Below are 800,407 nucleotides of genomic sequence, written 5' to 3' on the forward strand. Positions count from 1 at the left end.
ATGGAAACAAAATTATTATGAGAACAAATAGTTAACAAACTAAGTAAAGAAAAATTAATAGATCAAGACATTCTTGAAGAATATATTATAACTTCGGAATTAATTAAACTTTCTGATAAGGAATTTGTGGTTCTTGTAAGATCAAATCTTGGTGTCACAATTTTAAATGAATTTAAAGAAGTATTTATATATGAATTTAAAACACTATTAAATGATTATGTTTCTATTGAGTTTTCAACAAGAAAAGTATTTGACAAAAATAATAAAAAAGAAAGCAAAAGAGAAAAATTAAATGTTTCTCTACCAGAGAACTCTTTAACATTCGATAATTTTATTGTTGGTTCAAGCAATAAACAAGCTAATTTAGCTGCAAAAAGTGTTGTTACAAATCCTGGTTCTTCATTTAACCCTTTATTTATTTATGGAGACTCTGGATTAGGTAAAACTCACCTTTTACAAGCTATTAAAAATCAGGCAATTTTAACTAATAAAAAAGTTTTATATTTTACTTCAGAAGAATTCACAAAAAAAGTTGTTAATGCTTTAAATAAAGGTGATTTAACTGAAATAGAAGAGTTGAAAAGTGAAATAAATTCGAATGATTTTTTCATTTTAGATGATGTTCAATTTCTTAGTAAAAAAGATAAAACTAATGAGTTTTTCTTTAATATAATCAATAATTTTACTGAAAATGGAAAACAATTAGTATTTTCTAGTGATAAAACACCAGAATTGCTTAATGGTTTTGATAAGAGAATGATTACAAGATTTAATTCAGGTCTTTCAACACCTATTAATTCACTTGATATTCCTACCGCTAAATTAATAATTGAATGAGAAATAAAAAAACAAGGACTAAAACAAAAAGTTAATGAAGATGCAGTTGTTTATTTAGCTCAAAATTTTAGTGATGATGTTAGAAAAATTAAGGGTTTAGTTAATAGATTGCTGTTTTTTGGTATTCAAAATGATTTAGGTCACGTCATTGATTTAGATGATGTTGTTGATTTATTCAAAGATACTCCTTCTGCTAATTTAGGTTTACTTAATGTCAAAAAAATTAAAGAAGTTGTTGGGAAAAAATATGATGTAACATTAAAAGCTATTGATGGTAAAGCTAGAACCACAGCAATTAAAAATGCTAGACATCTTTCAATGTATTTTGCAAAAATAATTTTAAATCATACTTCTACTCAAATTGGTGCTGAGTTTGGGGGAAGAGATCACAGCACTGTTTTAAGTGCTATTTCGCGTATTGAGAAACTAATTTATAAGGAAAAAGAGTTTAAAAAAATAGTAGAATCTTTAAAAAATGAAATAATAGGAAAATAGATTAACAAAGCAGTCTATTTTTTTTGTGTGTAAAAAGTTTTAAAGTTGTTGATTACAAATTTTGTTTAACCCTTATTGTATGAGTTATTACATACTTTTCCACATATCAACTCTATTATTAATATTACTTATATAAAGAATAATATAATATAAAAATGCTCAACTATTATTTTGTTTTTAAAGTTAAAATATGAGATAATATATATTGAAATAAGAGGTGTTATATGAGATTAAGTATAAATAAATCAGTTCTTTTAAATGAACTAACAAAGGCTAGTAAATTAATAGAAGTTAAAAATGTAAACCCCGCTTTACAAGGTGTCTACATTGAAGCTAGTTTTGATAAACTTGTAATTATTTCATCAAATACATCAACTTCTTTTAAAGCTGAACTTAATAATGAAAATTCAGATCTAATAATAGAACAACCAGGTCGCATATTAGTTAAACCAAAGTTTATATTAGAATTATTAAGAAAATTAGATAGTGAATTTGTAACTCTTTCTACATTTGCTGAAAATGAATTAGAAATCATAACTGAAAAATCAAGTCTTAAAGTTTCCATATTAAATGTTGACGAATTCCCTTTAATTGGTTTTGTTGAAAATGGATTAGAGCTATCTATTGATGCTCAAGAATTTAAAACAACATTATCACAGACAATAAGTTCAATTAATGAATGAAATCAAAAAGTTGTATTAACAGGTATGAATCTAAAAATAAAAGATAATAAGTTATCATTTGTTACAACAGATTTATTTAGAGTTAGTTTAAAAGAAATTAGTCTTCCTGAAAATACAAACGAAGAAGTTGATATTATTATTCCTTATAAAACATTGATTGAATTAAGAAATTTAATAGATAGTGTTAAAGTATTTAAAATTATAATACATGACACTAATGCAACATTTAAATTAGATAATGATTTATTACAATCTACTTTAATTGATGGAAGATATCCAAATGTTCATTCAGCATTCCCTACAACACATGAAATTAAATTAGAATTAAAAGCTAAAACGCTATTAAAAGTATTGAGTAGATTTGAACTAACAAATGATCAAAATATAACATCTGTTGTAAATTTGGAAATTAACCAAAATGAAATTATATTAAAAACAACAATTATTGAAACAGCTAAATATGAAGAAAAATTTACTGAATATAAATATGAAGGAACAACTAATTTAAATATTAACTTTAATACAAAATATTTAATTGAAGCAATTAGAACATTTGATGATCAATTAATTCATTTAACATTTAATTCACAAAACAAACCTGTGTTAATAACAGGAGCACAAAAACGTGATTTAAAACAAGTTGTATTACCAACTTATGCATAATAAAAAAATCAGGATTTCCTGATTTTATTTTTTTAAACTTAATAGTTTCAATGTACCTTCAATATCTGAATAACCACGTTTTTTAGAAATGGTTACTGGGAAATTAAAGAAATCTTCAAAGAAATCTTTAACACCGCTTATTCCGGCTAATTCACCAGTTACATATAAACCATTTTTAACAACACCACTTCTAACTAATGCTGAAGAATTTTCTAAAACTGAAGTTACTAATGATTTATAGTTTGTAAATGATTTAATAAATATTTTTTTAAATTCTTCACTAACGCAAACAACACTTTTTCTTTCGTTAGTAATAATATCTTTACCGACTATACTTAATTCTAGTTCATCTCTTAATTTTATAATTGTTCCTAATGATCATTTTATTTTTTCAATCATATCGCTATCAACAGAAATAGAATATTCTTCTTTAATGAATTGATTTAAAGATTCATCCAAAAACTTTTCTGCATAAATTGTTTCTTTTTCACTGATTATTTTTCCTTCAACAATTAAGGCAACTTTAGCGTAAGCTTGATTAATGTCTAAAATTAATACTCCATACTCATCTCTAATATCAGCATTAGCTCCTAAAGCAGAAAGTATTATTCTTGGAGCAAAAGTTATCGAAGTGAAGTTTGTATTTTCACTGAATAAATTCTTGAAGAATTCTTGAATGAAGTCATTATCAGAGTTTGGGCAAGAAATAACAATTTTAGCTCCGTCAAACTCTTCTTTAAATCTTTCAACAAGGGTAGTAGCATAATGTTTAAAAATTTCTAAATTTTGAATTACATATTTATCAAGAATATTAACAACTTTTAAAGGATCGTCTAGTCTACCAATGGTATTTTTAACATCACGCCCATATAAAACAATTTCAGTTGTTAAAACATTTCAACAAACTAAACTGAAATCATCATATATTTTACCTTTATCAGATGAAATTATTCTTGTAAATTCTTCACCAAAAACTATTCCAATTTTTTTATTACTCATAATATTCCTCACTTTTCTCACATTAATTATAGTATATAATAAACTTAATGTTAGATATAGGTGAATTAATGGTAAATGAGATAATTATTGTTGAAGGTAAATCAGATTCACAAAAATTAAAGAAAATATATGGTGAAAATCTAATAACAATTGAAACAAATGGCCTTGGTTTTAATAATAAAAAATTAAATTTAATTAAAGAGCTAAGCAAAAATAACAAGATTATTATTTTTACAGACCCTGATGGTCCAGGTAAAAAAATAAGAGAAACTTTAATTGAATTTTTAGATACAGATGTTTTTAATGCATTCATTTTAAAACAAGATATAGATAAAAAATCTAAGAAAATTGGAATTGCTGAAGCTAATGAAGAAGCTATTAAAAATGCATTAAATAATTTAATAACATATAATAAAAACAATAGTTCAATTTCTTGAGATGAATATGTCAACAATGACTTTTATTTAAAAGATAATCGAATAAAAATAACAACTCATTTTAATCTAAACAATGATATGAGTTCAAAAAGTTTATTTAAATGACTAAATTGAATGAATTTAAATGTAGAGGATATAGAAAAAATAATTGGAGAATAATATGAAAGTCGAAGCGAAGAAAAAGTTCGGTCAAAACTTTATAAGTGATCAAAACTTAATTAACAAAATAGTTTCAATATTGGGTGATGATCAAGATCAATTAATTATTGAAATTGGACCAGGTACAGGTGCATTAACTAAATTACTTGCACGAAAGTATAACAAAGTTGTGGCTATTGAAATTGATACTGATATGGAAACAATTTTAAAAAAAGAGGTTCAAAGTGATAATTTTGAATTATTTCTTTCTGATGTACTTCTAGTTGATTTTGAAAAATTAATAAGTGAAAAAAGACAACATGAAAATCAAAAAGTTTCAATAATTTCTAACATGCCTTATTATATAACAAGCGAAATTCTTTTTAGAACATTGAATGTAAGTGATAAATTGACAAAAGCAGTATTTATGATGCAAAAAGAAGTTGCTGTAAGAGTATGTTCAAATAAAGGTGAAAATAATTATAATAACCTGTCAGTTGCTTGTGAATTTTTTGCTGATAAAAAATATGAATTTACTGTACCAAAGCATATGTTTTATCCAGTGCCTAAAGTGGATTCTGCAATAATATCATTAACATTCAACAATAAATACACTGAACAAATTAAAGACAAAGATAAATTTTTAGTATTTTTAAGAAAAATATTTAATAACAGAAGAAAAACAATATTGAATAATTTGTCAAATGTAACTAATGACAAACCTAAAGCTAATGAAATTCTTGATAGTGCAGGAATTGATAAATCTTTAAGACCCGAAGTTATAGGGTTAGAAGACTTTATAAAAATATTTCTTGAAACGTTTCAAAAAGATGTATAATAAAAATCAAAAGGCTAGGTTAGGAAAATTTATGAAAAAATTACTAAGCTTGATGCTTACAATTGGTTTAACTTCTGCATCATCTTTAACTTTAATATCATGTAGTCAAAAAGTATATGGTAGAGACATTTCAAAAATAGGTGATTATTCTTGATCCAAGGAAGAACCTTATTTTGAGTCTTATGATAATGTTTCAAAATTAGATATAAATAATTTAAATGCAGAGCAAATTAAAATTCAAAATAATCCTGTTTTGCCACAGAACTTTTTTGATTTAAATAAATATAATACATCTTTTAAAATTGAAAGTGAAATAAAAAAAACAAGTAGCAACAGCAGTCCCACTTAATACAAAGTTTTTGCCAAATGGTAATCTTGTCTCAGATTTTAGACTAATTGATAGAACTGAATATTATGATCAAATAAATAAATTGAATGATTGGAATTTTGAATCAGATCTAGATGCAAAATATAACAAATCTAAAATTAAATTACAAGAATCTGAAAAAACTATGGAAAAATGAGTTCAGAGCCAAGATCCTAAAACAAAAGAAATGAATATGTCTACAGTTATAGAGAGCACTTCAAATTCAAATACTATAGTAGGTAATAAAAGAGTATATGAAAGATCATTTAACAATTATCAATATAATGATATTCTTGTTTCTTGAGCAGGTTCAATTGATGAAGGTATAATAGTTCCACCAGCAAAAAATCAAGTTGAAAAGGCGCATTTAAACGGTACTAAAATTTTAGGTACAATTTTTCTTGATGGATATCATGGATTAAATAAACAAGCTCTAAAAGGTTTTTTAGAAAAAGATAATAATGGCAAATATTTAGTCGTTGATAAATTAATTGATTTAGCTGTTCAATTAAATTTTGATGGATGATTTTGAAATAACGAACCAAATGGTTCTAATCCAAATGGTTTTATTGTTGATAATGAAATAATGTTTGAAATAATGAATCAAATGCAAGAAGCTATAAATAAATCAAATAACCCAAAAGTCAAAGAATTAATAGTGTTTGGTTATAAAAACCAAGGGCAGCTTTCTACTGATCCAAATGGTAATTTATCAGATTATGAGTCTGAAAAAATATATCAAAATACCAATCTTTTCTTAAACGATTTTTATGTATTTGCTAATGAAGTAAATAGATATGTTGAAAAAAATAAATTATCAGAGCAAGAGCGCTTTGAAATTTATAATATGTTTAACACAGGTGCATGAGTTGGTGGAAGTATATGATTTGATAAGAATAAAATAGGAACAAGAGATTTCAGAGAATTAAATTATATACCTTTTGATAAAAACGGAAATCCTTATGACTTAAATAAACAATCAGAATATAATAGAATGATACAGGATTACAAAGAAGGCACATGAACATTTAAAACTGAACAACAAGACGAAAAAAATGGTGGTTCTAAGAACTCTATAGCCTTGTTTGCATCACACGTACCTTACGACTTAGCATCTCAAGATATGGATAAAATAGGTGAAGGAAAAAATAAAAGTGCTGAGCTTGATACATATGGATTAGTTTCAGCTAATAACTATGATGATCAAATGTATACAGGAAAAAACAAAGCATTAAGTGAAGATGACAAGGGTGTTGTCATTTACCCAGGTGGTGAAAAAGACAATTCAATCTTCAAGGATAAAAGTTATGGTATAGGTAATTTAGTACAGGAAAAAACAATATTAATAGACTCAAATAATTATTTCAAAACCAATTTTTCTACAGGTCAAGGAAGTAAGATGGCAACATTAATAAATGGAGAAAGAAAAATTATTGAAAACTATCCGTGAAGTAATACAAATATAGCAGATATTCAGCCAACTTATAAATGAGATGTAAGAGAAGTGGAAAATAATTCAAAAAAACAAATTAAAAATAATCAAGACAAAAAGATATCAGGTTATTATGATTTTTATGATCCTTATCTAAAAGGTAACTCAATATCATTAGGTTCAGGATTTGATGAAGATGGTAAAATTTTACCTGCAAAATGAGAAGCAAATAAAAAGTATGAATGAAATATAATGGGTGCAAATTATACAAAAGAGGGCGAACCCAAAAAAGTTTCTATGGTAGTAAAGGTGCCAAAATACTTAGAAAATAAGATTGATATAAGTGTTTCAGGCAAAGGTGATAAAACAATAGTTCCAAAAAACCCAACAACAAAAACATATATAAATGATTCAGATTCAACTGATTATACATGAATAAAACTAGAAAACACCTACACTGAACCAATTGGAAAAATAGGTTTAAGTTTTTCAACTGAAGGTCTTGATTCATTAGATTTTAAAATAACATGTGGGGAAATTGTTGTAGACAAAGAGAATAATCAAGTTAAGCAAAATGATAAATCTGATGTAGGTGTTAATATAGAATCTGTGGTACAAAGAAACGGGAAAAACAATATTCGTTTTAGTTTAACAGAAGATACATTGAGTGATGACATTTATTCTTACTATGAAATATATTTAAAAGATGAGAATAACAAATTAATTAGATTAACTGAAAATAATAGTCCAGAATTTTATATAAAACAGATAGATAATAAATATAAAAATTTTTATATAAAACAAGTTGATTATAAGAATCAAGAAAAATGATTCAATTTTAGTTTATAGAAAGGTATATATGATAGAAATAAAAAACATATCGAAAAAGTTTGGAAAAAACTTAGTTCTTTCAGATATAAATCTAACAATTAAAAATGGTGAATCATTAGCCCTACTTGGTTCTAATGGTAGTGGTAAAACAACATTACTTGAAATTTTAATAGGTCAAATTAAACCAACAACAGGATCTGTTTTAATAGATGGCAAAAAAGAAACATTTAAAGAAATAGGTATACAATTTCAAGAAGGTGCATGACCAAAAGGAGTAACTCCAAGATTAATTATTAGTTATTTTTTAAAGAAAAATAAAATTTTAAAAGATCCTGAGGTTAATAAACTTATAGACATATTTGAAATAAGAGAATTTTTAAAAAAAGATTTAAATAATTTGTCTGGAGGACAAAAGCAAAGACTAAATACTTTATTGTCAGTGGTTAATAATCCTAATTACATATGTCTTGATGAAATGATTACAGGACTAGATTTAAAAATGCAATTAAAATTAATTGATTTTTTTAAATCGCTAAAAAAACAAAATAAAACAATTATTGTCATTTCACATAACCCTGAAGAAGTGGAAAAACTTTGTGACAAAATAGTTATTTTAAAAGAAGGTAATATTTTTTACAAGTCAACAACTAAAACAGTGATTAAAAATTTTGGCTCAGTGAGAAATTTAATGATTAATTATTACGATGGGAGATTAGAATCAAATGTTAAATAATTTTAAATTAAAAAATTCTCAGATGGGGATTGTTAATATAATCTATAACCTTAAAATTTTAAGTATGTCTGTACTTAAAAATTTAAGAACTTATTTGTACATTATTATTTTTCCAATAGTTGTTACAACTTTTATAATTTTTTATAGAGTTAGTGCAACATCTACAACAATTAATCCAACGACCGTTACAGCAATATTACTAATTCAACCGTTTACTGTTATATTTTTAGTTAATATAACAATTTCAGAATGAAAAAATTCAGTTTTTTTAAAAAGAATACATTCAGCAGGAATTTCAAAAATTAATTTTCTATCTTCAATATTTATATTTAACTTTATTTTGGGATATATATCATTTATGTTATGTTCACTATATATTTTCTTAATAACAGGATCTTTTTTCACAACAAGTAATGGTGGATTTTGAAAAATACTTTTAGACACCATGACAACAAAAGAAGTTTTTGGGATTTTATTAAGCGCAGCTTTTCTAATTATGACTTCGATACTATTAGGAACAATAATTTCTGGGGTTATAAAAAGTGTCGCTCTTTCTCAAACTATAACAGCTATTTATGTTATTGTAGCTATTGCTTTTTCAGATATAATAATGCCTCCTGAAATTTTTGCTATACAGCCTATATTAATAAAAATAAGTTATTTATTTCCATATAAACATAATGTTTGAGCAGGTCTACTATTAGTAGCTGATAATAGCGGAAAATGAATTTACAACGGAGCTTCAATGGGAAGATTAACAACATCTTTTGCATTGAAGGAGTGAATACCGATACTGACATCAATAATTTGATTAATTTTATTATCGGTATCTTCTATTTTTGTATTTAAGTGAGATGGCAAATAAACGTGTTTTTACACGTTTTTTATTTATTTATTAATATTTTAAAAATAAAAATGTTTAAATTTAGCAATTTTAGCACCTTTTTAGTTAAATTAGCCTTTTTCTCAAGGGAGGTTAAGGGATTAACTTAAATGGCTTAATTTGCGAGTAAATTTAAGCAAATTAATATATAATATATATTAAGGAAACTTAGAAAGAAGCGGGTGAACAAATTATATGGCAGAACAAAATTATGGTGCTGAATCGATTAAAGTTCTTAAAGGTTTAGAAGCTGTTAGAAAACGTCCAGGTATGTACATTGGATCAACATCTAAAGCAGGTCTACACCACTTAGTTTGAGAGATTATGGATAACTCAGTCGATGAAGCAATGGCAGGGTTTGCAAACAAAATTATATTAACTATTACTAAAGAAGGAGAAATCATCGTTCAAGATAATGGACGTGGTATTCCTGTTGGTATTCAAGCTGACTCAGGGAAATCAGCTTTAGAACTAGTTTTTACTCAGTTACATGCTGGGGGAAAATTTGATTCAGATTCATATAAAATTTCAGGAGGACTACACGGGGTTGGTGCTTCAGTAGTTAATGCCTTATCTTTATATGTTGATGTTGAAGTTAAGCGTGAAGGTAAAATTCATCATCAAGTATTTAGTGGTGGGGGAACTCAACAAACTGAAATTGAAATTATTGGTGAAACAAATGAAACTGGAACAACTGTTAGATTTAAACCAGATCCAGAAATCTTTTTAGAAGGAACTGAATTTGATTATGAAACAATTAGAAACAAAGTTAAACAACTTTCATATTTAAATAAAGGTTTAGTAATCGAGCTAAACGATTTAAGAATTGATAAACATGTAGAGTATCATTTCCCAAACGGTATCTTGGATTATGTAAAAGAAAAAAATGAAACAAAAGTTAAGATTAACCCAAGCATTTTCTATGTTGATGATAAACATGATGATATTGAAGTAGAAGTTGCATTACAATACAACGCTGAATATCAAGAAAACTTAATTACATTTGTTAACAATATTAATACTCATGAAGGTGGAACACACGAAGATGGTTTAAGACAATCTTTAGTTAGAGTTATTAACCGTTATGCTGAAAAAGTTGCAACTGGTAACAAACCAGCTGCCAAATACTCATGAGATGATATTAAAGAAGGAATGGTATGTATAGTTTCAATTAGACATACTGATCCACAATATGAAGGGCAAACTAAAACAAAATTAGCTAACCCTGATGCTAAAAAAGCTGTTGATGCGGTTGTTGGTGATGCATTTGAAGAATTCTTATTAAAATCACCTGAAGATGCAAAAGCAATTATTGATAAAAATGCAAATGCTCAAAAAGCTAGAATAGCTGCGCAAAGAGCTAGAGAAGAAACTAGAAGAAAATCAGCTCTTGATACATTCTCACTTCCTGGTAAATTAGCAGACTGTGAAAGTAAAGATCCAGAAATTGCTGAACTTTACTTAGTCGAAGGGGATTCAGCCGGAGGTTCAGCAAAAACTGGACGTAACCGTAGATTCCAAGCTATCTTACCTTTAAGAGGGAAAGTATTAAACGTTGAACGTGTTGCCGAAGTTAGAGCTTTTGCAAATAATGAAATTAAATCAATTGTTACAGCAATTGGTACAGGTATTAAAGAAGATATCGATTTATCAAAATTAAGATACGGAAAAATTGTTATTATGACTGATGCCGATGTCGACGGAGCTCACATCCGTACATTATTATTAACATTCTTTTACAGATACATGAAACAATTGGTTGTTGATGGTCACGTGTATATTGCTCAACCACCACTTTATAAAATTGAAGCAGGTAAAAAAGTTGCTTATGCATATAGTGATGTTGAACTTGAAGAATTAAAAGCTGGTGACTTTAAAGATTCAAGATTTACAATCCAACGTTATAAAGGACTTGGAGAAATGGATCCAATCCAATTATGAGAAACAACAATGGACCCAGAAAAACGTACAATGTTACAAATTAAATTAGAAGATGCTGCAATCGCTAATGAGGTTTTCTCAGATTTAATGGGAGAAGACCCTGAACTAAGAAGAAATTATATTCAAGAAAACGCAGAGTTTGTTGAAAACATTGACTTCTAGACAAAGAATAGAAAAGGTGAATTAAAATGAGTGAAAAAAACTTAGATCATAACCACGGTATTATCAAGGGTATTGATATTGCTGCTGAGGTTAGAAAAGACTTTTTAGAATATTCAATGTCTGTTATTGTTAGTCGTGCGCTTCCAGACTTGAAAGATGGTTTAAAACCTGTTCACCGTCGTATTATTTATGCGATGAATGACTTAGGTATTACTGCAGATAAGCCACACAAAAAATCAGCACGTATTGTTGGGGAAGTTATTGGTAAGTACCACCCCCATGGTGATACAGCTGTTTATGATTCAATGGTAAGAATGGCTCAAGACTTTTCATACCGTTACCCATTAGTTGATGGACATGGTAACTTCGGTTCAATCGATGGTGATGGAGCTGCCGCTATGCGTTATACTGAGGCTAGATTAGCTAAAGTATCAAACTTCATCATTAAAGATATTGATATGAACACCGTTCCTTTTGTTGATAACTATGATGCTAGTGAAAGAGAGCCTGCTTATTTAACAGGATACTTCCCTAACTTATTAGCCAATGGAGCTATGGGTATTGCTGTTGGGATGGCAACAAGTATTCCACCGCATAACTTAAGAGAAGTAATTAGTGCAATTCATGCTTTCATTGATAATAAAGATATTACAATTGATGAAATTTTAGATAACCACATTATGGGACCAGATTTCCCTACAGGTGCGTTAATGACAAATGGAATTAGAATGCGTGAAGGTTATAAAACTGGTAGAGGTGCTGTAACAATTCGTGCTAAAGTAGCTCTTGAAGAAAATGATCGTCATGCAAGATTTATTATTACTGAAATCCCATATCAAACTAATAAGGCTAAATTAATTGAAAGAATTGCTGAATTAGTTAAAACAAAACAATTAGAAGGTATTTCAGATATTCGTGATGAGTCTAACTACGAAGGTATTAGAATTGTTATTGAATTAAGACGTGATTCAAATCCAGATGTTGTTTTATCTAAGTTATATAAATTTACTAACTTACAAACAACATACTCATTAAACTTATTATCATTGCATAATAACATTCCTGTGTTATTAGATTTAAAATCAATCATTAAACATTATGTTGATTTCCAAATCAATGTAATTATTAAACGTTCAATTTTTGAAAAAGATAAAATTGAAAAACGTTTCCACATCTTAGAAGCTTTAGATACAGCATTAGATAACATTGATGCTATTGTTAATATTTTAAGAAACTCACCAGAGTCAAACGAAGCTAAAATGAAATTAACAGAAGCGTTTGGATTTGATGAAGAACAAAACAAAGCTATCTTAGATATGAGATTACAACGTTTAGTTGGATTAGAACGTGGAAAAATTCAACAAGAAATGGCTCAAATCAAAGAAAGAATTGATTATTTAACATTATTAATTTCTGATGAAACAGAACAAAACAATGTTCTTAAAAATCAATTATCTGAAATCGCTGAAAAATTTGGTGATAACAGAAGAACTGAAACTATTGATGAAGGACTAATGGACATCGAAGATGAAGAATTAATTCCTGATGTTAAAACAATGATTCTTTTAAGTGATGAAGGATATATCCGTCGTGTTGACCCAGAAGAATTTAGAGTTCAAAAACGTGGTGGTAGAGGAGTTAGTGTTAACTCATCTAATGAAGACCCAATTGTAATTGCTACAATGGGTAAAATGCGTGATTGAGTATTGTTCTTTACTAATTCAGGTAAAGTATTTAGAACAAAAGCATACAACATTAGACAATACTCACGTACAGCACGTGGATTACCAATCGTTAACTTCTTAAATGGGTTAACAGCAGATGATAAAATTACAGCTATTCTTCCATTAAGAAATGTAAAAGAAAAAATGAATTACTTAACTTTCATTACTGAAAAAGGAATGATTAAAAAAACAGATATTTCATTATTCGACAATATTAACAAGAATGGTAAGATTGCTATTAACTTAAAAGAAGATGATCAATTAGTAACAGTATTTGCTACAACTGGAGAAGATACAATTTTTGTTGCTAATAAATCAGGAAAAGTTATTAGAATCCAAGAAAATATTGTTAGACCACTTTCAAGAACAGCATCAGGAGTTAAAGCTATTAAACTTGATGATAAAGATGTGGTTGTTGGTGCTGTAAGTTCATTTGGAATCGAAAATATTACAACTATTTCATCAAAAGGAAGCTTCAAGAAAACAAATATTGATGAATATAGAATTTCTGGTCGTAATGGAAAAGGAATTAAAGTAATGAACCTAAATGAAAAAACAGGTGACTTTAAATCAATTATTGCAGCTAGAGAAACTGACTTAGTATGTATTATTTCAACTGATGGAAACTTAATTAAAACAAAAGCATCAGATATTCCTGTTTTAGGAAGAGCTGCAGCTGGAGTTAGAGGTATTCGTTTAAGTGAGGGTAATAAAATACAAGCAGTAATGCTTGAGTACCGTAAACACGGAGAAGAAAACCAAGAATTCGAAGAAGATTAAAAATAAAAAGAGGGCAACCTCTTTTTTATTTAAAATTGTTATAGTAACGAAAGAAAAAGTAAACAGATGAATTTAAAATTAAGAAAAATAATATAAAAAACTTATATTTCATTGCTTTAATAGTATTAATTGTTGCATTCATATTAACAACCTTTTTTTCATTAGCAAAATAACTGAATGGTTTGGTAAAGGTATGAGCATTCATATACTAAGGCAGTTTGCAGACTTTGTAAATGTCGTAATTGTTATTCTTTTTTCTGGTTGGAGCAGTTTAGTTTGAAACAATTTATACAAAACATTTAGTTTGAATGAAGTCTCTTTCAACTTGAGACGAGCCAGTGTTAATTGTTTCTGTTTGAATTTTGTTAATTACTATAATTCTTTCAGTGACTACATTTTACTTTAGAAATGATTTTTCAAGAAGAGTAGACATATTAGTTAATAAATATTGAATACGCACAATTCAGATGCTTCCACTTTAATTTTTAACCTATGTTGTTGTTTTTGTTTTCAGAGACCATTTTACTATTCAGTAATCTATAATGATCTTTTTGGTATTACATGCACAAAAAAAGATCATTTGTATTCTGATTAATTTTTAGAAATTATCAAGACCATTTAGTTGCTAAATTACATATTGATGAGTATTTTAAAGTTTGTCCTGAATTAGAAAAAACAAATAATAATTTAAATAATATATTTAAGCCTTAAATGGCGGATGCATTAATCAATCATAGATATGGTGCAGCCCACTCAAGTACGAAGCAGATGAGCATATTGATTTACATCCAATAATTTTCTAACAATTTTATAACTGAATTTCAACAAGTGGGAAAGTTTCAAAAAATACAGTGCTGCAGATCGAGCAGTGATATGAAGTGATCAATAATAAAATAGTGATTTTCCTTCCGGGCATATTGTTGCTTCAATAACAACATTTACATCATTTTTAATTGTTAAAAGAAGAGGTAAAGTTAATTTCAAAAATATTAAGATTCTTATTCGAACAATGATTTAAGCAGTTATGCAACTTTGACTTTTTCTTTATGAATGTTTATAAGTTTCATTAAATAACAGACATATTTTTTTACACCTATTTGCTTTGTGATACTCATTCAATTAGTAATTTAAAAACCGAAAAAATCGTACAAAAAGCCACTTTAAAGTTTTCAATAAAAAACGTTTAAAAAATATATTTCGAAAATACAGTACAATTTGCTGAACTATTTAATAATGAATTTGTGATTTTTAAGTCAAACTTTAAAAATCACAAAATATGAGCATTTCAAAATTTAGTGAAGCATAATCAAAGTAATAAAATAAGTAGTGTTATAATTTATTTATATTAATCGAAAGGATATTTATGAGTCATTCAGCATGAGACAAAATGGAAATACTTGCAAAAGAATATGTTGATTCAGCGTATAAAGTTATATCAATCAATTTTTTAGAATCAGTAAAAAAAGGTGAGTTTAAAAAGCAAAAACAGTTGGCGGAAGAATGTTTTGTTAGTGAGTCTACAGTGACAAAATTCGCTAAGCATCTTGGCTTTTCTGGATATCGAGAGCTTTTATTTTATTTTAAAAATGAAATCGATGACTTCTATAATAATCAGAACACTGAAAACGAGGGTACAATATTTAGTCCAATATTGAATTGAATAAGTATGAATAACTCAAATATTAAAACTATTTGCGAAAATATACTAAGTGCTGGCGATATTAACATTTTAAGTTCTTACCAAACCAAATCATCAGCAAAATTTTTATATGAAGTTTTATCTAATTTAAATTTTAGACCATATTTTTTAAATCACAATTTAAATCCATTTTGAAAAAATGAAAGCAGTAAACAAGAAAAACTAGGCGACTTTAGCTATAATATAGTATTTTTTATGGGACCAGATAATAATTGTTTGATGGATACACTAAACCTACTAGAAAAAAACATGAAGAATCAAAAATTTTTAATTTTTTCTTCCGAGAAGCAGTCACAAAAATTAAGTTTAAAAAATTCCCAAATTCTAAAAGTTAATTTAAAAGGAGTTGGACAAAATTTTGTAATAAGAACAACAGCTTTACATATGTTAATTTTAGAAATTTATAAAGCGATATTAAAAACCACAAATTAGTGGTTTTTTAGTAAACTACTTTCCATTTTGTAAAAATAAAGAAAAATATAATAAAAAATGCAACAGAGCAATAATATATTGGAAAATATTCTAGAAAGGAATTAAGAATATGGAAATAAAAATTTATGCTCCAGTTGATGGTATTGTGAAGAAAATTGAAGACTGCTCAGATAAAACATTCGCACAAAAAATGCTTGGTGATGGTTTTTTAATTATTCCAAGTTCAAATGTTTTTAAATCAATTTTTGATGAAGCAAAAGTTTCAATGATTTTTGATACCAAACATGCATATGGGTTGGAAATACAAGGTCTAAATGTGCTTATACATTGTGGTATGGATACTGTAAATTTAAATGGTGAACCATTTAATTCAAAAGTCAAAGTAGGTGACTGAGTTAAGGTTGGTCAGGATCTGTTCGAAGCAGATATTAAAAAAATAAAAGGCTTAAAGTTATCAGTAGAAACACCAATAGTTTTTGACCAAGCTAACATTCAAAGTTTTTTTATAAAAGATTTAAAAGTAGGAAAAGTAAAACAAGGAGAACTTATTTGTTCTATTGATTACACTTTAAAAGAAGAAAAAACGGAGAATGTTAATAAAAAAATAGACGCACATGAACTTTTTTCTGGCGTTTCTAAATATGAAAAACAATCAAGGGAAATAAATAAGGCTGTTGGTGGAAAAGAAAACTATGCAGAAGCTTATAATTGTATGACAAGATTGCGTTTTTCAATTAAAAATAAAGATTTAGTTGATGAAAAAATATTAAAAAAAATTGAAGTAGTAAAAGGTGTCATTTGAAATGGAACTGAACTTCAAGTTGTTATAGGACAAGATGTTTATAAAGTTAAAGATGAAATATTAAAACAAAATGATTTTGCAAATTCAATTGCACAATCAAATGGAGAACACACTGAGAAAGTTTCATTGTTTAGAAAAGCTTTATCAATGTTTTCTGGAATAATGGTAAAAATAATTCCTGTTATGGTTGGAGCTGGTTTAATCCAAGCAATAATAGCTATTTTAATTCAATTGAATGTTATGCCAGATATATCATTTGCTCAACAAGTTGCAGGTTCAGCTCAAACATGAATATTTGATAAAGATTTAAGTGTTTTTTGAGTAATATTATTTATAGCGGGAAAAACAAGTCAATATTTTATGGGAATAATGATTGCTTGAAGTGCAGCTAATTATTTTAAATTTGATTATATTTTAGGTATAGCTCTTGGAGTTATAATGTGTTCACCTTTCTTATTTGGTGATGGTGGACAAGCAGGATTTGGCTTCCAATGAGTTATTATAAATTTTGGAGATTTAAATACTGGAAATCCAATGCTAGATAATATTTCAAAAGTTATAATTACAGGATTAAGTACAAAAATATTTGTAATTATAGGTGCCATATACTTAGCAAAAAGATTAAATGATTGAATTAAGTCATGAATACCAATTACATTAGAATTAATGTTCAGACCTTTCTTAATATTTATTATTGTAATTCCAATAGCATTCTTTGTATTCTTGCCAATTTGAAACATTTTTGAAACACTTTTTGGATCTTTAATGTTTTATGTTGGAAAAATGCCGCTAGGAATAGGTGTTGGTATATTTGTTGGTCTATGACAAGTAACTGTTATTTTTGGATTACATATGATGCTTGCGATTATTTCTATTATTGATTTTAACAATAATGGTGGTCAATCAATTTTTGGTATAGCTGGTTCTGTATCTGTTTGAGCTCAAGTTGGAGCACTTATTGGTGTTGTTATTGTAACTCAAAATGCGCAGCTTAAAAAACAAGGAGTTGGAATGATTGCAGCAGGCTTCTTGGGCATAACTGAACCAATTCTTTATGGAATTAACTTACCTAAAAAACGCCCATTATATGCGGGGGTTATTGCGGCATTCGTTGCTGGAGCCTTGATGAATGTATTAGGTGTTACCCAAAGAGCAAGTTCAGGTTTAGGTGTGTTTGAAGCTATAGGATTTTTCTCTGATCCTGTTATGGGTGGAGTAGGTAAAATTTCTGCTGTTGAAAATGGATTATTCTACTTATTAGGATGTGCAGTATCATTTGGAGGGGCTATTGGTCTTTCAATGTTTATGTATAAAGAACGCCCATCAGAAAAAAAATTAGTTAAAAAAACTATTTCCAAATTATTTACTATTTCCAAATTAGAAAATAACTTTTCAAAAGAAGATGAAAAAGAAATTAGTATTAAATTAAAACAAGTATTAAAACTTATTTCAAATGATGATGAAAAAATGATTAAATCTGAAGAGAAAAAAATTCAAAATTATTTAAAATTTGAAACAAAAATTCAATCACTGATTGAAAAGGAAGAAAAAATGAAAAATTCAATTTTAGTTAAAGGAAAAAAAGCTCTAAAAAATAATAATGAAGAATTAGCAAATAAACTTTTACTAAAATGAGAATCTATAAATTTTAAAGATAAATTGCAAGAATTAGAAAACTTAAAAATTGAAGCTTATAAATTAATTAATTTTAGTCAATTGGAAAATTTTGTTAACAATAAACAAAATTCAATAGAAGAAAAATTAATAGATATTAATTTTGCTGATAAAAAAATGTTGAATGAATTGATTCCTGAATTAAACAATGATTTGAACTCTCTAAAAATAAATTACAATTTATTAGAACCGAAAACTTTGTTAATTAATTTAGATAAAATTATTAATGATAAAAAAGAAAACATTAAAGCCTCAAAAAAAAGAAATTTAAGCTAGGAAAAACGCCTTTAAGGTGTTTTTTTAAAAAATACTTTCTAATAATAAAAGTATTTTTCAAATTAAAGATAAATAAAAACTATCTTTTATAAATAAGGATAATAAAAATAAAGGAAGGACTAAAATGAAAAATTTTTGCTTTGATATAGGCGGAATGAGTACAAAGTGTATTATGTTTGAAAATAAAAATAAATTAGTTTCAAAACAGTTATTTTACAAATCAAGTGATATTATTGCAATGTCAACTAAGTTGAAAGAAGTTTTAGATTTAATAATTGATTTTATTAAAAATAAATAGTGAAAATGAACAAGAAAATTTAAGAGTAGGTATTGCTTTGCCAGGTGTTATAGATAGTAAAAACAAAAAAATTATTGAACATGGAGCCATCATTGATGATGGATTGGATATAGTTAAATACCTTGGTGATCACCTAAAATGTAAAAATATAATAATAGAAAATGATGCCAAAGCACCAGCTTATGGTGAGATAATTTTTGGTGACCATGAAAATGTTAATAATTTAGTTTATTTATCAATTGGTACTGGACTAGGGTGTGGCATAATAATTGACAGAAAAATAATGAAGTCTAAAACACACAAAATTGGTGAATTGGGAAAACAATTTTCCAATATAAATAAAAGTAAAAATGATTTGGTAGTTGCTTTAGAAACGGCTATGGGCGGAATGTTATAAAAATATAAATGCAAACTGGAAAAAACATTAACGGTATAAAGCTTTTAGATTTATTTTTTGATGAAGATATAGTAGCAAAAAAATATTGATGATTGAGCAGAGTCTTTTGTTAGAACAATATTAAATTTAGATATATCTAATAAAATTGAGATTTCAAATTTACAAAATCAAGCAGCATGTTATGGAATGCTAGCTTTATTAGAAGGAGAAAATTATGAATAAATTTCCAAAAGAATTTTTATGAGGTGCATCTACAAGTGCATATCAATTTGAAGGCGCAATAAACGAAGGCGGAAAAGTTCCTTCAATAATGGATCGTTTTGATGAACAACCCACTTACCCAAAAGGTATAACAGGTTTTAAACATGCATCTGATCACTACAACAATTGAAAAGAAGATGTTGCACTAATGGCTGAAATGGGGTTTAAATCTTATAGATTCTCTATATCATGGCCAAGAATTATAAAAAATAAAGAAGGCGATGTAAATAATGAAGGAATAAAATTTTATAATAATTTAATTGATGAATTATTAAAACACAAAATAGAACCAATTGTTACAATGTTTCATTTCGATACTCCAGACTTTATCCAAGAGGTTGGTGGTGCATGTACAAACGCATTTACTGAATTATTTGAAAAGTATTCAAAAGTTTTATTTGAAAATTTTGGTTCTAAAATTAAGTACTGATTAACAATTAATGAACTTAATATGTTTGCATTAGCAGCACAAGTTATTGGTGTTGTTCCACCTGGTCAAAATGTAAACCCTTGACAATTAATGCATCATTTAAATGTAGCTCAAGCAAAGTCAATCATTCTATGTAGAAAGATGTGTCCAGATGCTAAAATAGGACCTGCTCCAAACATTTCAACAGTTTATTCAAACTCAAATAAACCAGAAGATTACTTAGCCAAATTAAATTTAGACATGGTGAGAAATTGAGTTTACCTTGATGCTGTTTGCAGAGGAGGTTATAGTTCAATATTCATGAATGGATTAAAAAAAATGGGCCTAGAAATTGTTATAACCGAGGACGAAAACAAAATGTTAAAAAATTCAAAACCTGACTTTATAGCATTTAACTATTATTCGACTATGACGGCTCAAATGCCAATAAATGAAAGTTTCAAAAAGGAGAAAAATAATAAAGATCAGCAAACTGGGCTTTCAATACCTGGTTTTGGTGAAGCTGTTAAAAATAATCAACTTCAAAAAACACAATTTGGATGAGAAATAGATCCGATTGGCTTCAGAAATACATTGAGAGAAGTTTATGACAGATATCAATTGCCTATTATGATTACTGAAAATGGTATTGGTGCCAGAGATGTTCTAACAAAAGATGGCAAAGTGCATGATGACTACAGAATTGATTATTACCAAAAACACATAGAGCAAATGGCTCTTGCTATTGAAGATGGTGTAGAAATGATTGGTTATATGCCATGAAGTGCAATCGATTTAGTTTCAACACACGAAGGTGTTTCAAAGAGATATGGATTTGTATATGTAAACAGAGATGAATTCGACTTAAAAGATATGAAAAGAATTAAAAAAGATAGCTTCTACTGATACAAAAAATTAATTGCATCAAATGGTGAAGAAATTTAATAATAAATAAGGAGTAAAGAAATGAATAAAAAACTAGAATTCCCGAATGATTTCTTATGGGGTGGGGCAACAGCCGCAACCCAAATTGAGGGAGCATACAATGTTGATGGAAAATCACTTTCAGTAATGGAAATGATACCATTCATTGAATTAAAGGACAGAAAAGATCTTTCACAAACAAGAAAATTAACAACACAAGATTTGATTGATTCAATTGAAAATAAAAAAGGTTTACATTACCCTAAAAGATATGGTATAGATTTTTACCATAGATATAAAGAAGACATAGCATTGTTTAAAGAAGCGGGTATGAAAATATTTAGAATGTCAGTTGCTTGAACAAGAATATTTCCAAATGGTGATGAAGCAGAACCAAATAAAAGAGGTCTAGAATTTTATAGAAGTGTTTTTGAAGAATGTAAAAAGCAAGGATTAGAAGTTATGGTTACTATTAATCATTTTGATATGCCTTTTTCTATAACACAAAATTATGGTGGATGAAAAAATAGAAAAGTTATCGATATGTATTTCAAATATGCTAAAACTTTAATTGATGAATTTCATGAATATGTAAAATATTGGCTTCCTTTTAATGAAATAAATTTGGGTGTGTTATTTTCTGCAATGGGATTAGAAGGCAGCACAGAAGATAAAAGTCTGGCTGAAAGATTGGCGGGAACATATCAGGACCTTCATAACCAGCTTGTTGCACAAGCCAAATTTATAGAATATGCAAAAAAATTTAATAATACAAAAGTAGGTTGCATGGTAGCTGATGCTACTACATATGCACTTGATTGTAATCCTATAAATGTATTAGAAAACCAGCAAAAAGAACAAATGAAAAAATTCTTTTATTATGATGTAATGACTACTGGTGAATACCCAAGTTACTCAAAAAGATATTTCAAAGAAAACGGAATAAGTATTGTTAAAGAAAATGGTGATGATGAAATTCTAAAGAACAATACTGTAGAATTTATTTCATTTAGTTATTACATGTCTAGCACAATAGCAAAAGAAGAAGTTGAATTAACTGAAGGTAACTTAATGAAAATGGGAAAAAATCCGTTTTTAGTTGCAACTGAGTGAGGATGACAAATAGATCCACTTGGTTTAAGATATTGTTTAAATCAATTGTGGGATAGATATCATTTACCATTATTCATTTCTGAAAATGGTATGGGTGTTCTTGAAACTTTAAACGAGAAAAACACAGTTGAAGATGACTACAGAATTGAATATTTAGGTAAACATTTTGAACAAATGAGTGAAGCTATTAAAGATGGTGTTAATTTATTTGGTTACACAATGTGAACGCCAATTGATGTTGTTAGTGCAGGATCAAATGAAATGTCAAAACGTTATGGTTTAATTTATGTAGATTATGATGATTACCATAAAGGAACAGGAAATAGATTTAAAAAGAAATCTTTCTACTGATTCCAAAACTTTATGAAAACAAAAGAAATATAAAATAAAAAACAGCACATTAATTGAGGTTGTCAACTAAAATTGACAGAAAAAAGAACCTCTATATTTGAATAGACCCTGTTCGAATTTCGAATGGGGTTTTTATTTGATTTCTTATTGGCCTAATATAATTGTAAAAATCAATATAATTATTGATAATCTTATAAATATTTCTATCTGATAGTTGAGCAATTTTATATGTGTAAATACATTCATTTTTAAGTGTTCCAAATCAACTTTCACATGCTCCGTTATCTGGTGAATTTCCTCTTCTAGACATTGATATTTTTATTTCAAGTGCATTACATATTTCAACTCATTCAGAAGAAGTATAGTTTGATCCTTGATCAGAATGAACTATTACTCCTTTTGGTATTCCTGCAATTATTCAAGCATTTTTTAAGTTACTATGAGAAAGATTATTATCAGGTCGATTTGATACTTTTCAATTTATAATTTCTCCGTTATATAAATCTCTAACAATTGATAAATAGCGCATTCCATCTTTTGTTCTAATATATGTTATATCAGTTACTCATTTTTCATTAAGCTGAGTAGCTTTAAAATTTCTTTTTAATAAATTGGGATGGCGTAAATCCCCTGATTTATCATACTTAGGTTTTTTGTGCCTTCTAATTGCTTTAATATTAAGTATTCTCATATGTCTATAAACAACTCATGGCTTTAAACTAAGTTTCTTGTATTTATTTAATAATAAGCAAATCATTTTGTAACCGTAAACGCACTTAAATTTTAGGTATGTATCTAAAATCAAACTTGCTAAATCTTGATTATAATTTTTATATTTAGGTTTGCCATTTTTTAACCATAAATAATATCCTTGCCTTGTTACCTTAAATTTACGACATAAAAAATCAACAGTATAATCTGTTGACATTTCATGTATAGCGAAGAACTTGTCTTTAATTGTCTTCGCCAAATGCTTTTTTAGAGCTATGTGAAATCTCAATCATTCTTCCAAATCAGTTCTTGACATCTTGCTAATTTATTCATCAGTTGGTTCAACTAATTTAAAACTTTTCTTTCTTTTTATTTTTGATTGTAAGCCATGACCTCATTCTAAATTATCTGGGTTATGTTTCAATTCTCTATTTCATCTTTTGTTCATTGTTTAGCCATAATAAAAGAACACCTTTCAATAAAATTTTATAACAGAATCAAGATAGGTTCTTTTTTCTGTCAATTTTATTTTAGATGTTCATTAATAAAGCTCTTTTTTATTTACCTAAACAATATTTTTTAAAAATATTATCAATTATTTCTTCATCATATTGTTCACCAATTAATTGATTTAAATAATCTCATGTTTCATGAAGATCAACATTCACAATATCAATTGGCATTCCATCAATAATTGCTCTTAGTGATCTTTCTAGTCTGTCTTTAACTTGCTCAACAAGGGAAATTTGTTCTAAATTAATAAGTATTAAAGAATCATTTTTTATTAACTCTTCATTTATGTGCATTTCCTCAATTCTTTTAATTAAGTTATCAATGTCGTTATTGATTGCACTGGTGTAAACAAAATTTGTTTGTTCTTTATTAATTTTATTTTTTTCTTCCTCGCTAATAAATTCACTTTTATTAAAAACCAAAATATGGTTTTTACCTTTTAACTTATCAAAAATCATTTTATTTTCTTTGTCATTAATTGCTTTATAATCGACTACAAATAAAATTAATTCTGCATCATCAATCATTTTTAATGACTTTTCAATTCCAAGACCTTCTACAATATCTGTTGTTTCTCTAATACCTGCAGTATCAATTAAATTTAAGCTAATATTTTCTAAATTAATTTCTCCAGTAACAATATCTCTTGTTGTTCCATGAATATCTGTAACAATTGCTTTATCTTCATTTAGTAATGCATTCAATAAAGAAGATTTACCAACATTTGTTTTACCAACAATTGCTGTCTTAATACCATTGGTATTTTTTAAAGCCATTTTTGATCTTTTTAATAAGTTATTAACTTCTTCATTTATGTCAGATAAGGCTTTTGTTAATTCAGGAATACTGCTTCCCTCAACATCATCATAATCAGGATAGTCAATTGAAACTTGGATTCTAGAAATAATATCTAAAAGATTCCCCTTTAAGTTAATAATGCTTTGATTATGAGCACCACTCATATTGTTAACACCAATTTTTAAAGCTAATTCATTCTTAGCAAAGATTAAGTCATTAATTCCTTCTGCTTGAATTAAATCAATTTTATTATTTAAGAAAGCTCTTTGGCTAAATTCACCTTTGTTAGCCATTCTTGCACCATTCTTGATAATTAAATTAATTATTCTCTGAGTGTTTAAAATACCCCCATGACAAGCGATTTCAACTACATTTTCACCAGTAAAACTTGCAGGAGAAACAAATGATGTTATAACAACTTCATCAACCAACTCTTGACCATCAAACATTTTTCTAACTCAAACATTTTTTTCTTCTTTAATTTTTGTTTTTAATAATTTATTAATAATGTTAAAACTGTCATCACCACTAATTCTGATTAAAGAAATAGCTTGTGTTGATATATTAGTTGTTGGTGCTACTATAGTTTGATTTAAATTGTTCATGTAGATCTCCTGTCTTTATTAATTATTATACTATTTTAGCAATAAAAAAAGATTCCGAAGAATCTAATTGATTAAGCTATATTTCCACCAATAGCACCACCAATTGAAATCATAACAATTGAAAGTACAAATAGAATAACTAATATAGGTCACATAACTTTAAAGAATTTTGTGTAATCTATTTTTGCAATACCAATAGCAGCCATTATAATACCAGATGTTGGTGTAAACAGATTTATGAATCCGTTCGCCATAGAAAAGGCAGTTATAGAACCACTAGCCAATACTTCTGAGTCTTTTGCAAGAACCCCTCCTAGTAATGGGAATACTGCTCTAGCAAACCCTGATGTTGAGGGAATAAATAATGAAAGAGGAATAAATAATATAAATAGAATAATTAGAATACCAATTGATGAATTAATTCCACCAATTGAACTAGCTAAACCAGAAACAACTAATTGTTGTATAAGTGATTTTTCAAGTGCTCAGCCAATCCCACCTGCAACAGCAATAACTAAACAAACTCCAAATAAATCTTTAGCTCCAGTCATAAATTGATCTAAGAAACCATCTTCGCCTAATCCGTTAACTAATCCAAGCACAATTGAAGATAATAAGAAAATTGCTGAAACAACAATAAATCCACCATTTCCAAAACCTTCAGCTTGACTTGATAAATAAGGAATGTGTGTATTTATTCATTCTCCAAATTTATAAAAAGGCCCAAAGCTTGTTTTGTTATCATAACCTAAAATACTATCTCAACCCACCATATAGAAAATCATTAATATAAATGTTAATCCAAAAAATACTAAAGTTAATTTTCTTTTTCAATTCATGTCTATTTTTTCAGCTGCTTCATTTAAAAAGAATTTTTTATCTTCTTCCATTGTTTTGAAAACAACTGATTTTTGAGGATTCATTTTAACTCTTCATGAATATCACATTACAAAAATTATAGATGCAGTTGTCATAACAAATCAAGATGTAAGTCTTCAAACTAAACCATCACCAACAGAGGTCTCAATACCAGCACCAGAGTTATTTATTGTGTCAACAGCAACCCCAATTGCAAAAGGATTAACTGTTGAGTTCATTACTCCAACACCAGCACCAAGTAAAACAATCATAAATCCAGTTAATTTATCAAAACCAGCTGCCATCATTAAAGGGATACAAATCATATAGAATCCTAAAGATTCTTCAGCCATACCCTCAGCACTACCAACTATAGAGAAGAAAACCATTAAAGGTATGATTGCTCATATTTCTTTCCCTTTAAGTGCAGATGTTATGTTTTGTGAAAATCCTTCTAAAGCTTTAGAGCAAATAACAATATTTAAGAAACCTCCTAAAGCAACTAAGAAAACAATAATTTCTGCACCACTGACAAAACCGTTTATAGGAGCAATAAACAAATCAAATATTCCTAAAGCAACAATATCGTGTGATTTGTTTTTGTCGTCAACAACACTAACACCGCTTCATTTTAGAATTCAACTTATGAAAATAATAAAAGCAATAATTAGTAAAAGAATAGTGAAAGCAGAAAGCATTTTAAATTGTTTTTTTTCTTGTTCATTAGGAATGCTTTTATTTTTTCTAAAAGGATTTCTTATTTTAAAATCGTTTTTCATTTTTTTCCTTTCTTTTTAGTAAGCAAAAAGATTATATAAAAAAATGAGCATTAAAGCGCTCATTAATCATTCATTGTGTTATTTTTTATTAAAAATTCTTTGTTTTAAAGTTTTAATATCTGCAATAATACTTAAATTGTCTTCAACTTTTACATCTGGATTGATTTCACCATCTCAACCATCTACGTAAGGATCTTTTTTAAATTTATATTCCTGAATTAAGAAAACAAAAATATTGATTGTTAAAGAAATTACTAAAATAATTAAAAATCACATTCCTGAACTTGTTAATTCTCAATTTCCATCAGCAATATTTTTAGGTTCTCATATAAAAGCAAAGATTCCAAAGAAAATAAATATTGTCATAAAGAACGAAGAAATAATTCCACAAATCATAAATAGCTTTGTTTGCTCAACTTTAACTTTTTTGGTAAATCTGTTAACAACTCCAGCAATCATAACAGCTAATACCATTATGAATACAAGTGCACTTGTTCCTGAAGAAAATCAGTTAATGTAATCTGCAGGTTTGTTTAGTAGTGCTTCTATTGAATCAACTTTTCCAACCCCAGCAGTTGAAGATAATCCATCTCAACCGTCTCTTGTTGTACATATACCGATAGTTATTAAGAAAGTATAAGCAACCATGAAAATAAACAATTGAATAACTCCTGCTTCTTTGTATGACATACTTCTTTTTTTTGTATAAATAGTTTTGTTGTTAGCATCAGAAGCTAAATCAACAATAGCAATATCAACAAATATGCTTGAACCTAATAGACAAATAGTCATTAAAATTAAGTTTGAAATAATTCTGGCAGCATTATTATCTTTTCCACCCAACATTTTTTCAAATAGCTTAACAATTGAACCGTCTGGTGAACCCATAAATAATGAAAGTGCCATTAATACATAAAATATTGCAACAAATATCATTCCAGCAAATAATGCTTTTGGAACAACATCTTTGTGTGTAGCTGTTTTCTGCGCATTAGCAATATAAACATATCCATCAAATGCAAATAATATACCACCAAATCCACCTAAGAAAAGTAAAGGAGATCAACCATATTTATTATGATCTGTAGGTCACATTGCGCTTGTTCCACCAGTTTTATCAATTAAAATAAAACCTGCAATAAATGCTATTAGTAGAGGTAAAAATTTTATTAAAATCCCAATTATTTGTATTCTTCTATTAATGAATCTTTTATAAATAGATAAAATCGTACAAGTTATAAATATACTAAATCCAACTAATAAATAAATAATTAATTGTTGATAAGGTGTAATTGGAGCACCAATTGCTAAAAGCAGATAGTTAACAGCACCAGCCACAAATACGCTTTGTGTACTAGGAATATAAACTCATCCATACATAATTGAAAAAAATGATGCTGTTTTTCTATTGATAAATATTTTTGCTCAATTACCTAATGTACCATTTCCAAAATGTTTTGTTGAAGAAGAAATCTCAATAAAAACAATCATTGACATAATACATATAACTCCAACAAATGATCAAAGAATTAAAGCAATAATTGGGTTGTTTGTTTGATCTAATAATTCACTGTTTTTCATATATATACCAGAACCAATTACAGTTCCAATAACCATTACAAAAAGAGTTAAAAATTCAAACGTTTTAGTTTTAGTTTTTTTAATGTTCATTTTTTAACCTTTCTACTTGATTATGTGTTTAAAAATAATTGTAAAGGAAAAAATCAAAAAGTGAAAAACAAAATAAAAAACGCAGTTAAGCGATTTTTATTTTATGAATTCTTGATTCCCAAAGTATGGCTTAAGTACTGTCGGAATAATTAATTTTTCACCGTCTCAATAATTCTCTAAAATTGCTGCAATTAATCTATCAATAGCAACTCCAGAACCGTTTAATGTATGAACTAATTTTACTTCCCCATTCGCGTCGCGATATCTTGTTTGCATATTTCTAGCTTGGAAATCTGTACAGTTTGAACAACTTGAAATTTCACGATATTTATTTTGCTCAGGAAATCAAACTTCTAAATCATAAGTTTTTGTTGAACTAAACCCAACATCTCCTGTACATAATTCAACTACACGGTATGGTAAATTAAATAATTGAAGAACAGCCTCTGCATCTTTAACCATTGCTTGTAACTCAATTTCACTTGATTCTTGATCAGTTAATTTAACTAATTCAACCTTATTAAATTGGTGTAGTCTAATTAAACCTTTTGTATCTCTACCAGCACTACCTGCTTCTTGTCTGAAACATTGAGAATATGTTGTATAGTGAATTGGCAATTGATTTGCATCTAAGATTTGACCAGCATGTAAATTAGTTAACGGAACTTCTCCTGTAGGAATTAAGTATTGATCATTTGTTGTAATATATGCGTCTTCTTTAAATTTTGGTAATTGTCCTGTTCCATACATAGCTTGCGGATTAACAAGAAGTGGAACTGTAATTTCTTTATAACCCTTGCTTGTGTGTAAGTCTAAAAGAATGTTTGCTAAACTTCTAACTAATTTAGCACCTAAACCAGTATAAACAACAAATCTTGAACCGCTTAGTTTAGGTCCTGCTTCAAAATCAACTAATTTTAGTTTATCTGCAATATCTCAGTGAGCTGTATCATGGTTTTTAACAAATTCATTTCCTCAAACTCTAACTTCAATATTATCATTGTCGTCATTACCAACAGGCATATCATCATTAGGGATGTTAGGAATGTTTTGTAATTTAATTGTTAACTCTTCTTGAACTTCTTTTAATTTTTCATCAAGTGTATCAATTTTTGTATTAATAGATGCTACATCATTTTTAATTTTGTTAGCTTCTTCAACGTGCTTGTTTCTCATTAATTCACCAACTTGTTTTGATAAATTATTTTTATTTGCTTTTAAATTTTCTACTTCTTTTAAAATTGATTTTCTTTGAATATTTAATTCAACAGCTTCATCAAGAATTAATGTGTACTCACCGCTTCTTTTATTTAGTTGTTCTTTAACTTTAACTAAATTACTTTCAATAAAATTTATGTCTAACATTTTTCCTCCAAGTTCACTTAAGTGATTACTATATAAAATTATAATACAAATTCATATATAAAAAATCTATTCTTGTCGCAGAGAAAACATAATTGTTTATTTATTAAAGAAATAAGGTAAAATTTAAAAATGTATAGGAGATAACAAAATGGATTTACAAATAAGAGCAATAAGCCATAAACATAATGCAAAAATAGCAATAGTTGATATTAGTGAAAGTATGAGAGAAATTTGTAATTTACAACAAACAAACCCTTTTATAAGTATTGCTTTATCAAAATTTACTGTTGGTAATACATTGATTTCATTAGATAATAAAGAACTTGCAAAAATTAATTCTAATTACATTTCAAATAATGGAGCAGTTAAAAAAATGATTGCAGAATTTCAAAACAACAAAGTTAGAGCATATGCTCAAGTTAAAGATTTTGAAATCGAAGAATATATACCACGATTAAGTAATAACCCTGTTTTTGCAACAGTAGGAACACAAGGACAGCTTTTAAATAGTAGAGACATGGGTTTAAAAGAACCTTATGTTTCAACAATCAACACAGATTCACCTAATATGGATCATATTTGAATGGATTTTTTAAGAGATAGTAACCAAGTTGGTTCACTTTTAACAAGTGACGTAAAATTAGATGATGATTTGAAAGTGCAAAAAGTTGTTGGAATATTAATTCAATTACTACCTGAACACACTCAAGAAGATATAGAATTATTGGAATCAAAGTTAGGAAATACTAAATTTATCTGTGAAATTTTAATGAAATCAACCAATTACTATGAGGTAATAAAAGAAATTTTTGAAGACGCTATAATTTTAGAAAGCAAAGAAATCATTTTTGAATGTACATGCAACGATAAAAAAATACTTGACTCAGTTAAATTATTAGGAAAAAACGATATTGAAGAATTAATTAATAATGAAGAAGACGTTCAAGTTATTTGTGATTTTTGTAACAAAAAATACATTGTTAAAAATGAGCAACTTAAGATATTAATTTAATTTAAACAAAAGGAAAGGACAATATATTTGCCTAAAATCCTTTTGTTTTTTTCTATTAATGTTAAAATCATAAAGATATTGTTTTAACATTTTTATAAATTTTTAAGAAAGAATAGGTACAAATAATGGCTAATGATAAAAGAAATGCTAACGCCAACACTTGATCTAAAGCAGAAAATACAAAAACTGTTAATGCACAAAAAGCAACACAAGTTAAGACTGAAGCTACGTATAATAAGGAAATTGTTGATAAGTACAAGCAGGCTATACATTCAACTAATAAACCTTTAAAACAAAAAGCAACTGCAAAAAAAGCAGTTGAACCTAAAATTGAACAAGTTAAAAATCAAAACATTAAAAAAACTCCAAAAAATGAAAGTTCTTTAAGTGAAAAAGAACAAAAGTTAATTGAAAGAGTAAAAGAAAAAGAATTAATTAAACAAAAACTTGCAGAAGAAAAAAAACATAAAAAAGAAAATAAAAAACAAGCTAAGTTGATTTATAAAGAACAAATTCAACAAGAAAAAGAAAGAATTCTTTCAGAAAAAAAAGAAAAAGAATTAAAAATGAGACAAGAAGCAGAATCTAAAAGAATTGCTGCTGAAAAAGAAAAAGCTCAAAAAATAGCTCAAGCACAAAAGTTAATTAATGAGAAAAAAAATGCAACTGAAAAAGCTGAAAAAGAAAAACAAGCAAGGGAACTAAAAATGAGACAAGAAGCAGAAGCAAAAAAACTTTTAGAAGAAAAAGTTGAGCGAGAAAAAAATAAAGAATCAGTTAAAGAACAAAAAAAACCTACCAAAACCGAAGTTGTTAAAGATAAAGAAATTAAAGTTTTTCAACCAACAACCGAGTCTGAGGCTAAACGTGAATTTATTGAATTAGAACCTAAAACTAATTTTGATAAAGGCGTTAAAGGACTAAAACAAAAAAATAAATATCAAAAACAATTAACAAATAAATACTCAAAAGGTATTTTAAGTGAAGGAACTATTGTTACAACAACAAATTGCCGCCCAAACACTTTAGAGCATATTATTGAATTAAAAGATGTTAAAAAATCATACATTACTGGAGATTTGGAAACACCGATTTTAAAAGGTATTGATGTAAAATTAGACAAAGGTGATTTTATTGTTATATTAGGACCTTCAGGATCTGGAAAAACAACCTTCTTAAACGTTATCTCTGGATTAGATAAAGCAACTGAGGGTGATGTATTCATCTTAGGTTCAAACTTATCTTTATTAAAAGATTCACATTTAACAAAATTCAGAAGAAGAAATGTAGGATTTATTTTCCAACAATATAACTTATTAACAAATTTAACTTCAAAAGAAAATGCTGAAGTTGGTCAAAATCTTGCTAATAAAAATAAACAAGGTATGAGTATTGAAGAAATCTTTGAAACTATTGGAATGAAAGAACAAATGAATAAGTATCCTCATCAAATGTCAGGGGGGCAACAACAAAGGGTTTCTATCGCTAGAGCTTTAGCTAAAAATCCTGAAATATTGTTTGCCGATGAGCCAACAGGTGCGTTAGATGAAGAAATGGGACGTAAAGTTTTAGAAATTTTAGTAAAAGTTAACCGTGAACAAAAAACAACAGTTGTAGTAGTTACTCACAACCCTAACATTGCAAAAATTGCTAATACAGTAATTCATATTAAAAACGGATTAATTGACAGTTTAGAAAAAAACTCAAAACCAGCTGATCCAAAAACTATTGAGTGATCATAGAAAATGAACCTATTATGGTTCTTTTTTTGTTTTTATTAATAATAAGTTTTATAATTAAAATATTATATAAAAGAAAGTTGTTGAAATAAAATGAAAAAACTATTATTAACACTATCATCTGTATTTATTATTGCTGGTGCTGCAGGATCTGTAGTTTCTTGCGGGGTGAAGCCTGAGAAAAATGTAATTTTCGCTCTTATTGGAGGTTCTTCAATGAGTGACACCGATTTAGAAAAACTTAATGCTTATAAAGAAATGGCTGATGAATTTAATGAACAGAATAGAGACAAAGAAGGTTTTGTTCCTGTAAATGTTGTTTGAAGGGAATCAAGTTATCTTAATAATGCTGTTTTAACAGGAGATAATTTACCCGATCTATATATATCTTATGTTGATGCAGCTTCTACTTACTTGGAGTCAACTGTCGCTGATCAAGTAAGAGACATGGAAAAATCAATGGGCGATCAAGGTTTTGAAAAATTTAAAGATGATTTAATAACACCTGCATTTATTGACGAAGGAAAATATAAAGATACTCAAGTAGTGCTGCCATTTGGTAAATCATTTGATATTTCAGTTATTAATGTTAATTTACTATTTCAGTTTATGGATCTTTTTGATGATCAAAACGTTAAAAATAAATTATCCGATCTTCAGAATACTTATGCTAAATATAACAATGAAAGATCTAGTGTTCTTGAAAATAAGACTGAAATGTCAGGAACAAAAGTTTTTAGAGAAGGTTTAAAGTTAGTTCCAGATGGGGAAATTTTTAAAGAGAAAGATAATGTAATTTCTATTGATAAATCTACATACAATAGTCTTGTTGAATTATTTTCAAAAGTTGAAAACTCAGTTGAAGGTATTAAATCAATTTTTGCGTTAACTAAAAACGTTTTAGCTTTAACAAAAGCAATGAACCAGATAATTCAAAAAAATGGTTTAGATGTAACTGTTAAAATTGAGGACAATAAATATGTGAAGCCAAATGAAAAATATAATTTTGCGTTTGGAATAGATTCACTTGATAATAAATATTATATGGATTATGCTTCAACAGATAAAGGGCATGAAATAATCGATGTTAAAAATGATTCAGATTTTTGATATAACACAAACTATGAAAATAAAATTGCAGAGATTAATTTAGAATCAAATAACCAAAGCTTTAAAGAAACTTCAGAATATTTACAAGGAATGAAGGATATAGCTGTAGACAATATAAAAGATAGCAAACCAGGATTAAGTTATTCTGAACAATGAAATGGCGTATTTTCTACTTCTAGATATGAACAAAATTCTCAATCAAAGACATATATAACTCAAGACTTTACTAAAGGCACAATGTTTATGGGAAGTGCATCTTCTGCTAATGATTTTTACTTTACATCTTCATGGGAAAAAGAAGTAGATGTATATAATGATAATCAAACCAGGAATGCAAAACCTTCTAGAGAAGTTGCAAAATATTCACCCGTAACAAGAGCTGATATATTAACAACTTCAAAAACTAATGGTTCAAATCCTGAAAAATCAGTTTTTATGTCTCAAGGAAGAGGGATAGCAGGTTTTAAATCAAATGGAAGTAATGCAGCTCAAAAAGAGGAAAGCGTGAAAGGGTTTTTAAATTATATTATGCAACCTATACCTACTGCAAGATTTGCTTTAAGAACAAGTTATATGCCAGCAACAAAATCTGGAATGTTGATTTATGAAAACTACTTAAATGGTAATTTTAATAATGAAAATAATACTCATACAAATGAAAAAGCTTTGGCAGAAGCAATCGTTGATATAAAAAAAATATACGATAAGGAAGACATAAATCCTGCTGTTGCTAAAGAACTAATTCCAATGTATTTTAGACAAATAAAAAATAATAAAGGAACTCCTGAATGAAAAGCAGGAATAAGTCCTGTTAATACAGGGTTTATCAATGATTATTTAAATCCAAAAATTTCAACAAATGACACTGAAAATAAGAGAAAAAATATAAGTTTGGTGTCTTCAAAAGCTAATCCTGTTACAGATATTGTAAGAAGTGGTTTAAAAAACGCCATTTCAGGCACTAATGGAGTTATGGATTTATTAAATAAGAAAGATATGAAGTTTTTTGACTTATTAAACAAACCTCAAAATTCAAAAGACACAGCTTATCTTTCTTATTGATTAGGTAGAAATCAAGGAGATTTTTACAAAGAAATACACATTACTTATCCATCAAAAAAAGCACAATAGGTGCTTTTTATTTCATTATTTTATTTATTATGTTTCCTTCGTGATGAATCATTTGATTTATCTTTTCATTATTTTTTGTCAAATTATATTCAAAAGTATTATTCAAATGTGCATAATCAATCGAGTTATCATATTCTGACACAGATCTGACTGATTTAGGTGCCACACCAGTTATTTTTATAAAATCCTGTTCCTGCTTTTTTAAATCTCTCATAATATTATGAATTAGTCTTCCTCTTGTAGGATCATTTTTTAAAGCAGAACCGCTTAAATCATTTGGTCTTTCGTCAGGAAAGACCAAAGCATTAGCATAATTTTTTCATTCTTTAGTGGCAGTAGTCCCTGAGATTATTACATATTCAGGAACTCTTGACAATTGACCTATCATTTTAGTAATAGATTGTGCAGAATTTGCAGAACCATGATGCGCAGGTAAGTAAATATCAATAGGTTTTTCTTTTATTTTATTTTGAACATTAGGATCTTTCATTATTGGTGTTAAACTAGTATTGGAATTTGACTTTCAAGAATTATAATCTTGCATGTCACCAGGAAGTAAAAATGTTTTTTCATTAACTGTAAATCTTCATATTGCACTTGTTGAATTTGGATTTTGCTTATAAGCTGAATCCAAGCTACTTTTAGAAGCATATGCTGATAAGTTTTCAATGTTAACCCCCATAAATTGATAGTTTTTTGAAAAACTTGTATCAACCCTAACATTTTCACCTCTTTTTAAATTATGAATAGTTTTTTCCAATCCTACATTGTCCATGGGAGCTACAACTGTTCCAACTTCAAAATTATTAATTGTGTTAGCTAGAGCACTAAAATGGTCTTGATGTTTATGAGAAATAAGAATAGCATCAATATACTTTACACCAGCTACTTTTTTCATATAATCAACAACTCATTGCGTTCTTTCATCACTGTCCATTTTTCAATTGCCTGTTTCAGTTGCTTTTGAATCATGTTCATGAATTTCATCATCACTAAGTCCCTCATTCACTGCTCCAGCCATTCCTACACCAACATCAAAAACTATCGCGCGATCTTCATTTTGTAAAAAAGTGTAATTAGCATTTCCAACTGATAATACTCAAAAAGATGAATAACCATTTAAATTAGAGTTGCTTCCATTTCCTTCTCCACCATTATTGTTATTATTTTCAGGGTCTGTTATCTCATTTTTATTTCCACAAGAAACCAAAAGTGAACTTGTTCCAAAAGTTAAACTAGCTGCAAATAATACACTTATAACTTTTTTCATATAACCTCCAAGTTTTGAATATTCTCTCACAAATAAAATTAAAAAATGTATAAAAAAATACAACTAAAGAATTATTTTAATATATAATTTTTACAACAACTTAATATTGCAAAAACTTATACAGGGTAGCATAATGGGCTACTGACCCGCCTCAAGACCAATCTTGAGACTATAAGTTTTAAGAGAGGGATTGTTTTTGCTTGCACAAAAACACCCTCTTTTTCTTTGTTTAAGTTGTGAAGGAGAATTATGAAAAAATTATTAATTATTTTATCAACATTTTCATTATCAGCTAGCACTTTTTCATTTACAGTTTCGTGTTCTAATGAAAAAGATTTTAGAGGTGGCACTGTAAAATTAAATGAAATAAGTAATTTAAAATTAAATATTGGTTATGTAAAGGCAAATACCCCATCACTAATTGCTATAACTTTTGCAAGCAAAAACAGTGGGATTTTGCCTAAAGGAACAACAGCAAATGATTTCTATGTAACAGATATAACGGATTCATCTGCTTTATTATATGGTAAAGAAAGTTCAAAAATATTTGACTCAAAAAAACAATATGCAGTTAATATTGTTTTTGAAATCAAAAATGAGAGCTTAGATGTACCTATTGATTATGATCAATTAAATGTTGGAATTTGAAATCAAAATTCTCAAGGTTTTTATTATTCAAACAATTCTGAAGCGGAATACTATGATTCAACTAAAAATTTGAGCGGTGAAGCTTTAAAAAATGAACTTTATACAATATCACACAAAAATTTTGTTACATTGTCATATGATACAGCAAAAGAAGCTTTAGTTCAAACTGATTTAATTGTTAAGGATGGTGAAACTTTTATTTATGGTTTCTACGATGGCCAGTTGTATAAACCAAAATGAGAAGGTGGGCAAAGCAATGATACTTGAAATAGAGAACATATATGACCACAATCAAAATTCGATAAGTCAACTTCAAGGGGAGACTTACATAATTTAAGAGCATGTAATGTAAAAACAAATGCAGTCAGAGGGAATAGATATTTTAAAGATTCTTTAACATCAACAGAAAAAAATACTATTGTAAGTTCTGATGCTTATTTTCCAGGGAAAGATTTTAAAGGAGATGTATCAAGAGCTTTAATGTACATGGCAATTCAGTACAAAGATTTAAACTTAACAAATAACGAATCATTAATTAAACCAACAAACGCAAAATACATGGGAGTTTTAGATATACTTTTAAAATGACATAAAGAAGATCCGGTAGATGCTTTTGAAATGCAAAGAAATGAAATTATATACAAACACTATCAAAAAAATAGAAATCCTTTTATTGATCATCCAGAATATGCACATTTAATTTGAGAAAATAAAACAATTTCAGATTTACTAGAATAAAATACCAAATCATAATTTTTCGAACAACTTAATATTGCAAAAACTTATACAGGGTAGCATAATGGGCTACTGACCCGCCTCAGACCAATCTTGAGACTATAAGTTTTAAGAGAGGGAATGTTTTTTGCTTATACAAAAACACCCTCTTTTTCTACTTTCTTATGTTTTTTTGTATTAAAAAGTTGTAAAAAGCAAACAAAAAAGGGGACATAAATGAAAAAATTATTAACAATATTATCAGCTGTTGGAATATCAGCTACATCAGCTTCTGTTGTTGTATCATGTAGTACAAAAGATGGTAAAGGATACCAAAATATTAAATCTATTGAGTCAGAGTTGTCTGCTTTAGTTTTAACTAAAACAGATAAAGCATGAACAATTGAAGATTTACAAAAAGAAGTTGACTTAAAATATGGAGCGAGTGAACTTAAAGTTGAATCAATTACCGTTGATTCAACAAATGATAAAAAAGCAAATATTAAAATAAGTGCAGTAGGAAAAAAATTTAAAGGTTCAGTAACAATTGAACATAATTTTGAAGCAGGGGCATCAAACTCAATTGATATTTCAACTTTAAGTTTTAATGATAATTTATACATGGAAGCAGAAGACTTAGCAGATTTAGATAAAGTTCTAACTGCAATACAAGAAAACTCAACATCAACTGAAAGTTCTAATATAGATTGAACAAAACTTAAAATAGAAGCCAAAGAAGATGGTTTATATTTAGTTCCAAACATTGATCAGACTTATTCAGGTTCAAGAAAATTAAATGTACAAGAAAAATTGAAATTAAGTCAGTTAGAATTGCAAGCTAATGTTGGTTTTGTTACTTCAAATAACTATGCAATTATATTGGATGCATTCTTAGAGGCAAATAAAACTAAAATTTCAGAATTAGGAATTAGTGCAAAGACTAACTATTATGTTGCAGTTGATGCTAATGGTAAAGCAACTATAACTGGAAATAAAAATAGTAAAATGGTTTCATCAGTTGATACTTTAGAACTAACTTATGAAGTTCAAGATAAAAGAGTAAATTTAGATGAAATAGAAGGACTAGTAAATAAAGTTGTTTTAGTTCAAGAACCAACCACATCAACAACAGCTATTAGAGATGCATTTTTTGCTGCAAACGAAACAACATTAAAAGCTATTGATGGTCTTAGTGAAATTAAGTCATCATCAGATTTATTTATAAAGAATTCAAATTGAAACAAGGCTGAAAAAACAGTAATAATTGAAGCTAAAAATACAAGTACAATTCTGAAATCAACAAATGGAATTAAAGTTACTTATTCAGTTGATTCACCAAGTAATATTTTAGACTTAAGTAATTCTGAATCTGGCATAAATTTTGACATAAGACCAGCAAACGGAATGAATACTTTTCCTACTAAAGATTCAAAAAATGGTAAAAAAAGACCAAATAAATGATCTAGTCCGTTGGAAGAATTTTATAAATTGAATGAATCAAAATTTAAGAAATTTGATATAAAAAACGCTTCAGATCTACAAACTGAAATAAATCCAAGTAGTGCCAAATACTCAGATAATTCAACTATAGAAAATGCACCAAAAGAAGACGACTGAATTTGCTTAACTGCTAAATCAGATTCAACAAAAATAAGAGGAACATTCTTTATACAATACAGAATTAACTAATATGCACAAAAGCAGTTTGCCTTATTTTATCTAATATAAAATAACCCCTAGAACTATTAATACCTAAATTTAAAGTAAGCTAAACTTTAAGAAAGAAATAATATGAAAAAATTTTTAATAACATTATCAGCAATTGGTCCGTACAGTTACAGCTATATCAGCAGTTGTTTCATGTGGCAATAATAACACAAATAATAATTGAAATACTGAAGGTGATTTAAATGTTGGAGAACTGAAGTTAATGGAAACACTGGAGGTTCAAATGACAACTTTTGTTCAATTGAACGCTTCATTGCTTCCAGCGTGAACAACTGCTGATGATCTTTGACGAACTAATTTGGATACTGTAAATTTATATTCTTCAAATGAAGAACCTACAGCAAGATCGGGTTCAATGCAAGTAACTTTTAGCGAAGCTTCAACAATGTTTATAGGAACTTTAAAAATTTATTACACTTTGAATTTATTCATTGAATAAGAATTATATATTGAAAAATTTTTATTTCAATATCTTTTTTTATTTTTTATGTTGTCAAAAATTATATATTAATAGAGCAACTAAATATTTAAGAAACTTATACAGGGTAGCATAATGGGCTACTGACCCCGCCTTCAAACCTATTTGAAGACTATAGGACTTTTATAAAACTTTAAATAAAGTTTCTTTCAACGTCTTATTGGAAAGAAACTTTTTTATTTGGTTGAGAAAATAATAAAAATAAAAGAAGGAGATTAATATGAGAAAAATATTAGCTATATTAGCTGCTGTTGGATTAACAGCAACAACAGGAACAACTCTAGTAAGTTGTGGAACAAAACATGAAGATAAAGATTACACAAAAGTTGAGGGAGTTAATGCTTGAAACAATAATATAAAACAAGTTCAAGGTTATGTCATTGATCAAATAGGTACAACTTTTGAAAGCGCAAAAGATATGAATGAAAAAATTAAGACAATAGATTTTTCAAAAGTAGCAAGAAACAATATTATTTTTGCCGATAATTTATCATTAGGAAAATCAAGTGGCGAAAAAGCAGAAGCTGTTGCAGAAAAAGCACCAAAACCTACAGGTCTAAGTGACTATTCAGTTTATATTGTTGCAGTTAGAAGCTCAACAAAAGGAAGTGGTTCTGACAAAAAAAACACTCTGAAAATAGATTATTTAGTTTCAAAAAGCGAACAATGAACTTATGCTAATTTTGGAACAAACACAGGTTTTAATTACGACAATGTTTTCGTAACTTACACAAACTAATTCATTTGTTGTATAATTTTACTAACAACTTAATATGAAAAACTTATACAGGGTAGCATAATGGGCTACTGACCCGCCTCAAGACCAATCTTGAGACTATAAGTGTAGAGGTTTTTTGTCTATAAGCAAAAAACCTTTTTTTATTATCAACTGAAGTTTTTCTTTGGGTTGTATTCAAATTAGGGGGATTTATGAAAAAATTATTAGCCGTATTAGGTGCAATTGGATTAACAGCAACAGGAGCTTCAGCAGTAGTTTCTTGTGGAGGAAACAATGGAGATAAAGATATCACTGATCCTGAAACAGGGTTAGTAGCTTTATCAAAAGTAAAAAACTTAGTTTTAGATTTAGGAGAAATTGGAACAAACACTTCTGCAAATATTTCAAAAACATTTTTTGACAAAAATGAATCAGTATTAAAAAAAGCGGTTGGAGACACTATAACATCAAACATGTTATACGTTTCAAAAATAACTTCAACATCAGCAACAATTACTGGTAAAAATTCAGGACAAGAATTATTAAGTCCATCAGCTGATTTTGCAGTTACAGTTGCATTTACAGCAACAAATGATACAAGACTCGATTTAGCAGCTACTACAAATTTAGTAAAAAAAGGATTAGAAGTTGACAAAAGTAAATTTGAAGGATCAGGTAAATATGATAAATCAAATTCAATTGCTGATGCATTAATTGCAGCAAACAAAGATTTATTAAAAGGTACAGTTGCTAAAGACTATTATTTAAAAGATATTGTTGCTCCAACTGAAGGAAAACCAGGAACAGCAAAAATTGAAGGAAGTACTTCAAGTTCAAAAGTAAAAAGTGGTTCAGCTGTTGAAGTTGAATTTACATTTATTTAATAAATAAAATTAATAATAAATGAAATAGACAAAAGTCTATTTTTTTTGTAATGTATGATTGTTGTATATTTAATAATATCATAAAATATAACACTTATCATTACATTTTATGACAACATAATAAAGTTTATTATATTATAATATTTTTAACTTAATAAAAATTGACTTATACAGGGTAGCATAATGGGCTACTGACCCGCCTTAAGACCGATCTTAAGACTATAAGAAATAGAATTATTTTATAAGAATTAAGTTGCTTCTTTATTAAGTAATAATTTGTACGAAAAAATTAGGGGGATTATTTTTAAATGAAAAAATTATTATTAACATTATCTTCTGTAACACTTGTTGGTACAGCTGGAATGAGTGTAGTTTCTTGTGGGGTTAAACCAGAGAAAAATGTTATTTTTATGCTTCCAGGTGAAGCTGTTGGAGTAGGTTCAACTGATAAAATAGATGCATATACAGATTTAGTTCAAGAATTTAATGAATTACACGCTGGGGAAAAAGGATTTGTTCCTATTCAAGTAAAATGAGCTAAATCAGGAACAATTAATGATGCAATTTTAACAGGTGATAATTTGCCAGATCTATATATTAGCTATGCTGATGCAGTTTCATTATATGCAAACACAAAAGTGTCAGATCAAGTTAGAGATATGGAGACTTCAATTGGAGAAGCAGGATTCAAAAACTTTGAAAAAGACGTTGTTGATGAATCATTCTTACAAGAAGGTCAATACAAAATGCAAGGAAGCGACAAGGCAACACAAATTGTTTTACCATTTGGTAAATCAGTTGAAATGTCAGTAATTAATGTAAACTTCTTTTTAGAATTTGTATCAAAAATTAATGTGACAGATTTTAATGGTAAAGAAATATCATCAAAAGTAAAAACAGAATTTGAAAACTTTAATAAAGAAAAAAGAAAAAACTTAACAGGAGACGGAAGTTTATCAAAAACAACTGTTTTTGCAGCAGATAAAGTTAACTTAGATGATGTTTGATTTGAAAATGCTAACTTAAAAGATGTTCAAAAAAGTTTAGTAGAAGCTTTGGAACCTTTATCAAAAATAGGTTCAACTGCTGACTCTGGAGAATCTGTTGATGATGTAATTAGAGATGTTTTTGCCAAAAATGAAACTATAATTAGCTTAGCAAAAGTTTACAACGAAATATTCTCACAAACTAAAAACATTGATTTAAAATATGAAAATACAAAAAATCTAAAAATGGATTCTGTTAATCCATCATCTGGAAAACATTTCTCTGTGGGAATTGATTCATTAGCAAATAAATACTTTATGGATCATGCTGCTAGAACTGGTAAAGGTTCAATTGATATCACTGATGAAAATAATAATTTTTTCTACAGTGCAAATTATGATAAAGAAACAAGAGTAGCAAATGTAAACTTTAATGAAGAATCTCAAGGATTTAAAGATACTTCAGATTTCTTACAAGCATTCAAGGAAATAGCTAAAGAAAATAATTCAAACAATAATTTAGGTTCATATGCTGAACAATGAAATGGAACTTTAAATTTAAGTAGACAAGAAGGGACAACAAAATACTATACAAGTGATAGTTTCTTAGTTGGTTCATCATTTATGTCAAGTGGTTCATCAGCAGGTGCTTACAACTTTACAAAAGCAAAATATGTTAATAATGTTGGATATTCTCCAGTTACAAATGCTGACGTATTAACAACTTCTACTTCAACAGCTCAAGGAGAAAAATCAGTATTTATGTCACAAGGTCCTGGTCTTGCAGGATTTAAATCTAATGGTTCTAATTCAGAAGAAAAAGAAAAAACTGTAACAGCATTCTTAAACTACATGATGCAGCCAAAGCAAGCAGCTGATTTTGCACTTAAATCAAATTACATGCCACCAACTAAGTCAGGAATGTTAATTTACCAAAACTATGTAAATGGTAACTACAATAATAAAGAAGCCAAAAATCAAAAAAATGCTATTAAAAATCCAACTGCATTAGATGGCGTTGTAAATAAACTTAATGAGAAAGAAAAAACTAATAAATACACAGTTGATAATACTTTTACTGGTATTTATTCAACAAGTAAAGGTTCATTAAGTTCACAAGCTTCTCCCAATGCTGTTAACTCAGGATTTATTGAAAAATACTTAGCTGAAGGTGCTGATAGAATATTAGTAACTTCAACTCCATCACCAATCGGAGCAACTGTTCGTGACTCAATTGCAACAGCAATTACAGGAACAGGAACAATAACAGACATAAGCAAAGCTAAAGATACTAAATTTAGCGATATATTAAATGCTGAAAGTAAAGTATACACATTGCAAAACTATGTAATGAAAAAAAATAACACAGATATGTTTAGCAAAATTAATTTAACTCACAATTCAAAAAATAAGAAAAAATAAAATAAATTTAAAAGATAGAAAGTTTTTAAAAACATGAGTATTAAACTAAAAAATATAACAATTGACTACGGAAATTTCTTGGCGGTAAATGACCTAAGTGTAAATATTAACAAAGGGGAACTAGTTTCCCTTTTAGGACCTTCTGGTTGTGGTAAAACAACAGCTTTAAACGCAATTGCAGGTCTTATAAATACAACATCAGGCCAAATTTTATTTGATGGTGTTGATGTAACACATAAAACACCTCAACAAAGAAACATCGGATTAGTATTCCAAAGTTATGCACTATATTCACATATGAGCGTTTTTAAAAATATTGCATATCCTTTGTACCATTCAAAAGATTTTAAGAAGGAATTAGCAAGAGATAATTTTAAATATAAAAATAGATTAAAAGATTTAAGAAATACACAATCATATGAATTGATCATAGAAGAACAAAATGAATTTTTAAATGATTTAAAAACATTCTTAAAAGAGACAAATAATAAATTTAAATTACTTGAAACAGATTTTTTGAAGAATCATAAAAATTCAATTATTGAATATACTGATCAATTATTTGTTGATTTTGACAATGCTGAAGTATTAAAAAATCACTTAGTAAGTTATTTATATGACAAACTAAAAATTAAATTTAATGAAATAAAAGCGAGATTAGAATCAGTAATTTTAAAAAACTACAAAATGTTATTAGCTCAAAAGTTAGATATTCGTTTTGCAGGAACTATTGGATACTATGCTTGATTAAATGAACAAAATGTAAGAGATAATCAAAAACATTTAGTAGAACTTATTAAAACAAGCAAAACTTCTAAAAAACAAATTAGAAAAGAACAAAAAAAAGTTAGCGCTAATTTAGATATTTTCAAAAGTTCATCAAGTGAAAATGGATATGATAACTATAATGCAATTAAGTCAGCAATAACAAATGACTTTATTGATCTTGAAGTTGCAGCGCTTGAAAAAGAAATTGATGCTTATTTTGCTGAAGTTTTATTAAAAACAAAACAACCAATTATAAAAAATAATAAAATTCAAACTTCAATAATTAACATTAGTAAAAAAATTACAGCATTTAGAACAACTTATTTAAGTAAACATGAAAAATTAGCAGCTAAATTTGTTAAAAATGTTTCAAAATATTTACCAAAAGAACTAGATATTCAAAATGATTTAACTAAATACTTATTAAATATTTCAAAGATTGAATTTAATGTGATTCAACAAAATTTAAATGATTTAGTTTTTACTAATATGCAAAATTATGTTAATTCAGTTGAGCAAAACGAGTTTACACAATTGACAAACTACTACTCAGTAAATATAAATTCATACTTAAATATTTCTGAATCAAGTGATCAACTTTCAAAAATTAATAAAGAAATTGAAAAAATAATATCACTTGAGGAAGATAAAAAAATTAGTGGAATTGATATTTTAAGTTTAGAAAATTCTGATTATGCAAATTACATTGCAGAAAGAGATGCATTAACTGAAAGCCTTTTAATAGCATTTGCAGAAAAGACTGAAAACTTTATTTCTGAAACATTTAATAAGTTGCCTTCATTAGTTGAAAAAGAATTATTAAAATGTGGAAATCAAATTGATGTAACTGAAATTGAACAAGAAATAAGAAAAAACATTTATTCTAAAAAACGTAAAATTAGATCGTTAGTTTTAGAAGCTGCAAAACAAGTTGAAATTGAAACTCAGTTAAATAAAAAACCAAGTGAACTATCAGGTGGACAACAACAAAGGGTTGCTATTGCAAGAGCTGTTGTTAAAAAACCAAGTATTTTATTAATGGATGAGCCGTTATCTAACTTAGATGCAAAATTACGTTTAACAACAAGAGAATGAATTAAGAGATTCCAACAAAAAGTTGGTATTACAACTATTTTTGTTACTCACGATCAAGAAGAAGCTATGAGTATTTCAGATTCAATCTTTGTTATGAATAAAGGGGTTCTACAACAAGGAGGAACGCCATTAGAGATTTATAACAAACCAAAAAATAAATTTGTTGCAAACTTCATTGGAACACCAAATATTAATTTTATTGATATTAAAGTTAGAAAATCAACATTTGAATTACCATCAGGTGAAAAATTAACAATTAAAGGTCAAAAAATTGAAAAAGAACAGTGAACACTAGGAATTAGACCAGAAAGAATTAGTATTTCTGGAACAAAAGGAAAAGTATTTATTGGTGAAGGTGAAGTTTCTCTAGTTGAACAACTAGGAAAACAAAATCACATTAAAGTTCGTTTAAATAGTAAACTTGAAATCACATTAATTTTAGAACCACATGAATGAAATAATTTGAAAGATTCTTCAATTCTAAAACTATATGCAAGAAAAGAAGATCTATACTTATTTGATGCGGAAACAAACTTAGTAGAGGTAAAGTATGCGTAAAAATAAGAAAGATGAAGGTTTTGTCTTAATTGATGATAGGGTTGTAAACCCTAAGGGTAAAAAGTCTAAACCTAAAAACATGGAGAAGGGAAAATTCGATTTAATAAATCAATTAATTTGAGTTATACCGGGGTTATTCTTTGTATGTATATTCTCATATTTCTCAATCTTTATTGTTTTCAAATATGGTTTAAGTGCAAATGGGGCAAATGGATTATTTGTCTTAAGTTTTAAAAACATTGTTAATTTATTCACTGAACCAACACATGAATTCCCTATTGCGTTGAGAAACACTTTAATTTATGTTTTAGTTTCAGTTCCAATTTCGCTATTAATTGCATTATGAACTGCTAAAGCTTTAAGTAATGTTTTAAGTAAGAGAGCGTTTGCTTTCTTCCAATCAGCATTCTTCTTACCATATGTAACATCAGCACTTGCTGTTGCTATGGCATTCTCAATTTTATTTTCAACAAGTGATACTTCTCTTTTAACTCAATTACTTGCTAAATTAGGTTTATCAAGAGTAGATTGAAAAGAACCAAAAAATGCAATGATCATGTTAATAATCTATGGAGTATGAAAAATGCTACCATTTAAAATTATTATGTTTACTGCTGCATTCTTAAGAGTTGATAAGCGTTTATACCAAGCTGCTTCAATTGATGGAGTTCCAAGATGACAACAATTTTGAAAAATCTCTGTACCACAAATTATGCCAGTTATTATTTATATGATCACAACTGGTATTATTGGTTCATTTAAATTCATGCCGTTCGGATTATTTGCAAATTATGAAGAAGCTGTTAAATCAGAAGCACAAACTGCTGTGTTCTTTATATTCTCAAGAATAAATTCTGGATCAGGAAGCTTACCATCATACAGTACTGGTGGAGCTGCTTCTATTGTATTAATGATTATTATTTTAATTATGACATTATGTAATAGACAATTAAGTAAATACTTAAATAAAAAATATAGATAGGAGTCAGTATGGAAAAAAGAAATAATGAATGAAGTAAAAAAGTTAGAACTGAAGAATGATTGCAAAAGAATTCACTCAGAAGAACTTCAATTAAAGAAAAAACTTTAATTCAGGCTGAACCTGTTGTTAAAAGTACTGTTGTAGCTATAGATGAAATTTCAGAGGTTAAAAACCATGAAGTTGATACAATTAAATTAACTAAAAAAGAAAAATATGAAAGTGATTTAAAATTACAAGAAGAAGAAATAACAAAAAGGGAAGCTAAAATTATTATTGAAGCAAATTTCTTTAAAAGAGCTTGATTAAAAATTTGTCTTTCATGATTTATGTTCTGAAATAAAAAACAATTTAAATTTAAACACGCGTTTTATATTAGATCTGTAAACAGAAGAAAAGATAAAACAATTAAAATGGCAGGTGATGTTTGATATAGAAGAATTGGAACAAATGTTTCAAACTATACTGTATTAATAATCATGTTAGTTGTTATGATATTCCCATTCTATTGAATGTTAATAACATCATTTAAACCATATTCAGAAGTTGATACTGGTGTAATGGAATCTCTTTGACCAAAACACTGAACATTACAAGCATATAAAGACATGTTCTCATATGTAAACAGTTCAGGTGGTAGAGAATCAATTCCATTTTCAAGATTCTTCTTTAACTCACTGTTTGTTGCTCTGGTTTCAACACTAGTTCAATTATCAGTTTCAGTTATTGGTGGATTTGCTATTTATAACTGAAGAACAAAATTTAACTCATTATTCATGATTATAATGTTCTCAATTATGATGGTTCCAGGGGAAGCATTATTATTAGGTAGATACTGAATTGCAGTTCAAATGCAATGAAGAGATACTTTATTTGCATTAATTGTTCCGTTCATTGGAAACGTATTTACCATTTATTTAATGAGCAACGCTTTCTATGGATTAAATAGAGATTTAAAAAGAGCGGCTAAAGTCGATGGATTATCAAGTTTCCAATACTTTATGAAAATCGCTTTACCTGCAGTTAGTGCAACAATATTAACATCATTTATCATTTCATTTATTGAATCATGAAACTCAGTTTTATGACCAATCACAGTTATTGATAACCAATCTGGTCAATGAAGAACAATTCCTATGTTACTTTACTCATTAATGAATGTTAGTGGTATGACATCAGAAGAATTCCCAATCGCTGACCCAATCAACGTAAAAATGGCAGCATCAATTTTAGCAATTTTACCAATGATTATTGTGTTTGTTGTTTTCAATAAATGAATTATTAATGGATTGACAAAAAGAAGTGTTGGAGGCACTAAAGGTTAATGAAGAAAAAAATAAATTTAGTATTCTTGAGTTTTATATTAACTTTAGTAGGATTTTTATCAATTATTACAGTTTCTTGTGGAACAAAGATTAAAGAAATTACAGGAAATGTATCATATTATGTTCTATCAATTGGAAGTGGAAATTTTACCTTCTTAGAAAAAGATGGACATGCTGTTGTTATGGATTGTGGAGTTGGAATTGGTGGTAATAATTCAGGTGATTCATTTGAAATAGATTCACCTGAAACTTTCGCCCTTAACAACGGAAGATGAGTATCAGCTAGTGAAAAAGACGGAAAAGCAATTACAAATTTTATGAAAAATACAGCAGGTGTTAAAGTTATTGATGCTATATTTATTTCTCATAAACATTCTGATCACTATAGTGCTTTAAAATATCTTGTTCAAGAATTTGAAGTAGGAACAGTTGTGGCTCCTACAGACAGTGCTGGGTTAGAAAGAGCAATTAGTAGTTACCAACCAAAAGGCCAAATGCCAATAGTTGATACAAGTTTTTCAAAAACATATGAATTTTTAGGCGGGACAATTGAAAATTTAACAGCCTATTCTTCAAAAAAAGTTGTTAAGAGCTTATATACAACAGATGATCCAAATGCCAATAGTATGGTTTTAAGATTTAAAGCAAACGGTAAAACATTTTTATTACCTGGAGACATGGAAAATACATCAAAAGTTATGAGTGATAAAAAATTCTTAAAGGCTGTTTCTTCTCAACCAGTTGATTTTTACTTGTTAGCACATCACGGTTCAACAAATGGTGCTACTGAACTAACACCTTTAATTGGAAATAAAGATCATGCACCAGAACACGTTATTGTGTCTGCTACAGATAATACAGATGGTTTTGAAAATTGATCTGGTGAAAGACAAGCTGTAACTAACTCTAAAACACCAATCGGAAATGTTCTAAAAACATATGGTGTTAGAAAAGACAGAAAACCCTATGTTTATGTAACAGGTTCAGTTTTAGCAGAAACACTACAAAACGAACTTCCTGATATAGTTGATAAAGAAAATATAAAATCAACTTTTGAATATAAATTTTCTGATAACAAATGAGATTTCTTTGCGCATAAAGAAAATATTTCAAATGAATTCAAAATAGCAGAATAATAAATTTAGTTTAGTAACTTATACAGGGTGGCATAAAGGGCTACTCACCTTCTTAAGAGCGATCTTAAGACTATAAGAATACAAAAAATACAAAGTTTCGTTCAAATAAGAATGAAACTTTTTTATTTAATGTATGTTTAACTATAATATGATAAATAATCTTTGTTGTTGTATTTATAATTTGTTAAAATAAATAAAAGAAAAGAGTGATTTTATGCCAATTTTAAAATTTAATGGAGCAAGTGAAGAACAAGTAAAACAGTATGCAAAAAAGATTGATGAACTTGTAGATTTAATTGTTGCTAAACCAGAAGCTATTTTAATGATTAATAATAATAACAATGTTTATGTGGCCGAAAATACAAATAAGAGAGTTTATGTTGAAGTTGATTGATTAGCAAGACCAGAAGAAGCTAGAATAGCATTAGTTAAACATCTGACTGATTTTTTTGGTGGAGATGGAATAACAGTTTCTGTTAAGTTTACAGAAATTAATAAAAATTTATATGTAAACAATAATAGAATGGGTTAATAATGAAAATAGGAAATGTTGAAATAAAAGGAAAATTAGTTCAGGGACCAATGGCAGGTGTTTCAAACCCGCCATTCCGATTAATATCAAAAGAAAAAGGTGCAAATTTAGTATGTGCTGAAATGGTTTCGGTTGAAGGAATGACTCACAACAATAAAAAAACTTTTAGTATGTTAGCTGTTGAAAAACAAGAACACCCAATGAGTATGCAAATTTTTGGAAATGATGTTGAATCTTTCATCGTTGCAACTAAGTGAATTGATGAAAATGTTGATTGTGACATTATTGATTTAAATATTGGTTGTCCAGCACCAAAAGTGGCTGTTAGATCTGCTAGTGGTTCAAGTTTATTAAAAACTCCTGAATTAATTTATGATATTGTTAAAGCGGTTGTTGAAAATACATCAAAACCAGTTACAGCAAAAATTAGATTGGGTTGAGACAAAGAAAGTGTAAATGCTGTTGAAGTGTCAAAGTTAATTGAAAAAGCTGGTGCTAGTGCAATAACAGTTCATGGAAGAACTAGAAGTGAGTTTTATTCAGGTCACGCAGATTGAGAAAAAATTAAAGAGGTTAAAGAAGCTGTTAATATTCCAGTTATTGGTAATGGAGATGTTATTGATGGTCCGAGTGCAAAAGCAATGCTAGACTTAACTGGTTGTGATGCAGTTATGATTTCAAGAGGTTGTCAAGGTAATCCTTGAATATTCAGAGAAATAGCTCATTATTTAGAAACTGGTGAAGAATTAGCTAAGCCAAGTTTTGAAGAATGAAAAGAAACAGTATTGAAGCATGCTAAAATGTTAATAGATTATAAGCAAGACGAAGGTAGTGCAATTAGAGAATTCAGAAAACATTTAACTTGATATTTTGCAGTATTGCCAAAAACAGAAATTTTAAATCAGTTAAAAGAAGAAGCAAATAAGATTAACACATTTAGCGATTTAGAAGATATCATAGAAAAGTATAAAGAGGTATAAAATGTCAGAAAGAAAATTTAGTGAACAAGAATTAGTTCGTAGAGCCAAACTTGAAAAATTAATTGAAAATAATAATAACCCTTATGAAGTAAGTAAATATGTAAGAACACATTCATTAAAACAATTACTTGATTTATACAATGGTTATGAAAAAGATGAGTTAACAACTTTAGAACAACCAGAAATTAGTATTGCAGGAAGAATTAAACTTTATCGTGAGGCTGGTAACAAAGCAGCATTCTTAAATATTAAAGATCAAGATTCAGATATTCAAGTTTATGTAAGGCAAGACGAAATTGGTGAAGAGGCTTTTGCTAATTTTAGAGAACTAGATCTTGGAGATATTGTCGGGTTTAAAGGAATCATGATGAAAACAAACCATGGTGAACTTTCATTAAGAGCAAAAGAATATACTTTATTATCAAAAGCTTTAAGACCTTTACCAGATAAACACGCTGGTATTCAAGACATTGAAGAAAAATACAGAAGAAGATATGTTGATTTAATTACAAACCCAGAATCAAAAAGAGTATTCCAAGCAAGAACCAAAATTATTAGAACTATGCAACAAATTCTTGATGAACGTGGATACATGGAAGTTGAAACTCCTATTTTACATAGCGTAAAAGGTGGGGCAGCTGCTAAACCATTTATTACACATTACAACGCGCTTGATGTTGATGTATATTTAAGAATAGCAACTGAACTTCATTTAAAAAGATTAATTGTAGGTGGATTTGATGGTGTTTATGAAATAGGAAGAATATTCAGAAATGAAGGAATGAGCACAAGACACAATCCAGAATTTACATCTTTAGAATTATATGTTGCCTATGAAGATATGTTCTTCTTAATGGACTTAACTGAAGAAGTGTTCAGAAAATGTAATGCTGTTGTTAACGAATCATCAGTTATAGAATATGGCGGGCATAAATTGGATTTATCAAAACCATTTAAACGCTTACATATGGTTGATGGAATTAAACAAGTGACAGGAGTAGATTTCTGAAAAGAAATGACTGTTGAAGAAGCTTTAGAATTAGCTAAAAAACATAATGTACACGTTGAAAAACACAATTATACAGTTGGGCATATTATTAATTTATTCTATGAAGAATTTGTTGAGGCTACAATTATTGAACCAACTTTTGTTTATGGACATCCAAAAGAAATATCACCTTTATCTAAATCAAACGCTGAAGATTCAAGATTTACTGATCGTTTTGAGTTGTTTATTGTCGGAAGAGAATATGCAAATGCATTTAGTGAATTAAATGATCCAATTGATCAATATGAAAGATTTAATGAACAAATTAAAGAAGCTGCAGCAGGAAATGATGAAGCAACTGAAATGGACATTGACTTTATTGAAGCATTAGAACATGCAATGCCACCAACTGCAGGTATTGGATTTGGAATTGATAGACTTGTAATGTTATTAACAAATTCTGAATCAATTAAAGATGTATTATTATTCCCGCAGTTAAAACCAAGAGATTAATATTTTTGAAAAATAAAACAAACCTTAATTGGTTTGTTTTCTTTATGCTTTTGCAATGCTGTTTGCTTCTTCGTCTAGAATAAGAGTAAAGAATGGATGCAGTGTTAAAATTGTTGAAGGAACTTTTTCAATAACTGGACCATTAACAATTTGATCAATAACCTCAGCTTTTCCTTTTCCGTTTGCAATCATGATTATATTTCTAGCAGCCATAATATCTCTAGGGCCCATTGTTACAAACTGATCATGAAATAAGTTCATATCCAATTTTGGAACACTAATATTGCCTTCTAAATCAGAATTATTTATAAGTCTTGTTTTGTCACCAAATTTTGTAACACCAGACATATTTCCACAGAAATGACCATCTATCCCAATTCCTAAAAGAACTAAGTCTAGACCACCATCTTTATATAATTTATCCATATGTTCTTTATAATTTAGAACATTTAATCTATGAATATTTTCTTGTTTGATTTTTGCTTTACTGAAAAGCAGTTCTTCCAAATCTTTACTTGTAATACCTGTTGAAAGATCATTTCTGAAAGGTACTTCGTCAAAGTTATAGAAATGTATTTTATCTAAATATGTAAGCTCATTTAAAATACTTACTATTTTTGCGTAGAATAGCTTTGGACTATTACCCCCAGTAACTGAAACATTTATTCGCTCTTTATGCTTGTTTTTTTCAAGTATATCGATGAAAACTTCAATTGTTTTTTCAGTCATTCGTTCATAATCTTTTGTTTTTAATATTTTCATATGTTTACCTCTTTGTATATAATTAATATAAGTTTTAATTTAATGAAATGTGTAAAAAACATTTTTTAAGTAAACAACTTTACTAATCTAAAATTTATTTTCAAGGAGTATTATGGAAAATTTTTACGAAAAATTAGAGTATTTATCAAAGGGTTATGTTGATTCAGCTTATAAAAATATGTCAGTAAGTTTATTAGCATCAATCAGAAATGGAAATTTTAAAAAATCAAAGGAATTAGCTAAAGAATGTTTTGTGAGTGAATCGACTGTCACAAAGTTTAGTAAATACTTGGGGTTTTCTGGATATAGAGAAATGATATTCATTTTAAAAGAAGATCATGATTCTTTTTTTGCAAAAAAGATAACTAAAAAAAATAAGAATTTTTCTACCTTAATAGAATGGATATCATTGCATGATAAATTTATTGATCAGTTATGCAAAGCAATTAAAGTAAAGAATGTACAAGTTAATATTTTTTGCTCTTATCAGCTTGAAGAGTCTGTTAGCTTATTGAATAAATTACTACTGTCATTTGACATAGACTCTAAAATACTTTATCAAAATGTTTTGTTTGCTAACACAAAAATTTCAAAGCCATCTGTTAACATTATATTTTTTTCAGGAAGAGATAACGAAACTTTAGAAATATTTTTGGAAGAAATAAATAAAAATAAAAAGCAAACAAAAAACTTTTTGGTTATTAGTGAAAAACAAAAGAATAAAGTTAAGTTTGAGTGTGAAAAGATACAATTTAGTCAAGACCATTCTTTTATTAATAGAAATTTATCTGTTATGATGATGTGCCATGAAATAGCAAATAAATTGGTATTATAATGAATATTAATATAGGCAAGTACTTTACAGAAAGTAAGACTTGTTTTTTTTTTTTTTTTTGCTTTCTCCAAAATAGACCAACAAATTGGAAAATATTATTGAAAGGAAATAAAAATATGGAAATAAAAATATATGCTCCCGTAAATTGTGAAGTTAAATCTATGCAAAAATGCAGTGATCCAACTTTTGCAGGAAAAATGTTAGGTGACGGAATCGTTATTGAACCCAAGAATAATGTTTTCGCATCTCCATTTGAAAATGCAACATGTACAATGATTTTCGAGACAAAACATGCATATGGTTTTGAAGTTCAAGGTTGTGAGTTTTTAATTCACTGTGGAATAGACACTGTTAATTTAAATGGAAAACCGTTCAAAACTAATTTACAACAAAATATGCCTGTAAAATTAGGCGATCAAATTTTTTCAGTTAATTTAAAATTAGTTAGAGAAAATAACCTTTCAACAGAGACACCTATAATTTTTACAAGTGCAGATAAAAAATTAAAAATTAAAAATTTTAAAGAAGGAACTTATAAAAAAGGCGAATTGATTTGTGTTTTTGAGGTAACATCTGACAAAAAGGAAAAAGCTCAAATCGATAATGAAAGTGAAGACGTTATTAAGTTTGAAAGTAAATATACAAAAACAGCCAAAGAGTTCATTGAACTAGTTGGTGGTAGACAAAACTTTTCTGAAGTTTATAACTGTATGACAAGACTTAGATTCAAAATTAAAAATAAGGATCTTGTTGATTCAACTCAAATAGAAAAAAATTCTATTGTAAAAGGAATCAACTGAAATGGCTCAGAATTACAAGTTATTATCGGTGGTGAATGTTACAAAGTTAAAGATGAAATTTTAAAACTTGACAATATTCAAATTGAAACACCATCAGAAGGTACTGAAGAAGTTGCACCTTCAACTTTCTCACAAAAAATATTTGCTGCTATTGCGGGTATTATGGCACCAAATATTCCTATATTGATGAGCGCAGGTATAATCGCCGCAATTTATTCAATACTGAATACTATTGGTGTAACAGTAGATCTAGGTAGTGGAGATAAAACAATTGAAGCAGATATGCTGTCATTAATATTATATGTATTATCTAAAACAGGGATTTTACTAATTGGTATATTCTTTTGTTATAATACAACAAAATATTTTGGTGGAGACCCATTATATGGTATGTTAATAGGTCTGATATTAGCATCTAGATTTTTTATGGGAACAGGTGCTGAATCAAATGCTATAACTGAACCATCAAATTATGAGTTTGGTAAATTTATAATGGATGCGCAATTTGGGTCTAGAGGATGATACTTATTCTCAATTTCAAATTATCCAATTGTTATTAAATCTTATGAAGGTAGTGTACTACCTTATCTAGCAGCGGGTATCATGGCTGTTTATATTGATATTTGAGTAAAAAAATGAATGCCATCAGCAATTGATATTGTGTTTAGAGCAGCCATAGTTGTTGTTCTAACAGTTGTTCCAGTTTTATTTATAATTGGACCTGCCTTATCATTAGTTGAATTTGGTATGACATATGTTGTTAAAGGACTGGGATACATTCCACTTGGAATAGGTGTAGGTTTATTTGCAATGATATGACAGCCACTTGTTTTAACAGGGGTGCACGTAGGAGTTTACATGACATTGTTAATTCCATTAATGACCTCGCAAGAACCAAGTATATTCTTACCGGCTGCAACTATCGCCGTATTTGGTCAAGTAGGAGCTTGTTTAGGAGTCGCTATGCTTACTAAAAATCCGATGGAAAGAAGAGTAGCATTAGGATCTATACCAGGAGGAGTATTTGGTATTACAGAACCAATTATTTATTCAACTAACTTGCCTAAACTAAAACCTTTTTTAGTGGGTTGTGTTGCTGCTTTTGTGGGTGGAACAATTTCAGGTATTATTGGTATTGCTCAACTTAATCCCGGTGCAGCACAAGGATTCTTGTATATTCTTGGTGTTGATGGATTAACAAACCAATTATTGCTTGCACTAATCTTTGTTATAACAGCTGCAATCGCTTTAGGACTTATGTTCTTGACATATTCGCAAAAAGTAAATGAATTAAAATATTCACAAAAACTAAATAAAAAAATTGATTCAATTTTAAAAAATACAAAATTATCAGAAAAAGATAAAAAAGAAATAAATGAAAAACTTTTAGCAATTACAGAAATGTTTAAAGAAAACAAAGAAACATATTCAAAATATGAAAAATATATTCAAAATATTTCAAAATTTGAAGCTTCATTAATATCACTAGAAGAAAAAGAAGAAAAACATAAAACTAAATTATTTAATAAAGTCAATAAATTTAAAAAAGCTAAAAAACAAGATGCAGATCTAATTAAAAAAGCAATTGCTGAATTTAATTCTTATAGTTTAGAACAAGAAAAACAAAAAATAACTAACGAAAGAGAAAATTACGTTAAAGAAAATGCTGAATTAGTCTTAACTTATGAAAAAGCTAAAAAACAAAATGAATTAACTATTCAAAAATATATTGATTATATTCAAAAACAAGAAACAGTTTCTGAATTGGCTAATTATTCAAAACTTTATTCAAATGCCTTAAACAGTGTTGAAATTGGATATGGTTTACAAGATAAAGTTGTTTATAAAATGCCAAAAGAATTTAAAACAAAATTAAAAAATAAAGAGGTGTAATATGAAATTTGAAAAAAAAGATTTTTTATGAGGAGGTGCAACTTCAGCTTCTCAAGTTGAAGGAGCATTTGATGCGGAAGGTAAATCATTAACAATTGCAGAAATGAGACCGTTCAATCCAAATCTAGATAGAAAAAGCGTAGATGAATTAAATAAATATACAAGATCTGATTATGAAAAATCAATTGATAATAAAGATAACTTACATTACCCAAAAAGAATAGGTATTGACTTTTATCACAGATATAAAGAAGACATAGCTTTATTCAAAGAGGCAGGAATGAACATTTATAGAATGTCAATTGCTTGATCAAGAATTTTCCCTAATGGTGATGAAGCAGAACCAAATGCTGCGGGTATTAAATTTTATAAAGATGTTTTTGAAGAATGCAAAAAAAATGGAATGGAAGTAATGTTAACTATTCAACATTACGATGTTCCATACCCAATAACAAAAAAATATGGTGGTTGATCAAACAAAAAAGTTATTGATTTGTATATCAAATTTGCAACAGTTATTATGAAAGAATACAAAGACTTAGTTAAATATTGATTACCATTTAATGAAATCAATGTAGCTACATTAGCTCCAACAACAGGTTTAGGTATTTTTAGAGAAGACTTTAGTAGTGAAGAAGACTATGTAAATGCATCATGACAAGGATTACATAATCAATTTTACGCACAAGCAAAAGTTATTGAAATAGCTAAAACAATTTCAAGCAATATTAAAATGGGGTGCATGGTTGCTAACATGACAACATACTCATCAGACTGTAACCCTGTAAATATTTGAGAAAATTTAGCTACTCAACAAATGCAAAGATACTTCTACTATGATGTAATGGTAAAAGGAGATTATCCATCATATTCAAAAAGATATTTCAAAGAAAATAATATTAAATTTGAAACAACCCCTGAAGAAATGGAAGTAATTAAAAATAATAATATTCAATATATTACATTTAGTTACTACATGACATCAACAATTTCAAAAGAATTAAAAGATGCAGCAGGTGGTAATTTAATGTTGGGTGGAAAAAATCCATTCTTAAAAGCAACTGAATGAGGATGACAAATTGATCCTATTGGTTTAAGAATAACATTAAATGAATTATGAGATAGATACCAATTACCTTTATTTATTTCAGAAAATGGAATAGGTGTGGTAGAAACCTTAAACGAAAATAACACAGTTGAAGATGATTACAGAATTGAATACTTATCAAAACATTTTGAGCAAATGAATGAAGCTATTAAAGATGGAGTAGATGTATTTGGTTACACAATGTGAACTCCAATTGATGTTGTGAGTTTATCAACAAATGAGATGTCAAAAAGATATGGATTAATATTTGTTGATTATGATGATTATCATAAAGGAACTGGAAATAGATTTAAAAAGAAATCATTTGAGTGATTTAAAAACTTTATGAAAACAAAAGAATTATAAAAATAAAAAAACTTTCGAAAGAAAGTTTTATTTTTTCTAAATGCTATATAATTAATTCATGTAATTAACAGTATTTGTATAAGCCAATATAATGGATTGGCGTATCTACGGCTAAACCTATTTAGTCTCTATAAGTTACTGTTTAAACTTACTTGGATCTTTCATCCCAATTCTGTTAATTACACCTAGGTAAATTTATCGAAGGGGTTTATAATGGAATTTAAACATAATTTGAAATTATTAATTTCTAAAGAGGAAATTGCAAATAAAATTGCAGAATACGGCGCTTTTTATAATGAAAAGTACAAAGGGAAAACACTTTCTTTAGTAACAATCATGAATGGCTCTGTATTCTTTTTTGCCGATTTTGCAAGAACGCTAAATATGCCAATAAAAATGGATACAATAACTGTTTCTAGTTATTCAGGAACTAAATCAAATAAAGAATTGGTGTTTCATAAAAAAATAACAAAACCAATTATTGAAGATCAACATGTTTTAATTGTTGAGGATATTATTGATTCAGGATTAACTTTGGAAAAAGTATATGAGTATATATTTTCTTTGAAACCAAAATCTTTAGAAATACTGACTTTAGCTTCAAAGAAAAGTAATCATAAGAACTTTAAATATGAATATAGAACTTTATTTGAAGTTCCAAACATATATGTTTTAGGTTATGGATTTGAAATTGATGATCTTTATAGACAACTTCCAGAAATTTATACTTTAGAGGAAGAATAGGTTTTAAAATGAAAAAATCAAAAATTGATAATTTTAAAGTTAAAGATAAAAAACTTAATTATTTAAAATCAACAAATTCAATTGCTAAATATTTTAACTTTAGTAATTTAAATACAACATTTAAAAAAGAGATTATTGGTGGAATAAGTACATTCCTTTCAATGATGTACATTTTATCAGTAGAACCAGCAATATTAGGAAGTGCACCAAGTATTACTGGAAATGGGACAATGGATAGTAACGGCGTTTTCTTGGCAACAGCTCTAGTTGCAGCTATTGCAACTATTGTTATGGGTATGAGTGCAAACGTTCCTATTGCATTAGCACCAAGCATGGGATTAAATGCACTTTTTGCTTTTAATATAGCTAAAACAGGAAAAATAGGATATGAAGGTGCATTAGTTGCCGCTATGATTTCATCGATTATTTTTTGTATTATATCTATAACAAAATTAAGAGCATTAATGATCAATGCTCTACCGCATTCACTTCATTTAATTATTGGTGTATCAATTGGTTTCTTTATAGCTTATGTTGGTATATCAAACATAGGTTTTGTTTCAAAAACAGACTCAAATTTACCAATTGCAGATTTATCAAATTTTAAATTAAATTATCCTGGTATGATAATTGGTTCAATTGTTTTATTTGGTTCAATTATATTGTTTTATAAAAAATTCTTTGCGCCAGTTGCTATAATGATGGTTGGTGGATTCATTGTTGCATTAATTTTAGCAAATACAGTTGATAATGAAGCAATAAAACACTCACTAGGAAATGCTAAATGATCAGGAAGTGAATGAAACTTTGGGAACTTATTTAATGGATTTGCTTCAAACATTAAAAATTCATTAGCAGAAATAGGAAATTCTGAAATTTGAAATAAGCCAACTATGTATGTTTCAATTTTTGTTTTAGTTATTTTAAATTTCTTTGATGCAACAGGTACTTTGACATCAATCAACATTGAATTAAATAAAACACTTGGAGAAGAAAAACAAATACCTCAAAAAGCATTAATTATTGATGCAGGTGCAACAATTGTTGGATCAGCTTTAGGAGTTTCTCATATGGCTTGCTACAGTGAAAGTTGTGTTGGTATTTCACAAGGTGCAAGAACAGGATTTGCAAACATAATAACAGGTTTATTATTTTTACTAAGTATTCCGCTATTTCCACTTTTTAAAATGATGCCAAACTGTATTTCAGGAGCAGCGACAGCATTTATTGGAACAATAATGATTTCATCAATTACTGAAATAGAATGAAAAAAACCAGAAATTGGAGTATCAGCGTTCTTTAGTATTTTGTTTATGGTTATAACTTACAATATAGCAAATGGTATTGCCGTTGGAATAATAGCATATACAGTCACATCTATTGGAGTTGGAAAAACAAAAGAAGTAAAACCTGTAATTTGAGCGCTAGATGTGTTATTTATACTTTATTTTGTAGCAACAGCTTTTATACAATAAAAAAACAGCACAGCTGTTTTTTTATATTTAGTAAATATTTTTAGCAACAGGATAAATAGTATAACAAACAACAGGTATTGTTGCTAAATAAATGGCCCAATCAAAAACTGAATTGACACTGTTTACACTCATTGAAAATATTCAAACATTTTGATTTTTTTCAACAGCACCAGCAGAGTAAAATAAAACACCTGCAAATGTTTTTGATCAAAAACCTAAGAAAGCATAAATTGAAATAACAATAATTCAAATACCCATTCATTTAAATCAATCTTTTTTTTCTTCAAATCACAATTTATTTTTTTCTCTTTTAGACATTAATAGTTTTTTGTTTTTAGAAACTTTCTCTTTTTTGTTTCTAAAATTTCTTGGTAAAAATATACTACAAATCGCTACCAAAAGTAATGGTATTCAATAATCAAATACATATGCTAAAGGTATACCTGCATCTGCATTTGTTGGAAGAAAGAAACCAATGATCCCTCCAAGTATTGCAACAATTAATGTTCTTAGTCAGTCAGTATATGTTGCTAAAACAAATATAGGAATTAATTTTATGTTTAACGATAAATAAAACTGACTAAATGAATATGCTGTCATTAAATTCAAGATTAAGTATAAAGATAGCATTAATCCCATTACAACAATGTCTTTAGTATTAATCTTTTTAACTTTCAAATAAAAATATCTTTTCATGTAAAAGAACCTCCTACATAAAAAGACAGAAAAAATATTTTAGGACTTCCTACGCTAGTATTAACTAGATCAGGTTCTAAGAGTATTTCTCAAGCTTTCGCTACCTCTGCCTTCTTACACTTTAATAGTAGCATTTAAATATGAAAAAACCAATTTTATTTAACTTTCTTTTTGGTAAAATTATATTTAATTAGATTATAGAAAGAGGTATCATATATGCCTAAAAAATTTTATGTAACAACCCCAATATACTACCCAAGTGGTAACTTACATATTGGGCATGCTTATACAACAACTCTTGCAGATATTTTAAAAAGATATAAGGATATGCAAGGTTTTGAGACATTTTTCTTAACAGGAAGTGATGAACATGGTCAAAAAATAGAACAAAAAGCAAATGAAGCTGGACTTTCTCCAATGGAATATCTTGAAGAAAAAGTTGAAAGTTTTAAAACACTTTGAAAAGCCTTAAAAATAGATTACACAAAATTCATTAGAACAACAGATTCTTATCATGAAGAAACAGTTCAAAAAATTTTCACAATGTTATTAGAAAAAGGTTTCATTTATGAAGGAAATTATGAAGGACTTTACTGTGTAAGTTGTGAAGAGTTTTTAAACGCTGATCAAATTGATGAAAATAATATGTGCAAAATTTCTAATACAAAACTAGAATTAGTTAAAGAAGAAACTTATTTTTTAAAAACATCATTATTTCAAGATTTTATGGAAAATGAAGTTTTAGCTAATGAATTTTTAATTCCAGCATATAGAAGAAATGAAATGTTGAATTCATTTGTTAAACCAGAACTTAAAGACTTATCAGTAACTAGAACTTCATTCTCATGAGGAATCCCAATTAAGGAAAATCCAAAACATGTTGCTTATGTTTGACTAGATGCACTTACAAACTATATAACAGCGTTGGGATATTTACAAAATGATGACTCCAATTTTAAAAAATTTTGAGAAGATGAAAATACTGAAATTTTACAATTAGCAGGAAAAGAAATTATTCGCTTTCATTCAATTTATTGACCAATAATTTTGAAATCTTTAGATCTACGTCAACCAACACATTTGTTAGGACACGGATGAATTTTAAGCAAAGACACAAAAATGAGTAAATCATTGGGAAATGTTATTGACCCAATTGAAATGATAAATAACTATGGGGCTGATGCGCTAAGATTTTATATAGGTTATGAATTGCCCACAGAAAAAGACGGTAACTTTACAGATGAGTTGTTTATTGAGTCATTCAATGCACACTTAGCAAATAACATCGGTAACTTAATATCAAGAACTAACCAGATGATTACAAAATATTTTGATGGTTTTGTAGACACTACAGATGTTCAGTATGATAAAGAACTAACAGAAAAAGGCATTCAAACAGTTAGTCAATATATTAAAAACATGGATGAATATAAAATTAGTGATGCAATTAGAAATATTTTAGACTTAGGTAACGCATGTAATAAATATATTGAAGAGAAAACACCATGAAATTTAGCAAAAGAAGAAAACTTTTCAGAACTAAAAAATGTTATGGCAACATTACAACGTAATATAACAATCATGACTTATTTACTAAAACCAATTTTAGTTGAAAACTACGAAGATATGATTGAACAAATAGGATTAAAAGATTTTGAGTTATCATTTGAAAAAATAATTAATTGAAATGAAATAGTATTTAAAAAACTAGGAGATAAAAAAATAATTTTCAAAAGAGTGAATTAATGACTTTAAAAGTCATTTTTTTATTACTTAAATTAATTCAGCTATTCCCTTTATAGACAATGAGAGTATAATATTAATAGGAATATTTTTTATTTTTTTATGTTATTTTTGAAAAATTTTCCAAAATTGTAAAAATTTACAACACATATTGGATATTTATTCCAATTTTAAAAAACTAGTAAGAGGAGTTATAAATATGAAAGTTATTGTTTTAGGTACTAATCATGCAGGTACAACTGCTGTTAGAACATTAAAAAGACTTAACCCAGAAATCGAAGTTACTACGTATGATAGAAATGATGTTATTTCATTTTTAGGATGTGGAATTGCATTATGGGTTAAAGGTGAAGTTAAAGATCCTAATGGATTATTTTATGCAACACCAGAAATTTTAGAATCAGAAGGAATCAATGTAAAAATGAAACACGAATGAGTTTCAATTGATGCTGACAAAAAAACTGTTTTAATTAAAAATTTAGAAACAGGTGAAACATTTGAAGATAACTACGATAAAGTAATCGTAGCAACAGGTACATGACCTTTATTACCACCAATCCCAGGATTAGACTTAAAAGGTGTACAAATTTGTAAAAACTATGACCATGCTAAAAAAATACAACAAGCAAATTTAGATGATTCAATCAAAAAAGTTACTGTTGTAGGAGCTGGATATATTGGAGTTGAATTAGTTGATGCATTTGTAGCACATGGTAAAGAAGTTACATTAGTAGATTTTGCTGACAGAATTATGCCAGTTTACTATGATGCTGAATTTACAAAACATGTTGAAGACAGAATGGAAAAAGCAGGAGTTAAATTAGCTTTAGGACAAGGTGTTAAAGAATTCAAAGGTGTTGATGGAAAAGTTACTCATGTTGTAACTGACAAAGAAGAAATCGCAACTGATTATGTAATATTCTCAGTTGGAGTAGTTGCTCAAACTAAACAATTAGAAGGTGTTGTTGATTTAAATGACAGAAAAGCAATTTTAACAAATGAATACTGTCAATCATCAAACCCAGATATTTATGCAATTGGTGACTGTTCAACAGTTTTCAATAAAGCATTAAACATGGAAATGCCAATTCAATTAGCAACAACTGCAGTTAGAACTGGTATTCTTGCAGCAGCAAATATTGTTAATGGAAATAAATTAGCATCACCAGGTTTCACAGGAGCAAATGGTATTGAAGTATTTGGATTCAAAATGGCTTCAGCTGGTGTAAGTGAAACAAGTGCTAAAAAAATGGGATTAGATTATGAAGCAATTTTATTATCTGATTCAGATCGTCCAGAATTTATGTCAACTTATAAAGAAGCTTGAATTAAATTAGTATGAGACAAAAAAACAAGAAAAATTATTGGAGCTCAAGTAGCTAGTGAAAACAACCATACAGAAATTATGTACATGCTTTCATTAGGAATTCAAAAAGAATTAACTATTGATGAATTACCATTAGTTGATATTTTCTTCTTACCTCACTTCAATAAACCTTACAACTTTGTTACATTAGCAGGTTTAGAAGTTTTAGGATTAAACTACTTTAAAAAATAAAATGATTAATCTATTTATTTCAAAATCAAATGATCCAGCTTATAACTTAGCTGTTGAAGAGTATTTAACTTACCAATATTCAACTAATGACCCTATTTTGTATATATGACAAAATAGCAATACAATTGTTGTTGGTAGAAATCAAAATACTTATGCTGAAATTAACATTGCTGAAGCAATGAAAGATGAAGTAAAAATTATAAGAAGAAATACAGGTGGAGGAACAGTTTTCCATGACATGGGAAATGTTTGTTATTCACTTATTGTCAATAATGACAAAAACTCTCAATCTAACTTTGAAATTGCATTACAACCAATCATTCAATATTTGAGAAGTGAAGGTTTAAATGCTAATTTCTCAGGAAGAAATGACATTGAAATTGATGGATATAAAATTTCAGGAAATGCACAATTAAAAAATATGACTAAAATTCTTCAACACGGAACATTATTGTTTGATGTTGAATTACCAAGAATTTTAAAATATTTAAATGTAGATCCAGAAAAAATTAAACATCAAAAAGTTAAATCAAAACCAGCTAGAGTTGCTAATATAAAAGCGATTATGGGTGAAAAAAATAAAGAAATTGAATTAAACGATTTTATAGAAAATGTAATTAATAGCTACACTAAAAATGAAGAAGTTAAATGAATAGAATTTACTGAATCAGAAAAAGAAAGCATTAATGAATTGTTCAATGACAAATATTGTTCAAGAGAATGAACATTTGCTAAAAATGAAGATTTTGAAATTTCAAATAAAAAGTATCTAGAAACAAAAGGATTAATTGAAATAAAAACAAATGTTGATAAAGGTAAAATTACTAACATTAAAATTTATGGTGATTTTCTTGGTTATACAGGTACAGAAGCACTAGAATTTGCACTAATAAAAACTGATTATGATTATCATGCAGTAAAAAATATTTTAGATAAGTTTTCATTAAAAGAAATTTTTGGTGATAACTTTGAAGCTGAAGATATTTTAAATTTATTATTCAATTAAGAAAGGAAAAATATATGAAATATATCGGAAAATTTGATCCGCAAAAAGATGAAGTTGTTCGCGTAATGGATAAAGATGGTAAAATCATCAATCCTAAATTAGCACCATCTATTTCAGATGAAGAATTAATTAAAGCGTATTCAATTATGAATCTTTCAAGAAGACAAGATGACTACCAAAATAAAATGCAAAGACAAGGAAGATTATTATCTTTCTTAAGTTCAACAGGACAAGAAGCTTGTGAGGTTGCATATACAATGGTAATAGATCCAAAAAATGATTTTTTTGTTTCAGGATATAGAAACAATGCAGCATGATTAACAATGGGTCAAACTGTTAGAAACATAATGTTATACTGAGCAGGAAATGAAGCTGGAGCAAAAGCACCAGAAGGTGTTAATTCATTACCACCAAACATTATCATTGGTTCACAATACTCTCAAGCAACAGGTATTGCTTTTGCAGAAAAATACCAAGGTAAAAAAGGTGTTGCAGTTACTACAACTGGAGACGGTGGAATGAGTGAAGGAGAAACTTATGAAGCTATGAACTTTGCTAAGCTACATGAATTACCAGTTGTGTTCGTTTGTGAAAACAATAAGTGAGCTATTTCAACCCCAACTGTTGAACAAACAAAATCATTAAATATTGCAGTTAAAGCAATTGCAACAGGAATGCCATCAATTAAAGTTGATGGAAATGACTTTTTAGCAAGTTATGCAGTTGCAAAAGAAGCTGTTGAATTTGCAAGAAGCGGAAATGGTCCAGTATTAATTGAATTTGATACATATAGACTTGGAGCCCACTCTTCATCAGATGCACCAGATGTATATCGTCCAAAAGGTGAATTTGAAGATAGAGTTCCTTATGAACCATTAATAAGATTAAAAGCTTATATGATAGCAAAAGGAATTTGAAGTGAAGAAAAACAAACAGCTTTAAATGAAGAACAAGACAAACATATTGCAGCTGAATTTGCTTGAGTAGAACAAAATAAAAACTACCCAATCGAAGATATTTTCAACTACCAATATGCAGAATTAACAGAAGATTTAAAAGATCAATTAGCAGAAGCAAAAGAATTCTTTGCTAAATATCCAGAAACTAAAGACGGAGGACACCACTAATGGCAGTTATTAATAATATTAAAGCAGTTACTGAAGCACTTGATGTTGCAATGGACCGTGATAAAAACGTTATTGTTTTTGGTGAAGACGTTGGTTTAGAAGGTGGAGTTTTCAGAGCTACTCAAGGACTACAACAAAAATATGGAATTGAAAGAAGTTTTAATGCTCCAATTTCAGAAGCAATGTTTGCAGGTGTTGGATTAGGAATGGCAATGAATGGTATGAAACCTGTTGTTGAATTACAATTCCAAGGATTAGGATTACCAGCATTACAAAACGTTATTGCTAATATTTCACGTATGAGAAATAGAAGTCGTGGTAAATGAACAGCACCTATGGTTATTAGAATGCCAATGGGTGGAGGTATTAGAGCCTTAGAGCACCACTCAGAAGCTTTAGAAGCTATCTTTGCTCATATTCCAGGTATTAAAACAGTTATGCCTTCAACACCATATGACACAAAGGGTTTATTACTAGCAGCAATTGAATCACCAGATCCAGTTATTGTTTTAGAACCAACTAAGTTATACCGTGCATTTAAACAAGAAGTACCAGATGGATACTATACAGTTCCAATTGGTGAAGGTTATAAAATTCAAGAAGGAAATGATTTAACAATCGTTACTTATGGAGCACAAACAGTTGACTGTATGAAAGCTGTTGAAATGATTAAATCAACTCACCCAACAGCCTCAATTGAATTAATTGACTTACGTTCAATTCAACCATGAGATAAAAAAATGGTTATTGAATCAGTTAAAAAAACAGGAAGATTATTAGTTGTTAGTGAAGCAGTTAGATCATTTGGTGTACCTGCAGAAATTATTGCAACAGTTAATGAAAATTGTTTTGACTCATTAAAAGCACCTTTAGCAAGATGTACTGGATATGATGTTGTTATTCCTTATGACAGAGGGGAAGGATTCCACCAAGTGAACCCACAGAAAGTTGTAGAAGCAATTAAAAAAGTGCTTGACTACAAATTTTAGTAGAGAGGAATTAGAATAATATGTTTAAAGTAAAATTTGCTGATATTGGAGAAGGGCTTACTGAAGGAAAAGTAGCAGAAGTTCTTGTTAAAATGGGGCAAGAAATAAAAGAAGGAGATGCTTTATTTTTTGTTGAAACAGATAAAGTTAACTCTGAAATTCCAGCACCTGTTGGTGGAAAGATTGCAAACATTTTAATTTCTGAAGGACAAGAAATTAAAGTTGGTGATGTAGTTATTGAAATTGATGATGGATCTGGAGCAGCTGAAGCAACACCTGTTGCTGAAGTTAAAACAAAAAATGAACCAATTGAAGAAAATGCTTCAGTTGTTGGTTCAACACCAGTTTCAAATGATGTTATTGCTTCAAGAGCAACAACAAATACTACTGCAGAAGTTTCAAATAGTGGAGTTAAAGCAACACCATTAGCAAGAAAAATTGCAGCTGATAAAAAAATTGATTTATCAACAATTAAAGGAACAGGTCCACATGGAAGAATTTTAGTTTCAGACTTAGATTCAGCACCAGTTGCTGCTTCAAATGCAAGTACTGCTTCTAAAACAGCTATGAAATCTGTTGAAATTGATGCACCATTATCATGAGATTCAATTCCAATGAACGGAATAAGAAAAGCTACTGTTAAGGCAATGGTTAAATCTCATTCAGAAAATGCAGCATTTACAGGAATGAAAAATATTAATATTACTCCAACATATGAAATGCGCGCAATGTTAAAAGATGGATGTGAATCAAAAGGAATTAAATTGACTTATTTAGCATTCATTGTTAAAGCCGCTGCTAAAGTATTAGAGGAAATGCCAAATATTAATGTTCGTATAGATGCAGAAAATAATGCAATCTTACAAGTACACAATATCAATATAGGTATTGCAGTTGATACTGAAAAAGGATTAATGGTTCCTGTTATTAAAGGAGCTAACCACTTATCAGTATTTGAAATTGCTAACAAAATTGGTGAATTAGCTAAAAAAGCTAGAGACGGTAAATTAGCTATGACTGAAATGAAAGATGCAACTTTTACAGTTTCAAACTTTGGGTCAGTTGGTTTAGATTACGCAACACCAATTATTAATTCACCTGAATCAGCTATTTTAGGAGTAGGTACAATGACAAAAACACCTATCTTTGTAAAAGATGAAATTAAAGCAGGTTGAATCATGCCATTCTCAATGACATGTGATCATAGAATTATTGACGGTGGAGATGCCGGAAGATTCTTAATGAAAATAGAAAATTATTTAAGTAATCCAGCATTACTATTAATGTAAAAGAGGAGAAGCAAGATGTTTAAAGTAAAATTTGCTGATATTGGAGAAGGACTTACTGAAGGAAAAGTAGCAGAAGTTCTTGTTAAATTAGGGCAAGAAATAAAAGAAGGAGATGCTTTATTTTTTGTTGAAACAGATAAAGTTAACTCTGAAATTCCAGCACCTGTTGGTGGAAAGATTGCAAACATTTTAATTTCTGAAGGACAAGAAATTAAAGTTGGTGATGTAGTTATTGAAATTGATGATGGAAGTGCTACAACTGAAGCAGCGCCTGTTGCTGAAGAAGAAAACGCAAGTGTTGTAGGCTCAACACCTGTATCTAATGATTTAATTCCAAGCAGAGGACCAGCACCAACTCAATCAGTTGCTGCGCAAGCTGCACCTGCACCAGTTGCAACTAAACATACAGACATTGAAGAAAGCTTTGATGTTATTGTTGTTGGAGCTGGTATTGGTGGTTATGTTTCAGCTATTAAAACAGCTCAATTAGGGTTAAAAACTTTAATTATTGAAAAACAATACTATGGTGGTGTTTGTTTAAATGTTGGGTGTATACCAACAAAATCATTACTAAGAACAGCTAAAGTTTTTGAAGATATCGTTCATAAAGCAGCAAACTTAGGAATTGATATGAAAACAAAAGATACTCCAAGCATTAACTGAGATAAAGCACTTGAACGTAAAGATGGTGTTGTTAACAAATTAACTGGTGGAGTTAAAGTATTACTAACTAAAAATGGTGTAAAACAAATTATTGGTGAAGCATCAGCATTAGATAAAAATACAATTTCTGTAAATGGTAAAAAATATCACTGTGATAATCTAATTATTGCTAGTGGATCAGTTCCAAACGAATTACCATTACCAGGATTTGCAGAAGGAAGAGACAGCGGTTTCTTAATTGATTCAACAAAAATTCTTTCATTACCAAAAATACCAAAAACATTAACTGTTATTGGTGGAGGGGTTATTGGAATTGAATTTGGTTGTTTATTCGCAGCTTTAGGAACAAAAGTTACAGTTATTGAAGGAGCACCAAAAATTCTTCCAATGTTAGATCAAGATGTTACAGCATTAATGACAAAAACATTAAAAGAAAAATACAAAATTGAAATCTTTACTAATGCAAAAGTTAAAGAAGTTAAAGGTAAGTCAGTTGTATTTGAAATTGATGGTAAAGAACAAACTGTTAAATCAGATTACTGTTTAGAATCAATTGGAAGAAAAACAGTTACTAAAGGATTTGATGGAATTGGTCTTGAATTATCAGAACGTAAATCAATTATTGCAAATGATTATGGTGAAACAAACTTGGATGGTGTTTATGCAATTGGTGATGTGACAAGTAAAATCATGTTAGCACACGTTGCTTCACATGCAGGTATTGTTACAGCAAATAGAATTGCATTAAAAGCAAATAAACCAGGTGCTGAAGATATTAAAATGGATTATTCAAAAATTCCAAGTTGTATTTATTCACACCCAGAAATTGCAATGATTGGAAAAACAGAACAACAATTAAAAGCAGAAGGTGTTGAATACAAAACTTTCAAATTCCCATTTGCTGCAATTGGTAAAGCATTAGCTGATGATGATACAACAGGATTTGTAAAAATTATTTGTGAACCAAAATATAAAACTTTATTAGGTGCACATATTATTGGAAATAGAGCAACAGACATGATCTCAGAATTCACAACATTAATTGAATGTGAAGGAACTATTACAGAATTAGCAAGAGCGATCCATCCTCACCCAACAATGAGTGAAGCAATTGGTGAAGCAGCTGAAGCATTAGAATCAGGAAAATCATTAAACCTTTAATATGTATTCAGTAGAACAAATAAAAAAAATTCTAGTAAATTCAGATCATAAAAAAACTATTGTATTACCTGAAGGTGAAGAACCTAAAATTCAAGAAGTAGCTAATACACTTGTTAAAGAAAATATTTCAAAAGTTATTATGCTTTTTCAAAAAACTGAATCAATTCCAACAACTTTAGATTCAAAAATTGAAGTTATTGCAATTGATGAATTGGATAAAGAACCTTTAATCCAAAAATTTATGGATTTAAGAAAAGACAAAACTAATTTTGAACAAGCCACAAAATTAATGGGGCAAGCAAACTATATTGGTGCAATGTTAGTTAAAATGGAAAAAGCTGATTGTATGCTATGTGGTATTACATATACAACAGCTGATACTATTAGGCCAGCATTGCAAATCATAAAAACTTCACCAAATGTTGCTTTAGCAGCTAGTGTGTTTATTATGAACAAAGGTGAAGAAAATTACTTCTTTACAGATTGTGCATTAAATTTAAAACCCACAAGTCAACAATTGGCTGACATATCAAAAATGACAGCAAAATTTGCTCAATCATTTGATGTTAAAAATCCTGAAGTTGCTTTATTAAGTTACTCAACAGCAGGATCAGGGGCTGGTGAAGACGTAGTTCGTGTTAAAGAAGCTGTTGAATTATTAGACTCTCAAACAGTTGATTTTAATTATGCTGGAGAAATTCAGTTTGATGCGGCTTGAGATAAAGAAATAAGAGATAAAAAATTTAAAGATTGTAAATTAACTAAACAAACACCTGACGTGTTTGTGTTCCCTGACATTAACGCAGGAAATATAGGTTACAAAATTGCTCAAAGAATGGGTGGCTACGAAGCTATCGGTCCATTCATCCTTGGATTCAATAAGCCAGTTAATGATTTAAGTCGTGGAGCTACATTAACAGATATTATGAATACAGCTATTATTACAATTTATCAAGCATTGGAGGCGTAATTATGATTTTAGTAGTTAATGCAGGAAGCAGTTCAATTAAATTTAGATTATTTAATGATTTAGATAAAAACAATCCAATTGATATTCTTGATGGTTTAGCAGAAAGAATAACTGTTGATGGTGCAGTTTCATTTAAATATGAAGGCAAAAAATATGAATATAATGTTGAATTACCAAATCATGAAGTAGCAATTAAGTTTATTTTAGATAAATTAATTGAATTAAATATTATCAGCAATGTAGATGATATAAATGCTGTAGGTTTTAGAGTTGTTCATGGTGGAACAATAAGTAAATCTTCAATTATAGATCAAAAAGTTTTTGACACAATTAAAGATGCAGTTAAATTAGCACCATTGCATAATCCAGGGGCTATAACAGCCATTGAGGCCATTGAAAAAGTTATGCCTAAGGCTAAATTGGTTGCATGTTTTGATACAGCATATCATCAAACTTTAGCTGAAGAACAATATCTATATGCTGTTCCATATTCTTGATATAAAGAACATGGTGTAAGAAAATATGGTTTTCATGGAATTAGTTATCAATACATTGCAGAAAAAATGTCAGAAGTTTTAAACAAACCTAAAGATAAACTTAACCTTATCGTTTGCCATTTGGGAAACGGTGCAAGTATAACATGTATTAAAAACGGTAAATCATTTGATACAACAATGGGATTAACTCCTCTCGCTGGTGTAATGATGGGTACAAGAAGTGGTGATATTGATCCATCAATTATTGAATACATGTGTAAAGAATTAAAAACAGACGTTTCAAAAATAACAAATATATTAAATAAAGAATCAGGTCTATTAGGTTTAAGTGGTAAATCAAGCGATATGCGTGATGTAACTGGTGGATATTTTAAAGGTGATGAAGATTACAAACGAGCACTTAATAAATATACTCAAGTTGCAGCTGATTACATTATCAGATTTGCTAACTTATTAGGGCGCGACATTGATGGAATTGTATTTACAGCCGGTGTTGGTGAAAATTCAATCCACACAAGACAATTTATCTTAGAAAAATTGCCTTTATTAGATATTAAAATTGATACTGCAAAAAATGATGAAAGCTATGGAGATTATAAATACATCTCATCAGCTGATTCAAAAATTAAAGTATTAGCAGTTAGAACTAATGAAGAGTTAATGATTTGTAAAGACACAATTAACTTAACTAAATAAGATAAAAAAATAGCCTAAAGGTTATTTTTTTATCTTTTAAATTATAATTATTAATAATGAAGAGGTAAATAATGAAAAAAGTATTATTTATAGGTTTAGGACATATGGGCTCAGCACTTGTCAAAGGAATATTAAAAAACCCTAATAATGGAATAGAAGTTTTTGGTTATGACGTTATAAAAGAAGTTCAAGAAAAAGCCTTAAAAAATATTAAGGGCTTAAACTTTTTGAATGATATTAGTGATATTGAAACTAAAGACATTGACTTTATTGTAATCGGGACTAGACCAATTGATGTAGAGCCACTATGTAAAAAAATTGATGAATTGAATATTAATGGTAAAACAATAATTTGTATGGCAAATGCAGTAACAATTGATACAGTTCAAAATTGCTTTAAGCAAAATGAAAATGTATCAGTTATTAGAATGATGCCAAATATGAATGCATGTATACAAAAATCAGTAACAGCTTTAGCTACAAAAAATGCGTCCGATGAAAAAATGAATTTTGTTAGAAAAATGTTTGAACTTTGTGGAATTGTTGAAAACGTTAGTGAAGACAAATTTGGAACATTAACAGCTATTTCAGGTTGCTCACCATCTTATATAATTTCTTTTTATAAAGCAATGACTGATTATGCAATTGCTAATGGTTTTGAAAAAGAACAAGCATTTAGAATAATTGAAGAAGCTATAATTGGTAGTGTAATCAATGCTTCAAAATCCGAAGTAACATTAAGAACTATGGTAGATCAGATTTGTGTACCAAACGGTTCAACAATTGAGGGACAAAAAGTTCTAGATAATAAAGGTTTTGAAAATATAATTAAAGAAGCATTAACAGAAGCATGTAAAAAAGCTGTTTCCTAAAATATTTCAGTCTATTTTAAAATACTTTTTTATTACTTATAAATTTTTAATTTTTTTAGCAGGTACACCTGCATATATTGAATTTTCTTCTGCATTCTTTGTCAAAATTGCTCCAGCTGCAATAATAGTATTTTCACCAATTGTAACTCCTGGAAGAATTGTAACTCCAGAACCAATCCAAGCATTTTTTCCAATAACAACTCTTTGTGGATAAATAATATGTCTTTCATTAGGCTTGATACCGTGGTTTAACGTTGCAATATTTACATTCATTCCGATTAAAGCTCCATCATGAATTTCAATGCCCCCTCGATCTTGAAAGTTACAATTTTTATTAATAAAAACATTCTTCCCGATTTGAATATTTTTTCCATAATCTGTATAAAAGGGTAGAAAACATCTAAAGCTTTCATCAAGTTTTTGATCAGTTAAGATTTCAAATTGTTTTAAAATCTTTGCTTTATCAGAAAGTTGATTTAATTTAACTAACTGTGATTGTGATTCTATGGCCATTTCATCCATTCATCTCGCTATCTCTGGTTTTTTCATATTAATTGGCTCATTATTGGTTCTTGTAAAATTTATATATTCTTTTCTATTCATTAATTCTTTGCACCTCTATATATAAAAATTAAAGCACAAAATATTCTAAAAAGATAAAAATCTACTTTCTATTAAGAAAAGTAGATTTTTATCTTTGACTTAGCAATTTGTTTATAATAATTTGTAATTTATTTTTTGTTTTTAAAATTTAAAACTCTTTAGCTGCCTCAATTAATTTCGGAATAATTAACGAAACAATTTCTTTTGGAGATTGTGTACTTAATGGTTCAACTTTAACTCCTGCCAATAAAATTGGTTCAGCAACTGTTGCACCCATAAATTCTCACGTACCTTTTAAGTAAGCAACATGATCGCCTCATGGGTATCAGCCTTTTGGTGCACCTTGAGTCGCAAGAATTTGAACTTTTAATTTATCTAACAAACCAATGCTTGCACCTTTTGTTGCATACTTATAAGAAAAAGTTTGGTTTGCTAAAGCGATATGATCAATGTAGTTTTTTAACATTCCAGAAACATGGAAATTATACATTGGTGCGATAACTAATAATTTATCAACTTCTTTTAATTGGTTGATGTATTTCATTCCTTCTTCTTCATTTCAATATGATGAAAATGTTTCGGTTGTTAAAACGTTTGTTCCAACAATAGATTTATTTAAATCTAATTCAATAATTTCATCGCTTGGATTATTTTTTTTATATTCTTCTAAAAATATTTTTGCCATTTCATGTGAATTTGATTTTTCACTTGGGATAACAGAACCGTTTATAACTAATAATTTGCTCATAAAAATATTCTCCTTTTTTATTATTTTAATTATATCACTAAAAGTTTATAATCAATATTATGAAAACTACTGAGAGGGAAATAAGAATGTTAAAAGATAATAAAATTTTTGATGCTCATATTCATTTTAATGATGATTATAAATATAACGATGAAATGATACATCCAATGATAAAAGAAGCAATAGAAAATGAAGTTGAAGGATTCTTATGTGCGAGTTTTGATATTAAATCAAGTTTAAAAGCAATTGAACTTTCAAAGAAATATGAAGGTATTGTTTTTGCTGGAATTGCAATACATCCAAATGATGTATCAAAGACAGATTTATTAGTTTTAGAAACATTAGATGAACTTGCTAAAAATAAAGAAGTTATCGCAATAGGGGAAACTGGGCTTGATTATTTTTACACTAAAGAAGATGCAGAGCTTCAAAAACTATTTTTTAAAAAGCATATAGAAATAGCTAAAAAACATAATAAGGTTTTACAAATTCATATAAGAGATCATGTCAATGTTTTTGAAGCTTATGATGATGTAATTGAAATCTTAAAAGTTTCAAATTTACAAAAAGTTGTAATTCATTGTTTTTCAGCAAATGCTGAATATGCTCAAAAATTCTTAGATCTAGGTTGTTATATTAATATTGGTGGCGCTGTAACATTTAAAAACGCCAAAGCACTTCAAGAAGCTGTCTTAAATATTCCTTTAGAAAAAATGTTGATTGAAACAGATGCTCCATACTTAACACCACATCCTCATAGGGGGCAACTAAATGAGGCTAAATTTATTAATCTAACGGTTGATAAAATTGCAGAATTAAAAAATACGAAAAGAGAAGAAGTTATTAAAATTACAACTCGTAATGCTAAACTAATTTTTAATATTTAAAAAAGTTTTATAATTAAAGAGTAAGAGAAAAAAGAGGATTACATAATGGCAGGAGTATACGATACACATTGTCACTTAAATGACAATATTTATATTGAAAATGAAATTACAAGTAGCGAAATGGCATCAGAGGCCAAGAAAAGTGGTGTAGACATCATTAACAATGTTGGATATGACATTAAATCATCAAAAGTAGCATTAGTACAAGCACAAAAAAATAAACATGTTTGAGCTTTAGTTGGAATACACCCAACTCACGCACAATTCTTTACTGACGAAGCTTATAATACTTTAGAAGTATTAGCAAATGCTGATAAAGTTGTTGGAATTGGGGAAACAGGTTTAGATTACTCAAGGGGTAATGAATACAAAAATCAACAAATTGCAGGTTTTACTAAACAAGTAAAATTAGCTAAAAAAATGGATTTACCATTAATGCTTCACGTAAAAGATACAGAAGGCTCAATTGATGCTTATAATGACGTTTTAGCGATATTAAAAAAAGAAAAATACTTCAAAGCAGTTTTACATGCTTTCAACCAAAGCATTGAAGTTGCTCAAATGTTTATTGAAAAAGGTGTTTTAATTTCAATCAATGGTCAAGTAACTAGAGATAAAAATCTTAAAAAAGTTGTTATAGATTTACCAATGAATAGCATTGTTGTTGAATCTGATGCGCCTTATGATACACCAAAACCATACAATAAAAAGACTAATGCGCCAAAATATTTACCATTAGTTGTTGAAGCAATTGCAAATATTAAAAAAATGAACAGATCTGATGTAGCAGAAATTACAAGGGATAATGCACTTAGATTGTTCTTCCCAAAAAGATAAAAAAACTTAGCAAAAGCTAAGTTTTTTATTAGTCACATGAACATTCGCTCATTGTGCAATTACAATCTTTGCATGTGCAACCATCTTTTGTACAATCCGCACAATTGCAAGTTTTACAAGTACATTTATTATCTGACATATAAACCTCCAAGGAAATATTCCTTAATTTAATAATAACACCAAACTCAAAATATGTATATAAAATATGTATATATAAGTTTTTAGGGTATAATAAATTTAAGAGGTAAACATGAAAAATAAGGAATTTGAAATAGTAAATAAATTTGGTGGCAAACCAGTCAATATTTATTTGAATGATGAAACATTAATACTAGAAGAATTATTTGAAAAAAAATATAATCAAAAACCAAATAGATCAAAAATTTATAAGGAATATTTAAAAAAACAGTTAGATGAAGAATTAATAAAGAAAGTAAAAGAATTTGATAAAAGTACGTGTGATTGCTGCAAAAGAGACTATTCCTTTACTAAGAAACAAATGTATTTGTGTAATGAAAAATTAAACAAAGAAACATGTATTGTTTGTCATGACTGCATAACAAAAGAATAGAAGATTTTTTTCACTTCTATTTTTTATAGTTTTCATTTCCTCATTCTGTCATTTGATCTAAAATGGGTTTTAAACTCTGACCTAAAGAAGTTAGTGAATATTCAACCTTAGGAGGAACAACAGGATAAACTTTTCTATGAATAAGGTTGTTTTCTTCTAAAAATCTTAAATTTGTTGTTAATACTTTTTGACTTATTCCGCTTATCTTTTTTTCCAGTTCATTAAATCTTCGTGTACCAAATGAAAGCTCTCTTATTATTAAGATTACTCATTTTGATTTAATAAAATTTAACGTATATTCTAGTGGGCAAAATTGTTCCATAATTCCTAACTTTCTTTTTGGTAAGTATATAACATTTTTGTATGTACTTACATTTATATGTGCTTTATATTATTATATACATGTATACATAAAATACAAAATAGAAGGTAACAAAATGAAAAAAATATTAGTAATTAACGCTAGTGTTTCTCAATTAAATAATTCTGATTCATTAGCAATGTCAAACATGTTTATAGAAGAATACAAAAAAATAAATCCAAGTGATGAAATCATTAGATTAGATTTAAACGAAACTCGGATGTCACAAAAAACATTAACAAGAAATAATATATCTGAATACTTTAATCAGGAAGATTCATTTAATTTCATAGAGCAACTAAAATCAATTGACAAGATTGTTTTGAACTTTTCAATGGTTAACTGAGGAATTCCAGCAATATTAAAAAATTATATTGATCACATCACAATTGCAAACTTAACATTCACTTATAAAGGTTCAACTGATGGTAATGCTATTGGATTACTTTCAAATATTGAAAACATTCAAATATTGGCAACAAAAGGTGGAACTGGAACTCCAAATTCAGCATTCACAGAACATGTGAAAAATATTTGAGAATTTTTAGGAGCTAAAGTTCAAAATCCAATCATTATAAATGACATGATGGATATTCCACCTTACGCAGAGCAAACACCTATTGCTAACTTAGAAAAAGTTAAAAATGATATATTAAAAGCTGCAAAAAAATTCTAATTGAATACGAAAAATGGAACAAGCAAAGCATGTTCCATTTTTTTATCCTAAAATATCTTCGAAGTCTAAAACTTTATCAGCTCATTGAGTTTCAAAGTTGATATCGTGAGTTGTAATTAAAACTGTACCTTCAAATGCCTTAATTGCATCTAATAAAGATTCTTTTGCAAGGACATCAATGTGGTTAGTTGGTTCATCAAGAATAAGTAAACTACTTGGTTCTAAACTAAGAGCAGCTAGTCTAACTTTGGTTTGTTCTCCCCCAGAAAGTTCTTTCATTTTGTTCATCATTAGTTCACTTTTTATTCCGAACATACCGATTTTTGCTCTAACCTCACCAGGCGTCATTTGAGGATATCTTGTTAGTAAATAACTAACAGGTGTTTCATGATCTTCAAAGTCATCAATTTGGTGGAAGAAGTTTGTGAAAACACCTTGTCCAATCTCAACAGATCCGTTAATTTTTTCAATTTCACCAGCAATTGTTTTAAGGAAAGTTGTTTTACCAATACCGTTATAACCTTTAACAATACATTTTTCACCTTCTCTTAATTCAAAAGTTAATGGTTTTGTTAAAGCAAAATCATACCCAATTTCTAATTTTTCAGCTTTGACAATAACAGTAGAACTAGGTCTTCTATATTTGAAATGCATATTTGGTTTAGCAGTTACTTTTCTAGCGTCCATTACATCAATTTTTTCTAATTGCTTTTGTCTTGATTGTGCACTACGAGCAGTTGAAGCTCTAGCACCATTTTTAGCTATGTATTCTTTAAGTTTTGATATTTGACCTTGTTGAGCTTCACGAGCTCTATCATATTGCTCAGCACGTAATGCTGATAGCTCAACATATTTATCATAGTTTCCAACGTATCTAACAATTTCTAAATTTTCAATTGCGTAAATGACATTTACAATTCTATTTATAAAATCTCTATCATGAGAAACAACTAAAAAAGCATTTTCATAATTTTGTAAGAATGTAACTAATCATTCAACTTGTTCAACGTCTAAGAAGTTTGTAGGCTCATCAAGTAAAATAAAGTCGTCATTTTTTAATAATAATTTAGCAAGTAAAATTTTTCCTCTTTGTCCACCTGAAAGTGAACCTAATGGTCTTTTAACATTATCTGGTTCAATACCTAAACCAGCAACTAAATTTCCAATTTGTTTATCAATACTATCAAAGCCTTTAATATTTAATTCATCTTGTAATGCTAATGCTTTAACAAGTTCTTCCTCTTTATATTCAATAGCCATATCTTCATAAATTTTATTGATTTGTGCTTCCATATCAAAAAGATATTTAAATGCATCTTTTAAATACTCTTCACCAGTAATATTCATATCAACTTCCTGGTGTTGATCAAGATACCCAATTTTAGCTTTTGGATGTCATTCAACATTTCCATGATCTGGAACTATTTTTTGAGCAATAATATTTAATAAGGTTGTTTTACCAGCTCCATTTGGCCCTAAAAGAGCAACGTGTTCACCCTTGTTGATTCGCATGTGTGATTCCTCATATAATTTTTTACCACCATTTTGGTGTGATATATTTTCTAATAATATTAAACTCATTATTTTCACCCTATCTATCTAAAAACTAATAATAATTGTATCAAATAATTAAAAATAAAAAAGGCACACGCCTTTTAGAAAGTCAATATACTATTTTATTTATGTCTATCTGCAATCTTATCAATAATTTTACCATTAACAACAAAGCATAGCAGACACATTGCAATTGAAAATGAAGTATCTGAAATCCAATGAGTTCTTGAAACTATTTGTGTATATTGCATCATATTTATATGAATGAATCATACTGCTAATGTGCTCCACATTATTCAGTTTATTTTTCTGCCCTTTTTCTCGTTGAAAAAGAAATATCCGGCATACAACATTGTAAAACAAGAAATCATATGACCAGATGGAAAGTCTTGATTTCATCATCCTGCAGTACCACTACCTCTTGGAATAAATAAATCCCCAATGTTTCCAAAAAAATCATTTATTTGTCATCAATTTAAATATTCTACTCCAGAAACTACACCTGTTTTTGGATCATAAAGTCCTCAAGATTTAATTGTGTATCCATAACTTGTTCAATATTCAGCTCATTCGGGTTTCATGGCATTTGAATTAAATATATTTTCAAAATCAACGCTATAAAAATAAGGTCTACCAAAAATAATTTTCATTGAATAAACAATTAAACTTGTAACGGCAAATGCAACAAAAGCTTTTACAGCGTCTCTCTTGTATCCAGACTCAATCAAATCTTTACGATTTGAAAATTTAAATCTTAAATATCAGAATGCAAAACCAAAACAAGTTGTCTCTATTAAAAATAAAACAATTAAGATTTTTTGTCTGATACTGTATGATTCTAAAAATCATCCACTGATCCCAACACCAAATCCATCATCAATTTTTGTTGTATTTACTATTTGACTTATGTTGAATGTAAATCAAAATATTGCTCAGCTAATATAATAAACAAATAATATTCCAGTTCATAATTTGTTTCTTTTTTCTATTCTCATTATTTCAACTCAAACAGCTACAATAATAAAAACAAATAAATATGATTGTGTCATACCGGCCTCTTCATATATTCAAACAATAATTTTAAAACTAAAATTATCCATTCCTTTTGCAAATCAAGTATTTATTTCCATATCATAAATGCTAGACATAATAAATGAAGCTATTGTAAACAACATAAAAGCACTAAATAATATTTTTAAAATTAAATAATTTTTATCTTCATTTTTTCTTATAAACATTTTCATCACCAAAAATAATTTTACATAAAAAAAAGAAAGTTACTTACTTTATGTAACTTTTCTTTTAAGGCGTCTTTCTCTTGATTCATTAGCCGTTCTTTCAACATCAGCAACGTAAGCTCACATTTTATGTTTTTTCAAAAATTTAATTAAGCCATATCAATCCACTCTTATAGGTTTTAAATTAATTCTACCAATAGGTAAGCGGTCCTGAATTGTTGTTATTTTTTTGTTTGTTAAAATTAAATCTTTGCTTTCAATTATTCTTTTAGCAACGTTTTTATTAATATTTTCAATATTTTCGATGATTTCTTCTACATTTTTATATTTTTTAAGTAATTCAATTGCTTGAGCATAGTGTAAGTATCTAACACCCTTAATGTTGTCACTCGGATCACCCATTAATGCTTTTATATCTGCTACTTGATTTGGATAGCACCCAAATTTTTCAAATACTTTTTCAGAGTCAACAATAATATGTTCATCATCTTTACTACTATTGGTAATAACTTTTGTATTCTCACCAATAAGTTGAAAGATATCTTTATCATTTGATAATATGTGAACATTATAATCAAGCTTTGTAGCTATTCTATTAATTGTTCCAATTATGTCATCAGCTTCATATCTTGGCATCTCATATCAAGTAATATTAGCCGCTGTTAAAAATTCTCTAATGATTTGTTTTTGTGGAACTAAATCTTCAGGAGTTTCTTTTCTTTTTGCTTTATATTCTGGGTATAATTCTCGACGTCAACAACCCTCATCCATGTCTAAAGTAACAATGATGCTGTAGTAGTTATTTTTCTTTACTAATTGATTAATTTTTGCAACAAAAGTGTAAATTGCATTTATTGGAATACCTTCTCTATTTGTTGCTAATTTTTTTCTCTTAAGAGTTCCGTAGTAACCCTTATGTAGCAAATGATATCCGTCGATAATTAATATCGTGCGTTTTTCATTTAATGTATTCATTTTTTCTAAATCCTTACAAGGAAATTATATCATACTATGCAAGTTAAACAAAAATATAGTTAATTAAGTAAATGCATGATATCTTCTATCTGATTTTTTATTGCATTTAAGTCAAAAACACATTTGCTTTCTTCAAATTTTTTATTAATTATTTCAATATTATTTTTTGTTAAGGAAAGTTTCTATTTCCTTTATATTATTTATTTTGAAAGAAATGGATAGATTGTTAATTTCTTTAATAGTTTCAAACTCAGCATTTTTAACAATACTTGCTGCACTAGAAGTGTAAGCTCTTGCCAAAGGGCCAGCACCTAATTTAACACCACCAAAATATCGTGTTACTAAGATACAAATATTTGTTAAATCATTTTTTTCAATAACGTTAAATATTGGTTTTCCTGCAGTTCCTTTTGGCTCACCATCATCGTTATAGCCACCAAAAACAACTTTTGTTCCTATTTTGTAAGCGTAGCAATTATGTCTTGCATCATTAAGAGAAAAGTCACTTAAAAACTGATCTAATTCTTCTTTTGAATTTACTTGTGCAGTAGTACAAATAAATTTGGATTTTTTAATTTCAATTGTTTCTGAGTAAACTTTTTTGCTTTTAATTGTTTTCAAAGTGCTTTTCTCCTTTACTAAATAGATTATAATCATTATAATAATTAAAGTTAAAAATTATATTTAGTAATTTAATAGGAGGCAAAATGGCATCAGATAAAAGTTTACTTCGTATGTATGGAAAATATGCAAATGAAATTCTTTCATTAGAACCAGAAATGAAAAAACTTGCAAATGAAGATTTTGCAATCAAAACTCAAGAATTCAAAGATAGAATAGCAAATGGTGAACATGTTGATGATTTAGTTGTTGAAGCATATGCTTTAGCTAGGGAAGCAGCAAATAGAGTTTTAGGTTTAAATGCTTATAAAGTTCAATTGGTTGGAGCAATCATTTTACACTTTGGAGATATTGCAGAAATGAGAACTGGGGAAGGTAAGACACTAACAGGATTATTCCCAGCTTATCTAAATAGTTTAACTGGTAAAGGTGTTCACATTGTTACAGTTAACGAATATTTATCAAGACGTGACTCTGAAATAAATGGTCAAGTTTTTGACTTTTTGGGAGTAACAGTCGGATTAAATGGAACTAGAATGCCTAAACATTTAAAAAGAGAGGCTTATCATGCAGACATTACATATACAACAAATGCAGAATTAGGATTTGATTACTTAAGAGATAACATGGTTATTGATAAAGACCATAAAGTTCAAAGAGAGTTAAATTTTGCAATTATTGATGAGGCCGACTCTGTTTTAATTGATGAAGCAAGAACACCTTTAATCATTTCTGGTGGAAGTTCATCAAGAATTAACTTATATAAAGCAGCTGATGAGTTTGCTCAAAAAGTTAATGAAAAAGAAGACATTGATATTGATTTAGAAACAAAACAAGTTTACTTAACAGAAACTGGTATGAAAAAAGCTAAAGATTTCTTTTCATTAGATAATCTTTTTGCTTTAGAAAATACTGAAATATTCCACTTGATCTTAAATGCATTAAAAGCACATTTTACTTTTAAAGAGGGTGTTGAGTATACTGTTGCTACTGGAGAAGTTGAATTAATTGATCAATTTACTGGTCGTATTTTAAAAGGTCGTGCTTATTCAGATGGTTTACAACAAGCAATTCAAGCAAAAGAGAAAGTTGAAATTGAAGAAGAAACGACTACATTAGCAACTATTACATACCAAAACTTTTATCGTTTATATGCTAAACTTTCAGGTATGACTGGGACCGCTAAAACTGAAGAAGAAGAATTTATTAAAATTTATAATACTAGAGTTGTTGTTTGTCCAACTAATAGACCTGTTATTAGAAAAGATGAAGCAGATTATACATTTGGTACAAAGCATGCAGCTTTAAAAAAATTAATTGAAGATATTAAAAGTGTAAATAAAATTGGTAATCCTATTCTTGTTGGTACTACTAGTGTTGAATCATCAGAACAAATTGCAAGATACTTAGAAAAGGCTGGATTACACTTTGAAATGATTAATGCTAAAAATCACGATAGAGAAGCTGAGATTGTTTCACAGGCTGGGCAAAAACATGCAATTACATTAGCAACAAACATGGCTGGTCGTGGGACTGATATTAAACTAAGTAAAGAAGTCAAAGAACTTGGTGGTTTAGTTGTATTTGGCGTTGAACGAAATGAAGCAAGACGTATTGATAATCAATTAAGAGGTAGAAGTGGACGTCAGGGAGATCCTGGTATGTCAAGATTTTATATTTCTATGGAAGATGACTTAATGATTCGTTTTGCATCTCCTAGAGCAAGAAAAAGTTTCTTAAGTTTAGGTGATGAACACATTAAATCAAAATTCTTTACAAGAGCAGTAACAAATGCTCAAAAAAAACTTGAAGGATTGAACTTTGATCAACGTAAAAACGTTTTAGATTACGATAATATTTTAGCTCAGCAACGTGAAGCTATGTATGCACAACGTGATTCTATTTTATGGGCAGAAAATTTAAAAATAGTTATTAAAAAATTACAAATAACAGTAGCATATGAATTGATAGAAGAAAATTCAGAAATTATTCATGGTGAAAAAACTCTAAATGCTGAAAAATTATTAAAGGCTATTGATGGAAAACTTGTTGCACACAAAAGATTTGTTGCAAAAGATTTCTATAATAAAGAAAAAATGAATTTAGCTGTTCAAATAGCAGAAGCAATGTTGGAATTCTACAAAGCTAGAGTTATTGATATTCCTGATGATGTTGTTCTTCAAATGGAAAGAAAAAACATTTTAACTTCATTTGATAAATATTGGACAAGACATATAGATATTGCTTCAAAGCTAAAAGCTGGTATTTATTTACAACAATATGCTCAAAACAACCCATTAGCTGTATATGTAGAACAAGCAACTGAATTATTTAACAAAACAAAAATTTCCATTGCTTCTGAAGTAGTAGATACGCTTTCAAAAATTATTTTAAGAGATCCTGAACAAGTTGTTGAACCTGAAAAAATTGAAATTACTGATGAAATAATTGATGATATTTTAGAAACAACTGGATTAACAAAAGCAAATATTAACAATAAAGATATAAATGCTAAATTTGATGAGTTAATTAGCAAAGCAACTAATCAAAATGATATTAAAAAGTTGTCTATTCAAAGAGATATTATGTTAGGTCTTGTTATTGAAATTCAAAAACGAAGAGAAAATTCAGGAAATCAAACAGTAAATCTTGGTAAAGATGAAATTGATCAAATGCTTGGAATGTTAAACATTGAAAATGTTGGAACAATAACTAGAGAAGAAATACTTTCTAAATATGAAGAAAAATTAAAGACATGCACTAATGCAGAAGAAAAAAAACTTGTAAATATAGCAAGAGATGTAATTATTGCATTGCATGAACAAATTGAATTAATTAAAAAAGATGCAGGCTCTTTGAAATCAGTTATCGATGATGACAACGATGGTGGAGAGATTGCCAAAACAAGAATTGGTTAGAACTAAAACACTAGAGCAAACTCTAGTGTTTTAGTCATTAAACAACCACGGAGGTAATACAAATGAAATATATAAGTGATAATAAATTTGATTTAAAAAGTAATTTCAAGCCTGGTGGTGATCAACCAAAAGCTATTGAAAGTCTTTTAAAAGGTTTAAAAGAAAATAAAAAACATCAAGTTCTTTTAGGTGCTACTGGAACTGGTAAAACATTTACAATGGCTAACATTATTAAAGAAATTAATAAGCCAACTTTAGTTTTGGCTCATAATAAAACTTTAGCAATGCAACTTTATTATGAGTTAATGGAGTTTTTCCCAAATAATAGAGTTGAATATTTTGTATCGAACTTTGATTTTTTTCAACCAGAAGCGTATAAACCAGCAACAGATTTATACATAAATAAAGATGCAAGAATAAATATGGAACTTGATATGTTAAGAATGAGTGCAATGAATGCATTATCAATTTCAAACGACACAATTGTTGTTGCTTCTGTTGCTGCAATTTATCCGTCGCAAGATCCAGTTCAATATGCATCAAGTTTTTTTGAACTAAAAACAGGTCAAAAGTTTTCAAAAAGAGAATTATTAACATATTTAGTAAAAACAGGTTATACAAGAAATGATGTAGAAAATTCTCCTGGAACATTTAGTGTAAAAGGTGATGTTATAAAGGTTGTTCCGGGTTGATCAATGTCAGCCATGTATCGTTTCTCTTTATTTGATGATCATATTGAAATGATTGATATGTTAAATATTATTACTGGAGCACTAATTGAAAGAATATCAACAGTTACAATTTATCCGGCACAAGCTTACGTGACACCTGAAGATAAATTAAAACAAGCTTGTTTAAATATTAGAGAAGAGTTAGCAGTTAGACTTAAAGAATTGAATGATGAAGGTAAATTATTAGAAGCTGAAAGACTAGATCAAAGAACAAGATATGATTTAGAAAGTTTAGAGGAATTTGGTTTCTGTAGTGGAATAGAAAATTACTCTGCGCATTTAGATTTTAGATCACCAGGAGAAACTCCTTATTCATTATTAGATTATTTCAAAGGTGATTTTTTAACTATTATAGACGAGTCACACATAATGATCCCTCAAGTTAGGGGAATGTATAATACCGATAGAAGTAGAAAACAAACACTCGTTGAATATGGTTTTAGACTACCATCAGCTTTAGACAATAGACCTTTAAATTTTGAAGAATTTACTGGAAAGCTTAAACAGGTTATTTATACTTCAGCAACTCCTGGTGATTACGAATTAGACTTGGTTAATCATGAAGTTGTTGAGCAAATAATTAGACCGACAGGTTTATTAGATCCTGTAATTGAAGTTAAAAAAACTGAAGGTCAAATTGAAGATATAATTGAGCAAATACATGAAAGAAGAAAAGTAAACGAAAAAGTGTTTATTACTACATTAACAATTAGAATGAGTGAAGACTTAACAAGTTACTTACAAGAAAGAAATATTAAAGTAGCCTATTTACATTCGGAATTAAAAACACTTGAAAGAAGTGAAATTTTAAACGATCTTAGACGTGGGGTTTATGATGCAGTTGTTGGGGTTAATTTATTACGTGAAGGTTTAGATTTACCAGAAGTAAGTTTAGTATGTGTTTTAGATGCAGATAAACAAGGTTTTTTAAGAAATACAAAATCTCTTATTCAAACTGCTGGTAGAGCAGCCAGAAATGCTAATGGAAAAGTAATTTTTTATGCTGACACAATTTCAACATCAATGCAAGAAGCTATGGATGAAACAAACCGTAGACGTGAAATACAACAAGCATACAATAAAGAACATAACGTAATTCCAGTTACAATTACAAAAAAAATTAGTCAATCAACTTTAAGCGAAGCAACTAAAAAAGAACTTGAGAATATTAAAAAACAAAAAACTGCAAAAGGTAAAAAAGAAGCATATCAAAAAACAATTGATGATATTAGAACTGAAATGATTCAGGCAGCTAAAGAATTAGATTTTGAAAAAGCTGCGGTTTTAAGAGACACAATTATTGAATTAGAAGCTAAAAAAAATGAGGTAAAATAATGGAAAATAAAATAGTAATAAAAGGTGCTAGAGAAAACAACTTAAAAAATGTTAATTTAGAAATACCTAAAAATAAATTAGTTGTTTTCACAGGATTAAGTGGTAGTGGTAAGTCATCATTGGCCTTTGCCACAATTTATGCTGAAGGTAGAAGAAGATACATTGAATCACTTTCGGCTTACGCAAGACAATTCTTAGGTGGAAATGAAAAACCTGATGTTGATTCAATTGAAGGTTTAAGTCCTGCTATCTCAATTGATCAAAAAACTACATCTCATAACCCTAGATCAACTGTTGGTACTGTAACAGAAATCTATGATTATTTAAGATTGCTTTATGCAAGAGTTGGAACACCTTACTGTATTAATGGACATGGTCAAATTCATGCTGCATCAATTAAGGAAATAATTAACAATATAAAAAATACAACTGAAGAAGATGAGCAAGTTTATGTTTTATCACCAGTTGCTAGAGATAAAAAAGGTACTCATAAGGATTTATTAGCAAAATTATTAGCAGAAGGTTTCATTAGAGTTTTAATTAATGGTGAAATCAAAATGTTAGAAGAAGAAATTATTTTAGATAAAAATCAAAGACATAATATTGATATTGTTGTAGATCGTTTAATTTATCATAATGATGATGAAGTACATTCAAGACTTTTCTCAGCAATTGAAATAGCTTTACAATACTCAAATAGCTTAGTTAAAATCAAATACCCACAAACTGAAAATAAAGAAGATAATTTATTTTCAAATTCATACTCATGTAATGTTTGTGGATTTAATATTCCAGAATTAGAACCAAGGTTATTTTCATTTAATGCACCTTTAGGAGCATGTGGTGATTGTGATGGTTTAGGTGTTAGATTAGTTTCTGATCCAGAACTAATTATTCCTGATAAAACTTTATCAATTAATCAAGGTGGAGTAGTTTACTTCAAAAACTTTTTAAATACAGATAATCTAGAATGACAAAAATTTAAAATTCTTTGTGATTACTATTACATTGATATGAATTTGCCAATTGAACAACTAACTGATAAACAGATTAAAGCAATACTTAGAGGTAGTGATGAACAAATCGAAATTAAATTACTAAGTAGTAGCGGAAGAAGATATGACTCATATGATTTTATTGAAGGTGTTGCGGACTTAATTCAAAGAAGATATTTTGAAACAAAATCTGAAGAAATTAGAAAATGATATACAAAGTTTATGTCATCAAGTGTTTGTCAATCTTGTGATGGAGCAAGATTGAATCCCACAGCTTTATCAATCAAAATAGCAGACAAAAATATTTTTGATTTCACAAAAATGAGCATTCAAGATGAATTAGAATTTATTTTAAATGTTGAGTTAACACAAACGCAAGCTCAAATTGCTAACTTAGTTTTAACTGAAATTACAAATAGAATTAGCTTCTTAAATGAAGTTGGTTTAGGGTATTTAGATTTAGCAAGAACAGCAACTACTTTATCTGGTGGAGAAGCTCAGAGAATTAGACTAGCAAAACAAATAGGTAGTCAACTTACAGGAATTTTATATGTTCTTGACGAACCTTCAATTGGGTTGCACCAAAGAGACAACGATAAATTAATTAAAACATTAAAACACTTACGTGATTTAGGAAATACTTTGATTGTTGTTGAACATGATGAAGATACAATGAAAACTGCTGATTGAATTGTTGATGTTGGTCCTCAAGCAGGAGAGCATGGTGGTGAAATTACTTTTAGTGGGACATATGATGAAATATTGAAATCAGATACTATAACTGGTAGATACCTTTCAGGTAAAGAAACAATTCCAGTTCCTAAAAAACGTAGAACAGGTAATGGTCAAAAAATTGATATTATTGGTGCTAGAGAAAATAACCTTAAAAATGTTAATGTTTCTATTCCGTTAAATAAATTTATTGCTATTACAGGGGTTAGTGGTAGTGGTAAATCTACATTGTTAGAAGACATTATTTACAAAGGAATAAGAAAAAATCTTGCAAGAGAAACAATAGTAACTGGAAAATTCAGTAAAATGAATGGATTAGAAAACATTGATAAAGTTATTTTCATTTCTCAAGAACCAATTGGTAAAACCCCAAGATCAAACCCAGCAACTTATACTGGTGTTTTTGATGATATTAGAGATTTATTTACAAACTTGCCAGAAGCAAAGATTAGAGGATACAAAAAAGGTAGATTTTCATTTAATGTACCTGGTGGTAGATGTGAGCATTGTTACGGTGATGGTGTAATTACTATTTCAATGCAATTTATGCCAAGTGTAGAAGTTGTGTGTGAAATTTGCGAAGGTAAAAGATATAACGACGAAACTTTACAAGTTAAATTTAAAGAAAAAACAATTGCTGATGTTTTAAATATGACTGTTGAAACAGCAGCTGCATTTTTTGAAAACATTCCAAACATCAAGGATAAGTTAGATACTATATTGGAAGTTGGTTTAGGTTATATTAGACTTGGACAATCTGCAACAACATTATCTGGTGGAGAAGCTCAAAGAATTAAATTATCAACTTACTTATTAAAAAAACAAACTGGAAAAACAATGTTTTTATTAGATGAACCTACAACTGGTTTACATATTGATGATGTAAAAAGATTAGTTCACGTTTTAAATAAACTAGTTGATTTAGGAAATACTGTTGTAGCTATTGAACATAACTTGGACTTCATTAAAGTTGCTGATCATGTTATTGACTTAGGACCAGAAGGTGGAATTGGTGGTGGATTAATTGTAGCTGCTGGAACGCCTGAACAAGTTGCTGACACAAAAGGTTCATATACTGGAGCTTATTTAAAAGGGTATTTATATAATGATTTCAGTAGATAATTTTTTAATACCAATTCAACAGAGATTTCAAAATGAATATAATTTAGATAAAGTTTTAAAACTATTAAATAATATTGAAAAATATATACCAGTAGTAAATGTTGTTGGAACAAATGGAAAAGGAAGTACATCTTTTTTCTTGTCAAAAGGGCTTAAAACAAAATATAAAAAAGTAGGTTTGTTTATTTCTCCAGCTTTTTTATACCATAATGAAAGAATTCAAATCAATAATCAACCAATAAGTGATGAAAATTTGAAAAAATATATTTCAAAAGTTGATAATTTTATAAAAGAATATAAGCTAACTTTTTTTGAAATATGAACACTTATAGCTATTATGTATTTTTATGATAATCAAGTAGATATTGCAGTTATTGAAGCGGGCATTGGAGGTCTTAAAGACTCAACCAATTTATTTACTAATCAAATAGCAACTATATTAACTTCGGTTTCATTTGATCATACAGAAATATTAGGTAACACTATTGAAAAAATAATTTATCAAAAAGTTAATATTGCAAAAGACAATACTTTGTTGTTTATTAGTCTAGATAATGCTGAATATAAAAATATTATTGAAAACTCAATTACAAATGATGTAAAAATAGTTTACGCAAATAAATATGACAAAGAAAAAATTGAATATCAAAGAGGAAATAAAGGGGTTGTAAAAGCAGTGCTTGAGTTTTTAGGTGTACAAGATTTTTCATGCTTAAAGTTAACCTCATTAGCTGGAAGATTTACAAAACTTGAATATAAAAATAAAAAAATAATAATTGATGGTGCACATAATGTCGATGGCATAAAAGGTCTTATTTCAAGTGTTGAAAATAAAAATGAATGAAGAATTTTATATGGAGCAATTGACGGAAAAGAACATAGTAAAATTTTAAATTTATTAGATGAAAATTTTAATGATGTTAGTATAACAACTTTTGATTTTCATAAAGCTTGAGACATAAATAAAATTGATCATGAAAATAAAGTAAAAGATTGAAAAGAATTTATTGAGTCTTCAAATAAAAATTTAATAATTTGTGGAAGTTTATATTTTATACCATTAGTATATAAATATTTAATTGAAAAATAAAAGGAGAGTGATAGCATGCTGTTTTGAGTAACTAACATAATTGCAGTATTGCTAATATTTTCTTTATTTTTTATAGGTATGTTTATTGATAAAATACATGCTAAAAAATTTACTGTTAAAAATATAACGTTATTGGGTTTAATAGTCGCACTAAGTATAATACTAACTAATGTAATTGGCTATTCAATGGTTTTTGGATTTAGGATAATGATAGGTAATTTTATGATTTTCTTTGCTGGAATGGTTTTTGGCCCACTAGGCGGAATAATAGCAGGTTTTTGCTCTGATTTAGTTGGATCAATGATTAATATAACAGGAACATTTCATTTTGGATTTATGTTATCAAAAATATTTATAGGTTTTTGTGGAGCTTTGGTGTTTATATTTAAAAAGAATAATTTTTGATTTATTAAAATGATTTTCTTTTTAATTTTAAGTTTAGCAATTACTAGTTTTCTAATAACTCCGATATGTTTAGTTGCTAGTGGATTAGGAAGTTTAGCAGCAATTAATTATATTAAAAAAGTTATAATTTTGCCTATTGAGTTACTAATTTTTATTCCGAGTATATATGCTTGTTTGAAAATATCTAGTTTATTATTGAAAAGCGAAATACAACAGCCTTCTAGACCATGATTTTTAAGGCATGGTGAATTGAAATTTAAAATATCAAAAAGCGCGAAAAAATAATTCGTGCTTTTTATTTTATTGATCATACTAATATTTTTTTAACTAACAATTATAGTAAAATTATAATAATAAAATAAGGAGTTAAAATAATGAGTAAATTAACAATAAAAGAATTAGTTGCTAAATTTAATTTTGAAATTATTTCAGGTGCAAGCCACATGAATAGTGAGATTACAGTTTATGGACTGAATCGTGCAGGTTTAGAATTGACAGGATATTTTAATGAAAAAGAAGATAAGAAACATAAGCGTGCAATTTTAATGTCTTCTAAAGAAAATAATTATATGTCACAGTTTTCAGACAATGAAGCTTGCGATAAATACAAAAACTTAATTAAAATGGGTTCACCAGTTATAATAATTACACAAAAATTTACAGATGAAAGATTAACAAAAGTAGCTAAGGAATTAGATTTTCCACTGCTAAAAATTAACTATCCGTCAACAAGTGAACTAACTCAAAAAATATTAGACATTTATGATTTATATTTTGCTCCAACAGTTGAAGTTCACTCTACATTAATGAATATATTTGGTAAAGGTGTATTAATCTTTGGGCAATCAGGTATTGGTAAATCTGAAGTTTCATTGGAATTAATGAAAAAGAACCACTTATTTGTTGGGGATGACAGAATTGTTATTTCAAATAGAAATAGTGAATTATTTGGTAAATCACATGCACTTTTACAAAATTTAATTGAAGTTAGAGGTATTGGTATTATCGATATTTCTAAAGTTCAAGGTCAACAATTAATAATGCCTGAGACAAGAATACATATGGGAATTGAATTATTTAAATTCCAAGAAGGTGGAATTGATAATACTGATAGGTTAGGAAATGAATGAACTCAAAAAGATTTCTTAGGAATAAAAATACCATACTTAAGAGTCCCAGTTAGTGCTGGACGTAACCTAGCAAATATTATTGAGGCAGCAGTTGGTCAACTAAAAGTTAACGAAAGTTCTGATGCTCAAGATATTATAGAATTATTAGCAAAGAGAAATAGTGAATTAACAGAATAGAGGAATTATGTGGGGAACATACGAAAATTATTATAGATGACTTGATTTAAATTATAAATCTCCAGGAGACATGCGTCTTCTTTTTGGTCTTGTTCCTGCATATCCTGTATTTATGTTTTTAGGAATTTGCTTAGTAATTTTAGTAACTGTAATTCAAATGAATAAAAGAAAAATCCCTTTAAGAGAATTAGAAATAGGAATTTTAATAGTAGTGCCTATAGGAATTATAGGTGGTACTTTTTTTGGGAAGGTGTTTTTGCCAAATTATCAGAGTTGATCAAATTTTTATAAAGTATTTTTTTTCTGACAACCAGGTATGTCATTTTTTGGAGCTCTTTTATTAGGTTCAGCTGCAGGATTTGGATGATTTTACAAGAGAAGCAAAGTAACTCAAATTTCAATGTGAGTTTATTTAGATTTAATTTTGGTAAATGTCTTATTGGGTCATGCATTAGGTAGATGAGGTAACTTGTATAATCAAGAAATTCTTGGTAATCCAATAAATTACGATAGCATTTCTTGAATGCCAAATTTTATTAAGCAAAGATTATTTTATTTACCAAATATATCAAATATTAGAAATATAAATGATATAGACGAAAAATTACCAGATGGTTGATGACTGATGATATCAAGTAACGTTAATTGAGGACAAAATTGAGTTGTTTATGAAATGGTAGAAGGAAATTTAATTCCAACATCAAGAACTTTAACAGATATTATGCAAGAAGAAATAGTATTCAGACAACCAATTTTCTTAATTGAGGGGATTGGAAATATAATATTATGAATTGTAATAACTTTTGGTGTGAGAAACATTAATAGGATAAGTAATTTTAAAAATAATCCTTGAACATTATCACCAGAAGGATTCCCATGTATATTCAATCCAAAATATAAATCAATCTCAGAAAATAAATTAAAGGATTGATACACATTAGCGCCAATAAAATATAAACGTATTAAAAAAGTTAGTGAAGAAGGCAATGAATACGAAATTACTATGAGTTTAAAAAGCGTCTGAAATAAAGCATATTATTGAACTGAACCAGATTATGAATCTAACAAGAAATTATTTTCTCAAATTGAAGAGTGAAAAAATGACTTGTACAATGCTACTTTAAAATATCAAAATGATAAAAAACAATTTAATATAAAATTAGAAAAAATGAAAATTGAGTTTAATAAAAAATATAAATTCACAAAACGTAATTCACAAGAAGAATTAAAAATGCAGTATAAAAATAACGTCACTTTGGAAAAACAAAAAATCAAGGAAAAACAAATTGAGTTTAAAAATAAATTTTCATTTAGTGAAAGATATTTGGGTGTTAATCCATTTGGAAAAGAACTTGAAAAGGCAAACAACCCTAATGGCTTTATCGTCACAAGATGTGGAGTTTCTGCTGGTTCATATATATTAGGTTATGGTATACTTAGAACAATATTAGAAACTCAAAGACAAGCAACAGAATACATGATTCCAAATCATGTAGTTGCTAACTTCTTAGTCTTAAGTTTAATAATTATTATAGGAATGTTTATAATTGTTATGACACAATTTGTTATTCCATATAAATGAAGGGAAATTGGATGGTTATATGAAAAAACATACTAACGAAAATTTAAAAGACATTTTAATTATTGGTGGTGGCCCAGCTGGTTTAACTGCTGGGGTTTATGCTGCTAGAGCTGGAATGAAAACTATTATTTTAGAAAAAGAAGCACCCGGTGGAAAAATGGTTAAAACAGATACGATTGAAAACTATCCTGGCTTTGATAGTATTAAAGGACCAGATTTAGCACTAAAAATGTATATGCAAGTAATTAATCTTGGAGCTGAATTTGTTTATGATGAAGTTATTAAAATAGAAAAAAATGATGAAACATTTACAGTTACTACTAGAAATGGACAAATAATTGAATCTTTAAGTGTGATAGTTGCAACTGGTACATTAGAGAATAAATTAGGAATACCTGGGGAAGATCAACTTTATGGAAAAGGTGTCAGTTATTGTGCTGTTTGTGATGGAGCCTTTCATAAAGGGAACCCAGTAGCAATTGTTGGTGGAGGATATTCAGCAGTTGAAGAAGGAATTTATTTAAGTAAATTTGTAAGTAAATTATATGTTGTTGTAAGAAAAGATCACTTTAGAGTAGACCCAGTTACTTTATCTAAATTAGAACAACTTGAAAATGTTGAATTTTTAATGAATTCTGTTGTTAAAAAAGTTAACGGAACTGATAAAGTAGAATCAGTTGAGATTGAAAATGTTATTTCAAAAGAAGTTAAAACTGTTCCTGTAACTGGCTTATTCCCTTATATTGGAGCAACTCCAGTCACTCAATTTTTAGAAAATCTTAATTTAGATAAAAGTGATGGTTATTTAACTGGAGATGCTAAATTAAAATCTAATGTTAAAGGTTTATTCATAGCTGGTGATGTTAGGGATGTTCCTTTGAGACAAATAGCTATCGCAGCTGGTGATGGAGCTTTAGCTGGTCAAATGGCTGTTAACTATGTACAAGAATTATAATGAATAAATAAGAAAGGCGAGTTGAATATGAATATTAAAGAGTTTAAATTTAATAAAATTTCTTTTGATTTTAAAAGAGATAAACTAAAATGAATTTCAATTGGTTTATGAGCATCATTATTCATTGTTGTAATAGTTTTATTTTCTGTTTTTTGAGCGACAAAAAATGTAATTTGAACTCAGGAAGATAGTTTTTCAAATTCTACAACCGGTCTTGCGGAAGACCAAATAAGTTATGGTGGCATAGCAAAATCATATGGTGGCATAGCGATCTACCCAATGGCAATGACAATGGGTATGTTAGTTGCAATTTTATTTAGTTTGTATAAGTTTTGGAAGAAAGGACTTGATGTAATTCATCTTTCTATAGGTATAGCTATATGTATTCCTATATCTTTAATGGGTGCAAGTTTCTTTGGTAAATTAAATGCGCAATCTCCCGGAGTCAATGCTGGAGGCGTTGGATTTTGAGGGCTTTTTGCATTTTGAGAGCCAGGCATGGCAATTCACGGAGGAGTATATGGAGGATTGTTAGCAGGAATTATCCTTTTCTACTTCGTTGGCAGAAAAACAAAAACGTCTATGTTAGTTTATGCAGATGCGATTGTGCCTAATATACTTTTAGGTCAAGCTATAGGTAGATGAGGTAATTTCTTTAATCATGAAGTTATGGGGGCACCAGTAGCTGTTACATATCATGGTGGAGGATGAAATTTAGGGTCCAACGGAGTTGATTGAACTAATGTTCATGATTACTATGGTTGACTGCCAAAATGAATAGGCAGAAATTTAATGGTTAGGGCGGATTCTTCTCAAACCATTAACGGCATTACATTTAACAAAGGTGATTTAGTTCAATTATCGCCAATTTTCCTTTATGAGTCATTAAGTTTATTAGCTGCATGATTAATAATAACTTTCATTATTCCTAATATAACAAAATGAATAAGCAAAAAACCTTGAAAAGTTGAAACTGGAAAATATAACTATAAATTATCATTTTCAATAAAACAATGATTTATGCCTTGAATTAAATCTACAGATGAAGTTCAATCAGGAAGAGATATATGAAATTTAGCGTACTTTAGAAATATTGATGAAAAAGCAAAAGAACAATATTTAATAAGTTTGGAATTGGATAGAAAAAAATATTTAAAACCAAAAGAGATTAATAAAGCTAATAAATTGAATGATTATATTTCAACCAAAGCTGGAGTTGAGTGCTTTGCATATTTCTTTGCATGAAATTTTGTAAGATTTTTCTTAGAATTAAGTAGACCAGATGATCACTTATTTGTTATGTATGATAAGCCATTATCATTATCATTAATTCTTATATCATCTATAATAGGTTTAATTGGAATGATTGCTTCGCAGTATTGATTACCAAGTTTAATTAGGAAAAATGGCTATTTATATGAGAAAGAATATTTCTCACTAAATTAAAATAAGAAGGGAGTGAAATTATGTCATTTGCATTAACAGTCAAAGAAGAAGTAATTTCACACACTTTTGATGATGAACTAGGAAAAGCCTTTTTAGCAGGATTTATTAAGTACAATGGTGACTTAATTTGAAGTTCAGGTAATGAAAAATTAAAGTTAACATCAATCAGTAATAAAATTGCTAGAAGTATATTTGGTCTTTGTAAAAAAATGTTTGATGGTCATATTGAAATTTCAGTTTCTCAAACACAAACCTTAAAACAAAATAAAACATTTCAAATAACCTTAATAGGTAAAATTTCCGAGTTCTTAAAATCGTTAAATATTTGAGATGAAAACGGAATAAAGGTTATTGAGTTTAAACCTTTAAAACAACAAAAGGATAAAGAAGAATTAACTAAATTAAAACGTGCTTATATGGCTGGTGTATTTGTTGCAGTAGGTTCTGTTAATTCACCAGAAACAACTAATTATCATTTAGAATTACAATTTAAAGATGAAGAGTCAGCAGTTTACGTTATTGCATTAATGAACAAGTATGGTTTTGATTTTAAAATTTTAAAAAGAAATGAGAAGTTATTTATTTGTTATATTAAGAAAGCTATAATGGTTTCTGACTTCTTAAAATTTATTGATGCGTATCAAGCTGTCATGAATTTTGAAAATGAAAGAATTATGAGAGATGTTTCAAACAATGTAAATAGAGTTAATAATATTGATATTTCTAATGAAAAGAAAACCCTTTCTGCTGGTTTAAAGCAAATTGATCAAATAAGTAAAATTCAAGCTAATTTAGCAACAAAAAGGCTTTCTGAAAAAGCTGCTTATCTTTGTGATCTTAGAATTCAAAATCCAAATGCGTCTTATGCTGAGCTAACAGAATTGATGAACGAGAACGGTTATGAAATAACAAAATCTGGAGTAAGCAATTTATTTAAGATAATTGAAAAATTAAGTTTAGAATTTAAAATTTAATATTGGACAAAACCACTTTTTTAATGTTTAATTGAGATAAGGAAAAGGTGGAAAGAAGATGGAAAAATATGAAAATGAAAATGCACTACTTTTGATAGCTGCTGCAAATTTAAAAAGAATCAGACATACTAAAAAACTAAGTCAAGAAGAACTTGGCTTTAGGTGTGGTATTTCAAAAAACTATATTTCCGATTTTGAAAGAGGAAAAAGAAATATAACTATTAAAGTTTTTCAAAAAATAGTTGAAGGATTAGAAATAGAACCTGAAGAACTGTTAAAAACCCACTCTAAATAGTGGGTTTTATAGTATTGAAATATAAAATGTAGTATTATTAAATATAATAAAAACAAAAAGGAGATAATTTATGAATTCATCAACAGCGCAAATAATTGTTTTAGTTATAGAGATTGTAGCTATGATAGTTTCAATAATTATGATTTTAATTGGTATATTTCAAAATAAAAACTCTCAAAGTGGATTAAGTGCATTAAATGGTGGAAATGACGAATTATTTTCAAATTCAAAAGAACGTGGATTAGATAAAACCTTATCTACATGAATGATGACATTAGGTATTATATTTTTCATAGTAGCACTTGCTGCGTGCATATTAACTAATATTTATCTATAAATAACCTTTTTAGAAGGAGTTAAAATGAAACTTAAATTAATCCTCAAACAGTCATGAAAAGATTATAAGAACAAGAGTATACTTTACTTTGTTTTCATAATCTTTTTGACAATTATATTGGGAATTATTCTTGGTATTTTATCGTTTATAACTTTTGCTGAAATGAATATGAAAGATACTCATCGATCAAGATATGGTGGACAAATATATGTGCAAAACAATTTAGTTAGTAAAAATTATGTTAGCAATGAAGGTATTAAATTAACAGACAGAAGCATAGTTGACGCACAAGGTAAGCTTAATAATTATATTTATAACAATCTTAATTTAGAAACAAAATATAAAATAGGTGCTCAGTATGACGAAATCATTGATGTATATATCGATTTAATAGGTCAATATTTTAAGGGGAACATTAAAACATTTAGATATTCTTCATCACAAAAAAAACAGGAATCTTTAGCAAAAATTAACAAACCAGAAAATTTAACTATTGATATACAAACACTTATTCAAATTAATGAAGATCTTTATAAAAATTTATCATTGATTTCAAGCGAACTTTATATGCTTTACTTATATGATGGTTTAAAAGACAAATATACATTTTGATCTCACCCCGTTGAATGAAATATTAAAGATCAGTTTAAAAATAATCTTACATTATCTTTAAACCCAAATTATAGAGATAATTTTAGAAATGATGAAGAGTTCAATAAATATTCTGAATTTAATCCTAATGAAGCAAGTAACTTTAAAATTTATAATGAAAAACCTACTTCTGAATTTTCAATTGAAGATAGAGAAAAAATTTATAAAGGTCAATTTGTTTATACAACCCCAAGATATTTAGAGTTGAATAATTTAAAAATTGGAGATACAATAAAAATTTTTCGTAATGAGACTTCATATGATTTTTTAGTTAAGGGTACCATAATGACTCCTTATTTAACAACAATGAATTATGATCAAGGTAAAATGACAACTGGCTTACAAGGATATTATTATTTATTAGGTAATAATAGAAAAATTAGTGACAATGAAAATGATTTGAGACTAGATAGCCAAAGATTAAGTTATTCAATTTTAAATAAAAATATAAAAAAAGTTAATGAAGATATATCTAATTTCATGAATGATGGTTTTTATTATTCAAAAGAGCTAGATCAAAATGGCAATTTGAAATCAACTTATTTAAGTACTTTATGAAATGACATTTATAAAACGGATGTATATAGTGTTACATACAATTTGCTTTCAAAAATTTTATTAGTTATTATAATTGGTCTGCTTTTAATTATTTTTATTGTTTTTTATTTTATGTGTGAAAATTTTTCAAAGTTAAATAAAGAGACTTATTATAATTTAAAAGCAATGGGTTGTGGTAATGTTACATTGACTTTAATTTCATCTATATCTGCAATTATTCCTATTTTAATTTCATTTATATTTTCTGTATTCATTTCACTGCCAATTGCCAAGATGTTCGCAGTATCAGTAGCTACAGCATATTCTTTTTCATGGCCAGAAGTAATGTTAACTTGAAAATTACTTATTTATACAATAATTATTGTTTTTGGAATATTTGGAATATTTATGCTTAATAACTTTATTGTTATATCTGGTAAGAAAGCAAAAATAAACAGATTTAAAGAAAACAAAAAGCCTTCAAATTTTATTATGAGTACTAAAAAAATTATTACTCCGTTACCTAGCAGAACAAGAATTGGTTTATCATTTGCTTTATCCAATATAGCAAAAAATATTTATTGCTTTATTATATTATCTTTAGTTTTTACGGTAATATTATTTACTTTCCAATTTAATACCTCAGTTAATAAATCAGCTAATTCAATGGTTAGTTTTGCTAGTCCTGAAATTTCAATAAAATATCAAAGCAGTTCGTGAGATTTTAAAACAAATTATTCGATTGATGAAAAAGGTGAAAAGAAAATCAGTTATGATTTTTCTACTGAGCAAATAACAGATTATAAAGAAATTGATGATCTTATTAACGTGTCAGATTATGAAAGTCTAATAGGTATGATAATTAATACGTCATTTGAAAATGTTTCAAATAGTTTTTATGCAGAAGCTTCAAATTACATGATAACAGGAGAATTTATTTGAAATGTTGCTGAATCAATAAAAACTGAAGAGGAACTAAAAGTTAAAATTATTAACCCGTTAATATTAGCTATAAGTATTAATTCACAAATACCACCACAAGAAAAAGAAAAAGTACTAAATTGATTAAAAAATTCTGAAAATCAAAAAACAATTTGAACATACTATAAGTTACTACAAGATAGAATTTTTAGTTTAAAAACTGATCTTGATGACTTAGGTATTGAACAAGAATCAGTTTTTCCAATTAACTTGTTGTTTGGAAAAACTGTAATAATACCTGGAACCAAAAACTATTGAAGTTCAAGTGTGAAGTTTTCCAATATTTCTGATGGGAAAACTTGAGGTAGTGCAACTTCTGTTGCGGCAAGTAAGCAACAACCCCATAATAATATTCAAACAATTTCTGAATCAAATTCAGCTGCAATTGGTAGCACAATAACAAAAATTAAAATGCCAAACGGCAATCAAGTTTCAGCATTAAAGGTAGAAGTGGCAAAACCTTTAGCAGACAGATACGGAATGCGTTCTGGTCATACAATGTTAATGAGTGTAGAATCTTTGAAAACAAATGAAATTTCAGAAGTTAGAATTCCTATCTACATTTCAGGCATAAGAAATGATGATCTTTTAACTAAAAATATATATTTTGAAAAATCAGATTATTTTAAAGTTTTAAAAGAGACGCTTGAAAGTAGAGCAACACCATTTATTACACAAACTTATGATAGTGAAGTTTTAAAAAAATCTGAATGAGAAAGTTATGAAAATCTAATAGATGAAATAATAAATAAATCAGAGTCAAATGACCCTATTGAAAATCAAATTTTAAATAATTCACAATTTTCAAAAAGTGATATACCAGTAAATCTAAGGTATTTAACATTACCTAAAGTTTCTAATAAACTTGTTTACGACTTAGTTAAAGAAGAATCAACTACTATGCAAAGTGATAGAACAGATTTATTAAGTTATTGAGATAAAGTAGACTCACCAGATAAATTTTGAAGTTCTAAAAATGGTTTATATTTAAATTCACTTTCTAAAGATGTATGAAACTATAGATTAATTAGAGACGCAATTTTATCTAAAGCTGCTCCATTCCAAAATATTATGAGAACACTTGATCAGTCTTTAGTTGGTATGGTTTTAGCTATATCATTAGTTTTGATTTCACTGATTTTATTTGAAAATAAAAATACAATTATTTTATTTAAGTCTCTGGGATATAAAACTAGAGAAATTAACAAGTATCTTGTTACTGGATACCTGATAGCAGCAATTGGAGCCTTAATCACAGCACTTGTAGTAAACAAATATATTATAGGTTACTTATCACCTGTAGTATATGAAACTGCCGGCATTTCACTAACATATGTCTTAAGTTATTCTTACATTTTATATGGTGTAATTCTTACTTCAAGTTTTATATTATTAATATTAGGTTCAATTAAAATATATACGAAAAGACAAAATCCAAAAGAAGTAATTAAATAAGGAGAAAATATGATTAAAATAAATGAAACAAAAAAAGCTATTAAATTAATAGCGGTAAAAGATAACTCTAAAAATAAACTAATAAAAGATAAACCAGGACAAATAACTTTAATATCAGAAGATAAAACAGTTTATTTAGTTCTTAAAAAAGATGAAGAAACATTTACTGAACAAATTTCAGCGGGTATCAAATCTGTTATTTCAAATTTTGATTTTGATATAGATATAGAAATAGATTCTTTTGAAACAATATGTAAAGGTACAAAAAAAGAAACAATTATTAAAACAATTTTTGAAACAATTTCGTTTGAAACACACAAAGGTTTATCAATTGCTAAAACAGAAAAAGAAGTAAATTATAATTTAGTGTTTACCGGAGATTTTAAAAACTTAATTTCTGAATTAAAAATTATTTGTGAACAAATTAATTATGCTAGAGATTTACAAGACACACCACCAAACATTGGAACTAGTGAATATTATGCTGAAAAATTAGTTAATGATGCAAAAGGAATAAAAGGATTAAAAGTTACTGTTCTAGGTAGAAAAGAAGCAACTAAATTAAACATGGGACTATTCTTAGGAGTTAATGCAGGATCAGCTCATGAACCAAGAATTGTTGTTATGGAATATTGTGGAGATTCTTCAAAACCAAAAACAGGATTAGTTGGAAAAGGAATTTGCTTTGACTCTGGAGGATATAACTTGAAACCTTCAAATTATATGGAAGGAATGAAATTTGATATGTCAGGAGCAGCTGTTGTTTTATCAGCAACAATGGCATTAGCAAAAGCAAATTCAAAGGCCAATATTGTAGCAATTGGTATGTTTACAGATAATAAAATTGGTCAAAATGCTACTCTACCAGATTCTGTTATTGAATCAATGAGTGGAAAAAAAGTTTTAATTTATGATACAGATGCAGAAGGAAGATTAGTTTTAGCTGATGGTATCAGTTATCTAGTTAAAGAAAAAAATGTTGATCAAATTATTGATGCTTCAACTTTAACTGGAACAGTTTTATTTGCTTTAGGGCACAATGCAACAGGAGCTTTTTCTCATTCAGATGAATTAATTAAAGAATTAAGCAAAGCATCTGAAAAATCAGGTGAAAGATTTTGAAGATTACCAATTTTTAAGGAACATTTAAAACAAGTTAAAAAAGATGCTGCTCCCTTAGCAGATTTAACAAATGCTTGCAAAGTGAGATACGAGGATTGTTCATATGCTGCAGCGTTCTTAAATGAATTTGCAGAAAATAAGCCGTTCTTACATTTAGATATTGCAGGAACAGCAGATAAAGAAAATAAAGGTCAAGGTGTTTTGGTTAAAACATTATTTGAAATGTTGAAATAAAGTGGGTTTCCACTTTTTTCTTTTGTTAACTACTTATTGTTTAGTGGATTAAGTGCTATAATTTTTTTAAATAGAAAGATGGTATATATTTATGATTACATTAAATAAAAAAAATCACGATATTAAATTAGTTGCTGTTGGTGACAACAAAACTAATGAGTTTATCAAAGACAGTGCGGGAGCAGTTACATTTATTTCAGAAGATAAAACAATCTATTTAGTTATTAAACAAAAAGGATGTAGAATAAAACAAATTAAAGCAGGTTTAAAATCAGCTTTAGCAAATTACAAACAAAATTTAAACATTGATTTAGATTCAATTATTAATCAATTAGGAGAAGAAAATAAAGATTTAGTTTTCAATACTGTTTATGAAACAATTTCATTCTTATCACATGATGTTATTTCATTTAAAAAAGATTCAAAACCAAACAAAGTTGAATTTAATATTCAAACATCAAAAGATTTCTCAGAATTAGAAACAGCAGCAGTTATAAAAACAGAATTTATTAACTATGCTAGAGATTTACAAGATACACCACCAAATATTGGAACAAGTGAATATTACGCTGAAAAAATTTCAAAAGATGCAGAAAGCATTGAAGGATTAAAAGTTACTGTTCTAGGTAGAAAAGAAGCGGAAAAATTTGGAATGGGACTATTCTTAGGAGTTAATGCAGGATCAGCTCATGAACCAAGAATTGTTGTTATGGAATATTGTGGAGATTCTTCAAAACCAAAAACAGGATTAGTTGGAAAAGGAATTTGCTTTGACTCTGGAGGGTATAACTTAAAACCTTCCGCATCAATGTTAGGAATGAAATTTGATATGTCAGGAGCAGCAATTATGTTATCAACAACTATGGCGTTGGCAAAAGCAAAAGCAAAAGCCAATGTTGTTGCTGTAGCAATGTTTACAGATAACAAAATTGGTCAAAATGCAACTTTACCAGAATCAGTTTTAACTTCAATGAACGGTTTAACTGTTGAAATTAACAATACAGATGCAGAAGGACGATTAGTTTTAGCTGATGGAATGACATATGCTATTAGAGAAAAAGGTGTTGATCAAATTATTGAAGCATCAACTTTAACAGGAGCATTAGTAGTTGCTTTAGGAAGTTCAGCTATTGGTGTATTTACTCATCAAGATGAATTATGAAATACTTTTGAAGCTGCTTCATTACAAACAAGAGAAAGAATGTGAAGATTGCCAATCTTCGAAGAACACTTAGAAAGAGTTAAATCTGGTGCTGTATTAGGAGACTTATCAAATGCCGTTAAAGGATATGAAGGAAGTTCAACAGCAGCTGCATTCTTAAATGAATTTGCAGAAGAAAAACCATTCATCCACTTTGATATCGCTGGAACAGCTGATATTGATGGACGTGGTCAAGGTGTTTTGGTTAAAACATTATTTGAAGTTTTAAAATAGCAAAAAATAATCATAAGTATTCGCTTATGATTTTTTTAAATAGAAAGAGAATATATGATAACAATAAATAACAAAAATTTGGAATATAAACTAGTTGCTGTTTCAAATAATGAAAAAAACAAAAATATATGCGATAAGGCTGGGTCTGTAACCTTTATTAGTGAAAGTAAAACATATTTTTTGGTAATTAAGAAAGACTCAATGTCGTATTTAAGACAACTAAAATTAGGATTATCTGATTTTATAAAACAAATTAAAGGTAACACAAATATAGATTTTAAAAGCATTATTGAACTAATTAAAGATATTAAAGAAGAAATAATATTTAATGTGATATGCGATGTTATTTTGTTTGAAACTCATAATTTTGTAACATATAAAAAAGATGTTAAAAATAATCAATACATAGTTAATATTGATTGTTCTAATGAAATGCAAGGCTTATTAGAAGAAAATATTTTAAAAAATAAATATGTAAATTATGCTAGAGATTTACAAGACTTTCCACCAAATATTGGAACAAGTGATTTTTATGGTAAAAAACTTTTATCAGATGCTTCAAAAATTGAAGGATTAAAAGTAAAAGTATTAAAAAATAAAGAATTAAAAGATTTAGAAATGAATCTTGTTTTAGCAGTAAATCAGGGTTCAAATCATGAAGCAAATGTTGTAGTAATGGAATACAATAATAATCCAAACGGTGAGAAAGTAGCACTTGTTGGAAAAGGGATTTGTTTTGATACTGGTGGATATGACTTAAAATCTACAATGTTTATTGAAGGCATGAAATTTGATATGACTGGTGCAGCAATTGTTATGTCTATTGCAATGGCATTAGCAGAAGCAAAAGCAAAAATTAATTTTGTTGCTATTGGTTTATTTACAGATAACAAAATTGGTCAAAAAGCTGTATTGCCTGAATCAATCATAAGATCAAAAAATGGTTTAACTGTTGAAATTAACAATACAGATGCTGAGGGAAGATTGGTTCTAGCAGATGGTATAACATATGCTATTAGAGAAAAAAATGTAGATGTTATTTATGATATTGCAACTTTAACTGGTGCAACTGCAATGGCATTGGGTGAATCTGCGTCAGGAGTATTTACAGAGTTTGATGAAATGTGAAATAAGCTAAGCACAGCTTCAAAGTATACAACAGAAAGATTTTGAAGATTACCAATCTTTGAAGAACACAAAGAACAAGTACAAAATGATTCAGTTTTAGCAGATTTAACTAATTCATGTAATAAGGGTCCAGGTGGGTCAACAGCAGCGGCTTTTTTAACTTTCTTTGCAGAAAATAAAAAATTCTTACATATTGATTGTTCAAGAGTTGTAAGAGTTGGATTAAAAGGCCAAGGATATATTGTTAAAACAATGTTTGAAATGCTTAAGAAATAATTACTGATTTTTTGATATATAATAACTAATAAGAAAATAGAGGAATAAATATGAAAATTAATACATGAACATTTTACGATGCAAAAGATTTAGTTGACGTACAAATGAACCCACTACTAAGTGGTGATATAGTATTCTTAGTTTTAAGACCTGATATTAATCAACCAAATAGATTATTAGGTTTTGGCTTACCAAAAGATAAATCTGCTACCGTAATTGTTGATTTACAAAATAAAGAATTATCTCATGATGATGTTTACGCAATATTTAAAGGGAATTTAGGAATTACTCAGTCTCAAAATTTAAAACCAATTGAGATCAATGGTACTAATCTATCAACACCAATTAGATTGGAAAATATAGAAAAACTGGTTGAAGTATATAATGTGTTCTTTAGAACAGAGTCAATTGAATTTGATACAAATGATTATGCAACTGAAGAAGATTTAGCAAGACCTGACATTTTTACGGAATTAGATTTTAATAAAATTGCTCTTCCAAATATTTTGCAAAGTTTACAAGCAGGGATGACTGAATATAATAAGCAAATGGAATTCTTGCAAAAAACTGAAATGCCAAATGAGGAAAGAAAAGATAGAATTGTTTCTCTATCTGTCTTACAGTCTAATCTAATTTTATTTTTTGATAATGCATTAAGAAAACTAAATAATGTTGTTATTGAACAACAAGAAGAAATTAATAAATTAAAGAACAAATAAAATTAACAGGATTATAAATAACTATTTTATATAATAAATATTTTAATATATAATTAAAAAGTAATTTAAAGATAAAGGAGTTATTAATGAAGGTTCTTATCAATGTAATAAAAATAAATAGAAGAATATCAAAAATAACTCAAGTAATACAAAAATAATCTCATTTTGCGCAAAAGTGCATGAGATTATTTTTTATTTAGAAAAGGATTTTTTATGAGAGAAATAAATTCATTAGTAGTTGTTGGTAGTCAATGAGGTGACGAAGGTAAAGGTAAAATGACAGATTATTTTGCACAAAAAGCAGATGTGGTTGTCAGATTTGCGGGTGGTGATAATGCTGGTCATGTTATAAATTTTAACGGTCAAAAACATAAAGTTACAATCATACCATCAGGAATTTTTAATCCTGAAGTCACAAGTGTAATTGGTAATGGGTGTGTTGTTAATTTAATTAACTTAGTTAAAGAATTAGAAACAATTCAAAAAAGTGGAGTTAAACTAGGTAAACTTTTAATTTCAGATAGAGCGCAATTAATTCTTCCTTATCACATTTTAATTGATGGTGCTCAAGAAGAAGCCAGAGGCGCTAGAAAGATTGGGACAACAAAAAGAGGTATTGGTCCAACTTATCAAGATAAAGCAGCTAGACTTGGTATTAGAATAGCAGACATAGAAGAAAAAGATTTTAAAGAAATTTTTAAAGAAATTTTTGATTATCAAATGATGTTTTTAAATAAAATGTTTAATGTTGATTCAATTAGTTTTGATAAAACATATTCAGAATTAATGAAAGCTTATGAAGTAATAAAAGATTGCATTACTGACACAGGAATATTTGTTGAAAAAGCTATTAAAGATGGTAAAAAAGTTTTATTTGAAGGTGCACAGGGTGCTCTTTTAGATATTGATCATGGAACTTATCCATATGTTACAAGTTCAAATACATCAGCAAATAATGCATCAACAGGTACTGGTATATCTCATAAATTAATTAATAATACTCTTGGAGTAGTTAAAGCATATTCAACAAGAGTTGGCGCAGGAGCATTTCCAACTGAATTATTAAACGAAATTGGTGATGGAATTAGAGAGCGTGGACATGAATATGGTTCAAACACAAAAAGACCAAGACGTGTTGGTTGATTAGATTTAGTAGCTTTAAAACACGCAATCAGAACTTCTGGAATCGATTATTTATTCATAACACTGCTTGATGTATTATCAGGTGTAGATGAATTAATGATTTGTGATAAATATATTTTAGATGGTAAAGAAATTAATTATATTCCTGCAACAAGTTTAAAACATGAAAAATGTGAAGCTAAATATATTTCAATGCCAGGATGAAAAGAGGATATAACTCAAGTTAAATCTTTTGACGATTTGCCATCAAATGCGAAAAAATACTTAAATAAAATTTCAGAAATTTGTGAAATTGAAATAACTGGATTTTCAGTTGGTCCAGATAGACTGCAAACTGTAATAACAAAAGAAATAATGTAGGGAAATTTAGGTTTAATATGATAAAAAGATATTCAGTGAAAAAAATCGAACAGATTTGAAATGAAAGTAACAAATTAAACGTTTGATTGGACGTTGAAAAAAAAGTGACTTTTGCATGAATGAAATTGAATGTGATTTCTAAAAATGAATACAATTTAATAAATGATAATGCAAAAATAAATATTGAAAGAATGTTAGAAATTGAAAAAGAAACACGTCATGACGTTGTTGCATTTACTAGAGCTATATCTGAAACTTTAGGCGCTGAAAAAAAATGAATTCATCTTGGTTTAACATCAACTGATATTGTTGATACTGCTCAAAACAAATTGATTCAACAATCGAATGAAATAGTTTTAGAGTCACTAAATAGTTTGCAAAATACTTTAAGAGAAAAAGCTATACTTTATAAAGAAACATTAACAATGGGAAGATCACATGGTATTTATGGTGAACCAACTTCCTTAGGTTTAAAGTTTTTATTATGATTTGATGAGATACAAAGACAAATAAAAAGATTTTCTTTAGCAAGAGAGCAAATTGAAGTTGTGAAAATATCAGGTTCAATGGGTAACTATGCAAATTTAGAATTTGAGATAGAAGAAATTGTTGCTCAAGAAATGGGATTAGGAATTGATAACATTTCAACACAAGTAACTCAGAGAGATAGACATGCATTTTTAATTAGTGTGTTTGCAAATATTGCTTCTACGCTTGAAAAAATAGCAACTGAAATTAGATTATTTCAGAGAAGTGAAGTTCAAGAATGACATGAGGGATTTAAGCCAAATCAAAAAGGTTCAAGCTCAATGCCACATAAGAAAAATCCTATTAGTTCTGAAAACATAACAGGACTTTCAAGATATTTAAGATCTTTTACAAATACTGCGTTTGAAAACAATGTTTTATGACATGAAAGAGACATATCACATAGTTCAAATGAAAGGATCATATTTAGTGATGTATTCAATGTTTTGGTTTATACACTTGAAAGATTAAATGAAACACTTAATGATTTAGTAATTGATGAAGACAAAATGTTAGAACACATAAATTGTCAGTTCAATGTTTTTTATAGTCAACCAATACTTAATTATCTGTTAATTAACTGCGATGAATCAAGAGAAGAAATATATGACTTTATTCAGAAGTGTACTTTTGAAACAATGAATAATAAAATTGATTTTAAACAATCATTAATAAATAACAACATAGGGAAATATTTACAAAATATAAGTGTTCTTGATGAAATTTTTAACATAAACTACTTTATTAGGAATGTTGAAAAAATATATAATAGAACATTAAATAAATAATTTGATATTATAAAGACAAAAGGGGAAAATAGAAATGCTTTCAAAGAAGGAAAACGTGCATATATTTGGTTTAACTCAAGGGGTTGAGTTAGCTCAAGAAATTTGTGATATATTAGGAGTAAAAAGAAAAGAAGTTAAAACTTTAAAATTTGCCGATGGTGAAATTTTAATTGAATCATTAGATTCAGTGAGAGGTAAAGAAATTTTTGTAATTCAATCTACTTCAACACCGGTTAATGAAAGCATCATGGAATTACTAATTGCTATTGATGCTTTCAAAAGAGGTAGTGCAGAAAAAATTAACGTTGTAATTCCATATTATGGTTATGCTAGACAAGATCGTAAGGCAAAAGGGAGACAACCAATTACGTCAAAATTAGTAGCTGATTTATTGACAAAAGCAGGTGCTGACAGAGTTATGACAATTGATATACATTCACCACAATCAATGGGATTCTTTGATGTACCAATGGATAACTTTTACACTGCTCAAACATTAGCGACTGAGATCATAGATACTATCGAAGTTAAAAACTGAGATCCGGCTAACTGTATTTTAGTATCTCCAGATTATGGAGGAATGACTAGAGTTCACAAAGTTGAATCATATACAGGCGGAGTAACTAATGGAATTGCAGTTATTGGAAAAAGAAGACCAGAACCAAATAAAGCAGAGGTTGAGTTTGTTCTTGGGGATATTAAAGACAAACACTGTTTCATTATTGATGACATGATTGATACAGGTGGAACAATTATTAATGCAGCTAAAGCTTTAAAAGAACAAGGAGCTAAAGATGTACATATATTTGCTTGTCACGGATTATTTAATGGTCCCGCAAAAGAAAGAATGGAAGCAGCTATAAGCCAGAATATAGTACAAGAAGTTGTTGTTACTAATACAATTCAATTAGCTGAAGAAAAAAAATTCAAAGGATTAAAAGTTATATCAGTTGCACCGTTATTAGCCGAAATGATTGATTCATCAATTAGTCATGAATCATTAACTGAGGTTTATAACAATAAAAAACAAATTATTTGAGATAGAGCTCAATGTATTGTTAACAAATTTAAAAAATAATTAAGAGGTAAAAAATGAAATTAATAGTAGGATTAGGAAATCACGGTTCTCAATATGAGATTACACGACATAATGCTGGATGAATAGCATTAGATCAACTTATTGAAAAATATGGTTTTACTCAACAAAAAACTGAACATAACTCAATAATTTTCTTTTCAACTATTAATAATGAGAAAGTTCTTTTTGTTAAACCTCAAACTTATATGAATAATTCTGGAATAGCAATTCAAGCAATAATGCATTACTATAAAATTGGAATTAAAGATTTAATTATATTGCATGATGAAAAGGATTTTCCTGTAGGTAAAAATCAATTCAAAATGAATGGATCAGCTGCTGGACATAATGGAATCAAATCAGTTATTCAATATTTGGGAACTCAAAATTTTAACAGATACAGAATTGGAATTGGTCAACCAGAACAAGGTTGAAAAATAATAGATTGAGTGCTATCAAAATTTAGATCTGATGAATTAGAAAACATAATATCAACTTCAAGAAATATTTCAGAGTTTGTTAATGAGTGGACAAAAGGTGTAACATTTCAAAATATAATGAATAAATATAACTCATAGTTGTATTTATTTTTTATATATAATAGTAAAATTTATTAAAGGATAGCACATGAATTTAAAAATAAATATCTATAATTTTTCAAAGAAGAATAAAAAATGAAATAAAGTATACAAAAAAATTAATCAATTCTATGATTTAAATTTCTTATCTATAAAAGGATTTGGAAATGAAAATTTAGTAGATGCTGATTTTTTTATGATCATTGTTAATAAAAAAACCAATCTGAAATATGTATTTGAAGTTGCTAAAACATTGCCAAAAAGAGCACTAGTTGTTTTTGAACAAAAACTTAAAAACTATTCTGACTTTGGTAAACAAAATAATGAAAATATTGACATGCTATTTTTTGAAAATAAAGTAAATGAAAATTTTTATAGCGCATTTTTACAAAACTTTATAAAGAATTCTTATTTTAATTCAGAAAACTTATACATTTTTCATAATGAAGTTAAGGATTTATGTGTAGATTGCATTGAGATTTTCTTTTCAAAAAATATTAGTAAAAATAATCGTTGTAAAAAGAACTATCTTATTTTTAAAGAAGGGGAAATACAATAATGAAAAAAATAAATATTTTTAAAATTGTTTTTAAATTTGTTAAATTCATTCATGGTGCCCTAGAAAAACCTTGTAAACTTTTTACAGGAACATCAAATAAACTAAAAAGAGAATTAAAATCAATTAATAGAATTTCTAAAATACTTTATAAGAAAAAGGAATTACAATTTAATATACCTTTGGAAAATATAGAAGAAACATCAATAACAACCAAAGATGGAATAAAAATTTCTATATCACTTTGCAGAATAAATGATGGTAATAAATGAGTAATTATGAATCATTGATTCACAGGTCATAAGTACTGAATGTATATTTGAGGAAAACCCTATATGGCAATGGGGTATAATATTTTAACTTATGATCTAAGAGATCATGGTAAAAGTGATAGTGTGAAAGAAATGACATTAGGTATCGCTGAAACAAGAGACCTGGAAGAAATAATAGATTTCTTAAATAATAGAGTTAAAGATGCATATATTGGATTATTTGGAGTTAGTTTAGGCGCTTTTATAATAAATAATATTGGAAATGATACACAACTAATTAAAAACAAAAATATTAAATGAGGGATTTCTGATGTTGGTTATATATCTCTAAATAGTTTGCTTGTGCATTTGCTTTCAAACAGAATGATCAAAATTGCAAAAAGAAAGAAAGATAAGTTAATTGAAAGTTTCTTTAATTATCAAAAATATTTGACAGGTATAGGTTTTGAAGAATATGATAGTTTAGATAAATTTCAATATCCTGTTTTTCCTTTTAGATATACACATGCAATCACTGATAATACAACCTGTCCTCTAGACAGTTTAAAATTCTTTTTAAAAAGACAATGCCCACAAGATGAAATAACTATTTATAAAAAAGGTGTTCATGCATTTTCACAAAGAGGGAATTATTATTCAATAGTAGCAGATAATATGAAATTTGTAGCTAAAATTGAAGGTGAAAATAATCAACTAAAGGAAGCTTATAAAATTATGAATGTTAATAAAAATTCAGGTTTTAAAAACAAAAAAACAATTGATATTAAAGGCAGCGAAATTACATTTAAAAAATAAAAACACTTATTTTTCAAAAATGAATGTAAGTGTTTTTAAATTTAAGTTCTTAGCATTATTGTAATTTTGTATTGTTTTAATATTTTTAAACTCCAATTCTTCAAGAATATTTTTAAATTCTTCAACACCATATCACCATAGTGTGAAAGGCTGAATTTCAAATTCAGAATTTCTTGTGTATTCTAACTCAGTGTAAGTTTTTTGGTTTATTCAGTCCATTGAAATTGACTTATTTTTTATTTTTATTATGTCACCATTTTCACAAGCAAAATCATACTCATGAATATTTCCTGGTTTGAAAGAAATAGGAAATATAAGATCCAAATAAATTCTTCCATTTTCTGTTAAGTGAGCTTTAAAATTATTTAAAACCAAAGTTATAATTTCTCTATCTAGTAAACAAAAACTTCCATTTGGCATTATTATTGTTTCAAATTTTAAATCAGTTTTAAACTCTTTTAAATCAGAAAGTATTAACTCAGATTCCATATTATATTTAATTAAATTTTGCTTATAAATATTTAACATTTGCTCAGAGTTATCTAATCCAATAACTTCAATCCCTTTTCTTAAAAGGGGAATTGCCATTCTTCCATTTCCAACTCCAGCCTCTAAAACAATTCCATCTCTTTGAATTAGTTCATTAGTGTAAAATTGTATGTCTCCATCAATTGATGTTCCTGGTGGTTTTGTTTGATCATATACTAATGAAGATAAACTCCCATAATAATTTTTTTTGTTATTTTTCATACTTATTATTATAATTGAAATTAGTTAAATTAAATTTTAAAAATGATGTAATAATTACATATTTAAAATAAAGTTTTAAAAGAATTATCTAAAAACTTTATTAAAGTTTGTCATTTTATACTTAAGCCTCAGCAAGTTAAGTGAAAACAATTATTTATAAAAATTTACTACTTTGCAATTAAAAATAAAAAAAAATATCAGTTTTAATTGTTGTTTCGCGTAAAAAATTGTGTGTTTATGAAAAAAGATATTATAATTTTAAAAAGAGGAATTCTATCTTTATTTAAACCTTTGAATTGTTATATTTACATTGATAGTTTTAAAATACTTATTATTTTAAAATATGTTTATATAAATAAAAAAGGCACTAAAGAAAATAAAATAAGAAGGAAAGAAAATGAATAATAATTTTGAATTAAAAGAGAAGAAAATTTGAATTAAATTGTATTGATGTACACTGATTATACTTGTTAGTTCTTTATTAATAACAACATTTTTTGATTACCAAATAACAGATTTTTTTACACAAGGTATGAACAATTATTTTTTAAGACAAATTGTTAATTTTGTAAGTTCTGGTGGTAATTTTGTGATAACTATTCCAATAGGGATAATAGTTGCAACAATTTTAGAAACCTTGTATTTTAAATATAAGATAAAAAATAATTTAATTAAATTTGCACCGTATATTTTGTTAATAGTTGGTTTGATATTTTTTGGCTCTCTTTATTGTATTCAGAAAGCTTCGTATACATTTTCTGATGATATTAAAAATAATACTTTAAACTCTATATGAATTAAGACATTAACAACATGAAAAGAACCAATAATAATATGTTCAATATGAATAATTTTAATGACAGTTATTCTTTCTTATGGAACATTCTTTTTTAGAGTTAAATTTGCCAGAAGAAGCGACATACTTCAAAACAAATACTGAATTGGTGCACTTGAAATGCTTACTGTTTTTCTAATATCTTATTTTACAGTATTAGTGTTAAAATTATTTTTTGCGCGACCATTTTATTTCTCAGTTGAATATAGAAATTTATTTGGTATGTCTGATTCAAATGAAATAGAGCATTTATTTGATGGGCTAACAATTGAAAATTATGCTAATCACCCAGGTGCTAAATTATTAATTGATTTATATTTACAAACTGAAGGTCTTGAACTAAACGATAGCAATTTTAAGTTGGCAACAGATTGAATGGCTCAAACATTATGGCAAATTCCATATGGTCCCGCACCAGAACCTGTTTGAAGATGAACATATTGATTCATACCAAATATTTTTTCAAGAGTTAATTCACATACAATTAATGACGGAGTTATTTATTGAAGTTCTCAAGCGTTTAATGGAGATTTTCCTTCAGGACATATAGAATTGCCACTTTCAATTTTTGGAACATTTTTTATTATAAAAAGAAGCGGTAGTGTTAACTTTAAAAATAAAAAAATATTATTATTTACAATTTTAACTTCAATCATGTTTGTATTAACTTTTTTCTTTATGATAGTTTACAGATTTCACTGAATAACAGATATGATTTTTACTCCAATTTTATATTTTGCATTTTTACCTATAGCTTACTTCAAAACAGAAAGATGAATTTACGCAATAATATTTCGATTTAGTAAAATCAAAAAGGTAATAATAACAGATAATGGTAACAAGACTGAATTTAAGATAGTTATAAATAATGAAAATCTTGTTTTTAAAATAAAGAAAAAAGGTAAAAAAGCTTTTAAATACGAGTATAAGATTAAAGCTAAATATCCTAGTCTATTGGTTGAAAGGATTTAGAGTTATTTAAATTAAATATAAAAAGCACAGTTTATTATTCCTGTGCTTTTTATATTTTTTATTTTATTTTATTTTTGCTTTTTTTCATTTGGTGTTCCAAATAACTTATTTTAAGCATAATTTTAACAACTCATATTACAATTGCTGCACTAATAGAGTCACACATTATTGAAAGAACTGTTGATATTTCAGAACCAGTATTTGACTGTTTAAAGAAATCAAATAAGAACAAAAGACTTAGAATACTTAAAGTTAATCCTGCTAAACCAAAGAAAAAACTGTATAAGTCTAGTCTATTAGCAAATTTTTCTAGTGGTAATATCTTTAAACCTTTTTCAAATTTTCTTTTTAATATAGTTCCACCATATTTAAAAGCGATTATTGCTGTTGCTGTACTTAATGTATCAAAGCAAACAGTTAATACTGTAAAAATAAATGAAGCTTCTGGATCTGCTTCTCCTCAAGTTTTTGAACTTAAACTTAAAAGACTCAATATTCCTAGGATAATTCCTATTGTTCCACAAAGTGCACTGATTAGCTCAATTGTTATAAGAATTCTTGTTTCTATTTTTATATTCTTTTTCATAAAAATTATTATACACCTTTAAACTTTTTTTGCATGAATTTGTGTTTTGACAGGCTTAAAGTGGATTTTAATTGTGTAATCTTGTATAATATTTTAAGCGAGTTAATGTACACGGGATTAACTCCTTGGCCCAAAGGCCCAAAGACCAAAAGGAGGACATTAAAAATGTTAAGAAAATATGAAGCAATGTTTATCTTAGACCAAGATACACAAGATGTTAACGCTTTATCATCAAGAATGATTGATATCATTTCTAAAGATGGAAAAGTAATCGAAAAAAACGATTTAGGATTAATCGAATTTGCATACAAAATTAACCATAAGAAAAAAGGACACTATTTTGTGATTATAGTTGAAGCTAGTGCTGAAGCTATTAAAGAATTTGAAAGAATTGCAAACATTGAAAAAAATGTTGTTAGAACTTTAATCATCAATACAGAAAATGAACAAGGTTACGAACAATCAGTTCAATTATCAAAAACTGATATGACTAAATTTGAAGAAGAAAGAAAAGCAAAAAGAGATTTCAAAAAACCTTTTGTTAAAAAAGAATTTACTAAAACAACTGAAAAAAGAAATTTTGAAAAACCTTTAGAAACAACAACTGAAGTTAAGGCTGCTAAAGTTGTTGAAGAAGTTTCACACGAAGAAGCTCATGATTTCGTTTCAAAAATGGAAGAAAAATATAAAGCTCACTTAGCTGAAACTGTTGAAGAACACGTTGAAGAAGTTGAAGTTAAAGAAACAACTACAGCTAAAAAAGAAACTGCACCTAAAATGTCAGCTGCTGAGAGAGCTAAAATTGATGGATCACACAATATTGATGAAGAAAGATATGAATTACAAAAATATTCAAACAAATTAAGAAGTGTTGCAATCGAAAAAAACTTATCAAAAAAATTACAAGAAGTTAACTTAAGAGATTTAACTAAAAAAGAACTAATCGAATACATGAGAAAAGTTCGTGCTGCATTAGCTAAATAGTTATATAATCAAAGTAAGAAAAATATAAGTTCATTGAACTTAAAAAGGAGCAGTAAGCTATGAATCAAGTATGTTTAATAGGAAGAATTACAAAAGACATTGAATTAAGAAATACAACTAATGGACAAGGAAAATTTGTTTCATTCACATTAGCTGTTAGTGAATATTCTGGACAAAAAGAAATTACAAACTTTATTCCTTGTTTTGCTTTTAACAACACTGCTGAAAATATGGCTAGATTTTTATCAAAAGGAAGTCTAATATCAGTTTCAGGTAGAGTTAATGTTAGAACATCACAAAACGATGGAAAATATGAAACTATTGTAACTATTACTGCCGACCGTGTAAACTTTTTAGAATCTGCTAAAAATAGAGGATCAAACAACTCTGTTGAAACAAATTCAAACATCAATTTAGATTCACCTATTCAAAATAGAACTTCATCTAGTGCATCAAATAATGTGCAAACAGAAGAAATCATTTTAAGCGAAGATGAATCAATTTTATGAGATTAATATAAATTAGAAAGGCTACTAAAATTATGGCAATGAAAAAATTCGTTAAAAAAAGAAAAAAAGTTAACTTTTTTGCTAAAAACAAAATTAACTACATCGATTACAAAGATGTTGAATTATTAAAAAAATTCATTTCAGGAAATGGACAAATCTTACCAAGAAGAATTACTGGTACATCTCCAAAACACCAAAGACAATTGGCTGTTGCAATTAAAAGAGCACGTCAAATGGCTTTATTACCATACGTAATTGACTAATTAAATCAAAAAACCGTCATTTATTGATGGTTTTTTATTTTATCATGTTTTTTTAAAATGATACAGCAATAGAATATGTTAATTAAAGTAAAGTGATTTATAATATTATTAAGTTTAAAATGACTTAGGAGGTTTTTTATGAAAGTAATTTTTTTACAAGACGTAAAAGGACAAGGGAAAAAAGACGAGATAAAGGAAATAAGCGATGGTTATGCAAGAAACTTCTTAATTCCAAAAGGTCTAGCTAAAATAGCAACTGAAGGTAGTGTAAAAACAGTTAAAAACAGAAAAATTGTTGAAGAGCAAGAAAAAGATTTAGCTATTGCAGAAACTAAGCAATTAAAATCATTGTTAGAAGAAATAACATTAAAATTTAAATTGCAAATAAACGAAGGAAAAGCTTTCCATTCAATTTCAAATCAAGATATAGTAGATCAATTAAAAAACTTATACAAAATTGACTTAGATAAAAGAAAATTTGTTAATTTTAAAAACCTAAATCAATTAGGTTTACATTATATAATTATAAAATTAGGATTTGGTATTGAAGCCAAATTAAAAGTAGAAGTTCAAGGGGTATAAAATGAGCAGAAAAGATATGAGTGAAAATAACTTATATTCAGTCGAAAAGATGGTTTTAGCTATTGCTATGCATTCTCCAAATGCATTACCTGATATTATGACTGGTTTAGTTGCTGATGACTTTTTAGATTCAACACACAAAATAATTTTTCAAGCAATCACAGAATTACACACACAAAGCAAAGAGGTTACTATTAACTCTGTTGCAAATCAAATTGAGAAAAAAGGAAATTTAGAATCAATTGGTGGAATTCAAAGATTGCAAGATATAGCTTTAGATTTCTTTTCAGATGAAGGAATTGAAAACTTTATTGAGGATATTTTTTATGCAAGTTCATCAAGAAAATTTGATGCAGCGCTAAGAAGAGTGCAAAACTTAAGAAGAGAAGAGCAAATGGATATTGAAACATCTATTAATGAAATGCAAAAAGAGTTATTAAAAATTGACCTTAATGCACAAAAAAATGATGTTCAAAGTATACATGTTTCAACAGAATCATTGATTAAAAAAATTCAAGAATTAGAAAAGAGAAGTGAAACTTTAACAGGTATTCCAACAGATTTGTTTGAATTAGACGAAATAACTTCAGGACTTCAAGAGGGTGACCTTATTATTCTAGCAGCTCGTCCAAGTATGGGGAAAACTGCTTTTGCTCTAAACCTTGCATACAATGCAGCAAGACATAAAAATGGTGTTGCTGTATTCTCACTAGAAATGCCAGCTGAACAATTAACACAAAGAATTATGACAATGGTTTCAAAAATTGATTCAAGAAAATTAAGAACAGGTAAAAATATTTCAAAAGCTGAATGAAGTAACTTATTGGCATCTAAAGAAATTGTTTCTCAATTACCAATTTATATTGATGATACTCCAGGGATTACTGTTCAACAAATTCAATCAAAGTTATATAAATTAAAGAGAGATCATGACGTAAAATTCTGTGTTGTGGATTACCTTCAATTAATTAGCTCAACAAATGGATCTGCTGATAGACAGAACGAAATATCAAATATTTCACGTCAACTAAAAAGAGTTGCTAGGGAGTTAAGAATACCTATTGTTTGTTTATCACAACTTTCAAGAAGTGTTGAAAAACGTGAAGATAAAAGACCTATAATGTCTGACTTACGTGATTCAGGAGCTATTGAACAAGATGCTGATATTATTATGTTTTTATATCGAGATGATTATTACAAACATAAAGACGCAAATGAAGAAGAAAACAAAATTGTTGATCAAGTAAGTTCAACAGATTTAATTCTTTCTAAGCATAGAAATGGTGCAACTGGAACCATCAACATATTATTTGATAAAAGTCATGGAAAATTCATGGATAAAGGATAATTGAAATGGGAGAAATTCCATTTTTTTTGTTATAATTATACAAGATATGCTCATAAGGAGGATTTATGAAGAAATTATTATCTATTATTACAGCATTAACTGTAGCAGCATCAGCAACTAGCAGTTTAGTGTCATGTAAAGTAATTACAAATGAATTTAAAATTGAAGTCCCTGAATATGAACAGTCATTAAAATATGAATTTAAGGATGGTCAATATAAACCAAAAGAGTCATATAAAAATACTGAAGCAGATGTTAAAAAAGCTCTTGATGGTGCAACAGGGACTTTTGCTTCATCACTAGTTACTGATATGATTAACTCCTTATTTTTTAATGCTAACTTAAGCGTTACTGAAAACTCAAAAGATATATGACAATATTTATTTAGAACAGATAAAGAAGGTATATATGCTGATGGTCAATATAGAACTGCTGGTTTCAAGAAAAGTCAAAATGAAGAAATTGATAAATATTATTCAGAAATTACAAATATTACATCTTTATTAGGATTAATGCAATATTCAGAATGAACTAATTCAAACTCAAATGAAGTTCAATCATTAGATGAAAGCGGTAAACCATTTGTTTTAGGAAAAGAAACAATAGACTTAATTAATGAAAGCAATATGTTTGAAAGTTCAAATAATCAAGGTATCACAAATGTCAAAATTAATTCAACTCCAAAATTATATAAAGGAAATATTGGTCTGGCATCTAAAACAAATAATGGAAGTTCTGACGCCAAAGAAACAGTGTATGAGCCAATTGATATAACAAAAGCAGATTATAATTTTAAATATATTTCTACAGATACAAACTATAATGAAAAGACAGCAAAAGAAACTGAAGACAGTAAGGGCACAAAAGGATATGTAGATTACATATCAGGAACTAACCTTTCAGCAGATTTCTTTTCTCAATTATTAATATCATCACCAGAGGCTGATTCAACTCCTGAATTAGATATTCAAGTTCAAAGAGTTGAAAAGCAATCTGAAACAAGTAAAGAAAACTTCAAAAAACAAGGCCTAGTTTTAAATTCTGAAAAATCTGAAAAAGATACTGATCCTATTGTGTTCGAATATACTCAAGATGAAAAGGGAAATAGAACAAGTTATGCATATGGTTATTCTTTAATACCTTTAGCGCCTGTTAATTTAGAGTTGACATACAATAACAATCGAGATTTAAAAACAGGTGAACCTAAACCAGGAAGCCAAAATTATAAAATAAATTTAACTATTGATGGACTAAGCGCAGCATTTAAACCAGTTCTAAGTTTTACTTCAAATTTAGATCTAGAGGGTAAAAAAACTGATAAAGATGGTATTCCATATGTTGGGTGAAGATTTATGAATTATCAATTCAATTCAAAAAATATTATAGGTTATGATGAAAAAGGAATTCAATTTACTGAAAAACCAAGTAAAAAAATGACTGCAACAAATAAAAAATTCAATGATTTTAATATTACTGATTTAACATTTGAAAAAGCTTAATTAAGAATCTTAAAAGTGTCATTTGACGCTTTTTTTGTTTAAAAAAACAAAAATTATTTAATACAAGTATAATAATATTAAGTATTTTAGCTTGAGAGGAGATATGATGGATAATTTTTTAAAATGATTAATGTCTGGAAACCATCTAGCATATGCTTCTAGTTTGCTAACATTTTGTTGTTTAACTCTTTTTGGTTTAGGTTCTTTCATATATAAAAAATATTTAGTTAGAAAGGGAGAATTATTTATTTCTCCTACTTTTAATACTAAAAATATTACTTACATGGGAATAATGATAGCATGTTCTGTTTCAGTTACTGTTGTTATTTCATTGGTTGCTCCTATTACTGTTTTTCCACCAATTAGAGTTGCTTTTGAAGGAATTATGATTAAAATAACCGGTATGATTTTCGGACCAATAATTGGATTAATTGTTGGATTAATTACAGAGTTGCTAACTATGTTATTTATTCCGTCATTTATTCACCCAGCTTATTTTATAGTAGCTATTGGTTTTGGTTTTTGAGCAGGTATGGCTTCATTCACATTTAAATTAAAATCTAAACAACAATGAATAACAATTACAATAATTACTCTATTTATAATTGCTGCAACTGCTTTTTTATACAATACACTTCAACATTTAAGAACTGATGAAAACGGAAATGTTAAATTATTTGGTATACCAGTTAAAAAAGAATTAATTCCAATGCTATTCATTATCATGATGGGAGTACTATTATTAATTTGCTATATTATGTGTGGTATTTTTGTTTTATTAAAAAAACAAAAATGATTAGAAATAATTCTTCCAATATTCCTTATTTGTATAGTTACAGAAATACTAATAACTGTTTTAACTGCTGCTTGAGGTGACGCAGGATTATTAACTTCAAATACAGACGATGGTTATATTAGTATGGTTGCTTTAAGGGTAGTTCAAATTCCGTTAAAAATTATTTTCAATACAGCCTTACTATCAACTGTTTATTCGGTTCTAAGACCGCTAATTAAAAAATAATATGAAAGGATCTATATGAAATTATTTGATACATTAACTCAACAACAAAAAAATATAAATAAAGAAGTTATCAATATATATTCATGTGGTCCAACAATATATGACTATATTCATATAGGTAATGCTAGACCAATAATTCTAATGGATACCTTGATTAGATTTTTAGAATCAAAAGGTATTAAAGTTAATTTTTTACAAAACATTACAGATATTGATGACAAAATAATTGAAAAAGCATTACAAGAAAATAAAACAGAAAAAGAAATAACAGACAAATACTTGTCTGCGTTTTTACAAAACTTAAAAGATTTGAAAATTAGAATGCCTGATAAATTGATTCCCATAAGTGAGAAAATAAATGAAATGAATTTGTTTATTCAAGATTTAGTTAAATTAGAAGCTGCATACAATGTTGACGGTGATGTTTATTTTGATATACAAAAATTTTCAGATGAATATGGGAAATTATCAAATAAAAAAATAAATGATTTGATTTCAGGAAACAGAGTAGAAATAGAAAACAAAAAAAATAACCCTTTAGATTTTAGTATATGAAAAAAAACTGAAAAAGGTATAACATTTGATTCTAATTTTGGTAAAGGTAGACCAGGTTGACATACAGAGTGTGTTTTATTGATAGATGAATATTTTAAAGGTCAAACAATAGACATTCACTCAGGTGGTATTGACTTACAGTTTCCCCATCATGAAAATGAAAGAATTCAGTTTATAGCGAAGCACGGAAAAGAAATATCTGATATTTGAGTTCACAATGGGCATTTAACTATTAATGGTGAAAAAATGAGCAAATCATTAGGTAATACAATGACACTTACTAATTTTTTAGCAAATTATAATTCAGATATATTAAGATGAATATTTTTAACAACTTACTATAAACAGCCATTAAATATAAATGATGATTTGATTGAACAAGCAAATAAATTTATTCAAAAAATAAATAATTTAAGCAAAAAAATAAAACAATTATTAATTGAAAATAAAATTGATCAAACTAGCCAATTTGACGAAGAAATTATAAAACAATTTAAAATTCACATGGAAAATGACTTAAATACTTCAAGAGTTTTAACTTTATTGGAAGACACACTTAAAGATATTAATAAACTTTTATCTTCAAAAGAATTTGATGATTTATTTTTAAAAATAAATTCTTTGAACAACATTTTAGATACATTAGGACTTTCAATAAATGTAAATACTTTTGTTTCAAAAGATGACCATAATTTATTTTTATCTTGAAAAAAAATAGTAAACGAAAAAGATTTTGAAAAAGCAGATGAAATAAGAGAAATTTTAATTAGTAAAGGGATTTTATAAAATGGAAAATTTAAGTTTAATTTACGGGAAACACGCAGTTAAAGAATTTATAAAAAAACATCCTAATTTAATTAAAAAAATATATGTTTCAAGTGATTTTAAAATAGATAAATTAAATCATGAATTTCAGATTTTAAAAGTCGACTTGAAGAAAATAGAAAATCTAGTTGGGAATGAAGTTAATCACCAAGGTGTCGTAGCTGAAGTTAAAGAGTTTAATTACAAACCTTTTGGTGAAGTATTAAAAGAGATGGCAGATGATGAACCAAAATTAGTTTTAATTTTAGACCAAATTCAAGACCCGTACAATTTTGGTGCAATAATTAGAAGTTCTAGTTTGCTGGGTGTTGATCAGATTGTTATTTTAGATCATAAACAAGTTTTTGTTAATTCAACTGTTGTAAAAACATCAGCTGGAACTGTATATGATATGAATATTAGTAAAGTAACAAATTTAAGCAATGCAATTAAGGACTTACAAAAAAAAGGTTTTTGAATATATTCAACACATTTAAACTCAGAATCTTGTGATATGAGAAAAGTTGATTTTGCAAATAAAACAGCCATTGTAATTGGAAACGAACACAAAGGTGTAAGTGAGTTAGTTATGAAAAATAGTGATATGAATGTATTTATACCATCAACTAATACAATAGATTCATATAATGCTAACGTAGCCACATCTCTAATTCTATTTCATGTTGCCAATTATATTGGAAAACTTAAATAATAAATGTATAATAATCATAGTTATTAGGAGGTCAACCTCCTTTTTAATTAGACAATGACTTGATTGAGGAGGGTTAATATGCATAAAACAAAATCTACGAGAAAAATAATTTTAGTATGTGAAGATTGTTTAAGTAGAAATTATTCGCTGAATAAAAGTAACTTAACTCAAAAAGAACGTTTAGAAATCAAGAAATTTTGCGCAATGTGCAATAAACACACATTACATAAGGAAACAAGATAATGGCTAATAAAAAACAAGATCAAGTAATATTAGAAGAAAACAACATTCAAAAAGAAAACTTAGATAAATCTAAGAAAAAGAAAATTAAAATTTCTAAAGAAACTAAAAAATCAATCAAAGTCAAAAAGCAAAAAGAAAAGAAAAACTTTAAATTAGCAATTAAAGAATTGCCAATTAAAATAGTTAAAGAACTAAACAAAATTAAATGATCGGGATGAGATAACCTTAAGAAAAAATACATAATTGTTTTATTATTTATGGTATTTTTTGCAATATTGTTTTTCTGTATTGGATTAGGTATTGAAGCATTATTTAGATTAATTAATGTATATTAAAAAGGGGAGAAAATATGAATAAAGAAGAATTATTAAAATTAGAAGCTGAAATTTTAGCTTCAAAGGGTCAATGATTTGTTGTTAACTCACAAACAGGACATGAAGAAAAGGTTTTAAATGACTTAAAAAATAAAATTAAAGCTGAAAAAATGGAAGATCAAGTTTTTGATATTAAAATTTCAAAGGGTTTAGTTTTAACTAAAACTGGAAAACAAAAAGAAAAAAACTTATTTCCAGGATATTTATTTATTAACATGATTATGTCTGAAGAATCATGATTCGTTGTTCGTAACACTCCAGGTGTAACAGGATTTATTGGATCATCAGGTCGTGGAGCTAAGCCGTTCCCATTAACAGTTGATGAAGTTATTGAAATGTTAGTACCAAAAACAGAAGTAATTGTTGAAGAAGTTAAAACTACTGAGAATGAAACTGTTGCTAAAAAACCATTATTCACAGCTCCATTTGTTGTTGGAGACTTTGTAAGAGTTAAAGAAGGAATCAATGCAGGAGAAGAGGGTGAAGTAAGTTCAATGGACTTTGAAAAAGGTGTTGCTATTGTTCTTATTGAAATGTTTGGTAGATACACAAACCTTGAAATTTCTTTTGAAAACGTTGAACCAGTTAAAGAATACTAATAATAAATTAAATGACGTAAGTCATTTTTTATTTTGCATTGTTTATGTTAAAATATTTAAAAGCAAAACTGATCTAATCTAACGTTAATCGCGATTAGTGAATTTATATAAATTAAAATAATAAGGAGAAACTAAATGTCAAAAATTAAATTTATGGCACTTGGTGGACAAGATGAAAGAGGAAAAAATCTTTTCGTTTTAGATATTGATGATAATCTTTTCGTTTTAGATGCCGGTGTTAAATATCCTGATAAAGGAATTTTAGGTGTAGATATAGTTACACCAAAACTAGATTACTTAAAAAATAATAAACAAAAAATTAAAGGAATTTTTTTAACAAATTCTGCAAGTTACAACATGGGGTCTGTTCCATACATTTTAAAAACAATGGATATTCCAGTTTATTGTAATGAAATTACTCAATTAGTTGGAAAAATTAAAATATCAAGAATGCGTATTAAAAATACAAAAGATCAAAACTTTGTTGTTGTTAAAGATAAGCAAATTTTAGATTTTGGAAAAGTAAAAGTTGAAGTATTTAGAACTACGTCAGCTTCACCTCAATCATATGGTTATGCTTTCCATACTGAAGAAGGAACAATTGTATATGCTGGAGATTATATTATTGATGGTAAAGAGCAATCATACTTTTCAACAGATTTTAACCATATAAATGAAATTGGTAAAAAAGGTGTTCTTGCTTTAATTGCGGATAGTGAATATGCGTCAAGAAGTGGGTTCACTGTTCCTAATCATAAAATTGAAAGCTTTATTTCTACTTCATTTAAAGAAAAGAAAACTAAAATAGCTATTGGTATTTTTGAAGAAGATATTTTTAAATTAGGTGAAATTTGCATGGCAGCAAAAGAAAATAATCGTAAAATTGCTGTTTATGGAAGAACAATGACAGAAATACTAAAATCAAATTTAATAAATGAAAATCTACAAATTGCTGAAGAAGATATTATTACTGTTGAAGAATACATGAAATCTGAAAATGGTCTTTTAATTATTTCAGGAACAGGAGATGTTCTATATTCAAAACTAGCAAAAATCGCTACAGGTAATGATGAAGTTGTTGAGTTTACAGAAAAAGATTTAATCATCTTAGCAACACCACCAGCGCCAGGTGTTGAAAAAAGACATGCACAAATTCTTGATGAATTAGCAAGAACAGATGCTAGGTTAATTGCATTAAGTGATAGAAATATTTGATCAATGCACGCATCTTATGAAGATATTAAAGTTTTCACAAGTATGTTAAACCCAAAATACTTTATCCCAGTCAAATCACTATTTAAAGACTCTTTAAAAGCTGAAAAAGCAGCAATAGAAGCTGGTGTAAATGAAAGAAATGTTGTTATATTAGATAATGGTCAAGTTGCTAATATTTCAAAAAATTCAATTTCTATAGCTGATAAAAAAGTTGATATAGGTAATTCATATGTTGATCAAGCTGGAGTTGGAGACGTTGGAGCTATAGTTTTAAATGAAAGAAAATTATTAGCAACCGATGGCGTAATGATTATTGGTGCAACAATTGACTCAAGAAATAAAGAATTGATTTCAATGATTGATACTCAAATGCGTGGAGTTTTATATATTAAAGAAGAAAATCCAATTTTTAAAATAATTCAAAAAGAAATTGAATCACTTTTAGAACAAGGCCAAAGTCAATTTAAAGAAAACCCAAATAAATATGATATTAATGAAATTAAAAAAGATATAGCTACAAGAGTTAAAACATTAATAAAACAAGAATCTGGTAAACAACCAATTGTTTTAGTAATAGTTAATGAATATGATGGTAAAGACTATGTGTTTAAACCAAGAAATAATTCAAATAGAAATAACTATAGAAACAATAGTAACAACAATAACAAAAAAGGATCAAACTAATTGATCCTTTTTCTATACTGTATACATTATTATAATAATCATAAATATTAAGAATGGTAATAGAGAGAATGTAATTGTGTTTCTTCATCTAATTAAAATGGCTTCTTCTTTAGTATAAGTTTTTTGATATCTTAATCTTTTATCATTAAAATAGTTTATCGCTTTTCTGTTTCTAATGTAGTTAATAATAAAAATAGCTAAAATCTCAATACATAAATATGCTGTAGCAACAAAAGCTGTTGCGTCAATAAATCTTTTTTCGCTTGTTATATTAGGAGCAATACTTGCAACATTTTTGAATGCATAACCAAGTCCAAAACTTAGTCCTATACCAATTAAAGTAATACCTAAAATTGATACTCAGCTTACTCAATTAAATTTTTTGATTTCTCTAAAATTTTTCATTTTAGTATAATTTTCAGCTGCTTTTAGATCACTATTTAATTCTTTATTAATATCCTTATAGTGTTGATCTAAACCTTCTTTTCTTAATTTTTTAAGGTTATTTAATTCTTTTTTTGCCATATTTGCTCCTTTCAATTGACTTATATACTCTTTTAGTTTATCATATTAAAAAATATATATAAATAAGGAGGTTAAGACCATGATTAAAACAAAAAACAAGAGCACTTTAAAAAATTTTAACTTAGATGCATTAGATTTAGATCTAAACGAAGAGTTAATTTATGCACAGCCTACATTTTGAAGAACTGTTTCCTATAGATTTGAGGAATTAAAAGAAGAGGCTTTAAAATATTTTAGAAGACATCCACTTATTGGGTATTCTTTTAAACGTATTGTTTATGGATTATTAACATTAATTGTAAGTATTGCAATAGTTTTCTTTTTAGTTAACTTTGTAACACCAGATTCATCATATTTACCAGATGTTTCTGAATTAGGAAAAATGGGTATTGGAACATCAGGACCAAAATACGATGCATTTTTACAAACAAGATTAGAATTATTTGGAGTTAGTGGTAATGCTATAGAAAGATTATTAAGATACTTTAAAAACATTATTCCATTTATTCCAAAACATATTTTAGTAGGGCAATCAGTTATATTCCCTAATGCTTCTGAATTATCTAATTCTCAAATTATTATCAACACAGTTTTATTTACAGGTGGACAAGTTGATGGTTTATTAAAAACAGGATCAAAAGAATTAATTGATGCGATTACAATTAGTGCTTCATACAAAACTGTTTGAGTATATTTAGGAGTTGTTAAATCAAGTTCAATGGGTATGCCAGGTTCAACTGAAGTAACAAGTTTATTTGCAAGTGCAATTCCATATTCATTTGGAATTGGAAGTGTAGCTGTTTTATTTTCTTATTTAATTGGTATTCCTCTAGGAATTGAAGCTGCTAAGAGAAAAGGAAAAGCAACTGATGGAGCAATTAATGGAACTGCTACATTCTTATTAGCTGTACCTTCATTAGTTATTGTTATCTCAATTTATTTAATTTCAATTTTAGTTTTTGGTCATTCTTCAATTTTTAGTTCAGGATCATTCTGAACAAGATTTTGACCAGTTGTTGCTTTAGTTATATTAATGGCTCCAACAACAATTATATTAACAAGACGTTATGTTGTTGATGAAATGACTGCAGATTATACAAAATTTGCATATGCAAAAGGATTAGGTGAATCAAAAGTTTTCTACGTTCACATTTTTAGAAATGCTGGAGTAAGAATTTTACGTGAATTACCTCTAGATTTAGCATTTACATTATTTGGAGCTTCAATTTTAACTGAAACTCAATGAAACATACCAGGTATGTCACAATTAATTATTAATGGAGTTAATAACCGTGACTCATTTGTTATTTTAGGATTCATTACTTTTGCATCATTAGTAAAAATTGCTGCAACATTAGTTTCGGACTTATTCATGGTCTTAATGGACCCTAGAGTTAAATTAAGCGGTAGATAGAAAGAAGGAGAAAATATGACAAACATCGATAGAGAAAAATTCGAAAGAGAAAACAAAGTTAATTTTGATGAAATTGACGAACAAATGTTTCAAATCATCGAAGAACAAACTAGCGAAAGTGAAAGATTAAACTCAAAGCCTTATAGTTATTGAAAATCTGTAGGTAAATTACTAGTTACCTCTCCTACTTTCATGATTTCTATTTTAGTTTTAATTACAGTTTTACTTTTAGCATTCATTGTTCCTGAAGTAATGAATTACAAAAATACTTCAAGTACTATTGGAGATCCTGCTTTACCATCATGAGAACACTTATTTGGTATTGGTATGAATGGTGAAGATTTATTCGCTAGAGTTTGAGCGGGAACAAGAACAACTTTATTATTTGCTTTCTTAATTGCTGCTATTCAAGTAGTTGTAGGAGTTATTTTAGGTTCAATTTGAGGTTACTTTAGAAAATCAGATTTAATTTTCATTCAAGTAGCAAGTATTATTACAATTGTTCCACAATTTATTTTATTACTATTAATGGTTTTCTTATTTAATAGTAAAGGTTACTGAGTTATTGTTTTTGCTATATCACTTCAAGCATGAGTTGGTATTGCACAAATGGTAAGGGTACAAATTATGTTAGTAAAAAACACTGACTATAATACTGCATCAGTAAGTTTAGGTTCAAGTTCATACAGAATTATAAACAAAAACATTATGCCAAAAATTTTACCAGTTATAGTACAAACAGCTGCCTTTGCAATCCCAACAGCTATTTCAATTGAGGCTTCACTTGCTTACCTAGCATTTGACTTTATTCCAGCGGGACAAACATCTTTAGGGCAAATATTAAACCAAGTTATGAATGAAACAAAATGACAAATTTACCCAAATTTATTAATTGCTCCAATGGGAGTTATTATGATAGTTTCAGTTGTATTCTTCTTAGCTGCTAGAGTATTTGCTGACTCATTAGATCCAAAAAATCATAGATAGGAGACCAACTTATGGCTACAAATAAAGATAAAATTATTTCTCTTCAAGACGTTGTTGTTAAATTCAATGTTCGTGGAAGAATGTTAACAGCTATTAGAAATGTTTCTTTTGATATTTATGATGGAGAAACAGTTGCTATAGTTGGTGAATCTGGATCAGGTAAATCAGTTTTAACTAAAACATTAACTAATATGTTAGAAAGTAATGGTTATATTTCAAATGGAACAATCATGTATTTTCCAACAGAAGAATCAAAAAATAATTCTGAAACAGCTATTAGAGAAGATGTAAACTTAGTTAACTACCACAAAGGATCATTAACTTCAGATACAAGAAGAAAAATTAAAAAAAGTAATTATAAAACAATTAACAATGCAAAAATTCGTTTAGAGGCACTTAATGCTCGTTTAGGAGTTAAAGGTGTAGATTCAGACGACATATTAGCAAAAATAAAAGAGGAAAGTGAAATTATTCATGATGCTTATTATGAACTTTCAACATTCTCAAGATTAAGAAAAAGAACAGTTTTACGTTTAACTCCAATAATGAAAGAAATTTCAAGTAAAAAGAGAAATCTTTCTCTAATGAAAGGAAGACAAATTCTTGCTGGATTAAGAATTCTTGCAGAACAAGAGTTTTTAACTGAATTTGAATTAAACTTGAAACATGTTTTAGAAAAATTAAAAAATGGTGAAACTGTTGAAGAACATGAAGTTAATACTTTATTAGCTGCATGAAAGTTTCAAACAACTCCAACTTGATTAAACAAGAGAGAAGCCATAAAAAAATTAAAACAAGTTAGAGGGGGAACAATTGCTACAATTTTCCAAGACCCAATGACTTCATTAAACCCATTACTAAGTGTAGGTTTTCAAATTTCAGAAGCTATTAGATTACATAATAAAGTTTCAAGACATGCTGCTAAACAACAAGCAATTGAATTAATGAATAAAGTAGGTATTCCAAATGCTGAAAAACGTTATCATGATATTCCAGGGAAATACTCTGGTGGGATGAGACAACGTATTGTTATTGCCATTGCACTAGCATGTAAACCAAAAGTTTTAATTTGTGATGAACCAACAACAGCACTTGATGTTACTATTCAAGCTCAAATTTTAGAGTTAATTAAAGAACTTAAAAAAGAATTTAATTTAACTGTAATCTTTATTACTCATGACTTAGGGGTAGTTGCAAATGTTGCAGATCGTGTTGCAGTATTATATGCTGGACAAATTATTGAATATGGAACTGTTAAAGATATTTTCTTTGATGCAAGACACCCATATACTTGAGCATTATTATCTTCATTACCTCAACTAGGAACAAAAGGTGAAGAATTATTTGCTATTACAGGTACACCTCCAAGTTTATTCAACAAAATTAAAGGTGATGCATTTGCTCCGAGAAACAAATTTGCTTTAGCAATTGACTTTGAATATAATCCACCAATGTTTGAAATTAGTAAAACTCATGGTGCAAGAACTTGATTGTTAGACCCAAGAGCTCCTAAAGTTGAAAAACCTAAAATGTTAGAAAACTTAAAAGAAGCTGTAATTGAAGCAAAGGTAGGTGAATAGTATGGCTAAGGATTCAATCATAAAAGTACGTGATCTTTTAATTGAATATGGACACGGTAAAAACAAAGTTTCCGCTGTTAAAGAAGTTTCTTTTGATATTTATAAAGGAGAAACTTTTGGGCTAGTAGGAGAATCTGGTTCTGGTAAATCAACTATTGGTAAAGCCTTAATGGGAATTGAACCAATTAATGATGGAACTATTTATTATCAAAATACATTAGCATTCGGTAAAACTCCTAATTTAATTAAGATGAATGAAAAAATGGAACACCATATTAAAGTCATGAAACTTAATCAAACTGCTATTACTAAAGCTTTAGAAATTTATTCAGAAGATTACAAACGTGTTTACTTCAAATATATTGAAGGAAGATACTATGACTTAAAGTCAAAAGAAACTGTTGAATATTCTGATAATAAAATTAGAAAAATTGAAGAAGGTTTAGATTTAAAAGATCATAAATTAGTTTCGAAATCAAAAGATCCAAAATTAAAACTAGTTGAGGATGCTGTTAGAGAAATCATTAAAAGAATTTTAAAATTATACAAACTTCAAGACAAGTCTTTAGCATTTTTAAAAATGTTAAAAGAGGATGGAATCATTAACCCAGAGTTATTAAAAAAAGTTAATGAATTGCATTCAAAAACAAATAAACTGACAGTTAAAATTAGAAAATCAGAATCTAAAATGTATTTAACAATTCAAGAAATTGAAAAAGTTAGAAACGATGTTAGAAAAGGTAAATATAAATCAGTAAAAAGATTTTTCTTTGATTTAGGTAAACTATTAGAAGTTTTAATTGCTGAACATAAATTAGTATCACCTATGATTTCTGATTTAAAACAAGCTCAAAAATTAAGTTCTGCAATTGTATCAACAGGTAGTGATAAAAAGCAATGATTAAAATGAATTAATGAAAAAATAGCAACAATCGATGATGAATCAAAAGTTGCTGAATTTGAATTAATTAAAGAATTAATGTCTAATGAAAGCATTCAAAAAACATTAGAAAAATCACCAAAGTATTCATTACCAACTAGTTCAGAAAGACATGAATTAAAAAAACAAATGCAAATGATTTTTCAAGATCCAGCATCATCATTAAATGATAGAATGCCTGTTGAAGAAATTATTGCTGAAGGTTTAGATAATTTCCCTGAATTATACAAAAATGAACAAGCTGCTCAAACTTACATTGACTGATTTAATTCAAATAATCCAGATAAAGTAGGAAAAATAACATTAGAAAACATTAAATACAAAAAAGTAAAACAATTTTTAATTTTACAATTATTAACTACTGTTGGTATGTTACCTGAACACTTGTCACGTTACCCACACGAATTCTCAGGTGGTCAACGTCAACGTATTGGTATTGCTAGAGCATTAGTTATGAAACCATCATTTGTTGTTTGTGATGAACCTATCTCAGCACTTGACGTTTCAATTAGAGCACAAGTAATTAACTTACTAGCTAAATTCCAATTAGAATTTGATTTAACATATATTTTCATTGCACACGACTTAAGTGTTGTTAGATTTATTGCAAATAGAATTGCGGTTATTTATCGTGGAGATATTGTTGAATTAGCTGATGCTGATGAATTATTTAATAATCCATTACACCCATATACTAAATCATTATTATCTGCTGTACCATTACCAGATCCAGATTTAGAGAAAAAGAAAAAAAGTATCAAATACAAACCTGAAGAGCAACATTTTGATTACATTACAGATTCTCCAAAATGAAGAGAAGTTCAAAAAGGACACTTTATTTTAGCGAATGAAAGAGAAGTTGCTGAAATTAAATCCGATAAGAGAAAATCTAAAAAAATCGAGAAAGGAGTATAATTATGAAAAAATTACTTAGTATAATTGCTGCTGCAACTTTAGTTACAACAGCCGGATCAACTTTAGTTTCTTGTGGAATGTCTACAACAAAACTAATGGCAAGAAAAGTAAATACAAAAGAGTATAAAGGTTTCATGACTGCGGCTCTTAATACTTGATCACCTGGATCAACTATGCAAAACTCAGACTCAATCATATTAGAAAACTTATATGACGGATTATTAACTCCTAATGCTCATGGTGAAATCGAAGGTCAAATGGCTGATTGATGAGGGCATAATGCAGAAGGAACTGAATATTACTTCCACTTAAGAGATAAAGAAACAGAATCTAATGATGGAAGAAAAACAGGGATTCCAAAATGAACTGCTGTTAAAAATGGTGAAATTAAAGACACACATGATGTTACAACTATGGACTTCTATAATGCGTTTAGATTTACATTTAACCCTAATGCTTCAGCTGATGGGGCTGCTCCAACTAATGGACTGTTTAAAAATGGTTCAAAATTAGAAAGTATATTATCAAATATTTCAACATATGATGCTGTTAAATTAGACGGTAAAAATTTTGGTAGAACAACTGCTGAAGGTGGACAACAGAATATTGGTGCTGAAGCTATTTCAACAAGAAACTTTGATATCATAGTTATGTTAGTTAACCTTTGAACTGCTGAAGAAGGTGGGCAAGCTAAAATTGATGCATTAGCCAATGCCAAAATTAATCCAATTTTAGATGAAAATAAAAAACCTACTGGAAAATATGAATCAACTCCTGAATTTGATGCCTTAATTACTGAGATAAAAAAATATCAAGGTGAAGATAACTTTCAAAAATTAATTTCAGATAGTGCACAAAATGGTGGAATGATGGCTATTTCTCTTTCAAAAGATGGATTAGGAACAGCGACTTATTCAGAAGGAACATCTGAAACAAAAAATGAACAAGTTTATAACATTAGATATACTTTAGAGAATGCTTCAACTTCATTCTTTACGTCAGCTGCTGGGTATGGTTCATTAAAGCCTTTACCATACTACGCGGTTAGTTACTCAGATAATCAAAATAGATCATGATATAACTTTTCAAAAAGATATCAACCAAGTATTAATGAAATGTGATTCTCGGGTGCTTATTACTTGAAATCATACAAAGCATCTTCAAACACTGTTTTATTAAAAAACCCTAATTACTATCAAGCAGATAGAACATATATTGAAAAAGCAACTTTCACTTTAACTAGAAGTCAATCTGTTGATTCAAACAGGCTTTGATTTGAAGGTGGGGATGCTTCAGAAGTAGCTATTTCACCTAATGATGCAAGTGGATGAAAAAAATATGTTGGTGATGATTACAATTCAGAAGAACAAAAATTTGCATTTGAAGGAACTCATGCAACTTCTACTGTTCCAAGTCAATATACTTTTACAACCTTCTATAACTATGGAAGATTGACAAAAGATGGTAAAGATATATCAAAATCATCCTTAGCTTTAGCACAAAAATCTGTTAGATTGTACTTAAATTACTTTATGCAAAGAACTCAATATCCAGCTTATGTAGCAGGTAAATTAGATAATGATAAAAATACAAAGGAATCATTAGCATGAGATGGTGGGGAAGGCAAAAATGTTAAAACTAGATCTTCAACCTTATTAAGAAATACTTTTACAATTCCAAGATTAGCAACTAATCCAACTAAAGAATCATCTGATACTGTTCAAAACGGAAAAGTTAATGGAATTCCTCTGGAAGATTATACTATTCAAAATATTGGTGCTGACTACAACAAAATGTATGGTGTAACTAATACTCAATTAGAATCTTCATTTTCAGCTATTAATGAAAATGATGCTACAAGATTAAAAATATTAGAAAGTAATATAACAACTCCTAATCCAGATTTAAAATTATTAGAAAAATTCTATAATGATCAATTTGGTTCATTAATTGATGGAAACGATGCGTTCTACCAAAATGATTTAATGGCATTAGGAATGTTCTTAGATGCCGAAGGTAATGTTATAGAGGGTCTTAAAAAAGATTTAGAATCATTTGCAAATTTAGCTTATTCAGCAGTTGTTGATAGAGAAAAAAATAGCAAAGAAATTGATCAAAATAATGAAAAAGCAAAAGCTAAAATATTAGGTGATGTTGTAAGAAAAGATCTTGAGTCAAAAAATATTTTAGATGCTAAAAATAAAAATGAGTCAATTTCTATTGAATGATTATTAAATGGTGGTTTAAGATTAACTTTAAATCCAAGGGTTGAATATTTAGTTGATGAGTTTAACAAAGCAGTTGGTTCTTCAAGTCCAATTACTTTAAAAACTAAAACTTCTAATGATGTTTCAGATTATTTAAACTTATCAAAAATTGGTGATTTTGATATTTACGTTAGCGGTTGAGGACCAGATTATACTGATCCATACAACTTCTTACACACTCTAATTTGAGGTGGAGAATATGGTGTTTATACAAACATTGGTAATGTTTTAAAAGAATCTAGAAAAGCATCTGATGAAAAAGAAAATAGTAATGAACCTAGTTTAGTAATGGCTGATGGGTTTGAAAAATATAATGATGCTTATGCGGATATCAATAAGTCAATTACTAAATATACGGGTATAGTTGAAACAGCAAAAGGTATTGGTGATTTCTCTGAAAGACTAGAAACTTTATCAAAGGCTGAAACTTATGCACTTTATGATGTTGCTTTAACAACACCTCTTTACAATAGAACTCCAATGAAAACTATTCAGTTATCATACTTAGATCCATTTACTAGATCTTCATTCATAGCTGGAAGTTCAAATTTAAGATTATTTGGTGTAAAAATGATTGAACAACTTTGAGATAGAAAAGCTTTCTTAGCTGCTCAAACTCAATTTGAAAAAGGATCAGCAAACGAAGTTGAGGAATACAAAAAACTTTACGTTTATGACCCTAAATCTGATAGTGAAGTTATAGCTTCAAAATCAGCAATAAAATAAGAATGCAAAAGCATTCTTTTTTATTTGTATAAGGGAGTGTAAAATATTAAAAAAGGAGAAAGTATGAAAGAAAAAATAATTAAATCTTTGGATGATAAGAAAATAAATATTTTTATTTGAGATGAAGTTAAAAATCCTAAAGCGATTATTCAACTTGTTCATGGTAGTTGCGAACATTCTTTGCGTTATAAAGAATTTGCAAAGAAAATGAACGATAATCAAATTATAGTTATAAGTAGTGATCATAGAGGTCATGGAAAGACAGCGATTTTAAACAATGAACCTTTAGGATATTTTTCAAAAAATAATGGCTGAAATAAGATTGTTTCAGACTTAAAACAGGTTAACTCATTTATAAAAGACCAATATATGAACTTACCAATAATAATGCTTGGACATTCAATGGGAAGTTTTATGGTTAGAACATACATGATTGATTACCCTAATACAGTTGATGCATATGTAATTAGTGGGACTGCTTGACATAACAAGGCATTGTTAATTTTTTCAAGAAATATAGCTTATATAAGAAGTAAATTTAATGGTGGCAAAAAACCAGATAATTTTATTTGAAAATTAAGCTATAAGCCACTTAATAAAAAATTTAATTCTGAAAAAGCAACAGGATATGAATGGTTATCAAATGACTCAGTCAATAAAAACGAATTTATATCAGATCCTTTAACTGGTCAAGTCTTTACATCATCAGCATTCAAAGATATGTTTTATGGTTTGTTATATATTCAAAACAAATCGAATATTAAAAAAATCAAAAAAAGCACTCCTATTTTATTAGTCTCTGGTAAAGCAGACCCCGTAGGAAACTACGGAAAAATGGTACTAAAAACAAATAAAATATTTAGTAAGAATAATTTAAATGTTAAAGTTAATCTTTATGAAAATCAAAGACATGAAATTTTATTTGATGAGAAAAAACGTGAAGTTGAAAAAGATATTATTCTTTTCATAAATGAAACTTTAAAAAAGAAATAAATCACTTTTTTTGCTAAAGTACTAAAACTCTAAAATAACATTAATTATTCCAAAATTGGTATAATTATATTATTGCAAAGGGTGATAACATGGAAAAAAACACAGAGGAAAAGTTTTTAGCTAATTACGAATGAAATGAGGAAAAAACAGCTGCATTCGTAACAACAAAACAAAAAAGAAGAAATGATTCAATATCATGAATGGTTACCGGACTTGTTATTTTATTTATAACAGTTTTTTCATTAGGTAGAATAACTGTAATTGGTCAATTTTTAGATGATGTTTTCTTTAATTTTTTATTTGGATGATTTAAGTATTTTATCTACATCATTTTATTTATTGTAGATTTATGTATTTTTTCAGGAATAAGATTCAAATTTAAAAAAAGATTTTTATTTATGGTTATAACAACATTTATATTATTATGTTGATTGATTTCATTAATATTATTTACCCAAATAATTGCCTCAAAAAATGAAAGCTTAAATAAACTTTGGCAAGGAGATTTTTTTAGTCAAATGTTTAGTGTTTATGCTGATGAATGATTGAAACATTCAATATTCTCAGGACAATACTACAAAGAAGTAATTGACTACTTTTTAAAAACTGGAGTAGATGGATATTTCAATCTTTACAGCGGAGGAGGAATTACTGGAACTTTAATGGTTGGTATTACATCATATCTATCAATTGTTGGTTCATACATTTTATTAGTTTTTTTAATGTTCATTAATGGAATGTGAATTTTTACAGGTGATCCAATTTTCTTATTTAAACCAAAAACAAAAAGAAAAGGTAAAGCTTTAAGAATATTGACTTTAAAATCAAAAAGAAATCCAAATCGCAAAAAAATTAAGGAAGATAAAATTGATGTTTCAATAGAAAATAAAGTTGAAAAAAATGGATGAGAGTCTATCAATGTTTTTGGTAATTTGGCGTTTGATGAAGAAGAAGAAATTAGAACAAGTGACTTAACAATTCAAATGCCTTCTTATGTTAAAAAAGAGGAAAAAGATTTATTAGATAAAATCTATCAAGAAGAACAAATAGAATGTTCACTTCCTGAAGAAGTTATTAAAACTACTTTTTCTCAAGAAAGAATTTCAATCGATAAAGAAATAGAAAATACTACTGAAGAAACTATTATTGATCCACGTAGACCACGTTTTGTTTCAAGAAGAGTTCAAGAAAATAACAAACTTGAAACTGTTATTAAAAACCCAGGATTAAGACCTATTACTCAAAACACAGATCAAGTAAACAAAAATGAAAATGCAATTTTAACCAAAGAAATTCTTTCAGAAGCAGCAATTAAAGATGTAACTGTTGATGGTGATGATACCTTCTTTGATGCAATTTATGAAGAAAAAGAAAGTAAACAAAAATGTGAAACCTTGGAAGCATTTGATGAATTAAGCAAATATGAGGAAAAATATGATTTTTCTGTTGAGGATAAAATAATTGCAAATCAAGTCGTAACTCAACAAAAAGTTGAAGTGCCGGCTACTACTGTTTTAGAAAAACAAGTTATTTCAACACCTGTTATTGAAGAATCAAAAAAAGAAGAACCAAATATAATAATTAATAAAAATTACAAATTGCCTCCTGTAGATGTTTTAGCAGTAATGGAAAAAGACTATAACAAAGAAAGAGCAAATAAAGAAAATGCAGCCTTAAAAGCTTTAGCAATTAATGAAACATTTTCTCAATTTGGAGTTAAAGCAAAAGTTATTAATTCAATTATTGGTCCTAGTGTTATGAAGTTTGAAATTCAGGCAGAGCCCGGAGTTAAAGTTAGCAGTATTACAAATTTAGAAAATGATTTAAAATTAGCTCTTGCAACTCAAAATATGCGTTTAGAAGCTCCAATACCAGGAAAAAATTTAATTGGTATTGAATTAGCAAATGCAAGTTCAGAAATTGTTTCAATGAGAGAAATCATTGAATCAATACCTAAAGAACAAGAAAATGAAAAACTATTATTTGTTTTAGGGAAAAATGTTTTAGGAGAACCATTAACAGCTCAACTTAATAAAATGCCTCACCTACTTGTTGCAGGATCAACAGGTAGCGGTAAGTCAGTTATGATTAATGCTTTAATTTGTTCAATTCTTCTAAGAGCAAAACCAAATGAAGTTAAATTTTTAATGATAGACCCTAAAAAAGTTGAACTTTCGGTTTATTCTAGAGTTCCACACATGCTAGCGCCAGTTATTTCAGATATGAAGCAAGCAGCCAATGCATTAAAAATGGTTGTTGCTGAAATGGAAAGACGTTATGAATTATTTATGAATTTAGGTGTTAGAAATATTGATGGATACAACAGAAAAGTTACAGATTCTAAAAAAATGCCGTTCCAAGTTATCATTATTGATGAGCTTGCTGACTTAATGATGACTGGTGATAGAAAACAAGTTGAAGAATCAATTATGAGAATTACTCAAATGGCTCGTGCTGCGGGTATACATTTAATTGTTGCTACTCAAAGACCATCAACAGATGTTATTACAGGAACAATTAAAACTAACATACCAACAAGGATTGCTTTTGCTGTAACTACAGGAATTGACTCAAGAACAATCTTAGATTCAACTGGTGCTGAAAATCTATTAGGTAGAGGAGACATGTTGTTTATGCCACCAGGTGGTGGAGATTTAATGAGAGCCCAAGGTGCTTACTTAAGTGATGAAGAAATTGAAGAAATTGTAGATTTCACAATTGCTCAACAACAAGCAATCTATTCTGATGAATTTGATCAAGATAATTTAAAATCAATTGGGTCAACTGATGAATTATATTCACATGTTAAACAATTTGTTATTGAAAAACAAGATGCATCTTCATCTTCAATTAAAGGTAAATTTAGAATTGCTGATGCTAGAGCAACAAATATTTTAAATCAATTAGAAGAAGAAGGAATTGTTGGACCAAAAAATGGTTCAAGACCTAGAGAAGTATTAGTTAAGAAATAAAACCCTTTATTTTAGGGTTTTATTTTTCTAAAATAATAGAAAGGATAAGTGAAATGGAATTAAAAAATAAGGTTAGCAATTTACCAAATAAACCAGGTTGTTATTTATATTTAAATAAAGATAAACATGTTATTTATGTAGGTAAAGCAAAGAATTTAAAGAAAAGAGTTTCTTCATACTTTGATAGAGCCCAAAATTTAAAAACAACAAGATTAGTGCGTGAAATTGCTGATCTTGAATATTTTGTGGTTTCAAATGAAAAAGAGTCCTTGCTTTTAGAAGAAAATTTAATTAAAAAATACAGACCTAAGTATAATGTTCTATTAAATGATGATAAGGCTTATCCATATATTATTATTACTAACGAAAAAGATCCAACGTATAAATATGTTAGAAAATTAGATAAAAAAGCGCTAAGAAGCTTTGGGCCATTACCAATAGGTTCTAATGCAAGAGATACTTTAATAACATTGCAAAGACTATTCCCTTTGAGAAGATGTAAAGGTGGTTTAGGCAAACCATGTTTGCACTACTTTATCGGTCAATGTAGTGGAGCATGCTTTAAATATGTTGATAAAGAGTACTATCAAGAACAAATTAAAAGAGTTGATAATTTCTTCAAGGGAAACATAAATGAAGTTAAAGCATTACTAACTAAACAAATGGAAAAGGCATCAGAAAATTTACAGTTTGAAGAAGCCCAAAGAATTAAAGAACAAATTATAAGTTTAGATTTCACAACAACGAAACAAAATGTTGAATTTAAAAGTCAAACTGATGTAGATGTTCTAAGTTATTTCATTGAAGATGAAAAAATTGCTATTGTTACTTTGTTTTATAGATCAGGTAAATTGCTTTTCAAAGATGAACATGTACAACTTTATTTTGAACAAGATATAACCGATTTGATAGACTCATTTATGACTCAAATTTATGAAAAAAATATTTTACCTAACAAAATAATTGTTGATAAAGAAATTGAGTTATTTGTCCTGAACGAAAAATACAAGTCATTAGTTACTCATCCCATAAAAGAGGAAGAAAAAATAATTTATCAAATAGCTATCGATAATGCACAAGAAGCAATTAGAAAATCTAAAATTTCAATAACAACAAATATCGGGAATGAAAATGAATTATTATTACAACTACAAGAAAAAGCAAAACTTAACAAAGAACCATATAGATTAGAGATGTTTGATATATCAAATATAGGAAATGAATTTATTATTGGAAGTTGTGTTGTTTATATAAACGGTAAACCTGCAAGAAATGAATTTAGAAAGTATAACATTGATAGTAAATTTACATCTGATTATGACAGAATGAAAGAAATGTTATATCGAAGATTTCAAAAAGCTCTGCTTGAAAAAAGAATGCTACCAGATTTAATAATCATGGATGGTGGGATAATTCAAGTACATGCTGCAAAAGAAATAATAAATGTCTTAGGTTTATCTGAAATACAAATTATTGGATTAGTTAAAGATGAACATCATAATACATCTTTCTTGCTTGATACTAATGAAGAAGAAGTCAACATAAAAGAACAACCAAAATTATTTAATTGATTAAGCAGTATCCAAATTAGAGTTGATGAATATGCAAAGTCTGGATTTAGAAAAAAACAAAACAATTCATTTTTAAAGTCAGAGCTTGAAGGAGTTGAAGGGCTTGGTAAAAAAAGAATTCAAGACTTATTCAAAAAGTATAATACTATAAGTGAAATTGATGAGGCAGATCAGGAAGACTTATTCAAAATACTTAAAAATAAGAAAGCATTAGAGAACTTAAACATATACTTAAAGAGCAGAAAATAGATACAATTTTTGATACAAATATTATATAATTAAAAAGTTAATGAATTAGGAGACAAACATGGCAAAAGAAATTATCTTAACTCAAGAAGGTATTGAGGAATTAAAACACGAATTAAAACATTTATTAGAAGTAGTTCGTCCACAAGTAATTGAAGAATTAGTAGAAGCACGTAACCAAGGGGATTTAAGTGAAAATGCTGATTATGATGCAGCACGTAACCGTCAAGCTGAAGTTGAAGCAAGAATTAAAGAGCTTGAAACAATGATTAGCAAAGCTAAATTAATTGAAGATTCTTCTACAACTGATGGAGCAATTAAAATTGGTTCAAAAGTTAAATTCATCATGTTAAATACTAAACAACAAAGAGAAGTTAAAATTGTCGGAGCTGTTGAAGCAGATCCATTTAAAGGTTTAATTTCAAACGAATCACCAATTGCAAAAGCAATCTTAGGTAAAAAAGTTGGGGAATCTGTAGAAGTTAAAGATATCAATATACCTTACTCAATTGAAATCAAAGAAGTTAATTAATAATTACCCATCTGGGTAATTTTATTTTAAGGAGAGTTATGAGAAATCAATCAACATTTAAAAATAACAAACCAACTATTTATTTAATAGGAACACCTATTGGGAATTTAGAAGATATAAGTTTTAGAGCATTAGATACTCTTAAAAAAGTTGATGTTATTTGTTGTGAAGACACAAGAACAAGCCAAACATTTTTAAAGAAATATGAAATCAATAAAAAACTTGTTTCACTTCATAAATATAATGAGGCTGAAAGAATAAATGAAATAATAAGAGTTTTAGAAAATCAAAATGATGTAGCAATAATTAGCGATGCAGGTTGCCCTGCTATTAGTGATCCAGGAGCGAACTTCATTAAAGAAATTTTAAATACTTATGATTGTAACGTGACTAGTGTTAATGTTGGTCCTGCATACATTCATGCAATCGTTGCTAGTGGATATACGGCAAAAGAGAATTACTTCCATGGATTTTTAGAAAATAAAAGTGATAAATCAAAGTTTAATGAATTAAAAGATATGTTAAGTAAAAATTCAAAATCTATAATAAGTTTTTATGAATCAGTTCATAGAATAAAAGACACGATTTTTAAATTGAGTGAAATTTTAAATTCAGACCAAAGTGTATTGATTGGTAGGGAATTAACAAAATTAAATGAACAATATATTCAAGGTGAAATCTCAGATGTTAATGCTTTTGTTCAAAGTGAAGAATTTGTTTTAAAAGGTGAATTTGTTGTTGTTGTTGATTCTCAAAAAAAACAAATTGATATTATCAATGATGATGAAATAATTTTATTAGTTGAAGAAGAAATAAAACAAGGATACAAGTTGAAGCAAGCATGCGATATTGTTGGCGCAAAGATTAATAAATCTAAAAATGAGGTTTATCAAATATTTATTAAAAAATAGATTTTCAATTGACAAATCAATGTAATTTTAAGATAATAAAAACGTTATCTTTTATGGCGCCGGTGGTGAAGTGGTTAACACATCAGGTTGTGGCTCTGACATTCGCGGGTTCAATTCCCGTTCGGCGCCCCATTTAAGCAAAAAACAAGCAGGTAGTAATACCTGCTTTTTATTTTAATCCATATAATCCACCATAAAGAACAAATACATTAGGATAACCTTTTTGTCTATATGTTTTAGCAGTTAGACCGCTTCGCGAACCATAATTGCAAACTATAATTAATTTTTCATTTTTATCAGGAAAAAGTTGTTCAGCTTTTCTTACAACTCCAGGGTATGGAATATTATAAGAACCTTGGTAGCTTAAGCCAGTCATTTTGTCTTCACCAACGCTACGAACATCAATAACTTTGTATCCTTGTTCAATAAATTTATAAAAATCATTTTTACTTATTTCATAATTATTCATAATTCAATCCTTTTATATAAATATTATCTCACTAATAAGTTAAAATTATTAAAAGAATAATGTGGGGGTTTTATGAAAAAGATATATATTGCAAATGATCATACAGCTATTGAAATGAAGAATGCTATTAAAGAACACTTATTAGGGCAAGGATTTGAAGTTGTAGATTTAGGAAATAATGATGGAACATCATGTAACTATGCAAATATTGGAATCACTTTAGCTGAAGCTGTAGTTTCTGACACCAATAGCAAAGGTATCGCATTATGTGGCACAGGTATTGGAATTAGTATTGCTGCAAATAAAGTTAAGGGAGCAAGAGCTGGATTAGTTTATGAAGTTCAAACAGCAGAATTAACAAGACAACATAATGATGCAAATATTTTAGCAACTGGAGCTAGATTGATTGCAATTGAAAAGGCACTTTTATTAGTAGATACTTTTTTAAGTACTGAATTTGAAGGTGGAAGACATAAAGAAAGAGTAGGTACATTAGATGAGTACAATAAATAAAAACATTTTAGAATCACTTAGAGGTGAATTAAAAAGACAACAAGATCATATAGAATTAATTGCTAGTGAAAACTATGTTAGTGAAGCAGTCCTACAATTATCAGGAAGTGTTTTAACAAATAAATATGCAGAAGGATATCCAGACAAAAGATATTATGGTGGATGTGAATTTGTTGATCAAATTGAAAAGCAAGGGATAGAGTTAGCTAAAAAAATATTCAATGCTGAACATGCTAACTTACAACCTCATTCAGGAAGCCAAGCTAATGAAGCTGTTTATCGTGCATTATTACAAAATGGAGACAAAATAGTTTCAATGAGTTTAGATGCAGGTGGTCACTTAACACATGGATACCCAATTAACTTTTCAGGAAATAACTATGACTTCAAATTTTATGGAGTAAGTAAGGAAACTGAAGAAATTGATTTTGAAGAAGTGAGAAGAGTTGTCTTAGAGCATAAACCAAAATTAATTGTTGCAGGTGCTAGCGCATACTCAAGAATTATTGATTTCAAAAAATTTAAAGAAATTGCAGATGAAGTTGGAGCTTTATTAATGGTTGATATGGCTCATATTGCAGGTTTAGTTGCAGGAGGGGTTCACCCAAATCCAATGGAATATGCTGATGTTGTCACAACAACAACTCATAAAACTTTAAGAGGTGCTAGAGGTGGAATGATTTTATCAAAAGCAGAAATTGGTAAAAAGATTGACTCGGCTGTTTTCCCAGGGACTCAAGGTGGTCCTTTAGAAAATCAAATTGCAGGAAAAGTACAAGCTTTATATGAAGCCGACACTCCTGAATTCAAAAAATATGTTCAACAAGTAGTAGAAAACTCAAAAGCATTTGCTAAAGCATTAGCTGATAATGGGATGCGTTTAATTGCTAATGGAACAGATAATCACTTAATTAATTTAGATGTTAAAAACACTTTAAATGTAACAGGTAAAGATGCAGAAAAAATACTTGAAAGTATTGGAATAGTTTCAAATAAAAATATGATTCCATTTGATACAGAAAAACCTTTTGTAACTAGTGGTATTAGAGTTGGAACAGCAGCAATGACAACGAGAGGATTCAAAGAAAACGAATTTAGAGAAGTTGCTAGAATTATTGCTAGTGCACTAAAAGATCAATCACAAAATAACTTAGATAAACTTTCGATTGAAGTTGCAAATTTATGTAAGCAATTCCCAATTTACGAACAATTGTCATATTAATGCTTTATAATATTATTAATTTGGACAAATAAAGGGGAAAATAAATATGGCATTTACAGAGTTAAAACATCCTTTGATAATTGATAAATTATCAAGAATGCGTAGAAAAGAAACATCATCAAAAGATTTTAGGGAAAATCTTAACGAAATAGCTCAATTAATGGTCTATGAAATCTTCAGAGATTTAGAACTTGAACCAATTGAAATTGAAACACCGATGACAAAAACAACAGGTTATACAATTGATAAACCAATTGTGTTAGTTCCAATTTTAAGAGCCGGTATAGGAATGTTAGATGGAATTCAAAAATTAATTCCAACAGCAAGAATAGCTCACATAGGGCTTTACCGTGATGAAGAAACTTTAGAAATTCATCAATATTTTGCAAAAAAAACTGAATCAATTGATGAAAGTTATGTAATAATAGTTGATCCAATGCTAGCAACTGGTGGAAGTGCTAACAAAGCAATCGACATTGTTAAAGGTTGAGGCGTTAAAAATATTAAGTTTGTTTGCTTGGTAGCTGTTGAGCCAGGAATAAGTAATGTCTTAGAAAAACACCCAGATGTAGAAATATATGCAGCATCAAAAGATGAAAAACTTTCAGACAAAGGATATATCATACCAGGTCTAGGAGATGCTGGTGATAGAATATTTGGAACAAAGTAAAATAGAAATTTTCTTTTAAAAAAACTCCTTAATTTGGAGTTTTTTTACTTTTTCCACTTTTGTTTCATTTTTTCTTTATAGGAGTAGAATATTAAAGAACGTAGTAGGCGAGGTGCTACTTGAATGGAATTAAAAAGTATATATAAAAACTGGTTCAAAAATCCTGCATTAACAATTATATTTATGATTAGCTTTTTAACAGGAATGACAATTACTTTGTTATTTGTGTTAAAAATTATTAATTATAGTTGATTAACAGGTTGGGTTTTAGGTTTAACTTCGTTTTTAGTTGGTATTTTTATTAGTAAGAAGTCAGTTGTTCTTCTTCTTGAAAATGAAAATCATTTTTTATTTTACTTTTTCTTTTTATTAAGAATAGGTGCTTACGCCACTCCGTTATTTATTGCTTTTTTTAATAACAATATTATTTTTGATTATAGAGGTGTATTAATTGGTCTTAGCCCAATTCTACTACTACCATTTACAAATCATAAAATCTTAAATCTTAAAAGTTATTAGAAATTTAAGGAGGGTTCAAATTGGACAATATGTTTGAAGGTTTATGATCTTTGACAACACAGTTTAGTGCAATCATCATTACCACAATTCTTATTTGTGCTATTTGTATTACTTATAACATTAAAGTGAGAGGGCAAGAAGAAGATAAAGAATTATCTGGAATGATTGTTATTATCGATATGTTTGTTTCTTCAGTTGAAAACTTAGTTGTTTCAATCATGGGGAAAAAATATCGTAAATTGACTCCATACTTTTTATACATTTGTTTGTATATCATAGTAGGATCATTGGTTTCATTACTTGGTTTTGAATCACCTTCTTCTTCATACACAATTACTTTATCAATGGCTTTTGTTACATTTGTGATGATTTATTATTTTGCATTTAAATATCAAAAATGAGCTTATCTAAAAAGATATATAAATCCAATTGAAATATTTACACAATTTACACCATTATTATCTATGTCTTTCCGTCTATTTGGTAACCTTTTAGGTGGATCAATTATTTTAGGACTAGTGTATGCATTGTTCATTGGTTTCCAAAGTAGTTGAGCACATGGGACAATTAGTTTTGGAGACGAAGGAATGCACTGACCATCATTTGGAATATGAAATGCAGGTGTTTTAGAAGACGACAATGCTTGAAAGATGCAGTATACGTACTGATGATCAGGGGTTAATATTTTCACAAGTGCTATAACTCCATTTTTACATATGTACTTTGATATGTTTGATGCTGTTATCCAAGCTGTTGTATTTACAATGTTATCACTTTCATATTGAGCAGAAGGTATGGGAGAGGAACAAGAGTTAACTCACAAAGGTGAGGATAGAAATAGTTCAAAAAGAACTCAAAAATTGAAAAAAATAGAATTACAAAAATAAAATAAAAGGAGAATTATTATTTATGTTATTTACAGATTACATGGCAAATTTTTTAGTAGGATACTTTAATGTATTATCAAGTATTATGCCTTTATTAGCAGAATCAACTTCAACTGGTGATGGTCTTAAATTATTAGGAGCTGGAGTTGCTATTGTTGGGGTTGCTGGAGCAGGAATCGGACAAGGTGCTGTTGGACAAGGTGCATGTATGGCAATCGGAAGAAACCCAGAAATGGCACCAAAAATTACTTCAACTATGATTATTGCAGCGGGGATTGCAGAATCAGGAGCTATTTACGCATTAGTTGTTGCTATTTTATTAATTTTCGTAGCTTAAGAAATATAAAGAAAGAAGGGTGTGTTAAATGATATTTATCGCAGAAACACAAACAGCTGGAGTTCCAGAAATCATAACATCTTTATTTCCTAACTTGCCAAACTTTATTGCGCATGTTATAGCTACAATTGTTTTAATAGTTATATTATCAAAATTGATGTATAAACCATTTAGAAAAACTATTAAAGACAGAAGAAACAAAATAAATGAATTATTAAGCGAGGCTGTGCAAAAGCAAACAGAAGCAAATATGGGTGTTAAAAAAGCCGAAGCATTATTGCAAGACGCTAAAACAGAATCTTCATTAATTATTCAAACTTCAAAAGTTGATGCTGATATTCAAAAAACTCACATCATTAATGAAGCTCACAAATATGCTGACATTATTAAGAATCAAGCAGAAAAAGACATCGCTCAAGAAAGATCAAAAATTGAAGCAGAAATTAAAACAACAATAGTTAATGTTGCGTTTGATGCTGCTGAACAGATTTTACAAAAAGAAATCAATAAAACTAAAAACAAAGAAATTGTTGATGAGTTTATTGAAAACCTTGATAAATAATTATGGTTTTAAAAGATAACGTTATTGATAATTGAGCAAATGCTTTAACAAAAATTGCTGTAAAAGAAAACAAAGTCAAAAAAATGTTAGAAGAAGCACATGTGCTAATTGAAGTTCTAAAAAATAAAAATGAATTTGTTGATATTCTTACTTTTAAATCAGCACACGATGAAGAAAAAAGAATCAAAATAATTGATGATACTTTTGGTCAATTTAACATTGATCAAGATATCATGAACGCTTTTAAAATATTAGTTCATATGCAGGCATTTGTTAATGCTAGAGATATTTTAAAAAGATTAAGAGGAAAACTTGTTGAATTAGACAATATGACTTATGGTGTAGTTTGGTCTACTGAAGAAATCTCAGCTAAACAAATTAAAGAAATTGAAGAAAAAATGTCTAAAAAAATTAATAAGGAAGTTAAATTGGTTAACAAAATTGACCCTAAATTAATTGCAGGTATTCAAGTAGTTGTTCATAACAAAGTTTATGATGGCTCATTAAGAAGTAAACTTGATGAAATGAAATATCAAGTATTGAAAGAAAAATAGGAGGTTTAATATATGGCATTAAATATTAAAGAAATCTCTGAAGTTATTGAAAAACAAATAAAAAACTATGGTAAAGACATTATCGAAGCTGAGCAAGGTAGTGTTGTTACTATTGGGGATGGTGTTTCTTTAATTTACGGATTAGACAAAGCTTTAATGGGTGAATTATTAATTTTCCCTAATGATGTTTATGGTATGGTTTTAAGTCTTGAAGAAGGTGCAGTTGGTGCTGTTATTCTTGGGGACTATAAACTTATCAAAGAAGGTGACATTGTTAAACGTACAGGTAAAGTTGTTGAAACACCTGTTGGTGATGCAATGATTGGTAGAGTTGTTAATGCATTAGGTCAACCAATTGATAACAATGGACCAATCAAAACTAAAAAATTTAAACCAGTTGAAAAAATTGCAACTGGAGTTATGGCTCGTAAATCAGTTAGTCAACCTCTAGAAACAGGTATTCTAGGAATTGATGCTTCTATTCCAATTGGAAAAGGTCAACGTGAGTTAATCATTGGTGACCGTCAAACTGGTAAAACAGCTGTTGCTATTGATACAATAATTAATCAAAAAGGTAAAAATGTTAAATGTATTTATGTATCAATTGGACAAAAAGATTCAACAATTGCGCAAGTTGTTGAAAAGCTTAAAAAATATGGTGCAATGGAATATACTACTGTTGTTAATGCAGGAGCTAGTGATTCAGCGCCATTACAATACTTAGCACCTTATACAGGTGTAACTATTGGTGAAGAATGAATGGAAAATGGTGAAGATGTTTTAATTGTTTATGATGACTTGTCTAAACATGCGGTAGCTTACCGTGAAATGTCTCTTCTATTAAGAAGACCACCAGGTCGTGAAGCTTACCCTGGTGATGTTTTCTACTTACACTCACGTCTTTTAGAAAGAGCAGCTAGAGTTAATGAAAAATTTGGTGGTGGATCAATTACAGCACTACCAATTATTGAAACTCAAGCAAGCGATATTTCAGCATATATTCCAACAAACGTTATTTCAATTACTGATGGACAAATTTTCTTATCAAGTGATTTATTCATGGCAGGTATTAGACCAGCTATTAATATTGGTCCTTCAGTTTCTAGGGTTGGTTCATCAGCACAAATTAAAGCTGTTAAACAAGTCTCAGGAACATTGAAATTGGAACTAGCACAATACTATGAATTGGAAGCTTTTTCAAAATTTGGTTCAGACTTAGACGAATCAACAAAAGCTACTTTAGATCATGGGGCAAGAATTATCCAAATGTTAGTTCAACGTCAATATTCACCTTTAAATCAAATAGATGAAGCAATTATTTTATTTGCAATTAAATCTCACTTAATTAAATGAATTCCTTTAGAAAACATTAGAGATTTCAAAACTGAAATAATTACATTCTTTAATAATGAAAAAGAGGCGAAAGCTTTAAAAGCTGAATTAGCTAAAAAACTTGAATGAAGCGCTGATCTTGAAAGTGGAATTCAAAAAGAAATTGAAAAATTAGTTGTTAAATTCACTTCTACTTTAAATAACTACAACCCTACTATTTTTGGGGATGAAAAAGAATTTAAAAAATTAGGTAAGTAATGGCAAATTTAAGTAATTTAAAAACACAAATTTCAAATACTCAAGATATCGGTAAAATTACTAATGCGATGCAATTAGTTGCAAGTGCAAAATTACGCCGTATTGGTAAAAAAGTTACTGAAACTCAAGAATATGTATCTGAAGTTTATTCAATTTTTAATGAAATAATTAAACATTCAAGTGAATCAATTTATTTAAAAAATTCTACTAATGATATTAAAAAAACTTTATGAGTTGTTGTTAACTCAAATTTAGGTTTATGTGGTGGATATAACACTAACGTTAATAAATTAGTTATTAGTAATTTCAAAAAAGAAGATCAAATTTATGCTATTGGTTCAAAAGCTGTTTCTGCTTTCAATAGTAAAAAAATGAAAATTAAAAATGAATGTACTGGTGTTGATATTGATTTCTCACCATCACAAGCAAAACAAATTGGTAATGAGTTATTAAGTTATTATTCAAGTGGAGAATTTGATGAAATTCAAATTGTTTATACAAAGTTTATTAACAATGTAACATTTGAACCAACAAAATTAAGAGTTTTCCCAATTATTAAAGAGGATGCTCAAGAAACTTCAAATAGTTACTATAGCTTTGAGCCAAGTGCTGAAGAAGTTTTAAATAATGCTGTTACTTTGTATTTAAGCACTATAATCTTTGGAACAATTGTTGAATCACAAGTAAGTGAACAAGCAAGCCGTAGATTAGCTATGGAAAATGCAACAAATAATGGTAAAGAATTAGAATACAATTTAAGTATTCAGTATAATCGTGAAAGACAAGCATCAATTACACAAGAAATATCAGAGATTGTTTCTGGTGCTAATGCTTTAATGGGATAGGAGAAAAATATGGCAGCAAAAAAAACAACAAGTAAAAATACTGTTAATTCAGCAAATGGTTTTGTATTCCAAATTTTAGGACCAGTTGTTGATGTTAAATTCAGCGAAGATAATATTCCTATGATCTATGATGCTTTGGTTGTAGATAACAATGGAGTTGAATTAGTTTTAGAAGTTGAGCAACACATGGGTGATGAAGTTGTTAGAACAATTGCAATGGGACCAACTGAAGGACTGGCAAAAGGTCTTCCAGTTATTAATACAAATGCTCCAATTCAAGCACCAGTTGGTGACGATGTTTTAGGACGTATGTTTAATGTTACAGGACATGCAATTGATGAAAAACCAGAATTCACAGGTAAAAGAATGCCTATTCACCGTGATGCACCAGCTTATGAAGAACTAATTACTAATGCTGAAATTTTGGAAACAGGAATTAAAGTTATAGACTTAATGATTCCATTTGCTAAAGGTGGAAAAATTGGATTATTTGGTGGAGCCGGAGTTGGTAAAACAGTTTTAATTCAAGAATTAATTAACAATATTGCTAAAGCTCACAGTGGGGTTTCAGTTTTCGCTGGAGTTGGTGAAAGAACTCGTGAAGGAAATGACCTTTATCATGAATTCATCGAAGCTGGAGTTTTGGATAAAACAAGTTTAGTATTTGGACAAATGAATGAACCACCAGGGGCACGTATGCGTGTTGCTTTAACAGGTTTAACAATTGCTGAACACTTTAGAGATGAAAAAAACATGGATGTGCTATTATTCATTGATAACATTTTCAGGTTTACACAAGCAGGTAGTGAAGTTAGTGCCTTATTAGGGCGTATGCCTTCAGCTGTTGGATATCAACCAACTTTATCTACAGAAATGGGAGCATTACAAGAACGTATTACTTCAACAAATAAAGGATCAATTACATCAGTTCAAGCTGTTTATGTACCAGCTGATGATTTAACTGACCCTGCACCTGCAACAACATTTACACACTTAGATGCAAAAATTGTTCTTGACCGTTCAATTGCAAGTTTAGGAATCTATCCTGCAGTTGACCCACTTTCATCTTCATCAAGAATGTTAGATCCAGAAATTATTGGAGAAGAACATTACAATGTAGCTTTAGGTGTTCAAGGAACTCTACAAAAATACCAAGATTTACAATCAATCATTGCAATCTTAGGTATGGATGAATTAAGTGCAGAAGATAAATTAATTGTTCAAAGAGCACGTAAGATAAGAAACTTCTTGTCTCAATCATTCTTTGTAGGAGAAAAATTTACAGGTCGTCCTGGACAATATGTAAAAGTATCTGACACAGTAAGATCATTTAAAATGATTCTTGATGGTGAAATGGATGACATTCCAGAAATCTTGTTCTTATATAAAGGAACAGCTGAAGATGTTATTCAAGCATACAATGAAACAAAAGTTAAAAATAAAAAGTAGGTGAATTTAAATGGCAATTAATTTAATAATTACTACTCCAAATGGTAAATTTATAGACAATAAAAAAGTTGATATTATTAACTTAAAAACTATTGATGGAGATATTGGGGTATTAGGAAATATGTCGCCTTTGGTTACAGCTTTAAAAATTGGCAATATGAATTTTAAAGTTAATAATCAAACTCATTGAATTCACTTACATAGAGGCCTAGCAATAATTAACGCAACAGAATGTAAGATAATTACAGAAAGATTATATTTGGTAAATGAAAATGGTACTAAATTACCAACACCAGATAAATTAGATTAATTAAAAAACTTTATCTCTTTTTAAGAAATAAAGTTTTTTTTGTATTTTTAGGAACATAATTAAATAAAAGGAGAACATATTATGAGTAAAATTTATGAAACAACAGTAACTAATACAGGAGGAAGAACTGGAGAAGTTATTTCATCTGATGGAAAATTTAGTTTAAAGATATCATCACCTACATTAAATTTAGAAGGAACAACAAATCCTGAGCAATTATTTGCAGCAGGATATAGCTCATGTTTTAATGGAGCATTGCAAGCTGTAATGGCTAAAAATAAAGTTTCATTTAAGACAAATGTAACAGCAAAAGTGGCTTTACATAATAACGGAGAATTGAACTTCAATATATCAGTTGATTTGCAAGTTGAAATTATAGGAGCAGATAAAGAAATTGCTGAAAAATTAATGCATGAAGCAGACTTGGTATGTCCTTATTCAAAAGCTTTAAAAAACAATGTAGAAGTTACGTTAAGCCTAAAATAACAAAAAAAAGAACACTTTGTAGGTGTTCTTTTATCTAATAATTTTTATAATATTTTGTTGTTTTTCATTTTGACTTGAAATAGTAAAACTTTTTTTAGCTTTTTCAATTCAATCATTGTTAATATCAAAGTTTGTATAGAAAGTTAAAACAACATCACCAGTTTTTACAACATCACCAGTTTTTTTATTTAAATATATTCCAGCTGAAAAATCTATTAAATCTTCTTTTGTTTTTCTACCTGCTCCAAGTTCCATTGAAAGTAATCCTATAGTTTCAGCATCTTGAGAAATGATGTAACCGTTTTCTTCTGCTAAAACTTCAATTTTGTTCTTAGTTGTAAAATTTTGTTCATAGTTTTTAATTAATTCAAAATTTCCACCTTGAGCTTCAACAAATTCTTGTAAAAAGTGTGCGCACTCACCTGTTTCTAGTTTTTTGTAACAGTCACTTATAGCATCTTCTAATTTATCAAAAATGCCAAGGTCAGTTAAAGTTAAACCAGCAGCTGTACAAACAACTTCTTTTAAATCTTCTGGACCATTATTATTTAAAGTATCTCAAGCTTCCTTAACTTCAATTGCATTTCCTATAGCTTTTCCTAAAGGTTTTTGCATATCAGTAAGAAGAATTGAAACTTTTCTATTATATCCATGCCCAATAGTAATCATTTCGTTTGCTAGTTTTTCAGCGATGTCTATATTTTTCATAAATGCACCAGCTCCAACTTTAACATCTAGAATTAAACTGTCACTATCGATCACTAATTTTTTACTCATAATAGAAGCAGCGATTAAAGGAATAGAATCAACAGTTCCAGTAACATCTCTTAACGCATACATTTTTTTATCAGCAGGAACGATATCATCTGATTGACCTGTGATGCTCATTCCAACTTCATTAATTGTTTTAATGAATTTTTCTTTAGATAATTCACTTGTTCAACCTTTACATGATTCTAATTTATCAATAGTACCACCAGTTACTCCAAGTCCTCTACCAGAAAGTTTACAAACCTTTACTCCATAACTTGCAACTAATGGACTATATACTAAACTTGTTTTATCTCCAACTCCGCCAGTTGAATGCTTATCAGCTTTTAAACCTGTAACTTCACTAACATCATAAACATATCCTGATTCAACATAAGATTGGGTTAATGCTAAAGTTTCTGCTTTGGTCATTCCATTGAAATAAACCGCCATAGCAAAAGCAGCCATTTGATAATCTGTTACATTATTTTTAACGTAACTGTTTATCAATCATTTAATTTCTTCAGCTGATAATTCTATTGAATGTTTCTTTTTTTCTATAATTTCACTAAAACTGTAGTTCATAAGTCTCCTTTTGTAAGAGTGTACAATATTTACACCATTACTCTTTCTACTATATTATAATAGAATAGACATATAAAAAACATAAGGAGTACAAATGGTTTTTGATAAAAATAACAAAGTTTATGGTGAATGAATAAATAACCAAAAATTGGATGATGAGTTGAAAAGCCTTTTAGTAAATGCTACTGATGATGAATTGCATGCAGCATTTGAAGGAATAGAGTTAGAATTTGGAACAGCAGGTATAAGAGGTATTCTTGGAGCAGGACCTGGAAGATTTAACGTTTACACTGTTAAAAAAGTTACTATTGCATTTGCAGAATTATTAAAACAAAATTACCCAAATAGGTTGAATGATGGAATAGTTGTTGGTCATGATAACCGTCATAATTCTAAACAGTTTGCAAAAGTTGTAGCCGAAGTTTTATCAAGCTTTGGGATTAAAGCATATTTATTTAAAGAAAATGAAATGATGCCTACACCTGTTGTTTCATACGCAACTAAATTTTTAAACTGTATTGGAGGTATTGTAATAACAGCATCACATAATCCTTCAGAATATAACGGTTATAAAATATATGATCCATACGGATGTCAATTGCAAGATGAGCAAACAGCAGTTATTGCTAAAAGAATGGATGAAATATCAGATATATTAAGTTGAGATTATGAAGTTAATAATTCCTTAATTGAAGTAGTTAATGAAGAAGTTATTAACAGTTATGTAGATATGATAAAGAACCTAGAATTTTATAAAAATGAACAAAACTCTAAAAAAGATTTAAAAATTATTTTTAGTGCTGTAAATGGAACAGGCACTAAATTTACCCCAAAAATATTACGTGAATCAGGATATGATGTTATTGAAGTTGAAGAACATGCGTTTGAAGATGAAACATTTAAGAATGTTGTAAATCCAAATCCAGAATTTGATCCAGCTTGAAAAATACCTCTTGAATATGGTGTTAAACATGATGCAGATATTATCATCATGAATGATCCTGATGCAGACAGATTTGGTATGGCTATTAAACATAATGGAGAATTTATTAGATTAGATGGAAATCAAACTGGGCCAATATTAATTGATTGAAAATTATCTAATTTAAAACGATTGAATAGCTTTCCAAAAAATCCAGCTTTATACTCAAGCTTTGTAACAAGTGATTTAGGTGATAGAATTGCTAATGAAAAATATGGAGTTAATATTGTAAAAACCTTAACTGGCTTTAAATGAATGGGAAGAGAAATTGCAAAAGAAGTAGATAATGGATTAAATTTTGTATTTGCTTATGAAGAAAGTTATGGCTACGTTATTGATGACTCAGCTAGAGATAAAGATGGAATACAAGCTTCAATTTTAATTGCAGAAGCTGCTTGATTTTATAAGAAACAAAATAAGACATTAGTAGATTACTTAGAAGACTTATTTAAAGAAATGGGTGCATATTACACTTTCACTTTAAATCTAAACTTCAAACCTGAAGAGAAGAAACTAAAAATTGAACCATTAATGAAATCATTAAGATCAACACCATTAACTGATATAGCTGATTTAAAAGTTGTTAATATTGAAGATTACATTGACGGTATGTACAACATGCCTGGTCAGGACTTATTAAAATTTTATTTAGAAGATAAATCTTGATTTGCTGTTCGTCCAAGCGGAACAGAACCAAAATTAAAAATATATTTTATTGGAGTTGGTGAAACTGTGGAAGCAGCCAAAGTTAAAGTTGATAAAATTATTGAAGAACTAAAAATAAAAATGAATATTTAGGAGAAAAGAAATGAAACTAAACAAATATATTGATCACACACTGTTAAAACAGGATGCAACAAAAGCTGAAATCAAACAATTATGTGATGAAGCAATCGAATATGATTTTGCAACAGTATGTGTTAATTCATACTGAACAAGCTATTGTAATGATTTATTAAAAGGAACTAATGTTGGAATTACTAATGTTGTCGGTTTTCCATTAGGAGCATGTACAACTGCTACAAAAGCTTTTGAAGTAACAGAAGCAATTAAAAATGGTGCAACTGAAATTGATATGGTATTAAATATTGGTGCTTTAAAAGATAAAAATTATGAATTAGTTTTAGAAGATATGAAAGCTGTTAAAAAAGCAGCTGGATCACATGTCGTAAAATGTATCATGGAAAATTGTTTACTAACAAGAGAAGAAATCATAAAAGCCTGTGAAATAGCTGTTGAAGCTGGATTAGAATTTGTTAAAACATCAACAGGGTTCTCAAAATCAGGTGCAACATTTGAAGACGTTAAATTAATGAAATCAGTTGTTAAAGATAATGCTTTAGTTAAAGCTGCTGGTGGAGTTAGAACATTTGATGATGCTCAAAAAATGATTGAAGCAGGTGCTGATCGCTTGGGTACAAGTGGTGGTGTTGCTATTATTAAAGGTGAAGAAAACAACGCAAGTTACTAAAACTAGCGTTGTTTTATTTTGCTCATTTTTTATTAAAAATTGGCAAAAAGGCAGCTAAAAGAACATTATATTTTAGCTAAAGTTTATTAAAAAGAACATTTTAGTTGATTTTATAAAGGTCATAGAATATAATATTTTAGCATGTGTATTTTGTGTGCTCATTTACAACACACCGGTAAGGGTTGTTGATGAATGAAAAAATTATTAAAAATGGAGGTTACAATGGCAGAACAAAAAATGAGAATAAAATTAAAAGGCTATGATCACGCAATCATTGATCAAAGCATTTCAAAAATTATTGAAGCTGCTGAAGGAACTGGGGCAAAGGTTAGAGGACCTATCCCATTACCAACAGATAAACAAGTGATTACCATCTTAAGAGCTGTTCACAAGTACAAAGACTCTCGTGAACAATTCGAAATGAGAACACACAAAAGATTATTAGAGATTTTAAATCCAACACCAACTACAATGGACGTATTAAAAAGAGTTCAATTACCAAGTGGTGTAGATATCGAAATCAAATTATAAAAAATACAAATACAAAATTAAGTAACGAAATATACATGATTATCAATTAGGAGGATAAAAAGATGAAAGGAATCTTAGGACGTAAAGTTGAAATGACTCAAGTTTTTACAGCTAACGGGAAATTAGTACCAGTTACTGTAGTTGAAGTTCAACCAAACACTATCTTACAAGTTAAAACTCTTGAAACAAATGGTTACGTTGCTACTCAATTAGGAGTATTCGACAAAAGAGAAAACTTAGTAAACAAACCTGAATTAGGACAATTCAAAAAAGCTAATTCAGTTCCTAAGCGCTTCGTAAAAGAGATCAGAAACATGGAAGGGTTTGAAGTTGGATCAGTAATTTCAGCATCAGACATTTTCGAAACTGGTCAATACGTTGACGTTACAGGAATTTCAAAAGGAAAAGGATTTGCGGGAGCAATCAAAAGACATAACTACTCAAGAGGACCAATGGCTCACGGGTCAGGTTACCACCGTGGTATCGGTTCAATGGGAGCTATTATTAACCGTATTTTCAAATCTAAAAAAATGGCAGGTCACATGGGACATGTTAAACGTACAGTTCAAAACTTAGAAGTAATTGCAATCGATAACAACATTATGTTAGTTAAAGGTTCAATTCCAGGACCAAACAAAGGATTTGTTACAATCAAAGCTAATGTTAAAGGTCTATCAAACACACAAGCAGCAGAATTATTAGTAAGAAACGCACCAGTAGCTACTGAAGCTCCAATCGAAGCACCAGTTGTTGAAGAAGTTGTTTCTACAGAAGAGTAATAGGAGAACAATTATGGAATTAAAAGTATTAAACGTCCAAGGACAAGAAGTTAAAACAATTTCATTAAATGATAGTGTTTGAAATGTGGCACCACATAAACAAGCTATTTATGACACTGTTATTTCACAACAAGCTGCTTTAAGAAAAGGAACTAAAAAAACTAAAACTCGTGCTGAAGTACGTGGTGGTGGTAAAAAACCTTGAAGACAAAAAGGAACTGGACGTGCACGTCAAGGATCAATTAGAGCACCACACTGAAGAGGTGGAGGGGTTACTTTTGGTCCAACACCTGATATTAACTACAAGAAATCAGTAAACAAAAAAGTAAGAGCATTAGCATTTAAATCAGCATTATCAATTAAAGCTAGTGAACAAAATCTTGTAATCGTTGATAAATTCGATTTCGCTAAACCATCAACAAAAGAAATGATTAGCGTAATGAAAAATTTACAAATTGATGATCAAAAAACATTAATCATTACTAAAGAAAATGAAGAATTAGTAATTAAATCTTCAAGTAACATTAAAGGGGTAAAAACTTTACCATCAATCAAATTAAATGTATTTGATATCTTAAATGCAACTAAATTAGTTATGACAGAAGAAGCTGCAATGGCTGTTGAGGGGGTATACGCATAATGCATTTAACAGAAGTAATTAAAAAACCTGTGTTAACTGAAAAATCATTTTTAGGTCACGCAAACGGTGTATATACTTTCTTAGTTGACAGAAGAGCTAATAAAGTTCAAATTAAAAAAACATTCGAAGAAATCTTTGAAGTAAAAGTTGAATCAGTAAGAACAATGAACTATGACGGAAAAGAAAAAAGAATGGGTAGATTTGTCGGAAAAACAAATAACTACAAAAAAGCAATCATCACTTTAAAAGATGGTGAAACATTAGATATTTTAAGTGATTTATAGAAAAAACCTAGCCCATAGGCGACAAATATTATAAATCAAAAAGAAAAAGCTATAGAAAGGGATATTATGGCAATTAAAAAATATAAACCTACGACAAACGGTCGTAGAAATATGACTAGTATTGATTACAAGGCTACTTTAACAACAAGTACTCCTGAAAAATCATTACTAGCTGCTAAAAATTCTAAAGCCGGACGTAACAACCGTGGTTTAATAACTACTCGTCACAAAGGTGGAGGACACAAACAAAAATACAGAATTATTGACTTTAAACGTAATAAAAGAGATGTTGTTGGAACAATCGCTACAATCGAGTATGATCCAAACAGAAATGCATTTATTTGTTTAGTTAATTACTTAGATGGGGAAAAACGTTACATCTTATTTGCAAAAGGAATGACAGTTGGAATGAAAATTGTTGCTTCAGAACATGCAGATATTAAAGTTGGAAATGCAGCTCCATTAAAAAACATTCCTGAAGGGACATTAATTCACAACGTTGAATTAAAACCTGGAAAAGGTGGACAAATGGCTAGAAGTGCTGGAACATCAGTACAAATCTTAGGAAAAGATGATGATGGTAAGTATGTAACTTTACGTTTAACATCTGGAGAAGTAAGAAAAGTTTTAGCTGAATGTTACGCAACAATTGGAGAAGTTGGAAACGAAGAATACAACTTAGTTAATTGAGGAAAAGCTGGACGTAACCGTTGAAGAGGTATTCGTCCAACAGTTCGTGGTTCAGTAATGAACCCTAACGATCACCCACATGGGGGAGGGGAAGGGCGTACTCCAATCGGACGTAAAAGCCCAGTTACTCCATGAGGTAAAAAAGCTCTTGGTGTTAAAACAAGAAACACTAAGAAACCATCAGAGAAACTTATTGTAAGAAAGCGTAATGCTAAGAAATAGGGAAGGAGAATAGAAGACATGGCAAGATCATTAAAAAAAGGACCATTTGTAGACGAAAACTTATTTAAAAAAGCTGAAGTTGCAAAAGATGGAGAAGTTATAAAAACTTGATCACGTAGATCAACTATTTTCCCTGAATTCATCGGTAAAACTTTCGGAGTATACAATGGTAAAGAATTTATTCCCGTGTACGTAACAGAAGATATGGTTGGGCACAAATTAGGAGAATTTGCCCCAACTCGTAAATTCGGTGGTCACGGAGACGACAAAGGTAAGAAATAGAAGAGGTAGGATGACAATATGGAAGCAAAAGCTTATTTAAATATGATTCGTATCTCTCCTAGAAAAGTTAGATTAGTAGCAGATACAATCAGAAACAAACCAGTTGCAGCCGCAATTGCAACATTATACAACTTAGATAAAAGATCTGCTGAGCCAGTATTAAAATTATTAAACTCAGCAATCGCAAACGCAGTTAACAATAATGGAATGGATGCAGATAAATTATTTGTTAAAACTATTTTTGTTAACGAAGGACCAACTTTAAAACGTTTTAGACCAAGAGCTCATGGTAGAGCATACGAAATTTTAAAAAGAACATCACACATAACAATTATTGTTAGTGATGAAAGAATATAGGAAGGACGAGATAATATATGGGACAAAAAGTATCACCTAATGTTTTACGTTTAGGAATCGTTAGAGATTGAGAAGACACTTGATATGCTGAAAAAGATCAATACGTTAAATGATTAGATCAAGATATCAAAATCCGTGAAGGAGTTCTTAAGTTATTAAAAGATGCAGCTGTATCAAAAATTAAAATTGAAAGAACAAACTCAAACATTACTTTAATCATTAGAACTGCTCGTCCAGCTATCGTGCTTGGTCAAGAAGGTAAAAACGTTTCAAATATCGCAACAGCAGTTCAAAAAATTGCTAAAGATAGAAACTTAAAAGTTGAAGTTAAAGTAATTGAAATAAAAAACCCTGATGCAGATGCAACATTAGTTGCAAGATGAATCGGAGAACAAATTACAAACCGTGCTTCATTTAGAACAGTTCAAAAATTAGCTATTAGAAAAGCTTTAAAAGCAGGAGTTAAAGGAATTAAAACTTCTGTAAGTGGACGTTTAGGTGGAGTTGAAATGGCTCGTACAGAAGGGTACATCGAAGGATCAGTACCTCTATCTACATTAAGAGCAGACATTGATTATGCTTTATATGAAGCTCCAACAACATATGGACAAATTGGTGTTAAAGTTTGAATTAACCATGGTGAAGTTATCGGAGGTCAAAGCCAAAGAGTTTCTGAAAAAGCACCAATGAATAATGATAGAAGATTCAACAACAAAAACAACAACAGAGGGGGACGTAAATAATGTTATTACCAAAAAGAACCAAATATCGTAAACCTCATAAAGTTAGTTTTAAAGGAAAAGCAAAAGGAGCTAAAACAATCAACTTTGGTGAATATGGATTAATGTCTCTTGACGGGGCATGAATCGATAACCGTCAAATTGAAGCAGCTCGTATTGCTATGACACGTTATATGAGACGTGATGGAAAAGTTTGAATGAGAATTTTCCCACACATTTCAATGTCAAAAAAACCTGCTGAAGTTAGAATGGGATCTGGAAAAGGGAACCCTGAAAAATGAGTAGCAGTTGTAAAAGAAGGAACAGTTATGTTTGAAATTGCTGGAGTTAGTGAAGAAACTGCAAGAGAAGCTTTACGTCTTGCAATGCACAAATTACCAGTTCGTTGCAAATTCGTTAAAAGAGGTGAAGAATAATGGCAAATAAATTAATGGATGAAATTAGAGCGCTTTCAGTAGAACAATTATTAGAAAGAAACGAAGCTAAAAAAGCTGAGTTATTCGCATTAAAATTTCAAGCTGCTGTTGGAAGTTTAGAACAAACACACCGTATTAAAGAAATTAAAAAAGAAATTGCAAGAATTCAATTAGTAATAGCTGAGAAAGCTAAAGCTGGTGAAGAAGTAAACAAAACTGTTAAAACAAACTATAACCAAGCTGTAACTGAAGCTGAAAAAGCTGGTAAAGAAGTTAGAGCAAAACAACGTAAAATGATCGAAGAATTACAAGCACAATATGAAAACAACGGTGCAAGTAATGATGACGCTATCGCAGAAGCTATGGCTAATGCAGTAGTTGAAGAACAAAATGATGTAAACGAAGGAGAAACTAAATAATGGAAAGAAATAGTAGAAGAATACTAGTTGGTAAAGTTGTATCTGACAAAATGGATAAAACAATTACTGTATTAGTTGAAACTTACAAAAACCACCCAATCTACAAAAAACGTGTTAAGTATTCTAAAAAATATAAAGCACACGACGAACAACAAATTGCTAAAATAGGGGATAAAGTTCAAATTATGGAAACACGTCCTTTATCAAAAACAAAAAACTTCAGATTAGTAAAAGTAGTAGAAAAAGCTGTTTTATAGGAGATAAAGAGATATGATTCAAACATTATCAAAATTAAAAGTAGCAGATAACTCAGGTGCTAAAGAAGTTCGTGTTATTCGTAATTTAGGTGGATCAGTTAGAAAGTTTACAGGAATTGGAGACATCATCGTTTGTTCAGTTCAATCAGCAACTCCAGGAGGAGCTGTTAAAAAAGGTCAAGTTGTTAAAGCTGTTATTGTTAGAACTACTAGAGAATTAAAAAGAGAAGATGGTACATACATCCGTTTCTCAGAAAATGCTGTAGTAATTATTAAAGAAGATAAATCTCCACGTGGAACTCGTATTTTCGGTCCAATTGCACGTGAGATTAAAGAAGCTGGATTTGCAAAAATTGCATCTTTAGCTCCAGAAGTATTATAGGAGGAACCAGAGAATGAGCAAATCAAAAATCTTAGTAGGTGACGTGGTTAAAGTTATCGCTGGTTCACATAAAGGTGAATTAGGACCAATCACTTGAATATCAAAAGATAAAAAATGAGTATCAGTTCAAGGAATTAACTCTTTAAAACATGTTAAACCTTCACAAACTGACTCAGAAGGTGGAATTAAAGAAGTTCCATCAAAAATTAATTTATCAAACGTAGCATTACAAGATCCTAAAAACAAAGATGGTATTTCAAAAGTGGGATATCAAATTGAAGATGGTAAAAAAGTTAGAATTGCAAAAAAATCTAACTCACCATTAAAAAAGGCAAGTAAATAAGAAAGGGACATGAAGAAATGAAATCAAGATTAGAAACTAGATATGCTGAACAAATTGCTCCTGAATTATTTAAAGAATTAGGATATAAATCAGTAATGCAAGTTCCAAAACTTACAAAAATCGTTATTAACATGGGAGTTGGAGATGCTACAACTGATCCAAAAAAACTTGATGCAGCTGTTGTTGAATTAGAACAATTAACTGGTCAAAAACCATTAGTAACAAAAGCAAAAAAATCATTAGCTGTATTTAAATTAAGAGAAGGAATGCCAATTGGTACAAAAGTAACTTTAAGAGGGAAAAAGATGTATGACTTCTTAGACCGTCTAACAAATGTTGCATTACCACGTGTGCGTGACTTCAGAGGGGTTCCAAAAACTTCATTTGATGGATTTGGAAACTACACATTGGGAGTTAAAGAACAAATTATTTTCCCAGAAATTGATTATGATAAAGTTCAAAAATTACGCGGAATGGATATTACAATTGTAACTACTGCAAAAACAAACGAGGAAGCATACAAATTATTAGAAAAATTTGGAATGCCTTTCGCTAAATAATAAAGGGGATTAGGAATAAATGGCTAAAAAATCATTAAAAGTTAAACAAGCTAAACACCAAAAGTTTGGCGTAAGAAACTACACTAGATGTAATAACTGTGGTAGACCACATGCTGTGCTTAAAAAATTTGGAATTTGTCGTCTATGCTTTAGAAAATATGCATACGAAGGTCAAATCCCAGGGATTAGAAAAGCTTCTTGATAATAGGAAATAGAAAGAGTAAAGGAAATAAAAAATGACAACAGACGTAATCGCAGATATGTTAACTAGAATCCGTAATGCAAACCAAAGAATGTTAAAAACTGTTAATATTCCTTCATCAAAAATGAAATTGGAAATTGCAAACATCTTAAAAGAAGAAGGATTCATTTCAAGCTTCACTGTTGAAGGTGAAGTTAAAAAAACTATTACTATTGAATTAAAATATCAAGGAAAACAAAGAGTAATCTCAGGACTTAAAAAGATCTCTAAACCAGGTCTTAGAGTTTATGCACCAGCAAACGAAATCCCACAAGTATTAAACGGTTTAGGAATTGCAATAGTTTCAACATCACAAGGAATCATGACAGGAAAACAAGCTCGTCTATCAAACATTGGTGGAGAAGTATTGGCTTTCGTCTGATAATAGGAGGTAGAGGTAAAATATGTCACGTATAGGAAACAGAATTTTAACTATCCCAGCAGGTGTTGAAGTTAGTGTTGCATCAGACAACACAGTTACAGTAAAAGGGTCAAAGGGAACTTTAACTCAAAAATTCGCAGAAGTAATCACAATCAAAGTTGAAGGAGCAAGTCTTTCAACAACTAGAGCTAATGAAATTAAACATACAAAACAATTACACGGAACAACAAACTCTTTATTACAAGGAATGTTAATTGGTGTAAGCGAAGGGTTCAAAAAAACTCTTGACATCAACGGGGTTGGATATAGAGCAGCTTTAGCTGGAAGTAAATTAAATCTTTCACTAGGATACTCACACCCAGTTGAATACACAATTCCTCAAGGGATTGTAGTAGAATGTCCAAAACCAACTCAAATCATTATTTCAGGTATTGATAAACAAGTTGTAGGACAAGTTGCAGCAGAAATTAGATCATACAGAAGACCAGAACCTTATAAAGGTAAAGGAATTAAGTACTCAGATGAAATCATTATTAGAAAAGAAGGGAAAGCAGCTGGTAAATAATATCAGAGCTTAAGGTTATAGAATTATGAAATATACTAAACAAGAAGCAAGAAAAAGAAGACATTACCGTGTTAGAAGTAAAGTTTCTGGAACTGCTGCTAAACCAAGATTAAATGTTTTCAAATCAAACACTAATTTCTACGCACAAATAATCGACGACACAACTGGAACAACTTTAGTTTCAGCATCATCATTAAACTTGGGATTAAAATCAGGGAACATTGAAGCAGCTAAAAAAGTTGCTGAAGAAATCGCTAAATTGGCAATCGCAAAAAGCATTGTTGATGTAGTATTTGACCGTGGTGGATACTTATACCATGGTAAAGTAAAAGCTTTTGCTGAAGCAGCAAGAGAAAACGGATTGAAATTCTAGAAAGGTAAAGAGTGAGAAATATGGAAAATAAAACAGAAGTAGTAGTAGCTGAAAACGCTAACAATCAAACTCAACCTGAAAGAAAAAAGTTTGATAGAAAACCAAACCGTCGTCCTCAAGGACCAAAACAATTCCAAAAAGATGATTTTGAAGAAAAAGTAGTAACAATTAGACGTGTTACTAAAGTTACAAAAGGTGGACGTCACTTTAGATTCGCAGCAGTTGTTGTTGTTGGAGATAAAAAAGGTCAAGTTGGTTTAGGAACAGGAAAAGCAAACGAAGTTCCTGAAGCAATTAAAAAAGCTGTTAAAGAAGCTAAAAAGAACTTAGTTAGAGTACCTTTAAGAGGGACAACAGTTCCTCATGAAGTGATCGGGCACTTTGGTGCAGGTCAAGTTCTAATTAAACCAGCTAAACCTGGTACTGGAGTTATTGCCGGTGGACCAGCTCGTGCTGTTATTGAATTAGCAGGTATTGCAGACGTTTATGCTAAATCATTAGGTAGAAATAATCCAATAAACATGATTAGAGCTACAATCGATGGTTTATCATCAATGCACACAGCTAAAAAAGTAAACAATTTAAGATTTGGTAAACCAGTTGCTAAAACTGAAAATCCAAAAGTAGAAGAAACTAAATAGGAAAGGAGCATACACAGATTATGAAATTACATGAATTAAAATATACTGAAGGTAGCAAAAAAACTGTTACTAGAGTAGGTAGAGGTATGGCTTCTGGAAAAGGGAAAACTTCTACAAGAGGTCACAAAGGACAAAACTCACGTTCAGGTGGGGGAGTTCGTGTAGGATTTGAAGGGGGACAAACTCCTTTATATAGAAGACTACCAAAAATTGGATTCACTTCTCCAAACCAAAAAGAATATGTTATTTTAAATCTTTCTGACTTAGAAAGACTAAATTTATCATTAGTTGATCATAAGACATTAGTTGAACATAAAGTTATCAAAAACGAAAAACAATTAGTAAAAGTTTTAGGTAATGGTTCAATTACTTCAGCAATTAATGTAAAATTAAACAAAGTTTCAAAATCAGCTCAAGCTGAAATTGAAAAACTTGGAGGAAAAGTAGAGGTGATTTAATATGGCAAAAAAGTTCGCTAAAAAAAGCAAACAATATTCAGCCAAAAAATCACAAAGTAATAATAGCGATTTAAAAACTGGCAACTTCTTTATTAAAAATAAAGATATTCTAGGTAGAATCGCTTTTACTTTATTATTATTAGTGATTATAAGAATCGGAGTATATATTACAGTGCCTGGTATCAGACTAACTTCTGATTATCAAAATGCTATTAACAATTCACAGTTTTTTCAATTACTTTCAACATTAGGTGGAGGTACAATTGGGAGATTCTCAATTTTAGCATTAGGTGTCTCACCATATATTACAGCTTCAATTATTGTTCAGTTGCTTTCAACTGATGTTGTTCCTATTTTAACTAGATGAAATAAGTCTGGTGAAAGAGGAAGAAAAAAATTAGATAAATTAACAAAAGTATTAATGATTCCATTTGCTTTAATGCAAGGGATTGCAACAATATTCACTCTTCAACAACAAGGTGTTATTGAACCAGGTTGATCAAGTGACAATGTATTAGCATCTCCAGCATTTTACTATGTATTAGTACCGCTTGTTATGTTAGCAGGTTCATACTTTATGCTATGAATAGCTGATCAAATTACAATCAAAGGTGTTGGTAATGGTATTTCAATAGTAATCTTTATTGGTATTATTGTTCAATTACCTAACCAAATAAAAGCTACATATGATTTTTGAATACCTTCAAATGAAAGTATTAACGTTTTCTTTGATGGAATAATTAAATTTTCTATTTATATGTTAGTTTTCTTTGTTGTTATATTCTCAGTTGTTCTTATGAATGAAGCCGAACGTAAAGTTCCAATTCAACAAACAGGTAGTGGTTTAATTGATTCAAAAGATCATACACCATATTTACCTTTAAAATTAAATAATGCTGGGGTTATACCAGTTATCTTTGCATCAGCGTTGATTTCTACACCAATTACAATTGCGCAAATTATTGATCCAACTGCTAGCACCTCTACAGTTGATTCTACAAATGCATTTGTAAGGTTTACCCAACATTACCTTTCATTTAATACATGATGAGGAATTGGAATATTTGCCGTAATGATTGTGCTATTTACATTCTTATATGCACAAGTCCAAATTAATCCTGAAAAAATAAGTGAAAACTTTCAAAAATCAGGAACATTCATACCTGGTATTAAGCCAGGTAAAGACACAACCAATTTCTTAAAGGGGACAATTAATCGATTATCTTTATTTGGAGCTATATTCTTAGCAGCAATTGCAGCGTTACCATATGTAATATCTAAATTGACGAATTTACCAAGTCAATTAGCTATTGGGGGAACTGGTTTAATTATTTGTATATCAGTTGCGATTCAAACAACACAACAATTGCAAGGTAGAATTACTCAACATAAATTTATTGAAAGCAAAAAACAAAAATTTACTGAAGAAACCTCAACTAAAACTTCAACTCATATTTGATAAAAGACTCATAGAGGGTCTTTTTTGATTAAACTAAAAATTATTTTTTAGATATAATATAATAGATATGAAAGAGGTATTAATGATGGCTGATAAGCAAAATGTATTTGAAGAATTGTTAAGATTAAAGGAAAACTCATATAGTCCATATTCAAACTTTAAAGTTGCTTGTTTAATTTATTTAAGCAACGGTGAAAAAATAAAGGGTGTAAATATTGAAAATGCTGCATATCCAGCAACTATATGTGCTGAAAGGTCAGCCTTAGCTCAAGTTTATTCTTTAGGTTATAAAAAAAGTGACATAAAGTCTTTAGAATTATACACAGATTCTGAAACATTAGGTTCACCTTGTGGAGTTTGCCGTCAAGTTATTTCTGAATTAGTAGATTGATCTGCAATTATTTCAATTTACAATAAGAATGGGTTTCAGTTAGAAACAAACATTAAAGAGTTGTTGCCACACGCTTTTGAGCCTGCACAACTTATTAAATAAGAGGAGAGAAATATGAATATTATGTTATTAGGTGCCCCAGGTTCAGGGAAAGGCACATTAGCTGAAAAATTAATTAAAAATCAAGGATTCAAACAAATGTCAACTGGAGACTTGATGCGTAAAGAAATAAAAGAAGAAACACCTTTAGGAATTGAATGTGCCAGATACATGAATGAAGGTAAATTAGTTCCTGATGAAGTTACAATGGGGATTGTTAAAAACTTTTTACAAGAGAACCATAATCAATTAATTTTTGATGGCATTCCAAGAACATTAAATCAAGCTAAAATTTTAGAAGAAAACTTAGTTGAATTGAATGCAAAAATTGACAAAGTTATTTACATTGATGTTCCTACTCAAATTCTTTTAGATAGAATTAGTGGAAGATTAATTTGTCCAAAATGTAAAGTAAGTTACCATATTATTAGTAGAAAACCAAGAGCAGAGGGAATCTGTGATAATGACGGTAGTGAACTAGTTCGTAGACCAGATGATGCTCCAGAAAAAGTTAAAGTTAGACTTGAAGCATATGCAAGTGAAACTGCACCATTGGTTGATTACTACAAAAATAAACCAGGGTTTGTACACATTGTTGACAATGCAAATACAACTGCAGAGGAAGTTTATGCAGAAGTTTTAGGAGCTTTATAAATGGCTGTAACAATAAAATCACCACAAGAAATTGATAAAATGCGAGTTGCTGGGCAAGTACTTGCAGAAGCAATTGAAATGTTAAAATCAATGATTAAACCAGGTGTAAATTGTTTAGATTTGGATAAGGAATTTGAAAAATTTATAACTGAAAAAGGATGTAAATCAAACTTCAAAAACTATCATGGATACCCAAAAACAATTTGTGTATCTATCAATGAGCAATTAGTCCACGGAATTCCTCAAGATAGAATTTTAGAAGAGGGAGATATAGTTTCTGTTGATACAGGCTGCATTTATGAAGGATATCATGCTGATAGTGCATTTAGTATGATAGTTGGCATTGCAAAAGATAAAAAACATGATATACTATTAAAAGTCACTGAAGAATGTTTGGATTTAGCTATTAAAGCTTTAGCTCCAGGCGTTCGTATTGGAACTATTGGAAGTATAGTTCAAACTCATGCTGAAAGCTTTGGGTTTGGAGTTCCAAGAGATTATACAGGACACGGAATTGGAACAGAAATGCATGAGGATCCATTCATACCAAATTATGGTAAAAAGGATACCGGAATGCGTTTACAAGCTGGAATGGTTATTTGTATTGAACCAATGATTCAAATGGGAACTTACAAAACAAAACTTGCAGCAGACAATTGAACAGTTCTTTCAGCTGACAAGAGTATGGCTGCTCACTTTGAACACACTATTTTAATTACTGATAGTGGTTATGAAGTATTAACTAAATCAAAAAGATAGGGGTTGTAGTTTATGGCAAAAGAAGCAGAAATGGAATTTGAAGGTACGGTTGTAGAAGTATTACCAAATGCGAAATTCAAAGTACAACTGGAAAACGACATTGTTATTGATGCACACGTGTCAGGTAAAATCCGAATGCATTACATTCGCATCTTACCTGGAGATAAAGTAACAGTCGTTATATCACCTTATGATATGACACGTGGAAGAATTACATATAGAAAAATTGCTAAAAAAGCAGAAGTGTAATTATTAGAAATTGACTTAAGTCAATTTAAATTGTTTAAAAAACAAAAAGAACAAATACGGAGGTTACAGATGAAAGTAAGATCATCAGTCAAAAAAATTTGCGACAAATGTCGTGTTATTAGACGTAAAGGCCGCGTAATGATTATTTGTGCACAACCAAAGCACAAACAAAGACAAGGTTAATTAGTCTAAATATAAAATTATTAGAAATAAATTTTATTTAAGAAAGGAATTAGAGATATGGCTCGTATTAGTGGAGTAGAAATCCCAAACGAAAAAAGAGTTGTAATTTCATTAACATATATTTATGGAATTGGATTATCAACATCTCAAAAAGTTTTATCAAAGTTAAACATCAGTGAAGATGTTCGTACAAAAGATTTAACTGAAGAACAAATTAAAGCAATTTCTACAGAAATTTCAAACTTCAAAGTTGAAGGGGAATTACGTAGAGAAGTATCATTAAACATTAAACGTTTAATGGAAATAGGATGTTACAGAGGATTAAGACACCGTAAAGGATTACCTGTAAGAGGGCAATCTTCAAAAACAAACGCAAGAACTGTTAAAGGTCCAAGAAAAACTGTAGCTAACAAGAAAAAATAGAAGGTAGAAGGAGATTACAAAAATGGCAAAACCAAAAACAAATAATACAAAAAAACGTATTAAGAAAAATATTCCAAAAGGTATCGCTCATATTCACTCTACTTTTAACAATACAATTGTTACTATTAGTGATGAAAAAGGAAACGTACTTTCTTGATCAAGTGCTGGAGCAATCGGGTTTAAAGGTTCTAAAAAATCAACACCTTATGCTGCACAAATGATTTCAGAAGCAGCCGCAAAAGGTGCAATGGATCAAGGTGTTAAATCAGTTCAAGTTGAAGTAAAAGGTCCAGGTCCAGGTCGTGATGCTGCTGTTAGAGCATTAACAATCGTTGGAATGGAAGTGACTTCAATTAAGGATTGTACACCAATCCCTCACAATGGAGTTCGTCCTAAAAAACGCCCAAGAAAATAATTATAGAACAAAGGAGTTTTAGCGAATGAAACAATTTAATAAACCAGAATTCGGAATTGTAAAAGAATCACCAAATAAATTTTACGGTAAGTTTGAAGCAGCTCCTCTTGAAAGAGGATTTGCTGTAACTTTAGGTAATGCTTTAAGAAGAACATTATTATCATCAACACCGGGAGCTAGTGTTTTTGCAATTAAAATTGCTGGAGCACAGCATGAATTTACTTCAATCTCAGGTATTGAAGAAAATGTAACTCGTATCGTTTTAAATGTTAAAAAATTAATATTAAAAATTGATAACGCAATTTACAGTGATGACGAAACTGTTGAACTAAAAGTAGGAACATCTACTATTGGTCCAGTTACTGCAGGAAGTTTAGTTTTACCAGCAGGAGTAGAGGTTTTAAACAAAGACCTTGTTATTGCTAATGTTGCTGAAGGTGGTAATTTAGATTTAGTATTGTATGCTAAAAACTCAAGAGGTTACAAAACTTTCAAAGAAAACAAAGAATTAAAAGATGTAGTGCCAGGAATGATTACAATTGATTCAAACTACTCACCAATTATTAAAGTTGCGTATGGTTCAACACCAATCAACTTAGGTAAAGCTCAAGATTTTGAAAAATTAATCTTGGAAGTAGAAACAGATGGATCAATCTTAGCATCTGATGCAGTCTCATTAGCATCAAAAATTTTGATTTCACACTTTGATGTATTTACTACTTTAGCTGAAGAAGTCGAAGAAGTAGCAATTATGGGTGTTGAAACTGTTGAAGAAAAAGAGTTAGACAAACCTGTTGAAGAATTAGAGTTTACTCAAAGAAGTTTAAACTGCTTAAAACGTGCTGGAATAAGTACATTAAGAGAATTAGTTTCTAAAACTGAAGATGAAATTCAAGATATTAGAAATTTAGGACGTAAGTCATTAAAAGAAATTAAAGATAAAGTTGCGACTTTAGAATTAACATTTAAACAAAATTAAGATTAATAAGGAGGTAAATATATGTCATATATTCAAAAACAAGGTAAGAATACTGCATGAAGAGTAGCTTTAATGCGTAACTTAACTAGTGAATTAATTGTTTCAGAGCGTTTAGAAATTACTGAAACAAGAGCTAAAGAATTAAGAAAACATTTAGATAAAATGGTTACTTTAGCAAAGCGTGGCGATTTACACGCTAGACGTCAAGCTGCTTCATGATTAAGAAATATTGAAGCTAGTTCAAAAGAAGATGTTTTACAAAAATTATTTACAACTATCGCTAAAAAATATAAAGATAGAGATGGTGGATACACACGTATCTTAAAATTAGATAACCGTAAAGGTGATAATGCACCAATGGTTATTATTGAATTAGTTTAGTAATAAAAAATTTAAGGTTAATATGCCTTATTTTTTTTGTCTATTTCGTCTATTTTAATTTATAATTATTATAAACAAAACTTAAAACAGGGGGATAAATTATGGATTCATTGAAAAAATTCAAAGAAACAAAACTTACAGATAAAGATCTTAATGATTTTAAGATCAAACTGCATGCAAAATATGTTGAAATGCTAGAAGCAAATAATAAATTCTTTAAATTCAAAGAAGCTGAAAAACAAGGGAAAATAACAAAAGAGGAATTGACAGAGTATAAAGCTAAATCTTTAGAAGCTAAAAAAGCGTTTAAAGAAATTTGCAAAGAAAGAGCATTTACTGATAATTTAAAAACAATATCAAAAATTTATAACTCAACTACAAGAAAAAATAGTTCAGTTATTTTAGAACAAGCTAAATCAGAATTAAATGAAGCAAAAATTTTAAAAAGAGAAGCTAGAGATTCAATTAAAGATCATGGTAGAGGCGCTCAATTAACAAAACTTGATAAAGTTGCAGTAAAAGTTGAAAACTTAAAGTTTAAATATGCTCCTGATTTTCCTTATGCATTAAATGATGTTAGTTTTGAAATAAATGATGGTGAATATGTTGCTGTCATTGGTCATAATGGAAGTGGTAAATCAACTCTTTCAAAAATGTTAATTGGTGTTCTTTCTGCACAAGAAGGACATGTTAGTATTTATGGTAATGTCGTAACTCAAGACAACTTGGATCAAGCTCGTAAATTCCTTGGAATTGTATTCCAAAACCCTGATAATCAATTTATTGGTTCAAGTGTAGAAGCTGACATTGCATTTGGTTTAGAAAATAAACGTGTTAATCCAAAAGAAATGCAAAAAATAATTTATGACTCAGCTAAAAAAGTTGGAATGGAAAACTTCTTAGATAAAGAACCATTAAACTTATCTGGTGGACAAAAACAAAGAGTTGCTATTGCTAGTGCTCTTGCATTAAACCCTGACATCTTGATTTTTGATGAAGCAACAAGTATGCTTGATCCAAAAGGAAATAGAGAAATAAAAGAAATTATGGTTGAACTAAGGGACAAGATGAAAAAAACAATTATTTCAATTACACACGACATGGATGAAATTCTTAATGCTGATAAAGTTATTGTTATGAATGGTGGGCGTATGGTTAAAATAGGTAAACCAGAAGAAGTTTTAAAAGAAAAAGAATTTTTAAGATCAATTAAATTGGAAATTCCATTCTTGTCTTTAGTTGAAGAAGCTTTAGGTAACGAAGGTATTAAAGTTAAACATAGTCAAAATATGGATGAGTTGGTGAAACAATTATGCAAATAAATAAAAAAGAAATTAAACAAAACTTAAAAAAATGAAATGAAGAAAAAAAGAATGTTAAAAATTTTTCATTTACAGGAGATATTGTTTTAGACAATGTAAGTTATACTTACTCAAGAAAAACTCCATTTGAATTTAGAGCTCTTGATAATGCAAATTTAACAATAGCTGATAAAAAGATAACATGCGTTATTGGTACTACAGGTTCAGGCAAATCAACAATGATTCAATTAACAAATGGATTATTAATTTCTGAAACTGGTCAAACAATTGTTGGGGATTATAAAATACCAGCAGGATTGAAGAAGATAAAAGAAGTTAAAGATTTAAGAAGAGAAGTTGGACTAGTTTTTCAATTCCCAGAATATCAACTTTTTCAAGATACTATTGAAAAAGATATAGCATTTGGTCCTATTCATTTAGGTGCTAATAAAGAAGAAGTTTATAAAAAAATTCCTGATTTATTAGACTTAGTTTCATTACCAAGAGAATACGCAAAAAGATCACCTTTTGAATTATCAGGTGGACAAAAAAGAAGAACTGCCATTGCTGGAATTATTGCAATGGATGGTAAAACTTTAGTACTTGACGAACCAACTGGAGGATTAGATCCAAAAGGTGAAGAAGATTTCATGAATTTATTCTTAAGACTGAACAAAAAACAAGGTAAAAGAATTATTATGGTAACTCATAACATGGACCAAGTTTTAAAAGTAGCTGATGAAGTAATTGTTATGCATGAAGGAAAAGTTATTTCAAAAGGCACACCATTTGAAATATTCTCTAATGAAGATTTATTATCAAAAATTCAAATTGAACCACCAAAATTATACAAGTTAATGTATAAACTAAAAGAACAAGGAACAGATTTATTAAATAAACAAATTAGAACTATTGATGAATTTGCAAAAGCATTTAAAGAAGTAAGAAAGGGGAAATAATATGAGAGTAACATTCGGTAGATATTTACCAAAGAACTCTATTATCCATGCAATGGATCCTAGATTTAAATTGGTAATGATTATCCTATTAATGGTAAGTATATTCTTGCCTATTGGTTTTACAGGTTATATTATTTGTGCTGTTGTTATATTAACAATGTTCGCACTATCTAAATTAAGTTTTAGAATGCTACTTGGATTATTACCACCTGTATTATTTGTATTTATAGTTATCTTTTTAATGAATGCATTCTTAACACACCCTGACCCAAAAATTTTAGAGCAACTTTTAAATGAAGGTAATCAAGTATCTGGAGTTTGAGTAAATAAACTTTCAGGAGGAGCAATAGCTGGTCAATTTTTAACAAATGCTAGCAATATGTCAGACTTACCAGTCGGTTATCAAAACATAGGTTTATTTTATAAGATAGGACCTATTTGATTAAGCGAAAAAGCTTTATATAATGCATTGATAATGACATTTAGAATTTATTTAATGATTTCATTAACTTGTATACTTACAGCTTCAACTTCACCTTTACAATTAACATTAGCAATTGAAGACTTGCTATACCCATTGAAGTGAATTGGAGTACCAGTTTATATACTATCAATGATCATTTCTATTGCCTTACGTATGATTCCTACTTTAATTGATGAAGCTGGAAGAATTATGAAAGCACAGTCTTCAAGAGGAATTGATGTTAAAAACGGTAAACTGAAAGATAAAGTAAAAGGTCTTACTTCATTAATTATTCCTTTATTGGTATCAGCTTTTCAAAAAGCAGAGGATTTATCATATGCTATGGAAGCAAGGGGGTATGACCCTTATTCAAAAAGAACAAGATATATTCAATTTAAATTTAGAGTAATGGACTTAATGTTATTATTATTTGCTTTCGCATTAATGTTATTCTTAATCTTATACTCAGTTGGTGTCTTAGGATTATGACACATTGGGATACCAAGACTTGATACTATAATAGGAATTAAAGCTTACTAATCAAATGTTTAAATTTTTATTAACATTACAATATGATGGTTCAGATTTCCATGGCTGAATTGAACAACCAAATTCTTCAACTATTCAAGGTGAATTAAATAAAGCTATTAGTAAAGTTACAAAAAATGCAAGATTTAAAACAATTGGTGCCAGTAAAACAGATACTGGCGTACATGCGATTGATCAAAAAGTAACTTTAGATTTAGAATTTAATCCAAAATTAGAATTATTTAAAAAAGCAATCAATAAAGCTTTGCCTGAAACTATTAGAATAAGCTCTATTGAAAAAATTGAAAATAATTTTAATATAAGACATGTTTTATATAAAGAATATTCATACACAATCAATGATGGTCAATACAATTTATTAACAAATAGATTTGAACTTAATTGAAGTTTTGGTCAAATAGATGTTAAAAAAATGCAATCAATATTTGATTTATTTGTTGGGGAACATGATTTTAAACTATTTTCGGGCTTAAATAAAAAAGAAATTGAAGTCAATAATATTAAAACAATAAGAAATATTGAATCAATAAAAGTAGTTAGAGTTGATGATAAAGTGATCATCAATTTTAAAGCAAAAGGATTCATTAGATATCAAATTAGAATGATAGTTCAATCAGCATTAAATTGTTATTTAGATAAAAAAATATCTGCAGAGCAAATTCAAGAAAAATTGCAGGGGAAAGGAACTAAACCTCCATTTAATGCCCCTGCTAAAGGACTTAAATTAAACAAAATTGTATTTAACTCATAAAATAGTGTATTATTATGTTAAGGGTGTTGTTAAAACAATATCACTAATGTAATAAACTGATAAAATTATCGTCTGTTTTTGAATAAGCTTAGGCAAAGAAGGAAAACGATATGTTTATGAGTTCACTACAAGCAAGCACCCTAAAAAAGACACATTTGTGTCTTTTTTTTCTTTAATTTGATAAAATTAAATAAATACATTTTAATTCTAAAGGGAAGGTATTAATTATGCATTTTAAAAAAATTTATTTAATGTTAAAAAATTCATTTAAAAATGCCACTAAAAGTAAAACACAATTAATTGGTGTTACTGTTTTAGCTTTTTTACTGTCTTTAACTTTAACTTTAGTTGTTTCAATGAATGTTCGTGTTATCGAAAAATATAAAGAAATGAATGAAAATTCAAGAGTTCATGATGCTGTTATTGATTTAAATCCTTATGATAAAGTAGCAACTGGGGAAAGTGAAGAAACTGAAGAAGCACCAAAAAATCTTGTTGCAGCTCAACAATACTGAATATACAAATTGCAAGAAAAATATTTTGAAGAGTCAAGTGATTTGCAATTTGAGTGATCTAGAACAGAAGCTAGAGAGTTTTCTCAAGTAAAACAAAATGATAATGATTTAACAATTAAAGCAATTACTAAAACAACGCAAAAAAATACTTTCAATAATCAAGAAGTAGATAAATTAGTTATTTTTGAAGGTCAAGATATAGAAACTCACCATCAAGTTGTAATTGACCCGAATTATGCAAAAAATAATGGTATTAAATTAGGTGATGTTATTAGAATACAAGCTGATAACTTAGGTAATTCTTTATTAGTTAGAGATACAGATAATAAACAACTAGCTAATGATGTGAAAGAAATTGAAGGAACAAAAACTGAAATAGACGCAGTTAATGGTAAATACAACACTTACTATTCAAATTATCAGTGATTTCAAGTTGTAGGATTTGGTAGTTCAGCGGATTTTATGTCTCCAATCTTTAATGCATCAACAACATTACCAAGTCGTAGCAAAGAAGTTATGATTTATGTTAACCCATCAGCATTTGGATTAAAATATAACCAAGAATCAAATTTGTATGAATATAATTTAAACCAAAATGGTAATCTAACAGTTTCATCAAATGTAGAAATTGAATCATTTTACTCAATCAAATTCAAAGATGCAAAGAAAGTTAAAAGCACAGGTTTAAAGCAATTTGAGAGTGATTTAAAAGAACTAATTAGAAGAAATTCAAACAATAAAATAGTTTATGGAAAAGAAGATGCAAATTACAGATTTAGCAAAAGAATTCTTTTAATTCAAAAAACTATTCAAACTTATAATATAGCTGCTTTTATAATATTTATTTTAATTTTATTTGTATGCTTGTACACAATATCACTTGTTACAAAAAAACAAATTGAAAAAGCATCAAAACAATTAGGTACATTGAAAGCATTAGGGTACAGAAAACGTGTGCTTGTTTATAATTTTGTTATGCTACCTGTGATTGCATCAATAATTGGTGGATTATTTGGATATATTGTTTCAATAAGCGTTTCAAACACATTAACTAATGAATTTTCAAACTATTTCTCACTTAATTATTCAAAATTTGATTTTGATTGAATTTCATTAGCATTAATGATTGGAGTTATGTGATTTATTTTATCAGCAATATCATTTGTTATAGCTACAATGTTAATGCGCAAATCATCATTAAGTTTAATTACTGCAACTTTTAATCAAAAAACTAGTGCATTTAAAGCTAAGTTAAGAAGTATTCATTTTAGAAAATCATTTGGTTCGAAATTAAGAAAAGCTTTATTAGTAGATGCCTTTGGAAAAATGATGGCGATTGGTTTTGTAGTGCTACTTTCATCAATGTTATTCACAGTTTCATTTGCTGCTCCAGATATCTTAAAAAGAAATGAAAAAGCAACATATACAGGTGTTAAATATAAACAAATAGTTGAATATGCTCAGCCAAGTTATAATAACCCCCTAACTTTTGCTAAAACATTTAATCCTTCAACTAAACAAGATGAAATGGTTTATTCAAAAACTGCTGGTGGATGAACAAGTTTAGCTTTAAGAGACAATGGTGACTTTGATTATGATCAAATCATGACTGATTACTTTAATAATGAAATAAGTGAGAAATACTATTCAATTTTTATTCAAAACTTATTTACTGCATCAAGTGATGGTCAATATGCAATTCCAAACCTTATCGAATTATCATTAGCAAACATGAAACTTTTAAATTTAGAAGGTTCAATATTTGATAGTAACTATTTTAGACAATTATCTAAATATGGTGTACCTGCTGCAAGCAATTCAGATGTATTAGGAAAAATGATTTCCCCTATCATTTTAAAACAATGATTTGATTATCAAAATTTATTTAGTGAAATAAATTCAGCAGAAACATTATATGAAGCAGGAGCTGCAATGCAGACTTTCTACGCTAAATATTCTGAATCAATTGGTTTATCTATTAGTAATGATTTCAGAAGCGATTATGGTACTGAAATGATAAGTGATGAAGATTGAATTAAAATGAGTGAATTTTCTAAAATAAACGTATTTAATGCGTCAAATGGAAATTTAGCAAACCAATATCTAAAAAATAATGAAAATATGTTAAAAACATTATTAAAAACAGAAGATGGTAAAGTTGAATATAAAGATCAAACAAAAGAAGAAAATAAATTTAAATTAACTAATTCAAATTACACAGGAATTGGATCATATAGAATTGCATCAGAACACAATACTGAAGAATCAACTAATGATTATTACTTAGGTTTAAACTTTGATAAAATGGCTGAAGAAAATGATAAAGATAAAGCAACAGAAGCTATTACAGATATGTGAGAATGATTTACATTTTTATTCAATAATCGTGTTGATCAAGCAGTCATTCAATCAGCTTTTTCAAGACCACCTTATTCTGTGAAACAAACTTTAATTAATGCATTTAAATCGGATGATAAAAATTATTCAATGGCATTCAACTTAGTTTCATATGATCCCTCTCAAGAAGCTTTAGGAACAAAAATTCAAGCTGAAAAAAATGGTAAAAACTTTAAAATTTATGGAATTGATAATGATGATAGATTTTTAAATTTAAGAGATTCTAATAATAATGACTTAATTAAACAACTATTTGATTCTAAACAAACAAATGGAATCATTATTAATGAAACACTTGCAAAAACTTTAAATCTTAAAGAAGGACAGGAAGTAGATTTTAATGTTATTCAGAATGAATTACAAGATGCAACAAAAGGTGAAATAGTTCCCTATAAATTAAATGATTGAGATACAAGCAGTTTATGAAATGGAACTGGTGGATTTAAACAAAATTCAAGAACAAACAGTTTAGGTTCTAATATATTAGTAAAAAGACCTGATTTAGATGATAAAAATGCAATTAACTTTATGACAAGTATATCTAAACCAACTGAATATTATAATTCTGTATTAAACGGTAATACAATCATTGGTAATAAAACAACCAATACAAAATTTAAAATTCTTGGTATTCATGAAGGATATGGATCAGCTCAAGCATGAATAAAAAATGATGATGCAAAATCTATTTTAAAATACGATGAAGTTGAAAACTACTTGTGAAAAAATTTCTTTGCAAAACAATGAAACACCCAGTTTGGATATTCAACACTTGATCAATTTAACAATAAAATAATTATTGAAGATAAAGAACAAGAAGAACTAAAAATTTACAATAAAATTAAAGGTTTAGATTTAACAAAGAATGGTCTAGATGATTTAGATTTATTTAAAAACAAATTTATTCAACATCCACAAAATAATGATGAAAAAGAGTTAGGTGAATTAATTCTCAAAATATTTGAAAACCAATACCCGGTTTTCAATTACAAGTATTCTAACAAAACTGATGTTGCTGATTATAATACAGTTATGAGTGTTTCAACAGTATTTGGGGACTATTCTCCAACAGCTTTAAATGGAATGGAAGCTAAATTCAGCGCTACTCACGCAGCATTTGATGGTAGCGGTATTGGAACTGTGGAATGAATATTACCAATTGATTTATCAAAAGATATGTTAGAGGAAATATCACAGTTGATTTTATTATTAATTGCAATAGCGATTGTCTTAATCTTATCTTTAACATTTGTAATTATTTTACTTACAACATCAATTATTATTACTGATAATATAAGGTTTATATCAACAATGAGAGTCTTAGGATATCATGATGCTTATGTTGTTAAAACAGTAATGGGAATGTATTTAATTGTTATATCAACAATGTTTGCTGTGGGATTTGCAGCAGGATGATTCATTTTTGCAAAAGCCGTAAACATTATGTTGCTAAATGGTATTGTTTTACCAATAACATTCCCTATATGATTACCAATTATTGTTTTCTTAGGAATAGTTGGTATTTATGCAATTGCCATTTATGCAGGATATAAACGAATAACAAAAACTAATTCTGTACAAATTTTACAAAACGCAGATCTCTAATTAGAAAGGGTATTTAAATTATGAAAAAAATATTATTAAGTTTGAGTGCTCTGACTATTGGAGCAACTCCAGCTGTATCATTATTAAATGTTGGTCAAAAACAAGTAATTACTCAAGTAACTTCAGAAATTCAAAAGAAAATTGATGAGACTTCTGTTTTATTTAAAGCACCAATTATAACTAATGCTCAAAAACAAAATGCTGATGTTACAACAAATTGATTAAATGATCAAAAAGTAAGTGACATTAGCAATATTGATAGTGCTTTAAGTTATGCAAACTTTAATGCTGAGAAATATGATATGAAATCAGCGCAAAAAACTTTAAATAAAATTTATAAAGACAAAGATTATAAATATAAAAATGAAGATGCAGCATCAGAACTTATATTTGGCGCAGCGGATAAAGGTGTAAGCTTATTAGAAAATTCAATTGATGACGATGGATTAAAAGTTGAAGGCGTTAATGAATTTTTAAATTGAATTTCTTATGTCTCTTTTGTAAGCGGTGGAAGTTTAAAAGCTGATAAATTTGACTCAAGCATATTAAAATTTGCTGATAAAATATCTTTTGTTAAAATGTTCAAACATTATCCAGCTCCAACTTACTCTCAATTGTGAAATGAAGGTGTTCGAACTTATAGAGGTTTAAAATTTTATGCTTTATCAAATTTCAATAGTTTCATGAGTGTCAACTTTGGATTAACAAGTGAAACAGGAGGATGAAATTTTAAAATTCAAGATGAGGGTTCAAGTAATATAGCAAGGAATTTTTTCAATGCATCTTCTGCTATGTACAAAGAAGTATTTTCTAAAGATGATAAAAAAGTATCAAAACATGAGTTTAAATTTACTTCAGATAGTGTAGTTTATTTATTAAACTTTATATATTCATTATCTTATTATATAGATGCATTTAATCAACCAGAATATATGCTTGATCCTTCAATGGTAAGAGATCAAAATCATTTATTTAGTCCTTACAAAACTAATCTTGAAATAATGAATGAAGTTTATAATAAAAATATTTCAAAAGAAAATATTGATAAAAGAAGCTTGAATGGAATATTATCTATTTTTTATGACATTATGTATAAAGGTAGTGACCCCAATGGATATAGATCTTCAAGAGTCTTAAAAATACTATTTCAAGTTGATAATGACATAACTGATGGTAATACAAATCTTAACTTTGATAAAAAAGTCTTTAAGGGAAAACCAAATTCATGAGGTAGTTTAAGTTTTGATGTTGGAGAATGAATGAATAATACAACAGGCTCAAATGGTATTTTTAATATTTTATTTGCATCTCTAGCGACAGGATTTATAAATAATCAAATATCAGGTTTTATTGGTACATTTTTAGGATGATTTAAACTTTCTCCAGAAAATTTAGGTAGTATACTTGCTGGTATAATTAGTTCTATGCTGTCTGGTATAGACATGAGTTACTTTTTCAATAATCTTTCTTCCCAATTAAATTCGACTTTAAAAAATATGTATAGTTGAAGACTACTTGGTATACCAATAGGTGGGCAAATAAAAGAACCACTTGAAAAAGCATTAGCAGGTATGGGATTTGGTAGTGAAAATTCACCAAACAAACCTCATAAATCTGATGATGTAACTGATGACTTTATTGATTATTTAGATAAATCAATTAAAAAATTAAGTAATATAAAAGTTAGTGAAAATTCACCAGACACATGAAGTCTATTTGATAATCTTTTCAATCAACTGCTAAATGAAAAAGGTAGATTGCAATCAATTTTAAAATTATTTAATGTGAATTTACCAATAGATATGTCTAATAAATCAATTAAAGATATTTTTAAAATAAATGTTTTAGGAATATCAATAGGAGATGTTCTAACATTAATTTTAAAAGGATTTGATTCAAGTCTTCCATTGTTTTACAAAATTTTAGGTTTATTGGCTACTGTAACAGGCAGCGATATATCTAATGAATATGATTTCTTTATCAAAGGCCAAGAAAAACCTCTATCATCTATTAATGAGGTTCTTGGTTACACTCCAACAGATGGTAGAACTTCTGATTTAGCAGTTATATGATCAATGATGAAATTTGTAAAAGATGATAATGGAAAAAATAAGGTTTTAGGTATCAGACCTAAAAATTCTAATAATACAGAAGAAGAAAAAATTTGAGGACATAAAGCTTGAAAATATCTTTTAGGATTAAACTATGATGATAAGAGCTACAATCAAGATTCAATCTTGTTTTATGTAAATGAATTATTAACAAATGGATTAACATCTAAAATAATTCAATGACCTGTAAAAATGACTAGAAAGTATATTGATTACAATTTAAGTGATATAACTTTTAATAGAAATAAAAAAATGAATTACTGATCAAGTAAAGATTTATTCTCAACACAATTTGTAAGTTATCAAGAAGATTCTAAACAAGAAGTTTTAAATTACAAGATAATGTATAAAGTTAAGAAAGATGTTTATTACACATATAATGTGTCAGTTTATAAAGAGAACACAAGTTCAAAATATAAAATAAATTCATTTAACAGAATATAAAAAATGCGAATTAATAATTCGCATTTTTATTTTTTATAAAAGGCTTCAATTTGGTATTTAACATTTATTTCTTCTTGATCACTACTTGGAAGTAATAATTTAACAACGTATGTATTATTAACTATTCCATTTTTATAATTAATTTCATATGTTATGTGACTATCTTTTTTACTATCTCTGAAGTTTTCATAGCTAATCATTTTTGTTTTATAATGAATGTAATTTAAATCTTCTAAGTAAGATTGATTTTGTTTGTTATCAAATATATCTGCTATAGTTTTTAAAATGTCATTTATCGCTGACATTATTCCAGTAATCAAATTACCAGTTTCATCGTTTCACAATGTTCCAATAGAATAAAGTATTGTCCCTGGTCTAAATTGATTATAGTCAATTACACCATTATCAAGCTCTACTCCAAGACCCATTATTCATTTAAGACCATCTTTATTTGTAAAAGTTTTTGTAGTTTTTAAACCAAACTTATTACCACCTGGTATTGTAATGCTAATACCAGTATTATCTTTAGTAGAAAGTGCTGTAGCTAATGCTAAGATGTAAGTATATTCCTTACCATCTTCATTTGTAAAAATTAGTTCTGGTGATATTTTGATTTCACCTAAAGTTTGAACAGTGCTTTGACTATTTACAATTTTAAATTCAGAATCTAAGAAAAGAGAAGTATCATTGAAAGCATCTGCAATATTAACTATTTTCGGAGCAACACCTTTACCTAATAATGCAATTAAATAACTTGCCCCTTTTGCACCTAGTCTTAATAAATCACTAAGTTTTAAAGTTTTAGTTAATTGAATATCTATTATTTGTTTTAATGAAATTTTTGGTAATTGAACAGGTAAACTATTTTCTAATCCAAAAATTTCCATTAATTTTCTTATGTCAGTATTAATTAAATATCCTAAAAATTTATTTGTAAAAGGAGCTTCAGAATTTAATAAGTTATCAATTATTGGTTTAACTTTAGTTTTAATAGATGATTGAATAGATTTTATTTGTTCTTCTAAAGATTTACCCTTTATGAAAGTTCAATTTAATAAGTTTTTTAATGAGTCATCTATTTGTTTTATAAATGTTTCAAAGAAATGATCCATATCAATACCAGTTAAAATAGAACTAATTAAACCTGAAACTACTCCACCTATTTGTTCAGAACCCATCCCAATAGAATTTAAGAAATCCATTATTCCACCATCAGGATCAAAAGAAGCAGTATATCCTTTCACTAAACCATCTAGTGAAGAACTTAAAAATGTATTTAATGCTCCATTTTCTGATTTACCATTTGAACCTCATTCACCAATTTTAAAATCTAATGTTTTCTTTTCAAATTTAATTATTTTAGTATCAAAGTCAAGTTTTTGATTTTTAACAGTTATATCATCATCAACTTGGAAAAGTATTTTAAAAGTTCTAAGCAATTTAAAAGATTCTTTATCTTTTTCACCAGAAAATAAATCATAAATAAATTGCATTAAACCATCTACATTAGTTGAATTAATAATTTCTTTATCAATTTTTGAAGAGTTTACTTCATGAATTACTTCTAAGTTAGTTTTATCAATAGAAAATATGTGATTATCATCTAGCATTTCATCAGAATGCAAATTATATTCATCAGTTGTAAAATTTTGAATATATCAGTTTATTCCGAATAAGGCATTCATAAGTAGTGATAAGCTTTCACTTGTAAAATTAATTTCAGGTTTCTCAGCATCTTTGTTATTCATTTTTTCAATTATTAATTTTCAAACACTAGAATTATGTGCATAATATTTTTCGTTTATATTATCTTTATTTTCGCTAATAACAAAAGGTTTTTTTATTTCAACGCTAAACAAGTTAGCAACAAAAGAAGTTAATTCATTTGAGAAATAAATCTTTAAGTCTAAATTAGTTTTAACACCTAGTTTAATCAATTCATTGTAATTAGGAACTTTAACGTCTTTCATTATTTGTAAACTACTTGAAATTTTAGGCATAACTTTTTGAATTGAAGAAATATTATCAGCTTTTAATGAATCTAATAATAAAGGCAATGCAGTATTTCATAAAGTTGGATCAAAATTTACACCAATTAATTTATAAATCTCATTATAAGCTTTTTGGATAGTACTTATTAATTCACTATCACCATTTCCAGTAGTTGGTCTATCAAATTCTTCTTTGCTATAAACTTCATTTTTCATATATTCACTAGATTGTTTTGTATCTAAGAAAGTGTCAAATATTTTAGCCATAGATGTTGTATCTTTTGAATTACTTGTTAAATCCCCAACTTTTAACTTAGAAATATATTTATCAACTGATTGACCATTGTAATTCTCAGAATTGGCTAAAATAGCACCTTTAAAATAATTAGACGTTGAAGAAATTACTTCTGCTAATTTATTATCTATACTTTTTTGAATTGTATCTATATATTTACAAGACACTACCGCCATTGCTGGTGTTGTTGCTAATGAAGCTGCACCAAGCAAAGAAATTAATTTTTTCATTCCTATCATAATAAAATAATTTTACACTTTTTGAAGCTTTTTTACACTAAACATAGATGATTAATATAGAATATTAATATGTGAAAACACTTATAGTTGGGGAAAATGCTATGAAAATAACATGACTTTTATTTAAACAAGGAATAAGAAGTATGTTCAAATTTAAGATTCAATTCATTGTGGTTGTACTGCTTTCTTTTTTTGCGTCTTTTTATCTGGCTTCAACAACAAGCTTAAATTCTAGAATGAACAAGTCATATGATGACATTGTAAGAAATTATGAAAAATTTGATTATTCATATTCTACTAAAGCTAGTGAATCAAATTTATCAACATCAAATAAAACATTATTACCAATCCTAGATTTGATGCCGACTTCAACAAATTATTTTGTTCAAGATAATAAAACAATTCATGATTCTTTTAATGTTGTTTTAAATAACCACGGAATTAAAACAGAAGGTTATGAAGAAAATTTAATAACAAAAACATTTTTTGATCAAAACACTGGAAAACCAACACAAGCTATGAAAAATGTTTGAAACGGTATTCCGTGATATAATTCTTGAAAATTTTTCTCTCTTCTAAAATCTGATCCTAATAAAGGTGAGTTTTTATACTACCCACAAAGTTTTAAAACAAATTTTGGTTCTAATCTAGAAAATTTTGGTGGTGGTGACTATTTTAATGCGTATGCTTCAATGACTTATTTAATAGTTAAAGAAATTTCAGATACTCTTTATAATGAATTATTACTTGATGAACCTAATGAATCTTTTACTCAATCTTTAATTTATAAATATTGAAAAGCAAATGATTTAAAAGTGGAAAAAGATTTTAAAAAAATTGATGCTCCAATTAACCTTAATCAAACAAATAATTTTGATTGAATTTCAGAATATAAAAAACAAGTATCTAGTTTAGGAGAATTCCAACTTTATATTTATAATGCCCTAGAATCAATAGGTTATTTTATAACATATCAAATTAATCAATTTTTAAGTAATTCTTATGCAAGAACTGCTAAATCAATTAATTTTGATTGAAATATTGCTGGAAGTGATGTAGAAAAATCAATACTATATGTAACAAAATTTAATGAAATGGCAGAACAAACACATGAAATGAAAATATTCATGGAATTACATACATCTTCTGGTACTAGTGAAATTACTGGTAAATCTGGTGAAACTGTTGAATCAATTTCAAATTATAATAATGAACTAACTTTTGAATATATTTTTGGAACAAACTTGGCTGATGAGGCTTTAAATACTAATTTTATTGTTAAATATGGGAATGCAGAAAACACTTATCAAATAAAAGGTACGGATAATCAAATAATTGGGAATAATTTAGACGCCAAAAAAGATGGATTAAGAGGTTTAGCAAACCCAACAACAATTAAAAAAGATGAGGAATATAATGAATATTCTATTTCTACAATGAATCTACTAAATCCTTGAGAAAAAAATGATTTAAGTCAAAAATGAGAAAATCAAAATACAGGTAAAAAATATGACTATGAGTATGATGAATCAAAATACGCAACAATGTATGATTGATCAAATATTTATTCAAATAATATTTTTCATCAAAAAATGGCTGCTGAAATAAATGATTTGGACTTATATTTAAGAGAAGAAGCATTTATGTATGACAGAAATACAAAAACTAATTTTAGATTTGTTGTAACAGACGATAATTACGATTATAACTTCAAAGTTACTGCTGGTTTACCGGTTATGCATTCAAGTGAAATTGTAATTTCACAGCAATATGCATTTAAAAATGGATATTCTGTTGGAGACAAAATAAAAATAGGAAATTCAAACTTTATTATTTCTGGTTTTGGTAGTGACGCACTTACATACTATCCACTTGTTGATCCTGAAGTTCCTTTAAGTGACGTTGCAAACTCAGTTATTATTTATGCACCAAAATATGTTATTAATGAAATAATGAAAAATGGTAATGAAAAAGATGTAACATTTACAACTTACTACTTCATTAGAGATAATTTAAAAGATAAAAAAACTATCGGCAAAAGAATGTCTAATTTTGATTCATCTCTTTTATCAAATAAATCAAAATTGTCTGAAAGTTTTATAGACTCAAGGAATGAAAATTTAAATTTTGGAGATAAAAAATCAGCAAATCAAATCAAATTATTTGAAAAAACATACTTTAATTTAAATTGAACACTACAACCCAAAATGTTAGAAATTGTAACAATCATTTCAATTATTACTTCCATTCTTGTATTAATCATGTCTTTTGTTTCAATTGTTTTTGGAATTAAAAAAACAATTGATCATAATTCAAGCCAAATTGGTTTCTTAAAAGCTAAAGGTGTAGATTCATACAGATTATCATTGTCATACATTGGGTATTCAATAATTTTATTATTTATAATAGTTCCGCTAGCATGATTGGCAGCAGGGTTTTTTCAAGAAATAATTACCAAACTTTTTGCTACGTATTTTTCAACAACACTATATGAATTTGTATTTGATTATAAAATCCTATTAATTTTATTAATTGTTTTTGGAATTGGATCATTAATATTGAGTTATTTCATTGCGTTCTTATTAGTTTCAAAAGATGTTATGCAAATTATCAATAAAGAAAGCCAGCAAAGAAAAGTTAGAAATTGACTGCCAAGAAAATTAAATGTTATTAATATAATGGATTTCAAATTTAGATTCCCACTTAAAATATCATTAAGAGGTTCTAAACAAATAGTTATGATAAGTTTTACAGCTTTAATTACAACATTTGTTATAACTTTCTCAGTGCTTACACCTTCAATGCTTAACGTGTATATAAGAGATGCTGGAAAATACTATCAATACAATAATCAATATGTGATGCAAGATCAGTTGACTGGATTACCAACAGCTAAAGCTTCATTAACAGCTTCAAGAGGTTTGCCTACAACAGAAGAACTTTATCAAGAACCAAAAACTCTTTTAGGAAATTCAACAAAAGATCAAATATCTGATATTTATTTTGATAACAATAAGTATTACACTGATTCAAGCTGAGATAGTAGTATATTCCCTCCTATTTTATTAGGTGAAGGATGAACAAATGGGCAATGAACAAAAGATGATTTAAATTGAACTGAAAAATGAATTTTCGATGAAAAATCTTCAACAAGAGATGACACATCAAAATTATTAAAAATGGCAATGCCTGTAATTGGTCAATTAGGTAACTTAAATGGAATAACAATTTCAGCAGGAGAATTTGAAAAAATATCAAGTTATATCTGAAATGCTGAAATAAATCCAAATACAGGAAAATCATATTTTGATGGTCAACAAATAACTCCAAACACATTACAAAATATTTGAGAAATGAAGAAGAACTCTGCAAAAGGAAGTATTGAATTTATTCAAATGGCTTTACAAGTAGCTATGGAAGCTTTAGCAAATTCAAATGATCAAGGTCTGCCTACTATTGAAAGACCAACAGACACAACTTGAAAAGAAGATTTAATTTTATTAGCGTTAGCATTTTTACCAAATGTAGGACAACAATACTTAAAAGATTCTCCTAATAAAGCTTCTCAATTTGGTATTTCTATTAATGCAGAAAATTATACTCCTGGAATTGAAACATTATCTACAGATGTATATACACAAATGAATAATAATTTTGTAAATGTAAATGGATTGAAAGATAATCAAACTGTTTATAATTTAGATTCAATTGATGATAATAAAGTGTTTATTAAAGACCAAGAAACAATTGATAAATTAAATCTATTATTTAATGACAAAGAAAATTATACAGGTGGAGATATTTATTTAAATGATGATTTTAAAATATATGATTCAGATACAAAAGTATTAAATATACCTGTTGTAACAAATCTAAAAAGTTATAAACAACAAAACTTAAACAAATCAGTTCCAATTCAAGGAATGAGTTATAAAACTCTTTCAATTGGAGGAAAAGAAGTTCCTAAAAATGCTTGAATATATGATAATAGAGAAATAACAAATAATCAAAACTTATTTAGTAGTGATTTAAATATGAAAAATGAAGAAGACTGAATTAATCCTTCAAAAATAGATCCAAATAAACTAACATATACTAAGCAATTTAGATACGACGACAATGGAAACATAACATCACTAAATGACCAATCAAAATGATTTATTAATAGTATTGTTAATGATCAATATAATATTGATGGTCTTGATTTTGAAATAAGACCATATTATCACTACAATAACTTAAAATTATTTGTGCCTAGAAACTTAACTGATATAGATTCTCTTTTAAATGGAAAAAACGCTAACACAAGTAAAACATCAAAAAATAGTTCTAGTGATTGAAGATCTAATATTGATATTTGACATGGTTCTGTGTCAAGTGTTGATGTTCCAGAAGAAGTAAAAAAAGCTTGAGGTTCTGAATATGCAAATCAAACTGAATGAGAATGAATTTCACCATTTAGTTTAAATTACAGTAGAAAAATTACTGATCCTAACAGAAAAGGTTGAATTCAAAATATTGATACTGATTTACAACAAATATATACTTGAGCAAGTGACAAAATTGTTGCTAGTGGATCAAGTTCAGATGCAGTTGTTACTGTTTCAAACAAACTTCCATCATTTTTAAGTGATGTTAGAATGCAATCTGTTGATACTATTCAAACATACAACGGAAATATTATTATTGCTGATCAAGATATTCTAAATTTATTAACAAATAAATCTACAGAAAAATACTTACCAGTAGATTATGATTTTTATGGTGATCCAGTTAAACAAATACCAAATGGGAAAATCACAAGTGGTGATCATACAATAACAGTTAATTCAATGAGAAATCCAATAGAACAATTGAACATGATGAGAGAAAATAAAACTTTCTTCATGAAAGATGATTTAATGAATAAATATGAAATCACTGACCAACAAGCTTATAGGAAAGTTCTACAAAACAGAGATTTCAATTCAAAATTCTCTTCATTTGATGAAGCTTATGGAATAACTGGTGGAGTTAAAGGGATTATGGTTGATTCTCCAGGTGTATTTGCTCTTCAAGGAAGCACAGATAGAATTGAAGAAACTTTAGGTATGACTTACAATAAAATTGATTTAGTAAGTACTCAATTGGGTATGATAATAAGCATTAGTGAATCTATCTTACTTGTAGCATTGTTCTTAATTACAGGAATTATAATAATTTCAGTGTTAATCATAACAATTATTTCTGATGTCTACATTATGAAATATCACCGATTCATGGTAACAATGAAAGCGTTAGGATACTCAAATAAAGAAACAATTTTAAATACCATACTTATACCAGCTGTTATATCAACAATATTTGTATTGATTGGTTATCTTGTTGGTAAATGATTATTAGGTTCAATGATGATTCAAGCTCAAAAATTTGGAATATTTATTCCATTGATAACTAATTGATGAGCAACACCATTAATCTTATTAGGTATTATAATTATGTTTGTACTAGCCTTTACTTTCTCTTTAAGAAAACCAATTAAAGATGAGTTAAAAACATTAACTTAGTTAATAAAAAATTTTAAAACAGACTTTGTTCTGTTTTTTTGTTGTTTAACTCTTGAAACCATAAAACAAAAACATGTAAAAAAGTTTATAATATTATAGATATAAAGGAGCATCATGACAAAAGAACAAGCAAGCAAATTAATTAATGATTTACGTATAAAACTTAATGAATGAGCAAAAGAATATTATGTTTTAGATAATCCTAGTATTGATGATGCTGAATATGATAAGGCAATTCATGAACTAATTGATCTTGAGAATCAATTTCCTGATTTAATAACACCAGATTCAATAACACAAAAAGTTGGGGGAATAGTAAGTGATAAATTTGAAAAATACACTCATAAATATCCAATGCTAAGTCTTGGAGATATATTTAGTTGAGATGAGTTTTTAAATTTTAATAAACAAGTAGCTAAAGTAACTGACACTGAAGATAATGAATATACAGCTGAATTAAAAATTGATGGTTTATCAATTTCATTAATTTATAAGGATGGTATTCTGCAAAATGGAGTAACTCGTGGTGATGGAAAAATTGGTGAGAATGTTACAAACAATGTTAAAACAATTAAATCAATTCCACTTTGTATTCCTTCAAAAGATGAAATTGAAATTCGCGGTGAAGTTTTTTTAGCTAAAAAAGAGTTTGCAAAAATCAATGAAGAAAGATTATTAAATGGAGAACAAATTTTTGCTAACCCAAGAAATGCAGCTGCCGGAACATTAAGACAGTTGGATTCTAAAATAGTTGCTGAAAGAAATCTTGATGCTTATTTATACTATTATTTTAATGAAACTAATCCTGAAGAAACACAAATTGAATCTATTAATCAAATTAAAAAGCTTGGATTGAAAACTAATCCTGAAACAAAAATTTGTAAAACATTAGATGAAGTAAAAGCCTACATTGAATACTATACTGAAAAAAGAAATGAATTAGATTATGAAATTGATGGCATTGTTTTTAAGCTAAATGATAAAAATTTACAAGAGGAAGTGGGGTATACAACAAAAACCCCAAAATGAGCAATTGCATATAAATTCCCAGCAGAAGTTAAGCAAACTAAATTATTGGATATTTTCCCAACAGTTGGAAGAACAGGTAAAATCACATACAATGCAAAACTAGAGCCAGTACAAATTGCAGGAACTACTGTTTCAGCTGCATCTTTAAATAACGCAGAATACATAATGGCAAAAGATTTAAGAGTTAATTCAATTGTTAAAGTTAAAAAAGCAGGAGATATTATACCTGAGGTTATTAGTGTGGTAAAAGATGAAAACTTTGAAGTTTTACCAATATGAATAAAAGATGAAAAATGCCCTGCATGTGGAGAACAATTAGAAAAGACGCTAACAGAAGTTGACCAGTTCTGTGTTAACTTTAATTGTCCTGCGCAAATTCTAAGAAGTTTAGAACATTTTGCAAGTAGAGGAGCAGCTAATATAGTTGGTCTTGGTGGGCAAACAATTAAAAAGTTATTTGAAGAAAAAATAATAACTAATATAGCTGATATTTTTAAAGTAGAAGATCATAAAGAAAGCATTATTAATTTTGAAAAATTTGGACAAAAAAGTTTTGACAATTTAGTTGCTTCAATTGAACAAGCAAAAAATAATTCATTTGAAAAAACATTATTTGGATTAGGTATTAGACATGTAGGCTCTAAAACAGCACTTACACTTGCTCAAATATATAAAAACATAGAAGGCTTAAAAACAGCTAGCTATGAGGAATTAAGTTCAATTGACTCAGTTGGAGAAGTTTTAGCAATGTCAATTGTAGATTGATTTAAAATCGAATCTAATTTAAAGTTAATTGAAGATTTAAAATCATTTAATGTTAATTTTGAGTATTTAGGACAAGCTAAAAATACTGACTCAATAATTAGTGATAAATCATTTGTTATAACAGGTACACTTTCCAATTCACGAGATTATTATAAGGATATAATTGAACTTAATAATGGTAAAGTAATAGGGTCTGTATCTAAAAAAACAGATTATGTTTTAGCTGGAGAAAATGCCGGAAGTAAACTAACTAAAGCTCAAGAATTAAATGTTAAGGTCATAAGCGAACAAGAATTTTTTAAAATTTTAAAAGGAGAATAAAATGAAAGATAAAAAGTATTACGAAGAATTAGCTCAAGATTCAATGTTGAAATTCACTGAAAAAGAAATTGATGAAATTGTAGCTAAACAAGAAGACTTAAGAAAAGAATTTGAAAAAGTATTAAAAATTGACACAACAAATGTAAAACCATTATTCTACCCTTATGATGATATACACACATATTTAAGAGATGATAATGAAACAACAACTATTGATCAAAAAAAAATATTAGCAAATGCTCCAACTTGTGAAGGTGATTTTGTGACAATTAAAAAGGTGGTAAAATAATGGACTATAAAAAATTATCAATTTTAGAATTGCATGAAAAATTAATTAATAAAGAAATTAATGTATTGGAATTAACTAAAAACGTTTTAGCAGAAGCAAATAAAATTAAATCATCAAATGCTATTAATAAATTAATTGATGAGAAAGCAATTAACTTTGCAAAAGAAGTAGAAACAAACTCAAATATAAATTCTTTGTTATACGGAATACCATATTTTGCAAAAGATAATTTTGCAACTAAAGATATTGAAACAACATCGTCGTCAAATATTTTAAAAGGCTACATTCCGCCTTTTAATGCAACATCAATTTCTAAATTAGAAAAACAAGGTGCAATTTTAGTGGGAAAAGCTGCTCTTGATGAATTAGGAATGGGTGGAGTTGGTCTTTACTCATGTAATGGAATAATAACTAATCCGGCTGATGATAAAAGAATTGTTGGTGGAAGCAGCAGTGGTAGTGCTTATCTAGTAGCAAAAGGTATTGTTCCATTTGCAACAGGTAGTGATACTGGTGACTCAATCAGAAAACCAGCATCATTTAATAACATTGTTGGTTTCAAACCATCATATGGGGCAATTAGTAGATATGGTTTATTACCATATTCGCCAAGTTTAGATACTGTTGGATTCTTTACAAGAAATGTAACTGACATGGCAATTGTTTGTGATGCAACTTTTGGTTATGATACTAAAGATGCAACTAGTCATGAAAATAATTCAAAAAATATGTTTGAAAAAATTGAAGGTTTAAGCAAAGCGGTTAAATTTGGATATATCAAAAAAGTTATTGATGATTTAAATGAAGACGTTAAAAACGCTTATTACAATTTATTTGAAACTTTAAAATTAAATGGATTTGAAGTTAAAGAAGTTGAATTTAAACAAGAATTATTAGATTCATTATCAGCTATTTATAAAATGATTTCATTTAGTGAATCTGTTTCAACTAATGCAAACTTAGATGGAATTAAATTTGGTCGAAGAGCAACTGGTGCTGATTATGTTGAAATAATAACAAATTCAAGAACTGAAGGATTTGGTGAAGAAGTTAAACAAAGATTCCTTGTAGGAGCATTAAATTTAAATAAAGAAAATCAAACAATTTATTTGAACAAAGCAAAACAAGTTAGAAGACTAATTGTTGAAGAATTGAATAAAGTCTTTAAAGAGATAGACATTCTGATAATTCCCCCAACAGATAAAATAGCGCCATTGATTGAAGAAACAAAAATTAAATCAACACCAGAAAAAGAATATTTAAGCGACATTCTTACTTTAGCTAATTTTAATGGTTCACCATCAATTACTATTCCCTTTTTAAAGGAAGGAAAACTTGGAATTGGTATTAATATAAATGCAAAACCAAAAGAAGATCTTTTATGTTTACAAGCTGCAAAAATGCTTGAAGATATAATTGGTATTAAAAATGAAATAGTGGAGGACTAAGATGAAAAATTTTGAAATAATTATCGGGATTGAAAATCATGTTGAATTAAAAACCAAAACTAAGATGTTTTCATCAGCTCCAGTAAGTTATGGCGAAACTCCGAATACTAATGTAAATGAAACTGACATGGCTTATCCTGGAAGTTTACCAACAATTAACAAAAAAGGAATTGAATTAGCAATTAGAGCATGTAGTGCTTTAAAAATGGAAATAGATACTTTAGTAAAATTTGATCGTAAAAATTACTTTTACCCAGATTTAACTAAAGGTTATCAAATTACCCAACAATATAATCCAATTGGGAAAAATGGTAAATTAATTATAAATATTAATGGTGAAGCAAAGGAAGTTGATATTGAGAGACTTCATATGGAAGAAGATACAGCAAAACAAATTCATAAAGACGATTTAACATATATTGACTATAATAGAGCTGGAACAGGTTTAGTTGAAATTGTAACAAGACCAGTTTTACGAAGTGCTGATGAAGCTTGTGCTTATGTTGAAAAATTAAGAGAAGTATTATTATTCCTAAAAGTTAGTGATGTCAAAATGAATGAAGGAAGTTTAAGAACTGATGTTAATATATCTATTAGACCATATGGGACTAATGAATTTTCAAACAAAGTAGAAATTAAAAACTTAAATTCAATTTCAAATATTAAAAAAGCTATTGAATTTGAAGTTGAACGCCAAACTAAACTGATGTTAAATAATGAAGTAATTATTCAAGAAACACGTAGATTTGATGATACAACAAACTCAACAGTTTCAATGCGTAGTAAATCTGATGCATTAGATTATAAATATTTTAGAGAACCAAACATTATGCCAATTCAACTAGACCAAAATTGAGTAAATGAATGTATTAAAAATTCTCCTGAATTAGCTGATATTAAAAGAGTTAAATATACTAATGAGTATAAGTTGTCTAACAATGATGCAAACATTATATTAACAAGTATTGAAATGTCTGAGTTTTTTGAAGAAGCAATTAAACATACTAAAAACTATACTAAAGTAGCAAATATTTTAATTAGTGATATTCAAGCGCAATTGAATAGTGAAAATATATCAATTGATAAATTGGCATTATCACCAATTCATTTAGCCGAAATGATTAACTTAGTTGATGATTCGGTTATTTCATCAAAACATACAAAAACAATATTACCTATCATTATGAAAGATTCTTCAAAATCTGTAATTGAAATTGTTGAAGAACTAAATATTAAAATGATTAGTGATGAAAATGAAATAACAAATTTAGTAAATCCTATTATTGAAAGTAATATTGAATTGCTTGAACAATATAATGAAAGACCAGAAAGAGTTACAAAAACTATTATGGGTCAATTAATGAAAGTAACTGGTGGGAATGTTAACCCAGAAGCAGGAATGAATATAATTATTAAATTAGTTGAATCAAAATTAAAGTAAAAAAAATGAAGCTCGAGCTTCATTTTTTTATAAGAATTATTTTCTAACAATAGGCCCAGTTAACACTAAGAAACCTAAAATAATAACGACATAGAATCCTATTATTGATCCAACTGCAACTTTAACTCCATCCGCACTTAATAATGTAATGTTACCAGTAATTAATAAGATAACTGAAATTAAAGCAAGTCCAATTGATGCTGAGTTAAATAATCTAGCAAAAGCATCGATTCCTAAGATTCCTAAGATTAATCTAATTACTACAGGAACAATAGCAATACATGCTAATGCTAAAGCAGCTGAAATCATACTGTTTACACTTTTATGTAATTCTTCTAATCCAACATTTCCATATTTAATAACTGATCCACCTTGCTTAGCTCCTAAACCAATTCCAAAAATTGTTACAATAACTAAAAGTGCAAAAGCAGTTGCAGCAATAACTGAAATTAAAGATCATAAATTCTTTTTAGCTCATTCTTTCATAATTTTTCCTCCTTGCATAAAATTATAAATGATAAATTTAAATATGTGTATAAAAAAAGATAGTAAATAACTATCTTATTATTATTTTTTTAATTCTTTTTTATTTTTTTCTGATTTTAAAACATCAATGGTTTCATTAACATTATCATCAAATATAATTGAATCAAACAGATCGTCTGCAGCAGTTGAATCAAATAGGTCATCATCTTTCTTTTTATCATCAATGGACTTATTCATATTTTTATTATTATCGTTTTCAAGTTCTTCAAAAATAACTAATTCATCATTAACATCTTTTTTGTCTTTGGCTCCACCTTGAATTTTTTCTGCCAATTCATTTATAACAGTTGTTCTTGCAAAAACAACAACTTCATCATTTTCCTTTAACTCAGTGTAATCATCAGGTAATAAAATTTTACCTTTACGTCTTATTTGAATTATATTAAAATCTTTTGTTGTTGAAAGACCGGTAGCTAAAATTGTTTTATTGAAGATATTATGATTGTTTACACTTAATGTTGTCGAAACAAAGTCTTCATCAATTGATTGAACATCTACATCCAAATCAATATTAAACATTGATCTAGCTGCAACTATGTTACCAGCTAATGCATCTGGAAGAATAATTTGATTTTCACTCAATCCTAATGCTGTAAGAATCCTTTTATGTTTTTCATCTCTTGCTCTGGCAATAATATTTTCACATTCTAAGTCAATTAAATTTAGAACTGTCATTAATCCTGATTCGATGTTTGTTCCAACTCCAACAATAACAACATCATACGCTTTAATCCCATTTTTAGCTAATGCCATTTTATTAGTTGAATCTAATACAATAACATCAACTCCATATTCGTATTCTGATAAATGCAAGTTTAATTTATCTTCATCATAATCGAAAACTGTAACTTGTTGTTTTTTGTCAACAAGTGTTTTTATTACAGATAAACTGAAATTTGAAACTCCAATAATTGCAATACTTTTTTTCTTTGCCATAATATACACCTTCTCTTGATACTTTAATAATTATACATTTGTAATAATTAAATTGTATAATAATTACTATGAATGGGGGTAATCAAATGACTAGTGAAAGAAATAGGTCAGATAAACCTAATTGATTTAAAATGACAAAAGACAAACAGCAAAAAAACAAATTTGATCCCCAAAAAGCTTTTTTAAAACTTAAAACTTGATGACCATTATCCAAAGTTTCAGGAAGAATATTTTTAATTTATTTATTTATAGTTTTATTTGGTGGATTTTTGTTATGTATTCCTGGAGTAGTTGTTAATAATGACTTAAACGGTTATGACTTTAGATGAGATTATTTAACCGGAATATTTACAGCTTCAAGTGCGTTTAGTGATACTGGGATTAACATTATTGATCCTTCACATGATTACACATTTTGAGGTCAATTAATTTTACTTATCTTAATTGAAATGGGTGGGATTGGAGTTTTAACATTAAAAATTATTTTATTTATTGCCATCAATAAAAAAATTTCACTTAGTGATACTGTGGTTGCTCAATCAGAACGTGGAAATGATGTTAAGTCATCAACTATTGAGTTAATAAAAGATGGATTTATATTTTTAACATTTGTGCAATTAATTGCTGCAGGAGTTTTATTTTTCTTATTTTTCTTTTCAGAACCAGCAAGTGAATCATTAAATCAGGTTATTGGTGCTAATGGTACTCATTCAAACCCAAATTTAAATGTTGTTTCACCTTATCACAATTTTATGAAATCAATTTGATTTGCTATTTTTCACTCAACTAGTGCAATTAATAATGCTGGATATGATTTATTATCAACAAATTCACTTCAACCTTATAATATTGAAGGTCATCAAGCGTATGCTATCCAAATAGTTTTTTTATTGGAATGAGTAATTGGTGGATTAGGTTATCCAACATTCCATGATATTAAAAGAAAATTAAAAGCTAGAAGAGTTGGACAAAAAGTTAGATTTAGTTTATTTACTAAGCTTAACTTCTGGGTTTATTCAATTTTATTTGTTGTAGGGCCTTTATTGGTTTTTGCAAGTGAATATTCAAATCAAGCGAACTCATTGATTTTTAATTACTATACATATGAAACAGATCCATTAACTCAAATGCCAATTAATGTTATTGTAACTCAAGCTAAACCAGGATATGCTGTAGCAATGGATATTATATTTAATACTACTGCTTGTAGAAACGCTGGATTTTCAACTGTTCCTATTAATGATTTTAATGCCTCATCAAAAACAATATTATCTTCATTAATGTTTATAGGTTCAGCGCCATCTTCAACAGCAGGAGGGATTCGAACTACAACATTTGCAATTATTATTCTTTCAACATGAGCAGTTATTAGAAATAAAAGCTACACAAGTGCATTTAAAAAAGTCATTCCTGCTGAAACCGTAAGAAGAAGTTTTTCAGTATTCTTTATTTCTGTACTTATATTAACTATTGTAATTATATTAATTTACTTTGATTCAAACGCTTATTTAACACCCGGTGTTGAAAATGGAGTAGCAGGAGAACTTGTGCAAAATCAAGGTGATGCAAGCATAATTCAAATATTAACTTTGATAACTAGTGCTTATGGAACCGTCGGAATGAATCCTTTCACTCAACATCAAATGTATAACTTTGGTGTATTAACTAAGCTATTGATTATTTTATGTATGTTCTTAGGACAATTAGGAATTTCAAATACATTATTAGCATTTATTAAACCATCAAGAAAAACAAACTTTAAATATTTAGAAGAAGACGTAACAATAGGATAGGAGATATTATGATTATTTTAGATGGAAAAAAAATAGCTTTAAAAAGAAAAAAAGAATTAGCATTAAGAATTTCAAAATATCAAAATCAAGGATTAAGAAAACCTAAATTAGTTGTTATTATGGTTGGCAATGATCCTGCTAGTGAAGTTTATGTTTCTCATAAAATTAAAGTTGCTAATGAAGTAGGAATTGATTCTCAACTTTTAAGGTTTGAAAATAATATTAAAAAAGAAGATTTATATAACAAAATCAATGAACTAAATAAAGATGCAAGTATTGATGGAATATTGCTGCAATTACCGCTACCAATTGATTTTGTTGAAGAAGATTATTTACAAGCAATAACTCCATTAAAAGATGTTGATGGTTTTCATTATATAAATCAAGGAAAAATGTTACAAGGATATGACACTATTTATCCATGTACTCCCTTAGGAATCATTAATTTATTGGAAGAATACAATATTAATATTAATAATAAAGATATTACTTTAATTGGAACAAGCAATATTGTAGGAAAACCTTTAGGAATGATGTTATTAAATAAACAAGCAACTGTAACAATGTGCAACAAAAATACAAAAGATATTAAAAAACACACAATTGGTGCTGATATTATTATTAGCGCCACTGGAAAACAATTTATTATTACTGAAGATATGATCAAAAATGATGCTGTCGTTATAGACGTAGGAATCATAAGAGATCCAATAACTAATAAGCTTGTTGGGGATGTTGATTTTGAAAAAGTTAAATTAAAAGCTAGTTACATAACTCCAGTTCCAGGTGGGGTTGGTCCAATGACGGTCATAACGTTAATGGAAAATACATTTGTTTTATATGAAAAACATATAAGTAAATAGACTAAACACTCAAAAAAAGAGTGTTTTTTTGACATAAAATTAAAAAAAAATAAAAATTACAAAATTTTATTTACAACTTATTTTTTATATGATAATATTTTTATTGTCCCAAGGGATAACAAAATTAAATAATTAACCAATAATTTGTATTTGGCTTTTTAGCTCAGTTGGTAGAGCAACCGGCTGTTAACCGGTTTGTCACAGGTTCAAGTCCTGTAAAAGCCGCCATTACATTTGGCCTGTTGGTGAAGCGGTTAACACACACGGTTTTCATCCGTGGACACACGGGTTCGAACCCCGTACAGGCTACCATTTATTATTGGAGTGCTAGCTCAGTTGGGAGAGCTCCTGCCTTACAAGCAGGCGGTCAGCGGTTCGAGCCCGTTGCACTCCACCATTTTTTTTGTGCTGACTTAGCTCAGTTGGTAGAGCAACTGACTTGTAATCAGTAGGTCGGGGGTTCAAATCCTCTAGTCAGCACCATTGTCAATTTTGAATTAGCACCATTGGTGCTTTTATTTTATTAAAATTTTATTTTTATATTTAACATTGATTATTTAAAAAAATAATGATAATATTTTTATTGTCCAAAGTTAATGACTCGCTAGCTCAGTCGGTAGAGCAACTGGCTTTTAACCAGTGGGTCCGGAGTTCGAGCCTCCGGCGAGTCACCATCCTGCGGGATTGGCGGAATTGGCAGACGCACTAGACTTAGGATCTAGCGTCTTTGACGTAAGGGTTCGAGTCCCTTATCCCGCACCATAAGAAAACAAAACTAGTATACAAATATTGCTAGTTTTTTTATTTGAAAATATAGCTAAATTAACTTTTAAAAAATATTTTAATTAATTTAAAAAAAATATTGCATGCAAAATAAAATTAGTGTATATTTATTATTGTGCCCTTTAAAAGGCACGGAAATGATCTTTGAAAACTAAATAGAACAACAATTGTACAATCCTGTAACAATTTCAAATTGAGTACAGAATAATATACAAAAAATATAATAGTCAGAATCAAAACAATAATTTAAAATGAGAGTTTGATCCTGGCTCAGGATAAACGCTGGCGGCATGCCTAATACATGCAAGTCGAACGGAGGTGCTTGCACCTCAGTGGCGAACGGGTGAGTAACACGTATCTAATCTACCTTCTAGCGGGGGATAACTTTTGGAAACGAAAGGTAATACCGCATGTGGATGTTATTATCGCATGAGAAAACATTCAAAGATCCGTTTGGATCACTAGAAGATGAGGATGCGGCGTATTAGCTAGTAGGCGGGGTAAAGGCCCACCTAGGCGATGATACGTAGCCGAACTGAGAGGTTGATCGGCCACATTGGGACTGAGATACGGCCCAGACTCCTACGGGAGGCAGCAGTAGGGAATTTTTCACAATGGACGAAAGTCTGATGAAGCAATGCCGCGTGAGTGATGACGGCCTTCGGGTTGTAAAGCTCTGTTGTAAGGGAAGAAAAAATAGGAGAGGAAATGCTCTTATCTTGACGGTACCTTACCAGAAAGCCACGGCTAACTATGTGCCAGCAGCCGCGGTAATACATAGGTGGCAAGCGTTATCCGGATTTATTGGGCGTATAGGGTGCGTAGGCGGTTTCGCAAGTTTGAGGTTAAAGCCCGGAGCTCAACTCCGGTTCGCCTTGAAAACTGCGGGACTAGAATATCAGAGAGGTAAGCGGAATTCCATGTGTAGCGGTAAAATGCGTAGATATATGGAAGAACACCAGTGGCGAAAGCGGCTTACTGGCTGATTATTGACGCTGAGGCACGAAAGCGTGGGGAGCAAATAGGATTAGATACCCTAGTAGTCCACGCCGTAAACGTTGAGTACTAAGTATTGGGGATTACCTCAGTGCTGCAGCTAACGCATTAAGTACTCCGCCTGAGTAGTATGCTCGCAAGAGTGAAACTCAAAGGAATTGACGGGGACCCGCACAAGTGGTGGAGCATGTGGTTTAATTCGAAGCAACACGAAGAACCTTACCAGGGCTTGACATACAGTGCAAAGCTACAGAGATGTAGTGGAGGTTAACATTGATACAGGTGGTGCATGGTTGTCGTCAGTTCGTGCCGTGAGGTGTTGGGTTAAGTCCCGCAACGAACGCAACCCTTGTCGTTAGTTACTAACATTAAGTTGAGGACTCTAACGAGACTGCTAGTGTAAGCTAGAGGAAGGTGGGGATGACGTCAAATCATCATGCCCCTTATGTCCTGGGCTACACACGTGCTACAATGGCCGATACAAAGAGTCGCAATCTCGCGAGGGGGAGCTAATCTCAAAAAGTCGGTCTCAGTTCGGATTGAAGTCTGCAACTCGACTTCATGAAGCCGGAATCACTAGTAATCGCGAATCAGCTATGTCGCGGTGAATACGTTCTCGGGTCTTGTACACACCGCCCGTCAAACCACGAGAGTTGGTAATACCAGAAGTACGTTTCCTAACCGTAAGGAAGGCGCGTCCCAAGGTAGGACTAGCGATTGGGGTTAAGTCGTAACAAGGTATCCGTACGGGAACGTGCGGATGGATCACCTCCTTTCTATGGAGATAAAAACAAAACAGATTGACTATTATATGTTCTATTTAGTTTTCAGGGATTATTTAAATATAATCTCTGAAAGAGAATTGTTCTTTGAAAACTGAATATTAGATGAAAAGCATTGTAAAAGATTAAAATAAATCAACAATTTTTAACAAATAAAAATAAATTTTTACTGAATCAATTATCAATTGCTTTAAGATTTTTTCTAAAAAATAGTAAGGGCACATGGTGAATGCCTTGGAAAATGGAGCCGAAGAAGGACGTGATTACCTGCGAAAAGCATCGGGGAGCTGGAAGTGAGCTTTGATCCGGTGATATCCGAATGGGGAAACCCAATACGATTAATCTCGTATTATCCATAAGTGAATACATAGCTTATGAGAAGGGAACCTTGGGAACTGAAACATCTTAGTACCAAGAGGAAAAGAAAATAAATAATGATTCTGTTAGTAGCGGCGAGCGAACGCGGAAGAGGCCAAACCAGTCTACGGGCTGGGGTTGTAGGACATCTTTTTAGAGTTACAAAATCAACATATAGTAGAAGCTACTGGGAAGTAGCGGCATAGAGGGTGATACCCCCGTATACGAAATGTGTTGATCTCTTAGATGGATCCTGAGTACGGCGAAACACGTGAAATTTTGTCGGAATCCGCCGAGACCACTCGGCAAGCCTAAATACTCCCATTTTACCGATAGTGAACCAGTACCGTGAGGGAAAGGTGAAAAGTACCCCGAGAGGGGAGTGAAATAGTTCCTGAAACCATGTGCTTACAAGAAGATAGAGCCCGTTAATGGGTGATATCGTGCTTTTTGTAGAAAGAGCCGGCGAGTTAATGTATCGTGCGAGGTTAAGCAGAATATGCGGAGCCGTAGTGAAAGCGAGCCTTAATAGGGCGTTTAGTACGTTGCATTAGACACGAAACCGGGTGATCTAGCCATGAGCAGGTTGAAGTTTGGGTAAAACCAAATGGAGGACCGAACCGACGTTCGTTGAAATGACCGCGGATGACTTGTGGCTAGCGGTGAAATTCCAATCGAACCCGGAGATAGCTAGTTCTCCCCGAAATATATTTAAGTATAGCGTCGAGGTTTACCACAATGGAGGTAGAGCACTGAATCTATGATGGCCCCACCTAGGGGTACTGAATAGAATTAAACTCCGAATGCCATTGTCGGATACTCGGCAGTCAGAACATGGGTGATAAGGTCCATGCTCGAGAGGGAAACAGCCCAGATCGTCAGCTAAGGTCCCTAAATTTAGGTTAAGTGTGTAAGGATGTGGAATTGCACAGACAGCTAGGATGTTGGCTTAGAAGCAGCCACCATTTAAAGAGTGCGTAACAGCTCACTAGTCGAGTGATTCTGCGCCGAAAATGTACCGGGGCTAAACCTAATACCGAAGCTACGGATTGTATTTTTAATACAGTGATAGGGGAGCGTTCTAATTGTGATGAAGTCAGACTGTGAGGACTGGTGGAACGATTAGAAGTGATTATGCCGGCATGAGTAACGATTGAATGTGAGAATCATTCATACCGTTTGACCAAGGTTTCCTGGGCAAGGTTCGTCCACCCAGGGTTAGTCAGGACCTAAGGCGAGGCCGAAAGGCGTAGTCGATGGACAACAGGTTGATATTCCTGTACCTGCTAGTTAGTGATGGAGTGACGGAGAAAGGTAGTGTATCCCAGGTGATGGATGTCCTGGGTTAAGCACAAAGACGGCAACATAGGCAAATCCGTGTTGTATTAAACGTTGAAGTGTTATGAGGAGTGAACGGTTCGCCTAGTAACGAAGTACATGACCCTACGCTTCCAAGAAAAGCTTCTAACTTAATAACTAGTAGCCTGTACCTATAACGAACACACGTGGTCAAGGAGAAAATCCTAAGGTAAGCGAGATAACTGTAGCTAAGGAACTCTGCAAAATAACTCCGTAACTTCGGAAGAAGGAGTGCTCAACGCAAGTTGAGCCGCAGTGAAGAGGGAGGGGCAACTGTTTAGCAAAAACACAGCTCTCTGCTAAGTCGCAAGACGAAGTATAGGGGGTGACGCCTGCCCAGTGCCGGAAGGTTAAGAGGAGAAGTCAGCGCAAGCGAAGCTTCGAATTGAAGCCCCGGTGAACGGCGGCCGTAACTATAACGGTCCTAAGGTAGCGAAATTCCTTGTCAGGTAAGTTCTGACCCGCACGAAAGGCGTAATGATCCCTTCGCTGTCTCGGCTGCAGACTCGGTGAAATTTTAGTACCGGTGAAGATGCCGGTTACCCGCAACTAGACGGAAAGACCCCGTGGAGCTTTACTATAACTTGATATTGAAATTTGGTATAACGTGTAGAGGATAGGTGGGAGACTTTGAAGCTGGACCGCTAGGGCCAGTGGAGTCAACCTTGGAATACCACCCTCGTTATATTGGATTTCTAACTTCGACCCGTTATCCGGGTTAAGGACAGTGTCTGGTGGGTAGTTTGACTGGGGCGGTCGCCTCCTAAAATGTAACGGAGGCGCTCAAAGTTACACTCAGCATGGTTGGAAATCATGCATAGAGCGCAAAAGTATAAGTGTGATTGACTGTGAGACTTACAAGTCGAACAGGTACGAAAGTAGGATTTAGTGATCCGGCGGTCCCGTGTGGAAGGGCCGTCGCTCAACGGATAAAAGTTACCCCGGGGATAACAGGCTGATCTCCCCCAAGAGTTCACATCGACGGGGAGGTTTGGCACCTCGATGTCGGCTCATCGCATCCTGGAGCTGTAGTCGGTTCCAAGGGTTGGGCTGTTCGCCCATTAAAGCGGTACGCGAGCTGGGTTCAGAACGTCGTGAGACAGTTTGGTCCCTATCTGTTGTGGGCGTAGGAAAATTGAAGAGAGCTGTTCCTAGTACGAGAGGACCGGAATGGACACACCTCTGGTGCTCCTGTTGTCACGCCAGTGGCACAGCAGGGTAGCTATGTGTGGAACGGATAATCGCTGAAGGCATCTAAGCGAGAAGCCTCCTTTAAGATGAATTTTCCCATTTCTTTAGAATGTAAGATCCCTTATAGACTATGAGGTTGATAGGATGGATGTGTAAGTGTCGCGAGGCATTAAGCTAACCATTACTAATAGATCGAGAGAATTTTAGAAAAAAGAAGCAATTGAGTATGTAATCATCTAATATCCAGTTTTCAGAGAACAATTTAAAAAAAGATCTGGTGGTCATAGCGTAGAGGTCACACCTGTTCCCATACCGAACACAGAAGTTAAGCTCTACAGCGTCGACGATATTGCATTGTGAGAAAATAGAACGCTGCCAGTTTGTGAAAGAATCCGTAAGGATTCTTTTTTTATTTAATTATTGATTTATAAGAGTAATATCTTTCATAAATAGAAAGGAAGGCGAAATTCATGACAATTAATGAAATTCTAGATTTACAAATAAATACAGAAAAAGAAACACCTGTTTTTGCGAGTGAGGCGATAATTCAAATAACAATTATTTGTAAAGCATAAAAATTTTTATTTCTTGACTAATGTTTTTAGGCATTAGTCTTTTTATTCATGAATTTAACTTAAAAATGTATAGAAAAAAACGTGATTTAAATTATATTTATTATTTAAACCATAAAACTTTTAATAAAATACCGAAATTAGGATGAAAGATACACTTATCAGCAAATTTAAAAAATTACAAAAAATTATTAAATATTACAAAAAAAATTTGTTTTAAATTTAATTTAAATTTTAAATATCAAACAAGTTATAAAAAAATTATTGAAGATTCGCAAAAACATACAAATAAATTTTCAACAGGAAAATTTATAACTATTTATTGCTTAAATCAAAAGCAATTTATAAATATTATAAATATTTTATATTCAAAAACAAAAGAAATAGAAGGCCCTTTCATTTTTTCTGATAGAAGATTTAAAGATTCAAAATGTATTTACTACAGATATGGGATTTTAAAAGGTGAAAACTGTTATGTTTTCGGTGAAGAAAGATTAATAGAAATGAAAAAAAATCAATATTATTCTGAAAATCTAACAAAACCTTTTTATTTAAACAAAAAAGATCCACTAGAAAGAGAGTACAAAAAATATAATTTTTACAAATTAAAAAAACTTAATAAGGAATATTTTATTAAAAATATCATTAAAGAAAATAATTCAGGTAATGTTTATATGGGTTATTTAGAAAATAAGAAAAAAATAATAATTAGAGAATTTAGACCAAATACACTTTTGGTGAAAAAAAATATAGATTCATTATATTTTGCTAAAAATCTTGAAAAAGTTCAATATAAATGTAATTTACTTAACAAAAGCATATCACCAAAATTAATTGATTCATTTTATGAATGAGAAAATTATTATATTATAGAGGAGTTTATTGAAGGTATAAATTTAAATCAATGAGTGATGACCAATAACCCATTTATATGTAACCAAAATAACCCATCAAATAAGGAAATTAAAAATTATGTTAGTAAATCTCTTGAAATATTTCAAAAAATAGTCAATAAGATTAAAATACTAAAAGATAATAAAATTATTCATGGAGATTTAAAATTAGATAATATAATGATAAAAAATGATGAACCAATATTAATTGATTTTGAATCATCAAATTTTTTGTATGATTTTAAGCCATATTTGAGAAATTCAGAACATAACTATTTTTATAAAAAACAAAGCTGCGATGAAATAAGTTTGCTTTTTATTTTATTGGACTTATTTGCCCCTTTTTCTTTTTTACTTCCTATGCAAAAAGAGATAAAAATTAATGAAAGATTATCTTATGTATGTAATCTTTTTAATATTGATATTCAAATCTTTGAGAAACTTATAAATAAATTAAATAAAAGAACATTAAAAATTACTGACTTTAATTTTTCGACTTTATTTTTATTAAAAAATAACAATAATATTCAAAAAAATAAAATAACACTAAAATATGAAACGAAAACAATGTGAACAAAAAAAACCAAGAAATTATTTTACCCTAAAAATGTATATAATATTCAATTAAATAATTATCAAACAAAATTTTGCAATTTATTTTTATTAAAAAATAATTTTTCAGAAAACACATTTAAAAGTAAATTTAATAATAAAATGCTTAAAGATTATAAAAAAGAAATAATGAAAAAAATAGATTTTCTATTATTTATTAAAGATTTTTCTTTTAAAAATGGATTATCTGGAATAGGTTTTTTTCTTTTAAAAATTTATAATAATGAAGATTTTCAATTAAATAAAATTGTAGAAAAAATTTATTACAGCGCTATTGCTGAAATTGAAAATATTTCAAATTCTTTTAATTTAACTTTCGATTTGGGCATTTCAGGAATTCTCTTTTTTATTTATCATTATGAAAAACAAAATAAATTAAAAAATAATTTTGATTTTTTAGAAATTATAAAAAAAATTGAAAATGAGTTAGTTAATAATTTAAAAAATGGATGTTATGTTACCAAAAATATAGCATCTCCTTATTTTGGTAATGGCACATCAGGAATTCTCTATATTTTGTCACTTTTTAATAAAAACAAAAAAAAGTTTTATTGTAATAAAATATTAGAAATTAATTTGCAGCTTTGCTCAAAAACAGATTTTTTATATGGATTACCAGGCATTTTATTTGTATTGTATAAATTAAGTGAAAGTCAAACATCCTTATTAAAAATAAACGAAATAAAAAAAATTTTAAATACTTTAAAAGACAAAAATGGTTTTTTTAGAGCACAAGTTGAAAATGATCATAGTAACTATTTTTTAAATACACTAATTGGTCCTTACGTTCTTGAAATTATTTTAAAATAAATTTTTAATTGTTATTTTATATTAAAAAGAGTATGATTTCCTTAATATAGAAAAATAAAAGGGATGAATATATGAAAAATGTCTATGCAAAAAATAAAATGGGTATTCTATGGTTTTCTATTCTTGCTTTTATAGCTGCAGCAGCATTAGTATTTTCTGGATACGTTATTAGTTATTTAATAAATACAGCTGTTGATGTAGTCAATGGAGCATCAGAAAAAATGAATTTGCTTTTTATAGAAATTGGTGTTTGTGCTTTATCTTTTGGAATATGCTTATTATTTTCATACTTGCAAACTCAGCAAAAAAATAAAATAATTAAAGAATTTAATTTATATTTAAGAAATAAAGTCTCTAATAAAATTATAAATTTGGATTTAAAAGATTTGGATTCTAAAAATAAAGGAGATCTTATAAGTTGATTAACAAACGATATAAATCAAATAGAAAGTAAAAATTTTGAAAATATGTTTTTATTTATTGAAACATTTTTAACAGCATTTTTAGCAATAATAGCAATATTTTTATTAAATTGAATAACGGGATTAGTAACAATTTTATGTTTTATTATTTTATTAATTGTTCCTTCGCTTTTACAAAAATCCATGGTTAAAATAGTAAACAAAGTTTCGTTAAAACAAGAAGAATTTTCTTCAAAAGTTGAAGATGTAATTTCGGGATATAGAGAATTTTTATATAATGATAAAACAGAAATCTTTAGTGAAATAATCAGTCAAAAGAGTTTTGAACTAGAAACTTATAAACAAAAAAATAAAAATATTGAAAATTTACAGATAACTGGAATTAATTCAATTGGTGCTATTTGTCAAATTGGTCTTGTTATAATGACTGTTATATTAGCTTCATATAAAATAGCACCAATAGGATTAGTTTTTGCTGTTCCTCAATTGGCTGGAAATTTTTTAGGTAATGCGCAAAGATCGCTAGGAGCTTTTTTTGGCTTATTAGGAAGCAAAGAATTGTTTAAAAAATTCATTTTTAAAAATACAGAACTTAAGATCAATGAAATTGAGCCTTTTAACTCAATTAAAATTAAAAACTTAAATTTAAGTATTAATGAAAATAATTTATATAATAGTTTAAATTTTGAAATTAAAAAGGGTAAGAAATATTTAATTTCAGGTAGAAGTGGTGTGGGTAAAAGCACACTTATGAAAATTTTATTTGGCCTAATATCTGAATATGATGGTGAAATTCTTTGAAATAATGATTTAAATTTATTAAAAATTAGTAGCAAACAAATTTGAAATCAAATTTATTATGTTCAACAGGAAACAATTATTTTTGATGCAAGTTTTAAAGAAAATATTACTTTATTCGATTCGTCAATTAGTGATAAAGAAATTTTTAATATTGTTAAACTAGTTAATTTACAAGAGTTAGTATCAAAAAACAACAATATTTTATCATTTAAATGCAAAGATATTTCTAAAGGTGAAGCTCAAAGAATCGCAATAGGTAGAGCACTGTTATCAAATAAAAAAGTTATTTATTTAGATGAACCTACAGCTAGTTTAGATAAAAGTAATACTGAATTAATAGAGAATTTAATTCTAAAAAACTCTGATTTAACAGTTTTATTTATTTCACATACTTCTGATATTCAAAATCAAATGTTTGACAAGGTTATAAAGTTGTAATAGTGAAATGAAAGATCTTAAAAACAATTTTAAAAATACGAATTAAAAATGTAACTGCAACACTTATCAAAAAATAATCTGATAGAAATTTCAGTTTCTTTGATACAAAAAAGCAACTTGCGACTGATTAAAGCCCAAAAAAGTTAGGATCAATAATTATAAAAACAATTTTAAATGAAAAACTATCTATAAAGTGTTAAAAAAGTTTGTTTCTTTTATAGCTAAAAAATTGAATAAAAATTGATCAACAATTTTCTGAGGAAATAAAAGAAATAGACCGCAATTATTTAGAAACCAAAGATGTGCAGTTTTCTTATAGACATTAACAATATTTGTTCATTAAAATGAAAGAAACAAATTAAAATAAAATCTAAAAGACTTACTTTTACCTAGATTTTGATGAAAAAAATTCAATAAATATGAGCATTGTCTATAAGAAATTTCAAAAATGAATTTAATTCCTATTACTTATAAACCTAAAAATATTAATCAAAGAAAAAATATTAGTCATTTTAATTGATTTAGTTATTAGCTGTAATGTAGTTTGAAAATCATAATCATACTATTTTAAAAGAGTTACCATAGAAGGGTTTGCAATTAAAATGGGAAATAAAACCATGAAGCATGCAAATAAAAAAATATGAATTAATTGCAAAAGAAAATTTAAATATTAAATCAATTACAAAAAACAATAGAAAAGAATTTAGTCTTCTGCATGAAGTTGTGCAAGAACTTAACCTATGACGTTATACATGTAGTACATATACCTCTTATGAAAAAGATACTGATGAAAACGTTAATAAATTAATCAGATGATATTTACATAAGAAAACTAATTTTAAAAGATCCTAATATAATTTAAATATTAAATGAAATAAATAAATTTTTTCATTTGCAAAATTCTGAACTACAAATCAGCTTATGAATTTTAGAAACATTCGCTTAGAAGCTCTGCACTTCCAATTTTAATATGTATTTGAAAATTATTTTAATGTTTATTTGATAAAATAATTAAATAGAAAAAGGAAAAGCATGAAATGAAAAAAATTATAGCATTTAGTGATTGTGATGGAACTTTATTATTTGATGATTACAAGTTTTCTGATTATACAATTAACACAGTTAAAAATATTTATGAAAATGGAAGTTACTTAATTCCAGTTACAGCCAGAACTTTAAAAAACTTAAAAAATATAGCAAAACAATTAAAAATTGATGAGCTTGGGGGTATTATTGCTGGTAATAATGGAGCTCAAATTTTTGATTTTAAAACTGGAAAATATATACTAAATAAAACAGTAGACAAAAACATTATTAATGAAGTATTTGATTTATATTACACAGAAGCTGATGAAGAAAAAGAATGCAAAGTTAATTTTGCTTCTGAAGAAATTGTATATTCATTTGGTGAATCAGAAAACACCAAAAAATGAGCAGAAATTATGGAACAACAATTTAAAGTTATTTCAAAATCAAATGAAATTGTAGAAGATATCGTAAGTATTTCTATAATAACTAAAAAAGGAACAGATTTAGATACTTATTTACATCATTTTAATAAAATAAAATCAAAATATGGAAATGACTACAGAATTGATAATTACCATAACAGAGTAATAAGTATTGCTCCAAAAGATATTGATAAAGGATATGCTGTTGAAATAATTAATAAATATTTAAACAATACAGGTCAATATGAAACTTATGGTTTTGGAGATAGTTACAATGATTTTCCTTTAATAGCAGCAGTTGATTATGGAATAGCTATGAAAAATGGATTAGATGAATTAAAAGAAACAGCTTATGATATTACTGAATACCCAAATTATCAAGACGGTGTAGCAAGATACATTAATGACAAAATTTTTAAAAAATAAAAATTTAAACAATATTTTAATCATAGTAAAAAAGAAAAAGAATAGTGAATTTTAATGGCTGAAATTATAATACTTAGCTCTTTATTCTTTATCCCGCTTTTTTTAAATAGCGGATGAATCATATATATTAGAAATACTTATTTTGTAAAAAATAGGTATTTTTATTTATAATAGAACTATAGAGAATTTAAGAGGAAAAAATATGTACGCTTTTGATTATGAAGATATTCAACTTATACCAAACATGTGTGTTGTAAATTCGAGGAGTGAATGTAACACTTCTGTAACACTAGGGAAACATACTTTTAAAATGCCTGTTGTTCCAGCAAATATGGCAACAGTTATTAATGAAGAATTATCTGTTATGTTAGCAGAAAAAAACTATTTTTATGTAATGCATAGATTTGATTTTGATGCTGTTTCATTTATAAAAAAAATGAAAGAAAAGAAATTAATATCATCAATTAGTGTTGGTGTTAAAGAACAAGATTTTAAAATGATTAATGAATTAACTAAATTAAATTTAATACCTGATTATATAACTATTGATATTGCTCATGGACACGCAAATAGCGTAAAAGAAATGATCCAACATATTAGAACTAAAATGGGAGATCAGACTTTTATTATTGCAGGTAATGTTGCAACCCCACAAGCAGTAAGAGATTTAGAACACTGAGGAGCAGATGCAACAAAAGTTGGTGTAGGTCCAGGAAAAGTTTGTATCACTAAATTAAAAACAGGTTTTGGAACAGGTGGATGACAACTTGGAGCAATTAAATGATGTAGTAAAGCTGCAACAAAACCAATCATTGCAGATGGAGGTTTAAGAGTTAATGGTGATATTGCTAAATCAATTAGATTTGGAGCTACAATGTGTATGATAGGAAGTTTATTTGCAGCTCATGAAGAATCACCAGGAAAAAATGTAACAGTTGATGGTGTTTTATTTAAAGAGTACTATGGAAGTGCAAGTGAATATAACAAAGGTGAAAAAAGATACGTAGAAGGGAAAAAGGAACTTATTAAAGTACGTGGGAAATTAATGGACACTTACAAAGAAATGGAAGAAGATTTACAATCATCTATTTCATATGCAGGTGGTAAAACATTAAAAGCTATTAAAAAAGTAGACTACGTAATTTTAAAGACAAGTAACTTTTAATTTTAAAAATGAATAATTTAAAAAATAGTGAAAGATTAAATGAAAATATAAAAGTTATAACAAAACAAAAGTTAGGTATTAAAGAAATAGCAACTATATTTGATGTTTCTGAGCAAACAATAAGATTTTATGATTCAAAAGGTTTGCTGCCATTTTTTGAAAGAGAAGATAATAATTACAGATATACAACAGTTGAAAATTTGCAATGATTTAAAATGGTTTTCTTGCTAAGATCTGCCGGAATGGAAATAAAAAACATAAGAGAATATATAAATTTATGTATGGAAGGTGATTCAACTGTTCCTCAAAGACTAAAAATCATTCAAAACCAAAAAAAAGATTTAATTTCAAAAATCAAAGGCTTACAATCTGAGCTTGAATTGTTAGCAAGCAAAGAAGAACATTATAAAAAAATTCTTGAAGAAAACATATTGGATGAATGAAATCCAGTTAATTTCGAAGAAATAATACAAAAAAAATTAAAATAACATTTTTTGCTTGCACTATAGTTACTATAATGTTTTAGAATCAATTTATAATCATATAAAGGAGATTTTGAAATGAAAAATAAAGTATGATTCGTAACAGGAGCTGGGCAAGGAATTGGTTTAGTAGTTACAAAAGAATTATTAAAAAAAGGACATAAAGTTATTGCGACAAGTCGTAATAAAGATAAAATTGAACAAGCTATTGGAGCTAACGAAAATTTATTAGCTTTATCAGTAGATATCAAAGATTTAAAAGCAGTTGAAAAAGCAGTTGCTTCAGGAGTAGAAAAATTTGGTGGGATTGACATCTTATTAAATAATGCTGGTTACTCACAAATGTGAACTTTTGAAGAAACAGATATGGAAGATGTAAAAGGAAACATTGAAACTAACTTAATTGGTACTTTAAATGTTACTCATGCAGTTTTACCAGTAATGCGTAAACAAAAACATGGACACATTTACATAACTTCATCAGCTTGAGGATATGGTACTGTTCCTTACAACAGTGTTTATGCTGTAGTTAAATTTGGTTTAGATGGATTTGCAGAATCAATTAGCCATGAATTAAAAACTGTAGGAATTAGTATTTCAAGTATTAAACCTGGAGGAGTAAGAACAAACTTCTTAACTTCAGACTCTTTACAAACAGGAAAATCAACAATTGAAGAATATGCAGCAGGTAGAGATGAATGAGTTAACACAGTTAAATCATGAAACGGTTACCAAGACGGAAATCCACAAAAATATGCAGAATTTATTATTGGATTAACAGAAAATGAATCTGTACCACCAATGCATATATTTGCAGGAAGAGATGCTTATGAAATTGCTAAAAATAAAATTTCAGCAGTTCAAAAAGATATGGATGAATTAGAAGCACAAGCAACTAACTTACATTTTGAAAATTAATTAAGGATATATAAAAAATGAAAAACAATGTATGATTTATAACTGGAGCAAGTCAAGGATTTGGTCTAGGGATAACAAAAAAACTTTTAGAGCAAGGACATAAAGTTGCTGCTACAACTAGAAATCCCCAAAAACTAATTGATGAACTAGGAGCAAATAAAAACTTACTAGCTTTAAAAGTAGATCTTTCAAACCAAAAAGAAATAGACGATGCTGTTGCAAAAACTGTATCAGAATTTGGATCAATTGACATCTTATTAAATAATGCTGGTTATGGTCAATTATGAACATTTGAAGAATCAACAGACAAACAAATTAGAGAATGTTTTGAAGTAAATTTCTTTGGAACAATCAATGTAACTCGTTCAGTTTTACCAGTGATGCGTAAACAAAAGTATGGACATATATTTACAACTTCATCAATTTGAGGATATGTAGGTGTTCCATATAATAGTACTTATGCAGCTGTTAAGTTTGCGACTGATGGTTGAACTGAATCAATCAGTCACGAATTAAAACCATTAGGTATAACTGTGTCATGTATAAAACCAGGTGGATTCAGAACAAATTTCTTAAGTTCAGGATCATTAATTACTGGAGAAGAAACAATTTCAGATTATAAAGAGGGAAGAGACACATGATTCAATAATCTAGCTTCTTTTGATAAACAACAGGATGGAGATCCTGAAAGATATTGTGACTTTGTAATTGATATTACTAAAGGTGACAAAGTCCCTCCAGTTCATATTTTTACAGGTAGAGATTCATATGAATACGCTGAAAATAAAATAAAACAAATAAAAGAAGATATGGAAATTCTTAAAACTGAAGCAACTGATTTACACGTAAGATAAAAGAAACCAACTATGTTGGTTTTTTTATTATTTATTTCATTTTTTCTCCTTAAAACATAGAGCATAAAAACAAGATGTTTAGTATAATTAGAAAGTATTCTTATTTTATGAAAGAAGGGGTAATATGAAAAGAATTGGAGTTTTAACTTCAGGAGGAGATGCACCTGGAATGAACAATGCAATTGCTGGAGTTGTTAAAGCAGCTGAAGCTCAAGGCATTGAAGTTTATGGTGTAAGAGATGGATATAAAGGTTTAATTAATGGTTGATTTGAAAAATTAGATTCTAAATTTGCTTTAGAAATTATTTCAAAAGGTGGGACTGTTTTAGGTTCAGCTAGATTACCAGAATTCAAAGAAGAAAGTGTAAGACAAAAAGCTGTTGATCAATTAAAAGCTCATGACATTGAAGCATTAGTTGTAATTGGTGGAGATGGAAGTTACATGGGAGCTCAAAGATTAACAGAAATGGGAATTAATTGTATTGGTTTACCTGGAACAATCGATAATGATATTGTTTCAAGTGATTACACAATTGGATTTGATACAGCATTAAATACAGTTATTGAATCAATTGAAAAAGTTCGAGATACTATGCAATCACACAATCGTGCAGCTGTAATTGAAGTTATGGGAAATGGTTGTGGTGACTTAGTTACTTATGCAGCTATCGCAACTCAAGCAGAAATATTTTCGCCAAGTGAAAGTAAATTAACTATTGAACAAATTTGTGAACAAGCTAAAAAGTTCGCTGAAGTAAACCATAGAAGTTTAATTATTTTAGTTAGCGAAAAACAATTTGATGCTAATGAATTAGCGAAAAAAGTTGAAGAAGCAAGCGGTTATGTAACAAGAGCAACAATTTTAGGTCACGTTCAAAGAGGTGGACGCCCATCAGGAATGGATCGTTATTTAGCTTTCACAGCAGCACTTTACGCGGTTGAAAAATTAATTGAAGGTAAAGGTGGATTATACATTGGTCTAAGTGAAAACAAACTTGTTGCAAGAGATATTGAGTCAACATTGAATATGCCAAAGCCAGATAAGACAGAATTTATCGAAAAAATAAGATTATTGAACGCAAAGATATCAAAATAGGAAAAAATAATTTAAAATATATATTGAAAAAGTACATAGGAGAAAAAAATAAATGAACAAGAAAGAATTACAAGCACGTGTAAAACGTACTAAAATTATTACTACAACTGGTCCTTCAACAAATGAACCAGAACAAATAAAAGAATTATTTGAAAATGGAATGACAACAATCCGTTTGAATTTTTCACATGGTGATTATGAAGAACAAGGATACAGAATTGCTGGAGCAAAAAAAGTTAGAGAAGAATTAGGAAAACCTATTTCAATCTTATTAGATACAAAGGGACCAGAAATTCGTGTTGGTAAATTTGTAGACGGAAAACAAGAAGTAGTTGCAAACCAAGCAATTACAATTTACACAGATGCTGAATCATTCAAAAACAAAGAATGTTTATCAGGAGAAATGACAGTTGCATACGATATGTCAGTTGACCTAAAAATTGGAGATACAATTTTAATTGATGATGGTAAATTGGAAATGACTGTTGAAGAAGTTAAACCAGGTGTAGTTAAAGCTGTTGCTTTCAATAATCACTTAGTTAAAACTAACAAACGTGTTAATTTACCAGGTGTTGATTTCTCAATGCCATTCTTAGCACAAAAAGATATCAACGATATTAAATATGGAGTAGAACAAGGTGTTGACTACATTGCTGCATCATTTGTTAACTCTGCTGAAAATGTAAAAGAAATCCGTGATATTTTAGCAGAAGCTAATGGATCAGATATTCAAATTATTTCAAAAATTGAATCACAAGTTGGAATTGATAACATTGATGCAATTATTGAAGCATCAGATGGAATTATGATAGCTCGTGGAGACTTAGGATTAGAAATTCCTTACTACGATGTACCATACTGAGAAAAAATTATTATCAGAAAATGTCGTGAAGCAGGTAAAGTTGTTATTGTTGCTACTCAAATGTTAGAAACTATGACAGAAAACCCAGCACCTACAAGAGCTGAAGTTACTGACGTTTACTTTGCTACTGAATTAGGAGCAGATGCTACAATGTTATCAGGAGAATCAGCAGCTGGAGATTATCCATTCATTACTGTAAATACAATGGCTACAATTAACAAACGTGCTGAAATTGAATTCTACAAAAAAGCCTACTACCAAACTCAATTAGAAAACGCTAAAAATTCAACTAGTGGACCACGTGCTGATATAGCAATGGACTTAGCTGAAAGAACTCGTGATGGACAATATGAATTTGCTGTTGTTTTATCAAGAACTGGAGCTTTATTAAAAACTATTTCAAAATTCAGACCAAACGTAACTATTTTAGGGGTAAGTGAATCAGAAAGATTATGAACTGCATTTGGTGTATGACACTCAATCTTCATGAATAAAACTGCTAACTTATTAGAATTAGAAGAAAATATTGCTCAAATCTCAGAAATTGCAAAATTATGAGGTGCAAAATCAGGATCAAAAATCTTAGTTGTAAGAAACAAAGATATTCGTGAAATAACAGTAGTTTAATTCAAATTAAATAATAAAAAAACTACCGAAAGGTAGATTTTTTTTACTTGTTAAACTATTTTTTCAAGAGCAGCTTTTGAAACTTTGTTTTTAAATCACTTTTGATTACCAAAAATATAAGCAGGTCCACCAATTGACTGTTTTGCTCATTTTTTAAAGTTAAATGAATCTGTATGTTTAACTATTTTTCCATTTACGACTTCCATTTTTGAATCTACAACATTAGTTACTTTTCTTTTTTTAGGGCCAAATAAATATGTCGCTGTTCATCTAACAAAAATATCTTCATTTTCTTTTATAATTTCATATGAAACTTCAAATTTTGATTCTTTTTTATTTGAAAGCAATGACTTTCACATATTAGTTACTTGTTTATTATTAAGATCTTTAAAAATGGGGTCATTAAAAATAATTGATTGATCATATAAACTATTCATTTTTTTAGAATTGCCTTTAGTAAATGCCTCATAAAATTCTTTTAAAACTAATTCTTTTTCCATTTTAATTCTCCCTTTAGTTTTTTTGCACAAATAAAGTATATAACTTTTATAATCAAAAGAAAATATTGTATAATTATTTTTGTAAAGTGAATATTAATTAACATTTTGGACACGATACTATTGATTCTTTTAAAGAGAGTTGTTGGTGCTGAAAAACAATAAAGATAGATAGTCATTACTACCAAATAAATAATGTTACGTTGGGTGCGATAAACCTTGAATTAAGGTATTAAATTTTTTAATTTAGTACGAATTAGGATGGTACCGCGTTTAAAACGCTCCTAAATAAATAGGGGCGTTTTTGTTTTTTTAAGGAGGAAAAAGTATGAAAATAAAATTATTAGACGGATCAATTAAAGAATTTGATCAAGCAATGAACGTTAAATCAATAGCTGAAGCTATTGCAATAAGTCTGAAAAAAGCAACAACAGCTGCAAAAGTTAATGGAAGATATGTTTCAGTTGATTATATTGTTGGAAAAGATTCAACTTTAGAATTAATAACAACTAAACATGAAGATTTTTATAAAACTTTAAACTACACTGCCGCTTTTGTAACAGGAGTAGCTATTTCAGAATTATTTAAAGATGTTAAATTGGCAAAAGTATTGTATAAAGAAGACGAATTAGAATATGGTATCACTTTTGAAGTTGAACCACGAATTGGTTTAGAAGAAATGCAAAACATTCAAAATAAAGTTAACCAAATTATTAAAAACGATTCTATTATTTCTAGAGAAATGGAATTAAAGGAAGCAGAAGAATTATTTAATGATAATGAATACCAAAAACATTTAGCAAAAGAAATGTTTAAAACTTATGGAGAAGTTAGTGTCTACACTTTAAATGGTGTATCAATAGTTTCAAAACATCCAATAGCTTTAAATTTAAAAAATATTAAAGTTGTTGAAGTTCAACAATTAACTGGTGAATACTGATTAAATCATTCAGATAACATTATGCTGCAAAAAATTCATGGTATGGCTGCTGAAAGCATTGAAACATTAACTGCTAAAAAAGATATTTTAGAAGACAGAAGAAGCAGGGACCACAGAATTATTAATAAGACTTTGAAAATATTTGGTTTTGATCATTTAGTTGGACCAGGATTACCCTTATGAATGCCAAATGGAACAATTATTAAAGAACAAATTAAAAATTTCATTAAGGAAAAAGAATGAGAATATGACTATATAAATGTGACTACACCAGTTATTGGTACAGTTGAATTGTATAAAAAATCTGGGCACTGAGATCACTATGGTGAAGACATGTTTCAACCATTTAATGGTGGTAGTGGAAGCGATGAACAATTTATTCTAAGACCAATGAACTGTCCACACCACGTTGCTGTTTATAAACAAGAGCAAAGAAGTTATAGAGACTTACCTTTAAGAATTGCAGAACATGCTTTACAACATAGATATGAATCAAGTGGTAGTCTAACAGGTTTAGAACGTGTAAGGGCTATGGAATTAACAGATAGTCATATTTTTGTAAGACCAGATCAAGTTGAAGCTGAATTTAAATCAATTTACAAAATGATTAATGAAGTGTTACAAACATTTAATATTCAAATTGATTACTTAAGTTTAAGTTTAAGAGATCCTGAAGATAAAGTTAAATATTATCAAGATGATAAAATGTGAGATGAAGCAGAAGCGGCTTTAGAAAAAGTGCTACAAGACTTAAAAATTGATTATAAAAAATGCATCGGAGAAGCAGCATTCTATGGTCCTAAATTAGATATTCAAATTAAAACTGCTCAAAATCATGAAATTACAGTTTCAACAATTCAATTAGACTTCTTATTACCCAAAAAGTTTGATGTAACATATGTTGATCAAAATCAAGAATTTAAAGCACCGATTATGATTCATAGAGGTGTTATTGGAACTTATGAACGTTTTATAGCAACATTATTAGAACAAACTAAAGGTGTATTACCTTTATGATTAGCACCAAACCAAGTTGAAATTATACCTGTTGGTAGCGAAGAAAATATTGCATATGCGCAAGAAGTAAGAAAATATTTGAAAAAGGACTTTGTTAGAACACATGTTGATTTAAGGGATGAACGCTTAAGCTATAAAATACGTGATGCTCAAACAAGTAAAATACCATATCAGTTAGTTATTGGAGATCAGGAAAGAAAAGATAATTTAGTAACTTATCGCCAATATGGTAGTGAGCAACAAACTACAGTCAAACTAGAAGAATTTAAAAATATGATATTAGATTTAATTTGTAATAAGAAATAGTTTGATATAAACTATAAATACAAAGAAACAAAGGAGAATATAATTATGGCAGAAATGATTAAAGTTTCATCAAAAGAAGAGTTCGATAAAATTATTAGTGAAGGGAAAACATTTGTTGATTTTAATGCAACATGATGTGGGCCTTGTAAAATGCAAATGCCTTTAGTGCATATGCTAGCTCAAAAAACAGAAGGTATTAAATTTATTGATTTGGACGTAGATTTAGTTCCTGAGGTTGCACAACAATACCAAGTTATGTCAATTCCAACTTTAATGTTATTTGAAGAAGGAAAAGAAGCAAAGAAAAATGTAGGATTTATGGATCCAACAAAATTAGAAAACTTTATTAAATAATTTCAAAAAGACCTAGGTCTTTTTTATTTGGAAAAAAATCCATTTTTTACTATATAATTAAATAAAAATAAAGAAAATTAAATCCAAATTTTGGTTTTTTTTGGTTTTTTTTGGTAATATGAAGTTAGAAAGGGATATATGATTAAAAAACAAAGACAAACAATAATTTTAAATTTTTTAAAGGGTAAGAAAATTGTTGCTGTTGAAACCCTTTCAAATGAATTAAAAATTCCACTTACAACTTTAAGAAGAGACTTAACTGAACTTGAAGAATTAAATAAAATAGTTAAGTTGCATGGTGGAGTTGAGTACAAGGAACCAGCATTTATCTATGAAGATTTTTTTGAAAAGAAAATTAAAGATAATGTTAAAGAAAAAGAAACAATTGCCAATAAAGCAATAAAAAAAATTAACAAGAATGATTCAATATTTATTGATTCAGGATCTAATGGTTATTTTATTGCTAAGAACTTAAAAGCTGACCTCAATTTACAAATAGTAACCAATTCTATTTATAATGTTTTGGAACTAGTAAAAAACGGTCACGAGAATGTTTACTTACTTGGTGGTAAGTTTACAAATGTAACAGGAGCTATTTTAGGATTTGAAGCTCTTGAGGCCTTAAAAAACTATATTTTTGACAAAGCATTTTTAGGAGTAAATGCTGTAGATGAAGAAGGATTCATTTACACAACAAGTCCAGAACATGCTCAAATAAAAATTGAGGTAATAAAAAATTCAAGAGAAAGCTATGGATTAGCTGATTCAAGCAAAATGGATCGAAAATCCTTTTATAAATTTGCTGACAAAGAATCAATTAAATTAATATAAAAAGAGGAAAAAAATGATATATACAGTTACATTAAATCCTGCTTTAGATCATATAATTGAAACTGATGGATTTAATATCGGAGAAACAAATTATTACAAAAATGAATATGTAGTAATTGGTGGTAAAGGTATTAATGTTTCTATAGTTTTAAATAATTTAGAAGCAGAAGTTTTATCAACTGGTATCTTGGGTTCAAACAATAAAAGTTCATTTTTAGAAAAGTTTCAAGAAAACAAACTGAACAATGAATTCTTTATAAACAAAGGTGCCACAAGAACAAATTTGAAAATAAAAAATTTAGCTAAATTTGAAGAAACTGAATTAAATGGTTTAGGATCAACAGTTAGCTTAGAAATAATAAATAAATTAAAAGATTTTTTAAGAAAAAACTTAAAAAACGGTGATATTCTAGTAGCAGCTGGAAGTATACCAGCTGGTGTTGAAAATAATATTTATGAAGAAATAGGAAATATTGCAAATGAGAAGAGTGCAATATTCATCTTAGATACTTCAAAAGAAAGTATGCTAAATGGATTAAAAGCAAAACCCTACTTAATAAAACCTAATGTTGAAGAAATTTGTGAAATATTAAGTTTACCATTCAAAGAATACTCATTTGAAGAAGTGACAGAAATGGTTCAAAAATTAAAATCATTAGGTGCTAAAAACGTTTTATTAAGCAGAGGAAGCAAAGGAAGTTATTTTTTTGCAGAAGATAACTCGATTTATGAAACAGGAATTGCTAAAGGTAAATTAGTTAATTCAGTTGGATCAGGTGATAGTATGATTGCGGGATTCACATATGGATTATATAAAAATTTATCAGTTGAAGAGTGTTTACAATTTGGTGCAGCAGCAGGTGGAGCAACAGCTTTTACTGAATGACTTGGATTAAAAGACGACATTTTAAGACTAAAAGAAGAAATTAAAGTTAACAAAATAAAATAGGAGACAATTATGGAATTAAAAGATTTATTTAAATCTAAAGTTTCAGTCTTTCAAGCAGATTTAAAATCAAAAAAAGAAGTTATTGATTTTTTAGTTGATAAATTATCATCACAAAAAATGATAGCTAACAAAAAAACTTTTAAAGATGCGATTTTAAAAAGAGAAGGAGAAGCATCAACAGGTATGGGTGATGGAATTGGTATTCCTCACGCAATTAACAATACAGTTAAAGAACCTTGTATTGCTTTCTTAAGTTTAAAATCACCGATAGACTGACAAAGTTTAGATAACAAACCAGTAGACCTAATCTTTATGATTGCTACAAATGATGAAAAAGGTGAAGCACACTTGGGTGCATTGGCTGATTTATCAAAATTCTTAATGAAACCTGAATTTCAAGAGGCATTAAGAAGTGCAAAAACTTTTAAAGATCTTTCAAAAGCTTTTGACATAGATTCACAAACTAAAAAAATTGAAGCACAAGATGGGAAATATGATGTTATTGGTATAACAGCATGTCCAACAGGGATTGCTCATACATATTTAGCAGAAGAAAAATTAATTGAGTATGCTACAGAATTAGGTTTAAGTGTAAAAATTGAAACTCAAGGACGTAGAGGAACTGAAAATAAATTAACTCAAGAAGATGTTGATAATGCTAAGGTGATTATTTTAGCTCACGACAAAAACTTACAAGGTATGGGTAGATTTAGTGGTAAACAAGTAATTGATACAACTACTAAAGATGCAATTTTTAATGGAAAACAATTAATTGAGGAATTTGGAAAAACAGATAAAACTACTACAGCAAAAGCTGTATCTTCAAAAGATGATGAAGTAAGTGATGATTTTTCATTAAAAAAATTCGCGCAAGTTAAAGGAAACTTACTAGCCGGAGTTTCAAGAATGTTACCATTTGTTGTTGCTGGAGGGATAATATTAGGAATTGGATTCTTAATTGACTTCGCAGCAGGTAATGGAAATGTTCCAGGAATGACTGGTGCAACATTTGATTATTGATATAACAATATATATGATAAATCTAAAGTTGATATGTTAACAGAATGAACTAATTATTGAATGGGTAATTTTGGAACTCATAGTCAAGTTGCTGGCTGATTCTCAGCCATTGGAAAAACAGGTATGATGATGATGGTTCCTGTTTTAGCGGCGTATATTTCATATACAATTGTTGGTCCGCAAGGATTAATGCCAGGTTTCATTGCAGGTATACTTGCAGATGGAACAGGTGGATTTGCATATGCAAATAAACCGGGTGGTTGATCAGGATTATGATCAGTATTATTTCCTTTAAATGAAAAAGGAGAAACTATAATTCCTATGCAATCAGGATTTATTGGGGGTATGGTTGGTGCATATGTGGCAGCCCTTATAGTTTTTGGATTAACATTGGGATTCAAAAAATTCAAAAAATCTTTCCATGGAGTAAGAGATATAGTTCTAATTCCTGTATTATCACTTTTAGGTATTTCTTTAGCGATGTTTGCTTTAAATATTCCTTTAGGTTATACAATGTATGGTCTACAACAATTCTTAAAATTACTAGCTGATCATAATTTATTAATATTATTAGGAGCTATCCTAGGATTAATGATGTGTATTGATATGGGGGGACCAATCAATAAAATAGCTTATGTAACTGGAACTTTATCAGTTTCTGGTGGTTTAGGTAACGATCCTTTAATAACTGTTACAATGGCAGCTGCTATGGCTGGTGGAATGGTTCCACCTCTAGGAATTGCATTGTGTACTTTATTATTTAGAAATGCATGAACAACAAAAGAAAAAGATTCAGCAAAAGCTAACTGACTAATGGGAGCATTCTTTATTTCAGAAGGAGCTATACCATTCATGGTAACTGATCCAAAAAGAATTTCAGTTTCTGCAATGGCTGGTGGAACAATCACTGGTTTAATTGTTGGTGGATGTAAAATTACTTTAGGAGCACCTCATGGTGGAATAGCAGTATTCCCGTTATTAAAATCTGGATTACTTGGAACAAACCCAGAACAAATGAATTCAGGTGGAGCAATTGGTTTAGGTGTAGGTTTATACATCTTAGCAATCGTTGTTGGTACAGTAGTTATGGCAACAATCTTAGGATTTTGAAAAACATATGATATTAAAAAAGGTAAATTAGTTATTACCAATTAATATTTAAATAAAAACCTTATTTATTTAAGGTTTTTTTCTTTCCAAAAAACTCTATATTTTTTTTCAAGGAGTAAAATAATTTATAAATGAGAAAAAATACATAAAATGGAAAGAGAAAGGTACTTATTAATGGATTTAAAAACTCCTATAGTAGAATTATCAAATGTATCAAAAATATATAATAAACAAATTTGAGCATTAAAGAAAATTGACTTAAAATTATATCGCGGTGAATGTATTTCACTTTTAGGTTCTAATGGTAGTGGTAAAACAACTTTACTAAGAATTATTGCAAATAATTTAAAAAACACAACAGGAACTATTAATTATAATTTAGAAGAAGAAAATATTTTAAGGGCCATTGGGTTGCAAAAAAGAGAACAAGCATGGCCAAACGGATTTAAAGTAAAAGATATAAATGACTTATGAATTAGAATATATGACATAAATGATCTAGAATGAATTAATAAATTAAAAGATGTTTTTGGTGTCAACGAAATTGAAGAAAAATATCTTAATAAACTATCAATTGTAAGATTACAAATATACGCAATTTTCTTAGCTTTTATCTCAAAACCTGAGTTAGTTTTAATTGATGAATTATCATCAGATATAGACTTTAGATATGAAGAAAAAATCACTAATTTTTTAAAAGAATACTTAGTTGAAGGCAATACAGTTGTTTTAAATAGTCCAAGTTATTATTTTTTAGAAAACTTAACAGATAGAGTAGTTTATTTAAATGATGGTGAAATCTTTGAAGATCTATCGATTAAAGAAGTGAAAAAAGAATATAAATCTGTAATGGAATATACTAAGTCTATATTTAAAGAAGAACTTATAGCAGAAAAGAAAATCAAAAACAAAAGTAAATTTTTCTCTACAATGAATAGTAAGACAGAAACATATTCAAACAACTTACAATCAATAATTGAACAGCTTGAAGTTCAAGAAAATCATAACGAAAAAGTTTTAAATAGACTAAAAGAAGTTTACTTTAGCATTTTAGATTTAAAGACTAGTATTGATAACTTGTCTGTTTCATATATTAATGCAAATGCTATAAAAATTATTTCTAAAAAAATCAAGATAACTATTAAATTAATAAATAAATTAACTATTAATTATAGATATAAAAAATACCATAAAACTTTAAATGCCATTGAAAAATTCTTAAGCAAAGAGTTAAAAAGAACTTTTGCAAATGATAAAGTTATTGTAAATGGAGATGTTTTAAGCATCACTATGTCTGATTCAGAAAAAAAACAGTTAGATAAACTTAAAGAAAAATACATTAAAGAAGAACAAAAAATAATTAGAAGAAAAATTTTAAAACAACAGTTTAAAAAAGAAAAGAAATTAAAAGATAAACTAGTTCAGAATTCTTTAAAAGAGGACACAACTGATGAAATCAAATAAGAATTTCAGAATTTTTTTAAGACTAATGAAGGCTCAAACTTTCAACTATATTACAGATCCTATAAATATCATTTTAGGGGTTGTTTTGACAACAGTAACAATGTTGTGTTGAGTAGCTTTTAAGCCACATGATGCAGAATCAGGTCTTTTAGCTGATAGTTTTGTTTTAGCATCAGCAATTGGGATTTCTTCTATTAGAAACTCACAATATAATTTAAACTTAACATTAGCTGATTGAAGAGAAACAAGATTCATCAGAAACTTATTAACAACACCAGTTTCTAAAAGAATTTTATATTCTTCAATCTTATGTTTTAACTGAATAGTTAATATTTTAGTTACATTACTTTTAATTTCTTTAGCAATGTTATTTAGTTCACAAAGACAAGTGATTTCTGATGTTGAATGAGGGCCATTTTTATTAGGTTTTGTTTTAAATATTTTACTTTCAAATGTGATAGCTTTATTTTTATCAACAACATTTAAAAACAAAGAATATGTATTTATTATTTCTTTATTATCATACTTCGGACCAATGTATTTATTAGGTTTAGGTATTCCCTGAAACGTAGTTGGTCAAATACCGGTAATTAATATTTTAACTTACATTGCTCCGCATAGATACACATTGCACTTAATGCAAGCAGCGTGAGTTGGAAATGCATCAAATATGGCTTTCCCAGGTGTAGAAGCAAGTTCATGATTAGGGCAACATGGTTTTGGTTATGGAGGAAACGGATGATGACTACCAGCAGTTATTTCAATTAGTTTTATTATTTTATTTGCTCTAGCTTTCTATATGCGTTTAAAAAATAATTACCAATTTGGAATAAGAAAATATTCAAAATTTAAAGGTATCAAAAAACATACAAATAATATTGAGTTAATTAAAAAAACAAGTTCAATTGATGAGTTAAAAGCATTAGTAGAAATAGCTGGTTTAAATTATAAAGAAGAAAAAACTAAAAAACGCAATAAGATTAAAACAATTAAACCTAGCAAAAAGCGAGGTGGTAAATAATGAAATCAGCAAAATTTAAAAAAGAATATAAAGTTTTTAGTATGTTATTTGTTATTCAAACTAAACATTGATTTAAAAATCCACTAAATATATTTTTGGGTGTTTTTATTTCTTTTTACACAATGTTATGCTGATTAGCATTCAAAAATAATGATCCATTTTTATTAGTCTCAGGTATTTGTGTAGCTATGGTTAGAAACTCAATGTACATTTATTTAAGAACAATAAATGATTGAAGAGGAAAAAACTTTGTTGATAAAATGAGTATGAGTGATATTAACAATAAAACAAAACATGCTTCGCTGTTGGCGTTTAACTTTGTATCAACATTTATTATTTGTTTAGTATTATTTTTATTATCAATGATACTATTTCCAGCTCAGTGAACCTATATAGAGAACATGAATGCATTGATGGTGATTTTTGGCTTACTAATTTGTTGAATTACATGTTATGTAATTGCATTATTTTTATACACTTTCATTAAGAACACAAAGTGAACAGTAATGATTGGTTTATTAATTTATTTTTCAACCATGTATTTTTTAGGTTTAGGATTTCCATTTCAAACTATTGTTGAACAACAATGACTAAATTACATATTATATTTACATCCAATGAGATATTCAATTAATATAGTTCAAGCAGGATTTGTTAACCAACCAAATTTCCACTATATAAATGAAGCATTGAGAATCAATGTTGACTTCGGATATGCAGAAAAAAAATGATTGCCTTATTTTTTAGCACTAATAACAATTAGTGGGTATATAATTTGTTTAGTGTCAAAAAGAATAGTTGATTCAAACTATAAATTTAGATCAAAAAATAAAATAAAGAGATTGAGGGCAGAATCAAAACTTTATATTAAAAAGATTAATGAAACAAATGATATAGAGTTTTTAAAAAGATTAAGAGAAGATAGAAGACAAAGGGATTAAAAAAATGAAATGTTACAACACAAATTGTAAAAATGATGCAAGTGCATCATTTGCAGAAAAAATACTAGATGTTAACTCAACACAAAACAAGTGATTAACAACTGAACCAGTTTACAAAAGAATCACGTTATATTACTGTCATGATTGCATGCAAACAGTATTAAACAACTTAAGAGGACAAAAAAAATAATCTCATAGGTATTGCATTGCAGTTTTTTTTGATACAAAAAAAAGTAAATCTGAATGACTAAAACATAAAGAAGTCACTGTGAATAATTATAAACAAATATCTTTAAAAGAAAGAGCATTAATTGAATATCTATTAAATGTTCAAAATAAATCTTTTTTAATGTATAAAGAATTAAATAGGAATAGATCAACTATTTACAATGGAGTTTAAAAAATTAAGTAGCTCAGATTTACGAAACTAACAATGCACAATTTACTTATAGACACTAATATTGCTTATTTGATTAAAATGAAATAATTAAAAATGTTAAAATAAATTCATATAAGATAAAATGAAGAAAAGAGGAAAAAAATGAAGGCATTATTAATAAGTGATGATAGAGAAAAAATTGTGGAATACAAAGATATAGAAGATATTCAAGAATTACCACTAGCACCTGGAGAAGTTCTAACAAAAGTTTTATTTTCTAGTTTATGTCATAGTGATTTACATGTTGCTGAAAATGGTAATCAAAGCAATTTTGGTCTAAGTGTAGGTCATGAATCAATACATAAAATTATACGTGTTGGGGACCATGTTACAAACTTAGAAGTTGGTGACTATGTTGCGTTCCCTGCTGGTTTACATGATGCTTGTGGAACTTGTAAATTTTGTTTAAAGGGTGAAGAGGTATTTTGTGAAAATGCAGTTTTCACAACTAGTCCTAAAAGAGGTGGAACTATGCAAGAATATACAATAGAATCAGCTGATTTCTGCACAAAAGTTTCTGCAAATGTAGATTTAGGAAAAGCATGTATAATTACTTGTGCTGGAATTACTGTTTATAAAGGTCTAAAAATTGCAAATTTAAAACCTGGAGAATTTGTAGCTATTTACGGAATTGGTGGTTTAGGGAATGTTGCAATTGAATATGCTAAAAATGTTTTTAATGCAAAAGTAATAGCAGTTGGTTCTAACCCTGAAAGTTTGAAAATAGCTAAATCAAAAGGTGCAGATTATGTTATTAATTGAAAAGAAACTAATTTAGTAGAAGAAATAAATAAAATTACAGATAACCAAGGTGTCGATGTTGCTTTGGTAACTTCATCAACAGCTACTTTATATAAGCAATTATTTAACACAGTTTCTAGATTAGGAAGAATTATACCTATAGGTATTTCTAATGAAACTATTGAAATGGGGTTACCAGATCTTGTTTTAAATGGAAAACAAATACTGGGTTCACTAATAGGTACTAGAAAAGATTTAGAAGAGTCATTACAAGCCTTGTATGACGGCAAAGTAAATCCAGAGTTTGAGTATAAACCATTATCTCATGCGCCAAAATATTTTAAATTGATGCAAGAATTTAAACTGCACAAGAGAATTGTGTTTGATTGCAGTAAATAGTTATAAAATTTTAGAATTCTAGATATAGTTATTTTTTATTAAAATAAAAGAGATTTTTAACTTTATAAAAAAGACATTTATACTAAAATATAAGTTTCAAAATCAATATAACGCTTATTAAAATTTTACTAATACACCAGATAAATAAAAAACATCAAGAAAATCATTAGAAATAATACCGTGTTTATGATTGGGTGCTTTTTTGTTATTTATATTTAAATTTGAACAGTAATTCCTGTGAGAAAATAATCTCCTAGTAATTACTGTTTTTTTTGATATAAAATAACTATTTAATTGTTACAGAGATCAAATTATGTGTAAACCAAAAATATAAGCAAAAAGATATTGAATATTTTTGAATTGATTTAATTGGTAGTTTTTTAATATTTCAAAATCTATAATTAAACTAATTAAAAAAGTTAGAAGGAAATGTTTTGTAATTAGAAAAAAAATAAACATACAAATAAAAAGTTTAAAGAATTAATTGCAAAAGATAACTTCAGAACTAAATTTATTCTAAAGACAAGGGTAAGAAATTTAACATTTTTGCAAATTTACATCATAAATAAACAGTGACTTTATGGATTTAATAAATATTTTTCTTGTGAAAAAAGGTGCTATTTAAAAGACACTTATTTAAAAAAAGAAAATTTAAATTAAGACCATATAATTTAGAAGTTAATGAAATCAAAAAAAACCTAATAAAATTCTTAACTACGAAATTAGTTCAAGAATTTTATGAGGCATTCTGTTATAAGTGATGTACTTCAATTATATGGTCTTCGTTATTTTTTTATTTTCATTTTTTTGTTTTCAATTCTTTCAATTTCTTCTGCTAGAAATTTCATTCTAGCTTCCTGAACCAATAATGTATCAAATTCTTTGTTAAATAGGCCCATAAATGTTCCAATTATTAACGCACCAACAAAGTTACCTAATAATGCAGGAATAATATTGAAAACAACGAATGCTCAAGCCATGTTTGCATGTTGAGTTGTTGGATCAGATATTGCTCTTAATATTAACATTCAAGCCCCAAATCAGTTAGCTACACAGTGTTGGTAACCACCAATTGCAAAATAGAATAATACTAAAAAGTACATGATCATTGCTGCAACTGTATTTCCTTTTGCTGATTTAGAACCTTGAGTTGCTAAACAGATTAAGAAGTTACATAATACAGCACTTGCAAATACATAACCAATTGTTTTAAATATTTCACCAGCTTTTAAAGCATCTTTAGCTTCTATTGCTGAACCTACTTCATAAAGTTTAGCTTTGCCAAAAGCATTGTATATATGTTGGGCCAATGCTGGGCTGTGGTTTAAAGCTCCACTTAATTGAAAAATACAAGTAAATATCATAATTCCAATTATGTTACCAGCATAAACAAGTCCGCAAGCTTTTAAGAAAATTGATCATCTTTCAACTTTCTTGAACATTGTTCTGTTGTATCACATGTGTGCTGTAACAAAACCTCCTCCAAGAAATGATATAAGTAATATAACACTACCAAATATTAATCCGGTTAATATTTTTACTAGTGATTCAAGTACAGCTTTATCAGCACCTACAAATGAATAAGTAGCCATAGCAACTGCAACATAAACTAATCCAATTCAAATACCAGCTAAAATACCAGCCATAAATTGTTTCATGTTTGCTAGTCTTAACCCATCAGATATAACTCTAAAAGTATGAATGTATCCATAGTTATGATAAGCAACATCTTGACTATAAAGTGGAGAATAATCAACTTGCTCTAAAGTTATTATTTCCTTTTTGTAATTTTCTATTTTTTGTTCGTCAGTTAAATGGACTCTTTTTTTCCACTTTATCATTTTTTTATTTTTCCTTCTCTAAAATTATTTTCTATTTTAATAATACATTATTGGAATTATATTTTTCAAAATTATTTTATTTTTTATACATTTTTACTTATTGGACTTTATCATCTATATAATTAAGTGATATAATTTTATTAGCCTAATTAGTTTAAAAAAAGAGGAGAAATATAAACATGGGATTATTTAGCAAAAAAAGCAAACTTGTTGAAATATTTGCACCAGTTGATGGTGAAGTAGTTGGATTAGACAAAGTTGAAGATGAAGTTTTTAGTGGAAAAATGATGGGTGATGGTTTAGCTATCGTTCCTGCAAATGGTGATTTTGTTTCACCAATGAATGGTGAATTAGCTAGTGTTTTCCCAACAAAACACGCATACGGATTTAAAGAAAAATCAGGAGTTGAAGTTTTAGTTCATATTGGACTAGATACAGTTAACCTTGATGGAGAAGGATTTGAATCATTTGTTAAACAAGGAGACAAAGTTAGCCATGGTGACCCAATGGTTAAAGTTGACTTAAAATTTGTTAAACCAAAAGTTCCTTCAATTACAACACCTATTATCGTAACTAACCAAAATGGTAAAGAAATTACTATTGTAAAAATGGGAAAAGTTAAAAAAGGTGAATTAATTGCAACTGTTGGTTAATATATTTACAAATCATTAATTTATTTGTTATAATTTAAATGTTAAAGAAAAAGAAGCACAGGCTCGCCACAAACTTAATGTGAAGTGGTTGAATTAGTAATATAAAAAATATTATAATGTGTGCTATCTAATTTTTTGACGGCACACATTTTATTTATCCAAAGGAGTATTAGATGGATCAAAGAAGAAACAATTCAAAACCTATTAAAAATCAAGACCCAATAAACACTTTTATTAGAGCTAGAGAAGTTTTAATCATTGGAGACAATGGTGAAAAACTAGGACCTTTAAAAAGAAATGAAGCTATTCAATTAGCTGAAGAAAAAGGTTTAGATTTAATGCAAGTAGGTCAACAACCTGATGGTTTAGCAATTTGTAAAATTTTAGATTATGGTAAATTTAAATACCAACAACAAAAGAAAAATAAAGAAGCTAAGAAAAATCAAGTTAAGGTTGAAAATAAAGAAATTAGATTGACTGTTAATATCGGTCAGCATGACTTAGTTACAAAAGCTAAAAAAGCTAGAGAGTTTTTAGAAGCTGGTGATAGAGTTAAAATTTCTTTGAAATTTAAAGGTAGAGAAATTGCATACATGGATTTAGGAAAAGAAACATTAGACAGATTCTACAAGGAAATTGAAGATGTAGCTAAAATTGAAAAAGAAGCTAAATTAACTTCAAGATTCTTAGATATGTACGTTGTGCCAAAGAAATAATTAGAAAAGTATTGAAAGGAAATTAAGTATTATGCCAAAAATGAAATCAAAAAAATCATTAGCAAAAAGAGTTATTGCTAAGAAAAACGGTACTTTAAAAAGAGGTAAAGCTTACAGATCTCACCGTGCTACAGGAAAAACTACAAAACAAAAACGTCACTTAGAAAAAGCTACAATCGTTCATGTAACAGACATGAAACGTATTAAAGGTTTATTACAAAAATAAGAAAGGTAAAAGGAAAATAAGTTATGGCAAGAGTTAAATTTGGAAAAGTAACTAGAGCAAGAAGAAAACGTTGAATTAAACGTGCAAAAGGTTACTATGGAACTAAACATTCTTCATATAAAAAAGCGCACGAACAAGTAGTTCGTTCTATGGCTTACGCTTTTATCGGGCGTAAACAAAAGAAACGTGATTTTAGAAAATTATGAATTGTACGTATCAACGCAGCTGTTAGACCTTATGGTTTATCATACTCAAGATTTATGAATGGATTAAAATTAGCAAATATTGATGTTAACCGTAAAATGTTATCAGAATTAGCTATTTCAAACCCAGAACAATTTAAATTATTAGTTGATGCATCAAATAAAGCATTAGCTTCAAAATAATAAAATTATGGCTAAAATAGATCAAAAATCAAATAAAGTAATCTTCACTAATGCTGAATATGCTAAAGCTTGAGAAAATTGTCCTATTATTCAAAATAGAGACCGAAAAGACTTTAGACTTTGTTATATATGTAAATATCCAATGGAATTTAAAATTAATGAAAACATGAGTGATGATGAAACTGCTTGAGTAATTGATTTAATAAATATTAAAAAACCAGTTCTTGAAATTGAAAACTATATTGGTGTACATGCTAATTGTGTTGAAAACAGAACTAAAAAGAATGCTACTAAACTAATTAAAAGAATTAAAATGGTTGGTTGAATGGCACCTGAATAATGAACAAAGATGCATAAGCATCTTTTTTTATATAAAAAAATAAACCTTTAAAGGTTTATTTTCTATATCAATTAATTCCCAATTTATTTTGTACTTTATTAACTTTTTTAATAGCAACTTTTTTAGCTTTTAAAGCACCTTCTTCAAGTACTTCTTTTAAGTAATCACCTTTAATAATTTCATTGTATTTTTCATGAATCGGAATGATTAATTCTAATAATGCTTCAGTCACATCGTCTTTAAGATCTTTATAATTTTTCCCCTCTCATCTTTTATTGCACTCTTCAATTGAAACATCTTTGATGATTGAATATATATTCATTAGGTTAGAAACGCCTGGTTTATTAACAGGATCATACTTAACTATGTTTTCACTATCTGTCACAGCGGCTTTAATTTTATTTGCTATTTCAGCTGGTGAATCTAACATTTTAATAACAGCTTTAGGGTTTTCACTAGATTTACTCATTTTTTTAGTAGGATCTTGCAAGTCCATAATTTTAATATTACCTTTAGTTAATATAGGTTCTGGAACAACATGCATTTCACCATATTTATTGTTCATTCTTGTTGCTATATCTCTAGCTAATTCTAAATGTTGTTTTTGATCAACACCAACAGGAACAAATTTTGGATCATAAAGTAAAATATCAGCAGCCATTAAACAAGGGTAAGTAAATAGACCAGTAGGAATAGAAACATTATCGCCGTTGCTTTCTTTAGCTGATTTATCTTTGAATTGAGTCATTCTTGATAATTCACCCATTGTTGATTGAGTTGTAAGAATTCAACCTAATTGAGAATGTTCAACAACATCAGATTGTAGAAAAAGAGTCATTTTTTCAGGATCTAATCCACAAGCAATGTACAATGCTGTCATTTCCTTTGTTTTAAGTTTTAATTGAGTTGGATCTTTTGGTATTGTTATAGCATGTAAATTTGCAACAAAAACAAATAAATCATATTCATTCTGATACTCAATTAAATTTTTAACAACTCCCAAATAGTTTCCCAAACTCATTGAATCACTTGGTGTAATACCAGTTATCATTCTTTCTTTTTGCATTCTTATATTCCTCGCTTTTATATATAATATTATATCAAACATATATAACCTAATAATTGATATAATTATTTTACATTAACTTGAGGTGCAAAATGAAATATAGTATTGTAAAAAATGATTATGACGAATCAAAAAAAATTGCTGAGGAACTTTCAAATTTATTAATTAGTAAAAAATGAATTTTAGATAATAAAAATCCTAATTACATTTTTGTGATTGGCGGAGATGGTACGTTTCTAAAAGCAGCAGAACTATTTAATAACATTTTAGAAGAGGTAATCTTTGTGCCAATCAAGTCAGGGGGCATTGGTTTTTACACAAACCATAACAGAATCTCAGATATTAAAGACATATTAAATAATATAGAAAAACAAGAACCAATTGAAATTTCAGTTTTGGAGGCTAACGATTATAAAGTTATTAATGAAATTAAAATCATCAATAACTTAAGACCATTGGAAGTTGATGTTTTAATTGATGGTGAATTACTAGAAACTTTTAGAGGAACAGGTTTAGTATTCTCAACTTCTGGTGGGAGCACAGGATTTGCAAAATCTCACAATGGAGCTGTAATAATTGATGAAAATAATATTTTTCAGATGCTAGAAATAGCACCAGTCTCAAATAATAATTTTAGAACATTAAACGCTCCAGTTATTTTTTCAAGAAAACATAAGGTGGAAGTAGTAATAACAAAACCAAATGATGTTGAAATTATTGTGGATAGTAGAAAATGTAAACTACCAGCACATAACTCAATCAAAATTCAATTGAGTGATAAAAATATAAAATTGATTTCAAAAAACAGTGAAAAATTAACAAAGACAAGAATATTGAATTATATTTTCACAACAAACAAATCTTATAATTAGCTCTTTAGTGCTTTTATAAGTGTTATGCTATATAATATTAAATTATCAAGGAGTTAAATGAACGTAATATCAGGCAAATATAAAGGGTTAAAATTAAATACACTTGAAGGTATGAATACTAGACCTACTTTGACAAGAATTAAAGAAGACGCATTCAATATTATTGATAACTATTTTATCTTTGACGGTAAAAAAAGTTTAGATATTTTTGGTGGGAGCGGTGCTTTAACTATTGAAGGTTTAAGTAGAGGAATACCATATGCTGTGGTTAATGATTTTTCAAAAGATGCTTTAAGAGTAATAAAATCAAACTTAGAAAAAACTAAATCTAAAAATTGAGAAATTCATAACAAAGACTATTTAGAATTGCTTGACTATTTAGCTTTTAGAAATGAAAGATTTGATTTGGTTTATATGGACCCACCATTTGCAAAAGTTGAATCATATGATCAAGTATTTAAAAAAATGCTTGATTCAAACTTATTAAATAACTGAGCAGTCATAATGATTGAATCAGAAATGCCATTAGATAAAAAAGTTATAGCAGAGTTTAAATTATTAAAAAGCAAAGATTACAATAAAAAACATTTATACATTATAAGATTGGAGAACGAAGATGGAAAATAAGGGAAAAGTAATTATTATATCAGGACCAAGCGGTGTTGGTAAAGGTAGTGTTAATGGTGAACTGTTAAGAAATAAAGAATTGAAATTAGAATATTCAGTTTCAATGACAACAAGATCACCACGTGAAGGTGAAGTTAATGGAGTTAACTATTTCTTCGTATCAAAAGAAGAATTTGCAAATGCTATTGTCAACAATGAACTTATTGAATATGCAAATTTTGTTGGTAATTCATATGGAACACCAAGAAAATATGTTGAAGAAAAATTAAATCAAGGTAAAAACGTTATTTTAGAAATTGAAGTTGATGGAGCTACTCAAGTTTTAAGAAATGAAGAAAATGTTTTATCAATATTTTTAATGCCACCAACTTTAAATGAGTTAGAAGCAAGAATTAAAGGTAGAGCAACAGAATCAGATGAAAAAATTAAAGCTCGCTTAGATAAGGCATTATTAGAAATACCATTAAAACATAATTATGATTATGTTGTTGAAAATGATTCTGTTGAAAACGCTGTGTCAAAAATTACTGATATATTAATTAGAGAAAAATGTGCAGAAGGAAACAAAGAATCGAAGTTCAAAAATCTTGTTAAAATAGTTGAAAACATTGTTGATGAAAAATATACTTACTTTATTAACAACTGAGAAGCTAATGTTAAAATATTAGCGCATAATACTGAAGCGAAAGAAGAAGCACAAAACTTCGATGCTAGAGAAGAATTAATTAAAATACTTTCTTCTGAAGTTTATAGAAAAACTTTGGCTCATGGAGATTTCTCAAAAATTAATGATGTAGAATTTGTAGATTTTAAAATTCAAAAATTAATGTTCAAAATTAACTTTTTTAGTATAAAACAAAGAAGTGATTTCAGTGGAGATTAATAACTCAAGAAGAATTGCATTTGATATTCTAAAAAAAGTTTTTAAGAATAAATCTTTTTCAAATATTCTTTTAAACGATGTATCTAAAATGCAAATTTCAGATAAATTTAAGAACTTAATTTTTGCTATAGTACATGGTACTATTACAAATCAAATATTACTTGATCAAGTTTCAAGAAAATTAATAGATGTTAGGAAAACAAATATTGATATTCAAATATTGTTATGAATGAGTATTTATCAAATTCGTTTTTTAAAAACAATTCCGCAATATGCTATTGTCAATGAATCTGTAATTATTGCTAAATCTATAAATCATAAATTTTCAGGTCTATTAAATGCTTGTTTAAAAAAAGTTATTCTTAATGAAGAAGAGCTATTTGATTTTTCAAATAAAGATGAAACTGAGAGAATTTGCATTGAAAATTCATTTCCTAAAAATTTGTTTAATTTAATTAAAAAAGGTTATGGAAATGAAATTGCAAAAAAAGTAGCTGCAGATTGTAATCAAAAACCAGTCATCAGTTTCAGAGTTAATACATTAAAAATAAGTGAGGATGATTTTTTTAATAAAAATAAAGAAGAGTATGGACTAGAAAAAACTCATGTTGAAAACTGCTTAGTTTCTAAAAAAGCTATTGTTAAAAGTGATAGTTATGCAAACGGAGAAATAACTATTCAAGACCCCGCTTCTATTTTAGTCGGAAATGTTTTAAAACCAACTAAAGAATCAAAAGTTTTAGACATGTGCAGTGCTCCAGGTGGTAAATTAACTCATTTAAGTATGCTAATGGAAAATACAGGCCATATTATAGGGTATGAAATAAGCCAAAATAAAATAAAACTAATAGAAGAAAACATTGAAAGATTAGGTTGTAAAAATATTGAACTTAAATGTGGCGATGCGACTTTAATTGCTGAAAAAGAAAGTTTTGATTTTATATTATTAGATGCGCCTTGTTCAGGTTTTGGTGTACTAAAAAGAAAACCTGAAATAAAAATTAATAATATTGAAATGAAAAGTATTAATAATATTGTAGAGCTTCAAAAAAAATTATTAGATACTGCTTATTATAATCTTAAAAGCAAGGGTGTCATGGTTTATTCTACTTGCACAATAAATCCTTTTGAAAATGAGAATCAAATTAAAGAATTTACGAAAAAATATAAAGATATCGAGATAATTGAAGAAAAGCAATTATTTGGTTATGAAATGAACACAGATGGTTTTTATATTTGTAAAATGATGAAAAAATAGAAGGTTTAACCTTTTGTTTTTTGTTGTGCAAGATTAAAGCTAGTATTTGTTATAAAATATATAAAAGGAGGAATTAACATGGATAAGCAATTATCAAGAAGTGAATTACATAAAGACCAAATAAAAGAAATAAATAAGAAGTCTGTTGAAAATAGAGATATTTTAGCTATGAATTCACTAGTTAGTTCTTCTTTGGAGACCTTGAAAAACATTGATCATGATTTTTTCACAAGAGTTGAAAAAGTTTTAAATCAAGAGATTGATAATGTTAAGTTTCATTTAGAACATGATCCTGAAATAAAGCATTTCAATTATGAAATCATTAGTCAGTTAAATGATTCACTCGATGAGTTGAAGAAAATTCAAAGTTATGAGTCAAGCAGCAATGGTAATAATAAAAGTGAAATTATGTTTCAAGAAAAAGAATTCTATAAAAAAGAATTGGAAGATTTGCTGAATTCATTAAATGAAAAAAATAGAGAATTTTTAGATAGAGTAAATAACAGTGAAGCATATAGAACAAACTATGCAGGGGATAAAAATCAAACTCTAGCTAAAAGTTTTTTAAGTAATCAAGAAAAAATAATAATTGCTCAAAAAATTGAGGGAAATAAATCATTAATTCATGATATTAGAAATAATCAAAGAGAAAAAATGCACAATTTAACTCAGAGCAAAAAAAGATTTAAAATAAACACAAAAGTATTTGCTTTTGTTTTTGCTGGATTTACTCTAGTTGGTTTAATAGGAATAATAATCATTTTTTCTATTTAGAAGGAGGTTAATATGAATAAGAAAATTATTGTAGCTGTTGATGGGACTGCTGGTAGTGGAAAAACGGCTACTTTTAATGCAGTCGCTAAAAAAATAGGTTATGAATTTATTGATACAGGATTAATGTATAGAGCATTTACTTTGCTTTGTATAGAATTAAAAATTGATTTTACAAATAAAGAACAAATTATTGACGCATTAAATATTTTCGACTTTTCAGTTAAAAATAGTAAGCCTCATTTAAATGGAAAAGAAGTAGAAAAAAGAATTCAAGAAAATGACATAGTCGAATTTATTAATTATGTAACTCCAATACCAGAAGTAAGAAAGTTTATGATAAAAGCTCAGAGAGCTATGGTAACTGGTGGTGGATACATTGAAATAGGTAGAGATATAACAACTGTTGTATTACCTGATGCAGATTTAAAAATTTATTTAGATTCAAGTGTTGAAGCTAGAGCTAAAAGAAGATTTAATCAGAATGAAAGATTAGGTATTAAAAATAATAATTTTGAAGAAATAAAAAATTCGATAATTAACAGAGATGAACAAGACTTTAAAAATGGATTAAAAAAAGCAGATGATGCTTGATTAATTGATAATTCAAATATTCCAATCCAAGACGTTGTTAATATGGTTATTGATAAAATAAAAGAATTGGAAGGTAAATAAAATGAAAAAGGGAATTGTAGCAATAGTAGGAAGGCCAAATGTTGGTAAATCATCGCTATTTAACAGAATAATTAGAGAAAAAAAATCAATTGTTGAAGATACACCAGGTGTAACTAGAGATAGAATCTATGGTACAGCAGAATGATTAACAAGAGAATTTATTGTTATTGATACTGGTGGTATAACACTTGAAGATCAACCATTTGCTAAAGAGATTAAAGTTCAAGCTGAAATAGCGATGGAAGAAGCTGATGTAATTGTTTTTTTATTGAACCATCAAGAAGGTTTATCAGATGAAGACAAAATGATTGCAAAAATTTTATACAAGACAAAAAAGCCAATTGTTTTAGCGGTAAACAAATATGATAAAAAAACTAGTGATTTTGATCAATATGAGTACATGAGTCTAGGATTTGGCGAACCAATTCTTATAAGTGCAACTCATGGTATTGGAACTGGAGATTTATTAGATGATATAATTCATCAAATGCCTTCAAATGAAGAAATGAATAAAGATAATAGAACAAGAGTTTCAATTATAGGTAGACCAAATGTTGGAAAATCTTCATTAGTTAACTCATTAATTGGTGAAGAAAGAATGATTGTTAGTGATATACCTGGTACAACCTTGGATGCAGTTGACTCAGTTGTTAAAGTAAACAATATTGAATATACACTTATTGATACTGCAGGTATTAGAAAGAAATCTAAGATCTTTCAAAACGTTGAAAAGTACAGTTACTTGAGATCATTAACAACAATTAATGGGAGTGATGTTGTTTTACTTATGTTAGATGCATCAGTACCAATTAGTGATTTAGATACAAATATTGGTGGATTAGCTTTTGAAGAAAGAAAACCGATTATAATAATTGCTAATAAATGAGATTTAGTAGAAAATAAAGAAAAAGAGATATTAAAAAAGGAAGATGAAATAAGAGCTTACTTTAAATATTTAGCCTATGCCAAAATTTTATTTGTGTCAGCACATGATAAAACTAGAATAACTAAAATATTTACTGCAGTTGAAGACATTAGAACAGCCCTTGATAAAAAAATTAAAACATCAGTATTCAATGAAGTTTTAAATAAAGCACAATTAATTAATCCTGCACCAAACTTTAATGGTGGAAGATTAAAGATTTATTATGGTGCACAAGTTGAAGCATATTTACCTACATTTGTTTTATTTGTTAACAATCCGGATTATGTTCATTTCTCATACAAAAGGTTTTTAGAGAATCAAATAAGACTTCAATTTGGGTTTGAAGGTGTGCCAATGTCAATTATTTTCAGAGAAAGGAAATAAAAACTATGAGTAAAAAAAATATAACAATTATCGGAACAGGAGCTTATGGGACTGCATTAGCAAATGTACTAGCTGATAATGATAATAATGTTATTATGTATGGAATTGTTGAACAACAAGTTGACGATATTAATATTTATCATCAAAACTCAGTTTTCTTTGATAACAAAAAAATAAACAAAAAAATTAGAGCTACTAATTCAATGGCAGCAGCATTAGAGAATACTGATATTTTAATTTTGGGAGTTCCTACAACAGCAATCAAACATGTAGTTAATGATATTATTAAATATGCGAAAAAACCAATGGATATAATTAATACAGCAAAAGGTCTTGATGAAGAGAATTTAGGTTTACTTTCAGATAAAATTAAAAAATACTTTGAAGAATCAAACGTTTTAGGATCATATTCAGCCTTGTATGGTCCTTCAATTGCTATTGAAGTTGTTGATCGTCAACCTACCGCTATAATGATTGCGTCAGAAACAATTGAAAAAGCTAAAGAACTATGTGATGTATTTTCAAATGAGTACTTTTACATGTATCCAACAACTGATATTGCCGGTTGTGAAATATCAGCGGCATTAAAAAATTCAATTGCAATTGGTGGCGGAATTCTTAAAGCATATAATGCAGGGGATAATGCTCATGCTACATTATTGACGTTAGGATTAAATGAAATGTATGAGTTTGGAAAACATTTTGGAGCTAAGCTAGAAACATTTTTAAACTTTGCTGGATTAGGTGATTTAATATTAACTGCATCAAGTAAAAAATCTAGAAATTTTAGATTAGGTGAAACAATTGTTGAATTAAATGATGCTAAAAAAGCTTTAGAATCGTTTAAATTAACTGTTGAAGGGGTAGAAACAGCCAGAATAGCCCATGAAATAGGTATAAAATATGAAATTAACATGAATTTTTTTGAAATAATATATAATATTTTATATAATAATGTTAAGCCTATTTCACTTTTAAATAATGTCTTTAGAGACGTGAAATTAGTTTAAAAAATTAAAGGAGAAAATATGACAAAAAAAGACTTAATTAATGAAATCATCGCTAATGAAAACATTTCAAAAGTTGAATGTGAATCAGTAGTAAACTCATTATTCAATTTAATCATCGAAGAATTATCTTCAGGAAATGAAGTTTCAATCGCGGGTTTTGGTAAATTTGCAATTAGTGAAAGAGCAGCAAGAGAAGGTATTAACCCTTCAACAGGTGAAAAAATTTCAATTGCTTCTTCAAAATCAGCTAAATTTAAAGCAGCTAAACAATTAAAAGAAAAATTAAACTAAAAGTAAGTATATGCTTACTTTTTTTAATTTTTAAATTAAAATAAAATACATATACGAAAAAAGGATGTGTAATTATGCTTATAGAATTACTAGCAAAAGGATTAATTTCAAAACATAAATTATTATTAGAAAACTATAAAAAGATTTCAATGAATGAAAATCAGGTGATGATAGTTTTATTAACAATGCAGTTTAGTGATGAAAATAAAAAAATGATTACACCTTTAAAATTATCTAAATTTATGAATATTTCTATTGATACAATTGAGGTTGAGTTACAAGATTTAGTTGATAAAAGACTTGTTAAGATCAAACCTAAAGAAATAGACTTTAGTCAGTTATTTTTAAAAATAGTTTTATTAATTGAAAATGAATCAATTAAAAAAGGAGAAACATATTTTATTCAAACAATCGAAAAAGAAATTGGCTGAAAATTTACTATTCCTCAAGTTGAAGAATTGAAAGATATTTTACAAACTTCGATATCACGACAACAAGTGTTAGACATTTTATATAAACATAAAATAAGCGATTATGAGACTTTCCTTAAACTAATCGGAAAATATTCAAACAAAATTGAGAAATCGCTGAAATTTAATTGATTAGAAAATTAAGTTTGGGCAAGTAATTTAATTTAAACTCACTATCTAAGTAAATTTGATATGCATTATCCAAAAATCATTCATATGGAATGGTTTTTTTGTTTTTATTAACTCATGCAATCAAAGTTAAATAGTTAACTAAAAAGAACTCTTCATAATTACCAAAGTAAATTATTAAAAAAGCTATGCCTTTATTACTTGTAACTAATTTCATTTTTTCATTTTGATTTTTTCGTATCAGATGAAAATCAAAGTAATCTTTATAAGTTTCTTTAGCTTCAAACTCAAAGTAAATGCCTTTATAAACGCCAATGTAATCACAATTAATACTATTTTTAAATTTTGCATTTGTTATTTGATTATTTTTTGTACTAATTGGAAGTATATTAGTTGGTATTTTTGAAACAACACAATCATTATTATCAATATATTTTTGATGTGTAATATTTAAAAGTGTTTCAAGGAACATTCCTTGATTTTTAATTGGATTCATTTAATCACCTCATATTAGTATTAATAGATTTTTTATTTTAAATTACATGATAAAATAAATAATAAATATTGGAGGTACTTATGAAAAAACAAATTATATTAGCAGATGAGATTTTACACGAAAAAATTCCTAGTGAATTTCCAGGGTATAAAGTTGAAAGTGTTGATAATTTACTAGATAAAATTATTGTTCAAATGAAATTCTATGAAGAAGAATTAGTACGACTAAATAAAGTTATAGAAGAAAAAAATAGCAATATTGCTAATCTAGAAGAAAAGTCATCTGCTTATCATGCAATGTTCATTTCTAAAAGTGCTGAAATTGATAAATTAACAAAAGAACGTTTTTCAAATTCTGACTTTGTTAAACAAGCAAAGCAAATTGATACATTAGAAAAAACAATGAAGCAAATTTTAGAAAAATTGGAAAATAAATAATTAAATATTATAAGTTAATAGATTATAAGATAAAATAATATATGAGATTTTATGGTCAATCGCTGCATTTAAAAAAATGTAGAGGAAACTCCACGCTTGCACAATCTGAGATGGTTGTAGTGATTATGCTAGACGAAAAAATAAGTCTAGGCAATACACAGGTATTGACGGCATAACTAACCTAAGGCTTTGTTGCTATGGTGATGTTATGAAGTGCCACAGAGACGAGTATAGGGAAACCTTGAAATGGAACGCGGTAAACCCCATAAGTAAGAAACTTAAATTTTGGTAAAGGAACTTGGAGAGCAGAAATGAATGTGAACCAGGAGGATTATATCCTAGATAGATGATTGACACCGAAAGGTACAAAACGTGGGTTATAGTAAAATCTCATATTTTTTAATAGTTTGTGGTGAATTATGAAAACAATGGAAAAACTTGTAGATTATTTAAAAACAAATAATAAAACTATTTCAACTTGTGAATCTTTCACAGGAGGAATGTTTGCTAATGAGATAACAAATATTTCAGGAGCTAGTGAAGTTTATGTAGGTTCTTTTGTTAGCTACCAAAATTCATTTAAACAATATATAGTTGGTATTAATGAACGAATTATTAAAAAATATGGTGTTGTGTCAGAAGAATGTGCGATTGAAATGGCACAAAAAACTTTAAAATTAACTAATTCAGATTTTTCAATTAGTTTTACAGGTAATGCTGGACCTATTGCAATGGAAAAAAAAGAAGTTGGATTAGCTTATATTTGTGTTTGTTCTAAAACAAAATATAAAGTTATTAAAATTCAAGAAAATAATATGAGTAGAAAGCAATTTAAAGAAAATGGTTTAACTGTAGGATTAAATCTTTTTTTGAACTTTGTGAAATAAAAAGATAATTTACCTTAATAATTTATTGGAGGTAAATAACATGAATAATACAAGAACATTAGAAGGAGCTTCAAAAGCAATGAGTAATAAAAACGATATTTGAAAAAATGAAGCTCTAGTATCAGCTTTAAAAACAATTGAAAAGAATTATGGGAAAGAAGCATTGGTAGTTTACAATGAGGGCGATGATATGGATCATGATGTTATTTCATCAGGTTCATTTTTAATTGACCAAGCAATTGGAATTGGTGGTTATCCTAAAGGCAGAGTAGTTGAAATATTTGGTCCTGAATCATCTGGTAAAACCACACTTGCTTTACACGCAATTGCAGAAGCTCAAAAACAAGAGGGTGTTGCAGCATTTATAGATGCTGAACATTCACTTGATTTAAATTATGCTAAAAAAATAGGTGTAGATGTTAATAATCTACTTGTTAGTCAACCATCATATGGTGAAGAAGCATTGGATATATTAGAAACCCTAGTGAAATCAAATTCAGTAAGTCTAGTTGTTGTTGATTCAGTTGCTGCTTTAGTACCTAAAACTGAATTAGAAGGTGAAATGTCTGAACAATCAATAGGATTACAAGCTAGAATGATGTCAAAAGCATTGAGAAAACTAAACGGAGCAATTTCAAAATCAAAAACAACAGTTATTTTCATTAACCAATTAAGGGAAAAAATTGGAATAATGTTTGGTAACCCAGAAACAACTACTGGTGGAAGAGCATTAAAATTCTTTTCAACTTTAAGAGTAGAAGTTAGAAAAGGTGAATCATTAATCGAAAATGGTGTAGTAGTTGCTAATAAGGTGAAAGTTAAAATTGTTAAAAATAAAGTAGCAGCACCATTTAAACAAACATTGATTACTATAGGATACGACAAAGGAATAGAACGCACTAATGAAATAATTGAATTAGCAACTCTTTATAATATCTTAGACAAATCAGGCGTTTGATATTCTTATGAAAAAGAAAAAATAGGTCAAGGTAAGAATGCTGTTAAAGAATGATTAAGCAAAAATCCAGAAAAAGCAATTAAAATTGAAACTGAATTAAAAGAGTACATTGAAAAAGCATAAATATATCTTATTTAAAAACTATAATTTTTTAGCGTTTATTTTAAAGTATAATATATATGTGTCTAATCAACACACTTAAATAAGGAGTAAAAATGGGAACTATTATAGGACTGATAATTGTTTCAGTAGCCTTTGTAGTAACACTATGCTCATTGCTTTATATATTGACTTCTAAATCACAAAAAGTCTTAAATGCAAAAAAGATTAAAGAAGCTAAAAATGAAAGAAAAAAAATTCTCTCAGACACATATAGAGAAATAAATGAACAAAAAAAGTTATTTGAAGATAAACTTCAATTTGAAAAAAATAAATTAGAGATAGCTAAACAAAATATTGAAAATGAAAGTAACTTATTAATCAAAGAAAGAACTATTATTAATAAGCAACAAGAAACTCTTGATCTTAAAAATATAGACTTAGATAAAAGAATAAAAGATTATTCTGATAGAAGAGAAGAACTTATTAAAAGATTAGAAGTTATAAGTAATATGACAAGTTTTGAAGCTAAAGCAGAGTTGATGAAAAATGTTGAATCAAAAATTCAATACGAAATCGTGAGTCAAATAAAACAAGCAGAAAATTTAGCTCATTCAAGAGCTAAAGAAATATCAAATAGTATTATATTATCTGCAATGGAAAGATTTAAAACTGATATTGTTAATGAAAAAACAACAAATTTAGTTAAGCTTCCAAACGATGATATTAAAGGTTGAATTATTGGTAAAGACGGTAGAAACCTTAAAACTTTTGAACAGTTAGCTGGAGTTGAAATAATTATCGATGATACACCTGAAGTTGTTACAATTTCGTCATTTAATCCAATTAGAAGAGAAATTGCAACTAAAACTTTAGAAAAATTATTAATTGATAAAAGAATTCAACCAATAAAAATTGAAAAAGAATTAAAAAATCAGGAGATATTAATTGATCAAACAATTTTAGAAATAGGTTATCAAGTAATGGACGAACTGGGTATTCATGATATGGATAAAGAGTTAGTTAAATTAGTAGGTAAACTTAAATATAGAACTAGTTATGGTCAAAATGTTTTACTGCATTCTGTTGAAGTTGCAAAAATTGCATCAAGTATCGCATCTGAACTTGGGTTAAATGCTAAACAAGCTTTACGCGCAGGATTATTACACGATATTGGTAAAGCAATAGATTTTGAAAAAACAGGAAGTCATGTATTCTTAGGCGTTGAAGCAGCAAGAAAATATGGCGAAGAAGATGTAATTATTAATTCAATAGAAGCTCATCATGAAGACGTAGCTAAAGAAAGCGAAATAGCTGTTATTGTAGCTATTGCTGATGCTATCAGTGCTTCAAAGCCTGGAGCTAGAAATAATTCAATTGAAGATTTCATTGTAAGAATGAAAGAAATTGAAAAAATTGGTAATAAGATTCCAGGTATATCAAAAACTTATGCTTTCCAAGCAGGAAGACAAATTAGAGTTATTGTTGATCCAGTAACAACTGATGATAAAGATCTTGCAGGAATATTGGAAACTCTAAAAAATGACTTAAAAAATAGTGTTATTATTCCAGGAGAAATAACAATTACGGCTATTAGAGAAAAAAGAGAAATCTTAATATTTAATTAAAAAGGTTGCTTAACCTTTTTTTGTTTGTCTAAAAGTTTTAAAATTATATAAATAAGAAAAATGAAGGTAATATTATGAAATTTGCAACAATTGGAACAGGATGAATAGTTAAGGAATTTTTAGAAGCAACAAGAGAATTTACAGAGCTTGAATATACTATTTGTTATAGTAGAAAATATGAAACAGCAGCTAAGTTTTTAAGTGAAATAAATTATATTAATACAAAAATCATTACTGACTTAAATAAACTTGCAAAATCTGATTGTGATTTTGTTTATGTAGCTTCTCCAAATGGTTTACATTATGAACAAACTAAACTTTTATTAAATAATTTTAAAAATGTTATTTTAGAAAAGCCTGCAACTTTTAAACCTACAGAAATTATGGAATTAAAAGAATTAGCAAATAAAAATAAAGTAATACTAATGGAGGCAACAAAGTCAGTTCACATTGATGAAATAGAAATATTAGAAGACTTTATTAAAAATAACAATGTTAATTCAGCGGTTTTTAATTTAAATCAGTATTCAAGCAGAATGAATGATGTTAAAAATGAAATATTTAATTCGGTTTTTGATTTTAATTTAGGTAAAGGATCTTCATTTGATTTAAATGTTTATCCTGTTGAACTAGCAATAAAACTATTTGGAAAAGTTAGAGATGTTAAAGCTGTAAATCTTAGATTGAAAAATGGAGTAGGAATCTTAAATCATTCAATTTTACTTCACAATAATGGAATAATCACTTCAATAACATGTTCAAAAAATAATTTTCAATCAATAAATTCACAAATATTTGCTGAAGACAAAAATATTGAAATTAAAAATATTACTTCAATTGATGAATTTACAATTAATAATTCTATTTTAAGGGTTGCACCTCTTAATATTAAAATTTCTAAGAGTAACGCAATGTGATATGAAATAAGAGATTTTGTTAATTTAATAATGAATAAAGATTTTGAAAAAATGAATTATTGACTTGATATAACAATCGAAACAATAAGAGTCCTTGAAATTATTGAAAACATTAACTAGGTTAATTCTAAAAGATGTAAGTAAATAATTCATAATACTTTATAATTATTAGTATGAATAAAGAAATAATATTACAAATAGTAAAAGAAAATAATGAGATGATATCAATAAACAGTTTAGCTTCAAAGCTAAACTATTTTGATTTTCCTATATTAGAAAATGTGTTAAATGAATTGAATGAAGAAAATGCAATAGCGCTTACAATTGAAAAAAATATTTATTTATTGGGAGGAAGTTACAAAAAAGGAAATTTAAGAATGAATCCAAAAGGTTTTGGATTTGTTAATGACGTATTACAGCCAGAAGAAGAAGCTTATTTTGTACCACCAGTTAGTTTGAACGGGTGTTTTGATAGTGATGAAGTTATATTTAAAGTTATTAAAGAACAAGATAAAACAAGAGCTGAAATTCTAGAATTATGTTTAAGAGTTAAAGAGTTTTTAATTGGTGAAATAGTTAGAAGTTATGATGGTAAATTTTTAGACTTTATTCCTAGTGATCAAGCCTTTACTGGATTTAGAATTAGAATTTTGAATAAACAAGAATTTCCTATTCAAGAATATCAAATAGTTAAAGCAAAAATAATTTCAGTTAAAGATAGGTTAATGTTTGTTAGATTAAAAAAAGTTATCGGTGATGCTAGAAAAGCAAGTGACAGAATTTTATCAATAGCAGAAGAATTTGAAATTAGAACTGAGTTTGAAAAAGCAACTTTAAAAGAAGCAGAAAGAGTTAATATTGCTGTTGATAAAGAAGTCGATGAAATTAATAGAAGAATGAAACATTCATTACTTGAAAAAATGGTTGTTACAATTGATGGTATTGATTCAAAAGATTTGGATGATGCTATATGTGTTGAAAAATTAGATAATGGTGAATTTAAATTATATGTAGCTATCGCTGATGTAAGCCATTATGTAAAACCAAAAACACCACTAGATAAAGAGGCATTAATAAGAGGGAATTCTACGTACTTAGCAAATAGAGTTTTACCGATGTTACCAAAAATTTTAAGTGATGATTTATGTTCATTAAATCCTAATACTAAAAAATTTGCATTAGCATGTGAAATGAAGTTTGATAAAAATGGAATTATGATTAGTAAAGAAATTTATGAAACAATTATGATCTCAAAAGTGAGATTAAATTATAATGAAGTTAATGAATATATCGCAAACAAATCTTGGAATCATTGTGATGAATCAAAAACAATGATTGATCAAGCTATTGAATTATTTAAATTAATTGAACAGGTTAAAATAAAGCGTGGAACTATTACATTTGATGTACGTGAACCAAAAGTTATAATGGATGAAAATAGTAATGTTATTGAAATTAAGGCAAGACAAACAGGTGAATCTGAAAAATTAATTGAACAATTTATGGTTAGTGCAAATGAAGCAGTTGCTGAAATAGTTTATGAAATGGAATTGCCATTTATTTATAGAAATCATGATAAACCCGATGAAGAAGATTTAATTACTTGATATCAATCACTTAAATCATTCGGGATTGACCCTAAATTAACTCCAGCAGAAATGCTAGATCCTTTAAATATCAATAAGACATTAAAACGCATTAGCGAACAAACAAAAGATCCTATCGAAGAAGAGTTATTGAACTTATCACTTCTAAGATATATGGCTAAAGCTAAATATGAGTTAGAAAATATTGGTCATTTTGGATTGTCAAGTCAATGCTATACTCACTTTACTTCTCCAATCAGAAGATACAGTGACTTAATTGTTCATCGATACTTAAAACAATATGTAATTAATAAAAATTATGATAAAAAAGCATTGGAAATAAATGAAGCATTTGTTAAGAAAGCATCAGTTATTATTAACGAAACTGAAACAACTAGTGTTGATTGTGAACGTGAAGTTGTCAAAGCATGTACAGTTGAGTACATGAGTGATAAAATCGGTAATATATATGAAGGAACAATATCGGTAGCTTTAAAATTTGGTATTTTTGTGCAACTAGATAATATGGTTGAAGGTTTAGTCCATATTTCAAATCTAGAACCAAACATAGTTTATGATGAAACAAATAAAATTTTAATTAAGCATGATAATACATTCTACAGAATGGGACAAAAAGTTAAAATTAAAGTTATAAGTGCTGATATAAGAAAAAGAAAAATTGACTTTATTTTAGTTAAATAAAAGTAAGGAGGTTCTTTTTATGGGTGAGCATGTTATTGCACTAAATAAGAAAGCTAGATTTAATTATGAAATACTTGAAACTTGAGAAGCAGGAATCGAACTTTACGGTCCTGAAATCAAATCAATTAGAAACCATGAGGCAAATATTGCTGAGGCTTTTATTCTTATAAGAAAAAAAGAAGCCTTCTTAATAAATGCAAATATAAAAAAATACGATTATGCAAATTTTGTGAAGGGTATTGATCCTTTAAGAACAAGAAAATTATTATTACATAAAAGAGAAATAAATAAAATTTTAAAAAGAGTAATGTTAGAGAAATTGACTATAGTGCCTTTAAAACTTTATTTAAAAGGTAACTATGCTAAATTAGAAATTGGTCTTGGTCGTGGTAAAAAAATGCACGATAAGCGAGAAACAATTAAAAAAAGAGATAGTGAAAGAAAAGAAATGCGTAAATATAAATATTAGGAGAAGAATATGGATAGACAACAAACTATTGGATTAATTATTTTATTAATAGGTTTAGCATTTTTTATAGTTTTTGGTTTAGCAGCACTATTTTATAAAAGAACTATTAAAAAGTCTGATGAATTTTTAACTGAAAAAAAACATATTGGTATGTGAGAATTTACAAAAACAAATTTTACACTTTTTCTTTCTTTATTTGGTTTAGTATTAGCAATTACAGGATTAATATTTTTAATCTAAAGGAGTAAAATGGAAAATAACACAAATATAAATTCTTTCCCATCTTGAGGAATAGCAATTTTAATAGTAGTATTTATCGTAGCGTTAATTATTGCTTGTTGAGGTTTTTTGTCAGGCTTTAATTTAAAAAGAAAACATTCTACAACTTCTTCTTCAATTGTTTGAAATGAATTATTTATGAACAAAAAGGCAATTAAATTTGATCAAACTTTTGATATTAACAAAGGTATATTTGCTTTAACATTTGCTAAAGTTGAAAAAAATGATTTTTTCCTGCCCATATACATATTTGAGACTGATGATTATAAACGTGAATCAAAAGAATTAATTTTAAAAATAATTGAAAATAAGTTTGAAATTATAAATAATTACATGAAAGAAAATAAAAAAACAGTTAAAGAAATATTCTTTGTGCAACTTGAAGAAATAAATTCAAAAGTTAAAAAAGAAGAGTGAATTAAAATAACTGGAAGTAAAAATAGAGGATTTAACACTTAAAGCGGTTTTGTTTGGAAGAATTTCCCAAATAAAACCTTTTTTTTTTTTTTTTGTGTAAAAATATATAATGAGGTGCAAAATGGAAACAGACAAATTATTAGGATTAATTATAATGATTATTGGTCTATTTATTATGGTGATTTTTGGTGTGTTAGCTTTTTGGGTTAAGAACAGATCAAAAATTCACGATGAATTTTATAGACGAAACAAAGAGAGCCAAACTATTTGAGAATTTACTAAAAAGAATTTTCCTATTTTTTTAGCTTTATTTGGATTTGTTATGGCGTTTTCAGGACTAATGATGTTAGTCTAAGTTTTGTATTCTTTTAAAACTAAATTAAGAAAGGGAAAAAAAGATGAAAAGTTTTTCTTCTATTGAATGAAAAAGTAGCGCTAAAAACTCTTGAGAAATGTTCAAAAAGGGTTGTGGAAACATTATGCCTACACTTTCAAAATTAAGTAAGGCTTTCCTTTTACCTATTGCATTACTTCCTATTGCGGGAGTATTCTTAGGTGTAGGATCAGCTATTGCTTCAAATTCAGTCGATGGTACTTTTGGTTATTTCTTTGGTTCATTACTTAATAAAATGGGTGATGTATGTTTTGGAAACTTACCAGTACTATTCTGTATTTCAGTTGCCCTTGCATATACTAAAGACTCAGGAATTGCAGCTATTACAGCTGTTGTAGGTTTCTTAGTTATGAATGGTATGCAGGCAGCGTTATTACATACTCAACAAGCAGATTATTCTTCAATTTTTGTAACTATTGATGGTAAAAAAGGTTACCACCAATTGTATTCACTTATTGAAGGGACAGAAAATAAATTTGAAATAAAATGAGATACTCTAGATTTTAACCTTCAAGATATAACAGGATATTTTACAAAAAATAATGATCTTTACACTCCAGTTAATTCAAATCGTGAATTAATTGACGCAGCTGGATCAGTTTACTATTCATTATTATGAATTAATAAAATTCCTAATGGATTAATAACATCAAATATTGGGGTTAATTCATTAAATACAGGAGTATTTGCAGGTATATTTGTTGGTGCTATTGCGGCCAAATGTTACAATAAGTTTCACCAAACTCAATTACCATCAGCAATTAGTTTCTTTAGTGGAACAAAACTGGTTCCAATTGTAACTTTCGTTGCTGTTATTCCTTTATCATTTATTTTTATGTTTATCTGACCATATGTTGGTATGGGATTAGCTGCATTTGGTTCAGCATCTGGTGACTTACCTGGTGGATTAGATTCATTTATCTATGAAATTGCTGAACGTTCACTAGTTCCTTTTGGACTACACCATGTATTTTATGCACCACTATGATGAACAAATGCTGGTGGTTCAATTGCCGAAGCATTTAATAGATATGATTTAGCAGGTTTAGAAGTTGGATCAGCTAAATACAATGAATATGTTAAAATTCAAACTGAATTCGTGAATATCTGAATTGGTAATCATGTAGGTACAGCGGTTTCTTGAGGTCTTGTTACAATCGGTGATGATGGTAAAATAACTAATATTTTCACTGACCATACTCAGGCGTTTTTAACTATTAAAACAAATATTTCTAATCAATTCCCTGAATTATGAAAATCAATGGGTGATCAAACTATGGCATATTCAGTTATCGCAAAAATTAATATATTAAACTTTACAGATCTAGAAGCTTTAGGATTAAACATTGGTAGATTCCAATCAGGTAAATTCGGATTTATGTTATTAGGATTACCAATGGCTGGATTAGCTATGTGATTAAACGTACCTAAAGAAAACAGAAAAGAAGTTATGGGGATTTATTTCTCAGCAGCCTTTACTTGTTTCTTAACAGGTATTACAGAACCAATCGAATATACATTCTTATTCTTAGCACCTTGATTATTCTATGGTGTACATATGCCTTTAGCAGCTATTTCATTCTTATTTGCTGGGTTATTCAAAACTCACGTATCAATGACTGTTTCTGGAGGATTTATTGATTACATCGTATTCGGAGTTATCCCTTACTTTGGATCAAAAGCAATGTCAGCTAAATCAGCATTTGCAATATTAGGAGTTTCAGCCGCAATGGCACCTGCTTACTTCTTCGGATTCTACTTTGCAGTAAAATACGGAAATGTTATGGTACCGGGTCGTGATGGAAGTTCAAATGTTCAATTAGCAACAAAAGCTGATTATAAAGCATCAAAAGGATTAAATGTTGATGGAAGCAAAATTGAAGACGGAAAAACTTCAAAAGCATCTGCTAAAGACGCTGTTGAAGAAGCAAGAATTCAAAAAGCTACAAAAATCATTGAATTCTTAGGTGGAGAAGCAAACATCGTTGACGTTGATGCATGTGCTAGTCGTTTACGTTTAACTGTTAAAGATGGATCTTTAGTTGATAAAGATGGAATTATTTCTTTAGGTGGAGCTACTGGAGCTCTAATTAGAGGAACAAACGTACAAGTTGTTTATGGTGGTGAACAAGAAGCTATCAAACCTCGTATGATTAAAATCTTAGATGAACAAAGAAAAGCAAAAAAATAGTTTAATTTCTAAAAGAGACATTGTTATAAATTGTCTCTTTTTTTGTTTTTAAGAATATAATAATAAATATAAATATAGGTGGTTATATGAATTGAAATAATACGCAGATAAAATTAAGGGAATTTATTAATCATAATTTATTTAATGGATTAGTTATTAAGATAACAAAAGATAATGAAGACATTTATTTTGAAAACTTTGGATATTCAGATAAGGAAAATGAAATTAAAATTCAAAAAGATAATATATTTGCGTTATATTCCATGACAAAACCTGTGACTGTTGTAGCTTGTTTATTATTGATTCAAAGAAATCAATTATCACTTGAAGAACCAATAAAAAAATTTTATTCTGACTTTAATGAAAAAATTAAAATTAAGCATTTATTAAATATGACGTCAGGATTAACTTATTTTTGGAATAATTCTGATAGTGGAAAAGAAATTAAAAATGCTTTTGATTTAGTTGAAAATGAAAATATAACCTTACAAAAATTTTGTGAGAAAGTCAGCAAGTCAAAAGTTATATCAGAACCAGGAACTGAATGACATTATGGAGTATCTCTTGATATTATTGGTGGTATTATCGAAAAAGTAACAAATCAACCTTTTAATGAATTCCTTGAAGAAAATATATTTTCAGTATTAGAAATGAAAGATACGGCATTCTATGTTAAAGATTTAGAACGCAAAACAAAAGTATATGACTTTAAAAAAAGTATTGATGGTAATAAATTAACAGCAAATGATAATTTTCATTTCTTAATGCCTTTTACAAATAAACAACCATTAGCATCACTAGGCGGAAGCGGTTTATTCTCAACAGCTAGTGATTATGCAAAATTTTTAAATTTTTTAATTGATGGAAAAATCAATGGAATTCAATTCTTAGAAAAAGAACTACTTGATTTAATGAGAAGTGATCAACTAAAGGAAATAAAAGATTCATTTAAATGAACATTCAACAAAGACTATTCATATGGATACGGTGTTAGAGTTAGACTAAAAAATGATTTGCACCCTTTAACTGAAATTGGTGAGTTTGGTTGAGACGGTGCTTTAGGTAGTGCTGGACTTGTCGATCCAAAAAATAATATAACAATGACTTTTTTGAGCTCTAGCTACCCTGGTAATAATAAAATTGTTCAAACAGAGTTATTTGATGCAGTGTATAAAGACTTGAGAGAACTTAATATAATAAAATAAAAACCTAGTTATTTCTAACTAGGTTGTTTTTCTTAATAAATGGTGGAGATGGTGGGAATCGAACCCACGTCCAAAATACCAAATCATATAAATTCTACAGTTTAGATAATTTTCTAATTTGCTATATTAAATAAAACTATCAAAAGATTAATATAACATTCGTAATTGAGTTTCAAAATTATTTATTACGATCATAATTTCTATTGGAATAGGTATATACAATAATTAACAGATTCCAACACTGTTAAAAATTGCCAAACGTTATATTTTTATATTGAAAGTCAAATTAAGCGAAAGCGTAATTTGCTTGTCCAGCATTTAACATAAATGTTGGAACTTCGTTTGTTTTTTCTTCGTTTTTGTTTGCATTTTATCAAACCTAGAAGTCTTATGGTCTACCACACCACTGCTATTATATGACCAGAGTATCCTGTCGAAACCAGGACATCCCCATATTTTTATTATACAATATATTAATAAGAAGTTCATGAAAGGTAAACTATGTTGAAACTAGATCATATTGAAGAAATGCTTGAGAAAGCTTTAGAAGAAAAAGATGTTAAAAAAATAAGAAGTATTTCTAAAGAATTCCAATTTGTAGACTTTGCTGAAGCAATGGAACAATTCGAAAGCAAAAAGGTATTAAAAATATTTAGATTATTAGAACTTGAAGAAGCTGCTGAAATTTTTACATACTTAGATTCAGAACATCAAGAATATATAATTGAAGCTTTCACTAATACTGAAATTCAGGAAATCTTGGATGAACTTTATACTGATGACATTATTGACTTAATTGACGAAATGCCAAGTGAAGTTGTTAAAAAGATTTTGAAAGCAACAACAAAAGATGTAAGGAAAGAATTAAACAATATTCTTAAATATAAAGAACATACTGCAGGAGCCATAATGAGTATCAATTTTACTGAGTTAAAGGCAGATAACACAGTAGAAATGGCAATTAAGGCTATTAAACGTCGTCATGATGATTATGATGAGATAGATGACTTATTTATTATTGATGAACATAATAAATTGTTAGGTTGAATTGAATTAAAACAATTACTAATTAATAGTCCAAAAACAAAACTTGGAACAGTAATGAATTCAAAAATTGTTAACGTTAATGTAGAGATGGACCAAGAAGAAGTTGCAAACTATTTTAAACGTTATGACATAAACACTTTACCTGTTGTTAATAAAAATCAACAATTAGTTGGTATTATAACTGTTGATGATGTTATTGATGTATTAGTTGAAGAATCAACTGAAGATATTCAAAATTTTGCAGGAATTGATGCTGATGATGTAGAATCAGATTATTTTGAAACAAGTATTTTCAAAATGTACAAGTCAAGAGTTGTTTGATTATCAATTTTATTACTAATTGGAGTAATTACTCACGTAATTATGTTATTAATGTTTAATTTAGTTGAAGGCTTAAAAGATTTACCATCGGGTAAAGAAGTAATTATGATGATTCCAATATTAATTGTTTTAGCTGGAGTATCAGGAAATATTGCTAACCAATCATCTCTAATGATGATTAGATCATTAGCCTTAAATCAAGTTCATAAAAAAGAAATTAAAACAATATTTGGAAAAGAATTATTAGTTGGATTCTTATTAGGCATTACATTAGCATTTATAAATGTAATTAGATTACTAATAATTTATGCAGTTCAAGAAGGTGGAACAATTAATCATAGTGAATGAATGGTTATTTTATTTTCAACACTTGGAATACTTGTTGTTGTTATGTTAGCTAACTTATTAGGTATTTTACTGCCATTATTATTGAAGAAGATTAAAAAAGATCCAACAATTGCATCATCACCATTAATTACTAGTCTGGTTGATATTTTGTGTGTACTTGTATTTATAGGGTTTGCATTAATTATAGTTTAGGAGAAAATATGAGATTAAGAAATAAACCTTGGGTAAAGGAATATTTAGAAAATAACAGTAAATATTTAATTAAATGAGATAAAGAATCAAAAATTAATTTAGCTGATTTATTTGAAAATACAAAACAACCTGTTCATTTAGAGATTGGCTGTGGTAAAGGTAACTTTATTACAAATCATGCATTAAAAGAAGAAAATATTAACTTTATTGGAATGGAAAAAGAAGAGACCGTTGTTGGAGTTGCACTTAAAAAAACTTTAACAGAGTTTAATCAAAAAAACCGAGAAGTGACTAATTTAAAATATTTTAATGATTTTGCTGAGGATTTGTCTGACATATTTGCACCATCATCAATTGATAAAATTTATTTAAATTTTTCTGATCCTTGACCAAAAGCGAGACATGCTAAAAAAAGACTAACATACAGGACCTTTTTAGATATCTATGCAAATATTATTAAATCAAATGGAATTTTGGAATTTAAAACTGATAATGATGGTCTATTTTCATTTTCCTTAGAAGAAATTTCAGAAAATAAAAATTGAGAATTAATTTATCAAACAACGGATTTATATTCTGATCAAACTGCTTTAGAAAATAATATTCCAACTGAATATGAAACTAAATTTCATAATATTGGAAAAAACATTAATAAATTAATAATTAAAAAAACCTTTTAATTAACTTGGAGAAATCCAAGTTTTTTTGTTAATAACTTATGAGGTGAAAATATGATTAATTTAATACTTATTTTTTTATCAACTATTTTTGGTTTTAATCAACTAGAGAATATTAACTATGTTCCAGAGAAAAAACAATTAAAATACAATGGTAATCAACATGTTAAATATCCTACAAAAGAATATTCAACAAATATAAATTTTGTTCAAAATGTTTTTAACAGCGGGCATTTATGAAAAACAAATTATGACTATACATTTGTTGTTAATTTAAGTGATTTTGATAAATATACGTTTGAATATTTTGATTTTAAAATTCAGTTTGAAATTTTAGAAAGACTTGTTGATATAAACAATCAATCTTATTCTACAAAAAATACAGTGGAACTCATAATTTATAAAAACATTGCTTCTAAAGTAATCATACAAAATCATTCTTATCAACAAAAAGGAACCAATAGAAAAATTAATTATCAAAGTTTAATAATGGCAGAATTAAACAAAAAAGAAAATTACCAATTAACAGCGTTAATTTCAAATAATTTAGCAAACAATGAGGAACTTAAAAATGTAATTATATTTGAACAAAGAACATTAAATATTAATAAAATAATTATTTCGCTTGTACCAAAGATTAATTATTCTATGTTTGAAAATGCAAAAATTACTGTTTATTATGATCCTACAAAAATTGGTTTAAATGCAGCTGAAATAAACAAACAAATAAATTTAGAATTAGTTAATTTATTAGATAAATTAAATATTGATTCAAAAGTATTTTATTATTTATTTTCAGGAATTAATTTAGTTAATAGTGACTTATCAAGACTTTCATCAGTCAATAAAGATTTAGTTCAAATTTTTATAATAGAATGTGCCAAAAGTTATTTAGTAGAAAAAGACTCATTTCTAAATACTTTAACATCTCCAACTATAAAAATAGAATTTATACAAAAGTTTAATATAAATAATTTAGGATTTAAAAAAATAATTTATGTTGATGATTACTCAACAGTTACAAATAATTTAATAATTTTAAATTTTAGTTCACATAGGTTTTTATTTGATGAAATACTTTTCCTTGAAAAATTTAATGATCAAAAATGATTAGTTAAAGTTAATCCAAAATATAACAATAATATATTTGGTGAATTAGAAATCAGTTTAGTTTTAAAATCAAACAATTGAAGTGAATCTAACAAAGAAAATATTGATACTGAAAATCCTTCGTGAATTGATGGAGAAAAAGCGGATGATAATCCTGAATTGAAAACAAATAAGCATAGTAAATATTTAAAATCAATTATTCTGTTTTTAATTAGTATATTTATGTTTAGTTTTATTTTATTGCCTGAATTATTGAAAAAACTAAAAAAGATATATAGAAAAAATGATAAAATATAAAAAGAAAAAGTTGAGGGATATCGTGCATGAGATATAAAATTCAATCACTAACTGATATAGGTAGAGTTAGAAAATCAAATCAAGATTTCTTAGGATACACTGAAAACAACGAAGGTTGTCTTTTTGCTATTGTTTGTGATGGTATGGGTGGTCATGCATATGGTGAATTAGCTTCTAAGATGGCAGTTGAAACATTCATTAGATTATTTGAAAAAACTACTTTTTTAGAAAAGTCCGATAATGAAATAAATGAATGATTGAGAGAATCTGTAAAACAAATAATTCAAGAAATGAAAAATCATGTTGATGTTTTTTTTGAAACTAATGATATGGGGACAACATTAACTGCTGTACTCTTTGTAGGAAAAAAAGCATTTGTTGTTAACATTGGTGATTCAAGAACATACAGAATTAAAGATGGTAAGTTAAATCAAATAACAGTTGATCAAAACTTATGAAATGATAAAGATAATCGTGAAAAAAGAAAAGAAGAAATAAAAAACTATTTAGGGCCTAGATTTAACGAAATGACATATTGAAAAGTTTTAACAAGTGCTTTAGGACCAAATAAGAATACAAAAATAGATACTTATTTGCTAACTGATAATGTAGGTACTTTTGTCTTAACAACTGATGGTGTTCATGACTACATTGATGCAGAGACTTTTACTGAAATATTAACTTCAAAGAGAAGATTAAAAGCTAAAGCTAAAGAAATGATTGAGTATGCATTAAATAATTTTTCAACTGATAACTTATCATTGCTAATTGTAGAAATGATGGGTGAATAGATATGCAAGATAATAATCAAAAATATACGAGAATTGATCAAATACCAGAAGACTATTTTGCTAATAAAAAAATAAATGGCAGCTACTTGTTAATAAAAGAAATAGGAAGAGGAACATTTGGTCTAGTCTATAAAGCCAAAGATTTAAGCAATCCAACGAATTATTCAAAAGACAATTTTTTAGCTATTAAATTAATGTTTGTTCCTAACATTAAGAATGAAAATGACAGATTGAGAGAGCAAGAAGTAAGAGATGAAATTAAGAAATATTCAACTCAAATATTTAATCCAAGAGTTGTTAAAATTCAAGATTACCTTCAATGAGATAATTTTTTATTAATTGTTATGGAATATGTTGATGGCCAGTCATTGCAAGATATGTTAAAAGAAAAAGATGGTACTTTAACTTTTGAAGAAATAATTTACTACTTTAGTGAAATAGCTTTAGGGTTACAAGGTGTTCATGACATGAACATGATTCACCGTGATATTAAACCAGGTAATATTTTGTTAACAAAAGATAAAAAGATAAAGATAACAGACTTCGGAATTTCACATGTTAAAGGATTTGTTTATGAGGGAGGAAGCGCTAAAAGAACATTGAAACCCTCATCGCCAGGAACACCAAGATTTGCATCCCCAGAACAATATATTGAATCTGATGCTTCAAATGATGACAAAATATCATTCCAGTCAGATATTTATTCATTAGGGGTAATGATGTATGAAGCAACAACAGGTGTTGAATTAATTAAAATTAATGATTCAAGATTATTTATGCCAAAAAATGATAGAGATAGAAAAGACAAAAATACTTATCTTTTAGATCAAAGTTTAGTTGCAGAGATTATTTTACCTTCAGCGATCAATCCAACAATCAACAAAAGTTTAGAAAGCATAATTATGAAATGTCTTGAAAAAAATGTTGCAGATAGATACAAAACAGCTAATGAAGTGGCAAAAGATCTTAAAGCAATTGGCAGAGGCGAAAAAATAACAATTAAAAAGTTTAGAAATGAACCTTATAAAAATGAAAATATTAAAAAATTTGAAAATGAAAATAAGAAATTTACAAATTTTATATCAAGCTTTATTAATACAAAAGTTGTCCCAGTAATTGTTTGCATTTTTGTAATATTAGTTTTATTCATACTTGTTTTAATATGATAGGAGGTAAAAATTGTGAATGGAAAAATTATTCAAATAGATAGCAATATAAGTTTTGTTCTTACTAAAGATAACAAAGTATATGAAGTATTTATTAAAGGTAATGTCAAAAAAGAAACTAAACCTTTAGTCGGAGATGATGTAGAATTTGAGTTTATCGAAGAATTAAAAGGCAATATAACAAAAATAATACCTAGAAAAAATGAAATATATAGACCAAGAATTGCCAATGTTGATCAGGTTATTATAGTCACATCTTTATTTGAACCACTATTTGCGTCATACATTTTGAATAAATATATTTTTATGATTGAAGCCAAAAAAATAAAACCAATTCTTTTATTTACAAAAAATGAACTATTGAATAAAACAAAATTTTATGATGAAGTAATGCAAAAAGTAAATTCTTACAAAGATATAGGATATGAAGTATTTATACTTGATAATATAGAAAATGTAAAATATAACAAAGAAATAAAAAATTTGAGATTAAAATTAGTTGATAAAGTTTCATTTTTTACAGGACAAACAGGTGCCGGTAAGTCTACAACACTTAACAATTATTTAGTTGATCATCAAATTAAAACTAATGAAATATCTCTGAAACTTAATAGAGGAAAGCACACTACTACAAATGTAAAAATATATAACTTACCTGATAATATTTTGATAGCTGATACCCCAGGTTTTTCAAGTTTTGAACTTGTTAATCTTGAAGTTGAAAATATTTTGAGAACTTCAAAAATATTAAATAAGTTTAATAGTAACTGTAAATTTATCGATTGTATTCATATTCATGAAAAAAAATGTGGTGTAAAAGATGCGGTTGAAGCAAATGATATACCATTATTTATATATGAAGATTATAAAAAGATTTATGAGGAAATATCAAACAGGAAGGTGAGATACTAATGAAAGAAATAATTATTGCACCAAGTTTTTTATCTGCAAACTTTGCTGATTTAAAAAAAGAAATAGCGCGATGTGAGTTGGCTAAAATTGAATGAATACATTATGATGTAATGGATTATGATTTTGTCCCAAATTTAACATTTGGTTCAAAAATATTAAAAGATATTGTAAATTCAAGTAAGTTTAAAATTGATATACATTTTATGATCAAAGTAAAAACAAAGAAATTTGAAGATTTTTTTGTTGAGTATATTAAATGCAATCCAACTATGATGACTATGCATATCGAATCAATGACAAGAGAAGAAACTCAAAAATTTTATGATTTGTGCAAATCAAACAAGATTATGTTTAGCTTAGCTGTTTCACCAAAAACAGATATCCATGTTTTAGATGAGTGATTAGAAAAATTAGATAATATTTTAATTATGAGTGTAGAACCTGGATTTGGTGGCCAAACATTCATACCTGAAGTTTTAAAAAAAGTTGAATATTTAGCGTCTTTAAAAAAAACAAATCAGCTTAACTACATAATTGAAATTGATGGTGGAATTAACGAACACACAAGTAAAAAAGCCGCTAATGCAGGCGTTGAAATGATGGTCGCAGGGAGTTATTTATTTGAAAGTGAAAATTTTACAGAGAAAGTTGAAGCATTAAAACATGATTAAAAATATTCTTATTGTAACTTCCAAAACTAAAATAGATTTAAGTGTTTTTAATAATGATCAAACTTATATAATAGGTATTGAACGCGGATGTTTAGATTTGATTGAAAAGAATATAAGAATAGATTTAGCAATTTCAGATTTTGATCAGGTATTAGATGAAGAATTGGAGATGATTAAGTCTTATTCTAAAAAAATCGAAATACTTTCAAGGGATAAAGACTTGTTAGATGGTGAAATGGCAATAATAAAAGCTAAGAAAATATCTTCAACAGCTAATATTTTATTTGTAGCTAATCCAACAAAAAGATATGACATGAACTTTTCAATTTTAAATCTAATATTTAAATATGGAATTAAATTAATAAATGATGAAAGTGTAATTTTCAAAATACCATCAGGTAAAACAGAATTAGAATTTAGTAATTTCCAAATTTATACTTTCATAAGTTTCTTTTCAAAAGTTGATACTATAATAACTTTAAAAAATTTAAAATATGAATGTAATAATTTAGAATTAAAAGCTTGAGAAAATACTTGCATATCTAATGCCATGGTATTAAGTAAAAATCCAATAATTAACACTAATAATGAAATAATATGTATAGCAACAAAATAAAAAAAGGAATTTAAATTTCCTTTTTTTCTTGTAGTTTAATTCTTTTCTCTGCTGCTTTAAGATTTAATTTAGCTTTTTTAAATCTAATTTTAGCATTTCTAACTTTAGCCTTAAAAGTTATTTTTTCAAATTCATTCTTGTTACTTTTTAATTCTTTTCTTCTTTGTTCCAATTCAAGTTTTGCAACATTAACTTCTGCCTTAGCTAATTTTAATTCACTCAAAGATCTTTCATGAATTTCTTGAGAATTAAAAAAACTAGTGTAGTCAATTGTCATTTCATCAGTCGAATGAGTATTCTCTCTATTGTCATATATTTTAGCTACTAATTTATGCTCTCTAGCTAATTTTTTTGCTTCAGTTATTGCATCTTCTTTTTCCTTAAAAGAACCTAAATCATCTTTAGTTACAACTACTTCTTTTTCAGTTTTAACAATTTTTCAAGGCATGACCATTCACTCTTTTCTTTTTAATATTATATTAAAAAGTTTAGACAAAAACAAATAATACTTTAGCAAATAAAAAAGGGTATTTAAAACCCTTAGTATTTTTATAAATGGTGCCTCCTATCGGGGTCGAACCGATACGAGTTTCCTCGTCAGATTTTGAGTCTGATGCGTCTGCCAATTCCGCCAAGGAGGCATATAACAATTATAATACATTTTTTGGTAAAATATTTCTAATGAAAGAGGTATTATGAAAAAACAAACTAATAAAATATTAATACTAAATATATTAAATGTAATATTTACAATCTTGTTTAGCTTATTAATAATAGCTACTATACTTGCTGTTTGCATATCATTAAAACAAACATTTGTTGCAATATTAGTAATTTTGCCAATCGTTTCTTTTATTTCAATTATTATTTTTTATCTAATATCATACAGAAAAAGAAAAATAGGAATAACAAATTTATTATTTTTTATGTGTTCACTAAATATATTTTCATTGCTTATAAGTTATAAAATAATTTCTGAGTTAGAATCCTTAGATATTTTACAGAATGAGGATAATGAAAAAGTTTTTGAAGAAAAAAATATTTTAATGGCTAGTTGAGAAATAGAACTTGAAAAAGCAAAAATAGATAAGAAGCTAGCAAAATTAAGTTCAACTAATGAAAATAAAAAAGTTTCTAAAAAAAATATTGAACAAAAATTAGAGGTGAATAAAAGAGAAGTTTATAAAAGTTATACTAAATTTGTTTATAAAAATATATTGAAAAAAAACCCAGAAGAAAAAAACACATTTAAAATAATCACCTTAACATCAAATGCTATAGTTAAATATGAATATCTTGATCAATTTCTTAAACAAGAAAAACTAATTAAAGACTTAGAAAAATTTGGTTGAACAAAAGAAGAAGTAGTTCAAGTAATTACAACTAATGATATAGAACAAATAATTACAACATTTAAAGAAAACAGAAAAGATTATTAGAAAAAAACACATGCAACTAAGCATGTGTTTTATTAATTAAGCAACAACAACGTTTTGTTTTTTTAAAGTTCTTAAAGTTCTTGCTGAAACTTTGATAGTAAATACATTACCGTTTTCGTCCATAACTTTAACTTTTTGTAAGTTTAAATTTCATTTTCTCTTTGTTGCATTTAAAGCGTGTGATCTTGAATTACCAGATAACGCACTTTTACCAGTTAACATATCTTTTCTTGCCATCTCATTTCACCTCTGTCTATAGTTAAGATTAATAACACTAAAAAAATAATACTAAAAATAAAGAGATATTACAACATATATAAATAAAATTTTGCTTTTTTACCCAACTTTTATATAATATTGTTAAAATAATATAAGTGAAAGTAAGGTGATTTTGTGAACACAATAGATAAATCAGTGATTAAAGTAATTAAAGATGCCATAGTAACTGTGCCTGGTGTAGTTTCATTTTCTAATTTTAATGCAGACTCATATGATGAGATTGCAACAAATGATATCAACAATGCTATTGAGTTTACAAATACCGACAATATAACTCGTTTTAGAATACATGTTATAATATTATCTGGTGTTAACATTAAAGATGTTATAAAAGAAATTCAAATTAGAGTAAAATATGAACTAGAGAAAATTTCAAAATTTACTATGAAATACATGGTAGATGTTGTAGTAGATGATTTAGCTTAAAAGCAAAGCAATAGGTGAAGGAATAAAATGGAAAAATTAATTTTGATAAAAGACTCAATGACGAGTGCTGTAAACAATTTATATAACAATTATCCGCATATTGATAAGTTAAATGTATTCCCTGTTCCAGATGGAGATACAGGAACTAACATGAATTTAACTGCTACTAACGGATATAATGATGTAAAAGATATTGAATTTAAAACAATCGGTGAATTTTTAAATGCTTTTTCTAGAGGTTTAATTATGGGGGCTAGAGGTAACTCTGGTGTTATTTTTTCTCAAATTATTAAAGGTCTAGCAAAAGGAATGAACGATGCTACTGAATTGAATGTAGCAGAATGAAAAAAAGGGTTTACAGAATCTAAAATAATAGCTTATAGAGCAGTTATGAAACCTGTTGAAGGTACAATCTTAACAGTTATTAGAGAAGTTGCTGAACAATCAGTATTATTACCTGATGATATGGAAATAAAAGAATTCTGAAACAAAATAATATTAATTGCAAATGAAGCATTAGAAAATACTCCTAATTTATTACAAGCACTTAAAGATGTTGGTGTTGTTGACTCAGGGGCTTATGGATTAGTTAAATTTTTAGAAGGTATGAACTCAGTAATTCAAACAAATAAAATAATAGCTAAGACAGATAAACTTGAAATCAATGAAGGTGGAAACATCGAAATGGAAATTGAAGCCGAATTTGGTTACTGTACTGAAGGTATTGTAATGTTAAACGAGGAATGAATTAACAAATTACAAACTAGCGCAATCAGAGATCAATTACAAATTTATGGAAATACTTCAATCGTAGTTGTTGTTGACGAGGATATCTTAAAAGTTCATACGCATGCTTTAAGTCCGGGACAAGTTTTAATGTTCTTACAACAATATGGTGATTTTAGAACTATCAAAGTTGATAACATGAATTTACAAGCTGACAAGCAAGTTAAAGGTAGTGAAGGTTCTGGATGACAAGAAAATACATCAATTAAACTTGAAAGAAAACTTAATAATGAATATGCAACAATTGCTGTTGTATCATCACCAGAGATGAAAAAATACTTTGAAAAAGAACTTGGTATTGATATAGCTATTGATGGAGGTTCAAAAATGAATCCTTCAACTAATGATTTCTTGAAAGCTATTGAGGAAGTTGACGCTAAAGCTGTTTACTTAATGCCTAATAATGGAAATGTTTTATTAGCAGCAAAACAGGCTGAAAAAGAAGAAACTAAATCAAAAATTATTGTTATTCCAACAAAAACTATTCAGCAGGGAATGACTGCAGCATTATCATTCGATCCATCTGCAACAACTGTAAAAAATACTAAGGCAATTACTTCAGCAATTAAAAATGTGATTTCTTTCCAAGTTTCACAAGCAGCTAAAGATTCAGTTGTTAATGGAATTAAAATTAAGAAGGACCAACAAATGGCTATCGTTGATGGAAAAATTGTTGGTACAGCAAATGATATAGGTATCTTATTTGAGAAACAATTATCAAGATATATAACTAATAAAACAGAAATTATAACTATTTTTATTGGACAAGATGCTTCAGCAAAAAGTGTTAGTCAACTAAGAAAATTTTTAGACGAAAATTTTGATGTAGAATATGAGATTATCGAAGGTGGTCAAAAAGTTTACAGTTTTATAATTGCAGTAGAATAATTTATTAAAGCACCAAATTGGTGTTTTAATTTTATAAAATAAAGAAAAAAGAAGGTAGGTACTACAAATGTATAAAATAGCGTTTGACGTAATGGGATCAGATAATGGTAGTTTAGTTGCGATTGAAGCAGCAAGCAAATTTATTAAGACAAGAAAGGATTTATATCTTATTTTTGTTGGAGATAAAGAACAAATAGAAACAACATTAAAAAAATTCCCTATTGATAAATCAAGATATGAAATTCTTGCAACTACAGAGTTCATTGATATGAATGGTTCAATAATGGATATTAGAAGAAAAAAAGACTCATCAATGGTAAAAGCACTTGAAGCTTTAAAAGATAATAAAGTTGATGCTATGATTACTGGTGGTAATTCTGCAGCTTTCATTGCTGGAGCACATTTTATCCTTGGTGAATTAAATGGTATATCAAGACCTGGTTTCATGCCAACACTTCCAACTGCAGTAAACAATAAACTAACTTTATTATTAGATGTAGGAGCAAATCTTGAAGCAGACGTTGAAGATATCATTGGATATGCTAAAATGGCTAACATATACTCTAAAAACGTCTTAAAAATTGAAAATCCTTCTATTGCTCAATTAAACATTGGTGAAGAAAAGTCAAAAGGTACTTTATTACAAAAAGAAATCTATAAGGAACTAGAAGCAGATGAAAATATAAACTTTTTTGGTAATCTTGAATCAAGAGATATTTTAGCTGGTAAAGTTGATATCATTGTTACTGATGGTTACACAGGAAACATGTGTTTAAAAGCATTTGAAGGAGCTTCTAAAATTTTAATGACTGAAATTAAATCTCAGTTATACAAAACAATTTTTACTAAGTTAAAGGCTTTAACACTTAAAAAATCATTTGATAATGTTTCAAAGAAATTTGATTATAAAAATCACTCTGGAGCTATTTTATTAGGTGTTAATGGTATTGCATTTAAAGCGCATGGATCAAGTGATGTTAAATCATTTGAAGCAACATTAAGAATGACTTGTGATGCTATTGAAAATGATGTATTAAATAAAATTAAAAAGGAATTGATATAATATGACAATGCACGAATTTTTTGAAAATTTTGGTATTAAAATTAATGATTCAAAAATTTTTAGCACTGCATTAACTCATAATTCTTATGCAAATGAGACAAAAACAAAAGAAACATATCAAAGACTAGAGTTTTTAGGCGATGCTGTTTTACAAATGTATGTATCAAAATTTTTGTATTTAAATTTTTCAAATGCACCAGAGGGTAAATTAACAAAAACAAGATCTGATATTGTTAGACAAGAAACATTGAGCGAAATTGCTAAAATGATTGATCTTGGTAAGATTATTAGATTAGGTCAAGGAGAAATAAAATCAAAAGGTTATGAAAAACCTTCGATTTTATCTGATGTCTATGAAGCAGTAACGGCTGCTATTTATTTAGATCAAACTGAAGAAATATTAATATCTTGAATTAAAGCAACAATATTCAAATACATTGAAAAAAATGATTACAAACAACTTAATCGTGATTACAAATCTGAGCTTCAAGAGATCATTCAAGCTGAGATTAGAAGTGATTTAGAATATAAAGTTGAAAATCAAATTCACATTGAAAAAGATAATAAAATAAAATATACTGTTAGTGTTAATTTAGATGGACAAAAGTATGGAGTTGGTACTGGTTTTTCTAAGCAAGAAGCATCACAAAATGCTGCAAAAGATTGTTTAAATAAATTAAAAAAAACAACAAAATAATAAGTAAAAAGTGAGCTGAAAACTCACTTTTTACTTATTATAAATTATTCTTTTATACCAAGTATAAGGATAAGAAAATCAACTATTTTTTAAGTTTTTTGATATAATTTTATTAGTTATTATATTTAAACGAAGGAGTTAAGAATTTATGCTATTTTTAAAACAAATTAGAGCAGTTGGATTTAAATCGTTCGCTGAGCCTACAACATTAAACTTCACAAAAGAAATGATTGGTGTTGTTGGACCAAATGGTTCAGGTAAATCAAACATTACAGACTCTATTAGATGAGCTTTAGGAGAACAATCAACTAAATCATTACGTGGTTCAAACATGGATGATATTGTTTTTTCAGGGAGTGCTGATAAGCCTGCTGCTGATTTTGCAGAAGTAACATTAGTTTTTGATAATCAAAGAGATATTTTTTCTACTATCAAAACAAATGTTGTTGAAATAACTAGAAGATTTAATAAAAAAACTCGTGATAGTGATTTTTTCATTAATGGTGAAAAATGCAAATTAAGAGATATCCAAGATGTAGCATTAGAAACAGGTTTGACTAAATCAAGTATAGCAATTATTTCACAAGGAACAATTTCAACATTTGCTGAAGCTAAACCTGATGCAAGAAGAGAAATTTTTGATGAAGCTGCAGGATTAGCAAAGTACAAAAAAAGAAAATTAGAAGCTCTTAAACAATTAGCAAAAACAACTGAAAACTTAACAAGAATTAGTGATATTAAATCAACTCTTGAAAAAAGACTACCAAGAGAAAAAGAAAAAGCCGAAAAAGCTGCCAAATATAAAGATAAAATTGAAGAATTACAAAAAATTGAATTAACAATTTTAGCAAGTGATGCTTTAAGATTTGAGACTGAATTATATTCATTAAGAGATAAAAGACGTCAATTAGACATAGAAGTTCAAAAATTAGCAAATGAAATTAACTTATCACAAGATGAATTAGATGTAATGTTATCTAAAAATGGTGATGCAGATAAAGAAATAACTCAATTAAATTTAAATTTCCAAAGAATTGTTGAAAGAATAGCAAGTTTAAAAACTCAAAAGCAACAAGTTGAAGCTAGAGAAAATTCTGAAAACATTAACCAAAATTCTGATGATATAAAAGCTAGAGCTATTAAAAAAGAATTTGATGAAAAATCAATTTCATTTAATAGTGAAAAAGATCTTGTAGCAAATCTTGAAAAAACAGAATTAGAATTAAAAAGAAGATATGACGAAGTTAATGACCAGTTTAGAACTTTTCATATGCAATCTCAAGAAATTGAATCTGAAAAGAACAAGTTACAATATCGTTTAGAAGAACTTGAACATAAACAAAACACAAATAACTTAAACCCAATGTCAGGTGCAAAAGCAATTATCGATAACGCAAAAAGATTATCAGGAGTTGTAGGAACTGTCGGTTCATTAATTGATGTTAAAGAAGAACACCAAATTGCTATTTCATTAATAACTGGTAATCATTTACAATCTGTAGTTTTTAAAACAAGCGATGATGCTAAAAAAGGGATTGAGTTTTTAAAAAAACAAAGATTAGGTAGAGTGAATGCATTACCTATTGATACTTTAAATCCTTCTTCAATTGCAGGGCCACAAAGGGACATAATAAAAAGAGCTCCTGGATTCATTGGGTTTGCAAACGAATTAGTTGAAATTGAAAAAGACTGTCAAGTTGTATTGGATTATATTTATGGTACAACAATCGTTACAAGAAACTTTGACGATGCAACTAAACTTGGAAAAAGCATTAACTTCCGTTATGGAATAGTTTCATTAGATGGTCAAAGAGTTTTACCTAGAGGAGCAATGAGTGGTGGTTCTGTTAATAAAGCATCAAATATTTTTGCTGCTAAAAAAATTGATGAATCATTTGACCCAGAATCAATTAAAACAAAAATTGTTTCTTTAGATAAAATTTTTAATGAGAAACAAAAAATATTTAATGATTTAAAAGAAGTAAGAGAAAAATTAGTTGATGATATTAACCAGACAGCATCAAACATTAGAATTGGTAAAAACTCAATTAATATCCTTAATTCTTCATTAATTGAATTATCTGATAATTACAAAATTATTACAGGTAAAGATTTATTAAATAACCAAGTTACTTCATCATTTGATGAATCAGAATCAATTAGATTAGCTAGAGAAATTGCTAAACTTGAAACTGAAAGAAATGAAATTTCAATCAAAGTTAATAGTTTATCAGAGTCTAAAACTAAAACAACTGATCGTCAACATGAATTAAATAAAGAAAACAAAGAAAAACGTGAAATTTTAAATAATTGAAAAGATGAATTAGCTAATGTTAAATCAGACTTAACAATTTTAGAATCAACAAATATTCAAATCCTAAAAAGATTATCAGAAGGATACAACTTATCATTAGATGCTATTAGAGATATGCAATTTGATGAAATAGAAAATCCTGAAGAAACAAGAGCTAGAATTCAGGAATTAACTATTGAATTAAAATCAATTGGAGAAGTTTCAATGGATGCAATTCAAGAGTATGAAGAAACAAAAAAAGAATATGAATACTATGTTTCAAATTTAAATGAAGTTCAAGAATCAGCAGATAAACTAAATGAAATTATTTTAAATATTGATATAGAAATGAAAACTCAATTTAAACGTATTGTTGACGATGTTAATGCAGCATTACCAGAGGCATTCCAAAAATTATTTAATGGTGGAACTGCTCGTTTAATTTACACAAACCCAGATGATATTTTAGAAACTGGAATTGATATTGAGGTTAACCCTCCAGGTAAAAAAATTACTAACTTAAACTTATTAAGTGGGGGAGAAAAATCATTGGTAGCATTGTCAGTGTTATTTTCAATTTTAAAAGTAAGACCATTACCACTAGTTATCTTAGATGAAGCTGAAGCTCCATTAGATCCAGCAAATGTAACAAGATTTGCACGATATGTAAGAGACTTCGTTGAAAACACTCAATTCATTATTGTAACTCATCGTGAAGGTACAATGGAAAACTGTGACATCTTATATGGCGTAACTATGGAGACAAAAGGAATTACAAAAATAGTCCAATTAGCTTTAGATATTGATAAAATTAAAAAACTAATCAATAAAAATAAAGAATAAATTTAAAATTGCATATTGTGCAATTTTTTTGTTATATTATTAACCTTTAATCTATGATTAAAGAAATAAAACCAAAAGTATAATTTTTACTAATTACATGCTTAAATTGGTATAATAATATTAATTATTTCTAAATAGGAGAAAAACATGAACAAGAAATTCTTTTTAGTAATGGTGATAGTTGTAGGAGCTATTGTTGGTCTATGATCATGAACTTTAGTAGCACCAAATAACTCAATAAGTATTGGTGGCAGTGCCAGTGTTCAGCCGTTATTGAAGAAACTTACTGATAAATATAAAACTGAAGATGGTAAAAAATTTGTTTATTCAGCAACTGGTTCAGGGGCTGGAGTTACAAATGTACAAGAAGGTGTTTATGAAATTGGATTTATTTCAAAAGAAATTAAAGAAGATGATTTTGAAAAAGAGCCTATTAATGAAAACAAAGCGTTATTTAGTAATCTTTCAAAAGATGCAATTAATGATAGAAAATGATATTCAAACCAACTAGCAAATACTCCAGGTGTGGATGACACATATCGTTCAATAGAATTTGCAAGAGATTCAATAGTATTTGTTTACAACGATAAAGGAACAGGTTTTGACGAGTTTTTAAAAAAATCAAATTTAGAATTTAAGTTTGAAGTTGATGAAAATGGAAATTTTGTTAAAGATGAAAAAAGTTATAGAATTCTTAATGCAATTTATAAACCAGATTCACAAAATGATTTAATAAGTTGGAATGATTTAGCAAAGTTAATAGCAAATGAATTTTCATTACCCGAAAATAAGAAGGCCAATTTATCACTTGCAGAAGAAGTTTCAAATAAAGTTAAAGTAACGCCTTATTCATCAACAAGTGGTTCAGGGACAAGAACTTCCTTTTCAAATTTAACAGGAATAGAACCTGGTAATGCTGTTAAAGAATATGGAGCTAATGGAACTATTTACAGTCAAATTGAGAAATCTCCAGGATCAATCGGATTTGTTTCAATGTTATATGGTTCAGCAAATTCATCTACTATTAAATCAGTAAAAATTAGCAATGGTGAAAAAACTTGAGACCCTTCAAATGATTCAACTCAAGAATTAGTGGATTACCCATTAACAAGACCTTTTATAGCGATTTATAAGTATGACAGAAATAACAACGATTTAAATAGTATATTAGACTTTTTGTTTTGAATGGCGGCAAGTCCAGAAGTTGAAAAAATATATGCATCTGTTGGTTTAACACAATCTGTTCAAGCCAAATAATCAGAAAACAAATAAATTATAAATGGAAAGGAGATACCCATGTTTGCAAATAAAAAGAATCAAGAAAATGCTTTTAAAGCTAAAGTATTTAAGCCAAAACAAAATTTTAATGCTAAATTTTTTAAATCAATTATTTATTCATTAACTTTTACTGTTATTGCTATTTTATTAGTTTTAGTTATTTTTGTTATTTTAAAATCAACTCATGTTTTTAAAGAACAAGGTTTCTGAAGTTTCATAACAGGTACAAGTTGAAAACCTGGCAAAGATGGATCCGGGCAATATGGTATAGGATTAATTATTTTAATGACCTTAGTACTTTTAACTATATCAATGGTGTTTGCAATTCCACTAACAATATTTGCAACTTTGTTTATTTCTGAATACCTATCAATAAGTATGCAGAAAAAAGTACTTACTGTTATTAAACTATTAGCTAGTGTACCATCAGTTGTTTTTGGACTTTTTGCAAGAGATCAAATTGGAGCATTATTTCAATTAATGGGTGCTCCAAATAATGATAACTTGATGGTTGCCTCAGTAACAATGACTTTTATGGCAGCTCCAACAATGATAAGTTTAAGTTATAACGCTGTTCAATCTGTTCCTGAAGGTTATCGATTAGGTAGTTTAGGTTTAGGTATTTCTAAAGAGAAAACAACATTTAAAATTATTAGAAAATCAGCTTCAGCTAAAATAATTTCAGCAATTATATTGGGTATGGCTAGAGTAATTGGGGAAACAATGGCTATCATGATGATTGCAGGTAACTCAACTGGTGGTTTTATAACAAACAGCGGAATAAGTGGTTTTTTATTTTCATCTATTAGAACATTAGCTGCAACAATTGGTCTTGAAATGACGGAAAACAGTGGTTGAACGCATCAATCAGCTTTATACGCAATTGGTTTAATTCTTTTCTTATTAGTTTTTATTATTAATATCGTTATTTTATTTATGTCTAATGTTGATAATATTAAATACTCAAGAAGAATTAAAAGAGAAGAAAAAATGAATATGAATTCTTCAAAAAAAACTAAATCGCCAAAATATGTTTATGATAAAAGAATGTTAGGAATGATGGTTCATAATAGAACAGAGAATAAATTTTTTAAAAAAACATATTCGGCAATAATGTTAATGTTAATGTGAATTTCAACTGCAATTATTATTTCGTTTACATTTTGAATTTTAGGTGATGTTATTATTAGAGGATTAATTGGACTATCAGACCCTGTTGCATTTATTCATATGGATACTGAAAATAGAACAGGTGGAGGAATTTTTGCAGCATTGCTTACAACAATCTTATTAGTTGTTTGTACTTTAGTATTTGCTATTCCCTTTGCTTTAGCAGCGGCCATTTACTTAAATGAATATGCAAGAAAAAGTTCAGTCTTAACTAAAACATTTAGATTTTCAATTAACTTATTAGCGTCAACACCATCAATTGTTTTTGGTATATTTGGTTTATCGATATTTATTGTTTTATTAGGTTTACCGTTTAGTATATTAGCTGCTGGTTTAACGATGACAATAGTTGTTCTTCCAATGTTAATTTCTAACTTTGAAGATGCGTTGCAACAAGTACCTCATCAATATCGTGAAGCTGGTTCAGCTTTGGGTTTAACAAAGATTCAAACATTATTTAAAATTATTTTACCTAATGCAATGGAAGGTATAATTACTGGGATTATCCTAGCGATGGCTAAAATAATAGGAGAATCTGCTCCAATTTATTTAACTCTTGGAACAGATATTCAAATGCCAACGCAAGGATTCTTATCTCAAGGAACAACATTAACTACTGGAATCTATATGATGGTAGCTGAAGGAATACCTGGTCATGGTCAAGGAACAATTTACTTAATGGCATTAATTACAATTATACTAATTATTGGATTGAATTTTACTTCTGGAAGACTTTCATCATTGCTTGTTCAAAATACAAAAGATTTAAAAGCAAAATCAAAAATTAAACGTAAAGAATTTAAAGCTAAAACTAAAGCAAGAATTAAGAAACTAAAGCCATCGCTTAAATTTAAATGAATGAAATTGCAAAGCAAATTAAGAAAAGGTGAAGTTGAAGTGAAATTCTTTAAAGAAATTTCAACAAAGAATAAAGCTTGAATCAAACGAAAAAAACAATATAGAAAATTAAAAAAAGGAGTTATAGATAATGAGTAATACACTTAAAAAAGATGAAACTTTTAAAGGCTTAAATTTAAATAAAAATCTAAAAGAAGATAAGCCAGCAAAATTACCGCCTCTTTCAAAAAGAGCAGATGTTATTAAAGTAACAAACTTTAACTTCTTCTATAAAGGTAAAAAACAAGCTTTATTTGATATCAATATGGATATTAAAGAAAATTCTATTACAACTTTTATTGGTCCTTCAGGGTGTGGTAAATCTACACTTTTAAGATCAATTAACAGAATGAATGACTTAATAAGTGGTTCAACTGTTGAAGGATCAATAGAAGTATTTAATGAAGAAATTTATAAGCAAGGAACAGATGTTTCAAAATTAAGAACTGAAGTTGGTATGGTTTTTCAAAAAGCTAATCCATTCCCTTTATCAATTTATGAAAATGTAATTTATGGACCAAAAACACAAGGGGTTAAAAGTAAAAAAGTATTGGACCAAATTTGTGAAGATTCACTAAGAAAAGCTGCACTTTGAGAAGAAGTAAAAGAAAAATTAGAAACCCCAGCGCTTGGTCTTTCTGGTGGACAACAACAAAGACTATGTATTGCTAGAGCTATTGCAATGCATCCAAAAATTTTATTAATGGATGAACCAACATCTGCGTTAGACCCAATTGCAACTTTAAAAGTTGAAGAATTAGTTTTAGAACTTAAAAAAGAATATACTATAGTTATGGTGACTCATTCACTGCAACAAGCAACAAGAATCAGCGATATGACAGCTTATTTCTTAAAAGGCGAGTTAATAGAATACAATACAACTAAAAAAATATTTATTAGTCCAAAAGACTCAAGAACAGAAGATTATATTTCAGGAAGGTATGGTGATTAGAATATGTCAATTAACAAAATTTTAGATAATGATATTCGACAACTAAGAAGCATGCTTGAAGACATGATTAAAGAAACTAAAGTTCAATTTGCTGAAACATTTGAAGTTATTACAAAAAATAACGTTGAAGGTGCAGCAATGATTGTAGAACATGACAAAATTATTAATGATAAGTTGAATGAATTTACATCAACAGCTCTTTGAAAAATTGCAAAACAACAATTAGTTGCTCGTGACCTAAGACTTGCTGTTGGAGGTATACTATTAGCTAGAGAAATTGAAATCATTGCGGATTACTCTAAAAAATTATGTATCTTTTTTTCAAAATTTAAACCAACAAAAAAATACACAACATCAATCCTAAATCTTTTTCAGTTAGTTATAGATATGTTAGATAGCTTTTCAGAACTATTTTCAAACTTTGATACTAATCTAGTTGTTAAAGTTATGGAACTTGAATCACAAATTAATAAAGAATTTGAAGACTTATATTCATATTTAGTAAAAGCTCTTAAAAAAGCTGAAACAAATGAAGAAGTGACAGAAATTTCAGAAGCTATGAAACAAGCTAAAAATCTGGAAAGAGCTGGAGATCATTTATTAACTGTTCAAGAAATTGTTTCATTCATTAGAACAGGAAGATTTGAAGAAACTTCGGAAATATATGACAATTTAAAAACATTAATGTAATAAATAAATTCTGTTTAATCAGAATTTTTTTAATTTTATGATAATTTGATAAAATAATAAATAGTAGATAGAGGTATATCATGGGTTTTTGAAACAAGTTAAAAGATAAAATATCTGGTAATCAAACAGAAAAACAAAATAATGAAGAAAAGATAGTTAAAAGTAAACCTATTGTTGAGCAAAAACAGCTAACTGAAAAAGAAATAGCTAAAAAACAAAAACAAAAAGCAAAAAAAGAAAAAGCTGAAAAAGCAATTGCAAAATCAGCTTTAGATTTTTCAAAAGATATTAAAAAACTTTCTAAAAAATATAAAAAAATGGATGATGATTTCTTTGACGAACTTGAGGAAGTTTTAATTAAAACTGATATGGGTATGAAAATGGTTTTAAAAATTTCAAATAATATTAGAAGAAAAGTAAAAAATACATCTGAAGCAAATGAATTTAGAGAAATTCTTGCTGAAGAAATTTATGATATTTATACAGATGGTTCTAAAAAAGTGGAAGAATTAAATTTTGAAGATGGAAGATTAAATGTTTTTATGGTTATTGGTGTAAATGGAACTGGAAAAACTACTTCATTATCAAAAATTGCAAATTTCTACGCTGAACAAAACAAAAAAGTCTTAATAGCAGCTGCTGATACATTTAGAGCAGGAGCTATTGAACAATTAGAAGAATGAGTTGATAAAAGACTTGATAGTAAAGTTGATCTAGTGAAAGGAAAAAAACAAAATCAAGATCCTGCAAGTGTGGTATTTGATGCTTTAGAAAAAGCAAAAGCAGAGGGATATGATTTATTATTGATTGACACTGCTGGTAGATTGCAAAATAAAGTTAACTTAATGAAAGAATTAGAAAAAATGTATCAAATAGTTCATAAATTTGATAAAAAAGCACCACATGAACTTTTATTAGTGATTGACGCAACAACAGGTCAAAATGGAGTTATGCAAGCTCAAGAGTTTAATGAGGTTGCTGATATTTCTGGTATTGTTTTAACAAAAATGGATGGAACAAGCAAAGGTGGAATTGCACTATCAATTAAAGATCAATTAAATATACCGGTTAAATTAGTGGGTGTTGGAGAACAAGTTGATGATATTGAAAAATTCGATGTTGACCAATATGTATATAATTTAGTAGTTGGTTTCATGGAAGAAAGAGAAGAAGATGAGTAAAATAACATTAGAAAAAACTTTAGAGTTATCATCACTATTTTATTTGTATAAAAACATGCTAACTGAAAAACAAGTTGAATATTTTGAATTATATTTTGAAGAAGATTTGAGTTTTCAAGAAATAGCTGATCAATTAGTAATATCTAAAGCAGCAGCACATGATGCAATTAATAAAATTATCAAAACATTAAATGATTTAGAAGGTAAGTTAAAAATAAACGAACGAAAAATAAAAATTCAAGGTATTATTGAAAAACATAATAGTTCTGAAAATAAAGAAGTTTTAGAACTTATAAAAGAAATAGAAGAGGTTATTTAATGAAAGTACTTATGGTAGGAGATATCTTTGCTAAACCAGGTAGAGAAGTTTTTAAAAAAAATATTGAAAGCTTAATTAAAGATAACCAAATTGATTTTGTTGTTGTTAATGGAGAAAATACAACGCATGGTAAATCTATTTCAAAAGAACATTATTATTTTTATAAAGAAAATCACGTTGATGTAATAACAAGTGGTAACCATATATTTAAAAATACGGAAGTTCTAGAATATATAAATCAGACACCTGATTTGTTAAAACCACTAAACATGTATAAAACACCAGGTAATGGATATGTGATTATTGAAAAAAATAATAAAAAAATATGTGTCTTAAACTTAATGGGGAATAACTTTATGGATCCTTCAAACAGTGTTTATGAAACTATGGATGAGTTCTTATCATTGAAATTATCATACGACATATTATTAGTTGATTTTCATGCTGAAACAACAGCTGAAAAAATAGCTTTTGCATTAAACTATGATGGAATTATAACTGCTTTTGTAGGAACTCACACTCATGTGCAAACTGCAGATGAAAGAATATTGCCAAACGGTACAGCATTTATAACTGATTTAGGTATGAGCGGAGTGATTGATTCTGTTATTGGTATTGAAGCAGCAGATGCTATTTATAAGCAAAAAACGGGATTGGTAAGACGTTTTCAACCAGCAAAAGGAAAAGCAAAATTGAATGGAGTAATTATTCAAATTGATGAAAAATCAAATAAAGCTATAAGCATTAAAAGAATAAGTATTTAAAAGCAAATTATTTGCTTTTTTTATTTCAGATTTTTAAACGGATTTAGTATAATTTATATTGATATCGCAGAAGGGAAAAATGGAAAAATGAGAAAATTATTTACTAGCGAAAGTGTTTCAGAAGGACATCCAGACAAAATATGTGATCAGATATCTGATGCGATATTGGATGAAGTACTGAAACAAGACCCAAACGCTAAGGTAGCCTGCGAAACATTTGCTACCACAAACTATTTATTAATTGGCGGACAGATTACAACAATTGCTACTGTTGATTATGAAGAAATTGCACGTGACGTATTAAGAAAAATTGGATACAACAACGATGCTTATGGTATCAATGCCGACACTTGTGAAATTGATATCAAAATTGAACAACAATCAGCTGATATTGCCTTAGGAATCGATTTAGATACTGAAGTAATTGGAGCTGGTGACCAAGGAATTATGTTTGGATATGCTACAAATGAATCTAAAACTTTCTTACCATTAGCTATTACTATTTCGCATGAGTTAGTTTATTTAGCTTCTAAGCTAAGAAAAGAAGGAAAATTCAAATGAGCAAGACCTGACATGAAGTCTCAAGTAACAATTGATTACACTGATGAGTCAAATCCTAAAATTGATACAATCTTGATGTCAATTCAACACGATGATGAAATGATTGAAGAAGAATTTAAAAACTTTATAAAAACAGAAATCATGGATGTTGTTGCTAAAGAGTTTAAATTAAACACTGATTTTAAAGTGCTAATCAATCCAACAGGTAGATTTGTTATTGGTGGACCTCAAGGAGATACTGGGTTAACAGGAAGAAAAATTATTGTTGATACATATGGAGGTTATTCACGTCATGGAGGAGGAGCTTTTTCTGGAAAAGATGCAACAAAAGTTGATAGAAGTGCTGCTTATATGGCGAGATATGCTGCTAAAAACTTAGTTGCTGCTGGTTTGGCTGATAAAATCGAAATTCAAGTTTCATACGCTATTGGTAAACCAGAACCAGTTTCAATTTTTATTGAAACATTTGGGACAGAAAAAGTAGACAAAGAAATTATCACAAAAGCATTAAATGATAATTTTAATTTTTCAGTTAATGAAATTATTAAAAAATTAGATTTAAGAAAACCAACATTCTTGAAAACAGCAACTTATGGACATTTTGGAAAAGATGAATTAACATGAGAACAATTAGATAAAGTTGAGCAATTAAAAAAATAAAACAAATCACTTTTAAAAAGTGATTTTTTTGTTATAAAATAATAACTAATAAAAAAGGAGAAAAAATGAACAAATTAATAAGCAATAATTTTTTTAAAATATTAGTTTTGTATTTTACAGTTTCGTTTTTTTTACCACAATTAGGATTTTTAGTACCTTTAATTGTAGTATTCTCACTTTTTTATTCAATTTTTAAAGTTTTTAAAGAAATTAAAATTAAGCCTAAATTTATGGGAATATTCTTTATTCTTTTCTTTCTTTGAACTTTATTTATTTTCGTTTTCGCAATTGTAATTTCGTTTATTTTATTTAAAAATAATAGTATCTTATTAAACTTTAAATTATCATTAATAATATTTTGTTCACTAATAATAGCATTTAATTTTAAACCGTTTATAAATATAACTACTTTAAATGAAGAAAATAACTTCAGTTTATATGTTTTTTTGCATCAGTTATTAAAAACATTAATATACTGGTGTTTCTGAGAAAAATTAATTGTTCTTAAAAAAATAATTTGATATAGGCAAGATATTTCATCTATTTAAAATATCCTATTTTAATAAAAAATAAAATAGGAGGATTCTCATGAAAGAATTAATTAAAATAAACAACATAAAAAAAACAAATATTTTACAAGAAATAAATATAAGCATTTTTGAAAATGAATGTATTTCAATTATGGGTAATAGCGGAGTAGGTAAATCAACTCTTTTAAACATTTTATCAGGTATTGAAAAACCATCAGAAGGAAGCGTCATAATTGATGGCACTAATATATCAGAATTGAATGAACCTAAATTAACAAAATTTAGATCAAAACAAATATCATACATTTATCAAGATTATAAATTAATTGAATATTTAACAGTTGAACAAAATATAAAATTTGTTGAGAAAAATAATAAAAACATAATTAACGAAGAAAGATATTTAAATTTACTAAAAGAACTTGGATTAATTGAAAAAGAAAAGGTTATTGTGTCTAAACTGTCAGGTGGACAAAAGCAACGTGTAGCAATTGCAAGAGCATTACTTGGAAATTCAAAGATAATATTAGCAGATGAACCAACAGGAGCTCTTGACTTAATCAATACTAAAAAGGTATTAGAGGAATTAGTAGTTAATAGTAAAAAATTGGGAAAAACTTTAATTATCGTTACCCATTCACCACAAGTTGGACTTGAAACAGAAAAGATTATTTTTATGAGTAACGGAAAAATAACAGAAGAAATTAAAACTAAAGAAATAACAATTGCTAAATTAGAAAAAAAATTACTTATTGAAAATGAATAATAGTGAAATATTTAAGCAATTAAAGTTTTATAAAAGCTATAACATTCCAATATTCATAACATTATTTTTATCATCAGTTTTTACTAATTCATCTTTATTCTTATTTATTTCTTCGCTCAAACATTTTGATAAGGATTCCAACATGTCTTTAATTTTTATTATCCTTTTTGGGTTATTACTACTAATTTCAATATCAATGACTACATTAATAATAAGTATAAATTTTAATGTTAGAGAAAAAGATCTAATAAATAGAAGATTGATTGGATTGTCTTTTAAAAATTTATTTAAGAATTTATTGCATGAGCAACTAATCATAATGGTTCCAAGTTTTATTTTAGGATTTTGTTCTTCAATAGTCTTAAATAAATTGCTTGTAGCAAATTTAATTAAAAAAACTATACTTCAACAAGGTTTTTCAATAAACTATACATTTTTAAATATAACTTTAGTACTTTTAATAAGTTTATTAACCTTGTATGCAATTATTTATGCATCAACAAAAAAATACCAAAGAATTGAAGTAAGCAACAAAGATAATAAAAAGAAAATGATTAAAAATCAAATTATTAAAATTATTTTAGGATTTATGTTTATAATTTCGTATTTTCTACTAATTGTATTTAATAATACTGAAGTTCTATATTTATTTGGAGGAATATTCTTTATTATAGGGCTACATTTCTTATTAGAAATTATGATAACAGTGATTTGTAAAATGCTATTTCAAGTTTTTTCAGGTTCTTTTGTTTTTTCTAGTTCAATAAAAAATATGCAATATAATGCATCTCTAATAACTAAAATTATTTTAATGCTTGTTAACTCAATGATTTTTTTAAATTTTTCAATTAACGTAATAGGCAAAATGGGTGTTCAAAGTTATGAAATAAATTCTAATACTCAATATTTAAATGGTTTGATATTTTTAGGAGCATACTTAAACATTGTGTTTGTGAGTTTTACATTTATAATTATCATAAACGGTTTTTTAATGTATTTAAGAAGTCTTGAAAAAGAAAATTTAGTGCTAAGACAACTAGGTTTCACAAGAAAAAAAGTTTTTGTCAGAAATATCTTACAATTCATTATAATTTGATTTCTTTATGTAATATTAGCATTTACTACAACAGTTTTAATATCATTAATTTGAAATGATAAAGCAGCTTTATCTAATGTTATATACTGAATTATTGAAATTTTTGTGGTTCTATTACTTATGATGTTATTATGCTTAAGTAATTGATTTTTTAAAATTATTAAAAATAAATAATTTTTGACGTCTTAATTGACGTTTTTTTATTATAAAATAATAACTAATAAAAGGAGAGTTTATATGATAAAAATTAGACCACAAGATAATTTCTATGATTCAGTAAACAAAGAATGAATAGATAATAACGAATTACCAGATGGATATGCATCATGAGGTAGTTTTGAAATGCTACAAAAAAAATCAACAGATGATATCAAAGCAATAATTAATGAACTTGTTAGTGCAAAGAACTTAGATAGAGAAAGTCAAATGATTGCTAACTTGAGATCAAACTATTTGAATAATCAAGCAAGAAATCAGCAAGGAATTAGTCCGATTAATCCAATTTTAAATAAAATAAAAGAATTAGCTGATAAAACTCAATTAACGGCTTTATTTATTGAATTATTTAAAGGTTGAGGAATTTCTTTATTCCATTCAAAAGGAGTTGACTCAGATTTTAAAGATAGTAATCTAAGAGCGTTAATGATTGATTCTATGGGTTTAGGAATGTCTGATAGAGATTTTTATGAAACAACTCACCCAAGACATGAAGAAATTAAGAATGCTTATAAAAACTACATTGAAAATTTAGTTAAACTTTCAAAAGTAGAATTAAAGACTTCAGATATTTTTACTTTGATTTATAACTTTGAAGAAAAAATTTCAAAATCTATGTTTAAACAGGAAGAATTACGTGAACCAGAAAACATTTATAATGTTGTAACCATTCAAGATTTAAATACTATATGTCCAATTATTGACTGAGCAGCATATCTAAATCAAACAGGATATGATAAGGCAAAAAAAATTATATTAACTGAACCTAAATATTTTGAAAAACTAAACGAAATGATTAATGAAATTAGTTTAGATGATTTAAAAGATATTATGATATATAAAATAACTAGTTCTTATTCTAAAATGTTAACAATTGATTTGTATGAAAATGCATTTAAATATGGATCAGTATTTAGTGGTGTTAAGAAAATGAAACCTATCGAAGATAGAGTTGTTGAATTTGTTGATAGCACACTTGGAGAATTAATTTCAAAAGAATATGTAAAACGTCATTTTTCAGAAGATGCAAAAAAAGATGTTTTAAAAATGGTTAATGATTTATTAAAAGTTTATGAAAATAGAATTAATGCATTAGATTGAATGTCAGAAGAAACAAAAATTAAAGCGATTGAAAAATTAAAGTCTTTTACTATTAAAATTGGTTACCCAGATAAATGAGAAGATTTAAGTGATGTTCAAATTCTTAGTTATGAAGAAGGCGGGAGTTTATTTGATAACATGCAAAGCTTAGCAAAACACTACATTAACAAAGAATTAAAAGAAATCAATTTACCAGTTGATAAAACAAAATGATATATGGATGCTCAAACAGTTAATGCTTATTATAATCCAACGTCAAATGAAATTTGTTTCCCTGCAGGAATTTTGCAAAAACCATTTTATGATGTAAATCAATCACATGCTGCAAACCTTGGTGGAATTGGTGCTGTTATTGGTCACGAAGTAAGTCATGGTTTTGATGATGAAGGAAGTAAATTTGATAAAGATGGAAACTTCAAAAATTGATGAACTCAAACAGACAACGAGCAATATAAGTTAAGAACTCAAAGAGTAGTTGATCAGTATAATGAATATCAAATTAATGGTTCTAATGTTAATGGTAAATTAACACTTGGTGAAAATATTGGTGATTTAAGCGGAGTTGCTGCTGCTTTAGATATATGCAAAGCACAAAGTCCGGAAAACTTAAAAGATTTCTTTACAAACTATGCTTTAGTATGAAGAAGAAAAGCAACAGATGAGCAAAAAAACACAAGATTACTGGTTGATCCTCATTCGCCTGAAGAATTCAGATGTAATGGTGTATTGGTAAATATAAATGAATTCCACGAAGTTTATGAAACTAAACCTGGTGATGGTATGTATAAACCAAAAGAAGAAAGAACTAAAGTTTGATAATAAACTAATTAAACCATCTTAAAGATGGTTTTTTTCTTGTTTTAACTTATAATTTTATATAGAAGTAAGAGGTATATGATGCAAAAAGAAGTAAATATTATAGGAGCAGGATTGGCAGGTTGTGAAGCTGCTTATCTATTAGCTAATAATGGAGTGAAAGTCAATTTATTTGAAGTCAAATCTTTAATAAAAAATGATATTCAAAAAACTAATGACCTTGCAGAACTTGTTTGCTCAAATACTTTAAGAAGTAAATCTAAAAAAAATGCAGCTGGAATTTTAAAAAATGAAATGAGATTGTTAAACTCATTAGTTTTACAGGCAGCATTAGAAAATGAAATTCCCGGTGATGACGCTTTAAGTGTTGATCGATTTGGTTTTAGTAAATATATTACTGAGAAAATTAAAAATCATGAAAATATAACCTTAATTGAACAAGAAGTTTTTGAAATTGACTACACAAAAGTAACCATTATAGCTTCAGGGCCCTTAACAACAGAAAAATTAGGTAAAAATATTGAATTAATGACAGGAAATGAAAAATTATTCTTCTTAGATGCTTCTGCTCCTATCATCACAAAAGATAGTATTGATTTTAATAAGGTATATTGAGCAAGCAGACATAATGAAGGCAAAGATGGCCAATATATTTGCATTCCGCTTAATGAAGAGCAATTTAACGCATTTGTAGATGAGTTAAAAAATGCTGAGACAGTTAAATTAAAATCTTTTGAAAAAGAAATCTATTTTAAAGGATGTCAACCAATTGAGCAAATAGCTAAGACTAGTAAAAAAGTTTTATTAAATGGTCCTTTATCACCAAATAATTTAGCTGATCAAAACGGTGAAACTCCATTTGCGGTTATACAGCTACGACAAGATGATGCAATTGATTCACTTTATAATTTTGTTGGTTTTCAAACAAACATTAAATGACCAGAACAAAAAAGAATATTACAAACATTACCTGGTCTTGAAAATTTGAACATTGTTAGATATGGAGTTATGCATAAAAATTATTACATTAATTCACCAAAACTACTTAATAGAGGACTGCAAGTAAAAAGAAATAAGAATGTATTTTTTGCAGGGCAAATAACTGGTGTTGAAGGATACATTGAATCAGCAAGTAGTGGAATCTTAACTGCTATCAATGTATTAGCATATTTAAATCATAAGAAAATAGAACAACCATCAAGAAGATCAATGTTAGGAGCTCTAAATTTTTATATAACAAATCCTAAGCACCAAAAATTAAAACCAATGAAATGTAACTTAGGGATTTTAGATCAACAAAACAAAACTGTTAAATCAGAATTTTATTCATTTGATGAATCAGAAAAAGAAATAAGAGCATTTATTAAAATAATAAGTAGTTTTGTAAAAATAGGTGATAACAATGAATAGTAAATGAAATAGTTTGCTAACAAACAAAAATCTTTCAAAAAGAATTGAAGAATTATTAAATAAAGCTTATGAAACTAAAAAAACTATTTATCCATTAAGAGAAGATTGTTTAAGGTTATTTGATCTAATATCCCCAAAAGAAGTTAAAGTTGTTATTATTGGTCAAGATCCATATCATAACCCTAAACAAGCAAATGGAATTGCTTTTAGTGCTAATAATGAAATTAAAACACCTAAAAGTTTAATTAATATTTTTAAAGAGTTAGACAGCGATTTAAATATTAAACATTATGACAATAATGATTTAAGTGGTTGAGTTAAACAAGGTGTTTTATTGATAAATACTTGTTGAACAGTAATTGAGAATAATCCTGGAAGTCATGCTAAACTAGGTTGACAAGAAATAGTTAGTGATATTTTAAGTAACTTAAATAAAAATAATCCAAATTTAGTTTATTGTCTATGAGGTAACTATGCGAAAGGTGTTTATGAAAAATTAGAGTTCAAAACGTCAAATGTAATCAGCTCAGCTCATCCATCACCATTTAGTTATCTAAAAGGTTTTAAAGAAACAAAGCCTTTTTCAAAAATAAATGCAATTTTGCTTAATAATGATTTAGAACCAATAGATTGGTCTAAATAAGGTAAAATAATAATAAGGAGTTACATATGAAAAAAATAAATGAATTAAATAACACAGTGTCTTCAACTGACTTAGTTGTTAGATTAGAAAAAGTTATTGTTTCAACAGCAACTAATGGCTCATCGTATTTAATTTTAAATTTATCAGATAAAACTGGTAGAGTAGAAGCTAGAAAATGAACTGTAACTGATGAAGATAAACAATTATTGCAACCAAATGCTTTTGTTTTATTCAAGAATGCTGCTGTGAACGAATTTAGGGGCGTATTGCAGCTTAAAGTAAGTGAATATAGTATTCTTAGCGAAGATGATTTAAATCACTTTGGATTAGAGGGAAAAGACTTTTTTATCGAAGCACCAATTAACATTGAAAAAAACTATGCAGAGTTAATGACCATTCTTGAAGGTTTAACAAATCAAACTTATCGTGATTTAACAATTGGTTTAATTAAGAAATATGAAAAAGAGTTTTTAACTTATCCAGCTGCAATGTCAATTCATCATAATGTTAAAGGTGGATTATTTTGACATAGTTTCACTTTAGTTAAAAATGCTTTAGCTTTAAAACCAAGTTATGCGTATGCTTCAATTGATTGAGAATTATTAATCTGTGGAGCAATTTTACATGATATAGGTAAAGTAATTGAAATTATTGATCCAACGGGAACAGATTATAGTTTACAAGGAAAAGTAATTGGACATATTAGTATTGGTAATACTGAACTAAATAAAATAGCTGAAGAATTAAAAATATATAAAGATGAGCAAGGTAATATTAATGAATCATTAACTTTGCTGCAACATATGATTATTGCTAGTCATGGTAAAAAAGAATATGGTTCACCAACTGAACCAGTTATTATTGAAGCAATCATGTTGTCAATGTTTGATGATCTAGATGCTAAAGTATTTAAAATAAATGATGAATTAAATAAAGTTGAGCATAAGACATGAACGCCAAGAATTATTAGCGTTGATGGTAAAATGTTTTATAAACATAAAAAGTAATGTAATGTAATGCAACTTAGGTTGCATTTTTTTAATGTTAATTTGACTTATTAAAACTAAAAAAAGATGACTTTAAACGTCATCTTTTATTTAGTTATTTCATTAAAAACATCTTCTAAACTTGCATATTTAAGATTCACGTTCTTATCATGTAAGAAACCTTCATCTTCTTTAAATTTAGGTAAAATATGCTCGTGATAGTGGAATACCACTTGTTTAGCAATAGCTTCTTGATTAGAAATATAGTTAAAACCTTTGATACCTTCTATTTTTTCTTGAAGTATTTGAGCAACAATTTTTTTGGCTTTGTTTACTTCAGATAAATATAAATCAGGCGTTGTTGATAAATTTTCAGCATGCACTTTTGGAATAACTAATGTATGCCCATCACTTACAGGATTAATATCTAAAAATGCGTAAATATAATCATTCTCAAAAATTTTATACGAAGGAATTTCTTGCTTTATTATTTTACAAAATAAACAATCATTCATTAGTCTGATTTATTCCCATCTTCATCTTTAATATATTTTGCAATTTCATCGTATAAACCTTGGAATAGAACGTTATCACCGTCCATAATGTATTTAGTATAAAGTTCTTCTTTAGCTTCTGTTGTGTAATCTGTGTCTCCTGCAACTAACCCATTTTCAATTTCTGAAATTAATAATTGTTTGTTAGTTGCATTTAATTTTTTAATATCAGAACTAGATTGAACTGAATTACTTCAAGCTTCACTTAATTGATAAATACTTTTTGGATCACCGTTTCTTGCTCATAAAACTGAATATAAAATTTTATCTGTATCTTGTACCTTAGCTTGTTGTTCTGTATCAAATCCGCTTGTAAAAGCTGAATCTTCTTTATTTATTGTTTCATGAATACCTAACATTGTATCAGCGTTATTTTCAACATTAACTTTTATTGTACTTGCATTACCTAAAGTAAATGAACCAGTGTCACCTGTTGCTTTAACGTAAAGGTTTCCACTTTTATCTTTAATAATATCAACATTTTTTTCATTTGAGAATGATTTCATATCATCTACAAGAGGATTATATTTATCACCAAGAGGCACTCAAGTATTACTTGGGATAGAAAGTGTTATTTGTCCATTAATAGGATTTAAAGTTACATTTGAGTTATCATAAATATCATTCAAATATATAGGTAAAACTAAAACAATTTCACTTTCACCGTTTTCACCTACTGCAAAACCTTGATCTTTTGGCCCAGTTAGTATTGTTGGTCTGTCTATTGATTTGGCTGCTGTTTGAGCATCAGTTGAAATGCTCAATGAACCGCTTATTGCTTCAATACCAGTTTCATTATTTTTTGCAATACCATTATATCCAGCTAGTCCTAAAAAAGGATCGGCCCCTAATTTGTTAACATTTTCTAGTTTAGGATTTTCAACTGATGATTCATGATTTGAACTAAAGTTTTCTTTTAAAGTGTTTATGCTATCAGCGTCCAAAATAATATTTCCACTGCTATTTGGATCACCTAATGTTTCTTTATAAGTTTTAACTCATGAAGTTGCATCAGTTGAAACTTTTGCTTTGAAAGATCAAATTAATTTAACATTTGAACTTTTAGTTTCAGAAGTTAATGAATTTTGAACAGAAGAAACTAATTTGTTTGATGTATTTAATCTAGCAAAAGATCTTGTATAGTTTGTAGTTGTTAAATTAGTTGAATATAAATTACTGTCTAAATATGCCAAGCTAATTAATTGAGTATATAGGTCTGGAATTATTTTTGCATTTATATAACTTTGAAAACGATATTTCATAATTTCATTTCCGCTAAAACCATTTTCACTTTCAGATTTAGCAACTAAAAATGGTTCATTTACCTGATCAATATGAGTATCTTTATTTAAAACTTTTTTTGTTTTTGGTAAATCATTTATTTTTACCTTATTAGTTGATCCAATAATATAGAAATTATTAGTTTTATTTAAAGTATCTATACTAGGTGTATTTCATTCTTGTTCGCCAAATTCCCCTGGAATCTGTCATCTAGTTAAACTATTATCACTAGCGTTCTCGTTCTTATAGTATATAGAATATCTAATCTTTTCATCATCTTTAAATAAATTAAAAGGATTTAATGAGTGATTATTTGAATATTGTGCATCATCTACTAATCCCTCACTATTGCTAATGATTTTAGCAGTGTACTCACTAAAAAATTTGTTAGTTGCTAAATCATTTAATAAATTAGAAGTAATATTCTCAGTTGACTCTTTTTCTTTTAGTTTTAAAGTAGAAGTAATATTTTTGTTAGTTGCTTTATATTCTTCTTCTGCAATTTTTTTATCTAATATTTTTAATACATCAGCAATGATTTCAGTATCAGAAATTTTTAAAAACTTTTCTGCTTGTGAAACACTTATAAAACCACTGTCTTTCATCTTTAAAATGAAAGTTTTGTATATTTCTTTATCACTAAAATTTAATTTACCAAATCTATCAACTGTTGTTGTACATGAAATTACAACTGAAGAAGTTGTAGCAGTCAGTCCAACTGCTGCTAATATAGCTAATAATTTTTTCATTATTTAATTCCTCCTTCATGCTTATTTAAAACATTGATAATAACCTCATCATTAAATCATTTGTCTGAAATAATATATGTTAATCTTTGGTTTTTTATTGGGTTTGATAAATCAGTTTTTCAGTGTTCACTTTGTGTAATTGAAGAATTTTTTACTTTTAAACCATTTTTAGGAATAAATGATCTTGCAGTAGGTGTTTTTAAATCTTTGTATTGTTTTTCATAGTTATCTTCTACGCTTTGATTTCAATTATCATTTTCATTTCTAAAACTTCTTAAAGGAGCTGCACTAAGAGCTTCTTGATTAAATTCAATAACCCTAATTAATTCATAAACTGCTTGTATGTCTACATCTTCTCCTTCAATTTCAAAGAATTTCCCAAATAAGCTAACGTAGTCACCTTTTGTACCTAATATTTCATCTAAGTAGGTTCACATTCATTGACTTAGCAATCCAAAATTTTCTGTTGTTGAAGTAGCTGCTTTTGCATCTGCTAAAATGTCAAAATTATAAAATAAATTTGTTTTATCATCATCGCTTGATAAAAATCCTTTAGCAACAGTATTGTTAACTAAAAATCTTTCATAGTCATTTGAAATTGAATAATTAATTATCTTACTGTAATCATTACCAAATTCGGTACCCATATTATTAATAATATTTTGTCTAGCAATATCATTATTAGTACCAGTTTCTGGTTCAGGTGTAACAGGAGGATTTGTTGTTTCATCACTATTATTATTTGTATTTTTTGTGCTATTACCTAAATTATTTGAACTTACTGCACTTATTTTTGGATTTAATAAGTATGGAATGTATTCTTTATTTGTTTTTGATAGAAGATCATAAGCCATTGATTGTTGTTTATCTTTATCAATAGATTTACTTTGTTCTGTTGAGACTTTAGATGTAGTACTTTTTAATAAGTTGTAACCATCAATTTTCATAAAATGCAATCCATCAGTATCAATAAATGCAATAATTCCATCTTCAGCATTTAATACTTTATAAGGTTTAATTGCTTCTGTTTCAGCATCTTTTGAGTTTTTTCCTTCAGTTTCAGCATGTCTACCTAAATCATTTACAAGGTTAAATAATAAGTTCATACCTTTTTCTGCATCAGTGCCCTTAGCAGCGGCCATTTTACCGTTAAAGCTTTCTCATTCACCTACCAAATTAGTTGTATCAGCATTTCATTCATTTTTTTCAGAAATTTTATCTTCTTTTGGATTTGATAATAAGAAATCATAAACAGAGTATTTAGCTATGTTTGAATATGTTCCTGTTGATGTGTCATAGTCTAAAGTTAATAATTTTTCATTATTTTTAGCTGTTAAGAAATTAATGATTCCTGTATCAGTCTGGCTTTGACCTAATTTTCATAAATTATCTTTATTTGAACCTCTATAAAATGTTTCAAAATCTGTTAGTCCAGTTGAAGCACTTGTTTCAGCATTTGCAGATGATGAAGAAATATAGGCCTCATAAAATTTGTAAAAACCTTCAAAGTAATTAATTAATTGAGTTTGAGTGTTTCCATTGTTAACAAATTGAGCAGGACTTATTTCTTTATTTATATCTGGTGTAGCTTCGCTGTTAATTTTTGAAAAATCTAAGACAATTTCAGAAGTTGCAACAGGTTTTTTGCTTTCAAAATAGTTGTCAACTAAGAATTTTTGTGAGTTTGAAAGTATATTATTTTTTTGGTTGTCTTTAGGAGAATTTAAAATAGGTGCCACAGAAACGATTTGTGTTTTGTTAAGTTCTCTAGAAGGTCTACCATTATAGTTATAAAAACCATTATATATGCTATTTTTTTCAAGTCTTATACTTGAAACATCGCTATATTTAAAAATATTATCATTACTACTACTGATTTGAGAAATAGTTCTATCTGTTGAAACTGTTGTGTTAGCAAAAATAGCACTAATGCCTGATAAAAAAGTTCCTCAAGTTAAGTCAGTAAAAAATTTATCATTTGTATTCTCAATAAATTCAATTTTAAAAGTTGTATCGGTGCTTACTGGATTTGTTGCTTCTAAATTATTAGTTGATTTAAATGCATTCTTTCCACCTAAAGCATTAATTAAATTAATAATAGAAACTTGTTGAGCTTCAGTTGTTGCTTGAGTAGTAATTTTTTCATTTAAAGTATTACTGTTGATTAAAACATTTCCATTTTGAGTTAAAAATACTGATAATAAGTTTGAAATAGTTGTTCTATTTACTTCAATTGTTGAATACCCTTTTGCTCAAGTTGATTCAGTTGCTCCGAAACCTAATGCCTTTGAAAGATTAGCATAAGCAGAGTTAGTTGAATCAGTTAGAATATAATTTGAAATTCAAGCATTTTCTAATGCTGTTTGATCACCAGTAACTCAAGGAAATTCCCCTTTTAAATACTTAATTCAAGCTTTTGTACCTTGTTTTTTGTTATCAAGGTATTCTTGTCTTGCTCTTTCCATTTCAGTATTTGCACGACCATATATTGTATTTGTAGCTTTTGACTCTTTACCATATTGTGTTTTTAAACTTTTAGCAAATTCTGTTCCACTTTCATTCATATAAGGATTATTTGTAGAATTTATATTTTCAAAAATATTATTATCCTTATTTGCTTCTTCATAAATGGCAACTGCAAAAATATTATAGAATTGTACTAAAAATTTTTGAGGATCTTTACCTAAACGTCCATAAGTTTCATTGTATCAATTTAATAAATCTTCAGTAGTGATTTTAAAATCACCATCATCATTAATAAATATATTTCCATATTTATCGTCATCCTTATCATTTGAACATGAAATTAAAACACTTGTTGCACTAGCTGTTAAAGTAAAAGCACCAATTAGTGATAGTAGTTTTTTCATTTTGTTTTCCTCCTGTGAAATTTCGTTTCTCTTAACACTTATTTTTTATATAAATATAAGCATTGATAATATTATAACCCAAAACCTATGAATTTCCTAAAATTTCACTCATAAAATAGTATAATATCAAAGATAGAAATGTAGGTTGTAAATGAAAAACTTTAAAAAATATTTTCCATTTTATGATAAGCAAAGTAATTTAATTTACTTTGATAGCTCAGCAACTAGTCTTAAACTTAAAAAAGTTATTGAGGCTGAAATGAAATTTTTGAATGAAAATGGATCAAATCCTCATGCTGTTGACTATAAAAAAGGCTTTGAAGCATTTGAAATAATCAAAAATGCTAGACAATTAACTCAAGAATTTATTAACGCTAAAAAAGCAAATGAAATAATATTTACAAGTGGAACAACACATTCAATAAATCTATTAGCAAACGGACTTAAAAAAATAATAAAAAAAGATGATGAAATTTTAGTTACAGAATTAGAACATTCAGCTAATTTATTGCCATGAATTGCTTTAGCAAATTCTATAGGTGCAAAAATTAAAAAAATTAAGTTAAATGAAGACTTTACAATTGATCAAGAAGCATTAAAACTACAGTTATCAGATAAAACAAAAATAGTTTCATTTGCTAGTGTTTATAATACTGTTGGGGCTAAAAATGATGTTAAACTAATTACTAAAGTAATTAAAGAGTTTAATAACAATATAATTGTTCATGTTGATGCAGCACAATCAATTGGTCACACAAAAAATGATGTTACAGATTCAAATATTGATTTTATGTCTTGATCTTTTCACAAAATGTATGGACCATTTGGTGTTGGTTGTTTATATGGAAAATATGAATTACTTAATCAATTAGAACCATTGTTTTATGGTGGTGGAATGAGTTTAAAAATTGAAGAAAATTTAATTGATTATTCCTTATCTTCATTGCCAGAAAAATTAGAAGGTGGAACACCAAATATAAGTGCTATAGCAGGGGTTATTGAATCAATTAAATTTATTAACTCAATAGGTTTAGATCAAATTGAGGAACATGAATTAACATTAAAAGATTACTTTAAAATTAAAGTTAAAGAAAATAACTTAAATGATCACATAACTTTTTATAATTTAGATACTAAATCACCCATAATACTATTTAATGTTAAAGGTGTTAATCCACAAGACATAACTAATTTTTTAGATGAAAAATATAATATTTTAGTTCGTGGTGGAGCTAATTGTGCTAGAAGAATTGAAGGTGTTATTGGAACAAAAATAGCCATTAGAGCTAGTTTCGGAATCAATAATAATAAAGCTGAAATTGATCAATTTATAGAAGCTTTAAAAAATACAAATAGCTTCTTAGATGTGCTATTTTAAAGGAGAAAAATGATAGATATAAATGATGATATTTTATTAAGAAAAATTTTAATGAAACATTTTACTGAGCCTGAGAATTCGGGATTAAAAAATATTGCAAATGCAATTATTAAAGATGCTAAATCTCAAACTTGTGCTGATGAAATGAAAATTGAAATATTAGTTGAGAATAATATTTTTAAAGAAATAAATTTTGAAGGAACTGCATGTGCGGTTGCAACATCTAGTGCTGATATTTTCTTTAATTTAATAAAAAATAAATCTTTAGAAGATACAAAAAAAATAATATATCAATATCAAAATTTTTTAAATACTGGTGATCTATCTGAAATTGATCTTTTAGAAGATTTAGTAGTTTTTAAAAACATTAATAAGCAAAAAAATCGCATATTATGTGCTAATTTAGCAATTGAAGCCATAAATGAGATTATTGAATAGTTTGTTTATGTATAATTATATTATGTAATAATAAATTATAATTTTAAAGGAGAAACAATGAGCAACAAGAATCAAATAAGAGAAAAATTTCTTAAAACAAGATCTTTCTTATCAAAATCATACAAAGAAGAAGTTAATAAAATTATCGAAAGAAAAGTTAATCATTATATAGATAGATATAACTTAGAAAAATATGCCATTTATCTTTCAACTGAGAATGAACCTAATACTTTAAACATTATTGAAACAAGTTTAAAAAAAGAAATAGAAGTTTATGTTCCATTAATTATTGAAGATAACAAAATGGAATTTAAGAAAATTACAAATTTAGAAACTGATTTAGAACAAAATAAGGTTTTAAACATTTTACAACCAAAATCAACATGTCCAACATTAGAAAATGGTAACTACATTAATACTATGTTTATTCCTTTGGTAGCTTTTGATAAACAATTAAATAGAGTTGGTATGGGTAAAGGGTTTTATGATCGTTGATTAAATGAAAATGATTACATTGGATATAAAATTGGTTTATCAGCTTCAACTCAATTATCAAATGAAAGCATTGATGCTGATGAGTTTGATGTTAAATTAGATAATGTAATCACAGAAAAAGAAATTTATGTTCCTTTTGTTGAAGAAGAACAAGAATTTGATTATGATGTTACTTATTCAGTTTTCAACGATGAAACTATTGTAGGTTAATTTGAAATAGGTTTTTACCTATTTTTTTATTTTTCTTGCATTAAAGTAGGTTTAATCTTTTAAAATAATAAATATAGAACAAAAGAGGTCATTATGGAAAAGTTATACATAAAAGATATATCAAAAGAATTATCAATTCCAGAGTATGTATTAAGGTTTTACGATAAGAAAGGTTTATTTCCTTTTTTTGAAAGAGATGAAAATAATTACAGATATATAGAAAGAGAAAAATTAGAGTGAGTTAGAATTGTATCTTGTTTAAAAAAATCTGGAATGCCTTTAAATAAAATAAGTGAATATATTGATTTAGCCTTACAAGGTAAAAACACTTATCCAAAAAGGTTAGAAATGATGATTGAACAAGAAAAATTAGTACTTGAAAAGATGAAAGATTTGCAAGAACAATTAGACTATATTAAATATAAAAAGAAATTTTACGAAAATAATTAATTTTTTGCTTGCATTAAAGTAGGTTTAATGAAATATGATTGATTTGAGTTCAAAACTCAAAGGAGATAATTTATGAAAACTAGAACATTAGGTAAAGATTTGATAGTTTCAGAAATCGGATTAGGTTGCATGGGCTTAAGTTATAGTCAACCACCTTTTCCGACAAAAGAAGAAGCTATTAAGTTTTTAAGAAATGCATATGAAGAAGGTGTTACTTTTTTTGACACAGCAGAAGTATATGGACCTTTTAATAATGAAGAATTACTCGGAGAAGCATTTAAAGATATTAGAGAAAAAGTTATAATTGCTACTAAATTTGGTTTTTCTTTTGATGAAAAAAATGTAACTGGGGTTGATAGTAGCAGAGAAAATATTTTAAGAGCTATTGAAGGCTCATTAAAAAGACTACAAACAAACTATATAGATTTATATTATCAACATAGAGTAGATCCAAATACTCCAATTGAAGAAGTAGCCCAAGTAATGAAAGAATTAATTGAGCAAGGTAAAATAAAACATTGAGGTTTAAGCGAAGCATCTGCAAATACTATCAGAAAAGCTCATGCAATTTGCCCAGTTACTGCTTTACAAAGTGAATATTCAATGTTTTGAAGAGAAGCGGAAACTAAAGTAATGCCGACATTAGAAGAACTAGGTATAGGATTCGTTCCATTTTCTCCATTGGGAAAAGGTTTTTTAACAGGAACTATTAAACCTGGTCATGTTTTTCCAGAGGGAGACTTTAGAAACACAATTCCAAGATTTAATACACCTGAATATTTGGAAAATAATTTTAAATTAGTTGAATATATTAAAGAACTTGCAAAAGCAAAAACCACAACTCCTGCAGCAGTCGCAATTGGTTGATTGTTAGCTCAAAAACCGTGAATAGTACCAATTCCTGGAACTAAAAAAATTGAAAGAGTTAAAGAAAATAATTCTGGATCACAAATTACTTTCACAAAAAAAGAATTACAAAATATTAAAGAAATCTTAGATCAAATCGAACTAATTGGAAATAGATACAATGATTTAAATGAAAGTAGAATAGATAAATAATTAAAATATTTATTAAAGAATAGCAATTGCTATTTTTTTATTTCATAAGAGTATAATAATTCTTGTAAAGTAAAAATTTAAGGAGAAAATATATGATCAAAGTTGATTTACAACACTCAGGACTTTCTATAGCTGATTTAAATGAAGCAAAAGTTAAAAAAGTTCATGAGATGATAATTAATAAAACTGGAAAAGGTAATGATTTTTTAGGATGAATTGAATGACCAAAAACATTTGATAAAAAAGAATATGAAGAAATGAAAAAAGTTGCTTCTTCATTAAGAAGTAAAATTGATGTATTAGTAACTGTTGGAATTGGTGGTTCATACTTAGGTATTAGAGCTGCTGATGAAATGATTAGAGGAATTAATCATTCTGATAAAATTCAAGTGATTTATGCAGGACATACAATGAGTTCAACTTATGTTGCCCAGTTATCAGATTACTTAAAAGGTAAAAAATTTGGAATTTGTGTTATTTCTAAATCTGGAACAACTACAGAACCAGGAATTGCTTTTAGAGCATTAGAAAAACAATTAATTGAACAAGTTGGAGTTGAAGCTTCAAAAGAATTAATTGTTGCTGTAACTGATTCATCAAAAGGAGCTTTAAAAACTCTAGCTGATAATAAAGGTTACCCAACATTTGTAATCCCAGATGATATTGGGGGGCGTTTCTCAGTTTTAACACCTGTTGGAATTTTCCCATTATTAGTTGCGGGAGTTAATACTGATAATATTTTTGCAGGAGCTATTAGAGCAATGGATGAATTAGTTCAAGGTGATTTAACAAATGAAGCTTATAAATATGCTGCTGCTCGTAATGCTTTATACAGCAAAGGGTATAAAGCTGAAGCTTTAGTTGCTTATGAATTACAAATGCAATATACTGCAGAATGATGAAAACAATTATTTGGAGAATCAGAAGGAAAAGATAATAAAGGTTTATACCCAACATCAATGATTTTCTCAACAGATTTACACTCACTAGGGCAATGAGTTCAAGAAGGTGCAAGAAACGTATTATTTGAAACAGTTATTAAAGTAAAAGAGCCAGTGGCTAATATGTTAGTTGAAACTGATACTGATAACTATGATGGTTTAAACTACTTAGCAGGTAAATCATTCCATGAAATTAACTCAACTGCTATTGAAGGAGTTATTGATGCTCATGTTAATACTGGAAAAATGCCAAACATTGTGTTAGAATTCGACAAAATGAATGATGTACAATTCGGATACTTAGTTTACTTCTTTGAAATAGCTGTTGCAATGAGTGGATACTTATTAGAAGTTAATCCATTTGATCAACCAGGAGTTGAAGTTTACAAATACAATATGTTTAAATTACTAGGAAAACCAGGAGTTAAATAGTAAAAACCAAAAAAATCCATGATTATTTTAAAAAAGTAGAACTTTTTCCATAAAAGTTCTTTTTTTTTTTTTTTGTGAGTAGAATAAGACCTATATGAAAGAAGGGGAAACTAATGATAAGTATAAATAATGTAAGCAAAAAATATGGAGAAAAAGTAGGAAACTTTAATATAAATATACAAATTAAAAAAGGCGAAATTTATGGAATAATAGGTCCTAATGGTGCTGGTAAAACTACTTTAATTAGGCAGATATTAGGTTTTGTAAAACCCGATGATGGCAATATAACAATTAATTCTATGCATTCATGAGAAAAAAGACAAGAAATAATGGAATGAACAGGTTATATAGCTGGTGAAGTTAGTATTTATGAAGACTATACAGGAATGCAGTTTTTAAAATTAATGTCTAATTTAAAGGCTAATGTTGATTGATCTTTTGTTGAAAAACTAATTGAATATTTTGAACTTGACACATCAAGAAAAATAAAAAAAATGTCAAAAGGAATGAAACAAAAAATAGCTATAATATCAGCAACTATGAATAAACCAGCTTTTTTAGTATTGGATGAGCCAACTTCAGGATTAGATCCAATAATGCAACAGAGATTTAATGAATTGATTTTAAAATTAAAAAGAGAAAACAACTTAACAGTTATAATTTGTTCTCATATTTTTGAAGAAGTTGTAGCACTTGCTGATAATGTAGGAATGATTAAGTCTGGTGAATTAATAGAAGAGTTTGTTATTAAAGAAAAAAATATCGAAATAATTAGAGAAAAATTTAAAAGTGTTTTTATTAAGGAGAGTATTTTATAATGGTTAAAAAAGTTTCAGGGTTTCAAATAATAAAAACTCATTTAAAATCTAATTGAAAACTAATTTTATTTTTATTTTTAATTGCTCTTGCAGGATCAGTTCTTGTTTTATGAATTTTTCTTCTTGGAGATCAAGGCAGAAAATATATTGCTCCATGAAGTCTTACTGTAACAAGCTCAGGTCCTTGAGGATCAGGAACATCTTTAAGTGGTGGAATGGGTCTTCAGTATCCAATTAGTTCTATATTATTAAGTGCGGGTTGTGTATCAATATTCAGTATATTATCTTTAATTTTTATTTTTATAACTTTCAATAAAGAAGTTAAGACAACTCAAATAAGTATTTGACTAACGTCTCCAATATCTAAAAAGAATATTATGCTATTTAAATTTTTATTTGTTATTTTAACTTTATTTTTAATTTATTTACCTATGTTTTTTTCAATAATTATATTTGCTTCTTTATCATATGATGCAGATAAATATTTCATTAATGTATTTGGGCAATTAATTTATTTCTTTGTATTTGTTATTCTTATAAGTGCAGTTTTCAGTTTAATTTTGACTACTTTATCAGACAAAGTTACTTTAGCTATAATTCTTTGTGTAGCCATTTTAGTTTGAATGTTTCTTACTTCAATAATAATTAGTTTTTCTCATATATCTAAAACGCATCAAGAAGATATTGAAGGAACAATAGTGATTGTTTATACAAAACCTTATAAATGGTTAGAAAATTTCAAATATATTGCTCCACAAACTTTATATGCTCAATTTTTAACTTTTAATATTGATAAATATATATCAGACGAATCACTTAACTCAAGTGAAATATATGAAGTAGCTACATTAAATATTGCAAAAACATGATGATTAGTAATCTCTTTATTTATTAATATAACTTTAATTTGTTTAATTGAAACTTTAAATTTAAAAATTGTAAATAAAAAAGATTTCAATATCTAAAATCAGCGTTGCTGATTTTTTTATTTTAATTACTTTATTCCAATAATTAAATATTTTATAAGATAAAATCATTAATATATAATATTTAAATTAATAAGGAGAACATATATGATTAAAAAAGAAACACTTAAATGATTAAGTGAACAACAGGATTTTTTAGATAATAAAATAATAGAAAAACATAATTTAACTTTAGATCATGAAATTTTTAGAAAAAAACTTATTGCTTTTTGAGTAGAATTAGGTGAATATGCCAATGAAGAAAAAAGTTTTAAATATTGAAAGCAAGGAGCACCAGGTGCTAAAGAAGTTCAATTAGAAGAATATATTGATGGATTACATTTCATCATAAGTTTAGGAAATCAAATTAACTATAATTTTGAGAACTTTAATTTTAAAGATTTGGGATATGACAATAATATTGATTGTTACTTTGAATTAATAAAAAATTTAACTGCTCTAGTTAATAGCCCAAGTAATGACTCTTTTGCTAAAATTTTTAACTCGTTTTTACAAATTGCAAAAGTTCAAAATTATTCAGAAGAAGATTTAATTAAAACTTATAAAGCTAAACATGAAAAAAACCAACAAAGACAAGTGGAAAATTATTAAAATGGAAAAAATAACATCAGCATCAAATAATAAAATTAAAGACTTAATTAAATTAAGAGACGATAAGAAATTTCAAATAGTTGAAAATCTTTTTGTAATCGAAGGATTGCACATGGTTAATGAAGCCATTAAAAGAAATATTATTAAAACTATATTTTTGGAAGAAAAAATGTTAAGCAAAATTTATGATATTAATAATTTTGAATGTATTTTAATTTCAGAAAATGTTTCAAATAAAATTTCTTCAACCAAAACAAGTCAAGGAATATTTGCAACTTGCACATTGGAAAAACAAGAAATAAGTTTTGAAAAAAATATTTTATTACTTGATCAATTGCAAGATCCAGGTAATATGGGAACTTTAATTAGAAGTGCTGCTTCTTTTGATTTTCAAACTGTGATTGCTTCAAATAATTCAGTTAATTTTTATAATCCTAAAGTTTTGAGATCAACTCAAGGAAACTTATTTTCAATAAATTTAATAAATGATAATTTAATTAAAGTTATTAGTGAATTAAAACAAAGTAATTACCAAATTATAGGAACTGTTTTAAATGATGAAACAAAATTTTTGAAACAAATAGAATTTAGCAAGAATCAAAAGTATGCGTTAATAATAGGCAATGAAGCAAAAGGTATAAGCGATGAACTTAAACCTTTAATAGATATCAATTTAAACATAGAAATGAGCAATGAAGTTGAATCCTTAAATGCAGCAATTGCAGGATCAATTATTATGTATAACATTAAAAAATAAATAAATTTAATTTTTTGTATTGCCTTATAGTAGGTTGAATGTTTTAAAATTAAATTACAATCAAATAAAGGAGAATTTATTATGGAAAAATTCAAAGCAATAATTAACAATCAAGAAATAGAATCTAACTCTTGATTAGATATTATGGACCCAACAACTGATGAAGTTTATGCACAAGTTAGCGCACTATCTGCTCAAGAAATAGACTCAGCATTTAAGGCTGCTAAGGCTGCTCAAAAAAACTGAGAAGCAATTGGTGTTGAAAAAAGAACAGAGTTTTTAATTAGATGAAGAGATCTAATGTTAAAAAACGAAGAGGATTTAGCAACAACAATGATGCACGAAATTGCAAAAGCATATAAAGATTGTTTAACTGAAGTTCGCAGAACAGCTGAATATATAGATTTAACAATTTCAGAATATAACGATTTACAAGTTTTAACTTTTGATAAAAATTCTAAAGGTATTACTGAAGATATAACCGCTGAATACAAAAGAATAGCAAAAGGTGTTGGTGTTGGTATTTCACCATTTAACTATCCAATTAATTTAGCTGTTTCTAAATTAGCACCTGGATTATTAACTGGAAATACCTTTGTATTTAAACCAGCAACTCAAGGAAGTGTTGTTGGTATCAAAATTGGTCAATTGGCAATTGAAGCTGGACTACCAGCTGGTGTATTGAATGTTGTAACTGGGCGTGGAAGAGACATTGGAGATGTTATTGTGACAAATCCTTTAATTGATTTTATTTCATTTACAGGAAGTGTGCCTGTGGGTAAAAGATTGATGGAAATTTCAAGCTCAAAAGATTTAGTTTTAGAGCTAGGTGGAAAAGATGCAGCCATCTTGTTAGATGATCATAACTTAGAAAACATTGCTAAAGATATAGTTGCAGGGGCATTTAGTTATTCTGGACAAAGATGTACAGCAATTAAAAGGGTTATTACTACAGATGATATAGCAGAAAAACTAACACCGTTAATTAAAGCAGAAGTTGCTAAATTAACTGTTGGATTACCAAGCGAAAATCCTATCATTACACCTATGATAGATAAAAAAAGTGCTGATTTTGTAACTGATTTAATTAATGATGCTATTAAAAAAGGAGCAACTTTGGTTTATGGTGGATCTAGAGATAAAAACTTATTGCAACCTACATTATTGGATAATGTTACAGTTGAGATGAATGTAGCTTGAGAAGAACCATTTGGCCCTGTGCTTCCAATTATAAGAATAAATGAAATTGAAAACATGATTAGTATAGCCAATAAATCAAATTTTGGTTTACAAACTTCAATTTATTCAAAAGATGTAGACTTAGCTTATAAAATCGCTGAACAATTAGAGGTTGGAACTGTAAATATTAATAGAAGAACTCAAAGAGGACCTGATGTTTTACCATTCTTAGGTGTAAAAGATTCAGGGTTTGGTGTTCAAGGAATAAAAGAAACCATTTTATCAACAACAAGATATAGAGGAATAATAATTAAAAAATAATAAACTATAAGGGTCTTAAAACCCTTATTTTTTATTTTTAGTATTTAAATTGACCTCTTTTTTTATCTAAATATCTAAAAATGGTATAATAATATAAATATTTTTAGTTTATATTAATCAAAGGAAAGGGAGTTAATATGAAAAAAATGCTTTTAAGCTTGACTGCTGTTAGTATGTTAGCTTCATCAACTGCAACCGTTAGTTGTACATATACGATGAAAGCTAAAAGTGAATTTGTAAAAAGTATTCAAAAGATAATTAATGTTGCAAATGTTTCTGCTGAAGCACAAATATTAACTTCAAGTAATACACCAAACTCTAATTTAACCATTAATGATTATAATAACAACAGTAAAAAAATAAATGGAATTGAATATTCAACAACTAACGCAAACATTAGTTATTCATACACATTAAATAACTTTAGTGGCATGAAAGCTAGTCAATTTTTACCTAAAGAAGATTTATTACTTTCACCTTCAAATAAACCTAATGATGATAATACAAAGATGGATCGTTATTTATTTAAAAACTATGGGAGTAACTGAGTCAACAACATAAATTCATCAAGTATAACAAATAATGATACACATAAAGGTAAAAAGACAGGTTCTAGTTCTATAACTTCAACTGCGAGTCTAGTTTCATCAATAATTGGTGTTGTTTTAGGAAGTGATTTTAGTGTTTCAGAAGCTGGTTTTTTAAATGATAATATTGCTACTATTTTAAACCAATTGCCCGATGACACAAAACTAAGTTTAGCAAAAGCCTTAGATGAGTTATCATTAAAATTTGAAACACTTCCTGTAAGTTTGAAAGAAAGTTTTTCTAATCCTCTAAATGCATACGTTGGAAAAACAAAATATGAAGCAATAACTGAAATATCATCAAAGTTTTGAGCAGACATTTTTAAAAAAGGTACTGGTGAAAATTCAACAAATGAAAAAGCTGGAACACTTAACAAAATATCATCAGCGCTTCATTACATATTTACATTAATGTGGTACATTCAAGAATTTGCCAATATTATAGATAAAAATATTACACCAGATGATTTAAGCGTTGTTTTAAGTGAAAAAATAGATGCCAATGATGTTAAAAATTATGATCAAATAAACCTTAATAAAACTTTCAAAATTTTAAATAATTTTTTAAATCCAGGAAGAGACATAAGAAAAGCAAAAAACCTTGTTATTGTTCTCTTTGGTATTCCATCAGCAACTGATCATTTTAAACCAAAGTCTAATATAATTGTTGAACCAATATTTCAAGCTTTATCAAATAATCCTTCAAGTACTCCTAAAACTTATGTTTTAAAATCTAATCAATCTAAAATGTTTGGTTTAAACATAACAGAAGTTATAAAATTTTTAACTGATATCCTTAAAGCAAATAATTCTTTACCAAAAGAAATTGTTAAAGAAATAATTAGATTACTTGGTGTTTTACAAGAAATCTTAGCAAGCGAAAATAAGGATATTTACACAATAATTCAATCTTTGTTGAATGAAGCTATTTTTAAACCATTAACAGAAGATGGAAAATCAATACTGTTGATAGGTGACATATTATATTTACTTGCAGAATCAGTAAATGCTAAAAATGATAATAAAGTTGTCATTGATTCAGATCCATTGCTAAAAATATCAAGTTTAACAGGATCGCAAAATCCATTTAAAGCTTTATATGAAGGTGGATTGTTGAAAAGTATTTTCCAAATAATTAATTATTTTACAACTAAAGATGGTTCAAAAGAGCCTATGTTTAGTGATGTTGTAATTAAAAACTTTAAAGACTTAAGTTCAATTTTTAATACTAAGATGGATATAATTTTTACTCAAATGTTAAATATTAATTATGACAGTAATATGCAATTTTTATATGGTTTAAAAAATTCTTCAATAGCCACTATTGTGGATACTATCTCTAAACAATTTATAGACCCAATAGAAGGAAAAGAATATTTCCTTGATTTAGGTGCTATTAGAAATATTATTCTTTCGTTTTTCAATAGTTCTTATGGTTCTATTTCAATTAACAATGTGGATTACACAAAACCAAATAACTTATTTGCAACTTTAAAAGTTGTTTCGGCAGCATTAAAAAATGAGTCAGTTACTTTTGATAAGACAGTAGTTAATGATTCAAAGTCAATAGTAAATGTTTTAGGTTTAAATCCTGCGAATCCAAATAAATTTATGGAGGGTTCAATATTTGACTCGATAGCTCAAGCGTATGGACATGGCGTAATTGTTGATGGAAACCGTGTTGAAATGCCTGAAAAAAGAGAAAATACAATTAAAATGATTTCTGTTATGCTTGAAGGGATATCATGAATGTCAAAAACATCAGAAAGAGAATACTACAATGATAATTTTGGTCATTTCTTTGATCAAGAAAATTGAAAAAATCAGATTATAAGTTATTCAAATTTTGACAAAATCCATAATGATGCGGAAATAAAATATAACTTAATTTATCAAAATAAAAAATACAAAATTAAAGAGACTTATCAAGTAACTTTAAAAAGAGATAAAGTTCCATTGAATGAATCAATAGGAAATAAATATTTCTACATTTCAAATATAACTAGAAAAAAATAAGTACAAAAGGAAAGGAAACATTTATGAAAAAGACAAGTAATTGATTACTTTTTAAACAAGGTTTAAAAGGTATATTCAAATTTAAAATTCAATTTGTTATCATTTTAATTCTTTCTTTTTTATCAATTTTTATTTTAACAACCTCTATTTCTTTGAGAGATAGATTAAACCATACTTACAACGAAGTTGTAAAAAGTGTTGATAAGTTTGATTATGAATATAATGATGAATTTTTTGGTAAATCTGGTGGAATTACATCAAATAGTGTTTCACAAAATCCAATGATAATGTTTATTGACCCAGAATCATATTCAACAATTAATGGAAGTTCTAAAACTTTTAATATTTCTTTTAATGAAATATATGGTGGTAAAACTTTTATAACTGAATCATTTTTGGACCAAAAAATGAAAAACACATATGAGAAAAGCGATTGAAATCTTTTAACTAGTAAAGATTTCATGGTAAAAACAAGAAACATATTATTAAATTATTTTTATCGTGACTTAGTTGGAGCCTTAAATGGAAAAGAAACAGAAAGCTCTATTAATTTAGAAAAAACACCTATTTTTGCTTATGCTTCAACTTTAAACAAAGATGAAATAAAGTCTGATTATGAAGTTATTCAAGGATATCAATCGATACAAACCATTGATATGTACAAAATTAAGCAAAAAGATTTATTTTATTTTTCAACAATAGCATTTAGTAGTATTGGTGCATATATTTCAGAAATTAATAATACATATAACTTAAATTCAGCAAAACCAGGCCACCTTGCTGATGTAACATATGAAATAATTACAGGTAATAGTTTAAGAGAAACTCCTATTAATACTAATTTAATTGTTAATGATCAAAATAAATATTCTCTTAGAGTGAATAATTCAACAAATAGTGATGCTTTAATAAATATTTCTTCAAACTCAGCACATGATATTGAAAATGCTATAAAAGAAAATGGTTTAAAAGGTATAACTACGCCAACATTTGTTCAAAATAATAACAAAAATAATAAAATTATAAATCTTAATTCATTTAAATTGCAATCAGCTGCAAATGGCGATGATTGATCTGCTAGGCTGAATGCATTTGACTCTACTAAAATTGATGAAAATTTATTTAATAATTTAATGAATAAATCTAATTATGATTGAATTTTAGAAGGTAAGAATTATGCAAAAATGGATGATGAAGTTGCTAATATACTATCTTTTACATATAAAATGCAATCTGATATTGCAGCGGTTGCTTCAAATGTAGAAACAGAATTTAGAAAAGAATTTTCAGTATTTGATAATTCTTCACAAATTGAGTATAAGACTATTGTTTTAGACGAAATGAAGCATTCAAACTTAAAAATATTAAATCCCGATAAGGGAGGAAGAATGCCAATTACAAAGGGTGAAATATTAATTTCTGAACAATTTGCTAGAGCCAGAAAAATACCTTTGTTTTCAGATTTAAAAGTAGGAGCTCAAAACTTTACTGTTGTTGGTTATGCTACAGATACATTTTCATATTATCCTGTTGTAAATGATGATTTACCAATACCACAACCCAAAAATACAGGAATTATTTATGCATCAGTAGATACATTAAAATCATTGTGAGAAGATGCTCCATCTTCAAATAGAGAAAAAATTAGTAAAACATCTGTAAAAAGATTTGTTTGAACAAATGAAAAATCAGACATGAATTTATTTAATTATTTATTTTCTCCATCTCAAAAAGCAAAAACATTTAGTGAATCTGTATACAGATTCTCTTGAGACTTACAGCCTCAAGTTGTATTAGCTTATAGTTTATTCACAATCATAATATCATTAATAATAGGTATAATAGCTTTATCTGGTTTATTGATATCACTTAAAAAATCAATCAAAGCAAACACAAAACAAATAGGTATTTTAAAAGCGTTAGGTGTAGAACCACATAATATTGCTTTATCTTACATAGCACAATCAGTAATTATCGCTGTATTTATTATTCCATTAAGTTGAGGTATAGGATTATTAGTTCAATCTGGTTTTGTACATTTATTTATTCCATATTTTAGTATTCAATTGTATCAAATTCAGGTTTCTGTTTTACCACTTATTTTGGGATTCATATTTTTTGGTTTCTTGTCTGTAATGGTTTCATTCTTAGTTGCATGAAGATTAACAAATAAACCTGTTATTGAAATTTTAAGAGTTGAAGAAACTAAAAAAACTCATTCTTGAATTTTAAATAAAATGAAAAATACAATTTTCAGCAAATCTAAATTTACTTTGAAATTTAGTATAACTTTAGCTTCAACAAATAGAAGAAATATATATTTAATGACAATAGTTATTTTCATAACATCATTTTTAGTTTCAATAGGATTTACTATTCCAGCAACTGTAAGAACAGCTCAATCTGCATATTATAAAAATGTTGAATATTCAAATAGTTATAATTATGTTGAAAACGTTTCTAACGCCCCATTATCTAAAGGCACAATAAGTTATTCAAAGGATCCTAATGTAATAGACAAAGATTATACTAAACATGGTGAAATCTATTCATATTCAAATCCTTCAAATTACTTTGAATCAACATATGATTCATCCCCAATTTCTAAGTACTTGTATAATGGAATGAACGCTAATAATAAACCTGTATTTTCAAATACAGTTAAGTATTTAGTTTCTGATTCAGCCAACATGCCATCAAATAGTGAAGGTGAAACTGAGGCTAAAACAGGATTATTCCAAATTATTACAGAACAATTTGGTAATAACTTTGCTAATGGAATAGGTTCTCAATTTTCAATTGGAACTATTGAACAAATTTTTGGTCTTTTATCAAGTTCACTTTATGATGCAACTACGCTAAACCCTGAAACAAATATTGCTCAAGAAACATATTTAAATGACGCTTTAGTTCAAAAAAAATATGATGTTATTACTAAGAACTTAACTCAAGCTATACCAATGATATTAGGAAGCATATTAGGTTCAAGTACTACTGGTGATGAAAAAGATTGAAAAGAACAAATATTATCAGTTATATCATCAGCAGCCCCAGCATTTGTTCAAAGTTATATTCAAGATCCTTCAAGAGTCCAACAATATGGATTTGGATATGGTGTTAAAAAAATCTTTAAAGACAGTGAAACATTTGCAACAAATATTCAAGTTTCAAATAATAAAAATAATATTAAACTAACTGGTTTAGAACAAAATCAAAAAGCATTTACAATAAATGAAAATTTAAAAAATAAACTTTTTGTAAGTGAAGAAACTTTAGAAAAAATTAATAATGTCTTCAATGGTACAAAATATGATTCTGATATTGAAGAAAACGGCTTTAAATATTATGACCATGAAACTAACACAATAAACGTGCCAATTTTACCTAATAAACAAGCTTTAAATTTATATGAATTAAATAAAAATAACACAATTGATGATATTTTTACAAAACAACAACAAATTTTATTCGAACATAAAAATGGAGATAACACAACATATGATGTTCTGCCAAAAGAAGCATGAATATATGATGATTCTGATTTTATTAATTCAAATTACTTCAATAATTCTTTTGGTAAAGATAGTGAAAAAGCTAAAACTATAATAAATGATAGAACAGGTACATATCAAACAGATAAAAATTACCTAAGTTTATATGATTTAGATAATAATAAATTCACATACAAATATTTATACGATGAAACAAATAAACTTCAAAAGGATAGTTATTTATTTAATGATTTTGCTGTTAAAAATAATGAAGGAGTTTCATATGTTAGACCATATTATGAATTCTCAAATATTAAATTATTCCTGCCTAAGGCATTATTAAATGAAGAAGAAAAAAATGGAATAAATAAATGAGCAAATTTTAACAAAAAAAATGGTGTAAATCCTGCAGGATACTTTGAAGACAATATTTCATCAAATAATATTCCATCAGCTACTAAAAAAGCATGAGAATCAATTTATGGAACTGAAGCTAGTTCTAAAGGCTACATAATGATAAAACCTTATTCATTAGAGTACAGTTTATCTAAAGAAGAATCAATTAACAGAGGTTTAGCAAACATAGTAGAAGGACAACCTTTATGATTTCTTGATGCAATGAGAGCAAACTTATTTAAACAAGAAATAACTCAAGTTAAATATACAAATACTGATTTAAAAGTTAATTTAAAATCAGTTGGAAGTCTTGATTCATATAACGGAAGTTTAACAATTGTTGATCAGGGATTAGCTAACTTAATTGGAAATTTCTCAATCAGTAAAAAATACGATGTTAACTATAATTTCTTTGAACCAGAGATTGTTTATAAAGCAGGACAAACCATTAATGCTAATGGTGTAGCATTTACATCTAGTTATGATAAATATAAATTACATAACGAAAGTGAAGATTTATATGTTTCAGATTATACAAAAATGTTAAATAATGGTGCTGATTCACTTAATTACACACAGATGATGTGAAACAACGCTAAATTTTCTAATATTGATGAAGCAGTTGATCTAACAACTGGATTCCTTCAAACAACACAAGAAAATAATGGTATTTTACTTTTATCACAAATTCCAATAGGTAATATATCTAAAGAAGATTTAAGATTACAAGTAGCTGATCAAAAACTATTAAGCATTGAAAAAGACTTGATTGCACAAATTTCTCAATTAGCAATTTCAGTTGCAATGTTAATTATTGTAAGTGTTATTATAACGTCTTCATTATTAATTATATTAATCGGAGATATTTATATAACACATTATGAAAGATTTATGATTTTAATGAAATCATTTGGTTACTCAAATTGAAAAGTTCAGAAATACTCGTTTGGAACTGTAACTATTTTATCTATTATTGGATGAATATTAGCTACATTATTAGCATGTGGATTGATAGCATTAATTATGTTCATGCTTAAAATGACAGGATTTGCTGTTCCATTCATTATTTCTTGGTGACCATTTGTAGCCAGTTTAGCTGTTGTTTCTATTTCTTATTTTGGAAGTTTAATTTTAATTTCTAGAAAAGTAAGAAAAGGAGATCCAGCAGGTCTATTGATGGAAACTCACGAATAGGAGAAGTTATGAAAAAAGTAGCAATTATTTTACATGAAAATTTTGAAGAATCAGAAGCTATTGTAACAATAGATATATTAAGAAGATCTGAAATCATTGTAGATATATACAATATTCAAGAAAAAGATTTTCAAGTAGGTTCTCATAATATAACTGTAAAAACAGAATATAAGATTGAATCATTGAATTCAGATAATTACGATGGAATCGTTATACCTGGAGGACCTGGGATAAATAATTTATTTGATAATGAAATATTATTAAATTTAATAAGAGATTTTAATAGTAGTAATAAATTGATTAGTGCCATATGTGCTGCGCCACAAATCTTAGGTCAAGCTGGAGTTATTGATGGCATTAAAATTGTAAAATTCCCTACTTCTAATAAATACTTAGAAAAAGCTTTTGTTCAAGAAAAAGATAGTATTATAGACAAAAATATTGTTACTGGTTCAAGTATTGGAACAGTAGTCCCATTTGCGTTAAATATAATAGAATATCTACAAGGAAAAGAACAAAAAGAGAAAATTAAACAACAACTTGTAATTATTTAACAAAATCACCTTACTAATACAGTGAGGTGATTTTTTTGAAGATAGTAAGACAAACCTCATATCAAGATTGTGGTGTAGCTTGCATAGCGATGATGATAAATCATTTTTATAAGTACGAAATAGATTTACAACAAGTTAAAAATTACTTATCAATTCATGATGATGAACTAAGTTTTTATGACATTATTGATTTAGCTAGTAATTTTTATTTAAAAGGAGACGCATTTAAAGTAGATCAAGATTTTTTAGAATTAAAAAATAAAGTCCCTTTTTTAGCACAAGTAGTTAATCCTGATGGACTATTGCATTTTGTTATAGTAGAAAGGATTTTGCAAAATGATTTAATTATATTTGATCCTAGTAAAGAAAAAAAGATAAAGCAAGGTTTACCTGAATTTTTAAAAAGTTTTAATGACAATGTAATAATTTTCAAATCTAATATTAAAGAATTTAATAAGGACTTTAAATTTAATTTTAAAAAGTTTTTAAATATTTTTAATTTTGATTTTATTCTTTACTTAATAATAAATTTAATATCAACAATTTTATTTATTTTAGATACACAATTTTTGAAGATGTTTTCAAACTCATTATCTGAAAAAACACAAGACTTTTTGATTTACTTATTTCCACTAATAATTTTACTATTCAATATTCTATTCAAGAATATATCAATTCATATCATTAATATTAATTATAAAAAAAGAAAATATTCTTTATTGAAAAAATTTTCAAATCTAATTGAAACTACAAATTCAGAAGATTTATTTTATTTATATCAAGAAATAAAATGAGTATGTCAATATGAAAACTACAGTTTAAAAAGCAGCGTTTCATCACTTATTTCTGAAATGGTAAGTCTAATTTTTATTTATTTTATTATTAAAGAGCTGTTTTTAATAATACTTATATCTGACATTATTTATATATTTGTAAATATTTGTATAAACAATTTTGTTAAAAAAGATAATTTAAGTTCTGATAAGGAATGATTTAATTTTTTAAGTAATATACAACACATAAAAAATATTTGTGCTGAATATGATGTATTAAATGAACTTATTAAACTAGAAGAAAAAGACAAATTAGCTAATTCAACACTTAATTGAATTGAAGTTTGAGATAAAGTTGGATTAATATTAATTTATATAATTAGTTGGTCTTTATTAAAAAATGGTAATTTAGAATTTTCATTTTTCTTTATAATTTTGTTATTTAAAAACTTTAGCAGAGTTAATATTTTTAATTTGGGTCAAACCATAATCTGAATAAAAAAATATAAAATAGCGATTATTAAATTTGAAAAGATTTTTATTGAAAATAATTACATTAACTTTAATGAAGATATAAACAATATTGAAATTTCAAGCACAGAAGAAAAAATAAAATTAATTAAAGGGCTAAACATAATAAATTCAAAAATTGATTTAGGTAATATAAATAAAACTAAAAATGATACAAATGTTAACGTCTACATAAATAATAAAAATATTAGTAATTTAAAAACATCTGATTTACGTAAACACATTTATTATTCAAAAAATTTTCAAATTAAATTTGGAACAATTTTTCAAAATATAACTTCATCAAATAACCAAGGCATAAATATTTTTACTATTAAAGAAATTAATGACCTTTTAAATAAATATTCAATTAAAATAACTAAACTAGTTAAGCCAGAAACTAATACTCAACTTGAAAAAGAAATAATTAAATTATTAAATGTGTTTTACATTAATAAAAAAGTAATATTGATTAAAAATGATTTTCAAATAATAAGTTTTGATGAAATAAAGTCCATTTTAGCTATCTTTACTAAATTAAGTAATGATAAATTTTTGATTTTGTCTTAAAATTAATATAATAAAGTAAAAAAAGGATAAGAATGATAAATATTGATTTTATAAATGAAACTGATTTAAAAGTAAAAGAATGAGAAGAATTAGCTATGCAGATAATTAAGTCAGGTTTTAAATATCTGAAACTAAAAAATAAAATAAATTTATCTATTACTTTTTTAGATAGCGAACCAGCTCAAAAATTAAATCAAGAATATAGAAACCATTCTTACATACCTGATGTAACTTCTTTTCCAATAGAAATGTCAGAACAAGAAATAAAAGCTTTGGGTTATCAAGAAATAGGAGACATCTTTATTTGTATTGAAGAAGCTGAAAGAAAAAGTATTAAGTATGAACATTCTTTAAAAGAAGAAATGGGATTTTTATTCACTCATGGTTTTTTACACTTAATGGGCTATGATCACGAAACAAATGAAAAAGATGAAGAAGAAATGTTTTTCATTCAAGATGAGATACTTAAAATAAATAAAATAAATTACACAATTAAATTTACAGAAGAAGATTACAAAGAAATAGAGGACAAAGATGAATAAAATTAAATCAGGATTTATATCTATAGTTGGTAGACCTAATGTTGGTAAATCAACTTTATTAAATAAAATAATAGGTCATAAGATTTCAATCGTTACAAATAAAGCTCAAACAACAAGAAATAATATAAGAGGTATTCTGACAGAAAAAGAATATCAATTAATATTTGTAGATACACCTGGAATACACACATCAAAAAATCAAATTGATAGATTTATGAATTCAAGTGCTATGAGAAGTATGAAAGAAGTAGATGTTGTTGTATTTATGGCACCAGCTGATGAAACAATAGGAAAAAATGATTTATTTATTTTAAATGAATTATCAAAAAAAAATGACATTAAAAAAATACTTGTAATTTCAAAAGCAGACGTTGTTAGCAAAGAAAAACTATTTTTAAAAGCGACTGAATGAAACACATACGAAAAAATCTTTGATGAAATAATTATTACTTCTTCAACAGAAAATATTAATATTGATAAATTAATAGAAACAATAGTTGGTTTTCTACCTGAAACAGGTCATTATTTTTATGATGAAGATTCTATAACAGATCAACCTAATCGTTTTGCAATTAGAGAAATAATAAGAGAAAGTGTACTTTTAAAAGCTGGACAAGAAGTTCCTCACTCAGTTGCTATACTTGTTGATGAACTTGAAGAAACAGAAGATGAAATTAATATTGTTGCATCAATTATTGTTGAAAGAAAATCTCAAAAGGGAATTATTATAGGCCATCAAGGTAAAAAAATAAGTGATATTAAATATAAATCAAGAAAGCAAATAAGAGAGCTTTTCGAAAAAGATGTTAACTTAGAATTATTTGTAAAAGTTCAAGAAAATTGAAGAAACTCTGCAAGTTTAATTAAGAAGATGGGATATGACAAGGATAAATACTAATGAGTGAAATAAAAATAAAAGCTGTTGTTTTAGATTCTTTTAATTATGAAGAAAATGACAAAATAATTACAGTTTACTCTAAAGAATTCGGTAAACTAAGCTTTATTGCGCTTGGAGCAAATAAACCTTCAAGTAAAAACAATTACTCACTTAATTTGTTTTCAGTAGCTAATTTTGAAATATTTAAATCAAGAAAAGCTCAATCTATTTCAAAATTAAAAACGGGAACACTAATAAATGATAATTTTAAAATAACTAAATCATACAATAACTATTTGTTTGCAAGTATTATATCTTCAGTCATTTTGCAAGAAGATTTATTTTACAATAAAGATCCTAAGTGGTTTGACATGCTTCAAGAAGCAATTAAGAACATTAATGACGAAATAAATCCTTTTTCAAATATGGTTTGATTTCTATTTTATTCGTTAAAAAACTTTGGCGGAAATTGAGAACTAAAAAAGTGTTATAGATGTAGTAAACCAAGTAAAATATACAGAAAATTTGATTTAAATAATTTTGGCCTTGTTTGTCCAAACTGTATTTATGAAAATGAAGATGAACAAGACTTTGAATTTATTAAGTATTTACAAAGGATGGATAATAACACATTTTTCACAATACAAAAATTTTCAATAAACGTATCTTATGAAATAATTATCTCTAAATTAATCTTAGGATATTATTTAAATGAATTAGGGATATATTCTTTCCCAATAAAAGAGATTTTAAAAAAAGAAGTATATAATGAAAACACGTTTTGAGAGTACTCTCATAGTGTGTTGACAAACAGTAGTATTTAAAGGTAGAATAATTTATAATTGAAATAGTTTCATTGTCAGCCAATAGCTGACTTTTGTTATTTTTAGATATAGACAATAAAGGAGAAAGATATGGAGAAATTAATTGCCCATTTAAAATCTCAAGGTTTTATTTTTCAGGGATCAGAAATTTATGGAGGACTAGCTAACTCATGAGACTATGGTCCATTAGGAGTAGAAGTTAAAAATAAATTGAAACAAGCTTGATGAAATCATTTTGTTAGAAAAAATACTTACAACATTGGTTTGGATAGTTCAATCATTTTAAATTCAAGTGTTTGAAAAGCGAGTGGTCATATCGATGGTTTCAATGACCCATTAATTGACTGTAAAAAGTGCAACAGTAGATGAAGAGCAGATAAATTAATTGAAGAATTTAATTCTGAAATTAATGCTGGAGTTATGACTGAAAAACAAATGGAAGAATTTATAAAAGAACAAAATATTAAGTGCCCTAAATGTCAAGCATGTGATTTTACACAAATAAGAAAATTTGCATTGATGTTTAAAACTAATCAAGGTGTGCTTGAAGATGAATCATCAAGTGTTTATTTAAGACCTGAAACTGCTCAGGGTATTTTTATTAACTTTAAAAATGCACAAAGATCTTTAAGAAAAAAATTACCATTTGGAATTGGTCAAATTGGTAAATCATTTAGAAATGAAATTACACCAGGTAACTTTATTTTTAGGACTCGTGAATTTGAACAAATGGAATTAGAATTTTTCTTTAATCCATCTGATGAAAAAGATTGATTTTCATATTGATTAAATGAAGTTGAAATATTCTTACAAGACAAAGTTAAAATAAGCAAAGAAAATTATAGAGTTAGAAATCATGAAAAAGATGAACTAGCTCACTATTCAACAGCAACAAGCGACATTGAATTTAAGTTCCCGTTTGGTTGAGGTGAACTATGAGGTGTTGCTCATAGAGGAAGTTTTGATTTAAATGCTCACCAGGAAGCATCTAAACAAGACTTAACTTACTTAGATCCAACAACTAACCAAAAAATCTTACCGCATGTGATAGAACCAAGCGTTGGTGTTGAAAGAATGATGTTAGCTATTCTATGACAAGCTTATCATGAAGAAGATTTAGGTGAGGGAAACTCACGTGTAGTTATGAAATTACCTTACAATTTAGCTCCATATCAAATAGCTGTCATGCCATTGCAAAAGCAACAAAATGATCAAGCTCAAGCTTTGTATAATCAACTTTTAAATAATTTTGATGTTACATATGATGAAACAGGGAATGTTGGAAAAAGATATAGAAGACAAGATGCAATTGGTACGCCTTTTGTGATTACTGTAGACTTCGATACTCCAGAAACAAATTCAGTCACTGTAAGAGAAAGAGATTCAATGGAGCAAGTTCGTATTGATTTAAATGAACTTGAAACATATTTAAAACTTAAATTCTAATTTATATATTGAAAGGAAGTGATGTTCATGTTAATACCAAAAGAAGTTATTGATGATATTATTCAAAAATCGGACATAGTTTCTATTGTTAGTGAAAGAGTAGCACTTTCTAAAAAAGGAAGAAATTTTTGAGGTTTATGTCCTTTTCATCAAGATCAAAATGCATCTATGTCAGTTTCACCTGAAAAAAAGTTTTTCAAATGTTTTTCGTGTCAGGTTTCAGGAACTGTTTTAGATTTTATTAAAGATTTTGATAACATAAGTTTTCAAGAAGCTGTTAAAAAATTAGCAGGATTAATAAATTATGATTTATCTAAATTTGAAAGTAATGCAGCTTTAAAACAAAATCAAGATGCCATTATTTATAAATTAAATGAGGAGTCGTTGGCATTTTTTAAATTAAATTTAAGATCTAATGAAGCAAAACCTGCTGTTAAATATTTACATTCAAGAGATATAACAAATGAAGATATACTTTTTTTTGAAATTGGGTATTTACCAAAAACAAAAAGTTTAGTTGAACATTTAATAAGTAAGGGATACAACATTTCAGATATTGTTGATGCTGGTTTAGGAACTTATAATGAAGAACATCAAAAATTGTATGACATTTTTGTAGATAGAATATTATTTCCTATTAGAAATGAAAATAAGGAATTAATTGGTTTCAGCGGAAGAATAATAGAAACAGATTCTGATAGACCAAAATATTTAAATACAAAAGAGACAAGAGTTTTTTCAAAAAGAAAAATTGCTTATAACTTTAGTGAGGCAATTAGATCCGCACGAATTAAAAAGGAAATAATTGTTCTTGAAGGTTATATGGACGTAATCAGCTTACACAAAAATGGAATTGATAATGCAATTGCATTAATGGGAACTGCTTTATCTCAATATCATATAAATTTGTTTAAAACTATTAAAGGAACTGTAAAAATGTTTTTAGATGGTGATGAACCAGGAATAAAAGGAAATATTGAAGCTTCTCAAACATTAATTTTAAATAATCAAAAAGTTTTGATTGTAAATAATCCTACAAATAATGATCCCGATGAATTAATTAAACAAGGTAAAAAATCAGAACTTGAAAAAATGGTTCTTGAAGCTTTGAACCCACTTCAATATATAATTTCAAAACGTTGACCTAAAGTGGATTCAAAGGACTTTAATTCAGTTGAAGAATTTATGAAGGAAATATGTTCATTTGTTTTAAAATGCAATAACAGTATATTATATGAGACTTCAGTTGAAGAACTTGAAAAAGTTACAGGTTTATCAAAAAATGCAATTATTAGTTTTTACAAAAAAATATCATTAAAACAAAATTCAAATACTTTTAATAAAAAAGTCGGTACGATCGAACAAAATTTTGAAACTAAACCTGAAGATAAAACAGGCGGTAATACAAGCTTCAATATTTTAACTTCTTTAAAAGCATACGAATTAGCTGAAAAAACTATTTTGTTTGACTTAATAAAATCAAACAAGAATTTGGATTTAGTTAAAGAGAAAATCAGAGAAGTTAAATTTCCACATAAAGAATTTGGAAGATTAATATCTAAAATCATTAATTCATATGAAGAAAACATAAATTATAATGAATCTGAAATTAAAGAAATTTTAACTGAAAGTTTTTCAGTGGAAACATTGGAAAAAATTAAATCATTTGAGTTAGATCCCTTAATGTTTAGAATTAAGCCGAATATAAATACATCTAAGTTAATTGAAAATTCATTTGAAAAACTTAAAATGTACTCTAATGAGAAAAAAATAATTGAAATTAACGAAATGCTAAAAGCAGAAAACTTAAGTAAAATTGATCGGGAAAATTTAATGGATATTCTATCCGAAAGAATAAAAAAAAGAGAAGAATGATTAGCAAATTTTAACGATAAAAGTAATTAGTGAAAGAGGTACAAAATGAAAAAATACATGGATAAAAAAGAAATAGCTAAAATTAAGACAATTGAAGATTTTTATGAGTCAACAGTTGAATATGCTAAGCAAAATAATAACGAAATAACAGCTGAAGAAGTTCAAATGAGTTTTAGTAAAATATTTGCAAATGCAACGGATAACGAATATGAAAAATTATTAGAAGATTTACAAGCAAAAGGTATTCAGTTTACAGATTTAGAAGATATTGATATAGATGAAGATATTGATCTTGATGAAGAAGTTGAGGAAGATATAGAAATTACTGATGATGACGCTTATGCTGATGAATTAATTGGTGAAAGAAAAGGACCAGGTAGAAGACCAAAAGATTCTGGAACTACTAAATATAGAGTAGGTTCAATTTCAAATGAAACAAAAATTCAAGATTTAATTAAGACTTATTTTTCAACAATTGGGCAAACAAAAATTTTAACAAAGGACCAAGAAATTGTTTATGCTAAATTAGCTAATTCTGAAGACCCTGAAGAAAGAAAAGAAGGAAGAGATATGTTAATCACTTCTAACTTAAAATTAGTTATTTCAGTTGCTAGAAAACACTTAAATAGAGGATTAGATTTTGCTGATTTAATTGAAGAAGGAAATATTGGATTGATTAAAGCAGTTGATAAGTTTGATTATGAAAAAGGATTTAAATTCTCAACTTATGCAACATGATGAATTCGTCAAGCAATTACAAGAGCTATCGCTGATCAAGCAAGAACAATTAGAATACCTGTGCATATGGTAGAAACAATAAACAAACTTTCAAGAATTGAAAGACAATTAACTCAGGAATTAGGTAGAGAACCTTCATCTAAAGAAGTTGCTGAAAGAATGGGTGGAGATATGACAGCTGAAAAAGTTGTTGAAATTAAAAAAATTGCTGTTGAGCCTGTTAGTTTAGAAAAACCATTTGGTGATGAAGATGATACTCACTTTGGAGATTTTGTTGAAGATAAAGACATGATCTCACCAACAGATTTTACAGAAAAAGAAATTTTAAGAGAAGTTATTGATAAAGTTTTTGAAGACATGCCAGCAAGAGAAGAAAAAGTTATTCGTATGAGATATGGAATAGTTCCAACTAAAGTTAGAACATTAATTAGATTAGCTGAAGAATGTAATGATGAAACTGCTCCAGAGTTAGCAAAAGCAATTAAAAAATTAGATATTCATTTAGAAACACCAGTTGAAAAAATTAGAACTGTTGATAGTAAAATAATTCAAGAACACTTATTAAAATATGAGGCTTCAAAAACTTTAGAAGAAGTTGGAAAAGAATTAAATGTTACAAGAGAAAGAATTAGACAAATTGAAGCTAAAACAATTAGAAAATTAAAACAACCTACTAATACTAATAAATCAGGTAAAGTTTTAAAAGAATTTTACAAAGGCTAATATGCTAACAAAAAGACTAAGAACTATTGCGGATTTAATTGATTCTTGCAATGTTATTGCAGATATTGGAACAGATCATGCATATTTGCCAATTACTTTAGTTAAAGAAGAAAAAGCAAAATTTGCTTATGCAGTTGATGTTAATAGTGAACCATTAAGTTGAGCTAAGAAAAATATTAAACAATATGATTGTTCTAAAAAAATACAAACTATTCTAAGCGATGGCTTGGATTTTGTTTTGAGAGATGACATTAAATTAATTGATGTTGTTACAATTTGTGGATTGGGTAGTACAACAATTCTTGAAATTATTAAAAGAGATAATGACAAGATTGGAAAATACATTATTTGTTCTAATACTGAAGTTAGCAATATTAGAAGATGAGTATTAGAAAAAAAGTATTCAATAAGTTTTGAAGACTATATAATTGATAGTCAAAAAGGATATTGAGTTTTAGTTATTGAAAAGAACAATAAAAATTTAGTTTTTGAAAAAGACATTTTATTTGGGAATAAAAAATTTTTTAAAAACAATAATGAGAGCAATAAATATTATGAAAATGAAATTATTAAGTTTGAAAAAATATTAAGTAAAATAGATAAAATTAAACATCACGACTCGTATAAGGATATTGAAAATAAGATTACAGAAATTAGAGGTTATTTAAATGAAATTAGCAAAATTAATTAAATATTTAGATAAAAAATTCCCTAATAGTAAAGCTTATGAATGAGATAATGTTGGAATTCAAAAGTTTAATAAAAAAGTAGTAAATTTGGATAAAGAAATTTCTAATATATTGATAACAATGGATTTAAACAAAATGTCTCTTGATAAAATTAAAAATACTAAAATTGATTTTATTATCACAAGACACCCATTTATTTTTAATGATTTAAATAAAGAAAAGGAAAATCCTTTTAAAAAAGAATTAATAAAATTTTTAACAAAGGAAAATATATACGTATTTTCAATTCATACAAATTATGATATTTGTGGATATAATGCTTTTATTGAAGAACTTTCTAAACAGTTCAATATAAAAAAGGCAAAATTTCCATTATTACATAAAGAATATTTGGAAGTTAATTTAAACAAAGAAATAACTAACAGTGAATTAATTCAAAATTTAAAAGAAGTCTTTAATACAAAAATAATTCAAATAAACACCAATGATCAATTTAAGACATCTAAGTTTTTTATTAATCAGGGAAGTGGAGCTAGTTCAATAATATCAAAGCAAATAAAAGATTCTGTTTTTATAACAGGAGAAGCTAAATGAAGCGATTGAATTTATGCAAATGATAATAATGTTACATTAATTGTTGTAGGACATTATATGGAAAACTATTTCATTAATGACATTGAAACAAGACTGTCAAATAATTTTAAGGATTTAAAAATAGAGAAAATAGATATAAAGGAACAATACTATGTCAAATAATAACGAAAGAAAGTTTAGTGATTTTGGTTTCAAAAAATACATTAATGATACTTTAAAAGATATAAATTTTGAAACACCAACTAGAATACAAACAGAAATAATACCACTAATTAAGAAATATCAAAATGTTATTGCTCTTTCTCATACTGGTACAGGAAAAACACATGCGTTTTTACTACCTATTTTAAATAACTTAAAATTTGATCAAGACAAAAAAAATATTCAAGCTCTAATTATTGCTCCAACAAGAGAACTAGCTAAACAAATTTATGATAATGTTAGACCATTTATAAAAAATGAACCTCAACTTAAAGTTGACTTATTTATTGGTGGAGAAGATATTAATAAGCAAATTGAATCTTTAAGTAAAAGGCAACCAACCATTGCTGTTGGTACTCCAACAAGAATTAAAGAACTATATGAACAAAACCATTTAAAAGCAACAACTTCAGATTACATCATTATCGATGAGTGTGATATGATTTTTGATTTAGGATTCATCGAAGACGTTGATTTTGTTGTATCAAAAGCGAAACAAAACGTTAACTTATCAATGTTCAGTGCAACAATCCCTGAACAATTAAGACCTTTTGTTACTAAATATGCAAGAAATGCTCACTTTATCGATGTAACTGAAAAGAATGTTTCAAGCAAAAACATTAAACACTTTCTAATTGATACAAAAAATAAAGAAATAGAACCAGTTTTAACAAATGTTTTAAGTTCGATTAATCCTTATTTATGCTTAATATTTTCTAACCATAAAGATGATATTCCAAGATATGTTAAATTAATTAGAGAAATAACTGGTCAAAATGTTGGTGAGTTACATGGTGATTTACAACCAAGAACAAGAATGAACATGCTAAAGAAAATTAAAAATAATGAATTTAAATTTGTTGTTGCAACTGATGTTGCTGCAAGAGGTGTTGATATTATTGGAGTTAGTCATGTTATATCAATTGATTTGCCAACTGATCTTTCATATTACATTCATAGAAGTGGTAGAACTGGTAGAAGTAAAATGACTGGTGAAAGTTATGTCTTATTTAATATTAAAAACCAAGAAAAAATTGAAGGATTAGAAAAAATAGGAATAGAGTTTGTTCGTTTAAGAATGGATAATAATCAGCTTATTGAAATTAGAAGTAAGAATAAGAAAAAAGCTAAACATTATGAAGATTTAGATACTGATTCAAAAAAAGTAATAGCTAAATATAGTAATCAAAAAGTTAAACCAGGCTATAAGAAAAAAAGAAAAAGAGAACTTGATGAAATAACAAGAAAAAAACGTCGCGAGCATATCAAACAAAGCATTGATAAAATTAAAAAAGAAAAGTACAGAAAGCGTCGTGAAGAATTATTTGATTAATATTTAAAAAAGTGGATTATTCCGCTTTTTATTTTTATATTTTTTAGTATTATAATTAAAGGAATTAATTAAAACATAAGGAAAAGTAGGTATGACAAGAAAAAAAAGAATAAAAATTTATTCGTCTAATGGTAAAAAAGCACTACTACTTTCCCCAGATGAAATCTTAATAATAAAAAATGATCCCAGCTACGAAAAAAATTATGAAGCTGAATTTAATAAAGGAAAACAGGCATTTGAAGTTCGTAACTATTATGCAATAGGATTTTGAAAAGATTTGCTTTATGTTTTAATTGGAGCATTTCTTTCAACAGTAGCAATAGACTATTTTATTTCTATAACAGGTAATGCAGGACTTTTCCCTGGAGGTCTAGGAGCTATAGCTCGTTTCTTCTCAATTATTGGTGCTAATAACATAACAGTATCTGCGAGTACACTTTATTTTATAATTTATTTCATAATGAATATTCCATTGGTAGTTTTTGGTTTTATGAAGATAGGTTGAAAATTCTCCACTTTAACTTTAATTTATTCTGTTGTTTCAATTTTCTTTGATCTTATATTACAAAATATTCCTTATATTAATCCTAATGAGCTAAGTTTACTAATTGACTACAATTTAATTAGTTCAGTTCCTGGAGCATGGGGAGCAATTATTTGAATTTTTGCTTTTGCTATTTTTGGTGGAATGATTAATGGATTTAGTTATTCAATAACTTATAAAGCAAATGCATCTACTGGTGGAAGCGATTGAATAACTTATTATTACTCAAAAAAATTAAATAAAGATATTGGTTCACTAAATATTAAAATTAATATATTTATTTTATTTATTGTTATTTGCTTAAATACAATTATTTTAAAAACAGAACATATAGATCAAACTATAAAATTAAGTGCTGTTTATAATGAATATGATAATTGAGATTCATTAATAAGTTCTGATTTAGGTAAACATTTAGACAAAGTATTTAGTGAAGTTAAAGATAGTTCAATGAATGAAAGTTGAAAGAATTTAAAAAATAATTGAAACAGTGATGATTGATTTAACATATCAAAATATGTTTCATCAACAACTGAGTTTGATTCAAGCTACACAAATGCAATAATTTGAAAAATGAAATTTAAATGAATTATTGGACCAAGTTTATTTGCGTCGTTAACACTAATTATTATTCAAGGTTTAACTGTTAATAGACTTTATCCAAAAAATAAAGTTTTAAATTTATTTATTTCAACAACTAAAATTAATGACATCCAACAATACTTATTTAGTGTTGGTTATACAAATAATATTTTTATTTGAAGAACTGTAACTTCTAAGAAAAATGCATGAAATGATCAAGAACAAGATTTAATTATGATTTCAATGCCATTGCTATACTTTAAAAAAATTGAAGACTATTTAATGAAGATTGATGAAGATATGATAATTAATATTATCGGAAGTAAATCTGTTAAAGGTAAAAACTTCAGTTATACTTTTGATAATGAATTACGTGAAAAAGCATTGACAGAAGAATTTATGAATAATGGTAAGTTAATGAAAAAAATTGAAAACAACACAATCATTAAGACACACAAAAAAATGAAAAAAATTGGTGATAATATTCAAAATGAGGTATAATCTTTTATAGATTATACTTTTTATTTTAAGTATTAATTTTTTTATACAAGGAGGAGTAAGTAAATGAATAATAAAAAACCTTCGTTTAAGAAAGTAGCGCAAATCTTTTGTCTATTATTAATTATCTTTTCATTAATTATTTCAATTATTTTCTCTTCATTTAATATTGCTAATAAAACTAATTTAAATACAAGATATTCTGGTGGATATGATGCACTTGTTGAAGTTTATGATGAAAAGCAAAATGCAACAACTGGATCTTTAACTCCAAATGGTGATGCTAGATTAGCTGCTGAATCTCTACAAACTAAATTATCTCCTTTTTCTGATAATACAATTGATGTTAAAGTTGTTGGGGAGCATAGAGTTTCTATTAGAGCAACTAAAGAACAATACCAAAATAATCCTAGATTATTTATAAATGCAATCGAACAAGATGGTGGATTGATGGCATTTACTCAATCAAATAATGTTTATACTGATATTCTTTTTGATGATAATACAGTTAAAAAAATAACAGGTTCAGAAAATGGAATATATGACAGTAACAATGAAATTACTAATAAATTGGCAATTTCAGAAATTTTTGGATCTGTTAAATATACACCTGATAAATCAGAAAGCGGTTCAGGGCAACAAAACTCTCCATTTTTAACTTTTGAAGAAGGTTCAAATGGAAGTTATTTAAAAAATCTAACAGCTGCATCAACATCAACAGAAGGTCAAGCCTCAACACCTGCAAATTTAACAGTTATATCATCTTTTGAAACAATCTTAAATAATCTTAGAGAGTATTTTTTACAAACACCTAATGAAAAAGAGATTGATACTTACTTAGAGAACTATTATAAAGGTGTAATTCAACCAATTTTAAGCTTTTATTCAAGCACAGATACTACCGCTCAACAAAGAGCTGTTATAGATGATTTCTTCTCTATTTCATACATGACATCAACTGGCCAAATGCAAACATCTTCTTTAATATCAGGTAGTTTTAATAAATGATGAACAGATAGCGTATCTAATGAAAAAATGTTATTTAATAGTTCAAATAATACTGAACTTATTATAAAAGACTTAAAAGCATTATTTTATGGAACATTTGAAGGCAAAACACCACCAGCAAATTATAATTATGCTTTTGCAAATAATGTAAATAAGTATGTTATTGACCCAAATTCAAAAACTGAAGACTTTAAAAAAGCAGATGGTAGTGGTACTAAAGATGGTAAATATTCAGAAAAAATAATTTTAGGTTCGCAATCATTGAGAATTGATGAAGTTGCTAAAATTATTAATGATGTTATGTTGTCAAAGGTATTATTTGCTCAAAAATCATCTACTTCAATTTTTTCTCAATATCTAGATCAGTCTATTTTTGAAAAAAACTTTATCATGATAAATGATTCAGTGACTCAAACTGGTGTTTCTTCTGTATCTGAAACAATGTCAAGAGCATCATTTATACCAAGTGTTGTTTATAACGGTACTACAAATCAATTAAAAGTAAAAACTAGATCAGCAACTATTGCAAAAACAATTGAAGCTTCAATTTCACAAACAACTTCAGGATTTAGTTTTAAAGTTATAAAGTTGACTGAATTTAATCCAGAGATAACTTTATACATGTTATTAGCGTCTATTATTTTCTTGTTAATATTAGCTATTTTTACAATGGTATTCTTGGTTATTGCTTATAGATTATTAGGTATTTATACATTAATTATTGCAGTAACATCAGTTTTCATAACATTATTTGCTCCTACTTTATTTGGTATAGCAATTGGTATAGAAATTTACACTTTAATTTTTATAATGTTAGGTCTTGTATTAGAATCATGTATTCTAACGATTGAAGCATTTAAAAAACACTTAAATAAGGAAAAAAGATCAATTACAGAATCATTTAAATTATCTTATAAGGAAAACTTAGGTATAATACTTGATTCATTCATATTAATATTAATTCCAAATTTAATTATTTTTTGAATTGGAACAGGATCACTAAAAAACTTTGCAACTGTTGCAACAGTCTCAACAACAATTATATTATTTTTAGTAATTGTTGTATTTAGATTAATGATTTATTTATCAGTTAAAATTCAAATTTTTAAAAACCATCCATTATGATTACCAATTGATACAAAAGATATTAAATCTGGTGTTGCTGTCAGGGATAAAATCAATTTATCAAAATATGAATATCAACTAAATATATTAACTAATAAGGAAAAAATTAGTTCAAAAGAATTATTAAGAATTAAAAAAATTAATGATTTAGTTGAGTCTTTAAAAATTAAAATTGAAAATAAAGAAAAAGATTATAATCAAAAGTTAATTAATAAGAATAAACAAAAAACTATTAAATTAAACCAAAAAATTGAAACTCTTGAAAAAACAGAGAAAAAAATTCGTTGATATAAAAGAGATTGAATCTCGTTCTTAAAAGTTAATAGGGATGTTGCAAAAGCAATTTCAGCTAGTGCTGAAAATACAGTAATTGAAGAAGCTAAAACTAAAAGAAATCAAAATTGAATATTTAATATAAATAGAATTATTATAGTTTTATTATTAGTGTTTTCAGTGATTGGTGGTATTGTAGCTGCTACTGTAGGTCCTAACTATTCAAACTTGTTTGGTAAAGATAACACTTACATTGTTTATGGTGAATATTTATATGAATTACCAGGTAATAATTTTGATAATGTTGTTACTAAAATAGCAGAAAACCAATCTGAAGAAGAAGCAAATGCATTCCAAAGTGAAGCTCTGAGAATGGCTAATGCCAAAGGATACAATGATATTGAAGCTGGAGCAAATGATAAAGAATTTGTTGCTGATTTGAGTAAATATACAATTGAATATGTATTTGATAACAATTTAGTTAAGGCATTCTACTCAGGATACAAAGGAACAACAAGTTTAAATTCTATTGAATCAGGTACCACATATGGTCATCAAACTGAAAATTCATCAGATGAGAATTTAATGCCATACATTCAAATTGAATTAACAAACCAAACAAACATTACTAGAACTAAAAGATTATTAAATAGTATTTTTACAGGTAAAACTCGTTTAGGAAGTAATTATACTAATGATTCAAAAGGTATTTTAGGAATGTATCAAATTCCATTTACTGCATATGGTCAAATTAACCAAATACTAATTTCTTTTGCAATTTTAATTCTAATTCTAATCGTTTATATATTAATTAGATATAAATGAACTTACTATGTTGCATTAGCACTAGCACTTGTGGTTGTTGTTTTAATTACAACATCTTTAGTAATTATGTTCAGAGTACCAATAAGTACAGAAATATTGGTAACAATGATTTCAATTGTAGCATTTACAATTATGTCTGTAATATTCATTCTTGGTAAAACAAAATCTTTAATATCTATTAAAAATAAAGACGAGCTAAGAATTGAATTTGAAAAAGAAGCAGATGCTCAAGCAGTTATTAAGCACAAAGTCTTAGAAGCAATAAACAATAAAAAAACTTTAAATAAAGCCAATAAAAAACGTATTAAAGACATTAGAATAAAAATAGTTAACATTAAAATAGTTAAAAAATCAAAATTCTATAAATTAGATGCATTTAAAGCTTTATTTAAATCAAATAAAATAACTAAAGTAGAAGAATTGAGAAAAGAAATTAAAGTTATTAGAAAAGAAAATAAAACTGATCTAAAACCTTTAAGAAAAGAAATAAGAGCTGCTAAAAAAGCAGGAAGAAAAGAAATAACAAACATTTTAAAAGACAACAAATTTGTTAAAACATTATTTGTTGATTCATTAAAATTTGGAGTTAATAGATTAATTTATATTTCAAGTTTCTATTTAATATTTGCAGTTATTTTAGCTGTCACAATTCCTTCAATCGCTGGAGTTGGGATTACATTATTAATTGGTGTATTTGTAGCAAATATTGTTATCTTGACAATGTCATTACCATTATTAATATGATTAGAAAAACGAAGAATAGTTTCAAACTATGGTAGAAAAGAATTTGTTTCTCAAACTAGTGTATCTCAAGAAGAACAAATAGTTAAAGATATTAATGATTAATTTAAAAAAGGAGTAAATAATAATGGATTTGAAAAAATACATTTTAAATGTTAAAGATTTCCCAATTGATGGTGTAGATTTTAAAGATGTAACACCTTTACTAAATAACGCTGATGCTTTTACTTATGTAATCGATGAAATGGCAAAATTTGTAAATGAGTGTGGAGCAAATGTTGTAGTAGCACCAGAAGCTAGAGGTTTCTTATTTGCAAGTGCCGTAGCTTATAAGTCTCACACAAGATTTGTATTAGTTAGAAAACCAGGTAAATTGCCTCGTGAAGTTATTGATATTGAATATACATTAGAATATGGAACTAATCATCAACAAATGCACAAAGGAGATATTAAGCCAGGAGATAAAATAGTTATTATTGATGACGTTTTAGCTACTGGTGGAACTATTGAAGCAATTGTTAAATTAGTTGAAATGCAAGATGGAAAAGTTGAAGGAGTATCTTTCTTAATTGATCTACCTGCATTACATAGCGAAGACTTATTACAAGAGTACAAAGTACAAAAACTTGTTAAATATTAAGATTAACACCTATAATTTAAATAGGTGTTTTTTATTAAAAACAAAAAGGTGAAATATTAGTAATAAACAAAGAAGTGACTAATCATTAAATGAAATCTTAAATGATTATCATGATAATGAATGAGGGAAAGTTAATCATAATGATGATTATATTTCTTAAATGCAGCGATTGACCATAAAATCATTGCTAAGTATGATCAAAGCAAGTTTGATGAATTAATAACAAATTCAGGAATAATTAGAAATAAATTAAAAATCAAATCAGCTACTTCAAATGCGATTGCCTTTATAAATGTACAAAAAATATGGTTCATTTGATAAATATATTTGAAGTTTTACTAACAATAAACAAATATCAATAACTGAAAGTTAATTTCAGATTTACCAAACCAAACTGAACTGTCAGTTATATTTTATAAAGATTTAAAAAGCAAGGGTTTCAAATTTGTAGGAACTGTGATTGTCTAATCATTTTTACAAGCAATCGGAATTATTGATGATCATTTAGATAAATGTTTCTGTAAAAATTAAAAATTCATTATATAAGAGTTTTATAGACTTATTTTAAGTCTATTTTTTGTTATAATTTAAAAAATAGAATGGGTGATTTCATGGCTGGTATTATATTACCTAGAAGAACTAGCAAAAGAGCTTCAACAAACTTAGATATTGTTGAAATCAAAGAATACATAACTTTAGAGAATGAACTAAAAAAATATATTAAGGATAGAAAAGCTTTAAATAAAATTAAAGAAGCTTACTTATTTGCTGAAAAAATGCACAGTAATCAAAAACGAAAAAACGGAGATCCATATATTTATCACCCATTATCAACAGCATATTATCTTGCCCAATTACAAATGGGTCCAAAAACAATTAAAGCTGGACTATTGCATGATGTTGTAGAAGACACCCCAGTTAAAATTGAAGAAATTGAAGAAAAGTTTGGAAATGAAATAGCTTCACTTGTTGAATCAGTTACAAAAGTAAGTTATTTTGCAGAAGAAAATCGAGAACAAATAAAATCTGAATATTTAAGAAAACTTTATATATCAATGGCTAAAGATATAAGGGTTATTATTATCAAGATTGCTGATAGATTACATAATATGTTAACAATTGAAAATTTACCTGAAGAAAAGCAAAAAGTAATTGCAAAGGAAACATTAACTATTTATGCAGCGATTGCACACCGTATTGGAATGAAGAATGCAAAATCTAAATTAGAAGATATGGCATTCAAAGTATTGAATCTTAAAGATTTTGAGGATATTAAAAATTTAATTGAAAAAGGCCGTGAATCAAGGGAAGTAAATATTGCAAAAACAATTGATGATATTTCATTCTTTTTAAGAAAAGAAAAACATATTAAAATAATTGATATTTTTGGAAGAGAAAAAACAATTTATTCAATTTATCGAAAAATGAATGTTAATGGAAAACAATTTGAAGAACTGCATGATTTAGTCGCTATTAGAATTATTGCTAAGTCAACCGATGACTGCTATAAAATTTTAGGTTACTTACACCAAAAATATTTACCTTTATCTGGAAGATTTAAAGATTATATAGCAACTCCAAAAAATAACGTCTATCAATCTTTACATACAACTTTAAGTAACAGCAAAGGAATGTTTTTTGAAGTTCAAATTAGAACTCAACAAATGGATGATGTTGCTGAAGCTGGAGCTGCTGCTCACTGAAGATATAAAGAAGGTGAAGTTGTTGATATTGATAAGCGTCAAAAACAAATTGATGAACAAATCGATATATTTAGTAGAATTTTAGATTTGACCGATCAAATTAATGAGGAAGAAAACTCAAAAGAAAGAGAACTAGAAAATCAGTTACAAAAAGATGTTTTTGGTTCTATGATTTATGTTTTAACACCAACACAAAATGTTATTACCCTACCTTATGGTGCAACTGTATTAGATTTTGCTTATAGAATTCATACTGAAATTGGAGAAAAAACAACAGGAGCTAAAATCGATGGAATATTTTCACCAATTAATACTGTTTTAGAATCAGGACAAGTTGTTGAAATTAAAACATCATCTAAACAACAACCAACACACGAATGATTAAAAATCGCTACTACATCAAATGCTAAAAATAGAATTAGAAAGTATTTAGGAAATAAACTTAAAGAAGATAATTCATTTGACGAAGATAGAAAAGAATTAGCAAGAAAAACTGAAAACTTAATTAATTCGTATATTAATCAAAAAGAAATTAAATGAAAAAGAAAATCACCTAGTGAAGTTCTTGAAGTTGTTAAAAAAGCAGGATATGCAAGTTTAGAGGAATTTTTAATAAGCGTAGGGAAAGGAGAATTATCAATTGTTGAAGCAACAGATAAATTCTTTATTAACCACAACTTCTCAAAAGATGAAGAAGCTTTAAGAAGTATTAAATCTAAAACAATTAATGATAGAAGTTTAAAAAATGATATTGTTATTGATGGTATAACAAATATTAAAACTTCAATTGCAAGTTGTTGTTTACCAATCCCGTATGAAGATGTTATCGGGTATGTTGCTAAGTCAGGAAATGGTATTAAAGTTCATTTAAAAGAATGTTATAACTTATATGCAACAGAAGAAACTAAACGCTTAGTTCAAGTTCAATGAAACTCAGCAGTAGCTGAAAATAGCTTGTATACAACTAAATTAAAATACTTTGCAACAGATAGACCAAATCTTTTATATGATATATCAAGAGCACTATCGAATTTAAAAGCAACAACTATTAATGTAAAAATAGGAGTAGACGATAAATCATTACTTGTTAATGGTGAGTTAACTATTAAAGTTAAGAGTTCAGCACAATTAAATCAAATCATTTTAACAATTAAATCAATTGCAAATATCATAGATTGTGAAAGATCATTTAAGAGTATTAAATAGGTTTTAAGCCTATTTTTTTTGTTTTGAATATTTTTTTTCAAAATTTTTCAAAAAATTATTATTAATAATATAATGACCTTGAAAGGAAATAAAAATATGAAAAAAACAAAAAAGGATGAGTTAACAATGGAAGAAAAATATAAATTATTTAACTCACATAAAGCTAGAATTTACTTTGCAATTAAAAAAGCCTATAGTAAATTTGATTCAATACCCTTAGAACTAGAAGACTTTGAATTTTATGCATGAGAAGCATATTTAGACATTCTAGATAAGTACTATGATAGAAACATGAGAAAAAGTTTTGAAAGTTGCTTAGTAGATGCTGTTTATTGAAAAGCAATGAATGTTTGCGCTAAATTTGTAACAAATAAATATAAAATGATGAATCAAGGTATGAGAATAAGCAGTTATATTGCTGAAGAGTATAAAGAAATGATTAATAATATAAGTGTTGAAAATGAATCTTACAAAGAAATTGGTTGGACACAATTGTTTGAGCAATTTTTTGCGAAAAGAACAGATCAGATACCTAAAAAAATTTTCACCCTTTACATTTATGGAATGAGTTTTGTTGAAATAGCTGAAGAGTTAAATATGTCATCAGCAAAAGTAAGAAACATTTTTTATAAAGTTTTACCAGAAATTCGACAAGTAGTTTCCAATCAAGTATTTTTAGATTAAAATATATTGTAAAGGGGCGTGATTGAATGAGTTATTACTATAAACCAAGTATGGGTTATTCAGTGCATGCCTTGCAAAGAGCTAAAGAAAGACTTAAATTGCAAGATAAACAAGATTGAGAAGTAAAAGAGGCAATTAAAAAACATATATTTAATTCCACCAAAACATTTAGAATGAACGGAATGTTGTATTTATCAGCTTCAAATACAAACATTTTCTTTGTTATTAATGAAAGCAGTAATACATTAGTAACTGTGACACTTGTATCAGCTGAAAAACAATTAAGATTGATGGGTGGATGATAAAATGATAATTGGAGTCTATGGCACTATTGGTGCTGGAAAAACAACCATTTCAAACAGTATTAAAAAATTAAAATTCAAAGTAATCAATGCAGATAAAATTTCAAAGGAAATTTTAAATTCAAGAGATATTCAAAAACAATTAAAAAATGCATTTCCTAATGCATTTGTAAACGATGTATTAGATAGAAGTAAATTAAGAAAAATCATTTCTGAAAATGAAAATAGCTTAAATAAATTAAATTCTATTGTTTGACCTGAAATTAAAAATCAAATTTCATTAATTATTCAAACAAATGCAGGAAATATTGTTATAGATGCTGCTTTATTACCTGAATTAAATCTTGAAGTAGATAAATACATTAGAGTTAAAGCAAATTTATTAACAACTCTTTGAAGAGTTAAAAAAAGAGACAAAAAGCCTTTTAAAGAAACTTATTTAATTTACAAACAACAAAAACAAAGAATTAAAAAATATAAAATAGATAATGAAGTAATAATAAATAATAATATATGAACAAAAAGTATAACTTATAAACAACTGCATAAAAAAATTTTTAAATAAGATCTGAATCTTATTTTTTTTTTATTTAAAATAATTAATTTTAATTAAGATAAAATAAATAGTATGAATAAATCAGGAATAATAATATTAAATAAACCCCAAGGTTTAACAACAAATCATTTAATTCAAAGACTTAAAAGAAAATTAAATGTAAAAAAAATAGGGCACGCAGGAACTTTAGATCCCTTAGCTACTGGCGTGGTTATTTGTTTAATTAATAGTGGAACAAAACTAAGCGACTATTTTTTAAATGAAAATAAAGCATATGAAGTAACAATGAAATTATTTAAATCTACAGACACTTATGATAGTGACGGAAAAATAATTGAAGAACAAGAGCGCTTTGAAATTAAAAAAGAGGAAGTAGAAAAAGTTGTATCAAAGTTTAATGGTCTTACATATGAACAAGAACCGCCAATGTATTCGGCAATAAAAGTTGAAGGTAAAAAATTATATGAATATGCACGTGAAAATCAAGTTGTAAAGGTTAAGAAAAGAAATATAACAATTAATTCTTTGACTTTGGATAAATATGAAGAAGATGAAATAACAATGACTGTTTATTGTTCAAAAGGAACTTACATCAGAAGCCTAATTGTTGATATTGCAAAAGAATTGAATACAATAGCACACGTAACACGTTTGAATAGAATAGAATCTGGAAATTTCAAAATTGTCGACGCAGTTTCTTTAGATGATTGCGAAGAATCAAATTTAATAGAAATGTTTGAAGCTGTCAAAATGGCAAACTATGAAATTTTTAAATTAGAAGATACTCTAAACATTGAACATGGTAAGAAAATTGAATTAAAAACAGAAAATGATATTGTATTTATTTCAAATAAAGCAGACCAACTAATTGCTTGCTATGAAAGAGAAAAGAACAATCTATTTAAATGTAAACGTGGAGGGTTGAATATTTAATGAAAGTTTTTAAAACTGATATTAATAATATTAAACAAAGTGAAAAAAAATCTTGTGTTACTATAGGAATGTTTGATGCTTTACATAAGTACCACAAAATCATAATTAAGAAAACAGAATTAATAGCAAGAGAACATAATTTAGAATCTGTAATAATAACCTTTGACCATAAACCTAATAAAGAATCACAAACATTACTAGATGAGAAAAAGAAAATTGAATTTCTAAAAGAAAATTTTAAAATCGATCAGTTAATAATTTTAAATGTTGATGAAAGTTTGATTAAAACAACAAGAAATGAATTTGTTAATATATTAAAATCAAAACTTAAAACCGTTAAGTTAGTTGAAGGTAGTGATTTTAAATTTGGGTTTCAAAAATCTGGAGATATTCAATATTTAAAAAAAAGCTTTGGTGAAGAAAACGTATTTGTTTATCAAAGAAATGAAAACATATCAACTTCAAGAATTAAAGAATTAGTAAAAGAAAATAAAATTGATCAAATTGAGGATGAATTGGAAGTTAACATTAATTTATTGAAATAAAATTTGAAAAAGTCTATAATATAAAAAGTGATTGTTCACCAGAGATGCTATTCGCTCCCATGAATGCACCTTTGATGAAACACTAAAAATCAAAATGAAAGGGAGACAGATCATGATTTCAAAAACAAGAAAAGCTGAAATTATTAAAGAATTTGGTGGAAACGACGCTAACACAGGATTAGCTGAAGTTCAAATTGCTTTATTAACTGAAGATATCGCTAACATGACTGAACATTTAAAAGAACACAAAAAAGATGTTCCTACAAGAAGAACTTTATTAAAAAAAGTTGCTCAAAGAAGACACTTATTAGATTTCTTAATTAAAAAAGATGTTAACAGATATAAAGAAATTATTGCTAAATTAGGCTTAAGAAAATAATTTTAAAAAAAACTTTAAAATTATTGACACATAGATTTAATTTTTATATTATATTTATGTGTCTAAAACGCAGGTGTAGTTTAATGGTAGAACTTCAGCCTTCCAAGCTGACTGTGAGGGTTCGATTCCCTTCACCTGCTCCATTTAAAAATTAAAACAACCGAAAGGTTGTTTTTTATTTTTTGATATAATTAAAAATAGAAAAAAGGTGAATCAGATGAGTGAAATAAAAAACTTGGACTGAAACAAAACAAGAGAATTTGATCTTGAAAGAACAAACGTTTGAATAAGTTTTGCATTTGAAATAATTGGTGTTGTTTTACCATATGTAGGAATTTGAATACTAATAGGTAGCTCTTGAAATACTGAAAAATTTCATAATTACTATAATGTTTTACCTGTAAAAGAATTTTTACTTACAATAATATGTATAGGATATCTAATAATTGCTTTAGGTTTTAATTTAATAACATATATTCTAAAGTGACAAAAAGAAGATAGTTTTACTTTTACAACTGCAATAGCATTATGTTTAACAGGTTTTGTAACAAATAGTATTTGAATTGATAAATTATCAATAGGTGGATTTGCAATATTTTTAAAATTAATATTTTTAGTAGTATTTGCTTTAATTGGAATATTTATAGGAACATTAGGGACTATGTTTATAAGAAACTTCAGATTTAAAATTGAAGAAGAAGATCAAATACTATTAGAAGCTTATAAAAAAGGCGAAGAAATTCCTTCAATTAAAAAAATAAGATTAGAAAAGGCTGAAAAATATAGAATTAAAAAAGAGCAAGAAATTGAAGAACTAAATAGATTTAAAGAAGAACTTAACGAAAAAATAGCAATTGAATTAAAGAACAAAAAGAATGAAAAACTAGACGAAAAAGAAAATAAAAAGCGTAATAAGAAAAACAATAAAAAATAACTAGAGTTAGCGCTTAAAAAATAAGTCAAAATTTGTTAAAATTAATGTAATTAAATTTTCAAAGAAAGGAATTTTATGACTAATAAAATTGAAAAAACTCAAAGTAAATTTATAAGTTTAAAAAACAATAATTTCTTTGTCAGATTTGCATCAAGTATTATATTAGTAGCATTGATAGTTTTATTTCTTTCAACAGCTATATTAAGTGAAGAATTATGAGTCAATATGAATGATGCTCACAAAGCAAAAATAGTAAGTCAATCACTTGGGATTTTAATGCTATGTATTTCAATAGCAATACTAATGTTTTGTATTTATGAATTATCAACATCTCTAAAAATAAAAAATAAATGGTTTATTGTAGTGATGGAAATATTGGCATTAGCAGTATTCATAGCACCAATAACATCAAAAGGGAATTTAGAGCAATTATTTATTTATCAAGGTTGAGCACTGAAATCACCATTATCGCATTGATATATGCAAATAATATATCTAATATTATTTTTAGCTATATCATTTGTTGCTGGTTACTTATCAGGTATAGAACTTAAAAAATTGATCATGATAATTGGTACATCGTTAATAATAATATTTGGTCTAAAAGGTTTCACTTATATTTCATTATCAAATGACTATATAAATCAAGAATACTCAAGCATTAAATTTGGTTATGTTACAGCAATATGAATTTGATTAATAGTTATTTTAACTGACACATTTGCTTATATTTTTGGAGTAGCTTTTGGTAAACATAAAATGGCTCCAGTTATAAGTCCTAAAAAAAGCTGAGAAGGAGCAATTGGTGGTTTTACCACAGCATTTGTTGTTGCGGTAATAATGTCTATATTATTTTATTTCTTTGTAAATAGTCATGCTGTTTTTGCAGATTACATGAATAATATTGATATTAAGTTTGGTAAAGGCTTAGTTATATTCATGTATATATTATTAGCTGCATTAATTTCATTTATAGGGCAAGTAGGAGATTTATTCTTTTCACTAATTAAGCGAAAAAATGATATTAAAGATTTTTCAAATTTAATACCTGGTCATGGTGGAGTTTTAGATAGACTTGACTCATTCATGCTTGTATTTTTATTTATGTATTTATTTACATTAATTAACTAGTTAAGGAGTTCATATGGGAAGTGTATTGATAGTAATTTTATCTATATTAATTTCAATCATTGTTGTATTGGTGTTAATTACACTTCATGAACTTGGACATTTCATTGTTGCAAAATTATCTAAGGCTTATGTCTTTGAATTTGCTATTGGTTTTGGTCCTAAACTATTTGTAGTAAAGACAAAAGAAACTTGATATTCTGTTAGATTAATACCTTTGGGTGGATATGTATCAATTGCTAGTGATTTCGTTGAACCCCCAAAAGGAAGAGAAGAAGAATTTGAAAAAATTCCTGATGCTCGAAAAATTGATTATGCAATCAAATGAAAAAAAACATTATTTATATTATTTGGACCATTAATTAATTTATTTATAGCTTACATTTTAATATTCTCAGTAATGTTTGGAGTTGGTTATATGCCAAGTGATCCAAACTTTTATGGTCAAAACTTTTCAACTAATTCTATTGCTTATAAAATGATTGCTAAAAATGAAGGGATTAAACCTGAAGAAGGAAATAAATATGTTTCTAATCATTTAAAAGTTGCAATTACTGGATGAAACGTTCAACTGGTTGATAAAACACAAAAAGATATTAAAGATTGAGAGTTTACTGTTTCAAAAAAAGAAAGTGCACCAACTTATAAAGAAATTTCAGCAATGTTTAATGATGGAAAAAAAGAAGTATATGAATACATCACTAAATATAATCTTGATGATCAAACAATTGTTAAATTTCAATTTGAGTACTTAAAATTAGATAATCTTTATTCAGGTAAATTAACAACAGAAAAAGAGAAAACAACTGATTGAGCTACTTTAGAAGATAATCCAATTACAATTTGAAAAAAAGCTAAGCAAATAACAGGTATTGCAATCGCACCACCAGATAGACATTTTAAAAATGGGGCGCAAAAATTCGGTTATACATTTGTTGAAACTTGAAATCAATCATTTTCACTTTTAGTTGGAATTGGTAAATTCTTTACAGGTGATTTCAGTGCTATTTCAGGACCTGTAGGTATTGCGAAATCATCAATAGGAACCACAACTACAGCAACAACATCAATGACTGCTAGTCGCATATTCTATGTATCTTCAATATCTGCCAACTTGTTTATGCTTAATATGCTTCCATTCCCACCATTAGATGGATACAAATTTTGAGAAACACTAGTTGAATGAGTAACTAAAAAAGAAGTTAGCCAAAAAACAAAAACAATAATTTATGCAACTGGAGCTATTTTACTTATAAGTTTCATTGTTGTAGTAACAATCAAAGATTTTATAATTTAAAAAGGGAGTTTTATATGTCAGACAATAAAGTATTAGAATTATTTCGAAAATTGGAAATTAACTTAAATGAAGGTGAACTTTCATATTTTGAACATTCTGAAATTGAAAAAGCTTCTATGAGTTCAACTAAAAGTAAGCTTAAATTGTCTTTAAAAATAAAAAACTTTTTACCGATTAGAGTTTTAAGCGAAATTCACTCTAAATGTGTGGGTGCCGAAGACTTAAAAATCAAATTAATTTTAAACGTTCAACAACAAAGAATAGACAAAGAAATACTTTGTGAATATATTGAGTTCATTAAAAATGAAAAAGCTCAAAATAAAACAGTTATTTGAAATTTCATTGATTCAGAAGGATTTGATTATGATGCTGATGAGAATATTATTAAATTTATTGTTGATTCTAATGAATTAAAAAATCAATTGAGTATTGAAATGAACTATTGTTTAGCAAAATTAACTCAATTTGGATTTAAAGATTTAAATTATGAAATTGAAGTTGAAGATAAAACCGAAGAATACATAAAACAATCACTTATAATTGAGCAACAAACTAAAGAGCAATACAAACAATTTGCTCCTGAACAAACTGAGAAATCTCAAAGCATTATTGTTTCTAGACAAAACTCGCAAAAATGAAATCAATCATTAGATAAACCAAGTTATGAAACATTTGAAGATATTGAAGAAGATGCTCAAAATATTGTTTTACATGGTAAAGTTATGAGTATTGAAATTAGAGATTCTAAAGCAAATAATCGTAAAATATATTCAATCGGTTTAACAGATAACAACTCATCAATCAAATGTATTTATTTTGGTAAAGAAGATGAAAGAACAATTATGGATCCTTTAACTGAAGAAGAATTAACTTCAGACAGAATAGATGAAATAAGAGCAAAAAGAATTGCTAAAGGTGATTGAATTGCTGTTAAAGGTAAAACATCATACTCACAATTTGATAGAGAACAAAATTTCATTATTGATAAAATAGGTAAAATTTTTCGTTCTGAATCTACAGTTAAAGATGAAGCAGCAGAAAAGCGTGTTGAACTTCATGTGCACACAAAAATGAGTGCTATGGATGGTGTTTCATCAATTCAAGACTATCTACAAATGGTTGATAAATGAAATTGAAAGGCTATTGCAGTAACTGATCATATTAATGTACAAACTTTCCCTGATGCATATAATGAATTAAGAAAAATAAATAAAAATAAAGCTGATGAAGATAAACTTAAATTAATTTATGGGCTTGAAATGAATATGATCCAAAAAGAAGATTACTGAATTGTTAAAAATCCTAAAGGTCAAAAAATCAGAGAATCTAAAATGGTTATATTCGATTTAGAAACAACAGGATTATCACCAGAATTTAATGAAATCATCGAATTTGGTGCTGTTGTACTTGATCCAGTAACTGGGAAAACAACTAAACATGATTACTTATTTAAACCAAAAGAACCATTAAAACAATTCACAATTGATTTGACTAATATAACACCTGAAATGTTAGATGATAAAAAAAATATTGAAGATGATTTTGCCAAAATTTATGAGTTAATTAAAGACAGTATATTAATTGCCCATAATGCAAACTTCGACTTTAACTTCTTAAATGCGCTTTCTAAACGTTTAGGTTATGGTGAATTAGAAAATACAGTAATTGATACACTAACTCTTTCTAGAATGGTTAGACCTGCTTTAAAATCTCACAGACTTGGTGCTGTTTGTAAGAAATTTGGAATTTTATATGATGAACATGTTGCTCACCGTGCCGACTATGATGCTGATGTTTTAAATGACTTATTCTTTAAAATAATGGCTGAATTAAAACTAACAACTCCAATTATTTTTGATAATGATTTAATGAAGTTAGAACCTGAAAATGACAAAGAGAATGTTAACTTATTAAGATCACGTGGAGTTCATGTTAACGTGTTAGCTAAAAATCAACAAGGGTTAAAAGATATATTTAAATTAGTTTCAATTTCACACACTGATAACTTTTTTAACTCTCCTAAAGTATTTAAGGAAAAATTAAAAAAAATTAAAGAAAAAAATAATATTTTAATTGGTGCTGGGTGTGTAAACTCTGAAGTGTTTGAAATAGCTAGAATTGGAACTGATCAAAAACTTGAAGAAATTATGCCTTTCTATGACTATATTGAAATACAACCACTAAGTGTTTATAAAAATTTAATTAATGATAATCAATTAGAAGAAAACGAATTAATAAATGTAATTAATAAAATTATTAAATTAGCTAAAAAACATAATGTTATGTTAGTTGCAACTAGTGATGCTCACTATACAAGACCAGAATTAAAAAAAATTCGTGATGTTTATATTAATGCAAAAGGACTTGGTGGAAGTAGACACCCATTATTTAGTTTTAAAAATAAAAATAAATTAGTAGACTATCCTGATCAATATCTTAGAACAACAAATGAAATGTTAAAAGAATTTGCATGATTAAATGATGCAACATTAATTAATGAAATGGTAATTACAAATACAAATAAAATAGCTGATATGATTGATTCAAATATTGTAGTTATTAAAGATGGACTATTTACACCAAATATTGAAAATGTAGATACTCTATTAAAAAATAAGTGTTATGAAACTGCGCATGCAATGTATGGAGAAGTTTTACCTGAAATTGTTGAAGCACGTTTAGAAAAAGAATTAACATCAATTATTAAACATGGATTTGCTGTTGTTTATTGAATTTCTCACTTATTAGTTGAAAAATCTAATAATGACGGGTATCTTGTTGGTTCAAGAGGAAGTGTTGGTTCTTCATTTGTGGCAACAACTTCAAATATTACTGAGGTTAACCCATTAAAAGCACACTATAGATGCTTAAACTGTAAATATTCAGATTTTAATACTCCAATTGAGATTAAATGTGGATATGATTTACCAGAACAAATTTGTCCAAAATGTAATGAAAAATTAATTGGAGATGGACATGATATTCCATTTGAAACTTTCTTAGGATTTGATGGGGATAAAGTTCCAGATATTGATTTAAACTTCTCTGGAGAATACCAACCAATTGCACATAACTTTACTAAAGAAATGTTTGGTGAAGATAATGTATTTAGAGCTGGAACAATCTCAACAGTTGCTGAAAAAACTGCTTTTGGATATGTAAAAGCATTTTATGAAGAAAATGGTGTATTAGAAGAAGATATGCCAAGAAAAATCGAAATCGAAAGACAAGCCAAATTAGTTGAAGGGGTAAAAAGAACAACAGGACAACACCCTGGAGGAATTATTATTTTACCTAAAGAGTTTGAAATAGAAGATTTTACACCAGTCAATTTCCCAGCTGATGATGCAACAAGTTCATGAAAGACAACTCACTTTGATTTTCACTCAATTCATGATAATTTATTAAAAATGGATATTTTAGGTCACGTTGACCCAACTGCATTAAGAATGCTTAAAGATTTAACGGGAGTTAATCCAATTAGTATTCCAACAAATGATCCAAAAGTATATTCATTATTTAGTGATTTATCTGCTTTAAATATTAAACCAGAGCAAATTAACGGAGAAAAAACTGGAGCTATTGGTTTACCAGAATTTGGTACAGGATTTGTTAGATCAATGTTAAGAGAAACAAAACCTAAAACATTTGCTGACTTAGTGCAAATTTCAGGACTATCACATGGTACTGATGTTTGATTAGGAAATGCTAGAGACTTAATTAAAAATGATATAGCTAACATTTCAACTGTTATTGGTTGTCGTGATGATATTATGGTTTATTTAATGGGACAAGGAATTGATGCAACTACTTCATTCAAAATAATGGAATCAGTGCGTAAAGGACAAGGATTAAGAAAAGAATGAAAAGAAATTATGTTAGCGCATAATGTTCCCGAATGATATATTGAATCATGTTTAAAAATTAAGTATATGTTCCCTAAAGCCCATGCTACTGCTTATGTATTAATGGCTTATCGAATTGCTTGATATAAAATTTATTATCCAGCTGAATACTATGCAACATTTTTAACTAATAGAGCTGATGCTTTTGATTTAAAAACATTCTTAGGTGGTTATAATGGTGTTAAAGAAAAACTAGCAGAATTAGAATCAAGAAAAAACAGAAAAGATAAAATGACAACAAAAGAACTAGCTTTAATGCCAGTTCTAGAAATTGGATTAGAAATGTTTAGTCGTGGAATTAAAATGGCTAACTTAAACTTTGAAAAATCTTTAGCAGATAAGTATATTATTGAAAAAGATGAAGCAACTGGTGAAGCTACACTATATCCTCCATTCTTAGTAATTGATTCACTTGGAGATGCTGTGGCTGATTCAATCATTAAAGCTAGAAGTGAAAGACCATTAACTAGTGTTAAAGATTTAACAATGCGAACAACTATTACTCAAACACAAATGAAAATATTTGAACAATTAAATGTATTAGATACACTGGCACAAGATGAACAATTAGAATTTGACTTTTTTAACTAAAAGATAGATTGAGAGAATGAATATGAAAAATTTAGCAGAATTAATGACACAAAGAAGAAGTGCTCGAGATTTTGATGTTAATTATGAAATACCTGAAGCAGATTTTAATGATATTATTCAAGCAATGAGAATGTCACCATCTTCATATGGTATTTTAGGACAAAGATTATTAGTAATTAATCGTGGAGAAATGCGTGAAAAGTTAGCACCATTTTTCTATAATCAATTAAACTATGTTAATGCATCAAAATTTATTATTGTATTAGGAGTAAATCACAAAGGATTGCAAGAAGTAACAAATCATTCATTAGATTTAAGATTTGAAGGAAACCCTGAAGGAAGAAGTACTTATGGGGCTAATATTAATAAATCATTATTTAGTGGCAAATTAACTGATCAACAATTAGATAACTATTCAAGTCAACAAACTTATATCACAACTGGAATAGCTACTGCGGTGGCTGCTAGTTTAAATGTTGATACTTGTATGATTGGTGGATTTAATGCAAAAGGATTAGCTGAATTTTTGATTCAAGAAGGTTTAATGCATGATTATGAAACTCCATTCATTACAATGGCGTTTGGTAAAAGTACAAAAATAAGTGGTGAAAAACTTAGATCTGAATTAGAATATTTTGTAAAAGAAATTTAAGAATCGAAAGATTCTTTTTTTTTATTATTATTTAGATTTATAATTAAAATAAAAGGAGAATAAAATGGAACAATCAAAAATTTACTGAAAAATAAGAGTTAATAATATAAATGGTGATAGCTCATTAGTCTATGATAATTACTACGAAAATGTTTCCTTAATTGAACAAGAACAAATATGAGTTACCTACAGAGAAGGAAGAAATAATGCAATAAATTTAATAAAATGTGCATCAAATGTTGATGGAAAAGAATGTGGGGCATACATAACAGTAAGGAAAAAACAAATTAATAAAGATTTTTTTGAATTATCTAAAATGATAAATGATCATCATTTAGCTGGATGTCAATCTGAAGCGGAATTGGTTGAAACAGAGCAATTTATCAATAACATAAGTATAAAATCACTTTTAAGTCTAATTGAAAAAAAAGACAAGAAATATGTTCAAGTAAAAATTAAAAATAGTTTTTTTACAGAAGTTCCTGAAAAAAGTGGAAACCCAGAGAATGAAGAAATAGTTAAAGTCAAGCGCAAAAAGCAATTGGTAGATATTAAAAAAACTCTTGATTACATTTTTGAAAGAAAATTAGATGATAAATATGGTAATAAAGTATCAGAATTCGATGAAAAGGTATGAACAAATTCATTTTCAAATAAGTGTACAAAATATTTAAATCTTTCTCCACCAAAAAAATCAGAGAATAAAATTCTAAAATGAAATTGAAAAAAAATACCTGAGATTCAAACTGATTTAAATGGAAATAATTATGTTTCTATTTGCTGTAAAAACTTTTTTTACAAAGGAACAAAATTTCCTGAAAAAGCGAATATAGGAAATACTGAAATTTGAGTTAAAATAAAAATATCAAATGAAATAAAAGAAAAAATAAATAAGATAAAAAATAAATATGGTAAGGAAATAAATTTTTCACTATTAACTGGCTGTGAATTAACGACAAATTTACTATTTGAAAAAGAACTTAATAGCTCAAATATTTTAAAATTGAAAATTTCTCCAATTGAATGTTTATCCGATTGATTGATTTGTTTTTATTTTGAAAATAATTATAAATTGCTAAATGATATAATAATTTAACAAAAATTTGCTATAATATAAATAACAATACGAAACAGCAAGACTTATCGGTCTTGCTTTCTTATTGATTTGAAAGGAGATTTTAAGTGAAAAATTTTGCATCTATTAAAGATGAAATCCAAAAGATTGCTGAATCAATTTTAAAGGAATACAACTTACAAATATATGAAATAAATAATTTCTTTGATTTTGAAAGTGATGTTTTGCAAATCTTAGTTGAAGATATAACTGAACCAAACAAAGCTTTAGACTTTGATTCAATTATTTCAAGTAATGAAAAATTATCTGATGCTTTAGAAAACTTCCCAGGATTAAGTGAACCTTATATGCTAGAAGTAGCTAGTGCTGGAATTGAAAAACCAATCAGAAATAAAGAAGAATTAGTCAAAGCTGTTAACAGTTATATTCATGTTGAATTAAATCAAGAAAAAAATGCAAGTAGTGAAATAGAAGGTATTTTATTAGATTTTGATGTAAACAAAGATACATTTAGAATCACCTACTTTTTAAAAGGTCAAAAGAAAAAAGTTGACTTTAAATATGAACAAGTAAAGTTTGCAAGATATGCAGTTAAATTTTAAGGAGAAAATATGGTAAACGGAGCACAAATATTAGAAGCATTAGATTCATTAGAAAGTGAAAAAAGCATTAGCAAAGAAGTTGCTATTGAAGGAATTAAAGAAGGATTCCAAAAAGCTTATGAAAGATTTTTTGATACAGAAGCTATAGTTAAAACTGAAATTAATGAACAAACAGGATCAATCAACTTGTTTCAAGAATTAATGGTAGTAGCTACAGATGATGAAATCGAAGATGATTGATTAGAAATTGTTTTAGAAGATGCTTTAAAAATTAATAAAGAAGCTAAAGTTGGAGATAAAGTATACAAACCAATTGATTTTGATGAAGAATTCTCAAGAGTAGCTGTTGGACAAGTAAGACAAATCTTCCAACAAAAAATTAGAGCTACTGAAAGAGCAATGATTTATGAAAAATTCATTGAATTAGAAGGTGAAATTGTTAGAGGTAAAATCGTTGGAATGAACGATCAAGGAACTTCATACATTTTAGACATTGATGGAGTACATACTTCATTATGAAACCAAAAAACAATTAACAAAGAAGAATTTGTTGTTAACGAATTAGTTGATGTTTTATTAGAAGAAGTTGCAAGAGAAAATAAATACTCACAATTAGTTGTTTCAAGAGTAGCACCTAAATTCTTAGCTAAATTAGTTGAAAAAGAAGTTAGTGAAGTTGCTCAAGGAATAGTTGAAGTAATGTCAGTTTCAAGAGAGCCAGGTAAACGTGCAAAAATTGCTGTTTTATCACATGATGAAGATGTAGAACCAATTGGAGCTATTGTTGGAGTTAAAGGTTCAAGAATCAATAACATTTCAAAAGAATTAAGAGGAGAAAAAATTGATGTTGTTAAATGAGATGATGAAATCATTCCATTTATTATTAACGCAATGGCACCTGTTAAAGTTATTTCTGTAAATGAAGTTGAAGGTGAATTTGATATTGTAGTACCTAACCAACAATTATCATTAGCTATTGGTAAAGGCGGAATGGCTGCTAAATTAGTTGCTAACTTATTAAAACGTCGTATTAACATTTACAGCTTAGAAAATGCTATTACTGACAACATGGATGTTTTATGAAATGGAAACATTACAGAAGAAGAAGTAAACAACCCAGACTTTATTAACGAAGTAAATAAACGTAAAATCAACTCTCAAACAGTTAAACCAGAATACCACAAAAATTCATTCAGAAATGCACAAGCAAATAATGAAGAAGAATTAATGAGTTTCCAAGCTGAAGTTGAAGAAGAATACAACCAAGTTGAAGAGTTAATTGAAGAAACAAACGCAGTTGTTGAAGAAAATAAAGATTTAGAATCAATTCAATCTGAATTAGAATCATTTAATGATATTTTAAATGATGAAGATGAAGAATATTTTGAAGAAGACGAATACGAAGACTTATATGATCAAGAGTAATCTAAGAAAAGATGTCGTTAGTAAAGAAATGTTAGACAAATCAGCACTAATTAGAGTTGTTTTGAATAAAAACAATGAAATTTTTATTGATTTAACTTATAAAGCAGATGGACGTGGAGTTTATGTTAAAAAAGATTTAAACTCAATTAAAATCGCTAAACAAAAAAACCTTTTAAGCAGAGGATTAAAAACAAAAGTAGATTTAAGTATTTATGATGAATTAGAAAAGTTATTTAATGAACAAAACTAAATTATTAAATGCTATTGGATTAGCTTATAACTCTGCTAAATTAATTAAAGGTGAAAAATTATTAGATTCAATTAAAAGAAACAAAGTAAAATTTGTTATTCTATCAACAGATATGGGTGCTAGTCAAAAAAAGAAATTCAGTGATAAATGTAAATTTTATAATATTGAATTTATTGATGATGTATTAACTGTTGATGAAATTTCACAAGCGTGTGGATCTACCACAATTGTAGCGATTGGTGTTAATGATATTAATATTATTAAATTAATTAAAAACAATTTATAGAAGAAAGGGGATTTTTACATGGCTAAAAATATAAAAACAAATAAAAAACCACAACAAGTAAACAAAAAAGAAATGTCTAAACAACATGCTAAACAAATTAAACAACAATTAAATGAAACAGTTGCAACTGGAATCATTGATGGGGTGTTTGTTTATACTGAAGCTTTAAGCATTGCTGATTTTGCTAACCAAATTGGGAAAAGTGTTGCTGAAATACTTAAATATTTCTTTGCACAAGGACTAATGTTAAATCAAAATGTTGTGTTATCAGAAGAACAAATGGCTGAACTTGCTTTAGAGTTTGGTTTTGACTTTAGAAAAGAAGAATCTTTAACTAAAGAAAACTTCTTTGAAGCATTAGATGCTAGTGAAGAAGATAAACCAGAAGATTTAGAACATAGAGCACCAATTGTAACAATTATGGGTCACGTTGACCATGGTAAAACTACTTTATTAGACTCTATCAAAAACACAAATGTTGTTGGTGGAGAAGCTGGAGGAATTACTCAAGCTATTGGAGCTTACCAAGTTAAAAACAAAGATGGTAAAAAAATAACATTTATTGATACTCCAGGTCACGAAGCATTTTCAGAAATGCGTAGTCGTGGAGCTAATGTAACTGATATTGTTATTTTAATTGTTGCTGCTGATGATGGAGTTATGCCTCAAACAGAAGAAGCAATTGATCATGCTAAATTAGCAAATGTACCAATTATTGTATTTATTAATAAATGTGATAAACCAGGAGCAGATCCTGAACGTGTTAAAGCTGAATTAATGAAATATGAAATAGTAGCTGAAGAATATGGTGGAGATATTCCATTTGTTCAAGGTAGTGCTAAACAAAAGATTGGTTTAGACCAATTAGAAGAAACTATTTTATTAATTGCTGAAATGCAAGATTATAAAGCAAATCCAAACAAATTAGCTAAAGGGGTTGTTATTGAAGCTCACTTAGATAAAGCAAAAGGACCAGTAGCTTCTATTCTTGTTAAAGAAGGTACTTTAGATATTAGAGATATGATTATCGCTGGAACTACATATGGAAACATTAAACATATGGAAGATGAACATAATAAAAAAGTATTAAAAGCAGGACCAAGCAAACCAGTTGTTGTTTATGGATTAAATGAAGTTCCAAGTGCTGGAGATAAATTCATTGTTATGAATGATGAAAAAATGGCTAGAACTATTGCTGAAGCACAAGCTGAAAAGAAATTAGCAGCTGAACGTCAATCAAATCAAATCTTTAGTTTAGATTCAATTAAAAAGCATATTGATGATGGAGAATTAAAAGCAATTAACTTAATTGTTAAAGCTGATACTCAAGGTTCAGTTGAAGCACTTAAAGGAAGTTTAACTAAAATTGATATTCCTGGTGTTAAATTAAACATTATTAGAGCATCTGTTGGAACTATTACATTAAGTGATGTTACTCTTGCTTCAACTGTAACTGATGGAATTGTATTAATCTATGGATTTAATGTAAGACCAGATGCAGTTGTACGTAAAAAAGCTGAAGAAGAAGGTATTGAAATTCGTTTACATAACATTATTTACAAAGTAATTGAAGAATTAGAAGATGCTGCTAAAGGGATGTTAGAACCAGAATACAAAGAAGTAGTTACTGGTTCAGCTGAAATTAGAGCAACATTCAAACACTCTGACATTGGAACAATTGGTGGATTCCATATTGTTGATGGAAGTATTGAACGTAAATCTAAAGTTCGCATTATTAGAAATGGTATTGTTATTTATACTGGAGAATTAGCAACTTTAAAACATTTAAAAGATGATATTAAAGAAGCTAAAATCAACTCAGAAGGTGGATTAACAATCAAAAACTTTAATGATATCAAAGAAGGCGATATTGTTGAAGGATATAAGGAAGAAGAAGTTAAGAAATAGGAGGTTTATATGATTACTGAAATAGCAATTGGGTCCTTAATTTTAGCTATAATTTTAGTAGTAATTTTTCCACTATATCATTGAATAGTTATTTTTATTTATAAATTAATCAAAATAAATAAAGAAAAAAACTTAAAAAAGATAAATTTAAAAAGTTCAGAAATTATTAATGATAATCTTTTAAATTTATATGAATACTTTTTGGTAAATGAAAAAATTAGCATCAATACTAATTTTTATAATAAAGCAAAACGTTTACGAAAACTTTATTTCTTTAGTTCACTATTTTTCTTTTTTCTTTTTTTAATTTTTTCTTTTATTAACTACTTATTAATAAACAAAAATAACACAGAGAATAATTACATTAATATTATTATTTTTGTATTAAAAAATATGAGCATTTCATTATTTTTATTTGTTTGAACATGAACTATTAAAAATGATTTTAAAAATGAAAAAATGCTGATAATAAGTAATGAAAATTTATTAGAGAAAATTAATTTTTTATGTGATCAGCTTAAAATAAAACATTTGAAAAGTAAACAAGAATTGGATGACTATCATATCCTAAAAATTAACCTTTTAGCATTTGTCCTATTTAAAAAAATACATAGAGAATCTAAAATTAGATTAAAAAGACAAAATGCAGAAAAATATAAGAATCAAATTGTCTTGAATAATAAAAAAATAGTTAATAAAATAGAAGAAATTTTTAACGAAAACGATCCAGAGGAAATGAAAACAAAAATTTTTGAAATGATAAACGACTAAGTTTAAATATTTATAAAAATAGTAAAAGATTAAAGTGTAGAGAATTATTATAAATTGTAAATGGAAGTGCAACACTTCTAACCGAATGTCTCGAATAACTGATTAGCGGTTTTATAGCTAAGCAGTTTTCGAGGCATTTTATTTATTTGTGATAGTAATGAGTTAATCTTATCATCATTTAAACTAGAAAAGTTTGTTGATTTAGGATATTCTCTTCTCATTAGTCCATTGAAATTTTCATTTGTTCCACGTTCACAAGAAGCATAAGTATTACACGTATATAATTTGACATTAATTTTATTAGTAATTTCATGTAATAAATTGAATTCCATACCATTATCTTTTGTGATACTTTTTAGCATAATATTTTCTTTATTAATAAGTTCTAAAAATTTTTCATTTGTATGCTTCATTGTTTTATTTTCTAATTTAATTGCAAAAGCTTTTCTAGTTAATCTTTCAACTAAAGTTAAAATATAACCACTGTTTTTTTCACCAACAATTAGATCAATTTCATAGTGGCCAAACTCTGAACGATTGTTGATTCACTTAGGTCTAAACGAAATAGGTATTGAATTTAAATTAGCTATTTTTCTAAAGGGTTCATTGTATTTACTTGACTTTTTTCATCATAATCTAGGTCTCAACAAATGTTTAGGTTTAATCTTTAACTGATTTGTATTAATTCAATTGTAAACAGTTTTTGTTGTAGGCGTGTTTATACCAAGTTGTTTGGCTTTAAAAACACAAATATCAATACTTGAATATTTTTTACTAAAATTGGAATATAAATATTTAATAAAGTTTTGATAATATTTTGTTTCATTTAAATGAGATTTTTGATTATTTATTTCTCTTGTGAATTGTGCATCTTTTGCTGTATAAATTTCACTAGCTTTATTTCTTTTTATTTCTCTATAAAATGTTGATCTATTTTTATTCAATTCTTTTGCAATATAAGCAATACTTTGCCCGTCATTTAATAAATATTCAATCAAATATCTATCTTTTTTATTTAGTTGTTTATAATTATTCATGTGAATACTCCTTTGTGCTTTGAACGGTTATTGAGGTATTCACTTTTTTTATGCAAAAAAGGAAGTGACTCATGAGAATATTTTCTCACAAGTGTTGCACTTCCAATTACAATTGATAGCAATTTTGCATCTTTTATAATACTTTATTTAATACTTACTTTTTTGGTATCCCTATAAAATGCTTTATTTTTTAACAAATTATTTAGTTTTTTTGAAAATTAATTTAATTTTTGAAATTTATCACTTTTTTTAATATTGCAAGTTGGACAAAGTAGTTGTAAATTGCTTCTTTCAGTTTTGCCGCCTTTAATTCAAGGTTTTATATGATCCATTTGACACTCATTTAAATTACTAAAAACCAAGTCACATTCAGCACATTTATGTGGTAAATTATTTCAAGCTCATATTCTATCATCATAATTGTATGATCTTTTTAAATCTTTGATAAAAGGTTTAATTATTTCTTCAATTTTCCTAATTCTTTCAGAAATGTAGTCCATACTATCAAATTTTATTCCACCACCCATTTGTCCACCAATTATTTCTTCAATACTTGTATAAATTTGAAACCTAATTATTTCTTCATTTTCAATTAAACTTTTTTTATGTCCCAAGTTTTTATAAAATGCTATAAATATAGCTTCGAAAATAGTATTAAAAGACTTAATAGGTATTGTTGTATTTTTTAAAATAGAATACATAAGATCTATTGTTTCATTAACTTTTATTTTTAATTTCTCTAATTCTTCTGGAAGAGACTCTTTTAATATTCTATTTGAATAGTTTCTTACATCTTTTGTGTTTGTCTGATTTATAAATAAAATTGATAAACATCTTATAATAAGATCTTCATTTTTAAATCTTGAATCATTTTTTTTACCATTAGTCAATAATTTAATGTTTTCATTTTTAGTTATTTCTTTAATAAAAACTCTATTTTCAGGTAGCGCTTCAGCTAATTTCATTTCAGCTTTATTAAGTTTTATACTACCATTATTTATTCTAATAAAAGTTTCAATAACTTTTTCTTCATTAATTTTTCCTAAGTCAAAAATTTTTAAAGTCGATAAATTAAAAATAGCTTTTTCATTATCATTAAAATCACTAAAGTATTTTTCTTTGCTTGTTTCATCAACTACATTTTTTCATTTAAATTCCCCATTAATAAATTTTTCAATTGCTAATATTCTTTGTTTTCCATCTATAACTTCATTATTTGCAATTAAAATTGGTGGGATAAAATAATCATTCATTAATGAATCAATTAAAAGCGATCAATTTTTTTTAGCTCAAGCTACGTCTCTTTGATATTTAGTATCATAATTATATCTTTTTTTAATTAAATCAATTGGTGATAATTCTAATATATTTATTTTATTCATGGAAACCCCTTATTAAAAAGTCAAGCGCATTGAAATGACTTTACTTCATCTGTTTTAGTTGTAAATTTTATATTTCTTTGTATAAAAAGAAATTGACATCTATTTAATGTATTCCCCATTGACTGAGAAAAAATAGTTGCCCCATATAATAAACAAAATGGCTTATTAAATGACTCACATCTTTCAATTAATAATCTTTTTTGACTGAAAGGTGGATTAGAAATAATTAAATCTCATTTTTCATTTGGTTCATATTCATAAAAATCTTTTCCGTTGTCTATATGTGAAAAAATAACTTTATATCCATTTTCTTTTAAAACTTTTACAAACTCACTTTTTTCTGTATCAAAAGGACATCAAATTACTTTATTTTTTGGAATTTTTAAAATCTTTATAAGTTCAATTATAGGTTCTTTTGGAGTATAAAATTCATTATTATTTTTTCTTTGCAAACCTAGTATATTTCTTATATTATAATTGTCTTTTTTTAATTCATTTTTTTTCATAAATTAATTGTCCCAAAAAAAAAAAAAAAAGCAAGTCATATTTAAAAAAACATATTTTTTCAGTAAGTTATTCTTGATAAAAAATACAATTTAAAAATTATTTTGGTATCCCTATAATTACTATCTTTTTTTATTTTATAACTTGAAAACAAATATAGATGCTGTACAGAAACAAATATTACAAAGCAATGATCTTAAAACTAGAATTACAATCTTTAGCAGAACAACAAAAAATAATTGATATTATTGAACCGATTGAACGTTTTAAGAGAAAAAATCAAAAATTATTAAATTTAATATTAAAACTTATACTAGAAAATTCCTAAAATATAATTGCAAATGACTTAGAATCAAACAAGTTAGAAATATATCAACAAAAAGAAGAAAAATTTACTGAGGGTTTTTACTCTAAAACAGCAGATATTGGAAATTTTAACAATAAAATAAAAAAACAACAATATTATTCAAATTTACCTTCAAGAGCAAAATTGAGAGTGCAAGAAAATACTTTATATATATCAAAATTGCTAGGCGAAAAAAAATTTTATTTTCAAATTCTAATAAGGATTTAATTATTTCAAATGGAATGTGGGAAATTAAGAGCAATTCAAAGTTTAAATTTTCCAATTTATCATTCTTCATATCTAATTTTTTTTATGATAAGAAAGAATTATTTTTAATAGGAACAACAATGATAGGTTTAAATGATGAAGGGCTCAAAAAAAAATGAAGTTAAAAAAGTTCATGATCTTGAAACTGAAAAATTATTTTAGTATGCTATCTATCTCATCAGATATTGATAGTATATTGGATATACTAATTGATAGAACAATAAAACTTTTAGTTAAATAAGTAGTAAAATTATTAATAAGAGGTTTTTAAATGTTAAAAAATAAGACTAATTTTATTAATAACTTAAAAATACAAGAGCAACTTAAAGTAGAGTTGCTTTTTCTTTATGAACGCTTTTCAAATAAAACTATTAATTTAATGAATAAGTTATCATTTGAAATACAAAATATCAAAAACAATATTAATCAATTCACAGATACTGATTTTTCATCAAATTTATACAATGAATTTAAATTAAAAGTTTTAATGAATCAAGATATTATTGAAAACAAAATAGAATCAATTGATGAAAACTTCAAAGAAATTGATTTAAAAAAGCTTGAACAGTTAATGAATGAAATCATTTACAAATTAAGTGAAAATTACATTTTAACTATTAAAAAATTAAAGCAATTTATATTAGCAACATATGAAATTGATTTTGAATCAATTGAAATCAATTTTTCTAAAAACAAAAATAGGTTTGAAGACTTTTCACATAAAAATATATTAGGCTCTAATTCAAACGTTGACTTCTGATCTTATGAAATACTGGGAATTAGTCTAAATGCTTCAGATATGCAAATAAAACAAGCTTATAAAACATTAGCGAAGAAGTATCATCCAGATAATAATAAAGACCCAGAAGCTGAAGAAATGATGAAACTAATAAATAAAGCATATAATATATTAAAAGGAAAAGAATAATGAAGAGTAAAATAAGAAAATTAAAATTGTCAATTGGTCTTTTATTAGCATTGGAAGCTTTAATTATATTATCAATGGTTATATTATCATTTAAATGATCATGATTAATCTTTTTAACAGCTGGAGTTGGATATATATTATTTGTATTACATAATTTAGTATTTGTAATTAGAAGAAAAGTTATTATAAAAAAATTTAATAATACAATTAAAGAAAATTTAATCTTTAAGTCATACATAGAAAAAAGAAATTATATTCATAACTTTTTAATATTTTATACATCATTTTTTATATTAGTATTTGTAACTATTGCAACAATAATATTTTTATTTGTAACTGATACAGATAATAGTATTGCCCTAGATTTATTAAGTCTAATTTCAGCTGCTTTAGTAATAGTTTCACCATTTTTAGGAGCATTCTATAAAAAGATAGCAAATATAACGCAAACTGAAGGTGATATGAAAACTGATGCACTTAGAAAAGATATTAAATATGTAATAACAGGTAATACAAGTTTAAATAAGGCAATTAATGATATAAATTTAAATACTAAAACAATTGAACTATTAAAAAATGAAAAAGATATCAATTCACAAAAAATAGTAAAAAGATTAAATAATCGTATTAATAATATTAATGAACAAATTTCATTATTTGAAGTATATTTATTATTTGAAGCTTTCTTAAAAGAAATTGATGAAAAGGCTAAAATTAAAGATTTTAAAAACAATATTTTAACTAAAAATAACTTATCAGATATAGTAGCTATTTTAAATAAATAAAAGAAGGGAAAAACTATTATGAGCAATAGAATGAATGAAAAAATTGAAATGTCAGAACAAGAAATTAAGTATAGAGATTTAAAAATTCAAAAATATGTAATAAAAGATATTTTGCAAAAAGTTGTGAAAGCTGGTTTTGACAAAACAAATCTTTATTTTGTTTCTCAAGAAGGTGAAGCAAGACAAGCATATAAATTTATGATGTTCACTAAAAAATGAGTAAGCTCTGTTATTAAAGATGTTGAGTTATTACCAATAAAAGAAAAATATAAAATTAAAGCTATAAAAAAACTAATAAAATTAGAAAACTTTGAAATAGTTAAAGAAAAAAGATTAAAAACATATGAGATAAATCAAAAATTTTTAGATTTAGTAATTCAAAAATTAATATCAAAGAATAAATTGATATCAATTAGAAAACTTAAGAAAAGACTTTTTATTTTAACTGATAATCGTAAGAAACAATATACCAATAATTTGAATGTTTTAAATACTATTAATTTTAAATCAGCACAAGACCAAAAGAAAAAGTATCAAAATTTATGAGATAAAGAATTAAACGAGTATTTAAAGGAAAGAGAAATAGCTTTAACTAGATTAAAAGACCCTAAGAGATATAATTTTTTAAATGATTATTATAAAAAAGACCCTAAAAATACATTATTAAAAGATTTTAAACCTGATAAAGAAAAATATGAGATATTTAAATTATTTATAAAAGGTGAAATCAATGTTTAGATATTTTGTTGAAATTAAAAAAGATAATAATTTTATTATTAATAATAACGATGTGCATCATATAAAAAATGTTGTAAAACTTAAAAATAATGAAATTATTGAATGTGTTTATGAAAAAGAAGTTTATCAAACAAAGATTATTGATTTAACTATTGAAAATCATGTAATCGTTGAAATTATTAATAAATTAGAAACAACAATAAGCAATGTTAAAAAAGTTTTAATAGCTGGAGTTTTAAGAGAACAAAAATGAGATTATTTATTGCAAAAATCAACTGAACTTGGAGTTGATGAGATCATTCCTGTTATTTTTAAGCGTAATGTAGTAAAAATTGATGAAAAAAAGATTGATCAAAAACTTCAAAGATGACAAGCAATTTGTGATACAGCTGCTAAACAAGCAAAAAGAACAACAATTCCTGTTGTTAATAATTTAATAACTAATCTAAAAGATTTAAAAAACAATTTATGTGATTTAAATCTTGTGGCTTGAGAAGAAGAAAAAAGTATTGAACTTAAAACATATTTATCACAAGACTTTAATTCAATTAGTTTTATTATTGGGTGTGAAGGTGGAATTGATGTTAGCGAAATTAAAATTTTGCATGAAATAGGTTTTAAAAATGTTAGTTTAGGAACTAATATATTAAGAGCAGAAACTGCTCCAACTTATATTTTAAGTAGCTTAATTTATGAAAATAAATAATCTTAGTATTTAAAATAAGGACCAATAAGTATATAATTAAAACGTGTCTGGCACCGCCTTTCCTTAATTATCAATTATATTTTAGCCAGACACATCACCCTAACCGGTGATTTTTTTATATAATTAATAAAATGTGAGGTAAATATTATGTTTCAATTATTAAAAGAATATATTAATCAAAATAACAAAAAAGATAAAAGCAAATTAAATGAAATAAACGATATAAAACCATATTTTACAAGCGGTTCAGGGATTAGTAGCCCTTCATTTTCAAAAGATTTAAATGAGGCTATTATTTATATTAGTAATCATAAAACTTCAAATATTAATAATAAGTATGAAGATATAGTAGGAATCAAACAAATAAAATATTTTGGTAGAGCAAATGATTGAAAAATTGATCAAGAAATTTATAAGCCCACATCAAAAAATAAAGTAATGGAACTAGCATTTCAAAAAGAAAAAAAATTTAAATTGCATGTTTTTATAAAAAATAAACCTTCGCATTTTGTTTATTTAGGAGAATATTACATTAATAATAAAATGTGAATATCTGATCTGCAAAATATGCAGTATCAATTACTTCCTCATTTTGAAAGCAAAAAAAGAGATAATTATTTAAGAAGCTTAGCAATGAATGATAAAAGCAATATAAAAAGTCATAAAGCAATAATTGTAAAAGAAAATTTAGCACAGGATGATACTTCTGAACTAGTTGAAATATTAAGAGAAATTAAATATGCAGCTAATTATAATAAAAAAACATTTATAAATAATTCTTCGAAAACTTATGATGACGCAATAGACAAAATTCAGAAGTATAATTTAATACATGAAGAACAAATAAGAACATTTAGCAAATCTTTTGAAAACAATAAAAATTTTATTGTTAAAGAAGGTAAATTCTCAGATTTAGTTATAAAAGATTTTTCAAAGAAAAAAATTGATATTTATGAATTTAAGACTGTTCATGACAAAAATATAATTGGACAATTAACAAAATCAGTAGGTCAATTATATTTTTATGAATATTTGTTAAGAAAAGATTCAGATTTTTATGAAGAAGAATATAAAGTTACTAAAAATATAGTTATGATTGAAGTTGAAAAAAATATAACTGATTCAAATTTCAATACAGTCAATAATTTTGTTGTAAATAATTCAGAAATGAATATAGAATGGAAGGAAGCATATTAATGAATAAAAAAGTCACTTTAATTTTAATTGCAGGTGGAACTGCCTCAGGTAAAACAACAGTTGCTGATAGAATAGCTAATGAAATTTTAAAAGGAAAATCAGTTGCTCATATTTCAATGGATAATTACTATAAGGATTTTGGAGAATTAACTTTAGAAGAAAGAAGAAAAATAAATTTTGATCATCCAAATAGTGTTGATAGTGAGTTACTTTTAAACGATTTACAAGCTTTAAAAGATTATCAACCAATTAAAGTTCCAGTTTATGATTTTAAAACTTCTTCAAGAACTAAAGAAACAATTACAGTTAAACCAAGTGATGTTGTAATTCTTGATGGTATTTTTGCATTAGCAATCAAAGAAATTAGAAAACTTGGAGATATCAAAATATTTATTAAAACTGCTAATGATTTGAGATTTATTAGACGTTTACAAAGAGATGTAAATGAAAGAGGCAGAACTTTAGAAAGCGTTATTGATCAATACTTAAATGAAGTTAAGCCAATGCATGACGCATTTATTGGACCAAGTATTGAATATGCTGATTTAATTATTCCTTATAAAGAAGGAAATGAAGTTGCCGTTGATTTAGTAGCAACTAAAATATTAACTTTGTTATCTTAAAAAGCCATTTGGCTTTTTTATTTTATGATGCATAAAAATTCCAGTTTGTCAATGTCAATAGTTTTTTTGATTGAATTTAAATTAATAAGTGGTACATTCATAGTTGTTAGGATGGAAATAAAATGAATTTTGATTTTTTAAAAAAATTACCAGAACACAAAGAAAAGGAACTTCTTATAGAAAATATAACTGCTATTGAAAAGAATTTGGTTGATGATAAAGTAAAACATAGAATTAGAAATACGATGGAAATATTTTTCAAGACTTTTATACTAAATAAAAAGTTTAACAAATTAAAAGAACATATTTTAATTGATTTTGTAAAAAGTATTGAAAAGAAAATAGATCACTCTGATTTTCAAGAATTGGAATTAACAGTTATTTATTTATGAAGATTAGGCAACCAAAATACTCATAGCAATAAAGTTGATATTTATAATTTTGACAGATCTTTAACAGATAATATTGCAGCGTTTAGAAGACTTCATTATTTAATTTCATTTCTAATGCACAAACATTTAGGTATTATATTTAATTTAAAATCTTTTGATGATTCAGTCTATTTAAGAGATTATATGACCGTTGATTCTAAAGTTTTTAATAATGATATTATTTTTGAAAATGAAAATTTAGTTAAAACTTTTAGTGTAAGTAACATAGGTATTGAATTATTTAAAATATTAGAAAATAAAAGTTCAATATTAATTGATTCAACATTCACAAAAACAATTAGAAAAATACAATTAGTTTTAAAAAACATTCTAAACTCAGGTAATAATAAAGCTCCATATTCATTAGGTACTATTGGAATTGCAATAAATGAGCATGCAGATACGTATTTAGTTAATGGAAAGATGAGACTTCTTTTATATTTCTTTTCCTTAAAATCTTTAAGAAGTGAAATAAAAGAAAGAGAAATGCAAGAATTAAAGTACTCAAAAAATATATCAACCATTTTCGAACCATCATTTGAAAATATTGAATATTTTAAATCTGAAAATAATTTAGATGCGGTTAAAAGACAAGTTGATGACATAAATTTAATATTAAGTTCTCAACATACATCCTGAAGAAGTCTATGTGAAGATTTGAAAACACAAGAAATTTTTGAAATTTATGAATGCGTAAAGAATTTTATTTTTGAATTAACAGACGAAGAATTTTCAAATTTTGTTCTTGGCTTATTTGAATATAGTCAAATTTTTATGATTAACTTTAACAAAGATAAAATAAATAAAAATATTATTTCCAATTTCTTACAAGAAAATGATGATGTGATATTTCCAATACAGATTTTAAGAGGTGCTTTTAAAAATGATAGTAAAACTGATAGTGATTTATTAAAAAGTAGCTATATTAAAAAAGAAAAAAATACTAAACAACTTGTTGCAGATGATTACATTATGAGAAATAGAGGTAATTGAATTGATTTATTTAAAATGCAAAATAAATATTTAATTGATCCTGTTATTGAATGTTTAGTTAATGATAAAGATGAAACCTATGCTTGATTATTCAGATATAAATATAATAATAAAGTATATCTTTTCTTTATGTTAACAAGAAATGAAAATAAAGAATGCTATTTTGATTTTGAAGTATTTAATGAAATAGTTAATGAATATAAAGAAAGGTACAACGAAAATTTAGATTTTATTCCTTACTTAGGTTTTTTCTCCAAAATTGCATTAAATAGTTTTGAAACGGATATTGAATATATTAATTTTCGCTTTATAGAGCCAAAAGACTTTTGACAAGCATATTATAAAGAACCTGAATGTATAGATATCAAAAAAGCTTTAATAAAGACTAACTTTATTAAGGAAGGAAAAACTACACATATTGGTGAAATTACACCAATATTAAAAGTTGATGAAAAATCAAATTTGTTAATAACAGAAAATGATTTAGTAAAAGCAACTAGTTCAGTTTATAGGGTCAAATTTAAATACTAAAAAGGAGTACGATTACATGAATAAAATAACAACATGTCTACATATACATAAGACAATAAAAATCTGCAAAGCAGGCACAATTAGAGATAGAATAAAGGATAATATAATTTATCTGGCTTGTGATAGACTAGTGATAACTAATGAGTGCATGGAATGTGAAAAGATTTTTAATTGAGCATGAGTTGATGATGATAATGTAAAAAACTTTTACAAGGAAAAACAATATAATTGAATGAAAGAGGACAAGTAATATGAAATTAAAATTCAATAGTACAATAGATAATAAAATGAGCATGGTAAGACATAATTTTAAAAGTGAATTAGATACTTTTTTCAGAGTTTATCGTGATGAATATATTTATAATGAATATGAAGGAATTGAAAATGAGAAAGAATTTTTAAAATCAGGTAGTCTTAAATTAGTTTTCGAAAACATAGAACAAGATTTTGAGTTATTCTTTTTAAATGAAGTAGATTATTTATCAGATGATGATCTTTTTAAAACTATACAAAGAGATATTTCAAGTGATTTTAAGCATTTTAAAAATAAAAATATGCAAGAGGTTAAGTGGTTTAATCACGTATTAAAGCACATCGATAATTATGCTGAAAATAATCATTCACCGAAATTAATATTTAATTTCAATTATTTAAATAAACTACCTAATAAATTTTTTACAAAGTTTATAAATAAGCAAGTAAGAGAACTTGAAATATTATTTAGTGATATGTTTAATAAAAAAGTTGAAGTTCAGATAAGATTATTGGGTTTTATAGAACTAAATAACAAAATAATGCAGTATATATCAGAAGAAGGTGTTTATGGTAGAACAGCTTTAGAATATTTAAAAACAAGTGAAACAGCAAGTGGCTCAGTTTTAGAGTTTGGAGATTCAAGTGAAGGCGTAATTACTAGATTAGCTGTTGTTAAAGCTTCAAGTTTAAAGAAAATTTATAAGTCATTAGAAGAAAAATATGATTTAAATAGCTTATTTTCTTGAAATGTAAGAGAATACTTTAGGGACAATAAAGTGGATAACAAAATAAAAAATACTTTAGAAAATAAACCTAATGATTTCTTTACTTTTAATAATGGTTTGACAATAATTGGTGAAAACATTGAAAGAGATGGCACAAATATTAAAATTGATAAAATGTGTATTTTGAATGGTGCTCAAACAACAACGCTTATAAGCACAATCGATGATGATAAACTTGAAAATGTAGGAGTTTTTGCAAAAATAATTGATATTAGTTCATTTAAAAACGATGAAGAAAAACAAGAATATATTTCTTCATTGTCTCAGGCTTCAAATAATCAAAAACCGGTTAAAACTCAAGACCTTCTTTCTCAAGAACAAAAAATAAAAGAATACATTAAAGGGTTTAACTCAAAAGTATCTGGTAATGATGAATTAAAAGTTATATTTAAAAGTAAAAAAGGCTCAATAGTTCAAAAGAATAAAGAAGTTAAAATATTAACTATTGAAAGTTTCTTAAAAAATGCACTGTGATCAGTTTGCTTACAACCGGGATTAGCGAGAAGCGGTTTTGGGGATTTCTTAAATAAAGATCAAGCTGCGTCAAAAACCTTTGAAAAAGTATTTAGTATTTTTGATTTGTTAGATAATAAAAAAGAAAGCAATTTATTATTAATTAAAGATATTTTAGAGATGGATTCAATGTTTAATTCAACTAAAGCTAAAATGGTTAGGGAATTTAAATCAAGAATTGAACCAAATTCTACTGAAAGAATTAAGCAAAATAATTTATTTAATATAGAAATTCTTAATAACGCCAAACTTTTTATTCAATCAACTATTTTTTATTTGTGAATTTATTTAAAATCTCCTGAAATAGAAAATCAAGTTTTGGATATAAACAAAATGGAGCAACTGTTTTCTTTTTATAAAAAAAATAAAATTTTAGATGGTATTTTTAACAAAAACAGAATTGTTGAAAATGATCTTGAAATTCGTTTTGATGCTTTTATAAATGCTATTTTTACTAAAATTGTAGATATTATTAAAGAAACTAAAGATGTTAGTGTTTCTGTAACAAACTTCACAAAAACACAGTCATCATTTAAAGCATTCATTAAAGAATTTGTAAATGAAATAAAGGCAGAGCCTGAAATTTTGGAAAAATGTAATTTATTGTTTAATTTATAATTAAAAAAGCATAGTAAACATGCTTTTTTTGCATATTAAAAGACAAAAAATGCTTATTAATTTATAATTAATATATTATGAGACTTTATGTGTAGAGGGAGAATACATGGCAAAAGAAGTAAAATATGATGAATCGGCCATTCAGGTCCTTGAAGGTTTAGAAGCAGTTAGAAAACGTCCAGGGATGTATATTGGTTCAACTGATGTTAGAGGATTACACCACTTAGTATGAGAAATTGTAGATAACTCAATCGATGAAGCTTTAGCTGGATACTGTACAGAGATTAATGTAACTTTAGAAAAAAATGGAAGTGTAACTGTTGCTGATAATGGACGTGGAGTTCCAATTGGAATGCACTCAACAGGAAGACCAACACCTGAAGTTATTTTTAGTGTACTTCATGCTGGAGGAAAATTTGGTGGAAGTGGTTATAAAACATCAGGAGGACTTCATGGGGTTGGGTCATCTGTTGTTAATGCTTTATCTAAAAAATTTAATGTAACAATTTATCGTGATAAAAAAGTTAATGAAATTGAATTTACTAATGGAGGAAAATTAAATATTCCTTTAACAGAAGTTGGAACAACTAACAAAACTGGTACTGTTGTTAACTTTTTACCAGATGATTCAATTTTTAATACTACAAAATTTAACTTCACAACAATTAGTGAAAGATTAAAAGAATCAGCATTACTAAACTCAGGTTTAAAAATAACTATATCTGATAAAGTTAATGATAAGTTTGTTGAATATCAATTTGAAAATGGTTTAGTAGAGTTTGTTAAAGAATTATCAAGTGAATTTACTCATATTACTGATCCTGTTGTTATTACTGGAGAATCAAAAAGAATTGCTTCAGAAATTTGTATTCAATATACAGAAGATTTTAATGAAACTATTTTAGGTTTTGCTAATAATGTTAAAACTGGAGATGGTGGAACACATATTACAGGTTTTAAAACTGGATTAGTTAGAGCAATTAATGATTATGCTAAAAATAATAAAATCTTAAAGGATAAAGATCCAAGATTAGATTCAAATGATTTAAGAGAAGGATTAGTAGCTATTGTTACTGTTAAAATTCCTGAAGACTTAATTGAGTATGAAGGCCAAACTAAAGGTAAGTTAGGAACACCAGATGCTAAAACTGCTGTTGAACAAGTTACTTATGACTTTATGAACTTCTGATTAATTGAAAATAAAGTACCAGCTACAAAAATTATTGAAAAAGCAATGTTGGCAAGAAGAGCAAGAGAAGAAGCTCGTAAAGCAAGACAAGCAATTCGTGATTCAAAAGGTAAAAAAACAACAAGAGCAATGTTAGGTAAATTAACACCAGCTCAAGGAAGAAAAAAAGAAATTAATGAATTATATCTTGTTGAAGGGGATTCAGCTGGAGGAAGTGCAAAATCTGGAAGAGATCGTACTTTCCAAGCTATTCTACCTTTAAGAGGAAAAGTTATTAACTCTGAAAAAGCTAAATTAACAGAATTAATGAAAAATGAAGAAATTCAAACAATCATTACTGCAATTGGTGCTGGAATTGGTCAAGACTTTGATGTCAGTGATATTAATTATGGAAAAGTTATTATTATGACCGATGCTGATACTGATGGAGCACATATTCAAACCTTATTATTAACTTTCTTTTACAGATATATGAAAGACTTAATTATTAATAAACATGTATTTATTGCATTACCACCATTATATAAATTAACTTTTGCAGATCGTAAATTTATTTACTTATGAGATGAACAAGAATTAGCTGATTTTGCTAAAACAGCTACTAAAAAATATGAAATCCAACGTTATAAAGGACTTGGAGAAATGAATGCTGATCAATTATGAGAAACAACAATGAATCCTGCACAACGTAAATTAATTGTTGTAACTATTGAAGATGCATTAATGGCAGAAAAATCATTCAGAACTTTAATGGGTGAAGATGCTGAAAAACGTAAAGTATGAATTCAAGAAAATGTTAAATTTACATTAGAAGATAATGATGATGCAATCATCTTAAATGAAAAACAAGAAAATAACTAGAAAGGAGAAATATACATGGCAAAAAAAATAGATAATTCAAATATTGAATCTGAAAAAGGAATAATTAGTTATGCTTTAGAAGACTTAATGGGTGAACGTTTTGGTAGATATGCTAAATACATTATTCAAGAACGTGCATTACCAGATGCTAGAGATGGTTTAAAACCAGTTCAAAGACGTATTTTATATGCAATGAATGAATTAAACCTAACTTATGATAAACCATATAAAAAATCAGCTAGAGTAGTTGGAGAAGTTATTGGTAAGTACCACCCACATGGTGATACATCAATTTATGATGCAATGGTTCGTATGAGTCAATGATGAAAATTAGGAATGCCTTTAATTGATATGCAAGGTAATAATGGATCTATTGATGGTGATAGTGCAGCTGCTATGCGTTATACTGAAACTCGTTTAGCGAAAATTAGTGATTTAATGTTAGATGATTTAAATAAAAATACAGTTAAGTTTGCACCTAACTTTGATGATAGTGAAAAAGAACCAACTGTTTTACCAAGTTATTTCCCTAACATTCTAGTTAATGGATCAACAGGGATTGCTGCTGGTTATGCTACAAATATGCCTCCACACAACCTTGGAGAAATTATTGATGCAACAATTAAAATAATTAGAACTCCAAATACTAGAATAGATACTATTTTAGAAATTGTTAAAGGACCAGATTTTCCAACTGGAGGAACTGTTCAAGGACGTAATGGAATTAAAGATGCATTTACAACAGGTAAAGGTAAAGTTATTGTTAATTCAAAATGACATGAAGAAGATAATAATATCATTATTGATGAAATCCCTTATGAAGTTGTTAAACAAGATTTAGTTAAAAAAATTGGTGATGTGATTGATGCTAATCCTGGTTTAGGAATCTTAGAAGTAAGAGATGAAACTGATCGAAATGGATTAAGAATTGCAATTGATTTAAGTGATAAAGCTAATTTAGATACAGTTAGAAAATTTTTATTTAAATCAACTCCATTAAGTATTTCATATAACTATAACAATGTGGCTATTGTTGATTTACAACCTAAACAATTAGGAATTATTGAATTAATTCATGCATATATTGCTCACTATAAAGAAGTATTTACATTTAGAACTCAATTTGATTTAAATAAAGCTGAAAAACGTTTAGAAATTATTTTAGGTTTAATTAAAGCAATGAGTATTTTAGATCAAGTTATTTCAGTAATTAGAAGTTCAACAAATAGAAGTGATGCTATTGAAAACTTAGTTTCAAAATTTGTATTCTCTCAACCTCAAGCAGCAGCTATTGTTGATATGAGACTATATCGTTTAACTTCAACTGATGTTGTTAAATTGCAAAACGAAAAAGAAGAATTAGATGTAAACATTGCTAAATTAAAAGCTATTTTAAATAGTGAAGAAGTAATGGATAATGAAATTATTAATCGTTTACGAGAAGTTAAAAAACAATTCCCAACTCCAAGAAGATCAACTGTTGAAGATAGCATTGAAAACTTAGATGTTGAGCAAAAAGAAGTATTAGTTGAACATGAATATAACTTATGAATTTCAAAAGATGGTTATTTAAAAGCTATTGAATCAAAATTAATTAGTAAAAATGATCCAGCTGTATTTGGTAGAAAACCAAACGATATGTGAATTGCTGCTGGAGAAGTAAGTAACTTACAACATTTAATCTTAATCACAAATAAAGGAACATACTATTCAATTCCTTTATATAAACTACCAATGAGTAAATGAAGAGACATGGGAGTTCATGTTAACACTATTGCTACAATGGATCCTAGTGAACATATTGTTAGTGCATTTGTAGTTAAAGATTTTGCTGAAGCTTTACAACAAATCTTAATTACAAGTAAAAATGGAAACATTAAACGTATACCAGTTAAAGATTTAGAAACAAAAATCTTTACACGTGCATTTAGAATTATGAAATTAGATGCAGCTGATGAAATCGTTAGTGCTAGTCTAATTACTTCAAAAACTAGAACTTGTGGAATTATTACAAGAAATGGTTATGGGGTAAGATACCATATTGAAGATATTCCAGTTCAAGGAACTAATTCAAAAGGAGTTAAAGCAGCTAATCTAAAAGAAGATTACATAGTTGCTGGTTTAGGATTAACAAGTGAAGATACTATTATGTATCTAACTGAAAAAGATGGAGTTAAAAAATTCAGAAATGAAGATTTACCAATCTATATTAGACCAAAACGTGGAGTAAGAGTATTACCAGAACGTAAACGTGGAACTGAATACATTACATTTGTATTTAACTTTAATGCAAACGAAGAAAACATTATTAAAGCAATTGATACTCAAGATATGTATCAAGAAGTTAATGTAAACAAATATCGTCATATTGAATTAACTAGTGTAACTGGTGATTTTGATATTAAAGATGTTGCATTTGCTAGTTTAAGTGAAATTAATAAGGTTAAACCAAATGATATGCCCCCAGGTGCTTTAAATGCTGATGATGATGCTGAAGGATATGTGTCTAAAGAAGAAATTAGAGCACGTCAAGAAGCTAACAAAGGTAAAGTGTCAGCTAAAGTAGTAGTAAGCAAAAATGTTAAAGAAGAAAGTGAAAAACGTATTCAATCATTAACTGGTGGTTTAAGTGATTTACTAGGAGATATTTCTTCAGTATTGGGAACTCCAAGCAAACCAAAACCTAAAAAAGAAGTTAAAGATGAATTTCAATTAAATTTAATTGATTTATTGGAGGAATAATATGCAATATAATAATAAAGAAATAAGAATGTTGCCTTCTAATCCAAGGTACACTGTTATGGAAGAAATAGATTTTAAAGATTTATATTTTTCAAAATACTCAATTATTGAAACTGCAAAAGAATTATTAAAATATGAAGGTGATTTTTCAGAATTACTTGATTTAATAAAAGCCATTAAAGAAAATGGTTTTATATCGTTAAATGACAATATACTTTTACATTTAGATAATAAACAGGAAAATTATTATGTATTAGAGGGAAATAGAAGGATTTTAGCTATAAATTTAATAAAGAAAAATTTAATAATAGATGAATTAATAGAAGACACACCAAATTTTGAAAATACAGATAAAAATGAATGATTAAAAAATATAAAAGAAATAAAAAAAACAATTAGTGAATTTGGAAACCTTGATATAGAACATGAATGATTTAAAGACGTGACAAGTTTTTCAAGTGAGTTTATTTGAAAATCAATATACACAAAGCACATAGGTGAACAAATTGGTAAAAGAGAATGGTCAAGAGCTAAATATTTTGATGATTTACTTAAAAAATATCTAAACTTTTTAAAAACAGATTCAAAAGAAATAGCAATTAAAAGGATAAGTAATTTATTCGGTAAAAAAGAAAGCATTATAAAGCAAGATATTAAAAGTTCGATTTGAATAATTAAGTCAATCGAAATGTATAATTCGACAAATGAAAATAAAATAGATTATAGGCAAATGGAAGTTTCTGGGTATGAACTTGTTTTAAGTCAAAAATTAAATTTAATGAGCGAGGAAAAAACCATAAGAAATATATTAGGCGTCGAAATAGATACAGATAAAATAGAATTAAGTTTTAAAATTAAAAATTATGAATCAATTTTATCTTTTTTAATACAAAAATCAATAGAAAAAAAAATAACAACAAGAGGTATAAAGCCTGAGATTTTTGATGAGTTAGGTGATTTACTAGGACAATCTATTTATAATAAAAAAACCCTAGATTATAAGATGAGACAACTATCTAAAATAAATGATGAAAATTTGTCAGTTATTGAAAAGTCAGAAAAAAACTTTTTAATCAATATAAAGTCTGAAGATCTTAAACCCAATAGTTTTGAAATAAATAAATGAGATAGTAAATTTGTACAAAGTATCAAAAGAATGATGAGTACAGAGTTAAAAACAATTAAAAATTTGAAAAATTATAATGAAAATGAGTACCCCATTACAAATATTTCTTTAGTAGTTAGAAATGTTATTGATTTATTAATATTAGAGTTTTTTTATAGAATTGGAAATTATTTGGATGAGATACCAAATTATAAAAATATATTTAATGAAAAAACTATAAAAGATATCAAAGAATTTCATAATAATTACAATTTTTCAGAAAAGCATGAAGTAAATGACCTGACTGCACATATAACTAATTTAGTTCAGTCTAAAGGAACATCGTTTGGATTACAGGACTCTTTGGTAGAAATAGTTATTTTCAAGTATAAAGATAGATTAAAAGAACTTGAAATAGATATAACTAGTGATGAATTCACAACAACTCTTTCAAAAATTCTTAGTTACAAGAGATATGAAGAGAACAATAAGCAAAACGGCTTTAAATTATTGAATGACTTAGTTCATAAACCTTATATGGGCTACGAAATAATAGAGAACAGAGAATATGTCAAAATAGATAATATAAATGAAATGTTTAGTACGATAAAATTTTTATTAAAAATATTAAAGATTTGAGAAGAAAAAAAATAGAATAGGTTTTTTATGAATGAGAAAGACATAAAATATAATTTGTATGATGAAAATTTTGAAATAGTTAAAGAAGAATATTTGAATTATTCAGAAACTTGAAAAAATAAATCAAGAATTTGAGGAGATCAGACACATAGATTGTGTTCATATGTTGCAATGTTTCCTCCTTCTTTAGCAAATTTTTTTATAACTAAATATACAAATGAGAATGATGTAATTTTAGATACTTTTTCAGGTAGGGGTACAACGATATTAGAATCAAGGTTGATGAACAGAAAAGCCTATGCTAATGATTTAAACCCTTTCGCATTTGTTCTTTCAAAATCTAAGACAAAATCTTTTAATACTCAAGAAATTTTTAAAAGAGTTGATCAATTAGAAAGAAGATATCAAAATTACAATAAAAAAACTTTAAAACTAGAAAAAGATTTGCAAATTTATTTTAGTGACAAAAATTTAAAACAAATAACATTTTTGAAATATGAATTAGGAAAAAAATGAAAAGATCTTGACGATATTGATAACTTCATATTAGCAATTTTTTTAGGTATACTACATGGACCTATGAAAAAAAATGGGGATTCTATTTATTTATCATTAAGTATGAGCAACCATACATCGATGTCAAAAAAATATGTTCAAAAATATGCTCAAGATAATAATCTTAAAAAACCAAGTTTTAATATTTTTGATAAAGTGAAAAATAGAGCAGAAAAAATAATTATAAATTCTAAATATGAAAAAAATGAAGCTTGTGTTAAATATGGAAATGCATTGGAGGTTGATAAAATATTTCCTAATTTAAATCCTAAATTAGTTATAACTTCACCGCCGTATTTGAACATAATAAATTACACTAATCAAAATTGATTAAAAATGTGAGTTCTTGGATATGACAATAGACATGATAATAAAGAAATAGGTTTGGACGATAGCCATAATCTGCTCAATTATAAGAATTTTATGTCAAAGTATTTATGAAAAATTTCTAAAATCATCAGTAAAGAAGGCAAAATAGTTTTAGTTATTGGAGATGTTTTTCAAAATGGTAAAAATTATTCATTTGAAGATATATGAAAAGAAATAAGGAAAGATTTTTTAGATTTATATTTAAAAGAAATATATGTTGATAAAATTGAGCAAAATTATAAATCAACAAATTCTATGGGGTCAAAAGCAGGTAAAGCAACAAAAGTTGAAAAAATTTATGTTTTTGAAAAAATCGATAAATTAAAGTTTAAAGATTAATTAAATTTAAATAATTTAACAGATATATAATATTGGAGATTTAAAGTGAGCGAAAAACTATTTACAAATAAAGATGAACAAAAATTATTAGAAGAAATAAATAATGAGATATTAACTTCTAATGAAGTTTATTTAATTTATCCTTTTATATCTAAAAGTATCCTTAATAAAATAGCTCCAACTTTTGAATTCTGTGCAAAAAACAATATTCAAATTAAAATTATCTCAACAACATTTGATGATCTAGCTCAATATAATAATTTAAATGAACTTAAACTATTAGCTGATAAGTATTCCAATATTAAAATTAAAATAGAAGATAACTTAGAAAGAACTAGTGAAAGAATTCACATTAAAGCTTCAATCTTTAAAAGAAATGAAAAATTATCAACAGCAATTATTGGTTCTTCTAATTTAACTGTTAAAGGAATGATTTCTGGAAGAGAATGAAACATTAAATTAACAGAACAAAATAATAAAGAATTAATAAATAAAATGATTAATGAATTTGATAATTTATGAAATGAAGATTTTGTTGATTTTTCAGATGAATTTCAAAGAGAATTATTAATTCAAAAGATTAAAGAAAATCAACAAGCAGTGGTTCAATCAAAAATAGAATTATTATCAGATAACTTAACTAAAAAATACTTATATAAATTTCAAAAAGAGATTATTGATAAACTAAGTTATCGAAGACATATTAATAAAAATAAGAACTTAGTAATTATGGCCACAGGAACAGGTAAAACACTAGTTTCTGCATTTGATTACAAAAGACAAACAGAACAAGCTAAAAAGGACCTTAAAATCCTGTTTTTAGCACATCAAAGAGAAATAGTTGACCAAGCAATCAAAACTTATCGCCATGTGTTAGAAAATAATCAATTTGGTGAAGTTATGTATGATGGAAGTATTAATAGTGATAAACCAACTCACTTATTTGCAACAATTCAAACTTTATCTACAAGATTAGATAAATTTAAACCAGATGATTTTGACATTATTGTATATGATGAAGCTCATCATATTGCAGCAAATACTTTTGATAAAGTATTTAACTATTTTAAACCTCAACAAATTTTAGGTTTAACAGCAACTCCAGAAAGAGAAGACAATAAAGATATCAAAGCATATTTTGATGATGAATATGCTACTGAATTAAGACTATGAGATGCTATTGATCAAAAACTATTATGTCCATTTGATTATTATTGTATAGATGATACTAATACTAATTTACAAGGAGTTGATTTAAACTCTGATAAAGATATTTTTAAAATAGTTAACACTGATTCTAGAAATGAATTATTATTTGAAACAATAAAAAAATATTTAGGTGTTTATGCAAGACCAACAGCATTAATTTTTTGTGTTACTGTTCAACATGCTATTAATATATCAAATTATTTAAAATCAAAAAATTTAAAAGCAGAAGCTTTAACTTCACAAAACACAAAAGATCGAAAAAGAATCTTACATGAATTTAGTACGGGAAGAATTAACTATTTATGTGTTGTTAATATCTTTAATGAGGGAGTAGATATTCCTGAAATTAATACTATTATTTTATTAAGACCAACTAATTCTAAAACCGTATACTTACAACAACTAGGTAGAGGTTTAAGAAAAACTGAACTTAAAAATAAACTGGAAGTATATGATTTAATTTCTAATATAGATAATAAATACGATATTACTTTAGGAATTAGAAATTTATTTAATCCAGCTATTAGAAGTAGTAAGTCAATTAGTGCTAAAGAAGGTTTACCTTATAATTGCACAATTAACTTAGAAAAGCATACTGAAGAAATTATTATTAATAGTATGAAGAGTTGATATTTAAATAAAAACTCAATGAAATCATATATTGTTGAATATTATGAAAGATTTAAAGAAAAAGCACTTAATAATATGTTGAAAGATTATGATTTAACTTTAATTGATTTTTATAATAACTTAGATAACTTATTTATGCCAATTGCTAAACAAATTAATAAGTTTAAAGATAATGAAAATAATACAAATAGAAATAAGAACATTTTAAAACAGTTTTTATTTTTAAATAACCATAAAATCATTAATTATTTTTATAAGCGCTTAACAAAGCAATTACTAAGCAATGAAATTAATTTAGACTTAGATAACTTATTAATTACTTCATGTTTATATGAAATAACTAGTATGGAAAAATTTTTAAATGTTTATCCTAACTATTTAGAAATTAATGATTTAGTTGAAAATTTTATTGTTGAGCATAAAGTGATTGTTGAAGAGTTAGTAATGATTCTTAAATACAAATTAGATAATGAAACTTTAATTTTTGAAAACGAGTATGAAACAGGATTGAATGTAAGTTCAACATATACTGTAAAGCAAGTTTTATCTTTAGTTAATCGTACTAACTTTTTACATTATCGAACTGAAATGAAAGTTTTGACATTTCAAGCAGGCTTTTTAACTTTTGATAATTCAAAACAAATTATTTTAGCTGATGAAGAAAGCAAGAACTATGGTAAAAAGACTAAACATGATGATATTAATAATTTATTTTATTGATCATTACCTGAAAAAATGACGATTAAAAATAAAATAATTAAAGATTTTGAGAATGAAAATATTAAAAAATACTTATTTATTCAAGACAGGCAAAATGTAAAGAAAAAGAATTTATATTTAAAATTATACAAATTTACAGGTATAGGAAAATTTGAAGAAATGTTAATTGATGATTTCCTTACAGCAAAATTTAAGTTAAAATAAACTAAATTAAAGTATTAAAGGCGGAAACAAATAATGGAAAATATAAATTACAAAAAAGCAAAGAAACAAATTAGAAAATATAAGTATACTTTTTTAAAAGTTTTAGGAACAATTATCTTATTTCCTATAGTATTTATTGTTAGTGCCATACTATCAAAATTCTTTACTCCATACTTATTCAAGTATCCAAGAGTAGGAATTGATGAAAACGGACAAGAAGTTAATAATTTAAATCATTATTTGGCAGACATCAAAGAAAAGAAACTAAAAAACTGAGAACTATCAAAAGATCAAATTGAAGAATTTGAAATAGGTCCAGATGAAGCAAAAATCAGTTGCTTAATTTTGAGAAATAATTCAAATAAATGAGTTGTTGCATTACATGGATTTAAAAGAAATAAATACATGGGTGTAAGAAATGCAATTCAATTTTATAAAAAAGGATATAATGTAATATCATTTGATGCTTATGCTCATGGTAAAACATATGGTAAATATTCTGATTTAGGAGTTACTAATTCAAAGGTATTAAATGAAGTGATTAACTGAGTTAAGAATAATAATCATGTTGATGAGATAGGTGTTATTGGTGTAAGCATGGGAGCAGCAACAGCTGTTTATTGAGCACAGCAATATTATCAAGTAAATAAAATCGATTGATTAATTTCAGATTGTGCATTAACTCAACCAGTAGAACAAATTAGATTTTTCCTTAAAAAATATTTTAAGTGACTGCCTTGGTGAATTGCATCTTTTAAAATTAATTGATTTTTTAAGAAGTATTCTAAAACTAATTTAAAAGATATGAATTTACAAAAGAATTTAAATTCATTTAGAGATTTGCCTGTTTTATTTATTCATGGTAAGTTAGACTCATTCATTGACTACAATAACTCAATAATAATGTATTGTGAAAAATCAAAGGATTCTGATAATACTAAAATTAAAATATTTGACGATTCAGAGCACAGCAGTTCAATAGTTGATCATCAAGAAGAATATGTATTAATAACAATTGATTTTGTAAGAGAAACAATGAAAAAAAGTTTAACTAAAGAATTGGAAGCTAAACTTTTTGAATAACATATTAAAGAATAATTTATTGAAAATAATAAAGATAATAAATAACTTGTAAAAGTTATAAAAACTGATGTAGCTAAATTAAAAGTTGAAGTTGAAAAACTAAATTTGGATAAAAAAATATGAAGACAAAAATAAGCAAAAAAACTAGAAGTTTATAGCTTCTAGATTTTTTAATTACTCAGATATTAAAGAATTAACTTTGTCTGAAATATCTTTTCACGCATTTTTTTGATTCATTAACTGTTCTCTACCAAGTGAAGTTATCTTATAACATTTTCTCATTGGTCCACTTGATGATTCTTCAAAGAAGTGTTCACAAAATCCTTTATCAACTAATTTCTTAAATATTGCATAAGTTGTTGATTCATTGGTTTCAACAACTTCATTAAGTTTTTTATTTAATTCATAAGCATAGAAGGTTTTTTGCGATAGAAAGTTAAGCACCAACATTTCCAATATACCTTTTTTAAGTTCTTTATCCATAACACTAAAATCTTACAATAATATTTTCAACAGGTGTATTATTAATTTTAAAGTTGTATGATATTTCGTATTTAATTGGTGTTATTGAAAGAAATTTAGCATTTCAAGGTGCTGATATATGAAATTTTAAGTATAAGGAACCATTATCATTAACATTGTTTTTAACTCAATAACTTGATTCAGGCTTTTCTGATATCTTAAATTCACTACCTAAACTTTCTTTAAAGTTGAAATGTTTTTGAATTGATATTTGATTTTGATTTAATTCAGAATCTTGTTTTGTTTCAAAAATTGTTCAGGGAGATAAACCTCAATCAAAATCAAGATAGACTTTTGAATCCTTAGAAAACTCTGATTCCTTATCTTTAAGAACTTTACCAATTGTTGTGTTTAAATTAAAGATTTCAGATTCAGTTTTATTTAAATAGTTACCAGATAATACTGATCCATATATGCTATTGTTACCCACTGTTGATGTGACAGCTCCAATTCCAGCCATGCTTCCACCAATAATTATCATTACTAACATTAATCTACTTCAAACTCTTCTTTTATCTTTTGTAACAGCAGAAGTTTTAGAAAATCATTTATTAAATATTGCTTTAACAGTTGAATAAGAAGAACTACTTAGAAAAAAGAAGAATATTGCAACAATTATACCAATACCCATGACCCCAATCGCTAGTGGTAATACCACCAAGAATTCATAATTTACAAATGCTAAAACTAATGCTACAGGAATAGCAATAATAATTGCAACAAAAGTTAGAAATAATACAAGTGATAATAAAATTGCTGTTATTGAATATATAAATCCAAAGAATTTTAAACAAAAATTATTAAAATTTTTAATTCATGAAGAAGTAACTTCAGATTTGCTATTAACTATTTTTATTTTGGTAACATCTGATTTTGTATTTTTAATAACTCCAAATTCTTCATAAAGTTCTTTAGCTATTTCATTAATAGGTCTTAAACTTAAAAGAATTTCATTTACTGTTTTACCTTCAGAAAGTTCTTCGCTTCATAAATCTTTATAGTTTTCAATTATATCTTTGCGATCTGAAGTTTTTAATCCAGAAAGTTTTTTAGATAAAAGATTAAGTCATTTATCCATTTGCTTAGTTGTTTTTTTATTCATATTTTTATTTTCCTTTTGCTTTCAAGGATAATCGTATACTAACTACTCTATATTATCAAGTATTCCAAATTAAAAAATAAAACTTATTTACAAATTAGAAAGAACGAGAACTCTTTATTAATTTCATTAATAAGTTTTTTATTTATCAAATTTAATTTTTACCTGATCAACTAAATCTATTTCATTACCTGCCATATTTATTTCATTTTTAAAATTAGATTGATAGTTTTTAGTTAAGTTATTGTATAAGAAATTGATGCTTATTTGATTTTCTAAAATATTGTCTAAAATGATTGGTTTAAAGTGAGAGATCTGATTTCTTAATTCACGTATACCATCAAATTCATTTCTAGGTATTAAAGGTCTGTCGCCATATTTGGTTTGTATTTTATTAATATGTTTGTAATATAAGTTTTGTGCTTCGCTCATATTAACATTTTCTTTTAAAAAGAATTCAACATCTTTAATTTCGCAATTCATTAATACTGCTCTAATGTATTCTTCAAAAAAACATATATAGCGATAAAGAATATATTTAAGTCTTAGATCATATTGAATAACAGCTGCTATTTTAGAATATTCATCAGTGTTTAAGTATTTAGCAATATATTGATGATATTCAATACCTTTAAGTTCTTTATATTTGTTATATGAATCTATTTCATTTTGATTTTTAAATTTTATTTCAATCATAGTTTCTCCGATAACATAATTATCACATATATAATTAAAATTTATTTAAAAAATAAATTTGTTAGTTTTAATAAACTTTTGTTATAAAATATATAAATATAAAAGGTGAGAAGATGAACGAAATATTAACTTTTAGAGGGTATGTTGTTAAATATGGTTTTTCAAACGATGCTGGGTGAGGAACTGGTACATTTGCAAGTGAAGATAATTTAAAACAGCATATGAGCATTAAAGGCTCAATAACTAGTATGGATAAAAAAACTTTATATGAAATAACTGGTTATTTTGAAGAACATCCACGTTATGGTAAAAGTTTCAACGTTCAAACTTATCGAAAAGCACCCATTCATTCAACTAAAGAACAAGTTAAATTTTTAGCAGGTCCAGCATTTCCTGGAGTAGGAGATAAAACAGCTGAAATCATAATAAATCATTTAGGTGATAAAGCTATTACTAAGTTAGTAAAAGATATTAATTTATTAAATGAAATACCTGGTTTAAATCCAATTTATATTCCAATTATTAAAAAAGGTATTGAAGAAAACATTAGACAAGAAGGGCAAGAAAGATTAAGATACATCTTTTTTGAAAACAATCTTAAAACTTCAATTCTTGATTGAATGGATAATCACTTTGATCAAGATAATGATATTATTGAAAATATTTTTTCAAATTCATTTTTATCATTTGCAAAAGACAAAGAAATAGCTTCATTTGATGAACTAGATAAAGTTGCTGTTCATTTTGGCTTAGAATTACATTCACCAGAAAGAATTGCATATTGAGCATGAAAGTTAGCAGATGATTTCTTATTTGCTTCTGGAGATAGTTATACAAATAAGGATTACTTATCAAGAAGTTTAATGCGTAAGTTAAAAATACAAGATACAGAACTTTTATTTGAAGGTATTTTATACGCTAAAGAAAAAGGTATTTTAAAATTAACTAAAAATCGTATCTACACAGAAGAATCATGAAGAGAAGAACAAATTATCGCAGATAACATAATTAAGCTTAATATACCCACTAAAAACGTGAATAAAGAGGGTATATCATGAGAAATAGATCAAATAGAACAAGAAATTGCTTATGAGAATAAAATTAAAGATTTTAAGTTTGATGAAAAACAAAGAGAAGCCTTAGAGTTATTTGCTAATAATAAACTTTCAATTATTACTGGAGGACCAGGGACAGGGAAAACAACTTTAATTAAAGGAATAGTTAAGTTATTTAATCGTATGAGTGGAACTGAAGATTATGCAATAGCCACTCCAACTGGAAGAGCAGCAGCAAGAATCAGAGAAACATACAAAAAATCATATGCTACAACTATTCATAAATTACTAGAAGCTAAAGAATTAAATAAATTTCAAATTACACAAAACAATCCTTTAAATCAAAAATTAGTAATTTTGGATGAATGTTCAATGATTGATAATAAGTTATTTGCAAGTTTCATTCAATCATGTGATCGTGTTAGAAAAGTTGTATTAGTAGGAGATGCTAATCAATTGCCAAGTGTAGGTTATGGAAATACTTTTGCTGATTTATTGGAATTAGATTTTTTAAAAACAATTAAATTAGATACAGTGCATAGACAAAAAAATGGAAATGGGATAGTTGATTTAGCATATAAAGTTTTAAATGAGACATTAGAAATAAGCGATTTAGAATCTATGAGCAATGTTGAAATTAATTTTGACTACAATAATCAAAATACAATGAATAAAGTAACTGAGTTGGTAGGTCAACATTGAGATGAATTAGAGAAAAAAGCTAACCACTTACAAGTGATATGTCCAATGTATGGTGGTAGTTTAGGAATTGATGAAATTAATGCGCAAATTCAAAATGAATTTAACGAGAATGTTAAAGATAAAAAGAAAGTATATGATCGAGGAGATTATCGATTCGTAGTTGATGATAAGATTATGTTCTTGAAAAATGATACTGATTTAGATTTAGCTAATGGTGATGTTGGAAAGATTATTAAAATAAACTATAACGCAATTGGTAAGTTAAAAGATGTTTTAACAGAATTTAATGATAAAGAAATATTATTACAACCTAAAAACTTTAGTGATGTAAAATTATCTTATGCAACTAGTGTGCATAAGACTCAAGGTAGTGAATATAATAATGTTTTATTAGTCATTGATAATCCCAAATATAATTCGGGTTTTATTAATAAAACATTGATATATACTGCTGTAACAAGAGCCAAAGATAAAATTGTAATTTTAGGTGATAGTGATTTATTCTTTAATGCAATTAAAATAACTCCACCAAGAAGAAATACAACTTTAATTGAAGCAATTTTAGAAAAGAGAGAAATAAATGGGTAAAAAACAAACATACTTAAAGTACTTAGCAACAACTTCAGGATTATTTTTCTTAAGTACGTTGCTTGTTAAATATTTTGATTTTAAAAAAGGTGTTTTTAATGGAAACACAACAGGTTTATTAGTAACTGAAATAATACTATTTTTAATTGGTGGCTTATTATTAGGTTTTTATTGATTTGTTAAATTCTATGATCTGAAAAAAGAAAAAGAATACGTAATGAATAAAAAAGAAAAAATTTACTTTATAAGTGCTTTAGGGCTTTATATATTAAGTTTTTTATTAACTATGATATTTATTATAGTTGCTCATAGCATGGCAGAAATAACTGTATTATTTTTTGTAATGTTAGTATTTATTTTATTAGGTTTAATAGTTGGTTCGGTATTTGAAATGATTAGTCGTTTAGGATATCAAAGTCATATGGCTAGAAAAGAATATGACGAATCACAAATCCTTAAAAAAGAACGCATCAAAAAAATGATTTCAGAAGATAATACTATTACTGAGGATGAAGCAAAAATGATAGTTAATACTAATAAGAAAAGAACAAAAGAAGCAGAACAATTATTAAAAGCAGATATTGTTAAAAAGAAAAAAGAAAAAGACACTAATCCTTTTAAAGATTAATGTCTTTTTTATTGTGATTATTTCATACTAATTGCTGTTATTGAATATTTATTTTTTACTACATCAATTTTAATAGTTATAGTTTTATTATTAATTATATATTCAAATGTATTATGATCTATTTGTTTTTCACTACTTACCTCAACTAAATTAAATTTTGCTTGCATATCTTCTTTTAATTTTGCTTGCATATCTTTAAATTCTCCAGTTTTTACATTAAGTGCATTAAACAATCCATTGCTTCCTTTTGTATCATTTAAAATTCTATTTAAATAATCAAAAAATGAACCTGATTTAATGAATACGTCTTCATCATTTTTTGAAGGTCTTATATAACCTAGTTTAGTTAGCAATTCTTTTGGATTTTCTTGAGCAACCTTAATAACACCTTGTAATTGATTAATTAAATCAGATAAATTTTTAAAATCTAACTTCAATGAATCATTATTTTCTGTTGTTGTCAAATATGTTAAACGGTTTAGTAGTGTTCTTATTGTGTAATCTCCGCTTATAGGAAATCCTAATATATTAACTTTTTTGCCTGGATTTAGTTGTTTATCCATAAAAGGATTTAAAAAACTTTCTCAAGCAACATCTCACGGATTTAATAAGACACCTTTGTTCATTAAATCAATAATTAAATTTGCTGTTTTTTCATTAATCGTTCCTACAGCTACTGCAGCTTTTAAAGCTGTTGTAATTAAAGGTTTAATTACTTTTTCACTAAGTTTACCAACAATATTGTTATTTGAACTTACTAATCCTAAACCACCAACTAGCATACTACCAATTGGTTTTTCTGGAATAGATGTTCCGTTTAAAATGGCTTTAAATACTCCACTTAGTCCAACATCATCATAAACTTTATTAGTAAAGTTTGAAATAAATCCATCTATATCTGGAATAGGTAATGAACCAGCTACTTGTTTATAGTTTTTTTGCCCTCTAAATAAAAATTGTAGTAAGTTTTGTAATTCTTTACCATTTTTATCGTTAAAAGCTTTGTCTAAATATTTAATAAAATTTTTAATATCTAATTCATTATTTACTTTTTCATATTTAGTATTTCTAATTTTTTGTAATTCATCTCATGATAATTCTTTAATTGGATCCTGTGTATTTTCAATAACTGTAAGTCTTTGTGCAGCAAAATTATTTAAATAAATAACCATAACTCTTGCAAAGTTTATTACTCCGCATAAAGCATCCCAGTTATCTACTATGTTTAAATTTATATTAGATTGTTTTGGTAGGTCTTGCATAGCAAGAACAACTCCGTTTAAAGCAGATGCTCTTCATTTATTTGCCTCATCAGATGATGAATTCTTGTATCTTTGATCTTTACCTGCAAAAATATTTAAAGCATTTCCAAAATCTACAATAGCTGAATTTAAAACTTCTTCCATTGTATAATTTTTGTATTTATCTTTTGGAGGATTTAATGCCTCGGCTAGTTTTTTAATATTAGCATCTGGTAATAAAGCAGCAGCATAATCTAAAATTCCCTGATCTGAAATTATTTGAGGCATTACATTAATACCTAAATCTACCAAATATAAAACCAATTCAATAATTTGACCATTATTTATAAATGAAATTAAAGTCGGATAAATACCTGATAAGTTCATTAATAAATTTGGATTTTTAGGAGCTTGACCTGCTACTATTTTTATTTCACTTTTATCTTTTAATTTACTATTTATAATTTGATCACCAAAATAAACTGACTGAATATCTGAAATACGTGATGTATTATCAATTCCATTTTTTCCAGAAGCTTCAGCTGACTTATCTAATTCCTTAATTCATTTATTTTTAATCATATTTTCATAAACAAAATTAAAATCATAATTTATTGTTTTGTCAGAATTTAGATAATAAGCTTTTGAAACTTGTTTTAATAAAATATTTATATCTTGTGAATCATAAACAGCAGGTTTTTTTGCTTTAGGTTGTATTTGACTACAAGCAATAAGAGAAGCTGAAGCTGAAGCTGTTAAAGTTATTGCAGCTAATAAAGAAATTAATTTTCTCATTTTTTACTCAACTCCTTTGCATAACCTAAAAGAATATCAGAAACTAATCTATGAACTTCTTTAGTTGGATGAACAAAATCAGTAAAGAAATAATTTTTCATTGCTTCATCACGATCTGAGATTGTAGTTTGATTTCTGGTTGCTGAAATTGTTATATCTAAAGTATTTTTAGCACCAAATACAATGTCACCTTTAAATTCATTAATGACTCCACTAATGTTTTGTAACAAATCAGCATTAGGATTAGTATTAAATTTAACTTTTTCATTATTTAATTTAACCTCTATTGATTGACCATTACTATATGCTTCATTAATAATCGCCTCTGAACCATCTAGTGCAACTAAATCTTTAAATTGTTTTTCAAGTTCATCAGTTTTTTTGAATAAATCATATAGTTGAATTGAATCTGGATAATAAAGTTCAACTTCATTTAAAACATTCATTATTTTTGAATAGTATTCATTACAAATATTAATTATAAAATCAGCCTTTTTTTGTGCTTCAAGATTTTCAGGTTTTTTTGCATCTTCAAAAACATGACGATATCTAGGAGGAAAATCCATTCTTGGAGGAGTCATAAAAATAATGTTTTTAATTCCGTTGTTTAAAAGATTAAACAATGCTGTTCTAACTCTATCAACGCTATCTTTCATGAATTCTGTTTGTTTTGCTTCATTTCCATAAAATCCAATTAATGAAAATAAATCATTTCCTCCAATTTCAAAGAATACTAAATCATTATTATTAATTTTGTGTTGAGATATTAATGCTTCTGTTTGTCTATCAATTGTAGCATCATTTAATAATATTCCTGTAGGTAAATCAAGTTTAGCTGCAGTAGCTCCTCCAACTGAATAATTTTTACCATAATTACTTTCTTCCTTTTTAGATAAAAAGTTACTTGGTTTCATTTCACCAAAACCTAGTTTTTCTGAAAGAATAGTTCCAGCTGTCATACCATTACTAAATGCAGAATAGTGAGTATTATTTTTTTCATACCCATAGGCACCAGATAAACTCACATTAAGATCAACTAATGAATTTGCAAACTTAGTTTTAATTAAATTTGATATTCCATCTGTATCACTTAAACTATCACCAACAATATAAAAATTAGTAAATCCATATTTACCTGGTTGACTATCATCAATAGCTTTTGATTTATCAATGCCTTTTCCAATTAATAATGGATTATTACGCATTGATTCTTCAGTTTCACCACAACTAACTACACTAGTTACAACAGGTGTAATTAGTGCAGTAGCTGCCAAAATCGCTAATAATTTTTTCATACTATTCACCTGCGCCTTCTTGAGCTTCAGTCTTTTCTCATTTTTTATATTTTCATATTCCTATACCTAAACCTGTAGGAGTTATTATAATAGCTGACAACATAATAATAAAAGTTGCCTGTGCCATTGTTAATCCTCTTGTAAAGTTAGGATGATATAAATCATCAATAGTTACATAGTCCGCAACATCATCCGCTTTAAGATTTTTGTTTACAAAAGGATTTTGTAAAGTCTGAATACTAATTGCGTATTTAATTGAATCAATTTGTTCATTTAAAAATCATACTTTATTATTTACCAATTTTGTTCCTGGTGATTGTTTAACTTTCATTCCTGTTAAACCAGGTCCAGTACTCTGTATTAATTCTTCGTAGTCATCTTGATCTCAAACAGATTGTTGCTTAATTGCATTTTGCTTTAAATCACTTGAAAACATTTCTTTAATTCCATTTTTATGGAAAATTCATTGTGTCCCAGTATTAACATAACCATATGATTGGAATTCTTTTGCAATTGCTTGGTCAAATTTAATCATGTCCATAGCTATGTCATAAAAATCAATTTCTTGTTTTTGATCAATAACAGGTTGTCATTTATTAGTAAATCATTGATTTGTAAAATCAGTATATAAGGGTGTAAATTTTTCTTTTTCTGCTATGTTATAAGAATCAATTGTTGATATTGCGTCAGCTAAATATGAGCTTTTAATTACATTATCCATGATTGGTTCGTATAATGGACTTTTAGGATCTAAAACATATTTATCTTTAGGCATTATGACCTGTAATTGTTTTTTAACTGAATTAATAAATCTAATTGATTCAATTCCCACTCCAGGTACTGTTGAAGCAACTGCTGCAACTCCATATAAAGAAGACAACGCAATAAGTGTTATTCCTTGTTTTTTAAGTCCAAACTTCATAAAATTTCTCCTAATCCTGATTAGTTACTTCATTTTTTATATTAATTATTATTATACATTAAATAATTATGTTTTCAAAACTTTGCTGCTTTACCAAAATGTTTATTAAAATAAAAAAAGATGCAAGACAACCATGTCTACATCATATTCTTTCTTATAAAACAGCTTGCCGACTAACTGCGCACTATTTTATTCAATTCAAATCAAATCTAAAAAAGTTTTATTTAATTCAAACTTGATTTGACTGTCTTGAAATTTAAATTATACATATTATTTTTTAGTTTTTAAAACTAAAGTTAAACTTAATCTTTTCTATAAAGGAAATTTCAAACCAAATTCTTCCTCATTTCAATTAAAAACATAATTATTTCTTTTTCTTGAGTTGATAAGATAATTGATTTGTTTCTTTAATATTTGACATGAAAAAATGTATGGATTTTAAATGATAATTTGCTTTTTTGTCATTTTGTATACTTAGAGAGAATTATATTCATAAACTAAAATGCTTAGGTTATTTTAAGTCCTGCAATATCACCAAAATTACTAGGTCTATATTTTCGATATAACTCTTTATTTTGTTCGATAAATCCTCTTTTAATAAATACGTATTTATTATTAATTTTATTATTTTAAAAGTATTAATATACTGATTAGAAATTGAATAAACCTAAAATTAAAAAATGTTGTTTATAAACTAAAGAAAAATTTTATCTATAAACAACTTCAAATTCCTCAAAAAGTATATCCATGTCTTCTGTGAAATTTAAATTATATCTTTTAAAAACACTTGTAAAAAATCTTCTATGTTCTTCTTTTCAAGATTCAAGATTTTCATCTTCACCTTCTAGTTTACAAATATCATAATTCATTTCATTAAATTTTATATATCTTACATTAGTTGTTTTAATGATGCACTTTGGATTACGCAATGAATCAGTTACTATTGCATAATCACCTACCCTTGGTTCTTCTTCATTATCCTTTTCATATTGAAAAAGTGCTGATGAAGTAGCTTTTTTCTTTCCTTCTAGAACTAATTTAAGTAGTTCTTTGTAAGTTCTTTCATCATAACCAAAACAAAAGTCTTCTTTGTAATTTAAATCTTGATCAGCATTTGTATCAAGTTTAAATTTCTCTCAATATTCTCTGATTTTTTGTTCCATTTTCATTAATTGCTCTTAATTCTTTCTATATAAATAATATCAAAAAAGAAGCCTAAGCTCCTTTTTCTTTAGGGCATATCACTTACTTAATTAATTTTTAATCTTCGGTTTTCCCTTAGATTACCTTTATTGTAACATAAAAGCTTTTTTATCTGTTTGTAACTTCCATATTGATTTCTCATTATTTTCAACTCAATTTGTGCAAATTTTATTTAATTCTTTTGTATGTCTTAATTTTGCCCTTTTGTGTTCATTTCTTTAACAGATTATAGATTAATTAAAGCTATAATTAATAAAAAAAACAAACTTATTCTAATAATATTTTGCACTAACTACTCAACTTGTCCTTAGATTTATTTTACTTTATAAAAATTAAATAATTATGTTTTCAAAAGTTTGCTGTTTTACCAATTTGTCTTTTTCTAGTAAATTTGTTACCCCAATACCAATTAATGATATAGATTCACCTTCATAAATATCATCTAAAACTGTTTTTACTGTTGAATAAATTTTTTCTAAACTATCAGTATATTCTATAAAAGTTTCACTATATGATTTTCGCTTCTTATGCTCTTTTTTATCAAAATTTATTTCTTGATTATAAAACTTTATAGATAGTGAAACAGTTTTAGCAAGTAGGTTATTATTTTGCATTCTAATCACTACTTTTTCAGCTAATCTAAATAAAACTTCCTCAATTTCTTCAATAGACATATTTCTTTTTTCAAAAGTCTTTTCTTTTGAAATTGATTTCATCGATGTATCTCAATAAGCTATTTCGTTATTTTTTATTCCGTTAAGTTTTTGAAACATTTTTTGTCCAACTAGTCCAAAAGTATTTTCAATAATTTTTTCATCAAGTTTAATGAAGTCATTTACAGTTTCTACATTTAATTTTTCCATTTTTTCTAATGATGAAACTCCAACTCCAATAACATCTTTTATTGGTTTATTTCAAATTAGAGTTTTGTAATTTTCTTTAGTTATAATAGTAATTCCATTTGGCTTTTTCATATCACTACCCATTTTTGCAAATAATCTAGTAAAACTAACACCAATACTACATGTTAAACCTGTTTCTTGATAAACTGCAGTTTGAATAGCCAAACTAAGATTTTTAACATTACCATATTTTTTTCAAATATTAGTAGCATCAATAAAACATTCATCTATTCCTAGTATTTCGACTTTATAAGTAAATTGTTCTTTAATTAAGTTAAAAATTCTTTCGCTATATTCTTCATACAAATCTCTATTACCTTCTTTAATTATTAATTCACCATAAGCTAGTTTTTTTGCTTCAAATATAGGTGTTCCTGCCTTTATTCCGTATTTTCTAGCATCATATGAAGCAGCAACAATAATGCTTTTATCGTTATTACGTGCAACAACAACTGGTTTATTTTTTAATGTTTTATCATGAGCTTGTTCACAACTTGCAAAAAAAGCATCCATATCAAGATGCAAAATTACTTTTTGATTCATGTGGATGCCTCCCTTTTTAAGTTAAATATTTTCAAGATTGATTAACGACCTTATTCAATTCTTCTTCTTTTCAATTTTTTTGATTTTCTGTTTTAGTTAAATAAGCTAAATACTCAATATTTTGCTTTTTATTACCAACAATTGGTGAATAAGTTAATCTATCAACTGAAAAACCGTTTTGCTTAGCATAAAATATAAAATTTTTAATAACTTGCAGATGAGTTGATTTTAAATTTACTTTTCCATTTTTAGTTAATTCACTTCCTGCCTCAAATTCAGGTTTTAATAATACAACACCATATGTTTGTTCTTTAATTAAACTATTTAAGGCCGGTAAAATTTTGTCTAATGAAATAAAACTTACATCACAACAAAAAAAATCAATTGTTTGATTGAAATCTTCTGGTTTTGCATATCTAAAATTATATTTTTGCATGTCTTTTACTAAAGGATTATTTTTTAAAGAAGAATCTAATTGATCAGTTCCTACATCAACTGCATATACTAAACTTGCCTTATTTTCCAAACAAACTTCTGTAAAACCACCAGTTGAAGCTCCGATGTCTAAACATACTTTATTGTTTAAGTCTATTTTTCAATCTTTAATTGCTTTTTCAAGCTTTAAACCAGCTCTTGAAACAAAAGTGCTTTGTTTCAATTTTATTTCAATTAAGTCTGTTTCGTTTACCATAAAACCAGCTTTTGTTATTAAAGTATTATTTACATATACTTCTTTTCTATTAACGATTTGTTCTTTTGCCTTGCTTCTTGTAGAAACTAATTCTTTTTCTACAAGAACTTCATCTAAACGTTTTTTCATTAATTAAATTCTTCGATTTTATTTTCTTCTAAAACTTTGTTAATAGTGCCTTTGTATTCAGTTAGTTTTTCTTTTGCTAATTGAATTCTTTTAATGTTTTCTTCAAATATTTTCATTGCTTGTTCCATTGAAATTTCACTTGATGATAACTTTAATGTTTCTTCTTTTAATTCAGTTATTAACTGATCATATGTTTTATTTTCCATTTTTCTTTACTCCTTTAATAATAGTTTCGATTTCTCCATCTTTTAAAACCAATTTAATTTCTTGATTTATAGCTACCTTATCAATTGAATTGATTATTTGCTTATCTTTACTCATTATTAGTCCAAATCCTTTGTCCATAGGCTTTTTAGGGTCTAATAAAGCTGTTTTTGATTCAATGTTTTCAATAAACATTTCATTGCGTGCAATTATGTTTTTAATATTATTAATAAAACTTTTTTCAATGTAATTTAAATCGAGTGATTGCATATCATATTTATTATTAATCTTTAAAACATTTTGTTTTTTAAGGTCTTCTAATTTTAACTGATGATTGTTATAAACATTTTTAAATAATCGAATTTGGTTTTCATAATTATATGCTAATTCTTTTAAAAGTTCTTCAGTACTAATTGAAGCTAGTTCAGCTGCCGCTGTTGGTGTTGCTGCTCTTAAATCAGCAACATAATCACTTAATGTAATATCAGGTTCATGACCAACCGCACTTATAACTGGAATAGACGAATCAACTATTGCTTTTAAAACTTCCATTTCATTGAAAGTTCATAAGTCTTCATAGCTTCCACCACCGCGACCAACAATAAGAATATCTAGTTTAGGTTCAAATAGATTTGCTTGTTGTATTTTTTTAGCTATATCAAACTTAGCTGTTTCTCCTTGAACCATTGTAGGAAATAAATAAATATTAACTGAAGGCATTCTTCTTTTTAAAGTTGTTATTAAATCTTTAATAGCAGCTCCTGAATCAGTAGTAATTAAACCTATATTTTTAGCAAAGCGATTAATTGGTTTTTTTCTTGATTGATCTGTTCAACCTAAAGCAGTTATTTCTTTTAAACGTTCTTCAAAAATAGCTTGAAGATCGCCTTTTCCTTCAACACTTACATCAACAACTTCAAAACTTACTCTTCCACTAGGTACATAATATGTTAATCTTCCATAACATGTTATTTCCATTCCCTCTTTTACATTTAGGTTAATAAGTTTATGTGCATTGCTTTTTCATATCATTGCAGCTATTGTACTTTGATTATCTTTTAAAGAAAAATATACATGTCCTGATTTGTTAAAAGATAGATTACCTACTTCTCCTCTGACATATATATTTTTGAAATAATTACTGCCTTCAATAGCTTCTTTAAATATTTGACTTATTTCAGCTACTGAAAATATTTTGTTTTCCATTATAGTTTTATAACCTTATCTAAACATGCATTTACAAATTTGTAATCAAAATCAACTTCGTTTTCTTTTACTAAATTAACTAATTCATTAATTGTTACAGCTTTTGGAGTTGGAGTAAAGATAATTTCATAAGCACCAATAATTAAAACTGATTGAATATATGTTGGAATTCTATCTCATTTTCAATTTGAACTTAAGTGCTTTTTAATTTCATTTTTTAGATCTGAAAGTTTTTCAGCAATATTATTTGCTATTAAAGTTGTTTCAACATCTAATTTTTCTTGTGTTTCATCCAGTATATCTTGCTTGATGTAGTTAACATCATTATCCATTAATAAATATCTGTAAAACATTTGCACTAAATATGTACGTCTTTTAGTCATACTTAATTTTTGTTCGCTCATAATATCACCTTCCCTTTTGTTTAATTAATTATCTCATATTTTATTTAACTTTTTTTGTAAATTTTTTATTAAGTAAGTTTTCAATTTCTTCTTTATATGGAGCTTTATTTTCTACATATGGAGTTTCTAAAATTTTTGGTACATCAATATATTCTTCATCTCAAAGCACTTTTAAAAGATTATCAAATCCAATATAACCATATCCAATATTTTCATGTCTATCTTTATGTGCTAATAAAGGGTTTTTTGAATCATTTAGATGGAAGCAAATAACTTTTTCTTTACCAATGGTATTATTAATATCTTTTTTGATTGAATCTCAATCATTGAAATCATAACCTGCATCATGCATATGGCATGTGTCTAAGCAAACTGCTACTTTATCTGGTTGTTCAACATTATCAATTACATATTTAAAATCGTTTAATGATAATCCAACCTCAGTACCTTTTCCAGCCATTGTTTCTAAAGCAATAACTACATTATTTTGAGTTGCAGCAACAGCATTTAATCCTTTAACTAATGCATTTAATGCATCTGTATAATCACCTTTTAGTCTAGCTCCTGGATGTAAAACTAAAATCTTAACTCCAATTTCTTCACATCTTTTAATCTCTTGTTTTAAAAAATCAACACCAAAATCTCAAGTAGTTTGGTTAACTGGATTTGAAATATTGATAATGTAAGGTGCATGAACTACTAAATGATCTTTATTAATGTTATTTTCTTTCAAGATCTGATCAAATTTTTCAATATGTAATTTCTCTGTTGCTGTACGCACTGAATTTTGAGGTGCTCCAGTATAAAACATTAATGTATTAGCATCATAACTTATTGCTTCATTAACACTTCCGATTAAATATTCACCATGTTTATTAGTTTTGCTCATTCCAACATGACTACCTAAGATTGGTTTTTTCATTTTATTCTCCTTTAAAATGCTTTATTGCGCATTCTTTATCTTTGTTCAATAACTCTTTTAATTCTTCTAAATTATTTACTTTAACACTCTCACGAATAAAATCTATAATTTCAACTTCTATTCCTCAACCATAAATGTCTTGGTCAAAATCTAAAATATGACTTTCAAAAACATTAACACCATTTTTATTTGTTCAATAAGCACTAATACTTGGATATAATTTTTCATCATTTGGTAATTTAGTTGTTGTTAAATAAACTGCTTCTTTTAATTTCAATTCATCATTAATTACGATATTTGCTGTTGGATAATCAATTGTTCTACCAATATGGTTACCATGCTCAACAAATCCCTTAAATCCAAAATTAAATCCATTTAATTGCTTATATTCTTTTATTTTTCCTTCTTTTAAAAGTATTTCACTTTTTATAATTTGCTTATTAAGATTTTGATCATAACTGATTACCTTATTTTCCATAAAAGCAGATTTTATTTTGTCTAAATCAATATTATTGCTCAAAATATAAGCTTTTTTAATATTTAAATCCTGCTTAATTCTTTCATAATTGAACTCTTGATTAAATGAATGTCATAAAACAACTTCACAGTCTAATTCAGTTGCCTTTTGTTCTATTCCATTATTTGGAATAATATTTTTAAAGTTACTTGTTTCTTTTTGAATTAAAATAACTTTCAAATTCTCTTCCTTTGCTTTTTTAATTATATTTGTTTCATTCTCATCCCATCTGTCAAATTCTGCAAAAACAGCTACTGTTTCAGGTAGGTTTCATAGCATCATTAGCATTTCATTATAATGTATAGCCATTTCTTTACTCCTTTTATTTATTTACAAATTAATTTAATTATATTTCTAAAAATCAAATTATTGTTGCACTAAATTACTTTTTTATTTCTATTTTACATTATAATTATAAAATGTGAAAAGGAGAAATTTATGGCTGAAAAAAAACAAGCTAAAAGCAAAATTAAAGTTGTTAAACCGCTAAAAAAAGAAACTAAACAAACTAAAGAATTACTTTCTGATTTAAATAGCAAAATTAACAATAGTGAAGTTTCGGAAAAAGAAAAAAGATTGACTTTAATCAAAACTCATAAAAAAATTACAAATCTTTTATTGAAAACTATTCCATACTTATTATTCTTATTTATATTAGACGTTGCAATGCTGAGTGTGATTACAGTGTTATTCGTTCTTTCAGCATTTGTACTTGAAGGAACAGCAGCTAATGTTGTTAGATACATATTATTAGGTGTTTCAGCATTCATGCTTGCAAAATTTACTTACATGAACTGATTTTCAAAAAACTTATATTTTAAAAAAATTATTGTATTTAAATATAAGTCAAAAGTTGATAGACAAAAATTTAGAGCAGTTAGAGAAATATCATTTACACCAATTTGATTCTTGATTTTCTTTGTTGCATCAAATTTTTACATTACTATTTTAGTAAACTTCGAAATTCAACAAAACTTTGTATCAACTGGTGATAATAAAGTTTTAATCTGAGCTATTTTAAGAACTACTATTGATATGATGCTTCTTCCATCATTCTTAAACTCATTTAACAAAATTGCTGATAAATCTAAAGCAATTGATGCAAACTATGTTAAATTGATTAAAGATCAATATTTCTCAAATAAATCATTATTTGAAGATGTAGAATTCGAAGATAACTATTTAAACTTAAAGTTTAGTAAAAACAGTTTAACTTCAAAAAATGGATTATTTATTTTAGTTAATAAAGATGATTTAACTAGACCTGATCAAGGAAGAATGATTGAAATTAATAATGAGATATTAGATCGTTATAAAGAAATTTGAGAGAGTTATGTTGACTTACTTGAAAATAGAATGAAAGCTAAATTCAATAAGGCTACTGTTCATAAACTTTTCTGATTAGAAAGAATTTATGACACAATTTTCTTAGATTTATTTGAAATTTAGTATTTATATTTAAAAACCTCATGTTGATTCATGAGGTTTTTATTTTTTATCTTCAATTAATTTCTCATTATAGATAACTTGAAATTCATTTTTTGCAATTTGTTCTTTAATAGGTAAAACTTGATTTAAATACTTAGGATTTGCTTTTCTTCCTGCCATTAAAGCATTATAAATAACTCATCCTAAGATTGGAACAAATCATAATAATCTTAATCATCCAGCTGTTTTGCTGTCAATTTTACTTACTTGCTTGTAAAAATCTTTGTTTTCTACTTTCAGTTGAGCATTTTGTTTCACAAGCTCTTCAACTGTTAAGTCTAAATTTCTTTTTAAAATTTGTTCACTCATAGTTTCTCCTATATATAAGTATTTTAACTACAATAAATTTTAACATAAAAATCTAATATACTATTTGATATAATAAATTTATTATGAAAGGAGCTGATTAAATGTTTCCCTATTTAGGAATTATTATTGCTTCAATCTTTGGTTATTTATTAGGTAGTGTTCTTTGATCAGTCCCTGTTACTAAATGAGTTAAAGGTGTAAGTATTTACGAAGTTGGTTCAAACAACCCAGGAGCCACTAATACAGTTAGAATTTTAGGAAAAAGATGAGGTTTAGCAGTTGCTTTACTTGATGGATTTAAAGTTTTAATTACTGCTGCATTTGCTATTGGTCTTTCAATGATACCAAGTGAATTATTTAGCAAAACAAGTTATTTTATTCCTTGTATCTTTGTTTTAATTGGACACTGTTGACCTATTTGATTTAAATTCAAAGGTGGTAAAGCAGTTAGTTGTTTCTTGGGATTATTAGTTGTAGTTAATTATTTATACTTTTTAATTTTCTTTATTGTTTGATGAATATTTGCTTTCAAATATCGTAAAGTTAGTTTATCTTCAATTATTGGAACAGCAACTATCTTGTTAATAATGTGATTGCCTTGAACATATGGAGTAATGGGTTATAGTTTATTTAATGGTTATGATTCATTTATTGATGCTTGAAATAATAATATTGTTTTTAGTTTTTATAATTTTTTCCATAAGTTTTCTTCTGAAATACACGGAATTAACTATGCTGATGGAATGTTAACAGGTCAAATTATTATTTTAGTCGGAATGATTATTTTAGTTGTTAGACATAAAACAAACATTGTTAAATTAAAAAATAAAACTGAAGAACCAATTTACCCTAAAAAAACAAAAGAATACTAAAATGTAGCAATTTTTGCTACATTTTTATTTGTTATAATATCAAAAAGGAGATTCTAATTATGAACAAAGCTTTAATAATAGTTGATTATCAATTTGATTTTGTTGATCCTAATGGAAAATTGTATGTACCAACTGCTGAAACTAAAAAAGAATATATAGAAAAATTAATTCAAGAATTTAAAGCAAATGATAATCTTGTTGTTGCAACTAAGGACGTTCATCCCGTTGATCATTACTCTTTTTCTGAATGAGGTCCACATTGTGTTGTTGGTACAAATGGTACTGATTTATATTTTAATGATTCACAAGTTGATATGGTTATTAAAAAAGGAACTAATAAAAATACAGAAAGTTATAGTGCTTTTTTTGATGAAAAAGGTAATTCAAATAATTTAGATGAATATTTAAAAGCAAATAAAATAACTAGTTTAACAATTGTTGGAGTTGCTTTAGAAGTATGTGTAAAAGCAACTTTTGATCATGCAATTGAATTAGGATATCAAACAGTGATAGATTTAAAAGGTTGTGCTGGATTTCAAGATAAAAAATAAAAACTACAAAATTTTAAAAGTAATTGATATAATAAAGTTAGTATTTGAACAAATCGAATCTTAAAATTTTAACATTATAGTTCATAATTTTATCTATTTGATCAGTATTATAGAAAGTAGACGACAAAATGAACAAAGTTATCTCAGTTAAAATTTCTGATATTGCTCCTTTTGGTGCATTTGCTATTTTTGAATTAGACGGTAAACAATACAAAGGTTTAATTCATATTAGTGAAATTGCTAACACTTTTGTAAACGACATTAACGATTTCGTTAAAGTTGGTCAAGATGTTGAAGTTCTAATTTTAGAATTAAACGACGAAAAAGCTCAAGCAAAATTATCAATTAAAAAAGTTAACGCTTAATTAATAATTAACGAACTAAAAAAGAGAACTTATTGTTCTCTTTTTTTATAATTAAAATATTTATGTATTTATTATTGAATATAAACACAACATTAATATATAATAATTTAAATAATTAAATATAAAAAACTTATACATGACAACATATTGGGTTGTCGACCTGCCTCTGGACCTATCCTTAGACTATAAGCGTGAGGTTTTTTTACACAAAAAAAGACCTCTTTTTTTATTTAGAAGGAGATTAAAATGAAAAATACTCAAATCTTGATTTTAGATTTTGGAAGTCAATATACACAGTTATTAGCTAGAAGAGTTAGAGAAGCTAATATTTATACAGAAGTTTTACCTTTTGATACATCAATTGAAAAAATTAAAGAATATCCACTACTAAAAGGTATCATTCTTTCTGGTGGACCTTCAAGTGTATATTTACAAAATGCTTATAAAATAGATTCTGAAATCTTAAATTTAGATATTGCTATTTTAGGTGTATGTTATGGTATGCAATTATTAACTCAATATTTTCAAGGTGCTGTTGAATTAGCTGATGAACAAGAATTTGGTAAAGCTATTATATCAATTGATGATAAATCTAATCTTCTTTTCAAAAATGTTGATGAAAGTTCACAAGTTTGAATGAGCCATGCTGATCACGTAACTAAATTACCAAAAGATTTTAAACAAATTGCACATTCTAACGCAAGTATTGCAGCCATTTCTCATAATACTAAACCAATTTATGGTATTCAATTCCATGCTGAAGTTACTCATTCTTTACAAGGTAAACAAATGTTAGAAAACTTCTTATATGATATAGCAAAATGTAAAAAAGACTGAAATCTTGATGATTTTATTGAACAACAAATTAAAGAAATTAGAGAAGTTGTTCAGGATAAACAAGTTATTTTAGGATTAAGTGGTGGAGTTGATTCATCTGTTGCTGCAGCAATCATTGGTAAAGCAATTGGTAAACAATTAACTTGTATTTTTGTTGATACAGGTTTATTAAGAAAAAATGAAACAACTGAAGTAATGAAAGCATATGAAACTAACTTTGACATTAATATTAAATTAGTTGATGCAAGTGATCTTTTCTTTTCTGAATTAAAAGGAATTAAAGAACCTGAAGCTAAAAGAAAAGTTATTGGTAAATGTTTTATAGATGTTTTCACTGATGCAGCTAGACAATATAAAGATGCTGATTTCTTAGCACAAGGAACTATTTATCCTGATGTTATTGAATCTTCTTCTCATGGAGCTAGCTCTAAAACAATTAAATCTCATCACAATGTTGGTGGATTACCAGAAGATTTAAAATTTAAATTAATTGAACCTTTAAGAAACTTATTTAAAGATGAAGTTAGACAAGTTGGTTTTAAATTAGGTTTACCAGAAGAAATGGTTAATCGTCATCCTTTCCCAGGACCTGGCTTAGGAATTAGAGTTATTGAAGAAGTAACTAAAGAAAAAGTTGAAATTTTACAAGAAGTAGATGCTATTTTTATTAAAAAATTAAGAGAGTGAAATTTATATAATTCAGTTTCACAAGCCTTTGTTACTTTACTACCAGTTAAAACTGTTGGGGTAATGGGTGATAATCGTACTTATGATTATGTTGTTGCTTTAAGAAGTGTCAATACAATTGATTTTATGACAGCAACTAGCACACATCTTCCTTGAGAATTTTTAGATGAAGTAGTAAATGAAATAATAAATAAAGTAGATAATGTTAATCGAGTAGTTTATGATGTTACATCTAAACCTCCAGGAACAATAGAATGGGAATAAGAATTATGAATAAAGATCTAAATGGAAAAATTATAAATGAGGCTATTACTTTTGATGATGTACTATTAGTACCTAATTACTCAGAAGTTTTACCACATGAAGTTTGTTTAAAAACTAAATTGACTAAAAATATTGAATTAAATATTCCTATCATTTCTGCTGCAATGGATACAGTTACTGAATCTGAGTTAGCAATTGCAATTGCAAGTATTGGTGGTATTGGCATTATTCATAAAAATTTAACAATTGAACAACAAGCAAATGAAATTAGAATAGTTAAATCAATTAAACCTACAGATGAATATCCAAATGCTTGTATTGATGCTAATGGATTTTTAAGAGTTGGTGGTGCTGTTGGAGTTAATGATGAAACTTTAACGCGTGTAGAGAGTCTAATTTCAGCTGGTATTGATGTTTTAGTAGTTGATTCAGCACATGGTCATAGTAAAGGTATTATTGATGTTGTAAAAGCAATTAGAACTAAATATCCTAACTTAGATATTATTGCTGGTAACATTTGTACAGTTGAAGGTGCTGAAGCCCTTTATAAAGCTGGAGCTGATTGTGTTAAAGTTGGAATCGGTCCTGGAAGTATTTGTACAACTAGAGTGGTTGCTGGAGTTGGAGTACCTCAAATTACAGCAATTAATGATGTTTACAATTGATCTATTAATAAAGATGTAACTTTAATTGCAGATGGTGGAATTAAATACTCTGGTGATGTTGTTAAAGCTTTAGCAGCGGGTGCTCATTCTGTAATGTTAGGAAGTATGTTAGCTGGAACTGAAGAAGCTCCTGGTCAAGAAGTTATTATTAATAATAAAAGATATAAAACTTATGTTGGTATGGGTTCATTAGCAGCAATGAAACGTGGAAGTAGTGATCGTTACTTCCAAAAGGGAGCTAAAAAATTAGTTCCTGAAGGAATCGAAGCTGTTGTTCCTTTCAAAGGGACTTTAGAAGAAGTTATTTTTCAATTGGTTGGTGGTTTAAGAAGTGGAATGGGTTACACTGGTTCTAATACAATAGATACTTTAAGACACAATGCTAAATTTGTTAAAATAACTGGAGCTAGTTTAAAAGAATCTCATCCTCATGATGTAGAAATTTCAGCTGAAGCTCCTAATTATAAATAATTGTACAAATAATAAAAAATCTAGAATTTAATCTAGATTTTTTTATAAGTTAATAAATATAAGATTAAACAACAAAAGAACAGTTTAAATAATTTTATAATACAAAGCATATTAAAAAAATAACTTTTATATACTCTTGTATAAATATTTACAATTATTTTTAATTAATGAAAACATTTCATCAATATGCTTATTTTTTTCTACTTCTTGATTTAATTATTTTAAAATTACTAGTTAAATTGTATGTTTATATATAAGATTCTATAGCCATCTTTTATATTTTAAAGTTTTTTCTTCACTGTTAAAAAAATAGTGTAATATGCTTTAGTTATTAAAAAGAGAATAGTAAAGCCAAGTTATATTATGAAAAAGAAGATTTAAAAACTTTTAGATAATATTTGACAAAGAATATATAGATTTTTAATTTATATATTCTTATAAGGAAATATAAAAAAAGTGAAAAGAGAAAATCCTTCCACTTTAAATTAAATTATTAAAAATGATTCTTATCATTTTCTGGTACATGGTTTTATAGCTCTAGTTAAAGGAATAATTGCTGCACCTTCATTAAATCTAATTAATACTCCATTGCCTTTATTCTGCTTTTGAATTTCTCTAGCATTAATTGCTAAATTAAGAGCTATACTTGCAGTTAATAAGCCTATTGGAGGAAGCAATAAAGAAATTACTCCTAGGACTGCTGATATTATTCCTTGATCGTTTATTCAATTTTCAGTAAATTCATTGTCCATTTCTAATCTTCAAACTAATCCTCATCACTCATATCAAGTTTTTGGAGGATTAAAACAGCACTTACCATAAAATGTATTAAGTATAGTTCCTTTATCTTTTTTAGTTTCAAAAATTAAGTAGCTAATAACAATAGAATTAAAATACTCATTTTCTATATTCCTTAAAGCATTTTTTATTTTTTCATTAAATAAAACAAATTACTCAGATTTCTCATTTAACGTGAGTATTTTTTTGTTGGTCTTTCATACAAAATTATATCTACCTTCCGAGTAACAAAAAAACTTATTATTTAATAAAGAGTTATAATATTAAAGAACTAAAAGGAGGTTAAATGAAAGAATTTTGCATTAAATATAAATTTGAATGGTACAAGTTCCAGTTACCAATTATTTCGCTATTATTAATATTTATTTTTCAAATGATTAATCTTGAAAAAATATACTGATATATACCTTTTATTTTAGTTTTATGTATATCTTTATTTTTATATTTCCCAACAATTATAAGGTTAAAAAAATTTGAGCTAAAGAAAAATGATTTCAAGGCTTGAATAATATCATTTTTTATAATTGATTTAATTTGTTGATTTTTTTTATTGGCACAAATTATTGGATTTTGATCAGGGCTAGATACTTTAGGTTTTTCTTTCGCAATAACAATCATTATAAGTATAAATTCTTTTATTTACTACCAAGTAAATAAATTAAATAAAAGAAAAAACTTCTAAAATATAAAATAAACTTCACATAAAGAAAAAACTTTATTATTATACTCGTGCAAAAACAAATTTATTTTCAAAAGTAGATTAATCTAATTCTGTTAATTATAAATTAAAATTGAAACTGCAATGCTTGTGAGAAAATAATCTCGTAGGAATTCAGTTTCAATTTTAATTCTCACATTTTAAATAATTCTTTATTTTTGGCTTGTTGCATTGTGTGCATTGTTTTTTAATGATCTCTTTAGTAATGAAAAATCAAATAATTACTCTTAAGATAATTCAAATTATCATTACTGTTAATTGACTGCCTATTTTTTTTAATTCAAATACTGAATAAATAGATAAATGTTCTTTTTTTAGGGCTTTATTTATTAATTATAATAATTGAAACAATTACTAAAAAAGAAAAATTTGAATATAAAAAATCGATAGTATCTACAAAAAAAATAAAAGATTAGAAATTTATATAATTTAATTTCGAAAGTATTTGTTACTTTATTAGTAGTTAAACTGTCTGCGCAATGAGTAATAATCGTACTTATAATTATCATGAAGTTTTAAAAGTGATAATACAATGTATTTTTTTAAATAAAATAGTATAAAAATTAGATATTAAAATAACGCTTCAAAATTATATAATCATTTTTTAATTATTAATTACTTACTCTTAGATTTTATACTTTATTTTTGATCTTTTAATTTACCAAAACTTTCATCAAATCATTTACTATATGATCACCTATATCACATAATTTTTGGTTCTGTCCCTCCATAAGTATCTGGTATCATACCTTCAAATGCATCAAAAAGAATTGATCATGTCATTAATCCTCTAATCTTAATCCCATCAGAATTTAATAAATTATAAGCTTTATTGAAAGCTTCTTTTGAACCTGCTCCTCTTCCTGCTGGTTCATTTGTTGAAGCACCAATAATGAATTTATCTGCTGGTATTTGATAAAAACCATTTTGATTATTAGGTTTTGACGTAATGTATTTTGACATTAAATAATAAAATTCACCACGTTTCTCAACATTATCATTTGTAATACTTGTATTTTGTTGAACACCTGTTTTTATAGCGTCTTCACTTGTTTCTACTTGAACACCATCTCCTCAACCATTATAAAATTGGGGATTTATTCAGTCATAATAACCATCAAGACCATCTAAAAATTCTTTATAGTTTCTACCTTCAGTGTTTTTTCTAAGGTAAGGAAATTCAGGGGCCATAGTTATAATAAAATCTTTTCCTTCAGATTTATATTCATCTTTTAATTCTTTAAGGGCTTGAGCTGTTACCTTTTTACTTTCTGAACTATTTAAAGAAGCAGATTCTCAATCTATGTCTAATCCATCAAAACCGTATTCGTTAATCACACTTTTAATGGCTGTTTTTAATTCTTCTTTTTGATCACTTCTAAATTTCATATGTTCAGCAGTAGCTCCTCCCATTGATATAAGTACTCTTTTACCTTGAGATTGTAACGCTTTAATTCCTTCTTTTACTGCAGCAGGATTATTAGGGCTATAAGTTGGCATTTGATATTCTACATTAGAATATAAAAATGATAAATTAATAACATTATAAGAAGAAGTTAATAAATCTTTATCATTTAATGCAATTTTATTTTCAAAATTTCCTCCTCAATCATAATGATATCCAACTAGGGTTTTTACTTCATATTGAACTTCTACACTACCTTTATATTTGGCTAAATTATTAGATTGAATCGTTGCTACTTCATTTGTTTTATTAACTACTTTTAAATCTTTTTCTTGAATTGTTGTATTAGGATTAAATTTTAAAATATTTCTAATGATTCCTGAATCTAAATTATCAGAAATACCATTTAAGTTTCTTTCTTTTATTAAACTGTTTAAATCAATTGCATTTGATGTATCTATAATATATTCTATTTCAACTGATCCACTATATTTTGTTGGGTCAGTTGATTTAACTAATGCGTTTGATGTAGTAATTGATTGTGAATCAATTCCTATTGCATTAATATCTATATTTGGATTTTTTGATTTAATAGCTTGTTTGATTGTGTTTTCATCAGTTGAGTTTAATGTTCCTAGATTTCTTTCTTTTAATACAGAAGATAGAGGAACAGCTTTTGAAGTATCAAGTTTAAAAGTTATGTTTACACTTCCTTTATATTTGCTTGGATTATTTGATGTAACTATTGCTGATGTTTCAGTTATATTATTAATATCTACGTAATTAACTTCTAAATTAGGATTCAATTTTGCTAATTGACTTTTAATAGTTATTTCATCTAATTTATCTAAAGTACCTAAATTTGTATTTGTAATTACTGATGCTAAATCAGTAGCTAAAAGATTTTCATCTACTTTAAAAGTTAAATCAAGATAACCTTCTTTTGGATTAATATAAACATTTTCATCAGTTGAAGTAACTCTAGCTCAACCTCAACCACTTGAAGAATTAAAACCTGTATCATATATTCTTACATAATTAGCATTTAATTTAGAATTATCTTTTACTAAAGCATTTAATATTATATCAGGATCTGCATTAGGTAAAACAGTTGTAATATTTTGATTAGTTATAACATTCGTTAAATTAGTTTTTTCTGGTTTTGTTCCATTGATAGTAAATGTAACATTTACAGATCCCGTATATCTTCCAGATGATGTTGAATTAACTCTTGCTGATGTTTGAGTTATAGAAGTGATACTAATATCTTTTGATGTTAACTTAGGATTTAATTTAATGACTGCTTGTTGAATTGTTAGCGCGTTGTTATCAGATATAATCCCTAAATCTTTTTCAGTGATAACACTACTTAAATTTGGTTTTTTTGCCTGTACTGTAAAAACAACTGTGAGTGAGCCATTATATATAAAATCATCACCTATTATTAATGCTGATGTTGAATCTATTTCTGTAATTTCAAAACCATTAGTATTAATATCTGGATTTTTTGATAATATCGCATTTCGAATTGTACTTTCTGTTTTACTACTTATAACGCCCAATTCAGTATTTATGAGATTGTCTTTTAAAGCAGGGACAATGTAAAAAGAAACTGTAACTTCACCATTATATTTATCCTGACCAATTAAATTTGCAGTTCCTGAACCTTCACTTATATTAATATTTGTTATTTCAAAATCTGATGTAACTAACTTTGGATTATTTAACAAAACAGCTTGTCTTATTTCATATTCTGTTGATTTATTTATAATCCCTAAATTCTTTTTTTCAATGATTGTTGCAATATTAATTTTTTTAGTATTAGTACTACATGATACAGTTAAAATTGTTGTTGGTACTATCAATGATATCGTACCTAATAAACCTAGTAATTTTTTCAAAAAATTTCTCCTTATTTATTTTATTTACAAAATATTATATTTTATATGAAATTCATAATAAATAAAAGATAAGTGTGATATGTGAGTTTATTTTTGAGTAAATTTAGAAAGTAATTTTATTAGTGTTTAAAAAGTGCTTTTATTTGAAAATTTAAAACAAAAAATATGTATTTGATCCAAGCACCAAATACATATTTTTTATTTATTAATTTATTTTTTTATATGTTGAAAGAAATATTTCACTTATAATTATTTTTTAGCTTGTTGCATTGCACGCATTGTTTTTTTAATGTCTGCTTCACTTGGTTTTCTTCCCATACTCATGTACATTGCACGAATTTGTTTTTCTGTAACAGGCGGGTTGTCTTTTAATTGTTTTTTAACCATTGCTCTAGTAATGAAAAAGCCAATGATTGCTCCTAAGATGATTGCTCCTAAGATAACTCCGATTAACATTCCTGCTAATCCTCCTGCTGAAAATTCTGTTGTAAATAATATCATAATTTCACTCTATTCTATTTTTTCTATTTTTAAATTCTTACTTTATAACCTTTTTAATTTTATTAAAAATTTGTTCACTTGTAAATCCATATTCACTAATTACTTTATTAGCTGGTGCACTTGCTCCAAAAATATCGATTCCAATGTTTAATCCATCATCACCTGTATATTTACTTCATCCATAAGTTGTCCCCATTTCAATTGAAACTCTTAATGTTGATTTATCAATAACTTTGTCTTTGTATGATTGTTCTTGTTGATCAAATAAGTTTGTTGATGGCATTGAAACTACTTTAGCAATAATGCCATCTTCTTTTAATTTGTTAGCTGTTTCCATTGCTAATCCAACTTCACTACCAGTTGCAATTAGTGTTACTGTTGCATTTGGTTGGTCTAGCATTACATAAGCTCCTTTTTTAACTTCTTCATAAACATCATTATGAGGTAATTGAGTTAAATCTTGTCTAGTTAAAACTAAAGTTGATGGACAGCTTTTTAAATCTTGTAATGCTATTTTGTATGATGCTAATGTTTCAGCATAATCAGCTGGTCTAAATGTAATATGATTTGGAATACTTCTAATCATTGCTAGTTGTTCGATTGGTTGATGAGTTGGACCATCTTCTCCAACTGCAACTGAATCGTGAGTAAAGATAAATAATTGTTGAGTATTCATAATTGATGATAAACGCATTGCTGGTTTCATGTAATCTGAGAATACAAAGAATCCACTTGAGAATGGAATTAGCCCTCCATGTTGGTGAATACCATTGTTGATTGCTCCCATTGCAAATTCTCTAACACCATAAAGAATGTTTCTTCCACTTCTATTATCAACGTCAAATTGACCATCAGCACCTTTAATTCTTGTTGATGAAACTAAATCAGCTGATCCTCCAATTAAGAATTTAACTTGAGCATTTATGCTATCTCAAATATTTCCTGAACTAACTCTAGTAGCTTCTGCTTTTTCTGGAGTTTTACCTTTTAATGCTTCAAAATCAAAATTAATTTCTTTGTTAATAGCATCTGTGAATTGTTTTCATAATTCACGATTTACAACTTTCAATTTATCTAATTCTTGATTTCATTTTTCTTCAATAGATAAGTTTTTTGAAATATTTTCATTTCAGTGTGCATAAACTTCTGTAGGTATTTCAAAATCATTATATTTTCATTCAAATACATTTTTAACAGTTTCAATATCAGCACCAATAGGAGCTCCGTGCACAGCACTTGTTCCTTGTTTTGAAGCTCCAATACCAATAATTGTTTTAACTTCGATATATGTAGGCTTTTCTGATAATTTAGCATCATTAATTGCTTTTTCAATAGCAACTAAGTCTTCACCATCAGTTACTTTTAAAGTATTTCATTGAGCAGCTTTAAATCTCTCATGCATGTTTTCACTCTGAGCTTTTTCTACTTTGTCGTCTAATTGAATGTCATTTGAGTCGTGAATTAAAATTAATTTATTCAATTTTAATCTACCAGCTAAACTAATTGATTCTTGAGCTACACCTTCTTGTAAGTCTCCATCACCACATAAAACAAATGTATGGTGATCGACTAAATTAATTCCTGATTGATTGTAAACTGAAGCAGTATGAGATTCAGCAATTGCTAATCCAACACCCATCGCAACACCTTGTCCTAAAGGTCCAGTTGTTACATCAACACCTTCAGTTAAATGAGATTCAGGGTGACCTGGTGTTTTACTATTTCATTGTCTAAAATTTTTGATTTCATCCATTGATAAATTATACCCTGCTAAATGTAATGCTGAATATAACAATGCACTTCCATGCCCTGCTGATAATACGAATCTATCTCTATCAAATCATTTTGGATTTTTAGGGTTATGTTTCATTATCTTGTTAAATAATGTATAGACAACTGGAGCAGCACCTAAAACTATACCAGGGTGCCCTGAATTTGCTTTATTAATAGCTGAAACTCCTAAAATTCTTAAAGCATTTAAGTTGTTGTTATTTTTGTTTATCATGTTTCTCTCCTTCTTTTTTTAGTTTACTTGGTGTAACGTCATTTCCATTTGCATCAATTACTTTTGTATTTTTTAGTTGTTGCTCAAAACCACTTCTAAAGTATTTTAAGTAAAGCACTTTTAGTTCTTCTCTATAAGCACTTTCTTTTGCATTTAACTCACGCTCTTTTTTGATCTTTGCCAAACGGTTTATTTCTTTTATAACTTCTGGCATAGTTAATTCTTTTAATTCACTCATTTTAATACTCCCTTAAGTTTATTTTATACTAAACCAATGGTTTTCTTAATGTTGTTTCAACTTCAACATTGTCAGTTGGAATATTTATTGTTATTTTCATAGAATTTTTTACTTTAAAATTAAATCATCCTAATCCTGAAATAGATATTTCAAATTCTTTATTAATATCTTTTTCATTAAAAATAAACTCTCTTTTTATAAACTTTGTATTAAAGTTATACGGAACTATATTTTCCTTATTTCTATTGTAGTAATCAAATGCATTTTTTATATTTGTTCTGTGTAATTTAACTTCCTTATTATTAAAGAAATGAAAACTATTAATTTCTTCCTCTATTCATTCAAAATCAACTCAAGCTATTCCTGCATAAAAAATAGTATTGCCAGGTTTTAATTGGAATGTATTTTGGGCAACCTCTTTATTAAAATAAATGTATTTTCAATCTTCTTTATTTAATAAATTTGCTGTTGAATTACTTCTAGCTATTCCTGGAGTATCAAATATTATGTCATCACTTGATAATTTAATTTGAATAAAATCTAGTGTTGTATTAAAGTATTTTGATTCAACAATTTGTGGGATCAAATTATTTGCTTTTAACAAAGAATTAATAATTGATGACTTACCAACGTTTGAACTACCTATAAAATATTTTTTAGTTTTAGTTTTTTTAATTTTGTTTAATAAACTATTTGTAAAGTTGTTTTTAAAACTAGTGTTCAATATAATATTTGCATCAAATAAATCGCTTTTTGCAAATAGATCAGTTATATATCTTCTTATTTTGGCTAGCTTAACTGCTTTTGGAAGTAAATCTATTTTATTAACAACAATTGTCACAGGGTATTTTTTAATAGCTGCTTCAATTTCTTTTACTCTGCTTCCTTCTAAGTCAAAAATATCAATAATATAGAAAAATTCAATGTCTTTTGGTCTTTCATTTTGAATTAAAGTTTTTAATTTTAAAATAAATTGTTCAGCATTTATTTCTTGATTAATTAACTCATTGTAATTTTTAATTTTAAAACATCTCAAACAGTATTCATTTTCAGGTTTAATAACATAACCGGGCTTGTTTTGATCACTATTTTGTTTTAAAATTCCACAACCTATACACTTGCTCATGTTTCCCCCATTTGTTTATTCATAATATAACTTAAGAATTTGATTAAAACTAATATTTTTAGAACATCATCATAACAATGCGATCTAGCTTCTTTTAAACTTTTTGATAATTTATCATGTTCACTTTGTGACACTTTTTCTAAACTAAATAGTTTTAATGCTCTACTACATAAGAATGTAATATTATCTTCTTTAAAATTGTATTTGCTATGTAATTCTTCTGTATAATCAAAGAATTTTTTCAAGCTTCTAATTTTGATTGAATCTTCAATATCACCTTTTTTAAGATTTTGTTCATTATAAAATTTTGTTCCATCTTTTAAATAATTTGCAAAACTTAAGTTTTGTTCTAATGCATCATAAATATCAAAACTATTTAATCTATATTTTTTTGTATCTTTGTTAAAAATAAATAAATCAGTTTTTTTGTTTTTAAATAATGCTTTATAAGTATTAATTCATTGTTCAATTATTTTTTTATCATTATCTTGTCCAGCAAAAATAATAGTTCTAATGTTTTTATTAATACACATATTTATAAAACTTTTGATCATTGATTGATATTGACTTTTAAAGTCATATTTATCATCATTTACTTTTCTTTTTATTGATAAACTATTAATTGACTTATGATTGTTTCTTGATTGAATCTCATTGAAGCTTTTAGCAAATGAATAGTTCATCAAATAAACTATGTCTTTTTCTTTTTCCCCATATAGTTTTGGTTCAATATTGTCAAAATCATGACTACGATTAAAGAACTCTGTATCTAAAATTAAAACTGGAAACTTAATTTCTTTTAATTTATTTTGTAAACCCTCAAAGTTAAAGTGAATCGATTGGTATTTATTTAATTTAACTGAATTATTTTTTATTTCCAAATTTTTATACTTCATAGTTCTCTTCTTTTCCTTTTTATATTTTAACAAATTAATATAGTAATTCATTGTTGTATAATATTATTTATAGGTTATGAGACGTTAAACGGAGGTTTTTTCATGATATTAAGTAAATTAGTCAGCAACATATTAGTTGATGAAATAATTGATGATGTTAATGCATGTATAAAAAATATTAATTTAGTTGACGAATTAAATGACTCAAACGAATATAATTTTGATAGTTTGTATAAAATGTATGATAAAAATTTAATTAAATTAGTTAATTTAGAAAAAGATTTATCAAAGATTGATGAGTTTATTGATGAGTTTATTGAAGAAATAAGTAAACTATTAATCGAAGAAAAACAAAGTTTCAATAAAACTAATAAAAAAGAGCAAGAAAATAAAAAAAGAATATTTGAATTTATCATTTTTGTTCAAAATAAATTAATGAACTGTAAAAAAGTAATTATTTCTTTTAACTGAATATTAAACAAAATGGGTTTAGATATTGAAATAAATAAACAAAATGAACCAGAATTTTACTCTCTAATTGAATTTAATATTAGCAAAAGATTCAAAACCATAAGAGAACAATTTGGCATAAATATAAGCATATTAGATTCATCTGATATATTACTTGAAGAATTTGAAACATTCTCATTAAATGGTAAAAAGAAGCTCTTGGAAAAAATTTTAAGAGATATAAATTTTGATTCTATATTAGAAATGAATGATGTTGAAGAAATTATAAGAATTTCAAAGTTGTCTACTTCAATCAATTTTCTAATAAAGTTTATAGATGTTGTAAATTTTATTAGAAAAACAATTTAATATAAAAAATACTTCACATGTGAAGTATTTTTTCTTATTTAATTTCTACAATTAATTCAATTGAGTTATCAATATCTCCGTTTTCACTAACTAAAATAGTTTCAACTATTTCACCAAAATTATCAGTTTTTTGACTCATACCTACAACTATATAGTCTGAGTTATTATATCTTACAATTTCTCCAACTCTAGCAATATGATCAAGATTTATTGAGTCAATTTGATCAACTTCTTCATCAGATTGTCAGTTTAAGTTATCAATAGTTCCAATTTCATCTTCATCCATTGACTCAAATAGTTCTGAGTATTTATCTTCGACATCATCAAGAAATTTTAATGCATCCATTGTTGAGTCTTCACGTGCATCATTTAGCATTTCTTCATCTAAATTAGTACTTAATAAACTTTCATATTTATCTTCGACATCATCAAGGAATTTTAATGCATCCATTGTGCTAGCTTCTTGATCAATACCAGACGATAATGTTACGTTTTCAAACATTGTATCATCAACGTCTAATTCTTCAGACTCAAATTCAAATAATGTTCTTTCCTCTTCACTAAAAAATAAATCATCAGTTTCGTTATTGACTTTTTCAGTATAACTCTCAAGATTGCTAATTGTTTCTTCAATTTGATTTAATTCTTTTTCAATTTCATGATCAAAGTTTTCATCAATTTCACCATATTGAACTTTATTATCTATTAAATGAGTTGTTGGTCCCTCTTTAACTTCAGTTTTAATACTTATTTCTTCGATATTATTGTACTCGTCATCGCTAAATTGATTTTCACTTATTATTGATATCTCTTTTTCCTCAAATGTATTAAATTCAAAGTCTTTTAAACTATCTTCTTCAGTTTCCAATAAACTTGCAGTTGTCATTTCCTCTAATTCTTCATAGTCTTCAGTTTTGATTGCATCTTCATCAAAAGCAAAGTTTAATTCATTTTTTTCTTGTGTTATATCTGTTGATTTAAATGGTTTATTAAATCCTTCTTTAATATAATCTTTTTCATGTAAAAAATGAACTTTATCTTCTTCTGAATTAAATCTAATTTCTTTGTTAGGTTCTTCAAATGATAATGCTTCACCATCTAATTCATTGTAATCAGCAGTTTGAATTGAATCATCACTTTGTTCATTTAATTCAGCTGTATTTAAGAAAGTATCATCATGTTGTCTTTCTTCTGTTTCTTCAAATATAGTTAGTGTATCTTGTTTTAATTCTTCATAGTCTTCAGTTTTGATTGCATCTTCATCAAAAGCAAAGTTTAATTCATTTTTTTCTTGTGTTATATCTGTTGATTTAAATGGTTTATTAAATCCTTCTTTAATATAATCTTTTTCATGTAAAAAATGAACTTTATCTTCTTCTGAATTAAATCTAATTTCTTTGTTAGGTTCTTCAAATGATAATGCTTCACCATCTAATTCATTGTAATCAGCAGTTTGAATTGAATCATCACTTTGTTCATTTAATTCAGCTGTATTTAAGAAAGTATCATCATGTTGTCTTTCTTCTGTTTCTTCAAATATAGTTAGTGTATCTTGTTTTAATTCTTCATAGTCTTCAGTTTTGATTGCATCTTCATCAAAAGCAAAGTTTAATTCATTTTTTTCTTGTGTTATATCTGTTGATTTAAATGGTTTATTAAATCCTTCTTTAATATAATCTTTTTCATGTAAAAAATGAACTTTATCTTCTTCTGAATTAAATCTAATTTCTTTGTTAGGTTCTTCAAATGATAATGCTTCACCATCTAATTCATTGTAATCAGCAGTTTGAATTGAATCATCACTTTGTTCATTTAATTCAGCTGTATTTAAGAAAGTATCATCATGTTCTGTTTCTAACGAATTTTCTAAAACTATTAATTCTTCATCTTCAGCATACTCAATCTCTCCAAGAATATCAATCGTTGAGTAGTCATTAATTTCATCGTCGAATAATGCTACTGTTTTTTCATCTTCTGGTAATTGATCATAGTTTTCAAAGATTAAATCATCATTATCTATATTTTCAGAAACTGGATCAGTTTGATTATCACTATATTCTTCAAATAATATTTCTTTTTTATCTGCTTGTAATGTTGAAGAAATAATTTCACTAATTGTTTTTTCATTCGTATTAATGGTTGCATTAGTTTTTAGTTCTTCAAAAGTTGATGTTAAATCGATTGAATCTTCATCAAAATCTAATTCTTCTGATTTATCAAAGTTTTCACTAATTGTTTTATTAATTGATTCAATCAATTCAGAGGCGTCTTGAGATTGCTCTTCGTCATAAGTTGGGGTTGTATTGTCTTCTGTGATATCTTCAAGTGTTTCATTTGTTAAATCATTATCAACTGTTTCAGCATAAATGTTGGTAATTAAAATCTCTCCTTCTTTTGAAACAACTTCTTCAAAAGCAATTTGTTTTGGTTTTTCTTCTTCTGCTTGTCTTTTTCATAAGTTATTAGATAAAGAATTTAATCTACTGCGTTTTTGTTTATTTTGATTTATTTTGCTAAAAGGATCTTGTAGGTCTTTAATTAACTTTTCAGTTTGTTTTTCATTAACCATTTTAACATTATTTTTAGCTTCTAAAACCTCAACTCTAGCAACATACTTTTCTCATGCTTGAGATAGGTCTTTTTTGTTGTCATCAAGTCAAATTAAATATAGTGTATATTTTTTAATATGTTCCTGAGTTGCTTTGTCATAATTTAAAAGTTCCTTATTTAAAATTGCCAATGTTGCATCAGCTGAAAACTTTTGTTTTAGAATGTAATTATTTATTTTATTTATTAAATCTATTGAAACGTTTCTCATATTAACCCCTTTTAAATAAATTATACTTTATTTACAGCTGTTTTATTATTTCAGAATAGCAAAAAAAACGGTAAAAATACCGTTTTTTTACATTTTACTCAACTTTTCTTCAATAAGTTCTAATTGTTGTTTATATAATTCGTATTTTTCTTTCTCTTCTTTAATTTTTGAAGGAGCTGCTTTAGAAATGAAATTTTCATTATTCAGCATTCTTTCTGATCTAGATATTTCATTCTGAAGTTCTTTTTGCTTGTTAACTAATTCCTCTAACATTTTTTCTTTATCAATGAAATCATCATTAGGAATTTCAATAAAGAAGTCAAGAACTGGTAAGCTTGTTGTTTCAACTGATATGTCTTCATCAATTGTTAAATTTGCATTAACAAATTCATTTAAGAAGTTATTAATTTCTTTAGTATATTTACTTATGATATCTAAATTACCATTAGTTGCATTTCAATTTAAAACAACGCTGTTTTTAATATTGTTTGTTGCTCTAAATTCTCTTATTGAATTAATTAATTCAATGACTACATTAATATAATCTGTTTCAAAAATAAATTCTTTATCAAATCATGTTTCTTCTAAAATAGAATTTTTCATATCTAATGTTTTGTAAATATGTTCAGTTACAAATGGAAGATATGGATGTAACATAATTAAAATATTCTTTAATAAATAAACTATTGTTTGTTGAGTTGCTTCTTTTGTTTCTGAATTGTTTAAATTTACTTTTGCAAATTCAATGTATCAACTACAGTATGTATTTCAAACAAAATCATATAGCATTTTTCCAGCAATAGCAAATTCATATTTATCTATTAAATAATTAACTTGTTTTGAAACTTTACTAAATTCAGATAGAACCCATTTATCAGTTTCATTTAGTGCCGTTGAATTTAGAATTTCTTCTTCAGTTCAAAATTTGAAGTTTTCTTCTAAATTCATTAAAACGTATCTTGAAGCATTTCATAATTTGTTAATAAAGTTTCAAGCTGATTTAACTTTAGCATCACTATATCTGATATCTTGCCCTGGAGTAGAATTGGTTAATAATGAAAATCTCAATGAATCTGAACCGTTATTAGCAATGACATCCATTGGATCAATTCCATTCCCTAATGATTTACTCATTTTAGTTCCATTTTCGTCTCTCACTAAACCATGAATTAGAACATCATTAAATGGTATTTGCCCTGTATATTCAATTGTTTGGAATATCATTCTTGAAACTCAAGAAAAAATAATATCATGTCCTGTTACTAATACACCATTAGGTAAGTATTCTTTAAAGTATTTTGATTCAAAACCTTTACCACGCATTAATGTAGCAAATGGTCATAAACCTGATGAGAATCATGTATCTAAAACGTCTTCATCTTGAATTCAATTTTCAGCATCTGCTGGTGCTGTTATTCCAACATAAATTTTTGTTTTATCATCTTTGTGATATCAAGCTGGAATTCTATGTCCTCATCATAATTGTCTTGAAATAGTTCAATCATGAATGTTTTCCATTCATTTTTTTAACACTTGATCAAAACGTTCAGGGAAGAATTTAATATGTTTATCACTTTCTTGAAGTTTTAAAATCATATCAGCAAAACTATCCATTTTCACAAATCATTGATCGCTTAAATAAGGTTCAACAACAGCATTACTTCTTTCGCTAAAACCAACTTGGTGAATCATAGGTTCAGCTTTTATGAAAGTATTTGCTTTTGTCAGATTTTCAATGATTTTAGTTCTAGCATCAAAACGATCTAATCCTTCATATTCACTTCCACCCATTTCATTTATTGTTCCATTTTCATTCATACAAATAGGTTTTGCTAGATTATGACGAACAGCTATTTCAAAGTCATTTAAATCATGTGCTGGAGTGCATTTCATAACTCCAGTTCCAAATTCTAATTCTACATAATCATCAGCAATAATTGGAATAGCTTGTTTATTAACTGGGTTAATAGCATTTTTACCAATAAATGATTTGTATCTTTCATCTTTTGGATTAACTACTAAACATTGATCAGCAAACATAGTTTCTGGTCTTGTTGTAGCAACACTTAAAAATTCATTAGTTCCTTCAATCATGTATTTAAAGTGATACATAAATCCTTCAACTTCTTTATAAATAACTTCTACATTTGAAATTGCAGTTTTTTGAATTGGATCTCAGTTAACAATTCTTTTTCCTTTGTAAATTAAACCTTTATTGTAAAAGTCCACAAATATTTCAGTAACAATTTTATTAATGTCTTCATCTAATGTGAATTTTTCCATGCTGTAATCAAATGCTAAACCTAGTTTAGCTCATTGTTGTCTAATAATTGATGCATATTCATGTTTTCATTTTCATGCTTGCTCTAAGAATTTTTCCCTTCCTAATTCAAAACGGCTTATCCCTTGTTCTCTTAGTTTAGCTTCAACTTTAACTTGAGTGCTAATTCCAGCATGATCCATTCCTGGTAAATATAATACATCAAATCCATTTAATTTTTTAAATCTAATAATTGCGTCTTGCAAACTTCCATCTCATGCATGACCAATGTGTAGTTTACCTGTTACATTAGGTGGAGGTAAAACAATAGAAAATTTTGGTTTTTTAGAATCTGGGTTAGCTTTGAAATATTCATTTTGAATTCATCAATCATATCTATTCTTTTCAACTATTTCATAACTATACTTAGTTTCTAATTCTTTTTTCATCATTTATCTCTCCATTTCAATATATTAATTTTATAATATTTAGTCTTTAACAAAAAGTAAAATCATATTATTTATGTATAAATAAAAAAAATAATGAGGTAAACCCATTATTTTTTACGTTTTTTATTTTGTTCTTTTACATCTTGATTAATCATTTCAGCTATTAATATTTGATTTTTTTGTCAATTACCAACTGATAAATGATATGAGTAAAATACAATAGCATCTATCATTAAGATTAATAAGAATGGAACAATTGAAATTGCAAATGCTACAAACATAATTCAAATATTATCACTTGTTCATTTTGATGTTTCTTTTGAATATCCTACCAATCCTAAAATACTATCATTCAATCCAGGAATTGTTATAACTCCAATTGATAAAACTAATGCAATTAACGATGCATAAATTAATGGCTTAGAAACTTGTAATCTAATTTTTTTAGATGCTTTTCAATTCGATATTTTGATTAAATGCGCAAAGAATAAAGGCGACATAACTATTGTTATAAACATTGCTGTTCTTCCAAATACAATATATTCATCTAATAATTTATTTCTATCAATAGCTGATAAACTACTATTCATAATTGCATGAATTTGTTCTAGTCAGTTATTTGAATCTAAATTTATTTTTCCAATATATTCACCTGAATTAAATACATTGTTTCAAGCATTAACATCTGTAGCCATCATTCCAATAAAGAATGAGCCAATTGAACATAATGCAGATAGCATTCCAATTTTAATAATAGGAATTATTAATCCTTTTAATAACCCATTCTTACCAACTTGTGGTTTAAGTTTCATTAGAGTGTTATCTAAAGGACCCATTCCAATAGCAATAGCTAAACATGATTCTACAATTAAGTTAATATATAAAATGTTTGTTGCTTCTAATGGTGATATTTTAAATATTAAAGAAATAATTAAAATTGATAAAACATTTGCTAAGTTGAAACCCATTAATAAAGTTATTGCACGTTTAATTTTTTGATAAACATTTCTTCCTTCATTAACTCCAGTCATAATAGTTGCAAAGTTATCATCAGTTAAAATAACATCACTGGCTTGTTTAGCCACATCAGTACCAGTGATACCCATAGCAACCCCTATATCAGCTTTACTTAAACTTGGTGCATCATTTACTCCATCACCTGTCATTGAGACAATGTATCCTTTTTTTTGTAATGTAGCAACAATCTTAACTTTATGTTCTGGGTTAACACGAGCAAATACTCTAATATTATCAATAACTTCTTCTAATTCTTCATCAGACATTGTATCTAACTTATCTGATGAGATAACTTGTTTAGATTCATATGCTAGTCCTAAATCTCTGGCAATAGCTAAAGCAGTAATGGCATGATCACCTGTAATCATACATACTTCAATTCCAGCAGCATGAGCTTCTTCAATAGCTTGAACAGCTTCTTTTCTAACTGGGTCAATCATAGCGACAGCTCCAATAAAAGTAAGTCCTTTTTCTTCAAGTTTTCCATTTTTCACTTCTTTGTATGCAAAAGCTAAAACTCTTAAGGCATCATCACTTAAATTGGTACTTGCACGCATAATTTCGTTTTTATGTGATTCAGTCAGTTTAATAACTTCGTTTTCAATCATTATATAATCACAAATACTTAATAATTGATCAATAGCACCTTTAGTAAATGCTACTGATTTTTTATTAACAGTATTTAATGTACTCATTAATTTTCTTTCGCTATCAAAAGGTATTTCATCAATTCTTTCGAATTTTTTACGATAAACTAATTCATCAACACCCATTAATTCAGCAAAATCAACTAATGCTAATTCAGTTGGGTCACCAATTCTTTCAGTTCCTTCAGTAATACTATCATTAGGTAAAACCAATGCTTTTAACAATAACTCTTTTTGAATGTTTTTATCTAAATCTAAATATTCATTAGCATCTATTATTCTATTGTTATCAATAACTTTTTTAACAGTCATTTTATTTTGAGTTAAAGTACCAGTTTTATCTGTACAAATAACATTAACTGATCCTAAAGTCTCAACACTAGCTAATTTTTTAACTATAACGTTATTTTTAGCCATTCTTTTTGTTGAAAAACTTAATGTTATAGAAATTACAGCAGCTAAAGATTCAGGGATAATTCCAATTGCTAAAGTAATAGCAACCATTAAATAACTTGCTCAAGCTTCAAAACCACCAACAAATGATAATAATAAAAATACAAGAATACCAACGAAACCAGCAACACAACTAATTACATATCCAAATTTGCTAATTTTTTTCTCAAGTGGAGTTTCACTCTCTTCATTTTTGTCAATTGCTTCTGAAATTTTTCCAATTTCAGTGTTTAATCCTGTTCCAATAACAATTCCAACAGCTCTACCTGCAGTTGTAAATGTTGACATGAAAGCAATATTTGTTTTTTCAGCTAATATTGTAGTTTCTTTAATTGCTTTATGAGTTTTTTCAACAGGCACAGACTCACCAGTTAAAATTGCTTCATCAATCATGAAATCAGCTGATTGAACAATTCTTAATTCAGCAGGCACATATTTTCCAGCCTCAAGGACTACAATATCTCCAATTACTAAATCAGAAGCATCAATTTCTTTTTGATTATTTTCTCTTAAAACAATCGCTTTTGGTTTAGAAAGTGATTTTAAAGCATCTACACTTTTTCTTGCTTTAACTGTTTGCACTGTTTCTAAAACAGCATCAACAATAACAATAAGCATAATAACTACAAAGTCAATAAACTCATGAAAGCCTATTTTTTGGCCAGGTGATGAAATTAATGGGGCTATAACTGATATAACAGCAGCAAACATTAATATTAGTTGTAATGGTTCAATAAACGCATGCAAGAAAGTAACTCATCAAGGAGTAACTTTTCCAGTTGGCAACTCATTTTTACCATTTTCTAAAAGTCTCTTTGCAGCTTCTTCTTCTGTTAAACCTGCTCTTATATCAGTATCTAACTTATTTTCAATTTCTTTTATCTGACTACTCTCTCAACTATCCATTTTCTACCTCTATTAATCTAATTAAAGCATCATAGCTTTCTTTAATATTTATTTTATCTAAATTTGAAACTTTAATAAATACATCATTTTGATCAAACTCTAAAGTTTCTTTTATTAATTTTTCATTTTTTGCAATTTCATTTCTTTTTAATTTGTCTAACTTAGTTCCAATCATTAAAACTGTTATATTGTTTGCCTTTAAAAAATCATACATTTGAATGTCATCATTTGTTGGTTTGTGTCTTAAATCAACTAACATACAAACTAGTTTTAAGTTTTCTCTTGATGTTAAATAATCTTCCATCATAATACCAAACTCAACTTTCATCGAGTTAGATATTTTAGCATATCCATAACCAGGAGCATCAACAAGTCTAAAACTACCATTATTTATATCAAAAAAATTTAATAATCTTGTTTTACCTGGTGTATTAGCAACTTTTGCTAATTTTTTCTTATTTGCTAATGTATTAATAAAACTAGATTTACCTACATTACTTCTTCCCACAAAACAAACTTCTGGCGTAGTATCTTCAATTCATCCAGACTTATTTGCTGCAGATTTTATAAATTCACTTTGTTTAAACATATTTACCTCCTATATAAATTCTGTTTTAATTTTTAATTCAGTTAGAAAATCTTTTAGTTCTCAATGATATGAAACCTTTATGAAATCATAACCTTCAGCTTCTTTAACTTTAAATATTATTTTTTTGCGATTAACATCATTTTTTATTAATTCAATTTCCTCAAAATTAAATACTCTATTTCAAATAACTAATTTACTATTTTTTACTAAAATATAAATTGATTTAATTTTATTTTGAATTAATGATATTCAAGCAATTAACATTAACATATAGATAATAGAAATAATTGATTGAACTAGAATTATTTGATTGCTCATTACTATTAGACAAACAATTGTTAAAACAATAAAAGCAATACTCATAGCTAATAGCAATATAAAATAACTTAAACATAAGTTAAATATTTTCTTGTTTTTGTAATATTTATTTTCTTGATCTATTAATTTTTTAATTTGATTAAAAATTTTATAGTCTTTACTGGTTAAAAAACCTCAATAAGACATAAGAAATAAAGTAGTTACTAAGGGGAATATAATTATTTTCATTTTAATCATTCTCGATTCTAAAACTTGAAATAATAGATTTTAATTTTAAATCAGCATTTATAAAGTAAATTTCTTCATTTGTTGTTTTCAAATAAGTTGTCTTTAAATATTCACCATTAAAGTTTAAAATAAAATATTCATTTAAAAGAACTTTATTCAATTTAATAATTTTAAATTCATTACCATCATCTAAAACAATTCTTTTATTACTTATATAAATAAGCGTTTTCTCAAGGTTATTTTGTTTTGTTTTGAATTTAAATAATGAATAATTTTTCTTTAAATTTTTTACATATTGATCATATTCATCATCAAATTCTTTTTGTTTGCTTTTTTTAACTTCAATTTCATTATAAGAAACATCTAATTCATCAACATAATAAACTTTCTCATCATCTGCTAATTGAAATTTTATTTTAATTGGTTTTAAACCTTTTAAAACTTCTTTTTCAGTTTTACTATATTCTGCTATTTCTTTAAGATATTCATCATTAATTTTTTTATAAGGTTTATGCTTAATTGAATAAAGAAAAGCTAATATTCCTACAATAAAAAGTATTAATGCATATAAACCTATTATGCAAATTGCAATTATAAATTTTGAATTCATTTTATTCTTCTTCAAAGCCCATTTCGTATTGTGATCAAATATCAATTAAGCTAATTAATGATTCAGCTCTATTTAAAATTGATAAAATTTCATATTTTTTTTCTTTATCAATGCGTCTTTCAATTTTTAGTAAATTGATGGCTAATTTGCTTGCTTCTCTTAAATCATTTAAATTTTTTTCTTCTGATCCAATTTTTAGAATTTTGACAAATTCATTTTCATTGTCAAAAATATTATTTAATTCAGAAATAGTATCTTTGTAAATTTTGTTAACTTGTTTAATTATTTCTTCTTTAAAAATTTCTAAAATATTTTCTTGAGTTACAACAATATCTTTTGTTTCAACTAATTCTGTAAATTTAAATAAGAATTCATCAGGTGTTAAAAAATCACTCATTGCTGATGCTACTTGTAAATCAGAAACTATATCAAATTCTTCCATATGATTTAATGCTTTGATTTCTAATAATAATTGCTTTTCAAGGCTTTTTAGTCTTGTCAGCATTTTAACTAAGTCTTCTAATTCTTCAACTTCATTTAATTCATCTAAAAGAAATGTTAGTTCTTTATTATTTTTTAATTCTGCTTCAATGTTCTCTAAGCTTGAAATGATAATAGCCAAACCTGGTTCTAAAAAATCAATTTCGATTTCATTATTCATATTCTTTCTCCCTTTTAAAAGTTATAATTTATTTAATTATACCTTATAATATAAAAAAGAATAAAATAGAGGAGTTATAATGATTCAAAATTTTAAGTTAAAAGAACTAAATGAAGTTGAATTATCGCATTTAGAAGAATTAAATTCATGATGAGATAAACCAGTTAACAAAAGGATAAAAAAATGTAAAATTTTTATTACTAAATTTGGATTGCAACCAAATGATTACATTACTTTTGACAACATAAACGAAGTTAATTTTAATGTTTTTATTAGAGGGATTAATAACTATTTAAATTTCTATACGCCTAAATTAAAAACTATAGTTAGTGAAAGACATGCTTTTAAAAAATTTGATAAATCAATTATTAATTATATGCAGTTAAATGGATATGTTGCTTCTTTAAGCACTATAGCTGCATTCTACACTGAAAAAGTTGATTATGATCTTAATAATTTTAATAAAACAGAAGCAATTAATTTTGCTAATAAACTTTTATTGGATAAATGAAATAAATTTAAAAAAGAAGTGCTTGTAACATTTGGTGGTAATGAAATAATTAAAGATGTTATTAAAGGGATTTTTGAAAATGAAGTTGTTTATGATGGGATTTTTTTTGATTCAAGGGTTATTATTAACACAATCGTTAAATATACGTCAAACCTATTAAAGCGAACTGAAATAACAGAAAAACAATTCTTAAATATCATGTATTTAGCATATCTTCAATCAAATTATATTGAATCATTCATTTATATTTATAAAGGTTTTACAATCAATTTAAAATAAAAAAAGAACTGTTAGAAATTAAAACTAACAGCTCTTTTTTTTACTAATAAACTTTTATTTCTTGTCCATTAACATCGCTTTCAATAACATCAATAAATGCTTTTGCAGCTTTTGCTGCTGGTACTGATTTTACACCTTTAAAATATTCAGCATATTCAACCATTGATTCATCAAGTACACTTGGACTAATACAGTTAATTCTGATATTTTTTTTAATATCAAATGCAGCAGCTCTTGCAAAAGCTGCAACAGCACCATTAGTTAAAGCATACATTGTTCCCATTTTAATTAGTTCATCTTTAATTACACCAGCAATTAAAGAAATACTTCCTTTTTCGTTTAAATATTTGCTTCCAATTAATACCATGTTAACTTGACCTAATAATTTACTATTTATTGAGAATTTTAAATCATCTTGAGTTAAATCCTCTATTGGTTTCATTTCAGCTGAACCAGCAGCATTAACTATGTGATCCACATTACCTATTTTTGCAAACATAGCTTCAATACTTTCTTTTGAAGTCATATCTACATGAACATCACCTGTTTTTCTTCCAGCTGTGATTATTTCATAAGATCTATTTTTTTCTTTTAATTGACTAACAATGGCTGAACCCAAAGTTCCACAACCACCTAAAACTAATATTTTCATATTTATCTCCTCTTTTACTTTTAAATAAATTATATATTGAATTTTAATTAATAAATAATATTAGAAAGAATATAAAAAAAAGATGCATATAAGCATCTTTTAGCATTTTTGCTAATTATTATTTGTATTTACGGTTTTGTTTTTGTTTGTAAATTCTTTTTTCTTTTTTACTTAGGTGATATTCACGTTTTCTAGCTTCAGCTTTATTAGATGATGCTACTTTTTGAAATCGTTTAAGAGCTTTTTCAATTGATTCTCCCTCATGTACGATAATACTTGCCATTTTTTCAACTCCAATTCAATAAACTATTAATATTTTATCTTAAACTGAGTACAAATTACAAGACTTTTAATAAAAATAATATTATTTAATGAAAATATTAAAAATAAATTTTTAGTTTCTATAAGAATCATCAAAGTTTTTTATCAGATTTTTTTCTCATGATAAAGTAAGGAATAAATATTACGAACAGTACAATTGCTAATATTGTAAAGAAAACTAACATGCAAAATTTATTTGCAGCTTTTTTTAAAGCTATTTGTTGATCAAGAGGAATTATTTCATATCCATAAAATGAATCAATATTACCTTTTCTTGAATAATTAAACATTAGTGAAAAAATTTGAATAACAGCAGTTAATGATAAAACTATAATAAAAATCATTATTTCTGAATCTAAACTAACTTTATCTGATTTATTAACTAAAAATAAAATTAGAGTTGTTAAGCCACCGTATAAATAGATTCCAAAACATGTTCAATTTAAGTAAATATGTCTTTTAACTATTTTTTTGTAACTTTTAATTATAAAGAACGGGATTCTTTCTCTTCCCATTAATAAATCTGTTTTATATCCTTTGACATCAATCAAGATATGTCTTAAATCAATTAAAGCTATTACCATTACTATTAAACTCAAAATTAAAATACTTATCATAATTGCTGCACTTGGGATTAATTCAGGCTTAATCTTCAAAAAGTTTTGACCATCTTGAATCTTAATATAATTTAAAGCAATAAAGAACGCAGAAACTAAAGCACAAATAATTGATGTAAACATTAAAAAAGCAATTTTGTATTTTTCCATCTTAATTTCTTTAGCAATTCTTTTGTTCACATTAACTGCTTCTAATTCTTTTTTTGTAAACTCTGGAGCTATAGCAATAAATTTTTTATCACCTAATATTGATTCTTTAGAATTAACATAGTTTGGATTTTTGATTTGATTTTGTTCATTTGGATTTTGTTGATTTATTCCATTCATAATATCATTATTCATTATTTTTTACCTTTCTTTACTTTTGGTTTCTCTAATTATTGAGTTAATTTCTTCATCAATTTTAATTTTTTCAAGCTCTAAGTTATTATTACTTTTGTCAATTTTTGTTTTTGTCACAATAAACTTCGTTAAATAAATAATCAAAGATAATAAAAGAAGTGATGCAAAGAAAATAAAAATAAATAAAAACGGGATTGGTTTACCAAATATAACTAAGGCATTTTCTATATCAAATATTCCTTTCATAGCATTCTCCTTTAAATAATTTTATCATTTTTTAGTTTTATTTGTTTTTTAGTTAAAATACTCTGTATTAAATAAAAAACTAAACAATTAATGTTTAGCTTATTTTATTGTTTTAATACTTAATTCTGTTAATTGCTTATCTTCAACATAACTAGGTGCGTCATTCATCATATCAATTCCTTTTGAATTTTTAGGGAATGCTATAACATCTCTAATTGACTCTGAATTAGTTAATAACATAATTACTCTATCAATACCAAAAGCAAATCCTGCATGGCTTGGTGCTCCATATTTATATGCATTGATAAATCAACCAAAGTTTTTTTCAATAGTTTCATCATCTAATCCTACTGCTTCAAACATTCTCTGTTGAATTTCTGAGTCTGTAATACGAACTCCACCGCTTCCAAGTTCAAATCCATTTAACACTAAATCATAAGAATCAGCAATTGCTTCTTCTTTATTATTTTCAAAATCAGCAATTGATTTAATATTTGGCATTGTAAATGGGTTATGAGCTGCTACATATCTTTCTTCTTCATCACTTCATTCATATAATGGGAAATCAACAATTCATAATAATTTGTAGTCATTAGGATCTGTTAAGTTTAGAATCTCAGCTGCTTTATTTCTAACAGCACCTAACATATCTGAGATTTTGTCATATTTACCAACATTTAATAAAATAGTTGCTTTGTCTTTAATATCAAATTGTTTTATTAAAGCTTCTTTTTCACTATCTGATAAACTTGAAGCAATTGAACCACTTCAATTTCCGTTCTCAAATTTAGCAAAAGCTAAATTGTTAAAGTTTTTTTGTTTTGCAGTTTCAGTTAAAACTTCTAATTGTTTTTTGCTTAATAATTCTTCAGCACAAATTCCCCTGATTGTTAAATTATTTTCTTTGAAACCTTCAAATAACTTGATTTCAGTTTTATCAAAGATACCATTTAATGTATTAATTTTTAAATCAAATCTAATATCTGGTTTATCACTACCATATAAATCGATTGCTTCTCTAAAAGGCATTTTGATTAATTTTTCTTTAAAATCAATTCCCTTAACTTCCAAGAATATTTTTTTAATTACTTTTTCAATTTGGTCTTGAACTTCTTCAGCTGTAGCAAATGACATTTCCATATCTAATTGAGTAAATTCGGGTTGACGATCATTTCTTAAATCTTCATCTCTAAAACATCTAACGATTTGGTAATATTTATCAAATCCACTAACCATTAACAATTGTTTATATAATTGTGGTGATTGAGGTAAAGCATAAAAAGTATTTTTGTTTAATCTTGAAGGCACTAAAAAATCTCTTGCTCCTTCTGGTGTTGATTTACCAAAGTACGGAGTTTCAACTTCAACAAAATTATCAGCTTCAAATTCTCTACGAATGATACTGTTAACTTTTGCTCTTAAAAGCATATTATTTTGAATTTTTTGACGTCTTAAATCTAAATATCTATATGACATTCTTGTTTCTTCAGAAACTTCAACATCATTTTCAATAACAAAAGGAGTTAATTCACTTTTATTAATTAATTCAATAGTATCAGCATCAATTTCAATTTCACCAGTTGCGATATCGTTGTTTTTTGATTTACGTTCAATAACTTTACCAGTTATAGAAATTACATATTCTGGTTTTAAGTTACTAATTAGTTCTTGTTTACTTTCTCCAACAACAATTTGAGTAATTCCATAAAAATCTCTTAAATCAATAAATGTGATTTGACCCATCTTACGAATTTTTTTGATTCAACCTTTTAAAGTTACTTCTTGATTTACATTTGAAATGTTTAATTGATTACAATTATGAGTTCTTTTCATTTCTATTTTTCCCCTTTTAAATATTTAACAATATCATTAAATTTTACTTCTGTTGTTTCCCCAGAAATTTGATCTTTGATTGCATAATTATCGCTATTAATTGAATTTTCGCCAACAATGACTATATTCTTTGCATTCATTCTCTCTGCTGATTTAAATCCTGCTTTTAAGTTTTTAATATTTCAGTTTGTGTCAACTTTCAAGTTAGCACTTCTTGCTTCTAGTAAAAGTTTATTTGTTAAAAATTGAGCTTCATCAGATAAAGGTATTATGAATAAATCTAATTCATCTTCATCTGCAACTTTTATTTCTTGATCATTAAGAATTAACATTATTCTTTCAATCCCAATTGCAAAACCACTAGCAGGTAAACTTGGTCCACCTAATTCTTCAACTAAATTATTGTATGATCCACCAGCAATGATTGCTTGATCAGTTTTAACATTTTTAAATTCAAATACTAAACCTGTGTAATAATCTAATCCTCTGACTAAGTTAAAGTTTATTTGTGTTTCAATTCCAAGTTCTTTTAATTGAATAAATGTTTTGTTTAATCTGTCGTTATTTTCTTGACTCGCAAATTCAAACATTTTTGGAGCATCAGTAAATTTATTTCCGTCTATTTTACAATCTAATACACGTAAAACATTTTTATTAATTCTTGTTTGACAATCTGAACATAAATCAGTAAATGAACTTAAGTATTTTTTAAGTTCTGCTTCATATGTTTTTCTTTCATCCCCACTTATTAAATAATTTATTTCTACAACTATATCATTATTAATTTTTAACTCGTTTAAAAATGATTGACCTAGTGAAATTAATTCAACATCATGGCTTATTGAATCAATACCAAATGTTTCCACACCTAATTGATTAAATTGTCTATATCTTCCAGCTTGAGGTCTTTCATATCTAAAAATAGGTCCTATGTAAAATGTTTTATAAGGTAAATTTTCTTGAATATATAATTTATTTTCAATAATTGCTCTAACAGTTGGTGCTGTTCCTTCTGGTCTTAAAACATATTCGCGACCTTTGCGATCAGTGAATTCGTACATTTCTTTACTTACAATATCGCTTGAGTCTCCTACACCTCTAACAAATAATTCTTTTGATTCAAACATTGGAGTAATAATTTCACCATAATTAAAAACATTTAGAACTTTTCTAAATTTTTCTTCTACTGCATTTCATTCTTTTGAATTATTTAAAAATAAATCTTGTGTTCCCCTAGGTTTTTGAATCATAAAATCTCCTTTTGCTTTAAATATTATAACATTTTCATTTCTGAACAAAGAATATGCATTTGCAAAATAAAAAAAATGATAGAAATCTATCATTTAATTATTATTTTGTTCATCTTCATCAAATAATGAAGGATCAATTTCATAATGTTTGCCTTGCATTGCTGCCATTGTTGCATTTGCTTGTTCAGTTCTTGCTTTCATAATTTTTTGAACGTCTTTTTTTGGATTAATGATAACTAACATTATAGCTCCCATTAAAGTTAAAATTGATGAAACAAAAGCACATATTGAAAGACTTGTAATAACTTTTAATTCTGAAGTATAATTTGATGTTAAATTTGCAATAAAGTTATCATAGTAGTTAAAATCTTTAATTGGTATTGGATTTTCTTCTCCAGCTAGTTTGATTGATAATGAGCCATAAGAATTTCATTTTTTCATAACTAAATCATTTGATATTGAACCAGCAGTTTCAAATAAAAGGAAAAATACAAATACTGCAACAATTAATAATGTGAATCCACTTACTCTAAATTTCAATCTTGATGCATCTTGTTTTTTTCAAAATGTATAGCCTATATAACCAAATCATAACAAGTAGAAAATTGCGAATATAATAGAACCAATATTTGTCGTTGACTTAGCAAAAATATCAACATTTGTTGAAAAATTTGAAACTTTTGCTTTTGCACTTGTTGTTACTATTCAATATTCAAATCCAGCTTCCCATTTTGCTTCAGGGAAAAGAACATGAATTAAAGAATTATCATTTTTATAATCCAAATCTACTCTTACAGTTCCTACATAAATAATTAGAGCTACATAGAATATAATTGTTAATAGCATAAGCAATGTAAAACATTTTTTAAGTATTGGCATATACTTAGGTTTTGTTTTAAATGGATAAAATTTTGGATTCATGAAAATATTTTGAGGCATATTCCCACCCATATTTCCACCAAAGAAATTTTGTTGTTGATTAAAATTTTGTTGATTAAAATTTTCAGCACCTGCTGTTGTTTTTTTATCTTCAGGATTAGTTTTTTCTTTTTCAGCTTTTTCCTTAGCTTCTTTTTCAGCTTTCTCTTTTGCTTCATCAGCCAATTTTTCATCCATTTTTTTAACAAAATCAGCTGATAATTTACCATTTAATTCGATATCTTCAATTGTAAATAACTCTTCCTCATTTGTTAATGTTTTTCTCGTTGTTTTATAGTTTTCACTAATAAATCCAACAACACGTGAATATTCAGCATATATTTCTTCGCTATTCATTTCATCTTCTGGTACTTCAAATCTGTTTGAAACTTTTGTAATTTTTACATAAGCTTTAGCAAATTCAGCAGCGATCTTTTTACGATTATATCTACATTTAAATTTATCACTTTCTAAAAGTAGTAATAAATCAATTAATTTTATAACTTCTTTTCTAAAAGCTTCATCTTTTCTTAAATAGTACTTTAATTTATTGTTCTTGATAACATTAAACATTAAATGTGAAATACTAATATAAATCTTTTTATTATCCATTTTTATCCTCCATGTTTTTTATAAATTGATATTCAACTATATTATCTTTATCCATAGTGTTATTTAAAACGCCTTGTTGAATAGAATATAATAATTTAATTTTATCATTTAATTTTTTAATGTTAAGTTTATTTGATAGTGCAACTTTAACTCTATAGGGGTGAGCCTTAGTTATTTGAACTATTTCATCATTTCTCATGCCTTGCTGTCTCATAACATTCACATCTCTAAAGAAAACTACAGTTGAACTTAATAGGGCTATCAATTTTGATATATCATCATTCAATAATAAATAATCTTTATATAATTTTAAGAATATTTGTGTTTGATTATTTACAAAAGCGTTTGATAATTCAAAAATATCATTTTCAATATACTTAGTTAGGTTATTTTTAATATCTTCTAATGTTATTACATCAGATTCAATATGAGATAGTTTGGTTAATTCGTTAGTTAATGTTTGCATATCCTTTGGGATTGATTGAAATATAAATGCAGCATCATGATCTGTAATTGACTTTTCACTTCTTGTAAAGAATGCTTTAATATAGTTTAAAACTTCATTTTCTTGCATTGGTTTAACATTTGTTACTTCCAAATTTTCTTCTATGTATTTAACTAATTTTAGCCTTTTTGATATTCTTTCATTATTCAAAGTAAAAATAACAATATTATCTGTTTTACTTTCAAGAATTTTGTATAGAGCTTCTTCTGAATAATTTCTGTGCAAACTTATTTTCTCTTCAGTTGCAAATCATGCATCACTTATTATTAATATTTTTGGCTCGCCAAATAATGAAAACGTATTTAAGGTAGTATAAATCTCAGATATATCATTGTAAATTAAAGAATAATTTTCAACTTCATAATCTTTTTCAGCTAGTAATCCTTTAACTAGTTTATTTACTGTTTTTGTTAATAAAAAATGATCCTCTGAATAAATAAAATACATGCTTACCTCCACAAATGTTATTCTTATTTTATATCAATGATTAGATAAAAATGTTTAAAGAATAAAAATGTTTAATTTTATCTAGTTATTTGTTATAATCTAAATTGTACTAAAAATTATATAAAGGAGTTGAAATTATGCCAAATATTAAATCACAAAAAAAACGTGTTTTAACTAACGAAAAATCAAGAGCTTCAAACAAAGCGATTAAATCAGAAATTAGAACAGCGATTAAAAAAGCTTTAGCTGCTAAAAAAGATGAAGCTACTGATGCAACAGATTTAATTAACCACGCAGTTAGTTTAGTTGACAAAGGTGTTAAAAAAGGTATCTTAAAACCTAATAAAGCTGCAAGAGAAAAATCACGTTTAATGCAAGCGTAATTCTCAACTAAAAAGAATAATGTAAGGCAACAAATGTTGCCTTATTTTTTTACGACTTTTAAATTTTTGAACATTACAAAAAAATTATTATTTCCATTTGTTATGTAATAGTTAATTTTCAATCTTTTCAAAGTGTTTATTGTTTCTTGATGTGGAAATTTTTTATTTCCCCCTTCATTTTCTCCGCTGATTAAAGCTATATCTGGGTTTATTAAATTAATAAACTCAACGCTCGAGCTTGTTTTACTTCCATGATGTCCTATTTGCAAAATATTAACTTTTTTTAAATTTAAAATGTATAAGAAATCTATTCTGTTCATTAAATGATTTTCTGTTTCTTTTTCAGCATCTCCCATAAAAACAGATCTTACATCACCTACATCTACTATTAAAACTAAGCTTTTATTATTTTCTGAATTAGCATTGGGATTAATAAAAACATTAATTATTACATTCTTTATTTTGATGCTATTAGTGAAGTCATTGTTTAAAATAATTTGTTTTATCTTAAAGTTTTCTTTTAAACTAAATAAATTATTGTAATGATCTTCATGCGTATGTGAAATGAAAACAATGTCAATTTTATTTATTCCTTCGTACTTTAAGAAATCACTAACTAAATTTGAACTTCTTTGTTTCCCTACCCCAGCATCAAATATAATAGTTATGTTATTTCATTTATTGTGATAAACAAAACTATTACCATTACCTACATTTAACATTGATAAATATTCACTTGGTTTTAATAATCAAAGTAAGCCTCATGTCAGTAAAAACAATATTGCTCAAAATATTTTTATTTTGATTGTAACTAAATTAGTTGCTAAAGTAACTGACATTATAAATCCTAATATTAAAAATAGTATATTAAAACTACCTACATTTCTAATCAAACTGAAACTGTTAAATATTGAAATAATTAATAGTAATACATCATATAAATTGTTTAATAAGTTTTTATCAATAAAATAAAAGATTGGTGTTATTAAGTAATAAACACTTAATATAGGTGAAAGTAGAATAGCATAAAAACTTGATGTTATATTTAACTGATATGTGAAATAGGCGTTTAATACATTTAATAGAATATAAAAATATATAAAACCTCAAATTTTATTAACTCTTTTGTTCATTAAAGAACTAAAAAGAATAATTAAGTTAATATATCAGAAACCTGAACTTGATATAAAGTTTGGAAATAATAAAATTAATCAAATCATTACTATTAAGTTTTTAAGTTCTTTTTTATCTTTTAGCTTTTCAAAACTATTTAATATTTGTTTAAACAAAATTCTAGTCATAATCATTGGTCAACATGTAAGATAGTTTCATGTAAACAAAATGATTATTAAAAATATTGATACTTTTTTACCTGTCATTTTTTCAATATATTTAAAAAACAATAATATGTTGATTAAGTTAAAATTTATTAAAAACTTTAAGCCTAAATTATTAAGATTAGAAATCAGTAAGTCAGATGAATCTTGTTTATTAAGAAAAAGAATATTTATCAATGCATGGGCATTATCAAGTTTAAAAAGTTTATAAAATACAACTCTTATATTAAAATTATTTAATTGTTCTACGTTTGATACTTTTAATTGATACCTAACATAATCCTTCATTAAATAATCTTTAAAGTCAAATTGATAATAATTAGCTGTCGAATTTATTTCAGAAACGTTACCTGTAATTTTTATCTTCATTCCAACAACATAGTTATTTTGTGTTGCTTGAACATAGAATTTGGAGTTTTTAATTTTCACAATAATATAATTAGTTTTACATTTTATTACTCGTCCTTGTTCTTCTATTACTTGATCTTGCTGAAAAGTATTTGAATTTCAGTACAAGTAAATTAAAAGTAAAATTAAAGCACTAATTATTCAAAAAGCTATAAATGCTTTTCTATACTTTTCTTGTGTATAAAAAAAATAAATTAATAATACTATTGTTAATAATAAGTAAATTACTTCTTTTGAATATATAAAATTATAAATAGTCACAAGTGAAATCAAGAAAGCAAAATATGATATTGATTTAAAATGTAATCAACTTAGTAATCCCTTTTTCATATAAAAATTTGTCATTTTTAGATTCACAGAAAGATTTCACCTCACTTTCAATAATAGAAGAAGGTTTTGACTGATTCAAAATTAGAAACAATTCAGTATTTTCAACATGGCTTAAATTGAAAACTAAAAGATCATTTAATTTTAAATTAGTGTAGTTTATTTTTTCCACATAATTTTCTTTTATATCAAGAATTATATAATCTGTGTCGAGTTGAATTTTAATGGGTTCAAATCAATTTAAATTACTATTAATATCTTGAAATTCCTTTCAATAGTTTTTATATTTATTTTTAGGTAATTTTTTAGGGTATTTAAAGTCATCAATTGTTGTTTTAAATTCATATCTCATTTCAAATATAAACATTTCTTTTTTACTTAAGTTATCAAAACTAAAAATACTTGTTATAAAAACAAGAATTAAAATTACGATTGTAGCTAATATGTACTTAGTCTTTTTCATACTAGTTATTAATGAAAAAAATAAAAAAATCTACCTAAGTAGATTAATTATTGAATTATTTATTTACTTTATTTAGAATTTCTTCAATTCTATTAGCATTTTCTAAACTTGTATCATATTCGAAAAATAAATCTGGAACAGTTCTTGTATTTAGTTTATGTGCTAATTTCATACGAATTGTTTTTTTGTTGTCTTCTAATTCACTTGCTATTAATTCTTTTGTTATTTCTTTGTTTAATGGTAAGAATGATCAATAAATTTTAGCTATTTCACTATCATTTGTTAATCTTACTTCAGCGATTGAAAGAGCTCTTAAAATGTCATTTTTCATTTCTCTTTCAATAATGATTGTAAGTTCTCTTAAGATTGTAGCTTCTTTTCTACCTTTAATTTTGTGATTTGCCATAAATCCACCTCGAGTTCTATACTATTATTATAATATTTTTTTAAGTATTTCCAAAATTTCTTTTCCTGCAATTTTAATAAAATCATTAAATTGGACATTATTTGCATCTTTTTTTCCAATAATATCACTTACAATTTTAATTACACTAAATTCCTTTTCAAATAAATAAGCAGTTTGAGCATAGGCAAAACATTCCATATCTAAAATGCTAATTTCATCATCAATTTTTTTCACTAAAGAATTTACTTGATCAATCGAGTGAATAAATATATCAGATGATGCAATATTCTTAATTTTTGCAGAATCAATTTTATTCATTATTTTTTCTTTATTTGTTTCATAGTATTTTGGCATTCTTGGAACTTGTCCATATGCATAACCAAAAACTGTTGCATCAGCAACACTATTATAAACTTTATCAACAAGTATAATATCACCTTGTTTTAAACTGTTATCACAACCACCACTAGTTCCAATATTAATTATTGAATCAATTTCATATTTAGTTAAAATATATGCTAATTGAGCTGCTGAATTAATTAATCCAACGCCTGTTATACAAAACATAATTTCTTCATTTTTATAAATAAGAAATTTTTCTTCTTCTATTTTTTTTAAATTATAAAACGCTATTGAATCTTGTAATTCCTCATGCATAGCTCCAATTATTAATTTCATTAATTATCTCCTTTTACGTAAAAATTATATGTTTTTAAAAGTTTATCTCCAATAGCTTCAATTCCATGAGTTTTAATTGCTACATCATATTGATTTATTAATAATTTAATAAATCCTGTTTTTAAATCTTTAAAACATTCTTCACGATAATATTGAACATCTTCATAATCACGTTCAACACTAATTTTGTCTGCACAAAAAACTATCATATCTAATGTTGTCATTTCTTCACAGCCAACTGTATGGTTATAAACTGCATTAATAATTTCTTCATCATTAATTAATCAATCATATTTTAAATGAAATGCTCCAGTGTATGAATGTCAAACTGGTTTTGGTTCACCAAGTAAAGCTTTTTCATACTTAGTTAAGTATGCAATTTGCTTTTCTTCTGATCATCTCTTTGTTATATCATGTAATGTTCCAGCAACTTTTGCTTTTTGTGGGTCAATATTGTTTAATTCAGCTAATTTAGCAGCCATTTCTCCAACGTTTAAACAATGTTGGTATCTTTGTTCATCCATAAATGGTTTCATTCTTATATCTAGATATAATAAGTGATAATTAATGTAATCGTTAACTTTTGGAATTAATAATTTTAAATCTTCAAGTTCTCTTATTTTAGTTGAACTTAAATAATTGTTTTCAAAATAATAAATTGGCAAGTTGTATTTTTGCGCAACTTCTTTTTTGTAATTATTGCTTCTTTCAAAAACAATAAAATTAACCAAATTAATTAATTCATCAAAATTATTTCATTCTTCTAAACGATTCAAATTATCAGAACCTATTACAAAAGAAAAATCATAATAAGGATACATTTTTTTAAAATGAGAAACAGTTTCATAAGTTGTTGTTACTCTTTGATTATTCATTTCAAATTGATCAATTTTAATGTAATCTTCATTTTCAAAAATTAAATTAAGTAAATTAAGTCTTTCTTCATTTGATGTTTTAGTTGAAGATTTGAAAGGATTTAAGAAGGTAGGGATTATTCAAACTTCTTCAAAACCTAATTTATCATGACATGCTTTAGCCATATTAAAATGGTCAGTATGGACAGGATCAAAACTACCACCAAAAAGTGCTATTTTTTTATTATTTTTCATCTTTTCATCTTTCACTCATAATGTAATCTTTACCTTTTTGAACTTCGGTTTTACTTAAAGTTGGGTAATCTCATTGTCTTAAAATTTCATAAGTTACAATTCCAACAGTATTAGCTACATTAATGCTTCTTGTTTGAGGTGACATTGGCAGTCTAAAAGTGTTTTTATAATTATCTTTTATTATTTGTTTTGGAATTCCTGTTGATTCTTTACCAAACATTACAAAAACAGGTTTCTCATATGAATTAAAATCAAAATCACTATGAGGTTTTTCTCCATATCTTGAAATGCAGAATAAATCAATACTTGGATTTTTTTCACAAAAATCTTCTCAATCATCGTATAACTCATATTCAACTAAATCAAAAGTACCTGCACTTGCACGATTTAACTCCTCTTTTTTGAATATAAAACCTAATGGTTCAATAATATGTAATTTAGCATTAGTAGCAACACATGTTCTAATGATAGCTGCAACATTTTGAGCTATTTCTGGTTCGTATAAAACTATATTAACTTGTCTTTCCATTATTTAATTTCCTTTTCAATTATTTTCTTAATTTCATTTAGTGCATATGCTCTTGCAGAACAATTTATCTTTTCTTCTTCAGTTAATTCAGCGCAATAAACATTGAATGGTTCTGGTTTAAAAATATAGTCATAACCAAAAGTATGATCTGACACTTTTAATTCTTCTCCCATAACACCTTTAGTAACACCTAAAGCTTCAAAACTTTCATTTTGATTGCAATTACAAATTACAATTGCAGTTTGCATGCTCATATTTTTGTTATCTGAATTTTCTGTTTTTTTCATTATCATTTTACATATCTCTTTAAAATCAGTTACTGGATATGCTCATCTTCTTGAATAAACTCCCGGAAAACCATCAAGTGCATCAAAAAAATAACCAGTATCATCTCCAATAGCTCAGCCATTAATATATTTTGAAAGTGCTTCAGCTTTAATTTTTGCGTTCTCTAATAAAGTTTCACCATTTTCTTCTGGTTCAACATATTCTGGTAAGTCTTTAACACTTTTTATTTCATAATCAGGTAGTAGCATTTTAAATTCTTTGATTTTACCCTCATTATTGGTAGCTATTCATAATTCTTTTTTATTCATGACTGCCTTTCTGAGATAATTTGATAATATATATTATATATTTTAGAGGTTTAGGTATAAAAATGAAAGCAGTTCACGGTTTAAGTAATAAAATATTTATTAAAGAAAAAAAAATAATTAAAGAATCTTATCCATATGTTGATAAATACCTTGATAGAGTTAATGAAATTAAGGTTTATGAACAATTAAATTATTTGAAAAATGATTTTATGATTATACCTTTTGAATGAAAACTTAATAAAACACAATTGACATCTAAAACTGAATTTTTTGATAATGCTATAACTCTTCATGAAACAGATATATGTGTTAATAAGATGAAATCAATAATTAAAATAATTAGTAAAATTCATAATCTAGAATTGATTAATATAAAGACATTTGATCCTAAAGAATTCTTAAATTTCTTTATTAAAAATACAAAAGAGTGTTTGTATGATTTAGATTTTATAAAAGAGCAAGTTAACTCAATAATAGATAATTATTGAAGTGATAAGTCTAAACCTGTTTTTTCTCACAATGACTTAGTAAAAGGTAATTTTATTAATTATAAAAAAGGGTGAAAAGTAATTGATTTTGAGTATGCAATGTATAATCACTATTTATTTGATTATGCTAGTTTCGTAAGTGAATCTTTAAATAAAAAAAGATGAAATGTATTTTTAAATTTATTAAATTTATCTCAAACAGAATTAAATAAAATAACTGATTTGATTTTATATCAAAATTACTTATGAATTTATTGGGCAAGTTATATGTTTGAACAAACTAACGATCAAATTTTTAAAGATATAGCCAAAGAAAAATTTGAAAATATAAAATCTTAGCTTTTAACTAAGATTTTTTTATATTTTTGATTTATAAAATGAATTGTTGCCCAAAGAGATATATTTAAATATTTTGAAACAAAGCCATGCGGATACATTATTAAAAGAGCAAATGCTTCTGTAATAAGCCATGTAATTAAAGCTATAAAGAAATTTAATTCATATAGGCCTAAACTATTTGAGTTTTTAAAAACTTTGCTTCAAATAAATTGGTTCATTATGATCTCAAAAATAAAGTGAAATAAATAAACTGGCAATAAAGTTTTAGCAATTAAATTAATAAACTTTTTCTCTTCAATATAAACATTTGTAATTAAAATAAACACAAATATGCTAAATATAACAGGAAAAGGTGTCATTGGTGAATCAAATCCTAATAGTTTAGAAATATTAAAATCTATTCAAAATTGCATTATTTTAAAAATAAAAGAGAATACAACAAACGTAAAACAAACAATTATTGAAGCTTTTATAACACTTTTATTTTTTATTTGTTCTTTTAGAAAAAAAGTCATCCATATACCTACCAAATAGACAGACAAAAAACCTATTATTGTTCCGGCGTTAAATAACTCGTTATTGTTAGATTTTATAAAAGCAAATCTCATAAATAAAAGAAATATAATTCCTGTTAAGCTAACCAATTTATTAACATTTTTTATACCATGAACTAATATTGGAGAAATAGATTTAATAATCAAAAAAGATCATAAATATCATCAATCTCTTCCTCCAAAAGTTAAAGTTCTACTTATACTAATATCAACATTTAAGCCAGAAACAAAAATAATAACCAAAATAACACATATAACTCAATATAAGAAAGTGTCTATGCCAAATTTAAAAAAACCTCTTAAATCTTGTTTAGATGAAATAGTTGCAAGATAAGCAGATATCAAAATAAAAATAGGGACAGGGGAAGCAATTACTACTGAAAAAATACTAAAAATTCAACTATCAAATTGACTGAAATTTTCGTTAAAAACACTTCCCTGATGCAAATATTGATGATATAAAACAACAAATATAGATAAAAATATTTTTAATATATCAAACGCTGAATTTCTTTTTTTCATTATAGCCCCTTTAAAATATTTATTAAGTATATTTAAAGTCAGAAAAAATAAAATAACAAGTCTTGAATTTTAGTCAAAAATCTATTTTAAAACAAATCTTAGTTTTTAACTAAGATTTTTTTATTTACTATTTTATTAACTATAACTATTGATAAATAAGAACATATAATAATTCACATTCAAGTAAATGTTGTATCAGTAAGTCAGTGACTTCCATTAATTAAAAATGATATAACTAAAAATAATTGATGTACAAAGAATAAATAAATTCCAATTATTTTTCCTTTTGACAAATTATTTGGATTTTTAAAATCAATTATAAAAATAAATGCAAATCCACACATTCCCATTTGAGCCATGTGTCCTGATGGAAAAGCATTAGAATTAAATAATTTTTCAAGAGATCAATCTATTTTATTTGGATTACCAATTAAACCATTAAAAATTCATCAAGGTTGAAAACCATCTGGTGATTTAATTCAATTTGGATTAAATTTTATCGCAATTCCATATTTGTCTTCAAACATGTTTACTCTTTCTTTCAAAACAGCTTCAATTGAGTTATAGTAATCTCTTCCCATCAAGATTTTTAATGATCCTACTAATCCATAAGCTAAAAAGAAAAAAACAATTAGTTGAATACATTTAACTCAGTATTTATTTTCATAAAAAAATGGTTTTTTAAATCAAACTAATTTTGCATATAATAGTACGCTTATTAATATAAAGAATTGTAAAATAACTATGATAACTAACAATATTCTAAAATCTTTTGCACTAATAAATTTTTTTATATTAAATTTCAAGATATTTCCTTCAATAGTTTCAACCGTCATATTAAATTTTCATGAACTACTTACTTTTAAAAACATAAAAATAAATCATGTAATCAATATCAAAACAAAAAATATTCAAGATCAAAAGTCTTTGTCTACTCCTTTTTTCTTATTTAGATTTATTAAAATATATTCTATTATAATAAAGGCTATCAATGCAAAAACAATGTATAAATCTGTGTAACCTGATTGTAAATAATAAATTGAAGGATATTTTAGAAAATCAATTTTTAATAACTGTGCAAATATTTCCATTATTTCATAATCGTAAAATGAAGAAAATATGAAAAAAAATAAGTTAAGTAAAAAAATACCTATCAGAGGATAAATAATAAATTTATTTAGTTTATTTTTTTCCCTTAAAAATTCCATTTCTTTGATTATTCCTTAAGCATCGTTTAAGTTTTATTGTAGACAAAAAAAAAAAAAAAAACAATTTTTTGATAAAAAAATGTTTTTGCGTATTATGAGAAAAAACTTGTGGCACCAATAGCAGATGATATTAGTATTCAAAATGGTATTGTAATTATACTTGTTAAAATTGTCAAAGTACCTACATGAGAGGCGATTTTTGGTTCTTTATTGTAAATAATTGCATAACCTACGATTGTGTTTGCTGTTGGTGAAGCTATGATTGCTACACATAATACAAATGCTAGTGAAGTTATACCTTTTCCAGTGGTTATTTTAAGTAATAAACTAAATATGATAAATAATACAACGCAAATTAATGGTGTAATTATATTTTTAACAAAAGTAGCTCATCAAATTAATCATGATTGGAAAGATTCCTTAATTTGACTCTTTGCTAAAACTGCTCCCATTGAAAATCATGCAAGCGGACTAGCTAATGGAGCTAATATGCTTAATATTTGACTTAAACCAGGAATAAATTTATCTACTCTGCTTATTGAATAATACGTATTGTCTATGTGTATTACTTTCACACCTGGAATTAATTGAAATAATCATAAAAATATTCCTATAAATGTAGCTATTATAACTGGGTTTTTAAAAACCTTAAGCATATTCATAAATGAAAACTTTTGATTTTCATCTAACAAACTATTTCGTACTTCGTTTTCATCATATCTTTTCTTTTTCATTATATTATCCGCTGCTGAATACATGAAAATTCAGAAACCAATTAAAAATAATGATGAATATAAATCTATTGACTGCTGTTGATCAGCTGGAGATATTGCTTTTATAATCATTACACCAAAATAAACTGCTGATGAAAAAGCAACACTCATTCCTAATGTATCTTGTAGTGATTTTGTTTTACCTATGAAAAAATATTTGGATCCAAAGGTTAAACTTGTATAAAATATAAAACCTAAAATTGCTACAAAAATAGATTCTCAAATATAATCAGTATTTATATCAATTAAAAAACTTTTAAGTGCTAATGCAGGCAATGCTGCATATAAAATTATCTTAACAACAACTTTTTCTCAATCAGCAAAAATGAGTGTTTTTCTTTCAAATATAAAACCTATAAAAATAATAAACGATGCAGCTATCAGAATACTTCAAAAATTAAAATTTGATAATACGTCTATCATAGCTTTTACTGAACCACTATAAAACATTTTTTTTCTCCAAAACTATATTTATATCAATTATAAAGTATTAATAATTTAATAAGTTATATAAATATAAAAAAAATGAACCTTTGGTCCACTTTGATTAAAATTTAAGTTTTACTAGTTCTCTTGTTGCTGAAGTTAGCATTCTGTAACCATCTTTTAAAACCAAGATATCATCTTCAATTCTAACTCCACCTAATCCTGGAATATAAATACCTGGTTCAATTGTTAAAGTCATGTTTTCTTTTAAAACAGTATTTCCTGCAGCTGAAGCGTATGGTTCTTCATGAATTTCAACTCCATAACCATGACCTAAACCATGAGTAAAGTATCCTGCGTATCCTCTTTTTTCAATAAAATCATACACTTGTTTATGTATCTCTCCAGCATTAACACCCTCAGATACTAAACTTATTCCCAACGATTGTGCTTCATAAACTGCATTATAAATGTCTTCTAATTTAGGGTCAATTTCACCAATAGCAATAGTTCTAGTTTGATCTGAACAATACCCATTATAATAACATCCCATATCAATAGTTACAAGATCTCCGATTTCAATTTTTTTGTCAGTTGGAACAGCATGAGGCATACTTCCGTTTACACCAGATGCAATAATAGTATCAAATGAAATTTTCTCAGCACCTTTTACTAAGAATTCATTATCTATAAATCTTTGTAATTCTTTTTCAGTCATTCCTGGTTTTACGTAGTCAAGAATTGCTTCAAAAACTTCATTTGTAATATCACAAGCCTTTTGCAACTGTTCAATTTCTCATTCATCTTTAACAATTCTAATTTCAGAACAATTTATTGGTACTAAAGTTTGATCTGCAAAAATTGAAGTATATTTTTCAAAATCTGCATAATGTACTCAATCTGATTCAAATCCTAATTTTTTAACATTATGTTGTTTTAATATTTCTTTTATTTGAGTAAATAAATTGTTTGAGAATTCCTTAATTTCTATTTCAGCTGGAATATTTTTTGAATTTCTTGCAGCTGTAATGTATCTTCCATCAACTAATAAATAACTTTTTGTTTTAGTTATTAATAAATATCCTAATGAAGATTTAAATCTTGAAAATCAATATCTGTTTTCAGGTGAGTAAAATAAAATTGCTTCTGCTGAATTAGAGTCTAATAATTGATTTATTATTTCTTGTTTTTTCATAAGTGCTCCTTGTTTTAAATTAATTTTAAATTAAATTTTTATTTAAATAAAAAAATAAAATAGTTAAAACTATTTTTTTTGTTTATGTAATTCGTGTTTGTTACAGTTGCTGCAGAATTTTTTAACTTCTATTTTTTCTTTTTTCTTATCGTTTTTACCAATGTAATTTTCATTTTTACATTCTGTACAACGTAGAATATATTTTTCACGCATAAACGTCACCTCGCTAAACTTTTTTTGTATAGATACAATATCTATTTAATAATATCAATCTTTCTACTTTTTTACAAGTTAGATAGCAAAATATTTCATTATTAAATATTAAATTAGTTATTTTTAATGTTTTATAGTAAAATATTAATAATGATTTTTGTCATTTAACTTAAGGAGGATTTATGAAAAAATTAATAGCTCTTTTAGGAGCGTTTACTTTGACTGCTTCATCAGCATCACTTGTAGTAGCTTGCGGAAATACAGCAATACCAGCTTATGATAATTTTGCAAAACTTGCTAATGCAACTAAACCAACATTAAACGATGAAGGTAGTATCGAACAAAAAGGTTCAACTCTTGTTTACTATATTGGTGCACAAGATAATCTTTCTTCTTTATCATTTGAATATGCATTAAAAGAATCAGTTAATCTTGAACAAAGTGCTTCATTAGATGAAGCTTTTGATAAATTGAATGAATCAAATGCTTCTTCTACAAATACATTTGGAGGAAAATTTAAAGGTATTGGTGAAGCTTTAGGAACTAATAATACAAATGGTACTGATGCTTTAAATTTAGTTGAAACAAATGTTACTTATAATAAGAAAAAAGATTTGTGATATTTTGAAAATCAAACTGAATTAAACACTTTCAGCTATACAGCTACTGGTACTAAAATTGAACTGCACGGAACAACTGTTGATACTGTTGGAGATTTATGAACAGATAAAGCAACTAAGAAAATATTAAACGATTGAATTAAACCTTCAATTGCTAGAATGGTTTATGCTAATATTGATAAACACAACCAATCATGAGATAAAACAAAAGATAAAGCAGAAATAAAAAAAGTTAACGAAGAAATAAATTCAAGAGTTGATGCTATTAAAAATTCAAAAGGACCTTTATTCTTAATTATTAGAAATGGTGAATTTGTAGGTTATTTAGAAGGATTTGAAGCTTATCAACAAGTTAGAAAAGATGGAGATAATCCAGATTTAGGTGAAAGCAATTATCAACAAAATGATCTTATAAATAATTTTATAAATGGTGTGCAAACTATTGTTCATTCTAAAGATATAATGACAGAAACATATAAATCAGGAAATACTAATTATAATTTAAATTCAAGAGCATCTCAATGAAATTGAAAGCATTGAGATAACTGAGTTATAAGAGATTCTAAATCATCATCAGGTTCAGGTTCAGAATCAGGTTCAGAATCAGGATCAGAATCATATTCATACAATTTAAATAAATACTAATAGGGTTGAAATCCTATTTTTTTTATACGCTTATAAACAAAAAAATCAATCCGAAGATTGATTGTGTTTTTTAAATGGTCCCCAAGGCCAGACTTGAACTGGCACGGGAGATAAAGCCCGGTGGATTTTAAGTCCACTGCGTCTACCGATTCCGCCACTTGGGGATGTATATGGTGACTCGCCGGAGGCTCGAACTCCGGACCCACTGGTTAAAAGCCAGTTGCTCTACCGACTGAGCTAGCGAGTCAAAGTTGGTTGGGCTAGCAGGATTCGAACCGGCGCATGAGGGAGTCAAAGTCCCTTGCCTTACCGCTTGGCTATAGCCCAATAAATGGTGGAGGGGGAGGGATTCGAACCCCCGAACCGAAAGGAAGTGGGTTACAGCCACCCGCGTTTGACCGCTTCGCTACCCCTCCATTTAAATGGTGCTGACTAAAGGACTTGAACCTTCGACCTATTGATTACTAGTCAATTGCTCTACCAACTGAGCTAAGTCAGCGATGCCTTTTTTTGCTATCCTCTTTTTACAAGGACATTATTTATTTTATATTATTAAATTTAAATAAACAAGCAAAATTTTAAAAAAAATAACTTTTTTTAAAATTAAAAAAGTTGTTAATCAACAACTTTAAATATATCTTTAATTTTTTTCTTATCTTTTGCTTTTTTAGCCTTAGTTTTACCTGTTTTTTTAAAATCTTCTCTATTTTTTAAGTTAATTTTGTTTATTATTTTGTGATCTAATAACATTTCTTTATCAGCTCATTTTTCCATATTTTCAATAACAACTTTTCTTGTATTTTTTGTTAAGTCTTCTGTTTTTAATGAAATATGTTTTAAAGGCATGATTGGTTTACCAAACACAACTTTGATTTCAATATGTTTTGGTCTGTTTTTACTAAATACTTGGTATGAGTTAATGATTGTTACAGGAACAACAGGGGCATTAGCCATTTGAGCTACTTTTAATGCTGCTGGTTGGAATTCACCCACTTCTTGTGAATGACTTCTTGTTCCTTCAGGGAATATAGCTAGTGAACGTCTAAAATCAACAACTAATTCTTTTCCTTCTTTGAATGCCTCTAATGCACTTCTTGGATTTTTTCTATCTAATGGTATGCAATCCATTAAACGTACAAATCTACCAAACTTTTTATCTTCTCATAATTCTTTTTTAGCAATGAATGCTAATGGTTGTTGTAAGTAAAAGTTATTTAAAGCAACAAGAGCTACTGGATCAAAGTTTGATTGATGATTAGGCGCTAAAATAACACCACGATCTAATCAATTTTCAATTCCTTCACATTTAACTGTAATATCTGAAACATACAATATTCTTTTTGCAGCTTTTTTAACAAAGTTATAACAATATTCTTCTGAAAAGTATCCTGGACTTTTGATGTTTTTTTTGCTAATTTTCTTTGCTTTTCGCATCATGTTTCACATAGGGAATCACATGTATGTCATTTTTCAAAAATTTAATTTTAATTTTTCTTTTTTCTTTTTTGAGTTTTTTTCTTTTTTAACTTTTGGTTCTTGACTTGTTTTTGTTTCAAATACTTGAACAGTTTCAACTGCTTTTGTTTTATTTTCTTTAACTTCAACTTTTTTTACATTTGTTTTTTTAGCTGTTGTTTTTTTAGCTGTTGTTTTTTTAGCTGTTGTAGTTTTATTAGTTGATGTACTTTTTTTAGCCACAGGTTTTTTAGTCTCAGTTTTAATAATTTCTTTTTCTTTAGTCATTTTATTTTCTCCTACTCATGTATTCTACATAAAAGTGCTCTTTTTCCACTATATTTATTTTATCAAAATTATCATAATTAAAGTTTTTGATATGTATATTTCCTTCAAAATGATTTTTGATAACACTTCTTATTATTTCGTCACAGTCATCAAAGAATAGTTCATAAATTTGGCTACCACCTATTATATAAATATCTTTTGATTCCATTCCTTTAAATTTACCAATGATTTCTTCTCTGTTATTTATGAATATTAAATTATCTTTTTCTAAATGCTTATACTTATTTGTATCTCTTGTTAGCACATAATTAATACGATTTGGCAATCCTTTAAAGTTCATCGATTCAAAAGTCTTGCTACCCATTAATACATTTTGATTCAATGTTGTATTTCTAAAATGCTGCATTTCTTCTTTAATTGATCAAGGTAATGAATTATCTTTACCTATCACTCCATCTTTTGTTTGTGCTCAAATCATTTTAATCATTTTGTTTCACCGCCATACCAACTGAGTATTTTTTTTCATGTGAAATTGAAATTAATATATTTTTTAATTCCTTATTTAAAATAATTGGTGTTTTTTCAGTATAACCTATATTAATTTTACTCATCACAAAATTTTGATCATTATTTAAAGTTTTAATGATTGCTTCTTTAACTGCTCATCTGCCTGCAACAAATTCAATCTTAGATTTTTTTGACAATATTGTTTGTAACTTATCAAGTTCAGAACTTGATAAAACTTTATTTAAAAAACTTTGTCTTAAATTAACTCTTTTATTTTCAACAATATCAATTCCAATTTTTTCTATCATACTTTATCCTTTATTTTATTTAATTTTATCAATTTATGGCAAATAAAAAAACCTCACGCTAACATTTGTGAGGTTTTCAATTAGTTTATTGATACTTTTACATTAAAATCATTAATTTGTTTGTATTCAATCTGTGCTGCATCTAGCATTTTCTTAGACGCCTTAACTTCGTTTGAATCTTTGTATTTATCTTCAAGATAAAATACTTTTTTAATACCTGCTTGAATAATGATTTTAGTACATTCATTACATGGGAATAATGTTACATAAACATCACAATCTGTTAAATTAGTTCTGGCACTCACAATAGCATTTAACTCGGCATGAGCTACATATGGGTATTTAGTATCAATTCATTCTCCTTCTCTTGATCAAGGGAATTTATCATCATCTACACCTCTAGGAAAACCATTATAACCAGTAGATATTATTTGATTTAAATTGTTTACAAGAATAGCACCAACCTGAGTTGAAGGATCTTTACTTCTCATTGCACAAACTTTTGCAACTGTCATAAAGAATTGTTCTCAGCTTAAAAAATCCTCTCTTTTCATTATAATTTCATTCCTAAACTAAAACTTGAAATCGAATCAAATATAGATGCAATATTGTTTACAGTTACTGGAGTAGATTGCATAGGGAAATTATCATTTCAAAATCCTTGTTCAAATCTTCCAATTCATCCAATTTTTGCAATAATTTGGTTATAATGATCAAAATTACCACCAATATTATTTTTTGCATAAAATTGTAAAGCAGTAATAACATTATAGTTATATGCTGGGGCATTTTTAAGAGTTACAACAAATACTATTCCTACAACTATGAAAATAATTAAGAATAAAATTAATATATTTTCTCTTCATGTTCATTCCTTAACTGGTTTTTTAACCAATCCAGCAAAAATAGAACCAAAGATAATACCTGACATTAACACTGAGAATGAACTTAATTGATCTTGACTATTAAAAATAGCTAAGATAATTAAAATTATTGGTCAAATAACTTTAACTTTACCAAATCTTGCAATTGGAGATGTTTCTCCTGAAATATTCATTGATAATATACCAACCATGATTCCTATAATTGGTAGAGAACCAGAAGTTATTGTATATGGAAGTGTAGCTGAAACTACAAATCCAAGTGTTATATATGCTAAAACAAATGAAATAGCTAACTTTCAAACATTACCGATAATAATTTCAGTAATTTTACTTATTGAAAATAATGACGTTGTTAATAAGAAAATCATTAATGCACTAAACAATATACCATTAGCAGAATCCATCGCACTAAATCCATAAGTAAATATTCTTCATCATTGCCCACCAGCAATTGTTAGTGTTTGATTGGTCCCACCAAATATAATCATTGGTGCTTGTCACCAAACAGTTAATAAATAAGAAGGTTTTTCTGGGCCACCACTACCATAAGCAACTTCTTGTAGAGTATTTAAATTCATAAATAATCCAATGATTGTAAATGAAACTGGCATTATTATGAAAAAGAATAAGATGATTCAAGTAAAACTTATATTATTGTTTTTAATTTTGTTTAAAGCAATTTTAAAATTGTTCAATTTAATTTCATCATTTAATTCTTCATCTTGAATCTTATTTTCTTTTACTTTTTCTATTGAAATATAACTTTCATTTAATTTTGAAATTAATGGTAAGAATTTAATTAAATTGTTTTTAAGTTTCTCTGGTGTAGTTACAACCAAAATTTCAGTATCGTCTTCAGTTAAATTATTTTCATTTTCACTAATCACAATTTTTAATTTTTTATTTTTTTGATTCATAAAGTTTTTTTGCGCAGTCATTTCAATGTTTGATCAAGTTTCTGTTGAATCTTGAATTTGAACTTCTATCAATGCATACTCATTAGAGTTATTAATAAATAAAACACGTGATTCCTTTATTTTTTTATCCACATTTTTGTATTTGTATTCTTTCTTTAAAAACTTTACTAATGCTTGATAAGTGTTAGATTGTTTTTCAGTCATTTTCAACACCACCCTCCTGAAGAATTTTATCAGTAAATTCTTTTGGTAATTCTGCTTTTAATTTTACCATTTCTTTTGTGATTGGGTGTAAAAATTCTAATTTATAGGCGTGAAGCATTTGTCCGAAATCAGTTTGCTTTTCAGCTAATTTACCATATGCAGGGTCATTAACTATAGGATGTTTAATAAAATTGAAGTGAACTCTAATTTGGTGTGTTCTACCTGTTTCAATTGCACATTTAACTAAAGTAGTTTTATCTAAGCGCTTAATAACATCAAAATTTGTTACTGCATATTTAGAATTTTTTGATGTTACCATCATTTTTTTACGATCATTTTGATGTCTTCCAATTGGTGCGTCAATGATTCCTTTGTCTTCTTTAATTTCTCCTCAAACTAAAGCTACATATTCCTTATATATTTCATGGTTCTTTAACATTTCGGTTAATACTTGATGTGATTTATCATTTTTGGCAACAATTAATAAACCTGTTGTTTGTTTATCTATTCTGTGAACTATTCCTGGTCTTTCAATACCACCAATTGTACTTAAAAACTCAGCATCTCTTCCTAATAGTGCATTAACCATTGTTCCTTCTGTATTTCCTGCTCCAGGGTGCACAACCATGTTATTTGGCTTGTTAACAACCAAAATATCGTTATCTTCATAAACAATATCCAAATCAATTTTTTCAGGATTAATTGTTGATGCTTTAACTTCGGGAATATTAATTTCTATTTCAACATCTCCAATTAAATTAAAGTTTTGTTTTGTTTCAACATTACCATTAACTATTACATTTCCATCTTTGATCAAAGTTTGAATGTAACTTCTTGAATATTCAGCAGATTCAGCTAAAGCATCTACTAAGTATTTATCTAACCTTACTTTTTCAACATTAGCTTTTAACATCATTTTTATCTACCTCTTTGTTTATTTCTTTTTCTTTTTTTGGCTTAAATATGTTGACTATTTCTATAATGAAGCACAATGCTCCGATTCCAACCCCTATATTTACTCACATATCAGCTAAATTAAATATATAGCCTGAAGAACCTAAGAAGTTAAAACCTCATACAAACATGTCTACTACTCCACCATAAATCTCTTGCCCATCTCTAATAGTAGCTGGTGCTCATGCTCTTGCTAATAAATTTGCAAAACCACCAGCTAATAATATTGAACAGGTGATGATTCATTTTTTATCATTTAAAAATATGAATACAATAATCAGTACTGCCACAAATAATGTTGCTAAAGTTATTGTTTTAGCTAAGCCTTCTGCATAATCTCCGCGACCATAAGCAGAACCTAGATTTATTTTGTATTGAAGATTTAAAAATCCATTTATAAGTGTTTTTGAATCGTTTTCTTTCATTGTTGCGACAACAATTCATTTGATTATTCAATCTGAGAGTATCAAAAAACTCATTATAGGGGTAGCCACAATTAGTTTAAATTTTCACTTAAAATTATATGATTTTAAACCTAAAATTAAATTAGATATTTTATTTTTAAACATATTTATTACCCCTTAAAAATATTTATAATGATTTTACTACTGAATTACATCTTTCACAAATTTCATCATTAATTAATGTGTCAAATATTCCTCAACATCTTTCACATTTTGCTCCTTGTTTTGGTTCAACACCAACATAAGCTACTTTTTGTTCTGATAAATTTGAACAATCACTTGTGAAATTTAATGAGTTAACAATAAAGATTTTTTCTAATTCTGATGTTGATTCAATATTTTTAAATTCATCTTTTAAACAAACATTAACAACAGCTTCAAAACCTTTATTAATAATTTTTTCTTCTCTTGCGATTTCTAATGCTTTATTCACGTCATCTCTTAGAATCATAATATTATTTCATTTATTTAAAAATTCATCTGATTCAATGAAATCTTGTTTTTTATTATCTAATAAATGAACAGATTCAACTTTTTGTAAATTAACCATTGATTGGTAAACTTCCTCAATTGTATGAATTAATACTGGTCTTAATAAATCTATTAACATTCAAAGTTGTTCATATAAAACTGTTTGAACTTGTCTTCTTCTTAAAGAATCTTTTTGTTCAATATATAAAATATCTTTAATAAAGTCTAAATAGAATGAAGATAAATCTTTAGTTACATAATTTATTACTAAGTTATAAACTTGGTTATATGCTAAGTTATCATAAGCTTCGCTAGCTTTATTTTTAATAACACTTAAATTATGTAAAGCATATCTATCAACTTCAGTTAAATCTGATTGATAATCTTTACTTGGATCAAAATCAAATAAGTTTGCTAAAATAAATCTCATTGTATTTCTTATTTTTCTGTAAGATTCCCCGATTTGTTTAATAATTTCAGGACCAATTTTTTGATCATCAGTGTAGTCTGTTGAAGCTACTCATAATCTTAAAATATCTGCTCCTTGTGTATTTGCAAATTCAATAGGATCAATTCCATTACCTAATGATTTTGACATTTTATTTCCTTTTTCATCAACTGTCATTCCATGTGAAATAAGTTTTTTATAAGGAGATTTACCTGAATAAATAGTTGAATTAATCATTGACGCATTAAATCACCCACGGTATTGATCATTACCTTCTAAATATAAGTCATATGGTAATGGTAATTTTTCAAATCTTTCACTTAATGCAATAGCACTTGAACCTGAATCAAATCAAACATCTAAAATATCTTTTTCTTTTCTTAAGTTTTTATTTCTGTAAGTTTCAGGTAAGAATGTATCTGCTGGTTTATCAAACCATGAGTTTGTTCCAAGTTCAGCAATTTTATCAATAGCAAATGCTAAGATTTCGTTGTTTAACACTAACTTATCATTTTCATCATAGAATGCAATAATTGGTACACCTCATAATCTCTGACGCGAAATAGTTCAATCAGTTCTATCTTCTAACACTTGATATAAACGTTTTTTGGCTCACTCTGGTTTTGTTGTTATTTTATCAACATTAGCTAAGATTTGTTCTTTAGCTTTATCTAAACCAATAAATCATTGTGAAGTACAACGATATATAACTGGTTTTTTAGTTCTTCAGTCATGTGGATAAGAGTGAGAAACAAATTTTAATTTTAATAATCTTTGTTTAGCATCTAAATCCATTCCAACAATTTTGTTTGCATCTTCATAAAATACACCAACTAGTTCTTTATTAAATTCAGCAATTTCGTTTGTGAATTTTCCTTGATCATCAATTGGGGCAAATGGTTCTAAACCGTGTTGTTTTACGATTAAGTAGTCATCTTCACCAAATCCACCTGCAATATGAACAATACCTGTTCCTGCTTCGTCTGTAACATGGTGTCCAATTACAACTTGATTAATTTTTTGTTCATACAATGGGTGAGCATATTTAATACCCGCAATTTCAGGTCCTTTTAGAGTTTCTAAAATTTCAAATGTTTCTCAACCAATTTGTTCAGCCACTTTATTAACTAATGACGACGCTAAAATAAATTTTCTATTGTTTGCTTTAACAATATTATATTCAATGTTTTCACCAACTGCAGCCATTTGGTTTGAAGGTATAGTTCAAGGTGTTGTTGTTCAGATAACAATTTCAGTATCAGTATCAATTTTTTCATTACCTTCAACAATTTTCATAGCTACAAAGATAGTTGGTGATTTAACATCTTTATATTCAATTTCTGATTCAGCTAAAGCAGATTCACTTGAAGGAGATCAGTAAATAGGTTTTAAGGCTTTGTAAACCATTTCTTTTTCATACATTTTCTGAAATAATCTTAATTCACTAACTTCAAAATCATGCGTCAAAGTTATATATTTAACATCACTATTTGAGAAAATACCTAAACGCTTAAATTGATTTGCTTGATTTGCAACTTGTTTCAAAGCGTAATCTTTACACATATTTCTAAATTCAACTGCAGGTGTTTTTTTACGATCAATACCCATTTTAGTAACAGCTGTTTCAATAGGTAATCCATGTGTATCTCATCCCATGATAAAAGGAGCTAAATATCCATTAGCATTTTTTCATCTGATTATCATATCTTTTAAAGTTTTGTTTAACGCGTGACCAATATGTAAATCACCATTAGCATATGGTGGACCATCATGTAGCATGAATAAAGGCTTACCTTCATTTATTTTTTGCTTTTGATCATAAATATTTTTTGTTTCTCACATTTCTTGAATTACTGGTTCTTTATCCTTTAATCCGGCTCTCATGTCAAAATCCGTTTGACCTATTAATAATGTATCTTTATAAATATTTTTCATTTTCTAATCTCCTTTTAAAAATAAAAATCGCTCCTATATAAAGGAGCGATTAACCGCGGTACCATCCTAATTAATAAATTAAAACTTAATTTATCATCTTCAAGGTTTTAACGGTCCCACCGCAGAATTCTACTCAATATAATTTTTCTTTTCTGTTAAAAAAAGGTGATATCTTTTAAATGTTATTACTAGTTCACACCATACACTAGTTCTCTCTAAATAATTGATTTAAAAAACTTGTCCTTTAGTTTTTATAATAATATTTTATCTTATTTTTGATTAAATTTGATGTTTTTTTACAAATTCAGTTGTTCTTAAAATGTAATCTTCAGTAAATTTGATAATCGATTTAGTGTGATTAATTCCAGTATCATAAATAATCAATTCGTTTGCCTCTGATTCTTCAATATTATTTTTAACATCATGCATTTTGAAACTATCCAAAAAGTTTGTTACTCGATCAAATCTATTATGAATATACATAATCGGTATATATTTATGTTTTGCTTCAATTAAATTAATAAAATCAAGCTCGACTAGGTTTACGCCATATTCATTTTTATAAATTTTTAACATATCTTCTAATACTAGGTTAACGTAGTTTTCAAATATTTTTGGAGCATTATTAGCAACCATTCTTCTTAAAAGTTTTGAAACTGACATATAAGCTGAATCAGAGATTGCTCATTTAATATTATTTTCTTTAACAAATTTTTCTTCTGTTAAAGCTAAATAGTTAATCGTAAATCCACCCATACTTGTTCCAACAAGACCTATTTCTTCTGGTTTATAATTTTGTGTTACTCATGAAATAATTGTCATTAAGTCTCACTTTTCTTTGTAACCTCAAGTTACAACATCACTATCACTTGATCCATGATTTCTGAAATCAAAAGTTATGATATTGTATCCTAATGAACGGTAGTGTCAAGTTAAATATAAAACATTGAATCTTCCAGAATTAAACCCATGTACTCCTACTACTCATTTGTTACTTGGCTTCGGGTTTAGTCATACACTTGCGACTATTTTTACGCCATCTTTTGAAAGAATTGTAAAGTTAGATGTTGGGTTTTTATATTCTTTTATTTTTAATTTCTTATTTGAATTCCTATTAGTTGAATTAAAGTTATTAATCGCTTTAACAAAATTAATTTTTAAGCTAGCAGCTTCTTCACGTTGTTTGATTATTTTTGAGAAACTTGAGTTCCACATTTGAATCATTTTATGTGCTAATGTTGAATATTCTGACATAATAACCTCTTTTCTATTATTTATATTTTACTATAAACATACAAATAAAAATGAAATAAAAAAATAAGCAATGCTTATTTCCTAATTAATATTTTATAAATGTTACCTTCAATTTTTTTATAGATACCATCGTTAATGTATATTACGCCTGATATAAAATCAATAATTCTTCTTTTTTCTGCTTTTTCTAATTCAGAAAGATCTATTAAAACAATTTTATTAACTTTCAATTCATCTGCAATTTTTGCTGCATCTGAAAATGAAACTGGTTTAATTATTTCAGTTCTTTTTGAAGGAATATCTTGGTTAATTGTGTTTAATTCACTCTCTTTTGAATATTCCACTTCTTCATTAGTAGATTCGATTTCTTCATCATAAATGCTGTATGCATTTACATCCGCTAAAGCTTGATCTGTTTCCCCTGATTCAAATCTTTTAGCTTTTACTTTATCTAATAGTTCTTTAATTTTCATTTTATTCTCCTACTACTTCAAAAATGTTGGGAAATCATCTTCAGTTTCGTCAGAATAATTTGAAGTTGTGTTATTTGCAGAATGCATTGTTTGGTGTGCATGTAATACATCTTCTTCAAAAGATGTTTGAACTTTTGGTTCTTCTTCAACATGAGTTGACTTATAAAGACTTGAAGTTCTTAAGTTAGCAAATGTTGATGTTGCGTTTGATTTTGTTCCTAAACTTGTTGTTGTTTTCATCATTTCTTCATCAAATCCAGTAGCAATAACAGTTACAACTAATTCATCTTTTTCAGTTAGTTCCTTATTAATAGCAACTCCAAATACAATGTTTACCTCTGGATTATCAATTGCTTGGTTAACAACGTCAACAACATCATAAGCATCATTTAATGATATCCCTTCTCCACCAGTAACATTAACAATAACATCTTTAGCTCCTGCAATAGCAGCTTCTAGTAAAGTTGATGAAATAGCATCATTTGCTGCTAAATTAGCTTTATCTGGCCCTGTTCCTAATCCAATTCCAAATAATGCATTTCCTTTTTTAGACATAACTGTTTTAACATCAGCAAAGTCTAAATTAATTAATGCAGGAACTGCAATTAAATCTGTAATTGTTTGAACACCTTGTTTTAAGATTGCGTCGGCTTCCCCAAATGCTTCTTGAATAGGTTTAGCTCCAATAAATTCTAATAAACGGTCATTTGAAATAACGATTGTTGAATCAACATATTTTTTTAATTCAATAATTCCTTCTTCAGCAAAAGTATTTCTGTATTTTCCTTCAAATCTGAATGGTTTAGTTACAATAGCAACAACTAATGCTCCTGTTTCCTGAGCAATTCTTGCAATAACTGGAGCAGCACCTGTTCCAGTTCCTCCACCCATTCCAGCTGTTACGAAGATTAAGTCAGCACCTTCAAGTGCAGCTTTTAATTCATTTTCTGATTCTAATGCAGCTGTTTTACCTACTTCAGGGTTTGCTCCAGCTCCCAATCCTTTAGTTGATTTTTCACCTAAAATGATTTTATTTGGGACATTTGATCCTGCTAAAACTTGTGCATCTGTATTTGCTATATAGAAATCAACACCATGTGCTCCTTGTTCAAACATTCTTGATACGGCGTTGTTTCCACCACCACCAACTCCAATTACTTTTATTTTGGCTTTTTGACTAAATTCTTGTGCATTATTGTTCATATTTTTTCCCCTTTTATGCTTCTACTTTATCTATTATTATACCATCATTTTTTAAATATAATTGACTACTTGCTTTATTTTGACCGCTGAAATCATCATAAAATGAAAACTGCATATTAAGACCTGCATTAGTGATTTTTTGTTTTTTAGTTTTAATTTGATTTGTAATAAATTTATTTGCAATTTTATTAATGAAACCATAGCTCTCAAAGTGTTCATTATTTTTTAAAGCTCCTATAATTTTTACTTGATTGATGTAGTCAGATGAAACTTTATTATTTGAAATTAAAGATATTCCATTTGGAATTTCTTGAATTAAACCAAAATTAAATATTGGTGTTACAACAAAATCAATTTTTTCTTTTGAAACAAATGATTCTTTAATTTCTTTATAGGCTTCTTTAACGTATTTTTTCACGATTAATTGAATTTGTTCACCAGATAATGTTTTAGTAATTACTGAGTTTTTAAATTTTAATAGTATTGTTCTTAAAATGTTTGATGAATCAAAGTTTATGTTGTTGTATAGGTAATGTTTACTCATTTCATCACTTAGTCCAAATTCATCTGATAATTTTGAAATAACTTTATTCATTCCAATATTTGTTGAAGTATATTCAATAAATGATCCATTTTTAAATAATCCAGCTTCGATATGTTCTTCTTTTCAGTTAACAACAACAATGTCGTTTTCATCTTTTCCAGGTCTTTGAATTGAGTTGTATAAAGCTTCAAGATTAGTCATGAAAGAATTTTGACTGTCTTCAACTTTTTCAATTACATTTTTATGTGTATCATAAACTTTTTTGAAAATTGATCTTACTGAAACAGTTAATTCAATATTATTACCTTCAACTTTTAAATTTTTATGAGCATATTTAATACCGTCAATTTTAATTTTTGTAAATTGAACATCTAAATGAAATGCATTATTCGCTTGTTGTTCTTTTTTAACGGTTTTCTTGAATAAATCATTAATATATTCTTCGTTAATTAAAATTGTACTTGAACTGTTTATATGATAAGTTCTTGTTGCAAATGCATAAGTTGAACTTGGCAAAATCATAAAAATTTTATTATCTTTAAAATCTGCTTGATCTTTAATAATAGATTTAATAACTGCTGAAATTTCTTTTTTAAGCTCACTTGAAGCTGAACTTTTAACAATCCCATTATCAGTTAAAAAGGTAGAGTTATTTTTAGCTTCAATTTCTTGTTCAAAAATAGAAATAATGTTTTTTTCCAATACTCTATAAGCATTAATCTTAACTACGTTTTTTCTAATTTCTACTGTTGTGAATGTTTTATTATTTCTTATCATAACTTTTACCTCTTTATATTTCTTATTTTTTCTCTATAACTCATAGTTTTGCACTATGGCTTCTGTTATTATTTTCAACTTCTGTGTTTGTCGGTTTTAATGGTTTCTTAAATATCAATTTGAAGTCTTTTGATGATTCAATTTCATAAGGTAAATTGCTTAAGTAAAACTGTTGCTCATCAAGTGTATACTTCTTAAATATATTTTTAACTACTTTTTCTTCTAACGAATGGAAAGTAATAACTACTACTCTTCCTTTCGAATTTAATAAGTTTAAACTTTGCTCTAATGAATTTTCTAAAGTTTCCATTTCATTGTTAACTCTTATTCTTAAAGCTTGAAAAGTTTTTTTAGCTGGGTGTTTTTGTTGTTTCAAAATTTTTGCAGGCAAAGATTTTTTAATTACTGCTACTAATTCAAAAGTTGTATTAATTGGTCTTGAAGCAATAATATTTTTAACAATTGATCTAGCAAACTTTTCATCTCCATAATTTCACAATATTTGCTCAAGTTCATCTTGGCTATAATTGTTAACTATTTCATGAGCTGTTAAATTATTGTTAGTTCTATCCATTCTCATGTCAAGTGGACCATCAAATCTATAACTAAATCCTCTTTCTGCCACATCAAATTGTGGTGAAGAAACTCCTAAGTCATAAAGTATTCCATCAACTTTGAACACTCCTTGCATTGCTAACATTGCTGAAATGTTAACAAAGTTTCCTTCTAAGATTTTGAAATTATCACTAATTTGTTTAAGTTTTTCAGTTCCTTCGCTAATAGCTGTTTCATCTTGGTCAATTGAAAATAATTTACCATTACTTAATCTTTTTAATATTTCACTTGAATGTCCTGCTCTACCAAGAGTGCAGTCAACATAAGTTCCATTTTCATGTATGTTTAAGTAATCAATTGATTCTTTTAATAATACTGGTATATGTTTTTCCATTATTTATTTAAACCTTGATAAATTGTTTCAGCAATTTCTTCCATTTTGTCACTGTTTTCATTTTGATAATTGTCATATGAATTTTGATCTCATATTTCAACTCTGTCACCCATCCCAAGAATGTAAACACTTTTTTCAATATTGGCTAATTTCAATAAGTTGTTAGGAATTTTAATTCTTCCCATCTTATCAATTTCAACTTCATGAGTATTACCAATAATTTCACGAGTTAACATCCTTGTTTCTTTATTAAAAGAAGAAAGATTTAAGATTTGAGAACTTCATTTTTCAAATTCTTCTTCAGTTCTCATTTCAAGGCTTCCTTCAAAACCTTTAGAAACATAAACTGTTGAGTTCAAAATCTTGTTTCTCATTTTTGAAGGAATGGTAAGTCTTTGCTTATCATCCAGATTATGATCATATGTTCCAAAGAATAACATACCACTTTCCCCCATTTCTTCCCACTTTATAAATATATATTACTATATTTATTCTATTTTGTTAATAAAAAATGCAAAAAGTTATTAAAAATATAAAAATAAACACAAAAAAAGATGAGGAGATCCTCATCTAATTATTATTAACAGAAATTAATCTTGAACAGATTTAACTTCTTTTCCTTTATAGAATCCACATTCTCTACAAACTCTGTGTGGTTTAATCATTGACCCACAGTTTTCGCATGAAACTAAATTAGAAGCTACTAAAGCTAAATGACTTCTTCTTTTATTTTTAGCAGATTTACTTGTCTTTCTAAATGGTACAGCCATCTCAAAACCCCCTTAACATTTTTATTTTTTCTTGAACTCATTTAATTTATCTCATCTCTGATCAACTTTGTTTTGTTCATTTTGATAAAACTCATCTTCAGACATAATTGTCCAACCAAATCCAGTCTTTTTTATTATATCACTATTATTTGATAAATTAAAAGGTAAATTTATATTTATTTGTTCAATTACATAGTTTTTGATATCAAATTCCTCACCAACTATAATGTTAGCATGATCATTTATAGAATCAGAAAATGAATATTCATCACTTCAATCAATTGAATTTGTGTATTCAAATTCTTCACCAGTTCTAGAATCAATTGCATCAAGTGTAAAATTGATCACACCATTAACGCTTACAGTTTTGATTGAGTCAACTCAATCGACATCAATGTCATAATCTAAATATTTAATTTTTTTAACTAGTACATTATTAAGTTTAATATCATCTAAATCACTAATTACTTCAGTTAATTCTGTATGTACATTTTTTTCAAAATATTGTCTATTCATCATGTTATCTAACTTTAATATTAAGCTCTTTTAAATTATTTAATATTCTTTCAAAATCATCATTAATTTCTTTTTCAGTTAATTGGTGGTCTAAACTATTAAATGTTAATTTAACAGTTAAAGATGAAATATTTTGTTTATTCATTTCATCATCAGAGTATTTGTCAATTACTTTGTAATTAGTTAAGTAATTTAAATCTTTTAACATTGCTTTAACAACTGAGTCAAATGAAACATTATTTTCCAACTCAAAAGAAATATCTCTTGTTGATTGTTGGAATTTTGAAACCTCATTAGTTACATGTACTTTATCTGCTATTTCTAATAATAAGTTTAAGTTTACTTCACAAATGAATGTTGGAAGAATTTTATTAGCAGATTCAAATGCTGGGTTTAATTTATAAATAAATCCAACTTTTTTATTTTTATGTTTGATAACAGCATTAATGTATGGGTGAATTTCATCAATTACTTTTTCATTAACTTCAAATGTTATATTAGAAGCATTAATTCTGTATAAATCTAAGATACTCATTAATACTGAGCTTATATAAGCATAATTTGATTTAATATGTACTTGATTTAATGAATCAGAGATTGCTTCACCTGATACACCAAAACATAAGTTAGATTGTCTAAATCCATTTAATGCAAATATATCCGCCATTTCAAAAAATTTAACTGATTTATTACCATTATTAGCATTAAAAATAATTGTTTCAATCATTGATTTTGATAAATTGTTTCTAAATGTTTCACGTTGACTTGATAGAGGACTCATTAATATTACTGGATCTTTAACTTTGAATAGGTTTCAAGTTTTATTTGATTCAATATCAGTTAATGAATAAGTTTTAATGTTATTAAATCCTGCACCAACTAAATAATCGCTTAATTTATCTTTAAGTTTTTTATCTAAATTTTTAGTTTTCTTAAAACTTACATATTCTAATGGTTGCTCAATAATGTTGTCATAACCATATAATCTAGCTATTTCTTCACAAAGATCATTTTTACCATATAAATCTGTTCTATTTTTATCAACAGTAAATGTTAATTCTGATTTCTTAACAGATATATCAATATCTAATGTTCTAAATAAACCTATTATTTCTTCAATTGTAATTTCAATACCTAGAATATCTTTAACTTTTTCTAAAGTAATTGAATAAACGTTATCATAATTTTGCTTTTGAACACTTGTTACTATTTTTTGTACGTCTTCAATCATTTTATATTCATTTAAGATTGTAACTAACTCTTCAATCCCTTGATCATAAAGATTTGGATTTAAAGGCTTAGCATATCTTTGCGTATCAACATTACTTATGTTTAAGTTTTTTTGTTGTTTACGCATTGCGATTTGATCAATGTTCAACATAACAACTAACATTGTATTTGTGTCTTCTGTGACTTTAAATTTTTCTTCAGTTTTTAAACCTAAAATATTTACAACATCTTTACCAGATTTTAAAACAATCAATTCCTTTTCATCAATAATTTGTTTTGTCAAAGTCAATTCTCTATTAACTTTTTCAGCATCAATTAAAATAAAAGGTTGCCCTGAAATTAAAGTTGCCATATTAGCAATATTTTCAAATTTATTTTCCGCTGATTTAACGTTAGAATGTTTTAATCAAACATCATGAGATGAATCAAAAGGTGTATTTGTGTTTTTTAAACCAATGAAAGTATGTGAAACTGTGTTTACTACTTCTTCAATTTTCTTATTTATTTCAATATTAATTGATTCAGTTGTTTTTTCAAATTTAACTTTGTGTTCTGAATGATTAATTTGTAAATCAAAGTAATTTGCAATTTCTTTAACTAACTGTTTTGCAGCTAATGCGTCGCTTCTATTTAAAGTTAAGTCTACTTCAAATGTGTAGTCATCATAGTTCAATACTTCACTAATCTCTTTTCCAACCATTTCATCCATATTTTTAAAGATTGAATTAATGTAGTAAACATCAATTTGTTCAGATTCAGTTAGAACCGAGTTAGGTAATCCAATTTCATTGAAACCACAGAACATACCTTCAGAAATAATTCCTAAAATTTCTCTATTTTCCAATTCAAGTCCGTTGGCCAATTTAGCACCTGGTAAAGCTACAATTGCAAATTTATCTTCTTCAATATTTCTTGATGTTGACAAAATTGTTGCATATTTGTTTTCACCAATACGAGTTTTTGTTTTTTTTAATTTTGTTCCTTCAATTAGATCAACTTCTTCAATATGACCAATAACTAATTTTGTATTTAATTTTGAATAATCAATTTCTTGTTCCACTTCAAACCCTAAAGAGTTTAGACATACTGAAATTTGCTCATTTGTTATATTAGAAAGGTCTAAATATTTTTCTAATCATTTTCTTGTAATAATCATGTTCTATCTACTCCCCATAAAATTTAAATTGTTCTAAGAATTTAACATTGTTTTCGTATAAGTTTCTAATGTTCGAAATTCCAAATTTAAGCATTGCTATTCTTTCAATACCAGCTCCAAAAGCTAAAGCAGTATTTTTTTCTGGATCCATTCCATTTAACAACATTACTTGTTCATTAATAATTCCTGATCCTAAAATTTCAATTCATCCTGAATATTTACATATTGAACAACCTTGACCAGCGCATTTAAAACAGCTTACATCAACTTCTACACTAGGTTCAGTAAATGGGAAAAGACTTGGTCTTAATCTGATATTAACTTCTTCACCAAATAATCTTTTACACATGTATTTTAATACTCATTTCAAATTAGCAAAAGTAATTTTTTTACCAATACATAATAAGTCTAACTGCATGAATTGGTGTGAGTGAGTTGCATCATCATCGTCTCTTCTATAAACATTACCAATAGCTACACAAGCATAGTTACCTTCAAAGTTTTTATCTTCTGCCATTTGAGTTAAAACTCTAGCAGTCATGTGTGTACAATGAGTACTTAAAACTGTTTCTTCATCGATATAGAAAGTATCTTGCATATCTCTAGCAGGGTGACCAACTGGTAAGTTTAATTTTTGGAAGCAGTATTCATCACTTTCAACATCATTCCCATTTAATACATCAAATCCAATTTCAGTAAAGATTTGAGTAATTTCTTCAACAACAATATTAAGAGGGTGTTTAGTACCAAATTGTGCCAATGAACCAGTTAGTGAAACGTCAATTTTTTCACTTGCTAATTTTGCATCAAGTTCTTCTTTTTTGACTCTTGTTACAAATTCATCAATAGTTGAAGTAATGAATGTTCTTAATTCATGACTTGCAATACCAATTGCTTGTTTATTTTCAGCATCAGAATCTTTTAAAGATTTTAAAATTTCACTTAATTCTGATTCCTTACCTAATAAAGATTTTTTTAATTTTTCAGCATCATCAACTGTTTTAACTTTATTTAAATCAGCTACGAATTGCTCTTTAATCTTATTAATTTTTTTTATCATAAAACTCCTTTTGCTATTTTAATAAAGCTGTTTGTTTTAAAGAAACTAACTTCATTTCATTTTCTTTTAAATTTTCTTCATATGCTTGAACAACTATCCCAATAATTGAATTACTATGTTCTTCTTTTAATACTGATTTTAATTTTTTAAACACAAAGTTTTGAAAACTATTTTTATACTTTTGTATTTCATAATCGAAATATAAATTTGTATCATAGTGTTTATTATTAAGCATTTTAATCTTAATATCTTCATTTCAATAAATCATTTGTTCAATCAAAATATCATTAATAAAAGTTTTTGTTGAACTATATATGAAAGATAAAAATTCTTCATATATATTGTAAATAATTTTATCATTATTAGTTTGAATTAGGTAGTCCCATATTGTTTGTTCTACTTCTTTATTGAAAATTCTAATTTGATCAATTACTTCATTAAAGTTAGAAACTGTTTTTCTTGTTAATTCTTTTTTGTATTTCATATTTAAATATTTTAAGAATCTTGGTTTAGAAATAATTTCAAACAAGTTTGTAAACTCTCAGGTAAAGTTTATATCAAAGACTTTTGCTGTTTGATCTTTTTTAACTCTAGTGTTTTCAAAGTGATTTATTATTGATTGTTTTACTTCCATATTTCTCCTAAGCTAAATTTGTTATTTGAGTTAAAGGATTTTTTTTAACTTGTTTATTTGATGCATATCATCCAAATAGTAAAACTACTGACATAACTGATAAAGTTATTAAAATAGTTTTTAAATCAACTGTCATAAAAATATAAACACTAAACTTATTTGCTATTCATGTTAATAATATTTTTCAGAATATAACAGATGCAATATATGCAGCTATAAAAGATATTAAAGCCCCAATAGCATAACTACCCATTACAACTCAATTTATTTCTTTATCTTTATAACCTAAAGCTTGTAGAGTTAATATAATTATTTTAGCTTCTTCAACTATGATACCAATAATTACAACTAGAATTATTGCAAGAAGAACAGTTGTTAATAATACAAATATTAACATAACTCTATCAACTATTTCAGTTGCTTTATTTATAACTAAATTATTTATGATAAAAGAAACTGTTGATGTTCTTGAAGAAAAGTTTAAGAAATATGGATTGACAACAGATTTTAAGTTTGTAGTCACATTCGGACTCAAAGAATTAGTATATTTGAAAACTGGTCTTAAAATATCTAACATTATCGGTGTATCTTCATTAATTAAAATTGATGAATTTTTTTCAATAATTTTAATTGAATAAAATAATTCCATAAAATCACTAGTTTTTGTATTAACTGAAATCATTTCATTTTTTGAATATAAACTTGAAAATCTCACTGGAAGGCTTTCATCATAAAATTTAGTTTTAAAGTCTTCTGAATTAATTCAAATATTATCTGTGCCCAATTTTATAGTTTCTGCTTTATTAATTCCTACAACTCTAAGTTGAACTGTCTGGGGATCTAATGTTTTAGTTCTAAAATCTATAATGTCGTTAATCTTTATATTTTGATTTCTAGCCATACTATATGGAATTATTGCATTAACAATATTTGAATCTGCATTCTCTTGAGCTGAATTTTTAAATCTTTCAATTTCAGAAGTTGATACATCTTCAAAATTAAACATATTTTCAAAATTTCCATATTGATTAGACTGAGTATTTACTAATCTTGCATAAACATCAACATCATTATATTGGCCGCTTTGCGATAAACCAATTCAGTCAAATAAGACTTCATTTTTTTTATCATACATAACATTATTAATATTTAACATGTAATCATTTTCATCATAATTATCAAAATCTGTTAATTGTGTTGTTTGAAACACATTTGTTGCAACCGAGTTCATATTTGTAAAATTAGCTCTAACTAAAAGCGGTATATACTGTTTTAAATCATTAGAAAATATCTCATCAATTTGAGTTAATAATCAATTGTCTAATAAATTTCTTTGTTTTGTGTCATAGATATTAACTTTATTAATTAGCTTGTTTGTGTATAATTTTTGATACGCACTATCAATATATTTTTCTGTTGTTGTTGCTCCAATTAGATCGTTTTTCTCAATTATTTGATTAGACTTACCTATAATTTCTTGTAATGCAGAAATTGTTAAATCAATTTGAGCTATTTTTACTGCATAAATGTAAGATAAATCCTTACTGAAAATATGTTTTACAATATCAGATTGCATAGATGCAATTGATAAAGAATTACTTTCATTTGTTCTTTCATTTAAATCTAATATTTGAGAAGTTGTTCCAGTTAATTTAATTTCCTCAACACCTTTTATAAAAGCAGAATTTTTAGAATTTAAATTATATGACATAATTGTTTTTATAAAACTATTATTACTACTTTCTTCTGACCTTAAATCATTTGTTTTAATGTTCAACATATTGTTTAAAATGAAATACATTTCACTTCTTGGTAATAAGAAATTAACTTTATCAGTTGAATTTAATGTCATAAAGTAGTTATTAGTCATTTGAATTACTGCATCTATTCTAAATCTATATTCTTCTGAAGACGTTTTGTTCAAATATTCATTTGTATTTTTATATTCAGAATAATCATTATAATCAGGAGATGTTTTATTTCATTCATATTTGTAATTAAATTTAGTTTGTCCTTTAGTAATATCTAGTGTTGGATTAGAATTTCATCAATTATAGTAATGATCTGTTTTTTCGTTATAAACTGAAAACGATTGATTTAACATTTTTGTCATTAAACTTTGAGCACCAAATAATAATATATAAGTAAATGATGCACATGCAAATAATGCTTGAACAGTATAAAACTTCCCTTTTGAAGTTCTAACAAAAGCTCTTCTCAATCTTCAATTGAAAAACTTTTCTCCTGCGAATATTTTTTTAAATAATATTCCTTGTTTTATATTAGCTTTTGTTTTTCTACTATTAGACATTAATGATAAAACAGGCTCTTTTATATATAAGATAGTTGTTATGTAACTTATTAGAATAAAAAGTAATGGTATAAGAATAAATAAAGAAAACAAGAATAGTGGACTTACATAAATAGTACTAAAGCTAATTGAAACAGTATTTTCAAATGCCTTTGCAGCGAAAGTCTGTATAGGAATAGAAATTATAAACCCAAAGATTAAACTAATAAAAAATAAAATACCAGTTTTTATTGAAAATATTCAACTTAACTCACTAGTTTTATAACCAAATGATTTAAATATTCCTAACTGTTTTCTTGTTTCATTCATTTCTTTTTTAAGTTGGAAATTAATGAATAAGAAAGCTAGCACTAAAATTATAGTTCCTAAAACAACATTTATAATTATTCTAATTTGTAAATTTTCTAATGCTTTAGCAACTTTTGTTTCGCTTCAAGGAATAAAATTATTTTCTAAATTTGATAGTATTTTAACACCATCATTTGTTTTAAATAATTCAAAAGGCATTTCATTTGTTGAGTTTACATTTTTTATCTTTAATTCTAAATTATATGAAGCTTCGTTGCTTAATAGGTTTCAAGAGTAATCTCTAAATTTATTAATGAATTTTTGATTTAAATAAATAAAACCATAATTTTTCATACTTTGTGAAAATGCTGAAAAATTATTACCAGGAACAAAATTGTCAAAAGTTTGTCCAATTCCAACAACTTTAACAGTTGTTGATTGATTTGCAAAAAAACTTTCTGTTGGTAATATACTTTGAATTATTTTGTTTGATAGTATTGCATTAAATATTAAATTATTTGAATTAGCTATAGGCATTTTTATTTCATCGCCTATTTTAATATTATTTTCACTTGCAAAAGCTGATGAAATAATAATTTCAGGTTGCTTGTTTAAATTTCAACTTTCAGTTTTTCTTGATTTTTTATTACCTTTATCAAAAATAATATTATTAAATTCATTAGTTGAATCAGTTCTTATTTCAAAAGTTTGAGAACTAGTTAAAACTCCTGTTTCACTTTTTTGAAATACAAAATTTTTATTAACATTTATTTCATAATTAGATTCATTATTATTCTTATTTAAAATTTCATTAAAAAGTAGTATTCTATCATCATGTTGATATTTTTCATCTGCTAAAATTTTTGAATACTCAGAATTAAAAACTGTATAACTTAAAATTTTAATTGTTTTAGGATTTCAGTTAGCAATTAAATTTTTTATATCGTCAAGATTAGTTATTGATGAAATTGAATTTATATCTTGAATAACACCATTCACATAAGCAAAATTTAATATTCTATATAATGTTGAAAATCCTATACTTGCAACTGAAGAATAAATATTAGTTTCATCATCGTTTTGTAAAAAATTTTCTAAATCATATAAACCTAACTCTAATGATTTTTGAACATGATATTTAAAAACTTCTTGAGGTGTAGGTAATTTAAATTTTGAATCAAAGTTTGTTGAATCTTTGTATGATAATTCAAATGCTGTAGAATTAGCTGATAATCTATATCTTCTTAAAGATGAATTGACTTGTAATGTCATTCTTTCCTTTTCTTCAGAATTAAAATTATTTCAATTTGAATAATAATCTTTGTCTTTTTTATTTATTGAATCAGTTCATAATTTTGCATTTAAAAATTCTATAAATTTAGGATCTAAATAATGTTTTGCATATTTAGTTATAAATTCTTCGCTGTAAAGCATATCTTCATTAGCAGAAGAAAAATTTGAATTATAAGCTACATTTTGTTTTTGAGCTGAATTCATTTTTGAATATATTTGTAAAGGTGTTGCTAACATCCCAATAACTGATGCAGCTAATGTAACAATAAAAATTATCATGAATAAAGTTGATAATCAGTTTTTAAAAAAAGTTTTTAGATAACTTTTCATTATTTTGTTCATTAAAATCACCAAAAAAACCTTTCTTATTTTAAATATATTTTAACATTTATAACTAAAAAAAGAATCCTTACGGATTCTTTCATAACTGTATTCATTAACAGTAGATAAATTAACTAAAGCTAAATTTTTTATGATATATATAGAAATAGGATAATTTTAAGAAAAATAGTCACTTTATACTATTAAAAAATTTTTATAATAAAAACTACGATAATTGAATTAAACTAATTATTTATCTTTTAATATTTTTAATTTTATTTGTAAGAAATTAACATCATTATTTTCATTTTTTTAAAATATTTTAAACTATCTATTTTATAATTCTTTTGCCCTTCATAAATAATCATAAAGTCTTAAATTAAAATTAAAATAATCTTTATAAGTTAATTCTTCAATAATGACATATGCTGAACCTCGTCCATAATTATAAAATGAAAAATTTGTATATTTAATTTCATTTATGTTGTTAACATGCTTGATTTTAACATAAAAATAATTTCAAAGATCATCAAGAATTATTGTTTTTTTAACAGGTTTTTTATAAATTTTCATACTTTCAAATCCTTCAAAAACATAATTGATTTGTTCTGGAGATGACAAAGTGAATTTATCATTGTTTTCACCAATTGGAGGAAAATTATTTGAATCATTTGTGTGGAATTCAACATTGACTTCAATTACACTTTCTTTTTCTAAATTTAAAGAAAGATTTGTTGTTTCAGGGAAAATAATAGCTTTAAAACTAAAAAATCCTAAGGTTATACATGAACTAACAGTTATAAGAATAATTAAAAATATTAATATTATTTTTTTCATAATTTTCATAATTTTATTTTTTATAACGGTTTAAAAGTTGTTATAGATCCTTCCACATAAGTTGAAAGTATCACTTCTTGATAATTTCAACCATCTCAACCATAATGGCAAATAAAAGAATTTGATCAAAAATTATATACGTAACCATAAACAATAACCCCATGTGAAATTTTTCCTCTTGCTTCGCTATAAGCCACAGGATCTGGTGGAAAAAGACCAAAAAATACAACTGGTCTTCCAGCTTTTATTTCGTTAGTAAGATTTAACTTACCTATATAATAATGAGATTTTTCTTTAAAATTTATTTGTTTACAAAATTTCTTAATAGATTCTTTTAGAGGTTTTCCTCAAGATGAAGTTTCTCCCCCATTTAATTGTACTAATTTGTCTTTTAAATTAGTGTTTGGATCATAACGCTTTCCAGTATCTATTAGCATGTTATTTTTTGAATTTATATAGTTAGAAGGTATTAACTTTTCATTTCCTGTTGCATATCAATAGTACATCATAAGTGCCCCAGCAACAAAGCCACAAGAACCATCTCAATTTGAAGGAAAATTTGCATATTTTATTTTTTCGTAATTTCTAATATAGACTTTTTTAGATTTTGGCAATTGTAGTGTTTCTCCTGTTAAAACACCATTCACATAATTTAATACAGATATATTAGGCTCTAATAACATATTATTTAATATACTATCTAAATTTTCTTGTAATATTTTTGCATCTTCTTTGCCAATTTTACCGCAACCTTTATTTAAATGAGTAAAGTTTCCATTTTCTTTAACATAATAATTTAAAGGACCAAAGTAATATTTATCTTGCAAATCATTGTAAGGAATTTTAAAACTTTCAGATCTTTCAATTATGTGACCACTTCTTAGATCATATATTAAATATCCCTCATTTTCTCCGGTCATAAAATAAAATTCTCTACCTTTAAGGTCTTTAAGAATTACTACATCTTCTTTAATCTTTTTAACTCCAAGTTCTTTTAATTCAGATTTTAAATATCTTTTTAAATTTTCGTTTATCATGATTCTATTCCTTCTTTCTAGAATACAAAATTATCTTCTATAATATATTTTTTATATTACAAAATAATTTAATCATTAATTTTTAATAAAACTATTTATTCTAGAAAGATTTTTATAATTGAATATTTTATATAAAAATAATTTTCCTGAGTTTTAAACAACCATGAATCTATTCATTTTTTTTTTTTTTTAAAAAAAAAAAAAAAAACCTTTTCAGGTTCTTTCATAAACTGGCAGCGTTCTATTTTCTCACAATGCAATATCGTCGACGCTGTAGAGCTTAACTTCTGTGTTCGGTATGGGAACAGGTGTGACCTCTACGCTATGACCACCAGATCTTTTTTTAAATTGTTCTCTGAAAACTGGATATTAGATGATTACATACTCAATTGCTTCTTTTTTCTAAAATTCTCTCGATCTATTAGTAATGGTTAGCTTAATGCCTCGCGACACTTACACATCCATCCTATCAACCTCATAGTCTATAAGGGATCTTACATTCTAAAGAAATGGGAAAATTCATCTTAAAGGAGGCTTCTCGCTTAGATGCCTTCAGCGATTATCCGTTCCACACATAGCTACCCTGCTGTGCCACTGGCGTGACAACAGGAGCACCAGAGGTGTGTCCATTCCGGTCCTCTCGTACTAGGAACAGCTCTCTTCAATTTTCCTACGCCCACAACAGATAGGGACCAAACTGTCTCACGACGTTCTGAACCCAGCTCGCGTACCGCTTTAATGGGCGAACAGCCCAACCCTTGGAACCGACTACAGCTCCAGGATGCGATGAGCCGACATCGAGGTGCCAAACCTCCCCGTCGATGTGAACTCTTGGGGGAGATCAGCCTGTTATCCCCGGGGTAACTTTTATCCGTTGAGCGACGGCCCTTCCACTCGGGACCGCCGGATCACTAAATCCTACTTTCGTACCTGTTCGACTTGTAAGTCTCACAGTCAATCACACTTATACTTTTGCGCTCTATGCATGATTTCCAACCATGCTGAGTGTAACTTTGAGCGCCTCCGTTACATTTTAGGAGGCGACCGCCCCAGTCAAACTACCCACCAGACACTGTCCTTAACCCGGATAACGGGTCGAAGTTAGAAATCCAATATAACGAGGGTGGTATTCCAAGGTTGACTCCACTGGCCCTAGCGGTCCAGCTTCAAAGTCTCCCACCTATCCTCTACACGTTATACCAAATTTCAATATCAAGTTATAGTAAAGCTCCACGGGGTCTTTCCGTCTAGTTGCGGGTAACCGGCATCTTCACCGGTACTAAAATTTCACCGAGTCTGCAGCCGAGACAGCGAAGGGATCATTACGCCTTTCGTGCGGGTCAGAACTTACCTGACAAGGAATTTCGCTACCTTAGGACCGTTATAGTTACGGCCGCCGTTCACCGGGGCTTCAATTCGAAGCTTCGCTTGCGCTGACTTCTCCTCTTAACCTTCCGGCACTGGGCAGGCGTCACCCCCTATACTTCGTCTTGCGACTTAGCAGAGAGCTGTGTTTTTGCTAAACAGTTGCCCCTCCCTCTTCACTGCGGCTCAACTTGCGTTGAGCACTCCTTCTTCCGAAGTTACGGAGTTATTTTGCAGAGTTCCTTAGCTACAGTTATCTCGCTTACCTTAGGATTTTCTCCTTGACCACGTGTGTTCGTTATAGGTACAGGCTACTAGTTATTAAGTTAGAAGCTTTTCTTGGAAGCGTAGGGTCATGTACTTCGTTACTAGGCGAACCGTTCACTCCTCATAACACTTCAACGTTTAATACAACACGGATTTGCCTATGTTGCCGTCTTTGTGCTTAACCCAGGACATCCATCACCTGGGATACACTACCTTTCTCCGTCACTCCATCACTAACTAGCAGGTACAGGAATATCAACCTGTTGTCCATCGACTACGCCTTTCGGCCTCGCCTTAGGTCCTGACTAACCCTGGGTGGACGAACCTTGCCCAGGAAACCTTGGTCAAACGGTATGAATGATTCTCACATTCAATCGTTACTCATGCCGGCATAATCACTTCTAATCGTTCCACCAGTCCTCACAGTCTGACTTCATCACAATTAGAACGCTCCCCTATCACTGTATTAAAAATACAATCCGTAGCTTCGGTATTAGGTTTAGCCCCGGTACATTTTCGGCGCAGAATCACTCGACTAGTGAGCTGTTACGCACTCTTTAAATGGTGGCTGCTTCTAAGCCAACATCCTAGCTGTCTGTGCAATTCCACATCCTTACACACTTAACCTAAATTTAGGGACCTTAGCTGACGATCTGGGCTGTTTCCCTCTCGAGCATGGACCTTATCACCCATGTTCTGACTGCCGAGTATCCGACAATGGCATTCGGAGTTTAATTCTATTCAGTACCCCTAGGTGGGGCCATCATAGATTCAGTGCTCTACCTCCATTGTGGTAAACCTCGACGCTATACTTAAATATATTTCGGGGAGAACTAGCTATCTCCGGGTTCGATTGGAATTTCACCGCTAGCCACAAGTCATCCGCGGTCATTTCAACGAACGTCGGTTCGGTCCTCCATTTGGTTTTACCCAAACTTCAACCTGCTCATGGCTAGATCACCCGGTTTCGTGTCTAATGCAACGTACTAAACGCCCTATTAAGGCTCGCTTTCACTACGGCTCCGCATATTCTGCTTAACCTCGCACGATACATTAACTCGCCGGCTCTTTCTACAAAAAGCACGATATCACCCATTAACGGGCTCTATCTTCTTGTAAGCACATGGTTTCAGGAACTATTTCACTCCCCTCTCGGGGTACTTTTCACCTTTCCCTCACGGTACTGGTTCACTATCGGTAAAATGGGAGTATTTAGGCTTGCCGAGTGGTCTCGGCGGATTCCGACAAAATTTCACGTGTTTCGCCGTACTCAGGATCCATCTAAGAGATCAACACATTTCGTATACGGGGGTATCACCCTCTATGCCGCTACTTCCCAGTAGCTTCTACTATATGTTGATTTTGTAACTCTAAAAAGATGTCCTACAACCCCAGCCCGTAGACTGGTTTGGCCTCTTCCGCGTTCGCTCGCCGCTACTAACAGAATCATTATTTATTTTCTTTTCCTCTTGGTACTAAGATGTTTCAGTTCCCAAGGTTCCCTTCTCATAAGCTATGTATTCACTTATGGATAATACGAGATTAATCGTATTGGGTTTCCCCATTCGGATATCACCGGATCAAAGCTCACTTCCAGCTCCCCGATGCTTTTCGCAGGTAATCACGTCCTTCTTCGGCTCCATTTTCCAAGGCATTCACCATGTGCCCTTACTATTTTTTAGAAAAAATCTTAAAGCAATTGATAATTGATTCAGTAAAAATTTATTTTTATTTGTTAAAAATTGTTGATTTATTTTAATCTTTTACAATGCTTTTCATCTAATATTCAGTTTTCAAAGAACAATTCTCTTTCAGAGATTATATTTAAATAATCCCTGAAAACTAAATAGAACATATAATAGTCAATCTGTTTTGTTTTTATCTCCATAGAAAGGAGGTGATCCATCCGCACGTTCCCGTACGGATACCTTGTTACGACTTAACCCCAATCGCTAGTCCTACCTTGGGACGCGCCTTCCTTACGGTTAGGAAACGTACTTCTGGTATTACCAACTCTCGTGGTTTGACGGGCGGTGTGTACAAGACCCGAGAACGTATTCACCGCGACATAGCTGATTCGCGATTACTAGTGATTCCGGCTTCATGAAGTCGAGTTGCAGACTTCAATCCGAACTGAGACCGACTTTTTGAGATTAGCTCCCCCTCGCGAGATTGCGACTCTTTGTATCGGCCATTGTAGCACGTGTGTAGCCCAGGACATAAGGGGCATGATGATTTGACGTCATCCCCACCTTCCTCTAGCTTACACTAGCAGTCTCGTTAGAGTCCTCAACTTAATGTTAGTAACTAACGACAAGGGTTGCGTTCGTTGCGGGACTTAACCCAACACCTCACGGCACGAACTGACGACAACCATGCACCACCTGTATCAATGTTAACCTCCACTACATCTCTGTAGCTTTGCACTGTATGTCAAGCCCTGGTAAGGTTCTTCGTGTTGCTTCGAATTAAACCACATGCTCCACCACTTGTGCGGGTCCCCGTCAATTCCTTTGAGTTTCACTCTTGCGAGCATACTACTCAGGCGGAGTACTTAATGCGTTAGCTGCAGCACTGAGGTAATCCCCAATACTTAGTACTCAACGTTTACGGCGTGGACTACTAGGGTATCTAATCCTATTTGCTCCCCACGCTTTCGTGCCTCAGCGTCAATAATCAGCCAGTAAGCCGCTTTCGCCACTGGTGTTCTTCCATATATCTACGCATTTTACCGCTACACATGGAATTCCGCTTACCTCTCTGATATTCTAGTCCCGCAGTTTTCAAGGCGAACCGGAGTTGAGCTCCGGGCTTTAACCTCAAACTTGCGAAACCGCCTACGCACCCTATACGCCCAATAAATCCGGATAACGCTTGCCACCTATGTATTACCGCGGCTGCTGGCACATAGTTAGCCGTGGCTTTCTGGTAAGGTACCGTCAAGATAAGAGCATTTCCTCTCCTATTTTTTCTTCCCTTACAACAGAGCTTTACAACCCGAAGGCCGTCATCACTCACGCGGCATTGCTTCATCAGACTTTCGTCCATTGTGAAAAATTCCCTACTGCTGCCTCCCGTAGGAGTCTGGGCCGTATCTCAGTCCCAATGTGGCCGATCAACCTCTCAGTTCGGCTACGTATCATCGCCTAGGTGGGCCTTTACCCCGCCTACTAGCTAATACGCCGCATCCTCATCTTCTAGTGATCCAAACGGATCTTTGAATGTTTTCTCATGCGATAATAACATCCACATGCGGTATTACCTTTCGTTTCCAAAAGTTATCCCCCGCTAGAAGGTAGATTAGATACGTGTTACTCACCCGTTCGCCACTGAGGTGCAAGCACCTCCGTTCGACTTGCATGTATTAGGCATGCCGCCAGCGTTTATCCTGAGCCAGGATCAAACTCTCATTTTAAATTATTGTTTTGATTCTGACTATTATATTTTTTTGTATATTATTCTGTACTCAATTTGAAATTGTTACAGGATTGTACAATTGTTGTTCTATTTAGTTTTCAAAGATCATTTCCCAATCAGGGACTTTTTAATAATAGCATAAGTTTTTATCAAGTTGCAATAAATTTTAAAAAATTTTTCCAAAAAAATAAAAAAATGTTGAGACTACCTAGTTTTGCCTCAAAATTTCCTTAATTTTTATTAAATTAGAAAACTATTTTTTTATTTCGAAAAAATGTTCCATTTGTCATGTTTTTGCTTTCTCCGCTGTTGAATTTAAATCATTAACTCAATTAGGATAAACTCTAAAAGCCATTTTACCTCTTTTATTTTCAAAAGACAAAATCCCATTATTCAGTAATGTATTTTTATCAAAAACAAAATATCCTTCATTAGTTCCATCTAACACATAAAGAATAAGTTTATCAATTTGATCATTATAATTTATAGGAGTATTTTTATTCTCTATTTTATACATTGCTACAAAATATCCTGCTTTTTTAGGAGTCTTCTTAACTTTTCTGAAATAGCATGTTTCTCCATGAAGAATAAATTTCGCAGCTTCATATTCTTTATTTATTATTTCAATTTTAATATCTGTGATTTTATTTTCAAAAATTTCATTCATTCTTTTAATTGATTCATACATAATTATTTTTTCATCTCCTCATATAAGGATCAAAGTTTTCTTTCATACGCAGAATTAGATTTTGGTTTAAAGTATTTAATATTTTTAATTTCATCAGGAAGGTACTGTTGAGCTACTCATCCTTTTTCTTCAACGTGTGGATATAAATAATTAACTCCCCTATTTAATTTAATTGCTGATTTATAATGATTATCTTTTAAATGAGATGGTACATCATATGCCATTCCGTTCTTAACATCTTCAAAAGCTTTGCCGCTTGCCATTAAAGCGGAATTAGATTTTTGACTTAAAGCCATTTCAATAATAACTAAGCCTAATGGAATAATTCCTTCAGGCATACCAATTTGTCTAAAAGCATCACAAGCTTGGACAACTCTTGGTGGCAAAGTTGGATTTGCTAATCCAATATCTTCATATGCCATAATTATCATTCTTCTCATTAAAGTTTCATAATCTCCAATTGATAATAATCTACTAAAATAATGTAAACTAGCATCCACATCACTACCTCTAACTGATTTTTGCAATGCAGATTTTAAATCATGAAAATCATCACCAGCTGCTCCACTTGGATTTTTACCTTGAGAAATTATTGTTGAAATTAAATCTATTGTTATTTCTTCGCCTTTATATAAAGAATCAAATAATTCAATGTTATTTAATAAACTTCTAATATCTCCACTATTAAGCTCACATAAATATTTAAGCGACTCTGGTTTAATATTGATATCGATTTTTTTATCACTTATTAATTTATTAACGAAATTGAAAGAATCTTCATGGTTAATTCTTTTTAGTTCTAATATTGTAGCTCTACTTCTAATTGCTGGATTTATAGTAAAAAATGGATTTTCTGTTGTTGTAGCAAATAAATAAACATTTCCGTTTTCCATAAAATTTAATAAAATATCTTGCTTATCACGATTTAGTCTATGAATTTCATCAATGATTAAAATAAATCTTTCTTTATTAATAGCTTTATCAATAATCTTTGTTAAATTTTCTTTTTTATCATAACTAGCATTAAAAAGATCATATTCAATCTTTAAGTCATTGGCTAAAGCAATGGCAAAAGATGTTTTTCCGACACCACTTGGACCATAAAAAATTAAAGACCTACAAAAGTTATTACTAATCATTCTTTTGATTAAGCCATCTTCTTTTAATAAGTTTTCTTGTCCTATTATTTCTGATGTCGATGTTGGTCTTAATAAATATGCTAATGGTGTATTCATAATTCCTCCTAATAAAAAATAACTAGTGTTTACTAGTTATTATTTTACTCTTATTTTGTTTCAAAAACTATCCCGAATACTTCTTCATATTTTTCAGCTGGAATAATTTTTAATTTTGCTTTTACTTCATCTGGGATTTCGTCCAAGTCTCTTTCATTTTTCTTTGGAATAATGATTGTTTTTAATCCACTTCTTGAAGCTGAAATAGATTTTTCTCTTAAACCACCAATTGGCAATACATTACCTCTTAGTGTAATTTCACCAGTCATACCAATTTCTTTTGAAACTGGTTTATCTGAAAGTGCTGAAATTAAAGCTGTTGTAATTGTAATACCTGCACTCGGACCATCTTTTGGAACTGCTCCTTCAGGAACGTGTATGTGAATATCATTTTCTTCAAATATTTTTTTATCTACACCAAATTTTTCATAATTTGATTTTACATAAGTCAACGCTATAGTTGCTGATTCTTTCATTACTTCACCAAGTTTACCAGTTAAAATTAGATTTCCTTTACCTGGGTATAAACTTACTTCAATTGGCAAGATATCTCCACCAAATTGTGTATACGCTAAACCAGTAACAACTCCAATTTGTGATTCTTCTTGTTTTTCAGTATGATCAAATATTCTTTTGCCTAATAAATCATTAACTTGTTTTTCATCAATTACAATTTTATCCATTTCACCATTTAGATTTTTAACAATATATTTTCTAATAATAGAATTAATATGTCTTTCTAATTGACGAACACCAGCTTCTCTAGTGTAGTATTTGATTATTTCATTAATTGAGCCTTCAGTAAATGATATTTCTTCTGATGTCAATTCATGTTGTTCAATTGCTTTTGGAACCAAATAGTCTTGTGCAATTTTAACTTTTTCAATTTCTGTATAACTTGATAAGTTTATGATTTCCATACGGTCGTATAATGCTTCTGGAATATCTTCAGGGTAGTTAGCAGTTGCAATAAACATAACTTGACTCAAGTCATAAGGTTCTTCAATATAGTGATCTGAAAATTCTTTGTTTTGTTCTGGGTCTAAAACCTCTAACATTGCACTTGCAGGATCGCCTCTGTGATCAGATGCCATTTTATCAATTTCATCAAGCAAGAATAATGGGTTTTTTACTTTTGCTCTTTTCATTGTTTGAATAATTCTTCCAGGCATTGAACCTACATAAGTTTTTCTGTGTCCACGAATTTCTGATTCATCTTTTACACCACCTAAACTTACTTTAACAAAGTTTTTTCCAACTGCTTCAGCAATTGATTTTGCTAAACTAGTTTTTCCAACTCCTGGAGGACCAACTAATGTTATAATTGGTGCTTTTAAAGATTTAGTTTTAGTTTTAACAGCTAAATATTCAATAATTCTTTCTTTAACTTTTTTCATTCCATAATGATGTTTGTCTAAGATTTCTTTTGCATATTTTAAATCAGTCAAATCTTCAGTTTCTTCTCATCATGGAATACTCATCATTCAATCAATATAGTTTTTCTCTGTGTTTCACTCAGGTGTTCCTGATTGAAGAGCTTCTACTCTTTTAATTGAAGCTAAAATTTTTCTTTTAACTTCTTCTGGGAATGGTTCTTTAGATAAACGATCTTTGTATTTATCTAAAGAACTATCATCAGAACCATCTTCATCTTCTAATTCGTCTTTGATGATTCTCATTTTTTCTCTTAAATAATATTCTTTTTGTTGCTTATCCATTTTTTCTTTTAATTTATGGTTTAATTCTTGTTCAATTTCATTTTTATGTCTAGCAGCATCAATTGATTCAGCATTTCTGGTTACAATTCCATCCTCTGAAAAAATTACTCTTTCAATAATAGATCATCTTTCTTTTAAAGATGAAGATGTTATATATTCTGAATTAGTTAAAATTTTTGAAGGTGCTAGTTTAAACATAATTGAATCAAAAGCTAAACTTAAATCATCAGATTCACCTGAAATTAATTGTTTAATTTGCTTTGTTACTAAACTTCCTTTAGTTTTAATAGCTTCAGAAATTTTTTCAATTAATTCTTCGTACTCTTGTTCAGTAAAATCGTTAATTGATTCAATTAATTCAACTTCTGCATAAGGTACTTCATCTTCATTTTCAAAGAAATTAATTACTTTACATCTTTGAATAGGATTTGTGCTAATTGTTAATGAATTATCTTTTCATTCTTTGATTACTTCAAAATCAATTAAAATTCCAAACTTATGTAAATCCGAAAATTCTGGTTTTTCAACAGAAGCATCGATTTGTGGTATTGCAATCATTTGATTATTTGAATTTTTAATTGCATAATTAACACTTGCTAATGTGTTTTTTCTTCCAACTTCTAAATTTTCTTTTATTCCAGGAACAATAAATGAACCTCTAATTTGGAAAATAGGTAGTTTTATTTTTTTACTCATTTTTTATAACCTCCTACGTGGTTAAATATATATTATCATATTGATTAGCAATTACAATAGTAGAGTGCTAAAAATAAAAAAACCTTTATCAGGTTTGATTATTTTTATAATTATCCGTTATTTGAGTATAAGAAGTCAACCAATAAATCATTAATTATTTCTGATTTTAACATTTCTGGATTTACCATAGTTTTGATTTGATCAGCAGGAATTCCAAATTGTGTAGCTAAATTTTCAAATTTTGCATTAATAGCTTCTTCAGTAACTTCAAATTTTTCTTTGCTTCTAATTTCAGTTGTTACTAAGTAAGTTTCTAATTTATTTTTAGCATCAGCTAATAGCTCAGCTTTAATAGCTTCATCATTTAAACCAGTTACTTTTTTGTATTTTTTGATATCTAAACCTTGTTGTTTTAATTGAGCTTCAAATTCTTTTCTTAAATCAGCTGCTTGATTTTCAATAGCTGATTTTGGTAATTCAATTGTTGAGTTTTTAATAACTTCAGCAATAATTTCATTAACAAATTGGTTTTTAGCATTTTGTGATTTTTGTTTTGAAATGTCTTCTTTTACTTTTGCTTCAAATTGAGCAAAAGTTTCAACATTAGGTAAGTTTAAATCTTTTACAAGTTCATCATCTTTTTTAGGTAATTCTCTTGCTTTAATTTCAGTAATGTTTAATTCAAAAGTTGCTGGTTTATTTGCTAATTCAGGAGTGTATCCTTCAGGGAAAGTTACATCAATTTTAGCTTCTCCTAATCCTAAACCAATCATTGAATCTTCAAATCCTGGAATAAATTGGTTTGAACCAATTACTAATTTGTGGCCTTTAGCTTCTCCGCCTTTGAAAGCTTCACCATCAATGAATCCTTTAAAGTCAAAAGTAACGATGTCACCTTTTGCAATTTTAGCATCAGCTGCTTTTGGTTTCTCCATAACAAATTGTTCACAGTATTGATCAATAACTGCTTCAATTTCTTCATTAGTAACTTCAACAGTTTCTTTTTTAACTGATTTTATGTTTTTGTAATCACCCAATTTAACTTCAGGTTTTAAGTCAAATAAGAATTCAATAACTAATTCTTTTTCGCTTACTTTTGCTGGAATTGGTTCTGGTGAGTTCATTGGTTCAATTTTAACATCTTGAGCTCTTGCAAAATCAAATGCTGGAGAAACCATCATTCTGTATGCTTCATTGTAAACTTTTGAAGGAGTTACATATTTTTCAGCTTGAGCTGCTGGAATTTTTCCTTTTCTGAATCCTGGAACTTCTAAGTTAGCAAGAACTCTATTTTTTGCTTTTTTTAAAGTTTCAGTTCATTCTGTTCCATCAATAGTAACAATTCATTTACCTTGACCTTGTTCAATAATTTTTAATTCTGTGAATTTCATTTTTTATTCCTCGTTATTCTATTCTATCTTTTGTAAGCAATAGCAATATTTTTTGGCTTAATGCTTAAAGTTTTTACAATTATTTCCTCTACTATTTTATTAATTTGATTTTCTTCTAACATTTGAGCTTTGTTTTTTAAATCAATTTTAATTAAAACATAAAGTAAATTATCATGATATAAGTCTGTTAATACTTCAATATTATCTACATTGTTTAAATCTGAGTTTGAACGCATTAAAATTGTATTCTGAATTAACTTATTTAAAGCATTAACTTCAATTTCTAATGCTCCACGATTATTTCTCTCTATTGAAATATACATATTCTTACACCTCTATTTCTTTTATTATTGAGCTCTACCGCTATATTTACCATCTACTGTAGAAATAATAACTCTTGTTCCTACATTAACAAATAATGGAACCATGATATCTAATCCAGTTTCAACAACAGCTTTTTTCAATGCTCCACTTGTTGTATCACCTTTAACTGCTGCTTCAGCTTCTGTTACTTCTAATTCAACTTTATCTGGTAAAGAAATTCCTAAAACTTCTCCGTCAAATTCAGTCATTTTAATCATTAATCCATCTGTTAAGAATTTACTTTCTCATTCTAATCTAGTCATTGGAATTTGAATTTGTTCATAAGTATCTGTATCCATTAAGTATGCATCAGTACCATCATTGTATAGGTATTGCATATCTTTTCTTTCAATCATCGCTTTTTCAACTTTTTCTCCACCAGTGAAAGTTATTTCAACTCTTGATCCAGTTCTCAAGTTTTTAGCTTTTACACTAACTTTTCCTTGTTGTCTTCCTGTTTTTGAGAAAGACTGTTCAATAACAACAAATAAATTACCTTCGTATATAAATGTTGTTCCAGGACGTAAATCATTTACTGACATTTGTTTTCCTTCTTTCTTTTTTAAGATTTAATTTTAATCATAGTAAATTATAGCATTTAACCTAAAAGTTTGAAAGTTTTTCATTTAGTTTTGTTTTTGACAAAGTTAAATACATAACTTCAAAAACGACTATTGAAACTATTCATTGAATACTATCGACAATTGCTTCTTTGACAGCTAACCCGTTTCGTGTTGAAATTTCTTGTGTATTTCAAACTACATAATATAAAAATGGGATATATAAAAATACTAAACTCGCTGCTAAAATTACGGCTGCATGTTTTGTTATCAATTTTGAACCATACTTCATAATAAAGAACATTAATACATTTATTAAAATTGTTATACCCATTGTTATTACTGAATTTAAGGCTAAATCCATAATAGCTCCATAAACAATTCCACCAACTAACATTCCATATCCTGGTACTAAATAACAAAAGACTAAATAAACTCCAGTTGTGAATTGAATAGCAACTCCATCACTTGTAAATAACATTGTTACTAAAGATAATGTAACCAATAAAGCTGATAACATTCCAATTAAACAAATATATTTAATTGATCATCTTTTCTTATTCAAAGTAATCGCCTACTTTTAAATCTGATAAATTAGTTAGTTTATATGCACTAGCTTCCATCATTTTTTTACCTGGTTTTTGAATTAGTTGAATTTGAACTTGCCCATTGTTTGTTTGAACATTAATTCCATTCTCATTAATGTCAACAATTGTTCCAGGTTTTTGTTCGACGTTATTATTAAGTATTTTTACTTTTTGAATTTTGTATCTTTCTTCACCTTTAAATGTATGAGCAATTGGTCAAGGAGATAAACTTCTAATATGATTTCAAACATTAACTGTTGAATCATCTCAATTAATTCTTTCTTCTTCAGTTGAAATATTTTTTGAGAAAGTTACTTGATCTTCATTTTGTGCGATTGGTCTTAATTCATTATTATAAATTTTAACTAAATTTTCTTTGATCATTTTTTGACCTAACTTTGCTAATTTTTCAAACATAGTTCCAGTATCATCACAATCTTCAATTTTTATAGATTCTTGAATGTAATAATCACCAGCATCCATTTTTTTAACCATTTTCATAATTGAAATTCCTGTTTCAGAATCTCCATTTTTAATAGCATACTGAATTGGTGCTCCACCACGATATTTAGGTAATAGACTACCATGAATATTTATTGAATCAATTCTTGGTAAATCCAAGATTTTTGTAGGAACAAATTGACCATATGCACAAGTAACAATAAAGTCACTTTCTATTTTTGCAATTTCATCATAAGCTTCAGAAATTTTAACAGGTTGAATTATTTTCAAATTATTTAATAAAGCAACTTCTTTTACAGGAGTTGGTTTTAATTCTTTTTTTCTACCTACTGGTCTATCTGGTTGAGAAATAACTAAAACTATTTCCACGTTTTCCATTTCAGTTAGAGCAGTTAAAATGTCAGCACCAATTTGTGGAGTGCCACAAAATATAACTTTAATTTTTTCCATTGTAAGCCTCCACTAATTCTTTAACTTTTTTAAGAATAACTACCATTGCTAAAGTATCTCTATCACAATATTTAAGCATTCCTTCTTTTACTTTCAGATTTCAAGCTGCTTTTGGTATTCTACCATCAACAAACTTTCTAAATGTTTCACTAGCTTTATCGCCTTTATTGATTACTAAATCATTGTATGAAAAACTAGGATCTAAACTTGGTTGTGTTTTTTTAATTGAATAACTACCTTTAAAATTTGGGTGATAAATTAAGAATGCTGGTCTACCAGTTCCTTTTGTGTCACTTGTGAAGAAATCCATTAAATCAACTGTGTTTTGAATAATATAAGCTAATGGTTTAGCATATTTAGGAAACATCATTGCTAATTTTCTTAAAACACCTTGTTCAAAACTTTTGTTATAAGCAACATAAACACCAGGACCATGTTTAAATGAATCTTTAATAAAGTTTTCAATAAACTTAATTCTTGGATCTGTATCTTGTTCATTACTTAAAAAACTATAGTGATGCATTGTTTCAGGTTTATTGTAGTCATAATTTTCATCAACTATTACATCAATTGAATATTGAAATGGAGTTTGATAGTAAGTATTAACTAAATTAAATCTTGGGATTGCTCATTTAGATGTTTCAAAGTCATACATATAAATAGGAAAATCTTTATAAATATTTAATAAATTATCTATTCATTCAATATTATCAAAATCTATAATTCTTCATTTTGATTCATCAGCTGGGTATTGTTTTTTCAAATCATAAACTTCAAACATTCTTTTTGCAATTCTATTTTTTTCAAAAAATGATTCACCTTTATTATTCAGTACAATACTTGGTTCAAACAAACTTTCATAATCCTTGAAGTAAGGTGATTTTGAATTTCTTATAACATGTGATTTTAAAGCGCGTTTAAATTTTCCAATGTTTCAAAACCCAGGTTCATTTTTATCAAACCAATTCATTACATGATAACAGTTATCATATTCATCATGGTTAAATCCATGATCTCAATTTCCAGCACGGTCTTTATTGTAATTTAAAGTACATTTTTTATTATGCATAAACTCTGGGATTTTACCATTTTCAGATTTAATATTTAAGTAGTTTGATAAAGTTACAAATATTTGATCTAAATCAAACTTTTCTCTGAACATTTTCAATTCATCTTTTAAAGTAGGTCTTTTTGCGTTAGACCCATATGTTAAATAATCAAGCGCTATTAATTTATCTAATTCAACTTCAATTGGAGTTGTATCATATTCAACTTCAAAATCACTTTTAACAAATTCTTCAATTTCTTCATATTTAATTTTTCCAAGTTGGTTTATAAATTCTTTTGCTTGATCACCAAAAGTTTTAGCAGTTATTATTAAATCTGAGTTCATTACATAATCTGAATTAATTTTTGCAATACAAATATCATCAACAATAAATCCACATTTTTCTAAAACAAACACTTGATACATTAAGTCAAAGAAATGTTCAGCTTTAACTTTTGTTGTAGCCTTAGCTTCAATGATTTCAACGTGTTTGTTTTCTTTAATTTTTAAAACGTCACATCTTGTTCTAATTTTTTCATTATCATAACTGAATGCTGCTTCATAAATATATTCACAATTATCTTCTTTAAGTAATTCTTTTGTTTTTTGTTCTGCTTCAAAGAATTTCATTTCGTCTAAGTTTACTGTTATTTTTTTAACAGTTCTTTTATCATTTGCAATGATATTTTTCATGTCAAAGTATTCTCTAACTTTATCCCCAAACGCATTACCATCTTCAATTGTTTCACCTGCAAATAGTTCAGGATCAAAGCCAGTTTCAGAATCTCATGCTGAATTTCATCTTTTAAGAAATTCCTCTTTTTCATTTTCGTCTAAGGAGTCAATGTTTAGGTATGCAGAAAAAATATCAATTGATTCTGCTGATTCAGAAAATTCATTTTCATCTTCAAAATTAGCATCTGCATCAATTTCAAGGATCCTATCCTTCTTTCATTTTACAGCACTGGTAAAATTTTCTTTATTATCTCAAACTCAAGCTTTTTTAACGCACTCTTTCATTGCAAGCTTAAATGTTTCTTTATTAACTTTTGCATTCAATTTAAACATATTTTTTTCTCCTTATTAAAACTTTATTATTTATATTTTATCAACTTTACATGTGTTATTAATGTGTTACTAAAAAATAACTTGCATTATGAGTACATAATTACAAGTTATTGATATTATTAATTTCCTTCTTTACTTCTGATAGGAACAAATTTTTCTTTATGGTCAGTTGTTCTTTGAATAACTGGGTTCTTTTTGTTTTCTTTAGCTTCAGCTCTAATTTTTTTGATTTCTTCTTTTTCAATTTTAGCTAATTCTTTTTCTTTAATTCGATCAGATTTTTTAATTGCTTTTCTTTCTTCTTTAGTTAATTTAACTTCTTTTTGACCAATAGCAATTCTTTGTTCTGTTTCTTTTAAATCTAAAATTGTATTAACAACTCATTTAGTTGCATAATTCTTTTTATCAATTTTAGTTGTAATACCTTCAACCTCATAAGCTCTTCTTTCAATTGACTTTTGTGTTTTAGGCTCAATTAGTTCAACAACAACATCAAAAACGTCACGATATTTATATTCAGGTCCTTTTCTTGAATAAACTTTTTCAAATTCAACTCTAATATTTTTTCTGTTATCTGTTTTAGCTAAAAATGCTTTGATTTCATTTCTAACCGCTTTATATCTTTGTTCTTTTTCTTTTTTAGCTGCTTTTTTTCCAGTAATTGTTGTAATAATTACAAATCCTACAACAACAATTAACATAACTAAAAGAATTATTAATCCTGCACTGTTACCCATAAAAATATCATTCCTTTTCTTTTAAATTCTTTATTATTATAAATTATTTTTTCTAAAATTATTCTACTATGTCAATAATTCCTCCACCTAAACAAATATCGTTTAAGTAGAATACTGCTTCTTGACCTGGAGTTACTGCTTTAACTACTGCATCATAAGATACTTTATATTGCGTATCTTTAATTTTAGTTAGTTTAACTTTTACATCAGGTTGTCTATATCTAAATTTTGCTGTACATTCAAATTCATTAATATTATCTAAATATTTTGATATATCTAATGATCAATTAATTTCATTTACAGTTGCATTATTTGATAATAAATAACTTTCATCACTTGCTGGACAAACATAAATTATTTTTTTCTCAATATCTTTTGCAGCAACATAGTAGGGTTCTTTCATTCCACCCAAATTAAGACCTTTTCTTTGCCCTATTGTGTAATACATAGCTCCAATGTGTTTTCCAACAACTGCATTAGTTTTAATATCAACAATATCACCAGGTTGATTTGAAATATAGTTTTGTAAGAATTTAGTAAATTCTCTTTCACCAATAAAACAAATTCCTGTTGAATCTTTTTTGTCAGCTGTAATTAACCCTTGTTCAGCTGCAATTTTTCTAATTTCAGGTTTTTCCAAACTTTGTAACGGAAATAAAGTTTTTGATAACTGAGCTTGAGTTAATTGACATAAGAAATATGTTTGATCTTTGTTTGTATCAACTGCACGAGTCATTTCATATTGTTTTGTTTCTTCATTAAATCTAACTCCAGCATAATGACCCATAGCAATATAATCTGCTTTTAATTCATTAATTGCATGATTTAAAAATTTATCAAATTTAATATATTTGTTGCATAAGATATCTGGGTTAGGAGTTCTTCCTTTTTTATATTCTTTAATAAAGTATTCAAAAACATATTCTCAATATTCTTGAACAAAATCAATTCTATGTAATTTAATTCCTAATTTATTTGCTACTTCTAAAGCATCTAAATAATCTTGTTCTTGAGGACACACATCATTATCAATTTCTTGATTACCTAAAATATCATTGTTTGCTGAGGAATCTCAGTTACGCATAAATAATCCTTCAACTTCATAACCCTGTTGAATTAGTAAATAAGCTGCTACTGATGAATCAACTCCACCGCTTAAACCTACAATAACTTTCTTTTTCATAGCTCCTCCTTACACAAAAAAATTACTCAAATGAGTAATTTAATTTTATCATATTTTTGTTTATTTCAAATTATATTTGTATGAATGCAAAAGCAATAAAGTAAATAATAAATAATACAGATAAACAATAAACCGCAGGGTGAACTTTTTTGGCTTTACCAGTTATCATCATCATGAATGAATATCCTATAAATGCCATTGCTACACCATTAGCAATTTCATAAGTTGCAATCATAAATAAAATTGATAAGAAAGTTGGAACTAAGAATTCTGGTTTTTCTCATTCAACATGAGCTGCTTCTTTTATCATCATAATTCCAATGTATACACAAGCTGCACTTGTAATAGGTTGAGGAATTAATTTAAAGATTGGAAATAATGCAATAGCTAATAAGAATAATATACCATTAACAATTGCTGCCAATCCTGTTTTTGCACCTTGTTCAATTCCTGCTCCAGATTCTGCAAAAACCCCTAAAGGTGTTGTCCCTGTTACTGAAGCCATCATTGTACCAACTGAGTCAATAACTAAAGCTCTTTGACTAATTTCTTTATGTTGATTTGTTTTTTTATCTAATTGATTTGTAAATGCTGCCATAGTTCCTGTAGCATCAAAGAAGTTAATTAACATAACAACAAATATTGAAATATAAGTTACAGGTGATGTTCAAATTTTAGTATTTCCAAATGCTTTAAATGTTGATTTTCAATTTCATGCAAAACCATCAAAATCATACTTTCAACCTTCTCAATTCGATAAGTTTGCTTTATATAATAAATCTTTGCTATCTGTTATATTTGTTGAAGTTGCAATTATAACAGCTATAACTGACATTACCAATAATGCTATTGCAACAGCACCTGGAATATTTCTAAATGATAAAAACAAAATAATCATTAATGTTACAGAACCTAAAATAATTGGAATGTAATTTTCTTTTAATATACCTAATTTAGCAACTGGAATTCCACCATCATTAGCAAGTCATCCCATATTTGCAATTCCAACATAAGCTATAAATAATCCAATTCCAATTCCAATTGCTAAAACAATTCCTTTTGGTATAGCTTTAATAATAAATGATCTTAAAGGTGTCAATGAAACTGTAACAAACACTACTGATGAAAGCATTGTAACAATCATTGCTCCCTCAAAACCTAATCCAGCTCCACCAATATTATACGTAACCAATGCGTTCATTCCCATTGAAGTAGACATAGCTACTGGTATATTAGCAAATAAACCCATTAATATACAACAAATTCCGGAAACTATCGCAGTTGCGAAGAAAATTCCAAATTCATTCATTTTAAAAGGTTCTAATAAACTTGGATTTAATGTTCCTTGCTCAACTATTTCTTTAGGTGTTGTTATTGATATCATATTTGATACTAAAGTTGGGTTAACAGTTAAGATATAAACTAATGCTAAAAAAGTTGTAACTCCACCAATGATTTCTTTTTTCATAATCGCACCTAAAGTATCAAACTTAAAGTACTTTTCAATTGAACGGATAGCTTTATTGTTGCTGAAGACAAAAGCTTCCTTGTTTCTCTGAGCTGTTTGCTCAGGTGTTTCGTTTAAAAATAATTCAGACTCATTTTCAACTTGAGTCTGTTTCAGACTTTTATTATTCATTTTGCCTATTCTTTCTATGTATAAAATTCAATGAAGAACTCAGCAAAAATAAAAAGAGTTTTCACAACGCGCAAAATACGCATAGTGAAAACCATAAAACTCATAATCTAACATTGGTGTTAGGTAGAGACTCCTTCCCGATATGAAGGATTATATAAGTTTTCATATTCATTTTATACTTAGTTATTTTATCTAATAAACTATTAATATTCAAATAAAAAACAACTTTAATTATAAGTTGATTTTATTCAATATTGTTTTTTGGTTCAAATGATGAAAGTTCTTCTAAATTTTTAAGTATTTTTTTCTCTTCTTTTGAAACTGAAGTTGGAACTGATATATTAATTCTAATTAATAAATCTCCACGTTTATCAGATGTTTGATTTTTAAATAGACCCTTGTCATGAACTTTTATTAATTGTCCTGAATGAACACCTTTTGGTATTTTTAATTTAACAGGTCCATCTAAAGTTTTAATAATAACTTCATTTCCCAAAATTGCATCAAGATATGAAATATTATAATTCATAATTAAATCATTAGAATTTTGTACTAATTCAAATACATCACTTTTAACTATACCAATAGTTATAAAAAGATCTCCAGGCATTCCACCTTCTAGTGAAGCATGTCCTTGTCCACGCATAACAAACTGTTGACCAGGTCATAATCCTTTTGGTAATGGTATTTCAATTTCTTCTCTTTTTGTTTCAACACCTTTACCATGACAATTTTTACATTTGTTTTTGAATTCTTTTCCGATTCCATTACATTTATCACAAGTAATTTGGTTTTGAACTTGGAAAGGACCCATTTGTTTATTAACAATTATTTGTCCTGCTCCATTACATTTTGTACAAGTGTGAACATCATTTGGATTTTCTGCTCCAACACCATTACATTTAACACAATTCTTAATTAAATTTAAAATTGTTCTTTTGTTAACTCCAAAAACTAATTCTCTATAAGTTAAAGTTACTTCTAAACCGATATCTTGGCCTTTGCTTGGTCCTCTTCTAGATGAACGACTACTTCTTCCTCCACCAAATAGGTCTGAGAAAATGTCACCAAAGTCCATTCCTCCACCCATGTTTGAGAAGAAATCCTCAAATCCTCCAAAACCAGAACCGCCAAATCCTGAACTACCATCAAAAGCAGCATGACCAAATTGATCATATTTAGCTCTTTTGTCAGCATCAAGTAAAATGCTTGCAGCTTCATTTACTTCTTTAAACTTTTCTTCAGCACCGCTTTCTTTATTCACATCAGGGTGGTACTTTTTAGCAAGTTTTCTATAAGCACTTTTAATTTCTTGTTCTGTTGAAGTTTTAGAAACACCTAAAACTTCATAATAATCTCTTTTTGCCATGTTGTTATTCCTTTTTAAAAAATAAAACTAACAGTTGTTAGTTTTTTAAATTTATTTTTATTTGTTTTCTTCTGAATCTGATTTTTCTTCTTCAGGTTGAACACCTTGTGCTTGAGCAAATTGACTTGCCATTTGAATCATTTGTTCTAATTCATTAACTTTAGTTTCTAAAGTTTCATAATCTTCTTTTTCAATTAATTCTTTAACTTCAGTTATCATTTTTTCAGCTTGTTCTTTTTGTTCTTGTGGAACTTCTATTCCTTCTTGAGTTAAGCTTGATTCAATAATTGCAACATAACTTTCAGCTTTATGTTTTAATTCAATATTTTTTCTTTTTAGTTCATCAGCTTCTGCATTTGCTTCAGCTTCTTTAATCATTTTTTCAATATCAGCATCACTTAATGCTCCAGAATTACTAATTGTAATAGATTTTTCTTCATTAGTATCTTTATCTTTAGCAATAACACTTACAATTCCATTTACATCAATTTTAAATGTAACTTCAATTTGTGGAGTACCTTTTGGAGCTGGTTTAATTCCAGTCAATTGGAATTGACCTAATGATTTATTGTCAGCTGCCATTGGTCTTTCACCTTGCAATACATTAATATCAACTGCTGGTTGGTTATCAACTGCTGTTGAGAATATTTGAGATTTTTCTGTAGGGATAGTTGTATTTCTATCAATTAATTTAGTCATAACTCCACCCATAGTTTCGATTCCTAAAGATAATGGTGTAACGTCTAGTAATAATACATCAGTAACATCTCCAGCTAATACTCCACCTTGAATAGCAGCACCCATAGCTACAACTTCATCTGGGTTAATTGAACGGTTAGGCTCTTTACCTAATAATTCTTTAACAATTTTTTGAACTGCTGGAATTCTTGTTGATCCACCAACTAATAAAACTTCATCAATGTCACTTGCGCTTAATTTAGCTGCTTGTAATGCATCTTTAACAGGTTTTGAAGTTCTTTCAACTAATTCTTTTGTAATTTTGTCAAATTCTGTTCTTGAGAATTGAGTTGAGAATGAAACAGGTCCATTTTCGTTCATTGCAATAAATGGTAAGTTAATTTCTACTTCTAATTGACTTGATAAATTGATTTTTGCTTTTTCAGCTTCGTCTTTTAATCTTTGTAATGCCATTTTATCATTTTTTAAATCAACACCACTTTCAGTTTTAATTTTTTCAATTAATCAGTTAATGATTTGAGTATCAAAGTTATCTCCACCAAGTTTGTTATCTCCACTTGTTGATAAAACCTCGAATGTTCCATCAGCTAATTCTAAGATAGAAACGTCAAATGTTCCTCCCCCTAGATCATAAACTAAAACTTTTTCTTCTTTATCTTTTTTCTCTAAACCATAAGCTAACGCAGCAGCTGTTGGTTCATTAATAATTCTTTCAACTTCTAAACCTGCAATTTTACCTGCGTCTTTAGTTGCTTTACGTTGTGAATCATTGAAGTAAGCAGGAACTGTAATAACTGCTTTAGTAATTTTTTCTCCAACTTTTTCTTCAGCATATTTTTTCATGTATCTTAAAATTTCAGCTGAAATTTGTTCTGGTGTATATTGTTTACCATTTACATCAATTTTTTCATTTGTTCCCATTTTTGATTTAACTGAGATAACAACGTTTGGATTTGTAACTGCTTGACGTTTTGCAGCTCCACCAACAATAATGTCTTCATTTTTAAATGCTACAACTGACGGTGTTGTTCTTTGTCCTTCTGGATTTTCTAAAATGATTGGTTGTCCACCCTCCATGATTGAAACAACTGAGTTAGTTGTACCTAAATCTATTCCTATAATTCTTTCTTTTGCCATAAAATTATTTCTCCTCTTAATATTTAACTATTTTGCTACTTTTACAATTGCGTGAATTAATACTCTATCGTGAATCATATATCCATCTGAAATCACAGACACTATTTTATTTGATTCCATACCACTATCTTCTAGTGATTCATTTGCTTCATGAAAATTCGAATCGAATTCATCCCCCGCTTTAACACCCATTGCTTTTATTCCATTATTTTCAAATGCATTTTCTATTTGACTGATGATCATTTTGAATCCCATTAAATAGTTTTGTAATTCTGGACTTTCAGTAGGTGTATCAACTACTTTTTTTAATAAATCAATTGGTTTAATTAAGTCTTCAGCTAAATTGCTTGAACCATATTTTCTAATTAAAGCTTCTTGTTCATTTCTTTTTTTAGTTAAATTTGCAATATCTGCATTTCTTAAACCTTTTTGAAATTCAATTTCTTTTTCACAACTCTCAATTTGCTTTTTAAGATCTTGAATCATTTTTTTATAATCTTTTTTTTCTTTTTTTATTTCTTCAGTTATAACTTCTTTTTCATTATTTTCAACTGAAGTTTCTTCTTTTTTTAATTCTTTTTCATTACTCATTTTTATGATCATCTCCATTTATTATTTCTACAATCAAGTTAATTAATTGATTAGCTTGAGAATAATCAACTCTCTTAGGCCCAACCAATGTTAACATAGTTGAACCTTGTTCAGTTTTAATTGCCGTTTCGACAATTGAAATATCACTTAAATCTTCAGATATTTCTTCACCGATTTTTGTACTTATTTGAATCATCTTTTGATTTGAACTATAACTTACATCAAATCAGTCAAACGGTGACATGTTTTCCATTATGTTAATAACTTTTTTAAGTTTTTCTGTGTCATTAAACTCAGGATTTTCTAACATGTTTTTCATTCCAACAATTTCTTTTTTAGATTCTTTTGGTTGTAAAATGTTTGACATAAAAGTTTCTAAAATTAAATCATAGTTTTTAACTGTGTTTTCTAAGTTAGGTCTAATAAGTGATATGTTATTTTCTATTTCTTTAACAGGAGTATCTACTAAACAATCTGAAAATATTTTTATTGATATTGATAAATCTGATAATGAAATATTTTTTAGATTGAACAGTTGATTTTGCATTTCTCCATTTGAAAGAATGAAAATTACTGATGCCATAGTTTCTGATAATGGAATTAGATCTATTTTTTTAACCATTAACTCGCTATTTAAGTTTTGTTTAGTAACAATAGCAGTCATCTTAGTCATTTCACTAATTATTTGACTAGCTTGTTCTAAAACATTTTCAATTTTTGTCCCACGTTGAAATAAAATTGATTTCAAGTTTTCTTTTAAACTCTCATTACAATCATCAAATTCCATTAAGTGATCAACATAATATCTGTATCCCTTTGTTGAAGGAACTCTTCCAGATGATGTGTGTTGTTTTTCTAAATAATTCATTTCCTCAAGTGTTGCAGAATCATTTCTGATTGTTGCGCTTGAAACTTGTATATTAAGTAATTCTTGAATTCTTTTTGAACTAACAGCTTGATTAGTCTTAATATACTCTGAAACAATTACTTTTAAAATTTGAGCTTGTCTTTCGCTTAACATTATGATCACCTGTTTTTATTTTAGCACTCTATGTATTAGATTGCTACTTTTTTTACTAATTTCTAATTTTTGATAAAGAAAAGCTATCATTTTCAACTGTTATTGTATATCTAATGTTTTCTTCAATTTCACCAGAAATAATTTTTTGAGCTAATAAAGTTTCAATGTTTTTCTCAATATATCTTTTAATTGGTCTGGCTCCAAATTGTGGATCATAACCTTCATCAATTATTTTATTTTTTGCTTTTAAGTCAAATGTTAAAAATAAGTTTTTATCATTTTCTAATCTAGTTGATAAAATGTTTAATTCTTTTGTAACAATTTCAGCAATATTTTCTTTTGATAGTGGATTAAATATTACAACATTATCAATTCTATTTAAAAACTCTGGTCTAAAGTGTTTTAATAATTCAGCTTGAATTGCTATTTTACTTTCTTCAGATGTTGAACCGTTTTTTAAAATATATTCACTACCTAAATTTGAAGTTAAAATAATAATTGTATTTTTAAAGTCCACTGTTTTTCCTAGAGAGTCAGTAATTCTTCCTTCATCCAACACTTGTAATAGAATATTAAAAACATCTGGGTGAGCTTTTTCAATTTCATCAAATAAAACGATTGAATAAGGATTTCTTCTAACTGCTTCAGTTAATCTTCCACCTTCTTCATATCCAACATATCCAGGAGGAGAACCAATTAATTTTGAAACACTATGTTTTTCCATATATTCACTCATGTCAATTCTTACCATTTTTTTACTTGAGTTAAATAATATATCAGCTAAGCTTCTTGCTATTTCAGTTTTACCAACTCCAGTAGGTCCCAAAAATAGGAAAGAACCAATTGGTTTATTTGGATCTTTAATTCCACTTCTACTTCTTAAGATTGCTTGAGAAACTGCTTCAATAGCTTGGTTTTGACCTTTTACTCTTTCTTCAAGTGTAGTTTCAAGTTCAAGTAATTTAGTTTTTTCTGATTCAACTAATCTATCAACTGGAATACCTGTTCATTTAGCAACAATTTCAGCTACATTTTTTTCAGTAACTTCTTCACTAACTAATGTTTCACGAGTATTTTTTTCAGCTTCACTTAATTGTTTTTCTAAACTTGGTAATAATGAATATTGAATTTCACCAGCACGTTTATAATTACCTTCATTTTGTGCAATTTCTAATTCATTTCTCAAATTTTCAATTGTTGTTTTAAAACCGTTAATTTTTTCTAGTTCTGATTTTTGTTCATTTCATTCACTAGCTAATTTTTCTTGTGCAATTTTTGTTTTTTCAAGTTCTTTAATAGCTTCAGCTAATCTTTCTTTTGACTTGTCATCTTTTTCTTTTGAAAGAGCACTTTTTTCAATTTCTAATTGCATAACTTTTCTATTTATTTGATCTAGCTCAGTAGGCACACTTGCTAATTCAGTTTTAATAGTTGATGAAGCTTCGTCAATTAAGTCAATTGCTTTATCTGGTAAAAATCTATCCGCTATATATCTATTTGATAAATTTGCAGCACTAACAATTGCATTATCATGAATTCTAACTCCATGATATGTTTCAAATCTTTCTTTTAATCCTCTAAGTATTGAAATAGTTTGATCAACTGTTGGTTCTTCAACCATGACTCTTTGGAATCTTCTTTCTAAAGCAGAATCTTTTTCAATGTATTCCCTATATTCTTTTAAAGTTGTTGCACCAATTGCTTTTAATTCACCTCTTGCAAGAGCTGGTTTCAATAGGTTAGAAACATCCATTCCTCCCCCATTACCTGTTTTACCTGCACCAACAATTAAGTGAAGCTCATCTATAAATAGAATTATTTCACCTTCTGATTTTTTTATTTCATTAACAATAGCTTTAACTCTTGATTCATAATCACCAAGATACATAGCTCCTGCCATTAAGCTTCCCATGTCTAACTCTAATATTCTTTTGCCTTTCAAAATTGAAGGAACATCTCCTTTGACTATTCTTTGAGCAAGTCCTTCAACTACAGCTGTTTTACCAACTCCAGGTTCACCAATTAAAACTGGATTATTTTTAGTTTTTCTTGAAAGAATTCTAATAACTCTTAAAATTTCTTCTTCTCTTCCAATGATTGGATCAATTTTCCCATCCTTAGCTGTTTGAGTTAAGTCACGAGTATATTTTTCTAATGCGTTTACTTCTTCGCCTTTTTGTTGAAATTCCATAATAAATTCCCTCCTTGATAAAAACCTATTTCCTAGGTTTGTAAATATATTAATACATAAATTTAGCAAAGTCAATAGGAGAGTGCTAATATTGTAACTAAGAAAAAAGAAGCTACTAAACTGCAACTTCTCCTGTAATTTTTGCATGACTTTGATAACCTTCAATTTCAATATCTTCAAATGATATATCAAAAATTGATTTATTTGAATTTATATTAATTTTACATAATGGCAACGGTTCTCTTTTTAATTGTTCATTAATTTGATCTAAATGATTTAAATAAATATGTGCATCACCAATTGTATGAACAAAGTATCTTGCCTTTAAATTACATTCTTTTGCAATTAATTCCATTAGCAATGCATATGAAGCTATATTGAAAGGAACTCCTAAGAATACATCTCCACTTCTTTGATACAATTGTAAATCTAATCAACCATCTTTTGAAACATAAACTTGTCAAAATGAATGACATGGAGGTAATAGCATGTTATCTACTTCTGCTGGATTTCATGCTGAAACAATATGTCTTCTTGAAAATGGATTCTTTTTAATATCATTAATTAATTTAGTAAATTGATCAACTCCACCAAAGTCTCTTCATTGTTTTCCATAAACAGGACCTAAATCTCCTCATTTATTACAAAAATCATTATCACTTTTTAATCTTTCAACAAATTCTTGTAAAGTTTCATTATTAAATTCAGCTGATTTTTTAAAATTATCATAAGGTCATTCATTTCAAATCTTTACATTATTGTCAACTAAATATTTTATGTTAGTATCACCTTTAATAAATCATAACATTTCATGAAAGATTGCTTTATAGAAAACTTTTTTAGTTGTTAATAAAGGAAAACCTTCACGAAGATCATATCTTTTTTGCACACCAAACTTAGATATTGTTCCTGTGTTTGTTCGATCTTCTCGTTTTTCTCCATCTTTTAAAATTTCATTAACTAATTCAATATATTGTTTCATGTTTGATCTCCCTCATTCAATGTAAAGATTATAATTCCAAAATTATTAATTTTCTTTTCTAAATATATTGATTTTTATTTTTTTCTAAATATTGTTTTCCTTTAATTGTTATTTGTCTACCTCGACCTGTTTTAACTATTAATCGTTCTTTTAAAAATATTGGTTCCATGTTATTTAAAATTGTTTGATTTGGAACATTTATTATTTGAGCTAAACTATCTAATGATAATACATTGTTTTCAGATAAAGTAGATAAATAGTCTAAATCTTTTTCATTTAAACCACACTCGTATAAACCCATTTGTTTAAATACTCAAATTAAATTATCACCTGATAAATCTTTTATTTTTTCTGTAACTAAGAAATCATAAATTCTTTTAACTAAATTGATAGCTACTCTTGGAACCAATCTTGAATATTTAGCAATTATTCTTGCATTATCAATTATTATTTTTTGATTTAGTTTATCAAAAGTATTAATAATTATTTTTGTTAAATCATCTTGATTGTATCCTTCTAATTCAAATTGAATCGGAAATCTATTTAAAAATGGAAATGGTAACTTATTTATTTCTGTTGTTGCTGTAATAATTGTAAAGTTAGGAAGTTTAATATTAACTATTTTTGAATTATATTCTTTACCAATAATAATACTTAGCTTATTTTCTTCTAAAACTGGATAAAGAATTTCCATAATTTCCTTACTAACAGAATGGATTTCATCAATAAACAATATTTGCTTTTCCTTAATACTAGTTAGCACTGAAATTAAATCACTTGGCCTTTGCAAACTAGGCCCATTAACGATATGAATCTTTGTTTTTAAAACCTTACTTAACAAATAAGCCAAACTTGTTTTACCCATTCCACTTGGGCCTGAAAATATTATAGGGTCTAAAACTTTATCCTGTTTAATTGCTGACTCAATACAAATCTTTAAATTTTTGATAACTTTTTCTTGACCAATATATTCACTTCATTTACTTGGTCTAAAATCATTACTCATTACCGATTTGTTCCATAACTATTTTGGTGATTTCATCAACTGACAATGTATTATCAACTTTAACAATATTGCGCATTATTGTTTTATAAGAAAAACCAAGTTTAACTAATGAAGTTATAATCTTTTCTTTTTTCTGTGTAATTTTATTTTTAAAGAAATGTTTTTGTAGTTCCTCAATTATTAGTTTTGCAGTGTAGGCACCAATTCCTTTTAACTTAGCTAATTTATCAATATCATATTGTTCAATCATTAAAATAAATTCTTCGAATGAAAAATTATTTAACAAGTAGAAAGTGGTTTTTAGACCCACTGTTTTGATTTTGACTAGCTCTTTAAAAAGATTTCTTTCATCTCTCGACTTAAAAGCAATTTCAGCTGTTTCAAATTCTGTATTGTGATCAACAATATATAATTTAATGTTTTGTTCATTTGTATAATTATCTTTTGTTAAATATAAAAAATATTCGCCCCTATTTTGATATTCGACATACAAGTAATTATCATCGATTGAATTAATGTTACAAATTAAATAATCTTTCATCTTTTTCACCTCATATTGTTATTACGGAAAAAATAAAAAAAACTACTTCAAATTTGAAGTAGGTTTATTTTTGAATTTTTATTACTTTTTACTTTCCATTATCAAGTAAGGTGAAATTTGCCCTCCAAAGTCAAAATCTAATTTGTCTTTAATTTGCAAATCAAAACCTGTCGTAAATTGTAAAATAAAGTTTTCTTTTTCATCAGTATATGTTGAAATAGAAATACCTCATTTTATCTTGTTTAAATGTTCTTGTTGATACTCAGATTCTCATAATCATGTTGCATTATCTTTAAATTCTTCAACTGATGTTATCTGTGCATCTTTTACATTGTTTAAATCAAATGCAGTTAAATCTGTTTGAATATTAGTTGCATTTCATTTCTCGCTTTTAATATATGCTGTTGGGAAAACTAATTCTGTTTCAGTGCTTGGAACTAATTTTGAATATCTTTCAAGTAATTGAGTATTATTTGTAATACCTACTGAACTTAGACTTCAAAGTCAAAATCTAGCTTCGTAGTCAGCTCCTGTTTCAGAATTGTAATGATAATCAAATTTTCCATTATCTTCTAATCTTAAAATTTCATTTTGATAATAAGTATCAATAGTACTTAATTCTGTTTTATATAAATTAGATGATACTGTAACCATTTGGCTATTTGAAGAACCAAAGATAGTTGCTGCTGATGCAATTGCAAGTGTCTTAATCATAAAAGTCTTCTCCTTATTTCTTTTCATAGATAAACTAACAAATAAAAAATCTATAATTTACCTATACTTATATTTTTACACTAATATTTTAAAAACTCTTAACCTAAATTTTAGATTAAATCACAAATATAATGCTATCATTTTATATATACTCACATCTATAAACCCTCAAAGTTTATCTAATTTTTAAAAGTAAAAACCAAGACTACAACAATGTCTTGGTTTTTCTATTTATCTATTTTTCCAGCTTCGTATAAGTTTTTAAAATGACCTTCTTTTTTAGTTAATTCATTAAATGTTCCTTCTTGTACAATTCCAGCACCATTAGCACCAAGTACAATGATATGATCAACATTTTTAATAGTTGAAAGTTTATGAGCGATAGTAACACTTGTTCTACCTTTCATTAATTGATTCAACTTATTTTGAATTTCTTTTTCCACAATATTATCTAAAGCAGAAGTAGCTTCATCTAAAATTAATAACTCAGGATTTTTTAAAATCATTCTAGCAATAACTAAACGTTGTTTTTGTCCACCAGAAAGCATAAATCCACGTTCACCTAAAACAGTTTGATAACCTTCAGGTCAACTCATAACTAATGCATGTAACTCAGCCTTTTTACAAGCTTCAATCGCATCATCATCAGTTGCATCAAATTTACCATATTTAATATTTTCTAAAACAGTACCAAATAAAATTTGTGGTTCTTGTTCTACATAACCAACATGGTCTAAGTAATGTGATAGATTTAAATCCTTTAAATCATCTTTATTATTAATCAATATTTGTCCTTCACTAGGATCATAAAATCTCAATAGCAATTTAGCAATAGTTGATTTACCAGAACCTGTTTCTCCAACAAAGGCATATGACTTACCATATTGTAAAGTAAAGTTAAAGTTAGGTAAGATTAAGTTTTCTGGTTTTTCAGGATATCTGAATTTAACATTTTTGAATACAATATCACCTTTTAAGTCTTTAATTTCTTTTCCCTCATGATAATGGAAATCTAAAATTGATTCAGCATTTAATGTTTTTAGAATTCTTGATGAAGAAACTCCAGCCATAGCAGCACCACCAGATATTACAAATAAGGTAATAATTGGCCCAGTTAACATTCCTTGCGCCATTACAAAAGCAGGGAAGATTTGGAAGAATGCTTGCATTCTAGTGGTATCTGAATCTCCAGCAAAGAAAACAGCAGCAAATACAGGAGCAGTAAACAATAATAAGAAATCTCCAGCAAAAACAATCATTGAAAATAAACTTAATCATTTTCCAATTGGTCTTCCTTGGTCATAATAATCAACATGTTTATCTTTAAAGTATTGTGTTTCATAATCTTCTGTTCCAGTTGATTTAATTAATCTAATTGAGATAACACGATCAATTACATTACCATTAGTTTTTTCCAATGTTAATCTAACTTTTTCTCATTTTTTAACTAATGCAATATAACAACCAAAAAACGCAATTAAAATTAATACAAAAATTACACATCCAACTAAAGCAATTCTTCACTCAAGAATAAAAGTTAATGATAATCCAATAATTGATTGGAAAAATGCACTAGCCACATTCATTGGAATATCAACAGCTTGATTTCCTACAACTTGAGCATCAGAAATAACATTAGTTAAAAGTTCACCAATCTTTTTATCTGAATAATAAGAAATATCTTGTCTTATTAGTTTTTCTAAAACTTCATTTCTTAAATGCGTTTCAATTTGTTTTGCAAACGTATTTGATCATCAGTTAAATAAAAATGAGTTAAATAAGTTAAAGAATAATAATGCTACTGAAATAATAATTAGTTCAGTTGTTTCTAATCCTCAAAATCTAACTAATCAAAAACCAGTAGATGCAGCTTTTTGTGCATCATTTAAACTTAAAGCTAAATTTATTTGGTTTGTTAGTAGCGGAGCTAAAAATAACATTAAAGCCCAAAAAATAAAGTTAGGAATTACTCATCAGTTTTTTTTAAAATCTTGCTTATAATATTTAAAAAATAAATATATAAAAGCTCGACTATTTGAAATTTCTTTTTTCTTTTTCATAATTCCCTCCCTATTGATTTTGTTCTTCTAATAAACCTGCTTCGTATAAGTTTTTAAAATGACCATCCACTTTAACTAACTCTTTAAATGTTCCTTGTTGAACTATACCTTTAGCATTTCCACCTAAAACAATAATATGATCAACGTTTTTAATTGTTGAAAGTCTATGAGCAATAGTAAAACTTGTTCTACCTTTCATCAATTCATTTAGTTTTGCTTGAATTTCTTTTTCTACAATATTATCTAATGCAGAAGTAGCTTCATCTAAAATTAAAATTTGTGGATTTTTTAAAATCATTCTGGCAATAACTAATCTTTGTTTTTGCCCTCCAGAAAGCATAAATCCTCTTTCTCCAAGAATTGTGTCATATCCTTCTGGTCATGAACTAATTAATTTATGTATTTCAGCTTTTTTACATGCTTCAATAACTTCTTCATTAGTTGCATCAAATCTTCCATACTTAACGTTTTCATAAACATCACCAAATAAAATTTGTGGCTCTTGTTCTACATAACCAACATGTCTTAAATAACTTGATAAGTTTAAATCTTTTAAGTTTTGATTTTTATTAATAATAATATCACCATTACTTGGATCATAGAATCTTAATAATAATCTAGCAATTGTTGATTTACCAGAACCAGTCTCTCCAACAAACGCATATGATTTACCTTCTTCAAATGTAAAATTAAATTTAGGTAAAATTAATTTTTCTGGTTTTTCTGGGTATCTAAATTCAATATCTTTGAATACGATATCTCCTTTAATATCATTAACTATAATTCCATCAGTATAATGTGGATCTAGTCTTGATTCATCTTTTAATAAGTTTGATACTTTTACACTAGCAACTCCAGCTACAGCTAATGAGAATGTAATTCCCATTAAACTACTATATGTTGCAATTAAACTTGCTTGATTAATCATGTATGCTGGGAATGTAGTTGAAAAGAATGTTGATGATGCTTGTTGATCACCCATAATTGAGTAAATAATCCCTGCAATGATTGGAATAGCAAATTGTAAAATCATTGAACCTGCATAAACTGTAGTCATTAAGAATGATAAGTTTAAAATAGCTGGTTTATGCGCTTTGTAATTAATTTCTTGTTGTTTTTCTAAATATGCTTTTTCATAATCTTCTGTTCCAGTTGATTTAATTAATCTAATTGTTCCAACTCTATCAGTAACATTACCATTAACTTCTTCATATACTTCTCTAACAACTGCATATTTTTTAACAGTTTGAATATAGAAAACAAAGTATAAAGCTAATAAAGCAAAGTAAATAATTGATCCAAAGATTGCAATTTTTCATGCAAGAATAAATGTCATAACAAATGCAACAACAAATTGTGATAGTGAAATACCAATATTTGTTGGAATTCTAACAGCACCATCACCTAAGTTTTGTGTATCAGCAACAACACTTGTTAGAATTTCTCCAATTTTTTTGTCTGAATAATATGAAATATCTTGTCTTACTAGTTTTTCAAGAATTTTATTTCTTAAATCAATTTCAATCTTTCTTCCTAAAATATATGAGTAATAGTTAAAAACAAAAGTTCCGATTGCATCAATTATAATCATAGATACAGCAACTATGATAATTGTAGTAGAACTTCATCCTCAAAATAAAATTTGTTCAGCATCGTTTAAATCAACTCCGTTTTCACTTTTAATAGCTAAAGTAATTTGTTGAGTTAAAAGTGGGATTGAAGCTCTGGTTAAACAGAATGATAATATAGTTAATGCTAGAATAATTGTTATTCATCAGTATTTTATATAATACTTAGAAATTATTTTGAAAAATTCTGCATTTGTTGAAGTTTTTTTATTTTTGTTCATAAAGTCCTTTCTTAAGTATTTTTACAATATATAAATATTATCATTTAGTTTTAAAAATTGATAGAGGTAAAAGATTAATAATTTTCATTAATTAAAATACTATTATTTAAAAATTCGTTATGAGAATAAACTTGTTCTTCTATAGATTCTAAAATATCCATAAAATCAATAAAAAGAACTTTATAATGATCTGAATATTTACTATCACTTATTATTATTGCTAAACAGTTTTTTAAAGTGTAAAATTTCATAGCTTTATATTCCCTATCTGAGTCATAACTAAACTTATAATTTCAAAAATGTGAAAAAAAATCTCTTAATTGCTTAATATTATCAAAGCAATTTTTAATATCTTTTTTTTTGAATTCTTCCAAATTTTCATCTTTTATATCACTAAAAATTATGTAACTTTTATTTTCAAGATAGTTTGAGTACTGTTCTAAACTGATTTTAAATATTTTTCTCGGAAACTTTACTTTATCTATACCTATGTCGTTATTCATAAAGTTAAAAATGCTAATTCATGACATTCATTTAAATATATCAAGTGTTTCAATTTCTAAGCTTCTTTCAGAAATAAAAAGCTCGTTGTCTATATTTAATTCTTTTAGCTGTTTATTATAAATTTTATAAAAAATATTTTCATCAAATTTATCATTTAGTTGCATTTGTATATACTTATAATCCTCAAAATACAACTTGTATCAAGTGCACATTCCATTAGTTTTTGGATCTTTTCTTTTTTCAGGTACTTCATGGATTAATCAATTAGGTATTTTTGTTTTAAATTCAAACATAAAATCACTTTTGAAGTCCTTTAGAAACATATAGTAATAATCATTTTCTTGTTTTATATTTTTATGTGTTACAAAAAAGCGAATTTTATAAATTAAATTTTCATTCAATCATGAAGTATTATATTTCCCTCCACAAGGTAAAAGTATTTTTTTTGATTTTTTCATATTTCTAATCTTCTATAACCATTTCTCCAAGTATCTTAGAAAGCCCTTTTTGAACTTTATTGAAGAATTGTTGGTTTATTACATTAATCGATTTTTTAATTCTTGTTGAGTTTCTTTCTAAACTATCAGCCACTTTATCAAGATCTTCTAATTCTTTTTGCATTTTTTTATAAGCTGTTGGAAATTGCACTGTTCAGTATTCATTTAATTCAGCTTTTTGTTTTTCTAATTCTTTTAATAAGTCATTATCAGAAGCATTAGTAACATTTTTTATTTTTTGATTATATTCATTTTCAAATTCAACTAATCTTCTTACAATTTGTCCAACAAATACAAAACTTTCAGAATCAGTGATTCAAATGTTTTCATATTCATCACTTCTAACAAAAGGTAATCCAGGATACTTATCATTAAAACTTGTTGCTACTAAAATTCCATATTTAGTATTGTTGCTTGCTGCATCAGTTGATAGTTTAGGGATTCAAGTATTACTTCATTCAGCATTTTTAACTTCATAAACAATTTTTCCTATTTCTTCACGCTTATGATTTTTAATTGTTTGTAAATAATCAGCTTTCTTTTCCCCAGTTGTAATTTTTTCAATTCCGTCAAATAATCCAAATGCTTTAACCAGATCTTCATAAACTTCATGTTCAAAGTTTTCACCTTTACGTTTTGAGTTAATAATTTTAAACTCACGGTTAGCTTGCACTAAATCAGCTATTCTCTTGTCATAATCATTAATTAAAGTTAATTCTTTAGTTTTTGATTCTGCATCCTTTTGAATGGCCAAGTTTTCTAATTCAATTTTTTTATTATTTAACTCTAGTTTTAAATTATTTATTTCTTGACTAAATTGATTAATTAGAACTTCTTTGTTTTTTTCAATTTCAAGATTTAATTTTTGATCTAAAGCTTTAATTTCAACTTCTTTATTAGCTAGTTTAATTTCTAATGAATTTTTAACATTATTAAATTCATTTAATAAGTTATTTTTTGTTTCATTTAATTCTGCAATCTTTTGTTGATTTAATTGATCAATAATATTTTGTTGTTTTTGAATGTTTAATTCATATTCTTTAATCTTTTCACTAAACTCGTTAATAACAACATTTCTTTCTTTATCTATTTCTAATGCTTTTTGTTCATTTAATTTATTAATTAAATTATCTTTTTCATTAATTGAAATATTTAAAGCTTCTAATTGTTTATTAAAATTGTTTAGCATTTCTTGTTTAACTAAATTTATTTCAGCAATTTGCTTTTCATTCATTTGTGTAATTAATTCATTTTTAAGTTGCACACGAATTTCATTTTCTTGTCTTTGTTTTAATTCACCTAAATAGTTTTCAATAACTGTTCAGTTTGAATTATGATTCTTAAAAGAATCTTTTGTAATTTCTTCGCCACATTTGGGGCAACGAAAAAGTATATCGCTCATGGATATATCCTCCTTTATTTAATATTTGTTTGTTTTATTTTAAGAGTCTAGAATAAGCACAGACTGTCACCTTTGGCTCACTTTCTTTATTATTCTAAGGTATAAAACTAACCTACTTTTATAATACTGTTTTATTTTTTGAAATAATGGTATTTTTATATTGTCTTTATTTATTTTTTAGTTAAAATGGAAAAAAATAAGCCTAAGCTTATAAATTAAAATTGGAATTGCAACACTTATGAGAAAATAATCTCATAGGTATTGCAGTTTTTTTATTACAAAAAAAGCAACTCCTGACCGATCAAAGCCCAAAGGAGTTACCATGAATAATTATAAACAAATATCTTTAAAAGAAAGAACATTAATTGAATATCTATTAAATATTCAAAATAAACCAGTTTCTTTCATAGCTAAAGAACTAAAAAGAGATAGATCAACCATCTACAGAGAAATTAAAAGAAACAAAGCAGCTGTGATTTACAAATCTAAGGATGCGCAATTTACAAGAGACATTAATAATACTTTATCTCATCAAAATGAAATAAACAAATATAAGGAATTTTTAAGATTTCTTTATGCAAATTTTAATCCAAAAAGTTTTAGTATTGATGTTTGTGTTTTTAAGGCCAAAGAACTTGGAATCAAAACTCCAACAACTCAAACTGTTTACAATTGAATCAAAAATAAGCAAATAAAAATAAAATCAAAAGACTTGCTTAGACCTAGGTTTTGATGAAAAAAGTCCAGTTAATATAAGCAATATTTATGAGAAATATAAAAAATGAATTCAATTCCAATTACGTATAGACCTAAAAACATCAATGAGAGAAGAGATATTGGTCGTTTTGAAATTGATTTAGTTGTTAGTTCAGGTAATAGTTCAAAAGCCATAATGACACTAGTTGAAAGAGTTACCAGAAAAGGTTTTACAATTAAATTAGAAAATAAAACTATGAAATATGCAAAAGAAAAATTAAAAGAATTAATTGCAAAAGAAAATTTAAATATTAAATCAATTACAAAAGATAATGGTATGGAATTCAATCTTTTACATGAAGTCACACAAGAACTAAATATACCACTTTATACATGTAATACCTACGCTTTTTGTGAAAAAGGGAAAATAAATAAATGAAATTAACTAATATTAAATTAATTTCAACAGATTTAGATGGAACTATTTTAGAAATATTAAATGAAATAAATAAAATGTCTCGTAAAATTCTGAACTACAAATCAACTCAGGAATTTTATGAGACATTCGGTTAGAAGTGTTGCACTTCCAATTTTAATTTATAAGGTTCAACCTATCTTTATAAGTTTTAGATTATTAATCATTTATATTTGATTATTAGTTAAAACTAATTTAATTAAATGTTTAGATTTATATTTTCTAGAATTAGGTTTAGCATCAACAGTTACTCCCGTGAGAATAATATTTAGACCTTCGCCACTTGGCACTGTTCCCTGCATTACCCCTAATACCACTTCATCATCAGTTAAGTCTGAGTCAATTTTAAGAATTTCAGATCGAGCTTTTTCTATTGCATCATTAGTTGAACCAACAGAAACACTATCAACCTCAATTTTTACTAAATTTGAAAGAACTACATCAACTGATTTTCTCTCAGGAATTATTTCAAAAGTTTTAGAAGCCCTCAATTTTGAATTTTGTAGAGCTACTACTTCAAATTTTGTAAATACATCAGTTTGAACACTTTCAATATTCTCTGAACCACGAATCAAAATTATTTCAATATTATTATCATTCAGTCTTTCATCAATCCTAATTAAAGTTTGCTTAATTTCAATTAATAATTCTTCTTTATTTTCAACTTTTCTATTTTTACTTTCAATAAGTTCTAAATTATTTGTTATTGCCGGTATTTCTAAATAAGTTATTTTTAATTCAATTTCACTTTTTGTATAAAAGAATGTTCCCTCTTCAGCAGGCATTAAATATATAAAAGAAGGCTTATTAATATCTAAGTAAAAACTAACAACATCTCACTTAATATTTTCATTATTTTCTTTTAAAATTGTTTCTATCTCAGCTGTAAGTTGCTGTTCATTTTTTCCTATAAATGTATCAACTTCTATAGTTTTATCGTTTAATGCCTCTTCAATAGTTTGTTTATTGAAATTTATTGCAAAGGGTTTCAAAACATCATCAAAGTTATTATTACTTTGATCAACTGTATTTTCAGGAATAATTACAATTTTATAAGTTGAAATTTCATCAGACTGATTTGAATTTTTAACTTGTTCAATTGGTGATGTAAAATGTTCAATATCTTTTATATAAATATCATTTTCAATTCCTAAGTATTCATAAAGTTCTTGAGTGTATATAGATTTAGATAATGATTGATTGCCAGGATAGGTACCAACTCATTTTCTTGCATCAAAATGTTGTTCTGCAAATCAAGTAATTGTTTTTTGTTTAACGCTGTTTAAATGATTAACGATTTTACTTGTATCATCAATTGATGCGCTTACTTCAAATTGCCCATCAAAGTTGTCAACATCTCATTTGTAATCAGATTTAAGCACAACTTTAACATTATAAGTTTTATCCTCAAACGCGAAAGTACTTGGCCTATCAACTTCTACACTACTAATTCCTTCAACATCATTAAGTGCTGAATTCAATGCAGCAACAGCTTCTTCATCAGTCATTTGTTTGTTTTGAACTGAAGCATTAAGTTTTGACTGAATATCTTCTTTAATTACTTGATCATAATTACCAACTTTTGCTGTTACTTTGAATTGTCCATCAAAGTTGTCAACATCTCATTTGTAATCAGATTTAAGCACAACTTTAACAACATAAGTTTTATTTTCAAAACCAAAAGTATTTTGTTTATCAACTTGTACACTACTAATTCCTTCAACATCATTAAGTGCTGAGTTCAATGCAGCGATAGCTTCTTCATCAGTCATTTGTTTGTTTTGAACTGAAGCATTAAGTTTTGACTGAATATCGTTTTTTTTAATTTCAGATTCTATTGATACTTTATTTAAGTGCTTCAGAGATTGATATGAAACAATTCCTGTAACAGCGCTTGAAGTTAAAGAAACTATAGCTAATAATTGTAATAATTTTTTCATTTTATTCTCCTTTGACTAGTTAAAAAATAATTTTTCTTTTTTAATTTGCAATTTCATTTTTTACTTTTTTCATGTAAGTAATTAATTCTCTTTTGGTTAAATCTCTTAAATTAACTTCTTGTAATTTTTTTGATAAGTTTTTTTCGATTGCAACACTTCTTAATTTATTTGAATATTTTTGTAACTCATATCTTTTTTCACTTATTTTATCTGAACCATCTATTTTAGATCTTTCTGATATTGAAAGTTTTTTATCTTTTTTAAATTCTACTTGATCTTCATTCAATTCTTTTTCATACTTTTCTTCCATTTTTGAAATAAACATTGTTGCTGATACTTCAGAAATTTTAGAATCTTTTTTAGAATTAATTTTTCTTGCTTTTCCATTTACATTATTTGACTTTTTAATTTCATCTTGTTGATTAGAAATACTTTTAATTTTTAATATTTTATTATCTTTAAAAAATTCATAAATGATAAAACAAAGAATAAATGCAATAGCAACTATTAAAACTCAGTTAATTAGTAAGTCTCAAAAAATTGGAAGCAAAAATATATATCCGCCATTTACACTGTATAATAAATTAAATTCTGAAAAAGACTTTGAACCTATTGGCCCTGTAAAAAAAGAACTTGTTATTTTTCCATTAGCAAACCAACTATGATCTGTTCTGTTTACTAAATTAACTTGTGATTCAAATATTTCTTTTCATTCGTTAGTTCCATTTATAGCTTGATTTATCATTTTAAACATAAATGCTAAAATTAATAAAATAACCATGATTACTAATCAAAAAAAGATATTTTTAAATTTATTCTGTTTTATTTTTATTATTGTTTTCATTTTGTTTCCTCCTTATAATCTTTTATTTATTTTTTGTTGTCAATTTTATCTTTTTTATAAGTTAATAATTAACTTCTTTAAATTCTTATTTTTTTACTAAAATAGACTTTGCTACACTTATAAGTGGTTATATATATGCTAACAAAAAAAAAAAAAAAAGCAAATTTTTAAGTGAATTTGCTTTTAAAAATTAATTTTTCAATTTTCACACTCCATATTTGCTTGATAAAGTCGTCTTTAATATTAGTATTTCTCTTTCTTTTAAATCAAGAGATCTAAATGAAGGTTTTGTTTTTTTTGCGTTAGCTTTGCGGTTTGACTTTCTAAGAACGATTAAACGTAAATATCAAAATCATAAATCTTTTTTCTAATTGCTGAATATGAAACTTATATTTTTTGATAACTATAAAAAAATCATTCATTTTCAAAATGCTCTTTCATTATATTTTCTTTTTCTTGAGTTTAAAAGATATCTGATTTATTTTTCATAATATTTGACATGAAAAAATTCTCCTTGTATACATTTTAAATGATAATTTGTTTTTTATCATTTCGTATATTTAGAGAATTATATTGACTTCATTTTATTAAGAAAGTCTTTTTTATTTAGTGCTCACTTTTTTTTGGTAACAGTCTAATAGACTTATTTTTGTTCTTCTTCAATTGTTATTGTTTCAATTGTTTTTTTATTATATTTAATTCCTGTTCATTTTGTATCTGACATAATCAATTTTAAATTACGTGAAGGTTTAAATTTAATTATAGTTGACGCAGGTACTTCTACGCTTTCTCCATTTGATGGATTAATTGCTTGTTTTACCGGTTTCTCCATCTTAACTAATTTACCAAAGTTTTCAATTAAAACTTCTTCTCCGTTTATTAAATGATTTTCAATATTTTGAACTAAATTATTAACAATTTCATTAATTGTTTTCTTTTTATAGTCAGGATACATCTCTGCAAGTCTATCAATTAAATATTTTTTTGATACTTTATCATAACTAGTTTTTTTAACTAATTTATCTTCTCTAGTAACTTTTTCTTTAATAATTAATTGTGAATTTTTATTTTCTTGAACTTCTACTTTTTCATGAGAATAATTTGGCGCACTCTCAATTATTTTATTTTTGAAAATTAAATTTAAAATTAATAGAATTATTAAACCTAAAATAGCAAATAAATATATTCAGTTAATCAATGCATCTAAAAAAACTGGTGTTAAAAAAGTAGAACCACTATATAAATTAGATTGAACCATTGAATATAAACCAATTGGTCCTAGCATGAAACCATTTGTGTTTTTAAATCAATTTTTAAAAACATGTGAAGCAAAAACATCTGAAATAGTTTGACTTCATTGTTCATTTCCATAGTAAAAATTATTTAATAGTTTAAAAATAATCAATAAAGTGGTTGAAAGTATCATAAGCAAGATGATAATTGATAATTTGAATTTATAACTTTTGATTATTTTCATAAATTATTCCTCATCTTTCTTTTTATTTTTAACAAAGACTGCTGCTATTGCTATGGCCATAATATTAACTGCCGCTAAAACTCATAATAATATTTTAGTTTTCTTATGTGCTGGTATATTATTTTCTGACTGTGCATTTTCATTATTGTTTGAATTAACTTTTTTTGTAAAGTTAAGAGTTGCTTTACCTGTATATATTTTTGAATCTTGTTTTGGTTCAATTTGAACTTGTGCTTTATCGCCAGTTATTAATACTTTTATATCAACTTCATCTCATTGAATAGATTGATTTTCTTTTTTAATGATTGCAATTAATCCGTTTTCATTGAATTCTTCTTTTGCTACATTTTCATCTGAAACTTTAATAATTTCGCCTAAATCTTGAGTTGAATTAACTTTTATTATTAATTTACCAGAGTATAAACTTTTTGTTTCATTACCTTCTAGAACTAAATTCCCAGTTTGTTCTTCAATTGAAATTTTTAATTCACCTCAATAGATAAATAGATTAGAATACTGAGAGAAAAGTGCAGCTTTTAATTTGTCAAGATCATTCTTATCTTCTTCATTAATAAAAATACCATTGCTGAAATCATTTTCATAATTGAAAATATCATATTGCAAGTAATAACTACCTTGAATTGCTCCTGAATATGCTTCAGAGTTTTGATTAGCAACGATTTCAAAATTGTATCTATCAATTAATTTAATATGCAACTGTGTATAATCTATTGATTGATTATTAATTTTTTCTTTTGATGCATCCATTATAACTTCTTTAAGACTTTTAATTAAGATTTCATTTGTATTCCCTTTAATTTTAGAAACATCAACTCTTCCAATATCAATTGGAGATTTTACTATTTCTGAAATATTTTTTCTGTCAACTTTTACATTAACCTCTACATATTGTTCATTATTTTCAGTTATTGATGATCCTACTACTGAAACGTTTTTAGATACTATTCTAATTTTTCCTTCTTCGCCAGCTGATGGTTTTAGTTCTATATCATTTTTAGTAATATTCTTTCAACCTTTTTTATCTTGTAAATACTCAATGACATCTTCTTCAGTAGTGCTTTGGTAGAAAACAAATTCTTTTTGTTCATTAGATTCAGTATACTTAAATAAATCTTGTTCAGCTAAATTATATGTCATTGGAACAGTTATATTTGCTTCTTTTTCTAATCATTCAGAAGTAGGTTTTGCTTTAATAGTAATTATACCAGTTTGACTAACTGATGATTGGTGAAGAGTAAAATCAAAATCAGAATCATTTACATTACCTAGTCCTGTAATTAAATTTAATCTTCTAATAATTTCTGTTTTATCAATTAAATTAGAGGCATCATCTATTTTAAAGTTAGTTAAGTCATATTTTAACTTACTAATTTTAATTGTATTTGAATTACTTATTTTAACTGAAGAGGGACTTGCTTTAATTGTTATAAAACCATCTTGTCCAACTTTAGCAGGGTTCTTTCTTTCAATAATAATGTCATTTTGTCCAATTGAAATTGTAGCAGTAGAATTTTGGCTTTTTATAACTTCATTTACCATATCTATAATTTCTTTATCTGAAGAATTATTTGTTAGTACCTTATCACTAAAATTTAACGTACTTAAATCAATTGCTTCTACTGCAGGAATAACAATTTCTTGCCCTCCTGTTAAATGAGTTGCATCTGATTTTGCTTTTATTGTAATAGAACCGTTTGCACCAGGTTGTGGTAGCTTTACGCTAATTTCTGTTTCAGCAGTAACTTGTTGTTCAGTTAACTGTGTTTCATTATCTATTTTAGAATCATTTACAATTTGATTAATAATTTCTTTTTTGTAATCTTCTTCTGTTTTATTATTATCAAAACGTTTAAATATTATTTTTGAAATATCATAAATTAAATGAGGAATTTCAATTTTTTGTTCATTCATTACAAGTCTTGAACTTACAAGTGCTTTAATTTCTATTTCACCAGAATTATTGTAATTAGCTTTTTTATCAAGATTTATAGTAACATCATTATCTGTTATTTTAGTTCCTGTTACCTTTGTTAAAGCTGCTAATATTTCACTTTGTTTAGTGTTATTAGAAGGTTTTATTTCATTCTTAATGGAATTCTCTTCAGCTGCTAAATCAATTTTTGCATTGTCTGTTGGTCTTAATCTAATTAAAGAAGTAATTACATTATTTGGTTGCTTTTCTTCATCAAAAAATTGAACATATAAGTCATAACCTTTATTTGCGTGTGCATCAGGTATTTGAACTTCTCAAAATTGATTTTTTTCATTAGTTTTATTATAAACAACACCATTTTGAATAGGATTTTCTGAATCTTGCTCAGTTAATAATACTTTAGAAATATATGAATTAGCTGACAAGGTTAAATTAGGTTTTTTCCCTTCATTATATCAAACATAAACTTCACCATTTGATCCTAAACTTCAATCTAATCCAGATGATCCAACTAAATTTGATGCTCTCAATGTTTCTTGAAACTTATCATTAAATACTCTATTTACTTGGCCTCATCCTGTTGTTGGTTTTCCTTTAGCTGTAACAGTTTTATATGTTTCGTCAGCTTGATACATAACTCCATAATCAAACATCCCACTATATCTTGGTGTTGTATGATATTCTTGTGTTAAATTTTCATTTTTGTATGTTCCATCAATAGTGTAAGATGAATTTTGATATGAATTTGATTGAACTATTGTTTTTGAATCATACATAACATATTTAGTTATGTCATTAACTCATTGAACTCCCCTAATATAACCATCACCTTGACTATCTTCAATAACAGAATCATTAATTCTATCTATGTAAAATGTTTTTGGATTTGCATTTTTTATTGTTTCATTATCATGTGCTTGAGCACTTGTATCTGATGAGCCAGATGTTCCTATATACATACCTTGGCTATCAACAAATACATCATATGCTTGTCTTGTATCTGATAGTTGAGTTATTAATTCACTTTTTTTGCTATTGTCTCTATAAACTGAAACCATTCCATTAACTGTAAAATATGTATCTTTTGAATTCTCTTCAACTGCCAATATTGGATATAAACCATTATTTGTTCCTGATGCCAGTACTTCGCTTCTTTTTTCATTTTCATAATACTTAGTAATTATTCAATCCTGATTGTTATCATCTAATGTTGAATAAGTTATTGAATGATCTTCTGGATTATAAACTGCGTCTTTAACTGATCTATTATAAACTTCAATTGTTTTAATTTCTTCACCTGTAACTGGTTGCTCTTTTGGAGGAGTTGGCACTAAAAGTCCAACAACTCCACCAAGAATTCCTCCAACTCCACCAAGAACTCCTCCGACTCCACCAAGAATTCCACCTAAGCCTCCAACTAATCCATAATTACTATATGAACTATTTTTTCACTCAAATTTTGATATTCCTGATTTATTAAAATAATAACTAGTTGAATCATTTCCGAAAAAGATTGTTTTATCTAAAAAATCAATAGGAGTTGCTTTTCTTGATCCTGGGTTCTTTGTATAAGCAACTTCTTGTGTCGGACCAGATAAAGAAGAATTCATTTTTGTTCTGTATAAGTAATTTTTACTATCTTTACCAGTTCCACTTCAAGTTGTATATCCAGATTTACCATCAAAATATGATTGTCTAATTTTCGTTCCAAAAGTTAAAGCAGCACGATTCATTGCCTCATATTCTTTAAAATTATCTTGTCGATTTTCAGACATTTTATCCATTTTAGGTGAAATATCAACAAGATTTAAAACACCAGTCCCTCCTTGAGTTACTGTTAAACCTGTTAAAGCATATATAAAAAATTTCATTTAAAATCCCCTTATAGTTGTATTAGTAATGTTTTATAATTTTAGCAACTACAATTTGAAAAGTCAAATTTTAAAAATTAAAAACTAGAAAGCTTTATTTTCCTAGTTCTTTCACTTTTACTTTATTAATGTAATTACTTACATAATATTTAAATTCTTCTTCGTCCATTGAATCTTTCATTTTCATATTAGCATTACATATATTTCTACCTGAATATAAAATATTTAAGATAGCTATTATAGTTAAAAAAACTCAAGCTCCATATAATCCTCAACCAATATATAAATCTAAATTATGAATAGGAAATAAATCATTAACAATAATAGGAGTTAAATTTAATTGAATCATCATAAAAAATATTCCAAACATTAATGAAATGAATAATGCTCAGTTTAATTTTGTATAGCGATCTTTTCTTTCATTTCTTACATATTCTAAATAAATGGTTTGCTTTTCAGTCAAATGCTTAATTTTTCAATGACGATTAAGACTTGAAAATATTAATAATATTATTCAAATAATAAAAATAGCTATTATAGTTGATAAAAATGAAAACATATTTGCTCCTCAAATTGATAAACTTGATGCTAGCAACATTAAAATCACCTCTTAATATGATTATACAATTTAATCTAAATAAAATAAAAAACCGAACAAATTAATTCGGTTTTAAAAAATTATAATAATAAATCTTTTGTTTTAAACACGTATGCTGAAGCTATAAAAACAATAGTCCCAATTGCAAACATTGCAAAATATTGACCAAATCATTTACTTGCTGATGCTAATACAAATTTGTTATCTTTAAAAACATAAACAATGGTTTCATTGTATAAACTGTTTAAGCTTATGTATTTTGTTGCTTCTAAAGCTGGAACTGATGATAGCATAGATAAAATAAAGAATAAGATTGGTAATCCTGCTCCAACTACATAAGATCAAACTGCTTTATTAAAGTAAGTTGATGCCATAAATGTTATACTACACATCATAAACAATAATAAGAACATACCTGCTAATTGAGTTATAAATACGCCCATTGTTAAATCGATTTTACTTGCATTCATAGTAATAACTGGTGCTGTCAAAATAATATTTAAAATAAAACCTATAAATAAACTAGATACCATGAATATTATTTTTGTATTGATAATAGTTGTTCTTTTAAGAGGAGACGCCACAACGTATGTAATTCTTCCTGTTTGAACTTCTCCAACCATTATTTTGTTTGAAGCTATTATTACGTAAATAAGTGGTATCTCAAAACCAATTGATGTAAATATAACCAATTGTAATATTTCAGTTATACTAACAGGTGTTCCTCCGCTCTGATTAACAGTCAGCGGAATAATTAAGTTAACAAATAGAGCCGGCATAATAATTAAAATTAATCAGAGTATAAAATTTGATTTAAGATGTTGTTTAATAATTGCTTTATTAATCATTTTTTTCATTCTCCTTTTTAAATTTATAGAAATCCATAAAATACTCCTCTAATGTAAAAGGAATTTCTTTAAAAATTCGAGTATTAAATTTAGATATTATTTTTAATAAATCTTGCATATCTTTTTGTTTAAGATTAATAAATAATTTTGTTTTATCAATAACTTGAGTATTTTTGTTATCGTATACACTTAAGAAGTCTTTCATTTCAGTCTGCTTACTAAATACAATTTCGAATTTTTTGTTTTCGTTATATTTAATTTCATCCATGTCAATATTTGAAACTATTCTTCCATTTTTTACAATAGCTACTCTGTCACATGTTTTTTCAATTTCTTGGAAAATATGTGAACTTAAAATTACTGTTCTTCCTTCAGCTTTTACACTTTTAATTAAATTTATAAATTTTTCTTGCATTAAAGGGTCTAAACCAGAAGTTGGTTCATCTAAAACTAAAACTTTTGGTTTATGCATAAATGCACAAATTAAACTTACTTTTTGTTTCATTCCTTTTGACATTCTTTTAATTTTAACTTTTGGGTCAAATTCTCAAAATTCAATTAACTCTTCTACATAATTTCAGTCTTTTAATTTTCTGATTTCAAATATATATTTTATAAATTCAAAACCTGTCATAAATTCAGGCATCGCTATTTCTCCTGGAACATATCCTAAAATAGCATTTACCTTACTTGATTCTTTTCAAGCATCAATTCCATCTACAAATATTTGTCCTTTTTGTGGTTTCATAAAACCAAGTATGTGTCTAATAGTTGTTGATTTACCCGCCCCGTTTGGACCTAGATAACCAAAAACCTCTCCCTCTCTTATAGAAAGATTAATATCATATATTCCATGACCATTTTTAAATTCTTTTGTTAAATTTTTTATATTAATTAGTTCTTTCATTTTTTTTCCTCCTTGTTAATTAAATTAATGAGAAGTTTAATACTGGAGGATTCAAAGATATATGATTACTAATTAATAAAATTTTGTTTAAAAATAACTGTAACATAAATTGAATTTTAAATATAAATGATTTAATTCTATGAATTGATTTGGAGTTTATCTCAATTATTATGTTTATGTCATTTTTAATAAATTCTTTTAAACTAGCAAAAAGCTTAGTAAAAGCAATTTTGAATTTATAATTTTTAAGTAGTTTAATAACTCTCAAATTAAAAAATAATATGATGAAGAAAAAAATACTTGCTATAAATGAAATTGAAAATATCAAGTTATTTCAATATAAAGCGGTAATTTGATTTATATTATTATGAATAATTAGCTGAACTAACTCATGTATTAATAAAGATGTTCATAAAATTCTAACTAAGGTGTCCATTAGGCTAAATTTTAGTTTTTCTCTATTATAAATTGTTTTAAAAGATTTGATCATTTGTATAAAAAAGAATATTGCTAAATTTGCAGAAAATAAAGCATAGAAAAAATCAGTAAAAAATAATTTTAAAGAAATTGAATATATAAAAAATAAAATATACATTGCATAAAATAAAAATTTTCAAGTTAATATTTCAGCTTTAAAATTTATTAACACTTTTTTCATATTAGATTTATGATAACACAAATTAAAAACCAATCAAACAACTGGCTTTTAATAATTTACATCTAACTTTTTAAGATTCTTATAAAATTTATTATTATTATTATTATTATTATTATTATTTTTGACCTGCATAAGTAAATAAACCCTATTCAATTTTGAACAGGGTTTATTCAGGTTAATGTTTTTTTTCTACCAAATTTAGTTTATAACCCTATACACAGGTTTTATAAATTTAGTTTAAGTTAATTTCTTTAAATCACCATTTAAAGGTTTTCTTAAAGAAAATGCAATAGCTATAAATATAATTATAATCATTGATATAACTATTAATAAAGGAATTCATCAATAAACAACTACTGGAATAAATATACCAAATTTAGTTGCATAAAAGCTTAATAAACCTATTCCTTTAAATCCAATAATATATCCTAACACTATTGTTAGTATTGAAAATACAATAGGAATCATTAATGTGTTGCAAATCAATGACTTATTTGAATATCCAAGACTTCTCATTGTTAGTAAGAAATGGTGATATCTCATAATATAAATATCACATATCAATGCAATAACCATAATTGAAATAAATACAATCCCAATAACCATTAGTCCACTAATTAAAATTATTGATTCTGTCGCTGTTTTAATAACACCTAATTGCATTTCAACTAAAGTAACTTTATTGTATAAAGTTGAAAGATTATTAAACTTGCTTCCATCTGTTATATCAGATAGTGCTAGTACACCATTTGCAACAACTACTGTTGATTTTATTGCGTTTGTTATCCCATATGTTTCAGATAGACCAGAGTATTTATTATTAAAGTCTCGATTTTGAATAACTTTTTCAAAAGCTTCTTCATCGCTTAAATTATCTTTCATTAAATCATCTTTCATTAAATCATCTTTCATTAAATCATCTTTCATAAAGAATCTTTTATTTTTTCTAGATTCTTTTAAGATGTCAATTGGTGATTTCATTTTTCTTACTGTAACAGCATGATCTTGATAATTTAATTGACCATTTGGAATTTCATTTATTGCTTCTCCATAGTAGTCATAATCAACAGGAATGTATTTATCTGTTGATCTATTTGTTAATAAATTAACGATATCTTGATCAGCAATTAAAACATTACCATTATAAGTATTAATTGTATCAACTGCAGTTACTTTGACTGAATTTAAGAAACTAGGTATTTGTGAAACATTACTTACATAAATATCATCTTTTACACCTCTTGCTTTAATTTTATCCCCAGCTCAAGTGTAGATTTCCTGAAGGTCTGTTTCGATATTATTAATTCAACCTTTACGTGATTCATCTTTAATACCTTTACTGTATAAAATGCTAAAAGGTGAAATTCATTCCCACTGCTCAACATTAGAATAATCGTTTCCTCAAGCTTGCAATACTTGCTCAGGAACATCTGCTTTTGAAACAGTTGCATGTCATAAATCTATATTAGATTTTCAATCATTTGCTGCAAAATTTGATTTTCTAGAATGACTAGCATTTTCACCATTTAATAATTGTGGCATATTAGCGATATTTGAAGGTACAAATAGTTTTAAATTATTGTAGTGGTAATAAGGTCTCAGATTATAATCAATCGAATTTAAATTGTATAAACCGTTTTTTGAGTATGCATTAATAAATCACTTAGAATCTTGTCTAATCGAACTAATATTATAGTCTTGATCATATTCAAATTCTTTTGTATATGTATATTTATTAGGATCAATTTCAGAGGCACTTATTCAGTCCTTTTCATCTGCTAAATTTAAATTTTTATCAAACTTAGATAAGTTATGAGTAATTTCCCTATTATCATAAATTCAAGCATTTTTTGGAACTATTGAATTACCTATTTTTAAAGTTTTGTAATTGAATGAATCAATTTTTAAACCATTTGATAAGTTGTATTTTTCCAACATTTTTAAATTACTTATTAATGGAATATTTAAAGTTTTTGAATTCATGTCATATATTTTGAATCCAGTTTTAGTAAAAATATCCCCAGCTGAATAATTTTCTTTTTCATTAAACAATTTGTTTAACTTTAAAACTTCATCATCTGACACAAAAACTTTTTCTTTTTGTTTATTGTCTAATACAAATGATGACTGATTATTTTTTAGACCTGAAATATTAAAATTATCATCATTAAATTCAGTTTTAACTTCAGTGCTTAAACTTTCTTCTCCAGGTACATAATTTTCTGAGTTAATAGAAATATTAAATTGAGATTCTGAGTTAGGTGATTTTTTGTAATATTGTTGTAATGAATTTGGTAATAATGAACTTGCTAACAACATAATGTCTTCTTTTCAATTTGATCCTTGTGGAATTTGAATGTTGCCACTTGAACTACCAGAAGCAAGAAGGTGAACAATTTGTTTAATTGCCATTTGGAAAAAACTAATGCTTGACTCATAGCTTTTTGCCTTCATTTCTCAAACTTGCTCTTGTGTTAAAATTTGAGAACCTTTTTCAAAATAATCATACCCTGTATTTGGATTAATGCTTGTGTTTCAAACATAGCTAGCTATTTTCTCAAATGTACCAGGAGATAAACTTATTCCATTTATATTTCCAATTTGACCAATAATAGGTAATATTAATTTCAATAATTTTGAATTTTCTTCATTTGATGTTGAATTTAGATTTTCATCAAAAATTCATTTTTCAGTTCAGTTAAAATCATTCACCCATTCTTTATTTGTTCATCCTTCACCATACATGATTATTGGCATGATACTACTATCCCAGTTTGAATCGTTATAGTATTTGTTGTTATCAAAATAAATATCTGTTAATTTTTTACCATTTTTTCCTAAAATTTTTGGTTGTGAATATAATTTTTCAGTATTATCTATACCTCTTGAAGCTGTTAATGAAGATTTAGATGTAGGCAATCCTGCAACTGAATTATTTAAATTGTATTCATCATTATAATTAAAATACTTATCTGCATCTTTTATATAAATGTTTAACATGATTGGTGTGACTATTGAAACAGTGATAAGACTTGTTATCACAAAAATTGAAAGTACCAGCATTACAACCTGTTTATAGCCTCTTATTGCTAATTTCATAGGGAACAAGATTTTAAAAGTTAATAGACCAACTATTTTATTTAATAAATTTAGCTTAATTGTTTTAGAACTTTTTTTATTAACATTGTTATTTATTATTGTTATATAACTTTTTGAAGTTAAAAAGAACGTTACAAAATAACTTATTATTAGCGTTAGGACACCCAATACAACAATTAGTAATACCAGAATCCTATAATCTCAAATAAATCTATAAAGAGTTGTTGAAAAGTAGTTAGATACTATACTTGCCAATATTTCTTGAAAGAAACCAGCACTTATCCATGCAATAGGTATAACAATCAATGAAATAAATATTGAATACCATAAATATGAAATAGAAATAGCAAATGAATTAACACCTTGAGCCTTCAAAATAGCAATCTTTGTTGAATTAAATTTGACAGTTTTCAGAATTCCATAAATAACCGATATTAAAGCAAGTAAAAGTATTAGTCCAGAAGAAATGATTGTTATAAGATTAACTATTTTCAATATTTTTGGCTGGAGAGATCAATTTAAATTAAAGTTTGTACTTTCAAAAGTTTTGATTTGATTTGTTGAATTTCAATTGTTTAAATTAATTTTTTTTGCATTTAATTTTTCTAAATCTTGAGAAAATTTTCTGTTATCACTTTTTAGTTCATAGTCAAATAACATCATATTTTTTTTAAATTCAGTTTCAGACATACTTTCTGGTCTTTTTGTAAAATAATAAGTAAAAAATGAAAAATCTTTTGATGAATTTTTATTAGCAATTTTATTAACTACATATTTTGGAACATATACTATTGCTGAATTTTTGATGTCTACAACTGGTACTTCAGGATCAACTAATGGATAATATGTTAATGCATCCGCACCAAAACCTGAAATAATAAAATTAATTCCTGCAATGTTTATTTTATCCCCAACTCTATATCCATTTTTTAGAGCATATTGTTGCGAAATAATTATTTCATTTTCTTGCATTACTGGTAATCCATCAGTAACTTGAAAATTGTAGTCATAGTCATCATTTAATATAACAAATCTAAAGTTTTGAGATGAGTTTTTATCAAAATAAAAAGCTTCTTCTCTTATTTGCAAGTCAATTTCATGTAATTCAGCTGCTAGTCTTTGATGCATAAAATTATAAGAGTATAATGTTGATCAATCATAATAATTATCATTATTTTGAACGTATTTATATTCTTTATTTATTGGAGTAAGTTTTGAATTGTAAATTTCACCTTTATTAATTCTTTCAAAGGCACTTAATTCATTTTTTGAAGATACAAAATAATTATCAGGTGTTGTAAAAGTAACTGATGCAGGATTTACCAACCCTCTCATTCCATTTTTTTCAATTGTTAATTTATTATCTATTGGTTTTTCATTCTTAGTTTTTATTTGATAGGTACTTTGTGCTAAGTTATTTGTATTTACTATATAATCTGGATTAATAATTTCACCATCAAATGATGTTCCAAAAATATACTCAAAAGCAAGTCTTTTATTTCACTGAGTTGGATCTAAAGCTTCTTTTTGCTCAGATTCTGAGTATTGACTATTTTTAAGATCAGCATAAATTTTCATTTGACCTTGCTCTTCAGCAATTTTATTAAATTTTTCTTCAAAATCTTTAGTCTTCTCTTCCATTGTTTTGCCAGGTTCTTCTCAATTAAAATTACTCATTTGATTTTTAACATTAGCATACGAATTATTAAGAAACTCTATAATTGAACCTACAATATAATATGAAACAGATTCTAGTGCATTATATATATAATTTTGAAAGTCACCTTTTGATGAGATTTCTTTCTTATATTCATTCATTCATATTTTCGGATCTTTTGCAAGAGATGGCAATGTCATTTTTATTTCAGAAAAATCTTTATCAATTTGCATGTTATTTTTTTCTCAAATTTGATTAATTAAAGAGTTTTTAAAGTAGTCTGATTTTTTTGTCGAAACAAGTTCCTTAGAAATTTCTTTTGAAAAAGCTTTAGTTAAAGTAAAAATGGCTCTTTGTACAACTTTGTAATCTGTGAAAGTTTCAAAGTTCTCTATTTTTTCACCATATTTATACGAAAATTTTTGCCCCTGATAAAGTTCAGGTTGTTTACCTGGTTCTACAAAAAATCTACTTAGCTGTGATCAATAATTTGTATCATTTATATTTCAAGCATCTTTAAGTGCTTGTGTTGGGTTCATTTCATCATCAAATAGAGCTTTTGTTATAAAAGTTTTCTCATAATATCCGCCAAAATCATTTAGAACTAAATTAAATGAGTCATTTAAAGTTGTATTGTTATTGATAAAATAATTTGTTTGAGTTGGAATTAAATCTAAAATAGGAATAAATGTCATGTTTGAATCAAGCAAACTTGATTCGTTTAGTTCTCTTTTGTATGTATAGTCAAATTTTTCAAATTTTTGAACTATATTATTATATGACGACTTCATTCTATAATTTAAACTAGTCATTGAAACTAAATAAAACGACGAAAAAAACGTTAGTAACAGTATTACTACAAATTGAATCTTAAATTCAAATAAACTTCTAAATCCCTGTTTAAAAAGCAACCATAAATTCTTCATTATATATCCCCATATAATTTATATTTTAAACTTATTTTAACTTTTATTACAACAATGAGTGTGTAAAACTATAAAGTTTTATTATAAAATTAATTTATTATGAATAAACTAAAAAAGATAATTACCATTTTAGGAGCAACCTTAATTTCAACTTCTGCTATGACTGGAGTTGTAGCTTGCACCTATCTTGATACAGAAAAAGAAAGTATAAACAATAAGCTTAAAGAAGTTGTAACTTCAACTTCAAGCTATTTTAAAGGAGCGATTCTTGCAAATTCAAGAAATATTAATGGTCAACAAGCAGATAAATACATTGGTTCACTGCAAAGTTATCAAATTATTAACAATAGCTCAGAAAGAACTTACATGAACGAAGTATTTAAAACTTTTTTAGATATAGATCAAGCAGAAGAATATATGTCAGATCTTTATAAAAAAGATGATTTTAATGTTGAAATTCAAGAAAATAAATGAAGAAACAATTTTGAAATCATTGATTCTGCGTTTAATGAAATTTATAGACTTGTTGGTGTTAAGTTTGACCCTGCACTTTGAAGAACAGCTTTACCCATTTTAATTCAAAACTTAAATGGTAAGCAAATTGTAAGCATTCAAGAGATTTTTGGAAAAATTGAAAATTTATTTAATATTTTCAAAGATGTTAATGTCCCTAGTTACAAGAATCTTTCGGATATGGGAGTTAAAACAAATAAAGATTTAAAAGTCTATTTTTCAAGTGAGCTTACTTTATTTATTGGAAGTTTATTTGGAAAAGAAATGAAACCCTTCAATTTTAAAGACGCTACCTTAAATTACTATGATTGAAACACAAATTCTTTTTTTGAATTGTTTAAAAAAGATAATGAAAATCAATATGAAAAACAAAAGAGTTTTACAAGCAAAACTTTGTCTCATTTATTTAATGCCTTATTTGGAATTAATTGATACATTCAAAATTTCACAACTGATGAATACAACTTAAGTGTCGAAGAAATAAAAGATGATAATCATATTTTCTCAAAGTCAAAGACAAACATTGAAATTATAAAAGAAGTAAATAATAAACTAATAAATGAAGAAATTATTAATGCCGTTAATTTTGATGGTATCTTACAATTTTTATATGATCTTTTCTCAGATGAAATTGACACAAACTCATATAAACTTTTAAGAACTTTTAAAATTCTTTTCCAAGTTGATGATGATATTATCAATAAAAATACTAAATTAGATTTTGATACAAAAATATTAAAATTAGGTGAAAAAACATTGGACGTTAAATTTGGTGATTGAAAAAATAATGGAAAAAATGAGAATGGTGCTTTAAATTTATTTTTTGGATCAACAATTAATGGAATAATAAGGGGATTATTAAAAGACTTCGATAAAGATGGAGGAATAATTGATTTCTTAAATTCCATCGGAATGGGTTCTGAACAAATAAGTGGTGTTTTTTCAGGCATTATTAGTTCAATTCTTTCGGGAATTGACATGACACATTTCTTTTCTAGTTTGCCTAAGCAAATTAATGGGTCTTTAAATAATGTAATCGAAGGCTGAAATGACAAACTATTTGGCTCATTTAAAGACAGTTTAAAAAAAGCAACAGTAACAGTTGATAAACTTGCACAAAAGTATGCTTGATTAGTAAATAATGAAGGTTCATTCACTAATAAATTCTTAGGTTATTTAGTTAATACAGATATAAGAAAACTTATGAAAGTTTTAGGAAAAGAAAATGATCTACCAATAGAATTACCAAAAATTTCTTTAAAACAAATTATTAATATAAAAATTACAAAGAATATTAGAATAGGTGATATTCTTTCAAAATCAACTGAATTTGTTGGTTCATTTATTAATTTATTTTTAAAAGGTGCTGCTCCAAAACTTCAAAATATTGGTTATTCTTTAAATAACACTTCACTTGCTGATAATCCTGAGTTTAAACTTAGAGATAATTTTGGTAATATGATAACAATAGAAAGAGCTATTAAAACAGTTGATAAAAATCTACTTATCCTTAAGGATGATAAATATACAACAACTGATATGGCATTAGCAAAATATTTATTAAATTTTCCTGCTATGCAAATATACATACCAAAAGAACATGGTTTTAAAACAGGAAGATGATTAACTGGAATTGAAGCTGTAAGATGAATAATGGGTATTGGAGTTGAACTTCAAGATGGAACAATAAATAACAATTTCTTTAGAGAAAACACAATTATGTATTCTCTAAGTAGACTTTGAGATGACGAAACAGGTAAATTTATCAATTATATATTTGAAAATTTAAAAAATTTATTAAAAGTTATTGATTCACTTATTCCTAAACCTGAAGAGATTAATTTTGAAGAAGAATTATCCAATTCTAGATTTTCAGAAAAATTAATAAGTTATTCTAATTTGAAAAATCCTTCAGTTGAAAGCAGAATTATTTATGAGATTAATTATTCATACAATGAAATTAGAAACAAATATATTGTTAAATTAGTTTTACCAGCAAAAAATGAGGGTTTTTTACCAAAATATCAAATAGAAGAATTTAAAAAAATAAATTAAAAATCGAATTAAAGCAATTCGATTTTTTTTATTTAGCTAATTTTGTTATTGCTTTAGCATATATTTTAATCATTTTTTGTAGTTCTTCAATAGTCGCAAATTCATTATAGTCATGCATAGGTGAATCTTCTAAATTCATAACAGCACCAAACGCAATTAAATTAGGCATTGTTTTAGCATAAGTTCCTCCACCCATTGCTTGAGGTTGACTAATCATATCTCCAGTAATTTCTTGGTAAACTTGCATAATGTTTTTAACAACTTCCCCATCTTTTGGAAAGTATACTGCATCTTCAATTCTTTGTTTTACATGATCTAAACCATATTTATTAAATGCTGCTTCAATGATTGGGAAAAACTTAGTTTTAGGTTCTGATAAAACAGGTATTCTAAAGTTAAATGTAAACATTCCTTGACCATCTTTAATGTCAATGATTCCAATGTTTTGAGTTAGATCACCGGTTTCATCAGCAATATTATCAAAGATATTAGACATGTTGAAATTTAGATGAGCTTCTTTTGCAATAAATTGAATTAAAGGATGTTTAATACCTAATTCATTCATTGCAAATGCTAAATGAGATGCAGCGTTAACTCCAACATGAGGAGTAGAAGCATGACCAGGTTTTCCTTTAACAATTAATTCATCATTATTAACTGAAGTATGAATGTCTTTCATTGTATCTAATTTAGCTTTAATCTCATCGATTTTAGGTCCTTTGTATGAAACCTTATCACAAATCATGTTGTAAGCCTCTCCACCTTTAATTTCAAAATCACAAGGCACATTGGCAATAACATCCATATTATTAATTCATTTCTCTGCGTATACACAAGGGAATAAACCATCAGGCACATAACCAGCTGATGCAATACCATGATCTGCTACATATTTTTCCATACATTCTCATGTAGTTTCTTCACTTAATCCAAAAATCATTCTAATTTTATAAGTATCTGATTTTCAATTATGATCTTTTAAGTATTTAAGTGCATATAAATTCATCATTGTTGGACCTTTATCATCAATAGAACCACGTCCAATTAATTTACCATCTTTTTCAATTGGTTCAAACGGATTAGTTACTCATTCTGACATATCTCCAGCAGGAACTACATCTAAATGACACAAGATTACATATAGTTCTTTTCCTTCACCATATTCTAAAAAACCATATTTGTTAGTTTCATCACGGTATGTTTCAAACCCTAATTCATTACCTAATTTTAAAATATAGTCTAATGCGTCATTAACCCCTTTTCCAAAAGGCATATTACCAATTGGATCTGCTAATACTGAAGGTATTCTAATTAATTCCTTAGTTTTTTCTAATGCTTCTGTAAAGTATTTGTCTAATAATATTTTATTGTTAATTTCCATAATATTCTCCTTAATTAACCTTGTTAATTGATTTTAAAAATTGATAAGCTCGATTTATTTCAACCATTTTATCTTTTGCTTCTGTTGTTTTATTTTTATCTGGATGGTAAGTCATTGCTAATTTGCGATATTGTTTTTTAATTTCATCACTTGTTGATTTTTCAGTAACACCAAGTGTTTGATAAGCTCAGTTAATATCACTAAATTGATCTGACATTTTTGATTGTCTTTGTTGTTGATATGAATATTGTTGATATTGGGAATTATTTGTATATGATTCTGATTGTTGATAAACTCCAGATTGTTTATACAATTCATTAATTAATTCATCAATAGCCTTGGTAAATCATGAATGCATTAAATTAACTTCTTTATCAATATCTAACAACGCATCCCCTTTTAAAAAATCTATTTTAGCTTTTAGTATTCTCGGCACAAAACCTTGAGTAACTACCTTCATATATATATTTAAAGATTCATTATAAAATTTCATTAAAAAATTACGATTTTGATAATTATCTTCTAAACCAGTTTGGTCAAAAGCTTTTAATAGTTTTCTTTGTTCAACTAATCAAAAATTTAATATTTTTGACTGGGCTTCTTTTAATTCTTTAATCACATCATTTGTTGTTGTAAATGAAAAGTTATTTTTTAATAAATATTCTTTAGTATTATTAAATTCTGAGTTAAAAGGAAACTCTTCAAAGCTTTCAAAATAATCATATTTTGATACTAAAACTGTTCTTTTAGTATTTCTCATCCAAACTTTACGATTAGTGCTTAATAGTTCTTCATTTTTTCTTATTTGAGCATCTGGTGATTCTATCCGGTTCTTTTTAAACGTAAATAAAAACGTTATTGATCCAATAACAAATAAAGCTAGGATTATACAAAGTATAATAATTAACATTTTTACCATTTTATACCTCTTCAGTGTTTATATTATTTTAACAAAATAAACAAAAAAAATTAGTCGAGTAATCGACTAATTAATTTTTATGAATAATTATTCAGCAGGAGCTACAACTTTAACTCTTGTACGACCTTTTCCAAATTTTTCATATTTAACGATTCCTGATACTAATGCAAATAAAGTATCATCTCCACCACGTCCAACATTTTGACCTGGGTGAATTTTTGTACCTCTTTGTCTAAAGATGATTGAACCTGCGTTTGCAAATTGTCCATCAGCTTTTTTAGCTCCTAAACGTTTTGATTCTGAGTCACGTCCGTTTTTAGTTGACCCTACTCCTTTTTTAGAAGCGAAGAATTGTAAATTTAATATAAAACGCATATTAGTATACCTCCATAATTTCTATAAACTGTTTGTATTGTGTTTGTATTGTTGATAATTGTATTTTTAACATTTTCAACATTGTTTGTAAAGATTGATTTTCTATATTGTTATTTGTAATAACAATTTTATTTTCTAAAACTTTCAAATCAACTTCTTTTGAAAAGTGAATATCTAAAGCATTTAATGCTCCAAATGTAATTCCTGAAACAGCTGCACACACAAGATCTTGTCCATAAGGTCCAGATTCAGCATGTCCTGATATTTCAAATTGTTTTAACAATTCACCTTCATTTTTAATTTTGACTTTAATCATAATTAAGCTTCAATTTTTTCAATTTTTACTTTTGTATATGGTTGTCTGTGACCATAAACTTTATTAACGTTTTTCTTAGGGTGGTATCTAACTACACGAATTTTTTTACCTTTACCTTGTTTAACGATTGTACCAGTAACTTTAGCACCTTGTACTAATGGGCTACCAAATTTTCCATCAACCATTAAAACCTCTTCGAAAGTTACTTCAGTGTTTAATTCACCTTCTAATTTTTCGATAAAGATTTCCATTCCAGCTTCAACTTTAATTTGTTTTCCACCTGTTTTTATAATTGCGAACATATTTATCCTCCAGTCTAGACTCGCCTTCATACGTGAGATATAAATCTACTTATGTACGTATTAGTTAAGAGCGGTTGAAACTTGATTTCAACATTTAAATGATACTACAAACCAATTTATAATTCAACTAAAGAGATTAACTACTTAATATATTTGCTTGATTTTAACCAAAATACTTATTAAAAACTATTTCTTTAACCATATTAGTGTCTAAAGTTGTATTCATAAGTTGAGCTGTTTCTAAATTATTGCCTTGATTAATCATACTATTGTCAAAGGATCTGATAGCTTCAAGTTTAATCACATTATCAGCAATATTGCTATTGGCATTTAACTTAATAGATGTTGTATCATCAAATTCAAAACTAGAGCTACCCATTTTAAATTTAGCTTTATCATGCCCCTTAGCAGCTTCTATATAAGCAAATGGTAGCATAGCTACATCAATAATAAAATCACCTGTTTTACCAATAATAGAACCTATTCCATTTAATAATGCTCCAGAAGCAGCTCCACCTTTTATCTCTTTTAAATCATCAACTTTTAGTTTTTCCATAATTACCTCTTTTCTATATTCATAAAGTTATTAAAGAAAAAATAAAAAAGTTTATAAAAAGTCTTTTATTAAAAATATTTTATTATTAATAGTTAGCTTTTATATTCTAAAATACTTCTTTTTGATCATTAAATAAATATACTAATGTTCCTATTCAACTAAAGATATTAATTGATAATACTGATGTAATTATAAATAGAATTTTAATTACTTTATTTTTAACTAACATTAATCTTCAAGCAAAAATGATGTTTAATAAATTAATTATAGTTAAACTAGTTGAAACAATTACTATAATTAACATGATTTCATTAAAGTTATCTAACTTTAACTTTTTAATTAAATCTTTTAAGAAATCTAAGATGCTATTATCTGGTATTTTAACTTCGCCAAAATCTAAGAAATCATTAATTGTTTTAATGAATCCTTCTTTAGGCAAAACCTGATTGAACAAATTAATTACATCATCTGAACTTAATAGAACAATATCATTTCCAACTTTAATTGTAATCCCAGTTTGATTTATATTTTTCATTATTTCATTATAAATTTCTTCAGGATTAGTATTATCTTTAACTGTTTGTATCGCATCATTTATTAACTTCTCTATATTAGTCTTTAAATCTTTTTCTAAATTATCAAAATTATCAACTAAAGTTATAAACTTTTCTTGTGTTATAAAAATAAAAAGTAAAATAGCTATCAGTGAAAAAATTATTAATCCTATAATGATTGCAGAAGAACCAAATAAATTAAGCAGAATTCCATTCTTTCTACGAATAACTTTTTTATTAAATTTCTTTTCCTCTTTTGAAGGTTTTAACTTGTTCTGTTGTTCTTTCATTTGTGTATTTCCTTAATTTAATTAATATAATTTTACTTCTTTTTATTTATTAAAACTATGCAATGTCATTAATAACATGAATTAATAAAAAACTTACTATTTCTAGTAAGTTGCTTTACGATTTTGTATAGTTCATAAGCAAATAAATAAGCAAATAAATGCAATATTATATGCATACCCTGCAAATATTAATCAGTTATTAGCATTTCATCAAAAACTTGACCCTGATGAAACTGATGGAATCATTAATAAAATTCAACCAATTATACTTCGATAAAAATTGTCTATTATTAACAACGGAATTAATGCAATATTAACACTAGCTAATAAATATTGAATAAAAAAGAATCCAACAATTACAATTACTTTAATGGCTCCTTTTTTTGGTAAAGCTTGAATTAATACTGATAATAATAAACCTAAAAAATAAGCTGATAATACTTTTAATACTAAAGTTGCAAAGAACTGTAAATTAACTAATTCAATTAGATTAACTGATGAAATAGCTGTAGACAAACCAAATATAATGCTTACTAATATAATGGTTATAATTGCTTGTGCTACTAACAGTATTGCATTATAAACTAAGGCAAAATTTTTAATTTGATTTCTTTTTATTTCACCAAATAAGAATATACGGTTAACTTTTTTATTTATATTATCATTAAGTGTGGTTTTCATACTAGCTATTGCACAAATTAACATTAAAGCACCAACTAGCATCATTACAGCACCTGTGGTTAAAAATGTTTCATTTGTTTCTTCATCAAAATTAAATTCAGTTGCTATATAACTTAATAAACATAATATTCCGATTAGAGCAATTGCAAATAAAACTAAAATTCCAAACCCAGATTTAAAGCCATTAAAGAAGTTATATTTAAAATAAATTAGGAATTTATTTTTAGTTGGGAATTTAGCACTTAAGTGCATTTTTTTACTATTTGATCTCATAATTAAAAATCCCCTATTTCAGTAAATTCATAAAATGATTTAAAGCTTTCTCTTAAATTTGATTTATGTTCTTTAATATTTACATCTTTAACAATAGTGTTATTTTTAATAATTAATCCACGATCACAAAATTTTTCAACTTCTTCTAATATATGAGAACAATAAATAATTGTTAAATCTTTTTCTTTTAATTTTTCCATAATTTTTTCAAATAACTCTACTGCAATTGGGTCTAATCCTCTTGTTGGTTCATCAAAAATTAAGATATCTTTATCTCCTGATATTGCTAAAATAATTTTTAATTTTTGCACCATCCCAGATGACAAGCTACCAATTAGTGAAGTATCATTTAAATCAAATGCTAATACTTTAGCAAACATTTCAATGTTAGTGTTAAACTTTTCACTATTTTCTAATTCTTTAATATATCCTACATATTCAATAACACTTAGTTTTTTAGGAATATCTAAATTAGCTGATATATAACCAACTTTACTAATATCAAAATTTTTATCAGTTGATTTAACTCCATTAATTATTACTTCACCTTTTTTTGGTAAGTGAAATCCTAATAATAGTTCAATAAAAGTTGTTTTACCAGCTCCATTAGGTCCAACTAAACCAATTTGTTCTTTATTAATAATAATGTTTACATCCTTTAAGCCTTTAGCGTATGTAAACATTTTAGTTACATTTTTAAATTCAATCATAAATTATACCTTTAACCTTATTTAGATAGATTATAAATCAATATATGTAAATAAGCAAAAAACTACTAATCTTATGTAATTTATAAGTTAGTAGTTTGATTTTAAAATTTATTATTTTATTAAAATAGTATCTGACTTAAATAGCTTCTTTAATGTCTTAAATCTTTAACAACTACAAAAAATAATAACTAAGTTTTCTATAAAAAATATTAAGGGTTTTAAACTATGATAAACACCTTATTATTCAATTTAAATTAAATTATTTAAGTTTATATAGTATTTTTTTAATAAATAGCACAACCAGCTATTTTTTATAAAATACTTCCATATAAGTATCAATTAGTTTAAATCCAATCTTTTCATAAACAGGAGTTCCATCTTCAGTTCCAAATAGTAAAACCTCAGATTTTCCTATTTGTTTTGCATAAGATATTAAGTAAAACATTATCATCTTAGCATAACCTTTTCCTCTAGCTTCTACTAATACTGATATATCATCAATAATTGCATGTTCATCATCAAAGTAAATATTTCCTGTTCCAACAAAATTATCATTTTCGTCTTTAACTAAAATCATATGATTAACTTTATTTTCTATATTGTATTTATGAATAGGTAAATATTTATCTAATACAATTGTTTCTAAGTCAAATGTATTTTCGATAATACTAGTAAATTTTTCAACTTCAGCTTTTGTTTCAACTACTTTAATATGTGGATTAGTTAAACTATCTTTTATATCTCAGTCTTTTGTTTGTAAAACCATTCCTTGATAAACATGTAATAAATCAAAATGATTTTTAATTAAAATATCATGATTTTCATTATGATCATTATTTGAAAAGTTAATTCAAGCCATTTCTTGTGTATTTTTAGTAATCTGTTTAACTTGTTCATCATCTAGTTTCAATAAATCATTTGAAACAGCTGTGATTGTATTATTTAGATCACTATTTATTAGACAAACATGGTCAGTTTCTCAATTAAAGTTTTGCTTAATATATTCTTCAATTGGGTTAGCATAGTATTTAGTAAAATTATTAATTAAATCATTTGCATATGCATTATGCATCTTAAATTTCTTCTTCATAAATATTCTCCTTATAAGAATATTATACCTTATAGTTTGTTTTAACTAAAACAGGGATAGGATATAGTTTTAAATAAACTTATTAGAAATTGTAGTAATTATAATTTATAAAAACTACAATTATTGTTCTTATTTTTCTTCACTATCTTTTTCTTTATTAGGGAATGCTACTTGATCATGTCTATTACATTTAGCACACATTGTATATGCTATTAGTATTAACACTCCTGAAACTACTCAAATAAATATAATTGAACATATTCCTAAAACTAAGTGTGATCTTTCAATTCCATTCATTAATTCATCTCTAGCTTTTATTATTGCAAGAGTCATTGGTACAATTCAACATGCACTAATAGCACAAAGAATAACTCCACCTAAAAAGTGACCACCAGCTAATCCAACTATAAATCAAATTGCTAATGCTAATCAATTGAAACCAATTGCTGCATTATAAAAACGTATCTTCTCGTTCATCTTATTCTCCTCTTAATTTTTTAAACATTAATTAATTATATGTTGAAGCTGATCTTTTATCAACTGTGATAGCTGTAGTGATGTCAAAAGTTTATTTGTAATAGTAACAGTTAAATCAATTTTTGATTTAACTCCTTTTTGTGTTATTTTGTTAGTTTATTTTAATAATTAACAACTATATAATAGATAAAATATATCGCTTTTGTTTAATATTGAAAATTATATTATTGTTATAGACTAATCATAAATGATGCAATGAAAATCATATAAAAAATACAATGATCAAATAAAAAACATATAAAACAACTGAATTACCAATAAATAGATTTTGAAAATCTACAAAAGGATAAGGATATCTACCTGTATTATTATTTTGTAAATATAATTCACCTCTAATATATACATATGCTAAATAACTAGCTGCATAGATAAATACGATGTATATATCTCATTTTTTATAAAAGTTATAAGTATATCTTTCGTTTCCCATACTAAATTGATAAATAATGAATAATAGAATTGGACATATTAAGTGAGTAACTATGGTACAAAGTATTTGATTAGTACCATAGTTAGCTATACTATCTTCACCTGATTTAACATAATATACTACACCCATTCAAAAGATTAAAAATACTAACATATTTAAATTCATGATAACCATTCTAAATCGATCAGTTAATATTCCATGTTTTTCTTTCTTGTCAAAGTTAATAATATAAATGATTAATCAGACTATTGTCATGATATTAACTTGTACTGAAAAGAAACTCATTAAGATATCATAATTAGTAAAAGAGTTCTTATTGTATCAGTATTCAACAAAACTAGAAAGATAAAATCCTCAACATAAAAAACCTATAAATAGTAAACAGGCTATTAAATGATAATATCAAATCCAGTTTTTATAAAATGCTGTATACTTTTTCATAGTTTGATTTTAGCATAAATACAAAAAAAGACTCAATGAGTCTTTAATTATATCTTTTTAATAAATTAACTAATTAGTTAAAGTATTTGTTTGATAGGTTGAATGATAAAACTTGATTTTCAGCAGGTTTAAAAGACAATTCAATTTTTCTTTGAGTAGCTAAATCAGCATTTAGGTTTCCACTTCAAGTTGTATCGTGTTTAAATTCAACAACTGCATAGAATTTTTCGTTTTCTTTAATTACTTTAATTTCTTTAATTAATTTAGCAGCATTACCTTTTAAATTTTTAGTTAAAGTTTCTGACATTCCATTAATAGCTTCTTGACTAACTGGTACATTTTGTCCTTCTGCTCAAGCCTTAACAGTTGGTGTATATCTATCTAAGTAAGCTGTTGCTTGTGCCTTAACTTCATCATAACTTGGTTTAGCTTCAGCAGCTTCTTTTTTATTCATTGACATTGATCCAATTAAGTATTCTGAAGTTGGTTTAGCTTGGATATTAATATCTCAGTATTTTTCTTCTACTTCTTTAACTGAATCTATTTGAGGTTTTGAAGAAATAGTAACTGTAATATTTACATCATCAGCAGTAACTACTGATAAACCTTTTTCTTTTTTAATTAATTCTAAAACTTCTGATTGAATTGAAGCTTCTGTTGATCCATTTTTAGGTTCATAATTTGCGAATGGAGTAGATTCTCCACCTCTATTTCAATCTTGTAAGTTTTTCTTTGTAATTTTTGCAATTGTTAATTTTACTTCACCTTGAACTAATTTTGAAGTTGATTTTGCTTTAACAATAATTGAACCTTCAGCTTTTGAAGTTGAAGCAGTTTTAGTAATATCTAAATCTGCTGCTGTAATTTCAATTGGTGATCCAGCTTTTGTTTGATCTGTTTGACCTTCACCAGCAATTGCTTCGTTAATAATAGCTATAATTTCATCATTAGTTGTATCATTTGTAACTTCTGTATCAGGTGTTAATAATTCTGTTAAATCTAATTTTGGTAATGCTGGAATTGCTAATTCAGTTGTTCCAGTTACTAATTTTGATTCTTTTGATTCTTCTGGTGCTGGTGGTGTTGTAGTTCCACCTTCTCCACCTTCTCCATTGTTTTCATCTGCAAATAAAGTTTCTGCCACGTAACCTTTAGCAGTAACAGTTAAAGTTCCTACTTCACTAATTTGTGGTTCTTTTGATGTTTCAATTGTTAAGTCTGAAGATGCTACTTTTGTTTCTTCAGGTAATACACTACTATATTTAGTGTTAATGTGATTTAAAATTTGTTCTTCAAATGAAGGCACTTTAGTTGTTTCTTCATCTGATTGAGTATCACCTGCTGGTGTATCAGTTGGTGTTTGTAAAGTTAAATCACTTAAAGCTTCTTTTAAATTTATTTTTGCTAAAGCAGCAGTTGCAATTGTAACTTCACCAGTTACTTTTTCACTACTACTATCTTTTGCTTTAACAGTAATTGAACCTTCTGTTCCAACTTTACCTGGTTTTCTTTCAATTTCTACATCTTCTTTAGAAATTGTTTTTTTAGAATTTGGATTTGCTGTTTTTCAAGCTGCATTAATTGCTGCTGCAATTTCTTCATCAGTTGATTTGTCAGTTAATCCGTTAACTTTTTCTTTTAATTCTTCTAAATTAATTACAGATAAATCAACAATGATATTTCCTTTACCTGTAACAATTTTAGCTGAAGTTGTTGCTTTAACTGGAATTTCATAAATTCCCTCAGTTGCTCCATCTTTTGTATTAGGTTGACCATCTAAACTAGATAAATCAAATGAAACTTCATTTGCTTCTAAATGTTTTAATCCTTTAACTTGTCTTAAAGCATCAATAACATCTTGATCAGTTGGTTTTTTATCAAAGTAAACATCTGTTAATGCTGTTGCTAAATCAACTGCTGGTGTTTCACCAATGTTTAATACGATTTCCCCTGAGATCAATTTTGCTTGGTTAGTTGCATGAATTCATACACTACCTTCTGTTTTTTCAGTTGCTATTTGTGTAACAACTGCAATTTCTTTTTTATCAAGTTTTTCTAATCCCTTGACTTTTTGTAATTCGCTAATAATTTCCTGCTCATCAGTATCATTTGTTGCAGTGTAACCTGAAAGTGCTTTTTCTAAGTCTACAACTGTTCCTTTTGATTCTTTTGACCCACAGGCTACTACTAGGCTTGCGCTACTAGCTGCTATACCGGTCGCAGCTAAAATACCTAATAATTTTTTCATTATTTTGTGTGTCCTCCTAGAATATTCTATTTTTTGATAGTAAATAAGAACTATTTTACTACTATTTTATTATAAGGAAAAAATACTTTTATAAGGGTTTTTTAATTAAATTTTATTAACTTTAAGTGTTTTTATGCTCATTTTGTATGTATTTTTACAAATTATAGATAAAAAACAGAATATGAAATTTACAGATGATATTAAGCAATCAAATGAATTACAAGCGTTAAATTCTAAAAAATATCTTTACCTTACAGACATTTTTGGTCCAAAGAGAGAATAAATAGTTGTAAACTTTCACACACTTTTTAATTTTAAATTTTAATTTAAAAAAACTGAAAGCAACTTGAACAGGTTGTATATAAAGTATATTTACAAGCAAAAATAGATGTTAATAACTTGAAATGTATCTTTGATGTAAAAAGAAAATAATATTTTAATTTTGAGCAGATGTATCATTATTAATCTCAAAACTTTGCATAAACTTGTAATAACTTTATAAATCTTAATTATTTTAATAGATTCTGTTACTTAAAAAGATAATAAAATTATATGAAAAATAATCATGAAAAAGGAATTAACTAAACAATGAGAATAAGGAAAAACCTGTTATTTAAATTTGCCTTAAAAATATAAAAATAGCAAGTATGAAAATCTAATAACTTTCTTACTTACTATTTTTGTTCAACTATAATAGTCTTTTGAAATGTGTTAGTTATTTACGTCAAAATGATACTTAACTAAAACTCCACCAAAGTATTGTTGATCATCATCTGATACAACTAGTATTGCTTCAAATAGATGTGTTTCAAGTTTGTCTTGATTAACTACACCCATATCTTCTATATCAGTTACCAGTAATCTATTTTCAAGTTCTGGTGCTTGTTTATAAATACTGTTTAATATTCCTTGTTCATTATTTGTTTTTACTTCAATAAAAGAATTGTCTTTAATTATTGAAGCTATATTAACCAGAAAACCAGGCATCTGTTCTTCTTTATAAATAGTTACATTTAAAACAACGCTTCCTTGATAATCAGAATTGTTTTCACTAATTGATAATTCTCATTGAGTATTTGAAAGATATTTTAAAATTAAATCTTCTATTTTTAATTCAGGGTAATCAAGAATTATTTTATTTAATATATTTGCTTGAATTATTTCTTCATTTTCTCGTAATAATATATGAGGATTAACAATAAGACTATTTAAATCCTGTTTTACATTTACATCAAAATAATATTTCACTGAAACTCCACCAAAGTATTGTTGATCATCATCTGATACAACTAGTATTGCTTCAAATAGATGTGTTTCAAGTTTGTCTTGATTAACTACACCCATATCTTCTATATCAGTTACCAGTAATCTATTTTCAAGTTCTGGTGCTTGTTTATAAATACTGTTTAATATTCCTTGTTCACTATTTGTTTTTACTTCAATAAAAGAATTGTCTTTAATTATTGAAGCTATATTAACCAGAAAACCAGGCATCTGTTCTTCTTTATAAATAGTTACATTTAAAACAACGCTTCCTTGATAAAATATTTCATTTTCCTCAATGGACAACTCTCAATGTGTTTCATTTATTTTTTCAAGATATAAATTCATAAAATTTAATTCTGGGTACATTTCTTTTATTCTTTTAATAATATTAGTTTCATTAATTTCATTTTCATCAAATAAAACAATGTCTGTGTTTACAAAAACTTGTTTCAACTCTTTTTTAATTGTTGGCAGTATTGGAATTTGTTCATTTATTATTATATTAAAGTATTTAATACCTTCAAAATATAAATCACTTTTATCAACATGCAATTCTCATACAGTTGTGGTGTATACTAATCTCAATTTACATTTTTTTAACTCTGGGTATGTTTTGCGTATCATGCTTAAGATATTTTCACCATTTATGTCCATTCAATATGGCAATTCAATGTAGTTATCTGTAAATATTGTTTCTATATTAGTTTTTACGATATTTACTATTGGCTTATTACTACAACTTACCGTTAAGCTAAAACTAAATCCTGTTAAAGATAAACAAGTTAATAAATGCAATAATTTTTTCATTTTTTTCCTTTGCGAGGTCTCCCTCACTTTAATTTTATGACTAGACAAAAGAAAAAATAATAGCCTTAGACTATTATTTTAAACATATAATTGCACTAAGCAATTCCCATAATAAATTAATTCTGATTCATCAACACTTATTGATCAAGTATTTTTATTAAATAAAATTGCTTTTAATTTTATATCAGCTAATTCAGGATACTTAGCCTTAATTAATTTAACTACTATTTTTTCATGGCTGTTTATTGTTTGTGATTTAAAAGTCTTATCTTGTATTACATCACTAATATCTTTTTTAATATAGATTTTTAATATAATGAAGCCATCATATTTTTCATTTTCTTCAATAACACTAATTATTCAACTTTCATTTTCTTTTTTACATAATAATTTTAGCTCTTTTACTTCAGGATTTAGTGTTTTAAAATTTTCGATTATTGATTGCTCATTTACTTCTGTTGTCTTTAAATACATTTCCTGTTGGAATTTATTAATATTATTCTTTTGAGTTATATCTAATTCAATAGTTCCCGTGTAAATATTTTCATCTATACTTGATAAATAATATTTCTCTTTTTTTATAACTGACAAATAGTTTCATTTAATTTCTAAATCTTGGTTAAGTGATTTTAATTCATTCAATATTATTTCTTCATGAATTTCAATAGCACTAGAAAATATAATTTTTGTCTTTATGTTTAACGAATCTAAATTCAAAGCAATTTCAACTTCTTCTGGCTTTTCATTTTGATTTTGATTTTGATTTTCATTTTTATGATTTGTTGTGCAACCAATAATATTTATAGCAGTAATTGCTGAAACGCTTAAACTTGATAAAAATAATAATAACTTTTTCATTTTGTTATCCTTTCTAAATTTCAAAATATTATTAAAGGATTTTATTCTAAAAAAACAGCACTTATAGTTACTGTTTTAAAAATATTATTATTTTTGTATTTATTCTCTAAGTACTTAATACAAGTTTTAAGTTGTTGATTCTCAAATTTTAACTCATTATTAAATTTGTAACAAATTCTTTAAACTCTTAAAAATTATATTTTAAGTTAAAATATTCTTGTTTTATAATTACTTTTTTTAATTTTTCTTCTTGTATCTGAAGTTAATGATCCTTTGTGGTAGTTAACTAAGTTTACATCTTCTCTAATAGCTGTTTTAGAATTATTTTTTGATTCTTCATAATAATCTAATCATGTCGATAGGTTAAATATTAATTTTATGTTATTTAGTTTATGTAACATGATAATGTTTTTGAACATTAACTTAAAGAGTTAATAAATCTTGAGGTTCTACTTCAAGACCCTCAATAAGTCTTTGAAAAACTTTAATTGTTATATTTCTTCTTCCTCTTTCAAAATCAGAAATATAGTTTTTTGAAATACCAGATCTAAAGCCTAATTCTTCTTGGGTTAAACCCTTATGAGATCTAATTTTTTTTAAATTTGCAGCTACTATAAAAAGTAGTGCATCTTCTTCATTATACTTTTTCATTTTTAAACTCTCCTTTAAGCCTTTTAATAATTTATTTTTAATTGCTTTCCATTAATTAAATAAACTATCCATAATTATTTTAATTTTTGTCAAATTACTATAATTATTTATGAAGATTCAATTAAACTAAAACTTTTATAGTAACTTTTATTTTTTATTAGATTTTTTCAATAAAAGTATATCTACCTAATGTTCTTCAGTCAAATACAAAAGTATTATTTCCAAATTTAATATCAATTAAGTTTGATGAAATTCCAAATTGAAGGGTTGCGTTATCTGAAGCAGTCATTGTTAAACCTTTCATTATTCTTGAACCATCATTTGCACTATAGTTTTCATCAGCAATGCTAGCTTGTCTTCTTGCATTCGGACGACTACCTGCATCTGAATATGTAAAGTTCATATATGTAATACCTGACATTTTTCCAATTAAGTTTTGTTCTTTAATTTGTTGAGCTTCAACTCCAGTATTTAAACTTAGTGCATTTGCAAAATTATTTGCGTTAATTGTTCCATTCATTGCGCCAGTTTCTTTTAAATAATCTCAAATATTAAAGTCTGTGCCATCTTGTTTTTTAACACCTGTTTCACCTGACATTTTAAATTTATTGTTTAATTGTGCATCAGATGCATTTGGTGATGCTCAAATATCACTTTCAGAAATTCCATAGAAATTATGGAATGTATTTAACATTTGTTCAATTCCTTTGTAGTAAGAACTAAAAATTTTTGATTGAGCTGAATCTGTTGTTTCAGATACAGCTGTTGCACTGTTGTCAATTGCAATAGAATATGTGAAACCAACATCACTTAATCTTTGTGTATACCCATTTGGTAAAGAAATAGTTAATCCTTTAATAGTCATTGTTTCACTTGAAACTGACATAGCTAATAAATTATCTGTATTTTCATTTTTTTCAACATTAGTTGATTTTTCTGTTCTTTTTGTATATTCACTTACGATTTTTGTATTATATGCACTTAATGAATTTTTTCATTGTCCATCAACTGCAGCATATAAAGTTTCATCTCCGTTTACTCTATTACCTTCCAATTGAATATTTCCAGTAGTTTTAACTTTTCCAAAGAAAGTATTTCATGCTTCTCAATTGTTATGATCATAATTAAGACTAATTTTTCCTATGTTATTAAAATGGTTTGTTTGTTCTTGTCTTATAATATCATTTTCATTGTAGTATTTAACATCAATAGCATTTACAACAGGTGTGCTGTTTGTGAAGTACTTAGTTTTTATAATAGAAGTCATAGATTTAGCAAGTTTTTCATTGTATTTAGTAATTGCTGATTTATATGCATCTGTATTAGCAGTTAATAAATCTTGTGTTGTTAAACTTGGTTCTAACGCTCTTAATGTTTCAAAGTCAACATAAACATTTGCATTTGCTTCTTTCAACATATCACCAGCTAATTCATTACTAATTTTGTTAATTGAAGCAATAATTTCACTATCATCTGAAATAGTAATAACAATTGTTCCTTTTACATTTTTTGTAACTGTTGCCTGTTCTGCATCTTTATATCTATAAGTTGAAGAGAAATTTAAATTTATACTTGAGATAAATCCTTCTTCATTACCAGTAGCTCCATAAGTCATTTCTGCATTTTCATAATCAAATTTAAGATCATCAATTCATTTTGAACCAAAACTTCCAATTAAAACACTATAAGTTGAAGTACTAATTGCATTTCTTAAATCTGCCATTGCTTTAGCTGGACTTAATAGTGATTCAACATTTGATGTTAAATCTTTTTGTTGTTTATCTGTTAAAACATCATAAAACTTAACTGTTTGCTCATCAGGGGTAGTTTCACCACCACCTGTACCTGTTGATGCTTGATCATAAATTGATTTTAAATTATCTTGTTGGAAAAAAATTAATCCATTTTTTGAAGCCTCTGTATCTAACAATGTTGATCTTGTTGCCATCGGAGATGAAACAATTGTTGAGAATTTAGATTGAACTTCACCTTCAAATTGTCTGATTAATTCTCTAATTGCTTCTTTTTCTTTTTCCTTATCCTTATCTTTGTCATCTCCATTACCATCTCCATTTGAACATGAAATAACAGCCATTGATGAAGTACCAACCACGGCAAAAGATGATAATATTAATAATAATTTTTTCATTTTCTTTTTTCCTTTTCTTTTTAATTCTGTTTTTAAAAAATAAATTTTTAGAAATCAAATTTTCTAAATTTGTATAAAGCAATTGAAAAACTCAATTTGCTTATTCTAATTAAAATAACCAAATAATATCAAGGTTTAACATAATTTAACTTAATATTTTTTAAAATAGACTTTTTCATTTTTAAATCTAAATCCATAATTACAGATTTCTACAAGTTAATATTCATAAAGTGAAACAACAAGATGTTGTTTAGTGATAAGTTACTTTATTTTCTGGATTAAGCTTGTATAAATGGGTTTATTTATCAGTTAGTCTATAAAATAAGAAAGCATAATAATAAAACTTATTTTCAAATTGAAGACACTGTTAAGATATTCATTAATTTCATTTATCTGAAACTTGAAAGTCTATTAATTTTTTATAATTTTTAATCTACTAATTTATAAATGCAACTGCGGCATAAAAGATAGTTTTTATATCTTATTAATAATCTAATCATGCAAATTACAAAATGCTTTAAAATTGCATAAGATTTAAAATTAACTTTACTTTTTTCATTTGACTTATTTAAAACATAGTCAATATTATAACTATTAACTTAAGGAGTTAATAAATCTTGGGGTTCTATTTCAAGACCCTCAATAAGTCTTTGAAAAACCTTAATTGTTATGTTTCTTCTTCCTCTCTCAAAGTCAGAAATATAATTTTTTGAAATACCAGATCTAAAGCCTAATTCTTCTTGAGTTAAACCCTTACGTGATCTAATCATTTTTAAATTAGTTGCGATAATTAAAATTAAAGCATTTTCTTCATTATACTTTTTCATTATTTTAGACTCTCCTTTAAACCTTTTAATGATTTAAATTTAATGGTCTTACGTGAAGGAACCATTTTTAATTCACCAGTTTTTATGTCTTTCATTGTTGTTTCATTAACCAAGATTGTTGAAAACTTAGCAAAATTATTAATTTTAACTTCTGAACCTTCTTCAATTAAATTACTTTCCATTAATTCAAATAATCTATCAACAATTATTTTAATTTTAACTTTTGTCAATTTACTATCATTGTTTATGAAAATTGAATCAATTAAATCTTTTTTAGTAACTTTATTTTTTCTTATTAAGGGCTTTTTTTGATTTATTTTACCTGCCTCAACCATATCAATATTTTCTGATTGTTTTTTTTCACTAATTTGAGTTGTACTATCTTTTTCCGTAATTTCAATTTCACTATTTTCTGAATAATCTTCTGAATTAAGAGTTTGATATTCTTTTTTTCTTAATTCATCACCTATTTTTTTCATAAATAAAATTAATTCTTTTTTAGTCATTTCCTCTAAAACTACTTCATCAACATCTATATTTTTTAAAATAGCGTATTTCTTAATTTTATAAGCATTCTTAACAAGCTCACTTAAATTTTCTTTGATTAAAACTGATCCATCAGTTTTTGCTCTTTGTTGTAGCAAAGTCATATCGCTATCACTTTCATTATTAAATTCTTCAAAAAATGTTTTGTCTTCTACATAATGAGGGTATAAATCAACATCAGAATTTTCAACTTCTAAAACCATTTCTGCTTCTTCTTTTTGTGCTTTAACTGAGTGATGAATTTTTTTAGTGCCTATTGTTTCAACATTTTTATTTTTTGCATTTTTTGTTTTAGATTTAATAATTAGAATAATTCAAGTAAGTACTAAAATAGGTAAAACGATTAGCAAAATAATATTAGATACATAATCAATTATATTTGGCAAACTTAAGTCTGTTGGGGGGATTATACCAATAGTTTTAAATGCTTCTAAAATATCTCTATTATTGACTATTGCATTTATTATTTTCATTGAAAAGAAAATAACCATTGTTATCAAAATAGCAAAAGTAAAACTTAATTTAATTACGTAACTTTTTGATTTTTTTAAAAAAATATTTTTTTGCTTTTTATTTTTTTCTTGTTTCTCCATTAGTATCCTTTCTTAATATAAAACCCTTCTTTTTAATTAAAGAAGGGTTCAAAGTTATTTTTGATAAACCATTTCTTATTATAAATTTATTCGATTTATAATATCTTCTAAATCATTAATCAATTTATTTAATTGAGAGTTAATCATTTCAGCGTCTGATATAGATACTCTAAACTCACCTAATTTAACTAAATTTTTATTAGAACTAATTTCACTAATTAAATTTTTATTTAATTGTTTTTTAAATTTGATTAGATCTTCTAAATTAGTTTCTATATCTTGGCCGCTAAAAAATTTTTTAATTTGTTCTGTCATAATCTTTTATCTTTCTATTTTAATCAACTATAGGAATTTCTTGAAGCATAACATTTAATGTTCTATTTGCAGCTTTATAAGTATCTTCTTTATCTTTAGTTAAAAATACAACATAATAGCTAATATTTTGAGTATTTTCAATTTTTTCCCTAGTCAATGCGTTACTTGAAGCAACAAAATCATTCAATGTTTTTGTTTCTCCTAAAACGCCATTAATACTATCATTTAAGTTTTCTTGAGTTTTGTCAAAGAATAAAATTTCATCAACTTTAAATAAACTTTCACTTGCATTTGAACCAAAGTTAAATGCAGTTGTATTTGTAAAATGTTGACCATTAACAAATTTATTTATTTTTTGATCCTTATCATCACCTGTATAAATATTTAAACTTTCTACAAATTGTTTTTGATGAGTTTTATTATCATCTTGATTTCATTCTTGAGTAATTTGTTGATTTATTAAGTATTCTTTTTGAATCTTATTTATGTTAGTAGTTGAATTGAATTGTATGAATTGTGGTTCAATTATTTTTTTATCTTTACTGGTTAAGACATGTCACTTTAAAGGGTCTGACTGTATTTTTAATATTTCAATATCTGTTTTTATTTTATTTTGTTCCTTTTGAATTACTTCTTCTGAAAATTCATAACCAGCACTTGCTTTTAAGTTAACACTTACTTGATTTGTTCAAAACTTTGAATCAATATTTGAGTTGTTTTCAATTATATCTAAATTGTTAACACTATCAATTGCAATTTGTTCATTTTCTAAAATTTCTTTTTGATTAATTAAAAGCTTATTTTTAAAATCATTATAATCGCTAAATTCTTGATTTTTAATTCAATTATTGATTTTTTCTGTAGACTGAGTTATAACATTGTCTTCTATAATAACTGAATCTACAATTGTTCCTTCACATGTAAATTTTTTATCCTCGTCAGTAACATCATCATCAAATTCGTAGTACTCAGAATCATTAGTTTTAATGCCAACTGTTCCACTTACTTTAAATTTTGTAAATTTTGGGATTGATGGATCAGTTGGTTGAGTTGATGATAGAATATCAACTGTTGCATCTTTAAATACTACGCCTTCAGCAGGAGTTCCTGGAATGTTTGCATTTGGCACAAATGTGCTTTTAACAACAGATTCACTTTTAAAGTGAACTGTATCTAAAAAGTTTTGTAACCCGATTATAGTTACTGCTAATTCAGCTTTGGTTATTTTTTTCTTAGGTGCTGGCTTATTTCCACCAAAATTATAAATTAAAGTTATTGAACCTGTATATTTATAGTTATTTTTTGAAGTTCCATTACCAATAAATTCAATACTTTGTTGTTTGTTGGTGATTGTCCCTTCTTCTATTTTTTCGCTAACTTTTACACTAATTCCGCCAGCTACATCAACCTTTTGATTAACAAGTTCTGTTTCCAATGCATCATTAGTTCAGGGTTCTTGATCGTTTTGTTTACTATGTAATATTGCAGTCAAAAATCTTTCAATTGAATCAATATTTTGTTTTTCTGTTTTAGTAGAACACGATACAACAATTGTGGATGCTGAACTTGTAACTACTAAACTTGATAGCGCTAATAATAATTTTTTCATTTTCAGCTTCTCCTCTTAGTTTTTATTTGTTAAATTCTTTCAATAAATGTATATGTACCTCATGCAACAATATCAAATCTTTTACCTTTTCCAAAAGAAACATCGAATAAGTCTGTTGAAATTCCAAAATTTAAACATGAATTATTACTTGTAGACATTGTTAAACCTTTCATCAACACTGTACCGTTATTTCCTGTGTAAGATGTATCTGCAATTGATGCTCTTCTTACATTTCTAAAGTTGTTTGTTTGAGAAGTTTTAGGTAAATCTGAGTAAGTAAAGTTAAAGTAAGTTATACCATTTGCTTTAGCAATCAAGTTTTGTTCTTTAATTTGTTGAACTTCAGGTGTTCCATCAACACTTGTATTTAAACTTAAAGCATCTGCAAAATTAGTTGGATTAATTATTTGTCCATTCATTGCTCCAGTTTCTTTTCAATAATCTCAAATATTGAAATCTGTGCCATCTTGTTTTTTAACACCTGTTTCACCTGACATTTTAAATTTATTTTTTTTCTGTTGTAATGTAGCATTTGGTGATGTTCAAATATCACTTTCAGAAATTCCATAGAAATTATGGAATGTATTTAACATTTGTTCAATTCCTCTGTAGTATGCACTAAATATTTTTGATGTTTCAGCTGAAGTTGTTTCAGAAACTGATGTTGCCTTATTATCAATTGCAATAGAATATGTGAAACCAACATCACTTAATCTTTGTGTATACCCATTTTGTAAAGAAATAGTTAAACCCTTGTTTGTAATTGTTTCACTTGAAATTGACATCGCTAATAAGTCAGAAGTTCTTTCATTTTCATTAATGTTTGAATTTTCAGTTCTTCTTTCATACTCACTTGTTAATTTTTTATTGTAATTTTCTAAAACTTCTTTTCATTGACTTTCAAGTGAGTTGTATAAAACTTCATCACCATTTACTCTATTGCCTTCTAGTTGCAATGCGTCAGTTGTTTTAACTTTACCAAAGAATGTATTTCATTCAGATCATGAAACTCCTTCATGTTCTGTACCATCATCAAATTCAACACTTATTTTCCCTGTGTTGTTAAAGTGATTTGTTAGTTCTTGTCTTATAATGTCATTTTCATTATAGTACCCAACTTGAATTGCGTTGACAACAGGTGAGTTAGGATTTGTAAAGTATTTATCTTTAACTATTTTTGTTAATGATTTAGCAAATTTTTCATTGTATTTAGTAATTGCTGATTTATATGCATCTGTATTAGCAGTTAATAAATCTTGTGTTGTTAAACTTGGTTCTAACGCTCTTAATGTTTCAAAGTCAACATAAACATTTGCATTTGCTTCTTTCAACATATCGCCAGCTAATTCATTACTAATTTTGTTAATTGAAGCAATGATTTCACTATTATCTGAAACAGTAATAACAATTGTCCCTTTTACAGCTTTTGTAACTGTAGCTTGCTCTGCATCTTTATATCTATAAGTTGAAGAGAAATTTAAATTAATACTTGAAATAAATCCTTCTCCAGTGTTACCTGTAGCACCATAAGTCATTTCAGCATTTTCATAATCAAATTTTAGATCATCAATTCATTTTGAACCAAAACTTCCAATTAAAACACTATAAGTTGAAGTACTAATTGCATTTCTTAAATCTGCCATTGCTTTAGATGGACTTAATAGTGATTCAACATTTGATGTTAAATCTTTTTGTTGTTTATCTGTTAAAACATCATAAAATTTAACTGCTTGCTCATCTGCAAATGCCGAAATTTCAGGGGTAGTTTCACCACCACCTGCACCAGTTGATGCTTGATCATAAATTGATTTTAAATTATCTTGTTGGAAAAAAATTAATCCATTTTTTGAAGCCTCTGTATCTAACAATGTTGATCTTGTTGTCATTGGTGTTGAAACAATTGTTGAGAATTTTGATTGAACTTCAGATTCAAATTGTCTGATTAATTGTCTGATTGCTTCTTTTTCTTTTTCTTTTTCTTTGTCATCTCCACCATTATCATCTCCATTTGAACATGAAATAACAGCCATTGATGATGAACCAACTACAGCAAATGATGACAATATTAATAATAATTTTTTCATTTTTGTGTTTTTTCCTTTTCTTTTTAATTCTGTTTTTAAAAAATAATTTTTTAGAAATCAAATTTTCTAAATTTATATAAAGCAATTGAAAAACTCAATATACTTATTCCAAATAAAATAACCAAATAATATCAAGGTTTAACATAATTTGATGTTGTATTTCCTTCAATCATATTAGTAGAAGTAAGTTTTATTTCGTATTCAGGATATCCTAAAAATAAATTCTTTTGATCTTCTAAATAAATCTTTGAGAAAGAATTAGGAGAAAATCAAATATCATTATTGTAGAATCCTAAGTTTTTGGTATAAACCATTCACAACCCACTATACAAGTTGAAATAGGATAGGCCACGCATCATGCTTCTGCCTTTGATGTAACTATTTCAGTCTCCTGAAGTTTTAGATACCGCATTTGAAGACATAATTATGTAATTACTTGAATATTTAATAAAATATTCTTCAATTACTCTAGCTGAGTACATTAAATTAAAGTTTAATTGTTTGTTGACTAGATCATTTGAATTTGTAAATCTAAATCCGTCATTTCGGATTCCTGCAACTGAATATTCATAGAATGAAACAACATCTTGTTTTTTCAATGCATAAGTTACTTTATTTTCTTCTATTTCTTCCTCAGTTGGATTAAGTTTCTCTAAATAACTTTTTTCTATTCCTGAGTCTAAAAATAAGAAATCATAAAATAAATCATATTTTTCAAATTGAAGAGCATTGTTAAAGTATTTATTAATTTCATTTGTGAAACTTCTAAATTCTACTAGAATATTTTTTGTATTTTGATCTACAGTTTTATTAATTAGTTCATCTAATTCTTCGTTTGTTATAAAAGCATCTTTTAAAGTTATTTGAATATTAAATTTATCATTAATTTTTCAAGTATCAGGAACAGATGTATCTCTAAGGGGTTTTGAGAATAAATCTAAATTCGTTTCTGTTATAACAATTGGATTAGGATTTATAAGTCCTAAATCTTTTCACATTTGCATTCTATAATTTATATTTGTTGTGTTATGAAATTGATCTGTAACCATTTCTTTTGAGAGGAAATAATTGTAAACATATTTAGATAAATGGGGATATTTAATATTTCCTTGATTCACATGATCATATAAGCTGTAAGCATCATATATATCATTTAATTGAAAAATGTCGCCGTTTGTAAATTGTACATAATAACTTTTTTCATTTGCTTTTACAAAAGACATGGGGATATTTGCTATAAATGATAATGCTAGTAACAATGTACAAATAATTGTAGTAGTTTGTAACGTAAATATAAAAATTAAAAATGTAATAAAGTTAACTAAAAAGAATGTAGCAAGTAAAGAATATATAACATACATTGACGTCATTCTAAGTATGAATACATCATAATGAAACAATGTAAATGTTGCGTAAAATATATTTATAACAACAAAGCTCATTAAAATATTTACAGCACAAATTAAAATAATTAATAAATATTGAGCTATAAAGAACTTTGTTCTGCTTACTTGATTAGTTAAAACAATATATGTTGTTTTATCTTCAAAATTCTTACTAAAGAAAAATTGAATCATTCTTAAAATAAATACAAACATTAAACAACAAACAAAAAATAATATATAAAAGTTAAATATTACAACTTGTGAACTTCCTGATTTTACAAAAGCTAATACAATTCCAATTAAAATTGAAATAACAATAGTTGCTAAGTTTAAAATATAAAATAATTTTTCTTTCAGCAAACTTTTGAAACTAAATTTCATTAATTTAATGAAAGGGATTCTCCTATATTTGATAAGTTTTTCTTTTATAAAATTTTGTAAAGGATTTGTCTTCTTTTTTTCATAATTTTCTTCTACCATAGTACCTTCACCTCCTTTCAATGTAGCTCACTAAATTAATTTGAATCAATTAGTGTTCTTTCAAACCAATAAAATTTTTCTGATTTAATTACAAAACTTAAATTTAAAAACGATAAATTAAAATCGACTGAAAGGTTACTTGAATCTTCTTTAAATTTTTTGAAAATAAGTTTATTATTAGTCATTTCAATTATTGGAATATTTTGCAATTCTTCACTATTGTTAAATTGAAAATGAAATGATGAAGTATTTGTTTTATTTAAAAAACTTTGACGTTCTGATTCTGCTGAATAAGTTAAACTCTTATTGTTAAGCAAACTTAGCTGAGCATTAATATCAGAAATACTCTTGTCATTAGTTTTTACTGCTCTAGAGTACAAAATATTTGCGTTTTTTAAATTAATTAATTCTTGATTGTCTGATAAAGACGTTCATGTTGTTTTGCTTGTTCCATAAGTTTCTTGAAAAACTTGCAGAGCACTCATTGTGTTTTGATAAATTGCTTTAAAAATTGGATCTTGACCTGCTGAAATTATTTTTGTTTCAACTATTTCGTTTTCATTATTTAAATAACTATCATTAAGATTATTAGCTGATATTCCTACGTAATATGAAATCGGATTAATTGGATGATAATAATTAAATTCATCAAAATATAAACAAAAGTTGTTTAAAGTTATTTCTCCGTAGTTAACTATGGAATCAGAATTAATACCAAGTTCTTTATTAAATTTAGTTTGAAAATCACTTACTCATGTTTTGTATTCTTTATTTAAGTGAGCATAAATATCTTGATTCCCTTTTACAAATTTATTTTCTAAAACAATTTGGTCATCTGTTATTAGTTCACTGAAAACTGTTTTAAATAAGTTTATATTATTTGTATTTGTTGTCGAAACTGTATCATCAAGTATTAATTGCTTAGAACCATATTTATTTTCACGTGGATTAAAATTATTAATTCTGTTAATAGATTTAAAATTTTTGAATCTATTTTCGTCTTTAAAAGTAAAATTATAGCTTTGAGTTGGATTAGATGAATTAGTATTATGTTTAGAAATATAATTTAATAAACTTTTTTCAAATTTATCAAATTTAAAAAGATTTTCAAAATCACTATTCGATAAATTAAACAATCTTGCATAATCATTTATTCTAAGGTCATACGCATCAAATCACGTTCACTCAAATTTGTCTTTAATAAGATTTTCTCTTAGCTCACTAGTTGAAAATTTTAAATTTTCAATTATGTCATCTTGATTACAAATTGTAATGACTATATCTTCTTGATATTTATTTTTAATTACATTGCTATTGATGTCAGTATATTGGTAAGTAAAAACTAAATCTAAATTAACATTTGCTATATAATTTTTATTTTCGTTATCAAAACTTAGATACCCAAAATCTATATTGCTAAAATCATAAGATAATCCTTCAAATCATTTTTGATTTTCATTTTTAAATTCTAGAATACTTGAGTAAAAATTTAATTCAGGTTTCATTGAATTTAAAATTGTTTCTTCTATTTTGCTGTTTTTTGTGATTTTGTTTAAATCATTAGTCAGAGCATCTTTTTCTCTTTGAGATAAAAGATCATAATTTGAGGTTACATTTTGATTTTGTTTACGCAAATTTATTTCTTGTAAATTAGACTGAGTAAAAAAGTCAAAATTTTCATGTTGTTGCATTGCTTGATCAATATAAATTAGTTCATTTTGCTTTTCAGCTAACGCATTATGAAATTTTGTTTCAACTTCTTTCTCGAAAGATTCACCAAGAACATAGTAGTTATATATTGGTTTATATTCTTGTTTATCATCTTTTGGCTTTTGCCCACAAGCAGTAGTTACTAAACCAAAACCTATAACAAATGTAGAAGCAATTGGTAATATTTTTTTTAACATTTTATTGGGGGGATTTATTTGTTAAATTTTTGCATCATCAATACTTCGTTTAATTTGTTTTTTTCTTCTTGGATTTCACGTCTAATTCTTTCAAGTTCTAAAACATTTTCGCGTTGTTTCATTTCACTATCAAATTTAGCTAATTTTTGATTTAATTCTTTTTCAAAAATCATTTCTTTTCTTAATTGTTCAAAATATTCTTTTTCTTTATTTAAGTCAGATTTAATTTTTTCTAACTCTTGATCTTTTAATAAAGTCAGATTTTGTTGATGTCACATTGATTGTTGCATATTATAATCAATGTTATTATGTCAACCATGTTGAGCACCTACATATTTTTTAGTATTTTGTTGTTCATTCATCTCGTATTTTAGTTTCTCTAATTCCTCTTTTAATTTTGAGATTTCAAGATTGTATTCTTTAATATTTGATGAACCTTCATTAATCAAGTTAACTTTTGTATCTATATTGCTTTGAAGTGTGTTGATTTCCCTATATTGAGACTCTAGTTGTTTTTGTCTTGATTTAGTTGAAATATCTTCAGCTTCAATTTTGGCTAATACTGCACTTTGTGTTTCTTTTAATCTTCTCAATTCTTCTTCAAGTTCGGTTTTTGATTGATTAATTTCACTTGATTCAATTTGAATTTGTGACATGAATTCTTTTAATTCAGAAATACTATTTTTAATTGATTCTTTTTCTGCAGAAGCTGTCTTATTAAATTCATCGTGATATTCTTTGAATTCTTTAATTTTTTCTAAGTATTCAGCTTTTGATTCTTGAATAATTTGTGTTTCAGCACTAATGCTTTCAACATATGATTTTAAATCTATAAGTTTATTTGTAAACTCAGCTTTGATTGAATCAATTTCTTCATATTCTGCAATTGTTGCTACAGCAATATCTTCTTGTAATTTTTTTAATTCATCAAGTTTTTCATTTAACTCAAGTTTTTTCATTTCAACTTCTTCATGTTCTAAATCAACTTGTGTTAAGAATTCGTCTCTGTTTTGTTTTAAAGCATTTAAGTCTTTATCCAATGCATCTCTTGAGTTATTAATTTCATCATTTTCAATTTGAATTTGAGTTAAATAACTCTTGAAATCTTTAATTTCGTCTTGAATAATTTCTCTTTGAGCAGCAACCAAGTCTTTAAATTGATTTTCAAATTCTTTAAACTCATTCATTTTTGATTCAATTTCAGAAGTTAATGAATTTTCAGATTCAATCTTAACTTTTTCAATATAAGATTTTAAATCTTCAAGCTTATTTGAGAACTCATCTTTCACTAAATCAATTTGTTGGTATTCATTTGCTGAAGTTAAACTAATTTCTTCTTGCAATGCTTTCAATTCATCAATTTTAATTTGTAAATCTGTTTTCTTAAATTCTAAATCTTGAGTTTCAGCTTCTGTTTGTTCTAAAAGCACTTTTAAACTAGTTGCTTGATCTTCAAATGTTGTTTTTACTTGATGAATAATTTCTGATTCTAGTTTAATTTTTGCAAAGTAATCTTTTAAATCATCAATGTTTAAATCAATTTCAGTTTTTTGTTCAGTTACAATTTTGTTTATTTCTGATTTTAAATTTTTAAGTTCTTGCACTTTGTCAAAAAAATCATTTTTAATTGTATTTATTTCTGAAGCTGTTAAAACATTTTCGCCAACATAGCTTGGATCATTTAAGACTAATGTTTCATGAGTTTTAGCTGATGTCTCAGATAAATCATCGCCTATTAATACAAGGTCATTTGATAAACCAACTTTTATTTCATCTTCGCCTAAATTTAAAATGTTTTTATATTTATCTTCTATTTTATTTAAGAATTCCAATGCTTTACCTAAATCAACAGATTTATTTGAGCTATCAATTACGAATTCCTTTAATGGTTCGTATTTTGGTTTATGTGGTTTTTCTTTATCTTCTAAAGCTTTTGAAATAGCATCCATATTTATAGCTTGTGCTACAACATCTTTTGGTTGCAAATGATTTTTTTCTAAAATAGCTAAAGCGTCGTTAAAAGTTTGATGCTCGTTTAAACCGATAACTAATGAGTTTGTACTTAAATCAAATTTAAATGTCAAAATATTATGTTGATTTAAGAGTTTTTCAACTTCTGCTAACACAACATCTTTTTCAAATGAAACATTTATTTTTTTGTATAAGTTTAATTCAGATTTTGATCCAGAAAATAATAATTTACCTTTTTCTAAAATTACAAAATTTTCAATTATGTTATAAACTTCATCGATATTATGAACTGTTAGTATAATTGTGCTGTTAAATTCTTCTTTGAATTCTTTTAGTATTTTGTAAGATTGCCCTCTTCATTTAGAATCTAAGTTTGCACCTGGCTCATCTAAAATAAGAATTTCTGGTTCTTTAATAAAACATAAAATTAAATTCATACGGTTTTTCATTCCTCATGAAAATGCATTTAAAGGTTTATCTTTAGATGTTCATAAGTCGAATTTTTTTAATCAGTATTCAATTCTTGATCTAACTAATGATTTGTCTAAACCCATAACATTACACATATTGTATAAAAAGTCATAAGCTGTAATTGAATATAATGAAAAATCCATTTGAGAATAAAACCCAACATTAGAGTTATTTTCAATTGAACTACTTTTTTTACGTTCTTTACCATTAATATAGATATTTCCATCATAATTTAGAGTAGCTCCAAGTAATGAATTTAAAAATACACTTTTACCTGATCCACTACTTCCAAGTAATGCTGTAACTTTTCCTTTTTCTATATTAAAAGAAAATGGACCTATATTTATATCTTTAAATTTTTTATGAAAATGGTCTACCATCACAGCATTATTGTTAGAGTTTTCTAAAATAATGCGTTTTGATTTTAAAATATTTTTTTCCATTTTGTTTCTCCTATATCATTTAAATAATTTGTTTGATTTGATTTTTAAACTTCATTTTTCAAACCATGAGTTAATTGTCACAAAAAAAAAAAAAAAACAAGTCTTTCACGAATTTTGTTAAAAAAACACTTAAATTGTTAATCAGCCAATAAGTTTAAAAAGCAAAAAAAGAAAGCAAAAAATGCCTTCTTTTAAGATTATTTATTATATTTTTACTAAATATTTTATCATTTTCAACTAGCTAATTTTTCTGTGTCGCAAATTGCAACGTATGGTAAATTTCTTAACTTTTCTTGATAATCTAAACCATAACCAATTACGAAATGTTTTTCTATTGAATAACATACTCAATCAGGTTGTATATCTACTTTTCTTTCAGTTGGTTTATCTAACATTGTTAATATTTTGACTGAGTTAGCGCCTTTGTTAAGCAAGTACTTTCTAACATAATCTAAAGTAATACCAGATTCAATAATATCTTCAACTATTAAAATATCACGATCTTTAACTGATGAATTAACGTCTAAATTAATTTTAGGTTCTCCATTACTTTTTGTTCCACCAAGATATGAACTTATAACCATAAAGTCCATTTCTAAGTCTGCTTCATAGTTCATACAAAATGTTTGATAAAAAGGAACACATCCTTTTAACAAGCCTATAACTAGTAAAGTGTTTTCACTATCTGAAGTTTTTTCATAATAGGCTTTAACTTCTTTTGCTACTTCCTTTGTTCTTTGTTCTATTTGTTTATCTGTAAATAAAATTTCTTTAGCTAATGGATGTTGTTTCATGGCTCTCCTAATAATGTTTATAAAAAAATAATACCCATATTTGATTTGTTAATCAATAGGTATTAATAAATTTATTTATTAATTTGTTCTAAATATGTTTCTAAAATCAATTGTGCAGCTAAAGTATCTTTGTTTTCTTTTTGTTTTTGACGTGATAAACCTGCTTCAATCATTATTGATTTTGCCATCTTAGTGGTTCTTCTTTCATCTATTCTAACGATTTGATCCTTTTTTATATCTGGGTTATAAACTAAGAATCCTTCAATGAAATAATCAACCATTTCTGCTCTTTCACCTATTGAACCGTTCATATTTTTTGGATAACCAAAAACAAAAGTATCATAGTTTTTATCTTTAATGAATTCTGTTAATAAATTGACACCCTCTTCAAAATTTCATTCTTCAAATTTCAAAGTAATTTCTTTTTTAGCTACGTTACCAGTGGAAGATGCCAATCCAACAGTTTTACTTCCAATATCAAGCCCTAAAATATTACTCATAGTCTCCTCCAAGTTTTTTATTTAGCATTTTTAAAAATACATTTTCAAATATTAAAAATCAAGTGATTGCCATAATACAAGCAAATGATATATCTGATAAAAAGTGCTTTGCTAAAACCATTCTTGAGCTACCTACTAAACCAGCAAACATAAACGCAACCAATATAACACCATAATAATATAAGCTATCTTTTTTAAATAATAATGCTAATCCTAAAATAGTAATTGAACTTGTTACGTGTCCAGAAGGAAATGATTTATTTTTACCAAATCCATAAACATAAGTAATATTTCATCATTCGCGGTACGGAACTTCTCCATTAATAACTGATTTAATGGGTCTTGGTCTTGAGAAAATGTTTTTTAAAAGTTCTGTTGTCAAAAAAATTGCAATTACATAAATAATAACTAGCCCCACTTTTCATAAAAAGTTTGTTTGTTCTGTGAAATTTGGATTTAATTTATAAAATATACTTGTTGCTATAAAAAATATTCAGAATATAAAAGTATTAAATATGTCTACACTAACTTCATTTGTATGCTTGTCTTTATTAGACATTAAAGGAGCAAATAAATAAAATGCAATTCCAGCATAGATCAAAGTTAAGTAAATTATTTTAAATATGAAAAGTTGCACTGATCAGTCTTTTCTTTTATCTGTTAAGTATATAAATATTCCCATAACACAAAAATTAACAGGAATAAGAAATGTTAATTGCCCAAATTTATCAAATGCGTAACCAAATCATGACTTTTCTCGATAAATTTTTTCTGCTATTTGAGCATCCAAAAAAGTTCCTACCATAAAGATGGTAAACAATGTTATTCCTATTAATAAAAAAGCATATAAGTACGGTTTTTTAAGTATTTGTTTGTCTTTTAGTAGTTTCATACATTTAATTATACTTAATTTATTCCTTTTTTAACTTAACAAATGTTAAAATATAAATCCAAAGAGGTATTTATATGAATTATGATAATTTATTAGAAATTGTTAAAAAAGAAGTTTATGAAAGGGAATTTAAAACTGAAAAAGTAACAGCTGGTGCTGTTGCTTCAATATTAGTAACAAAAGATAATAATATTTACACAGGAGTTTGTGTTGTCATGGATTGTGCGTTAGGAACATGTGCTGAAAGATCTGCCGCATTTCAAATGATTAAAAATAATGAAACCGAAATTAGAACAATTTTAACTATAGGCAGAAATGGTTATATCTATCCACCATGTGGGGCATGTTTAGAATTGGTTAAGTTAATAAATCCTAATAACAAAAATACACAATTTTATATTTCAAAAGATCAAACATTGAATTTAAATGAATTAATGATTAAAAACTGACAAGATAAAGAAAAAATGGAAAAATATTAATTCCATTTTTTTTAATATAAAAAAACTAAGCTTTAAGCTTAGTTTGAATAATTATTTAAAATTATTTATTAATTTTTAAGTTATAGAATGTTGCATATCCATCGTAGATAGCATCTTCACCTAATTGGTCTTCGATTTGTAATAATCTGTTGTATTTTGCAATTCTATCTGAACGTGACATTGATCCTGTTTTGATTTGACCTGCGTTAAATGCTACAGCTAAGTCAGCGATTGTTGCGTCTTCTGTTTCTCCTGAACGGTGTGAAACAACTGCAGTTCAACCAGCTTTTTGAGTCATAGTAATAGCTTCAACAGTTTCTGATAAAGTTCCAATTTGGTTTAATTTAATTAAAGTTGAGTTAGCAGCATCTTTGCTGATTCCTTCTTTAATAAATCTTGGGTTTGTTGTAAATAAGTCATCTCCAACGATTTGAACTCTGTCTCCAATTTTTTCAGTTAATTGAACGAATCCATCTCAGTCTTTTTCACTTAATCCATCTTCGATTGAAATAATTGGGTAGTTGTTTACTAATTTTTCTAAGTAAGCAATCATTTCTTCTGTAGTGAATGCTCATTCTTGACCAGTAACTTTTTCAATTTTTTTGAAGTGGTATTTTTTGTCTTCAAAGTATAATTCTGATGAAGCACAGTCCATTGCGATCATGATTCCATCTTTACCAACTTTGTAACCAGCTTTTGTAATAGCTTCAACTAATAAGTCTAATGCAATTTCAGCAGGTGTTTTAGCTTTAAATGAAGCTAAGTCTTGTTTAGCATATGCTCATGAGAAGTGAGGTGCAAATCCACCTTCGTCTCCAACAGCAGTAATATCACCTTTATCATGTAATAATGATTTTAATGCTTGGAAAGTTTCTGATGATCATCTTAATGCTTCTTTGAAAGTTGGTGCTCCAACTGGCATAATCATGAATTCTTGGAAATCGATTGCTGAATCAGCGTGTTCTCCACCATTAATAACGTTTAACATTGGAACAGGTAAACGTTTTGCTTGAACTCCACCAATGTATCTGTATAAAGGAACTTCTAATTCACTTGCTGCTGCGTGAGCTGCAGCTAATGAAACAGCTAACATACCGTTTGCTCCTAATTTTTTCTTAAATTCAGTTCCATCTAATTTAATCATTACTCTGTCTAAACCTAATTGGTCTTGAACATCGTGTCCAATTAAAGCTGGTGCAATTTTATCATTTACGTTTGCAACTGCTTTTAAAACACCTTTTCCGTTGTAACGTGCTTTATCTCCATCTCTTAGTTCTAAAGCTTCGTTTTCTCCAGTTGATGCTCCTGATGGTGCTTTAGCAATTCCATATCCACCAAATTCAGTTCATAATTCAACTTCAACAGTTGGAGTACCACGTGAGTCTAATACTTCACGTGCAATAATTTTCTCAATTCTTGACATATAATTTCCTCTCTTTATTTAAATTATGTATTTAACTCCTATATTATATTCTCTTTTTAAAAAAAATTAAATAGAAATTATTGCTTAAAATGTGATATCATTTAAAAGTTATATAAAAGGAGAATAAAATGTCAAATCAAAAAATTATTAACATTGCGGTTATTGCTCACGTTGATGCAGGTAAATCAACATTAGTTGATGCACTTTTAAAACAAGGTGGAGCTTTTAGAGATAACCAAGAAGTTGTAGAACAAATCATGGATTCAAACGATCAAGAAAGAGAACGTGGGATTACCATTTATTCAAAAAACTGTGCTATTGAGTACAAAGGAACTAAAATTAACATCGTGGATACTCCAGGTCATGCTGACTTCTCAAGTGAAGTTGAACGTATTATGAAAACTGTTGATACTGTTATTTTATTAGTTGATTCAAGTGAAGGACCAATGCCTCAAACACGTTTTGTTTTATCTAAAGCATTAGAATTAGGATTGAACCCAATCTTAATGATTAATAAAATTGATAAAAAAGATCAAAGAGCTGAAGAAGTTGTTGAAGAAGTATTAGAGTTATTCATGGAATTGGATGCAACTGATGAACAATTAGAATTTAAAACATTATATGGTATTGCTCGTGAAGGGATTGCTCAATTAAACTTAAATGATAAAGGAACTGATCTTTCACCTATGTTTGATACTATTATTGAACAAGTTGGAACATACCCAATTGAATTAGCTGAAAAACCATTAAAAATGCAAGTTAGTTCATTAGCTTATGATTCATTTATTGGAAGATTAGGAATTGGAAGAATCTTTGAAGGTAAAATTGCTGAAGGTCAAACAGTTAGTGTTGTTAAAAATGATGGTGAAGTTAAACAAGCCAAAATTTCTAAATTAACAGTTTACCAAGGATTAAATAAAGTTGCTGTTAAAGAAGCATTTGCTGGAGATATTATTACATTCGCTGGTATTGAACATATTTCAATTGGAGATACTATTAATGAATTAAATAATATTAATCCAATGGAACCAATTACAATTGAAGAACCTACAATGAGTATGAACTTCTTAGTTAACACTTCTCCTTTTGCTGGTAAAGTTGGTAAATTTGTTACTTCAAGAAACATTAAAGAACGTTTAGAAAAAGAATTAGAAGTAAACGTTGGTTTAAAAGTTGAACCATTAGATAACCCAACTATTGAAGGATTCAAAGTTTTAGGACGTGGAGAACTTCACTTATCTGTTTTAATTGAACAAATGAGAAGAGAAGGTTTTGAATTAGCTATTTCTAAACCTGAGGTAATTTTTAGAAAAGGTGATAATGGAACATTATTAGAACCTATGGAAAAAGTTATCTTAAACATTCCTACTGAATATTCAGGAACTGTTATTAATAAATTAAACCAACGTAAAGGTTTAATGACAGATATGGATTCTGATGGAGTTAGAGATAAAATTGTTTACAACATCCCATTAAGAGCTTTAATTGGATTTAGAAGTGAATTTACTAATGATACTCATGGTGAAGGAATCATGGTTAGAAGTTCAAATGGATTTGAACCATACAAAGGTGAAATTGAATCACGTAAAAACGGAGTTCTTATTTCAATGGCTTCAGGTAAAACATTACCTTACGCTTTAAATAACTTAGAAGAACGTGGAATTTTATTTGTAGGACCTCAAGTTGAAGTTTATGATGGAATGATCGTTGGACAACACTCAAGAGATAATGACTTAGAAGTTAACCCAACAACTGGTAAAAAATTAACTAACACTCGTGCTAGTGGTAGTGATGACTCAGTTAAATTAACTCCACCTAAATTAATGACTTTAGAAGAAGCATTAGAATACATCGAATGAGATGAATTAGTTGAAGTTACACCAGATGATATTCGTTTAAGAAAAAGATGATTATCAAATACTGAAAGACGTCAACACAGAAACGATAATAAAAAAGTTTTTGATTAAAATAAAATGAAAACACGCTTATTTAATAGCGTGTTTTCATTTTTCAATTTTTTTAGGTTTCCTTGCATTTTATATTTTATATTCATCAATGAAGAATATAAAATATTTTTTTCCAAATTCATTAATAAAAGAAATATGTAATTTTTCTTTTTCATCAAAATAAAATTCAATATCTTTTTCAGGGTTTGATAATTGAATTCTTTTTCAATCATTAATAAGAATGTTTAATTCATTTTTTGCTTCTGATTTAGAATTAAACAAGTTTAAATTTTGCGAATTAAAAATAGTGTTTTCATATAAAAATTCTTTTCTTATTTCATCTGTTATTTTTAAACTTATGTATGTTTTTTCTTTATCATTTAAGACATCTTTTATTTTTATAACATACTTCATATTAGTTATTTCCTTTTTCTATTCTATCAAATTCACTTATATAAATATTTTTTGTTTCATTACAAAATTTTATAATTATGTCTTTTGCAATTCTATCCTCTGCAGAAATTTTTTCTTGTTTAATAAAATTGCAATCAATAAAGAAATCATGATTAAATTTACCATTTTCATTTAATGACTTTATTTCATTAATAATATCATAATTTTTACAATCTTCTTTAATCTTTATAATTATTGCATTATATAGATCTACAAGATCATTTTCAGTAGGATTCATTATATCTAGTTTATATTCCGTTCCACTTATGAAAAAAGAAATTATGTGCATATTAAATTTTATTTTAACTTTGTTCATTATAATATTCCTCTCTAGAGTAAAACTCTTTTTCCCCACCTTCCATCATATCTAGTAATTCTGGTGCAGCTTTTATTTTTACTTCAGTGTTATCTAAATCTCTTAAATAACCATTTTGTTTATTTCCAAAGTATGTTTTATAAATATTTTGATCTGGTTCATATTTTCTAACTATTATATTTCTTGGCTGGGTATTAATTGCTAAATTTGCATTATGTGTAGCTATAAAAATAGGTTTGTTCCTAATGTCTAATTCAATTATTTTATCTAAAATTATTTCATTTGTTGTTTTTGAATCTAAAAATACTTCTGGTTCGTCTAGGAAATAAGCTTCTCTTTCTTCTTCCAAATATGATGATATTGTTAATAATTTTCGCTGACCTGAAGATAATTGACCGGTAAGTATATTATTATTTATTTTAAAGTAAGTTTTAAAAACGTATAATTCTTTTTTTTCAATTGTTGGCTTTAATTTTAATAGCTCTTTTAAGGAGTCATTCATATGTTTATAAAAAAGATTAGAAAAAGAACTCGAATATATTTCATTGTATATTTTAGTTAGATATTCATTTATACTTAGCGAGTTTCTTTTATCAGAAAAATTACTATTTGGAATTGCTTTATATCCTTTTGTATCATATAAATCATTTTTTAAAAACTCAATATTAATATAAACACTTTCGCTTCTGCTTAATCTACCTAATTTTTCTTTATATTCAAAAGTTGATGGAAGATCCAAAATTATTCGTAACTCATTTCTAATTCTTTCTTTTTCTGAATAATATTTTCTTAAATTAATAGCTGACGGATTTGTTTTTTCACCTTTATTTTTTTTAATTGCTGATTGAGCTGCTTTTCTAATTTCAGATAAAAATAAGCTTCGTTTTCTTATTGTTTGTTTACTTGTTATTTCAAAAAGAAGAGCATCATTAATATAATTGAAAATTTCATTCAAAGATTTGTTAAAATCTTTTATATATTTAAATTTTAAAAATTCCGGACTTTCTAAAACTTTTTTAAAATATTTTTCAGAGTTATTTTTTCAATCATTTAAATTAGAAATTTTTAAATTAATTTTATTTATTTCTTCATTAAAATTTTTTTCATTTTTCTCAATTTCTGCTTCTATTTCTTCATTAAAAGTTAAATTATTTCAACCATTAAAATTTTGTGAGCCTTCATTTTCATAATATTCTTTAATTTCAATTATTTTACTCAATATTTCATTGCCTTCAAATAATTTTTTATTTAACGTTTCATCTTCAACATATTTTGATATTTCATGAAATTTTACTTCTTCTAAATTAAATTGATTTATTGCATTTTTTACATGAGATTCTTTTATTTCATTAAAATTTGTTTCCGGTTTTCCTCCATAAAACATAGAAATATTAGTATTATTTAAATCATTATAGGCATTTAATGCAGCTTTAAGTAAAATTGATTTTCCTGTTCCATATTTTCCAGAAATAATATTTATACCATCAACAAAGTTTAAATTAATATTATCTATAAACACTCCTTCATCTGTTTTTAAATTTAAGTCCAATTCAAAACTTTTCATAGGTTCTAAATTTTTAACAACTTTTTTACAAAAGTTTATATACTCCATTATATTGCAAAATTCCATATTTATATCGTATGATTCAACATTTTTATATTCAATATTAGAGGAATCATGTGAATCAGAACCCACTGTATATGACAATTTATTAATTCTAAATATTTCTTGTGTTTTTTCATTATTTTTAAAAGAAGAATTTCCCAATTCAAATTTATAATAACGCCCTTTTTTCGAAAATATATTTTTTAAATTCTCTAAATTTTCATTAGTCATTATTTTTTTATTATTATTTTGTTTACTAGAAGTTGGTAATAAACCAATTACAGAAATATCATATTTATCCAAAAATCATTCTAAATCATTTATTGTTAATCCCAAAAATGATTCTGCATCATGCCCATTTAAAATTTCAACAATCATGTCAGAAAATTCTTTTGTTTTATTGCTATCTGCTATTATATTAAAATTAAATATATCGAATAACTTATTATTTTTTTCTTTATTATTATCATTCAAATTAATCTCAATTGGATTTTCTTTTGGTATTTTTATATCTAATTCAACTCCTGGTAAAAATAATATCTCTTCAGGCTTATACATTTCCATTTTTCTAAAATGCTTTAAATCAAAGTAATTATGATTAGTAATACCTATAACTCTTACATTATTTTTTTTAGCATTACTAAAAAAAATAGAAAAGTCTTGTTCACCAAGATTTCTTTTTTTTGATTCACCTTTTTTTGTAGCAATTGTATGACAATGTAAGTCTATTTTCATAGGGCCTCCTTATTATGATTTGTAATTAAATATATAAGAAAAATATGTTTAATCATCTTTTTAAATTAATTAGCTTTCTACTTCATAATTTTATAAGAACTCTTTTTTTCTTTCAATAAAAACATTAGATCAATAATTTCAAAATAAAATGGTAAAAATTCACCAGTTATAATCATATTATTTATTTCTTGTTTTGTTGCTCATTTTACTTCTTCAACTTCTTCCTTTTGTAAAACTAATTTTTTAATTTCTACTTCTTTTTTAATTAGATAAAAATCATCAAATCCTTCACTAAAATTAATCGTAAATGATGGTCTGATATTTGAAAAATCTATTTCTAATCCTAACTCTTCTTTTGCTTCTCTTGCTGCTGTTGATTGGCTATTTTCACCAGTTGAAACAGAACCACTAACTGATGGTGTTCACATTCCAGTTCAATGCTTTCTTTCCTTAGAAACTTTTTGAATTAACATTTCTTCTTTATTATTAAAAATTCCAATAGTTATTTTTCTTCTATAAAAACCTTTTGGAGGTTTAGTCCCTCTTATCATTGTTTGATCAGTTTTATTACCTAATATGTCATATAAATCTAAAATTTCCATACGCGCCCCTTTAATTAATAAAATGATAACAAAAAATAATCCTATTGGGTTATCTTACAAACTTATATTTAATACTTATTTTATTGCTTAATTTTATAGATGTAAAATTTACTAGTGAGCTGACAAAGTAAAATAGCGCAATGAAACTAATCATCCCAGGTAATCATAAATAAACAGGTTGATCTGTTGGGTCCAATTGTGAATATGGAAATGGTGTAAATCAATCAGCTTTATCAGAATATTTAACAATCATTAATCCTCTAATAGAAATGAAAAATATATAAGCAAATGGAATAATACAATTTATTCAAGCTTTTTTCTTCATAAATTCTTTTGATGTTAAAGTTGATTCTCTTTCTCTTAGAATATAATAACCAATTACTACAAAAGGCAAAATTCAGTGTTCAAGAACTGACTTTAGTACTTTATATCAGGTGTTAAAACCAACTATTCCATCTCTTGAAGCGATAAAAGTAAATGTATAAATTAAAAACACAACTATTTGATAAGAAACAACCATTGTCATTACATTATCAGATTCTGCTCAAGCAATTCTTTTACTATTTTTTCTGAAATAATTTAATACAGCAGCTATTCCTCAAAAAGATGTTATTAATGTAGTTCATACTGAAAAGTATATAACTTGATTAATGATTGATTGATCAAAAGTAAGCGCACCACCTGATTCAGAATCTGGTTGAATAACAGACATTAATAAATCTATACCAACACAAAATATTGGAGTTATTGCAATAAACAGCAATAATGTTAATTTTATTTTATTTTTCATATTTTCCTTTAAATAACTTATGGCTAAAAAAACCCTATAAGTTAAATTGTATTGTTTTTTTGTTTAAGCGGGGTAAAAATAATTAAAAAACAGATAAATCTTTTAAGGATTCACCTGTTTTATTTAAATTTTTACTCTTCTTCATTCATTATTTTAAACGCTTCAATTTCTTTATATCGATCTATTATATTCATTCTGTAAAAGTTTTCAGGTAATCCCTTTGTTTCTACAAACTTATATTCAATATGTTCTTTTAATAAAATCAAGCGGTCAAAAATAATTTCATATTTAATTAATAGTGCAATAAATGCATTTGAGCTTTCAATCATTTCATCCGTTAAATCAATTGATAAATCATCAAAACCATCAATTGTTGATGTTAGATAATCTAATAGCTGATAAGCTACATCTAGCTTATCTTCTTTTGATTCATATTTACTAAATCTCTTTACTAACTCAACTAAATCTCTTCAACAATATTTGAATTCATCAGGAACTACTGTGTTTCTAACCATTGTAATTAATTCTTCATAGTATTTTTCTGTAAGTTCTAGAAATGCTTTATTTATAGCAACATCAATTCCGCTCTCATCAACAGCATTAAATGAATTTTCATCTATTTCATTAAATGCATTTACATAGTCTGAAACTATATTATAAAGGCCATCAATTCTTAAATGAAATACCCCACTAATGAACGATTTAATATATTCATTAGTTTTACAAATTTCTTCATTTTCTAAGAAACCTGGTAAGTTATCAATAGCAATTGCTTCTTGATTTTCTTTAATAAAATTATGATAATTTAAAGAGCCTAATCATTTTTCATGTAATTGTACAACCTCATCAAAAATAATATTATTTTCTGATGTATTTATTTGTATATATCAATCATCATTAATAAACTGCATTAGTCAATCTTCATATTTGAATTTTGTCATATTATAAACCCTTTCTAATCATCAAGTTTTAAAACTGCAATGAATGCTTCTTGTGGTACTTCTACACTTCCGATTTCTTTCATTTTCTTTTTACCTTCTTTTTGTTTATTAAGAAGTTTTTTACGTCTTGATTTATCAGCTGCATGTAGCTTTCAAGTTACATCTTTTCGATATGCTTTAATTGTTTCACGCGCTAAAACTTTATTCCCAATTGTTGCTTGAACAGGAACCTCAAAGTTTTGACGTGGAATTAATTCTTTAAGTTTTTTAGTTAAAGCAGCTCCTCTTTGATATGCAAAGTGTTTATTTACTATCATTGAGAATGCATCAACCATATCTCCATTTAATAAAATATCCATTTTAACTAATTGAGATTCTTGGTAACCAATCATTTCATATTCAAATGATGCATAACCTTTTGAAATAGATTTTAATTTATTAAAGAAATCAAAAATAATTTCAGCTAATGGCATATCATAAACTAACATCATACGATTATCATCAACAACTTGTAAATCTTTATAAGTTCCTAATTTGTTTTGACATAAACTCATTAAATCACCAACTGATTCTTTTGGTGTCATAATTTTTACATTGACAAATGGTTCTTCCATAAACTTGATTTTTTGTGGATCAGGTAATTTAGCGGGGTTATCAATTTCAATCATTGATCCATCAGTTAAATGAATCTTATAAATAACAGATGGTGCTGTTGCAATTAGATTTAGATTATATTCTCTTTCCAATCTTTCTTGCACAACTTCCATGTGTAATAGCCCTAAGAATCCAACTCTAAAACCAAATCCTAATGCTTGAGAAGTTTCGGGTTCATATACTAAAGATGAATCTGATAATTCCATTTTTTCTAAAGCTTCTTTGAAATCTTGATATTGGTTTGTATCAATTGGATAAATTCCACAATAAACCATTGGTTTAAGTTTTTTATAACCATCTAAAGCATGTAATGCTGGATTTGTAACAGTTGTTATAGTATCTCCGACATTAATGTCTTTAATAGTTTTAATTGAAGCTGCTACTCATCCTACTTCTCCAGCACTTAATTGATCTTTTTTGACTATTTTAGGGTTTTTTACTCCCAATTCAGTTACTTCATAACTACTTCCATTTGCCATAAGTTTGATTCTATCACCAACTTTGATTGAACCTTCTCTTACTCTAATTGACATAACAACACCCAAGTATTTATCATAGTAGCTGTCAAAGATTAAAGCTCTTAAAGGTTTTTCATCATCAGCATCATATGGTGCAGGAATTTTATTAACAATAGCTTCTAAAACATCTTCAACATTTAGTCCAGTTTTGGCACTAATTAATGGTGCATCACTACAATCAATTCCGATTGTATTTTCGATTTCTTCTTTTACTCTATCTGCATCAGCACTTGGTAAATCAACTTTGTTAATAACAGGGATTATTTCTAAATTATTTTCAATAGCTAAATAAACATTTGCAAGTGTTTGAGCTTCAATACCTTGTGTTGCATCAACTACAAGTATAGCTCCTTCACAAGCTGCAAGACTTCTTGAAACTTCATAAGCAAAGTCAACATGACCTGGAGTATCAATTAAATGAAAAGTGTATTCTTGTCCATCTTTTGCTTTGTAATATAATTGAACAGAGTTCAATTTAATTGTAATTCCACGTTCTCTTTCAATATCCATTGAGTCTAGCAATTGTTCTTGCATTTCTCGTTTAGTTACAGTATTAGTTAACTCTAAAATACGGTCTGCCAATGTTGACTTCCCGTGATCAATATGAGCAATAATACTAAAATTTCTAATTTTTGATTTATCCATGTTATCTCTTTCTTACTATTTAATAGTTATCTCTATATTTTTCTATAAATTTTAAAATATCATCAATTACTACTTCATTTAATTCTTCTTCTAATAATTTATTTTTAAGGTTTTGGTAAATTTTAAAGTCTGTATCTAAACCTAACTTAGTAAATCTATAAAATAATTTTTGCGAATCTTTTCCCATTTTTGTATAGTTATCTAATCCACCACTTTGAATTAAGATTGGTAGGTCTTTTGTTATAAATTCATTGTTTGAATTTTTTGAAATGAATTTATTTCCAACAGCAATATCTTTAAAAGCTGAAAAACTTAGTTTTAAATTACATAAAGGATCATTATTATACTTTTGAACATATTTTAAATCACTTGATAATCACTGATTATCAAATTTCAATAATGGATTATGACTTTTATTAATTCTTTTCTCTCTAATGTTATTAAGGAATTTTGCATCATTTCTTACATTAAAAATTACTTGATTTAAATTCATGTACTTTAAAAATAAATTTGAAATAAAATAATTATAATCACGAGTATTCATTAAAATTAATCCAGCAATTTCTTCTGAATATTTAATTGAAAAAGTTCTTGCTAAATTACCACCTAGTCCTTGACCTAGCATAAAAATTGGTAAGTCTGGATGATATCTTTTAATTCAAGTATTAATATTTTTAACATCCTCAACTAATTTACTTCACCCTTGTTTTTTATCAAAGAAAATGTTTGAACCATCAGATTCGTCTCTACTTTCTCCAATGCTTCTTAAATCAGTACCAACAACTAAAATGTTATGTTCTCCCATTAATTTAGCAAAGTCATCATACATTCCCATATGTTCATCAAAGTTTGGCACTACTTGAATAACAGCAATTGGTTTTTCAGATGTTTTTCATTCAAAATTAATTAATTCTTTTCCATCAATCATTTGTAATTGAAATTTTCTCATCTTCTAAACCTCCTTAACATATTCTTCAAATGTTGCATTAGCTGCTAATTGGTCAGCTAAGTCATTGTAATAATCATTACTATGACCTTTAACTCAAATAAATTCTATTTCAACTTTAGTTCTGATTTGATCAACATATTTAATATATTCAATGCCTTCATCAGATTTTGCTTTTCATTCATGATTAGCTCATTTGGCAATACCTTCATAATCATGATATAAATATAACTTTGGAATGTTATTAGCATATGCAAATAACATAACTCTTTTAGCACCTTGCAATTCTCCACTTACATTTCACATTGATTTTAATTCATCATCACGATATCTTTTAGAAAAGTGAAACTCTTTATTTTTTCACATTACAACAGCACCATATGAATAAGTGTTGTTTGCTTTTATAAAACTACCATCACTATATGCAACAGCTACATTTTCATTAATTTCAGCATTAATTTTAACAGGTTTAGGTTTTGAAACAACACCAGTTATGAAAGCTTCAGCATCAGCTTTACTTGAAAAAGATTTATAAACTGCATTATTGAATCCTTCAACTTGAGCTTTACATTCATCTCAAGTAGTATAAACACCAATGTTTCTTCCCTTTTTAACAGCGTAATATTTCATATCTAAACCTCCTTTTTCTTTATTAAATTAATAAGCTCTAGCAAAGTAAACTTTTAAAGTTGTTTCCTTATTACAATTAAAACATTTTTCAGTTTTATTATCTTGTTCAAATGGAATACAACGTGAGTTAGTTGAAGTTTGTTTTTTAACATCCTCTTCACATGCAATTTCTCCACAGAACGGAACTAAAACAAATCCTTGATTTTGACCTAAAATATTTTTATATTCTTCGATTGAACTAGCTTTTGAAGTTCTATCTTCACGGTTTTTCAATGCTTTAGCATATAAATTAGCATCATAGTCCTTAATCATTTGATCAACAATTGTTTCAACTTCATTTAAATTAACTTGAATTTTTTCTCTTGTATCTCTTCTTGAAATAGTTACTTGATTATTTTCTAAGTCTCTTGGTCCTACTTCAATTCTTAAAGGAATACCTTTGATTTCAGCTTCACTAATTTTAAATCCAAATGATTTATCAGTTTTATCAATATCAACACGGTATTTGTTTTTTAATAAGTTTCTAATCTCTTCAGTTACTTTAATTACTTCATCAGTTTCTTTAATTTGAATTAACCTAACTTGAATTGGTGAAACCATTGAAGGAAGTACTAATCCATTATCATCAGAATGAGTCATAATGATAGCTCCTATTAATCTTGTTGAAACTCCTCAACTTGTTGAGTAAGCATGTTCAAGTTTTCCTTCTTTATTTTGAAATTTAATTTCATAAGGTTTTGAGAAGTTATCTGCAAAGTAATGAGAAGTTCCACATTGTAATGCTTGTCCATCATGCATTAATGATTCAATAGTATATGTTGAATCAGCTCCAGCAAATTTTTCTTTCTCTGTTTTTTTACCAGGAATAACTGGTAATAACAACGCATTTTGAGCAAACTCAGTATATGTGTCTAAGATTTTTAAAGTTAAATCAGAAGCTTCAGTTCTATCTGAGTGAACTGTATGTCCTTCTTGTCATAAGAATTCACTTGTTCTTAAAAATGGTCTAGTTGTTTTTTCTCAACGCATTACATTAGTTCATTGATTAAAAATTAAAGGTAAGTCACGGTATGATTTAACTTCATTTTTAAAGAAATTAGCCATTAATACTTCACTAGTAGGTCTAATAAATAATGGTTCAGCTAATGGTGTATCTCCAACTCTTGTAACAGTTGCAATTTCAGGAGAGAATCCTTCAATGTGATCTTTTTCTTTTTGAAATAATGATTGAGGAATTAATAATGGAAAGTAAACATTTTCTACTCCAAGCTCTTTAAATTTTGCATCTAAATATTTTTGCATTAATTCTCAAATTGCATATCCATAAGGTCTAAAAATAATTGTCCCCTTAACTGGTCCATAACTAGCTAATTTAGCATTTAATACCGTATCTGTATATCATTGTGAGAAATCCACATCTCTTGGTGTTATTTTATCTAATTGTTTCATTTTCTACTCTCCTACTTTTACTAAGCCATCATGACTTAAATATAATTTTATTTCTAATCCTAATTCTTTAATAATGTTATTAGCATAATTATAATATTGTTCATCTCTTATTAGAATTCATTTGATTGTATCAAAGTGTATTGTTTCAATAATATTAATCATTCCAAATGATCTATCAAAGATTCAATCCTTTGTTGTGGTTTTTGCTAATTTTTCTGGGTCTATTCCAATAACACAAAACTTGCTAGTGTCAATTGCTGCATCACGTGATCATTTTCAAAAATGAGCTCTTGATGAAATATCAAAGTCTAAGTTACTTGAGTCTTGTTTTTGATGATAACCTCATACATGATAATTTTCATCTTTATTTAAATCTATTTCTTGGGTTGGTTGTATTCCATTTTTTAAAATATATCCGATGTTTCTAACGTCAGTATAAAATAAAAAACTTTTGATTCCTCTTTTTTTAATTAAGTCTAAAACTATTTCTTTTTCAGAACCAGCATTAACGAATAATGACTTAAAAAAGTTATCTAATTCATTTTCATTTAAAATATCGTCTTTGTCAGCTCTTCAAAAAAATAATTTATCCTTAAATGATTTTTTATTTCATTTCACTATACCACCCCAGACTATATAATATTATATAATTTTTTAACAATTTTTGATATAAAAAAGCCACCTATTAAGGTAGCTTCATTATTTTTACTGGCGGGTTAAAAGAGACTCGAACTCTTGCGCCGGAAACCGACCTAACACCTTAGCAGGGTGTCCTCTTCACCAACTTGAGTATTAACCCATTAATACACTTAATTATTATAACAATTAAGTGCAACATATTCAAAAAATTATTTATGATATTTTTCATTATTCATTATTTTAAAGGCACGATATATTTGTTCTGCCAATATAACTCTAAATAACTGGTGGGGTAATGTAATGTTTCCAAAAGAAACTTTTTTAAAATTTTGTGCTAAAAATTTATCACTATAACCATCACTTGGCCCTATAATAAATGCAATTTTTGCTTGTTTTAAATTCTTATTGTTTTCAATGATTGATGTAAATTCTTCTGTTGAATAATTTTTGGAACTAACGTCCATACAAATTATTTCATGATCAGAAAATGCTTTTAATTTTTCTAATAATAAATCAGAATTAATATTTTTATTCACAATATCTTCTTTTTGATATTCTTCTTTAAGTTCAATAACTTGTAAATTAGCATATTTGGAAATTCTGTTTGCGTATTCATTAAATGAATCAATAAAGAATTTTTTATCTAATTTACCAAAACAAATTATTTTAATATTCATTAGACGATTTGATTAAAAACCAAATCCTCCTTTACCCATTCCAGGCATTCCTGGCATACGTCCACTTTTCATCATTTTAGCCATTTCAAGAACTTGTTTTTTACCTTTTTCAAATGAGTTAATTAATTCATTTAATTCCTTTTCAGTACGCCCTGATCCACTAATAATTCTATTTTTTCTAGTCAATGATTTTAATAATTTAGGTTCTCTTCTTTCTTTTAATGTCATTGAATCCATTAAAATTGAAAATACAACTAATTTTCTTTGTGCATCAGTTATTTGATTTTCTGAAATTTTAGCACCAGGCATCATTTTCATGATTCCACCAATGTTCCCCATTTTTGATACTTGAACTAATTGATTTCTTAAATCTTCCAAATCAAATTGACCCATAAACATACGTTTCATGGTTTTTTGCATTGAACGTTCATCAATATTATCAACAACTTTTTCAAAAAGAGTTTCAATATCACCCATTCCAAGAATTCTATCAGCCATTCTTTTTGGATAGAATGGAGCAAGTGCAGAAACACCCTCTCCTTCACCAATAAATTTAATTGGTAATTTAGTCATGTATCTAATTGATAATGTAGCTCCCCCACGAGCATCTCCATCTAATTTAGTTACAATAACCCCTGTTAATTTTAATTGATTGTTAAATTCATTAGTTACATTAATAATTTCTTGACCAATCATTCCATCAACAACTAATAAAGTTTCATTTGGTGATGTTAGTTTTCTTAAGTCATTTAATTCATTCATTAATTCTTTATCAATTTGTAAACGTCCAGCAGTATCTAAAATAACAACATCATGCCCATTTTTTTCAGCAAATTCTAATGCTTGTTTTGCTGTTTTCAATGGTGATTGTTTTCCTTGTTCAAAAACTGGGATATTATTTTTATTACCTAATTCAACTAATTGATCAATAGCCCCTGGTCTGTAGATATCTAACCCTACTAATAAAGGTTTCTTAGTTTCTTTTTTAGCTAAGAAATGTGCTAATTTAGATGATGAAGTAGTTTTCCCTGAACCTTGTAAACCAACCATCATAATAACAGAAGGCTTTTTAGAAAGGTTTAAAGGTGCTTTTTCAGTTCCTAAAATATTAATTAATTCTTCATGAACTATTTTCAACATTTGTTGGTGTGATGTAACACCTTCTTGAATATATTCACCTACTGTTTTTTCTTTTATTTTACTAATTAATTCTTTTACAACTTCAACGTTAACGTCAGCTTCTAATAAAGCTAATCGTATTTCACGAAGTGTTTCTTGAATATTTTCTTCAGTCAATGTAGATTTTTTGATATTTTTCTCCATTGATTTTTTCATTCGTTTAGTTAAAAAATCTCCAAATGCCATATGCATACCTCCAGTTTTAATCTTTATTTATTATACCAAACTTAATATTCAAAATAAAAATGCCTAATGGCATTTTTTGAATTATTATTGAATTAGTATAATAATGTTTTTGGTGTTCTTGGGAATGGAATAACATCTCTAATATTTGAAGCACCTGTAATGTACATAATTAATCTTTCAAATCCTAAACCAAATCCAGCTGATTTGTAAAATCCATATTTTCTTAATCCAATATATCAGTCTAATTCTTCAGGATTAATGCCATAGAATTCACATCTTTCAAGAATTTTATCTAAGTTGGCTTCACGTTCACTTCCACCACATAATTCACCAATTCCAGGAACTAGTAAATCTACAGCAGCAACTGTTTTACCATCATCATTTTGTTTCATATAGAATGATTTTATATCTTTTGGATAGTTAATAACAAATGTTGGACACTTATTTACTTCTTCACAAATAAATCTTTCATGTTCTGTACCTAAGTCTAGTCCAAATTGAATGTTGTTTTCTTCAAATTTGTGACCATTTTCAATAGCTTTATGTAAAGTTTCTAAAACTTCTTCATATGTATTAACTTTGAATTCAGCATTTACTATACCAGTTATTTTATCAATTAATCCTGGTTCTAATTGTTCTTGTAAGAATTCTAATTCAGTCATGTTTTTTTCTAAAACATAGCCAACAACACTTTTTAACATATCTTGCATTAATTGAATATTGTCATTAATATCAGCAAATGCCACTTCTGGTTCAATCATTCAGAATTCTGAAGCATGTTTTGTTGTATGTGAGTTTTCAGCTCTAAAAGTAGGACCAAATGTATAAATGTTTTTAAATGCTTGAGCAAATGATTCACCGTTTAATTGCCCTGAAACAGTTAAACTAGCTTTCTTACCAAAGAAATCATTTGCATAATCCTTATCTTCATTAACAGTTACAACAAATTGTTCTCCTGCACCTTCAGCATCATTTGATGTAATGATTGGTGTAGTTACATAAACATAATTATTTTCTTGAAAGAATTTGTGAATTGCAAAAGCAGCTGTTGAACGAATTCTAAAAATTGCTTGGAAAGTTTTTGTTCTTGCTCTTAAATGCGAAATTTCTCTTAAAAATTCAGGAGAATGTTCTTTTTTTTGTAGCGGGTAATCTTCAACCGCTTGATCTAATAAAACAACTGATGTCGCATTAATTTCAAATGGTTGTGGTCTTGTTGGAGTTGGAATTAGAATACCTTCAATTTCAACAATTGAACTAACTCTAGCTTTAGTACCATCTTCAAAACCAATTGTTTCTGGTTTGTAAACAACTTGTAAGTCATTTAAAACTGTTCCGTCATTTAAAACCATAAAGCTAACTGCTTTACCTTGTCGATTTGATCTAACTCTACCAATAATTGTTACTTTTTGTTCTTTTAAAGTTTCATGGTTATCATATAAAAATTTAATGTCCATATTATTCTCCTTTTAATACATATTTTTCTATAAATTTACCAACACCACCGTTTAGGTTAGTATCAGTTTCATATTTAGCTATTTTTTTAATTGCAGGTACTGAATTACCCATTGCAACTGAATTTGGAATAACTTCAAACATGCTAATGTCATTCATGTTATCTCCGAAAATTAAAATTTCATCTAATTTAACATTTAATAGCTCCGCTAATTTTAATACACCATTACCTTTACTTGCGTTTACATTTATAAACTCGTAAATTGGTGTTGACTCTACATTACTTCTCATTTTATTCAAGACTGTGGATTTATTAGTTGTTTCAAATCATTCAAGCATAGCAGCTTCTTCTTGTTCCTCAACAAATATCATAAATTGAATTACATCTTGATAATTTTCAAATGTTTCAACATCAACTGCTTCTATATCATATTTATCAACTCAGTTTCTTTCCTTTAAAGACTTAACATTAATATCAAGTTTATTTCAATAAGCATGAGCTGGTATTTTTGTATATGCTAATGTAGGAATGTTTAATTCAAACATTTTTTGCATAAATTCTTTAACTAACTCAATATCAATTGTTTCACAATAAGTTGGTTCAAATGATGATACTCTTGAAATAACAGAACCATTTGAAAAAATTGAAATATTTGAATGCTTATCTACATCAAACATTTTAGCTCTAACTGATCCACTTGATCAACCTTGCCCTGTAACTACCGCTACATGAACACCTTGCTCAGAAACTTTTTTTAACATTTCTAAATCGAATTGATTTGAAATTTTTCCATGTTCTAAAATAGTTCCATCTAAATCTGTTGCAATTAATTTAATATTAGTTAATTTCATTTATTTACTTTCCCTTTTTCTTATTTTTTGTTGAATTTACATAGAAGGTATTAACTTCATATTTTTCTAAGAAATTATTATCAATAATTTCTGAGCTAATACCTAAACTTTTTAACGCTCTTTCTGTTGCTTCATCGTCTTTCATTATTTTGTTTTCAAACATTAATCAACGATACACTGTTTGGTAATAATGATGCTTTAATGATAAACAATGAGAAGAGTAATCATATATTAAAATTTCATCGTCTCTGGAATGAACTGATCTTTTAACAAATAGTCTCATTGAATCATCAAATGGAGTTACATTATCATTTCTACAATGCATTAAAAACATTGGAAAAATCATTTTCAAGTCTGATTCATAGTATTTAAAAACATCTAAATCATTTCAATCCAAATCAGTATCCTGAATTTGATTTTTAATAATTTTATTAATAGATTTACCAACTTTTTTATAACTTACAAGATTTTTCAATCAAACATTTCTTGTATGAACTAAAAGCGTTTTAATACTTCCGTAGTAAGAATCTGAAATTGCTCATTTAATATTATATTTAGAAAATTCTTCATTGTATTTTACAATACCATATTGCATTGTAAATCCACCCATACTCATACCAATTAAGCCTATTGTTTCTGGTTTGTGGTTTTCATATAATCATTTCATAGCAGCTCTAAAGTCCTTAACTTCACTAGCTCCCATAGTAACAAAGTCAGTATTTTCTGAATCACCATGGTTTCTAAAATCAAATACCAAAATGTTATAACCTAATTCAATGAATGGTCTAGCTTCAAATAAAGCTCAATATTTATGTCCAGCAAATCAATGTAATGAAACAACTCATTTTTTAGAATTTGGATCAGTAATGTACTTCATTCCTGAAATAATCACACCGTCTTCAGTTTCAAAATTAAAAGGGATTAAATTATCTGTAGCTTTTAATTGTAATTGAGGAGTTTTATAGAATTTACGCATAATTTTATTCATACGTCTTAATTCAGGATAATAATATTTGTTTTTATTTGTTTGACCCATTGTTGTTTCTAAAAGTTTATAAAAAAGTTTAAATCGCAAATTAACTCTTTTAAATATTTTAGTACCTAATTTTGATCTATACTTTTTATGCTTTTTTATACTTACCTTGGACATACATTAATCTCCTTATTTTTTTTCACTATTTAAGTAATGGTAAATTAATAAATCATTAAAGTAATGGAAAGGTAATGATTTTGAAATTAAAACATTATCATCATTAATTTCAACACCATCAACAATTAATGTATGAACTAAACTTGCATTTAATTCAACATCTTTTGAAGGCACCTTACCAGAAATAAAGATTGATTTACCTTTTTGTTTTTTAATTGCTTCAATAACTTTTGCTAAGTGAGTTGATGTTCCATATTTTGTTACAAAAATGTATAAATCATTTGTTTGAGTATTTTTGATTCTATTGTTAATTGAATCTCAGTCAGAGTCTAATAAAGTTACGTTTAAACCTTGATTATAGAAAAAGTTTGAAAGATCCATTGCTGGTCCTCTTAATACTGCTTCTCAGTAACAAACAATAATTCTTGGAGAAGAATCAATTAAATTAATTGTTTTAACTAAATTAGCTTTCTTAATTAAAGTATAGTTTTGCTTAATTAAATTAATGTATCCATTAGCTACATTTTCATCATTTTTTGCAATATTTAATTCTGCATGTTCAACATCGTTTGCTAAACAAATCATGAAGTCTCTATATCCATCAATATTCATTTTTTTCAATAAGTTATAAATTGCACTAAACCCTGTTTTTGCACGTCTTGCTAATTCATCAATCTTAATGTTTTCTTCTACTATTTGTTTTGAATTGGTTTTAATGTAATCAACAATAATTAATTCACGTGTAGTTAAATTATTTTCCTCAATTGTTGATAATTTTGCTAAAAAAGATCTCATATTTCCTCCGTTTTTTATAAATTTTGCATTTGTTTAATTATTTATTATATTTTATCATTTTTTGGAAATTAATTACTAATTTTCAATTTTTCATATGCCAATTTTGCTATCATTGCTGCATTATCTGTACAATATTCCATCTTTGGAACAAATGTGTTTGATATATTATATTTTTTTCCTAATGACATTATTATGTTTCTAATTTCACTATTAGCACTAACACCACCAGCTACTGTTAATGTTTTTGGCTTAAATTGAATAATTGCTTTTTCTAGTTTTTTCTCAACTATTTTTGTTGCTGCATATTGAAAACTAGCAGCAATATCTGCGACTGGTATTTCTTCACCTTTTTGAGTTAAATTATGAATAATATTAATAACTGCTGTTTTTAAGCCTGAATATGAAAAGTCATAACTATCATCATTTTTAGATATAGGAAATATAAAAGCTTCTTTATTTCCTTTTTGAGCCAATTTGTCAATTTTTGGTCCACCAGGATAGCCTAATCCCATTACTCTAGCTACCTTGTCATAACATTCACCAATAGCATCATCAAGAGTTGCACCTATCACCTCAAATTCATTAGGTGAGTTAACGATTTCAATTTGCGTATGTCCTCCACTAACAACCATAGCTAGTACTGGATAAACAAACTCATTTTCAATTGAAGCTCCATAAATATGTCCTTCAATATGATGTAATGGCATTAATGGTTTATCAATATAACTAGCGATAGTTTCAGCAACTAATTTACCTATGATTAAAGAACCTATTAAACCAGGTTTTTCAGTATATGCAACATGATCAATTTCTTCAATTTTTGTATTTGAAGATTCAAGTGCAGATTTGATTACTCAAGATATATTTTCCAAATGTAATCTTGCAGCTAATTCAGGTACAACACCACCAAAATTAACATGTTGTTCAATTTGAGAAGAAATAATATTAGTTAATATTGTTCCATCTTTAATAACTGAAATTGAAAATTCATCACAACTTGATTCAATAGCTAATATTTTCATTGTTTTCTCCTTATAACGATTTAATAAATTCTTCATACATTTTTGAAATGTTATAACCAAATTTTTGTGCATCTTGTGTATGTAAATAGTCAATTTTAAAGATATTTCCGTTTTTGAAAATCATAGTTAGATCTGCAATATCACCAAGTACACCTAATTTTACATCTTCTATTTGTTCTAAGCCATATTGTTTAATTTGACTTGCTGTTTGAATAAACTTGCTTATTGTAAATAGTCTTTTGTTTGTTAGTAAAACCATATGTGCAAAAGCATTTATTTCTCCCACAATAATATCTATAACGAATTCATCAGATAAAAAATATTTTTCAACTTCATGAAATTCTTTTTTATTTATTAATTCATATTTATCAAAATTGTAAATTCCTAATTTACTTAAGTATTCTTTGTTGTCCATAAATAGATTATAACAAATAAAAAAACCACATTATATGTGGTCTATTCATTATCAATTATTATTTGATTTGCATCTTCAACAATTTGCATTGCTTCATCTAAGTTGTTAATGATTGCTCCAGCAGCCATTTTGTGACCACCTCCACCTCATTTAACAGCTAATTCATTAACAGCAATACCATTTGAACGGAATTCAACTCTTCATTTTCCGTCCTCTCTGATTGAGAAAGTAATTCAAATGTCAATTCCTTCAATATCTTTTAATAAGTTTGAAAATTTACCATTTTCATCATAACTTAAATTATATTTTTTCATTAACTCATCAGTTAAGATAACATATCCAACTTTATGATCAGTTACTTTAGCTGATGCTATTAACTCTGATTGTAAAGCTAAAACCGGGAATGAACGTTTGTACATTGTTTTATACATTTCAAAAACATCAAAACCAGTTTCAATTAATCTAGCACATACTTCAAAAGTTCTCGGTGTTATTCCCCCAAATAAAAATCTTCCACTATCAGTACAAATACCATGATAAATTACTCTAGCTGCAACTGGTGTTATTTCTCAGTTATTATTAACAGCTAAATCTCCAACCATTTCACTTGCACTTGTATAATTTACATCAACTCATGATAGATCTCCATATGGTGTTGCATCTGGGTGGTGATCAATTTTTAGTAAAAATGCACCCTTATCATAATTTTGATTATCAATTCTTTCAACATTACCACAATCAGTAACAATTACTAATGCGTCCTTAAATATTGCTTCGTCTGTAAAAACATCAGGTGTTCCAGCATGTTTTAAATATCCAATTTCTTCACCAAATGCATAAACTTCCTTATTTGGGTAATTTGTTTTAATTAATTCTTTTAATCCTAATTGTGAACCATAAGCATCTCCATCTGGAACAATATGTCTTAAAATAATTATCTTGTCATATTTTTCAATAACTTCTTTTATTTGTTTATAAATTGTCATAAATCTCCTTTTATATTATTAATATTTTACCAACTATTTGATAGAACATTTTATTTTACAACAAAAAAAGCAATCCCTTACGGAATTACTAATTTTTATTAATATTAAAGAGCTAATTATTTAGCTGCTTTTGTAGATTTTGTAGATTTTTTTGTTTTTGCAATTTTTAATGCATCTGCTTCAACTGCTTTACGTAATTCTCTAGCCATGTTTGGTGAAATTAAGTTGTTGATTAAGAAACTTGAAATTGATAAGTAAATTCAGAATCCAACTAAAGTAACTCCATTAATTGCTGAGAAAATGCTTTGTAAGCTATGTCCATCTGGTCCATATAAAGCCATAAAGTTTGAAACAGTAGCGATAGTTCATGCGATCATTGGTAAAATGATTCCATCAACTAATAATTTTTTAGATAATGTTTTGTGTTGTTTAAAGCTATCTACTAATGTAGCAATTACATAGAATATTAAACTTGTTGATAATACTAAGTAAGCTACTGCTGAGAATCAAACTCAAATTTGAGATGATGATCCTGGAGCAACGATGTTAACTTTTGATACACCAACAATTCCTGCTGAAATTGTAATGAAAGTTAATACGTATAATGAGTAGAAAATAATAGCTGGTTTAACTAAAATATTTTTGATGTTTTTGTATTGTTCATTTCTGAAGATCATTAATGAATGAGCAATAATAGTTAAAATTACTCAAGAAACGAAGAATGTAGCTGCTACAGCTAATGTTCTTACATCACCTGTTAAATTAGAAACTAATCCATTAATTAATCCACCAACAAATGCTGAAATAATAACTGCTGGTATAAACATTGCAACTAAGAAGAAGTTGAATTTGAAGATTTCTAGACTATAAATTTTTCATCCTAAATTGTTATCGGCTTTATCTTGTAATGCTTTGTGATAAGCAATTGAGTATTTTGAACCTGTTGCACAGTATTCATATCCACGTTTTAAGTCGAAGAATAATTCATCTCCACGACCATTGATTGAACGTCTTCTTTCTTTTTCATACATTTCTTTGATTGATTCTGTAACAACTTTTGCTGCTTCAGCAAAAACTGTTAAGTCTCCTTCTTTGATAAGTACTGAACAAATTTCATCCATCATAATGTTTAAGAATTCTGGTTTGAAGGCCAATCCTGAATATGCTGCATAATCAGCTTTAACTGCATCAAAGTTTCCTTCTGCTAATTTAACTTGTAATCCTTCAGTAAATGAAATTGTTTTTTGGTAGTTGTATAAAACGTTTGACTGACGGTTTTTCATGTATGATTTCATTCCAATAACTGTTCCAAATAATAATTGTTTTGTTAATGGTACGAACATTGCAAATACTCCCCCAACTAAAATCATTTTGAATGGATCCAATAATGTTTTTAGTAATGAGTTAGCCGCCATAAATCCGTTTAATGTATAATTCCCACCGTTTGCGTTAGCAGCATTAATAAGAATTTTAACAAATTCTACATTTGTAGCTCCCCCAAGTGTAAATGCACTTGAAGTTAAGAATGCATCTTTTGTGCCTGGCCCTACTGGAACCATAACTAAAAGATCTTTAGCTTGTAATGTTGATCCTGCTGCTTTTAACATATCGTCAATAGCAGTTGAGCCTGTAATTCCTGCTACAGCTAACAATTCATCTAAAGTTTTGTTTCAGTTTGTACCTGATCCTAATTGAACTGCACCAATGTTGTAAATAGCAACTGAATCAATTCAAGCTGAGTAACCAAAGTAAATAACTGCAACAACTAGTAATAAAATAACTAATCTAACTGTTTTTCTCATTTTCTCTATTCCTTTCTTTTAACCAAAATATTATAACAAAAAAATCAGTGTCAATACTGATTTTTTGTTTTTTTGCACCCTTATTTAATTACAATGTTAACAATTCTATCAACAACAGCAATCTCATTAATAATTTCTTTATCCTTAATATAGCTAATAATATTCTCGTGTTTCTTAGCTAATTCTAATAATTTATCTTTAATAGTTCCTTTTTCTACTTCAATAGTAGCTCTTAATTTACCATTAATTTGTAAAGCAATAACAACTGTGTTTGAAACTAATTTACTTGGATCAAAGACTGGTCAAGCTTGTTTTGTAATTGAAGGAGCATGTCCTAGTTTTTCTCATAATTCTTCTCCAATGAATGGAGCATAAATACTTAGCATTTTTACAAACCCTTCAATGTAAGGACGATATACTGGTCCTTCATGTTTATAAACTGCATTAACAAATATCATTAATTGTGATATTGCTGTATTAAATTTTAATGATTCAATCATTTCACTTACATTTTTAACTACATCATTATAAACAAAGTCTAATTTAGTATCATTTACATCAGTTAGTTCAGTAGAAACAACCATTCTATAAGCTCTATGAATTCATTTTAAAGCAGAATCTAAACCATCTTCACTTCATGGTAAAGAAGCATCTAATGGCCCCATGAACATTTCATATAATCTTAAACTATCAGCACCATGTGTTGAAACAATATCATCAGGATTAATTACATTTCCTCATGACTTAGACATTTTTCTACCATCTGGTCCTAAAATCATTCCTTGATTGAATAATTGTTTAAATGGTTCTTTAACTGAAGTAATTCCTAGATCATATAATACATAGTTTCAAAATCTTGCATATAGCAAATGACCAACTGCATGTTCTTGTCCACCAACATATAAATCAACTGGCATTCATTTTTCAAAACGTTTTTTAGCTTCTGCACTATCAATGTCAATAAATTCATTTTCTCCATCAGCTAAGATATAAGCTAAGTAATATCAACTTGATCCTGCAGATTGAGGCATTGTATTTGTTTCTCTTCTGTATTTAACACCATTAATTTCTACATTAACTCATTCTTCAACATTAGCTAATGGTGATTCTCCAGTACCACTTGGTTTAATGTTTGTAATTCTTGGTAGTTCTACTGGTAAATCTTCAATTAAAGTAATTTCTTGGTTTGGTTCATATAAGACTGGGAATGGTTCACCATAAAATCTTTGACGTGAGAATAATCAGTCTCTTAGTTTATAGTTTGTTTGTTCTCTTCCTCAACCTTGTTCAACAGCAATTTTTGTCATAGTTTCAATAGCTTGTTTTTTATCCATTCCATTTAGAATGTCTGAGTTGATAATTTTACCTTCTCCAACAAAAGCTTTTTCATCAGTTTTGCTTTCAATGACAAATTTTTTCTCTAAGTTAAATTTAGTTGCAAACTCTCAATCTCTTTTATCATGAGCAGGCACAGCCATAACAGCACCAGTTCCATAGTTGGCTAATACATAATCACTTACTCATACTTGAACTAACTCACCAGTGTGAGGATTAATTGCATAACTTCCAGTGAATACTCCAGTTTTTGGTTTTGATTCATCTTTACGATCAATCTCTGATTTGTTTTTTGCTAGTTCAATATAAGTTTGAACTTCACTTAATTGTTCAGCAGTTGTAATATTTAATACTTGTTCATGTTCTGGAGCTAAAACAATATAACTAACTCCATAAATAGTATCTATTCTGGTAGTGAAGACAGGAACTTTAATATCATTAACTAAAAAGTCTAATTCAACACCAGTTGATTTACCAATTCAATTTCTTTGTAAATCTTTAATTGAACTATTTCATTCTAGTTCATCTAATCCTTCTAATAAACGATCAGCATATTCTGTAATTTTTAAAACTCATTGACGCATTTTACGTTTAGTTACTGGATGTTCTCCACGTTCACTAACCATTAATCCATCTTTTTCAATAATTTCATCATTAGCTAGAACAGTTCCTAATTCTTGACATCAGTTAACTTCAACATCACGATTTTCTGCTAAACCTTTTTTATACAGTTGATTAAATATTCATTGAGTTATTTTGTAGTAGTTTGGGTTAGCTGTTGAAATTTCTTTATCAAAGTCATAACTAAATCCCATCATTTTTAATTGGCGTTTAAATGTTTTAATATTTTCTAAAGTGAAATCAATTGGATCATTACCTGTTTTTAATGCATATTGTTCTGCTGGTAATCCAAAGGCATCTCAACCCATTGGATGTAAAACATCATATCCATTCATTCTTTTATAACGAGAAAAAACATCAGTTGCAGTATATCCTTTAACGTGACCAACATGAATACCTGCTCCACTTGGGTATGGGAACATATCTAATACATATGATTTTTTATCTGATGTATTAGTTGTTTTGTTTGTATTATTTTCTTCTCAATATTTTTTTCATTTCTTTTCGATCGCTTTATGTGAAAATTCCATTTTAAACTCCTTATAAATATAAACTATTATTAATTTTACTATTTTTTAAAAAATAAAAAAAGTAATAATCAAATGATTATTACTTGTGATATCTAATGGTCGGAATAATTGGACTTGAACCAACGACCTCTCCGTTATCAGCGGAGTGCTCTAACCAGCTGAGCTATATTCCGAAAACAAAAATATTGTATTATTTTTACAATATTAAGTCAATAGAAAAGTGAATAAAAAAATAAAAAAAGACAGCACTGACTGTCTTTTCATATATTTTGCTGAAAATATATAATTAACGTTTTGAGTATTGAGGTGCTCTACGTGCTCCACGAAGACCGTATTTTTTACGTTCTTTAATACGTGCATCACGTGTTAGTAACCCAACAGCTCTTAACCCTTTACGGTAATCTTCACTAGCAACTAATAATGCTCTAGCAATTCCTAAACGAGTTGCTCCAGCTTGACCAGTAAATCCTCCACCTTTAACTGTAACAGTGATATCAAAATCTTTTTCTGTTCCAGTTGCTACAAGTGGTTGTTCTAAGTCTTGAACTAATGTTGGATATGGGAAGAATTCTAATGCAGGAACACCATTAACAATGATGTTTCCTTTTCCAGGAGTTAAGATAACTTGAGCTACAGAAGTTTTTCTTCTTCCAGTTCCTCTATAAATAACTTTTTCTGCCATTATTTGTTATCTCCTTTTTTTACGAATGTTAAAACTTCTGGTTTTTGAGCTGCGTAAGGGTGGTTTTCACCAACAAATACGTGTAATGCTCTAAATTGATTTCTTCCTTGTACATTTTTTGGTAACATCAAACGAATTGAACGTTCTAAAATTTTAGTTGCATCTAATTCTCTTTGAACTGCTACAGTTCTTCTTCTTAGTCCACCTGGGTGCATTGAGTGGTGGTAGTATGTTTTATCTGATTCTTTTTTACCAGTAAATAATACTTTCTCAGCGTTAATGATGATAACGTGATCACCATTGTTCATGTGAGGTGTGAAGTCAACTTTATGTTTACCTCTTAAGATTCTAGCTACTTCTGTAGATAATCTCCCCACATTTTGTCCTGCTGCATCAACAATATATCAATTTTTTTTGATATCTTTTGCAGCAATTAATGTTGTTTGTTTCATGTGCTTTTTCTCCTCTTATTTGACTTGTCCGGGGTCTTATAAATGTAGTAAGCAAAAATATTATAATACATTTGTTTGTAAATTTAAATTCCTAAATGAAATTTTTTATATATAAAGGTAAAATTTCTTCAATTTCATCAACTAATCTAAATTTTTTTTCTAATAAGTTAAATGTTTGAATATAATCTAAAGATTCATTATCTTTTTTAATTATAAAGTCATTATAAGTTTTTTTAATATCATCTAATTCAGATAAGTTAACAACTGTTTCTTCTATTAAAGACTTTTGATTTTCATATACTCCAATATAATATTTATTTCCTCTAGCATCTAATATTGAAATAGCTTGATCATTTGCTGCTTGAAATGCTAATGAATTCATTAAATACACTTTGATTTCATTATTTAAAGTTTTTAAAGTTTTAACAATTGTTAAGCCAACCCTAACACCAGTATAACTACCAGGACCATTAGTTAAATAAAATTCTTGAATATCATTAATTTTTAAATTATTTTTGCTTAATAACTTAGTGATAGTAGATAATGCTATATCACTAACCTTTTTAGTGTCAGGCAATATTAGACTGTCGATTATCTGATCATCTTTTTTTAGTATTAAAACTAATTTTCAATTACATGTATCTATAAACAATTTCATCTTAATAATTTCTTTCTATTTTAATTTCTCTGGTGTTTTCATCAATTACCAATATTTCAATTTTTATATTTTTAAATTCATCAAAGTCATAATTTAAATTTGTTCATCATTCAATAATGTTAATATTGTTATCAAATTCTTCTAAAAACATTTCAATATTTGATTGTTTGTCTAATCGATATGCATCCATATGATTTATGACGAAATTATTAGTAGTTTCATATTGATTCAAAATATTAAAAGTTGGGGATGTTACATTTTCTTCAACTCCCAATGATTTAATTAATTGCTTTGTTAAAGTTGTTTTACCTGCACCAAGATCACCTGTTAATAATAAATAAACTTCACCATTAACGCTTTTTAGTTCATCAGCGATTTTAATGGCTAATTCTTTAGTTTCATTAATGTTTTTAATAATCATTAAAATCACCTCTTTCATTATTAAATTATATAAAAAAATACCTATTAAAGGTATTTATAATCATTCTTTAAATTTTTTGATGTATAGTTTTTTAACTAATTGAGCTAGAAGGATGTAAGTTCCAACAAATCCCAATGCTACAAATATAAATGATCAGTGTGGTGTTGACATTTGAACCAATTGATTAATTGGTGTAAATGGAATCAATATAGCAGCTAAACAAATTACAATAGTTGCTATCAACATTGACATTGAACATTTAGATTGTATAAACGGTGTTTTTTCAGTTCTGTATACTTGCATTACAGCTGTTTGAGTCATTAATCCAACAACGAATCAAGAAGCATGGAATTGCATTCTTGTATGTTCAGTTTCTGCGCCTCCTTGGAATGCTACTAAATGGTATCCAAATATTAAAACTAAGAATGTTGATATATCAAATATAGAACTTATAGGTCCATTTATAACTGCGAACCATATTATATTTTTTGTTGTAAACGGTCTTGGTTTTTGTAAAAACTCTTCATCAACATTATCAAAAACTAGAGCAAACATTACAAAGTCATATAATAAATTTTGCAACAGCAAGTGAAGTGCTAACATTGGCTGTTCTTCAGTCAAGAATAGTGCAACAATAACAGAAATAACATTACCAAAGTTTGATGCAACTGTTACTTTAATGTATTTAAGCATATTAGCTAAACTTTTACGCCCTTCAATAACAGCATTTTCAATAGCCATTAATGATTCACTTGTTAAGATCATATCAGCTGCATCTTGAGCAATATTTGATGCTTCACTAAATGAAATAGCTACATCAGATTCTCTAAGAACTGGAGCATCATTAATTCCATCTCCCATGAAACCAACTACATGCCCTTGCGCTTGTAAAGCTGCAATAATTGTTGATTTATGAATTGGTGATAATTTTACGAATACATTAGCTTCAACAACAGCTTTGTGTAATTGTCTATCATCCATAGCTTCAATTTCTGCACCAGAAAATAATTTAGTTATTTCAAAGTCAACATTTTTACAGATTGCTCTTGTAATAATTTCATTATCACCAGTAAGAACCTTTGTTGAAATTCCTTTTGATGCTAAATTTTTAATTAATTTTTTTGAGGTTTTTTTAGGTTTATCAAAGAAAGTACCAAATCCATAAAAAATTAGTTCTTCTTCAACGTCTTCGTCATGTAAAACATTATGAGCTATACCGATCACTCGATAACCTTCAATATTTAATTCATGAGTTTTTTTCAAAATCATTTTCTTTAACTTAGCATCTAATTTTTCTATTTTTCCATTAATAGAAATTCTATTACATACTTTTAAAACTTCTTCTACAGCACCCTTTGTAAAGATTTCTTTATCTTTTTTACTAGTTAAAATCACAGATAAAATCTTTCTTTCAAAGTCAAAAGGTATTTCTCATTCTTTGGTATAGTCATCTACATCAGGTTTCTTAATTTTTGATGATAAAACAGCACTATCAATAGGATTTTGAAATCCTGATTGGAAATAACTATTTAAATATAAAACATTTTCTAAAAATTCTGATTTTTCACCATTAACTCCGGTTACTTTATTTAAACTAATTTCACCACTTGTAATAGTTCCTGTTTTATCTGTACATAAAATATCAATAGCACCTATGTTTTGTACTGAATTTAAATTCTTAACAATCATTTCACCATTTTTTTCAATTTGTTTGTATCCTCTTGTTAAGTTTGAAGTTACAATAATTGGTAGCATTTCTGGTGTTATACCTACAGCAATAGCAATAGTAAACATTGCACCTTTAACTCAATCTCCTTGTTGTAAACCTGAGATTAATAAAACAACAGGAATTACAGCAACCATAAAGGCAATTAAGTATAATGTGATTCTTTTAATTCCCTTTTCAAATGAAGAGCTTTTTCTTTTTTCTTTAACTTTGTTATCAATTAATGAGAAATAGGTATTTTGTCCAGTTGCAACAACAATTGCCAATCCACTTCCAGACATTACTTCTGTTCCCATGTAACCTATATTTTCATAACTTAAGTGAGATTCAAATTCTTTATCATGTAAATCTTTTTTTTGTACTGGGAAACTTTCACCAGTTAAAGATGATTGGTTAACATATAAATTATTTGATCAAATAATTCTAACGTCAGCTGGAATAATATCTCCGTTTACTAAATAGATAACATCTCCTGGAACTAACTCATCATTTTCAATAACTTCGGCTTCTTTAATCATTCTAATTGAATTAGCGTTATCTACTGATTTATAGTTGTATGAAATATTTCTTATAACTTTTGATGTTTTTTTATTCTCAGTTATCATTCTTTTAATAACTAAATGAGATCTAATTTCTTGAATGAATGCCATTGTTCCACTAGCTAAAATCATAATTAGCACAATAATAGCAGCTACAAGTGAAAATGTATTTGGATCACTAACATATTCATAAAAGTTAAATGCATCAATCACCATTAAAATAACATTAAATGGTGAAAAAAATGATTTAGCAAATACAAGGAAGACATTAAATCTTGCTGGTTTTAATTCTTTCCCACCGAATTTTTCTCTATTTATTTCAACTTGTTCGTCGTTTAAACCAAAACTATTTATTTCAAATTGTTTTAGTAATTTATTATTATCAGAGTCTACGTAATTGATTAATTCAATTTTTGTATTATTGTTTAATTTCTTTAGTCTTTTCATAAATTTTCCTTTTCTATGAATGCCTAAATACTAAAATTTTAACGATTAAAAATTAGTGATTTAAAAGCACTCTCAATAAAATTTAATCCATTAAATAAACTCTGGGATGGAATACTCATAAAATCACCTCTTTCATTTTCTTTTAGATTATAGCATAAAAAGTAAAATGCATAAAAAAACTTTATATTTATAATAATCAAATTAAAAACTATTCAAAGAAAAATGAACTTCTTATTTGAATAGTAAATTAATTATTAAATATTTTCTAAAGCTCAGTAATAAGCTCCTCAAATTCCTGCGTCATTACCAAGCTTAGCTATTTCTATAACCATGTCTTCATAAAATGATTTTAAAGTGTATTTTTTTAAATTTTCAAAAATTATTTCAGATATTCTTTTGCCTAAATTTGAAGGTCCACCTCCAATGATTACTTTGTCAACATCTAAAACGGTTTGTAAATATCCAACGGCTTTTGATAATGGCATCAAACACTCTTTAAATATATTTATAATAACTGGATCTTCATTATTGAACAATTCAACAATATCAATAATTTTAATTGTTTTAAATTCTTTTCCTAATTTTGATTCAATGTAGTTCTTGTTATCAGCTTTATTAAGTTCACGCTCTATACCTGTAGCACTACTTCTTGCTTCTAAACAACCATAAACACCGCATGAGCAAAGCAATTCTTCATCAGCGAAACAACCACCATGGCCACCTTCACTTGCGTATCCTTTTTTAGTTCCTTCTCAAATTTGTTTATTTAAAATTAAACCATGACCAACTCCAGTTCCTAAAGTGAACAGCATCATAGATTCTGGTATACCATCTTGACCTTTTTTTCATTCACCATAAGTTGCTGCATTGGCATCATTTAAAATAAATATTTTTTCAAAATTAAATATTCTTCTTGCTTCTTTTAAAAGAGGGTAGTTTCATCAATTTAAATTACCTGCAAAAACAATAATTTCAGTTTTTTTATCATATGCACCAGGTACAGAAAAAGATATTGCTTCAACATTTTCTCATTTATAACCATTTTCTTTAAAATAAATATCTATCATTTTCTTTAAATTTTCAATTATTTCAAATTTTGGTGTTTCAACAAAAAACTTACTTTTTATTTCAAAGTTTTCAATAAGTGCGCATTTAGCTGAATTTCCACCTAAGTCAATATTTAGTATCATTTTATTTCTCCTAATTTTATAATATGTGTCTTGTACTTAAATAAATTTTTCTATATGTGTAAATTCCATACATGAAAGCAAAAATATTTAGTGTTAATAGCTCAAATATTATTAAAATAAACATTGTTTTCATTGATTTTTCATTTAAATAACTTCCATATATATCAATCTTATATATAGCTTGTCAGCAGTACAATGCACTTACTATAGTTTGGATAAAAACTATACAAGGTAATATTCATCAAAAAGGAAACTGTTTTACAACCCCAATATAAATACAACTAATTATAAAAAGTAAAGTTGAAACAATGAAAACTGCAATACTTGAATTAAGCGAAAATCTTGCCTTTTCACGATCATTATATCTCATTGTTTTTATTTCCTTTCGATTGCTATTACTTGATAAGGTTTTAAAGAATCAAAACTAAAATCTTCATAATTATTTAAAATTATTTTTCAATTATTGCTATCTAGTTTTAATTTTATCAATTTATTTTCAGTTGTTCAGTTTGTTAATATAATTATTTCTTTATCTTTTAATTTTCTAGAATATGCATAATCCTGATTTTCAAAAAAGTTTATTGTTCCATCATTAAATACTTCTTCATTTAATCTTAAATTAATTACTTTTTTATAAAAATTTAAAACAGATTTATCATCATTTAATTGGTTTTTAACATTGATTGTTTTGTAATTTTCATTAACAAATAAATCTATATTTTCTTTTTCTGAAAATCCAGCATTGAATTCATCATTTCATTGCATCACACTTCTTGCATTGTCTCTTGATTTAATTCTTAAAATATCAAGTACTTCTTCTTCTGATTTTATTTTTAATAAATCATTAGCATTTCCAATTGATTCAACATCTTTAAATTCATTAAGGTTATTAAAAGTTAAATTTGTCATACCAATTTCTTCGCCTTGATAAATGAATGGAACTCCACGCATTAATGAAGTAAATGCAAAAATAGAAGTTGCACTTTCATATCAATATTTATCTACATTTCCAAATCTTGAAACAGCTCTTGGTTGATCATGATTATTCATAAATAAAGCTAAAGTAGAATTTTCTAATTGATAATATTCTTGTCATTCTTTTTGTAATTTTCAAAACAAGTTTAAATCAGGCTTAACATTTGTTCATTTGTCATTATTTTCATAATCAACTTTTAAATGTAAGAATGTAAAAACTGAATCAAGCTCTTTATTTTCTACCTTAGCATATTTAGCTGATTTTTCTTTAGTTGTTGATGAAACTTCACCAACTGTAAATATTTCATTATCAGTTCCAAAAACTTCATTATGCATCAAGTTAAAGTACTCTTCAACTTTTGCTCCATCTGTATAGAATCTTCTTCCGTCCCCAATTTCATCATTTTCAAATGATGAGGGTTTGCTATAAAGATTACAAACATCAAGTCTAAAACCGTTAATACCTTTATCTTTTCAAAACTTCAATATATTAATTAGTTCATTTCTAACTTCCGGATTTTCTCAATTTAAATCTGGTTGTTCTTTTGTAAATAAATGTAAATAGTATTTATTTAGATTAGGTACAAATTCTCAACTTAAACCACCCATTTTACTTTTTCAATTAGTTGGCTCTTTACCATTGACTGGATCTTTAAAAATATAATAATTCATATATTTTTCATCACCAGCTAACGCTTTTTTAAATCATTCATGTTGGTCAGAAGTGTGATTGAAAACTATATCTAAAACAATTGTTAAATTTCTTTTCTTTGCTTCAGATATAAGAATTTCCACTTCTTCCATAGTACCAAATTCTTCATTTATTCCGCAATAATCTGAAACATCATAACCACTATCTTTAAAAGGCGATTTTGTAAAGGGTGATATTCATATTCTAGTTATGCCTAAATTTTTTAAATAATCTAATTTATTTATTATGCCTTTGATATTTCCTTTACCTTTTTTCTTACCATCAGAAAAAGTTAAAGGGAATATCTGATAAATTACTTCATTTCTCATTTTTTCCCTTTTTCTATTTAGTTTGTTATTTATGCTAAAATATATTGATTGTTAATAGCATATTCAATTGATTTAATAATCATTTTAAATTTTTCTTGATTGCCTTCAGTTACAAAATTTGGCAATTCAAATTTAGGTCAGTCATATACATTCTCAGGCAATGTAACTCCTAAATTTTGAAAATATGCTCTTTGTTCTTCAACTCATTTTGAACTAAAATAAAATTCTTTTGTAGAAACACTATAAGCTATAATCATTCCAATTCCTGTTATTATAAATGTTGCAGTAATTCCTAATAATATATATCGATAAGTTTTTATTTTCTTATTATGAGAACTTTGCTCTTGCTTATTTCCCGAAATTGCAAACAGTAAAATAGCTATTGATGGAATAACAATTAAGAAACAAAAACCTATTGCTGCCATTGGGTTTGTTTTTTGAAGTATTCCTGGTAAATCTGTATTTGCTAATAAATTCATAATATAATTTCCTTTCTTATTTCTTGAATCAATTAAATATTTCTCTTATTTTAATAATTCTGCTGCCTTAACTTCAATATTAAATTTTTCAAAATATTTAACTTTTGAAAATAGCATTGTTAACCCAATAGCTGTTGCTGCTGTTATTAACATAGAAATCATAAATCATGTATAACCAGTTCCAATTCAAGTATTAACACCTTCAATTTTTGATTCAACTTGAACATTTAAAATTCCTAATCAAGCACCATTCCCTGAATTTGTTGCACTTACACCTGAAATAACTGCTAATTCTAATCCTAAACCTGTAGCAATTGAAGCTGCTACAAATGGATACATATGTTTTAAGTTAACACCATACATTGCTGGCTCAGTAACACCTAGATAAGCTGAAACAACTGAAGGAATACCTACGTCTTTTGCTCTTGGATCTTTTTTGTTAACTAATATTCAACCAAGAACTGCGCTTCCCTGTGCAATTGCTTGTGCACATGTACCGATAAATAAGAAGTTTCCTCCATTTTGTATTGTATCTTGTACGAACACTGCATTAAATAAGTGGTGTACTCCTGTTAAAACAATTGGCGCATAGACCATACCAATTATAAATCCGAAGAAGTATTTTGCAATATTATTTGTAAATGCTCATGAAATAGCAAAACTAATAACTGATGCAACTATAAATCCTGCAGGACCAATTACAAACATAGCTAATGTAAATGTTGGTAAAATTGTAACTAATGGAACAACAATTTGACTTACAACTGCTGGTGATGTTCTTTTAATTCATTTATTGATATAAGCACCAACAATACCAATAGCAAACGCAGGAATAACTTGCGCTGTATATTGAATTTTTCAAGGATATTTCATGAAACCTCAGTCAAAACCTCCATCATCCATACCTGCCATAATTTGTCAGATTCATTTAAATCCACCATCTTGTGAAGCTTCACCAGAAACTTCATAAACATTCATTAAAGGTGGAACTAATAAACACAATCCTACAACAATCCCCATAACTTGGTCAGCTTCCATTTTTCTAAAAATACTTCAGCATAAATGAACTGGTAGTCATCAGAAACAAACTTGAGCTGGAATTCATAAGAAGTCATCAAGCCCCTGTCAGAACTGACCAGATTTTACAATTATAAAACCATTAAAATCTGCCTCCAAAATATTTCTAAATCCTAATATAATCCCCCCAGCTACTAAAACTGGAATAATTGGTATAAATACTTCTCCTAAAAAATTAAGTGATTTTAAAAATCATCCACCATTATTTTGGTTTGCAATGGCTTTTGCTTTTTCTTTTGTTACCGCTTGAACACCTGAAACAGCTACAAATTCTTTAAAGTATTTCTCAACTTCTGTACCAATAATAATTTGATATTGACCAGAAGATTTAAAAGTACCTTTAACGCTTGGCATTGTTTCAACTTTTGCTTTATTAATTAAATTTTCATCTTTAATAATAAGTCTTAGTCTTGTTAAACAATGTGTAGCTGAAATTATATTTTCAGATCCACCAAGATATTCAACAAGTTCTTTTGATCATGCTTTTAAATCAATCTTCATTTGTGGTAATTTTTCTTTTTTACCCATAATCTTTGCCTTTCTATTGGAAACATTTCCAACATAAATATTATAAAACAAAAAAATAAAAAACTAAATAATTTTGAAAAAATTTTCCATTTCAAACTTATTATTTAGTAATTTATTCCCTAATTGATATCCAATATAAAAATAATCTATAAAAATATTTATATCTGCGTTAGTTAAAAATTGACTTTTACCCATTCCACCAATATCTGTTGTAATATATCTATCACGAACTTTTTTGCTCATTAAAAAACTAAAAACTGACATTGAAATTGTATGTGTTGCTGACACTATTATGTCTGGTTTGTTTTCATCAATTATTTTTTCAATAATTTCTTCTGCAACTTTAAAACTGTTTTGATCTAATAAGTAGTATTTAAAGTTTTTATTTTTTATTTTCTTTTCAAAAGCTTCTATTCTATTCTTACCTGTTGTTATATCTTTTTTATTTAAACCAATAAATGCAATCTTTTTACTTGGATATTTTAAATTTATTATTGATGCTAATTCTTCAAACATTTTCTTATCATCAATTTTTATAGATTCTATGTTTTTAATATTTCTATTATAAACAATAACTTTTGTTGTTGAAATATTTGTAATTTCATTAATTAATTTTGCTGAAGTATTTTTTGGTAAGAGAAGTACAATTCCAAGTGGATTTCTATTTATAAGATATTTTAAATCATTAATATATTTGTCGCTTTCAGAAGAAGAAAAAAATACAAAAAAATTTATGTTTTTTTCGTTCATAAAACTTTTAACACCATTTACAATTTCCATATTTGCAGTTTCATCTTTATTATAAGGTAATATTAAATAAACATCTTTACTTGGTTTTTTAATATTTGAAGCAGCAAAATTGGGGACATAGTTTAATTTTTTTATTACTTTATCTATTTTATTCTTTGCATTATCAGATATATTATAGTTATTAAAATATCTTGAAACAGTTCCTATTCCAACGTTTGCAGCCTTTGCTATATCATGATAAGTTATATTATTTTTGCTCATTTAGTACCTCTTTTATATTTTAACTTTATTTTATAATACTAAAAAAGCAAAATAAAAAACATTGAATATTCAATGTTTTATTTAATACTTAGCTAATAAAGGTTTTTGCAAAACTCATGCCTTTGTATTGGAATCAAAGTTTTCATAAGATTTTACTTTATTCACATTTCAAAATCCTAGATTTTGATTAAAATTAACTGCGCCCTTGAACATATTATTCATACTATTTAAATTTGATGTATTTCACCCACTTATATCCTGATTAAAACTCGTAGCTCCGCCAAAAGTTGCATTCATGTTTGTTATTCTTGACACATTTCATTGTTTTATATTAGGATCATTAAATTTTTTTAAATTAAAAAATGCTGAATATAAAGAAGTTATTTCAATTGGCAAGTATGGAGAAATTTTTTCTAAGTTTTCGGGCAATCTACCTATTACAAATGCTTCTTGGTAATAATCTATACCTATTTGATAAACTTTAATACCATCATTTTTATTTTCAAGTGAAACAGTGGGCGGATAAACTTGAATATTTCCTTTCGAGTCTTCAGCTATTGTTTCTTGTTTTAAGCCATCTCTACCCAATTCTGCCATGTAGTAACTTACTCTTTTTTCTCCACCTGAAAGTGTATAGTAATTTTTATATTGATCTTTAATTTTTATATCAACAATACCACTCGCATTATTCAAAGTAAACAATTTAAAATCAATTGCGTTAAATTCTTCTTCAGATAAATTTAAATATGCTATTGATTTGGTTAAGTCTAAAAATTTATAGTTTGAGTTAACTGTAAAATCTTTTTTTACAACTTGATCATACAATTCATATATTCTTGTTGTATCAATATTTTTCATAAAAATTATTTTATCACTTATTACTTTAAACTCGCCATTAAAATTTGAGTCATTTCATTTGTAAGTTGAATCAATAAGTTCCAATTTAACTTTAATAAATTTGTCATCTTTATCTTCTTTTAAAGAACTTATAACTTTAATACCAGAAGCACTAAATTTTTTATATTCTTCAATTGCCTGATTTTCTGGTGTTTCTTCTGTTAAAAAATTATTTAAAAGATTTTCTATTTCATTAATAGAAACAACATTAACATTTCAGTTATGTTTTATAGAAGTTGAGTTTGAATATTCTAATCTTTTATTTGATAAAGATCATTGACCAATAAACATTCATGTATCTTCATGAAATTCTACATCTAAATGCTGATTTTTGCTTAAAGAATAAATAATAACAACTATTTTACCTGCACCGTATTTTTTGTCTACTGCTTGTTGTAATTCTTCCTTATTTCAAGCCTTATTCTTATGTTCATTATCATTAACTAATGAGTATAATTCTGAATTAATTATTTCAATATTCCTACTATTGTCAAATTTCGGTCTTGCTAATTTTCAGTTTCCTGTTTTTACATCAAAATCATCAATATTAATTACATTGTAAACATTTCAACTACTTAGATTTTGATTGAAACTAAGAGCATTTTCAAACATATGATCCATCATTGTAACTTTCTCTGTTTTTCATTTGCTAATATCTTTATTAAATTGAGAGGCTTTTGCAAATGTATATGACATTAATGTTACTGATTCAGTATTTCAACTAGTTATATTTCCATCAAATTTGCTTGCTTCATGGAAAGTTCCATACAGAGAAGTAACATTTGAAGTATCTCATAAACTTAAATCTTGATTAAATTCAAAACATTGATAAAACATATTTGTTAAGTTTGTTGCACCACTTGGTAAATAATTGTTAATTTGTCTAATTTTTGATGGCATAATAGGTACTTGGCCTTGAAAATTGTAACCAATTTGGTAAATAGTTTCAGTATCAATTTCTCTGACTGAAGGCTCTTTTTCATTAGCAAAATTTATAGCTACAAAAGCTTCTGTTTCATTGTCATAATAAATAGTACTTTGATTTTTTGAATTGTTTGTTCATTCATTTAAATTTACTTCAATTTCATTAGATAATTTATACTTAATGTTGTTCTTAGGAGAGACAATTATTTTTCCTTCTGTTATTGAAAATTGGATTAATTCAAATACTTCTGATGATGTATTCATTTTTATAATATATTCAATAGTTTTTTCAAGGTCAGTTTCACTAGAAGTATTAAATGATAAAATAGATAATTTATTTAATAACATGCTTAATTCTTTTGTATCAATTATTTCTTTGTTATCAACTTTAACTTCAATTTCAAAATGCGTTGAACTAATAGTATAGTTATCTTCATCAATAGTTATATTGACTTCAAAAACTGCATTTTCAATTTCATTTAGCTGTTTTTTATATACTGATATTGTTTTAACTCCATTTGGTTTATGAATATTTTTTAAAGCATTAACAACTTCTGAATCATTCATACCCTCATTTATCGACTCTTCAAAAGTTTGTTTTAGGCTATTATAATTAATAATTTCTTTTTTGCCAATTCTTATATCAACAGTAAATGTGTTGCTCCCATCAAGTTTATAATTTTCGTCTAATTCAACACTGAACTTAACTTGTTCATTTGTTAAATTGTAATTATTTGTTTCAAATTTAACTGATTTAACACCTGTTATACTTAGTATCTCATTTTCAATTGCAGATTGAGCAGCCTCCAAAGTTACATAATCGCCTTTAACCTTATTAGCTGCAGCTTGAATTTCACTTGCAGCTAAAACTTTATACATTTTTCAATCGTGAATTAAAGTTATTTCACCTATATAAGAACTTTTATCATTTAGCTCTCCATTTCCTATGAATTTTCAATTTTGGTTATAAACACCATCAGTCATTTCTTTTACTTCAGTTTGTGTTTCTTGAACTGTTATTTGTTCTTCACCATATTTTTGATTAATTTCGAATTGTAAATCCTTTACTTCTCATTTTTGTTCGGTTTTTGATTTCAATAAATCTTGTAAATTTTTTTCAAGTGTTTTGACATGAATTTTTTCTAATTTGTCCCCTACCAAAATAGAATTGCATGACACAGCTAAAATAACACCATTTGTTACCAAAGTTGCTGCTGCTAAAAAGCTTATTAATTTATTCATAAAAACACCCCCTATGTTATCATGTATAAATTATATGTTACCAAAAAAACAAAATAAAACATTAAAAATTGAAACGTTTCATTTTTTAATGTTTTATTTAAAACTTATTTTATAAATTTGTTCTTTTGTTGTTGTTTCACCAAAAAAAGATTTAACAATTTGCCTTCCAACTTTAAAATAATCAATAGTTATTTTTATATCTGCATCTACCATTTTTTGAGAGAAATCATCTTTTCCTATATCTGATATTATAAATTTATCTCTTAAATTGTTTCTATATAAAAATTCATACAAAGATACACTTAAAACATGAGTTTCACAAACAACTATATTTGCTGGGCAATATTCTGCTGTTTTTTCCATTCACTGAGTTATTAATGAAAAGTCATTTTTTTCTAAATAGTGAAAAGTGACTGAACTTTTTTTAATTCCATTTATGAAATTATTGTGAACCTCTTGAAACATTTTTTGATTTAATGTATCGGCATTTTTAATACCTAAAAATGCAATATTATTATTCGGGAGTTTCTCATCAATTTTTTCTGCTAAATTTTTAAAAATTTCTGGAAAATTTATACAATGATGTTTTACTCCTTCGATTTCATAATTATATGTTATTATCTCTGAACTCTTTATTTCCTTAAGAGTTTTAATCAAAGAAGTATTTATTTTTTTAGGCATAAAAGAAATTATTCCTAACGGATTTCTTTGATTTATATATTTAATATCTTTTTCGTACATTTCTGGATTTGGTGATGACATAAACTGAAAAAAATTAATATTTCTTAAATTTAATTCAAATTTAATACCATTAATTAGAGGCATATTTATTGTTTCATTTTCTGAAGAAGGAGTTACAACATAAATATCAGAACTTTTCTTTCTTAAGGTTGATGCTGCAAAATTAGGAACATAATTTATTTCCTTTAAAACATTATCAATTTTAATTCTTGTTTTATCAGAAATTTTTTCACCATTAAAATATCTTGAAACAGTACCAATAGCCACATTTGCCTTTTTAGAAATGTCATGATAGGTTATTTTTCTTTCTTTATTCATTTTTCTCCTATATCTTTTTCAATAATATTATAAAGCATAAATAAAATGTTCTATTTTTAACAATAAATAATAAATATAACCTTTAAATGGCTTTTCAAATATATAATTTAACATTTTTTTTAATATCCTTATATTTTCTGCTTTTACAAAATAAAATAACACCTCAAATTACTTTAATAGTGTTATTTTTTAAATTATACAAATGACTATTATTTTTATTTTTTAATAATCATTGAAGGTTGAGTCATTTCTTTAGGAATTTCCAATCCCATAATATCTAAAATTGTTGGTGCAACCTTAGCTATAGCTGGATCAAAATTACTTAGTTCAATTGTTTTATCAGTAACAATAATTGGTACTAAACTTGTTGTATGTTTCTTATTTGGTCCACCATTTTCATCAATCATGATTTCTGCATTACCATGATCAGCTGTAATAACCATTACACCATTGTGTTTTAAGACAAATTCATCATGAATACGTTTTAATTGTTCATCTAAAACTTTTACACCTTTAACAGTTGCATCATTATTTCCTGTATGTCCAACCATATCACAGTTAGCAAAGTTTAAGATAATTAAATCAAATTCGTCTTTTTTAACTTCTTCTAGTAATTTATCTGTAATTTCAACAGCTGACATTTCTGGTTTTAAATCATAAGTTGCAACTTTTGGTGAAGAAATTAAATCAATACTTGCATGTGGTAAAGTAATTTCTTCAGGTTTTGCTAAACCATTTTTAAAGTAATCGTTTCCTCCATCAAAGAAGAAAGTAACGTGAGCAATTTTCTCAGTTTCAGCAATTCTTAATTGTTTTAATCCTAAACTTGAAATGTATTCTCCTAAAGTATTAGTTAATGGAGTTGGTGGGTATGCTATAAATGGTGAAGTTACACTATCTGCATATTTCATTGTTGAAACAAATCTAATTTTGTCTCCAATGAATTCAATACCTTTGAATGCTTCATCATTTCACGCTGGATAATTATTGTTTGTCATGATTGATGCCATTTGAATAGCACGATCTGGGCGGAAGTTTGTAAAAATCATTGCATCATTTGCTTTTAATTCTGAATCAACAACACTTGCATTGTATGCTGGCACAATCATTTCATCATCTAATCCATTTTCATATGCTGCTTTAACATATTCAATTGGATCAGTAAATTTAGGTTGGTCAACTTTTCTTTCAGTAATTGTTGTATATGCTGCTGCACTTCTTTCAAATCTTTTATCGCGATCCATCGCAAAGTATCTTCCACTAATTGAAGCTATTTCACCAATATTGTTGTTATCTTTAATAACTTGTAATAATTGATTGATATATTGTTCAGCAACTTTTGGAGCTGTATCTCTACCGTCAGTAATTAAATCAAATTTAATATTTGTTAAACCAAATTTAACAGCTGCTTTATACATTGAAATCATGTGGTTCATGTGTGAGTGAACTCCACCATCTGAAAATAATCCCATTAAATGTAACGCACTATTATTTTCTTGAACATATTTAAAAGTATCTACTAACACTTCATTTGTTGAAAATCCATCAACTTTAACTTCATGGTTTAATTTTGCTAGAGATTCCATGTTGATTCTTCCAGCACCTAAGTGAATATGTCCTACTTCTGAGTTACCCATTTGCCCTTCTGGTAAACCTACTCATTCACCTGAAGCATGTGCTTTAACTCATGGGTACATACCCATCATTTCTTTTACGAATTTTTGATCAGCATTAGCAACTGCATTACCAGCACCAGCTTCTTCAATTCCTCAGCCATCTAAAATGGCTAAGATAACAGGTTTTTTAACATTCATTTTTATTTCTCCTTGTTATTTATTTAAAATGTACTTGTTAACAAATTCTGCAACAGCACCTTCTGTGTTTTCTTTATCTATATATACTTGGGCTACTTCTTTAATTTTTGGTTCTGAATTTTTTAAAGCTACTCCAATTCCAGCATGTTCGATCATTGGTAAATCGTTCATACCATCACCCATTGCAGCAATGTTTTCTAATGGAATATTAAAGTATTCTGATAATCAATCAATCGCAAATTTTTTGTTAATTCCTGGCGCATTGATTTCAGCAATTTTTCCATCATTAGTTGCAATATTTAAATTGAAATCTTTTTCAAATTTTTCATAAAGATCATAATTACCGTTGAATCCTAAAATTTTGAAAAAGTTAAAATTGAAATTATCTTTAACATCTTCATAGATTAGATATTCTCCATCAAAAAATCTTCCTTCTCAATGACATTCTTCATTATAAACATCATTAACTTTTCTTGAAAGAATAACTGTATTTAAATCATCAACATATCCTCATAGAATTGTATCTGTATTTTTAACTTCTTCAAATAATTGTTTAGCTTGGTCAGATTTAATTGGACTACTTTTTAAAACCTTTTCAGTATTTAAATCATAAATACATCCAGAGTTACATCCAATTAAAATTGCATTCTCTTCGGCCAAATTATGAGCTTTTAAATTATTTGGTTTTGCTAAAACTGGTCTTCCAGTAACAAAAGCTACTTTAGTACCAGTTTTAATAGCGTCTTGTAATGGCTTAATATTAGATTCGATAATATTTCCCATCTTGTGATAAGAAGTACCATCCATATCTAAAACTAAAAGTTTAATTTCATTCATTAATTATTTTTTGTATTTGATTAATGCAATAAAATCATCAGCTTTTAATGAAGCTCCACCAACAAGTGCTCCATCAATGTTTGGTTGTGACATTAATTCAGCAATGTTTGATGGGTTAACACTTCCACCATATTGAATAGTAATTTGTTGTGCAGTTTTTTCATCATAAATTTTTGTTAAATTTTTACGAATAGCTTCACACACTTTTTCAGCATCTTCACTTGTTGCAGTTTTACCTGTTCCAATAGCTCAGATTGGTTCATAAGCAATAATTGTTTTTAATGCATCTTCTGCACTAATTCCTTTATATGCTTTTTTAATTTGTGCGTTTACAAATGTAACAGTTTTTTTAGCTTCTTTAGTTTCTAAAGTTTCACCACAACAAATAATTGGTGTGATTCCTGCAGCTAATAATGCAGTAGCTTTTTTGTTTACTGTTTCATCAGTTTCAGCAAACATTTCTCTTCTTTCTGAGTGACCAATAATAACATATTGTACTCCTACTTCTTGTAACATTGAAATTGAAACTTCTCCAGTAAATGCTCCTTTTTCAGCAAAGTGAACATTTTGTGCAGCAACTTTAACATTTTTTGCTTTTTCAATTCCTGTTGATAATAATGTAAATGGTAATCCTAATCCTGCAACTACATCTGATTTTTTAGCAGCTTTGTCAACTTTTTTTAAAAAAGTTACAAGTTCAGCATTAGTTCCGTTCATTTTTCAATTTCCGAAAATTACTTTTTGTCTCATGATATTTCTCCTCTTGTTTTTTTTGTACATTTTTAATTATATAACAATAAGAAAATCAATGAAATAAAAAAGATAACAACATTTAAGTTGTTATCAAAAAAATGAATGCTATTTGACTTGCGTATTAATTCTAGCTAATTCTTTTCAATCATAATTTCCTGATTTTATTCAAATAGTTGCATCTGTTGATCCTCAGCCTGGTCATGCTTGAGCAGTTCTACCATAAATTTCTCAAATAAATTCACCAGTATTTTCATTTACTAAGTATGTTTTAACGTCAATGTTTTTATCATCTGCTCTACGAGTTGTTAACTCATCTAAACTTGCTTTATAGTTTTTAATTACATAACTTAATTTTAAAGTTGTACCTTGTTTAATTTTTGCAGTTGATGAAGGTCAATTATCTCCAATTTTTTCTAAATATGGTAAGGCTAATATATTGGCTGTTATTTCAATTTTTTGATTAGGATCATCTTCTTGATATAAATTTATGAGACTTGTAACATCATCTTTTGCAGTTGATGAAACTTTAATAGTTAAAAATTGTCTGTTGTTTTTAATATTAACTTGTCCATCAGTTTCAGCAATAACTTCTGGATTATCAGTTTCTATTTTAAAAGTTTTACCTGATAAATTTTTACCATAAATTTCATATGTATTTAAAGTTGGGTTCCTCATATCAAAAGTTAAAGAATCTTTTTTTTAAACTCAGCAGGCATATATCATGTACCATTATTTGAAAAAACCTTTTCTCCTGTACTGCCTAATTTGTAATTAATTGTTACTTTATATGATAGTTCTTCTTTGTCAATTCATTCAAAGTAAACATCAGAAATGCCGCTCACTAATTTTAAATTAGATTCTACTTGTTTTTGTAAATTGCTTTCTTGCCCTTGTTTTCAATTATAATTATTTTTAATATTATTCAATTCTTTGTCAATATTTTCTGAAATATCAGTTTCTTGTTTTGAAACTAATGTAAATATAGGTCCTATTTCACCATTCAATTTTAAAGCTATTTTTACTTTGCCATTTTCTGGTAAAGATTTAATAAATTTATAATAGAGTGTAAATTTTTGCTCATTTTCAGAATCTTGAACTAGTTTTATTTCTACATATGTTGAAACTGGAAAAGAATTTTCAATTTCTTGAAGTTGTGAAATAAATTGAAGATTATCTCCTTTAGCTTTATCGAAATCTTTCATCATAATATCTAAAGATGTTTCATGATTTAAATATCATCCATATTCTGGTTCTAGTTTAGACACTATTTCAGGTTTTGCTAATATTATGGTTGTAAATTCTATTCCGTCTTCTTTTTCTTCCTCATCTCAAATTTTAATCACTGCTTGAATATTTTTATTCTCATTAGCAACTAATGTAATTTTTCCATCAGCATAAGTTGCTTGTATTGATGAATTATCTGAACTAACAGATATTTTCTTATTAGTTAAATTTTTCCCTTTTACATCAATTGATATTTTGTTAGTTTTTCTCATATCGATTGTTTGATTTTCGATCTTATCAAAACTTGCAGATTCATATTTTAACAATGTTCCACTTATTGAAGATGGACCAAAGAAATCATTTGAGTAAGTTAATTTAATATTATATTTCAATGTTGCTTCATCTTCTCAAGAAAACTCGGCATTTAAAACCCCTTCAATTTTTAAATTAGATTCAACTGCACTTTTTGCTGAAACTGAACTTTTATATTCTTTTGACTCAAAATTATTCTTAACTGTTTTAATAGCTTCAGTCAAATTGGTTTTAAGTTGTATAACTCCCTCAGCATTTTCGGGACCTTTGCTTTTTTCATCATATCTAATAGAAATAGTATAGTTATAAGGTGCTCACTGATCTCAAACTAAACTTGTTTTTTCAACACCTTCTATACTTTCAAAAGTTGATTTAATAAATTTCGCAGCAGCAACTTTTGACTCATATTTTTTATTATCCTTACTGATTGACTGGTTAGCAGCATAAATATCAGTGCTTAAATTATTTTTTAAATTTATCAAAACTTCTAGTTTTTCTGGCCCTTGAACATTATCTCTATAATTTAAACTAACTTCAAATTTTAATTGACTTCTTACTGTTAATATTCTAACAACACTAACTTGTTCAACACCAGTAATCGATTTAAATTTAGTTCTAATGCTTTCTTTAGCCTCATCTTCATTATCGTAATAAGTCATACTTAACTCTTTAGCAACTTCACTTACGTTCTTTTCGTTATTAATTTTAATTACTACATCAAATTCTCCAACTGATGCTTTTTGTCATACATAACCTTTTTTTAATTTTGCCTTAATATGAATAGATGAAACAGAATTGCTTCCGTATAGACTACCTGTTAATGATTCTATTCCTTCGGTTTTTCAATCTTTTTTATTTTGAATATTTTTTATTGCTTCTTCTCTGCTATTAAATGCTTCTTTTTCATCCAAATATTTTTGAATTTCTGCTTTTAATAATACTTGACTGGTTTCCTTATCAGCCGTTTTTGGGTCTGTTGTTCCGCCTTTATTTTTATCACCCTTAAAAGAACAAGACACAATTGTTGCGCTTGCTCCTCCAACAATACTAACCGCAGCTAGTAAAGTAATTGTTTTTTTCATTTCCCTAACCTCTTTCTTTTATTTAATAAATAAAATTAAGTTAGTTAATTAAAGGTGGCATGATCCTCATTTTTTCAGTTTTATTAATTTTAGTCTTTAAATATTTAAAAGTTAATTCATTTTTTTTAATCGTATATGCTAAAAAATGCTTTATTAAATTAATAAAAACAATTTCATTATTTTGATCACATTCATCATTTTCGTTGTTTGTTGGTTCATATTTTTGAATTCATAAAGAAAGATCAACTTCTCCTTCATTTTCAATTAGTCAGTTCTTTTTAAAAATATATTTTATTACTATATATAAAATAAGACTTATTATAATAATACTCATCACTAAGAAAACAATGGTAACTATTTGAATAGATAAAGGCAAAGTCTCTTTAAACCTATTAAAAAATATAAATCGTACAAGCTTGATTGCTAAAAATGGTATTATTAGACCTAAAAGTTTAAATATTGACTTTATATTCTCTTTTTTAGTTAAAACATTAATATTTTTATTCTTAATTAAATCTTCATCATCTCTTGAAATGAATCTTATAGTTTCTGAAGTCAACAATATTATTAAAATAATTGAAAAAAGATTATTAATTTTTTCAATAATCACGTTAGTTGCTTGATAATCATCTGTTTTCATAACTTCAAAAGATAACAAAAAGGCAAACAAAAAGTGTGCACAAACTATTGCATAAATTGAAAAATAAATTATTTTTTTAAATTTTGGGGCATGCATTTTGTTAACCTCCTATTTTATTTATAACTAATTTTACTCTTTTAAAAAAATAAAAAAAGCACATAAGTGCTTAATTTTTTTTAGTGGTGGTTGTGGACGGAATTGAACCGCCGACACGCAGAGCTTCAATCTGCTGCTCTACCAACTGAGCTACACAACCGATGGCGACCCCAACGGGACTCGAACCCGTGATCTCCTCCGTGACAGGGAGGCGCGATAACCAACTTCGCTATGGGGCCATTAAAAATGGTTGCGGGGGCAGGACTTGAACCTACGACCTTCGGGTTATGAGCCCGACGAGCTACCAACTGCTCTACCCCGCGATAAAAATGGCGGAAGATGAGGGATTCGAACCCCCGCTCGGGTTTCCCCGACTCTCGGTTTTCAAGACCGATCCCTTCAGCCGGACTTGGGTAATCTTCCATGTAATATTCAAGTTGCAACCATATTATTAGCTAGTGGTGGACCTTATTGGACTTGAACCAATGACCGTCCGGTTATGAGCCGGATGCTCTAACCAACTGAGCTAAAGGTCCTTAATTATGGTAGCGGGGGCGAGATTTGAACTCGCGACCTTTCGGGTATGAACCGAACGCTCTAACCAACTGAGCTACCCCGCCGTAAAAAAATGGTGGACCCTATCGGGATCGAACCGACGACCCCCTGCGTGCAAGGCAGGTGCTCTCCCAGCTGAGCTAAGGGCCCACAAAAAAAATATAATGGTCGGGAAGACAGGATTCGAACCTGCGACCCTTCGGTCCCAAACCGAATGCTCTACCAAGCTGAGCCACTTCCCGATACGACAATGTTATTACTTTTTCAATAATAACATTAAAATTAAATTGGTGCGCCCGGAGGGACTCGAACCCCCAACCTTTTGATCCGTAGTCAAACGATCTATCCAATTGATCTACGGGCGCATTTGTTATTATTGGTACACCTTAATTTAAGGGACTTTTTTATTATAAATAAGTTTTGTAAAAAAAACAATAGATTTTTTATAAAATTAAATTTTGCAAAAAAAATCGTTCAGCTGTCTGAACGATTGAATTTATTTGGAGGCGGCAATCGGATTCGAACCGATGATCAGGGTGTTGCAGACCCATGCCTTAGCCACTTGGCTATGCCGCCATTAAATACTATATAAGTATATAAAAAAAATCTTATTATGTAAATTGATACTTGCACTTTTAAATAATTATAAAAAAAATCAGACTTTAATGTCTGACCATTTTATATATTATTTTTTATCAATTCTCTTAATTATTAAATATTTATATAATGATGAAAAACCAATATAGATTGCTGCTATTACAACAACAAAAATAAAGAATCATACAATACCTGGTATTCCTAATAAACCATCTTTAGCAGGTGTAGTAACTTGTAAGAAAAAGTACGGGTAAGCATACATTGAAGTTGGAGCTGTTCCTCCTGCTTCTTTTATTAATCCTCTAATAATTGCATATATACCATAGCTAATTAAAATTATGATTCCTTGCATTCAATTTTTATGTAAAAACTTAGTTGATATATTTTCTTTTGAATCATGTTGCATTCCTAAAATAACATATAATACAAATGCTATTGGTCCAAATGTATGAAATACTTCATTTTCAATCACTGATGTAGCACTAGGGAATATTGCTTGAGTTAAAGATTCACCTTTTCCCAAACTTGTTGCAATAACAGTTGGTCTTAAACTTAATTGGTAAATTAAGAATGTAATAGTAATGAATGTTGCTGTTAAAATAGCACCATTAGTACTTAATAATCCTTTTTGACCTTCATTTTTTGGTTTAACTAATGAAGTAGTCATTCAAACTAAAACTAACATATTACTTAATAAAGTAAAGAATGAAGTTCTAAATCAAATATCTTCAAATGGTTGATAGTTAGCATGAAGAGTTTTATTTTCACCAACTATTGTAAAACTAATAGAACCTATTACATTTCAAACAATTTCACCATTTTCTTTTGATGATACTAATCAGTCATGGCTTCCACTTTGAGAAGCTTTTTCTATTAGTTCTAAAACACTGTTAATGCTATTTGTCTTAATGAAATCGTTAATTTGACTTACGTAAATACTTGAATTAATTATTGGTTTCAAGTAACTCATAATTAATACAGCTAATAAAATTACTACAAAAGATAATTTAAATCAGAATTTTCAATCACTTAGTGAATAGTTATCCAAAAATCATTTTTTTGTATTTTGCTTTTTTAAACTAAAATAATTTTTATTCATTTTATCTCCTTCTTAATGGAATTATATACTTAAAATAAAAAGCATATAACCTTTGAAAGATTATATACCATTTTTACAAATTATTTACTTGTACGTAACATATTAAACGCATCTACTAAGATTGGATCATATGTATTATTGTTGAAGAATGGTTGTAAGTTTCCTTTGTATTCCTCTTCATGCAAAATGATAGGAAGGAACATTGTTTTATATTTCTCATACATTCCACCTTCTTCCACAGCTGCATCTAAAGTCTCAACAAAACCTGTAGGAGTTCCTGTAAATTCAGATATATCTTGTGCATGTTGAATATAAAAATTAATAAAATCATAAGCAACATCTTTATGTGAAGAATTTCTAGCCATTACTAAGTTATCTGAATAAATATTTGTTGTTTCAAATTTATCAGTACCCTCAATTTGAGCATTTGGTCTTCCATATAAGAAGTTGATTTTGTCTTCTCTTTCATCTCTTTTTAGTGAATCTTCTTCAGTTTCACCATCGCCGTCTCCGCCTTCTTCTTCACCATTGTATATACGGTTAGCAAGTGCTGCATCTCCATTATACATAACAGCAAAGTCAAATTTACCTTCACTAGCATTTTCAATTAATAAATCACCCTGTAATGCAACATTATTGTATTTTAATAAATCTTTTAATTCATTTGATGCTGCATTAATTGATTCTTTAGAAGTAAAGTTACCTTCACCAAATAATTTTTGCCCTGCAATAGCAAAAACGTTTTTAGGATCTTCATTAAGGATAACTTCTTTTCCAGCTTTAGCTGCGTCTCATAAGATGCCTCAAGATAATGCTGAGTTTTGCATTATATAAGTTGCATTCTCATCATAAGTTTCACCTGGTGTAACTTGTTTATAAGTGGTTCCATCAGTTGTTTTAGATAAAACCTCTGGATGAGTGTTAAGTAATCACTTAACGTTTTCTCCACCTTTGTCGCTACCTTTTGAATTTGGATTAACTACAATTATTAAATCTCCTCATAAATAAGGAATTGAATAATCAACAATAGTTCCAGTTCCTAATGTTTTTTCATTGTCTTCAACAAAATCAACTTTACTTGCAGTCATAACTTCAAGTAAATCTTTACTAATTGTTTTTGTTTTGCTTTCTTTAATTTCAGTTTCATTTTCATTAAATGCTTCTGGTTCTGCAGGTTTTTTGTTAATTCCTGCATGTTCTTGATTACCTATTTTAAAATCATCAGAAACTACATTTAGTCTTGAATAATCTAATGCTTCCAATTTCCCTTCATTAGCTAATTTTTGTACCATATAATCACTTGGTACCATTAAGTCATAACTGAAAGTATAAAGTTTATTATATAAAGTTTCATTTGAATCATAAACTTGATAATTAACTCTAACACCATATTCTTCTTCAAATTCTTTAATTAAAGAAGTATCAATATATTCTCCTCAGTTACCAATAACTAAGTCATAAATATTATTCATTACATAAGCTACTGTTAATCCTGTGAATGAAACTAAAGCTAAAATTGTAACCATTGCAATTTTTCATGTTCTTGCAAAGAATCCTTTTGTAAAGTTAGCCTCATCGATATCAGTTGGAAAGTATTTTTCCTTTTCTTTTGAAATTTTAATTTTTAATTTAGAAATTTGTTCATTTTTTGATTCGATTAATTTATTTAAAGTTAATTCAAAACTATTAATTTTTTCTTCTTTTAAAATTTTTAAATTAGCATCATTAGGATTTTTCATAATTTGCTTGTTGATTTTATTTGTTACACTAACTTTTCTGAAAGCTTGAGTGCTAATTAAATCTAACTTAGCTGCTAAATCAGTAATTTTGTTCTCATTAATTTGTTTAACTTCTTTTAATTTTTCAACAATCATTCTTAATTTAAAGTTATTTTTGCCTTCTTCAACTTCAATTTTTCATTCCTCATAGTATTTAATTTTTTTGTTATATCAGTTAACAGTTTTTTTAGAAGGGTCAACTTCTGCTTTAAATTCTTTTTTCAATTGTTTAATTTTTTTATTGATCGAAGCTGCTTTTTTAATAGCTTCTTTCTCTTGTTGAGTAATTCATGCTATTTCTTCAGACAAAAAAGTTATTTTTTCTTCAACTTTTTCTAATTGAATAGAAAGTTTAGCTGCTCTTTTAATATCAGTTGATTTACTAATTTGTTTTTCTAATTGTTTTTGTTTGGCTTTAGCTTTTTTTAGTCTAGCACCATATCTTTTTTCACGGTTAATTGTATTTTGTAATTTATATCTTTTTCATTCCAACTTAGCTATTTTTTTATCATAGTTTTTAGAACTTGCTAACTTAAGTTTTAATTTCAAAATATAGTATTTAAATCATACACTTAATCTTTTTGATTTTTTTGTTTTTGTAATTGTTTCTAAAGATATTAATAAATTATTAATTTCTTTTTCTAATTTATAAATATTTTTTGATTTATAAGTTCCATTTTTAATTTGTAACTTAACTTGTTCTTTTCTTTCCTTTGTGAAAAGAACTGCATTTCAAATAATAACACCAGCTGCAATAATAGCAACCATCATTGTTCCAAATGCAAATATATATGGTTTAATTCTTTTTGTTGAATAAATAAATGATGCAACGTTAGTTTGATCTCCACCTGTAAAATATGAAATGATGAAGTCATCAAAACTCATTGCAAATGCAATAACTGTTGCAATAATAATTGCTGGTTTTAAAATAGGCAAAATAACTTTAAATATTACTGTTCCTGTTTTAGCTCCTAAATCATAACTAGCTTCAACAATTGATTTATCTACTTTTCTTAATCTTGGCATAACTGTAATTAATACATAAGGAACGTTAAATGATACGTGGGCCATTATTAATGTGAATATACCAAATTTAATTCCACTCAATAAGAAGATAATCATTAAAGCAACAGCTGTAATAATATCTGCATTAATTAAAGGAATGTTTGCAATTGAAATTCATTTGCTTTGCTTTCTTTTTGCTACACGGCTTAATCCAATTGCAGCCATTGTTCCAATAACAACACTAATTACTGTTGAAACAATTGCAACGAATAAAGATGTAATGATTGATTTGATAAAAGGAGAATTTTTGAAAAATTCCTCATATCATTTTGTACTAAATCCTGATCAGTTAGAAACTGAGCTACCACTATTGAATGAAAAGAAAATCATTATAGCTATAGGAATATAAATTATTAAAAGAATTATAGCAAAGTAAGTTGATCGGAAGAATCTTTTCATGAATTAGCTCCTTTCTTTTCAAATTTATTACTTATGAATTTTGAAACTACCATTAATAAGAATACGAATACGGCCAATACAACACTAATTGCCGCACCAAATCCGAAGTCGCTTCCCTTAAAGAAATAAGATTCAATGATTGATGTAATTAATGTAATTTTCCCATCACCCATGTATTGAACAACAACTAAAGATGTTGCTGCTTGTAATAAAACTAATGTTAATGCAGTAATAACTCCAGGCATTGATGATCTAAAAGTAACAGTTCAGAAAGTTCTAAATTTAGAACAACCTAAATCCATAGCAGCTTCTTCGATATCTATTCTTCTTGATTCTAATGAATCATAAATTGGAGTTATAGCAAATGGTAGAAACATATATGTCATTCCAATAATAATTGCTAATTGAGTTCCTAATGCACTTGGTGCCATGATTAAAAATAAACTTCTCAATCCTAACACTTTTAATAACATTGAAATTCACATTGGCATAGTAACTAATAATCACATATTTTTAGCTAAAATTTTTGATCTCATTTCTGACATTATTAATGCAATTGGATAACCAAAAATAATACACATTAATGCAGCTAAAAATGCATAGGCTATTGTTAAACCTATAGTTCTCATAATTCCACCTGTTGAGAAAATTCTAATAAAGTTTTTTAATGAAAATTCAAACATTTTCATGTCACCACTAGGTTGAACTACTGAATAAACAATAATTGAAATAATAGGTACTATAACTAGACAAATCATAACTACAAAAAATGGTAATAATATTGGTCAAGCCTTACCTTTTCCAAAGTTAAACAATTTTGTTCTACCTAATGTTTTATTGATTTCTTTTATTTTTTGACGAATTCTTTGTTTATTTTCACGAGCAATTTCATTATCAATTGCTGTTTCAAGTTGTTCTTGATCAAAACCTTCTTTTTGTTTTGATTTTGATTTAATTACTTTCTTAAAAATTGATTTGTTTTCTGATAAAGAAACTTCTTTTGTTTTATTTAAAGAATATTCATTTAAATTAACGTTAACTATGTTTTCGGCTTCTACAGCTTTTGAAACTTTTTTCATTAATTTATTCTACCTCTTTTCACATTACGTGAATAGCTTGGTCATTTCACTTGATTGAAACCTTATCATCAATTTCGAAAGTATGAGTTGTATGTATTTTTCAAATTCTTTTTTTAGTTGTTTCAACTAAAACTTCTCAGTGTACACCTTTGAAAACTGTGTTTATTACAGTCCCATTAAAGTACCCTGAATTTGTTTTTTTAATTTCGATATCTTCTGGTCTAATAACAATATCAATTGATTTTTCATCCTCACCAAAGTTTGTGTCATCACAAACAAAGTTTTTACCATCAATTTTTACTTTATTATCTTCAACAAATATTCCGTCTTCAATAATATTAGATTGTCCTACAAATTTTGCTACTCATAAGTTTTCTGGTTCATTGTATATATCTTCAGGTGTTCCAATTTGTTGAATTGATCCTTGATTCATAACAACTATACGATCACTAATACTTAATGCTTCTTCTTGGTCATGTGAAACCATTAAGAACGTAATACCAATTTCTTTTTGCAGTCTTTTTAATTCTTCACGCATGTGTTGTCTTAATTGAACATCTAACGCAGCTAATGGCTCATCCAATAATAAAACTTTTGGTTTCATAACTAAAGCTCTTGCTATAGCTACACGTTGTTTTTGTCCACCTGAAAGATCATTAATATTTCTATCTTCAAATCCTTCTAGTCCAACTTGTCTGATTTGTTTTAATACTTCACGTTGTAAAATATCCTTTTTAGTTTTTTTAGTTCTCAAACCAAATGCAATATTATCAAACACATTTAAGTGCGGAAAAAGTGCATAAGATTGAAAAATTGTATTAAATTGTCTTTTGTTAATTGGGATAGGTAATAAATCTTTACCTTCAAACATAATTTGCCCACTGTTTGGTTTTTCAAAACCTGCTATGATTCTCAAAGTTGTTGTTTTTCCACATCCTGAAGGTCCTAAAAGAGTAATAAATTCTCCTTCTTTAATATTTAAATCTATACCTTTTAAAACAACTTTACCATCATAGTCTTTAGTCACATTACGTAACTCTAAGATGTTATTTTCCATTTTGGTTTCCTCTTTTATTCATATATGATTGTTGAGTTTTAAACTCAAAAAAACATGTCATCATATGACAAAATAGAAGTCGTTATTTATATGACTTCCTACTTAAGGGAGAGACTCTCAGTTTCTAAAATAGTTTCAAAAATTTGGGTATGGCTAAATGCAACATCTAATCATTCAAGAATAAGATATTGTTGTGAATTTGAAATTTCTTTAAATACTAATAAATTCATAGCATACCTCCTTTTAAAACAACTAAATAAATTTTATATTAATTATTTGAAAAATGTGTAAAAATAAGTTTTTGGATATTAAAAAATGAAGTTGTTTAAACTCCACTTTCAAAATTATTTTATTTAAAAATATTTTTAAATAAATAGTCTCCTACTCCACCTTCTCCAGCTGTTAAGTAAGTAACATCATCAGCAACTTCCTTAACAGAATCTTTAGCATTTTTCATCGCTACACCTTTACCTGCTCACTTAATTGCTGCAATATCATTTTCACCATCTCCAAAGTAAATAACATCTTTTGGATCAATGTTTAGTTGCTCTGTTACATATTTTAATCCATACGCTTTATCAACTCCGGCTGGATTCAATTCTATATTTGCATGAGCATCAGACACATAACTAAATTCAAAAATAGAAACATTGTTTTTTTCTGCCAATTCTCTAAATTTTTGTATATGTTTAGCTTTACCAAAACAAATAAACTTACTTACTTTCAATTTACTAAAATCAGTTTTATTATTGTAACTTATTAATTTTTGTCTTTTTGTTTTAAACTTCATAAATGTTCTGAATGCACTTATTTTTTTATTAGCATACGCATACTTTTCATCTTCAGAATAAGCAAAAATTCTAATTTTATTTTTATTTGCACACTCAAACAATTCTTTTGTTAATTTTACGTCAAAAGAAACAGTATAGTAAATTTTTAATTCACCTTTATTATCATGATTAAAACTAAAAGATTGACCTCCATTTTGTGAAACAAATGGATATGAAGACTTATCTATTTGTAATTCCTTTGCTATCTGATGAATTGTTGTTAAATTCCTTCCTGTTGCAATTACAACAGGAATATTTAATTCCTTTGCTTTTAAAATTGCATCTTTAGTTTTTTGATGAATTCCTGTTTTATGATCCAAAACAGTTCCATCAATATCAATTGCTATCATTTTTATCATTTAAGCTACCTCTTTTGTATTTAAATAAATTATACTTTATCGATATTTAAATAAAAGAAAACTAAGAATAAATCTTAGCTTTTTCTTATTTTAAATGCTCTAAGAAACTTAATGCACCTAAATATTGAACTGTTTGATTAGCAAACATATTAGATTTTTTAATAATATTTGCTATTTCTTCTGTTGATGAATTTTCATTAATATTTAATGAAACATATTCATTAATTAAATTAGAAATAAAAGCGTCACCAGCACCAGTAGTATCAACTAAGTTTTCAGCTAATATTGTTGGTACATAGTTCAATTTATTTTTTCATCCAAAAATAGTATCATTACATCCACGAGTTATACAAACTAATGCAGATGGATTTTTTTGCATTATTGTTTTAATAGCTTCTTCTTGATTTTCAATTCCCGTTAATAATGATAATTCATCTTCTGAAAACTTAATTAAACTTGCATTTTCCATGTACTTTTGACAATGAATTTTAAATGCTTCAATTTCTTCTTTAGTCGTTCAAAGTTTGTCTCTAAAGTTAGGATCAAACGAAAACTTAATTCCATTTTTGATTGCTAATTCAAATAATTGATTATATGATTTTTTTAAATTTCCTTCTAAGAAACCTGTAGCACTTCCAAAGTGTATAAAATCTATTTTTGAAAGCTTTTCACTTTCTTCTTTATCAAGTTGATATTCAGCATCACTATTTCTAATAAATTGGAAAAATCTTTCTTTATTTTCGTCTAGTGTAACTTTAGCAATTGTAGTTGGCTTATCACTAACTTGAATAAACTCTTCTTTAACATTAAATTTTTTAATAAAATCTTTTATTGGTGATACAAACTCATCATTACCAAGACTACCCATAAAATAACTGTTATTTTGTTTTAAAGCACCTATTGAACAAGCAACATTAAATGATGCTCCACCAACTTCACTTTTAATTGTGTTATTTTCTGAATAAACATCCATTAACACTTCTCCAATTGAAACTATATTTTTCATATTATTGTCCTTTTATCTCATTCTTGAATATTATATTATTTCAATTATATGAATACCCTTTTAATTGATTAATTTTTACATTTTTTAAATTTGTTAGAATTTTGTTATGTTCATTTATATAGAACCTTACTGAAACAGCATGTTCACCTTCATTAATAAAAATTTCCATAACACTTCTATCTACTAAAATTCTGATGCTTTTAACATTTAAATCTTCTAAATTAATTAAAGGTGGTAAATTTTCTTCATCTTTGAAAGTTGCTTCAGATCTATCTATTATAAATTTATTATCAATATTAGATATTTTTATATTTTCGTTTTCTTCATTTTTTATTAATATTTCAAATTCATTATTAATATCACTTGCACATATTTCAGCTAAACCATTATCATATGCATAAACATTTTCAAAACCTTTAATTTCATTTACTCTTAGTTCATCCAATTCTTTTATTGGTAGTTGATATAATTTATTATTTTTAACAAATAAATCTCTTGGAACTGTTAGTTGATTACTTCATGTTGTAAGCTCTGGTGGGAATGGATTAGATTTTGAGTTACCTAATCATCCTAACATAATCACTCTTTCTCCAGTATTACTAAACACTTGAGGAGCATAAAAGTCAAAACCTAAATCAATTTTTAATAAACTAGTTTTATAAATGAAATTTATATTATTATCAATTTCAACTTCTCTATATTTAACATAGTGACTTCCATCTTTTAATGGAGCGTCTTGTTCTAAACATGCAAAAACATATTCTCTTCCATCTAATTTAAAATAATTAGGACACTCTAGCATGTAAGCGTTTTGTTCATCGCCTTCATCAAATTTAACATCTTTGTAATTTTCTCAATTTGATCCATTGAATTTGTAAACATTTAGCATTGCCTTTAAATCTTTTGTTTGAGCTCCATTAAGCATATATAATTCATTATTTTTTTCAAAAACAATTGGATCTCTATAGTGACCTGTATATTTAGTTAAATCTGCTTCAAAAAGTAATTCTTTCGTTACTAATTTTTCTTTTAAGTCTATAAATGCCTTTAATGTATATGCTGTTCTATCAACATCATTGAACTTTATGTTACCTGTATAGTATATTTCAATTTCATCATTTTCATTTATTCTAGCACTTCCTGAAAAAACTCCATTAATATCATACTTTGTTGAAGGTATTAAAGTTAAACCTTCATAGTTGTAATTAATAAAATCAGATGTTGTATATAATGCTCATGATTTATTAAAATGTTGAATACTAAAAGGACAACTTTGCATAAAGATATAATATTTTCCTTTATGATATGTCAATCCGTTAGGGTCATTAGTAGAACCTGAATATCCAGCTAAATGAAACTGATTATTGTATCAATCGCTTTGCTTTTTATCATGTCATTTTTGAATATCTTCAAGATCATTATTGCTTATTAAGCTATATTTTTCTTTTTGCATATCATTACTCCGCTTTGCTTTTTCTAAATTTGATTTTGTCAAATTTTAATTTTGCTTTTAACTCATCAAATTTTAGGCCTAATTTAGTTTTTTTAACTTCCACGCCTTCTTTAAATAAGAAGAATGTTAGTAAGAATGCTGAACCAAAGGCTATAATGTTAACACCTATAATTTCCAATAGTTTAACTCAATCTCCTGTATAAAGTAATAATCCAGGTATTACAGTTACTCCCATTCCAGGACAAGTAACATTTAATGCTCCTGCAAATAGACCCCCAAAGAATGCACCAATAGATGCATATACAAATGGTTTTACTTTAGGCAAGTTTGTACCAAATATAGCAGGTTCTGTAATCCCAAAGAATGTTGACAATGCTGCTGAAAAACCTAACTCTTTATCTGATTTATCTTTAGCTTTTATAGCTATTGCCATTGCGGCCCCACCCTGTGAAATAATTGATGCTGTTCATATTGCATTAAATATTGAACCTGCTGGGTCTGCTCCATTAGCACCTGGTAAACTTCCATCAATAACAAGCTGCATTTCAAGTCCTTGTAATACTTGGTGACAACCAGTAATAACAATACCTTGTAAAAGACCCGCAATAATAGCTGTTCCAAACCCATATTTAATTCCTAATATCGCTTTTGTTGCAATTAATATCCCTTGTTCAACCATTAATAAAATTGGTCCAAAGAAGAATAAGGCAATTAATAAGGCAATTGAAATAGTTAAGAATGGTGTAAAAATCATATTAACTGATTTTGGCATTCATGATTTAATTCATTTTTCTAAGTATGCAACTACAATCCCTATTATTAAAGCTGGTAAAACTGAACCTTGGTAACCTGTAATAGGTATTATTCAAAATTTTATAGCTGTTATTGGTGCACCCATTGTTGCATCAACTAAAATTTCCTTTGTCTTATCATCAATTATTGTCGCAGTTCCCATTCATTTTAATCCTGCTTTATCTCAAGCTGCATATATTTGATTTATATTTAAACCTTTACTTGATTGAACATTAAAGAAATCTAATTGTGCATTGTATGATGCAATTGATCCTTTGTTTGGCAATAACGGACTAACTAACATTAATCCAATAATAATACCTAATACAGGATTACCACCAAATCTTTTAACAGTTGATCAACAAACAAGAACTGCTAGTGAATCAAATGCTGTTTTTGTAATTATGTCCACAACGATTCAAAGCAATGAATCTTGTAATTCAGAACCTTTTGGGTTTAAAATTTGTTTTAGTAATGCAGAAACCCCCATCGCTAATCCAGCTGCTACAATAGCAGGAATGATAGGAACAAATATGTCTCCTAAAACTCTCATACCTTTTTGGATTTGTCCAAAAAATCCTGATTTATTCCTTAAAGCTTCTTTATTGGCTTTAGCTTGTAATTTAAAGTCTTCTAATTTATCATTACTTATTTTTTCGTCTAATGATAAATTGCTTACTTCCATTTCATTTTGAACTTCTTCATAAACAGCTTCAACAACACCACTACCTAAAATAATTTGTAGTTGATTTTGTGAATAATTTATTCCTTTTGTTAATGGAGATGCTTTTATTTCAGCTTCATTAACTTTTGTTTTATCGATAAGATTTAATCTTAATCTTGTAACACAGTGAAGATAAGATTCAATGTTTGACTTACCTCCAACTGCTTCGATAAAACGTTTGGCTTCAAACGCATAATCTTTCTTTTTCATTTTTTCCTCTTTATATTTTTATTTTCTTCACTCTATAAAATCCCATTTAAAGAATTTAGGTTTATATCTACTTAATCTATACTCAAGTAGCTCTCCAAAAATTCCGTAAACATTTCCCTCATCAACAATAAAACCATTCAAACTATCATCATTAAAAATATGAAGTAATTCGTTTTCTCTTGTATCTTCAAAATATATTTTTTTTGAAGAGTGACTAACTTTAGAAGGCGTTTCAGACTCAACAAATTTCATTAGACCATTTTCGTTTAAGTAATTTAATGTTAAATTTTTATAAATTGATTTAGGTACATAACTTTCTTGGTATAAAATAACCTCGTTTGTATCTTTGTCTTTTCTCACACATTTAAAAAAGCAAACATCTGTTCCAACATAAAAATTTGTTTTTTTAGCTAACGATTCGTCTACTTTAATTTCTTTAAGTTCGTAATATTTATTTATTGAATTAGGGAATAATTCTCTAAAACTAAATAATAAGTTATTTTTTATTTTTTCTTGGACCACATATCCTTTACCATTAACTGGCTTAACAATTTGTAATTCTATTAGTTTATTAAATGCTATTCTTATTGGCTGTTCACTATACTTAAATTTTGTTTTAAGCATATTTTGACTAGGTAATACTTCACCTGGCTGAACCTTATTTTCTCTAATTAGATGCATCAAATAATCAAATACTATCTCTCATTTTTTATTCATTTATTTTTCCTCATTTAATAAAATTAATTATACTTTTTTTGAAAAAGTAAATTATATATTTTTAATCAAATATTCAAATAGAATAAAAATTGATTTAACTTAATATTTATTTTTCTCTTTTAATGCAAAACATTGTATTAAACACTATTTTTGCTATTTTAATTTTATTAAATTAAATAATTATTAAAATACCTATGATTATAACTTTTGCTATAAAAAAAGAAGCTCTTAAGCTTCTTCGATTAGATCATTTGATTTTTTAGTTTCATTTTTAAAGAATATTATTTTGATTTGTGGTTGTATTGTAATACTGTAACCAACAAGTAATAACAACATTACACCAAAGATGTTTCAAAAAGATGTTCCCTCTTCAATATTAATTGCAAATGTTATAATTGAAGCCATCATCATAGTTGTTGCCGCTGTTAGAACAACTAAGATTGTAATTGTAATAATTTTTGTTTGGAAATCTTTTCTAAAAAATAACTTAAGTACAGGTAAGATCATTGAACATCACACTAGAATTATTCCTGATAAGGCTAAAGCAAAATATTTTGTTCCATTTTCTACATCTTTTACATTTGATAGAATGTAAGTTCTATTGAAACCAATGCTATAGAAAGCAACTAATGTCAAAATACCAAATATCATAACATTAACGCAAACTGCCATGTTTAAAATGACTTTTTTAAAATTTTTCATAATTCTCCTTTTTTATCTTTAATTTATATTAACACACAACTCTTCCTTTATCTATTGCTTAGGCATTTGGGTGCAAAAAAAGTAATGCATAAAACATTACTTTCATTAAAAATTATTTATTTGCTAAGAATGATTCAACTAACTCAACAACTTCAGGAGTATCATCAGATGCTAATGCTTTATTTGCTAATTCTTCTGCTTCTGCCATAGTAATTTTGCTCATTAAAGCTCTTGCTCTTAACATTGAAGTTGCACTCATTGAGAATGCATCTAGACCCATTCCTAAAAGTAATGGTAAAGCTTGAATATCTCCAGCCATTTCTCCACACATACCAACTCACTTATTGTTTTTATGTGCCCCTTTAATAGTTAAATCAATTAATTTTAAGATAGCTGGGTTTAATGGTTGGTATAAGTATGAAACATTTTCACTCATACGGTCAGCAGCCATTGAATATTGAATTAAATCGTTTGTTCCGATTGAAAAGAAATCAGCGTATTTACTGAATTTATCTGCATTAACTGCAGCAGCAGGAATTTCAACCATCATTCCAACTTGAACATTTTCATCAAATGCGATGTTTTCATTTCTTAATTCGTCTTTGCATTCTTCTACGATTGCTTTAGCACGTTTAAATTCATCAACAGTTGCAATCATTGGGAACATAATTCCTAGTTCGCCATGTGCACTAGCTCTTAGTAAAGCTCTTAACTGATCTTTAAAAATATCTTTTCTATCTAATGTAAAACGAACTGCTCTATATCCTAAGAATGGGTTCATTTCATGTGGGAATTCAAAGTATGATAATTTTTTATCTCCACCAATATCTAGTGTACGAATAACAACTAATTTGGCTTTCATTGCATCCATTACTTGTTTGTAAGCAACATATTGTTCTTCTTCTGTTGGGAAGTGATCATTGTCCATATATAGGAATTCTGAACGGAATAACCCAATTCCTTCTCCACCATTTTCAATAACTGATTCAACATCAGTTGGAGAACCAATATTAGCTTCAATTAATTTTTCTTGACCATCAGCAGTTTTTGAAGGTAAATCTTTAAATTTTTGTAATTCAGCTTTTAAATCAGCAAATTCTTTTGCTAATTTTTCATATTCAGATTTAATTGCGTCTGTTAGATCTAATTCAACAACACCTGTTGTTCCATTTAATGCAAAAACTTCACCGTTTTTAACATCTGATGTAATTGTTCTTAAACCTAAAACTGCAGGAATTTCTAAACTTCTTGCCATAATAGCAGCGTGTGAAGTTCTTCCTCCAATATTTGTAGCAAAACCTTTTACAAATTGTTTGTTTAATTGAGCAGTTTGTGAAGGTGTTAAATCTTCAGCAACAATAATAACCTCTTCACTAATTGTTGATAAGTCGACAATAGCAATTCCTAAGATATGTTTAATAATTCTTGAAGCAACATCTTTAATATCAGCACTTCTTTCTTTAAAATATGGATCATCCATTGAGGCAAACATTTCATAAAAGTTATTAGTTACTTGTTGAGCTGCAAATTCAGCACAAACAGATTCAGATTTAATAACATTTATAATTTCGTCTTTAATAGCTGGATCTGATGCAATTTCTTTATGAGCATCAAAGATAGCCGCTTTTTCAGCGCCTAATTTTTCTAATGTAGTAATTTTTAAATTTTCTAAATCTTCAATTGATTTATTAACTGCGTTTTCTAATTTTAATACTTCAGCATCAATATCAGAAACTTTTGTGTTTTTGATTTCTACGTGTTCTTCAGCTAGAACTAAAGCTTTTGCTACTGCAATACCTTCACTAGCTCCGATACCTTTAAATTGTTTACTCATATTTTTTTCTCCTGTTTAAGTTATTTCATAACATATATAATTATAATATTTAATTGCTATCTTTTATATTAAAAATATTAAAAATTGGAAAAAATTATTAGATTAAAAATAAAAAATGATGGAAAACCATCATTAAACTTCTTTAAAAACTACTGAATCAACAGGAATATTATTACCTACGCAAAAATCATATAGCATTTGATCTACAGCTTGTTGGTTATCTGCTTCGGCAGTAAATAAAATTTCTGCACCTCTCATAATTACTTTTTTCATGATTATTCCTCCTATAATTTTATTTTCTTTTGAATTCATTTGGCGCTACTGCACCGTTTCTTTTGTGCTCACTTATTTTATGTAAATGATCAACTTTTGTTTTAACAACTTCATCATTTATTTCACCAGCTAAGTACGCATCAATTTGATCATAAGTAATTCCTAACTCACTTTCATCAGTTTGATTTTCTCATAAACTTGCAGTTGGTGCACGATTAATAATTGAAACAGGAACACCCAATATTCTTGCAGCTTCTCTTACTTCTCTTTTTAATAAATGAACTAATGGAACCATATCAACTCCACCATCACCAAATTTAGTAAAATATCCAATATGTCACTCATCAAGATTGTCAGTTCCTAAAACTAAGTATGAATTTGTCTGAGCAACAGTATAAAGAGTTGTCATTCTCAAACGAGCTTTTGCATTAGCTATTGCTAATTTATGATCAGGAGTTGTTGATTCATTAATTGCTTTTTTAAATGATAAAAAAGTTTCTTTTAATTCAACATCAATAGCTTTAATTCCACATTGATCAATCAATTCTTGTTTACATTTGTAATCTTCTTCACTAGATTCAATTGGCATTCAAACAGCTGTGTAATTATTTGGGAAAGCTTTTTTTGCTAGACAAGCAACAACAGCAGAATCAATTCCTCCACTTATTCCAATAACAACACCTTTAGCATTTGCATTTTTAACTGTTTCTCTAATAAATTCAACTAAATATTCTAAATATTCTTTTAATTCCATAATATTACTCCTTTATAAATTAATCCATTCATTCAAGTTCATATTCAAATACCTTAACGATATCTCCAGCCCCTACTCCACGTTCTCTTAACATGTCATATACTCCTGATTTTTTAAGTTTTTCATTAAATAGTAATAAGTTATCATCAGTAGTGATTGGGAACTTTTGATAAATTTTATAAATTGTATCTCCTGCAACTTCTCACCTACCATTACCTTTATTAAGAATTTGAATATCTTCCTCATCCTCTTCAAGGCGATAAACTTTGACTCCTTCATAAATATCTTGTTCCATTTCTCATAGTGGAACATATTTCGCTGTTTCAAGCTCTTTAGCAATTTTTAATAATAACTCATCAACATTATCTTTTAATAATCCTGATACAAAGACAACTTTCTTATTTTTAAAATAATCTTTAATATGCTCTTCCATCATATTTAATTGTGCTTCATCTGTGTCCATTTTGTTAGCTACAATAATTTCGGGTCTTTCATCCAGTTTATAATTATATTTAACTAATTCACTTCTAATTAATTCATAATTTCTAATTACATCTTCTTGCCCGTAATTTCCACTCATGTCCAGTACATGACAAATTACTCTACATCTTTCAATATGTTTTAAGAATTGATGACCTAATCCTTTTCCCAGACTTGCTCCTTCAATTAATCCAGGTAAGTCTGCAACAACGAATGTTGAACCATCTTTTGCTCTAGAAACTCCTAATTGAGGATTTAAAGTTGTAAATGCATAATCTGCAACTTCTGGTTTTGAATTTGAAATAGCTCTAAGCAGTGTTGATTTACCAGCATTTGGTAATCCAACAAATCCCACATCAGCTAAAACTTTTAACTCAGCCTTAACTTCAAAGAATTGACCAATTTCACCAGCTTCAAATATGGTTGGTGCTTTATTTCTGGAGTTCGCAAATCTTGCATTTCCTTTTCCACCTTTTCCGCCTTTAGCTACTAAAACTTGTTTCTTGTCTTCATCCATATCAGCCAAAATTGTTCCAGTTCTATTATCAATAATTAATGTGCCTACAGGAACTCGAACAATAAGATCTTTACCTTGCGCTCCATGCATATTTTTAATGTCACCCTTGAATCCATCTTGTGCGCTAATTTGTTTTTGAAGTTTTAAATCTAAAAGTGAATGTTTTCCACCATCGGCTTCAAATATAACACTTCCACCATTTCCACCATCTCCACCGTTTGGACCACCATTAGGTACAAAAAGGGCAGTATGGAAACTAACTGCACCATTTCCTCCATTACCGGCTTTGATAGTAAATTTAGCTGTATCAATAAATTTCATATATTCCAGCTCCTTTCTTTTCATATTATCAAATCATTTGGTTTCAACATTCATCACATAAGAATGTTGGTTTTTGATTTTCAAAATTAATATCTTCAAATTTTTGTCATTCTTGAATTGGTTTTTCTATTAGTTTTTCAACTTCTAAATCTGTTAAATTTTTACTTTGTTCTTTAATTAGACTGCCAATTGGTTTTGGATGTCCTTTTAAAACAAAACTTATTTGTGGTTCATAACATAATGAACAACCGATTCCAAAAGCTTGTATCATTACATCATTAAAATCATTAAACTCAAGATAGTTATCTCTATCAAAAATTATTTTATTATTCATAACCCTTAATCTCCTTTAATAATTCTGATGCTTTTTCTTCGTCAAAATCAAATCATTGCTTGATATAAGACATCTCCTTTTTTTCTTCTAACATTTCTATTGCAAATAGAATAAATGCTGCAGCTTTTTCATTTAAGAATAAGGTGTTGAAATTATCTAAATTATTTAAATAAAAATTAATATTTAACATCTTTGCATCATGTGCTATTCCTGGGTTTTCGTTTTCAATACTTTTTGAAATAACTTCATCAATTTTAGTTATAAATTTGAAATTATTTTCAAAATCAATTTCTGAAGGATTTCATTTTTTTTGGACACCACTGTATAAAACATCAAAAATTTTATTTATTTCTTGTTCTTTTAATGTAAAAAGAATCAAAGTTTTTATTGAATTATCAATTCTTTCTAAAAGAAGAATTTCAGAAACTTCATCTAGTTTATCTCTTAAATTAATTTTATTTAAAAAATTTATACCAAATGCTTGTTGTTCTCTGTCATTAGACTTCAATAATTGCAAAATATATTCAGCATTTAGATTATTGTTGCCATTGGCAGTATTTGAAATTTTTTCAAATACTTCAACTTTAAATTTCATAAGTTGTTCTTCAATATCTGAAGGAACATATGGCATTGCTAACTCCTGATTAATTTTTAGCAAGGCAGTTTCAAAATCATTTTTCAGAACCAGTTCTTTTAGTTCAATAATTAGCTCATCATAAAAATTCATAAAACCTCTTTCTAATAAAAAATCATGCCTTTTATAGCATGATTGATGTTTTCGAGTGGTGCCCACGAGAAGGCTCGAACTTCCGACCTCACGCTTAGAAGGCGCGTGCTCTATCCAACTGAGCTACATGGGCAATTAATAATTACATATATAAATATAACATAAATATTAATAAAATTAAAAGCAATTTTGCAAAAAGTTTAATATTTGAATAAAAAATAAATAAAACAAACAACTTTTAAATAGTAGTTTGTTTTAGTTGAATTATTATCATTTATTTCTTGATTTTTTAGATGAACTATTTGATGAAGAATTTCTTCTGTTACGTGTTCCTGAACCTTTATTTTCTCTCGGACCTGAGTGAACTCATTCACCTCTACCTGAACTTCTTCTATTTCTTCTTTCGTCTCCACCACGGTTTGAATCAGATCCACCTTTTTTATCATTAAATGATGCAGGTCTTTTGTCTTTTCCTGTTACTCTTTCTCAACGACCTGAATCTTGTTTTGAGTAATCTGTTTTAACATCTCATGAAGAATGTCTAGTTCCTTCAAAATTATTATTTTTTCTGTCTCCACGATTTGAATCTCTTTTGTCTCCACGGCCTGAGCTTCTTCTATCATCGCGTCCTGAACTTCTTCTGTCATCACGACCACGGTTTGAACTTCTTCTGTCATCACGCCCACGATTTGAACCTCTTCTGCCTGAATTTTCAGAGTTATTAGATGAGTTTCCATTACTTGAATAATCATCAACTAGAGATAAAGCTTTTTTAGCAAATTCTTTTTCTTCAGGTGATAAAGATAACATTCTTTCTTCTCATGATTGTGAAGTTCAAGCGCTACTTCTGCTATCTAGTCTTTCACTTGTTCTTTTTCTTTCGCCATGAGCAAAGTCTTTTCTATCATTGTGTCCAGCATTTCTTCTGTCATCACGACCACGATTTGAATCTCTTCTGTCTCCGCGACCTGAATCTCTTCTGTCTCCACGATTTGAATCTCTTCTATCTCCACGACCTGAATCTCTTCTATCTCCGCGTGAACTTCTATTTGAGTTTCCTCTTCCTTCTTGCTTGTCTACTTCACCATATTCAGAAATTTGCATTTCATCAATAATTAAATTAAAGTTTTTTTCTATTCCTTTTATTTGTCTTAAAACATTTTGATTTTGTACAAAAGTAATTGAATCACCTTTTGTATTATTTCTTCCTGTTCTACCAATTCTATGAACAAAATGTTCGTCTTCCATTGATACATCATAGTTAATTACGTAGTCAACACCTGTAATATCAATTCCACGAGCAACAACATCAGTTGCAACTAAAACTGATATTTCATTGTTTCTAAATTTTGCAATAGCTCTTGATCTTTGTGATTGTCTTTTATCACCATTAATAACTATAGCTCTAATTCCTGCTGCTTCTAAATTGTCTGCAATTTTATCTGTATGGTTTTTTGTGTTTGAAAAAACAATAGCTCTTTTAGGTTTGTGTTTTTTAAATACTTTAACAATTAAATCTTCTTTGCTAAAACCTTTTGTGAAAATAAAGGTATTTGTAATATTAGCATTAACTTCTATTTGATTTTCAATTTCAATAACGTCATATTCATTCATATAATCATTAGCAATTTGCATTACTTTTGGTGATGTTGTAGCTGAAAATAAACCAATTTGAACATCTGGTGAAACTCTTTCAAATAATGCATCAATTTCGTTTTTAAATCCCATTTTTAGCATTTCATCAGCTTCATCTAAAATGATTGTTCTAACATCATCTAATTTTAAAGTTTTTCTATTTAAGTGGTCATTAACCCTTCCTGGAGTTCCCACAACTATTTGTGAGTCTTTCAGTCTTTTAATTTGATCTCGCATATCAGCTCCACCTATTAATGGTGCTATTACTAGATTTTCTATTCTTGATCCAAATATTCTAATTTGGTTAACAATTTGCATTGCTAATTCTCTTGTTGGTGCCATTATAACGGCTTGAACTCTTCTTTTGTTTGGTTCTATTTTTTCTAAGATTGGTAATACGAATGAGGCTGTTTTACCTGTACCAGTGCTTGATTTACCAAAAATGTTTTTTCCTTCTAGGAAAAGTGGTATTGCTCTAGCTTGAATTTCTGTAGCTTCGTTAAAATTAGCTTTTTCCAGTGCGACTAATACTTTGTCGCTTAATTGTAATTCTTTAAATGTCATTTTCTATCCTTTTTCTATACTCAGGATCAAAAAATCAGCATTTTAAATCACAAGTCATTTATATATTATAGCATAGTTGCTTGTAATTAAAGAAATTAAAATTTTTATTATAAAAAGCAGCCTAAAAGTTGCTTAATTATTTATTATTTTAATTTCATTTCTTTAATATCAGATAGTAACATTTCATGTTCTTTATTTAATTGAATTTTATTAAAGTTTTTTACAAAAAATCTTGAAGTAAAAATTGTTTCATAATTATCCGCAAATATTTCAATTGATGATGAATCAATAAATATTTCAACTTTTTGATTTTTGAATTTTCTTAATGCTTTTCTTGGTGTTTCAAAATTTCAATCAACTTTTGCAGTTTGATTTGTTCTATCTAAAATTATTTCTTTATCAGTAAATTTTATTTCTATAAATTCATTTTTTTCGTTAAGAATTTTAATGTCTAAATTATCGCTTAAATCAAACTCTAAATGTATTGCTTTGTTTACACTTAATTCTTTAAATGCTTCTTTAGTTGTTTTAGTTAAAACATTTTTTTTGAATTCTGAGTAAGGTTTTTGAACTAAAATTTCTTTTGATCAGCTTAGTTCTCTTGGTATTGTTAACATTGAGTGTCATGAGTATTCATCTGTTGGATATTGAACATCAACCGCACCTAATCAACCTATCATTAAAAGTTTTTTATCAACTCAATAAGTTTGCGGTGCATAAAAATCATGTCCGAAATCCATTGTTTTTAAAATTGATTTTTCATTCAATTTATTGTTTTCAAAATCTAATTTATCTATTTGAGTATAAACAACATTTCTTGAACTATTTAGTTCATAAGGATTTTCTTCATTAAATCACCCTTCTGATGATTGCATAAATAGCATTTTTCCTTCTAGATAATCTAAATTAGGGCATTCTCACATGTATCCATAAGTTTGGTCTAATGATGGTTTTAGTATTCTATCAAAAGTATATTTTTCCATATCGTCAGTTTTGTAGAAAACTAACCCACCAAGCATATCAGCTTTACACTGAGCACCAAAAATCATATATTTGTTATTTTCATATTCAAATATTTTTGGATCTCTTACGTGAGGTGTGAAAAGATTTTTATCGTGCTCTACAACAACTCTTTTATTTACAATTTTTTCATCAATGAAGTCCGCTTTGATTTGCACTTCTTCAATCATTTCGCCATTTTCTTCAATATTACCTGTGTAGTAAATTTTTACTCCGTCTTTTTCTTTAAAAGCTGAGCCAGAAAATGCTCCTGTTCTTTCGAATTCTTCTGTTGGTATTATTGATACACCTAAATCATCATAATTAACAAAGTCTTTAGTTTTAACTAAACGTCAATGTTTCATTCCATGATATGGTTGAAGTGGTGATCATTGATAATGAATATAATGTTCTCCATCTACATAAACTAATCCATTTGGATCATTCAATAATCCATTTGGAGGTGCTATATGATATGTTGGTCTATAATATTTATCACTTGCTACTAATTCATTTGCTTTTTTAATATCATCTTGATTATGTTCTGTTATTAAATTTAATATTGTTTCTTTATTTAATTTCATGTTAATTCACCGAAAAATCTCTTTCTAAAACTTTTGCATTCATTTCTTTGAAAACTTTAATTTTTGATAAACCAATTGTTGCAAAGAAAGTTGTTATAAATGTTGCCACAATAGCTATTGCCATTCATAAGTATGGCCCACCCGCTATTGTGTGTATGTTAAATTTATCTAATATTTCAGGTTTAGTTGTAATTGATAAAAATACTAACAATGAAGCATTACCATTTGTACAAATCACTCCAGCAAATGTTGTTATTATAATACCAACAGTTGCACCAATACTTGCTGCAATCACTGGATAAACAAATTTTAATCCTACACCAAATAATGCTGGTTCAGTTGATCCACTTACATATGCTAATGAATATGAAGGTATTGCTGTTCTTTTTAATTCTTTATTATGTCGATTTATAATTGTTACAGCTAAGATTGAAGTTGCTACTGCAATATTTAATTGTGTAAACATCGGCATCATTGTTGTTCCACCAAATGTAGTAAACTGTTGTAAGTTAATAACTACCAAGACTTGAATTAATCCGGTAATAACTAACCAAGGTAAGGCTAATCCTAAAATTGGATTAAATATATATTTAGCAACATTATCTGTAGTTGCTCAAACCACACCTTCATTCATTCCATATGTTAATAATAAGCCTAAAGGACCTACCAATAAAATACCAATAAAGAATGTAGAAATTGTAATCATTGGTATTGCAACCATTTCTTTAAATACAGGTATATCAAATTTGTTTGCAAATCTTTCAATATAGACTGCAATAAAACTCATTGCAACTATAGGAAGTATTTGACCAACATATGATATTTTTCAAGGATATCCTGATTCAAGGAATGATGCATCTCCAAATCATTTAAATATGTCACCATATTCTCCACTCATAATGTCATTTGTGCTTATCAAATCATGGAAACATAATACAATACCAATTGATATACCAATTGCTTGACTACCTTTCATAAGTTTAAAAATTGATCAAGGAATCATTATTGAGAAAGCTAAGTTTAATGCTTTTTGTAAAATATCAAACATTTCCCCAACTGCTTTTGCAAATTGACCAGTTTCTGATAAAGTTCCTGATCCAAAATCTATACCATTAAATACATTTGATAATGTAGCTACTATGGCCATTGTTATCAAAAGAGGTATAAGAGGTTTTACAATAACAGAAATCCCATCAGTTACTACTTTAAAAAAGTTCCCCTCTTTATTAACTCTTACTTCAAAATCATTAGGAATCTCTTCATATGAAATTTTTAGCGATTTTAATAAATTTAAAAAAACTTCATCAATATTCTCGTTAACAATCAATTGAACAAAGTCATCTTTTAGTAATGTTTTAACAAAAATTTTAGAACCTTCAAGTTTATTCAAATTTAATTTTGTTATGTCAATAACTTTGATTCTGATTCTTGTTGAACATCTATTAATTAACTCGATGTTTTTTATTCCACCGACAGCTTCTCTTACTTTTTTACATTCGTCGTAAAAGTGGCTGTTTATTTTTGCATGTTTCATTTTTTCACCTTTCAAAAAATAATAATTTCTATTTATTTTTACCTTTTTAGAAATTATTCTAAACTTATTATAAGTCTAATTTAACCTACAATGAGTTGTTAAAAGTAAAAACCTATAATCATAAGTTGGATAAAATGCAAACAAAAAAAGTGGCTAATAACCACTTAGTTTTTTATTAAATTACACATGCATCACATTCATAGTTTTCACTATCTTCTAATACTTCTTGTCTTACACGTACGTAGTAGATTGATGCACATTTTTTCTTGAATGCATGAATGTATGCTTTGTTTAAGTCACGAGTTGTAACTTGGTCTGTCATAAATAAAGTTAATGAAATAGCTTGATCAACATGTTGTTGAGCTGCAGCAACAATATCAATAATTGGCATTGGCCCAACTTCATATGCTCCTAAAGCATAGTAAGCCATGTTATCAAAATTGATGTTGTATGCTGGAACGTAAATTCTACCTAATTTACCTTCTTTACGTACTTCAATTGGTGCTACAACTGGTTGTAAGCTTGGAGTACATGAAGATAAGTAACTAATTGATCCTGTAGGAGCAACAGCCATTAAGTGTGAATTTGCGATTCCATCTTTTTTAATTAATTCAACTAATTCAATTCAATCTTGTTGAGTTGGAATAGTTACATTGTATTGGGCAAATAATTCTTTAACTCTTTGTGTTTCAGGAGTTCATTTATCTTCTGCACATTTAGTATATTTATTAAATCAACTTCCATCAGCAAATTGTGATGTTTCAAATCCATCAAATGTGTCATATTGTAAAGCCAATTTATGTGATGCTTTAAATGCATTATATGCCATTGCATAGAAGAACATATTTGTAAAATCAACAGCTTCAATTGAATTATATCAAATAAAGTTTGTTGCTAAGAAACCATGTAAGTTCATTGCTCCCAAACCGACAGCATGATTTTTTTTGTTTCCTTGTTGAATTGAAGGAGCACTACTTAAATCACTTGTTCTTGAAACTAAATCTAAAGCATTAATTGAGTGTTCAATAACTTCTCCAAATTCAGCTCCACTTTCCATTACTTTAGCAATGTTAAGACTTCCTAAATTACAACAGATATCGTCTCCCATAGTTTTAAAACTTAAATCATCGTTAAAAGTACTTGGTGTTGAAACTTGAGCAATTTCACTACACAAGTTACTCATAACAATTCTTCCAGTTGCTGCATGAGCATTGTTATTATTTACAGTATCATCAAACAAGATGTATGGGTATCCACTTTCAAAATGCAATTCTGCAACAGTTAAAAAGAATTTTCTTGCATTAATATAAGTTTTTTTGATGTTTGGGTTTTCAATTAAATTATAGTATTCTTTAGTAATTGAAATATCTGACATTGCTTTTCCATATTCTCTTTCAACATCATAAGGACTGAATAAAGCCATTTCTTCATTTTTTTGAGCTAATTCAAAAGTAATATCTGGAATAACTAATCCTAATGATAATGATTTAATACGAATTTTTTCATCAGCATTTTCTCTTTTTGTGTCTAAGAATGACATAACATCTGGGTGGTGAGCATTTAAGTAAACTGCACCAGCACCTTGTCTTTGTCCTAGTTGGTTAGCATATGAGAATGAATCTTCTAAAATTTTCATAACAGGGATAACACCAGTTGCCTGGTTAGCAATGTGTTTAATTGGTGCTCCTAATTCACGTAGATTAGTTAAACATAAAGCAACTCCACCACCTCGTTTTGATAATTGCAATGATGTTGTAACAGCACGACAAATTGATTCCATGTTGTCTTCTACTCTTAATAGATAACAAGAAACATATTCACCACGTTGTTTTTTACCAGCATTTAAAAATGTTGGTGTAGCTGGTTGGAATCTTCCTAACATTAATTGTCTTAATGTTTTTTTTGCAGATTCAAAATTTCCATTTCCCAAGAATAAAGCATTCATAACTGCTCTATCTTCAAAATTTTCCAAATATTTTTGACCATCAAATGTTTTTAAACCATATGAATTATAAAACTTCATCGCTCCCATAAAACTTGGAAATTCACGATTGAATCCATAAGCGATATCAGTAATTTCTTCAATTTGTTCAATACTATATTTGTTAATAACTTCTTCTTCATAGTATCCATTAGAAACTAAGTATTCAATTCTTTCTTTAACTGAATCGAACTTTACTAATCTTGGTTCAACATGATGTTTTAAGTAAGCTTTAGCAGCTTCTACATCTAGTTTAAAATTATCTGATCCAGCAGCTAATATTTTAGCTCTGGCATTTAACGTAACATATTCATCACTTTCTTCTGTACCAGATAATGTATTTATTTTTTTATCTTCCATCTTTATTTTCCTCAAAAGTCTTTCAATATTTTATTAATTTTGTCTACGTCACCTTGAGTTCCCAATAATTCAAATTGATATAACAATGGAACATTAAGTTTTTTTGATAAAATTGGTCCTGCCATTGCAAAAGTATTACCAAAGTTAGTATTACCTGAAGCAATTACGCCCCTACAAAAACTTCTGTTGTTTTCATTGTTTAAAAATTTAATAACTTGTTTTGGAACTGCGCCTGAAGTAAATTCTCCACCACCACTGTATGTTGGAGTTATTAATACATAATCAGAATCAACAATAATTTCTTCTTCTAATTCGTATGGTATTCTTGAATTTTCAACACCAAGTTTTTGAATAAATCTATGTGTATTGTTTGATATTGATGAAAAGTAAACAACATGTACTTTTCCTGTAGGTTTAACAATTTCTTCACCCGAAACTAATTTAATATCATCATGCATAATTTAAAACTCCCAATCTTCGTCTTCTGTTTCTTCTGAAACACCCATAATGTATGATGAACCATTTCCTGAGAAGAAATCGTGGTTTTCATCAGCTCTAGCAGATAACTGAGTAAAGATTTCTGGTTCTATTTTTGTTTCTTCTTCTGTGAATGGTGAATCATAACCTAAATTTTGCAAGAATTTACCTGCGTTGTACACACTGAATCTGATTGCATCTTCAGCAAGTCCAAAACCATCATATAATTCTTTTAAATAAGCTGTTTCTAAATCAATTAGTTCGTATAATAATTTAAATACGAAGTCTTTCATTTCGGCTTGTTTTTCTGGAGAAAGTTTAGCTACTTTCTTTTGGTATTTGTATCCACTGTAGTAGTTGTGAATAACTTTATCTCTTAAAATTAATCTAATAATATCTGAAGTATTAGGCAATTTACCTCTAGCTGATAGATAGAATGGTAAATAGAAACCTCCATATAGTAAGAAGCCTGGCATTAATGCTGCTGCAACTTTTGATTTTAAAGGATCATCATTAACATAGTAAGGAATTAATGCTTTTGCTCTTTCTTGTAATGTTTCTGTATTAATAACTCATTCATGAGCTTCTTCAATTTGTTCACTTGAACATAATGTTGAGAAAATTGATCCATATGATCTAGCATGAACAGCAACCATGAATGCAAAGTTTGTATAAATAACTTGTTCGTGATCTGTTAATGAGTTAGGTACTTGTGCAACGTCTCCAACTGTTGCTTGGATTGTATCTAATAAAGTCAATCCAGTAAAAGTTCTCGTAATTAATTCTTGTCATTCTGGTGTTAATGTTCTTCATGATGTTAAATCATTTGAAACTGGTATTTTTTCTGGTAATCAGAAGTTTTGTGTGATTCTATTTCATACTTCTAAATCTTTTTCATCGTTTACTACGTTTCAATTAACTGAACGCATTTTACCCTTGAATCCTTGTTGCGCATATTCAATAGGCGAAACAGATTCGTTATAATATTGGTTTTTTATTTTAGCCATATATATCCTTTCGTTTTTTCTCTATTATAAAAGTCAACTAAATAAAAAAGTTTCTTTTTTGTCATTAGGACGTAAAAAGAAACTTTAATTAATATAAAGAGTGGTTTTTCACTTATAGTCTTCAAATTGGTTTGAAGGCGGGGTCAGTAGCCCATTATGCTACCCTGTATAAGTTTCTTTTATATTCAGTTGTAAGATAATAATAATTTTTTATTTTTTAAAAATCTTAAAATTAACTATTGATTTTATTTTTTTTCTATTTAAAATGTTGTAATTTGTATAACACTCCAATAGAATCAATAACTTTTTCCTTTTGTTGAAGTTTTTTATATTGTGTTAACAGCTTATTGATTTTAAATTCTATTAATTCAAGATCTTTATATGTATAAGACATCATATTTTTTTTGTAAGGTCCAAAAGCTATGATGTAGTATTTAATTAATGTTTCTCATGAATATTCAAAAGTTTTTGGTGCTTTTGGGTCAATGGTTATGGTCAAAGAAAGTATTTTTAACATAATTGACATTTGAGAATTATAATCAGCTATTTCTTCGAATCGATCTGCCTTAGTTAACAATTTTTGAAAGTTTTTTGTATCTAAATTTATTGATTTAAATTTTACATTTTTATAATTAAACTCAAATTTCCCATCAATCTCACTATAAAAGTTCATAGTTTTCACTATTCCAACTTTTTTAAATGATATTAGACAGTCTCCTAAAACACCATTATTTCGCTTTGTTTTATTAACCATTTCCATGTAATAAGTTGAATATCTTACTCTAGCTACAAAATCCATCAACTTCTCAGCTCTAAATTTTATTTTTTTGTATTCTTTAAACTTTTTAGAGTGTTTTATTGTTCAAGCAGGATTAAAGTCCTTTTGATTTATAGGACACATGCTGTGAACTGTTTTAAGAGCTCCATCAAAGGTTTTAATATTTATTTTACCTTGTTCCTTAGATGAACTTAAAAAGAGTGGTAAATAAGCGTATAGAGCTTCATAAACCTCATCTCCTTCAGATATAACTGAAATATTCTTTAAATTATCTCTCAAAAATATAGTTGTTATTTTTGAAAGTTCATGAATTATTTTAAACTTTTGTTTAATATTAATATTTTCTCAATTATCTTTTTTAAAATTCAAAATAAAAGCATTTAATTCATCTTCATTTTTTAAAAATTGAATTGTTGGGGCAAGCCATTCTTTTTCTTCAGAACTCAGTTCTCTGCCTTTTTTATATGCTTCAGATATGTTTTTTCTTGTAAATACTTTTTTGATCTTATCTACCATATCAGCAGGTTTAAGAACATCTATCATAACCATTGTTATTAAAAATGGGTAAACAATTGAATAATAATATTTGCTTTCTTTATCATTTTTAAAATTTATATCATATTCAAATTTACTTGTTAGAGCACATAAACTTGCGAAATTTCAATAATAATTTTGACTGATATCTTCCGAACTAATAAATGATGTTTTAATAATATGATTTAAAACAAATTCTTCAATCACTTCTTTAATAAATGATTTTTGAATTTCGTCAATTTCTTTAAATTTTGATTCTACATTCTTATCTTGAAATGTAAAAGTGAAAAGTTCTTTATAATTTTCAATTATGTAATTAGATATTTCAGTATACTTTTCAGGTTCTATATTAATCAATGACTCATTTTTTCATAATTGAAATTGAAAAAGAGAATAATAGGTAACATCATAAATTTCGTTAACTTTTTCTTTCAAATCATTATTAATTTTTTTAAAAATTTGAGATGAATCTTTTTTAATATATTCGTTAAAATATGCTCAAAAAATAGTGTCTAAACGATTTATCATGTTTTTTCTTCTTTCTATATATTTTTAATGTAGTCTTTAATAGAATTAATCGCTAATTCTGAAAAGTATTCATTTTTTAGTTTTTTAATTTCTTGTTTTGTTACTTTTCTGCTAGGTCTTTTAAAATCAATTTCATCTACAATACCTCAATTTGCTTTCATGGGTTGAAAGTTTGTTATTGATGCCTTGTTAATATAATTTAGTAAAGCTCCTGATACAGTTTTAGAAGATGGAATACTCATTTCCTTATCTTCTATAAAATTTGCTATGTTGATTGCAGTTATTAATCCTGAAACACTAGATTCAACATATCCTTCAACACCTGTTATTTGACCAGCAAAAAATATATTTTCATTTGATTTAAGTTGTAAGTATTTGTTAAGAACTTTTGGTGAATTAATAAAGTTATTTTTATGCATAACACCATATCTAACAAACTTAGCATTTTCTAATCCTGGTATCATAGAAAAAACTCTTTTTTGTTCAGGTCATTTTAAATTTGTTTGAAATCCAACAATATTATAAAGTCTGTCATTTGCATCATCTTGTCGCAATTGCACAACAGCATGATTTCTTGTGCCATCAGGTTTGTCTAAACCTCTAGGTTTCATTGGACCAAATAATAATGTTTCAATACCTCTTTTAGCCATAGCTTCAACTGGCATACATCCTTCAAAATATTTTAATTCAGCTTCTCCTGGTAAATGACCAATAGCAATTTCTGCTTTAATTAGTTCATTATAAAAATTTAAATATTCTTCTTTTGACATTGGACAATTTATATAATCACTAGTTTCCCCTTTGTCATATCTGTTTTTTTGATAAGCTACGCTCATGTCAATTGAATCTTTTTCAATTATTGGTGCAACAGCATCATAAAAGTAAAAATCATCACTACCAATAATTTTAGTAATTTCTGATTGTAGTTTATCAGTGGTTAATGGTCCAGAAGCAATTAGAGTTATTTCGCTTGGGTCAATATTTTCGACCTCCTGATCAATTACTTCAATATTTTTATTTGAACTAATTTCATTTGTAATGTATTCTGAAAATAAAACTCTATCAACTGCTAGACTTCCTCCAGCTGGAACTTGTGCGTATTCTGCCGCTCTAATTATTAAAGAATCTAAAAGTCTCATTTCTTCTTTTAGAGTACCAACTGCATTAGTCATTTCATTGCTTCTTAAAGAATTAGAGCAAACTAATTCAGCAAACCCGTCCAAGTTTTGGACGGGGTTTTTTGTTATTCTTTTTACTTCATAAAGTTTAACTTTTATATTTCTTTTTGCTAATTGATAAGCAGCTTCTGTGCCTGCTAAACCAGCTCCAATAATATTTACTGTTTTATTTTTCATTAATTCATCAATCCTGCTTCATATAATTTTTTAAATCTACCAGGAGTTGATATTAATTCATCATAAGTTCCTTGTTGAACAATACCTTTTCCATTTGCTCCAAGAACGATGATTTGATCTACATTTTTAATTGTTGATAAACGGTGAGCAATAGTAACACTTGTTCTACCTTTCATCAATTTATCTAATTCACCTTGAATTTCTTTTTCTACAATATTATCTAAAGCTGATGTAGCTTCATCTAATATTAAGAAGTCAGGGTTTTTCAAGAATACTCTTGCAATAACTAAACGTTGTTTTTGTCCACCTGATAATAAGAAACCTCTTTGACCTAAGATTGTATTATATCCATCTTTTAATGAAATAATAAAGTCGTGTAAATTAGCTTTTTTACATGCTTTCATAATTTCTTCATCAGTTGCATCAAATTTAGCATATCTAATGTTTTCAAAGAAATCACCAAATAAAATTTGTGGTTCTTGTTCTACATATCCAACTCTACTTAAGTATGCTGGTAAGTTAATTGTATTTAAATCATGTGAATCTTTTACTAAAGAATCTTCATTTTTATATTTACCTTCAACCATTATTTGCCCATCTACTGGCATGTAAAATCTCAATAATAATTTAGCAATTGTTGATTTACCGCTACCTGTTTCACCAACAAAAGCATAAGATTTACCTTTTTCAAACGTAATATTCATTTTTGGCAAAATAGTTTTTTCTGGTTTTTTAGGATAAGCAAATGAAACATTTTCAAATGTAATTGAATTAATTTTTTCAATTTCAGGACCTTGAGGGTTTGGTTTAATTGTTGGTTCAGGGTCAGTTAACTCTGAAATTCTCTGAGCCGCATTTTGTGCTCTTGTAGCTGATCTTAATGTTGGAATTAACATGGCAATAGCACCAACAACAAATGATACTAAAACTTGGGCTAAAGGCATTTTAACTAATAATAGTTCAGTATTACCATTTTTTAAGAAAGCAACGCAAAATATGATAACAAATAAAGGCATCATTGCTGAAGCTGTTATTTGAATTCATTGAGTTAATAAAGCTGATCATTGAACAGCTTTATCACCAGCTCTATTATAAATTTCATTTAAGTCTTCAACTCTTTTAACCTCATATTCTTCAAGACCAGAAGATTTAATTAAAGATATATTTGAAATTCTATCTGTCATATCTTGATCAACTTCACGTTTTCTGTCAAAAGCTGCAATTAGTTTTCTTCTATTTTGAATAAAAATTAATACAGCAATACCAATTGAGAAAACCATATAGACAGCCATAATAACTGCGACATATCAAATTCCTGATAGTATCATGATTATTACAGCCATGATTATTCCAGTTAAGAAATAAATTATATTTGTAAAGAATTGTTGAATACCAAACGCTAATGATTGTGTATCACCAACAAGTCTTGTCAAAATATTTCCTGATACATGATCAAAGAAGAAATCAACATCTTGTTGTGCTAATCTAATCAACATTTTTTGTCTTTGATTAATTTCAACATGTAAAGAAAATTGAGCGACACTTCAGTTAACAACATACTCAGATATGAATAAAAGTACAAGAGTTGCTAATGTTATATATAATCAAATTTCTCAATCTATAACAGATACTTGTCATGCTAAAAAGCTTAAAGTTTCTTTTTTTTCTGGTCCTGCTAAATCATTCATGATACCTGAAATCATCATTGTTGCAAATACGGGTAAGAATGTTGAAATTATTGCATCTAACATTGTAAAAAAACAAACAGCAAAGAAAAGAGTTTTATTTTGGCCTGCTGATTCAAATATTTGCTTCATAAAAACACCAAGTTTTTTAAATGAAAATTCCATATTTACATCAAAACCATGTTTGTTTAATTGTTTTTGATTATTATTGCTCATTACTTATTACACCCTTTCCATCATTTTTTGAATTACCTGCATCATATAAATCTTTAAAATGACCTGGCACTTTTTTAAGTTCATTGAAAGTTCCTCTTTGAACTATTCCTTGCTTAGGAGCTAGAACTAAGATTTCATCAACATTTTTAATTGTAGATAGACGGTGTGCAATTGTTACACTTGTTCTACCTTTCATTAATTCATTTAATTTTGCTTGAATTTCTTTTTCTACAATATTATCTAAAGCAGAAGTTGCTTCATCTAATATTAATAATTGAGGGTTTTTTAAGAACATTCTAGCAATTACTAAACGTTGTTTTTGCCCACCAGATAGCATAAATCCTCTTTCACCAAGAATTGTTTCATATCCGTCTGGTCAACTCATAATTAATTCATGTAATTCAGCTTTTTTACAAGCAGCTATAACTTGTTTATCGGTTGCATCAAATCTTCCGTATCTTACGTTGTCATAAACATTACCTAAGAAAATAGCAGGTTCTTGCTCAACATATCCTACTTTGTCTAAATAACTTGATAATACAACATCTTTTAAATCGACATTTTCATTAATTAAAACTTGTCCAATAGTCGGATCATAAAATCTTAATAACAATTTTGAAATTGTTGATTTACCAGCACCTGTAGTTCCTACGAATGCATATGATTTACCTTGTTCAAAAGTAAAATCAAATTTTGGTAAAATAAGTTCTGTTGGTTTTTCAGGATAAGCAAATGCTACATCTCTAAAATAAATATTTCCTTGAATTTTATCAATTACCACACCTTCTTTATCCTCAAAGTGATTATTGAATCTTGGCTCTTGTTCTAAGATTTCACCAACTCTTTTTGAAGCTACGTTTGATTGTGTTAATCCAACTAAAACTCTTAAGAAAGACATCAGTGGACCAATCATTAAAGCTGAAGCTGAAATCATACCTGGTAAAACTGCGGCTACATGTGAAGCATCATAAATTAATACGGTAGCAATAATCATAACTGTTTCAATTGCATTAATGATTAAGAAAATTAAAGACAATATCATTGCTTGATAGTAGTTCATATGTGTTGATTGTTTAAAATAAGGAACGTGCTTTTCAATAAATCTATTTTCTTCATATTCTTCAGTTCCTGAAGCTTTAATTAGTTTAACATTACTAATTCTGTCAGTAACATCACCATTAACTTCTGTAACAATTTTTCTTGTTTTATATGCAATTGGTTTCATTGGAATAAATAAAACTGCAAAAATTATAAACATTACTACAAATACAGAAAATAATACAATTGTTAAAGACCCTGAAATTGTTGACATAACAATTATTGAAGCAACGGTTGTTAAAACTCCATTTAAGAAAGTAATTGGAATAATTCCAGTTTGCTCCCCAATAATTTGAGTATCAGATACAACTTTGGTCAAAATTTCACCAATTTTTTTATCTGAATAATAAGACATATCCATTGAAACTAATTTCTTGTTTAAATCATTTCTTAAGTCCACTTCGATTTTTTTACCTAGCATACCTGCTGTTCATTGAGAAACAAAAGTAGCTAGAGCCATAAATAATATAATACCTATTTCAATTCCCAATAAAGGATAGAATTTTAGGCCTCATCATTTTTTCATTGCTGAATCAATCATTTCTTGAAGTTGGTTTGGTAAGTTTGCTACATTACCATATTTTTCAATAGTTACAGCTGCACTCATTTGTTCAATAATTTTAGGTGTCATCGCTGTTGAAATTGATAAAATAATAACTGAAACTAACATAAGCGTTGTTCATAATTTATTTTTTTTCATATATCTAATTAATAAACCAATATATGTAGTTTTTTTCTTAGATTTACTTGTATCTAATTCTGTATTTAAGTCAGATTTTTTTAATCATCTTGAAACTCTAACTTGTGGTGTTGAAGATTCATTTAGCTTTTCATTGTCAAGCATCTGTTGTTCTTCTCTATCCATATAATCCCCTCATTTCTAAAAAATACCATTGCGTATTTTAAATATTTTACCACCAAAAGACAAAATAAAAAACACCAAAAGTGTTTTTAAATTTGATTTAAAATATCTGTTGCATTTTCCAATAATTTTGCACCATTTTTAAGTAAATTATTACTTGATGATTTAGAGTTTTTTAAATTTTGAGGTATTGCAAAATAAGGTTTGTTTTCATTGATTACTGCATTTACTAGTGGTTCAATTTCACTAAAGTTTGAATGTTCTAAGAATATCACTGCTTTTGATAACCCATTAATAATTCTAATATTCATTTCATTTTTATTATTAATTGATTTATATTTAAAATTGTTTGATTCTTCATATTCACTAATCACCAAGAAATCATAATAATCAATGTTTTTGTATTTGCTTCAATATTCACTTTCAACAAACTTTTGAAGAGGCTCTTTAGTTAATATTATTAGTTTTCCTTTTTTTGCAATTATGAAATCAATTATTCTATGATCAGAATCACTTTCTGCTGAAATTAAAACTGTTCTTTTTTCTTTTATCAAATCATTAACGACTGCCTTTATCGCATTATCATTATATTCGTCAAGATTATCAGAACTGCTAATATAAATAGTTTGAAAGTAGTTTTGTAATAATGAAATATTACCTAAATAATAAATAATGAATGAAGGTTTCATTATTTGCTTAAGATTATTGGGATACAATGGATTAATTATTGAAATGAAATTATTTGGTATTGAATTAGGAACCTGAATTAATTCCTGAGTTTCTATTTTTTCTTTTCTGTCTAATGCATCATAAATTTGTTCTCAATCTCCATGATACTTTAATGAGAAATATAATAAAACATTATCCATTATTAGTTTAAATACATTATTCTATTTGCAATAATTTCATTAAAGACATTAGCATTCTCTTTATTAATAGATGAATGCACTCTTGCTTCGATACCAACAACAGCTTGATCATGTAATGCAAACTCATCATTAATAGCAGAAGACCAAGCTTTAACGTTAATTAAATCGTCTTCATTTTTTCCCGTTTTTGATTTATAAGAGTTGGGGACTCTAACTACAAATTTGTATAACTTTGCGTTACCATCTTTTGAAGTATAAGCAACTTGTGCATCTCCTTCAATTTGTCCAATTATATTTACTAGATTCATATGAACTCCTTTTTGTTATTCGTCAGACACCTGACACAATATAATTAAGGAAAAAATAAAAAAAAATAACATTAAAAGTTATTTTCTAAAATATCTTTAATCGGTTTATAGCTTTTTCTATGAATTGGCAACACACCAAATTTTTTAGTTTTTTCTACATGCTCTTTAACACAATAACCTTTATGCAAATCAAAATTATATTCAGGATAAACTTTTGCATATTCAATCATTATGTTATCTCTTGTTGTTTTGGCTAAAATTGAAGCAGCTGCAATCGATTGACTTAAATCATCTCCTTTAATAAATGGTAAACAATTGTAATTCTCAATAACAATTTTTTCAGCATCAATTAAGCTTACAACTGGCTTTGGTTTTAAATTCATAATTGAATTAACCATTCCAACTCTACTTGCCTGTTTTGGATTTAATATATCAACATCACTAGCTTCAATTATTTCAATAGCGTAGCTTATCGCAATTGCTTTAATTTCTTCAAAAAGTAATTCTCTTTGTTTCTTAGATAATTTTTTTGAATCTCTAATTAATGGATTCTGATAATCACTTGGCAAGATAACACTTGCAACTACAATTGGTCCTGCCATTGCTCCTCTGCCAGCTTCATCACTACCACTAATAAATTTTGTTTTATTTTCAAACCTAATTTGACTATCAAATAAGATTCTTGACTCATCTATCATAAATCTGAAATATCCTCAATTGCTTTTTCATTTTTAACTTTTGAAGCTTTTTCCATTTCTTCAGGAACAACTTCTAATATTCTTTCAAATGAAACTTTAGTAAATTCATTCCCAATAATATCTCGCATAAATGTATCAATAACACGATCATAATCAAGTAAGTCATCATTCATGTATCATTTTCTAACTTTTGCTATCATTTCAAAAATAATAAATGTATCAGCAATTTGAATAGGTCTTTGTAATCTTGGAGAAATCTTATAATGGTTTTCAATTAATCCTTCATAGTGGTTGAATAAATATTGCATTAATTTCCCAGCAACTCTTTCTTTTGGGTAAACATCTTCTTTAATAGAATTTATTGCACAAATATTTGTAGCAACTGTTTCATTTTCTAATTTAGCTGGTAAAACTCCAGGTGTGTCTAATAATGAAATAAATTGTGATAAATGAATTAATTGAATTCCTCTTGTTAATCCAGGTTTATTTCCAGCTTTAACACTTTTGTTTTTAATTAATCTATTGATAAAAGTTGATTTTCCAACGTTTGGAATTCCAATAACTAAAACATTAATTAATGAATTAACCATTCCCTTTGCTTTATCTTTTTCTTGTTTTTCTTTTGTTGCTTTATTAATTAAATCAATTAGTGGTTTAACAATATTTTTTTGTTTATCATCTAATACCATTACAGTGTTATTTTTTTTCTCATAGTATTCAACTCATTCCTGAGTTATTTTTGGATCTGCAATATCTGCTTTTGATAAAACATATAAAACTGGTTTATTTTTTAGTATTTTTGAAAAAGTTAAATTACGAGATGAATATGGAGCACGAGCATCCAAAATTTCAATTACTAAATCAACCACAGGAATTTTTTCTTCAATATTTTTTAAAGTCTTATTCATATGACCTGGAAATCAGTTAAATTCTGCACTCATGTTATTTCTCCTTTTAATCTTTTTATATTATAACAAATAAAAAAACCCTCATTTGACATGAGAGTTATATTGTTTAATAATTGACAACTATTTTTTATCAGCTTTTGTTGGTAAGATTTCTTTAATTCTTGCAGCTTTACCTGATAATTTTCTGATGTAGTAAATTCTAGCTCTACGTACACGTCCACGTTTAACGATAGTAACTTTATCAATGATTGGTGAGTGTAGTGGGAATGTTCTTTCTACGAATACACCGTTTGATAATTTTCTAACAACAACAGAATAAGTAATACCTGAACCTTGAGTTTTGATTACTAATCCTTCAAATGTTTGAATACGGAATTTTTCTCCCTCTTTAATTTTAACGTCAACTTTAATAGTATCCCCTGATGTAAAATCTGGTAAGTCGTTACGTAATTGGTTGTTAATAATAGCGTATTTTGATTGTGTTGTTTTTGTTGCTTTTGATGCCATATTATTTATCTCCTTTCGATTTTCTAAGATTTTCTAATAATTGTATTTGTACTTTGTTTAATTTTGATTCATCAATTAAATCTGGTCTTTTATTAAAAGTAGATATTAATTGTTGTTCATCTCTTCACTTTTGAATATTAGCATGGTGTCCACTTAAAAGGACTTCAGGAACTTTGTCTCCCCTATAATCATGGGGTTTGGTGTATACTGGATAATCCAATAAGTTATTTTCAAAACTTTCTTGTTCATGTGATTCTGTATTTATAACTCCTGGTAGGATTCTAGTAATTGAATCTAACATTATTAATGAAGGCAATTCTCCACCAGTTAATACATAATCACCAATTGAAATTTCAATATCAATATATTTCAATATTCTTTCATCAAAACCTTCATAATGTCCACAAACAATAATAATGTGATCATATTCAGCTGCAAATGACTTTGCAATATTTTGATTTCAAGTTTTCCCTTGTGGAGAAGTTAATACAACAATTGAGTTTTCTGTTTTAACAGATTCAATTGCACTGACAACTGGATCACACATTAAAACCATTCCTCTCCCTCCACCAAATTGATACTCATCAACTTGATTATGAGGTAATGTCGTAAAATCTCTTATATCAATAATTTCTAATTCAATCTTTTCACGCTCTAAAGCTTTTTTAATAATTGACTCAGAAATATAAGACTTAATGATATTTGGGAATAATGTTAGAATTGAATATTTCATTATTTTAATCCTTCAATGTTTTTTAAAGTTATAATTCTAGATTCATCATCAATGTTTTCAGTATACACATCAACTAAAGGCACTCAAAATGTTTTTTCTTCATTTTCTAATAAAACTTTAATTAAATCGTGATTACCATTGAACATTGTTTCAATAACTTTACCATTTTGATTGTTGTATACAACAGAATAGTAAGTTAAATCATAGAATATTGAAAATGCATTGTTATCATTTAAATATTTAATTTTTTTGCCTTTAAATGTTTCAACCTCATTAATGTGATTGTGTTCTTTAAAGTAAACAACTAAATGACTTTTTTGCATGCTTATTGAGTCAACCTGTTTTGGAATAATTACATTGTTTGTATTTTGAATAAATAAAAGTTTAATTTCATTTATATCGTTAACTTCAATGTTTTTTTCTAAAGCTATTTTAACAGCCCCTTTTATACCAAATGTGTTGACAATTTTTCCAATAGATAATAAGTTTTTATTTTCCATTTTACTTCCTTGCTAAAAATTTAAAGTGGTTTTAAAACAAATTCTTAATTCTGATTTGAATTATTTTTTATTAGCAAGTTTTGCTTCGTGTAATGCTTTCATTACACCTTGTTGTGATAATAATTCTCTAACAGTTTCAGTTGGTTGAGCTCCATTTTGTAATCATTTTAAAGCTAATTCATTGTTAATTTTAACTTCTGATTTTAATGGATCAAATGTTCCAATTAATTCTATGTATTGACCATTACGGTTAACTCTTGAATCAGCAGCAACGATTCTGTAGAAAGGTGCTTGTTTTTTACCAATTCTTTTTAATCTAATTTTTACCATGTTTCCTCCTATAATTTTTAAAACCTTATTTAATTTTACTAAAAATAAAAAGGGTGTCAAGTAAAACTACTTAACTTCCCTATTTTTTATTTATATCTATGGTTTATTGGTCTCATTCTTCATTCAACAATACTGAATATTGAGAAAGCAACTGTATATCTAAGTATATTTCATGCAAATATTGATAAAAGTATAATGAAGTTGATATCCGTAACATCTTCCAATTTACCATCTGAATGATGGTGTCCTTCATGAAACAACTGTATTGAGTGTTCATGAATGTGGTCATGATTACTTGTTAAACCATCTAAATACATTCCTAATATAAATATACCTGTTGTAATCACAGATGCTAATATAATCATTACTGGTATTGGTGTAAACCTTTTAAACCTTGCTTTTGATTTATCGGTATCTCTATGTATTGGTGAATTATTAAATAATACATTAAACACAGCTCATACCATTCAAACTATCAAGATATTTTGAGGTGCTTCAATAACTGTTGATCAAATACCATGCTCTCCACCGTGAATTGCAAAATGGATAAAAGGGTTTAAAAATCCTATAATTGATGAAAAAATTGGACCAAGTGTAGCAATTGAAATACAAATAAATGCAATATCCAAAAATCTAAAATCAATTCATAATTGACCTGAACCAACTGGCAATGCAATTTTTTCAAAGAAAATATCTATAGCACTAACCGTTGCTGTTAAAGCTAAAAATACAGAAGTAAGTACCATTTTATAAATAAGTCTTCTTCTAGACATTTTAAACTCAATAGATAATTTAAATTCGTTTTTTTCAATATGATCATGTTGACCTCTATCATCAAAATGATGTATACCATGATAATGATCTTCTTTTTTATGCTCCAAATTGTTAATTTCTTCTTCCTCAAGCAGACTTATATCTTTTAAGTAAGTCCCATATTCTTTTTTATTCTTTTTCATGTTTCTCCTAATTTATAAAAATTATAAATAAGATTTTTAACTTTTTCAAGTAAATATTAAAAAATAAATTAATATAAGATAAAATAAAAAAAGAAAAGAGGAAATTAATATGTCAAAAAACAATGTATTAGATATGATCGTTGAAATTCCTAAAGGTTCATCTAATAAATATGAAGTAGATGCAAAAACTGGAAGAATTATTTTGGATAGAGTTTTATATGGAGCTAACTTTTATCCAGGTGAATATGGAATGGTTGAAAACACACTTGATTGAGATGGAGATCCATTAGATGTTATTAGTTTATGTACATACCCAACAATGCCAGGTGTTCAAGTAAGCGTTAGAATCTTAGGTTCAATAAAAATGATTGATGCGGGAGAAATTGATACTAAACTATTTGGAGTATTTAACGATGACCCAAGATTTAGTTCTTATGAAAAATTAGAAGATGTACCTCAACATTTACGTGATGAAATTGAAAACTTCTTCTTACAATACAAAGCTTTACAAAAAAAATCAGTAAAAATCAATGGTTGAGGAACTTTAGAAGAGGCAATCGAAGAATTACATGAATGTAAAGAAAGATTTGCTGAATACAAAGACAGACTTGAAGCTGGTGAAAGAGACTTAATCTTAGCTGAGTGAAAAGCAAAAGGAATTGGACAAGGATAATTTAAACAACTTTAAGTTGTTTTTTTTATTTAGCACAAAGAAAAAAACATAAATAAGATATTAATAATGCATTAGATTATCTTCAACTCATGAAAAATAGCTTAAGTCAAAAAACTTAAGCTACCTTCATTTTTTTATTTGTCTATTTTTAAATATTTTTTTATTTTAAAAATTTCAATTCTAATTCATATACTTTCATACGAATCACAAATATATTTCAATAATTAATTATTTTCACTAAATTTAGGTTGTAATTCCTTTCCTCAAACTCCATTATCATGATAAAAGTCAGAATAATATTGTACTTTTTTAACATCCCATTTAGAAATATCTTTATTGAACTCATTAGCTCCATTGAACATACCAGACATATCAGTTACATTTGAAGTAATCCATCCAGAAATATCCTGATTAAACTCATTAGCTCCATTGAACATACCAGACATATCAGTTACATTTGAAGTAATCCATCCAGAAATATCCTGATTAAACTTATTAGATCCTTTGAACATACCAGACATATCAGTCACATTTGAAGTATTCCAACTTGAAATATTTTGATTAAATTCATAATTATACCAAAACATGTACCTCATATTAGTCACATTTGAAGTATCTCAAGCCTTATATTTTATACCATTTTTTACTATTTCCTTTGTTGAAATATCCTTATTGAAAATAGATCTAGAAAACATGTAACTCATATTAGTCACATTTGAAGTATTCCAACTTGAAATATCCTGATTAAATTTTTGGCTTCAAGAAAACATGTAACTCATGTCAGTTACATTTGAAGTATCCCATTTAGAAATATCTTGATCAAAATTATTGGTTCAATAAAACATGTAACTCATGTTAGTCACATTTGAAGTATTCCAACTTGAAATATCCTGATTAAATTTAGCTGCAAAGCTGAACATACCAGACATATTAGTCACATTTGAAGTATTCCAACTTGAAATATTATGATCAAAATTAGAATAAGAAAACATGTAACTCATGTTAGTCACATTTGAAGTATTCCAACTTGAAATATCCTTATTAAATTTTTGGCTTCAAGAAAACATGTAACTCATGTTAGTCACATTTGAAGTATTCCAACTTGAGATATCCTGATTAAATTCAGTTGCATTATAGAACATATAAGACATATCAGTCACATTTGAAGTATTCCAACTTGAAATATAACTCAAATCAGTATCAAATGAAAAATTATAAAATAAATAACTCAATGATGTTATGTTTTTATTTAATTTTTCTGGGAAATTTATTTTTGTTGAATACTGACTAAAAACAGAATATGCTCGATTTACATCATCAAAGAATATTCCACAAACTTGACCATTGCTATATCAACCAAACTCAATTATTTCAGTTATTTCAATATTTTTTCAATCATCAATACTTGTTCCTCTAAAATCTTTTGAAAGAATTTCATTGTTATCTTTTTCTTTATAAAACATCATTGTTGAATTCAAAGCAGTTTGTATCTTGAATTCACCATTAAATTCTGATGCTCATTTATACTCATCTTGATTTAATTCAATTTTTATTTTGATTTCAAATTCTTTATCCCATTTTTCAGTTCCTAATTTTTCAATTTTAATAGACGGCGGAGGTGTTAATTTTGAATCTACTTTTTCATTAAACACTCTTAAAATTGCTTCTTTAGCTTCTGCCTCATTGTATTCCTGAAGGATAGCTGACTTAAAAGTTTTTTCCATTTCATTTTGATCTATTGTTGAAACTTTTTTAACATTTGCTGTTACTTTAAATTGCCCATCAAAGTTGTCAACATCTCACTTGTAATCAGATTCAAGCACAACTTTAACATTATAGGTTTTATTTTCAAACGCAAAAGTACTTGGTTTACCAACTTGTACACTACTAATTCCTTTAACATCATTAAGTGCTGAATTCAATGCAGCGATAGCTTGTTCATCAGTCATTTGTTTATTTTGAACTGAAGCATCAAGTTTTGACTGAATATCATTTTTTTTAATTTCATATTTTATTGATACTTTGTTTAAATGTTTGAAAGACTGGTATGAAACTATTCCTATAACTACACTTGAAGTTAGAGAAACTACAGCTAATAATTGTAATAATTTTTTCATTTTTTTCTCCTTAATTGTTTAAAAAATATTTTTTTAATCAGTAATTTGATTTTTTACATTCTTCTTGCAATCAATCACTTTTTGGTTAAATCTTTTTAGTTAACTTCTTGTAATTTTTTTGATATTTTTTTAATTGGAATTGCTCTTAATTTATTTGAACATTTTTGTAGCTCATATCTTTTTTCACTTCTTTTGTCTGAATTTTCTATTTAGATATTTGTAATATTGAAAAATTTTTTATATTTTAAAAGTTAATATTAACTTCTTTTAATTCTTATTTTCTTGCTAAAGTAAACTGTGCTACACTTATAGGTGTATATACATAATGCTAACAAAAAAAAAAAAAAAAGCAAATTTTTAAGTGAATTTGCTTTTTCTTTATTTTATTTAAACTTTTTTCTTATATTAAGACTAAAAGCATTACAAAATACTTTGCTTCAGTTTCTAAAATTTTTGCTCAAAATCGAAATTGTGATTTTATATATTATGCTGAAAATATTAAGAAGCTGACAACTACATAATATTAAGTTGAAAATGAATTAAAAAACTTAAACAACTTAATAATACAAAATTTATAAATCAATTACATTTAAAAATATAAATATAAAATATTCCTTACTCGCTGATAGTTCTGATTTTAAACTTAAAGATAAATAACATAAGATTATAAACGTCTTCTCTTTTCTTACATATAAACAAAAGGTCCAACTCATTTAGAATTTTCTCAAAAAATCAGCATTTTTGATTAAAGGTAAATACCTTATTTTAATGTTTTGTGCATAAGTTCTAGCACTTACAAAATCTTGTGGTAATCTTCCAATGCTAATTTAACTAATAAATTAATTTTATCTCTATAAGTTATGCTCAATTACTTCTTTTGCTTTAAAACACAAAATGAATTCATATGTTTTTTAATTTTTTGATACTTTCGTAATTCTTAAATTAACTATTTCCAGCAAATTTAGGTTGTCATTCTTTTTTTCAAATTCCATTATCATGATAAAAGCCAAAATAATTTTTTACTTTTTTAACATCCCACTTAGAAATATCCTGATCAAACACTCAAGCTTCAGAGAACATACCAGACATATCAGTTACATTTGAAGTATCCCATCCAGAAATATCCTGATTAAACGCGCCAGCAGCAGTAAACATACTAGACATATCAGTTACATTTGAAGTATCCCATCCAGAAATATCGTGATTAAACGCGCGAGCACCAAAGAACATACTAGACATATTAGTTACATTTGAAGTATCCCATCCAGAAATATCCTGATCAAACACTCAAGCTTCAGAGAACATACCAGACATATCAGTTACATTTGAAGTATCCCATCCAGAAATATCCTGATTAAACATAGAAGCAGAGCCAAACATATAAGACATATCAGTTACATTTGAAGTATCCCATCCAGAAATATCCTGATTAAACGCGCGAGCACCAAAGAACATACTAGACATATTAGTTACATTTGAAGTATCCCATCCAGAAATATCATGATTAAACGCTGAAGCACTGTAGAACATACCAGACATATCAGTTACTTTGCTTGTATCTCACCCTGAAATATCCTGATTAAACGCGTGAGCATTAGAGAACATATCAGACATATTAGTTACATTTGAAGTATCCCATCCAGAAATATCATGATTAAACATAGAAACTTCAAGGAACATACCAGACATATCAGTTACATTTGAAGTATCCCATCCAGAAATATCATGATTAAACATAGAAGCATAGCTGAACATATCAGACATATTAGTTACTTTGCTTGTATCTCACCCTGAAATATCCTGATTAAACATAGAAGCATAGCTGAACATATCAGACATATTAGTTACTTTGCTTGTATCTCACCCTGAAATATCCTGATCAAAATCAAGAGCATTCTTGAACATACCAGACATATCAGTTACATTTGAAGTATCCCATCCAGAAATATCATGATTAAACATAGAAGCATAGCTGAACATATCAGACATATTAGTTACATTTGAAGTATCCCATCCAGAAATATCATGATTAAACGCGTGAGCACCAAAGAACATACCAGACATATTAGTTACATTTGAAGTATCTCAATTTGAAATATAACTAAAATTAGTAGCAAAAGCAAAATCGTAAAATAAATAACTCAATGATGTTATGTTTTTATTTAATTTTTCTGGAAAAATTATATTTTGTGAATATTGACTAAAAATAGAAGAAACTGATTTGTTATTTTCATCATCAAAGAATATTCCACAAACTTGACCATTGCTATATCAACCAAACTCAATTATTTCAGTTATTTTAATATCTTCTCAATCTTCAATACTTGTTTCTTTAAAATCTTTTGAAAGAATTTCATTCTTTCCCTCCACTTTATAAAACATCATTGTTGAATTTAAAGCAGTTTGTATTTTGAATTCACCACTAAATTCTGATGCTCATTTATATTCATCTTGATTTAATTTAATTTTTATTGTAATTTCAAATTCTTTATCCCATTCTTCAGTGCCTATTTTTTTGAATTCAATAAGCGGAAGAGCTGTTAATTTTGAATCAATTTTTTCATTAAATACTCTTAAAATTGCTTCTTCAGCTTCTTTCTGGTTGTATTCCTGAAGAATACCTGACTTAAAAGCTTTTTCCAATTCATTTTGATCTATTGTAGTAATTTTTTTAACATTTGCTGTTACTTTGAATTGCCCATCAAAGTTGTCAACATCTCATTTGTAGTCAGATTTAAGTACAACTTTAACATTATAAGTTTCATCCTCAAACGCGAAAGTACTTGGCTTATCAACTTCTACACTACTAATTCCTTCAACATCATTAAGTGCTGAATTCAATGCAGCAACAGCTTCCTCATCAGTCATTTGTTTGTTTTGAACTGAAGCATTAAGTATTGACTGAATATCATTTTTTTTAATTTCAGATTTTATTGATACTTTGTTTAAGTGCTTCAGAGATTGATATGAAACAATTCCTGTAACAACACTTGAAGTTAGAGAAACTATAGCTAATAATTGTAATAATTTTTTCATTTTATTCTCCTTTGACTAGTTAAAAAATAATTTTTCTTTTTTAATTTGTAATTTCATTTTTTACATTTTTCATGTAAGTAATTAATTCTCTTTTAGTTAAATCTCTTAAGTTAACTTCTTGTAATTTTTTTGATAAGTTCTTTTCGATTGCAACACTTCTTAATTTATTTGAATATTTTTGTAACTCATATCTTTTTTCACTTATTTTATCTGAACCATCTATTTTAGATCTTTCTGATATTGAAAGTTTTTTATCTTTCTTAAATTCTATTTGATCTTCATTCAATTCTTTTTCATACTTTTCTTCCATTTTTGAAATAAACATTGTTGCTGATACTTCAGAAATTTTAGAGTCTTTTTTAGAATTAATTTTTCTTGCTTTTCCATTTACATTATTTGACTTTTTAATTTCATCTTGTTGTTTAGAAATACTTTTAATTTTTAATATTTTATTATCTTTAAAAAATTCATAAATGATAAAACCAAGAATAAATGCAATACCAACTATTAAAACTCAGTTAAATAGTAAGTCTCAAAAAATTGGAAGCAAAAATATATATCCGCCATTTACACTGTATAATAAATTAAATTCTGAAAAAGACTTTGAACCTATTGGCCCTGTAAAAAAAGAACTTGTTATTTTTCCATTAGCAAACCAACTATGATCTGTTCTGTTTACTAAATTAACTTGTGATTCAAATATTTCTTTTCATTCGCTAGTTCCATTTATAGCTTGATTTATCATTTTAAACATAAATGCTAAAATTAATAAAATAACCATGATTACTAATCAAAAAAAGATATTTTTAAATTTATTCTGTTTTATTTTTATCATTGTTTTCATTTTGTTTCCTCTTTATAATCTTTTATTTATTTTTTGTTGTCAATTTTATCTTTTTTATAAGTTAATAATTAACTTCTTTAAATTCTTATTTTTTAAAATCTAAGTCTTTGTAATAGATTTTTTTTGCTAAAATAGACTACACTACACTACACTTATAAGTGGTTATGTATATCGTAACAAAAAAAAAAAAAAAGCAAATTTTTAAGTGAATTTGCTTTTTTGAATTTAAACTTTAAACTTTTTTCTTATATAAAATCTAAAAGTGTGGCAAAATACTTTTTTCAGTTTTAAAATTTTGTACAAATTGTAACCACAATTTCATATATTATTTTTATTATAATTAAGTTATATAATTAATACTTAAAAATATTTAGAACCAACAATTAGATAATAGCTGTACATGAATTAAAAAATAGCAAACTTTATAATATAAAGAATTATAAATAAGTCTGCATTTTAAAAATACAAAATAAATTATGCTTGACTGGCTGACAGTTCTAATTTTAAACTTGAGATAATTTTAATAATATGATAAAAGACTATAAACGCCTTATCTTTCTCTTACATATATACGAATGGACCAACTCATTTAGAATTTTCTCAAAAATCAGAATTTTTGATTAACGGTAAATAACTAATTTTAATGTTTTGTGCATAAGTTCTAGCACTTACAAAATCTTGTACGTATTCTTCTAAAGCTATTTTAACTAATGAACTAATTTCATTACTATAGTTATACTCAATTGTTTCTTTTACCTTAAATGAAAATAAATAAGATATGATCATTGAAATCAAGCCAATAAAGAATAAAATTGAAAACATTGGTATTTTTCAAACCCAAAGAATAATCTTATCTGTATTTTCGTTTGTTCTTCCACTCATATATCCAAATAAAACACAATTCATTAATAAGCATATACACATTAGTGCCAATGATAAGAATGGAATAGTTACTAATAATCATTTATATCCTCTAACTAAGCCATTTTTTTCATTTATTTTTGATGCAATTCATAGTCTTGAAATAATATAATCAATTTCATAACCTACTGACTCAAATATTTTTTTTGAAATTACTATTTGTTTTTTATTTTTATTTAAGTTTCTAAAAAGATTAATATAATTTTCTGTACTTGCATAAATAATTTCATAATCAGCCAAATTATATATTCTTTTAAACTGCTCTATTATTCTTTCAATTTCCTTTGAACTAATTACATCATTATATGAATTGATCCTTGGTACCTGATAATTGATGTATGCTCTATTAAAATACAACACTGAAAATAGCAACGATATCATTACAATAAAGTTAACTATTAGTAGCATTAAATTTATAACAAATAAACTATCCATTTTATCACCTATAATGATTATAAAAAAAATAACACCTAAGTGTCATAAAAAGATTTTTATTAATTTATTATATTTTCAAGAATTAAATCACTTTTACCTAAATTACATCTTTTGCATAATGTTCATAAATTAGATAAATCAGAATTTCCACCTTTTGCAATAGGAACTTTATGATCAATATGTAGTACAAGTGAACTATCATTTTTCTTTGATTCACCGCAAACTTGACAAGTTAAATTATCTCTATTAAGAATTTGAATGCGAACTCTATCACTGACAAGACTTCTTTCATATTTTCTTCTAAATTCTTCTGAAGATCTTTTAACTTTTTCGTTTTCGACACTTTCTAAGATATCAAATATTTGTTCAAAAGTTTTAATCATATTTTCTTTATAACTATTTCGTCCAGCAGGTGTCACATATTCTTTCGATAAGTTAATGTTAAAATCGATATCTGGTTTAATATAATTAGAAAAATAAATTTCCTTTTCATATTTGTAAAATTTTTTAGGTTTTATTTTTGAAGTCAAAATAACTTCTAAATTTGTTTGAATAAATGATTCACTAATTTCTTTTTCATATTCTTCTTTAAATTGTCTATTAGCTATTATAGTTCCAATAATATTTTTAATTTGAATTTCATTTTCATATAAATAATTGTAACAAGCACTATAAAGTGAGAAATTATCATAAGTTCTTTTTCCATTAAAGTGATTAAATTGAAGCGCTATGTTTTTAGTATTTAGCTCTTTAAATCTTTCTTTATAAAATAAATCAATTTCATTTCTTCTTTTTATTGCTTCACTTAATCCAATTATTTTGTCTCTTATTTTTTTAGTTTTATGAGAAAAATAAGAAGAAATTACTAAGGAAATTACAACTATTAAAATTAAACCTATTAGAAAAAATCCTATAACAAATAAACTATCCATTTTATCACCTATAATGATTATAAAAAAAAATAACACCTAAGTGTCATAAAAAGATTTTTATTAATTAAATAGCTGCATTATGATATACGTTTTGTACATCTTCTAATTCATCAAGTTTGTCCAATAGTGTTTGTAATTGTTGTTTTAATTCAGCATCAGTAACTTCAATATAATCATCAGTTGGAATTAATTTAATTTCTGCCATTAAATATTCTTCAATTCCTAATTCATCTAATGAATGTTTAACTGCATTAAATGATTTGTAAGGAGCTGTAACAATAATCATATCTTCTTCAACTTCAACATCATTAACATCAACTTCACTCATCATTAATTGTTCAAGCACCTCTTCTTCTGTTTTGCCTTTAAAAGCAAACATTGAAACTTCCTCAAACATAAATGCAACTTTACCTTCTGGATTACCATTGTTTTTGTTAAAAACTTCTCTAATGTTTGCTGCTGCACGGTTAACATTACTTGTTAATGCATCAACAATAATAGCTATGTTTCCTGGACCCATTCCTTCATATCTATTTGATACATAGTTTTCAGCATCTCCACCAGTTGCTCTTTTAATAGCTCTATCAATAACATCTTTTGGAATTTGATTTGATTTTGCTTTATCAATTAGAGCTCTTAATGCTAAGTTTGATGTTGGATCTGCACCACCAGCTTTAGCTGCCATATAAATTTCTTTACTTGCTCTACCATTAGCTGCAGATTTTTTAGCAGCTGTTTTCGCCATTGACGCGGCGCGTACTTCATGTGCTCTTCCCATATTAAATCTCCTTCTTAATTTTTTCTATAGTTCTAATAACTTCTTCAACTTTCTCATCTAAGTTGTTGTTGTTAGCATCAATAACTAAAAATGGAAAATCATTTTTGTGTTCTTGGTAATATTCTTCATATGATTCATTTAAAATTTTCCAGTATTCTTTATCGATGCTTAACTCTGCTGATCTTCCACGTTCATTAATTCTTCTAATTGAAGTTTCATCAGAAACTTTTAAGTAAACAACTAAATCAAATTTTAATCTGTCGTTTGGATATTTCAAGTTTTCAGAAACTACATATTGAAAGAAATCGCAATATGTTTTGTAATCTGTATCATCAACATTCCCCATTTTATGACCAACATTCATGAATATTGGATCCTCAATAATTGTTCTATCAAAAATTTTGTTTTTTAAATCTTTCGCTGCAAATAATTGTTTTGATCTTGCTGTTAACATAAATATTTGCATTCTGAAAGCATAAGCTTTAATATCTTTATAATAATTTTCAAAGTATGGGTTTTCATCGATTGGTTCGGGAAAAATTTCATAATTTAATCTGTTTGATAATTCCTGAGAAATTGATGATTTTCCAGCTCCAACTGTTCCAAAAATAGCTATTTTCATAATTATTCCTTTAATCTTTCTATTTCTTTCAAAATTTCATTTACTTTAGCTTCTAAACTATCATTATTTGCGTCAATAACAATAAATGGTAATTTATCTTTGTATTCTTGATATTGTTTTTCATATAAGGAATTTAAATTCATTCAAAATTCATTATCAATTTTTAATTCAGTTTCTCTTGCTCTTTCATGTATTCTTTTAAGACAAACTTCATTGCTTGCTTTTAAATATATAACTAAATCAAAATTTATTTTATTTGATGAATTTGCCATTGTTTCTAAAATAACATTATTAAAGAAACTTAAATATGTGGCAAAATCTAAATCAGTAATTAAACCATTTTGATTTTTTAACTTCATAAAAATTGGATCTTCTATAATAGTTCTATCAAATATTATATTGTCTTGATTTTTTGTCTCATACATTTGTTCAGCTCTAAGAGTTAACATAAATATTTGCATTTTAAATGCGTTTTGAGAAACATCTTTATAAAAATCATCAAAATATGGATTCTTATGAATTGGTTCCAAAATTAAGTCATAATTTAAAGTTTTCGATAAAGCTTTTGCAAGGGTTGTTTTACCAGCTCCTGTAGTTCCAAAAATTGCAATTCTCATCTTTAAATCCCTTCTTAATTATTTTTTTACATCTTCTTTTCTTTTCGTTGCATGATAAATACCATAGAATTTTTTAACTTCATGAGGTTTCAATTCTCTGTATCTCCCAACTTCTAAATCATCCACTTCCAAAAATTCAATTTTTGTTCTTTTTAACTTCATTAAATTTGCTTCAATAGCTGAAAACATTTGCTTAACGTGGTGTTTTTTACCTTCAGCAATTGTCATCTCAACAATTGATTGATCTTTTTCTTGATCATAATTTAATAATTCGGCTTCAATAGCTTTCGTAAAGTATTCGTCTTCAATCTTTACACCTTTTAACAATTGATTAACTTGTTGCTTTGTGACTTTTCCTTTACATAATCCTTGATATGTTTTAAAAAACTCATATCTTGGGTGCATAACAAAGTTTGCAAATTCTCCATCATTAGTCATAATAATTAATCCACTAACATCATAATCAAGTCTTCCAACTGGATAAACTCGTGTTGGCACATCTTTAAAATAATCTGCAACTGTTTTACGTTGTTTTGGATCATACATTGTAGTTAGAACTAATCTTGGTTTATTAAATAAATAATAAAACTTTTCATTATTTTTAGTTGTTTGTTTGCCATTAACTTCAATGTCAGCATCAGGACTTGTTTTGAAACCAAGTTCAGTAATTACTACGCCATTAACTTTAACTTTACCTTCAACAATTAATTTTTCAGCATTCCTTCTTGAAGTTACTCCCCTAGCTGAAATAATTTTTTGTAATCTTTCCATTAAAAAATTCCCTCTGAATCATCTTCATTAAAGACATCATCTTCTGAAAGCATTTCTTCAGTTACTTTTTCGTTTTCATCAAAATCATTTTCATCATTTACATTTTTATATGAAGCAAAATCAATTTGAGGTAGTGCTTCAAATCCACCTGTAATATTGAATAACTTGAAGAAGTTATCTGTAATTGTATATAGGTTTGCTCCTGTTGAAGTTTTACCAACTGCTTTGATTAATTTTTTTTGTCTTAATCTATAAATTTGGTATGAACATTCAGCCTGTCTTATTAACTCAATATCATGCTTTGAAATTGGACCTTTATAAACAATTATTGATAGAACTTCAATACTTGAATTTGATAATCTAGAGTTGTTAACTTCTAATTCTAGCTTTGCAAAATATTCATGCAACTCTGGTTTAGTTTGCAATCTATATTTATTTTTTCCAAATTTTTGAATTGAAAATGCAGAATCAACATCTGAAGAATATTTTTTTTCTAGTTCCAAAATAGTTTCTTGAATCGTTACTGGTCTAACATCTTCTAATACATTTTGCAAATCTAGTAAACTAATACCTTCATCACCATAAACAAATAATAAACCTTCAACTATCGCTTTAATATTATTATTCATATTCTTCTACCTCTTCTATTCTTTTTAAAATTGATTCATCAGCTAACGCTTCAGAAGTGAATCTAAATTCCAATGTGTCATTTTTTTGGTTAATAACTGCAACTTGATGTCTAACCATATCTAATACAGCTAAGAAAGTGGAAATTAAGTTAATTAAATTTAATTCATATCCACTAATAACTTCTTCAAGTTTTCATTCTTTGTGTCTGTTTGTTTTCATAACATCAACAATTGTTCTAGCAATTACTTGTGGAGAAATAATTTCATTTTGAATTGGTGCGTATGCATCTTCTAAAAGCATGTTTTCATCATATTCAAAATCTTCATCAAAATTTTGTGCTCTTTGCAATATAGATTCAAAGATTTCAGCAAATTCATCAATACCTATATTTAAAGGATCAACCATTAATTCATCATTTCTGTCAGCAATTGATTGAACAAATGATTTTTTAGTTTTTGGTTTTGAATAAGTGTTTAAATATTCTTCTTGCTTATTATAAAAATACTCACTAACTTCTTTAATTTGTCCATATTGATTAATTTGTTCAAGCAAATCTTCAAACATAAACTCATCTTGCAATTCTTCTTCATCTTTTGGAAGCAAAATTCTTGATTTCATTTCAATCATTTGAGCTGCCATAACTAAGTATTCACTTGCTAATTCAATGTCTAATTTTTGTTGGCTTTCAATGTATTTTAAATACTGATCAATTATTTCACTTAAGTTAATTTCGAAAATATCAATTTTTTTATCCTTAACCATATTTCATAACAAGTCTAAAGGACCTGAGAAATTGGAAATATTTAGTTCGTCTCAATGTTGCATGTTATTTCTCCTTAGTTATTTATTATTTTATAATAAATTGACCCTTTTTTCCTATTTATTAACTTGATTTAACTTTATTAACTTGATTTAACTTTATTAACTTGATTTAACTTTATTAATTTTATTAACTCGTCATCATTTTTTAAATCTCTATGCATTTGAATTAATGTTCTTGATACTAAAATAAAAAGTAATTCAGTTTCTAACGCTATATTGTATTTTGATTTGGGATCTGTGAAAGAGTGTTCAAGATTATTTCTTAACTTTCTAATATAATGGAAAGATACAGACTTGTTTAATGTTTTTAAATATTCAGCAAATGCTAATTTTCTAACTGTTGTTTTAAATAAAGGCATTGATACAGAATCGAAATCTTTTGTAAAAATATAATTGCTCTTTATGTCAATGGTTTTAAGGTTATACTTGTTAACAAGAAAAACATTAATAAACATTAATTTATCAAAAATTGAATACAAGTATTTATATATTACTAACTGATCATGAAATTCTAATTCATTGACTGCAAAGCGTTCATTAACACTATCATAATACTTATTTTTTGTTGATTTGTTTATGTAATAATTAACAATCATTTTAATTTCTGAATAAATATAAAAATTAAAAAAGTAGTTTTTAATTGTCATTAATGAAAGCAGAGTTTTTAAAAGATATAAAAACTCGTGAGTATCTTTTGTTGAAGGAATAATTTTATTTGGCTTTATGTCGATTTCAAGAATTCGATTATTTTTAATTAAATTAATATTTAATCTATGAGAAATTGTTGAATCTTTTAAAATTACTTCATCAATCATATTACCTATAAAAAATAATATATCATCAGCTTCAGACTGTTTAATTCTTTTGTTTTTAACAATTTTAATTAATTGCTTTATTTTTTCACAATGCTCATTAAGCTTTAATTCATTCATATAATTTCTCCCTTCTTGTTTTATTTAGTCATTACTTCAAATACATTTGCATGTCATTTATATATTTTTATAAAAATTTCATTTTGTTCTCTGAAAAATTCCTTAACAACTTCACCAGTTATTTTATTTTGTAGTTGAGGATTTTCATTGATTAGTTTTTCATTTGAAAATATTTCAACTTGATTTCTTATTCATTTAACTAATTTAGAGGCATGTTCTTTTTCTTCTTTTGTTAAAGTCTTTTTATTGTATTTTATTTCAAATTCATCTTTTAAGTTTGAATTTAATGTTTGATAATGAATAACTTCTTTAAACATCGTTTCTCTTATAGCTTCTTTAAATTTTTCTGAAAAATTTACTATTTCATTTTGTTCTATAAATAACATTCCAAATAAATCAGATTGTTTAACAAATTCATGATCATTATATGTTGCTATTTTATTTACTGTCGATTCAAACTTAGTTAAAAGATTTTCGCTTATTTTTAACTTATTTTTACTTTCAAAATACTTAATAAAATCACGAAAAACTTTATTATTTAGCTCTTCATTAATTTTAATCTCACTTAATTTTTCTAAATTGTTTTTCATGATTCCTCCTTATTCAATAATGATTCTTGAATTAATTTTTTTCTCCACAGATTGTTTTTCATATTCTGAAAAAATGTGTTTTATGTTTGTATAATCAATAAACTCTGCAATCACTTGATCTATTCATAATACTGTTAAGAATAAATAAATACTATTTATAAAGAATAAAGCTGCAGCCATTATTCTAATAACTTTTTTTAAGTTTTTTACAAATGCAATAATATTTTCAATATTTGTTTCAGTTATGATTGATTGAATTGATTGATATGTAAATAATCCTGTTTTTGTATAAATAATAGAATTAAAAATAAAAATAACTGAAAATTGTCCAAGTAGTAATGCTGAAGCTATAAAGCCTGTAACTGGTATACCTTTTGATGCACGATAGTTTCACATAATTGCAAAACCAAATCACATGTAGAATAAAACAAAATATGCAGATCCAAAAATTAAGTTGGAAATAATTATTCATACTGAATTAATAACAAATGTTGAAATTAACAGTGTTAAACCTGAAATAACAATTAATGCAAAAATTAAATTTTTTACACCTATTTTAGGTAACATAATTTTATATAATGTATATCCTATTGCAAACTGACCTAAAATAAATAATACTTGGTATTTTCTATCTAATGTTTCAAGTCATTCTACACTATCATTACCAATTTTTGAATTGGCAACAAAATACATTCTAAATATTGGGGATTGTACAAAACCATAAATAATACCTAATATCAAAGTAAGTATGATTAATTTTACCAATGTTGATTTTGAATATTTTATTAATTCTTCTTTTAAAACTAGTCTGAATTCTCCGATTTTATTTTTATTTTCTGAACCATTTTTAAAACTAATTAATAATGACAGTAACAAAAGAATAACTACTAAAATATTTAAAACAATTATTTTATCTGTAACAAAATAATTCATATTTAAAATTCAGTTACCTATAAAAGTTGCAAATGTAATTACAAATCCAATAGCGAATGAAACTTTTAAGGCAAATAGTCTATTATATTTTTGTTCATTTAAATATAAGAAATATAAACTCTGTGATGAAATACTAATACCTAATATAATTGCTTGTAAGATAATTATTATTTTAAATCAAACCGCATCATTTGAAGGGATCAATAATAACATAGATGCAATAATTGAAGCTAAAATTGAAGCTCTTATTCAAATATTTCTGCTTTTTATTTTTCCTGTTATTCATGTTGCAACAGGTTTAAGTAAAATTGCAAACAACATTGAACTACCAAACAATAGTAAAATTACAACCGTTGCTGATGGCATTTTATGAAATGCTTCAGTTAATATGTTTGAGTTTTCCTGAATTAAGATTGCATTAATAACTCAAACAATCAATGTTTGAATATAAAACCAAAATAACTTCTTTTCAAAATTTTGTTTTTTATAAATAAAATATAAAAAGGCCAATCCTAAAATAATAATTAAAGGAACTACAAAAATTAAATCTCAATTATTCATATTACATTGTTTCTAAAGCACTAACACCAATAACAGTAAATGCATTAGTTAATACTTGTAAAACTGCTAAAACTAATCCTAGTCTTGCTTCACTTATTGGTAAATCTTTTTCATCAAGAATTTTTGTATCAGCATAGTATGAATGAAATTGCTTACATATAGTTTGAATGTATTCACAAATCAATTGTGGTGCTCTATTCTTAGCTGCCATTTGAATTACTTGGTTAAAATTATCTAAAGTTAATAATAATTCTACTTCTTTTTTATTTGATAATAAATTTGTTTCTTCTAAATTAGCTTTAATATTTTTTTGTTCAGCTTGATTTAAAATTGAATGACATCTTGCTGTTGCATATTGTGCATAGTAAACTGGGTTAGTTGCATTTTTTTGTTGAACTAGGTCTAAGTCTAAGTCCATATGTGAACTACTTGATTTAGATGCTAACATATATCTTAAAGCATCTTTTCCAACCATTTCCATAATATCAACTAATCAAACAGCAGTTCCTTTTCTTTTACTCATTTTGTATTCTTGACCGTCCTTGATCAATCTTACCATTTGTACCATTTCAATTTCTAAAATGTCTGGATTATGACCTAATAATTGTAAACCAGCTCTCATTCTTTGAATATAACCATGGTGGTCTCCACCTCAAATATTAATTAGTACATCAGCTTTGGTTCTATCAATTCTGATATTATGTGTTGCTAAATCTGGAACAATGTAAGTTAAGGAACCATCTTTTTTAATTAACACACGATCTTTGTCATCACCAAATTCAGTTGTTTTTAATCATAAAGCTCCATCAGCTTCATAAATTGCATTTTTTTCTTTGTACTCTTCTAAAAGTTTTTCAATTTGATTTGTATCATACATTTCTTGTTCACTTGAATAGTGATCAATTACAACTCCAAAATCTTTTAATTGTTTTTTAATTTCAGCTAAGAAATATTCTGTAGCTTCTTTTCTAAAAATTTGATGAACTTCAGGATCAGAAATTGCAGTTTCTGTAAAAGTTAAATTTTTAAATTTATCTCCATATTTTTCAATCATAGTATTAGCTAAATCATCATAGAAAGTTCCACCATAAGTATTAGCTGGTTTTTCCGCTTCAATTCCCAGTGCTCATAGATAATGAACAAAAACAGTAACAGCTAAAATATTAATTTGATTTCCTGCATCATTTGTATAATATTCAGTTTGCACTTCATAACCATCAAATTTTAAAACTTCTTCTAATACAGAACCAGTTACAGCATTTCTTGCATGCCCAACGTGTAAATATCCTGTAGGATTTGCTGAAACATATTCAATATTTATAATTTTATTTTTACTTTTATTTTTACCATATGCTTCTTTTAAAGTTGTTATGTTTTTAATAGTTCTTGAAAGCAATTCTGTTTTTACTTTAATATTAATAAAACCAGGTCCTGCTATTTCAATTTGATCATAATAATCTTTTTGCATTAATTCTTCTTTAATAGTTTCTGCTAATTGAACCGGATTTTGTTTTAGTTCTTTTGCACTCATTAAGGCAAGAGTTGTAGAAAAATGACTATCAATATTATTTTTGTTTATTTCAACAATTGGTTCCTTTGTTATATTCATTTTTTTAGTTATTGCTTTTAAATCCTCTTTAACGATATTAATTATGTTATTCATTTTGTTTCCCTTTCTAAGGAAAAAACATTTGCTGAACAAATGTTTTATCTCTATATTGACATTAATTCTTTTTCTTTAATTTTTGATATCTCATCTAATTTTTTGATATTTGAATCTGTTAATTTTTGCACGTCAGTTTCAATGCCTTTAACAACATCTTCACTAATTGATTTATCTTTTTTAGCTGCATCAATTGAATCTCTACGTATATTTCTAATACGCACTTTAAAGTTTTCTAATTCTTTATTCATTTTTTTAACTAAGTCTTTTCTAATTTCTTCTGTTAATGCAGGAATATTAATTCTTACAACTTCAGCATCAGAAACTGGATTTAAATTTAAATCTGATTTGTTGATTGCAGCCACTACTTCTTGAATTAAACTTTTATCTCAAGGTTTAATTACTAATAGTTGAGGTTCTGGTGTTGAGATTTGTGCAGTTTGGTTAACTGGTGTTGGAGTTCCATAGTAATTAACCATAACTTTATCTAACATTGTAGCACTTGCTCTACCTGTTCTAATTGTTTTAATGTGATCTTGTCACGCAGCAACTGTTTCTTCCATTTGTTGTTCTGCTAATAATAAAATTTCATCCATATTTATTTCCCCTATTCTTCTATAATTGTTGATTCTAAAGAACCTTCCATAACTTTAATAATGTTATTTGGTCCTTGCATGTCAAATACTTCGATTGGAAGTTTTGCATCTTTTGCTAATGTTGCTGCTGTTAAATCCATTACACGTAATTGTTTATCAGCTATTTCACGATGAGTTAATTTTTCATAAAATTTCGCATTAGAATTTAAGTTTGGATCTGAATCATAAACTCCTTTAACTCCATTTTTTGCCATTAATACTGCATCAGCATCAATTTCGATTGCACGAATTACTGAATTAGTATCTGTTGTAAAGTAAGCGAATCCTGTACCTCCAACAAAAATTGAAATGTAACCTTCATTCATTTTTAATCTAGCTCTTTTAAAGTTATAATCATCTGTCACTGTTTCAATTGGTAAAGATGAATAAACATTAACTTTGTCATAGCCTAAACGTTTGATAGTTGATTCTAAAGCTAGACCATTCATAACTGTTGCTAACATTCCCATGTAATCAGCGTTGATTTGTGGCATGTCAATATCAGTTCCAAGTTTACCTCTTCAGATATTTCCTCCACCAATAACAATTCCTAATTTTAATCCATTTTTTGCTAATTCAACAATTTGTTTAGCAATGTCTTCCAATTTTTCTTTGTTGTAAATTTCATTTTCACTTTTTAAAGCTTCACCACTAAGTTTTAATAAAACTGTACTATATTTATATTTCATTTAAAATACCTCATTCATCTTATTTATTATACCCAAAAACACTAATAAAAAAAGTATTCATAATTGAATACTTAGCAATATATTATGTCTTACAAACGTTTTCTTGTTTGTTGTTAAAAAATAATAAATATATTATTAAAATAATACTCAAACTTTCTAATGATAAAGTTAGTCAGTTTAATAAAACCCAAGTATTATAAAGTAAATTCATAGAAATTATAGTGTAGATAAATAATATTATTGAAATTACCAATAGAATAATAGCACTTCAAAAATTGATTATTATTTTTTTACTTTTATTAGTCTTTATCTTTATAATATTAAAAATTGATACATATAAACCAATAACAACAATAAATAGAGCACTAATTATTTGAATGATTTCTATTGCAGAGTATTTCATAATTAACTACCTAACTTTCCATAATTTTGATAATAATGATTTGTATTTTGCGTAAAGTTAGCAAACTTATATCCTTCACTTTGTAATGTTTCTAAAAATTCTGGTAGTCAAACTTTTGCATATTCTCTTGTGTGCGCAACTAGTATTTTTCCATTTGATAAATGTGAATAATATTGTTTTAATATTTTGTCTTTCCCTGTTTCTTCTCCTAAATAATCTGTTCCTAAATATCCTCTAACTCAATAAGGATTACCAACTTTTTTCTGAACATAACCTAAACCCCTATAGTATTGTAAATAAGGCATTCTTATAGGTATATCTTTAGTTTCAATTGAAATTCCATTTTGTTCATATATACCTTTGATTAAATTATTAACATCATTTAGTTCTTTAACAAGTTGTGTTTGATTGTTTGTATATTTATTATGATAATATGAATGATTTCCTAAGGAATGTCCATCTTTTATCATTCTGTCAACAACTTTTTTAATTCCTGGATCACTATCATATTTTTCCAAATTGACACCTGTCATAAAAAATGTAGCCTTAACGTTATATTGATCCAAAATATTCATTATTTCTCAATCTTCAGTTGCAGATGGCCCATCATCAAATGTTAGCATTAAAACTTTTTCTTTTGTTACAATTTTGCCAACTTCTTTATTACTTTTAAATGAAGATAAACTAAAAATAAAACCTGCAAGTATTGTAAAAACGATTAATATTTTAATTGATTTTTTCATAATATATTTTCCTTTTTAAAAAGCACTCATGGGAGTGCTTTAAGTTATTTATTTCTAATTGTTTTATTATGATATGCTAATGCATCTTCACTATCAACTTTAATACCTGTGATTTTTTCATCAAAGAATGACGCATCAACCATTTTTGTACTAAATTTAACTTTTTTGACTACTCTTTTACCTTGTTTATAAAAAACAAAAATATTTGGTGTTCTAGTATCACTAATAATTTTAACAATGTTTTTATTATCTATTTTTTCTCCAATTAAGTTGATTGATTCTTTTGTTAAAGCAACCCCATAGTATGGGATAAAAAAGAACAATGAAATAACTGAAGCAGCAATACAAATCATTCCAATAATTGTTGTTATCATTGCACCTGTATTTGAATTTAAAATATCTGGTTTGTAAATGACTGCAGTAACAATTCCCATAATTTCAGCAATTGAAATTAAAGAAACAGTAATGATTGGTAAAATTAAACCATATTTTTTTGACTTAGTATCAATTTTTTTAAATTGGTAATAGTAGAATGTAAGTGTTAATAATAATAGTGATGAAATACCAATTAACACAATGCTCATAATTAAAAATTTTGAACTCATAATTAGTTACCTAATTGAGCAGCTACTTCACTTGCAAAGTCAGTAACTACTTTTTCAATTCCTTCTCCAACTTCATATCTAATCATGTCAATTAAAGTCACTTTTTTAGATTCTAAGAATTGTCCTACTTTGAAACTTTCATCAACAACATATTGTTGGTCTACTAAACTAATTTCTGATAAACGTTTTGATAATTTTCCTTTTAAAATGTTTTCTAAAACATTTTCAGGTTTACCTTGTAATTTTGGATCTTCTTTAGCCTCAGCTTTGATGATGCTAAACTCTGATTCTTTAAATTCAGCAGGAATTTCTTCCATACTTTTGTATTGTGGACTCATTGCTGCCACGTGCATAGCTAAGTTATATGCATCTGATGCATCAAGAGTTCCTTTAAAGTTTAATACAACTGAAACTCTTTTGTTTGCATGGTTGTATAAAGTAGTTGTGTTTCCAGCTTCTTTTGCAATTAAAGTAAATCTTCTTAATTGAATTTTTTCTCCAATTGTTGCTGTAGCATTTACTAATACTTGTTCAATTGTTTCACCTGAATTTGTTGTTAATGCTAATCCTTCTTCTAAAGTTTTCGCATCTGATGCCAATAATACATTAGCAATTTCATCAATTAAGCTGATGAATTTTTCGTTTTGAGCAACGAAGTCAGTTTCTGAGTTAACTTCAAGAATAACAACTTTTTTGTCATCTTCTTTAGCTAAAGATACACCTTCAGCAGCTACACGGTCTGATTTTTTAGCAGCTTTTGCTAATCCGTTTTCTCTTAATCAAACGATAGCGTCATCGATGTTTCCATCTGTTGCTTCTAATGCTTTTTTACAGTCCATCATACCAGCTTGTGTAATTTCTCTTAATTCTTTAATTAATTGTGCGTTTACAGCCATATATGTTTTCTCCTTTTGTTTTTAGTTTATTTTATTAGTTATTTGTTTTTTCAGGTCTATTTCAACTTCTGTTGTTTGAGTAGTTATTTTCGCCTTCTGTTCTTTCACGTTTAACAACAACTGTTTTTAAAACTGAAGGTGCTAATTTTAAGTTAGCTCCATCAGCGAATGCGTCAACTAAAGCGTTGATCATAATATTTACTGATTCTTGTAAATCATCGTTTGCAGGAATTGGTAAAGTTACGATATCTGGATCAACGTTTGTGTCACATAGTCCGATTACTGGAATGTTTAATTTAATTGCTTCTTTAACAGCAATTTCATCTGATTTAGGATCTACAACAATTAATGCAGCAGGTAATTTACGCATTTGTTTGATTCCACCTAATGATTTTTCTAAGTTAGCTTTTTCTTTTAAAATTAAGATTTGTTCTTTTTTAGTTCTTAAAGCTAATTGTCCATTTTTTTCTGATTCTTCAATTTCTCATAAAGCTTTGATTCTTTTTACGATTGTTTTGAAGTTTGTTAAAGTTCCACCTAATCATCTTTGGTTAACGTAGTAGTTACCTGATCTTAATGCAGCTTCTTTAACAGCTAATTTAGCTGAACGTCTTGTTCCTACGAATAAAACTTTTTCACCTTTAGCCCCGATTGATTGAACTAATTTTTCAGCTTGTCTTAATTGAATTAAAGTTTTTTCTAAGTCAATTACGTGGTTTTTTGATTTTGACCCATAAATAAATGGTGCCATTTTTGGATTTCATCTTTTTGTTTGGTGACCATATTGAACACCAGCAGCAGATAATTCATCTCTTGTTACTTCTTTGTATGCCATGTTTGTACTCCTTCTTTTTTGTATTTGTTAGGCTTCCAAGTGATTCGAACACTACCACCCTTTTTACTAATTTGGGCACTGGGTAAATGAATTCTCACTTGTGATTGAATATCTATTAATTTTGTTAAATAATCAACTTATAAAATTATAGCAAAAAAAGCCCAATTTTTAAAGGACTTTTATTTTTAAGATATGTAGTTATTTCTTACTTTTAGTTTTTACTGGTGTTTTTTCATCACCTTTTAAAGTATAAACCTTAGGTGTATTTTTGTATTTATATCTTTTTTCAAAATAACTTTCATTATCAAGAACTTCATTATTTTCTTCGATTTGATCATATAAAGATTTAATTATTTGATCATTTTGTACTGATTCTTCCTCTGCATTTATACCTGCATCAATGAATCTAGCAATCTTAAGTTTACTACTATTTTTTTGAACAATTTGTTTAATAATAGGTAAGTTAACTATAATATTTAATCCAATTTTTGGTCTAAATATTAAAGGTAAAATAATACAAATTGGTAAACTTGTTATTCCTGTTATAACAAGAACACTAACAATCGTTGGAATAGATATAGATTCAACAATAACTTTAATTTCATCTCCAGTAGGATCTGATATTGTAATATTAATTAAAGCAAACTTACTTAATCCGTAGTTAATAAATAAAGATGTTGCGATAATCGGAACTAATAAGAAAATAAAATTAGGTAATACGTTTTTTAGTGATGAATTATATGTTATATGAGTTCATGTAAATGATCACAAGAAAAAATATGCAATCATCATGAACACTAATTTAATTATGTAAAAATATTTAATCATTTTAGGGATTCAGTTAGTTTTATTTCCTGCATTAAATGCAAAGAAATATAAAAGAACCAAAGTTAATCCAGCAATTACTAGGTATCAAATAGCAATTAAATTTAATCATTTAGTTGTTCTACTTTCAATTCCTTTTGCTTGAACTAAAACATACTGTCCTTGAACAATAATAATTGCACTAGTTGATAAACCAAATAAAATTGAGAACTCTTGTCCTGAAAAAATGTATTTTAAAGCTTCTGCTTGATAAATTGCGCTTGTTGGTTCAGTTCCAGCAAAATCCTTAGCTATAACGCTTCCAAATAGACCTGTTGTTACAAATGGAGTTAATATAGAAATCATAACAAAACTAAATGCAGCTACTATATACGTATATAATTCATAGTTAGTATAAGTTTTTCATTCAATTCTTCCTTCTTTTAAAATTTGAGAAATAAAATATTCTCTGAATGAAACAATGAAGTTCAACATGATTATTCTAATATTGATACCAACAATCATATAAATTGAAAGCATAGATGTGGTTTTAAGTCCTGATGCCCCTAAAACAACTAAAAGTATAATAATGTCTGCATTCATTAAAATATTAATTCCCAATGAAGAGAAGAATAATTTTGATGATTTTCTAACTAAGTTGTGATCATTAAAATCTGAATAAAATTTAATTCATGGATACTTTCTTTTTACATAAACCATTATCATGAAACCACGAATAAATGGATAAATAACAATTGGTAAAAATACTAATACCGGACTAATATAAATTCCTTTAAAGTTGATCCAACTTAGCAGTGAAATGATTAACATATAAACAATTACGTCAGTGAAAAGTATAATAGCTCTTCTTAAATAGTTTTGTTTATCTGCTTCAAGAACATTTTCATAAATACCAAATATTGATGAATTAACAACTTGTTTGAATCCAAAGAAGAAACAAACAAAACCTAATTCTCATAAATGTATTGTTCCATTTTTTGCTGGTGTTGTTAAACTAGTCATAATTGGATCACCTTGTAAGAAATGAGGTGCCAGAGCGATTTCAAGTGGATATAAAATTGAAATTAATGTTACAAATAATAATCCTCTTCAAAGTTTATTACGATATTTCCTTTTTGCTGTTGAGAAAGATTCATTTGCTGTAATTCAATCTTTTTCCATTATTGGCTTAGCCATTAAAATAACTGTTGTTATCCCCAAGGCTCCTTCACACGTACCTCCGATGATAGCAACTGACATAGAAATTCTTACGAATCCGTTAAATTCAGTACCATAGGCACTCAAGATTCAATAAATCATAAGAATTTGAATAATAGTATTAGTTAAAGAAATTGCAACTCCTACTAATGCACTTCATACACTAGTTCTTGCCGATGTCTTTATAACAACATTATCTGTTGCTGTAGCTTCAAGTTGCATTTCTCCACCTCCTATTCTTATCAGGTTGGTTCTATTTCTATAATTTTACCATTTAGATTTTCTAAATTTCCTTCAAAACCATTGAACACTAATTTATTAGCAAATAAGAAAATCATTTTATTATTGTTAATAATTGTTCCTGAATATCTTGAATCATTAATGATTGATGCTCCATAGTATTCTAAAGTAGCTCTAATTTGATGTTTTCTACCTGTTAGAATTTGAACTTCTAATTCTGTTTGTTCATTTGTTACATCTAAACTAACAACATTAAATATTGTTGTTGCTTCCTTATAATCTGTTCTAAATTCTTCGCTAAAAACTGATTTTTGAATAATAGGATCATACTTAATTCATCCTTTAGCGACTAAGCTTTCAGTAACTGGAACATCAATTCTACAACGATAGTATTTTTCAATTTTATCTTTGTCTTGAATTGCTTCAATCATAACATCATGAGTTTGCTTGTTTTTGGCATACATTATTAAACCTGATGTTAATTTATCTAATCTATGAATATGACTAATTACATATGAATTTTCTTCACTTGGATTATATTGTTTTGTATCAAATAGATAATTTTTAACAATATCATCCATACTTGTTTTAACTGGTGAATGGACTTCAACATTATATGGTTTTTTAACTATTAATAAATTTGTATCTTCGTAAATAACATCAATATCATAATTCGACAATTTTTTAAAATCATCTCTTAATACTGGTTTATTGTTATCATAAACTACAATTACATCATTAGTTTTGATTATATAATCTTTATCCTTAATTCTTTTATCGTTAATTTTAATATCACCTTTTCTTAGTCATTTGTAAATAACTGAAAGTGGTGTTGTTTTATAGTTCTTTTTTAAGAACTTAAATAATGTTTGATTATCATCATTTTGGTTTGCAATAAATTTGTTCATTAGTTTCTCCCTGCAATCATTAAAATAAAAGTAATAAGGTTTGATCCTAAATGAACTAATCATGAATAGGTTATGTTACCTTCTGTATAAATAAAAGTTGTTGATAAGATAATTCCTGGTATTAAGTAAATATAAATGTTTTCTATATCACCCATACCTACATGAACCATAGCAAATGCTAGTGATGAAACTACCATTGCAAATCATTTATTTCCAACTCCTGTAAAGATTGAATCTCTAAATGCTAGTTCTTCAACCATTGGTGCTACTATAACGCTAAAAATAAAAAGTAAAATAGAATAGAAAATTTTAACTGTCATTGAAGAATTTTTATAAATATCTTCAAGTGCAGATTGATTAGCTGTTTGTGTTTCAATAAAACTTAAAGCATAAGATGTTCCAAATAAAATTGCAGTCATTATTAAAACTACTATTAAAATTCTTTTTCATTCTTTTTTTAAAGTTAAAAATATTCTATCTTTTAAAAATGGTACTTTTATGAATAATATTATTCCAACAATTATCTCAGCAATTATTTGTAGTGTCATTGATACAAATTGTGCAGCTACCTTATTACCATTTAAACCAGATAAACCTAAAATTAATGAACCTAATATAATCACAAATAAAAATGGTAATACTATAAAAGCATATATACCAAATGCATTTGTTCTAGTGAAAAGCTCATTATCTCTTTTATATAAAATAAAACAACCAATTGCTGAACAAATGATCTGAACTGAAACAAATACAAGATTTATAATGTTTTGAGTATCATCAATTGTGCTTGCATTTACTGTAAATTTTAAAATTATTAGAATTAATAAAGGCACAAATAAAACTGAACTAGCAAATATTATTCCATCAATTAAAGGATTGAAAACATTAAACTTAAATTTAACTTCTTGTGGTAATTCATCATGAAATTTAACTTTATTTATTGTTGATTTCATAAAGTTTTTAAATTTATTTATTTTTACTTTCATGTTTCTCCTTTTTATCTTTGTCTAATTAATTAAAACATATAAAAAAATTGCTTAAAGCAATTTTAATTAATTTTTTATTAACCTTCAATTAATGCTGCTGAAATCATTGCTTCTTTAATTCCTGCAACAGCTGCATCAGCATCTGAACCTTCAGCAATAATAGTAACTTCGTCACCACTTTTAATTTGCATTGATAAGATATTCATAATTGATCTTAAATTTCCAGTTTTTGATCCTGAAACAATTTTAACATCAGATTCAAATTTAGAAGCTGCAGAAATAATTGCAGTTGCTGGTCTTGCGTGTAATCCAATTTTGTCAGTAATAACTGCTGTAAATTGTGCCATTTAAATTTCCTCCTGTATTTTTTAATACCTTATAATTATAACAATAAGTTCTATCTTTTATCAATTCTTGTTAAATTAATTTTTCTTTGATATAGTTGAATCATTAACAGATATAGGCATAATTCCATAACTTGAACTAAAAGCTACTTTCATAGTTTGTCCATTTATTTCAACAATTACACCATCTCCAAAAATCATATGTTCAATGATATCATTTTTTTCATAACCTATATTTGCTTTATTTTGCAAGCTTGAGTTAGTTTTTCCAAGATGGCTAATGTTTGCAAATGGGTTTGAACTTTTTTGATACTTACCTTCAAAGTGATATAAATCTTGATCAAACTCTTTAATGAATTTTGAAGGTGCTAATTCTGATTGAGAAATAAATGAAAATTCCCCTTTTATGTATGTAATGAATACTTTTTCTTCAGCACGAGTAATAGCTACATATAAAGTTCTACGTTCTTCTTCTATTTCTTTAGCAGAGTTAGCTGATAATCTTCCGGGGAATACATCCTGATTTAACCCAACAACAAAAACAACTTTATTTTCTAAACCTTTTGCTGCATGCACTGTTAATAAAGTTACTTTTTGAGCTTCAATATCATCTGCATCAGAATTTAATAAAGCTTCTTCTTGTAAATATGAAACAATTTTTTCAATTGAATTTTCTTCAAAGTCAGCTGGTTGATAAGATTTATCAAAGTTTTCTAATTGGTCATATAATGATTCAATGTAGCTTATATCTTCTTTTTTTTCTGTATCGATTAATTTCTGCATATAACCAGACTCAACAAGCATATATTGTAATGTTATTCTAATATTTTTGCTTTCTTTGTAAACATTAACAGATTTTGAAAGTACATTTCTTATAGTTGTTAAATGTTTTGAGACTTGATTGATATGTAATTCATCCTCGTTAACAATTAAATCATAAAGTGATACATTCATATCGTTTGCTTTTTCTTTAAGTTTCTTAATTGTTACATCACCGACTTTTGGAATACTTTTTAAAACTCTTTCAACAGCCTGTTCGTCTTGAGTAGCCAATGTTCTCAAAAATGCATTTGCCTCTTTAATAACTTTTCTATCTTTAAAACGAATTCCTCCAATTAATTGAAAAGGTATTTTATTGTTTTGAAATTCTTTTTCAAATTCTTGTGATCATGCATTAAGTCTATATAAAACAAAGATATCTTTATATTCATATCCTTCACTAATTAATTCTTTAATCTTTAATGTCACATATCTTGCTTCATCATTTCTTGTTTCGCATTCTTTAACTATAGGTAAATCACCTGAAGCATTATTTGTAAAAATATCTTTTGCTTCACGATTCTTGTTATTATTGATAAAATCATTTGCTAAATCTAATATTTTTTGAGTTGATCTATAATTTTGATTTAGTGTGATACTTACCCCATTTGAGAAAGCTTTTGTAAAGTTTAAAATAATATCTACTTTAGCTCCTCTTCACGAATAAATAGTTTGATCTGGGTCTCCAACAACAGTTAAATTATTCTTATCTCTTGTTAAAAACTTAATTAAATCAAATTGTAAATCATTTGTATCTTGAAACTCATCTACCATAACATAATCATATCTATTTCTTCATTTTTCAAGAGCTTCAGGGTACTCATTAAAAAGTTTAAATACCAATACTTGCAAGTCATTAAAATCAATTGAATTTATTGTTTTTAAGTAATCTTCATACTTTTGGTATAGTGTTGCAATTGCTCTTTCAAGTCCACTGTAGCATTCTTCCATTGCTTCAATTGGTGAAATTAAATCATTTTTTCAATTTCCTATTCTGTAAATTATTTTCTTCTCTGTATATTTTTTTAATTCTGTTAAATGACTGAAGTGTTCATTTATTAAGCTTCTAATGATTGCAATTTGATCTCCTTGATCAATGATTAAAAAGTTTTTATTTAGTCCGATTAGTTCAAAATCTTCTCTTAAAACTCTTGAACATCAAGCATGAAATGTTGAAATATGTGGGTTACTTGTTAAATCAGGTATAATTTTTGCAACTCTATCACGCATTTCTCTAGCTGCTTTATTTGTAAATGTAACAGCAAGTATTTTATAGGGAGGCATTTTTAATTTATCTATTAAATATGCAATTTTAGTTGTGATAACTTTAGTTTTTCCTGAACCTGCTCCTGCAACTATTCTCAACGGTTTATCTGTGATTGTTACAGCCGCCAATTGTTGTTCATTTAATTGCACTAATAAATTATTCATGACTTTCTCCTTTTTCTTTTTGATCAATTTGTTTTTGATTTTTCTTTTCAAGTTTTAAGTTCTCAGTTAGGCTTGGTTTATCAACTTGTATCGAACTGTAAAATTCCTTTTCTTCAGAATTACCAATTTGATTCAATATTTCTTCGCTAAATTTACCTGGTGTTTCTTGCAGAACAGATTTATCTGATATTTTGGCATACCTTTTTATTTGTTTTGATTTTTCTAAAACAACAATTATTTTGTTTTTCATGTCTACAGATGATTGATGATTTTTTTGTAGTTTAATTGATAATCCTATCGCTACGTTTCAAATCATAAAAATTCAATAATTCAATTGATAAATTATGTAACCTGAATTAACAAAAATATCATTTTTAGTTTCATCATATTTCATCATTAAGAATAAAAATAAAATATTACCTAAATATAATAGGCATCAAGGCATTAAAATGAATCATAATTCGCGTTCAAATACATCTTTAAATCTTATTTTTTCGTCTACTTTAAATTTCACTAGCTTTATTTTAAAAATAATTTTTCCTACTGTTTTACCCTTTAAAAAATAGGGAAATAAAACAAAGTAGGAAAAATTTCATATTAAAGCTGTTGAAAAAATTATAAATAAGAAAATTCAATTACCTTCCTTAGCTTGATCTTTAAAAATATATCCTAAAATTAAAAATAATAAAGAACTAATAATTAAATCTGTAAGTCTTGCAAAAAATACTTTTCATAAACTTGGTAAATAAAATTCATTTTCCCTTAATGCATTTTTTTCTACCTTAGATAATTCATAATTTATATCAACAGTTTTTTTTACTTCTAACATAACAACTATCCTATTTTTTTAAGTTGTTCATTAATAAAGCTATTGAAATTTTCCATTCTGATTGTGAAGTCTGGATTTGCGTTTTCTAAGAAAATTGCATTTTGTGTAGTGAATTCTTTTACTTTTCTATCAAGTTTTGTATTAACAAATAAAATAGCTTTTTTGTTAATAACAGGATTTTTGATTCTTTTTGATAAGTTCAAGAAGTTATAAGCCATACAGTAATTTGCTGCATAGTTTAATTCATCTTTAAATTCTTTGTATGTTCCTATTCTTCTGTAGTAATTTAAAACATGAGGTCATTGGTTAACAATATCGAAGATTGAATATTTTGGTACAGATACTTTGTGTTTAAATAAAGAATCTCCTGATAAGTAAAAGTTTCTTGAATGAGCAAGTGACATGAATAAAAATAACATATCAAATCTAACATTTTTTTTAAAAGTAATTCTAAAGTCTTTAATAAATTTACTTCTGAATAATTTACCATATATTTCTTGAGTTATGTAAGCAAAAACTTCTCTATTTTCTTGTAAATCGTATAATTTATTTGTTTCTAATAAAGGTTGTGTTTCACCTTCAAATAAATTTGATTGTTCATATTGAACTTCAATTAAATCTATTTTGTTTTCACTTGATTCAATAATGTCTTGAACTTTTTGAACATAGTTTTCATTAATTAAGTCTCCTTCTTTTAAGAAGGAAACGTACTCTCCACGAGCTAGTTCAATTGCATTATTTCAGTTTAAAGATTCCCCTTGACCTTTAGAATTAAAAATTAATATGATTTTGTCGTTTTCAATAAATTGATCTCTAACAAAATCTATAGCTTCTTTTTCTATGTTTGGTTCATCAACTATTATAATTAGCTCATATGAGTCATTAGTTTGTTTTTTTAATGTATTAATTGTTTTAAATAATTTTTCTTCTCTAGCTTGACTAGATATAATAAATGAAACTAACATTCTTTCACCTCTCTTGAATATAACTATATATATTTTACACTAAAAGGTATTTTTTTGTTATTTATTCTTTTAACTACTTATCAATATATGCAGTAATTTTTTTAAATTAAATTTCATATATAATATTTAAAAGCAAAAATATATATTTTTTTAAATTATGAAAGGAATAAAATGAGCATTAAAAATTATTTATTACAAACTGAAATACCAACAAACAAATGACTTACAAAAGATGATAACAAAGAAATTATTAGATCTGTTTCTTCAAAAGTTAATGATGTTAATAATTTAACTGAAGACGAAGAATTAACAATGAAAAAATTAATTGATTTTGTTGTTGCTAGTCAAGATGAAAAATTTAACTATGAAGGCAAAGAAGACTATTTAAGACCTGCTGTGGGGCTAGCTGCTCCACAAATTGGGGTCAATAAAGACATGTTTTACATCAGATTTAATTTACCTAATGACAAAATTGAAGAATATGCAATGATCAACACTGAATACATCGCTAAGTCTTCAAGATTAGCTGCTCTTGAAGAAGGTGAAGGATGTTTAAGTGTTGATGAAGATAAACATGGAATAGTTCCAAGAGCCTGAATAATTTCTGTTAAAGGATTTGATTGATTAAAAAAAGAATGAATTGAATTAAAACTTAAAGACTACCGTTCTATTGTTTTTCAACATGAAATGGATCACAATATTGGTAATCTATACTATGATCACATAAATAAAGAAGATCCTGAGTTTATTGGTGATGATTGAGTTATCCTTTAATTTGTGATAATATCAATTTAACAAAAAAGCAAAATACATATTTGAATGTTAAATCATTATATTTTAATTAATAATTAGAAAAAAATTTAATAGTTAAAACATAAGTTATGTTTATGTATGTTTATTTTATGTAAATGGAGGAAAAATGGAAAAGGAAAAAAATATTTCTACAAATCAAATTATTGAAAAAGAAGATTTTGAACCTTTTGTTTTTAAACAAAAAGAAGTTCAAAGAAAATATATTAAAACTGAATCACCAACTAAAGTGTTTGCTTTGGGTGGGCTTGAAGAAATTGGTAAGAACACTTACTGTATAGAACATGAAAATGAAATTATCATGATTGACGCAGGAGTTAAGTTTCCTGATGATTCAATGTTAGGAATTAACGCTGTTATTCCTGATTACTCATATTTAAAAGAAAATGAATCAAAAATTAAAGCTTTATTTATTACTCATGGGCATGAGGATCACATTGGTGGAATACACTATTTAGTTAAACAAGTTAATATACCTGTTATTTATGCACCTGAATTAGCTGCTGCCCTAATTAGAGACAGATTAAAAGAACACAAATTAACAGATAAAACAATTGTTAAAGAATATGTTGCTGATGATATTTGAGCAACCAAAAACTTACGTGTTAGTTATGCTGCTTTAAACCACTCTATTCCAGATGCATTTGGTATTTTAGTTGAAACTCCTAATGGAAATATTTTTTCAACAGGGGATTATAAATTTGACTGGTCACCTTTAGGACACTTTGCCGAATTGAGTAAATTAGCAAGTATGGGTGATAAAGGGATTGAACTTTTGATGTCAGACTCAACAAATGCTGAGGTTGAAGGTTATACACCTGGTGAAAAAGGAATCATTGAAAACATTGATAAACTTTTCTTAAAAGCAAAAGGAAGAATCTTTATTACAACTTTTGCCTCAAACGTTCACCGTATTCAACAAATTGTTGAATTAGCTAATAAATATGATAAAAAAGTTGTTATCCTTGGTAGATCTATTGAAAGAATTATTAAAATAATTCGTCAAATGGGTCACTTAAAAATTAATGACAAAATGTTTATTAAAGCTAATGATATTGATAAATATCCGGCTAATAAAATTATGATTATCTCAACAGGTAGTCAAGGTGAGCCGATGGCTGCACTTTCAAGGATTGCTACAAATAGACACCAATCTATTTCAATAATTCCTGGTGACACTGTAATTTTCTCATCATCACCAATTCCAGGAAATAGAGCTGATGTTGAAATCTTAATTAATAGATTAACTAGAATAGGCGCTAATGTTATTGAATCTTCACCAAACAATAGAATTCATACTTCTGGTCACGCTAGTCAAGAAGAACAAAAATTATTATTTACATTATTAAGACCTAATTATTTTATGCCAATGCATGGTGAATTCAGAATGTTAAAAAAACACATCGAAACAGCTGAATCAGTAAATTTAAGACCTGGGCATGGATTTGTAATGGCGAATGGTGATCAATTAGAATTATTACAAGGTAATGCTCAAATTGGTAAACGAGTTGACGCTGATGCAATTTATGTAGATGGAAAAGATATGACTGCTCATGCTTCAAATATAATTAGAGAACGTGATATTTTAAGTAAAGATGGATTAATATCAGTTGTTGTTTCAATTGACTCACAAACCAACAAACTATTATGTGCGCCAAGAATAATTTCACGTGGAAGTTTTTATGTAAAAGATTCAGGAAATATTATTAGTGAGGCAATTACAATTGTTACAGAAGCAATAAATGAAGTATTAAATTCTTCTAAACCAACTTTTGGGGCAATTAAGAAAGCAATTAAACAATCACTTTCACCTTACATTTTTAAAACAAAACGCAGAAATCCATTAATTATTCCAGTTATATTGAACAAAAAATAAAAAACGATTAGATCGTTTTTTTTATTAACTTATACATTTATAAATAAAAATATTATAATTAATCTAACCATGAAAGGAGATTATCAAATATGGCTATAAATAGAAATTATGGTAGAAGTTATATTCCTAGAGGGTTCATAAAGTTTGCTCAAATATTAGGAACAGCTGTTACTGCCCTTATATTAATAATGACAATTTACTTTTTCTCAAGCGATGAGTTCTTAGCTTCAGGAGATCCAACTACAGTTACTTGAAGTTCATTAATAATAGGTATTGAAATATATTTCTTATGAAAATCAATTTATTCAGCTTATGTAATTATTAGTTATTTAAATAAAGCATCTGATGAAGAAATCATTGCTAATAGATATATACTAGCAGTTTTAAGTGTTGGAGTTGGAGGATTAATTACACCTTTTATCTTAACTTCAATGCCAAACATTGAAACTCAATCATCAATGAATCCAAGAGCTTTCTTAGCAAAACACTTAGGTTTAACAATGCTAATTGGCTTTACATTATTTTTAGTATCATTTATTTCAATTACTTTATCAACTGGAATTACTTTTAGCGAATTAATCGATACAACCAACGAATTTGGATTAATTGGTTTCTTAGCAATTACATTATCAATTGTTGGATTTTTAATTGGTGTTTTAGGATTTGGATTGTTTTCAAGAAATAATTCATCAGATTTAATGAAAGAAAAAAATTTACAAGGTTATACAATGCAAATTGTTGGTGTAATTTTCACAATTATTGCAACATTAGAATTAGTGTTCTTAATTATAATGGCAATCTTTAGATTAATTGGTGTAATTTTCCAATCATTCAGTTATATGAATCGTTATGATGGATTCTTCAAAGTTTTTGCAATATTCTTAGCATTTTCAAGAATTGGTTTTGAAATTTGATATGTTACATGAGTTGTATCAATGTATTCAAAAATTATTTCAGGTCTTTGATCAAAAGAACAAGTTATTAAAATTAATAACTTTGAAAAAGTTGATGAAGCAAGAGTTCAACAACAAAATGCATAAAAAAAGTGGATTAAAATCCGCTTTTTTTTATCTTCAAACATAAACCAAAATGTTTGCTGGTTTACCACAACCACAAATACCACAATTTTCTTTTTCTTCTTTTAGTTCAACTTTAGCATTTAAATATCCACTTCATCCATCTTGAATTGATTTTGTTACATTTTCACCTTTTTCAAAAGCCATTAAAATTGTATAACCTTTATTTAATTTATCATTTACTTCTTCTATGTTAATTTTAGTCATGTCTAAAACTTCAATTACTTTATCTGCGTTATTTTTCACTATTTTAACTCCTCTTTAGCTTTTTTAAAAGCAGCATCATAAATAAGTTTAGCTTCTTCATCAATATAGTCATTGGCATGTTGTCCGTCTTTAACAAAAGATAATGAATAAAAATATCCTACTGTAATAAATAAGATTGCTCCTGCTGTTAATATGCCAGCAAATACAAGTTCAGTAATTCCTTTAGATTTTTTAGCTAAATCTATAATTTGTTCACCAGTTTTTCAATTGTAACTTTTGTAGTCAAAAATATTAATAATGCCCGGAATAAATAAAGAACACGCAATTATAAAACAAAGTAAAGCTAAAATCGCTCATGGTCAGTATTTTTTATTTAATGTTTTGAAACATCCCATATGACTAGTATATATTCTTGCACCAGTTGTTACAAAACCTATGTTTGAATTATTAGGTGTGTAAACTGCACCACTTGAAATTTGACCGCTTCTACTCAATTGATATGGTTTTATAGACTGCTTACAATAATTACAATTTTTCATTTTTTTATTTCTCCTGTATCTTATTATATTTTATAACTTTAGTTTTCTTTTATTATTATATAAAACAAAAAAAGTTATTATTTTATATAATAAGAATATAACATTTTCGGGGCAAGGTGTAATTCCTTACCGATGGTAATAGTCCATGAACCTTAACAGGTTGATTCAGTGAAATTCTGAAACCGACGGTATAGTCCGGATGGTAGAAAATGTCAGCAGAAGATAAACATTTTTTGTTTACTTTTTTTGCTGTCCGCCTCGCTTGTTAAATAAGCGATTTTTTTATTGCATGGAGGTAAAACTAGTGAATAAAAAGTATAAAATATGAAATTATAAATATGATTTTGCAGAAATAAATTTTAAAAACTGAAAAGAAGTTTTTAGTGATACTTTTAGACTTAATATAAGAAAAGTTGCACTTCTTTCAATGTTATTTGCTTTTGAAATTTTAATGACAATTATTTCTAAAATAATAATGGGTATAGCTATACCAATGATTGTTGGTGTTTATACAATTGAAATATCTTTTTTCGTAATATTAATTATTTATTTATGTTCAAACTATTTATATGCATCCATTTTATCTATTAGTGCCATCTGATTTAGGTTATTGCTTGGTAGCGAACCAATTGGTTTACTTTCAATGATGATTTCTGATATGGTATTCTTAACGATCTTTGCAATAGTTTTGTTTTTCCTTAAAAAACTTATTCTTTTGAGATTTGAATTTAAAAATCAGATTAGAGTGTTTGCATATTTGATATGCGTAGCTGGCTTTATTTCAATGCTTGTATCTGGTTTTATTTCTATGCTATGTAATGACTCTTTCATATTTAATATGTATTACTTGTCTGACAATGATAGTGGATATTGAAATATGCTTTTATGAGTTGGGTTTGGAGTTACATTAGCTAAATATGTGATTAATATAATATTATTTATTTCTACAATTAAGATTCTTTTCATTTTAATTAAACAATCAAGAGCATAAAAAAATCAGACTTTTGAAAAGTCTGATTTTGTTTATTAAGTTAATTATTTGTTTTGAATTGCAGCAATTCCAGGTAATTCTTTACCTTCCATGTATTCTAATGAAGCTCCACCACCAGTAGAAATTCATGAGAATTCATCTTTAAATCCTAATTTAATTGCAGCCGCAGCTGAGTCTCCTCCACCAATTAAAGTGAATCCTCCATCAGCTTTACGTTTTGCAGCGGCTTCACAAACAGCAACGGTACCAGCTTTGAAGTTTTCAAATTCACTAACTCCCATTGGTCCATTTCAAACAACAGTTTTTGCGTTTGCTAATTCTTTTTCGTACATTTCAATAGTTTTAGGTCCTATATCTAACCCCATCATTCCTGCTGGAACATTTTCTCCACATAATGTTGGAGCAACATCAGCATATTCAGGTGCACATAAACTATCAACTGGTAACATAATTTTTCCATTAGCTTTTTCTAAGTATTCTTTTGCTAATTCAACTTTATCAGCTTCTAATAAAGAGTTTCCAATTTCCAATCCCATTGCTTTGTGGAATGTATAAGTCATACCTCCACCAATTAAGATTTTGTCAACTTTACTTAACAAGTTGTCAATAACACCAATTTTATCAGAAACTTTAGCTCCTCCTAAAATTGCAACGAAAGGTCTTTCTGGTGCATCAATTCCTTTTCCCAACATTTCGATTTCGTTTTGTACTAAGAAACCTAATGCTGATTCAGATATGTTTGAAGCAATACCTACGTTTGAAGCATGAGCACGGTGTGCTGTACCAAATGCATCATTAATAAATACGTCTCCAAGACTTGCTCAGTATTTTCCTAATTCTGGATCGTTTTTTGATTCAGCTTTTACAACTTCACCATTCTTAACATCTTCAAAACGAGTGTTTTCAAATAATAAAACTTGTTTTTCATTTAAAACGCTTATAGCTGATTCTAACTCAGTTCCTCTTGTTTGGTTAACAAAGATTACTGATTGACCTAAAACCTCTTCTAATCTTTTTGCTACTGGAGCTAATGATTTAGTTTTTTTATCATCTTCACTTTTAATTCTTGATAAGTGTGAAAATAAAATAACTTTTGCATCATTTTCAACCAAATATTTAATAGTTGGTAATGCAGCTTGAATACGGTTGTCATCAGTAATAACTCCATCTTTTAATGGAACATTAAAATCAACACGAACTAAAACTTTTTTTCCTTTTACATTAATATCTTTTAATGTTTTTTTCAAATTGTAATTCATTCCATTCTCCTCTTTTTTCTTTACAATATATATTTTAACTCTTTTATCTAAATTATTAAAATTAATAAGAAAAAAAATACCCTAAAGGGTATTTAAATTTAATAATTCTTAGAATTATAATCCCATGAAGTAAATTGTTGTTCTTACTAATTGTGAAACGTATGATGATTCATTGTCATATCATGCACAAACAGTAACTAATTGTTCACCATCAACTTCAGTAATTTTTGTTAATGTTGCATCAAAGATTGAACCGAATGATGATCCGATTGTATCTCCTGAAACGATTTGTTGTGTATTAAATTTAATTGCTTTTGATAATTCAGCATCAGCTTTAATAGCTGCCTCAACAGTTGCGTTGATTTCTTCAACAGTTGTTTTTTTGCTTAATTGTAAAGTAACGTCTGTAATTGATCCTGTAATTGTTGGAACACGTAATGCGTATCCATCTAATTTACCTTTTAGGTTTGGTAATACTAATGAAACTGCTTTAGCTGCTCCAGTTGTTGAAGGAACAATGTTTCATGCTGCTGCACGCCCTCTTCTTAAATCACCATGAGGTAAGTCTAATAATTTTTGGTCATTTGTTACAGCATGAACAGTAACCATTTTTCCTTTAACAATTCCAAATTTTTCATCCATAATTTTAGCAACTGGTGATAAACAGTTTGTTGTACATGAAGCTCCTGAAATAATTACGTCTTCTGCAGATAAGTTTTTGTGGTTTACACCATAAACGATTGTTTTCATTTCCCCTGTAGCAGGTGCTGAAATAATAACTTTTTTTGCTCCAGCTGTTAAGTGTGCTGATGCTTTTTCTTTATCTGTGTAGAATCCTGTTGATTCGATTACTAAATCAATACCTAATTCACCTCATGGTAAATCAGCAGCATTTCTTTCAGCAAAGATTTTGATTTCTTTTCCATCAACAATAATTGAGTTATCTGTGTATGAAATTTTTCCTTCTTGGAATTTTCCTTGTGCTGAGTCAAATTCTAATAAGTAAGCTAATGTTTTTGTATCTGTTAAATCGTTAACAGCAACGATTTCAACTCCTTGGTTGAATAATTGTCTAAATGTTAAACGTCCGATTCTTCCGAATCCGTTAATTGCAACTTTTTTTGACATATATTTTATCCTCTCTTGTAATATCTATACATTAATAATTTTACACTCTTAAACAAAAAAGAACAATTTTTTCAAAAAATCTTTGAAAAAATTATGTTCTTTTTGAGTGTTTTCCATTTAGTGTAGCAAATGTTGTTAATGTTGTTATTCTTTCTTTAAGTCTTGCAACTTTCATAAGCTCTATTTCTTTGTTATTTTTATTAATATTATAAATTTTATCTAGTTCATATAAAGTGAAGTTTGAAGAAATAAAAGTAAGTTTTTTTCTATTCATTCTGTAATTTAAAATGATATATCATAAATTGTCTCTAGTTCAACTTGATACCATTTCACCAGCAAAATCGTCGATAAATAAAATGTCTGCTTTTTTCATTTGATTAATGTATGGAATAGAAGAAACTGAGTTTTTACTAAATTGTTCTTTGCATTTCTCAATAATATCAGGTGCTGTACAAAAGAAAACTTTTGCATCTCTTTTGGCTGCTTCGTTTGCTAATGTTTTAAAAATAGTTGTTTTTCCTATACCAGGATTTCCATAAAGATAAACGCCTTTTATATTTTTTCTTTCAAGGTTATTTTTGTCTTCAATATAGTTCACAATCAACTTTCCTGAATTTTCAATTAACAGTTTTCTTTCCTCAATTTCTTCATCATTGAAAAAATTTTCTGTTCTTAAATCCTCCAAATAATTTTTAACTGTTTTTGGGAATTGATCAACACTAAAATCTTTATAAATATAATTATTTTTAATTGCTTGGTTTTTATTTTCATATAGAAAGTGGGCACATGGTGATGAGCTTAAATAAAAATTAGAGTTTTTAAAAGTTAGATTTAATTGTCTTCCTCTTATTCTTTGTTTACATTCTTTCAATGGACCACTTATACATTCGGTATAGTCAGATACGAATTCAAATAAAATAATAAAATTTTGTTTTAAAACTTCATCAGTTATTTCATAGACGTCACTTTTACTATTTTCAATTAACTTAGCAATAACTTTATTATCTTTAAAAATTTGAATATCCATATTTGACCTACCATTCTATATCTATGTTTTTTTCCATTACAAATTCATTTATAGGCTGTTTTCTTCCATAAATAGAATTTTCATTATCTTTTATAGCTGCACTTTGTTCGTGTTTTTTACTTACATTTTTTAAGTACATATAAAGTTCTTTTGTTGTTGATATTTGTTTTGCTTTTAAACTTTCAACTATTTTTACAACATAGTTATAAATGAATTTTTTATCGTTTTTTAAATAAGAATAACTAATTAAACAATTCAATATACCATCTGTTAAATTATATTTTAGTTTAAGTGAACTAATTATGTCAACTACATTTTGATTAGCTTCTACTCCCATACATTCATTGTAAAAATTTATTCATTCAGTAGAATTAAAACTATTAATAATGTTTATATCATCATCAGTTAAATCTGAGCTAGATGTTTTTTTAATAATTTCTCTCGATATAGCATTAAATTCTTTATTTAAAGAAATTCAGTCTATTTCATTAGAAATTTTTTTGTAATGATTAATTAATAATTCGGCTATAAATTCAATTGTAAATTCTTTTTTTATTAATAATGCATCCAAATTAGATTTGACGCTTTCATTAAAATCTATAAGTACTCCTTTTCTTACTAATAGACCTTTTAGATCTGATAAATTTAACATTTCATCACAAATGTAAACATCTTTTTTAGCAGTCTCAACTGCTTGTTCGATATCAATAAAATCAAATTCGCTTTCATCATTTGTTTCAAATGAATCATCTATCTCATAATCTAAATCATCTATGTTAAATTCTCTATTTTTAAATTGTAAGTGTGCCAATTCAAAATTCTCTTCTCCTACTTTTTTTAGCAACCATGCTCTTGTTGCATCATTTTCAAAAAATTGCTTTGGAGACAGTGGTAAATTTAAAACAATTGCCATATTTCCGCTTTTTTTAGATTTAAAACATTTAATTAGTTTTAACTTTGTCAATTTTCCTAAATTTTTCTTCAATTGTTTTTCTGATGAAGAAGTTATTAATGCCATTCTTTCTAAAGTGAATGGTGATGAATTAAGTTTTTTACTTCAGTTACTTTCTAATATTAAAGTATTGTAAAGACCAATTGCTGAAGCCCCAATGATAGGTTGGTATAGGTTATATAAAACTTCATGATCAATTTTTGATAATTCTTTAGATCAGTGAATTAAATATTTACGATTTAAAATGTTCATACTAATACCCCCTTGTTGCAAATACAAATATAAATATAAAATAAATAAAATAAAATTATTTAATATTTTTTATAGATATTTTAAATAAATTTTGTTGTGTTTATAACCATAAAAAAAACCTATGTTAAACATAGATTTATTTTAAGTTTTCCACATTCCCACAAAAAGTTAGTGTTGACAAATTTTACAAAAGTACGTTCCACGTCCAGCTACTTGTTTTTTTACAATTTTAGACCCACACTCATAACATTCTTCATCTTTTCTTAAATGCACTTTTAATTCATTTTGAAATTGTCCTATTTCTCCGTCCCCAGACTTGTAACTATGAATAGAAGTTCCCTTCAAGTTAATGGCTCTTTCTAAAATTTGATTTGAAGCTTTTAATATTTTATTAATTTCTTTATCAGACAATGATTTAGTGATTCTTTCTGGATGAATATTAGCTGCAAATAAAATTTCGTTTGCATATATATTACCAATTCCACATAAAACACTTTGGTCAAGAATAAAAGCTTTTATCAATGAATTTGACTTAGCTGCTTTATCTTTTAAATATTGAAAAGAAGGTTTACTGTTTAACGGTTCTGGACCTAGTTTCTCCATCCCGCTTAATTCAAGGTAATCATCTTTTTTCCAAATTTCAATTGTTCCAAATTTCCTTGAATCATAGTATTTTAAATATTCACCATTAGACAATTCAAACTGTAATCTTAGATGGTTCTTATTATAAACATCAATTTCTTTAGGTGAAACACTTCATTTTCCTTCCATTCTTAAGTGACTTATCATCATTCAATCTTTGAATTCAAACATAAGGTATTTACCATAGTTTAAAACCCTTAATATTTTTTGATTAGATACTTCTTTTTTAAATTCATTAACTTCATTTCTTCAAATCATTTTTTCAAAAAAACATTCAGTATTTAAGATTGAAAGATTTGCAACTTTCTTATTTAGAAAAACTGCAACCGTTCTGACTTCTGGTAGTTCAGGCATCTAAATCACTCCTTTTATTTTAATTCAAATCAATTATTACCTTTTGATTTATTAACTTCAAGTTTTATTACAATTTCATCTGCTGTTTTGCCAACCATAACAGCTAGTTTTTTAAATGCATTTTTCATGCATTCTTCAATTATTTCATTTGCTAACTTTTCTTCATTTTCAAATATTTCAAAAATAATTTCATCGTGAATTTGAGCAACCATAAAACTATTTAAATTATTATTTTTAAACTGCTCAAATATATCAACCATAGCAACTTTTAGTATATCTGCTGCTGTACCTTGAATTGGCATATTAACAGCTATTCTATTTCCAAAATTTTTAACCAAGAAGTTAGTTGATGTTAACTCATTTACTATTCTTCTTCTATTTGCATAAGTTTCAGCATATCCTTTTACAGTTGCCTCATTTACTAAATTATTTTTATACATCATAAGTTTTGGAAACGAATTATAGTAATCTTCTATAAACTTTTTAGCTTCTTGAATACTTATTTTTAAATCGTTACTTAAACCAAAATCACTTAAACCATAAATTATTCCAAAGTTAAATACTTTGGCAATTCTTCTTTGATCACTAGTTATAACATCTTCTTGTCCTAAATCAAATATTTTTCTAGCCGCTTCAGCATGTACATCTCTATCATTTTTAAAAATATCTAACAAAGTGTCTTCTTCACCTAGTTGTGCTAAAACTCTTAATTCTATTTGTGAATAATCAAAACTATAAAACGTTGTATCATTGTTAGAAATAAATATTTTACGCGCTTCTTTTTGCAGTTCATCTTTAACAGAAATATTTTGAATATTTGGTTCTGATGAAGATAACCTTCCTGTATTTGTTAAGGTTTGATTAAATATTGTGTGAACTTTGTTATCCTTAAAAATAAATTTTTCAAATCCTCTTAGGTAAGTTGAATAAAGTTTATTTAATTTTCTGTGTTCTAACAATAGTTGAACAACTGGATGCAGATGAACAATTTTTTCTAGTGCTTCTCTGTCAGTACTTTGTTTTTTATTTGAAGGTAAACCTATTTGATCAAATAGTAATTCTTTAATTTGTTTTGGAGAACTAAAATTAAAATCATAACTTATTTGGTCTTGTAAAATAATTCTCATTTTTTCTTCTAATTCTTCAATAAGAGATAAAGTTCTAGCTGTTTGCTTATCAAGTTCTAACTTATCAATTAGAATACCTTTTTGTTCCATCTCAAAAAGAACTTTAACTAATGGTAATTCAATTTTTTCATATAAATCAAACTGATTTTCTTCTTTCAATTTATTTAATATTGGTTTATAAGTAGTCTTTAACATTTCTAATTTACTAATAATAAAATCAGCCTTTGTTGAAACTTCAATTTCTTTATTTTGTTTTGCGCCTTTTCCATAAATCATTTCGTCTTCTTCAATAAATAATTCAGTTTCAATAATGTTTACTAAATTTTGAATTCTAGATGTGATATTAGGATTTAGAACATATGAAGCAACCATTGCATCATATACAAAACTATCATAATTGAAATCGATATTATTATTTTTTAAAAGTGTTGCTGTTTTTTTAATATCATATGTTGCTTTTTTAAAATTTAATTCTGAAAAAAAGTTTTGAAGTTCGTTGTCATTTTTGAATTTATTTAAATAGAAAAAACCTTTTTCATTAGAAATTGCTATTCCTAATATTTCACCCTTATGATAGTTTTCTTCTATTGATTCAACATAAACAAAGTTGATTTCAGATGCATATTCATTATTTCACTTTTCTAATTGTTTGTATAAGGTTTTTTCTTTTGGTAAATTTGCCTCAAATTTATTAATTATTCCAACTCTACTTGAAAGTCTTTTAACTAAAGAAATCATTTCATATTTTTCTAAAAAGTTTATAAGACCGTTAAGATTTACATTAATTGGTTCAAATTTTAAATCTTCAATTTCTACTTCACAATTTATAGTTGCTATTTCTTTACATAAAAATGCTGATTCTTTTCCATTAATTAGTTTTTCTTTTAACTTGCCTGTAATAGATTCAATATTTTCGTATATGCCTTCAACAGTTTTATATTCCTTTAATAATTTAATTGCTGTTTTTTCACCAACACCTTCAACACCTTTTAAATTATCTGAAGGATCTCCCATAAGCCCTTTTAAATCAACAACATTTGCCGGAGCAACCTCTCATTTTTCTAAAAGTTCATTTGTACCAAATAATTCTAAATTGGATGTTCCTGTTTTAGGCAATAATATTTTTGTTTTATCAGTAATTAATTGAAACATATCTTTATCACTTGTCAAAATTTCTACTTCAAAATCTTCACAATGATTTTCAATTATTTTAGACATTGTACCTATTAAGTCATCCGCCTCATAATTTTCTTTTTCTCATCATGAAATGTTTGCTGAATCTAAAAATTCTCTAACTATTTGAAATTGGGGAATTAAATCTTCGGGAGTTGCTGATCTACCTGCTTTGTAATTTTCTAATTTATCATGTCTGAAAGTTTTCTTTGATTTATCGAATGCAACTTTAACATCAAAATAATCTCTATCACTTATTAAACTTGTCAGCATATTTGCAAAAGAATAAATAGCATTTGTTGGTATCCCATTGCTTGTTTTTAAAATTGGTCCTGCATAAGCACTCGCATAGTATGCTCTAAACAATAATGAGTTTCCGTCTACTAATAATATTTTTTTCATAATTCCCTCTTTCAATTAAATTGGTTTAACTATATTTTCTAGTATTCCTGTAATTTTATTTTTATATTTTTGTGTTTTGATTTTTAGTACATAATTTTTATTTACCACTAAATCATATTGTAGATTTTCAAAGTTAGAAGCAAAGACTGTTAAGTCAATTGTTTCAGTATCATCAAAGACAGTAACAAAAGCCATATTATTCTGATTCTTATCTTTAATAATTCTAATACTTGAAACTTGACCTATTATATTTACATCAAACATATTTTCAACTAATTTATTAATATCAGTCGGCTTAAAATATGCATTTTCATTTTTCAATTTTGTTATTGGGTTAGCTGAAATGTAAAAACCAAAAACTTCTTTTTCATAATTTGATTCCATTTCTTCATTTAATTGTTCTTCAAATAAATTTTCAATTTTTGTTTGTTTCTCTAAAGGCAGATTTTCATTGAAAGCCATCATTGCACTAAAAATAAAATCTTTATTTGCTACCATTGTTGATTTAGTATATCCAAAACAATCAAAACTTCCAGCTTTTGCCAACAACGTATAATTTGACTCATTAAGGCCCTTATTTTTCATATAAAAGAAAAAGCTATTTAAATCATTAAATAAATCCTCGTGTTCATCAACAACATTGTTTAAAGTTGTTATAAAATCTCTACCAATTCCTTTTATTAAAGTTAGTGGCATATAGATTCTATTTTCAGAACTTGTATATACTGATTTAATTCTAGTTTTTTCAAACTTATTATAAGGTGGCTTAACAGATGGTTTTATAACTTCAATTCCAAAATGTTTTACTTCTTTAATATATTTGCTTGTTTTACTTGGATTACCCATAACTCCATTTAATAAAGCTGTGTAAAATTCTGCAGGGTAGTGAGCTTTAAATCATGCTAATCAATAACCTATGTAAGAATAAGCTATAGCATGTGATTTGTTAAATCCATATTTAGCAAACTGCTCAATTCAATTTCAAATTGCTGATGCCTTTTCCTCTGAATAATTATTTTTAATTGCATTAGAAATAAACTCATCTTTAACACTTATCATATAGTCAATTTGTTTTTTACCCATAGCTCTTCTAACTATGTCAGCTTTACCTAATGAAAAATTACCTACTAATTGAAGAATTTGCATTACTTGTTCTTGATAAACAATAACACCATAAGTTGGCAACAATATTTTAGCTAAACTTTTGTCTACCAAACTTACTCTTCTATTATTTTTATTATTTATATACTCAGGTATCATTTCTTGAGGACCTGGTCTATATAAAGATGATGCAGCAGCTATATCATTTATGTTATTAACTTTCATGTCAATAATTAAATTAGTCATCCCTTGAGATTCTAATTGGAAAATACCTGTAGTATTTCCTTCTCTTAAGATTTTAAAAGTTTTAGCATCATTCAAATCTATTTTTGAAAGACTAAAATCTTTTTTATGATTAGTTTTAATTAAATCTAAAATTTCTTTTATTGTTGTTAGATTTCTTAATCCTAATAAGTCCATTTTAATCAAACCTATTTCCTCAAGATAGTTCATATCAAATTGTGTTTGATAAATACCATTTAAACCTTGTCTGATAGGCAGCACAGTTCTTAGATCAACATCACTAATGATTATTCCGGCTGCATGAGTTCCTGTTTGTCTTGGGCAACCAATTAATTTTTCAACTAATTTAAATATGGGTATAAATTCCTCTTTTTCACTATATTCTTTAATTAATTTTTGCGTTTTTAATATTTCTTCAAATGCTAAATAATCTTCTGTTAATGACTTAGTTATAAGGTTAACTAATTCCATATCAATTTGATAAACCCTACACGCATCTCTAAAAGCAGATTTGAATGCAATTGTTTGATATGTAACAATAGTTGCTACATTATATCTACCGTATTTTTCAAATAAATATTCAATAACTTCGTCTCTTCGATTATCTTGAAAGTCGATATCTATATCAGGCATTGTAATACGTTCTGGATTTAAAAATCTTTCAAAAAGTAAATTGTATTCAATTGGATCAACTGTAGTAATACGTAATAAAAATGAAACTAAACTTCCTGCTGCACTTCCTCTACCCGGGCCTACAATAATGTCATTTCTTCTAGCATAAGCAACATAATCATGCACAATTAAAAAATAATCAGCAAAACCTGTTTTTTCAATAACATTTAATTCTGTGTTTAATCTCTCAATATACTCATTTGGAATATCAGAATTTTTAATATTTCTAAAATAATGATTTAAACCAGCTAAACATTTTTGTTTTAGGTATGAAAAGCTTGGCATGTTATCTGGAGCAATGAATTTAGCCATATGCTTTTCATTACTATCAAAAATATCTAGTTCAACACTATCACAAATATATTTTCCAACATTTTCTGTTTCTGGGAATACTTCAAGTATTTCATCAGAAAAAGGATAAGATTCATTTATTTTATATAAATCATTTGCTTCGTTAATTGTTATTCCGTTTTTTAAAGCAAAAAGACCTCTATAATGCTCTTTGTCATCATCAGAGATATATCTTACTGTATTAAAAAATATGTTTTTTTCATTTGTATTAAGAATTTCAGCATCATTAAAAAAATCATTTTTATCATCAACATTAGTAACTAAAATAATATTTTTATCTATGCATTCTTTAAGCAGATCATAAATTTTGTCATCACTCAATTTAACTTCATCGTTAAGCTGAGAAGAAATTAAACAAATATGTCCATATCCCTTTTTATTTTTTGGAATAAGAGTAATTATTTTTTTATCATCTAGCTCTATTGACAAACCAATTATTGGTTTAATATTTTCCTTCGAAGCCTTTTTGAAAAATTCAGCTACCCCATACATAGTCTTATTTTCGCAGTAAAATAAATATTCAAGTCCTTCTTTTTTAGCAAAAGAAATATAATCATTAATTTTAATTAATGATTCTTGAAAATTATATACACTACGTACGTTTATTAGGGGTATAAAATTTGACATTAATCCTCCTTGTTAGTTTCTTCAGTAAAATTTCCATTATGGAAAACAAATTTTTGAATTTTATTTTCAATTGTGTAATCTAATAATTCATTTCATAAAATAGCATTTTCTTGGTTTTCTGCCATTCATCTTTTTGGCTTTGTTACAGGCTGTTTTGGAACAAATAATGAACAAGCATCATCAAATGGTAAAATTGATGTTTCATAAGATTTAATGAATTTTGAGATTGCTATTATTTCTTCTTTATCATATGTAAGAACTGGTCTTAAGATTGGTAAATCACTTGTTGAGTTAATTACATCAATACTTTGAATAGTTTGAGAAGCAACTTGCCCTAAACTTTCTCCAGTAATTAAAGCTTCTTGCCCATTAGCTTTAGCTAATATATTAGCTATGCGCATGAACATTCTTCTCATGATTGTTATTTTGTAACTTTCTTCTGGCATGTGTTGTAATTCTTGTAATAACATAGAAAAATCACATACATAAAGGTTAAATTTTTTTGAATTATACTTTGATAAAATTTTAGCTAGTTCAAAAACTTTATCCAATGCTTCAGGAGAAGTATGAGGTGGTGTCATGAAATGAATAAAGTCAACATGCATTCCTCTTTTCATTGTTAGGAAAGAAGCAACAGGTGAATCGATTCCACCGCTTAATAATGAAAGTCCTTTCCCACTAACCCCGACAGGTAATCCTTTTAAGCCTTCAATTCTTTTTGAGAAAATTTGAATTCCATCTTTTTTAACTAATACTTCAATTTTTAAGTCTGGGTTGTGAACATCAACTATAAGGTTATCGACAGCTTTCAATACCATTGGTGCTAAGGCTAATTTTAAATCAGCACTTGTCATTGGAAAACTTTTATCTTTTCTTGTGATTTCTAATTTGAATCTTTTATATTCTGAATTTTTTGCGATTTCAATTACTTTTTCAGCAATTTTGTCTAAGTCTTTTTCACATTTTTCAATTACTGATAATGAATATATACCAAAAACTGTTTTTAATTCTTCCAAGACATCATCAAGAATATCATTTTCAACATCAATGACTAATGAGTTGTTGTCTTTAATGAATTTTATTTTTGATTGATCAAATTTTTTTAATTTAAATTTTATATTATCTAAAAGTTTGCTAATAAACACATGTTTATTATTTCCTTTTAAAGTTAATTCGCCATATCTTACTAATATACTTTTCATTTTTCCCTAATTTCTATCTTAGCTAATTGCTATATTTTTTGAATTTAATTTAGTTAATATAGTAACATTATCTTTTAAGCATTCAATGTAATTTTCTTCTTGCAATTTCTCCAAAGATTTTGAAATACTTTTGTCAATTGATTCAATTCCACCAAAACGGTTTAAATATGAAAACGTTACTTCAGAAAGTTTAGCTAAGTAAATTGTTGAGGCCATATCATTTTTCATAATAGCAAAACTTATTATTTTAGCATCCAAAAATTGAATCATTTCATCGTATTTTTCTTTATCATAAAATAATTCTGGATTATTTTTTACATTTTTTTCAGATTTTTCCAATATTTTAAATCCTGTATTTATATGCTCTTGGAAAGTTTTTAAAATTGATATATTTGGATTTTTTGCAATTATTACTTCCATAACAACAAGAACTTTTTTCAAACTTATATTTCTAGATTGAATTTCATTAATTATTTCATTCTTAGATGTCAATTGAGCTCTTATAACTCTTAAATTTTCAAATGATAAAAATATCTTTGAAATTATATCTATTAAATTTGAACCTTGTTTTGCATAATGAAGTTTTTGGAAAGATGTTTCGCTAATTGCAAACTCTTCTAGTAGATTTGTATATTTTTCATTTTGTTCTTTAATTATTTGTTCTACAGATAATATTTTAGTTCTAATACTATTTATATTTGCAACATTATTACCAAACTGCTTATTTATACTTCAAATATCGTAAAGAGAAGTGATTTCATTTTGAACTGAAGAAAAAGAATTCTTAATAACTTTTTGACTATTTTCTATAAATTGTTTAATAGCTGTTTCATATTTCATATCAATTTCAAATCCTTTAATCTGAGCTAGCAATGTTTCTGAATTTTCATAAGCTCTTTCAAAGTTTAAAGAATATATTTCTCTCTTGATATTTGTTGATAAGTTTTTATAAAAATCTGAAATAGATGAAAACTGTGATCTTCTATTATTTTTTTGAAGCTCATTATTTGTTGAAGTTTGAAAAATTGATTTACCAATTTCATCTAGTTTATCTTTCAATTGATTATCAACCAAATAAAACATTTTTTCAGTATGATCTAAAATTAAAATTAACTTTGAAATAATTTCGTAAGCTTCTTTAAGGTTTGCTATTGCTTCATTAAATTTTGAATTTTTAATTTCTGCACCAGCCAATTCAATACACGAGTTTAAGTTATATAAAAAATTTGCATTTAAAGAATTTCGACCTCAAACGTCATTTGAAATTCCATTTTTTGCTTTAATTAATGTTTTTATATTATTTGTTTCTTCAATAACACTTATGTATCAATCTCTTGCAATTTTTTGCATTTCCAAAATTTGTTCAACATTATTAACAGTATATATTGTATCTGATTGTAATCCACATGCATTATCAAAGATTTTTTTTGCTTTTAAATAATTTCTTATTGTTGGCTTTGGTTTATAGTTGTTTACATTAAACATTTTTGTTGTTTCATCAGCAAGTTCCACAAATCTTTCAGCAAATATGTTGTAATAGTTTCTTAGTAAAATTTTGAAAGTGGGTTCTAAAAATTTATTCTCTTTATTATTTAATGATATTTTATGAAAAATTTTTATTTTTACAAATAAAGGTGACGAATTAACAAGTTCAAGTTTTCTAGAACTTTCATATGTATACTCAACAGTTTTTTTATATAAAACTAAAGCTATTAGTGTTCCTATTAAACCAAATAATGAGACCATTACTAATATAATACCAACGATAAATAAGGCTGTTTGTTTACTTGATAAAGTTGCCATTAAATTCATGAAATCACCACTTTTCTACTATATATTATTATAACAAATATATTTAATACATTTGTTGTTGAAAGTAATCTAGTTTATATATATAATATTAAAGTTATTGTTTATATTCTGCAGATGAATATTTACTAAAAACTGTTTACACTTATCATAATTTAAAAGTAACTCTTGGCAGTAAGAGCGAATTAGTAAACTGGTTAGTAAGGAATTCATCAAAGACTATTTTTAATAACGCTATTTTAAAAAAGGAGATAACGTATGTCAAGATATACAGGATCAACATTTAAAAAAGCAAGAAGATATGGTTTCTCAATTCTTGAGAATGGTAAAGAATTTAGCAAAGGTAAAAAAAGAGTAACTACTCCAGGTCAACATGGTAAAGACAAAGCTCGTTTAAAAATGAGTGGGTACGGTGCTCAATTACAAGAAAAACAAAAAGTTAAATTCATGTATGGAATGACTGAAAGACAATTTAGAAATACATTTGCTAGAGCTAAAAAAGTTCACGGTGGAATTTTAGGGACAAACTTCCTAGTGTTATTAGAATCAAGACTAGATAACATCGTTTTCCGTCTTGGATTCGCAATGACTAGACAAGCTGCTCGTCAATTAGTAAACCACGGACACATTTTAGTAAATGGTAAAAAACTAGACATTCCTTCATACCAAGTAAAACCAGGTGATTCAATTGAAGTTAAAGAAGCTATGAAGAAAAACGATAAAATTGCTGAAGCATTACAAAATAATGAATCAACAGTTGAATTCGTTAAAGTAGACAAAGCTAACTTAAAAGGTCAATTTGTAAGACTACCTGAACGTCAAGAATTAAACGTAGAAATCAACGATGCTTTAATTGTTGAATGATACAACCGTTTAATTAAATAATAATTAAACAAATTAAAACACCAGTGATCATCACCGGTGTTTTTTTATCTTACATTATATAAAACTCATCTTTTTAGATGAGTTAATTTTGTTTTGAGAGAAAAAATAAAATGTAAATTTGATAATAAAAGTATATATAAATGAAAAGATTTAAAAACTGCTTTAGCAATTTTTATGCGGGGGGATAAATACTTATCCCCTATTTTTATTATATATATTTTTTTCCAAATGTTAAATAATATTTTGGAATTTTTTATTTTAAATTTAGTAAATAGTATTTTCTCTTACCTTTTTTAACAATAATTTTATTATCTTTAATCGTTTTAACTTCACTTAAAAGCATATTTTCATCAATAATAACCTCATCATTAAAAGATATTGCTCTTGAATTAATGAACTCTCTTGCTTCTCTTTTTGATGTTGCCGCATTAACATTAACAATTGCTTCAATTGCCAATGTTGTTTTTTCAACATCAACTGTTGGAATTGATTTAATTGCTAATTCTAAAAGATCATCATCTAAATTTAAAATATTTCCTGCGAAAAAAGCCTCAGTTAACTTAATAGCTTTATTTAATTCAGCTTCACCATGAACAAATTTAGTTACTTCTGAAGCCAGAGTTTTTTGCATAGTTCTTAAATGCGGTGCCTCTTTATGTTTTAACTCTAATTCTGAAATTTCTTCTTGTGTTAGGAAAGTTAAAAATTTTAACATTTTTACACAATCATTATCATCTTGGTTAATTCAAAATTGATAAAAGTCATAAACACTAGTTTTGTTTGCATCTAATCAAACAGCACCAGATTCTGTTTTACCAAATTTTTTTCCATCAGATTTTGTTAATAACGGAATTGTAAACCCAGCAGCTTCAGTATTTGCTGAACCCACTTTAGTAGAAATATAATCTGTTCCACTTGTTATGTTTCCTCATTGGTCACTTCCACCAATTTGAACTTTACAATTATGTTTTATATATAAATTATAAAAATCATATGCTTGTAACATAGTATATGAAAACTCTGTAACAGATAAACCTGTGCTTATTCTAGTTGCAATCGAGTCTTTGTTTAATAAATAACTAATATTAAAATCTTTTCCAACGTCTCTTAAAAAATCAATTAATGACATTTTTCCTAGTCAATCAGCATTATTAGCAAATGTAACATCTGGAATAATTCTTAAAAGTTGATTTTGAATAGCATTTGCATGAAATTTAACTTGTTCATCAGTTTGTAATTTTCTTTCATCTGCTTTAAATGATGGATCACCAATCATACCTGTTCCACCACCAATTAAACCAATTGCTTGAAAGCCTGCTTGATCAAATCTTTTAAGTGTAACTATCATCATTAAGTGACCAACATGTAATGAATCAGCAGTTGGGTCAAAGCCACAATAAACAGCAGCTCCATCTTTTTGAGCTTTTAATAGCCTTTCTTCATTTGTGATTTGTTTAACCAATCCTCTTCATTCTAATTCTTTAATTATGTTCATAAATTCTCCTTTTATTTTATTTGTTCTAAACGGTCAGAAGGCATATTTTTTCTTCCAAATTTTGCTTGCTCTTTACCATTTATTAGAACAGCATCACCTGTAAAGTTGTTATCTATTTTTGCTAGATATCCGCCAACTCCATATATATCAACAGGTACGTTGTTTGCTTCAAATTCTTTAATTCTTTCTGCTGTTAAACCAGAAGAAACAATTATTTTTACATGTCTGTTTCCTGATTTATCAAGTGCGTTTCTGACTTCTTTAATTAAATATTCATTTACACCATACAAATCAGCATTAGCTGGGTATTTTGTTTTATTTTCTTCTAGATATTTATCAATTAAATTTCCTGAAGTGTCAATTCTAATAGCTCATAACTTTTCTTTAAAGTGATTAGCAACTTTAACAGCATCTCTAACACAATCATTATTGTAATCAATTAATGATAATAAATTACTTTCAGGAAAGGTTCTATGAAATGCTTCTGTAGCTTTTATAATATCTCCATCAAATGCCTGAATAAGTGCATGTGGCATTGTGCCAGATGGCTTTGGAATTGACTCATCATTAATCAATTCTAGTGATGCTTCTGTAACAAAAAGTTTTATTCCACCAATTCATGAAGAATACCCATCATTTGCCAAAGTTAAGTAAGAATCAGCACGATCCATCATATTTAAAACGGGTTTACCATTTGCAGCAGAAACTACTCTTTTTGAATTGGTTGCTATACAAGAATTTCTTGCCAATATTCCATCAATCATTCCTTCCAATCAACCAAAACTTGAATACTTACCTTCAATTTTTAAAACTGGTTCATTTGCGTTAATAATATCTCCATCATTTAATGTTCATATTTTCAAACTTTTATATTCTTCACATGCAAACTCTAATAACTGTAAAACTTCATTTATGCCTGACAATGTAATGTCATTTTTTCTTTGAAAAAATTGCATAGTCACAATGGAATTAGAAAGTTCATTTTCTATAATAGTTCTTGTTTTTTTGAAATAGTCAGCAATATAATAACCGTTTTTAATTCTTTTATCAAAAAGTATTTTTTTCATAAATTATCCTTTAAACTCTTCACCTAAAATGTTGTGGTATTTTTCATCTAATTCAATAATTCCCTCTGAATTAAATTTTTCTTCTTCTATACCTAATTCTTTAGCACTGCATAACATACCTTCAGAATCAAAACCTCTTAGTTTTCCTTTAACTATTTGTATACCATTTGGCATTCAACTTCCGTGAGTGGCTACTACAACATAAATCCCTTCTCTTGCATTTCTTGCACCACATACAATTTTTAATATTTCTGATTTAATGTCTACTTCACATGCACTTAAATGTGTGTCTGGTATTTTTTCACATTTAATTATTTTTCCTATTAGAAACTGAGGCAAGTTTTGTAATTTCATTATATCTTTTAATTCAGAGTTGATATATTCATAAATCTCAGGTTCATTTATTATAAAACTTTTATTTATTTCTTTTTTTACATTAAAAATATTTATACCAACAATTTCATCTTGATTTTTCAAAATAACAATATTTTCAATTTTTTCTAATGCTGTTATAGGTTTATTGTTGAAAGTTAGCAATAAACAATTGAATTCTTTGTTATAAAATACTCCAAATTTTGTAGTCATACGTTCACCTCTATTTTAATAATTTTATTAATATTATATAATTAAGTTATTAAAAAAGCACTACAGGAGGTTAGATTATGAAAATAGCTATTTTAACTGACTCATCATTTGATGGGAATCTAAAAAGTTTTAAAGATTTGTACCAGGTTCCTCTACTGATTGTTGAAGAAGATGGCACAACACATTTCAGTGATGATAAGTTAGACGATAACTTTTTTTATGACTTATTAGAGAAGCAGATTCTAAAGACCGCACAAACCACACCAGGGGAAATGTTAAAAGTTTGAGACAAACTTTTAACTGAATATGATCAAATAATATTCTTACCTTTATCAAAAGGATTGAGTGGACAATTTAGTACTTACAGAATGATAAGTGAAACTGAAGAAGAATATAAGGGAAAGGTTTTTGTTTGTGATACTAACGGAGTAAGTATTATTAATCAAGAATTTGTAAAAAAAGTTGCCTTTTGAATTGCACAAAATAAAAAAGGTTTTGAAATAATGGAACTAATTTCAAAATCAAATGAAGATTTTATAGGTTACATTATTCCAAAATCATTGGACACATTGAAACGTGGTGGGAGAATAAGTCCTGCTGCTGCTAGTTTAGCAAAAATGCTAAAAATTGTACCAATACTTAGATATGATGGAAAAATTGATAAAGAAGCTACAGCAAGAACTTTTAAAAAAGCTATTAACGAAGCTTTAGATTTGATTAAGAAGAATGCAAAGGGTGTTAAAACTGTTGATATTTCTTATTCAAAAATGGAACCAGAAACATTAACAGAAATTGTTAAAATAATTGAAGAAAAAGGATTTACTATAAATTTAAAAAGTCAGATAACAAGTGTTATCGCAGCCCACACAGGCAAAGAAACATTAGCTATAGCAGCTTGAAAGAAATAGGAGGATTTATGAAAATAGTTATTTTATTAGATAGTTCAGGAACTAATTCATCAGAAAAAATAAAAAATAAAAATATTGAAGTTTTACCGTTACATTTTACTTTTCCTAATGGAACAGATATGTTAGATACGCCAAAAGAAGTAAAGGAAAAAAACATTATTAAACTTATTTCAGAAGGTGTTGACATTAAAACAAGTCAAGCTAGCCCCGGTGAAGTTGAAAACAAATATGACGAACTTTTAAAAACTTATGATCATATTTACCACATACCTATTACTGGTAATTTATCAAGTATGTTGCAAACAGCTATGATGGTTTCAAGAGATGATAAGTATATAGGAAAAGTAACTGTTTATGAAAATTTAAACATTGCTGCTCAAGCAATAGAACAAACAGCTCTTTACATAACTAAATTGATTGAAGAAGGCGTTATTGAAACTCCTGAACAAATTACTGAAGCAATTAAAGACTACGAAAAATCAATGTACATTGCAATTCTTCCTGGTGATCTTAAAAGACTAACAAGTGGTGGAAGAGGAAAAAAAGCAGTTACAGCCGTTTTAAATCTTTTAAAAACTAAAGTTTTAATTAAGTGAGAGGCTGAACCCAAAAAAGAAGCAATGGGTAGAACTATTCATTCAATTATGGAAAGAATCACAAAAGTTTACCATGATAACTATACTGATGGGTATGAAATGGTTTTTGTCAGAACTCCATTAACAGCTTCAAAAATATATGAAGCTGCAAGAACTGCGTTAATTGAAGCGAAAGTTAATTTTTCAGAAGAACTAATTCCTAATATTTATACAGCTCATGCTGGTGTTGACACAATAGGTTTTATCATTACTAAGACAATATAAAAAAATGTTTAACAAGGTTAATACCAAGTTAAACATTTTTATTTATAAATTGGCAGAGGTAACAAGACTCGAACTCGTGACACTCGGTTTTGGAGACCGATGTTCTACCAACTGAACTATACCTCTAAAAAAAGTACTCTTACCTGTGGAGAGTACTTTGTTTCTTAAAAATGGCAGGGGCAGCAAGACTCGAACTCGCGACACTCGGTTTTGAAGACCGATGTTCTGCCAACTGAACTATGCCCCTATTAAACACTTAAATATTATAAATAAAAAAATGTGTTTTTTCAATCTTAATATATAAAGCGCTAATTTCTTTTTTTAGTACAACTTTCACAAATGACATGTAATTCAATTTTTACGTGTTCTAGCTTTTGCTTCTTATCTAATATTAAATCCTTAAATTCATCAAAATTTATATTTGTTATTTTGTCTGCTGACACATGTTCAATGTTTCCACATTCATCACATTTAATGTGTGCTGATTTATTTGTTGAAAGTTCATATCAAATGTTTTTTCCATCAAATGTATTTGATGCTATTATATGTTCTTTTAATAAAAGATCTATTGTATTATAAACACTTGCAAGATTAACATTAGTTAAATTTTTTTCAAGTTTTAATGTTAATTGTTGAATATTTATATGTTCTGATACAATAATAAGTTTAATTATGTTAGATCTTATTTCAGTTATTTTAATTGAATTAACTTTTAGTTGGTCAATAATTTCATTATATTTTGCTTGCTGAGCTTTATTTAACTTTAACATAATTATTTTGTTAACTCTGTAATAACATTCTCTAAATCTTTAATTGTTTTAATTTCTAAAAGCTTATCATCAGGAACAAATATTGATAGACGATCCTCCAAAACTGTAATCATATCCATCAAATCTAACGAATCTAGACCAATAGTTGAAAATTGAGTTTCAGCTGTTAAATTTCCTTTTGCACCTTTGCTTTTTAATTCTTTAATAATTTCATTATGTATATTCATTTTTATCACCTAAACAAATTATAACATTTATTAAGCTTTTTCTAATTGGTAATATCACTTATAATTTTTGAATTCATTTCATATATTTACTTCAACCTTATTATCTTTAAAAATAAACTTTATATCCTGTATGTGGGCTTGATTTTCCATCTTAAGAAGAAAAGCACTAATAAACATATCATTATCAATATTTCCGTTCTTATCTACAAAAGTGTGCCACTCATTTTCTGCAAAAATAATTTTTTTAATATTCAAAGTATCTACTTTATTTGAACTAAAAAAATTAGCTGAAACAATGGCGAAGTACAAACTTGTTAGTCCTGAAACTAATAATAAAACTATTAATAATTGCTTAAGTAATTTCATATTCTTTAACTGCCTCCTTTATTTCATCAGCTGTTAACAAAATTAATATTGATCAAAATTCATGTGTGAAACTATAAGTAAAATTTTTACCTTCTTGAATTTCAAATTTTATTGAATCAATAAATTTAAAATTACTATATGATTTAATTGGTAAAATAATATCAATATTTTCACCAAAAATTTCTAATTTAACTTGAATATTTTGATTTTTATTTCAATTAAAGGGATTCAAGAGTAATCCTGGTTCGCCTTTATCTAAAAGTACCTTTTTATTTTTTTCATCTAGAAATGAGTTTTCAAGGTAAACCAATTTTATAGACTCTTGACTTTCTATTAGCTTGGGCTTTAATTCTCCTGTGTAATAATTTTTAAAATCTTTTTCATTATTGATTTTAAACTCATTTAGTTTTACAGCTGGAAATATTTTGTTATTTTTTATTTGTTGGATTTCATCAACTAATGTTTGATTAAAATTAATTAGATCTTCATTTTTATCAATATAATCTAAATTAATTTTTCCCAACTCAGAATATTGTCTATTAACCTCAAACTCGGAAAATTTAAGATCAATATTAGCTTCCACTATACACTCTGAACTTCATATTTTTTGTTTGTTTTTATTATCATAATAAGTTAAGTAATTGACTAAATTTAAATTTATTTTATTATCAACTTTAGTAAATTTTGGATTAAGTTTGATTGTACCCTTTGATTTGTAATTTAAGTTTTTGTAATCATGACTCAAACCAAAATTTAAATTTATAGAATGCTCCATCTTCAAAGAAACAGGTATTTCATAACTAAAAAATATTTTATTTTCGTTATCGACTATGTAGTTTTTTGGTATAGCAGAAGTTGGTTTAATTTCTTTTAGATCAGAAGTGAAAAGTTTAAAATCTAAGTTTTTGATATCATAGTTTTCATTATATTGTTCAGTGTTAACCATATTTGGATTTAGATTTAAGCAAACAAGCATTTTATAATAACTATTTTTATTGACAACATAAGGTTTGTTAAAGAATACTATTTCTGGAGCTAAAAAAGATTGCATATTATTGGAAGTAATTGTTTCAACTATAATATCGGTATTAAACTGTTGTTCTGTTTGTGCTAGCATTTTATTCACCTCAGTTATAATTAAGGAAAAAATATAAAAAAAATAAGATGACAAGCATCTTATTATTAATTTCAATTAAGCTATAGCTTCTTTTGCTTTTTGGTAAGTTGCATCTAAAGCATCACATGATTTCTTAAATGCATCTTTTTCTGCGTCTGTTAAATCTCATTCAATGATTGTTTCTCATCCTTTTGATCCTAAGATTGCAGGAACTCCTGTGTAGAATCCTTTTTGTCCGTATTCTCCATTTAATTTAGCACCAACCATGAATGTTGTTTTTTCATCTCTCAAGATTGCTGATGAAATAGCAGCTAAACATACACCAATTCCGTAGTAAGTAGCACCTTTACGTTCAATAATTTCATATGCCATTCTAATAGCTCTTGTTCAGCATTCTTGCAAGTCAGCATCAGTAATTTTTCCTTCAGCTAAGTATTTGCTAATTGGTTGTCCCATAACTGTTGCTTTTGAATAAGCAGCAACTGATGAATCTCCATGTTCTCCCATAATATATGCATTAACTGATTTTGGGGCTACATTTAATTTTTCAGCAACTAATCTTCTTAATCTAGCTGAGTCAAGAGTTGTTCCAGCTCCAACTACTGAATGTTCGTCATAACCAGTTACTTGTTGGTAAACAGTTGTTAAAACGTCACATGGATTTGAAGCAATAACAGTTACTCCATTAAATCCTGATGCTTTAATAGCTTCAGCAATCCCTTTCATAATTCTTGAGTTGTCAGCAATTAATTCTAATCTTGTTTCACCAGGTCTTTGAGGACGCCCTGCTGTAATAACAATTAAATCAGCATCTTTACAATCTTCATAAGTTCCTGCTTTAATTGTAAATGGCTTGTCTAAAACAGCCATTGTATCTTGAATATCAATTGCATTTCCTTCAGCAGCTTTTGTATTAACATCAATTAATACGTATTCTTCAGCTAGCCCTTGGTTAACTGCTGAGTAAATAAATGACATCCCAACAGCTCCAGTACCAACTAACACAACTTTGTTTGAAGTTTTTTTCATAATTTAAATTCTCCTTTTAATTATTTCTCTCTATACAATAATTATATTCTCTATGTTTTAAAAAATTAAGCATTTTAGAATAGAAAATTACAATTTATAAGTGTTAATTAAAACAAACAAAAAGTGTTACCTTTCGGTAGCACTTTTAAATTAAATACTAGTATTCGTTTTTGTGGTATTCTTCAGCAATTTCCATTACTTCTTCAATTCCAGTTAAACCTGTTCCTGCAGGAATTAAATTTCCTAACATAATGTTTTCTTTCAGACCTTCTAATTTATCTTCTCTTCCTTTAATAATAGCGTCTGTTAACACACGCGCAGTATCTTGGAATGAAGCTGATGATAATCAAGATTCTGATTTCAATGGAGCTTTTTTAATACCTAAAATTTGGTTTTTAGCAACCGGAGGTACTTTACCTTCACGGATACATTGAGTAACTACTTCTTTGAATTTTTGTTGAGTTACAATTTCACCTTGTAGTAAATGAGATTCACCACTTTGGATAACTTTAACTTTGTTTAACATTTGTTTTACAATAATTTCGATATATTTATCTGAAATTTCAATACCTTGTAAACGGTAAACTTTTTGAACTTCTTTTAAGATGTAGTTTTGTACAGCTGTAGTTCCAGCAACTTCTAATAGATCATGTAAGTTAATTGAACCCTCAGTAAGTTTCTTACCTGGTTTAACTTCATCACCTTTATTAACTCTTAACACAGCGTTATACATTGTTTTGTATGGTTTATCAATTTGTGTTCCATTAACTTCTTCAGTAACAATAATTGTATTAATCCCATTTTTGTTAATAATATCTGTAACAACTCCAGCTTTTTCAGCAATAATAGCAACTGAACCTTTTTGAGTTGTAACGTCAAGTAATTCTTTAATACGAGGAAGACCTTGAGTAATATCAGCGTCCCCTGCAACCCCTCCGGTATGGAAGGTACGCATTGTAAGTTGAGTTCCTGGTTCACCAATTGATTGAGCAGCAATAACCCCAACAGGTTCTCCAATTTTAACTAATGATGCTGTTGCCAAGTTACGTCCATAACATCTTTGACAAACACCTTTTTGGTTATCACAAGTTAATACTGAACGAATTGTTACTTTTGTAATTCCAGCAGCAACAATTGCGTCAGCTTCTTTTGATTCAATTAAAGTATCTTTAGCAATTACAATATTACCTTTAACATCTTTAATGTCATTGAATGAGTAACGTCCAACGATTCTGTCTTTTAATGGAACAATAACGTTATTATGTTTTGTATCAATAACTGCTTCAATTTCAAATCCTTTGTTTGCTTTACAGTCTTCGTTAACAACAACAATTTCTTGTGAAACGTCAACTAAACGACGAGTTAAGTAACCTGAATCGGCAGTTTTTAAGGCTAAATCGGCCATCCCTTTACGAGCACCGTGAGTAGAAACGAAATATTCAGAAACTGATAAACCTTCACGGAATGATGATTTAATCGGAATTTCTTTAATATCCCCTTTAGTATCGTTCATAAGTCCACGCATACCTACAAGTTGTGTAAAGTTAGAAACATTACCACGGGCTCCAGAATCCGCCATCACGAAAACAGGGTTTTTAGTATCTTGTTTTAATACTAATTCAAGTCTTTTTTGAATGTCATCTTTAACATCAGATCAAACTTCGATAACACGGTGTTTTTTCTCTTCTTTAGTTAACATCCCTTCGTTGTAGAAACTTGTAATTTCTGCAACTTTTTGATCAGCCTCAGCAAATTCTTCATATTTATGTTTAAAGGCAACAACGTCACCTGCTGAAATAGTTGTTCCAGATTTTGTTGAATATTTAAATCCTAAATCTTTCATTTTATCTAGCATTTCAGCAGTTTTTCTTGCTCCAAAATTGTTAAAGTAAATTTCAATAATAATTGATAATTCTTTTTTCTTAATTGGAGAAACAATAGTGTATTCTGCAATGGCTTCATTAATATCTTTTGAGAAATCAAAGATAAATGAATTTACAGCTTCTCTTGCATCATAAATACTTGATGAATTAATTCATGGGAATGAATTATCAAAAATTTGGTTAAATAAGATTTTACCAACTGTTGTTAATAAATAACCTTTTCTTTGCTCATCATTGAATTTTTCAGTTGGTAATGCATCAACAGCAATTCCAATAATCGCGTTTAATGAAACATTTCCTGTGTCGAATGCATTGATTGCTTCAGTAATTTCAGCAAACATTGTTCCTTCACCTAATTGATTTTTTTCTTCAAAAGTAGCATAGTAGTTACCTAAAATAATATCTTGCCCCGGAGTAACAATCGCTTTTCCATCTTTAGGTCCTAAAATAGCGTTTGATCCTAACATTAAAGCTCTAGCTTCAGCAACAGCTTCTTTTGTAATTGGAACGTGAACAGCCATTTGGTCCCCATCGAAATCGGCGTTAAACGCAGTAGTTACAAGTGGGTGAAGACGAATTGCTTTCCCTTTAACTAATTTGGGTTCAAATGCTTGAATACCAAGTCTGTGAAGAGTAGGAGCACGGTTTAATAAAACTGGTCTATCTTTAATAACGTGTTCTAAAGCTTCTCAAATTTTTGGATCGTTTTGTAAAATCATTTTTTCAGCAACTTTAACGTTTTCAGCATATTCATGTTCTTGTAATCATTGAATTACAAATGGTTTGAATAATGTTAAGGCCATTTCACGAGGAATTCCTGCTTGATACATTTTTAAGTCTGGTCCAATAGCAATAACTGAACGACCTGAGTAGTCAACACGTTTTCCAAGTAAGTTTTGACGGAAACGTCCTTGTTTCCCTTTAAGTACACTAGTTAATGATTTCAATGGACGTTTGTCTTTTCCTTGAATTGGACGTGGCTTACGTTCATTATCTAATAATGCATCAACAGCTTCTTGTAACATACGTTTTTCGTTGTTAATAATAATTGATGGTGCACCCATTTCTTTAACTTTTAGTAAACGTTCATTTCTAATAATAATACGACGGTATAAATCGTTAATTTCAGAAGTTGTAAATCTTCCTCCATCCAATTGAATAATAGGACGAATATCTGGTGGAATAACTGGTAATACGCGTAACACCATTCATTCTGGTTTTTGATTTGAACGTTTTAATGATTCCAAAATATCTAATCTTTTTAATAATTTTGAATTATCAGCGTTTGGTCCAATAGCATCTAAAGTATTTTTTGTAATTTCGATTTCTTTATCTAAATCAATTTGTTTTAATAATTCTTCAATTGCAGAGGCACCAATACCAAATTTAGCATCAGTATATTTTGAAATTAAAGCAGTAGCTTCATCAATTGAGAATGGAATAGTTGGATTGTTTAATTCTTCTAATAATCTTTCAGCTTTTAATGTATCTCTATGATCTTTATCATTAATTAAGGCAATAATTTCTTCAATAGCAGGTCTTAATTTGCTACGAGTTTTTTGTGATTTTGAAACTCCTAAATCTAAAACTTCTTTAGCTGCAAAGTGTTTTGATGTTCCTGGATCTAAAACGATGTGAGAAACAAAGTAAACAACTTCTTCTAATTCTTTAGATTTTAAGTCTAATAATGATGCGATTCTTGATGGAGATACTTTAACCATTCAAATATGAGTAACAGGTTCTGCTAATTCAATGTGCCCCATTCTTTCACGACGCACGATTGATTCAGTTAATTCAACACCACATTTTTCACATTTTTTCCCTTTATTCATAGGGTTAGCTTTTTTGAATTTTCCACAAAAACATTCATAGTTTTTAGTTGGTCCAAATATTTTTTCGTCAAATAGACCATCTTTTTCAGCCTTTAATGTTTTATAGTTAATTGTTTCAGGCTTAGTTACTTCTCCATGTGATCATGAACGAATAGTATCAGCACTAGCCAATTCAATTTTAATTACTTTATTGTTTTTATTTTCCATTTTGCCCTCCTATTCTTCTTCAAATGAAAGGTTAATTTCACTTTCATCCACTTCTTCAAAACTATCTAAGTCTTCAATTTCAACAAGTGATACTGAATCTTCAAAAGTTAATTTGTCAGTTGATGCATGCTTCATGCTTTCGTCATTGATTAAATCATTGTCATCATCATATGCATTAATTTGTGACTTATTACCTTTATCGTCTAATAAGTAAATATCAAACCCTAATCCCATAATTTCTTTTGAAAGAACATTGAATGATTCAGGTGTTCCAGGTGTAGGAATATTTCTTGATCTTACGATAGCTTCATAAGTTTTTGTACGACCTTTTAAGTCATCTGATTTAATAGTTAAGATTTCTCTTAGAGTATGCGCTGCCCCATAAGCTTCTAACGCTCAAACTTCCATTTCTCCGAAACGTTGTCCCCCGTTTTGTGCTTTTCCTCCAAGAGGTTGTTGAGTAATTAATGAGTATGGTCCAACACTTCTTGCATGAAGTTTGTCATCAACCATGTGAGAAAGTTTCAACATGTACATAACCCCAACAGAAATTGGTTTATCAATTGCTTCTCCTGTTTGACCATCAATTAATTTAACTTTTCCATAGTTTTCCATTCCAGCTTCAGCCATGATTTCATCTAAATCATTACTGTTAACTCCTTCGAAAACTGGAGTTGCAATTTTAACTCCTAATTTTTTAGCAGCCATTCCTAAATGGATTTCTAAGATTTGTCCAATGTTCATACGTGAAGGAATCCCTTGTGGGTTTAATAGAATATCTACTGGTGTTCCATCTTCTAAGTGAGGCATGTCTTCAACTGGTAACACTTTTGAGATAATCCCTTTGTTACCGTGACGTCCTGACATTTTATCCCCTTCTTGGATTTTACGTTTTTGAACGATATAAACTTTAATTACTTCTAATACATCAGCTGGTAAATCAATACCATCTGGGTTCGCTGCTGATTTAGCTTTGAAACGTTTAACAGACTGAACAATTCCTTCTCCACCATTTGGAACTTTTAATGAGTTGTCTTTAACTGATCTTGATTTTTCTCCAAAGATAGCATGTAATAATTTATCTTCTGGTGATAATTGAGTTTGTCCTTTTGGAGTTACTTTACCTACTAAAATATCTCCTGTTTTAACTTCAGTACCAATAGCTACAATTCCTTCATTGTCTAAGTATTTTTTAGCATTGTCACTGATGTTTGGGATTTCTGAAGTAATTTCTTCAGCTCCTTGTTTTGTGTTACGAACTTCTAATACATATTCATCGATGTGTACTGAAGTAAATTTATCTTCCATGATAACTCTTTCAGACATAACAATGGCATCCTCGAAGTTGTATCCATTATATGTAGTAAAGGCAACAACAACGTTTTGACCTAAAGCTAACTCTCCATTATCAACAGATGGTCCATCTGCAATAATTTGTCCAGCTTCAATTGAATCACCAACTTTAACAATTGGTTTTTGAACAATTGAACTTCCATTATTTGAACGTTCAAAGTTTGCTAATGTATATGTTTTAATTCCAGCTTTTGATTCAACAGTTATTTGTTTTGCATCTACATATTTAACAATTCCGTTTTCTGCAGCAACAACACATACTCCTGAGTCTCTAGCTGCTTCAAATTCAATACCTGTTCCAACGAATGGTGATTCTGGAACAATTGTAGGAACCGCTTGACGTTGCATGTTGGCACCCATAAGTGCACGGTTAGCGTCATCATTTTCTAAGAACGGAATCGCTGAAGTAGCAACAGAAACAATTTGTTTTGGTGAAACGTCAATAAATTGAACTTCACTTACTTTAGCAATGTAATCATCACCTTTGTAACGTGAAACTACAGTTTCATCTAAAATTTTTCCATTTTCATCTTTTGTAACATTTGATTGAGAAATAATGTATTCTTTTTCCTCATCAGCTGATAAGTATTCGTGTTCATTTTGAATTACACCATCAATAACTTTTAAGTAAGGTGTTCTAATGAATCCTAATTCATCAACGATTGCATAAGTTGACAAGTTGTTAATTAATCCAATGTTTGGTCCCTCTGGTGTTTCAATAGGACAGATTCTTCCGTAGTGAGAAGGGTGAACGTCACGCACTTCTAAGCTGGCACGATCTCTTGATAATCCTCCAGGTCCTAAAGCAGTTAATCTACGTTTATTTGTTAATTCTGCTAGTGGGTTAATTTGATCCATGAATTGTGATAATTGTGATAAGTTGAAAAACTCTCCAATTACAGCAGTTAATGGTTTTGCATTAATAATTGTTGAAACTTTAACTTTATATAAATCACTTGTTGAAAGTTTTTCTTTAACGTTTTTATCAATACGTGTTAATCCCATTCTGAATTGATTTTGTAATAATTCACCAACTGTTCTAACACGACGGTTAGCTAAGTTATCAATGTCATCGTATTCACCAATGTTGTATTCTAATCCTAATAAGTAAGAAACAGTAGCTACAATATCAACAACTGTAATATGTTCTTCTTTTGAGTTAGGAGTAATTCCAACAATTGTAAATGTTTCGTCTTTTGAGTTATTGTCTTGGTAAACTTTAACTTTTTGAATTTGACGTGAACCAGGAATGTCTTCTCTGTATTCAATTGAAGAAACCATTACACCATCTTGTGATAATGCTTCAGAAACTTCTTTAAAGTTTGCTTTAGAAACTTCAGTGTTTTTAGCAACTAAAACTTTTCCGTTTGCATCAACAATATCTTCAGCTAATATTCTTCCGATTAAACGGTTTTTAACAGCTAATTTTTGTTGTAATTTGAATCTTCCTGCTTTTGTTAAATCATATTTTCTACGGTCAAATAATAATCCGTTAATGTATTTTGAGGCTCCATCAGAAGTAGCTGTTTCACCTTGTCTAATTTTTTTATAAATTTCTTGCACATGTTGTGCTCAGTCTGCGTATGTATCTCCAGTATCATTGTCATTTTTTAATGTTTCAACAATAACCTTATCTTTATCATAAATATTTAAGATTGTATCTCTGTCTAATCCTAAAATCTTTAAGAATGATGTTGCAGTAGTTTTTCTTGATTTATCAATTTTAACAAATAATGAATTTGTTGTCTCAGCAGTTTTTTTAGTATCTGTTTCAAACTCTAATCAAGTACCACGACTTGGAATAATATCACCATTGTATAGGTTTTCCCCTGTCTTGTTGTTGATTTCTGTTTTAAAGTATGAACCAGGTGATCTAACTAATTGTGAAACAATAACTTTTTGTGAACCATTAATAACAAATGTTCCAGCGTCAGTCATTAATGGGAAGTCTCCAAAGAATACTTGTCCTCATTTTCTTACACTAACTTCAGCCACAACTACATCTTCTTTTTCTTCTAAGATTGTAATTTGAAATAAGTCATTTTTTTCTGTACCTTTTAATTTAACATCAAAGAAATAAATGTTTTCTGTATTTTTAACAAGTGAAACATTCTTTGAGTCTGTTTTTTCAGCAATTCAATTTGCTAAAACTTTTTTAATATCTTTTTCTACAATTTCCTCAAATTCTTTTGAGATGTCTTCAGTTTTTGTAAACATTAATTGTAAATCTACATAAATTGGAGCATCATAAATTTTTGATTGTTCTTTTGCTTTTGCTGGTGAAATTTTAGCTTCTTTAATTTCTCACCCTTCTAAGAAAAGAGATGCACTAGCATCATTTGAACTCATTGCAAAAAATTCGTTTAATACTTCGTCAATTCCTTTTGTTTTGAATCATTCGAAAGTTTTTGTTTGAATTTCAATTAAGTTTGGTAATTCAAGATTACCTGAAACTTTTCTATAATCACGTCTTTCAACGCCACGGTTTACTTTTTTAATTTTATATGCCATGTTGCTTCCTTTCATTATTCTAAAATAAATTTATATTTATTTAATTGCTTATCAGCAATCATAAAGTTTGCGTCATTTTTTGTAACTTTGACAATGTTAGCGCTTTTGAGGTTTTCTAAAGCTTCCTTAATTTCTTGTTTTTTAATTCCTGAGTATCCTGCAATTTTTAATTTGTCAGTAATTCTTTTAACTGATACTTCTTTGGTTCTTTCAGTTAAAATAGTGATTAGCACTATAAACTCATAATCACTTGAGAAAAACTTTGATCTAACTTCAGAATCTTGAACTATCCATTCTTTCACTAGAGATGCTATAAATCCTCTTTTCACAGAATCTTTTAGTTTATTTTTAATAAAACTTAAAAGTTCATTTACATTGAAACTGTTAATGTTTGATTCATTAATTTTTTCAATTAGTTCTTCTCAATGATTTAGTAAATCAAAAATTCAAATCTGAAATACTTCTTTTTCTTTAGACTTACCTAAGAATCAAAGACTCAAAAGTAAAGCTATAGTCGAATTAAATTTTTGATAAGGTTGAATAATTAAAATCTGTAAGAAAATAATTATTGCTTTTGTGAAACCATCAAAAGAATTTTCTGGTACATCATTTATAAATTTAAACAATTCCTTTAGTTCTTCATCAATTGATTCGAAGTCTATTGTTATGTCAGTTAATATTTTTTTATTATCAACTCTATAATAATTTGCTTTTCTGTCTAAATTGAATTCGGTATTTCTAAAAAGTATGTGAATTAGTAACTCATAGTTATCTTCATTTATTTCAAAGTCAGCTTTTTTTACTAATCTAACTGCTTCGATTAGATTCAATGCCATCTTTTCTTTCTTAGTTTTTGCCTTTGCTCCATTTTCAATTCTTCTAATCATGTTATTGATTGAAAGCATTGATGAACTTTCTGCTAAATTTTCTAAAAACATTAATGAAGAGATATTGCTCACTAGAACTAAATCTGATAATTGTTGATCATTTGTAAATGTATATGCTTGAAAGTAATTAGTTAAATACTTATCACTTTCTATTTCTTCCATTGGTTCAAAATTCATTTTTTGCCCTATTGATAATGGGAAATTCACAGTAAAAAGGCCTTGTTCTTCAACAATTTGATTCATTGAATCAATGATCTTCTTATTTAAAAAATAATTTAGACTCATTAGACTTCCTCCCAATATTTCTTTTGCAAAAAAATTGAGGATAGCAGAAGCTCTTAACTAACTAAACTATACTCGATTATTATATTATATATAAAACACCTTAAAAAATCAATTAAATACGTATTTTATAAGGCTTTTCAAGAACTAAAACATCGTTTTTATTTTAAATTTAACTTTGTAAAGTAAAAATACCTCTAAGATCTCTCTTAGGGGTATTTTTTTAAGAATTTAGTTGAAATACTATTTGTATTCTACTGATGCTCCTGCTTCAATTAATTGAGCTTTAATTGCGTCAGCTTCTTCAATTTTTACGTTTTCTTTAATAGCTACTGGTAATGTTCCGTCAACTAATTTTTTAGCGTCCATTAATCCTAATCCTGTAACTTCTTTAACTACTTTAATAACTGCAACTTTTTGTCCACCTGCATTTGTTAACATAATTGATACTTCTGATGGAGCTGAGTCAGCAGCAGCTGGTCCAGCAGCAACAGCAACACCTGCTGATGCAACAACGTCAAAGTGTTCTTCGATTGCTTTAACTAATTCGTTTAATTCTGTTAATTTCATTTCTTCTAATGCTTTAATAATATCTTCTTTTGTAATTGCCATGATTTTGGTCTCCTTTAATATATTTCTTTTTTGCTATTAATACATTTTGATTATTTGTATTAGTTTTGTTTTGTATCAGCAACAGCATTAATTACAGCCATAACTTGACGTAATGGGTAAAGTAAGCTTGATGCAAACATTGAGTATAAATCTTCTTTTGATGGTAATGTAGCAACTTCCATAATTGCTGCAGTATCCATAGCTGCGCCTTCGTAAATTCCGGCTTTTAATTTTAATGCTTCATTTTCTTTTCCAAAGTTTGCTACTAATTTAGCAGCTCCAATTGCATCTTCATTTGAGAAAACAAAAACATTTTGTTGAGTTAAATATTCGTTTAATTCTGTTAAATTTAATTGTTCAACTGCTCTTCTAACAAGTGAGTCTTTGTAAACTTTAACTTCGATACCTTGTTTTAAAGCTTGTCTTCTTAAATTTGACATTTGTTCAACTGTTAAGTGTTTGTATTCTGCAATAGCAACACCTTGAGCTGATTGAATTTTAGAAACAATCTCAGCAACGATTTCTGCTTTTTTAGCATGTGCAGGTCTATTTGTTGACATTCGTATTCCTCCTATTTTCTTATTTTGTAAAACAAAACCCTCGGTTCTTAATGCAAAGACCGAGGGAAACGTAAAAATACATTTTTTAAATTAATGTTTGATTTATTTAATAAATGTTTATTTTAATCCTCGGTAACAAATTAAGGGAATTTCCCAGTTACTGTCTTTGGTATTAATAGCCTTTATTAATAATATCATATCAATTATTTATTTCAATAATTATCTCTAAACTTCAACATCATCATTACGTTTCATGATATCCATGTCAGTTTCATTAGGTGGGAATACACCGTCATTTTGGCGTTTTTTATATCACTCGAATTGTCCTTCGAAAGGATGTAGTCTTCTAACTTCTTGAGCTAACTCTAAATAAATATCTTCACTCATTTTATTTCAATTATATTTAAATATTTTTCTGTCTGATGTGAATTCAGCTAACTCATTAACTAATCCTAATGAGATCATTCCATCAACAACATGTTTGCCAATGAAACTTCCAAATCTGATTTCTCTGTTTCTATTTTTTGCACCATATAATCCTATAGATACAAAGAATAAAGCAAAGATTAAGAGTGTTCCTGCTTGTTGCATAACATATAAACTGTCAGTTAGATTAAATCCATTTTCTCCAACACCGTATATTATAGAACCTAATCCATGTAATACATATGTAAATTCTGCAATAAAACTTATTTTATGGAAAAACTCAAATTGCATAAATGAAGGGAATGTTCCTCAGCCTGATGAAATATTAATAACTAAGTATATTACAACTAAAACTTTTGAAATTGTTTCGTCTTTAAACAAGAACCACAATCCCTGAATTGTTAATACGAATATTAAATCTACAAATAGTAGCCATAATCAAACTGAAAGCATTGCAGCTGAACCGATTGCTATTCACCCAGTCAGAGAAAGCGCGATGGTTAAGGCTGTTGCTTGAGTCATACCAGTAACTAACATTAGTAATGTTTTTGATGTATATCATTTACCAGCTTTTAGTTTTTTTGTTCTTCTTGCTCTATCATAAATGAATGTTTGCATAAATGTTCCTACAAATAATCCAATTATTATAAAGAATTCACCAATACCAATACCATATATACCATTTTTTAAACCTGCAATTTCAATGTTTACAACATCAAATTTATCAAAAAGCTTATGTTTAATTATTTCAATAGTTTTATTGCTAATTGCGTTCAATAGTGCAATTTGATTTGTGAATCCATTTTTTGCAGCAAGCATATCCATATTTTTATTAAATTCTGTTATCGACACAGCATTTCGATTTAGCTCATTAACTTTTGAAGTAAATACTTCTTGAGGTTTTATTAATTTCAAACTAAATCCTGTTTTTTGAACTAATATAGAGTTTATTTTTGGTAAATAAGTTTTAAAGTTGAATTTAAATTCTTCAATAAAACTGTTATTTAATGCTGATATGATGACTTTGATAGCTGCTTCAGTTTTTTTATCTAATCCCAATTTGTCTATATTATCTATGTTAATTCACATAGTTTGTGAATCTGTAAATGGATCAATTCCATGCATTACATCATATAAGTATTTATTTACTATATGTGAATTATCATTTAAAAATAAAATGTAACCCAGTAGTTTTGAATTAGTAAAATCTAATTTCAATATTTTAGCTAATTTTTGAATTTTTTGACTTTGTAAAAGCCCTGAAATATTATTAGTTAAAATACCATTTGTTTTTTTAGCAGCATCATGAGAAATTGTTGTTTCTTTGCTAATGTCTCCAAAAATAGTATTTTCTGATCTGACGTCATTAGATGATTCATTTGATTTATTTATAGCATCACTAATAACATATTGCTTCCCTGATTGAATTTCAATATCAGAATTAGATACATTTCCTATGTTTTGAGAAATTCTTACTATTTCATTTTTGGTTGGAGTGTAACTAATTTGTTTATAAAAGTTTTTATAAATAATGTTTGAAATTAAGGATGGTATATTTTCACCTAAAAAATTCTCAATAGCTGAAACTATAAGTGCTGACTTCATTTCCATCATACTGTTAAGGTAATATCCAAAAATAAAGTTTCTTTCAAATGTTGTTCAAATGTTTATGTCAACTTTTTCGCTTTTTGGAACAGTGTTTTTATTCAAATTTGATCCTATTTGTTGGATTAAATATTCAGCGAATCCGTTCTCAATTTTAGCTTGCACATAATATTTTTTACCTTTTCATTGTTTATCAATTTCTTTTTGAGATGAAATATATCTAATATTTGTGAAAGCCATATCTTCTTTTAATTCAGGTGAAGAAAATACGTAATCCTCATCCTTAATATTTTTGTCTGTTTTTTCATTTAATGTTGATTTAATTATGTCTCATACATTAAATTGAAAAATATGACTTGCAAGTTCCTTTTCTGAAGAAATTTGCATATTTCCAGCGTTTGTATATAAAATTTTGTTTTGTCTATCATAAGCAGAAGAAATTGCCTTTTCTTTACTTATAGATCCATCAACTGATTTATAATTATGATCAGTTAAAACACCGATCTTAAAATCGAAGTTTTCAATATCATTATTTTTATATACTCAGACTGTCTTGTCTTCGTTTAAAATAGCAACTGGTGCCTTTCCTAAATTAATTGTTGGATTTCAAAAAGCTATTAAACATGTAACTCCATACAATATAGGTATTAATGCAATACCAATAAATTTAGAAATTCTTTTCACCGAAGACAGAACTCGAGATGAAAATTCATCTCGAAAACCTTTGATAACTCCTATCATATGTCTCCTTATAAATAAATGAACTTTATTAGTTCATATATATAAGATAACATTTAATAAAAAAAATAACTTTAAAGTTATTTAATTTTTATATTATTAAATTTAAAAATTCCAAATAAATAAACTAAAAAAGCAATAATAACCATTAAAATTGGTTTTCATAAGATTGAAAATGTGCTTGCTCCTGTTTGTTGGTGCGGCATTATAACCATTAAATAGATAGAACCAATAAATGTAAGAGCACAAGTTGCTAAACTTAAAATCATTAGTATTCAGAACGTTTTATTCCCATATATTTTTTTATACTCAGGGTCTTTTAACCTCAATTTTATTATCGCTGAATTTAATAAAATTTTTAAAGTACTAGTTGCAAGTGCAAATGAAGAAATTATTTCTGAGATAGAACTAAATAAAATATAAAACACTGCTACGCAACCAAGTAATATAATAGCTGTATACGGTTGATTTGTTTTTTTGTGTACTTTTCCAAAAAAAGTGTGTACATCTCCAGTTTCAGATAATTTATGTATTAATCTTGATTGAAAAAATAATAAAGAATTTACAGATCCCACAAATAAGAATATCGCAAAAATATTAAATGTTAACACTGCTCATTTATGCTGAGCAAAAATTGTTGATGTTGTTCCATTTGGATCAATTCAATTTCCTTGACTATCTGGTGTTGCTAATGATAAAAGAGCAATACCATAACAAACATAAATAACAAGTACAATTAGCACTGCACTAATAATTACTAATGGAACTGTTTTTTTAGGATTTTCAATTTCTTCAGTAATATATGTAGGAAATTCATGACCCGAATATGCAAATCCTGTGTATGTTATTGCAGGAATCAACATCGCTGAGGATATATATGCATGCCCTAAATTACTATTCATTTGTGAATTTGAAAGTAAACCTTCTTTTGAACCATACATAATTGCTAGTATAAATACTAATATGATTGGTAAAGTTTTTACGAATAGAAAAAATATTTGCGTATATTTACTACTATTTTTAACCATTATTTGTATTCCTGCAAGAGATACTAATATAAATACAGCCAAAGCCTTTTGTAAACTTTCAACAGCAAAATCTTTTGAATCCAATTCTAAAATTTGAGTTATCATTGAACTCATAGCGGAACAACAACTTGCTAGTGAAGTAGCAGAAACAAATAAAATTAAAACTCATCCGAACCAAAATGCCAAAATTCTTCAGTTACATTTTCTAATTCAACTATATCCACTCCCACTTTCTCCATATCCAATTGATGGTTCAATAACTATAAATGCATCAGGTAAAACTATTAATGCTCCAAATACCCAAGCTAGTATCATCAACAACGGATTTGCTTGAGCAAGAGCAAAAACCATGTTAAATGAGATGATAATGCTTGATCCAACAATTGCAGCTAATGTTGAAGCTAGAACTGTTCAAAATCCATATTTTCTATTTAGTTTCATATTACTCTCACTTTCTTGCAAAATATAATGCTTTTGTAATGTATTCTTCATTATAAGTTACTATTGTATTTACATGTTCAGAACCATTAGGCGTTCAAATTTCGCTTTTAACCTTTTTTTCAAATTTTATTTTTTTGTCATACATTAATTTACTCATTTCAAATGGTATAAATGTATCTCCCTTAGAATGTATAAATAGCACTGGAGTGTCTTTTGCTTTTTTCATTTTTTTTAATAGATTAAATTTTCTTTGTGGTGTTTTTGTTTCCTTACTAAATTTATGTGTAAATAAAAAACCGATTTTTCATCATTCAATGTGATATAAATTGTTTTCTATGTAGTATCTATATTGATGCTTAATATTGCTAAAACCACAATCAGCAATTACTCAATTAACATCTGATTTTAGCTTGCTTTTTTGAATAAACAATACGCTTGTAGAAGCACCCATGCTATTACCTATTAGACCAATAGATTCTGCTTGTTCAGTATTTTTCAAATAAATTATTATTTCTTCTATCATTTGAATGGACGAAAATCCTATATCAGTTTTTTCTCCATAACTTAAACCATGCGCAAAACCGTCAAAAGTCAAAACATTATAACCTTGTTTTCAAAAATGATGAACTAACCTTAATGCTAAATATTTATTTTCAGTTCATCCATGCAAACCTATAACTCATTTGTTTGATTTTTGATTCCTTGCTATTAAGCAACTAATTTTTCCTTTTTCATTTTCTAAAGTAATTTCTTCAATTTGACTTTCATTAAAAGTATCATTTAAATAATTTAAACCTTTATTTTTTAAATCATCATAGTATAACTGGATAGAATTGATTTCTACTCCCTTTTCACTAAAACCATCGCGGTAATATGTGTAGCAAAACTTCTTATAATCTAAAAAATAAGATCTAGAATTTTTTATTATTGTTCTGAATTGAAAAAGAGTCAAAAAAAATGTTTTTGCCGAATACTTATATTTATCTATTTTTTTCAAGAAACACCTCCACAAAGCACATGATTAAAAGTAATTACTATGATTATACATAAAAAAAATAATTTTCAAAAATAAAGTTAATTTTTGGAAATTATAGTTTTTTTCTTAAAATTATTTTTTTAAAACCATTTTAATATGGTCTATCCCCTCATCGTCATAAATTTCAGAGTCTTCAACAAAACCAAAGCTTCTATAGAAATTTAAAAGTCTATATTGTGCGCTTATACTTAATTTTTTGTTAGGTCAATTTTCATTAATTCATTTAACTGCATTTTCTAACAAAATTTTACCTAATCCAAGACCTCTGAACTTTTGAGGTGTTAATACTCTACCTAAAGTTACATTATTTTCGTCTACTTCAAATATTCTTAAATAGGCGATAAGATCATTTTCATCATTTCTTATAATTAAGTGTGTTGCCTTAAGATCATTTTCATCGATTTCACATGATAATCATTCCTGTTCAACATTAAAAACTTCGCTTCTATTTTTAAATATTTCTCAAGCTTCTTTACTTGTTAATTCATCAAACTTTTTAAATAATATTTTCATTTTTACCTCTTTCTTTCTAATAATAAAAAAACAGCTTTCGCCGTTTTTATTAGTTAATTTCTACTTTAATTCCAGGACCCATTGTTGTTGAAATTGTTGTGTTAATGATGTAATCACCTTTAACAGTTTGAGGTTTAACTCTTCTCATTTCATTTAGGATTGTAGTAAAGTTTTCTTTTAATTGTTCAGCAGTAAATGATGCTTTTCCGATAATTGTGTGGATATTTCCTTCTTTATCTGCACGGAATTCAATTTTTCCTTTTTTAATTTCATCAATTGCTTTAGCAACGTCCATTGTAACTGTTCCAGTTTTTGGGTTAGGCATTAATCCTTTTGGCCCTAAAACTTTTCCGATTGCTCCTAATTTAGCCATCATTTCTGGTGTAGCAACAATTACATCAAATTCAAATCAGTTTTCTTTTTGGATTTTTGTAATTAATTCTTCTCCACCAACAAAGTCAGCACCTGCTTCTTGAGCTTCTTTAACTTTAGTATTTGTTAAAACTAAAACTTTTTGAGTTTTACCTGTTCCAGCTGGCAATACTAATGCTCCACGGATTTGTTGATCTGCTTTTCTTGGATCAATGTTTAAGTTAAATGATAATTCAACAGTTGAATCAAATTTAGTTGTTGAAGTTTCTTTTGCTAATTTAATTGCTTCGTCAAGTGTGTAAACTTTTTGTTTGTCTACTAAACCTTTAACGTTTTTCATTCTTTTTGAAATTTTAGCCATTAGTTAGTTTCCTCCATACCTGTAATTTTGATTCCCATGTTTCTAGCTGTACCAGCAATAATTTTCATTGCTGCTTCAACATCATTTGCATTTAAATCAACTAATTTGTATTCAGCAATTTCTCTAACTTTGTCAGCTGAAATAGTTGCAACTGTTTGAGTTTTAGCATTGCTTGCACCTTTTTCAATTCCTGCTGCTTTTTTTAATAAAATAGCTGCTGGTGTTGTTTTTAGTATAAAGTCAAATGATTTGTCATCATATGCTGTAATAACTACAGGAACAACGTCACCTGCACGATCTTTAGTAGCATCGTTAAATTGTTTTGTAAATTCAGGCATGTTAATACCTAATGAAGCTAATTCTGCTCCTGGTTTTGCTTGCATCGCCATAAATTCTAATTTGGCAATACGTGTAATTCTTTTAGCCACGGGCTTATCCTCCTAATATTCTGTTAGTCGGCTGGTTTTACTCGCTGTGGTCCATGTGAAGCATTAGAACTTCTCCCACAATAAAAATCAGTCATTTTTAATTATACATTTTTTTATCTATGAATCAAGTTAAACTGCGCATATTAACTAATTCTATCTATATTTTCTAACTCTTTATCATAATTTCTTCTTAGTTTAGAATAAACATCTTTTAAGTAACTATCAACTGAATTAGATGAGTTTTTTATTTTCACTAATTCATTTTTTAAATATTTTAAGTCCTTTGTTAAGTTAAAGATATGTCAATTGCTTAATGAATCATCAGCTTTTTGAATTTCTAAAATCATTTTTTCTAATATCTCATTTTTGATTTTTTCATTACTAATGCAAAATTCTAATGTTAAATTTTTGTTTAAACTGCTTTGAGAGTTTATATAAAACAATGAATTATTCAAATCTACAAAATCACTATTTTCTATCAATGTATTTTTTGGCAAAATACTTTCAGGGAATGAATAGATTATTTGATTAAATTTATTAACTCTTCATTTAAAGGAATTTTGATTTAATTCACTGACAGATTTAAATTTTTTATTAGCTATATTTATTTCTTCATTGAGTATTAAAAAATTATCAAATTCTTTTATTCTTAAGTTATCTTTAAAAATATCAGGTGCATATTCTTCAATAAATGTTTTATCAATGCTTTTTGTTTTTTCTAGTTTTAGCGTGTGCTTAAAATAGTGAGAGAACAAAGTATCTAAAAAAGTTTCTTTAAAATGTTTTGAATTTATTATTTCATCAAAGAAAAATATTTTACTTATAAGTTCTATTTTTTGAAAATTTAGATTTCAAAAAATATCTACGTCTAGCATAAAATACTTTTTATTAATTTCATCAGCAGTTGCTTTATATTTTAAAGCTCTATTTCAATTTGCAGAAGAGTAACAATTGCTTAGAACTGATTCTGGTAAAAATTCAAATTTTGCATTTCCAATATAATAACATTGATCTTTAAAACCTATTTCAATTAAAATGCTTTTTGTGAATAAGTAAAACATTGTCTTCTCCTTTTTTACTTTGTAATTTTAACAAAAAAAAGATTTGCTTAGCAAATCTCGTAAATAAATAAAATTATTTTTTTAATAATCAGTTTGTGATTTGTAATGCTAAAGGTTGTTTACCCATTAAACATCATATAACAATAAAGATGAATCCTACTATTGTTAAACATAATAATACGTAAATTAAACCATAAATTAAAGCTGCTCCTCTACCTTCGGCTTGAGGTGTTTTAAAAATCATTTGTCCTACTAATGGCAAGTTTAAAATTCATAATACTAAAGGTAAAATTCCAAAAGTAAATCCGTTTAAAAATCCGTTAATAATTGTTGATAATGCTCTTTTTAAAATGTTCATTTTATTTATTCCTTTCTGTGTTTCAAATAAAATTATACAACAATAGTTGGAAAAAACCAAATTAACAAATTTTATTTATTAAAACTTACCTTGTGCTAAACTAGCGTTACCTCCACCTTTTGGTGAAATTGGTAGATTTTTAAATATTTCTATCGCTGAGTGTTCTAATTGTAATTTTTCGCTTACTCCAACAACAACAAAATTACCATCAGTGTTTTCAGAAGTTAAAATTATGATTACTTTTTCAAATTTGTTTTTATATTCATCAACTAATGTTTTCATATCTTTGATATTTAAGCCATTCACTTTTTCTTCAATTATTTGTGTTCCATTTTCATTGATTTTTGGTTCAAATGATTTAAACTTTTCTAATTTTTGAGTCGTTAATAATTCTTCTACTTTTCTTTCATAAACTTTTATTGCAATAGACAAGTCTTCCAAAATAAGTTTTAAAGAAATAATTGATTGTTTTGAAATTTCTTTGTTAAATGCATCTTTGATAATGTCTTCAATTTTTTGATCTGCCAAAATTGATTTAGTGTTTTCATACTTTGCAAATATTTCTTGTATTAATTTTAACAATTTATTAAACTCTGTATTTAAGTATTCATTTATTGACTGTTTTGAAGTTAAACACTTAACTCTATAAACTCCGCTACCTTTCGATTCCAGTCCTGTAATCATGAAATCTTCTATATCATGTGTATTATCAACATGAGTCCCTCCACATAATTCACTTGAAAATTCCCCAAATTTTACTACTCTAACAATATCATCATATTTTTCAGTAAAGAATGCTAATGCACCATACTTACTTATTGCATCTTGCATTGAACAGAAATAAACATTTCTACTAATTTTTTCATTTATTTTTTCAACAACTAGCTTTTCAGCAGCTAATAATTCTTCTGGTTTAATAGAATCGTTATATGTAAAGTCCATACGCAGTCCATATTCATCATTGTATGATCCAGATTGCATAACTGTCTCGCCCAATATTTCTCTTAATGCTGCATGAATTAAGTGAGTTCCTGAATGGTTTTTCATAGTCAAAGTTCTTTTTGTTTCATTAACAAATGCATCAATAGTGTCTCCAATTTTAATTGAACCTTCTAACTGAATTTTATGAATATGTTGATGGTTAGGTCCTTGCTGAGTATCAATAACTTCAGCTCTAGCTGAATTATTTACTAAGTATCCAGTATCAGCTGCTTGACCACCTTTTTCAGCATAAAATGGTGTCTTGTCTAAAATAACATAAACTTCAGTATCAGCTGCTTCTGAAAGAATTTCATCATCTGTGAAAATATAAACAATCTTTGCATTTTCATGCTTTGTTTCTTCTCATCCAGTAAATTCTGAATCGACATCAATCTTTGTGAAAATTTCATTTTGTTTATCTCAAGCTTTTAAATCTTTTCTTGCATTACGCGCTTGTTCTTTTGCTTGTTCTAATAAATAATTAAATTCTTCAATATCAACTTTAACATTTTTATCTTCTGCAATTTCAATAGTTTGTTCAATTGGGTAACCAAATGATTCAAATAAAAGTAATGCATTTTTACCTGTTACTTTTTTATCATTTTCAATCATTTTATTTAAAGCTTCATATCCTTTTGATAAAGTTTTTAAGAATTTTTCTTCTTCATTTAAAATTGTAGACTCAATTAAGTTTTGTTTTTCTAATAAATATGGGTAAAAATCTTTCATTGCATTTATTACATTAATTACTAATGTACTTAAGAATGGCCCATTGATTCCTAATTCCATACCTTTCATTAGAGCACGGCGAATTAAGCGGCGAATTATATAGCCTCTATCTTTGTTACCTGGGAATACACCATCAGCAATAGCAAAACTTGTTGCTCTAACATGATCAGCAATTACTTTAAATGCTGTATTAATTTTAGTTTGTTCAATTTTTTCATCAAAATAATTTTCAATTGAATATTTAAATTTTGAATCACAAATACTTTCAATTTGTTTTATTGTAGGTCAAAAGATATCGGTTTCAAAGTTTGTTGGTGTGTCTTGAAATATAGATGCTATTCTTTCTAAACCAGCACCAGTATCTATATTTTTTCTTGGTAATTCTGAATAATTATTAAATCCATCATTATTAAATTGTGAAAATACAATATTTCAAATTTCAATATATCTATCATTTTCAATATCTTCAGCTAAAAGTTTTGGTCCTATATTTTCTTTATCTCATTTTTCACCACGATCAAAGAAAATTTCAGTATTTGGACCACATGGTCCTTGACCTACATCTCAAAAGTTTGTATCTCTTGTTAATCTAAAAATATGATCTTGTTTGATACCAATATCATTAATTCAATATTCATAAGCTTCAATATCTTCATCAAAAACAGTTATGTATAATTTTTCAGTTGGAATCGCAAATCATTTATCACTTGTTAATAATTCTCAAGCAAAAGATATTGCTTCTTTTTTGAAATAATCCCCAATTGAAAAATTACCTAACATTTCAAACATTGTGTGGTGTCTTGCGGTTACCCCAACATTTTCAATATCATTAGTTCTAATTGCTTTTTGTGAGTTAGTTAATCTTGGTGATGGAGGTGTTTTTCTTCCATCAAAATATGGTTTAAGTGTAGCTACACCTGAATTAATTCATAATAATGAAGGGTCTTCTACAGGTATTAAGCTAACTGGTTCTAAGAAATGGTGTTTTTTTTCCTTAAAAAAATCTAATCACATTTTTCTAATTTCATTTGTTGTTAATTTTCTCATTAAATATCAGTCCTTTAAAATTAATTATAACCTTTAACAAAATTAAAGAGAAAATAAATTTATCTAATTTTTGATAAAATATATATATCACTACTTATTCTGGAAAGGAAAGTAAAAATATGCAATTAAAAGATAAATTAAAAAAGAGATTAATATTAATTGATTTAGACGGAACAACTTTAAAAGATGACCATTTAACAATTAATCCAATAACAAAAAATGCTTTGCAAGATGCCATTAAGGATGGGCATACTGTTTGTATATGCACAGGTAGAAGTTTAAAAGATACAATACATATTTATAATGAACTAGAACTAGACAGTTTATTAGTTACATTGGATGGTGGACATATATCTGATCCGGTTCATAGAAATTTCAAAAGAATAGTATTACCAATTAGTGAAGATGTAACAAAAAGTATTATACAACATCCAATATTGAAAGGAAAAATTGAAAACATTATTGTTGAATACTATCATGCTAACATGATTCAAAATGGTGCTGATAATTTCTTTATTGCTGATGCAAACGCAGAAACTCCAATTCAAGGAGATATTTTAAAAGATTGAAGTGGTCCTTGCAGTAATGTAATTATTAAATTAAACACAAATTTAAATTTTATTAATATTGTTGATACTTTAAACCAAGAGTTTGGAAATGCAGTTAAAGTTAAATCCAACTTAATTTACGGTATTGAAAATATTGGAGAAAAACCAATTTTAATAATAACAAACAAATTTGTTAACAAAGGTTTTGCTGCTGAAATGGTTGCCCAATATTACAATAAAGATATTAAAGATGTTATTGCTTTTGGTGATCAAATGAATGATTTTGAAATGATTCAAACAGTTGGTCATGGTATTGCCTTAACAAATGGAAATCCAAAATTGAAAGAAATAGCTTGAGGTATAACTGATATTTCAAATGATGAAGGTGGAGTTGGAGACACACTAAATAAACTTTTAAAATAGAAAAATATCAGCTTAATGAGCTGATATTTTTCTATTAAAGTTCTTTTGTTTTCATAAAGTTTTGGAATCATTCAAATGATTTCTTTTTAAATCTATTTCCTGTTCCATTATGATAATCATCATAATCAACATAAATCATTCCATAACGTTTTGACATTTCATTAGTAGAAGCACTTACAACATCAATTGGTGTTCACATTGTGTATCCAAACACATCTACACCATCTTTAATAGCTTCATTTATTTGTTTAAAATGCTCTGACAGATATTCAATTCTATAATTATCTTCAACTGTGTTTTGATCATTTAATGTTTCTAATACACCAATACCATTTTCTGCAATAAACAATGGTTTTTGGTATCTATCTCACATTTGATTTAGAGTAATTCTTAAGCCAATAGGGTCGATTTGTCATCCTCATTCTGTCGCTTTCAAAAATGGGTTTTTCCCGCCCATAGAAACATTACCAGAAGCTTTCTGGCTTAATTCAACTGCTACTGTGGCTGACATGTAGTAACTAAAACTTATAAAATCAACAGTATTGTTTTTTAAAAGTTTTAAATCTTGTTCGTCAATATTTACATTTATGTCATTTTCTTTTCAATTTCTTTTAATGTAATTAGGGTACTCACCTTTTGCCACTACATCATAAAAGAATCATCTCGAAATTTGTTGTGACTTTAAATTTTCCATTTCATTAATTGGATTGCAATCTAATGAATAGGTTGTAATATTAGCAACCATACATCCAAATTGGGTTTGTAATTTGCACATTTTTTTACCAAGTTCAATTACTTTTGCTTGAGCAACAAATTGATGATGGAGTCCTTGATATGCTGCTGAATTTCTTTCGCTTTTTGAATTAAAATCAGATTCAAAAACCCCTAACCCAACCTCTGTGCTTCAAATAGCAACATTTATTTCATTAAACGGTAATCAATAATCTACCATTTCATCAAATTCTTTAAATAAAACTTTTGCGTATCTAACAAACAGGTCTATAACTTCTCTGTTTTTTCAACCGCCTCATTTTTTTGTTATTTCATATGGTGTATCAAAATGATGCATTGTTACCATAACTTTTATTCCAGCTTTTTTACATTCTGTTAAAACATTCCTGTAAAATGCTATTCCTTCTTTACTTGGCTCTTTGTCATCTCCATTAGGAAAAATTCTTGATCAAGCGATTGACATTCTATACACATTCATTCCCGCTTCTTTAAATAAAGCTATATCTTCTTTATATCTGTGATAAAAATCAATTCCAAACCTTTTTGGATAATGTAAATTTTTTTTATTTTCAATAGATTCAAGCATTTCTTCTTTTGTTTGACCTCCGAAGTGTATAGCTGTTCTATCTTTGATTGGTAAAAAAGGTTTCATTTCAAGTAAAGTTAATGTTTTACCGCCTGCATCATAAGCGCCCTCAATTTGAGAAGCAGCTGTAGCTCCTCCTCATAAAAAATCATCTTTAATAAATTTCATATTTTCACTTCCTTTATATATTGATTTTCTCAAATATTTAAATTTAAAAATATTTTATGAATTAAATGAAAACAACTTTCAGAAATAGAAAGTTGTTCTTAAAAACTATTAAATATGGTGTATTTCTTCAAGTTCACAAAGCTTATAGTAAACTCCATAACATCCTGCATCATTATTTAATTTTGAAATTTCCACTATGTTAAAAACAGGGTTTTTCGAGAATTTGCTATTTGCATCAAACTTTCTATGCAATTTAATTTTATCAATAACCATTTGCATGAATTGAGTATTTTCGCTAACTCCTCCACCAATTGTTAATAAATCAAAATCCAATAACTGATGAAAATTAATTATTGTTTTTGCAATGGCTGATGTTCATTGATCAACCAACTCAACAACAATAGGATCATTTTGATTAAACTTTTCAAACAATTGTTTTCCATTTACTTCTTCATTTACATTGGCTTTTTTTCTATACTTCATAATTAAAGTCCCTAACCCTGTATCTAAAGCATATGCTGAGTTGTCATCTTTATTATTAATTGAACTAAACATACCTGATGCCTGTCCTGCCTCAAAATTGGTTCCTTTATAAAGTGCCTTATTAATTATAATTCCACACCCTAGAGCAGAACCAATTGTAATATGAATGAAATTTGTTAAGTTTGGGTCATTTCTAAATTTAAATTCACCATAGGCTGCAGATTTTCCATCATTTTCAATTTCAAAGTTTTTTATTTTACTTATCTTTGAGAATTTATTTATTAAATCAAATTCAACATCACAAAATGCTGATTCTGTTATAATTTTTTTATTTTCTGAATCTAAAACCCCTGGTATTGAAATACCTAAGTCAAATTCAACACTTTCATTAACTAAGTCATTCACAATAATATCCATTACTTTTTCCAATGGCAATTGAAAGCCTTTTTTATCAATACCATCATATTTCAAAAGAGATTTTGATTCTATTTTTCCATCAACAAATGAAATTTTTTTAATTGATGATCCACCTAAATCATAAGTAATTTTTTTATTCATTATAATTCTCCATTTTTTGAAATTAATTCTTTATATCAGTAGAAACTATCTTTTCTTATTCTTTTCATGTCTTTTAAATCAAATTCATCTCTATTAACATAAACAAAACCATAGCGTTTTGAAATTCCTTCATGTGTTGAGACTAAATCAATAGCACTTCAAGGCATGTAACCTATCATCTCAACACCATCTTCAATAGCTAGAGCCATTTGATGAATATGTTTTTGATAAAAATCAATTCTATAGTCATCATGTACTTTTCCATCTTCAGTTAATACATCCCTTGCACCAATTCCATTTTCTGTAACCATAATAGGTAGTTGATATCTTTCTCAAACTTCTCTTAAAGTATTTCTAAAACCAACTGGGTCAATTTCTCAACCAAATTGTGTTTTTTCTAAGTTTGGATTTTTAACTGATTTTGCAAACCCTTTGAAAGCAAAACCTGATTGTTGATCGGCGTTTGTTGCGCCATCATTTCCATCTTTATTGTCAAGCGCTTCTACAGTTCCTGAAGAATAATAGTTTATAGCAATAAAATCAGGTTTTGCTATTTTAAATAACTCCATTTCCTCAGATGTTGTGTGAATTTGTTTATTATTTTGCTCTAAATAGCTTAAAAATTTCTTACTATATGTTCCTCTGCATAAAATATCTAAGTAGACTCAGTTTCTTAATAAATCCATATTTAGCTTAGCTGTAAAATCTTCTGGCTTTGATGATGCAGGATAGTTAATTGCAATATTTGGTGCTGGTCCTATTTTTGATTTAGGGCACATTTCTCTACACATTAGTATTGCCTTAGCCTGAACTACATTCATATTATGCATTACTTGTCATTCATTTGAAGAATACTTTTCTTTATTTGTATTTATTATTTGCGAAATTAATACCATAACATTAAGTTCATTTACAGTTAATCAATATTTAACTTTTGAACCAAAATTTTTAAATAAAACTGAACAATATCTTTCATAATGTTTATAAACATTTTTGCTTTCTAATCCACCATCTTCTTCAACAAACATAGGAATATCAAAGTGAAAAATTGTAACTACTGGTTCTATATTATTTTTAATTAATTCATCTAATAAGTTGTTGTAAAAATCAATTCCTTCTTGATTTATATTACCTTCTTTATCTTTAATAATTCTTGGTCAAGAAATAGAAAATCTGTATGACTTAAATCCCATTTCTGCCATAAGAGCAACATCTTCTTTTCAATGGTTATAGTGATCAGATGCAACACTAAAATCTGTTATTTCTTTGTTTGCATGCTCTTTTGATGATGGATCCATTGATGATGGAACTTTTCCACCTTGGTATATGCCCCCTTCTACTTGATAGGCGCTTGTAGCTGCACCTCATAAAAAATCTTTTGGAAATTTACTCATCTATTTTCCTCCTTATATTTTCTATTTTATGCTTACTTTTTTTAAAGATGGATTGATAAATATAAAATTAAAAAAACTTTCCTTTTTAGAAAGTTTTTTTCATTACATTTAATACTTCAATGAAAAGCATTTGAATAGCTATATTTCTTATTAAAAATGAAGACGAATTGTAATTGAAATCTAATTTTATAGTTTTAAAATTATATTTTTTTAGTTTTTCTTCAGAAAATCTAGATGTTATTAAATAAATGTTTTCAAAATCAAAGTCACCTTTTAATTCAAAATCAATTTGATCAACAAGACTATCAGTATCTAATCCAGCGAATAAAAAAATATTTACAGCGTTTTCTTTCTTTTTAATCTTTTTCATATATATATACTGTGTTTCTAATATAATTGGTGTGATATCACCTTCCAATAATAACTCATAAATAAAATTAGAAGCTATTCTTAATTGATATGAGCTATAAATATAAACATTTTTTTCTTTAATAATACTTAATGCTAAATCATTAATGAAATTTTTCTTACTTCTTATTCATTCATCAATTTCCTTAAATAATGTTTCTGTTCCTCCAACATTATTTATTTTTGATATTTTTTCTTGGTTTTTTAGATTATATATCAATTCTTTGTAACCTGAAAATTCTAAATTTTTGGAAAATTTTGTTATAGTTGACTCACTTACGTAAGCTTTATTTGCAAGTTCTTTTTGTTTTAAATAAATACCCTTCATAGCATGACATAGAATTTCATTAGCTATTATTTGGTTCGTTGTATTAGTAAAATTTTTTTGTTGTATTTTCAGCTTCTCATAAATATTCATAATAAACCTCTTTATAAAAATTTTATAATAAAAAAGCAAACTTAGTTTACTTTTTGTTTTCATATTATTTTTGTTTAACTTCTTTTTTAGCTTTTGCTAAATTTTTTGTTAAAACCTTTAAAGAAATTTTTAATTCTTTTGGTTTTTCATAATCATAAGCTATTTTTAAAGAGTTCAAATCATTTCAATATTCATTTCTTATTTCTTTAATTTCAGATTTTAAATTATATTCTTTGTTAAATTCGTTTAACATTTCTTCAATTTCTTTTTCTTTGGTTCCAATTATGTTATCCAAAGTTTTAAAGTCAATTAAAGCTTTCAAATCATTTCTTTGATCTTTAAGTTTTTCAACCCTTTCTTTATATGTCAGATTATTGAATTCATTAACAAGTTTTTTAGCAATTGACAAGTTATTTTTGCTTAAAGCTTTTTTACCTTTTTTATAAATTCTTTGTTCATGTTTATATTCATTTTCAATTAAAGTTTCAATTTTTGAATCAACAGAAATAACTTTTTGAATTTGTTTCTCAATTAATTTAATTTGTTTAATTGTTTCTTTATCAATTACTTGTTTCATTTCTTTTACTTGAGTTTTTAAAATTTGAATTTCTTCTTCTGATAAATCATTTTTAACTTTAATAAATTTTAATAAAGCATTTGCTGATTTAGATACAGCTGATTTTTCATTTGGTCTTTCGATATAAATTAGTAAACTGAAAATAGTTCCTAAACCCAATGCTAAAGCGGCACCTGTTATATATAAAATACCATTTGTTATGTTTGATAAGTCTGCTGTACCACCCATTGTTGGTGAAGAAAAGAATCCAATAAATTCAAAAACTCCAAATCCTGTTCCAGCTCTTGCTGTAACACCAACTGCGTTACAATAAGCCCCAGCAATAAATGCAGCAATACATCCTGCTATTAACGGACGTTTTTTAGGTAAGTTAATTCCATAAAGAATTGGTTCTGTGATTCCTAAACAACCTGCTGGCAACATATGAATTGCATCTTTTTTAAGTTTTGAGTTTTGAGTAACTAAAATAACTCCTATTAAAGCTCCAACTTGAGCTCATACTGAAATACCCATAATCATGAATATTCCAGCTCCCCCTCTTTGAATATTATCTAAAATACCTACTATAATTAATCCCATGTGTATTCCAAAAATAACTGCTACTTGTCATATACCTATATAGAACCCTACACCTATTCCTAATGGAGCTTGTCCAATTCAATACATTAGAGTTCCTGCTAATGTTTCAATAACATTTCAAATTGGTAATAATATGAAAAATGAAGTTGGTACAATGACCATAACTAAAATAAAAGGTCTAAACATTAATTCTAGTGAAATTGGAATTCATGTTTTAATTCAGTCATTTAAATATTTAGCAGCAATTATTGCTCCCATTACAACAAACATTTTATTTGTCATGGCTGCAATTTTAACTTTTGAAATTCCATCTAAGACAGGGTTACCAGTATCTAAATCACCAAAGTTAATTAAAATTCATTCGTGACCCATACCACCTGATCCACCATCTAAAAACATTAATGGAGTTGACAATATAAGTGCAATGGATGCTGCTAATATAACATCAAATTTAAAATATTGTGCTGTACTAATTGCTATTGCAATTGTACCAAAAACTGTTGTTGTTTTAGCCATTATAAATAGTATAATTCAGCCTATAGCTGCATCTTTTAAAAGAACCTGATTACCGCTTGCTTGTGCTGTAATAACTATATCAGGCATTACATTGATTTGAACAAGTATACCCACAATTGCTTGAACAATTGCACAACCAACAATAATTGGTATAGTTTTTACCATTATTGATGCAAACATTCTAATAAATTGAGCGCCTTTACTTTGCTTTTCTTTATTCTCTGAATTTTCGGCTACAGCTACTGATTTTGCAAACTCATTTTGAGCTATAACTTCGTCTTTTAATTTATATACATCTTGTCCTATAACAACTTGTAATTCGTCTCCTTGTCAAATTGTACTTTTTACAAGTGAAAGTCTTCTTATTTTTTCTTCATTAACTAAATCTTTATTTTTAACCAAAAATCTTAAACGAGTCATGCAGTTATAAACATCTCTATAATTTGAAGGACCACCTACAAACTCATTTAACATTCTTGCTTCCTTCTGATATTTATTTTCAGCATAAAAAAATTCTTCAAAGTCTTTTTCATTCATTGAATTTGGATTAACTTTTTCAAGAACTTCTTCAATAATTTTAATAGTACAAATTAATTCGCCTTGTTTATAATTACCTTCTTTGAAATTAATAATTTCAATTTTTTTATCAAAAACAATAGGCGTTTCATTAGATATTTTTTCAGCTTCAACCATTTTAAGATCAACTTCAAAAAGTTCATCACCAAGTCTTACTTTTTTATCAAGTTCTAATTTTGTTTTAAAAGGTTTTCCGCCTAATTTAACAGTATCAAGTCCACAGTGAATTAAAACATTAGTGTCATCAATATCAAAACCATAAGCATGTTTAGTTTCAAAAATCATAACAGTTTTAGCTTCAACAAAAGGTGAGTAAAACTTATTTTTCTTTGGAAGAATGAGTAAACCATCACCCAGCATTTTTTGTGAAAAAGTTGGATCTGTACATTTTTCTAAAGATTTAACTTCACAATCAACTGGAGCATAAATTTTTATTTCCATATTTTCTATTCCTTTCTAGAATATTTTCCAATATTAATTATTTAAAAGACATATAATCAATATATTTTCGAAAAAATTTCTTTTTTGGAAAGTTTTAAGCTTTTTTATTATTTTTTAACACCTTACATACAAATAAAAAAGCGAACGTCTACTTTTTAAATACTATTTAAAAGTTCTTTTATTTGTTGTTTTGTTAATACCTTTTTTCTTTTTCAGATAAATAACTAACTAATGCTATAATTAATAAAATTCTAAAATGAAACCAATAAACAATAATGCACAAACAGATAAAAATTATATGTGGTTGTTGTTCACTTGTACGAACTTATTTATATGTTTTTTTAGCCATCAATGTCAATGAGATCATTCATGCAAGTGTAATTTAATAATTAAATTAAAATCAATATTGAAATTCTTGCAGATTCTGATGCTTGTAAACCAATTCTATATATAATTGCAAATAATCCAACTATTGAAGTTGTTATGAATTTAATATATAGTTATCAAATATATCGTTTTTTTTGTTTGCATATTATTTCTTTTCTATACGAGGCCAATTAAAACAAAAAAAATTACCAAAAGGTAATTTTCTAATTTTCATTTAATAAAGATTATTGAACTGCAATAACTGTTCCAGCTCCAATAGTTCTTCCACCTTCACGGATTGAGAATTTTGTTCCATCTTCAACAGCAATTGGTTTAATTAATTCAATTGTCATTTCAACGTTATCTCCAGGCATAACCATGTCTGTTCCAGCAGGTAATGTTACTTCACCAGTAACATCAGTTGTACGGAAGTAGAATTGAGGACGGTATTTGTTAAAGAATGGTTTGTGACGTCCACCTTCTTCAGTAGTTAATGCATAAACTGATGCTTGTAATTTAGTATGAGGTTTAATAGTTCCAGGTTTAGCTAAAACTTGTCCACGTTCAATACCTTCTCTGTCAACACCACGTAATAATGCTCCTACGTTATCTCCAGCTTCAGCAAAGTCTAATAATTTTCTGAACATTTCTAATCCAGTAACAACACATTTTTTAGCTTCTTCAACTAAACCAACGATTTCAACTTCTTCGTTAACTTTAATTGTTCCACGTTCAACACGTCCTGTAGCAACAGTTCCACGTCCTGTAATTGTGAAAACGTCTTCAACAGGCATTAAGAATGTTTTATCTGAATCACGAGTTGGAGTTGGGATGTATGCATCAACTGAAGCCATTAATTCTTCAATAGCAGCAACTCATTTAGCTTCTCCGTTTAATGCTCCTAAAGCTGATCCACGGATAACTGGTGCTCCGTCTCCATCAAAGTCGTAAGTTGATAATAAATCTCTAACTTCCATTTCAACTAAGTCGATCATTTCTTCATCATCAACCATGTCACATTTGTTTAAGAAAACAACAATTTTTGGAACTCCAACTTGTCTTGATAATAAGATGTGTTCACGAGTTTGAGGCATAGGCCCATCAGTTGCAGCAACAACTAAGATTGCACCATCCATTTGAGCAGCACCTGTAATCATGTTTTTAACATAATCGGCGTGTCCTGGACAGTCTACGTGTGCGTAGTGTCTGTTTTCTGTTTTATATTCAACGTGTGAAGTATTAATTGTAATTCCACGTTCTCTTTCTTCTGGAGCGTTATCGATATTTGCGTAATCTTTAAATTCTGCTCCACCTTTATCTGCTAAAACTTTAGTAATAGCAGCAGTTAATGTAGTTTTACCGTGGTCAACGTGTCCAATAGTACCAATGTTAACGTGAGGTAAACTACGGTCAAAAGCTTCTTTTGCCATTTTTGTATTTCTCCTTTATTTATATCTAGCGATATTAGATTTACTTTCTAGTATCTTTACCGCCCCCGTAGGGGCGTTTTTTATTCTTTTAATTAAGAATATTTTAACTTTTTACATCAATAAGTGCAATTATATATTACTACTTACCTGATTTTTTAATAATTTCTTCTGCAATAGATCTAGGTGCTTCAGCATAATGACTGAAAATCATAGTATAGTTTCCACGTCCTTGTGTGAATGATCTTAATTCTGTTGCATAACCAAACATTTCTGTTAGAGGAACTTTAGATTTAATTGTTTGTGCATTTCCTCTTTGTTCTGATCCTTCGATTAATCCACGTTTTGATGAAATGTTACCCATTACATCTCCATAGTATTCATCTGGGACAGTTACTTCAACGTTCATGATTGGTTCTAAGATAACTGGATTCATTTTTTTACATGCTTCTTTTAAAGCAAATGATGCAGCTATTTTATAAGCCATTTCGTTTGAGTCAACATCGTGCATTGATCCATCAACGATTGTTGCTTTAACATCGATCATTGGGTATCCAGCAACTACCCCGTTTGTAAGTGCGTTTTCTAAACCAACACGTGCAGCATTGATATATTCTTTAGAAACACGTCCTCCAGTAATTTTGTCAACTCATTCGAATCCTTTGTCAACATTTGGTTCGAACTCAATAACAACGTGACCATATGATCCACGTCCTCCTGATTGTTTAACATATTTACCTTCAGCTTTTGCTGGTAATTTAATTGTTTCACGGTATGAAACTTGAGGTGCTCCAACGTTTGTTTCAACTTTGAATTCACGTCTCATACGGTCAACAATAATATCTAAGTGTAATTCACCCATACCAGCAATAATAGTTTGTCCAGTTTCTTCATCAGTATATGTTCTGAAAGTTGGATCTTCTTCTGCTAATTTTGATAATGCTAATCCCATTTTTTCTTGATCCGCTTTAGTTTTTGGTTCTAAAGCTAATTGGATAACTGGTTCTGGGAATACCATTGATTCTAAAATAATTTCATGTTTTTCATCAACTAAAGTATCACCTGTTGTAGTATTTTTTAAACCAACAGCAGCTGCGATATCTCCAGCATAAACTTCTTCAATTTCGTTACGGTTGTTTGCGTGCATTTGTAAAATACGTCCTACACGTTCTTTATCACCTTTTGTTGAGTTTAATACATAACTTCCTTTTGTAAGAATACCTGAGTAAACTCTAAAGAATGTTAATTTTCCAACGAATGGGTCAGTCATAACTTTGAAAGCTAAAGCTGAGAATGGTTCATTGTCATCTGCATGTCTTTCTGCTTCTTCACCATTTGGTAAAATTCCTTTAATAGCAGGAACATCTAAAGGTGATGGCAAGTAATCAACAACTGCGTCTAATAATAATTTAACACCCTTGTTTTTGAAAGCTGACCCAGCTAATACTGGGAAGAATTCTGCACCAATAACCCCTTTACGGATTGCTTGTTTTAATTCAGGAATAGTAATTTCTTCACCATCTAAGAATTTCATCATTAATTCTTCATCATATTCAACAGCTGCTTCAACTAATTCACTTCTTAAAATTTCTGCTTGATCTTTTAAATCTGCAGGAATTTCAATTTCTTTAGCAATTTCTTCAGCTTTACCATCAAATTCGTAAGCTTTCATTTCAACTAAATCGATTAATCCTGTGAAGTTATCTTCAGCACCGATTGGTAATTGAATTGGAGCGGCTTTAGCTCCTAAACGGTCCCCGATAGATTTAACTGAGTAGATGAAATCTGCTCCAGTTTTATCCATTTTGTTAACAAAAACAATACGAGGAACTCTATAAGTAGTTGCTTGTCTTCAAACAGTTTCTGTTTGAGGTTCAACTCCTGATTGTCCATCAAGAACTGCTACAGCTCCATCAAGAACACGTAATGAACGTTCAACTTCAACAGTGAAGTCAACGTGACCTGGAGTATCAATTATGTTAAAACGGTTATTTTTTCAGAATGCTGTAGTTGCAGCTGAAGTAATTGTAATACCACGTTCTTGCTCTTGTGCCATTCAGTCCATTTGTGAAGCTCCTTCATGAGTTTCACCAATTTTGTGAATTTTACCTGTGTGGAATAAAATACGTTCTGTAGTAGTAGTTTTTCCAGCATCAATATGAGCCATAATTCCAAGGTTACGAGTATTTTCTAAACTAAATTCTCTTGGCATAATTTGCCTCCTATCTAAATAAAATAATTGTTGATCTTATCAACGGTAATGTGCGAATGCTTTATTAGCTTCTGCCATTTTATGTGTGTCTTCACGTTTTTTAACTGATCCACCCATGTTATTTGCAGCGTCAATGATTTCGTTTGCTAATTTAACAGTCATAACTTTTTCGTTTCTTAATCTTGCATAGTTGATTAATCAACGTAAAGCTAAAGTAACTTGTCTTTCATCTGAAACTTCAACTGGCACTTGATAGTTAGCTCCCCCAATACGACGAACTTTTAATTCTAAGTGTGGTTTAATGTTTTCGATAGCTTTGTTAAATACTTCAATTGGTTCTTCGCCAGTTTTTTCTTTAATAATGTCAAATGCATCATAAATGATTGTTTGAGCTGTTCCTCTCTTACCATCTAACATAATTTTGTTGATAGCACGAGTAACTAATTTTGAGTTATAAATTGGATCTGCTAAAACATCTCTTTTTTCTGCTCTATTTTTACGCATAGTTTTGACTCCTTTCTTGATTTATAAATTTGTGATACTTATTTGTGGTTCATCTCACGGTAGTTCTAAATTTAATTAGACTATTTTTTAGGTCTTTTGGCCCCGTATAATGAACGTGATTGTTTACGATTGTTAACTGCTTGAGTATCTAATGTTCCACGAATAATGTGGTAACGTACCCCTGGTAAGTCTTTTACACGTCCCCCACGAATTAAAACAACTGAGTGTTCTTGAAGGTTGTGTCCTTCTCCTGGGATATATGCATTAACTTCCATTCCGTTTGTTAATCTAACACGAGCGTATTTACGTAACGCAGAGTTGGGTTTTTTGGGTGTCATTGTAGCAACACGAGTACATACTCCTCTTTTTTGAGGTGCTGAAACTTTAGTTACTTTCTTTTTCAATGAGTTTACCCCTCTGTTTAAAGCGGGTGCTTTTGTTTTTCAAGTTTTAGCTTTACGGTTTGTTTTAACTAATTGATTGATTGTTGGCATTGTATTTCCTCCTTTCACAATTCCGTGTGTGTTGAACTCACATAAATAAATTATACACTTTATTAATGAAAAGTTCAAACTTATCACAACAAGTGTATATTTTTATATTATTTTTAATACTTCTAATAAAGTAATTATAATTTGTTGATTGCTAATTAAATCGGTTTGCAACTTATTTTTTTGTTTATTCTGTTTTATATAATTTAGTAAGTTTGTTAACAACTCGCTTTTTTGTTCAATATTGTATTTTTCTTCATTTTCAATCACTTTTTTTATCAACAATGAAATTTTATCTTCAGAAGTAATTATATAATCTTTGTTTTCTTGATAACTCACGACAAATAATTTGTAAAAATTCTCTTGAATAAATTCAGACATATCTTGAGGATTTTTGTAAAAGACGGCAAGTATTTTTTTGTAGAAAATAAGCTCATTTTCTAGTTGATTTAAAATCTTTTCAAAAACAACTAAGTTATATTGTTTAGAACTTTTAATCAATTTTATTAGTTCCTCTAATTGAGCAATATTCTCAATTCTCAAATTGATGTTTAAAAAGTTTTTAACATTACTATCGAATGAAAAAGCATCAAGCATTTTAAAACTCTGATATGATTTGTTAATTTGGTTGAAAATTATTTTTTCTATACTCATTTTAACTCCTTATAAAAGTGGTGCCATTACATTGTAAGCTTTAACCACGATTTTTTTTCAAATAGATAAATCTTTGTTGGGCATGAATTTATATTCAAAAGATTTTTTCATGTCATGAATCATTTTTTTAGTAATATCTTCATTTAGTCTATTAGATTTAATTAACGCCATTGTTTGTTGATCACAAAATAAAGCTCTATAGTCCAAGTTTGAACTTCCTGTAAATGATATGGAATCATCAAAGATATAAGCTTTTTCGTGAATAAATGTGTCATTCATAGAGTAAATCTTAACGCCACTTTCAAACATTTTTTTAGTTCAATGTTTTGATACTTCTAATAATAAAAACTTATCTGATCTTCCAGGTAACAAAATACGTACATCAAGTCCAGTTGAAGCAGCATTACACAAAGCATTAATAATTTCTGCCGGGGGTATAAAGTAAGGTGACTTTAATCAAATTCTATTTTGAGCAGAGTGGATTAAATTTAAAAGTAGTTCTAAACAAATTGGTCTTTCATGGTTTGGCCCGTCAGAAACAATTTGTATAAATTCATTTGTCGAAAAACGAGTTCTACTAACTTTACCAAACATAGGTTCAAGTTTTTCAATTTTGTTTTGTTTTTTGCCAGCATAAAAATTTCAATCTTTTTTAAAAATTAATTCTATTTCCTGAACACTTTCCCCGACCATTCTAATAGCTGAATCATTTCAAAAACCAAACACACCACTTTTATTAATGTATTCATCTGACATATTAATTCCACCTAAATAACCAATTTTTCCATCAATAGAAATATCTTTTCTATGATCTCTGTAATTTGCGTTTCATTTAACAAAAGGAAAATGAATAGGAGAATATGCTATTAAATTTGCACCTTCTTGTAATAATCTCTTTTTACTTTTTGTGAATCTTCCATAACTACCTAAAAAATCATATATGATGTAAACTCTGATTCCCTCATGCATTTTCTGAATTAATAAATTAGTCAAATTTTCTAAAAATTCACCCTCTGAAATTATGTAACAATTTATCAGAACATATTCCTTTGCAGTATTGATATCGTTTAATAAATTTGCAAAATACTCATTACCTGATTTTAAGTATTTGATTTCTGTATTTGCATATATACTTTCCTTTTGTTGTTCAAAAGTCATCATGAATGATCTTTTAAATTGTGGATTTTCTTGAGCAATTGCTTTTAAGTTTTCAATGTCATATTGAGTTTTATCTTGTAAAGCACTGACTGAATTTTTATTATATAAATAGTTTTTATTTTTTTTATATTTATAAACTCTTCCTAAAAATAAGTATGAAATAATTCCAAAAAATGGGATAAAAATTATGAATAATGCTCATCTAATTCTTGTTTCAATCCTTCTTTTTCTATTGCAAAGAACTACAATAGCTCATGCTATTGAAAATAAGTGTGTAATAGAAATAAAAAAAATAAAAGGCAAAGGTGTTGAAACAAAAAAGTTAAGACATAAGTTTATTGCTATATACAAGGCCCCACCTATGCTGTACATTGCAACTATTGAAGCTGTTGCTACAAACGGTTTTTTCATTATCAAGCACCTTCCTTAAATTCAAACATTTTGCTTTTTTTGGTTAATCATTTATTTACTTTCGAAATTATACTATTAAAATAAAATGGTGAAATTTCCTTTGTTGATTCACTTAATAAATCATTTAATTTTAATTTAAATAAAAAATTATTATAAGTGTTTATATTTGCTTCAAAATCTGATTCAAAATATGTTATCACATACATTGAAAGTAAGTAACCATATTTGTAAAAAGCATCAGCATTGTCCTCTGATATTTTTGAAAATATAGTGCCTATCTCAGAATAATAAAAATGTTTTCTTTTATTAATAATTTCATCAGTAAAGGTAGAAAAATTTTTTATATCATTGAAAACTTCTTTTTCAAAATTAACTTTAACAATACTTTTATTAGTAATTGTAGGCAGCAATGTTTCAATAATTTTTGTTATTTTTATTTTTTCAATTTTTATTTCTTTTGTTTCTATCTCATCTAAGTTTGTATAAAGTAACCTTGAATAAAGCACAATATGAATTATTTCACTAACGAATTTTCTTTTATTTTTTCCTTCTAAACTAATTAAGTTTAAAAATACTTTAAGTATTATATTTTCTTGAGCAAAAACAACTAATTTCTTAGCTTCTTTTTTACTTATACCATGTTCCATTAATCAATTATTTATTTCTCTACTTCTTGACTTAATGAAATGTTTTTGTTTTTTGATGCCTTTTGTAATTTTAAACATTGGAAAATCCCTTTATAGTCCTTTAATATTTTAATTTAATTATATTCTTTTATAATAAAAAAACACAAATAGCATTTTAGCTTTGTGTTCATTTTATTTTTGTCTAGAAAGAAGCGGGAACATGAATTTTTTATCTTTTAACCCTGTTGTAACTTCTCTTAAATATAAACATGAATGCAAATTCATGCCTGTTCTTATAAATGAATCGGTTTTTGTTATATGTATGCCTTCTTTAATGTCTGGCATAAAACCAAAATCAACTCTTTTTATTCCGTTTGGAACAATAATATTTAATAATTCTTCTAAATCGACGTTATGTGAGGAAAATGATCCAATAAAATCAAATACACCATTTTTAATTCTAAAACAAACAACTGTTTGTAGTGAAGGAATGTATCATAAATCATCTTCAAAGTATTTTTGAATATTATGGAATTTAACTAAGCTATCTCCCTTTGTATCCAAAATATTTGATTGTTTACTTGAATGCAAAATTGCCTCTTTCACTAATTCAAAATCATGGGAAACTGATAAATCTAGTTTAATAATTTTTGAAGATTCTGATTTTTCTTTATTGTTTCATGGAAGAAAAAATAAATATTCTTGTCTTCTTTCAAAACCTGATTTCTTTAAAATTTCTTCATCCTTAACGCCACAATATGAAATCAGAATATCAACCAAGTTAGAATATTTGTAAATTGCTGCCTCTATTAAAATTTCTTCTAGGTTTTCATCAAGGTATGCTTCTTTAACAAAAAAGTTTCCAACTTGAACTGCGCTACATTTTTCTCCACTAATGAAAACATCAAATTTTAAAATACCTAGCGCTGCTATAATTTCATTTTTTTCATTAACAATTGTAATAGGTGAAAAGTTTTCTAATTGCTTATCCTTAAACAATCACTTTTCAAAATTATTATTAGGTGATCTTTTAATTAAGTTGCTCAAATCTTGGTTGAAGTGTTTATTATCTTTGTGATCAAAAACAATATCATAAGTATCTCTCATGCGAACTTCTCCTTTTTATAAATTACTTATTAATTATATAACACTTTAGTGTTAAAAAGAATACCTAATAGTTGGTTAAATCTTCAATAAAACCTTTATTTTTGTAGCTTTAATTCTTTAATGACTATATCTGCGAGTGGATTAAATATAAAAACTTTTACATTTTTAATATCAGAGTTGCTTTCAATTAATCTTTTTTGAAGTTGCGCCTCATATTTATATTTATCTTCATAAGGTGATTTGCTAAATTTAAAAATACATAAAAACCAGTTATCATTTGATTTAAGCAGTAAATCTATTTTTCCATAAAAATTAATATCTGCCTCAACATTAGCTAAAAGTATATTCGCAACAGAATGATTAATTTTATTTTTATAAATAAATTTATTCAAATCATGCACAACTGATTTTGCTATGTTAATTGCAATTTTATGGTCTTCATTATTTTTTTCAAATTTTAAAGATTCAGATTTTCTTTGAACAACAGAATTAATAATTAATTCTTTAGCTATCTTATTTCTTAAAAATATTTGCTCTAAAACCTTTGAAGACGGACTTTGAATGAACGGAAATTCTTTTTGACATAATTGATCAATTGAATCAATATTTAAATTCTTGTTTTCGTCTATATAATAAGTTAAATTAAAATTAATATTTTCATAATCAATTTCTTTAACTAATTTTAAAACTAATGAATCTTGATCATATTCAAAATAATCAGAAATATCATTTATAAAATGTTTTGATTTTATCGAACTCATACTTTTGTAACAGAATTAAATATTTTTGATGGTTTAGCATTTAAAACTTCTTGATCAAAATAAACCTTAACATCTTTATTAAAGTTTTCTAATTCTTCCTTTGAATTTATTGGTTCATCACCATGTTTATTAACACTTGTAGAAAATATTGGTCCAGTTGAATCTAAAATGGATTTGATATCTTCTCTTACAATAAGTCTAACGGCGATATTTTCTAACCCATTAACTGTTTTAAAAATGACTGTTGTTAATTTTTCAAATAATAATTCACAAAATTCATTTTTTTCAATATTTAAAATATCAAGTTGATTGATGTCAGAAATTAGAACAATTAATGGTTTTTTTAAATTAGCGTTTTTTATTTCATTAATTTTTATTTCATTTTTTTTATTTCAAGCAGCAGATAATCCATATATTGTGTCAGTTGGCAAAATAATAACTTCATTTTTTTTTAATTGTTCACTTGCTTTGAAAATTTGATCTTTACTTAACATTTTTATTTCCTCTTTTTCTTTTTGCTAAAATTTCTGAAAATAAAATTTGAGCTCCAACACGCTTTTTAAATATAGTTGTTTTCATAATATTAAATCCAATGATTAAGAAAGAAGAAATCAATATTCCAAATAAAATAAGAGACTCAGCGATAATATTAATTATTTTTTCTCATGCAAAGTTTATGCTTACGTTTATATTATCCAAGTAGTATGCATCTTTTATTTGTTCATAATCAGTTCCTAAAATTGATTTAATTTTTTCAATGAAATCGTGACCCGAAGTATTACCATTTGCTTGTTCAAAATTTCAAGCTTCAACCAAATTACCAACTTGTACTTTTGAAATAATGTTCAGGCATGTAAGAAAAACTAAGTTAGCATAAATTATAAAGTATTGAGTTATAAATAAATTTTGTGATTTATTTTCCCCTCTAATTGAAACTGAGATAAAGTACATGAAAGTTGCCATTGTTGTGCCTAATCCTATAATTGGCAGAGAACAATATACAAAATAGTTATTTTCATATTTCAAAATGTTTGAAAATTTATCATCAGATAATGGATTTTCAATTCCATATCTTTTTAAAAGTTCTGGTAACACATGAACAGTTCTAGTTAACATAGAGGCTTTAGTTGTATCAAAAGAAATCATAATTACATAAATGAGTTGTGGCAAAATAATGCATCCTGCAGCAAACATAGTTCAGTTTGAAATGTGTTTATCTGAGTTTTTAAATATTCTTGTTAAAAATGCTTTCATTTTATTTTGACCTAATTCTTTTTTTCTGTTGCTTATATAATCAATGTATTTATTGATATTTAAACTTCCTGCTTCAACAATAACAGCATTTTGTATGCTTAAAGAAAGCATGAAAATAGCTATTATTTGAATGAACAATATTCATCAAACAGCATCTTCAGAAGCTCATTTATACGCTTGGTCTCTGTTAATAGTAAATTGTTTAGAAATCTCAGTAATAACAGAGGGAACTTCTTTAACAAACTGATTTTGAACTTGATCTATCAAAGATTCAAAAGTAAAAAACTCTTGAAATTTCGAAAATTCATATTGGGCTATTGATGACAATAAAGCCGCTATAATTCCAAACGAAATTACAAATACTCAAAAACTTGCTTTAACTTTATTATTAACTCCAGTTGCAGTTAAAAATGGTTTAAGTAAAATGAAACCAATTATTGTGGCAATGAAAAAACCTCACCCGATGTAAACAGGAGTTAGAATTTGAGCTTTAGATGGCAATTTTAAAAATAATGATAATTCTTTTCAATTATCAAAATATATTTTTAAGTTTATGTCAGTAAAAACAATTCAACTAAATATGTAAGTTGGTATCATAAGTACAAGAAAAATAAACATACTAAAAAATGCAACTTTGTATAAGTGTGCGTTTTTTTCTTGAACAGATAAAATTTTGTTTTTAATTCCAAAATTTAGTCTGAATTTATTTTTAAACTCAACCCTTTTTTTCATTTAATTCTCCTAATTTTTAATTATTAAATATCTTCAATTATTAAAGTAGTCTTTTTCAAACTTTCAATTATATTTTAAACCTAATTCTTTTTGTAAGAACATTTCTAAATGCTTTTTTTGTTTTCATCCAATTTCAAATACAAGAAGCGTTTTTTCTTCTGTTTTCATTATTACATCAATATTAGCTATAGCTTTTTTATAAAAGAATAAACCATTATCTTCTGCATATAATGCTAATTTTGGTTCAAATTTTAATGTTGTTGGATCAACGTCTTTATCATTAAAATCTATATATGGAGGATTACAAAGTAAAATATTAAATTTATTTTTATTTGCTATTAAAGAATCTAAAAAATTACTTTTTACAATTTCTGTTTTATTACTTAATTTATTTCTGACTATGTTTGTCTTTGTAACAGCTAATGCTTTTTTTGAAACATCAGAAAAAACTATTTTATTAATATTTTTATTATTTTCAAGTGCAACTGATATGCCTATGCACCCTGAACCAGAACATAAATCTAAAATATCCATTTTGACGTTATTAGATTTTATAAAATCATTTACAAAATCAATCATTTGCTCAGTTTCCATTCTTGGTATTAAAGTGTTTTTATTAACTATTATTTTGTGACCTCTAAAAATTTTATAACCTAAAATATAAGCTAAAGGTTTCCCTTTAGCTACACTTTTTGAAATTTTAATAATTTGTTTAAAATGTTTTCTTGATAATTCGTTATCCAATGAAAATAAAACTTCAGAATATTCTATTCTAGTCACAAAAGAAATTATTTCAATAGCGTCTGATTTACCAATTTTTTCATTTTTTGAAAGCAAGTTTAAAACAAATTTAATATTTATTTTATTCACTGTCTTGTATCTGAGCTTCAACCTTTTGACGTTGTTCGTCATTAACCAATGCAACTATGAAATCATCAATTTTTCCTTCCATAACTTGATCAAGTTTGTTTAAAGTTAAACCTACTCTATGATCTGTTACACGGTTTTGTGGATAATTATATGTTCTAATTTTTTCACTTCTAGCCCCTGTTCCAACTGCATTTTTACGTGTTGCATCAGCTTCTGCTTGTTGTTTTTCAAGTTCTGCTTCATAAATTCTAGCTCTCAGCATGGTCATAGCTATATCTTTGTTATCATGTTGACTTCTTCCATCTTGAGAAGCCGCTACTACACCAGTTGGTATATGAGTAATACGAACAGCTGAATCAGTTGTATTAACATGCTGACCACCAGCACCAGATGAACGGTATGTATCAATTCTTAAATCACTGTTTTTAATTTCAATTTCAACATCACTCATTTCAGGTAAAACAGCAACTGTTGCTGTTGATGTTTGAATTCTACCCTTTGCTTCTGTTTTGGGTACTCTTTGTACTCTATGAGCACCTGACTCAAATTTTAATTTTGAATAAACCCTATCACCTTTAACCATAAATGAAACTTGTGAAAAACCACCTGCTTCTGACGCACTTGCATCAAGCATAGTTATTTTTCAATTTTGAGTTTCAGCATATAATTTGTACATTCTTAATAAGTCACCTGCAAAAATGTTTGCTTCATCACCACCAGCTGCACCTCTTATTTCAACAATAACATTTTTGTCATCATTTGGATCTTTTGGTAAAAGCAACTCTTCAATTATTTTTACAATTGGCTCTACAGCATTTTCATTTTCTGATAATTCCATTTTAGCTAATTCAATCATTTCTGCATCTTTTTCATTACCTAAAATTTCTTTTGCATCAGAGATGGCTTTAATTATTGCTTTGTATTCAATAAATTTTTCTACAACTTCAATTAAATTTGCACGTTCTTTGTTAAGTTCTAACATTTTTTTAACATCAGATACAATTACTTCTGATTGCAAATCATTATCTATTTGTTCAACCCTCTTTTGCATTGTTTCCAACGCTTCATAAGTTTTTGGATTCATTTTTACCCCTTCTCTATTTGATAACAGTTTCTACATCTAGCTTCATAACTGTCATTACCATCAACTAAAATTAACGGTGAATTTCATTCAGCTGGTTTACCATCAATGATTCTTTGTGTTCTATTAGCGAAATTACCACATTTTTGACAAATAGCTGTCAATTTATCAACCATTTCTGCTAGTGGTAAGATTCTATCAACATTTTTGAATGGTTGACTTCTAAAGTCCTTGTCTAGACCAGTAACTATTACTATAATTCCTCTATCAGCTAGTTCTTCAATGTAATCAACTACTTCTTCATCAAAGAATTGAATTTCATCAATTCCTACCACATCAACTTTTTTTTCTAATATTTTTGCTTCTAGTTTTTCTTTCAATTCTTTTGTTGAATTTACTGGTATAGACGCTAATAATGTCCCTGCATGAGATGCTACTTCATTAACTGCATATCTTGTGTCTATAACAGGTTTAAAAGCAATTACGTTTCTTTTTGCAAATGCATGTCTACGTAATCTTTTTATAAATTCTTCTGTTTTACCAGCAAACATACAACCAGTAATTAATTCAACTCAACCTAATTGTTTTTGCTCAATTGTATCTCTATTTGGTATCATAACTATTTACTACCTTTTGTTATAACTGCATCTAAATCTTTAACAAGTTTAGTTATGTCTGATAATGCGTTTAATTTACATCCGCTGGCTAATTTATGTCCACCACCATCATATTTGTTAGCTACTTTATCAATTTCAAAATCTCTACTTCTAATTGATACTTTAATTTCATCATCAAGTTCAATAACCAACACTCAAATTTTAATTTCGTCAATTCCACTCATTGTTCCTAAAGCTGATTTAATTTGTTCATATGAGTATTTTCAAGGCTTTTGATCTTCTTTAGTAATTGTAATGTGACCTACACCTTTTTTTGATAAAACCAATTTTGAAAAGGCAAAGTTTGCGTACTGTTTTCTTTTCAAATCAGAAACAAATAATGAATCATGAACTTCTTTTAAGTTTGCACCATTTTCAAGTAAAACTTTAGCTGCATTAAAAGTTTTATAACTTGTGTTAGGAAATAAAAATCTTCCACTATCAGTTACTAATCCTTTATATAAATTTGATGCTGCATTTGAATTTCATTTTAATTTCATTGCTTCTGCTCATAATGTAATAACTTCTGTACACGCCATTGCTGTTTCATGAACAATTTCATTTTTTGCATAAGGATCTATGTTAACATGATGGTCTATTTTAAATGTTTCTATTGCCATATCGTATCTGTCAAAATCTAATCTTGCTTTTGTTGCTGTATCAACTGTAATAACTAAAGCTGATTTGATAAATTCATCTGATATTTTTTCTTCATAGAAATCTTTATTATCATCTAATCTATCTCCAGGAACAATAATTGTTTTTCCTGCGAAATTTTCTTGAATTAAATATGCTAGTCCCATTGAACTACCTTGCGCGTCTCAATCGGGTCTAATATGCTTTAAAATAATAATATTTTTATATTTTTTAATTTTTTTAACTAATAATTTATAATTTGTTTCTTTCATTTTTTTCTCCTTATATTATTGCTGATATAGAGCGTTCTTCAAAGTAAAGAACCACTTCGTTTTCTCTTTCAAATGTTTTATCTTCAGAATAAAAGTATATTTTGGTTTTATTTTTGGTTATACCAAAGTACATATTCTTGTCATGATATTTATTTGTCCTAATAATTCTAACATTTATTGGGACTGAATTATTCTCAATAAACTCTGTTGATACTTCTAAGGGGTTTATAAATATAAAACCATTATCATTAAATTTTTTAGTATTAACATTTCATAATCTATTTTCGACATCAATTAAATTTTCTGATTCTTTTGAAAAAGCAAAAACATTTGATTCACCTAATTCATTTTTACATATATTTACCAAGTTTTTTTCAAAAAATTCTTTTGTTGTTGTTTTTACTAATTCATCATTTCTTGACCAATAAATTTTTTTGTCTTTAGCCAAATCACTAATTGTAAACGTTTTAGAATGAAGGATAATAAATGATATATTTGGATAAAATTCATTTATCTTACTAATTGTTTCAAAAAGCATTTCATAATCCCTATTTGTTAGCAAGTGCAAGAAGTCCGAAATCACAATATTTTTTTTCCCTAGATTAATTGCTTTCAATATTTTTACATAAATCATGTTTAATGATGAAAGTTTGAAGCTTCCTTTTAAAAACCATTCAAAATTTATGTCTAAGTTTTTAAAGTTGCTTTCCATTCAATTTTCAGCTTGTCTTACAACTGGTACAATTTGCTTTTTATAATGCTTTCTAAGTGAGAGAAACTCGTTTTTATTTCCGTATTTGATTTCACCAGTTAAAATTAATTTATGATAATTGTGTATGTTAGAAATAATAAATTTTGTTAATAAATTTACTTCTGTTTTTATAAAACTAAATAAAAATTTCTTTTCAGTAGAGTTTTGATCATTAAATTTATCTTTAATAACTTTTTTTCAATTACTTAATTCATATGAAACTTCCTGTTGAACTTCTTTTGAAACTGAATATGTTTTGTAGAACTTATCCAATTCAAATTTAAACTGTGAGCTAATTGTTTTTTTTCTGAATATTAAGATAATACTTTCTAACCTTAGTTTGTTTAATCGAATGTTTAAAAACTTTAATTGTTTTTCAACAATGAATCTTGTTTGCTTATATTCAAATAGTGCTTTTCTCTTTCTCAATAGTTTATTGTTAGATTTTTTAGTATTGAACTCACATGTGCAAGAATCACGTAATTCATTTAATGACTCAATTTTGTCATAAAGAACTTGTACAAATTTAAATTCCATTTTTCTAAGTAACGTTTCTTTTTCTATGTCATATAAAGCTTTTGACAAAACTTTAACTTGCGGTGAAAATTCACTAAACATTTTTTTAGACATACTCTCATTTAGTCTTGATAAAATTTGATCTAAATTATTAATTATTTTTTCGTGTGATTCGTTTGAAAATTTAATAAATTTATTAATTGCTTCATCTATGTCTCTTCTAAGTTTTAAATCAGAAAGATCATTTTTTGAATCCAATAATGACAAGTAATCATATTTTTTTTCAGCGTATTTTATTCTAGCATTTCTTAAAAATTGTAAATCAGAAAGTAAAGAAAGAGCTAAAATTCATTTGGTAGGTATTAAACGTTCAAATCACGTATCTGTTTTAATATATTCTGTATGATGTTTAATAAAGTTTTTATTAATAACATCTTGATTATCCACTTGGTATCTTCCTGTTTTATTTTTTTGTCTTCCAAGAATAATTTTTTTGAAAGATTTTTGTTTTTCAGTTTCTAAATAAACATTTGTTATTTGTCCAGGTTTAGATTCAAAATCAACCTTTTTAAGTGTTTCTTTATTATTAGCAGGAGTGAAATTTTTGATTTTATATGGCATATTTTCCCCTTTCTAATTTTAAGCATTACATTTATTATATTTTAAATCATTTGGGGCTTTAATTAAACTAATTAACTAAATAAAAAACCACTATTGTGGTCTAAATTATTTGTTTTCTTTATTTTTTGATTTTTGATCTTCAGAATTTTTTTGAGCAGTAGCATTAATTGCTTCTTTTCTTGCAAATTTTGATTTAAATTGTTCAACACGACCTGTAGTGTTTGCAAAGTTTTGTGCACCTGAGAAGAATGGGTGACAGTTTGAACAAACGTCAATTCTCATTTCTTCTCTTTTTGTAGTTCCACAAATGAATTCATTAGCACATGTTGTACAAACAAATTTTGCTTCCTCGAAGTATTTTGGTTGAATATCTTTTTTTGGCATAGATGTATCTCCTTTCACACTATGTTTTCATATAGATACTTTTTCAGTACTTAAAAATTATATAACATTTTTATTTAAAAGAACAAATAAAAAACCGCTTTCGCGATTTTTTAATTAATTGTTAAGGATATTAAGCTTTACCTTTACATCCGAATCATTCTGTTAATTCGTTAAATGTTTCTTTTAATGCTTGGTATCCTGGGTTTAATAATTTTCTTGGATCAAATCCTTTTGTTTTGTCATCTAAGTCTTTTCCAGCTTCAATGTATTTTCTTGTTGCGTCTCTGAAAGCTAATTGTAATTCAGTGTTAACATTAATTTTTGAGATTCCCATTGAGATAGCTTTTTCAACTTGATCTTGAGGAATTCCACTTCCACCATGTAACACCATTGGCATTTTACATGCTGATTGTAATTCTTCTAAAGTATCAAAAGATAATCCTGTTCATCATTCTGGGTATTTTCCGTGAATATTTCCGATTCCGGCAGCTAACATTGAAATTCCTGTTTTTGAAATTTCTGCTGCTTGAGTTGGGTCTCCTAATTCACCGTTTCCAACAACTCCATCTTCTTCTCCACCAATTGAACCGATTTCAGCTTCAACTGAAATTTCGTGTTCGTTAGCAAAAATTAATAATTCTTTTGTTTTTGCTAAATTTTCTTCGTATGGTAAGTGTGATCCATCAAACATAACTGATGAGTAACCAGCTAAGATACATTTTTTAGCCATTTCAATTGATTGTCCGTGGTCTAAGTGTAATGCAACTGGTACAGTGATGTTTAATTCTTCTAATAATCCATTAACCATTCCTACAACAGTAATTGGTCCACCCATGTATTTAATAGCACCTTCACTTGTTCCTAAAATAACTGGTGTGTTTGAAGCTTGAGCTGCTTCTAAGATTGCTTTAGTTCATTCTAAGTTATTGATGTTAAAGTGACCGATTGCATATTTGTTTTCGTGTGCTGCTTTAACCATAGCTGTAGAATTAACTAATTTTTCATGATATAGTCTTGTCATTTATTTATCCTCTTTCTTTTACTTCTTTAAAATTATACAACTTTATAAGTTTTAAAAAAATAATTTTAATTTATCTTTTTGCAGTTCACTTAAATGTGAATGTTGTCAGTGTAAATAATCCTGCAAGAATTGCCAATGAACCTACTATTGGTTGTCAGCTTGATGTAAAACTATTCACAGCTCCTTGGAATGTTACTTGAGTTCCTTGCATACCTTGGTATGTTTCAGTTCATCCAGTTTTGCTAAATGAATACATATATAAGAATACTGGATATTTATGCGGGATAAAGTAAGTAAATATAACCATACCTTGACTTTTAAATAGAGACTCAGTTGGTAACATTATTCCAGATAAAAATATACTAAAAAAATATACCATCATTACAATTCCTTGTATTGACCCTGATGAATTTGCAATACCTCCAAAAAGAGTTGCTAGTGCAATTGATGTTGCACAAATTAAAATAATTGATAATAATAAATATCCAATTTTAATTGAAGAAAAAGCTTTTAAGAATGAGTTTGAATCACCTGTACCCAAAGCAATTATACTTAGTATTGCATTGAATGATAAAACAACAATATAAAAGAATATTCCTGCTAATAAATACACCAACCATATAGACCCTATAAACATGCTTTTTTTAACACCTGTTATATCAATTCTTTTTAAAAACACTGAGTTCTTTCACTCAACAATTGCAGGAGTAAGAGATGTTAAAACGGTAAGACATGGAAGAAGTGCATAATTAAATAATGTTTTTCCTTCTTTTCCAAAAATAAAGAAAAACATAACTGAGAAAAATATTGGAACAATAAGCATAAAAATAATACTTCTTGGTTCTTTGATAAATGATTTATAAACTAGCAATGTTAAATTTTTAAATATGCTTGATTGTTTTTTAAAATTAAATGTATCCATTTTTTTAAACATTATTTTAATTCTCCTTTAAAAAATAAATTCATTAAGTCTCTAACAGATCCATGTTTTTTTATTACTTCAGAAATCTTTTTATCAAAGAAAATTCCACCATCTTTAATTATTATTATTCGGTTACATAAAATTTCAACTTCTTCTGGGTGGTGAGAAACAAGTAATAATGTTTGTTTATATTTTTTAACATTATCTCTAAAAAAGTCTGTTATTTTGTATTGAAGTTCCATATCTAAACCAGTTGTTAGTTCATCTAATATAACAATTTTGGGATTATTCATGACAGAAATCATTGCATTAAATCTTTGTTTTTGACCACCTGAAAGTTTTTTTAATGGTGTTTTGATAAATTCTTTAATATCAAAAACTTCAGCAATTGTGTTTTCTCATTCTTTTGTAAATTTAGGATATATACTTCTGTAAAAAGCTAACATGTCTAATGGTGTTATTCCCGCTGGTCAATCACCTGTTTGTAATTGAATTCCAATTTCATTTTTAATGTTACCTTCTAAATTAATTTTTATTGTTCCCTTATCCGGATTGTTGAATTGAGCTATCATTTCTACTAAAGTTGTTTTACCACAACCATTTGCACCCATAATTGCTACTCTTTCGCCTTCTTTAATATCAAGGTTCAAATTATCTAATACAACTTTATTTTTAAATGCTTTTTTTAAATTACTTATTTCAATTATATTTTTCATAATGTCTCCTTTACATATAAATATAATATTAGCACTAATAAGATAAATAGGAATAATCAAAAAAAATAGTGTAGAATTAAAACAAATAAAAGGAGCAAATATGGAACTTAAAGTTGTTAGGCCTCAATGAGAGCATATAGAAGAAATTTTAAAAGCTTTAGAAGATTTTAAAAAATATCCAAACGATATTATTGATAACATTCAAGGTTCTTCAGATATACTTTCATTCGATAGAATTGAGGATTGATTAGAGTTTGTTCAAAAAGGTGTTGGGAACCCTGGGTGGATGCCTTTTTATCAATATATTGCGATAGATGAAAAAAATAAAGTTATAGGTTTCATTAATTTAAGACTTAAACTTAATGAGTATCTTTTAAATTTTGGTGGTCATATAGGTTATGGTGTAGTTCCTTCTCTCAGAAAAAGAGGGTATGCTACAGAAATGTTAAAACAAACCATAAAAATAGCAAAAAAAGAAGGAATAAATGAAATTTTAATAACTTGTTTAGAATCTAATATTGCTTCTGAAAAAGTTATTTTAAACAACGGTGGAGTTTATGAAGACTCTAAAGCTAATGGAGACAATATTATTAAAAGGTTTTGAATAAAATAAAAAATCTCGTAAGAGATTTTTTTATTACTTATTATTAACTATCGCTTCAACAAATCCTTTGAATAATGGGTTTGGTTTATTTGGTCTTGAAGTAAACTCTGGGTGATATTGACTTCCAACAAAGAAGGGGTGATTTGGCAATTCTACAATTTCTACTAATTGTTTTTCTTCGTAGATACCTGAAAATACTAAACCTTTTTCTTCCAATGGTTTTTTGTATTCATTATTAAATTCGTATCTATGTCTATGTCTTTCAAAAACTTCTGTACTTCCATAAAGTTTTTCAGCTTTAGTTCCTTCTTTAATTGTTGTTTTGTAAAATGCCCCTAATCTTAACGTTCCACCTAAATTTTGAACATCTATTCCCCTAATGAAATCAAAAATAGGGGCAGCACCTGAATGATCAAATTCAGTTGAGTTTGCTTCAGGTAAGTTTAATCAATCCCTGGCCATTGAAATAGTTGCAATTTGCATTCCTAAACAAATTCCTAAATAAGGTACATTATTTTCTCTAGCAAACTTAGATGCTAAAATCATTCCTTCAATCCCTCTATCTCCAAAACCACCAGGAACTAAAATACCTTTTGCATTTTGTAAGACATCTTTATAGTTTGATTCATTTAATTTGTCAGCTTGAACTCAATTTATTTTTAATTTTCTTTTAAACTCATAACCTGCAATTTTTAAAGATTCGATAACTGATAAATAAGCATCTTGCAATTCAATATATTTTCCTACAAATGTAACTTCAAACTCTTCGTTTGATGCCTTAATTTTTTCACAAAATTTTGTTCAAGAGTCCATATCTGTTTTTTTAGTTTTAATTTGTAATTGATCTAAAACTAATCCGTGTAAGTTTTGTTCATACATTTCTAATGGAACTTCATATATTGATTCTTTGTCAATAGCGTCAATAACATTACTTGTAGGAATATTGCAAAATAGTGATATTTTTTCTTTAATTTCTTTTGAAGAATGTTTATCAGTTCTTTGAACTATAATGTCTGGTTGAATTCCTAAACTTAATAATTCTTTCACAGACATTTGAATAGGTTTTGTTTTGTATTCTTTTGATGCGTTTAAATATAAAAGCAATGCTACATGAATAAATACAACATTTTCCTTTCCTTGCTCCATTCTTATTTGTCTAATTGCTTCAATAAATGGTTGAGATTCAATATCACCAACAGTACCACCAATTTCAGAAATAATAACATCGGCTCCAGAAGATTTAGCAGCCTGATAAACTTTATTTTTAATTGAATCAGTAATGTGAGGAACAACTTGAATAGTTTGTCCTCCCCAATCTCCACGTCTTTCAGCATTAATTGTTTCCAAGTAAATTTTACCTGCTGATGTCGAAGACATCTTTGTTAATTTCTCATCAATGAATCTTTCATAATGTCCTAAATCTAAGTCTGTTTCTCCTCCATCATCAGTAACAAAAACTTCACCATGTTGATAAGGACTCATTGTTCCAGGGTCCACATTTAAATATGGATCAAATTTTTGCATAAACACTTTTAATCCACTTGCTTTTAATAGGTTTCCTAATGAACTAGCTGTAATCCCTTTTCCTAAACCTGAAACTACCCCACCTGTTACAAACACAAATTTTGCCATAAATCTATCTCCTTCTTCTTAAAAAAATAAAAAAGTTGCTAAAACATAAAAGTCGCAACTTTTCTTTAATTATTACATATTTTCGTCTTCATCTTCATTATAATAGATTGAAGTTGAATCGTCTTCTTCCTCTTCAACGAATAGATCATCATAAATTTCAGGATTTTCGTCATCCTCATCTTCTGATATTTTATCTTCTATCTCATCATCAGTTTCAATTGTTTTATTTTTAATTGGTTTTGAGTCAAACTTTTTCTTAACATCTTCAATTTTTGAGTCATCGCTTAAAGCTCACTCGCCTTTAGTAGAAAGAGCAAATCTAACATCAAGAACTAAATCACTATATAAATCTGCAATAGCTTCATTTTCATCATTTTTATGATTGATTGCTTTATCTTTAATTGCATCTCAAATAGCCATTAATTTCATTGGATTCTTACGTTTTTTTAAAACTTGGTAAACTAAATCAATATTTGATAAACTTTCCATTCTATTCACCCTTACTTTCTATTTTTACATTACTTCTTTTGGGAAAAAGTATTTTTTAATTGTTTTTTCATCTTCAATATATTTAACTGTATTAGCTAATAAACTAAATTTGGTTAATGATTTCACCGTGTTGTTTTTATCAACTATATATATAGTTTGATCTTTGCCATCAATTTCACCGTCTTTATAAATACTTGGTTTTTTGAATTTTGGCTCGATAAAGTAATATTTTGTTTCTTTTCCTTCTTCTTTTAATAAAGTTTTAATTTCCCTTATTTTAAATTCATCAGCTTCCTTTAATTTTAAGAAATTTCTATTAATTAATCTCTCTGATAAATCACTAAGAATATGATCGTTTTCATTCTGACAACTTTTCATGATATCAATCATTGTAAAATCATCTAAAATTAAGTATAAATCTATCGGAATATTTTGTCCATTAAAAATATAACTAAAATAATTTTTTATTCTTTGGTCATTAAATTCATATCCTTTTTTGTTTAAATCAACTATTCTTTCAAATCAACTTATAAGTGTTACATCAAACCCTGTTGATATTTTATGCTCATAAACTTGTTTGTACATATGATATCTTCCAAGTAAATAAGATTCGATTGCATGAATCGTTTTTTTTGGAAAAACAATCTTATCATCTACGATTCTAACACTTCTAATTAAAAACTCTGTATCTAATGAAGCGTAGTTAACACCACAGTAATATGAATCTCTCATTAAGTAGTCAATTCTATCTGCATCTAATTGACTACTTACTAAAGAATTTAAAATTTTATTTGGATGTTTTCCTTCTAATATAGCAATTATATCTTCTGGATTAACTTTATGTTTTTTTAATATTTTCGAAATATTTCCTTTTGGATTTCTAATTATGTCAGCACTATATTCTTCGTGACTTCTCTTACTTATTTTTTCAAATGTATGAGAAAATGGTCCATGTCCAATATCATGCATTAATCCTGCAAGTAAAACATTTATTTTATCTTTTTCAGATATTTTAATAAAATCTGGTGATTGAAGGAATTGTGAAATTATATGATAAACACCAATACAGTGTGTAAATCTTGTATGTGATGCTCCTGCATAAGCAAATTGAGCACCACCTAGTTGAAGTATTCTTCTTAAGCGTTGCATTTCTGGGGTATTAATTATTTCCATGAAAATTTCATCATGTATAAAATATCACCATGCACACTATCTCTAAAAACTTTTTCCATACTAATACCTATTTAATTTTAGCAATATTTGCTAAAACCTTTTCTTTTCCCAATAAATAAATAACATCTGCTAATGAAGGCCCATGTTCAGAATTTGAAGCTGCGATTCTAATTGGCATGAATAGTTCTTTGCCTTTTTTGTTTGTTATTTCACTAACTGATTTAATTAATAATTTAATAGATTCAACTTCTCAATTAGATATATCATTAATTTGATTTTTAAATTCTTCAATAACTTTTTTGTTTTCATTAATTGATTTTAATACTTCAAGAGTTTCATTCGAAATTTCCATGTCTTTAAAGAATATTGACAAGTGTTTGTTAATTTGTTCAGCAAATTCTAATTCTTTTTTAAATAATAATAAAACTTGATTTAATCATTCTTCTGTTTTTAAAGATATATTGAATTCATCTTTGTTGATGAATTTTTTTGTAAATTCTAAATATTGTTCTTCAGTCAATGCTTTCATATATTGAGAATTTATTCACTTCATTTTTGTCATATCAAATGTTGAAGGAGATTTACTAAAACGTTTATCATCAAACATTGCAATCAATTCTTGTTTAGTTAACAATTCTTTTTCTCCAACAGGTGATCATCCTAGTAATGAAATATAGTTGAACATTGCTTCTGGTAAATAACCTTGGTTTTTGTATTGTTCAATGAAGAATAAAGCATTACCACTTCTTTTTGATAATTTTTTACCTGTTGAATCAACTATTAATGACATGTGACCAAACTCTGGAGTTTTTCATCCAAATGCTTGATAAATTAAAATTTGTCTAGGAGTATTTGAAATATGTTCTTCTCCTCTTAATACATGAGAAATTTCCATATCAAAATCATCAACTACAACAGCAAAATTATATGTTGCAATTTTATTAGTTTTTAAAATAACAAAATCACCTAATTCTTTTGAATCAAATGTAATGTCACCTTTTATAAAGTCCTTAATATTTAAAACAGTTTCTGGGACTAAGAATCTTATTGAAAAATCTTTATTTGATTTCAAGTTTGATTGAATTTCAAGTTCACTTAGTTTTGCACATTTACCTGAGTATTTAGTTGCTATGATTCCTTTAGTAACTTGTTCTTCATAATCTTTTTCTAACTCTTCAGTTGTACAAAAACAACGATATGCTTTTTTTTGAGAAATAAGTTCATTAGCTAATTGTTCATATCTTTCAAACTTTTGTGACTGCATATATTTACCATATTTAGAATCACCCGGTTTTAAAAAAGATTCATCTGCATTTATCCCTAATCAATTTAAATTTTCAAATTGTGACTCAATGGCTCCATCAACATTTCTTTCTAAATCAGTATCTTCTATTCTTACAATAAAGTCTCCATTATAGTGTTTAGCAAATAAATAATTCATTAAAGCTGTTCTTGTATTCCCAATATGTAAAAAACCTGTTGGTGAAGGTGCATATCTTAATCTAAACTTAGTCATGTATTCTCCTTTATTTTCAAACTTTATTTATTTTACCAATTTTTTTATTTTTTTGTTTTCTTTTCAGCTTTTTGCTTTTCAACTTTGTTTTTTTGTTTTTCAACTTTATTAGCTTCTTTATCGGCTTGTTTTGTTTTTTTACTTTCTTCTTTTAAATTTTTATTTTCTATTAATGTTTTTAGTTTTTTTTCTGAAATTAATTCAGTTCCTTCATCAAATAATAATTCATCTTTCGCTACAAGTGTGGCTGCAAAAACTCCTCCAGTTACATTAGTTGCTGTTCTACCCATGTCAAATAAACCATCAATTGCTCCAAAAATTGCATATACAGGGGCAAAGAATGTTCCAAAACCAATTCCATTTAAAACAGCTGATGTAACAACTGTTGCTGTACCAGGTACACCAGCAATTCCAATACTTGCTACTATTGTTGTGAATAATCCTAAAATAAAGAATGCAAAAATATTCATCTCAGCAACCGTTGCTGATCCTGTATATAAAACAGATGTTATTAGTCCGGCTTGAACTCCTGCACAAGCTACTAATCCAAGAGATGTTGATAAAGGTGCAACAATACTTGTTACTTTATCTTTAATTTTCATTTCATTTGTTAAAGTGTCAATTGTAACTGGCAATGTTGCATTTGATGATTGTGTTGAGAAACCTTGGATTAAAGGTTTTCATGCATTTTTTCATCATGCTTTTACATTTATTCCTGATAAAAATAAAATTAATGTCATAAATCCTAACATAATTATTAAACCTAAATATCCAACAGCTAATATTAAACCAATAGATGCAAGTGCTCCTATTGCTCTAGTTGTAATTGATGTTGTTAGCATAGCCATTACTGCTAATGGCATTATTTTCATAAATGTCATTAATATAGACATAACTATATCTCAAGCTCTGTCCATGAAGTTCATTAAATTATCCATTGACTCAGGATGTTTTTTCCTTACAAATGTTGTAGCATATCCAATTAAGGCAGCAAGAACAATAACAGGTATAATTGCTGTTGCTGATAATGTAGCAACAAAATTAGATGGTATATACCCTCAAATTATTTCTGGTAATGCTTTAGAGTCTGTTCTTCCAGAACCGCCAGGTATTTGTTGATCAAAATTTAATCCCTTTCCAATTTTTAAAACATATCCTATTCAGAAAGTTATTGTGAAAGCTATAGCAACGTTAATTAATAATATAGCTATAGCTTTTCCTGATATTCTTCCCAAACCCTTACTTCCAGGTTTAGCAACAACTCTAAAAATTGCAATAAATACAACTGGTATTGTAATTAGTAAAATACCATTAATAAATATTTGTCTTAACATTGATGCTCATGTATTGAATTCAATTATTCAATCAATCCCAGATTTGATTTCTGGTGAAAAAGAAATTGCAGAAATAAAAGCAAGATTTTCACCTTTAGCATCTTTAAATAAAGATAGTTTTGTTAGACCATTTACTACTGCTTCATATCCTTCTATTCCGATTATTGTTTTTATTTGAACATAATTACCTTTTATTTCATCCATTCCCTGAAGATTTGGTTTTTGAATATAATATTCTGAAATATCTAATCAGTTACCATCAACTAGTGCCCAAGCTGATTTTCCATCATGTGAAAATCATGAACCTCCAGGGAAACCTATAATTGCTTGAATAACTATACCAAATATCAATCCTATACTCATTCCAATTAAAATTCTGTATACAAACTTAATTTTTATTTGTTTCAATCCATATCAAAACCCACCCATTAAACCAAAAAACAATACAATCGCTAAAAGTGATTGCCATGTGCTTATGCTTAAAAAGTTTTGAAGAAAAGTTTCTTTAAAACTACTTAATAACATTTTTATATCCTCTTTTTTTCATTATTTATTTTATATTAATTTACTTATAGCAATATGAATAATATCTGTTGTTCGTGAAAATGGTGGAGAATATGGTAAATCAATTTGCTCTAAAGCTTCATCCACTTTAGTCTTTGCTCAAATTAATCCAACAAGTCCATAAATTCTTAAAACAGATTTATTTTTACCTATCATTTGTGCGTTTATGATTTCTTTTGTCTTCAAATCAATAATTATTCTTAATCATAAATCTTCTTGACCACTTACATAATTAGTATGATCTTTATCATTTATTAATACTTCTTTTGTTTGTATGTTGTTCATTTCAATAAACATTCTATTTTCACCAGTTCTTGCTAGTTCTAAGTCAAAAAACCTTATTATTGTTGTTCCTAATGCTCCAACGAATTTACTAGATTTATTTTCATTTATATTATTTGCTATAATTTTTGCTTGTTTGTTAGCAACAGTTGCTAGGTAAAATGTTCTTGTGTTTTTATATAAATAACTCAAACTACTACAACAATCTCCCCCTGCATAGACATTTGGAATATTAGTTTCACAATATTCATTAATTTTAATAGCTCCATTTTTTTCTAATTCCAATTTTGAATCCTTTAAAAAATGTGTATTTGGTAAAACACCAATACTTAAAATAACAACATCACACTCAATAATTTCACCTTTTATTGTTTTGGCTGCACAAACTTTATTATTTGAATCTTTTATAAATTCGATTATTTCATTTTCTTTACATAGTTTTATATCTTGTTTAGTAATTTCACTTTCAACTAATTCAGTAAACTCTTTATCAAATAAATTTTTAAGCACACGATCGGCCTTTTCAATGATTGTTATTTTTGCTTTTGTTGCGTGTCTGATATTTTCAACCATTTCAAGCCCTATAAGTCCTGATCCTATTATTAGCACTTTACTACTATCAGTAATAGTGTTTTTAATAATTATTCCGTCCTCTTTAGAATTAACAGTAAAAATATTCTTAGCATCAATATTCTTAATATCTGGGATTATAGGTTTAGCTCCAACAGCAATTACCAAATTATCATAAGTAATTTTTTCATTTTCAAATGAAATGACTTTATTATCAAAATCAATATTTTTGACTTTAGTTTTACTTAATACAGAAATTCCTGATTCTTCAAACTTTTCAATTTTTCTTGCAATTAATGTTTCAGGATTTTCAAAATTGTGACCTACATAATATGGGATTCCACATGCGCCCAATGAAACATATTCTTTATCTTGAATAACAATTATTTCGCTTTCATGATCTAATCTTTTAAGTTTAGCAGCAACACCCATACCAGTTGCAGAACCACCAATAATAACAGTTTTCATTTTTACTCCTTTTTTGAAATTATTTATATTATAGTCTTATTTTTAAAAAAGTAAAAAGTTATGATAAAACTATAGTTTTAATTTAATAATATATATAGTCAGAAATTTAAAAAAAGCGATTTTAGTTGAAATTTTTTCTTGAAAAGGTTTTAATTAATCAATGAAAGAAGTGTGAATATGACAAAATATTTAGTATTACTTGAATCACCATCAAAGGTTGACAAAATAAAACATTACCTTACAAAAAACTTTCCAGAGGATTCTTTTGAGGTTTTAGCTAGTGGTGGGCACATTAATAAAATCGCCGACTCAGGGCCTTGAGGTTTAGGTATAGACCTTCAAACAATGACACCAACTTTTAAGATTGAAACAACCAAGAGAAAAAATGTTTCTGAAATTACTAAAGCTGGAAAAAATGCTGACAAAATAATTCTTGCTTCCGATCCTGACCGTGAAGGAGAAGCAATTGCTTGACACCTTGCAAATTTGTTTACAAAAGATAACAAGGAAATAAAGAGAATAACATTTAATGAAATTACTGAGAGTGCTGTTGTCAAAGCTTTTGGTGAAATGAGAGAAATTGATTTGGATTTAGTTAATGCGCAATTATCTAGACAAATGCTAGATAAAATAATTGGGTACATGGTTTCTAATTCTTTGCAAAAAAGTACTGGATTATTAAGTGCTGGTAGGGTACAAACTCCAGCATTAAAAATTCTTGTTGATCGAGACAAAATTATTAAAGCTTTTGTTGAAACTATTTACAAAAAAATATTTGTTGTTGACCAAAAACAAAATGTTAAATTATTTTTATATAAAGATGATAATAACCTAGTGGTTAATGATCCAAAAAACTATTACATATCTGAAGAACAATCAAAAGTTATTAAAAATAACTTAGGCGTTGAATACAAGTGTACAAAATATAAAGCTAAAGAGTTTGAAGTTAGAAGTTTCAAACCTTACTCTACAGCAAGTTTATTACAAGATGGATTTAGTAAATTAAGAATGAGTGCTGCTCAAATTACAGTTGCTGCTCAAAAACTTTATGAAGCTGGACTTGTTACTTATATAAGAACAGACTCAAATAGATACTCAAGTGACTTTGTCGTTGAGGCTAAAAACTTTATTAATAAAAATTTCAAAGGTGATCTTTTTAAAGAAGCTGTTACAATTAAAATACAAGCTAATGCTCAAGAGGCCCATGAATCAATCAGACCAACTGATTTAAATCAAAGACCTGAAAACATATCTTCTCAAATAGAAGATAAAAATATGATTAGACTTTATAATTTAATTTGGTGAAATACTGTTAAATCATTAATGAAAGGTCCAAGTGGTTTCTACCATAATTGAACTTTCTGAAATAATGGTTATGAATTTAAACAAAGTTGAAAAGAAGTTTTAGATTTAGGATATAACAAATTAGATAAATCAGAAACCGATGAAGATATTGAATTAGACGAAAATGATGATGAGATTTTAAATGATGATGAAGTTAAACCTCCTTTTGAATTTAAAGAAAATTATGTATTTACTATAGGTAAAGAAGCAATTGTTACTGAAGATGCTAAAACTTCTCCTCCAAGGATGTTTAACCAAGCTAGCCTTGTTAGAGAATTGAAAGATTTAGGAATTGGCAGACCTTCAACTTATACTCCAACTCTTTCGAAACTGAAAGAACGTGAATATGCTATACCTCATAGAGGTAAACCTTTTGAAGTAACTGAAAAAGGTTATCAAGCAGAAGAATTTTTATATGAAAAATATGAAGATTTCTTTAATGTTAATTACACTGCTAAAATGGAACAAAATCTTGATAAAATTGCTGAAGGAAACTTTGATCATAAAGATTGAATTAAATCTATTTATGAAGAACTTAGTGAATCAGTTAAAGCACAAATTCAAGAAGCAAAAACTAGTGACATTAAATGTCCTAGATGTCATGAAGGTAGTCTAGTATTTATTAAATCAAAATTTGGTAGAGGAAGAGGTTGTTCAAACTTTACTACTACAAAATGTGGATACCGTGAATATGAACAAAAAGACGGTTCTTGATTAGAATATGTAGCTAAACCAAAAGAAGAAAAAGAAAAGGCAAAGGATTAATTCTTTACCTTTTTTATTACGATTTTAAAATTGAAAAAATTTCTTCTTTTTCTTTTAATGCATTTTCCAGTGTTTCATCATCTATTAAATAAATTTGCTTGTTAATATTATTACAATTTATTACAAAATAATTTTGCAATTCAAAATTTATAAATTTAACTTGTTTAAATCTTTCTTTCAACAATTCGTTGTATAAAACAACTTGTAATGCTTCTTTATTTTTAGCAAGTAACTTTGTTGTTTTAATGTCACCAATCACATATTTTTTTAGTTTTGAATTAATTAATAATATATCCAATGTACCAACATATTCTTTACCTATCATTGATAATTCACTTATTATTTCTCATCCTTCTGTCTCAGGATATTCAGCCATTATTTCATTTAAAACTCATATTAATCAGTCTTTCATTTCAGCATGTGAATAAGCTTTACAACAACTTTTTTCAACTCCATTATTTATGAAATCTTCAGCAATTTTATGCAAATGAAGCCCTCTAGTTATTCCGAATTCAAGTATTTGTTTTCCTTCTGGTGTTTCGGCAAATGATGTATCAAAAACATGATGGGGTAATAAGTCGATTAACTTAGTGACACTTGGCTTTTCTACCTCTATTCCATCTAAATAATATTTATGTGTTTTTTCATCAATAAACACATTATTTTTTAAAATTTTTTCAACTTTTTTCATGCTCTACCACCTTAAAAACTTATTATACAAAAAAGAATAAATTATATTTAACATTTGAATGTTAGAAAAATTAACTAACCAATTAATTTAATAATAACAAAAGATTAAAATTAAGCGGCAAGTATTTTATTTTTTGAATTTTGATTTTACTCATTTTATTATTCAAAATCCTTCATTAAGTTTAGTTGGTAATATTAAATTTAGAATAATTCCTGTAAATGCTGCCAATCCTAATCCTGGAAGATTGAATGAACCAATGTCTATTCCTTCACCAAGCACACTAAGAACAACTCCTATTACTAAAACAGTTGCTGAAATAAATACATTTCGCATATTCATAAAGTCAGTTTTACTTGTAACCATAATTCTTACACCATTTATACTTATAAATCCAAACATGATCATTCCAACACCACCCATTACTGGTTCTGGTAGCATAGATATTGTTTGGTTAACTGGCGCAACAAATGATAATATAATTGCTATAACAGCAGCCCCACCTGTAACTCACACAGACGCAACTTTTGTCATACCTACAACCGCCGTATTTTCACCATATGTTGTATTTGGTGGTCCACCAACTATACCGTCAAATACAATTGAAATACCATCTGCAATTAATGTTCTATGAATACCAGGGTCTTTTACAAAATCCTTTTTAGTTATATATCCCATAGCTATATGATCACCAATATGTTCAGCCATTGCAATTATTGCTAATGGTGAAATTGCTAATATAGCAGGCAAAATATTTTTTGCTTCTTGTTTTCATAAAGGTTTAAACGAAGGATATCACTCTCACTGTGAAACATCAGTTATTTTTGTGGTATCTATTAATGCTGAATTTTTCATTGAAAAATGAATTATTAAACTTAACGCAAAACCTGACAAAATACCAATCATTACCGGTATAACTTTTGCTATACCTTTAGCTTTTAATGTAACTATCACTGTTATCATAAAAGTGAACAAAGCAATTAATGCAGCAATTCATTGTTTATAACCCTTTGCTGCCTCAGTTCAACTTTTTGAACTTGTTATTCCTGCGTTAACAAGTGCTGATGGAGCAGCACTTAATCCAATAACCATTATTAAAGGCCCTATAACAATAACTGGGAATATTTTTTCAATAAAATCAGTGCCCAAATAGTAAACTAATATTCCAAATAAAATATAAATTAGTCCTGCAACCATAATAGCCACAAATACTGAATTTCCATAAGCTTGATAATTCATTCCAATTGCTGTCATATAAGCAAACGAACTTCCTAAATACATTGGAACTTTTGCCTTAGTAAGAGCAATATAAATTAATGTACCTACCCCTGAACAAAATAAAGCCATTGATGATGTCATAACAATCTCACCTGCTAAACTATTAATAATAATTGGCACAAGTACTGTTGAACCAAACATTGCAAATACATGTTGAATTGAAAATATAAATCACTGACCATAGCTTTTAGGTCTTTCTCTAGGTTCTAAAACCAAGCCAATTTCTTCTTGTTTTACTTCTTGCATTTTCTCCTCCTCTTTCCGTTTTTACAAAAAAAATAATCGTCTATAAAAGACGATTATTTGGTTGTTAAAAACTTATTTATGATTATTGACGGCTTATTGTGAATTACTGTAATTAACTTTTTCATAATAACCTCCAATAAATCCTAAAAATTATTATAGGTTATTTAAATAAAAAAATCTATATTCCTGTTGAATTTAATTGAATTTGTAATTCCTTATAGTTTGGACAATATCTTTCAACGAAGTGCCAGAACTCTTTTGAATGATTTGGATGCAATATATGAGTTAATTCATGGATGATAACATAACTAATAATTTCATCTTTAAAATGTAATAATTTAGTATTATACGCAATTTTTAATTCTTTTGGCAAACAATATCCTCATTTTGCTTTCATTAGCTTAACATTAACATTTCTAAATTGAACATTCATTTTTAAACTTCAATCTATTGTTCTTGATATAAATCAGTTTTTATAATGCTTAGCTAATATGCTGTATAGTTTTTTAATTTGTTCTTCTTGATCAAAATAATTTTTCATATAAATTTTATTATTTTCAATTTTTGATCTCGTTAAAGTTTCATCTATTATAATTTCCATTTCTTCATCAAATATTTTAACTCAAGGTTTTAATGTATTTAAATCATACACTGAGGCAATTATATGTTGATTTTGAACGGAAACAATTTTTGAAATATTTTTATATATAATTTTTTCAACTTCTCAGTCAGGAGTATTAAGTGGCGCGCTAATTCTCACTTCACCTTGCACAACCCTTAAAATGATGTGTTTTTGTTCCTTATATGTAATAGTATAGTTTAGATTATTACCTTGATATGACAAGGTTTTTTTCATTTTTATACTAGACATTAAATTTAAAGAAACAAACATCACCATCTTGCATTACGTAACCTTTACCTTCAAGACGCATTTTACCAGATTCCTTAACTTTCTTTTCGTCACCTAATTCAATTAAATCTTGTACATTGTAAATATCAGCTTTAATAAAACCTCTTTCAAAATCAGTATGAATAACTCCTGCACATTGAGGTGCTGTTCATCCTTTTTTGTATTGTCAGCTTCTTGCTTCTTGGGGTCCTGCTGTAAAATATGTTTCTAAGTCTAATGCTTCATAAGCAGCCTTAATAACTTGCTCTAATCCTGAATATTTAACTCCCAAATCATTTAAAAATTCTGCTTTTTCTTCAGGAGTTGCTTCACTTAAATCTTCTTCAATTTTTGCACAAATTTTAACTACTGAGGCATTGTTCTTAGAAGCAAACTCTTTAACTTGTTTAACATAATCATTATCTTCCATTAATTCGTCATCATTAACATTGGCAACATAAATAAAAGTTTTAGCCGTTAAAAATTGGAATCCCTTAAGAATTTTGTTTTCTTCTTCATTTAATTCTAAAGTATTTAAAAGTTTATTTTGTTCTAAACAAAGTTGAGCTTTTTTTAATACTTCCATTTCTGCTGCAAAAGTTTTATCTCCACCGCGAACTTTTGGAGTGATTCTTTCAATACGTTTTTTTATAGTTGCTTCATCAGATAACATTAATTCTAGATTAATGATTTCGATATCTCTAATAGGATCAACATTCCCTTCAACGTGAGTAATGTCTTTATTGTCAAAACATCTAACAACTTCACAAATAGCATCAGTTTCTCTAATGTTAGCCAAAAAAGCATTACCTAAACCTTCACCCTTTGAAGCTCCAGCAATTAAACCTGCAATATCAACAAATTCAATTGTTGTTGCTATTTTTTTCTTTGAATTAAAAATTTCATTTATTTTATCTAATCTTTCATCTGGAACTTCAACAACTCCCACATTAGGTTCTATTGTTGCAAATGGGTAGTTAGCTGCTTCCACATTTGAATTTGTTATAGCATTAAATAAAGTTGATTTACCTACATTTGGTAATCCTACAATTCCTACTTTTAAACTCATGACTATTCTCCTTCTTTTTTAATAATTTCTTTAATTTGTTTGTCTAAAATATTTCTTCTTAATTCTATAAATAAATCAAACTTATCTGTGCTTCTAAATTTATATAAAGCACCAATACGAATAAGTTCTCATTTAAAGGTTCCGCTTGGGTGCGGCTTTTTTAGAATTATAATGTCACCTATTTCTAATTCAGCGTGCATTATTTTTTTCCACTTTCTTTAACTATTTTTGCATAATCTCTTGGATATAACTCAGGCGTTGATTGTTTCTTTGAATAAAATAAATTTATTCTTTCACCAAATCCAGTATCTTCAAGAATCTGCTTTTTATCTAAACTAAGTTTTAATTTTTGATCAATATTTTTTGAATTTTTTATTTCATCATCTGCTCTTGGACCCTTTAACAAAATAATTTGTCCGCCAATCTTAGCAAATCTAGATGCTAATTCCAAAATAACATCCAGATATGCAACAGCTCTTGAAATAACTACGTCATATTTTTCATTTTCTATTCTTGCTAATTCTTCAGCTCTTACATGTTTTGCAACAATTCTTTCTAATTTTAATTTTTCTATTACAATATTTAGAAAATTCACTTTTTTATTATTTGAATCAACCAATGTTATTTCAGTTTCTGGGTAAAATATTTTTAAAACTATTCCTGGGAATCCTGGACCAGATCCAATATCTAAAATATTTTGATCAGATATTTTAAATTCTTTAGTAAATAATAAAGAATCCAAAAAATGTTTTTCATAAACTTCTTCTTCACTAATTATTCTTGTCAAATTATACTTTGCATTTTCTTCAAGAAGTATCTTATAATATTCGTTTAATTTTTGTTTTATTTGTTCTGATGGAATAAAGCCTAAAATATTTTCAAAAATTTTTCAATTATTAAACATTATTCCATCCTCTTTTCTTATTTAACTTAAATTATTATAGCACATAGCGTGTTTTTTTAGACATGGCAAAAGAAAAAGGAACCAAGTTCCTTAATTAATTAAAATAAATTTTTTCTAGCTTTTAAGAAATAATCTAAACCACTATATAAACTAAATGCTACAGCAATATACATTGGTATTAAAACTAATTGCTCTTGTCAAACCTGCATTTCAAAAGTAAATGAACTTATAAAGAATAAAATTGATAATCCAATCATTTGAAATACAGTTTTTAATTTACCAAAAATTCCTGCTGATAATGTTACATTTTTAGAACTTAATATCATTCTAATAAAATCTACAAATATATCTCTTAATATTAAAATTAAAGTAACTCACACAGGAATAATTTCAATGCTTGATGCAAATAAAATTAAAGTTGAATTAACTAATAATTTGTCAGCTATCGGATCAAAGAATTTTCCAAAATCAGTAACTTGATTGTTTTTTCTAGCTAAGTACCCATCTAAAAAATCTGTAATGCTTGCTACTATGAAAACAATTCCTGCTAATAGCATAGTTAGAGTTAATTTATAATTTTCTCCAAATATATAATTTTTATCTCAATGATATATGTTTGCTATAACTAGCATAACAACAACAGGTACAAGTAAAAGTCTTATTAGTGTTAATATATTAGGCAGATTTAATTTTTGTTTTTGATTCATTTTTCATTTCCTTAAGTTCTTGTGCTTCTTTGGCAGCCATTCAGTTATTAACTTTCATGTCTTTGTCAATTTCGCCATCAAAACCATTTTCAAATGGACGTTTCTTGAACATTCTTTCTTGTAATAATCATACAACAAATGTTGCGACTAAAGTTACAATAAATATTATTGTAAACATCATTCCACCATTTTCCGTTCACTTAGTTTTTTGTCCCACTGAATCTAATAACTGAGGCGCTAAGAAAACAATTAACCCACAAATAGTAAAGAATAAGAAGAATACTGTCCCTATAATTGCAGCAGGTCAAAAGAATTTAACTTCGTCAACTTTCACTTTTTGAGTTTTTCTATTAATCATTGCCGCTATCATAAGAATCGAAATTACTATAAAAATTAAAACTACACAAACCGAAGACATAATTCCTACATAAAACATTGGCCCTGTTAGATACCCGACTTCTTTTCCAGTTTGTGGTGTCACTGTACTAATTCCTTTTCAATCCCCATGTACAGATAAACCACCAATCAAAATTAAAGCAACATAAAATGTTCCTGATATTGCTGCTTGTGTAAATGCAGCAGTTTTGAAACTTGCTTTTCCTTCTTTTAAGTAAACTAGCTTCATATTGTGATCTGATAATAAATTTGAAGTTCCAAAGTGTGTAAACATATTGATATTGAATAAGCAAATAAAGAACATTATTAAATACACAACAGTATTAGCTGCTTTTTCTGCTTTTGGCGATGGATTTGTATTAAACCCTGCAAATACTGTTTTTAAAACACTTTGAACACTACCATCTCCACCTAAGAATAATGAAAATGCCATTAAAACATAAAATAAAGTTATAAATATTAAGCCTGCAATAATTGCTATTGGAACTACTTTTTTATTCTTTGCACTTTTTTGAGTATTAGCTGTAAAAATATAACCATCAAATGAAAATAAAATAGCCCCCATTCCACCTAAGTAATTCATAAATATTGGAGAAATAATTTCTTCGTTATCATTTGGTCTTAAACCCATTCCAGGCATTGTTTTGTGATTTATTGCATAAATTATAAATCCTGCGAAAAATGCAACTATTAAAGGTATAAACTTTATAAACATAGTTAAAAATTGAATTTTTCTAGATGCATTTGCTGAATAAACATTTACAAATGCAAATAGTACAAATAAAAATAATCCAACAATTATATAAGTGCTTAGCAATGCAGCTGGATTTGGTGTCACACCAGTGAACACAAAGAAATAAGCAATTGTTAAGCTTACAAATATTGATTGGTAAGCTGGCATATAAATTGTTGTATACAGAATTGAAACAAATGATGCAAATTTTCTGTTAATAAACAATTTACATCAATTACTTACTGTACCATTTCCTTGCTTTTCTGTTGATTTTGCAATTTCCATAAATGCAACGATTGAAATAACACAAACCATACCTATAACAAGTCATAAAACTGTTGCTATTCAAGGACTCTTTGTTTGTGAAATCAATTCTTGATTCTTTACGTAAATTCCTGAACCAATACATATTCCTACAATAAGTAAAAATAAGTATCAAAATTCATAAACTTTTGAACTTTTATCTTTTTTCTTAAACATAAATTTTTTCTCTTTCTTTTTACAAGTTTATAAAAAATATATCAAAGAAATCATAACAAAACAAGTCATAAAATAAAGACACACTTATGTGTGCCATTTAATTCTTAATTATTTTTATTTGTTTTAACTGCTACCTCTAAAGCAATTTCAACCATTTGCATGAAGTTATTTTGTCTTTCTTCAGCTGTTGTAATTTCTTTTGTTACTAAGTTGTCTGAAATTGTTAATAAACATGCTGCTTGCTTTTTAGCCTTAATAGCATTAGCAAATAATGCTACAGATTCCATTTCAACAACGTCTAATTCATTTTCCTTTACAAATTCAGTAATATCATCATGTCGATAGAATACATCAGCTGAGTGAGCTCTTCCTGTAAGAGTTTTTATGTTTTTGTCTTTAGCAACATTTTCAATTAATGAATAAAGTTCAGTTCCTGCTTTAATAACTTTATCATCAATATTAGCAGCTAATTTAGCATAGTTACTATCACCATAAGCTTCTTTAACATTATAAACATCATAAACTTTAATTTCTTCTTTGTAACTTCCTGCTGATCCAATTCTAATAATATTTTCAACATCATAGAAATTGTATAGTTCGTATGAATAAATTCCAATACTTGGGCATCCCATTCCACTTCCAGCTATAGTTACTTCTACACCTTTGTAAGTTCCAGTATACATAAACATATTTCTAACTTCATTAACTAATTTAACATTTTCTAAATATGTTTCAGCAATTTTTTTAGCTCTTAATGGATCCCCAGGCATTAAAACTGTTTTTGCAATATCTTCTTTTTTAGCACTAATGTGTGGTGTCATATTTATTCCTCTTTTTTTCTACTATTATTTTATCTTAAAGTTTTATCAAATGGTACACCACTAGCTTGAGGCGGTGATGATCATTTTGAAGCAATTACCATAACAACAATTGACATGATAAATGGAAGTGCTCTTGGCAATGAGTTTAAACCTGTTATTTTTTGTCCAATACTGAACATTATTGAAAATATTATTGAAAACATAACAATTAAACTTACTCTTCATTGACCAATTATCATAATTGCTAATGCGATGAATCCCAATCCTTGAACGCTTCCATTGAAGTTTTGTAATGATTGTGTAATAACAAACATTGTTCCAGCTAAACCTGAGATTGCCCCTGAAATAGTAATGCAAATAAATCTATATTTATTAACTTTAACTCCAGCTGCATCTAAAGCTTGTGGATTTTCACCAGCGGCTATATGTCTTGTTCCAACTTTTGTAAAAGTAAAATATAAACCAATGCTAACTGTGACAAATAATGTAAATATGGCATAAAATATGAAATAGTTAAATGATATCAGCTTAGGGCTAATTGAACCTAAAACAGTTCCACCAGTGCCAAATCCTTGAATGTGAACTATAAATAATGCAATCCCTTGAGCAAGTAAGTTAATTACTGTTCCTGAAATAATTTGATCTGTTTTTAATTTTAATACCATTAATGTTTGTAGCAATGAAAATATTCCAGCAACAACCATTGAGAATATAGCACCAATTACTAAATAAAGAATGTGTAAATCTTCATAATTATTTGTAGTCTTCTTAACCATAAAGCAAAATGATACGTATGCTAAGGCACCAATTGTCATAAATCCTTCAATACCTAAATTTACAACTCCTGATCTTTCAGAAAACATTCCCGAGATAGCTCCCAATGTAAAAACAACAAAGAAACCTATTGCTAAACTAAATATTGCTTCCATAAAGTTTTACTACCTCCATTTGTTTTTCTATTAAGTCTATTTTTAATTTTTTTATTTTTAATTTTCTAAAAGTTTTAGAAGCTGATTTTGATTCTAGTTTTTTGATTTCAATTTTGTAATTTTGCTTAATATCTTTTAAGTATTTTTTTGCTTCTTGTTTTGTTAAAGCAAAATTATTCTTAAATTCTTTAATTTGTAATTCTTGTTTTTGAATTAAAGAATTGGCTTTTTCTTCTAATTTATTTTTTTCTTTTAACAATTTTTCAAAATTTTCATTTGTAGCATTTTTCAATTCTTCATTTATGTTTTGAATCTCTGATTCTATTAAAACTACTTGATCTAAAATAGGAAACGTTGTGGAACTGTATTTACCTTCATAAACTTTTTTTAATCCATTGATTGAGTTTTTATTATATGCTTCTAATGTTTTGTTGATCAATGATTTTTTTTCCATTTTCAAATCTTTTATTTCATTTTTAATTTTTGAAATTTTAAATGTTTTTGCTTCATTATATTCATAGATTAGATTACTTAATTCTTCTTTCAATTTTTCAACATCTGTTGTTGTTTTTAAATTTGATTTTAATTCTTTTATTTTTGTTTTTTCTGAATTGAATTCTTTATTCTGTAATATGAAATGTTTTTGTTTTTTAAGTTTTCTTATTTTTGAATTGATAATTTGAATCTCTGATTTAAAATTTGGATTTTTAAATTTGTGAATTATTGTACAAATATAATTTGTTACATTTATTTTCATTAGTAATAGATACATTGTTGAGAATAAAATTATAATCCCAAATAATAGATCTGAAGTTTCTGATGGAAGACCCATATATTGTGGAGAGTTCATTGTTAATTGAATACCATCTTTTAATACTGCTCATAATATAGCAATTGGAATTATTCCTAAGAAATTATTAAACGCAACTAATGCTATTGGTATACCATCAAATCCTAATAATGGCATAATGTCATTTGCTACTGATATATTACTTTTTAAACCAAAGTAGTAGAAGAACCCTGCAGCAGATATAAACACCCCTTGTAACGCAGTAACACCTATGATAAATGTATTTGTTTTAATTCCTGCATACTTAGCAGCTGTTGATTGCATTCCAACAACTTTATATTTATACCCAACTGTTGTAGTTTCACAAACTACAAAAACAATTATTATTGAAGCAATTGCAAATACAATTGCAAATACTCATAATTGAGAACCAAAAACTTCTGGCAAGTTAGGCGAATTCAATTGAGTATCAAATTTAATAAACAATACATATTTAAGTAAGTATCATAAAATTCAGTTGATAACAATTGAAGTTGCTACCTCATGAATGTTGAATAAAACTTTTAATATACCCGTTAGTGAAGAAACTATAGCTCCTGAAACTATAAATATCAAGAATAATAAAATTCCATATCCAGCAGGTAAATTAGAGAAATCTGCTCCTCCTGTTATTGCATTAAGGAATAAATAAGTAATTAATAAACCACCAATTGCTTGACCGCTTCCTCCCATGTTAAATAATTTAATTCTAAAACCTAAGGCTAAACCTAGACCTAACAATATAAACACTGCTAGTAAAATAATTGTACCTTCTGGTTCTACTGGTGAGGCAAATGGTTTAATTATACTGCTAAAAATAAACCCAAAACCATTCATACCAAAACAATATAGGAAAATGATTCCACATAATAAACCAAGAATTATTGATATAAATGAAACTTTAACATAAGATGTTTTTGTTTTAAATGTTGTTGATTTTATGTAAGCAATTGATTTTGTTTTAAATTTTCATTGATTAATTTTTTTCATAAATTACTCCACTACTGATGAAACCATCATTTTCCCTACTATTTCTCTTGTTGCTTCCTTACCTGAAACTTCACCAACTATTTCACCTGAGTTTAAAACTAAAATGCGATCTGACAATTGCAATATTTCAGATAATTCATATGAAATTAATAAAATTGCTTTTCCTTCTTCTTTTGCTTTTAAAATTTCAGCATGTATAAACTCAATTGATCCTACGTCTAACCCTCTTGTCGGTTGGAAAATAATTATAAAATTATTTTCTCTCGATAGTTCTCTACCTATAATCATTTTTTGTTGATTACCACCAGATAATTGTCTTGCTATTGCAAAGCCTGCATCAGCATTTCTAACATCAAATTTACTTATTATTTGTTGTGTTTTTGTTTGCATTGCTGTTTTATTAATAAAACCACGTTTACTATATTTTTTTGTTGAAATATCTTGAAGAGCCACGTTTGTTATTAAATTAGCATCTAATACTAATCCAAACTTATGTCTATCTTCTGGTATAAATCCCATTTTATGTTCATTATATCTTTTACTAATTGATTCATTAACTATGTTTTTATCTTTAACATAAATTTTTCCACTTTCAACCTTGACCATTCCGCTGATGGCTTCAGCTAATTCAATTTGACCATTTCCTTCAACACCAGCTATACCAAGAATTTCTCCTGCTTTAATTGATGTTGAAAAATTTTTTAAACCTAGTACTTTATTATTACTATGTTTTTTTACATTTAAATCTTCAATAACAATTAGGTTTTCGTTATTATTTGGTTTATGATTATTTTTTATTTCAACTATTTTTCTTCCAACCATTGCTTCTGCTAATTTGCTTGCAGAAGTTTTTTTAACATCGTATGTACCTACGTATGTACCTTTTCTAATGATTGTAGCTCTATCAGCAACTTCTTTAATTTCTGCCATTTTATGTGTAATTAAAATTATAGTTTTACCCATTTCTTTTAACTCTTTAATAACTTTTAAAAGACCATCAATTTCTATAGGTGTTAAAACTGCTGTTGGTTCATCAAATACCATTATTTCAGCTTTTCTATAAAGGATTTTCAATATCTCAACTCTTTGCTTCATACCAACTGAAATATCTTTAACTTTAGCATTTAAATCTACTTCAAGATTGTACTCAGTCATTATTTTAGTTAAATCTTCAATTATCTTTTTCTTATTAATAATTTGTTTATATTTAGTTTCTTCTGATCCTAATATTATATTTTTTCAAACTGGAAAAATATCTACTAATTTAAAGTGTTGGTGTACCATACCAATCCCAAGCTTTGTTGCTTTAACTGGTGATGAAATGATTTCTTCTTTTCCATTTATAAATATATTTCCTTCTGTTGGTTCATATATACCAAAAAGGATTGACATTAATGTTGATTTACCTGCACCGTTCTCACCCATTAACGCATGAACTTCGCCTTTTTTAACTTCTAGATTAATGTTTTTGTTAGCAACGATTTTTTTATTAAAAATCATTGAAATATTTTTCATTTCTACAGCATTAATATTATTCATGATTCTCCTTTATTCTTTACCTGATTCTGGCTGAGTTTCTAAATTGTCAATAACTGTTTTGGCATAATCAGCAACTGGTTCAACAGCAATAATTGTTCCTGAAGAAGGTATTACTCCATTTATATATTTAGAAAATAATAATTTTGATGCTTCTGTTAGCGCTTGTGGAGTAAAGTATTCTTTAATTTTATTTGCTAATGAATCGTCTAATAGATTGGCACCACCTGAAGACATTGTTCCATTTACTCAAACATCCATTCCTGTTCAGGATTCTTTCGCTTTAATGTCAATGTCCTCAAAAGTTGATGTACCATCTTCTTTTTTAACTTCTTTTGTCAATTGAATTTTATCTGAGTATTTTAATCCTACTTTTTCTAAAATATCCGGGTATTCTTTATTATCCATTCATTCTGGTGTATGAGCTAATGAAACAATTGTTGAATTTTTTAAATCCTTTTCAGCTGATGTTATGAATCTATTTTCAGCATCTTTACCATATGATTCTGCTTGGTCTGTATCAACACCTATAACTTTTCAAGAATTGTCATAACTGATTGCGTCTGAGGTTTGAGAACCAGCAACTGGCATTAAAACATTTGGTTTGACAGATTTAGATGTATCTTTCAAATTATCTAGTACTAATTTTGATTGTCCAATTAAAAAACTATTTGAAAATCACGTTGTGTCATCTTTAGATTTGGGTCATCCATTTTGAGCTTTTCTAACAGTTACTTTTGTTGCTATATCTTTGTCAATATTAAAATTTTCTAAAAATTGATCATTTGTTTTTAATTGATTGAAAACATCTATTGAAGCCAAGTAACCGACTATAAAGTTGTCAACTGATGCAGGGTTAGATACTCCTCCAAATGCTCCTAAAGATAACGTATTATTAGTATAGTTACCATTATTTAGAGAATAGATAATTGATGCCATTCCTGCATAAAACCCTGAAACATCTCCTCTAAAAACAACTCCAATTTCATTATTAGCAGCGCTGTTTGAATCTAAAATTATTGTTGAACCTGAATTTTCCATTACTTTTGCAGCCTGGTGGTCACCCTCTCCTGGCATAGCATGGTGAAAACCTGGAAGTAATAAAGTTTTTGCATTATTACTCTTAGCTGTTTTGTAAGCTCTTTTCATAGTTTTTGGTGCAGTTGAATCAGGTTGAATATAACCAATTTTTAGATCCTTGCCCAAAATTTCTTTAACAAACTCTGTTCCAGCTTCATATGCTGATTGATTAAACGATTTATCATCAATCTTACCTGCATCAGTTACTAAATATATTTCACCAAAATGTTTCTCAGTTCCGCAAGAAACAACGGTTGTTAAACTTGTACTTATTATTGTTGTGCTTAACAGTGATAACAATAGTTTTTTCATCTTTACTCCTTCTAAACAAAGAAAAAGAGGTTTTTTAGTACTAAAAAACCCCCACGCTTATAGTCTGAGGATAGGTCCAAAGGCAGGTCGACAACCCATTATGTTGTCATGTATAAGTTTTTCTATTCAATTGTTTAAATTATTATAACTTTTTTTTATTCAAAAAAAAGCAAAAACAAAAAAAACACCTTTTGGTGTTAAAATTATTATTTTTTAATTTCTTTTTTAACTTTTGTTAATCCTGTTCATTTACCCTTTGACATATTCTCTTTCAAGTGTTTATTAGCCTTAAATTTAACTGTATTTGAAGCCGGAATGTCGATAACAGCACCTGTTGATGGGTTTTTACCTTTTTTAGCTTCTTTATGAACTTTTGTAAGTTTTCCAAAATTTGAGATAACAATTTCTTCATTTTTTAAAATTGCGTCAGCCATAACTTCGAAAGCACTATTAACAACTTCTTTAACTGATTTTTTACTAAATTCAGGATGAGTTTTTTCTAATTTAGTTAAAATATCTTTTTTAGAAACCTGGTTATAACGTTTTTTAATTACATACTTTGATTCAGTTTTTGAAGGAATAACTACTGGAGCTACTTTTTCTTTAATAACCTTAACTTCTTCAACTTTAGGTTCAGCTACTTTTTTTGAAGATACTGGTTTTTTAGTTGTTTCTTTTTTAGGTGTTGTTTTTGTTTTAGCAACTTTAACTTCTTCAACTTTAGGTTCAGCTACTTTTTTAACAGCAGGTTTTTTAACTTTCTTTTTAGCAGGTTTTTTAACAATAACTTCTTCTTCTAATTTTTCTTCTAATTTAATTGCTTCTTGTTTGATTTCTTCTTTTGAAATTTCTTTAACTTCTTCAATAGCTGTTGTAGATCCTTTTTCAGAAAGAATTTTGTTAATTTTGTTTTCTCTAACAAAGCTCATAATTATTGAAATAACTAAGAAAATTATTCCTACAATTGCAATTCAATTAATTAATAAGTCTCAGAAAATTGGCAATAAGAATGTGATATATCCTTCACTTCCAAATTTTGATGCTAATTTAAACTGAGCTAATGATTTAAATCCCATTGGTCCTGAAATAAAATGACTTAATCCTTCATTTCCTGTAAATCATGCTGCATCGATGTATTTTGTTTCAACAAGACCTGATTCAGTGATTGTTTTAAATCAATCTGATGTTCCATTTGTTGCTTGGTTTAAAAGTTTAAACGCGATTATTAAAACTATAAATAAAACTAAAACAAATATTAAACCAATTGATCTCGTATGTTTTTTATTTTTCATTTCAATTGACATATTTATGCCTCCTTCTTTTTTATATTAATTATAAACAAATATTTGACTAAGTGAACTTTTAGTGTTACATTTGTTCGTTGGCATAGTTATTTTTAAGGTAAAACAACAGCATTTGTATGTCTGCAGGATTTACCCCAGTAATTCTAGATGCCTGCCCTATATTTAAAGGCATTACTTTTTTTAGTTTTTGTCTAGCTTCAGTAGCTAAGTTTTCAATCTTATCATAGTCAATATTTGATGGTATTTTTTTCTTTTCAAGTTTAATTAATCTTTCGACTGTTTTTCTTTCAGTTTTAACATATCCTGCAAATCTAGTTTCGATAACAATTGATTGCAATTGATTATTTTTTAAACTCTGTAAAGACTTAATATGTGGAATCATAACATTTATATCAACAGTTGGTATTTTTAAAATTTCAATACCACTATATCCATGATTTAAATCAGCTTGCCCTAGTTCTTTTAATTCGATGGCAAGTTTTGATTTTGGTGTAAATCTAATTTCTTCTAACTCTTTAATTGCTTCATTTATTTCTTGAGTATAATTTAAATATTTATTGTATTCTTGATCCTTAATTAATCCAATTTGAAAACCTTTTTCTTTTAATCTATGTTCTGCATTATCATTTCTTAAAAGCAATCTATGTTCTGCTCTACTTGTTAAAAGTCTGTAAGGTTCTCAAACCCCTTTATTAATTAAATCATCAATCATTACGCCAATATATGCTTCATCTCTTCTTAAAATTAATGGTTCTAAATTATCAACTTTTCTTGATGCATTTATTCCTGCTATTAACCCTTGTCCTGCAGCTTCCTCATATCCACTTGTCCCATTTATTTGCCCAGCTGTAAATAAGTTACTAATATTCTTTAATTCCAATGACGGTTTTAATTGCATTGGGTTTATACAGTCATATTCAATTGCATAAGCTCAAGTTTTAACTTCTGCCTTTTCAAATCCTGGTAAAGATCTAATCATAAGCAATTGAATATCAGTTGGCATTGATGTTGAAAAACCTTGAATATATCACGCATCTCCTTTTAGTGATTCTGGTTCAATAAAAATTTGATGAGTTTCTTTTGAAGAAAACCTTACAATTTTATCTTCAAAACTTGGACAATATCTTGGTCCTATCGATTCAACTTTCCCAGAGTACATAGCAGACTTTGTTAAGTTATCTTCAATAATTTTTTTTGTTTCTGGTGTTGAGTGAATTAAATAACAAAGTTCCTGATTTTCAATTGGAGTATACTCATCTGTAGAAAAACTAAAAGCCAATTTTGCATTAGTTCCTGGTTCTTTAATAGCTTTAGAAAGATCTACAGAGTTTTTAAAAATTCTTGGAGGTGTTCCAGTTTTAAATCTAAATAGTTCAATGCCCGCTTTTTTTAATGATTGACTTATTCCATTTGATGTTGGTTCTTCATTTGGACCTGAAGAATATTTTTCATGACCTGTTAATATTTCAGATTTAAGATATGTTCCAGTAGTTAAAATAACACAAGTTGCATTAATAATATCTCCATTGTTTAAAACTACACCTTTTACTGAATTATCGTCAATAACAAGATCAGATGCTATTGCTTCAATTAATTCTAAATTAGATTGTGTTTCAACAACATTCTGCATATACTTTGAATATTCTTCTTTATCTGATTGAACTCTAAGAGCTCATACTCCAGGACCTCTTGAAGAATTAAGAAGTTTTGTTTGTAAAGCTGTTTTATCAGCGGCTTTTGCCATTTCTCCACCTAAAGCATCAATTTCTCTTACTACAATTCCTTTTGCAGGGCCACCAATACTCGGATTACAAGGCATAGCAGCTATTCTGTCTTTGTATAAATTTATAAGTGCTGTTTTTTTATTTAATCTTGCTGAAGCTAAAGCTGCTTCAACACCTGCGTGACCACCACCAATTACAATAACATCAAAATGTTTATTCATCTTAATTCTCCTCATCCAGTTGTTTATTTCTATATAATTTTAGCTTTTTTTGTTTCATAAACAAGAACAAACTTTAAAACAAAAATGGAGAGTAACTCCATTTTAATTATTCTTCAATATCTAAATCTTCTACTTTAATGTCGATAATTTCACCTTTTTTGATTTTTTCATTTTCTTTAGCCATTCTGTCTTTTAGCTCTAAAACTTCTTCAGGTAATTTTTTATTTTTATTAATGTATTCGATTTGTTCTGCAGTAATAGTTTCAAGCACTCTTAATGATTCTGCCAATAATTCTAGAGTCTCCATATTTTCTTTAATTATTTTTAAAGCAATTTTATAAGATTCTTCAAGAATTTTTGAAATTTCAGCATCAATTTTAGCTGCGGTTTCATCAGAATATGTACCTTCCATTTTACCATATGATTCTTCAGCCATTGTTAAGTATTTTGTCATACCTAAACTTGACATACCAAATTGAACAACCATTCTTCTAGCAATGTTTGTTGCTTTATCTAAATCGTCATGAGCACCTGTTGTTACGTTTTCTTTTCCAAACATAATTTCTTCAGCGGCTCTACCACCTAAATATCCAGCAATTGTTGCAAATAAATCCTTTTTAGAAGAAAATACAGTTTCATCTTTTGGTGTCATAATTGTATAACCACCTGCATTACCACGCGGGATAATTGTAACTTTTTGAACTTTTGATGCACTATCAAGTTTTAATCCAATTAATGCATGTCCTGATTCATGATATGAAACAATGTCTTTATCTTGTTTAGTCATTGCACGTGATTTTTTAGCTGGTCCACCAACTACACGATCAATAGCTTCATCAATTTCAGTAATTGTAATAATGTCACGTTTTTCTCTAACCATTAAAATTGCAGCTTCGTTTAAAACATTTTCTAATTGAGCACCAGAGAAACCTGGAGTTCTTTCAGCAACCCTATATCAATCAACTGAACTATCAATTTTTTTACCTTTAGCATGTAATTCTAAAATAGCTTTACGTTCTTTAATATCAGGTAATGAAACTTGAATAACTCTATCAAAACGTCCTGGTCTTAATAAAGCAGGGTCTAATACGTCTGCACGGTTTGTTGCAGCCATAACAATGATTCCTGAGTTAGTTCCAAATCCATCCATTTCAACCAATAACTGGTTTAATGTTTGTTCATTTCCACCTGAACCCATACCGTTATTTCTTTTTCTACCTACTGCATCAATTTCATCAATGAATATAATTGCAGGTGCTGCTTTTTTAGCGTCATTAAACATTTCACGAACACGACTTGCTCCAACACCAACAAACATTTCTTCAAATTCAGAACCAGCAATTGAGAAGAATGAAACTCCAGCTTCTCCAGCTACAGCTTTTGCTAATAAAGTTTTACCAGTTCCTGGCGGACCTTCCATTAAAACACCTTTTGGTGCTCTAGCTCCAGCTTCTGCATATTTTGCAGGGAATTTTAGATAATCAACTAATTCAACTAATTCTGATTTTTCTTCTTCAATACCTGCAACGTTAGCAAATTTAACATCTGATTTTTCAGCACGAGCTCTATTTTTACCCATACCAAAAATATTTCCTGCTCCAGCTCCAGCTCCAGCAGAACCTTTCATCATGAATCAAATTATTCCACCAAATAATAATACATAAATTAATAGTGGTGCTAATGAAACTAATAGTGCCATTCCAACTGACCCTTGGTAAACAAGTGATGGTCAAGGAAACATAGGATATATATCTTCAGGAAATAAAGTTTTTAACTGATCTGTGTTAATGTATGAAATAAAATTTACATATTTTGAATTTACATCAGGTCTAAATGCACCTTTTATTACAACTGTGCCATTTGTTCCTTGATATATTACAACATTTTTTCAAAACTCATCTGCCTTGGGATTAATGTTTGGCAAATGTTTTCCTATTTCTGTATCGCCGATTTTTCCTCCATGTATTCATATTCTTAGTGTTTCACCACTTCAAACCTGAGTTGTTCCTTTAACAGTAACGGCAATAATAATTATTGTAACTATAACAGCTAATAAGATTATTAACCAAAACCATAAAGTTGACTTACTTTTTTTAGTCTTCATTTTATTCCTCCGTCTCAAGATTTTTATTCTATTTTAATAATACCATTATTTAAATTATTACTCTACTTAATAGTATTCAAGATTTTCTTTGTTCTTTTACTATAAACAACAGCTTTTAACATTCTATTTTTGTATCTAATTTTTTTATCAATTAAATATCTATTCGTTTTTTTACCTAACGTATAAGTGTCTAATTTGTACTTTAAAAAATCATTAGTAATAACATAAGGATAATTTTCTTTATTTCGTTTAATTGCATTCACTAAGTCTAACCAATTTATGAATTCTTCCGCAAGATATAAATCTTCTTTCGACTTAATTACAAAAGTTTTTGGCTCTATTACTTTGGTTTCAATTAAAAATAAATTATCATAATCTTTTATTATTGAATAATTTCCAATTTTGATCTCTCAAAAAACTTTTTCAGAAACTTTAATATTTTTAGCTATTTCAAAAATTGTTTTATTTCTTCTATTTTGTATAACAAAATCTTTTTTTATTAATTCCAATCACTTGTAAATAGTTCTTTGAATAAATTCAAGATTACTATCCTGTAAATTTTTATTAATTTTAAGTTCGTCCGCTGACATATTATTATTAACATATCAATCAACTTTCAAACTCTTTTTCTCAAGCTCATTATTTAATAACTTTATTTGTTCCACTATCTCAGGGAATAAATTTTCTGATAACTCTGCTCTTATTTTGTTTCTTTTATATTTAATATCTTCATTTGTTGAATCAACTGCATACGGTACTTTTTCTTCTTTTAATGCGACTAAAATTTCTGATTTTAAAATGTTTAACATTGGTCTAACAATAATTAAATCTTTATATATAGAAGTTTTATTTAAGCCATAATGTTTAACAAAACTTTTTCTTTCTTGTTGTAATAAAAAAGTTTCTACTAAATCATTTCTATTGTGAGCTATTAATACATTTTTAATATTGTGTTTTTTGGAAACTTCAACAAAAAAATCATATCTAGTTTTTCTAGCTCAACTTTCAAAATTTTCTTTAAGTAAAGAGTAGTCTTGCTCAATTACAAGTTTTTCTAATTTCAAATTATTTTTTGCACAAAATTCTTCAACTATTTTCTGATCATTATCTGAATCATTTCTGAAATTATAATTAACATGACAAACAACTAAATCTTTTACACTCATTTTAACTAATTCATTCAACATAAACATGCTGTCAGGTCCACCTGAAACTGCAACTAAATATGAAAATGACGTATTTATTTTAAATTTTTGCATAATTTCTAGTCCTTAAAGTATTTCAATAGTTCATTAGTATATGATTCATCTTCTTTATGTGAAATTAAAGGCTTAATTATTTGCATTCCTTCATTTCCTTCTAAAATTGCATCAATTAAAATTGTTTTAGCTTCTTCTCCAACTTTTGAATGAATGAATTGCATTCTTTTAGGCGCGAATTTATATTTATAAAGCAAATTAATTATTTCGCCAGTTCTTTCAGGTCTATGAACTAATGTAAAAGAGCCTCCATTTTTTAGAATCAATCCTGCATTTTTTATTATTTCTTCAAGAGTTATTAAAGTCTCGTGTCTTGCGTTAACAACTTCTTCGCTAATCTTTTTTACTTTTGATTCTTCATGTTTTTTAAAAAATGGAGGATTACATATTACTGCATCAAATTTATTAGCCATTTCTTTAGCATAGACTTTGATATCTTTATTTACTATTTCAACTTGATCTACAAGATTATTTAATTTTATGTTTTCAATTGCTAAAGCTGCAGCCTTTTCTTGAATTTCAACTCCAACAATTTTTGCATTTGTATATTTTGAAATTATTAAAGGTATAACTGCATTATTAGTGCCAAAATCAACAATTTTATTTATTCCACTTTTCAAATTTACAAATCTTGCTATAAGAATACTGTCTAATGTAAAGTTAAACATTTCAGAATCTTGATAAATTTTTCTATTTTCATATCCTAGTAAATCATTCAAAATTTTCATTAGATTACCTCACTTACATGTATTAAAAAGACGTCTATCGCTAAATTGGTTTGAAATGTGAATTTTAAATCATTAATTAATTGCTGTGTTGCTTCTGCTATATTTAAGTGATTTTTAATTATTGTTCTACCATAAGCTTCTTCAAGCATAGCTATTAATTCTGATTTTTCTATTTTCTTTAATTCAGAGTTTGAAAGCAAAATAGAATTTTTATCTTTTTCTAAAATCAGCTCGATTAAGTTTTTAGGAGTTTCTGTTTTTATTTCATTTTCTAAGACAACTAATTTACATCTTGATTTAATTGTTGGTAGCACCTGACTTTTATTTTTAGTTAGCAAAATAGCAATAGTATTTTCTGGTGGTTCTTCTATGAATTTTAGTAAAGAATTACCTGATTCATTTTTTAGATTTTCTGCATTAGCTAAAACATAAACTTTAAACTTATTAACTTCATTTGTTGTTAAAGAGAATTTTTGCATAAGTTCAATAATATCTGTCTTGTTAATAGCTAAGTTTCCATCACCAAGAAACACAAAATTTGACAAACTTTTGCTTTCAAATCTTTTACAATTTTTACATTGGTCATTTTCAATACTTAAATTTTCACAAAAAATTATTCTCGACAATTCGTTCGCAAAATTGTTTAGATTTTCTTGGCTATCATTTGATACTAAAATAGAGCTAAACATTTTTTGATTTTTTAATTGCTCAACAAACTTTTCTAGTGCTTCTCTTTTTTTCATAATTCTATCTTTTCTAAAATAACATTTTTAGTTTGTTCAAAAACTTCGTCAGGTGTTTTTGACGCATCAATAACAGTTATTCTTTGCGCTTCTTTTTTTGATAAGTCTTCAAATGCTTGTTTTACAGACTCTTTAAATTTTCTTCCTTCTTCATCTAATCTATTTTTTTCATCATGTCTTCCAGAAAGTCTTTTTTCAGCATCTTCGAAACTTAATTCAAAATATAAAGTTAAATCTGGTAAGAATCCTTCCAAAATAGTTTTTTGTAATTCGTTTAAATAATCTACACCAAGTCCTCTTGCTCCACCTTGATATGCAGTTGTTGAATCCATAAATCTATCAGAAATAACTATATAACCTTGCTCAAGATAAGGTTTGATTACTTTTTCAAGATGTTCTTTTCTAGCTGCAATAAAAAGTAAAGCTTCTGTTCATGGTTCCATGCCTTGACTATCTTTATTTAATATAAGATCTCTGATTTTTTCAGAAATTGGTAAACCGCCTGGTTCTCTTGTCATAACAACCTTGTAGTTTAAATCTTCTAAATGCTTTTTAACCCTTTGCAGCGCAGTTGTTTTACCACTGCCATCCATTCCTTCAATTGTTATGAACATACTACACCTCATATTTCTTTCTATTTTTGAATGCACTTTCTAAAGTTGTTTCATCCATGTAGTCAAGGCTTCCACCCATTGGAATACCTTTTGCAATTCTTGTAATATTTATATTTAAATTCTTTGTCAATTGGTAAATATAATTCGTTGTTAGTTCTCCTTCAAAAGTTGCGTTCAAGGCTAAAATCAATTCACTATTTTTGCCGATTCTTGACAGAAGATTTTCAAAATTAATTTCTGATGGCGATTTTTTCTTATTTAAATTTATTTCAGATCCTAAAATATGATAAAGACCTTTATATTTATTAATTTTTTCAATGTTATTAACGTCTAATTGACTTGCAACAACACAAATAACATTTTGATTTCTACTTTCATCAGAACAAATTATGCACTTGCTTTCAATTTCATAATAGTTACAGATTGAGCAAATAGAAATATTTTCTTTTATTAGATTAAGTTGTTTAACAAAATTGTCTAAAGCAAATTTATCAATTATTAAGTTGTTAACTAATCTCTCACTAGTTTTCTTAGTAAGACCGTTGTTTTTATTAATGTTACTTATAATTTCTTCAAACAATTCTTTATTCATAATTAATCCTCTATTTCTAATTCATCAATGTTAAATAATCTCGATGCTGCTTCAATTGTTTTATCATCAAAATGACTTAAAACGACTGATTGTTTTTTGCTGTCAAAATAATCATCATAATTTATTTGCTTATATGTTGGCAATTGTCCATTTTCTTTTAATTTTTTAAATGTTACTTTTATTTCATTTCAAAACTCTTCATCAATTGGTAAAAATAATAATTTATCAAACTCTTTTTGTATTAGCTCTCTTTGTTCTTCATTTTGCAATGTTACTAATAAATTGTTAACATTTTCAAAATCCTCTGATCTTAAAAGTATTTCATTTTGTGATGCAGCTATAACTTTAAAGTTAAAGAAATTTATGTATTTTTTTGCTAACTCTGGATTTATTAAATTATCCTTTTCATCTGCATCAAAAAAACTATTAAGTTTTGCTTCAATTTCTTCACGTTTATTTTTGCTTGCACCAACTAATAAATTTATTACTTCCGAGATTTCAATTTTATATGTTTTCTTTTCTTCATTAGCAACTAGGTTTTTATTTAATTGTATTTTAAGATTTGTTAATGTTTTGATTTCAAAATTTTCTTCATTAACTTTTGGTTCGACGACTACTTCTGTTATTTCATCTTCATTTTTTTCTTCAACAATTAATTTACTTTCTTCATTCTCAACAATATTTTCTTTAAATAAAACTTGTGTTTCTTGAGTTGGTAAAGTTTCTACAACACTTTCTTCTACAGGTTTTTCTATTTGATTACTATTTGATTCTTCCAAATTATTTGTTATAAATGGTTCAGAAATTATATTCGTTCCTTCAGAAATTTTTTCAGCAATTATTTCATCTTTTGTTTCAATAATTGGTTTTATTGTTTCACTTACTTTAATTTTCTGTTCAACTGGATTTTTTAGTGTTTTTAATACACTAATTAATAAATAATTAAAGTTAATGCTTGTACCTTTAGTTTTAGCATATGCCTCACTTAAATTATCAGCTACTTCAAAAAGTGATTTAACTTCGGTATTTGAAAAATTAGATAAATCTGATTCTTCTAAAATATTTAAAACATTAGAATCTTTTGTAAATTTGTATTCAATTATTTCTTTTACAATTTCGATCAAGTTTAGTGTTAAGACATCAAAATCCATCCCTTGATTATTTGCCTTTTCAAAATAATTTATTATTGTTGCAGGTTCGTTATTTAATATGTTTACTAATATCTGAATTTTTTCAGTTTTTGTTGCTACATAGAAAACTGCTTTTAAGTCCTCAATAGTAATGTGTTCAGAAGTAACGGTCATTAGCTGTTCAATAACATTTGAAGCATCTCTCAATGATCCCTCAGAAATAATTGCTATTTCTTCTAGCACATCTTTGTCTATTTTATATCCTTCATTTTCACAAATAAAATTTAATCTGTTCATAAGTGAGATTCTGTCTATTTTTTTAAAATTAAATATTTGACATCTTGAAAGTATTGTTGCTGGTATTTTTGCATATTCAGTTGTTGCCAAAATAAATATAGCATGTATTGGTGGTTCTTCAAGAGTTTTTAGAAGCGCATTAAATGCAGCCTTTGTTAACATATGAACTTCATCTATAATATAAATTTTATATTTGCCAATAAATGGTAAAGAGTTAATATTATTTTTTATTTCTCTAATTTCATCAACACCATTATTAGATGCAGCATCCATTTCAATAATATCTGGATTTCTTTGTTCATTAGAAGCAAGACAACTTTCGCAAACTTCACATGCTAATCCGTTTAAAAGGTTTGAACAGTTAACACTTTTTGCTAATATTCTGGCTATAGATGTTTTACCAGTTCCTCTTTGTCCAGCAAATAAAAATGAATGACTTATTTTATTATTCTTTAATTCATTTTTTAATATTTCAACGACATTTTGATGTCCTGCTATGTCTTCAAAATTACTTGGTCTGTATTTTCTATATAATGCTTTGTTTTGTTCCATAAACCCTCCAATAAATAAAAATATATTTATTATTAATTTTAACATTTTTGGGTGTTTTTATAAACCTGTTTCAGATATTTAAAATAAAGAAATTTTCAATTTTAAAAGTACTTTATTTATTTATAAATATTATTTTTTAAAAACAAAAAAAGAATATGATTTTTATAAAGGGGGACAGAAACATGAAATGATGAATATCTGACTTTGACGGAACACTTACAGTTAATTCAAAAAAAGAAGTTATAGCAGAAAAAGATTTGAATTTTATTGAAAGATGAACTAAAGAAAATAATTTTATCATTGCCACTGGCAGAGATGTTAGTTATATAAATTATTTAATTGAGCACTATAATTTAAAGTCTGAATATAAGATGGCAAACAATGGTGCTTCCTTATATAAAGGTAATGAATTAATTTTTAATCAATCTATTGAAATGGAAGGGCGTAAAAAACTTTTTGAAATTGTTAATATGCTATACAAATTTTGTGGGATAAAAATAGCAGATCATAATAATTGCATAATTCTTTCTGGTATTGAAGAAGAAACTCCAAGATACAAAGAAACTATTGTACATGAAAAGTGATTTAAAATGGAAGATAACTTTAAGGAGTATGCAAATGAGATTTTAAATAATAAAGATCTTAATAACATAACATTTTTTGCACATCCTCAGGATTTTGAATACATTCTAAGTTTATTTGAAGGATTCAAAAATTTAAAAATCATTCAAACTTCTCCATACAATTTAGAAGTAATGCATAAAGATGTTTCTAAATACTCTGGCATAAAATTTTTAAAAGAAAAATATAGTATTTCTGACGATAATATTATTGTTAGCGGAGATGGAGATAATGATTTTGAAATGCTAAGCGGATGTACAAATTCTTTTGCAATGAAAAATGGAACAATGAAAGCTCATATGGCTGCTAAACATATTATTTCAAATGTTTTTGAAATAGAAAATTTTATTTCAATAAAATAAGACCACAAATAATTGCGGTCTTATTTTCTTTTATGTTTAAAAAAATCTGATATCAAGTTTTGATATTTTAATTCCAATTTCGAATCTTCAAGTTTTGTTATATTCATTTTAATTTCATCTATATTAACATCGTTTCTAAAACTCATTTTAATGTTCTCTGTTAAATAAACTACATTACTGATTTTTGCTTGTTTAATTGCTCCATAACACATTAAACATGGTTCTAAAGTAGTAAAAAGAGTGAGATCAGACAAATTAGCATTATTCATTTTTCTTATTGCTTTATTAATTACATTTATTTCTGCGTGCCCTGTTATTTTTTTTCTTTTATAACTATTATTGTTTGAATGAAAAACTATTTTCTTATCCTTTATTAGGCAAGAAAAAACAGGTACGTCCTTTGTATTATTTTTAATTTTAATATTATTTATATATTTTTCAAAATTTATCATAGTTTAATTATAAACAAAAAAACCGTGATACAAGACACATTCTCTTATAGCTGCTACCTTCCGGTCCTGACTCATTCGAGCGTAATCTTTATCACGGCAATAATATTATACATTTAAAATATCTTTTTTAAAACTAATCTATTTTAATATCACTTAATTTATCAATCACATATTTAGCTTTATCTCTTATATTTACATTATGTTCTTGAATTACCATATAAGAATTTTCAAAGAATTCTTTAAACATTGAAAGATCATTATTGTCATCACCTGCAACTATTATATCTTTTTTATCAATGTTAAATATTTTTGCCATCTCTTTTATAGCATTTCCTTTTGAAACTTCAGCATTGTGAATTTCATTAAAAGTAATTTCTTTTAAATTATTTGAAACATAACTAAAACTTATTCTCTTATTTTTAAGGTTTTTCATAAGTGTATTCCATGTTGACGTTTTACAACTCATTTTAAAACAAATCATTTCTTTGTCCTTAATGTAATTAAAAGGTCTATTTTGAGGTTTCATACCCATAAAAGTTTCTGACATTTCTTCTTCTCAATGATCATGATAAAAGAAATTCTCTTCTCCTTTAAATGAATAAACTAAACTAAATATTTCGCTTCTATTGTTTTCAACAAAATTAATTATTTCGTTTGTTAAATCAACTGGCAAGTATTTTGCAAATAATTCATTGCCTTTATTATCATATATTGCTGCTCCTGCATTTGTTAAATAATAATCAGGTATAAAATCAGGGTAATTTTCTTTTAAATGCTCAGATATATGTTCAAATGGTCTTCCTGTAGAAACTATTATTTTATTTCCATTTTTTTGCATTTTTTTAACAAAATCCATATCATTTTTAGTAATTAAATTTTTTTCATCTCTACTATTTCTTAAAGTTCCATCAAAATCTGTAAAAAGTCATTTCATATATTATTCTCCGTTAGTTTTCTTATTAAAATTATACATTTAATGTGATTGCCTAAAATGTTTTTAATAATAAAAAATAACAGTTTCCTGTTACTATATTATTTATTTAATTTTGCTAATCTTCTTTCTTCTTGACGTTTTCTACGTTGAACTTCTTGTACAGAACGGTTGGCTTTATGCTGATTTCAGAAGAAGAAACCTAAAGTTTGTATAATTTGGAAAGTTGATGAGAATATTCAGTAAATTGCAACCCCTGAGGCAACTGATGCAACAACAAAAATGAATACGAATGCAAATACACCTTGCATGATATATTGTTTTTTACGTGATTTTCTTTGTGCTTCAGTTAATGTTACTGATTTTTGTTTAATTGATTGTAAAATCAATGGCAATAACATTGATATGATTTGCAATGGTAAATAAACAGCAAGCAATGAAAGATAAATCACTTCTCCATTTAACATTTGTGATCAAGGTTTTTCAATTAACGCAATCAATCCTACGTTGGCGATTTTCAATGATTTTGTTGATCTAACAATTGCATAAATAGCAAATAAGAATGGCATTGATGCAAAAGCTCCAGCCATTGATGAGAATGGGGAGAAACCTTCTTTTTTCTGTAATGCTTGCATTTCAGCTGACATTTTTTGTCTTGCCTGAGGTGATTTATCACCTTTGTATTTAGCTTGAATGTCTGCTTGTTTTAGTTGGAATGCTTGTTGTTTATGTTGATTTACTTGAGATTTTCAAGTAAAAGCTAATGATATAGATTTAATAATAATAACTGTAAATAAAATTGCAAATATAACTGATACTCCATAACTTGTATTTCCAAATTCTGGATTTAGTGTTCCTGACATTCCCTTAATTAATGAATTAAGTAATAATGCTGTTGGATAAACGAAGAATCCATAGAAAGGTGAACCAGTTTTTGAAAAGGCTTCTGATCAAGAACTGATAACATTATATGCATATTGTTGACCATTCAAACCACTTACTATTACTGATCAGTTTTGCGAAGGTTTTTCACCTAAAGCTGAAATAACAATTTCAAATGAAACACCTGGCATATAAACTCTTCTACCTGTCATATCTGTAACTTCTTGAATTAAATATGGATCTTGATACATTTGTACACAACCTCAAATCATTGAGATTATGATAAATAAGAATCCTAAAATTTTAACTCATTTTCAAATAAGTTTTAATATTCTTTTTCTGTCGTTACTATCTGACATTTTTTGTCAAAAAGTTTTTTTTGTTTTTGTGGTGCTATTTGAGTTCATGTATGACATAACCCCATTTTTCTTATGGTTAGACATAAATAATTGATTTTCATTATACAAAACTAGCACCTCCTTGCTATTTTAAAAATCTGACGATTAACTTATTTAATTCTTTCTGATTTTGATCAAAAGAATTTTGCATCATTCTATTTCTTGCGATGATTATAATATCGTATGAGAATTCAGGTGATGTTTTAATTTGATCTTGAATCATCATTCTGATTTGTCTTTTTATTTTATTTCTGGTGACAGCATTTCCTAACTTCTTACCAACACTTATTCCATATCTAAAATATCCTTTATCATTTTTAGTGTAATAAATGACAAACGAAGAATTTCTATGAAATTCTTGTTTACTTATTATTTCCTGAAATTCAAAATTCTTTTTTATAATTTTTTTATTTTTCATTTCACAAAAAAATTAAGCAGTTAATTTAGCTCTACCTTTTGCTCTACGAGCTTTAATAACTTTTCTTCCATTTTTAGTAGCCATTCTAGCTCTAAAACCGTGAACACGAGCGTGTTTAATTTTTGATGGTTGTCAAGTTCTTTTCATTGTATTCAAACCCCCTTTTAAAGTTGATAATTCTTGTTAATTATAATATAAGTGCTATAAAAAGTATAGTTATTTATTGTTATTTTTAAGAAAATTTATCCTTCTGATTTTTTAACCTGTTTTTTCAACTTATTTTTTAACCTTTTGTGGAAAAGTGGAAAAAAGTAAGAAAAATACTATACTATTGTTTTTTTTCTTATTTAGTTCTGTTTATTTCTTTTTAATTTAAATTTTTATCCACACATTGTGGAAAACTATAACTATTATGTGTTTTAATTTATTTTATGAAGGGGAACATGC

694 protein-coding genes, 29 tRNA genes, 6 rRNA genes, 3 other RNA genes, 13 riboswitches and 2 other annotated features are annotated in these 800,407 nt (G+C 27.2%); of the genes, 338 read left to right on the top strand and 394 right to left on the bottom strand.

The annotated features are described in order from the left end of the window. On the top strand, nt 1-1,332 hold the full coding sequence (gene dnaA, locus MCOLE_RS00005) for a chromosomal replication initiator protein DnaA (protein ID WP_100670353.1): 1,332 nt from the start codon (nt 1-3) through the stop codon (nt 1,330-1,332). A 224-nt stretch (nt 1,333-1,556) separates the two neighbouring features. Further along, the gene (locus MCOLE_RS00010) at nt 1,557-2,678 is read left to right on the top strand and encodes a DNA polymerase III subunit beta (RefSeq protein WP_100670355.1); all 1,122 of its coding nucleotides are present in this window, start codon (nt 1,557-1,559) and stop codon (nt 2,676-2,678) included. A 24-nt stretch (nt 2,679-2,702) separates the two neighbouring features. Here the strand turns inward: MCOLE_RS00010 and MCOLE_RS00015 are convergent, their stop codons facing one another. Then, on the bottom strand, nt 2,703-3,677 hold the full coding sequence (locus tag MCOLE_RS00015) for a rod shape-determining protein (RefSeq protein WP_100670357.1): 975 nt from the start codon (nt 3,675-3,677) through the stop codon (nt 2,703-2,705). A 68-nt stretch (nt 3,678-3,745) separates the two neighbouring features. On the opposite strand from MCOLE_RS00015, the gene rnmV reads away from it, so the two are divergent. The 15 genes from rnmV (at nt 3,746) to MCOLE_RS00080 (ending at nt 22,612) form a co-directional block, all read left to right on the top strand. Beyond that, nucleotides 3,746-4,273: a ribonuclease M5 gene (gene rnmV / locus MCOLE_RS00020; protein ID WP_100670359.1), complete on the top strand. Its 528-nt coding sequence runs from the start codon at nt 3,746-3,748 to the stop codon at nt 4,271-4,273. A gap of 1 nt (nt 4,274) precedes the next feature. Further along, entirely contained in the window at nt 4,275-5,090 is an 816-nt protein-coding gene (gene rsmA / locus MCOLE_RS00025) for a 16S rRNA (adenine(1518)-N(6)/adenine(1519)-N(6))-dimethyltransferase RsmA (RefSeq protein WP_100670361.1), read from the top strand. A 31-nt stretch (nt 5,091-5,121) separates the two neighbouring features. Beyond that, nucleotides 5,122-5,439 (top strand): hypothetical protein, encoded by a 318-nt coding sequence (locus MCOLE_RS00030; RefSeq protein ID WP_100670363.1) that lies wholly within the window; start codon nt 5,122-5,124, stop codon nt 5,437-5,439. Between the two features lie 10 nt (nt 5,440-5,449). After that, a complete protein-coding gene (locus tag MCOLE_RS00035; RefSeq protein ID WP_100670365.1) occupies nt 5,450-7,738 on the top strand; it encodes an endo-beta-N-acetylglucosaminidase in 2,289 nt (762 codons plus the stop codon). A gap of 10 nt (nt 7,739-7,748) precedes the next feature. Continuing rightward, the gene (locus MCOLE_RS00040) at nt 7,749-8,453 is read left to right on the top strand and encodes an ABC transporter ATP-binding protein (protein ID WP_100670367.1); all 705 of its coding nucleotides are present in this window, start codon (nt 7,749-7,751) and stop codon (nt 8,451-8,453) included. Further along, nucleotides 8,443-9,318: a hypothetical protein gene (locus MCOLE_RS00045; protein ID WP_100670369.1), complete on the top strand. Its 876-nt coding sequence runs from the start codon at nt 8,443-8,445 to the stop codon at nt 9,316-9,318. The genes MCOLE_RS00040 and MCOLE_RS00045 overlap by 11 nt, the downstream gene beginning before the upstream one ends. A gap of 213 nt (nt 9,319-9,531) precedes the next feature. After that, on the top strand, nt 9,532-11,439 hold the full coding sequence (gene gyrB / locus MCOLE_RS00050; RefSeq protein WP_100670371.1) for a DNA topoisomerase (ATP-hydrolyzing) subunit B: 1,908 nt from the start codon (nt 9,532-9,534) through the stop codon (nt 11,437-11,439). Between the two features lie 26 nt (nt 11,440-11,465). After that, entirely contained in the window at nt 11,466-13,943 is a 2,478-nt protein-coding gene (gyrA, locus tag MCOLE_RS00055; protein ID WP_100670373.1) for a DNA gyrase subunit A, read from the top strand. 561 nt (nt 13,944-14,504) lie between these two features. After that, nucleotides 14,505-14,654 (top strand): hypothetical protein, encoded by a 150-nt coding sequence (locus MCOLE_RS03640; RefSeq protein ID WP_157844800.1) that lies wholly within the window; start codon nt 14,505-14,507, stop codon nt 14,652-14,654. A 652-nt stretch (nt 14,655-15,306) separates the two neighbouring features. After that, entirely contained in the window at nt 15,307-16,074 is a 768-nt protein-coding gene (locus MCOLE_RS00060; RefSeq protein ID WP_167373843.1) for a MurR/RpiR family transcriptional regulator, read from the top strand. A 109-nt stretch (nt 16,075-16,183) separates the two neighbouring features. Beyond that, nucleotides 16,184-18,826: a glucose PTS transporter subunit IIA gene (locus MCOLE_RS00065; RefSeq protein ID WP_100670375.1), complete on the top strand. Its 2,643-nt coding sequence runs from the start codon at nt 16,184-16,186 to the stop codon at nt 18,824-18,826. Between the two features lie 124 nt (nt 18,827-18,950). Then, on the top strand, nt 18,951-19,124 hold the full coding sequence (locus MCOLE_RS03645) for a hypothetical protein (RefSeq protein ID WP_157844801.1): 174 nt from the start codon (nt 18,951-18,953) through the stop codon (nt 19,122-19,124). Next, the gene (locus MCOLE_RS00070) at nt 19,102-19,521 is read left to right on the top strand and encodes an ROK family protein (protein WP_100670377.1); all 420 of its coding nucleotides are present in this window, start codon (nt 19,102-19,104) and stop codon (nt 19,519-19,521) included. Before MCOLE_RS03645 ends, MCOLE_RS00070 begins: the two co-directional genes overlap by 23 nt. Before the next feature lie 214 nt (nt 19,522-19,735). Continuing rightward, complete coding sequence (locus tag MCOLE_RS00075) at nt 19,736-21,136, top strand: glycoside hydrolase family 1 protein (RefSeq protein WP_100670379.1); 1,401 nt, start codon at nt 19,736-19,738, stop codon at nt 21,134-21,136. A 21-nt stretch (nt 21,137-21,157) separates the two neighbouring features. Then, complete coding sequence (locus MCOLE_RS00080) at nt 21,158-22,612, top strand: glycoside hydrolase family 1 protein (RefSeq protein WP_100670381.1); 1,455 nt, start codon at nt 21,158-21,160, stop codon at nt 22,610-22,612. Nucleotides 22,613-22,670: 58 nt separating this feature from the next. Here the strand turns inward: MCOLE_RS00080 and MCOLE_RS00085 are convergent, their stop codons facing one another. The 6 genes from MCOLE_RS00085 to serS form a co-directional block, all read right to left on the bottom strand. After that, the gene (locus tag MCOLE_RS00085; RefSeq protein ID WP_100670383.1) at nt 22,671-23,606 is read right to left on the bottom strand and encodes an IS3 family transposase; all 936 of its coding nucleotides are present in this window, start codon (nt 23,604-23,606) and stop codon (nt 22,671-22,673) included. A 9-nt stretch (nt 23,607-23,615) separates the two neighbouring features. Continuing rightward, nucleotides 23,616-23,738 (bottom strand): hypothetical protein, encoded by a 123-nt coding sequence (locus tag MCOLE_RS03800; protein ID WP_279627051.1) that lies wholly within the window; start codon nt 23,736-23,738, stop codon nt 23,616-23,618. Between the two features lie 109 nt (nt 23,739-23,847). Further along, entirely contained in the window at nt 23,848-25,206 is a 1,359-nt protein-coding gene (gene mnmE / locus MCOLE_RS00090; RefSeq protein ID WP_100670385.1) for a tRNA uridine-5-carboxymethylaminomethyl(34) synthesis GTPase MnmE, read from the bottom strand. A 71-nt stretch (nt 25,207-25,277) separates the two neighbouring features. Further along, nucleotides 25,278-26,843 carry a YfcC family protein gene (locus MCOLE_RS00095; protein WP_100670387.1) on the bottom strand — a complete coding sequence of 522 codons (1,566 nt, stop codon included), beginning with the start codon at nt 26,841-26,843 and terminating at the stop codon, nt 25,278-25,280. Nucleotides 26,844-26,921: 78 nt separating this feature from the next. Then, the gene (locus tag MCOLE_RS00100; RefSeq protein WP_100670389.1) at nt 26,922-28,514 is read right to left on the bottom strand and encodes an APC family permease; all 1,593 of its coding nucleotides are present in this window, start codon (nt 28,512-28,514) and stop codon (nt 26,922-26,924) included. A gap of 96 nt (nt 28,515-28,610) precedes the next feature. Beyond that, nucleotides 28,611-29,879, bottom strand: a complete 1,269-nt coding sequence (gene serS, locus MCOLE_RS00105; RefSeq protein ID WP_100670391.1) for a serine--tRNA ligase — start codon at nt 29,877-29,879, stop codon at nt 28,611-28,613. A gap of 148 nt (nt 29,880-30,027) precedes the next feature. Here serS and MCOLE_RS00110 point away from each other — a divergent pair, with 148 nt between their 5' ends. From MCOLE_RS00110 to MCOLE_RS00120, 3 genes are all read left to right on the top strand, one after another. Then, nucleotides 30,028-30,891, top strand: coding sequence for an Hsp33 family molecular chaperone HslO (locus MCOLE_RS00110; protein ID WP_100670393.1), 864 nt, complete (start codon nt 30,028-30,030; stop codon nt 30,889-30,891). Nucleotides 30,892-31,766: 875 nt separating this feature from the next. Continuing rightward, entirely contained in the window at nt 31,767-32,633 is an 867-nt protein-coding gene (locus MCOLE_RS03830) for an ABC transporter ATP-binding protein (protein ID WP_420866550.1), read from the top strand. 90 nt (nt 32,634-32,723) lie between these two features. Next, nucleotides 32,724-34,871 (top strand): hypothetical protein, encoded by a 2,148-nt coding sequence (locus MCOLE_RS00120; RefSeq protein WP_100670397.1) that lies wholly within the window; start codon nt 32,724-32,726, stop codon nt 34,869-34,871. Nucleotides 34,872-34,878: 7 nt separating this feature from the next. On the opposite strand, the gene MCOLE_RS00125 is transcribed toward MCOLE_RS00120, so the two are convergent. Beyond that, on the bottom strand, nt 34,879-36,141 hold the full coding sequence (locus MCOLE_RS00125; RefSeq protein ID WP_100670399.1) for an MBL fold metallo-hydrolase: 1,263 nt from the start codon (nt 36,139-36,141) through the stop codon (nt 34,879-34,881). 114 nt (nt 36,142-36,255) lie between these two features. Beyond that, nucleotides 36,256-36,318, top strand: a riboswitch (nucleoside riboswitch). A 72-nt stretch (nt 36,319-36,390) separates the two neighbouring features. On the opposite strand from MCOLE_RS00125, the gene MCOLE_RS00130 reads away from it, so the two are divergent. The 13 genes from MCOLE_RS00130 to lysS all read left to right on the top strand — a co-directional run bounded on the left by MCOLE_RS00130 (nt 36,391) and on the right by lysS (nt 52,593). Next, a complete protein-coding gene (locus tag MCOLE_RS00130; protein WP_100670401.1) occupies nt 36,391-37,527 on the top strand; it encodes an endonuclease in 1,137 nt (378 codons plus the stop codon). Nucleotides 37,528-37,569: 42 nt separating this feature from the next. After that, nucleotides 37,570-37,631, top strand: a riboswitch (nucleoside riboswitch). A 109-nt stretch (nt 37,632-37,740) separates the two neighbouring features. Continuing rightward, a complete protein-coding gene (locus tag MCOLE_RS00135) occupies nt 37,741-39,192 on the top strand; it encodes a lipoprotein (RefSeq protein ID WP_100670403.1) in 1,452 nt (483 codons plus the stop codon). A gap of 133 nt (nt 39,193-39,325) precedes the next feature. Beyond that, nucleotides 39,326-39,670 carry a hypothetical protein gene (locus MCOLE_RS00140; protein WP_123796545.1) on the top strand — a complete coding sequence of 115 codons (345 nt, stop codon included), beginning with the start codon at nt 39,326-39,328 and terminating at the stop codon, nt 39,668-39,670. Nucleotides 39,671-39,765: 95 nt separating this feature from the next. Then, nucleotides 39,766-39,829, top strand: a riboswitch (nucleoside riboswitch). 100 nt (nt 39,830-39,929) lie between these two features. Then, entirely contained in the window at nt 39,930-40,448 is a 519-nt protein-coding gene (locus MCOLE_RS00145) for a lipoprotein (RefSeq protein WP_100670407.1), read from the top strand. A 41-nt stretch (nt 40,449-40,489) separates the two neighbouring features. Next, nucleotides 40,490-40,552, top strand: a riboswitch (nucleoside riboswitch). A gap of 87 nt (nt 40,553-40,639) precedes the next feature. After that, entirely contained in the window at nt 40,640-41,311 is a 672-nt protein-coding gene (locus MCOLE_RS00150) for a lipoprotein (protein ID WP_100670408.1), read from the top strand. Between the two features lie 164 nt (nt 41,312-41,475). Next, nucleotides 41,476-41,538, top strand: a riboswitch (nucleoside riboswitch). Nucleotides 41,539-41,619: 81 nt separating this feature from the next. Next, entirely contained in the window at nt 41,620-43,719 is a 2,100-nt protein-coding gene (locus tag MCOLE_RS00155) for a type 2 periplasmic-binding domain-containing protein (RefSeq protein WP_100670410.1), read from the top strand. A gap of 33 nt (nt 43,720-43,752) precedes the next feature. Continuing rightward, on the top strand, nt 43,753-46,140 hold the full coding sequence (locus MCOLE_RS03805; protein WP_100670412.1) for an ATP-binding cassette domain-containing protein: 2,388 nt from the start codon (nt 43,753-43,755) through the stop codon (nt 46,138-46,140). Next, a complete protein-coding gene (locus MCOLE_RS00165; protein WP_100670413.1) occupies nt 46,133-47,122 on the top strand; it encodes a carbohydrate ABC transporter permease in 990 nt (329 codons plus the stop codon). Before MCOLE_RS03805 ends, MCOLE_RS00165 begins: the two co-directional genes overlap by 8 nt. A gap of 8 nt (nt 47,123-47,130) precedes the next feature. Next, nucleotides 47,131-48,444 (top strand): carbohydrate ABC transporter permease, encoded by a 1,314-nt coding sequence (locus MCOLE_RS00170; RefSeq protein WP_100670415.1) that lies wholly within the window; start codon nt 47,131-47,133, stop codon nt 48,442-48,444. Then, the gene (locus MCOLE_RS00175; protein WP_100670417.1) at nt 48,444-49,580 is read left to right on the top strand and encodes a ComEC/Rec2 family competence protein; all 1,137 of its coding nucleotides are present in this window, start codon (nt 48,444-48,446) and stop codon (nt 49,578-49,580) included. Before MCOLE_RS00170 ends, MCOLE_RS00175 begins: the two co-directional genes overlap by 1 nt. A 16-nt stretch (nt 49,581-49,596) precedes the next feature. Further along, a riboswitch (nucleoside riboswitch) is annotated at nt 49,597-49,658 on the top strand. A gap of 136 nt (nt 49,659-49,794) precedes the next feature. Further along, nucleotides 49,795-50,112 (top strand): DUF1904 family protein, encoded by a 318-nt coding sequence (locus tag MCOLE_RS00180; protein WP_100670419.1) that lies wholly within the window; start codon nt 49,795-49,797, stop codon nt 50,110-50,112. 2 nt (nt 50,113-50,114) lie between these two features. Beyond that, on the top strand, nt 50,115-51,092 hold the full coding sequence (gene dusB / locus MCOLE_RS00185; protein ID WP_100670421.1) for a tRNA dihydrouridine synthase DusB: 978 nt from the start codon (nt 50,115-50,117) through the stop codon (nt 51,090-51,092). A gap of 1 nt (nt 51,093) precedes the next feature. Next, a complete protein-coding gene (gene lysS / locus MCOLE_RS00190; RefSeq protein ID WP_100670423.1) occupies nt 51,094-52,593 on the top strand; it encodes a lysine--tRNA ligase in 1,500 nt (499 codons plus the stop codon). A gap of 42 nt (nt 52,594-52,635) precedes the next feature. Here lysS and MCOLE_RS00195 read toward each other — a convergent pair whose 3' ends face one another. Continuing rightward, nucleotides 52,636-53,355 carry a glucosamine-6-phosphate deaminase gene (locus MCOLE_RS00195; protein ID WP_100670425.1) on the bottom strand — a complete coding sequence of 240 codons (720 nt, stop codon included), beginning with the start codon at nt 53,353-53,355 and terminating at the stop codon, nt 52,636-52,638. A gap of 112 nt (nt 53,356-53,467) precedes the next feature. On the opposite strand from MCOLE_RS00195, the gene MCOLE_RS00200 reads away from it, so the two are divergent. From MCOLE_RS00200 to MCOLE_RS00220, 5 genes are all read left to right on the top strand, one after another. Then, nucleotides 53,468-54,190, top strand: coding sequence for a hypothetical protein (locus MCOLE_RS00200; protein WP_100670427.1), 723 nt, complete (start codon nt 53,468-53,470; stop codon nt 54,188-54,190). 116 nt (nt 54,191-54,306) lie between these two features. Beyond that, nucleotides 54,307-56,883, top strand: a complete 2,577-nt coding sequence (locus tag MCOLE_RS00205; RefSeq protein WP_100670429.1) for a glucose PTS transporter subunit IIA — start codon at nt 54,307-54,309, stop codon at nt 56,881-56,883. 1 nt (nt 56,884) lies between these two features. Then, nucleotides 56,885-58,336 (top strand): glycoside hydrolase family 1 protein, encoded by a 1,452-nt coding sequence (locus tag MCOLE_RS00210; RefSeq protein WP_100670431.1) that lies wholly within the window; start codon nt 56,885-56,887, stop codon nt 58,334-58,336. 54 nt (nt 58,337-58,390) lie between these two features. After that, nucleotides 58,391-58,487, top strand: a riboswitch (purine riboswitch). A gap of 62 nt (nt 58,488-58,549) precedes the next feature. Then, nucleotides 58,550-59,080: a phosphoribosyltransferase gene (locus tag MCOLE_RS00215; protein WP_099650895.1), complete on the top strand. Its 531-nt coding sequence runs from the start codon at nt 58,550-58,552 to the stop codon at nt 59,078-59,080. Between the two features lie 8 nt (nt 59,081-59,088). Beyond that, nucleotides 59,089-60,555: an NCS2 family permease gene (locus tag MCOLE_RS00220; protein WP_100670433.1), complete on the top strand. Its 1,467-nt coding sequence runs from the start codon at nt 59,089-59,091 to the stop codon at nt 60,553-60,555. A 27-nt stretch (nt 60,556-60,582) separates the two neighbouring features. Here MCOLE_RS00220 and MCOLE_RS00225 read toward each other — a convergent pair whose 3' ends face one another. Continuing rightward, nucleotides 60,583-61,251, bottom strand: coding sequence for an energy-coupled thiamine transporter ThiT (locus MCOLE_RS00225; RefSeq protein ID WP_100670435.1), 669 nt, complete (start codon nt 61,249-61,251; stop codon nt 60,583-60,585). 29 nt (nt 61,252-61,280) lie between these two features. Then, nucleotides 61,281-61,369: riboswitch (TPP riboswitch) on the bottom strand. Nucleotides 61,370-61,467: 98 nt separating this feature from the next. Here MCOLE_RS00225 and metG point away from each other — a divergent pair. The 10 genes from metG to MCOLE_RS00275 all read left to right on the top strand — a co-directional run bounded on the left by metG (nt 61,468) and on the right by MCOLE_RS00275 (nt 73,822). Then, nucleotides 61,468-62,997, top strand: a complete 1,530-nt coding sequence (gene metG / locus MCOLE_RS00230; RefSeq protein WP_100670437.1) for a methionine--tRNA ligase — start codon at nt 61,468-61,470, stop codon at nt 62,995-62,997. A gap of 196 nt (nt 62,998-63,193) precedes the next feature. Then, complete coding sequence (locus tag MCOLE_RS00235; RefSeq protein WP_100670439.1) at nt 63,194-64,552, top strand: FAD-dependent oxidoreductase; 1,359 nt, start codon at nt 63,194-63,196, stop codon at nt 64,550-64,552. Nucleotide 64,553: 1 nt separating this feature from the next. After that, entirely contained in the window at nt 64,554-65,558 is a 1,005-nt protein-coding gene (gene lplA / locus MCOLE_RS00240) for a lipoate--protein ligase (protein WP_100670441.1), read from the top strand. A 14-nt stretch (nt 65,559-65,572) separates the two neighbouring features. After that, nucleotides 65,573-66,685: a pyruvate dehydrogenase (acetyl-transferring) E1 component subunit alpha gene (gene pdhA / locus MCOLE_RS00245; protein WP_100670443.1), complete on the top strand. Its 1,113-nt coding sequence runs from the start codon at nt 65,573-65,575 to the stop codon at nt 66,683-66,685. After that, nucleotides 66,685-67,674 (top strand): alpha-ketoacid dehydrogenase subunit beta, encoded by a 990-nt coding sequence (locus MCOLE_RS00250; RefSeq protein ID WP_011182937.1) that lies wholly within the window; start codon nt 66,685-66,687, stop codon nt 67,672-67,674. The genes pdhA and MCOLE_RS00250 overlap by 1 nt, the downstream gene beginning before the upstream one ends. Nucleotides 67,675-67,694: 20 nt before the next feature. Beyond that, a complete protein-coding gene (locus MCOLE_RS00255; protein WP_100670445.1) occupies nt 67,695-68,963 on the top strand; it encodes a dihydrolipoamide acetyltransferase family protein in 1,269 nt (422 codons plus the stop codon). A 15-nt stretch (nt 68,964-68,978) separates the two neighbouring features. Beyond that, entirely contained in the window at nt 68,979-70,787 is a 1,809-nt protein-coding gene (gene lpdA / locus MCOLE_RS00260; RefSeq protein ID WP_100670447.1) for a dihydrolipoyl dehydrogenase, read from the top strand. Between the two features lies 1 nt (nt 70,788). After that, entirely contained in the window at nt 70,789-71,757 is a 969-nt protein-coding gene (gene pta, locus MCOLE_RS00265; RefSeq protein WP_100670449.1) for a phosphate acetyltransferase, read from the top strand. Nucleotides 71,758-71,759: 2 nt separating this feature from the next. Continuing rightward, on the top strand, nt 71,760-72,950 hold the full coding sequence (locus tag MCOLE_RS00270) for an acetate kinase (RefSeq protein WP_100670451.1): 1,191 nt from the start codon (nt 71,760-71,762) through the stop codon (nt 72,948-72,950). Between the two features lie 71 nt (nt 72,951-73,021). Continuing rightward, nucleotides 73,022-73,822 carry a pyrroline-5-carboxylate reductase family protein gene (locus tag MCOLE_RS00275; protein WP_100670453.1) on the top strand — a complete coding sequence of 267 codons (801 nt, stop codon included), beginning with the start codon at nt 73,022-73,024 and terminating at the stop codon, nt 73,820-73,822. Between the two features lie 36 nt (nt 73,823-73,858). On the opposite strand, the gene MCOLE_RS00280 is transcribed toward MCOLE_RS00275, so the two are convergent. Continuing rightward, nucleotides 73,859-74,425 (bottom strand): acyltransferase, encoded by a 567-nt coding sequence (locus tag MCOLE_RS00280; RefSeq protein ID WP_100670455.1) that lies wholly within the window; start codon nt 74,423-74,425, stop codon nt 73,859-73,861. Nucleotides 74,426-74,573: 148 nt separating this feature from the next. After that, nucleotides 74,574-75,173 carry an FMN-dependent NADH-azoreductase gene (locus MCOLE_RS00285; RefSeq protein WP_100670457.1) on the bottom strand — a complete coding sequence of 200 codons (600 nt, stop codon included), beginning with the start codon at nt 75,171-75,173 and terminating at the stop codon, nt 74,574-74,576. An 86-nt stretch (nt 75,174-75,259) separates the two neighbouring features. On the opposite strand from MCOLE_RS00285, the gene MCOLE_RS00290 reads away from it, so the two are divergent. From MCOLE_RS00290 to MCOLE_RS00300, 3 genes are all read left to right on the top strand, one after another. Further along, complete coding sequence (locus MCOLE_RS00290; protein ID WP_100670459.1) at nt 75,260-76,060, top strand: TatD family hydrolase; 801 nt, start codon at nt 75,260-75,262, stop codon at nt 76,058-76,060. Nucleotides 76,061-76,105: 45 nt separating this feature from the next. Then, nucleotides 76,106-76,897, top strand: a complete 792-nt coding sequence (locus MCOLE_RS00295) for a TatD family hydrolase (protein ID WP_100670461.1) — start codon at nt 76,106-76,108, stop codon at nt 76,895-76,897. A gap of 250 nt (nt 76,898-77,147) precedes the next feature. Further along, nucleotides 77,148-77,468 (top strand): hypothetical protein, encoded by a 321-nt coding sequence (locus tag MCOLE_RS00300; protein ID WP_100670463.1) that lies wholly within the window; start codon nt 77,148-77,150, stop codon nt 77,466-77,468. Nucleotides 77,469-77,484: 16 nt separating this feature from the next. Here MCOLE_RS00300 and MCOLE_RS00305 read toward each other — a convergent pair whose 3' ends face one another. Further along, nucleotides 77,485-77,790, bottom strand: coding sequence for a winged helix-turn-helix transcriptional regulator (locus MCOLE_RS00305; protein WP_100670465.1), 306 nt, complete (start codon nt 77,788-77,790; stop codon nt 77,485-77,487). 115 nt (nt 77,791-77,905) lie between these two features. Between MCOLE_RS00305 and MCOLE_RS00310 the strand changes: the two genes are divergently transcribed. Beyond that, the gene (locus MCOLE_RS00310) at nt 77,906-78,505 is read left to right on the top strand and encodes an FMN-dependent NADH-azoreductase (RefSeq protein ID WP_100670467.1); all 600 of its coding nucleotides are present in this window, start codon (nt 77,906-77,908) and stop codon (nt 78,503-78,505) included. A 42-nt stretch (nt 78,506-78,547) separates the two neighbouring features. Here MCOLE_RS00310 and MCOLE_RS00315 read toward each other — a convergent pair whose 3' ends face one another. From MCOLE_RS00315 to MCOLE_RS00330, 4 genes are all read right to left on the bottom strand, one after another. Beyond that, entirely contained in the window at nt 78,548-80,086 is a 1,539-nt protein-coding gene (locus MCOLE_RS00315; RefSeq protein ID WP_100670469.1) for an ABC-F family ATP-binding cassette domain-containing protein, read from the bottom strand. 95 nt (nt 80,087-80,181) lie between these two features. Continuing rightward, complete coding sequence (locus tag MCOLE_RS00320; RefSeq protein WP_100670471.1) at nt 80,182-81,297, bottom strand: phosphatase PAP2 family protein; 1,116 nt, start codon at nt 81,295-81,297, stop codon at nt 80,182-80,184. Between the two features lie 48 nt (nt 81,298-81,345). Beyond that, the gene (locus MCOLE_RS00325; RefSeq protein ID WP_100670473.1) at nt 81,346-82,272 is read right to left on the bottom strand and encodes a 5'-3' exonuclease; all 927 of its coding nucleotides are present in this window, start codon (nt 82,270-82,272) and stop codon (nt 81,346-81,348) included. A 159-nt stretch (nt 82,273-82,431) separates the two neighbouring features. Beyond that, a complete protein-coding gene (locus MCOLE_RS00330; RefSeq protein WP_167373844.1) occupies nt 82,432-82,893 on the bottom strand; it encodes an IMPACT family protein in 462 nt (153 codons plus the stop codon). 86 nt (nt 82,894-82,979) lie between these two features. Here MCOLE_RS00330 and secA point away from each other — a divergent pair, with 86 nt between their 5' ends. The 23 genes from secA to MCOLE_RS00445 all read left to right on the top strand — a co-directional run bounded on the left by secA (nt 82,980) and on the right by MCOLE_RS00445 (nt 113,753). Further along, nucleotides 82,980-85,811 (top strand): preprotein translocase subunit SecA, encoded by a 2,832-nt coding sequence (gene secA / locus MCOLE_RS00335; protein ID WP_100670475.1) that lies wholly within the window; start codon nt 82,980-82,982, stop codon nt 85,809-85,811. A gap of 62 nt (nt 85,812-85,873) precedes the next feature. Further along, nucleotides 85,874-87,877, top strand: a complete 2,004-nt coding sequence (gene uvrB / locus MCOLE_RS00340) for an excinuclease ABC subunit UvrB (RefSeq protein ID WP_100670477.1) — start codon at nt 85,874-85,876, stop codon at nt 87,875-87,877. Next, nucleotides 87,877-90,726, top strand: a complete 2,850-nt coding sequence (gene uvrA, locus MCOLE_RS00345; RefSeq protein WP_100670479.1) for an excinuclease ABC subunit UvrA — start codon at nt 87,877-87,879, stop codon at nt 90,724-90,726. Before uvrB ends, uvrA begins: the two co-directional genes overlap by 1 nt. After that, entirely contained in the window at nt 90,710-91,816 is a 1,107-nt protein-coding gene (locus MCOLE_RS00350) for a bifunctional folylpolyglutamate synthase/dihydrofolate synthase (protein ID WP_100670481.1), read from the top strand. Before uvrA ends, MCOLE_RS00350 begins: the two co-directional genes overlap by 17 nt. A 15-nt stretch (nt 91,817-91,831) precedes the next feature. Further along, nucleotides 91,832-92,506 carry a folate family ECF transporter S component gene (locus MCOLE_RS00355; RefSeq protein ID WP_100670483.1) on the top strand — a complete coding sequence of 225 codons (675 nt, stop codon included), beginning with the start codon at nt 91,832-91,834 and terminating at the stop codon, nt 92,504-92,506. An 89-nt stretch (nt 92,507-92,595) separates the two neighbouring features. After that, on the top strand, nt 92,596-93,528 hold the full coding sequence (gene hprK / locus MCOLE_RS00360; protein WP_100670485.1) for an HPr(Ser) kinase/phosphatase: 933 nt from the start codon (nt 92,596-92,598) through the stop codon (nt 93,526-93,528). Nucleotides 93,529-93,535: 7 nt separating this feature from the next. After that, nucleotides 93,536-95,146, top strand: coding sequence for a prolipoprotein diacylglyceryl transferase family protein (locus tag MCOLE_RS00365; RefSeq protein WP_100670487.1), 1,611 nt, complete (start codon nt 93,536-93,538; stop codon nt 95,144-95,146). Then, nucleotides 95,130-96,065: a thioredoxin-disulfide reductase gene (gene trxB, locus MCOLE_RS00370; RefSeq protein ID WP_100670489.1), complete on the top strand. Its 936-nt coding sequence runs from the start codon at nt 95,130-95,132 to the stop codon at nt 96,063-96,065. The genes MCOLE_RS00365 and trxB overlap by 17 nt, the downstream gene beginning before the upstream one ends. A 27-nt stretch (nt 96,066-96,092) precedes the next feature. After that, on the top strand, nt 96,093-97,511 hold the full coding sequence (locus MCOLE_RS00375; RefSeq protein WP_100670491.1) for a prolipoprotein diacylglyceryl transferase family protein: 1,419 nt from the start codon (nt 96,093-96,095) through the stop codon (nt 97,509-97,511). Between the two features lie 20 nt (nt 97,512-97,531). After that, nucleotides 97,532-98,485 (top strand): DNA-binding protein WhiA, encoded by a 954-nt coding sequence (gene whiA / locus MCOLE_RS00380; RefSeq protein ID WP_100670493.1) that lies wholly within the window; start codon nt 97,532-97,534, stop codon nt 98,483-98,485. Between the two features lie 58 nt (nt 98,486-98,543). Next, nucleotides 98,544-98,780 carry a helix-turn-helix domain-containing protein gene (locus tag MCOLE_RS00385; protein WP_100670495.1) on the top strand — a complete coding sequence of 79 codons (237 nt, stop codon included), beginning with the start codon at nt 98,544-98,546 and terminating at the stop codon, nt 98,778-98,780. A 70-nt stretch (nt 98,781-98,850) separates the two neighbouring features. Then, the gene (secG, locus tag MCOLE_RS00390; RefSeq protein WP_100670497.1) at nt 98,851-99,117 is read left to right on the top strand and encodes a preprotein translocase subunit SecG; all 267 of its coding nucleotides are present in this window, start codon (nt 98,851-98,853) and stop codon (nt 99,115-99,117) included. A 24-nt stretch (nt 99,118-99,141) separates the two neighbouring features. After that, entirely contained in the window at nt 99,142-102,741 is a 3,600-nt protein-coding gene (locus MCOLE_RS00395; protein WP_100670499.1) for an ABC transporter permease, read from the top strand. A gap of 9 nt (nt 102,742-102,750) precedes the next feature. Beyond that, complete coding sequence (locus MCOLE_RS00400) at nt 102,751-104,097, top strand: M17 family metallopeptidase (RefSeq protein WP_100670501.1); 1,347 nt, start codon at nt 102,751-102,753, stop codon at nt 104,095-104,097. Between the two features lie 91 nt (nt 104,098-104,188). Beyond that, on the top strand, nt 104,189-105,532 hold the full coding sequence (locus MCOLE_RS00405; protein WP_100670503.1) for a M17 family metallopeptidase: 1,344 nt from the start codon (nt 104,189-104,191) through the stop codon (nt 105,530-105,532). A 54-nt stretch (nt 105,533-105,586) separates the two neighbouring features. Continuing rightward, nucleotides 105,587-106,936 (top strand): M17 family metallopeptidase, encoded by a 1,350-nt coding sequence (locus MCOLE_RS00410; RefSeq protein ID WP_100670505.1) that lies wholly within the window; start codon nt 105,587-105,589, stop codon nt 106,934-106,936. 50 nt (nt 106,937-106,986) lie between these two features. After that, the gene (locus tag MCOLE_RS00415) at nt 106,987-107,655 is read left to right on the top strand and encodes a hypothetical protein (RefSeq protein WP_100670506.1); all 669 of its coding nucleotides are present in this window, start codon (nt 106,987-106,989) and stop codon (nt 107,653-107,655) included. A 213-nt stretch (nt 107,656-107,868) separates the two neighbouring features. Continuing rightward, a complete protein-coding gene (locus MCOLE_RS00420) occupies nt 107,869-109,158 on the top strand; it encodes an adenylosuccinate synthase (RefSeq protein ID WP_100670508.1) in 1,290 nt (429 codons plus the stop codon). 17 nt (nt 109,159-109,175) lie between these two features. After that, a complete protein-coding gene (purB, locus tag MCOLE_RS00425) occupies nt 109,176-110,474 on the top strand; it encodes an adenylosuccinate lyase (RefSeq protein ID WP_100670510.1) in 1,299 nt (432 codons plus the stop codon). A 34-nt stretch (nt 110,475-110,508) separates the two neighbouring features. Then, nucleotides 110,509-111,552, top strand: coding sequence for a ribose-phosphate diphosphokinase (locus MCOLE_RS00430; RefSeq protein WP_100670512.1), 1,044 nt, complete (start codon nt 110,509-110,511; stop codon nt 111,550-111,552). 14 nt (nt 111,553-111,566) lie between these two features. After that, nucleotides 111,567-112,130, top strand: coding sequence for an aminoacyl-tRNA hydrolase (gene pth, locus MCOLE_RS00435; protein ID WP_100670514.1), 564 nt, complete (start codon nt 111,567-111,569; stop codon nt 112,128-112,130). Nucleotides 112,131-112,179: 49 nt separating this feature from the next. Next, nucleotides 112,180-112,689 (top strand): hypothetical protein, encoded by a 510-nt coding sequence (locus tag MCOLE_RS00440; RefSeq protein ID WP_100670516.1) that lies wholly within the window; start codon nt 112,180-112,182, stop codon nt 112,687-112,689. Continuing rightward, nucleotides 112,689-113,753 carry an alpha/beta hydrolase gene (locus MCOLE_RS00445; RefSeq protein ID WP_100670518.1) on the top strand — a complete coding sequence of 355 codons (1,065 nt, stop codon included), beginning with the start codon at nt 112,689-112,691 and terminating at the stop codon, nt 113,751-113,753. The genes MCOLE_RS00440 and MCOLE_RS00445 overlap by 1 nt, the downstream gene beginning before the upstream one ends. 6 nt (nt 113,754-113,759) lie before the next feature. Here MCOLE_RS00445 and MCOLE_RS00450 read toward each other — a convergent pair whose 3' ends face one another. Next, on the bottom strand, nt 113,760-114,503 hold the full coding sequence (locus tag MCOLE_RS00450) for a class I SAM-dependent methyltransferase (RefSeq protein WP_100670520.1): 744 nt from the start codon (nt 114,501-114,503) through the stop codon (nt 113,760-113,762). 397 nt (nt 114,504-114,900) lie between these two features. On the opposite strand from MCOLE_RS00450, the gene MCOLE_RS00455 reads away from it, so the two are divergent. Continuing rightward, complete coding sequence (locus MCOLE_RS00455) at nt 114,901-116,310, top strand: hypothetical protein (protein WP_100670522.1); 1,410 nt, start codon at nt 114,901-114,903, stop codon at nt 116,308-116,310. Between the two features lie 58 nt (nt 116,311-116,368). On the opposite strand, the gene MCOLE_RS00460 is transcribed toward MCOLE_RS00455, so the two are convergent. After that, nucleotides 116,369-116,896, bottom strand: coding sequence for a hypothetical protein (locus MCOLE_RS00460; protein ID WP_100670524.1), 528 nt, complete (start codon nt 116,894-116,896; stop codon nt 116,369-116,371). A gap of 165 nt (nt 116,897-117,061) precedes the next feature. Between MCOLE_RS00460 and rpsF the strand changes: the two genes are divergently transcribed. The 13 genes from rpsF to MCOLE_RS00525 all read left to right on the top strand — a co-directional run bounded on the left by rpsF (nt 117,062) and on the right by MCOLE_RS00525 (nt 128,288). After that, the gene (gene rpsF, locus MCOLE_RS00465) at nt 117,062-117,880 is read left to right on the top strand and encodes a 30S ribosomal protein S6 (protein WP_100670526.1); all 819 of its coding nucleotides are present in this window, start codon (nt 117,062-117,064) and stop codon (nt 117,878-117,880) included. Between the two features lie 59 nt (nt 117,881-117,939). Continuing rightward, nucleotides 117,940-118,395 carry a single-stranded DNA-binding protein gene (locus MCOLE_RS00470; protein ID WP_100670528.1) on the top strand — a complete coding sequence of 152 codons (456 nt, stop codon included), beginning with the start codon at nt 117,940-117,942 and terminating at the stop codon, nt 118,393-118,395. Between the two features lie 26 nt (nt 118,396-118,421). Beyond that, nucleotides 118,422-118,652 (top strand): 30S ribosomal protein S18, encoded by a 231-nt coding sequence (gene rpsR / locus MCOLE_RS00475; RefSeq protein ID WP_011182979.1) that lies wholly within the window; start codon nt 118,422-118,424, stop codon nt 118,650-118,652. A gap of 138 nt (nt 118,653-118,790) precedes the next feature. Continuing rightward, nucleotides 118,791-119,234 (top strand): 50S ribosomal protein L9, encoded by a 444-nt coding sequence (gene rplI / locus MCOLE_RS00480; RefSeq protein WP_100670530.1) that lies wholly within the window; start codon nt 118,791-118,793, stop codon nt 119,232-119,234. Between the two features lies 1 nt (nt 119,235). Then, nucleotides 119,236-120,582, top strand: a complete 1,347-nt coding sequence (dnaB, locus tag MCOLE_RS00485) for a replicative DNA helicase (RefSeq protein WP_100670532.1) — start codon at nt 119,236-119,238, stop codon at nt 120,580-120,582. 65 nt (nt 120,583-120,647) lie between these two features. Further along, nucleotides 120,648-122,081 (top strand): hypothetical protein, encoded by a 1,434-nt coding sequence (locus tag MCOLE_RS00490; protein ID WP_100670534.1) that lies wholly within the window; start codon nt 120,648-120,650, stop codon nt 122,079-122,081. 106 nt (nt 122,082-122,187) lie between these two features. Next, entirely contained in the window at nt 122,188-123,102 is a 915-nt protein-coding gene (locus tag MCOLE_RS00495; RefSeq protein ID WP_244161454.1) for an ECF transporter S component, read from the top strand. 15 nt (nt 123,103-123,117) lie between these two features. Further along, entirely contained in the window at nt 123,118-124,443 is a 1,326-nt protein-coding gene (gene cysS, locus MCOLE_RS00500; RefSeq protein WP_100670538.1) for a cysteine--tRNA ligase, read from the top strand. A gap of 1 nt (nt 124,444) precedes the next feature. Then, nucleotides 124,445-125,173: a 23S rRNA (guanosine(2251)-2'-O)-methyltransferase RlmB gene (gene rlmB, locus MCOLE_RS00505; RefSeq protein WP_100670540.1), complete on the top strand. Its 729-nt coding sequence runs from the start codon at nt 124,445-124,447 to the stop codon at nt 125,171-125,173. A gap of 78 nt (nt 125,174-125,251) precedes the next feature. Beyond that, the gene (gene rpmG / locus MCOLE_RS00510; RefSeq protein WP_099650950.1) at nt 125,252-125,416 is read left to right on the top strand and encodes a 50S ribosomal protein L33; all 165 of its coding nucleotides are present in this window, start codon (nt 125,252-125,254) and stop codon (nt 125,414-125,416) included. After that, entirely contained in the window at nt 125,416-125,751 is a 336-nt protein-coding gene (gene secE, locus MCOLE_RS00515) for a preprotein translocase subunit SecE (RefSeq protein ID WP_100670542.1), read from the top strand. Before rpmG (MCOLE_RS00510) ends, secE begins: the two co-directional genes overlap by 1 nt. Before the next feature lie 14 nt (nt 125,752-125,765). Next, nucleotides 125,766-126,389 carry a transcription termination/antitermination protein NusG gene (gene nusG / locus MCOLE_RS00520; RefSeq protein WP_100670544.1) on the top strand — a complete coding sequence of 208 codons (624 nt, stop codon included), beginning with the start codon at nt 125,766-125,768 and terminating at the stop codon, nt 126,387-126,389. A gap of 135 nt (nt 126,390-126,524) precedes the next feature. After that, nucleotides 126,525-128,288 (top strand): ribonuclease J, encoded by a 1,764-nt coding sequence (locus MCOLE_RS00525; RefSeq protein WP_100670546.1) that lies wholly within the window; start codon nt 126,525-126,527, stop codon nt 128,286-128,288. Nucleotides 128,289-128,300: 12 nt separating this feature from the next. Here the strand turns inward: MCOLE_RS00525 and MCOLE_RS00530 are convergent, their stop codons facing one another. After that, nucleotides 128,301-128,813: a MotA/TolQ/ExbB proton channel family protein gene (locus MCOLE_RS00530; RefSeq protein WP_100670548.1), complete on the bottom strand. Its 513-nt coding sequence runs from the start codon at nt 128,811-128,813 to the stop codon at nt 128,301-128,303. Nucleotides 128,814-128,892: 79 nt separating this feature from the next. Between MCOLE_RS00530 and oppB the strand changes: the two genes are divergently transcribed. The 11 genes from oppB to MCOLE_RS00585 all read left to right on the top strand — a co-directional run bounded on the left by oppB (nt 128,893) and on the right by MCOLE_RS00585 (nt 144,999). After that, entirely contained in the window at nt 128,893-130,227 is a 1,335-nt protein-coding gene (oppB, locus tag MCOLE_RS00535; RefSeq protein WP_100670550.1) for an oligopeptide ABC transporter permease OppB, read from the top strand. 15 nt (nt 130,228-130,242) lie between these two features. After that, complete coding sequence (gene oppC / locus MCOLE_RS00540; RefSeq protein WP_100670552.1) at nt 130,243-131,214, top strand: oligopeptide ABC transporter permease OppC; 972 nt, start codon at nt 130,243-130,245, stop codon at nt 131,212-131,214. An 11-nt stretch (nt 131,215-131,225) separates the two neighbouring features. Further along, nucleotides 131,226-132,794, top strand: coding sequence for an oligopeptide/dipeptide ABC transporter ATP-binding protein (locus tag MCOLE_RS03810; RefSeq protein WP_100670554.1), 1,569 nt, complete (start codon nt 131,226-131,228; stop codon nt 132,792-132,794). A gap of 1 nt (nt 132,795) precedes the next feature. Beyond that, on the top strand, nt 132,796-134,649 hold the full coding sequence (locus MCOLE_RS03815; protein WP_100670556.1) for an ATP-binding cassette domain-containing protein: 1,854 nt from the start codon (nt 132,796-132,798) through the stop codon (nt 134,647-134,649). A 2-nt stretch (nt 134,650-134,651) separates the two neighbouring features. Beyond that, nucleotides 134,652-137,642, top strand: coding sequence for an oligopeptide ABC transporter substrate-binding protein OppA (gene oppA / locus MCOLE_RS00555; RefSeq protein ID WP_100670558.1), 2,991 nt, complete (start codon nt 134,652-134,654; stop codon nt 137,640-137,642). A 63-nt stretch (nt 137,643-137,705) separates the two neighbouring features. Beyond that, a complete protein-coding gene (locus tag MCOLE_RS00560) occupies nt 137,706-138,635 on the top strand; it encodes an alpha/beta fold hydrolase (protein WP_100670560.1) in 930 nt (309 codons plus the stop codon). An 89-nt stretch (nt 138,636-138,724) separates the two neighbouring features. Continuing rightward, nucleotides 138,725-141,607, top strand: a complete 2,883-nt coding sequence (locus tag MCOLE_RS00565) for a DNA translocase FtsK (protein ID WP_100670562.1) — start codon at nt 138,725-138,727, stop codon at nt 141,605-141,607. A 53-nt stretch (nt 141,608-141,660) separates the two neighbouring features. Further along, nucleotides 141,661-143,427 (top strand): excinuclease ABC subunit UvrC, encoded by a 1,767-nt coding sequence (gene uvrC / locus MCOLE_RS00570; RefSeq protein ID WP_100670564.1) that lies wholly within the window; start codon nt 141,661-141,663, stop codon nt 143,425-143,427. A gap of 58 nt (nt 143,428-143,485) precedes the next feature. Then, nucleotides 143,486-143,956, top strand: a complete 471-nt coding sequence (greA, locus tag MCOLE_RS00575) for a transcription elongation factor GreA (protein ID WP_100670566.1) — start codon at nt 143,486-143,488, stop codon at nt 143,954-143,956. A gap of 38 nt (nt 143,957-143,994) precedes the next feature. Next, a complete protein-coding gene (gene rsmI / locus MCOLE_RS00580) occupies nt 143,995-144,867 on the top strand; it encodes a 16S rRNA (cytidine(1402)-2'-O)-methyltransferase (protein WP_100670568.1) in 873 nt (290 codons plus the stop codon). Between the two features lie 56 nt (nt 144,868-144,923). Then, nucleotides 144,924-144,999 (top strand) — tRNA-His (locus MCOLE_RS00585). A gap of 37 nt (nt 145,000-145,036) precedes the next feature. Here MCOLE_RS00585 and MCOLE_RS00590 read toward each other — a convergent pair. Further along, complete coding sequence (locus MCOLE_RS00590; RefSeq protein ID WP_100670570.1) at nt 145,037-145,336, bottom strand: rhodanese-like domain-containing protein; 300 nt, start codon at nt 145,334-145,336, stop codon at nt 145,037-145,039. Between the two features lie 72 nt (nt 145,337-145,408). Here MCOLE_RS00590 and rpiB point away from each other — a divergent pair, with 72 nt between their 5' ends. The 13 genes from rpiB to MCOLE_RS00655 all read left to right on the top strand — a co-directional run bounded on the left by rpiB (nt 145,409) and on the right by MCOLE_RS00655 (nt 155,280). Further along, complete coding sequence (rpiB, locus tag MCOLE_RS00595) at nt 145,409-145,849, top strand: ribose 5-phosphate isomerase B (RefSeq protein ID WP_100670572.1); 441 nt, start codon at nt 145,409-145,411, stop codon at nt 145,847-145,849. Beyond that, complete coding sequence (locus MCOLE_RS00600) at nt 145,833-147,071, top strand: serine hydroxymethyltransferase (protein ID WP_100670574.1); 1,239 nt, start codon at nt 145,833-145,835, stop codon at nt 147,069-147,071. Before rpiB ends, MCOLE_RS00600 begins: the two co-directional genes overlap by 17 nt. 46 nt (nt 147,072-147,117) lie before the next feature. Beyond that, the gene (upp, locus tag MCOLE_RS00605; RefSeq protein ID WP_100670576.1) at nt 147,118-147,741 is read left to right on the top strand and encodes a uracil phosphoribosyltransferase; all 624 of its coding nucleotides are present in this window, start codon (nt 147,118-147,120) and stop codon (nt 147,739-147,741) included. 123 nt (nt 147,742-147,864) lie between these two features. Then, the gene (locus MCOLE_RS00610; RefSeq protein WP_100670578.1) at nt 147,865-148,260 is read left to right on the top strand and encodes an MG406 family protein; all 396 of its coding nucleotides are present in this window, start codon (nt 147,865-147,867) and stop codon (nt 148,258-148,260) included. 29 nt (nt 148,261-148,289) lie between these two features. Then, nucleotides 148,290-149,147: a F0F1 ATP synthase subunit A gene (locus tag MCOLE_RS00615; protein ID WP_100671530.1), complete on the top strand. Its 858-nt coding sequence runs from the start codon at nt 148,290-148,292 to the stop codon at nt 149,145-149,147. 85 nt (nt 149,148-149,232) lie between these two features. Continuing rightward, nucleotides 149,233-149,484, top strand: a complete 252-nt coding sequence (gene atpE, locus MCOLE_RS00620; RefSeq protein ID WP_407657517.1) for an ATP synthase F0 subunit C — start codon at nt 149,233-149,235, stop codon at nt 149,482-149,484. 28 nt (nt 149,485-149,512) lie between these two features. Further along, a complete protein-coding gene (atpF, locus tag MCOLE_RS00625; RefSeq protein ID WP_099650971.1) occupies nt 149,513-150,046 on the top strand; it encodes a F0F1 ATP synthase subunit B in 534 nt (177 codons plus the stop codon). Between the two features lie 2 nt (nt 150,047-150,048). Beyond that, complete coding sequence (locus tag MCOLE_RS00630) at nt 150,049-150,600, top strand: F0F1 ATP synthase subunit delta (RefSeq protein ID WP_100670580.1); 552 nt, start codon at nt 150,049-150,051, stop codon at nt 150,598-150,600. Nucleotides 150,601-150,612: 12 nt separating this feature from the next. Beyond that, nucleotides 150,613-152,190 (top strand): F0F1 ATP synthase subunit alpha, encoded by a 1,578-nt coding sequence (atpA, locus tag MCOLE_RS00635; RefSeq protein WP_099650973.1) that lies wholly within the window; start codon nt 150,613-150,615, stop codon nt 152,188-152,190. Then, a complete protein-coding gene (gene atpG, locus MCOLE_RS00640) occupies nt 152,190-153,035 on the top strand; it encodes an ATP synthase F1 subunit gamma (RefSeq protein WP_100670582.1) in 846 nt (281 codons plus the stop codon). Before atpA ends, atpG begins: the two co-directional genes overlap by 1 nt. A 9-nt stretch (nt 153,036-153,044) precedes the next feature. Continuing rightward, complete coding sequence (gene atpD, locus MCOLE_RS00645) at nt 153,045-154,484, top strand: F0F1 ATP synthase subunit beta (RefSeq protein ID WP_099650975.1); 1,440 nt, start codon at nt 153,045-153,047, stop codon at nt 154,482-154,484. Nucleotides 154,485-154,494: 10 nt separating this feature from the next. Further along, entirely contained in the window at nt 154,495-154,794 is a 300-nt protein-coding gene (locus MCOLE_RS00650) for a hypothetical protein (protein ID WP_100670584.1), read from the top strand. An 81-nt stretch (nt 154,795-154,875) separates the two neighbouring features. Next, entirely contained in the window at nt 154,876-155,280 is a 405-nt protein-coding gene (locus MCOLE_RS00655; protein ID WP_100670586.1) for an organic hydroperoxide resistance protein, read from the top strand. A 30-nt stretch (nt 155,281-155,310) separates the two neighbouring features. On the opposite strand, the gene MCOLE_RS00660 is transcribed toward MCOLE_RS00655, so the two are convergent. Further along, nucleotides 155,311-156,615 (bottom strand): thymidine phosphorylase, encoded by a 1,305-nt coding sequence (locus MCOLE_RS00660; protein ID WP_100670588.1) that lies wholly within the window; start codon nt 156,613-156,615, stop codon nt 155,311-155,313. Nucleotides 156,616-156,709: 94 nt separating this feature from the next. Here MCOLE_RS00660 and MCOLE_RS00665 point away from each other — a divergent pair, with 94 nt between their 5' ends. The 38 genes from MCOLE_RS00665 (at nt 156,710) to MCOLE_RS00850 (ending at nt 185,717) form a co-directional block, all read left to right on the top strand. Beyond that, nucleotides 156,710-158,395 carry a phospho-sugar mutase gene (locus MCOLE_RS00665; RefSeq protein ID WP_100670590.1) on the top strand — a complete coding sequence of 562 codons (1,686 nt, stop codon included), beginning with the start codon at nt 156,710-156,712 and terminating at the stop codon, nt 158,393-158,395. A gap of 10 nt (nt 158,396-158,405) precedes the next feature. Beyond that, complete coding sequence (gene deoC, locus MCOLE_RS00670; RefSeq protein WP_100670592.1) at nt 158,406-159,068, top strand: deoxyribose-phosphate aldolase; 663 nt, start codon at nt 158,406-158,408, stop codon at nt 159,066-159,068. Between the two features lie 222 nt (nt 159,069-159,290). Beyond that, nucleotides 159,291-159,599, top strand: a complete 309-nt coding sequence (gene rpsJ / locus MCOLE_RS00675; protein ID WP_027875738.1) for a 30S ribosomal protein S10 — start codon at nt 159,291-159,293, stop codon at nt 159,597-159,599. A 62-nt stretch (nt 159,600-159,661) separates the two neighbouring features. Next, complete coding sequence (gene rplC / locus MCOLE_RS00680; RefSeq protein WP_011183020.1) at nt 159,662-160,378, top strand: 50S ribosomal protein L3; 717 nt, start codon at nt 159,662-159,664, stop codon at nt 160,376-160,378. Nucleotides 160,379-160,391: 13 nt separating this feature from the next. After that, nucleotides 160,392-161,018 carry a 50S ribosomal protein L4 gene (gene rplD, locus MCOLE_RS00685; RefSeq protein WP_100670594.1) on the top strand — a complete coding sequence of 209 codons (627 nt, stop codon included), beginning with the start codon at nt 160,392-160,394 and terminating at the stop codon, nt 161,016-161,018. Further along, nucleotides 161,018-161,302, top strand: a complete 285-nt coding sequence (gene rplW / locus MCOLE_RS00690; RefSeq protein ID WP_011183022.1) for a 50S ribosomal protein L23 — start codon at nt 161,018-161,020, stop codon at nt 161,300-161,302. The genes rplD and rplW overlap by 1 nt, the downstream gene beginning before the upstream one ends. Before the next feature lie 66 nt (nt 161,303-161,368). Next, nucleotides 161,369-162,214 carry a 50S ribosomal protein L2 gene (gene rplB, locus MCOLE_RS00695; protein WP_099650983.1) on the top strand — a complete coding sequence of 282 codons (846 nt, stop codon included), beginning with the start codon at nt 161,369-161,371 and terminating at the stop codon, nt 162,212-162,214. Nucleotides 162,215-162,232: 18 nt separating this feature from the next. Next, nucleotides 162,233-162,496, top strand: a complete 264-nt coding sequence (gene rpsS / locus MCOLE_RS00700) for a 30S ribosomal protein S19 (RefSeq protein ID WP_011183024.1) — start codon at nt 162,233-162,235, stop codon at nt 162,494-162,496. Between the two features lie 18 nt (nt 162,497-162,514). Further along, the gene (rplV, locus tag MCOLE_RS00705; RefSeq protein ID WP_099650984.1) at nt 162,515-162,853 is read left to right on the top strand and encodes a 50S ribosomal protein L22; all 339 of its coding nucleotides are present in this window, start codon (nt 162,515-162,517) and stop codon (nt 162,851-162,853) included. 17 nt (nt 162,854-162,870) lie between these two features. After that, nucleotides 162,871-163,596 (top strand): 30S ribosomal protein S3, encoded by a 726-nt coding sequence (gene rpsC, locus MCOLE_RS00710; RefSeq protein ID WP_100670596.1) that lies wholly within the window; start codon nt 162,871-162,873, stop codon nt 163,594-163,596. Further along, nucleotides 163,596-164,009 (top strand): 50S ribosomal protein L16, encoded by a 414-nt coding sequence (gene rplP / locus MCOLE_RS00715; protein ID WP_011183027.1) that lies wholly within the window; start codon nt 163,596-163,598, stop codon nt 164,007-164,009. The genes rpsC and rplP overlap by 1 nt, the downstream gene beginning before the upstream one ends. Then, a complete protein-coding gene (gene rpmC / locus MCOLE_RS03835; RefSeq protein ID WP_011183028.1) occupies nt 164,009-164,428 on the top strand; it encodes a 50S ribosomal protein L29 in 420 nt (139 codons plus the stop codon). The genes rplP and rpmC overlap by 1 nt, the downstream gene beginning before the upstream one ends. Beyond that, on the top strand, nt 164,425-164,685 hold the full coding sequence (rpsQ, locus tag MCOLE_RS00725; protein WP_206335786.1) for a 30S ribosomal protein S17: 261 nt from the start codon (nt 164,425-164,427) through the stop codon (nt 164,683-164,685). Before rpmC ends, rpsQ begins: the two co-directional genes overlap by 4 nt. A gap of 13 nt (nt 164,686-164,698) precedes the next feature. Continuing rightward, complete coding sequence (gene rplN, locus MCOLE_RS00730) at nt 164,699-165,067, top strand: 50S ribosomal protein L14 (protein WP_011183030.1); 369 nt, start codon at nt 164,699-164,701, stop codon at nt 165,065-165,067. A 13-nt stretch (nt 165,068-165,080) separates the two neighbouring features. Further along, nucleotides 165,081-165,410, top strand: coding sequence for a 50S ribosomal protein L24 (rplX, locus tag MCOLE_RS00735; RefSeq protein WP_011183031.1), 330 nt, complete (start codon nt 165,081-165,083; stop codon nt 165,408-165,410). A gap of 17 nt (nt 165,411-165,427) precedes the next feature. Further along, nucleotides 165,428-165,970: a 50S ribosomal protein L5 gene (gene rplE, locus MCOLE_RS00740; RefSeq protein ID WP_100670598.1), complete on the top strand. Its 543-nt coding sequence runs from the start codon at nt 165,428-165,430 to the stop codon at nt 165,968-165,970. Nucleotides 165,971-165,989: 19 nt separating this feature from the next. Beyond that, on the top strand, nt 165,990-166,175 hold the full coding sequence (locus MCOLE_RS00745) for a type Z 30S ribosomal protein S14 (RefSeq protein WP_011183033.1): 186 nt from the start codon (nt 165,990-165,992) through the stop codon (nt 166,173-166,175). A gap of 31 nt (nt 166,176-166,206) precedes the next feature. After that, on the top strand, nt 166,207-166,596 hold the full coding sequence (rpsH, locus tag MCOLE_RS00750; protein ID WP_011183034.1) for a 30S ribosomal protein S8: 390 nt from the start codon (nt 166,207-166,209) through the stop codon (nt 166,594-166,596). 19 nt (nt 166,597-166,615) lie between these two features. Beyond that, on the top strand, nt 166,616-167,158 hold the full coding sequence (gene rplF, locus MCOLE_RS00755) for a 50S ribosomal protein L6 (RefSeq protein WP_099650987.1): 543 nt from the start codon (nt 166,616-166,618) through the stop codon (nt 167,156-167,158). 25 nt (nt 167,159-167,183) lie between these two features. Next, the gene (rplR, locus tag MCOLE_RS00760) at nt 167,184-167,531 is read left to right on the top strand and encodes a 50S ribosomal protein L18 (RefSeq protein WP_011183036.1); all 348 of its coding nucleotides are present in this window, start codon (nt 167,184-167,186) and stop codon (nt 167,529-167,531) included. A gap of 20 nt (nt 167,532-167,551) precedes the next feature. After that, nucleotides 167,552-168,172: a 30S ribosomal protein S5 gene (gene rpsE / locus MCOLE_RS00765; RefSeq protein WP_100670600.1), complete on the top strand. Its 621-nt coding sequence runs from the start codon at nt 167,552-167,554 to the stop codon at nt 168,170-168,172. 20 nt (nt 168,173-168,192) lie between these two features. Next, nucleotides 168,193-168,630, top strand: coding sequence for a 50S ribosomal protein L15 (rplO, locus tag MCOLE_RS00770; RefSeq protein ID WP_100670602.1), 438 nt, complete (start codon nt 168,193-168,195; stop codon nt 168,628-168,630). A 1-nt stretch (nt 168,631) separates the two neighbouring features. Next, a complete protein-coding gene (gene secY / locus MCOLE_RS00775) occupies nt 168,632-170,092 on the top strand; it encodes a preprotein translocase subunit SecY (protein ID WP_100670604.1) in 1,461 nt (486 codons plus the stop codon). Between the two features lie 79 nt (nt 170,093-170,171). After that, a complete protein-coding gene (gene cdd, locus MCOLE_RS00780) occupies nt 170,172-170,582 on the top strand; it encodes a cytidine deaminase (protein WP_164703839.1) in 411 nt (136 codons plus the stop codon). Between the two features lie 12 nt (nt 170,583-170,594). Further along, the gene (locus MCOLE_RS00785; RefSeq protein ID WP_100670608.1) at nt 170,595-171,233 is read left to right on the top strand and encodes an adenylate kinase family protein; all 639 of its coding nucleotides are present in this window, start codon (nt 170,595-170,597) and stop codon (nt 171,231-171,233) included. Further along, the gene (map, locus tag MCOLE_RS00790) at nt 171,234-171,992 is read left to right on the top strand and encodes a type I methionyl aminopeptidase (RefSeq protein ID WP_100670610.1); all 759 of its coding nucleotides are present in this window, start codon (nt 171,234-171,236) and stop codon (nt 171,990-171,992) included. Nucleotides 171,993-172,004: 12 nt separating this feature from the next. Continuing rightward, the gene (infA, locus tag MCOLE_RS00795) at nt 172,005-172,241 is read left to right on the top strand and encodes a translation initiation factor IF-1 (RefSeq protein WP_011183043.1); all 237 of its coding nucleotides are present in this window, start codon (nt 172,005-172,007) and stop codon (nt 172,239-172,241) included. Between the two features lie 69 nt (nt 172,242-172,310). Then, nucleotides 172,311-172,424 carry a 50S ribosomal protein L36 gene (gene rpmJ / locus MCOLE_RS00800; protein WP_011183044.1) on the top strand — a complete coding sequence of 38 codons (114 nt, stop codon included), beginning with the start codon at nt 172,311-172,313 and terminating at the stop codon, nt 172,422-172,424. Nucleotides 172,425-172,481: 57 nt separating this feature from the next. Beyond that, nucleotides 172,482-172,847: a 30S ribosomal protein S13 gene (gene rpsM / locus MCOLE_RS00805; protein WP_099650995.1), complete on the top strand. Its 366-nt coding sequence runs from the start codon at nt 172,482-172,484 to the stop codon at nt 172,845-172,847. A 22-nt stretch (nt 172,848-172,869) separates the two neighbouring features. Further along, nucleotides 172,870-173,262 (top strand): 30S ribosomal protein S11, encoded by a 393-nt coding sequence (gene rpsK / locus MCOLE_RS00810; protein ID WP_011183046.1) that lies wholly within the window; start codon nt 172,870-172,872, stop codon nt 173,260-173,262. Between the two features lie 25 nt (nt 173,263-173,287). Then, the gene (locus MCOLE_RS00815) at nt 173,288-174,241 is read left to right on the top strand and encodes a DNA-directed RNA polymerase subunit alpha (protein ID WP_100670612.1); all 954 of its coding nucleotides are present in this window, start codon (nt 173,288-173,290) and stop codon (nt 174,239-174,241) included. A 21-nt stretch (nt 174,242-174,262) separates the two neighbouring features. Next, on the top strand, nt 174,263-174,622 hold the full coding sequence (rplQ, locus tag MCOLE_RS00820) for a 50S ribosomal protein L17 (RefSeq protein ID WP_011183048.1): 360 nt from the start codon (nt 174,263-174,265) through the stop codon (nt 174,620-174,622). Nucleotides 174,623-175,086: 464 nt separating this feature from the next. Further along, complete coding sequence (locus MCOLE_RS00825; RefSeq protein ID WP_164703840.1) at nt 175,087-175,944, top strand: energy-coupling factor transporter ATPase; 858 nt, start codon at nt 175,087-175,089, stop codon at nt 175,942-175,944. Then, nucleotides 175,935-176,882, top strand: a complete 948-nt coding sequence (locus tag MCOLE_RS00830) for an energy-coupling factor transporter ATPase (protein ID WP_100670616.1) — start codon at nt 175,935-175,937, stop codon at nt 176,880-176,882. Before MCOLE_RS00825 ends, MCOLE_RS00830 begins: the two co-directional genes overlap by 10 nt. Nucleotide 176,883: 1 nt before the next feature. Beyond that, complete coding sequence (locus MCOLE_RS00835; protein ID WP_100670618.1) at nt 176,884-177,885, top strand: energy-coupling factor transporter transmembrane component T family protein; 1,002 nt, start codon at nt 176,884-176,886, stop codon at nt 177,883-177,885. A gap of 4 nt (nt 177,886-177,889) precedes the next feature. After that, complete coding sequence (gene truA, locus MCOLE_RS00840) at nt 177,890-178,645, top strand: tRNA pseudouridine(38-40) synthase TruA (RefSeq protein WP_100670620.1); 756 nt, start codon at nt 177,890-177,892, stop codon at nt 178,643-178,645. 227 nt (nt 178,646-178,872) lie between these two features. Beyond that, nucleotides 178,873-183,162 (top strand): ABC transporter permease, encoded by a 4,290-nt coding sequence (locus tag MCOLE_RS00845; protein WP_100670622.1) that lies wholly within the window; start codon nt 178,873-178,875, stop codon nt 183,160-183,162. A 20-nt stretch (nt 183,163-183,182) separates the two neighbouring features. Further along, a complete protein-coding gene (locus MCOLE_RS00850) occupies nt 183,183-185,717 on the top strand; it encodes a hypothetical protein (protein ID WP_100670624.1) in 2,535 nt (844 codons plus the stop codon). 26 nt (nt 185,718-185,743) lie between these two features. Here the strand turns inward: MCOLE_RS00850 and MCOLE_RS00855 are convergent, their stop codons facing one another. Beyond that, on the bottom strand, nt 185,744-188,233 hold the full coding sequence (locus MCOLE_RS00855) for a lipoprotein (protein ID WP_100671532.1): 2,490 nt from the start codon (nt 188,231-188,233) through the stop codon (nt 185,744-185,746). A gap of 110 nt (nt 188,234-188,343) precedes the next feature. On the opposite strand from MCOLE_RS00855, the gene MCOLE_RS00860 reads away from it, so the two are divergent. From MCOLE_RS00860 to gatB, 5 genes are all read left to right on the top strand, one after another. Further along, nucleotides 188,344-193,788, top strand: coding sequence for an ABC transporter permease (locus MCOLE_RS00860; protein WP_100670626.1), 5,445 nt, complete (start codon nt 188,344-188,346; stop codon nt 193,786-193,788). A 114-nt stretch (nt 193,789-193,902) separates the two neighbouring features. Continuing rightward, nucleotides 193,903-195,903, top strand: a complete 2,001-nt coding sequence (ligA, locus tag MCOLE_RS00865) for an NAD-dependent DNA ligase LigA (protein ID WP_100670628.1) — start codon at nt 193,903-193,905, stop codon at nt 195,901-195,903. Nucleotide 195,904: 1 nt separating this feature from the next. After that, nucleotides 195,905-196,192, top strand: coding sequence for an Asp-tRNA(Asn)/Glu-tRNA(Gln) amidotransferase subunit GatC (locus MCOLE_RS00870; protein ID WP_100670630.1), 288 nt, complete (start codon nt 195,905-195,907; stop codon nt 196,190-196,192). Continuing rightward, on the top strand, nt 196,192-197,640 hold the full coding sequence (gene gatA / locus MCOLE_RS00875) for an Asp-tRNA(Asn)/Glu-tRNA(Gln) amidotransferase subunit GatA (protein WP_100670632.1): 1,449 nt from the start codon (nt 196,192-196,194) through the stop codon (nt 197,638-197,640). The genes MCOLE_RS00870 and gatA overlap by 1 nt, the downstream gene beginning before the upstream one ends. Before the next feature lies 1 nt (nt 197,641). Continuing rightward, nucleotides 197,642-199,081, top strand: a complete 1,440-nt coding sequence (gatB, locus tag MCOLE_RS00880; RefSeq protein ID WP_100670634.1) for an Asp-tRNA(Asn)/Glu-tRNA(Gln) amidotransferase subunit GatB — start codon at nt 197,642-197,644, stop codon at nt 199,079-199,081. A 36-nt stretch (nt 199,082-199,117) separates the two neighbouring features. Here gatB and MCOLE_RS00885 read toward each other — a convergent pair whose 3' ends face one another. Both MCOLE_RS00885 and MCOLE_RS00890 read right to left on the bottom strand, forming a co-directional pair. Beyond that, complete coding sequence (locus MCOLE_RS00885; RefSeq protein WP_100670636.1) at nt 199,118-199,567, bottom strand: hypothetical protein; 450 nt, start codon at nt 199,565-199,567, stop codon at nt 199,118-199,120. An 81-nt stretch (nt 199,568-199,648) separates the two neighbouring features. After that, nucleotides 199,649-200,563, bottom strand: coding sequence for a potassium channel family protein (locus MCOLE_RS00890; protein WP_100670638.1), 915 nt, complete (start codon nt 200,561-200,563; stop codon nt 199,649-199,651). An 86-nt stretch (nt 200,564-200,649) separates the two neighbouring features. Here MCOLE_RS00890 and MCOLE_RS00895 point away from each other — a divergent pair, with 86 nt between their 5' ends. The 20 genes from MCOLE_RS00895 to pyk all read left to right on the top strand — a co-directional run bounded on the left by MCOLE_RS00895 (nt 200,650) and on the right by pyk (nt 221,116). Further along, entirely contained in the window at nt 200,650-202,356 is a 1,707-nt protein-coding gene (locus MCOLE_RS00895) for a potassium transporter TrkG (protein WP_244161455.1), read from the top strand. A gap of 8 nt (nt 202,357-202,364) precedes the next feature. After that, nucleotides 202,365-203,219: a bifunctional 5,10-methylenetetrahydrofolate dehydrogenase/5,10-methenyltetrahydrofolate cyclohydrolase gene (locus MCOLE_RS00900; protein WP_100670642.1), complete on the top strand. Its 855-nt coding sequence runs from the start codon at nt 202,365-202,367 to the stop codon at nt 203,217-203,219. A gap of 152 nt (nt 203,220-203,371) precedes the next feature. Continuing rightward, a tRNA-Asn gene (locus MCOLE_RS00905) sits at nt 203,372-203,447 on the top strand. Between the two features lie 8 nt (nt 203,448-203,455). Beyond that, nucleotides 203,456-203,531 (top strand) — tRNA-Glu (locus tag MCOLE_RS00910). Nucleotides 203,532-203,540: 9 nt separating this feature from the next. Continuing rightward, nucleotides 203,541-203,616: transfer RNA gene (locus MCOLE_RS00915), tRNA-Val, on the top strand. Nucleotides 203,617-203,626: 10 nt separating this feature from the next. Next, a tRNA-Thr gene (locus tag MCOLE_RS00920) sits at nt 203,627-203,702 on the top strand. 115 nt (nt 203,703-203,817) lie between these two features. After that, nucleotides 203,818-203,893 (top strand) — tRNA-Lys (locus MCOLE_RS00925). A gap of 4 nt (nt 203,894-203,897) precedes the next feature. Continuing rightward, a tRNA-Leu gene (locus tag MCOLE_RS00930) sits at nt 203,898-203,981 on the top strand. 268 nt (nt 203,982-204,249) lie between these two features. Beyond that, nucleotides 204,250-205,774 (top strand): 16S ribosomal RNA (locus tag MCOLE_RS00935). Nucleotides 205,775-205,982: 208 nt separating this feature from the next. Further along, nucleotides 205,983-208,896: ribosomal RNA gene (locus MCOLE_RS00940) — 23S ribosomal RNA — on the top strand. A 64-nt stretch (nt 208,897-208,960) separates the two neighbouring features. Next, a 5S ribosomal RNA gene (gene rrf, locus MCOLE_RS00945) occupies nt 208,961-209,068 on the top strand. A 259-nt stretch (nt 209,069-209,327) separates the two neighbouring features. Beyond that, entirely contained in the window at nt 209,328-211,574 is a 2,247-nt protein-coding gene (locus MCOLE_RS00950; protein WP_164704223.1) for a class III lanthionine synthetase LanKC N-terminal domain-containing protein, read from the top strand. Between the two features lie 71 nt (nt 211,575-211,645). Continuing rightward, a complete protein-coding gene (locus MCOLE_RS00955; RefSeq protein WP_100670646.1) occupies nt 211,646-213,235 on the top strand; it encodes an ATP-binding cassette domain-containing protein in 1,590 nt (529 codons plus the stop codon). 1,037 nt (nt 213,236-214,272) lie between these two features. Further along, the gene (locus MCOLE_RS00965; protein WP_100670650.1) at nt 214,273-215,112 is read left to right on the top strand and encodes an HAD-IIB family hydrolase; all 840 of its coding nucleotides are present in this window, start codon (nt 214,273-214,275) and stop codon (nt 215,110-215,112) included. A gap of 202 nt (nt 215,113-215,314) precedes the next feature. Further along, nucleotides 215,315-216,277, top strand: coding sequence for a GMP reductase (locus MCOLE_RS00970; RefSeq protein ID WP_100670652.1), 963 nt, complete (start codon nt 215,315-215,317; stop codon nt 216,275-216,277). 8 nt (nt 216,278-216,285) lie between these two features. Beyond that, the gene (locus tag MCOLE_RS00975) at nt 216,286-216,765 is read left to right on the top strand and encodes a MerR family transcriptional regulator (RefSeq protein WP_100670654.1); all 480 of its coding nucleotides are present in this window, start codon (nt 216,286-216,288) and stop codon (nt 216,763-216,765) included. Nucleotides 216,766-216,837: 72 nt separating this feature from the next. Continuing rightward, entirely contained in the window at nt 216,838-217,677 is an 840-nt protein-coding gene (locus tag MCOLE_RS00980; protein WP_100670656.1) for an SDR family oxidoreductase, read from the top strand. A gap of 17 nt (nt 217,678-217,694) precedes the next feature. Beyond that, entirely contained in the window at nt 217,695-218,531 is an 837-nt protein-coding gene (locus tag MCOLE_RS00985; protein ID WP_100670658.1) for an SDR family oxidoreductase, read from the top strand. A gap of 124 nt (nt 218,532-218,655) precedes the next feature. After that, nucleotides 218,656-219,627 (top strand): 6-phosphofructokinase, encoded by a 972-nt coding sequence (pfkA, locus tag MCOLE_RS00990; RefSeq protein WP_100670660.1) that lies wholly within the window; start codon nt 218,656-218,658, stop codon nt 219,625-219,627. Nucleotides 219,628-219,679: 52 nt separating this feature from the next. Beyond that, complete coding sequence (gene pyk / locus MCOLE_RS00995; RefSeq protein ID WP_100670662.1) at nt 219,680-221,116, top strand: pyruvate kinase; 1,437 nt, start codon at nt 219,680-219,682, stop codon at nt 221,114-221,116. 50 nt (nt 221,117-221,166) lie between these two features. Here the strand turns inward: pyk and MCOLE_RS01000 are convergent, their stop codons facing one another. Further along, complete coding sequence (locus MCOLE_RS01000) at nt 221,167-221,616, bottom strand: nuclear transport factor 2 family protein (RefSeq protein ID WP_100670664.1); 450 nt, start codon at nt 221,614-221,616, stop codon at nt 221,167-221,169. 325 nt (nt 221,617-221,941) lie between these two features. Between MCOLE_RS01000 and thrS the strand changes: the two genes are divergently transcribed. The 11 genes from thrS (at nt 221,942) to MCOLE_RS01050 (ending at nt 233,145) form a co-directional block, all read left to right on the top strand. Further along, the gene (gene thrS / locus MCOLE_RS01005) at nt 221,942-223,876 is read left to right on the top strand and encodes a threonine--tRNA ligase (RefSeq protein WP_100670666.1); all 1,935 of its coding nucleotides are present in this window, start codon (nt 221,942-221,944) and stop codon (nt 223,874-223,876) included. Nucleotides 223,877-223,921: 45 nt separating this feature from the next. Beyond that, nucleotides 223,922-224,230, top strand: a complete 309-nt coding sequence (gene trxA / locus MCOLE_RS01010) for a thioredoxin (protein ID WP_100670668.1) — start codon at nt 223,922-223,924, stop codon at nt 224,228-224,230. Nucleotides 224,231-224,368: 138 nt separating this feature from the next. Further along, a complete protein-coding gene (locus MCOLE_RS01015; protein WP_100670670.1) occupies nt 224,369-225,061 on the top strand; it encodes a DeoR/GlpR family DNA-binding transcription regulator in 693 nt (230 codons plus the stop codon). Between the two features lie 13 nt (nt 225,062-225,074). Continuing rightward, nucleotides 225,075-226,010 carry a 1-phosphofructokinase gene (gene pfkB / locus MCOLE_RS01020; RefSeq protein WP_100670672.1) on the top strand — a complete coding sequence of 312 codons (936 nt, stop codon included), beginning with the start codon at nt 225,075-225,077 and terminating at the stop codon, nt 226,008-226,010. Nucleotides 226,011-226,019: 9 nt separating this feature from the next. Next, on the top strand, nt 226,020-228,185 hold the full coding sequence (locus tag MCOLE_RS01025) for a PTS fructose transporter subunit IIABC (protein WP_100670674.1): 2,166 nt from the start codon (nt 226,020-226,022) through the stop codon (nt 228,183-228,185). A 105-nt stretch (nt 228,186-228,290) separates the two neighbouring features. Then, complete coding sequence (locus MCOLE_RS01030) at nt 228,291-229,604, top strand: ATP-binding cassette domain-containing protein (protein WP_164703802.1); 1,314 nt, start codon at nt 228,291-228,293, stop codon at nt 229,602-229,604. Continuing rightward, nucleotides 229,591-230,625 (top strand): hypothetical protein, encoded by a 1,035-nt coding sequence (locus MCOLE_RS01035; protein WP_100670676.1) that lies wholly within the window; start codon nt 229,591-229,593, stop codon nt 230,623-230,625. Before MCOLE_RS01030 ends, MCOLE_RS01035 begins: the two co-directional genes overlap by 14 nt. Beyond that, the gene (locus tag MCOLE_RS01040; RefSeq protein ID WP_100670678.1) at nt 230,625-231,566 is read left to right on the top strand and encodes an ABC transporter permease; all 942 of its coding nucleotides are present in this window, start codon (nt 230,625-230,627) and stop codon (nt 231,564-231,566) included. The genes MCOLE_RS01035 and MCOLE_RS01040 overlap by 1 nt, the downstream gene beginning before the upstream one ends. 4 nt (nt 231,567-231,570) lie before the next feature. Further along, complete coding sequence (locus tag MCOLE_RS01045) at nt 231,571-231,756, top strand: hypothetical protein (protein WP_100670680.1); 186 nt, start codon at nt 231,571-231,573, stop codon at nt 231,754-231,756. Between the two features lie 78 nt (nt 231,757-231,834). After that, entirely contained in the window at nt 231,835-231,966 is a 132-nt protein-coding gene (locus MCOLE_RS03675) for a helix-turn-helix domain-containing protein (RefSeq protein ID WP_167373845.1), read from the top strand. Between the two features lie 141 nt (nt 231,967-232,107). After that, nucleotides 232,108-233,145 carry a zinc-binding dehydrogenase gene (locus MCOLE_RS01050; protein ID WP_100670682.1) on the top strand — a complete coding sequence of 346 codons (1,038 nt, stop codon included), beginning with the start codon at nt 232,108-232,110 and terminating at the stop codon, nt 233,143-233,145. A gap of 785 nt (nt 233,146-233,930) precedes the next feature. Here MCOLE_RS01050 and MCOLE_RS01055 read toward each other — a convergent pair. Continuing rightward, a complete protein-coding gene (locus tag MCOLE_RS01055) occupies nt 233,931-234,986 on the bottom strand; it encodes a formate/nitrite transporter family protein (protein WP_100670684.1) in 1,056 nt (351 codons plus the stop codon). Between the two features lie 179 nt (nt 234,987-235,165). On the opposite strand from MCOLE_RS01055, the gene MCOLE_RS01060 reads away from it, so the two are divergent. The 5 genes from MCOLE_RS01060 (at nt 235,166) to MCOLE_RS01080 (ending at nt 237,307) form a co-directional block, all read left to right on the top strand. Then, complete coding sequence (locus MCOLE_RS01060; protein WP_100670686.1) at nt 235,166-235,639, top strand: PTS sugar transporter subunit IIA; 474 nt, start codon at nt 235,166-235,168, stop codon at nt 235,637-235,639. Nucleotides 235,640-235,812: 173 nt separating this feature from the next. Beyond that, the gene (infC, locus tag MCOLE_RS01065; protein WP_100670688.1) at nt 235,813-236,355 is read left to right on the top strand and encodes a translation initiation factor IF-3; all 543 of its coding nucleotides are present in this window, start codon (nt 235,813-235,815) and stop codon (nt 236,353-236,355) included. A 31-nt stretch (nt 236,356-236,386) separates the two neighbouring features. After that, on the top strand, nt 236,387-236,581 hold the full coding sequence (gene rpmI, locus MCOLE_RS01070) for a 50S ribosomal protein L35 (RefSeq protein WP_011183086.1): 195 nt from the start codon (nt 236,387-236,389) through the stop codon (nt 236,579-236,581). Between the two features lie 23 nt (nt 236,582-236,604). Continuing rightward, nucleotides 236,605-236,967 carry a 50S ribosomal protein L20 gene (rplT, locus tag MCOLE_RS01075; RefSeq protein WP_099651034.1) on the top strand — a complete coding sequence of 121 codons (363 nt, stop codon included), beginning with the start codon at nt 236,605-236,607 and terminating at the stop codon, nt 236,965-236,967. Between the two features lie 7 nt (nt 236,968-236,974). After that, nucleotides 236,975-237,307: a hypothetical protein gene (locus tag MCOLE_RS01080; RefSeq protein ID WP_099651035.1), complete on the top strand. Its 333-nt coding sequence runs from the start codon at nt 236,975-236,977 to the stop codon at nt 237,305-237,307. Nucleotides 237,308-237,362: 55 nt separating this feature from the next. On the opposite strand, the gene trpS is transcribed toward MCOLE_RS01080, so the two are convergent. Beyond that, nucleotides 237,363-238,373, bottom strand: coding sequence for a tryptophan--tRNA ligase (gene trpS, locus MCOLE_RS01085; protein WP_164703803.1), 1,011 nt, complete (start codon nt 238,371-238,373; stop codon nt 237,363-237,365). Between the two features lie 92 nt (nt 238,374-238,465). On the opposite strand from trpS, the gene MCOLE_RS01090 reads away from it, so the two are divergent. From MCOLE_RS01090 to MCOLE_RS01135, 10 genes are all read left to right on the top strand, one after another. Next, entirely contained in the window at nt 238,466-239,245 is a 780-nt protein-coding gene (locus tag MCOLE_RS01090) for an NAD(+)/NADH kinase (RefSeq protein WP_100670692.1), read from the top strand. A 57-nt stretch (nt 239,246-239,302) separates the two neighbouring features. Continuing rightward, the gene (gene rsmD, locus MCOLE_RS01095) at nt 239,303-239,872 is read left to right on the top strand and encodes a 16S rRNA (guanine(966)-N(2))-methyltransferase RsmD (protein WP_100670694.1); all 570 of its coding nucleotides are present in this window, start codon (nt 239,303-239,305) and stop codon (nt 239,870-239,872) included. After that, entirely contained in the window at nt 239,862-240,755 is an 894-nt protein-coding gene (gene gmk / locus MCOLE_RS01100; RefSeq protein WP_100670696.1) for a guanylate kinase, read from the top strand. Before rsmD ends, gmk begins: the two co-directional genes overlap by 11 nt. Further along, nucleotides 240,736-242,013, top strand: coding sequence for a 16S rRNA (cytosine(967)-C(5))-methyltransferase RsmB (rsmB, locus tag MCOLE_RS01105; protein ID WP_100670698.1), 1,278 nt, complete (start codon nt 240,736-240,738; stop codon nt 242,011-242,013). The genes gmk and rsmB overlap by 20 nt, the downstream gene beginning before the upstream one ends. Nucleotides 242,014-242,091: 78 nt before the next feature. Continuing rightward, nucleotides 242,092-242,787 carry a hypothetical protein gene (locus MCOLE_RS01110; protein ID WP_100670700.1) on the top strand — a complete coding sequence of 232 codons (696 nt, stop codon included), beginning with the start codon at nt 242,092-242,094 and terminating at the stop codon, nt 242,785-242,787. Nucleotides 242,788-242,799: 12 nt separating this feature from the next. Beyond that, nucleotides 242,800-243,459, top strand: a complete 660-nt coding sequence (cmk, locus tag MCOLE_RS01115) for a (d)CMP kinase (protein ID WP_100670702.1) — start codon at nt 242,800-242,802, stop codon at nt 243,457-243,459. Between the two features lies 1 nt (nt 243,460). Further along, a complete protein-coding gene (der, locus tag MCOLE_RS01120) occupies nt 243,461-244,768 on the top strand; it encodes a ribosome biogenesis GTPase Der (RefSeq protein ID WP_100670704.1) in 1,308 nt (435 codons plus the stop codon). Between the two features lie 5 nt (nt 244,769-244,773). Next, nucleotides 244,774-245,778 (top strand): NAD(P)H-dependent glycerol-3-phosphate dehydrogenase, encoded by a 1,005-nt coding sequence (locus tag MCOLE_RS01125; protein WP_100670706.1) that lies wholly within the window; start codon nt 244,774-244,776, stop codon nt 245,776-245,778. Nucleotides 245,779-245,796: 18 nt separating this feature from the next. Continuing rightward, on the top strand, nt 245,797-246,069 hold the full coding sequence (locus tag MCOLE_RS01130) for an HU family DNA-binding protein (protein WP_100670708.1): 273 nt from the start codon (nt 245,797-245,799) through the stop codon (nt 246,067-246,069). A 74-nt stretch (nt 246,070-246,143) separates the two neighbouring features. Further along, entirely contained in the window at nt 246,144-246,683 is a 540-nt protein-coding gene (locus tag MCOLE_RS01135; protein WP_100670710.1) for a DnaD family protein, read from the top strand. Here the strand turns inward: MCOLE_RS01135 and MCOLE_RS01140 are convergent. After that, nucleotides 246,664-247,164 (bottom strand): Holliday junction resolvase RecU, encoded by a 501-nt coding sequence (locus MCOLE_RS01140; protein WP_100670712.1) that lies wholly within the window; start codon nt 247,162-247,164, stop codon nt 246,664-246,666. The two genes, MCOLE_RS01135 and MCOLE_RS01140, sit on opposite strands and share 20 nt — an antisense overlap. Nucleotides 247,165-247,244: 80 nt before the next feature. Here MCOLE_RS01140 and MCOLE_RS01145 point away from each other — a divergent pair, with 80 nt between their 5' ends. The 13 genes from MCOLE_RS01145 (at nt 247,245) to MCOLE_RS01205 (ending at nt 259,333) form a co-directional block, all read left to right on the top strand. Next, nucleotides 247,245-247,601, top strand: a complete 357-nt coding sequence (locus MCOLE_RS01145; RefSeq protein ID WP_100670714.1) for a hypothetical protein — start codon at nt 247,245-247,247, stop codon at nt 247,599-247,601. Nucleotides 247,602-247,648: 47 nt separating this feature from the next. Then, nucleotides 247,649-247,986: RNase P RNA component class B (rnpB, locus tag MCOLE_RS01150), an RNA gene on the top strand. Between the two features lie 34 nt (nt 247,987-248,020). Next, on the top strand, nt 248,021-248,488 hold the full coding sequence (locus MCOLE_RS01155) for a CinA family protein (RefSeq protein WP_167373846.1): 468 nt from the start codon (nt 248,021-248,023) through the stop codon (nt 248,486-248,488). Nucleotides 248,489-248,528: 40 nt separating this feature from the next. Further along, nucleotides 248,529-249,569 (top strand): recombinase RecA, encoded by a 1,041-nt coding sequence (gene recA / locus MCOLE_RS01160; protein ID WP_100670716.1) that lies wholly within the window; start codon nt 248,529-248,531, stop codon nt 249,567-249,569. A gap of 92 nt (nt 249,570-249,661) precedes the next feature. Further along, on the top strand, nt 249,662-251,173 hold the full coding sequence (gene rny, locus MCOLE_RS01165; protein WP_100670718.1) for a ribonuclease Y: 1,512 nt from the start codon (nt 249,662-249,664) through the stop codon (nt 251,171-251,173). Between the two features lie 74 nt (nt 251,174-251,247). Further along, complete coding sequence (locus MCOLE_RS01170) at nt 251,248-252,210, top strand: Gfo/Idh/MocA family protein (RefSeq protein ID WP_100670720.1); 963 nt, start codon at nt 251,248-251,250, stop codon at nt 252,208-252,210. Nucleotides 252,211-252,263: 53 nt separating this feature from the next. Continuing rightward, entirely contained in the window at nt 252,264-254,378 is a 2,115-nt protein-coding gene (rnr, locus tag MCOLE_RS01175; protein ID WP_100670722.1) for a ribonuclease R, read from the top strand. Between the two features lie 19 nt (nt 254,379-254,397). Beyond that, entirely contained in the window at nt 254,398-254,847 is a 450-nt protein-coding gene (smpB, locus tag MCOLE_RS01180; protein WP_100670724.1) for an SsrA-binding protein SmpB, read from the top strand. Between the two features lie 9 nt (nt 254,848-254,856). After that, a complete protein-coding gene (locus MCOLE_RS01185) occupies nt 254,857-255,087 on the top strand; it encodes a hypothetical protein (protein ID WP_100670726.1) in 231 nt (76 codons plus the stop codon). Between the two features lie 9 nt (nt 255,088-255,096). Beyond that, nucleotides 255,097-255,585, top strand: coding sequence for a hypothetical protein (locus MCOLE_RS01190; RefSeq protein ID WP_100670728.1), 489 nt, complete (start codon nt 255,097-255,099; stop codon nt 255,583-255,585). 79 nt (nt 255,586-255,664) lie between these two features. Beyond that, on the top strand, nt 255,665-255,898 hold the full coding sequence (locus MCOLE_RS01195; protein ID WP_164703805.1) for a hypothetical protein: 234 nt from the start codon (nt 255,665-255,667) through the stop codon (nt 255,896-255,898). A 43-nt stretch (nt 255,899-255,941) separates the two neighbouring features. Beyond that, on the top strand, nt 255,942-258,128 hold the full coding sequence (locus tag MCOLE_RS01200; RefSeq protein WP_100670730.1) for a PTS transporter subunit EIIC: 2,187 nt from the start codon (nt 255,942-255,944) through the stop codon (nt 258,126-258,128). 86 nt (nt 258,129-258,214) lie between these two features. Then, a complete protein-coding gene (locus tag MCOLE_RS01205; protein ID WP_100670732.1) occupies nt 258,215-259,333 on the top strand; it encodes a serine hydrolase domain-containing protein in 1,119 nt (372 codons plus the stop codon). Nucleotides 259,334-259,373: 40 nt separating this feature from the next. On the opposite strand, the gene ssrA is transcribed toward MCOLE_RS01205, so the two are convergent. Then, nucleotides 259,374-259,785, bottom strand: a transfer-messenger RNA (tmRNA) gene (gene ssrA / locus MCOLE_RS01210). Between the two features lie 49 nt (nt 259,786-259,834). Between ssrA and mgtE the strand changes: the two genes are divergently transcribed. The 8 genes from mgtE to MCOLE_RS01250 are packed head-to-tail and all read left to right on the top strand — an operon-like array spanning nt 259,835 to nt 267,481. Further along, nucleotides 259,835-261,241, top strand: coding sequence for a magnesium transporter (mgtE, locus tag MCOLE_RS01215; protein ID WP_100670734.1), 1,407 nt, complete (start codon nt 259,835-259,837; stop codon nt 261,239-261,241). Between the two features lie 8 nt (nt 261,242-261,249). Then, on the top strand, nt 261,250-261,921 hold the full coding sequence (gene trmB, locus MCOLE_RS01220) for a tRNA (guanosine(46)-N7)-methyltransferase TrmB (protein WP_100670736.1): 672 nt from the start codon (nt 261,250-261,252) through the stop codon (nt 261,919-261,921). 51 nt (nt 261,922-261,972) lie between these two features. Continuing rightward, nucleotides 261,973-263,325, top strand: a complete 1,353-nt coding sequence (locus tag MCOLE_RS01225; protein WP_167373847.1) for a hypothetical protein — start codon at nt 261,973-261,975, stop codon at nt 263,323-263,325. Nucleotides 263,326-263,351: 26 nt separating this feature from the next. Then, nucleotides 263,352-264,116 (top strand): PP2C family protein-serine/threonine phosphatase, encoded by a 765-nt coding sequence (locus MCOLE_RS01230; RefSeq protein WP_100670738.1) that lies wholly within the window; start codon nt 263,352-263,354, stop codon nt 264,114-264,116. Nucleotides 264,117-264,118: 2 nt separating this feature from the next. Continuing rightward, entirely contained in the window at nt 264,119-265,285 is a 1,167-nt protein-coding gene (locus MCOLE_RS01235) for a serine/threonine-protein kinase (protein WP_100670740.1), read from the top strand. A 12-nt stretch (nt 265,286-265,297) separates the two neighbouring features. Continuing rightward, nucleotides 265,298-266,194 (top strand): ribosome small subunit-dependent GTPase A, encoded by an 897-nt coding sequence (gene rsgA, locus MCOLE_RS01240; protein ID WP_100670743.1) that lies wholly within the window; start codon nt 265,298-265,300, stop codon nt 266,192-266,194. Beyond that, nucleotides 266,194-266,865, top strand: coding sequence for a ribulose-phosphate 3-epimerase (locus MCOLE_RS01245; RefSeq protein ID WP_100670744.1), 672 nt, complete (start codon nt 266,194-266,196; stop codon nt 266,863-266,865). Before rsgA ends, MCOLE_RS01245 begins: the two co-directional genes overlap by 1 nt. Next, a complete protein-coding gene (locus MCOLE_RS01250) occupies nt 266,858-267,481 on the top strand; it encodes a thiamine diphosphokinase (RefSeq protein WP_100670746.1) in 624 nt (207 codons plus the stop codon). Before MCOLE_RS01245 ends, MCOLE_RS01250 begins: the two co-directional genes overlap by 8 nt. Before the next feature lie 10 nt (nt 267,482-267,491). Here the strand turns inward: MCOLE_RS01250 and MCOLE_RS01255 are convergent, their stop codons facing one another. Together MCOLE_RS01255 and MCOLE_RS01260 are read right to left on the bottom strand one after the other, a co-directional pair. Further along, nucleotides 267,492-267,935 carry a hypothetical protein gene (locus MCOLE_RS01255; protein ID WP_164703807.1) on the bottom strand — a complete coding sequence of 148 codons (444 nt, stop codon included), beginning with the start codon at nt 267,933-267,935 and terminating at the stop codon, nt 267,492-267,494. Between the two features lie 102 nt (nt 267,936-268,037). Further along, a tRNA-Leu gene (locus MCOLE_RS01260) sits at nt 268,038-268,122 on the bottom strand. Between the two features lie 54 nt (nt 268,123-268,176). Between MCOLE_RS01260 and MCOLE_RS01265 the strand changes: the two genes are divergently transcribed. Then, nucleotides 268,177-268,920, top strand: coding sequence for a hypothetical protein (locus MCOLE_RS01265; protein WP_100670750.1), 744 nt, complete (start codon nt 268,177-268,179; stop codon nt 268,918-268,920). Between the two features lie 36 nt (nt 268,921-268,956). Here MCOLE_RS01265 and rpmB read toward each other — a convergent pair whose 3' ends face one another. Next, nucleotides 268,957-269,157 carry a 50S ribosomal protein L28 gene (rpmB, locus tag MCOLE_RS01270; RefSeq protein WP_011183124.1) on the bottom strand — a complete coding sequence of 67 codons (201 nt, stop codon included), beginning with the start codon at nt 269,155-269,157 and terminating at the stop codon, nt 268,957-268,959. A 156-nt stretch (nt 269,158-269,313) separates the two neighbouring features. On the opposite strand from rpmB, the gene MCOLE_RS01275 reads away from it, so the two are divergent. The 19 genes from MCOLE_RS01275 (at nt 269,314) to MCOLE_RS01370 (ending at nt 292,252) form a co-directional block, all read left to right on the top strand. Beyond that, nucleotides 269,314-269,625, top strand: a complete 312-nt coding sequence (locus MCOLE_RS01275) for an Asp23/Gls24 family envelope stress response protein (protein ID WP_011183125.1) — start codon at nt 269,314-269,316, stop codon at nt 269,623-269,625. 27 nt (nt 269,626-269,652) lie between these two features. Further along, nucleotides 269,653-271,299: a DAK2 domain-containing protein gene (locus MCOLE_RS01280; protein ID WP_100670752.1), complete on the top strand. Its 1,647-nt coding sequence runs from the start codon at nt 269,653-269,655 to the stop codon at nt 271,297-271,299. Between the two features lie 67 nt (nt 271,300-271,366). Further along, nucleotides 271,367-272,362, top strand: coding sequence for a phosphate acyltransferase PlsX (gene plsX / locus MCOLE_RS01285; RefSeq protein ID WP_100670754.1), 996 nt, complete (start codon nt 271,367-271,369; stop codon nt 272,360-272,362). A 1-nt stretch (nt 272,363) separates the two neighbouring features. After that, nucleotides 272,364-273,059: a ribonuclease III gene (gene rnc, locus MCOLE_RS01290; RefSeq protein ID WP_100670756.1), complete on the top strand. Its 696-nt coding sequence runs from the start codon at nt 272,364-272,366 to the stop codon at nt 273,057-273,059. A gap of 148 nt (nt 273,060-273,207) precedes the next feature. Next, entirely contained in the window at nt 273,208-276,195 is a 2,988-nt protein-coding gene (locus MCOLE_RS01295) for an AAA family ATPase (protein ID WP_100670758.1), read from the top strand. Nucleotides 276,196-276,342: 147 nt separating this feature from the next. Next, entirely contained in the window at nt 276,343-277,452 is a 1,110-nt protein-coding gene (ptsS, locus tag MCOLE_RS01300) for a phosphate ABC transporter substrate-binding protein (RefSeq protein WP_100670760.1), read from the top strand. 39 nt (nt 277,453-277,491) lie between these two features. Further along, nucleotides 277,492-279,639 (top strand): phosphate ABC transporter permease PstA, encoded by a 2,148-nt coding sequence (pstA, locus tag MCOLE_RS01305; protein ID WP_100670762.1) that lies wholly within the window; start codon nt 277,492-277,494, stop codon nt 279,637-279,639. After that, complete coding sequence (gene pstB, locus MCOLE_RS01310) at nt 279,632-280,492, top strand: phosphate ABC transporter ATP-binding protein PstB (RefSeq protein ID WP_100670764.1); 861 nt, start codon at nt 279,632-279,634, stop codon at nt 280,490-280,492. Before pstA ends, pstB begins: the two co-directional genes overlap by 8 nt. A gap of 3 nt (nt 280,493-280,495) precedes the next feature. Beyond that, on the top strand, nt 280,496-281,182 hold the full coding sequence (gene phoU / locus MCOLE_RS01315; RefSeq protein ID WP_100670766.1) for a phosphate signaling complex protein PhoU: 687 nt from the start codon (nt 280,496-280,498) through the stop codon (nt 281,180-281,182). A gap of 80 nt (nt 281,183-281,262) precedes the next feature. Then, nucleotides 281,263-282,363, top strand: a complete 1,101-nt coding sequence (gene ftsY / locus MCOLE_RS01320; RefSeq protein ID WP_100670768.1) for a signal recognition particle-docking protein FtsY — start codon at nt 281,263-281,265, stop codon at nt 282,361-282,363. Then, entirely contained in the window at nt 282,356-282,682 is a 327-nt protein-coding gene (gene ylxM, locus MCOLE_RS01325) for a YlxM family DNA-binding protein (protein ID WP_100670770.1), read from the top strand. The genes ftsY and ylxM overlap by 8 nt, the downstream gene beginning before the upstream one ends. After that, nucleotides 282,682-283,446, top strand: a complete 765-nt coding sequence (locus tag MCOLE_RS01330; protein WP_100670772.1) for a TIGR00282 family metallophosphoesterase — start codon at nt 282,682-282,684, stop codon at nt 283,444-283,446. The genes ylxM and MCOLE_RS01330 overlap by 1 nt, the downstream gene beginning before the upstream one ends. Nucleotides 283,447-283,533: 87 nt before the next feature. Next, nucleotides 283,534-284,667, top strand: a complete 1,134-nt coding sequence (metK, locus tag MCOLE_RS01335) for a methionine adenosyltransferase (RefSeq protein WP_100670774.1) — start codon at nt 283,534-283,536, stop codon at nt 284,665-284,667. Nucleotides 284,668-285,255: 588 nt separating this feature from the next. Further along, complete coding sequence (locus MCOLE_RS01345; RefSeq protein WP_100670778.1) at nt 285,256-285,963, top strand: ABC transporter ATP-binding protein; 708 nt, start codon at nt 285,256-285,258, stop codon at nt 285,961-285,963. Between the two features lie 142 nt (nt 285,964-286,105). Further along, the gene (locus MCOLE_RS01350) at nt 286,106-287,233 is read left to right on the top strand and encodes an FtsX-like permease family protein (RefSeq protein ID WP_157844802.1); all 1,128 of its coding nucleotides are present in this window, start codon (nt 286,106-286,108) and stop codon (nt 287,231-287,233) included. 63 nt (nt 287,234-287,296) lie between these two features. After that, the gene (locus MCOLE_RS01355) at nt 287,297-289,195 is read left to right on the top strand and encodes a M13 family metallopeptidase (RefSeq protein ID WP_100670782.1); all 1,899 of its coding nucleotides are present in this window, start codon (nt 287,297-287,299) and stop codon (nt 289,193-289,195) included. A gap of 78 nt (nt 289,196-289,273) precedes the next feature. Further along, a complete protein-coding gene (gene trmFO, locus MCOLE_RS01360; protein WP_100670784.1) occupies nt 289,274-290,602 on the top strand; it encodes a methylenetetrahydrofolate--tRNA-(uracil(54)-C(5))-methyltransferase (FADH(2)-oxidizing) TrmFO in 1,329 nt (442 codons plus the stop codon). Next, on the top strand, nt 290,595-291,245 hold the full coding sequence (locus MCOLE_RS01365) for a uracil-DNA glycosylase (protein WP_100670786.1): 651 nt from the start codon (nt 290,595-290,597) through the stop codon (nt 291,243-291,245). The genes trmFO (MCOLE_RS01360) and MCOLE_RS01365 overlap by 8 nt, the downstream gene beginning before the upstream one ends. 26 nt (nt 291,246-291,271) lie before the next feature. Further along, a complete protein-coding gene (locus MCOLE_RS01370; protein ID WP_100670788.1) occupies nt 291,272-292,252 on the top strand; it encodes a 3'-5' exoribonuclease YhaM family protein in 981 nt (326 codons plus the stop codon). Between the two features lie 86 nt (nt 292,253-292,338). Here the strand turns inward: MCOLE_RS01370 and MCOLE_RS01375 are convergent, their stop codons facing one another. The 3 genes from MCOLE_RS01375 to MCOLE_RS01385 are packed head-to-tail and all read right to left on the bottom strand — an operon-like array spanning nt 292,339 to nt 297,685. Continuing rightward, nucleotides 292,339-292,746, bottom strand: coding sequence for an HIT family protein (locus MCOLE_RS01375; RefSeq protein ID WP_100670790.1), 408 nt, complete (start codon nt 292,744-292,746; stop codon nt 292,339-292,341). After that, nucleotides 292,746-294,815: a lipoprotein gene (locus MCOLE_RS01380; protein ID WP_100670791.1), complete on the bottom strand. Its 2,070-nt coding sequence runs from the start codon at nt 294,813-294,815 to the stop codon at nt 292,746-292,748. Before MCOLE_RS01380 ends, MCOLE_RS01375 begins: the two co-directional genes overlap by 1 nt. Then, on the bottom strand, nt 294,815-297,685 hold the full coding sequence (locus MCOLE_RS01385) for a lipoprotein (RefSeq protein ID WP_100670792.1): 2,871 nt from the start codon (nt 297,683-297,685) through the stop codon (nt 294,815-294,817). Before MCOLE_RS01385 ends, MCOLE_RS01380 begins: the two co-directional genes overlap by 1 nt. 151 nt (nt 297,686-297,836) lie before the next feature. On the opposite strand from MCOLE_RS01385, the gene MCOLE_RS01390 reads away from it, so the two are divergent. From MCOLE_RS01390 to MCOLE_RS01625, 48 genes are all read left to right on the top strand, one after another. Beyond that, nucleotides 297,837-299,063, top strand: a complete 1,227-nt coding sequence (locus MCOLE_RS01390; protein ID WP_100670793.1) for an aminotransferase class V-fold PLP-dependent enzyme — start codon at nt 297,837-297,839, stop codon at nt 299,061-299,063. A gap of 9 nt (nt 299,064-299,072) precedes the next feature. Next, on the top strand, nt 299,073-299,501 hold the full coding sequence (locus tag MCOLE_RS01395) for an iron-sulfur cluster assembly scaffold protein (protein WP_100670795.1): 429 nt from the start codon (nt 299,073-299,075) through the stop codon (nt 299,499-299,501). Between the two features lie 57 nt (nt 299,502-299,558). Further along, complete coding sequence (locus tag MCOLE_RS01400) at nt 299,559-300,206, top strand: 5-formyltetrahydrofolate cyclo-ligase (protein WP_100670797.1); 648 nt, start codon at nt 299,559-299,561, stop codon at nt 300,204-300,206. A gap of 93 nt (nt 300,207-300,299) precedes the next feature. Further along, on the top strand, nt 300,300-300,656 hold the full coding sequence (locus tag MCOLE_RS01405) for a MerR family transcriptional regulator (protein ID WP_100670799.1): 357 nt from the start codon (nt 300,300-300,302) through the stop codon (nt 300,654-300,656). 72 nt (nt 300,657-300,728) lie between these two features. Next, nucleotides 300,729-301,715 (top strand): aldo/keto reductase, encoded by a 987-nt coding sequence (locus tag MCOLE_RS01410; protein ID WP_100670801.1) that lies wholly within the window; start codon nt 300,729-300,731, stop codon nt 301,713-301,715. 92 nt (nt 301,716-301,807) lie between these two features. Further along, nucleotides 301,808-303,088 (top strand): glucose-6-phosphate isomerase, encoded by a 1,281-nt coding sequence (locus MCOLE_RS01415; protein WP_100670803.1) that lies wholly within the window; start codon nt 301,808-301,810, stop codon nt 303,086-303,088. 113 nt (nt 303,089-303,201) lie between these two features. Continuing rightward, nucleotides 303,202-303,906 (top strand): ABC transporter ATP-binding protein, encoded by a 705-nt coding sequence (locus MCOLE_RS01420; protein ID WP_244161458.1) that lies wholly within the window; start codon nt 303,202-303,204, stop codon nt 303,904-303,906. After that, a complete protein-coding gene (locus MCOLE_RS01425; RefSeq protein WP_100670807.1) occupies nt 303,906-304,871 on the top strand; it encodes a hypothetical protein in 966 nt (321 codons plus the stop codon). Before MCOLE_RS01420 ends, MCOLE_RS01425 begins: the two co-directional genes overlap by 1 nt. 108 nt (nt 304,872-304,979) lie before the next feature. Further along, complete coding sequence (locus MCOLE_RS01430; protein WP_100670808.1) at nt 304,980-305,483, top strand: dUTP diphosphatase; 504 nt, start codon at nt 304,980-304,982, stop codon at nt 305,481-305,483. A 1-nt stretch (nt 305,484) separates the two neighbouring features. Further along, nucleotides 305,485-306,240: a TrmH family RNA methyltransferase gene (locus MCOLE_RS01435; protein WP_100670810.1), complete on the top strand. Its 756-nt coding sequence runs from the start codon at nt 305,485-305,487 to the stop codon at nt 306,238-306,240. Nucleotides 306,241-306,321: 81 nt separating this feature from the next. Then, nucleotides 306,322-307,740 carry an NADP-dependent glyceraldehyde-3-phosphate dehydrogenase gene (locus MCOLE_RS01440; RefSeq protein WP_100670812.1) on the top strand — a complete coding sequence of 473 codons (1,419 nt, stop codon included), beginning with the start codon at nt 306,322-306,324 and terminating at the stop codon, nt 307,738-307,740. A 137-nt stretch (nt 307,741-307,877) separates the two neighbouring features. Continuing rightward, the gene (locus MCOLE_RS01445) at nt 307,878-310,343 is read left to right on the top strand and encodes an MOLPALP family lipoprotein (protein WP_100670814.1); all 2,466 of its coding nucleotides are present in this window, start codon (nt 307,878-307,880) and stop codon (nt 310,341-310,343) included. Nucleotides 310,344-310,366: 23 nt separating this feature from the next. Further along, on the top strand, nt 310,367-315,424 hold the full coding sequence (locus MCOLE_RS01450) for an ABC transporter permease (RefSeq protein WP_100670816.1): 5,058 nt from the start codon (nt 310,367-310,369) through the stop codon (nt 315,422-315,424). A gap of 8 nt (nt 315,425-315,432) precedes the next feature. Further along, nucleotides 315,433-315,978, top strand: coding sequence for a DJ-1 family glyoxalase III (locus tag MCOLE_RS01455; protein WP_100670818.1), 546 nt, complete (start codon nt 315,433-315,435; stop codon nt 315,976-315,978). Between the two features lie 35 nt (nt 315,979-316,013). Next, nucleotides 316,014-317,831 (top strand): cysteine peptidase family C39 domain-containing protein, encoded by a 1,818-nt coding sequence (locus tag MCOLE_RS01460; protein WP_167373849.1) that lies wholly within the window; start codon nt 316,014-316,016, stop codon nt 317,829-317,831. Nucleotides 317,832-317,863: 32 nt separating this feature from the next. Next, nucleotides 317,864-318,373: an rRNA maturation RNase YbeY gene (ybeY, locus tag MCOLE_RS01465; RefSeq protein ID WP_100670821.1), complete on the top strand. Its 510-nt coding sequence runs from the start codon at nt 317,864-317,866 to the stop codon at nt 318,371-318,373. After that, on the top strand, nt 318,366-319,271 hold the full coding sequence (era, locus tag MCOLE_RS01470; RefSeq protein ID WP_100670823.1) for a GTPase Era: 906 nt from the start codon (nt 318,366-318,368) through the stop codon (nt 319,269-319,271). Before ybeY ends, era begins: the two co-directional genes overlap by 8 nt. Further along, nucleotides 319,271-320,074 (top strand): DNA repair protein RecO, encoded by an 804-nt coding sequence (gene recO, locus MCOLE_RS01475; protein WP_100670825.1) that lies wholly within the window; start codon nt 319,271-319,273, stop codon nt 320,072-320,074. The genes era and recO overlap by 1 nt, the downstream gene beginning before the upstream one ends. A gap of 90 nt (nt 320,075-320,164) precedes the next feature. Further along, nucleotides 320,165-321,520, top strand: a complete 1,356-nt coding sequence (locus MCOLE_RS01480) for a glycine--tRNA ligase (RefSeq protein WP_100670827.1) — start codon at nt 320,165-320,167, stop codon at nt 321,518-321,520. 27 nt (nt 321,521-321,547) lie between these two features. Beyond that, complete coding sequence (dnaG, locus tag MCOLE_RS01485) at nt 321,548-323,425, top strand: DNA primase (RefSeq protein ID WP_164704229.1); 1,878 nt, start codon at nt 321,548-321,550, stop codon at nt 323,423-323,425. A gap of 15 nt (nt 323,426-323,440) precedes the next feature. Continuing rightward, complete coding sequence (locus MCOLE_RS01490) at nt 323,441-324,856, top strand: sigma-70 family RNA polymerase sigma factor (protein WP_100670831.1); 1,416 nt, start codon at nt 323,441-323,443, stop codon at nt 324,854-324,856. Nucleotide 324,857: 1 nt separating this feature from the next. Then, entirely contained in the window at nt 324,858-325,547 is a 690-nt protein-coding gene (locus tag MCOLE_RS01495) for a tRNA (adenine(22)-N(1))-methyltransferase (RefSeq protein ID WP_100670833.1), read from the top strand. Further along, entirely contained in the window at nt 325,525-326,301 is a 777-nt protein-coding gene (locus MCOLE_RS01500) for a Nif3-like dinuclear metal center hexameric protein (RefSeq protein WP_100670835.1), read from the top strand. The genes MCOLE_RS01495 and MCOLE_RS01500 overlap by 23 nt, the downstream gene beginning before the upstream one ends. Continuing rightward, on the top strand, nt 326,291-327,673 hold the full coding sequence (locus MCOLE_RS01505; protein WP_100670837.1) for a DEAD/DEAH box helicase: 1,383 nt from the start codon (nt 326,291-326,293) through the stop codon (nt 327,671-327,673). The genes MCOLE_RS01500 and MCOLE_RS01505 overlap by 11 nt, the downstream gene beginning before the upstream one ends. A gap of 91 nt (nt 327,674-327,764) precedes the next feature. After that, complete coding sequence (locus tag MCOLE_RS01510) at nt 327,765-329,300, top strand: YitT family ABC transporter (RefSeq protein ID WP_100670839.1); 1,536 nt, start codon at nt 327,765-327,767, stop codon at nt 329,298-329,300. A gap of 63 nt (nt 329,301-329,363) precedes the next feature. Further along, entirely contained in the window at nt 329,364-333,374 is a 4,011-nt protein-coding gene (locus MCOLE_RS01515; protein ID WP_100670841.1) for a protein translocase SecDF, variant type, read from the top strand. 22 nt (nt 333,375-333,396) lie between these two features. Beyond that, on the top strand, nt 333,397-333,909 hold the full coding sequence (locus tag MCOLE_RS01520) for an adenine phosphoribosyltransferase (RefSeq protein ID WP_100670843.1): 513 nt from the start codon (nt 333,397-333,399) through the stop codon (nt 333,907-333,909). 219 nt (nt 333,910-334,128) lie between these two features. After that, nucleotides 334,129-334,230, top strand: a complete 102-nt coding sequence (locus MCOLE_RS03825; protein WP_338101030.1) for a hypothetical protein — start codon at nt 334,129-334,131, stop codon at nt 334,228-334,230. A 290-nt stretch (nt 334,231-334,520) separates the two neighbouring features. Then, nucleotides 334,521-336,818, top strand: a complete 2,298-nt coding sequence (locus MCOLE_RS01530) for a RelA/SpoT family protein (RefSeq protein ID WP_100670845.1) — start codon at nt 334,521-334,523, stop codon at nt 336,816-336,818. A gap of 96 nt (nt 336,819-336,914) precedes the next feature. Next, entirely contained in the window at nt 336,915-337,502 is a 588-nt protein-coding gene (locus MCOLE_RS01535) for a sigma-70 RNA polymerase sigma factor region 4 domain-containing protein (protein WP_100670847.1), read from the top strand. Between the two features lie 26 nt (nt 337,503-337,528). Beyond that, on the top strand, nt 337,529-337,807 hold the full coding sequence (locus MCOLE_RS01540; RefSeq protein WP_100670849.1) for a hypothetical protein: 279 nt from the start codon (nt 337,529-337,531) through the stop codon (nt 337,805-337,807). A gap of 1 nt (nt 337,808) precedes the next feature. Beyond that, a complete protein-coding gene (gene coaE, locus MCOLE_RS01545) occupies nt 337,809-338,369 on the top strand; it encodes a dephospho-CoA kinase (protein WP_100670851.1) in 561 nt (186 codons plus the stop codon). Nucleotides 338,370-338,432: 63 nt separating this feature from the next. Next, complete coding sequence (truB, locus tag MCOLE_RS01550) at nt 338,433-339,293, top strand: tRNA pseudouridine(55) synthase TruB (protein ID WP_100670853.1); 861 nt, start codon at nt 338,433-338,435, stop codon at nt 339,291-339,293. Beyond that, nucleotides 339,293-339,838 (top strand): nucleotidyl transferase family protein, encoded by a 546-nt coding sequence (locus MCOLE_RS01555; protein ID WP_100670855.1) that lies wholly within the window; start codon nt 339,293-339,295, stop codon nt 339,836-339,838. The genes truB and MCOLE_RS01555 overlap by 1 nt, the downstream gene beginning before the upstream one ends. Before the next feature lie 112 nt (nt 339,839-339,950). Next, complete coding sequence (gene rpsO, locus MCOLE_RS01560) at nt 339,951-340,217, top strand: 30S ribosomal protein S15 (protein WP_100670857.1); 267 nt, start codon at nt 339,951-339,953, stop codon at nt 340,215-340,217. Nucleotides 340,218-340,286: 69 nt separating this feature from the next. Further along, a tRNA-Gly gene (locus MCOLE_RS01565) sits at nt 340,287-340,360 on the top strand. Nucleotides 340,361-340,434: 74 nt separating this feature from the next. After that, on the top strand, nt 340,435-341,151 hold the full coding sequence (locus tag MCOLE_RS01570; protein WP_100670859.1) for a DxFTY motif-containing membrane protein: 717 nt from the start codon (nt 340,435-340,437) through the stop codon (nt 341,149-341,151). Between the two features lie 75 nt (nt 341,152-341,226). Continuing rightward, a complete protein-coding gene (locus MCOLE_RS01575) occupies nt 341,227-342,282 on the top strand; it encodes a phosphatidate cytidylyltransferase (protein ID WP_100670861.1) in 1,056 nt (351 codons plus the stop codon). Between the two features lie 13 nt (nt 342,283-342,295). Further along, nucleotides 342,296-343,576: an RIP metalloprotease RseP gene (gene rseP / locus MCOLE_RS01580; protein ID WP_100670863.1), complete on the top strand. Its 1,281-nt coding sequence runs from the start codon at nt 342,296-342,298 to the stop codon at nt 343,574-343,576. A 14-nt stretch (nt 343,577-343,590) separates the two neighbouring features. Next, the gene (locus MCOLE_RS01585; protein WP_100670865.1) at nt 343,591-348,072 is read left to right on the top strand and encodes a PolC-type DNA polymerase III; all 4,482 of its coding nucleotides are present in this window, start codon (nt 343,591-343,593) and stop codon (nt 348,070-348,072) included. 22 nt (nt 348,073-348,094) lie between these two features. Further along, nucleotides 348,095-348,724: an NAD(P)H-dependent oxidoreductase gene (locus tag MCOLE_RS01590; protein WP_100670867.1), complete on the top strand. Its 630-nt coding sequence runs from the start codon at nt 348,095-348,097 to the stop codon at nt 348,722-348,724. Between the two features lie 64 nt (nt 348,725-348,788). Further along, the gene (locus MCOLE_RS01595) at nt 348,789-349,820 is read left to right on the top strand and encodes a hypothetical protein (protein ID WP_100670869.1); all 1,032 of its coding nucleotides are present in this window, start codon (nt 348,789-348,791) and stop codon (nt 349,818-349,820) included. 86 nt (nt 349,821-349,906) lie between these two features. Then, a complete protein-coding gene (gene rimP / locus MCOLE_RS01600) occupies nt 349,907-350,401 on the top strand; it encodes a ribosome maturation factor RimP (RefSeq protein ID WP_100670871.1) in 495 nt (164 codons plus the stop codon). Nucleotides 350,402-350,410: 9 nt separating this feature from the next. Continuing rightward, nucleotides 350,411-351,826: a transcription termination factor NusA gene (gene nusA / locus MCOLE_RS01605; protein ID WP_100670873.1), complete on the top strand. Its 1,416-nt coding sequence runs from the start codon at nt 350,411-350,413 to the stop codon at nt 351,824-351,826. Continuing rightward, the gene (gene rnpM / locus MCOLE_RS01610; protein WP_420866350.1) at nt 351,768-352,076 is read left to right on the top strand and encodes an RNase P modulator RnpM; all 309 of its coding nucleotides are present in this window, start codon (nt 351,768-351,770) and stop codon (nt 352,074-352,076) included. Before nusA ends, rnpM begins: the two co-directional genes overlap by 59 nt. Then, entirely contained in the window at nt 352,063-352,362 is a 300-nt protein-coding gene (locus MCOLE_RS01615) for a L7Ae/L30e/S12e/Gadd45 family ribosomal protein (RefSeq protein ID WP_011183191.1), read from the top strand. The genes rnpM and MCOLE_RS01615 overlap by 14 nt, the downstream gene beginning before the upstream one ends. 18 nt (nt 352,363-352,380) lie before the next feature. Next, nucleotides 352,381-354,270, top strand: a complete 1,890-nt coding sequence (gene infB, locus MCOLE_RS01620) for a translation initiation factor IF-2 (RefSeq protein ID WP_100670877.1) — start codon at nt 352,381-352,383, stop codon at nt 354,268-354,270. 9 nt (nt 354,271-354,279) lie between these two features. Beyond that, complete coding sequence (locus MCOLE_RS01625; RefSeq protein WP_100670879.1) at nt 354,280-355,041, top strand: hypothetical protein; 762 nt, start codon at nt 354,280-354,282, stop codon at nt 355,039-355,041. Between the two features lie 77 nt (nt 355,042-355,118). On the opposite strand, the gene MCOLE_RS01630 is transcribed toward MCOLE_RS01625, so the two are convergent. The 3 genes from MCOLE_RS01630 to MCOLE_RS01640 all read right to left on the bottom strand — a co-directional run bounded on the left by MCOLE_RS01630 (nt 355,119) and on the right by MCOLE_RS01640 (nt 357,966). Further along, nucleotides 355,119-356,078 (bottom strand): IS30 family transposase, encoded by a 960-nt coding sequence (locus MCOLE_RS01630; RefSeq protein WP_100670881.1) that lies wholly within the window; start codon nt 356,076-356,078, stop codon nt 355,119-355,121. 218 nt (nt 356,079-356,296) lie between these two features. Then, nucleotides 356,297-357,460 carry an HNH endonuclease family protein gene (locus tag MCOLE_RS01635; RefSeq protein ID WP_206335763.1) on the bottom strand — a complete coding sequence of 388 codons (1,164 nt, stop codon included), beginning with the start codon at nt 357,458-357,460 and terminating at the stop codon, nt 356,297-356,299. Continuing rightward, nucleotides 357,448-357,966: a hypothetical protein gene (locus MCOLE_RS01640; RefSeq protein WP_100670883.1), complete on the bottom strand. Its 519-nt coding sequence runs from the start codon at nt 357,964-357,966 to the stop codon at nt 357,448-357,450. Before MCOLE_RS01640 ends, MCOLE_RS01635 begins: the two co-directional genes overlap by 13 nt. 158 nt (nt 357,967-358,124) lie before the next feature. Between MCOLE_RS01640 and MCOLE_RS03650 the strand changes: the two genes are divergently transcribed. The 16 genes from MCOLE_RS03650 (at nt 358,125) to MCOLE_RS01715 (ending at nt 379,325) form a co-directional block, all read left to right on the top strand. Next, the gene (locus tag MCOLE_RS03650) at nt 358,125-358,292 is read left to right on the top strand and encodes a hypothetical protein (RefSeq protein ID WP_157844803.1); all 168 of its coding nucleotides are present in this window, start codon (nt 358,125-358,127) and stop codon (nt 358,290-358,292) included. A 556-nt stretch (nt 358,293-358,848) separates the two neighbouring features. Further along, complete coding sequence (locus MCOLE_RS03730) at nt 358,849-359,505, top strand: J domain-containing protein (protein ID WP_100670885.1); 657 nt, start codon at nt 358,849-358,851, stop codon at nt 359,503-359,505. After that, the gene (locus MCOLE_RS01650; protein WP_100670887.1) at nt 359,505-360,290 is read left to right on the top strand and encodes an MFS transporter; all 786 of its coding nucleotides are present in this window, start codon (nt 359,505-359,507) and stop codon (nt 360,288-360,290) included. Before MCOLE_RS03730 ends, MCOLE_RS01650 begins: the two co-directional genes overlap by 1 nt. 18 nt (nt 360,291-360,308) lie before the next feature. Further along, nucleotides 360,309-361,028 (top strand): hypothetical protein, encoded by a 720-nt coding sequence (locus MCOLE_RS01655; RefSeq protein ID WP_100670889.1) that lies wholly within the window; start codon nt 360,309-360,311, stop codon nt 361,026-361,028. Further along, on the top strand, nt 361,021-361,734 hold the full coding sequence (locus tag MCOLE_RS01660) for an RsmE family RNA methyltransferase (RefSeq protein WP_100670891.1): 714 nt from the start codon (nt 361,021-361,023) through the stop codon (nt 361,732-361,734). Before MCOLE_RS01655 ends, MCOLE_RS01660 begins: the two co-directional genes overlap by 8 nt. Nucleotides 361,735-361,881: 147 nt before the next feature. Next, nucleotides 361,882-362,931 (top strand): hypothetical protein, encoded by a 1,050-nt coding sequence (locus MCOLE_RS01665; protein ID WP_100670893.1) that lies wholly within the window; start codon nt 361,882-361,884, stop codon nt 362,929-362,931. After that, nucleotides 362,931-363,554 (top strand): uridine kinase, encoded by a 624-nt coding sequence (udk, locus tag MCOLE_RS01670; RefSeq protein WP_100670895.1) that lies wholly within the window; start codon nt 362,931-362,933, stop codon nt 363,552-363,554. The genes MCOLE_RS01665 and udk overlap by 1 nt, the downstream gene beginning before the upstream one ends. A gap of 122 nt (nt 363,555-363,676) precedes the next feature. Next, nucleotides 363,677-365,509, top strand: a complete 1,833-nt coding sequence (locus tag MCOLE_RS01675; RefSeq protein WP_100670897.1) for a hypothetical protein — start codon at nt 363,677-363,679, stop codon at nt 365,507-365,509. Between the two features lie 16 nt (nt 365,510-365,525). Continuing rightward, a complete protein-coding gene (locus MCOLE_RS01680) occupies nt 365,526-365,759 on the top strand; it encodes a hypothetical protein (RefSeq protein WP_100670899.1) in 234 nt (77 codons plus the stop codon). Between the two features lies 1 nt (nt 365,760). After that, nucleotides 365,761-367,680 carry an AIPR family protein gene (locus MCOLE_RS01685; RefSeq protein ID WP_100670901.1) on the top strand — a complete coding sequence of 640 codons (1,920 nt, stop codon included), beginning with the start codon at nt 365,761-365,763 and terminating at the stop codon, nt 367,678-367,680. Between the two features lie 106 nt (nt 367,681-367,786). After that, nucleotides 367,787-369,730 carry a DNA topoisomerase IV subunit B gene (gene parE / locus MCOLE_RS01690; protein ID WP_100670903.1) on the top strand — a complete coding sequence of 648 codons (1,944 nt, stop codon included), beginning with the start codon at nt 367,787-367,789 and terminating at the stop codon, nt 369,728-369,730. A 15-nt stretch (nt 369,731-369,745) separates the two neighbouring features. Beyond that, nucleotides 369,746-372,472, top strand: a complete 2,727-nt coding sequence (gene parC / locus MCOLE_RS01695) for a DNA topoisomerase IV subunit A (protein ID WP_100670905.1) — start codon at nt 369,746-369,748, stop codon at nt 372,470-372,472. Nucleotide 372,473: 1 nt separating this feature from the next. Then, nucleotides 372,474-374,231, top strand: a complete 1,758-nt coding sequence (locus tag MCOLE_RS01700) for a hypothetical protein (protein ID WP_100670907.1) — start codon at nt 372,474-372,476, stop codon at nt 374,229-374,231. A 12-nt stretch (nt 374,232-374,243) separates the two neighbouring features. Then, the gene (locus tag MCOLE_RS01705) at nt 374,244-375,479 is read left to right on the top strand and encodes a DNA methyltransferase (RefSeq protein ID WP_100670909.1); all 1,236 of its coding nucleotides are present in this window, start codon (nt 374,244-374,246) and stop codon (nt 375,477-375,479) included. Nucleotides 375,480-375,524: 45 nt separating this feature from the next. Beyond that, nucleotides 375,525-378,242, top strand: a complete 2,718-nt coding sequence (locus MCOLE_RS01710) for a DEAD/DEAH box helicase family protein (protein ID WP_100670911.1) — start codon at nt 375,525-375,527, stop codon at nt 378,240-378,242. Nucleotides 378,243-378,275: 33 nt separating this feature from the next. Further along, a complete protein-coding gene (locus tag MCOLE_RS01715) occupies nt 378,276-379,325 on the top strand; it encodes an alpha/beta hydrolase (protein WP_100670913.1) in 1,050 nt (349 codons plus the stop codon). 174 nt (nt 379,326-379,499) lie between these two features. Here MCOLE_RS01715 and MCOLE_RS01720 read toward each other — a convergent pair whose 3' ends face one another. The 3 genes from MCOLE_RS01720 to MCOLE_RS01730 form a co-directional block, all read right to left on the bottom strand. Then, nucleotides 379,500-379,808, bottom strand: coding sequence for a PadR family transcriptional regulator (locus tag MCOLE_RS01720; protein WP_100670915.1), 309 nt, complete (start codon nt 379,806-379,808; stop codon nt 379,500-379,502). Between the two features lie 4 nt (nt 379,809-379,812). Then, nucleotides 379,813-380,949 (bottom strand): DUF1700 domain-containing protein, encoded by a 1,137-nt coding sequence (locus MCOLE_RS01725; protein ID WP_100670917.1) that lies wholly within the window; start codon nt 380,947-380,949, stop codon nt 379,813-379,815. A 138-nt stretch (nt 380,950-381,087) separates the two neighbouring features. Further along, nucleotides 381,088-381,642, bottom strand: a complete 555-nt coding sequence (locus MCOLE_RS01730) for a hypothetical protein (protein WP_100670919.1) — start codon at nt 381,640-381,642, stop codon at nt 381,088-381,090. A gap of 113 nt (nt 381,643-381,755) precedes the next feature. Here MCOLE_RS01730 and recD2 point away from each other — a divergent pair, with 113 nt between their 5' ends. Then, nucleotides 381,756-383,987 carry an SF1B family DNA helicase RecD2 gene (gene recD2, locus MCOLE_RS01735; protein WP_100670921.1) on the top strand — a complete coding sequence of 744 codons (2,232 nt, stop codon included), beginning with the start codon at nt 381,756-381,758 and terminating at the stop codon, nt 383,985-383,987. Then, the gene (locus tag MCOLE_RS01740; RefSeq protein WP_100670923.1) at nt 383,980-384,615 is read left to right on the top strand and encodes a hypothetical protein; all 636 of its coding nucleotides are present in this window, start codon (nt 383,980-383,982) and stop codon (nt 384,613-384,615) included. The genes recD2 and MCOLE_RS01740 overlap by 8 nt, the downstream gene beginning before the upstream one ends. Before the next feature lie 17 nt (nt 384,616-384,632). Here MCOLE_RS01740 and MCOLE_RS01745 read toward each other — a convergent pair whose 3' ends face one another. The 11 genes from MCOLE_RS01745 to MCOLE_RS01795 all read right to left on the bottom strand — a co-directional run bounded on the left by MCOLE_RS01745 (nt 384,633) and on the right by MCOLE_RS01795 (nt 395,898). Next, on the bottom strand, nt 384,633-386,651 hold the full coding sequence (locus MCOLE_RS01745; protein WP_100670925.1) for a lipoprotein: 2,019 nt from the start codon (nt 386,649-386,651) through the stop codon (nt 384,633-384,635). Further along, nucleotides 386,639-387,946, bottom strand: coding sequence for an SGNH/GDSL hydrolase family protein (locus MCOLE_RS01750; protein WP_100670927.1), 1,308 nt, complete (start codon nt 387,944-387,946; stop codon nt 386,639-386,641). The genes MCOLE_RS01745 and MCOLE_RS01750 overlap by 13 nt, the downstream gene beginning before the upstream one ends. Nucleotide 387,947: 1 nt before the next feature. After that, nucleotides 387,948-388,868, bottom strand: coding sequence for a hypothetical protein (locus tag MCOLE_RS01755; protein WP_100670929.1), 921 nt, complete (start codon nt 388,866-388,868; stop codon nt 387,948-387,950). A 707-nt stretch (nt 388,869-389,575) separates the two neighbouring features. Next, nucleotides 389,576-390,031: an ASCH domain-containing protein gene (locus tag MCOLE_RS01760; protein WP_100671542.1), complete on the bottom strand. Its 456-nt coding sequence runs from the start codon at nt 390,029-390,031 to the stop codon at nt 389,576-389,578. Nucleotides 390,032-390,403: 372 nt separating this feature from the next. Next, nucleotides 390,404-391,516 carry a Y-family DNA polymerase gene (locus tag MCOLE_RS01765; RefSeq protein ID WP_100670931.1) on the bottom strand — a complete coding sequence of 371 codons (1,113 nt, stop codon included), beginning with the start codon at nt 391,514-391,516 and terminating at the stop codon, nt 390,404-390,406. A 16-nt stretch (nt 391,517-391,532) separates the two neighbouring features. Next, nucleotides 391,533-392,336, bottom strand: coding sequence for a TlyA family RNA methyltransferase (locus MCOLE_RS01770; protein WP_100670933.1), 804 nt, complete (start codon nt 392,334-392,336; stop codon nt 391,533-391,535). Continuing rightward, on the bottom strand, nt 392,336-392,542 hold the full coding sequence (gene xseB / locus MCOLE_RS01775) for an exodeoxyribonuclease VII small subunit (protein ID WP_099651173.1): 207 nt from the start codon (nt 392,540-392,542) through the stop codon (nt 392,336-392,338). Before xseB ends, MCOLE_RS01770 begins: the two co-directional genes overlap by 1 nt. After that, the gene (xseA, locus tag MCOLE_RS01780; RefSeq protein ID WP_100670935.1) at nt 392,532-393,746 is read right to left on the bottom strand and encodes an exodeoxyribonuclease VII large subunit; all 1,215 of its coding nucleotides are present in this window, start codon (nt 393,744-393,746) and stop codon (nt 392,532-392,534) included. Before xseA ends, xseB begins: the two co-directional genes overlap by 11 nt. Beyond that, nucleotides 393,746-394,150: a transcription antitermination factor NusB gene (gene nusB, locus MCOLE_RS01785; protein WP_099651175.1), complete on the bottom strand. Its 405-nt coding sequence runs from the start codon at nt 394,148-394,150 to the stop codon at nt 393,746-393,748. Before nusB ends, xseA begins: the two co-directional genes overlap by 1 nt. A gap of 40 nt (nt 394,151-394,190) precedes the next feature. After that, the gene (locus MCOLE_RS01790) at nt 394,191-395,072 is read right to left on the bottom strand and encodes a deoxyribonuclease IV (RefSeq protein ID WP_100670937.1); all 882 of its coding nucleotides are present in this window, start codon (nt 395,070-395,072) and stop codon (nt 394,191-394,193) included. A 1-nt stretch (nt 395,073) separates the two neighbouring features. Then, nucleotides 395,074-395,898: a riboflavin kinase gene (locus tag MCOLE_RS01795; RefSeq protein WP_100670939.1), complete on the bottom strand. Its 825-nt coding sequence runs from the start codon at nt 395,896-395,898 to the stop codon at nt 395,074-395,076. A gap of 129 nt (nt 395,899-396,027) precedes the next feature. Here MCOLE_RS01795 and MCOLE_RS01800 point away from each other — a divergent pair, with 129 nt between their 5' ends. Further along, the gene (locus MCOLE_RS01800) at nt 396,028-397,038 is read left to right on the top strand and encodes a hypothetical protein (protein WP_100670941.1); all 1,011 of its coding nucleotides are present in this window, start codon (nt 396,028-396,030) and stop codon (nt 397,036-397,038) included. Between the two features lie 39 nt (nt 397,039-397,077). Here the strand turns inward: MCOLE_RS01800 and MCOLE_RS01805 are convergent, their stop codons facing one another. Continuing rightward, the gene (locus tag MCOLE_RS01805) at nt 397,078-397,386 is read right to left on the bottom strand and encodes a hypothetical protein (RefSeq protein WP_100670943.1); all 309 of its coding nucleotides are present in this window, start codon (nt 397,384-397,386) and stop codon (nt 397,078-397,080) included. 101 nt (nt 397,387-397,487) lie between these two features. On the opposite strand from MCOLE_RS01805, the gene MCOLE_RS01810 reads away from it, so the two are divergent. From MCOLE_RS01810 to guaB, 5 genes are all read left to right on the top strand, one after another. Further along, the gene (locus MCOLE_RS01810) at nt 397,488-398,258 is read left to right on the top strand and encodes a glycerol-3-phosphate acyltransferase (RefSeq protein WP_100670945.1); all 771 of its coding nucleotides are present in this window, start codon (nt 397,488-397,490) and stop codon (nt 398,256-398,258) included. 59 nt (nt 398,259-398,317) lie between these two features. Next, nucleotides 398,318-398,809, top strand: coding sequence for an isochorismatase family protein (locus MCOLE_RS01815; RefSeq protein WP_100670947.1), 492 nt, complete (start codon nt 398,318-398,320; stop codon nt 398,807-398,809). A 128-nt stretch (nt 398,810-398,937) separates the two neighbouring features. Further along, complete coding sequence (locus MCOLE_RS01820) at nt 398,938-399,174, top strand: S1 RNA-binding domain-containing protein (protein ID WP_099651182.1); 237 nt, start codon at nt 398,938-398,940, stop codon at nt 399,172-399,174. 128 nt (nt 399,175-399,302) lie between these two features. After that, nucleotides 399,303-399,365: riboswitch (nucleoside riboswitch) on the top strand. Between the two features lie 55 nt (nt 399,366-399,420). Then, nucleotides 399,421-400,962, top strand: a complete 1,542-nt coding sequence (gene guaA / locus MCOLE_RS01825) for a glutamine-hydrolyzing GMP synthase (protein WP_100670949.1) — start codon at nt 399,421-399,423, stop codon at nt 400,960-400,962. Beyond that, nucleotides 400,953-402,098: an IMP dehydrogenase gene (gene guaB / locus MCOLE_RS01830; protein WP_244161451.1), complete on the top strand. Its 1,146-nt coding sequence runs from the start codon at nt 400,953-400,955 to the stop codon at nt 402,096-402,098. Before guaA ends, guaB begins: the two co-directional genes overlap by 10 nt. A gap of 506 nt (nt 402,099-402,604) precedes the next feature. Here the strand turns inward: guaB and MCOLE_RS01835 are convergent. From MCOLE_RS01835 to MCOLE_RS01870, 8 genes are all read right to left on the bottom strand, one after another. Next, entirely contained in the window at nt 402,605-402,850 is a 246-nt protein-coding gene (locus MCOLE_RS01835) for a hypothetical protein (protein ID WP_100670951.1), read from the bottom strand. A gap of 328 nt (nt 402,851-403,178) precedes the next feature. After that, entirely contained in the window at nt 403,179-403,514 is a 336-nt protein-coding gene (locus MCOLE_RS01840) for a hypothetical protein (RefSeq protein ID WP_100670953.1), read from the bottom strand. A 739-nt stretch (nt 403,515-404,253) separates the two neighbouring features. Beyond that, entirely contained in the window at nt 404,254-406,920 is a 2,667-nt protein-coding gene (locus MCOLE_RS01845) for a glycosyl hydrolase family 18 protein (protein ID WP_167373850.1), read from the bottom strand. Between the two features lie 249 nt (nt 406,921-407,169). Continuing rightward, a complete protein-coding gene (locus MCOLE_RS01850) occupies nt 407,170-407,418 on the bottom strand; it encodes a YneF family protein (RefSeq protein ID WP_164703848.1) in 249 nt (82 codons plus the stop codon). 40 nt (nt 407,419-407,458) lie between these two features. Then, on the bottom strand, nt 407,459-409,426 hold the full coding sequence (tkt, locus tag MCOLE_RS01855) for a transketolase (RefSeq protein WP_100670959.1): 1,968 nt from the start codon (nt 409,424-409,426) through the stop codon (nt 407,459-407,461). Continuing rightward, nucleotides 409,410-409,664, bottom strand: a complete 255-nt coding sequence (locus MCOLE_RS01860; protein WP_100670961.1) for a DUF896 domain-containing protein — start codon at nt 409,662-409,664, stop codon at nt 409,410-409,412. Before MCOLE_RS01860 ends, tkt begins: the two co-directional genes overlap by 17 nt. A 28-nt stretch (nt 409,665-409,692) precedes the next feature. Continuing rightward, nucleotides 409,693-410,790, bottom strand: a complete 1,098-nt coding sequence (gene yqeH / locus MCOLE_RS01865; protein ID WP_100670963.1) for a ribosome biogenesis GTPase YqeH — start codon at nt 410,788-410,790, stop codon at nt 409,693-409,695. Further along, entirely contained in the window at nt 410,775-411,686 is a 912-nt protein-coding gene (locus tag MCOLE_RS01870) for a hypothetical protein (RefSeq protein ID WP_100670965.1), read from the bottom strand. The genes yqeH and MCOLE_RS01870 overlap by 16 nt, the downstream gene beginning before the upstream one ends. 102 nt (nt 411,687-411,788) lie before the next feature. Here MCOLE_RS01870 and MCOLE_RS01875 point away from each other — a divergent pair, with 102 nt between their 5' ends. After that, complete coding sequence (locus MCOLE_RS01875) at nt 411,789-412,505, top strand: hypothetical protein (protein WP_100670967.1); 717 nt, start codon at nt 411,789-411,791, stop codon at nt 412,503-412,505. A gap of 34 nt (nt 412,506-412,539) precedes the next feature. Here MCOLE_RS01875 and MCOLE_RS01880 read toward each other — a convergent pair whose 3' ends face one another. The 7 genes from MCOLE_RS01880 to MCOLE_RS01910 all read right to left on the bottom strand — a co-directional run bounded on the left by MCOLE_RS01880 (nt 412,540) and on the right by MCOLE_RS01910 (nt 423,461). Continuing rightward, nucleotides 412,540-415,323 carry a hypothetical protein gene (locus tag MCOLE_RS01880; protein ID WP_100670969.1) on the bottom strand — a complete coding sequence of 928 codons (2,784 nt, stop codon included), beginning with the start codon at nt 415,321-415,323 and terminating at the stop codon, nt 412,540-412,542. A gap of 87 nt (nt 415,324-415,410) precedes the next feature. Then, complete coding sequence (locus MCOLE_RS01885) at nt 415,411-418,032, bottom strand: valine--tRNA ligase (protein ID WP_100671546.1); 2,622 nt, start codon at nt 418,030-418,032, stop codon at nt 415,411-415,413. Between the two features lie 107 nt (nt 418,033-418,139). After that, nucleotides 418,140-421,055, bottom strand: coding sequence for a cation-translocating P-type ATPase (locus tag MCOLE_RS01890; RefSeq protein ID WP_100670971.1), 2,916 nt, complete (start codon nt 421,053-421,055; stop codon nt 418,140-418,142). Beyond that, entirely contained in the window at nt 421,048-421,644 is a 597-nt protein-coding gene (yihA, locus tag MCOLE_RS01895) for a ribosome biogenesis GTP-binding protein YihA/YsxC (RefSeq protein ID WP_100670973.1), read from the bottom strand. Before yihA ends, MCOLE_RS01890 begins: the two co-directional genes overlap by 8 nt. A 9-nt stretch (nt 421,645-421,653) precedes the next feature. After that, nucleotides 421,654-422,190 (bottom strand): hypothetical protein, encoded by a 537-nt coding sequence (locus MCOLE_RS01900; RefSeq protein ID WP_100671548.1) that lies wholly within the window; start codon nt 422,188-422,190, stop codon nt 421,654-421,656. Between the two features lies 1 nt (nt 422,191). Then, complete coding sequence (locus MCOLE_RS01905) at nt 422,192-422,800, bottom strand: hypothetical protein (protein WP_100670975.1); 609 nt, start codon at nt 422,798-422,800, stop codon at nt 422,192-422,194. A gap of 1 nt (nt 422,801) precedes the next feature. Next, nucleotides 422,802-423,461 carry a hypothetical protein gene (locus MCOLE_RS01910; protein ID WP_100670977.1) on the bottom strand — a complete coding sequence of 220 codons (660 nt, stop codon included), beginning with the start codon at nt 423,459-423,461 and terminating at the stop codon, nt 422,802-422,804. Between the two features lie 79 nt (nt 423,462-423,540). On the opposite strand from MCOLE_RS01910, the gene MCOLE_RS01915 reads away from it, so the two are divergent. Further along, entirely contained in the window at nt 423,541-424,251 is a 711-nt protein-coding gene (locus MCOLE_RS01915; protein WP_100670979.1) for a hypothetical protein, read from the top strand. 43 nt (nt 424,252-424,294) lie between these two features. On the opposite strand, the gene MCOLE_RS01920 is transcribed toward MCOLE_RS01915, so the two are convergent. From MCOLE_RS01920 to holA, 8 genes are all read right to left on the bottom strand, one after another. Beyond that, complete coding sequence (locus MCOLE_RS01920) at nt 424,295-424,903, bottom strand: short chain dehydrogenase (RefSeq protein ID WP_100670981.1); 609 nt, start codon at nt 424,901-424,903, stop codon at nt 424,295-424,297. A 118-nt stretch (nt 424,904-425,021) separates the two neighbouring features. Continuing rightward, complete coding sequence (gene rpsU, locus MCOLE_RS01925; RefSeq protein ID WP_011183260.1) at nt 425,022-425,186, bottom strand: 30S ribosomal protein S21; 165 nt, start codon at nt 425,184-425,186, stop codon at nt 425,022-425,024. A 118-nt stretch (nt 425,187-425,304) separates the two neighbouring features. Further along, nucleotides 425,305-426,183 (bottom strand): MSC_0882 family membrane protein, encoded by an 879-nt coding sequence (locus tag MCOLE_RS01930; RefSeq protein WP_100670983.1) that lies wholly within the window; start codon nt 426,181-426,183, stop codon nt 425,305-425,307. A 6-nt stretch (nt 426,184-426,189) separates the two neighbouring features. Beyond that, nucleotides 426,190-426,429 (bottom strand): TIGR04561 family membrane protein, encoded by a 240-nt coding sequence (locus tag MCOLE_RS01935; RefSeq protein WP_100670985.1) that lies wholly within the window; start codon nt 426,427-426,429, stop codon nt 426,190-426,192. Nucleotides 426,430-426,528: 99 nt separating this feature from the next. Continuing rightward, on the bottom strand, nt 426,529-428,262 hold the full coding sequence (gene aspS / locus MCOLE_RS01940) for an aspartate--tRNA ligase (protein ID WP_100670987.1): 1,734 nt from the start codon (nt 428,260-428,262) through the stop codon (nt 426,529-426,531). Nucleotides 428,263-428,264: 2 nt separating this feature from the next. Further along, entirely contained in the window at nt 428,265-429,512 is a 1,248-nt protein-coding gene (gene hisS / locus MCOLE_RS01945; protein WP_100670989.1) for a histidine--tRNA ligase, read from the bottom strand. Nucleotides 429,513-429,605: 93 nt separating this feature from the next. Further along, the gene (locus MCOLE_RS01950; RefSeq protein WP_100670991.1) at nt 429,606-431,042 is read right to left on the bottom strand and encodes a hypothetical protein; all 1,437 of its coding nucleotides are present in this window, start codon (nt 431,040-431,042) and stop codon (nt 429,606-429,608) included. Beyond that, the gene (gene holA / locus MCOLE_RS01955) at nt 431,035-431,994 is read right to left on the bottom strand and encodes a DNA polymerase III subunit delta (protein ID WP_100670993.1); all 960 of its coding nucleotides are present in this window, start codon (nt 431,992-431,994) and stop codon (nt 431,035-431,037) included. Before holA ends, MCOLE_RS01950 begins: the two co-directional genes overlap by 8 nt. 137 nt (nt 431,995-432,131) lie before the next feature. On the opposite strand from holA, the gene rpsT reads away from it, so the two are divergent. Next, complete coding sequence (gene rpsT, locus MCOLE_RS01960; protein WP_011183267.1) at nt 432,132-432,377, top strand: 30S ribosomal protein S20; 246 nt, start codon at nt 432,132-432,134, stop codon at nt 432,375-432,377. Between the two features lie 41 nt (nt 432,378-432,418). On the opposite strand, the gene MCOLE_RS01965 is transcribed toward rpsT, so the two are convergent. From MCOLE_RS01965 to MCOLE_RS01995, 7 genes are read right to left on the bottom strand one after another with little or no spacing between them, the layout of a single operon-like run. Beyond that, nucleotides 432,419-434,452: an MBL fold metallo-hydrolase gene (locus MCOLE_RS01965; RefSeq protein ID WP_164704236.1), complete on the bottom strand. Its 2,034-nt coding sequence runs from the start codon at nt 434,450-434,452 to the stop codon at nt 432,419-432,421. Further along, nucleotides 434,418-434,912: a hypothetical protein gene (locus tag MCOLE_RS01970; protein WP_100670995.1), complete on the bottom strand. Its 495-nt coding sequence runs from the start codon at nt 434,910-434,912 to the stop codon at nt 434,418-434,420. Before MCOLE_RS01970 ends, MCOLE_RS01965 begins: the two co-directional genes overlap by 35 nt. 55 nt (nt 434,913-434,967) lie before the next feature. Continuing rightward, nucleotides 434,968-435,318, bottom strand: coding sequence for a 30S ribosome-binding factor RbfA (rbfA, locus tag MCOLE_RS01975; protein ID WP_099651209.1), 351 nt, complete (start codon nt 435,316-435,318; stop codon nt 434,968-434,970). Nucleotides 435,319-435,345: 27 nt separating this feature from the next. Further along, entirely contained in the window at nt 435,346-435,996 is a 651-nt protein-coding gene (mtnN, locus tag MCOLE_RS01980) for a 5'-methylthioadenosine/S-adenosylhomocysteine nucleosidase (protein WP_100670997.1), read from the bottom strand. Next, on the bottom strand, nt 435,996-437,105 hold the full coding sequence (locus tag MCOLE_RS01985) for a nicotinate-nucleotide adenylyltransferase (RefSeq protein ID WP_100670999.1): 1,110 nt from the start codon (nt 437,103-437,105) through the stop codon (nt 435,996-435,998). The genes mtnN and MCOLE_RS01985 overlap by 1 nt, the downstream gene beginning before the upstream one ends. Continuing rightward, nucleotides 437,095-437,637, bottom strand: coding sequence for a tRNA (cytidine(34)-2'-O)-methyltransferase (locus tag MCOLE_RS01990; protein WP_164703849.1), 543 nt, complete (start codon nt 437,635-437,637; stop codon nt 437,095-437,097). The genes MCOLE_RS01985 and MCOLE_RS01990 overlap by 11 nt, the downstream gene beginning before the upstream one ends. Further along, nucleotides 437,634-438,230 (bottom strand): non-canonical purine NTP pyrophosphatase, encoded by a 597-nt coding sequence (locus MCOLE_RS01995; protein ID WP_100671003.1) that lies wholly within the window; start codon nt 438,228-438,230, stop codon nt 437,634-437,636. Before MCOLE_RS01995 ends, MCOLE_RS01990 begins: the two co-directional genes overlap by 4 nt. A gap of 62 nt (nt 438,231-438,292) precedes the next feature. Here MCOLE_RS01995 and MCOLE_RS02000 point away from each other — a divergent pair, with 62 nt between their 5' ends. Further along, a complete protein-coding gene (locus MCOLE_RS02000; protein ID WP_100671005.1) occupies nt 438,293-439,057 on the top strand; it encodes a phosphotransferase family protein in 765 nt (254 codons plus the stop codon). On the opposite strand, the gene MCOLE_RS02005 is transcribed toward MCOLE_RS02000, so the two are convergent. The 5 genes from MCOLE_RS02005 to rpmG (MCOLE_RS02025) form a co-directional block, all read right to left on the bottom strand. Next, a complete protein-coding gene (locus MCOLE_RS02005) occupies nt 439,054-440,133 on the bottom strand; it encodes an acyltransferase family protein (RefSeq protein ID WP_100671007.1) in 1,080 nt (359 codons plus the stop codon). The genes MCOLE_RS02000 and MCOLE_RS02005 overlap by 4 nt on opposite strands. Before the next feature lie 98 nt (nt 440,134-440,231). Continuing rightward, on the bottom strand, nt 440,232-441,224 hold the full coding sequence (locus tag MCOLE_RS02010; protein WP_164703816.1) for a phosphatase PAP2 family protein: 993 nt from the start codon (nt 441,222-441,224) through the stop codon (nt 440,232-440,234). A 209-nt stretch (nt 441,225-441,433) separates the two neighbouring features. Then, nucleotides 441,434-442,564 (bottom strand): AEC family transporter, encoded by a 1,131-nt coding sequence (locus MCOLE_RS02015; protein ID WP_100671011.1) that lies wholly within the window; start codon nt 442,562-442,564, stop codon nt 441,434-441,436. Between the two features lie 97 nt (nt 442,565-442,661). Further along, complete coding sequence (locus MCOLE_RS02020) at nt 442,662-443,735, bottom strand: aminopeptidase P family protein (RefSeq protein WP_100671013.1); 1,074 nt, start codon at nt 443,733-443,735, stop codon at nt 442,662-442,664. Between the two features lie 69 nt (nt 443,736-443,804). Further along, a complete protein-coding gene (gene rpmG / locus MCOLE_RS02025) occupies nt 443,805-443,948 on the bottom strand; it encodes a 50S ribosomal protein L33 (RefSeq protein ID WP_011183279.1) in 144 nt (47 codons plus the stop codon). Nucleotides 443,949-444,130: 182 nt separating this feature from the next. Here rpmG (MCOLE_RS02025) and MCOLE_RS02030 point away from each other — a divergent pair, with 182 nt between their 5' ends. Beyond that, nucleotides 444,131-445,213 carry a lipoprotein gene (locus tag MCOLE_RS02030; protein ID WP_100671015.1) on the top strand — a complete coding sequence of 361 codons (1,083 nt, stop codon included), beginning with the start codon at nt 444,131-444,133 and terminating at the stop codon, nt 445,211-445,213. 75 nt (nt 445,214-445,288) lie between these two features. Here the strand turns inward: MCOLE_RS02030 and MCOLE_RS02035 are convergent. The 55 genes from MCOLE_RS02035 to MCOLE_RS02300 form a co-directional block, all read right to left on the bottom strand. Further along, nucleotides 445,289-445,377 (bottom strand) — tRNA-Leu (locus MCOLE_RS02035). 7 nt (nt 445,378-445,384) lie between these two features. Beyond that, a tRNA-Lys gene (locus MCOLE_RS02040) sits at nt 445,385-445,460 on the bottom strand. A gap of 5 nt (nt 445,461-445,465) precedes the next feature. Further along, a tRNA-Gln gene (locus MCOLE_RS02045) sits at nt 445,466-445,540 on the bottom strand. A 5-nt stretch (nt 445,541-445,545) separates the two neighbouring features. Further along, nucleotides 445,546-445,629, bottom strand: a tRNA-Tyr gene (locus tag MCOLE_RS02050). A 7-nt stretch (nt 445,630-445,636) separates the two neighbouring features. Continuing rightward, a tRNA-Thr gene (locus MCOLE_RS02055) sits at nt 445,637-445,712 on the bottom strand. A gap of 116 nt (nt 445,713-445,828) precedes the next feature. Next, nucleotides 445,829-446,956: a lysophospholipid acyltransferase family protein gene (locus MCOLE_RS02060; RefSeq protein WP_100671017.1), complete on the bottom strand. Its 1,128-nt coding sequence runs from the start codon at nt 446,954-446,956 to the stop codon at nt 445,829-445,831. Between the two features lies 1 nt (nt 446,957). Next, entirely contained in the window at nt 446,958-447,443 is a 486-nt protein-coding gene (locus MCOLE_RS02065) for a dihydrofolate reductase (protein WP_100671019.1), read from the bottom strand. Further along, on the bottom strand, nt 447,436-447,771 hold the full coding sequence (locus MCOLE_RS02070; RefSeq protein ID WP_100671021.1) for a holo-ACP synthase: 336 nt from the start codon (nt 447,769-447,771) through the stop codon (nt 447,436-447,438). Before MCOLE_RS02070 ends, MCOLE_RS02065 begins: the two co-directional genes overlap by 8 nt. 80 nt (nt 447,772-447,851) lie before the next feature. After that, complete coding sequence (locus MCOLE_RS02075; RefSeq protein WP_100671023.1) at nt 447,852-448,325, bottom strand: deoxycytidylate deaminase; 474 nt, start codon at nt 448,323-448,325, stop codon at nt 447,852-447,854. Continuing rightward, on the bottom strand, nt 448,325-449,776 hold the full coding sequence (locus MCOLE_RS02080; protein ID WP_100671025.1) for a hypothetical protein: 1,452 nt from the start codon (nt 449,774-449,776) through the stop codon (nt 448,325-448,327). The genes MCOLE_RS02075 and MCOLE_RS02080 overlap by 1 nt, the downstream gene beginning before the upstream one ends. Next, nucleotides 449,757-450,692, bottom strand: a complete 936-nt coding sequence (locus MCOLE_RS02085; protein WP_100671027.1) for an RluA family pseudouridine synthase — start codon at nt 450,690-450,692, stop codon at nt 449,757-449,759. The genes MCOLE_RS02080 and MCOLE_RS02085 overlap by 20 nt, the downstream gene beginning before the upstream one ends. Further along, complete coding sequence (locus tag MCOLE_RS02090; RefSeq protein WP_100671029.1) at nt 450,676-451,299, bottom strand: signal peptidase II; 624 nt, start codon at nt 451,297-451,299, stop codon at nt 450,676-450,678. Before MCOLE_RS02090 ends, MCOLE_RS02085 begins: the two co-directional genes overlap by 17 nt. 22 nt (nt 451,300-451,321) lie before the next feature. Beyond that, nucleotides 451,322-454,048, bottom strand: coding sequence for an isoleucine--tRNA ligase (gene ileS / locus MCOLE_RS02095; RefSeq protein ID WP_100671031.1), 2,727 nt, complete (start codon nt 454,046-454,048; stop codon nt 451,322-451,324). Between the two features lie 279 nt (nt 454,049-454,327). Then, a complete protein-coding gene (locus MCOLE_RS02100; RefSeq protein WP_164703852.1) occupies nt 454,328-455,305 on the bottom strand; it encodes an alpha/beta hydrolase in 978 nt (325 codons plus the stop codon). Between the two features lie 71 nt (nt 455,306-455,376). Continuing rightward, entirely contained in the window at nt 455,377-455,775 is a 399-nt protein-coding gene (gene sepF / locus MCOLE_RS02105) for a cell division protein SepF (RefSeq protein WP_164704239.1), read from the bottom strand. Nucleotides 455,776-455,787: 12 nt separating this feature from the next. After that, nucleotides 455,788-456,978: a cell division protein FtsZ gene (ftsZ, locus tag MCOLE_RS02110; protein WP_100671035.1), complete on the bottom strand. Its 1,191-nt coding sequence runs from the start codon at nt 456,976-456,978 to the stop codon at nt 455,788-455,790. A 13-nt stretch (nt 456,979-456,991) separates the two neighbouring features. Then, the gene (locus tag MCOLE_RS02115; protein WP_100671037.1) at nt 456,992-458,299 is read right to left on the bottom strand and encodes a hypothetical protein; all 1,308 of its coding nucleotides are present in this window, start codon (nt 458,297-458,299) and stop codon (nt 456,992-456,994) included. A gap of 22 nt (nt 458,300-458,321) precedes the next feature. Then, nucleotides 458,322-459,248 (bottom strand): 16S rRNA (cytosine(1402)-N(4))-methyltransferase RsmH, encoded by a 927-nt coding sequence (gene rsmH, locus MCOLE_RS02120; RefSeq protein ID WP_100671039.1) that lies wholly within the window; start codon nt 459,246-459,248, stop codon nt 458,322-458,324. After that, a complete protein-coding gene (mraZ, locus tag MCOLE_RS02125) occupies nt 459,248-459,703 on the bottom strand; it encodes a division/cell wall cluster transcriptional repressor MraZ (protein ID WP_099651232.1) in 456 nt (151 codons plus the stop codon). The genes rsmH and mraZ overlap by 1 nt, the downstream gene beginning before the upstream one ends. Before the next feature lie 135 nt (nt 459,704-459,838). After that, nucleotides 459,839-460,018, bottom strand: coding sequence for a 50S ribosomal protein L32 (gene rpmF, locus MCOLE_RS02130; protein ID WP_011183295.1), 180 nt, complete (start codon nt 460,016-460,018; stop codon nt 459,839-459,841). Between the two features lie 21 nt (nt 460,019-460,039). Next, nucleotides 460,040-460,534 (bottom strand): YceD family protein, encoded by a 495-nt coding sequence (locus MCOLE_RS02135; protein ID WP_100671552.1) that lies wholly within the window; start codon nt 460,532-460,534, stop codon nt 460,040-460,042. Between the two features lie 4 nt (nt 460,535-460,538). Then, complete coding sequence (pheT, locus tag MCOLE_RS02140; RefSeq protein ID WP_100671041.1) at nt 460,539-462,920, bottom strand: phenylalanine--tRNA ligase subunit beta; 2,382 nt, start codon at nt 462,918-462,920, stop codon at nt 460,539-460,541. A 7-nt stretch (nt 462,921-462,927) separates the two neighbouring features. Next, nucleotides 462,928-463,980, bottom strand: a complete 1,053-nt coding sequence (gene pheS / locus MCOLE_RS02145) for a phenylalanine--tRNA ligase subunit alpha (protein ID WP_100671043.1) — start codon at nt 463,978-463,980, stop codon at nt 462,928-462,930. A 13-nt stretch (nt 463,981-463,993) separates the two neighbouring features. Continuing rightward, nucleotides 463,994-464,614 (bottom strand): hypothetical protein, encoded by a 621-nt coding sequence (locus MCOLE_RS02150; RefSeq protein WP_100671045.1) that lies wholly within the window; start codon nt 464,612-464,614, stop codon nt 463,994-463,996. Between the two features lie 7 nt (nt 464,615-464,621). Then, the gene (locus tag MCOLE_RS02155) at nt 464,622-468,848 is read right to left on the bottom strand and encodes an ABC transporter permease (protein WP_100671047.1); all 4,227 of its coding nucleotides are present in this window, start codon (nt 468,846-468,848) and stop codon (nt 464,622-464,624) included. 315 nt (nt 468,849-469,163) lie between these two features. Beyond that, entirely contained in the window at nt 469,164-469,664 is a 501-nt protein-coding gene (locus tag MCOLE_RS02160) for a hypothetical protein (protein WP_100671049.1), read from the bottom strand. 20 nt (nt 469,665-469,684) lie between these two features. Further along, a complete protein-coding gene (locus MCOLE_RS02165; protein WP_100671051.1) occupies nt 469,685-470,701 on the bottom strand; it encodes a putative cysteine peptidase in 1,017 nt (338 codons plus the stop codon). Between the two features lie 228 nt (nt 470,702-470,929). Beyond that, nucleotides 470,930-471,037: ribosomal RNA gene (rrf, locus tag MCOLE_RS02170) — 5S ribosomal RNA — on the bottom strand. 64 nt (nt 471,038-471,101) lie between these two features. Beyond that, nucleotides 471,102-474,015, bottom strand: a 23S ribosomal RNA gene (locus tag MCOLE_RS02175). Between the two features lie 208 nt (nt 474,016-474,223). After that, a 16S ribosomal RNA gene (locus MCOLE_RS02180) occupies nt 474,224-475,748 on the bottom strand. A gap of 255 nt (nt 475,749-476,003) precedes the next feature. Beyond that, entirely contained in the window at nt 476,004-476,438 is a 435-nt protein-coding gene (locus MCOLE_RS02185) for a MepB family protein (protein ID WP_100671053.1), read from the bottom strand. Nucleotides 476,439-476,440: 2 nt separating this feature from the next. After that, on the bottom strand, nt 476,441-477,673 hold the full coding sequence (locus tag MCOLE_RS02190) for a replication-associated recombination protein A (protein WP_100671055.1): 1,233 nt from the start codon (nt 477,671-477,673) through the stop codon (nt 476,441-476,443). 50 nt (nt 477,674-477,723) lie between these two features. Continuing rightward, nucleotides 477,724-480,087, bottom strand: coding sequence for an endopeptidase La (lon, locus tag MCOLE_RS02195; RefSeq protein WP_099651239.1), 2,364 nt, complete (start codon nt 480,085-480,087; stop codon nt 477,724-477,726). A gap of 110 nt (nt 480,088-480,197) precedes the next feature. Then, nucleotides 480,198-481,478 carry a trigger factor gene (tig, locus tag MCOLE_RS02200; RefSeq protein ID WP_100671057.1) on the bottom strand — a complete coding sequence of 427 codons (1,281 nt, stop codon included), beginning with the start codon at nt 481,476-481,478 and terminating at the stop codon, nt 480,198-480,200. 23 nt (nt 481,479-481,501) lie between these two features. Further along, nucleotides 481,502-481,801: an MMB_0454 family protein gene (locus MCOLE_RS02205; protein WP_100671059.1), complete on the bottom strand. Its 300-nt coding sequence runs from the start codon at nt 481,799-481,801 to the stop codon at nt 481,502-481,504. A 24-nt stretch (nt 481,802-481,825) separates the two neighbouring features. After that, nucleotides 481,826-482,383 (bottom strand): elongation factor P, encoded by a 558-nt coding sequence (gene efp / locus MCOLE_RS02210; protein WP_099651242.1) that lies wholly within the window; start codon nt 482,381-482,383, stop codon nt 481,826-481,828. A 61-nt stretch (nt 482,384-482,444) separates the two neighbouring features. Beyond that, complete coding sequence (locus MCOLE_RS02215) at nt 482,445-482,966, bottom strand: ECF transporter S component family protein (protein WP_164703818.1); 522 nt, start codon at nt 482,964-482,966, stop codon at nt 482,445-482,447. Next, nucleotides 482,959-483,900, bottom strand: coding sequence for a methionyl-tRNA formyltransferase (gene fmt, locus MCOLE_RS02220; RefSeq protein WP_100671061.1), 942 nt, complete (start codon nt 483,898-483,900; stop codon nt 482,959-482,961). Before fmt ends, MCOLE_RS02215 begins: the two co-directional genes overlap by 8 nt. Further along, nucleotides 483,887-486,016, bottom strand: a complete 2,130-nt coding sequence (locus tag MCOLE_RS02225; protein WP_100671063.1) for a DUF2779 domain-containing protein — start codon at nt 486,014-486,016, stop codon at nt 483,887-483,889. The genes fmt and MCOLE_RS02225 overlap by 14 nt, the downstream gene beginning before the upstream one ends. 119 nt (nt 486,017-486,135) lie before the next feature. Further along, entirely contained in the window at nt 486,136-486,753 is a 618-nt protein-coding gene (locus MCOLE_RS02230) for a hypothetical protein (RefSeq protein WP_100671065.1), read from the bottom strand. A 58-nt stretch (nt 486,754-486,811) separates the two neighbouring features. Beyond that, on the bottom strand, nt 486,812-487,936 hold the full coding sequence (gene mnmA, locus MCOLE_RS02235) for a tRNA 2-thiouridine(34) synthase MnmA (RefSeq protein WP_100671067.1): 1,125 nt from the start codon (nt 487,934-487,936) through the stop codon (nt 486,812-486,814). Between the two features lie 70 nt (nt 487,937-488,006). Continuing rightward, nucleotides 488,007-489,575 (bottom strand): NCS2 family permease, encoded by a 1,569-nt coding sequence (locus MCOLE_RS02240; protein WP_100671068.1) that lies wholly within the window; start codon nt 489,573-489,575, stop codon nt 488,007-488,009. An 83-nt stretch (nt 489,576-489,658) separates the two neighbouring features. Continuing rightward, nucleotides 489,659-489,753: riboswitch (purine riboswitch) on the bottom strand. A 66-nt stretch (nt 489,754-489,819) separates the two neighbouring features. After that, a complete protein-coding gene (dnaJ, locus tag MCOLE_RS02245) occupies nt 489,820-490,944 on the bottom strand; it encodes a molecular chaperone DnaJ (protein WP_100671070.1) in 1,125 nt (374 codons plus the stop codon). Nucleotides 490,945-491,001: 57 nt separating this feature from the next. Beyond that, nucleotides 491,002-492,780: a molecular chaperone DnaK gene (gene dnaK / locus MCOLE_RS02250; RefSeq protein WP_206335971.1), complete on the bottom strand. Its 1,779-nt coding sequence runs from the start codon at nt 492,778-492,780 to the stop codon at nt 491,002-491,004. 27 nt (nt 492,781-492,807) lie between these two features. Beyond that, nucleotides 492,808-493,371 carry a nucleotide exchange factor GrpE gene (locus MCOLE_RS03735; protein WP_206335753.1) on the bottom strand — a complete coding sequence of 188 codons (564 nt, stop codon included), beginning with the start codon at nt 493,369-493,371 and terminating at the stop codon, nt 492,808-492,810. After that, complete coding sequence (gene hrcA / locus MCOLE_RS02255; RefSeq protein WP_100671072.1) at nt 493,364-494,392, bottom strand: heat-inducible transcriptional repressor HrcA; 1,029 nt, start codon at nt 494,390-494,392, stop codon at nt 493,364-493,366. The genes MCOLE_RS03735 and hrcA overlap by 8 nt, the downstream gene beginning before the upstream one ends. A 55-nt stretch (nt 494,393-494,447) precedes the next feature. Next, on the bottom strand, nt 494,448-496,583 hold the full coding sequence (locus tag MCOLE_RS02260) for an ATP-dependent Clp protease ATP-binding subunit (RefSeq protein ID WP_100671074.1): 2,136 nt from the start codon (nt 496,581-496,583) through the stop codon (nt 494,448-494,450). Between the two features lie 115 nt (nt 496,584-496,698). After that, nucleotides 496,699-497,565 carry a thymidylate synthase gene (locus MCOLE_RS02265; RefSeq protein WP_100671076.1) on the bottom strand — a complete coding sequence of 289 codons (867 nt, stop codon included), beginning with the start codon at nt 497,563-497,565 and terminating at the stop codon, nt 496,699-496,701. 58 nt (nt 497,566-497,623) lie between these two features. Then, nucleotides 497,624-498,571: a Holliday junction branch migration DNA helicase RuvB gene (gene ruvB / locus MCOLE_RS02270; protein ID WP_100671078.1), complete on the bottom strand. Its 948-nt coding sequence runs from the start codon at nt 498,569-498,571 to the stop codon at nt 497,624-497,626. Next, a complete protein-coding gene (gene ruvA, locus MCOLE_RS02275) occupies nt 498,564-499,112 on the bottom strand; it encodes a Holliday junction branch migration protein RuvA (RefSeq protein WP_100671080.1) in 549 nt (182 codons plus the stop codon). The genes ruvB and ruvA overlap by 8 nt, the downstream gene beginning before the upstream one ends. Nucleotides 499,113-499,193: 81 nt before the next feature. Continuing rightward, complete coding sequence (locus tag MCOLE_RS02280) at nt 499,194-499,826, bottom strand: hypothetical protein (RefSeq protein ID WP_100671082.1); 633 nt, start codon at nt 499,824-499,826, stop codon at nt 499,194-499,196. Nucleotides 499,827-500,053: 227 nt separating this feature from the next. Further along, nucleotides 500,054-501,886, bottom strand: a complete 1,833-nt coding sequence (locus tag MCOLE_RS02285; RefSeq protein WP_100671084.1) for an ABC transporter ATP-binding protein — start codon at nt 501,884-501,886, stop codon at nt 500,054-500,056. 10 nt (nt 501,887-501,896) lie between these two features. Next, on the bottom strand, nt 501,897-503,735 hold the full coding sequence (locus tag MCOLE_RS02290; RefSeq protein ID WP_100671086.1) for an ABC transporter ATP-binding protein: 1,839 nt from the start codon (nt 503,733-503,735) through the stop codon (nt 501,897-501,899). Between the two features lie 74 nt (nt 503,736-503,809). Next, a complete protein-coding gene (locus MCOLE_RS02295) occupies nt 503,810-504,697 on the bottom strand; it encodes a hypothetical protein (protein ID WP_100671088.1) in 888 nt (295 codons plus the stop codon). Between the two features lie 4 nt (nt 504,698-504,701). Beyond that, nucleotides 504,702-506,138, bottom strand: coding sequence for a DUF2130 domain-containing protein (locus MCOLE_RS02300; RefSeq protein WP_100671090.1), 1,437 nt, complete (start codon nt 506,136-506,138; stop codon nt 504,702-504,704). Between the two features lie 322 nt (nt 506,139-506,460). Here MCOLE_RS02300 and MCOLE_RS02305 point away from each other — a divergent pair, with 322 nt between their 5' ends. The 3 genes from MCOLE_RS02305 to MCOLE_RS03655 are packed head-to-tail and all read left to right on the top strand — an operon-like array spanning nt 506,461 to nt 507,407. Then, the gene (locus tag MCOLE_RS02305; RefSeq protein ID WP_100671092.1) at nt 506,461-506,889 is read left to right on the top strand and encodes a helix-turn-helix domain-containing protein; all 429 of its coding nucleotides are present in this window, start codon (nt 506,461-506,463) and stop codon (nt 506,887-506,889) included. Nucleotides 506,890-506,919: 30 nt separating this feature from the next. Continuing rightward, nucleotides 506,920-507,279, top strand: coding sequence for an IS30 family transposase (locus MCOLE_RS02310; RefSeq protein ID WP_100671094.1), 360 nt, complete (start codon nt 506,920-506,922; stop codon nt 507,277-507,279). Next, a complete protein-coding gene (locus MCOLE_RS03655) occupies nt 507,270-507,407 on the top strand; it encodes a hypothetical protein (protein WP_157844804.1) in 138 nt (45 codons plus the stop codon). The genes MCOLE_RS02310 and MCOLE_RS03655 overlap by 10 nt, the downstream gene beginning before the upstream one ends. 69 nt (nt 507,408-507,476) lie before the next feature. On the opposite strand, the gene MCOLE_RS02315 is transcribed toward MCOLE_RS03655, so the two are convergent. The 8 genes from MCOLE_RS02315 to MCOLE_RS02355 form a co-directional block, all read right to left on the bottom strand. Next, nucleotides 507,477-509,249, bottom strand: a complete 1,773-nt coding sequence (locus tag MCOLE_RS02315; protein WP_100671096.1) for a hypothetical protein — start codon at nt 509,247-509,249, stop codon at nt 507,477-507,479. Nucleotides 509,250-509,289: 40 nt separating this feature from the next. Then, a complete protein-coding gene (locus tag MCOLE_RS02320) occupies nt 509,290-510,093 on the bottom strand; it encodes a hypothetical protein (protein WP_100671098.1) in 804 nt (267 codons plus the stop codon). 643 nt (nt 510,094-510,736) lie between these two features. Then, on the bottom strand, nt 510,737-511,570 hold the full coding sequence (locus MCOLE_RS02325) for an HU family DNA-binding protein (RefSeq protein ID WP_100671100.1): 834 nt from the start codon (nt 511,568-511,570) through the stop codon (nt 510,737-510,739). A gap of 3 nt (nt 511,571-511,573) precedes the next feature. After that, nucleotides 511,574-515,395, bottom strand: coding sequence for a hypothetical protein (locus tag MCOLE_RS03740; RefSeq protein WP_100671102.1), 3,822 nt, complete (start codon nt 515,393-515,395; stop codon nt 511,574-511,576). A gap of 94 nt (nt 515,396-515,489) precedes the next feature. After that, on the bottom strand, nt 515,490-515,993 hold the full coding sequence (locus MCOLE_RS02335) for a hypothetical protein (protein ID WP_167373851.1): 504 nt from the start codon (nt 515,991-515,993) through the stop codon (nt 515,490-515,492). An 80-nt stretch (nt 515,994-516,073) separates the two neighbouring features. Beyond that, the gene (locus MCOLE_RS02340; RefSeq protein WP_157844805.1) at nt 516,074-516,841 is read right to left on the bottom strand and encodes an ABC-2 transporter permease; all 768 of its coding nucleotides are present in this window, start codon (nt 516,839-516,841) and stop codon (nt 516,074-516,076) included. After that, the gene (locus MCOLE_RS02345) at nt 516,834-517,748 is read right to left on the bottom strand and encodes an ABC transporter ATP-binding protein (protein WP_100671106.1); all 915 of its coding nucleotides are present in this window, start codon (nt 517,746-517,748) and stop codon (nt 516,834-516,836) included. Before MCOLE_RS02345 ends, MCOLE_RS02340 begins: the two co-directional genes overlap by 8 nt. 895 nt (nt 517,749-518,643) lie before the next feature. Further along, entirely contained in the window at nt 518,644-524,088 is a 5,445-nt protein-coding gene (locus MCOLE_RS02355) for an ABC transporter permease (protein ID WP_100671110.1), read from the bottom strand. Nucleotides 524,089-524,187: 99 nt separating this feature from the next. Between MCOLE_RS02355 and MCOLE_RS02360 the strand changes: the two genes are divergently transcribed. Then, nucleotides 524,188-526,656: a hypothetical protein gene (locus MCOLE_RS02360; protein ID WP_157844806.1), complete on the top strand. Its 2,469-nt coding sequence runs from the start codon at nt 524,188-524,190 to the stop codon at nt 526,654-526,656. Nucleotides 526,657-526,684: 28 nt separating this feature from the next. On the opposite strand, the gene MCOLE_RS02365 is transcribed toward MCOLE_RS02360, so the two are convergent. The 29 genes from MCOLE_RS02365 to MCOLE_RS02505 all read right to left on the bottom strand — a co-directional run bounded on the left by MCOLE_RS02365 (nt 526,685) and on the right by MCOLE_RS02505 (nt 558,307). Beyond that, complete coding sequence (locus MCOLE_RS02365; RefSeq protein ID WP_100671114.1) at nt 526,685-528,037, bottom strand: M20 family metallopeptidase; 1,353 nt, start codon at nt 528,035-528,037, stop codon at nt 526,685-526,687. Nucleotides 528,038-528,047: 10 nt separating this feature from the next. Next, nucleotides 528,048-528,797, bottom strand: a complete 750-nt coding sequence (locus MCOLE_RS03745; RefSeq protein WP_208612155.1) for a DnaJ domain-containing protein — start codon at nt 528,795-528,797, stop codon at nt 528,048-528,050. Between the two features lie 246 nt (nt 528,798-529,043). After that, nucleotides 529,044-529,331, bottom strand: a complete 288-nt coding sequence (rpmA, locus tag MCOLE_RS02375) for a 50S ribosomal protein L27 (protein ID WP_011183338.1) — start codon at nt 529,329-529,331, stop codon at nt 529,044-529,046. Between the two features lies 1 nt (nt 529,332). Then, nucleotides 529,333-529,647, bottom strand: coding sequence for a ribosomal-processing cysteine protease Prp (locus MCOLE_RS02380; RefSeq protein WP_011183339.1), 315 nt, complete (start codon nt 529,645-529,647; stop codon nt 529,333-529,335). Nucleotides 529,648-529,649: 2 nt separating this feature from the next. Beyond that, nucleotides 529,650-529,949, bottom strand: coding sequence for a 50S ribosomal protein L21 (gene rplU / locus MCOLE_RS02385; RefSeq protein WP_011183340.1), 300 nt, complete (start codon nt 529,947-529,949; stop codon nt 529,650-529,652). Nucleotides 529,950-529,955: 6 nt separating this feature from the next. Continuing rightward, nucleotides 529,956-530,035 (bottom strand) — a sequence feature (ribosomal protein L21 leader region). 77 nt (nt 530,036-530,112) lie between these two features. Next, complete coding sequence (locus MCOLE_RS02390; protein WP_100671116.1) at nt 530,113-530,505, bottom strand: hypothetical protein; 393 nt, start codon at nt 530,503-530,505, stop codon at nt 530,113-530,115. Between the two features lie 106 nt (nt 530,506-530,611). Continuing rightward, nucleotides 530,612-531,349, bottom strand: a complete 738-nt coding sequence (locus MCOLE_RS02395; protein ID WP_100671118.1) for a hypothetical protein — start codon at nt 531,347-531,349, stop codon at nt 530,612-530,614. A 102-nt stretch (nt 531,350-531,451) separates the two neighbouring features. Further along, nucleotides 531,452-532,303: a hypothetical protein gene (locus MCOLE_RS02400; protein WP_100671120.1), complete on the bottom strand. Its 852-nt coding sequence runs from the start codon at nt 532,301-532,303 to the stop codon at nt 531,452-531,454. Nucleotides 532,304-532,305: 2 nt separating this feature from the next. Next, the gene (locus MCOLE_RS02405) at nt 532,306-533,013 is read right to left on the bottom strand and encodes an ATP-binding cassette domain-containing protein (protein ID WP_100671122.1); all 708 of its coding nucleotides are present in this window, start codon (nt 533,011-533,013) and stop codon (nt 532,306-532,308) included. A gap of 304 nt (nt 533,014-533,317) precedes the next feature. Continuing rightward, nucleotides 533,318-534,103, bottom strand: coding sequence for a GNAT family N-acetyltransferase (locus tag MCOLE_RS02410; protein WP_100671127.1), 786 nt, complete (start codon nt 534,101-534,103; stop codon nt 533,318-533,320). A 129-nt stretch (nt 534,104-534,232) separates the two neighbouring features. After that, nucleotides 534,233-534,580 (bottom strand): hypothetical protein, encoded by a 348-nt coding sequence (locus tag MCOLE_RS02415; RefSeq protein WP_100671129.1) that lies wholly within the window; start codon nt 534,578-534,580, stop codon nt 534,233-534,235. Nucleotides 534,581-534,755: 175 nt separating this feature from the next. Then, the gene (locus MCOLE_RS02420; protein ID WP_100671131.1) at nt 534,756-535,511 is read right to left on the bottom strand and encodes a hypothetical protein; all 756 of its coding nucleotides are present in this window, start codon (nt 535,509-535,511) and stop codon (nt 534,756-534,758) included. A 73-nt stretch (nt 535,512-535,584) separates the two neighbouring features. After that, entirely contained in the window at nt 535,585-537,759 is a 2,175-nt protein-coding gene (locus MCOLE_RS02425) for a lipoprotein (protein WP_100671133.1), read from the bottom strand. A 711-nt stretch (nt 537,760-538,470) separates the two neighbouring features. After that, nucleotides 538,471-539,832, bottom strand: a complete 1,362-nt coding sequence (locus tag MCOLE_RS03700) for a hypothetical protein (protein ID WP_167373852.1) — start codon at nt 539,830-539,832, stop codon at nt 538,471-538,473. Nucleotides 539,833-539,910: 78 nt separating this feature from the next. Then, nucleotides 539,911-540,690 (bottom strand): hypothetical protein, encoded by a 780-nt coding sequence (locus tag MCOLE_RS02435; RefSeq protein WP_100671135.1) that lies wholly within the window; start codon nt 540,688-540,690, stop codon nt 539,911-539,913. A gap of 206 nt (nt 540,691-540,896) precedes the next feature. Continuing rightward, nucleotides 540,897-541,091 carry a hypothetical protein gene (locus tag MCOLE_RS02440; RefSeq protein WP_157844807.1) on the bottom strand — a complete coding sequence of 65 codons (195 nt, stop codon included), beginning with the start codon at nt 541,089-541,091 and terminating at the stop codon, nt 540,897-540,899. Between the two features lie 22 nt (nt 541,092-541,113). Beyond that, nucleotides 541,114-541,341 carry a helix-turn-helix domain-containing protein gene (locus MCOLE_RS02445; RefSeq protein ID WP_100671139.1) on the bottom strand — a complete coding sequence of 76 codons (228 nt, stop codon included), beginning with the start codon at nt 541,339-541,341 and terminating at the stop codon, nt 541,114-541,116. A gap of 157 nt (nt 541,342-541,498) precedes the next feature. Further along, nucleotides 541,499-543,490, bottom strand: coding sequence for a hypothetical protein (locus MCOLE_RS02450; protein ID WP_100671141.1), 1,992 nt, complete (start codon nt 543,488-543,490; stop codon nt 541,499-541,501). A gap of 599 nt (nt 543,491-544,089) precedes the next feature. Then, nucleotides 544,090-544,317, bottom strand: a complete 228-nt coding sequence (locus MCOLE_RS02455; protein ID WP_100671143.1) for a helix-turn-helix domain-containing protein — start codon at nt 544,315-544,317, stop codon at nt 544,090-544,092. Continuing rightward, a complete protein-coding gene (locus MCOLE_RS02460) occupies nt 544,317-545,456 on the bottom strand; it encodes an HU family DNA-binding protein (protein WP_100671145.1) in 1,140 nt (379 codons plus the stop codon). The genes MCOLE_RS02455 and MCOLE_RS02460 overlap by 1 nt, the downstream gene beginning before the upstream one ends. A 78-nt stretch (nt 545,457-545,534) precedes the next feature. Then, entirely contained in the window at nt 545,535-545,771 is a 237-nt protein-coding gene (locus MCOLE_RS02465) for a hypothetical protein (protein WP_100671147.1), read from the bottom strand. Nucleotides 545,772-545,790: 19 nt separating this feature from the next. Beyond that, entirely contained in the window at nt 545,791-547,380 is a 1,590-nt protein-coding gene (locus MCOLE_RS02470; RefSeq protein ID WP_100671149.1) for a hypothetical protein, read from the bottom strand. Between the two features lie 29 nt (nt 547,381-547,409). Beyond that, a complete protein-coding gene (locus tag MCOLE_RS02475) occupies nt 547,410-549,464 on the bottom strand; it encodes a hypothetical protein (RefSeq protein WP_100671151.1) in 2,055 nt (684 codons plus the stop codon). A 50-nt stretch (nt 549,465-549,514) separates the two neighbouring features. Then, nucleotides 549,515-551,329 (bottom strand): MFS transporter, encoded by a 1,815-nt coding sequence (locus MCOLE_RS03750; protein WP_100671153.1) that lies wholly within the window; start codon nt 551,327-551,329, stop codon nt 549,515-549,517. A 35-nt stretch (nt 551,330-551,364) separates the two neighbouring features. Next, entirely contained in the window at nt 551,365-553,236 is a 1,872-nt protein-coding gene (locus MCOLE_RS02485; protein ID WP_100671155.1) for a hypothetical protein, read from the bottom strand. 14 nt (nt 553,237-553,250) lie between these two features. Next, nucleotides 553,251-556,121, bottom strand: a complete 2,871-nt coding sequence (locus MCOLE_RS02490) for an ATP-binding cassette domain-containing protein (RefSeq protein WP_100671157.1) — start codon at nt 556,119-556,121, stop codon at nt 553,251-553,253. 224 nt (nt 556,122-556,345) lie between these two features. Continuing rightward, the gene (gene hpt, locus MCOLE_RS02495; protein WP_100671159.1) at nt 556,346-556,915 is read right to left on the bottom strand and encodes a hypoxanthine phosphoribosyltransferase; all 570 of its coding nucleotides are present in this window, start codon (nt 556,913-556,915) and stop codon (nt 556,346-556,348) included. Between the two features lie 71 nt (nt 556,916-556,986). Further along, nucleotides 556,987-557,415, bottom strand: coding sequence for a Holliday junction resolvase RuvX (ruvX, locus tag MCOLE_RS02500; protein WP_100671161.1), 429 nt, complete (start codon nt 557,413-557,415; stop codon nt 556,987-556,989). Next, the gene (locus MCOLE_RS02505; protein WP_100671163.1) at nt 557,408-558,307 is read right to left on the bottom strand and encodes a phosphatase PAP2 family protein; all 900 of its coding nucleotides are present in this window, start codon (nt 558,305-558,307) and stop codon (nt 557,408-557,410) included. Before MCOLE_RS02505 ends, ruvX begins: the two co-directional genes overlap by 8 nt. 74 nt (nt 558,308-558,381) lie before the next feature. Here MCOLE_RS02505 and MCOLE_RS02510 point away from each other — a divergent pair, with 74 nt between their 5' ends. After that, nucleotides 558,382-558,786, top strand: coding sequence for a cytidine deaminase family protein (locus MCOLE_RS02510; protein ID WP_100671165.1), 405 nt, complete (start codon nt 558,382-558,384; stop codon nt 558,784-558,786). Between the two features lie 61 nt (nt 558,787-558,847). Here the strand turns inward: MCOLE_RS02510 and eno are convergent, their stop codons facing one another. Then, entirely contained in the window at nt 558,848-560,209 is a 1,362-nt protein-coding gene (eno, locus tag MCOLE_RS02515; protein WP_011183366.1) for a phosphopyruvate hydratase, read from the bottom strand. A 128-nt stretch (nt 560,210-560,337) separates the two neighbouring features. Here eno and typA point away from each other — a divergent pair, with 128 nt between their 5' ends. Beyond that, on the top strand, nt 560,338-562,176 hold the full coding sequence (typA, locus tag MCOLE_RS02520; RefSeq protein WP_100671167.1) for a translational GTPase TypA: 1,839 nt from the start codon (nt 560,338-560,340) through the stop codon (nt 562,174-562,176). 69 nt (nt 562,177-562,245) lie between these two features. Here the strand turns inward: typA and MCOLE_RS02525 are convergent, their stop codons facing one another. From MCOLE_RS02525 to MCOLE_RS02960, 90 genes are all read right to left on the bottom strand, one after another. Continuing rightward, the gene (locus tag MCOLE_RS02525) at nt 562,246-562,569 is read right to left on the bottom strand and encodes a hypothetical protein (RefSeq protein ID WP_100671169.1); all 324 of its coding nucleotides are present in this window, start codon (nt 562,567-562,569) and stop codon (nt 562,246-562,248) included. 1 nt (nt 562,570) lies between these two features. Beyond that, complete coding sequence (locus MCOLE_RS02530; RefSeq protein WP_100671171.1) at nt 562,571-562,924, bottom strand: hypothetical protein; 354 nt, start codon at nt 562,922-562,924, stop codon at nt 562,571-562,573. Continuing rightward, nucleotides 562,911-565,265 carry a hypothetical protein gene (locus MCOLE_RS02535; protein WP_100671173.1) on the bottom strand — a complete coding sequence of 785 codons (2,355 nt, stop codon included), beginning with the start codon at nt 565,263-565,265 and terminating at the stop codon, nt 562,911-562,913. Before MCOLE_RS02535 ends, MCOLE_RS02530 begins: the two co-directional genes overlap by 14 nt. Nucleotides 565,266-565,342: 77 nt before the next feature. Next, nucleotides 565,343-565,867: an NUDIX hydrolase gene (locus MCOLE_RS02540; protein ID WP_100671175.1), complete on the bottom strand. Its 525-nt coding sequence runs from the start codon at nt 565,865-565,867 to the stop codon at nt 565,343-565,345. 49 nt (nt 565,868-565,916) lie between these two features. Next, on the bottom strand, nt 565,917-566,657 hold the full coding sequence (locus MCOLE_RS02545) for a hypothetical protein (protein ID WP_100671177.1): 741 nt from the start codon (nt 566,655-566,657) through the stop codon (nt 565,917-565,919). A 131-nt stretch (nt 566,658-566,788) separates the two neighbouring features. After that, nucleotides 566,789-567,598 (bottom strand): hypothetical protein, encoded by an 810-nt coding sequence (locus tag MCOLE_RS02550; protein WP_100671179.1) that lies wholly within the window; start codon nt 567,596-567,598, stop codon nt 566,789-566,791. Between the two features lie 14 nt (nt 567,599-567,612). Beyond that, nucleotides 567,613-569,415, bottom strand: a complete 1,803-nt coding sequence (lepA, locus tag MCOLE_RS02555) for a translation elongation factor 4 (protein WP_100671181.1) — start codon at nt 569,413-569,415, stop codon at nt 567,613-567,615. Between the two features lie 19 nt (nt 569,416-569,434). After that, entirely contained in the window at nt 569,435-570,364 is a 930-nt protein-coding gene (locus tag MCOLE_RS02560; RefSeq protein WP_100671183.1) for an alpha/beta fold hydrolase, read from the bottom strand. Between the two features lie 3 nt (nt 570,365-570,367). Then, a complete protein-coding gene (locus MCOLE_RS02565) occupies nt 570,368-570,991 on the bottom strand; it encodes a ribonuclease H1 domain-containing protein (protein WP_100671185.1) in 624 nt (207 codons plus the stop codon). Nucleotides 570,992-571,018: 27 nt separating this feature from the next. Further along, complete coding sequence (gene proS, locus MCOLE_RS02570) at nt 571,019-572,440, bottom strand: proline--tRNA ligase (protein ID WP_100671187.1); 1,422 nt, start codon at nt 572,438-572,440, stop codon at nt 571,019-571,021. 3 nt (nt 572,441-572,443) lie between these two features. Then, complete coding sequence (locus MCOLE_RS02575) at nt 572,444-573,058, bottom strand: hypothetical protein (RefSeq protein ID WP_167373853.1); 615 nt, start codon at nt 573,056-573,058, stop codon at nt 572,444-572,446. 91 nt (nt 573,059-573,149) lie between these two features. Further along, nucleotides 573,150-573,239, bottom strand: a tRNA-Ser gene (locus MCOLE_RS02580). A 49-nt stretch (nt 573,240-573,288) separates the two neighbouring features. Continuing rightward, a complete protein-coding gene (locus MCOLE_RS02585; protein ID WP_100671191.1) occupies nt 573,289-573,756 on the bottom strand; it encodes a 23S rRNA (pseudouridine(1915)-N(3))-methyltransferase RlmH in 468 nt (155 codons plus the stop codon). A gap of 12 nt (nt 573,757-573,768) precedes the next feature. Next, the gene (ffh, locus tag MCOLE_RS02590) at nt 573,769-575,121 is read right to left on the bottom strand and encodes a signal recognition particle protein (protein ID WP_100671193.1); all 1,353 of its coding nucleotides are present in this window, start codon (nt 575,119-575,121) and stop codon (nt 573,769-573,771) included. A gap of 92 nt (nt 575,122-575,213) precedes the next feature. Beyond that, nucleotides 575,214-576,578, bottom strand: coding sequence for an asparagine--tRNA ligase (asnS, locus tag MCOLE_RS02595; RefSeq protein WP_100671195.1), 1,365 nt, complete (start codon nt 576,576-576,578; stop codon nt 575,214-575,216). Nucleotide 576,579: 1 nt separating this feature from the next. Then, a complete protein-coding gene (locus MCOLE_RS02600) occupies nt 576,580-577,428 on the bottom strand; it encodes an HAD family hydrolase (RefSeq protein ID WP_100671197.1) in 849 nt (282 codons plus the stop codon). Nucleotides 577,429-577,432: 4 nt separating this feature from the next. After that, complete coding sequence (locus MCOLE_RS02605; RefSeq protein ID WP_208612156.1) at nt 577,433-578,503, bottom strand: alpha/beta hydrolase family protein; 1,071 nt, start codon at nt 578,501-578,503, stop codon at nt 577,433-577,435. Nucleotides 578,504-578,590: 87 nt separating this feature from the next. Further along, nucleotides 578,591-579,373: a MurR/RpiR family transcriptional regulator gene (locus MCOLE_RS02610; protein ID WP_100671201.1), complete on the bottom strand. Its 783-nt coding sequence runs from the start codon at nt 579,371-579,373 to the stop codon at nt 578,591-578,593. Between the two features lie 68 nt (nt 579,374-579,441). Beyond that, the gene (tsaD, locus tag MCOLE_RS02615) at nt 579,442-580,395 is read right to left on the bottom strand and encodes a tRNA (adenosine(37)-N6)-threonylcarbamoyltransferase complex transferase subunit TsaD (RefSeq protein ID WP_100671203.1); all 954 of its coding nucleotides are present in this window, start codon (nt 580,393-580,395) and stop codon (nt 579,442-579,444) included. Between the two features lie 10 nt (nt 580,396-580,405). Beyond that, nucleotides 580,406-580,810 (bottom strand): PH domain-containing protein, encoded by a 405-nt coding sequence (locus MCOLE_RS02620; protein WP_100671205.1) that lies wholly within the window; start codon nt 580,808-580,810, stop codon nt 580,406-580,408. A gap of 41 nt (nt 580,811-580,851) precedes the next feature. Further along, complete coding sequence (locus MCOLE_RS02625) at nt 580,852-581,796, bottom strand: DHH family phosphoesterase (RefSeq protein ID WP_100671207.1); 945 nt, start codon at nt 581,794-581,796, stop codon at nt 580,852-580,854. A gap of 116 nt (nt 581,797-581,912) precedes the next feature. Further along, nucleotides 581,913-583,598: a hypothetical protein gene (locus tag MCOLE_RS02630; RefSeq protein WP_100671209.1), complete on the bottom strand. Its 1,686-nt coding sequence runs from the start codon at nt 583,596-583,598 to the stop codon at nt 581,913-581,915. An 80-nt stretch (nt 583,599-583,678) separates the two neighbouring features. Continuing rightward, nucleotides 583,679-586,084: a leucine--tRNA ligase gene (gene leuS / locus MCOLE_RS02635; protein ID WP_100671211.1), complete on the bottom strand. Its 2,406-nt coding sequence runs from the start codon at nt 586,082-586,084 to the stop codon at nt 583,679-583,681. A 96-nt stretch (nt 586,085-586,180) separates the two neighbouring features. After that, nucleotides 586,181-586,257, bottom strand: a tRNA-Ile gene (locus tag MCOLE_RS02640). 113 nt (nt 586,258-586,370) lie between these two features. Continuing rightward, on the bottom strand, nt 586,371-586,766 hold the full coding sequence (gene rpsI / locus MCOLE_RS02645) for a 30S ribosomal protein S9 (protein WP_011183390.1): 396 nt from the start codon (nt 586,764-586,766) through the stop codon (nt 586,371-586,373). After that, nucleotides 586,766-587,218, bottom strand: coding sequence for a 50S ribosomal protein L13 (gene rplM, locus MCOLE_RS02650; protein ID WP_011183391.1), 453 nt, complete (start codon nt 587,216-587,218; stop codon nt 586,766-586,768). The genes rpsI and rplM overlap by 1 nt, the downstream gene beginning before the upstream one ends. Before the next feature lie 91 nt (nt 587,219-587,309). After that, entirely contained in the window at nt 587,310-587,876 is a 567-nt protein-coding gene (gene tsaB / locus MCOLE_RS02655) for a tRNA (adenosine(37)-N6)-threonylcarbamoyltransferase complex dimerization subunit type 1 TsaB (RefSeq protein WP_100671213.1), read from the bottom strand. A 1-nt stretch (nt 587,877) separates the two neighbouring features. Further along, entirely contained in the window at nt 587,878-588,297 is a 420-nt protein-coding gene (gene tsaE / locus MCOLE_RS02660; protein ID WP_100671215.1) for a tRNA (adenosine(37)-N6)-threonylcarbamoyltransferase complex ATPase subunit type 1 TsaE, read from the bottom strand. A gap of 54 nt (nt 588,298-588,351) precedes the next feature. Further along, the gene (gene mgtA, locus MCOLE_RS02665) at nt 588,352-591,009 is read right to left on the bottom strand and encodes a magnesium-translocating P-type ATPase (RefSeq protein ID WP_100671217.1); all 2,658 of its coding nucleotides are present in this window, start codon (nt 591,007-591,009) and stop codon (nt 588,352-588,354) included. Nucleotides 591,010-591,263: 254 nt separating this feature from the next. Beyond that, entirely contained in the window at nt 591,264-592,199 is a 936-nt protein-coding gene (locus tag MCOLE_RS02670; protein ID WP_100671219.1) for an ROK family protein, read from the bottom strand. A 16-nt stretch (nt 592,200-592,215) separates the two neighbouring features. Further along, nucleotides 592,216-592,569, bottom strand: a complete 354-nt coding sequence (locus MCOLE_RS02675; protein ID WP_041356903.1) for a hypothetical protein — start codon at nt 592,567-592,569, stop codon at nt 592,216-592,218. Nucleotides 592,570-592,574: 5 nt separating this feature from the next. Further along, complete coding sequence (locus tag MCOLE_RS02680; protein WP_100671221.1) at nt 592,575-594,194, bottom strand: alpha,alpha-phosphotrehalase; 1,620 nt, start codon at nt 594,192-594,194, stop codon at nt 592,575-592,577. Nucleotides 594,195-594,223: 29 nt separating this feature from the next. Next, nucleotides 594,224-594,673 (bottom strand): hypothetical protein, encoded by a 450-nt coding sequence (locus MCOLE_RS02685; protein WP_100671223.1) that lies wholly within the window; start codon nt 594,671-594,673, stop codon nt 594,224-594,226. A gap of 45 nt (nt 594,674-594,718) precedes the next feature. Continuing rightward, the gene (locus tag MCOLE_RS02690; RefSeq protein ID WP_100671225.1) at nt 594,719-596,278 is read right to left on the bottom strand and encodes a PTS transporter subunit EIIC; all 1,560 of its coding nucleotides are present in this window, start codon (nt 596,276-596,278) and stop codon (nt 594,719-594,721) included. A gap of 63 nt (nt 596,279-596,341) precedes the next feature. Next, entirely contained in the window at nt 596,342-597,289 is a 948-nt protein-coding gene (locus MCOLE_RS02695; protein WP_100671227.1) for a LacI family DNA-binding transcriptional regulator, read from the bottom strand. Nucleotides 597,290-597,370: 81 nt separating this feature from the next. Continuing rightward, on the bottom strand, nt 597,371-600,352 hold the full coding sequence (locus MCOLE_RS02700) for a BspA family leucine-rich repeat surface protein (RefSeq protein ID WP_100671229.1): 2,982 nt from the start codon (nt 600,350-600,352) through the stop codon (nt 597,371-597,373). Between the two features lie 93 nt (nt 600,353-600,445). Continuing rightward, the gene (locus MCOLE_RS02705) at nt 600,446-601,411 is read right to left on the bottom strand and encodes a LacI family DNA-binding transcriptional regulator (protein ID WP_100671231.1); all 966 of its coding nucleotides are present in this window, start codon (nt 601,409-601,411) and stop codon (nt 600,446-600,448) included. A 215-nt stretch (nt 601,412-601,626) separates the two neighbouring features. Beyond that, entirely contained in the window at nt 601,627-603,225 is a 1,599-nt protein-coding gene (gene gpmI, locus MCOLE_RS02710) for a 2,3-bisphosphoglycerate-independent phosphoglycerate mutase (RefSeq protein ID WP_100671234.1), read from the bottom strand. A 15-nt stretch (nt 603,226-603,240) separates the two neighbouring features. Continuing rightward, nucleotides 603,241-604,062: a Cof-type HAD-IIB family hydrolase gene (locus MCOLE_RS02715; protein ID WP_100671236.1), complete on the bottom strand. Its 822-nt coding sequence runs from the start codon at nt 604,060-604,062 to the stop codon at nt 603,241-603,243. A 3-nt stretch (nt 604,063-604,065) separates the two neighbouring features. Beyond that, nucleotides 604,066-604,812 (bottom strand): triose-phosphate isomerase, encoded by a 747-nt coding sequence (gene tpiA, locus MCOLE_RS02720; RefSeq protein WP_100671237.1) that lies wholly within the window; start codon nt 604,810-604,812, stop codon nt 604,066-604,068. Between the two features lie 108 nt (nt 604,813-604,920). Beyond that, the gene (locus MCOLE_RS03715) at nt 604,921-605,490 is read right to left on the bottom strand and encodes a hypothetical protein (RefSeq protein WP_167373855.1); all 570 of its coding nucleotides are present in this window, start codon (nt 605,488-605,490) and stop codon (nt 604,921-604,923) included. A gap of 8 nt (nt 605,491-605,498) precedes the next feature. After that, nucleotides 605,499-607,433 (bottom strand): hypothetical protein, encoded by a 1,935-nt coding sequence (locus MCOLE_RS02725; RefSeq protein WP_167373856.1) that lies wholly within the window; start codon nt 607,431-607,433, stop codon nt 605,499-605,501. A gap of 40 nt (nt 607,434-607,473) precedes the next feature. Continuing rightward, complete coding sequence (locus MCOLE_RS02730) at nt 607,474-608,169, bottom strand: hypothetical protein (RefSeq protein ID WP_100671239.1); 696 nt, start codon at nt 608,167-608,169, stop codon at nt 607,474-607,476. Between the two features lie 84 nt (nt 608,170-608,253). Further along, nucleotides 608,254-608,329: transfer RNA gene (locus MCOLE_RS02735), tRNA-Phe, on the bottom strand. A 2-nt stretch (nt 608,330-608,331) separates the two neighbouring features. Further along, a tRNA-Asp gene (locus MCOLE_RS02740) sits at nt 608,332-608,408 on the bottom strand. Between the two features lie 8 nt (nt 608,409-608,416). Continuing rightward, nucleotides 608,417-608,492, bottom strand: a tRNA-Met gene (locus MCOLE_RS02745). Nucleotides 608,493-608,499: 7 nt separating this feature from the next. After that, nucleotides 608,500-608,592, bottom strand: a tRNA-Ser gene (locus tag MCOLE_RS02750). A gap of 36 nt (nt 608,593-608,628) precedes the next feature. Next, a tRNA-Ile gene (locus MCOLE_RS02755) sits at nt 608,629-608,705 on the bottom strand. A 7-nt stretch (nt 608,706-608,712) separates the two neighbouring features. Next, a tRNA-Met gene (locus MCOLE_RS02760) sits at nt 608,713-608,789 on the bottom strand. A 9-nt stretch (nt 608,790-608,798) separates the two neighbouring features. Beyond that, nucleotides 608,799-608,874: transfer RNA gene (locus MCOLE_RS02765), tRNA-Ala, on the bottom strand. A 15-nt stretch (nt 608,875-608,889) separates the two neighbouring features. Continuing rightward, a tRNA-Pro gene (locus MCOLE_RS02770) sits at nt 608,890-608,966 on the bottom strand. A gap of 46 nt (nt 608,967-609,012) precedes the next feature. Further along, nucleotides 609,013-609,089 (bottom strand) — tRNA-Arg (locus MCOLE_RS02775). 136 nt (nt 609,090-609,225) lie between these two features. Then, nucleotides 609,226-609,300, bottom strand: a tRNA-Cys gene (locus tag MCOLE_RS02780). Between the two features lie 109 nt (nt 609,301-609,409). After that, nucleotides 609,410-610,420 carry a Pr6Pr family membrane protein gene (locus MCOLE_RS02785; protein ID WP_100671241.1) on the bottom strand — a complete coding sequence of 337 codons (1,011 nt, stop codon included), beginning with the start codon at nt 610,418-610,420 and terminating at the stop codon, nt 609,410-609,412. A gap of 80 nt (nt 610,421-610,500) precedes the next feature. Further along, nucleotides 610,501-613,662 carry a spermidine/putrescine ABC transporter permease/substrate-binding protein gene (potCD, locus tag MCOLE_RS02790; protein ID WP_100671243.1) on the bottom strand — a complete coding sequence of 1,054 codons (3,162 nt, stop codon included), beginning with the start codon at nt 613,660-613,662 and terminating at the stop codon, nt 610,501-610,503. Beyond that, complete coding sequence (gene potB / locus MCOLE_RS02795) at nt 613,626-614,741, bottom strand: spermidine/putrescine ABC transporter permease (protein ID WP_123796551.1); 1,116 nt, start codon at nt 614,739-614,741, stop codon at nt 613,626-613,628. Before potB ends, potCD begins: the two co-directional genes overlap by 37 nt. A gap of 4 nt (nt 614,742-614,745) precedes the next feature. Next, nucleotides 614,746-615,798: a spermidine/putrescine ABC transporter ATP-binding protein gene (potA, locus tag MCOLE_RS02800; protein ID WP_100671245.1), complete on the bottom strand. Its 1,053-nt coding sequence runs from the start codon at nt 615,796-615,798 to the stop codon at nt 614,746-614,748. A 98-nt stretch (nt 615,799-615,896) separates the two neighbouring features. Further along, complete coding sequence (locus MCOLE_RS03820) at nt 615,897-616,028, bottom strand: hypothetical protein (RefSeq protein ID WP_277361116.1); 132 nt, start codon at nt 616,026-616,028, stop codon at nt 615,897-615,899. Nucleotides 616,029-616,147: 119 nt separating this feature from the next. Then, nucleotides 616,148-616,987 (bottom strand): Cof-type HAD-IIB family hydrolase, encoded by an 840-nt coding sequence (locus MCOLE_RS02805; protein ID WP_100671247.1) that lies wholly within the window; start codon nt 616,985-616,987, stop codon nt 616,148-616,150. Between the two features lie 85 nt (nt 616,988-617,072). Continuing rightward, nucleotides 617,073-617,993: a carbohydrate kinase family protein gene (locus MCOLE_RS02810; protein WP_100671249.1), complete on the bottom strand. Its 921-nt coding sequence runs from the start codon at nt 617,991-617,993 to the stop codon at nt 617,073-617,075. Nucleotide 617,994: 1 nt separating this feature from the next. Further along, on the bottom strand, nt 617,995-619,446 hold the full coding sequence (locus tag MCOLE_RS02815) for a glycoside hydrolase family 32 protein (protein WP_100671251.1): 1,452 nt from the start codon (nt 619,444-619,446) through the stop codon (nt 617,995-617,997). A 4-nt stretch (nt 619,447-619,450) separates the two neighbouring features. Next, nucleotides 619,451-621,172, bottom strand: coding sequence for a PTS transporter subunit EIIC (locus MCOLE_RS02820; protein ID WP_100671253.1), 1,722 nt, complete (start codon nt 621,170-621,172; stop codon nt 619,451-619,453). Between the two features lie 18 nt (nt 621,173-621,190). Beyond that, nucleotides 621,191-621,889: a GntR family transcriptional regulator gene (locus MCOLE_RS02825; protein WP_100671255.1), complete on the bottom strand. Its 699-nt coding sequence runs from the start codon at nt 621,887-621,889 to the stop codon at nt 621,191-621,193. Between the two features lie 228 nt (nt 621,890-622,117). After that, a complete protein-coding gene (locus tag MCOLE_RS02830) occupies nt 622,118-622,591 on the bottom strand; it encodes a hypothetical protein (RefSeq protein WP_100671257.1) in 474 nt (157 codons plus the stop codon). Nucleotides 622,592-622,703: 112 nt separating this feature from the next. Then, nucleotides 622,704-624,425: a phosphoenolpyruvate--protein phosphotransferase gene (ptsP, locus tag MCOLE_RS02835; RefSeq protein WP_100671259.1), complete on the bottom strand. Its 1,722-nt coding sequence runs from the start codon at nt 624,423-624,425 to the stop codon at nt 622,704-622,706. Between the two features lie 132 nt (nt 624,426-624,557). After that, entirely contained in the window at nt 624,558-624,698 is a 141-nt protein-coding gene (locus tag MCOLE_RS02840; RefSeq protein ID WP_100671560.1) for a hypothetical protein, read from the bottom strand. 19 nt (nt 624,699-624,717) lie between these two features. Next, nucleotides 624,718-625,452: an NAD(+) synthase gene (gene nadE, locus MCOLE_RS02845; protein WP_100671261.1), complete on the bottom strand. Its 735-nt coding sequence runs from the start codon at nt 625,450-625,452 to the stop codon at nt 624,718-624,720. 19 nt (nt 625,453-625,471) lie between these two features. After that, nucleotides 625,472-626,770 carry a GTPase ObgE gene (gene obgE / locus MCOLE_RS02850; RefSeq protein ID WP_100671263.1) on the bottom strand — a complete coding sequence of 433 codons (1,299 nt, stop codon included), beginning with the start codon at nt 626,768-626,770 and terminating at the stop codon, nt 625,472-625,474. 25 nt (nt 626,771-626,795) lie between these two features. Beyond that, nucleotides 626,796-627,104, bottom strand: a complete 309-nt coding sequence (locus tag MCOLE_RS02855) for a hypothetical protein (RefSeq protein WP_100671265.1) — start codon at nt 627,102-627,104, stop codon at nt 626,796-626,798. Beyond that, nucleotides 627,097-627,831 carry a hypothetical protein gene (locus MCOLE_RS02860; protein ID WP_100671267.1) on the bottom strand — a complete coding sequence of 245 codons (735 nt, stop codon included), beginning with the start codon at nt 627,829-627,831 and terminating at the stop codon, nt 627,097-627,099. The genes MCOLE_RS02855 and MCOLE_RS02860 overlap by 8 nt, the downstream gene beginning before the upstream one ends. Nucleotides 627,832-627,887: 56 nt before the next feature. Further along, nucleotides 627,888-627,964 (bottom strand) — tRNA-Arg (locus tag MCOLE_RS02865). Nucleotides 627,965-628,098: 134 nt separating this feature from the next. Next, the gene (locus tag MCOLE_RS02870) at nt 628,099-630,030 is read right to left on the bottom strand and encodes a DEAD/DEAH box helicase (protein ID WP_100671269.1); all 1,932 of its coding nucleotides are present in this window, start codon (nt 630,028-630,030) and stop codon (nt 628,099-628,101) included. A 143-nt stretch (nt 630,031-630,173) separates the two neighbouring features. Next, a complete protein-coding gene (locus tag MCOLE_RS02875; RefSeq protein WP_100671271.1) occupies nt 630,174-631,613 on the bottom strand; it encodes a glycoside hydrolase family 32 protein in 1,440 nt (479 codons plus the stop codon). Nucleotide 631,614: 1 nt separating this feature from the next. After that, nucleotides 631,615-633,147, bottom strand: a complete 1,533-nt coding sequence (locus tag MCOLE_RS02880) for a PTS transporter subunit EIIB (RefSeq protein ID WP_100671273.1) — start codon at nt 633,145-633,147, stop codon at nt 631,615-631,617. A 175-nt stretch (nt 633,148-633,322) separates the two neighbouring features. Continuing rightward, on the bottom strand, nt 633,323-635,488 hold the full coding sequence (gene nrdE, locus MCOLE_RS02885) for a class 1b ribonucleoside-diphosphate reductase subunit alpha (protein ID WP_100671275.1): 2,166 nt from the start codon (nt 635,486-635,488) through the stop codon (nt 633,323-633,325). Nucleotides 635,489-635,490: 2 nt separating this feature from the next. Continuing rightward, nucleotides 635,491-635,946 (bottom strand): class Ib ribonucleoside-diphosphate reductase assembly flavoprotein NrdI, encoded by a 456-nt coding sequence (gene nrdI, locus MCOLE_RS02890; RefSeq protein ID WP_100671277.1) that lies wholly within the window; start codon nt 635,944-635,946, stop codon nt 635,491-635,493. 3 nt (nt 635,947-635,949) lie between these two features. Next, nucleotides 635,950-636,972, bottom strand: a complete 1,023-nt coding sequence (gene nrdF / locus MCOLE_RS02895; RefSeq protein WP_099651380.1) for a class 1b ribonucleoside-diphosphate reductase subunit beta — start codon at nt 636,970-636,972, stop codon at nt 635,950-635,952. 110 nt (nt 636,973-637,082) lie between these two features. Continuing rightward, nucleotides 637,083-637,146: riboswitch (nucleoside riboswitch) on the bottom strand. 82 nt (nt 637,147-637,228) lie between these two features. Then, complete coding sequence (locus MCOLE_RS02900) at nt 637,229-638,812, bottom strand: hypothetical protein (RefSeq protein WP_100671279.1); 1,584 nt, start codon at nt 638,810-638,812, stop codon at nt 637,229-637,231. Between the two features lie 14 nt (nt 638,813-638,826). After that, on the bottom strand, nt 638,827-640,167 hold the full coding sequence (gene trmFO / locus MCOLE_RS02905) for a methylenetetrahydrofolate--tRNA-(uracil(54)-C(5))-methyltransferase (FADH(2)-oxidizing) TrmFO (RefSeq protein WP_100671281.1): 1,341 nt from the start codon (nt 640,165-640,167) through the stop codon (nt 638,827-638,829). After that, nucleotides 640,167-642,068 (bottom strand): ABC transporter ATP-binding protein, encoded by a 1,902-nt coding sequence (locus MCOLE_RS02910; protein ID WP_100671283.1) that lies wholly within the window; start codon nt 642,066-642,068, stop codon nt 640,167-640,169. The genes trmFO (MCOLE_RS02905) and MCOLE_RS02910 overlap by 1 nt, the downstream gene beginning before the upstream one ends. After that, a complete protein-coding gene (locus MCOLE_RS02915; RefSeq protein WP_100671285.1) occupies nt 642,058-644,031 on the bottom strand; it encodes an ABC transporter ATP-binding protein in 1,974 nt (657 codons plus the stop codon). The genes MCOLE_RS02910 and MCOLE_RS02915 overlap by 11 nt, the downstream gene beginning before the upstream one ends. Before the next feature lie 86 nt (nt 644,032-644,117). After that, a complete protein-coding gene (locus MCOLE_RS02920) occupies nt 644,118-644,897 on the bottom strand; it encodes a DNA-processing protein DprA (protein ID WP_100671287.1) in 780 nt (259 codons plus the stop codon). Nucleotides 644,898-644,899: 2 nt separating this feature from the next. Beyond that, a complete protein-coding gene (locus tag MCOLE_RS02925) occupies nt 644,900-645,205 on the bottom strand; it encodes a single-stranded DNA-binding protein (protein ID WP_099651386.1) in 306 nt (101 codons plus the stop codon). A gap of 71 nt (nt 645,206-645,276) precedes the next feature. Continuing rightward, the gene (locus tag MCOLE_RS02930; RefSeq protein WP_100671289.1) at nt 645,277-645,903 is read right to left on the bottom strand and encodes a ribonuclease HII; all 627 of its coding nucleotides are present in this window, start codon (nt 645,901-645,903) and stop codon (nt 645,277-645,279) included. Continuing rightward, nucleotides 645,897-646,844 carry a ribosome biogenesis GTPase YlqF gene (ylqF, locus tag MCOLE_RS02935; protein ID WP_099651388.1) on the bottom strand — a complete coding sequence of 316 codons (948 nt, stop codon included), beginning with the start codon at nt 646,842-646,844 and terminating at the stop codon, nt 645,897-645,899. The genes MCOLE_RS02930 and ylqF overlap by 7 nt, the downstream gene beginning before the upstream one ends. A gap of 87 nt (nt 646,845-646,931) precedes the next feature. Next, nucleotides 646,932-647,318 (bottom strand): 50S ribosomal protein L19, encoded by a 387-nt coding sequence (rplS, locus tag MCOLE_RS02940; protein ID WP_011183437.1) that lies wholly within the window; start codon nt 647,316-647,318, stop codon nt 646,932-646,934. A 1-nt stretch (nt 647,319) separates the two neighbouring features. Continuing rightward, nucleotides 647,320-648,051: a tRNA (guanosine(37)-N1)-methyltransferase TrmD gene (gene trmD, locus MCOLE_RS02945; RefSeq protein WP_100671291.1), complete on the bottom strand. Its 732-nt coding sequence runs from the start codon at nt 648,049-648,051 to the stop codon at nt 647,320-647,322. Then, nucleotides 648,051-648,551: a ribosome maturation factor RimM gene (locus MCOLE_RS02950; protein WP_100671293.1), complete on the bottom strand. Its 501-nt coding sequence runs from the start codon at nt 648,549-648,551 to the stop codon at nt 648,051-648,053. Before MCOLE_RS02950 ends, trmD begins: the two co-directional genes overlap by 1 nt. 60 nt (nt 648,552-648,611) lie before the next feature. Continuing rightward, the gene (gene rpsP, locus MCOLE_RS02955; protein ID WP_011183440.1) at nt 648,612-648,881 is read right to left on the bottom strand and encodes a 30S ribosomal protein S16; all 270 of its coding nucleotides are present in this window, start codon (nt 648,879-648,881) and stop codon (nt 648,612-648,614) included. An 86-nt stretch (nt 648,882-648,967) separates the two neighbouring features. After that, nucleotides 648,968-649,837 carry an ECF transporter S component gene (locus tag MCOLE_RS02960; RefSeq protein WP_100671295.1) on the bottom strand — a complete coding sequence of 290 codons (870 nt, stop codon included), beginning with the start codon at nt 649,835-649,837 and terminating at the stop codon, nt 648,968-648,970. 109 nt (nt 649,838-649,946) lie between these two features. Between MCOLE_RS02960 and MCOLE_RS02965 the strand changes: the two genes are divergently transcribed. Further along, on the top strand, nt 649,947-650,510 hold the full coding sequence (locus tag MCOLE_RS02965; RefSeq protein WP_023026066.1) for an inorganic diphosphatase: 564 nt from the start codon (nt 649,947-649,949) through the stop codon (nt 650,508-650,510). 224 nt (nt 650,511-650,734) lie between these two features. Here MCOLE_RS02965 and MCOLE_RS02970 read toward each other — a convergent pair whose 3' ends face one another. The 28 genes from MCOLE_RS02970 to MCOLE_RS03110 form a co-directional block, all read right to left on the bottom strand. Further along, nucleotides 650,735-652,627 (bottom strand): BspA family leucine-rich repeat surface protein, encoded by a 1,893-nt coding sequence (locus tag MCOLE_RS02970; protein WP_100671297.1) that lies wholly within the window; start codon nt 652,625-652,627, stop codon nt 650,735-650,737. A 942-nt stretch (nt 652,628-653,569) separates the two neighbouring features. Then, nucleotides 653,570-655,663 carry a BspA family leucine-rich repeat surface protein gene (locus tag MCOLE_RS02975; protein WP_100671299.1) on the bottom strand — a complete coding sequence of 698 codons (2,094 nt, stop codon included), beginning with the start codon at nt 655,661-655,663 and terminating at the stop codon, nt 653,570-653,572. A gap of 40 nt (nt 655,664-655,703) precedes the next feature. After that, on the bottom strand, nt 655,704-656,507 hold the full coding sequence (locus MCOLE_RS02980) for a hypothetical protein (protein ID WP_100671301.1): 804 nt from the start codon (nt 656,505-656,507) through the stop codon (nt 655,704-655,706). A gap of 561 nt (nt 656,508-657,068) precedes the next feature. Beyond that, nucleotides 657,069-657,863 (bottom strand): hypothetical protein, encoded by a 795-nt coding sequence (locus MCOLE_RS02985; protein WP_100671303.1) that lies wholly within the window; start codon nt 657,861-657,863, stop codon nt 657,069-657,071. Between the two features lie 59 nt (nt 657,864-657,922). Further along, nucleotides 657,923-658,795: an HNH endonuclease gene (locus MCOLE_RS02990; RefSeq protein WP_100671305.1), complete on the bottom strand. Its 873-nt coding sequence runs from the start codon at nt 658,793-658,795 to the stop codon at nt 657,923-657,925. Nucleotides 658,796-658,859: 64 nt separating this feature from the next. Then, the gene (locus MCOLE_RS02995; RefSeq protein ID WP_100671307.1) at nt 658,860-659,573 is read right to left on the bottom strand and encodes a YebC/PmpR family DNA-binding transcriptional regulator; all 714 of its coding nucleotides are present in this window, start codon (nt 659,571-659,573) and stop codon (nt 658,860-658,862) included. A gap of 1 nt (nt 659,574) precedes the next feature. Further along, nucleotides 659,575-660,195, bottom strand: a complete 621-nt coding sequence (locus MCOLE_RS03000) for a deoxynucleoside kinase (RefSeq protein ID WP_100671309.1) — start codon at nt 660,193-660,195, stop codon at nt 659,575-659,577. Between the two features lie 2 nt (nt 660,196-660,197). Further along, the gene (locus MCOLE_RS03005) at nt 660,198-660,812 is read right to left on the bottom strand and encodes a deoxynucleoside kinase (RefSeq protein ID WP_100671311.1); all 615 of its coding nucleotides are present in this window, start codon (nt 660,810-660,812) and stop codon (nt 660,198-660,200) included. An 18-nt stretch (nt 660,813-660,830) separates the two neighbouring features. After that, a complete protein-coding gene (locus tag MCOLE_RS03010; protein WP_100671313.1) occupies nt 660,831-661,583 on the bottom strand; it encodes a pseudouridine synthase in 753 nt (250 codons plus the stop codon). Then, nucleotides 661,583-662,212, bottom strand: a complete 630-nt coding sequence (gene scpB / locus MCOLE_RS03015; protein ID WP_100671315.1) for an SMC-Scp complex subunit ScpB — start codon at nt 662,210-662,212, stop codon at nt 661,583-661,585. The genes MCOLE_RS03010 and scpB overlap by 1 nt, the downstream gene beginning before the upstream one ends. After that, nucleotides 662,205-663,038: a segregation and condensation protein A gene (locus MCOLE_RS03020; protein ID WP_100671317.1), complete on the bottom strand. Its 834-nt coding sequence runs from the start codon at nt 663,036-663,038 to the stop codon at nt 662,205-662,207. Before MCOLE_RS03020 ends, scpB begins: the two co-directional genes overlap by 8 nt. A gap of 77 nt (nt 663,039-663,115) precedes the next feature. After that, complete coding sequence (locus MCOLE_RS03025; protein ID WP_100671319.1) at nt 663,116-663,967, bottom strand: hypothetical protein; 852 nt, start codon at nt 663,965-663,967, stop codon at nt 663,116-663,118. 20 nt (nt 663,968-663,987) lie between these two features. Beyond that, nucleotides 663,988-664,557 carry a hypothetical protein gene (locus MCOLE_RS03030; RefSeq protein ID WP_100671321.1) on the bottom strand — a complete coding sequence of 190 codons (570 nt, stop codon included), beginning with the start codon at nt 664,555-664,557 and terminating at the stop codon, nt 663,988-663,990. A 9-nt stretch (nt 664,558-664,566) separates the two neighbouring features. Continuing rightward, nucleotides 664,567-666,051, bottom strand: a complete 1,485-nt coding sequence (locus MCOLE_RS03035; protein ID WP_100671323.1) for an MFS cation transporter — start codon at nt 666,049-666,051, stop codon at nt 664,567-664,569. 1 nt (nt 666,052) lies between these two features. Further along, the gene (gene argS / locus MCOLE_RS03040; protein WP_100671325.1) at nt 666,053-667,714 is read right to left on the bottom strand and encodes an arginine--tRNA ligase; all 1,662 of its coding nucleotides are present in this window, start codon (nt 667,712-667,714) and stop codon (nt 666,053-666,055) included. Between the two features lie 50 nt (nt 667,715-667,764). Then, nucleotides 667,765-668,310, bottom strand: coding sequence for a ribosome recycling factor (frr, locus tag MCOLE_RS03045; RefSeq protein WP_100671327.1), 546 nt, complete (start codon nt 668,308-668,310; stop codon nt 667,765-667,767). 11 nt (nt 668,311-668,321) lie between these two features. After that, nucleotides 668,322-669,038: a UMP kinase gene (gene pyrH, locus MCOLE_RS03050; RefSeq protein ID WP_100671329.1), complete on the bottom strand. Its 717-nt coding sequence runs from the start codon at nt 669,036-669,038 to the stop codon at nt 668,322-668,324. Between the two features lie 405 nt (nt 669,039-669,443). Then, entirely contained in the window at nt 669,444-670,184 is a 741-nt protein-coding gene (locus tag MCOLE_RS03060) for a polysaccharide deacetylase family protein (protein WP_100671333.1), read from the bottom strand. A gap of 44 nt (nt 670,185-670,228) precedes the next feature. Beyond that, nucleotides 670,229-670,789: a hypothetical protein gene (locus tag MCOLE_RS03065; RefSeq protein ID WP_100671335.1), complete on the bottom strand. Its 561-nt coding sequence runs from the start codon at nt 670,787-670,789 to the stop codon at nt 670,229-670,231. A gap of 2 nt (nt 670,790-670,791) precedes the next feature. Then, nucleotides 670,792-671,685 (bottom strand): translation elongation factor Ts, encoded by an 894-nt coding sequence (gene tsf, locus MCOLE_RS03070; RefSeq protein ID WP_100671337.1) that lies wholly within the window; start codon nt 671,683-671,685, stop codon nt 670,792-670,794. 34 nt (nt 671,686-671,719) lie between these two features. Then, on the bottom strand, nt 671,720-672,520 hold the full coding sequence (rpsB, locus tag MCOLE_RS03075; protein ID WP_099651406.1) for a 30S ribosomal protein S2: 801 nt from the start codon (nt 672,518-672,520) through the stop codon (nt 671,720-671,722). 198 nt (nt 672,521-672,718) lie between these two features. After that, nucleotides 672,719-674,764: a hypothetical protein gene (locus tag MCOLE_RS03080; protein WP_100671339.1), complete on the bottom strand. Its 2,046-nt coding sequence runs from the start codon at nt 674,762-674,764 to the stop codon at nt 672,719-672,721. Nucleotides 674,765-674,781: 17 nt separating this feature from the next. Further along, entirely contained in the window at nt 674,782-675,690 is a 909-nt protein-coding gene (locus MCOLE_RS03085) for an RluA family pseudouridine synthase (RefSeq protein ID WP_167373857.1), read from the bottom strand. Beyond that, entirely contained in the window at nt 675,690-676,676 is a 987-nt protein-coding gene (locus MCOLE_RS03090) for a CPBP family intramembrane glutamic endopeptidase (RefSeq protein ID WP_100671343.1), read from the bottom strand. The genes MCOLE_RS03085 and MCOLE_RS03090 overlap by 1 nt, the downstream gene beginning before the upstream one ends. Nucleotides 676,677-676,753: 77 nt before the next feature. After that, nucleotides 676,754-677,023, bottom strand: coding sequence for an HPr family phosphocarrier protein (locus MCOLE_RS03095; protein WP_099651410.1), 270 nt, complete (start codon nt 677,021-677,023; stop codon nt 676,754-676,756). Between the two features lie 75 nt (nt 677,024-677,098). Beyond that, nucleotides 677,099-679,270, bottom strand: a complete 2,172-nt coding sequence (locus MCOLE_RS03100) for an ATP-dependent helicase (protein ID WP_100671345.1) — start codon at nt 679,268-679,270, stop codon at nt 677,099-677,101. Further along, nucleotides 679,263-680,099, bottom strand: a complete 837-nt coding sequence (locus tag MCOLE_RS03105) for an RDD family protein (protein WP_100671347.1) — start codon at nt 680,097-680,099, stop codon at nt 679,263-679,265. The genes MCOLE_RS03100 and MCOLE_RS03105 overlap by 8 nt, the downstream gene beginning before the upstream one ends. A 5-nt stretch (nt 680,100-680,104) precedes the next feature. Then, nucleotides 680,105-681,064 carry a glycosyltransferase gene (locus MCOLE_RS03110; protein WP_100671349.1) on the bottom strand — a complete coding sequence of 320 codons (960 nt, stop codon included), beginning with the start codon at nt 681,062-681,064 and terminating at the stop codon, nt 680,105-680,107. A 171-nt stretch (nt 681,065-681,235) separates the two neighbouring features. Here MCOLE_RS03110 and def point away from each other — a divergent pair, with 171 nt between their 5' ends. The 3 genes from def to MCOLE_RS03125 all read left to right on the top strand — a co-directional run bounded on the left by def (nt 681,236) and on the right by MCOLE_RS03125 (nt 684,790). After that, entirely contained in the window at nt 681,236-681,838 is a 603-nt protein-coding gene (gene def, locus MCOLE_RS03115; RefSeq protein ID WP_100671351.1) for a peptide deformylase, read from the top strand. A 145-nt stretch (nt 681,839-681,983) separates the two neighbouring features. Further along, on the top strand, nt 681,984-683,750 hold the full coding sequence (locus tag MCOLE_RS03120; protein ID WP_100671353.1) for a ribonuclease J: 1,767 nt from the start codon (nt 681,984-681,986) through the stop codon (nt 683,748-683,750). Between the two features lie 89 nt (nt 683,751-683,839). Then, on the top strand, nt 683,840-684,790 hold the full coding sequence (locus MCOLE_RS03125; RefSeq protein WP_100671355.1) for a hypothetical protein: 951 nt from the start codon (nt 683,840-683,842) through the stop codon (nt 684,788-684,790). A 27-nt stretch (nt 684,791-684,817) separates the two neighbouring features. On the opposite strand, the gene MCOLE_RS03130 is transcribed toward MCOLE_RS03125, so the two are convergent. Next, nucleotides 684,818-685,072, bottom strand: a complete 255-nt coding sequence (locus MCOLE_RS03130; protein WP_100671357.1) for a hypothetical protein — start codon at nt 685,070-685,072, stop codon at nt 684,818-684,820. Beyond that, the gene (locus tag MCOLE_RS03135) at nt 685,072-685,572 is read right to left on the bottom strand and encodes a hypothetical protein (RefSeq protein ID WP_100671359.1); all 501 of its coding nucleotides are present in this window, start codon (nt 685,570-685,572) and stop codon (nt 685,072-685,074) included. Before MCOLE_RS03135 ends, MCOLE_RS03130 begins: the two co-directional genes overlap by 1 nt. A gap of 98 nt (nt 685,573-685,670) precedes the next feature. Then, nucleotides 685,671-685,787: riboswitch (FMN riboswitch) on the top strand. An 89-nt stretch (nt 685,788-685,876) separates the two neighbouring features. On the opposite strand from MCOLE_RS03135, the gene MCOLE_RS03140 reads away from it, so the two are divergent. Next, on the top strand, nt 685,877-686,563 hold the full coding sequence (locus tag MCOLE_RS03140) for an ECF transporter S component (RefSeq protein ID WP_100671361.1): 687 nt from the start codon (nt 685,877-685,879) through the stop codon (nt 686,561-686,563). A 44-nt stretch (nt 686,564-686,607) separates the two neighbouring features. Here the strand turns inward: MCOLE_RS03140 and MCOLE_RS03145 are convergent, their stop codons facing one another. From MCOLE_RS03145 to MCOLE_RS03185, 9 genes are all read right to left on the bottom strand, one after another. Further along, nucleotides 686,608-687,822, bottom strand: a complete 1,215-nt coding sequence (locus MCOLE_RS03145) for a phosphoglycerate kinase (RefSeq protein ID WP_100671363.1) — start codon at nt 687,820-687,822, stop codon at nt 686,608-686,610. Nucleotides 687,823-687,936: 114 nt separating this feature from the next. Continuing rightward, nucleotides 687,937-688,950, bottom strand: a complete 1,014-nt coding sequence (gene gap / locus MCOLE_RS03150; RefSeq protein WP_099651424.1) for a type I glyceraldehyde-3-phosphate dehydrogenase — start codon at nt 688,948-688,950, stop codon at nt 687,937-687,939. Between the two features lie 91 nt (nt 688,951-689,041). Then, on the bottom strand, nt 689,042-689,977 hold the full coding sequence (locus MCOLE_RS03155) for an AAA family ATPase (RefSeq protein ID WP_100671364.1): 936 nt from the start codon (nt 689,975-689,977) through the stop codon (nt 689,042-689,044). A gap of 7 nt (nt 689,978-689,984) precedes the next feature. After that, nucleotides 689,985-691,181 (bottom strand): DnaD domain protein, encoded by a 1,197-nt coding sequence (locus MCOLE_RS03160; RefSeq protein ID WP_100671366.1) that lies wholly within the window; start codon nt 691,179-691,181, stop codon nt 689,985-689,987. Nucleotides 691,182-691,349: 168 nt separating this feature from the next. Continuing rightward, entirely contained in the window at nt 691,350-692,177 is an 828-nt protein-coding gene (mutM, locus tag MCOLE_RS03165; RefSeq protein ID WP_100671368.1) for a DNA-formamidopyrimidine glycosylase, read from the bottom strand. Between the two features lie 14 nt (nt 692,178-692,191). Beyond that, a complete protein-coding gene (gene polA / locus MCOLE_RS03170; RefSeq protein WP_100671370.1) occupies nt 692,192-694,879 on the bottom strand; it encodes a DNA polymerase I in 2,688 nt (895 codons plus the stop codon). Between the two features lie 15 nt (nt 694,880-694,894). Next, nucleotides 694,895-697,873: a DNA polymerase III subunit alpha gene (locus MCOLE_RS03175; RefSeq protein ID WP_100671372.1), complete on the bottom strand. Its 2,979-nt coding sequence runs from the start codon at nt 697,871-697,873 to the stop codon at nt 694,895-694,897. Then, entirely contained in the window at nt 697,873-699,075 is a 1,203-nt protein-coding gene (thiI, locus tag MCOLE_RS03180) for a tRNA uracil 4-sulfurtransferase ThiI (protein ID WP_100671374.1), read from the bottom strand. The genes MCOLE_RS03175 and thiI overlap by 1 nt, the downstream gene beginning before the upstream one ends. Nucleotides 699,076-699,093: 18 nt before the next feature. Continuing rightward, nucleotides 699,094-700,887 (bottom strand): hypothetical protein, encoded by a 1,794-nt coding sequence (locus MCOLE_RS03185; RefSeq protein WP_100671376.1) that lies wholly within the window; start codon nt 700,885-700,887, stop codon nt 699,094-699,096. A 255-nt stretch (nt 700,888-701,142) separates the two neighbouring features. On the opposite strand from MCOLE_RS03185, the gene rpsD reads away from it, so the two are divergent. Next, nucleotides 701,143-701,769, top strand: a complete 627-nt coding sequence (rpsD, locus tag MCOLE_RS03190; protein ID WP_023026135.1) for a 30S ribosomal protein S4 — start codon at nt 701,143-701,145, stop codon at nt 701,767-701,769. 253 nt (nt 701,770-702,022) lie between these two features. Here rpsD and tyrS read toward each other — a convergent pair whose 3' ends face one another. Genes tyrS through ytpR form a run of 3 tightly spaced genes read right to left on the bottom strand, consistent with a single transcriptional unit; the run spans nt 702,023 to nt 704,916 of the window. Next, entirely contained in the window at nt 702,023-703,264 is a 1,242-nt protein-coding gene (gene tyrS / locus MCOLE_RS03195) for a tyrosine--tRNA ligase (RefSeq protein ID WP_100671378.1), read from the bottom strand. Nucleotides 703,265-703,275: 11 nt separating this feature from the next. Next, nucleotides 703,276-704,331, bottom strand: a complete 1,056-nt coding sequence (locus MCOLE_RS03200; RefSeq protein ID WP_100671380.1) for a nicotinate phosphoribosyltransferase — start codon at nt 704,329-704,331, stop codon at nt 703,276-703,278. Between the two features lie 3 nt (nt 704,332-704,334). Further along, the gene (gene ytpR / locus MCOLE_RS03205; RefSeq protein WP_100671382.1) at nt 704,335-704,916 is read right to left on the bottom strand and encodes a YtpR family tRNA-binding protein; all 582 of its coding nucleotides are present in this window, start codon (nt 704,914-704,916) and stop codon (nt 704,335-704,337) included. Nucleotides 704,917-704,993: 77 nt separating this feature from the next. Here ytpR and MCOLE_RS03210 point away from each other — a divergent pair, with 77 nt between their 5' ends. Together MCOLE_RS03210 and MCOLE_RS03215 are read left to right on the top strand one after the other, a co-directional pair. Beyond that, the gene (locus tag MCOLE_RS03210; protein ID WP_100671384.1) at nt 704,994-705,824 is read left to right on the top strand and encodes a DegV family protein; all 831 of its coding nucleotides are present in this window, start codon (nt 704,994-704,996) and stop codon (nt 705,822-705,824) included. A gap of 8 nt (nt 705,825-705,832) precedes the next feature. Then, nucleotides 705,833-706,684 carry a DegV family protein gene (locus tag MCOLE_RS03215; protein WP_100671386.1) on the top strand — a complete coding sequence of 284 codons (852 nt, stop codon included), beginning with the start codon at nt 705,833-705,835 and terminating at the stop codon, nt 706,682-706,684. 50 nt (nt 706,685-706,734) lie between these two features. Here the strand turns inward: MCOLE_RS03215 and MCOLE_RS03220 are convergent. The 21 genes from MCOLE_RS03220 to alaS all read right to left on the bottom strand — a co-directional run bounded on the left by MCOLE_RS03220 (nt 706,735) and on the right by alaS (nt 731,444). After that, nucleotides 706,735-706,810 (bottom strand) — tRNA-Trp (locus MCOLE_RS03220). A 45-nt stretch (nt 706,811-706,855) separates the two neighbouring features. Continuing rightward, nucleotides 706,856-706,931, bottom strand: a tRNA-Trp gene (locus MCOLE_RS03225). A 61-nt stretch (nt 706,932-706,992) separates the two neighbouring features. Beyond that, nucleotides 706,993-707,454: a Fur family transcriptional regulator gene (locus MCOLE_RS03230; protein WP_100671388.1), complete on the bottom strand. Its 462-nt coding sequence runs from the start codon at nt 707,452-707,454 to the stop codon at nt 706,993-706,995. A gap of 2 nt (nt 707,455-707,456) precedes the next feature. Further along, a complete protein-coding gene (locus MCOLE_RS03235; RefSeq protein ID WP_100671390.1) occupies nt 707,457-707,681 on the bottom strand; it encodes an acyl carrier protein in 225 nt (74 codons plus the stop codon). 30 nt (nt 707,682-707,711) lie between these two features. Then, nucleotides 707,712-708,047, bottom strand: a complete 336-nt coding sequence (locus tag MCOLE_RS03240; RefSeq protein WP_100671392.1) for a hypothetical protein — start codon at nt 708,045-708,047, stop codon at nt 707,712-707,714. Continuing rightward, on the bottom strand, nt 708,034-709,164 hold the full coding sequence (locus MCOLE_RS03245) for a hypothetical protein (RefSeq protein ID WP_100671394.1): 1,131 nt from the start codon (nt 709,162-709,164) through the stop codon (nt 708,034-708,036). The genes MCOLE_RS03240 and MCOLE_RS03245 overlap by 14 nt, the downstream gene beginning before the upstream one ends. Nucleotides 709,165-709,239: 75 nt before the next feature. Then, nucleotides 709,240-710,193 carry an L-lactate dehydrogenase gene (locus tag MCOLE_RS03250; protein ID WP_100671396.1) on the bottom strand — a complete coding sequence of 318 codons (954 nt, stop codon included), beginning with the start codon at nt 710,191-710,193 and terminating at the stop codon, nt 709,240-709,242. Between the two features lie 157 nt (nt 710,194-710,350). Then, the gene (gene rpoC, locus MCOLE_RS03255; RefSeq protein ID WP_100671398.1) at nt 710,351-714,115 is read right to left on the bottom strand and encodes a DNA-directed RNA polymerase subunit beta'; all 3,765 of its coding nucleotides are present in this window, start codon (nt 714,113-714,115) and stop codon (nt 710,351-710,353) included. Between the two features lie 9 nt (nt 714,116-714,124). After that, entirely contained in the window at nt 714,125-717,979 is a 3,855-nt protein-coding gene (gene rpoB / locus MCOLE_RS03260) for a DNA-directed RNA polymerase subunit beta (protein WP_100671400.1), read from the bottom strand. Between the two features lie 14 nt (nt 717,980-717,993). Next, nucleotides 717,994-719,151, bottom strand: a complete 1,158-nt coding sequence (locus MCOLE_RS03265; protein ID WP_100671402.1) for a hypothetical protein — start codon at nt 719,149-719,151, stop codon at nt 717,994-717,996. A 240-nt stretch (nt 719,152-719,391) separates the two neighbouring features. Then, a complete protein-coding gene (rplL, locus tag MCOLE_RS03270) occupies nt 719,392-719,760 on the bottom strand; it encodes a 50S ribosomal protein L7/L12 (protein WP_099651446.1) in 369 nt (122 codons plus the stop codon). Between the two features lie 59 nt (nt 719,761-719,819). Then, the gene (gene rplJ, locus MCOLE_RS03275) at nt 719,820-720,320 is read right to left on the bottom strand and encodes a 50S ribosomal protein L10 (RefSeq protein ID WP_100671404.1); all 501 of its coding nucleotides are present in this window, start codon (nt 720,318-720,320) and stop codon (nt 719,820-719,822) included. A 22-nt stretch (nt 720,321-720,342) separates the two neighbouring features. After that, nucleotides 720,343-720,508: a sequence feature (ribosomal protein L10 leader region), on the bottom strand. A 37-nt stretch (nt 720,509-720,545) separates the two neighbouring features. Then, nucleotides 720,546-723,092 carry a hypothetical protein gene (locus tag MCOLE_RS03280; RefSeq protein WP_100671406.1) on the bottom strand — a complete coding sequence of 849 codons (2,547 nt, stop codon included), beginning with the start codon at nt 723,090-723,092 and terminating at the stop codon, nt 720,546-720,548. 77 nt (nt 723,093-723,169) lie between these two features. Further along, a complete protein-coding gene (locus MCOLE_RS03285; protein WP_100671408.1) occupies nt 723,170-724,558 on the bottom strand; it encodes an APC family permease in 1,389 nt (462 codons plus the stop codon). Nucleotide 724,559: 1 nt separating this feature from the next. Continuing rightward, nucleotides 724,560-725,555, bottom strand: coding sequence for an alpha/beta hydrolase (locus MCOLE_RS03290; protein ID WP_100671410.1), 996 nt, complete (start codon nt 725,553-725,555; stop codon nt 724,560-724,562). Nucleotides 725,556-725,666: 111 nt separating this feature from the next. Next, the gene (locus MCOLE_RS03295) at nt 725,667-726,107 is read right to left on the bottom strand and encodes a GNAT family N-acetyltransferase (RefSeq protein WP_100671412.1); all 441 of its coding nucleotides are present in this window, start codon (nt 726,105-726,107) and stop codon (nt 725,667-725,669) included. Nucleotides 726,108-726,156: 49 nt separating this feature from the next. Next, nucleotides 726,157-726,840, bottom strand: coding sequence for a 50S ribosomal protein L1 (gene rplA / locus MCOLE_RS03300; protein ID WP_100671414.1), 684 nt, complete (start codon nt 726,838-726,840; stop codon nt 726,157-726,159). After that, a complete protein-coding gene (gene rplK, locus MCOLE_RS03305) occupies nt 726,840-727,268 on the bottom strand; it encodes a 50S ribosomal protein L11 (protein WP_100671416.1) in 429 nt (142 codons plus the stop codon). Before rplK ends, rplA begins: the two co-directional genes overlap by 1 nt. A gap of 143 nt (nt 727,269-727,411) precedes the next feature. Beyond that, nucleotides 727,412-728,329, bottom strand: a complete 918-nt coding sequence (locus MCOLE_RS03310) for a hypothetical protein (protein ID WP_100671418.1) — start codon at nt 728,327-728,329, stop codon at nt 727,412-727,414. Nucleotides 728,330-728,402: 73 nt separating this feature from the next. After that, entirely contained in the window at nt 728,403-728,687 is a 285-nt protein-coding gene (locus MCOLE_RS03315) for a hypothetical protein (RefSeq protein WP_100671420.1), read from the bottom strand. 78 nt (nt 728,688-728,765) lie between these two features. Then, a complete protein-coding gene (gene alaS, locus MCOLE_RS03320; protein WP_100671422.1) occupies nt 728,766-731,444 on the bottom strand; it encodes an alanine--tRNA ligase in 2,679 nt (892 codons plus the stop codon). Nucleotides 731,445-731,563: 119 nt separating this feature from the next. On the opposite strand from alaS, the gene MCOLE_RS03325 reads away from it, so the two are divergent. Next, the gene (locus tag MCOLE_RS03325; protein ID WP_100671424.1) at nt 731,564-732,415 is read left to right on the top strand and encodes a Cof-type HAD-IIB family hydrolase; all 852 of its coding nucleotides are present in this window, start codon (nt 731,564-731,566) and stop codon (nt 732,413-732,415) included. A 34-nt stretch (nt 732,416-732,449) separates the two neighbouring features. On the opposite strand, the gene MCOLE_RS03330 is transcribed toward MCOLE_RS03325, so the two are convergent. The 25 genes from MCOLE_RS03330 to MCOLE_RS03450 form a co-directional block, all read right to left on the bottom strand. Then, nucleotides 732,450-733,901, bottom strand: coding sequence for a glycoside hydrolase family 1 protein (locus MCOLE_RS03330; RefSeq protein ID WP_100671426.1), 1,452 nt, complete (start codon nt 733,899-733,901; stop codon nt 732,450-732,452). 108 nt (nt 733,902-734,009) lie between these two features. After that, nucleotides 734,010-734,942 carry an ROK family protein gene (locus MCOLE_RS03335; RefSeq protein WP_100671428.1) on the bottom strand — a complete coding sequence of 311 codons (933 nt, stop codon included), beginning with the start codon at nt 734,940-734,942 and terminating at the stop codon, nt 734,010-734,012. Further along, the gene (locus tag MCOLE_RS03340) at nt 734,942-736,336 is read right to left on the bottom strand and encodes a glycoside hydrolase family 1 protein (protein ID WP_100671430.1); all 1,395 of its coding nucleotides are present in this window, start codon (nt 736,334-736,336) and stop codon (nt 734,942-734,944) included. Before MCOLE_RS03340 ends, MCOLE_RS03335 begins: the two co-directional genes overlap by 1 nt. Nucleotides 736,337-736,421: 85 nt before the next feature. Next, the gene (locus MCOLE_RS03345) at nt 736,422-737,162 is read right to left on the bottom strand and encodes a MurR/RpiR family transcriptional regulator (protein ID WP_100671432.1); all 741 of its coding nucleotides are present in this window, start codon (nt 737,160-737,162) and stop codon (nt 736,422-736,424) included. Between the two features lie 64 nt (nt 737,163-737,226). Then, complete coding sequence (locus MCOLE_RS03350) at nt 737,227-739,851, bottom strand: PTS glucose transporter subunit IIABC (RefSeq protein ID WP_100671434.1); 2,625 nt, start codon at nt 739,849-739,851, stop codon at nt 737,227-737,229. 611 nt (nt 739,852-740,462) lie between these two features. Further along, nucleotides 740,463-741,647, bottom strand: coding sequence for an elongation factor Tu (gene tuf, locus MCOLE_RS03355; protein ID WP_100671436.1), 1,185 nt, complete (start codon nt 741,645-741,647; stop codon nt 740,463-740,465). A 139-nt stretch (nt 741,648-741,786) separates the two neighbouring features. Beyond that, complete coding sequence (gene fusA / locus MCOLE_RS03360) at nt 741,787-743,856, bottom strand: elongation factor G (RefSeq protein ID WP_099651468.1); 2,070 nt, start codon at nt 743,854-743,856, stop codon at nt 741,787-741,789. Nucleotides 743,857-743,892: 36 nt separating this feature from the next. Further along, nucleotides 743,893-744,360, bottom strand: a complete 468-nt coding sequence (rpsG, locus tag MCOLE_RS03365; protein ID WP_099651469.1) for a 30S ribosomal protein S7 — start codon at nt 744,358-744,360, stop codon at nt 743,893-743,895. An 80-nt stretch (nt 744,361-744,440) separates the two neighbouring features. Continuing rightward, nucleotides 744,441-744,854, bottom strand: a complete 414-nt coding sequence (gene rpsL / locus MCOLE_RS03370) for a 30S ribosomal protein S12 (RefSeq protein ID WP_011183521.1) — start codon at nt 744,852-744,854, stop codon at nt 744,441-744,443. A gap of 102 nt (nt 744,855-744,956) precedes the next feature. Continuing rightward, nucleotides 744,957-745,505, bottom strand: a complete 549-nt coding sequence (locus MCOLE_RS03375) for a hypothetical protein (RefSeq protein WP_100671438.1) — start codon at nt 745,503-745,505, stop codon at nt 744,957-744,959. 9 nt (nt 745,506-745,514) lie between these two features. Beyond that, on the bottom strand, nt 745,515-747,074 hold the full coding sequence (gene cls / locus MCOLE_RS03380; RefSeq protein ID WP_164704248.1) for a cardiolipin synthase: 1,560 nt from the start codon (nt 747,072-747,074) through the stop codon (nt 745,515-745,517). Continuing rightward, nucleotides 747,074-747,799, bottom strand: coding sequence for a hypothetical protein (locus tag MCOLE_RS03385; RefSeq protein ID WP_100671442.1), 726 nt, complete (start codon nt 747,797-747,799; stop codon nt 747,074-747,076). The genes cls and MCOLE_RS03385 overlap by 1 nt, the downstream gene beginning before the upstream one ends. 93 nt (nt 747,800-747,892) lie before the next feature. Further along, complete coding sequence (locus MCOLE_RS03390; RefSeq protein WP_100671444.1) at nt 747,893-748,807, bottom strand: hypothetical protein; 915 nt, start codon at nt 748,805-748,807, stop codon at nt 747,893-747,895. A 95-nt stretch (nt 748,808-748,902) separates the two neighbouring features. Next, a complete protein-coding gene (locus tag MCOLE_RS03395; protein ID WP_100671446.1) occupies nt 748,903-749,568 on the bottom strand; it encodes a hypothetical protein in 666 nt (221 codons plus the stop codon). Next, nucleotides 749,556-750,062, bottom strand: coding sequence for an L-threonylcarbamoyladenylate synthase (locus tag MCOLE_RS03400; protein WP_100671448.1), 507 nt, complete (start codon nt 750,060-750,062; stop codon nt 749,556-749,558). Before MCOLE_RS03400 ends, MCOLE_RS03395 begins: the two co-directional genes overlap by 13 nt. Further along, nucleotides 750,052-751,554, bottom strand: coding sequence for a hypothetical protein (locus MCOLE_RS03405; RefSeq protein WP_100671450.1), 1,503 nt, complete (start codon nt 751,552-751,554; stop codon nt 750,052-750,054). Before MCOLE_RS03405 ends, MCOLE_RS03400 begins: the two co-directional genes overlap by 11 nt. 9 nt (nt 751,555-751,563) lie before the next feature. After that, nucleotides 751,564-752,424, bottom strand: a complete 861-nt coding sequence (prmC, locus tag MCOLE_RS03410) for a peptide chain release factor N(5)-glutamine methyltransferase (protein ID WP_167373858.1) — start codon at nt 752,422-752,424, stop codon at nt 751,564-751,566. Continuing rightward, the gene (gene prfA, locus MCOLE_RS03415; RefSeq protein WP_100671454.1) at nt 752,417-753,508 is read right to left on the bottom strand and encodes a peptide chain release factor 1; all 1,092 of its coding nucleotides are present in this window, start codon (nt 753,506-753,508) and stop codon (nt 752,417-752,419) included. Before prfA ends, prmC begins: the two co-directional genes overlap by 8 nt. Before the next feature lie 2 nt (nt 753,509-753,510). Next, nucleotides 753,511-754,122, bottom strand: a complete 612-nt coding sequence (locus tag MCOLE_RS03420; protein WP_100671456.1) for a thymidine kinase — start codon at nt 754,120-754,122, stop codon at nt 753,511-753,513. Between the two features lie 2 nt (nt 754,123-754,124). Next, nucleotides 754,125-755,069: a DHH family phosphoesterase gene (locus MCOLE_RS03425; RefSeq protein ID WP_100671458.1), complete on the bottom strand. Its 945-nt coding sequence runs from the start codon at nt 755,067-755,069 to the stop codon at nt 754,125-754,127. A gap of 10 nt (nt 755,070-755,079) precedes the next feature. Further along, nucleotides 755,080-756,957: a hypothetical protein gene (locus MCOLE_RS03430; RefSeq protein ID WP_100671460.1), complete on the bottom strand. Its 1,878-nt coding sequence runs from the start codon at nt 756,955-756,957 to the stop codon at nt 755,080-755,082. Nucleotides 756,958-757,062: 105 nt separating this feature from the next. Beyond that, the gene (gene rpmE / locus MCOLE_RS03435; protein ID WP_099651482.1) at nt 757,063-757,341 is read right to left on the bottom strand and encodes a 50S ribosomal protein L31; all 279 of its coding nucleotides are present in this window, start codon (nt 757,339-757,341) and stop codon (nt 757,063-757,065) included. A 130-nt stretch (nt 757,342-757,471) separates the two neighbouring features. Then, nucleotides 757,472-758,362, bottom strand: a complete 891-nt coding sequence (fba, locus tag MCOLE_RS03440; protein ID WP_099651483.1) for a class II fructose-1,6-bisphosphate aldolase — start codon at nt 758,360-758,362, stop codon at nt 757,472-757,474. A gap of 70 nt (nt 758,363-758,432) precedes the next feature. Further along, nucleotides 758,433-759,296, bottom strand: coding sequence for an ABC transporter permease (locus tag MCOLE_RS03445; protein ID WP_100671462.1), 864 nt, complete (start codon nt 759,294-759,296; stop codon nt 758,433-758,435). Beyond that, nucleotides 759,296-760,000, bottom strand: a complete 705-nt coding sequence (locus tag MCOLE_RS03450) for an ABC transporter ATP-binding protein (protein WP_100671464.1) — start codon at nt 759,998-760,000, stop codon at nt 759,296-759,298. The genes MCOLE_RS03445 and MCOLE_RS03450 overlap by 1 nt, the downstream gene beginning before the upstream one ends. Nucleotides 760,001-760,100: 100 nt before the next feature. On the opposite strand from MCOLE_RS03450, the gene MCOLE_RS03455 reads away from it, so the two are divergent. Continuing rightward, on the top strand, nt 760,101-760,613 hold the full coding sequence (locus tag MCOLE_RS03455; protein WP_100671466.1) for a GNAT family N-acetyltransferase: 513 nt from the start codon (nt 760,101-760,103) through the stop codon (nt 760,611-760,613). A 24-nt stretch (nt 760,614-760,637) separates the two neighbouring features. Here the strand turns inward: MCOLE_RS03455 and MCOLE_RS03460 are convergent, their stop codons facing one another. From MCOLE_RS03460 to MCOLE_RS03485, 6 genes are all read right to left on the bottom strand, one after another. Further along, entirely contained in the window at nt 760,638-762,236 is a 1,599-nt protein-coding gene (locus tag MCOLE_RS03460) for a CTP synthase (protein WP_100671468.1), read from the bottom strand. Nucleotides 762,237-762,308: 72 nt separating this feature from the next. Continuing rightward, nucleotides 762,309-762,725, bottom strand: coding sequence for a DNA-directed RNA polymerase subunit delta (gene rpoE / locus MCOLE_RS03465; RefSeq protein WP_167373859.1), 417 nt, complete (start codon nt 762,723-762,725; stop codon nt 762,309-762,311). A gap of 24 nt (nt 762,726-762,749) precedes the next feature. Then, on the bottom strand, nt 762,750-763,898 hold the full coding sequence (locus tag MCOLE_RS03470) for an HD domain-containing protein (RefSeq protein WP_208612157.1): 1,149 nt from the start codon (nt 763,896-763,898) through the stop codon (nt 762,750-762,752). 67 nt (nt 763,899-763,965) lie between these two features. Then, the gene (gene gltX, locus MCOLE_RS03475) at nt 763,966-765,414 is read right to left on the bottom strand and encodes a glutamate--tRNA ligase (RefSeq protein WP_100671472.1); all 1,449 of its coding nucleotides are present in this window, start codon (nt 765,412-765,414) and stop codon (nt 763,966-763,968) included. 44 nt (nt 765,415-765,458) lie between these two features. After that, a complete protein-coding gene (locus MCOLE_RS03480) occupies nt 765,459-767,273 on the bottom strand; it encodes a dicarboxylate/amino acid:cation symporter (RefSeq protein WP_244161453.1) in 1,815 nt (604 codons plus the stop codon). 30 nt (nt 767,274-767,303) lie between these two features. Next, entirely contained in the window at nt 767,304-768,632 is a 1,329-nt protein-coding gene (locus MCOLE_RS03485; protein ID WP_100671474.1) for an FAD-dependent oxidoreductase, read from the bottom strand. Between the two features lie 177 nt (nt 768,633-768,809). Between MCOLE_RS03485 and MCOLE_RS03490 the strand changes: the two genes are divergently transcribed. Next, on the top strand, nt 768,810-770,741 hold the full coding sequence (locus MCOLE_RS03490) for a type IA DNA topoisomerase (protein ID WP_100671476.1): 1,932 nt from the start codon (nt 768,810-768,812) through the stop codon (nt 770,739-770,741). A gap of 16 nt (nt 770,742-770,757) precedes the next feature. On the opposite strand, the gene MCOLE_RS03495 is transcribed toward MCOLE_RS03490, so the two are convergent. The 22 genes from MCOLE_RS03495 to dnaX form a co-directional block, all read right to left on the bottom strand. After that, entirely contained in the window at nt 770,758-771,432 is a 675-nt protein-coding gene (locus MCOLE_RS03495) for a hypothetical protein (RefSeq protein WP_100671478.1), read from the bottom strand. A gap of 126 nt (nt 771,433-771,558) precedes the next feature. Beyond that, nucleotides 771,559-772,953, bottom strand: a complete 1,395-nt coding sequence (locus MCOLE_RS03500; RefSeq protein WP_100671480.1) for a uracil-xanthine permease family protein — start codon at nt 772,951-772,953, stop codon at nt 771,559-771,561. Between the two features lie 178 nt (nt 772,954-773,131). Further along, on the bottom strand, nt 773,132-773,809 hold the full coding sequence (locus MCOLE_RS03505; RefSeq protein ID WP_241033075.1) for a YgjP family zinc-dependent metalloprotease: 678 nt from the start codon (nt 773,807-773,809) through the stop codon (nt 773,132-773,134). Between the two features lie 7 nt (nt 773,810-773,816). Continuing rightward, nucleotides 773,817-774,911, bottom strand: coding sequence for a redox-regulated ATPase YchF (gene ychF / locus MCOLE_RS03510; protein ID WP_100671482.1), 1,095 nt, complete (start codon nt 774,909-774,911; stop codon nt 773,817-773,819). 2 nt (nt 774,912-774,913) lie between these two features. Beyond that, nucleotides 774,914-775,111 (bottom strand): DUF951 family protein, encoded by a 198-nt coding sequence (locus MCOLE_RS03515; RefSeq protein WP_100671484.1) that lies wholly within the window; start codon nt 775,109-775,111, stop codon nt 774,914-774,916. Next, entirely contained in the window at nt 775,111-775,815 is a 705-nt protein-coding gene (gene rsmG / locus MCOLE_RS03520) for a 16S rRNA (guanine(527)-N(7))-methyltransferase RsmG (protein WP_100671486.1), read from the bottom strand. The genes MCOLE_RS03515 and rsmG overlap by 1 nt, the downstream gene beginning before the upstream one ends. A 98-nt stretch (nt 775,816-775,913) precedes the next feature. Continuing rightward, nucleotides 775,914-776,522 (bottom strand): CDP-diacylglycerol--glycerol-3-phosphate 3-phosphatidyltransferase, encoded by a 609-nt coding sequence (gene pgsA / locus MCOLE_RS03525; protein ID WP_100671488.1) that lies wholly within the window; start codon nt 776,520-776,522, stop codon nt 775,914-775,916. Then, entirely contained in the window at nt 776,491-778,131 is a 1,641-nt protein-coding gene (locus MCOLE_RS03530; protein ID WP_164703833.1) for an APC family permease, read from the bottom strand. The genes pgsA and MCOLE_RS03530 overlap by 32 nt, the downstream gene beginning before the upstream one ends. Nucleotides 778,132-778,235: 104 nt before the next feature. Next, a complete protein-coding gene (gene deoD, locus MCOLE_RS03535; RefSeq protein ID WP_100671490.1) occupies nt 778,236-778,952 on the bottom strand; it encodes a purine-nucleoside phosphorylase in 717 nt (238 codons plus the stop codon). 29 nt (nt 778,953-778,981) lie between these two features. Beyond that, nucleotides 778,982-779,881 (bottom strand): ABC transporter permease, encoded by a 900-nt coding sequence (locus tag MCOLE_RS03540; protein WP_100671492.1) that lies wholly within the window; start codon nt 779,879-779,881, stop codon nt 778,982-778,984. After that, complete coding sequence (locus MCOLE_RS03545) at nt 779,865-781,700, bottom strand: ABC transporter permease (RefSeq protein ID WP_100671494.1); 1,836 nt, start codon at nt 781,698-781,700, stop codon at nt 779,865-779,867. The genes MCOLE_RS03540 and MCOLE_RS03545 overlap by 17 nt, the downstream gene beginning before the upstream one ends. 3 nt (nt 781,701-781,703) lie before the next feature. Continuing rightward, on the bottom strand, nt 781,704-783,239 hold the full coding sequence (locus MCOLE_RS03550) for an ABC transporter ATP-binding protein (RefSeq protein WP_100671496.1): 1,536 nt from the start codon (nt 783,237-783,239) through the stop codon (nt 781,704-781,706). Nucleotides 783,240-783,248: 9 nt separating this feature from the next. Continuing rightward, entirely contained in the window at nt 783,249-784,628 is a 1,380-nt protein-coding gene (locus tag MCOLE_RS03555; protein WP_100671498.1) for a BMP family ABC transporter substrate-binding protein, read from the bottom strand. Nucleotides 784,629-784,683: 55 nt separating this feature from the next. After that, nucleotides 784,684-784,746, bottom strand: a riboswitch (nucleoside riboswitch). Between the two features lie 88 nt (nt 784,747-784,834). Next, entirely contained in the window at nt 784,835-785,932 is a 1,098-nt protein-coding gene (locus MCOLE_RS03560) for an HU family DNA-binding protein (RefSeq protein ID WP_100671500.1), read from the bottom strand. Between the two features lie 64 nt (nt 785,933-785,996). Beyond that, the gene (gene mnmG, locus MCOLE_RS03565) at nt 785,997-787,877 is read right to left on the bottom strand and encodes a tRNA uridine-5-carboxymethylaminomethyl(34) synthesis enzyme MnmG (RefSeq protein WP_100671502.1); all 1,881 of its coding nucleotides are present in this window, start codon (nt 787,875-787,877) and stop codon (nt 785,997-785,999) included. Nucleotides 787,878-787,983: 106 nt separating this feature from the next. Continuing rightward, the gene (gene ftsH / locus MCOLE_RS03570; RefSeq protein WP_100671504.1) at nt 787,984-789,981 is read right to left on the bottom strand and encodes an ATP-dependent zinc metalloprotease FtsH; all 1,998 of its coding nucleotides are present in this window, start codon (nt 789,979-789,981) and stop codon (nt 787,984-787,986) included. 62 nt (nt 789,982-790,043) lie between these two features. Continuing rightward, complete coding sequence (gene tilS, locus MCOLE_RS03575) at nt 790,044-791,240, bottom strand: tRNA lysidine(34) synthetase TilS (RefSeq protein WP_100671506.1); 1,197 nt, start codon at nt 791,238-791,240, stop codon at nt 790,044-790,046. Nucleotides 791,241-791,245: 5 nt separating this feature from the next. Beyond that, nucleotides 791,246-791,968: a tRNA1(Val) (adenine(37)-N6)-methyltransferase gene (locus MCOLE_RS03580; RefSeq protein ID WP_100671508.1), complete on the bottom strand. Its 723-nt coding sequence runs from the start codon at nt 791,966-791,968 to the stop codon at nt 791,246-791,248. Further along, nucleotides 791,968-792,711: a hypothetical protein gene (locus MCOLE_RS03585; RefSeq protein WP_100671510.1), complete on the bottom strand. Its 744-nt coding sequence runs from the start codon at nt 792,709-792,711 to the stop codon at nt 791,968-791,970. The genes MCOLE_RS03580 and MCOLE_RS03585 overlap by 1 nt, the downstream gene beginning before the upstream one ends. Continuing rightward, nucleotides 792,690-793,325 (bottom strand): dTMP kinase, encoded by a 636-nt coding sequence (gene tmk, locus MCOLE_RS03590; protein ID WP_100671512.1) that lies wholly within the window; start codon nt 793,323-793,325, stop codon nt 792,690-792,692. Before tmk ends, MCOLE_RS03585 begins: the two co-directional genes overlap by 22 nt. A 1-nt stretch (nt 793,326) precedes the next feature. After that, complete coding sequence (gene recR, locus MCOLE_RS03595; protein ID WP_100671514.1) at nt 793,327-793,917, bottom strand: recombination mediator RecR; 591 nt, start codon at nt 793,915-793,917, stop codon at nt 793,327-793,329. 2 nt (nt 793,918-793,919) lie between these two features. Next, a complete protein-coding gene (gene dnaX, locus MCOLE_RS03600; RefSeq protein WP_100671516.1) occupies nt 793,920-795,896 on the bottom strand; it encodes a DNA polymerase III subunit gamma/tau in 1,977 nt (658 codons plus the stop codon). 182 nt (nt 795,897-796,078) lie between these two features. Here dnaX and MCOLE_RS03605 point away from each other — a divergent pair, with 182 nt between their 5' ends. Beyond that, the gene (locus tag MCOLE_RS03605; protein WP_164704251.1) at nt 796,079-796,879 is read left to right on the top strand and encodes an HAD-IIB family hydrolase; all 801 of its coding nucleotides are present in this window, start codon (nt 796,079-796,081) and stop codon (nt 796,877-796,879) included. A gap of 20 nt (nt 796,880-796,899) precedes the next feature. Here the strand turns inward: MCOLE_RS03605 and MCOLE_RS03610 are convergent, their stop codons facing one another. The 6 genes from MCOLE_RS03610 to rpmH all read right to left on the bottom strand — a co-directional run bounded on the left by MCOLE_RS03610 (nt 796,900) and on the right by rpmH (nt 800,107). After that, nucleotides 796,900-797,331: a nucleoside deaminase gene (locus tag MCOLE_RS03610; RefSeq protein ID WP_100671520.1), complete on the bottom strand. Its 432-nt coding sequence runs from the start codon at nt 797,329-797,331 to the stop codon at nt 796,900-796,902. 9 nt (nt 797,332-797,340) lie between these two features. Then, nucleotides 797,341-797,436: signal recognition particle sRNA small type (ffs, locus tag MCOLE_RS03615), an RNA gene on the bottom strand. 28 nt (nt 797,437-797,464) lie between these two features. Next, nucleotides 797,465-798,265 carry a Cof-type HAD-IIB family hydrolase gene (locus MCOLE_RS03620; protein WP_100671522.1) on the bottom strand — a complete coding sequence of 267 codons (801 nt, stop codon included), beginning with the start codon at nt 798,263-798,265 and terminating at the stop codon, nt 797,465-797,467. Nucleotides 798,266-798,363: 98 nt separating this feature from the next. Then, complete coding sequence (yidC, locus tag MCOLE_RS03625; RefSeq protein ID WP_425270570.1) at nt 798,364-799,587, bottom strand: membrane protein insertase YidC; 1,224 nt, start codon at nt 799,585-799,587, stop codon at nt 798,364-798,366. Between the two features lie 40 nt (nt 799,588-799,627). Beyond that, nucleotides 799,628-799,960, bottom strand: coding sequence for a ribonuclease P protein component (rnpA, locus tag MCOLE_RS03630; RefSeq protein ID WP_100671526.1), 333 nt, complete (start codon nt 799,958-799,960; stop codon nt 799,628-799,630). Between the two features lie 12 nt (nt 799,961-799,972). Continuing rightward, complete coding sequence (gene rpmH, locus MCOLE_RS03635; protein WP_011183579.1) at nt 799,973-800,107, bottom strand: 50S ribosomal protein L34; 135 nt, start codon at nt 800,105-800,107, stop codon at nt 799,973-799,975. Between the last annotated feature and the right edge of the window lie 300 nt (nt 800,108-800,407).

The organism is Mesoplasma coleopterae, assembly GCF_002804245.1.
Lineage (GTDB): Bacteria > Bacillota_I > Bacilli_A > Mycoplasmatales > Mycoplasmataceae > Mesoplasma > Mesoplasma coleopterae.